This is a genomic window from Petropleomorpha daqingensis (assembly GCF_013408985.1).
Classification (GTDB): Bacteria; Actinomycetota; Actinomycetes; order Mycobacteriales; family Geodermatophilaceae; genus Petropleomorpha; species Petropleomorpha daqingensis.
The window spans coordinates 1-905,352 of the sequence record NZ_JACBZT010000001.1 but is presented as its reverse complement, the minus strand read 5'-3'; the positions used below and the strand labels follow the sequence as shown (position 1 = coordinate 905,352).

The window sequence follows — 905,352 nt, the reverse complement described above, 5'->3', positions numbered from 1 at the left end:
CGTCCCGGTGTTCGCCTGGAAGGGCGAGACGCTGGAGGACTACTGGTGGTGCACCCAGCGCCTGTTCGAGTTCCGCGACGAGTCCGGGACCGTCGTCGGCCCGAACATGCTCCTGGACGACGGCGGCGACGCCACGCTGCTGGTCCACCTCGGCACCCGGTTCGAGGCCGACGGCGTCGTCCCGGACACCACCGAGGCCGACTCCGAGGAGTACGGCGTGATCCTGGCCGCGCTGCGCGAGAGCCTGGCCGAGGACCCGCAGCGCTGGACCCGCATCGGGCAGGGCATCAAGGGCGTCACCGAGGAGACCACCACCGGCGTGCTGCGGCTCTACGAGCTCGCCCGCGACGGCCGGCTGCTGTTCCCGGCCATCAACGTCAACGACTCGGTGACCAAGAGCAAGTTCGACAACCTCTACGGCTGCCGGCACTCGCTCATCGACGGCATCAACCGGGCCACCGACGTGATGATCGGCGGCAAGGTCGCCGTCGTCTGCGGCTACGGCGACGTCGGCAAGGGCTGCGCCGAGTCGCTGCGCGGCCAGGGCGCCCGGGTGATCATCACCGAGATCGACCCGATCAACGCGCTGCAGGCCGCCATGCACGGCTTCGAGGTGACCACCCTCGACGAGGTGATCGGCAAGGCCGACATCATCATCACGGCCACCGGCAACAAGGACATCATCACCGCCGAGCAGCTGGCCCGGACCAAGCACCAGGCGATCGTGGGCAACATCGGCCACTTCGACAACGAGATCGACATGGCCGGCCTGGCCCGCACGCCCGGCATCGAGAAGACCAACATCAAGCCGCAGGTCGACGAGTGGCGCTTCGCCGACGGCCACACGATCATCGTGCTCTCCGAGGGCCGGCTGCTGAACCTCGGCAACGCCACCGGGCACCCCAGCTTCGTGATGAGCGCCTCGTTCTCCAACCAGACGCTGGCGCAGATCGAGCTGTGGACCAACCGCGCGCAGTACGAGGGCAGGACCCCCGGCGTGACCGTGCTGCCCAAGAAGCTCGACGAGCACGTCGCCCGGCTGCACCTGGACGCCCTCGGCGTGAAGCTCACCGAGCTGACCAAGGTGCAGGCCGACTACCTCGGTGTCCCGATCGAGGGCCCCTACAAGAGCGACCACTATCGATACTGATCAGCCCCTTCAGGGGTAGATGACGCCACCCGGCCGGGTGTCTCCGGCCGGGTGGCGTCGTCTTTCGCGCTCGACAGCGCAGAATGGGCGCCGTGCCCCCCACCGCTCCGCAGAACGGGCCGAGCCGAGGCCGTGTCCTGGTCGTCGACGACGACGCTGCCCTGGCCGAGATGCTCGGGATCGTCCTCCGTCGCGAGGGCTACGAACCGGCCTTCGTCTCCGACGGCAACCGGGCGGTCGGCGTCTTCCAGCAGACGCGCCCCGACATCGTCCTGCTGGACCTGATGCTGCCGGGCCGCAACGGCCTGCAGATCTGCCAGGACATCCGCCAGCAGTCGACCGTGCCGATCGTGATGCTGACCGCCAAGGGCGACACGATCGACGTCGTCCAGGGGCTGGAGGCCGGCGCCGACGACTACGTCACCAAGCCGTTCAAGCCGGTCGAGCTGGTCGCCCGCGTGCGGGCCCAGCTGCGCCGCGGCGAGACCGGCCAGGCCGAGAACCTCGCCATCGGCGACGTGCAGATCGACGTCCCCGCCCACCAGGTCACCCGCGACGGCGTGCCGATCCAGCTGACCCCCCTGGAGTTCGACCTGCTGGTCGCGCTGGCCCGCAAGCCGCGCCAGGTGTTCACCCGCGAGCTGCTCCTCGAGCAGGTGTGGGGCTACCGGCACGCAGCGGACACCCGGCTCGTTAACGTCCACGTGCAGCGGCTGCGAGCCAAGATCGAGCGCGACCCGGAGAAGCCGGAGGTCGTGCTGACCGTGCGTGGGGTGGGCTACAAGGCCGGCCCGCCGTGATCGAGTGAGTTCTGTGCACGACGGCCGGACGACGACGGCCGAGAGCTCCACCGGCACGCTGGACTCCGATCCGGAGGCGCCCGCGCGGCCACGCATCGCCCCGATCGCGCCGGCGGCCGACGAGCCCGAGGGTCCGCCCGAGCCGCTGCTGCCCCGGATCGGGCGGGAGGCCTCCCGCTCGGCCGCGGAGACCGGTCGGCGCGCGAGCGATCTGGTCCGGCGCCTGTCGGCGCGCGTGGTGCGGTCCTGGCGCTCCTCGCTGCAGGTGCGCATCGGCGCGATCACGATGGCCGTCGCCGGCACCGTCGTGATCATCGTCAGCATCGTGCTGTTCAGCCAGATCCGCGACCAGCTGCTGTCGGTGAAGCGGCAGGCCGCGATCGGCCAGGCGCAGGCCGGCGTCGACTACGCGCAGACGCAGGTCGCCGGCATCGCGGCCGGTGACGCGGCCAGCGTCCGCTCCACGCTCAACCGCACCGTGCAGCAGCTGAAGGCGCGCGCCGGTGCGGCCGGCGACTTCGACGTCGTCATGGTCTACGGGACCGGCGGCACCGAGCGCACCGGGACCAGCCGGGGCTCGGTCTGGCCGGCGGTGCCCGACGACCTGCGCGCGGAGGTCGAGTCCGGCGGCCAGTTCTACCGGTACGCGATGGTGCCCGACGAGACCGGCACGGAGCAGCCGACGCTGCTCATCGGCCTGGCCGTGCCCGGCGACGCCGGCAGCACCGAGCGGATCGCGCTCTACTACGCCTTCCCGCTGGACCAGGAAGCCGAGAGCCTCTCGCTGATCCGCAGCACGGTCATCTACAGCGGCACCGCCCTGACGCTCATCGTCGTCGGCATCGGCGTCCTGGTCACCCGGCTGGTCGTCGACCCGGTGCGGCGGGCCGCCGGCACCGCGCAGCGGCTGGCCGAGGGCCAGCTCGAGGAGCGCATGCTCGTCCGCGGCGAGGACGACCTCGCCCGGCTGGCGACCAGCTTCAACGCGATGGCCGACAGCCTGCAGCGGCAGATCACCCAGCTCGAGGGGCTCTCGCAGCTGCAGCAGCGGTTCACCTCCGACGTCTCCCACGAGCTGCGCACCCCGCTGACCACGGTGCAGATGGCCGCCGACGTCCTGTACGAGTCGCGCGGGGACTTCTCCGCCCAGGTGTCGCGGTCCGCCGAGCTGCTGCGCGCCGAGCTGGACCGGTTCGAGGGGCTGCTGACCGACCTGCTGGAGATCAGCCGGTACGACGCCGGCGCCGCCGTCCTGGAGGCCGAGGCCACCGACCTCGGCGCGCTGATCGGCCGGGTGGTCGACGGGATGACCCCGCTGGCCGAGATGCACGACACGCGGCTGGTGGTCCGCGCGCCGGCCGGCGAGATCATCGCCGACGTCGACGCCCGCCGGGTGGAGCGGATCCTGCGCAACCTCGTCGGCAACGCGATCGAGCACGGCGCCGGCCAGCCGGTGGAGATCACGCTCGCCTCCAACCCGACCGCGGCCGCCGTGACCGTGCGCGACTTCGGCGTCGGGCTCTCGCCGGCCGAGGCGCAGCACGTGTTCGACCGGTTCTGGCGGGCCGATCCGTCGCGGGTGCGCACCGTCGGCGGCAGCGGGCTGGGCCTGTCCATCAGCCTGGAAGACGCCCGGCTGCACGGCGGCTGGCTGCAGGTCTGGGGCCAGCAGGGCGCCGGGGCGCAGTTCCGGCTCACCCTGCCGCTGACCGCGGGCGGTGAGCTGACCAGCTCGCCGCTGCCGCTGCGGCCGACGATCGTGCGCCGGCCGGGGAGCCCGACGGCACCGGAGGCGCGGCCGTGAGGCGGCGGCTGGTCCCGGCGCTGGCGGTGCTGGCCACGCTGCTCGTCGGCTGCTCGACCGTGCCGACCAGCTCTCCGAACGTGGTGATCACGCAGGCCCCGAACCGCTCCGACGAGCCGGTCGGGATCGAGCCGGTGTCGCCGGAGAAGGGCGCCACGCCGGAGGAGGTCGTCCGCGGGTTCATCGACGCCGCGGCCAGCTCCACCCGTCAGCACCCCGTGGCCCGGGAGTACCTCACCCCGCAGGCGGCGAAGTCGTGGTCCGACGAGACCGGCATCACGATCATCAGCCCGAGCTACTCGGCGGTGACCACGGAGGCCGGCGCGGTCCGGGTCAGCGCCGACTGGGTGGGCAACGTGGACCCGCGCGGCATCTTCAGCCTCTCCGACCAGGAGAACTACAGCCGCGAGTACACCCTCGAGAAGGTCGGCAAGGAGTGGCGGATCGCCGATCCGCCCGACGGGCTGGTCATGCTGCTGCCCGACTTCTCCCGGCTCTACGACCAGCTGCCCGCCTACTTCCTCGACCCCACCGGCCAGCGGCTCGTGCCCGATCCCCGCTACCTGATCGCCGGCGACTCGCAGCCGACCGCCCTGATCAACCGCGAGCTGGACGGCGCCTCGGCCGCGCTCGCCGCCGGGGTGAAGAACCCGCTGGAGGGAGCGCAGCTGCGGCGGGCGATCACGGTGTCCTCCCAGATCGTCACCGTCGACCTGACCGGCCTGTCGCCGAACCCGTCCCCGGAGCTCAGCGAGCTGTGCGCGCAGGTCGTCTGGACGCTGCAGCCGTTCGGGGCGCGCAGCGTCCAGGTGCTCATCGACGGCGAACCGGTCTCGATCGACGGCATCCCGTCGGTGCAGACCGTCGACACCTGGGCGTCGTACTCGCCGGAGGGCGCGGCGGTCGACGCCGTCGGGCACTACGTGTTCAACGGCGCGGTCTACACCGTCGACGGCAAGCCGGTCCCCGGTCCGGCGGGCGCTGGCGCCTACGGCCTGACCAGCGCGGCGGTGTCGGCCAACGCCGACGGCCAGCTCACGACCATGGCCGGGACGACGGCCGCCGCGGGCGGCGCGACGCTGCTCATGGGCGCCTACGGCGGCGATCTCGCCCCTGTGCTCGCCGGGGACACGCTCAGCGTGCCCACGGTCGCGGCCACCCGGGACGAGACCTGGGTGGTGCGCGGCGGCGACGAGATCGTGCGCGTGCCCGCGGGCGGCCCGGCCCAGGCCGTGGCCACGCCCACGCTGGGCGGGCTCGGCCGGGCGACGGTGCTGCAGCTCTCGCCGGACGGCGTCCGCGCGGCCGTCGTCATCGACGGCCCGGAGGGCCCGCGGCTGTACGTCGGCACGGTGAACCGAAGTCCGGACGGCGGGGTCTCGCTGCCCGACCTGCGGCAGGTCGCGCCGTCGCTGTCGCAGGTCGTGGACGTCGCGTGGCGGACCAGCAGCAGCCTGCTGCTGCTCGCCCGCGATCCGGGGCAGGCGAGGACCGTGCCGTACACGGTCGGCGTCGACGGCTGGAACCCGCAGGACGTCGGGACGGCCGGTCTGCCCAACGAGCCGACCGCGGTGGCCGCGGCACCGGACAGGCAGCCGCTGGTCAGCGCCGCCGGCTCGATCTGGGAGTTCTCCGCCGGCACGTGGGTGACGCTGATCGCCGGCCAGGAGCCGCTGCCGGGCACCGAGCCGTTCTTCCCGATGTAGATCCACAGTTCGTCCCGCCGGGTGCCCGGAGTCCGGGCACCCGCGTCACCCTTCTCGCTGTGGACTCCGCCTGGGCCGCGCTGGCCGACCTCGTGCTGCCGCGCACGTGCGCCGGCTGCGGCGTGCCCGGCGCGGTCCTCTGCCGGCGCTGCGGCCGGCTGCTCACCCGGCCGCACCTGGCCGCGCCCCGGCGCTTCCCGATCGGCTTCCCGCCGACCGTGGCGGCCGGTGCCTACGAGGGGCCGGTGCGCGCCGCCGTCCTGGCCTTCAAGGAGCGCGGGCGGCCCGAGCTCGGCCGCACGCTGGGGACGGCGCTGGCTCTGGCCACGGCATCGGTGGTGGCAGGGGTGGCGCACACCGAGCCGGTGCTGCTGGTGCCGGTGCCGCCGTCGGCGGCCGGGCTGCGCAGCCGCGGCCGCGACCACGTGCGCGAGCTGACCCGGAGCGCCGTCGCCGAGCTGCGCGCCGCGGGAGTGGCGGCGGGGGAGGCGCGGCTGCTGCGCCGGCGTGGCCGGGTGCGCGATTCCGCCGGGCTGTCGGCGGCGCAGCGGCGGGCGAACCTGGCCGGCACGTTCGTCCTGGCCGGTGCGGCGCCGTCCCGCGGGCTGCTCGTGCTGGTCGACGACGTGGTGACCAGCGGCGCCACCCTGACCGAGGCCGCCGGCGTGCTCGCGCGGACACGAACGGTGAACGCCACACCGGTGCTGGGGGCCGTCGTCGCGGCGACGCCCCGGCGTGACCCCGCGTACCTCCGCGGAACCTGAGCGTTCGGTGAACGCCGGGTAGCCACTGATCGACTGTCGTGACCGTCGGTCAGGGACTAGCGTCAAACCGATCACAGCCCGCCCAACGGGAGGTCTCATGGAGATCGTGGTCCGTGGCCGCAATGTCGAAGTCCCCGAGCATTTCCGACAGCACGTCTGGGACAAGCTCACCCCGCTCGACCGCTTCGACGGCAAGCTCAAGATCTTGCGCATCGACGTGGAGCTCTTCCACGAGAAGAACCCCCGACAGTCCGACAACTGCCAGCGCGTGGAGATCACCCTCCGCGGCAAGGGCCCGGTGGTCCGCGCCGAGGCCTGCGCACCCGACTTCTACTCCGCACTCGACCTGGCCGCGGGCAAGCTCGACGCCCGGCTGCGCAAGGCGGCCGACCGCCGCCGCGTGCACCACGGTCGCCGCACCCCCGACAGCGTCCGGCTGGCCGGCAACACCGCCGCCGACCTCGGCGCCACCGAGTCGCTCGACCTCGACCGGCAGCTCGCCGAGGGTCCGCACGTGACCGACCTCGACGAGCACCTGCCCGGGCGCATCGTGCGGGAGAAGCAGCATCCCGCCACACCCATGACCGTCGACCAGGCGCTCCACGAGATGGAGCTCGTCGGTCACGACTTCTTCATGTTCCAGTGCGCCGACACCGGTCGGCCCACCGTCGTCTACCGCCGGCACGCCTACGACTACGGGCTCATCCGCCTGGTCGACGTGCCGCAGAACGGCGCAGCGCACCAGCACGCGCCCGAGGCCGCCCCGGCCACCGTCTGATCCGGCAACGGAGGCCCAGCGCGCAGAAAACCTGCGCGCTGGGCCTCCGCTTCGTTCACTGGTTGCCGAGGATCCGGTCGACCGAGATCTCCAGGACGACGCGCAGCGGGTTCTCCCGCGGCTGCCGGTACCGCCGCGCGTAGCGGTCCTCGGCGTCCCGGACGGCGGCGGCGTCGTCCCGCACGACCGCCGTCCCCTCGAGGGTGGTCCACCGCCGTCCGTCGACCTGGCAGACGGCGACCCGCGCCGAACCGCCGCGGACGTGCCGGGCCTTGACCGACGTGCCCGACGTGATCACCCGGGCCGTGCCGGTGTCCGGGTCGAAGGTGAAGCCGACCGGGACGACGTGCGGCGTGCCGTCGGGCCGCAGCGTGGTGAGGGTGGCCAGGTGGCGCTCGGTGAGGAAGGTGAGCAGGCCGGGGCTGAGGTGGTGCAGGTCGACGGGCACGGCGGGGAGCGTACGGAGGGGTTGCGCGTTGGGTGTGCCGACGACGGTGATGCGCCGCCTACCCTGGGGTCGTGGTGTTCTCAAAGCTGCTGCGTGCCGGTGAGGGCAAGATCCTCCGGCGACTGTCCAAGATCGCCGATGCGGTCGAGTCGCTGGCGGACGAGACGGCCGAGCTGACCGACGCGGAGCTGCGGGCCAAGACCGACGAGTTCAAGGAGCGCTACGCCGACGGCGAGTCCCTCGACTCGCTGCTGCCGGAGGCGTTCGCCGTCGTCCGGGAGGCCGCCACCCGCACGCTGGGTCAGCGGCACTACCGGGTGCAGATCATGGGCGGTGCCGCCCTGCACCTGGGCAACGTCGCCGAGATGAAGACCGGCGAGGGCAAGACGCTGACCGGCGTCCTGCCGGCCTACCTCAACGCGCTGGCCGGCGAGGGCGTGCACGTCGTCACCACCAACGACTACCTGGCCCAGCGCGACGCCGAGTGGATGGGCCGGGTGCACCACTTCCTGGGCCTCAAGGTCGGCACGATCCTGTCCGGCCAGACCCCCGCGGTGCGCCGCGAGATGTACGCCTGCGACATCACGCACGGCACGAACAACGAGTTCGGCTTCGACTACCTGCGCGACAACATGGCCTGGAGCAAGGCCGACCTGGTCCAGCGCGGGCACTTCTACGCGATCGTCGACGAGGTCGACTCCATCCTCATCGACGAGGCCCGCACCCCGCTGATCATCAGCGGGCCGGCCGAGCAGAGCGCCAAGTGGTACCAGGAGTTCGCGCGGATCGCGCCGCTGCTGAAGAAGGACACCCACTACGAGGTGGAGGAGTCCAAGCGCACGGTCGCGATCACCGAGGAGGGCGTCGAGTTCGTCGAGGACCAGCTCGGCATCGAGAACCTCTACGAGGCGGTCAACACCCCGCTGATCGGCTACCTGAACAACGCGCTCAAGGCCAAGGAGCTGTTCCACCGCGACCAGCAGTACATCGTCAGCAACGGCGAGGTGCTCATCGTCGACGAGTTCACCGGCCGCGTGCTGGCCGGCCGGCGCTACAACGAGGGCATGCACCAGGCCATCGAGGCCAAGGAGAAGGTGCCGATCAAGGACGAGAACCAGACGCTCGCCACGATCACCCTGCAGAACTACTTCCGGCTCTACGAGAAGCTGGCCGGGATGACCGGTACCGCCTCCACCGAGGCGGCCGAGCTGCACCAGACCTACAAGCTCGGCGTCGTCCCGATCCCGACGAACAAGCCGATGATCCGCGAGGACCGCTCCGACGTCATCTACAAGACGGAGAAGGCGAAGTTCGACTCCGTCGTCGAGGACATCCGTGAGCGCAGCGAGGCCGGCCAGCCCGTGCTCGTCGGGACGGCGAGCGTGGAGAAGTCCGAGGTGCTGTCCAAGGCGCTGGTGAAGGCGGGCATCCCGCACGAGGTGCTGAACGCGAAGAACCACGCCCGCGAGGCGCACATCGTCGCCCAGGCCGGGCGGCTGAGCGCGGTCACCGTGTCGACCAACATGGCCGGCCGCGGCACCGACATCCAGCTCGGCGGCAACCCGGAGTTCATCGCCGACGAGACGCTGCGCGCCCGCGGGCTGTCACCGGCGGAGACGCCGGAGGAGTACGAGGCCGCCTGGGACGAGGCGCTCGAGGAGGCCAAGGCGCAGGTCAAGGCCGAGCACGAGCAGGTCGTCGAGGCCGGTGGGCTCTACGTGCTGGGCACCGAGCGCCACGAGAGCCGCCGCATCGACAACCAGCTGCGCGGCCGCTCCGGCCGGCAGGGCGACCCGGGGGAGTCGCGGTTCTACCTCTCCCTCGGCGACGACCTCATGCGCCGGTTCAACGGCCCGATGCTCGAGTCGATGATGACGACGCTGCGGGTGCCCGACGACCAGCCGATCGAGTCGAAGATGGTCACCCGGGCGATCCGCTCGGCGCAGACCCAGGTCGAGCAGCAGAACTACGAGGTCCGCAAGGACGTCCTGAAGTACGACGAGGTGCTCAACCGCCAGCGCACCGTCATCTACGACGAGCGGCGCAAGATCCTCGAGGGCCTCGACCTCCAGGACCAGATCCAGTCGATGGTGGACGACGTCGTCATCGCCTACGTCAACGGCGCGACCGAGACCGGCTACTCCGAGGAGTGGGACCTCGAGCAGCTGTGGACCGGCCTCAAGTCGCTCTACCCGGTCGGGCTGGACCGGCACGACCTGCTCGAGCGGGTCGCCGACGGCGACCAGGCCGCTCTGACCGCCGAGGACCTGAAGAAGGAACTGCTGCGCGACGTGCACCGCGCCTACGGCGAGCGCGAGGCCAAGCTCGGCGACGAGGTCATGCGCGAGCTGGAGCGGCGGGTGCTGCTCTCGGTGCTCGACCGCAAGTGGCGCGAGCACCTCTACGAGATGGACTACCTGCGGGCCGGCATCCACCTGCGCGCGATGGCCAACCGCGACCCGGTCGTGGAGTACCAGCGCGAGGGCTTCGACATGTTCAACGCGATGCTCGACGGCATCAAGGAGGAGTCGGTCGGCTTCCTGTTCAACCTCGAGGTCAAGAGCGCCGAGGAGCAGGAGGCCGAGACCCGCGCCAAGCAGGCCGAGGCGGAGGCCCGCGCGCTGGCCGCCGCGCAGGAGGGGACGGCGAAGGTGCTGGCCCGCGCCCAGGCGGCGGAGGCCGCCGGAACCGCAGCGGCCCAGGCGGCCGGCGGGAACGGCGCGACCGGCACCGCCCGCCGGGCCCCGAAGCCCGCGTCCGCGGCGATGGAGGTGGCCTCGGCTCCCGCGTCGGGCACCGGTCCGCAGCTGGCGGTCAAGGGGCTGGACACGCCGCGGCCGCAGCAGAACCTGAGCTACTCCGCGCCCAGCCTGGACTCCTCGGCGAAGGAGAGCGGCCCGGCCAAGGCGGCCAAGACCGCAACGGTCAGCGGCGGCAAGGAGCCCTCGCGCAACGCGCCGTGCCCCTGCGGTTCGGGCAAGAAGTACAAGTTCTGCCACGGGGCGTCGCGGTAGGTCTCATTCGAGCAGGCGCGCCCGGTCGCGGACCGTGGCCAGGAACGCGCCGAGTGCCGGAGCCGTGGGGGAGTCGCGGGTGAGCACCATCAGCCGGCGGCTCACCACGGCCTCGGCGACGTCGCGGACGGCGAGCGCCGGATCGCCGGGCGGCAGGGTGAGGCCGGGCAGCAGACCGACGGCTCCGGCCGCACGGACCAGCTCGAGCTGGACGTCGGCGTCGTTCGAGCGGTGCCGGAGGTCCGGCTCGTAACCCCCGAGGGACCGGCACACCCCGAGGACCAGGGCGTGGTGGCCGGTGCCGGCGGCCGACGCGGTCCAGACGTCGTCCCGCAGCGCACCCACGGCGACCGGTCCGCCGCTCGCGGCGGCCGGGTGGGCGGCCGGCAGCACGACCTTCAGCCGCTCCTCGTGCAGGATCTCGAACCGCACCCCGGCCGGTCGCGGCCGCGGGTGGCCGTCGTACTCGTCGCTGATGACCAGGTCGAGGCTCCCCAGCCGCAGCTCCGGCAGCGCCTGTTCCAGCTCGAGCTCCGTGATCTCGACGCGGACCTGCGGGTGCTCGACCAGCGTGCGGGCGACCGCGGGGATGAGCAGCCGGCGCGTGGCCGACTGCAGGCCACCGGCCCGCACCGTGCCCCGGACCTCGCCGGTGAGCGAGGCGAGGTCGGCCCGTGCCGCCTCCGCGGCCGCCAGCAGGGTGCCGGCGTGCCCGGCGAGCAGGCGGCCGGCGTCGGTCAGCCGCACCCCTCGCCCGGCCTTCTCCAGCAGCCGTGTGCCGGCCTCCTTCTCCAGGACGGCGAGCTGCTGGGAGACCGCGGAGGGGGTGTAGCCCAGCGCGGCCGCCACCGCACCAAGGGTTCCCCGCTCGTCGAGCTCGCGGAGCATGCGCAGCCGTCGGAGGTCGAAGGCATCCATGTAGGAGAGCTAACCAGTCGACTCCACCAATCGTCACTGGACGTGACCGGATGGGTGGCCGAGGCTGGCCGGGTGGGTGCCGCGCTCTGCCTCCTCTCGGCGGCCTGCTTCGGGGCGATGGCCGTCTTCGGCAAGCTCGCCTACGCCGTCGGCGTCGAGCCGGGCGCGCTGCTGCTGCTCCGCTTCGCGTTGGCGGCGGCGCTGCTCGGGTTCGTCCTGCTGGTGCGACCGGACCTGCGCTCGGGTGGTGCCCGGCCGCCCCTCCGACTGGTGCTGACGGCGCTCGGGCTGGGCGCGGTCGGGTACGCGACCCAGGCGGCCCTGTACTTCTCGGCGCTGGAGCGGATCGACGCGTCGCTGGTGGCGCTGGTCCTCTACACCTACCCGGCGCTGGTCACCCTGGCCGCCGCCCTGCTCGGCCGCGAGCGCCTGACGCCGGCGCGGTCGGCCGCGGTGCTGGTTGCCTCCTGCGGCACGCTGCTGGTCCTGCTGGGCGCCGGTGGGGTGCGGTTCGACTCGATCGGCGTCGTGCTCGCGTTCGGTGCCGCGGTCACCTACACCGCCTACATCCTGGTCGCCGACACGGTGGTGCACCGCCTGCCGCCGGTGCTGCTGTCCGCCCTGGTGATGGCCGGGGCCGCGCTCACGCTGGCCGTCCGGGGGATCGCCGGCGGCGGGGTGGAGCTCGGCTTCGGGCCGGCCGGGTGGTTGTGGGTGGGGTGCATCGCCGTCGTCTCCACCGTGGTGGCGATGCTCGCGTTCTTCGCCGGCCTGCGGCGGACCGGCCCGTCGACCGCCGCGATCCTGTCGACGTTCGAGCCGGTCGTCACGACGGTGCTCGCCGCCGTCACGCTGGGGGAGTTCCTCGCCCCGGTGCAGGTCCTCGGTGGCGTGCTGGTGCTGGCCTCGGTCGCCGTCGTGCAGCTGCGGCCTCGGCGTCGAGCTCGCCGAGGGACCGGCCGCCGACCGGCGGACGGCATCCGACTGGCGTTCGACCGCTGAGGCGTCAGCCGATCTGCAGGGCGGTGCACCGCCAGCGGCCGTCGATGCCCTCGAGCCGGGCGGCCACGGCGTGCGCCCGTCCGCCACGGCGGGCGACCGCACTGACCTCGGCGACGCCGTCGACCGGCTCGCACACGCGCACCGGCCCGATCACCAGCGGCGCGGTCCCGTCGGCGCACCACGGGGGCCGGCTGCCGCGGGCGAGCGCGGTGTAGACGCCGGACGAGGTGAGCGGCTGGACCTGGATCAACGGCCGCCGGCCGGCGAACGCCTCCAGGACCGTCGTCACCAGCCGACGTCCCGCGGCGCGGACGTCGGGCAGGTCGGCCCGGGTGGACCAGGTCGGCCCGAAGTCGTCGGGCGGGTCCGCCTGCGCCGTGCGGGGCCGCGGACCGGGGCGGTGCGGCGGCCGCGGTGGCCGGACCCCTGGCAGCACCCAGCGCACCGGTTCGTCCACCAGGGGCGGCTGCGGGGTGGGCACGACCACCAGGCGCAGCGCCGGTCGTGCGGCGGCGGGCGGGGCGGCGGGTTCGGGTTGGGCGGGCGCGGACATGGCGAGCTCCCTGGTCGGTGTCGAGGAGGGGAAGGACGCCGGGGGAGCGGCGGGAGGTGGGCGTCAGTCGCGCCCTGGGGGATGCAGGACCTGCCCGGGGAGGAGCAGGTCGGGGTCGGGGCCGATGACCGATCGGTTCGCGGTCCACCACGCGCCGACGGCCTCGGCGATCCCGGCGGCGGTGGGTGGGGAGTCAGGGGCGGCGCCCAGGTGCGCGGCGGCGATGTCCCAGAGGCAGTCGCCCCGGACGACGACGTGGTCGCCGTCGGTGGGGGCGGGCCAGTCGGGGGCGGGTTCGGCGGGCTCTGCCCCCGGCCAGTCGGGCGCGCTGACCGGGACCGACTCCGCCGACGCGAAAGCCGGGGTGGTGAGGCCGAGACCGAGACCGAGACCGAGAGCGACGGCGGCGGCGCGCCGGGCACCGGCCGGAAGGAGGCCGCGGAGCAGCGTGCGGGCCACGCTCCCGAGCAGGCCGGGGATCGCGCTCGCCGCGGTGAGCCCGAGACCGAGCCCGCCCCAGGCCCAGACGACCCAGGCCAGCGCGGCCGCCCAGGCGAGGACGACGGTGTCGGGCCCGGCGGTGTCCGCGACGCGCTGCGGATGGGCGAGTGCTGCGCGCAGGGCGGTCTCGTCGGGGCCGAGGTGGGCGAGGACCACGCCGACGAGCGCCATCCCGAGCGTCGTGACGCCCAGTCGCCGTGTCGACATGTCCCCTCCTCTGCGTGTGACTGGTGCAGACTAAAGCAAGCAAACACAACCAAACGCAAGAGTTCACGTGCATCTAGGCTGTCGATGCGGAGGTGAGGGATGCGCTGGCAGCAGTTGTTCGCCGACCTGGGTGCTCAGTTCGCCGAGGCCGAGGCAGCCGCCGACCGGGCCGAGTCGGCGTCGCGGACGCGCGCGGAGACGGGTGCGGTTCGGCTGGCCGAGCGGCTCGAGGGCGCGATCGGCCACCCGGTGGTGCTGCGCTGCCGCGGTGCCGGCCCGGTGGCCGGGACCCTCACCGAGGTCGGGGCGGACTGGCTGCTCGTCGAGGAGGAGGCCGGCCGCGAGGCGCTGGTCGCCACGGCCGCAGTCCTGTCCGTGTCAGGGCTCGGGCGCCAGACGGCCGCGCCGGAGTCGCCGGGCGTCGTCCGGGGGCGGTTCGACCTGCGCCGGGCCGTGCGGGCGCTCGCCCGCGACCGCAGCCCCGTGCAGGTCGTGCTGGACGACGGCGCGGTGCTGACCGGGACGATCGACCGGGTGGGGGCGGACTTCCTCGAACTGGCGGCGCACGCACCGGACGAGCCGCGTCGGGCCGGGGCGGTGCGCGGCGTGCATGCGGCCGCGCTCGACGGCGTCGCCGTGATCCGGACGGCGCCGCCAGGACTGGGCTGACCTCGGCGGGTCTACTTCTCCGGTGCCGCGGGCTCCGGCGGGACGGCGCCGGCGCGAGCCTCGGCGTACTTCTGCTGGATGAAGCGCTCGAGCTCGTCGACCTCGACGCGCCACTGACCGCGGCCGCCGATCTGGATGGCGATCAGCTCCTTGCGCCGGACCAGCGCATACGCCTGCGACCACGACACGTTGAGGATCTCCGCGACGTCATCGAGGGTCAGGAAGCGAGGGGTGGGCATCGGTGCGTCTCCGTCCGTCGTCGTCAGTCTGTCAGCCGCACCGGTGGCATGTGACCACTGTCCACACCCGAACGTGTGGACGGCGAATGCACGCAACCCTCGTTCTGACGCATGATCTGCACCCGTTCACTCCCATCCGGGGGTGACGACAAGGATCTGCGGTCCCGAACCCGGGACGGAATCGGAGGACTCGCGCCGTGACCGCCGTCCGGACCGCACCGCCCCCGCTCACGCCTGCCGAGGCGCCGCCCGGGCCGACGCCGCGACGCGTGCGCCCGCCGCAGTGGCTCGATCTGCGGCTCGTGCTCGGGCTGCTCCTGGTGCTCGGCTCGGTGCTGCTCGGCGCGCGTGTGGTCTCCGCCGCGGACGCCACCGTGCCGGTCTGGGCGGCCGCGGGTGACCTCGCCGCCGGCACGGTGCTCACCGCCGACGACCTCGTGGCCGTCGACGTGCGGCTGGACGACGCCGCGCCCTCCTACCTCTCGACCAGGACCCAGCCGGAGGGGCGCACGCTGTCACGCGCGGTCTCGGCAGGCGAGCTGCTCCCGCGGTCGACCCTGGCCGAGGCGGGCGAGCTGGTGCAGCTGGCCCTTCCCGTTCAGGCGGGATACGTGCCGCCGAGCCTCGCGCGCGGGCAGCTGGTCGACGTCTACGCGGTCGCGGACCCGGCGGCGGGGGCGACCGCGGTGGCGGACGGCTCGGTGACCCCGGTCGTGACGTCGGCGCCGGTGCAGGCGATCTCCGGTCGCAGCGAGGGGGTGCTGTCCACGCCGACGACCACGGTGCAGGTCGTGGTGTCGGTGGCGGCGGACGAGGCCACTGACGTGCTCTCGGCGATCGGCGGGCGTCCTCTGGTCGTGGTGGTGCACGACTCCGTCGACGCGGGTTCGGGCGACTGATGCCGCTGCAGGTCTTCACCGCCGTCACGGGCGCCGCGTGGGAGTCCGCCCTCGTGGGTGCGCTCGACCGGGCCGACCACGGGGTGGCGGTCGTGCGCCGCTGCGTCGACGTCTCCGAGCTGCTGGCCGCCGCGGCGACCGGAACCGGCCAGGCTGCGCTGCTCTCGGCGGACCTGCGTCGGCTCGACGGGGACGCCGTCGCCCACCTCGAGGCCGCCGGCGTCGCTGTGGTCGGCCTGGTGGACCCGGGCGACGAGCGTGCGGTGGAGCGACTGCGCCGGCTCGGCGTGACCCACGTGCTGCCCGCCGACGCCGAGCCGGAGGCCATCGCCCAGGCGCTGCGCGAGGCGGTCGCCGGAGCACCCGCCGGCTCGCTGGGTGTCGCCGACCCTCGGACGGCGTTGCCGCTGCTCGGGGTGCCGGCGCAGCCCGAGGACCGGCCTGCCGGGCGCGGACGGATCGTGGCGGTCTGGGGTCCGCTCGGGGCGCCGGGGCGCACGACCGTCGCCGTCGGGGTGGCCGACGAGGCGTCCCGGCTCGGCGTCTCGACGCTGCTGGTGGACGCGGACGTGTACGGCGGCGTGGTCGCGCAGGTCCTGGGTCTGCTCGACGAGTCGCCGGGGCTCGCGGGCGCGGCGCGGCAGGCGTCGGTGGGCACCCTCGACGGCGCCGCCCTCGCGCGGCTCGCCTGGACCGTCCGCCCCCACCTGCGGGTGCTCACCGGTCTCGCCCGCGCCGATCGCTGGCCCGAGCTGCGGCCGCGGGCGGTGAGCGCGGTGCTCGACGAGGGCCGCCGACTGGCCGAGCTCACCGTCGTCGACTGCTCGTTCTGCCTGGAGGAGGACGAGGAGCTGTCCTTCGACACGGCCGCTCCGCGCCGCAACGGCGCCACCCTCGCCGTGCTGGAAGCAGCCGACACGGTGCTCTGCGTCAGCGGGGCGGATCCGGTCGCCCTGCAGCGGACGGTCCGGGCACTGGGGGAGCTGCGCGAGGTGCTGCCCGACGTCGAGCCGGTCGTGGTGATCAACCAGGTGCGCCGCGGACCGGTGCCGGGGGACGCGCGGGCCGAGATCGCGGAGGCGCTCGAGCGCTTCGCCGGGCGCGACGTGCGGTTCTTCCTCCCCGCGGACCGCCGGGCGACCGATGCCGCGCTCGCCTCCGGGCGGACCCTGGCGGAGGTGGCGGCCGGCTCCCCGCTGCGCACCGCCCTGCGCTCGCTCGCCTCGGTGGTCGCGGGGGTGCCCGAACCGGCCACGAAACGGCGACTCCGGACGGGGCGCCGGGCGGGCTGAGGAACGCATCACGGTCGGCCGCTCGGGGTGTCGGCCCACAGCGGGGGCCCGTAGCGTGGGCCCGCCGATCGTGAGGAGAGCGATGGTCGAGCGGCTGACCGCACTGGACGCCTCGTTCCTCTACCTGGAGGAGCGCGACACCCCGATGCACGTCGGGGGTGTCCTCCTGCTCGAGGCGCCGCGCGAGGGGGTCTCGGCGATCGAGTCGCTGGTGACGGCACGGCTGGCGCTCGTGCCGCGCTACCGCCAGCGCGTCCTGGAGGTGCCCGGTCACCTCGCCAACCCGGTGTGGGCCGACGACCCGGACTTCGACGTGGACTACCACGTGCGGCGCTCCGCCCTGCCGCGGCCGGGGACGGAGGCCCAGCTGCTCGAGCTGGTCTCGCGGCTGATGTCGCGCCCGCTGGACCGTGGGCGCCCGCTGTGGGAGCTCTACCTGGTCGAGGGGCTCAGCGGTGATCGCGTCGCGGTGATCACCAAGACCCATCCGGCGCTCGTCGACGGGCTCAGCGCGATCGACATCGGGCAGGTGCTGCTCGATGTCGCGCCGGACGCACCCCCGCCCGCCGCCGAGCCGTGGACTCCCCAGCGCCCGCCGGGCACGCCGGAGCTGGTGGCGCAGGCGCTGGAGGAGTACCTGCGCCGTCCGTCCGCGGTGATCGACACCGTGCGCAGCGCCGTCACCGACGTCCGGGCCAACGCCGCCCGGCTGGCCGGGGTGGGCCGGGAGCTGCTCCGATCGGCCGTCTTCCCGGCCCCGCACACCCCGCTGAACGCGACGACCGGCCGGCAGCGCCGGGTGGCCGTGGCGCGCGCCGACCTCGACGAGGTCAAGAAGATCCGCACGGTGCACGGCGGCACGGTCAACGACGTCCTGCTCACCGTCGTCACCGGCGCCCTGCGCGAGTGGCTGCTGTCCCGCGGCGAGCCAGTGGTCGGGTCCACCTCGGTCCGTGCGCTCGTGCCGGTGGCCCTGCAGGACGCCGACGCCTCGCCCGGCGGACGGGTCGCGTCGTTCCTCGTCGACCTGCCGGTCGGCGAGGCGAACCCGGGCGTCCGGCTGGCGCGGCTGGGCTACGCGATGCGCGGTGTGGCGCAGGAAGGGCGCTCGGTCGGGGCCGACCGGTTGATCGCGTTGACCGGCTTCGCCCCGTCGACCATGCACGCGCTCGGGGTCCGGGCGGCACGCGGTCTGTCCCGGCGGCTGTTCAACCTGGTCATCACCAACGTCCCCGGCCCGCAGGTGCCGCTCTACGCCGCCGGCGCCCGGATGCTGGAGGTGTTCCCGGTCGTGCCGCTGGCGCGCGGTCAGGGCCTGTCGATCGGGATCACCAGCTACGACGGCAGCGTGTTCGTGGGGCTCAACGCCGACCGGGACGGCGTCGGCGACGTCGACGTCCTCGCCGACCTCATCGAGCAGGAGGTCGCCGAGCTGGTGCGCACCTCCTGGTGAGCCAGCCGCGGCACCGGGAACGGCGCCGCGGATCCGGCGCGTTACCGTCGCCGACGACCGACGAAGGGAGCCTGCCGGGTGCGCGTGTACCTGCCCGCGACGACGACCGTGCTGCGGACCCTGGTGGACGAGGGACGGCTGCCCGGGCCGCGCACCGCCTTCGCGGTGACGCCGGCGCTGCGCGAGTTCTACGCCGTCAGCGACGCCGAGGCCGACACCGAGGAGCTCGAGTACGCGGCGCTCCTGACCGCGGCCCGCGCGAGCCTGCGGCTGCTGGACATCGACCCCCTGGCCGCCCGCCGCCGTGTCGTGCTCGCGGCGGACGTGGCCGATGACGCGGTCGAGATCAAGGACGACCCCGCCCAGGACCCCGACAACGACCGCGGCACGGTCCGGGTCACCACCGACATCGGGCTGCGGGAGATCGCCAGCGCGCACATCGACGGCTCCGACGCCGAGGACGACGTCAGCGCGGCCGTCAACGTCGTGCTGGAGGCCGATCTCGGCAGCGACGACGCCCAGTTCGTCGTCGACCAGGCCGAGGGGCACGAGCTGGCCTGGTACGCCACGCAGGAGATCGGTCCCGCGCTCGACCTGCTCTGACCCGTCCACGGCTACGCGGCCACCCGCCGTCGCGCCACCTGCACCCGGCGGACCTGCCCGCCGCTGACCAGCCAGCCCGAGCCGGGACGGATGGGCACCGGCGTGCGCGGCAGCCGGATGCCCAGCAGGTCGCCATCCCCCGGGGCGGGCGTGAGCAGCAGAACGGTCCGGTTGCGCCGCAGCGCCGCGACGGGGCCCTGGTAGAGGCGCGCGACGTCGGCTGCCGAGCCGGCGGCCAGGACGACCGGCGTCCCCGTCCCGGCGGCGGACGGCGCGGACAGGATCGGCGGATCGGCGAGCGCCCCCACGTCGTCCAGCAGCACCGCCCCGGGGCGGCCGCCGAGCTCGGTCTGCCACCGCGCCAGGTCCACCGCGGGGCCGTCCACGGGGAGCACGTCGACGCCCGCCGCCCGCAGGTGCTGGGCGAAGGCGTGGAGCGCGTCGCTGCGCCCGCTGCCGGGCGGGCCGACGACCAGGAGACCTCCGGTGCGCTGGAGGTCGACGGAGAGGGCGTGTCCGTCGTCGCCGCCGGGGCCGACGGGGAGCTCCGGGAGCCTGCCGCACGGCCGTGCGTCGGCGGCCGGCAACGGCAGCTCCGGGTCCGGCGCCAGTTCGACGATGCGCAGCGCGGTCGTCGCCGACCGTTCCGGCCAGGGCGGTAGCGGACGGGGGAGGGCGAGCTGGCACTCGACGGCGGCCTCGCCGAGCAGCGCGCGACCGGGTGGTCGGAACTCGGGAACGGCGCGGGCCGGGATGCCGGCCACCGCGTAGTCGGCGCGGTCGGGCAGCGGCAGCACGAGACGGTGGTCGGCGACGGCCGCCAGCCGGCCGCCCGGCACCGCTCGGTCGGCGGTGAGCACGCAGGTGAGCCCCACGGCCGCGCCGTCGCGGACCAGCCGCAGCAGGGTTGCCGACCCGCCGCCCGGGTCAGCCTCGTCGAGCTGGGTGCTGACCGATTCCACGCCGTCGACCAGGAGCAGCAGCTCGGGGCGAGGCTCGGGCCGGCCCCCACCGCGGCGCAGCGCGACCTCCTCCGCCAAGCGGGTCACCAGCCGGACGCTGCGCAGCGCGTCGCCCGCACCGACCGTCGTCCCGGTGTGCGGCAGCCCCGCCGCCTCGGCGGCGAGCGTTCCGCCTCCGTGGTCGAGCGCGTGCACGTGCAGCTCGTCGGGGCCCCGAGCGGAGACCGCCTCGGCCAGGACGGTTCGCAGCAGCGTCGTCCGGCCGCTGCGAGGACCGCCCACCGCGAGCCACCCGCCGCCCTCGGTGAGGTCGAGCTCGAGCGGCTCCTGCGCCTGCGCGTCGGGCCGGTCGACCAGCCCGATGCGCAGCCGGGGACCGGAGCCGGCGAGCTGGTCGGTGGTCAGGCGGGCGGGCAGCGGCAGCAGCCACGGGCGGTGCGGCGCGCCGATCCGGCTCGTCCCGGCGTGCCGACGCAGCGCCCGGGCCAGCCGGGCGAGGTCGCCGTCGCCGCCGGTCGGACGGTCCGCCGGCTGCGTCCGGGGCAGCGGCCACGCCCACCGCCGGACCTCCACGCCCGTCGCGCGGCCCGGGGCGGTGGACACCCGCGCCACCTGGATCTCCACCGGCGTCGTCGTGCCCGTCCGGACGAAGGCCCGGCCGGGGACGTCGACCGGCAGGAAGGCCGCCTGGCTCGTCCCGAGCACGTCGCGCGAGTCGGCCTCGTCGGTGGTGCGCAGGCAGATCCGCAGCGAGCAGTTCGCCCGGATCTCCGGCGAGACGACGCCGCCGGGCCGCTGCGTCGCGAGGACCAGGTGCACGCCGAGCGAGCGGCCCCGCTGCGCGATGCCCACCAGACCCGGCACGAACGTCGGGTGCTCCTCGGCCAACGTGGCGAACTCGTCCACGACGATGACCAGCCGGGCGAGCTCGATGTCGTCGGGCAGGGCGGTGAGGTCCGCGACGCCGTGCGCGGCCAGCAGTGCCTCGCGCCGGGTGAGCTCGGCCCCGAGCGCGCGCAACGCCCGCTGCGTCGAGGCACCGTCCAGATCGGTGAGCAGGCCGACGGTGTGCGGCAGGTGGACCGCGTCGGCGAAGGCGGCGCCGCCCTTGTAGTCGACGAGCAGGAACGAGCAGCGGTCCGGTGGGTGCGTCAGCGCGAGCGACGCGATCAGGGTCTGCAGCAGCTCGGACTTCCCCGAGCCGGTCGTGCCGGCCACGAGGGCGTGCGGCCCCTGCCGGCAGAGGTCGATGCGGGCCGGCCCGTCGGCCGTGCGGCCGACCGTGGCGACCAGCGAGTCGCGCGCCCGGCTCCAGCTGCCGGCGAGCCGCTCGTCGTCGTCCAGGGACAGTGCGACGGGCGGCAGCTCGAGCAGCCGGACGGTCCGGGGGAGCGTCGCCGCGGTCCCGGCCGGCTCGAGCAGGGCGAGATCGCGAGCCAGCGCCGCGGCCGTGGATCGTGGCAGCCGGTCGACGACCACCCCCGTCCGCTCGGGCGCTGACGTCCGCCGCAGGACCGCGAGGTCGCCGGTCTCGCCGCCGAGGTGCAGGGCGGCTTCGACCGGCACGGGCAGCTGGTCGGCCGTCTCCGCCGAGGTGAGGACGACGACCCCGGCCGACCGGCCGTCCCGCAGGAAGGCGGCCACCCGTGCGTCGACCGGGCGGTCGACGACGACGACCAGCCATGGCGGGGTCACCCGGTCGGCCGCACCGGCAGCTCGGCGCCCGGCGACCTGGGCGGAGATCCAGCGGAGGAGGTCCTCGTCGGCCGCGGCCCGGTCGGCGCCGATGTCGGTGTGCCGCACGTGGGGCAGCCAGCGGACCCAGTCCCAGTCGCGCAGGCGGTTGGCTCCCGCGACCAGTGCCAGCTGCACCTCGTCGGGGCCGTGCAGTGCCGCCACCTGCGCCACCGCCGCGGCGAGAACCCCGGTGGCCCGGGCGCGCGGGCCGACGACCGCCAGGCCGCCGTCGTTGCGCAGATCGACGACGACGGGCAGGTCTTCGACCGGTTCCGGGTGACGGGTGCCCTCGGCCGACACCCGGACCACTCGACCGAGCCCGTGACCGGTGCCGATCCGGATCTGCAGCGCGTCGACATCGGCGCGCCGGCGCTCCCAGATCCGGGACGTGCGGCGGCGGGTCGCGGTCGTCAGCGTCGCGAGATCCGGCCAGGCTGCCTGGGCGTTGCGCCGGTCCGCCGCCAGCGCGTCGGCGAGCCGGGCCTCCGCGTCGAGCACCGCCGCGGCGTGCGCGGCGGTGCTGACTCGGCCGTCGCGCCGTCCCCACCAGCGCTCGGACCCCCAGGTGCCCAGCGCGACCACGGGGCTGAGCAGCCCGAAGAACAGGAACTGCGGGGCGTGCATCAGCCAGGCCATGAGCACGCCGGCGATGGCGGGCAGCCCGATCGCGACCCAGGCCAACCGGCGCCGAGGCGGCGGCGCGGGCGGTCGGGGGAACTCGACGGCGACCTCCGGCCGTGGGGCGATGATCCGCGCCGGGGGTCGCAACCGCAGCCGACCGCCGGCCGCCGGCTCGAGCGACGCCGGGCCCCCCTCCGGGCCGCGGACGGTCAGCGCGGACGACCCGATGCGCAGCACGGCGCCGTTCGGCCACGCGCGGGGAGTGCTGCCGAGCGGCTCGTCGTCCAGCCGGCTGCCGTTGGTCGAGCCGAGGTCGTGCACCGCGATGTGCCCCGCACCGATGGTGACCTGCGCGTGCCGACGCGAGACGTCGGGATCGTCGAGCCGTACCGACGCCTCCGCACCCCGGCCCAGCACGTGCCGGCCCTGGTCCAGCGGCGCGGTGCGGCCGGCCTCCGGACCTCCCACCACGTGCAGTTCGAGGGCGCTGGTGCGTTCGGCCGGGTCGGCCCGCGGCCCCGGGCGGCCGAGACCGAGCACGCTCCCGTGGGCGAGCGCCGGGGCGCTCAGCGGCAGGTCATCGGGCAAGCGGGTCGATCCCGACCAGAGGCCCGGGACGGCGATCCCCAGCGCGTCGGAGAGCACGGCGAGTACGCGTCCCAACGGCTCGTCGTCGGCCGCGAGGACCTCCACGTCGACGGCGCCGTCGACCGAGACCACGGTCCAGCAGCGGGCGGGGCCGGGGGTCGCGGACGGCTGGATCACCCGGGCATGGTCACTCGCGCTGGGACCTCGGCGGGCCGCCGTCGGTGGTTCTGTGGAAAACCAGTGGGTCTGTGGACAACGCGGGGGACGAGCCCTCGCGGCGACCTAACGTCCGCACCGACCGGGACGGACCCGGATCGGAGGAGGACCCGTGAAGGTCGACATCGCGACCCTGCAGTCGATGGCCGGGCAGTGCCGGGCCGAGGCCGCCGACGCCACCGGCCGGCAGGCCAGCCTGTCCAGCAGCATCAACACCTCGGTGCTCGACGGCTGGACCGACAGCCAGGCGGCCGTGAAGTTCAGCGAGCTCTACGAGCAGTGGCGGCTGTCGGCGCAGGGTGTGGCCGACGCGCTCACCGGCATGGGCGGACTGCTGACCAACGTGGCCGCGTCCTACCAGCAGCACGAGGCGGACATGGCCGCGCGCATCGGCGCGATGCTGTGAGCGCCTCCGCCCGGCCGGGAGAACCCCGGTCGGGCGACGACGGCGGGGGCGCCCGACGGACCGGGCGCCCCCGCGAACGATGGGCCAGGGGGCAGTCGACCAGCCCCCTCGTTGTGCCTCCTAGTGGTGGATGAGCGCGATCAGGGAGTCGACAGGTCGTTGTCGATCGTCAGCGTCGTCGCCTCGTTGCAGGTGGCGGGGACGTTGTCCTGCGTCGGATCGGTGCTGGTGAAGCTCAGCCGCCACGAGACGTTCGCCGCCGTCGTGGAGACCGTGGTGTTCGTCGTCGACACGGTCTGCGGTGAGGTACCGCTGACCGGCACCGTCTGCGTGTAGATGGCGGTCCCGGTGCAGCCATTGTTCTCGAACACCGCGAACGTCACGCTGCCGGTCACGGTCGTGCTGCCCGCCGGCGCGGTCACGGTGGCACGGTCGTTCGGGATGAACGACTGCGCCGAGCTCAGCGTCGGGGGCCCCGTCACCGTGAAGCACTCGGTGGTGGACCCGTCGGAGCCGGCCCCGACCCCGGCCGCCAGCGACGCGGCGCTGGGCGTGAAGTCGGCCCGCCAGCAGTAGGTGCCCACGGCGGTCACCGTCGTCGCGGACGAGGAGATGGGTTGCGGGGTGGCGTTGCTGATGTTGAGAGCGGAGCCGACCGGCGTGCCGCCGGTGGCGCATCCGGCTGCCGAGGACAGCGGACCGCACAGCGAGAAGGCCAGGCTGCCGCTCCAGGTGCTGACGCCGCTGACCGTGACGGTGGCGCTGTCGGTGACCTGGGAGCCGACCGAGACGGTGGCCGCCGAAGGCGTGGTGGTCACGGTGGTCTGGCACTGGCCGAACCCGCCGAGGACGAAGTCCTTCAGCACCGCCGTGGTGGACGTGGACGACCGCGTCTCCGCGCTCACCGAGGCGAAGCACGTTCCGCCCAGGCCGAGGGCCGTCAGGTTGACCCCGCCCTCGTAGAACTCCCCGTTCAGAGCCTGGTTGTTCGCGGTTCCGCTCTTGTCCGTGAACGACCACGGCATCGTGATCGTCGTCGGGTTGACGATGCCGCAGAACTGGTCGTTGGCGCCCGCGCTCGCGCAGTTGGCCGAGGTCGACGTCCCCTTGATCCGGAGGTTCGCGTCACCGCAGGTGCCAACCGTGCTACCGGTCGTCTTCGTGCAGGACGGGTCCCACGAGTACACCGTGATCGTGGACGTCGTGCCGCCGTTGCTGAAGTCGCTGACCACCAGCACGTCACCGGTCTTGTGCACACCGTTGAAGCCGCCGCTCGTGCTCCCGGTCAGGGTGATCCGGTTCTGGAAGAACCAGAAGCCCTGCTGGGCGTCGCCGCTGTTGTCCCGACGGTCGGACCCGAAGAACAACACGTCCCCGGCGCTCGTGGTGTAGCGCGCCGCGAAGCTGTGCAGCAGGTTGTCCTTGTCCGGCAGGCCGCCTGCGCCGTCCTTCCAGTTCCAGCTGCTGACGTCCTGCGGGTCCTTCGACCCGCCGCCGGTGAAGATGGAGGCGTTCAGGTTCGATTCTGCGACCCAGTCGACCGCGGTCGCACCGGTCGTGTTGCTGGTCGTGGAGCAGTCGTTGCCCAGGACCTGGTGGCAGACGTTGTCCCAGTCGTCGCCGGGGGTGGCGCCGTTGGTCGCGTCGCCGTCCAGCTCGAACGCACCTGTGTCATGGACGGCGTGGGCTGCGGGGATGGCGACGACCATGGCGAGCACGGCGGCGAAGGCGGCCGCCAGCACCTCCCATGTGCGCCTCCCGCGAAGGAAGCGGTGGACTCGTCGACCGGCTGGGCGCCGACCGTTGCTCTTCACGGCTGATGCGCTCATCTTTCTCTCCCTTGGCGATGGCGCTCTACATGCCTGGACGGTGGCGGACGGGCGGGGCCGGCCGTGCGGGGTCGCATCCTGGACGTCGGCCTCGTACAGCCGGCCCCGTCGCGTTCGCTGTCAGGCCCTCCGAGGACAGGCCGGTGCGCGCAGCGCAGCCCTGGTCGTCCGATGGGCGAGGACCTACGATCCCGAAACGGGTTCCCAGGTCCTTCATGCGGGGCGATGGCGGATCCGATGACCACGTCCTGGTCGGGCAATGACCGGGACGTGGTTCCATGTCTGCCCGCAGTTGGGGCGGGCTGGTGGTCACCGGCGGTGCGCGGCTGGGTGGGCGCGCCAGGCGAGGGGACTCGGGCAACGTCGCCTCCCGGGGGTGTCGTGCGCGGCGCCTTTCGTACTCCCAGGCCGAGCACAGCAAGAACGGACCAAAGACCCTGCTGCTGTCAGGGGGGTCGAGTCGTCTCACCGGCTGTGATGGGGTGATCACCCGGGGCGCGGCCGGGCGGGGCGGGACCACCAGCCGCGACCTGCAGCACCACTGTGCGAGTGTGCTGCTGGCGGCCGATGAGTCGGTGGTGGCGGTCGCCGAGCGCCTCGGGCACCTCGTGTCGGACGTCGAGGACCGGACCAGTAGGCCGTGGACGAGGCGTGACGTGGTACCACCGTGGTATCAGGCAGGTCAGCAGCCCGTTGACCTGGGAACCAGGAGGAATCGTGCAGTTCGGTCGGTACTACGAGGAGTTCGAGGTCGGGGCCGTCTACAAGCACTGGCCCGGCAAGACCGTCACCGAGTACGACGACCACCTGTTCTGCCTCATCACGATGAACCACCACCCGCTGCACCTGGACGCGCACTACGCGGAGGAGACCACCGACTTCGGCAAGAACGTCGTCGTCGGCAACTACATCTACTCGCTGCTGCTCGGCATGAGCGTCCCGGACGTCTCGGGCAAGGCGATCGCCAACCTGGAGATCGAGTCGCTGCGGCACGTCGCCCCGACGTTCCACGGCGACACGATCTACGGCGAGACGACCGTCCTGGACAAGACCGAGTCCAAGTCCAAGGACGACCGCGGGGTCGTGCACGTCGAGACGATCGGCTACAAGCAGGACGGCACCGTCGTCTGCATCTTCCGGCGCAAGGTCATGGTCCCGAAGCGCTCGTACGGCGAGGCCCGCGGCGGCGAGCAGCCCGGTCGCCCCGAGCCGGTCCGCAAGCAGTAGGTCAGGGGAGGGGCAGCACGCCCCACTCGCGGAGGGTCTCCACGAGCCGGGGCGTGCAGGCCAACCCGTCGAGGGCGGTCGCGTCGACCCAGGCGACGTCGTCGGCGTCGTCCCCCGCGGTGGGCAGGGTGGCCGGGTCGAGCGGCGTGCAGGCGAAGTCGGTGACGTCGTAGTCGACCGCCCCGGCGGGGATGAGCACCGACCCGACCGGGGCGCCGACCCGCACGTCGAGCCCGGTCTCCTCACGCACCTCCCGGACGACGGCGGCCTCCAGCGTCTCGCCGGGCTCCACTCGCCCGCCGGGCAGCGACCACAGCCCCCGGCTCGGCTCGTGCCCGCGGCGGATCAGCAGCAGCCGGCCGGCGTCGTCCCGCACCACGGCGCCCACGCACGGCACCCGCGGGCTGGGGGCGACCCCGTGATCCGGCACGCTGGGCACGCTACGCAAAGGTCCTGCGCTTGACGGGAACGGCCGCTCCCAGGACCGTGATCCCCGATGAGCGTCGCCCCGGTGTGTCCGCGCTGCGGTGAGGAACTGGTCGTGCGCCCCGGTTCCACCGCGCAGGCCTGGTGCCACCTGCACGGCGCCGTGACGCCGCTGCACCACACGCTGGTCATCGCCCACGACGCGATCACCGCGGTGACCGCCGACGCACGCGTGCCGGCTTGGGTGCCCGACCCGATGCCCAACGGCTGGAGCCTCACCGGCCTGGCCTGGGGCGGCGAGCCGGGTGCGCGGGCGATCGTCGTCGACACCGCCGGGCCGGCGCCGCTGGGTGGATCCGCCGAGCTGGTGCTGGTCGCGGAGGAACCCGGCACCGGCGTCGGCTGCGGCTACGCCGGGCTGCCCGGCCTCGATCCCGGGGAGGTGATCAGCGGCCAGAACTCCGTCGACGTGAAGGCCGCCGGCCAGCGGGCGCCGCTGTGGGCCGTGCCCACCACCGACGACCGCGCCGCCTTCGTCGGTGAGGCCTACGGCGTGTGGCTGTGGCTGGTCATGTGGCCTATGAACGCCGCGTGGCTGCTCGCCGAGCAGCTCGAGCTGCTCGACCTGCGCGAGCGCGTCTACCCCGACCTGCCGCTCGGCCCACCGAGCGAACACCTGCTGCCGGGCAAGTAAGTCGGCGCGCCGCCCCGGCCCGGGGTGGGACCTGTGTTACCCATGGGACGAAGCGGTTCGCCACCCCGGTGAACCTCGCCGGGAACGCGGAGGTGGTGGTGAGCCTGAAGAAGATCATCATCTGGCTCGTCGTCGCCTTCGTCGTGTTCTACGTGATCAAGTTCCCGCAGAGCTCCGCGGACTTCGTCAAGAGCGCGGGCGAGGCCCTCGGCAACGCGGCGTCCTCGCTGGCGTCGTTCGTCGGGTCCCTCGTCTGACGTGACCCAGCCGCGGCGGTCCGCGGACGGCGAGCCGCGCACCCTCTACGAGGGCCGCCGGGCGCGCAAGGACGTCGCCAAGTACCTGCTGCCCGGCGAGGACGTCATCATCGCCACCCGCCGGCACTGGGCCTCGCTGGCCGAGCCGGTCGCCAAGTCGCTGCCCCTGCTGGTCGTCGGGTTCTGGCTGCTGCTGCTCGACCCGAGCAACCACCTCTCCAGCGCCGCCGGGTTGATCCTGCTGGTGATCGGCCTCGGCTACCTCGGGCTGCGCGTGGCCGAGTGGTACATGCGCCACTTCATCGTCAGCCCGCGCCGCATGCTGCTGACCTCCGGCGTGATCGTCCGCACCGTCACCCTGCTGCCGCGGCGGCGGATCACCGACCTCACCTGGCAGGAGACCGCGTTCGGCCAGCTGCTCGGCTACGGCACCTTCCGCATCGAGTCCGCCGGCCAGCACCAGGCGCTGTCGGAGGTGACCTTCCTGCCCCGCGCCGACGTCCTCTACCGCAAGATCAGCGAGCTGCTCTTCCCCGGCGACAACGGTGACGGCGGTGACGAGATGGGTGACGAGGAGCCACGCCCGCCGCGGCCGGTCGCCCGGCAGGACACCGAACCGATCCCGCGCCGCGAGCCCTGACAGCGGTACGGCAGGGTTACGAGCGATGCGGATCGACCTGCACACCCACTCCTCGGTCTCCGACGGCACCGAGACCCCGGCCGCGCTGCTCGCGACAGCGCACCAGGCCGGCCTCGACGTCGTGGCCCTCACCGACCACGACACCACCGACGGCTGGGCCGCGGCCGCCGCGGCGCGCCCCCCGGGAATGGTCGTCGTCCCCGGGATGGAGCTGTCCTGCCGCTGGTTCCCCGACAACGACCGGCCGATCAGCGTCCACCTGCTGGCCTACCTCTTCGACCCCGAGCACCCCGGGCTGATGAGCGAGCGCACCCGGCTGCGCGAGGAGCGGCTCGGCCGCGGGGAGAAGATCGCCGCCGCGCTCGCCGCCGCCGGCTACCCGGTCAGCTGGGAGCGCATCGTCGAGGCCAGCGAGGGCGGAGTCGTCGGACGCCCGCACATCGCCCGCGCGCTGGTGCAGGCCGGGGTGGTCGGCTCGGTCGACGAGGCCTTCGCCGACCTGCTGCACCCGCGCAGCCCGCACTACGTCGCCAAGCGGGACACCGAGGTCCGCGAGGGGATCGCGCTGGTCCGCGCCGCCGGGGGAGTGCCGGTGTTCGCCCACGGGCTGGCCACCAAGCGCGGCCGGGTGGTCGGGGACGACGCCATCCGCGCCATGGCCGACGCCGGGCTGCTCGGCCTGGAGGTCGACCACCCCGACCACACCGAGGAGGAGCGGGAGCACCTGCGCGCGCTGGCGACCGAGCTCGGCCTGCTCACGACCGGCTCCAGCGACTACCACGGCACCAACAAGACGACGCCGATCGGCGCGTGCACCACCGACCCCGAGCAGCTCGAGGCGCTTCTCGACGCCGGTACCGGCAGCGCGCCGTTCCGGGACTGACGCTCGGTTACCGTGGGCGCCGTGAGTGCCGCGCAGCTGGAGATGCCCGGCATGCCGAAGCGGCTGTTCCCGGCGACGCCGAGCAAGCTGGCCTGCTTCAGCGACTGCCCGCGGCGCTACCGTTTCAGCTACGTCGACCGGCCGACCCCGGCGAAGGGTCCGGCCTGGGCGCACAACAGCGTCGGCGCGGCCGTGCACGCCGCGCTGCGCTCCTGGTACGAGCTGCCGATCGACAAGCGCACCACCGCGGCCGCCCGGCAGCTGCTCTACGGCGTGTGGTCGCCGGTCGGCTTCCGGGACGACGAGCAGGCCGCCCGCTGGCGGGCCCGCGCCGCCGCCTGGCTGACCGACTACGTCACCGGCCTCGACCCGACCGACGAGCCGGTCGGCACCGAGCGCACCGTCGGCTGCACCACCGAGCGGCTGGCGCTGTCCGGCCGGGTCGACCGCATCGACCGGCGCGGCGACGAGCTGGTCGTCGTCGACTACAAGACCGGCCGGGTACCCAGCACCGACGACGACGCCCGCGGCTCACCCGCGCTCGCCGCCTACGTGCTCGGCGTCCGCCGCACGCTGCGCCGGCCCTGCTCCCGCGTCGAGCTGCACCACCTGCCCAGCGGCACGGTTGCGAGCTTCGAGCACACCGACCGGTCGCTGGCCAACCACGTGCGCCGGGCCGAGGACGTCGCCGCCGACATCGGCGTCGCGACCGCGGCCGTCGAGGCGGGCGAGGACCCCGACGTCGCGTTTCCCACCGCCCCGGGCCGGCAGTGCAGCTGGTGCGACTTCCGGCCCAGCTGCCCGACCGGTCAGGCCGCCGCCCCGGCCCGCGAGACGTGGAGCTTCCTCGCCGAGGACGACGCGGCAGACTGACCGCCGTGCCGACGCTCGCGGAGGGCTCCTGGGGCCGGTGGCGCTGGTCCGCGGTCCGCGAGCCGGAGCGCGGCGACGAGGAGTACTTCGGCGTCGAGCTCGAGCACCCGGACGGTCGGCGCGTCGGCTGCGGCTTCGGCGGCCCGGTGGTCCACCCCGACCGCCCGATCAACGACGCCGTCCACTGGGACGACGTCGGCCCGATCGTCCTGCTGGCCCGCACCCGGCGCCCCGAGGGCCTGCGGCTCGTCGTCCGCCACGCGCCCGCCGAACCCGTGTGGACCGGCCGGGCCGACGGGGTGAGCTACCTGCTGCACCTGCGCGAGCGGGACGACCCGGGGGACGCCGTCGTCGAGCTCAACCGGTGAATCCGCGCACCACCAGCGAGACGCCGAGCCCGAGCATCACGAGCGCGATCACCCCGTCGAGCACCCGCCACGCGGTGGGCCGGGCGAAGACCGGCCGCAGCAGGCGGGCGCCATAGCCCAGCCCGGCGAACCACAGCAGGCTGGCCACGCCCGCGCCGGCGGCAAACTCCCAGCGGCGCTCGCCGAAGGTCGCCGACGTCGAGCCGAGCAGGACGACGGTGTCGAGGTAGACGTGCGGGTTGAGCCAGGTCAGCGCCAGGCAGGTGGCCACGGTGACCGCCAGCCCGGTCCGCGCACCGGCGGCGTCGGGCACCAACGATCCGGGGCGCAGCGCCCTCCGCGCGGCCAGGAACCCGTAGCCGAGCAGGAACGCCGCGCCGCCGAAGCAGACGGCCGGGATCAGCCACGGCACCGCCGACAGCGCGGACCCCGCGCCGAGCACCCCGGCTGCGATGAGCGCCAGGTCCGAGACCGCGCACACCGCCACGACCACCGTCACGTGCTCCAGCCGCAGGCCCTGGCGCAGCACGAACGCGTTCTGCGCGCCGATGGCGACGATCAGACCGAGACCGAGGGCGAGTCCGGAGACGAGGGCGAGCAGGGCGGGGGTGTGAAGCACGTCCTCGACGGTAGGAAGCCCGGAATCACGAGTCCAGTTCAGGATTCGATGGGATCGTTAGAGTCGCTTCATGGAGCTGGCCCAGTTGCAGGCGCTCGACGCCACCGTCCGCGAGGGCACCCTCGAGGCGGCCGCCCGCGCTTTGCACCTGACCCCGTCGGCGGTCAGCCAGCGGCTCCGGGCGCTGGAGATCGCCACCGGGCGCGTGCTGCTGGTGCGCAGCAAGCCGGTGCAGGTCACCGAGTCCGGCGCGGCGGTGCTGCGGCTGGCCCGGCAGATCGACCTGCTCACCGCCGACACCGCCCGCGAGCTCGGCGGCGGCACCGCGGAACGTCCACCGGCCCTGCCGATCGCGGTCAACGCCGACTCGATGAACACCTGGGTGCTGCCCGCGCTCGCGCCGCTGGCCGCCGAGTACACCCTCGACCTGCACCGCGAGGACCAGGAGCACACCAGCGCCCTGCTGCGGGCCGGCGCGGTCATGGCCGCGATCACCACCGAGGCCGATCCGGTGCCCGGCTGCTCGGTCACCCGCCTCGGCAGCATGCGCTACCGCCCGATGGCCGCCCCGGACTTCGCCGCCCGCTGGTTCCCCGACGGCCCGACGCGCGAGGCGCTGCGCCGGGCGCCGATCGTCGTCTTCGACCGCAAGGACGACCTGCAGCACGTCTACCTGCGCCGCCGGCTCGGCCCGGACGCCGACCCGCCCGCGCACCACGTGCCGGCGTCGGCGGACTTCCTCGCCGCGATCGTCCTCGGCTTCGGCTGGGGCATGGTCCTCGACCTGCAGCGGCCGGGCGGTGCGCTGGTGGAACTGGACCCGGACGGCGCGGTCGACGTCGTCCTGCACTGGCAGCAGTGGAAGCTGCGCTCGGAGAGCCTCGACCGGGTCCGCGCCGCGATCGAGCAGGCCGCGCGGCAGCGCCTCGATCAGGCCGAGAGCGGCGCGGCCACCCGCTCGTAGCCGGCCCACACGATCGGCGATCGGCGCACCCGCTGCGGCAGCGGCAGCACCGCCTGGCGGAAGGCCCGCAGGCCGGCGGTCGCCGCCGCATCGGTGACCCCCAGCCCCGGCATCGAGTACATCCGCCGCGCCCACGGGGGCAGCGACGCGAAGGCGAGCGCGGCCAGGCCGCCCCAGGCCGGGCGCGCGGGCGTGAGGAAGCGGACCCAGGTCGGCATCGGGGGCCTGAGCACCAGCCGGGCGGCGTCCCGCGCGGCGGGGGTGGCCGCCAGGACCGGCCGCATCCGGGAGAAGTAGGCGCCCAGCGCGGCCACGGTGGCAGGGGCCTCCGCCGCGCCGATGAGCGACGCCGCCGTCCGCTGCTCGGCCACATAGCGATCGGCGTCGTCGTCGGTCAGCGGCACCCCGGCGCGGCGGGCGCACGACAGCAGCGAGTCGACCTCGCAGCAGTGCACCCACCGCAGCAGCTCCGGGTCGTCGACCCCGAGGCGGTGGTGGAGACCGCGCACCCGGCCCACCGCGCGCAGCGCGTCGGTCCGGGTGCCGAAGGTCAGCGTGTCGACGTAGGCGGCGGTGCGCACCAGCCGCGGCCACGGGTCCTCCCGGGCGGCGGAGTTGCGCGCCACGCCGTCCATCGCGACCGGGTGCAGCGCCTGCAGCAGCAGCGCCCGCAGTCCACCGACGGAGAACGACGGGTCGGTGTGCACCCGCCAGGTCACGCTCTCGGGCCCGAAGAACCCGAGGCGGTCCTCGTCGGCGGTGAACGTCATGACGCGACCGAGGAGCCCGCTGCCGAGACGCTGCCCCAGAAGTCCAGGAGCACCTCGAGGGTGCGCGCCGGGTTCTCGATCGCGGGGGAGTGGATCGACCCCGGGATCACCTCGTGCCGGGCGCCCAGCCGCTGCGCCATGTCGGCCTGCGCCTCCGGCGTCCACGCGTCGTCGGCCACGCCGTGCGCGACCAGCACCGGGAGGCCGGTCGCGGCCAGCTCGGCCACCCGGTCGGGCTCGGTGGTCATCGCGTCGGCCATGCCGAGCAGCCCGGCCGCGCTGTTGGCGAGGAACCGCTGGGTGAGGAACGCCCGCGTCGGCGCCGGCACGGCCTGGGCCTTGGGATCGGTCATCGCCAGCTGCTGCATCGCCTCGTGCACCGCGGGCACGCCGCCCTCGGCCAGCAGCGGGCGCATGTACTCCAGCAGCACCGCACGCGGGCCGACCAGCTTCGACGGCCCCGACCCCAGCAGGGTCAGCGAGGTGAACAGCGCCGGCTCGGCCAGGACGGCGGCGCGGCCGACCAGCCCGCCGAAGCTGTGCCCGAGCAGGTGCAGCGGCCCCGACGTCTCCGCGCGCAGCACCCGGCCCACGGCCATGAGGTCGGCGGCCAGCTCGGCGACGGTGTAGGCGGCCGGGTCGTCGGGACCCGGCGACTCGAACTGACCGCGCTGGTCCAGGGCGACCGCGCGGTAGCCGGCGCTGCAGAGCGGGCGCAGCAGCGGTGCGAAGTCCTCCTTGGTACCGGTGTAGCCGGCGACCAGCAGCACCGTCGCGCCGTCGGCGGGCCCGGTGTCCAGCGCGACCAGCGGCCCGGCACCGCCGTCGAACGTCCGGTGGCTCGCGTCGTGGTCGGCGAGCTGGCGCAGGTCGTTGGGTGCGATGGACAGCGGGACGGCGTCGGAGGTGCCACCGGGCAGGACCATGCCCCCATGTAACCGCGCCGGGCGCGCGAATGCCGCGAGGGGAGGCCCTACCTGTACGCGATCACCCGGTCGGGCAGCCGGTAGACGACGACGTCGCCGATCGGCGTGGCCACCCCGCCGGTCGGCGGCCCGTCGACCGACGACCGGCCGGTCTCCTGGCCGTTCGACGGGTTGAGCGCGACGAACGCGCCCTCCTCCGGGACCAGCAGGGGCGAGGACATCGCCAGGGCCTTCAGCGAGGTCTGCGGGGTGGGCAGGCCCAGCGCGGGCACCTGCCAGAGGACGGCGAGGTCGCTCGCGCGGGCGACCAGCGTGCCGCGGGCCCACGTCAGCACGAGCGGTCCGGCGACCGCGGACATCGGGCGCGCGTCGTCCTGCCCGGCGGCCGGCAGCGGGAGCACCGTCGTGACGGTCCCGTCGGCGGCGGAGAGGAACTGCAGCTCGTCCCCGACGACGACGGCGACCCCGCCGTCCGCCCCGGCGAGCTGGACCTGGCTGCCGTCGTTGGTCGACAGGTCCTGGGTCCAGGCGGCGTTGCCCTGGCCGCCGTCGAGCAACCGCACCCGCAGCGCCTGCGTTCCGGGGCAGCGGAGCAGGACCGCGATGCCCGACGAGCCGGGCACCGCGTCGAGGATGCTGCAGCCGTGCGGGGCGGAACGCCAGCGGATGTTGTCCCCGAGCGGGTCGATCACGACCACGCTGCCGCGGGAGACCGCGAGCACCGTGCTCCGGGTGCTGCGCAGGGTGACGTCGGAGTCGAGGTCGACGCTGCGGGTCCACGCGTAGCCGCCGGTGTCGGCGTGCAGCGCGACCGCCTGGTCGCAGCGGATCCGGGTGCGGAACACCGCCACGGCCACGCCCTCGGTGGCGGTCACCCCGCACAGCACGGCGTTGCTGCGGGTGTAGTGCCAGACGGGATCCCCGGTCGCCGGGTCGAGCGCGGTGATCCCGTGCCGGTCGCCCATGATCACCCGGTCGCCGGCGACCACCTGCTCGGGCAGCACGCCGGCCGTGCGCGTCCAGGCCTGCGACAGCGCACCGGCCGGCGACCCGGTGGGGTCGACGGCCGGTGCGGCGGTCGAGCGGGAGGTCGCCGCGGCGTCCGAACCGCGCCACAGCAGGGTGGCGACGACGACCAGCACGAGCGTGGCCGCCGTCCAGACCCACACCCGCAGGGGCGGGCAGCGCAGCGTGGCCACGGGAGAGAAATTACGCGGCGGACTCGGAGCCGCCGCCGCGGTTGGCACCGCCACGCCGACGCCGGCGGCGACGGGCCGGGGCACCGCCCTCACCGGCGGCGGCCACGGGCGCCTCGGCCGGGGCCGACTCGCCGGAGGCAGCGGCACCGCCGCCACCCCGGGTACGCCGGCGCGGGCGGCTCTTGCGCGGGCGCTCCGGCTCGTCGCCGTCGCGTGCCGGGCCTCGCTGGCCGGACTGACCGCCGCGGTTCTTCTTGCCCGTCTCGCCGAGGTCCTCGAGCACCTCGGCGTCGAGGCCCTCGCGGGTCCGCTGCGCGCGGGGCAGGCGACCGGTCGCCGTCTCGGGGACGTCGAGGTCGGTGTACACCCACGGCGAGGTGGAGTACGTCTCCGGCGGGTTCTCGAAGTCCAGCTCGAGCGCCTTGTTGATCAGCTGCCAGCGCGGGATGTCGTCCCAGTCGACCAGGGTCACCGCGACGCCGGTGTGCCCGGCGCGCCCGGTGCGGCCGATCCGGTGCACGTAGGTCTTCTCGTCCTCGGGGCACTGGTAGTTCACGACGTGGCTGACGCCGGTGACGTCGATGCCGCGGGCGGCGACGTCGGTGGCGACCAGGACGTCGACCTTGCCGCTGCGGAACGCGCGCAGCGCCTGCTCGCGGGCGCCCTGGCCGAGGTCGCCGTGCACGGCGGCCGCGGCGAAGCCGCGCTCGACGAGGTCGTCGGCGACCTTCTGCGCGGTGCGCTTGGTGCGGCAGAAGACCATGACCAGACCGCGGTCGCGGGACTGCAGGACACGGGCGAGCAGCTCGGGCTTGTCCAGGTTGTGCGCCCGGTAGATGAACTGCGTCGTCTGCGGCACGGTCGAGCCCTCGTCGTTGCCGTGGGCGCGGATGTGCGTCGGCTGGGTCATGAACGACCGGGACAGGGTCACGATCGGGCCGGGCATGGTGGCCGAGAAGAGCATGGTCTGGCGCTGCGTCGGGACCATGCCGAGGATCCGCTCGATGTCGGGCAGGAAGCCCAGGTCGAGCATCTCGTCGGCCTCGTCGAGGACCAGCGCGCGGACCTTGCCGAGGATCAGGTGGCCCTGCTCGGCCAGGTCGAGCAGCCGGCCCGGGGTGCCGACGACGACCTCGACGCCGCCCTTGAGCGCGGAGACCTGCGGCTCGTAGGCGCGGCCGCCGTAGATGGCCTGCACGCGGATGCCGCGCTTGCTGCCGGCGGTGGCCAGGTCGCGGGCGACCTGGACGCACAGCTCACGGGTGGGGACGACGACCAGCGCCTGCGGGACGCCGTCGCCGCCCTCGGCCGGCGGGACGATCCGCTGCAGCAGCGGGACGCCGAAGCCGAGGGTCTTGCCGGTGCCGGTGCGGGCCTGGCCGATCAGGTCGTGGCCGGCCAGCGCCAGCGGGAGCGTCAGCTCCTGGATCGCGAAGGTGCGGGTGATGCCCACCTCGGCCAGCGCCGCGACGACGTCGGGGTGCACGTCGAAGTCGCTGAACAGCGGTGCGGTCTCCTCGACCGGTGCGCCGCCGAGCTGCTCGACGTCCTGCTCGATCGCCTCGGGGGCGGGGGCGCCGGTCTCGGCGCGCTCCAGGTCGGGGGTGGCGGCGGTGTTCTCGGGTGCGGTCAGTTCTCTCGCCTCAGGTCGGCTGGGGGGCAGGCGGCTCGGCGGCGGATTCCGCCGGACCGGCGCTGTCCCGGATTCGGTGTCGCGGGATCAGTTCCAGCGCCGACACCGCCAGCGGACCGGGCGTCGGGAAGGGGCCCAGGTGGCTCGCCCCGGTGGGGCGTCGCTCAGCGTTAGTCAGCGCACAGATACATGCAGTAGCAAACCAGACGGCTCGCCGATTCCCATGGTAACCAGGGCACGGGCTAGCCTCGGCGCGCCGCGGCGGAACTGTGGCCCGTCCCACTCGAAAGGGGAGCGCGTGTCAGAGGTCGACACCCGTGCCGTCGTCGACCTGCTGGGGGCGCTGGCCTACGCCGAGCTGACCGCCTTCGACCGGCTCGCCGAGGACGCCCGCCTCGCGCCGTCGCTGGAGGGCCGGGCCGCGCTGGCCGGGATGGCGGTGGCCGAGATGGGCCACTTCGCGCGGCTGCGCGAGCGGCTGCTGGAGCTCGGCGCCGACCCGACCGAGGCGATGACACCGTTCGTCCGCGCGCTGGACGCCTTCCACGAGAGCACCCGACCCAGCACCTGGCTGGAGGGCCTGGTGAAGGCCTACGTCGGCGACGGGCTGGCGGCCGACTTCTACCGGGAGATCGCCTCCTTCCTGCCGTCTCCGGACCGCGAGCTGGTGCTCGACGTCCTCGCCGACACCGGGCACGCCGACTTCGCCGTCCGGGAGGTGCGCGCCGCGATCAAGGCCGACCGGACCGTCGCCGGGCGCCTGGCGCTGTGGGGACGCCGGTTGGTGGGGGAGGCGATCTCGCAGTCGCAGGCGGTCATCGGCGAGCACGACCAGCTCGCCGAGCTGATCATCCAGGGCACCGGCGACCTGGCCGGGATCGGCCGGCTGATCGAGCGGATCACCGCCGCGCACACCGACCGCATGAAGCGACTGGGCCTCAACCCCTGACGGAAGGCGACACCGTGCCGCACCTGATCGTGATCGGTGCCGGCCCCGGCATCGCCGGGGCGACCGCGCGCCGCTTCGGCCGCGACGGCTACGACGTCGCCCTGGTGGCCCGGGACGCCGACCGGCTCACCGAGCTGGGGGAGGGCCTGCAGGCCGACGGGATCACAGCGGGCTGGGCACCGGCCGACGCCGGCGACGCCGCCGCCCTGACGAGGGCGATCGGGCTCTTCACCGCCCACGCCGGCCCGGCCGACGTCCTGCTCTACAACGCCGTCGGCCGCCGGCAGACGACGGCTGCGGACCTGACGCCGGAGGAGCTGGCCGCCGACCTCGCCGCCGGTGTGATCGGTCTGCAGACGGCGGTGCAGGCCGTGCTGCCCGGCATGCGGGAGCGCGGCAGCGGCACGGTGCTGGTCACCGGGGGCGGGGCCGCCGACGACCCACGCCCGGCCGCGCCCAGCCTCGGCGTGCAGAAGGCCGCGCTGCGCGCCCTGGTGACGGTGCTCGCGGAGGCGTTGGCGCCCGAGGGCATCCACGTCGCGACGGCGACGGTGCGCGGGCTGGTCCGGGACGACGGCCCGATCCGGCCCGTCGAGATCGCCGAGCTGTACGCGGAACTGGTCGCCGAGACGGCGGGGCCGCGCGAGCAGTGGCGCACCGTCGTCGACGTGACATGACGAAGGGCGCCTCCGCGGGAGCGGAGACGCCCTTCGGCGCGGTGGTTCAGGCCCCGGCGATGAAGCCCACGCGACGCTGGTCGGGCTGGGCGATCTCGACGTAGGCGATGCGGTCGACCGGGACGACGACGCGGCGGCCCCGGTCGTCGACGAGGGTGAGCAGGCCGGTCTTCGACGACCCGGACATCGCGGCCGACACCTCGGCCTCGATCTCGTCTGGGGTCTTCGGGCTCTCGATGATCAGCTCACGAGGAGAGTGCTGAACACCGATCTTGACTTCCACGGGGCGGATGCCTCCTCCGGTTGGCGGCTGATCTCACGCTAGCCCAGCGACCCCGCCGGGGACCCGCCGCGGAGCTGCGCCGAAAGCGAACGTCAGTGATCTTCGAGGCGGGGGAAGCCGGAGATGCCGCGCCAGGCGAGCGAGGACATCAGCGTCACCGCCTCGTCGCGGGAGACGGTGCCCTTGCGCGGCAGCCACCACCGCGCGCTGGTCTCGGCCAGGCCGGTGAGCCCGGAGGCCAGCAGCAGCGCCCGCTCGGGATCGGAACCGGTGTCGCCGGCGATGACCTCGGCGATCGCCTCGACGCACGCGCGGGTCCCGCGGTCGACCACGGCGCGGACGTCGTCGTCGTTGCGCAGGTCGGACTCGAAGACGAGCCGGAAGGCCTCACCCTCGGCGTCGATGAAGTCGAAGTAGGCGCCGACGGCGCCGTCGACGCGGGCCCGGTTGTCCTCGGTGTCGGCCATCGCGGAAGCGACCCGCTCGGTCAGCTCGTCGACGTGCTGCTCGAGCAGCGCCAGGTACAGCTCCCGCTTGCCCGGGAAGTGCTGGTAGAGCACCGGCTTGCTGACGCCGGCGCGGTCGGCGATGTCGTCCATCGCCGCGGCGTGGAAGCCCTGGGCGACGAAGACGTCCTGCGCGGCCTGCAGCAGCTGCATCCGCCGCGCGCTACGGGGTAGGCGCGAGGTGCGGCGGACCGGGGCGGCGGCCTGGCGAGGGTTCTGCATGGCGGGGCAGATGTTACCGGCGGGTCACCCCGGCCGCGCGAGGCACGGAGTTACCGTCGAGTACGTGCCAGGCCCCGTCGTCCCCGCGTCGTCGTCCACGACGCCCCTGCCCGTGCTCGACACCCTGCCCGCGCCGTGGCCGGGTGAGATGGTCGCCGTCGGCGACGGCGAGGTGTTCGTCCGGCAGATCCCGTGGAGCGGTCCCGTGGACGGTGCGGACGACGGCGCACCCCGCGAGCGCGCGCTGTACGTGCACGGGCTCGGCGGCGCCTCCACCAACTGGACCGATCTCGCGGCCCTGCTGCGGGTGCGCTTCGACGGCTGGGCGGTCGACCTGCCCGGCTTCGGCCGCTCCGAGCCACCGGCGGGGCACCGCTACACGATCCGGGGGCACGCCCGCGCCGTCGTCGACCTGCTCGAGCACATCGCCGCGCAGCCGGGGGAGGCGCAGGGCAGGCCGGTCCACCTGCTCGGCAACTCCCTGGGCGGGCTGGTCAGCCTGCTGGTCGCCGCCCGCCGTCCCGACCGGGTCGCCTCGCTGACCCTGATCTCCCCGGCGATGCCGGTCTACCGCGTGCCCCCGTCGTTCAGCCGGATGCTGCTGCTCCTCCTGCTGCCCGGCGTCGCCGGTCTGGCCGAGAAGCGGATGGCCGGGATCGCCCCGGAGCAGCACGTCCGCGCCATGGTGGACATCTGCTTCGGCGACCCGGCGCGGGTGCCGAAGGAGCGCATCGACGAGGCGGTCGAGGAGATGCGCGACCGGGCCGCCCAGCCCTGGGCCGACCGCGCCCTGGTGCGCAGCATGCGCGGCCTGATCACCTCCTACCTCAAGGTCAACGGTGCCTGGCGGATGGCCGAGCGGCTCACGCCGCCGACGCTGGTGATCTGGGGCGACCGCGACCGGCTGGTCGACCCGCGCCTGGCGCCACGGCTGGCGGCCGCGGTGCCCGGCGCCCGCTTGCTGGTGCTCGAGGGCGTCGGTCACGTGGCGATGCTCGAGGCGCCGGAGCCGACGGCGCGGGCGGTGCTCGGGATGGTCGAGGAGCCGGACGCCGTCCCGGCCGGAGACACCCCGTCCGCCTGTCGCTGAACGACTGCGGAGCGTGAGATTCTGCCGGGGTGACCGCGGCGGACGCTTCCCCCCGCCGCCCGCCGCTGCCGCCGTCCCGGCGTGATCCCCGCCCCCCGGAACGACCGCCGGCCGGCCTGCGCGGATTCGTGCGCCGCTGGGGCTGGCGTGCCTACGCCGTCCCCCTGCTGACGATCGCCACGATCGCGACCCTCGTCGAGATCGTCGTCGGCGGTCCGTCGCCGGCGTCGACGGCCGCCACGCCCACCCCGCAGGCGAGCACTCCCACGCACGTCTCCGCGGCGCCGGCGGGTGACGCCGGCCCGACGGCGACCGCCGCCGTCCCGGCCGAGACCACCTACGTCGAGCAGGGTGCGGGGTCGGTCAGCGTCGTCGACGGCACCTCGCCGGTGTACGGCAGCGGCCCGCTGGAGCGGTTCGTGGTCGAGGTCGAGGACGGCATCGGGGTGGACGGCGCCGGGTTCGCCGAGGCCGTCGAGACGACGCTCGGCGACCCGCGCTCGTGGGGCCACGGCGGGCGGATGTCGTTCCAGCGGGTCGGCGTCGCCGAGGCCGCTGCCGACCGGTACGACTTCCGGGTCACGCTGGTCAGCCCCGGCAACATGGAGAAGTACTGCCCCGGCGTGGGCACCGGCGGGTACACGTCCTGCCGGTACGGCGAGCGCGCGGTCATCAACCTCGCCCGGTGGGAGACCGCCGTCCCCGACTACCAGGGGGACATCGCGACCTACCGGCTCTACGTGGTCAACCACGAGGTCGGGCACGCGCTCGGCCACGGCCACCAGCTGTGCCCGGGCGACGGCCAGGTGGCCCCCGTCATGCAGCAGCAGACCCTGGGTCTGGACGGCTGCGTGAAGAATGCCTGGCCGTACCCGTAGCGACCGACAGGAGACCGGGATGACCGCGGTGGCCGGGACGACGGTGGCCGAGCTCATGGCCGAGCTGGCCGCGCTCGAGGACCCCAGGATCCGCGAGGTCAACGCCCGGCACGGCGACGACCACGGCGTGAACCTGACCACGCTGCGCGCGATCGCGACCCGGCTGAAGACCCAGCAGGACCTCGCGCGCGAGCTGTGGGGGACCGGTGACACGGCAGCGCGACTGCTCGCGCTCCTCATCTGCCGGCCGAAGGCGTTCGGGCGAGACGAGCTGGACGCGATGCTGCGCGACGCGCGGACGCCGAAGGTGCACGACTGGCTCGTGAACTACGTGGTCAAGAAGAACCCGCACGCCGAGGAGCTCCGGCAGGCCTGGCTCGCCGACCCGGACCCGGTGGTCGCGAGCGCCGGCTGGGCGCTGACCACCGAACGCGTGGCGAAGAAGCCCGACGGCCTCGACCTGCCGGGGCTGCTGGACGTCGTCGAGGCGGAGATGAAGGACGCCCCGGACCGCCTGCAGTGGGCGATGAACCACTGCCTGGCCCAGATCGGGATCGAGCACGCCGAGCTCCGCGCCCGGGCGATCGACATCGGCGAGCGCCTGGAGGTGCTCAAGGACTACCCGACGCCGCCGAACTGCACGTCGCCCTTCGCGCCCGCCTGGATCACCGAGATGGTGAGCCGGCGAGGCTGAGCAACGGGCTGTCAGGCGCGGGTCTGCACGTGCCAGCGGACCGGACCCGTCATCAACGGCACCGCCTGGCCGAGGAAGGCCAGCGCCAGCACGACGGCGTGCGGATCGTCGAGTGAGGCGAGGCCGTAGACGACGGCGCCGACGAGCGCGGTCACGATGACCACCCCGCGCGCCGCACGACTGCGCCGGCGGAAGACGACCCACAGCAGGACGCAACCGACCGCGAACCAGAGGACCGCCGCCGCCGGGTTGCCGTCGCCGTAGTCGGTCAGCAGTGCCTGGACCGCCAGGAACGCGCCGGACAGGAGCAGGAGCGCACGAACGCCCGACGGGCGGTCTGCGGCGTCCGAGACGGTTCCGTCGTGGTTCGGGTTCTGAGCCGGGCTGCGCACGGGCGCATCATGCGCCAGACGGAGGTTTCCTGAGGCCTCCTACTCTCTGAGCCCGCCCGATCAGGTCACGCCGACGGGTGGCGAGACGGGAGAAGGGTCAGCCTTCTGACGTGCTGTTGGGAATCGACGTCCGCCGCCTCATCGCTGCACCTTCCCCGTCGTCCGGAGGTGGTTCGAGCCCCGTCGTGTGGATCGTCGTCGTGGTCGGCATAGTCACAGCGGGGACCACGTTGATCCCCCGGCGACGGCGGTAGGCGAGGCCAAGGCACAACGCGCACTGAGCGGTGAACACCTGAGGCCCAGAACTGGCCAGGAAACGGGCCTCTGGCGTTCAACGCTTCCAACGGGGACGCGTCGCGACGCATCGCGGCGAAGGCTCAGATCTGCGCGGTCAGCTCCACCGCGATGCCGTCGGGATCGAAGACGGCGAGGAAGGCCAGCCCCATCGCCGGCACCTCCCGGATCGGTCCGTGATCGATGCCCCGCTCGTCGAACACCCGCATCGCCGCGTCGAGGTCGTCCCGGCTCGCCACGCCGAAGCTCAGGTGGTCCAGTCCCACCCGGAACGGGTCGAAGCGGTCGTCGGCGTTCGTCGCGTCGACCGGGCGCAGGCCGATCATCACGCCCGCGTTCATCAGCACGACCCCGCCCTGCAGGGCGTCGGCGACCAGCCCGTCGGGGTCGTCGTCCGGAGGACCCGGCAGCGCCACCTGGAAGCCGAACACGTCCTCGTAGAACGCCCGCGACCGGACGACGTCGGTCACGGTGAGCCGGATGTGGTGCGGTGCCCCGACCTGCAGCGGGCTGCTCATGGCCGCACGCTAGGCCCGGTCCCCAGCGGCGGGAAGAAGCCCGCGTGTCAGGCTGTTGTGCGGACGAACGGGCGGCCACGGGCCGCTGACGTGAACCGCAGGAGGAGCCACCGTGTCCTTGCCACCCCTGGTGGAGCCCGCCGCCGATCTGTCGATCGACGAGGTCCGCCGGTACAGCCGCCACCTGATCATCCCGGACGTCGGGATGGACGGGCAGAAGCGGCTGAAGAACGCCAAGGTGCTCGCCGTCGGCGCGGGCGGCCTGGGCTCGCCGGTGCTGATGTACCTGGCCGCCGCGGGTGTCGGCACGCTCGGGATCGTCGAATTTGACGTCGTCGACGAGTCGAACCTGCAGCGCCAGATCATCCACGGCGTCTCCGACGTCGGCCGGTCCAAGGCCGAGAGCGCGCGCGACTCGATCCGGGAGATCAACCCGCTGATCGACGTCCGGCTGCACGAGACGCGGCTGGACAGCGACAACGTGCTCGAGATCTTCAGCCAGTACGACCTGATCGTCGACGGCACCGACAACTTCGCCACGCGCTACCTGGTCAACGACGCCTGCGTGCTGCTGGACAAGCCGTACGTGTGGGGCTCGATCTACCGCTTCGACGGCCAGGTCTCGGTCTTCTGGAACGAGCACGGCCCGAACTACCGCGACCTCTACCCGGTGCCGCCGCCGCCCGGCATGGTGCCCAGCTGCGCCGAGGGCGGCGTGCTCGGCGTCCTGTGCGCGACGATCGGCGCCATCCAGGCCACCGAGGCGGTCAAGCTCATCACCGGCATCGGCGAGACGCTGCTCGGCCGGCTGATGGTCTACGACGCCCTGGAGATGACCTTCCGCACGATCAAGGTGCGCAAGGACCCCGAGGCCGAGCCGATCACCGGGCTCATCGACTACGAGGCGTTCTGCGGCGTCGTGTCGGAGGAGGCCCAGCTGGCCGCGGCGGGCTCGACGATCACCGTCGACGAGCTCAAGGACATGATGGACGCCGGCAAGGACTTCGAGCTGATCGACGTCCGCGAGCCGAACGAGTACGAGATCGTGTCCATCCCCGGCGCGAAGCTCATCCCCAAGGACGAGATCCTCTCCGGCCGGGCGCTCGCGCAGCTGCCCAACGACAAGCCGATCGTGCTGCACTGCAAGACCGGTGTGCGCTCGGCCGAGGCGCTGGCCGCGGTGAAGAACGCCGGCTTCCGGGACGCCGTCCACGTCCAGGGCGGCGTGACCGCCTGGGCGACCCGCATCGACAAGACGCTGCCCACTTACTGAGCGTCATCGAAGGCCCGGCTCGACTCCCCCGGGGAGACGAGCCGGGCCTTCGCACGATCTACTGAGGCCCATGGCCGAGATCGCACCCACCGAGCTCCTCGAACTGTTCCAGCGCGCCCAGGCGTCCTTCACCGATCGCGTCGACGCGATCGAGCCCGGGCAGTGGGAGGACGAGGCGCTGCCCGAGTGGACGGTGGCCGACCTGGTGGCGCACCTGGTCACCGAGATGCTCTGGGTGCCGCCGCTGGTCGCCGGCGAGCCCTACGCCGAGGGCCGGTTCCCCGACGCCACCACCGACCTGCTGGGCGACGACCCGATGGTCGGCTGGGAGTCGGCCGCCGACGGTGCCCTTTCGTCCTTCGCCGAGGACGACGCCCTCGAGCGCACCGTGCACCTGGAGCGCGGCCCGACCCCGGCGACGCAGTACATCCTCGAGCTGATCTCCGACCTCACCGTGCACTCGTGGGACCTGGCCCGCGCGATCGACGCCGACACCGAGCTCGACGGCGAGCTGGTCACCGCCTCGCTCCTGATCGGCGAGGCGCTGCCGGACGACGGTGTCCCGGGGTACTACGAGCCGCCGCTGGACTCCTCGCCGTCGGCCTCGCCGCAGCAGCGGCTCCTCGCGCGCTTCGGCCGCCGGCCGCTGTAGGCGCGGTGGACCCGCTCGACGTCGACGAGGCGGTGTTCGACGTCGTCGAGCGGATCCCGCCCGGCCGGGTGAGCACCTACGGGGCCATCGGGCGGCTGGTCGGCGTGGGTCCGCGGCGGGTGGCGCGGGCGATGTCGACCGGCGGCGGCGCCGTCCCGTGGTGGCGGGTGCTGCGCGCGGACGGCACGCCGGCCGAGCCGGTCCGCGTCCGCCAGCTCGAGCTGCTCGCGGGGGAGGGCGTGCCGGTGCGCGACGGCCGGGTCGACCTGCGCCGGGTCGGCTGGCCCGACTGACCGATCAGCGGGCCGGGGTCAAGGGCCGGATCGGTCGGGCGCGGACCTTGCGCCGGATGCGGCGTGCGGTCACGGCGGCGGCCTCCTGGGCGAGCTGACGGGCGGCGACGACCGATGCCGGCTCGGTGATGTCCACTCGAACTCCGTTCGTCGGTGCGTGCAGCGACGACACGCACGTTCCTCGCTCGGTCTGGCGAAACCCTGATGACGTCCTGCAGAGGCGCTGAGGGCTACAGCAGATACCAACGGAGTGACATTTCCCGAGGTCACGCCGCCGTGCCACACGCGCCCCACCCGTCACAGGGGTGCGCAGAAGTGTCGGGACGCCGTGCTTCCATCGCAGGCGTGGCAGCCCGGGGGACCGCGACGGAGACCGCGGGACCGGTCTACCGCCTCGTCGCCGGCGAGCCGGTGCGCGCCGCTCGCCCGGTGCTGGACCCGACCCAGCAGGCGGTCGTCGACCACCCCGGCGGTCCGCTGCTCGTCCTCGCCGGACCGGGCACCGGCAAGACCACGACGATCGTCGAGGCGGTCGCCCGGCGGATCGACGACGGCGTCGACCCCGAGCAGATCCTCGTCCTGACCTTCAGCCGCAAGGCCGCCGCCGAGCTGCGCACCCGCGTCACCGCGCGGGTCGCCCGCACCATCCGCGAGCCACTGGCCCGCACGTTCCACTCCTACGCGTTCGGCGTCCTGCGCCGCGCCGCGATGCTGCGCGGCGAACCGCCGCCCCGGCTGCTGACCGCCGCCGAACAGGACGCCGTCGTCGCCGAGCTGCTCCGCGGTGACGTCGAGGAGGAGGGCGCCGTCCGCTGGCCGGCCGAGCTGGCCCCGGCCCTGGCCACCGCCGGGTTCCGCGCCGAGCTGCGCGACCTGCTGCTGCGGGCCACCGAGCGCGGCGTCGGGCCCGAGCAGCTGGTCGCCTGGGGTCGCGAGCTCGGTCACCCGGCCTGGGTGCACGCCGCGGCGTTCCAGGAGCAGTACGAGACCGTCACCGCCTTCGCCACCGCCGCGCGCGGTGACGCCTCCGGCTACGACCAGGCCGAGCTGGTGCGCGCCGCGATCGCCGAGCTCGAGGACGACGACGAGCTGCTGCGCCAGGAGCGCGACCGGGCCCGCTGGCTGTTCGTCGACGAGTACCAGGACACCGACCCGGCGCAGGTCGAGCTGCTGCAGCTGCTCTCCGGCGGGGGCGGCAACCTGGTCGTGGTCGGCGACCCCGACCAGGCCATCTACGCCTTCCGGGGGTCCGAGCCGCGGGGCATCGGCGAGTTCCCCGAGCGCTTCCGGCACCGCGACGGCCGCGTCGCCGACCGCGTCTCGCTCGGTGTCTGCCGGCGCTCCGGCGAGGAGCTGCTGCGGATCAGCCGGCGGATCGCCGAGGGGCTGCCCGGGCCGTGGGAGCACCGGCGGCTGGCGGCGGGGGAGCGCACCGAGCCAGGGGCCGCCGAGGTGCACGTGTTCGGGTCGGCCGCCGTCGAGGCCGCCTACCTCGCCGACCTGCTGCGCCGCGCGCACCTGCTCGAGGGCGTGCCGTGGTCGGAGATGGCGGTCGTGGTCCGCAGCGCGGTCGCGCTCGCGCCGCTGCGGCGGGCCCTGGCCCAGGCCGGGGTGCCGGTCGCCGTCTCCGCCGACGACCTGCCGCTGGCCGCGCAGCCGGCGGTGGCGCCGTTCCTGTCCGCGATCTCCTCGCTGCTGCCCGCCGGGCCCGGCCGCCCTGCGCCCGCCGGCCTCGACGAGCCCGCCGCCGAGGCGCTGCTCGCCTCGCCGCTGGGCAGCGCGACCGTCCTCGACCTGCGGCGGCTCCGCCGGGCGGTCCGCATCGTCCTCAACGGTCGCGGCGTCGACCCGGCCGAGAAGAACGCCCCGCTGGCCACCGCGCTGGCCGACGACACGCTGCTCGACGAGCTGCCCGAGCACGTCGCCCGGCCCGCGCTGCGGGTGGCCGGCGTCCTCGCCTCGGGCCGGGTCGCCCTCGCCGACGGCGGCACCGTCGAAGACGTGCTCTGGGCGATGTGGCAGCGCAGCGGCCTGGACCGCAAGTGGGCCCGGGCCAGCGCCGCGGGCGGCCCCACGGGCGCCGTCGCCGACCGCGACCTCGACGCCGTCGTCGCCCTCTTCGACGCCGCCGCCGGCTTCGTCGACCGGCTGCCCTCGGCCGACGCGCGCGCCTTCCTCGACCACATCTCGGCACAAGAGCTGCCCGGCGACACCGGCGCCGCCCGCTCCCTGCAGGCCGAGACGGTCCGGCTGCTCACCGCGCACGCGTCCAAGGGCCTGGAGTGGGACCTCGTCTGCGTCGCCGGGGTGCAGGAGGGGGTCTGGCCCGACCTCCGCGATCGGACGACGCTGCTGGCGTCCGAGGAGCTGATGGAGCGGGCCGCCGGCCTCGACGCCCCGACGGTCGACCGGCGCACGCTGGCGCTCGCCGAGGAGCGGCGGCTGTTCTACGTGGCGTGCACCCGCGCCCGGAAGCGGCTCGTGGTCAGCGCGGTCGAGGGGGCCGTCGACGGGCCGGACGCCGGCGCCGCGGCCTCCCGTTTCCTCGACCTCGTCGAGCCGCCGCCGGCCGACGGTCGCCCGCACACCGAGCTGCCCCGCTCGCTGACCCTGTCCGCGCTGGTCGCGGCGCTGCGGCGGACGGTCACCGACCAGCACGAGACGCCCGCGCGCCGGTCCTCTGCCGCCTCCGTGCTCAGCCGGCTCGCCGGCGAGGGGGTGTCCGGGGCCGACCCCTCGACCTGGTGGGGCCTCGCTCCGCTGTCGGACGACGCCCCGCTCGTCGACCCGGGAGAGGCGGTCCGGGTCCGCCCGTCGGCGATCGAGGGCTTCCGCACGTGCCCGTTGCGCTGGGTGCTCGGCGCGGTCGGCGCGGAGGCGGCGCCCGACACGAACCGCACCGTCGGCACCGCGGTGCACCAGGTCGCCCAGGCGGTCGCCGAGGGGCTGGCGCCCGAGCAGGCCGACGCCGTCCTCGACACCGAGCTGGACCGGCTCGACCTCGGCCCGGGTTGGGCCGACCAGCGGCAGCGCGACGCCGCCCACGAGATGCTCGACCGGTTCGTCGCCTGGCACACCCGCAACCCGCGGGAGCTCGTGGCCGCCGAGGCCGACTTCTCCGTGCAGGTCGGCCGGGCGCGGATCAGCGGCCAGGTCGACCGGCTGGAGCGGGACGACGACGGCCGGCTCTACGTCGTCGACCTCAAGACCGGCAAGTCGACGCCGTCGGCCGACGAGCTCGCCGAGCACGGGCAGCTCGCGGCCTACCAGGCAGCGATCGCCTCGGGTGCGTTCGGCGAGCACGGCAGCGAGGCCGGTGGGGCCGCGCTGCTGCACATCGGGTCGGGGAGCAAGGCCAAGGAGGCCGCCCAGGAGCCGCTGCCGGCCGACGTCCCGGTGACCGAGACGTGGGCCGGTGAGCTGCTCGCCACCGTCGGCGAGGGCATGGGCGCCGGCAGCTTCGAGGTGCGCACCGGCAGCTACTGCGACCGCTGCCCGTCGCGGCGCAGCTGCCCGCTGCACGAGCGGGGCCAGCAGGTGACGCAGCGGTGAGCCTCGACCAGCTGTCCTTCGACGACCTGTTCGAGGAGGAGCCGGACGAGGCCGCCGCACCCGAGCTGCTGAGCCCGGCCGAGGTCGCCCGGCGCTGCGGGCTGTCCTACGCGCCGTCGGACGAGCAGGCGCGGGTCGTCGCCGCCCCGGCCGACCGGCCGCTGGTCGTCGTCGCCGGCGCCGGCTCGGGCAAGACCGAGACGATGGCCGCCCGCGTGGCCTGGCTGGTGGCCAACCGGGTCGTCGAGCCCGAGGCGATCCTCGGGCTCACCTTCACCCGCAAGGCGGCCAGCGAGCTCAACGAGCGGGTGCGGTTGCGGCTGGGCGCGCTGGCCCGCCACCCCGACACCGACGCGGAGCTCCGCGAGCGGCTCGGGCTCGCGCTGCCCACCGTGTCGACCTACCACGGCTACGCCGCCTCGCTGGTCGCCGAGCACGGGCTGCGGATCGGCATCGAGCCCGGCGCCGGCGTCCTGGGCCCGGCCATGTGCTGGGGGCAGGCCGCGGCCGTCGTCGGCTCGTGGACCGGCGACATGACCGACGTCCCGCTGAGCCTGCTCACCACCGTCGAGGACGTGCTGGCGCTGTCGGCCGAGCTCGGCGAGCACGACGTCACGCCGGCCCAGCTCGCCGCCTGGACCGAGCGGTTCGAGCGGCGGGTGCGCGGCTACGCCGACGCCGGGCGCAAGCGCGGCGTCTACGCCGCGGTGCAGCAGGTGATCGACCGGCAGCGCGCGCGGGCCGCGCTGCTGCCGCTCGTCGAGGGGTTCCAGGCCCGCAAGCGGGCGGCCGGCGCCATCGACTACGCCGACCAGGTCGCCTACGCCGCGAAGGTCGCCGTCGCCGCCCCGGAGGTGAGCCGCCGCGAGCGGGCCCGCTGGAAGGTCGTGCTGCTCGACGAGTACCAGGACACCAGCGTCGGGCAGCTGCGGATGCTCGAGGCGCTCTTCGGCGGCGACACCGGGCACGCGGTGCTCGCCGTCGGCGACCCCCGCCAGTCGATCTACGGCTGGCGCGGCGCGTCGGCCGGCACGATCGAGCGCTTCCCGCGCACCTTCCCGGGGTTGCCCGGGCGGACCGCCGAGCGGTTGACCCTGGCCACCAGCTGGCGCAACGACCGCGCCGTCCTCGCCGTCGCGAACGCGGTCGCGGCGATGCTGCCCGAGCCCGAGGTGCCGCTGCCCGACCTCACCGCCGCGCCCACCGCCGGCGCCGGCGCGGTGGAGGTCGGCCTCTACGACACCATCGCCGAGGAGACGCAGGCGCTGGCCGACCGGCTGGCCGGCTGCTGGCACGCCGAGGACGGCGCGCGGCCGACGATCGCCGTCCTGGCCCGGGCGCGCAAGCAGTTCCACGGCATCGCGACCGCGCTGCGCGAGCGAGGGGTTCCGGTCGAGGTGGTCGGCCTGGGCGGGCTGCTCGCCGTCCCCGAGGTGTCCGACGTCGTCGCCACCCTCACCGTGCTGGTCGACCCCAGCGCCGGAGACGCGCTCGGCCGCCTGCTCACCGGCGCGCGGTGGCGGATCGGCCCGCGCGACCTGGCCGCGCTGAACAACCGTGCGCGGGCGCTGGTCCGTGCCCGGCACCCGCAGCCCGACGACGACGGCCCGCAGGAGCGCGGCAGCATCGTCGAGGCGCTCGACGACCTCGGCCCGGCCGACGCGTACTCGCTGCCCGGGTACCGCCGGATGCGCCGGCTCGCCGGTGAGCTGGCGCACCTGCGCGTGCGCATCGGGGAGTCGCTGCCCGACCTGGTGGACGAGGTGGCCCGCACGCTGGGGCTGGAGACCGAGCTGGCCAGCGCACCCGAGGTCAGCCCGGCCGGTGCCCGCGCGCACCTCGATGCGCTGCACGCCGTCGCCGCCGAGTTCGTGGAGCTGGCCGAGCTGCCGTCGCTGCCGGCGTTCCTGGCCTACCTCAAGGACGCCGAGGAGCGCGAGCGCGGTCTGGAGCCGGGCGAGGTCGCCGTCAACCCCGAGGCCGTCCAGCTCCTGACCGGCCATTCGGCGAAGGGCCTCGAGTGGGACGTCGTCGCCGTCCCCGGGATGACCGTCGACCAGTTCCCGGCGAAGACCGACACCAGCGACTCGTGGATCAAGGACCCCGGTGCGCTGCCGGCCGAGCTGCGGCTCACCGACCGCGAGGAGCTGCCGGCTCTGGTGCTGCCGCCGCCGGGCTCCGGCGACCAGGCCGACGTGAAGAACGCGGTCGAGGACTACGTCCAGTCGTGGAAGGACTTCGGCACCGGTGAGGAGATCCGGCTGGGCTACGTCGCGGTCACCCGCGCTCGGCACCTGCTGATCTGCTCGGGCAGCTGGTGGCGCGACGGCAAGAACGTGTGCGGGCCGTCGTCCCTGCTGCACACCGTGCACGAGGCCTGCGAGGGCGGTGCCGGCACGGTCATGCACTGGGCCCCGGCGCCGGACGACGACGCGACCAACCCCGCGCTGGAGGAGTGGCCGGTCGGCATCTGGCCGGCCGATCCGCTCTCCGCCGGCCGCCGGCGGGCGCTCACCGCCGCCGCCGAACTGGTGCGGTCGGCCGCGCCGCACCCGCTGGACACCGAGCGCCTCGGCGAGCAGGACGACGAGATCGAGCAGTGGATCCGCGACGCCGACCTGCTGCTGCGCGAGCGGGCGGCGCACGCCAGCCCGACCGTCGACGTCCCGCTGCCCTCTCACCTGTCGGTCTCGGCGCTGGTGACGCTGCGCCGAGACCCCGGTGAGCTGGCCCGCCGGCTGCGCCGCCCGATGCCGGCCGCACCGGCGCCACAGGCCCGCCGCGGCACGGCGTTCCACGCCTGGCTGGAGGAGCGGTTCGGCTCGGCGCGGCTGCTCGACCTCGACGAGCTGCCCGGCTCCGGCGACGAGCTCGCCGCCCCGGACGGCGCCCTGGCCGAGCTGCAGGACGCGTTCCTGGCCAGCGTCTGGGCCGACCGGCAGCCGGTCGAGGTCGAGGTGCCGTTCGAGACGCCGCTGGGGCCGTTGACCCTGCGCGGGCGGATCGACGCGGTCTTCGCGACCCCCGACGGCGGGTTCGAGGTCATCGACTGGAAGACCGGGCCGCCGCCGCGCGGGGCCGAGCTGGCCGCCGTCGGCGTGCAGCTGGCCGCCTACCGGCTGGGCTGGTCGCGGCTCACCGGCGTGCCGGTCGAGCGGGTCAGCGCCGGTTTCCACCACGTCGCGGCCGACGTGACGCTGCGGCCGGTCGACCTGCTCGACGAGGCCGGCCTGCTCGCGCTCGTCTCCGGCACCGCGCACGACGAGGAACCCCCGGCGCCGGACCCCGAGGACTACTGACCCTCGCGGTGTCGTCGGGACCCTCGCGTTGCACCGCGTGGTCCGGAGCCACATCGCGAGGGCGACGCTGGGGTCGCCGACGGGTCAGGTCGAGGCGATGCGGTCCAGGATCGCGGTCACCAGCTGCTCCGGCGCCTGCTCAGGGATCCAGTGCGTGATCCCGGCCAGCTCGACGAACCGGTAGTCGCCGCTCACGTGGTCGATGCAGGCCTCGGCGGCGGTGCGGCCGATCGCGACGTCGCCGTCGCTCCACACGTACGTCGTCGGCACCTCGACCGGGTCCACCCGGATCGCCGAGCTCATCGCCCGGTACCAGTTCAGCGCCGCGGTCAGCGCGCCCGGCGCGGAGAGGACGGCGACGTACTCCTCGACCGCCTCCGCGGGGACGCCGGTGGTCTCCTCGGGGCCGAGCATCCGGCGGATCCGTCGCAGGTCGTCCTCGAGCAGCACCTCCTCGGCCTTGCCGGCCTGCCAGAACAGCCGGATGTAGCCCGAGCGCTCCTTCTGCTCCGGATCGGCGCGGAAGGCGGCGGTGTAGGCCGCCGGGTGCGGCACCGACACCGCGGTCAGCGAGCGCACACGGTCGGAGTGCCACGCGGCCAGCCCCCACGCGACCTGCGCGCCCCAGTCGTGCCCGACGACGTCGGCGCGCGGGATCTCCAGCGCGGTCATCAGGTCGGCGGTGACCTGCGTCAGGTTGGTCAGCGCGTACGCGTCGACCTCCGCCGGCCGGGCACCGGGGGAGTAGCCGAGCTGGTCCGGTGCATAGGTGCGCAGGCCCGCCTCGGCCAGCAGCGGCGCCACCTTCGCCCAGGACGCCGACGTCTCCGGGAAGCCGTGCAGCAGCAGCACCGGCCGTCCGTCGTCCGGGCCGTCGACGCGGAGGTCGAAGGTCAGGTCACCGACATCGACCTTGAGGAGCTCAGCGGGCATGGCCCGGACGTTAGCTGCCGCCGCGAGCACGGCTACGGTCGGAGACCGTGACCAGCCCCGAGCGCGAGTACGTCCGGTCCCACCTCGACGACCTCCACGCCGACCTGGACGCCTGGCTGCGCATCCCGTCGATCTCGGCCGATCCCGCGCTGGCGCCCGAGGTGGCCCGCAGCGCCGAGTGGCTGGCCGAGGCGCTGCGCCGGATCGGCTTCCCGACTGTCGAGATCTGGCCGACCCCCGGTGCGCCCGCCGTCTACGCCGAGTGGCCCTCGGCCGACCCCGGCGCGCCGGTCGCGCTGGTCTACGGCCACCACGACGTGCAGCCGGTCGACCCCCTGGAGCTGTGGGTGCACCCGCCCTTCGAGCCGACGGTGGTCGAGGGCGCCGACGGCCCCGAGCTGCACGCCCGCGGCGCCATCGACGACAAGGGCAACGTCGCCATGCACCTGCTCGGCATGCGCGCCCACCTCGCCGCCACCGGCCGCGACACCCCCGCGGTCACGGTCAAGCTGCTCATCGAGGGCGAGGAGGAGTCCGGCTCACCGCACTTCGCCGACCTGCTGCGCGAGCGCCGCGACCGGCTCGACTGCGACGTCGTCGTCGTCAGCGACACCGGCATGGCCGCCCCGCACCTGCCCAGCGCGGTGACCTCGATGCGCGGCCTCGCCGACGCCGAGATCACGCTGCGCGGACCCGCCGTCGACCTGCACTCCGGGTCCTTCGGCGGCGCCGTCCCCAACCCGCTGCACGCCCTGGCCGAGCTGCTGGCGAGCCTGCACGACGACAAGGGCCGGGTCACCCTGCCCGGGTTCTACGACAAGGTCCGCCCGCTGTCCGACCGCGAGCGCGAGCTGATGAGCCGCGTGCCGTTCGACGAGGCCGAGTGGCTGGCCGGCCCGGCGGCGGGCTCGGTCGCGGCCGGGGAGGCCGGGTTCAGCACCCTCGAGCGGCTCGGCGCCCGGCCCACCGGCGAGGTCAACGGCATCTGGGGCGGCTACCAGGGGCCGGGCCACAAGACGATCATCCCGGCCGAGGCGCACGCCAAGCTCACCTTCCGGCTGGTCGCCGACCAGCGGCCGGAGGACGTCGCCGAGCAGGTCAAGGCATGGGTCGAGGCCAACCTGCCCGAGGGAGTCGAGGCCGAGGTGCACGCGCCGCCCGGCGGCGTCGCACCGTGCGCCAGCGACCTGGACTCGCCGTGGATGGCCGCGCTGCTCACCGCGATCGCCCAGGCCTGGGACGGCGCCCCGGACGACGTGCTGTTCCTGAAGGAGGGCGGCAGCGGGCCGGAGGCCGACCTGGTCGAGCAGCTCGGCGCGCCGCTGGTCTTCCTCGGCGCCGGCCTGCCCACCGACCGGATCCACTCGCCCAACGAGCGGGTGCTGCTGTCGATGCTGCACCGCGGCGCAGAAGCCGTCGCCCACCTGTGGCGCGAGCTGGCCGGTGTCCGCCGGGGCTGAACAGGGGTCGACCGGTCCGCGCTTCGGCGCGTACCGGTTGCTGCGGCTGCTCGGCCAGGGCGGCATGGGCCAGGTCTGGCAGGCCCACGACGACGAGCACGACCGGGAGGTCGCGCTCAAGGTGCTCGGCGAGCCGTGGGCGGCCGACGAGGTGTACCGGGAGCGGTTCCGCCGCGAGGCCCGGGTGGTCGCCCGGCTGCGGGAACCGCACGTCGTCCCGATCCACCGCTACGGCGAGATCGACGGGCGGCTGTTCCTCGACATGCGGCTGGTCGAGGGGGAGAGCCTGGCCGCCCGGCTGGCCCGCGAGGGCGCGCAGCCGCCCGCCTTCGCCGTCGAGGTGGTCACCCAGGTCGCCGCCGCGCTCGACGCCGCGCACGCCGACGGCCTGGTGCACCGCGACGTCAAGCCGTCCAACGTGCTGCTCGCCCGCGGCGGGACGTTCGTGTACCTCGTCGACTTCGGCATCGCCGCGACCGCCGAGGACCCGGCCACCCCGCTGACCGGCACCGGCCTGGCGATCGGCAGCGCCGGCTACATGGCGCCGGAGCGCTTCGACGGCCGGCTCTACGACCGGCGCAGCGACGTCTACTCGCTGGCCTGCGTGCTCACCGAGCTGCTCACCGGCCGCACCCCGTTCCTCGCCCCGGACGCCGCCGGGCTCATGTACGCGCACCTGCAGCAGCCACCGCCCCCACCCGGCGCGCTGCGCCCCGGGCTGCCGCCGGGCATGGACGACGTCGTGCTGCGGGGCCTGGCCAAGGACCCGGCGCAGCGCTGGGACAGCGCCGGCGAGCTGGCCGCGGCCGCGAGGGCCGCGCTGGAGACCGTGCCCACCCGTTCGGCGACCGCCGTGCAGCCCGCCCCGCCGGCGCAGCCGGTTCCGCCGCCACCCGGTCGTCGCCGCTGGTGGCTGCCCGTCGCCGCCGCGCTGCTGGCGGCGATCGCCGTCGCCGGCTGGCCGCTGTGGGCGCTGGAGGCCCGCGACGAGGGGAAGGCCGCCACCGACGCCCAGCAGCGGCTGCTGCGCGAGTACCTGCCGGACGACGTCGGCGACTGCACCCGCGCCGAGGGCACCGGCGCTGCGCTCACCGCGCTGGGCTGCGGACCGGCCACCTCCGACGACGGCCCGACCGAGGCGCGGTACGTGCTGTACTCCGGGGGCGCCGCCGCCGACTCCGCCTTCGACGCCGACATCGGGCACCGCGAGCTGCCGTCCATCGAGTCCTCCAGCGACTGCTCCGACGGGCCGGGCGCCTTCACCTGGCAGCGCGAGGACGCCGACGGCAACGACGTCCCCGCCGGGCGGTTCGCCTGCTACGTCGACGACCAGGGCGACACGGTGGTCACCTGGACCGTCAGCGACCAGGGCTTCCGCGCGGTGGTCCAGAAGCGCGGCGGCGGCGAGGACGGCCTCGGCGCCCTGGCCGGCTGGTGGGACTCCCACGCGACCTGATCGGCGGGGAAGGACTCCTGCCCGGCCCGCACCACGACCTACAGTTCAGGCGTGAGCGAGCCCGGTACACCGGCGCCCGGCTGGTACCCCGACCCGGACGGCGCGCCCGGCTACGTGCGCTGGTGGAACGGCGTGAGCTGGTCGGACGTGACCACGCCGGCGGGTCCCGGCGTCACCGTGCAGCGGTCACCGGTGCTCGCGCCGCCGGCGCCGAGGTCGACGGGGACGTCGTCCTCGGGCACGCTGGCCTCCCCGGAGCGGCCGCAGCGGCCGTTCCCGAAGGGCCTGGTCGTCGGGCTGTCGCTGGTCGCGCTCGTCGTCGTCCTCGTGGTCGCGCTGGTCAACGGCTCGAACGACGGCGCGACCCGGATCGCCGACCCGCCGGTGTCCTCGCCGGCGGTGCCGCCCGGCCCGACCTTCGCCCCGGGGACGACGCGGATCTTCGACAACACCTCCGGGCTGTCCTACCCGTGGCTGGGGGAGAACTGGCTGGAGTGGAATCTCTGGGGCGAGTACGAGACGACCGCCGTCGCCGGTCAGTACTTCGTCACCCAGGACCACCTGCCCGACTCCGGCGAGGTCTTCATCGCGCAGGTGACGTCCGGTCCGCTCGCCGACGGACTCGGCTGGGCCGGACCGTCGACGCTGCAGAGCACCACGGAGCAGGTGGGCGACAGCGTCCGCGGCAACTACTACCCGGCGCCGAACGAGCGCGAGGTACGCCGCGACGAGGCGCGCACTGTCGACGGGCACGCCGCCTGGCTCTACGAGTTCGACCTGACCTGGCACGTGGCCGGCTACGACTCCACCGGCGAGCGAGCCGCGCTGCTGCTGGTGGACGTCGGTCGCCACGCGCCGGCGCTGCTCTACATCTCGATCCCGAACACGCACGCCGAGCTCTACGGCGTCATCGACCAGGTCATCGAGAACGTCCAGGTGCTCTGAGCGTGGATCAGGTTCCCTGATCAAATGCTGTCCCCCCGCATCAACGCTGCTGCAGGAGGACAGCTTTCGATCAGGTGACCTGATCAAACGCTGTCCGCAGGAGACCGGGACGGCGGGGCACCGCACCGCGCGGTTAGTGTCGCTGCCGTGACAGCAGCTGGGGCCGAACTGACTCTGCGGCACCCGGTGGAGCGCTTCTCGCTCGACAACGGGTTGCGCGTCGTCCTCGCTCCCGACCGCAGTGTGCCGGTCGTGGCGGTCAGCGTCTTCTACGACGTCGGCATGCGCAACGAGCCCGAGGGCCGCACCGGTTTCGCCCACCTCTTCGAGCACATGATGTTCCAGGGCTCGGCGCACGTGCCGAAGATGGAGCACGCGCGGCTGGTCCAGGCGGCCGGGGGGACGTTCAACGGCTCGACCCACCAGGACTACACGAACTACTTCGAGGCGCTGCCCGCCGAGGCCCTCGAGCGCGCGCTGTTCCTCGAGGCCGACCGGATGGCCGCCCCGGCGATCACCGAGGAGAACCTCCGCAACCAGATCGACGTGGTCAAGGAGGAGATCCGGGTCAACGTGCTCAACCGGCCCTACGGCGCCTTCCCGTGGCTGCAGCTGCCGCAGATCGCGTTCGAGAGCTTCGCCAACACCCACGACGGCTACGGCTCGTTCGTCGACCTGGAGTCCTCGACGGTCGACGACGCCGCGGACTTCTTCTCCACGTACTACGCCCCGGGCAACGCCGTCCTGTGCATCGGCGGTGACCTCGACGTGGCCGAGACCGAGGAGCTGGTCCGCCGCTGGTTCGGCCCCGTGCCGGCCCGGCCGGTGCCGCCGCTGCCGCCGACCGGCGAGCCGTCGCCGACCGGCCCCCGTCGCGGCGAGGTCGAGGACCGGCTCGCCCCGGCGCCCGCGGTCGCGGTCGGCTGGCGGGTCCCGGACCCGGTCGGTGACCTCGACACCTACCTGGGCACCGTGCTGCTCTCCGAGCTGCTCAGCGAGGGCGACGCCTCGCGGTTGGAGCGCCGCCTGATCCACGACGACCGGATCGCGATCGCGCAGAGCAGCTACGTCGGGCTGTTCGGCGACCCGTTCGACGTCCGCGACGCCACGCTGCTCACCACCCAGGTGCACCACCCGGCCGCCGTCGGGGTGGACACGGTGCTGGCCGCCGTCCACGAGGAGATCGCCAAGGTGGCCCAGGACGGCGTCCCGGCCGACGAACTGGCCCGCGTGCAGGCCCGCACCGAGGCCCAGCTGCTGCGCCAGGCCGACTCGGTGCTCGGCCGCACCCTCGGCTTCGCCGCCGCCGAGCTGATCCACGGCCGCGCGGAACTGGCCGGCGAGCTCGCCGCCCGGCTGGCTGCCGTCACCCCCGAGCAGGTGCAGGCGGCGGCGCGGGGACTCGATCCGGACACCGCGGCGGTCCTCGAGCTGCGCGCGACCGGGGGTGCCAAGTGAGCACCGCCCTCGACCTGTCGCTGATCCCGCCGCTCGGCGAGCCCCGGCCGCAGCCGGTCCCGGAGGTCACCGAGACCGTGCTGCCCAGCGGCCTGCGGGTGGTCGTCGTCCCCCGGCCCGGGGTGCCGCTGGTCGAGCTGCGGCTGCGGGTGCCGTTCGCGGCGACCAGCGCCCGCAGCGCCGCCACGCACACGGCCCGCACCGCCGTCCTCTCCGGGGCCGTGCTGCTCGGCACGGCCGCGCACGACCAGACCGAGATCGCCCAGCTGCTGCAGGGGCACGGCGCCGAGCTGTCGGTGTCGGCCGACCCCGACCGCCTGCTGCTGTCCACGACGCTGCTGCCCGAAGGGCTGGCGCCGGTGCTCGGCGTGCTGGCCGAGCTGCTGACCAGCGCGGCGTACCCGAACGACCAGGTCGAGGGGGAGCGCGCCCGGGTGGCCGAGCGGATCTCCATCGCCCGCTCGCAGCCCGGCGTCATCGCCCGGACGGCGCTGGCCGCCCGCCGCTACGGCGCCCACCCCTACGCCCTGCAGCTGCCCTCGCCCGACCTGGTCCTGGCGGTCCGCAGCACCGCGCTGCGGACCCTGCACCGCGACCGGCTGGTGCCGGCCGGCAGCACGCTCGTGCTCGTGGGTGACCTCGATCCGCAGGCCGCGATCGACGCCGCCGGGTCGGCGCTGACCGAGTGGTCGCGCGAGGGGGAGGCGGTCACCGCCCCGGACGTGCCGGCGATCGCCCCCGGTGCCCTGGAGATCGTCGACCGCCGCGGCGCGGTGCAGTCGAACATCCGCCTCGGCGGCCCGGCGCCCGGGCGCACCGACCCGGACCTGCCGGCGGTGCGGCTGGCGAACATGGTCTTCGGCGGCTACTTCTCCTCGCGGCTGGTGGAGAACATCCGCGAGCGCCGCGGCTACACCTACAGCCCGCGCAGCTCGGTGGACCACCTCGTCGCGTCGTCGTCCTTCCTGGTGGAGGCCGACGTCGCCACCGAGGTGACCGCACCGGCCCTGCTCGAGACGCAGTACGAGCTGGGGCGGATCGCGCTCACCCCGGTCACGGAGGCCGAGCTGGACGCCGCCCGTCGCTACGTGCTCGGCAGCATGGCGCTGTCGACGGCCACGCACGCGGGGCTGGCCAGCACGCTGTCGGCGCTGCTCGGCGCCGGGCTGCCCAGCGACTGGCTGGCCGAGCACCAGCGCGCGCTGGCCGAGGTCACCGTCGAGCAGGTGCAGGACGTCGCCCGCCGCTACCTCGCGCCCTCGGGGCTGACCGCGGTGGTCGTCGGGGACGCCGACGTGATCACCGAGCCGCTGCGCGCGCTCGGGCCGGTCGAGGTCGCCGCCGGCGAGGTGGAGGAATGACGGTCCCGGGCAGCACACCGGCCGACAACCCGCCGCCGTCGGTCACCCCTGTCACCGAGTCGGCCTGGCCGGAGTCGAGCCGGGCCACCACCGGCGCGATCCCGATCCTGTCCCGCTCGGGGCACGACCGCGGGCACCGGTGGCGCGACCTCGACGACCCCGCCCGGGGCCGGTCGGTCCGCGTGCTCACCGTCGACGACAAGCGCGCCGTTCCCGTGCACGAGGGCCCGAACGGCCCGGAGCTGGTGTGGGACGAGCAGCCCGAGCTGCCCCTCGGCGCGGTCTACCTCGGCGAGTCCGACGGCGTCTCCTACGCCGCGCAGCGCGGCGAGCGGGCGCTGACCGTGAACGGCCGGCCCGTGGACACCTGGACCGGGCTGCGGGAGATCGGCGCCGACCTCGGCGACCTCGACGCCGGGCTGCTCGCGCAGGCCATCGGCATCCTCGAGTGGCACGAGCGCAACCGGTTCAGCCCGCTGTCCGGCGCCGCGACCACGATCGAGAAGGCCGGCTGGGTGCAGCGCGACCCGGAGACCGGCGCCGAGATCTTCCCGCGCACCGACCCGGCCGTGATCATGCTCGTCCACGACGGCGGCGACCGGTGCGTGCTCGGCCGGCAGGCGGTGTGGCCGCCGGGGCGGTTCTCCATCCTCGCCGGGTTCGTCGAGCCGGGGGAGTCGGCGGAGGGCGCGGTCGCCCGCGAGGTGGCCGAGGAGGTTGGGCTGCGGGTCACCGACGTCCGCTACGTCGCCAGCCAGCCGTGGCCGTTCCCGCAGTCGCTGATGCTCGGCTTCACCGCCCGGGTGGACGGCGACGCGACGCTGCACCTCGACGAGGACGAGATCGAGGAGGCCCGCTGGTTCACCCGCGACGAGCTCCGCTCCGGCGCGGGGCCGCGGGCGCTGCCGCCGCCGGTGTCGATCGCCCGGTACATCATCGACCGCTGGGTCGAGGGCGACCTCTAGGCCAGTCGGCCGGCGACGATCAGCGCAGGCTTCTCCGGGTGGTCGGCGAGCACCACGGCGTCGGCCAGCGCCGCCGGGTCGACCTCGGCGTCGTAGCGGTCGAACGCGGGCAGTTCCCACGCGTCGCCGTCCGGGGTGCGGCGGCGGCGCGCGGCCGGGCTCATCCGCAGGTGGACGACGACGTCGAAGGCGAGCCCCAGCCCCTGCAGCAGCGCCCCGGCGACGAGCAGCACGCCGTCCGGGGGCATCGGCTGCCGGTCGGCGCGGGCGGCGCGGTCGCGGTCGACGTCCCACAGGACCGGCAGGTACTCGCCGCTGCCGCCGGGGCCGAGCGGGTCGAGCACCTCGCGGGCCAGCGCCCCGGCGTCGAGCCAGTCGGTGTAGCGCGCGTCGGGGTCGGTGCGCCCGTGCTCCAGCCGCAGGGACGCCGGCCGGTAGAAGCCGGACGCGGGGACGACGACGGCGGCCCGGCCGCGCGCCGGCAGCAGCGCGGCGACGGCCTGCGCGAGCACCTCGGGAGCGGCCGCCGGCGGGCCGTCGACGGCGACGCGCAGCGCGGTGGCACCGGGCTCGGGCGCGAGGTCGGCCAGCGCGGCGGCGAGGCGATCGGCCAGGGCGGCCGGGCTGAGCGGCTGCGGAGCGCTCAGGAGAGAGCTTCCCCGGTGGCGCCGGGTGCGGCACCGAACCGGGTACGCGGGTGCTCCGCGCGGCGCGCGAGCGGTGCGCGCGGCCGCGGTGCCGGCGCGGGTCCGGCCGCGGCCGGCTCGGCGTCGGGCACCGGGGCGATCGCGACCGGGGCGTCGGGCAGCGAGTCGAGCACCTCGCGGGCGAGCTCGACCACCGGGCGGCCCGACGAGCGCGCCTGCTGGCGCAGCCCTTCGAACGCCTCCCGGGGGCTGCACCCCTCGCGCTCGGCGAGCACGCCGATGGCCCGCTCGGTGGAGACGCGGGCGGCGAGGGCGTGCTCCAGCTGGGCGACGGTGCGCTCGAGCGCGGCGATGCGCGCGTCGCGCGGGTCCTCCGCCTCGGTGGGCGCGGGACCGCGGGCGGAGCGCCGGGCGGTGCGGTCGGGCTCGAGCTGCTGCCCGAGCTCGTCGGCGATCACGTCGGCGAGGGTCAGCCCCTCGAGCAGCCCCTCGACCGGCTCACCGCCGGCCGGGCACACCACCGACCAGCCGCGCGCGGTGCGCACCAGCGCGACCGGCGGCGAGTCGGGGAGCAGCGGAAGGGTCACGGAGTCCGGGCAGCCGGCCACGCCGGTCCGCTCGCTCCGCGCGTTCACCCCGGGGCCCTCCACCGTGTGGCCCGGCCGCAACGGCCGGACATGGGCGTGGCCGCGGTCGCGGCCCGCTCCGGGGCGATCTTGCCCCTTCGGGGGCCGCGGTCCAGGGATCACGCGCCGTTCAACCTCGATGACTGTGAGAGAGCAGCCTTGACCTGGTCGATGCTCGGGTTGGTCAGGGCGGTGCCGTCGGCGAAGACAAGAGTAGGCACCGTCCGGTTGCCGCCGTTGGCCGCCATGACGACGTCCGCCGCCGACTCGTCGACCTCGATGTCGACCTCGGCGTAGTCGATGCCCTCGCGCTGCATGAGCTTCTTGAGGCGGACGCAGTAACCGCACCAGGTGGTGGTGTACATCGTCACGGCGGACACGGCGGCAGACATCGGTGGGGATCCTCCCTGATTGGTTCGTCACGGGTCTACCTCGGGTTGTGCACGAGGTACCCGAACGGGGAAGAACAACGGCTCCCTGGGGATGCTTCCCGGACATGTCCCCGGCGGCTGGGAGGATCGAGGGCAGCGTCAGCAGAGGGGAGCGGGGATGCCGCCGATCGGTCCGAGCACGGACACCGTCACCGGTGCCGAGGTGGTGCTCGCCGGGCTGGACGACGAGCAGCGCACCGCGGCGCAGGCGGTCAGCGGGCCGGTCTGCATCCTGGCCGGCGCGGGCACCGGCAAGACCCGGACCATCACCCACCGCATCGCCTACGGCGTGCACCTCGGCGCGTACGTGCCCGAGCAGGTGCTGGCCGTGACCTTCACCGCCCGGGCGGCGGGGGAGCTGCGCGGCCGGCTCGCCTCGCTCGGGGTCGGTGGCGTCCAGGCGCGCACCTTCCACGCCGCCGCGCTGCGCCAGCTGCGCTACTTCGCCCCGCGGGTGCTGGGCGGGCCGCTGCCCGGGCTGGTGGAGAACAAGCTGCGGCTGGTCGCCTCGGCCGCCTCGCGTGCGCGGCTGTCCACCGACCGCACCAGCCTGCGCGACCTCGCCAGCGAGATCGAGTGGGCCAAGACCACGCTGGCCACGCCGGAGGACTACCCGGCCCGCGCGCAGGCCGCCGGCCGCGAGCTGCCGTTCGAGGCCGCCGCCGTCGCCCGCGTCTACGAGAGCTACGAGTCGGCCAAGCAGCGCGAGGGCGTCCTCGACTTCGAGGACCTGCTGCTGGTCACCGCCTTCACGCTCGAGGAGCACCAGGACGTCGCCCGGCAGGTCCGCGCGCAGTACCGGCACTTCGTCGTCGACGAGTACCAGGACGTCAACCCGCTGCAGCAGCGGCTGCTCGACGCGTGGCTGGGCGGCCGGGCCGAGGTGTGCGTGGTCGGCGACCCGAACCAGACCATCTACTCGTTCACCGGCGCCGACCCCGACTACCTGCTCGGCTTCGCCGACCGCTATCCCGACGCCGAGGTGGTCAAGCTCGAGCGCGACTACCGGTCGACCCCGCAGGTGGTCGGCCTGGCCAACAAGCTCATCGGCCAGGCGCCGCGGCGCAAGGGGCTGCCGGGGCTGCGACTGCTCGGCCAGCGCGCCGAGGGACCCGAGCCGGTGTTCCGGGAGCACCCCGACGAGCCGGCGGAGGCGGCCGCGGTCGCGGCCCGGTGCCGGGAGCTGATCGACGCCGGCCTGCCCGCGGCCGAGATCGCCGTCCTGTTCCGGATCAACGCGCAGTCCGAGGTCTACGAGAACGCGCTGACCGACGTCGGCGTCCCGTACGTGCTCAAGGGCGGCGAGCGGTTCTTCGAGCGGCCGGAGGTCCGCGAGGCGGTCGTCCTGCTGCGCGGGGCCGCGGCGGGCGGCAACGAGCCCGGCATGCTCGTGCCCACGGTCCGCGACGTCCTGGCCTCGATGGGCTGGGTGGAGCACCGGCCGCCGCCCGGCGGCGCCGCGCGCGACCGCTGGCAGTCCCTCGCCGCCCTCGTCGACCTCGCCGTCGACCTGGTGTCCGAGAACCCGTCGCTCGACCTCGCCGGGTTCGTCGCCCACCTCGCCGAGCGGGCCGACGCCCAGCACGCCCCCACCGTCCAGGGCGTGACGCTCGCCTCGATGCACGCGGCCAAGGGCCTGGAGTGGGACGTCGTCTTCGTCGTCGGCCTGGTCGACGGCGTGCTGCCGATCGCCCAGTCGCTGTCCCGGCCGGAGGCGGTGGAAGAGGAGCGCCGGCTGCTCTACGTCGCGGTCACCCGCGCCCGCGAGCAGCTGACCCTGTCGTGGTCGCTGTCGCGCAACCCCGGCGGACGGCGCTCGCGGCCGCGCAGCCGGTTCCTCACCGGCCTGGCACCGGAGTCGGCGCCCACGGCACCGCCGGCCCGCCGCCGGGAGAAGAAGCAGAAGGTCGTCCTCGAGGGCGAGGCGGGGGAGCTGTTCGAGCGGCTGCGCGCGTGGCGCAGCCAGGCGGCCCAGTCGGCCTCGGTGCCGGCGTACGTCGTCTTCACCGACGCCACCCTGCAGGCGATCGCGGAGAGCCGGCCGTCGTCCCTGCGGGAGCTGTCCGGACTGCCCGGCATCGGTGCCCGCAAGCTCGAGCTCTACGGCGAGGACGTCCTCGCCACGGTGAGCGGCTGACCGCAGAGGGCGACGGCGAGACGGTGCGGAGCCGGTTCGTCGACCCCTTCGGGGAACACTTCGTTAATTGCGTTGACCGTCACAACCCGCCCCCTTACTGTCCTTTCTGCGCTCGCGAGCACGTAGCGAGCGTCCAGACATGAGGCGGCCGACCGGCTGCGCTCCGACCCCGGGAAGGAGGGGGCACTGATGATCACCAACACCATCTCGTTCGCTCCCGCCTGGGTTCCCGGCACGGGGAGCGTTGTCGCGCGTCCGTACGCCTGCGCCACCGCCCTGCCGTCCCTGATCGCGCCTCTCGCGACTGCCCAGGGGACCCGTGTGCCCGCTGCCGGCATGGCGCGGCTCCGCGCGGAGGTCGCGGGCTTCGGCTTCGTTTCCCCGCTGGCTTCGCAGCACGACCCGATCAGCACCCAGAACGACGGCACCACCCCCCTCGGGATCCAACCCCCGGGGAGACCGAAGAGCTAACCGCTCGCCGGTCCTCCTCCGAGGCCGCGGAACCCGAGATCCGGGATCCGCGGCCTTTTACATGTCCGCGACTCCCGGCCCCGACCAACGGTCGGCGGGCCCCCGCCGGCCGTCGCAGGACGAGAACGAGGAGGAGAGCGGCAGTGCAGCAGACGATGGCCCACCGCCGTACCGGGCTCCCCCGGTCAGGTGGCCCCACCCCGAGACGACCGAGGCTTCCGCTGGCCCCGGCCCCGACCCGCCGGCCGCTGCCGTGCCGGGTCGAGGACCCGGAGCTGTGGTTCGCCGAGAGCCCGGCCCAGCTGGAGCTCGCGAAGAGCTTCTGCACCGACTGCCCCGTGCAGGCGGCGTGCCTGGCCGGCGCGCTCGACCGCGGCGAGCCGTGGGGTGTCTGGGGTGGCGAGATCTTCGAACGAGGCGTCGTGATCGCGCGCAAGCGCCCGCGGGGCCGTCCGCGCAAGGAGGTGGCGGCGTGAGGCACCAGCGACCGACCGAACCGATCCGCAGAACTTTTCCCGTCCGCCGTCCGGCGCTGCGGGACTCGAGACAGAAGGAACGATCATGAGCTACATCGAGCAGAGCCTGGTCCGCAGTCATCTCAGTGACCTGCGGGCCGACGCCGACGCGCACGCCCGCGCGCGTCGGGCACGTGCCGCCCGTCGGTGGGCCCGCCGCGCGGAATCCGCGTCGCGGCGCGCCGCCCGGGCCAGCGCCGCCGTCCGCTGACGGCATCCGAACGGCAGAAGTCGCGACTTCTGCCATCCTCCGGGGCCGGGCCCTGGACGCTCCCGGTGCGTCCAGGACCCGGCCCCTTCGCCTGCTTCCCGCGGCGGCCCGCGCTTGGCAGGGTGGGGACGTGGTCCCCGAGGAGCTCAGCTGCGCCGGGTGCGGTCGCACCGGCGCCGCCGCCGACGTCGTCACCGGCTGGTCGGTGAGCCGGCTGCCGCGGCCGGTCGGCAGCGACGCCCCGCGCACCGCCGAGCAGGAGCAGCTGACGATGCACTGCCCCGACTGCGCCCGCCGCCACGTCCGCGACCTGGAGGCACGGCTCGATCCCTAGGGACGGCCCGCGCTACTTCTCCACGAAGCCGGGCAGCCACTCCGCCAGGACGCTGCGGAAGTCGCCCGCCGAGTCGAGCTGGCAGAGCACCCCGATCGACCCGATCGTCACGCGGTGGATGAGCAGGTACGCCGGCGGCAGGTTGAGCTGGCGGCCGAGCCGGCTGGCCTCGTTGCGCGGATCGGCGATCCGGGCCGCCTGCTCCTGCATCCACGCGCGGGTGAAGTGGAAGGAGTCGGTCTCGATCGGCTCCAGCAGCGGCCGCAGGTAGTTCAGCACCGCCTCGGCGTCGACCTCGACGCCGGTCCGCACGAAGCCCTCGACGCGCAGGTCGGCGAGCACCTCGTCGGCCCGGCCGGCCAGCGCCCAGCGCAGCAGCCGGCCGATCGGCTCGGGGTGCCCGTCGGGCAGCCGCGCGGTCGCGCCGAAGTCGATGACGCCGAGCCGGCCGTCGTCGAGGAGCCGGAAGTTGCCCGGGTGCGGGTCGGCGTGCAGCAGCCCCGCCCGCTCGGGACCGGAGAAGTGCAGGACGGCGAGCAGGTAGCCGGCCCGGTCGCGCTCCTCCCGGGAGCCGGAGGAGATGACCCGCGACAGCGGGGTGCCCTCCAGCCACTCCGAGACGATCACCTTCGGCGCGCTGGCCACCACCCGCGGGACGACGATCTGCTCGTCGCCGACGTAGGCCGCGGCGAACTGGCGCTGCGCGTCGGCCTCCAGCCCGTAGTCGAGCTCCTCCACGACGCGGGCCTTGAGCTCGGCGATGAGCGGCTTGACGTCCATGCCGGGGAACAGCGCGGCGAAGACCCGGGCGAACCGGGCGAGCTGGTTGAGGTCGGCCATCAGCGCGGTCGCGGCGCCCGGGTACTGGATCTTGACCGCGACGTCCCGCCCGTCGCGCCAGGTGGCGCGGTGCACCTGCCCGATGCTCGCGGCGGCCGCCGGTGCGTCGTCGAAGTCCTTGAACCGGTCCCGCCACCTGCCGCCGAGCTGCTGGGCGAGCACCGCGTGCACGGTGCGCACCGGCATCGGCGGTGCCTCTTCCTGCAGCTTGACCAGGGCCTCGCGGTAGGGCGCGGCGACCTCGTCGGGCACCGCCGCCTCGAAGACCGAGAGCGTCTGGCCCAGCTTCATCGCGCCGCCCTTGAGCTGCCCCAGGACGGCGAACAGCTGCTCGGCGGTGCGCTGCTGCAGCTCCGCGGTCACCGCGTCGGCCGGCCGGCCGGACAGGCGCTTGCCGATGCCGAGCGTGGCGCGACCCGCGGCGCCCAGCGGAAGGGACGCCAGGCGAGCGGTCCGCGAGACCGATCCCCTCGGGATCCCCCGTCCGTCGTCGCTCACACACACTCCTCGCCGGCGCTGGTCTGCCGCATTCTGCGGCGTCGCGGGGCCATGGGTGAGCCCGGCCCGCGCGCTCACTGTGTCATTGTCCCTGCCCGGCCGCGCGGGCGCCGACGGACTCCTCCGGTGCGTCATCCGAAAGAGCGCCGCAGCCGCAACCGGGGTGGACCGGCCACCGGCGCACGCGGGGCAGCAGCTGGGGCGGGGAGAACTCCAGCGTCGCCCCGACCGCCGCGGGCGCGCTCGCGCCGTCCAGGAACGCCAGCACCTGCACCGCCGCGGTCACCGCGGTGAGCAGGCAGGTCACCGTGGCGCCGCTCGGCGGCGCCTCGCCGGCCGTGAGCTGCGCGGCGAAGCCCGGCCACCGGGGATCGGCGTCGCGCCGGTGCAGGTCGGCGCAGCGCAGGCAGCTGGTCGACCCCGGGACGACGAACGGGCCCACGACGCCGGTCTGCCCGCGCACCGTCGCGACGAGGTGCGGGACGCCGGCCCGCTGCAGTCCGGCGACCAGCGGGTCGGAGGCCGCCCACGGCCGGGCCAGGACGACGACGTCGGCCCCGGCACCGTGCGGCAGCGGCCGCAGGTCGGTCAGCGGGCTTGCCCGGCGGACCGCGTCGGCGGCCGCGAGAGAGCGCGGGCGGCCCTCGTCGGCGGCGGTCAGCCCACCGACCACCGCGTCGGCCGCGGCGGTGAGGCCGGTGTCCCGGACCGACACCCGCCCGATCCCGCTGGCCGCCAGGACGGCCGCCAGCGGGGTCCCGACGCGGGTGGCCCCCTCCACGACGACCGCGGCCGAGCGCCGCCCCCGCCAGCCGGTCCCGGCGCCGGCCGCCGCGGCGGGCAGCTCGGCCGCGGTGCGCGCCTGGGCGGCCGGCCCGGCATCGGCGGCGAGCAGGTCGGCCGGCTCGACGTCGAGCAGCAGCCCGGCCGAGCGCAGCCCGTGCAGCAGCGAACGGACGGCGGCGGGCGGGAGCCCCTCGCGGGCGGCGTCGGCCACCACGGCGCGTTCGCTGCGCCGGCCGTCGAGCCCTCTCAGCAGGTTCCGGACCCCGTCGTCCCCGGGGAGCACGCGGACGCCGTCGGCGGTGTCGACGCCACCCACCTGCAGCGCGCCGGTGCCGTCGGCCAGCAGCGGGACGGATCGGGGGAGGAGGGGATGGGCCAGGTCGCTCACGACAGGCAGCGTCGCAGCGACGGGCCGGTGATCGTCGCCGTCGTCCACAGGGGCCGGAAACGACGACGGCGGCGCCCCGCGGATGCGGGCGCCGCCGTCGAGGCGATCGAGCGGATCAGGCCTTGCCGAGGATCCGGTTCATCTTGGTGCCGCAGACGGGGCAGGTGCCCTGCGCCATCCGGCGACCGGACTCGCTGACCTTGACCTCGCCATCGAAGTCGCGCTTCTCCTTGCACTTCACGCAGTAGCCGTTGTAGCTCTCCGCCACGGTCTCTCCTCGGTCTCGACAGCGACTCACTGGCGCGCCGGGGCGCCATTGCGGGCACGCTACTCGGGCGCACGGGGCCGCTCGTCGCGGCGGGGGCAGCGCGCGTCCGTGACCCGCCGTCCAGGGTTGTCCACGATCTGTGGACAAACCTGTGGACCGGGTGGGGACGGGTCGGCGTGTCCCTGTGTGGAACCTCGGGACGACGACCCGCCGAGAACGGAGCTGCCGGTCGACGAACGCCCCTCCCACCAGCGCGGACATCTGGCGCCGGGGTTGTGGAACGACGCCGGTTCCAGCCCATCGGGCGAGTCGGGGCGCCGCGATGTCCACCGGTCGGACGAACCGCACCCGACCGGGTGTCGTCGTGCGCGCGCAACCGGCCGTCGCTGGATACGGTGCCTTCGTGCCCGGCTCGACTCCCGACGTTCCCGACAGCTCCGTCCCGCCGGTCGTCCGACCGGGCGGCCGGGCGATCCCCGCTGCCCGCGGCCGGGGCGGCAAGGGCACGCCCGCGGAGCTGCCGGCCGACGTCGAGGTCCGGCGCAGTGCCCGCCGCCGGCGCACGGTGACCGCCTACCGCGAGCTGGGCCGCACCGTCGTCCTCATCCCGGCGGCGTTCAGCCCGGCGGAGGAGCGGCGGTGGGTGGCGCAGATGGTGGCCAAGCTGCAGACCCGTGAGGAGCGGCGCAAGCGGTCCCTCGGCGGCGACGGCGAGCTGATGGCCCGGGCCCGCGCGCTGTCGGCCGCCTACCTCGAAGGCGCCGCGGAGCCGGCCAGCGTCCGCTGGGTGGACAACCAGCACCGCCGCTGGGGCTCGTGCACGCCGGCCGACGGCAGCATCCGCCTGTCCAGCCGGCTGCAGACCATGCCGGAGTACGTCGTCGACTACGTCCTCGTGCACGAGCTGGTGCACCTGCTCGAGCCCGGCCACGACGAGCGCTTCTGGGCGACGGTTGCCCGCTACCCGAAGGCCGAGCGCGCCCGCGGGTTCCTGGAGGGCGTCGAGCTGGCCAACGCCGCCGGCCACATGGGCGACGGCGCCGACCTCATCGATTGAAGGACCCCCTGCCCCCCACCGCTCGCAAGCTCGCGGCGGGCCCCTGCAGGGGGCCGTTCCATCACGCTGGGGAGGGGCCGGCCTCGTCGTCCGGCTTGTCGTCCGGCTTGTCTTCGTCGTCCGGCTTCGCCGGCGGCTCCTCGGCGGTGAGCGCCGACAGCTCGTCGTCCATCCCCTGACGCGCGACGAAGTCCATCGGCTCGTCGAGGTCCTCGGAGGTGGGCAGCAGGTCGGGGTGCGACCAGAGCCGGTCGCGCTCCTCGGGCCCGCGCTGCTGGCCCATGGCGGCCCAGACGGTCGCCGCGTCGCGCAGCCGGCGCGGCCGCAGCTGCAGCCCGACGAGGGTGGCGAAGGTCTGCTCGGCCGGACCACCCGAGGCCCGGCGGCGGCGCATCGTCTCGGCGAGGGCGGCGTACCCGGGCAGTCGCTGCGAGGCGGCCGCCGCGACGACGGTGTCGACCCAGCCCTCGACCAGCGCCAGCAGGGTCTCCAGCCGGCGCAGCGCCATCTGCTGCTCGGGGGTCTCCTCCGGCTCGAGCGCGGGCAGCAGCCGCTGCAGCGTCTCCGGGTCGCTCGGGTCGATCCCGCCCTCCATGCCGCCCATCGCCTCGGCGATGCCGCGCTCGATCGCGTCGCGGTCGACGGTGATGCCGCGCGCGTAGGCGTGCACGGCGTCGGTGAGCTGCTGGCGCAGCCACGGCACGTGGGCGAACAGCCGCTGGGACGCCGCCTCGCGCAGCGCGAGGAACAGCCGGACCTCGTCGATCGGGCGGTCGAGACCGGCCGCGAACTCCTCGACGTTCTGCGGCACGAGGACGCCGGCGCCCGACGGCGCGAGCGGGAGGCCGACCTCGGTGCTGGTCAGCACCTCGTCGGCGAGCTTGCCGAGGGCCTGGCCGACCTGGGCGCCGAACATCATGCCGCCCATCCGGCCCATCATCCCGGCGATCGGGCCCATCATGCTGGCCGCTTCCTGCGGCAGCGCGCTGGTCATCGCAGCGACCACCCGCTCGGCCAGCGGGTCGATGAGCGCGCTCCAGGCGGGCAGCGTCTGCTCGACCCACTCCACCCGCGACCAGGCCAGCGCCCGGTCGACGCCGGAGGGCAGGTCGGTGGCCTGGTCCAGCCAGAGGTCGGCCAGCCGCAGCGCCTCGGCGACGGCGGCCCGCTCGGCCTCCGACGTCGGCTGGTGGCCGGCGGCGAGCTGGCTGATCGCGCCCTGCCGGGCGAGGTCCCAGTTCACCGGTCCGCCGGACCAGTTCATGAGCTTCTGGAGCTCGGCGAACAGCGGCATCTTGGCCAGCAGTTCCTCCGGGTTGCCGGCGCCGGCCCCGGCGCCGCCGAAGAGCGCGCCGAACCCGAAGGGGTCCGCGGGCTGGCCACGACGCGCGGGATCCTTGTCCTGGCCCTCGTCGTCGCGGTCGGGGAGCCCGAAGCCGAACGGCAGATCGCTCATACCCCCACGGTAGACGCGTGATCTTCCCCCGGCGGTCCTGCGCGTCCGCTCTCAGCGGACGCTCGTCGAAGGATCCCGCCGTATCCTCGCGCGACGTGACTCGTCGCAGCGCCGTGGTGGTCGTCGGTGCCGTCCTGCTGGTGCTCTTCGGCCTGCTCGGTGCGGCCGTGCCCGTGCCGTACGTGGCGGAGGTGCCCGGGCCCACGTACAACACGCTCGGCGACATCCACGGCACGCCGATCATCAGCGTCAAGGGCCGGGACCGGAACGAGGTCAAGGGCAACCTGAACCTGACCACCGTCGGGGTCAGCCGGGCCGGGCTCTCCCTGGTCGAGGCGGTCCGCGGCTGGTTCGACGACGAGGTCAGCGTCGTCCCAGAGGAGTCGGTGTACCCGCCGGACCAGACCGAGCAGGAGACCCAGCAGCAGAACCGCCAGGCGTTCCTCACCTCCGAGCAGGCGGCGCAGAGCGCCGCGCTCGGGCACCTCGGCTACCCGGACAAGGTCGTCGTCCAGGGCCTGTCCGACGACTCGCCGTCGAAGGGCCAGCTGCAGGAGGACGACGCGATCGAGGCGATCGACGGCCGGCCCACGCCCGACACCGACACCCTCGACTCGGTTCTGACGTCGATCCCCGGCGGGACGACGATCCAGGTCTCCTACACCCGCCTCGGCGAGCCGGGGACCGCGACGATCACCACCAAGCCGGCCACCGACCGCAAGGGCTCGCTGCTCGGCGTCCTGGTCCGCGAGACGCCGTCCGCGCCGTTCGACGTCGACATCGAGGTGCAGGACGTCGGCGGCCCCTCGGCCGGGCTGATGCTGACCCTCGGCATCCTCGACCTGGTCGGGGACCAGGACCTGACCGACGGCAAGGTGATCGCCGGCACCGGCACCATCGACCCCGACGGCACCGTCGGCCCGATCGGCGGCATCCAGCTGAAGATGGTCGCCGCGCACGACATCGGCGCCGAGGTGTTCCTCGTCCCGGCCGACAACTGCGCCGAGGCGCTGCAGGCCCCGCAGCCGAACCTGCCGCTGGCGAAGGTCTCCGACCTGGACGACGCCCTCACCGCGCTCGCCGACGTGCGGGCCGGCCGGACCCCGGCCACCTGCTGAGCCGACCGCTCCGGTATGCCGCCGCACCGCTTCGCGCCCGCGTGGGAGAAGCTGTGCGCGACCGCCGGACGGCGAGGGAACCCCGCGCGGTCCGGTGCGTTGTCCTGAGATGACTCAGAACTGAGACACAGGCCCCGTCCCGGATCGTGCGCCACGACCCGGGCCGCCCTGGAACCAGAAGGAGACCGCTCGTGGCCATGCGGCCCCCCGTGTCGGTGCCCACGCTCTCGCGTCGCGCGAAGCTGGTCATCGGGGCCATCGCCGTCCTGCTCGTGCTGTTCACGGCCATCGGGACGCTCACCAACATCTACGTCGACTACCTCTGGTTCGACGAGACGCACTACACCGAGGTCTTCTGGACCGAACTGCAGACCAGGGCTCTGCTGTTCGCCGTCGCCGGCGTCGCCACCGGTGGCCTGGTCGCGCTCTCGATCTACCTGGCCTACCGGTTCCGGCCCACGTTCCGGCCGATGTCGCTGGAGCAGCAGAACCTCGAGCGCTACCGGCAGTCGCTCGAGCCGCGGCGCACGCTGGTGCTCTCGATCGTCGGGATCATCCTCGGCCTGTTCGCCGGGTTCACCGCGCAGGGCAGCTGGGACACCTGGCTGACCTTCAAGAACTCCACGGACTTCGGCAAGAAGGACGCGCAGTTCGGTCTCGACGTGTCGTTCTTCGTGTTCGACTACCCGTTCTGGCGGCTGGTGCTGGGCTTCGCCTTCGCGATCGTGCTGCTCGCGCTGATCGGCTCGCTGCTCACCCACTACATCTTCGGGGGGCTGCGGCTGCAGACCCCGGGCCAGAAGCTGACCGGCGCGGCCCGCGTGCAGATCTCGGTGCTGCTCGGCCTGTTCGTCGCGCTCAAGGCGGTCGCCTACTGGCTGGACCGCTACGGCCTGGTCTACTCCGACCGCGGCGACGTCTTCACCGGCGCCAGCTACACCGACGTCAACGCGCTGCTCGTGCCCAAGGGGATCCTCACCGCCGTCGCGATCGTCTGCGCGATCGCGTTCTTCGCGAACATCTTCTTCCGCAACTTCCTGCTGCCGGCCGCGGCGCTGGTCCTGCTGCTCATCTCCAGCCTGGTCATCGGCGTGGCCTACCCGGCGATCGTGCAGCAGTTCGTCGTCAAGCCCAGCGCCAACCAGAAGGAGGCGCCCTACATCGAGCGGGCGATCGCGGCGACGCGCGAGGCCTATGGCCTGTCCAACATCGACTACGTGAAGTACGCGCAGGACGCGAACGGCGACACCGTCGACCCCAACGCGGCGCTCCAGGACCTGCGCAGCGACACCAACACGATCCCGAACGCCCGGCTGCTGGACCCCAACGTCCTCTCCGACACGTTCACCGCGCGCCAGCAGATCCGCAACATCTACGGCTTCCCGCAGAAGCTGGACATCGACCGGTACACGATCAACGGGGTGACCCGCGACTACGTCGTCGCCGTCCGGGAACTGGACAGCAACAACCTGTCGGAGAACCAGGACAACTGGATCAACCGGCACACCGTCTACACCCACGGCAACGGCTTCGTCGCCGCACCGGCCAACCAGGTCGTGGCCGCCCAGGAGGGCGGCGAGCCGAACTTCACCACGGGTGACCTGCCCACGACCGGCAACATCGACGTCAGCGAGAACGGCGCCCGGATCTACTACGGCGAGCTGATGGGCGACAACTACTCGGTCGTCGGCGCGCCCAAGAACGCCGCGCCGCGCGAGTTCGACCGCCCCGAGAGCGGGTCCGACAGCGGCGGCCAGGTGAACAACACCTACGACGGCAAGGGTGGCGTCGCGATCGGCAGCTTCTTCCGCCGGCTGACCTTCGCCATCTACTACCGGGAGCGCAACTTCCTGCTCTCCAGCGCGGTCAACGACGACTCGAAGGTGCTCTACGTCCGCGATCCCCGCGAGCGGGTCGAGAAGGCGGCGCCGTTCCTCAAGGTGGACGGCGACCCGTACCCCGCGGTGATCGACGGCCGGGTGACGTGGATCCTCGACGGCTACACGACGTCGGACTCCTACCCCTACGCCGAGCGCATGCAGCTCGGCCAGGCGGCGCAGGACTCGCTGACCGGGACGGGCACGAGCGCGCTGCCCGACGAGCAGTTCAACTACGTCCGCAACTCGGTCAAGGCCACCGTCGACGCCTACGACGGCACGGTGACCCTCTACGCGTGGGACGAGAAGGACCCGGTCCTCAAGACCTACGAGAAGGCCTTCCCGGGGATCGTCAAGCCCAAGAAGGACATGAGCGACGAGCTGGTCAGCCACGTGCGCTACCCGGAGGACCTGTTCAAGCTCCAGCGGGACATCCTCACCCGCTACCACGTCAGCGACCCGGGCGACTTCTACAGCCAGAACGACCGCTGGCAGGTGCCCGACGACCCGACGCAGGAGCCGACGCAGGACCCCCAGCCCCCGTACTACATCCTCGCCCAGCGGCCGGGTGACGAGACGGCGTCGTTCCAGCTGACCAGCGCGCTCAACGCCTTCCGCCGGTCGAACCTGTCGGCGTTCATCTCCGCGTCGAGCGATCCGCACAACTACGGCCAGATCGAGGTGCTGACCCTGCCGGGAAACACGCCGTTCCGCGGTCCGCAGCAGGTGCAGAACTCCTTCCGCACAGATCCGCGGGTCAGCGCCGACCTCAACCTGTTCGACGGCGCCGGGAGCAAACCGGTGTTCGGCAACCTGCTGACGTTGCCGATCGGCAACAACGGTCTGCTCTACGTCGAACCCCTCTACATCCGGGGCACCAGCACGAGCTCGTTCCCGCTCCTGCAGCGGGTGCTCGTCAACTACGGCGGGCAGGTCGGCTACGCCAGCACGCTCGCCGAGGCGCTCGACCAGGTCTTCGGAGCGGGGGCGGGGCAGTCGGCCAGCGACAGCGGCAGCAGCGGTTCGGACGGCGGGTCCACCCCGTCGCCGGAGACCACGTCGCCGTCGCCCACGACCAGCCCGCCGTCCGACAGCGGGGGGTCCAACCCCGCGCTGGACAAGGCGGTCAGCGATCTCAACGCGGCCTTGGACGCGCTCGCGGCCGCGCAGCGCAGCGGCGACTTCGCGGCCCAGGGGCAGGCGCTGTCGGATCTGCAGAAGGCGGTCGCGGAGTACCAGGCGGCCAAGTCGGCGGCGGCCTCGTCCTCGCCGGCCGGCGCGGCACCCACGTCGGCGTCGCCCACCGGCTGACGTCCCTCCGGATGGGGAGGGCCCGGCTCTCCCCATCCGGAACCGTGGTAACCTCGTGTTCACCGACGCGGGGTGGAGCAGCTCGGTAGCTCGCTGGGCTCATAACCCAGAGGTCGCAGGTTCGAATCCTGCCCCCGCTACGAACGAAGGACCCCGGCCCGATCGGCCGGGGTCCTTCTGCTTTCAGCAGCGGGGCGCTCGCCCCTGCCGTGCGGGGTCGCGTCGGGGGAAGCCTGGGCCCATGAGCGGCTCCCTGATCGCGACGGTGCCCCGGCCGCGCGAGGCCGGCCCGGAGATGGCCGAGCTCGCGCGCTTCTACGCCGACGTGACCTGGACCGGCACCATCGAGGCGGGCGGCATGGGGCCGGGCACTCCGGCCATGACCGCGCGCGGGCGCGGCACCCACACCCGCCTGCACGACGGGTTGTGGATCGTCGGGGACTACCGGCAGGACCAGTTCCTCGACGACGGGACCTACGTGCTCACCTGGCGGCTGCACTGGGTCACCGGCTGGGACGCCGACGCGCAGGAGTACCGGGCCGCCCTGGCGGACAACTACGGCCACGCCGACGTGCTGCGCGGCCGGATCGACGGCGACCGCCTCGTCTACGAGACCCTCGGCGACGGCCCCGTCCGGCTCCGCCTGGTCTGGGACCGCACCGATCCCGACGTGGCGATCTGGTCCAACCAGCGCTCGATCGACGGCGGCCCGTGGACGCTGGTCGAGACCTACCGGATGACCCGCACCTAGGAGCGGTGCGCCCGGTCGGGTGCGGTCTGCCGGGGGCGGACGGCGGGCCGGGGGACCGGCGGCCGGCGGGGCAGGTCGCGATCGAGCAGCAGCGCGTGCGGGCGGGTGTCGTCGTCCTCGAACGGCGGCTGGGGGAGGCGGTCGGGGGTCCAGGACGGCGCCGCGGCCTCGTGCCGCCCGATCGCCGCCCACTGCACGACCGGCGTGCCGACCGGCTGGGCGGGATGCCTCCTCGCCTGCGCCGGCACGCGCGCCGGATCGTTGATCACACCCGGCTCGGGCAGGCGGAGCTCGGCCAGCTCCTTCCACGTCGAGTGCCGCAGGCCGTCGACGACGCACCGGACGCGGGCCATGGCCCGGCCGTCGTCGTCGAACCGCCAACCCAGCAGCTCGCCGGAGTACCAGACGCCGCGGTGGTGGATGTCCACCGGTTGGGGTTCCCCGGCGAACGCGCTCGTCGCCTCGCCCCCAGTCACGGTCGCGACTGTAGGTCGCCGACCGGGCACGCCCGGGCAGGCGCGCGTCGCCCGAGACTGCTCCGTCACGCCAGCCCCCAGCCGTCACACGGTGCTCGTCCCCGGGGCGCCGGCGGCCCGTCCGCGGCGGCCGTGTACGGTGGAGGAACCGCCGCGGGGTGGAGCAGCTCGGTAGCTCGCTGGGCTCATAACCCAGAGGTCACAGGTTCGAATCCTGTCCCCGCTACTACGGACGAGGCCCGGTGCGACCACGCACCGGGCCTCGTTGTTTTCATAGGCGGGTCGGCATTGTGTCCTCCGTCACCGGGGCCCTAGCGTGGGAACGGTCACCGCTGACCGTTCTGCTGGAGGACCCCGTGAGCCTGGACGCCGCCGCGATCGACCTCGACGCCGTCGACCTCTCCGACCGCGACTTCTGGGGACGCCCGCCGGCCGAGCGGCACGCCGTGTTCGACGCGCTGCGCCGCGAGCGGCCGTTCGCCTTCTACGCCGAGCCGGAGGTGCCGCTCATCCCGGCCGGTCCCGGCTACTACGCGGTCACCCGGCACGCCGACGTCGAGACGATCAGCTCCCAGCCGGCGCTGTTCTGCTCGGGGCAGGGCGCCGTGTCGATCCCCGACATGCCGCCGGAGCTCAACGAGTTCTACGGCTCGATGATCAGCATGGACGACCCCCGGCACGCCAAGATCCGCCGGATCGTCGCCAAGACCTTCACGCCCCGCATGCTCGAGCGGCTGGTCGAGTCCGTGCAGCAGATCGCCGACGAGGTCGCGGCCGAGGCGCGCCGCAAGGCCGAGGCGGGCGACGGCACCATCGACGTCGTCGCCGACTTCGCCGCGCCGATCCCGCTGTGGGTCATCTGCGACATGATGGGCATCCCCGCCGAGGACCGGCAGATGGTCCTGGAGAAGTCGACGATCATCCTGTCCGGCGGCGACCCGGACCTGATCGCCGACGAGAACGAGATCCTCACGCAGTTCCTCGAGGCCGGCGGCATGCTCTCGGACCTGATGAACCGGCTGGCCGCCGAGCGCGCCGAGAACCCGCGCGACGATCTCACGACGGCGCTGGTCAACTCCGAGGTCGACGGCGAGAAGCTGACCCACCAGGAGATCGCGTCGTTCTTCATCCTGCTCTGCGTCGCCGGCAACGAGACGACCCGGACGGCGATCAGCCAGGGCATCCTCGCCCTGCACGAGCACCCCGAGCAGCGCGCCCGCTGGGCCGCCGACCCCTCGCTCACGCCGACCGCGGTCGAGGAGATCGTGCGCTGGGTCAGCCCGGTCACCTGGATGCGCCGCACCGCGACCCAGGACACCGACGTCAACGGCCGCCCGGTGCAGGCCGGCGACAAGCTGATCCTGTTCTACGGGGCGGCCAACCGCGATCCCGAGGTCTTCGCCGACCCGCACGTGTTCGACCTGGGCCGCGCCCCCAACCCGCACGTCGGCTTCGGCGCGCACGGGCCGCACTTCTGCCTGGGCGCCCACCTGGCCCGCCGCGAGCTCGGGGTGGCCTTCCGCACGCTGTTCGACAAGCTGCCCGACCTGGAGGTCTGCGGCGAGCCGGAGCGGCTGCGCAACTCCTTCGTCAACGGCCTCAAGCGGCTGCCTGCGCGGCTGACGGGGGTCCGGTGAGGGTCGAGGTCGACCGCGACCGCTGCGCGAGCACCGGCGGCTGCGAGGCGATGGCGCCCGACGTCTTCGAGGTGGGGGACGACGGCGAGCTCGTCGTCCTGACCGCGGAGCCGGACGACGCCCTCCTGCCCGACGTGCGCAACGCCGTCCAGGCCTGCCCGACCCGGGCCCTGCGGCTGGTGGACTGACCGGAATCGGTTCGACGGCGCTCGGGTTGGATGGGCGCATGGAGCCCACCGTGAGCGATGCCCCGGACGACGACCGGTACGAGATCCGCGACGGCGACCGCCTGCTCGGGATCGCGGCCTACCACCGGCGCGGCGACGTCCTGGTCTTCACCCACACCGAGGTGAACCCCGACGAGGGGCGCTCCGGGCTGGGCAGCACCCTCGTGCGGGCGGCGCTGGACGACGTCCGGGCCAAGGGCGGGAAGATCATCGCGCAGTGCCCGTTCGTCCGCGGCTGGATCGAGCGGCACCCGGACTACGCCGACCTCGTGCTGCACGGTGACGGCTGACCCGGGGGAGGGCGGCGAGCGGCGGCGGCTGTCCCCCCGCCGGCTGGAGGCGTTCAGCGACGGCGTGTTCGCCATCGCGATCACCCTGCTGGTCCTGGAGATCTCCGTGCCGGAGGACGCCGGCGACGACCTGCTGCACGCCTTCCTCGCCCAGTGGCCGTCGTACCTGGCCTACGTGGTCAGCTTCGCCACCATCGGCGCCACCTGGCTGTCGCACTCGACGATCACCGAGTACCTGGACGAGGTCGACGCGGTGTTCGTGCGGCTCAACCTGCTGCTGCTCCTGGTGGTGTCGTTCCTGCCGTTCCCCACGAAGCTGCTGGCGAGCTACATCGGCGAGTCCGGTCCCGAGCGGGTGGCCGCCACGATCTACGGTCTGACCCTGCTGGCCGTGGGGACGATGCTCGCCGTCGTCTGGATCTACGCGGTCAATCACAAGTTGGTGGCCGACGACATGTCCGAGTACGAGGCGCGCGTGCTCACCCGGCGGCTCACCCCTGGCGGCGGCGGGTACGTGGTCCTGGTGGTCGTCGGGCTGTTCGCGCCGATCGCGGCCGTGTTCGGCTACCTGGTGATCGCGTTCGGCCTGATGGTCCCGGTGCGCCGGCCGGACGGTGGACGTCGCCCCGCGCGGGGCCGCGGCCGGCGACGCGGCGATGCACCCGCCGGCGATGCCTAGCCGGTCCACCGTCTCCTTCGCCGCGCCACGACGCGGCGAAGGAGACGCTCACCCGGCTCAGGTTCCGCGGTACGCGCTTCAGAGGACCTTGGTGCCGTACATCTCGCCGAGCGGATCGGCGATGAGCTCGATGCGGGCGCCGTCGGGGTCGCGGAAGTAGACCGAGACGCCGCTGTGCACCTCGTGCGCGACGCCCGCCTCTTCCAGCCGCCCGACCAGCTCCTGCCAGCGGTCCGGATCGACGCTGATCGCCATGTGGTGCAGCCCGCCGAGCACCTCGGCGTACGGGCCGACGTCGAGGCCCGGGAAGTCGAAGAAGGCGAGCAGGTTGCCGTTGCCGATGTCGAAGAAGAAGTGCGACGACCCGGGGTAGTCGCGGTTCTCGATCAGCTCGGTCAGCGGGAAGCCGAGCACGTCCTGGTAGAAGCGCACGGTCCGCTCGACGTCGCTGCTGATCAGCGCCGTGTGGTGCAGGCCGCGTGCGGTCGACCCCGCCCGCTGGCCGGCCGGCTTGAGGTGGGCGTCGCGGATCCGGGCGCGTTCGGCCTCGAGAGCGGCGAGGTCGCGGCCGTCGGCGGTCGTCGTCATGCCCTGATCATCCTCGGTCGCGGCGGCTACGCCAGCGCCTGCTCGAGGTCGGCGAGCAGGTCGTCGGCGTCCTCGATGCCGACCGAGAGCCGCACCAGGTCGCCGGGCACCTCCAGTGGCGACCCGGCCGCCGACGCATGGGTCATCCGGCCCGGGTGCTCGATAAGCGACTCGACGCCGCCGAGGGACTCGGCCAGCGTGAACAGCTGCGCCCGCTCGCACACCTTCAGGGCGACCTCCTCACCGGCGGCGAGCCGGAAGGAGACCATGCCGCCGAAGCCGGACATCTGCTTGACCGCGAGGTCGTGCCCTGGGTGGTCGGGCAGCCCCGGGTAGAGGACGGCGGACACCGCGTCGTGCCGCTGCAGGAACTCGGCCACGGCCGCCGCGTTGGCACAGTGCCGGTCCATGCGCACGCCGAGGGTCTTGACGCCGCGCAGCGTCAGCCACGCGTCGAACGCCCCGTTGACCGCGCCCATCGCGTTCTGGTGGAACGCGAGCTCCTCGGCCAGCCCGGCGTCGGCCACCACCAGCGCGCCGCCGACCACGTCGGAGTGCCCGCCCAGGTACTTCGTCGTCGAGTGGACGACGACGTCGGCACCCAGCGTCAGCGGCTGCTGCAGGTACGGCGAGGCGAACGTGTTGTCGACGACCAGCAGCGCGCCGGCGTCGTGCGCGACCGACGCCAGCCCGGCGATGTCGGCGATGTTGAGCAGCGGGTTGGTCGGCGTCTCGCACCAGACCACCCGGGTCTCCGGGACGACGGCGGCGCGGACGGCGTCGAGGTCGCCGAGGTCCACCGGCGTGTGCGTGACGCCCCAGCGGGCGAACACCTTCGACAGCAGCCGGAACGTGCCGCCGTACGCGTCGCCGGCCAGGACGACGTGCGAGCCCGGCAGGCACACCGTGCGCAGCAGGGTGTCCTCGGCGGCCAGCCCCGACGCGAAGGTCAGCCCGACGGCGCCCTGCTCCAGCGCGGCCAGCGCCTCCTGGAGCGCCGTCCGGGTGGGGTTGCCGCTGCGGCTGTACTCGTAGCCGCCGCGCAGGCCGCCGACGCCGTCCTGCTTGAACGTCGTCGACAGGTGGACCGGCACGTTCACCGCACCGGTGGCCGGGTCGGGCTCCTGCCCGGCGTGGATGGCTCGGGTGTTGAAGCCGCTCATCAGCCCACCGTAGGCGCGAGGCCGGCGAGGTGGCCGAGCACGTCCTGGCGGGTGACCACGCCGGCCGGCTTGCCGTCGACGTGGACGACGAGGGCGTCGGCCTCGCCGAACTCGGCCACCGCGGCGCTGACCGGCTCGCCCGATCCGATGATCGGCAGGGGCGGGGACATGTGCCGCTCCACCCGGTCGGCCAGGCTGGCCCGGCCGGCGAACAGCGCGTCGAGCAGCACCTTCTCGTCGACCGAGCCGACCACCTCACCGGCGGTGACCGGCGGCTCGGCGCGGACCACCGGCATCTGGCTGACCCCGTACTCGCGCAGGATGTCGATCGCCTCGCGGACGGTCTCGTTCGGGTGCGTGTGCACCAGCGTCGGCGTCGCGCCGGACTTCGCCGACAGCACCTCGCCGACCGTCTCGCCGCCGGCGGCCTCGAGGAAGCCGTAGTCGGCCATCCACTGGTCGTTGAAGATCTTGCCGAGGTAGCCGCGGCCGCCGTCGGGCAGCAGCACGACCAGGACGTCGTCCTTGGTGAGCTTCTCGGCGACCCGCAGCGCGGCGACGACCGCCATCCCGCACGAGCCGCCGACCAGCAGCCCCTCCTCGCGGGCCAGCCGGCGGGTCATCGCGAAGGAGTCGCCGTCGGACACCGCGATGATCTCGTCGGCGACCGACTTGTCGTAGGTCGCCGGCCAGAAGTCCTCCCCGACGCCCTCGACCAGGTACGGCCGGCCGGTGCCGCCGGAGTAGACCGAGCCTTCCGGGTCGGCGCCGATCACCCGCACCCGGCCTTCGGACGCCTCCTTGAGGTAGCGGCCGACGCCGCTGATCGTGCCGCCGGTGCCCGCGCCGGTCACGAAGTGGGTGATCCGGCCGTCGGTCTGCGCCCAGATCTCCGGCCCGGTCGTCTCGTAGTGCGACTGGGGGTTGGCCGGGTTGGAGTACTGGTCGGGCTTCCAGCCGCCGGGCGTCTCCCGGGCCAGCCGGTCGGACACCGAGTAGTACGAGCGCGGGTCGGCCGGGTCGACGGCGGTCGGGCAGACGGCCACCTCGGCGCCGTAGGCCTTGAGCACGTTGATCTTGTCCTGGCCGACCTTGTCGGGGCAGACGAAGATGCAGCGGTACCCGCGCTGCTGGGCGACCAGGGCCAGCCCGATGCCGGTGTTGCCGCTGGTCGGCTCGACGATCGTGCCGCCCGGCTTCAGCAGGCCGGCCTGCTCGGCGGCGTCGACCATCCGGACGGCGATGCGGTCCTTGACCGAGCCGCCGGGGTTGGTGAACTCGACCTTGGCCAGCACCAGCGGGGCATCGGGTCCGAGCTCGCGGGTCACGCTGGTCAGCCGGACCAGCGGGGTGCCGCCGATCAGGTCCAGGACGGACTCGGCGTACTGCACGTCGACAGCCTCCTCGGGCGGCGCGATGGGGTCGGACACATCCCATCAGACGGGACTCACCGCCGGACCGATGAGTCCCCGGTGGCCGCGACGTTCTAGAGGTATGAGCGAATCGACGATCGTGACGACCACCGAGGGATACGCGCCGGTGAACGGCCTGCAGATGTACTGGCGCAGCTACGGCGAGGGCGGCACCCCGCTGGTCGTCGTCCACGGGGGATTCGGCCTGGTGGACACGTGGGGTGGGCTGCTCGAGGAGCTGGCCGAACGCCGTCAGGTGATCGCCGTCGAGCTGCAGGGGCACGGGCGCACCGCGGACATCGACCGGCCGTTCGCGCGGGAGAGCTTCGGTGACGACCTCGGGGCCCTGATCGAGCACCTCGGGCTGGAGCAGGTGGACCTGTTCGGCTACTCGCTGGGCGCCGTGGCGAGCCTGCGCGCGGCCATCCAGCACCCCGACCGCATCCGGAAGCTGGTGCTGGTCTCCACCGTGTACAAGAGCGACGGCTTCTTCCCCGAGGTGCGGGAGGCCATGGCGCAGGTCGGCAGCGGCGGCTTCGAGATGATGCGGCACTCGCCGGCGTACGCCGCCTACGCCGCCGTGGCGCCCGACGTCGACGCCTTCCCGGCCCTCATGGACCGCACCGGCGACCTGCTGCGGCAGCCCTACGACTGGACCGAGGAGGTCCGCGCCCTGCGGCCGCCGACGCTGCTGGTCTACGCCGACGCCGACAGCGTCCCACCCTCCCACATCGCGGAGTTCTTCGCGCTGATCGGCGGCGGCCTGCGCGACGCCAACTGGGACGGGTCGCTGCGCCCGGCGTCCCGGCTGGCGGTCCTGCCCGGCCGCACCCACTACGACATCACCGCCTCCCCGTTGCTGGTGCCGACCGTGGTCGACTTCCTCGACTCCTGACGGCGAAGATGCGCCCATGAGTTCGCCCGAGATCGACCCGACCTGCGGCGTCGCCCACGGCTCGCCCGCCGAGCAGGCGACCGACCGCGTGCTGGTGGCGGTGTTCGTCTCGCCGGTGTCGGCCCACCTGGTGCGCTACGGCGCCGACCTGGGGTTCCGCACGGTGCTGGTCGAGCCGGACGCCGCGCGCCGGTCGGAGACCACGGCCGACGTCGTCGTCGGCGGGTTCGACGAGCTGGACGACGGCGCCGCCGGCCCGGCCGCGGACGTCGTCGTCACCGACCACCACCGCGACGAGCTCGGCGTCCTGCTGCGGGACGCGCTGGCCCGGCCGGTCCGCTGGGTCGGGGTGATGGGCAACCCGCGGCACGAGGGGCCGCACGTGGCCGCGCTCGCGGCGCTCGGCGTGCCCCCGGAGGAGGTGGCGCGGGTGCACCGGCCGATCGGCCTGGACATCGGCTCGCGCACCCCGCCGGAGATCGCCGTCTCCACGCTGGCCGGGCTGCTCGCCGACCGCGCGGGTCGCAGCGGCGGCTTCGCCCATGCCCGCTGAGCCGGCCGGCTGACGTGCTGCTCGGCGCCGACGTCGGCACCAGCGGGCTGAAGCTGGTCGCCCTCGACGAGGACGGCGCGGTCGTCGCCGAGGCGGAGGAGGACTACGAGCCGGAGCGCCCGCAGCCCGGGTGGGCGCAGAACGACGTCGGCACCTGGCTCACCGCGCTGGAGCGGGCGGTGGACCGGCTGGCCGTGGGGCCGGTGCAGGCGCTCGGCCTGTCCGGGCAGATGCACGGCGCCGTCCTGGTCGACGAGCGGGGCGCGGCACTCGGGCCGGCGCTGCTGTGGCCGGACTGCCGGGCCGCCGACCTCGTGCAGCGCTGGCGCGACCTGCCTCGCGCCGACCGCGCGGCGCTCGCGAACCCGCTGGTCCCCGGGATGACCGGGCCGCTGCTGGCCTGGCTCGCCGCGCGCGAGCCGTCCGCCGTGGCGGCTGCCGCCGCGGTCGTGCTGCCCAAGGACGCGGTGCGCGGGGCGCTGGTCCCGGGGGAGCCGGTCACCGACCGCAGCGACGCCTCGGCCACGCTGCTGTGGGACGTGGTCGCCGACGACTGGTCGGAGGCCGCCCTCGGAGCCACCGGCGTCCCCCGCGGCCTGCTGCCCGCCGTCCGGCCGTCCGCCGAGGTGGTCGGCGCCTGGCGGGACGTGCCGGTCGCCGTCGGTGGTGCGGACACCCCGCTGGCGCTGCTGGCCTCCGGGGTGTCCGACGGGCTCCTGGTCAACCTCGGGACCGGCGCGCAGGTGCTGCGGCCCGGTGCCGCGCCGGTCGCCGATGCCGAGCCGGTCGTGCACCGGTACGCCGACGTCGAGGGCGGCTGGTACGCGATGGCCGCGCTGCAGAACGGCGGCTCGGCGTGGGCGTGGGTGCGCGGGGTGCTCGGCCTCTCGTGGGCGGAGTTCTTCGGTCTCGCGGAGTCGGGCGTGGCCGGCCGGGTGCGGTTCCGGCCGTTCCTCACCGGTGAGCGCGGCGGGGTCGCCGGCCCGGACGATCGGGGGGAGTGGTCCGGTCTCGGGGCGGGGACGACGCGGGCCGACCTGGCGCGTTCCGCGGTCGAGGGCGTGGTCGGCGCCGTGGGGGCGGCCGCCGCGCTGCTGGGGCCCGTCGAGGGGCCTGTCGTCCTCACCGGCGGGGGTGGGCGGGTGCCGCTGGTCCGGCGACTGCTCGCCGACGTCCTCGGCCGCCCGGTGACGTGGCTGCCGCTGCGCAGCGCGTCGGCGATCGGCGCGGCGGTGCTCGCCGGACGGGGGATCGGGGTGGACGTCGTCCCGCGCATGGAACCCCGCCCGCACGGGCAACCGTTGAGCTGACGAGGAGCCACCCCCGGCCCTTCCGGACCGAAGGAGACCACTCGATGAAGTCGTCGATGTTCGCCAAGATCAGCCAGTTCGCCTCGAGCCCCCAGGGCCAGCGGATGATCCGCGACGTGACCGGCAAGGCGCAGAAGTTCGCCAGCGACCCGAAGAACCGGGCGAAGATCGAGGACCTCCGCCGCCGGTTCAGCGGAGGCGGTTCGTCCCGTCCGCGCTAGGGCTGCAGCGTGGCCAGCGCGGCGGCGTGCAGCGCGCCGTTGCTGGCCAGCGCGCTGCCGCCGGCCGGGCCGGGCTTGCCGGTCAGGTCGGTGAACTGCCCGCCGGCCTCCCGCACGATGACGTCGAGCGCGGCGAGGTCCCAGATCGAGACCTCCGGCTCGCAGGCGAGGTCGACGGCACCCTCGGCGAGCAGCACGTAGCTCCAGAAGTCGCCGTAGGCGCGGGTGCGCCAGACCGAGCGGGTCAGGTCGAGGAAGCCGTCGAGCAGCCCCCGCTCCTCCCAGCCGGAGAGGCTGGAGTACGACAGGCTCGCGTCGGCCAGGTCGTTCACGCCGGACACGTGGCAGCGGGTGGCCGACTCCAGCCGGCGGCCGGTCCAGGCGCCGACGTCCTTGGCCGCCCACCAGCGCCGGTTCAGCGCGGGCGCGGAGACGCAGCCGACCACCGGCTCCTCGCCGTCGAACAGCGCGATGAGGGTGGCCCAGACCGGCACGCCGCGGACGAAGTTCTTGGTCCCGTCGATCGGGTCGAGCACCCAGCGGCGGGAGCCGTGACCCGTCGTCCCGAACTCCTCGCCCTCGACGGCGTCACGGGTGCGCGCGCGGCTGAGGGTGATCCGCAGCTGCTCCTCGACGGCCCGGTCGGCGTCGGTCACCGGGGTCAGGTCGGGCTTGGTGTCGACGACGAGGTCCTGCGCCTTGAAGCGCTCCATGCTGATCGAGTCGGCCTGATCGGCCAGCACGTGGGCCAGCCGCATGTCCTCGGTGAAGCCCCGTGCCGACGTCATGGATCCCGAACCTACTGGGACGGCCCGCGATTGCAGCGCATACGGTCGGGGAGTGGACCCCGCGACCGTCGTCGGGCTGCTCGCCGACCCCACCCGCCTCAAGGTCGTCGCCGCCCTCGCGCTCGGTGCGAGCACCATCAAGGACGTCGCGGAGATGGCCCACCTCCCGCCCAAGGACGTCGCTCTCGCCGCGCGCCGGCTGGCCCGCGGCGGCCTCGTGCACCGCGACGGCGCCGCGCTGGAGCTGCGCACGGAGCAGTTCGGGGCGATCGCCCGGGCGGCCGCCGAGGCGGCGCCACCGCCGGAGCGGCTCTCCGACGACGCGGCCGAGGACGCCGTCCTGCGAGCCTTCGTCCGCCGTGGGCGGCTGGTGTCGATCCCGGCGCAGCTGTCGAAGCGCCGCATCGTGCTCGAGCACATCGTGCGCGTCTTCGAGCCCGGCGTCCGCTACCCGGAGCGCGAGGTCAACGCCCTGCTGGCGGTGTGGCACGCCGACCACGCGGCGCTGCGGCGGTACCTGGTCGACGAGGGGCTGCTGTCCCGCGAGGCCGGCGAGTACTGGCGCACCGGCGGCTACGTCGACGTGTGAGGCATGGGAAGCGATACCTGCGTTCTGGGCCGGAAAACGCAGGTATCGCTTCCCATGCCTCAGTAGCCCGGGCCGAGCTGGCCGACGGCGTCGATGAGGCGGCGGAAGCTGGCCAGCCGCTCGGCGCGCGCGGGCGGACCGGCGGCGGCCCAGGCGTCCAGGGCGCAGTCGGGGTCGTCGGCGGTGTGCCCGCACCCCGGCGGGCAGTCGACCGAGGCCTCCTCGAGGTCGTCGAACGCGGCGAGCACGTCCTCGGCGGTGACGTGCGCCAGCCCGAACGAGCGGATGCCCGGGGTGTCGATCACCGTGCCGCCGTCGGGCAGGTCGAGCAGGACGGCCGAGGACGACGTGTGCCGGCCCTTGCCGACCTTCGTGACCTCGCCGGTCGCCCGGAACGCGTCCGGCACGAGCCGGTTGACCAGGGTCGACTTGCCGACACCGGACTGCCCGACCAGCACGCTCATCCGCAGGTGCAGCCGTTCCAGCAGCGGGTCCAGCGGCAGGTCACGGGAGAGCGCGACGGTGTCGAGGTCGAGCCCGGCGTACCGGTCGAGCAGCGCCTGCGGGCTGCCCAGGTCGGTCTTGGTGAAGCACAGCAGCGGCTCCAGCCCGCCGGCGTAGGCGGCGACCAGGCACCGGTCGAGGAAGCCGAGCGCGGGCTCCGGGTCGGTCACCGCGGTCACGATCACCAGCTGGTCGGCATTGGCGACGACGACCCGCTCGGTGGGGTCGGTGTCATCGGCGGTGCGCCGCAGCACCGTCGTCCGGTCCTCGATGACGACGATGCGGGCCAGCGTGTCCGGCCGGCCGGAGACGTCGCCGACCACGCGGACCCGGTCGCCGACGACCACGCCGTGCCGGCCCAGCTCGCGGGCCCGCATGGCGGTCACCTCGACGCCGGACTCGAGGCGCACCGTCATCCGGCCGCGGTCGACGGCGATCACCAGGCCGGGGGAGGCGTCCTCGTGCGCCGGGCGGGTGCGGGTGCGGGGGCGGGAGCCGCGGCGGTTGGGCCGGACCCGGACGTCGTCCTCGTCGGAACGGGCGTCCAGCCTGCGCGGGCTCAGCGGGCTACCCCGTGCTCGACTCCGACCAGCAACCCGTTCCACCGCTCGACGAAGTCGGGCAGCGTCTTGCTCACCGCGCCCGGATCGGACACCTCGACGCCCTCGATGGCCAGCCCCAGGACGGCGCCGGCGTGCACCATGCGGTGGTCGGCGTAGGAGTCCAGCCGCGCCGGGCGCCGCGGGCCCGGCTCGATCACCAGGCCGTCGGGCAGCTGCTCGACCCGGGCGCCGACGGCGCTGAGCACCTCGTCGAGCGCCTGCAGCCGGTCGGTCTCGTGCCCGCGCAGGTGCCCGATGCCGGTCAGCCGCGAGGTCCCGTCGGCCAGCGCGCAGACGGCGGCCAGCACGGGGGTCAGCTCGCCCACCTCGTGCAGGTCGGCCACGAGGGGGCGGACGACGGCGCCGCCGGTGACCCGCAGTCCGTCGTCCGTGCGCTCGACGGTGGCGCCCATCTCGGCGAGCAGCCGGTCGAGCTGTGCGCCCGGCTGGGTGGTGACCTCGGGCCAGTCGCGCACCGTCACCCGGCCACCGGTGACCAGCGCGGCGGCGAGGAACGGCGCGGCGTTGGACAGGTCGGGCTCGATCACCCGCTCCAGCGCCGCGATCGGCCCGGGGGAGACCCGCCAGCCCCGCGGCGTGGCGACGACGTCGACGCCGTGCTCGCGCAGCGTCGTCACCGTCATCTCGACGTGCGGCATCGACGGGAGGCCGCCGGCCAGCGCGAGGTCGACGCCCTGCTCGAACCTGGCCGCCGCCAGCAGCAGCCCGGACACGATCTGGGAGGTCTCGCTCGCGTCGACCGAGATGGCCCCACCGACGACCGCGCCGGTCCCGTGCACGGTGAACGGAGCCCGGCCGCGGCCGCCGTCCTCGATCTCGACGCCCAGAGCGCGCAGGGCGGCGAGCAGGCCCGCGTTGGGGCGCTCGCGCAGCCGCGGGTCGCCGTCCACGGTGACCGGGCCGTGGGCGAGCGCGGCGACCGGCGGCAGGAACCGCAGCACGGTCCCGGCCAGGCCGGCGTCCACCTGGGCGGGACCGCGCAACCGGCCGGGCGTGACCAGCCAGTCGGCGCCGTCGTCCTCGATGCCGACGCCGAGCGCCCGCAGCCCGGCCGCCATCAGGTCGGTGTCCCGGGCGCGCAGCGGCCGGACGATCCGGCTCGGGCCGTCGGCGAGCGCGGCCAGGACCAGCGCTCGGGCGGTGATCGACTTCGACCCGGGCAGGCGGACGACCGCGTCGACCGGCGTCGAGCGGTGCGGCGTCGTCCAGATCTCCGTCACGGGGCCATTCTGCCCGCCGGTGATCAGCCGGCCTGCGGCTTGGCCGCCTTCTTGGCCGGCAGCACCCGGGTGAGCTTGCGGTTGGCGAACTCGAACATGCCGAGCTCGGACAGCTCGCGGCCGTACCCGGAGCGCTTCACGCCGCCGAAGGGCAGTTCGGCGGAGGACCCGGTGGGGGAGTTGACCCAGACCATGCCGGCCTCGATCCGGTCGGCGACCGACCGTGCCCTGTCCAGGTCGCTGGAGAAGACGGCGGCGCCCAGCCCGAACTCGCTGTTGTTGGCCAGCTCGATGGCCTCGTCCTCGTCCGCCACCTTGTAGACGACCGCGGCCGGGCCGAACAGCTCCTCGGAGTACGCCCGCATCTCCGGGGTGACGTCGGTGAGGATCGTCGCCTCGACGAACGCGCCGGCGTGGTCGGGTCGGCCGCCGCCGGTGACCACGGTGGCGCCCTTGTCGACGGCGTCCTGGATCTGCGCGTGCAGGTCCTTGGCCGCCTGCTCGCTGGACAGCGGCGCGAGCGAGGTCGAGGGGTCGCTCGGGTCGCCGGGGGAGAAGGTGGAGAAGGCCTGCTTGAGGCCCTCGACGAACGGCTCGTAGATGTCCTCGGTGACGATCAGCCGCTTGGCGGCGATGCAGGCCTGACCGCTGTTCTGCATCCGGCCCATCGTGGCGGCCTTGACCGTGCGGCCGAGGTCCTCGGTGTCGAGCACGATGAACGGGTCGGAGCCGCCGAGCTCGAGCACCGACTTCTTCAGGTACCGGCCGGCCAGCGAGGCGACGCTGCTGCCGGCCCGCTCGCTGCCGGTCAGGGTCACGCCCTGCACCAGCCGGTGGGCGATGACCTGCTCGACGTCCGGGATGCGCAGGAAGACGTTGGTGTAGACGCCCTCGGGCACGCCGGCGTCTAGGAAGCACTTCTCGATCGCCAGCGCGGTCTGCGGGTTGAGCTCGGCGTGCTTGAGCAGGATCGCGTTGCCGAGGACCAGGTTCGGCCCGGCGACGCGGACGACCTGGTAGAGCGGGTAGTTCCACGGCTCGATGGCGAGGAGGACGCCGACCGGCTCGTTCTCGACGACCGCCTCGCCCTGCATCACCTCGATCCGGCGGGGCTCGAGGAAGCGCGGACCGTTCTTCGCGTAGTAGTCGAGGATGCTGGCGGCCAGCATCACCTCGCCGGCCGCTTCCTGGATCCGCTTGCCCATCTCGCGGGTGACCAGCGCGGCGAACTCGTCCTTGCGCTCCAGCATCAGCTCGCCGGCACGGCCGACGATCTGCGCGCGCTCCTCGACCGGGCGGCGGCGCCACTCCAGGAAGGCGGCGTGGGCCTTCTCGACCACGCCGTCGACGGCGTCGGTGGGCAGGAAGTCGAACTCCTTCTCGACCTCGCCGGTGTAGGGGTTGACCGTGCGGTACGGGCGCGCGCCGGCGTCGCTGGCGGTCTTCGGGTGGTCGGTCGGGGGGTTCTGCGTCGCGGTCACGTCGAAAGATCCTCGTCCTGTCGTCTCGTCTGTGCCGTCAGCGCCCTACCCGGTTGTCCCTCCCGTTCACGCGCCGCGGACTGTCGGTGCGCCGACCTAGAGTTTCGGTATGTGTGGTCGCTACGCCGCCAGTCGCAGTCCCGATGACCTGGTCGTCGAGTTCGAGGCGGTCAAGGCCGCGGGCCAGCAGCCGCTGCCGGCCGACTACAACGTCGCGCCGACCAAGGACGTGTACGTCGTCCGGCAGAAGAAGGAGCGCGACGCCGAGGGCGCCCCGACCGGCGGCACGCACCGCGAGCTGCGCGCCGTCCGCTGGGGGCTGGTGCCCGGGTGGGCCAAGGACCCGTCGGTGGGCAACCGGATGCTCAACGCCCGCGTCGAGTCCCTCGGTGACAAGCCGGCCTTCAAGAAGGCGGCCCGCTCCCGGCGCTGCCTGGTGCCGGCCGACGGCTGGTACGAGTGGGCCAAGCGGCTGGACTCACCGACCAAGCAGCCGTACTTCATCACCCCCGAGGACGGCTCGATCCTGGCCTTCGCCGGGTTGTGGGAGGTCTGGGGCAGCGGCGACGACCGCCTCTACACCTGCACCGTGGTGACCGCGCCCGCGGTGGGCGCGCTGCAGGAGATCCACGAGCGCATGCCGTTGGTGCTGCCGCGCGACCGGTGGGCGGCCTGGCTCGACCCGGCCCGCGAGGACGTCGACGCGCTGGTCGAGCCCACCCCGCCGGAGGTGGTCGAGGCCCTGGAGCTGCGCCCGGTCAGCACCGCGGTCAACAACGTGAAGAACAACGGCCCCGAGCTCGAGGCCCGCGACGACGGCGTGAGCCGCCCGGCCGACCAGCCCGCTCTCTTCTGAGGGCGGTCAGCCCTGCCGCTCGCGGCCCGTGTCGAAGAACCGCCTTACGTACCCTGACGAGCTGTAGCGGATCAGCGAGAAGACCTCCGAGCCGTTGCGGGGCGGAACATCGGCGAGCTGGTACGCCTGCCCGAGGTCGGCGAGGTACTCGGCACCGGTGAACGGCGAACCAGCGGTCTCCCTCCGGGGCGCTCATGGCGACGATCATGGAGTTCGGGGAGGGGCACACCGACATCCGACGGCGTGTTGCTCCCGGGACTTCATGATCGCGGAGAAGCGTCCTCAGCGGCCGATCGGCGCGGTCCTCGCGCGGGTGAGGCGGACGAGGTCGGCCGGTGCCAGCTCCACCTGCAGGCCGCGCTTGCCGGCGCTGACCATCACCGTGCCGAACTGCAGCGCCGAGTCGTCGACCACCGTCGGCAGGGCCTTGCGCTGGCCGAGCGGGCTGATCCCGCCGACGACGTAGCCGGTGGTCCGCTCGGCGTCGGCGGGCTCGGCCATGACCGCCTTGCGCCCCCCGACCGCGGCGGCCAGCGCCTTGAGGTCGAGCATCCCGGCGACCGGGACGACGGCCACCGTCAGCGCGCCGTCCACCCGGGCCAGCAACGTCTTGAACACCTGCCGCGGGTCGGCGCCGAGCGCCGCGACGGCGGCCTCTCCGTACCCGTGCGCGTCGGGGTGGTCGGGGTCGTAGCTGCGCACCGTGTGCGCCACCTTCGCCTTCTCCAGCACCGCCACCGCGGGGGTCCCTGCCACGGCGGGGAAGCGTAGCGATCACCCGGGAGCGGGAATCGGCTCCGCACCGGAGAGGTTGCACGACCCGTGAGCAGCGCCCTCTCCACCGCCCGCGCGCGGACCGTGCACGGTCGGCCCCCAGGCCGTCCCGATGCCCCGCGACTAGGATCGACCGATGTGGTCTCCCGCAAGCGGGGGTCGCAGAGAGGACGGTCGGTGCCCGAGGAGCCCACCAGCAACAGCCCTGCCGACGAGCAGGCCGGCGTTCCCGCTCCGGGCGCGCCGGTCGAGGTCCCCGAGGCGCGTGAGGGCGGCAGTCGCAGCCACGTCGGCGAGACCCGGGCGGAGCTCGACGCCCGCTTCGAACGCGACGCGCTGCCGTTCCTCGACCAGCTCTACCCGGCCGCGCTGCGGATGACCCGCAACCCGGCCGACGCCGAGGACCTGGTCCAGGAGACGTTCGTCAAGGCCTACTCGGCGTTCCACCAGTTCGCCGAGGGCACCAACCTCAAGGCCTGGCTCTACCGGATCCTGACCAACACCTACATCAACAGCTACCGCAAGCGGCAGCGGCAGCCGCAGCAGTACCCCACCGACCAGGTGCAGGACTGGCAGCTGTACGCCGCCGAGGAGCACAGCTCCAGCGGGCTGCGCTCGGCCGAGATCGAGGCGCTGGACCACCTGCCGGACTCCGACATCAAGGAGGCCCTGCAGCAGCTGCCCGAGGACTTCCGCCTGGCGGTGTACCTCGCCGACGTCGAGGGCTTCGCCTACAAGGAGATCGCGGAGATCATGGGCACGCCCATCGGCACGGTGATGTCCCGACTGCACCGCGGCCGGCGGGGGCTGCAGAAGCTGCTGGCCGACTACGCACGCGAGCGCGGCTTCGTCCGCGCCGGGGCCGGGGAGGAGACGGCGCGATGAGCGAGGACCGCCGTTCCGGCAGCGGGGAGCCGATCGAGATCACCTCGTGCGACGACGTCCTGTCGCACGTGTTCGAGTTCCTGGACCACGAGACCGACGACGAGCGCCGGGCCGTGATCGCCGAGCACCTCGAGGACTGCTCGGGGTGCCTGCGCGAGTTCGGGATCGAGCAGGAGTTCAAGGCGCTGGTCCGCCGCCGCTGCGGGGGTGACGCGCCGCCACCGGGCCTGCGGGACCGGATCAAGCTGCAGCTGACCACCGTCTCCTTCGAGGAGGACGGCACGCAGATCACCGTGGAGAAGGTGCGGACCGAGGTGGTCACCGAGACCACCGGGGAGCGCCCCACGCCCGCCTGAGGCGGGGCGCGGGGACGCTCCCGCGCCCGTTAGGCGTTGGGGCGCTTGCCGTGGTTGGCGTTGCTCTTCTTGCGCGAGCGACGCTTGCGTCCACGCTTGGACATCGATGCCTCCTTCTGCGGGTGAGCGGGTGTGCGCAGGACCGGCGGACCCGCCAAGCTGACCTACCTAGCCTCTCACGAGACGTCCGGCCGCCGTGCCGGACGGGGGAGTACCACGGGGAGCGGGACTGAGATGGACCTGGGGATCGAGAGCGTGCTGGTCGCCGGCCGCGGGCCGGCCGCCTGCCGGGTGATCGCGGCCTGTTCCGGGCTCGGGATCAAGGCGATCGCGGTGCACTCCGCCGCCGAGCGGCAGGCCCGCCACGTGCGGCTGGCCGACGACGCCGTCGAGCTCGGGCCCGCACCGGCGGCGGAGTCCTACCTGGCGGTGGACCGGATCGTCGAGGCCGCCCGGCGCAGCGGCGCCAGCGCCGTCCTGCCCGTGCCGCCGGCGCTGGCCGGCAACGCCCGGCTGGCTGCCGCCGTCACCACGGTGGGGCTCACCTGGGTGGGCCCGGACGCCGAGGTGCTCGAACGGCTCGGTGGGGACGGCGTCGAGCCGGCCAGCGAGCACGGCTTCCTGGCCTGGGTCACCGACGACGGCCTGCGCTTCCTGACGCCGGTCTCCCGCGACCGGGCCGCGGGCATCGCCCGGGTCTCCTGGACCCCGGAGCCCGAGGAGCTGCCGGCCGCCGTGCACCGGCTCAAGGACGTCGGGTGGCGGGGCCTGGTCACCGTGGGCATCTCCTCGGGCGGCGAGCTGGCCGAGGTCGCCGCCGGCTTCTCCCTGGACATGGCCGTGCTGGAGCGGGCCCACGGCGTGGACGCCGTCGAGCTGGCCCTGCGCAGCGGATCGCCCCGCGCCGCGCGCGCCGCCGAGCCCGAGCCCGCCGCTCAGAGCGCCGCGGTCGCCGTCCAGCTGCGTTCCACGCTCCCCCCGGGGACGGCGGGCCGGGTCAGCGGCCGGCTGCCGGACTCCCTCTCCGACGACCTCGTGGCGGTCAGCGGCTACGGCCCGGGCGACCGGCTCGACGGCTGGTACGACGCTCTGCTGTCCACGGTCAGCGCGCGCGCCGAGGACACCGCGACCGCGGCCCGGGCGATCGGGCGGGTGCTCGCCGACCTGCCCGACGTCGGCGTGCCCCACGACGGCGCGGAGATCTGCGCCGTCCTCGACCGGCTCGCCGACGGATCGCCCACCCCCGGAGGCTGAACCGCCTGCTCAGCCGGGCGTGCTTGGATGGCCTTCCCAGCGAGGACGAGGAGGCGCGGGGTGGCGGTCGAGGAGATCCACGCGGAGATGGTCTCCAGCGTGTGGAAGGTCCTCGTCGAGCCGGGCACCGAGGTCGCGGTCGGCGACACCCTGGTGATCCTCGAGTCGATGAAGATGGAGATCCCGGTGCTCACCGAGCGCGCGGGCACCGTCCGGGAGCTGCACGTCACCGAGGGCGAGGTGCTCCAGGAGGGCGACCTGATCGCGACGGTCGAGTGATCAGAGCTCCAGGGAGTAGGCCATCAGGTTCACGCCGGGCAGCGGTGACCAGTCGCGCTCCGGCAGCCGGGTGAAACCCAGCCGCTCGTAGAGCCGGTGCGCCGCGCGCATGCTCGGATCGGTCGACAGGACCATGCGCCGCTTGCCCGCCGCCCGCGCCCGGTCGAGGCAGTCCCGCACGAGCAGCTCGCCGACGCCGCGCCCGCGCACGCCGCGGTCGACGACGAGCATCCGGAAGGCCGCCTCGTCGTCGGAGTCCGAGATCTCCCGGAAGTCGCCGTCCAGCACCAGCGCGACGCTGCCGACGACCGCCTCGCCGTCGCGGGCGACCAGCAGCTCGGCCCGGGCGGCCCGGCCGGCGACGTCGCGCAGCTCCCGCTGGAACTCCTCGGGCGCCAGCCCCTCGTCGCGGTAGACGCCGGCGGTCAGCTCGGCGATGCGCCCGAAATCGGCCGGGGTGGCCGGCTCCACGCGCAGATGGGCGGGCGGGGACTGATACGGCGAGGCCTCGACCACGTCCCGCAGCCTAGGCACCTAGGCTCGACGGCAACCATGAGCAGCCTGTCCGAGCGCCTCAACCGCGGATCGGCCTCCAGCCCCTCGCAGGTCGACCACGCCCGCAGGCTGGTCGCCGACTGGCAGTTGCTGGCCGATCTCGCCTTCGCCGACCTGACCCTGTGGGTGCCCCTGCAGAACGGCCGGTGGTGGTGCGTCGCCCAGGTCCGTCCGCTGACCGCGCCCACCAGCCAGCCCGACGACCTGGTCGGCGCCGAGGCCTCCGGGACGGCCGCCGAGCCGTTCGTCGTGGCCTACCGCGAGGGCCGCCCGGTCACCGAGGGGGAGCCGGACTGGTCGGGCGCCAGCCCGCGCCGCCGGGAGGTCATCCCGGTCCGGCACGACGGCGTCGTCGTCGCCGTCCTGGCCAAGGACACCAACCTGGCCGTCACCCGCTCCCCGTCGACGCTGGAGCTGACCTACCTCGACATCGCCGCCGACCTCTGCCTCATGGTCTCGGCCGGCACGTTCCCGCCGCAGAAGCTGCAGGACGCCGAGATGAGCCCCCGCGTCGGCGACGGCCTGGTGCGCATCGACGCCGAGGGCCGGGCCACCTACGCCAGCCCCAACGCGCTGTCGGCCTACCGCCGGCTGGGGCTGACCGGCGACCTGGTCGGCGCGGACCTGGCCGAGATGACCCGGGCGGCCACCGCCGACCGGGTGGCGGGCGAGGCGGTGGCGGCGGGCATCGCCGCGGCGGTCGACGGCCGGTTCCCCGACCCCACGGACGTCGAGGGGCCGGCCGCGACGATGTTCCTGCGCGCGCTGCCGCTGCAGGCGCCCGGTGGGCCGGCCGGCGCGCTGGTGCTGGTCCGCGACGTCACCGACGTCCGCCGCCGGGACCGCGCCCTGATGACCAAGGACGCGACGATCCGCGAGATCCACCACCGCGTGAAGAACAACCTGCAGACCGTCGCCGCGCTGCTGCGGCTGCAGGCCCGGCGGATGACCGAGCCGGCCGCGCGGGCGGCGCTGGAGGAGTCGGTGCGGCGGGTCGCCTCGATCGCCGTCGTCCACGACACCCTGGCCGGCAGCCGGGAGGACGTCGTCGTGGTGGACGACGTCCTCGACCGGGTGCTGCCCATGCTCGGCGACCTGACCGTCGTCGGGCCGGCCGCCCGGGCCCGCCGCGTCGGCGAGTTCGGCGAGCTGCCCGCGGCCACGGCGACCCCGCTGGTCATGGCGATCACCGAGCTGCTGCAGAACGCCGCCGAGCACGCCTTCCCCGACGGCGAGCCGGGCGCGATCGAGCTGGTGGCCGAGCGGGACGGCGACGACCTCGTCGTCCGCGTCCGCGACGACGGGATGGGCCTGCCCGCGGACTTCGACCTCGCGGCCAGCGACGGCCTGGGCCTGCAGATCGTGCGCACCCTGATCTCCGGCGAGCTGGGCGGCGAGCTCGAGATGGGGCCGACCGCGGCCGGCTCCGGCACCGAGGTCGTGCTCACGCTGCCGGGAGCCGGACGTCCGCGCCGCTGAGACCGGACGAACGCCGCGAGGCCGGTCCGGAGCAGCTCCGGGACCGGCCTCGCGGCGTCAGGGTGCGCGGCGCGCCGCGCGGTGGTGCGTCGAGTGGATCAGGCGGTGAACGCCCGGGTGCGGGCCTGACGGCGCTTGAGCGCGCGGCGCTCGTCCTCCGACAGGCCGCCCCAGACGCCGGAGTCCTGACCGGACCGCAGTGCCCAGTCCAGGCACGACTGCACCACCGGGCAACGCTGGCACACCGACTTGGCCTGCTCGATCTGCGTGACGGCCGGACCGCTCGTCCCGATGGGGAAGAACAGCTCGGGGTCCTCGTCGCGACACAGGGCGCGGTGGCGCCAGTCCATGGTGGTGTACTCCTCGGTGTCAAGTCGTGCGTGTCGTCGCCGGCCTCGGTCCGCTCCGCGGGCCGACACCGGTTGCCCAGCGCCGTGGCTCGGCGACTTTCCTGCTTTGTTACCGGCAGGTTGCTTTCCTCCCGCGATGTTTTCACGAGCGGAACACCTGTCAAGCGAAACGGGGTCGTCATCGACCCCCTCGTGAGCAACCTCACCACGCGCGTGATAGGCGCGCCACTCGACCGGTCCACCACACCGGCGAAGTCCTTGACGGCAACCGGGCGTGCTGTGCTAAGGCCCAGTCCAGCGGCCTGTGAACGGGCTGGGAGCGGAGTGCGAGCGGGCCGTCAGAAGACGACGCGGAGGGCCGCCGGCACGCTGCGCACCCGGAGGCCGGTCGCGGTGCCGAGCGAGTCGCCGTCCAGCTGCCAGGTGAGGGGGCGCGTGGCCGTCACCGTGGCCTCCGGCAGGTCGTGCCAGCGGTGCACGCCGCGGCCACGGGTGTTCGGCCGGGGCGAGATGGTCTGCAGGAAGGTCCGCGTCATCCGCAGCGACCCGATCCGCCCCAGGGCGAAGACGTCGAGACCGGCGTCGAAGGAGGCGTCCGGGCTCGGGTTGATCGACCGTGCGCCCAGGTAGGTCCACGGGCTGACGTTGGAGACCAGGCAGAGGAAGAGCTCGTCGACGGCGGGCTCGCCGTCCGGGCACACCGTCATCGCGGGCCGGCGGCGCTCGCGGCCGAACAGGAACTCGCGGGTGGTCTCGCGGACGTAGAGCAGGCCGGTCGAGCGCCGTCCCCGCGCCCTCTTGGCCTCGACACGGGTGATGACGTCGGCGTCGAAGCCGAGCCCGGCGGAGAAGACGAACCAGCGGGGCTCGGTCCAGCCGTCCACGGCCTCGACGCTCGCGGTGCCCAGCGAGACCCGGCGGGTGCGACCGTCCCGCAGCGAGTCGAGGATCTCGGCGGTCGCCTCGATCGGGTCGCGCGAGCGCCCCAGCGCGCGCGAGAAGACGTTGGTCGAGCCGCCCGGGACGACGGCCAGCGTCGGCACGTGCGCCGAGGGCCCGTGCTCGAGCAGGCCGTTCACGACCTCGTTGACCGTGCCGTCGCCGCCGAGGGTGACGACGACGTCGACGCCGTCCTCGGCCGCCCGCCGGCCCAGCTCGCGCCCGTGGCCGCGGTGCTCGGTGTGGGCCACGTCGACCTTCAGCTCGCTCGCGAGCGCCCGGACCAGGACGTCGCGGACCTTGGGGGTCGTGGCGGTCGCCGCCGGGTTGACCACCACGAGAGCGCGCATACGGCCAGGCTAGCCACCGGAACGCTCGGCCACCGGGAGCGCGCCGGGTCCAGGGGGACGCGTGGGACGCGCGTAACCTCGCGACGTGAACGACGAGCACGCAGGGCCGCCGCCGCGGCGCAGTCGGCCGAGCCTGGCCGACCGGGTGCTCGGCGCCGCCGCCGAGCAGCCCCCCAGGCAGCCGAAGGAGCAGGCCGAGGCGACGCCCCGGACCGTCCGGTGGGCCGCGGTGGTGGTGGCGGTCGAGGCGGTGGCCCTCGTCCTGGCCGCCGGCTACGTGACGCTGCGCACCCTCACCGGCGACGCCCAGAGCGACAAGAGCGCGTGGGGGCTCGTCCTGTTCGCCCTGCTCGGGGCGGTGCTGCTCGCGGCGTGCGCGCGCGGCCTGTGGCGGCTGGCGTCGTGGTCCCGGGGCCCGGTGGTGGCCGTGCAGCTGATCCTCGGCGCGCTGGGGCTCACGGCGGCGTTCAGCTACCAGCACCCCGAGGTCGGCATCCCGATGCTGGTGCCTGTCGCCGTCTCGCTGTACCTGCTGGCCACCCCCGAGGCGCGGCTGGCGTTCTTCAGATCATCTCGATGACGTCGGCGATCGAGTCGCACACGCGGCTCGGCCGGAACGGGAACCGCTTGATGTCCCCGACCTGCGTCGAGCCGGTCAGGACCAGCACGGTCTCCAGGCCCGCCTCGATGCCGGCGACGACGTCGGTGTCCATGCGGTCGCCGACCATGACCGTCGTCTCGGAGTGCGCCTCGATCCGGTTCATGGCGCTGCGGAACATCATCGGGTTGGGCTTGCCGACGAAGTAGGGCTCGGCGCCGGTCGCCTTGGTGATCATGGCGGCGACCGAGCCGGTGGCCGGCAGCGGGCCCTCCGGCGAGGGCCCGGTGACGTCGGGGTTGGTGGCGATGAACCGGGCGCCGTCGCCGATCAGCCGGATCGCCCGCGTGATCGCCTCGAACGAGTAGGTGCGGGTCTCGCCCAGGACGACGTAGTCGGGCGCGGTGTCGGTGAGCGTGTAGCCCGCCTCGTAGAGCGCCGTGGTCAGACCGGCCTCGCCGATCACGTACGCCGAGCCGCCGGGCATCTGATGGGTCAGGAAGTCCGCCGTCGCCAGCGCCGAGGTCCAGATCGACTCCTCGGGCACCTGCAGCCCCGACCGGGCGAGCCGGGCGGACAGGTCGCGGGGCGTGAAGATCGAGTTGTTGGTCAGCACCAGGAAGCGGCGCTCGCTCGAGACGAGCCGCTCGAGGAAGTCCGCGGCGCCGGGCAGCGCGTTCCCCTCGTGCACCAGCACGCCGTCCATGTCGGTGAGCCAGCACTCGGCCCGCTTGCGCTCGGTGGTCACGACGGCCGACCCTATCCGGACGAGCCGCCGCCCTTGATCAGGCGCAGCTGCGGTGTGGTCTCGATGCTCTCCCGGGGATCGGGCACCTCGGGCAGGCCGGCCGCTCGCCGGACCCGGTTCTCCGGGACGCCGAGCGCGCGGGCGAGCGCGTCGGCGAGCCGGTCGCTGACCAGCCCGGACCGGCGTCCGGCGGCCAGGTGCTCGATCGTCTCCGGCGCCACGGCCCAGTGCGAGAGCCGGGAGGCCTGCTCTGCGGTGATGTTCAGCTCGAGCAGTCGCCGGCGCACCAGGGAGGGCAGGTCGGGATCGGCCACCTCCGCGACGCTAGGCGGGTCCGGCGGCCTCGGCATCCCGACGGCCGGCGAAGTCGCGCAGGGCGTCGTCCGTGAGCCGGAAGACGGTCCACTCGTCCAGCGGGACGGCCCCCTGCGCCTTGTAGAACTCGATGGAGGGCGTGTTCCAGTCGAGCACCGCCCACTCCAGCCGGTTGTAGCCGCGCTGCACGCAGGTCTCGGCGAGCGTGCGCAGCAGCTCCTTGCCCAGGCCGCCGCCGCGGAATGCGGTGCGCACGTAGAGGTCCTCGAGGTAGATGCCGTGGGTGCCGCGCCAGGTGGAGAAGTTGAGGAACCACAGTGCCGTGCCGACGACGGTGCCCTCGACCTCGGCCACGTGCCCGAACAGAGCGGGGTGCTCGCCGAACAGCGCCGCGTGCAGCTGCTCGTCGGTCAGGCGGGCCTCGTGCAGGGCCTTCTCGTACTCGGCCAGCTCGCGCACCAGCCCGACCACCGCCGGGACGTCGTCCGGACGGATAGGACGCACGCTCACGTGAGCACCTCCTTGACCCGGTCCGGGACGAGCCGGGCCAGCGGGGACAGGACCGGCAGGATCAGCGGCGCCAGCAGGTAGCCGTAGGCGAGCACGACGCCGGTGACCACCGGGATGAACACGAAGCCGATGATCAGCAGGATCGCGGCGGCGATCAGCCCGTACGGCCGGCCGCTCTTCGGGCTGACCAGCGACCGGAACGAGCGGAACCGGATCCGGCTGACCATGAGCAGCGCCGGGACGGCGACGATGAGCAGCACCCACAGCCGGTCCCGGCCCTGCATCTGGTCGCCGAAGGCGAACACCGAGGCCAGGACGACGCCCGCCGCGCCGGGGCTGGGCATGCCGATGAAGTACCGCTTGTCGGCGGTGGGGTCGATCGTGGTGTTGAACCGGGCCAGCCGGATCGCCGCGCAGGCCACCCACAGCGCGCAGGCCAACCACCCGAGCGGGTCGAAGGCGTCGTGACCTTGCGAGAACAGGGTGAAGGCCAGCAGCGCCGGCGCCATGCCGAACGAGACGAGGTCGGCGAGCGAGTCGAACTGCAGGCCGAACGGCGTCACCGCGCCGACCAGCCGGGCGACCGCGCCGTCGGTGATGTCGAAGACCACCGAGCAGCCGACCAGGATCGCGGCGAACGTGTACTCCCCGCGGATCGAGACCAGGATCGCGGTGAACCCGCACAGCATGTTGGCCAGCGTGAACAGGCTGGGCAGCGTGGCCAGCGCGCGGCGGCGGCTGCGCCGGGCCGAGTGGCGGACGAACTCGACCGTCGCGGTGCGTCGGGTGGGCGGCATGGCTCAGCCGCGCCCGGGCCAGCGGGCGATGACGGTCTCGCCGCCGCGCACGCGCTGGCCCTTCTGCACCGTCACAGTGCACTCCCGCGGGACGAAGACGTCCATCCGCGACCCGAACTTCATCAGGCCCATGCGCTCGCCGGTGGCCAGCTCGTGGCCGACGCCGGTGCGGGTCACGATCCGCCGGGCCAGCACCCCGACGATCTGCCGGAACACCACGGTGCGCTCGCCGTCGCGCAGCCACAGCTCGCTGCGCTCGTTCTTGTGCGCGGACTCCTTGCGGTAGGCGGCCAGGAAGCTGCCCGCGCGGTAGGAGCTCTCGACGACCTGACCGCGGTAGGGGGAGCGGTTGACGTGCACGTCGACGACGGACAGGAACACGCTGACCTGCTGCCAGTCGCCCTCGGGCGCCACGCCCTCCTGCGGCTCGCCGGCCACCATCACGACGCCGTCAGCGGGGGAGAGGACCTCGTCGGGGTCGGGCTTCTCGACGTCGCAGCGCCGGTCGGGGTCGCGGAAGAACAGCGCCATGTAGGCCGACAGCAGCACGAACGGCCACATCAGCAGGCGGATCCGGCGTCCGCCGGCGACCGCGAGGACCGCGGCGGGAGCCAGCGGTCCGGTGATGAAGGGCCACCCGGCCCGGTCGATGCGCATCGTGGGCAAACGGTACCGGGAGGGGCCTCGGGGCACGCGCGGGCGAGGCTCAGGCGCCGCCCGGCTCCCGCTCGGCGGAGGCGAGGCTGGGGTCGGAGCCGAACTCGCTGGACCGCAGGCGCGGCGGCCCGCCGTACCAGTCCAGGCAGACCATGGTCGCGTCGTCACGCAGGTTGCCGCCGGTCGCGTGCAGGACGGCGTCGCCCAGCGCGTGGACGACCTCGCGGGGATGCAGCTGCGCCGTGTCGACCAGCGCCTGAGCCACGTCGAGCGAGGCGGCATTGCGCTCCTGCATGCCGTCGGTGAGGAACACCAGCCGGTCGCCGGGCTCCAGCGGGAGCCGCTGCAGCAGGAACGTCTGACCGGGGACGACGCCGAACGGCGGCTGCACCGCCAGCTGGATCTCCTCCACGCGCCCGGCTCGCAGCCGGAGGGGGAGTGGATGACCGGCGTTCAGGATCACCGCCTCGCGGGTCTGCAGGTCGATGCGCGCCAGCTGGCCGGTGACGAACTGGCCGGGTGCGGCGTGCGCGGCCAGGGCGTCGTTGGCCGCCCGGGCCTGCTCGACGAGTTCGAGCCCCTTGCGGCGGCCGTTGCGCAGGGCGCCCACGAACAGCGTGGCGAGCAGCGAGGCGGCGACCTGGTGGCCGACGGCATCGGTGATCGAGATCTGCAGCGAGTGGCGGTCCAGCGTGTAGTCGAAGGTGTCCCCGCCGACGGAGGCCGCCGGCTCCAGCCAGCCGGCGAGCGTGAACTGCCCCGCCTCGCACGTGTAGGAGCTCGGCAGCAGGCGGCGCTGGATCTCCGCGGCGAGCGAGAACGTGGTCGTCCGCTGACCCCACTCGAAGACGTCGGTGTGCCGGCGGGCCGCGATCACGACGTAGGCCAGCGCGTGCGCGGCCGCGGCGACGTCGGCCACCACCTCGGGGTGCGCCGGGCCCGGGACGTCGAGCTCGATCACCCCGATCGCGTCGCCGCGATCGGTGACCGGGACGATCAGCCGGTCCCCGTCGGGCAGCGCCTGGACGTCGATCCGCTGCGTGCGCAGCACCGGTTCGTACCGGCTGCCCGCGAGCGGCACGGTCTCGGCGTGCTCCTCGGACCGGCTCCGCGCACCTTCGACGGCCGCGCCCTCGACGGCCGGGCCGGTGGACGTCAGCCGGACGAGGGCGCGGCCGCTGAAGTCGGCGATCAGGAAGGTCACCCGGCGCGCGCCGACCCACTCGGCGAGGGCATCGGCCACCTGCTCGACCGCCTCGATGGGCGCCGCCGCCTCGACCCGTTCGAGGAATGCGCCGACGTCGAACGAGGGGGCGCCGGAGGCGTGCATGCTCGGACCCTAGGTCGGCCGCGCCCGTTCCGGTGGCGGGGGCGTCCCGGGACGACGCTGCCGGGCGGCCCGTGCGGGCCACCCGGCAGCGATCGTTCGGAAGGTCAGGACGCGGCCTTGGTCTCCCAGAAGATCTTGTCGATCTCGGCGATGTAGTCCAGCAGCTTCTGGCCCTCGGCGGGGTCCATGCTGCCCTTGCCGCCGGCCGCACCGGCCTGCTTGGTGGCCTTGTTGAACAGCTCGTGCAGCTGCGGGTACTTCTCGAAGTGCGGGGGCTTGAAGTAGTCGGTCCACAGCACCCACAAGTGGTGCTTGACCAGCTCGGCCCGCTGCTCCTTGATCAGGATCGCGCGGGTGCGGAAGGCCGGGTCCTCGTTGCCCTGGTACTTCTCCTGGATGGCCTTGACCGACTCCGCCTCGATGCGGGCCTGGGCCGGGTCGTAGACGCCGCAGGGGAGGTCGCAGTGCGCGGTGGCCTCGACGGCGGAGAACATGCGGGTGAAACGCATGGATGTGCCTCCGGATGTCGGAATTTCGGGGTCGTCTGCGACCCTACTCGCGGTGATCGCGGACGACAGCGGGAGCGGGGTGGCCCCGCTGCCCTCCACCTGGGTGCTCGCCCACGTCACGGGCCCGTCGATGGCGCCGACCCTGCGGCACGGCGACCGGCTGCTGGTGCGCCGGCTGCGTCCGGGACGGCGGGTCCCGCCCGGCACCGTCGTCCTCGCCCGGTTCCCCTCCCGGCCGGAACTGCTGGTGGTCAAGCGGGCGGTGCGGGACGAGCCGGGCGGCAGCTGGGTGGTCGGCGACAACCCGCTGGTCACCGACGACAGCCGCTCGTTCGGGGTCGCCGTGCCGGTCGGCCGGGTGGTGGCCCGGCTGTGGCCCCGGCCGGGCCGGTTGCCCGGGCCGCCACCGAGCTGAGGACTACCGCGCCAGCACCGTCCGGACGACGCCGTCCAGCACCGCCGCCGGGTCGTCCGGGCACCGGCGCGCCCGCCAGGCCACGATCCCGTCGGGCCGCAGCACGACCGCGCCGTCGTCCTCGATGCCGAACGCCTCGCCGAACCTGCCGCCGGGGTCCACCACCGGACCCGCCGCGCTCACCGTGCTCGTGGCCAGCCCAATCGCGGCGGCGGCCTCGGTCCACCGGTCGCCCTTGCCGCCGGTCAGCAGGACGAGGTCGGGTCCGACCAGGTCCAGCACCGAGCCCGGAGCGCCGTCGACGGTGACCGGCACGTGCGGCGCGCGCGTGCCGGGCCGGCCCCCGGGCAGCCGAGGGTCCACCAGCCGGGCGCCGTCGTCCGGCTCGTCGGGGAGGACGGCGGCCGAGCGGTGGACGGGACCCAGCTCGATCGACGCGTCGTCCATGGGCGGGGCCATGCCCTCGCGGGACAGCGTCGGGTCCACCCGGAGCACATAGCGGGTGTAGGCCTGCTCGACGATCAGGTCGCACACCGGCCGGCGCTCGGCGTCGTAGGTGTCGAGCAGCCCGTCGCCGGCGAGTCCGCGGGTGACCAGCGCCAGCTTCCACGCCAGGTTGTGCGCGTCGGCCACGCCGGTGTTGCCGCCGAAGCCCCCGGTGGGCGGCATGACGTGCGCCGCGTCCCCGGCCAGGAAGATCCGGCGGTCGCGGAACCGGGCGGCGTGGGTCGCGCCGGCGGTCCAGCGCTGCACGTTGTCCACCTCGACGTCGATGTCCGGCCGGCCGAGGGCGGTGCGGACCAGGGCGGTGCAGCGGGCAGGGTCGAGGTCCTCGGCCACGTGCGTGTCCCGGCTGCCGTCGGCCTCCGTGGTGGAGAAGACGGCGAGGAAGCCGGAGTCGCCGGCCAAGGAGAAGCGGAAGAAGCCCAGCAGCTCGGGGGAGTTGACGTAGACGACGCTGAGGGCGCGGTCGCCGATCAGCTCCCGCAGGTCCGCGCGGAAGTAGATGGTCACGCACTCGGCGAAGGAGCCGCGGCCGGCCAGCTCGATGCCGGCCCGCTCCCGGACCTGGCTGTGCGCGCCGTCGGCGGCGACCAGGTGATCGGCGCGCACGGTCTGCTCGGCGCCGTCGTCCCGGTTCCGCAGGAGGGCGGTGACGCCGTCGTCGTCCTGCCGCACGTCCACCAGCTCGGTGCCGTAGCGGTGCTCGGCGCCCAGCTCCCGGGCCCGGTCGCGCAGCAGGGGCTCGAGGCCGATCTGCGTGATGAACAACCGCGAGGTCGGGCTGAGGTGCTCGACGCCCTCGTTGAAGTGGCGGAAGAAGTAGGTCACCTCGGGGCTGGCCAGGTTCGGCACGGAGACGATCGCGCCGTTCTGCACGAACTCCCGCGCGGCCGCCTCCTCGACGGCCTCCTGGAGCCCGAGGCCGCGGAAGATCTCCATCGTCCGCTGATGGAACGAGGCGGCGCGCGGGTGCACGGCCGTGCCGCGGTGGCGTTCCACCAGCAGGTGGGGCACCCCCTGGGCGGCCAGGAGGAGCGACGTCGTCAGCCCGACCAGGCTGCCGCCGACCACCAGGACGGGAACGCGCACGTCGTCCACGACACGCCTCCTCGAGGGCGCCGCCACACGCGGACGGGTGTCCGCATGGCGACCGCCGGCAGGACGACGCCACCTTTGCGTTCCGGCAACAGTGTGTCAAGGGTCACAACGAAGCCCCGGTGAGCTGCCCGGCGTCAGCGCTGCGCGGCCGCCCTGCGCAGCTCGGCGTAGCGCGCGGTGCACTGCTCCATGGTCGGCAGGATGCCCTGGGCCTGTGCCTCCTCCAGCGTCGGCGCGGCCTCGTCCTTGGCCGAGAGCTCCAGCTCCAGGTCGGCCGGCCAGGGCAGGTCGAGGGCGGGGTCCAGCGGCGAGATGCCGAACTCCCGGCCCGGCGCGTACGGGCTGGAGACCAGGTAGGTCACCGAGCTGCCGTCCTCGAGCGCGAGGAAGGCGTGCCCGATCCCCTCGGAGATGTAGACCGCGCGGGGCTGCTCGCTGTCGAGGACGACGGCGTCGTGCACGCCGAACGTGGACGAGCCGACCCGGACGTCGACGATCACGTCGAGCACGCGGCCCGTCGGGCAGTAGACGTACTTGGCCTGGCCGGGCGGCACCAGCGCGAAGTGCACGCCGCGCAGCACGCCGCGGCTGGAGATGCTGTGGTTGGCCTGGGCGAGGGACAGCGGGAACCCGAGCGCCTCGCCGAGCACATCGGCGCGGTACCACTCGGTGAACCGGCCTCGGGCGTCCCCGTGCGGGACGAGGTCCACGGAGTAGGCGTCGCGGACGGCGAGCTCGTGGATCTGCACGCGCCGAACCGTATGCGAACCGGCCGGGGGCGGGCGCGCGAAAGGCCGGTTCAGCGGCCGCTGATCACCCGAATTAGGCTTTCCGTTCCATGGGTGACCAGGACGGTGGCATGACCGCTCCCGAGCGCTTCGCCGACGACCCGGCGTTCGCCGTGCACGAGGGCGGCAAGCTGCAGGTACGCCCGACCCGTGGCATCGAGTCGATCGCCGATCTGGCGTTGACCTACACGCCCGGCGTGGCCCGGGTGTCCAGCGCGATCGCCGCCGAGCCTCCGCTGGCCCGCCGCTACACGTGGGCGCCGCGGGTGGTCGCGGTGGTCTCCGACGGCACCGCCGTCCTGGGCCTCGGCGACATCGGACCGGCGGCCGCGCTGCCGGTCATGGAGGGCAAGGCCTGCCTGTTCAGCGAGTTCGGCGGCCTGTCCGCCGTCCCGATCGTGCTGTCGACCACCGACACCGAGGAGATCGTCGCCGCCGTGGAGGCGATCGCGCCCTCCTTCGGAGGGATCAACCTCGAGGACATCAGCGCGCCGCGCTGCTTCGAGATCGAGGACCGGCTGCGCAAGAGCCTGTCGATCCCGGTCATGCACGACGACCAGCACGGGACGGCGATCGTCGTCCTGGCGGCGCTGCGCAACGCCGCGAGGGTGGTCGGGCGGGAGCTCGGCGACCTGCGGGTCGTCGTCGCCGGCGCCGGCGCCGCCGGTGTCGCGTGCACGAAGATCCTGCTCGAGGCGGGGATCGGCGACATCTCGGTGGCCGACTCGAAGGGCATCCTGCACCCCGGCCGCGAGGACCTCACGCCGATCAAGCAGTGGCTGGTCGACAACACGAACGAGGCGGGTTTCGCGGGCACGATGGTCGACGCGCTGGCCGGCGCCGACGTCTACCTCGGCCTGTCGGGCGGCTCGGTGCCGGAGTCGGCGATCGCGACCATGGCGGAGAACTGCATCGTGTTCTCGCTGGCCAACCCGATCCCCGAGGTCGACCCGGAGATGGCGGCGACGTACGCCGCCGTCGTCGCCACCGGGCGCAGCGACCTGCCGAACCAGATCAACAACGTGCTCGCGTTCCCGGGCGTCTTCCGCGGCGCGATCGACGCGGGCGCCACGAGCATCACCGAGGAGATGAAGCTCGCCGCGGCGACCGCGCTCGCCGACGTCGTGGGCGACGAGGTGCGGGCGGACTACATCGTGCCCAGCCCGCTGGACCGCCGGGTGGCCGCCGCCGTGGCCGAGGCGGTCGCCGCCTGCGCCCGGGAGTCGGGGGTCGCTACACCGGGGTGACCGGCGGACGCCCGGCGAGCACCTCGGCGACGTTGCGCACGGCCAGCCCGCACATCGCCTCGCGGGTCGCCGTCGCGGCGCTGCCCAGGTGCGGGGTCAGCACGACCTGCTCGAGTTCGAGCAGCCGCGGGTCGACGGCCGGCTCGTCCTCGAAGACGTCGAGGGCGGCGCCGCCGATCCGGCCCTCCTGCAGGGCGCGGACCAGCGCGTCGGTGTCGACCACCGGCCCGCGGGCGGTGTTCACCAGCAACGCGGTCGGCTTCATCCGGGCCAGCGCGGCGTCGCCGATCAGGTGCCGGGTGCCGTCGGTGAGCGGCACGTGCAGGGTGACGACGTCGGACTCGGCGAGCAGCTCGTCGAGCTCGACGAAGGTCACCCCGTCGGCGTCGGCGTCCCAGACCCGCGAGCGGCTCGGCGTGGCGAGCATGCGCATGCCGAAGGCACGGGCCCGCCGGGCCACCGCGCGGCCGATCCGCCCGTAGCCGACGATGCCGAGCGTCGCACCGGCCGAGACGTCGAGGCCGACGAGCATCCGCGGGCCCCAGATCCACGGCTGTGCCCGGCGCAGGAAGCGGTCGCCCTCGGGGATGCGCCGCGCCGCGGCGAGGACGAGCCCCATCGCCAGGTCGGCGGTGGCGTCGTCCAGGACGCCGGGGGTGTTGGTGACGACGACGCCCCGCTCGTGCACCGCCGGCACGTCGATGTTGTCGTAGCCGACGGCCACGTTGGCCACGATCCGCAGCTGCGGGCCGGCCGCGTCGAGGACGGCGGCGTCGATCCGGTCGGTGAGCGTGCAGACGACGGCGACCGCGCCGGCGACGTCGCGGAGCAGCTCCTCGCGGGTGGGCGGCCGCTCCTCGCCGACGACCAACGGGTGCTCGAGCTCCTCGAGCGCCGCCATGGCGCGGTCGGTCAGCAGCCGCGGGACGTAGACGTGGCCGGTCATGGCCGCGAGGGGCGGTAGACGAGGTCGAGCACGCCGGACAGCAGCCGCTCGACGACAGGGCGGGGCAGGGCGGCGACCAGCGCGTGCACCGGCGCCATGCGCTCGGGCAGCTTCCCGCCGCCGACACCGGCGATCTCCAGGAGGGCGTCGACCTCGGCGACGGTGAGCGCCGCCGGGTCGATGGTGGCGGCCGCGGCGACCAGGTCGGCATCGGCGACCGGCGCGGGCAGCGCGGCGGCGGCCCGAGCGGCGTCGGCCAGGTCGGCCAGCAGCGCCTCGACCCGTCCGGCGGTGGCCCCGGTGACGGTGAGGTGCAGGGTCGCCGGCAGGTCGTCGAACGGCGGCTGGGGCTGCAGCAGCCAGCCGCGGGCGGTCATCTCGTCGGCGAGGTTGAGCACGTCGACGCCGTCCGGGCCGTCCTGCGCGGCGGCGACCAGCGTGGCGACCGGCGCACCCACCACCCGCAGCCCCGGGAGAGCCGCGATGCCCTCGGCCAGCGCCGTCGTCGCCGCCCGGGTGTCCCGGGCCAGCCGGCGGTAGCCCTCGGTGCCGAGGAGCCGGTGGACCGCCCACGCCGCGGCCATCGGGCCGGCCGGGCGGGTGCCGGCCAGCGTCGGGTTGACCACCGGGTAGCCCGGCCAGCCGGCGGTGGCGAACCAGTGGTGCTGGCGCAGCTCGGGCTCGGCGGTGAGCAGCACCGACACCCCCTTGGGCGCGTAGCCGTACTTGTGCAGGTCGACCGACAGCGAGCTCACGCCGGGCACGGAGAGGTCGAACGGCTCGGGGACGTCGTCGAGGAAGGGCAGGATCCAGCCGCCGATGCAGGCGTCGACGTGGCAGGCCACGCCCGCCGCGGTCGCGAGCCCGGCGATCTCGCCGACCGGGTCGAGCACGCCGTGCGGGTAGGACGGCGCGCTGACCACGACCAGCGCCGTCCGGTCGTCGAGGGCCTCGCGCACCGCGTCCGGCACGGCCCGGCAGGTGACCGGGTCGACCGGGACGTCGACGACCTCGAGGCCGAACAGGTGCGCCGCCTTGCGGAAGGCGGCGTGCGCGGTGACCGGGAGCAGCAGCCGCGGGGTGCCGGTCCCGCCTCCTGCGCGCCACCGCTCGCGGGCGGCCAGCACCGCCAGCAGGCAGCTCTCGGTGCCGCCGGAGGTCAGCGTGCCGACCGCGCCCGGCGGGCCGTTCAGGAGCTCGAGCGCCGCGCCGACCAGGTCGTCCTCGATGCGGGCGACGCTGGGGAAGGCGGTGGGGTCGAGGGCGTTGGTCCACTGGAACGCCGCCTGTGCCTGCGCGGCGAGGTCGTCGAGCTCGGCCAGGCCGGAGTCGTAGACGTAGGCCATGGTCGCGCCGCCGTGCGTGGGCACGTCGCCGGCCTGCAGCGCGGTCAGCTCGGCGAGCACCTCGTGGGAATTCACGCGTCCTCCAGTCGGTAGCGGGCGAACACGGGCACGGCGGCCAGCACGATCACCGCCGGCAGCACGCTGAAGCCCAGCCGGACGGCGGTGACCGCGGTGGACGTCTGCCCGACCACCTCGTCGCCGGTGCTCGAGACGTAGCCGGCCGCGGCGAGCAGCAGGCCGAGCAGCCCCGGGCCGACGGCGAGGCCGAGGGTCTCCGCGGCGGTCCAGACGCCGGTGAAGACGCCCGCGCGGCGCTGCCCGGACGCGGCCTCGTCGGCGGCGATGACGTCGGGCAGCATCGACAGCGGGAACATCTGCATGCCGGCGTAGCCGATCCCGACGAGGACCACCAGCGGCAGCACCGCGCCCGTGCCGCCGTCCTTGCCGACTGCCAGCGCGGCCGCCCCCAGCCCGAACAGCACCGACGACATGAGCAGGCCGGCGCGCTTGCCGAGCTTCCGGCTGACCCGCAGCCACAGCGGCATGACCAGGATCGCGGGCGCGACCAGGGCGGCGAACAGCAGCGTGCCGGCGCTCTCGTCGCCGAGCACGTACGTCGAGTAGTACGGGACGCCGGCCAGCATCACGCCGATGCCCAGCGCCTGGACGACGAAGCCGATCAGCAGCACGCGGTACGGCCGGGACCGCCACGCCAGCCGCAGCGTCGTCCCGAGCCGGCCCTCGCTCCGCACCCGGGTGAGCGTGGGCGCCCTGCGCGTGCCGGCGACCGCGCCGAGCATGCCGACCGCCAGGAGGACGGCGACGAACGCCGCCATCGCCAGGTAGCCGACCCGCCCGCCGCCGGCCGCGTCGACGATCGCCGGGGCGCCGGCACCGGCGACGAGGATGCCGAGGGCCAGCGCGGCCACCCGCCAGGAGATCAGCGTGGAGCGCTCGCCGGGGTCGTCGGTGATCTCGGCCGGCTGGGCGACGTAGGGCACCTGGAAGCAGCCGTAGGCGGTGGCGGCGAGCAGGAACGCGACGGCGACCCAGATCGCCGCCGCCGAGCCTCCCGGCCCGGCGAAGACCAGCACGAACAGCGGCGGGAGGGCGATCCCGCCGGCCAGCATCCACGGCCGCCGAGGTCCCCAGCGGGTCTCGGTGCGGTCCGACCGGCTGCCGATCCACGGGTTGAGGACGACGTCCCACGCCTTGGGTGCGAACACCACGACCCCCGCCAGGCCGGCGGCGACCCCGAGGACGTCGGTCAGGTAGAAGAGCAGCAGCAGGCCGGGCACCGTGCCGAAGGCCGCCGTCGCGATGGAGCCCAGCGCGTAGCCCAGGTGCGTGCCCCGGCTCAGCCGGGCCGAGGTGGGGACGGCGGTCACCCGCCGAACCGTAGCCGCTGGTGGGCTCAGCGTTTGATCAGGTGACCTGATCGAAAGCTGTCCTCCCGCACCAACGCTGGTGCGGGAGGACAGCCGGTGATCAGGTCACCTGATCACTGCCTGGTCAGTCGCCCTTGACGTTCACCAGCTGGCGGAGGGTGTGCCGGATCTCCACCAGGTCCTTCGCGTCCTCCATGACCCGATCGATGGGCTTGTACGCCTGAGGGATCTCGTCGAGGAAGACGTCGCTGTGCCGCCACTCGATGCCGGCCATCGCCTCGTCGAGCTGCGCGCGGGTGAAGGTCTTGCGCGCCTTGGTCCGCGAGTACGCCCGGCCGGCGCCGTGCGGCGCGGACTCCAGCGAGAGCGGGTTGCCCAGGCCGCTGGTCACGTAGCTCGCCGTGCCCATCGACCCGGGGATCAGCCCGGCCTGCCCCTGCTTCGCCTGGATGGCGCCCTTGCGGGACACCCAGAGGTCGACGCCGTCGTGCGTCTCCCGCTGGGTGAAGTTGTGGTGGCAGTTGATCGTCTCGAGCGCCGGAGTGGCGTCGACGCCCATGTGCGCGGCCAGGCAGCCGGCGAGTCGATCCATCATCTCCTCGCGGTTGAGCAGTGCGAACCGCTGCGCCCAGCGCAGCTCGGCGATGTAGCGGTCGAACTCCGGCGTCTCCTCGTCCAGCCAGGCCAGGTCCCGGTCGGGCAGGTCGGGCAGACCCCGCTGCTGCGCGATCGCGATGTGCTTCGAGGCGATCTTGTTGCCGACACCGCGGCTGCCCGAGTGCAGGAACAGCCAGACCCGCTGCTGCTCGTCGGCGGTCAGCTCGAGGAAGTGATTCCCGGAGCCCAGGCTGCCCAACTGCATCGGCCAGTTCGGCGCGGTCGACGTCACCGACCCGAGGACGCCGAGCTCCTCGCCGTACTCCTCGAGCGCCGCGACCCGGTCTTTCGCCGTCCCGGTGAGGTGCTTGTTGTACTTGCCGGCCGACAGCGGCACCGCCCGCTCGATGTCCCCGCGCAGTGGCGCCAGCGGACCGCGGCCGCGCACCTCGTCCGCCGACCACGGCGTGCGCAGCGCGATCATGCCGCAGCCGATGTCGACGCCGACCGCGGCCGGGACGATCGCGCCCTCGGTCGGCAGCACCGAGCCGACCGTGGCGCCCTTGCCGAGGTGCGCGTCGGGCATGAGTGCGACGTGCGGGCGGACGAACGGCATCGACGCCGTGCGCTCGGCCTGCAGCCGGGCCTGCTCGTCGAGGATGCTCGCCCAGTTGAGGAGCTTGTCGGACAGTCGTTCCACGCCGTCGAGTCTGCGGGCGAACCGATCCGACGGCGACCGAATTGGCCGCTGCCGGCCCCACCCGAGACGATCATGAAGTTTGGGGAGGGACACACCGCGGTGAGGCGGCGTGTCCCTCCCCGAACTTCATGATCGCGGGGGAGAGGGGGAGAGAGGGGGAGAGAGGACGGCGGTTCAGCCGCTGCCGACGCCGCCGATGATCCGGGCGACGACCGGGTCGACCGCCGCGGAGACCCCCGTGTTCAGGTACAGGAACACCAGCGTGGCGACCAGGAACGCCGGCGCCAGCAGCACCCGCTCCACGGTCGCGCCGGTGCGCAGGTGGATGAGCGCGAACCGGCAGCGGTGCAGGATCCAGATCAGCGGCAGCGGGATGCCCTCGCGGGTCAGGAAGTCACCCACGATGTGCGCCAGCACGCCGACCGCGACCGCCCACGGCAGCCACATGGGCGGCGGGCTGTGGTCGAGGAACAGCCACGCGCCGCCCCACGAGATCACCAGGTTGCCGATGATCGTGTTCTCGACCCGGCCCGGGATGACGAAGTTCAGCGCCCGCAGCGCCAGGCCGATCGCGATCGCCAGCACCAGCAGGCTGGTCGGGAACGTCCTGGACGCGGCCATGGCCAGGAACCCGAAGACGACGGGCGCCAGGATCGCGTCGTGGGTGCCCCAGCGGTGGCCGCCGGAGATCTTGTTGATCAGCGCCGCGGGCAGGTCGGTGACCGGTCCCCACATGCGCGAGATCGTCGTCTTCTGCTGGTCGAGGTCGGGCAGCATCGCGAAGCCACCCGCCGCGGCGACCCAGGCGCCCTGCGCCACCGCGCCGTGCACGGGAGCCCAGGGCAGCGTCGCGGCTCCGGCGGCGAGCCCCGAGAGGGCATGGGAGTGACCGAGCACCTACCCAGAGTGCCGCTCACCTGGCCTTCCGCGGGGAAGGCGCACCGTTCAGTCGTCGGTGTCGTCGTCCGTGCCCCCGCGGGCCAGCCACGTGGCCAGCCGCTCGACGGGCACCTCGAAGTCGGGGTTCTGGTCGACGAAGGCCTGGAGCTGGTCGGCCAGCCAGGCGAGGGAGACCTGCTCCTCGCCCCGCCGGTCGGCCAGCTCCTCCAGCCCGCGATCGGTGAAGTACACGTCAGTCCCCAAAGGCCGACGCCACCAGCTCCCGCTGCTCGGCGTCGTGCACCTTGGCCGAGCCGACCGCCGGGCTGGCCGAGGCCTTGCGGCTGACCCGGCGCAGCGTCCGGCCACCGAGGTCTTCGGGCAGGTTGACGGCCATGAACTGCCAGGCACCCATGTTGGCCGGCTCCTCCTGCACCCAGACGAAGTCCTGGGCGTTCGGGTACCGGTCGAGCGCCTCGCGGATCTGCGCGCCGGGCAGCGGGTAGAGCTGCTCGACCCGGATGATCGCGGTGTCGGCGATGCCCTCGGCCTCGCGGTGCGCGCCGAGGTCGTAGGCCACCTTGCCGCTGCAGAGCAGCACCCGGCGCACGGCGCTCGGGTCGAGCGGCTCGCCACCGACACCGGGGTCGGCGAGCACCGGGGCGAAGTTCTCCTCGGTGAAGTCAGCGACCTGGCTGACGGCGACCTTGGCCCGCAGCAGCGACTTCGGCGTGAACACGACCAGCGGCCGGTGCACGTCGGACAGCGCCTGCCGGCGGAGCAGGTGGAAGTAGTTCGCGGGCGTCGTGCAGTTGGCGACGGTCATGTTGTTCTCCGCCGACAGCTGCAGGAATCGCTCGATCCGGCCGCTGGAGTGGTCGGGGCCCTGGCCCTCGAGGCCGTGCGGCAGCAGCAGGGCGACGCCGGAGCGCTGGCCCCACTTGGCCTCGCCGGAGCTGATGAACTCGTCGATGACCATCTGCGCGCCGTCGACGAAGTCGCCGAACTGCGCCTCCCACAGCACCAGGGCCTTCGGGTTGGCCACCGAGTAGCCGTACTCGAAGCCCAGGGCCGCGTACTCGGAGAGCAGCGAGTCGTAGACGAAGAACTTCGCCTGGTCCTCGGCCAGGTTCGCCAGCGGCGTGTACTCCCGGGCGTTCTCCCGGTCGATGAGCACCGAGTGGCGCTGCACGAACGTGCCACGGCGGGAGTCCTGGCCGGCCAGCCGCACCGGCACGCCCTGCATGAGCAGCGAGCCGAAGGCCAGCAGCTCGCCCATCGCCCAGTCGATGTTGCCCTCGCTGGCCATGGCCGCCCGGCGCTCCAGCAGCCGCTGCAGCTTCGGGTGGACGTGGAAGTCCTCGGGCAGCGAGACGTGCGCGTCACCGATGATCTTGAGGACTTCGGGCGTGATCGCCGTCCGGACCGTCGACTCCTGCGGCGTGCGCGGGTCCATGACCGGTTCCGGCTTGGCCGCGTCGCGCGCGTCGTGGGTCTCGGCGAAGGCGCGCTCCAGCTGCCCGCGGTAGTCCTTGAGCGCCTCCTCGGCCTCCTGCAGCGTGATGTCGCCGCGGCCGACCAGCGCCTCGGTGTACAGCTTCCGGACCGAGCGCTTGCGGTCGATGATGTCGTACATCAGCGGCTGGGTCATCGACGGGTCGTCGCCCTCGTTGTGCCCGCGGCGGCGGTAGCAGATCAGGTCGATGACGACGTCCTTCTTGAACGCCTGCCGGTAGTCGACCGCCAGCCGCGCCACCCGGACGCACGCCTCGGGGTCGTCGCCGTTCACGTGGAAGATCGGCGCGCCGATCATCCGCGCGACGTCGGTCGAGTAGAGGCTCGAGCGCGCCGCGGCCGGGCTGGTGGTGAAACCGACCTGGTTGTTGATGACGACGTGCACCGTGCCGCCGGTGCGGTAGCCGCGCAGCTGCGAGAGGTTCAGCGTCTCGGCGACGACGCCCTGGCCGGCGAAGGCCGAGTCGCCGTGCAGCAGCACCGGCAGGACGGTGAAGCCCTGCTCGCCCTTGTCGATGAGGTCCTGCTTGGCGCGGGCGATGCCCTCGAGCACCGGGTTGACCGTCTCGAGGTGGCTCGGGTTGCTGGCCAGCGAGACGTCGATCGAGGCGTCGCGGAACGGGTTCTTGAAGGTGCCCTCGGCGCCGAGGTGGTACTTCACGTCGCCGGACCCCTGGACCGTCGAGGGGTCGATGTTGCCCTCGAACTCGCCGAAGATCTTCTGGTAGCTCTTGCCGAGCACGTTGGCCAGCACGTTGAGCCGGCCGCGGTGCGCCATGCCGATCGCGACCTCGTCGAGGTCGTAGTCGGTGCCGGCGATGAGTACCTCGTCGAGGATCGGGATGACCGACTCGCCGCCCTCGAGGCTGAACCGCTTCTGCCCGACGTACTTGGTCTGCAGGAAGGTCTCGAAGGCCTCAGCGGCGTTGAGCCGGCCGAGGATGTGCTTCTGCTTGTCCCGGTCGGGCTGCTCGTGCTTGACCTCGATGCGCTTCTGCAGCCACTCGCGCTCCTCGGGGTCGGTGATGTGCATGTACTCCACGCCGACCGTGCGGCAGTAGGAGTTGCGCAGCACGCCGAGGATGTCGCGCAGCAGCATCGTGCGCTCGCCGGCGAAGCCGCCGACGGGGAAGTGCCGGTCGAGGTCCCACAGCGTCAGCCCGTGCTCGACGATGTCGAGGTCGGGGTGGGTGCGGACCTTGAACTCCAGCGGGTCGGTGTCGGCCATGAGGTGGCCGTTGCGCCGGTAGGCCTCGATGACCTCGATGACCCGGGCTTCCTTGTCGATCTGGCCCTCGTGGCTGACCAGCTTGTCGGGCACCCAGCGGACCGGCTCGTAGGGGATGCGCAGCGAGCGGAAGACCTCGTCGTAGAAGCCGTCCTCGCCGAGCAGCAGCCCGTGGATCCGGCGCAGGAAGTCACCGGACTCCGCGCCCTGGATGATCCGGTGGTCGTAGGTCGACGTCAGGGTGATGATCTTGGAGAGCGCCATCTCGGCCAGCGCCTCGGGGCTCATCCCCTGGAACTCGGCGGGGTACTCCATCGCGCCGACGCCGATGATCGCGCCCTGGCCGGCGGTCAGCCGCGGCACCGAGTGGTTGGTGCCGATCGTGCCCGGGTTGGTCAGGCTGATCGTGGTGCCGGAGAAGTCGTCCATCGTCAACTTGTTCGCCCGGGCGCGCCGGATGATGTCCTCGTAACCACCCCAGAACTGGGCGAAGTCCATCGTCTCGGCGCCCTTGATGTTGGCGACGACGAGCGAGCGGGTGCCGTCGGCCTTGGGCAGGTCGATCGCCAGGCCGAAGTTGACGTGCTCGGGCTGCACCAGGGTCGGCTTGCCGTCGACCTCGGCGAAGGCGTTGTTCATGTTCGGGAAGTCGTCCAGCGCCCGGACCAGCGCGTAGCCGATCAGGTGGGTGAACGAGACCTTCCCGCCGCGCGAGCGGGCGAGGTGGTTGTTGATCACGATGCGGTTGTCGACCAGCAGCTTGGCCGGCACCGCGCGCACGCTGGTCGCCGTCGGGACGGTCAGCGAGGCGTTCATGTTCTTGACGACGGCGGCCGCCGCGCCCCGCAGCGGCGAGCGGACGACGCCGTTGGCCTCGCTCTTCGACGGCTGGGGCTTCGCGGGCGCGGTCGGGGCCGCGGGGGCGGCCGGCTGCTGCAGGTCGCGGCGGTCGGCGGCCCGGTCGACCACGGTGGCCTCGGTGCGCTCGGGCACCGGCGTGGCCCGCGGCGGGGCGGCCGGGGTGGCCGGCTTCTGGGTGGCGTCGGACTGCGTGGCCGCACCCTGCGCGCCGGCGGAGTCGGCGGCGGGCGTCGCAGGCGCCGGCTGCGCGGCGGGGGCCCCGTTGGGCTGCGGCGCCGGCGCGGGCTGCTGGGTCGGCTTCTCCCGGTCCAGACCGGAGGAGACCGGGCTACCGGGCCGGTAGTCGGCGAAGAACTCGTGCCAGGCCTGGTCCACGCTGGACGGGTCGGCGAGGTACTGCTGGTACATCTCCTCGACCAGCCACTCGTTGGTGCCGAATCCCGCCACGGAGGAGGAGTTCGAGGAGGACGGCCTGGATGAGCTCACGCTTGACACGGGGTCGAGTGCCTTCTTCGTCTGTGGACGTTTTCGGACCGGGTGGCGAGTCTACGCCGGGGACTTCGCCGCTTTCCCGCTGAACAGGCCGGTACGACGTGGGTCACACCCGTCCTCGATCAGTCGGTTGCGCCGTTCGCCACGAGCAGTTCGGCGAGCGCGTCGTTGCCGGTCGCGCGGCCCGCGTCGGCGCTGCGGGACCGTGCCGCGGCCACCCGGCTGATGTCGAGCGCGCTGGCGCCGTCGTTGGTCGTGGCGTTGACGTCGGCACCGGCGGCGAGGAGCACCCGCACGATCTCCGCGGCGTCGCCGTCCCCGCCCGCTGTCACCGCCGCGTGCAGCGGCGTGCGGCCGGACTCGGGATCGCGCTTGTCGGCGTCGGCGCCGGCGTCGAGCAGGGTGCGCACCAGGGCGACGTGGGCGCCGGCCGCCGCGGCGTGCAGCGCCCCGCGATCGGGGTCCGCGCCGTGCTCGAGCAGCAGCCGCGCCGTGGTCACCGAACCCCCGAGCGCGGCGAAGGCCAGCAGGTCGACACCGGTCACGGGGTCGGAGAGGTGTGCACCGCGGGCCAGTTCCTCGCGGAGCCGGTCGAGGTCGCCGAGGAAGGCGGCGCTGGCCGCGTCCACCGGCGCGCCGAGCTCGCGGAGCACCCCGACCAGGTCGGGCGCCTGCTCGAGCGCGACGTGCAGCGGCGTGCGGCCCTGCTCGGTGGTCGCGGAGAGGTCGGCACCGGCCTCGACCAGCTGCCGGACGATCTTCTCCTGCCGTTCCGCCACGGCCACGTGCAGCGGCGTCCAGCCGCCCTCGCCCTCCCGCTCCACGGCGCGCGCGAGCAGCCGCGGGTTGTCCGCGACCGCGGTGCGGACCTCGTCGACGTCCCCGGCAGCGATCAGCCGGACCAGGCGCTGGACGGTCATGCGGGTGGTCATGAACAGGCAGCCCCCGTTCGAGGGTCGGTGGTGCAGCGGTGCCGTCAGACCACGTCTCGGCGGACGGCGAGGAACGTACCCAGGAGTGCGGCGACCAGACCGTAGCCGAGCAGGAGGAGGACGCCCTGCCAGGGCTCGAGCAGATCGGGTGCCTGGAAGTCCGACGTGATCGCCTGGACCGCGCCGCCGGGCAGCCACTTGTACGCAGGTTGGATCGCGCTGATCGAGGACACGATCGGTTCGACCACGTACAGGTAGACCAACGAGCCCACGATCGCGCCCACCTGGTTGCGCAGCAGCGCGCCGACGCCCACACCGATGACCGAGAAGACCACCAGCACCAGCCCGGCCGCGCCGAGGGTCTGCAGGTTGTCGGCGTTCAGCGCGGGTGCGTCTCCGCGGGCGCCGGCGTAGATCTCCACGACCAGGACGTTCACGGCCAGGATCAGCAGCGCGAACGGCACTGCCACCAGCGCGTACGCGAGCAGCTTGCCGATGACGACGTTGCCGCGGCGGGGCGTGGTGAGGAAGGTCGGCGTCGCCGTCCGGTGCCGGTACTCCTGGGTCATCCCGATGATGCCGAGGATCAGCAGCAGTACGCTGGCGTTCGCGCCGACGGAGAAGACCAGCTGCTCGTAGTCGGAGGTGCCGACGGCGGGCAGGCCCGGCTGGCCGTTCTGCGAGACCCCGGCCAGCCCGGTGAACAGGGCGGAGAAGCCGCCGGCGAGCACGCACGCGCCGAGCAGCAGGCCGATCCAGACGCGGGTGGTGAAGAGCTTGGTCCACTCGGCGCGGACGAGCCGGGTCATCGGGTCTCCTCCTGAGGCGTCGCGGCCGCGGGGGCGGTCGCGGCGTACTGCTCCTGGCCGGCGGTGAGCCGGAAGTAGATGTCCTCGAGGCCGTTGGAGACCGAGCGCAGCTCGTGCAGCTCGATGTTCGCGCCGAAGGCGTAGCGGCCGACGTCGGCGGTGGCGATCCCGGTGACGGTCAGCGAGTCGCCGTCCTCGCTCTGGACGGGGTGCCCGTCGGCCCGCAGGACCTCGGCCAGCCGGTGCGCCTCGGGGCTGCGGGCGAGCACGGTCCCGGCACCGTCGGCACCGGCGCGCAGCTCGGCGATCGACCCCTCCCGCACCAGCTTGCCCGCGCCGATGATGACCACCCGGTCGGTCGTCTGCTCCATCTCGGCCAGCAGGTGGCTGGAGACCAGGATCGTGCGGCCCTCGACGTGCGCCAGGTGCTGCAGGAAGCCGCGCAGCCACTGGATGCCCTCGGGGTCGAGGCCGTTGGCCGGCTCGTCGAGCACCAGGACCGACGGGTCGCCGAGCAGGGCGGTGGCCAGGGCCAGGCGCTGCCGCATGCCCAGCGAGTAGCCCCCGGCGCGGCGGTCGCCGGCGTCGGCGAGGCCCACCTGGCCGAGCACCTCGTCGGCGCGCGAGGTCGGCAGCCCGGCGGCGCGGCAGTACACCCGGAGGTGGTTGCGTCCGCTGCGCGCCGGGTGGAAGGCGGTCTCCAGGACGGCGCCGACGGTGCGCACCGGCTCGGCGAGCTGGGTGTAGGTCTTGCCGTCGAACGTGGCCCGCCCGGTGTCCGGGGTCTCCAGGCCGAGGAGCATCCGCAGGGTGGTCGTCTTGCCGGCGCCGTTGGGGCCGAGGAAGCCGGTGACCGAGCGCGGCTCGACGGTGAAGGACAGGTTGTCGACGGCGCGCACGGAACCGAAGGACTTGGACAGCCCGTTCACCTCGACCCGGATGGGGGCGAAGCGGGGCGCTGTGCCGCTGGAAATGGCGCACTCCTGGACGTCGGGACGGCGGATCGCCCCATCCAAGCGCACCCGGGCGGTATTCCGGCACAACCCGGGGCCGCAGGCGTCGCGCTCAGCCCGGGACGACGTCCGGCACGAAGTTCTGGCTGGACCGGGGCGGTCGGACGTAGTCGTCGCGGATCGGCGGGCGGGGCGGCAGCTTCGGCGGCTTGGGGGTGAGGTCCTCGTAGGGCACCTGGTCGAGCAGGTGGTGGATCACGTTCAGCCGCGCCCGCTTCTTCACCTCGGCCTCGACCACCCACCACGGCGCCTCGGGGATGTCGGTCGCGGCGAGCATCGCGTCCTTGGCCTTGGAGAAGTCGACCCACCGGTTGCGCGCCTCGAGGTCCATCGGGCTCAGCTTCCAGCGCTTGGTCGGGTCGTGCAGCCGCGCCTGGAACCGCCGCTCCTGCTCGGTGTCGCTGACCGAGAACCAGTACTTGATCAGCTGGATGCCGCTGCGCACCAGCATCCGCTCGAATTCCGGGCAGGAGCGCAGGAACTCCCAGTACTCCTCGTCGGAGCAGAAGCCCATGACCCGCTCGACGCCGGCGCGGTTGTACCAGGAGCGGTCGAACAGGACCATCTCGCCGCGGGCGGGCAGGTGGGCGACGTAGCGCTGGAAGTACCACTGGCCGCGCTCGCGCTCCGTCGGTGCGGCGAGCGCGACGATGCGCGCGAACCGGGGGTTGAGCTGCTCGGTGATCCGCTGGATGGCGCCGCCCTTGCCGGCGGCGTCCCGGCCCTCGAAGACCAGCACCACCCGCAGGCCCTTGGCGCGGATGTACTCCTGCTGCTTGACCAGCTCCACCTGCAGCCGGGTCAGCTCCTGCTCGTAGAACTTGTTGCTCACACGCGCGGCCGGATGCGGTGCCTCTTCGACCGACGCCTTGGCTCGGGCGGTCATGGCCGCAGCATCGTCCCGCCGGGTCGTCGCATCAACGGGTCCGTGCGCCCGACCGGGCGGAACGGGCCGGTTCGACAGGCAGGCGGTACCAGGAGTCACATACAGTGCGCGCTGTGAGTGACGCTTACCGCACGGTCGTCGTCGGCACCGACGGCTCCGAGTCCTCCCTGCGCGCGGTCGCCCGTGCCGGAGCGATCGCCGGTGCCGTCGGCGCGACCCTCGTCGTCGCCTGCGCCTACCTGCCGAGCGACACCGACGACCGCGAGCTCGCCCAGGCCCAGGACACCCTCGGCGACGAGGCCTACCAGGTCGTCGGCTCGCACCCCGCCGAGGACACCGTCCGCTCCGCCGGCGAGCGCGCGGCCAAGGCCGGCGCCAAGGACGTGAAGACGGTGGCCGTGATGGGCTCGCCGGTCGAGGCGCTGCTCGACGTCGTCAAGAAGGAGAACGCCGACCTGCTCGTCGTCGGCAACAAGGGCCTCAACGGCATCAAGGGACGGCTGCTCGGCTCGGTGCCGGCCGATGCCACCCGGCGCTCCGGCGTCGACGTGCTCGTCGTCCACACGACGTAGGGCGGCCGCGAGACGTAGGGCACCATCGGTCCATGGACGACGCGGGGCCACCGGCGGGCGCGGAGGCCCGCGACGCCCTGGAGCGGCTGCTGCTCGACGGGCCCCGCCGCTACACCCGCGTGCAGGTGGCCGAGCTCTCCGGGCTGCCCCTGGAGCGCACCCAGCGGCTGTGGCGGGCGCTGGGCTTCGCCGACTCGGCGGACGACGACCCCGCGTACAGCGACGCGGACGTCGCCGCGCTGGCGACCCTCCGGTCGCTGATCGACTCGGGGTTCGTCGGCCCGGAGACCGAGGCGACGATCGCGCGGGCGATGGGCCAGGCGCTGTCCAGGCTGGCCGACTGGCAGACCGACATGCTCGCCGACGTGCTGGCCGGCGCGGCGGCGCAGGAGGGTCGCGACCCGACGCCCGAGGAGGCCGTCGACGCCGCCCGGGCGCTGCTGCCGCTGCTCCAGGACATCCAGGACTACGTCTGGCGGCGGCACCTCGCCGCCAACGCCGACCGGCTGCTGGCCGCGACCGGCGGCGGTGACCGCCGGGAGCTGGCCGTGGGCTTCGCGGACCTGGTCGGCTACACCTCCCGCAGCCGCGGCATGGGCGGCCGCGAGCTCGGCGCGATGGTCGAGGACTTCGAGAGCACCGCCGCCTCGGTGATCGCGCTGCACTCCGGCCGGGTGGTGAAGACCGTCGGGGACGGCGTGCTCTTCACCGCGGCGTCGGCGGTCGACGCGGTCGAGATCGCCCTGGACCTGCCCGATCAGTGGAATGCCGAGGACCGCCCGCCGCTGCGGGTCGGCGCCGCGTACGGGCGGGTGCTCACCCGCCTCGGCGACGTCTACTCGCCGGTGGTGAACCTGGCCAGCCGGCTGACCTCGGTGGCCCGTCCCTCGACCGTGCTCGTCGACCGCGAGCTCGCCGACCGGCTGCGCGGCCTGGACGCCTACCGGGTCAAACCGCTGCGCCGGGTCTCGGTGCGCGGGTACGACCACCTGCAGCCCTGGCTGGTGCGCCGACGCCGGTCCGGGGAGGTCGACGAGCCCGAGGAGCACGACGAGGAGCTTGACCTCACGGAGACGGAGTGAGCCCGGCGCGCAGCCGGTACAGTGGCGGCGTGCTGTGACCCGGTGACCGACGTCCTCCGCCTCGATCACCCTGGGAGCACCCCTTCATGAGCGCCACCCTCGTCGCGCGCGGCCTGGCGGCCGGGCACGGCGCCCGCGTGCTGTTCTCCGACCTCGACCTCGTCGTCGCCCCCGGTGACGTCGTGGGCCTGGTCGGCGTGAACGGCGCCGGCAAGTCCACGCTGCTGCGCACCCTCGCCGGCGAGCTGCCCGCCGAGTCCGGCAGCGTGGTGCTCTCCCCGCCGACCGCGACCATCGGCCACCTGCCGCAGGAGGCCGAGCGGCGGTCGGCGGAGACGGTGTTCGGCGCGCTCGCCCGTCGCACCGGTGTCGCCGCCGCGCAGGCCGCGCTCGACCACGCCACCGAGGCGCTCACCGAGGGCCGGCCCGGTGCCGACGACGCCTATGGCGAGGCGCTCGAGCGGTGGCTGGCCCTCGGCGGGGCCGACCTGGAGGAGCGGGCGGCCGACGTCGTCGGCGAGCTGGCACCCGGCGTCGCGCTGGACGCGCCGACCACCGGCCTGTCCGGCGGTCAGGCGGCGCGGGTCGGGCTGGCCGCGCTGCTGCTCTCGCGCTACGACGTCCTGCTGCTCGACGAGCCGACCAACGACCTCGACCTGGACGGGCTGGCCCGCCTGGAGCGCTTCGTCGCCGAGGCGCGGTCGGGCATCGTCGTGGTCAGCCACGACCGGGAGTTCCTCGCCCGCACCGTGACCCGGGTGGTGGAGCTCGACCTCGCCCAGCAGCTGGTCCGGGTGCACGACGGCGGCTACGAGTCCTACCTGGTCGAGCGCGAGGTGGCCCGGCGGCACGCGCGCGAGCAGTACGAGGACTACGCGGAGACGAGGTCCGAGCTCGAGGCCCGGGCGCGCATGCAGCGCAACTGGATGGCCAAGGGCGTGCGCAACGCCGTCCGCAAGGCCGGCAGCGAACCGGACAAGAACATCCGCGCGCACATGCGGGCCACCTCGGAGAAGCAGGCGGCCAAGGCGCGGATCACCGAGAAGCGCATCGAGCGGCTCGAGGAGGTGGAGGAGCCGCGCAAGGAGTGGGAGCTGCGCATGACGATCGCCGCGGCACCCCGGGCCGGCGCCGTCGTCGCCACCCTGCGCGGGGCGGTCGTGCGCCGCGGCGGCTTCACCCTCGGGCCGGTCGACCTGCAGGTCGACTGGGGCGACCGGCTCGCGATCACCGGCGCCAACGGCGCCGGCAAGTCCACCCTGCTGGGCGCGCTGCTCGGCCGGGTCGCGCTCGACGAGGGGACGGCGACGCTCGGGCCCTCGGTGCGGATCGGCGAGATCGACCAGGCCCGCGGCCGCTTCCTCGGCGGTGAGCAGCTGCTCGACGCGTTCTCCGCCGAGGTGCCGGACTGGCCCAGCTCGGAGGTGCGCACCCTGCTGGCCAAGTTCGGCCTGACCGCCGAGCACGTGCTGCGGCCGGCCGCGACGCTGTCACCGGGGGAGCGGACCCGCGCCGCGCTGGCGCTGCTGCAGGCGCGCGGGATCAACGTGCTGGTGCTCGACGAGCCGACCAACCACCTGGACCTGCCGGCGATCGAGCAGCTGGAGCAGGCGCTGGCCGGCTACGAGGGCACGTTGCTGCTGGTCACCCACGACCGCCGGATGCTCGAGGCGGTGCACACCACCCGGCGGCTGGTCGTCGCCGACGGCCGGGTCGCCGAGGCCTGAGAGCTCAGCGAGCCCGCTCGGCGAGGCCGCGGACGCCGGCGACGTAGAGGTCGATGCCGAAGTCGAAGAAGGCCTCGACGTCCGAGCAGTGGGTCATCGCGTCGGCGTGCGCGACGACGGCGGGGTACTTCGCCGGGTCGAGCGAGGCCAGGGCGGCCTTCTTGGTGCGCAGGTGCGCGTCGCGCTCCTCGGCGGTCTGCCCGCTGTCGTCGACCTGGTCGCCGGTGACCATCGTGATCGCCGCCCGCAGGGCCTGCATCGCCAGGTAGCTCGCGTGCTCCTGGCTGAAGCCGGCGTCGCTGAGCGTGGCCAGCGCCGTCTCGGTCAGGTCGAGCCCCTTCGGGTTCGCCATGATCCGCTCCGGGACGAGGTAGGCGACCTGCGGGTGCGGGCGCATCGCCGCGACCAGCACGGTCAGCGCGGCGCGGATGTCGGCCGCCCAGTCCGACGTGCGCGCGGGCACCTCGATCGCGTCGAGGACCCGGTCGGCCAGGCCGGCCAGCAGGTCCTCCTTGGTGCGGAAGTGCCAGTACAGGGCCATCGGCGTCACGCCGAGCTCGGTGGCGAGGCGGCGGATGGTGACGGCCTCGATCCCCTCGGCATCGGCGATCTCGAGCGCCCGGTCGGCGACCAGGTCGCGAGAGAGCGACGGACGGGTTTCGGACTTCGTGGGCGGCACGGTTGACAACTATACGCCGTATGGTGTCCGCTGTACATCGTTCTTATACGGCGTACATGTACGGCGCAGAGGAGAGACCCGATGACCACCGACCGCCGCCGCCCGTGGGCACTGCTCGCCGTGGCCCTGGCGACCTTCATGACCTACCTCGACAACAACATCGTCAACGTGGCGATCCCCGCCATCCAGCGGGACCTGCAGCTCACGACCGCCAACCTCGAGTGGGTCGTGAGCGGCTACATCCTCGTGTTCGCAGGCTTCCTGCTCGCCGGTGGACGCCTCGCCGACGCCTTCGGACGGCGCCGGCTGTTCACGATCGGCCTCGTCGTCTTCACCGGGGCGTCGCTGGCCGCCGGGCTGGCCGACTCCTTCGGCGTGCTGGTCGCCGCCCGTGCCGTGCAGGGCCTCGGCGCCGCGCTGGTCACGCCGACCACCCTGGCGATCATCAGCGCCGCCTACCCGGAGCCGCGCGAGCGGGCCCGGGCGGTCGGGCTCTGGGCCGGGGTGGGCGCTCTGGCGCTGGCCGCCGGACCGCTGATCGGCGGTGTGCTGGCCCAGCACGCGTCGTGGGGCTGGATCTTCACCATCAACGTGCCGGTCGGGATCGCCACGCTGCTGCTGGGCCTCTGGGCGATCCGCGAGACCCGTGAGCCGGTCCGCCGTCCGCTCGACGTCCCGGGCCTGCTCCTGGCGACGACGGCGCTGACCGCGCTGACCTGGTCGCTCATCGAGGGCGCTCCGCGCGGCTGGACGTCGGCCTCTGTCCTCGGCGGCTTCGCGATCGCGGCGCTGGCCGGGTTGGCCTTCGTCCTCGTCGAGCAGCGCTCGACCCACCCGATGGTGAGCGTCTCGCTGTTCCGCGAGCGCGTGTTCAGCGGCGGCGTCGTGGCGATGATGCTCTGGGCGTTCGGCCTGTTCGGCATCTACTTCTTCACGTCGCTGTACCTGCAGGACGCGCTGGGCTTCTCGCCGACCGAGGCCGGCCTGGCGTTCCTGCCGATGGCGCTGTTCATGGTCGTCGGCGCCGTCGTGTCCCCGCGGGTGGCGCACGCCGTCGGCACCGGCCGGCTGGTCGGCCTGGCGATGTCGCTCATGGGGGTCGGCATCGCGTCGGTCAGCCTGCTGGGCGAGGGCGCGTCCTACTGGGCCCTCATGCCGAGCTTCGTGGTGATCGGCATCGGCGGCGGGCTGACCACGCCGCTCACCGACGCCGTCCTGGGCGCGATGCCCACCGAGCGGGCGGGCGTGGCCTCGGCGCTGTTCAACGCCAGCCGCGAGGTGGCCGGGCTGCTCGGGATCACGGTCATCGGCGCGGTGCTGTCCGCGCGGTCGTCGGCGGCGCTGCGCGGCGGGGCTGTCCCGCTGGACGCGTTCCTCTCCGGCTACCGGCTGGGGCTGCTGCTGGCCGGCGCGCTGGTCGCGATCGGCGGGCTGGCCGCGTGGCTGGCCCTGCGCGGCACGCGGTCCACGGAGCCGGAGCTCGAGCCGGTGGCAGTGGCCCCGCTGCCGGTCCCCGTCGCCGCCTGACGGTGTGAGGCATGGGAAGCCATACCTGCGGATCCGCCCTCGATCCGCAGGTATGGCTTCCCATGCCTGGGGCGGGTCAGCCGATGGTGACCGGGGAGGACGCGCCGACCTGCACGAGCCGGGTGACCGACGTCGTCGAGTCCACGATCGCCTCCTCCAGCCAGAAGACGTAGGTCTCGCCGCTGGTCAGGCCGGTCATCGTGGTCGTGACCTGCACGCACCCGCTCGGTTGTGCGACGGTCTGCTGCACCGGCGCCGGCTGCGCCCCGGTCACGAGCGTCTGCGCCACCGCCTGCACGCGGTAGCCGGTCACCTCGGCCCGGGCGTCGGCCATCCAGGTCAGGGTCGCCGAGCCGGTGCCCGGGACGGCGCCGGGGTTGTTCACCTTCGGCGTGCTGTAGCCGCCGCAGGCATCGGGTCGGGGCACCAGCACCGGGGGAGTGCCGTACGGGGCCGGGTGCGGCACCTCGAAGCTGCCGGGCCGGGGGATCGCCGGGGTGAAGCCCGCGATCGAGGTCGGTGCCGGCACGGTCGGGGGGACGACGCCGCCGGAGTCGAGGAACCAGGTCGTCGGGGCCGCGGTCCGGGTGGCGGCGGCCTCCTCGACGTCAGTGGCGGCGGCGCACCCGGTCACCGACAGCGCGACCGCGGCCAGCAGCAGGCCGAGCCGCCGCCGTCGTCCGCGTTCACTCACTCAGGCAACGTCGGCAGCCCGCGGCTCCGACTTGACCCGAGCCGGCCGGGCAGTCAGCCCGGCTCTCCGAGCTCGTCGGCCACGCCGACGGTGTCCATGCCCGACCAGGTCTCGCCGACGTGGTGGGCCAGCACCATCAGGTCGCGCAGCCGGCCCTCGCGGTCGCGGATGTGGTCGCGCAGCAGCGCCTCGCCGGAGAAGCCGATCGCGCTGAACAGGGCCAGCGCCGCGCCCTGCTCGGCGACGACCTCGACCACGAGCTTGGTCAGCCCCGCCTCGACGCCGGCCACGAGGGCGTGCCGGGCCAGCACGCGGCCCAGCCCGTTGCCGCGCGCGGCCGGCGCGACGACCAGCCGCACCTCGCCGACGTGGTCGGACCAGCCCGGCAACCGCAGCACGGCAACGTAGCCCTGCACGGTGTCCCCGTCCACGGCGACCCACCGGTTGCCGCCGGTGGTCCACGCCCGGACGGTCGCCGGGTCGGTGACCTCCTCCTTGATGAACGTCCGGTCGCCGTCGGGCAGGTCGCGGAAGAAGCGCAGCAGGGCGTCGCAGTGCTCCGGCCCGAGCGGGACGACGCTCATGCCACCTCCTCGCTGCGCCGCCGCAGGAAGTCGAGGATCGTCGGCACCGTCGTCCTCGCCGCCGTCCGTCCGACCACCAGGCCCATGTGGCCGGCGTCGAGCCGCAGCTCGTGCTTGTCCTCCGAGCCGACGAGGTCGATCAGCGGCGCGCTGGCGTCCGGCGGCACGATGTGGTCGCGGTTGGCCCGCACCGTCAGGAACGGCGCGGTGATGTCGCGCAGGTGCACCGGGTCGCCGCCGACCACCAGCTTGTCGGTGACCATCCCGTTGTCGCGGACCAGCATCCGGACGGTCTCGCGGGCCGCGGCGCCCGGGAACGGCACGTGGTCGTCCGACCAGCCGGTCATCGCCTGGTAGGCAGCCACGTACTCGTCGTTCCAGAGCCGTTCCCACAGCGTCACGTACCGGGTCACCTCCGCCGTGGGGGTCAGGGTCTTGAACCCCTGGACGACGACGGACGGCGGCACGTTGCCGTCCTCCCCGACCACCTCGTCGACCTCGAGCCCGCCGACGCGGAACAGGTCGGCCATCGGCCCCATCTGCGTGAAGTCGACCGGTGTGGCCAGCACGGTCAGGCTGCGCAGCGGCGCATCGGGGTGGTGCGCGGCGTAGAGCAGCGCGAGGTCGCCGCCGAAGCAGTAGCCGAACAGGTTGACCTCGTCGCAGCCCGACAGCTCGAGGACGCGGTCGACGGCGGCCGGGATGTAGTCGTCGACGTAGTCCTCGAGCCGGTTGTGCGCATCGCGCTCGTCGGGCTCACCCCAGTCGATCATGTAGACGTCGAACCCGGCGGCCAGCACCTGCTCGAGGAAGCTGTTGCCGGGCGTGAGGTCGAGGATGTAGCTGCGGCTGATCAGGCTGAAGACGACGAGCAGCGGCGGGGCGTACCGCACGTCGGCGTTGCGGTAGTGCCACAGCTGGCAGCGGCCGCGCTGCCAGACGACGTCCTTGGGGCTCTGCCCGACGCCGGGCCGGTCGATCCCGGCTGCCAGCTTGATGCCGTTACGGGCCCGCAGCGCGTTGCGCTCGACGTCGCGCCGGACGCGGTCGAGGATCGTCTGCGGGCTGGGCACCGTCGGCACGGGCGTCCTCCTCGGTGGTCCGGTCGTCGCGGCGGCGTTCGGCCTCGAGCTGCAGGGTCAGCCGCCGCACCTCGCGGTCGAGCGCGCCGATCTGCGCCCGCAACCGGCTGACATCGCTGCCGGCGGGCAGGTTGAGCAGGTGCCAGGCGCGGGCGGTCGCGCCGCGGGCGGTGTCGCGGAGCAGCTTCTGCGCCCGCTGCACCACCGCCGCGCCCTGGGCGAAGGTCTCCGTGCGCACGAACGCCTCGGCCCGCGGCGTGACCGCCTTGTCGACGGCGTCGTAGGCCTGCCGCCACCTCGGAGAGCTCACCCGCCCACCCCCTGCGGCACCTCGACGGCGCGACGCAGGATCTTGCCGGTCGGGCCCTTGGGCAGCGCCTCCACCAGCCACACGTGCCGCGGGTACTTGTAGGCCGCGACCCGGGCCTTGACCCACTCGCGCAGCTCGTCGGGCTCGGCGGACGCCCCCGGCTTCAGGGCCACCGCCGCGGCGACCTCCTCGCCGAGCTCGGGGTGCGGGATGCCGATGCAGGCCGCCTCGGCGACCGCGGCGTGCTCGTAGAGCGCCTCCTCGATCTCCCGCGGGTAGACGTTGTAGCCGCCGCGGATGATCATCTCCTTCTTGCGGTCGACGATGAAGAAGTAGCCGTCGTCGTCCTGCCGGGCCAGGTCGCCGGTGCGGAACCAGCCGTCCGGGATCGACCTGGCCGTCTCCTCGGGCTTGCCCCAGTAGCCCTTCATCACGTTTTCGCCCCGGATGGCGATCTCGCCGACCTCCCCGCGCGGGACGTCGACGCCGTCGTCGTTCACCACCCGCATCTCGACCCCGGGGATCGGGGTGCCGATCGAGCCGGGCTTGCGCTCGGCGTGCAGCTGGTTGAACGACGCCACCGGCGAGGTCTCCGACAGCCCGTAGCCCTCGAGGATCGTGCAGCCGAACGCCTCCTCGAACTCCCGCAGCACCTCGACCGGCATCGCCGAGCCGCCCGAGACGCACAGCCGCAGGCTGGACACGTCGAACGAGCCCGGGTCGGGGGCGTGCAGCATCGCCGAGAACATCGTCGGCACGCCCTCGAAGATCGTGACCCGGTCGCGCTGGATCACCGACAGCGCCTTGGTGCCGTCGAAGCGGGGGATCAGCGTCAGGCAGGCGCCGGCGAGCACCGAGGCGTTGAGGCCGCAGGTCAGGCCGAAGACGTGGAACAGCGGCAGGCAGCCCATGACCACGTCGTCCGGGGTCGACTCGACCAGCTGCTGGCCGCCGGTGCGGGCGTTGCTGCGCAGGTTGGCGTGGGTCAGCTCGGCGCCCTTGGGCTGGCCGGTGGTCCCCGAGGTGTAGAGGATCACCGACAGGTCGTCGTCGGCCCGCTCGACGGCGCCGTCGGCGGGCCGGTCGGCCATCGCCTCCGTGGGCAGCACCGCGCCGACCGGGATCGCCTCGATGCCCACGGTGGCGGCCGCCTCGGTCGCCGCCGCGGCGACCATGTCGGCGGCCAGCACGAGCCGGGCACCGGAGTCGCGCAGGTAGTACTCGACCTCCCGCGCCTTGAGCAGCGGGTTCATCGGGACGACGGCGGCCCCGGCGAGCTGCACGCCGTAGAAGAGCACCGGGAACGACGGGACGTTGGGCAGCACCATGCCGACCCGGTCACCGGGCGCGACGCCCAACTCCTGCAGGAACGCCGCGACCCGCAGGGCGGCGTCGCGGAGCTCGGCGTAGGTGAGCACGGCGTCGTCCATGCGGACGGCGGCGTGGTCGCCGTCGCGGGCGGCGGTGTCCAGCAGGTTCTGTGCCAGATTGCCCATCGATCTCTCCCCCTCGAGAGTCCCGATTCCCAATCTGACTACGGTGCCAGTCACGGCGCACCACGAGAGGGGAATCCGCGTGAGGGACCGAACGATCCTGGATCGTTTCCGACTCGACGGCCGGGTGGCGATCGTGACCGGGGCCTCCTCCGGGCTCGGCGTCGACTTCGCCCAGGCCCTGGCCGAGGCCGGTGCCGATCTCGTGCTCGCCGCGCGCCGCGAGGACCGGCTCGCCCACGCGAAGAGCCTGGTGGAGGACGCCGGCCGCCGGGCGATCACGGTGCGCACCGACGTGTCGGACCCCGACGACTGCACGGCGCTGGTCGAGGCGGCGATGGCCGAGTTCGGCAGGGTCGACATCCTGGTCAACAACGCCGGCCTGGGGACGGCGGTCCCGGCCACCCGCGAGACCCCGGAGCAGTTCCGCCAGGTCATCGACGTCAACCTGAACGGCTGCTACTGGATGGCGCAGGCCTGCGGCCGCGTGATGCAGCCGGGGAGCTCCATCGTCAACATCTCGAGCATCCTCGGGCTGACGACGGCGGGGCTGCCGCAGGCGGCCTACGCCGCGAGCAAGGCCGGGCTGATCGGGCTGACCCGCGACCTGGCCCAGCAGTGGACGGGCCGCAAGGGCATCCGGGTCAACGCCCTGGCCCCCGGCTTCTTCGCCTCCGAGATGACCGAGCAGTACCCCGAGGGCTACATCGAGGGCCAGCTGGCCCGGGTGCTGGTCGGCCGCGCCGGCGACCCCGACGAGCTCGCCGCGGCGCTGGTCTTCCTGGTCAGCGACGCGGGCGGGTACGTCACCGGGACGACGCTGCCGGTCGAGGGCGGCCTGCTCACCAGCTGACGGCGGCCTTCACCCGGCGTTTGCCCCTCCTTCACGGACTGTGATATCCCTCACGTCCAGGTTCCGATACATATCGGGATCGGAACAAAGGGGGATTCATGCGCAGGACTCTGCTCACCCGCCTCGCCGCGCCGGCCGGAGCGTTCGTGCTCGCCGCGGCGGCGGCGGTCGGGGCCGCGGCACCCGCGGCCGCGGCCGGCCCGGCGACCGACTACACGATCGCCTTCACCAGCACCGACGGTCTGCCCGCCGACGTCGACGCCCAGGTCAGCGCCGCCGGCGGGACGGTGACCCAGCGGCTGCCGGAGATCGGAGGGATCGGGGTCACCTCCACCAACCCCGACTTCGCCGCCGCCATGGGCCGCAACAACTCGGTGAAGGCGGTCGCGCAGTCGGCGCGGACCTCGCTCGTCGACCCGGTCGACGCCGCCGCGACCGGTGGCCCCTCGAACAACGGCGGCAACGCCTCGCCCGCGGGGCCCGATCCGCAGCCCATGCCCGACCCCCTGGGCAAGGAGCAGTGGGACAAGATGCGGATGAACGCCACCGCGAGCGGCTCCTACGCCGTCCAGCAGGGGCGCAAGGACGTGCGCGTCTTCGTCATCGACACCGGCGCCGACCAGACCCACCCGGACGTCGCGCCCAACCTCGACGTGGCCGCCAGCCGGTCGTTCGTTCCCTCCGAACCGACGATCCAGGACTTCAACGGCCACGGGACGTGGACGATCAGCGCGGTCGGCGCCCCCATCAACGGGATCGGGATCTCCGGGGTGGCCCCGGGCGTCACGCTGGTCTCCGGCAAGGTCCTCGACGGCACCGGCAGCGGGGAGTTCCTGTACACCGACCTGGCCCTGATCTACGCCGGCCAGCAGCACTTCGACATCGTCTCGGCGAGCCTGGGCGGCTACATCCCCAAGTGCGGCGCGGTGAACAACCCGAACAAGGAGTGCGACCACCCGGACTGGATCCTGCTCAACCGGGCCACGCAGTTCGCCCGGTCGAACGGCGTGCTCCCGGTCGGGGCGCTCGGCAACGAGGGCTACGACCTGGCCGACGGCACCTTCTTCCGCGACTTCGTGGAGGCCCCCGGCACGGTGCCGGGCTGGGTCGGGGTCTCGGCCACGAGCTACTACAACGAGAAGGCGTTCTACTCCAACTACGGCAGCGGGGCGGTCGACGTCTCGGCACCCGGCGGGTCGACGCGGGACTACAGCGGCGTCCCGGGCAGCGAGGTTCCTCCGGGCTACGGCGGCGAGGGGCGCCTGATCGGCGCCTGGTCCTCGACGGGGTCCGAGGCACCGGCGGATCCGTTCGAGGTCTGCACTGGCCCGGGTGGGACGCCGCCGTGCGCGGCGTACGGCTACGTGCAGGGCACCTCGATGGCCACACCGAACGCGGCCGGCGTCGCGGCGCTGATCATCAGCCAGTACGGCGACTTCGCCTCGGGCAACCCGAACAAGCCGCACCTGTCGCCGACCACGGTGGAGCAGTACCTGCAGCAGTCGGCGAACAACCAGCCGTGCCCGACCCCGAAGACGGTCACGCAGGGCCCGGGTCTGGACTTCGCCACGGCGACCTGCCAGGGCGGCACCGGGTTCAACAGCTTCTTCGGCAAGGGCATCGTCGACGCGCTCGAGGCGGTGACCCTCAGGTAGGCACGACCCGTCCCCGACCCCCGCACGGTTACCGTGCGGGGGTCGGCGGACGGCGAGAGGGCGGGATGAGCGGGCAGCAGGCGGCCGTCGAGCCGATCGGGACCGTCTCCCGGGGACTGGCCCTCCTTGTGGCCGGCGCCATGTTCATGGAGATCATGGACGGCACGGTGATCGCCCCGGCGGCCCCGCACATCGGCGAGAGCTTCGGCGTGCCCGCGGTGGCGGTGAACGTGGCGATCACCGCGTACGTGCTGTCGGTCGCCGTCCTCATCCCGATCAGCGGATGGCTGGCCGACCGGTACGGCGCCCGCCGGATCTTCACCACCGCCGTCGCCGTCTTCACCGTCGCCTCGATCGGCTGCGCCGCGGCGCCGAGCCTGGCGCTGCTCGTCGCCGCCCGGGTCCTCATGGGCGTCGGCGGCGCGATGATGGTGCCGGTGGGCCGGCTCGTCGTGCTGCGCACCACCGCCAAGACCGACCTGATCCGGGCCATCGCCTACCTGACCTGGCCGGCGCTCGTCGCGCCGGTCATCGCGCCGGCGCTGGGCGGGATCCTGTCCACCTACGCCTCGTGGCGGTGGATCTTCCTGATCAACGTGCCGCTGGGCATCGCCGGGTTCGCCCTCGCCCTGCGCCTGGTGCCCGACGTGCGGGCGCCGGAGGGCCGGCCGTTGGACTGGCGCGGGTTCGCCCTCGTCGCCGTCGGGACGGCGGCGCTGGTGGTGGGGCTGGAGAGCATCGGCTCGACCCACCCGCACTGGGCGCCGGCCGTGCTGGGCCTCGCGATCGCCGCTGTCGCCCTCGGCGCCGCCGTGCGCTACCTGCTGCGCACGGACCGGCCGCTGGTGGACCTGCGGGTGCTGCGGATCGCGACCTACCGGGTGACCGCGCTCGCCGGCTCCGGCTACCGGGCGGCGATCACCGCGATCCCGTTCCTGCTGCCGCTGTTCTTCCAGCTCGGCTTCGGCTGGACGGCGGCCCAGGCCGGCCTGGTGGTGATCGCGCTGTTCGTCGGCAACATCGCGATCAAGCCCGCGACCACGCCCTTGCTGCGCCGGTTCGGCATCCGGCCGGTGATGGTCGCCTCGATCCTCGCCGGGGCGGTGTTCCTGGTCGGGATGGCGTTCCTGCAGCCGACGACGTCGCTGCCGGTCGTGCTGGTCCTCCTGCTGGCCAGCGGCGTGGCCCGCTCGGTGGGGTTCACCGCGTACAACACCGTGGCCTTCGGCGACGTGCCGGCCGAGCGGATGACGCCGGCCAACACGCTGCTGTCCACGCTGCAGGAGCTCGGCGGCGGTCTCGGCGTCGCGGTGGGCGCGCTGCTGGTGCGGCTGGGCGAGCCGGTCGCCGCGGCCACCGGGCTCGGCGAGGGCACCGGCGTGGCCTTCCGGGTGGCGTTCGTGCTGCTCGCCGTCCTGCTGCTGGGGCCGCTGGTGGCGGCGCTGCGGCTGCCGCGGACGGCCGGCGCCGTCGTCACCGGGCGGGGCTAGCGCTCCTTCTCGGCGCGCTCGACCAGCGCGGCGAGCCGGTCGGTCACCTCGGGCCAGACCGCCCGGGGCAGGTCGTGCCCCATGCCGTCGATCAGCAGCAGCTCGGCGCCGGGGACGGCGGCCGCGGTGGCGCGACCGCCGCTGACGTCCACCAGGCTGTCCTGCTCGCCGTGGACCACCAGCGTCGGGACGTCGACCCCGCGCAGATCGGCGGTGCGGTCGGCCGTGGTGAGGATCGCGGCGAGCTGCCGGGCGACGCCGGCCGGGTTGTAGCGACGGTCGTAGGACAGCGCCGCCCGGTCGCGCAGCGCCTGCTCGTCGAACTCGAAGCCGGGGGAGCCGATGACCCGGTAGGTGTCGACGGCCCGCTGGATCGCCGACTCGCGGTCGGTGGCCGGCGGCGCGAGCAGCACGCCCATCGCGGCCTCGGCGGGCCTGCCGACCGCGGGGTCGCCGGTGGTCGACATGATCGAGGTCAGGCTGCGCACCCGCTCGGGGTGCCGGAGCGCGACGAGCTGGGCGATCATGCCGCCCATCGAGGCGCCGACCACGTGCGCGCTGTCGAGGTGCAGCGCGTCGAGCAGGCCGGCCGTGTCGTCGGCGAGGTCGGACAGCGGGTAGGCGACGTTCGACCGGTCGCCGCCGAGGATCGCCAGGATGTCCGGAGCCCCACGGTCGTCGAGGTGCGTGGACAGCCCGATGTCGCGGTTGTCGAAGCGGACGACGAACAGCCCGCGGTCGGCCAGGCCGGCGCAGAACTCGTCGGGCCACCCGATCATCTGCGTGGCCAGCCCCATGACCAGCAGCAGCGGCGGGTCACCGGGGTCGCCGAACGTCTCGTAGGCGAGCTCGACCTCGCCGATCCGGGCCTGCTGGATCCCCGACTCCGTCGTCATGACCGGACGCTAACCCAGCCGCGGCGATGGCCCTGCGCCGCCGACGGAGATCGACCGAGCCGCATCGACCGTCGACGCGCGGACCCGCCGGTCGGCGCGGCACGCCCGGATCGTCGCGCTGGACCGGGCGCAGGCGAACCGGGCCTGCTCCCGCAACCACCGGGACTGCTGGCACAGGTTCCGCGACCACGCCAGCAGGTCGAGGTGCTCGTCGGCGAACCTCTCGGGACCGGCGAGCAGGGGCGGGCACCCGCCCGGGCAGTCGTACTCGACCGGTTCGTCACCGACCCAGCCCAGGGCCGCCGGACCCCCGCACGACGGACATCGAGTCCAGGTGATCCGTTCGCTCATCCGCTGGGTCCTCGTCGTCGTCCGGCACGGGGTCCGCCGTTCCTACCCGTGCCCGTCGACCGGAACCGCGGCTCAGGCCTTGCTGGTCGCCTTCCGCCGGAGCCAGCGGCGCTGGACCGACCAGCCCAGCGCGCCGAGCGCGATCCACGCGGCGGCGTCGATCACCGCCTCGGCGGTCGTGTCGGGCGTGCGCAGGAACCCGAGGGTGCTGGGCCAGATCCGGGCCAGGCCGGACAGCGCCAGGCCGGCGCCGCCGAAGGCGCACACCCAGACGAGGGCGGTCTCGTGGAAGCGCTGCGTGGCCAGCCCGGTCAGGACGGCGACGGCCAGCACGAACACGATCGCGATCACGACGTTGCCGTCGCCGCCCTCGAGCAGTCCGTAGAACTTCGCCCCGATGACGCCTCCGGCGACCCCGCCCACGACCAGCAGTGCCGCCCGGAAGACCAGCGTGGACAGGATCCACGCCACCACCGCGGCGCAGGCCGCGACGATCGCGGTCACCGCGACCGAGCCGCCGAGCGACTCGGCGACCAGCCAGCCGAGCGCGAAGCCCGAGGCCAGCACGGCGAGGTGCAGGGACGCCACCCCGGCGAAGCAGAGGAGCAGCCCGACGACGAGGACCCCGACCCCGGTCACCGCACGCGGTCCGGAGGTCGCAGGGCACGCGTCATCACCGGAGGCAGCAGGCTCAGCACCGCCAGGCCGATGACGAGGTCGAGGGCGGCGGTGGCCACGCGGCCGGCCGTCGTCCCGTCGAGGGTGAAGGGCACGACGACGCCGACCGCGGTGGCCAGCCCGACGATCCAGGAGAAGAAGGACCGCGGGCGCGGCGTGGTCGTGACGAGCAGATGGGCCAGCGCGGTCGCCAGCAGCGCCAGCGCGGCCGCGGTGACCGCGTACCTCAGGGCGAAGGAGCCGGGGACCGGGAGCAACGGCGGCGCGACCATGGGGATGTCGAGGGCGCCCTGGACGAGCAGGACGCCGACGAGGGCGACGAGCGCCGCGACGACGGCCGTGGCGAGACCGCCGGCCCACAGCCGTCCCGCGTCGACCTGCGGGCGGGGCCTCCCGGTGCTCGCCACGCGCCACCTCCGATCCATCGAGGTCCCGCCCACCCTCCGGACGCGCGCGCGGCCTCGCCTCACCCCGGTCGGGTGAGGCTCGGGGTGGGTCGCGGCGAGAACGCTGGCCGGGCACGCCGGTCGCGGGAGGCAGCCATGGCGCAGGTCGACGAGCAGAGCACGGTTCCTCTGCTGGATGCCGACGAGAGGGCCGAACTCGAGCGCTTGCGGGCCGAGCTCGCAGCTCTCCGGGCCGGCGGGGGACCGCCCGCCGAGAAGCCGCCCACCCCGGGCCGGTGGCGGTCGGTGGTCGCCATCGTCCTGATCGTGCTGGGGTGCGTCCTGGCGCCGGTCGCGCTGGTCGCGGTCTGGACGAACCGGACGATCTCCGACACCGACCGGTTCGTCGAGACCGTGTCCCCGCTGGTCCGGGACCCGGACGTGCAGAACCGGATCGTCGACCGGGTCACGACGGCGGTCATGGACAACATCGACGTCAAGGCGATCGGCGACGACGCGGTCGACGCCCTCGCCACGGCGGGACTGCCCGCGATCGTGACCGACCGGCTCAAGCAGCTCACGCCGACCCTGCAGTCGGCGGTGGAGGGGTTCGTGCGCGACCGGGTGCACGACCTGGTCACCAGCTCGGCGTTCGCCTCGGCCTTCGACCAGACCGTGCGGACGACGCAGCGCATCGCGATCCGGGTGCTGGACGGGGACAGCACCGCCGTCCAGGTCCGGGGCGGCAAGGTCTACCTCGACCTCGCCCCGTTCATCGACCTGGCCAAGCAGCGGCTCGCCGACCGAGGGCTCACCCTGGTCGAGCGGATCCCCGAGCTGCACCCGACGATCGCGATCGCCGACGACACCCAGCTCGTCCGGGCGCAGGGGGCCTACAAGGTCCTCCACTCCGCGGCGGCGTGGCTGCCCTGGATCATGCTCCTGCTGCTGGCGACCGGGATCTTCCTGGCCCGGCGGAAGCTGCGGGCCCTCGTCGGTGCCGGGCTGGGGATCGCCCTCGCCATGCTCGTGCTCGCCGTCGGCCTGTTCGTGGCCCGCAGCATCCTGATCGGCGCCGTGCCGACGGGGGGCGCCAGCGCCGCAGGAGCGGCGTTCGACATCATCGTGCACTTCCTGCGGATCGGGCTGCGCACGGTGGCCGTCGTCGGGCTGGTCGTCGCACTCGGCGCGTTCCTGGCCGGCCCGTCGCCGACCGCGGTCGGGCTGCGGCGCTGGTGGACGCGCCAGATGGCGCGGATCCGGGTCGGGCCGTCGACCTCTGGGCCGGTGGCCACCTGGACCCGGCGCTACGTCCGGTTGCTGCGGTTCGGCGCGCTGGGGCTCGCCGTCCTGGTGTTCCTGTTCCTGGCGCACCCCACCGGGGTGGCGGTGCTGGTGATCGCGATCTGCCTGCTCGTGGTGCTCGCCGTCATCGAGTACCTCGCCCGCCCGGCCCAGCCGGTCGCCCCCGAGATCCCGACGCAGGCCCCACCGGCCGCCACGGGCTGACGGTCGGACGCGATCGGCGTGCTGTGGAGCGCGGTGGCGGCGGTCGGCTTCGTCGCGGAGTCGGCGCTGGTCATCGTCCTGGGCCGGTCCACCACCCGCCGCTGGGAGCGGTCGGTGCCGGTGCTCCCGCCTCCCGTCAGCGGGCCCTACCGGCGTTGAGGCGGGCGGCCTGCCGGGTCAGGTGGTCGCGCTCGGCGCGGTTGGGCGCCGTGGCCGCGGCCTCGGCGTACAGCCGCGCCGCCGTCGTCAGGTCGCCGTCGCGCTCGTGGAAGTACGCGGCCACCGCGGTGTGCCGGGGGAGCGTGTCGTCCAGCGCCGCGAGTGCGGCCAGCCCGGCGCGGGGCCCGTCGGCCTCGCCGACGGACACCGCCCGGTTGAGCCGGACGACGGGGCTGTCGGTCAGCCGCGCCAGCTCGTCGTACCACTCGACGATCTGCACCCAGTCGGTCTCCTCGGCCGAGGGCGCATCGGCGTGCAGCGCCGCGATCGCGGCCTGGGCCTGGAACTCGCCCAGCCGGTCGCGGGCGAGCGCCCGCTGGAGGATCTCGACGCCCTCGGCGATGGCACCCGTGTCCCAGAGGGCGCGGTCCTGCTCGGCGAGGGGCACCAGGCCGCCGTCGGGCGCGGTCCGGGCGGAGCGCCGCGCGTGGTGCAGCAGCATCAGCGCGAGCAGCCCGGCCACCTCGGGGTGGTCGATCGCCCCGGCGAGCTGCCGGGTCAGCCGGATCGCCTCGGCGGCCAGGTCGACGTCGCCGGAGTAGCCCTCGTTGAAGACCAGGTAGAGGACGCGCAGCACGGTGGCGACGTCGCCGGGGGAGTCGAACCGCACGCCGGAGACCGTGCGCTTGGCCCGGCTGATGCGCTGCGCCATCGTCGCCTCGGGCACCAGGTAGGCCCCGGCGATCTGGCGGGTGGTCAGCCCGCCGACCGCCCGCAGCGTGAGCGCCACCGCCGACGACGGGGTCAGCGACGGGTGGGCGCACAGGAAGTACAGCTGCAGGGTGTCGTCGGCCTGCGGTGCCGGGCCGGGCGCCGGCTCCTCGTCGATGCGCACCTCCCGCCGCCGGCGGGCGGCGTCGGAGCGCGTCGCGTCGAGGAACCGGCGCCAGGCCACGGTGACCAACCAGCCCTTCGGGTCGCGCGGCGGGTCGGCCGGCCAGACCCGGACCGCCTCGACCAGCGCGTCCTGCACGGCGTCCTCGGCCGTCGCGAAGTCGGCTCCGCGGCGGACGAGGACCGTGAGGACCTGCGGCGTCAGGCTGCGCAGCAGGACCTCGTTCAGCGGTCCGGGCATTCCGTGGTCAGGGGCGACTCGGGCAGGAACGGGCGCAGCTCGAGCCACTCGTGGATCGGCTGCCCGCCCGCGCCCGGGGCGGCCGACAGCTCCCCGGCCAGTTCGACGGCGCGCTCGTGCGTGTCGACGTCGATGATCATCCAGCCGGCGATGAGGTCCTTGGTCTCGGCGAACGGCCCGTCGGTCACCGGCGGGCGGCCCTCGCCGTCGTACCGGACCCACATGCCCTCGGGGGAGAGGGCCTGGCCGCCGACGTACTCGCCGGTCTCCTCGAGCTTGGCCGCGAAGTCGTCCATGTAGCGGAGGTGGGCGGTGATCTCCTCCGGTGCCCACTTCTCCATCGGCACGTCGTTCACCGCGGCCGGGGCGCCGCGGTAGTGCTTGAGCAGCAGGTACTTGGCCATCGATGTCTCCTCGGTGGTGGTTGCGGCCCATCGTGGCCGCTCGCACCCCGGGGACGGAGCCGGCCGCGCGTTCTCGACATCCTCCGGGAGATTTTTCCGGTCACAGGTCGAGGACGACGTCGCCCCGGGCCTGCGAGCAGCACAGGAGCACGCTGCCGTCGGGCGGCGGCTCGACCGGGTCGGGGCGGTAGCCGACGGCGCCGGCGATGAGCGTGGTCTCGCAGGTCTGGCAGACGCCGGTCCGGCACGACCAGCGGACCGGCACGTCGCACGCCTCGGCGAGCTCGAGCAGACTGCCGTAGTCGTCGCTCCACGGGACCTCGAGGTCGCTGCGGGCGAAGGCGACCGCCGGGCCGTCGCCCGGCCGGCCGGCCGGTGGGTGCGGCGGCCGTGCCGCCGCCGCCGCGATGCCCGGCGTGAGGCCCGCGGCGGGGCCGAACGGCTCGGTGTGCACGTGCGCCGCCTCGATCCCCAGGCTGGCCAGGCCGGCGCTGACGTCGTCCATGAACGGCGCCGGCCCGCACACGTACGCCTGGGCGTCGCGGGGCGGGTCGAGCTCGGCGAGCACCGACCCGGTGAGGCGGCCGGTCACGTCGAACCCCCGGCCCGGGACGTCGTCCGGACCCGGGCGGCTGTAGTACACCCGCGTGCGCGCGTTCGGCAGCGCGGCGAGCAGATCCCGGGCCTCGGCGGCGAACGGGTGCTCGCTGCCGTTGCGCGCGCCGTGCAGCCACCAGATCTCCCGCTCGGAACGCTCCTGCGCCAGCGCGTGCAGCATGGCGAGAACCGGGGTGACGCCGATGCCGGCGCTGACCAGCAGCACCGGTCCGGCCGTGTCCTCCAGGAGGAACGTGCCGCGGGGAGCCCCGACGTCGAGCCGGTCCCCGACGGCCAGCCGGGTGGACAGGTAGCCGCTCACGGCGCCGAGCGGCTCGCGCTTGACCCCGATCCGGTAGGCGCCCGCCCCCGACGGTCCGCACATCGAGTAGTTGCGCAGCAGCGGCCGCTGCGCCTGGTCCGGGCGGACCCGCACCGTGAGGTACTGGCCCGGGCGCGCGGCCGGCAGGGGAGCGCCGTCGGGGTCCTCGAGCCGGATCGAGCTCACGGTCCCGCTCTCGTGCGTGATCGCCGTGACCGTCAACGGGCGGAAGCCGGGCCAGGCGGGCGGCGGGCCGGCCACCGCGAGGCCGGCGTTCCCGGCTGCCGGCCCCTGGTCCAGCAGCGCCCGGAACGAGGCCTGCCACCCCGGGCTGAGGGCGGGGATCCGGAGCGCGCGGAGCAGGTCCAGGCGACCGTGCCCCGGGAGGTACAGCAGCCCGTCGACCTCGGCCACCGTCATCTGCTCGGGCCCCGAGGCCAGCTTGACGATCGGGTCCCCCGCCTGCACCTCGCCCTCCTCGAGCACGCGAAGGTAGAAGCCGGGACGGCGGTGCGAGACGAGGAGGGCCGGGATCCGCGGGTCGTCCATCCGGATCCCGACGCGGTAGCAGGTCACCCGCGGCTGGCTCACCTCGAACGTCGCCGTGCCGATCCGGTACCGGTCGCCGATGCAGACCTCGTCGTCGGCCAGCCCGTCGACGGTGAAGTTCTCGCCGAACTGGCCGTGCACGAAGTCGGCGCGCCCGAGCTCGCGCTCCCAGTACCGGTACGAGCCGAGCTGGTAGACGAAGACGGCGCGCTGCTCCCCGCCGTGACCGGCCAGATCGCCCTGGCCGTCGCCGACGATGTTGAGCCGGCCGACGCGGACCGGGCCGGGAAACGGGTCCTTGAACACGCCGGTGAAGACGGTCCGCCCGCGCCACGCCACGTCCCGCGGCTGCCCGACGTTGACCGACAGCAGCGTCCCGACCGGCGGCCCCGGGCTCAGGCTCACCGCGCCACCGTAGACGGCATCGCGGCTCCGGAACCGTCCGAGCGGGGTGATCGCACGAGGCCCTGTGGCGGACATGCTCGGAGACCGGCGACCGGCCCCGGGAGGTGCGCCGTGGAGTCGTTGCGGACTCGCCGCTGGTACGCCCGAGGCGCCCTGGCCCTCGTCGTCCTGGCGGTCGTCGTCCTGTTCGTGTTCGCCCCCCACCGCGGGGTGGGCTTCGTCCTGCTCACCGGGGCGGCCGTGGCCCTGACCGTCGCCGGCCTGTTCTGGTTCCTGCTGCTGCGGGGGCCCCTCCGGTGGATCGCGCTGTGCCTCGGCCTGGCCGCACCGGTCGCGGAGATCGTGCTGCTCGCCGCGAACCGCATGCTCTGGCTGGCGGTCCTGACCCTGGTGCTGCTGGCCGCCGGCGTCGCGACCGGCCGTGCGGCCCTGCGCCCCGAGCGGTCGGAATGGCAGTTGCCGGTCACCGACGCCGCCGCGCCGCGGCACCCGTTCCTCGTCATGAACCCGCGGTCGGGGGGCGGCAAGGTCGAGCGATTCCGGCTGCGGGAGCGCGCGGAACAGCTGGGCGCCGAGGTGGCACTGCTCGACGGCACGGGCAAAGACCCCCAGCAGCTCGCCCGGGACGCCCTCGCCCGCGGCGCGGACCTGCTGGGCGTCGCGGGCGGTGACGGCACCCAGGCACTGGTCGCGCAGGTGGCGGTCGAGCACGACGTCCCGTTCCTCGTGATCAGCGCGGGCACGCGCAACCACTTCGCGCTCGACCTGGGGCTGGACCGCGAGGAACCGGCGCGCTGCCTGGACGCGCTGCGCGACGGGGTGGAGGCCCGGATCGACCTCGGTGAGATCAACGGGCGCCCGTTCGTGAACAACGCCTCCTTCGGCGCCTACGCGGAGATCGTGCTCAACCCGGCCTACCGGGACGACAAGCGCCGCACGACGCTCGATGCCCTGCCCGACCTGCTCACGCGCCGGCGCGGTGCCCGGCTGACCGCCGACGTCGGCGGGATCCGCGTGGAGGACCCGCACGCCCTGCTCGTGAGCAACAACCCCTACGAGGCCTCCGATCTCGCCGGCATGGGGCGGCGCGCCCGCCTGGATCGCGGGCTGCTCGGCGTGATCGCCATCCGCGTGGACAGCGCGCGGCAGGCGGTGGGGCTGCTCAACACCGCCCACCGGCAGGGCCTGCGGCGCGCCGTGGCGGCGGAGGTCGTCGTGATGGCGGACGGCGCCGACATCCCGGTGGGCATCGACGGGGAGACGGTGCGGCTGGCCACCCCGGTCCGGTGCACCGTCCGTCCCGGCGCGCTGCGGGTCAGGCTGCCCCGCGAACGGCCGGGGATCCGGCCCCCGCGGGCCCGGCTGGACTGGGCAGCGCTGTGGGCGCTGGCGACCGGCCGGCCGGACGCGTACCACGGCCGTGGGGAGATCTCGGGTCCGGCGCCGGTGCCGGTCGACGACAGCGGCTGACCGGCCCTTCGTGTGATGGGGTGCTCACCGTTGCTCTGACCAGCAGTGCGGGCACCTTCACCATCGGCGTGAGGTAGAGCTCCCGGAGTCCCGACCTTCGATGGAGGTCGCCAGCTCGCGGTCGATCCAACGCCCGATCACCTCGACCACGTAGGCCCGCTCGCCGTGGTCGAGCGGTTGCCCCTTGGCGATGCCGTGCCACGTCTCCAGGCAGCTGCGGCAGCAGGTCGCGGTGGCGTGCTGGGCCACGAAGACCGCGTGGTTGCGGTAGGGGGTCTGCCGGCCGTCGTTGCGGGGCTCGGCCGGCGCCAGCCGCTCGGCGATGATCTCCGCGGCGTGAGCCCGCATCGTCTGCGGACCGCGCAGCTCAGCCGTGACCCGCTCGCGCCCGCGCAGGTGGAACCGCCGCCCGAAAGGTCGCGCGCTCGCGCGGTCGATCCGTTCATCGATCTCGGCGGGGTCGGGCACGCCCCCAGACTAGGCACGGCACGGTGGCCGACGACGAGGACGAGACCGGCGGGGTCTCGGCGCTGCCAGCGGCGCCGTGGCCGGCCGGGCCGGCGGGGCCGGTGCCCGCGCGCTCGGTGTCCAACGGTCAGCCCAACTGGGGGTCGACGATCAGCACCTGGTGGTGCCCCCGGCAGGATTCGAACCTGCGCACCCGCCTCCGGAGGGCGGTGCTCTATCCCCTGAGCTACGGGGGCTCGGGCACGGAAGAAGTTACCAGCCGTCCCGACCGGGGCGACCGGCGGCCGTCAGGACGGCGGCGGCAGCGGCGTGCCGCCCAGCGCGGTGAGCATCGCCGCCATCGTCGTCGTCTCGGCGGTCTGGGTGTCCACGATCGAGCGGGCCAGCGACCGCACCGGCTCGAGCTGGGCGTGCTGCGCCGCGTACTCGGCCATGGCCCGGCCGCCCTGGTGGTGGCGGATCATCAGCTGCAGGAAGCGGATGTCGAACGCCGTCCCCTGCAGCGACTGGAGCTCGGTGAGCTCCTGCTCGGTCGCCATGCCGGGCATGAGCCCGTTCGCGGTGTGCTGGTGGGCGTCGCCCATCCAGGCCATCTGCTCGCCGCCGGACAGGGGCAGCCCCCACAGGCTCAGCCAGCCCTGCATGCGCCCCACCTGGTTGGTCTGCGTGGCCGAGATGTCGAAGGCCAGCGACCTCACCTGCGGGTCGGTGGCCTGCGTCAGCGCCAGGTTGGCCATCTCCACGCCCTGCAGGTGGTGCACCGACATGTCGCGGGAGAACCCGGCGTCGACCGAGTCCGAGGTCGGCGTCTCGTCCTGCCCGATGCCCAGGACGACCGCCGATGCACCGCCGATGAGCAGCAGCCCGACGGCGATGACGGCCAGCAGCACCACGCGCAGCGGGCTGCGGCCCGGCGCCACCGCCGGTGCCTGCGTCTGCTCCTCCACGGCGGCGCTCACGGTCACGGCGCGCTGGTGGCCGTCGGCGTGGTCGCCATGTCGCTGGAGCCGACCGCGGTGCTGTCCTGCCCGGTCACCACGGGGTTGGCCTTGAACGCCGGGTTCTCGCAGCTGGCGCCGATCTCCGGGTAGTGGTTGTCCACCTCGGAGTTGAAGGTCATCAGGTCGGCGAACTGCTTGATCCGCTTGTCGTCGGCCGAGCCGACCTTGAGCTGGTGGTTCCAGGACTGGAGGCTGATCGCCGAGTCCTGACCCGCGTAGGGCGACAGCAGCCGGCCGGACACCCCGTCGACGAGGGCGGCCAGCTTGTCGATGTCGGACTGGCTGACCTTGTCGGGGTTGTAGGTGATCCAGACGGCGCCGTGCTCGAGGCTGTGGACGGCGTTCTCGTGCCGGATGTCGACGGTGTAGACGGTGCCGGTGCAGTCGGCCCAGTACGGGTCGTGCGGGCCGCCGACCGGCGGGGACTCGGCGTAGTCCTGGTTGGTCTGCACGTGCTGCTGGCCGGCGGCGTACTCGTAGGACTTGACGCCCTTGATCTGCGACAGCGACGTGACGTCGTTCTCGTGGGACTTGTTCACCTGGACGAGGGCGTAGGTGATCACGGCCGCCCCGAACACCACGACGGCGACGGCGGCGGCGATGAGGCCCCACGGCTTGCGCTGCTGGGTGACGACCTGCGTCGGCGGCCGGGTGCGCCCCTTGGCACCGGTGGGCCGGGCAGCGGGCCGGGAGGCGGTCTTCGTGCCCGAGCGGGCGTTGCCACCACCGCCGGAGGACTTGCCGCGGGACGTGCGGCTGTCGTCGGGCTTGCGGTCCTTGGCCAAGGCCACTCCTCGGTACGGGGCGCGCGGGCGGGCGCCGTGCAGGGCGAGCGCGCCCTCCTCCAGCCCGTGAGTCTAGGTCGGCAAGCTGTGAAGGCCGCGGAAGCGACCGGCCCGGGCGGGGGGGACGGCGCGACGGACGCCCCAGCCGCGCTCAGTACGCTCGACGGGTGACACCGGAGCAGCTGCGCGACGTCGTCCGGACCGCCGTGGCCGCGGCCGTCGACCGTGGCGAGCTCGCCGTCGACGTCCCGGACGACGTCCTCGTCGAACGACCCAAGAACCCCGAGCACGGCGACTACGCCACCAACGTGGCGCTGCGCCTGGCCAAGGCCGCCGGCCGCCCGCCGCGCGAGGTGGCGGAGGTGCTGGCCGGCGAGCTGCGCGGGCACGACGGGATCGAGCGGGTCGACATCGCCGGCCCCGGCTTCCTGAACCTCGTGCTCGCCAAGGACGCCCTCGGCCAGATCGCCGTGCGGGCGGTGACCGCGGGCGAGGGCTACGGCGCCACGCAGGAGCTGGCCGGGCAGCGGCTGAACCTGGAGTTCGTCTCGGCCAACCCGACCGGCCCCGTGCACATCGGCGGTACCCGGTGGGCGGCGGTGGGCGACGCCCTCGGCCGGCTGCTCACCGCGGCCGGTGCCGAGGTCACCCGCGAGTACTACTTCAACGACGCCGGGGCGCAGATCGACCGGTTCGCCCGCAGCCTGCAGGCCGCGGCGAAGCAGCAGCCGGTCCCCGAGGACGGGTACGCCGGCGCCTACATCGACGACATCGCGGCCCGGATCGTCGCCGAGGAACCGGACCTGCTCGACCGGGACGACGACGAGCAGGTGCGGGTCTTCCGCTCGCGCGGCGTCGACCTCATGTGGGACGAGATCAAGACCTCACTCGCCGAGTTCGGCGTCGTCTTCGACGTGTACTTCAGCGAGCGCACGCTGCACGAGACCGGCGCCCTGGAGAAGGCGGTCGCCCGGCTGCGCGAGAAGGGGCACGTCTACGAGAAGGACGGCGCCGTCTGGCTGCGGACGACGGACTTCGCCGACGACAAGGACCGGGTGCTGGTCAAGAGCGACGGCGAGCCGACCTACTTCGCCGCCGACTGCGCCTACTACCTGAACAAGCGGGAGCGCGGCTTCGACAAGGTCGTGATCATGCTCGGCGCCGACCACACCGGCTACGTCGGCCGGTACAAGGCGCTGGTGGCCGCGATGGGCGACGACCCCGAGGTCAACCTCGAGATCCTCATCGGCCAGCTGGTCAACCTGCTGCGCGACGGCGAGCCGGTGCGGATGAGCAAGCGCGCCGGCACGGTCGTCAACCTCGAGGACCTGGTCGAGGCGATCGGTGCCGACGCCGCCCGGTACGCGCTGGCGCGCACGTCGATCGACCAGACCATCGACCTCGACCTCGACCTGTGGAGCCGGCAGACCAACGACAACCCGGTCTTCTACGTCCAGTACGCCCACGCCCGGATCTCCTCGGTGCTGCGCAACGCCGCCGACCTCGGCCTGGCGCTGGGCGAGGCGGCCGACGTCGATCCCGCCCAGCTCGCGCACCCGCGCGAGGGCGACCTGCTGCGGGCGATCGGCGAGTTCCCGCGCGTGCTGTCGTCGGCGGCCGAGCTGCGGGCGCCGCACCGGGTGGCCCGCTACCTCGAGGAGCTGGCCGGCACCTACCACCGCTTCTACGACAACTGCCGGGTGCTGCCGCGCGGCGACGAGGAGACCACCCCGCTGAACACGGCGCGGCTGTGGCTGTGCGCGGCGACCGCGGGCGTGCTGCGCAACGGCCTGGGCGTGCTCGGCGTGTCCGCTCCGGAGCGGATGTGAGGGCCCACCCGGCCGGCCCGCTCCATGGCGGCTTGGCGCAGCCGACCCCGGCCGGCCCGCCGCCGAGCGACCTCGGCGTCGTCGACCCGCACGTCTGGCCGCGGTCGGCCGAGCGGGTCGACGGCGTGCTGCACCTCGGCGGCCGTCCGGTCACCCAGCTCGCCCGCGAGCACGGCACGCCGCTGTTCGTCCTCGACGAGGCCGACTTCCGCGGCCGCGCCGCCGACTTCGCCGACGCGTTCGCCGGCGCCGACGTCCACTACGCGTCCAAGGCCTTCCTCTGCGGGCAGGTCGCCCGGTGGATCGCCGAGGACGGGCTGCACCTCGACGCCTGCTCCGGCAACGAGCTGACCGCGGCGCTGGCCGCCGGCTTCCCGGCCGGGCGGATAGCGCTGCACGGCAACAACAAGTCGCTGGTCGAGCTGCGGCTGGCCGTCGACGCCGGCATCGGCCGGATCGTGCTGGACTCCTTCGACGAGATCGACCGGCTGGTGCCCCTGGCCGAGGCGCGGGTGGCCGCCGGCGGCTCGCCGGTCGCCGTCCTGATCCGGGCCACGGTCGGCATCGAGGCGCACACCCACGAGTTCATCGCCACCGCGCACGAGGACCAGAAGTTCGGCTTCTCGCTGGCCACCGGCGACGCGCTGGCCGCCGCGGTCCGGGTGATCCGGGAGCCGGCGCTGCACCTGGCCGGGCTGCACAGCCACATCGGCTCGCAGATCTTCGACACCGCCGGCTTCGAGGCGGCCGCGCACCGGGTGGTCGGCCTGCTCGCGCAGGTCCGCCAGGCGACGGGGGAGACCCTCGGAGAACTCAACCTGGGCGGCGGCTTCGGCATCGCCTACCTCTCCGACGACGACCCGGTCACCCCGCACGACGTGGCCGGCAAGCTGCGCGCCGTGGTCGCCGCCGAGTGCGGCGCGTTCGACCTGCCCGTGCCGCGGCTGGCCGTCGAGCCGGGCCGGGCCATCGCCGGGCCGGGCACCGTGACCCTCTACGAGATCGGCACGATCAAGCCGGTGCGCCTCGGCGCGAGCGGCACGCCGGGCGCCCCGCTGGTGCGCAACTACGTCTCGGTCGACGGCGGGATGAGCGACAACATCCGCACCGCGCTCTACGACGCCGCGTACACCTGCGTGCTGGCCAACCGGACGTCGGACGCCCCGCCGGCGCTGTGCCGGGTGGTCGGCAAGCACTGCGAGAGCGGTGACGTGCTGGTCCGCGACCTGTGGCTGCCGGCCGACGTGCAGCCCGGAGACCTGCTCGCGGTCGCCGCCACCGGCGCCTACTGCTGGTCGATGGCGAGCAACTACAACTACCTGCTCAAGCCGCCGGTGGTCGCGGTGCGGGACGGCGCCGCCACGGAGATCGTCCGGCGTCAGACACTGTCCGACGTGTTCGCCCTCGACCCGGTCCTCGCCGGCAGCGCCCCGGCCGTCCCGCCGTCCCAGCCGACCGTCGGAGCGCAGGCATGACCGGGCCGCTGCGCGTCGCGCTCCTCGGCTGCGGCACCGTGGGCAGCGCCGTCCTGCGCCTGATCAGCGAGCAGTCCGAGGACCTCGCCGCGCGCATCGGCCGCCGCGTCGAGGTGGTCGGTGTCGCCGTCCGCCGTCCCGACCACCACCCGGACGTGCCCGCCGACCTGCTCACCACCGACGCCGAGGCGCTGGTCACCCGGGACGACGTCGACCTCGTCGTCGAGGTGATCGGCGGCATCGAGCCGGCCCGCACGCTGCTGCTCGCCGCCTTCGAGGCGGGCAAGAGCGTGGTCAGCGCCAACAAGGCGCTGCTGGCCGAGGACGGCGTCGCGCTGCACGCCGCGGCGGCCAAGGCCGGCGTCGACCTCTACTACGAGGCCGCCGTCGCGGGCGCCATCCCGCTGCTGCGCCCGCTGCGCGAGTCGCTGGCCGGCGACCAGCTGCGCAAGGTGGTCGGCATCGTCAACGGGACGACGAACTACATCCTCTCCCGCATGGCCGAGACCGGCGCCGGGTTCACCGAGGCGCTGGCCGAGGCCACCGAACTGGGCTACGCCGAGGCCGACCCGACCGCGGACGTCGACGGCTTCGACGCCGCGTCCAAGGCCGCGATCCTCGCCTCGCTGGCCTTCCACACGCCGGTCTCGGCCTCCGACGTCTACCGCGAGGGCATCTCCGCGGTGACCGCCACCGACGTCTCCCGCGCCGCGGAGATCGGCTGCGTGGTCAAGCTGCTGGCCATCTGCGAGCGGGTGGCCGGTTCGCCCGACGGCGCGGACGGCGACTCGGTGGCCGTGCGCGTGCACCCGGCGATGATCCCCACGTCGCACCCGCTGGCCGGGGTCAACGGCGCGTTCAACGCCGTCTACGTCGAGGCCGAGGCCGCCGGGCAGCTGATGTTCTACGGCCAGGGCGCCGGCGGCGAGCCGACCGCCAGCGCCGTGCTCGGCGACCTGGTCGCGGTCGCCCGCAACCGGCTGGCCGGGGCCGCCGGGCCGGCGGTCACCTCCTACGCCGGGCTGCCCGCCCGGCCGATCGCCGAGACGCCCACCCGCTACCACGTCAGCCTCGACGTGGCCGACAAGCCGGGTGTGCTCGCCGCGGTCGCCCACGAGTTCGCCGAGCACGGCGTCAGCATCGCCACCGTCCGCCAGGACGGGCACGGCGACGCCGCCACCCTCGTGCTCGTCTCGCACAGCGCCCCCGACGCCGCCCTGTCGGCCACGGTCGAGGCGCTCCAGGAGATGCCCGCGGTGCGCGGGGTCACCAGCGTGCTGCGCGTGGAGGGGCTGACGTGACGATTCCCCGGACGGTCTCGCCGTTCTGGCCGGGCCTCATCGAGGCCTACCGGTCCCGGCTGCCGGTCAGCGACTCGACGCCCGTCGTGACGCTGCGGGAGGGCGCGACCCCGCTGGTGCCGGCGACGGAGCTCTCCCGCCGGACCGGCTGCGACGTCCACCTGAAGGTCGAGGGCGCGAACCCGACCGGGTCGTTCAAGGACCGCGGGATGACGATGGCCATCACCAAGGCCGTCGAGGAGGGCGCGCAGGCGGTCATCTGCGCCTCGACCGGCAACACCAGCGCCAGCGCCGCCGCCTACGCCGCCCGCGCCGGGCTGGTCTGCGCCGTCCTGGTCCCGCAGGGCAAGATCGCGACCGGCAAGCTGGCCCAGGCGCTGGTGCACGGCGCCAAGCTGCTGCAGGTCCAGGGCAACTTCGACGACTGCCTCGCGCTGGCCAGCAAGCTGGCGATCGACTACCCCGTGAGCCTGGTCAACAGCGTCAACCAGTACCGGATCGAGGGGCAGAAGACCGCCTCGTTCGAGATCGTCGACGTCCTGGGCGACGCCCCGGACATCCACTGCCTCCCGGTCGGCAACGCCGGCAACATCACCGCCTACTGGCAGGGCTACCGCGAGTACTGCCACAGCCACGACGGAGCCCCCGCCCCGGCGACGCGCACGCCGCGGATGTGGGGCTTCCAGGCCGCCGGCGCCGCGCCGATCGTCACCGGCGCCGTCGTCGAGCACCCGACGACGATCGCCACCGCCATCCGGATCGGGAACCCGGCCTCGTGGACCAAGGCGCTGGCCGCCCGCGACGACTCCGGCGGGCGGATCGACGCCGTCACCGACCGGGCGATCCTCGCCGCGTACCGGCTGCTGGCCCGCACCGAGGCCGTGTTCGTCGAGCCCGCCTCGGCGGCGTCGGTGGCCGGGCTGCTGCAGGTGGCCGAGGCCGGCGAGCTCGAGCCGGGGCAGCGCGTGGTCTGCACGGTGACCGGCAACGGGCTCAAGGACCCGGAGTGGGCGATCTCGGGAGCGCCGGCTCCGGTGACCATCCCGGTCGACGCCGCCGCGGCGGCCGCCGAGCTCGGCCTGTGACCGTCCGGATCCAGGTCCCCGCGACCAGCGCCAACCTCGGCCCGGCGTTCGACTGCGCCGGGCTGGCGCTCGGGCTCCACGACGTCGTCGAGTTCAGCACCCCGTCCGACGGGCTGGAGGTCGCCGTCACCGGCGAGGGCTCCGACTCGCTGCCGGGGGGCGAGGACCACCTCGTCGTCCGCGCGTTCCGGGCGGCGAGCAAGGAGCTCGGCTGGTCGCCGTCCGGGCTGCGGGTGGTCGCCACCAACGGGATCCCGCAGGGGCGGGGGATGGGCTCCTCCGCTGCAGCTGTCGTCGCCGGCGTCCTCGGCGCCTGGGCGCTCTGCCCCGACGTCGACGAGGTCGACCTCGTCGCCGTCCTGCGGCTGACCACCGACCTCGAGGGGCACCCCGACAACGTCGCCCCGTGCCTGCTCGGGGGCGCCACCCTGTCGTGGCTGACCGGCAGCGGTGCGCGTGCCGCGCGGCTCGACGTCGCCGAGCAGATCGCCCCGGTGGTGTTCGTCCCCGCGAGCACCCTCTCCACGCACGTGGCCCGCGGACTGCTGCCCGAGGCCGTGCCGCACGCCGACGCCGCCTTCAACGCCGGCCGGTCCGCGCTGCTCGTCCACGCGCTCACCCGGGAGCCCGCGCTGCTGCTGGAGGCGACCGAGGACCGCCTGCACCAGCGGCAGCGCGGTGCCGCGATGCCCGAGTCGCTGGCGCTGGTCGACCGCCTCCGGGCGGCCGGGCACGCCGCCGTCGTGTCCGGGGCCGGCCCGAGCGTGCTCGTGCTGACCAGCCGCGACGCCGTCGCGCAGGTGACCGAACTCACTCCCGAGGGGTGGCGGTCGCTGCCGCTGGACGTGGATCCCGCCGGAGCCCACGTACTCTCGGACCAGGGCGCTCCCGGAGCCTGAGGTATCGTCCTGGTAACGAGGAACACGCCGGGTAGAACCGGTGTTGTCGTGTCCGTGGGTCGCGTCTAGGCTCACGACGTAGCCGCCCTCCTCGGGCGTGCCTCGCGCGGGGCGTTGCAGACGATCTTCCGTCGCCGCTTTTCCGCCTCGCACCCATGAGATCCGTTCCCTTTGCCGTCCCGCCTCGGCCGGACCGACAGAGGGAGCGGGCACCTCCTGCGCTGGTTTGGCGCAGGCGTCACCGCAGGGAAGGACCTGTACGTGAGTGAAAGCACCGACCTCGTCGGGACCGGCGCGCAGGACGCTGCCGGCTCGAGCGAGGCGCCTGCCGCTTCTGGGACGGCGGGTCGTTCCCGTCGCCGCGGCAGCGGGCTGACCGGGATGCTGCTGCCCGAGCTGCAGCAACTGGCGGCCGAACTGGGCATCTCGGGCACCGCCCGGATGCGCAAGGGCGACCTCGTCGCCGCCATCTCCGCCCGCCAGGTGGGCGAGTCCGCGAACGGCTCCGTGCCGGCGCCGGCCGCCTCCACCGAGGGCAGCGCCAACGGGCACACCGGTGGCACGCCGGCCCAGGCGGAGCCGCTCGAGGCCCCGGTCACCGGGGGCGCCAACAGCGGTCCCGTCGCGACCGCCGAGCCCGAGAGCGCGCCCAGCACCCGTCGCCGCCGCGGCGCGAGCCGGCCCGCCGGCTCCCCGAGCGCCGGTGAGACCGCCGCGCCGGCCGAGACCGCGCCTGCGGCGACCGAGTCCTCCGCACCGGCCGAGAACTCCGCGCCCACCGAGGAGCGGACCGACGGCGACCGGCAGCGCACCCGCGACCGCCAGCGCGCTCCCCGGGACGGCGAGAGCCGCACCGACGGGGACGGCCGGCAGCGCACCCGCGACGGCAACGACCGCCCGGGCAACCGCAACGACAACCGGGCTGACAACCGCCCGGACAACCGCTCGGACAACCGGGACGGCGGTCGCGGCGACAACCGGGACGGCAACCGCGGTCCCGACCGCAACGAGCGCGGCGGCCGGCCGGACAACCGCGACGGCAACCGGGATGCCAACCGCGGGGACAACCGCGAGGGCGCCAACCGCACCGACCGCGACGAGGACGACGACGACTTCGAGGGCGGCCGCGGCCGCCGCGGGCGTCGCTACCGCGACCGCAACCGCCGCGGTGGCGGGCGCGACCGCTTCGAGCAGGGCGAGCCGACCATCACCGAGGACGACGTCCTCCTGCCGGTCGCCGGCATCCTCGACGTGCTGGACAACTACGCGTTCGTCCGCACCTCGGGCTACCTGACCGGGCCGAACGACGTCTACGTCTCGCTGTCCCAGGTGCGCCGCTACGGCCTGCGCCGCGGCGACGCGATCACCGGCGCCGTCCGGCAGCCGCGCGAGGGCGAGCGCAAGGACAAGTACAACGCGCTCGTCCGGCTCGACACGGTCAACGGCCTGGACCCGGAGCAGGCGCGCCAGCGCCCCGAGTTCCACAAGCTGACCCCGCTCTACCCGCAGGAGCGCCTGCGGCTGGAGACCGAGCCGCACCAGCTGACCACGCGGGTCATCGACCTGGTCATGCCGATCGGCAAGGGGCAGCGCGCGCTGATCGTCTCGCCGCCCAAGGCCGGCAAGACGATGGTGCTGCAGGCGATCGCCAACGCGATCACCACGAACAACCCCGAGTGCCACCTCATGGTCGTCCTCGTCGACGAGCGGCCCGAGGAGGTCACCGACATGCAGCGCTCGGTGAAGGGCGAGGTCATCGCCTCGACCTTCGACCGGCCGCCGTCGGACCACACGACGGTCGCGGAGCTGTCCATCGAGCGGGCCAAGCGCCTGGTCGAGATGGGCCACGACGTCGTCGTCCTGCTGGACTCGATCACCCGGCTGGGCCGTGCCTACAACCTGGCGGCCCCCGCCAGCGGGCGCATCCTGTCCGGTGGTGTCGACTCCACGGCGCTCTACCCGCCCAAGCGCTTCCTCGGCGCGGCCCGCAACATCGAGAACGGCGGCTCGCTGACGATCATCGCCTCGGCGCTGGTCGAGACCGGGTCGACGATGGACACGGTCATCTTCGAGGAGTTCAAGGGCACCGGGAACGCGGAGATCAAGCTGGACCGCCGGCTGGCGGACAAGCGGGTCTTCCCGGCCGTGGACGTCAACGCGTCGGGCACGCGCAAGGAGGAGATCCTCATGTCGCCCGACGAGCTGGCCATCCTCATCAAGCTGCGTCGGGTGCTCAGCGCGCTCGAGCCGCAGCAGGCGCTGGAACTGCTGCTCGGCCAGCTGCGGAAGACCCGCACGAACGTCGAGTTCCTCATGCAGGTCCAGAAGACCACCCTGGGGCCGACCGCAGACTGAGCTCGCGGTCAGGGATACTGGCTGACCGAGCTCCCGTCGAGGGGCGTGGAATCGTTGCGCGCCCCTCGACGTTCTCTCCACCCGCACGCGTTCGCATCGAAGAGGCAAAGAGGCACATGAAGCCCGACATCCACCCGGCCTACAACGTCACGACCGTGACCTGCGGCTGTGGCAACACGTTCACGACCCGCAGCACGTCCCCGACCGGTCAGCTGACGGCCGAGGTGTGCTCGGCGTGCCACCCCTTCTACACCGGCAAGCAGAAGATCCTGGACACCGGTGGCCGCGTCGCCCGCTTCGAGAAGCGGTTCGGCAAGCGGACCGCCGGCGCCGGCGCCGACAAGTAGCGACCCCGACGGCGCCCGTACCCACCCCGCGAGGGGAGGGGACGGGCGCCGTCGTCGTGTCCGCCCACGTCCACACCGAGGTTTCGCGCGCTTAACCGCGCGCGGTTAGGCGCGCGAAACCGCACTGAGAGGCACCTGGAATGAGCACCGAGGCCGGGACCGACCGGTTGGCCGGGCTGCTCGCGGAGCACGCCGCGCTGGAGACCGAGCTCGCCGACCCGGCCGTGCACGCCGACCAGTCGCGCGCCCGCCGGCTCGGCCGCCGCTACGCCCAGCTCGCGCCGATCGTGGAGACCGCGCGCGGCCTGGACGCCGCCCGCGACGACCTCACCGCGGCCCGCGAGCTCGCCGCCGAGGACGCGTCGTTCGCCGCCGAGGCCACGAGCCTCGAGCAGCGCATCGACGAGCTCACCGAGAAGCTCCGCGAGCAGCTGCTGCCCAAGGACCCCGACGACGACAAGGACGTCATCCTCGAGATCAAGGCGGGGGAGGGCGGCGCGGAGTCGGCGCTGTTCGCCGGTGACCTGCTGCGCATGTACCTGCGCTACGCCGAGCGCCGCGGCTGGTCGACCGAGATCCTCGATGCCGTCGACGCCGAGCTCGGCGGCTACAAGGACGTCGCGGTCGCCATCAAGTCGCGCACCGACGAGGGGATCTGGTCGCGGCTGAAGTTCGAGGGCGGCGTGCACCGGGTGCAGCGGGTGCCGGTCACCGAGTCGCAGGGGCGGATCCACACCTCCGCGGCCGGCGTGCTCGTGCTGCCCGAGGCGGAGGAGGTCGACGTCACCGTCGACCCCAACGACCTGCGCATCGACGTCTTCCGGTCCTCCGGCCCCGGCGGGCAGAGCGTGAACACGACCGACTCCGCCGTCCGGATCACCCACCTGCCCACCGGGATCGTGGTCAGCTCGCAGAACGAGAAGAGCCAGCTGCAGAACCGTGAGTCGGCGTTGCGCGTGCTGCGCTCCCGGCTCCTGGCCGCCGCCCGCGAGGAGGCCGCCGCGGCGGCCAGCGACCAGCGGCGCAGCCAGGTCCGCACGGTCGACCGCAGCGAGCGGGTGCGCACCTACAACTTCCCGGAGAACCGGATCTCCGACCACCGGGTCAACTACAAGGCCTACAACCTCGACCAGGTGCTCGACGGCGAGCTCGACGGGGTCATCGACGCGCTGGACCGCGCGCACACCGCCGAGCTCCTGGCGGCCGGCTCCTGAACCCCCGCACGCTGCTCGCCGACGCCGCCCGCCGGCTCGCCGAGGCAGGGGTCGAGTCATCGCGGGTGGACGCCGAGCTGCTGCTCGCGTTCGTCCTCAGCACGTCGCGCACCGGGCTGCTCACCGTCGACGACGTTCCGGACGACGCCGCGGCCCGGTTCGCCGCGCTGCTCGACCAGCGCGCCGACCGGGTGCCGCTGCAGCACCTCACCGGGCGCGCGCCGTTCCGCCACCTCGAGCTCGCCGTCGGCCCCGGCGTCTTCGTGCCTCGGCCGGAGACCGAGGCGCTGGTCGGCTGGGCGCTGGAGCGGCTCGACGGGCTCGACCGGCCCGTCGTCGTCGACCTCGGCAGCGGCTCCGGCGCCATCGCGCTGTCGATCGCCCACGAGCACCCGGGCGCCCGCGTCCGCGCCGTCGAGCGCGACCCGGTCGCGATCGAGTGGACCCGCACGAACGCCGCCGGCACCACCGTCGAGGTGCTCGCCGGCGACATGACCGACCCCGCGCTGCTGCGCGACCTCGACGGCACCGTCGACCTCGTCGTCTCCAACCCGCCCTACGTGCCCGACGGCGCGCGGGTGCCCCGCGAGGTCGCCGACCACGACCCGCCGCTGGCGCTGTGGGGCGGCCCCGACGGGCTCGACGTCGTCCGCGGGTTGCTCGGCACCGCAGAGCGCCTGCTGCATCCCGGCGGGTGGCTGGGCATCGAGCACGCCGACCAGCAGGGCACCGCGCTGCCGGCGCTCGTGCGCGGGCACGGTGGCTTCGCCGACGTCGAGGACCACCCCGACCTGGCCGGCCGGCCGCGGTTCACCACCGCCCGGCGGTGCTGACCGCTCACCCGGACGGGGTAGCCGACGGTTGCCACGGGCGGCCCCGTGGCACAGATCCACCTCAGGAGGTGGCATGGACACGCAGCAGCGACTGCTCGCCGGCCGCTACGAGCTGATCTCGCTCGTCGCCGGTGGCGGCATGGGCCGCGTCTGGCGCGGTCGCGACACGCTCCTCGACCGGCCGGTGGCCGTGAAGGTGCTGCGTGACGACGTCGCCGCGGACGCCACCTTCCTCGCGCGGTTCCGGGCGGAGGCCCAGCACGCGGCCCTGCTGACCCACCCGCACATCGCCGCCGTCTTCGACTACGGGGAGGTGCGCGCGGGCTCGCACGGTGTGCCGCTGGCCTACCTGGTCCTGGAGCTGGTGGAGGGGGAGTCCCTCGCCGCCGTCCTCGGGCGCACACCCGTCCTCGGGGTTCCCCGCACGCTCGAGGTCGTCCGGCAGACCGCCGACGGGCTCGCCGCCGCGCACGCCGCGGGTGTGGTGCACCGGGACGTGAAGCCGGCCAACCTGCTCGTCCGCACCGACGGCGTCGTCAAGATCACCGACTTCGGGATCGCGCGGTCGACCTCGAGCGCTCCGGTCACGGCGACCGGGCAGGTCCTGGGCACGGCGCACTACCTGTCCCCGGAGCAGGCGATGGGGCAGCCGTCGACTCCCGCCAGCGATGTCTACGCGCTCGGCGTGGTCGCCTACGAGTGCCTGACCGGCCGGCGGCCGTTCGACGGCGAGAACCCGGTGCAGATCGCGGTGATGCACACCCGCGACGAGCCGGCCCCGCTGCCCGCGCACGTGCCGGCCGAGGTCCGGGCGCTCGTCGAGCGTGCGATGGCCAAGGACCCGGCCGCCCGGTTCTCCGACGGCGCCGCGCTGCGGGACGCCGTCGACCGGGTGATCGCCGGCGCCCCCACCGAGCGCGTGGCCGGACCGATGCCGACGGCGGTCCTGCCCGCGGCCCCCGCCCCCACGGCGTCCCTTCCCGGCGAGCGCGCGCCGGCCGGCCGGCGACGGTGGCTGCTGCCGGCCCTCGCGGTGCTGGCCGTCGCCGTGATCGGGATCACCGTGCTGGTGGCCGCGCTGGCGGGCGGTTCGGCAGCTCCCGGCGGCCCGGGCAGCACGACCCCCGCGTCGAGCACCACCCCCGCCGGGATCGCGGTCGCGGCGGACCAGTACGTCGGCCGCCAGGTCGCCGACGTGCAGGCCGCGCTGGTCGGCACGGGACTGCAGGTCCAGCTGGTGCCCGTGGAGTCGGCCGATGTGCCGGCCGGTCAGGTCACCGCGGTCGACCCGACCGGCACGCTCGCGCCGGGCGCCACCGTCCGGGTGTCCTACGCCGTGCCGCCGGTCGTCGTCCCCACCCCGGCGCCCGCCGGGAACGGGAACGGCAACGGGAACGGCAACGGGAACGGCAACGGGAACGGCAAGGGGCACGGGCACGGGCACGGCGACGACTGACGCCGGTCTCACCCGGCGCACGCCTCGAAGGCGTGGCCGGGCGATCCAGGAGTCGTGAGCTCCAGGTCGCGGTGCACGGCGGTCACGTGGTCCGGCACCTCGGCGCACCCGCCGTACTCCACGTCCAGGACGACGTCGTAGGCCGCTGCGTACGTGTCGCACTCGGCGAACGCGGCGCAGTCCTCGGTCACCGCGAAGTCGAACCCGAGGTGGCGCCCGGCCAGCTCGACGGCGTTCTTCTGCGCGATCGCCAGCCCGTCGGCGTGCGCCCGCGCGATCAGCAGCCGGGCGGTGGCGGCGGCGTCGTCTTCGTCGAGGGCGCCGTCGGAGCGGGTCCAGCTGTCGAGGTTGTCGGGCTCGACGGCGTCGTACCCGTCGGCGGCGCAGGCGTCGATCCACCGGCCCACGACGCCGACGACCGCCGTCCGCTTCGCCGCCGTCGACACGTCGACGAGGAACTCGCCGGGCCAGTCGGGGTCCTCGACCCGGGCGCCTGTGGCGTCGTGCAGCAGCAGCTCCTCGGGGACGGCGTGCTCGCCCGGCTGGGTCTGGAAGGCGTTGACGTAGCAGACCGGGTACCGGTCCGGATCCGGCGCGGCGGAGCGGTCGCGGACGACGATGCCCACCTCGTCGGCAGGCCGGTACGCGCCGCCCAGCTGGTAGTCGAAGCCGGTCCCGGACGGCGGCGCGGCGACCCCGGGATGTCCGTCGCAGCCGGTCACCAGCAGCAGCGCCGTCCCCACGAGCGCCGCCCACCGCACGGGCTTGCAGCCTAGGTGCGGCAGGATCGGAGGACGTGGCCGACGTCTACGACTGCTCCGACCCCGATGCCCGCTCCGCCGGCCTGGACGCCGCGGCGGCCGCGATCGGCGAGGGCAAGCTGGTCCTGCTGCCCACCGACACCGTGTACGGGGTCGCCGCCGACGCGTTCACGCCCGCCGCCGTCACGGGACTGCTGGCCGCCAAGAACCGCGGCCGCGCCATGCCGGTGCCGGTGCTCATCGGCGAGGCCTCGACCCTCGCCGGGCTGGTGCTGAACCTGCCGCCGGTCGCCAACGACCTCGCCCAGGCGTTCTGGCCGGGCGGGCTCACCCTCGTGGTCGAGCACGCGCCGTCGCTGGCGTGGGACCTCGGCGACGCCGAGGGCACCGTCGCCGTCCGGCTCCCGGACGACGACCTGGCCCGCGACCTGCTGCGCCGGACCGGCCCGCTCGCCGTCTCCAGCGCCAACCGCTCGGGGCGGCCGGCGGCGACCACCGCGCAGGAGGCCGTCGAGCAGCTCGGCGACCGCGCGGCCGTCGTGCTGGACGGCGGACCGCGGGCCGGCTCCGCGGCGAGCACGATCGTCGACTGCACCGCGCCGACCCCGCGCGTGCTGCGCGTCGGCGCGATCCCGGTGGACCGCCTGCGCGAGGTCGTCCCCGATCTCCAGGACTGAGCGGAGTGCCACGGGCGCGCAAACCGCGCCGTGGCACTCCGTACCAGGGGCGGGCAGTACCGTTGGGCGACAGCCCAGCCCCGACGTTCCTGGAGCGCGCCTCGATGAGCACCCCCTACTGGGGCCCGGACTTCGACGCCCTGGCCTCCTTCGACCCCGACATCGCCGGCGTCGTGCTCGACGAGCTGGACCGCCTGCGCAGCGGGCTGCAGCTGATCGCCAGTGAGAACTTCACCAGCCCCGCGGTGCTCGCCGCCCTGGGCAGCACGCTGTCGAACAAGTACGCCGAGGGCTACCCCGGTGCCCGCTACTACGGCGGCTGCGAGGTCGTCGACCGCGCCGAGTCGATCGGCATCGAGCGGGCCAAGGAGCTCTTCGGCGCCGAGCACGCCAACCTGCAGCCGCACTCCGGCGCGAACGCCAACCTGGCCGCCTACGGCGCGTTCCTGCAGCCCGGCGACACGTTCCTCGCCATGGCGCTGCCGCACGGCGGGCACCTGACCCACGGCGCGAAGGTCTCCTTCTCCGGCAAGTGGTTCAACGCCGTCCAGTACGGCGTCAACCCGGAGACCGAGCACATCGACTACGACCAGGTGCGCGACCTGGCCCGCGAGCACCGGCCGAAGATGATCATCTGCGGCGGCTCGGCGATCCCGCGGCTGATCGACTTCGCGGTGTTCCGCGAGATCTGCGACGAGGTCGGCGCGATCATGATGGTCGACGCCGCGCACTTCATCGGCCTGGTCGCCGGCAAGGCGATCCCGAGCCCGGTGCCCTACGCCGACGTGGTCACCTTCACGACGCACAAGGTGCTGCGCGGCCCCCGCGGCGGCGCGTTCGTCTGCAAGGCCGAGCACGCCAAGGCCCTGGACAAGGCCGCGTTCCCGATGATGCAGGGCGGCCCGCTCATGCACGCGGTCGCGGCCAAGGCGGTCAACCTCAAGGAGTGCCTGCAGCCGGAGTACCAGGCCTACGCCCGGCAGGTCGTGGCCAATGCCCAGGCCCTCACCGACGGCCTCGCGTCCGAGGGGCTGCGGCCGGTCGCCGGCGGCACCGACACCCACCTGGCGCTGCTCGACCTGCGCGAGACCGGCGTGACCGGCGCCGACGCGGAGGCCCGCTGCGGCGCCGCCGGCATCGTGCTCAACAAGAACGCGATCCCGTTCGACCCGCAGCCGGCCTCGGTCGCCTCCGGCATCCGCGTCGGCAGCCCGGCGGTCACCACCCAGGGCATGACCGAGACCGACATGAAGGAGATCGCGAGCCTCATCGGGACGGCGATCCGCGACGCCGACGGCAGCCGCAGCGCCGAGGTGTCCGCGGCCGTGCGCGAGCTGGTCGGCGCGCACCCCGCCTACCCCGAGCCCGCCCGCGCCGTCTGAGGCGCACCATGCGCGAGTACGCCGTCGTCCTGCTCACCGCCGGTCTGGTCACCTTCCTGGCCACACCGGTGGTGCGGATGGTGGCGATCCGCTGGCGGATGATGGCCGCCCCGCGCGAGCGGGACGTGCACGTGATCCCCACGCCGCGCGGCGGCGGGGTGGCGATGTACCTCGGGGTCGCCGCGGCGATCCTGGTCGCCACCCGGCTGCCCGCGCTGCAGCGGACGTTCGACGACTCGCAGACGGTCGCCGTGCTCGCCGCCGGCGGGCTGATCTGCCTGCTCGGCGTCCTGGACGACAAGTTCGGCCTCGACGCCCTCACGAAGCTGACGGGCCAGATCGCCGCGGCCGGCGTCATGGTGCTGCTCGGCGTCCAGCTGGCGTTCGTGTTCCTGCCGGTCGCCGACATCGGCACGGTGTCGCTCGGTCCGGACGTCGGCGTCCCGCTCACGATCCTGCTGACCGTGCTGACGGTGAACGCGCTGAACTTCATCGACGGCCTCGACGGGCTGGCGGCCGGCGTCTCGGCGATCGCGGCGCTGGCCTTCTTCGCCTACAGCTACAACCTGGGCCTGGTCGGGTACGACGACGTGGCCAGCGCCCCGGCGCTGATCACCGCGGTGCTGGCCGGCGCCTGCCTGGGCTTCCTGCCGCACAACTTCAGCCCGGCGCGCATCTTCATGGGCGACTCCGGCTCGATGCTGGTCGGGCTGATGCTCTCCGCCGCGGCGGTGACCGCGACCGGGGGAGTGGACCCGCAGTCCTTCGACTCCGCGGCCAGCCTGCTGCCCCTGGCGCTGCCGCTCCTGGTGCCCATCGCGATCCTGTTCATCCCGTTCGTCGACCTGGTCATGGCCGTCGTCCGGCGCAGCCTGCGCGGCAAGTCGCCGTTCGCGCCGGACAAGATGCACCTGCACCACCGGCTGCTCTCGATCGGCCACTCGCACCGCCGCGCGGTGCTGGTCATGTACTTCTGGGCCGCGCTGCTCTCCTTCGGCGCCGTCGCGCTGTCCATCACCGGCGGCCGCGCGGAGCTGCTCGTGGCCATCGGCGTGCTGCTCGTCGTCGGCGTCGTCGTCGTCCTCAGCCCGCGTGCCCGGCGCGCCGCACGGGAGGCCCGTGCCGCCGAGCTTGTCGCGCAGAAGGAGCGCAGCCGGCTGGACCACCCGACCGCGCGGGCCCAGCGCGCCACCACGGTGCAGGCCGCGGCTCCCGAGCAGCCCACGCCCCGCCCGCCGACCGTGCGGCAGGTGGTCCCGTGACCGCGCCGACCCGCTCGCAGGCCCCCTGGGACCTCTCCTTCCTCAAGGTCGGCGGGCTCGTCACCGGAGCGGTCGCCGTCGTCGCGGCGCTCGTCGTCGGGCTGGTGCTCGGCTGGGCCGACGCCGTCGGGGTGCTGGTCGGCGCGGCGATCGTCACCGCGTTCTTCTGCGTCTCCGGCCTGGTGGTCGCCTGGGCCGGCCGGATCGCCGACTCCTACACGCTGCCGGCCGCGCTCGGCATGTTCTTCGTGAAGGCGCTCGTGCTGTTCGCGCTGCTCGGTGCCCTGCCGCGGGACGGCTGGCTCGACCGGCTCACGCTGGCCTGGGCCGTGGTGGTCGGCGCGCTGCTGTGGAGCGGGGTCCAGTTGCGGTGGGTCTGGACGCGCAAGATCTTCTACGTCCCGCCGCCTCCGCCGCCCTCGACGCTGGACTGAGCGGTCCTCCCCGGATGGCCGGGAAAACCCGCTCACAGGTGGCTTGATAGTGTCGGGCGCGATGGCCGAGGACCTTCCCCCTCGCGGGGGCCCCCGGCCTCGACCCGCGCAGCCGGCACGGGGCGGCAGTGGTGCCGACACGGGCTGGTCGATCATCGGGACGATGCTCTCGGGGATGGCCGTGTGGGGCGGGGCCGGATGGCTGCTCGACCGGTGGCTGGACACCAAGGTGTTCGTCCCGGTCGGGATCCTCCTCGGCATGGCGGTGGCCATCTACGTGGTCGTCGTCAGGTACGGATCCGTGGACCCGCCAGCGGGGAAGCGGCAGAACAGCACCACCCCGGGCGGACGACGGAGCCGGCCCAGGACGCAGAAGGGACAACGGTGACCTCCAGCGCCCTCGCGCTCGGCCACGTGCTCGCCGCCGGCCCGGGCTTCGAAGCGCCCGGTCTCGAGGCGTTCTACCCGGAGCCCCTGTGGCACTTCACGGTGCTGGGCGTGGACTTCGAGATCACCCGGATCACGCTGATCCTCTGGATCGCGACCCTGGCGATCTGCGCCTTCCTCGTCGCGACGGTCCGCAAGCCTCAGATCGTCCCCGGCAAGCTGCAGTTCCTCGGCGAGAGCGGCTACTCGCTGGTCCGCGACGGCATCGCCCGCGACGTGGTCGGCCCCAAGGGGTTGCCCTTCGCGCCGTTCCTGGCCTCGCTGTTCTTCTTCATCCTCGCGAACAACCTGATGTCGATCATCCCGTTCGCGCAGATCTCGCCGATGGCCAAGTTCGGGTTCCCGCTGGTCCTCGCCCTCATCTGCTACGTGATGTACATCTGGATCGGTATCCGCGAGCAGGGTGTGGGCCGCTACTTCAAGGACATCCTGTTCCTGCCCGGCGTGCCGCCGTTCATGTACATCCTGGTGACGCCGATCGAGCTGCTGCAGAACTTCATCGTGCGGCCGTTCACCCTCGCGGTCCGGCTCTTCGCGAACATGTTCGCCGGCCACATGCTGCTGCTGGTGTTCTCGCTCGGCGCCACCTACCTCTTCACCGTCGGCGGCCTGTCGTACGTCTGGGGCGGGATCTCGTTCCTGATGTCGATCGTGATGACCTTCTTCGAACTGCTGGTCATCTTCCTGCAGGCCTACGTCTTCACCGTGCTGATGGGCACCTACCTGAACGGGTCCATCGAAGCCGAGCACTGAGCCCGCACCACCCCCGCAATTTCCCGGAAAGACCCCCCAGCCGCCCGGCGACCACCGGGCGACGACACAGGAGGAACACCCCGCAATGGACGTTCTCGCAGCACTGACCGGCAGCATCGGCTCGGTCGGCTACGGTCTCGCCGCCATCGGCCCGGGCATCGGTGTGGGCATCGTCTGGGCGGCCTACATCCAGGCCACCGCCCGGCAGCCCGAGTCGGCCGGCCTGACCCGCACCTACGCCTTCCTCGGCTTCGCCCTCTCCGAGGCGCTGGCCCTGATCGGCTTCGTCGTCCCCTTCGTGTTCGGTCAGTGATCCGTACCCTCGGGTACCGGATCCACGGAACGAGACAGGGACTGTGAGTCGATGAGCATCCTGGCTGCCGACGAGAACCCCCTCCTGCCGCCGCTCGGCGAGATCATCATCGGGCTGATCGCCTTCGCGGTCGTCCTCGTGGTGCTGTTCAAGCTGGTCGCGCCGCGCTTCGAGGAGGTCTTCAAGGCCCGCCGCGAGGCGATCGAGGGCGGCATCGAGCGCGCCGAGGCGATGCAGGCCGAGGCGAAGGCCGCGCTGGAGCAGTACCGCGCCCAGCTCGCCGAGGCCCGCACCGAGGCCGCGCAGATCCGCGACGCCGCCCGGGCCGAGGGGCAGCAGATCCTCGAGGAGCTGCGCGCCCAGGCCCAGGAGGAGTCCAGCCGCATCCTCGCCCGCGGCGAGGAGCAGCTGGCCGCCAACCGGCAGGCCGTCGTCAACGAGCTGCGTGGTCAGCTCGGTGCGCTGGCCGTCGAGCTCGCCGGCAAGGTGGTCGGGGAGTCCCTCGCCGACGACGCGCGCCGGCGGGGCACCGTCGACCGGTTTCTGGACCAGCTCGAGGCGATGAGCGCCTCCGACGGCCGCGGCGGCAGCACCGTCGCCGCCCAGGACCGCTGATGCACGCCGCCAGCCGGGCCGCGCTCGCCGAGGTGCGCGAGCGCCTCGAGGCGCGGACCCGACCGGCGTCCGGGCTGCTCGAGCGCGCCAGGGAGAGGCTGTCCGGCGCGCCGCGCGCGGCTTCCGGTGACGACCTGACCGGCCTGGCCGACGAGCTGTTCGCCGTGGCGCGGCTGCTCGACGGGCAGCCGTCGCTGCGCCGGGCGCTCTCGGACCCCGCGGCCACGGCCGACGCCCGCGCGGGCCTGGCCCGCCGGCTGCTCTCGGGCAAGGTGTCCGACGCGACGCTCGACGTCGTCGAGACCATGGCCCGGCAGCGCTGGTCCCGGCCGCTCGACCTGGTCGAGGCCGCCGAGACGCTCGGTGTCGAGGCCGCGTTCGACGCGGCCGACGCCCAGGGCGAGCTCGACGGCGTCGAGGACGAGCTGTTCCGGTTCGGCCGGATCGTCGCGGCCGACCCCGAGCTGTCCCGGGTCCTCAGCGACCGCACGGGCCCCACGCAGGGCAAGGTCGAGCTGCTCGACCGGCTGCTCGCGGGCAAGGTGAGCCCGGTGTCCGCGCTGCTGCTGCGGAACGTGCTCACCGCCTCGCACGTGGGACACGCGGAGACCGCGATCGAGCGGCTCTCCGAGAGCGCGTCCGCGCGGCGCGGCCGGTCGGTCGCGTTCGTGACGACGGCGGTGGCCCTCACCGACGCCCAGGAGCAGCGGCTCACCGGGATCCTCGCCCGCCTCTACGGGCGGACGATCGGCCTGCAGGTGACCGTCGACCCCGACGTGCTGGGTGGCCTGATCATCCGCGTCGGCGACGAGGTCATCGACGGCAGCGTCGTCCACCGGCTCGAAGCCGCCGGCCGACGGCTGACCGGCTGACCGGCTGACCGCCCCCACACCACAGACTCCGAAACAGCAGGGAAGAGGACGCGAGCCATGGCCGAGCTGACCATCTCGGCGGACGAGATCCGCAGCGCTATCCAGAGTTACGTCACCGAGTACTCCCCGGACGTCTCCCGCGAAGAGGTCGGGACCGTCACCGAGGCCGGCGACGGCATCGCCCGGGTCGAGGGTCTGCCCTCGGTCATGACCAACGAGCTGCTCGAGTTCGAGAGCGGCGTCCGCGGTCTGGCGCTCAACCTCGACGTCCGCGAGGTCGGCGTCGTCGTCCTGGGTGACTTCTCCGGCATCGAGGAGGGCCAGCAGGTCCGCCGGACCGGCGAGGTCCTCTCGGTCCCGGTCGGCGACGGCTACCTCGGCCGCGTGGTCGACCCGCTGGGCAACCCGATCGACGGCGGCGGCCCGGTCGAGACCACGGGCCGGCGCGCCCTCGAGCTGCAGGCGCCCACCGTGGTGCAGCGGCAGTCGGTCAAGGAGCCGCTGCAGACCGGGATCAAGGCCATCGACGCCATGACCCCGATCGGCCGCGGCCAGCGGCAGCTGGTGATCGGTGACCGGCAGACCGGCAAGACCGCGATCGTCGTCGACACGATCATCAACCAGAAGGAGGCCTGGGCCACCGGCGACCCGGCGCAGCAGGTCCGCTGCATCTACGTCGCCGTCGGCCAGAAGGGCTCCACGATCGCCGGCATCCGCGCCGCCCTCGAGGAGGCCGGCGCGATGGAGTACACGACGATCGTCGCCGCCCCCGCCTCCGAGGCCGCGGGCTTCAAGTACATCGCCCCCTACACCGGCTCGGCCATCGGCCAGCACTGGATGTACGAGGGCAAGCACGTCCTGATCGTCTTCGACGACCTGACCAAGCAGGCCGAGGCCTACCGCGCCGTCTCGCTGCTGCTGCGCCGCCCGCCGGGCCGCGAGGCCTACCCGGGCGACGTCTTCTACTTGCACTCCCGGCTGCTGGAGCGCTGCGCGAAGCTCTCCGACGAGCTGGGCGCGGGCTCGATGACCGGCCTGCCGCTGATCGAGACCAAGGGCAACGACGTGTCGGCCTACATCCCGACCAACGTCATCTCGATCACCGACGGCCAGATCTTCCTCGAGACCGGTCTGTTCAACTCCGGTGTCCGCCCGGCCATCAACGTCGGCATCTCGGTGTCCCGCGTCGGTGGTTCCGCGCAGATCAAGGCCATGCGGTCGGTCGCCGGCCGCCTGCGCCTGGACCTGGCGCAGTACCGCGAGCTCGAGGCGTTCGCCTCGTTCTCCTCCGACCTGGACGCCGCCAGCCGCGCCACCCTGGACCGCGGCCAGCGCCTGGTCGAGCTGCTCAAGCAGGGTCAGTACTCGCCGTACCCGGTCGAGCGCGAGGTCGTCTCCATCTGGCTGGGCACCACCGGCAAGCTGGACAAGGTGCCGGTGCCCGACGTCCGCCGCTTCGAGAGCGAGTTCCTCGACTTCCTCGGCCGCACCCACGCGGGCGTGTACGACGAGATCCGCAACTCCAAGCAGCTCGGTGACGACGCCACGGCCGGCCTGGAGAAGGCGGTCGAGGAGTTCTACGGCCAGTTCACCACCGGCGAGGGCGGCAGCCTCAACGAGCCCGAGGCGGAGGCCATGGACGCCTCCGAGCGCGGCCAGGAGACCGTCCAGGTGAAGCGGGGCTGACGTGGCCGGTTCTCTCCGCGCGCTGCGCCGCCGCATCCGCTCCACGCAGTCGACGAAGAAGATCTTCTCGGCGCAGGAGCTGATCGCCGGTGCCCGCATCGTGCGCGCCCAGGCCCGGGTGGAGGCGTCCAAGCCCTACGCCCGGGAGATCACGCGGGTGCTGTCGGCGCTGGCGTCGTCGGCGTCGCTGGACCACCCGCTGCTGACCGAGCGGCAGAACCCGCGCCGGGCGGCGGTGCTCGTCATCACCTCCGACCGCGGGTTCGCCGGCTCGTACAACGTCAACGTCCTGCGCCGCACCGAGGAGCTGCTCTCGCTGCTGCGGCAGGAGGGCAAGGAGCCGGTGCTCTACGTCGTCGGCCGGAAGGGCGAGACGTACTACTCCTTCCGCGACCGGCCGTTCGAGGAGTCGTTCACCGGCTTCTCCGAGCAGCCCGCCTACGTCAACGCCCAGGAGGTCGGGCGCGTGCTCATCGACGCGTTCACCGCCGGTGAGGACGACGTCGACGGCGGCCCGGGGGCGGACGAGGTGCTCGGCGTGGACGAGCTGCACATCGTCTACACCGAGTTCCGCTCGCTGCTCTCGCAGGTCCCGGTCGCCAAGCGGATGGCCCCGCTGGAGGTCGAGGAGGTCGAGGAGTTCGACTACGAGCGGGAGGACCGGGAGGCCGGCCACACCGGCGACTCCGGCGTCCCGACGTCGTACGAGTTCGAGCCCTCGCCGGAGGCGCTGCTCGACGCGCTGCTGCCGAAGTACATCACCACCCGGATCTACGCGGCGATGCTCGAGGCGGCCGCCTCGGAGTCCGCGTCGCGGCGCCGGGCGATGAAGTCGGCCTCCGACAACGCCGAGGAGCTGGCCAAGAACCTCTCGCGGCAGGCCAACCAGGCCCGCCAGGCCGAGATCACCCAGGAGATCAGCGAGATCGTCGGCGGTGCCGACGCGCTCGTGTCGGCCGGCGCCGACGACTGACCGTCCCCTTACAGGAGAGCTGCACATGACCGTCACCGAGGACCGTCCGTCCGCCGCGCAGACCGGGGCCGCCACCGGCCGGGTCGTGCGGGTCACCGGCCCCGTCGTCGACGTCGAGTTCCCGCGCGACGCGATGCCCGACCTGTTCAACGCCCTGAAGGTGGAGGTCACCCTCGCCGACCTGGGCAAGACGCTCACCCTCGAGGTCGCCCAGCACCTGGGTGACAACGTGGTGCGCACCATCTCGATGCAGCCGACCGACGGCCTGGTCCGCGGCGCCGAGGTCAGCGATACCGGCGGCCCGATCTCGGTGCCCGTCGGTGACGTCACCAAGGGCCACGTGTTCAACGCCCTCGGCGAGTGCCTCGACGAGCCCGGCTACGGCGCGGACGCCCCGCACTGGGGCATCCACCGGCACGCCCCGCGGTTCGACCAGCTCGAGGGCCGCACCGAGATGCTGGAGACCGGCATCAAGGTCATCGACCTGCTGACCCCGTACGTGGCCGGCGGGAAGATCGGCCTGTTCGGCGGTGCCGGCGTGGGCAAGACCGTGCTGATCCAGGAGATGATTCGCCGCGTCGCCCAGGAGTTCGGCGGTGTGTCGGTGTTCGCCGGCGTCGGCGAGCGCACGCGTGAGGGCAACGACCTCATCACGGAGATGACCGAGTCCGGCGTCATCGAGTCCACCGCGCTGGTCTTCGGCCAGATGGACGAGCCGCCGGGCACCCGGCTGCGGGTGGCGCTGTCGGCGCTGACGATGGCGGAGTACTTCCGCGACGAGCAGAACCAGGACGTGCTGCTCTTCATCGACAACATCTTCCGGTTCACCCAGGCCGGCTCGGAGGTCTCCACGCTGCTCGGCCGCATGCCGTCGGCCGTGGGTTACCAGCCGACCCTGGCCGACGAGATGGGCGAGCTGCAGGAGCGGATCACCTCGACCCGCGGCCACTCGATCACCTCGATGCAGGCCATCTACGTGCCCGCCGACGACATCACCGACCCGGCGCCGCACACCACCTTCGCCCACCTCGACGCGACGACCGTGCTCTCGCGGCCGATCTCGGAGAAGGGCATCTACCCGGCCGTGGACCCGCTGGACTCCTCCAGCCGGATCCTCGACCCGCAGTACATCGGCCAGGAGCACTACGACATCGCCCGCGAGGTCCAGCGGATCCTCCAGCGCTACGTCGAGCTCCAGGACATCATCGCCATCCTCGGCATCGACGAGCTCGGCGAGGAGGACAAGGTCACCGTCCAGCGGGCGCGGCGCATCGAGCGCTTCCTCTCGCAGAACATGTTCGTGGCCGAGGCCTTCACCGGGCAGCCGGGTTCCTTCGTGCCGCTGTCGGAGACCCTCGAGGCCTTCAAGGCGCTCACCGAGGGCACCTACGACCACGTGCCGGAGCAGGCGTTCTTCATGTGCGGTGGCCTCGAGGACCTCGAGCGCAACGCGGAGAAGCTCAAGCGCGCATAAGTCGAAGGACCCCCTGCCCCCCGCCGCTCGCATGCTCGCGGCGGATCCCTGCAGGGGGCCGTTCCAGCACGTCACCTCGGCCGGGCCCCGTTGGGGGCCCGGCCGTCGTCGTCCGCAATGGGTGAGTGCACGTCCCTCGGGCGGGTGAATCCTGGCGCCAGCACTGCTTCCCACAGCAAGCGGTGCCGAGGATTCTTTCGGTAGCGCTGAGTCCTGCGGCGCGTAGGAGACGACGGTGGAACCCGACTACACGACGACCCGCGACGGAGGGAACGGCTGGAGCTGGCCGCCCTACGCGCCGTGGGAGTCGCTCGACGAGGCCCGCTACGCGGTCGAGGAGTGGGCACCGGCCTCCACCGTCCGCTACCCGTGGGTGCGCGTCGGCCGCTGGACCCTGCTCTACCGCCGCTCGGCCTGAGAAAGGACCACCCTGCCCCCCACCACTCGCAGGCTCGCCGCGGGACCCTGCAGGGCGGCCGCTAGAGTAGGCCAAAACCGTGGACCCCGAGGAGTGTCGTGGCGACCCTGCAGGTCGAGTTGGTGGCCGTCGAGCGCAGGCTCTGGTCGGGCGAGGCCCGCATGGTCATCGCCCGGACCACCGAGGGTGAGCTGGGCGTGCTGCCCGGCCACGCCCCGCTGCTCGGTCAGCTCGCCGAGGGCGGTGTGGTCACGATCCGCACCGAGTCCGGTGAGGACGTCGTCGTCGCCGCGCACGGCGGTTTCCTGTCCGTCACCGAGCGCGGGGTGTCGATCCTCGCCGAGACGGCCGAGTTCTCCGGCGACATCGACGTCGAGCGGGCCCGCGAGGCGCTGCGCCGGGCCGAGGGGGACGACGACCCCGAGGCGGTCGCCGCCGCCCGCCGCGCGATCGGGCGGCTGCGCGCCGCCGGGCAGGACGCCTGACCAGAGCCCGCACGCCCTCCGGATGAGCTCGGCCACGCCATGACCGTCGTCGTGATCGTGCTCTTCGGGATCCTGCTGGTCGCGGTCGTCGTCGCGTTCCTGCTGCGCCGGCGCTTCCTGCTCTCCGGCCTGGGCGCGGTCACCATGTGGCTGCGCCCGGCGCACTCGGCGCGCTGGTCGGTCGGCGTCGCCTGGTTCGGCGACGACAGCCTGCTCTGGTACCGCGCGCTCTCCCTCGCCGTCCGTCCGCAGCGCCGGCTGCCGCGCGCCGACCTGCTGGTCGAGGGGCGCCGCGAGGCCGGCCGGGACGACCTCGCGCTGCCCGCCGACGTCGTCGTCCTCACCTGCCAGACCGTCGACGGGCCGCAGGACCTGGCGATGGAACCCTCGACGCTGACCGGGTTCCTCTCCTGGGTGGAATCAGCTCCCGGCGTCCGCTGAGCCCTTGGCCTTGCGCTGGGCGTGGACGCCGCTGTGGGCGCCGGGCTCCCAGAGGATGTCTCCGTCGGGGTTGGCCACCCGGCCGAGGATGAACAGCAGGTCCGAGAGCCGGTTGAGGTAGCGCGCGGTCTCCGGGTTGGTGCGCTCGGCGTCGGCTGCCAGCAGCGCCCACACGCTGCGCTCGGCCCGCCGCACGACCACCCGGGCCTGGTGCAGCAGCGCCGCGGCCGGGGTGCCCCCCGGCAGGATGAAGCTCGCCAGCTTCGGCAGGTCGGCGTTCCAGGTGTCGCAGGCCGCCTCCAGCCGCTCGGTGTAGGCGGCGGTCACCCGCAGCGGCGCGAACTCCGGATCCGGCGTGATCGGCGTGGACAGGTCGGCGCCGACGTCGAACAGGTCGTTCTGGATGCTGCGCAGCAGCTCGGCGATCTCGTCCGGCGGGGAACCCAGCGCCAGCGCGACGCCGAGCACGCTGTTCGCCTCGTCGACGTCGGCGTAGGCGACCAGCCGCGGATCGGTCTTCGCCACCCGGCTCATGTCGCCCAGGTGCGTCTGACCTGCGTCGCCGGTCTTCGTGTAGATGCGCGTGAGCCGGACCGTCATGGGCCGACTCTAGGTCGGCCGTAGGGTGAGCGGGTGGAGTGCTTCCAGGTGACCGGGGGAACGCCCCTGCGTGGGCGGGTCCGTGTCACGGGTGCGAAGAACAGCGCCCTGAAGCTCATGGCCGCGGCGCTGCTCGCGCCGGGGCAGACCACCCTCGACGAGGTCCCCGACATCCTCGACGTGTCGATCATGAGCGAGGTGCTGCGCCGGCTCGGCTGCGGCGTCGCCTACGAGCGCACCCCGGGCAGCGGCGGGGGCGGCCGGGTCACCATCGACGTGCCCGAGGCGCCCTCGACCGAGACCGACTACGACCTGGTCCGGCGGATGCGCGCCTCGATCAGCGTGCTCGGCCCCCTGGTCGCCCGCTGCGGCAGCGCCCGGGTCGCGCTGCCGGGCGGTGACGCGATCGGCTCGCGCGGCCTGGACATGCACATCTCCGGGCTGGAGAAGCTCGGCGCGACGATCACCAGCGAGCACGGGTTCCTCGTCGCCAGCGCCCCCACGCTGACCGGGACGTCGATCTGGCTGGACTTCCCGTCGGTCGGCGCCACCGAGAACCTGGTCATGGCCGCCGTCCTCGCCGACGGGACGACGGTCATCGACAACGCCGCCCGCGAGCCGGAGATCGTCGACCTCTGCTCGATGCTCGCCCTGATGGGCGCCAAGGTCGACGGCGCCGGCACCTCGACGATCATCGTCGAGGGCGTCTCCGCCCTCGACCCGGTCGAGTACACGACCGTGCCCGACCGGATCGTCGCCGGCACCTGGGCGATCGGGGCCGTGATGACCCGCGGCGACGTCGTCATCGAGCGCGCCGTGGCCGAGCACATGACGGTGGCCCTGGAGAAGCTGCACACCGCCGGTGCCCGGGTCGAGGCCGTCCCCGGCGGCGTGCGGGTGGCCATGGACGAGCGACCGCGCGGGGTCGACGTCGTCACGCTGCCCTACCCGGGGTTCCCGACCGACCTGCAGCCGATGGCCGTCGCGCTGGCCGCGGTATCCACCGGTACCGCGCTCATCACCGAGAACGTGTTCGAGGGCCGGTTCATGTTCGTCAACGAGCTGGTGCGGCTCGGTGCCTCCGTGCGCATCGACGGGCACCACGCCGTCGTCCGCGGGCGGGAGCGGCTCTCCAGCGCTCCCGTGGTGGCCACCGACATCCGCGCCGGCGCGGGGCTGGTGCTGGCCGGGCTCGTCTCCGACGGTGTGACCGAGGTGCAGGAGATCCACCACGTGGACCGCGGCTACCCCGACTTCGTCGAGCAGCTGCGCGGTCTCGGCGCGCAGGTGGACCGGGTGCAGCGCGCCTGAGCTCCGACTACAGGACGTCGGCGCCGATGCAGTTCCTCATCGCTCTGAGGACGGCGGTCTGCTCGCGCGTCAGGGGCTCGGTGGCGGCCGCGGGACGGATCACGCCCTCGCCCTCCGTGGCCTCCAGCGGGATGTCGGCCTGACCGCTCGCCGAGACCTGCGCCATGGCCCACTGGGAGAAGACCCGTGCGTCCTGGCTGCCGGACTCGATCAACGTGACGTTCTCGTGGCGGGCGTCCTGACGGATGCGCTCGTACAGCGCCCGCACCGTGGACTCGTCGCCCTCCAACGCCTGCACGAACCAGTTGTCGGTGATCAGGAGGGCGCCGGTGATCCCGGCCCGGGCGTTGGCCGACCGCGCGCCCCGGAGGATCTCGGCCAGGGTGACCGGCCGGTCCTCACCCGGTATGCGGCTGTGGCTCCGGTAGACGAGCCGGAACACCGGATCCGAGAGCCCGCCCGTGGCCGCATACGTCATCGCCGACTCCTTCCGCCGTGGCGCGCACCCGTGCGGCCAGGGTCTCGGAGCCCGGCGGGTGGAGGAGGTCTCACTGTGCGACAGTCGCGCTGGGCGGCGCCTAGTTCTCCGGCGGGGTGAACGTCGCCGCCAGCTCCCGGGCGCGCGGGGCGTCCTCCGGGAAGACCAGGATCGTGGTCCGGTCCGGGCCCGGCGAGCGCAGCGTCGAGCGGATCCCGGCGTCCGAGAGCACCGCGCGCAGCGCCAGCGCCGACTCCCGCCGCGACAGCGTGGCGATCTTGGTGAGCAGCCCGTCGTCGGCCGGCTGGGCGGGCCGCCGCGGGCGGCGGCTGTCGCCGCCGAAGGCCCACCTCAGGAAGGCGCCGAGCAGGACGACGACGGCGACCGCGATGATCGGCCCGACGGCGTAGTGCAGGCTCCCCGACTCGATCGGCACCCGCCACCTCCTGCTCGGTCGGCGTCCTCCTGCTGAGTGTGCCACCGGCCACGTTCCCCCGTTCCGGGCTGCTACTGGCCGGTAACCGCCCCTAGACTCCCGTCATGCCGTTCCCTTCAACGCCGAAGGACCGCGACCGGCCCTGGGTGATGCGCACCTACGCCGGCCACTCCTCGCCCAAGGAGTCCAACGCGCTGTACCGGCGCAACCTGGAGAAGGGCCAGACCGGGCTGTCGGTCGCCTTCGACCTACCGACGCAGACCGGCTACGACCCCGACTCCGAGCTCGCCGCCGGTGAGGTCGGCAAGGTCGGCGTCCCGATCACCTCGCTCGCCGACATGCGCGGGCTCTTCGACGGCATCCCGCTCGACGAGATGAACACGTCGATGACGATCAACGCCACCGCCATGTGGCTGCTCGCGCTCTACCAGGTGGTCGCCGAGGAGCACGGGCACGACGTCGCCAAGCTCGCCGGGACGACGCAGAACGACATCATCAAGGAGTACCTGTCGCGCGGGACCTACGTCTTCCCGCCCGGGCCCTCGATGCGGCTGACCGCCGACACGATCGCCTACACGGTCACGGCGATGCCGAAGTGGAACCCGATCAACATCTGCAGCTACCACCTGCAGGAGGCCGGCGCGACGCCGGTGCAGGAGATCGCCTACGCCCTGTCGACGGCGATCGCCGTCCTCGACGCCGTCCGCGACACCGGTCAGGTGCCTCAGGAGCGCTTCGGCGAGGTCGTCGCCCGCATCTCCTTCTTCGTCAACGCCGGGGTGCGCTTCGTCGAGGAGATGTGCAAGATGCGCGCCTTCACCCAGCTCTGGGACGAGCTGACGCAGGAGCGCTACGGCGTCGAGGACCCCAAGCACCGCCGCTTCCGCTACGGCGTGCAGGTCAACTCGCTCGGGCTGACCGAGGCCCAGCCGGAGAACAACGTCCAGCGGATCGTGCTGGAGATGCTCGCGGTGACGCTGTCGCGCGACGCCCGCGCCCGCGCGGTGCAGCTGCCGGCCTGGAACGAGGCGCTCGGCCTGCCCCGGCCGTGGGACCAGCAGTGGTCGCTGCGGCTGCAGCAGGTGCTGGCGTACGAGACCGACCTGCTCGAGTACGAGGACCTGTTCACCGGGTCGGTGGTGGTCGAGCAGAAGGTCGCCGAGCTGGTCGAGGGCGCCCGCGAGGAGATGGGCCGGGTCGCCGAGATGGGCGGCGCGGTCGCCGCCGTCGAGTCCGGCTACATGAAGGGGCAGCTGGTCGCCTCCCTCGCCGAGCGGCGCCGGCGGATCGAGGGCGGCGAGGAGGTCGTCGTCGGGGTCAACAAGTTCGAGTCGACCGAGCCGAACCCGCTGCTGGCCGACCTCGACACCGCCATCCAGACCGTCGACCCGGCGGTCGAGGCCGCGGCCTGCGAATCGGTGAAGAAGTGGCGCGACGAGCGCGACCCGGAGCCGGCCGAGCGGGCGCTGGCGCGGCTGCGGGAGGTCGCCGGCACCTCCGAGAACCTCATGGAGGCGACCCTCGAGTGCGCCCGCGCCGGGGTGACGACGGGGGAGTGGGCCGGGGTCCTGCGCGAGGTGTTCGGTGAGTACCGCGCGCCGACCGGGGTGGCGGCCGCGTCCGGTGGCGGCGAGGCGGACGAGTCGCTGACGGCGGTGCGTTCCCGCGTGCAGCAGACGGGGGAGGAGCTCGGCGGCCGGCTGCGCTTCCTGGTCGGCAAGCCCGGCCTCGACGGGCACTCCAACGGCGCCGAGCAGATCGCCGTCCGGGCGCGGGACGCCGGCTTCGAGGTGGTCTACCAGGGCATCCGGCTCACGCCGTCGCAGATCGTCTCGGCGGCGGTCGAGGAGGACGTCGACGTCGTCGGGCTCTCCGTCCTCTCCGGCTCGCACCTGCAGGTCGTGCCGGCCGTGCTGCAGGGGCTGCGCGAGGCGGGGCTGGACGACGTCCCGGTCGTGGTCGGCGGGATCATCCCCGACAGCGACGCCCGGCGGCTGCGCGAGCAGGGCGTGGCCCGGGTGTTCACGCCCAAGGACTTCGGGCTGACCACGATCATGAGCGAGGTCGTCGAGGTCATCCGCGAGGCCCACGGCCTGGAGTCACCGGTCCCCGAGCCCGCCTGATGCGGAGGCTGAGAGCGCAGGAAAGCTGCGCTCTCAGCCTCCGAGGCGGACGACGGTGCCCTCCTTGGTGCTGCGGCGTGCGGCGTCGAGCACGGTCGCGGTGGCGATGGCGTCGCGCGCCGGCACCGGCATGGCACCGACTCCGCGGACCGCGGCGGCGAACGCCGGGTAGAAGGTGTCCCACCGACCGTTCACCGTGGGCACGACCTCGCTGCCCTCGCCGCGGGAGAACCGGCCCCACCGGGACTCCGGCTCGGCGCCCCAGTTCGCGCCCTCGGTGGCCGGCGTCCGGCCGTCCAGCAGCGCCCCCTCCTGCCCGTCCATGGGGCCGCCGACGACGTAGGCGCCCTCGGTGCCGGCGACCCGGAACCGGTCGCCCGGCGCGCCCTGGACCCAGCTGCCCCACAGGTGCGCGTGCGCGCCGCTCTCGTGGGTGAGCGCGACGAAGAAGTCGTCGTCCAGGCCCTGCGGGTTGACGTGCCACTCGGCGTACACGGCAGCGACCGGGCCGAGCAGCACCAGCGCCTGGTCGACCAGGTGGCTGCCGAAGTCGCGCAGCGTGCCCCCGCCGGCCCCGGGCGGCCCGGGCACGGGGGAGAACCGCTCGAACCGCGACTCGAAGCGGGTCACCGTCCCCAGGCGGCCGCTGTCGACCAGTGAGCGCAGGGTGAGGAAGTCGGAGTCCCAGCGCCGGTTCTGGTAGGGCGCCAGCGGCAGCCCGAGCCGCTCGGCGCGCTCCACCGAGGCACGGGCGGCGTCCGCGTCGAGCGCGAACGGCTTGTCGCAGACGACGGCCAGGCCCAGGTCGAGCGCGCGGTCGGTGAGCGCTCTGTGCGTGTCGGCCGGTGTGGAGATGGCGACCGCCTCGGCGCCGGCCTCGACGAGCGCCTCGAGCGAGTCGAACGTCGCCACCTGCGGGTGCTCGCGGGCCACGAGTTCGCGGCGCTCGGCGTTGGTGGTCACCACGCCCAGGAAGTCGACCTCGGGTGCGGCGGACAGCAGCGGAGCGTGGAAGTACCGGCCGCCGAAGCCGTACCCCACCAGGCCGAAGCGGACGGGATCCATGGGCCGATCTTGCCGGGTCGGCAGTCGCGGTGGTGGAGTCGGCTCATGACCGAGGACGGCGCCCCGCGGGTGGAGCGCGACGACGACACCATCTGGATCACCATGACGCGGGGCCCGCGGCGCAACGCGCTCTCCCGCGAGCACCTCCGGCAGCTGCTCGACGCGTTCACCGAGGCGGGCGGCTCGGACGCGACCGGGATCGTGCTGGCGGGCGAGGGGCCGGTCTTCAGCGCCGGGCACGACTTCCGCGACGTCGCGGGCAAGCCTGTGACGGAGGTGCGCAGCCTGCTCGCGCTGTGCACCGAGCTCATGCAGACCATCCAGGACGTCCCGCAGGTGGTGCTCGCCCGCGTGCACGCGCTCGCGACCGCGGCGGGCTGCCAGCTGGTCGCCTCCTGCGACCTGGCCGTCGCCGCGGCGTCGGCGGGGTTCGCCGCCCCCGGCGGCAAGGGCGGCTGGTTCTGCCACACGCCGATGGTGGCGATCGCCCGCAACGTCGGCCGCAAGCGCGCGATGGAGCTGGCGCTCACCGGCGACGTCATCGACGCCCGGACGGCGCTGGAGTGGGGGCTGGTCAACCGGGTCGTCCCGGACGACGAGCTGGACAAGGCGGTCCGCGAGCTGATGGACCGCGCCACCCGGGGCTCGCGGGCGAGCAAGGCGTGGGGCAAGCAGACGATGTACGCGCAGCTCGACCGGCCGGAGCGGGACGCATACGCGATCGCCGTCGAGGTCATGGCCTCGGCCAGCCAGCTGCCCGGCGCACGAGAGGGCATGGCGTCGTTCCTGGAGAAGCGCCCACCCGTTTGGGCGGACTGACGGGCCACGACGCCCCGCGTCCGCTAGACAGTCCCCATGACCGAGGTGACGCAGAGTGGCGCGGCGTGGCTGTCCCGGGAGGAGATGGACGCTGCCCGTGAGCGGCTGCCCATCCTCTACGTCGACGCGGTACCGGTCCGGGTGGACGAGCAGGGCGTCGTCACCGGGGTGGGCCTCCTGCTGAGGATCGGCGAGGACGGGCAGGTCAAGCGGGCGCTCGTGTCGGGGCGGGTGCTCTACCACGAGCGGGTCCGGTCGGCCCTGCTCCGGCACCTGGAGAAGGACCTGGGTCCGCTGGCCCTCCCGAGGATCCCGCCGGCCCCGCAGCCGTTCACGATCGCGGAGTACTTCCCGACACCGGGGGTGACGTCCTTCCACGACCCGCGGCAGCACGCGGTGTCACTGGCCTACGTCGTCCCGGTCGAGGGGGACTGCGCGCCCCAGCAGGACGCGCTGGAGTTCTCGTGGTTCTCGCCCGACGAGGTCCGGGAGGCCACCGTCCTGGCCGAGCTGGCCAACGGCCAGAGCGCGCTGCTCCTGCAGGCGCTGGCGCACCTGGCGGTGTGACCGTGGGGCCGGTCGCCGACCGCCCGGTCATGCCGGGCTACGGCATCCTGCCCGCTGGGGAGGGCACCGGCCTGCTGCCGTGGGCCGAGGCCGAGCGCCGGTTGACCGTGTCCCACGACTACTGGTGCGCGACGGTCAGCCCGGACGGGCGGCCGCACATCATGCCGGTCTGGGGCATCTGGGACCACGGCCGGCTCTGGTTCTCCAGCGGTCTGCGCTCGCGCAAGGCCCGCAACCTCGCGGCCGATCCCCGCTGCACGCTGACCACCGACAACGCCCGCGACCCCGTCGTCCTCGAGGGCCGGGCCGAGGTCGTGACCGAGGCGGACCGCATCGCCGCCTTCGTCGACGCGGTCAACGCCAAGTACGGCGCCGGGCTGACGCCGGACTTCCAGGACCCGGCGGTCAACGGCACGTTCGCGGTCACCCCGGGGCGGGTCTTCGCGCTGTCCGGCGCGGACTTCGCCGGCAGCCCGACCCGGTGGACCTTCGGCTGAGACGTCGCGCACACCCGGAAGAACCGGGCGGTGTCGTTCCTTTGACCCTGCCGTGTGCAACCTGTGGGGCCTGACGCGGCGCCGCGTCATCGACTTCGGGCGCGTGCACAGCGGCTGCTGTTGCCGCTGACGCCGCGCCCGCCGTCCGATCCACCCCTTCAGGAAGACCTCGTGCTCTCTCGACTCCGCAAGATCCCCTTCTCCGTCCAGATCCTCCTCGGTCTCGCGCTCGGCGTCGTCCTCGGGCTCGTCGCCCGGAGCATGGGCCCGGTCGCCGACGGCTCGCCCAACTGGCTGGCCAGCACCCTGACCGAGGTCGGCAGCATCTTCGTGACGCTGCTGCGGGTCATCGTGATCCCGCTGATCGTCACCGCGGTCATCGTCAGCATCGCCAACCTCAAGCAGGTCTCCAACGCGGCCCGGCTGGCCGGCCAGACCCTGCTGTGGTTCGCGATCACCGCGCTCATCGCCGTCTCGATCGGCATCGGCCTCGGCCTGCTGACCCGGCCGGGTGCGCACAGCACGGTCGACGCGTCGACGGCCCAGGCGGTCGACACCACCGGGTCGTGGTGGGACTTCCTCACCGGCCTCGTGCCCAGCAACATCTTCGGCCTGCAGGCCTCCGCGAACCCCGACGGGTCGATCGGCCTGTCGTTCAACGTCCTGCAGCTGCTCGTCCTCTCCGTGGCGATCGGCATCGCCGCGCTGAAGATCGGTGAGCCCGCCGAGCCGTTCCTCAAGCTCACCCGCTCGGCGCTGGCCATCGTGCAGAAGGTGCTGTGGTGGGTGATCCTGCTGGCCCCGATCGGCACCATGGGCCTGATCGGCAAGGCCGTCGCGACCTACGGCTGGGACTCCCTCGGCTCGCTGGGCGTCTTCGCCGGCTCGGTCTACATCGGCCTGGCCCTCGTGCTCTTCGTCGTCTACCCGATCCTGCTGCGCACCCACGGCCTGGGCGTCCGGAACTTCTTCGCCGGTGCGTGGCCGGCCATCCAGCTGGCCTTCGTCTCCCGCTCGTCGATCGGCACGTTGCCGGTGACCGAGCGCGTGACCGAGCAGAACCTCGGCGTCCCGCGGTCCTACGCCTCCTTCGCCGTGCCGCTGGGCGCGACGACCAAGATGGACGGCTGCGCCGCGATCTACCCGGCGCTGGCGGCGATCTTCGTGGCGCAGTTCTTCCACGTGCACCTGTCGATCACCGACTACCTGCTCATCGTGGTGGTGTCGGTCATCGGCTCCGCGGCCACCGCCGGTGTCACCGGCGCGATCGTGATGCTGACGCTCACGCTCTCCACGCTGGGCCTGCCGCTGGCCGGCGTCGGCCTGCTGCTCGCCATCGACCCGATCCTCGACATGGGGCGCACGGCGGTGAACGTCGCCGGGCAGGCGCTCGTCCCGACGATCGTGGCCAAGCGCGAGGGCCTGCTCGACCTCGAGCGCTACCGCGCCACCTCCACGGTGGACACGCTGGCGCCCGCCGAGGCCGAGGCCGAGGCGCGCGAGCCGGAGCCCGCCACCGTCTGAACCAAACGCACCGGCCCGGTCCTCCTGCGAAGGGGGCCGGGCCGGCGTCGTCCTCAGGCCAGGTCGGCGCAGCCCGACTCGTCCGGGAGCAGCGGCCGGAAGCTGACCGACCAGCGGGCGCCGTCCGAACCGACCCAGGGGGTCAGCGCGTTCGCGGTGCCGGCTGCGGCCAGCACAGCAGCGGCCTGGTCGCCGGAGGCGACGGCGCAGGAGAACCCGAAGGGGCCGGGCAGCGGCTCTCCCGGGAGCGCAGGTCCGGGCCAGGCCTGGTCGGGCTGGACGAGCTGCGGGTCGTCGGGCGGCGTGTAGGCCGCGGCCAGGGTCGCCACCGACGAGGGCGTGTACGACTCGCTCGCACCGGCGGAGAGGCCGGTGAGCCGGTCGACGAGGCCCGAGAGCTTCTCCCGGGCCGCGACCTGGTCGGCGGTGAGCCCAGTGCCCTCTGCCGGCGTCTCCTGCAGCGCGTAGACCTCCCGCTCGAGGCTCTCGAGTCCGGTGGAGACGGTGATCAGCGTGGACGGCGCGTCGGCGATCGGCGGGGTGCCCAGATCGTCGGTCTCGCCCACGCCGGCGTCGAGCGCGGCGTCGACGAGGTCCTGCACGTCGCTCTGCTCGATGTGGCCGACCTGCACGTTGGGTAGCGCGGGGCCGGGATAGATCGCCGGCGTCGGGCCCTCGGTGAGCACCCGGCCATCGCCGTAGACGCTGACCAGCGGCAGCCGGGAGATCAGCATCTGGGGTGTCACGAAGCCGCCGGTGTACGCCACGCGCAGCACGAGCTGGTCCGGCGCGTAGGCGGACGGGGTGTCGCCGCCGCCTCCGCCGCTCGCCTTCTGGGCACAGGCGCCCAGCAGGAGCAGGACGGCGAGCGCGGCCGCGGACCGGGTGATCACGGATCTACGACGAACCGGTCGCGGCCCGGGTTCCGACCGGGGGCGGTGGTCCTCCTGGTGTCGGCGACGAGGAAGAAAGTCGCCGTCACCAGGAGGATCACCGCGATCCGGCCCGGGCAGCCGCACGTCCGGACCTTGGCAGCCGCGCCGCGACCCGGCCGCGCGACACGCCGCAGGAGGTGCGCGAGACGGCGAGGTAGCGTCGGGACCCGTGCGTCTGGTCATCGCCCGCTGCTCGGTGGACTACATCGGGCGGCTGACCGCCCACCTCCCGATGGCCAACAGGTTGCTGCTGGTCAAGGCCGACGGGTCGGTGTCGATCCACGCCGACGACCGCGCCTACAAGCCGCTGAACTGGATGAGCCCGCCCTGCACGCTCAAGGACGAGCTGAGCGACGGATCCGGCACGTGGACGGTCACCAACAAGGCCGGTGAGCAGCTGATCATCACCATCGAGTCGGTCGCGCACGACTCCGCGCACGAGCTCGGCGTCGACCCCGGCCTGCAGAAGGACGGCGTCGAGGCGGAGCTGCAGCGGCTGCTGGCGCTGCACGTGGAGACCTTCGGGGCCGGCTGGTCGCTGGTGCGCCGCGAGTACCCGACCGCGATCGGGCCGGTCGACCTGCTCTGCCGCGACGCCGCCGGGACGACGGTCGCCGTCGAGATCAAGCGGCGCGGCGAGATCGACGGAGTAGAGCAGCTCACAAGATATTTGGAACTGTTGAATCGCGACCCGTTGCTGGCCCCGGTGAAGGGCGTCTTCGCGGCGCAGGAGATCAAGCCGCAGGCGCGGGTGCTGGCGGCCGACCGGGGCATCGACTGCGTCACCGTCGACTACGCCGTCCTCAAGGGGACGGACGACCCGACCCAGCGGCTGTTCTGACACGATCCTCGGGTCGATCGACTGGAGGTCCTGACGTGTTCGCGGTGGTCCGCTACTTCGAGTGGCCAGACTTGGAGCGCGGCTCGGATACCGACGACGACGGCTCGACTCTCCTAGTCTTCGCTGCCGGTCCTGCCGATGGGCCGGGCGAGGAAACGTTCCAGGCGACGGTGTGCACGCCTGACGCGCTGGCCGAACTGGTAGCCCGCGATGGCGTCGTCTCTGGCCGTCACTTCCTCTTCGTGGAGTCGATCAACCGCGACCGGGTGGAGGCTTTCATCCGCGATCGCCTCCGGCGCATCTCGGGTGACACGTGGTCCGACGTGGCCGAGAAGATCGGTCGGTTGGGCTCCTGGGAGTTCGAGGACTACAACGAGGCGCACGGGTGAAGCGGTGGGTAGGCGTCTCATGGGTGGCGTCGAGCAGCTGACGCGGTACCTGGAGCTGCTCAACCGGGACCCGCTGCTGGCCCCGGTCAAGGGCGTGTTCGCCGCTCAGGAGATCAAGCCGCAGGCGCGGGTCCTCGCGCAGGACCGGGGGATCGACTGCCTGGTCGTCGACTACGCCGTCCTCAAGGGCACCGACGACCCCACCCAGCGCTTGTTCTAGCGGAGTGCCACGGCGCGGAAAGTGCGCCCCTGGCACTCCGTGAACTTGGTTACTCGCCAGTAGCCCGGCGCGCGGAGGGGGCGCTGCTGGTGAGAGGATCTTCAGCGATCCGTACGGCAGAGGAGTTGGCAGCGTGGCCAGAGAACTGACCGAGGTCGGCGTCGTCGGGCTGGGCACCATGGGTGCCGGCATCGCCGAGGTGCTCGCGCGCGCGGGGCTGTCGGTGACCGCGGTCGAGGTGAACGAGGACGCGCTGGCGCGCGGTCGCGGCCACCTCGAGCACTCGACGGACCGAGCGGTCAGCCGCGGCAAGCTCGACCCGGCCGAGCGCGACGAGATCTTCGGGCGGATCCGGTTCTCCACGTCGCTGGAGGACCTCGCCCAGGCCGAGCTGGTCATCGAGGCCGTGCCCGAGCGCATGGAGCTGAAGACCGAGATCTTCGCCGCGCTGGACAAGATCTGCCCGTCGGACACGATCCTGGCGACCAACACCTCCAGCCTGTCGGTGACCGAGCTGTCGGTGGCCACCGGCCGGCCGAGCAAGGTCATCGGGATGCACTTCTTCAACCCCGCGCCGGTCATGAAGCTGGTCGAGGTGGTGCAGACCGTCGTCACCGAGCCCTCGGTCATCGAGGACGTCGAGGCCCTCGCCGAGCGGCTGGGCAAGGTCGACGTGACGATCGGCGACCGCGCCGGGTTCATCGCCAACGCGCTGCTGTTCGGCTACCTCAACCACGCGGTCTCGATGTACGAGAACCGCTACGCCAGCCGCGAGGACATCGACGCCGCCATGCGGCTGGGCTGCGGCCTGCCGATGGGCCCGCTGGCCCTGATGGACCTCATCGGCATCGACACCGCCTACGAGATCCTCGACACGATGTACAAGCAGTCGCGCAACCGGTTGCACGCCCCCAGCCCGATCATCAAGCAGATGATGACCGCGGGGCTGCTCGGCCGGAAGTCCGGCCGCGGCTTCTACACCTACGCCCAGCGGGACTCCGCCCAGGTCGTGGACGACGCCCTCACGCCCACCGCGGGCGGGGCCACCGAGGGCGCCCGGCCGGTGTCGAAGGTCGGCGTCGTCGGCTCCGGGACCATGGCCACCGGCATCATCGAGGTCGTCGCCAAGGGCGGCTACGAGGTCACGTTCGTCGCCCGGACCCTGGACAAGGTCGAGGCGGTGCAGACGGCGCTGGCCAAGTCGCTGGACAAGCAGGTCTCGCGCGGCCGGCTCGAGGAGTCCGCGCGCGACGAGATCCTCGGTCGCATCACCGGCACCGACACGCTCGACGACCTCGCCGACGTCGACCTGGTCATCGAGGCCATCGTCGAGCACCTCGGCACCAAGCAGGCGCTGTTCGCCAACCTCGGCGAGATCTGCAAGCCCGGCGCGGTCCTCGCGACGACGACGTCCAGCCTGCCGGTCATCGAGTGCGCCAAGGCCAGCGAGCGGCCGAACGACGTCATCGGCCTGCACTTCTTCAACCCGGCGCAGGTGATGAAGCTGGTCGAGGTGGTCTCCACGATCGCCACCGCGCCCGACGTCGCCGCCACCGCGCACGCGGTGTGCGAGCAGCTGGGCAAGCACGCGGTCTCGTGCACCGACCGGGCCGGGTTCATCGTCAACGCGCTGCTGTTCCCGTACCTGAACGACGCGGTGAAGATGCTCGAGGCCCACTACGCCACCGCCGACGACATCGACGCGGCGATGAAGGTCGGCTGCGGCTACCCGATGGGTCCCTTCGAGCTGCTCGACGTCGTCGGTCTCGACGTCTCGCTGGCCATCGAGCGGGAGCTCTACGTCGAGTTCCGCGAGCCCGGGTTCGCGCCCGCGCCGCTGCTCGAGCACCTGGTCACCGCCGGCTACCTCGGTCGCAAGACCGGCCGCGGCTTCCGGGACTACGCCAACCGCTGAGGTGCCTCCCCGATCGTCAAGGCGTAGGAAGGCAGGTCCGCCGGGACGTCGACCGCCGGCTCCCCGTGCCGAGACGGTCGAGGAGGCGGCGGACGGCGACTGGGTGGTCCGCCGGCTGACCGGCTCGGCGTCGACGAAGCCCTACCGCTGCCCCGGCTGCGACCAGGAGATCCGCCCGGCCACACCGCACGTGGTGTCGTGGCCGGCGTACGCCCGCGACTCGGACCTCGAGCCGTGGGACACCGACTCGGCCGCCGACCAGCGCCGGCACTGGCACACCGCCTGCTGGGGAGCCCGTGACCGCCGGCGCTAACCGGCGTCGGCGTAGACGACGACGTTGTCCGCGTAGCTGTGCGCCGCGGGGTCCAGGTCGCCCCCGCAGGTCACCAGCCGCAGCTGCGGGTCGGAGGTGGGGCCGTAGACGGTGGCCGTCGGGAACGCCGTCTTCGGGTAGCCGGCGACGGCGGTGACGACGAACGAAGCCGTCGTCCCGTCCGCCCGCACCACCTGCACCCGGTCACCGGGCGCCAGCTCGGCCAGCCGGGCGAACACCGCCGGGCCGCGGTAACTCACGTGGCCGGTGACCACGGCCGGGCCGACGTCCCCGGGTGCGGGTCCTGCGGCCAGCCAGCCGGCCTGCTCGGGGTCCGCCGGGGCGGCCAGCACGCCGCCGAGCTCCGGCAGCAGTCCCGCCAGCGGGGCATCGACCCCGATCGCCGGGATCCGGAGCCGGACCGGGGAGGCGGGGGTCCCCGGCACGGGACGGCCGGAGTACGCGGCCATCGCGCCGGCCAGCGCGGTCAGCGGCGAGGCGGGCGGGGACAGCCGTCCGGCCAGCTGCAGGCCCGCGGCCGCCGGGAGGCCGAGCGAGGGCAGCGCCGTCCCGCCGATCACGCCGGCCTCGACGCCCCCGACCGGAGGGGCCGCCGGCCCGGCCGCGTCGCGCACCGCGACCGCGGTCAGCCCGCCGCCGTCCTGGTCGAGGACCAGCAGGCTGTACACCGCGCCGGCCTCGAACGTGAGCGGGACGGTCGTGACGTCGCCCCCCGTGGGGGACAGCCGCACCGGGACGTCGCCGGGCGGGACGTCGACGTAGCCGCCGGCCGCGCCGAACGGCAGGCTGGACGCCAGCGGTGGGCTGCCGGGGACACCGACGTCCAGGGTCGGCGCGCCGGACGCCCCGGCCAGCACCCGGACGCGTGCCCTACCGGCCGTCGGGGCCGACAGGTCGTCGTGCAGCACGGAGAGGGACAGGTCGGCGAACGTCCCGACCCCTGCGATGGTCTGCGCGGTGCCCGGCTGCACGTCGACGGTCGTCGTCAGCACGGGCCGGCTCGCGGGATCGGCGCCGGCGCCGCGGACCTCCACGGTGTACGTGCCGGCCGGGAGGGGCTGGTAGCCGGTCACGTCGCCGTAGCCGACCCCGGCGAAGGAGACCGTCGAGCCGTCGACGGTCACGTCGACGGCGGGGGAGTCGGGGGAGAGGTGGGCCAGGCGCAGTACGCCGGTGTCGGCGGCCGCGGCAGGCGGCGCGAGCCAGCCGAGCGCAGCGCCCAGCCCCAGGGCGATCAGGAGCGTCAGGAGTCGCCGCATGCAGTCCCCCCGCAGGTTGCGTCGGCGTGTCGTCGGGTTCTGTCTTACCCGGCGTTGGCCGCGCATACGAGACCGGCCCCCGCGACGAGGTCGCGGGGGCCGGTCTCAGCGGGCTTCGTTCAGCGCCGGTTCTGACCCGTCGGCGTCTCGATGACCTGGGTGGACGGACCCTGCGCCGGGGTGGGCGAGGTGCTACCGGCCGGGGCGGGGGACGACGACGGCCGCGGGGGCGTCGGCATGCGGGCCCCACCGGTCGGGGCCTCGCTGCGCCGCTCGGTCGAGCCCGCCGCCTGGTCGGCGGTCACCGCGGGCTGCACGGTGGTGGCCGGGCCGGGGGTGGTCCGCGGAGCGGTGGACGGCGACTCGTGCCGGATGGGCTGGCGGGCCGCAGCGGACTCGCCCTCCGCCGTCCGGACGGTGAGCTGGTTGGTCTGCGGGCCGGTGGGCTCCGGACGCCGCTCCTCGGCCGGCCGCTCGTTCGGCGTCGCCGCGGGGCGCTCGGTGCTCGCCTGCGGGCGGTCGGAGAGGTCGGGCAGCGTGCTGAGCAGCTGGCGGGCCTGCAGCAGCCGCGAGGTGAGCTCGTCGCGGACGTCGCGGATCGCGGCGGCCTTGGCCTCGGCCTCGGCGACGATCTGCGCGGCGTGCTGCTGGGCCTCGGCGACCCGCTGGCGGGCGGCGGCGGTGGAGACGCGCTCGCGCTCCTCCTCCTGCCGCGCGGCCTCGGCGCGCTTGGCGCGCTGCGCGATCTCGAAGTCCTCCTCGGCCTTGGCGCGGCGGGCCTGCGACTCCGCGTCCAGCCGGGCCACCCGCTCCTGGGCCTTCTGCACCAGCTCGTCGGCGCGGATCTGGGCCTTGGTCGCGATCTGCTCGGCGTTCTGCCGGGCCTCGGCGAGCATCCGCTCCACCTCGGCCTGCCCGGCCGCGTGCCGCTCGTGCATCGCGCGCTCTTCGGCCGCGGTCTGCTCGCGCACGGCCTGGGCGTCCTGCTCGGCGATCCGCCGGATGTCGGCGGCCTCCTCCTCGGCCAGCCGGAGCATGTGCGAGATGCGCTCGCTCATGTTCTCGAAGGTCGGGGCGGCGGCGGTGGCCGCCTTGCGCCGCAGCGACTCGATCTCGCCGTGCATCGCCGACAGCTGGCTGGCCAGGTCGGAGGAGCGGGCCGTCGCGGCGTCGCGGTCGGCGATGGCGATGCGGAAGTCGGCCTCGAGGCGCTCGATCGTCTCCGCGACCTGGTTGCGGTCGTAGCCGCGCAGGACCACGTCGAACGAGTGCTGAGCCTCGTGCATCGGCATCATGTCGCGGTGCGGGTCGCTCATGCGCGCCATCCTCTCAGACCGCGCGCGCGTACCGCGCGTGTCGGGTCCAGTGGCGGCGCGGTTCCCAGCGGACTCGTAGGAACCGCGCCGTCACTGCAGGCTCAGATTCCCCGGAAGCGGTTGATCTGGGTCTCGAACCGTGCCCGCTTCTCGCGGTCGCGGATCCCGAGGCCCTCCTCGGGCGCGAGGGTGAGGACACCCACCTTGCCCTGGTGGGCGTTGTTCTTGACGTCGAGCGCGGCCTGGCCGACGTCCTCCATGGAGTAGACCTTCGACAGCGTCGGGTGGACCAGGCCGCGGTCGATGAGCCGGTTGGCCTCCCACGCCTCGCGGTAGTTGGCGAAGTGGGAGCCGATGATCCGCTTGAGGTTCATCCACAGGTAGCGGTTGTCGTACTGGTGCATGTAGCCGCTGGTCGAGGCGCAGGTGACGATGACCCCGCCCTTGCGGGCGACGTAGACCGAGGCGCCGAAGGTCTCCCGGCCGGGGTGCTCGAAGACGATGTCGATGTCGTCGCCGCCGGTCAGCTCGCGGATCCGCTTGCCGAAGCGGTTCCACTCCTTGGGGTCCTGGGTGTCCTCGTCCTTCCAGAACCGGTAGTCCTCCTCGTTCCGGTCGATGATGAGCTCGGCGCCCATCGACCGGCAGATGTCGGCCTTCTCCGGGCTGGAGACCACGCAGACCGGGATCGCGCCGCCGTTGAGGGCCATCTGGGTCGCGTACGAGCCGAGCCCGCCGGAGGCGCCCCAGATGAGCACCGTGTCGCCCTGCTTCATCTGCGCGCCGTTGTGGGAGACCAGCTGCCGGTAGGCGGTGGAGTTGACCAGTCCGGGCGCGGCCGCCTCCTCCCAGGACAGGTGGCCGGGCTTGGGCATGAGCTGGTTGCTCTTGACCAGGGCCAGCTCGGCCAGGCCGCCGAAGTTGGTCTCGAAGCCCCAGATCCGCTGCTGCGGGTCGAGCATCGTGTCGTCGTGGCCCATGGGGTCCTCGAGCTCGACCGACAGGCAGTGCGCGACCACCTCGTCGCCGGGCTTCCACTTCTGCACGCCCGGGCCGACCTTGAGCACCACGCCGGCCAGGTCGGAGCCGACCACGTGGTAGGGCAGGTCGTGCCGCTTGGTCAGGTCGGAGACCCGGCCGTAGCGCTCGAGGAACCCGAAGGTCGACACCGGCTCGAAGATCGACGTCCAGACGGTGTTGTAGTTCACCGAGGAGGCCATCACGGCGACGATCGCCTCACCCGGCCCCAGCTCGGGGGTCGGCACCTCCTCGATGTGCAGCGACTTGCGCGGGTCCTTCTCCTTGGTGGGCAGGCCCTCGAACATGTCCTGCTCGTCCTTGCGCACGAGCACCGCCCGGTAGGACTCCGGCACGGGCAGCCCCGCCACGTCGTCCAGCTGGTCGGCGAGGATCGCGTCCCTGATCTCTTTCACTGCGTCTCCCGGGTCTTCGTCGGCTCGGAGTCAGTGGGTTGCGGTGGATGTTACTCGTCGGTAACCGGTACCGCGAGTCCGCGGTTCAGTGGCCGGTGGCGGCCGGTTGGACGAGCTCGACGAGCACGCCGCCGGCGTCCTTCGGGTGCACGAAGTTGACGCGGCTGTCGGCCGTGCCGCGCTTCGGGGCGTCGTAGAGCAGGCGGACGCCGCGCTCGCGCAGCGTCGCGCTGACCGCCTCGACGTCGTCCACCCGGAAGGCCAGCTGCTGCAGGCCCGGGCCGCTGCGGCCGATGAACTTGGCGATCGTCGACTCCGGTGTCAGCGGGGCGAGCAGCTGGATGCGCGTCTCGCCGCCGCCGACGGCGAGCATCGCCTCGCGGACGCCCTGCTCCTCGTTGGTCTCCTCGTGCACCGAGTGCACGCCGAACGTGCTCGCGTAGAAGGCGATCGCCTCGTCCAGATCGGGGACGGCGATGCCCACGTGGTCGATCGTGGTGAACAGCTCCGAGGGGAGTCCGGTCTGCGCGTCGTCGGGCATGGCGGGATCATGCCGCCGAGTCGCGATCATGGCAGCTCGAGGTGGCGTGCATCACGCGGGCGCACTTTCCGTGGGTGGCGGGGAACCCGCCGTCCTATCCTCGATCGACACCGACACTCAGGCCGCCAACGGCGGCGGCCCCGCACTGGAGGCCCTCCCCATGGCTCGATCGGTCATCGTCAGCGGCGCCCGGACCCCGATGGGCCGGCTGCTCGGCTCGCTGAAGGACTTCTCCGCCGCCGACCTCGGCGGCGTCGCCATCAAGGCCGCCCTGGAGCGCGCCGGAATCTCCGGCGACCAGGTCGACTACGTGATCATGGGCCAGGTCATCCAGGCCGGCGCCGGCCAGAACCCCGCCCGCCCGGCCGCGGTCGCCGGCGGCATCCCCATGTCGGTGCCCTCGTTCACGCTGAACAAGGTGTGCCTGTCGGGCATCGACGCGATCGCCCTGGCCGACCAGCTCATCCGGGCCGGCGAGTTCGAGATCGTCGTGGCCGGCGGCATGGAGTCGATGACCCAGGCGCCGCACCTGCTGCCCAGCTCGCGCACCGGCACGAAGTACGGCGACGCCACCCTGGTCGACTCGATGGCGCACGACGGCCTGTCCGACACCTTCGACCAGATCGCCATGGGCGCGCTCACCGAGCGGGCCAACGCGAGCTACGACCTCACCCGCGAGGAGCAGGACGCCTTCGCCGCCGCCTCGCACCAGCGCGCCGCCGCCGCGCAGAAGAACGGCCTGTTCGACGACGAGATCACCCCGGTGCTCATCCCGCAGCGCAAGGGCGACCCGATCGAGTTCCGCGAGGACGAGGGCATCCGCGCCGACACGACCGTCGAGAGCCTCTCGAAGCTGAAGCCGGCCTTCGCCAAGGACGGCACGATCACCGCCGGTACCGCCTCGCAGATCTCCGACGGCGCGTGCGCGGTCGTGGTCATGAGCGCCGAGAAGGCCGCCGAGCTGGGCCTGACCCCGCTCGCCGAGATCGGCGCGCACGGCGTCGTCGCCGGCCCCGACGCGACCCTGCAGACCCAGCCGTCGCGCGCGATCGCGAAGGCCTGCGAACGCGAGGGCCTCGACCCGAAGGACCTCGACCTGGTCGAGATCAACGAGGCATTCGCCGCGGTCGGCATCGTCTCCACCAAGGAGCTCGGCCTCGACCCGGAGAAGGTCAACGTCAACGGCGGCGCGATCGCGCTGGGCCACCCGGTCGGCATGAGCGGCGCGCGGATCGCGCTGCACCTGGCGCTGGAGCTGCGCCGTCGCGGTGGCGGCGTCGGTGCCGCGGCGCTGTGCGGGGGCGGCGGTCAGGGTGACGCGCTGATCCTGCACGTGCCCGCCTCCGCGTGACGGAAGGGACCGCGGTCCAGACCCCGGCACCCGCCGCCCCCCGTGGGCGACGGGGCCGGCGGACGGTCGACGTCCCCGACCTGGTCGGCCGGGCCCGGGACGGCGACGCCCGCGCCGTCGCGCGGCTGATCTCGCTGGTCGAGGACGCCAGCCCCGCCCTGCGGGAGGTCGCGGCCGCGCTCGCCCCGCACACCGGGACGGCGCAGGTGCTCGGGCTGACCGGGTCGCCCGGTGTCGGCAAGTCGACGACGACGACGGCGCTGGTACGGGCGTTCCGGGCGCAGGGCAGGCGGGTCGGCGTGCTGGCGGTCGACCCGTCGTCCCCGTTCTCCGGCGGCGCGCTGCTCGGCGACCGGGTGCGGATGCAGGACCACGCCGGCGACAGCGGCGTCTACATCCGCTCGATGGCCTCCCGCGGGCACCTCGGCGGCCTGGCCTGGGCGACGCCGCAGGCGCTGCGCGTGCTCGACGCGGCCGGCTGCGACGTCGTCCTGGTGGAGACCGTGGGCGTGGGCCAGTCGGAGCTCGAGATCGCCTCGCTGGCCGACACCACGCTGGTCCTCATGGCGCCGGGCATGGGCGACGGGATCCAGGCGGCCAAGGCCGGGATCCTCGAGGTCGCCGATCTGTTCGTCGTCAACAAGGCCGACCGGGACGGCGCGCAGCAGACCGTGCGCGACCTGCGGTACATGCAGTCGCTCGGCGGCCGCTTCGACGAGCCGGGGCACTGGCGCCCGCCGATCGTGAAGACCGTCGCGGCGCGGGAGAAGGACAACGGCATCGACGAGGTGCTGGAGAAGATCGAGGCGCACCGCGAGTGGCTCGAGAGCTCCGGCGAGGGGCACCGGCGGCGCACCGAGCGGGCCGCGCGCGAGATCGAGGCGATCGCCGTCGCCACGCTGCGCGAGCGCCTGGGCGACGTGCACGGCTCCGCGGCGCTGAGCACGCTGGCCGAGAAGGTCGTGGCGGGGGAGACCGATCCGTTCTCCGCCGCGGACGAGCTGGTCGGCCAGCTGTAGAGGTTCGTCCGCGGCCTCGCTCGGGAAGGGAGCGCCCGTGAACGGTTCGCCGGACGCCGTCGTCGTGGGAGCCGGGCCGAACGGCCTGGCCGCGGCGCTGCGGCTCGCCGCCGCGGGGCTGCGGGTGCAGGTGGTCGACGCGGGGGAGCGCCCCGGCGGCGGCATGCGCACCGAGGAGCTCATCCGGCCCGGCTACCTGCACGACGTCTGCTCGACGGTGCAGCCGATGGCCGCGGCGGCCCCGTTCTTCCGGGAGTTCGACCTCGCGAGCCGTGGCGTGCGGCTGGTGTTCCCCGAGCTGAACTACGCCCACCCGCTCGACGGCGGCCGGGCCGCGGTGTCGCACCGCTCGCTGGAGGACACGGCTGCCGGGCTGGGGCGCGACGCCGACAGCTACCGGAAGCTGTTCGGCCCGCTCGTCGAGCACGGCACCGACGTCGTCGACTTCTTCCTGACCAGCGCGCTGCGGGGGCTGCCGCTGCGCAGCCCCGTCGAGATCACGAAGTTCGGGTTCAACGGGCTGCCGAACGTGCGCTGGCTGGCCCACCACCACTTCCAGACCGAGGAGGCGCGGGCGCTGCTCGCCGGGGCGGCGGCGCACGGGATGCTCGACCTGACCCAGCCGCTGACCGCGGCGCTCGGGATGCTGCTGACGATGCTGGCCCACCACGTCGGCTGGCCGCTGATCGAGGGCGGGTCGCAGCAGCTCGCCGATGCGATGGTGACCGCGCTGGAGGAGCAGGGCGGCGAGGTCGTGACCGGGCACCTGGTCACCGACCTGCGCGAGTTCGAGGGCGTGCCGGCGGTGCTGCTCGACACCACCCCCGAGGCCTTCCTCGACATGGCCGGCGACCGGGTGAACGAGGGTTACCGTCGCTGGATCTCCCGCTACCGCCACGGCGCCGGCGTCTTCAAGATCGACTGGATTCTGTCCGAGCCCGTCCCGTGGGCCAATCCCGACGTGTGCCGGGCCGGCACGATCCACGTCGCCGGGACGCTGGACGAGACGATCGCCGGGGAGGCGGCGCCGAACCAGGGCCGGCTCACCGACAAGCCGTACGTGCTGGCGGTGCAGCCCACGGTCGCCGACCCGTCCCGGGCGCCGGACGGCGGGCACGTCTTCTGGGCCTACGTGCACGTGCCGCACGGCTCGGACGCCGACATGACCGAGGCGATCGAGAACCAGGTGGAGCGCTTCGCGCCCGGCTTCCGCGACACCGTCGTCGAGCGGGCCACGAAGACCGCCGTCCAGATGGAGCAGTGGAACCCCAGCTACCTGGGCGGGGACATCTCCAACGGCCAGGCGACCCTCCGGCAGATGCTCGCCCGCCCCGTGCCGCGGTGGAACACCTACAAGACGCCGGTGCGCGGGGTCTACCTCGCCTCGGCCGCCACCCCGCCGGGGCCGGCGGTGCACGGCGCGTGCGGTGACAACGCCGCGCGGGTGGCCCTGCGGGAGGTCTTCGGCGTCCGCGAGGCGCCCCCGCTCAAGCCGCCCGTGCGCTGATTCCGCCGCCGAGTGAGCAGTTGTGGTCGCCCAGCAGGGCGTGTCGGTGCGTGTCGCCGACCACAACTGCTCACTCGGCCTAGGGGGGTGACCAGCAGGGCCCGGATCTCAGGCGGCGGCCTGGGCTGCCTGGTAGATCTCGGCGAGCGTCATCGACCTGCTGTACTGCAGCTGACCGTTCGACCGGGTCACGGTGAGGGTCATCGTCCGCGCCGGCGGGGTCGCGGTGAGCGTGCCGACGGAGAAGTCGAAGGTGCTCTGTCCGACGCCGCCCATCTTCACGTCGGCGGACAGCCACGCCCCGGTGGCGGAGTCGGTGGCGGTCATGGCCACCGCGAGCGGCGGCTGCGCCCCGCGGCCCTCGTCGAGGCAGCTGCTGAAGACGCCGACGTGCACGACGACGACGGGCTGACCGTTGACCGTCACGACGGCCGGGTCCCACGCGTTCACGGTCGCGCAGGGAGCAGCGACGACCGTGGTGCCGCCCCCGCCCCCGCCCCCGCCACCGCCACCGCCACCGCCCTTCGCCATGGCGGGCGAGGCGAACAGGACGGCGGTCGCCAGCGTGACGGCCAGCGTGCCGAGCGTGGATCGGATCCTCATGGGAGCCTCCTGGGCCGGGCCCCCGTCTCCGCGGGGGAACTGGTGCGACTCTCGGCGGACGGCGGTCGCGCGCACCATCGGACCTTGGTCGTACGACCCCTCTGTCCGGGTGAACCGCGCGGCCGTGGAAGTGACCGGCCGGTAGCGTTTCCGTCATGGTCCGTGCGCTGGGGCTGCCGTTCGACCCGATCGAACGGGCCGGGGAGACGTGGGAGAAGCGTTTCGGCCCGGCGGCGTCGATGCGGGCGGCGACGTCGGTGTTCCGCGTGCAGCAGATCCTGCTGGCCCGCTTCGACGAGGTGCTCAGGCCGCACGAGCTGACCTTCGCCCGGTACGAGGTCCTCGTGCTGCTCACCTTCAGCCGCACGGGGCAGCTGCCGCTCAAGGTGATCGGCAGCCGGCTGATGGTGCACCCGACGAGCGTCACGAACGCCATCGACCGGCTGGTCGCGGCCGGCTACGTCGAGCGCTCGCCCAACCCGGCCGACGGTCGCGGCGTGCTGGCCGGCATCACCGAGAGCGGGCGGGCCGTCGTCGATGTGGCGACCGCGGAGCTGACCAAGCTCGACTTCGGCCTCGGCGACCTGCCCGACGCCGAGATGGACAGCCTGTTCGACATCCTCCGCCGGGTCCGGCTGGGCGCCGGCGACGTCGCCGAGACGGAACCGGCAGATACTCGGACGTCCTAGCAGATTTTATTCGGACGTCCTACTATCTGGACATGACGGACGACGCCCGGCAGCGGTGGCAGCAGCGGTACGACGCGGCCCTGGAGGCGGGCAGGGTTCGCGACGCGGACTTCACCACGCTCTCCGGCGTGGAGGTCGACCCGGTGTACGGCCCGGCCGACGAGGCGTCCGTCCCCGGCTTCGAGCGCATCGGCTACCCCGGTGAGTTCCCCTTCACCCGGGGCCTGCACGCCACCGGCTACCGGGGCCGGGCGTGGACGATCCGGCAGTTCGCCGGCTTCGGCAACGCCCAGCAGACCAACGAGCGCTACAAGATGATCCTCAAGGAGGGCGGCGGCGGTCTGTCGGTCGCCTTCGACATGCCCACGCTCATGGGCCGCGACTCCGACGACCCGCGCAGCCTCGGCGAGGTCGGTCACTGCGGCGTCGCCATCGACTCGGCCGCCGACATGGACGTCCTCTTCGACGACATCGACCTCGCCGCCACGACCACCTCGATGACGATCAGCGGCCCCGCCGTCCCGGTGTTCTGCATGTACCTCGTCGCCGCCGAACGGCAGGGCGTCGATCTCGGGAAGCTCAACGGCACCCTGCAGACCGACATCTTCAAGGAGTACATCGCGCAGAAGGAGTGGCTGTTCGCCCCCGAGCCGCATCTGCGCCTCATCGGCGACCTCATGGAGTACTGCGCCGAGAAGATCCCGGCCTACAAGCCCATCTCGGTCTCGGGCTACCACATCCGCGAGGCCGGCTCGACCGCCGCGCAGGAGCTGGCCTACACGCTCGCCGACGGCTTCGCCTACGTGGAGCTGGGCCTGTCCCGCGGCCTGGACATCGAGCAGTTCGCACCCGGCCTGTCGTTCTTCTTCGACGCGCACGTCGACTTCTTCGAGGAGATCGCGAAGTTCCGCGCCGCCCGCCGGATCTGGGCCCGTTGGCTGCGCGACGTCTACGGCGCGAAGACGGACAAGGCGCAGCAGCTGCGGTTCCACACCCAGACCGCCGGGGTGAGCCTCACCGCCCAGCAACCGGACAACAACATCGTCCGGACGGCGCTCGAGGCCCTCTCCGCCGTCCTCGGTGGCACCCAGTCGCTGCACACCAACGCCCTCGACGAGGTGCTGGCCCTGCCCAGCGCCAAGGCCGCCCAGATCGCCCTGCGCACCCAGCAGGTGATCATGGAGGAGACCGGCGTCATGAACGTCGCCGACCCGCTCGGCGGCTCCTGGTACGTCGAGGCCCTCACCGACGACATCGAGCGGCAGGCCGAGGAGATCTTCGCCCGCATCAAGGACATGGGCTCCGACGGCACGATGACCTCGGGCATCCTGCGCGGCATCGAGGAGGGCTGGTTCACCGGCGAGATCGCCGAGGCGGCGTTCGTCTACCAGCGCGCCCTGGAGAAGGGCGACAAGAAGGTCGTCGGCGTCAACACCCTGGCCGGCTCGGTCGACGCGCACGACAAGCTGGACATCCTGCGGGTCAGCCACCAGGTCGAGAAGGACCAGAAGGCCGAGCTGGCGGCCCGCCGCCGGAACCGGGACGACGAGGCCGCCCGCCGGGCGGTCGCCCGCATGGTCGAGGTCGGCCGGACCGAGGAGAACATGGTCCCGGCCATGCTGGACGCGGTCCGTGCCGAGGCGACGCTCGGCGAGATCTGCGACGCGCTGCGCGCCGAGTGGGGCAGCTACACGGAGCCCGCGCGCTTCTGAGCGCTCTTGTTACTGGCGCGTAACCCGGGCGGGGGCCCGTCGTTGGTACGGCAAACTCCCCCAGCTCGGAGGTTCGCGTGCGCGTCGTCCCGGCCCTGGTCACCGGAGCACTCGTCGTCGCCGGGCTGATCGCCCCGGCCGTGCCCGCCGCGGCGGGCGATCCCGGGGACTTCCCCGGCGTCCGCAACATCCTGCCGCCGGGCCAGTCCGGCTCGATCGACGTCCTCGATGCCGTGGGCGCCGAGGTGGGCGGGACGACGCCGGAGAACTTCGCCGACCAGCTGGAGATGTACGACGCGCTCAACCACGCCGACCTCGGCAGCCTGACCGGCGCGGACCTCTCGGACTACTACAAGGACGCCCCGCTCACGATCACCGACGCCGAGGCGGTGCGGGTCGCGCACCCGCACGACGGCGTCACCGTGCGGTGGGACTCCTACGGCGTGCCGTACATCGAGGGCGCGACCCGCGAGGACGCCGCATGGGGCTCGGGCTGGTCCGGCACCCTCGACCGGATGTTCCTGATGGACGTGCTCCGGCACGCCGGCGCCGCGCGGGCGGCAGAGTTCCTCGGCCCCGACCCGGCGAACGTCGAGATGGACCAGGAGCAGCTGCGCTCGGCGTTCTACACCGACGAGGAGGCCGAGCAGCAGGTCGAGGAGACCGCCTCCCGCTACGGCGCCGAGGGGCAGCGGCTGCTCGACTCGCTGGACGCGTTCATCGCGGGCATCAACGCCGCGCAGCAGCAGCTCTGCCCGGCCGTCGTCGCCGGTCCGCACTGCCCGGCGGAGTACGCCGCGCTGCAGAAGGTGCCGCAGCCGTGGACCCGCGCGGACGTCGTCCGGGTCGCGTCGCTGGTCGGCGGCATCTTCGGCAAGGGCGGGGGAGCGGAGTTCGCGAACGCCCGCTGGCTGCAGCAGCTGCAGGCCCAGCTCGGGGACGACGAGGGCAGGAAGGTCTTCGACGACCTGCGCTTCGCCGACGACCCGGGCGCCCCGACGACGGCGAGCACCCCGGCGCCGTACGGGGGCGGTCCGGTCGACCCGACGCTGCCGGGCGTCGCGCTGCCCGACCTCGACGGGCCGACCGCCCCGGGCACCGGCTCCGACGCCGGCGGCGGCTCCGTGCCGCTGCCCACTGAAGGCTCGCTCGACGGCCGGATGGGCCCGGACGCCTCGCCGTTCACCCTCGCCGGGCCGAACGGGCCGATCGACCTCGGCGCGATGGCCGACGGCATGAGCAACGCCGCGCTCGTCTCCGCCGCGCACTCCGCCGACGGTCACCCGGTCGCCGTCTTCGGCCCGCAGACCGGCTACTACGCGCCGCAGCTGCTCACCGAGCAGGCCGTCGTCGCCCCGGGCATCCGGGCGCGCGGGGTCTCCTTCGCGGCGACCAACCTGGTCGTCGAGCTCGGCCGCGGCACGGACTACGCGTGGTCGGCCACGAGCGCCGGCAGCGACAACGTCGACACCGTCGTCGAGCGGCTGTGCGACCCGGACGGCGGGACGGCGACCGTCGACTCCGAGGGCTACCTCGCCGACGGCCGCTGCGTGTCCATGGACCGCGACGTGCACGAGGAGACGGCGCTGCCGAACGCGGCCGCGCCCGGCGCCCCGCAGACGTACCGGTTCCTGGTCCTGCGCACCGCCCACGGGATCGTCCAGCTGCGGACGACGGTGCACGGCGAGCCGGTGGCGATCGTGCTGCAGCGCAGCACCTACGGCCGGGAGCTGGACTCCGTCGTCGGCTTCGAGCGGCTGGGCAACCCCGACCACACCAAGGACGCCGCGAGCTTCGCCACCGCCGTCTCGGCGATCGACTACACGTTCAACTGGTTCTACGCCGACGACCGCGACATCGCGTACTTCTCCTCCGGCCTGCTGCCGCACCGCGCGGACGGCGTCGACCCGAGCCTGCCGCGCTGGGGCGACGCCGCCTACGACTGGCAGGGCTGGCTCTCCGCCGACGAGCACCCGCAGCAGGTGAACCCGCCGTCGGGCTACCTGGTGTCGTGGAACAACAAGCCCGCGCCGCAGTGGGCCGCGGCCGACGACCAGTGGGGGTACGGCCCGGTGCACCGCAGCCTGGCGATCTCCGACCGGGTCGCCGACGAGGTCGGCCAGGGCGGGGTGACGACGGCGAGCCTGGTGAGCGCCGTCCAGGGCGCGGCGACCGTCGACTCCCGGGCGTTCTACACGCTGCCCTACCTGCTCGACGTGATCGGCGACGACCCGGCGCTGGCCGACGCGACGGCGCTGCTGCGCGGCTGGCTCGACCGCGGCGCGCACCGCATCGACCAGGACCGGGACGGTTCCTACGAGGACCAGGCAGCGATCGCGCTGTTCGACGCCTGGTGGGAGTCGGGCGGCGACGGCGTGGCGAAGGACCTGCTGCGCGGCACCCTCGGCGACCTGGTCGACCAGCTGCCGCAGCGGCTGGACGACCACCCGCGCCAGGGCCTGGGCTCGTCGTGGAACGGCGTGGCCTGGTACGGCTACGTGGTCGAGGACCTCGCCGGGCTGACCGGCCAGGACGCCCCCGCGGGCTGGTCGCGGAACTACTGCGGCGGTGGCTCGCTCGACCGGTGCCGGAGCGACCTGCGGGCCTCCCTGGGTCGTGCCGTCGACGGCGTGCTCGCCGCGCAGGGCGTCTCCTCGGTGGACCGGCTCACCTACGACAAGCACACCGACGACATCCGGCACGTGGCCGCCGGGGTGGTCGGTGTCCGGCCGATCGACTGGCAGAACCGCCCGACCTTCCAGCAGGTGGTCGAGTTCAGCGGGCACCGGCCGAGGTGAGGCCCCGGTAGGGGCGGCCACGGAGTGGGATCATGGGAGCCATGCAGCCCACCCGTCCCGGCCGCCCCGACCCGCGGGCGCAGGCGCAGCAGGCCCAGATGGCGGCCTCGCTGGCCGGCGCCGTCGACCTCGCCGCCGTGAAGGCCCGCTCCGAGGCCGCCGCGCGCGCCCAGGCCGCCCCGCCGCCGAGCGCCTCGGCCCCGGCCGGCGCCCCCGGCAGCGCGGTCGTCGACGTCACCGAGGCGACCTTCCAGTCCGAGGTGCTCGACCGCTCCTTCCAGGTGCCGGTCGTGCTGGACCTCTGGGCCGAGTGGTGCGGACCGTGCAAGCAGCTCTCACCGGTGCTCGAGCGGCTGGCCACCGAGGGTGGCGGCTCGTGGGTGCTGGCCAAGATCGACGTCGACGCCAACCCGACGCTGGCGCAGGCGCTGCGGGTGCAGGGCATCCCGGCGGTCAAGGCCGTGTGGCAGGGCCAGCTGGTCGCCGAGTTCACCGGCGCGATCCCCGAGGAGCAGGCCCGCCAGTTCGTCACCGAGCTGGTCCGGGCCACGACCGGCGGCGGGGTGCCCGGCGGCGAGGACGAGCCGGCCCTGCAGGAGGACCCGCGCCTGGACGCCGCGGAGGCCGCGCTCGAGCGCGGTGACCTGGCCGCCGCCGAGGCGGCCTACCAGGCGATCCTCGCCGAGGAGCCCGACCACCCCGACGCCGCGCTCGCGCTGCGCCAGGTGCAGCTGTTCCGCCGGGCGGAGGAGGCGGGGCCGGACGCGCTGGCCGAGGCCGACGCCGCCCCGGACGACGTCGCCGCGCAGACCCGCGCCGCCGACTTCCTGCTCGGCACCGGTCAGATCGAGGAGGCCTTCGACCGGCTGCTCGACGTCGTCCGCCGGACCGCCGGTGAGGACCGCGACCAGGCCCGCCAGCACCTGGTCGGGCTGTTCGAGGTCGTCGGCGACCAGGACCCGCGGGTGATGGCCGCCCGCCGCCAGCTCTCCCTGGCCCTCTTTTAGCCGGGGATCCCCACGTCGCACTGGCTGCCGCCGGACAGGAAGCCGGCGCGGTAGGCCCGCAGCAGCTCGAAGCCGGACAGCGCGGTGTTGGGGAACACCTTGTCGTTGGTGCCGTAGGTGAGCAGGAACGACACCGCCTCGTCGATGTCGCCCGGCTGCAGGCGCACCTGCTCGTCGTTGCCGTTGAAGACGTACGCCTGCCACCAGCCGGTCAGGCAGACCGCCGAGCGGATCGCGTCGGAGTCGTCGGTGGACAGCCCCGCCTGGTCGCGCGCGGCCAGGGCGTACGGCAGCGAGATCGCGGTGGCCGTGGAGAAGTCGCCGAGGTCGTCGTGCGCCGGGCGGGTCAGCTCCTCCTCGTCGAAGTACACCGTGTTGTCGCCGGCGCAGTAGCCGAGGTCGCGGTTGCCGGCGACGCAGTCCGGCGCGGTGCCGTCGAAGCCCTGGAGCTCCGGGGCCTCGAAGTCCTTGCCGAACGCGGCGGGGAACACGTCCGACCAAAAGGTCGGCAGGCTGTTCTCGGTGAGCGTGATGGTCTCGTCGTACTCCGAGTTCCCCTGGTTGGCCTGGTCCTCCTGGGTGAACTCGGCGGCGGTGAACACCCGGTCGGAGCCGAAGTCGTCGCGGCACTTCTCGACGCCGTTGTCGTAGCCCTCGGCGATCGCCGACACCCGGTCGAAGTAGGAGCCGTGCGCCCCCTCCTCGTTCGGGTCGCTGCCGACGGCGTCGGCGGTGATCAGGTAGCCGCGGATGATCTTGTCCAGCTCCGGCACGCGGATCGCCACGTGCTCGGCGTTGCCGTCGACGACCCAGCGGGTCCACGCGCCGGCGAAGCAGTCGGCCTGGGTCTCCTGGTTGATCGACTCACCACGGAAGCCGAAGCGGTACTGGATCGCGTGACCGAACTCGTGCGCCATGACGAACGGCACCAGGGATCGGCCGTAGTCGCCGGACAGCTCGGTGAGGAAGTTCTTGTCGTAGGTCACCGAGTCGGAGTTGGGCAGCCCCCGCCCGGCGCAGAAGAAGGCTCCGCTGCCCTCGACCTCCCTGGGGTCCGAGCCGCAGCCGACGCCGTCGGGGAACTGCGACTCGTCGAGGTTGGCCAGGTCGACGCTGTAGATGCCGCCCTGCAGGGTCTGGAAGTCCTCGCCGAAGGCAGCGGGGTAGGCCTCGCCCCAGAAGGCGTAGAGGTCGGTCAGCGAGTTGCGTGCGGCCTGGTCGACCGGGTCGTCGTCGACCGCGGCGGTGATCGGGAAGTCCTGGGAGCTGACGTCGGTGACGACGTCACCCCCCGGGGACGCCGCGCCGGCGACGACGGTCGAGCAGCCGGTGAGCAGCAGACCGCCCACCGCGGCGGCGAGCAGGGGGCGGTGCAGGCCGTGCCTCATGTGATCTCTGCATCCCTCGTCGTCGGATCTGCCGGCGGTCCCGCAGGGGACTTGCCGGCACATTGTGCCGTGCGTGCGCGTCTGCGCCGATCGCCTCGCCGGGTGATCAGGCGCCGACGTCGCAGGGGCTGCCGCCCTGCTGGAAGCCGGCCCGGTAGTCCTGGAACAGCTCGAAGCCGGACTGGTCGGTGTTCGGGAAGACCGAGTCCTTGACCCCGTACTCGAGCAGGAAGTGGACGGCCTCGTCGATGTCCCCGGCGCTGATGCTGTAGCCGTTGTCGCCGTCGGCGAAGGCCCCGTTGAAGACCTGGGCCTCGTACCAGCCGGTCAGGCACACCGCCGACCTGGTCGCGGCGGAGTCGTCGGTCGACTTCCCCAGCTCGGAGCGGACGGCGAGCCCGTAGGGCAGCGAGATCGCCGTCGGCACCACGAAGTCGCCGAACTCCTTGTAGGCCGGCTGGACCAGGTCCTGCTCGTCGTAATAGACGGTCGAGTCGGACGCGCAGAAGCCGAGATCGCGCTCGGTGCCCGCCATGTCGCCGCAGTCCGGGGCCGTGCCGTCGAACGGCTTGATCGTCGGCTCCTGGAAGTCCTTGCCGAACGCGGCGGGGAACACCTGGTCCCAGAACGGCGGCAGCGTCGCCTCCGTGGCCTGCACGGCGGTGGGGTAGTCGACGTTGCCCTGTGTGCCCTGGTCCCGGTCGGTGAAGGCGATCTCGGTGTAGACGCGGTCGCTGCCGAACCTGTCGCGACAGGCGGTCACGCCGTCCTCGTAGCCCTCCGAGAAACCGGCGATCCGGTCGAAGAACGAGCCGTGGGCCTGCGAGTTGCCCGGGCTGTCACCGGGCGCGTCGGCGAGCAGGCCGTACCCCTGCAGGACCTGGTCGAGTTCCGGCACGCGGATCGACACGTGCTGGGCGTGGCCGTCGACCGCCCACCGGGTCCAGGCGCCGGCGAAGCAGTCGGCCTGGGTCTCCTGGTTGATCGAGGGGCCCTCGAAGCCGAACCGGTCCTGGATGGCGTGGCCGAACTCGTGGGCCATGACGACGGCCGGCAGCGAGCGGCCGTAGTCGTCGGAGAGCTTCTTCAGCAGCACGGTGTCGTAGGCGATGACGTCGCAGTTGGGGTCGAAGTGCGCGTTGAGCGCGACGTCGGACGGGTCGTCGGGGGAGCGCGCGCAGCCGATGCCGGTCGGCGGGTAGGCGCTGTCGTCGATGTTGTCCGAGTCGACCGAGAAGTAGCCGCCCTGCAGAGGCTGGAAGGGCTCCCCGAAGGCGTCCGGGTAGGCCTGGCTCCAGAACGTGTTGAGGTCGACCAGGGCGTTGCGGGCGCTGGTGTCCTCCTGGTCGTCGCCGGCCGCCGTGATCGGGAAGTCGTTCGCGCTGACGTCGGTCGGCTCGCCCGGGCCCGGGGACGCGCTGCCGACGACGGTGCTGGAGCAGCCGGTGAGCAGCACGCAGCCCACCGCGGCCGCGGTGAGCCCGCGGCGCAGGCCATGCCTCATGAGAGCGGTGTTCCTTCGTCGTCCGGGGCCGGTCCGCGCCGGCGGTGATCTCGCGGAGCGGCACATGATGCCTGCTCCCGGACGAATGCGGGGGAGTTGCGTGCGCGCCTGTGCCGGATCGTCCCGGCGGCGCGCCGCGACCGTCGCCGAAGCGGTCAGCCCTCGTGCAGGAACCAGACCGTCCCCAGCGGCGGCGCCTCCACGACGGCGGAGAACGGCTGGCCGTGCCACGGCTCCTCGACGGCCTCGACCCCGCCCCAGTTGCCGACGCCGGAGCCGCCGTAGCCCTCCGCGTCGGTGTTGAGGACCTCCCGCCAGCGGCCGCCGCGCGGCAGGCCGATCCGGTAGCCGGAGTGCGGTGCGCCGGCGAAGTTCGCGACGCACGCCAGCGCCTGGCCGCGCGCCTCGCCCTCGGCACCCGGTTCGAGGCCCTCGCCCGCGCGGCCGTACCGCAGGAACGACAGCACGTTGTTCGAGGAGTCGTTCGCGTCGATCCACTGGAAGCCGCTCGGCTCGACGTCGAGCGACCAGAGCGCCTCGAGCTCCCGGTAGCGGGTGTTCAGGTCGGTGACCAGCTGCAGGATGCCGCGGTGCGCCGGGTCGTCGAGGTGCCACCAGTCCAGCGAGCGGCTCTCGGCCCACTCGGCGTCCTGGCCGAACTCCGCGCCCATGAACAGCAGCTGCTTGCCGGGGTGGGCCCACATGTAGCCGAGGTAGGCGCGCAGGTTGGCCAGCTGCTGCCAGCGGTCGCCGGGCATCTTCCGCAGCAGCGAGCCCTTGCCGTAGACGACCTCGTCGTGGCTGATCGGCAGCACGTAGTTCTCGGAGTAGGCGTAGATCATCGAGAACGTCAGCTGGCCGTGGTGGTAGCTGCGGTGCACCGGCTGCTTCTCCATGTAGGCCAGCGAGTCGTGCATCCAGCCCATGTTCCACTTGAAGCCGAAGCCCAGGCCGCCGAGGTGGGTGGGGCGGGTGACGCCGGGCCACGCCGTCGACTCCTCGGCGATGGTGACCACGCCGGGGACCTCGCGGTAGACGGTCGCGTTCATCTCCTGCAGGAAGGCGACCGCTTCGAGGTTCTCCCGCCCGCCGTGGATGTTGGGCAGCCACTCGGAGCGTGAGTAGTCCAGGTAGAGCATCGAGGCGACCGCGTCGACCCGCAGCCCGTCGACGTGGAACTCCTTGCACCAGTACAGGGCGTTGGCGACCAGGAAGTTGCGCACCTCGGTGCGGCCGAAGTCGAAGACGAAGGTGCCCCAGTCCAGCTGTTCGCCGCGGCGCGGGTCGGCGTGCTCGTACAGCGCGGTGCCGTCGAAGCGGCCCAGTGCCCAGGCGTCCTTCGGGAAGTGCGCCGGCACCCAGTCGACGATCACGCCGATGCCGGCCTGGTGCGCCCGGTCGATGAGGTAGCGCAGGTCGTCGGGGCTGCCGTAGCGCGAGGTCGGCGCGTAGTACGAGGTGACCTGGTAGCCCCAGGACCCGCCGAAGGGGTGCTCGGCCAGCGGCATGAACTCGATGTGGGTGAACCCGGCCGAGACGACGTACTCGATCAGCTCGTCGGCCAGCTCCCGGTACCCCAGGCCCTGCCGCCACGAGCCGGCGTGCACCTCGTAGACGCTCATCGGCCGCTCGTGCCAGCCGCCGCGGGCGCGCTCGGCGAGCCACTCGTCGTCGGTCCACTCGTAGTGCGACTCGGTGACGACGGAGGCGTTGGCCGGCGGCACCTCGGTCTGGAAGGCGAGCGGGTCGGACTTCTCCCGCCAGCTCCCGTCCTTGCCGAGGATGTGGTACCGGTACCGGCTGCCGACCTGCACGCCGGGGATGAAGATCTCCCAGACGCCGGAGGACCCCAGCGAGCGCATCGGGTAGGCGCGGGCCTGCCAGTAGTCGAAGTCGCCGGTGACCTTCACGCCGCGCGCGTTGGGCGCCCAGACGGCGAACGAGACGCCCTCGACCGGGCCGCCGGGGGTGTCGTAGCGCCGGACGTGCGCGCCGAGCACCTCCCAGAGCCGCTCGTGCCGGCCCTCGCCGATGAGGTACTGGTCGAGCTCGCCGACCGTGGGCATCCAGCGGTACGGGTCGTCGACGGTGTAGGTGTTCGTGCCGCCCGAGCCGTCGCCGTAGGTCACCTGGATGCGGTAGTCGCCGGGCTGCTGCGGCAGCGTCGCCTCGTAGATGCCGCCGCCGTGCAGCTGGCTGGCCTCGTAGCGCGAGCCGTCCTGGTCGACCACCGCGACGCTCACCGCGTCGGGGCGCAGGGTGCGCACGACCCAGCTGCCGTCGCCCACCGGGTGGGTGCCGAGGACGGCGTACGGGTCGTGCGACCAGCCCTCGACGATCGCCTGCAGGTCGTCGCCGCTGACCTGCGCGCCGACACCGATGGCGGGCGAGGCGGGCGGGGTCGTCGCGGTGGGCTCGCCCGTCTTCTTCGCCGCGCGCTTGGCCGGCGCGGCCTTCGTGGCGGTGGCCTTCGCCGGTGCGGCCTTCTTCGCGGCCGTCGTCTTGGCTGCCGTGGTCTTCGCGGCGGTGGCCTTCTTCGCCGGGGCTGCCTTCTTGGCCGCGGTCTTCGCCGCCGCGGCCGCCTTCTTCGCGGCCGCCGTCGTCCGGCTCGTCGTCTTCTTGGCCGGCGTGGTCCCGGTCCGGTCGGGTGCGTCGTCGGTGCTCATGGTGCCCTCGCCGTCGTCGTCGCGTGCAGTGGTCTCTGGGTCCGCCGTGCGTCAGTCGCCGGACGAGATCCGGGACAACGAGTTCAGCGGGATCATCAGCCAGTGCGGCCGATTGCGCGCCTCGTAGACGCACTCGTAGACCGCCTTGTCGGCCTCGAACGCCCGCAGGAGAGGGGAGTCCCCGCACGGGTCCAGCCCGCTCGCGGCGGAGTAGCCGGAGCAGTAGGCGGTCCGGTTGCGCTCTGCCCACTCCTGCGCGCGGTATGCGCGCTGCGGGTCGTCGGGCTGCTCGACGAGCATGTGCCGGGCGGCGTAGTCGAAGCTGCGCAGCATGCCCGCGACGTCGCGCAGCGGGCTGTCCAGCTCGCGGCGTGACTCCAGCGACCGGGCCGGCTCGCCCTCGAAGTCCAGCAGGATCCAGCCGGTCGCCGTCCGCAGCACCTGGCCCAGGTGCAGGTCGCCGTGGACCCGCTGGCGGACCACGGGCTCCCGGATGCCGGCCACCGCGGCGTACACCGCGCGGATCCCGTCCGCGTGCTCGGTGAGCTGCGGGACCACCTGGATCGCCTCGTCGAGGCGGGCGTTCATCTGCTCGGCCAGCCGGCGGAACCAGCCCTCGTCGGCCGGCTCGGTCGGCAGCACCGCCGCCATGTCCTTGTGCACCGACGCCGTCGCCGCGCCCAACCGCTCGCTGTCGGCGGCGAAGTCGCCCCCGACCTCGTCGGCGTGCAGGTCGCCCTCGGCGTACAGGTCGCGCACGCTGGCCGTCGCGAGCCGCCAGCCGTCGCTCGCGTTGGCCACGAACCGCTGCAGCATCGCCGCCGTGGCCGGCGGCCGCTCGCCGTCGGGGTCGTCGATCTCGACGTACCCGAGCAGCGGGGCGATGTGCTCGTTCTCGGCGCGGCGCAGCGCGTCGTGCACCTCGACGTCCGGGTTGAGCCCGGGCTCGAGCCGCCGGAAGAGCTTGAGGATGGCCTGGTCCCCGTAGATCAGCGAGGTGTTGCTCTGCTCGCCGGAGACGATGTCGCCGGGCAGCCCCTCGGGGATGTAGGCCACCCCGGCCGGGTGGAAGTGCATCGGCCCGACCGTGGACGCCGCGACCAGGTGCTGCAGCCACGGCACGGTCGCGTCGCGGTCGCGCATGGCGTCGTAGCCGTAGAGCTCGCGACCCTCGAAGGTCACCGCGCCGATGAAGGCGTGCTGCAGCTCGTCGGTCGGGTGGTCGTGCCAGGACACCGGGATCAGGTAGGTCTCCTGGCCGCCGTCCACGTAGCCGACCTGCACCCGGTGCACCGACAGCACGGGGGACTCGCGCTCGAGGAAGAAGCCGCTCTCGGCGACGTCGGCCCACTCGCGGCCCTTGCCGCCGAACCAGCGCTGGTGCGGCATCCACTCGCGGAGCAGATCGCTGGCAACGGTCATCGGGCGCCTCCCGGGGTGTCGTCGGTGCCGACGACGCCGGCGGCCTCCAGCGAGTCGGCCAGCGACGCGTCGCCGTGCTCCTCGTGCTCCTCGGGCTCCGGCTCGACCGGACGGGACAGCTCGAACCAGTAGAAGCCGTGCCCGGCCAGGGTGAGCATGTACGGCAGGACGCCGATCTGCGGGAACTCCACCCGCCCGGTCAGCTCGACCGGCGTGTAGCCCTCGAAGCGGCGCAGGTCGAGCTCGACCGGCTGCGGGAAGCGCGACAGGTTGTTCACGCACAGGACGACGTCGTCGCCGAACTCGCGGACGAACGACAGCACCGTCGGGTTGCGCGAGCCGACCTCGGTGAAGCTGCCCAGACCGAACGTCGGGTGCTCCTTGCGGACCAGGATCATCCGCCGGATCCACTGCAGCATCGAGTTGGTGTTGCGCAGCTGCGACTCGACGTTGGTGACCTGGTAGCCGTACACCGGGTCCTGGTTGAGCGGCAGGTACATCCGCTGCGGGTCGGCCGTGGAGAACCCGCCGTTGCGGTCGGGCGTCCACTGCATCGGCGTCCGGACGCCGTCGCGGTCACCGAGCCAGATGTTGTCGCCCATGCCGATCTCGTCGCCGTAGTAGAGGACCGGCGAGCCGGGCAGGCTGAACAGCAGGGCGGTGAACAGCTCGAGGGTGTTGGTGTCGTTGTCCAGCAGCGGGGCCAGCCGCCGGCGGATGCCGATGTTGGCCTTCATGCGGGGGTCCTTGGCGTACTCCCCCCACATGTAGTCGCGCTCCTCGTCGGTGACCATCTCGAGGGTCAGCTCGTCGTGGTTGCGCAGGAAGACGCCCCACTGGCAGTTCTTCGGGATGTCCGGCGTCTGGGCCATGATCTCGGAGATCGGGAAGCGCTGCTCCCGGCGCACGGCCATGAACAGGCGCGGCATGACCGGGAAGTGGAAGGCCATCTGGCACTCGTCGCCGTTCTCGCCGAAGTACTCGACGACGTCGGCCGGCCACTGGTTGGCCTCGCAGAGCAGCACGCGGTCGGGATAGCCCGCGTCGACCACCTTGCGCACCTGCTTGAGCAGCTCGTGGGTCCGCGGCAGGTTCTCGCAGTTGGTGCCCTCCTCCTCGAACAGGTAGGGCACGGCGTCGAGCCGGAAGCCGTCGATCCCGAGGTCCAGCCAGAACCGCAGCGCGTCGAGGATCGCCTCGACCACCTTGGGGTTCTCGAAGTTGAGGTCGGGCTGGTGGGAGAAGAACCGGTGCCAGAAGTACTGCTTGCGCACCGGGTCGAACGTCCAGTTGGAGCTCTCGGTGTCGACGAAGATGATCCGCGCGTCGGGGTAGCCGGTGTCGTCGTCGGCCCACACGTAGAAGTCGCCGTAGGGGCCCTCCGGGTCGCTGCGGCTGGCCTGGAACCAGGGGTGCTGGTCCGAGGTGTGGTTCATGACGAAGTCGATGATCACGCGCATGCCGCGGGCGTGGGCGGCGGCCAGGAAGTCCTTGAAGTCCTGGATGTCGCCGAACTCGGGCAGCACCGCGGTGTAGTCGCTGACGTCGTACCCCCCGTCGCGCAGCGGGGAGGCGAAGAACGGCGGCAACCAGAGGCAGTCGACGCCGAGCCACTGGAGGTAGTCGAGCTTGTCGATCATGCCGCGCAGATCACCCACGCCGTCGGCGTTGCTGTCGGCGAAGCCGCGGACGAGCACCTCGTAGAAGACGGCGCGCTTGTACCACTCGGGGTCGCTGCCCGGGGTGGGGAGGATGGAGGGCCCGTAGCCGTTGTCGGCAGCGGTCGGGTCGGGGACGGGAACGGTCATCGCAGGAGGTCGTCCTCGATCAGGGTCGGGTAGGTCGGAAGCGGACGGCCGGGTTCAGCCGACGGCGGGCGGGAACTGCACCGGCCGCGGGAACGCGATCGAGAAGACGTGCGCCGGCTCGCGGTAGGGGTCGAGCTCCACGTAGTTGAACTGGCCCCAGTCGTAGTGCGCGCCGGTGAGCTCGTCGGTCACCGAGAAGCGCTCGTGCCAGTCCAGGCCCAGGGCCGGCAGGTCGAGCGCCGTCGTCCCGATCTGGGTGTGGCGGCTGGAGAGGTTGACCACCACGACGACGGCGTCGGAGGAACCCGGGTCGGTCTTGCTGAAGCACAGCAGGTTCGGGTTGTCGACCGGGTGGAAGTGCAGCGTGCGCAGCTGCTGCAGCGCCGGGTGCTGGCGGCGCACCTCGTTGAGCCGCCGCAGGTAGCCCGACAGGCTCCGCCCGGCCGCCTCGGCGCCGGCCCAGTCGCGCGGCCGGAGCTGGTACTTCTCGCTGTCCAGGTACTCCTCGCTGCCGGGCCGGACGGCGACGTGCTCGAACAGCTCGAACCCGGAGTAGACGCCCCACGTCGGGCTCATCATCGCGGCGAGCACGGCGCGGATCTTGAACATCGGCGGACCGCCGAACTGCAGCGACTCGTGGAGGATGTCCGGGGTGTTCACGAAGAAGTTCGGCCGCATGTAGTGGCTGTTGGCGGCCAGCTCGCGCCCGTACTCCTCGAGCTCCCAGCGCTCGGTGCGCCAGGTGAAGTACGTGTAGGACTGCGTGAACCCGATCCGGGCCAGCTGGTGCATCATCGCCGGCCGGGTGAACGCCTCGGCGAGGAAGAGCACGTCGGGATCGGTCTTCTTCACCTCCCAGATCAGCCAGTGCCAGAAGTTCAGCGGCTTGGTGTGCGGGTTGTCGACGCGGAAGATCCGCACCCCGCAGGAGATCCAGTGCCGGACGACGCGCAGCACCTCGGCGTAGATGCCGTCGGGGTCGTTGTCGAAGTTGATCGGGTAGATGTCCTGGTACTTCTTCGGCGGGTTCTCCGCGTAGGCGATCGACCCGTCGGCCTTGGTGGTGAACCACTCCGGGTGCTCCCTGACCCAGGGGTGGTCCGGCGCCGCCTGCAGGGCGAGGTCGAGCGCGACCTCCATGCCGAGCTCCCCGGCCCGCCAGACGAAGCCCTTGAAGTCGTCGAGGGTGCCCAGCTGCGGGTGGACGGCGTCGTGCCCGCCCTCCTCGGCGCCGATCGCCCACGGCGAGCCGACGTCGTCCGGCTCGGGGGTCAGGGTGTTGTTGCGGCCCTTGCGGTTGACCCGGCCGATCGGGTGGATCGGCGGCAGGTAGACGACGTCGAAGCCCATGTCGGCGATCGCGGGCAGCCGGTCGACCGCGGTGGCGAACGTGCCGTGCGTCGCCTGACCGCCCACGACCGACCCCTCGGACCGCGGGAAGAACTCGTACCAGGAGCCGTAGAGCGCCCGCGGCCGGTCGACCCACACCTCGTAGGTGGGCGAGGCGGTGACCAGCTCCCGGACGGGGTGGTCGTGGAGCACCTGCTGCAGGGCTGGGGCGAACGCCGGCGCCACCCGCGTGGTGAGCTCGAGGGACTCGTCGCGCAGCGCCGCGGCGGCGGCGGCGACCGCGTCCCGGTGCTCCTCGGGACCGTCGGCGGCCACCCGGTCGAGCAGCCGGGCGCCCTCCTCCAGGTCGTTGGCGAGCTCCCCGGCGCCCTGGCCGGCGGCGATCTTCACCTCGACGGCGTGGTGCCAGGTGGCCAGCGGGTCGCTCCACGCCTCGACGGTGAAGGTCCACAGGCCCTCGCGGTCGGGGACGACCGTGGTCAGCCAGCGGTCGGGTTCCTGGCCGTAGCGGGCCATGCGCCGTAGCTGCGGCGTCCCGTCTTGGCCAGGGGATCGCCAGACGACATCGGCCGCGACGGCGTCGTGGCCCTCGCGGAACACGGTGGCGGTGATCGGCAGGTGTTCACCGACCACGGCACGGGCCGAGAACGACCCGCACGACACGACGGGGGCGACATCGGAGATGCCGAGGCGGAGGTCAGGTCGGCCAGTCATCACGATCACGCTAGAAGGACCCCCTTGCCCACCGCCACTCGCAAGCTCGGGGCGGGCCCTTGCGGGAGGGCCGGTGTCCCCTGAACGGGGACGTCGGTCTGGTTAGGCTCTGGCGGGTGCGAGCTCTCCGACGCTTCACCGTCCGTGCCACCCTGCCGGCGCCGCTGCAGCCGCTGGCCCAGCTGGTGACGAACCTGCGGTGGTCCTGGCACCCCGAGACCCGGGACCTGTTCGAGGCGCTGGACCCCGAGCTGTGGCGCACGTGCGGCGGCGACCCGGTCAAGGTGCTCGGCGAGGTGTCGGCGGAGCGGCTGGCCACGCTGGCCAAGGACCGCCGGTTCCTCCGCCGGCTGCAGGACGTCGTCGACGACCTGCAGGAGTACATGACCGCCGACCTCTGGTACCAGTCGCTGGGCGCCGACGCCCCGCAGTCGATCGCGTACTTCTCGGCCGAATTCGGCATCACCGAGGTGCTGCCGCAGTACTCCGGCGGCCTGGGCATCCTCGCCGGCGACCACCTCAAGGCCGCCTCCGACCTCGGCGTCCCGTTGATCGGCGTCGGGCTGCTGTACCGGGCCGGCTACTTCGAGCAGGGGTTGTCGGCCGACGGCTGGCAGCTGGAGCACTACCCGTCGCTGGACCCGCACGGCCTGCCGGTGAAGCTGCTGCGCGACAAGGACGGCGCCGCGGTCGTCATCTCGGTGCCCCTGCCCGAGGCGCGCACCCTGCACGCGCACGTGTGGCGGGCGCAGGTGGGCCGGGTGTCCCTGCTGCTGCTCGACAGCGACATCGAGGAGAACGCCCCGGCCGAGCGGCTGGTCACCGACCGGCTCTACGGCGGTGACGAGGATCACCGGCTGCGCCAGGAGATGCTGCTCGGCATCGGCGGCGTGCGAGCGCTGCGCGCCTACTGCTCGCAGACCGGCCGGCCGCAGCCCGAGGTGTTCCACGCCAACGAGGGCCACGCCGGCTTCCAGGGCGTCGAGCGGATCCGCGAGCTGACCGTCTCGCACGGGCTGACGTTCCCCGAGGCGCTGCAGGCGGTCCGCGGCGGCACCGTGTTCACCACGCACACGCCCGTGCCGGCCGGGATCGACCGGTTCCCGAAGGCGCTGATCGAGCGCTACTTCGCGGGCTTCGGCGTCCCGCTGGACCAGCTGCTCGCGCTGGGCGCGGAAGAGGACCCGACGAAGTTCAACATGGCGCACATGGGGCTGCGCCTCGGCCAGCGGGCCAACGGCGTCAGCGAGCTGCACGGTCAGGTCAGCCGGCACATGTTCCGGGACCTGTGGCCCGGCTTCGACGAGGACGACGTCCCGATCACCTCGATCACCAACGGGGTGCACGCGGCCACCTGGACCGCCCGCGAGCTGGTGGAGCTGGGCACCCAGCGCTCCAGCCAGGGCGACCCGGCCGAGGTCGAGGGGCCGGTCCACTTCGACGGCGTCGACGCGATCGCCGCCGGTGAGCTGTGGAACACCCGCCGGCTGCTGCGCGGCCGCCTGGTCGACGAGGTGCGCCGGCGGCTGCGGGAGACCGCGCTGTCGCGGGGTGCCGTGGAGTCGGAGGTCGGCTGGACCGACAGCGCCTTCGACCCCGACGTCCTGACGATCGGCTTCGCCCGCCGGGTGCCGTCCTACAAGCGGCTGACGCTGATGTTGAAGGACCCCGAGCGGCTGAAGGCCCTGCTGCTGGACCCCGAGCGGCCGATCCAGCTGGTCATCGCAGGCAAGAGCCACCCGGCCGACGACGGCGGCAAGCAGCTCATCCAGCGGATGGTGCAGTTCGCCGACGACCCCGAGATCCGGCACCGGATCGCCTTCCTGCCCGGCTACGACATCGGCATGGCCCGCTACCTCTACTGGGGCTGCGACGTCTGGCTGAACAACCCGCTGCGGCCCCTGGAGGCGTGCGGCACCTCGGGGATGAAGGCCGCGCTCAACGGCGGGCTGAACCTCTCCATCCGCGACGGCTGGTGGGACGAGTGGTTCGACGGCCAGAACGGCTGGGCCATCCCCACCGCCGACGGGGTGGCCGACCCCGACCGACGCGACGAGGTCGAGGCGCGCGCCATCTACGACCTGATCAGCACCCAGGTGCAGCCGCGGTTCTACGAGCGCGACCGGGACGGCGTGCCCGCCCGGTGGGTGGAGATGGTCCGGCACACGCTGCGCGAGACCGGGCCGAAGGTGCTCGCCTCCCGGATGGTCCGCGACTACGTGCAGCAGCTCTACGTGCCGGCGTCCTACTCGGCGCGCGCGATGGCCGACGGCGGCGGTTACGCGCCCGCTCGCGAGGAGGCGGCCCGGCGGATGCACCTGCTGGCGAACTGGGGCACCGTCCGCGTGGCCCACGTCGAGGCGACCGGTGCCGGTGACACCCCCGAGATCGGCTCGACCCTGGCCCTGCGCGCGGAGGTGGAGCTGCCGGGGCTGTCGCCGTCCGACATCGAGGTGCAGGCCGCCTACGGGCGCGTCGACGACGCCGACGCCCTGCACGGGGTCACCACCATCCCGATGGACCACGAGCAGGCCGACGGTTCCCGGCACTGGTTCACCGCCACCGTCCCGCTCGAGCGCACGGGCGCGTTCGGCTACACGGTGCGCGTCCTGCCGCGGTCGGCCCACCTGGCCAACCCGGCGGAGCTGGGGGTCGTGACCTCGGCCTGAACCGCCCCGGCGAACGCTCGCTGAACCTTCGCTTGAGACTCTCAGGTCACGGGTACCCCACGCAGACGGCGTGGCGGTGCCGCACGACCGCCCACTTCTGTGGTGCATCACTAGGCTGGAGCCCATGCCCGACCGCTGTGAAGTCCTCCCCGGAGACTCGGTCGTCGCCCGACGCGGTGGCGGCCTCCTCTGGGTCGACGCTCCCGGCTCGCCCGCCCTGGTGGCGGCCCTGCACGCCTGCCTGGGGGTGGCCGGCCCCGGCGCGGACCGGGTCCTCGCCGCCGTCGCCTCTCAGGTGATGACCCTCGGCAACGGCGGAGCCTCCTTCGCCATCGTGCTGACCGACTCCGCCCAGGGCACCGGCACCGGTGTGGCGCTCTGGTCCGGCAAGGGTCAGCCCGCCGTCGACGGGGTGCCGGTCTCCGGCTCCTCCGTGGACGGGGGCTGCACGCTGGCCGCCGGGTTCTCGCTGGGCCAGACCCTCTACGTCGGCCCCGGCCAGGCCGCGCCGCAGATGCCCCCGGGCGTCGCGTTCGACCTGCAGGACGGCACGGTCCCCGGCTCCGGGGCCATGCTGCACCTGGCCGCGCCGGCTCCGGCGGCCGCGGCCCCGCAGCCCGCCGCCGCGCCGGCGCAGCAGTCCTTCGCCGCGTCCTCCGACGCCGGTTTCGGGGCCCCGGCGGCCGCGGCGCCGTCGTCGTCCCAGGCCCGGCCCGACTCGGGGGAGCAGACCGCCTTCTGGCGGCCCGACGCCCCCTCGGCGCCGCTGCTGCGGTTCGACGACGGGATGGTCGTCACCATCGACGAGGACCTCGTGCTCGGCCGTCGTCCGGACAACCACGAGCTGGTCGCCGCCGGCACGGCCCGGCCGGTGCCGATAGCGGACACCCAGAACGTGCTGTCCTCCGCGCACGCGGCGATCCAGCGGGCCGGCCGCGAGGTCTCGCTCGTCGACCTCGGCTCGCTCAACGGCACGCACGTCGCCGGTCCCGAGGCCACCGAGTGGACCCAGCTCGAGCCCGGCGTGGCGCACCCGCTGTCCGACGGCGACCGGCTGCTCCTCGGCTGGACCGTCATCACCTTCGAGCAGCCCCAGGACTAGCAACCGCGGAAAGGGCCCCTGCCGGATCTCCGGCAGGGGCCCTTTTGCGCGTGTCCGGGGGTCACCCTCGCGCTGTGGTCGCCGCCCTCGTGGTGGGACGCGCGGGTCGCGACGACGCGGCGAGGGTGACCGCTCGCCTCACGGGCGGCGGAGCACCCGCATGAGCCAGACGCTGCGGCCGGGCAGCTCGACCTTCCCGGGGGCGACGACGGCCGGCCGCGGCGGGACGCCGGTCGGGTACTCGGTGGACAGCGCCAGCTCGTAGCCGTCGCCCCAGGGCGGTCCGGGCAGCGTCACGGTCACCTTCTCGGCGCCGGCGTGCAGCCACGCGAGGTAGCTCTCGTCGACGATCCGCCGGCCGAACTCGTCGCGGTGCCGGATCGCCCGCCCGTCGAGGTACATCCCGATGGTCCGCAGGTTGGTGTCGAACCAGTCCGAGGTGGTCAGCTGCGCGCCGCCGGGGTTGAACCAGGCCAGGTCGCGGGTGCCGCCGGTCTGCCGCAGCTCGTGGCCCTCGAAGAAGGCCTCCTGGCGCAGCACGGGCGAGGACCGCCGCAGCGCGACCAGCCGCTGGACGAAGGCGAGCAGGTCCTCGTCGACGTCCTTCCAGTCGATCCAGGAGACCTCGTTGTCCTGGCAGTAGGCGTTGTTGTTGCCCAGCTGCGTGCGGCCGAGCTCGTCGCCCGCGGTGAGCATCGGCACGCCGGTGGACAGCAGCAGCGTGGCCAGGTGGTTGCGCACCTGCCGCGCGCGCAGGGCCAGGACGGCGGGGTCGTCGGTGGGCCCCTCGACGCCGGAGTTCCAGTTCCGGTTGTGGCTCTCCCCGTCCCGGTTGTCCTCGCCGTTGGCCTCGTTGCGCTTCTTCTGGTAGGTGACGAGGTCGGCGAGGGTGAAGCCGTCGTGCGCGGTGACGAAGTTGACGCTGGCGAAGGGCCGGCGGCCGTCGGAGCGGTACAGGTCCGAGGAGCCGGTGAGCCGGTAGGCGAGGTCGCGCACGCCCACCTGCGCGCCGGACCACACGTCGCGGACGGTGTCGCGGTACTTGCCGTTCCACTCGGTCCACGGCGGCGGGAAGTTGCCCACCTGGTAGCCGCCCTCGCCGACGTCCCACGGCTCGGCGATCAGCTTCACCTGGCTGACCACCGGGTCCTGGTGGACGACGTCGAAGAACGCCGACAGCCGGTCGACGTCGTGCATCGACCGGGCCAGCGCCGAGGCGAGGTCGAACCGGAAGCCGTCGACGTGCATCTCGGTGACCCAGTACCGCAGCGAGTCCATGAGCAGCGCCAGGACCGCGGGACGGCGGACGTCGAGGGTGTTCCCGCAGCCGGTGTAGTCGGTGTAGCGCGAGCCGTCGCCGCCGCGCAGCCGGTAGTAGGCGCGGTTGTCGATGCCCTTGAACGACAGGGTCGGCCCGCTGTGGTCGCCCTCGGCGGTGTGGTTGTAGACGACGTCGAGGATCACCTCGATGCCCGCGGCGTGCAGCGCCTTGACCATCGCCTTGAACTCGGTGACCTGCCCGCCCGCGCTGCCGGCGGAGCTGTAGGCGGCGTGCGGCGCGAAGTAGCCGAGGGTGTTGTAGCCCCAGTAGTTGGTCAGCCCGCGCTTGAGCAGGTGCGGCTCGCTGACGAAGTGGTGCACCGGCAGCAGCTCGACGGCGGAGACGCCGAGCGTGCTCAGGTGCTCGACGAACGCCGGGTGGGCCAGCCCCGCGTAGGTGCCGCGCAGCGCCGGGGGGACGTCGGGGTGGCGCATGGTCGCGCCCTTGACGTGCAGCTCGTAGATGACGGTGTCGGCCCAGGACGTCGCCGGCGGCCGGTCGCCGCCCCACGGGAAGTCGTCGTGGATGACCACGCCGCGGGGCACGTGCGGCGCCGAGTCGCGGTCGTCGGGGGTGCGCGCGTCGGGGCTGTCGCCGCGGTAGCCGAACAGCGACCCGTCGAGGGTCAGCTGCCCGTCGACCGCCCGCGCGTACGGGTCGAGCAGCAGCTTCGCCGGGTTGTAGCGCAGCCCCTGGCTCGGGTCGTAGGGGCCGTGCACGCGGTAGCCGTAGCGCTGCCCGGGGCCGACCCCCGGCAGCCGGGCGTGCCAGACCTGGTGGGTGCTCTCCCGCAGCCGGTGGCGGTGCTCGGTCCCGTCGGCGTCGAACAGGCACAGGTCCACGGCCTGGGCGCCGGCCGACCACAGCGCGAAGTTGGTCCCGGTCCCGTCCCAGTGCGCGCCGAGCGGGCTGGGGGACCCGGGCCAGGTGACCGGTCCGGTCGGCCCGTCCGCGGGGAGTGCGTCCACTCTGTGATCCTGCCCTCTCCCGAGCCGTGGCGCGTCGCAGGCAGCGCGACGCGGGTTGGTTGGATGGACACGTGTCGAGTTCTGGGTCGTACGAGTCGGTCGTCCGCATGAAGGGAGTCGACGTCGTACGGGGGGAGACCTTCCTGCTCCGCGGTGTCGACTGGACGGTGGAGGCCGACCACCGCTGGGTGGTGCTCGGCCCCAACGGCGCCGGGAAGACGACGCTGCTGCAGCTGGCCGCCGCGCAGATGCACCCCACCCGCGGGGTGGTGGAGCTGCTGGGGGAGACCCTCGGCGCGGTCGACGTCTTCGAGCTGCGCCCGCGGATCGGCCTCACCAGCGCGGCGCTCGCCCAGCGGATCGCGCCGGCCGAGAAGACCGGCGACGTCGTCGTCTCCGCCGGGTACGCCGTGGTCGGGCGCTGGCGCGAGCGCTACGACGTCCACGACCTGACCCGTGCCGGGATGCTCATGCAGCAGTGGGGCGTCGAGCAGTTCGCCCACCGGCCGTTCGGCACCCTCAGCGAGGGCGAGCGCAAGCGCGCCCAGATCGCCCGCGCGCTCATGCCCGACCCCGAGCTGCTGCTGCTCGACGAGCCCGGCGCCGGGCTCGACCTCGGCGGCCGTGAGGACCTCGTCTCGCGGCTCTCCGACCTCGCGCACTACCACTTCGCGCCGGCCCAGGTGCTGGTCACCCACCACGTCGAGGAGATCCCGCCCGGCTACTCGCACGCCCTTCTGCTGCGCGAGGGCGCGGTCGTGGCGCAGGGCGCGGCCGACGACGTCCTGACCGCGGCGAACCTGTCGGACACCTTCGGCGTGCCGCTGGCGCTGACCCGCACCGATGGCCGCTTCGCCGCCCGACGCGCGGCCTGACCCCGGCGATACGGTGCAGGGCATGACGGAGCCGGAGTTCGTGACCCTGCAGGTGGAGGACGGGGTGGGCACGATCCGCCTCGACCGGCCGAAGATGAACGCGATCGACGAGCAGCTGCACTGGGAGGTCCGGCGGGCCGCGCAGGAGGCCGGCAAGCGCGACGACGTCCGCGCCGTCGTCCTGTACGGAGGCGAGCGGGTCTTCGCCGCAGGCGCCGACATCAAGGCGATGAGCCAGCTCGACGGGGCCGGCATGGTGGCCTGGGGCCGCGAGCTGCAGTACTCCTTCATCGAGGTGGCGCGCTGCCCCAAGCCGGTCATCGCCGCGGTCACCGGCTACGCCCTCGGCGGCGGCTACGAGCTCGCCCTCTGCGCGGACTTCCGCGTGCTCGGCGCCGGGGCCAAGATCGGCCAGCCCGAGATCCTGCTCGGCGTCATCCCGGGCGCCGGCGGCACCCAGCGCCTCGCCCGGCTGGTCGGCCCGGCCCGCGCCAAGGACCTCGTCTTCACCGGCCGGCACGTCGGCGCCGAGGAGGCGCTCGAGATCGGGCTGGCCGACGCCGTCGTCCCGGACGACGAGGTCTACTCCACCGCCGTCGCCATGGCGAAGAAGTTCGCCGCCGGACCGCCGCTGGCCCTCGCCGCCGCCAAGCAGGCGATCGACGAGGGGCTGGACCTGCCGCTGGCCCAGGGGCTGGCGCTGGAGAGCCGGCTGTTCGCCGAGCTGTTCGACACCGAGGACCAGAAGATCGGGATGCGCTCGTTCCTCGAGAACGGGCCGGGCAAGGCCACGTTCACCGGTCGCTAGTCCGAGCTGGTCCGCAGGACCCGCACCGTGCCGCTGTCGAGGTCGGTCACGTAGGCCTTGGTCCCGTCGGGCAGCACCGCGACGCTGGTCGGGCTGGTGCCGGTCGGGATCGTCGCGGTGACGGAGTTGGTGGCGGTGTCGATCACCGACACCGTGCCGCCGTTGACGTTGGCCGTGTAGAAGTGCCGCCCGTCGGGCGCGTAGGTGAGGTCCTGCGGCTTCGCGCCGACCGGGATCGTGGCGACGACGGTGTTGGTGGCGGTGTCGATGACCGAGACGTTGTTGCTGTCGAAGTTGACCACCGACACCCGGCTGCCGTCGGGCGAGATCTGGATGCTGTGCGGCGAGGTGCCGACCGGGATCGTCGTGACCACCTTGCCGCCCTGGGTCAGGTCGAGCACCGTGACGACGCCGGACTCGTGGTTGGCGGTGTAGGCGGTGTGCCCGTCGGCGCTGATCGCGATCCAGTGCGGGTTCTTCGGCACCACGTAGGAGCCGACCTCCTTGGCCGTCGTGGTGTCGAGCACCTCGACCCGCCCCTCGTTGTGCAGGGGGACGAACAGCAGCTTCCCGTCGGGCGAGGTCGACGGCGCGAACGGCCGCAGGCCGACCGGGACGGTCGCGGTGACCGAGTTCGTCTTCGTGTCGACGAAGACGACGGCGTTGTACGTGTAGTCGGCGTTGGTCACCGTGATGTAGGCGACCGAGCCGTCCGGCGAGAACGTGACGAACTGCGGCGGCGCGGCCTGGATCGGGATCGTCGCGGTCGTGGTGTTCAGCGTGGTGTCGAAGACGGTGACGACGCCCGCGGTGCGGTTGGCGATGTAGGCGAACCGGCCGTTGGGTGCGACCGCCATGTACCCCGGCGAGGGGCCGACCGGGATCGGGTCGCCGTCCACGGTCGGGACGGCGATGCTCTGGGACGGCGCGGCGCTCGACGGCGTCGCCGGCTTCCCGCTGGCGCCGGCGCTCGCGCTGCCCCCGGTCTGCGCGCTGGTCGTCGCCGACCCGCCGGAGGCCGTGGACCCCTGGTCCCGGTTCCACAGCAGTGCCGTGAGCGCGCCGGCGACCGCGAGGATCACCAGGACCCCGGCGAGCACCAGCCAGCGCTGCCGGCGCCGCTCGGCGGCGCGGTCGGGCCCACCGAACGGCGGCGGCGGTGGCGGGGACCCCGGGGGCTGGCCGGGCGGGTACGCCCCCGGCGGGAAGGCCCCGGGCGGCTGCGCGGACCGGTACGCCTCCGGCTGCGGGCTCAGCGGCGCCGGGGGAGGCAGCGGGTCGACCGAGCTGTGCGAGCCGTCGGCCGAGAGCAACCCGACCGCGAGCGGCGGAGTCACCTCGCCGGGGTACGGAGCTGCGGGTGCCGGCTCGGCGGCCGGGCGGCTCGGCGCCGTCGGCGGGGCCGTGGGAACCGGTCCGGTCGGCGCCGCGGAGAGCGCCGCCTTCGCCGCGATCGCCAGCTCGCCCGGCGTGGCGAAGCGGTCCTCGCGCCGCTTCGCCATGCCCGCGGCGACGACCGCGTCCAGCTCGGGCGGCACGCCCTCGACGAGCTGGCTCGGCCGCGGCGGCTCCATGTACAGGTGGGCGTAGAGCAGCGAGGGCAGGTCGGTGCCGGGGAAGGGGCGCTGGCCGGTGAGGCACTCGCAGAGCAGGCAGGCCAGCGAGTAGACGTCGGTGCGGCCGTCGATCGGCTCGTGGGTGAACCGCTCGGGGGCCATGTAGTCCAACGTGCCGACCGTGGCGCCGGTGATCGTCAGCGCCGTCCGCGTGCTCCCGAGCGAGCGGGCGATGCCGAAGTCGACCACGTAGACGAAGTCGTTCGCTGTGACGATCACGTTCGACGGCTTGATGTCGCGGTGCACCAGGCCGTCAGCATGGGCGGAGTCGAGTGCGTCGGCGATCTGGGCGACGAACGCCACCGCCCGCGCCGGCGGCAACGGCCCCTCTTGAAGCAGCCCGGCGAGATCGCGCCCGTCGACCAGCCGCATCTCGATGAACAGCCGGCCGTCGATCTCGCCGTAGTCGTGGATCGGGATGACGTGCGGCTCGCGCAGCCGGGCGGCGACCTCCGACTCCCGTCGGAAGCGCTGGGTGAACTCGCGATCGTTCGCCAGCGACTCCGGCAGCAGCTTGATCGCCACCAGCCGGTCGCGGCGGGTGTCGCGCGCCCGCCAGACCTCGCCCATGCCCCCGACACCGATCAGGGATTGCAGCTCGTACGGGCCGAACAGTCGCGGCGTCATGCGCATGAGCTCCCTCGACGCGCCGCCCGCAGGCGGCTTCGCGGTGGGCCGGTCCGGCTCCCGGTGCGCCGCAGGCTACGTTCGCCTCGGGGACCGGTAAAGGCTCTCGCCCGCCACCCACGGATACGGCACAGTCACGTCCGTGTTCGACGGGCTCCACCACGCGCAGCCGGCCGTGCCGCCGGTTCTCGAAGCGCGTGGTTCCGGGGCGGCGGCCTGGAGCTGCACGCGGTGGCGGGTTCCGGACCCAGAACTCAGCCCGCGGTGAGGTCGAGGACGCTCACGGTGCCCGACTTCGAGTTCGTCACGTAGGCCCGCTCGCCGTCCGGGCGGACGGCGATGCTGGTGGGCGACGTCCCGACCGCCACGGTGTCGGTGACCGTGAAGCTGTCGGTGTCGATCACCGAGACGCTGTCGTCGGCGTTGTCGACCGCGTAGAGGTGCTTGCCGTCGGCGGCCCAGGCGACGTCCTGCGGGTTGCCGCCGACCGGGACGCTGGTCAGCACCTTCCGGCCGGCCGTGTCGACGACGGTGACCGTGCCGCCCTCGTAGTCGGCGACCGCGAGCTCGTCGCCGTCGGGGGAGACGGCCACCGCGTACGGGCCGTCGCCGGCGTCGACGGTGGTGATCGCGCTGCGCGTGCGCGTGTCCAGCACGGTCAGCAGGTCGGACTCGTGGTTGGCCACGTAGGCCCGCCGGCCGTCGGGGGAGAGCGCGACCGCGTGGGGATCGGACGCGACCGGGATCGTCGCGACGAGCGCGTCGCTGGCGGTGTCGACGACGTCGACCCGGCTGGCCGCGTGGCTGGCCACCCAGACGAACCGGCCGTCCGGGGTCACCGCCGCCGAGAAGGGCCGGGCGTCGATCTCGGTCTTGTCCACCTGCCGGCCGGTCTCGGTGTCGAGGGTGACCAGCCAGTTCGCGGTCTGGTCGGCGTTCTTCACGCTGACGTAGACCTGCTGCCCGTCGGGGGAGACCCGGACGTACCAGGCGGGGCCGTCGGCGATCGCGATCGTGTCGACGACCTGGTCGTTCGCGGTGTCGAGCACGGTCACCGTTCCGGCGTCGCGGTTGGCCACGTAGGCCCGCTTCCCGTCGGGGGTGACGTCGACGTAGCCGGGGGTCTCGCCCGCGGGCACGGTGCCGACCACGGTCGGGTGGTCGCCGCTCGCGGCGGCGGACGGGTCGGCCGCCCCGGCGCCGCTCCAGCGCACCGCCGCGAAGACCCCGACGCCCACGACGAGCAGGACGGCGGCGGCGAGCAGGACCGGAACCCGCCACCGATGGCGCGACGGGACGGCCTCGTCGACCGGGACGGGCGCAGGGGGAGGCCCGAGCGGCGTGGGGGTGCGGTCGAACGCGGGCTCGGGGGCAGGCCCGGTGCGGACCGTCTCCGGCGCCCGGATGACGGTCGGCGGGGCGAGGCTGCGCACCGGCGCGACGAGTGCGTGGTGGGCGGCGGCCGCGAGCTCAGGCGCCGTCGCGAACCGGTCCTGCGGCCGCTTGGCCATCCCGCGCCGGATCACCGCGTCCAGCGCCGGCGGGACGTCGGCGACCACGGAGCTGGCCTTCGGCGGGTCCAGGTGCAGGTGGGCGTACATCAGCGCGGGCAGGTCCCCGCCGCGGAACGGCCGCTCGGCGGTGAGGCACTCGTAGAGCACGCAGGCCAGCGAGTAGACGTCGGCCCGGCCGTCGATCGGCTGCTGGGTGAACCGCTCCGGGGCCATGTAGTCCAGCGTGCCGACGGTGGCGCCCGAGACGGTGAGGTTGGTGCGGTCGTTGCCGACCGACCGGGCCACCCCGAAGTCGACGACGTAGACGAAGTCGTTCTTCGTGACCAGCAGGTTCGACGGCTTCACGTCGCGGTGCACGAGCTGCTCGGCGTGCGCCGCGTCCAGCGCCTCGGCGATCTGCCCGAGCAGCCCCACCGCCCGCGCCGGGGCGAGCGGACCCTCCTCGGCCAGGATCGTGCCGATGTCCCGGCCGTCGACCAGCCGCATGTCGATGAACAGCTGCCCGTCGATCTCGCCGAAGTCGTGGATCGGGATGACGTGCGGGTCGCGCAGCCGCGCGGCGACGAACGACTCGCGGCGGAACCGGTTGATGTACTCGGGGTCCTGCGCGAACACCGGGGCGAGCAGCTTCACGGCGACCCACCGGTCCCGGCTGCGGTCGCGGGCCCGGTAGACCTCGCCCATGCCGCCGACGCCGAGCAGCGAGGTGAGCTCGTAGGGCCCGAAGGCGCGGGGCAGCATCCGACCGTCGACCCCCGTCCACCCGTGTCCGGCCCTCGCGGGCGTCCCGCCGTGGTGGGCAGGGAGGGTATGGGGGCGACGGCGCCACGTAAATGCGCTGGTGCGCGAGCCGAACACGGAGCGGATCAGCCGGTCGTCAGGTCCAGCACGCTCACCGTGCCGTCACCCACGTTGGTCACGTAGGCCCGCTCGCCGTCGGGGCGGACGGCGATGCTGCTCGGGGACGTGCCCACCGGCACCGCGGCCGTGCGCCGGTAGGTGCGCGCGTCGACCACGGACACGGTGCCGTCCTCGGCGTCGGCGGTGTAGAGGTGCCGGCCGTCGGGTGCCCAGGCGACGTCCTCAGGGTGGCCGCCGACCCGCGCGGTGGCGAGCACGCGGTTGCTGAGCGTGTCGACGACGGTGACCGTCCCCCCGGTGCGGTCGGCGACCGCCAGCCGGTCCCCGTCGGGGGAGACGGCGACCCCGTAGGGGGCGTCGCCGCCGGGGAGGGTGGCCACGACGCCGCGGGTCCGGGTGTTGAGCACGGTCAGCGTGTCGGTCTCGTGGCTGGCGACGTAGGCCCAGCGGCCGTCGGCGGAGAACGCCACGGCGTGGGGGCTCTCGGCGACGGGGATCGTCGCGGTCACCTCGCCGCGGGCGACGTCGATCACGTCGATCTCCGACTTCTCGTGGCCGGCCACCCAGACCTCGCGGCCGTCGGGGGTGACGGCGGAGGAGAACGGGCGGGGGCCCACCGGCACCGAGGCGACCTCGGTGCCGGCGGCGGGGTCGAGGACGACGACCCGGCTGACCGTCTGGGCGTCGTCCTTGACGCTGACGTAGGCCCGGCGGCCGTCCGGCGAGACCGACACGTACCAGGCCGGCCCGTCGGGGACGTCGACGGTGCCGGTGACCCGGCCGGCCGCGGTGTCCAGCACCCACAGGTCGCGGCCGCGGCCGGCGACGTACGCCGTCCGCCCGTCGGGGGACAGCGCGATGTCGGACGGCGAGACGCCGACGTCCATGGTGGCGACGACGGTCGGGTGCCCGCTGCTCGCGGCCGGTCCGTCGTCGGACCCGGCGCTCACCGCGACGGCGACGCCGGTGCCGGCCAGGACGACGACCGCCCCGACCGCGACGAGCCGGCCACGGGGGCGCCGCCGCGGGGCGACCGGCTCCTCCTGCGGCGGGGCGACCACCGACGTGGTCCGGTTGCCGGAGAACCGGTACGGGGGCGCCGGGGCGAGCAGCCGCGGCCGGTCGACCGGGACGACCTCCGGGCGCCCCCGCGGCGGGCGGGCGGGGCGATCGGTCAGGGGGCCGGGCCCCGCGGCGACCGGCAGCGGGACGCGCAGCGCGGCACGGGCGGCGCCGGCCAGCTCACCGGCCGTGGCGAAGCGGTCCTGCGGCCACCGGGCCATGCCGCGGGCGATGACGTCGTCGAGCGCCGGCGGGACGCCGTCGACGAGCACCGATGCCCGCGGCGGCCGGCGGTGCAGGTGAGCGTCCTGCTGCGCCCGCAGGTCGCCGCCGGGGAACGGCGGCCGGCCGGTCAGGGTCTCGTGCAGCAGGCAGGCGAGGGCGTGGACATCGGTGCGCGCGTCGAGGACGCCGTCGGTGAACTGCTCGGGGGCCAGGTGCTCCAGCGTCTGCACCGTCGCCCCGGTCGCCACCAGCGAGGCCCGGCCGCGGCCGACCGGACGGGCCACGCCGAAATCGGAGAGCAGGACGGCGTCGCCCGGAGCCAGCAGCACGTTCGACGGCTTGACGCCCAGGTGCAGCAGGCCCGCAGCGGCGGCCGTGTCCAGCGCCGCCGCGACCCGGCCGACGATCGCGACCGCGCGTTGCGGGGCCAGGGGGCCCGACCGCGCGAGGACAGCGCCCAGGTCGCGGCCCTCCAACAGGTGCATCGCCACGAAGAGCCGCCGGTGCAGCTCGCCGACCTCGCGCACGGGCAGCAGGAAGGGGGAGCGCAGCCGGGACACCGCGGTCGCGTCGCGCTGCACCCGGAGCACGTACTCGGCGTCGCGGCTCAGCGCGGGGAAGAACAGCTTGAGGGCCACGCGGCGACCCGACCGGGTGTCGCGGGCGCGGTAGACCTCGCCGGTGTCCCCGCTGCCGAGGAACGACAGCAGCTCGAACGGGCCGAACCGCCGGCGGAACATGACCGGATCCCCCTCTCGTGGCCGGCCCGTTCCGGCGCTGGCGCACGGTAGGCGGTGGAGATCGGCAGCGGAACACCGCGGGTCACGATGGGGCCGCAGAGCCCTCGTTCGGAGGAACGCCGTCCACCGGACGGGTGCGCAGGCGGCATCATCGGGCCGTGCAGCCCGATCTCGACCGCTCCGACCGGACCGGCCGCGCGTGGGTGGACCGGGCCGTGGCCGTGGTCGAGGCCGACGCGCTGCGCAGTGCCGACACGCACCTGCTGGTCTACCCGTTGCCCCCGGAGTGGGGTGTCGACCTCTACCTCAAGGACGAGTCGACGCACCCGACCGGCAGCCTGAAGCACCGGCTGGCCCGCTCGCTGTTCCTGTACGGCCTGTGCTCGGGCCAGATCACCGAGGGCGGGACCGTGGTCGAGGCCTCCAGCGGCTCCACCGCGGTCAGCGAGGCGTACTTCGCCCGGATGCTCGGTCTGCCGTTCGTCGCCGTCATGCCGGCGAGCACCAGCCCCGAGAAGATCGCCCTCATCGAGTTCCACGGCGGCCGGTGCCACCTGGTCGCCGATCCGCGGACGGTCTACGACGAGGCGCGGCGGATCGCCGCGGAGACCGGCGGGCACTACCTCGACCAGTTCACCAACGCCGAGCGGGCCACGGACTGGCGGGGCAACAACAACATCGCGGAGTCGGTGTTCTCCCAGCTCGCCCACGAACGCCACCCGCTGCCCGAGTGGGTCGTCGTCGGCGCGGGCACCGGTGGCACGAGCGCCACCATCGGCCGCTACCTGCGCTACCGGCGGCTGCCCACCCGGCTGGCCGTCGTCGATCCCGAGGGCTCGTCGTTCTTCCCCTCCTGGCGGGACGGCGACCCGTCGGTGGCGACCGGCCGCCCCTCGCGGATCGAGGGCATCGGGCGGCCGAGGGTCGAGCCGTCGTTCGTGCCGACGATCGTCGACCGGATGATCTGCGTCCCGGACGCCGCCTCGCTGGCCGCGATGCGCCACCTGGAGCGGGTCACCGGGCGGCGGGCCGGCGGGTCGACGGGCACCAACCTCTGGGGCGCCTTCCGGCTGGTCTCCGAGATGCTCGCGGCGGGGCGCACCGGCAGCGTCGTCACGCTGCTGTGCGACGGCGGCGAGCGGTACGCGCACACCTACTACTCCGACGAGTGGCTGGCCGCGGAGGGGCTCGACCTCGCTCCGCACGCCGCCGTCCTCGAGGACTTCGCCGCGACCGGCCGGTGGAGCGAGCCGGCGTGAGCCGCGTCACCCGGGTCCCCGAGCGCAGGTCCGTTACCGGCCAGTAACCTCCATGATCGGAGCTAGGCGGGCGGCAGGCCCGCATCCTGAGCCATCGCGGAGGTAGTCCTGGCGATGAACATCGTCGTTCTGGTCAAGCAGGTCCCCGATTCCGGCAGCGCCCGTGCGCTGGACCCGTCGGACAACACCGTGGCGCGGGCGACCGCGGACAACGTGATCAACGAGATGGACGAGTACGCCATCGAGGAGGCGCTGCAGGTCCGCGACCGGGAGGGCGGCGAGGTCACCGTCCTCACCGTCGGCCCGGACTCGGCGACCGACGCGATCCGCAAGGCGCTGTCCATGGGCGCGGACAAGGCCGTGCACGTCTCCGACGAGGCGATCCACGGGTCGGACGCGATCGCCACCTCGGCCGTCCTGGCCGCTGCCCTGGGGCAGCTGGAGTACGACCTGATCCTGTGCGGCGCCGAGGCGACCGACGCCCAGATGTCGGTGATGCCGGCGCTGCTGTCCGAGCGGCTGGGCATCCCGCAGCTGTCGGGCGCGCGCAAGCTGACGATCGAGGGCGGCACCGCCAAGGTCGAGCGGCAGACCGACGCCGGCTACTGGGCGCTGGAGGCGCCGCTGCCGGCGATCGTGTCCACCTGGGACTCGATCAACGAGCCGCGCTACCCCTCCTTCAAGGGGATCATGGCCGCCAAGAAGAAGCCGGTGGAGAGCAAGTCGCTGGCCGACCTCGGCGTCGACGCCGGCACCGTGGGCCTGGGCAACGCCACCACGCAGGTCGTGGACTTCGCGCCGCGGCCGCCGAAGGGCGCCGGCGTCAAGGTGACCGACGAGGGCGACGGCGCCGAGAAGCTGGTCGGCTTCCTCGCCGAGCAGAAGATCGTCTGACCCGGACCGATCCGAGACAAAGGAGATAGTCATGGCTGAGGTCCTGGTCCTCGTCGAGCTCAACCCCGACGGTCAGGGAGTCCGCAAGACGACGCTGGAGGCGCTGACCGCCGCCCGCGCGCTGGGTGAGCCGTCCGCCGTCGTCGCGGGTGCCCCCGGCGCCGCGGCCGGCGCCAAGGACGCGCTGGCCGAGTACGGCGCGGCCAAGGTCTACGTCGCCGAGTCGCCCGACATCGACGGCTACCTGGTCGCCCCCAAGGCCGAGGTGCTCGCCTCGCTGGTCGAGCGCGTCTCGCCCGCCGCGGTCGTCATCCCGTCCTCGCCGGAGGGCAAGGAGGTCGCCGCCCGCCTGGCGGTGAAGACGAACTCCGGCTTCCTGACCGACGTCACCGAGATCGCCGCCGACGGCACCGCGACCCAGGTGGCGTTCGCCGGGCAGGTCATCGTGCACTCGAAGGTCACCACCGGGACGCCGATCTACACCCTGCGCGGCAATTCGGTCACCCCCGAGCCGGCGTCGGGTGCGGCGGCCGAGGAGGCCGTCGACGTGGCGCTGTCCGACGCCGCCAAGGCGGTCACGGTCACCGACCGGGTCGTCGAGCAGAAGTCGTCCCGGCCGGAGCTGACCGAGGCCTCGATCGTCGTCTCCGGCGGTCGCGGTGTGGCCAGCGCCGAGAACTTCTCCCTGATCGAGGGGCTGGCCGACTCCCTCGGCGCCGCCGTGGGTGCCTCCCGGGCCGCGGTCGACTCCGGCTTCTACCCGCACACCTTCCAGGTGGGGCAGACCGGCAAGACCGTCTCGCCGAACCTCTACATCGCCGTCGGCATCTCCGGCGCCATCCAGCACCGCGCCGGCATGCAGACCAGCAAGACGATCGTCGCCGTCAACAAGGACCCCGAGGCGCCGATCTTCGAGCTGGCCGACTTCGGTGTCGTCGGCGACCTGTTCCAGGTCGTCCCCGCCGCCACCGAGCAGATCACCGCCCGCAGGGGCTGAGCACCACCAGCGCGTTCCGTCCGGGCGTCGATCCCCTCGGGGGTCGGCGCCCGGCGTCGTCTCGCGGAAAGCATTCGCGGGCCGGCGTGGTTGGGCGGAAGGTGGGTCAGGTGGACGGCGGAAGTGCGCGGCTGCTCGATCGCGCGCACCGGCTGACCACCTCCGGTCTGGTCCTGCTGGTCACGTTCGTCGCCTTCGAGGCCATGGCGGTCGGGACGGCGATGCCGACCGCGGTCGCCGAGCTGCACGGGCTGGCCTGGTACGCCTGGCCGTTCAGCGCCTTCCTCGTCGCGCAGGTGGTCGGCATGGTCGTCGGCGGCGACCTGGGCGACCGCCGCGGCGCCCGGGTGGCGCTGCCCTGGGGCGTGGCCGCGTTCGCCGCCGGCCTGCTCGTCGCGGGGCTGGCCGGGAACATGGCCGTCTTCGTCGCCGGCCGGGCGGTGCAGGGCTTCGGCGGCGGGGTGATCTCCGTCGTCCTCTACGTCGTCGCCGGGCAGGCCTACGCGCCCCGGCTGCGGCCGCGGCTGTTCGGTGCGATCAGCGCGGCCTGGGTGCTGCCGGCCCTGGTCGGGCCGGTGGTCGCCGGGCTGCTCACCACGCACGCGAGCTGGCGCTGGGTCTTCCTCGGGCTGCTGCCGCTGATCGCCCTCAGCCTCGGGCTGGTGCTGCCCGCGGTCCGCGCGCTCCCGGCCACCGGCAGCGGGCTGAAGTCGTCGGCGGCCCGCCGGTGGTGGGCGCTGCTCGCCGGGGTCGGCATCGCCGGGCTGCAGTACGCCGGCCAGCGCCGCGATCTGCTCGCGCTGGCGATCGCCGTCGCCGGCGTCGCCGCGCTCCTGGCCGGGCTGCGACCGCTGCTGCCGGCCGGCACCGGCCGGGCGGCCCGCGGGTTGCCCGCCGTGGTCGCCTGCCGCGGTCTGCTCGCCGGTGCCTTCTTCGGCATGGACGCCCTCCTGCCGCTCACGCTCACCGAGGTGCACGGCCTGAGCCCGACCGCGGTCGGCATCCCGCTCACCGCCGGTGCGGTCGGCTGGGCGGCGGCCTCGCACCTGCAGGGCCGCTTCCCCTCGGTGGCGCGCGAGCGCCTGCTGCGCGCCGGCTTCGCCCTGCTCGCCCTCGGCCTGGCCGGCACCGCGCTCGCCGCCGTCCCGGCGCTCGGGGGTTGGCCGGCCTACGGCACGTGGGCGATCGCCGGACTCGGCATGGGTCTCGGGATGCCGGCGCTCGGCGTGCTGCTGCTCGACCTCTCGCCGGAGCACCGCCGCGGAGCCGACTCCGCCGCGCTGCAGATCGCCGACGTCACGTCCTCGGCGCTGTGCATCGGACTGGCCGGCGTGCTGGTCGCGGCGGCCACCGCCGGCGCCCTGTCGCTGCCCGCCGCCGTCCTCGTCTCGATCGCGGTGTTCACGCTGCTCGCCCTGGTCGGGGTGCGGTTGTCCGGCCGAGCGGGTGCCCGGGTTCCGCAGCCGGGGGCCGCGGAGGGCGCGACTACATTGAGTGCGTCATGACCTATCTGGACCACGCGGCCACGACCCCGGTGCTGCCCGAGGTGCTGACCGCGATGACCGAGCAGCTCGGCCGCGTGGGCAACGCCTCGTCGCTGCACGCCAGCGGCCGGGCGGCCCGCCGCGAGGCCGAGCAGTCGCGCGAGCGGCTGGCCGAGGCGCTGGGCGCCCGGCCGTCGGAGGTGCTGTTCACCGGCGGCGGCACCGAGAGCGACAACCTCGCCGTCAAGGGGCTGTTCTGGGCGCGCCGCAGCGCCGACTCGCGGCGCCGGCGGGTCGTCGTCAGCCCGGCCGAGCACCACGCCGTCCTCGACAGCGTCGAGTGGCTGGCCAAGCACGACGGCGCCGACGTCACCTGGTTGTCGGTCGAGCCGACCGGCCGGGTGACCCCGGAGGCGCTGGCCGAGGCGCTGGGGGACGGCACCGACGTCGCCGTGGCCAGCGTCATGTGGGCCAACAACGAGATCGGCACGGTCAGCGACGTGGCCGCGCTCGCCGCCGTCGCGCACGCCGTCGGCGTCCCGCTGCACACCGACGCCGTCCAGGCCGTCGGTCAGGTGCCGGTGGACTTCGGCGCCAGCGGGGTCGACGCGCTCACGATGACCGGGCACAAGCTCGGCGGACCCATGGGCGCGGGCGCGCTGCTGCTGCGCCGCGACGCCGAGTGCACGCCGCTGCTGCACGGCGGCGGTCAGGAGCGCGACGTCCGGTCCGGCACCCTCGACGTCGCCGCCATCGTGGGCCTGCAGGTGGCGACGACGACCGCCGTCGCCTCGCGCGAGGAGCGGGCGGCCCGGCTGGCCCAGCTGCGCGACCGGCTGGTCGCCGGTGTCGTCGAGCGGGTGCCCGACGCGCAGCTCAACGGCGCGCCCCTGGACGACGTCCTGGCAGGCGGGCCCGGCCGGCTGCCCGGCAACGCCCACCTGTCCTTCCCGGGTGCCGAGGGCGACGCGCTGCTCATGCTGCTCGACGCCCGAGGCGTCGAGTGCTCGACCGGCTCGGCCTGCAGCGCCGGCGTCGCCCGCCCCAGCCACGTGCTGCTCGCCGTCGGCGCCGACCCCGACCGGGCCCGCAGCTCGCTGCGCTTCAGCCTGGGCCACACGTCGACCGACGCCGACGTCGACGCCCTGCTCGAGGTGATCGCGCCGGTGGTGGAGCGGGCCCGACGGGCGGGCATGGGGACCCGATGAGGATCCTCGCCGCGATGAGCGGGGGAGTGGACTCCGCCGTCGCCGCCGCGCTCGCCGTCGACGCCGGCCACGACGTCACCGGCGTCCACCTCGCGCTCTCCCCGGACCGGCAGACCCTGCGCAGCGGCGCCCGGGGGTGCTGCAGCGTCGAGGACGCGCACGACGCCCGGCGGGTCGCCGACGAGCTGGGCATCCCGTTCTACGTCTGGGACCTCGCCGAGCGCTTCCGCGAGGACGTCGTCGAGGACTTCGTGGCCGAGTACGCCGCGGGCCGGACGCCCAACCCGTGCCTGCGCTGCAACGAGAAGATCAAGTTCTCGGCGGTGCTGGACCGGGCGCGGGCGCTCGGCTTCGACGCCGTCGTCACCGGTCACCACGCCCGGCTCGCCGACGGCGAGCTGCGCCGGTCGGTCGACGCGGCCAAGGACCAGTCCTACGTCCTCGGCGTGCTCACCGCCGAGCAGCTGGCCGGGGCGGTGTTCCCGCTCGGCGGCATGACCAAGGACCGGGTGCGCGCGATCGCCGCCGAGCGCGGCTTCGGCGTCGCCGCGAAGCCCGACTCGCACGACATCTGCTTCATCCCGGACGGCGACACCCGCGGGTTCCTGGCCCGGCGGCTGGGCAGCCGGCCCGGGCCGCTGGTCGACGCGGCGACCGGGACGACGGTCGGTGAGCACGACGGCACCTACGGGTTCACCGTCGGCCAGCGCCGGGGGCTCGGCGTCGCCGTCGGCGACTCGCGCCCGCGCTACGTGCTCGGCATCGAGCCGGTCAGCCGGACGGTGACGATCGGGACGGCGGAGCTGGCCGGCGTCGGCGAGGTCCGCACCGGTCGGCCGACGTGGACCGGCGCGGTGCCCGTGCTGCCGATGCGCGCCGAGGTGCAGCTGCGCGCGCACGGGACCCCCGTGGCCTGCGAGGTCCGTCCGGACGACGACGGCGGGCTGGTGCTGGAGCTGGCCGAGCAGCAGCGCGGCGTGGCTCCCGGCCAGTCCGCGGTGCTCTACCAGCCGGATCGCGACCGGGGTGACCGGGTGCTCGGACAAGGGGCTGTCCTTACCGCGGCGTGAACTCGCCGCTACTTTTCGTCACCGACTCTTGGTTTCCGGAACCCGGCGGGATAGCGTCCTCCCGAGCCACTTCCTGAGCAAAGCTTGTGAGCTCGGCTCACCACATCGCCCTCGAGGCCGCCTGACCGGTGGTCTGTTCCCGCATGCCCTGTGGAGGACTCTCTTGCGCCGAAAGCGCCTCTCCCTCGCCGCCGCGCTCGCGGTGGCCACCTCTGCCGCCGTGGTGGCGACACCGCTCGCGGCCAACGCCGCGGACCCCGACATCCCGGTCCAGCTGATCGCGATGAACGACTTCCACGGCCGGATCTCCGAGACCACCCAGGGCGACGCCACCCTGATCGACGACAACGGCGTCACGCAGACCGTCGGCGGCTCGGCGCACGTCGCCGCGACCGTCGAGAACCTGCAGAGCGCCTTCGCGACCGCCAACAACGGCAGCGCGGACTCGTTCTTCGTCGGCGCCGGCGACCTGATCAGCGCCTCGCCGTTCGAGTCGAGCGTCTTCAAGGACGAGCCGACGATCGAGGTCCTCAACGCCATGGGCCTGGACGTCTCCTCGGTGGGCAACCACGAGTTCGACCGCGGGACCGACGGGCTGCGCCGGGTCTCGGCCGCGACCGACGGCTACGAGGCGACCCACGGCGGCACGGTCGGCGCCTGCGACGGCGTCACCCCCGGCGTCGACGGCTGCTGGGCCGACAGCACGGGCGCGACCTTCCACGGCGCGGACTTCCCGTACCTCGCGGCGAACGTCGTCGACAAGACGACCCGGCAGCCGATCCTCCCGCCGTACCAGGTGTTCGACGTGGCCGGTGGCAAGAAGGTCGCGCTGATCGGCGTCGTCACCAAGACCACCCCGACCCTGGTCTCGCCCGACGGCATCGCCGACGTCGACTTCCTCGACGAGGCGACCGCGGTGAACACCTACGTGCCCGAGCTCGAGGCCCAGGGCATCCGGGCCATCGGCGTGCTGATCCACGAGGGCGGCCAGCAGAACGGCGGCGCCGACGTGACGCAGCCCAACGACTGCACCGACCTGACCGGGCCGATCGTCGACATCAACAACCGGATCGACCCGGCGGTCGACCTCATCGTCAGCGCGCACTCGCACCAGCAGTACAACTGCACGCTGCCCGTGCCGGGCGGCCAGCCGCGGCTGGTCACGCAGGCCGGCTACTACGGCCGCCTGGTCACCGACATCCGCCTGTCGCTGAACCCGAGCACCGGCGACGTCGACCGCACGGCGACCTACTCGGCCCAGAACACGCCGGTGCTCCGCAATGTCACGGACACGCACGTCCAGGACATCGTGAACTACTGGCTGGCCCGCTCGGCCGAGTCGGGCAAGCAGGTCGTCGGCTCGACCACCGCCGCCATCAACCGGGCGAAGAACTCGGCCGGCGCGGCGGTGCGGGACCGGGAGTCGCCGCTCGGCGACCTGGTCGCGCAGATGCAGCTCTGGGCGCTGCAGCAGCAGGACCAGTTCGGCCACCCGGTGGTCGCGTTCATGAACCCGGGCGGTCTGCGCACCGACATCCCGGGACCGGGGGACACGACCTACAAGCAGCTGTTCGACGTCCAGCCGTTCGGCAACACGGTCAACGCGATCACGCTGACCGGCGCGGACATCAAGCAGGTGCTGGAGGAGCAGTTCGGCCTCGACCAGCCGCGCGGCACGCAGCTGTTCCTGGGCACGTCGGAGGGGCTGACCTACAACTTCGACCCGAGCCGGGCCTACGGCGACCGCGTCGACCCGCTGTCGATCACGCTCAACGGCACGCCGATCGACCCGGCCGCGCAGTACCGCGTGGTGGCGAACTCGTTCCTGGTCGCCGGTGGTGACGGCTTCAGCGGCTTCACCCACGGCGCGAACCCGGTGACGGGTCCGGTCGACGTCGACACGGCGGTGTCGTACTTCCAGACGCACTCGCCGGTCGCCCCGCCGGCGGCGAACCACGCCACCCAGACGTCGGACCGGATCGCCTCGGCGTCGATCAGCAACGCGACGCCGACCCGCGGCGACCAGGTCACCGTCACCGGCAAGGACTTCGCCCCCGGCGAGAAGGTCAAGGCCACGCTGGACGACGGCCGCACCGTCGGGACGACGAAGGCCGACTCCACCGGCGCGGTCACGGTGTCCTTCCGGGTGCCGACCAACCTGGCCCAGGGCTCGCACACGGTCACGCTGACCGCGGCCTCGGGGGAGAAGGCGAGCACCGGCTTCACGCTGGCGCCGGTGGCCACCGACGTCAAGACGGTGGTCACGCAGGTGATCAGCGCGATCCTGGCCTGGCTGTTCCACCACTGACCGGTCCGGGACCACGGCGGCGGCTGGACTACGGTCGCCGTCGTGGTCCCGTCGTCCGAACCAGCGCAGCCTGACCACAGCGACCAGCCGAGGCCGGTCCCCGCACCCTGGGGGCCGGCCTCGGGCGTCGGGTCCCTGCCCGGCACCGACCCGGCCGAGGCGGTCCGCCTCGTGCTGGGGGAGCTGCCGGGGTTCCCGCACCTCCCCGAGCTGCCTGCCCGCGGTCCCGGCGCCGACATGATCGGGCGCACCGCGGCCCTGCTCGTCGACGTCGCGGTCGACCTCACCCCGGCCGGCTGGCGGCTGGTGCCCCGCGGCGGGCTGGACCTGCGACGAGCCAAGGACCTGCTCGAGCGCGACCTCGACGCGCTGACCGAGCTCGCCGACGGTTACACCGGCCCGTTCAAGGTGCAGGCCGCCGGCCCGTTCACGCTGGCCGCCGGGCTCGAGCGCATGCGCGGTGACCGGGCGGTGGTCGATCCCGGTGCCCGCCGCGACCTCGCGCAGTCGCTGGCCGAGGGGTTGTCCGCGCACGCTGCTGGGGTCGCCGCGCGCGTGCCGGGCGCCCGCGTCGTCGTCCAGCTCGACGAGCCGTCGCTGCCGGCCGCCGTCCAGGGATCGCTGCCGACGGCGAGCGGCTACGGCAGGCTCCCGGCGATCGAGGCGAGCGTCGTCGAGCAGGAGCTGGGCGCGGCAGTGGCCGCGCTGCCCGACCCCGTCGTCGTCCACTGCTGCACCACCCGGGCGCCGCTCGACCTGTTCCGGGGAGCCGGTGCCGCCGCGGTCTCCTTCGACTCCGGCCTCGTCCAGGACCTCGACGCGATCGGCACCGCCGTCGAGGCCGGCACGCACCTGCTGGTCGGCGTCGTCCCGGGCACCGACAGTCCCCTCGGGACGCCGAAGGCCACTGCCTCCCGACTGCAGAGCCTGTGGCGCGAGCTCGGCTTCCCCGCCGAGAACCTGCACACCGCGGTCACGCTCACCCCCGTGTGCGGGCTGGCCGGCGCCACTCCTGCCTACGCGCGCGCCGCGATGGCGCACGTGCGCGAGGCGGCGAAGTACCTCCTGCCGGAGTAGCTCACCGCAGGGTGCCGACGACGGCCACCGCCGTCCCGTCCTTCGGGCAGCACCACCATGCCGCGTCGTCGCGTACCTCCGTTGTCAGCGGGTGGGTCGTGGGGTGGTGCGGGCACGGCGGCCAGTTGGTCGGGCGGCTGCCCCACAGCTCCTCGACCGCCCACTCCTGCACCTGGTCGGCGACGTGGGCCACCTGGAGAGCCCGAGAGTCACCGAGGTGCACCCAGATGCCCGTCCCGCCGTCGTCGGGACTCCACAACATCGCGCTTGCCACCTGGCCCTGAGCGGTCCAGTCCTCGTCGTCCACCCGGGGAACCGGTCCCCCGGTGGTCTCGAGGTCGTGGAGAACGGGCGCGAGGGCGCGAGCGAGCTCGACGTGCACGAGGCCCATCGTGACCTGTTCGCCCCGGTGGGTGGATGCCGGTTCGCCGTCGTACCCGGCGGATACGGTTCGGTCGTGACGAGCGAAGCCGAGATCGACGAGCCGCAGGTGGCGGCGGCAGCCGACCGCGAGGACCTCACCCAGGTGCCGGACGACGCCCGCACCCGGCACCGGGACCTCTCCGAGCTCCTCGACAGGTACGCCTTCGCCTACTACGTGCGCGACGAGCCGCTGGTCAGCGACGGCCAGTACGACGAGGTGATGGGCGAGCTCAAGGGCATCGAGGCCGCCCACCCGGCGCTGGTCACGCCGGACTCACCGAGCCAGAAGGTCAACGGCGGGTTCACCGCGACGTTCGCCCCGGTCCAGCACCTGGAGCGGATGCAGAGCCTGGACAACGTGTTCAGCCGCGAGGAGCTGGAGGCGTGGGCCGCCCGCGTCGAGCGGGACGCCGGCTCGGGCGTCAGCTGGTTGTGCGAGCTCAAGATCGACGGGCTGGCCGTCGCCTTGCTGTACGAGAACGGCCGGCTGGTCCGTGCGGCCACCCGCGGCGACGGCGTCACCGGCGAGGACGTCACCGCCAACGTCCGCACGATGCAGGACATCCCCCAGCAGCTGAGCGGCGAGAACCTGCCCGAGCGGCTCGAGGTGCGCGGGGAGATCTACTTCCCGGTCGCCGCGTTCGCCGACCTCAACGCCTCGATGGTCGAGCAGGGCAAGGCCCCGTTCGCCAACCCGCGCAACGCCGCCGCCGGCTCGCTGCGGCAGAAGGACCCGCGGATCACCGCGAGCCGTCCGCTGCGGCTGATCGTGCACGGCATCGGCGCGCACGACGGGTGGCAGCCCGAGCGGCAGTCGCAGGCCTACGACCGGCTGCGCGAGCTGGGCCTGCCCACCAGCGACCGCTACCAGGTGGTCGACGACCTCGAGGGCGTGTGGGCGTTCATCGAGAACTACCGCGAGAACCGGCACTCGGTCGCGCACGAGATCGACGGCGTCGTGGTCAAGGTCGACCAGATCGCGCTGCAGCGGCGGCTCGGTTCGACCTCGCGGGCGCCCCGCTGGGCGATCGCGTTCAAGTACCCGCCGGAGGAGGCCACGACCAAGCTCCTCGACATCCGGGTCAACGTCGGCCGCACCGGGCGGGTCACCCCGTTCGCGTTCATGGAGCCGGTGAAGGTGGCCGGCTCGACGGTGCAGCTGGCCACCCTCCACAACGCCAGCGAGGTCAAGCGCAAGGGCGTGCTCATCGGCGACACCGTCGTCATCCGCAAGGCCGGCGACGTCATCCCCGAGGTGCTGGGCCCGGTGGTCGCGGCGCGCACCGGCGACGAGCACGAGTTCGAGATGCCCACGCACTGCCCGGAGTGCGGCACCGAGCTGCGGCCGGAGAAGGAGGGCGACGCCGACATCCGCTGCCCGAACTCCCGCTCCTGCCCCGCCCAGCTGCGGGAGCGCGTCTTCCACGTCGCCGGGCGCGGCGCCTTCGACATCGAGAACCTCGGCTACGAGGCCGCCACCTCGCTGCTGGCGAGCGGTCTCCTGCAGGACGAGGGCGACCTGTTCTTCCTCGACGCCGAGAAGCTCGAGCGGTCGGACTTCTACACGAAGAAGGACGGCACGCTGTCGGCCAACGGCCAGAAGCTGCTGGCCAACCTGCAGACCCGCAAGGACGTCCCGCTGTGGCGGGTGCTGGTCGGGCTGTCGATCCGCCACGTCGGCCCGACCGCGGCGCAGGCGCTGGCGCGCGACTTCCGCTCGCTGGACCGGATCGCCGAGGCGAGCGAGGAGGAGCTCGCGGCGGCCGACGGCGTCGGTCCGACCATCGCCACGGCGATCCGCGACTGGTTCGCCGTCGACTGGCACCGCGAGCTCGTCGAGAAGTGGCGGTCCGCGGGGGTGCGGATGGCCGACGAGGGGGAGGACGCCGGACCGGGCCCGCTCACCGGCGTCACCGTCGTCGTCACCGGGTCGCTGCGCGACTACAGCCGCGACCAGGCCACCGCAGCGATCCAGGAGCGCGGCGGCAAGGTCACCGGCTCGGTCAGCAAGAAGACCGGGTTCGTCGTCGTCGGGGCCGACCCGGGCAGCAAGTACGACAAGGCCGTGCAGGTCAAGGTCCCGATCCTGGACGACGACGGCTTCCGGGTCCTGCTCGAGCAGGGCCCGGACGCCGCCCGCGAGGTCGCCACCATCGGGGACGGCTCCGAACCCGCGGAGTAGCCGATCAGCGGCCTTCGCTCAGCCGCAGCGTGATGTCGTCCGACGCCGCGACGTCGAGGGCGTCCTGGTCGGTGATCGAGGTGCCGAAGCCGGCCCGCCGGTCGTCGTCCTCCGACGTCGGTCGTGCCGTGACGTCGGTGTCGGGGTCGTCGCTGCGCCCCGTCGGAGTGCTCTCGCTCATGGCGTTCTCCCTCCGCGCGCGGGCGGCCGGATGCGCCCGGCGCTACGAACGATCGCGCGCCACGTGGCCGCCGCGCCAGGGTCCTTCAGGCGGCGATCGCGTCGAGCACGTCGGCGCGGGTCGGACCCGGGAACGGGTACCGCGGCGCGGGCCTCGACAGCAGCCGCCCGACGACGCTCTGGTCGGCGAACACCGACTGCGGCGGGTCGAGCAGCAGTGCCAGCCGGCCGTAGAGGCGCAGCCCGTCTGGGTCGGTCGCCGCGGCGGCCGCCACCGCCTTGGCCAGCGCCCAGGCCGGGTCGTCGCTCTCGTAGGGCCGGCCGGTGCGCTCGCCGGCCAGCTCGGCGATCCGGTGCCGGTCGAAGGCCAGCGTGGCCCGGAAGACGGGTTCCACCACCGCGGCGGTGGCGTCGTCGAACCGGCGCACGACCTTGTCGGCGTCGCCGAGGTCGACCTCCCGCAGCACCTGCTGCAGCAGCCGGGCGTGCATCGCGCCGATCGACGCGCCACGCCCCAGCGAGGGGTTGGTGCAGGCCCAGGAGTCGCCGACGGTGACCAGCCCGGTGACGACGGGCTCCCCGCCGATGACCAGCCGCCGGTGCCGGTCCTCGAGGCCGGCCATCACGTCGACGCCGGTGATCGGCTCGATCCCCGGGCCGACCGTCCAGTGCGCGATCAGCGGGCAGCGGGCGAGGGCGGCCTGCCAGACGGCGGGGTCGCGCAGCGCCCGCATCGGGTGGTCGGCCGAGCTGGTGATGATCCCGACCGACCAGGTCCCGTGATCGGCCGGCAGCGTGATGGTCGAGAACGGGGCGTAGTGCTGCAGCAACGGCCCCATCGCGGGCGGCATGCCGCCGTCGGCGGACCGGAAGTGCCGGGCGTAGTAGACGAAGCCGGCGTCCTCGCGCTCCTCGACGGGCGGCCGGGCGCCGATCGCGCAGAGCCAGTCCTGCATCCGTGCGCGGCGTCCCCGGCAGTCGACGACGAGGTCCGCCGCGATCCGTTCGCCGTCCGAGGTCCGGATGCCGGCGACGTGCGGCACTCCGGGGGACGTCGGCGTCCCGGCGAGGAAGCCGTCGGCCGCCACCCCGCGCCGGATCGACACCCCCGGGGTTCGCGCGGCCACCCCGGCCAGCACCGCCTCGAGCACGGGGCGGCGGGCGGTGACCGTCGTGAACCGCTCGTCGCCCGGCCGGGCCGGGCCGCGGCGCTCCTGCGGCGCGGCGAGGATCGGGTTCAGGCGCATGCCGCCGGCGGCGACCAGGTCGTCGAGCACCTCCGGCAGCGCGTCCTCGAGCTCCTCGCGCCAGCGCGGCAGCATGAAGTGGGGCTGGCGGAACTGGCCGACCCCGGACCGCTCCCAGTGGTCCCACGCCCGGCCGGCGGGCGGGGGCGTGGCCGGGTCGCGTTCGAGCACCGTCACGCGGTGCCCGTCGCGCGCGAGCAGCATCGCCGTCGTCAGGCCGTGCATGCCGGCGCCGAGGACCGTGATCGTGGACATCGTCGTCTCCCCTCCGGGGTCGTGGTGAGCCGGAGGGTGGAGCCCGGAGGTGACCGTTCTCCAGGTCAGTCGGTGCTCAGTTGCTGCTCATCGGTCGCCGGGAGCGCGATCTCGCCGATCTCCACGGCCCAGAGCAGCTCGACCAGCTCGTCGAGCGCCGTCGCCAGGTGCCGGCGGTAGGTGCTGAACGGCAGCCCGAGCACCTCCGCCGCGGCCTCCTGGGTGGGCGCCGCCCGGACGAAGGTCCGGTCGAGCACCCGCTGCAGTCCCGCCCCCCGCGGCCGGCGTCCCACCGCGGCCACGCCGCGCAGCAGGGTGCCGCGCAGCCCGGCGACGCCGCAGCCTTCCTGCCCGTCGGCCAGGCGGGAGCCCAGCAGCGGACTGGCGGCGAGCCGGTCGTCGCGGTGCAGATCGCGCAGCGCCGCCCGCACGGCCGCGGCGAAGGCCTCGCGGCCCAGCGGCGCCGGGCGGAGCAGGTGGGCCGGAGGCGGTCCGGTGACGCCGGTCCGCTCCCGGTCGTTCATCAGGTCCATCCACCGGTCGGGCGAGAGGCGCCGCCAGTCGATCGCGTGCAGCACGTGGCGCGCGCCGCCGACCGGCACCTCCATGAGCCGCTCGAGGGCGATGTAGTCGAAGAACGGCCCCCAGTACTCCTCGTCGGTGGTCGCGGTGAACGACCAGGCCAGGGGCTGGGTGAGCCACGTCGTCAGCGCCATGACCGACGAGACCAGCACCGCGTACGGGTCGCGCTCGGAGCCGTCCGCCCCGCCGATGGACCGCATCAGGTGGATCCGCTCACCGGGCCGGGCGGGGGCGGTCCGCTCGACGTGCGCCAATGCGGTCTGCACGACCGGGTCCTGCCGTTCCAGCGGGAAGCCGGTCGGCAGCAGCAGCCCGACGGCGAACGCGAGAACCCGGCCACCCTGGCGGACGACCTGGACGGCGTCGGGCTGCTCGACCAGCCAGCGGCGGGTGAGGTCGGCGTCGGCCGGGCCGCTGTTCAGCTCGGTGAGCGCGACGACCTGCGCGATGTCCTCCGGGGTCCCGGGGTGGACGGCGGCCGAGCCGCGGCTGCGGACGATCCAGATGGCGCTGGTCACGGGGCTGTGCCGGTGCAGGTAGAGCAGCTGCTGGGCGGCGTGCTCCCGATCGGGCCCCGTGCCGGTGCGGACCTCGCTCACCACGCGGTCGTGCACGAGGCGGTGCAGCCGCCGCATGCGGTCCGGCGAGCGCCGCTCCAGCTCGGCGGTGAGGACGTCGCGGGCCAGGTCGTGCAGCACCAGGCCGCGCGGCCCGCAGGTGACGTAGGGCTGCCGGACCAGCCAGTCCCACACCGCCGGCGCGGCCCGGCCGACCGCCTCGGCGAGCAGGTCCTCCGTCGTCGCCCATGCGACGGTGCAGGTGGCCAGGCCGGTCGCGTACGCCTCGCCCGGCACGGACGGGACGACGCCCTCCAGCAGGGCCGACACCAGGTCCGGGGCGTCGGCCAGCTCGTGCGGCAGATCGCCGCCGGCGGCCGCGTCGGCCAGCAGCGCGAGCGCCAGCGGGTGGCCGCGCGAGAGCGTGACCAGGCCCGGGCGGGCCTCCGGCGCCACCCCGGACCGGGAGAGGAACTCCGCGCTCTCGGCCTCGCTCCAGCAGTCCAGCCGCAGCACCGCGCCCAGCTCCCGCCAGCCGGGCAGCCGCCGCCAGCCGGGCGCCGGGGCGTCCCGGCCGGCGAGCACGGCGATCCCGTCGGCCGGCAGCTCCGGCAGCAGCTCGCCGCGGACCCACGGGTCGACCGGGGCGAGGTGCTCGTAGTGGTCCAGCAGCACGGTCAGGCCCGGCACCTCCGCGAGTCGCGGCTCCGGGACGGCGGCCGCGCGGGCCAGCGCCGCCCGCACCGCCTCCGGCGAGGGGTCCATCTCCCGTCCGTCGAGCAGCACGGCCGGCCGGCCCATCGCCAGCGCCCGCGCACGGAACTCACCGAGCAGGGTCGACTTGCCGATCCCGCCGACGCCGTGCACGAGGAAGACCCGCCTCGGCGAGGAGCCGCTGAGCGCCTCGCCGAACCGGGTGAGCTCGTGGTCCCGGCCGACGAAGGTCCGCCGTCGGGCCTCGTCGAGGACGTCTCCCAGTCGCATGCGCCGTCCCGATCGATACGGGTACAGGGCTAAGGACACCGCATCGGGCCGGTTCCTGGCTATGGGTCTTTACACGGGTGGCAGGTGGGTGACCGTCCCGGCGATCCCGGTGAGGTGCGCCAGCCGCAGCAGCTCCGAGCGGCGGAACGCCGGCCCGCCGGAGCGGCCGATGACGACCGCGTGCCCGCCGCCGAGCGGGGCGGCCATCATCTCGATCATCATCTCCCGCCACCGCTCGGGCAGCCACGGCTCCTCGCTGGGCAGCAGCCGCGGCGCGGTCAGCGGCATCCAGGGCAGCGCCAGGCCCTCGAAGGCGGGGGCGGCGTCCGAGGCGGAGAGCACGACACCCGGCGTCTGCCCGGCCAGCACCACCGCCCAGCCGCTGTGGAACACCCGGGGCAGCTCGCTGGCCAGCAGCTTCTCCGCGGTGCCGTCCGCCGCGCGGGCCAGCGCGTCGAGCAGTTCCAGCTCGCGGTGGGTGTCCAGGGGCCCGGCGAAGGGACGAAGCGACTCCACCTGCACGCCCTCGACGCTCTGCGCCGCGGTGATCAGGGTGTCGGGCAGCCGGCCCTCGGGCAGCTCGACGACGACGTCGTCCACGGCCACGCCGCCGCCGCGCTCGAGGACGTCGAGCGACACGATGTCGATCCCCGCGATGCCCAGCGCCGTGGCGACCGCGCCGAGGATGCCGGGGCGGTCGGGGACCACCAGCCGCAGGAGATAGGACACGGTTCCTCCGGGACGGACGACGCTGCCGGGTGCGGGGCCATCTACGTCGATCGCCGGTGCGCAGAGTTTCCCGCATCCCCGGCCCGGGGTCGAGCGCACCCCTCCCACGTAGAGTGGCCGGGTTGCATCCCTGGTCGTCTCGCGGTGCGTACGGCGCCGCTGAAGTGGAGTTCGCGCCACTGTGAACAAGCTCTCCCGGGACGAGGTCGCCCACCTGGCGCGCCTGGCCCGCCTCGCGGTGACCGACGAGGAGCTCGACGTCTTCGCCGGTCAGCTCGACGTGATCCTGGACGCCGTCGCCCGCGTCGGGGATGCCGCGGCGGAGGACGTCGCGCCGACCACGCACGCGGTGCCGATGACCAACGTCTTCCGCCCCGACGTCGTCACCCCGTGCCTGCCTCGCGACGTCGTCCTGTCGCAGGCCCCGGCCGCGGAGGACGACCGCTTCCGGGTACCGAGGATCTTGGGGGAGGAGGCGTGAAGACCGCGGTGAACGACCTGGTCCGCACCGACGTCGCCGAGCTGAGCCGCCGGCTGGCCTTCGGCGAGGTGAGCTCGGTCGAGGTGACCCAGGCCTACCTCGACCGGATCGCCGCCGAGGACCTCGAGGTCGCGGCCTACCTGCACGTCGACGCCGAGGCCGCGCTGAAGCAGGCCGCCGAGGTCGACGCCGCCCGCGCCGCCGGCACCGAGCTCGGCCCGCTGGCCGGCGTGCCGGTCGCGCTCAAGGACGTCGTCGTCACCGAGGGCGTGCCCACCACGAGCGGCTCGAAGATCCTCGAGGGCTGGCTACCGCCCTACGACGCCACCGTCGCCGCCCGGCTCAAGGCCGCCGGCACCGTGCTGCTCGGCAAGACCAACATGGACGAGTTCGCGATGGGTTCCTCCACCGAGAACTCCGCCTACGGCGCCACCAAGAACCCGTGGGACGCCGAGCGGGTCCCCGGCGGGTCCTCCGGTGGCTCCTCGGCGGCGGTCGCCGGATTCCTCGCCCCGTGGGCGATCGGTACCGACACCGGCGGCTCGATCCGCCAGCCGGCCGCCGTCACCGGCCTGGTCGGGCACAAGCCCACCTACGGCTCGGTCTCCCGCTACGGGCTGATCGCGTTCTCCTCCAGCCTCGACCAGGCGGGCCCGATGGCCCGCACGGTGCTCGACGCGGCCCTGCTGCACGAGGCGATTGGCGGGCACGACCCGCGCGACTCCACGAGCATCGACGCCCCGCTGCCGCCGCTGGCCGAGTGCGCCCGCCGCGGCGCCGAGGGCGACCTGGCCGGCCTCCGGGTCGGCGTCGTCCGCGAGCTGGGCGGCGAGGGCCACCGCGACGGCTACGAGCCGGGCGTGCTGGCCCGCTTCGCCGAGGGCGTCGAGCAGCTGCGCGCACTGGGCGCGGAGATCCGCGAGGTCTCCTGCCCCGCCTTCGACCTCGGGCTGGCCGCCTACTACCTCATCGCGCCGAGCGAGGCGTCGAGCAACCTGGCCCGGTTCGACGGAGTCCGGTACGGCCTGCGGGTCGGCGACGACGGCACCCGAGACCTCGACACGGTCATGGCGCTCACCCGCGAGGCCGGCTTCGGCGCCGAGGTGAAGCGCCGGATCATCCTCGGCACGTACGCGCTGTCCAGCGGCTACTACGAGGCCTACTACGGGCAGGCGCAGAAGGTCCGCACGCTCATCGGCCGCGACTTCAGCAACGCGTTCGAGGGCTGCGACGTCCTGGTCAGCCCGACCAGCCCCACCGTCGCCTGGCCGCTCGGCGCCCGCGTCGACGACCCGCTGGCCATGTACGCCGCCGACCTGTGCACCCTGCCGGCCAGCCTGGCCGGGCTGCCGGCGATCTCGGTGCCCTGCGGGCTGGTCGACGGGCTGCCGGTGGGCTTCCAGGTCATGGCCCCGGCGCTGGCCGACGACCGCTGCTACCGGGTGGCCGCCGCGCTGGAGGCGGCGCAGGACGCCGCCCGCGGGCACCGCCTGCTCGACGAGCTCGCGGATCGGAGGAACGTCTCGTGAACGGTCCGATGAAGGCCGCCTGGGTGCTGACCGCGTTCGTGATCGTGGCCGGGCTCGTGCTCTGGATCGTCACCGGCAAGGCGGTGTTCGCCGTCTTCCTCGTCCTGGGTCTGCTCACCGGCGTCGGCGCCTGGGTGACCGGCCGTTCCGTGAAGAAGGGAACCACCCCGTGACGACGACGACCGGCGAACGGCTCGTCGACTTCGACGACCTGCTGACCCGCTACGAGCCGGTCATCGGCCTCGAGACGCACGTCGAGCTCGGCACCGCCTCGAAGATGTTCTGCGGCTGCTCGACCACCTTCGGCGCCGAGCCCAACACCCAGACCTGCCCGGTCTGCCTGGGGCTGCCCGGTTCGCTGCCGGTGGCCAACGCGGCGGCGATCGAGGCGACGATCCGGATCGGCCTGGCGCTGGGCTGCCGGATCGCGACCTGGTGCCGGTTCGCGCGGAAGAACTACTTCTACCCGGACATCCCCAAGGGCTTCCAGACCAGCCAGTACGACGAGCCGCTGTGCACCGCCGGGCACCTGGACGTCGAGGTGGACGGCGAGACCTACCGGGTCGAGATCGAGCGGGTGCACCTCGAGGAGGACACCGGCAAGAACCTGCACGTCGGGGGCGCCACCGGGCGGATCCACGGCGCCGACCACTCGCTGATCGACTACAACCGGGCCGGGATCCCGCTGGTCGAGATCGTGACCCGGCCGATCCCGGGTACCGGCGCGAAGGCCCCCGAGGTCGCCCGCGCCTACGTCACCGAGCTGCGGGAGATCCTGCTCGCCCTCGGGGTCTCCGAGGTGCGCATGGAGCAGGGCAACCTGCGCTCGGACGTGAACACCTCGCTGGCGCCGATCGGCAGCCTCGAGTGGGGCATCCGGACCGAGACGAAGAACGTCAACTCGCTGCGCTCGGTGGAGCGCTCGGTCCGCTTCGAGATGCGCCGGCAGGCCGCCGTCCTCGACGACGGCGGGCGGGTGCTGCAGGAGACCCGGCACTTCCACGAGGACACCGGGACGACGTCGCCCGGCCGGAGCAAGGAGGAGGCGACCGACTACCGGTACTTCCCCGAGCCCGACCTCGTGCCGATCGCGCCGGACCCGGAGTGGGTGGAGAAGCTGACCGCCGAGCTGCCGGAGCTGCCGGCGGCCCGCCGCGCCCGGCTGCAGGAGGAGTGGGGCCTCTCGGCCACCGAGATGGCGTGGATCGCCAACGCCGGCGCGGTCGAGCTGGTCGCCGGGACCGTCGCCGCGGGTGCCTCGCCGGCCGACGCGCGCAAGTGGTGGCTGGGCGAGCTGGCCCGCCGCGCCAACGACGCCGGCGTCGAGCTGACCGAGCTGTCGATCACCCCCCGTCAGGTCGCCGAGCTGACCGGGTTGGTCGCCGCGGGCACCATCAACGACCAGCTGGCGCGGCAGGCGCTCGACGGCGTGCTGGCCGGCGAGGGCGACCCGGCCGCGGTGGTCGAGGCCCGCGGGCTGGCCGTGCTGGGCGAGTCCGACGAGCTGGTCGCCGCGGTCGAGGCGGCGATCGCCGGGGCGCCCGACGTCGTGGAGAAGGTCCGCGCCGGCAAGGTGCAGGCCCTCGGCGCCCTGGTCGGCCAGGTCATGAAGGCCACCAGGGGCAAGGCCGACGCGCCCACCGTCAAGCGCATGCTCGAGGAGCGCGTCCTCGGCTGAACAAGGTGGTTTCGCGCGCTTGACCGCGCGCGGTTGAGCGCGCGAAACCGCGGGTCACAGGGGCGAGTCGCCGCCGGAGGTGGGCGGGACGATCCGCAGGACCTTGTCGTCGTGGTCCTTGGGCGTGCCGAGGCCGTCGCGGTTGGACGTGGTGATCCAGAGGCCGCCCTGCTGGTCCAGCGCCACGCTGCGCAGCCGGCCGTAGGTGCCCGCGAGGAACTCCTCGGGCTGGTCGACGACGGCGCCGTGCGCGTCGAGGGTGACGATCGAGATCTTCTGCCCGTCGCGCATGCCGAGGAAGATCGTCGTCCCGGAGACGGTGCAGCCGCCCGGGCCGCCCACGGCGCTGGGGAACGTGACCACCGGGTCGACCGTGCCGGACGCGGCCGTGGGCCAGCCGTAGTCGCGGCCGAACGCGATCGCGTCCAGCTCGTCGTCCCCGGAGGCGGAGTCGTCGGTGGCGTACAGGGCCTGGTTGCCGCCCAGGCACAGCGAGGTCACGTCCGCCAGCCCCTGGGCGTGCACCAGCACGCCGTTCACCGGCTGGCCGAAGACGTCGACGTGCAGCACCTTGCCGGCCATGGACGACGGGTCCTGCGCCGAGGCGGGATTCCCGGCGTCGCCGGTGCCGATGAACAGCGTGCCGTCGTCGGCGAAGAGCAGGCCCCCGCCGTTGTGCGTCTCCCCGCGCGGGATGCCGGTGAGCACCGGGTTCGGCGTCCCGCCGATGGGGAAGCGGACGACGCGGTTGTCGGTGGCCGTCGAGACGTAGGCGTAGATCAGCCCGTCCTCGGCGTAGGTGGGGGAGAGGGCCAGGCCCAGCAGGCCGCCGTCGCCGGCGGTGTCGATGCCGGGGACGGTCATGAGCTCGCGGGCCGGCGAGCGGTCGGGGAAGACCTGCACGAGTCGGCCGGTCTCGCGCTCGCCGACGATCGCCGTCCCGTCGGGCAGCACGACCAGCCCGGTCGGCACGTTCAGGTCCGTGGCGACGACGTTCGGGTCGCTGGCCTGCTGCCCCGACCCGGGATCGGCCGGCTGTCCCGGCGCGGGGGCCGGCGCCGAGTCCGTGGGCGGGGAGACCTCCGGTGGCGCGCCCTCGGGGAGGGGTTTCCACGGGCCGCTCGGCGTGTAGCCGTCGTTCCCGCAGGCGGTCAGCACGCCGACGAGGGCGAGCGCGGCGAGCACCCGCGCCCCCCGGCTCGCCGTCGTGCGCCTCACGGGAATCACAGTACGTGCGCTGCGGGGGCCGTGGCGGGCGCCGGACCGGGCCCGGTCTAGCTTCGGAGACCGTGCGTGCCGCGATCTCCGGGACCGACGTCGTCGGCGCCGACGACGTCCTGACCGTCCTCGTCCCCTCCACCGCCCTCGCGCAGGCAGCCGAGGCGCTCTCGCCCCGCGTGCGCGCGTTCCGGTACGACCCCGCCGACGGCGTGCCCACCGGCGACGCGACCCAGGCGCAGGTGCTCGTCCCGCGCGGTGGCGGTCAGCTGTCCGACGAGGTCCTCGCCGCGCTGCCCCGGCTGAAGCTGGTCCAGCTGATGAGCGCCGGGGCGGAGCGCTTCGTCGGCCGCCTGCCCGAGGGCGTCGTGCTGTGCAACGCCCGCGGCGCGCACACGCCGTCGACCGCGGAATGGGCGGTGACCGCCACGCTCGCCGCGCAGCGCGGCATCCCCGACTTCGTGCGCGCCCAGGACGCCGGCCGCTGGTCGCCGAGCACGAAGCGGTCGCTGGTCGGCGCGAGCGTGCTGATCGTCGGCGCCGGGGACATCGGCCGCAGGATCGGCCGGATGATGGCCGGCTTCGACCCGGACATCACCTACGTCGCGCGCACCGCCCGGGACGGCGTCCGTTCCACCGAGGAGCTGCCGGACCTGCTGCCCGGCGCCGACGTCGTCGTCCTCATCGTCCCGGTGACGCCGGAGACGACGGGCATGGTCGACGCCGCGTTCCTCGCCGCCATGAAGGACGGCGCCCTGCTGGTCAACGCCGCGCGGGGGGTCGTCGTCGACACCGACGCGCTGCTGGCCGAGCTGCGCTCCGGGCGGCTGCGGGCGGCGCTCGACGTCACCGAGCCCGAGCCGCTGCCCGAGGGCCACCCGCTCTGGTCGGCGCCGGGTGCGCTGATCACGCCGCACGTCGCCGGCGCCGTGCCGGACACCAACGAGCGCGCCGCGGCCGCCGTCATCGACCAGCTGGGGAGGGTTCTCCAAGGGCAACCCTTGGAGAACGTCGTCGGCGACTACTGAGTCGCCGGTATCCGTCCGCCGGAGAGCTCGGCGAGCCGGGGGAGGTCGCCCACGCGCAGCACGGGCACCGCGATCTCGGTCCCGGCCGTCGTCACCAGCCAGAGCCGGCGCCGGTCGCCGATCCGGATGCCGGCCAGCTCGTCCCAGGGCACGGTCCGCGAGGCGAGGACCTGGCGCACGGTGATGCCCTCGTCGGTCACGTCGACGCCCGCCCGCAGCACGTAGGCGGCGGCGAGCAGCGGCAGCACCAGGATGACGAGCGTCCACGGGCTGGCAGCGGCGAACGGGATGACGCAGACGAGGAGCAGGACGACCGGCAGCAGCGCTGTCCGGCTCATCCGCAAGCGTGCAGGGACGGCCACAGGAAGCCATGGTCCCAGATGTGGCGACCGGCCCTCGCCGGCCCAGGAATAGCATCGCCGACCGTGACCAGCGTCGAGGACCGACCGACCAGCACCGAGACCGCCGATCTCAAGCCGCGCAGCCGCGAGGTGACCGACGGGATCACCAAGGCCCCGGCCCGCGCCATGCTGCGCGCCGTCGGCATGGGGGACGACGACTGGGAGAAGCCGCAGATCGGCGTCGCGTCGTCGTGGAACGAGATCACCCCCTGCAACCTCTCGCTGGACCGGCTGGCCAAGCGGGCCAAGGAGGGCGTGCACGCGGCCGGCGGCTACCCGCTGGAGTTCGGCACGATCTCGGTCTCCGACGGCATCTCGATGGGCCACGAGGGCATGCGCGCCTCGCTGGTGTCCCGCGAGGTCATCGCCGACTCGGTGGAGACGGTCATGTTCGCCGAGCGGCTCGACGGCTCGGTGCTGCTCGCCGGGTGCGACAAGTCGCTGCCGGGCATGCTCATGGCCGCCGCCCGCCTCGACCTGGCCAGCGTGTTCCTGTACTCGGGCTCGACGCTGCCCGGCCGGCTCGGCGACCGCGACCTGACGCTGATCGACGTCTTCGAGGGCGTCGGTGCCTGCGCGGCCGGCAAGATCACCCGCGACGAGCTCACCGAGATCGAGAAGAACGCCTGCCCGGGCATGGGCTCCTGCGGCGGCATGTACACCGCCAACACCATGGCCAGCGTCGCCGAGGCGCTCGGCATGAGCCTGCCCGGCAGCGCCGCGCCGCCGGCCCCCGACAGCCGGCGCGACGCGTTCGCCGTCGCCTCGGGCGAGGCCGTGGTCAACCTGCTGCGCAAGGGGATCACCGCGCGGCAGATCATGACCAAGCAGGCGTTCGAGAACGCGATCACCGTCGTCATGGCGCTCGGCGGCTCGACCAACGCCGTCCTGCACCTGATGGCCATGGCCCACGAGGCCGAGGTCGAGCTGACCCTCGACGACTTCAACCGGATCGGCGACCGCACGCCGCACCTGGCCGACGTCAAGCCGTTCGGCCGGTTCGTGATGACCGACGTCGACCGGGTCGGCGGCGTCCCGGTGGTGCTGCGGGCCCTCCTCGACGCCGGCCTGCTGCACGGCGACGCGCTCACCGTCACCGGCAAGACCATGGCCGAGAACCTCGCCGAGATCGCCCCGCCGGACCTCGACGGCACGATCATCCACGCGATGAACAACCCGATCCACAAGACCGGTGGCCTGACCATCCTGCGCGGCTCGCTGTCGCCGGACGGATCGGTGGTGAAGTCCGCGGGCTTCGACGAGGAGGTCTTCGAGGGCACCGCGCGGGTGTTCGACGGCGAGCAGGGTGCGATGGACGCCGTCACCGAGGGCACGCTGCAGCCCGGCGACGTCGTCGTCATCCGGTACGAGGGCCCCAAGGGCGGCCCGGGCATGCGCGAGATGCTCGCCGTCACCGGCGCGATCAAGGGCGCGGGTCTGGGCAAGGACGTCCTGCTGCTCACCGACGGCCGCTTCTCCGGGGGGACGACGGGGCTGTGCATCGGCCACGTCGCGCCCGAGGCCACCGACGGCGGCCCGATCGCGTTCGTCCGCGACGGCGACCGGATCCGGCTCGACCTCACCAGCCGCACGCTCGACCTGCTGGTGGACGACGACGAGCTGGCCCGCCGCCGCGAGGGCTGGGCCCCGCCGGCGCCGCGGTACACCACGGGCGTGCTGGCGAAGTACGCCAAGCTCGTCGGCTCGGCCGCCCAGGGTGCCATCTGCGGCTGACGCCCGTGCCGAGAAGGCACTCCGTGCACGCCCAGCCGGCGTGTCCGCGCGTGTCGCGGGCACGGAGTGCCTTCTCGGCCGCTCACCGCCGCCACCCCCGGCTGCGCAGCGCCCGTTCGGTGCGGTCGACGATCGTGGCCGGGCGGGCGAGGTGCCGTCCGGCGTAGCGGAGCAGCAGCCAGCCGTCCGCCCCCATGAGCGAGTAACGGTCGATGTCCCGACCGAACTGCTCCGGGTCGGCGTGCTGGCGGCCCTCGTACTCCAGCGCGACCTTCCACTCCTCGTAGCCGAGGTCGGCGTGGACGATCTCGCGACCCCACCGGTCGCGCACCGGTACCTGCGGCGTCGGCAGCGGCAGTCCGGCGATGTGGATCCAGTAGCGCACCAGGCTCTCGGGTCGTGACTGCGCCTCGGGCGTGAGCAGCGGTGCACAGGCTCGACCCCTCGTGACGCCCCGCACCCCGTCGGCCCGGGCCAGACGGGCGGAGAGCTCGTCGGCGGTGAGGTGACCGGCGCGCATCAGGGCGTCGCCCACGGCGACCAGTTCGGCAGGTGGCAGCCGGGCGGCCAGGTCGAGGAACGTCTGCGCGCCGCTGGTGATCCGCAGCCCGTCCTCGACGACGACGTCGTCCTCCCGGAGATCCCGGACGTGCACCTGCAGCCCGCCACGGCGGGGGAGCACCGGCCTCGGGCGCAGCACGATCTGCACAGCCGCCGGCGGGCGCAACTGAGCGCCGAGGAGCGCGGCCGCCGTCTCGAGCCCGAAGGTGGCATCGGGAGGGAGCAGCTTCGTCCACGCCCGGCACCTCACGGCGAGGGTCGGCGCGAACGCCCGGCTCACGTACAGGCCGCGCGCGATCGGCAGTCCGTCGAGGGCGATCTGCCCGCGCGTGACCCCGCGGGCGCGCGCCTCCTTCCAGGTGTACGAGGCGCCGAGGGGGATGCCGTCCATGCCGCAACCGTGCGGGCCGCCGCGTGCGGATCGGCTCCCCCAGCCGCATCTGTGGACGCTGCCGCCTCCTGTGGACGACCCGAGAAGGCACTCCGTGCACGCCCGCTCGGCGTGTCCGCGCGTGTCGCAGGCACGGAGTGCCTTGTCGGCGCACGGCACCCCCCGAACGGGTGACAGGGCATCCCCGGCGCCTCGATACGCAGCGTGAGGATGCCGACTGTCGCCGTGTGGAAAGGCTGAGGTCGGCGCTGCTCGCGACCGCCGCCGTCGCAGGTGCTGCCTGCGTCGGCGCCGTCGTCGACCCTGCGCTCGAGACGACCGCGTACGTCGCGGTCGTGCTCCTGGGCCTGGTCTGCAGCATCGTGCTGTGGCTGGGCGGCCGCTCCCGCTCGACCGGGTGGCGCGGCTGGCGGCTGCTGGCCGTCACCCCGCTGTTCCCCGTGCTCGGCGCGGGCGTCGCGCTGTTCGCGGAGCCGACCGACCCGCTGGGGGTCGCCGTCCTCCGCTGGGTGCCGACGGTGCCCGGCTACGCCCTGGCGGTCCTCGGCGTCCTGACCCTCGTCGACCGCTCGCGGCTGCGGACCGGCCGCCGCGCGGTGGTCGAGGTCGCGCTGTTCCTGCTGGCCTGCCTCGTGGTGGTCCAGCTGCTGCTCATCGGCCCGGAGACGCACTGGGCCGCGCTGCACGTCACCGAGCGGCTGATCCTCGGCGCCGCCGTCGTCGTCACCTCGCTGACGATGGCCGCCGCGCTGATCCTGCTCGGCGTCGTCGAGGCGCACCGCCAGCGGATGGCGCTGATCCTGCTCGTCGGCGCGGTGTCGCTCACCGCCGGCCGTGGCCTGTCCACCGCGGCGCTGCTGATGTCCGCGCCCGGCGCCGGCCAGGTCAGCCGATTCCTCGTCGTCGTCGGCCTGACCCTGTTCGGGCTCGCCGTCTTCGCCGACCCGGGTCCGCGGTCCACCGGACCGGCCCGGCCGCGCAGCGGCCGGTCCACCGAGCTGGGGCAGGTCCTCCCGCACGTCGCGATGGTCGTCGCCGTCGTCGCCGTGGGGACGGCGGCCGTGCTCGGCACCCCGCCCAGCCCGTTCAGCTACGCCGGCGGCACGGTGTGCATCGCGCTGACCGCCGTGCACCGGTGGATCACCGCCCGCGACGAGCAGCAGATGGGTGCCCGGCTGCGCCGCAACGAGGCCTACTTCCGCTCGCTCGTGGCCTCGGCCGCCGACGCCGTCCTGATCCTCGACACCGACCTGCGCGTCATGTGGGCCTCGCCCGCGCTGGACCGCATGCTCGGCGATGCCGCGCCGCGGCTGCCCGGCGAGGTCCTCCTCGACGCCGTGCACCCCGACGACGCCGAGGCGCTCGCGGCCGCGCTGCCGTCGGCCCCCGACGCCGCCACCGCTCCCACCCTGCTCGTGCTGCGGCTGGCCGACAGCGACGGCGCGTGGCGCTGGTTCGAGGCGAGCGTCTCCGACCTGCGCGACGTCCCGGATGTCGGCGCGGTCGTGCTGCACTGCCGCGACGTCACCGAGCGCCAGGCGCGCGAGGAGGCGCTGGCCGGCATCGCCTTCACCGACCCCTCGACCGGCCTGCCCAACAGCGCCGGCCTGATGCGGGCCGCCCGCCGCACGCTCGGCGAGCAGGAGTCGACCGACGAGCGCACCGGCACCAGCCTGCTGCTCGTCGAGCTCGAGGGTCTGGCCGACGTCCGCGAGCACTTCGGCCGCGAGGTCGTCACCGTCGTGGTGGCCGAGGTCGGCCGCCGGCTGCGGGCCACGGTCCGCGGGGACGACGTCGTCGCCCGCATGGGCGGTGGCGCCTTCGGCGTGCTCGCCAGCAGCACCGCCACCGAGGCCGACCAGCTGGCCGACCGCTGCCTCGCGGTGGTCGAGCAGCCGATCGCCACCTCGGCGGGCATCGTCGACCTGACCGCCAGCGTCGGGCTCGTCGTGGTGGAGCCCGGCCTGGACGAGGACGAGCTGTTCGGCCGCGCCGCGCTCGCCGTGCGCGCCGCGCGCGCCGCCGGGCCCGGCTCGTCCCGCCGCTACAGCGACGCCCTCGGCGAGACCGCGGCCCGCCGCGACAGGCTGCGCGCCGACCTGCACACCGCGGCGGCCGGCGGCCAGCTCACGCTGCTGTACACGCCGATCGTCTCCCTCGAGGAGCAGCGGGTCGTCGGCGTGGAGGCGCACCTGCGCTGGCGGCACCCCGAGTTCGGTGACGTGCCGCCGACCGAGTTCCTGCCCATCGCCGAGCGCTCCGGGCTGATCGGCGACCTGCAGCGCTGGGCGCTGGCGGAGGCCACGGTGGCCGTCCAGACGCTGCCGTCGGCCGGTGCGCCGCTCCGGCTCGGCGTCGACGTCTCGGCCGCCTACGTCGCCGACGGCACCCTGGCCGTCGACGTCGAGGCGGCGCTGCGGACCTCCGGCCTGGCGCCGGAGCGTCTCGTGATCGAGATCCCCGAGGCCAGCGTGCTCGCCGACGCCGAGCGGGTGCGCATGGACGTCAGCAGCGTCCGGCTCATGGGCGTGCACGTGGCCCTCGACCACTTCGGCGCGGGCGGTTCGTCGCTGGCCACCCTCACCCAGCTGCCCATCGACGTGCTCAAGCTCGACAGGTCCTTCCTCTCGCGGGTCGACCGCGACCCGCAGGACCGTGCGCTCTGCGAATCGGTCGTCGGCATCGGCCGCGCGCTGGGCGTCGACGTCGTCGCCGAGGGCGTGGAGACCCCCGGGCAGCTGGGCGCGCTCTGCGGCTTCGGCTGTGGCTTCGCGCAGGGCTTCCTCCTTTCGCGGCCGCTGCCGCTGGGTGAGCTGACCACCCTGCTGTCCGAGCGGGCCGGCGTGCTGTGGCCGGGGCTGGTCGGCCAGCGGTGAGCGGACCGACGACCTGGCCGCGCGCCGGCGTGGTCTCTGGCCTCGCGGCCGGCGCCGCCGTCCTGGCGGTCCTGGAGCTGGTGCGCCCGGAGTGGACGCCGCGGGTGGGCCCGGCCGTGCTGGCCGCGGCCACCCTCGCCGTCGGCGCGCTCGTGCGCCGGCACAGCCGCACTTTGGACGTGGACGCCGGCGCCACCTGGCGGGGGTTCGCCGGCATCGCCGGCCTGCTCGCGCTCGGGCAGTTCGTGCGCGCGGTCACCGAGGTCGGCGTGAACCCTCACACCACCGGGCCGTCGGACCTCGCCCTGGCCGCGACCGGCCCGGTCGCGGTCCTCCTGTGCGTGCGGCTGGTCCGCTCCACCCGTGGCCGGATCCGCGTCCAGGTCGTGCTCGACGCCGCCGTGGCGCTCACCGCGCTGTCGGTGCTGCTGCAGATGCTCGTCCCGGCGGTCGCCGGTGCGGGCGACGTCCTGCTCACCGTGGGCTACCCGACGGTGAGCGCCGTCCTCTGCGCGGTCGGGCTGGTCACCCTCGGCGGCGTCTCCGCGCCCCGCCGGGCCGCGGCCGGCTGGCTTCTCGTCACCTTCGCCGCGCTCGCGACGGCGATGGTGGCCGGTTCGGTCGCCGTGGCGCACCCCTCGCCGCTGCTCGACGTCGCCACGAGCACCGCCTACCTCGCCGTGCTGGCCACCGCCACGCTGGCGTTGGCCGCCGACCCCGGTCCGCAGGCCCGCTCCGAGGCGCCGGCGGCCACCGTGCCGCTGACCGGCGTCGTCGTCAGCTACTGCCTCAGCTTCGCCGTCCTGCTCCTGCTGCTCTTCGCGTGGGCGCTGGGGCGCCGGCCGTCCACCGCGGAGGTGCTCACGGTCGCGGTGCTCCTGTCGCTGACCTTCGCGCGCACCCTCGCCTGGGCCGCCGACGGGGCCCGGCTCACCCGCCGCGTGCTGCGCACCGAGGCGTTCTTCCGCACCCTCGTGCACCGCGCTGCCGACATCACGATCGTGCTCGACGCCCACGGCGCCATCACCTGGGTGTCCAGCGCCGGGCAGACGTCGTCGTCCTGGGCGGCGCGCGACCTGGAGGGCCGGCCGTTCGCGGAGTTCGTGCACGGAGAGGACCGCCACGAGCTGGCGCGCGCCCTCGGCCGCACCGCGGACCTCGACGACGGCCCTGCGGCGGTGTTCCGGCTGCGCACCAAGGACGGCGGCTGGCGGCGCCTCGAGACCGTCCGGACGACGGCCGCCACCGGGCTGCCCGGCAGGGACAGCGACCGCGACGGCTTCGTGCTGCACCTGCGCGACGTGGCCGACCGGCGCAGCACCGAGCTCGAGCTCGAGCGGATGGCCTACACCGACTACCTGACCGGCCTGCCCAACCGCGCCCGCCTCATGGCCGCGCTGGAGGCCGCCCGCGCGCGTGCCGCGCGCGAGGAGTTCTGCCTCCTCATGCTCGACCTCGACGGGTTCAAGCCGGTCAACGACATCGCCGGCCACGACGCCGGTGACGACCTGCTCGTGCAGGTGGCCGGCCGGCTGCGGGCCACCGTCCGCGACCGCGACCTGATCAGCCGGCTCGGTGGCGACGAGTTCGCCGTCCTGGTGCGCGCCGGGATCGAGGAGGCCGCCGCGCTCGGTGAGCGGATCGTCGCCGACCTGCGCGAGATGCGCCCGACCGCGGCCGCCGGTGGCCACGCCGACGAGCTGGTCTTCGACGTCTCGGCCAGCATCGGCGTCGCCCAGATCGACCCGGCCGACGAGGTGACGACGACGCTGCGGCAGGCCGACCTCGCGCTGCGGGCGGCCAAGGCGGCCGGCAAGAGCCGGGTCCGGCTGCACGCCGACACCCCGGACGAGGCGGCCGGCCGGCGCGCCCGGCTGGCCCGCGACCTGCCGACGGCGATCGAGGAGGGGCAGCTGCGGCTGCTCTTCCAGCCGGTGATCGGCGTCGCCGAGCGCACCGTGCTCGGGCTGGAGGCGCTGGTGCGCTGGCAGCACCCGCAGCTGGGCCTCGTGCCGCCGGACGAGTTCATCGCCCTCGCCGAGGCCGACGGGCTCATCGTGCCGCTGGAGCGCTGGGTGTTCGGCGAGGCGACCGCGACCGTGGCGCCCCTGCTGGCCGAGGGCTTCGACCTCAAGCTGGGCGTGAACGTGTCGGTGCGGCACCTGCAGGCCGGGTGCCTCGCGCCCGACATCGCCCGTGCGCTGGCCGCCTCCGGCGTCCCGCCGCAGCGGCTCATGCTGGAGATCACCGAGTCGGTGCTGATGGGCGCCGAGGACGGGTTCGAGGGCGACCTCTCGACGCTGCGCACGCTCGGCTGCGTCATCTCCCTCGACGACTTCGGCAAGGGCCACTCCTCGCTGGCGCGGCTGGCCCGGCTGCCGGTCGACGTCCTCAAGATGGACCGCGACTTCATCGGCCACATCGACGGCGACCCGCGCACCGAGGCGATCGTGCGCAGCGTCGTGGAGCTCGGCCGCACGCTCGGCATCGACGTCGTGGCCGAGGGCGTGGAGACGCCGGGGCAGCTCGCCCTCCTGCGCGACCTGGGCTGCCGGTTCCTGCAGGGTTACCTGCTCGGCCGGCCGGTGCCGCCGGAGCAGCTGCGGGCCGTCCTCGACGGCTTCGACACGGGCCTGCTCGACGCCTCCCCGGATCTCACGGAATCGCGCGTCGCTGTCCACTGAGTGAGACAGCACAGTTGACGGCAGCGCCCGGCGGAGCGCACAGTGTGCGGGTGCGTCCTGCCCGCAGCCTCCTCGTAGTCGCCTAGCGCGTCGGTTCCCTGACCGACGCGCTGACCCCTCCGTGCCTGCGGCACGAGGGGTTTTTTGTTGGCCGGGGACGCCGACCGGCCGCCACACACCAGCCCGCCCCCGCACGGCCCAGGAGAACGCCGCGATGAGCACCCCTAGCGAGTCCGCCACCCAGGAGGCAGCCGCCTCGCTGGCCGGCGTCGAGACGGCCACCCGGCCGGCCGCCCGCATCCCCGAGCCGGCCACCGGCATCACCGGCGCGCAGAGCCTCGTCCGCTCCCTCGAGGCCGTCGGCGTCGAGGTGATCTTCGGCATCCCCGGCGGGGCGATCCTGCCCGCCTACGACCCGCTCTTCGACTCCTCGGTGCGGCACGTCCTGGTGCGGCACGAGCAGGGAGCCGGCCACGCCGCCACCGGGTACGCGCAGGCCACCGGCAAGGTCGGCGTCTGCATGGCGACCTCCGGCCCGGGCGCGACCAACCTGGTCACCCCGCTGGCCGACGCGCACATGGACTCGGTGCCGATCGTGGCGATCACCGGCCAGGTGCCCAGCGGCGCCATCGGCACCGACGCCTTCCAGGAAGCCGACATCCGCGGCATCACGATGCCGGTCACGAAGCACAACTTCCTGATCACCGACCCCGACGAGATCCCGCAGGCGATCGCGGAGGCCTTCCACCTGGCGGCCACCGGGCGGCCCGGCCCGGTGCTGGTCGACATCTCCAAGGACGCCCTCCAGCGGACGACGAACTTCTCCTGGCCGCCGCGGCTGGACCTGCCCGGCTACAAGCCGACGACCCGCCCGCACGGCAAACAGGTCCGCGAGGCCGCGCAGCTGATCGCCGGCGCCCGCCGTCCGGTGCTCTACGTCGGCGGTGGCGTGCTCAAGGCCCAGGCCACCGAGGAGCTGGCCGCGCTCGCCGAGCTGACCGGCGCGCCCGTCGTCACCACCCTGATGGCCCGGGGCGCGTTCCCCGACAGCAACGCCCAGCACCTGGGCATGCCCGGCATGCACGGCACGGTCGCGGCGGTGACCGCGCTGCAGAAGGCCGACGTGATCGTCGCCCTCGGTGCCCGCTTCGACGACCGGGTCACCGGCCACCTGGGCTCCTTCGCCCCCGGTGCGCTGGTCGTGCACGCCGACATCGACCCCGCCGAGATCGGCAAGAACCGCAAGGCCGACGTCCCGATCGTCGGTGACGCCAAGGAGACCATCGCCCAGCTGGTCGACGCCCTGCGGCACGAGCGCGAGGCCGGGCGCACCGCCGACCTGGCGCCGTGGTGGGCGCAGCTGGACGACTGGCGGCAGAAGTACCCGCTCGGCTACGACTGGCCCGAGGACGGCTCGCTCTCGCCGCAGTACGTCATCGAGCGGCTGGGCGCGATCGCCGGACCGGACGCCATCTACGTCGCCGGCGTCGGGCAGCACCAGATGTGGGCCGCCCAGTTCATCTCCTACGAGAAGCCCGGCACGTGGCTCAACAGCGGCGGCCTCGGGACGATGGGCTACGCCGTCCCCGCCGCCATGGGCGCCAAGCAGGGCCGGCCGGAGACCACGGTCTGGGCCATCGACGGCGACGGCTGCTTCCAGATGACCAACCAGGAGCTGGCCACCTGCGCGATGGAGGGCATCCCGATCAAGGTCGCCATCATCAACAACGGCAACCTGGGCATGGTCCGGCAGTGGCAGACCCTGTTCTACGAGGGCCGTTACTCCAACACCCGGCTGCACGCCCGCAACGAGGACGGCACGCCCAAGCCGGTGCGCATCCCCGACTTCGCGCTGCTGGCCGAGGCGATGGGCTGCGTCGGCCTGCGCTGCGAGACCAAGGACGACGTCGACGCGGTGCTCGAGAAGGCGATGGCGATCGACGACGCCCCCGTGGTCATCGACTTCGTCGTCGGCCACGACGCCCAGGTCTGGCCGATGGTCGCGGCCGGGGCGAGCAACGACGACATCATGGCCGCGCGCGACGTGCGCCCGGTCTTCGGCGAAGACCAAGTCTGAAGGGGCCGCTCAGCATGACCCGCCACACGCTCTCGGTCCTGGTGGAGAACAAGGCCGGTGTCCTGGCCCGCGTCTCGGCGCTGTTCAGCCGCCGCGGGTTCAACATCGAGTCGCTCGCCGTCGGGCCCACGGAGAACCCCGACCTCTCCCGCATGACGATCGTCGCCGACGCGGAGTCCGCGCCGCTGGAGCAGATCACCAAGCAGCTGAACAAGCTGATCGAGGTGATCAAGATCGTGGAGCTGGAGGAGGGCGCCGCCGTCCAGCGCGAGCTGCTGCTCGTGAAGGTCCGCGCGCCGCTGGCCGATCGCACGCAGGTGCTGCAGACCGCCGAGCTGTTCCGCGCCCACGTCGTCGACGTCAACACCGACACGGTGACCCTCGAGGCCACCGGCACCCCGGACAAGCTCCAGGCGCTGCTCGCCGTCCTCGCCCCGCTGGGGATCAAGGAGATGGCGCAGTCCGGCACCGTCGCCCTGGGCCGGGGTCCCCGCTCCATGTCCGGCGCCGGTACCTTGCGCCCCGTCGACCGCACCGCATAACCCCGCGCTTCATCCGCGAACAACCGAAGGAGAGCACCACCGCATGGCCGCCGAGATCTTCTACGACGACGACGCCGACCTGTCGATCATCCAGGGGCGCACCGTCGCCGTCCTGGGCTACGGCAGCCAGGGTCACGCCCACGCGCTGTCGCTGCGCGACTCCGGGGTCGACGTCCGCGTCGGCCTGCCCGAGGGCAGCACGAGCCGCGCCAAGGCCGAGGCCGAGGGCCTGCGGGTCGTCACGCCGGCCGAGGCGGCCGCCGAGGCCGACCTGATCATGATCCTCGTCCCCGACCACGTGCAGCGGTCGCTGTACGCCGAGGCCGTCGAGCCCAACCTCCAGGACGGCGACGCGCTGTTCTTCGCGCACGGCTTCAACATCCGGTTCGGCTACATCAAGCCCCCGGCCGGCGTCGACGTCGCGATGGTCGCCCCCAAGGGCCCGGGCCACCTGGTCCGCCGCGAGTTCGAGAACGGCAAGGGCGTCCCGGCGTTGGTCGCCGTCGAGCAGGACGCGACCGGCCAGGCGCTGCAGCTCGCGCTGTCCTACGCCAAGGCCATCGGCGGCGCCCGCGCGGGCGTCATCAAGACCACCTTCGCCGAGGAGACCGAGACCGACCTGTTCGGCGAGCAGGCCGTGCTCTGCGGCGGCATGTCGGCGCTGGTCACGGCGGGCTTCGAGACCCTCACCGAGGCCGGCTACCAGCCGGAGATCGCCTACTTCGAGTGCCTGCACGAGCTGAAGCTGATCGTCGACCTCATGTACGAGGGCGGCATCGCCAAGCAGCGCTGGTCGGTGTCGGACACCGCCGAGTACGGCGACTACACCAGCGGCCCGAAGGTCATCGACGAGCGGGTCAAGGCGACGATGCAGGACGTGCTGGCCGCGATCAAGGACGGCTCGTGGGCCGCGGCCTTCATCGCCGACCAGGACGCCGGCGCGCCGGACTTCAAGGCCAAGCGGGCCGCCGCCGAGGCGCACCCGATCGAGGAGACCGGCCGCAAGCTGCGCGGCCTGATGAGCTGGGTGTCGACGTCCGACGACTACACGGGCACCGCCGCCCGCAACTGAAGAAGGACCACCCTTCCCGTTCCAGAACGTGACAGGGCCCCGCTGCCGACTCGGCAGCGGGGCCCTTCTCGTTCAGCCCGCGTCTACTTCTTGCCGCGGGAGGCGAAGAACTGCTGCGAGGCCGGCTGGTTGAGCAGGAAGAAGATCGCGACGCCGGCCGCGACCAGGAGCAGCGACAGGAACGAGAAGCTGCCCTGGGTCAGCGCGAGGATCAGACCGATGAGCGCGAGGACCGCGGTGGCGATCCCGGCTCCCTTCAGCACCGAGCTCCCGTTGCCCATGATCGCCACGACGCCGCCCCAGATGTTGACGGCGGCCAGCGCGAGGTACAGGACCCCGAACAGGGCCAGGATCCCGAGCAGCGTCGACAGGGCGAACAGGCCCAGCGCCGCCAGCAGGGCGAAGAGCGCGACGACGAAGCCCAGGATCGCGGCGACGAGCACCTGCGGGGGCCGGGCGGAGGCCGGCGCGCCGTAGCCGGCGGGGCCGCCGCTGTACGACGGCGCGGGCTGGTAGCCCTGCGGCTGCTGCGGAGCGCCCCAGCCGGGCTGACCCTGGGGAGCACCCCCCTGCGGGTAATTCGGGTCGGAGCCGGGGGTGGGGGTGGTCATGCGGTTCCTCCTGGTGCGGACGGCCGCCGACGTGGCGGTCGGCGGCGGAGTGTAGGGGTTCGGATACGCGCGTGGGGGATTCCTGCGCGCGCTCGTGACGGCGCTGTGACCTGTGGGGGTGACAGCCAGTAACTGCGACTCAGCGACCGCGGAGCGCACGGTTGGCGGCGAAGAACGCCGCGGCTGCCTTGTTGGAGAGCAGGACGACGATCAGGATCGAGATGATGAAGAACAGCAGGGACAGGACGACGCTGCCGGCGCCGTTCTGATCCGTGTTGCCCAGGCTGCCGAAGAAGCTGAAGCCCGTCGATGCGATGGCGATGGACCCACCCACGATGAGCAGCACCCGGCTGCGACCGGTGAGCGCCCAGACCGAGCCCCAGATCATGAGGACGGTCCAGACGAGCGCCAGGATCCCGATGACGATGGCGATCCCCGCGAAGGCACCGAAGACCGAGCCCAGGCCCGGGATCGAGTCCTCCGCGTTCCCGGCGGCGCCGCCCGCGACCGCGCCGGCGAAGATCAGCAGGATCGTCACCAGCGCGCCGAGGGCACCCCAGATGAAACCGAAGACGGCGGCGGTCACCACGCCACCGGGACGGGCCGGCCGGCTCCCGGGCATCGGCTGGCCGTAGCCGCCGGGCTGCTGGCCGTACTGCTGGGGCTGCTGGCCGTACGGGGCAGGCTGCTGGGAACCGTAGGGGGCGGGGGAGTACGACGGCTGCTGGCCGTACTGCTGGGGCTGGTCGTACGACGGCTGCTGGCCGTACGACGGGGGCTGTGCGTACGGCTGCTGGCCGTACGAGGGCTGCTGGCCGGAGGGCTGCGGCTGCCCGTAGGGGTTGTTCTGCTCGGTCATGGATCTCCTCCGTCAGCGCCGGCGGTGCCGACTCCCGTAGGCGGTCAGGATGTCCGCCGGGTCCGTCCAGGGCAAGGAGCCTTCGCCGGGAAGAGTGGTGACGTTCCAGGAACGGCAGTCCCCGCACGCCGCACGCGTCTCCTTAGGCTTCGGCCGTGACCACGAGCGCGCCCGTCGTCCTCATCGCGGAGGAACTCGCCCCGAGCGTTCTGGAGGTGCTCGGCGCCGACGTCGAGATCCGGCACGTCGACGGTGCCGACCGCGCCGCCCTGCTCCCGGCCCTGGCCGAGGCCGCGGCGGTGATGATCCGCAGCGAGACGCAGATCGACGCCGAGGCGCTCGCCGCCGCCCCGAACCTCAAGGTGGTCGCCCGTGCGGGGATCGGCCTGGACAACGTCGACGTGGCGACGGCGACCGAGCGCGGCGTCATGGTCGTCAACGCGCCGATCTCGAACATCGTCAGCGCCGCCGAGCACGCGGTCGCGCTGCTGCTGGCCGCCGCCCGGCGCATCCCCGCCGCGGACGCGTCGCTGCGCGAGGGGCAGTGGAAGCGGTCGCGGTTCACCGGCGTCGAGATCGCGGGCAAGACCGTCGGCGTGGTCGGTCTGGGCCGCATCGGCGTCCTGGTGGCGCAGCGGCTGGCCGCCTTCGACGTCGAGCTGATCGCCTTCGACCCCTACATCCAGCCCGGTCGCGCCGCGCAGTTCGGCGTCCGCCTCGTCTCGCTGGAGGAGCTGCTCCGCGAGTCCGACTTCATCACCATCCACCTGCCGAAGACGCCGGAGACGGCGGCCCTCATCGGGGCCGACGAGCTGGCGCTGACCAAGCGCGGCGTGATCCTGGTCAACGCCGCCCGGGGCGGGCTGGTCGAGGAGGCCGCCCTGGTCGACGCGCTCAAGACCGGTCAGGTCGGCGCGGCGGGGATCGACGTCTACGCCAGCGAGCCCTGCACCGACAGCCCGCTGTTCGAGCTGCCGAACACCGTCGTCACGCCGCACCTGGGCGCCTCGACGACCGAGGCCCAGGACAAGGCCGGTGCCGCGGTGGCCCGGTCGGTCCGGCTGGCGCTGCAGGGCGAGTTCGTGCCCGACGCGGTCAACGTGCAGGCCGGCGGCGTCGTCGCGGAGGACCTGCGGCCCGGGCTGCCGCTGGCCGAGAAGCTGGGCCGGCTGTTCACCGCGCTGGCCGGCGGTCTCGCCCAGTCGGTCAACGTCGAGGTGCGCGGCGAGGTGGCCGAGTTCGACGCGTCGGTGATGCAGCTCGCCGTCCTCAAGGGGATGTTCTCCGACGTCGTCGAGGAGCAGGTGACCTACGTCAACGCGCCGCTGCTGGCCGAGCAGCGCGGCCTGGAGGTGGCGCTGACCACCGACCTGGACAGCCCGACCTTCCGCAACCTGGTCACCGTCCGCGGGGCCATGACCGACGGCGCCCAGATGACGGTCTCGGGCACGCTCTACGGCAAGAGCCAGGTGCCGCGGCTGACCGAGGTGAACGGCTTCGAGCTCGACCTGCAGGCCGAGGGCCACCTCCTGTTCTTCACCTACATCGACCGGCCCGGCGTGGTCGGCACGGTGGGGGCGGCGTTGGGCGAGGCGGCGGTGAACATCGCCGGCGCGCAGGTCAGCCGGACGACACGCGGGGGAGAGGCGCTGATGGCGGTCACCGTCGACAGCCCGGTGAGCAGCGAGTTGCTCGAGGAGATCGCCGGGCGGATCGGTGCGCGGGAGGCCCGTGCCGCCGACCTCAACGGCGCCTGACCTAGGGTTCCCGACTATGCGCCTGGCAGTGATCCCCGGAGACGGCATCGGGCCCGAGGTGGTGGCCGAGGGGTTGAAGGTCCTCTCGGCGGTGGCACCGGACATCGAGCCGACGTCCTACGACCTCGGCGCCGCGCGGTGGCAGCGCACCGGCGAGCTGCTGCCCGACACCGTGCTCGACGAGCTGCGCCAGCACGACGCGATCCTGCTCGGCGCCGTCGGCGACCCGGGCGTGCCCAGCGGCATCCTCGAGCGCGGGCTGCTGCTGCGGCTGCGCTTCGAGCTCGACCACCACGTGAACCTGCGGCCGGCGAAGCTGTACGACGGCGTGACCAGCCCGCTGGCCGACCCCGGCGCGATCGACATGCTCTGCATCCGCGAGGGCACCGAGGGCCCCTACGTCGGCAACGGCGGCGTGCTGCGCAAGGACACGCCGCACGAGATCGCCACCGAGGTCAGCATCAACACCGCCTTCGGCGTGGAGCGCGTGGTCCGCTACGCGTTCGAGCGGGCCCTGCTCCGGCCGCGCCGGCACCTGACCCTGATCCACAAGACCAACGTGCTCGCCTACGCCGGCGGCCTGTGGTCGCGCACCGTCGAGGAGGTCGCCGCCGAGTTCCCGGACGTGACGGTGGCCTACCAGCACGTCGACGCGGCGTCGATGTTCTTCATCACCGACCCGGGCCGCTACGACGTCATCGTCACCGACAACCTGTTCGGCGACATCGTCACCGACGTCGCGGCCGCGGTGACCGGTGGCATCGGCCTGGCGGCGAGCGGCAACCTCGACGTCTCGGGCACCAACCCGAGCATGTTCGAGCCGGTGCACGGCTCGGCTCCGGACATCGCCGGGCAGGGGCTGGCCGACCCGACCGCGACCGTGCTCTCCGTCGGCCTGCTGCTCGACCACCTCGGTCGTGCCGACCAGGCGAAGAAGGTCAACGCGGCGGTCGCCTTCGACCTGTCCACCCGCGACCCGCAGGGCCCGGTGCGGACGGCGGAGGTCGGCGACCGGCTGGCCGCGCTCGCCGGCGGCTGATGTCCGGCTGGGACGACTCCCGGGCCGCCTTCGACGCGGCCGCGGGGTGGTTCGTGCGCACCGCGGCGCTCGTCGGTCCGCGGTGGGACGAGCCCGGGCTGGGCGAGTGGGACGTCCGCGCGCTGGTCGGCCACACCAGCCGCTCGTTCCTGACCGTCGAGGAGTACCTGACCCGCCCGGCCGCCACTGTCGAGGTCGCTTCCGCGGTGGACTACTACCGGGCGATCCACGGGAAGACCGACGGTCCGGCGGTCGCCCAGCGCGGGCGGGACGCCGGTGCGGCGCTGGGCGACGACCCGGCGGCCGCGGTGGCGTCGATCGCAGCTCGAGTCGTGCCGTTCGTCGCGGCGTGCACCGGGGAGGAGCTGCCCACGACCCTCGCGGGCAGCATGCGGCTGGCCGATTACCTGCCCACGCGCACGTTCGAGCTCGTCGTCCACACCTGCGACCTGGCGCGGGCGCTCGGTGAACCGACGGACGTGCCGCAGCGCGCCGCGGCTCAGGCGCTGGCGCTGGTGTCCGAGCTCGCGGTCACGAACGGTCTCGCCGGCCCGCTGCTGCTCGCAGCGACGGGCCGCCCCGGCCTCCCGCCGTCCTTCTCTGTCCTCTGACCCTCGGTCACCCTCGCGGTCCGGTCGCGACCCTCGCGGCACAGCGAGAGGGTCGCGACCACACCGCGAGGTCGGCGCTGATCATGGCGCGGCCGCGCGCAGCAGCTCGCCGACGGGGACGGGGAGCAAGGCCCGAGCCCTCAGCTGGGCAGGTTCGGCCATCTCCAGTCGCACGGTGCAGCCCTCCGGTGAGACCTCGACCAGGACGACGGGGTGCCACCCCCAGTCCGGCTCGGGCTCCGCGGCGGGCAGGACGTCGGCGGGCATCGGCGAGGGCAGCCGGCACCACCAGCGCCGGTCGAGGCTGCGCAGACCGTCGGCCACCAGCACCGCGGCGGCCTGCACCGACGGCTGCGCCGGACCCAGCGGCAGCCCGACCAGCGACGTCGGGACCACGAGCCCGGGAGCACCGTCGGGCGCGAGGTAGCCCACGTGCTCGGCGTCGGACGGGCGGTGCACCGGGGTCCAGGAGGTCGGGATCACCGCAGAGAGGTAGCAGGATCCGGGCCGCTCGATCACCCGGTTTCCGAGCCCGGGTGCAGCCACGGCGCACCGCAGCGTGCTTTACTCGTCGGCGATGACCGCCTTCCGCACGATCATTATCGCCTAGCGCGCAGTCCGTTCCCGACTGCGCGCAGACCTCCCGTTCCCGGGGGGTCTTTTTGTTTGCCGGGAACAATCCATCCCTCCAGGAGCACCCCGTGGCCACCGATCTCGACTTCCACGTCTTCGACACCACCCTGCGCGACGGCGCCCAGCGCGAGGGCGTCAGCTACTCCGTCGCGGACAAGCTCGCCGTCGCCCGGCTGCTCGACGAGATCGGGGTCGGCTTCATCGAGGGCGGGTGGCCCGGTGCGCTGCCGAAGGACACCGAGTTCTTCTCCCGCGCCCGCACCGAGCTCAAGCTGCGGCACGCGCTGCTGGTGGCGTTCGGTTCGACCCGCAAGGCCGGCGTCGCCGTCGAGGACGACCCGCAGGTCAAGGCGCTGCTCGACGCCGAGACCCCGGTCGTCTGCCTGGTCGCCAAGTCCGACGTCCGGCACGTGCGCGAGGCCCTGCGGACGACGCTCGAGGAGAACCTCGCGATGGTCGCCGACACCGTCGCCTTCTTCGTGCGCCACGGCCGGCGGGTGTTCCTCGACTGCGAGCACTTCTTCGACGGCTACAAGGCCGACCCCGACTACGGCGTCCGCGTGCTGGAGGCGGCGTTCGGCGCGGGTGCCGAGGTCGGGGTCATGTGCGACACCAACGGCGGGATGCTGCCGATGGAGCTCGGCCGGGTCGTGGCCGACGTCCGCTCGCGGGTCACCGGCAGGCTCGGCATCCACTGCCAGGACGACACCGGCTGCGCCGTCGCCAACTCGCTCGCCGCCGTCGAGAACGGCGTCACCCACGTCCAGGGGACGGCGAACGGCTACGGCGAGCGCGCCGGCAACGCCGACACGTTCGCCCTGATCGGCAACCTGGTGACGAAGATGGGCCTGCCCGTCGTCCCGGCCGAGTGCCTGGCCGAGCTGCAACGGGTCAGCCACGCGATCGCCGAACTGGCGAACATCGCGCCGAACGACCACCAGCCGTTCGTCGGCGCCTCGGCGTTCGCGCACAAGGCCGGCCTGCACGCCAGCGCCATCAAGGTCAGCCCCGAGCTCTACAACCACCTCGACCCGGCGGTGGTCGGCAACGACATGCGCATCCTCGTCACCGAGATGGCCGGCCGGGCCTCCGTCGAGCTCAAGGGCCGCGAGCTCGGCGTCGACCTCGACGGGCACGCCGACGTGATCGGCAAGGTCGTCGACCAGGTCAAGGTGCTCGAGGCCGACGGCTGGTCGTTCGAGGCCGCTGACGCATCCTTCGAGCTGCTGCTGCGCGCCGCCCTGCCCGACGCCCCCGAGCCGCTGTTCGAGCTGGAGAGCTACAAGACCTCCGTCGAGCACTGGGGCAACGGTGTCGTCGTCAGCGAGGCGACGGTCAAGGTGCACGTGGACGGCGAGCGGATCATCAGCACCGCCGAGGGCAACGGCCCGGTCAACGCCCTGGACAACGCGCTGCGCCAGGCGCTGGTCGGCCGCTACCCGCAGCTGGCCGCGGTGTCGCTGGCCGACTACAAGGTCCGCATCCTGGGCTGGAAGGGCGGCACCAGCGCCACCACCCGGGTGCTCGTCGACACCACGGACGGCGTGGGGGAGTGGACCACCGTCGGCGTCCACGCCAACATCGTCGAGGCGTCGTGGCACGCGCTCGTCGACGCGCTCACCTATGCCGTCCTGCACCGCGCCCCGGCTGTCGCCGAGGGCTGAGGGCGACCGGTGCAGCCCGAGCTGACCGGCGCGAGGGTGCGGCTGCGCCCCTGGACGCCGGCCGACGCCGACGCCGTCTTCGCCGCCTGCCAGGACCCCGGCATCCAGCAGTGGACGACGGTGCCCTCCCCGTACACGCGGGAGGACGCCGTCGCCTACGTCAGCACCGTCGCCCCGCAGGCCTGGGACGACGGCGGCGCGGTGTTCGCCGTCGAGGACCTCGCGACGGGGGAGATCGCGGGCAGCATCGGGGCGCACGGGATGGTCGACGGGGTCGCGCACATCGGCTACTGGACGGCCGCCGCCGCACGGGGACGCGGGCTGACCAGCGACGCGCTGCGCACGCTCACCCGCTGGCTCTTCGACGAGCGCGGCGCGGCGCGCGCCGAGCTCGTGGTGGAGCCGGCCAACACCGCCTCGATCCGGGTCGCGGAGGCCGCCGGTTTCACCGCCGAGGGCGTGCTGCGGCAGCGCCTGGTCCTCCGGGGACGCCGGGTCGACGTCGTCATGTACTCCCGGCTGCCCGGGGACTGATCAGACCCGGGTCCTCAGCAGGCAGAACTCGTTGCCCTCGGGGTCCTGCAGCACGTGCCAGGACTCCTCGCCGGTCTGGCCGACGTCGGCCGGCCGCGCGCCGAGGTCCAGCAGTCGCTGCAGCTCGTCGTCCTGGTCGCGGTCGGTGGGGGAGACGTCGATGTGCAGCCGCAGCTTGCCGGTCTTGGGCTCGCTCGCCCGGCCGAACACCAGCGTCGGCACCGGACCACCGAAACCGGCCTCCGGCCCGATCTCGACCTCGTCCTCCTCGCTGGAGAGCACCCGGTAGTCCAGCACCGCCGCCCAGAAGGCGGCCAGCGCCCGCGGGTCCCGGCAGTCGACGACGAGCTCGGTGAAGCGGCAGGCCATGCCGGAGACCGTACGGCCCGCGCAAGTAGCCTCGACCCGTGCGCATCGTCCGCTTCGCCAGCCCTCAGGGCATGTCCTTCGGCGTCCTCGACGGCGACGGCAACGTCGCCCAGATCGAGGGCCACCCCTTCGGCCAGATCTCGTTCACCGGCGCCCGCTTCGCGCAGGCCGACGTGCGGCTGGTCTCGCCGATCCTGCCGAGCAAGGTGGTCTGCGTCGGCAAGAACTACGCCGAGCACGTCAAGGAGATGAACACCGGCGATGCGCCCAAGGCGCCGCTGCTGTTCCTCAAGCCGTCGACCTCGGTGATCGGTCCCGGCGACGCCATCCGCATCCCGCCGGGCAGCACCAACGTGCACCACGAGGCCGAGCTCGCCGTCGTCATCGGCGCCCGGGGCGCCCGGCACGTGCGCCCCGACCAGGTCGCCGGGGCGATCTTCGGCTACACGATCGGCAACGACGTCACCGAGCGGGACATGCAGAAGAGCGACGGGCAGTGGACCCGCGCCAAGGGCTTCGACTCGTTCTGCCCGCTCGGCCCGTGGATCGAGACCGATCTCGCCGGCCTGGGCAAGGACCCGGCGGACCTCGAGGTCCTCTGCACCGTGGACGGCGCCCCGCGGCAGAAGGGCCGAACCAGCCAACTGCTGTTCGACGTCCCGACGCTGATCTCCTACATCTCCGACGTCATGACGCTGCTGCCCGGCGACGTCGTCCTCACCGGCACCCCCTCCGGCGTCGGGCCGATCTTCCCCGGCGAGCGGGTCGACGTCACGATCGAGGGCCTCGGCACGCTGTCCAACCCGGTGGCCGACGCCGACCGCGTCTCCACCGCCGGCGGCTCCCGATGAGCGTCACCCGGTTCTGCCCGTCGCCGACCGGGCTGGTGCACGTCGGCGCCATGCGGACGGCGCTGTTCAACTGGGCGCACGCGCGGCACACCGGCGGCACGTTCGTCTTCCGCATCGAGGACACCGACGCCGCGCGCGACACCGAGGAGTCCTACCGGCACCTGCTCGACTGCATGCGCTGGCTCGGCCTGGAGTGGGACGAGGGCCCCGAGGTCGGCGGCCCGCACGGGCCCTACCGGCAGTCGGAGCGCCACGAGATCTACCGCGAGGTCGCCGCCAAGCTGCTCGAGGCGGGGCACGCCTACGAGTCCTTCTCCACCAACGAGGAGGTCGACGCCCGCCGGCTGGCCGCCGGCCAGGACCCCAAGCTGGGCTACGACAACGCCGACCGCTTCCTCACCGACGCCCAGAAGCAGGCGTTCCGGGACGAGGGGCGGCTGCCGGTGCTGCGGCTGCGCATGCCCGACACCGACCTGGCCTGGGACGACCTGGTGCGCGGCGAGATCTCCTTCGCCGCCGGCTCGGTGCCCGACTTCGTGCTCATGCGGGGCAACGGGGTGCCGCTCTACCCCTTCACCAACCCGACCGACGACGCGCTCATGGGCGTCACCGACGTGCTGCGCGGCGAGGACCTGCTGCCCTCCACCCCGCGGCAGATCGCGCTCTACCAGGCGCTCACCGACGTCGGCGTCGCGAAGGGCACCCCGCGGTTCGGGCACCTGCCGCTGGTGTTCGGCGAGGGCAACAAGAAGCTGTCCAAGCGCGACCCGCAGTCCAACTTCGACGTGTACCGCGAGCGCGGCTTCCTGCCCGAGGGCCTGATCAACTACCTGGCGCTGCTGGGCTGGGCGATCGCCGACGACCGCGACGTCTTCAGCCCCCAGGAGATGGTCGAGGCCTTCGACATCACCCGGGTGAGCGCCAACCCGGCCCGCTTCGACCTGAAGAAGGCCGAGGCGATCAACGCCACCCACCTGCGGGCGCTGCCCGTCGGCGAGTTCGTCGAGCGGGTGATCCCGTTCCTGGCCGCCGCCGGGCTGGTGGCCGAGCCACCGACCGCCGAGCAGCGGCAGGTGCTCGAGGCGATCGCGCCGCTCGCGCAGGAGCGCATGGTGGTGCTGTCCGACGCGGTCGGGCTGCTGGGCTTCCTGTTCACCGAGGACGTCGAGATCGACCCGGCTGCCGCGGAGAAGCAGCTGGCCGGCGCCGACGCCGCCGAGGTGCTCGACGCCGCCGCGACCGCTCTCGAGGGGCTGGCCAGCTGGTCCACGGAGGCGATCGAGGAGGCCCTGAAGACGGCGCTGGTCGACGGACTGGGCCGCAAGCCCCGCCAGGCGTTCGGGCCGGTGCGGGTCGCCGTCAGCGGGCGCACGGTCAGCCCGCCGCTCTACGAGTCGATCGAGCTGCTCGGCCGCGACCGCACCCTGGCGCGGCTGCAGCGGGCCCGGGCCCTGGCCACCGACTGACCCCGTGACCGAGTACGAGCCGTACGCCGGCCCGCCGCCGATGCAGCCCTACGCTGCGCCGCCGGTCTACCCGCCGCCGGCGTACGGCCCGCCCGCCTACGGCCCGCCTCCTGTCTACGGGCCGCCCGTCTACGGCCCGCCGCCCTACGGGCCCTACTGGGCGGCGCCGGCTCCGTGGCCGCCACCGCCCCCGGCGGTGCGCTGGGCGCCGCCTCCGGGTACGCCGCCGCACGACGTCCCGCGCACGTTCCTGCAGGCCATGCTGTCGCGGGACTGGCGCTGGTGGCGGCCGCTGCTCGGGCTGCTGCTCTTCGGCGTCGTGTTCTCGGTGGCCGACGTCGTCGTCGTCCTGGTCGCCGTCCTCACCCGGGTCAGCCCCGACCTGGCGCTGGAGAACCTGATCGACCCGTTCACCCTGCTGGTCACCAACCTGACCCTGATCGTGGGGATCCCCACGGTCTGGCTGGCCTGGGCGGTCGCGCACGGGATGGGCACCGGCTGGTCCTCCTCGGTGCTGGCCCGGATGCGCTGGCGGCTGTTCGCGCCGCTGACCTGGCGCGCGCTGGCCACCCTGGGGGTCGGGGTCGCGCTCACCGTCGTCGTCGGGATCGCCGTCGAGCCGGACGGCGTCAGCGGCCCCGTGAGCGGCTACGGCTGGCTGATCCTGGTCGTGCTGTTCACCACACCGCTGCAGTCGGCCGCCGAGGAGTACGTGTTCCGCGGCTACCTCAGCCAGGCCATCGCCGGGTGGATCCGGGCTCCGCGCGCCGGTGCGGTCCTCGCCGCGGTGATCACCGCGACGCTGTTCTCCCTGGCGCACGTCCCGCCCGACTTCCTGACCTTCTTCGACCGGTTCGCGTTCGGGCTCGCGGCCTCGGCCGTCGTGTGGCTGACCGGCGGCCTCGAGGGCGCCATCGTGCTGCACGCGGTGAACAACGTGCTGATCTTCCTGCTGGCGGGAGGGCTGGGGGAGGCCGTGGCCACCGACGACGCCGGACCGGGCCTGCTCGTCGTGGGACTGGACGTCCTCGCGATGGCCGCCTACGTGGCGTTGGTCGCACGCAGCCGCGCCACGCTGCGGCCCGAAACGCTCACACCGGCCCTCGACCTGCGGTTTCCCGGACCGGCCGCCGTGCCGGCGCCCGCCACGCCCCGGGGGTGGTGAGACCCGTCCGTCCGACGTCGGGTATGGTCTCTTCCTGGCGCCGCGAGGTGCCGCGCCAGCATTGGGGTATGGGGTAATTGGCAGCCCGACGGATTCTGGCTCCGTTAGTCTAGGTTCGAGTCCTGGTACCCCAGCGAGGAAGAGCACCACCGCCTCACCTACTCTGTAGGACAGCACCACCGCACGGCCCCGTCGTCTAGCGGCCCAGGACGCCGCCCTCTCACGGCGGTAGCGAGGGTTCGAATCCCTTCGGGGCTACGCACCGAGAGCCCCCGGCCTTCCCAGGCCGGGGGCTCTCGCGGTCCCACCGGCCCTCGTCCGGGGGAACGGACCCCGACCCGGCTGGCCCAAGATCACGACGCGGGGATAGCGTCGTGGGGGCCGAATCCGGCCGCACGACGCTGCCGCGGGAGGTCGGTCCAGGGTGATCCGCACGAGTCGTCGACTGGCCGACGGCCGGGAGATCCTCTACTACGACGACGACCGGCACCCGGTGTCCCGCACCGCCGAGGACACGCGCGACCTGCCCCCGGTGAGCACGCACTCGCAGCTGCGCTACGACGCCCTGCTGGGGGAGTGGGTGGCGATCGCCTCGCACCGGCAGTCGCGGACCTTCCTGCCGCCGGCCGACGAGTGCCCGCTCGACCCGTCCCGCCCCGGGCGGCCCACGGAGATCCCCGAGAGCGCGTACCAGGTCGTCGTCTTCGAGAACCGGTTCCCCTCGCTGGCGACCGCCGTCGAGCGCGACGTCCCGCCGACCGCTCCCGGGGCGCCCCTGGCCGAGCTGCGGCCGGGGTTCGGGCGCTGCGAGGTCGTCTGCTTCACCGACGAGCACGACCGCGCCTTCGCCGAGCTCGGCCCCGACCGGGCGCGCCTGGTCGTCGACGTCTGGGCCGACCGCACCGCGGAGCTCGGCGCCATCGACGGGGTCGAGTACGTCTTCCCGTTCGAGAACCACGGCGAGGAGATCGGGGTGACCCTCTCCCACCCGCACGGGCAGATCTACGCCTACCCCTACATCCCGCCGCGGGCGGCCACGATCCTCGACACCGTCCGCCGGGCCGACGGCGACGTGTTCGCCGAGGTCGTGGAGAGCGAGCGCAAGGGCCCGCGCGTGGTGGCCGAGAACGACCACTGGACGGCGTTCGTCCCGGCGGCCGCGCGCTGGCCCTACGAGGTGCAGTTCTTCCCGACCGCCCGGGTGCCCGACCTGCCCGCCCTCGACGACGCCCAGCGCGACGCGTTCGTCGAGGTCTACCTCGACGTCCTCGGCCGGTTCCGGCACCGGTTCCACAGCCCGATGCCCTACATCGCGGCGTGGAACCAGGCCCCGGTCCGCGAGGGCCGCGACGAGTGGTGGTTGCACCTGCAGCTGTTCTCGATCCGGCGGGCCGAGTCCAAGCTGAAGTACCTCGCCGGCTCCGAGTCGGGCATGGGCGCGTTCATCACCGACACCAACCCCGAGGACGTCGCCGAGCAGCTGCGCGCCGTGGTGGTCCCGTGAACGACGAGCAGGCGCTCAAGGCGGCCCGCGAGGCGTTCACCGCCCGGTTCGGCACCGAGCCCGCCGGCGTCTGGGCGGCGCCGGGCCGGGTGAACGTGATCGGCGAGCACACCGACTACAACGGCGGCTTCGTGCTGCCGATGGCGCTGCCGCACACCACGCGGGCCGCCGTGGCGCCGCGCACCGACGGCGCCGTCGCGTTCAGCTCGGTGCAGCAGCCCGAGGACGACGTCGTCGTCCCCGTGGCCGAGCTGACCCCCGGGCACCCGAGCGGCTGGGCCGGCTACCCCGCGGGCGTGGTGCACGGGCTGCGCGACGCCGTCGCCGCGGTCGGCGGGCTGTCGGTGCTGGTCGACAGCGACGTCCCGGCCGGGGCGGGGTTGTCCTCCTCCGCCGCCCTCGAGTGCGCCGTCGCCCTCGCCGTGCGCGACCTCTGCGCGCCGGGGCTGTCCGCCGACGACCTGGTCGACGTGGCCCGCCGGGCGGAGAACGACTTCGTCGGCGCCCCCACCGGCATCCTCGACCAGTCCGCCTCGATGCTCTGCACCGAAGGGCACGCGCTGTTCCTCGACACCCGCGACCGCAGCCGCGAGCAGGTGCCCTTCGACCTGGCCGCCGCCGGGCTCGCGCTGCTCGTCGTCGACACCGGCCAGGCCCACGAGCACGCCGGCGGCGGGTACGGCGACCGCCGTCGCGAGTGCGAGGACGCAGCCGCCCGGCTGGGGGTGCAGCTGCTCCGCGAGGTCGACGACGTCGCCGCGCTCGCCGTCCTGGACGACGGCACCGCCGAGGGCGAGGTGCTGCTGCGCCGCGCCCGGCACATCGTGACCGAAGACGCCCGGGTGCTCGAGGTCGTCGCCACCCTGCGCGCGAAGGACGACGTCCGGGCGATCGGGCCGGTGCTCACCGCCGGCCACGAGTCGCTGCGCGACGACTTCCAGATCTCCACCGACCTGCTCGACCTGGTCGTCGAGGCGGCGGTCGGGGCCGGGGCGTACGGCGCGCGGATGGTCGGCGGTGGCTTCGGCGGCAGCGCCATCGCGCTGGTCGACGCCGACCGGCTCGACGAGGTCACCGCGGCGATCGTGCAGCGCTTCACGGCCGTGGCGCCGGCGCCGCCGCGGACGTTCGTCGCGGTCCCCTCGGCGGGAGCCCGGCGCCTCGGCTGACACGATCCGAGGAAGATCAAAAAACCGCGCATGAACCCCGCACTTGCGGGAAGCACCGGTTCTCGTGGACAACTTGAGACTCGACGCGTCCTTCGTCGACTACGCGCTCGTCGTCGTGTACTTCGCGGTCGTCCTGGGGATCGGGTTCGCCGCCCGCCGCCGGGTCTCCGACAGCCTGGACTTCTTCCTGTCCGGCCGCTCGCTGCCGGCGTGGATCACCGGGCTGGCCTTCATCTCGGCCAACCTCGGTGCTGTCGAGATCGTCGGCATGTCCGCCAACGGCGCCCAGTTCGGCATGGCGACCATGCACTACTTCTGGGTCGGCGCCGTCCCGGCGATGCTCTTCCTGGGCATCGTGATGATGCCCTTCTACTACGGGTCCAAGGTCCGCAGCGTCCCCGAGTTCATGCGCCGCCGGTTCGGGACGGGGGCGCACCTGGTCAACGCGATCAGCTTCGCGGTCGCCCAGGTGCTCATCGCGGGGATCAACCTGTACCTGCTGGCGCACATCGTCGAGCTGCTCCTCGGGTGGCCGCTGTGGATCTCGCTGCTCATCGCCGCGGCAGTGGTCCTCAGCTACATCACCCTCGGCGGGCTCTCGGCCGCGATCTACAACGAGGTGCTGCAGTTCTTCGTGATCGTCGCGGCGCTGCTGCCGCTCACCCTGATCGGGCTGCACCGCGTCGGCGGCATCGGTGGCCTGATCGACAAGGTCACGGCGGCCGGCGACTCCGAGCAGCTGCGGTCCTGGCCCGGCACCGAGCTCACCGGCTTCTCCAGCCCCGTCTGGTCGGTGATCGGCATCGTGTTCGGTCTGGGCTTCGTGCAGTCCTTCGGCTACTGGACGACGAACTTCGTCGAGGTGCAGCGCGCGTTTGCGACCAAGTCGATGTCCGCGGCACGGGCCACGCCGATCATCGGATCGTTCCCCAAGATGTTCGTGCCGTTCCTCGTGGTGGTCCCGGGGATCATCGCCGGCATCCTCGTGCCCACCCTGGCGAAGGCGAAGTCGGAGGGCAGCGAGAGCTTCGACTACAACAACTCGATCCTGCTGCTGATCCGCGACACGCTGCCGAACGGGCTGCTCGGTGTGGCGCTCGCCGGCCTCCTGGCGGCCTTCATGGCCGGCATGGCGGCCAACATCTCGGCCTTCAACACCGTCTTCAGCTACGACATCTGGCAGCAGTACGTGAAGAAGGACCGGCCGGACGGCTACTACCTGCGGATCGGCCGGCTGGCCACCGTCGCCGCCACGATCATCGCCATCGGGACGGCGCTGATCGCCTCCGGCTACAGCAACCTGATGGACTACCTGCAGACCCTGTTCGGCTTCTTCAACGCGCCGCTGTTCGCCACCTTCATCCTGGGCATGTTCTGGAAGCGGATGACGGCGACCGCCGGCTGGATGGGACTGGTCTCCGGCACGCTCGGCGCCGTGCTCGTCGCCGTGCTGAGCCAGGACGCGCTCGGCGGCCTCTCGGTGGGGGCGATCCCGCTCAGCGGTCAGGGTGCGAGCTTCGCGGCCGCCAGCGCCGCGTTCGTCGTCGACGTCGTCGTCAGCGTCTCCGTCACCCTCGTGACGCGACCCAAGCCCGCGTCGGAGCTCGTCGGCCTCGTCTACTCCGAGACGCCGAAGGAGCAGCGGACCGACCCCGACGAACACCGGCTGCCCTGGTACCAGTCACCGACCAAGCTCGCGGGCATCTCGCTCGTGATGGTCATCGCCCTGAACGCGATCTTCCGCTGAGGAGCCTGTCATGAGCACTCCCGCATCCCAGGACGGCGGCCGCAAGCACACCGCGGGCGCCTACGACGTCCGGGTCTTCATCGCCGGCCTGATCGGCCTCTACGGCGTCGTCCTCGTCGTGATGGGGATCTTCTTCGACTCCGCCGACGACAAGGAGAAGACCGGTGGCGTCAACGCCAACCTCTGGGCCGGTCTGGTGATGATCGTCGTGGCCATCGCCTTCGCGGTCTGGACGCGGTGGCGGCCGGTCATCGTGGACGAGAAGGCGGTCGCCGAGGCCCACGAGAACATGGACGAGGCCAACCACCCGGGCCATTAGAAGGACCCCGTCCTCCCCACCCTTCGCACGCTCAGGGCGGGACCCGGGACGGGGCCGCCCTGTCACGTCACCACGGTGACGGGCACGCGCTGGACGAGGTTGTTCGCCATGCCCTGGCGGTTCCACTCCTGCTCGACCGGCTGGGTGTCGCCGGACTCGTCGGCCGCCCGGACCAGCAGCTCGGCGCGGCCGGGGGTGGCCGTCCACTCGTAGCTCCACGCCCGCCAGGCGTAGGGGTGCTCGGGGTCCGCCGGGGCCAGGACGGCGTCGTCCCAGGTGGCGCCGCCGTCGGTGCTGACCTCGACCCGGTTCACCGGCGCCGCGCCCGACCACGCCCGGCCGGCGACGGTCACCGGGCCGGGCCGGACGAACCGCTCGCGGGTCATGAAGTCCGGCCAGCCGGGCGGGGCCAGCAGGGCGCGCGGGCGGATGCGGGTGACCGGCTCGCCGTCCTCGTGCGAGTCGACCTTGATCCGGTAGGCGGTGGCGTTCTGGAAGCCGTCGAACGGGCGGGTCAGGACCTCGATGCGCTGCAGCCACTTCACGTGGGCCATGCCGTACCAGCCGGGGATGATCAACCGCAGCGGCGCCCCGTGCTGCGGCGGCAGCGGCGCGCCGTTCATGCCCCACACCAGCAGCGCGTCCGCTCGCAGCGCCTCGGCCAGCGGCAGGCCGCGGGCGTAGTCCTGCTCGACGCCGCGTTCCACGCCGTGGTCGGCGCCGGTGAAGACGACGTCGACCGCATCGGCCGGCACGCCCGCCTCCTCCAGCAGCGGCGCCAGCGGCGTCCCGGTCCACTCCGCCGTGCCGACCGCCTCGAGCAGCCACGGCTGGCTCACCGGGCGCGGCTCGAAGCGGGCGCGGCCGTTTCCGGCGCACTCCAGGAGCACCCGCGCGCTGACCTCGGGACGGCGCTGCAGCTCCTCGAGGCCGAGCGACAGCGACCGCTCGACCGCGCCGCCGATCTCCAGCCGCCACGTGCCGGGATCGACCGCGGGGATGTCGTAGTGCGTGAGCACGTAGTGCAGCCCGGGCGGCGTGACGTCGTAGCGCAGCGCCTCCAGCGGCATGCCGTGGTTGCGGGTGGCCAGGGCGAGCTCGTCGAGCCCGATGCCCTCGCCCGGCTCGGCGATGCGGGCCCGGCCGGCGTTGGTCTCCGTGGCGGTCATGGGAGCAGTGTGCGCGAGACTGCGGGCGATGACAGCCCTCCCTCCCGAGACGCCTCGCGTGGCGGCGCTCGCCCGCTATCCGGTGAAGTCGATGCGTGGTGAGCCGTGCGAGGCGCTGGACCTCGAGCCCCGCGGCGTCGTCGGAGACCGGAGCTGGGCGGCGTACTGCCCCGACGGCGGGATCGGCAGCGGCAAGACCACCCGGCGGTTCCGGCGGGTGGACGGCCTGCTCGACCACCGCGCGGTCCTGCGCGGCGCCGTGCCCGAGATCGAGTTCGCCGACGGCCGGTGGCTGCGGGCGGACGACCCCGCCGCGGCCGCTCGTCTCAGCGACGCGCTGGGCAGGCCGTTGGCGCTGCGGCCCGAGAGCGACGTGCGGCACCACGACGAGTCGCCGGTGCACGTCGTCACGACCGCGGGGCTGCGCGCGCTGGCCGCCCTGCTGGGCGAGCCGCTCGACCCCGAGCGCTTCCGCGCGAACGTCGTCCTGGAGGTGCCCGGGACCGGCTTCGTGGAGGACGCCTGGATCGGCCGGGAGCTGCTCCTCGGCGGGGACGTCGTGCTGCGGGTCGACGGCGGCATGCCGCGCTGCCGCATGGTCGACCTGGCCCAGGCCGACCTGCCGCGCGACGGCCGCATCCTCAAGACCCTGGGGACGCGGCCCGGGGTGACCTTCGGGCTGACGGCGTCGGTGCTCCGCGGCGGCACCGTCCACCGCGGCGACCCGGCCCGCCTGCGCTGAGGGTCAGCGGGCGGCGCGGGAGATGGCGGCGGCGGCGTCCAGGACGGCGCCGATGACCTCGGGGGACGGGCGGCGGCCCAGCCGCTCGACCGGCCCGGAGATCGACACCGCCCCGAGCACGCCCCCGGCGCCGTCCCGCACCGGCGCGGACAGCGAGGCGACCCCGGCCTCGCGCTCGGCGACGCTGTGCGCCCAGCCGCGCCGGCGGACGTCGAGCAGCGTGCGGGCGGTGAAGCTGGCCGAGGGCAGCAGCGGGTTGACCTCGTCGGCCGGGGCGAAGGCGAGCAGCGCGTGGGCGGCCGAGCCCGCGGTCAGCGGCAGCCGGGCGCCGACCGGCACGGTGTCGCGCAGCCCGTGCGCCCGCTCGGCGGCGGCGACGCAGACCCGCGAGGCGCCGTCCCGGACGTAGAACTGCGCGCTCTCGCCGCTGACGTCGCGCAGGGTGACCAGGTGCCGCTCGGCGAGCTCGGCCAGGTCGGGACCGCTGCGCGCCAGCTCGCGCAGCCCGGCGCCGGTGGTCCAGACCCCGCTCTCGGTGCGCTCCACGAGGCGGTGTCCCTCGAGCGCCACGGCCAGCCGGTGCGCCGTCGCGCGGGGCAGGCCGGTGCGGGCGACCAGGTCCGCGAGCGTGGCCGGCTCCTCGGCGACGGCCCGGAGGATGGCCACTGCTTTGTCCAGAACCGCAACGGGGTTAGGCTGTCCCACACAGCAATACTCGCATCCCACATAGTGAGATCGCCAGTCCCAGGAGAGACCCGTGCCCAAGACCCTGGCCGAGAAGGTCTACGACGCCCACGTCGTGCGCAGCGCCGCCGGTGAGCCGGACCTGCTCTACATCGACCTGCACCTCGTCCACGAGGTCACCAGCCCGCAGGCCTTCGACGGGCTGCGCGCGGCCGGCCGCACGGTCCGCCGTCCCGACCTGACGATGGCCACCGAGGACCACAACGTCCCGACCCTGGACATCCTCAAGCCGATCGCCGACCCGGTCAGCCGCGCCCAGGTCGAGGCCCTGCGCGCGAACGCCGCCGAGTTCGGCATCCGCCTGGCGCCCATGGGCGACCGCGACCAGGGCATCGTGCACGTCATCGGCCCGCAGCTCGGGCTGACCCAGCCGGGCACAACGATCGTCTGCGGCGACAGCCACACCTCCACGCACGGCGCCTTCGGCGCCCTGGCCTTCGGCATCGGCACCAGCGAGGTCGAGCACGTGCTCGCCACGCAGACCCTGCCGCAGTACCGGCCCAAGCAGATGGCGGTCACCGTGGACGGCGACCTGCCGCCCGGCGTCTCGGCGAAGGACATCATCCTGGCCGTCATCGCCCAGATCGGCACCGGCGGCGGCCAGGGGCACGTCATCGAGTACCGCGGCAGCGCCATCGAGAAGCTGTCGATGGAGGCCCGCATGACGATCTGCAACATGTCGATCGAGGCCGGCGCCCGCGCCGGGCTGATCGCGCCCGACGAGACGACCTTCGAGTTCCTCGAGGGCCGCCCGCACGCGCCGTCCGGGGCCGACTGGGACGCCGCCGTCGAGTACTGGCAGACGCTGCGCACCGACGACGACGCCGTCTTCGACCGCGAGGTGCACATCGACGCCTCGTCCCTGACGCCCTACGTCACCTGGGGCACCAACCCGGGCCAGGGCCTCCCGATCTCCGAGCGGGTGCCCGACCCGGCCGACTTCGCCGACGAGAGCGACCGCCGCGCCGCCGAGTCGGCCCTGGAGTACATGGGCCTGACCGCCGGCACGCCGCTGCGCGAGATCAAGGTCGACACCGTGTTCCTCGGCTCCTGCACCAACGGCCGGATCGAGGACCTGCGGGTGGCCGCCGAGATGCTGCGCGGGAGGACGATCGACCCGGAGACCCGGATGCTCGTCGTCCCGGGCTCGGTGGGCGTGAAGAACCAGGCCGAGGCCGAGGGCCTGGACAAGGTGTTCCTCGACGCCGGTGCCGAGTGGCGCGGCGCCGGGTGCTCGATGTGCCTGGGCATGAACCCCGACCAGCTCAAGCCGGGGGAGCGCTCGGCGTCCACGAGCAACCGCAACTTCCAGGGCCGCCAGGGCAAGGGTGGCCGCACCCACCTCGTCTCGCCGGCCGTCGCCGCGGCGACCGCGCTGACCGGCCGCCTGACCGCCCCCGCAGACCTCGAGACGGCTGGAGTCTGACCACCATGGACGCCTTCACCACCCACACCGGCACGGCGGCCCCGCTGCGCCGCAGCAACGTCGACACCGACCAGATCATCCCGGCCGAGTACCTCAAGCGGATCACCCGCACCGGCTTCGAGGACGGCCTGTTCAGCGCCTGGCGGACCAACGAGCCGGAGTTCGTGCTCAACCTGCCGCAGTACGCCGACGCCTCGATCCTGGTCGCCGGGCCGGACTTCGGCACCGGCTCGTCCCGCGAGCACGCCGTCTGGGCGCTGCTGGACGGCGGCTTCCGGGTCGTCATCAGCTCGCGGTTCGGCGACATCTTCCGCAACAACTCGACCAAGGCCGGGCTGCTCACCGTCCTGCTGCCGCAGGAGGACGTCGAGGCGCTCTGGAAGGCCATCGAGGAGGACCCGTCGCTGCAGGTGACGGTCGACCTCGAGGCCAAGGAGATCCGCTACGGCGCGGTGACCCTGACCTTCGAGGTCGAGGACTACACCCGCTGGCGGCTGCTCGAGGGCCTGGACGACGTCGGCCTCACCGAGCGGCACCTCGAGGACATCGAGGCCTACGAGGCGCAGCGCCCCTCCTGGAAGCCCCAGGCCCAGCCCGCCCGCTGAGGACGGGCCGGCTCAGGACGGCGCGTTGAAGTCGCGGTAGTAGTCCGCGGACAGCGCGCCGGGCCGGCCGCCGAGCGCCCAGGTGCTGCCCTTGGCCGACGGCGGGTAGAGCCGCCCGGTCATGCCCTCCCAGCGCACCCCGAGGGCCATGAGCACCGACGGGATCGCGCCGCCCTGGCTGCACACGACGGTGACGCCCGGCCGGTCGCGCGGCTCCAGCAGCCGCTCCACCAGCGCCAGCCCGGCCTGGGGGTCCTCGTGGAACTCCTCCTCGCCGAGCTCCGGGCTGGGCAGCACCGGCAGGCCCAGGCGCTCGGCCAGCGGCTGCACCGTCTCCCGGCAGCGGGTCCGCTCGGCCGACAGCACCGTCGTCGGCGCGAACAGCGACAGCGCCTCGGCCAGCCGCGCGGCCTGCCGGTGACCCTTGGCGTCGAGGGGGCGCAGCTCGTCGGGACCGTCCCACTCCGACCGGACGCCGGCGCTGCCGTGCCGAACCAGCAGCAGGGTGGGGGCTCGCGGGACGTCGTCCCGGGCGAGGTCGGCCAGCACCGCGCGGTCGTGGTCGTGGGTGACCTGCGCGGTCGCCTCCGGCAGCGGCAGCCAGCGCAGCTCGTCGACCTCGGAGTTCGGCTCGAACTCGCCGCCGATCGCCTGCTGCAGCCAGTAGTCGACCTGCTTGTCGCCCTCCTCGACGGCGTACCGGGTGCGGAGGCTGCGCCGGCCCACGACCACGGTCAGGCCGGTCTCCTCGTCGACCTCGCGGACGGCCGCCTGCACCGCGTGCTCGCCCTGGTCGAGCTTGCCCTTGGGCAGCGACCAGTCGTCGTACTTCGGCCGGTGCACCACCACGGTCTCCAGCGACCCGTCGGCGGAGGTCCGCCAGACCGCACCGCCCGCGGCGAGCACCGGCTCAGCCGGCCTGCTCACCGGCCTGGTGGATCAGCTCGGCCTGGTAGTCGCACTCGCCGCTGCGGGTCCACTCGCCGTCCGGACCGAGGGTCCAGCAGCGCACCTCCGGGGCCATCGCGCGGTCGAGCGTCGCGCCCAGCTCCTCCCGGGCGCGCTCGTCGCAGACCTTGAGCAGCACCTCGACGCGCCGGTCGAGGTTGCGGTGCATCAGGTCGGAGCTGCCGATCCAGAACTCCGGGTCGCCGCCGTTGGTGAACGACATCACCCGCGAGTGCTCGAGGAACCGGCCGACGATCGACCGGACCTCGATGTTCTCCGACAGGCCCGCCACCCCCGGCCGCAGCGCGCAGATGCCGCGGATGAGCAGCTCGACCGGGACGCCGGCGATCGACGCCTCGTAGAGCGCGTCGATGATCTGCTCGTCGACCAGCGAGTTGACCTTGAACCGGATCCCGGCCGGCCGGCCCTCCGCCGCGTGCCGCATCTCCCGCCGGATCTTGTCCAGCAGCCCGTTGCGCACGCCGTGCGGCGCCACCATGAGCGTGCGGTAGGCCGTCTGCCGCGAGTAGCCGGTGAGGGTGTTGAACAGGTCGGTCAGGTCGGCGCCGACCCGCGGGTCGGCGGTCAGGATGCCGAGGTCCTCGTAGATCCGCGCCGTCTTCGGGTTGTAGTTGCCGGTGCCGATGTGGCAGTAGCGCCGGATCACGCCGCCCTCGCGGCGGACGACCAGCGCGGTCTTGCAGTGCGTCTTCAGCCCGACCAGGCCGTAGACGACGTGGCAGCCCGCCTTCTCCAGCTCACGGGCCCAGCTGATGTTGGCCTCCTCGTCGAAGCGCGCCTTGATCTCGACGAGGACGACGACCTGCTTGCCGGCCTCCGCGGCGTCGACCAGCGCGTTGACGATCGGGGAGTCACCGGACGTCCGGTACAGCGTCTGCTTGATCGCCAGCACGTTCGGGTCGGCGGCGGCCTGCTCGATGAACCGCTGCACGCTGGTCGCGAACGACTGGTACGGGTGGTGGACCAGGACGTCGCCCTCGCGCAGCATCGCGAACACGCTCTGCGGCGTCTCGCCCTCGCTCAGCCGCGGGTGGGTGGCCGGCACGAACGGCTCGTCCTTGAGCTCCGGCCGGTCGAGGTCGTACAGCTGCCACAGCGAGGCCAGGTCGAGCAGACCCGGGACGACGACGACGTCCTGGGTGCCGATCTCCAGCTCCGACAGCAGCAGCTCGAGGATCTGCGGGTCCATCGCGTCGGTGACCTCGAGCCGCACCGCCGGGCCGAAGCGCCGCCGGGCGAGCTCGCGCTCGAGGGCCTGCAGGAGGTCCTCGTCGCGGTCCTCCTCGACCTCCAGGTCGGCGTTGCGGGTGACCCGGAACAGGTGGTGGGCGACCACCTCCAGGCCCGGGAACAGCTGCGGGAGGTGCGCGGCGATGAGGTCCTCGAGCGGCAGGAACGTCGCGCTGGTGTCGGCCTGCCCCACGGGCACGAACCGCGGCACGTTGTTGGGCACCTTGACCCGCGCGAAGTGCGAGGTGCCGGTGTCGGTGTCGCGCACCGAGACGGCGAGGTTGAGCGAGAGCCCGCTGATGTAGGGAAACGGGTGCGCGGGGTCGACGGCCAGCGGGGTCAGCACGGGGAAGACCTGGTCGCGGAAGTACTCCCGCAGCCGCGTCGCGTCGGTGTCGCCGATCTCGGCCCAGTGGACGATCCGGATGCCGGACTCCTCCAGCAGCGGCGTGACGTCCTTGAGGAACACGTTCGCGTGCCGGTGCACGAGGTCCTGCGTGCGCTCGGTGACCCGGGTCAGCTGCTCGCGGATGGTCAGCCCGTCGGGGGAGCGCACGGTCAGGCCGGTGCTGTGCCGACGCTTGAGCCCTGCGATGCGGACCATGAAGAACTCGTCGAGGTTGCTGGCGAAGATCGCGAGGAACTTCACCCGTTCCAGCAGCGGCAGGGCGTCGTCCTCGGCCAGTTCGAGGACGCGCGCGTTGAAGTCCAGCCAGGAAAGCTCACGGTTGAGGAAGCGGTCGGCCGGCAGCGTCTGCTCCGCTGGTGCCGTCCTGGTCGATGCCGACTGAGGGGCCACGACGTCATCGTGCCGCACCGAGGTGAACGACGGGAGCGCCTCCTACCGGCAGCCGCTGGCGACGCCGAGACGGGCGGCGACCCCGGCGGTCGCCGGGCCGACCCCCAGGGCCAGCGCGGTGCGCATCGCGGCCTCCGTGTCGACGTCGGTGGCCAGCCCCGGCCAGGCGCCCTCGAGCAGGACGGCGCCGCTCGCCCGGTGCGCGGCCGCCGACCCCTGGCCGAACCGGGGGTCCAGCGGGACACCGACGGCGGTCAGCAGCGTGGTCCCGGTGCCCTCGGCGTCGGCGACGAAGCAGCGCGGCGCCGCCCCGGCCGCGTCCAGCGCCGCGGCGAGCTCCTCGGGGCGCAGCGAGGGGAGGTCGGAGGAGAGCGCTGCCACCGCCGTGGCGCCGGTGCTGAGCGCGCCGTGCACGAGCGCGGGGTTGAGCCCCTCGTCGGGCTCGTCGGCGACCGTGCCGGCGCCCAGCGCCCGGACCGTCTCGGCCGCGGCCGGGTCGTCCGTCACGACGAGCACCCGCTCCACCCGGGGGCAGTCCAGCGCCGCGGCCACCGTGTCGGCCAGCAGGGCCAGGACGACGTCGGCGTGCCCGACCCGGGCGCCGTCGGTGAGCGGGCGCAGCCGCGTCTTGGCCAGCGCGAGCCGCTTCGCCGGGACCACGACCGACCACCGTTGCACCCGCCCAGCCCACCACACCGGCGTCCGGGCGGGGTGTGGTGGTCTGGTGCCATGAGCCGCACCGTTGCCGAGACCGCCGACGTGGCGGCCGAGCTCGCGCCCTACCTCGAGTCCTGGCTGGACCTCCAGCGGCGCCGGGCCAGGGTCCCCGGCGTCCAGGCGGCGATCCGGGTGGGGGACCGGCTGGTGCTCGACACGGCGGTCGGCGTCGCCGACGAGAGCACCGGCGAGCCGCTCACCACGGGCCACCTGTTCCGGATCGCCTCGCACTCCAAGACGTTCACCGCCACGGCCGTGCTGCAGCTGGTCGAGGCGGGCCGGATGCGGCTGGACGACCCGATCGTGCGGTGGGTGCCGGCCCTGGCCGGCTCGGCGCTCGCGGAGGTGACCGTCCGCGAGCTGCTCGGTCACCAGGGCGGCGTCATCCGCGACGGCCGCGACTGCGACCACTGGCAGCTGCTGCACCCGTTCCCGGACGCCGACCGGCTGACCGAGATCGCCACCGCCGAGGGCGCGGTGCTCGGCCGCAACGAGCACTTCAAGTACTCCAACATCGGCTACTCGCTGCTCGGCCTGGCCATCGAGGCCGTCACCGGCACCGGCTACGCCGCCGCCGTGCAGGCGGCGGTGATCGACCGGCTCGGGCTGGCCGACACCTCGCCCGAGTGGGACCCGGCCCGCGCCGGCGACTACGCGGCCGGGCACAGCGCCCTGCTCGACGGCGAGGACGAGCGGCTGTCCATCCCGCACGTCGACACCCGGGCGATGGCGGCCGCGACCGGCTTCTCCTCGACGGCGCGGGATCTCACCACCTACGGCGCGGCGCACTTCACGGGCGACGAGACCCTGCTCACCGACGCGAGCAAGCGGCTGATGCGCCGCCGTGAGTCCGAGATCCGGGCGCACGGGGGCGAGCCGGAGTACTACGGCCTCGGCCTCGACCTGCGCACGGAGGGCGAGCGCGAGCTGATCGGGCACGGCGGCGGCTACCCGGGGCACATCACGCGCACCTGGATCGACCCGGCCGGCCAGGTCGTCGTCAGCGTGCTGACCAACGCCATCGACGGGCCGGCCGCGGGGCTGGCCCGCGGCCTGCTCCGGCTGCTGGACCTGGCGCTCGCCGCCCCGGAGGACGCCGACCGGCCGCCGGCCGAGCAGCTGCGGCGCTACACCGGCCGGTTCGCCGACCTGTGGAGCACGACCGACGTCGCGCTGCTCGGCGGGCGGCTGGTGCTGCTGCACCCCAACGCGCCGGACCCGGTGGAGCAGTACAGCGAGCTGACCGTGGTCGACCCCGACACCCTGCGGCTGGAGACGGTGCCCGGCTTCGGCAGTCCGGGGGAGACGGTGGGTTACGAGTGGGCCGACGACGGCGGGGTGCGCCGGATCCGGGTCGGCGGCGGGTCGGCCTGGCCGATCGCGGACTTCCGAGCCCGGCGCGCCGCGCAGGTGGCGGCGATGACCGCTCCCGGCGGCGTGTCGTAGGGACCCCACCTGCGGTGCCGGGCCCCGTCAGGGGCGATCATGGTCGCAGATCACACTCGAGGAGGGGAGCCGGTGGCGAAGACGACGCGACCGCCGAAGTGGCGCACCCGCAGACCCATCCCGATCGGGATGGCGATCTGCATCGCGACCATCTACCCGCTCGCCTCCCTGGTCTTCCGGCTGCGCTACCGGCACGGGGACCGCATCCCGCCGACCGGCCCGGTGCTCCTGGTGGCCAACCACGTGTCGGTGCTCGACCCGATCGCCTGCGCGCGGCTGGTGTTCGACAACGGCCGGATCCCGCACTTCCTGGCCAAGGAGTCGCTGTTCAAGGGCTTCGCCGGCTGGGTCCTGCGGCATGCCGGGCAGATCCCGGTCGCCCGGTTCACCGCCGAGGCCCGCGGTTCGGTCTCCGCCGCGCAGCAGGACCTCGCCGAGGGCAACGTCATCGTGATCTACCCCGAGGGGTCGGTGACCCGCGATCCGGACTGGTGGCCGATGGAGTCGCGCACCGGCGTCGCCCGGCTGGCGCTGACCACCGACGCCGTCGTCGTCCCGGTCGCCCAGTGGGGGCCGCAGCTCCTGCACGACTACCACACCAAGAAGTGGCACCTGCGCCTGCGCTCGCCGGCGGACTACCTGGTCGGCGACCCGGTGGACCTCTCGGCGCTGCGCGCCGAGGTCGCGGCGGGGCGGGCGCTCACCCCCGACCTGCTGCGCCGGACGACCGACCTGATCATGAGCCGGGTGCGCGAGCAGCTGGGCGAGCTGCGCGGCCAGACCCCGCCCGACAGCTTCTACTCCCGCCCCCGGCGCGAGCAGCCCGGGGACGTCTCGGGGAGCGCGGCGTGACGCGGGCGGCGGTGCTCAGCGCCGGGTCGTGGGGGACGACGTTCGCCAAGGTCCTGGCGGACGCCGGCTGCGACGTCGCGCTGTTCGCGCGCCGGCCCGAGCTGGCCAAGGCGATCACCGAGGACGGCGAGAACAAGGACTACCTGCCCGGCATCCGGCTGCCCGCCGCGATCCGGACGACCGCCGATCCGGCCGAGGCGCTGGTCGACGCCGACATCGTGGTGCTGTCGATCCCGTCCCAGTCGCTGCGGGACAACCTGGCCGAGTGGGCGCCGCTGCTGCCGCCGGAGGCCAGCCTGCTCTCGCTCATGAAGGGCATCGAGCTCGGCAGCACCAAGCGGATGAGCGAGGTGATCTGCGAGGTCACCGGCGCCGGGCCCGATCGTGTGGCCGCGCTGTCCGGCCCGAACCTCGCCCGGGAGATCGCCGAGGAGCAGCCGGCGGCCACGGTCATCGCCTGCCCCGACACCGACCGGGCCGAGGCGCTGCAGGCGGCCTGCCACACGGTCTACTTCCGGCCGTACACCAACCCCGACCTGGTCGGCTGCGAGCTCGGCGGCGCGGTGAAGAACGTCATCGCCCTGGCCGCGGGCGTCGCCGAGGGCCTGGGCTTCGGTGACAACACCCGGGCGTCGCTGATCACGCGCGGCCTCGCCGAGACCGCCCGGCTGGGGCTGGCGCTCGGCGCCGAGCTGACCACGTTCGCCGGGCTGGCCGGCCTGGGCGACCTGGTCGCCACGTGCAGCTCACCGCTGTCGCGCAACCGCACCTTCGGCGAGAAGCTGGGCCGGGGCATGACGGTCGAGCAGGTGCAGGAGAGCACCAAGCAGACCGCCGAGGGCGTCAAGAGCTGCCGCTCGGTGCTCGACCTGGCCCGCGCCCACGGCGTCGACGTCCCGATCACCGAGGCGGTGGTCCGGGTCTGCCACGAGGGCGAGTCACCGAAGAACCTGGTGCGGGAGATCATGAGCCGGGAGGCCAAGCCCGAGTGAGTCCGGAGTACGGGGACGGCACGCGGTCGGTCCGCGCGGGGGAGGACGCCGCCGTCCCGGGAGCTCCGCTGCGCCCGTCCCCGGTGTTCGCCGCGCCGTTCCACCTCGGCGACGTCCCTCCGGGAACCGGCGGTGCCGACGGCTACGCCCGCACCGGGCAGCCGACGCTGCGGGTGTTCGAGGCCGCCGTCGGCGAGCTGGACGGCGGCCGCTGCCTGTCGTTCGCCACCGGCATGGCGGCGGTCAGCGCCGCGCTGCTGGCCTGCGCCGGCGCCGGCGACCGGGTCGTGCTGCCGTCCGACGGCTACTACGCGACGCGGGCCCTGGCCGCCGACGAGCTCAGCCGCTTCGGCATGCGCGTCGACCTCGTCTCCACGCCCGAGATCGGCGAGGTGGCCGCCCGCGGCGACCTGGAGGGCGCGCGGTTCGTGCTGCTGGAGACGCCGAGCAACCCGCAGCTCGACGTCTGCGACATCGCCGCCGTCGCCGCGGCGACGAGGGCGGCCGGCGCGGTGCTCGCCGTCGACAACACCACCGCGACCCCGCTCGGCCAGAAGCCGCTGGCGCTCGGCGCCGACCTGACCATCGGCAGCGACACCAAGGCGCTGACCGGGCACAGCGACCTGCTGCTCGGCCACGTCAGCACCACCGACGACGAGCTGCACGCCCGGATGAAGAGCTGGCGCGACCACACCGGCGCCACGCCCGGGCCGTTCGAGGCGTGGCTGGGGCACCGGTCGATGAGCACGCTGGACCTGCGGCTGGCCCGGCAGGCGGCGACCGCCGCGGCCGTCGCCGAGCTGCTGGCCGGCGCGCCGGCGGTGAGCGAGGTCCGCTGGCCGTGGCTGCCCGGGGACCCGTCGGCGGCGCTGGCCGCCCGCCAGATGCTGCGCCCCAACGGCGTGGTGTCGGCGACCTTCGCGTCGGAGGAGGCGGTGGCCCGGCTGGCGGCCGCGAGCCGGCTCTGGACGGCGGCGACGTCCTTCGGCGGGGTGCACAGCACCCTGGACCGGCGCGCCCAGTGGGGCGGCGACGCCGTCCCTCCCGGCTTCGTGCGCTTCTCCTGCGGGATCGAGGACACCGCCGACCTGGTGGCCGATCTGTCCGCCGCGCTGGAGGGGCTGCAGCCGGCGCTCGGCTAGGGTCGGGCGCGATGAGCAGCAAGGCAGACAAGGTGCGCGTGGCGGTCGTCTTCGGCGGCCGCAGCGCGGAACACGCGATCTCGTGCGTCTCCGCGGGGAGCGTGATCGCGGCGCTGGACCCCGAGCGCTACGACGTCGTCCGCGTCGGGATCGCCACCGACGGTCGGTGGGTGCTCGCCGACCCCGACCAGCGCCTCGCGATCACCGAGGGCGAGCTGCCGGAGGTCAGCGGCGGGACGGCGGTGTCGCTCGTCGGCGACCCGGCCGGTCGCGGTCTCGCCGTCCTCGAGCCCGGGTCGGCGATCGGGCCGGCGCTGACCGAGGTCGACGTCGTCTTCCCGGTGCTGCACGGCGCCTACGGCGAGGACGGCACCATCCAGGGCCTGCTGGAGATGGCCGGCGTCCCGTACGTCGGCTCCGGGGTGTTCGCCAGCGCGGCGTCGATGGACAAGGAGTTCACCAAGAAGCTCCTCGAGGCCAACGGGCTGCCGCAGGGCGACCACGTCGTCCTGCGGGACGCCGACGGCGCGGTCTGCGCCGACCCGAAGCTGCTCGACGACGCCGCCCGCGAGCGGCTCGGGCTGCCGGTGTTCGTCAAGCCCTCCCGCGCGGGCTCCAGCATCGGCATCACCAAGGTGACCGACTGGGCCGACTTCCCCGAGGCCGTGGCGACGGCCGCCGCGGTCGACGAGAAGGTGATCGTCGAGGCCTCCGTGCCGGGCCGCGAGATCGAGTGCGGCGTGCTCGCCGGCCGGGACGGCGGCGCCCCCGAGGCCAGCGTGCCCGCCGAGATCAAGCTGCGGCCGGGCACCGACTGGTACGACTTCGCCGCCAAGTACCTCGACGACGCCGTCGACTTCGACGTGCCGGCCGACCTGACCCCCGAGCAGACCCGGGCCGTGCAGCAGCAGGCGCGCCGGGCGTTCCTCGCGCTGGACTGCCGCGGGCTGGCCCGGGTCGACTTCTTCCTCGGCACCGCCCCCGACGGTTCCGACCGGCTGGTGATCAACGAGGTGAACACCATGCCGGGCTTCACGCCGATCTCGATGTTCCCGCGCATGTGGGCGGCCACGGGCGTGACCTACCCCGAGCTGGTCGACCGGCTGGTCGCCACCGCTGTGCGCGAGGGCGCCCGGGCACCTCGGTGAACCGGGGCCGGCTGTCCCCGCGACCGGGTGCGGCCGGCCGCGTGGTGGCCGGCGCCCTGCTGTGCGCCGTCCCCCTGCTGACCGGGTGCACCGGCCGGACGGTCGCCGGGGTGGCGTCGGCCGCACCCGGCGGGGCGGTCCCGTCGAGCCCCGAGGAGCTGGAGCGGTTGATCATCCGCGCGGTGCCGTCGGGGCTGTCACGGGTGCCGGACGACGCCCTGTCGCCACCGGCGGGGGAGAAGTGGGTGGGCGACGTCGCCGCGTACGCCCCCGATCCCGACCACGAGCGCGGGGTGCTCGACGGCTACGGGTTCCGCTTCGGCTGGGAGCGGTTCTGGGGTGCCGGGGACGGCTCCGGCCCGGTGACCAGCGTGTTCGTCTACCAGTTCGCCGAGCGGGCAGGAGCGAGCGCCTACGCCGAGGACCTCGCCGGCAACGACGCGGAGTCCTACCGCGGGATGCTCAGCGAGGACCCCGACGAGCTGCCCGGGGGGTGTCAGCTGGTGACCGTCGACGAGCCCGAGGGGCTGCCGGGGCCGGCCGCCTCTGCCTGGTGCGGCCACGGCGTCTTCAGCGTGGCGGTCACGTCGGTCGCCGACTCGCCGTCGCACGCCCGGCGCGAGGTGGCCGAGGCGCTGCGGCAGCAGCTGGCGCTGCTGCCACCGGGGTGAGCCCGGTCAGCCGCCGGGCTGGGGCTGCTGGGCGGGCAGCACCTTCGCGATGACGTCGGACAGCTCGGTGGCCGACGCGCTGTCCAGCGAGCTCGGGATGGACAGCTGGACGTAGACCGGGCGGTCGACGGCGGTCCAGACGACGGTGTCCGGGTCGGAGTCGTCGACGTACCACTGGACGGCGTCGATCTGGATCAGCCCCGACGTGGCCACGAACCCGGCCGGGCGGTCGACGCCGCAGATCAGCACGACCGGCGGGTCCCCCCAGGCGTAGGCGAACGGCGAGGACGACTTCACCGCGCGGGACTTCTCGCCGGCCAGCTCCAGCGGCAGCGCGCTCATCAGCGCCGGGCAGGCGGCGTCGGCCTCGGCGGTCACCGGCGGGACGTCGACCGCCAGCGGGGGCAGGTCCTCCCGCTCCGGGCTGGGCGTGCCGCTGATGTCGGCGACGGTGCCCCTGCCGCCGTCGCTGCCGCCGCCGACCACGCGCACGAGCACCACGACGCCGGCGACGACGACCACCAGCGCGATCGTCAGGATCAGCGCGATCCGCCGGAACGGGTCGCGGTGGGGTGCCTGGGGCGGCGGCTGCTCGGTCAGGGCGCTCAGAGGTTGACGACGGGGCAGGTCAGCGTGCGGGTGATCCCGTCGACGGACTGCACGCGGGCGACCACGAGGCGGCCGAGCTCGTCGACGGTCTCGGCCTCGGCGCGGACGATGACGTCGTAGGGCCCGGTCACGTCCTCGGCCTTGGTCACGCCGTCGATCTCGCTGATCGTCGAGGCGACCTGCGCGGCCTTGCCGACTTCGGTCTGGATGAGGATGTAGGCGTGGACCACGGAAGACCCTTCCTGGGGCAGCGCTGCCATGGAGCGGTGCGAGCGAGCGTTCGTGCGGCACCGGCGACCTGCCGGCCGCTGCGCCACCTTACGGGAGCGACGGGGGTCACCTCGTGAGTCGACCCCGTCCGCTGGTCCCCCGGGGGAATTCGGCCGACAGCGTCCGGGTCGTCGGCGAGTTCGGCGTGATCTCCCGGGTGGTCGCCCGGGCGGGTACCGCGGCGGCCGCCGAGGTCGGGCCCGGTGACGACGCCGCCGTCCTGCGCACGCCCGACGGCCGGGTCGTGGCGACCACCGACGTGCTGGTCGAGGGGCGGCACTTCCGCCGTGACTGGTCCTCGGCCGAGGACATCGGGCACAAGGCGGCCGCGGCGAACCTGGCCGACGTCGCGGCGATGGGCGGGGTGGCGACGGCGCTGCTGGTCGGGCTGGCCTGCCCGGCGGACACCCCTACCAGCTGGCTGGAGGGCGTCGCGGCGGGGCTGGCCGCCGAGTGCGCGCCGCTGGGGGCGGCCGTGGTCGGCGGCGACACGGTGGCCGCGGCGCCGGACAGCGAGGCCGTCGTCCTGTCGGTGACCGCGCTGGGCGATCTGGCCGGCCGCGCCCCGGTGCTGCGCTCCGGCGCCCGGCCCGGCGACGTCGTGGCCCTCGCCGGCCGGCTGGGCTGGTCGGCGTGCGGGCTGGCCGCCCTGCGCCGCGGGTTCAAGAGCCCCGCGGCGGCGGTCGGCGCGCACCGCCGTCCGCACCCGCCGTACGCGGCCGGCCCGGCCGCCGCGGCCGCCGGCGCCACGGCGATGTGCGACGTCAGCGACGGGCTGCTGGCCGACGTCGGGCACCTGGCGCTGGCCAGCGGCGCCGTGTTCGACCTCGACCGGGCCGCGCTGGTGCGCGCCTGCCTGGAGCCGCCCGGCCCGCTGCAGCAGGTCGCGGCCGCGCTGGGCGCCGACCCGATGGCGTGGGTGCTCACCGGGGGCGAGGACCACGCGCTGGTCGCCGCCTTCCCGGCCGGGACGGCGCTGCCCGACGGGTGGGTCGAGGTCGGGGCCGTCCGGGACGCTGATGAGAATGGCGCCGTGCTGGTGAGCGGTGAGCCCGCGGCTGCGGCCGTGCGGGCGGTCGGAGCGGAGGCGCCGGGGCATGTCCACTTCGGCTGAGGCCGGGCTGCGCGACGGCCGCGTCGTGCGGCTGACCCCGGCTCCGTACGACGACCCGGTGGCGCGCGGGCTGGTCGCCCGCGTGCAGGCCGAGTACACCGAGCGCTACGGCGGCCCGGACGCGGCCGTCGTCGACCCGGCGGAGTTCCTGCCACCGGTCGGGCTCTTCCTGGTCGCCGAGGTGGACGGCGTCCCGGCCGGCTGCGGCGCGTGGCGGGTGCACGAGCCGGGGGTGGTGGAGATCAAGCGGATGTACGTGGAGCCCGCGCTCCGCCGACTGGGCCTGGCGCAGGTGCTGCTCGACGCGCTGGAGCTCACCGCGGCCCGGGCGGGGCACCGCGCCGTCGTCCTCAACTCCGGGTACCGCCAGCCGGAGGCGCTGGCCCTCTACGAGCGTGCGGGCTACGGGCCGGTTCCTGGGTATGGCGTCTACGCCGACGCGCCGGGCGCGGTCTTCCTCGGCAAGGAACTGCCGCTCGAGCTGCCCGAGGAGGTGCCGTCGTGGGCATCGTGACGATCTCCGCGTCGTACGGGGCCGGGGGTGCCGAGGTGGCGCCCGCCGTCGCCGAGCGGCTCGGCCTGACCTTCCACGACCGGGCGATCCCCGCGCGGGTCGCCGGCCGGCTCGGGGTGCCGGTCGCCGAGGCCGAGGCCAATGACGAGACGGTGGTGCGCGGGCTGTGGCGGCTGGTGGCCTCGCTGGGCACCATGCCGGACCCGGTCGGAGGGGTGATGCCCACCTCGGCGCTGCCCGACGAGCGGGCCTACCGGCAGCAGACGGAGCGGATCCTCGCCGAGGTGGCCGACACCGGCGGGGGAGTGGTGCTCGGCCGGGCGGCGGCGCTCGTGCTGCGCGAGCGGCCCGACGCGCTGCACGTGCGCCTCGACGGGCCGGCCGAGCGCCGGCTGGCCGCCGCGGTGGCCCGCTCCGGCCGGCCCGTGGAGGACGTCCGCGGCGACCTCGAGGCCAACGACCGCACGCGCGAGGCCTACGTGCGGCACTTCTACCGCTGCAACCCGGCCTCGGCGCGGCACTACCACCTCGTGATCGACAGCACGACCCTCGCGCTGGACACCGTGGTCGACCTCATCGTGCTCGCCGCCCGCGACCGCGGCATCGGCGCGCACTGACCCGGCAGAAGTCGCGACTTCTGCCCCGGAGCGAACGCGAAGAACCCCGGAGGTCGAGGACCTCCGGGGTTCAGACGGCGCGTGCCGCTCGGTGCTAGGCGCGGACGACCTTGCCCGCGCGGATGCACGAGGTGCAGGCGTTGATGCGCTTGCGGTTGCCGGGGGCGACGAGCGCCCGCACGGACTGGATGTTCGGGTTCCAACGGCGCGGCGTGCGGCGGTGCGAGTGCGACACCGACATACCGAAACCGGGCCCCTTGCCACAGACGTCGCACACGGCAGCCACGGTGGATCACTCCCAGAAAAGTCGTTTGCAGATCGGCGGTGCGACATCTCGCCCGCGCAGAAGTCCGTCGAGGAGTCTAACCGTTCTTCGCCGAGGACGTCGCCGCACCCCCAGAACCCGCGGGATCCTCGGCGATGTCGGCCCGCGTGGGTACCCTCCGGCCGTGCTGGAGGCGCTGGACGACGCCGCGGCCGGCCGGTGGTGCCGCGCCGCGTGCACCGCCCTGTCCGAGGCCAGGGCCCGGCTCGACGACCTCAACGTCTTCCCGGTGCCCGACGGCGACACCGGCACCAACCTGCTGCTCACCGCCCAGGCCGCGCTGGCCGCGCTCGACGAGGCCGCGGAGAGCCCGGAGTCCGCCTGGACCGTGCTCGCCCGGGGCGCGGTGCTCGGCGCCCGCGGCAATTCCGGCACCATCCTCGCCCAGCTGTTCCGCGGCCTGGCCGACCAGCTCGCCGGCCAGGAGCCGGCCGACGGCCCCACGTTCGCCCTGGCGATGCAGAAGGCGGCCGAGAGCGCCTACACGGCGGTGGCCGATCCCGAGGAGGGGACCTTCCTCACCGTCGCCCGCGGCGGAGCCCGCGCGGCGGGCGAGGCCGTCGACGAGGGCCGCACCGAGCTCGCCGCCGTCGTCCGGGCCGCCGCCGACGGCGCCCGCGCGGCGCTGGACACCACCACCGAGCAGCTCGCCGCGCTGCGCGACGCCGGGGTGGTCGACGCCGGCGGCGCCGGCTTCTGCCTGGTGCTCGACGCGCTCGTCACCACGGTCACCGGCGTCGAGCCGGCCCGCCCGCCGCTGGCCCGCCGCACCCGCCGTCCCGCGCACGACGACGCGCCGCACCAGCCGCCCGCCGGCCCCGGCAGCGAGGTGCAGTACCTGCTGGCCGACACCGACGAGGAGGCGGTCACCCGGCTGCACGAGCGGCTGGCCGCCCTCGGCGACAGCCTCGTCATCGTGGGCGTCGACACCGCCGAGGGCCGCGCCTGGAACGTGCACGTGCACGTCTCCGACATCGGTGCCGCGATCGAGGCGGGCATCGAGGCCGGCCGGCCGTACCGGATCTCGGTCACCCCGCTCGCGCCGATCCGCCCGCCGGCCCCGGTGCCCGGCACCCGCGCGGTGGTCGCCGTCGTCAACGGCGACGGGCTCGCCGAGCTGTTCACCGGGGAGGGGGTCCGGGTGGTCACCTGCGGCCCCGACGGGGTCAGGGAGGACGACGTCCTGGCCGAGATCCTCGCCTGCACCGCCGCGGACGTCGTCGTCCTGCCCAACGACGCCGACCTGACCGCGCTCGCCTCCCGCGCCGCCGCCCGCGCCCGCGAGGAGGGCCGCGACGTCTCCGTCGTCCCCACCCGCTCGCCGGTGCAGGGGCTGGCCGCGGTCGCCGTGGCCGACCCCGGACGCCGGTTCGGCGACGACGTCATCGCCATGGCCGAGGCCGCGGCGGCCACCCGCTGGGCCGAGGTGACCCTCGCCGACCAGGAGGCGCTCACCTCCGCCGGGCTCTGCCGGCCCGGCGACGCGCTGGGGTCGGCCGAGGGCGACGTCGTGGTCGTCGGCCCGAACCTGCCGGAGGTGGCCTGCGAGCTGCTCGACCGGCTGCTCGGCGCGGGTGGCGAGCTGGCCACGCTGGTCGTCGGTCCCGATCCGGTTCTCGGCGACGCGGTGTGCGCGCACCTCGCCGCCGTCCACCCGACGGTCGAGGTGGCCCGCTACGACGGCGGCCCGGCCGGTGTTCTCCTGCTGGTGGGAGTCGAGTGACGACCCGCATCACGATGGACACGCCGCTGGACCGCGTCCTCGGCGCGAAGACCGGCGCGGCCGTGGAGGAGTCGCTGGGGCTGCGCACGGTGCGCGACCTGCTGCGGCACTACCCGCGCCGCTATGCGCGGCGCGGCGAGATGGCGAAGCTGGGCGAGCTGCAGGTCGGCGACCGGGTCACCGTGCTGGCCAAGGTCAATACGGTGAACACCCGCAGGATGCGCAACCGCCCCGGCACGATGACCGAGGTGACCGTCACCGACGGCGCGAACTCGATGCAGCTCGTCTTCTTCAACCAGAGGCACAACAAGCTCAAGCCGGGCGACGAGGGCCTGTTCGCCGGCACGGTCGGCCAGTACAAGAACGCCAAGCAGTTCGCCCACCCCGACTTCCACCTGCTCACCGGGGACGACGACGAGGACTGGGCGCGGGCGCTCATCCCGATCTACCCGGCGACCAAGGACGTCTCCAGCTGGGTCCTGCAGCGCTCGATCAAGCTGCTGGTCCACGGGCCGGCCGCCCCGCAGGGCCTGATCGTCGACCCGATGCCGGCGGAGCTGCGCGCCCGGCACGGGCTGATGCCGCTCGACGAGGCGATCCGCACCATCCACCGGCCCGACTCCATGGACGACGTCGAGCGCGCCGCGCACCGGCTGAAGTGGGACGAGGCGCTGGTCCTGCAGCTCACCCTCGGGGCCCGACGGCGCGCCGCCGCCCTGGAACCGGGCGTCGCCCGCCCGCGCAAGACCGGCGGACTGCTCGACGCGGTCGACGCCGCGCTGCCGTTCACGCTCACCGAGGGCCAGCAGGCGGTGGGGGAGGAGCTGGCCGCCGAGCTGTCCGACCAGGAGCCGATGCACCGGCTGCTGCAGGGCGAGGTGGGTGCCGGCAAGACGGTCGTCGCGCTGCGGGCCATGGCCCAGGTCGTCGACGCCGGTGGGCAGGCCGCGCTGCTGGCGCCCACCGAGGTGCTCGCCGCCCAGCACTTCCGGGGCATCTCCGCCCTGCTCGGCCCGCTCGGCCGGGCCGGGGAGCTCGACGGCGACCCCGACGGCACCCGCGTCGTCCTGATGACCGGCTCGCAGAAGGCGGCCGCCCGCCGCGAGGCCCGGGCCGCGGCCGCCGACGGCAGCGCGGGCATCGTCATCGGCACGCACGCCCTGCTGCAGGAGGGCGTCGAGTTCGCCGACCTCGGGCTGGTCGTCGTCGACGAGCAGCACCGCTTCGGGGTCGAGCAGCGCGACGCCTTGCGAGCCAAGGGCAACCGGCCGCCGCACGTGCTGGTCATGACCGCCACGCCGATCCCGCGCACGGTCGCGATGACGGTCTACGGCGACCTGGAGACCTCGGTGCTGCGGCAGGTGCCCAGCGGCCGCGGCGGGGTGGCCTCCTCCGTCGTCCCGGCCGCGGAGAAGCCGAACTGGCTGGACCGGGCGTGGGTGCGGCTGCGCGAGGAGGTCGCCGCCGGCCGGCAGGCCTACGTCGTGTGCCCGCGGATCGGCGAGGACGGCGCCGATCCGGACGAGCCCGAGAGCGGGGACGGCGCGCCGAGCGGGGACGAGGGAGCGGGGGAGGACCGCCGTCCGCCGAAGGCCGTCCTCGAGGTCGCCGACGAGCTGGCGGGCGGACCGCTCGCCGGGCTGCGGCTCGACGTCCTGCACGGCCGGCTCGCCCCGGAGGAGAAGGACGCCCGCATGCGCGCGTTCGCCGCCGGTGAGATCGACGTGCTCGTCGCGACGACGGTGGTCGAGGTCGGCGTCGACGTGCCCAACGCCACGGTGATGGTGGTCATGGACGCCGACCGGTTCGGCGTCAGCCAGCTGCACCAGCTGCGCGGCCGGGTCGCCCGCGGCAAGCACCAGGGTCTCTGCCTGCTGGTCACCGAGGCGCCGACGGAGTCCTCGACCGGGTACCGGCTGGCCGCGGTCGCGGGCACCTCCGACGGCTTCGAGCTGGCCCGCCTCGACCTGGAGACCCGCCGCGAGGGCGACATCCTCGGCGCCGCGCAGTCCGGCAGCCGGTCGGGGGTCAAGCTGCTCTCGCTGCTCGAGGACGAGGAGCTCATCGCCGCCGCCCGGGCCGAGGCCCAGGTGCTGCTCGAGTCCGACCGCGGTCTCGCCGACCACCCCGGGCTCGCGGCCGAGGTCGCGGCGCTGGCCACCGACGAGCGCGCGGAGTGGCTGGAGAAGGCATGACGCGGCTGATCGCCGGGGCCGCGGGGGGCCGGCGGCTCAAGGTCCCGGCGTCGGGGGTGCGGCCCACCGGCGACCGCGCCCGCGAGGGGCTGTTCAACTCGCTCGGCTCGCTGCTCGACCTCGACGGCGCCCGGGTGCTCGACCTCTACGCGGGATCCGGTGCCCTCGGCCTCGAGGCGCTGTCGCGGGGCGCGGCCGAGGTGGTCTTCGTCGAGTCCGGGCAGCGGGTGCTGCCGGTGCTGCGGGCCAACCTGGCGGCGGTCGGGCTGCCCGGCGGGCGGGTGATCGCCGGCTCGGTGCCCGCGGTGGTGGCCGGCCCCGCACCGGCGCGCTTCGACCTCGTCCTCGCCGACCCGCCGTACGCCACCGGCGTCGAGGAGGTGCTCGGGGTGCTGCGGGCGCTGGTCGCGGGTAGGTGGCTGGCCGACGACGCCGTCGTCGTGGTCGAACGGTCGAGCCGCGAGGAGCCCTGGGAATGGCCGACACCCCTGGCCGGACTGCGCGACCGCCGCTATGGAGAGGCGTTGCTCCGGTACGGTCGCCTGTCGTGAGACGTGCCGTCTGCCCCGGTTCGTTCGACCCGGTCACCAACGGACACGTCGACGTCATCAACCGGGCTGCCGCCCTGTACGACGAACTCGTCGTCGCGGTCCTGGTCAACCCCGGCAAGGCCGGCCTGTTCACCGTGGACGAGCGCATGGAGCTGCTGCGCGAGGCGGTGGCCCACCTGCCCAACGTCACCGTCGACAGCTTCCAGGGCCTGCTCGTCGACTACTGCCGCAGCCACGACATCCCGGTGATCGTGAAGGGGCTGCGCGCGGTCAGCGACTTCGAGTACGAGCTGCAGATGGCGCAGATGAACCGCGAGCTGGCCGGCGTCGAGACGCTGTTCGTGCCGACCGCGCCGCAGGTCGGCCACCTCTCCTCGAGCCTGGTCAAGCAGATCGCCCAGTTCGGCGGCGACGTCTCGCACCTGGTGCCCAAGGCGGTGCACGAGCGGCTGCTCGCGCACCGGGAGCAGGCCGGGGGCGCGGGAGCATGACGCGGAGCCACTCCTCCGAGGTCGTCTACCGGCTCTACGAGACCGTCGACGAGCTCACGACGGTCATCGAGAACGCCCGCAGCGTGCCGATGTCCGGCTCCTGCATGGTGCCCCGCGACCACCTGCTCGACCTGCTCGACGACCTGCGCGAGTCGCTGCCGAACGAGGTGCAGCGGGCCGGGCGGATCGTCGAGCAGCGCACCGAGATCCTCGAGCAGGCGCAGGCCGAGGCCGAGCGGCTGACCGAGGAGACCCGGGCCGAGAGCGAGGAGCTCATGGCCTCGGCCCGCCGCACCCGCGACGAGGTGCTGGGCATGGCCCGCCGCTCGCGCGACGAGCTGGTCGCGCAGGCGCAGGGCGAGGCCGAGGAGCTGCTCGCGCAGGCCGACGCGGAGGCCGAGCAGATCGTCGCCCAGGCCCGGGCCGCCGCCGAGGCGCTGCTGGCCGAGGCCCGCGAGCAGCAGGCCGAGGCGCTGGCCGCCGCCCAGGCCGAGCACGAGCGGCTGGTCACCGAGACCGAGGTCTACCGGACCGCCGTCGCCCGCTCCGACGAGCTCGGCGCGCAGACCGTCGCCGACGTCACGCGCATGCGGGCGGAGGTCGACGAGTACGTCGACACGCGGCTGGCCGACTTCGGGACGACGCTGGAGCGGATGCTGCGGTCGGTGGAGGCAGCCCGCGGGAGCCTGCGCGGCTGACGGACCGTTCCCGGGATCGGGTAGTCTCGTTGACCGGTCCCGGAGCCGGCGCACGTGCGCCCGGCCGGCCGAGCCCCTGATCCCGACCCTTTCGTTCCCGAGCTGAGTACCGACATGCCTGCCCCAGTCCCGCACCGCACCAGCGCCCCGTCGTCCGACGCGCGGCGCTCGTCGGGCAACCCCTGGGTCGTCGAGCTGCGGGAACTGGGCCGCCGTGCCGGGTCCATGCAGCCGTTCGAGAAGACGCTGCCGGCCCCCGAGGGCTGGCGGGTCGAGCTCATCGGCGTCCCGGTCGGCGCGGAGGTCGAGCTGCGGCTGCGGCTGGAGTCGGTCATGGAGGGCGTGCTGGTCTCCGGCGAGGTCGACGTCCCGGTGGTCGGCTCGTGCGCCCGGTGCCTGGAGCCGGTCGAGGACACCCTCGAACTGGACGTGCAGGAGCTGTTCGCCTACGAGGGCAGCACCACCGAGGAGACCAGCGAGGAGGACGAGGTCCGCCTGGTCGAGCACGACCGCATCGACCTCGAGCCGATGATCCGCGACCTCGTCGTCCTGAGCCTGCCGCTCTCGCCGGTGTGCTCGGACGACTGCCAGGGCCTGTGCGTCGACTGCGGCCAGCGCCTCGACGACCTGCCGCCCGACCACTCCCACGAACTGCTCGACCCCCGCTGGGCCGGACTCGCCGGCCGATTCGCTTCGTCGCCCGACGGTGACGAGAACACAGAGGAGAACTGACGTGGCCGTTCCGAAGCGGAAGATGTCCCGCTCCAACACCCGCGCCCGCCGGTCGCAGTGGAAGGCGTCGGCGCCGTCGCTGACCCCGTGCCCGAACCGCGCCTGCGGTCAGCTCAAGCCGCCGCACCAGGCCTGCCCGAACTGCGGCCAGTACGCCGGCCGTCAGGTCCTGTCGGTCTGATCCGCTGACCGCGCCCGCCGTGGGAACCTTCGCCGCCCCGGGACCTCTCGAGGGTCCGGACGACGGCACGTCCCCGGCCGGGCCGGAGCACGCCTCCACCGCGGCCGCCTGGCTGCACGACGCCCTCGGTGTCGTGCTGCCCGGCGGCCTGCTGGCGTTGGCGCTGACCCACCGTTCCTACGCCTACGAGAACGGCGGGCTGCCCACCAACGAGCGCCTGGAGTTCCTCGGCGACTCGGTGCTCGGCCTCGTCGTCACCGACGAGCTCTACCGCAGCCAGCCCGACCTGCCCGAGGGGCAGCTGGCCAAGCTGCGCGCCTCGGTGGTCAACATGACCTCGCTGGCCCGCGTCGCCCGCGGGCTGGGGGACGGCGGCATCGGCCCGCACCTGCTGCTCGGCCGCGGTGAGGAGACCACCGGAGGCCGCGAGAAGGACTCGATCCTGGCCGACGCGCTCGAGGCGCTGCTGGGCGCCATCCACCTCGGCCGGGGGCTGGACACCGCCGCGGCGATCGTGCACCGATTGTTCGACCCGCTGCTGGTGCAGGCCTCGACGCGCGGCGCCGGCCTGGACTGGAAGACCAGCCTGCAGGAGCTCGCCGCCGGCCGTGGGCTCGGGCCGCCGAGCTACTCGGTGCAGGACGACGGCCCCGACCACGCCAAGACCTTCACCGCCGCCGTGCTGCTGGCCGGCACCGTGTACGGCAAGGGCACCGGCCGCACCAAGAAGGCCGCCGAGCAGGAGGCCGCCGAGGCCGCGTGGCGGGCCCTCTCCGCGGAGAGCTGACACCGTGCCCGAACTCCCCGAGGTCGAGGTCGTCCGGCGCGGGCTGGACCAGTGGGTCGCCGGCCGCACCGTCGCCGCCGTCGAGGTGCGCCACCCGCGCGCCGTGCGCCGGCACCTGGAGGGCACCGAGCACTTCGTGCAGGCGCTGACCGGACGCACGTTCACCGCGGCGCACCGCCGCGGCAAGTACCTGTGGCTGCCGATGGCCGAGGCCGACGGCACGCCCAGCGACCGCGCGCTGGTCGGGCACCTCGGGATGAGCGGCCAGCTGCTGGTGGAGAAGCCGTCGCAGCCCGACGAGACCCATCTGCGCGCCCGGTTCACCTTCACCGACGGGGGCCGCGAGCTGCGCTTCGTCGACCAGCGCACCTTCGGCGGCCTGGCGGTGGAGGAGTCGACCGGGGACGGCATCCCGCCGCGGCTGGCGCACATCGCGATCGACCCCCTCGACCCGTCGTTCGACGCCGACGCGTTCAGCGCGGCGCTGCGCCGCCGGCACACCGAGGTCAAGCGCGCGCTGCTGGACCAGACGCTGATCGGCGGCGTCGGCAACATCTACGCCGACGAGGCGCTGTGGCGCGCGCAGCTGCACGGCGCCCGGCCCACCGCGAAGCTGACCCGCGCGCAGGTGTCCGCGCTGCTCGAGGGGGTCCGCGACGTGCTCGGCGAGGCACTGGCGCAGGGCGGCACCTCGTTCGACTCGCTCTACGTCGACGTCAACGGGCAGAGCGGCTACTTCTCGCGGTTCCTCGCCGTCTACGGCCAGGCCGACCGCCCCTGCCCCCGCTGCGGGACGCCGATCCGCCGGGAGTCGTTCATGAACCGCTCCAGCTACAGCTGCCCGCGCTGCCAGCCGCGGCCGAGGACTCGGTGAACGAGCAGGTCAGGACGGTGGCCGTGGTGTCCGGGCACGTCCAGGGCGTGGGCTACCGCTACTTCGTCCGCGGCGTCGCCGGCGACGCCGGAGTGGCCGGCTCGGCCCGCAACCTGCCCGACGGCCGGGTCGAGGTGGTGCTCGAGGGCGGGGCCGACGCCGTGCGCTCGGTCGTCGCCGAGCTGGACGGATCGCGGGCTCCCGGGCGCGTGACGAGGGTCGACGTCCGTGCCGAGGCGGTGCAGGGGAGCCACGGGTTCACCGTGCTGTGACAAATGCGACACCACCCCGACACGGTGAGTAGGCATTCTGGGCGTTGACCTGCGTGTCTTGGCCTGTCACCCTTGATGGCACCATTCCCGCGCCGACCGCTTCCCCGGGGCGCCGGGTTTCCTCACTTTGTCGAAAGGCCGCCGAAGTCATGGCCAAGGCCCTGTTCGGTCACGTCGTCGCACCCGCGGAGCTCCGAGTAGCCGAGGAGAACGCCGCCCTCCGGGCGAAGGTGCGTCGGCTGGAGCAGGAAGTCGCTCAGCTGCGCGCCGAGCGCGACGCGCACATCGCCTCCGAGTTGATGAAGATGGCCGGCGAGACCGCCGAGCCCGTGCTGGCCTGAACTCCTCCGTCACAGCCGCACCACGCCGCCCTCGGGTCGCTCTGACCTGGGCCGGTTACAGCAACAGCGACTAGACTGCACTCTCTGTGCACCTGTCGAGCCTGACGCTCAAGGGCTTCAAGTCCTTCGCGTCCGCCACCACGCTGCGGCTCGAGCCGGGAATCACCGCCGTCGTCGGCCCCAACGGCTCGGGCAAGTCGAACGTCGTCGACGCGATCTCCTGGGTCCTCGGCGAGCAGGGCGCCAAGAGCCTGCGCGGCGGCAAGATGGAGGACGTCATCTTCGCCGGCACCGCCGGCCGCCCGCCGCTGGGCCGGGCCGAGGTGACGCTGACCATCGACAACGCCGACGGCGCCCTGCCGATCGAGTACACCGAGGTCTCGATCACCCGCCGCATGTACCGCTCCGGTGAGAGCGAGTACGAGATCAACGGCGACAAGGTGCGGCTGCTCGACGTCCAGGAGCTGCTCAGCGACTCCGGCATCGGCCGCGAGATGCACGTCATCGTCGGCCAGGGCCAGCTCGACGCCGTCCTCTCCGGCCGCCCGGAGGACCGCCGCGCCTTCATCGAGGAGGCCGCCGGCGTCCTCAAGCACCGCAAGCGCAAGGAGAAGGCGCTCCGCAAGCTCGACGGGATGCAGGCCAACCTCGACCGGCTCGGGGACCTCACCGCGGAGCTCCGCCGCCAGCTCAAGCCGCTGGGCAAGCAGGCCGAGGTGGCCCGCCGCGCCGCGGGCGTGCAGGCCGACCTCCGCGACGCCCGGCTGCGGCTGCTGGCCGACGACCTCGTGCAGCTGCGCGATGCCCTCGACAAGGACGTCGCCGACGAGACCGCCGCCCGCACCCGGCGTGCCGCCGTCGAGGCGCAGCTGGCCGAGGCGTCCCGCCGCGAGTCCGCGCTGGAATCGGCGCTGGCCGGCGACGCGCCCCGGCTGCAGACCGCCCAGGACACCTGGTATCGCCTCTCCTCCCTCGGCGAGCGCTTCCGCGGCATCGGCCAGCTGGCCGCCGAACGGCACCGCCACCTCTCCGCCGCCGCACCCGCCGGCACCGGCGGCCGCGACCCCGACCAGCTCGAGGCCGAGGCCGACCGCGTCGCGGCCACCGAGACCGAGCTCGCCGCCGGCCTCGAGGCCGAACGGGCCCGGCTGGCCGCGGGCGTGACGGAGCGCGCCGAGCTGGAGTCCGCGCTGACCGAGGCCGAGCGGGCGCTGGTCGCCGCCGCCCGCGCGCTGGCCGACCGGCGCGAGAAGCTCGCCCGCCTCTCCGGCGACGTCGCCGCCGCCCGCTCCCGCGTGACCGCCGGCGAGGCCGAGATCGAGCGGCTGGCGCTGGCCGCCGGCGAGGCCGCCGACCGCGCCGAGGTCGCCGCCGAACGGCTCGCCGAGCGGCGCGCGCAGCTCGCCGACGCCGAGGACGGCGACGTCGCCCTGGTCGGCGCCCACGAGGACGCCGTCGCCGCGCACACCGCCGCCGCCCGGGCCGTGGCCGAGCTGGCCGAGGCCGAGCGCGCCGCCGAGCGCGACCGGGCGTCCTGGCAGGCCCGTCGCGACGCCCTCGCGCTGGGGCTCAAGCCGGCCGACGGCGCCGCCGCGGTCCTCGACGCCGGGCTGGCCGGCGTGCTGGGGCCGGTGGCCGAGCAGCTGTCGGTCGCACCCGGCTGGGAGGTCGCGGTCGCCGCGGCGCTCGGCGGGATGGCCGACGCCGTCGTCGTCTCCGGCGTCGCCGAGGCGGCCGCGGCGCTGCGCCACCTGCAGGACACCGACGGCGGTCGCGCCGGTCTGCTCGTCACCGCCGGGCTGCCGCCCGTGCCGCGGGACGGCTGGCCCGAGCTGCCCGAGGGCGTGCGCTGGGCCCTCGACCTCCTCGACGCCCCCGACGACCTGCGGCCGGCGCTCACCCGGGCGCTGGAGCGGGTCGCCGTCGTCCCGACGCTGGACGCCGCGGTCGCGCTCGTGCGCACCCACCCGCGCGTGCGGGCCGTGACCGGCGGCGGCGACCTCGTCGGCGCCGACTGGGCGGTCGGCGGCCAGGCCGACGCGCCGTCCGGGCTCGAGGTCCGCGCCCGCGTCGACGAGGCGGCCACCGAACTCGCCCGCGCCGAGCAGCGCGCCGCCGAGCTGGCCGAGCAGCTGTCGGCCGCCCGCGAGGTGGCCGCTGCACGGTCCGCCGACGTCGACGCGGCGCTGGCCGCCCGCCAGGCGTCCGACAAGAGCCGCTCCGCCGAGGCCGCCGCGCTGGCCGAGCTGGGCGCCGCCGCCCGGTCGGCCGCCGCCGAGGCCGAGCGCTCCGCCGCCGCCCGGGTGCGGGCCGAGCAGGCGCTGGAGCAGGCGGTCACGAAGCTGTCCGAGCTGGAGGGCCGGCTGTCCGCCGCCGAGGCCGAGCCGGTGGAGGAGGAGCCCTCCACCGAGGAGCGCGACCGGCTGCGGCTGGAGGTCGCCGCCGCCCGGCAGGCCGAGACCGAGGCCCGGCTGGCCGTCCGCACCGCCGAGGAGCGCGCCCGCGCGCTGACCGGCCGCGCCGAGTCGCTGCGCCGCCAGGCCCGCCAGGAGCGCGCCGCCCGCGAGCGGGCCGCCGCCGCGCGGGCCGCCCGCGAGCGCGGAGCCCGGGTCGCGGCCGCCGTCCGGGCCGACGCCCAGGTGGCACTGGCCGCCCTGGAGACGTCGCTGGTGCGGGCCGCCACCGAGCGCGACGAGCTCGCCTCGGCGCGCACCGCTCGCGAGGCGGAGCTGCTCGAGGTCCGCACGCAGGTGCGCGGCGCCACCGCCGAGCTGGACCGGCTCACCGACGAGGTGCACCGCGACGAGGTCGCCCGCGCCGAGCAGCGCTACCGGATCGAGGCGCTGGAGACCCGCGCCGCTGAGGAGTACGGCGTCGACCTGCCCACCCTCATCGCCGAGTACGGCCCGGCCGCGCCGGTGCCGCCGACCCCGCCGGAGATCGCCGCGGCCGAAGCGGCGGGGGAGCCCGAGCCCGACCCGACGCCCTACGACCGCGCCGTCCAGGAGCGGCGGGCCGCCAAGGCCGAGCGCGACCTGGCCACCCTCGGCAAGGTCAACCCGCTCGCGCTGGAGGAGTTCGCGGCGCTGGAGGAGCGGCACGGCTTCCTCGCCACGCAGCTGGAGGACCTCAAGGTCACCCGCCGCGACCTGCTGACAGTCGTCCGCGAGGTCGACGAGCGCATCCACGACGTCTTCGCCAACGCCTTCGCCGACGTGGCGCGGGAGTTCGAGCAGGTCTTCGCCACGCTCTTCCCGGGCGGTTCGGGCAGGCTCGTGCTCACCGACCCGGAGGACATGCTGACCACCGGCGTCGAGGTCGAGGCGCGGCCGCCGGGCAAGAAGGTCAAGCGGCTGTCGCTGCTGTCCGGCGGCGAGCGGTCGCTGACCGCGGTGGCGCTGCTCGTGGCGATCTTCCGGGCGCGGCCCTCGCCGTTCTACGTGCTCGACGAGGTCGAGGCGGCCCTGGACGACGTCAACCTCGGCCGGCTGCTGACGCTCGTCGAGCAGCTGCGGTCGACCTCGCAGCTGATCATCATCACGCACCAGAAGCGGACGATGGAGATCGCCGACGCCCTCTACGGCGTGAGCATGCGCGGCGACGGCATCACCGGCGTCATCAGCCAGCGCCTCCGCGAACCCGAGGTCGCCTAGCCCTAGGCATGGGAAGCGATACGTGCGTTTTCTGCCTGGAAACGCATGTATCGCTTCCCATGCCTCAGACCCCCGAGGGGATCTCGAGGTCGACCACCAAGGGCAGGTGGTCGGAGGCGCCGCGCGCGTCGACCACCCGGGCCGAGGCGACGGCGACGCCGTGCGTCACCCAGCACTGGTCGATGCGCCGGTGCGGCGAGCCGGACGGGTGGGTGAAGCCGGCGTCGTGCTGCCACAGCTTCCACCGCGAGCGGTCCTGCTTGTCACGGGCGAGTTCCCAGGCGTCGGCGAACAGCCCCTGCAGCTCGGCCAGCTCCGGCGCGTCGGCGGGGGTGTTGAAGTCGCCGACGACGACGCCGGCCTCCATCGCCTCGGAGTGCAATCCGGCGATCAGGGCCAGCTGCTCGGCCCGCTCCGCGTCGCCGCTGCGGGTCAGGTGCGTGGTGGTGACCCAGAGCGTGCCGCCGTCGAGCTCGATCAGCGTCCGCAGCGCGCTGCGCGGCTCGCCGGTGCCCGGCAGCGGGTGCACGTCGCTGATCAGGATCGGCAGCCGGGACAGCAGCGCGTTGCCGTACTGCCGGTCCGGCGCGCCGGCGCCGCGGGGGTTCTCGATCGCCGGGCCCCAGGCCAGCTGCATGTCCAGCGCGCGCGAGAGCAGCAGCGGCTGGTCGACGTCCTCGCTGCGCGCCCCGTAGTGCCGGTCGACCTCCTGCAGGCAGATCACGTCGGCGTCCACGCTCTGCAGCACCTGCGCCAGCCGCGGCAGGTCCAGCCGGTCGTCGTCCCCGACCCCGTGGCGGATGTTGAAGGTGACCAGCCGCACCGGGATCGGCGGCTGATCGGGACCGGGAGCCGGCTTGGTCATGGCTCCAGGCTCTCAGGACGAGGTCAGCGGCAGGTCGAGCACCTGCCGCAGCTCCTCCTCGGTGCCGTCGGTGACCCACAGCCGGAACCGGGCGTCGCGCCCGTCGAGGACGAGCTCGCCGAGCTGGTTGCCGAAGAACGGCCCGGCCTGCTTCTGCCACGCCAGCTCGCTGCGCGGCGCCCGCGCCAGGCGGGCCAGGCCGCTGGTCAGCCGCCGCGCCCAGCCGCTCCAGCCCATCCGGAAGCCGACCTGGATGGGGTGCGGCGCCTGGTTGTGCAGCGGGGAGACGGTCAGCTGGTGCACCCGCGTGGTCAGCCCACCGGGGTGCACGAGCTCGGCGGCGTACGCGTGGTGGACGTCGCCGGAGAGCACCAGCGCGGTCGCGGGCGGCCGGCAGCCCTCGCCCCGGCCCAGTGACACCAGCGCCGCGCCGAGCCGCTCGAAGGACGCACCGAACGCCGCCCAGTGCTCGAGGTCGGCCGCCTGGCGCAGCCTCTCGGCCAGCCGGCCCAGCGGCCGGCCCTCGTGGCGGGTGTTGAGGGTCTCGTTCCACCGCTCGAGGTGGTGGATCGCCGGCGGCAGCAACCAGGGCAGCGACGTCCCGATCACGAGGTGCTCGACGTCCTCGTCGCACGCCCGGCGCATCGCCGCCTCGACCCAGGCGAACTCCTCGTCGTCGAGCATCTGCCGGTGCTGCTCGTCGAGGACGCGGCCCGCCCGGCTGTCGACCATGATCATCCGGGCCGACCCCCAGTGGCGCACGAAGCTCCACCGGATGCCCGCCGGCTCCGCATCTGCCCGCTCGGCCATCTCGCACAGGATCGGCTCGGCGTCGTCGTCCTCCTCGCCGAGGCCCTGCACCGCCTGCCAGGTCTTGTTCTCGGCCAGCTCCTGCGGGCTCAGGTTGCCCAGGTGCTGGTAGATCCAGTAGCTCACCAGCCCGCCGCTGATCCGCGGCGCCCACCAGTCCGACGCCGTCACCTCGCGCCGCCAGGCGGCCGAGGTGTTCCAGTCGTCGATCATCTCGTGGTCGTCGAAGATCATGGACGACGGGATCGTCGACAGCAGCCAGCGGACCTGCGGATCGGTCCACGACTCGGCGTAGAGCCGGGTGTACTCCTCGAAGTCCGACACTTGCGCGTCCTCGGGCACCGCATCCCCCCGGCGGTCACCCAGCCAGCGCCGGGTGTGCGGGGTCAGCTCGTCGGCGTAGACCTGGTCGCCCAGCAGCACCAGCGCGTCGGGCCACTCGTCCTCCGGGGTCGCGGCCACCTGCAGGGCGTAGGAGTCGAGGGCGTCCGGCGGGATGCCCTCGCGGACGTCGACGGTGGTCGGCGAGGCGTAGCGGCAGGAGCCGAACGCGACCCGGAACGGGCCGGGGCGCCCGGGCGTCCGGATCCGGCTCGCGGGGAACGACGAGGTCGAGGGCGGCCAGACCTGCGCGCCGTCGAGCCGGACGTCGTACGTCGTCGTGCTCCCCGGCTCGAGGTCCTCGACGACGACCAGGGCGTAGTGGTGCCCGCCGACCCGGAAGGTGCGGGCGCTGCGGCCGAGCACGCTGACCTCGCAGGCCCGGTCGGTCTCCACCCAGACGGTCGCCGAGACCGGGTCCACGTGCCGCAGCAGCGGTCCGATGAGCAAGGACGGGCCGTCGCCGGCGGCAGGTGCGGTCACGTCCACCAGCCAACCACCGTCGCACGGAGTTCCGCCCGGGCCCACCCGGGAGCGGGCTGCGAGGATCAGGGCATGGAGTACGTGGTCATCGCGATCGTGATCGTGGTCCTCGCCCTGATCGCCGGGATCAGCCTGCTGGTCAGCCGGGGACGGCGCACCACCCGTCTGGACGACGACGCCGCGAGCGGCACGACGCTGACCCGGCCGCGCCCGCCCCAGGCCCCGGAGCAGCCCTCCGGTGCGACCGCCTCCGGGGCGGCGACCGCCGACCAGGTGCAGCCGGACACCGTGCAGCCCGAGGCCGCCCCCGAGGTCGTGCTGCCGCCGGCCGAGCCCGAGCCCGGGCTGGTCTTCGAGACGCCGCTGCCGTCGGCCGGCCGGCTGGTGCGGCTGCGCTCGCGCCTGGCCCGCTCCCAGTCCTCGCTTGGTCGCGGCCTGCTCACCGTGCTCGGCCGCGAGAAGCTCACCGAGGACGACTGGGAGGAGGTCGAGGAGACCCTGCTGACCGCGGACGTCGGCGTCGCGGCCACCACGCAGATCGTCGAGCGGCTGCGGACCCAGTCGATGGTCCTGGCCACCGCCTCGCCCGCGCAGCTGCGCGAGCTGCTCGTCCGGGAGCTGACCGCCGTCCTCGGCCCCGACCTGGACCGCTCGCTCGCGGTGGACCGGCACGAGGGCAAGCCGGGCGTGCTGCTCGTCGTGGGCGTCAACGGCGCCGGGAAGACGACGACCGTCGGCAAGATCGCCCGCGTGCTCGTCGGCGACGGCAAGAGCGTCGTCCTCGGCGCGGCCGACACCTTCCGCGCGGCGGCCGCCGACCAGCTGGAGACCTGGGGCGAACGCGTCGGCGTGCTGACCGTCCGCGGCCGGGAGGGCGCCGACCCGGCCTCGGTCGCCTTCGAGGCGGTGCGCACCGGGGCGGAGGCCGAGGTCGACACCGTCGTCGTCGACACCGCCGGCCGGCTGCACACCAAGGCGGGCCTGATGGACGAGCTCGGCAAGATCAAGCGGGTCGTGGAGAAGCAGTGCCCGGTCACCGAGACGCTGCTGGTCCTCGACGCCACGACCGGTCAGAACGGCGTCGTCCAGGCCCGGGTGTTCACCGAGGCCGTCGAGGTCACCGGCATCGTCCTGACCAAACTCGACGGCACCGCGAAGGGCGGCATCGTCGTCTCGGTGCAGCGGGAGCTCGGCATCCCGGTGAAGCTGATCGGGCTGGGGGAGGGGCCGGACGACCTCGCCCCGTTCGAGCCGCAGGCGTTCGCCGAGGCCCTGGTCGGGGGAGCGGACGCCGACCGCGCCGCATAGTCAGTCCGCCGAGAAGGCACTCCGTGCAGGCGACACGGCGGGACACGCCGTCCGGTCGTGCACGGAGTGCCTTCTCGGGCCGGCGGCGCGATCCAGGGGTCAGCCGTCGGCGGGTTCGGGCGCCCAGCGCTGCTCGATGCGGCCGAACCGCCACACCACCAGGGCGACGGCCCAGGTGACGACGAACAGGCCGACGATCGCGAAGCCGACGTACTCGAGGTCGAGCGAGGCCGCCCAGCTCAGCGGGCCGGACCGCACGTCCAGCCGGTCGACGACCAGCCCGGCGAGCACGAGCACCCCGATGACGAGGGCCACGGCGACCGAGAGCAGCGTGACGGTCAGGTTGTAGAAGACCTTGCGCACCGGCTTGAGCAGGGCCCAGCCGTACGCCCGGGACATGAGGACGCCGTCGGCGGTGTCGAACAGGCTCATCCCGGCGGCGAACAGCACCGGCAGCACGAGGATCGCGTACCAGGGCAGCGTGAACGCGGCCGTGCCGGCGGCGAGCACGAGGAAGGCGACCTGGGTGGCGGTGTCGAAGCCCAGGCCCATGAGCAGGCCGACCGGGTAGAGGTGCCACGGCTTGCTCACCCGCCGGGTGACGCGGGCGAGCAGCCGGGCGAGGAAGCCGCGGTTGTGCAGGTGGTGCTCCAACTCGGCCTCGTCGAACCGGCCGGAGCGCATCTTCCGGAACACCTTGGCGATCCCGACGGCGGCCACCAGGTTCATCAGGCCGATCAGCAGCAGGAACACCCCGGCGACGATCGTCCCGACCAGGCCGAGGGTCTGCGCCACGCTGGAGTCGCCGTCCTGCACCACACCGGCCACGCCGCGGATGCCGAGGGCGAGCAGCAGGCTGGCGCCGAAGACGACGGAGGAGTGCCCGAGCGAGAACCAGAACCCCGTGCTGACCGACGGCTTGCTCTCGCCGACCAGTTTGCGCGTGGTGTTGTCGATCGAGGCGATGTGGTCGGCGTCGAAGGCGTGCCGGACACCGAGCATGTAGGCGGTCAGGCCGACCCCGACGCCGAGCACCCCCGCGCCGCCGAGGCTGTAGTGGTGCGGGGCGACGGCGAGCACCAGCACGCCCCACCCGACGACGTGCAGCAGGACGACGACGAGGCCCATCCCGAGGATGGAGCGGCGGTCGCGACGGGTGAATCCCCTGGACGGTGCGGCGTCGGGCGGGGCCATCTCGATCGCGGTCGGCACGTTCGCGACCTTACTGCGAACTGTTTGCAAGAACAGCCCGGGGAGCCGCCGCGGCCGTGACCCCGGCCACGGGACGAGGTCGCCGCAACACGACCGGAACACGACGGGCGGACACGCGGCGCGGAGTTCACCGCGCCGAAACAGCGTCGCGCCGTCAGCCGAAACAGGACGACGGCACCGTGAACGCGACGTCGCCCCCAGGGACGGGGGCCGGTGTCTCCCGTCCCTCGATCCCCTTCAGGAGGTTGCCGTGGTCAACACCGGCGACACCGCCTGGATCCTCACCAGCGCGGCGCTCGTGCTGCTGATGACTCCCGGCCTCGCGCTCTTCTACGGCGGCATGGTCCGCGCGAAGAGCGTCCTCAACATGATGATGATGAGCTTCGGGGCCCTGGCGCTGATCAGCGTCATCTGGGTGCTCTGGGGCTACTCGGAGTCCTTCGGCGACGACGTCGGCGCGGGCCTGGTCGGCAACCCGTTCCAGTACTTCGGGCTCTCCGGCCTGATGGCCGACACGACCAGCGAGTCCGGCGGCCTGCCGGCCATGGCGTTCGTGGCCTTCCAGGCCGTGTTCGCGATCATCACCGTCGCGCTGATCTCCGGCGCCATCGCCGACCGTGCCCGGTTCGGCCCGTGGATGCTCTTCAGCGGCATCTGGGCGACGATCGTCTACTTCCCGGTCGCCCACTGGGTCTTCGACTTCAGCACCGACACCCACACCGGTGGCTGGATCGCCAACAACCTCAAGGCCATCGACTTCGCCGGTGGCACCGCGGTGCACATCAACGCCGGTGTCGCGGGCCTCGCGCTGGCGATCGTGCTCGGCAAGCGGGTCGGCTTCGGCCGCGACCCGATGCGGCCGCACAACCTGACCCTGGTCATGACCGGCGCGGGCCTGCTGTGGTTCGGCTGGTTCGGCTTCAACGCCGGCTCCGCCCTGGCCGCCAACAACGCGGCGAGCGTGGTCTGGGTGAACACGATGGTCGCCACCGGCGCCGCCTCGCTGGGCTGGCTGATCACCGAGAAGATCCGCGACGGCCACGCCACCTCGCTGGGCGCGGCGTCCGGTGTGGTCGCCGGCCTGGTCGCGATCACGCCGTCCTGCTCGTCGGTCTCGCCGATCGGCGCGATCATCCTGGGTGCGGTCGCCGGCGTGCTCTGCGCCCTGGCGGTCAGCCTCAAGTACCGGTTCGGCTACGACGACTCGCTCGACGTCGTCGGCGTGCACCTCGTCGGCGGTCTCTGGGGCACCATCGCCGTCGGCTTCCTGGCCACGGCCGACGCCCCTGCCGGCGTCGACGGCCTGTTCTACGGCGGCGGGGTGGACCAGCTGTGGCGCCAGGTCGTCGGTGCGCTCGCGGTGCTGGCCTACTCCGGGATCATCACCTTCGTCATCGGTTTCGCCATCCAGAAGGTCTGGGGCTTCCGGATCTCCGAGGAGGACGAGGTCACCGGCATCGACAGCATCGTGCACGCTGAGACCGGCTACGACCTCGACTCGATCGGGAGCGGCGGCCGGGGTACGTCGATCATCGGCCAGGCGCACGCCGAGGCCCGGAGCACGGAAGGGGTCCGCGCATGAAGCTGGTCACCGCGATCGTCAAGCCGTTCAAGCTCGACGACGTCAAGAACGCCCTCGAGCTGATCGGGATCACCGGTCTGACCGTCAGCGAGGTCCAGGGCTTCGGCCGCCAGCGCGGCCACACCGAGGTCTACCGCGGTGCGGAGTACCAGGTCGACTTCGTGCCGAAGGTCCGGATCGAGGTCGTCGTCGGCGAGCACGACGCGGCCCGCGTCGTGGACGCGGTCGTGGAGTCCGCCTCCACCGGCCAGATCGGCGACGGCAAGGTGTGGGTGACGACGATTGACGAGATCGTCCGGGTCCGCACCGGGGAGCGCGGGGAGGACGCGCTCTGAGCGCCTGAACGCCCGTCGGCCGGGGCAGTGGGGGAGCCCCCGCGGCCCCGGCCGACGCATCTGGTGGGTGCGATCACAGAGGGGACGACGTGCTGGATCTCGAGGCGCTGGCGAAGGAGTCGCGGGCCGACCGGGTCGCGGTCCTGGACTCCTGGCTGGCCGACCTGCTCGCCGACGCGGTCGCGGGGACGCCGCCGCCCAAGCAGCGCCGCGGCGGCCCGCCGCCCCGCACCGGCACCGACGGCCTCGCGCTGGTCGCCGTCGGCAGCCTCGGCCGGCGCGAGCCCCCGCCGCACGGGGACGTCGACCTGGTGCTGGTGCACGACGGCCGCCCCGAGATCGCCGCCCTCGCCGACGCCCTCTGGTACCCCATCTGGGACGCCGGGCTGCGGCTGGACCACTCGGTGCGGTCGGTGGCCGAGGCGGTGTCGGTGGCGTCGGCCGACGTCAAGGCCGGCCTGGGCCTGCTCGACGCCCGCCTGGTCGCCGGGGACGCGGAGCTCGCCGCGAGCCTGCGGACGGCGACGCGGGCCAGCTGGCGGCAGTCCGCGGCCAAGCTGCTGCCCGAGCTCAAGGAGCTGCGCCGCGGCCGCGCCCGCCAGGTCGGCGAGCTCGCGTTCCTGCTCGAGCCCGACCTCAAGGAGGCCTACGGCGGGCTGCGGGAGGGTCAGGTGCTGCGCGCGATCGCCGCCGCGCAGCTGGCCGACGAGCCCTCCGTCGAGGCCGAGCAGTCCTACTCCTTCCTCCTCGACGTCCGCGACGAGCTGCGGCGGCGCAGCGACCGGCGCAGCGACGTGCTCGTGCGCCAGGAGCAGCGGCCGGTCGCCGACGCCCTGGGCCTCACCGACGAGGACACCCTGCTGCGCGAGGTCAGCCTGGCCGGGCGCCGGCTGGCCTTCGTCGCCGACGAGACGTGGCGGCGGGTCGACGCCGCGCTGGTCCGGCGGCCGCGCGGGCGCCACCGGCGGATCCGCCGCGAGCCGCTGGCCGAGGGGGTCGTCCGCCAGGACGACGAGGTCGTGCTCGCCCGCGACGCCCGGCCGGCCGCCGACCCCGGGCTGCTGCTGCGCGCGGCGGCCGCCGCGGCGCGGGTCGACGTCCCGCTGTCGCCGTACACGCTCAAGGTCCTCGCGGTGCACACCTCGCCGCTGCCCGAGCCGTGGCCGGCGGAGGTGCGCTGGTCGTTCCTCCGGCTGCTGGCCAGCGGGCGGCCCGCCGTCGCCGTGCTCGAGCAGCTCGACCAGGAGGGCCTGCTCGCCCGCCTGCTGCCGGAGTGGGACCGGGTGCGCTCGCTGCCGCAGCGCCACCCCTGGCACCGGTTCACCGTCGACCGCCACCTCGTGGAGACCGCCGCGGCCGCCGCGGAGCTGACCCACGACGTCGACCGGCCCGACCTGCTGCTGATCGGCGCGCTGCTGCACGACATCGGCAAGGGCTGGCCGGGCGACCACAGCGTGGTCGGCGAGCCGATCGCCCGGGAGATCGCCGTCCGCATGGGGTTCACCCCCGAGGACGTCGACGTGATCGCCGCCCTCGTGCGGCACCACCTGCTGCTGCCCGACACCGCCACCCGCCGCGACATCGACGACCCGGCGACCGTCGAGCGGGTCGCGGCCACGATCGGGCACGACGCGGCGGTCCTGCAGCTGCTGCACGCGATCGCCCAGGCCGACGGCGCGGCCACCAGCACGTCGGCCTGGTCGCCGTGGAAGGCGCACCTCGTCGCCGCGCTGGTCGCCCGGGTGCAGGCCCGGCTGGGTGCCGGGTCGGTGCCGGAGCCCGTGCTGCTCCCCACCGAGCCGCAGGTCAGCGCGCCGGCGGCCCACGCGGACGGGGCGGTCACCGTCGGCGTCGAGGACGTCGCCGACGGCCAGCAGGTGACCATCGGCGCCCCCGACCGGCCCGGCCTGTTCAGCCGCCTGGCCGGCGTGCTCGCCCTCAACCAGCTCGACGTGCGCGCGGCGAAGGTGTCGGCCGAGAAGGGCTACGCGACGGCGGTGTTCGCCGTCCGGCCGCGGTTCGGGCGCGCGCCGGTGCCGGAGATCCTCGCCGACGGCGTGCGGGCCGCGCTGGAGGGGACGCTCCTGCTCGCCGACCGGCTGCGCCAGCGGGAGGCCGACTACCGGCAGGACGGCGCCCGCGGGGGCGCGCCGCGGATCTCCTGGCACGACTCCGAGGTCAGCGGTGTGGCCACGGGCATCGTCGAGGTGCGCGCGGCCGACCGCGCCGGGCTGCTGTACCGGCTCACCGCAGCGATCGCCGACGAGGGTCTCGACGTGACCAGCGCCCGGATCGAGACCTTCGGCGCCGACGCCGCCGACAGCTTCTACGTGGTCAACCCGTCGGGCGTGCCGATCGACCCCGAGCAGCGGTCGCGGGTGGAGGCGGCGCTGGTCGAGGCGGCCCGCGGCGCCCCGGCCGACGTCCTCTAGCGCACCGCGGCCCGCCTGGGCGTGCGACACGCGGGACGACGTCCCGCGTCCTGACGGTGGCTCGTGGTTACGTCGCAGACGCGGGACGGAGCGATCCCGCGCGAGCGACGAGGGGGACGACGCGTGGACAGCCGGACCTGGCACTGCCCGACCTGCGGCGACGACCGCGACTTCGTGCAGCCGCCGTGCGTCGACGGCCACACCGCGGACGGCGGCGAGTGCCCCGAGTGGGCCTGCGCCGACTGCGGCACCGCGCTGGTCCTCGGCGACCTGGTGGTCGTGGCCGCGGTGCCTCTGCGCCACGCGGCCTAGCGCCGCCCGCAGCGCCGTTACCCTGGAGGGCAGGAGGCGCGGCTGCGCCGTGCCCTGACTTCTCCACCCGAGGACGTGCTGTGTTCGAGACGCTCTCCGACCGCCTGGACAAGGTCTTCACCGGCCTGCGAGGCAAGGGTCGGCTGACCGACGCCGACATCGACGCGACGGCGCGCGAGATCCGCATCGCGCTGCTCGAGGCCGACGTCGCGCTGCCCGTCGTCCGGACGTTCATCAACGCCATCAAGGAGCGGGCCCGCGGGTCCTCGGTCTCCCAGGCGCTGAACCCGGCGCAGCAGGTCATCAAGATCGTCAACGAGGAGCTCATCGAGATCCTCGGCGGCGAGACGCGCCGGATCCGGCTGGCGAAGACCTCGCCGACGGTGATCATGCTCGCCGGCCTGCAGGGCTCCGGCAAGACGACGCTCGCCGGCAAGCTCGGCCTCTGGCTGAAGTCGCAGGGCCACCAGCCCCTGCTGGTCGCCGCCGACCTGCAGCGGCCGAACGCGGTCAACCAGCTCTCGATCGTGGCCGGTCAGGCCGGCGTCGACGTCTACGCGCCCCAGCCGGGCAACGGCGTCGGCGACCCGGTGCAGGTGGCTCGGGACTCCATCGACCACGCCCGCCGGACCATGCACGACGTCGTCGTCGTCGACACCGCCGGCCGGCTGGGCATCGACGCCGAGCTGATGCAGCAGGCCGCCGACATCCGCGACGCCGTGCACCCCGACGAGACGCTGTTCGTCGTCGACGCGATGATCGGCCAGGACGCCGTCACCACCGCCGAGGCCTTCCGCGACGGTGTCGGCTTCTCCGGCGTCGTCCTCACCAAGCTCGACGGCGACGCGCGCGGTGGTGCCGCGCTCTCGGTGCGCTACGTGACCGGGCAGCCGATCATGTTCGCCTCCTCCGGCGAGAAGCTCGCCGACTTCGACGTCTTCCACCCCGAGCGGATGGCCTCGCGCATCCTCGGCATGGGCGACGTGCTGACCCTCATCGAGCAGGCCGAGCAGGCCTTCGACGCCGACCAGGCCGAGAAGATGGCCGGCAAGCTCATGAGCCGCGAGGGCTTCACCCTCGAGGACTTCCTCGAGCAGATGATGGCGATCCGCAAGATGGGCCCGATCGCCAACCTGCTCGGCATGCTGCCCGGGGCCGGGCAGATGAAGGAGCAGCTCAAGCAGATCGACGACCGCGACCTCGACCGGACCGCGGCGATCATCCGCTCGATGACGCCCGAGGAGCGGGTCAACTCCAAGATCATCAACGCGTCGCGGCGGGTCCGCATCGCCAACGGTTCGGGCGTGAGCGTCACCGACGTCAACCAGCTGCTGGAGCGCTTCGCGCAGGCCCAGAAGATGATGGGCCAGATGGCCGGCAGCATGGGCCTGCCCGGCATGGGACCCATGTCGAAGAAGGCCCGCGGCCGGCAGATGCAGGCGCAATCGCGCGGCAAGGGCAAGAAGGGCAAGGGCAAGGCCAAGGGCGGCCCCGCGCGGCGGCCGATCGGCCCGCCCGGCGGTCTGCCGGGTGGCCTGCCCGGGGGCTTCCCGGGCGGCATGCCGAGCCTGCCTCCGGGTCAGGGCCTGCCCGACCTCACCAAGCTCAACTTCGACCAGTTCAAGGACGACGGCGGCCGGTGAGCCCCGCCGTCCACCTCTCCGGCGTCGTCCTGCCCGACGGGGAGCACCGCGACCTGTGGGTGCGGGACGGGCGGATCACCTTCGAGCCGGTCCCCGGCGCCGAGACGGTGAGCCGCGGGGGGTGGATCCTGCCCGGGCTGGTCGACGCGCACTGCCACGTCGGCATCGGCCCCGGTGGGGCGCTGGTCGAGGATCCCGCGGAGCTGCGCGAGCAGGCGCTGACCGAGCGGGCCGCCGGCGTGCTGGCGCTGCGGGACTGCGGCTCGCCGGTCGACACCCGCTTCCTGGACGACGACCCCGAGCTGCCGCGGATCATCCGGGCCGGCCGGCACATCGCCGCCCCGCGCCGCTACATGCCGGGCATCGCCGTCGAGGTGGAGCCCGGCGACCTGGCCGCCGAGGTGGCCACCCAGGCCCGCCGCGGCGACGGCTGGGTCAAGCTGGTCGGCGACTGGATCGACCGGGGTGTGGGCGACCTGGCGCCCGAGTGGCCGGCCGACGCCGTCAAGGACGCCATCGAGGCGGCGCACGCCGAAGGGGCGCGGGTCACGGCGCACACCTTCGGCACCGACGCGCTGCCCGACCTGATCGACGCCGGCATCGACTGCATCGAGCACGGCACCGGCCTCACCGAGGAGCTCATCGGCCGGATGGCCGCGCGGGGCACGGCCGTCGTCCCGACGCTGGTCAACGTCGCCCACTTCCCGGGTTTCGCCGCCGCGGGGGAGGCCAAGTTCCCCTCGTACGCCTCCACCATGCGGCGGCTGCACGCCTCGGCCGGCGCGGTCGTCCGGGCCGCGTTCGACGCCGGAGTCCCGGTGTACGCGGGCACAGACGCGGGCGGCGGCATCGCGCACGGCGGGATCGCCGACGAGATCCGGGCCCTGGCCGACGCCGGGTTGCCCGCCGAGGCGGCCCTGGCGGCCGGGTCATGGGCCGCCAGGGACTGGCTCGGGTTGCCGTGCGTCGAGGAGGGCGCGGTCGCCGACCTCGTGGTCTACGACGCCGACCCGCGCGCCGATCTCGACGCGCTGGCCAGGCCGCAGCTCACCGTGCTCCGCGGCGCGTTGCTCAGATAGTCACGCCGGCGGCGGTGCAGGCGTTGGCGAAGTCGGTCACCGGCTGCTCGAGACCGCCGACCGCGGTGTAGAGGTCGGTGCCGGACTGCAGCTCGTCGATGACCTCGTCGCTGGCCGAGGAGACGGCCTCGGCCGAGTCGAGCAGGTCGGCGCTGGCGTCCTGGTGGCCCTGCGGCGCGTCGCGCAGCGCCTCGAGCAGCGGGACGACGTCGGCCGGGTCGACCTCGCCGTTGTCGTCGGCGGCCAGCAGCGACAGGCTCACGTAGCCGAACCACCCGACGACCGCCTGGCACAGGCCGTCGTCGCCGGGCACACCCGCGCCGGGCTCGGGGAGCTCCTCGTCGTCGGTGGAGCTGCCCGAAGGGACGGTCTGGGTGTCGCCGGCCTCCTCGGTCGCCGGGTCGGTGGACTCGCCGCCCGCCGACTCGGTGGTCGGGGCGGCGGATCCCGTCGCGTGCACCGTCGAGGAGCAGGCGGCGAGGGACAGGCCGGCGGTGGCGGCCAGGGTCAGGATGGCCAGCCGTCGGGGGGTGCGCATGGGGACTCCGTCCGGGTCGGGGCCGCAGGTCAGCGGCTCGTCGGGAGGAACCCTCGCCGTCCCCTCTTGGTCCTGACTTGGGTGCGACTAGGCAGGCGGCCCAAGCTCGAGGGTGATCGTGGCCCCGGAAGGCGAGGACGCCAGCCGGAGGCCGCCACCGGAGTTCTCCGCGGTGCGCCGGGCGATGTCGAGCCCGAGCCCGGTCGAGCCGCCGCCGCTGTGCCCGCGCTCGACCGCCGCCTCGGGCAGCCCGGGTCCGGAGTCGGCGACGTCCACCTCCGCACCGCCGCCGTCCCGGGGCCGGACGGCGACCCGCAGACCGGCGCCCTCGGGGGTGTGCGCGAAGACGTTGCCGAGCAGCGCGTCCAGCGCCGCCCCGAGGTCGGCCGCCGCGACCCGGACCGGGAGCGGACGCCCGGGCAGGGCCAGGTCGACGGGCCGGCCCTCCTCCTCGGCCAGCACCGACCAGAACGCGACCCGCTCGGCGACCACGGCGGAGGCGTCGCAGGCAGCCCCGAGCCCCTCGCGCACCGGCCGCCGGGCCTCGGCGATCACCTCGTCGACGGTGCGGCCGAGGGCGTCGACGTCGTCGAGCAGCCGCTCGCGGTCCGGGCCGGCCAGCGACTCGGCGTCCAGCCGCAGCGCGGTCAGCGGCGTGCGCAGCCGGTGCGCGAGGTCGGCGGCCGACTCGCGCTCGGCGGCCAGGAGCTCCCCGATCCGCCCGGCCAGCCGGTTGACCGCCGTCCCGACCTCGCGGACCTCGGGCGGACCCCCGGGTCGCACGCGGGCGGTGAGGTCGCCGCTGCCCAGCCGGTGCGCCGTCTCGGCGAGCTCGGTAACCGGGCGGGTGAGCGAGCGGGCCAGCCGGTCGGCGACGAGCAGGGCGAGCACGAAGAGCACGACGCCGAGGCCGGTCAGCACCAGCCAGGTGCGGGTCACCCCGGCGTGCAGGTCGGCGGCCGGCACGAACACCTCGACGACGGCGAGATCGCCATTGGAGCGCTGCACCGGCTGGACCAGCCGGGTGCCCTCGTCGCCGGTGAGCTCCTCCGCGGTCGTGGGGGGCGTGGTGGTGACGCCCGTCCGGCCGAGCCACTGCCCGTCGACCCAGAGCACGCCGACGTCGTCGTCGCCGAGGCCGGCCAGCGCGGTCTGCACGTTCTCCGGCGAGCCGAGGGCGACCGACGGGGTGAGGAACTGCAGCTCCTGGCGGGCCGCGTCCAGCGCCCGCGCCTCCGCCACGCGGGCGACCAGGGTCGCGGCCGGCAGCAGGAACGCCAGCAGCACGACCGAGGTGGTGGCCGCCACCAGCAGCGTGATGCGGCGCCTCACGGCTCGGGCTCGGCCAGCCGGACGCCGACGCCGCGCACGGTCTGGATCAGCCGCGGCTCGGCCGCCGACTCGCCGAGCTTGCGGCGCAGCCAGGACAGATGGACGTCGACGGTCTTGTCCGAGCCGCCGTAGGGCAGCTGCCAGACCTCCCGCAGCAGCTCGCGCTTGGCCACCACCGTGCCGACCCGGGCCGCGAGGTAGGCGAGCAGGTCGAACTCCTTGGGGGCCAGCTCGACCGGCGCGCCGGCCAGCGTCACCCGGCGCGTGCGCGGGTCGACGGTGAGGTCGCCGACGGTCACGGCCGCGGGTGCCTCGACGCCACCCGCCCGGCGCAGCACGGCCCGGATCCGGGCCTCCAGCTGGCCGGCCTGGAAGGGCTTGAGCACGTAGTCGTCGGCGCCGGCGTCCAGCGCCGAGACGATGCTGCCGTCGTCGTCCCGGGCGGTCGCGACGATGACCGGCACGGTGGAGACGGCGCGCAGCATGCGCAGCAGTTCGGCACCGTCGAGGTCGGGCAGGCCCAGGTCGAGGACGACGAGGTCCGGCCGGCCCTCGACCGCCTGCTGCAGCCCGCTCATGGCGGTGCCGGCGGAGTCGACGGCGTGCCCGCGCTCCCGCAGCGCCCGGATCAGGGCGGTGCGGATGCGTTCGTCGTCCTCCACGACCAGCAGCTGTGCCACGGCCGCACGCTAACCCCGGGAACGCCGCCGTCCGGGCATCGCGACCGGACCTTGACCCGTCCTTGGGACTCCCTTAACCCGACGGCGTGCACGCTGTGGGGCATGAAGCGCCGGTTCGCCCTCGTCGCGGCCTGGGTCGTGGCGGCCGCCGCGGCGGTCGGCGTCGGCTTCCTCGCCGTGTCCCTGATCGACGCCTCGGCGGCCACCCCGGCGCAGCGGGGGCTGCCCGCCGTGTCGAACGCGACGGAGGCCACGGACCCCTCGGTTACACCGGCCGCGGGCGAGCAGAGCACCCCGGGCGGCACGGTGTACGCCACCTGCCTCGACGGGACGGCGCAGCTGGCCGGCGCTCCCGCGGCGGGGTGGACGGTGGAGACGTCGCCGGACCAGGTCGAGTTCCGCAACGGCAGCGCGAAGATCGAGGTCGGCGCCGACTGCTCGACGGGTGCCCCGCAGTTCACCGTCGAGGACGGCGGCGCGGCCGCGACCAGCCCGTCGTCCACCCCGGGCGTCCCCGCGTCGAGCACGGGCGTCGACGACCACGGCGGCAACCGCCACGGCGGAGGCCACGGCTCCGACGACTGAGACATCGTCATCCTCCGGACGACACCGCGGCCAGGTGCCGTCCCCCAGCGCCGTGGAGCCCAGCCGTGGACCTCTCAGGGGCGCAGCCGGCCCCCGCTCCGGGTCCACCCCGACAATCCGCTTGAGGGCGGCTGGAACACTGATCCCGTGCTGTTGCGGATGTCCACCCTGTTCCTGCGCACGCTGCGCGACGACCCGGCCGACGCCGAGGTCCCGAGCCACCGGCTGCTCGTGCGCGCCGGCTACATCCGCCGCGCCGCTCCCGGTGGCTTCACCTGGCTGCCGCTGGGCTACCGGGTCTTCCGCAACGTCGAGCGGGTGGTCCGCGAGGAGATGGACGCCATGGGCGCCCAGGAGGTGCACTTCCCGGCGCTGCTGCCGCGCGAGCCCTACGAGGCGACCGGCCGCTGGACCGAGTACGGCGACAACCTCTTCCGGCTCAAGGACCGCCGCGGCGCCGACATGCTGCTCGGGCCGACGCACGAGGAGATGTTCACGCTCCTGGTGAAGGACCTGTACTCGTCGTACAAGGACCTCCCGCTGGCGCTGTACCAGATCCAGACCAAGTTCCGGGACGAGGCGCGGCCGAGGGCCGGCCTGCTGCGCGGCCGCGAGTTCACGATGAAGGACAGCTACTCCTTCGACTCCTCCGACGCCGGCCTCGACGCCTCCTACGCCCGCCACCGCGACGCCTACATCAAGATCTTCGACCGGCTGGGCCTGGAGTACGTGATCGTCTCGGCGATGTCCGGCGCCATGGGCGGCTCGAAGAGCGAGGAGTTCCTGCACCCGACGGAGATCGGCGAGGACACCTTCGTCCGCTCGCCCGGCGGGTACGCCGCCAACGTCGAGGCCGTGCGGACCGTCGTCCCCGACCCGATCCCGCTCGACGGGCTGCCGGCCGCGCACGTCGAGGACACCCCCGACACCCCGACCATCGAGACGCTGGTCGCCGTCGCGCAGCAGCTGTTCCCCGACGAGGGCCACACCGCCGCGTCGACGCTGAAGAACGTCGTCGTCACCCTCGTGCACCCCGACGGGACGCGCGAGCCGCTGGTCATCGGCATCCCGGGCGACCGCGAGGTCGACGCCAAGCGGCTGGAGGCGCAGGTCGCGCCGGCCGAGGTGGAGCCGTTCACCGACTTCGACAAGCACCCGGGCCTGGTCAAGGGCTACATCGGCCCCGAGGCGCTCGGCAAGGACAGCGAGACGGGCATCCGCTACCTGGTCGACCCGCGCGTCGTCCCGGGCACGCGGTGGATCACCGGCGCCAACGCCGTCGGCAAGCACGTCTTCGACCTCGTCGCCGGCCGGGACTTCACCTGGGACGGCGTCGTCGAGGCCGCCGAGGTGCTGCCCGGCGACCCGGCCCCGGACGGCTCCGGCCCGCTGGAGCTGGCCCGCGGCGTGGAGATCGGCCACATCTTCCAGCTCGGCCGCAAGTACGCCGACGCGCTCGACCTCCAGGTGCTCGACGAGAACGGCAAGCTGGTCACGGTCACCATGGGCTCCTACGGCATCGGCGTCTCGCGCGCGGTCGCCGCGATCGCCGAGTCGACGCTGGACGAGCTGGGCCTGTGCTGGCCGCGGGAGATCGCGCCGGCCGACGTGCACGTCGTGGCCACGGGCAAGGACGCCGCGGTGTTCGAGGCGGCCGAGTCGCTCGCCCAGGAGCTGGTCTCCGCCGGCCTGACCGTGCTCTACGACGACAGGCCGAAGGTCAGCCCCGGCGTGAAGTTCAAGGACGCCGAGCTGCTCGGGATGCCGACGATCGTGACCGTGGGCCGCGGCCTGGCCGACGGCGTGATCGAGGTGCGCGACCGGAGGACCGGGGAGCGCGAGGAGGTGCCGGTCGCCGAGGCCGCCGCCCGAGTGCTGGACGCGGCCCGGCGGTGACGCGCGCGGCCGGCGCACCTCCTCCTGCCCGAGGACGCCGGTCGCCGTGATCCTCGGGGCGGGGCTGGCGCTGCTGGCGGCGATGTGCAACGCGATCGCCGCCGGCCTGCAGCAGCGCGCCTCCTTGCTGATCGACGCCCGCCACCGGGTCGCCGAGGCGCCCGGTGGCGCGCTGACGACCCGCTACCTGCCGGTGCTGCGGCAGGTCCGCTGGCTGCTGCGGCACCCGGTGTGGTGGCTGGGCTGGGTGTTCAACACCCTGGGCACCCTCGTGCAGGCCGTCGCCCTGCGCTTCGGCTCCGTGGCGCAGGTGCAGCCGCTGCTCACCACCCAGCTGGTCTTCGACCTGCCGCTGTCGGCGCGGAACTCCCGGCGGCGGCCGCTGCCGCGCGACTGGCTGTCGGTGATCGCCATCTGCGCCGGGGTGATCGTGTTCCTCGCCGTGCCGGGTGCCGCCCCGACGCAGGGTGCGGCCGATCGGGAAGCCGTGCTCCTGGCCCTGGCCGTCTCGGCCGTGGTCGTCGTCCTGCTGGTCGCCCTGGCGGCGGGCCGCTCCGCGACCGCCCGCGCCGCCGTGATCGGCGTCGCCGCCGGCATCTGCAACGCCAACACCGCCGTGCTGCTCAAGCTGACCACCACCGACCTCGCCGACCGGGGTGTGGCCGCGACCGCGCGCGACTGGCCGGGCTACTCGGTGGCCGTCGGGACCGCCCTGGGCGTGCTGCTGGCCCAGCAGGCCTACGCCGCCGGCTCCCTGGCGGTGGCCGTGGCCGCCATGACGGTGACCAACCCGGTGGTCAGCACGCTGCTCGGGCGGCTCACGTTCGACGTGCCGACGCGGGGCGGGGCCGGCGCGCTCGCCGCCCTGGCGATCGCGCTGCTGCTGATGTCGCTGGGCGCCGTCGGGCTGGCGCACTCCCCGACCGTCCGGGGCAGCCCGCGGCCGGTCAGCGGCTGACCAGCTCCACCTCGAACCCGTCCTCGTCCTCGAGGTAGGCGGCGCGGTGCTCCGGGCCGCCGGCGAACGGGTGTCGATCCGGGAACAGCAGCCGCCACCCGTGCTCGGTCGCCTCACGCACGAGCGCCTCGAGGTCGTCGTCGGTGTGGAACGCCAGGTGGTTCAGCCCGGGGGAGCGGCGCTCGTGCCGGTCGCCGACCAGCGCCGGGGACTGCTCGACGACGACGTAGACGTCGCCGGACCGCCACGAGCGGCCGTGCTCCCACGACTGGAACGGTTCGGCGCCCAACCGGGTGAGCAGCCAGCCCCACGAGCGCTCGGCTCGTGTGAGATCGGGCACCCACAGCTCCACGTGGTGCAGCAGACCTGAGCTGGGCATGAGGTGCTCCTCGTGGATCTGGCATGATGGTCGGTCGAACACGGCGGTGGGCGGCCCTCTCACCGTTGCCGGCCGTGTCCCTCGCTCCGCCCCGGCGTACCCCACACGTCCGACCGGCGGGCAACCGACCGAAGTGTTCGAGGAGTACACCACCCACCGTGGCCACCAAGATCAAGCTCATGCGCCTGGGCAAGATGCGCGCCCCGTACTACCGCATCGTCGTCGCCGACGCCCGCACCAAGCGGGACGGTCGCTCGATCGAGACGATCGGCAAGTACCACCCGAAGGAGGAGCCCTCCTTCATCGAGGTCGACAGCGAGCGCGCCCAGTACTGGCTGGGTGTCGGCGCGCAGCCGACCGAGGCGGTCGCCGCGATCTTCCGCGTGACCGGTGACTGGCAGAAGTTCAAGGGCGAGCCGGCCCCGGCCCCGATGAAGGTCGCCGAGCCGAAGCCGGACAAGAAGGCCCTCTACGAGGCCGCCGTCCGCGCTGCCGGTGGCGAGGAGCCCGCCGAGGGCGCCACCACGCCGAAGAAGAAGGCCGCCCCGAAGAAGGCTGCGCCCGCCGCCGAGGCCGCTCCGGCTGCCGACGCCGCGCCCGCCGCCGAGGCCGCTCCGGCTGCCGACGCCGCGGAGTCCGTGGACGAGGCCGCCGGTGCCGCCGGCGAGGGCCCGGCCTCGGGCGCCCCGGCCGAGACGCCCGCCGAGTAAGACGTGCTCGAAGAAGCGCTCGAGCACCTGGTCAAGGGGATCGTCGACCACCCCGAGGACGTCACCGTCGACCTGCTCAACAGCCGGCGGGGCAAGACCCTCGAGGTGCGCGTGCACCCCGACGACCTGGGCAAGGTCATCGGCCGTGGCGGTCGCACCGCGAAGGCGCTGCGGCAGGTCATGACCGGCGTCGGCGGCCGCGGCCTGCGGGTCGACGTCGTCGACACCGACGGACGCTGAACTCCTGAGCACTCCCGACGTCACCCCTGACACCGTGGTGGTCGGCCGCATCGGCCGGCCCCACGGCGTCCGGGGCGAGGTCACCATCGAGGTCCGCACCGACGACCCGGAGCTGCGCTTCCCGCCCGGAGCGGTGCTGCTCACCGATCCCGCCGAGCGCGGCCCGCTGACCGTCGCGCGGAGTCGCTGGCACCGTGACGTGCTGCTGCTCGTCCTGGAGGGCGTCGAGAGCCGCGAGGCGGCCGAGCTCCTCCGCAACACCCTGCTGCTCGTCGAGACGTCGGCGCTGCCCGCGCTCGACGACCCCGACGACTACTACGACCACCAGCTGGTCGGCCTCACCGCCCGGCTGACCGACGGCACCGCGCTGGGCGAGGTCGTCGCGGTCTCCCACGAGGGCAGCGACCTGCTGGTCGTGCAGCGCCCCGACGACGCCGGCGAGCTGCTGATCCCCTTCGTGCGCGCGATCGTCCCCACCGTCGACCTCGCCGCCGGGTCGCTCGTGGTCGACCCGCCCGAGGGCCTGCTGGAGCTCTGAGCGCCGTGCGGAGCAGTTTCCTCATCCAGGTCGTCACCATCTTCCCGGAGTACCTCGCCCCGCTGCGCCAGTCGCTGCTGGGCAAGGCCGCCGAGCGCGGCCTGGTCGACATCGCCGTCCACGACCTGCGCGCCTGGACCGACGACGTGCACCGCACGGTCGACGACGCCCCCTACGGCGGCGGGCCCGGCATGGTCATGCGGCCCGAGCCCTGGGCGCGCGCGCTCGAGGAGGTCCGCCCGCCGGGCACCCGGCTGGTCGTGCCGACCCCTGCCGGGCGCCCGTTCACCCAGGCCATGGCCGCGGAGTGGGCCGCCGAGCCGGGGCTGGTCTTCGCCTGCGGCCGGTACGAGGGCATCGACCAGCGGGTCGCGGACTGGGCCGCGGAGGCGGGGCCGGTCTCCGAGGTGTCGATCGGCGACTACGTGCTGGCCGGCGGCGAGTCCGCGGTGCTGGTCATGGTCGAGGCGGTCACCCGGCTGCTGCCCGGGGTCGTCGGCAACCGCGAGTCGGTCGAGTTCGACTCGCACGCCGACGGCCTGCTGGAGGGGCCGTCCTACACGCGGCCGGCGTCCTGGCGCGGCCACGACGTCCCGCCGGTCCTGCTCTCCGGCGACCACGCGGCGATCGCCCGCTGGCGGCGGGAGCAGTCGCTGCGCCGCACCGCCGCCCGCCGTCCCGACCTGCTCCTGCGGCTGCCCGAGGGGGCGCTCACCGAGGCCGAGCGGCAGCTGCTCGACGGGGATGCCTGAGTCGTTGCGGCTGCGCTCCGCGGCCCGCGTCGTCGTCCTCGACCCCGGGTCGCGGGTGCTGCTGTTCGGGTCGCGGCTGGTCGACCTCGAGACCCCGCCGGGACCGGTCCTGTACTGGTACACGCCGGGCGGTCGCACCGAGCCGGGGGAGTCGGCCCGGGTGACCGCCGTCCGCGAGCTCGCGGAGGAGATCGGCCTCGACGTGGATCCCCGTGCCCTCGAGGGCCCGGTCTGGCTCCGCCGTGCCGTCGCCCCTCACCTCGGCGAGCTGTTCGACCACCGGGAGACCTACTTCGTGCTGCGCGACGTCGTGCACGAGGTGGACGTGCGCGGGCAGACCGAGCTGGAGGCCTACGAGGACCAGCCGTGGCGCTGGTGGAGCGTGGCCGAGATCGCCGCGAGCGAGGAGATCTTCGTCCCACGGGAGCTCGCGACGGCGCTCCCGGAGCTGCTCAGGGGGCCCTGGACGGGGCCGCCGCGCATCGTCGACTGAAGTTGTGGCACAGTAGAGAGCTGCTGCAGACGTCGGCGCCCGTCGACGCATGCTCGAAGAGCGAGCCGCGGCCCCCGGAAGTCCACAGCCCGGGACGGCCGCTGTCCGCACCGTGTACGTGCCACCGCTAGGACGACAGGACTGCTGAGATGAACACCCTGGACGCACTCGACGCCGACTCGCTGCGCGACGACATCCCCGAGTTCCGTCCCGGCGACACCGTCAAGGTGCACGTCCGCGTCGTCGAGGGCAACCGTTCGCGCATCCAGGTCTTCCAGGGCGTCGTGATCCGCCGTCAGGGCGGCGGCTCCCGCGAGACCTTCACCGTGCGCAAGGTGAGCTTCGGCGTCGGCGTCGAGCGGACCTTCCCCGTGCACACCCCGGTCGTCGAGAAGATCGAGGTCGTCACCCGCGGTGACGTCCGCCGGGCGAAGCTGTACTACCTCCGCGAGCTGCGCGGCAAGGCCGCCAAGATCAAGGAGAAGCGGGAGCCGGCCGCGCGCTGACGCGGTTCCCCCCAACACCTCCGGCCGGGCGAACCCCGGCTGCCTCCGGCGGGTCCCACCCGGCCGTACGCTGGTCCGCGATGAGCAGCGATCGGCCCGTGGGTCCCGCCGGTGTCGTTCCCGAGGGGGACGACGGCACGCCGGAGCCCGGCACGGGCGAGCAGGCCGAGACCACAGCCGAGGAGCGGCCCACCCGGCGCAGTCGCCGGCACCGGCGCGAGCAACCGAAGAAGAAGGGCTCGCTGCTGCGCGAGCTGCCGGTGCTCCTGCTGATCGCCTTCGTGCTCGCGCTGCTGGTGAAGACCTTCCTCGTGCAGGCCTTCTTCATCCCCTCGGGGTCGATGGAGCAGACGCTGCACGGCTGCCCGGGCTGCACCGGCGACCGCGTGCTGGTCAACAAGGTGCCGTATTGGTTCGGCAAGCCCGAACCCGGCGACATCGTCGTCTTCAAGGGGCCCTCGACCTGGACCCCGGAGGTCCAGGTCGACGAGCCGAGCAACTGGTTCTCCGGGGCGCTGCTGTGGCTGGGCCGCTCCATCGGCGTCGCCCCGCCCAGCGAGGACGACTACGTCAAGCGCGTGATCGCCACCGGCGGCCAGACGGTCCAGTGCTGCGACGACAAGGGCAACGTGACCGTCGACGGCAAGGCGCTGGTCGAGCCCTACATCTTCGAGAACAACCCGATCGACCAACGTGCCTTCGGCCCGGTGACCGTGCCCAAGGGGCGGCTGTGGGTGATGGGCGACCACCGTTCGGCGTCGGCCGATTCCCGCTCGCACGTGGGCGACAAATACGACGGCACGATCGCCGAGAGCGACGTCATCGGAAAGGCCTCGCTCATCGTCTGGCCGTTGAGCCGGTTCGGCGTGCTGCATTCGCCCGACATCCAGGGCACGGCCGCCGCCGCGCCGGGCGCGGTGGTGGCACCGGACGGGGTGGCGCTGGCCGCCGTGGTGCCGTTCGCGCTCTGGCGACGCCGGCGCCGGCGACGCTGAGCCATTCGGCATAGACCATTCACTGGAGTCTTTCCGGCGTTACGCGTGTGACCGGGCGCACTTCGGAAGTTTCGAAAAAAATTCTGGGAAAGCATTCAAGCATCCGTTTCACCCTTCCGATGGAGGTGTTGGAACTTCCCGGAGTTGAAACGGAGACGAAAGTGTCTGCACCCATGGCGAGCACCGCCCGCGGCGTGACCCGCGTGCTCCTCCTCGCCGACAGCCCTGTGCTGCGTCGCGGTCTGGTCAGCATGATCAACGAGACCGCCGGCATGCAGTCCGTGGGCACGCCGGGCGAGCTGCGCCGGGCCCTGACCCTGGTCGAGACCGCCCGCCCCGACGCCGTCGTCGTCGAGCTGGGCGCCGGCCGGGCCGCGACGCTCAACGCCTGCCGCGACCTGCGCAGCCGCTTCCCCCGCGTGACGATCGTCGCGCTGGCCACCTCCGAGGACCCCGCCGTCGTCAACGAGGCGCTGGCCGCCGGTATCCGCGGGTACCTGCTGCTCAACACCTCGCCGACCCTGCTGGGCTGGGCCATCCTGGCCGCCCGCGCCGGGCGGACCGTGGTCGACCCGCAGATCCGCCGGGTCGAGCCGTCGGCCGTGCCCGCCGGCAAGCCGTTCGTCCCCGAGGTGCCGCTGACCCGGCGCGAGCAGGACGTGCTCGACGAGCTCATCCAGGGCCAGTCGAACCGGCAGATCGGTCGCAACCTGTTCATCAGCGAGGACACCGTCAAGTCCCACGTCAAGGCCATCCTGCGCAAGCTGGGTGCCCGCGACCGGGCGCACGCTGTCTCGCTCGTGCTCTCCTCGCGCAACGGTGGCGGGGCGTGCACGTGCGGCGCGCACGGGCTGGCGCAGAGCGCCGTCCCGGCTGACGCCGACGCCTGACTCCCTCCTTGGGATCCGGACCGTCCGCCTCCTCGGCGGTCCGAGCACCACGGGCCGGTTCCCCTCGGGGGGAACCGGCCCGCCGTGCGTTCGCCTGTCCCGACGACGTTCTGTCGTAGGGGGTCGTAGGGTCGGACGGCGATGGCTCTCCGTTCCGCCCCTGCCCGCTCCGCTTCCCCCGAGCCGGTGTCCGACGCCGATTCGCTGTGGGAGATGGAACGCCGCCTGCGCCGCCGCGGCTTCTCCGCGATCGCCGGCGCCGACGAGGCCGGCCGCGGCGCCTGCGCCGGCCCGCTGGTCGCCGCCGCCTGCGTGCTGCCGCCCGGCCGCCGCGGGCGGGTGCCGGAGCTGGCCGACTCCAAGCTGCTCACCGCCGCGGCGCGGGAACGGGTCTACGCCCAGGTCGTCGACCGCGCCGTCTCCTGGTCGGTCGTCGTCATCCCGGTCGAGGATCTCGACGCCCGCGGGATGCACGTGACCAATCTGGAGGCCCTGCGCCGGGCGGTGTGCGCTCTCGACCCGGGCCCCGACTACGTGCTCACCGACGGCTTTCCGGTGCCCGGCCTGTCCCGGCCCAACCTCGCGGTGTGGAAGGGCGACCGGGTGGCCGCGTGCGTGGCCGCGGCGTCGGTGCTGGCCAAGGTCACTCGCGACCGGATCATGCTCGAGCTGCACGAGAAGTGGCCGGAGTACGACTTCGCCGGTCACAAGGGCTACATCACCGACGTCCACAGCGCCGCGCTGGACCGCCACGGGCCCTGTCCGGAGCACCGGATGCGGTTCGTCAACGTGGCCCGCGCACGGGACGCGCACGCCGGGCGGGCACTCCAGCTGACCGGGGCGGCCGGCATGGTCGATGATGAAGACATGAGTCCTCTGGCCGGAGACCTGCGATGAGCACCGAGGATCTCGAGAAGTACGAGACCGAGATGGAGCTGCAGCTCTATCGCGAGTACCGGGACATCGTCCGTCAGTTCACCTACGTCGTGGAGACCGAGCGCCGGTTCTACCTCGCCAACTCGGTCGACCTGCAGGTGCGCGAGGCCGGCGGCGAGGTCTTCTTCGAGCTCAAGCTGTCCGACGCCTGGGTCTGGGACATGTACCGGCCGGCGCGGTTCGTGCGCAACGTCCGGGTGCTGACCTTCAAGGACGTCAACGTCGAGGAGCTCGACAAGCCCGACCTGGAACTGCCCGCCACCTGACGCTTCGTTGCACGGCGGGAACAGACCCGTTCCCAAACGCTCTGCCCAGGTCCTAGCCTGCCGGCTGCGACGACGCCGGCGAGCGGTCCGGCCGCGATGCACGGGGAACGGCCATGGACGGTTGCCTCGAGAAGACGCGCGTGCTGCCGGAGCGGCGGCGGGTGCTCGCCGGGTTGGTCGCCGGCGCGGCTGCGGCGGCGTTCGTCGGGCTGGTCGCAGCCCCGGCGAGGGCGGCGTCCACGGGCAACTTCGGGTTCTACAGCCACACCACGCAGACGTGGACCGTGCCGCCCGGGGTGAACACGGCGATCTTCGACCTCTACGGCGCCGTCGGCGGCGGCAACGACACGCTCGGCCATGCCGCGGGGGGCCACGTTCACGCGGTGCTGCCTGTCGTCCCGGGTGACCAGTACGTCCTCGTCGTCGGGGGCACGGGTGGTGATCCGCACGGTCCCTCGGGCATCGACGGCGGGGCCGGGGGCTACAACGGCGGCGGCGCTGGCGGCGACGGTAACGGTCTCGGGTACGCCGGCTGGGGCGCGGGAGGCGGCAGCGATGTGCGCGCCAGCGGCTCGGGGCTGGCCAACCGGATCCTCGTCGCCGCCGGCGGCGGGGGTGCCGGCTTCAACAGTCCGGGCGGAGCCGGAGGGGCCGACGTCGGGGCGACCGCACCGCAAGACCCGACGTTCGCCAACCCAGCCACCGGGGGCACGCAGAGCGCGGGTGGCTCCGGTGCCTACTTCGACTTCGCCCCGTCGGTGCACGGCGGGAACGGAACCCTCGGTGCCGGCGGCGCCGGACTGCAGCAGCCGAACGGCGGCGGTGGTGGTGGTGGCGGCGGCTACTACGGGGGCGGCGGTGGTCTCGGCGCGAGTGGCGGTGCCGGCGGCTCGAACTACGTCACCCCCAACGCGCTGGACGCGGTCAGCGAGCGCGGGGTCGCCGCGCCCGTTCCGAACGGCGGGGAGGGCGCGGTCATCGTCCAGTACGGGGTGGCCGACACCCCGACGTTCACCGCGGACACCCCACCCACCGGCATGGTCGGCCTCGACTACAGCTACACGTTCGCCGCCTCCGGGTGGCCGCCGCCGGAGCTGCACCTGTCCGGCACGCTGCCCGGCGGGCTGAGCTTCGACAGCCGGAGCGGAACCCTCTCCGGCAACCCCACAGAGGCCGGCACGTTCCCTCTGACGTTGCAGGCGCTCACGCCGGTCGGCAGCTACGACGACCCGGTGACCCTGGTGATCCAGCCGGCGACGAGCGCACCCACGATCAGCGGTGATCCACCCGACGGCACCGTCGGATCGGCCTACGCCTTCGACTACGCGATGACGGGCGACCCGGCTCCGACGGCGTCGGTGACCTCCGGCGACCTGCCGCCGGGGCTCGGCCTGTCCGGCGACGGGCACCTCTCCGGCACCCCGACCGAGGCCGGCACGTGGTCGTTCACCGTCACGGCGACCAGCACCGAGGGCGCGGATTCCGTCGACTCCACGATCACCGTCGCCGCGACCGTGCCCGGTCCGCCGACGATCGGTACGGCCACGCCCGGGGACGGCTCGGCGACGGTCACCTTCACCCCGCCGTCCTCGAACGGCGGCTCCGACATCACCGGCTACACCGCCACCGCGACACCCGTCGTCGCCGGGCCGCCCACCGTCACGGGCACCGGCACGGGAAGCCCGCTCACGATCTCCGGGCTCACCAACGGGACGACCTACACGATCACGGTGGCCGCCACCAACGGCGCCGGGACCGGGCCGGACTCCGGGCCGTCGAACCCCGTGACCCCGGTCGCGGTCATCGCCCCGCTGCAGATCACGACCACGAGCCCGCTGCCGCCCGGCACCGTCGGGCAGCCCTACACGGCGACGCTCACGGCGACCGGCGGGGTGGCGCCCTACCGGTGGTCCCTCCCGTCCGGCAGCCACCTGCCCGCCGGGCTGACCCTGCAGCCGGACGGCACGATCGTGGGGGTGCCGAAGACGGCCTGCACGAGCACCTTCACGGTCCGCGTGACCGACGCCGAGGCCGTCCCGCAGACGGCTCAGAAGCAGTTCCGGCTGACGATCGGCCCTGCTCCTCACCCGGACCTGGCCGTCAGGACGGACCCGCTGTCGACGTTCAAGCACGGTGCGCCCGCGGGCTACCGGATCACGGTGACCAACACCGGCACGGCCGCCACGACCACGCCGGCGGTGGTGACCGTGACCCTCGGCCGCGGGCTCACCGCGACCACCTGGGCCGGTTCCGGCTGGAGCTGCAGCCAGAAGGGACTGCGCTGCAGCCACAGCGGCGTCCTCGCGCCGGGGGAGAGCGCGAGCTACCTGCTGGGGGTGCAGGTGACCGCGGCCGTGAACGCCAAGGTGAGTGCCACCTCCTGCGTGACGCCCACCGATCCGACACCCGGTGACAACAAGAACTCCTCGACCGTGACGGTCAGGAAGTAGGCGCCAGCGCTGCCTTCTCCTGAAGCACCTGCTCGACGGTGCGCAGGTCGTGCACGCCCAGCCGGTCGGTGACAGCGGTGGTGTTCCAGTCGCTCTGCGAGACCGCCATCAGCCGGTTGAGCGCCATGATGCCGGCCAAGGACGGCGCCACCGGGCCGAGCAGCTTCTGCAACCCGGTGAACAGGGCGGCCGGCTGGGCGACGACCCGCACCCGGCGATCGAGCAGGCGGCTGTAGATCTGCGCGACGTCGGCCCACGAGAGCGCCTCCGGGCCGCCGACCTCGACCTGCCCGGAGATCGAGTCGTCGAGCGCGCAGGCCGCCAGCACGCGGGCCGCGTCGTGCACGGAGAGGAACGCCTGCCGTCCTGCAGCCGGCCCGGGGACGAGCATCAGCCCGAGGTCCTCGATCGTGCCGCCGGCGATCCGGCGGAACGTCCGCAGCGTGGGGTACGCCCGCGTGAGCGTGGCGCGCTGCTCGCCGCGGAGCGGGATCCGGCTGCCGACCAGCGCCAGCCACACCTCGGTGAACGGCGGCATCTGGACCGACACCCACGAGAGTCCCGAGGCGGCCAGCAACCGCTCGGTCCGCCGCTTGGAGCGGGCGACGGGGACCTCGTCGTCGACCGGCGTCCCCGGGACGCTGGCGAGCACGAACCGCGAGACGCCGGACCGTTCGGCGCGCTCGACCAGCTGGGCATATCCGGCGTCCAGGGCGTCGCTGCGGTCGCCGGGGCGGGTGGGAGCTGCGACGTTGGCGGTCGCCACCACCGCCGTGACGCCCTCGAGGGCGGCGTCGAGGGTCTCCGGTTCGGTCAGGTCTGCGCGGACCAGCGTGGCCCCGGTCGCCGCGAGGTCGTCCGCGGTCGAGAGGTCCCGGACCATGGCACGCACCGGGTGCCCCTGTTCGCGCAGCGTGCGCACGACGAGGCTGCCGAGCTGACCGGTGGCTCCCACGACGAGGATCATGGCGACCTCCTCCGCGACGCACCGAGCCTTCTCCACAGCCGCCTCGCTCGTCCACAGATCGCGCCGGGCTCTGGTTCCCGGCCGCCCGCCGGTCGACCGTCGAGGGGTGCCCACGACCACTGATCTCGGCGTCCACGGCGAGCGGATCGCCGCCGCCTACCTGACCGACGCCGGCCTGCGCGTCCTCGACCGCAACTGGCGCTGCCGGGAGGGCGAGCTCGACATCGTGGCCCGCGAGGGCGACGCGCTCGTGTTCTGCGAGGTCAAGACCCGCCGCGGCACCGGCTTCGGCCATCCGGTCGAGGCGGTGACCGTTCCCAAGCAGCGGCGGCTGCGGGTGCTGGCGCAGCGGTGGCTGGCCGCGCACGACGAGCACGCGCCGGATCTGCGCTTCGACGTCGTCGGGGTGCTGGTCCGCCCGGAGCGTCCGGCGCTGGTCACCCACCTGCGCGGAGCGTTCTCGTGACCCTCGCGCGGACGTGGTCGGTGGGGCTGGTCGGTGTGCAGGGCGCGATGGTCGAGATCGAGGTCGACCTGTCCTCCGCCGTTCCGCAGGTGGTTCTGGTGGGGCTGCCGGACGCCGTCGTCCGGCAGTCCGTCGACAGGGTCCGTGCGGCGATCACCAACGCCGGGGCGAGCTGGCCCCAGCGCCGGATCACGATCGGGCTGTCCCCGGCCTCGATGCCCAAGCAGGGGAGCGGGTTCGACCTGGCGCTGGCCGTCGGCATCCTCGCCGCGGCGCGGACGGTGCCGGCCGCCGCGGTCGAGGATCTCGTCCTGCTCGGCGAACTGGGGCTCGACGGCTCGGTGCGCGGCATCCGCGGTGTCCTGCCGTCCGTCCTGGCAGCCGTCCGAGCCGGGCACGGCCAGGTCGTCGTCGCGCCGGCGAACGCCGACGAAGCCTCCCTGGTCACCGGGATCGAGGTGCTGGCCCCGCCGACGCTCACGGCCCTGGTGGACCACCTCACAGGGGGCGACCGCCTGCACCCGCACGCCCGCGGGCCGCTACCACCGCCGAAGCCCGGCCCCGACCTCGGCGACGTCGTCGGGCAGGCGTCCGGACGGCGGGCGGTGGAGGTCGCGGCGGCCGGCGGGCACCACCTGTTCCTGACCGGACCGCCGGGCGCCGGCAAGACGATGCTCGCCGAGCGGCTGCCCGGGCTGCTGCCCTCCCTGGACGACGAGGCCGCGCTCGAGGTCACCGCGATCCACTCGATCGCGGGCACGCTGCCGGTCGGGGCGCCGCTGATCACCCGTCCCACGTTCGAGTCGCCGCACCACTCGGCGAGCCTCGCGGCGCTGGTCGGTGGCGGCTCGGGGCAGATCCGTCCGGGGGCGGTGTGCCGCGCGCACCTGGGGGTGCTCTTCCTGGACGAGGCGCCGGAGTTCCCGCGCTCGGTGCTCGACACGCTGCGCCAGCCGCTGGAGAAGGGGCAGGTGACCATCCAGCGGGCGGCGGGCTCGGCGACCTTCCCGTGCCGGGCGCAACTGGTGCTGGCGGCCAACCCGTGCCCGTGCGCGAGCGCCGCCGGCGACACCGCGTGCACCTGCAGCGCCCTGGAACGGCGGCGCTACCAGTCGCGCCTGTCCGGACCGCTGCTGGACCGGATCGACCTGCGGGTCGACCTGCCACCGGTGACCCGCGCGACCTGGCTCGACGGTCTCGGCACGCCGGAGCCGACGGCGACGGTCGCCGGCCGGGTGGCGACGGCCCGGGCGGCGGCGGCCGAGCGGCTGCGGGGGAGCGAGCTGAGCCTCAACGCCCACGTGCCCGGTCGGCTGCTGCGCGACCGCTGGCCCATCCCTCGGACGGCGTTGACGCTGGTGGAGCGGGCGCTGGAACGCGGCGCGATCTCGGTCCGCGGCTTCGACCGCGTGCTCCGGGTCGCGTGGACGTTGAGCGACCTCGCCGGCCGGACCGTGCCCGGTGCCGACGAGGTCGCCGAGGCCCTCGGCATGCGCCTGCAGCGGGCGGCGGCGTGAGCGGCGACGACCTCGACGCGGATCTGGCCGACGCGGCGGCGGAGCTCGGTGAGCCGACTCCCGGGCTCCGCCGCGCCCGTGCCTGGCTGAGCCGGGCGGTCGAGCCCGGCACGGTCGACGCCTGGCGGTTCGTCGACCGGGTCGGCCCGGTGGAGGCGGTGCGGCTCATCCGGTCCGGCCGGGCGCCGGCGCGCATCCTGGGCCTGGTCGGCGCCCGCGCGCAGACGGACACGAGCCTCGCCGACCTCCGCCAGGCCGAGCGCTGCGGCGCGCGGCTGTTGATCCCCGAGGACGACGAGTGGCCGGCCTACCTGCTGCACGCGCTGACCCTGGCCACGGCCGAGGAGCCGGAGGAACCGAAGCACCAGGCGGACCGGACGAAGGCCCTCGTCCCGCCGCTGGCGCTGTGGGTGCGCGGGCCGGCCCGGGTCGACGAGCTGGCCGACCGCTCGGTGGCGATCGTCGGCTCGCGGGCGGCCACCGCGTACGGCGAGCACGTGGCCGGCGAGTTCGGCTACCAGCTCGCCGAGCGCGGGTGGACGGTCGTCTCCGGCGGCGCCTACGGCATCGACGCCGCCGCGCACCGTGGCGCGCTCGCCGCCGACGGCCCGACGATCGCCGTCCTGGCCTGCGGCGTCGACCGGCCCTACCCCGCCGGGAACGGGGCGCTGCTCCACCGGATCGCCGACAGCGGGCTGCTGGTCAGCGAGTGGCCGCCGGGTGCCGCACCGCACCAGCACCGCTTCCTGGTGCGCAACCGGCTGATCGCCGCCCTCACCCGCGGCACGGTGGTCGTCGAGGCCGCGGCGCGGTCCGGTGCGATGGCCACGGCCCACCGGGCGCGGCGCTTGGGCAAGCAGGTGATGGCGGTGCCCGGCCCCGTGACGTCCGCGATGAGCGTCGGCTGCCACGAGCTGTTGCGGGGCACGCAGGACGCCGAGGCGGCCACGCTGGTCGCCTCGGCGGCGCACGTCCTGGACGTGGTCGGCGGGATCGGGGTTGACCTCGCCGAGCCGGCCGAGCGGCGCAGCGACGTCCGTGACGGTCTCTCCGACCTGGCGCGGCGGGTGCTCGACGCCTGCCCGGTGCGCACCGGGGTGGCCCCGGAGCGGCTCGCCGCGATCGCCGGCTGCGAGGTCCTGGAGGTCCTGCGGGTCCTGCCGGCGCTGGAACTCGCCGAGCTCGTGCAGTGGACCGGTACCGGCTGGCGGCTCATGCCGGCGCCGAGGGCCCGGGCCGGCTGACCGGGGATCGATTGCGGACAACGGATCGGCGCGGCGCCTTGACGACGAGGGCCGCGACACGGACCGTGCCCCCGTGGCCGGGTCGACTGCGCAGACGCGGGCGCAGCTCCCGCTTGCGCTCGCCGAGGCCCTCGACGGGTTCGAGGAGCACCTGCGCTCCTCCCGCGACCTGTCCGAGAACACCATCCGCGGCTACGTCGGCGACGTCGTCCAGTTGCTCGACCACCTCGTCCGCCGGGGCGGCGCCACCGTCACCGACCTCGACCTGGCCACGCTGCGCAGCTGGCTGGCCAAGGGCCGGACCACCGGCCACAGCCGCGCCACCACGGCCCGCTCGGCCGCATCAGCCCGCTCGTTCACCGCCTGGTTGCGCCGCTCGGGCCGCGCCGGCGAGGACGTCGGCCTGCGCCTGGTCAGCCCCAAGGCGCACCGCACGCTGCCCGACGTCCTCGCTCCGGACCAGGCGCGCGCCGTCCTGGAGGCCACCTCCGGGGCCGAGGAGCCGGTCGGGCTGCGCGACGCCCTCGTCCTCGAGCTGCTCTACGCCAGCGGCGTCCGCGTGAGCGAGCTGATCGGCCTCGACGTCGACGACGTCGACCGCGGCCGCCGGCTGCTGCGCGTGCTCGGCAAGGGCCGCAAGGAGCGCAGCGTGCCCTACGGCGTCCCGGCCGAGGCCGCCCTCGACGCCTGGTTGACCCGCGGCCGCCCCGCGCTGGCCACCGAGCACTCCGGCCCCGCGCTGCTGCTGGGCGTCCGGGGACGCCGGCTCGACCCCCGCGAGGCGCGCCGGGTGGTGCACGCCGCCGTCCGCAAGGCGCCCGGCGCACCCGACATCGGACCCCACGGGTTGCGTCACTCGGCCGCGACGCATGTCCTCGAGGGCGGGGCCGACCTGCGGTCGGTCCAGGAGCTGCTGGGCCACGCTAGCCTCGCGACGACGCAGATCTACACCCACGTGACGGTCGAACGGCTCCGGGCAGTGCATGCACAGGCCCACCCGCGAGCATGAAGGGGACTGTCGAGTGGACACACACGCGGGAGCAGGGGAGCAGGACCGTGCCTGAGGCGACCATCGAGCTGGACGAGCACAGCGAGGACGCCGACGCCGCGCTGGCGGATCTGTGGGAGCGCTACGTCGCCGACCGGGCCCCGCAGCTGCGCGACCGGCTGATCCTGCACTACGCGCCGCTGGTCAAGTACGTCGCCGGCCGGGTCGGCAGCGGCCTGCCCGCGCACGTCGAGCAGGCCGACCTCGTCTCCTACGGCACCTTCGGGCTCATCGACGCGATCACCCGCTTCGAGCCGACCCGCGAGGTCAAGTTCGAGAGCTACGCGATGGCCCGCATCCGCGGCGCGATCATCGACGAGCTGCGCAGCACCGACTGGATCCCGCGCTCGGTGCGCATGAAGGCGCGCCAGTTCGAGCGCGCGGTCGCCGAGCTCGAGAGCCGGCTGCAGCGCACGCCGACCGACGAGGAGATCGCCGACGAGATGGACATGGAGGTCGAGGAGGTCCGCAAGTTCCTCGGCCAGCTGTCCCTCGTCAACGTGGTCGCCCTCGACGAGCTCCTCGTCGACGAGGACGGCGGCGGCTCGCCCCGGCTGGTCGACACCCTCCAGGACTCCACCGCGCCGGACCCGCAGGCCATGGCCGAGCACGGCGAGGCCCGCCAGCTCCTCGCCCGCGCCGTCGAGCAGCTGCCCGACCGGGAGAAGGTCGTGGTCAGCCTCTACTACTTCGAGGGCCTGACCCTGGCCGAGATCGGTCGGGTCCTGGGCGTGACCGAGAGCCGGATCTGCCAGATGCACACCAAGGCCGTGCTGCACCTGCGCACCAAGCTCGCCGACATCGCCTGACCATGGGGCTCTTCGGCGGCGGCACGCAGGTCGTGCCGATCCCCATGGACGACGACGAGACCGAGCTGCTCCGCGAGGTCGCGACCGTCCACCCCGGCACGCTGTCCTCGATCCCCGGGGACCTCGTGCTCACCAGCAGCCGGCTCGTCTTCGCGCCGGTGCAGGGCAAGAAGGCACCGCAGCTGATCACCTGGCGGTTCACCAAGGGCAAGAGCCGCACGAAGGCGCCCGACGCGCTCGCCGCCGCCCGTGCCAAGAGCGCTCCCGGCCTGATGCGGCCGCCGACGCTCGTGCTCACCACCGGCGACGGCACGACCTGGGAGATCGGCATCCTGGCCGGCCGCCGCAAGCCCAACCGCTCGCCCGACAACGCCCGGGCCCGCGACCGGCTCGTCGAGGCGATCCAGGGCCGCCTGGCCGACTGAGGCCGCTCATCCGGCCAGCACCTCGCGCAGCGTCCGCCACGACTGCGCCACCAGCGCCGGGTTGGTGTGGCGGTAGTACGGCAGCGCGATGAGCGCCACCGACACCGCCCAGCCGCGGCCGCGCGCCCACGTCGCGTCGTCCACACCGAGCACCGCCCGGTAGCGCTCGCGTGCCGCACCCGAGAACAGGTTCCACGCGACCAGCAGGTCGACCGCCGGATCGCCGACGGTGAGCGCCCCGAAGTCGAGGACGGCGACCACCCGGCCCTCGCGCAGCAGCAGGTTGCCCGGCGCCAGGTCCGCGTGGACCCACACCGGCGGGGCATCCCGGACCGGCGCCGCGAGCGCCTGCTCCCACACCGCCGTGACGGCGCGGGAGTCGAGCTCGCCGTCCAGTGCGGCGATCGCGGCCCGGGTCGCGGCGTCGCGGGCGGCCAGCGGGCCGCCGCGGCCACCGCCGGCGGGCGGGTCGGCCACCTCGATGCCGTGCAGCGTGCCGACGAACCCGGCGAGCGCCTCCGCCGTCCCTACGGGGTCCGGCAGCCGGTCGGCCCGGGCCTCCTCGCCGGCCAGCCACCGGTACACCGACCACGACCACGGGTAGCCGGCCCCGGGCGCCCCGGCGGCCAGCGGCTCGGGGATCGGCAGCGGGAGGTGCGGGGCCAGGGAGCGCAGCCGTCGCTGCTCGGCCTCGACGTCGGTCACCGCCCAGCCGATCCGCGGCAGCCGCACGACCATGTCCGCGCCGAGCCGGTAGAGCGCGTTGTCGGTGCCCGACGAGGGGACCGGGCGCAGCGGCAGCTCCGCCCACTGCGGGAACTGACCGGCGAGGAGCCGCCGCACCAGGTCCACGTCGGTTCCCACCTCGTCGGCGTGCATCCGCCCCGTGCTCACCGGGGGAGCAGATCCGGTGCGCCGGGGCGTTGTCCACCGGATTTCCGCGGCGGGAGAGTGGTCCATGGCCGAGATCGAGCCCTGTGACGTGCTGGTGGTCGGTGCCGGGCCGACCGGCCTGACCCTGGCCGCTCAGCTCTCCGCGTTCGGCGTCCCGCCGGTGCTGGTCGACGCGGCGACCGACCGGGTCCACGAGTCACGAGCGCTCGCCGTCCAGCCGCGCACTCTCGAGGTGCTGCGGCCCTTCGGCGTCAGCGACGAGCTCGTCGCCCGTGGCAGCCGTGGCGTCCGGCTGCGGATCACGGCCGGACGCCGGGTCGTGCACGCTCCGCTGTTCGACGTCGGTGCCGGGGACACCGCCTACCCCTTCCTGCTGTTCGTCTCCCAGGCCGAGACGGAGGCGGTGCTCGCCGAGCACCTCACCCACCGGGGCATCGCGATCCGCCGCGGCGTCCGCCTCGAGTCCTTCCACCAGGACGGCGACCGGCTGCTCTGCACCCTCCGCGACCCCGACGGCGCCGCCGGCACGGTTGCGGCCCGCTGGGTCGTGGGCTGCGACGGCGCGCGCAGCACCGTCCGGGAGCAGGCCGGTATCGCCTTCACCGGTGGGCGGTACCCGCAGACGTTCTGCCTCGCCGACCTCTCGGCCGACGGTCTCGAGGACGGCGCGGTCAACACCTACCTGAGCGCCGGCGGGCCGCTGTTCTTCTTCCCGCTCGGCTCCCCGGCCCCGTGGCGGCTCATCACGTTCGTGCCCGACGGCGGGCCTCGGGACGGGCCGATCCCGCTGGACCGGGTTCAGCAGCTCGTCGACGACGCGACGGCAGGCACGGTGCACGTCCACGATCCGGTCTGGACCAGCGCCTTCCGCGTCTCGCACCGCGGTGCGCGGCACTACCGCGCAGGCCGGGCGTTCCTCGCCGGCGACGCCGCGCACGTGCACAGCCCGGCCGGCGCGCAGGGGATGAACACCGGCATCCAGGACGCGGTCAACCTCGGGTGGAAGCTCGGGCTGGTCTGTCGCGGCGTCGCCCCGGAGGAGCTCCTCGACTCCTACGACGCCGAACGGCGGCCGGTGGGGGAGGAGGTCCTCCGGTTCACCGACCGCGCCTTCACCGCGGCGACGTCGAACGCGGGGCTCGTGCGCCTGGCCCGCACCCGGCTGGTGCCGTACGTGCTGCCGTCGGCGCTCCGGTTGCGGCCGGCCCGACGGCTGGCGTTCCGCACGGTCTCGCAGCTGGGCATCCGCTACCGCCGCAGCCCGGCGGTGCAGCCCGCCGCGGGTCCGAAGCCGCGCCCCGGAGACCGCCTGCCCGACGTCCGGATCGGGCAGCGGTGGTTGTCCGAGGAGCTGGACGGCCCGGCGTTCACGTTGCTGACGTGCGGCGTCGGTGCCGGGGATCTGCCGGACCGCTTCGCGCCCTGGCTCGCGGTCCGCACGCTCGAGGGTGCCGCCGCCCGCACGCTCGGGCTGCGCGGCAGCGGCTGGCTCCTGGTCCGCCCCGACGGGCACGTCGCCGCGCGGGGCACGGGGGTCGGCCTCGCCGGCGCCGAGGACTACCTCGCGCGCTCCCTGCGGCGCAGCCAGCCCTCCAGCGGGCCGGTGAGCAGCAGCAGGAGCATCGCCCCGTAGTTGACCTGGCGCACGAGCGTGCCGAGGAGCAGCGCGACGACGAGGATCCCGGTGGTCACCAGGCTCGGCCACGGGGTGGGCGCGGGCTCGTCGGCGTCCCGCCGCAACGCCGGGCGCCGCCAGACGAGGATCGTGACCGCGGCCAGGCTGGCCGAGCTCGCCGTGATGGTGCCGATGTAGATCCCCACGGCCAGCGGCTCGGGCGGGTAGCTGCCGACCACCTGGGTGGCGAACGGCAGCAGCACGATCGTCAGCATCCAGAGCAGGTTGAGCAGCAGGAAGGCCGAGTCGTAGGCGCCGACGCCCTCGACCACCCGGTGGTGGACCATCCAGAACCGCGCGATGACGGCGAAGCTCAGGAAGAAGGCGAAGAACTGGCCGCCCTCGTCGGACAGCACGCTGCCCAGCGACCGGCCCGGCTCCACGTCCTGCAGCACCTCGGCCAGCGGCAGCACGAGCAGGGTGATGGCGATGGCGACGACGGCGTCGAGGAAGGTGACGAACCGGTCGAGCCCACGTTCTGAGCGCACCCGCGCAGGCTAGAGATCGTCCCTGCGCGGACGGGGGATCAGTCCGCCGGACCGGTGGCCAGCGTGACCTGCGCGGTGTGCGAGGCGCCGGCGCCGTCGGTCCAGGTCACCGGCACGCTGTCGCCCGGGTCGTAGCCGGCCAGCAGGCCGGTCAGGTCGTCGGCCGAGGCGATCGCCGTCCGGCCGACGGCGGTGATGACGTCGCCCGCCAAAATGCCGGCCGACTCGGCGGGTCCACCGGACACGACCCCGGCGATCGCGGCGCCGTCCGTGCCGGCAGCAGAGGTCACCGAGACCCCGAGGAACCCGGGGTAGCCCTGGTGGATGGTGGAGTTGTCCACGCCGTCGACGATCTGCCCGGCGATCGACAGGGCCGAGGAGATCGGGATCGCGTACCCGTCGACCTGCCCGCCGGTGGACGCCGCGGTGTCCATGCCGATGATCTCGCCGGAGGCGGTGTCGTAGAGCGGGCCGCCGGAGTCGCCGGCCTGCACGTCGGCGTCGGTCTCGATCAGACCGGTCAGCTGCTCGGGGTTGCCGCCGGTCTCGTCGGTCGCGGTGATCGACTGGTCCAGCGCGGTGACCGTGCCGCTGACCGCGCTCGGCGTCCCGCCGGAGCCCCCGGCGTTGCCCACCGCGGTGACCGCCTCGCCGACGGCGGCGGTGGCGTCGCTGAAGTCGGCGACCTGCAGACCCGAGGCGTTGCTGAGCTGCAGGACCGCGACGTCGTCGCTGGGATCGGTGCCGACGACGGTCGCCGCGTAGGTGTTCCCGGTGCTGACCACCGTCACGCTGATCTTCGTCGCGCCCTGGACGACGTGGTTGTTGGTCAGGATCTCGCCGTCGGAGCTCAGCACCATGCCCGTGCCGGCGGCCTCGCCGTTCCGGAACCCGAGCACGGTGTCGATGTCGACGACGCCGATCTGCTGGTCCTCGGTGGCCAGGCCGGTCGTGCTCGACGTGTCGCTCCCGGTCGGGCCGCTGCCGAACGGGGACCCGCCGGACGAGGGCCCCTGGCTCCCCGACCCGAGGTCGGCGGGCGAGCCCACGCCCACCACGGTCGTCCCGCCGGCCGTGCTCACCCCGATGACCACGGCCGTGGCCACGCCGACCGCACCCAGCGCCCCGGCGACGGCCAGACCCGTGCGCCGGCGCGGCGGCGGCCCGAGCGGAGCCGGCGGCATCGGGGGCACGTAGTACGGGGCCAGGTTCTCGGTCACGACACCAGTGGACGCCCTCCGGTGATCAGGATGCTGTGAGACCCCGGCGAACTGTCTGGGAGCGCCGTTCAGCGCCAGGGCAGCAGCCGGACGCGGACGGCGCGCAGCAGCGCGAGCGGGTCCAGGTAGATCTGACCGCGGCGCACGCCCCAGTGCAAGCACGCGGCGGCGGGGCAGCCGGCGTGGCCGGCGAGCAGCGTGCCGATCGGCGACCCCCGGGCGACCGCCTGCCCGGCCGCCACCGCGGGCTCGACCGGCTCGTACGTCGTCCGCAGCCCGCCGGGGTGGTCGATGCTCACCACCGGCCGGCCGGCGACCCTCCCCGCGAAGGCGACCACGCCGTCCCCTGCCGCGAGCACGGTCGCCCCCGGCGCGGCGGCCAGGTCGACGCCGCGGTGCCCCGGACCGAACGGCCCGGCCGGCGCCTCGAACGCCCTGGTCACCGGCGGCGAGCCGGCCAGCGGCCACCCGAACCGGCCCACCGGCTCGACGGCCGACGGTTCGGCGAGGGCCGGAGCCGGCGCGAGCAGCGCGAGGCAGAGGACGGCGACGAGCAGCAGGCGGGCGCGCACGCGTCCACCGTGGTCGAGAGCCGCCCCGAGAAGGACTGCCGCGAGCGCTCTGTGGACGGTCGAAAGCCGCCTCGTCGCAGCAGGTATGCTCGTCGGTGCGATCCGTCTGCGATGGATCGACTTCGCGCGTTCTTCCTCCCGCCGCACGGGCGGGGCAGTCGCCACCTCGGTCCCAGCGAGGGTCCCTCACGGGCCACCGCCGGGGGAGTGGTGCTGCGGACGCCAGGGCGGTCCCCACCGGGGTCCGCGACAACCGAGAAGCGCGGTCTCCGGGCCGCGCGCAGAACAGAAGGGCTGAACGGCATGGCAGTCGTCAGCATGAAGCAGCTGCTCGACAGCGGCGTCCACTTCGGGCACCAGACCCGTCGCTGGAACCCGAAGATGAAGCGGTTCATCTTCACCGAGCGCAACGGCATCTACATCATCGACCTGCAGCAGACGCTCGGGTACATCGACAGCGCCTACGAGTTCGTCAAGCAGACGGTCGCGCACGGCGGCACGATCATGTTCGTCGGCACCAAGCGGCAGGCCCAGGAGGTCGTCGCCGAGCAGGCGCAGCGGGTCGGCATGCCCTACGTCAACCAGCGCTGGCTGGGCGGCATGCTCACCAACTTCCAGACCGTCCACAAGCGGCTGCAGCGCCTCAAGGAGCTTGAGGACATGGAGCAGACCGGCGTCATGGCCGGCCTGTCCAAGAAGGAGCAGCTCGGCCTGACCCGCGAGAAGGCCAAGCTGGAGCGCAGCCTCGGCGGTATCCGCGACATGCAGAAGGTGCCGAGCGCCGTCTGGGTCGTCGACACCAAGAAGGAGCACATCGCCGTCGGCGAGGCTCGCAAGCTGAACATCCCGGTCGTCGCGATCCTCGACACCAACTGCGACCCCGACGAGGTCGACTACAAGATCCCCGGCAACGACGACGCGATCCGCAGCATCACGGTGCTGACCCGCGTGATCGCCGACGCCGTCGCCGAGGGCCTCATGGCCCGCTCGGCCGCGCAGGCCAACGCCGGCCGCGAGGACAGCGGCGAGCAGGTCATCGGTGGCGACGAGCCGCTGCCGGACTGGGAGCGCGAGCTGCTGACCGGTCAGCAGGAGGGCGCCGCCGCGCTGCCCGAGACCCCGGCCGAGCCGGCTGCTGCCACCGCGACCGAGGTCGCGCCCGTCGAGGGCGTGCCGGCCACCGGCGACGCCTCGACCGGCACCCAGGGCGCCGAGAACGCCTGAACGCCGTCCCGTAACGAACACCAGAGGGAAGAGACATGCCTGCCTTCACCGCTGCCGACGTCAAGCGTCTGCGTGACGCCACCGGCGCCGGCATGATGGACGCCAAGAAGGCCCTCACCGAGGCCGATGGCGAGTACGACAAGGCGATCGAGCTCCTGCGCATCAAGGGCGCCAAGGACGTCGGCAAGCGCCTCGAGCGCTCGACGACCAACGGCGTCGTCGTGAGCAAGGGCGGCGCGCTGCTGGAGCTGGACTGCGAGACCGACTTCGTCGCGAAGAACGCCGAGTTCGTCGCCCTTGCCCAGCGGCTGCTCGAGATCGCGATCGAGCAGAACCCGTCCGACGTGGCGGCGCTGCTGGCCACCGAGGTCGACGGCCAGACCGTCGAGAAGCTGATCGAGGCCGAGTCGGCCCGCATCGGCGAGAAGCTGGTCCTCTCGCGGTTCGCCCTCTTCGAGGGCCCGACCGCGGTGTACCTGCACAAGCGGGCCACCGACCTGCCCCCGGCGATCGGTGTCGCGGTGCAGTACCACGGCGGCAGCGAGGACGCGGCGCGCAGCCTGGCGATGCACATCGCCGCCGCTCGCCCGCGCTACCTCACCCGCGAGGAGGTGCCGGCCGAGGCCGTCGAGACCGAGCGCCGCGTCGCCGAGCAGACCGCCAAGGAGGAGGGCAAGCCCGAGCAGGCGATCACCAAGATCGTCGAGGGTCGGGTCAACGCCTACTACAAGGACTTCGTCCTGCTCGAGCAGCCGTCGATCACCGAGCCCAAGCGCACGGTGAAGCAGATCCTCGACGAGGCCGGCCTGACGGTCGACCGCTTCGCCCGCTTCGAGGTCGGCCAGGCGTAGGCCCGGCGACACCGAGCACGTCCCGGCCCCGTTCCCGCTTCTGGGAACGGGGCCGGTCGCTTGTCAGGCGTCGGCGTACTGCTCGGCCCGCAGCTCCGTGAGCAGGGCGCGGAACCGCTCGGGTTCGTCGAGGTGCGGCGTGTGCGCCGAGTCCTCGAACCACACCAGCCGCTTCGAGGGCGCCCTCAGCGCGTCGTGGAACCGCCGGGTGGCGGTGCCCGGCGCGACCTGGTCGTGCCGGCCCTGGATCAGGACGACGGGCACGTCGAGGGCCGGCACGGTGCCGACCAGGTCGGTGTCGGCGAGATCCGGCAGCAGGGCGGTCTGCGAGGCGGCCATCCCGAGCAGCGTGCGCAGGCCGCCGGCCACCGAGTAGTCGGGCGAGCGGATCAGGCTGCGCAGCAGCGCGCCGAGGATCCCGCGGTAGCTCACGTGCACGCTGATGCCGCCGAAGTCGGCCGCCCACCGGGCGCGCGTCCGGAGCCGGTGCCCGGTCAGGTGCGGGGGCGGCCCGATGCGGCGCAGCTGCCGGACCGCACGCGAGTTGCCCCGGATGCGGGCGGTGCGCAGCGCGAACTCGTAGGTGTGGTGCTCCCCGGCCGGCATGTCGATGTCCATGCCGACCCCCACCAGGAGCGCGACGAGATCCGGGCGCCGCTGAGCGGCGTACGCGGCGTACGTCGCGCCGAAGGAGAAGCCGAGGACAGCGGCCGGTCGGCCGAACCGCTCGCGCAGCAGCTCCAGCAGCGCCACCGTGTCCTCGACCATCCGCGGCGCGCTGATCGGGAACGACCTCCCGAGCAGGGGGCGGGCAGACAGGCCGGTACCGCGCTGATCCCAGTAGACGACGGTCCAGTCGCGCTCCAGTCCCAGCAGCTCGTCCCAGCCGTGAGCCTCGTTGATCACGGGCAGGCCGGGACCCTGCTGCATGAGCAGCAGCGGCGGGTTCGAGGGGTCGGCCGCCCGGACCCGGATCCACTGGGTGATCCCACCGAGCTGCACGGACTCCAGCCGGTCGACCGCGAGATCGCTCATGCCGGTACGCCGTCGAGGGTGATCCGGGCCCCGGAGGCGTCGGGCACGAGGTCCGCGCCGAAGAGACGCCCGGGGGTCCACGCGCCGGGCATGGCTCCGGCCAGGACGCGTCGGGTCGTCTCCGCCGCGATGGCGGCCGTGGCCCGGACGCCCTCCCCGAGGTGCAGCTCGGCGGTGCGGATCCGCCCGTCGCGTCCGGTCACCTCTGCCCACGCGACGGAGTCGGTCCCGCTTCTGCGCGTCGACGGATCCGGCTGGTAGGCCACCACGTCGGCGGCGCCGCTGGCGCGTCGAGCCGCCTCGAGGTCGCCGACCGGTGCCGGGAACACCGGGCGCGCGGCGCCGCCGAAGGTCAGTTCCGTGGCGCCGCTGCCCAGCGGCTCGCGGACCAGTCGGCCGTCCCGGTATGTGAGCGCGCCCTGGCCGAGGGCCGCCACGATCGACTGGGTCACGCCCTCGGTCTGCCGGGTCACGCCTGCTGCGGACGCCACGCGCACCCCGCGGGGCGGGGACGCCATGACCTCGACCAGGCGCAGGACCAGGGTCTCGGTCGCGGCCGGCCCGAACCCGGCCCCGGTGACCAGGACGACGCCGCGCTCGCGGGCCTCCCCGTCGCGGTCGAGCAGGCCCCACACCGCGGGGAACTCGTTGGCGATGTCCACGTACGGGACGCCCGCGGCCAGGCAGGCCGCGATCACCGGACCGGCGCGCCGGGTGAACGGGCCGACGGTGTTGAGCACGACCCGGGCACCGGCCAGCGCGGCGGACAGCGAGTCCGGCTCGTCGACGTCCACGGCGCAGGCCTGCGCGCTCGCCCCTCGGGCGGTCAGCGCCCGGGCGAGGTCGTCGACCGGGGCGAGCCGGCGTCCGGCCAGGCGTACGGACAGGCCGCGGGCCGCGAGCTCGGCCCCGATGAGCGCCCCGCTGTTCCCGGCCGCCCCGAGCAGCAGCACGTCGCTCGTGCCGAGGCCGCCCCTGCGGGTGGGCATCGCCGATGTCGTCGTCACATCCGGTTCTCGCAGAAGGCCCCCGCGCGGGTTCAGCGGTGGTCGCGCGTCGCGCTCGGGTAGGCGTGCGGCAGGATCACGGGGAACCGATGTCGAGTGAGGGATTGAGCCGTTGACCGAGACCGCTCCGCTGTCCGCCCCCACCGCCTTCGCCCCTGCCGACGCCGGCGCGGGCTACAAGCGGGTGCTGCTCAAGCTCTCCGGTGAGGCGTTCGGCGGCGGCAAGGTCGGCGTGGACTCCGCGATCGTGCAGAACATCGCCCAGCAGCTCGCCGACGTCGTCCACGGCGGCACGCAGGTCGCCGTCGTCGTCGGTGGGGGCAACTTCTTCCGCGGCGCCGAGCTCGCCCAGGCCGGCATGGACCGCCGGCACGCCGACTACATGGGCATGCTGGGCACCGTCATGAACGCGCTGGCCCTGCAGGCCTTCTGCGAGCAGGTCGGCCTGGAGACCCGGGTGCAGACGGCGATCACCATGGGGCAGGTCGCCGAGCCCTACATCCCGCGCAAGGCGGTGCGGCACCTGGAGAAGGGCCGGCTGGTCATCTTCGGCGCGGGCGCCGGCATGCCGTACTTCTCCACCGACACCGTGGCCGCGCAGCGCGCCCTGGAGATCGGCTGCCAGGTGCTGCTCATGGCCAAGAACGGGGTGGACGGCGTCTATGACGACGACCCGCGCACCAACCCCGACGCCACGATGTACCACAACCTCGACTACGCGACCGTGCTCGCCGAGCAGCTGCGGGTGGCCGACGCGACCGCGATCAGCCTGTGCATGGACAACTCCATGCCGATCGTCGTGTTCAACCTGCTGCGCGACGGCAACATCGCCCGCGCGGTCGCAGGTGAGAAGATCGGAACGCTCATCAGCCAGCCGACCTGATCGGCCGGCTCCGGAGCACCCGCAGTCGAGACCCGGCGGAACGAGCCGCCGGCAGGAGGAGAGACCCGTGATCGACGACACCCTGCTCGACGCCGAGGAGCGGCTGGACAAGGCCTTGTCGGTCGCGCGCGAGGACCTCGGCTCGGTGCGCACCGGCCGGGCCGCCCCGGCGATGTTCAACAAGATCATGGTCGACTACTACGGCGCGATGACGCCGGTGCCGCAGATGTCCTCGATCACCGTGCCCGAGGCGCGCATGGCGGTCATCAAGCCCTACGACATGAGCCAGCTCGCGGCGATCGAGAAGGCCATCCGCGACAGCGACCTGGGCGTCAACCCGACCAACGACGGCCAGATCATCCGTGTCGTGTTCCCGCAGCTGACCGAGGAGCGCCGGCGCGACCTGGTCAAGATGGCCCGCTCGAAGGGTGAGGACGCCAAGGTGGCCATGCGCAACGTCCGCCGCCGGGCCAAGGAGGAGCTCGACCGGATCGCCAAGGACGGCGAGGCGGGTGAGGACGAGGTGCGCCGCGCGGAGAAGGAGCTCGACGACCTGACCGCCCAGCACGTCCACCAGATCGACGAGGCGGTCAAGCACAAGGAGAGCGAGCTGCTCGAGGTCTGAGCCGGCCGGTTCTCTTCCCATGACTTCTCCCGCCGCGCGCCGCCCCGAGCAGCCCGAGCCGGGGACGGTGCGGATGCCCTCGGTGCAGTCCGAGCACGCCCCCGACGACACCGGTCCCCTCCCGATCGTCGGCGCCCGCCCCGCGCCGCCGCCCCCGCCGGCGTCCGGCACGCCTCCGTTCGCCGCGCGCCCGTCGTCGCCGGAACCGTCAGCCCCGGAACTGTCAGCTCCGGAACCGTCGGCTCCGGTGCCGTCGTCGGACTTCACCGAGGAGCTACCGGTCACCGAGCAGCCGCCCGAGCCGCCGCCGTCGTCCGGGCGCGCCGGGCGCAACCTCGGCGCGGCGATCGGCGTCGGGCTCGGCCTGGGCGCGGTCATCCTGGCGTCGCTGCTGGTCTACCGGCCGGCGTTTCTCGTCGTCGTGCTCGCCGCCGTGATCATCGGCGTCCTGGAGCTGACCCGGGCGGTCCAGGCCGGCGACTTCCGGCCGCCGCTGGTCCCGGTCGTCGTCGGCGCGGTCGCGATGATCGCGCTGGCCTGGACGCGCGGGTCCACGGGTCTGGTGGTCGGCTTCCTGCTCACCGTGCTCGCGGTCGTCCTCTGGCGGCTGGCCGACGGCCCGGGCGACTACCTGCGCGACGCCTCCTCCGGCGTGCTCGTCGCGCTCTACGTCCCGTTCCTGGCCGGCTTCGCCATCCTGCTGCTGGTGCCCGACGACGGCGTCGCCCGCGTCCTGGTCTTCATCGCCACGGTGGTCTGCAACGACGTCGGCGGCTACGCGGCCGGGGTGCTGTTCGGCAAGCACGCGATGGCGCCGCACATCAGCCCGAAGAAGTCGTGGGAGGGCCTGGCCGGGTCCATCGTGGCCTGCGTCCTGTGCGCCTCGCTGATCCTCGTCCTCGCCTTCCACGCGGAGTGGTGGACCGGCCTCGTCTTCGGCACGGCGATCGCGGTGTCGGCGACGATCGGCGACCTGGGGGAGTCGCTGATCAAGCGTGACCTCGGGATCAAGGACATGGGCCACCTGCTGCCCGGCCACGGCGGGATCATGGACCGGCTCGATTCGCTGCTGCCGTCGGCCGCCGTCGCCTACCTGCTGCTGTCGGTGTTCGCCCCCGTCTGAGCTGGGGCGAACACGTCCCAGGTCGACCCCAACTCGGTGAAGCCGGCCCGTGCGTACCAGTGCCGCGGCCAGTCGTCCCCGGCCGCCTCGAGGACGACGAGGTCGCACCCGGCGTCCGCGGCGAGGGTGAGGATGCGGGCGAGGACGGCGCCGGCGTGCCCGTGGCCGCGGGCCGCCCCGTCGGTGAGCACCGAGTCGACCGCCGCGGTCCCGCCGTCCACCCGCAGCTGACCGGCCGCGACCACCAGGCCCTCCTCCCGGACGACGACGTCGGTGACGGCCACCACCGCGTCGTTGCGGAACTCGCGGTCCACCAGCTCGGCGACGACGTCGTCCCGACCGGAGCCGAGCAGCTCCCGCCACGAGCGCTCCCACAGCGGGTGCACCACCTCCTGCGGCACCACCTCGGCCCGCTCGCCCCCGGGCACCTGGGTCGCCGGACGACCCATGAGCACGATCTCCTCCACGCTCCAGCCCCGCTGGGCCAGCTCGTGTGCGACGTCGTCCGCACCCGGGAACCGCAGCGTGGCGGCCCGAGCGAACCACCCCATGCCGGCGGCGGTGTCCTCGACGGTGTCTGCGTCGACAGGGGAGGAGAGCAGCAGCCGGTTGTCGTCCCGTGAGCGCGGGAAGCGGGCGTCGCTCACGGCCACCCCACCGGGGACGTCGCGGACGTCGGCGGCGCGGCGGACCGCCACAGACAGCTGCAGCGCCAGCGCCCGGCCGAGGGGGTCGTCGGGTCCGGGCAGCACGGGCGGCGCCGGCGGCCGGTACGGCACCACGGCGGTCACGGCGGTCGTCGGCAGGGGTCCGTGGAGGTGCGGGAAGCGCATGGACGCCGGGTCCTCGGGGACGCCGGGTTCCCAGCGCACCGGGTCGCGCAGCCGCTGCGGGTCGACCACGAGCAGCGCGAGGTCGCGCCTGCCGGGGAAGAGCCGTTCCGCGGGCAGGTGCGCCTGCTCCGGCGTGGACAGGTGGATGAAGCCGACGTCGGCCAGCGACGGCGGCCGGAGGACGCCCTCGGACAGGGCCGCCCGCCACGACGCGGGCTCGATCAGGTGCAGCAGCGGACCGTCGGGCACGGCTTGAGATCCTGCCGGTATGGCTGCCGACGACCGGAACCGCATCGCGAACGGGTACCGCCGGTTCGCCGAGGTGGAGGCGGCGGAGACTTCCCCGCTCTACGCCCGGCTCGCGCTCGCCGTGGCGGACGACCCCGACGTCCTCGCCTTCCTCGGCGGGCTGCCCGCGGGCAAGCGCCAGCCGAACCTGCTGTTCGCCGCCGCGCGGTTCCTGCACGGCACGCCGGACGGGATCGACGACCTCCGACGGGCAGTGCTCGACGACGGCGACCGGCTGCGCTCCACGATGCAAGCCCGCGCGACCCAGACGAACGAGGCGGCCCGCTGCGCCGCGCTGCTCCCGCTGCTCGCCGCGATCGCCGGCCCGCTGGCGCTGATCGAGGTCGGCGCTTCCGCCGGCCTGTGCCTCTACCCCGATCGGTACTCCTACGACTACGACGGCGTCCGGGTGGGAGCCCAGAGCCCGGTCCACCTCCGCTGCACCACGACCGGCGGCCTCCCGGTTCCGTCCCGGCTGCCGGAGGTGGTGGCCCGCACCGGCATCGACCTCAACCCGCTCGACCCTGCGGACGAGGACACCCGCGACTGGCTGCGGGCCTTGATCTGGCCCGGGCCCGCGGCCGAGGACCGGCTCGCCCGCCTCGAGGCCGCGACCGCCATCGCCGCCCGCGAACCGGCCCGGATGCTCACCGGCCACCTCCTGGTCCGGCTGCCCGAGGCGGTGGCTTCGGCGCCGCCCGGTGCGACCGTGGTGGTCTTCCACACCGCGGTGCTGCCGTACGTGCCCGGTGCCGAGCGGGCGGCGTTCACCGAGATGGTGCGCGACCTGCCGGTCCGCTGGGTCGCCCAGGAGGGGACCGGCGCGCTGCCCGATGTCGAGGCACTGGCGCCGGGCGAGGCGCGCGGCCGCTTCTTGCTCTCCCTGGACGGCCGGCCGGTCGCGTGGACCGCGCCGCACGGCGGCCGGATCGACTGGTTCGCGGGGACGATGGCGTGATGAGCGGCGAACCCGGACCCACCGAGTGGGGGACGACGGTCGGCGTCGGCCCCTGGCCCGGGGACTGGCCGACCGATCCCCGCTACGACCCCGAGCTGCTCGCGCACGGTGACCGGCGCAACGTCGTGGACCGCTACCGCTACTGGACGGTCGAGGCGATCGTGGCCGACCTCGATGCCCGGCGGCACCCGTTCTCCGTCGCGATCGAGAACTTCGGCCACGACCTCAACATCGGGACCGTCGTCCGCACGGCGAACGCCTTCCTCGCCGCCGAGGTGCACATCGTCGGCCGTCGCCGCTGGAACCGCCGGGGAGCGATGGTGACCGACCGGTACCAGCACCTGCGGCACCACGCCGACGTCGCCGAGCTGGCGGCGTGGGCTGCGAACGAGGGTCTGGCGCTGGTCGCCGTCGACAACGGCCCCGGCGCGGTGCCGCTGGAGACCGTCGAGCTGCCCGAGCGCTGTGTGCTGCTGTTCGGGCAGGAGGGGCCGGGCCTGACCGCTGAGGCCCGCGCCGCCGCCGACCTCACCGTCGCGATCGCCCAGTTCGGCTCGACCCGGTCGATCAACGCCGGCGTCGCGGCCGGCATCGCCATGCACGCCTGGATCCGCCGGCACGCGGATCTGGACGCGGTGCCGGAAGGGCATCCGTAGCCCTCCGCGGAGCCGTCGACGGTGCGACGATGCCGCGGTGACCGGGTCGAGAGATCCTCGGGAACTGCTCGTGGTGGCGATCGACGGGTTCGCCCAGCGGCTGCGGCTCGTCGGGCCCGACGACTGGCGGCGTCCGACGCCGTGCGCCGAGTGGGACGTGTCCGCGCTGGTCAACCACGTCGTCGGAGCCGCTGTCCGCTACCAGCTGCTGCTGCACGGCGCGTCGACCGAGCAGGTCGAGGCGACGCGCACCGTCGATCACCTCGGCGACGACGCGATGGGGTCCTTCGGAACGACGGCGGACGGCATGCTCGCGTGCTTCGCCGAGGACGGCGCGCTCGAGCGCATCACGCACCACGTCACCGGCGACCGCACCGGGCGCGAGCTCCTCTCGATGCGGATCCTCGACCTCGGGGTCCACGCCTGGGACCTCGCCCGGGCCATCGGCGCCGACGAGACCCTCGACGCCGACGTCGTCGCCTTCCTCCTGGACTCCACCGCCGATCTCGACCTCGGTCCGCAGCAGCGTGCCTTCGCCCCGGCGGACGGCGACGTCCCGGCCGACGCCTCACCCAAGGACCGGCTGCTGCACCGGCTGGGCCGCCACCCCCACCTCCCGGAGGAGGTCCGTTGAACGACACCGAGACGTTCCTCGACGAGATGCTGCCGCGCATCCACGAGGCCGAGACGGCGCTGCACAACGGCGACGCCGGCCCCCGCTTCGCGATGTGGTCGCACACCGATCCGGTCACCGTCTTCGGTGCCGCGATGAACCGGACCGGGTGGGCCGAGGTCGGTCCGATGTTCGAGAAGCTCGCCTCGAACTTCGCGAACTGCAGTGCGTGCGAGTGGGAGGTGGTGGCCGCCGACGTGGGGGAGGATTTCGCCTACCTGCTGGCGATCGAGCGGACGACCGCGTCGGTGGCCGGCTCGGAGCCGACGTCGTACGTGCTCCGCAGCACGACGATCTTCCGGCGCGAGGACGGCGAGTGGAAGATCGTGCACCGGCACGCCGATCCGGTCGACGACTCCGCGGCGTTCCTGGCGGGCCTGCGCGGCGACTGACGGTGCCTGCCGTCAGTGCAGCGGCGGGTCGGGGTCGATGCCCCGTGCGTGCAGCGCCGCCTCGATCGCCTCGCAGACGGTGCGGACGACGGCGACGCGGGCCCAGCGCTTGTCCTCGGCAGCGATGACGTGCCACGGCGCGACGGTGGTGTCGGTGCGCTCGATCATCTCCTCGACCGCGGCTGCGTACTCCTCGTGCTTCCCGCGGTTGCGCCAGTCCTCGTCGGTGAGCTTCCACGCCCGGTAGGGGTCGTCGCGCCGTGACTCGAAGCGGCGCAGTTGCTCCTGCGGGGAGAGGTGCAGCCAGAACTTGACGATGATCATGCCCTCGGCGGCGAGGGTGTCCTCGAGGTCGACGATCTCCCCGTACGCGCGGCGCCACGCCTCCGCGGGCGCGTAGCCCTCCACCCGTTCCACCAGCACCCGGCCGTACCAGGTGCGGTCGAGCACGGCCATGCCGCCCCAGCCGGGCAGCACCGGCCAGAACCGCCACAGGAAGTGGTGCCGCTTCTCGTCGTACGTCGGCGCCGAGAACGAGCGGACGCGGACGTGCCGCGGGTCCAGCCGCTCGGTCAGCCGCTTGATCGCGCCGCCCTTGCCCGACGCGTCCCACCCCTCGAACAGCACGAGCAGCGGCGGACCGATCTCACCCGGCCCGATCAGCCCCCCGAGCAGCAGCCGCAGGTGCACGAGGCGCTTCTGCGCGGCCTTGAGCTGCTTCTTCTCCTCGGACTTGGAGAGCTTGTGCGACAGATCGACGTCCTCGAGCCGGCCCATGCGCCAGAGCCTGGCTGGTGTGGCTCCGTCGCGCCTCCGGGAACCGGCGGCCGTCCTCCGGCACCATGAATCGATTGCGCCGAGTGAGCATGCGGTGACGGGGGGTCGCTGAGAAGGAGGAGTCGCGCGGATGCCGGACGAGAAGACCGCGCCCGATCCGCCGCAGCCGGCCGCCACGCCGGCCGATGCGGAGGAGTGGGACGAGGCCTGGCTGCCCGAGTGGATCGGCGACCCGGACGACCCGACGGCCGAGGAGCCGACGGCCGAGGAGCCGACCCCGGAGCCCGAGGAACCGGCGGTCGAGGAGCCGGTGATCGAGGAGCCGGCCGAGCCCGAGGCGGTCGAGGCGGTCGTCGAGCCCGCCGAGGAGGACGTCGTCGAGCCGGACGACGTCGAACCGGAGCAGGACGCCGTCGACGAGCCCGACGTCGAGACGCCTCCCGTGTACGTGCCGCCGCGCGTCGTCGTCCGACCCCGGGTGCGACCCCACCGGAGGGCGCGCAACGCCGTGCTGGTCGGCCTGTTCGTCGCCGCGGCCCTCGTCGCCGCGGCCCTGATGGCCACCTCGTGGGGCGCCACCCCCGCCTCCGAGCAGCACGCTGCCGAGCCGACCGTCGGGACGACGACGGCGGCGCCGTCGCTGCCGACCCTCCGCCCGCGCTCGACCACGACGCCGCCCACGACCACGATCCCCACCGAGACGCCGTCGCCCACGACCCCGGTCGCGCCGGCGCCCTCCGCGCGCGCCGTGCAGGCCCAGCGGACCACGGCAGCCGCGCAGGTCGACACGACCCCGCCGCCACCGCCACCCGTCGTGACGCCGGATCTGCCCCCGACCGACGGCCCGCCCATGGACGACGACCCGGCGGACACCAGCACGCCGACCGAGTCGAGCACGGCCGCGCCCACGACGACGACCACGCCGACGACCACGTCGACCGATGCCTCACCCACCGACGCCTCACCGACCGACGCCTCGCCGACCGACACGGGCGGCCCGACGTCGACCTCGTCCGACCCGGGGCAGGTCACCGACGAGTCGACGCCGCCGCCGACGACCTCAGCCGCGGGCCGCGCCGCGCGGTAGCGCCTCGACCAGCCCGCACTCGTGCGCCAGCACGATCGCCTGCGCGCGGTCGCGCAGGTCGAGCTTGGCCAGGATGTGCCGGACGTGCGTCTTGACCGTGGCCAGCGAGATGAACAGGTCGTGGGCGATCTCCGGGTTGGACCGGCCCGCGCCGACCAGGCCCAGCACCTCGACCTCGCGCTCGCTGAGCGGCGTCAGCCGCGACCGGGTGTCGGCCGGGGGGCGCTGCACGTAGGAGGCGACCAGGCGCGCCACCACCGCGGGTGCGAGCGGCATCTCGCCGTGCGCCGCCGCCTCGACCGCGGCCACCAGCCGCTCGCCGCCGACGTCCTTGAGCAGGAAGCCGGCCGCGCCGGCCCGCAGCGCCGCGTAGGTGTGCTCCTCGCCGTCGAAGGTGGTCAGCACGAGGATCCGGCTCGGGCAGCCGGCCGCCACCAGCCGGCCGGTGGCCTCCACGCCGTCCATGCGGGGCATCCGCAGGTCCATCAGGACGACGTCCGGACGCGTCTGCTCGACCACCCGCACGCCCTCGGCGCCGTCGGCCGCCTCACCGAGCACGTCGATGCCGGCCAGCTCGAGGATCAGCCGCAGCCCGTCGCGGACCAGCGCCTGGTCGTCGACGAGCACCACCGAGGTCACGTCAGCGCCTCCACGGGCAGCGGCAGCCGGGCGCGGACCAGGAAGCCGTCGGGCACCGCGCCGGCCGAAAGCGAGCCGCCGTGCATGCGCACCCGCTCGCGCATCCCGACCAGCCCGTGGCCACCGTCCGCCCGCCGGTCGGGGACGGCCCCGCCGCTGTGCACCTCGACGATCAGCGCGGGCCCGTCGCCGTCCACCCGCACCCGCACCGGAGCGCCGGGCGCGTGCCGCCGGGCGTTGGTGAGCGCCTCCTGGACGACGCGGAACGCGGCCAGCTGGAGGCTCGGCGGCGGCAGCGGCTCCGGGAGGCGGAACCGGAGGTCGATCTGCGTCCCGCCGGTGCGCGCCGACTGCACCAGGTCGGGGATCTCCGCCAGCCCGGGCTGCGGGCGCAGCACGCCGTTCCCCTCGTCGGGGTCGCGCAGCAGGCCCACCACCCGGCGCATCTCGGTGAGCGTGCGGGCGGCAGCCTCCCGGATCCGGTCGACCGGGACGGCGGCCCGCTCCGGTGCGCGGGCGAGAGCCGCCGCCGCGGCGTCCGCCTGCAGCGCGATCACGGTGATCTCGTGCCCGATCACGTCGTGCAGCTCGCGGGCGATGCGGGTGCGCTCCTCGGCGGCGGCGGCGCGCTCGGCGGCCGCCCGCTCGTGCACGAGCTGCGCGGTGAGCTCCCGCAGCCGCGCGTTCTGGGCGCGGTGCTCGGCGACCAGCACGCCGGCCACCGCCGGCGCGGCCACCGCGAGCGCGGCGCCGATCGAGGCCTGCCAGACGTCCGGCCCGAGCAGGGTGCCGACGACGCTGATGAGCACGCCGACCGCGGTCACGGTGGCGACCCGCCAGCGCACCGGGTCGTGCGCACCGAGGGAGTAGAAGAGCAGGACGGCGACGACGTAGCCGAGCAGCAGGTAGCCCCCGGGCGTCGGGATCAGCCAGACGGCGGTGCCCACCAGCGCCGCGGCCGCCGGGAACACCCGCCGCCACGCAAGCGGGACGGTGGAGACGACGGCCACCAGCACGGAGAGGGCAGCCCCGGCGATCGGCGCGACCGCCACCTGCACGAGGGAGACGGCGAGGAAGCCCGCCGCCAGGAGCACGTCGGCCCGCGGCGGTCGGGCCCAGGAGCGCGCGGACCGGTCCACGAGCGGGAGCGTAGGGCGGCGGAGCCCCGCTGCCATCAGCCTCAGGGCTGAGCGGAGAAGCCGCCTTCGGGTCGATGGCGTCGGCGTCGCGGCTCCCTAGCGTTCCCGCCGCACTCGCCGATCCCCTCTCCAGGAGTTCCCGTGACCACCACCCTCGCCCGGCCGGCCACCGACCGCCCGGTCCTCGTCGCCGTCACCCGCGTCCTCGCCGGGCTCTTCGGCGTGCTCAAGCTGAGCTCGACCACCTACTTCTTGTTCTTCGCCACAGCCGCCCAGGGCGGTGACCCGCAGGGCATCGGCGACTGGTCGGTCGGCGTGTGGTCCTACGTGATCGCCGTCGGCTATCTGGTGATCGCCGCCCGCCTGGGTCGCGACGCCCGCGTCCTGCCGTTCACCGTCGGTCTCGCCGTCGCCGACGTGGCCTTCAGCGTGGTCAAGTTCTTCGTCTACGACGAGCCCGAGGCGATCGGTTTCACCGTGACGACGCTGGTCCTGCTGGCCCTCGTCGCGGCGGCGAGCCGCCCGCGCCGCACGGCCTGACCGCACCGGCAGCGGGCCCCGGGGAGTGAGCTTCCCCTCGGGGCCCGCCGTCGTGGGCGCCCGGATGGGACGATGGGGGGCGCCATGACTGCCCTGCCCCTCGTCTTCGACGCCCCCCGCCGCGGCAAGCCGCCGCGCCACCTCGCCGACCTCACCCGCGAGGAGGCCCGGGCCGCGGTGACCGAGCTCGGTCAGCCGGCCTTCCGCGCCGACCAGCTCGCCCGGCACTTCTACCGGGGCGTCAGCGACCCGGCGCAGATGACCGACCTGCCGGCCGCCGTCCGGGAGGACCTGACGGCGGCGCTGCTCCCGGGCCTGCTCACGCCCGTGCGGCACCTGTCGGCCGACGGCGGCCGCACCCGCAAGACGCTGTGGCGGCTGCACGACGGCGCGCTGGTCGAGAGCGTCCTCATGCGCTACCCGGACCGGGCCACGGTGTGCATCTCCAGCCAGGCCGGCTGCGGCATGGCCTGCCCGTTCTGCGCCACCGGCCAGCAGGGCCTGACCCGCAACCTGTCCGCCGCCGAGATCATCGGCCAGGCGGTCGCGGCCGCCGCCGCGATGGCGAACGGCGAGATCCCCGGCGGGCCGGGGCGGCTGTCCAACGTCGTCTTCATGGGCATGGGCGAGCCGCTGGCCAACTACCCGCGGGTGCGCAAGACGCTCGACGCGCTGCTCACCCCCGCCCCCCACGGGCTCGGGCTGTCGCAGCGGTCGGTCACCGTCTCCACCGTCGGGCTCGTGCCCGGCATCCGCCGGCTGACCGAGGAAGGGCTGCACGTCACCCTCGCGGTGAGCCTGCACGCGCCGGACGACGAGCTGCGCGACACCCTCGTGCCGATCAACACCCGCTACACGGTCACCGAGGTGATCGAGGCGGCCGACGCCTACGCCGCGCGCACCGGCCGCCGCTACTCGATCGAGTACGCGCTCATCCGCGACGTCAACGACCAGCCGGAGCGGGCCGACCTGCTCGGCCGGCTGCTGGCCGACCGGCTCGCGCACGTCAACCTCATCCCGCTCAACCCGACCCCGGGCAGCAAGTGGGACGCCAGCCCGCTGCCGGCGCAGCGCGAGTTCGTGGCGCGGCTGCGCGCCGCCGGGGTGGCGACGACGATCCGCGACACCCGGGGCCAGGAGATCGACGGCGCCTGCGGCCAGCTCGCCGCCGCCGATCGCGTCGAGGGCGTGCCGGCGGTCGCCGTCCCGACGCCGTCGGTGGAGCCCCCGGTGGAGCTCGGCGCGGAAGCCGACCAGTGACCGAGCAGGCGGCCACCACCGAGGCCCACGGCCACACCCACGCCGACGTCTCCGGCGGCTGGCTGCGCGCCGCAGTCTTCGGCGCGATGGACGGGCTGGTCAGCAACACCGCCCTGGTGGCCGGCGTCGGCGGGGGCGGGGTCTCCTCGCACGCCATCGTGCTCACCGGGTTCGCCGGGCTGATCTCGGGCGCCATCTCGATGGCGCTGGGCGAGTACACGTCGGTGAAGACGCAGAACGAGCAGCTCGACCTCGAGGTCGCCCGGGAGCGGGCCGAGATGGAGCGCAACCCGCGGGGCGAGGTCGAGGAGCTGGCGGAGATGATCCGCTCCCGCGGCGTCGACGCGGCCCTCGCCGACGAGGTCGCCGAGCAGCTGCACCGCGACCGCGAGGCGGCGCTGCAGCTGCACATCGTGGCCGAGATCGGGCTCAGCCCCGAGGACAAGCCTTCTCCGCGGACGGCGGCGGTCTCCTCGCTGCTGACCTTCTCGACCGGCGCGATCTTCCCGCTGCTGCCCTACCTGCTCGGGCTCTCGGTGCTGTGGCCGGCGCTGGTCTCCGGCGGCATCGGGCTGTTCGTCGCCGGCGCGCTGTCGTCGCGGTTCACGCCGCGCCCGTGGTGGTTCGCCGGGATGCGGCAGCTGCTGTTCGGCGCGATCGCGGCCGGTGCGACCTACCTGATCGGCCTGGCGATCGGCTCGGCACCCGGCTAGCGGCATCGCTCGACCGCGCACGGTCCTGCGGAGTTGTCGAGGCATGTGCGGTCGTGCAGGACCGCACGACCCTGCGGAACCCCGCACGAGCGGGGGTCGGCCGCCGAGGCCTGTTGGCGGCGTCTCCTACTTGGCGCGCCAGGCGTTCTTGCGGCGGACCCGGTCGTAGAGGAAGACGACGACCATCAGCGCGGCGATGACGACCAGCCAGATGTCCTCGACCTTGCCCTGGTGGTTGCCGAACAGGAACGCGAGGATCGCCAGCGGGCCCAGGAACCAGGTGCGGCGGCCCCACTTGCCCATCTCGCCGTGCCAGCCCCAGTCCTCGGGCCGCTCGTGCTCGACCGGGTGCTCCCCGGCGCGGACGACCGCTTCTTCGCGACCGGGCTGGTTGACCCGCTGGGTCGCGGGGCGCGTTTCCTGGACCACGGTGGTCATCTTGCCAGCACCGACCCCGCGGAAACCGTCGGGTACGGCGCGGCGTGCCGTCGGGGAGGATCGGGGGCGTGAGCGCTCCTCGAGAGGTGACCGTCCTCGGCTCGACCGGCTCGATCGGCACCCAGGCGATCCAAGTCGCACAGCAGAACCCCGACCGGCTGCGGATCACCGCGCTGGCGGCCGGTGGTGGGGACGTCGCCCGCCTCGCCGACCAGGCGCTGACGCTCGGCGTCCGCACGGTCGCCGTCGCCAAGGCCACCGCCGCGCAGGACCTGCAGCTGGCCTTCTACGCCGCCGCGCAGCAGCGCGGCTGGGCGAAGGGGGAGTACGCCCTGCCGGAGATCCTCGCCGGGCCGCGTGCGGCCGAGGAGCTCGCCTCCCGGCCGGCCGACGTCGTCCTCAACGGGATCACCGGGTCGATCGGCCTCGGCCCGACGCTGTCCGCCCTGCACGCGGGCAACACCGTCGCCCTGGCCAACAAGGAGTCGCTGGTCGCCGGTGGAGACCTCGTCACCGCCGCGGCGAAGCCGGGCCAGCTCGTGCCGGTCGACTCCGAGCACTCCGCCCTGGCCCAGTGCCTGCGCGGTGGCGCGCGCGGCGAGGTGGCCCGGCTCGTGCTCACCGCCAGCGGGGGGCCGTTCCGCGGGCGCAGCGCCGCCGAGCTGGAAGGGGTCACCGTCGAGGACGCCCTCGCCCACCCCACCTGGGCCATGGGTCCGGTCGTCACCGTCAACTCCGCGACCCTGGTCAACAAGGGCCTCGAGCTGATCGAGGCGCACCTGCTCTTCGGCGTCCCGTACTCCGACATCGACGTCGTCGTCCACCCGCAGTCGATCGTGCACTCGATGGTGACCTTCGCCGACGGCGCGACGATCGCCCAGGCCAGCCCGCCGGACATGCGGCTGCCGATCGCGCTGGCGCTCGCCTGGCCCGACCGGCTGCCGGTGGTCCAGCCGGCGCTGGACTGGACGCAGGCCGGCAGCTGGGAGTTCTTCCCGCTCGACACCGAGGCGTTCCCCGCCGTCGGGCTGGCCCGGCGGGCCGGCGAGGCGGGCGGCGTGGTGCCCGCGATGTTCAACGCGGCCAACGAGGAGGCGGTGGCCGCTTTCCTGGCAGGTCGGCTCGCGTTCTCAGCCATCGTGCAGGTCGTCGCGCGTACCCTCGACGCCGCGCCGGAGCTCGGCGCACCCACGTGCGTGGAGGACGTGCTGGCCGCGGAGAAGTGGGCCCGGGAGCACGCCCGCGCTGCCATCGCCGGAGGCTGACCTGTCCGCTCTGCTGACCGTCCTGGGGATCGTCGCCTTCGCGCTCGGCCTGCTCTTCTCCATCGGCTTCCACGAGTTCGGCCACTTCATGTGGGCCCGGAAGTTCGGCATGCGCGTGCCGCAGTTCATGGTCGGGTTCGGCCCGACCGTGTTCTCCCGCACCAAGGGCGAGACGGAGTACGGCGTCAAGGCCGTGCCGCTGGGCGGCTACATCCGCATCGTCGGCATGATCCCGCCGGCCGAGGAGGGGGAGAGCAAGCGCGCCACGCGGATGCGCAAGTTCATCGCCGAGGTCCGCGGGCAGGCGCTCAACGACATCCGCCCCGGCGACGAGAACCGCGTCTTCTACGGCAAGCCCTGGTGGCAGCGCGTCATCGTCATGTTCGCCGGGCCGTTCCACAACCTGGTGCTGGCCGTGGTGTTCTTCGCCGTCGTCCTCACCGCCGTGGGCACCAACGTCTACACGACCCGGCTGTCCAGCGTGCCGGCCTGCGTGCTGCCCGCCGGCGCCGCGACGGCCGCCGACCAGAACGCCTGCGACGAGCCGATCATCACGTCGGGCGCGCACCTGGGCGAGAAGTGCACCCTGGGCGAGGCGAACTGCGCGAAGCCCCAGGAGAGCCCCGCGGCCGCGGCCGGGCTGCGCCCCGGCGACACGATCGTCGCCATCGGCGGCACGCCGCTGGACAGGGACGCGTTCGACAGCTGGACGACGGTGCAGGAGGAGATCCGCAGCTCGCCGGGCAAGCCCGTCGTCCTGACCATCGAACGGGACGGCGAGCGCCGCGACGTGACCGTCACCCCGATCGAGAACACCGTCTACGTCGAGGCCGGCAGCAGCGACACCGAGACCGCCGGCTTCCTCGGGGTCAGCCCCACCGCCGGGTTCGCGCGGCAGTCCGTCGGCGACGTGCCCGGCTACTTCGGGATGATCATCTCCCAGTCGGTGCAGAAGCTGGTGCAGATCCCCGAGCGGATCCCGCAGGTGTTCCGGGCGGCGTTCCTCGGTGAGAAGCGCGACCCGAATGGCCCGGTCGGCGTCGTCGGTGTCGGGCGCATCTCCGGCGAGGTCTTCGCCGAGCAGGACTTCACCGGGACGCAGAAGCTCAGCCTGTTTCTGAGCCTGCTGGCCTCGATCAACCTGGTGCTCTTCCTGTTCAACCTGCTGCCGATCTACCCGCTCGACGGGGGGCACATCGCCGGCGCCTTGTACGAACGGGCGCGGGCGGGGATCGCGCGGATGCGCGGCCGGCCCGATCCCGGCCCGTTCGACATCGCGCGGCTGATGCCGGTCGCCTATGCCGTGGCCGGGGTGTTCCTCGTGCTCTCGGCGCTGCTGGTGATCGCCGACATCGTCAACCCGATCACCATCGGCTGACGACGGAGGCCCAGGACGCAGGATTCCTGCGTCCTGGGCCTCCGTCGGGTCGGCGTGGCGGCGGTCAGCCTGCGCTGAACGGCTCGACGTCGGCCGGCCGCGACCCGCTGATCGGCGCGACGACCGGGAGGCCGGCCCAGCGGCGGGCAACTCCCAGCACCTCGCCGGGCTCGCCGGTGTAGACCCACGGGAACTCGGTCACCGAGCGGCCGATCTCCTCCAGGTGCGGCCGGGCGTCGTCCGGGGAGTCGGCCAGCCAGAACGCGTACGCGGCGATGTTGTGCGCCATGAGCCGGCCACCCGGCTGCGGGCCCTCGTGGCCGCCCAGCCAGCGCCGCACGCACTCGCGCAGCTCGGTGCGGGTGGCCCCCGCCGTCATGTGCCGGGCGGCGCGCCCGGGCCCACCGGCGCCGGTCTCCAGCTCGAGGTGGTGCTCCACGTGGGCCAGGACCGGCAGCAGGCAGACGGCCGACCCCTCCGGGGCGTCCGCCGCCAGCCCGCGCGCGGCGTCGAACATCAGCTCGGTCGAGCCCAGCCACTTGGCGCAGAGGGTCTGCAGCACCGCGTGCGAGCCCCGCACGTGGTGCGGCGCCCGCTCGAACAGGCCGTCCATGCGCCGCTGGAACTCCTCTTGCGAGATCTGCTGCCCGCGGGCCATCTCCACCAGCGTCGCCCAGGGGCCGGGGTCGGCGGGCGCCAGCTCGACGGCCCGCTCGGCCAGCCGCTGCGCCTGGGTCAGGCCGGCCTCGAAGGCCCGGAACTGCTCGGCGGAGGTCTGCTCGGCGCCGGCCGCCCCGCGCGCGTGCCAGGCCCGGGTCAGCGCCAGCTCGGCGCGCGCCAGGGTCACCAGCGGGTCCTGCGGGGAGGCGGCCAGCCACTCCTCGACCCACTGGCCGTCCAGCACCGAGGCCCAGACGAGGGCCTGCAGCCGGTCGCTGCGCACGTCGTCGTCGCCGGTGGCCGACAGCAGGGCCGCGGCCGGGCGCCACTCTCCCCGGCGGCAGGCCGCCACGGCCGCGGCGAGGTCGACGTCGTCACCGATGTCGTCGACCGGGACGATCTCGTCGCGCCCGAGCGCCCCCTCGACGGCGGTGCGGCCGCCCAGCAGGAAGGTGATGAAGCGGGAGAAGCGGACCCCGGTCAGCGCGAGCACGCCGCCGGCGGCGGCGAACCCGGTCTGGACGGGCAGCGCGCTGGTCTCGGCGAGCGGCGCGACCACCGCGTAGGTCAGCCCCCAGACGGCGACGAGCAGGGCGCCGTAACCGCCGACCGCGCTGATCGAGCGGACGCCGGTCGGGTTGAACAGGAACGGGGCGTCCTTGCGCACCCCGACCAACCAGCCCAGCCGGCTGCCGCCGATGAGGAACATGACGGCGGCGAGGAGCACGACCACGCCGGCGGTGGAGGCGACGTTCGCGCCCGTGGGGTCCAGGGTCATGGGCGGGACGGTAAGCAGGCGCGCCGTGGGTCCGGCTGCGGAACGCGCCGGTCCCGGACCGTGCAGGTCACACCCGCTCCACCTGCACCAGGGGTCGTGCGAGGGATACTGGGACCCATGGCGATCCCCGTCGACCTCGGTATGCCCGCGGCGCCCCCACCCGTGCTGGCCCCGCGTCGCACGACCCGGCAGCTGGACGTCGGTGGCGTCGGCGTCGGCAGCGACTTCCCGGTCAGCGTGCAGTCGATGACGACGACGAAGACCGCCGACGTCAACGCCACGCTCCAGCAGATCGCCGAGCTGACCGCGGCCGGCTGCCAGATCGTGCGCGTCGCCGTCCCGGACACCGACGACGCCGAGGCGCTGCCCGAGATCGCCCGGCACTCGCAGATCCCGGTGATCGCCGACATCCACTTCCAGCCGCGGTACGTCTTCGCGGCCATCGACGCCGGCTGCGCCGCCGTCCGCGTCAACCCCGGCAACATCAAGAAGTTCGACGACAAGGTCGGCGAGATCGCCAAGGCGGCCAAGGACGCCGGCATCCCGATCCGGATCGGCGTCAACGCCGGCTCGCTGGACAAGCGGCTGCTCGCCAAGTACGGCAGGGCCACGCCGGAGGCGCTGGTCGAGTCGGCGCTGTGGGAGTGCTCGCTGTTCGAGGAGCACGACTTCCGCGACATCAAGATCTCGGTCAAGCACAACGACCCGGTCGTCATGGTGCGCGCCTACGAGCTGCTCGCCGCGCAGTGCGACTACCCGCTGCACCTGGGCGTCACCGAGGCCGGTCCCGCGTTCCAGGGCACGATCAAGTCCGCCGTGGCCTTCGGCGCGCTGCTCTCCCAGGGCATCGGCGACACGATCCGCGTCTCCCTGTCGGCGCCGCCGGTGGAGGAGGTCAAGGTCGGCACCCAGATCCTCGAGTCGCTGAACCTGCGCCAGCGCGGCCTGGAGATCGTCAGCTGCCCGTCCTGCGGCCGTGCCCAGGTCGACGTCTACACCCTCGCCAACGAGGTCACCGCCGGCCTGGAGGGCATGGAGGTCCCGCTGCGGGTGGCGGTGATGGGCTGCGTGGTCAACGGTCCCGGCGAGGCCCGCGAGGCCGACCTGGGGGTCGCCTCGGGCAACGGCAAGGGGCAGATCTTCGTCAAGGGCGAGGTGATCAAGACCGTGCCCGAGTCGCAGATCGTCGAGACGCTCATCGAGGAGGCGCTGCGGCTGGCCGGCGAGCAGGCGGGGGACGACGCCCCCGCGGGCGCGCCGATCGTCACCGTCTCCTGAGCGCCCCGACCCCGCTGTGCTCGGCACGCCGACCGCCCGCGTCCTGGACGAGGCCGACGAACCGGCCGTGAGCCGGCTGCTGGCCCTCGACCCGGTGGCGGCCTGCGTGATCGCCGGCCGGGTGGAGTCCGCGGGCACCGATCCAGCCGCGCTGGGCGCCCCGCTGTGGGGGATCGGCACGGGCGACGAGCTCGACGCCGTCTGCCTGGCCGGGGCCAACCTGATCCCGTTCGCCGCCCCGGGAGCGGAACGGGCCGCCGCGGTGGCCTTCGCCGACCGCGCGCGCCGGGGCGGACGGCGCTGCTCCACGATCGTCGGCCCGGCCGCAGCCGTCGACCCGCTCTGGGACCTCCTCAGCCCCTACTGGGGGCCGTGCCGCGACCACCGACCGCGCCAGCCGCTGCTGGCCATCGACGGGGTGCCGGCGATCGCTCCCGAGCCGCGCGTCCGGCCGGTCCGCCCGTCGGAGCTGGATCTGCTCATGCCGGCGGCGATCGCCATGTTCACCGAGGAGGTCGGGATCAGCCCGCTGCGGTCGGACGGCGGCGCCGGCTACCGTGCGCGCGTCGCCGAGCTGGTGCACGCCGGGCAGTCGCTGGCCTGGATCGAGGGCGGCGAGGTGCTGTTCAAGGCCGAGATCGGCGCGGTGTCCCGCGCCGCCTGCCAGATCCAGGGCGTGTGGGTGGCGCCCGCCTACCGCGGCCGCGGTGTCGGCACCATCGGGACGGCGGCCGTCGTCGAGTACGCCCGGAAGGCGATCGCGCCGGTCGTGAGCCTCTACGTCAACGACTTCAACGCCCCGGCCCGCGCGGCCTACCGCCGGGTCGGGTTCCGCGAGGTCGGGCGGTACGCCAGCGTCTTGTTCTGAGTCGCGCCGCAGGGCCACCATGGGCACCGCCTCGCAGGGGCGTTCCCGGGGAGCCGCGATGACCACAGGGCTGATCGAGCTGTTCGAGCGCGAACCGCAGCGGGTGGCGGTGGTGCACGGGCACGTGGAGAACTCCGAGTACGACGACTTCCTCGCCGCCGCGTTCGACGAGGTCCGCACGCTGCTCAGCGACCAGCACCTCTCGCCGTCCGGGCCGCCGTTCGCCCGCTACCGCCCCACGGGCGTCGGCCTGGAGATCGACGCGGGCTACCCGGTCGACGGCGACGTCCGGCCGGCCGGTCGGGTGACCAGCACGACGCTGCCCGGCGGATCGATGGTCGTCGCCCCGCACGTGGGTGACCACGACACCGTCGGCTTCACCTACGAGACGCTGCAGGAGTGGTTGGCCGGCAACGACTACATGCCGACCGACGACCCGTGGGAGAGCTATCCGGACGGCGGATCGCGGGCGACCGTGGTCACCGTGCCGTGCCAGCGGCGGCCGACCGTGCCGCCACCGCAGTACTTCCACGCCTGACGCCGACCGAGCGTCGCACCGGGACCCGTCGGTTCCATCTGACACAGTGGCTGCCGTGCTCAACCGGCGCCGACCTGCCCTGCTGCTCACCGCGGCTCTGCTCGCCGCACCGCTGCTGACCGCCTGCTCCGGGAGCGCGCAGGAGGACGTCACGGCCGCTGCGCAGGGCTTCTTCGACGACTGGACCGGCGGCCACCCCGAGGCCGCGGCGAAGCGGACCACCGACGCCGCCGCGACCACCGCGCTGCTCGAGCAGACCGCCGAGGACCTGCCCGACGCCACGCTGAAGGCGTCGGTCGGCAAGGTCAGCGTCAAGGACGACACCGCCACCGTGGCGTGGAAGGCCACCTGGGACCTCGCGGCCGCGCCGGACTGGAGCTACGCCGCGACGCTGGACCTGAAGAAGTCCGGGGACAGCTGGAAGGTGGTGAGCGAGCCGACGATCGTCAGCCCGGAGCTCGACAAGGGCCAGCACCTCGTGCTCACCCGCAGCCTGCCCGACCGCGCGGCGATCACCGACGCCACCGGGCAGCCGCTGTTCACGCCCACCGAGGTGGTCAACGTCGGCGTCGACCCCGCCCAGGTCACCGACCTGCCCGCGCTGGCCGCCGCGCTCGGCGCCGCCACCGGGATCGATCCGCAGCAGATCATCACCGACGTCCAGAAGGCCAAGCCCGGGCAGTTCGTCCCGGTCATCACGCTGCGCCGTCCCGACTTCGAGGCGATCCGCGCCCAGGTGTTCGACCTGCCCGGTGCGGTGTTCCCGACCGACACCCGGCTGCTGGCGCCGTCCTCCCGGTTCGCGCTGGCGCTGCTGGGCCGGGTCGGCGGGGCCACCGCCGAGGTGATCGACGACAGCAAGGGTTCCGACGGCAAGCCGCGCTACGCCGCCGGCGACCAGCTGGGGCTCTCCGGCCTGCAGAAGGCCTTCCAGGAGCAGCTGACCGGCACGCCCGGCTTCACCGTGGCGGTGGCCAGCACCGACGCGAGCACCGGCGACCAGGGACGGCAGATCGCCTCGGTCGCGCCGAAGCCGGGGACGCCGATCCAGACGCCGCTGGTCCCGGCGATCCAGAACGCCGCCGACGCCGCCGTCGCCGGCCAGCAGCTGCCCACGCACATCGTCGTCGTCCGGCCCGGCACCGGCGAGGTCCTCGCCGTCTCGTCCAACCCGGCTGCCGACCCGGGCAACGCGCTGCGCGGCCAGTTCCCGCCCGGCTCGAGCATGAAGACGATGACCGCGACGGCGCTGCTGTCGGCCGGGACGGTCACCCCCGACACGACGGTGCCCTGCCCCGGGACGACGACCGTCGACGGGCGCGAGTTCGAGAACGAGGACCAGTTCGACCTCGGCACCGTGTCGCTGACCGAGGCCTTCGCGCAGTCCTGCAACACCAGCTTCATCCAACTCGGCGTCCAGCTGCCCGACGACGCGCTGGCGAAGGCGGCCGCCTCGTACGGGGTGGGCAGCGACTGGCACCTGCCGATCGGCATCTTCAGCGGCACGGTGCCCGCCGACGCGACCGGGACGACGAAGGCCGCCGACCAGATCGGCCAGGGGCAGGTGCTGATGAGCCCGGCCCAGATGGCGCTGGTCGCTGCGGGCATCGCCAGCGGCAAGCCCGCCGCGCCGGTCGAGGTGGTCGGCGCCGACGCGGCCGGCCCGGCGCCGACCGGCCCGGCGCAGCAGGTGCTCGACGCGCTGCGGCCGATGATGCGCCAGGTCGTGCTCACCGGGACGGCCAAGGCCCTCGGCGACCGGGGCGAGGTCTACGGCAAGACCGGGACCGCGGAGTTCGGCGACAAGACGCCGCCGGACGCGCACGGCTGGTTCGTCGGCTACCAGCTCGGCGGGCCGCAGGGCGACATCGCCTTCGCCTGCCTGGTCGAGGGCGGCCAGTCCAGCAGCGCCGCCGTCGCCGTCATCGACGCGTTCCTCGGCAACCTGGGCTGAGCCCGGCCGCGACTGTGCGCCCAGTCGTCCTTCGCTCGCGTGCGAAGGGCGGCTGAGCGCACAACGGCCAGGATCAGGCGACCTGGGCAGACGGGATGTGCCGGAAGGCCATCCACTCGGCGCGCTCGTAGCGGGTCTTGGTCATCGACAGCACGACCTTGATCGCGGGGCCCATGGAGCCGAAGGCCTCGGCGAGCACCGGCTGCGGGAGGCCGTCGGCGAGCCACGGCACCAGGAAGGCGAGCTTGCGGGGGTCCTTCTCGGCCTTCGCCAGCCGCTCTGCCTTCTTCCAGCCCTTGCCGGACAGGTGCCGCTGCAGGATCGGCAGCGCCTCGGCCTCCTCGTGCGCGAGGTGCCCGTAGACGCTGGCATGCGTGGCGTGCACGACCTCGGCCAGGTGGTTGCGCGTCTGCGTGTCCGGCGCGCTCGCCATCGCGGCGAACCCGGCGGCGCAGGCGGCCAGCATCGGGTCGACCACGTCGTGCTCGGCCTCCATCTCGTCGAGGGTGCTGTGCGCGCCGCGGTCGCCCTGCTCGTCGACGGCCCCGAAGAGCTCGGGCCAGATCGCCGTGTCCTCGGTGACGTGGTGGTGGTGCAGGATCTCGCCGAACCGCTCCCAGCGGGTGGCCAGCGCCGACCACGTCTGCGCGTCGTCCACCGGGGTGTTCCGGGTCGCCATGGCGAACCGGTAGAGGTCGCGCCGGAAGCCGTGGTGGGCGACGAACATGCCGCCCAGGTCGTGCGGTCCGGCGGCGGCGTGCACCTGGCCGGGCAGCTCGAGCTGGGGACGGGCGGTGGCGGGGATGGTCGCGGTCATGGGGTCCTCCGTGAGGTCTGCGTCCGGAGCGGTTGCTCTCGGTCACGCAGGACGTTGGAGGCCGGCGCTGAAATACTGCTGAAATTGCGGCGGAGCGATCACCCGCACGAAAAATCCCGTGTCGACTCCGCCCGGTCACGATCCGGCGACGTTCCGCCGATTTCCAGGCGCTCCGAGCGATCCTGAGCCGCTCACCTTCGCGGCATCGTCGGGACCCTCGCGGCGTACGGCGAGGGTGGCGACCACACGGCGAGGGTCGCTGCGCCTACTTGTCGGGGAGGCCGGGGAAGGCGCTGGTCACCGGGGTCTTGCCGGCGGTGCTGCGCCACGCGACGGCCCGCACCTCGGTCGCGCTCAGCGTGTCGACGGCGAGCGAGCGGACGTCGTGGTCGGCGGCTCCGCCCAGCACGTGCACCCATGCCGACGCGACGCCGTCCTCCAGGACGACGGCGAGGTTCGCGGCGTCCACCGCGGACAGGACCGGGAACGGCAGCGTGTAGCCCGCCTTGGCCGGCACGGGATCGGTCTTGCGCTGCTCGAGCAGCGCGACGAGACGGTCGCGGACGTCGCGGTGCGCGGCCTGGGAGTCGACGGCCGGCTGCTGGGCGCTGAGCCCCAGGGCCGCCCCGACGACGCCGTAACCCCAGACCGCGGTGTGCTCGGCGGCCAGGGCGTCCTGCAGCGCCGTCGTCTCGGTGCGGGTGTTGACCTCCCTGCTGTCGTCAGCCATGCCGCCCCCTCACGCGAACGTCCCGTCCATGCCCCGCAGCCCTGCGGCGATCGACCCGAGCAGCGCGGCGCGGGCGCCGATCTGGTCGAGGCAGGCCTTCGCGTGCGAGTCCGCGGTCGCGGCGACCTGGGTGCGCAGCCACGCCCGGGGATCCTGACCGGCCGGGACCGCCGCCGCTGACGACGCCGCCGACGCGCTCGGCCCCGGCGCCGCGGCGCGCAGCCGGTCCAGCTGCTGCTGGACCTGGGTGGCCTGGTCGGCGACCGCCCCGCCCAGGGCGGAGTCCGCCGCCGCGGCCGCCGCGAAGGCGTCCACCAGCGCCTCCTGCGCGGCCACCTGACCGGCGAGCTGGTCGGCCTGCTGCGCGGTGACCGGCGCCTTGCCGTCGGACGTGCAGCCGACCAGGAGCACTCCCAACCCCGCCGCGGAAGCCGCGAGCAGGGTGCGCCGGGAGAAGGCGAGGGAGGAGAGAGGGGTGGAGGCGACCATCGCCGCTCATCTTCCCAGCCCGTGCGCCGCGGGGCCGGGATGGTGGGGAGAACCGCGCCGTGCCGCTTCCCCGGGCGTGTCCCAGCAGCCCCGTCCGCCGCGACCGGCACCGGGAGGGCCGTCCTACGGGCCGCACCGGCGGGTGCGTGCGGGCGGTAGCCTGACGACTTCCCGCCGTTCCCCGGCCCGACCTGCACCCGGACCGCCCGGGCCGGCGGGTCGTCGCGCGCCCTGCGCCGCTCGAGGGGGGCGGCGTCCGAGCCTGGAGGAGGAACCCGTGTCCGCGTTGCGCGGCAGCCGACGGCCCGATCCGGCGACCGCACGGCTGGCCGGCTGGATCGAGCCGGTCGTCGGCTCCGCCGGGTACGACCTGGAGGAGCTCGTGGTGACCCCCGCGGGCCGCCGCAGCGTCGTCCGGGTCGTGGTCGACCGCGACGAGGGCGTCACCCTCGACGACATCGCCGAGGTGAGCAAGGCGGTCTCCGCCGTCCTCGACCAGAACGACGGTGACCTCGGCCGGGCGCCCTACGTGCTCGAGGTGACCAGCCCGGGCGTCGACCGCCCGCTCACCGAGCCCCGGCACTGGCGGCGCAACACCGGTCGGCTGGTCACCGTCCCGATCGGCCCGGCCGGGCACGAGGAGTCGGTGACCGCCCGCATCACCGAGGTCGACGACGAGGGCGTCGCGCTGGCCGTCGAGGCGAAGGGCAAGCCGGGCGCCAAGAAGCGGGCGCCGGTGGCGCGGCACGTGCCGTGGGCCGCGCTCGGCACCGGGCGGGTGCAGGTCGAGTTCGGCCGGCCGGCGGCGGGTGAGGACGACGGTCCGGACGACGAGCCGGACGACGACGGAGGAGAGCAGTGAACATCGACGTGACCGCCCTCAAGGCGGTCGAGCGCGAGAAGGGCATCCCCGCCGACACGGTCATCGAGGCGATCGAGACGGCGCTGGTGACCGCCTACCGGCACGCCGACGGCGCGGCCAAGCACGTGCGCGTCCACGTCGACCGCAAGACCGGCGAGGTCGCCGTCCTGGCGCAGGAGCTCGGGCCGGACGGCGAGGTGGTCCGGGAGTGGGACGACACCCCGTCGGACTTCGGCCGGATCGCGGCCAGCACGGCCAAGCAGGTCATCGTGCAGCGGCTGCGCGACGCCGAGCACGAGCAGACCTTCGGCGAGTACGCCGGCAAGGAAGGCGACATCGTCAGCGGCATCGTCCAGGCCGACCAGCGGCGCAACGCCAGCGGCGTGGTGATGATCGACATCGGCAAGGTCGAGGCGGTGCTCCCGGCCGCCGAGCAGGTGCCCGGCGACACCTACGCGCACGGGACGCGGATCAAGGCCTACGTCGTCTCGGTCTCGCGGACCTTCCGCGGCCCGCAGGTGACCGTCTCCCGCACCCACCCGAACCTGGTCCGCAAGCTGTTCGCGCTCGAGGTCCCGGAGATCGCCGACGGCAGCGTCGAGATCGTCGCCGTGGCCCGCGAGGCCGGGCACCGCTCGAAGATCGCCGTCCGCACCAAGGTGCCCGGGCTCAACGCGAAGGGCGCCTGCATCGGGCCGATGGGCCAGCGGGTGCGCAACGTCATGAGCGAGCTGCACGGCGAGAAGATCGACATCGTCGACTGGTCCGACGACCCCGCGACCTTCGTCGCCTCCGCGCTCAGCCCGGCGAGGGTCAGCAGCGCCCGCGTGGTCGACCCCCAGGCCAAGGCCGTGCGGGTCGTCGTCCCCGACTACCAGCTGTCGCTGGCCATCGGCAAGGAGGGGCAGAACGCCCGCCTGGCCGCCCGCCTGACCGGCTGCCGGATCGACATCCGCAGCGACGCGCAGCCCGACGACCCGGCCGCCAGCCCCTCGCCGGGGATGGGCCGGCCGCCGCTGCGGTCGGGCGCGGGCAGCGAGGCCCAACCCCAACGAGGGACGGGTCACCGTCCGCCACCCCGACGCGCGGAACATCCGGGGCCGGCCGCGCGCTAGAGTTGGCAGTGGCCGAAACGTCGATCCCGGTGCGCACCTGTGTGGGCTGCCGGAAGCGCGCTCCGGTCACCGAGCTGCTGCGTGTCGTCGCCCGGAGCGGGACCCTGGTCCCCGATCCACGGCGCCGGCTGCCCGGCCGGGGCGCATCCCTGCACCCCACGCCGGACTGCCTGCACGCGGCAGAGCGACGCCGGGCCTTCGTCCGGGCACTGCGCTGCAGCACCCCGCTGGAGGCCGGTCCGCTCCGAGCCCACGTCCTCGGCGCCTCGAGTTGAGGCGCCCTGGAGCGCGGCCCGGGCGGGCGCACCACCGCAGGACAGCACCACCCCAGTCGGACCGGCACGAGGCCGGTCCGCACGTCGGAGTCAGGACGAGCGTCGGATGAGTCAGCCGTGAAGTCCCCACGATGACCATGCACCACTAACGACGAGGTCGAGCGGGCAAGCCGCCGGCCTCACCACTGAGGAGATCCGTGCCAGGCAAAGCCCGCGTACACGAACTCGCCAAGGAGTTCGGCGTCGACAGCAAGACCGTGCTCGCCAAGCTCAAGGAGCAGGGCGAGTTCGTGAAGTCCGCCTCGTCCACCGTCGAGGCCCCCGTGGCCCGACGGCTGCGCGAGTCCTTCACGACCAACGGCAACGGTGGCGCGGCTCCGGCCGCTCCCGCCGCCCGTCCCTCCGCTCCGGCTCCGGCCGCGCCCGCCGCACCTGCGGCTCCGGCCGCGCCGGCGGCCGCCGCGCCGTCCGCTCCGGTCCGTCCGGCCGCGCCGGCTCCCGGTCCGCGTCCGGCGGCCCGTCCCGCCGCGCCGGAGGCGCCGGCCGCCCCGGCCCAGCCGGCCGCCAGCGCTCCGGCTCCGGCCGCCCCGGCCCAGCCGGCCGCCCGTCCGGCGGCTCCTGGCCCGCGGCCGACCCCGGCCGGTGGCGCCGCTCCGGGCGCACCCCGTCCGGGTGCCGCCGGTCCGCGGCCCGGTCCCCGTCCGGCCCCGCGGCCGGGCAACAACCCCTTCAGCAGTGCGCCGCGTCCGGCGCCGTCGGCCGGTGCGCCGCGTCCGGGTGCTCCGGCTCCCGGTGCGCGTCCCGGTCCCGGTGGCCCGCGTCCGGGTCCTGGCGCCGGCGGTCCCCGTCCGGCGGCCGGTCCTGGTGGCCCGCGTCCGGCGGCCGGTCCTGGTGGCCCGCGTCCCGCGCCCGGCGCCGGTGGCCCGCGTCCCGGTGGCCCGCGCCCGAACCCGGGCATGATGCCGCAGCGTCCGAGCCCCGGCATGATGCCGCCGCGGCCGGCCGGTGCCGGTCGTCCCGGCCCCGGTGGTGCCGGTGGTCGTGGTCGCCCGGGCGGTGGCCCGGGCGGTGGCGGTGGCGGTGGCTACCGTCCCGGCGGCGGTGGCGGCGGTGGCGGTGGCGCCCCGGCCGGTGCCGGCGGTGGCTTCCGCGGTGGCGGCGGTGGCCGCGGCCGTGGCCGTGGCGGCTCCGGTGCGGGTACCGCGGGTGCCTTCGGGCGTCCCGGTGGCCGCGGTCCGGTCCGTGGCCGCAAGAGCAAGAAGCAGCGGCGTCAAGAGTTCGACCAGATGGCCGCGCCGAGCATGGGTGGCGTCAGCCTGCCCCGTGGCAACGGCCAGACGGTCCGGCTGCCGCGCGGTGCCTCGCTGACCGACCTCGCCGAGAAGATCGGCGCTCAGCCGGCCGCGCTGGTGACCGCCCTGTTCCACCTGGGCGAGATGGTCACCGCGACCCAGTCGGTGAACGAGGACACGCTGCAGCTGCTCGGTGCCGAGATCGGCTGGAACATCGAGGTCGTCTCGCCCGAGGACGAGGACCGCGAGCTGCTCGAGACCTTCGACCTCACCTTCGGTGACGAGGGCGACGAGGAGGACTGGGAGATCCGTCCGCCGGTCGTCACGGTCATGGGTCACGTCGACCACGGCAAGACGAAGCTGCTGGACGCCATCCGCAACACCAACGTGGTGGCGCGCGAGGCCGGCGGCATCACCCAGCACATCGGCGCCTACCAGATCGACACCGAGCTGGACGGCAACGACCGGGCGATCACCTTCATCGACACCCCGGGTCACGAGTCGTTCACCGCGATGCGTGCCCGAGGCGCCAAGGTGACCGACATCGTCGTCCTGGTGGTCGCGGCCGACGACGGCGTCATGCCGCAGACGATCGAGGCGCTCAACCACGCCCAGGCGGCCGAGGTGCCGATCGTGGTCGCGGTGAACAAGATCGACAAGGAGGGGGCCAACCCCGCCAAGATCCGCCAGCAGCTCACCGAGTACGGCCTGGTGGCCGAGGAGTACGGCGGCGACACGATGTTCGTCGACGTCTCCGCCGTCACCCGGCAGGGCCTCGACGACCTGCTCGCGGCGATCCTGCTCACCGCCGACGCCTCGCTCGACCTCCGGGCGAACACCGAGATGGACGCGCAGGGCGTGGTCATCGACGCCAAGCTCGACCGCGGTCGTGGCCCCGTGGCCACCGTCCTGGTCCAGCGCGGCACGCTGCGGGTCGGTGACTCGCTGGTGGCCGGTGACGCCTTCGGTCGCGTGCGGTCGCTGCTCGACGAGCACGGCAACCGGCTCAAGGAGGCCCTGCCGGCCCGTCCGGTGCAGGTCGTCGGTCTCACGTCCGTGCCGCGTGCCGGTGACACCTTCCTCGTCGTCGAGGAGGACCGCGTCGCCCGGCAGATCGCCGACCGGCGCCAGGCCCGCATCCGCAACGCGCAGAACGCGCAGATGCGCAAGCGGATCAGCCTGGAGGACCTCGACGCGGCGCTGAAGGAGAACCGTCAGCTCAACCTGATCATCAAGGGCGACAACTCGGGCACCGTCGAGGCGCTCGAGGACGCGCTCATGAAGATCGAGGTGAGCGACGACGTCTCGCTGCGGGTCATCCACCGCGGCGTCGGCGCGATCAGCAAGAGCGACATCGACCTGGCGCTGGCCGACGACGTCATCGTCATCGGCTTCAACGTCCGGGCCGAGGGGCAGGCCACCGAGCTGGCCAACCGCGAGGGTGTCGACGTCCGGTACTACTCGGTGCTCTACGCGGCGATCGAGGAGATCGAGTCGGCCCTCAAGGGCATGCTCAAGCCGGAGTACGAGGAGGTCGCGCTCGGCTCGGCGGAGGTCCGCGAGGTCTTCCGCGTGCCGCGCATCGGCAACGTCGCGGGCTCGATCGTCCGCAGTGGGACGATCAACCGGAACTCGAAGGCCCGGCTGCTCCGCGACGGGGTCGTCATCGCCGACAACCTCACCGTCGAGTCGCTGCGCCGCTTCAAGGACGACGTCACCGAGGTCCGCGAGGGCTACGAGTGCGGTATCGGCCTGGGGTCGTTCAACGACATCAAGGTCGAGGACGTCATCGAGACCTTCGAGATCCGCGAGAAGCCTCGCGCCTGATCGAGGGTTGAGGTCGCCCAGCGGCGGGGAAGCGGAGAGCAGATGTTCACCGGAACGCTCTCCGCGGACCTGCTGCTGGGCGACGTCCACTCCCTGAAGGGGAAGCGCGCCGTGGTCCGGCCCCTCGTGGCCGAGCTGCGCCGTCGCTTCTCCGTCGCTGCAGCCGAGGTCGGCGACCACGACCTGCACCGCCGTGCGCAGGTCGCGGTCGCCACCGTCGCCGGGGACTCCGGTCAGGTGGCCGACGTCCTCGACGCGTGCGAGCGGTTGCTGGCCGAGCGGCCGGAGGTGACGCTGCTGTCGACGCATAGACAGCTTTTCAGCGACTCAGACTAAGGACCCCTTCGCCCCCCACCGCTCGTAGAAGGACCTCGTCCTCCCCACCCCTCGCACGCTCGGGGCGGGACCCGGGACGAGGCCGTTCCAGACAGTTACTGGAGGTCCGTGATGGCCGATCCGGCCCGCGCCCGCAAGCTGGCCGTCCGCATCCGGCAGATCGTCTCCGCCGCGATCGAGTCCCAGATCAAGGACCCCCGACTGGGCATGGTCACCGTGACCGATGCCCGCGTCACCAACGACCTGCGCGAGGCGACGGTCTTCTACACCGTCTTCGGTGACGAGACGCAGGTCGCCGACTCCGCCAAGGCCCTGGCCAGCGCGACCGGCGTGCTGCGCTCCACCGTCGGCCGGCAGACCGGCGTCAAGTTCGTGCCCACGCTGACGTTCGTCGCCGACCACGTGCCCGACACCGCTCGGGAGCTCGACGAGGCGATCGAGCGCGTCCGGCACGCCGACGCCGAGCTGGCCCGCGTCCGGCAGGGCGCGGCCTACGCCGGCGAGGCAGACCCCTACCGCCGCCCCGCCGAGAGCGCGGACGACGACGAGACTGCCGATGAGAGTGCTGACGAGACAGCCGACTCCGGGAGCCGTTCATGAGCGAAGTGGATCCGGACCCGAACCTGCCCGACGAGGGCCGAGGAGTCGCGGAGCTGGGTGGCCGCGCCGAGCCGGCTGACGGTGACCCCACCGACGGCGGCAAGCGCGGTCAGATCGGCGAGGCCCCGAGCATCGCCGAGGACGAGCCCGATGACGGCACCCGCTTCCCGGTCGGTGGCGGGCGCGTGAGCGAGGAGCCCGACGCCGCCCCGGTCGCCGACCCCGGACGGAACGCCTGAGCATGGCCCTCCCTCTGCGCAGGCCGGCCCCGCGCAACGTCGTCTCGGTGCTCGCCGAGGCGGCCGACGCGCGCGCCACCGTCGTCCTCTCCGGGCACGTCCAGCCCGACGCCGACGCGATCGGCAGCACCCTCGCCCTCGCCGAGGGGCTGCGCCGCCGCGGGGCTCGTGTGCTGCCCACCTTCCCGGTCCCGTTCGTGCTGCCCGCCTCGCTCGGCTGGCTGCCCGGCGCCGAGGCGCTCGTGCCCTCCTCGGAGGTCCCGTCCTCGCCGGACGTGTTCGTCAGCCTCGACGCCGCGTCGGTCGGCCGGCTCGGCGAGCTGGCGGCGCTGCTCGACGATGCGGGCACCGCCGTCGTGATCGACCACCACGCGAGCAACCCGGGCTTCGGCGACGTCTCGCTCATCGACCCCGCCGCCCCGGCCACGGTCACGCTCGTCGCCGAGGTCCTCGACGGGCTCGGCGTCCTCGTCGACCAGCAGATCGCCACCTGCCTCTACGCCGGCCTGGCCGCCGACACCGGCTCCTTCCGGTTCGGCAGCACCCGCCCGGAGACCCACGAGCTGGCCGCGCGCCTGCTCTCCACCGGCATCGACCACGCCGAGATCAGCCGACGGCTGTTCGACACCGCGCCGTTCGGCTGGCTGGGCCTGCTCTCGGTCGTCACCGGCCGCGCCGCGCTCGAGCCCGGTGTGGGCAACGGCCTGGTCTGGACGTGGTCGAGCGTCGCCGAGGCGGCCGAGCACGGCCTGGCCGGCGAGCAGCTCGAGGCACTGGTCGACGTCGTCCGGGCCACCGAGGAGGCCGACGTCGCCTGCGTGCTCAAGGGCCAGGACGACGGCTCGTGGTCGGTGTCGCTGCGCTCCCGCGGCGCCACGGACGTCTCCCGGGTCGCGATGGCCCTGGGCGGCGGCGGTCACCGGGCCGCGGCCGGCTACACGAGCCGGCTGGACCGCGAGGGCACTATCGCGGCGCTGCGTGCGGAGCTGGCAGCTGGCTGAGCCCGCCTCCCGCTCCGTCCTCTCCCTGGCCGCGCCCGCCCTCGTCGTCCTCGCGGCCGAGCCGCTGTACCTGCTCGTCGACACCGCCGTCGTCGGGCACCTCGGCGCGGTCGCGCTGGCCGGTCTCGCCGTCGGTGGCGGGCTGCTGGCCTGGGCCGGCGCCCTCCTGAACTTCCTCGCCTACGGGACGACGGCCCGCGCCGCGCGCCTCGCCGGCGCCGGCAACCGCGCGGGGGCCGTCGCCGAGGGGGTGCAGGCCTCGTGGCTGGCGCTGGTCCTCGGCGTCGCCGTCCTGGTGCTCTTCCAGCTGCTCGCCGGGCCGCTGACCCGGTTGCTCGCCGGCAGCGCCGGCCCGGTCGCCGAGGCGGGGGAGACGTGGCTGCGGATCGCCTCGTTCGGCCTGCCGCTGCTGCTGCTCTCCCTCGCCGGCAACGGCTGGCTGCGCGGCGTGCAGGAGCTGCACAAGCCGGTGCGCTACGTGCTCGCCGGCAGCCTGGTCAGCCTGGTGCTCTGCCCGCTGCTGGTGTTCCCGGTCGGCCTCGGCCTGCCCGGCTCGGCGATCGCCAACGTGGCCGGCCAGGCGGTCGGCGCGGGGCTGTTCCTGCGGGCGCTGCACCGCGAGGGCGTCTCGCTGCGGCCACGGCCGGCGGCGATCCGCGCCCAGCTCGGCATCGGCCGCGACCTGCTGCTGCGCGCCGCGGTCCTCCAGGTGTCGTTCCTCGTCGCCGCGGGCGTCGTCGCGCGCGAGGGCACGGCGGCGCTCGGTGCGCACCAGATCGCGCTGCAGCTGTTCTTCCTCGCCCTCGTGCTCGATGCCTACGCCATCGCCGCGCAGACCCTCGTCGGCCACGCCCTCGGCGCCGAGCGGCCCGACGAGGCGCGCGCCACCGCCCGCCGGGTCACGCTCTGGGGGCTGGGCACCGGGGTCGTGATCGCCGTCCTCCTGGTGGCGCTGCGCGACGTCCTGCCGCCGCTGTTCTCCAGCGACCCCGCCGTCCTCGAGCAGGCCGCGGTGGTCTGGTGGTTCCTCGCGCTGATGCAGCCGCTGGCCGGCGTCGTCTTCGCGCTGGACGGCGTGCTCATGGGCGCCGGCGACGTCGGCTACCTGCGCACCGTGACGATCGGCTCGGCGCTGATCGGCTTCCTGCCGCTGTCGCTGCTGTCGCACCCCATGGGGTGGGGGCTGGCCGGCGTGTGGACCGGCCTCGACCTGTTCATCGCCCTGCGGCTGGTCGCCGTCCTGGCCCGGGTGGCGGGCCGGAAGTGGCTGTCTGCTGGGGTTGCGGCGTGAGTCCGAGAAGACCCGACGCCGACGTCCCGCCCGGCCTGCTGCTGGTCGACAAGCCCGGCGGGATGACCTCGCACGACGTCGTCGCGCGGGCCCGGCGGGCGCTGTCGGTCCGCAAGGTCGGCCACGCCGGCACCCTCGACCCGATGGCCACCGGCCTGCTGCTCCTCGGGGTCGGGGCCGCGACCCGGTTGCTCGGGTACGTCGGCGGCAGCGACAAGACCTACGAGGCGACGATCCGGCTCGGGCAGGCCACGGTCACCGACGACCGCGAGGGAGAGGTCCTGACGACGACGTCGGCCGCCGGTCTGACCGACGACGACGTCCGGACGGCGCTGGCCGCGCAGACCGGGCCGCTGCAGCAGGTGCCGTCGTCGGTGAGCGCGGTGAAGGTGGCCGGCCGGCGGTCCTACGACCGGGTGCGCGCCGGGGAGGCCGTGGAGCTCGCCCCGCGGTCGGTCACCGTGCACGAGCTCGCCGTCCACCGGATCACCCGCCCGACCGCCGACCTGGTCGACGTCGACGTCACGGTGACCAGCACGGCGGGTACCTACATCCGGGCCATCGCGCGCGACGCCGGCGCCGCGCTCGGCGTGGGCGGCCACCTCACCGCGCTGCGGCGCACGGCCTCCGGGACGTTCTCCGTGGCGCAGGCCGCCCCGGTCGAGGACGCCGCAGCTGCCCTGCTCGCCGGCGGGGGAGAGGGGTTCCTCGGGCTCTCCGAGGCCGCGACGACCGTCTTCCCGCCCCGGCCGGTGACCGCCGAGGAGGCGAAGGCGCTGATCTACGGGCAGCGCATCCCCGCCACCGGCTCCCCCGGACCGCACGCCGCCGTCGACCCCGACGGCCGGCTGGTCGCCCTGGTCGAGGACGCCGGCGAGACCGCGCGGGTGGCCGTCGGCTTCCCGCCGGGCTGAGCGGCTCAGCCGGCCGCCGGCCGGGCGGCGGAGGCGGCGAGCCGGTCCGCCAGCGCGGCGACGAGCTCCCGCAGCCGCGCCGGACGCTCGATCGAGAAGGGCCGGTCCAGCGCCGCGAGCACCCCGGGCAGCCAGCCGAGGTCCTCGACGCGCATCTCGACCCGCCACCACCGCTCCTGCGCCGCGGCGTCCGGCGCGGAGGTGCCCGAGTCGGTGACGACCGCCAGGGTGGCCGGCAGCCGGCTGCGGAGGTGCTCGAGCGTCGCGTCGACGTGCACGGTCACCTCGTGCCGGTAGCCGGCCGTCGCGAAGCGGCTCACGACGTCCTCGGCCGTGTCACGGGGCGTCGGCGGGTCGAAGGAGCCAGGCAGCGTCCGCGCGGAGGTGATCCGGTCCAGCCGGAGGGTCCGCGACTCCCCGGCGGCGGGGTCGGCCCCCGCGACGTACCAGCGGCCGGCGTGGACGACGATGCCGTGCGGGTGCAGGACGCGGTCGCTGCGCCGCCCGGCCCGGTCGGAGTAGCCGACCGCGACCGGCCGGCGGTGACGGACCGCGTCGGCCAGGGGCAGCAGCACGCCGCCGTCGGGCGGCGGATGGCTGTCGCCGGTCCCCGTGACGGCCACCGTGCCCAGCACGTCGTCCAGCCGGGCGGCCAAGGACCGCGGGAGAACCCGGCGGATCTTGGCCAGCGCGGTCTCGCCCGCCGTCCCCGCGGGTGCGAGCGAACCGCTGGCGCGGCCGCTGACCAGGCCGAGGACGACGGCCAGCGCCTCGTCCTCACCGAGCATCAGCGGCGGCAGGCGGTAGCCGCGCCCGAGCCGGTAGCCGCCGTAGCGGCCGCGCACCGACTCCACCGGGACGTCGAGGTCGACCAGGTGCCCGACGTAGCGGCGCACCGTCCGCTCGTCGACCTGCAGCCGGTCGGCCAGCTCGGCCACGGTGCGCGTGCCGCCCGACTGGAGGAGTTCGAGCAGGGCGAGCACCCGGGAGGTCGGCCTCGGCATGCAGCACAGGGTCTCAGACAAACCGGGCGGATCCTGTCCGGTATCGCTCCTAGCGTGCCCTCATGGACCTCGCCTCGATCCGCCTGATCACCGCCGACGTGCCGCGCCTCGTCGCCTTCTACGAGCGCGTCACCGGCGCCGCCGCGCGGTGGAGCACCGACTTCTTCGCCGAGCTGGTCGTGGGCTCCACCGCCCTGGCCGTCGCCGGTCCGCAGTCCGTCGGGCTGCTCGCCCCGGACGCGGTCGAACCGGCCGCCAACCGCAGCGTGCTCGTCGAGTTCCTCGTCGAGGACGTCGACCGCGTGCGTGCCGACCTCGGCGACGTCCTCGACGAGATCGTCGCCGAGCCGACCACCATGCCCTGGGGCAACCGATCGCTGCTGGTGCGCGACCCGGACGGCAACCTGGTGAACATCTTCACCCCTTCGACCGCCGCCGCCCGGGAGCGGTTCGGCCGCTGACGCGGTCGTGTGACACGGTGGGGGAGAGCCCGGACGGGGCTCCCGGACGAGCGGCGCCGTACCCGGTCAGCGACAAGACGGCGTTCTCCAGGGGTGTTGTCGTGTACTGGCTCGTCCTCGTCCTCTCCGGTGTCCTCGAGTCCGTCTGGGCGACCGCGCTCGGCCGGACGGAGGGCTTCAGCAGGCTGACGCCCACCGTCGTCTTCGTCGCCGCGCTCGCCGCCAGCATGGCCGGGCTGGCCGTCGCGATGCGCGGCCTGCCGATCGGCACCGCCTACGCCGTCTGGGTGGGCATCGGCGCCGCGCTGACCGCGGGCTTCGCCATGTGGTCGGGGCAGGAGCCCGTGTCCGCGCTCCGGGTGTTCCTGCTGCTGGGCATCGTCGGCTGCGTCGTCGGGCTCAAGCTGACGCACTGACGGCCGGGGCCCGCGCCAGCAGCGCCACCCCCGCGACGGTGAGCACCCAGCCCGCGGCGAGCACCACCGCCCAGCCGGGCCGTACGCGGTCGCCGAGCAGCGCGAGTCCGACGAGGCCGGGCACGATCACCTCGGTCACCGAGAGGACGGCGACCACCGTGCTCACCGCCCCGGCGCGGAGACCCGCGGCGAGCAGCACCGTGCCGGTGGCGCCGAAGACCAGCACCGCCCAGGCCAGCGGTTCGCCGAGCAGGTCGAGCAGCGACGTCCAGAGGGACGAGCGCACGTGGACGGCGCGCACCGCCAGGGACACCCCGCCGAAGGCCAGGCCTGCGGCGACGGTCATCAGCAGCGGACGGCCCGAGCGGCGGACCGGCACCAGCGCGGCCAGCAGCGCGGCCGCCGTGACCAGCAGGACCGGGGTCGCGGCGGCCGGCAGCCGCGGCGCCCGCCCGGGTTGCGCGCTCGCCGCGACCAGCGCCAGCCCGAGCACGACCCCGGCCACCGCGGTCCGCTGGCGGACCGACAGCCGCCGGGGGTCCCCGCCGGCGGCCGCGACCGGGGTCGCGGCCACGGTGCCGGCGAGCACCGACTGGACGGCGAAGACCGGGAGCACGCGCAGGGCGACGACCGACAGCAGCCAGCCGAGGCCGTCACAGGCCAGCCCGACGAGGTACCGGGGCTGGCGCCAGAGCGGGCGCTGCCGGGTCGCCCGGTGCGTCCCGGCGGACTCGAGCAACGAGGCCGCGGTGTTCGACAGCATGGCCGCGACCGCCGCGAGCAGGGCGAGGACGGTCATGGCCCTCCTCGCATGTGGCAGCCTCGGGCACGTGTCCGGCGTCATCTCACCCGATCCCGGCCTCGATGCGCGGCTCGCCGCCCTCGACGCCCTGCTGACCCCGCTGCCCGGGGTGCTGGTCGCCTTCTCCGGCGGGGTCGACTCCGGCCTGCTGCTCGCCGCCGCCGTGCGGGCCCTGGGTGCCGACCGGGTGGTCGCCGCCACCGCGGTGTCGCCGAGCCTGCCGGCAGCCGAGCGGGCCGGCGCCGTCGAGTTCGCCGCGGGTCTCGGCGTGCGACACGAGCTGCCGCGCACCGACGAGCTCTCCCGTGCCGGCTACGTCGCCAACGCCGGCGACCGCTGCGCGTTCTGCAAGACCGAACTGGTCGACGTCCTGATGCCGCTGGCGCGGGACCTGGGCATCGCCGACGTCGTCACGGGCACCAACGCCGACGACGTCGTGGCCGGCTTCCGGCCCGGCATCCGGGCCGCCGCCGCGGCCGGGGCGTGGACGCCGCTGGTCCGGGCCGGCCTCACCAAGGACGACGTCCGGGCCGCCGCCCGGCTCTGGGACCTGTCGCTGGCCGACAAGCCGGCCGCCGCCTGCCTGGCCAGCCGGATCGCCTACGGGGTGCCCGTCTCGGCGGAGGGGCTGGCGCGGGTGGAGGCCGCCGAGGCCGGGCTGCGGGCCGCGCTCGCCGAGGCGGGTCTCCCGGTGCGCAACCTGCGGGTCCGGGACATGGGGGACGACGTCGCCCGCGTCGAGGTGGACGCGGCGTTGCTGCCCGACGTCGGCCCGGAGCAGCTGGCCGCCGTCCGCGGGTTCGCCCGTGTCGAGCTGGACCCGCGCGGGTTCCGCTCCGGCTCGATGAACGAGCTGCTGCCCGACCCCGTCCGCTACCGCTAGGCGGGCCCGTTCTCCGTGATCATGAAGTTCGGGGAGCGCCACGCCGTCCTGCGGCGGCGTGGCGCTCCCCCAACTTCATGATCACGGGCGAGGGGTGTCCCGAGAGCGGGCGATCCGGGCGGCGGCCACGCCGGCGCCGAAGCCGTTGTCGATGTTGACCACCATCACCCCCGGCGCGCAGGCGGTCAGCATGGTGAGCAGCGCGGCCAGCCCCTCGAAGGCCGCCCCGTAGCCGACCGACGTCGGGACGGCGACCACCAGCCGGTCGGTCAGCCCGGCCACGACGCTGGGCAGCGCGCCGTCCATGCCGGCGACGACGACCACGACGTCGGCGGCGGCGATGTCGGGCGCGACCTCCAGCACCCGGTGCACGCCGGCGACGCCGACGTCGTCCACCCGTCGGGCGCGCACCCCGCACGCGGCCAGCGTCGCGGCGACCTCGGCCGCCACGGGCCCGTCGGAGGTGCCGGCGGTGAGCACCAGCACGTCGCCGACCGGCTCGGGCAGCTCGCCCACGAACACGCACCGGGCGTCGGCGTCCAGGACGGCGTCGGGCCACCGGGACGTGACCGCGGCGGCCGTGGCGTCGTCCACCCGCGTCGCCCACGCCAGCGGCGCGCCCGCGTCGAGCAGTCCGGCCAGGCACGCCACGGTCTGCTCCGGCGTCTTGCCGGCGGCGTAGACGACCTCCGGCGTCCCCGTGCGCTGGGCACGGTCGACGTCGAGCCGGGCGAATCCGAGGTGAGCGGTGCGCTGCGCTGTCACGTGTCCATCCTCGCTGGCGCTCGTCGGACACGTGACAGCAGCTGTGCTGTGTTCTTGGGTGAGCTCGCAAGCTCGCTCACCTCCGCAGCATGCGCGATTGACCGACGGCCGTGCCGGGAAGGGCAGCGGCCATGAGCATCGTCAAGATCAACGCGATCTCCGTGCCGAAGGACAAGCAGGAGCGCTTCGAGGAGCGGTTCCGCGGCCGGGCGGGCGCCGTCGAGGCGACCGAGGGCTTCGAGTGGTTCGAGCTGCTGCGGCCCCAGGAGGGGACCGACCAGTACCTGGTCTACACGCGGTGGAGCAGCGAGGAGGCCTACCGGGCCTGGGAGAGCGGGCAGGACTTCGCCCGTGCCCACGACGGCGGCGGCAGCGACCTGGCACCGGCGGCCAGCGACTCCCACCACCTCTGGAGCTACGAGGTCCTCGAGAGCACCGGTCCGAAGTCCGGCACGGTCTGATCGCCGAACGTTCGGGCTACTGTGACGAGGCGGGCCGGTGATCCGCCGGGCCCGCCTCATCCCCGCACGTGCAAGTAGGAGCCATGACCGACACGCTCGCCGACAGCCGCAGCACCTCCCGGATGTTCACCGAGGGTGTGCCGGTGGTCGTAGAGGACGTTCCGCGGCGGTCCGCCACCGACCGGGCCGAGCTGCTGGCCGACCCCGGCTTCGGTCGCTACTTCACCGACACGATGTTCATCGCCCGCTACCGCACCGGGCAGGGCTGGTACGACGCCCGCCTCACCGCGTACGCGCCGCTGCAGATGGACCCGAGCACCGCCGCGCTGCACTACGCGCAGTCGATCTTCGAGGGCCTCAAGGCCTACGCGCAGCCCGACGGCAGCGTCGCCACCTTCCGGCCGACCGCGAACGCCGCCCGGTTCGCCCGCGGCGCGAAGCGCCTGGCCATGCCGCCGGTCCCCGAGGACGGATTCCTCGCGGCGGTCGACGCCCTCGTCGACGCCGACCGCGACTGGGTGCCCACCGGCCCCGACCAGACGCTCTACATCCGCCCGTACCAGCTGGCCACCGAGCCGTTCCTCGGCGTGCGCCCGGCCAACGAGTACCTGTTCCTGGTCATCGCCAGCCCGGCCGGCGCTTACTTCTCCCGCGGCGTGCACCCGGTGTCCGTGTACCTCTCCGAGGACTACATCCGCGCGGCGCCGGGCGGCACCGGCGACGTGAAGTGCGCCGGCAACTACGCCGCCAGCCTGCTGGCGCAGGAGCAGGCGATCGCCGCCGGCTGCGACCAGGTGGTGTGGCTCGACGCGCTGGAGAAGCGCTACGTCGAGGAGATGGGCGGGATGAACCTGTTCTTCGTCCTCGGCTCCGGCGCCGACGCCGAGCTGGTCACCCCCGAGCTCACCGGCACGCTGCTGCCCGGCATCACCCGCGACTCGCTGATCACGCTGGCCCGCGAGAAGGGCCACACGGTCACCGAGCGGCGCTTCAGCGTGGAGGAGTGGCGCAAGGGCGTCGCCGACGGCACGGTCACCGAGACCTTCGCCTGCGGCACCGCCGCCGTCATCACGCCGGTCGGCGAGGTGCGGGCCCGCACCGGTGACTTCGTCATCGGCGACGGCACCCCGGGCCCGCTGTCGATGGAGCTGCGCTCCTCCCTGCTCGACATCCAGCACGGCCGGGTGCCCGACACCCACGGCTGGCTGCACCGGGTGGGCTAGGGGCGGGCTGGGACGGGGCTGAGATGAAACGCTGGCGGGGGCTGGAGGCCACCCCGGCCGACCTCGGCCGGACCGTGGTCACCATCGGGATGTACGACGGCGTCCACCGGGGGCACCAGGCCCTGATCGGTGCCGCGGTCGAGCGCGCCCGGGCGCTGCACCGGCCCTGCCTGCTGCTCACCTTCGACCCGCACCCGGCCGAGGTGATCCGCCCCGGCTCGCACCCGGCGATCCTCACCTCGCTCGACCGCAAGGCCGAGCTGGTCGCCGAGCTCGGCGTCGACGCGATGTGCGTGCTGCCGTTCACGCCGGAGTTCATGCGCCTGTCGCCGGAGTCGTTCACCCACACGGTGCTGGTCGAGCACCTGCACGCGGCGCAGGTCGTCGTCGGGCAGAACTTCACCTACGGGCACAAGGCGGCCGGCACCGTGCAGACCCTCGCCGCCGAAGGGCGCCGGTTCGGGTTCACCGTCGAGGGCGTGCCCCTGCGCAACATCGAGGAGGAGGGCGAGGAGGTCAGCATCTCCTCGACCTACATCCGCGCGTGCGTGGCGGCCGGTGACATGGAGCCGGCGACCCAGGCGCTGGGGCGCCCGCACCGGGTCGACGGTGTCGTCGTCGTGGGGGATCGGCGCGGCCGCGCGCTCGGCTACCCGACCGCCAACGTGGAGAGCCCGCAGTTCACCGCCATCCCGGCCGACGGCGTCTACGCCGGGTACCTGGTGCTCCGGGATCCGCGCAGCGGGGTGAGCAAGGAGCGCTATCCGTCGGCGATCTCGGTGGGCACCAACCCGACCTTCGAGGGCAGCCGGCGCACGGTGGAGGCGTTCGTCCTCGACTTCGACGGCGACCTCTACGGCGAGCACGTCGGCGTCGAGTTCGTCTCCCGGTTGCGCGCCATGGCCGCCTTCCCCGACGTGGAGTCGCTCGTCGCCGCTATGGACGACGACGTCGTCCGCACGCGGGCCCTGCTCGACGTCCCCCCGGCCGGGTGAGCGCCAGCGGGTGCTGATCCCCCCGCTGGTACCGTTGCACCCGGCGTCGGGCAACCGACGTGTGTGCAGCCTGCCCCCGTGACCCAGACCGGGGGCCACACGTGACCTGGCCAGGGAGGCCGTCCTATGGCGCTCGAGAGCGCTGTCAAGAAGCAGATCATGACCGACTACGCGACGGTCGAGAACGACACCGGCTCGCCGGAGGTCCAGGTCGCGATGCTGACCCGCCGGATCAGCGACCTCACCGAGCACCTCAAGCAGCACAAGCACGACCACCACAGCCGGCGGGGCCTGCTCCTGCTGGTCGGGCGGCGCCGCCGCCTGCTGAACTACCTGGCGAAGACCGACATCAACCGCTACCGCTCGCTCATCGAGCGGCTCGGTCTGCGCCGCTAGCACGACGAGGGGACCGTCCGCCGGACGGTCCCCTCTCTCGTGCGGCACCCGCCGCACGGGAGACCGGTGACCCCGCCGTCATCCGCAGACGCCTCCGGTCCTCGGTAGTGGCTCCCGGGCATCCCTTTCCCGAGAGCTTCGATCGAAGACCGGTCGCACCGGATCCGGCGGAGAACGCCGCAAAGAGGAGAGCGCACGGGTTGTCGGGGCAATGGGCCACGAGAGCCGCGTGCGACGACGAGAGAAGGACACGTGTCCGCACCCACCACCCAGAACAGCAGCACGGCTGCTGAGTTCGACCCCGAGGACGGCGTCACCACCGCCACCGCGGTCATCGACAACGGCAGCTTCGGCAGCCGCAGCATCACCTTCGAGACCGGCCGGCTCGCCCGTCAGGCCGCGGGCTCGGTCACGGTCACCATGGGCGACACCATGCTGCTGTCGGCCACCACGGCCGGCCGCCAGCCCAAGGACCAGTTCGACTTCTTCCCGCTGACGGTCGATGTCGAGGAGCGGATGTACGCCGCGGGGCGCATCCCCGGCTCGTTCTTCCGCCGCGAGGGCCGCCCGTCCGAGGACGCGATCCTCACCTGCCGGCTCATCGACCGCCCGCTGCGGCCGACCTTCGCCAAGGGCCTGCGCAACGAGGTCCAGGTCGTCATCACCGTCCTGGCGCTGGACCCCGACCACCTGTACGACGTCCTCGCCATCAACGGCGCGTCGGCGTCCACCCAGCTGTCCGGCCTGCCGTTCTCCGGCCCGGTCGGCGGCACCCGTGTCGCGCTGATCCGCGGCCAGTGGGTCGCCTTCCCGACGCACAAGGAGCTCGAGGAGGCCGTCTTCGACATGGTCGTGGCCGGCCGGGTGCTCCCGGACGGCGACGTCGCGATCATGATGGTCGAGGCCGAGGCCACCGAGAAGACGATCGAGCTGGTGCGCGGCGGCGCGACCGCCCCCACCGAGGAGGTCGTCGCCCAGGGCCTCGAGGCCGCCAAGCCGTTCATCAAGGTCCTGTGCGAGGCGCAGGCGGCCATGGCCGAGAAGGCCGCCAAGCCGGTCGCCGACTTCCCGCGCTTCCTGGACTACCAGGACGACGTCTACGCCGCCGTCGAGGCCGAGGCCGCCACCGAGCTGGCCACCGTCCAGGCGATCCCGGGCAAGCACGACCGGGAGGCCGCGACCGACGAGCTCAAGGAGGCCGTGAAGGCCAAGCTCGCCGGCCAGTTCGAGGGCCGCGAGAAGGAGATCTCCGCCGCCTTCCGCGCCGTCACCAAGAAGGTCGTCCGCCAGCGGATCCTGCGCGACAAGGTCCGCATCGACGGCCGCGGCGTCACCGACATCCGGCCGCTGTCGGCCGAGGTCGAGGTCGTCCCGCGGGTGCACGGCTCGGCGCTGTTCGAGCGCGGCGAGACCCAGATCCTGGGCATCACCACGCTGAACATGCTGCGCATGGAGCAGCAGCTCGACACGCTCTCGCCCGAGACGCGCAAGCGCTACATGCACAACTACAACTTCCCGCCGTACTCGACCGGTGAGACCGGCCGCGTCGGCTCGCCCAAGCGCCGCGAGATCGGCCACGGCGCGCTGGCCGAGCGGGCGCTGCTGCCGGTGCTGCCCGACCGCGAGGAGTTCCCCTACGCGATCCGGCAGGTCTCCGAGGCGCTGGGCTCCAACGGCTCGACGTCCATGGGCTCGGTCTGCGCCTCGACGCTGGCCCTGCTCAACGCCGGTGTGCCGCTGAAGGCCCCGGTCGCCGGCATCGCCATGGGCCTGGTCTCCGACCAGGTCGACGGCAAGACGGAGTACGTCGCGCTGACCGACATCCTCGGTGCCGAGGACGCCTTCGGTGACATGGACTTCAAGGTCGCCGGCACGCGGGAGTTCGTCACCGCGCTGCAGCTGGACACCAAGCTCGACGGCATCCCGTCCGAGGTGCTCGCCCAGGCGCTGACCCAGGCCCGCGCCGCCCGGCTGCACATCCTCGACGTGATGAACGAGGCCATCGACGGCCCCGACGAGATGAGCCCGTACGCGCCGCGGGTGACCACGGTGCGCATCCCGGTCGACAAGATCGGTGCGGTCATCGGCCCCAAGGGCCAGATGATCAACGCCATCCAGGACGAGACCGGCGCGGACATCACCATCGAGGACGACGGCACGATCTACGTCGGCGCCTCCGACGGCCCGTCGGCGCAGGCCGCCGTGGACCGGATCAACGCCATCGCCAACCCGCAGATGCCCAAGGTCGGCGAGCGGTTCCTCGGCACGGTCGTGAAGACCACGCCGTTCGGTGCCTTCGTCTCCCTGCTGCCGGGCAAGGACGGCCTGGTCCACATCAGCAAGCTCGGTGGCGGCAAGCGCATCGGCAAGGTCGAGGACGTCGTCAACGTCGGCGACAAGCTGCAGGTGGAGATCACCGACATCGACGCCCGCGGCAAGATCAGCCTCGTCCCGGTGCAGGCCGAGGGCGGCGACCCGGCCGCCACGACCGGCTCGACCGGTGAGGCGCCCGCCGAGGCGGCCGCCGCCCCTGCGGGTGAGTGACCACGGCTGACGCTCTGGGCAACGGGGTGGGTGCTTCGGCACCCGCCCCGTTCCCTGTCGGGAAGACCGTCGTGCTCGACCTCGACGAGGTCGGCGGGCGGGTGGAACGGACCGAACTGCCCGGCGGGCTGCGGGTCCTGACCGAGACCATGCCGGGGGTTCTGTCCGCGACGCTGGGCATCTGGGTCGGCGTCGGCTCCCGGGACGAGTCACCGGCGCTGGCCGGCTCGTCGCACTTCCTCGAGCACCTGCTGTTCAAGGGGACGACGAGCCGCAGCGCGCTGGAGATCGCGACGGCGATGGACGCCGTCGGCGGTGAGATGAACGCGTTCACCGCCAAGGAGCACACCTGCTACTACGCGAACGTGCTCGCCAGCGACCTGCCGCTGGCCGTCACCCTGCTGTCGGACCTGGTGACCGAGGCGTGCAACACCGCCGAGGACCTCGAGTCCGAGCGCACGGTGGTGCTCGAGGAGATCGCCATGCGCGACGACGAGCCCGCAGACAGCGTGCACGACCTGTTCGCCGAGACGTTGTTCGGGGACACACCCCTCGGTCGCTCGGTGCTCGGCTCGATCGAGTCGATCGAGGGCTTGAGTCGGGACGACGTCGACGGCTGGTACCGGCGGCGGTACACGATGCCGTCGATCGTGGTGACCGCGGCGGGCCGGGTGGACCACCAGCAGGTGCTCGACCTGGTCACGGCGGCGTTCGCCGACCGCCTGGGCGGTGAGACCGGTCCGGCGCCGCTGCGGCGAGGGGACGACGTCGTCCTCGCCCGGCCGGCGCGACCGACCGGGCTGATCACCCGGAAGACCGAGCAGACCCACCTGCTCTACGGCGGCCTCGGCCTCGGCCGGCTCGACGACCGGCGCTACGCCGCCTCGGTGCTGGAGGCCGCGGTCGGCGGCGGGATGAGCTCGCGGCTGTTCCAGGAGATCCGCGAGAAGCGGGGTTTGGTCTACAGCGTCGGCTCGGCGCTCACGCACTACGCGGGCACGGGGTCGTTCTCGGTGTACGCGGGCTGCTCGCCCAAGCGGGTGCCCGAGGTCCTGCGGCTGGTCCGCGAGGAGCTGGCGCGGGTCGCCGAGGAAGGGCTGACCGCCGAGGAGGTGGCCCGCGGTCGCGGCCAGCTCAAGGGCGGCCTGGTCCTCGGCCTGGAGGACACCGGCTCGCGGATGAGCCGGCTCGGCAAGAGCGAGCTGTCCTACGGGGAGTACCTCCCCGTCCGCGAGGTGCTCGCCCGTCTGGATGCCGTCGACGAGGAGCAGGTGCGAGCGGTCGGTGCAGACCTGCTCACCCGGGAGACGTGCCTGGCCGTGGTCGGCCCCTACCGCGAGTCCGACCTCGACCGCCTGTAGCCGATGACCGGTCCGCTCCAGGTCCACAGCGCTCTCTCGCGTGGCGTGTTCGCGGTGACGGTGCTCGTGTCGCTCGCCGTCTTGTTCGCCCCGGGAGCCGACGTGCCCTCGGCACCACCGGGCACGGACAAGCTGGTGCACGGTGCGGTGTTCGCCGCGCTCGCGCTGACCGGCCGGTGGGCCGGCATCCAGCGCGGCGTGCTCGCCGGGCTGCTGCCCCTGTACGCGGCGGTCAGCGAGCTGCTGCAGGGCATCCCGGCCCTGCAGCGCGACACGTCCGTGGGGGACTGGGTCGCCGACGTGGTCGGCATCCTCCTGGGACTCCTGCTGTGGGATCTCCTCGCCCGGCGCCGGGCCGCCCGCTGACCGCTGTGTTGCGGCCGATCGCGGGCTTGGGAAGCTTGACCGCGTGACGACCTCCGCCCCCGGCGAGCAGGACAGCCCCTCGACGACCGGGGAACCGCCCCGCATCAACGTCGGCGTGCTCGGTGCCCGCGGGCGGATGGGCACCGAGGTGGTCAAGGCGGTCAACGCCGCCGACGACCTCGAGCTCGTCGCGATGGTGGAGGCGGGCGACTGGCTGTTCAACGTCGCCGACGCCGGCGCCGAGGTGGTCGTCGACTTCACCCGCCCGGACGTCGTCATGGACAACATCCGGTTCTGCATCGACAACGACATCCACTGCGTGGTCGGGACGACGGGCTTCGACGAGGCGAAGCTCGCCACGGTCGCGGAGTGGTTGCAGCCCAAGCCCGACCTGGGCGTGATCATCGCGCCGAACTTCGGCATCGGCGCGGTGCTGCTCATGCGCTTCGCGCAGGAGGCGGCGCGGTTCTTCCCGTCGGTCGAGGTGGTCGAGCTCCACCACCCGAACAAGGTGGACGCCCCCTCCGGTACCGCCGTCCGCACCGCCCGCCTGGTCGCCGCCGCTCGTCGGGCGGCCGGGCTGCCGCCGGCCCCCGACGCGACGACCGACAGCCTGCCCGGCGCCAGGGGTGCCGACGTCGAGGGCGTCGCGGTGCACGCCGTCCGGCTGTCCGGGCTGGTCGCGCACCAGGAGGTGCTCATGGGTGCGCCGGGGGAGACCCTGACCCTCCGGCACGACTCGTACGACCGCGCCTCGTTCATGCCCGGGGTGCTGCTCGCGGTGCGGGAGATCCGCCGCCACCCCGGACTCACCGTGGGGATCGAGGGCCTGCTGGGCCTCTGACCTGGCCTCCGGCGCAGGCCTCGGGGACCCCCTGTGCACGGCCCTCCGGACTCGTGTATGGTTCTCGATGCGCCGCCGGGGCCGAGAGGCCAGCCGGAAGTCCTCCTACGGGGAACATCCGGTTGCGGCGCAGGGTTGGACAACAAGCCGCCATCGACGAAGCCCGTGAGGGTCGAGTTGGTGCGCGTCCGCTCCTTGAGAACTCAACAGCGTGCCGAAAGTCAGTGCCAAGTAACAAACCCCCGATGCCGGGTCGTCTTTTGGATGGCCTGGTGGGGATTCCTTTGGTTGATTGACATCAAGAGTGCTAGCTCTTGGTTCTCAGCCGCGATCAAATCATCTACGGAGAGTTTGATCCTGGCTCAGGACGAACGCTGGCGGCGTGCTTAACACATGCAAGTCGAACGAGGCCCTCCTTCGGGGGGTGTCCTAGTGGCGAACGGGTGAGTAACACGTGGGCAACCTGCCCCCGGCTCTGGGATAACTCCAAGAAATTGGGGCTAATACCGGATATGTCCGCTGACCGCATGGTCTGGTGGTGGAAAGGGTTTCCGGCTGGGGATGGGCCCGCGGCCTATCAGCTTGTTGGTGGGGTAGTGGCCTACCAAGGCGACGACGGGTAGCCGGCCTGAGAGGGTGACCGGCCACACTGGGACTGAGACACGGCCCAGACTCCTACGGGAGGCAGCAGTGGGGAATATTGCGCAATGGGCGAAAGCCTGACGCAGCGACGCCGCGTGGGGGATGACGGCCTTCGGGTTGTAAACCTCTTTCAGCAGGGACGAAGCGCAAGTGACGGTACCTGCAGAAGAAGCACCGGCCAACTACGTGCCAGCAGCCGCGGTAATACGTAGGGTGCAAGCGTTGTCCGGAATTATTGGGCGTAAAGAGCTCGTAGGCGGTTCGTCGCGTCGGCTGTGAAATCCCGAGGCTCAACCTCGGGTCTGCAGTCGATACGGGCGGACTGGAGTTCGGCAGGGGAGACTGGAATTCCTGGTGTAGCGGTGAAATGCGCAGATATCAGGAGGAACACCGGTGGCGAAGGCGGGTCTCTGGGCCGATACTGACGCTGAGGAGCGAAAGCGTGGGGAGCGAACAGGATTAGATACCCTGGTAGTCCACGCCGTAAACGTTGGGCGCTAGGTGTGGGGGCCATTCCACGGTCTCCGTGCCGCAGCTAACGCATTAAGCGCCCCGCCTGGGGAGTACGGCCGCAAGGCTAAAACTCAAAGGAATTGACGGGGGCCCGCACAAGCGGCGGAGCATGTTGCTTAATTCGATGCAACGCGAAGAACCTTACCTAGGCTTGACATGCACGGAAATCTCGCAGAGATGCGGGGTGCCTTTGGCGTCGTGCACAGGTGGTGCATGGTTGTCGTCAGCTCGTGTCGTGAGATGTTGGGTTAAGTCCCGCAACGAGCGCAACCCTCGTTCCATGTTGCCAGCACGTAATGGTGGGGACTCATGGGAGACTGCCGGGGTCAACTCGGAGGAAGGTGGGGATGACGTCAAATCATCATGCCCCTTATGTCTAGGGCTGCAAACATGCTACAATGGCCGGTACAAAGGGCTGCGATACCGTGAGGTGGAGCGAATCCCAAAAAGCCGGTCTCAGTTCGGATTGGGGTCTGCAACTCGACCCCATGAAGTTGGAGTCGCTAGTAATCGCAGATCAGCAACGCTGCGGTGAATACGTTCCCGGGCCTTGTACACACCGCCCGTCACGTCACGAAAGTCGGTAACGCCCGAAGCCGGTGGCCCAACCCCTTGTGGGAGGGAGCCGTCGAAGGCGGGATCGGCGATTGGGACGAAGTCGTAACAAGGTAGCCGTACCGGAAGGTGCGGCTGGATCACCTCCTTTCTAAGGAGCAGCTGGCCGGCCACCCGCACGGGTGCCGGTCCAGGGCCATGCCAGAACGAAGACGGTGGATCACTCCGATCCGCCGCGGGTTGTCTGGGTGGTGCTCGAGGGTGGAACGCTGACCAGTTCGGATGTCCGGCTGTGGCCGGCCCGCTAGTACTGCCGCGGTTCCTTCGGGGATCGGGCGTGGAGCGCGGGCGGGGTGCAGTCCGGGTCCGTAGGCACGCTGTTGGGTCCTGAGGGAGCGGACTGTTTCCCTTGACGCAGGACCATCCCTGGTCTCACAGCGCCGGCCCCTTGTGGGGGGTCCGGGTCTGGTGGGGCCGGTGGGGGGTGGTGGCTGTTTGTTGGTTGAGAACTGCACAGTGGACGCGAGCATCTTTGACCGGCCGCATCGTCTTTTTTTCGAAAGAGGGTGTCGGCTGGTTTTTGTCGAGTTGTTTGTTGTGTGTTGGTTAAGTTGTTAAGGGCACACGGTGGATGCCTGGGCATCAGGAGCCGATGAAGGACGTGGGAGGCTGCGATAAGCCTCGGGGAGCTGCCAACCGAGCGTTGATCCGAGGGTGTCCGAATGGGGGAACCCCGCACCAGTCATGTGGTGTGACCCGCGCCTGAACACATAGGGCGTGTGGAGGGAACGTGGGGAAGTGAAACATCTCAGTACCCACAGGAAGAGAAAACAACCGTGATTCCGTGAGTAGTGGCGAGCGAAAGCGGATCTTAGGCTAAACCGGTCGCATGTGATACCCGGCAGGGGTTGTGTGGTCGGGGTTGTGGGAGCATCCAGTTCGGTCTGCCGGCCGGGCGGGGAGTGAGAAAGACTCGTGGTTAGTGGAAGGCCTCTGGAAGGGGTCGCCGCAGAGGGTGAGAGCCCCGTACACGAAAACCCGAGTCCTCCCGGATGTTTTCCCGAGTAGCACCGAGCCCGTGAAATTCGGTGTGAATCTGGCGGGACCACCCGCTAAGCCTGAATACTCCCTGATGACCGATAGCGGACGAGTACCGTGAGGGAAAGGTGAAAAGTACCCCGGGAGGGGAGTGAAATAGTACCTGAAACCGTGTGCCTACAAGCCGTGAGAGCCTTAGCCGGGGTTACCTGGCGGGGTGATTGCGTGCCTTTTGAAGAATGAGCCTGCGAGTTAGCGGTACGTGGCGAGGTTAACCCGTGGGGGGTAGCCGTAGCGAAAGCGAGTCCGAACAGGGCGAGGATAGTCGCGTGCTCTAGACCCGAAGCCGAGTGATCTACCCATGGCCAGGTTGAAGCGCGGGTAAGACCGCGTGGAGGACCGAACCCACCAGGGTTGAAAACCTGGGGGATGAGCTGTGGGTAGGGGTGAAAGGCCAATCAAACTCGGTGATAGCTGGTTCTCCCCGAAATGCATTTAGGTGCAGCGTCGCGTGTTTCTTGCCGGAGGTAGAGCACTGGATGGCTGATGGGCCCTACCAGGTTACTGACGTCAACCAAACTCCGAATGCCGGTAAGTGAGAGCGCGGCAGTGAGACTGCGGGCGATAAGGTTCGTAGTCGAGAGGGAAACAGCCCAGATCATCGGCTAAGGCCCCTAAGCGTGTGCTAAGTGGAAAAGGATGTGGGATCGCAGAGACAACCAGGAGGTTGGCTTAGAAGCAGCCACCCTTGAAAGAGTGCGTAATAGCTCACTGGTCAAGTGGTTCCGCGCCGACAATGTAGCGGGGCTCAAGCACACCGCCGAAGCCGTGACACTCCAGCAGATACTCCGCCGGTCCTCGTATGGGCCGGCCAGGGGCTGGGGTGGGTAGGGGAGCGTCGTGTGGTGGGTGAAGCGGCGGAGGGATCCAGCCGTGGACGCCACGCGAGTGAGAATGCAGGCATGAGTAGCGAAAGGGGAGTGAGAAACTCCCCCGCCGGATGACCAAGGGTTCCTGGGCCAGGCTAATCCGCCCAGGGTGAGTCGGGACCTAAGGCGAGGCCGACAGGCGTAGTCGATGGACAACGGGTTGATATTCCCGTACCCGCGAAGGAGCGCCCATGCCGGACCCAGCGATGCTAACCGCCCGAACCGGTCGCGGCTTTCGAGCCAAGATCGGGGAGCGCGGGACCCGGACTGGTAGTAGGCAAGCGATGGGGTGACGCAGGAAGGTAGTCCTCCCGGTGAGTGGTAGTACCGGTGCAAGGGTGTGGCCCGTCCGATAGGCAAATCCGTCGGACATTGTGGGTGAGGCCTGACGCATAGCCGAATGAGGCGAATGGGATGATCCTATGCTGCCGAGAAAAGCCTCTAGCGAGTTCCGAGCGGCCCGTACCCCAAACCAACTCAGGTGGTCAGGTAGAGAATACCGAGGCGATCGAGCGAACTGTGGTTAAGGAACTCGGCAAAATGCCCCCGTAACTTCGGGAGAAGGGGGACCCTCTGCTGTGAACCGCCGCGCGCGGGGTAGCGGTGGGGGGTCGCAGAGACCAGTGAGAAGCGACTGTTTACTAAAAACACAGGTCCGTGCGAAGTCGTAAGACGATGTATACGGACTGACGCCTGCCCGGTGCTGGAACGTTAAGGGGACGGGTTAGTGCACCTCGTGTGTGCGAAGCTCAGAACTCAAGCGCCAGTAAACGGCGGTGGTAACTATAACCATCCTAAGGTAGCGAAATTCCTTGTCGGGTAAGTTCCGACCTGCACGAATGGCGTAACGACTTCTCAGCTGTCTCAACCACAGGCTCGGCGAAATTGCACTACGAGTAAAGATGCTCGTTACGCGCGGCAGGACGGAAAGACCCCGGGACCTTCACTACAGCTTGATATTGGTGTTCGGTTCGGCTTGTGTAGGATAGGTGGGAGACTGTGAAGCGGGCACGCCAGTGTCCGTGGAGTCGCCGTTGAAATACCACTCTGGTCGAATTGGATGTCTAACCTCGGTCCGTGATCCGGATCAGGGACAGTGTCAGGTGGGTAGTTTAACTGGGGCGGTTGCCTCCCAAAATGTAACGGAGGCGCCCAAAGGTTCCCTCAGCCTGGTTGGCAATCAGGTGTCGAGTGCAAGTGCACAAGGGAGCTTGACTGCGAGACCGACGGGTCGAGCAGGAGCGAAAGCTGGGACTAGTGACCCGGCACCGGCATGTGGAAGCGGTGTCGCTCAACGGATAAAAGGTACCCCGGGGATAACAGGCTGATCTTCCCCAAGAGTCCATATCGACGGGATGGTTTGGCACCTCGATGTCGGCTCGTCGCATCCTGGGGCTGGAGTAGGTCCCAAGGGTTGGGCTGTTCGCCCATTAAAGCGGTACGCGAGCTGGGTTTAGAACGTCGTGAGACAGTTCGGTCCCTATCCGCCGCGCGCGTAAGAGACTTGCGAAGAGCTGTCCCTAGTACGAGAGGACCGGGACGGACGAACCTCTGGTGTGCCAGTTGTACCGCCAGGTGCACTGCTGGTTGGCTACGTTCGGCAGGGATAACCGCTGAAAGCATCTAAGCGGGAAGCTCGCTTCAAGATGAGGTCTCTCACCCACTCGATGGGGTAAGGCCCCCGCCCAGACCAGCGGGTTGATAGGCCGGAGGTGGAAGCACCGCAAGGTGTGCAGCTGACCGGTACTAACAGGCCGAGGACTTACCACACACACATTCTTCTCGATCGTGTCTCGCGTCCACTGTGCGGTTCTGAACCCACAAACCCACACCCGGTAACGGGTCTGCGGTGTGTGACAGGTTCACAGCGTTACGGCGGCCATGGCGAGAGGGAAACGCCCGGTCACATTCCGAACCCGGAAGCTAAGCCTCTCAGCGCCGATGGTACTGCCCTGGAGACGGGGTGGGAGAGTAGGACGCCGCCGGACATACCTCACCGAAAGGGCCCCAGCCACCAGGCTGGGGCCCTTTCGCATACCCGGCCCGCGGTTGAGCGCGCGAAACCACCCGCGGTTAAGCGCGCGAAACCACCCGCGCTTTATCGCGATAAAGCACGCAGGGTCAGCGGCGGCGGGGTTCCTTGCTCGTGGCGCCCACGTTGTCGGCGAGCCAGGCGTTGAGCGTCTGCAGCTCCCGCCAGGCGGTGCGGACCTCGTCGAGGGCACGCCGCTCGTGCAGCCAGTCGGTCGGCTCCCAGGACCTCGAGGCGTGCAGCGCCTTGTGCTTCAGGAGCTCGACGCGCGGGGCATCGGCCGCGTAGCCCGACGGCACCCGGCTCAGGCGGTCGCCCCGGATCTCGAAGCCGGCCGAGGAGAGGCGTCCCACCTCTTGCTCCAGCCGCGACCCCTGGACGTCGTCCGCCACGGCCCGCCGGAACCGGTCCACCTGGTCGGACTCCAAGCGCCACGCCCCGCCGGCGACGTGCAGGCCCTCTGCGGAGATCTGCACGTACCAGGCCCCGGCTCCGCGCCCTTCCTGGACGACGACGGCGCCCTGGTGCGTCTTGTACGGCGTCTTGTCGTTGCTGAACCGGACGTCGCGGTACGGGCGGAACACCTTCGCCGACCCGAACTCCGCCTCCAGCTCCTCCAGCATCGCGAGCAGCGGCTTGCGCACGTACGCGTCGTAGTCGCCCTTGTGCCGGGTCCAGTAGGTCTTGCTGTTGTCGGCCTCCAGGCCCTCGTAGAAGACGAGCCCCTCGTCCGGGAACCCTTCGAAGGTCATCGGGCCTCCTCGGCCTCGTCGGAGCGGTGGTCGGTCAGCATCGTGTGCCAGCGGACCTCGCGCAGCGGCGCTCCGCCGGTCTCCAGCGTCCGGGCCCACCCCTGCGGTGCCCACCCGGCCGACTCGTAGAACCGGGCGGAGACGCCATCGGTCTCGGGCAACCACACCTGCAACCGCGCGGTCCCGGTGGCCATCGCCAGGTCGGCCACGGCGGCGAGCAGGCGGCTGCCGTGCCCGCGGCGTCCCCACCGGGGCTCCACCAGCAGGGTCGCGATCTCCGTCGTGGGGCCGGCCGGGTCGGGTACCTCGCCCGCGCCGAGCTCGGCAGGGCCGTAGGCGGCGAAGCCCACGATCTCGTCGCGCTCCACCGCGACCAGCACGCCGTGCCCCGGCGTCGGGGGCGCGGTCACCGCCGTCCGCCAGGCCTCGGTGGCGGCGTCCTCGTCCCACTCGTCGAGGACGGCGACCGGCAGCACGTCGCGGTACGCCGTCCGCCACGTGACCACCTGCACCCGGGCCACGGCCGGGGCGTCGTCCGGACGGGCGGGTCGCACGGAGACCTCCGCCGTCCCGGTGAACCGGGGAAAGGGGGTCGCGGCGTCCACCGGGGCAGCCTAGGACGGCACGCCGACACGGGTGGGCGCCGGTCGCGTTGCCGGGGGTGCTGGAATCGCGGGGTGACGACGACGCCCGACACCCGCCCGGCGACCGGATCCCGCGCGGTCAGCCCCGGCGTGGTGGGGGCGCTGCTGGTCGTCTACGTCGTCTGGGGTTCCACCTACCTGGCGATCAAGTACACCGTGGCCGACCTGCCGCCGCTGCTGGCGATGGGCTTCCGCTTCCTGCTCGCCGGGAGCCTGCTGCTGGCCATCGTCGTCGCCACCCGGGGCCGCCAGGCGCTGCGCATGACCCTTCGGCAGGCGGGCACCGCCGTCGCGTGCGGGTTGCTGCTGCTGGTCGGCGGCAACGGACTGGTCGCGGTGGCCGAGCAGTACGTCGACTCCGGCCTGGCGGCGCTGCTCATCGCGGCCACCCCGCTGTGGGTCGTGGTCCTCCGGGCGCTGCTCGGCGACCGGCCGGCCGCGAGCACCGTCGGCGGCCTGCTCGTGGGGATCGTCGGCGTCGCCGTGCTGCTGCGGCCGGGCTTCGGCGGAGCGCACGGGATCGGTCCGCTGCTGCTGGTCTGCCTGAGCTCGCTGCTCTGGTCCATCGGCACGGTGCTCGCCACCCGGCGACCGCTGCCCAAGGACCCGTTCGCCACGACGGTCGTCGAGATGGCCGCCGGCGGGCTGACGATGGTCGTGCTCGGCTCGATCGGCGGCGAGTGGGGGCGGGTCGACCTCGGCGCGGTCGACGCGTCGTCCTGGCTGGCGTTCGGCTACCTCGTGGTCGTCGGGAGCCTCGTCGCCTACAGCGCCTACGTGTGGCTGCTCGCGCACGCGCCGGTCTCCCTGGCGACCACCTACGCCTACGTCAACCCCGCCGTGGCGGTGGCGCTCGGCGCGCTGTTCCTCGGCGAGCCGCTGAGCACGCCGGTGCTCGTCGGCGGGGCGGTGATCATCGTCGCCGTCGCGGTGGTGATCAGCACCGAGGCGCGCAGCCTGCGCCGCCAGCAGCAGCTCCCGACCTGACGCTGTCGTACCCGGGAGGCAGGATCGCGCAGGTGAGCACCCGAGCCGAGCGACTACCGGCGCCCCTGGCCCGGCGCATCGCCCTCGCCGCGCAGGGCTTCGCCGATCCGCGGCCCGCCGGCGCCGTCGACACCCGGCAGCTGCGCCGGGTCACCTCCCGGCTGGCCGTCGTCCAGATCGACTCGGTGAACGTGCTCTCCCGCTCGCACTACCTGCCGGCGTTCAGCCGGCTCGGCGCCTACCCGCGCGCCGCGCTCGACGGCCTGGCCTACCGCCGCCGGGAGCTGTTCGAGTACTGGGCGCACGAGGCGTCGTTCCTGCCGGTCCGGCTGCAGCCCTTCCTGCGCTGGCGCATGGCCGCCGCCGAGCAGCACGCCTGGGGCTCCATGGTCCGCATCCAGCGCGAGCGGCCGGGCTACGTCGCCGAGATCGAGGCCCGGGTGCGCGAGGGCGGGCCGCTCAAGGCCAGCGATCTGCTCGAGCCCAAGCCCGACCGGCCCGGCACGATGTGGAACTGGCACGCCGGCAAGGTGGCGCTGGAGTGGCTCTTCTACACCGGCGTGCTCAGCGCCCGGTCCCGCACCGCGGGGTTCGAGCGCGTCTACGACCTCACCGAGCGGGTGATCCCGGCCGACGTCCTCGCCGTCCCCACCCCCGAGCCCGGCGTGGCCTTCCGCGAGCTGGTGCGGACGGCGGCGCGGGCGCTCGGCGTGGCCACCGAGCGCGACCTGCGCGACTACTTCCGGCTCAAGCCCGAGCCCGCGCGGCAGGCGATCGCCGAGCTGGCCGAGGCGGGGGAGCTGCAGCCGGTCGAGGTCGACGGCTGGGGCGCGCCCGCCTGGCTGGATCCGGAGGCGCGCCGGCCCCGCTGGATCCGCGCCCGTGCCCTGCTCAGCCCCTTCGACTCGTTGGTCTGGGAGCGACCGCGGGTCGAGCGCATCTGGGGCTTCCGGTACCGCATCGAGATCTACACGCCCGCGGACAAGCGGGTGCACGGCTACTACGTGCTGCCGTTCCTGCTCGGCGACGAGCTGGTCGGCCGCGTCGACATCAAGGCCGATCGCCAGGCCGGCGTGCTGCGGGTGCAGGCGGCCTACACCGAGGACGACGTCGACCGCGGGCTCGTGGCCACCGAGCTGGCCGGGGAGCTGGCCGCCATGGCCGACTGGATGGAGCTCGACGCGGTGTCGGTCACCGGCCGTGGAGACCTGGCCCGGGATCTGCAGACGGTGCTGGGACCGGCCGCCGAGGCGGGCTGACCCCGGCGGCGCGGGTGCTCAGCAGGCGGCGGAGCAGCAGCTGGCTCATACCGCGCTCGCCCGCCGCACCCGCTGGTCGCCCGAGACGGTGCGCAGCGACACGGTGACCTGCGCCGGGCCGTCGCCGGCGGTGGCCTCGTCGCCGTCGAGCTGCGACTCCATCCGCCCGGAGAGGCTGGACAGGTCCAACCACACCCGCAGGCCGGGGGCGATGCCGACCTCGATGTCGCCGGAGACCGTCTTGACGCCGACGGTGCCGCCGCTGACGTGGTCGATGCCGACGTCGCCGGACGCGGTGCTCACCGAGACGTCGCCGGTGACGGTGCCGACCTCGACGTCGCCGGAGGCGGTCTTGACCTCCAGCCCGGCGCCGACCGACTCCACCTGCACGTCGCCCGACGCCGAGCCCACGGTGGCGCGGCCGGTGACGGTGCCGAGCCGGGCGTCTCCGCTGGCCGTGCGCAGCTGCAGCTCGGTGCAGGACTCGACGTCGGCGTCGCCGCTGGCCCCGGTGAGCTCGGCGCGGCCGAGCTCACCGCGCAGCTCGGTGTCGGCGGAGGCGACCGCGATCCGGGTGGCGGTCCCGGTGGGGGCGGTCACCCGGATGGCGAAGGAGGGCGTGCGCAGCAGGCGCCGCTCGGGCACGTGCACGCGCAGCCGCGAGCCGACCAGGAACAGGTCGACGCGGTCGATCAGCTCCTCGGCGGTCGAGTCGAGCGCCTCGATCTCGACGACGTACTCGGGGGTGTCCTCGACCGCCTCGACGGTCACCGAGCCGGCGGGGTTGCGGACCTCGACGGCGTACGGGCCGGCGCCGACGGGAAAGCGGTGGACGCGGATCTCCACGGGTCCTCCAGGAAGTGGGTCGTTCGCGAGGGTCAGCTGCGCGCGAAGCCGGAGATGCGGCGCGGGCCGCGACCGGACGACGGCGGGGTGTTCGGGGCGCGCACGGCGGAGGAGACCGCCCGGACGAGCCACGCGTTGAGCGAGACGCCGGACGCGGCCGCGGCCGCCTCCGCCCGTGCCTTGAGCGGCTCGGGCAGCCGGAGGCTGATGCGGGCGACCGCGCCCTCCTCGTCGGCGTCGTCGTCCTCGAGATCGGGCTCCTCGACCGGTTCGTGCGGCACCGGCGGGACGACGACCACCTCCGGGTCGCGGCCGCGGAGCCGGATGTCGACCAGCCCGCCCTCCAGCGCCGCGGTCACCTCGGCCGCCATGTCGGACAGCGCGTTGGTGACGGTCAGCCGGACGGCCGGCTCCATCGTGTCGGCGAGCAGTCGGGCGGTCTCGCGGGCCTGCTCGCCCGCAGCGGCGGCCGCCGAGGTGAGCGAGTTGCGCAGGGCGTCGACGTAGTCGCTGAGATCCATGGACGCCATGGTGGCGTCAGTCCCCCCGCACGACGGCGTCGGGACCCCCGCTGTGGCGCCGCCAGGGCGCGAGCAGGCGGGCGACGTCGCGGTCGCGCGAGCGTCCGGCGTGCCGGGTGCGCGGGCGCGAGAGCTGCGCCCGGAGCTCTTCGGTGTAGGTCCAGTTATCCATGGCGTCAGCATGACACCATTCTGACGTCATCGCAAGCACCACAGTGAAGTCATGCTGATGTCGTCGGATCGCATGTCTAGGCTCGCCGCCGTGCCCCGGATCGCGCCGCTCCAGGTCCAGGTCATCGCCTGGACGTCGTTCGACCCGCCGGGCGACGTGCCGTGGGAGACCGATGCCGACGGTGGCCAGGCGCTGGCCGAGTTCGCCGGCCGCGCCTGCTACGAGTCCTGGGACAAGCCGAACCCGGCGACGGCGACCAACCAGGGGTTCCTGCGGCACATCCTCGAGGTGGGCCACGGCTCGGTGCTGGAGCACGCGAGCGTGACCATGTACCTCACCGGCGTCTCCCGCTCGCTCACCCACGAGCTGATCCGGCACCGCCACTTCTCCTTCAGCCAGCTCTCCCAGCGGCACGTGCCGGACGCCGTGGTCGAGCCGGCGGTGGTGGCGGCCGACCCCGAGCTGCACGAGAAGTTCCTGGCCGCGACCGACGCGGCCCTGGCCGCCTCCCGCGCGCTGCTGGACGCGCTCGAGAGCGGCATCGGCGACGCACCGAACGCGGCGCTGCGCCGTCGTCAGGCGCGGCAGGCCGCCCGCTCGCTGCTGCCGGCCTCCCTGGAGTCGCGCATCGTCGTCACCGGCAACTACCGGGCGTGGCGGCACTTCATCGCCATGCGGGCCAGCGAGCACGCCAACGTCGAGATGCGCGCCGTCGCGATCGCCTGCCTGCGCGAGCTGCAGCGGATCGCCGGCAACGCCTTCGACGACTTCCGGATCAGCCGCCTGGCCGACGGCACCGAGGTCGCCGCGAGCCCCTACGTCACCGAGGGCTGAACCCCACCTACAGTCGACGGGCACCGACGAGGGGGAGCGACGTGATCGACACCCAGTACGAGGACCTGCTCCGCCGGGTGCTGGACGGCGGCAGCGCGAAGTCCGACCGCACCGGCACCGGGACGACGAGCACCTTCGGCGAGCGGCTGCGCTACGACCTCTCCCAGGGCTTCCCGCTGGTCACCACGAAGAAGGTGCACTTCAAGTCGGTCGCCTACGAGCTGCTGTGGTTCCTGCGCGGCGAGGGCAACACGCGCTGGTTGCAGGAGCACGGCGTCACCATCTGGGACGAGTGGGCGGACGCCGACGGCGGCCTCGGCCCGGTCTACGGCGTGCAGTGGCGCTCCTGGCCGACCCCGGACGGCGGCACGATCGACCAGATCTCCCAGGTGCTGCAGACCCTCCGGTCCGACCCCGACTCCCGGCGGATGCTCGTCTCGGCCTGGAACGTCGGCGCGCTGCCGGAGATGGCGCTCGCGCCCTGCCACGCGATGTTCCAGTTCTACGTCGCCGACGGCCGGCTCTCCTGCCAGCTCTACCAGCGCAGCGCCGACCTGTTCCTCGGCGTCCCGTTCAACATCGCCAGCTACGCCCTGCTCACGCAGATGGTGGCCCAGCAGGTCGGGCTCGAGCCCGGCGACTTCATCTGGGTCGGCGGCGACTGCCACATCTACTCCAACCACGAGGCCCAGGTGCGCGAGCAGCTCACGCGGGAGGCCCGGCCGTTCCCGCGGCTGACCATCGACCCGGCGCCCTCGCTGTTCGAGTACGGGTACGAGAACTTCCACGTGCACGACTACGACCCGCACCCTGCCATCCGCGGCGCGGTGGCCGTGTGAGTCCGGTCCGCCTGATCTGGGCGCAGGGCCCGGACGGCGTCATCGGCGTCGACGGCGACCTGCCCTGGGACCTGCCGGAGGACCGCCGGCTGTTCAAGGCGCTGACCAGCGGCGGCACCGTCGTCATGGGCCGGCGCACCTGGGAGTCGCTGCCGCCGCGGTTCCGGCCGCTGCCCGGCCGCCGCAACGTCGTCCTCAGCACCACCCTCGACGCGGCCGACGGCGCCGAGATCGCCCGCTCGGTCGACGAGGTGCTCGCCGCCGGGCACGACCGGCTCTGGGTCATCGGCGGTGGCGGGGTCTACGAGGCGTTCCTGCCGCACGCCGACGAGGTCGTGATCACCGAGGTGGAGGGCTCGTTCCCCGGCGACACGTTCGCCCCACGCCTGGACGACGGCTGGACCAAGGGCCGGAGCCTCCCCGACGGCGGCCGCCTCGAGTCGTCCACCGGGCTGCGGTTCGGCGTGACGTGGTGGCACCGCGGGGACGGCGCAGCCACCAGCCCCGTCCCGGGCGTGCTCGCCGAGGTGCTCGGGGAGCTCCCGACGCGCTAGCGTGCCCGCCCGTGGCCAGGTCGTGGACGTCCCGGGTGGGCACCGTGCTGCTGTCGGCCGGTGCGATCGTCGGCCTGACGGCGGTGCCGTCGTCGGCGGGCGGGGGCGCCGGGTCGGCCGGTGCCGGTGACCCCTACTTCCCGCTGCAGGGCAACGGCGGCTACGACGTCGCCCACTACGACCTCACCCTCGCCACCACCCCGGCCACCGGGCGGCTCGACGCCGTCGCGGCGATCACCGCGACCGCGACGCAGCAGCTGAAGGCGTTCGACCTCGACCTGCGCCGCACGCTCACCGTCTCGGCGGTCACCGTCGACGGCCGGCCGGCGGCGTTCGCCCAGCCGGCCTCGCTCGGCCAGGAGCTCGTGGTCACCCCGGCCTCCCCGGTACGGGTCGGCGCGCAGTTCACCGTCGTCGTCCGCTACGGCGGCGTCCCGGTCGAGGTGACCGACCCCGACGGGTCCGTCGAGGGCTGGGTGCGCACGGCCGACGGCGCCTTCGTGGTGAACGAGCCGCAGGGCTCGCCCGGCTGGTACCCCTGCAACGACACCCCGACGGACAAGGCGACGTACGACTTCCACGTCACCGTCCCGACCGGTGTCACCGCCGTCGCCAACGGTGAGCTGGTCCGCGCACCGCGCACGAGTGGCGGGCGCACCACCTTCGACTGGCACCTGGGTCAGCCGATCTCGACCTACCTGTCCTTCGCCACCACCGGCCAGTTCCAGGTGACCACGGGCCGCACGCCCGGTGGCATCCCCTACTTCACCGCCGTGGACCCGGCGCAGCCGTCGGACCTCTCGCAGCTGCCGGCGATGGTCGACTTCTTCGGCACCGTCTTCGGCCGCTACCCGTTCTCCTCCACCGGTGCCCTGGTGGACGACGCGCCGGAGGTCGGCTACGCGCTCGAGACGGCGACGCGGCCGTCGTTCGACTCGGCGCCCGACGAGCTCACCCTCGCCCACGAGCTGGCGCACCAGTGGTTCGGCGACAGCGTGACCGTGGCCCGCTGGCGCGACATCTGGCTCAACGAGGGCTTCGCCGAGTGGTCGTCGTGGTTCTGGAGCGAGCACAGCGGTCAGACGAGCGCCCAGCAGTTCTTCAAGAAGTACTACGCGACCCCGGCCTCGAAGACCGACTTCTGGAACCCGCCGCCGGGCGACCCGGGTGACGCCGCCGATCTCTTCGACGACTCGATCTACGAGCGCGGGGCGATGACCCTGCAGGCCCTGCGGGTGAAGATCGGGGACGACGCCGCCTTCCTCGGCCTGCTGCACGACTGGCAGACGGCGCACCGGTTCGGCAACGCGCGCGTCGAGGACTTCGTCGCGTTCACCGTCGCGCGCTTCCCCCAGGTGCCCGGACTGCAGCACTTCTTCCAGGTCTGGCTGTACGACCCGGGCAAGCCGGCCAACTGGTGACCGCCGTCCGGGAGGCGGCTCGGTAGATTCGACGCATGAACCCGGACCCCGCCCGGCCCTTCGGCCGCGTGCTGACGGCGATGGTGACGCCCTTCGCCGACGACGGGACGATCGATCTCGCCGGCGCCCAGGAGCTCGCCGCCTCGCTGGTCGACCGCGGCGCCCACGACGGACTCGTCATCGCCGGGACGACGGGGGAGTCCCCGACGGTCACCGACGCCGAGCAGCGCGCCGTCCTGGAGGCGGTGATCGACGCCGTCGGCGACCGTGCTGCTGTCGTCGCCGGTGTCGGCACCAACGACACCGCGCACACCATCGAGAAGGCACGCGACGCCGAGCGGCTCGGCGCGGCCGGCCTGCTGGTGGTCACCCCGTACTACAACAAGCCGCCGCAGGCGGGCCTGCTCCGGCACTTCACCGCCGTCGCCGACGCGACCGACCTGCCGGTGATGCTCTACGACATCCCGCCGCGCTCCGTGGTGCCGATCGAGGTCGAGACCCTCGTCCGGCTCGCCGAGCACCCGCGGATCGTCGCGGTCAAGGACGCCAAGGGCGACCTCGGCGCGATGTCCTGGACGATGGCGCGCACCGACCTCGCCTACTACAGCGGCGAGGACATGCTGAACTTCCCGATCCTCGCGATCGGCGGGGTGGGCGTCGTGAGCGTGGTCGGCCACGTGGTCGGCCCGCGGCTGGCCGAACTGGTCGCCGCGGTCGAGTCCGGCGACCTGGTCAAGGCCCGCGCGGTGCACGAGAGCCTGCTGCCGGTCTACTCCGGCGTGATGGGCGGCGGGCAGGGCGTCATGATGATCAAGGCGGCGCTGCGCGAGCTCGGGCTGCCCGCCGGCCCGGTCCGCCCGCCGCTGGTCGACGCCACGCCCGAGCAGGTGGCGAAGCTGCGCACCGATCTGACCGCCGGAGGGGTGGCCCTGTGATGAATGGCGCTGCGAGAGCCGCGGGAACCCACCTGTCGTGACCATCGCCCAGCCCCACCTGGACCTGCAGGCACCCCCACGGCTGCCGGAGGGCGCGCTCCGGGTCATGGCCCTCGGTGGCCTCGGCGAGATCGGCCGCAACATGGCCGTGCTCGAGTTCGAGGGCAAGCTGCTGGTCATCGACTGCGGCGTGCTCTTCCCGGAGGCCGAGCAGCCCGGCGTCGACCTGATCCTGCCCGACTTCGGCGTCATCGAGCACCGGCTCGGCGACATTGCCGCCGTCGTCCTCTCCCACGGGCACGAGGACCACATCGGCGCCGTGCCGTACCTGCTCCGCCTGCGCGAGGACATCCCGCTGGTCGGCTCGCGGTTCACCCTCGCCCTGGTGGCCGCGAAACTGCGCGAGCACCGCCTCGACCCGCGGCTGGTCGAGGTCGCGGCCGGCGACGACCACGTGGCCGGGCCGTTCCACTGCGAGTTCCTCAGCGTCAACCACTCGATCCCCGACGCGCTGGCCGTCGCGGTGCACACCCCGGCGGGCACCCTGGTGCACACCGGCGACTTCAAGATGGACCAGCTGCCGCTCGACGGCGTCCTCACCGACCTCGGCGCGTTCGCCCGGCTCGGCCTGCAGGGCATCGACCTGCTGCTCGCCGACTCCACCAACGCCGAGGTACCCGGGTTCGTCACCTCCGAGCGGGCGATCGGCCCGGTGCTGGAAGACGTGTTCCGCCGGGCCACGCAGCGGCTGATCGTCTCCAGCTTCGCCAGCCACGTGCACCGCATCCAGCAGGTCCTCGACGCCGCCGAGATGCACGGCCGCAAGGTGGCCTTCGTCGGCCGCTCGATGGTGCGCAACATGGGCGTGGCCCGAGACCTCGGGCTGCTGCGCGTCGCGCCCGGGCTGATGGTGTCGCTGGACGAGGCGACGTCGATGCCGCCGGAGCAGGTCGTGCTGGTCAGCACCGGCTCGCAGGGCGAGCCGCTCTCGGCCCTCGGCCGGATGGCACGCGGCGAGCACCACCAGGTGACCATCGAGGCCGGCGACACCATCGTGCTGGCCTCCTCGCTCGTGCCCGGCAACGAGACCGCCGTCTACAAGGTGATCAACGGGCTGGCCCGGCTGGGCGCCACCGTGATCCACAAGGAGACGGCAATGGTGCACGTCTCCGGGCACGCCCCGGCCGGCGAGCTGCGCACGCTGCTCAACGTCTCCAAGCCCCGCTACCTCATGCCGGTGCACGGCGAGTGGCGGCACCTGCGCGCGCACGCCGCGCTGGCCGAGCAGACCGGGATGAGCGGAGACCGGGTCCTGCTGGCCGAGAACGGCGTCGTGATCGACCTGGTCGACGGCAAGGCGAGCATCACCGGGCACGTACCGGTCGGCGACGTCTACGTCGACGGGCTCAACGTCGGCGACGTGGGGGAGGAGTCGCTGCAGGCGCGGCGCATCCTCGGCGACGAGGGGTTCGTCGCGCTGACCGTCGTCGTCGAGCCGTCCACCCGCACGATCGTGCGACCGGTGCACCTGTCCACCCGCGGCTTCTCCGACGACCCGGCCGCGTTCGACGAGGTGCTCGCGCTGGTGGAGGGCAAGCTCAAGGAGGCGCTGGCGGACGGCGAGGTCGACGCCCACCGGCTCTCCCAGGTGATCCGGCGGACGGTCGGCAAGTGGGTGTCCGACACCTACCGCCGCCGGCCGATGATCATCCCGACGGTCCTCGAGGTCTAACGAGCGCGCACCACCTCGATGGGTGCGATGCCCTCGTCGGCGGGGAGCTCGAAGCCCCAGATCTGGGCGTAGAAGGAGAGCTCGCCGTCCAGGGCGGCCCGGATGTTCTCGGCCCGCCGGAAGCCGTGCTGCTCGCCGGGGAACAGCAGGTAGGTGTGCGGCACGCCGTTCTGCCGCAGCGCGGCGACGATCGCCTCCGCCTGCGCGGGCGGCACGATCCTGTCCTCCTCGCCCTGGAAGACGGCCAGGGGGGTGGACAGCGCGTCGACGTGGGAGAGCGGGGAGCGCTCGGCGTAGACGTCCGCGCCGGCCGGGTAGGGCGCGACCAGGCCGTCGAGGTAGCGGGACTCGAACTTGTGCGTGTCGGCGGCCAGCGCGGTCAGGTCGGCGACGCCGAAGTGGCTGGCGCCGGCGGTGAAGACGCCCGGGCGCATGGTGAGCGCGGCCAGGGTCGTGTACCCGCCGGCCGAGCCGCCGCGGATCGCGGCGCGCGCCGGGTCGATCCGGCCGGCGTCGACCAGGTGCCGTACCACGGCGACGACGTCGTCGAGGTCGACCACGCCCCAGCGGCCCTTGAGCGCCTCGCGGTAGCGGCGGCCGTAGCCGGTCGAGCCGCGGTAGTCGACGTCGGCCACGCAGAACCCGCGGGAGGTCCAGTACTGCACCGACAGGTCGAGCACCGACGACGCCGCCGCCGTCGGGCCGCCGTGCACCACGACCAGCAGCGGCGGCAGCTCGCCGGCCGGGGCGGTCACCTCGGGGTTCGTGGGCGGGTACACCAGCGCGTGCGCCTCGGCGATGCCGGTGCCGGCCTCGTCGGTCGGGAAGGTGACGTGCTCGGGCCGGGCGAACCAGGCCGGGTCGAGCCCGAGGTCGCGCGCCGGCCGCAGCACCTCCGCGGAGCCGTCGTCGACGCCGACCCGGAGCACGACCGGCTCGCTCGTCGGACCGCCGGCGATGCAGACCACGGCGTCGCCCTGCGCGGCGAGCGAGCCGAACGCGGCGTAGGGCAGGTCGAGCTCGCGCAGCCCGCCGTCGGGGGCGAGGACGGCGAGCCGGTCGGCACCGTTGCGGGCGAACGCCAGCGCGATCCGGCCGTCGGGGAGGAGGGCGAACCGGCGCTGCCCGAACACCCACTGCGGGCCCGCGATGTCGCTGCCGACGTCGAGCACCAGCTCGGCCTCGCCGCCCGGCCGCCAGCGGTGCAGCGACCAGACGTCCGTGGCGTCGGAGAGGAACCACAGCGTGCCGTCGGACCCCCAGGTGGGCTGGACGACCGACTCACCCGCGCCGCCGGCCACCACTGTCTCGGTGCCGTCGACGGCGCGGACCACCAGCTGCGCGGCGTCCCACGGCATGTCCGGGTGGTCCCACTGCAGCCACGACAGCGTCCCGCCGTCCGGGCCGAGGGCGGGGTCGGAGAAGAAGTCGTGCCCGCCGACCAGCACGGTCTGCCCGCCGTCGGGGGTGATCCGGACGACCTCGTTGACGACGTCGGCGGCGGCACCGCTGTCGGTGTGCGTCTCCCGGACGGCGAGCAGCGACCCGTCGCCGACGGCGCGCAGGTCGGCGTACCGGACGCCGGACGGCAGCACGGGCTCCGCGGTGACGGCGACCGGCTCGGCCGTGCCCGGGTCGAGCCGGTGCAGGCGCTGGTCGGCGAAGTGGGTGAACCACAGCGTGCCCGCGGCGACCGTCCACGACCCACCGCCGTACTCGTGCACGCGGGTGCGGGCGTTCCACGGGGGAGGCAGCACGTCGGCGCCGTCCCGGACGATCGCCGTCCGGCCGGCCTCGCCCGGGCGGGACTCGCCCCACCAGACGGAGTCGCCGTCGACCGCGACCCCCGCGGGGCGGGCGGCCTTGCGGACCACGAGCTCGGAGGTGACGGGGGTCGGCCAGCTGCCGTAGGGGAGCTCCACCCCTCAGACGGTAGGTGGCGGACACGACGCCTCGCCTGCCCGGTCAGCAGGCCCGACGGCATTACCGTCTGACGTATGCCTGCCCGCACCACGCCGAACCGTCGGCCGGCGTCGTCGTCCCGGAGCCGCTCCGGGTCGACCGCGTCGCGCAAGCGGGCGCCCGCCAAGCGGACGGCCGCGGGCAACCGCCGGCCCGCCGCCCGGAAGAAGCAGTCGAACGGCGGCCTGCTGCGCCTCGTCGGGGGCGGCTGGTCGTTGCTGGCCCGCGGCGTCGGCAGCGTCGCCCGCTCGGTCGCCCGACCGGACGAGGCCGAGCCGCTCGCCCCCGAACACCGCCGCGACGGCGTCGGCCTCGCCGTCCTGGGCCTGGCGGTCGTGCTCGGCGCGGCCGTGTGGACCAACGGCATCGGGCCGGTCGGCGAGGGGATCGCCACCGGCTCCCGCTGGATCGTCGGCTCGATCGTCGTCGTCCTGCCGGTGTTCTTCCTCTTCGTCTCGCTGCGGCTGCTGCGGCACCCCGCCGACCCCGAGGCCCGAGGGCGGCTGCTGATCGGCTGGATCTGCATGACCGCCGCCGTGCTCGGCGTCGCGTCGGTCGTCGGTGGCGGCGCCGAGCACGGGCCGAAGCAGGGCGAGCCCGGGTCCGGCGGTCTCGTCGGCTGGGCGGTCGGCACGCCGCTGACCGCCGGGGTCGGTGCGGTGGTCACCGTCGTCCTGCTGGTGCTGCTGGCCTTCTTCGGGCTGCTCGTGGTCACCGCGACGCCGGTGCACCAGATCCCCGAGCGGCTGCGCGAGCTCGGCGACCGGATGCTCGGCCGCGACTACGACGACGAGGACTACGACGAGGACGAGTACGACGAGGAGCCCGAGGAGGCGCCGCGCCGCGGTCGCCGCGCCAAGGCGCTCTCGGAGGACATGCTCGCCACCGGGCCGATCGACACCGGCGCGCTCGACGCGGCCGCCGAGGCGGTCGTGCACGAGCCGACGCTGCCGCCCGTGCCGGTCGCCCGTCCGATGCCGGTCGACCGCACCGCTCCGCCGGAGGAGCTCGAGCCGATCACCGAGCCCGAGCAGCTGCGCATCCAGCCGGTCGAGGGCGACTACGTCCTGCCGTCGGTCACCATGCTGCGTCCGGGCACCCCGCCGCGGGCACGGTCGAAGTCCAACGACGTCGCCATCGAGGCGATCACCGGCGTCCTCGAGCAGTTCAACATCGACGCCGCGGTCACCGGCTTCACCCGCGGCCCGACGGTCACCCGCTACGAGGTCGAGCTCGGCCCCGCGGTCAAGGTCGAGAAGATCACCCAGCTGACCAAGAACATCGCCTACGCGGTGGCCAACGACAACATCCGCATCCTGGCGCCGATCCCGGGCAAGTCCGCGGTCGGCATCGAGGTCCCGAACACCGACCGCGAGACCGTCAGCCTCGGCGACGTGCTGCGCTCCGGTGCGGCCAAGCAGGACCCGCACCCGATGCTGGTCGGCCTCGGCAAGGACATCGAAGGCGGCTTCGTCTGCGCCAACCTGGCGAAGATGCCGCACCTCCTGGTCGCCGGTGCCACCGGTGCCGGTAAGTCCAGCTGCATCAACTCGCTGCTGACCTCGCTGCTGCTGCGGGCCACGCCCGACCAGCTGCGGATGATCCTGGTCGACCCGAAGATGGTCGAGCTCACGCCGTACGACGGCATCCCGCACCTGATCACGCCGATCATCACCGACCCCAAGAAGGCGGCCACCGCGCTGGCCTGGCTGGTCGAGGAGATGGAGCAGCGCTACCAGGACATGCGGGCGACCGGCGTCCGGCACATCGACGACTTCAACCGCAAGGTGGAGAAGGGCGAGATCACCGCCCCGCCCGGCAGCGAGCGGGTCTACCGGCCCTACCCGTACATCCTCGCCGTCGTCGACGAGCTCGCCGACCTCATGATGGTCGCCCCCCGGGACGTCGAGGACTACATCGTCCGCATCACCCAGAAGGCCCGTGCCGCGGGCATCCACCTCGTGCTGGCCACGCAGCGGCCGTCGGTCGACGTCGTGACCGGCCTGATCAAGGCCAACGTGCCGTCGCGGCTGGCGTTCTCCACCTCCAGCCTCACCGACAGCCGGGTCATCCTCGACCAGCCGGGCGCGGAGAAGCTCATCGGCATGGGTGACGCGCTGTTCCTGCCCATCGGTGCGGGCAAGCCCATGCGCGTCCAGGGCGCCTACGTGTCCGACACCGAGATCGAGGCGGTCGTCGAGTTCACCAAGCGGCAGGCCGAGCCGGAGTACCGCGAGGAGGTCTTCTCCGCCGGCCAGGCCGAGAAGAAGGAGATCGACGAGGACATCGGCGGCGACCTGGACCTGCTGCTGCAGGCGGTCGAGCTCATCGTCACCAGCCAGTTCGGGTCGACGTCGATGCTGCAGCGCAAGCTGCGGGTGGGCTTCGCCAAGGCCGGCCGGCTCATGGACCTCATGGAGAGCCGCGGCATCGTCGGGCCGTCGGAGGGCTCGAAGGCCCGCGACGTCCTCGTCAAGCCCGACGAACTCGAGGCGACCTTGTTCACTCTCCGTGGCGGCAGCGACTGATCGGCTCGCGGCCACCTACGATGGGTGGGTGACAGCACTACCCCGCCATGCCCGCACCGTGGCGGTGGTGACCCTCGGGTGCGCCCGCAACGAGGTCGACTCCGAGGAGCTCGCCGGTCGGCTCGCCGCCGACGGCTACGAGCTCGTGGACGACGCCGACACCGCCGACGCCGTCCTGGTCAACACCTGCGGCTTCATCGAGAGCGCCAAGAAGGACTCCGTCGACGCGCTGCTGGCCGCCGCCGACTCCGGCGCGCCGGTGGTCGCGGTGGGCTGCATGGCCGAGCGCTACGGCAGCGAGCTCGCCGGCGCGCTGCCCGAGGCGACCGTGCTCGGCTTCGACGACTACGCGCAGATCGGCGACCGGCTCGACGACGTCCTGGCCGGGCGGCCGCTGGTCCCGCACACCCCGCGCGACCGGCGCACGCTGCTGCCGATCAGCCCGGTGGAGCGGACCCGGGCCGCGGCCGAGGCCGCCATCCCGGGCCACGACTGGCTGCGCCGCAAGCGGCTGGCCGGTGGCCCCTCCGCCGCGCTCAAGCTGGCGTCGGGCTGCGACCGGCGGTGCGCCTTCTGCGCCATCCCGACCTTCCGCGGCGCGTTCGTCTCCCGGACGCCGGCCGAGGTGCTCGGCGAGGCGCAGTGGCTGGCCTCCCAGGGCGTCACCGAGCTGGTGCTGGTCAGCGAGAACTCGACCTCCTACGGCAAGGACCTCGGCGACCTGCGCTCGCTGGAGAAGCTGCTCCCGCAGCTGGCCGCGGTCGAGGGCATCACGCGGGTCCGGGTCGCCTACCTGCAGCCGGCCGAGATCCGGCCCGGGCTGCTCGAGGTGATCGCGGGCACGGACGGCGTCGCGCCGTACTTCGACCTGTCCTTCCAGCACTCCTCGCCGACGCTGCTGCGCCGCATGCGGCGGTTCGGCGGCACCGATGATTTCCTCGCGCTGATCGAGCGCGCGCGCTCGCTCGCGCCGGCGGCCGGGTTCCGCACCAACGTCATCGTCGGCTTCCCCGGGGAGACCGAGGACGACGTCGCCGAGCTCGAGCGCTTCCTCACCGAGGGCCGGCTCGACGCGGTCGGCGTGTTCGGCTACTCCGACGAGGAGGGCACCGAGGCGATCAGGCTGCCCGGCAAGCTCGACCAGGCCGAGATCGACGCCCGCGTCCGGCGGATCAGCGACCTCGTCGAGGAGCTCACCGCCCAGCGCGCCGAGGACCGCGTGGGGGAGTTCGTCGACGTCCTGCTGCTCGAGGAGCTCGGCGACGGGGAGTGGACCGGTGCGGCTGCGCACCAAGACCCCGACAGCGACGGGACGACGACGGTGTCGGGCGTGCCGTCCGGGGCGCTGGCCGGTTCGATCGTGACCGCCGAGGTCGTCGGCACCGAGGGTGTCGACCTCGTGGCCGCTGCCGTCGTCCCCGCCCTCACCCCGGCCGGGCGGTGACCGCCGTGAGCGACGTGGCGCCGGACCCGGCCGCGACGCCGCCTCAGAGCGTGCGCGTGCTGAACCTGCCCAACGCGCTCACCATCCTGCGGCTGGCCGTCGTCCCGGTGTTCGCCGTCCTGCTGCTCTCCGACCACGGCCAGTCCACCGCCGGCCGCTATTGGGCCACCCTGTTCTTCGCCTTGGCGATCATCACCGACCGCTACGACGGGCTCATCGCCCGTCGCACCGGTCAGGTCACCGAGTTCGGCAAGCTGGCCGACCCGATCGCGGACAAGGCGCTGACCGGCACCGCGCTCATCGGGCTCTCGGTGCTGGAGCTGCTCCCGTGGTGGGTCACCCTGGTGATCCTGGTGCGCGAGGTCGGCGTGACCCTGCTGCGGTTCTGGGTGATCCGGCACGGCGTGATCGCGGCCAGCCGGGGCGGCAAGGCGAAGACCGTGCTGCAGGCCCTGGCGATCGGGCTGTACATCCTGCCGGTGACCGGGTTCCTGGCCAGCGCCCGCTGGTGGGTCATGGGCGCGGCCCTCGTGCTCACCGTCCTCACGGGCCTGGACTACGTGTACCGGGCGCTGACCCTGCGCCGGACGAGCGCGCGGGCGATGGCCGCGGCCGCCGCCCGCCGCGCCGCCCCGCCCGGGACACCGGAACCCCGCACCGACACCGCCGCGTGACCTCCCTGCAGGCCACCCGGGTGCACCGGGCGCTGCTGGAGCGGGGCGAGACGGTCGCCGCGGCGGAGTCGCTGACCGCCGGCCTGTTCTGCGCGACGCTGGCGACCGTGCCGGGTGCGAGCGCCACGCTGCGCGGCGGCGCCGTCGTCTACGCCACCGAGCTCAAGGCGGTCCTGGCCGGGGTGCCGGCCGATCTGCTCGCCGAGCACGGGCCGGTCAGCCCCGAGACGGCGGCCGCGCTGGCCGAGGGGATCCGGGCGCGCTGCGGCGCCACGTGGGGTGTCGGGCTCACCGGCGTGGCGGGTCCGGACCCGGCCGACGGGCACGCACCGGGCCGGGTCTACCTGGGGTTGTCCGACGGTCGGCGCACCGACGTCGTGCAGCTGGACCTGGCCGGGGACCGCCAGGCGGTGCGCGAGGGATCGGTCGCCGCGGCCTTCGACGGGCTGCTCACCAGGCTGGGCGAGGGGCGGGAACGCTCCTCCTGACCCTGGCGTTACGCCCAGAGCGGACGCGCGCCGGTCGGGTGGGAACCCGTCGTCGGCTCCGCGTACCGTGAGCGCACGGCGCCCCTCGGGGCGCCGCCGCTTCCCACTGCAGGACAGGAGACGGCCATGACGCTGCTGCGCACCCAGCTGGGGAACACGCTGCGCGGCCACCGACTGCGTCAGCGCCGCACCCTGCGCGACGTCTCGGGTCGGGCCCGCGTGAGCCTGGGGTACCTCTCCGAGGTCGAGCGCGGGCAGAAGGAGGCCTCCTCCGAGCTGCTCGCCTCCATCTGCGACGCCCTCGACCTCGAGCTCGCCGACCTGCTCGCCGAGGTCAGCGTCTCGCTGCGCGGCGGCGCGACGCCCGCCCCGGCCGCCGTCCGCCCGCTCGCGCAGTCCGACCGCGAGGAGCCGGCCGTCGCGGAGACGGTCCCGGCCGCCGAGCCGGCGCTGGCCCTGGTCGGTTCCGGCGCGCCCGCCCGCTCCGCCTCGCGGCGCGGTGAGGCGGTCTCGCTGGCCGCCTGACGCGGCCGTTGTCCTCCCTCCCGCCCGCTCCCGGCGCGCGGGTCGGCTTCGCCGTCAGCCGCACCCGCCGGGGGCTGCTCGACGGCGCGGCACGGGCGTTCGCGTCGACCGGGCTGCGGCGCACCACGATGCAGTCGATCGCCGCGGCCGCCGGCGTCGCCAAGGCCACGCTCTACAACCACTTCCGGACCAAGGACGAGGTGGCCCGGGAGCTGCTGGCCACCGAGCTCGACCGGCTGCTCGCCCTGGCCGCCGGGTTGCCGCTCGCCGATGCGCTGGCCGCGCTGTCCGACGAGTGCGCCGGGCACCCGGTGCTGCGCCGGCTGGCCGAGACCGAGCCGGAGCTGCTCGCCGTCCTGCTCACCACCGAGCGGTGGCCGGAGCTGACCGCCCGGCTGGCCGCGGCGCTGGGGGTCGACGACGAGGCCGCCGAGCTCGCCGCGCGGTGGCTGCTCGGCGTCGTCCTGCAACCGGGCCGCTCGGGACTGCGGCACCGCGCCGCCGCCCGCCTCGCCACCGTCCTGGGGAGCAGCGGTGATCAGGTCACCTGATCACCGGCTGGCCTACCGCACCAACGCTGCTGCAGGAGGACAGCCAGTGATCAGGTGACGCGGCTTCAAGGGGTCGTTGCAACACCCTGACTGATCCGGAGGTCGGGGATGACGGCGACGGTGGAGCTGCAGCATCTGCGGCGGGCGTTCTGGCGGGGTGTGCGCGATGGACTGCCGACGGTCGCCGCGGCAAGACTGGCGGGGGTGTCCGGCGGTCGCGGTTTCCGCTGGTTCCGCGAGGCTGGCGGGGTGGCGCCTGTAAGCCTGGCCGAGCCGGTCGGCCGCTATCTGTCGTTGCCCGAGCGCGAAGAGATCTCCCGCGGACTGGCCGGTGGCGACACCCAGGCGGTGATCGCCGCCCGGCTGGGCCGGGACAAGTCCGTGATCAGCCGCGAGATCGCCCGCAACAGCCGCCCGGATGGTGAGTATCGGGCGGTGGCCGCCCAGGTTCTGGCCGAGCAGCGAGCGCGCCGACCGAAGCCACGCAAGCTGGAGAACCCGCAGCTCGTCGCCCGAGTGCAACAAGACCTGACGGACAAGTGGTCACCGGAGCAGATCGCCGCCCGGCTGAAGGTCGACTTCCCCGACGATGAGTCGATGCGGGCCTCCCACGAAACGATCTACCGGGCGCTGTTCATCCAGGGCAAGGGCTCGCTGCGCAAGGAGCTCACCGCCTGCCTGCGCACCGGCCGGGCGCTTCGTCGGCCCCGCAAACGGGTCGACGGCCGCGCCGACCCCGACCGCCGCATCCCCGACAAGATCATGATCAGTGAGCGGCCGGCCGAGGCCGATGACCGGGCGGTGCCCGGGCACTGGGAGGGCGACCTCATCCTGGGCAAGCACAACCGCTCGGCGGTGGGCACCCTGGTCGAGCGCAGCACCCGCTTCGTCGTCCTGCTGCACCTGCCCGGCCCGCACGATCTGCTGGCCTTCCAGCACGCCGTGGTCGAGGCGATGACCGCGCTGCCGGCCCAGCTGCGTCGGTCGCTGGCCTGGGACCAGGGCCTGGAGATGCGCGACCACAAGCAGATCAGCATCGCCGCGGACCTGCCGATCTACTTCTGCGACCCGCACTCGCCCTGGCAGCGCGGCACCAACGAGAACACCAACGGCCTGCTGCGCCAGTACCTGCCCAAGGGCACCGACCTCTCGGTGCACACCCCCGCCGACCTGGCCGAGATCGCCCGCTCCCTCAACGGGCGCCCCCGCAAGACCCTCGACTGGCTCAAACCCATCGAGGTCATCGGCCCTCTACTGTCAGGCGATCAACCAGCGGGCGTTGCATCCGCTCCTTGAATCCACCTCACCTGATCAATGACTGCTCCGGGCGGCGGCGAGCTCGGCGCGGGTCGGCGGGTCGGCCCCGACGCGCGTGCAGTTCAGCGCGGCGACCAGCGCGGCGTCGTCCAGGATCGCGCCGAGCCGCTCGTCGTCCAGGGCCTCCAGCGCCGCACGGGTGGTCACGCCGGCCTCGAGCAGCCCGCTGAGCAGGGCGGCGGCCAGCGAGTCACCCGCCCCGACGGTGTCGGCCACCGTCACCCGCGGGATCGGCACGTGCCGCACCGGGCGGCCGGGGCGGGCCACGCGCAGGGGCGAGCCGCCGTCGGTGAGCAGGACGAGCTCCGGCCCGCGCCGGGCCCAGGCCGCCGCCGCCTCGTCGAGGTCGGTGGTGGCCGGCTCCAGCCACTCGAGGTCCTCGGCGCTGACCTTGACGACGTCGGCGCGCGCGACCAGCCGGTCCAGCCGCTCCCGGACGGCGGCCGCGGAGTTGCCGAGGCTCGCGCCGACCGGCCCGTCGGCCAGCATCGGCCGGAGATTGGGGTCGACGCTGATCAGCGTGCCGCCGTCCTCGTCCAGCCGGGCCACCAGGCGGGCGATCGCATCGGTCCCCGGCGGGGTCCAGCTCGAGATCGACCCGACGTGCAGGATGCCGTGCGCGTCGCCGTAGACGGCGGCCAGCTCGTCGTCGGTCCACTGCCAGTCGGCGGCCCCCAGCACGTGGAAGCCGTAGTCGGCCGAACCGTCCGGGCTCAGCCCCACCACGGCGAGGCTCACGGGCTCGGTGGCCGCGATGAGCCCGTCGAGGGCGACGCCGGACAGCTCCGCGTGCCGGCGCAGGGACGCCGCCAGCGGCCCGCTGCCCAGCCGGGCGAGCAGCCGCACCGGCGCGCCCAGCCGGCCGGCGGCCACCGCGACGTTGAGCGCGTTGCCGCCCGGCCGGGCGATGTAGTGGGGCGCCGTCCCCTCCGGCCCGGCGTCCCCGGCCAGGTCAGGGATCAGGTCGACGACGAACTCACCGAGCACGCTGAGCACCGCGGACCCCTGGGACATGGCCGCACCGTAGCGGTGGGAACCCTCTGAGGCAGCGGACAGTTGCCCGCGGTAGCAGTTGACCTGGGAGCATGGGAAGACGACGACGAGCTGTGGTCCGGCCGGACCCCGCGCCGGACAGGAGGAACGATGCCCAACCCGTTCGTGAAGCTGTGGAAGTACCTCACGGCCTCGGCCAACGCCAAGATCGACGAGAAGGCGGATCCGAAGATCCAGATCGCGCAGGCGATCGAGGCCGAGCAGCAGCGGCACCAGGCCTTGGCCAACCAGGCCGCCGCGGTGCTGGGCAACCAGCGCCAGCTGGAGATGCGCCTGAACCGCCAGCTCGGTGAGGTGGAGAAGCTGCAGGCCTCCGCCCGCCAGGCGCTGGTGCTCTCCGACCAGACGCGTGCCAAGGGCGACGCGGCCAAGGCCGGCGAGTACGAGCAGGCCGCGCAGGCGTTCGCGACCCAGCTGGTCGCCGCCGAGCAGGCCATGGAGGACCTCAAGCGCAGCCATGACGAGGCGCTGCAGGCCGCCGAGCAGGCGCGCGGCGCGGTCGAGCAGAGCCGGATGCGTCTGCAGACGACGCTGGCCGAGCGCACGAAGCTGATGAGCCAGCTCGAGCAGGCCAAGATGCAGGAGCACGTGGCCGCTTCGCTCAAGCAGGTCAACGAGCTCTCCGCGCCGGGCAACACGCCGAGCCTGCAGGAGGTCCGCGACAAGATCGAGGCCCGCTACGCCAACGCGCTCGGCCAGGCCGAGCTGGCGCAGACCTCGGTCGAGGGCCGGATGCTCGAGATCCAGAAGTCCACGCTGGACGTGGCGGGTGCCTCGCGGCTGGAGCAGATCCGCGCCTCGATCTCCGGCGGTCCGGCCGCGGTCGAGGGCAGCTCGCCGGCCGCGGCGATCGAGCAGGGCGCCCCGGCGGTGGACCCGACGGTCGCCGAGACGCCGGTGGCCCAGCCGGTGGAGCGCCAGGAACCGACGGCGTAGCGCGGGCCGGCCGGGGCGGGGGTCCTAGGGGTCCTAGTACCAAGGTCCGATGGAGACCCGCCCCGCCGGTGCCTGAGGCTCGGTGCAGGCCGCGAGGGACGCGGCACCAGCCGTGATCTCAGGAGCTCCCATGCCGGTCCGCCCCGCCGTCTGCACCCGCCGCATCCTCGCCGTCGCCGCGGGCGTCGCGGCCGCCGTCTCCCTCGCCGGCCCGGCGTCGGCGAAGGAGGCCGCTGCCGGGACCGTCAGCTTCTCCACGTTGCCGCCGGCGCCGACCAGCGGCTGCGCGGTGAAGAGCTTCAAGCACTCCAGCACGACCGGGGTGGGCGACACGGGGCTGTCGAGCGTCTCCGCGGACTGGTCGATGCGGGCCTGCGACAGCAAGTCGTCCATCACCGTCGAGGTGACGGTCGCCGAGGAGTTCGACCCGGCTGACGTCCTGTACGACGACCCGGCCGCCCCGGAGAGCGGCAAGGTCACCGTCCTCGGCGTGCAGCTCGAGACGTGGTACCGGATCACGGTCACGGCGCGGGACGCTCGCACCGGCGCGACGGTCGGGACGGCGACCGCGCTGGAGATCGCGCACCGACCGACCGGCGCCTGATGCTCAGCGGAGGGTGATCGGCCGCGGGTGGTCGGGCTCCCCGGTGCGCGCCGCCGGGTCGATCGGGGAGCTCGCCGCCTGGCAGCGGGGGCACCACCAGGTGACCCGTTCCTGGGTGTCCGGGCCCTGCTCGCCGAGCAGGATCGTCGTCCCGCAGCGGCGGCACGGCTTGCCCCGCCGTCCCGCGACCCAGTGGTCCTGACCGCGCCCCGGCAACCCGGTGGTGTTCTGCTCGGGGTGGTGCAGGTTGGCGCGCATGAGCGTCCGGGCCTTCTCCACCAGGCCGGCGAGGTCGGCCACGTCGGCGACCCGCGCCCACGGGTGGACGCCGCGGAGGAACAGCGACTCGACCTTGTAGAGGTTGCCGATGCCGGCCAGGTTGCGCTGGTCGAGCACGGCGACGCCGATCTGCTCGTCGGGGTGCGCACGCAGCCGGCGCAGCGCCTCGTCGAGGTCCCAGTCCGGGCCGAGGACGTCGGGGCCGAGGTGCCCGACCAGCGAGCCCTCATCGGCGGTGGGCACCAGCGCCAGGTCGTGCAGCCGGTAGCCGACGCACTCCCACGCGTCCGTGGCCAGCACCGCCCGGATGTCGTAGGCCGGGCCGCCGCGCCACTTGGCCCCCGGCCGGTAGAGGTGCCAGCTGCCGTCCATCCGGAAGTGCGTGCGCAGGGTCCGCTCGTCGGAGAGCCGCACGAGCAAGTGCTTGCCGCGCGGCACGACCTCGCGCACGCCCAGGCCGGCGAGGTCGACCGTGGCCAGCTGCGGCACGCGCAGCTCGCCACGGCGCAGCGTCGAGCCGGCCAGGGCCTCCTGCATGCGCTTGGCCGCCAGCCAGACGGTGTCTCCTTCGGGCACGGGCCCAGTCTCCCTGGCGCGGTGTGAGTCCGCCGACACCCGGGATGAGGACGGCGCTCGGCGGCGCTTACGCACGGCATGGAGGGACTGCGCAGCCTGCTGCCCGGGGCGACGGCGTCACCGGCCCCGGAGCCGGTGACGGTGACGGTCGCCCGCGTCGTGCGGCCCGAGCACCGCGAGGCCTTCGAGCGCTGGGCGGAGGACACCCTCGCCCTGGCCACGACCTTCCCCGGCAACCTCGGCGTCTCGCTGCTGCACCCCGGCGAGGGCAGCTCCGAGTACCACCTGGTCTACCGATTCGCCGACGGCGAGTCCCTGGCTGGCTGGGAGCGTTCGCCCCAGCGCCGAGCAGCGCTCGTGCACCTGGACGAGATGGTCGACGAGGTGCGCTACACGCGCGTCGCTGGCCTGGAGAGCTTCTTCACCCGGCCGGCCGCGCCCGGACCGCGGTGGCGTTCCACGCTGCTGACCGTCGTCGCGGTCTTCGCGATCACCTCGCTGTTCCAGCTGCTGGTCACCCCGCACCTCGGCAGCTGGCCGCTGGAGGCCAGGCTGCTGCTGTCGGCGGTCGTCGTCGTCCTGCTGCTCGGCTACGTCGTCATGCCGGCGCTCACGCGGGTGTTCCGCCGCTGGCTGCAGCCCCGAAGGGACTGACGGAACGGGCACTCGCCGCCCTACGGTGAGGCATGGACGACGTCGCCGGCTGCCTGCCGTGCGGGCGCGGGCGTCCGTGGCAGGTGGCGCTGTGCGGCACGCGCAAGCGGCTGCACGGGGACGACGCGGTCGCCGAGTTCGTCCGGTTCGTGACCGTCGGGGTGTCGAGCACCCTCGTCTACTTCGGCCTGTTCCTCGTCCTGCGGGGGCTGGGCGCCGTCCCGGCCAACGTGGTCGCGTTCGTGCTGTCCTCGGTCCTGGCCAACGAGCTGCACCGGCGGGTCACCTTCCACGCCGGCGGCCGGGTCGGCTGGTTCACCGCCCAGTGCGAGGCCGGCGGACTGGCGGTCGCCGGCCTGCTGGCCACCAGCGCCGTCCTCGCCGCCCTCGACGGGGTGGTCGGCAGCGCCTGGTGGGCCCAGCTGCTGCTGATCGCCGCGGTCACCGGGGTGATCGGCCTGATCCGGTTCGCCGCGCTGCGGCTGTGGGTCTTCTCCGGCCACGCGCACCGGCCGGCGGCCGTCCCCTCCTGACGGCGTCGGTGGCGCTGGCTACGGTCGCGCCGTGCTGCAGACGATCGCGGTGGCGGGGTACCGCTCGCTGCGCAGCCTCGTCGTCCCGCTCGGCCGGCTGACCGTGGTCACCGGCGCGAACGGCGCCGGCAAGTCCAGCCTGTACCGGGTGCTGCGGCTGCTGTCGGCGACGGCTCACGGCGACGCGGTGCGCGCGCTGGCCGCCGAGGGCGGTCTGGAGTCCGCGCTGTGGGCCGGACCGGAGGTGTTCGGAGAAGGCGTGCGCAGCGGCCGGCACCCGGTCACCGGGACGGTGCGCACCCACCCGGTGTCCCTGCGGATCGGGCTCGGCAGCGACGACCTCGGCTACGCCATCGACTTCGGCCTCCCGCGCCCGGACGGCACGACGATGTTCGACCGCGACCCCGAGATCAAGCACGAGGCGGTGTGGGCGGGGCCGGTGCTGCGCCCGTCGGCGCTGCTGAGCCGGCGCGCCGGGCCGGCGGTGATGGTCCGCGAGGGACGCACGTGGGCGGACACCGGCCGACGGCTGGAGCGGCAGGACAGCCTGCTCGCCGAGGTGTCCGATGCGGTGACCGCGCCGGAGGTGCTCGCCGTCCGCAACCGGGTGCGCAGCTGGCGCTTCTACGACTCGTTCCGGACCGATCCGCAGGCCCCCGCGCGGGGCGCCCGGATGGGCACGTTCACCCCGGTGCTGGCCGACGACGGCGGTGACCTTGCCGCGGCGCTGCAGACGGTCCGCGAGCTCGGCCACGGCGACGAGCTGGACGCCGCGATCGCTCAGGCGTTCCCCGGCAGCCGGCTGGAGATCGTCGACTCCGCCGGCCTGTTCGGGCTGCAGCTGCGGCAGACCGGGCTGCTGCGGTCGCTGGGCGCCGCCGAGCTGTCCGACGGCACGCTGCGCTTCCTGCTGTGGGCGGCGGCCCTGCTCACCCCGCGCCCGCCGGAGCTGTTCGTCCTCAACGAGCCGGAGACCAGCCTGCACCCGGACCTGCTCGCGCCGCTGGCCGGCATGGTCGCGCGGGCGGCGGCCCGGACGCAGGTCGTCGTCGTCACCCACTCGGCGCCGCTGCGCGAGCTGCTGGCCGACGCCGTCGACTCCGACGACCGCCGCGACGTCCCCCTGGTCAAGGAGAACGGCGAGACCCTCATCGACGGCCTCGGTCCGCTCGACCGCCCGGCCTGGCACTGGCCCGACCGCTAGTCGAGCGGGCGCACCCCGGTGGCGTTGATGCCGCGGTCGCCCCGAGCGCGGGAGAACTCCACCCGCTGCCCCTCGACCAGCTCGCGGTAGCCGCCGTCGTCCTGGATCTCGGAGAAGTGGACGAACACGTCCTCGCCGCCGTCGTCGGGGGAGATGAAGCCGAACCCCTTGTCCGGGTTGAACCACTGCACCGTGCCCTGCGTCGCGCCCGAGGAGCCGCCGCGCGCCGGGCGGCTGCCGCGGTCCCGGTCGGCCGGCCGGCTGTCGCGGCTGTCGCGGCGGCCCGTGTCGCGCCGGGCGGGGCCGCGGCCGGCGGACAGCAGCCGGACGCCGTCGGCCTGCAGCCCGCGCGGGCCCTCGACCAGCTCGAACTCGACGCGGTCGCCCTCCTCCGGCTCGTCCCGGCCGCCGCGGACGGCGGAGATGTGCACGAACACGTCGTCGGGGACGATGAATCCGAAGCCCTTGTCGCCGTCGAAGCGGGCGATGGTGCCGGTCAGCACCATGCCGCGGTGGCCGCCGCCGCGCCCGCTGTCGCGCCCGCTGTCGCGCCCCTGGCGGCGGTCGTCGCGCCGGTCGTCGCGGCCGCGCGGGGCCGAGCCGCCGCCCGTCGCGCGGACCGTCTCGGCCTGCGGACCGCGGGGCCCGGGCGCCGCGGTGTACTCGACCGACTGACCCTCCTCGAGGGTCCGGAAGCCCCCGGTGTCCTCGATGGCGGAGAAGTGGACGAACACGTCGTCCCCGCCGTCCTGGGGCTCGATGAACCCGAAGCCCTTCTCCGGGTTGAACCACCGCACCGTGCCGACTGCCATCTGCTGCTCAATTCCGCGCGGGTGTGTGCCCGCGTCGTTCGACGATCTTCCGTGTCCAGCGTCCCAGCGTCGGGGCGCTCGTGCTCGCGCGGGGTCATCCGCGCAGGCGCAGCCCCCGTGGCGTGGCCGCGAACCCGGCCGCCTGCAGGGCGGCCGACAGCGGTGTCGACTCGTGCACCGAGGCGCCGTCGGCCTTCTGCACGACCATCCGGCCCAGCGCCCCCGCCGCGACCGCGCCGGACAGCGCCGTCGCCGCCTCCTTGAGCACGTGCTCGTCCTCGGTCCACGACAGCAGGGTCTTGCCGCCCCGCTCGACGTACAGCACGAGCTCGCCGTCGACGAGGACGACGAGCGCCCCCGCCTTGCGCCCGGCCCGGTGCCCGCTGCCGCGCCGGCCGGTTCCCTCGCCGATGTCGACGGCCTCGTCGCCGTCGGGACCGCCGCGCTCCGGCCAGGGCAGCGCCGCGCCGTAGACGTTGGCCGGATCGGTGGCGGCGAGCACCACCGCACCGGAGGGCTGCCGGTCGGGCGCGGCGAAGGTGCGCAGCCGGTCGACCGCGCCGGCGGTGCCGAACTGGGCCGCGCCGAGCGTCTCGACGAAGTAGCCGCGGCGGGCCCGACCGTTCTCCTCGAACGCGCGCAGCACGGGGTAGACCGCCGAGAACCCGCCGGTCACCTGCTCGGCCTGCACGGCGCCGCGGGTGAGCACGCCGTGCCGCTCCAGCAGCGCCTCGGCGCGGGCGGTGGTGCGCTTCGTCGCGTTGGTCTCGCGGTCGGGCAGCCGGGACCAGCGGCCGGCCACCGTCGGCGGGCCGGTGCGCGAGGGCATCGCCGGGCGGCCCAGCCGCGGCCGTCCGTAGCGCGACCGGGTCACCCGCGGCGCCGCCGGCCGCTTGTGCGTGCCGCCGCCGGCCAGCCGGGTCCGCAGCGGGGCGAGCGTGTCGTTGGTCAGGTGCCCGGACCAGACGAGGTCCCAGACGACGTCGGCGAACGCGGTGTCGTCGGTGGCGCCCACGAGGTCGGACAGGCCGCGGAAGAACAGCGCCTGGCCGCCGGCCAGCGTGTCGAGGACCGCCGTCCCGACCGAGTCCGGCTCGGGACCGTCCAGCGGCTCGGGCAGCAGGACGTCGGCGAGGTCGGCCGGCACCAGGGTGAGCCAGCCGTCGCCGCCGGGCAGGCCACCGGCACCCGCCCACAGCACCTCGCCGGCGCTGGTCAGCTCGTCGAGCATCGCGGGGGAGTAGTCGCGCACCCGGGCCGGCAGCACGAGCGACTCCAGCGCCGAGGCCGGCACCAGGGCCCCGGCCAGTTGCTCGACCACCGCGAGCACGCCGTCGGCACCGCGCTGACGGCTGCCCACCGACTGCCAGGACGGGGTGAACCGGGCCAGCGTGCCGATCGGCACCGGCTCGACCTCCTGGCGCAGCTTGGCCAGGCTGCGGCGACGGATCGCGCGCAGCACCTCGGCGTCGCACCACTCGTGACCGCTGCCGCCGGGCCGGAACTCGCCGGCGACCAGCCGCCCCGTGCCGACCGGCCGCTGCAGGGTCGCGGTCACCACGGCCACGCCGAGGCCCAGCCGGGCGGCGACCTCCTGCGGCTGGAACGGGCCGTGCGTGCGGGCGTAGCGGCCGATGAGATCGCCCAGCGGATCGGCGACCGGCTCGGTGAACACCTCCGGGACGCCGACCGGCAGCGCCGTGCCGAGGGCGTCGCGCAGCCGGCCGGCGTCCTCGATCGCGACGTAGCGCTCGTGCCCGGCGATGCGCACCTCCAGCGCGCGCCGGGAGGCGACCAGCTCCTCGAGCCAGGCCGGGGTCACGCCGCGCGCCATCGCCTCGGCGGCGGTCAGGTCACCGACGTAGCGGAGCAGGTCGGCGGCGCCGTCGAGGTCGCGGGGGTGCCGCTCGGTCGGCAGGCGCTGCAGCTCCCGCTCGAGCTCGGTGATGGCGTCGGCGTCGAGCAGCTCGCGCAGCTCGGAGCGCCCGAGCAGCTCGGCCAGCAGCCCGGTGTCCAGCGCCAGCGCCTGGGCCCGCTGCTCGGCCAGCGGCGCGTCGCCGTCGTAGAGGAACTGGCCGACGTAGCCGAACAGCAGCGACTGGGCGAACGGCGAGGCCGTCTGCGTCTGGACGTCCACCACCCGCACCCGCCGGGCGCGCACGTCGCGCATCAGCTCGACCAGGCCGGGCACGTCGTAGACGTCCTGCAGCACCTCGCGGGCCGCCTCGAGCGTCATCGGGAACGACGGGAACTCGCTGGCGACGGCGAGCAGCTGGGCGGCGCGCTGGCGCTGCTGCCACAGCGGGGTCCGCCTGCGCGGGTCGCGGCGGGGGAGCAGCAGGGCGCGGGCGGCGCACTCGCGGAACCGGCTGGCGAACAGCGCCGACCCGCCGACCTCGGCGGTCACCTCGCGCTCGACGTCGTCCGGGTCGAGGACGGCGAGGTCGCCCTCCGGCGGCTCGCCGGTGGTGTCCGGCAGCCGCAGCACGATGCCGTCGTCGGAGTGCATGGAGGCGACGTCCATGCCGTAGCGCTCGCGCAGCCGGGCGGCCAGCACCAGCGCCCACGGGGCGTTGACCTGCGCGCCGAACGGGGAGTGCACGACCAGCCGCCAGTCGCCGAGCTCGTCGCGGAACCGCTCGATGAGCAGCGTCCGGTCGTCGGGCAGGTGCCCGGTCGCCGCCTTCTGCTCGGCGAGGTAGGCGAGCAGGTTCGCCGCGCCCCACTCGTCGAGACCCGCGGCCCGGGCCCGTTCCAGCCCGCCCTCGGGCGTCGCCGACCCGACCTCGCGCAGGAAGGCGCCCAGCGCGCGGCCCAGCTCCAGCGGCCGGCCGGGGGCGTCGCCCTTCCAGAAGGGCATCTTCCCGGGCTGGCCCGGCGCCGGGCTGACCAGCACCCGGTCGTGGGTGATGTCCTCGATCCGCCAGGACGACGACCCCAGCAGGAACACGTCGCCGACCCGCGACTCGTAGACCATCTCCTCGTCGAGCTCGCCGACCCGGCGTCCGCCGGACCCCTCCGAGCCGACCAGGAAGACGCCGAACAGGCCGCGGTCGGGGATCGTGCCGCCGCTGGTGACGGCCAGCCGCTGCGCGCCGGCGCGAGCGGTCAGCGTGTCGGTGACGCGGTCCCAGGTCAGCCGCGGCCGCAGCTCGGCGAACGCGTCGGACGGATAGCGCCCGGCCAGCATGTCGAGGACGGCGTGCAGCGCCGACTCCGGCAGCGAGGCGAACGGCGCCGACCGGCGGACCAGCGCGCCGACCTCGTCGACCGTGCGCGGGCGCTCGGACACGATGGCCACGATCTGCTGGGCGAGCACGTCCAGCGGGTTGCGCAGGTAGCGGATCGACTCGATCGCGCCGGCCTTCATCCGCTCGGCGACCAGCGCGCACTGCACCAGGTCGCCGCGGTACTTCGGGAACAGCACGCCGCGGCTGACCGCGCCGACCTGGTGGCCGGCGCGGCCGACGCGCTGCAAGCCGGAGGCGACGGTCGGCGGCGCCTCGACCTGCACGACGAGGTCGACCGCACCCATGTCGATGCCGAGCTCGAGGCTGGAGGTGGCGACGACGGCCGGCAGCCGGCCGGTCTTCAGCGCCTCCTCGACGATCGCCCGCTGCTCGCGGGACACCGACCCGTGGTGGGCGGCGGCGACCGGCTGGAACGCCTCGGGCAGGCCGCCGCCGGACCCGGCCTGCGCCATGAGCGCGGCCGCGTTGGTGCCCGGCGGCACCGGCTCGCCGGTGGCCCGCTCGTACGAGAGCTCGTTGAGCCGGCTGGTCAGCCGCTCGGCCAGCCGCCGGGAATTGGCGAACACGATCGTGCTGCGGTGCGCCTCGACCAGGTCGAGCACCCGCTCCTCGACCGCCGGCCAGATCGAGCTGCGCGGCTCGGCGCCGGCCGCGGAGCCGGAGAACTCGCCGGTCGGCTGGCCGAGCTCGCTCATGTCCTCGACCGGGACGACGACCGACAGGTCCCACTGCTTGCGGGCCTCGGGCGCGACGATCCGCACCGGCCGCCCGCCGGCGAGGAAGGTGCCCACCTCCTCGATCGGCCGCACCGTGGCCGAGAGCCCGATGCGCTGCGCCGGCCGCTCGAGCAGCTCGTCGAGCCGGTCGAGGGTGACCGCGAGGTGGGCACCGCGCTTGGTGTCGGTGACCGCGTGCACCTCGTCGACGATCACCGTCTCCACCCCGCGCAGCGCCTCCCGCGCGGAGCTGGTGAGCAGCAGGAACAGCGACTCGGGAGTCGTGATGAGGATGTCGGAGGGCCGGCGGACGAACGCGCGCCGCTCGTCGGCCGGGGTGTCGCCGGAGCGGATCGCCACGGTGATCTCCGGGCGCGGCAGCCCGAGCCGCAGCGCCGCCTGGCCGATGCCGGTCAGCGGTGCGCGCAGGTTGCGCTCGACGTCGACGGCCAGCGCCTTGAGCGGCGAGACGTAGAGCACCCGGCAGCGCGCCTGCGGATCGGCCGGGACGGGGGAGCCGGCCAGCCGGTCCAGCGACCACAGGAACGCGGCGAGGGTCTTGCCCGACCCGGTCGGCGCGACGACGAGCGCGTGCTCGCCGCTGCTGATCGCCGACCAGGCGCCCTCCTGGGCCGGCGTCGGCGCCTCGAACGCACCGGTGAACCACGCACGCGTGGCCTCCGAGAACCGGTCGAGAGTCGACATGTCGGCAAGTGTCCCTGCTCGGTACGACACTTCGCCGAGGAAGCCCGCCAGGGAGGTGCGCAGGGATGATCGACGTGCGCGCGGCGACCGCGGCCGACGAGGCCGCGGTGGCGCGGATCTTCCGGAGCGCCTCGCTGTCCAACGAGGGGGACCGCGACGTCCTCCTGGCGCACCCCGAGGCCCTGGTCCTGGCCGACGGCCTGCTCGCCCGCGGTCGGACCCGGGTGGCGACGTCGGGCGACGGCACCGTCGTCGGCTTCGCCGGCACCCGGCCCACCGGGCCCGGCGTGCTCGAGCTCGACGACCTCTTCGTCGACCCCGGCGCGCGGCGCCTCGGCGCTGCCCGGCGGCTGATCCAGCGGATCGTGGCCGAGGCCGCCGAGGAGGGCATCGACCGGATCGAGGTCACCGCCAACCCGCACGCGCTCGGCTTCTACGAGGCGGTCGGGTTCGTCGCGGACGGTCGGGCGGGCACCGAGTTCGGCTCGGGACTGCGCATGCACCTGCCGGTCGCGCTCCGCCGCGAGGGCTACGTGCTCGAGGTCGAGGACCTGTTCGACGGCGACGAGCTGGACCGCGACCTGTGGCTGCCGTACTACCTGCCGCACTGGAGCTCCCGGGCGGCGTCGGCGGCGCGGTACCGGCTGGGTGACGGCGTCCTGCGGTTGCTCGTCGAGGAGGACCAGCCGCCGTGGTGCCCCGAGTTCGACGGCGGGGTGCGCGTCTCGTCGCTGCAGACCGGCGAGTTCTGCGGGCCGCTGGGCAGCCCGGTCGGCCAGCTGAGGTTCAACCCGGCGGCCGTCGTCCGCGAGGAGCAGGAGCCGGAGAGGCTTTACACCCCGCAGTACGGCTTCGTCGAGGTGCGGGCCCGCATGGACCTCGACCCGAGCGCGATGGCCGCGTTCTGGATGATCGGCGTCGAGGACGCCCCCGAGCGCTCCGGCGAGATCTGCGTGTTCGAGATCTTCGGCCGCGACGTCGCCGACGGCACCGCCCGCGTCGGGATGGGCGTGCACCCGTGGGCCGATCCCGCGCTCACCGACGACTTCGCGCAGGTCCCGCTCCCGATCGACGTCCGGGAGTTCCACACCTACGCGGCGGAGTGGACCCCGGATCGGGTGACGTTCCTCGTCGACGACGAGGTCGTGCGGGTCGTCGAGCAGTCCCCGGCCTACCCGATGCAGTTCCTGCTCGACGTCTACGCCTTTCCCGGGGACGACGGTGCACCCCCGCCGGGCCCGTGGCCCAAGGAGCTCGTCGTCGACTCCTTCCGCGGCTGGCGACCCGCGGCCGGATAGCGGGTGGCGTGCGGCACACTCCGGTGCATGCGCCACTCGCTCTACGAGCCCGAGCACGACGAGTTCCGCGAGATGGTCCGCGGCTGGGCGGAGAAGAACGTCGCGCCGTTCCACGCGGACTGGGAGAAGGCCGGCATCGTCCCGCGGGAGCTGTGGCTCGCCGGCGGCGCGCAGGGCCTGCTCGGCTTCGACATCGACGAGCAGTACGGCGGCGGGGGCGTGCGCGACTTCCGCTACAACGCCGTCCTCGACGAGGAGATGACCCGCATCGGCGCCAGCGGCGTCGGGTTCGGCCTGCACAACGACGTCGTCGCCCCGTACCTGCGCGACCTGGCCACCGACGAGCAGAAGGCGCGCTGGCTGCCGAAGTTCTGCAGCGGCGAGCTGATCACCGCCATCGCGATGACCGAGCCCGGCGCCGGCAGCGACCTGCAGGGCATCACCACCACCGCCCGCAAGGACGGCGACGGGTGGGTGCTGGGCGGTGCGAAGACGTTCATCACCAACGGCATCAACGCCGACCTGGTCATCGTGGTGGCCCGCACCGATCCCGACGCCCCGGCGTCGAAGGGCATCAGCCTGCTGGTCGTCGAGCGGGACATGCCCGGCTTCAGCCGCGGCCGCAACCTCGAGAAGGTGGGCCTGAAGGCCCAGGACACCGCCGAGCTGTTCTTCGACGACGTGCGGATCCCGGCGGAGAACCTGCTCGGCACGGAGAACCGCGGCTTCTACCACCTGATGGAGAACCTGCCGCAGGAGCGGCTGTCGATCGCCGTCGGCGCGGTCGCCTCCGCCGAGCGGGTGCTGGAGCTGACCCGCGAGTACGTCACCGGCCGGACGGCGTTCGGCAAGCCGGTGGGTTCCTTCCAGAACACCCGGTTCGTGCTCGCCGAGCTGCACACCGAGACGGTCATCGCCCGCACGTTCGTCGACGAGTGCGTGCGCCAGCTGGCCACGGGAGAGCTCACCGCCGTCGACGCGGCCATGGCCAAGTGGTGGACGACGGAGCTGCAGAACAAGGTGGCCGACCGCTGCCTGCAGCTGCACGGCGGCTACGGCTACATGGACGAGTACCCGGTGTCCAAGGCCTGGCGCGACTCGCGGGTGCAGTCGATCTACGGCGGCACCAACGAGATCATGAAGGAGATCGTCGGCCGCTCGCTCGGCCTGTAGAAGGACCACCGTGGCCGTTCCAGCGACTCACCAGGCGGTCCAGCGCCGCACCGTCGGGGTCCTGTCCGGCGCGGTCGCCCTCGCCGGGCTCGGCGTGACCGTCGGCATCACGGTCGGCGGCCTGCTCGCCCGGGACGTCGCCGGCACCGACAGCGCCGCCGGGCTGGGGCAGACCGCCGGCGTGCTCGGGGCCGCCGTCATCGCCGTGCCGCTGGCCCGGATCAGCGACCGCTTCGGCCGTCGGTCGGGGCTGGCCACCGGCTACGGCGTCGCCGTCGTCGGTGCCGTGCTGACCGTGCTCGCCGCGGCGCTGTCCTCGCTTCCGCTGCTGCTGGTCGGGCTGTTCGGGTTCGGCTCGGCGACCGCCTGCGGTCTCCAGGCGCGCTACGCAGCGGCCGACCTGGCCGCGCCCGAGCACCGCGGCCGGGCGCTGTCCCTGGTCGTCTGGGCCACCACCGTCGGCTCGGTCCTCGGCCCCAACCTGGCCGGTCCCGGCGACGCCCTCGCCCAGCACCTCGGGCTGCCGCCGCTCGGTGGCGCCTTCGTCGTCTCCATCGCGGTCTTCGCCCTCGTGGTCGCCGGGCTGCTGGCGCTCCTGCGGCCGGACCCCCTGCTGCTCGCCCGCCGGCTAGGCGGCACCGGGGCGCCGGTCGGCCGCCCGCGCGGCGCGACCGCCGCGGCGCTGCGCCAGGTGTGGGCCAGCCCCGGCGGTCGGCTCGGGCTCACCGCCGTCGTGGTCGCCCACTCGGTGATGGTCGGCGTCATGGTGATGACGCCGGTGCACATGGGCCACGCCGGCGGCCCCGAGGGGACGACGCTGCGGATCATCGGCCTGGTCATCAGCGTGCACGTGGCCGGCATGTACCTGTTCTCGCCGCTGGTCGGGATCCTCGCCGACCGCGCGGGGCGCAAGGCAACCGTCGCGATCGGCGCGGTCCTGCTGCTGGCCGCCGTCGCGATCGCGGGCACCTCCGCACCCGGCGCCGCGGTCCAGCTCGGCATCGGCCTGTTCCTGCTCGGGCTCGGCTGGTCGTGCGGGCTGATCGCGGGTTCGACACTGGTGACCGAGTCGGTACCGGTCCTCGTGCGCCCCACCGCGCAGGGCGGCAGCGACCTGCTCATGGGGCTCGGTGCGGCGCTGGCGGGGGCGATCGGCGGCCCGTTGCTGACCCTCGGCGGCTTCGGGCTGGTGGCCGTGGTGAGCGCCGTGCTCGTGCTGCCGCTGGCCGTGGTGTGGACCGCGGCGCTGCGGACCGAGGCTCAGCGCCGGCCGCGGTAGTTGCGGATCAGCAGCACGATCGTCAGGACGAGGGCGACGGCGATCCCCACCTGGAGGATCACGTCCCACGTCGAGGAGCCGGTGCTCAGCGGGCCCATGGCGCGAGGGTAGGCCGGTCCCGGCCGCGCCGGGACGCGAGCCCGGTCGCGCGCTAGCGTCGAGGACGTGCGCCTGCAGGAGTTCTGGTCCCGTCTCGCCGACCACTTCGGCTCGATGCGCGCCGAGACCGTCGCCCGTGACCACCTGTTCTCCTCGCTCGGCGGGCGCAGCGCGGTCGACGCGATCGACGCCGGGGTGCCGGTGCGGCGCGTCTGGCTGGCCATCTGCGAGGAGTTCGAGGTGCCGCCGAAGCTGCGGTGAGCGGGGTGCGCGTGACGCCTGGGACCGATGGCGTGTCGGCCTAGCAGTCGAACGCTTGTTCGGTCTACAGTCGTCCACAGCCCGGGCCGTCCTCCACAGGTTCGCCCGGTCCGTCGAAACTGTCGGACCCCCGCCCTAGCGTCGATCCCGACCCGCTCCACGCGACTTCCCCGAAGGTGAACTCCATGGCAACGCTCGACCGCGACAAGGCCCTCGACATGGCCCTCGCCCAGATCGACAAGCAGTTCGGCAAGGGCTCCGTCATGCGCCTGGGCGACAGCCCCGAGGTGGCCATGAAGGTCATCCCGACCGGCTCCATCGCCCTCGACATCGCCCTGGGCATCGGGGGCCTGCCGCGCGGCCGCGTCGTCGAGGTGTACGGCCCCGAGGCCTCCGGCAAGACGACGGTCGCCCTGCACGCGGTGGCCAACGCCCAGGCGGCCGGCGGCATCGCGGCCTTCATCGACGCCGAGCACGCGCTCGACCCCGAGTACGCCCGGGCGATCGGCGTCGACACCGACGCCCTGCTGGTCAGCCAGCCCGACACCGGTGAGCAGGCGCTCGAGATCGCCGACATGCTCATCCGCTCCGGCGCGCTCGACATCATCGTCATCGACTCGGTGGCCGCCCTGGTGCCCCGCGCCGAGATCGAGGGCGAGATGGGCGACAGCCACGTCGGTCTGCAGGCCCGGCTGATGAGCCAGGCGCTGCGCAAGATCACCGGTGCGCTGAACAACTCCGGCACCACCGCGATCTTCATCAACCAGCTGCGCGAGAAGGTCGGCGTCGTCTACGGCTCGCCCGAGGTCACCACCGGTGGTCGCGCGCTGAAGTTCTACGCCTCGGTCCGCCTCGACGTCCGCCGCATCGAGACCCTCAAGCAGGGCACCGACGCGGTCGGCAGCCGGGTGCGCGTCAAGGTCGTCAAGAACAAGGTGGCCGCGCCGTTCAAGCAGGCCGAGCTCGACCTGCTCTGGGGCACCGGCTTCAGCCGCGAGGGTGGCCTCATCGACGCCGGCGTCGAGCAGGGCTTCATCCGCAAGTCCGGCGCCTGGTACACGTACGAGGGCGACCAGCTCGGTCAGGGCAAGGAGAACGTCCGCACCTTCCTGCGTGACAACCCCGACCTCGCCGACGAGATCGAGAAGAAGGTCAAGGAGAAGCTCGGCATCGGCGCCCGCCTCGACGCCCCGGTCGAGGCTGCTGTGCCCCCGGCCGACTTCTGAGGTCCTCCGTGACCGATCGGGTGACTGATCGCGCGACCCGCCGGCCCCGTGCCGGCGGGTCGCGCCGTTCCCGGGACCACGAGGACGGCGCGCTGCCCGGCGCCGACGAGACCGAGGACGCTCCCGGCGACCCCGTGGCCGTCGCCCGGGCCATCTGCCTGCGCGCCCTGACCGGCGCGGCCAAGACCCGCAAGCAGCTGGCCGAGCTGCTGGCCAAGCGCGGGATCCCGGACGACGCCGCGGCCACCGTGCTCGACCGGTTCACCGAGGTCGGCCTGATCGACGACGCCGCGTTCGCCCGCGCCTGGGTCAACTCGCGGCAGGCCGGCCGCGGCCTCGCCCGTCGTGCGCTGGGTGCGGAGCTGCGCGCCAAGGGGGTCGATCCCGAGGTCGCCGCCGAGGCGCTGGAGGAGGTCGACCCGCAGGACGAGTGGGACGCCGCCCGGCGCCTGGTGGCCCGCCGGCTGCCGTCCATGCAGCGGCTGGACCGGCAGACCGCGGAGCGACGCCTCGTCGGCATGCTCGCCCGCAAGGGCTACGGCGGCGGCTTGGCCGGCTACGTCGTCCGGGAGGCGCTCGACGCGCGCGGCGACGAGGACGACACCGACCAGGCCCACCCCGACCTCGGCCTGGACGCCTTGCTGCCCTGAGCGGGCGTCGCCCGCGGCGCCGAGCCCACGCTCACCCTTTCCGTGTGGTGGTGACCCTCGCGTTCTGCTGCGACGGTCACCACCACACGGCGAGGTTCAGGTCGGGTCGGGGTCGTTCGGGCCCTGCCGCCGACCGCTGGTCGCGCCGATCTCACTGACCCCGGCGTAGGGCTCGTGCCGCTTGCCCAGGTGCGCCTCGGCGTGCAGCCGTTCGACGAGGTGCGGGTAGTGCATCTCGAAGGCCGGCCGCTCGGAGCGGATCCGCGGGATCTCCAGGAAGTTGTGCCGCGGCGGCGGGGACGACGTCGCCCACTCCAGCGAGTTGCCGTGGCCCCAGGGGTCGTCGCGCAGCGCCAGCCGCCCGTACCGCCACGAGTGGAAGACGTTGTAGAGGAACGGCAGGATCGACGCCCCCAGCACGAAGCTGAAGATCGTCGAGATCGTGTTCAGCGTGGTGAACCCGTCGCTGGGCAGGTAGTCCACGTACCGGCGCGGCATGCCCTCGTTGCCCAGCCAGTGCTGCACGAGGAACGTGCCGTGGAAGCCGATGAACGTCATCCAGAACTGCAGCTTGGCCAGCCGCTCGTCCATCATCCGGCCGCAGAGTTTCGGGAACCAGAAGATCAGGCCGGCGTTGGCGGCGAACACGACCGTGCCGAACACGACGTAGTGGAAGTGCGCCACCACGAAGTAGCTGTCGGAGATGTGCCAGTCCAGCGGCGGGCTGGCCAGCAGCACACCGGTGAGACCGCCGAAGAGGAAGGTCACCAGGAAGCCCAGGGACCACAGCATCGGCGACTCGAAGCTGATCTGGCCCTTCCACATGGTGCCGATCCAGTTGACGAACTTGATCCCCGTCGGCACGGCGATCAGGTAGGTCAGGAAGCTGAAGAACGGCAGCAGCACCGCGCCGGTGGCGAACATGTGGTGCGCCCAGACGGCCAGGGACAGGAAGCCGATCGTCAAGGTCGCGAAGACCATGCCCTTGTAGCCGAACAGCGGCTTGCGGCTGAACACCGGGATGACCTCGGTGATGATGCCGAAGAAGGGCAACGCGATGATGTAGACCTCGGGGTGGCCGAAGTACCAGAACAGGTGCTGCCACAGCATCGGCCCGCCGTTGGCCCGCGTGTAGACCAGGGCCCCCACGTTGCGGTCGGCCAGCAGCGCCATCAGCGCGGCGGTCAGGATCGGGAAGGCCAGCAGCACCAGCAGGCTCGTGACCAGGGTGTTCCAGGTGAAGATCGGCATCCGGAACATCGTCATGCCCGGCGCGCGCAGGCAGACGATCGTCGTGACGAAGTTGACGCCGCCGAGGATCGTGCCCAGGCCGCTGACCGCGAGGCCGGCGATCCAGAGGTTCGGTCCGGCGCCGGGGGTGTTGGTCACGTCGGACAGCGGGGTGTAGGCGGTCCAGCCGAAGTCGGCCGCGCCGCCCGGGGTCAGGAAGCCGGCGACGGCGAGGGTGCTGCCGAACAGGAACAGCCAGTACGAGAACGCGTTCAGCCGCGGGAAGGCGACGTCGGGCGAGCCGATCTGCAGCGGCATGATCAGGTTGCCGAAGGCGAAGAACAGCGGCGTCGCGAAGAACAGCAGCATGATCGTGCCGTGCATCGTGAACAGCTGGTTGTACTGCTCCTGGGAGAGGAACTGCAGCCCGGGGCGAGCCAGCTCGCCGCGCATCAGCATGGCCATGAGACCGCCGGCGATGAACCACGCGAACGCCGTCGCCAGGTACATCAGGCCGATGACCTTGTGGTCCGTCGTCCGCAACAGCGACCCGAACCGTGAGCCCTTCTCCGGATAGGAGACCGGACTCGGCCGGCTGACGATCGGCCTCGGCGCGATCGCGGTCATGCCGCCCCCTCCACGCCCGCTCGCGGCCGGAGGCCACGGTGGAAGCACACCGCACGTCCGCATCGCGCGGCAGGGTCCATCGTGGCCCATTCCGGACGATGGCGAAACTCGTCCGCCCCCGCCGAGGTTCAGCCGGTGACCACCCGAGCGGCCGACCACGCGGCGATGTCGACCGCGGACCCGTCCGCGGCGTCGGCATCGGGCACCAGCCACGCCGGGTCGCGCGGCGCTCCGACCGCCAGCCAGCGCTGCACAGCGGCGCCGAAACCGGCCGCGCGGCGGGCCGACCCGGCCGGGCCCAGGAAGGACAGATCCATCTCGCCGCCGTCGGCGAAGCGCAGGACGACGCGGCAGCGGCTGCGCCGGTGCCGGGCCGGGGGCACCGCCTCGCGGACCACCGCGGTCTGCGCCCCGGCCGCCGCGGCGAACAACGGGGCGGCGCGGCGCAGCCGGGCGACGAAGGCCTGCGCGCCGTGCTCGTCGTCCCCGCTGCGCGGCACCGGAGGCAGGCTGCCGGGCTCGACGGCGACGATCGTGTCCATGGTGGCGGTCAGTGTCGCTGGAGCGACACTCCGTCGCCGGAACGGCGCGCCGTACCCTCGCTCCTGAGATGGAGACCGCGACCCAGCAGTCCGCCGCGCGCACCTACCGCGTGCGCACGTACGGCTGCCAGATGAACGTGCACGACTCCGAGCGCCTCGCCGGGCTGCTCGAGGCCGCCGGCTACCGCGCCGCCGCGGAGGGGGACGACGCCGATGTCGTCGTCCTCAACACCTGCGCGGTCCGCGAGAACGCCGACAACCGGCTGTACGGCAACCTCGGGCACCTGCGCCCGGTCAAGGACGCCCGCCCCGGCATGCAGATCGCCGTCGGCGGCTGCCTGGCCCAGAAGGACCGCGGCGAGATCGTCCGGCGGGCGCCCTGGGTCGACGTCGTCTTCGGCACCCACAACGTCGGGTCGCTGCCGGCGCTGCTGGAGCGGGCCCGGCACAACGCCGAGGCGCAGGTGGAGATCGCCGAGGCGCTCGAGGTCTTCCCGTCGACGCTGCCGGCCAAGCGGGACTCCGCCTACTCCGGCTGGGTGTCCATCAGCGTCGGCTGCAACAACACCTGCACGTTCTGCATCGTCCCCGCGCTGCGCGGCAAGGAGAAGGACCGCCGGCCCGGCGAGATCCTCGCCGAGGTGCAGGCCCTGGTCGACCAGGGCGTCCTCGAGGTCACGCTGCTCGGCCAGAATGTGAACGCCTACGGCGTCGAGTTCCGCGACCGGGGCGCCTTCGCCGATCTGCTGCGCGCCGCCGGTCGGATCGAGGGCCTGGAGCGGATCCGGTTCACCAGCCCGCACCCGCGGGAGTTCACCGACGACGTCGTCGACGCCATGGCCGAGACGCCGGCCGTCTGCCACCAGCTGCACATGCCGCTGCAGAGCGGTTCGGACGACGTCCTGCGCGCCATGCGCCGCGGCTACCGGCAGGAGCGCTACCTCGGCATCCTCGACCGGGTGCGGGCCGCGATGCCCGACGCGGCGATCACCACCGACATCATCGTGGGCTTCCCCGGCGAGACCGAGGACGACTTCGAGCAGACCCTCCACGTCGTCCGGCAGGCCCGCTTCGCCAGCGCCTTCACCTTCCAGTACTCCAAGCGCCCGGGCACGTCTGCCGCGGAGATGGACGGCCAGGTGCCCAAGCAGGTCGTCCAGGAGCGCTACCTGAGGCTGACCGCGTTGCAGGACGAGATCAGCTGGGCCGAGAACCGCGCGCTGATCGGGACGCCGGTCGAGCTCCTTGTCGCGGCGGGGGAGGGCAGCAAGGACGCCGCCCGGGGCCGCATGACCGGCCGGGCGCGCGACGGCCGGCTCGTCCACTTCACCGCGACCGACCGAGTCCGCCCCGGCGACGTGGTCGAGACGGTGCTCACCCAGGCCGCGCCGCACCACCTCGTCGCCGACGGGCCGCTGCACGCGCACCGGCGCACCCGCGCCGGCGACGCCTTCGAGGCGGGCACCCGCCCGACCACGCCCGGGGTCCTGCTCGGCATGCCGAGGGTCGGCGCGCCCGTCTAGAGCGAGGCCAGGAGCAGCTCGACCAGCTCGCCCGGGCGGTTGTGGGCGACCATGTGCGTGGTCGCGAGCTCGGTGTACCGCCAGGCCGGGGACGAACGAGCCCGCTGCGCCGCTGCCTCGAACGCCGGGTTCGTCGGCACCCCTGGCTCGGGCGCCGTGAGGCGGACGTAGGTGCGGGAGAACGGCCAGTCCTCGAGCGGCCGGCTCAGCCGCACCGGCTCGGTGAAGCAGGCGATCGGCTGCGGCGTGCGCCTCGGGACGGCGAACGCCTCCTCCGCCGGGTCGTCGTAGACCCGGGCGGGGCCGTCGACCAGCCAGGCGTCCCCCGGCCGCGGCGGACCGGGCGGCGGCGCGCCGAGCAGGCCGTAGACGCTGTCGCCGTCCCCGGGGACGAACGCGTCGACGTACACCAGGGACCGCACGCGCTCGCCGATCGCGTCGAGAGCCCCGGTCACCACCATGCCCCCGTAGGAGAACCCGACCAGGACGACGTCGGTCAGGTCCTCGTAGAGCACGTGGTTGACGACGTCGGTGACGTGCGTGGCCAGGCCGACCTGCGGGCTCACCAGGTGGACCCGCTCGCCGATCCCGGTCAGGCTCGGCGCGGTCGCGTCGTGCCCGGCCGCCGTCAGCAGACGCCGGACGTGACGCCACCCGTGGGCGCCGCCCCACGCCCCGTGGACGAGGACGAAGGCGGCCACGGTCGGGTCAGCGCCGGCCGGCGGACTTCTCGGCCTCCGCCAGCCACTCCCGGCGGGTGCTCAGGTTGGCCCGCGCCTCCTCGATGCGGCGCGCGTCGCCGGCGGCCTCGGCCTTGGCCAGCTGCTCCTCGGCCTTGCCGACCGCCGCGCGCATCGAGGTGATCATCGGGTTCTCCGGCGCGGTGCGCGGCCGGGAGGCGTCCGCGGCGCCGCGGATCCGCTGCTCGATGGCCTGCATGCGGTCCTCGAGCGAGCGCATCGCGCCGCGGGGCACGTGGCCGATCGCGTCGTAGCGCTCCTGGATCTTGCGCAGCGCGTTCTGGGCGTTGCCCGACGACGGGTCGATCTTCTCCGCCTCGGCCAGCAGCTCCTCCTTCTGCTGCTGGTTGGCCGACTGCTCGGCGTTGCGCGCCTTGTCCTGCTCGCCGCGGGCGGTGAAGAACACGTCCTGGGCCGCGCGGAACTGCTTCCACAGGTCGTCGTCGCCGTCCCGGCCGGTGCGCGGCACCGCCTTCCAGCGGTCCATCAGGCTGCGCATCGCCGCCGACGTCGCGCCCCAGTCGGTGGACGTCGACAGCCGCTGCGCCTCGGCGATGAGCTCCTGCTTGGCGGCCCGGGACTCGTTGCGCTGCGCGTCGAGAGCGGCGAAGTGCGCGCCGCGGCGGCGGCCGAACGCGTCACGGGCGGCGGCGAAGCGCGACCACAGCGCCTCGTCGGTCTTGCGGTCGATGCCGCGGATCGTCTTCCACTCCTCGACGATCGCCTTGAGCCGGTCGCCGGCCGCCTTCCAGGACGTCGACTCCGCGGCGATCTGCTCCGCCTCGGCGGCCAGCGCCTCCTTCCGGGCGACCTGCGCGGCGCGGGCCGCGGCCTTCTCGGCGCGCGACTCCGCCGCGGCCTCGTCGGCGGTCTCCACCATCGCGCGGGCCCGGGCGGCGAGACCGTCCAGGTCACCGACCGCGGTGGCCGTGGGGATCGAGTCGGCCAGCCCCTGCGCCTTGGCCTTGAGCTCGCTCGGGTTGCCGGTGTGCGCCTTGAGCCGCGCCTCCAGCAGCGCCACCTCGGTGGCCAGGTCGTCGTAGCGGCGGGCGTAGTGCGCCAGGCCCGCGGCCGGGTCGCCGGCCTGCCACGACCCGACGGCGCGCTCGCCGTCGGCGGTGCGCACGTAGACCGTGCCGTCGTCGTCGACCCGGCCCCACTCGGCGGGGTCGCTCGGGGCGACCGGCTCGGGGGCGGGGGTCTCCGCGACGGGGGCGTGCGCATGGGTGGGCACGGCGGCCGGCGTCGGGACGGCGGGCGCGGCCTCGGGGGTCACCGCGTCCGGGGCGACCTGCTCGGCCACCTCGGCGACCGCTGCGGGCTCGGGAGAGGGCTGCTCGGTGGCGGGCGGCTCGACCGCGGGCTGCTCGACTTCCGGCTGCTCGACTGCCGGCACGGCGTCCGTCGTCGGGTCGGCCAGCGCCGCGTCGCCGGGCTCCGGCGCAGCGGGCGTCCCGGCCTCGGGCGTCACCGCGTCCGAGGTCGTCTCCTCGGCGACGATCGCTCCGGGAACGGTCTCCTCGGGGGCAGCTGCTGCGGGCGGAAGGACCTGCTGCGTCCGGTCTCCCGGGTTCTCCGTGCTCGACACGGTCCGCAGTGTCCCACGTCCCATCGGCGAGACTGCTCGCGTGACTGCCGTTCCCCCCGCGCCGCGCGCCGCCGTGGCCTTCTGCCCGTCGCCGCCGGTGCTCGTGCCTGCGGTGGCCGGGACCGCCGACGGCGGACTGCCGGACCTGCGGGGGGCCTGCGCCGCGGCGGTGGACGCCCTGCTGACCGGCGCGCCCGAGGTGGTGGTCGTCGTCGGCCCGGGTGTCGAGGACGGCGTGCGGTTCGGACCCGGCGACGCCGGGGACCTGCGCAGCTTCGGGGTCGACCTGGAGGTGCCGTTCTCGGCGGGGATCCGGCCGGGCGGCCGGCGCCTGCCGTGGGCGCACACGCTCGGCGCCTGGCTGCTCGACGAGGCCGGCCACGCCGGCGCCCGGCTCGGTGTGGGCCCGGCCGACCTCGCCGCCGCGCTGTCCGACCTGCCCGGGACGGTCGGCGTCCTGGCTCTCGGCGACGGCTCCGCCCGGCGCACCGAGCGGGCGCCGGCCGCGTTCGACGAGGCGGCCGGTCCGTTCGACACCGCGGTCGCCGCTGCCCTGGCCGCCGGCGACGCCGCGGCCCTGGCCGGCCTCGACCCCGCGGAGGGGGAGCGGCTGCTGGCCACCGGCGCGCCGGTGTGGCAGGCGGTCGGCGCGGCGCTGGCCGGGCGGGCGGCCCGGGCGACGCTGCACTACGACGCCGCGCCGTTCGGCGTGGGCTACCTGGTCGCCGACTGGCAGGTCCAGTGAGCGGTCCGCCGGTGGTCGCCGTCGTCGGGCCGACCGCCACGGGCAAGACGGCGCTGGCCGTCGAGCTGGCACGGCGGCTGGGCGGGGAGGTGGTCAACGCCGACTCCATGCAGCTCTACCGGGGCATGGACATCGGCACCGCCAAGCCCACCGAAGCCGAGCGGGCGGGCGTGCCGCACCACGTCTACGACCTGTGGTCGGTCCGCGAGCCCGCCTCGGTGGCGGAGTACCGGCAGCACGCGCGCACGGAGATCGACCGGCTGCGCGCCGCCGGCGTCGTCCCGCTGCTGGTGGGCGGCTCGGGACTGTACGTGCGCGCCGTCCTCGACGAGCTGGACATCCCCACGACCGACCCGGCGGTGCGGGCCCGGCTGGAGGCCGAGCTCGCGGCCACCGGCGCTGCAGAGCTGCACGCCCGCCTGGCGGGCCTCGACCCCGAGGCGGCGGAGGCGATCCTGCCCAGCAACGGGCGGCGGATCGTCCGCGCCCTCGAGGTGATCGAGCTGACCGGGGAGCCGTTCCGCGCCCGCCTGCCCGACCCGACTCCGCACTACCCGGTCATCGGCGTCGGGCTCGACCGCGACCCGGCCGGGCTCGACGAGCGGATCGCCGTCCGGGTGGACCGGATGTGGGCCGCCGGGTTCGTCGCCGAGGTCGAGGCGCTCGTGGCCGAGGGGCTGCGCGAGGGGCCGACGGCGTCCCGGGCGCTGGGGTACGCGCAGGTGCTCGCCCAGTTCGACGGCACGCTGACGCCGGAGGAGGCGCGCCAGCGGACGGTCGCCACCACGCGGAGGTTCGTCCGCCGCCAGCGGTCCTGGTTCCGCCGTGACGCGACCCTCGGGTGGTTCGACGCCGCGCGGCCGGATCTGCTCGACGCGGTCACCGCGCACATCGGCGCACGTACGATCGACGCGTGACGGACCGGGTGCTCAAGGGGCACGGCACGGAGAACGACTTCGTCGTCCTCCCCGACCCCGACGGCGCCGTCTGGCCGGAGGACCGGCTCAGCCCGGAGCAGGTCCGGACGCTCTGCGAGCGCCGCGCCGGCCTGGGTGGCGACGGCGTCCTGCGGCTGGTCCGCAGCCGGCACGTGCCCGATGCGCCGGACGTGCTCGGCGACGACCTCGCTGCCTGCGAGTGGTTCATGGACCACCGCAACGCCGACGGCTCGCACGCCGAGATGTGCGGCAACGGCATCCGGCTGTTCCTCCACGCGCTGGTCCACGAGGGTCTGCTCGACCGCGCCGCCTGCACCGACGGCGTGCTCGTGGGCACCCGTGGCGGCCCGCGCCGGGTCGGCGCGACCGACGACGGGCGCTACTGGGTGGACATGGGCCCGGCCCGGCCGTTCGGCCACGGCGAGGCGAAGCTCCCCGGTGGCGCGCTGGCCGGCCTGGCGGTGTCGATGGGCAACCCCCACCTGGCCTGCCTCACCGACGTCCCGGTCGAGTCGCTGGACCTCTCCGCGCAGCCGGTGGTCGAGCCGGCGCTGTTCCCCGAGGGTGTCAACGTCGAGGTCGTCAACGTCCTGGAGCCCGGTGCCCACATCCGCATGCGCGTGCACGAGCGCGGGGTGGGCGAGACCCGCTCCTGCGGCACCGGCGCGGTGGCCGCCGCCTACGCCGCGCTGACGGCGAGCGGTGCCGACACCGGCACGGTGACCGTCGACGTCCCCGGCGGCCGGCTGTCGGTGCGGATCGCCGACGGGACGACGGTGCTCACCGGCCCCGCCGTCCTCGTCGCCGAGGGCGTCCTGCTCTAGGAACGGTCCTCGGACGTCTCCTCGTCGTCGGACTCCACGAGCGGGTCGAGGTGGCCGCCGGGCGGGTTGAAGCTGCCGCCCTTGTCGGGATCGACGCCGCTGACCGCGTCGAGGATGTCGCGCGGCGGGTTCAGGCCCTCCGGGTCGCGGCCGGGGTCGTCGATCTCGTCGCTCGTGCTCATGCGCGGGCTCTACCCGGCGATCGGCTCGGCATGCGACGAGGTCGCGTCCAGGCTGCGGGGCAGCTCGCGCATGCGCATGAGCGGGCTGGTCACCACCCACAGCGCGGAGAGGGCCTGACCGGCAGCGGCGATCCAGAGCGTGGGCAGCACGCCCAGCCAGCTGCCCAGGACGCCGCCGAGCAGGGCGCCCAGCGGCTGGGTGCCGTAGACGATGAACCGCACCGAGGCGTTCATCCGGCCGAGCAGGTTCGGCGGGCAGAGCCGCTGCCGGAAGCTGACCTGCGTGATGTTGTAGGCCACGACCGCCCAGCCGTAGCCGAGCATGCCGACCACCAGCAGCAGCGCCGGGGCCGCGTACGCCGCCAGCGGGGTCAGCGCTGCGAACGGGAGCAGGAGCAGCGCGGACAGCGGGATGGCGCGGCCCTCACCCACCCGGCGGGCGAACCGGGCCCCGGTGACCGCGCCGAGGATCCCGCCCACGGCGCCGGCCGACAGGACGAACCCGAGCTCGCTCTCCGACAGTCCGAGCGTGCGCAGCGCGAAGAGCACCAGCAGGGTGCCGCTCATCGTGTTGAACAGGTTGGCGGTCCCGGTGCAGGCGACGATGCGACGCAGCAGCGGGTGCCGGACGACGAAGCCCAGGCCCTCCGCGATCTCGACCCGCAGCGGCCGGCGGGCGGCCCGGTCGGGGACCGTGTCGGTGTGCCTGATCCGGCCGATGAACAGCGCCGAGAGCAGGAACGACAGCGCGTCGAAGGCGATCAGCAGCGGCGCCCCCAGGAAGCGCAGCAGCACACCGGTGATCCCCGGGCCGGCGACGCGGGCGACCTCCTGGCTCGCCATGAGCTTGCCGTTGCCGTCCACGACCTGCTCGGGGTCGACCAGCGTGGGCAGGTAGCTCTGCCAGGCGACGTCGAAGAACACGGTGGCCGCGCCGGTGATCGTGGCGACGACGAACAGCTGCGGGAGCGTGAGCAGGTCCAGGTACCAGGCGACGGGCAGCGAGGCCAGCGCCACCGCCCGGATCAGATCGTTCACGACCAGGACGCGCTTGCGCCGCCAGCGGTCCACCCAGGCGCCGGCCGGCAGACCGATCACGAGGAAGGCGATCGTCTCCAGGGCGGTCAGCACGCCCATCTCGAACGCCGTCGCGTGCAGCACGGTCACCGCCAGGACCGGCATGGCCAGGTAGGTGATCTGCGTGCCGACCTGGCTGATGCTCTCCGCCGTCCAGAGCTGCCGGAAGTCGCGGTGCCGCCAGAGGCTGGCCGGGGTGGTCACGGCAGGCAGGGTGCGCCGACTGATTGGGAAAAGTCAATCAGTCGGCGGCGTGTCGCCTAGGCTGCCCGACGTGAGCGAGGACGAGGTCCCGTGGATCCGCGGGCCGAAGCGCAAGGCGACCGACGCCGAATACCGGGCGATCGCCTCCGCGCTGCGCCTGCGCATCCTCCGCCTGTGCGCGTCGGAGTCGCTCACGAACAAGGAGATCGCCGAGCGCCTGGGCCGCAACCCCGCCACGGTGCTGCACCACGTGCGCACGCTGGTCGACACCGGCTTCCTGGTCGCGCAGCCGGTGCGGCGCGGCACACGGGGCGCCCGGGAGGTGCCCTACCGCGCCACCGGCAAGAGCTGGCTGATGGACGTCGACGACCGGCCGCCGCCCGAGCGCGACCCGATGCTCGCCGCCTTCCTCGAGGAGGTCGCCGAGGTGGGCGAGCGGCACCTGCTGAGCAGCCGGCTGGGTCTGCAGCTGCCCGCCGAGGAGTTCGAGGACTTCCACGAGCGGCTGCACGCGCTGCTCGACGAGTTCGCCCGTCGCCCGCGCGATCCGCAGGCGAAGCGGTGGTCGCTGTACCTCGGGATGCATCCCGAGGCCTGAGGCGTTGCACCCGGTGATGACATCCAGTGCACAAACCCAGGTGACCTCGTCGGACCCCCGTGTCACGCTGGACCCGATGGCCACCCCCTTGGAAGACCCCCGCTTCGACACCGGCAGGCTCGACGAGCCGGACGACACCACCGGCTCGTACGCACTCGAGGAGCGCACCGCGCTCCGGCGCGTCGCCGGGCTCTCGACCGAGCTCGCCGACATCACCGAGGTCGAGTACCGCCGGCTGCGCCTGGAGCGCGTCGTGCTCGTCGGCGTCTGGACGGAGGGGACGGCGGCCGACGCGGACCGCTCCCTCGCCGAGCTCGCCGCCCTCGCCGAGACGGCCGGCTCCGTCGTCCTCGAGGCGGTCAGCCAGCGCCGCTCCACGCCCGATGCCGGCACCTACGTCGGCTCCGGCAAGGCGGCGGAGATCCGCGACATCGTCGCGGCCACCGGCGCCGACACCGTGATCTGCGACGGCGAGCTCACCCCGGGTCAGCTCAACGCGCTCGAGAAGATCCTCAAGGTCAAGGTCGTCGACCGGACGGCGCTGATCCTCGACATCTTCGCCCAGCACGCCAGCAGCCGGGAGGGCAAGGCCCAGGTCGAGCTGGCCCAGATGCAGTACATGCTGCCGCGGCTGCGCGGCTGGGGTGAGTCTCTGTCCCGGCAGGCAGGCGGCCGGGTCGCCGGCGGTGGCGGCATCGGTACCCGCGGTCCGGGTGAGACGAAGATCGAGACCGACCGGCGGCGGATCCGCGCCCGCATGAGCAAGCTGCGCCGCGAGATCGCCGGCATGGCCACCGCCCGGGCGACCCAGCGGGCCGGCCGCGGCCGCAACGCCGTCCCGAGCGTGGCGATCGCCGGGTACACCAACGCCGGGAAGTCCAGCCTGCTCAACCGGCTGACCGGCGCGGGCGTGCTGGTCGAGAACGCGCTGTTCGCCACCCTCGACCCGACCGTGCGCCGGGCCGAGTCGCCGGACGGCCGCGAGTACACGCTCACCGACACCGTCGGCTTCGTCCGGCACCTGCCGCACCAGCTGGTCGACGCGTTCCGCTCGACGCTGGAGGAGGTCGCCGCCGCCGACCTGCTGCTGCACGTGGTCGACGGCTCCGACCCCGACCCGCTCGGCCAGATCCAGGCCGTGCGCACGGTGCTGGCCGACATCGACGCCCGGTCGGTGCCCGAGCTGATCGTCGTCAACAAGGTCGACGCGATGACCGAGGACGATGTGCTGGCCCTGCGGCAGGCGCTGCCGGGCGCGATCTGGGTCTCGGCGCGGACCGGGCACGGCATCGACCAGCTGCGCGAGGCGGTCGGCGCCCGGCTGCCGCATCCGGCGATCGACGTCGAGGTGCTCGTGCCCTACGGGCGGGGCGATCTGGTCGCGCGCATGCACCGGGACGGCGAGGTGCTCTCCGAACGGCACGAGGAGGGCGGCACGCGGCTGACCGCCCGCGTCGACGGGGCGCTGGCGGCGGCCCTCGAGGAGTTCGCCGCGCCGGTCGGCTGACCTGGCGGTTTGCCCCCGATCGGGTCGGTCCAGATCACGGCCGGGTCACGGACCGGTACCGTGACGCCGTGACGAGCGGCGCGGTGCGGAAGCCCGAGGACGCGGCCGTCGCCGTCTCCTCGGGCCGGCCGGACGCCGGGTCCCCGGTCTCCGTGGGGCGCCCGCCCTGGTGGTTGCTGGGCGTGGCGGCGGTGGTCGCCGCCGTCGTCACCGTCGACCTGCTCAGCCGGGGCTGGCTGGAGTGGATGGACCTGCGGGTCTCCGAGGTGGTCAGCGCCTGGGACCTCCAGGACTCGGGCTGGTACTGGCCGGTCTGGGGGGTCACCCAGCTCGGCGGCCGAGGATTCATCCTCATCGTGCTGGCCGGCCTGGTCGGCTACGTCTGCTGGACCCGGCGCACGCTGCTCCCGCTGCTGCGCGTGCTGCTCGCATTGGCGCTGCTGACCGCGGTCATCTACGGCTTCAAGTACGGCACGGGGCGCACCGCGCCGGGGTATCCGGGCTCGTTCTTCCACCGGGACGGCGAGTCGTTCCCGTCGGGGCACGTGGCCAACGCGGTCCTGATGTGGGGTGTCGCGCGCTGGCAGGCCGTGGAGTTCGGGCTACCCCTGCCGGTCCAGCGGACGCTGAAGTGGCTGTCGGTGCTGGGGCCGGTCGCGACCGCGCTGGCCATGGTGTCCCTGGATTTCCACTGGGTCACCGACGCGGTCGTGGGCGGGGCGGTGGGGATCCTGCTGTTGGGCGTGGTGCATGCACTCGACGCGCTCGTTCTGTCACGCTGGGTACGTGCCCGAGCAGGCCGGCGGTCGCCCTAGTCGCGTGTGGCCGCGTCTGCTCTGCGCCGGCGCGGTCGGCGCCCTCGTGTTCGCCGCCGCCTCGCCCGCTGCGGCGGCGCCCGCGCAGGCCGCGGCCGAGACCGGCCAGCCCTCGACGATCTGCCAGGTCACCGACACCCGGCTGCCGGAGCTGTCCGGCCTGGTCGTCACCGGCGACACGATGCTGGCGATGAACGACGGCGGGGACGAGCTCACCGTCTACGTGCTCGACATGAGCTGCGCCGTGGTCGACGTGCGCACCGCGCCGGTCGACCCGTACGACCCGGAGGACCTGGCGCTCGGCCCCGACGGCACGGTCTACCTCGCCGACATCGGGGACAACCGGGTCGACCGCTCGACCGTGGCCCTGCTGGCACTGCACCCCGACGGGTCCACCGCCATCTACCGGATGAGCTACCCCGACGGGCCGCACGACGCGGAGTCCCTGCTGCTGGCGCCCGACGGCACCGCGTACATCGTGACCAAGGAGATCCTCGGCGCGAGCGGCGTCTACAAACCGTCGGCACCGCTGGCCGAGGGGGTTGTCACGCCGCTGCAGCGGGTGGCCCAGGTGAACTTCACGCTCACCGGCACCGAGGGCGGCCCGGTCGGCCGGGCCGGTCAGCTCATGGCGACCGGGGGAGCGGTGTCCCGCGACGGCACGATGATCGCCCTGCGCACCTACACCGACGCCTACGTCTGGCCGCTGTCGAACGCCGACGTGCCGACCGCGCTGGCCGGCACCCCGGTGCGGATCGCGCTCCCGCCGGCGCCGCAGGGGGAGGCCATCAGCTTCAGCGCCGACGACCGCCAGCTGGTCGTCGCGGGGGAGGGGGTGCCCGGCGACGTCACGCTGGTCCCGGCGACCGCTGCCCTGGAACCGGTTGCCGCGGCCGCGTCCGCCGCGACGGCGGCGACCGCGCCGGACTCGGGGCCGCCTGCCTTCACCGCCGGGCTGATCGCGGCCGCCGTCGCGACCGTCGTCGTGTGGATCGGCGGTCTGCTGATCCGCCGCCGCGGCGGCACCTGATCCGCCGCCGCGGCGGCACGTGATCCGGCGCCGCCGCGGGCGGACCGCCGGGCTCAGACCCGGCGCAGGACGCTGACGACCCGGCCCAGGATGGTCGCGTCGTCGCCCGGGATGGGCTCGTACGCCGGGTTGTGCGGCAGCAGCCACACGTGCCCGTCGCGGCGCTTGTAGGTCTTGACCGTCGCCTCGCCGTCGATCATGGCCGCGACGATCTCGCCCTGCTCGGCGTGCTGCTGCTGCCGGATCACGACCCAGTCGCCGTCGCAGATGGCCGCCTCGACCATCGAGTCGCCGACCACCTTGAGCATGAACAGCGTCCCCTCGCCGACCAGTTCGCGCGGGAGCGGGAAGACGTCCTCCACCGCCTGCTCGGCGAGCACCGGCCCACCGGCGGCGATCCGGCCGACGAGCGGCACGTAGGTGGGGGCGGGCACGGCGTCGTCGCCGGCCGGCACCGCGGTCGTGGCGGCGGCGACGGACTGCTCACCGGGCAGGCGGACGTCGAGGGCGCGCGGCCGGTTGGGGTCGCGGCGTAGCCAGCCCTTCTTCTGCAGCACCGAGAGCTGGTGGGCGACCGAGGAGGCCGAGGACAGCCCGACCGCCTCGCCGATCTCGCGCACCGAGGGCGGGTAACCGCGGCGCTCGATGGAGTCGCGGATGACCTCGAGCACGCGGCGCTGCCGCTGGGTGAGGCCGTCGCCGGCGTCGGTGCGGTCGGGGAGGGCCCGGACCGCGGCCGTGGTCTCGCTCGTCGTCGTCTCGCCGGAGCTCCGGCGTCCGCCCGACGTCCCCCTGCTGGTCGCCACGTCTCCTCCTCGCCGCCGGCTCCGGCTCTCCGGTGCCCGCGCAGTCCGTTCGTCCTCGGTGGCTCACCGTAGCGCCACCGACCGGATTCTTCAAACACACGTTCGAAGTCGTGACGTGTCGGGTCGCTTCTGTCGGCGTCATCCGGTAGACATCGGACACACGTTCGAATCGAACAGACGTTCGAGTGTTCGAACCGGTCGGGAGGAGACGTCGTGGGAAGCGTGCAGCAGGCGGTCCTGGAGTTCGACGAGTCGGTGCAGGCGCCGTGGCGGCCCGCGCTGCGGCTCGTCCCGACCGACGGTCCCGCGGAGCGGCGCCCGCCCACCCGGCCGGGGGCCTACCGCGACCGCGTCGCCCGCTCGGGTCCGGCGCGGGCGGCCGACACGGCACCCCGCCCGGCCCGTGCGGCGGCGCCCCGTGTCCCCGCGCGCCCGGCGCCGCGACCCCCGGTCCGGGGTGGCTGCGCCCCGATGCGGCGGCCGGTCACCGGCCGGCTCCGGCCGACCCGCCGGGCCCGCAGGCTGGCGGTGGTCCTCGCGCTGGCGCTGGGTGTGGCGCTCGGCTCCTGGGTCGGCCCGCTCCTGGCCGGCGGCGACGGCGGCGATCTGCGGCTGACGGGGGTGAGCACCGTGACCGTCGAGCCGGGTGACACGCTGTGGTCGGTCGCCTCGTCGGTCGCGGGTGACCGCGACGTGCGCGAGGTCGTCGACGAGATCCAGCGGCTCAACCACCTCGCCGGTGCCGACCTGCAGGTCGGCCAGACCCTGCAGCTGCCGTGACGCCACGGCGGCCCGACGGTCGCCGGCCCGCGGCCGTCCCGTTTCGGCAAGACACCCACAATGTCGAGGGGCCGACTTCGTCAACCCTCAGTGCTCGCGTCTTGACGCTGTGTACTCACTCCACCGCTTACGGTCGTCGGGTGTCAGGCGCCATGGAAAGTCGTGCAGCGGTGTTCACCAGCTCCCCGCAGGACGTCGAGATCTACTCGGCGGGGGAGTGGCTCCCCGGCTCGATGCTCGGCTGGCGGCACGACGACACCGGCGGTTGCCAGGTGTGGGTCCGGCTGGCCGTCGGCGGCGCGGAGGAGTCGGTGTGGACCGACCTCGAGTGCGTCCGGCTGCCGGAGCGCCACCTGACGCTGGCCGCTCCTGCTCCCGTCGCCCCGGTCGACGACGCCGCGGCGACCCGGAGCCTGCGCCTGGCCGATGTCTCCGGGAGCGGCTCGCCGCGTCGCGGACGTCCCGCCGTCGCGCCGGTGCCCCGGTCGGACCTCGAGTTGACCGCCACCCGCGGCTTCCCGGCGATCCGGGACGAGAGCGCCAGCCGCGCGAGCCACCCCGCGGGCCGTCGTCGGGCGGAGTCCCGGGTCGTCGGTGAGACGGCGGAGTTCTCCGTGATCGGCGCCGGCCGGCACCGCGCGCCCGCGTCGCCGTCCGGGTCCGGGCGGCACCGGGCCGCCGACACGGGCACGTGGCCCACCCTGGTCGAGTCCTCCGCCGCGCAGGCCCGCACCCCCGAGGGTCGAGCGGCCGAGTCCTGGGGCGCCCGCTCCGACGACACGTGGCCCGGTCTCGGTGAGCCCGATCTGCTCACCCGCCCGATGCGGCTCGACGCTGCAGGGCTGTCCGGCTCGGCCCGGGCCGCTGCGGTGCCGACGCCGCGCGCCGCGCGCTGGGACGACACGCTCACCGGCGTCTGAGCCACCCGTCCGGCCGTCGCCGGCCGCGCCGTGGGTCGCCCACGGCGGGCCGCGCAGCATGCCCCTCTACCGCACGTCCGGCCACTCGGTCCGGCGCGTCCGCGGCGTGTCGTGTGACTCCTGCGGCAGGTTGTTGCGGCTGGTCACGAGCGGGTCTCGACGGAACAGGACACGCGGGTTTGCTCTTGCACATGTAGTGGAGCCCGACCTAGGGTTCCCCTACATCTAGTAGTTACAGGGTTGTAAGCGTGTCCACAGCCGATCCCCACGTTCTCCCCCGGACATCCACGAGATGTCCCCAGCGGAGTCCACAGGGCGGCGGTGGGCAGCAGCCCTGAGGGACAGCCCGAGAGGGGGGTGATCGCCGTGCGGTGCCCGTTCTGCCACAACCCCGACAGCCGGGTCATCGACTCGCGGGAGGCCGACGAGGGAGCGACCACCCGGCGGCGTCGTTCCTGCCCCGGCTGCGGGCGGCGGTTCACCACCGTCGAGGAGGCGGTGCTCGCCGTCGTCAAGCGCAGCGGGGTCAGCGAGCCGTTCAACCGGTCCAAGGTCGTCGCCGGCGTGCGGCGTGCCTGCCAGGGACGGCCCGTGGACGAGGACCAGCTGCAGAAGCTCGCCCAGCAGGTGGAGGACGCGATCCGCGCCACCGGCGTGGCCGAGGTCCCCAGCCACGAGGTGGGGCTGTCCATCCTGCGGCCGCTGCGCGAGCTCGACGAGGTGGCCTACCTCCGCTTCGCCAGCGTCTACCGCGCCTTCGACTCGCTCGAGGACTTCGAGAAGGAGATCGACGAGCTCCGGAGCCGGCACCTGCCGGGCGGCACGCCGCCGCTGCCGGGCATGCAGCCCGACCTCCCGCCGTCCCGCCGCCGCGGCGGGCGGAGCTCGGCCGGCACCGCCGCCGGCACCTGAGAACTGTCAGTACCAACCGATACACCAGTCCGAGCAGCACACATCTGCGGTTCTTCCCCAGCCGCTGCCGCACCTAGGGAGAGCTCCATCTCATGACCGAGACCGATGACCGCCTGTCCTCCGGCCGCGCCCGCCGCGGGGGCAAGGCGCCAGCCCGGGGGAAGGGCCTGAAGGTCAAGCGCGTCTTCACCACGCCTGGTGTGCACCCGTACGACGAGGTGACCTGGGAGCGCCGCGACGTCGTCATGACCAACTGGCGTGACGGCTCGATCAACTTCGAGCAGCGCGGCGTGGAGTTCCCCTCCGAGTGGAGCATCAACGCGACCAACATCGTCACCACGAAGTACTTCCGTGGTGCCGTCGGCAGCCCGCAGCGCGAGAACAGCCTGCGCCAGCTCATCGACCGGGTGGTGCTCACCTACGGTGCGGCCGGCCGCGAGCACGGCTACTTCGCCACCGAGGGCGACGCCGAGATCTTCGAGCACGAGCTGACGTGGATGCTGCTGCACCAGTACTTCAGCTTCAACTCGCCGGTCTGGTTCAACGTCGGCACGAGCGCGCCGCAGCAGGTCAGCGCCTGCTTCATCCTCGCCGTCGACGACACGATGGACTCGATCCTGAACTGGTACCGGGAAGAGGGCCTGATCTTCAAGGGCGGCTCGGGCGCCGGCCTCAACCTCTCCCGCATCCGCTCCTCGAAGGAGCTGCTCTCCTCCGGTGGCACCGCCTCGGGCCCGGTCAGCTTCATGCGCGGGGCCGACGCCTCCGCCGGGACCATCAAGTCCGGTGGCGCCACCCGCCGTGCGGCCAAGATGGTCGTCCTCGACATCGACCACCCCGACATCGAGGAGTTCATCGAGACCAAGGCGCGCGAGGAGGACAAGATCCGCGCGCTGCGCGACGCCGGGTACGACATGGACCTCGGCGGCAAGGACATCACCAGCGTCCAGTACCAGAACGCCAACAACTCGGTCCGGGTCTCCGACGAGTTCATGCGTGCGGTCGAGGACGGCACCGAGTTCGGGCTGCGCGCCCGGCAGGACGGCGCGGTCATCGAGACCGTCGACGCCAAGGACCTCTTCCGCAAGGTCACCCAGGCCGCGTGGGAGTGCGCCGACCCCGGTATCCAGTACGACGACACGATCAACGACTGGCACACCAACCCCGAGACCGGGCGGATCAACGCGTCCAACCCGTGCTCGGAGTACATGAGCCTGGACAACAGCTCGTGCAACCTGGCGTCGTTGAACCTGATGAAGTTCCTCAAGGCCGACGGCACGTTCGACTCGAAGAACTTCGTCAAGGCCGTCGAGCTGGTCATCACCGCGATGGACATCTCGATCTGCTTCGCCGACTTCCCGACCGAGCCGATCGGCGAGACCACACGGGCCTACCGCCAGCTGGGCATCGGCTACGCCAACCTCGGCGCGCTGCTCATGGCGACCGGCCACGCGTACGACTCGCGCGGCGGCCAGACCCTCGCCGCGGCGATCACCTCGCTGATGACCGGCACGGCCTACCGCCGCTCGGCCGAGCTGGCCGGCATCGTGGGTGCCTACGACGGCTACGCCCGCAACGCCGACGCGCACGCCCGGGTCATGCGCAAGCACGCCGCGGCCAACGACGCGATCCGCCCGGTCGGTGCCGACGACGCCGACGTGCTCAAGGCGGCCACCGCCGAGTGGCAGGAGTGCCTGGCGATCGGTGCCGACAACGGCTGGCGCAACGCCCAGGCCTCGGTCCTCGCCCCCACCGGGACCATCGGCTTCATGATGGACTGCGACACGACCGGCATCGAGCCGGACTTCTCGCTGGTCAAGTTCAAGAAGCTGGTCGGCGGCGGCTCCATGCAGATCGTCAACCAGACGGTGCCGCGGGCGCTGAAGAGCCTCGGCTACCAGGGCGAGCAGATCGAGGCGATCGTCGAGTTCATCGCCGAGCACGGCCACGTCGTCAACGCCCCGAGCCTGCGCCCGGAGCACTACGAGGTGTTCGACTGCGCGATGGGTGAGCGGGCCATCTCGCCGATGGGCCACGTGCGGATGATGGCGGCCGTCCAGCCGTTCATCTCCGGCGCCATCAGCAAGACGGTCAACATGCCGGAGTCGGCCACCGTCGAGGACGTCGAGAACATCTACTTCCAGGGCTGGAAGCTCGGCCTCAAGGCGCTGGCGATCTACCGCGACAACTGCAAGGTCGGCCAGCCGCTGTCCGACGCGAAGGCCAAGAAGGCCAGCTCTGAGGGTGGAGCCGAGGTCAAGGCGGAGGCTCCGGCCGCGCTGTCGCACCCGGTGCGCAAGCGGCTGCCGAAGAAGCGGACGAGCGTCACGACGTCGTTCAGCGTCGCCGGCGCCGAGGGCTACATGACCGCCGGCATGTACGAGGACGGCAGCCTCGGCGAGGTGTTCCTGAAGCTCGGCAAGCAGGGCTCGACCCTGGCCGGTGTCATGGACGCCTTCTCGATCGCGCTGTCCATCGCGCTGCAGCACGGTGTGCCGCTGGAGACCTACATCCAGAAGTTCACCAACATGCGGTTCGAGCCGGCCGGCATGACCGACGACCCGGACATCCGGATCGCCCAGTCGGTGATGGACTACATCTTCCGGCGCCTGGCGCTCGACCACCTGCCGGTGGACACCCGCGCGACCCTCGGCATCTTCAGCGCCGAGGAGCGGGCCGCCCAGGTGGCGGGCACCTACGGCGGCTCCGCGTCGACCGCCGACGTGGTCGAGGAGGAGGTCGACCTCGAGGCGCTGCGCGGCTCGGCGCCGACCGACGAGCGCAAGCCCGAGGCCGGGTCGTCGAAGGCGGCCGAGAAGCCGATCAAGGAGGCCCACTCCTCGGCCGAGCTGCTCGAGCTGGTCACCGGCACCGCCACCGACGCGCCGCTGTGCATGACCTGCGGCACGAAGATGCGCCCCGCCGGCAGCTGCTACGTCTGCGAGGGCTGCGGCTCGACCAGCGGTTGCAGCTGATCGCGCAGTAGCACCACGACCGGCGCCCCCGTCCCGCCACGCGCGGGGCCGGGGCGCCGGTCGTTCAGCAGTCCGGGCGGGTCACTGGCTCGGCTGCGGCACCGACGGACAGCCGACCTTCGGGTTGACCCCGACGTAGTTCAGCGGCCCCGCCACGATCGTCACCAGGGTCGTGGTGACCCCGGCGCAGTTGGTGTCCGCGCTGCTGAAGTAGCCGCGCTGGAATGCTGCGATCACACCGATGATCAGCCAGATCACCAGGACGGTGGCCACGATGCTGCCGCCTCTGCTCCGCGTTCCGCTCCGCATGAGGCGCTCGATACCCCCGGCGGAATCGATCACGCCAGGACGAGGCGGTCCTTCATCCGATCGTGTCCCGCGCGGACTCAGGAGCTCGGACGACGACGACCGGGCACGCGGCCCGGGCGATGACGTGCTGGCTGGTCGAGCCGAGCAGCATGCCCGTGAACCCGCCGCGGCCACGGCTGCCGACCACGAGCAGGTCGGCGTGCGCGGACGCGTCGAGCAGGACGGTCGCCGGGTGGCCCATCACCACGTGCTGCGACACCTGGTCCGAGTCTGCCGGGCCGAGTGCGTGCGCGACCGCGTCGCGCAGCGTGCTCGTGGCCACGCCGGCCCAGTCGTAGTCCACGAGCACCCCGCTCCCGCCGAGGCCGAAGTCGACCGGGATGCTCCAGGAGATCACCGCTTCGACGGAGCCGCCGCTGAGCCGCGCCTGGCCGACCGCCCACCGCAGCGCCTGCTCCGAGTGCGCGGAGCCGTCCACGCCGACGACGATGCGGCCGGACCCGCCGGCTGGAGCGCTCATGACCCCACGCCACCACGGCGACGCCCGGCTCGCCTCATCCGGCGCTGACGAGGCCGGTCAGCGTGCCCTCCGCGGTGGCGGCGTCCCGGACGGCGCGGATCGCGGTGTCCGGGTCGGCGCCGTCCGCCAGGTCCACGGAGCCGTCCAGCGCGTAGACCGTGAAGCGGTAGTGGTGCGTGCCGCTCGGTGGGCAGGGCGGGGTCCAGCCCACGTCGCCGGCGCTGTTGCGGGCCTGGGTGGCGTCCGGCGGCACCGCCCCGGCCATCAGGTCAGGAGGAGTCGGCGGCACCCCGACCAGCACCCAGTGCACGAACGTGCCGTTCGGGGCGTCGGGGTCCAGGACCACCACCGCGACCGATGCGGTCCCCGACGGCAGGCCGGTCCACGCCAGCGGGGGAGAGGCGCCGTCCCCGTGGCAGGTGAACTCTTCGGGGATCCGGTCGCCGTCGGCGAACGCCGAACTGGTCACCGTGATCGTCCCGGACGGCGGCGCGTCCTTCCGGTCGGCGGCACCGCCGCATCCCGCGAGCACGACCACCGCGAGGAGCGGCAGGGCGCGCGGGAGAGCCGGCGGCATGCTGCACGGTAGGCCCGACACGAGCAGAAGGGGCGGGTGACCGGTGGTCACCCGCCCCTCTACCGCGGTAGTTCGTTACTGAACGGGCTGCGCCTCCCGGCGGGGCAGCACCCAGCCGGGCCGCACGAAGTGGCAGGTGTACCCGTAGGGGTACTTCTGCAGGTAGTCCTGGTGCTCCTCCTCGGCCTCCCAGAACTCACCCGCGGGCTCCACCTCGGTGACGACCTTGCCGGGCCAGATGCCCGACGCGTCGACGTCGGCGATGGTGTCCTCGGCGACACGCTTCTGCTCGTCGCTCGTGTAGAAGATCGCCGAGCGGTAGCTGCGGCCCACGTCGTTGCCCTGCCGGTCACGGGTCGACGGGTCGTGGATCTGGAAGAAGAACTCCAGCAGCTCGCGGAACGAGATCACGTCCGGGTCGAAGAGGATCTCGACCGCCTCTGCGTGATCGCCGTGGTTGCGGTACGTGGCATTCGGGGTGTCCCCGCCCGAGTATCCGACGCGGGTGGAGAGCACCCCCGGACGCTTCCGGAGCAGCTCCTGGGCTCCCCAGAAGCAGCCGCCGGCGAGGATCGCCTTCTCAGTGGTCACTGTGTGCCCCTTCCTGTCTCGAGCACTGTCTCCTCAACACGCGGAGGGCCACCAGTGTTTCCGTCCCCCGGACCCACCGGGGACCGGTCTCACTCAGCTCGAGCGGCGCGGACGCCGACCCAGAACAGCGCCGCGAACAGCACGTAGTCGCTGACGAACACGATCGCCCCACCGTGCAGGAAGAAGGCGCAGACGACCGACAGCAGCACCGCGACGCCGACCCAGATCGGCAGGATCCGGGCCCGGAACACCGCGATCGCGAAGCAGACCGCCCCGATGATCAGCAGCACCAGCGCCACGGCCTCGAACGCGTTCAGCCCGGCCGGCGTCTCCTCGGGAAAGCCGCCGTGGGTGGCGAGGTACGGCTTCACGAACGCCTCGACGGTCGTCTCGGCCACGTTGAGCATCGCCAGCGGCGCGAAGATCCCGACGTAGCCCACCAGGGTCAGCCGGCGCGCCGCGCTGCCGTGCACGGCGAGGATCGCCGGCAGGCCGAGGACGACGAGCAGGTTGCCGGCCAGCGCCACGCCGTACATCGGCTGCCACAGCGGATCGGTGGGCCAGGCGGCCTCGGGCCCGTGCATCGTCAGGCTCACGCCGAGGAAGCCGAGGGTGGCGAGCACGCAGCCGGCCATCAGGGCGAGGCCGGCCAGCCGGCCGTTGCCGGCCGCGCGGGCACGGTCGTCGAGGCCGGTGGGCAGGGGGTCGGTGAGGGGTCGAGTCATGGCGGAGACGATGCGGCCGGGCACGGCCCCGGGTCGTCGGACCGCCGTCGCGACCTGCGTCGTCCCGGCGGCTGCCGCGCCGTCCGCGACATGCGACGGCGGTCGCGCCCGCGTGGTACCGCGGGATGACGCCCATCCCGCCGCCCCCGTATTACCGTCCGCGCATGGCGGTGGGCACCCAGGAGCAGGCACCCCTGCCCACCGGGGACGGCGAACCGCGGCGTCCCGACCTGCTGTGGGACGTCGCCCTCGCGGTGGCGCTGACCGTCTTCGCCCAGCTCGACCTGCGACTGGACCTCGACAACTCGACGCCGTTCGGGCCCTCCTGGGCGGTCGCGGTCTGCACGCTGGTCGCGACCGGCGCCCTCGCCTTCCGCCGGCGGGCACCCCTGGCGACCGCGCTCACCGTGGCCGCCGCCGTCGCCGGTCCCGAGCTGTTCACCGTCCTGACGATCACGCTCTGGGGCGACTTCGTGCCGATGCTCGTCGCCGCCTACTCCGTCGCCCGCCACGCCGACCGGCAACGCGCCGCGGCGGGGGTCCTCGCCATCGCGACCGCGGTCGTCGTCCTGCTGCTGCGGGTGCCGAGCATCGGGGCCAAGCAGAACATCCCCTTCGCGTTCGTGCCGCTGGTCCTCGTGACCCTGGCCGGCCGGGTCCTGCGGCGCCGGCAGCTCAGCCACGCCGCCCTCTCCCTGCAGGCCACGCGGCTGGCCGAGGACCAGGAGGCGTGGGTCCGCGACGCGGTCGCCGCCGAGCGTGCGCGGATCGCCCGCGAGCTGCACGACGTCGTCGCGCACTGCGTCAGCGTCATGGTGATCCAGGCCGGTGCCGCCGAGGACCTGCTCGACCGCGACCCGGGCGCCGCCCGCCAGCCGCTGCGCGCGGTCCAGGACACCGGCCAGGAGGCGGTCGCCGAGCTCGGGCGCATGCTCGGCCTGCTGCGGGCCGAGGCGGCGCCCGACACGCTGCTGCCCCAGCCCGGCGTCGCCCAGCTGCCCGAGCTCGTCGCCCAGGTCCGCGCCGCCGGGCTCCCGGTCGACCTCGACGTCCAGGGCGAGCCCCACGACCTGCCGCCCGGCGTCGATGTCGCGCTCTACCGGCTCACCCAGGAGGCGCTGACCAACGCCCTCAAGCACGCCCGCGGAGCGCGCGCGACCGTCGTCCTGCGCTGCACCGACACAGCGGTCGAGCTGCGCGTCCACGACGACGGGCGTGGTACCCCGGCCGGGACCGGCCTCGGTCACGGGCTGATCGGCATGCGCGAGCGGGTCGCCCTCTACGGCGGCACCCTGTCCGCCGGCCCGCGCGACCACGGTGGCTTCGCCGTCGACGCCGTGATCCCGCTCGGGGCACACGCGTGATCCGGGTGCTCCTGGCCGACGACCAGGCGCTGGTCCGCGGCGGGTTCCGGTCCATCCTCGAGGGCCAGCCGGACATGGAGGTCGTCGGCGAGGCGGCGGACGGCGCCGAGGCGGTGGAGCTCGCGCTGACCACCCGCCCGGACGTCGTCGTCATGGACATCCGGATGCCGCGGCTGGACGGCATCGCCGCCACCCGCGCGCTGCTCGAACGGCACTCCTCACCCGCGCGTGTGCTCGTGCTGACCACGTTCAACCAGGAGGCCTACGTCTACGACGCGCTGCGCGCCGGCGCCAGCGGCTTCCTGCTCAAGAGCGCGCCGCCGCGCGAGCTGGCCGGGGCGATCCGCACCGTCGCCGTCGGCGATGCGCTCCTCGCTCCGGAGATCACCCGCGCGATGATCCAGGACTATGTGTCCCGTCCGCGTCCCGGCGCCGCGACGCCCGAGCTGCTCGCCGTCCTCACCCCGCGGGAGCTCGAGGTGCTGACCCTGGTCGCGCGCGGGCGCTCGAACGGCGAGATCGCCGGCGACCTGTTCCTCAGCGAACCCACGGTGAAGACCCACGTCAGCCGCGTCCTCACCAAGCTGCAGCTGCGCGACCGGGTGCACGCGGTGGTGCTCGCCTACGAGTGCGGTCTGGTCCGCCCCGGGACCGGCGCGTGAAGCAGCTGCTGCGGTTCGCCTGGCTCGAGGCGCAGTGCTGCCTGTTCGCCGCGCTGTTCTTCCTCGGCCTCGCTCTGGTGCGGGTGCTGCCGCTGCCGATCGACCCGGCCGACGCGCTGCTGGTCTGGAGCCTGGCGGTCACCCTGCTGCTCTGGCTCGTCCACTGGGAGACCGGCCGCGAGGTGGCGGTGATCGTCGGCTTCCACCTGGTCGGCCTGGCGCTCGAGCTGTTCAAGGTCCGGCAGGGCTCGTGGTCCTACCCCGACCTCGGTGTCGCCTCGATCGGCGGCGTGCCCCTCTACAGCGGCTTCATGTACGCGGCCGTCGGCAGCTACGTCTGCCAGGCCTGGCGCCGCTTCGACCTGCGGATCACCGGCTACCGGGCCCGGACGACGGCAGCCGTCGCCGTCCTGGTCTACCTGAACTTCTTCACCTCGCACCTGATCGGGGACCTGCGGCTGCTCCTGGCGGCGGCGCTGCTGGCCGCGACCTGGCGCACGTGGGTGCACTTCACCGTCGGTCGGCACCGGTACGCGATGCCGCTGGCGCTGTCCTTCGTGCTCATCGGGTTCTTCCTCTGGGCCGCCGAGAACGCCGCCACGTTCCTGCGCGCCTGGCAGTACCCGTCGCAGGAGTCGGTGTGGACGATGGTGCACGCGGCCAAGCTCGGTTCGTGGTCGCTGCTCGTCGTGGTCAGCATCGTGCTGGTCGCCGCGGTCAAGGCCTACGAGGGGCGGCTCTACGGCGACCCGCGCAACCTGTCGGTCCTCCGGGCCGGTCCGACGCCACCCCGGGTGTGGGTGCTGTTCCCCGTCCGGCGTGTCGCACCGGCGACCGACTGATCCCGGAGCGGCCTCGGTCACAGTGCGGTCACGTGGCGCCCCACTGACCACGCCACTTGCGCGTCGCCTGCCAAATGTGACCGGCGTCACGACGACAGTCGCCATAACGCCCAGTAGCGTTTTGTGTGCGCTCAGCAAACGAGAGCGCGGCGCCGGTCCGCCCAACCCTGCCCACCGGTCGTCCACCAGAGCACTTCAGGGCAGGGGTTGGGGGACCCACTCACGGCGCGCGCGGGGGCGCGTCTCGGGGTGAAGCCGCGTTGCGCGGCCGGGCACCGATCGCCCGAACCCGACAGCTCACCTCGCCGGCGGTGATCGGAGAAACCATTCCATGGCAAAGCACGCTGCGCCCCGCTATGTCCGCACCAAGAAGGTCATCGCGCGCGCTCCCGTCGCCGCCGGCGCCACCGTCGTCGGTCTCGGCTTCCTCACCGTCCCGGCCCAGGCCGCCACCGGCTCGGCCCCGGCCGCCGCTCCGCAGCTCGCCCCAACCGCTCACGTCGGCACGGCTCCGGCGATCACCTCGGCCGCCGACCTCGACAACTACGGCAGGCACGCCGCCGTGGCCGGCGACTACACCGTCGTCCGCGGTGACACCGTCGCCAAGATCGCCGCGGCCCACGGGCAGCGCTGGCGCGACCTGTACCAGCGCAACATCGGCGTCATCGGCAGCAACCCGAACCGGATCTACCCCGGTGAGGTGCTCCAGACCGCCGCGACCGGCACGGTCGCCACCCAGGGCAACTCCGCGCCGGTGCCCGCTCCGGCCCCGGCTCCCGCTCCGGCGCCGGCCCCCGCGGCCGCCCCGGCCGGCACCGTCGCGACGATCACCAACAGCGCCGGCCCGGTGAAGCCGCAGACCCAGGCCGCCGCGAACGCCGTCGTCAGCAACGTGCCGGGCGCCGCGAACATCACCATCGGCGGCACCCGCGCCAGCGCCGTCGACCCGCACGGCCACCCGTCCGGCCTGGCGCTGGACTACATGGTCGAGTCCGACACCGCGCTCGGTCACGCGATCGTCCAGTACACGATCGACCACTGGAGCGAGCTGGGCGTCGAGTACGTCATCTACCAGCAGAAGATCCTGACCTCGCCGACCGGGGCGTGGAAGCAGATGGAGGACCGGGGCAGCCCCACGGCCAACCACATGGACCACGTCCACGTGAACTACCTGGGCTGAGCCCGCACGCACCGGCGCCCCGGTCCCGCTCTCGCGGGGCCGGGGCGTCGTCGTCAGCGGCGGACGGACCCGACGAAGCCGAGCACCTTCTGCCGCAGCTCGGCCGACCGCTCGGCGACCACCTCGTCCGGGTCGCGCTCGCGCAGCCACGGCGGGATGTCGGTGCGCACCCGCTGCGCGCAGCCCAGGTCGGCGCAGATGTAGGTGCCGACCGTGTTGCCGTTGCGCCCTGCTTCGCCCGCGCGCTTCGCGGTGAACAGCGAGACGCCGTCCCCGGTCCGCGGGGTCTGGCAGAGCAGGCACATGGCCGCCGTCCGGCTCGACATCCGGCTCTCGGCGGCGCGCAGCGCGATCCCCACCGGTTCGTCGTCCACCTCGACCACCAGGTAGCCGCGCAGCGGCGCCTTCGGGTCGCGCCAGCCGAGCAGCTCCAGGTCCGGCCAGTCGAGGACGGCGAAGTCCCGGGGCAGGACGGCGGCGTTCGCCTCCCCGCGGGAGCAGTTGAGGAAGGACCGCCGGATCTGCTGTTCGGTGAGCGCACGCACGAGGAGCCATTCTGCGTGGCGGTCGCCCTTCGGAGCACCCGAGTTTCCAGCCGATCCACATCTGCGGCACAGTCGGTGGCTGCGCGGCCCCGCCACCGTGGGAGCCATGCCGCACCCCGACGACCGACCCACCTACCAGGGCCGACCGCTGCCCCGCCCCGACGAGGAGCTCGTCGACCAGGGCCTGGCCTTCGACATCGGCACGCTGATGAGCCGTCGCCGGTTGCTCGGCGTCCTCGGCCTCGGCGCCGCAGGGCTGGGCCTCGCCGCGTGCGGAGCGAGCGCCTCGACGTCGACGGCCGCGCGCTCGAGCTCGTCCGGGACGACGACCGCCGCGACCACCGAGATCCCCGACGAGACCGCCGGCCCCTACCCGGGCGACGGCTCCAACGGCCCCGACGTCCTGTCGCAGAGCGGCGTCGTCCGCAGCGACATCCGCTCCGGCTTCGGCACCGGCAGCGCCACCGCCGAGGGCGTGCCGATGACGCTGGAGCTGACCGTCACCGACCTGGCCGACGGCGGCGTCCCGTTCGAGGGCGTCGCGGTCTACGTCTGGCACTGCGACCGCGACGGCCGGTACTCGATGTACGCCTCGGGGCTGGAGGACGAGAACTACCTGCGCGGCGTCCAGATCGCCGACGCGAACGGCAGGGTGACCTTCACCAGCATCTACCCGGCCTGCTACGACGGCCGCTGGCCGCACATCCACTTCGAGGTCTACCCCGACCAGGCCGGCATCACCGACTCGACCAAGGCGATCGCCACCTCGCAGGTCGCGCTGCCGCAGGACGTCTGCTCGACCGTCTACGCCACCAGCGGCTACGAGCAGTCGAAGACCAACCTCGCCAAGGTCAGCCTGACCACCGACAACGTCTTCGGCGACGACGGCGGCGTCACCCAGATCCCGACCGTCACCGGCGACACGAGCAGCGGCTACACCGTCGCGCTCACCGCGGCCGTGGACACCAGGACCACGCCGACCGGCGGCTCGATGGGCGGCGGGCCGGGCGGGGGAGCCCCGCCCAGCCGCTGACGGGTCACGGCAGGATCGCGTCCACGTACCCGCCGTCGACGCGCAGGGCGCCGCCGGTGGTCGCCGAGGCCAGCGGGGAGGCGAGGTAGACGCACAGGTGGGCGATCTCCTCGGGCTCGATGAGCCGCTGCAGCAGCGACTGCGGGCGGTGCCGGCGCATGAACTCGCGCTGGGCGTCGTCCCAGGGCAGGTCGTCCCCGACGAGCGAGCGGACGAACTCCTCGACCCCACCGGTGTGCGTCGGCCCGGCGATCACGGAGTTGACGGTGACGCCGGAGCCCGCTGCCTCCTTGGCGAAGCCGCGGGAGACGGCGAGCAGCGCCGTCTTCGTCATGCCGTAGTGGATCATCTCGGCCGGGATGGCCACGGCCGAGTCACTGGCGAGGTACTGCACGCGGCCCCAGCCGCGCTCCCGCATGCCGGGCAGGTAGGAGCGGGTCAGCCGCACGGCGGTCAGCACGTTGACCTCGAAGTACCGCCGCCACTCGTCGTCGGAGATCTCCAGCGCGGGGCGGGCGCCGAAGATGCCGAGGTTGTTGACCAGGACGTCGACCTGCGGGACGGCGTCCAGCAGGGCCGCCGTCCCCTCGTCGGTGGCCAGGTCGCCGGCCACGGTGGTCACGTCACCGTCGACGCCGCCCGCGGCCGCGTCCAGCGCCGCCGCGTCCCGACCGGTCAGGACGACGGCGGCGCCGGCGCGGGCCAGGCCGGTCGCGATGGCCAGGCCGATGCCCTGCGAGGAACCCGTGACGACGGCGCGACGGCCGCTGAGGTCGATCTGCATGCCGGGGGCAAGGCGCCCGGCGGGGCGGCTGTTCCTACTCGGTGGCCGGTCCCGCCGGCAGGCTCCCGCTCCCGACGACGTAGGTGCGCGCGTTGGTGAACTCCAGCGCGCCGGCCTCGCCGAGCTCGCGGCCGTAGCCGCTGCGCTTCGTGCCGCCGAAGGGCAGCCGCGGGTCGGAGGCGACGACGGCGTTGACGAACAGCGCGCCCGACGTGATCCGCCGGCCCACCGCCAGCGCGTGCTCCGGGTCGGTGCTCCAGACGCTGGCGCCCAGGCCGTACCGGGTGGCGTTGGCGACCCGCACCGCCTCGTCGTCGTCGGCCACCTCGACCACCGCGGCGACCGGGCCGAAGGTCTCCTCGGCCATCACCGGCATGTCGAGGGTGACCCCGGCGAGCACCGTCGGCGCGAAGAAGGCACCCGGGCCCTCCAGGGCAGCCCCGCCGGTGAGCACGGTGGCGCCCGCGGCGACCGAGCCGGCCACCTGCCGGGTCAGCCCCTCGCGCAGGTCGGCGCGGGCCAGCGGTCCGATCACCGTCGCCTCGTCGCGCGGGTCGCCGACCCGCAGGCCGGCCACGGTCTCGGCGAAGCGCCGGCCGAACTCGGCGGCCACCGACGTGTGCACGACGAACCGCTTGGCGGCCAGGCAGCTCTGCCCGGAGTTGATGAACCGGCTCTTCACCGCGCCGGCCACGGCCAGGTCGAGGTCGGCGTCGGCCAGGACGACGAACGGGTCGGAGCCGCCGAGCTCGAGCAGGCTCTTCTTGATCACCCGCCCGGCGGCCTCGGCGACCGATGCGCCGGCCCGCTCGCTGCCGGTGAGGCTGACCGCGGCGACCCGGTCGTCCTCGATGAGCGCGCGGCTGACCTCGGGCACGTCGGCCTCGGCGACGACGACGCTGCGGAAGACGTCGTCGGGCAGGCCGGCGTCCCGGAACACCTGCTCGATCGCCAGCGCGCAGCCGGTGACGTTGGGGGAGTGCTTGAGGATCGCGGTGTTGCCGGCCAGCAGGGTCGGCGCGGCGAAGCGCAGCACCTGCCAGTACGGGAAGTTCCACGGCATGACGGCCAGCACGACGCCGATCGGCTCGTGCGCCACCCAGCTGCGCTGGTTCGGGCCGGTGTCCACCGACCGCGGCGCGAGGAACGCCGTGCCGTGCTCGGCGTAGTAGTCGCACGCGGTCGCCGACTTCTCGACCTCGGCCCGCGCCTCGCCGATCGGCTTGCCCATCTCCGCCGTCATCAGGGCGGCGAGGTCGGCGGCCTGCGTGCGCAGCTGCGCGCCGATCGCGCGGACCAGCTCGGCCCGCTCCTCGACCGGCCGGGCCGCCCACGCGGGCTGCGCGTCGGACACCGCGGTGAGCACCGACAGGACGCCGTCGACGTCCGACCCCGGGTAGGTGGCCAGCACCTCACCCGTGGCCGGGTCGACGGTGGTGACCTCAGGCATCGATCGTTTCGTAGGTCTTCACGCTGCGCTCGGCCAGGTACTCGAGGATGTAGCCGAACACGTTCTCCTGGAAGTGCGGCGTGTTCTTGTGGTCCTCGTAGGCCTGCGCGTCGGTGTACTGCTCATAGAGGAAGAAGGTCTCCGGGTCCTCCGGGTTGACCTGGGCCTGGTAGAAGACGTTGCCCTCCTCGGCGCGGGACAGCGGCGTCATCTTCCTGATCACCTCGGTGACCCGCTCGGCCTCCCCGGGCTTGGCCTTCCAGGTGGCAGCGACGACGAACGCCATGTCAGTTCTCCTTGCGGTTGGGTTGTCCGACGGTGTTGCGGAGGACGCCGATCGGGCCGGCCTCCATCTCGATGAGGTCCCCGGGCCGGAGCCAGCGGTCCAGCTCGAGCCCGGAGCCGCCGGTCGCGGTGCCCGAGCCGAGCACCTCACCGGGCAGCAGGGTCTGGTCCTGGGACGCGTAGGCGATGAGGTCGCCGAAGGTGTGGTGCATGGCCGAGACGCGGTCGCCGCCCCAGCGCTCGCCGTTGACCCGCACCTCGAGCTCCAGGGTCTCGAGGTCGATCTCGTCGGGGGTGACCAGGCACGGGCCGAGCACGTTGGAGCCGTCCCACTCCTTGGCCTTGGCCGGTCCCATGCCCACCGGGAGCTCGCGGCGCTGCACGTCACGGGCGGACATGTCGTTCCAGATCGTGAAGCCGAAGACGACGTCGAGCCAGTCCTCGGCGCGCACGTCCCGGGCGGCCCGGCCGATGACGACGGCCAGCTCCAGCTCGTGGTCGAGCTGGCGGGTGTAGGACGGCCAGGGCAGCACGGTGTCGGGCCCGGTGACCGTCGTCCCCATGCTGCGGTAGTAGACGGGCACCTCGTACCACTCCGCCGGGACGTCGCGGCCGAGGTTCTTGTAGGCGTTCGTCAGGTGCCCCTCGAAGGCGAGGAAGTCGCGGAACGAGCGGGGCACCAGCGGCGCGAGCAGCCGGGCGTCCGGCACGGCCCGCTCGGCGCCGATCGGCGCGCCGGCCTCGATGAAGGCGATCATGTCGCCGTCGAAGCCGACGTCCAGGACGGTCTCGCCGTCCAGCCGGCCCACGCGGGGTGGGCCGGCCGGCGAGGCGTAGGTGACGAACTTCAACGGGTCAGATGGTGGTGATCGGCCGCGACTGCAGCAGGTACAGGTCACCGGCGGCGTCGAACGCCCACTCGATGTCCTGCGGGATGCCGTGCAGGCCGGCCAGCTTCTGGCCCATCTGCGCCAGCGCGACGCACTCGTCGTCGGTGAGCACGCGCTCGGCGTCGACCACCTTCGACTTCTTCACCACGCCGTCGCGCGACAGCGTGTAGTTGTCCGGGGTGGTCTCGCCGGAGACGACGGCCTCGCCCAGACCGCGGGCGGCCTCGACGACCATGCGGTCCTTGCGGCCGTGCACCGGGTCGACGGTGAACATCACGCCGGACTTCTGGCTGTCGATCATCTGCTGGACGACGACGGCCATCGCGACGTCCTCCAGCGAGCCCTTCTCCTGCCGGTAGAACACGGCCCGGTCGGTGAAGAAGGACAGCCAGCACTCCACGACGTTGTGCAGCACGGCCTCGAGGCCCTCGGTGTTGAGGAAGGTCTCCTGCTGACCGGCGTAGCTGGCGCCCTCCGAGTCCTCCGCGCAGGCCGACGAGCGGACGGCGACGAGGCCGGTGAGCTCCGCGAAGGCCTGCTCGATGAGCTCGGTCGGCGGCTGCGCGGCGGCGACGAGCGCGCGGGCGGCCTCGACGTCCTTGCGGCGCATCGCCTCCCGCAGCGCCTCCTCGTCGACCGCCGCGGCGAACGCGGCGGAGGTGATGACGAAGCCGGGCGGGACCGGCAGGCCCTCGGCGGTCATGGTGGCCAGGCTGGCCCCCTTGCCGCCGGTCAGCTCGACCTGCTGGCAGCGGGGGTCGGTGAACGGCAGCACCAGCGGAGCGTCCGTCGGCACAGGGGTCTCCTCGATCGGGGCAGGCAGGGTGGTGGTCACAGGGAGCTCGCGGCGGGCGTCGTCCGGACGTCGCCGACGAGCTCGACGCGGCCGGTGGAGCCGTTGACCCGGACCCGGTCCCCGGTCTTGATCTTGCGGGTCGCGTCGGAGGTGCCGACGACGGCCGGGATGCCGAACTCGCGGGAGACGACGGCCGGGTGCGAGGCCATGCCACCGGCGTCGGTGACCAGGCCGGAGATCTTGGTGAACAGCACGACCCAGGAGGGGCTGGTCATCCGGCAGACGACGATCTCGCCCTCCTGGACCTCGCCGAACTGCTCCTGGGAGAGGACGACGCGGGCGGTGCCCTCGACCACGCCGGCCGAGGCGGGCAGGCCCGGGATCTCGCCCTCGTGGCTCGGCGCCGGCCGGTTGAGCTTCTCCGGGAAGGCCCACAGCGACCAGTAGGGGAAGCCGACCGAGGCCTCGGTGGCGGTGCCGATCCAGTCGCGGGGGCGCACCTCGTAGGCGTCCTCGCGGGCGTCGCGGCGGTCGCCGACGAGCTCCTTGGCGTCGAACGAGTTGCTGCCGGCCATGAGGCGGCGCAGCTCGTTGTACTTGAGGTACATGACGTCCTCGGCGTCGTCGAGCCGGTCCTCCTCGACGAGCGTGCGGCCGATCGCGACGAGCACCAGCCGCACGCGGGCGTTGGTGCCCTGGTCGATGTAGAAGTGGTGGTCCGGCGTCAGCGGGTTCATCCGCAGCGACAGCTCGAGCGCCCGCTCCAGCTCGTCGCGGGCGGGGCCCGCCTCGACGCCCTCGAACGCCTCGGCCTTGGCCTTCTCCAGGTCGTCGGCGACGGCCTGCAGCTCGGCGGGGTAGTCGTAGTCGGTCTCGAGGTAGCCGCGGACGGCCTCGACGATCGGGGTCGGGTCCTCGCGCCAGGTGCGGAACGAGAACTCGTGGGCGTACATCGACTTGAAGCCGAAGGTCTTCTGGTACGGCTCGATGTGCTCGGCGACGAACGCGCGGCCGGCGTCGGTGCCCGACAGGGCGCGCAGCACGTCGCCGGCGGTGGCCTTCTCGAAGGCGCGGGCGACCTCGCCCTGCTCCTTCTTCACCCACTCCTTGATCTTCCAGAGCTCCTCGATGGAGTCCCAGTTGCGGTTGACCGTCGAGCTCTGCAGCCGGCCCATGAGCGCGGAGTGGTCGCCCTCGCCCTTAGCCGCGGCGACGGCTGCGTTGAGCGCCAGGGTCGAGGAGAACTGGGCGAAGTTGAGCACCCAATGGATCTGCCAGTGCCGGTCGTGCATGTCGATCGCGTCCTCGAGCAGGATCGCGAGCTCCACCAGGCTGGCGCCGTCGTAGTCGTACTCGTCGAAGCGGACGAAGTTGTGCTCCATCTCGGGGCGCAGCCGGTCGCGCCACCAGACGAGGAAGTTCTCCGCGTAGTAGGGGAGCGTCCAGCCCATGTAGGCGCCGAGCTCACCCGGGTCCTGCGGGTCCAGCGGCACGCGCGGGGTGTACCGGCTGCCGTACTCGGAGGCCTCGGCGGACAGGCCCGGGGTCGCCGGGATGGCCGCGGTGTAGACGTAGCCGTTGACGATCTTGGAGATCCAGTCGGCGGCGAACGGCGTCCCGAACCGGCGGAACATGTAGTCGCACTTCAGCCACCAGCCGCCGATGTCGGCGTACATGGGGGAGACGGGGTTGGGGATGTGCAGGTCGTCGTGGACCCAGAAGAGCTCCTTCTGGCCCTCATCCCACTGCACCGGGAACTCGTCGTCCCCGTGGAAGGTCGCGAGGACCTTGCTCTCGTCGCTCATGCCCACTCCGTCGTGAGTCGTGGTGTGCCGTACCGGCGGAAGGCGTCCGCCGCGGGCGCACGGAGCGGCTCGGCGGCGAACAATCGATAATCAAGCATGTGGTGTGACGCGCGTCAACCCTTTGCCGTGACCCGCGTCGCAGCCTGGCGTTCGGCGATCGCTTCTTGACACGACGGCGCCTCGGACCGCTAACTATCGATAACCGGCCTGTCTCGGATGGGTCTATCGATGAGAGGGGGGCGCATGGCGAAGCTGCCACAGCGCACCGGTCTCCTGCGTGACGCCATCAAGGAGCGCATCGTCGAGCGGATCCTCGACGGAACCTACGGGCCGGGGGAGCGCATCGTCGAGAGCGCCGTCGCCGCCGAGTTCGGGGTCAGCCAGGCCCCGGTGCGCGAGGCGCTGCGCGACCTCGAGGCGATGCGCTTCGTCGAGTCGCAGCCGCACCGCGGTGCCCGGGTGCGCGAGGTGACCACCGACGAGCTGATCCAGATCTACCCCGTGCGTGCCGCGCTCGAGGAGGTCGCCGGCCGGGAGGCGGCCGCCCGCATCAGCGAGGAGCAGCTCGCCGCGCTCGGTGAGGAGCTCGCCGCGATGCGCCGGGCGGCCGACGACGGCGACCTGCACGCGCTGATGGTCTCCGACACCCGCTTCCACGAGATCATCGTCGAGGCCTCGGGCAACGACGTGCTGCTCGACGTCTGGCGGTCGCTCCGGGTCGAGGCGCGCAGCCTGGTCAGCGCCCTGAAGAGCCACTCCGACCTGCACGCCATCGCCGAGCTGCACCGCCCGGTGCTGCAGGCGGTGCAGTACCGCGACCCCGAGCTGGCCGGCAAGGAGATGCGCGCGCACATCGAGTTCTTCGGCGCCTCGGTGATCAGTCACCTGTCGCGTCCCTGACGTCACACGTCCGGGTAGGGGTTGCGGCGCGGAACCGTTCCGGAGTGGCATTCTCCGCCCCGTGATCCGCGGGGTTCGTGCTGTCGTCGCGCTGCTGGCCGTCGTCCTCACCGCCGCGGGCTGCGGGTTCGTCGACGCGATGGCCCACCCGGAGGAGCAGACGACGCAGCCGTCGAGCGCCGCGCCCGTCACTGCCGCCCCGACGACCGCTCCTCCCGGGCCGGTGACGATCGTCTCGACCGACCTCACCGGCGGTGGCCCCGGTGGCCTGCACCTGGACGTCACCGTCGACCCGGTGCGGACCGGCCTGGTCCCGCCGTTCCCCGAGTTCAGCGACGGCTGCCCGGTCAGCGGGCCGTCGCTGCAGTACGTGGCGGTGAACTTCTCGCTCAGCGGGAACCCCGGGGACTACTGGGGGCTGGCCGCGCACCTCACTGTGACGCCGGGCGCGGCCACGCCGGGCGACATCGGCGACGTCGGCGTCTTCTTCGGGCCCAGCCCCGGGCACGACGTCTACTGCACCGACTACCCGCCGCTGCCGACCTCGGACAGGTTCTGGGAGCAGGGCATGCAGCACGTGGTCACCGGCTACGTCGTCCTCGACCAGGCCGTCACCGCGGCCACGCCGCAGGGCCGGGCCGAGGTGTTCCCGACCCTGCAGGCGCGCATCGACCACCTGCGGGTCAAGGACGGTCAGACCCTCGTCGAGCGGGAGCTGCACGTGACCGCCGTCCGGACCGGCACGCAGTGCCCGGACGACCCCGACGCCTTCTGCCTCCCCCTCTAGGTGGTTTCGCGCGCCTAACCACGTGCTTTATCGCGATAAAGCACGCGCGCTTTATCGCGATAAAGCGCGGATGGGGCGGCCGGGGAGCGCCCCGGGCACGATCTCGCCGTCGCGCACGACCGGGGTGCCGCCGACGAGCACGTGCCGGAAGCCGCTGGACGGCGCGACCGCGGTGTAGGTGGCCCGGTCGGTGACCGTCGCGGGATCGAAGACGACGAGGTCGGCGTCGGCGCCCACCTGCACCCTGCCCTTGCGCCGCATCGCCGGGACGGCGCCCTCCAGGATCTGCGCCGGCAGCAGCGACGAGCGGCGCAGCGCCTCGGTCAGCGTCAGCACCCCGCGCTCGCGGACCAGCCAGCGCAGCGTGCGCGCGTACGAGCCGGCCGAGCGGGGATGGGTGAACAGGTCCGGCGGGATCGGCCAGACGTCGCCCGCCGGCGCGCCGCCCGGACCGACCAGCGGCATCGCGTCGGTCGCGATCGCGGTGTCGGGCAGCAGGAACGAGCGCTCCAGGACGGCGAGGTCGGCGTCGTCGTCCTCGTCGAAGAAGTGCACGACCGCCAGGCCGCCGGGGTCGGTGGCCCGCAGCTCGGCGAGCCGGTCGGCGTCGGCCACCCGCTCACCGGTGCCCAGGTAGGTCAGCGACGACGGCGTGAGCCCCATGCGGTACAGCACCTCGGGGGCGAGGAACGACGCCCCGATCACCGTGGACCCCGCGCCGTAGGGGTACGCCTCGGTCGACACCGTCACCCCGGTGCGCCGGGCCCGCTCGATCGCCGCGGCGACCTCGTCGATCATCCGGGACGACGTGCTGTTCACGTGGCACATGTGCATGTGCGCGCCGGTGCCGGCCGCCGCCGCGATGACCTCCAGCGCGCCCTCCAGCGAGGTGCCCGGCTCCTCGGTGGAGATGAAGCGGGTGTGCGTGAACGTGGGCACCCCGAGCCGGGCAGCCAGCGCGGCCAGCCGGAAGTACTCGGCCCGGCCGCTGTCCGGCGCGTAGCCGACCAGCACGCCGATGCCCAGCGCGCCGTCGCCGACCGCCTCCTCCAGCAGGCCGAGGATCCGCGACACGTCGCCCGACGACGCCGGTCCGCGCCAGTTCGGCAGGTGCTGGTTCGCGCTGAACATGTCCAGCCCGCCGCCGGTCTCCAGGGGGACGCCGTCGAGCACGTGCATGCGCGCGTCGGTCCACGACGCCGAGTAGCCGAAGTTGACCGGCCGCCCCTCGGCCTCGGCCCGCGCGTAGGCGACGGCCACGGGCAGCGCGCCGCCCTCGAGCTCCAGGGCGGTGGTGACGCCGTCGAGCGCCTGCAGCCGCAGACCGGGGATCGACTGCGCGTGGCTGTGCAGGTCGACGAAGCCCGGGGCGAGCACCTGGCCCGAGACGTCCCAGGTCTCCCGCGCGGGCGGCGCGGCCGGCGCGACCGCGGTGATCGTGCCGCCGGTGATGCCGACCGCGCGGACCTCGTCCAGACCGGTCTCCGGGTCGATCACCCGGGCGCCGGTCAGGACGAGGTCGCAGACGTCCGCCGAGGGCATCAGGCCTTCCGCGGGTTGGCGCGGGCGCCGTAGTGCAGGTACTCGCTGCCGTCGGGCAGCGTGTAGAACACCGCGGCCATCCAGGTCTCGATGCCCTCGGGCCGGGTGGCGAACAGGCCCTGCTCCACCGGGTGCAGCTCCATCTCCTCCACCGTCGCGCCGGTCGACTCGGCGATCGGGCCGGTCGGGATGACCCGCATGACCAGGCCGCCGTCGCGCTCGAACACCTCGGTGGTGATCGAGCTGCGCTCGTAGGTGCCCACGTAGCGGGAGATGTCCACCTCCGGCGCCTGCGCCGGCGGCTCGAGCTGCTCGGAGATCTGCACCCCGGCGAGCTCGGCGAAGATCTCGCCGTACAGCTCGCCGTACAGGTCGCGCGGGTGCCCGCCGTTGGTCAGCAGCGCCACCGCCAGGTTCTCCGCGGGCAGCACGCGCAGGAAGGCGTTCTGCCCGATCGTCGTCCCGTCGTGGCCGTAGAGCCGGGCGCCGTGCCAGTCGAACCGGATCCAGCCCAGCCCCCACGAGTCGCCGAGGGAGTACTTGTCCGGCAGGTCGGTCTGCAGCGACTGCATGTCGGCGACGGCCGACTCCGACAACAGGGCCGTGCCGTCCGGGCCGCGGCCGTCGCGCAGGTGCAGCGTCGCGAAGGCGGTGACGTCGCGGGCGGTCGCGTTGATCAGACCGGCGGGGCCGAGCGAGCGGGGGAGCAGGAAGGTGGTCGTCGGCGTCGGGTCGTCCTCCGGGTGCGGCGCGATGTGCCCGATGGCGACGCGGTGCAGGATCGCCTCCTCCGGCAGCGTCGAGGTGTGCGTCAGGCCCAGCGGCTCGATGATCCGCTCGCGCAGGACGGCGTCCCAGGTCTGGCCGGTGACCACCTCGATCACCCGGCCGGCCAGCGAGAAGCCGGAGTTGCAGTAGGAGAAGGTGGCACCCAGCGGGTGGTTCTGCGGGGCGTCGACCAGCGCGGCGACGTACTTCTCGAGGACGTCGTCCCCCCGGCCGGTGTCGGTGAAGACGTCGCCGTCGATGCCGCTGGTGTGGGTCAGCAGGTGCCGCATCGTCACCTGCTTGGCGACGTCGGCGTCGACGAGCTGCAGGTCCGGCAGCACCTCGGCGATCGGCGCGTCCAGGGACAGCTTCCCCTCGTCGACGAGCTGCATCACCAGCGTCGCCGTCCAGACCTTGGTGATCGACCCGATCTGGAAGACGGAGTCGGTCGTGACCTCGACGCCGGTGTTCTTGCTGAGCACGCCGGTGGCCGCCTCGACCAGCTCGTCGTCCCCGCCTGGACCCGAGCCCAGCCGCAGGATCGCCAGCGTCGCGCCGGGCACGCCGTGCTTGGCGGCCAGCTCGTCCAGGCGCTGCTGCCAGTGGGCCCGGTCGAGCTGAGGGCGTGCGGATGTCTGGGTCACGTGCTGCTCCGTCCAGTCGAGGATGCGCCGGCTGTAGTCCGCCCGGTGGGAGGGGCGGCCGTCGAGGATGAACAGGTGCGAGCCGCCCGGGTAGAGCACGAGCTCGGTCGGCACGCCGCGGGAGCGCAGCGCGGCGAACCACATCTCCGCCTGGCCGGCCGGGCAGCGCTCGTCGGCGCCGCCGTGCAGCACCAGGGTGGGCGTGCGGACCTCGGTCACGCGGGTCCACGGGTTGATCGCGGCGAGCGCCTCGCGCTCGGTGAACGGGTCGGGCCACTCCAGGCCGCCGAGCAGGCCGCCGAGGTCGGAGGTGCCCCACATGCTGGTCAGGTCGGCGACGACGCCGCCGGCGATGGCCGCGGCGAACCGGTCGGTGCGGCCGGTCAGCCAGCAGGTCGTGTAGCCGCCGTACGAGTAGCCGGTCAGCGCCAGCCGGTCGGGGTCGGCGATGCCCTCGGCGACGAGCTCGTCGACCGGGTCGAGGAAGTCGCGCTCGTCGGCGACGCCCCAGTTGCCGACCGCGGCGGTGAAGAAGTCACGGCCGTAGCCGTCGCTGCCGCGCACGTTGAGCACCAGCACCGACCAGCCGCGGGCGGCCAGCGCCTGGTGGTAGGGGTGCGCGGCGTCGGCCGCCGGCGACCACGCGTTGTGCGGCCCGCCGTGCACGTCGAGCAGCAGCGGGCCGGGGGTCGGCGCGGCCGGGTCGCGCAGCAGCCAGCCGTGCACCTCGGTCCCGTCGGCGATCCGGAAGGTGCGTGGTTCGGGCCGGGCGAGGTCGACGTCGGGCAGGCTCGTCGCGGTGTGCCGGGTCAGCCGGGTGGGCTCCCCGCCGGAGAGCGGGACGACGGCGACCTCGCCGTAGGTCCCACGATCGGCGAGCACCACCGCCGCGAGACCGGCAGCCACCGACAGGCCCGAGACGACGACGTCGTCGCCGGCGACCAGCGGCCGGGGCGGCTGCGAGCCGTCGACCGGGCCGAGGACGACGTGCGAGCAGCCGCGGTCGCGGACGCAGAACACGACCGAGCCGCCGTCCGGGGTCAGCTGCGGCAGCCCGCCGGGGTAGCCGGGCCCGCCGGGCATGACGTTGCGGTCGAGGGGCGCGGCGAGGTCGTGCACCGCCGACCCGTCGAGCGGGACCCGCAGCAGCTCGGTGTGGCCGACCTCGACGGCGCGCTGACCGGCGACCAGGAGCGCGGTGCCGTCGGCGGTCCAGAGCAGCGGCCCGGCGACGCCGTCGGCCGGCCCGACCCGGTCGGGCTGTCCGCCAGCGGCGTCGACCACGTGCACCGCCGAGCGCCCGGTGAGGTCGGCGTCGGCGTCGAGGCCCGCGGCGAAGGCCAGCCGGGCGCCGTCGGGGGACCAGGCGGGCGGACCGGCGTGCCAGTCGCCGTCGGTCAGCTGCCGCACCTCGCCACTGGCGAGGTCGAGCACGTGGACGTGCGAGCGGACGGTGCCCAGCAGGCCCGCGCCGTCGGCCTTGTACCCGAGCCGGCTGGTGACCACGGGCGCGTGCTCGGCCGGCGCCCCCAGGTGGACCGGTGAGGTGAAGGCGATCCGGTCGCCGGCGGGGCTCCACACCGGGGCGCCGGCGCCCAGCGGCAGCTCGGTCACCCGCTCCGCTTCACCCCCACCGAGCGGCAGCAGGTGCAGCTGCGCCGGGCCGTCGCCGCCGCGCAGGAAGGCGATCCGGTCGCCGCGCGGTGAGAAGGCGGGGGAGCTGTCGGCCCTGCCGCGGGTCAGGCGGAACGGCTCGCCCCAGCCCTCCCCGTCGGCGCGCACCGACCAGAGGGAGCGGAGGTCGGCGTCGGCCGCGGTGTCGGTGGTGCGCAGCACGTAGACGACCTGGCGGCCGTCGGGGGACAGTGCCGGCTCCCCGGGCAGCTGCAGGTCGGCGAGGTCGTCGATCGCCAGAGGGCGGCCCATGACCGGAGCCTGCCCCCCGCCCGGCGCGGGTGGTTCGTCCGGCCGGACGAACGGTGCGCCCCCGCCCTGGTCGCTCCCACCAACACCGACGGTCGCGCCGCCCCTAGCGTCGCTGCGCATGACGAAGCTGGACGAGGTCGGCAGCTGGCTCACCGAGCGGCTGCCCGGGCTGATCGCCGAGCACGACGTGCCCGCCGCCGCGGTGGCCGTGTGCGCGGGTGGGGACGTCGTCGAGGCCGCCGCCGGCGTGCTGAGCAGGGCGACCGGCGTCGAGGCGACGACCGACTCGGTCTTCCAGATCGGGTCGATCACCAAGGTCTGGACCGCCACGCTGGTGCTGCAGCTGGCCGACGAGGGGCTCGTGGACCTCGACGCCCCCGTGCGCAAGTACCTGCCTGACCTGCGGCTGGCCGACGAGGACGCCGCTGCCGCCCTCACCGTCCGGCAGCTGCTCAGCCACACGGCCGGCTTCGAGGGCGACATCTTCACCGACACCGGGCGCGGCGACGACGCGCTCGAGAAGTACGTCGCGACCCTCGGCGACGTGCAGCAGCTGTTCCCCCCTGGCGAGCTGTTCTCCTACAACAACGCCGGCTACTGCGTGCTCGGCCGGCTGGTCGAGGTGCTGCGCGAGCGGCCCTACGACGACTGCCTCCGGGAGCACCTGTTCGGCCCGCTCGGCCTGGCGACCGCCTCGCCGAGCCCGTACGAGGCGATCCTGCACCGGGTCGCCGTCGGGCACCTGCAGCCCGACCCCGACGCCGGCCAGGTGCCGGCGCCGGTCTGGGCGATGGCCCGTTCGAACGCGCCGGCCGGCTCGATGCTGGCCATGTCCGCCCACGACCTGCTCGCCTTCGCGCGGCTGCACCTCGACGGCGGCCGAGCCCCCGACGGCACGCAGGTCCTCGCCTCCGGCAGCGTCGCGGCGATGCAGCAGCGGCAGGTCCGGCTCCCCGACCTGCGCATCCTCGGCGACGCCTGGGGCCTGGGCTGGGAGCTGTACGAGGGACTGGGGACCGCCGTCGTCGGGCACGGCGGCAACACCATCGGCCAGGCCTCCTTCCTGTACGTGCTGCCCGAGAAGGGCGTGGCCGTCGTCCTGCTGACCAACGGCGGCAACCCGTACGGGCTCTCGGACGCGGTGATCGGCCACGCCCTGCGCGAGCTGGCCGGCGTCGAGCTGCGGCCGATGCCGGCTCCCCCCGCCGACCCGGTGCCGGTGGACGCGACCCCGTTCGAGGGCACCTACACCAGCCGGGTCGCCGAGGTGACGATCAGCAGGGACGACGACGGCCGCGTCTTCGCCGAGCTGCGCCCCAAGGACCTCGCCGCCGAGCTCGGCGAGACGGCGCAGCGCACCGAGCTCGTGGGCCTGAGCGAGACCACGCTCATCGCCGTCGAGGGGCAGCAGGGCCTGCACATCCCGTACGCCTTCGTCGGCGACGACGGCGCGGGGCACGCGCGGTACCTCCACATCGGCCGCGCCATGCCGCGGAGCTCCGACTGACCGGTCCGCTCGTCCGCACGGACGAGAAGCACACTCCCGGCTCGTCCGGCCGGACGAACACCCCCGCTACCGGAGCAGGCAGCCTTCTGCCCATCCGCCGCTCTCCAGGAGAGGACACACCATGAGGCTCGTCCGGACCGTCGCCGGCGCCTGCGTCGTCGGGACCGTGCTCACCGCGTGCGGCGGAGGGGGAGGCAACAGCGGAGGGAGCAGCGGTGAGGTCGTCGACGGCGGCGACTTCTCGATGGCGCTGAGCTCCGACCCCGGCAGCCTCGACCCGCAGCTGTCGGCCGCCAGCAACCTGTTCCAGCTCAGCCACTTCGCCTACGACTCGCTGGTCTCCCTGAACGGCAAGGGCGAGGTCGTGTCGGAGCTGGCCGAGGACTGGAAGGTCGACGGCACCACCGTCACGCTGACGATCAACGACGGCGTCACCTGCGCCGACGGCTCCCCGTTCACCGCGAAGGACGCCGCGGCCAACCTCACCTGGATCGCCGACCCGAACAACCAGAGCCCGTTCCTGGGTGTGTTCGTCCCGGCCGGCGTGCAGGCCACCGCGACCGACGACACGACGCTGACGCTGACCCTCGCCGGACCGGCGCCGTTCGTGCTCAACGGCCTGGCCGGCGTGCCGATGGTGTGCGCGTCGGGCCTGGCCGACCGATCGACCCTGGCGAAGGAGACGGCCGGCACCGGCCCCTACGAGCTCACCGAGGCCGTCCCCAGCGACCACTACACGTACACCAAGCGGGACGGCTACACCTGGGGACCGGACGGCGCGAGCACCAGCACGAAGGGCCTGCCGGACACGATCACGGTCAAGATCATCCAGAACGAGACGACGGCGGCGAACCTGCTGCTGTCCGGTGAGCTCAACTACTCCTCCATCGTCGGCCCGGACGCCGAGCGCCTGGACAAGGCGGGGCTGTTCAAGGCGACCCAGACCGCGGTGCTCGGCGAGCAGTGGTTCAACCAGGCCGACGGCCGGCCCACCGCGGACCCGGCGGTGCGCACGGCGCTCGTCCAGGCGGTCGACCTCGACCAGCTGGCCAAGGTGATCACGTCGAACCGCGGCGGTCCGGGCACCCAGTTCGCCGCCACGTCGCCCTCGGCCTGCCAGGGCAACTCGGTCAAGGACGCCCTGCCGGGCCACGACCTCGACGCCGCCAAGAAGGCGCTCGACGACGCCGGCTGGAAGGCCGGCTCCGACGGGATCCGGGCCAAGGACGGCACGCCCCTGGCGCTGACCTTCGTCTACGACACGGGCCTCGGCACCGGCGGCTCGGCCGCCGCCGAGCTGGTCAACAAGGCCTGGAAGGACCTGGGCGTCGACGTCACCACCAAGCCGCAGGACGAGACGGCCGTGGTCCAGACGGTGTTCAGCACCGGCGACTGGGACATCAGCTGGGTGCCGGTCAACATCTCCAGCCCCGACCAGATCGTGCCGTTCCTCTCCGGGCCGGCCGTGCCCGACGGCAACAACTTCGCGCACATCTCCAACGCCGACTACGACGCCGGGATCGCGCAGGCGATGACCAAGAACGGCGCCGAGGGCTGCGACGACTGGCTGAAGGCCGAGTCGGCCATCGTCCGGGACGCCGACGCGTTCCCGTTCGCCAACCAGGAGGCCACGTTCTTCGGCAAGAACGCCACCTTCGAGGTCAACGACGTCCTGCAGCCGACGAGCATCCGGATGACGGCGGGCTGACCATCGGCCTGAGCATCGAACGGACGACGACGGCGGAGGGGGACGCGTGACGACGGCGACCGCGACGCGCGCGGCGTGGCTGGACGACCCGTGGGTGCGCTTCGGGCTGCGCCGCGGCGGGCGGCTGCTGGTCTCGCTGTGGGTGCTCATCACCGCGGCGTTCCTGATGATCCACCTCATCCCGGGGGACCCCGTCCGGGCGGCGCTGGGGCCCACCGCCCCGGCAGCGCTGGTCGCTGCCCGGCGGGAGTCCCTCGGCCTGAACGACCCGCTGCTGGTCCAGTACCTGCACTACCTGCGCGGGGTGTTCACCGGGGACCTCGGGACGTCGATGAAGTCGCAGCTCCCGGTGTCGGAGGTGATCGGCCAGCGGCTCCCGGCCACCCTGGAGCTCGCCGTCCTGTCCTTCGCGGTGGCGCTGCTGCTGGCGATCCCGATCGGCGCGGCCATGGGCGTGCTCACCCGGGGCGGCCGGCGGCGCGGTGCCGAGCTGACGTTCTCCTCGACCAGCGTCGTCCTCGGCGCGATCCCGGAGTTCCTGCTCGGCGTCGCGTTCGTGTGGCTGTTCGCCGTCCAGCTCGGCTGGTTCCCGGTGGCCGGGCGCAGCGGGCCGTCGTCCTACGTGCTGCCGGTGCTCGCCCTGGCGATCGGGCCGGCGGCGGCGCTGGCCCGCATCATGCGGGTGGAGATGCTGACGGTGCTGCAGGCCGACCACGTGCGGACCGCGCGCGCCAAGCGGCTGCCGGCCGCGCGGGTCTACCTGCGCCACGCCCTGCCCGGCGCGCTGACCGCGGCGATCACCCTCGGCGGGCTGCTGCTGTCCGCGCTGGTGGCCGGCACGGTCCTGGTCGAGAACGTGTTCGCCTGGCCCGGGCTCGGCGGCACGATCGTCTCGTCGATCCTCGACAAGGACTACCCGGTGGTGCAGGGCATCGTGCTGGTCTACGGCGCCGGCGTGCTCGTCGTGAACCTGCTGGTCGACGTGACCCTCGCGCTGCTCGACCCCCGATCCGTCATCAGGGAGAGCTGATGAGCGCCTCGACAGTCGGGGACCCGCTCGTCCAGGTCGCCGCTCCGCCCCGCCGGTCCGGGGCCCGGGCCCGCTGGGGCGCGGTGCTGCGCACCCCGGTCGGCGCCGGTGCCGGGCTGCTGCTCGCCGCGGTGCTGCTGCTCGCCGTCCTCGCGCCGATCCTGTGGTCGGACGAGGCGAACGCGATCGACACCGACAACGCCCTCCAGGGCGCCTCGGCCGAGCACTGGGTGGGCACCGACAGCCTGGGCCGGGACATCTTCTACCGGGTGCTCGTGGCCACCCGCCTGTCGGTGGAGCTCGCCCTGGCGGCCACGGCGATCACCGTGGTGATCGGCCTGGTCCTCGGGACTGCGCCGCTGCTGATGGGCCGCCGCGGGGGCCGGCTGGTGACCGCCGGGGTGAACATCGCCGTCGCGTTCCCGGGGCTGCTGCTGGCCCTGTTCTTCGCGGTCATCTTCGGCGTCGGCATGACCGGCGCGATGCTGGCCATCGGCTTCGCCGGCGCACCGGCGTTCGGGCGGCTCACCCAGACGCTCACCGCCGGTGTCGCCCAGCGCGACTACGTCGCCGCCGCCCGCATCGCGGGGCTGGGCCGGTTCCGGATCCTGCTGCGGCACGTGCTGCCCAACGTCGCCGAACCGCTCGTGGTCAACGCGACGATCGGCGCCGGCGGCGCCCTGCTCGCCTTCGCCGGGCTGTCGTTCCTCGGCCTGGGCGTGCAGTCGCCGGACTACGACTGGGGCCGGCTGCTCATGGAGGGGCTGTCGGGCATCTACATCCACCCCGAGGCGGCGCTGGCGCCCGGGGTCGCGATCGTGATCGCCGGCCTGGCGTTCAACCTCTTCGGCGAGGCCGTGGCCAAGGGCATCGGCCTGACCGCGAGCCTGGGCCGGGTGCCGCTCGGCCGGCGGGGCCGGATCGCCGACCAGGCGCCTGCAACCGACCTCTCGCCCGAGGCCGGGAGCGACGACGCCGTCCTCGACGTGCAGGACCTCACGGTCACCTTCCCGGGCCCGGACGGGCCGGTGCGGCCGGTGCGCGGCGTGACGTTCACGATCCGCCGGGGCGAGGCCGTGGGCGTCGTCGGCGAGTCCGGGTCGGGCAAGTCGCTGACCGCGCTGGCGGTCGGGCGGCTGATCGAGGAGCCGGGCCGGGTGAGCGCCGGCCGGCTGGAGTTCCTCGGCACCGACCTGCTCACCGGGTCCGAGCGGGCGCACCGGCAGCTGCTCGGCACGTCGTTCGCCATGGTGTTCCAGGACCCGATGACCTCGTTCAACCCGACCCGCCGGATCGGCCGGCAGCTGGCCGAGGTCGCCCAGGAGCACCAGGGGATGACCCGGTCGGAGGCGCTGGCCCGCGCGGTCGACCGGCTGCGCGCCGTCCGGGTCCCGGCGGCCGACCGGCGGGCGCGGCAGTACCCGCACGAGTTCTCCGGCGGCATGCGGCAGCGCGCGATGATCGGCATGGGCCTCATGGGCTCACCCGCCCTGATCGTGGCCGACGAGCCGACGACCGCCCTGGACGTCACGGTGCAGCGCCAGGTGCTCGACCTGCTCGAGGCGATCCGCCGCGAGGACGACGTCGCGCTGCTGCTCATCAGCCACGACGTCGCCGTCGTCCGCGAGGTCTGCGACCGGGTGCTGGTCATGTACGCGGGGCGGATCGTCGAGGACCTGCCGACCGGCGAGCTCGCCCGCGCCCGGCACCCCTACACCCGGGCGCTGCTGGCCACCGTGCCGGACATGTCGGTCGACCTGTCCCGCCCGCTGCCGGTCATCCCCGGCCGGCCGGTCGACCCCGCCGCGCAGCCGGTCGGCTGCGCCTACGCACCGCGCTGCCCGCTCGCCTCGGCCCGCTGCCTGGAGGAGGACCCCGACCTGGCCGTCGACGCCACCGGCCGGCGGGTCGCCTGCTGGCACGCCGGGGAGATCGCGGCCGACGAACCAGGCCGGGTCGCGCTGGGGACGCCGGCATGAGCGAGCTGCGCTTCGAGGGCGTGAGCGTCCGCTACGGCACCGCCCGCACCGGCCTGACCGCGGTCGAGGGCGTGGACCTGACCGTCCCCGACGGCGCCGTCGTCGGGCTGGTGGGGGAGTCCGGGTCGGGCAAGTCGACCCTGGCGAAGGCGGCCGTCGGGCTCGCGCCGGTCAGCGGCGGCCGGATCCTGCTGGACGGCCGGCCGCTGCCGGCATCGGGACCGCGGCCGGTGCAGATGGTCTTCCAGGACCCGTACTCCTCGCTGGACCCGCGGATGACGATCGGCGACAGCATCGCCGAGGCCGTGCCCCGCGGGACCCGGCGGGCACAGCGGCGGGCGGAGGTCGCCCGCCTGCTGGAGCTGGTCGAGCTCGACCCGGCGCGGGCGGACTCCTACCCGTCGCAGCTGTCCGGCGGGCAGCGGCAGCGGGTCGCCGTGGCCCGGGCGCTGGCCGCGCGCCCCGAGGTGGTCATCGCCGACGAGATCACCTCCGCCCTCGACGTCTCCATCCAGGGCACCGTGCTCAACCTGGTCCGGCGGCTGCAGCGCGAGCTCGGCACCTCGATGCTGTTCATCTCGCACAACCTGGCCGTCGTCCGGTACGTCGCCAGCGAGATCGCCGTCATGTACCTCGGCCGGATCGTCGAGCACGGCCCGGCCGACCAGGTGCTCGGGGACCCGCAGCACCCCTACACACGAGACCTGCTCGCGGCGCTGCCGGACACCCCCCGCCCGACCGTCACCGACCCGGCCCTGGCCGTCGTCGCCGCCGCCGAGCCCGCCGACCCGCACGCGCCACCACCGGGCTGCCGGTACCACCCGCGCTGCCCGATCGGTCCGCTCGTGAACCCCGACCGCGGGATCTGCCTGACCGCCGAGCCCACCACCGACCACCGGCACGCGGCCGCCTGCCACTTCGCGCCGCCGGCCGCGCCGCCGCTGCCCGACCCGGTCCGGTCCACGCAGGAGGTGAGCTGACGTGCTCGAGCGCATGACCGCTGCCCTGCCGCAGATGCTCGCCGACCTCGAGGAGCTGGTCCGCTGCGAGTCGCCGTCCCGCGACCTCGCGGCGGTCGCGGGCAGCGCCGACGTCGTCGCCCGGATCGGCACCGTCTCCCTCGGCGCCGAACCCGAGCGGATCGTCCTGGACGGGCGCACCCACCTGCGCTGGCGGCTCGGCACCGGACCGGCCCGGGTGCTCGTCCTCGGCCACCACGACACCGTCTGGCCGCTGGGCTCGTTCGAGCCGGTCTGGTCGCTGGCCGACGGCGTGGTCCGCGGCCCCGGCTGCTTCGACATGAAGGCCGGCCTGGTGCTCGCCTTCACCGCCCTCGCCGCGCTGCCCGACCGCGAGGGCGTCACGGTGCTGGTCACCGGGGACGAGGAGCTCGGCTCGCCCAGCTCCCGGGAGCTCATCGAGAAGGAGGCGCTCGGCTGCGCCGCCGCGCTCGTGCTCGAGGCCTCCGCCGCCGGCGGGGCGCTGAAGACCGCCCGCAAGGGGGTCTCGCTGTACGAGGTGGCGGTCACCGGGCGGGCGGCGCACGCCGGTCTCGAGCCCGAGCGCGGCGTCAACGCCGGCGTCGAGCTGGCCCACCAGGTGCTCGCGATCGCCCAGCTCGGGGACCCCGCCCGCGGGACGACGGTGACGCCGACGCTGTCCGCGGCGGGGACGGCGAGCAACACCGTGCCGGCCCGCGCGACCGTGGCCGTCGACGTCCGCGTGCCCGACGAGGCCGAGCAGGACCGGGTGGACGCCGCGATGCGGGCACTGCGCCCGGTGCTGCCCGGCGCGCAGGTGACGGTGACCGGTGGGCCGAACCGCCCGCCCCTGGCACCCGACGCCTCCGCCGCGCTCTTCGACCGCGCCGCCGCCCTCGCCCGGGACCTAGGGCTGCCCCCGCTGGAGGGCACCGCGGTCGGCGGGGGGTCCGACGGCAACCTCACCGCGGGCGTCGGCGTCCCGACCCTCGACGGCCTCGGCGCGGTCGGCGGTGGCGCGCACGCCGACGACGAGCACGTGCTGGTCGACAGGCTCCCCGGCCGGGCGGCGCTGGTGGCCGCGCTCGTCGCCGACCTCCTCGCCGAGGCGGGTCCGTCCGCGGGTACGAACTGCGCCCCCGACTTCGGGAGGGGACGACCATGACCTCCGACGACGCGCTGCCGACGATGGGATCCGTGACCGACCGGAACCCGACCCGGCTCCGGGACGACGTCGACGCGGCGGAGGCCGCGGCCCGGGCGGCCGCTCTCGCTGCGGGTGTGACGATCCGCGAGCTGACCGAGCTGCCCGACCTCGAGGCGGTGTCCCGCCTGTTCGAGGGCATCTGGGGCCGCGACGCGCACCCGCCCATGACCACCGAGCTGCTGCGCGCGCTGGCCAAGGCCGGCAACTACGTCGTCGGCGCGTTCGACGGCGGCACCCTGGTCGGCGCGTGCGCCGGCTTCTTCTCCGCCCCGGCCCAGGGGACTCTGCACAGCCACATCGCCGGCGTCTCCTCGCAGGTGCGCGGCCGTTCGGTCGGCTTCGCCGTCAAGGTCCACCAGCGGGCCTGGGCGCTGCACCGCGACGTGCCGCTCATCGGCTGGACCTTCGACCCGCTGGTCCGCCGCAACGCCTGGTTCAACCTCGGCAAGCTGGCCGCCGCGCCGGTGGAGTACCTGCCGAACTTCTACGGCGGGATGCACGACGGCATCAACGGCGACGACGACAGCGACCGCCTGCTCGTGCACTGGGATCTCCGGAGCGCGTCGGTCGCCGAGGCCTGCCGGGGTCGCGTGCCCCGGGTGGACGCCGCGGCCGAGCTGGCCGCCGGCGCGGTGGTCGCGCTCGGTGCCACCCCGCTGGGGACGCCGCAGCCCGGCTCGCTCGACGGCGCGGTGTCGCTGGTCGCCGTCCCCCCGGACATCGAGGGGCTGCGGACGGCCGACCCGGGCCTGGCCAAGGAGTGGCGGGTCGCGGTGCGCGAGGCGCTGGTCCCGCTGCTCGCGAGCGGGGCGTCGATCACCGGGTTCGATCGATCGGGCTGGTTCGTGGTGCAGCGTCAGGAGGGGATCGCGTGAACCTGACCGGGGTCGAGCTGCGGCGGGTCGCGCTGCCGCTGGTGGCGCCGTTCCGGACGTCGTTCGGCACGCAGACGCGCCGCGACGTGCTGCTGCTGCGGGTGGTCACCGACGGTGCCGAGGGCTGGGGGGAGTGCGTCGCCATGGCCGACCCCCTGTACTCCGAGGAGTACGTGGACGGCGCGGTCGACGTCCTGCGGCGGTTCCTCGTCCCGCGGCTGGCCGCGGCCGGGTCGTTCGCCGCGACCGACGTCGCGCCTCTGCTCTCGGGCTTCCACGGGCACCGCATGGCCAAGGCGGCCCTGGAGCTGGCCGTGCTCGACGCCGAGCTGCGCGCGGAGGGCCGGCCGCTGGCCCGCGAGCTGGGCGCCGTCCGCGACCGGGTGCCCTGCGGCGTCTCGGTCGGGATCATGGCGTCGGTCCCCGAGCTGCTCGACGCGGTCGGCGGCTACCTCGACGCGGGCTACGTCCGGATCAAGCTGAAGATCGAGCCCGGGTGGGACGTCGAGCCGGTGCGCGCCGTGCGCGAGCGGTTCGGCGACGACGTGCTGCTGCAGGTCGACGCGAACACCGCCTACACGCTCGCCGACGCCCGCCACCTGGCCCGGCTCGACCCCTTCGACCTGCTGCTGATCGAGCAGCCGCTGCCCGAGGACGACGTCCTGGGGCACGCCGCGCTCGCGAAGCAGATCCGCACGCCGGTGTGCCTGGACGAGTCGATCACCTCGGCCCGCGGCGCGGCGGCGGCGATCACCCTCGGCGCGTGCAGCGTGGTCAACATCAAGCCCGGGCGGGTCGGCGGCTACCTGGAGGCCCGGCGCATCCACGACCTCTGCGTCGCCCACGGGGTGCCGGTGTGGTGCGGGGGCATGCTCGAGACCGGGATCGGCCGGGCGGCCAACGTCGCCCTCGCCGCGCTGCCCGGCTTCGTGCTGCCCGGCGACACCTCGGCGTCGGACCGCTACTACCGCACGGACGTCACCGAGCCGTTCGTCCTCGACGAGGGGCACCTGGCGGTGCCGACCGGGCCCGGGATCGGCGTCACGCCCCGGGACGACGAGCTGGCCGCGGTGACGACGTGGAGCGAGTGGCTGCCGCTGTGACCCTGTCGGGCGACTGTCCGCGCGGCGGGAGCGAACTACGCTGACGCTCCTGGTCGGTCGGACGGAGGGCGCGGTGAGCGGGCCACGGCACACCGGCCTCCGGCGCGTGCTCGACGACCTGGGGGCCACGCTCCTGGAGCTGCTGCACGGCGATCCCGACGCGGCGCCCGAGATCGGCGGCATCGCGATCCACGACCCGCTCGACGAGCCCGCGCTCCCGCCGCACGCGCTGGTGCTGGGCGTGGGGATCGGCGAACCGGCGCAGACGGTGGCGCTGCTGGGGCAGCTCGGCCGGCGCGGGGCCGTCGGGCTGGTGGTGCGCGCGCCGGTCGTCGCGACGACCGAGGTGCTCGCCGCCGCGGACGACGCCGGGGTGGCGCTGCTCGGCCTGACCCGCGGCGCGACCTGGTCGCAGCTGGCCGCGATGCTGCGCGCCGTGCTCGCCGAGGGCGACGTCGTCGCCGGGGAGAGCGAGTCGCTGGGCGGGCTGCCGTCCGGCGACCTGTTCGCGCTGGCCAACGCCGTCGCGGCGCTGCTGGACGCGCCGATCACCATCGAGGACCGCAGCAACCGCGTGCTCGCCTTCTCCGGCCGCCAGGACGAGACCGACCGGGGGCGGGAGGAGACCGTGCTCGGGCTGCAGGTGCCCGAGCGGTACTCGCGGATCCTCACCGAGCGCGGGGTCTTCCGGGAGCTCTACCGCAGCGACCGGCCGGTGATCGTCGACCCGGTGCCGGCGGCCGACGGGTCCGGGAGGACGCTGCCGCGCGCGGCCATCGCCGTCCGGGCCGGCGACGAGGTGCTGGGCAGCATCTGGGCGGTGCTGCACGAACCGCTGTCGGCCGAGCGGGCCGACGCCCTGTGCGAGAGCGCCAAGCTCGTCGCGCTGCACCTCATGCGCGTGCGGGCCGGCTCCGACGTGCAGCGCCGGGTGCGCGCGGACCTGGTGAGCACGGCGCTCGAAGGAGGAGCCGGCGCGCGCGAGGCGCTCACCCGGCTGGCGCTGGCCGACCAGCCGGTCGTGGTGCTCGCGCTCGCCGTCGCCGACGCCCCGGCGGGGGAGGAGGCGACCGACGCCGCGGCGGTCAGCGTCCGGCAGCGGCTCGCCGACGCGTTCGCGCTGCACCTGTCCGCCGTCCACCCGCGCTCGGCGGCGGCGCTGGTCGGGCACGCCGCCTACGGACTGGTGCCGGTGTCGGGGGACGACGGCGAGGACCGGGCGGCCCGGATCGCGGCGGACTTCCTCGACCGGGTGGGCGACCGGGTGCCGGCCTCCATCGGCATCGGCCCGGTCAGCCGGGACGTCGGCGGGGTGGCCGCGGCCCGGCTCGCGGCCGACCGGGCGCTGCGCGTGCTGCGCGAGCGGCGGTCGGCGGCGCGGGTGGCGCGGCTGCCGGAGGTCTACGTCGAGGCGCTGATGCTGGAGCTGCGGGACCTGGTCGCCGTCCGCGGGGACACCCCGGCCGGGCCGGTCGCGCGGCTGCTGGAGTACGACGCGGCGCACGGCAGCCGGCTGGTGGAGACCCTGCGCGCCTGGCTCGACGCCTTCGGCGACGTGAACGCCGCCGCGGCGGGGCTGTTCGTGCACCCCAACACGTTCCGCTACCGGCTGCGGCGGCTGGCCGAGGTCGGCGGCCTGGACCTCGACGACCCGGAGGCCCGCTTCGCCGCCCAGGTCCAGCTCCGCCTGCTCTAGCTGTGGTTTCGCGTGCTTGACCGCGCGCGGTTAAGCACGCGAAACCGGGTCAGGCGGCGGTGGGTTCGACGCCGAGGTAGCGGCGCTGGGCGTCCTCGTCGGCGAGCAGCGCGGACGAGGACGTCTCCAGGGCGACCTCGCCGTGCACCATGACCAGCAGCCGGTCGGCGACCGCGGTGGCCATGCCGAGGTTCTGCTCGACGATCAGCAGCGTCAGCCCCTCGGCGACCAGCGTCCGGCAGGTCTCGGTGAGCTGTTCGACGATCGCCGGGGCGAGGCCCTCCGACGGCTCGTCCATGACCAGCAGCTTCGGGTTGGTCAGCAGCGCCCGGCCGATCGCCAGCATCTGCTGCTCGCCGCCGGAGAGCGCCGCCGCCCCGACCTTGCGCCGCTCGGCCAGCCGGGGGTAGAGGTCGTAGACGGCGTCGATCGTCCACTGCCCGCGGGTGGCGAGCTTGCGGCTGAGCATGCGCAGGTGCTCGTCGGTGCTCAGCGAGGAGAAGATCCGCCGGCCCTGCGGCACGTAGGCGATGCCGCGGCGGCAGATGTCGTACGACGGCTTGCCGAGGATCTCCTCGCCGTCCAGCCGGATCGAGCCGCGGGCTCGGGGCGGGGTGATGCCCATGATCGCCTTGCACAGCGTCGACTTGCCCATGCCGTTGCGGCCGACGATCCCGGTCGTGCGCTGCCCGATCGAGGCGGAGAGGCCGTGCAGCACGTGCGCGCTGCCGTAGTAGGCGTCCAGGCCGGAGATCTCCAGCACCTGCTCAGACATGTGCCCGTCCCAGGTAGAGGTCGTGGACGCGCTGGTCGGCCCGGATCTCGGCCGGCGTGCCGTCGACGATCACGACGCCGTCGTGCATCATCGTCACCCGCTCGGCCACGGTCAGGGCCACGTCCATGTCGTGTTCGATCAGCAGCAGCGTCACGTCGCGGTCGAGCGAGAGCAGCAGCTGGGTGAGCAGCTGCCGCTCCGCGCGGGACAAGCCCGCCGCCGGCTCGTCGAGCAGCAGCAGCCGCGGCTCGGCGATCAGCGCGAGGCCGATCTCCAGCTGCCGCTGCTCGCCGTGCGAGAGGTCGCCGGCCAGGGTGTCCAGCCGGTCGGTCATCCCGACGCTGGCCGCCGTCGTCCGGGCGCGCTCCCGGGCCGCGGCGTCGCGGCCGGTGCGCACCAGCCGGAACCGGCCGCCGTCCACCCCGATCGCGGCGAGGTAGAGGTTGTCGGCCACGGTCAGCCCGGTGAGCAGCCGCGAGGTCTGGAACGTCCGCGACAGCCCCATCCGGGTGCGCCGGCGCGCGCCGAGGTGGGTGACGTCGCGGCCGAAGACCTCGATGCTGCCCGAGGTCGGGTGGTCGGCCCCGGCGATGAGGTTGAACAGCGTGGACTTGCCGGCCCCGTTGGGGCCGAGCACCGCGCGCCGCTCGCCGGGCGCGATGTCGAGGTCCACGTCGCTCACCGCGACCACGCCGCCGAAGCGCCGGGTCAGGCCGCGGACGGTCAGGACGGGGTCCATCTAGATCGCTCCGTTCGACGAGACGGGCACCGGGGGAGCGGGGGCGGCAGCCGGGATCGCGGGCGCCGGCGAGCCGGGCAGGTGCCGGCGCACCCACCCGCCGACCCAGCTCAGGACGCCGACGACGCCGCCGGGGGAGACCAGCACGATGACGAGGAAGACGACGCCGAGCCACGTGGTGAACCGGTCGGTGAAGCCGCGCAGGTAGGTGTCGCACAGCGTGTAGAGCAGCGCGCCGACCCAGGCGCCCTCGAGCCGGTTGAGCCCGCCGATGACCGCGGCGGTGAGCACGAGGATCGCGATCGCCAGCGAGATCGAGCCCGCGGAGATGCGCGTGTTGGACCACGCCGAGAGCACACCCGCGGCCCCGGCGACCGGTGCGGCCAGCGTGAACCCGAGGGTGCGGTGCAGCCGGACGTTGTAGCCGAGCGCGGCCATCCGCACCGGGTCGTCGCGCACGCCGGCCAGGGCCAGCCCGAACGCCGTCCGCGAGACGTACCGCAGCCCGGCGTACACCAGCACCGACACGGCGAGCAGGAAGTAGTACATCCGCGTGGGGTCGGACACCGGGTCGCCGAGGATCTCCGGCGGGCGGACCCCGTTGATGCCCTCGTGCGCGCCGAACGTCGGCACCGCGGCGAAGTAGAAGTAGGTCACCTGGGCGAACGCCAGCGTGATGATCAGGAAGTAGATGCCCTGGCTGCCGCTGGCCAGCGCGCCGAAGACCAGGCCGACGACGGTGGCGGTGAGGATGCCGACCAGCGCCGCGGCCCACGGGTTCCAGCCGGCGTCGACCGACAGCTTCGCGGCGATCATCCCGGCGACGCCGAACAGCGCCGTCTGGGCCAGCGAGACCATGCCGCCCTGCCCGGACAGGAAGGTGAGGCTGACCGCCACGATGCCCAGCCACAGCGAGGTCAGCCCGACCTGGCTGGTGAAGAACGTGGTGAACAGGAGGGGGACCAGGGCGACGACGAGCAGCACGACCGCGAGCGCGCCGCGGGTGCCGTAGGTCCAGGCGCGGGTCATCGGATCTTCCCGAACAGGCCGGTCGGCCGCACCGCGAGGATCACGGCGAGCAGCACGAAGGTGAGCAGGGCGGAGAGGTTGGAGTACTCGGGCGGCAGGTAGGCGCTGGAGTACTGGTCGACCAGGCCGAGCAGCAGGGCGCCCAGCGCGGCGCCGCCCAGGCTGCCCATGCCGCCGACGATGACGACGACGAGCGCGCTGACCAGGAACGACTGGTCCTGCCCGGGCGCCAGCGACAGCGAGGTCCCGGCGAAGACGCCGCCGAGGCCGGCCAGCGCCGAGCCGACGAAGAACGCGATCGCGAACACCTTCTGCACGTTCACGCCGAGCGCCGAGGTCATCTGGGTGTCGTCGACCCCGGCGCGGACCACCATGCCGACCCGCGTGCGCTTGTAGACCAGCCAGAACACCAGCCCGACGACCAGCGCCGCGGCCAGCATCGTGAGCCGGAACGTCGGGTAGGCGAGGTCGTAGACGCCGAGCGGCAGCGGCTGGGCGAGGAACTCCGGCGGCGCGATCGCGGTCGGGGTCGCGCCGAACCACGCCTGCATCTGGTCGGCCAGGATCAGCGAGACCGCGATGGTGATCAGCGCCTGGCGCAGGTCCTGGCCCTGGTTCCAGCGCAGGAACAGCTGGTGCATGACCAGCCCGACGACGCCGGCGCCCACCATCGCGACGAGGGCGGCGAGCCACCAGTTGACCCCGGCGTCCTGCACCAGGGTCAGCGCGAGGTAGCCGCCGAGCAGGAACAGCGCGCCGTGGGCGAGGTTGGTCACCCGCAGCAGGCCGAAGATGAGGGTCAGCCCGCTCGCGCTGATGAAGTACAGCCCGGCGAGGGTCAGCCCGTTGAGCGTGATGAGGATGAACGTCGGGACGTTGCCCTCACTGCCGAAGCCCTTCTCGAAGGCCTGCCACAGCACGCCGAGCAGGCCCGCCGCCCCGATGAGGACGGCGACCGCCGGCGCCACCGGCACCCGGAGACGGGGGACGGAGCGGCGGGCCGCTGCAGTCTGTGAAGCCATCCAACGCACCCGAGCCCTTCGCGCCCTTGCGGGGGAACCGATAATCGATTAGGGATACGACCATATGACCCAGGACACGTCAAGGAGCGCCATGGGTACCCGGACCGTCGTCCTGGTCGGCACGCTCGACACCAAGGGCGAGGAGTACGCGTTCCTGCGGGACCGCCTGGCCGCATCGGGCGTCGAGACCCTGCTCGTCGACGTCGGCACGCAGGGTCCGCCCCGCACCGAGCCGGACGTGTCGCGCGAGGAGGTGGCCGCGGCCGGCGGGGTCGACCTGGCCGCGCTGACCGACCGCGGCGCCGCCGTCGCGGCGATGTGCCAGGCCGCGCCCGTCGTCGTCCGGCGGCTGTTCGACGAGGGCCGCTGCCAGGGCGTGCTGGCCGCGGGTGGCTCGGGCGGCACCGCGATCGCCACCGCGGCGATGCGCGTGCTGCCCATCGGCGTCCCCAAGCTCGTGGTCTCGACCATGGCGGCGGGCGACACCAGCGGGTACGTCGACGTCAGCGACGTCGCGCTCATGCCCGCCGTCACCGACGTCTCCGGGCTCAACTCGATCTCGGCCGGCGTGCTGGCCCGGGCCGCGGCCGCGATGGCGGGCATGGTCACCATGACGCCGGTCGACCTGGGGGAGGCCCGGCCGGTGGTCGCGGCGACGATGTTCGGCGTCACCACCCCGGCGGTCACCGCGGCGCGGGCCGAGCTGGAGCGGCGCGGCTACGAGGTGCTCGTCTTCCACGCCACCGGCACCGGTGGCCGGACCATGGAGAGCCTGGTCGAGGCCGGGCTGGTCGACGGCGTCCTCGACCTGACGACGACGGAGCTCGCCGACGACCTGGTCGGCGGCGTGCTGTCGGCCGGACCGCACCGGCTGGAGGCCGCCGGCCGGCGCGGCGTGCCGCAGGTCGTCTCGCTCGGCGCGCTGGACATGGTCAACTTCGGCCCCCGGGACTCCGTGCCGCCGGAGTTCGCCGGCCGGAACCTCTACGTGCACAACCCGAGCGTCACGCTCATGCGGACCACTCCCGACGAGTGCGTGGAACTGGGCCGCCGCCTGGGTGCGAAGCTGTCGGCGGCCACCGGGCCGGTCGCGCTGTTCGTGCCGCTGCGCGGCATCTCGGCGATCGCCGGCGACGGTGGCCCGTTCTCCGACCCCGAGGCCGACGCCGCCCTCCTGGCCGGGCTGCGCGCGACGCTCGCGCCGTCGGTCGAGGTGCACGAGGTCGACGCGCACATCAACGACGAGGCCTTCGCCGTCGCGACGGCGGCACGGCTGGACGAATTCCTCAGCGGAAAGGACCACCAGTGAACGGCGACGAGGCGCGGCAGCGGTTGCGGAAGACGCTGGCGGACGGCGGCGCGATCGTCGGCGCCGGGGCGGGCACGGGCCTGTCGGCCAAGTGCGCGGAGGCCGGCGGCGCGGACCTGATCATCATCTACAACTCCGGCCGCTACCGGATGGCCGGCCGCGGCTCGCTCGCCGGGCTCATGCCCTACGGCGACGCCAACGCGATCGTGCTGGAGATGGCCGCCGAGGTGCTGCCCGTCGTCCGCGAGACGCCGGTGCTGGCCGGGGTCTGCGGCACCGACCCCTTCCGGCTGATGGACCGCTTCCTGCGCCAGATCGAGGACGCCGGGTTCGCCGGCGTGCAGAACTTCCCGACCGTCGGGCTCATCGACGGCGTCTTCCGGGCCAACCTCGAGGAGACCGGGATGAGCTACGCGCAGGAGGTGGAGATGATCGGCCTGGCGCACGAGCGCGGGCTGCTCACCACCCCCTACGTGTTCGACGGCGAGTCGGCCGAGGCGATGACCCGGGCGGGCGCCGACGTCCTGGTCCCGCACATGGGGCTGACCACCAAGGGCAGCATCGGCGCGCAGACGTCGAAGACCCTCGACGACTGCGTGACGCTGATCCAGGAGATGCGCGACGCGGCGGTCGCGATCAACCCCGACGTGATCGTGCTCTGCCACGGCGGGCCGATCGCCGAACCCGACGACGCCCAGTACGTGCTCTCGCGCACCACGGGCGTGAACGGCTTCTTCGGCGCCTCGAGCATGGAGCGGCTGCCGACGGAGATCGCGCTGACCGAGAACATGCGCCGGTTCAAGGCCGTCCGGGCGGGTTCTTGACGACTCCGTCGTCCCGGTCGTAGCTTTCTCATCGATTATCGAAGAAGTGCTCGGTCGGGTGGTGTCGCACTCCGGTGCCGTTCCATCCCCGGGGCGAGCCGGGATCATGACCCCGGCGCGAAACCGCCCGCGCCTTCCTCGATCAGCCCGACGTAGGAGGTGGCCATGTCCGGCCCCGACGCCCTCACCCGCAGCGTGCTCGCCGACCAGGTCAAGGAGCGGCTGCTCGAGTCGATCCTCGACGGCTCCTACCCGCCCGACTCCCGCATCGTCGAGACGGCGGTCGCCAAGGAGCTCGGCACCAGCCAGGCGCCGGTGCGCGAGGCCCTGCGCGGCCTCGAGGCCCTGGGCATCGTCGAGATCACCCCGTTCCGCGGCGCTCGGGTGCGCCGGCTGGACAGCGCCGAGTTGCTCGAGGCCTACGTCGTCCGCTCGGCGATCGAGGTGCTCGGCGCCCGCCTGGCCATGGCCCGCCTCACCGACGACGACGTCGCGGCGCTCCTCGCGATCGGCGAGGACATGCGCCGGGCCGCGGACGCCGGCGACGGCCGGGCGCTGGCGATCGTCGACGCGAGCCTGCACGAGAAGCTGATCCAGCTCTCCGGCAACAGCACCCTGCTGCGGGTGTGGCGGTCGCTGGAGCCGATGTCGCGCACCTACATCACGCTGGTCGGCCCCGGCTCCGACCCGCAGTGGACCGCCGCGCTGCACGACCCGATGCTCGACGCGATCCGCGCCCGGGACACCGAGGCCGTCGTCGCCGCCATCGAGAGCCACTTCGACGAGGTGCGGGAGCGGCTGGCCGGCTCCCTTCCCGACGTCGCCGAGCAGCAGGACCAGGCCGGCGCACCCAGAGCCCGCGCGACGTCCTAGCCGACGTCCGCACCACCCCCGACGACGATTCCGCCGACGACCAGGAGAACCACAGCGTGAGGACCATCCAGCACTGGATCGACGGTGCCGAGACCAGGGGCTCCTCGTCCCGCACGAGCCCGGTGTTCAACCCGGCCACGGGCGAGCAGCAGGCCGAGCTCCTGCTGGCCGAGCAGGGCGACGTCGACCGTGCCGTGGCCGCCGCCAAGGCCGCGTTCGAGGAGTGGTCGGAGTCGTCGCTGTCCAGGCGGACCCGGATCCTCTTCGCGTTCCGCGAGATCGTGAACCGCCGGCAGGCCGAGATCGCCGCCGTCATCACCGACGAGCACGGCAAGGTGCTCTCCGACGCCGCCGGCGAGGTGCAGCGCGGGCTCGAGGTCGTCGAGTTCGCCTGCGGGATCCCGCAGCTGCTCAAGGGTGAGTTCTCCGACCAGGTCTCCACCGGCGTCGACAGCTACAGCTTCCGCCAGCCGCTCGGCGTCGTCGCCGGCATCACGCCGTTCAACTTCCCGGCGATGGTCCCGATGTGGATGTTCCCGGTGGCCATCGCCTGCGGGAACACCTTCGTGCTCAAGCCGAGCGAGCGCGACCCCTCCGCCTCGCTGCTGCTCGCCGAGATGTGGGCCGAGGCCGGGCTGCCGGCCGGCGTCTTCAACGTGGTGCACGGCGACAAGGTCGCCGTCGACGCCCTGCTCGACCACCCGGACGTCGCCGCGGTGTCCTTCGTCGGCTCCACCCCGATCGCGCAGTACGTGCACGAGCGCGGCACCCGCGCCGGCAAGCGGGTGCAGGCCCTCGGCGGCGCGAAGAACCACGCGATCGTGCTGCCCGACGCCGACCTCGACTTCGCCTCGGACCACCTCGCCGCCGCGGCCTACGGCTCGGCGGGGGAGCGGTGCATGGCCATCTCGGCGACCATCGCCGTCGGCTCGGCCGGTGACGAGCTCATCGACGTCCTCGACCGGAAGAGCCGCGCCGTGCGGGTCGGCCCCGGCCGGGACCCCGGCAGCGACATGGGCCCGATCGTCACCGCGGCCTCGCGCGACCGGATCGTCTCGCTGATCACCTCGGGGGAGGAGAGCGGCGCCAAGGTCGTCGTCGACGGCCGCGACCTGGTCGTCCCCGGCCACGAGAACGGCTTCTTCGTCGGCCCGACCCTGGTCGACCAGGTCTCCCCGGACATGGAGGTCTACACGGAGGAGATCTTCGGCCCGGTGCTCTCGGTGCTGCGCGCCGACTCCGTGGATGACGCCATCGACCTCATCAACGCCAACCCCTACGGCAACGGCACCGCGGTGTTCACCTCGCACGGTGGCGCGGCCCGGAAGTTCGTCCGCGGCGTCACGGTCGGGATGATCGGCGTCAACGTGCCGGTGCCGGTGCCGATGGCCTACCACTCCTTCGGCGGCTGGAAGAACTCACTGTTCGGCGAGCACCACGTGCACGGCCCCGACGGCGTGCGGTTCTACACGCGGGCGAAGGTGGTCACCCAGCGCTGGCCCGAGCTGGAGCGGGACGCGTCCTTCGACATGCCGACCGCGCGCTAGGCCGCGCGACCCGCCGGTGGCGCCCCGCTCGGGGCGTCGCCGGCTTCGGCCTGCGCGCAAAACCCCAGGTCAGGCGCCGGTTTGTCGCGGTTCGGCGACGATCCGGCAACGGCCCCTCGCGCGCCCTTGACGTCTCGAAAATGTGATCCCTATCATCCGCGTTGATCGTCAATCGATTATCGGTTGAGCGGAACGGGAGCGGCTCAGGTCGCCCCTCAGCCAGGAGCAGGAGAGTCAATGAGGAACTCCAGGAACCGGCTGGCCGGGTCGGGCAAGGTCGTCGCCGTCGTCGGCGCCGCCGTGCTCGCGCTCACGGCCTGCGGTGGTGGTGGCGGTTCGTCGTCCTCGTCGTCGGAGACCGCGGCCGCGCCGGCGGACGCTCCCGAGGGAGCGATCAAGATCGGTGTGCTGACCACCTGCGGTGGTCCGTTCGCCACGTTCGAGGCCGAGTCGCTGTCCGGCGCGAAGTACGCGCTGATCAAGGACGCCGGTGGCAAGGCCGACGGCCAGAAGCCGCAGGACCAGGTGACCGGCGCGACGATCGCCGGCAAGCCGATCGCGGTCAGCTACGGCTGCTCCGACGCCACCCCCGACAAGGCCGTCGCCGAGGCCCGCCGCCTGGTGGAGAACGTCGGCGTGCAGATCCTGCTCGGCCCGCTGTCCGGCGACGAGGGCGTCGCGGTGGCCAACTACGCCAAGAGCCACCCCGACGTCACCTTCGTCAACGGCACCTCGGGCGCGCAGTCGACGACCCTGTCGGTGCAGGCGCCGAACTTCTTCCGCTTCGGCGGCGACGGTGCGCAGTGGATGGCCGGCCTCGGCACCTACGCGTACAAGACGCTGGGCTGGAAGAAGGTCGCCATCCTCGGCGAGGACTACTCCTACCCGTACACCCAGGCCGCCGGCTTCGTCAGCGAGTTCACCTCGCTGGGCGGCGAGGTGACCGCGCGCAGCTGGGTCCCGCTGACCCAGACCGACTGGTCCTCGCCGGTGGCGCAGCTGCCGCGCGACGTCGACGGCGTCCTGCTGCTCACCGGTGGCACCAACACCGTGGCGGCGGAGAAGGCGTTCATCCAGATCGGCAAGGACCCGGGCAAGTTCCTGCTCGGCGGCTCGTCCGTCATGGACCCGACGTCCTTCACCGTGGGCGACCAGCTCGAGGGCCTGGTCGGCGGCTCCCCGGTGCCGCTGGGCGGCACCGACGCCGAGTGGAAGGGCTACGTCGACGGGTTCACCAAGGAGTTCCCCGACGTCCCCGGTGACAGCCTCTTCACCGTCCTGTACTACGACGGCATGGAGGCCATCCTGCAGGGCCTCGACCAGGTCAAGGGCGACCTGTCGGACAAGTCGGCGGCCTTCCAGCAGGCGCTGACCGGGCTGAAGCCGACCTTCCCGAACGGGCAGGTCAGCCTCGACGCGAACCGCAACTCGGTGCAGCCGGCCTACGTCGTGCAGATCGTCAAGGACGGCGGCCAGCTCGGCTTCAAGGTCGTGGAGACCATCGACCAGGTCGACCAGACCTTCGGCGGCCTCTTCAGCGCCGACTCGCCGGACCCGAGCCGTGACGAGCCGGCCAAGGCGACGGGCAACCCGCCGCCGTGGTCCAACGGCTGACCTTCTGAACACCGGAGCTGTCGGCGCGGTGCGCACCCGCGCACCGCGCCGACAGTTCGTTTCCCGAGGAGTGACATGACCGACCTGGCGACGACCGCCGCCTCACCCCTCCTGCGCATGGCGCAGGAGACCCCCACCGTGCTGTGGAACGACTCGGCCACCCTGAGCGAGCTGTCCGCGGCGATCGGCTGGGGCGCGGTCGGGGCGACCTGCAACCCGGTCATCGCGCTGGCCGCGCTGCGCAGCGACCTGCCGCGCTGGCGGCAGCGCATCGGCGAGTACGCGGCCGAGCACCCCACCGCGTCGGAGTCCGACATCGGCTGGGCGATGGTGCGCGAGCTCTCGGTCGAGGCCGCGGCGCTGCTCAGCGACGCCTTCGCCGAGCACCGCGGCCGCAACGGCCGGCTCTCGGTGCAGACCGATCCGCGGCTCTACCGCGACGCCGACGCGCTGGCCGCCCAGGCGGTCGAGTTCGACGCCCTGGCGCCCAACATCATCGTGAAGATCCCGGCCACCGAGAACGGCATCCGTGCCATGGAGGAGGCCACCTACCGCGGGGTCAGCATCAACGCCACCGTGTCGTTCACCGTGCCGCAGGCGGTCGCGGTGGCCGAGGCGATCGAGCGGGGGCTGCAGCGGCGCGAGGCCGAGGGGCTCGACGTCGCGGCGATGGGCCCGGTCTGCACGATCATGGTCGGCCGCCTCGACGACCACCTCAAGGCGGTGGCCAAGCGCGAGGTGATCACCGTCGACCCCGGCGTGCTCGAGTGGGCCGGCGTCGCGGTGTTCAAGAGGGCGTACGAGATCTTCGGCGAGCGCGGGTTCCGCACCCGGCTGCTCTCGGCGGCGTTCCGCAACCACATGCACTGGAGCCAGTTCATCGGTGGGGACGTCGTCATCTCCCCGCCGTTCGACTGGCAGGTGCGGCTGAACGCGTCGGGCATCGAGCCGGTGGCGCGCATCGACGAGCCGGTCGACCTGGTCGTGCTCGACACGCTCTACGAGAAGTTCCCCGAGTTCCGCCGGGCCTACGACGCCGACGGCATGGCGGTCGGCGAGTTCGAGCAGTACGGCGCCACCCGCCGCACCTTGCGGCAGTTCCTCGCCGCGACCGCGGAGCTGGAGTCCGTCGTCCGCGACGTCCTGCTGCCCACCCCCGACTGAGGCGCGTGATCACCTCGGGTCCGGCGCTGCCTCCGGGAGACTGAGGCACCGCTGCACCCGAGGTGATCACGGCGGTGGGCACGCTGGCGGGGTACGAGAACGAGCTCGCGGAGTGGTTCGCCGGGCACGCGGGCACCAGCGCGTTCAACGCCGCCTACGACCGGCCCGCGGTGCTCGAGCTGGCCGGCGGTGTGCGCGGGCCGCGGGTGCTCGACCTGGGGTGCGGCGCCGGCCACCTGGCCGCCGAGCTGGTCGGCAGGGGGGCGCGGGTCGTCGGGGTCGACGGCTCCGAGCGGCTGCTCCGGCACGCCGGTGGGCGCCTGGGGCGGACGCCGAGCTGCTGCCCCACGACCTCGAGCAGCCGCTGGACTTCGCCGCCGATGCCTCGTTCGACGGCGTCGTCGCGGCACTGGTGCTGCACCACGTGGACGCGCGGGCCCAGCTGCTCGCCGAGGTGGTGCGGGTGCTGCGCCCCGGCGGCTGGTTCGTCGTGTCCACGCACCACCCCACGGCGGACTGGCGCCGGCTCGGTGGCTCCTACTTCACTCGCGAGCGCGTCGACCTGCCCCTGGCGAGCGGCCGCTTCGCCGTGCCGGCCTGGCGGATGCCGCTGCAGGACCTGCTCGAGGAGCTGACCGCCCCCGGCTTCGTGCTCGAGCGACTCGTCGAACCGCGTCCGCTCCCCGCGCTGGCCGCCGTGGACGCGGAGACCTACGAGCGGCTGTGCACCGAGCCCGCGTTCATAGCGCTGCGGCTGCGCCGTCCATAGGCGGCTCGGGCCTCGGGTGATCATGAAGTTCGGGGAGGAACACGCCGATCTGAAACGGCGTGTTCCTCCCCGAACTTCATGATCGCGGGGGAGATGCCCCCGCGCTCAGGACATCAGGAGGACGGGCTTGACGACGTCGCCGGTCTCGGTGTCGGCGGCCGCCTGGTTGATCTCGTCCAGGCGGTAGTGGGTGATCAGCCGGTCGAACGGCAGCAGGCCGCGGCGGTGCAGGTCCCACAGCCGCGGGATGGTGACCGCCGGCGTGCTGTCGCCCTGCAGGACGCCGCGCACGGTCAGCCCCTTGGTCATCGCCTCGAGCATCGGGATGCCGCCCAGCTCGCCCGGCGCCGCCGTCCCGACGTAGGCGCAGGTGCCCAGCGAGTCCAGCGAGCGCACCGCCTGGGTGAGCACCTCCGGCTTGCCCGTCGTCTCGAAGGCGTATGCCACGCCGCGACCGCCGGTGGCCTCCCGGATCGCCTCCACCGGGTCGACGTCACCGGGGGAGACCAGGTGCGTGGCGCCGAACTCCGCGGCCAGCTGCAGCCGTGAGGCGCGGCGGTTGACCGCGACGATCGTCGTCGCCCCGGCCAGCCTCGCCGCCATGATCGCGCACAGGCCGACCGAGCCCGCGCCGAAGACGGCGATCGACGAGCCCGGCCCGACGCGCAGGACGTCGAGCACGGTCCCCGCGCCGGTCTGCACGCCGCAGGCCAGCGGCGCGGCGATGCGCAGGTCGACGTCGTCCGGCATCGGCACGACGCTGCGGCCGTTGACGACCGCCAGCGTGCTGAACGACGACTGCCCGAAGAAGTGGTCGCCCACCGGGCGGCCGTCGGCGTCGGTGGTGGCCGTCGTGCCGTCCGGCCGGCGGCAGGCGAACTTCAGCGTCGCGATCGTGTCGCAGTACGACGTCCGCCCGGTGCGGCAGCGCGGGCACCGGCCGCAGGAGGGGAACGACAGGACAACGGAGTCCCCGGGGGCGACCCCGCGGACCTCGCTGCCGACCTCCCGGACGACGCCGGCACCCTCGTGCCCGACGACCGCGGGCAGCACGGCCGGCCGCGAGTCGCGGACGAGCAGGTCGGTGTGGCACATGCCGGAGGCCACGACCTCGACGAGGACCTCGTCGGGCCGTGGCCCCGACAGCGACACCTGCTCCAGCAGGAACGGCCCGCCCGGTGACCGGACGACCGCGCTGGTCGCCGGGTGGCTCACTGCGTGGCCGTCAGGCCGCCGTCCAGCGTCAGGATCTGCCCGGTGACGAACGACGAGGCGTCGGAGCAGAAGAACAGCAGCGCGCCGACCAGGTCGTCGGGGTCGGCGATCCGGCGCAGCGGGATGCGGGCCACCAGGTTGTCGTAGAAGCCGGGCTGGGCGAGCAGCGTCGCCGCCTGCTCGGTGCGCACGAACGTCGGCGAGATCGCGTTGACGCGGATGCCGTGCTTGGCCCACTCGGTGGCGTGCTGGCGGGTGAGGGCGTCCATCGCGCCCTTGGCGGCGACGTAGGCGGCGTAGCCGGCGTCGATGCCGAGCTGGCCGCGCACCGAGCTGATGTTGAGCACCGAGCCGCCGCGGCCGCCGGCGATCATCGCCCGGGCGGCGGCCTGGGAGACCAGCAGCGCCGTCGTCAGGTTGAGGTCGAGGATGCGGTCCCACTCCGGCTTCGGGTACTCCTCGGCCGGGTAGAGCGCCGTGCCGGCGCCGCCGCCGATGCCGTTGACCAGGATGTCGACCCGGCCCCAGGCGTCGAGGGTCTGCTGGACGGCGCCGTCCGCGGCCGCCTTGTCGGCCATGTCGCCGGCGATCACGAGGGCCTCGCCGCCGGCCTTCTCGACCGCCAGCCGGGCCTCCTCGAGCCGCTCCGGGGAACGGCCGATGATGGCGACCTTGGCGCCGACGCCCGCGAGGGCGCCGCAGGTGCGGACGCCGACGCCCCCGGAGCCGCCCGCCACGACGGCGACGCGGTCGGCGAGGGTGAAGCGCTGCAGTTCATCCATGGTGCGTATGTCTCCAGAGGTCAGCGGACGGGGGCGCGCTTGGCGGTGAACTTGTCCCACAGCGAGGCCGCGTTGAGCGTCTGGATGTGGTCCATCATGTAGCCCTGACCGACGTCGACCGGGCCGAACTTGTCGCGGAAGTGGACCCGCTCGATCGTCTCCTCGCGCGACCAGCCCTTGGCCACGGCCTCGGCGACCGCGCTGGTCCACTCGAGCAGCACCGACCGCTGGGTGGCGAGGTACGCCGGGGTGGTCACCGGCCCGTGGCCGGGGACGACGGTGTCGACGTCGAGGCTGTTGATGACATCCAGCGCGCCGACCCACTGGTCGATGTCCGACGTCATGAGCCAGGTCTGGCACTCGGAGAACACGGTGTCGCCGGTGAACACGACCCGCTCGTCGGGCACGTAGACGGCGACCTGGCCGGGGGTGTGCCCGGGCGTGTGGATCAGGTGGAAGGTCTTCTCGCCGACCTTCATCTCCAGGTCGCCGGTGAACACGAGGTCGCCGCGGTTGGGGTCCTCGTAGTAGGTGTCCCGGTCGGGGACGATGCCGGCCGCGTCGGGGTCGTCGGTGGGGATCGCCTCGAGCGCGTAGGCGAACGGGTCGAGGTCCGGCGTCGGCACCATGAAGTTGTCCGCGACACCCTGGTGGTGCACGACCTCGCCGGCGCCCTTGAACCAGTAGTTGCCGAAGATGTGGTCGACGTGGTGCTCGGTGTTGATCACGAACCGGATCGGACCCTGCTGCTCGGCCTCCTCGCGCATCGCGACGGCCTTGGTCGGCAGCTGCGGGGTGTCGATGACGACCACGCCGGCCGAGGTCACGACGTAGCTCGGGTTGCAGCCACGGATCTCGGTGGACGTGAAGACATGGGGCGTCACGCGCTGCACGGGGGGTCCTCCCTGAACGGTTCCGGGCGGGCCCCGGACAATTGCTCTGACACATAATCGATTCTCGATGTGTGGCTGTCAACACACCGCGCGGCCGCTCCGGTGGGCCCGGCAGGATGGGCGCATGGCCTACTCCGCTGCCGACGACCGCTACGACTCGATGACCTACCGGCGCTGCGGGAACAGCGGCCTCGACCTGCCCGCGATCAGCCTCGGGCTCTGGCACAACTTCGGGGACGACGTCCCGTTCGAGCGGCAGCGGGCGATCCTCCGGCGGGCCTTCGACCTGGGCGTCACGCACTTCGACCTGGCCAACAACTACGGACCGCCCTACGGCTCCGCCGAGCTCAACTTCGGCCGGCACCTGCGGGAGGACTTCGCCGCCTACCGCGACGAGCTGATCATCTCGACCAAGGCCGGCTGGGACATGTGGCCCGGTCCGTATGGGCAGGGCGGCGGCTCGCGCAAGTACGTGCTGGCCTCGCTGGACCAGTCCTTGAAGCGGCTGGGCCTGGACTACGTCGACATCTTCTACTCGCACCGGCCGGACCCGACGACGCCGCTCGAGGAGACGATGGGCGCGCTGGACACCGCCGTCCGGTCGGGCAAGGCGCTCTACGCCGGCATCTCGTCGTACTCGCCGGAGGACACCGGCCGGGCGGTGGACATCCTGGCCGACCTCGGGACGCCGCTGCTGATCCACCAGCCGTCCTACTCGATGCTCAACCGCTGGATCGAGACCGAGGGGCTGCTCGACGTCCTGGCCGACAAGGGCGTCGGCTGCATCGCCTTCTCGCCGCTGGCGCAGGGCATGCTCACCGACCGCTACCTGAACGGCATCCCTGCGGGCTCGCGGGCCAGCCAGGACAAGTCGCTGTCGACCGACCTGCTCAGCGAGGAGGCCCTCGGGCGGGTGCGGTCGCTGAACGAGGTGGCGCAGCGGCGCGGGCAGTCGCTGGCGCAGATGGCGCTGGCCTGGGCGCTGCGCGACCGGCGGGTGACGACGGTGCTCATCGGCGCGAGCAGCGTCCAGCAGCTGGAGAACAACGTCGGGGCGCTGCAGCGGCAGGACTTCTCGGACGACGAGCTGGCCGAGATCGACCGGCACGCCGTCGACGCCACCGGGGTCGACCTGTGGCAGGGCGCCCGCACCGGCTCCCTCTGAGCGCGTCCTGGCTCACCGCAGCGGTTCCTGGCTCACGCCGCGACGTGAGCCAGGAACCCTGCAGCGGGGTCCTTCTCCAGGTCAGCAGATCATGGCGCGGCGGGCAGCAGCGTCAGGCGGACCGAGCGGTCGGCGTCGATCTCGGCCTCCAGGCCGGCGAGCCACGCCGGCTCGCCGGGATCGCTGCCCGTGGCGTCGACGGCGACCGCGCGCAGCACGGGGGAGTGCGTGATCGCCACGGTGAACTCCGCCGCGTCCTCCCGGTCGGCGAAACTGGCCGCCCAGGCGCGGATCCGGGTCGCCACCGCGGCGGCGTCGTCCCCCGGCGGGTCGGGGTGGCGGACCCACCAGCCGACCCGGTCGGGCACCGTCAGCCACTCGTTGAAGAACGTCACCTTGGCGACGTCGGCCTCGGTGAGGCCGGGGATCTGCTCGGCGAACGCGGCCTCGCTGCTGACCATGTTCACCCGGACGCCGGCCAGGTAGAGGTCGGGGTTGCGCAGCGCGAACGCGACGCCGTCCTCGATCACCTCGGCACCGGCCTCCCGGGCGCCCCGGGCCACCGCGGCGGCGGTCTCGAGGGTCCGCCGCGTCTCCCCGCTGATCACCCGGATCGCGCCGGTCGCCCGTTCGCCGAGCCGCCGGCCGACGTCGGTGGCCAGCTGCAGCCCGGCCTCGGTGACGGCGACGTCGCCGCGGTGGCCGGGCACCTCGCTGTGCCGGAGGAGGAACAGTCGCTGGGTCACGACGCGCTTCCCGCCTCCGCGAGCTCGTCCTTCTTCGCCCACTGCTGCTGGAACAGCTCGAAGACGGCGTCGGCGAACTCGCGGTCGTTGATGTTGTTGTCCATCTCGACCACCTCGATCCCCGCGTCGAGGGTCGACCGGATGGCGTCCAGGAGCGGCGTGACGTCCACGCCGTGCCACTGGCTGCCCTCCTTGAAGTAGTTGTCCAGCCCGTCGAGCGGCAGCGCCACGGCCTTGGGCCCGGTCGCCCGGTTGACGTGGTCGGCGATGTACTCGCCGAGCCGCCGCAGCTCGTCCGGGGTGGCCAGCAGCGAGGTGATGTTCGGGTTGTGGATGATGATGTTGCGCTCGTCGGTGTCGAACTCCGCGGGCACGGTGTCGCGGGCGCCGAAGTTGAAGCACTCGGCCGCGCCCGGGACGACGACCTGCGGGATGCCGGTGCGGATCGCGGCCTCCATGCGCTCCACGCCCGGGTCGAAGATGCCCTTGTTCCAGTGGTTGATGATCTCCGGCAGCGTGTAGTCGATGAGGCCGTCGATGGCGCCGGCGTCGATCAGCGCCTCCATGCCCGCGCCCTCGCCGACGGCGTGGAAGGTCACCACCTCGAAGCCGTTGCTCTCCAGCTGCTCGCGGATGCGCATGACGCCGGGGGTGGTGACGCCGAACATCGAGATCGCGATGAGCGGCTTGCTCGCCTCGGCCTGCGACTTGGTCTGCTCGTAGCTGCGGGCCATGCCGGCCGCGGCGTGCGCGGCGTTCGAGAGCACCTGCTTGGAGATGCGGTTCAGCCCGGCGATGTCGGTGACCGCGTTCATCATGATCATGTCCGAGTGCCCGACGTAGGGCCGGGTGTTGTTCGACGCCATCGTGCTGACGATCATCTTCGGCACGCCGATCGGCAGGTTCTTCAGCGCGCCGCTGAGCAGGTCGGTGCCGCCGGTGCCGCCGAGGCCCAGGATCGCGTCGACCTTGCCGGCCTCGCACAGCTCGGCGAGCAGCAGGCGCAGGCCGTCGCTCATCTTCAGGATGGCCGTGTTCCGGCCCCCGGCGCCGCCCTCGACCCCGGCCGAGAAGTCGGACAGCGAGATCCCGGCCCGGGCGGCGACCTCGGAGGAGGGGATGTCCGGGGTGAAGTACGGCTCGCCGAGGACGCCGCAGTCGACCATCAGGACGTCGACGCCGGCGGCGATCAGGGCGTCCTTGACGTAGGCGTACTCGGTCCCCTTGGTGTCCAGGGTGCCGGCGAGGCAGACGACGGGGTTGCGCGACATGGTTCCTCCTCGTTGAGGCGGGCAGGGGGAGAGGACCTCACCGGGTCGGTGAGGGCGGTGCGGTGCGGGGTCAGTGCTGGTGCTGCAGCGCCGTCCACACCCGTTCGGGCGTGAGCGGCAGGTCCCTGATGACGACGCCGGTGGCATCGGTGACGGCGGCGCCGAGAGCACCGGCGGTGCACAGCAGCGCGCCCTCGCTGATCCCCTTCGAGCCGTAGGGGCCCGGGCCGTCGTGGTTCTCGACGGCGGCGGAGACCAGCTCGACCGGGACGTCCTTGAACGTCGGGATCCGGTAGTCCAGCGCCCCGAGGTTGCGGATGCGGCCGTGCTCGTCGAGCAGCAGCTGCTCCATCTGGCTGTGCCCGAGGCCCATGATCGCGGCGCCCTCGTCCTGCGAGACCACCTGCAGGGGGTTGAGCTCGGTGCCGACGTCGCTGACGGTCACGTGCCGGGTGAGCAGCAGCTCGCCGGTCTCGCGGTCGACCTCGACCTCGATGGCGGTGGCGTTGAACTCGTAGAACGCCGCGTCGCCGCCGAGCGGGTGCTTGCTCTTGCCGCGCAGCCGCCGCGTGCCCTGGCCGATGAACTCGCCGCGCAGCGACCCGAGCGCCGTCCGCGCCGCTTCGGGCAGCGAGATCTCGCCGTCGGGCGTGACGAGGACACCGGGGCGCTCGTCCAGCTCCGACGGGTCCATGCCGGTCGACTCGGCGTACAGCTCGAGCACGCGGCGCCGGACGTCCTGGCACGCCTCCAGCACCGCCGAGCCCATGAACACCGTCGAGCGGCTGGCCGAGGTCTGCAGGTCGAAGGGCACGGTGCCGGTGTCGCCGCTGACCACGCTGACGTGGTCGAGCTCGGCGCCCAGCTCGTCGGCGACGATCTGCTGCCACAGCGTGCGGGCGCCCTGACCCATGTCCGAGGTGCCGGCGTAGACGATCGCGCTGCCGTCGCAGAGCAGCCGCACGAGGCTCTGCGAGAGCCCCGAGGTCGCGCCGGGCTTGATGCCCACCGCGATGCCCCGGCCGCGGCCCGGGGGCAGCGGGGTGTCCCAGCCGATCAGCTCGGCGGCCTTCTCCAGGCTCTGGATCCACTCGCCGTCGGCGGCCGCCGCGGACTCGCCGCGCACGAACGGCTCGCCCTTCGCGACCAGGTTGCGCCGCCGGATCTCGAGGCCGTCCAGCCCCAGCTCGCGGGCGCCGGCGTCCAGCTGCGACTCGGTCGCCCAGGCGACCTGCGGGCTGCCGAAGCCGCGGAACGCGGTGCTCGGGGTCGTGTTGGTGACCACCGCCCGGGCGTCGATGCGCACCCCGGGGATGCGGTACGGCCCGGCCGCCACGTAGCTGCCCTTGCCCATGACCCGCGGCGCGACATCGGCGTAGGCGCCGATCTGGAAGTCGGCCTGCACCAGGTGGAAGGTCAGCTCGCCGTCCTTGGTGAACCCGGTGCGGGCCGAGATGCGGCAGCCGGCCCGCCGCATGCTCTGGAAGGTCTCCTCCAGCGACAGCACGATCCGGCAGGTCCGCCGGGTGCGCAGCGCCAGGAAGGCCAGCAGCGGCTCGAGCTTCGGGTTCTGCTTGCCGCCGAAGCCGCCGCCGGGGTCGGGCGCGAAGACGCGCACCTGGTTGAGCGGCAGCCCGATGACCGAGGCGATCGTGCGCTGGAGCAGGTAGGGGTGCTGGACGGGGGAGTAGATGTCCAGCCCGCCCTGGTCGGTCGGGACGGCGACGGTGCCGCCCGGCTCGATCGGGAAGTGCGTGACCATCGGGAACGTGTAGGTGTTCTCGACGACCACGTCGGCCCGCTGCTGCTCGGCCTCGACGTCGCCCCAGGTGTAGTGCGCCTCCTCGAGGACGTTGGTCTCCGCCAGCGCGTGGCCGGGGCGGATCGACGGGTCCTGCACCAGGTGCGCGCCGTCGGCGAGCGCGGCGTCGAGCGAGTAGACGCCGGGCAGCTCCCGGTAGTCGACGACGACGGCGCGGGCGCCGGCCTGCGCGGCGTCGGCCGTCTCGGCGAGGACGGCGGCGACCGGCTCGCCGTGGTAGTTGACCCGGCCGTCGGCCAGCACCGGGCGGTCGACGTGCGAGACGCCGAAGCGCGGCATCGGCGAGGGCAGGTCGGCCGGGGTGACGACGTCGACCACGCCGGGGATCGCGCGGGCGGCGGTCGTGTCGATGCCGAGGAGGTCCGCGCAGCCGACCGGCACCGTCACCAGCGCGACCTGCAGCGCGCCGGGGAACACCAGGTCGGCGACGAAGCGCTGCGCCCCCGAGGCGCGGTCGCCGCCGCCGTAGCGCAGCACCGGCTTGCCGACCTGGCCGCTGCCGAAGGGGTCCGCGGGCAGCCCGAGCTCGTCGCGCTGCTCGATGGCGCGCTCCGGGGCGGTCGTCACTGGCCGTTCCTCCTCGCCGCGGTCGCCTGCACCGCGCGGACGATGCGCTGGTAGCCGGCGCAGCGGCACAGGTTGCCCGACAGCGCCTCGCGGATCTCCGGCTCGCTGGGCGAGGGGTTGGTCCGCAGCAGGTACTCCGCGGAGACCACCTGGCCGGGGATGCAGAAGCCGCACTGGACGGCGCCGGCGTTGAGGAACTCCTCCTGCAGGTCGGTCAGGCCGCCGTCCGAGAGACCCTCGACGGTGGTGACCTCGTGGCCCTCGGCCTCCACGCAGAGGACCAGGCAGGAGTTCACCGCCTTGCCGTCGAGCAGCACGGTGCACGCGCCGCACTCGCCCTCGGCGCAGCAGCTCTTGGTGCCCGGCAGGCCGACCTCGTCGCGCAGGCCGTCGAGCAGCGTGCGGTGGGGTGGGACGGCGACGGTGCGCTCGGAGCCGTTGACGGTCAGCGTGACCGTCTGCAGGTCCTCGGTGGGGACGGTGGTCATGAGGCCATCTCCTCGGGGGTCCGGCGGTCCGCCGCAGCGAGGACCGCACGCTTGGCGAGGACGCGGAGCATCGCGAGCCGGTACTCGCGGCTGCCCCGGACGTCGGAGATCGGGGTGGCGGGGGCCAGCAGCTCGTCGAGCGCGGCGTCGAGCGCGGCGTCGTCGGCGAGGTCGACCGGGCCGGTCCGCGTGAGCAGCGGCCGGGGGCCGACCGCGCCCATGCCGAGCACGATCGCGCCGTCGGCGTCGACGAGGGCCGCGACGCTCACCGTGGCGAGGTCGACCCCGCGGCGGCGGGTGAGCCGGCGGAACGCCGAGCCGGACCCGGCCGCGGGGCGGGGCAGGTCCAGCCGGACGACGAGCTCGCCGGGGCCGCACAGGGTCCGGCGCGGGCCGAGGAAGAACTCGTCCAGCGTCGCGGTCCGGTCGCCGTCGGCCGACGCGATCGTCACGCTCGCGCCGTGCACCAGCAGCGGGGGCGCGGTGTCGGCGGCGGGCGAGGCGTTGCACGAGTTCGCGATCAGGCTGGCCCGGTTGCGGATGGCCACCGACCCGACGGTCAGCGCGGCCTCGACCAGCGCCGGGTACGACTCCTGCACGACCGGGTGCGCGACCAGCTCGCCGAGCGTGTACGTCGCGCCGATCCGCACGGCGTCGTCGGTGACCACGATCGGTTCGGGCAGGTCCGTGACGCCCTTGAGGTCGACGAGGACGTCCGGCTCCACGGTGTGGTGGCGCAGCCCGACCAGCAGGTCGGTGCCGCCGACCAGCGGCCGCGCCGCGGCGCCGCCCTCGGCCAGCGCCGCCAGGGCCTCGGCCCGGGTGGCGGGCCGCACGTACTTCGGCATCGGTGCCGTCCCTCTCTCAGGGGTTGACGATGATCTTCATCGCGCCGCTGTCGCGGTCGTTGAAGGTCGCGAGTGCCTTCTCGAACTCGACGAGCGGGAAGCGGTGGGTGATCAGCTCGGAGACCCGGACCCGCCCGTCGGCGACGAACGGGAGAACCCGGCGCATCTCCCCGGCCGAGGCGCGGGAGCCGACCAGCTCGAGCTCGTCGAGCACGAGCGGCTGGATGCGCAGCGCGACGTCCTCTGTGGGGATGCCCACCATGGCGCAGCGCCCACCGCGCCGGAGCATGGCCATGCCCCAGGTCAGGGTCTCGGGCACCCCGGCGCACTCCAGGACGACGTCGGCGCCGAGCCCGCCGGTGAGCGCGCGGACGGCGGCGACCGGGTCGCCGGCGGTGGTGTCGACGGTCTCGAAGCCGAGCTCGGCGGCCTTCGCCAGCCGGTAGCCGCGGCCGACGACGACGACCCGCGCCGCCCCGCAGATCCGCGCGCTGTCGCCGGCCAGCAGGCCGATGGCGCCCGCCCCGGTGACGACGACGGTGTCACCGGCCTGGATGTTGCCGCGGCGGGCGACGTGCAGCGCGATGCTCGCCGGGTCGATGACCGCGCCCTCGTCGTAGGAGATCGAGTCGGGCAGCCGGAAGACGGACTTCACGCCGTGGACGACGTAGGTGGCGTCGCAGCCCTGCACGTTGTGCCCGTACTGGGCGTGCAGGCCGGGCTTGCCGTAGTTCTCGCAGAGGTTGTAGCGACCCTCGACGCACTTCTGGCAGACGCCGCAGGCGTTGTGGCTGGTGCCGGCGACGCGGTCGCCGACCTTCCAGCCGAGGGCCTCGGTGCCGGGGCCGAGGGCGACGAGGTCGCCGGCCCACTCGTGGCCCGGGGTGAAGGGGAAGGCCGGCGGCCAGAAGCCGGGGTAGTCGCCGCGGATCAGGTGGGCGTCGGTGCCGCAGATCGCGACCGAGCGGACGCGCGCCAGCACCTCTCCGGGGCCGGGCTCCGGAACGGGCTTCTCCTGGATCTCGAGGACGTTCGGCTCGAGGACCACGAGCGCCTGCATGGTGTCGGTCATCGGTGCGGGATCTCCAGGTGGTTCGCGGGTGGGTCCGGGTGTGAGCCGCTTCACCGATTATCGAAACTAGGTTCCGGCGGCTCGGCTCGTCAAGAGTTATCGATAATCGACGAGGAGATGTCGCTCAGGGTGCGGCGTCGTCCTCGGGGGCGGCCGGGAGGTGCGTGCTCAGCAGCTCGGCGACGGCCAGCTGGTGGGCCCGGGCGGCGGCCGCGGCGCGGTCGGCGTCGTGCGCCCGCAGGGCCGCCAGGATCGGCCGGTGCTGCAGCACGATGTCGTGCACGTCGACGCCGGGCAGCGTGAGCGTGATGAACGTGCGGGCGAACGGCGCGAGCTGGTCGAAGGCCCGTTCCAGGGCGTGGTTCTCCGACGTGTCGGCGATCAGTTCGTGGAAGCGGACGTCGGCGTCGGTGACGCCGGAGAAGTCGCCCCGCGCCAGCGCCGCGAGCATCTCCTCGACCAGCGCCTCGAGCTCGTCGAGGGCGGCGTCCCCCATGCGGCCGGCCGCCAGGCGGGCGGCGAGCCCGTCCACCTCGGCGCGGACCACGCTGACGTCGGCGAGCTCCTTGGCGCTGGGCAGCCGCACCCGCGCGCCGCGCCGCGGCAGGATCGTCACGATCCCGACGGCGGCGAGCTCGCGCAGCGCCTCGCGCACCGGGGACTGGCTCACCCCCAGCTCCTTGGCGAGCTGGAACTCCACGATCCGCGCGCCCGGCGGGTAGTGGCCGCTGACGATCCGGTCGAGCACCAGCCGCTTGACCGTCGCGGAGAGCAGCTCGCCGCCGAAGTCCGCCCTGGCCTCGGTCACTGCGCGCCCCGCAGGTCGAGCCGGCGACGCGCCTCCTCGGGGGAGGCGACCTCGCGGTGCAGCAGCCGGGCGATGCCGGTGATCCGCTCCACCTGGGCGGCGTTGGACTCGGCCAGCTTCCCCGGCCCGTCCCAGAGCGAGTCCTCGAGACCGACGCGGGCGTTGCCGCCGAGGGACAGCGCGATCGTGCCCAGCCGCATCTGCGCGGAGCCGGCGCCGAGCACCGACCACTCGAACTGGTCGCCGAACAGCCGCTCGGCGGTCCGGCGCATGTGGGCGAGGTCTTCGAGGTCGTTGCCGGTGCCGCCGAGCAGGCCGAAGACGGTCTGCACGAACAGCGGCGCGCGGACCAGGCCGCGGTCGAGCATGTTGGCCAGGTTGTACAGGTGCGCGGTGTCGTAGCACTCGAACTCGAAGCGGGTGCCCTGGTCGCCGCAGAGCTGCAGGATGCGCTCGATGTCGGCGTAGGTGTTCTTGAAGACGACGTCCTTGTCGGCCAGGCGCTCCCGCTCCCAGTCGTATCGGAAGCTCGGGTAGCGGTCGAGCATCGGGAACAGGCCGAAGTTCATCGAGCCCATGTTCAGCGAGGCGAGCTCGGGGGCCAGCTGCACGGCCGGGGCGATCCGCTCGTCGACGGTCATGTGCGGGCTGCCGCCGGTGGTCAGGTTGATGACCACGTCGGAGGAGTCCTTGACGATCGCCAGGACCTCCTTGAACAGGCCGGGGTCCTGGACCGGGTGGCCGTCCTGGGGGTCGCGCACGTGGAGGTGGACGATCGCCGCACCGGCGGCCGCGGCACCGAGCGCCGCCTGGGCGATCTGCTCAGGCGTGATCGGCAGCGCCGGGGACATGGTCGGCGTGTGGATCGCGCCCGTCGGGGCGCAGGTGATGATCGCCGCCTTGGCTTGCTGAGCCATGTGTGCCTCCCCCTACGATGATTCTCTCGATAATCGACAGTAGCGTCGCACGCCGGGAACGCAACCAGGAGGGGGCAGCGTGGGATCCGAGCCGCTCGTCGTCCTGGCCCCGGACAAGTTCAAGGGCTCGCTGTCGGCCCCGGAGGCGGTCGCCGCCCTCGGCCGTGGCCTGCGGCGCGCCGTGCCGGGCGTGCGGCTGGTCGAGCACCCGATCGCCGACGGCGGCGAGGGCACCGTCGACATGGTCCTGGCGCACGGCTTCGAAGCGGTCACCCGCGAGGTGCGCGGCCCGCTCGGCGGCCGGGTGATCGCCCGCTACGCGCTGCGGGGCGACACCGCCGTTCTCGAGATGGCGGCCGCCGCCGGTCTGGGGCTGCTCCCGCACGGTCCGGACGACGACACCGCCCGCGAGGCGACGACGCTGGGCGTCGGCCAGCTGATCGGCGACGCGCTCGACCGCGGTGCCCGCCGGATCGTGCTCGGCATCGGCGGCAGCGCGACCACCGACGGCGGCCGCTGGATGGCCATGGCGCTCGGTGCGCGCCTCGTCGAGGGGCAGCGGCTCGACCTGTCCGGCCTGGACCCTCGGATCGCCGAGGCGGAGGTCGTCGTCGCCTGCGACGTGGACAACCCGCTGACCGGCCCGTCGGGTGCGGCGGCGGTCTACGGGCCGCAGAAGGGCGCCGGGCCGGAGACGGTCGCGCTGCTCGACCGTGCGCTCGGGCACTGGGCCGACCTGGTCGCGGCCGCCACCGGCCGCGACCTGCGCGACCTGCCGGGCGCGGGCGCCGCCGGCGGGCTCGGCTTCGGCGCGGCGGCGCTGCTGGGCGCGGAGTTGCGCTCGGGCGTCGAGCTGCTGCTGGAGCTCAGCGGCTTCGCCGGCGAGGTCGCCGGCGCCGACCTGGTCGTCGTCGGCGAGGGCTCGCTGGACGAGCAGAGCCTGCACGGCAAGGGACCGCTCGGCGCCGCCGCCCTCGCCGCCCGCGCCGGCACCCGCGTCGTCGCCGTCGCCGGGCGCTGCACCGTCGACCCCGAGCGGCTGCGCGCGCACGGGGTCGAGGCCGTCTACCCGCTCACCGACCTGGAGCCCGACCCGGCGCGCAGCATGGCGCGCGCCGGCGGGCTCCTCGAGACCACCGCAGAACGCATCGCGGCCGACTGGCTGCGCGCACCAGAGAGGACCCCATGACCGACGTGACCCCCGTCGACCCGATGTCCGTCGACCCCGAGCGCGGCCCGGCCGCCCGGCAGCGGCCGGAGGACCTGCTCGCGGCGCTCGCGCTGCCCACGCAGGGCCGCACCTTCTCCCTCGCGCTGCCCCGGTTCACCGGCATGCCGCTGTTCGGCGCGCACCCGCCGTTCGACGTGACGATGTACCGCACGCCGGCCGGGCTGCGGGGCGACGGCATCGAGCCGTGGGGCCCGCGCAACGAGGTGAACCTCGGCTACATGGCCGAGACGGTCAGCGGCACCGCGCACAGCGGCGCGCACGTCGACGCGCTGGCGCACATGACCATCGGCGAGGACGACCACTGGTACGGCGGCGGCAACACCCGCGAGCACCTCGGCGACCGCGGGCCGAGGTTCGGCGACGGCGCCAAGCTCCCGCACTTCGTCACCCGCGGCGTGCTGCTCGACGTCCCCGGTTACCGCGGGATCGAGGCGCTGCCGGCGCACGAGCCGGTGACCGCCGACGAGCTGCAGGCGGTCGCCGCGCACCAGGGCGTGGAGATCCGCGCGGGCGACGTCGTCCTGATCCGGTCGGGCTACCTCAGCCAGTGGCCGGACCCGGAGGGGCTGGCCCGGCACGTGACGGCCGGTCCGGACATCTCCGCCGCGCGCTGGCTGCTGGAACAGGGCGTGGTGGCGACCGGCAGCGACACCGAGACCTACGAGGTGCAGCCCGCGCCCGACCCCGGCAGCCCGGCCAACCCGCAGCCGGTGCACACCCTCTTGCTCATCGAGAACGGCATCTACCTGTTCGAGTCGGTCTACCTCGAGGAGATCGCGCGGGAGAAGGTCTACGAGTTCCTCTTCGTCGCGCTGCCGCTGAAGATCCAGGGCACGACCGGCTCGATGCTCGACCCCCTCGCCATCGTCTGACTCACCCAGGCATGGGAAGCGATACGTGCGTTTCCGCCCCGCGAACGCATGTATCGCTTCCCATGCCTGAGGGGATCTAGCCGCAGCCGACGCCGGTCAGGTCGTCGTCGGTCGAACGCCCGGACGCGGTGGCGATGTCGTAGCCGGAGCAGAAGTAGAACGACAGCCGCTGGTCGCGGTCGAGGGTCACGCCGTGCCACCCGGTCGGGGTCGGCTCCAGGTAGTCGAAGCTCGTCGCGAGCAGGGCGTCGTCGGCGGCCGGGTCGTGCTTGACGTACTTGTCGATCCACGCCTGGGCGTAGTGGCCGGCGACGTCCTGGCCGTAGCGCGAGGCCGGCAGCACGTAGCTGATGTCGGTGTACTCGAGGTGCGTCGAGGCCCGCGGCACGACCACCATCGAGTCGACGCCGGCCGCCGTCCACCCGTCGTAGCCGGTCTTCTCCTCGCGGGCGGGGTCGGGCGCCTGGGTGGGTGAGGTCGGCGCCGCGGTCGGGTCGAACAGGCCGGAGTTGGCGTAGTAGGGCGCGACGGTGAACCCGTACTCGGACTGCACGCCGAGCCCAGGGACGACCGGCCGCAGCGGGCCCTGGGCGTCGAACGGCTGCGAACCGCCGATCGCCGCGGTCGTCGACAGCTTGTCCAGCGCGACGACCGCCTCGACCCGGTCGTCCACGCCCTGCACGTAGGAGACGGCGAGCGCGCCGAGGGAGTGGCCGACCAGCGCCAGCCGGGTGGTGCGGCCGGGCGTCACGGTGTCCGGGTCCGGGGAGCGGTCGAACAGCTGCCACTGCGGGTTGTACGCGTCGACCGCGGCGCTGCCGGCCGACGGGTCGGCGTAGGGCGCGTCGGGCGTGGAGAGGAAGAAGTCGATCGCGTCCTCGGTGCCGTAGACGAAGTTCGACGTCTGCTGGAACGGCACGCCCGGGCACGAGGTCTGCTCGCCGGCCAGGGGAGCGGCCGCGAGGTCGCAGTAGGGCAGGTCCTCGACCGATCCCTGGTGGGGGAGCGTCTCGCTGGTCCCCTGGCCCTGCACGTCGTAGGTGAGGACGACGTAGCCCCGCTCGGCGAGGTCCTCGGCCAGCCACCAGTACATCCGCTCGCTGCCCTGCACCGACCCGGTGGTGATGACGACGCCGGGGAAGGGGCCGGTGAGCCGCTCGCCGGTGTACGGGTCGGACGCGCCCGGCAGCGGGGTGAAGACGTCGCCCCGGATCAGGGCGCCGTACCTGTTGGGAAACGTGACCGGGGTGATCTCCCCGCGGGTGCCGTCCCAGCCGGCGCGGTACGGGTTGCCGCTGTTCCAGCCCGGCACGGCCGTGCCCGGGCTCAGCGCCGGGCGGGTCGGCGTCGCCGCCTGGGCGAGCAGCTGCGAGGCGTAGACCGGCCCGATCACCTGCGCGTTCGCCAGCCCGTAGGCCGGGTTCAGCTGCCCGTCCGGAGCGGTCTGCCGCCCGTAGGCGTCGGCGATGTTCTGCGCGTCGCGCGCCAGGTACTCCGGCGAGCCGGGCGCGGGGTCGCCGGGCGCGGCCTGCGCGGTCCCGGTCGGCACGACGACGAGGGCGGCGCCGACGGCGACGGCGGCGCACAGCAGGCGAGGACGGCGCATGTCGTGCCCAACGAGTCGACGAGCCTCTGGTTACCGGCCGGTAGCGGCTGTCCCCGACCGCGTTCTCTGACTACGGTCAGGGAATGGACGCGACCGCGGTCGCCCACGTGCGCCGGTTCAACCGCACCGTCACCCAGCGCCTCGGCGTGCTGGAGGAGACCTACCTGTCCCGCGCGCGGCCGATCGGCCAGGCACGGGTGCTGTGGGAGATCGGCCCGGACGGCGCGGACGTGCGGACCCTGCGCGCCCGCCTCGACCTCGACTCCGGCTACCTGAGCCGGCTGCTGCGGGCGCTGGAGGCCGACGGGCTCGTCGTCGTCGAGCCGGGGGTGCCCGACCGCCGGGTGCGCACCGCCCGGCTGACCGCCCGCGGGCTGGCCGAGCGCAGCGAGCTCGACCGGCGCTCCGACGAGCTGGCCGCCGGGCTGCTCGCGCCGCTCGACGCCGGGCAGTGGGAGCGGCTGGCCGCGGCGATGGCCGAGGTCGAGCGGCTGCTCACCGCCTCGACCGTGACGGTGGCCGAGACCGATCCGCGCCGGCCGGAGGCCCGGGCCGCGCTGGCCGCCTACGCCGCCGAGCTCGACGAGCGGTTCGACGCCGGCTTCGACCCGGCCCGCAGCATCCCGGCCGGGGCCGCCGACCTCACCCCGCCCGCCGGGCTGCTCGTGGTCGCCACGCTGCACGGCGAGCCGGTCGGCTGCGGCGCGCTGAGGTTCCACGGCGGCGCCCCGGCGGAGATCAAGCGGATGTGGGTGGCCCGGTCGGCGCGCGGGCTGGGGCTCGGCCGGCGGCTGCTCACCGAGCTGGAGGCCCGTGCCCGCGAGCACGGGGTGCGGGTGCTGCACCTGGAGACCAACCGCACGCTGACCGAGGCGATCGGGCTCTACCGGTCGGCCGGCTACCGCGAGGTGCCCGCCTTCAACGACGAGGCCTACGCGCACCACTGGTTCGAGAAGCTGTTGTGATGGACGCATGCGGGGCGACGAGGTGCGGGGGATCGGCGAGCTGGGCCGGATCACCCTGCGGGGGAGCACGAACCGGGTCGCCGAGCTGCACCGCGGCATCGCCGACCGGGCGTTCGACGCGATCGGCCCGAAGGCCGCGCCGGTCAAGCTCGTGCACGACGCGATCGCCGGCCTGAGCTACGGCGGCGTGCGCCTGGCCCTGGGTGCCGGGGCGCGGGTGGCCGGGATCCTCGCGGCGCTCGGTGCCGACGGCCGTGACCTGGACGCCGACCGCTCCGGCCGCGTGGCGCTCGCCGTCCTCAACGGCGCGCACGGCGACGTCGTCGAGCGCGACGCGCCCGCCCTCGCCACGGTTCTGGGCATCCGGGTCGAGGGCACCGCGGTGCCGCCGGAGCCCGAGGCGCTGCGGGCCGCGTTCCCCGGCGCGACCGGCCGGCTCGCCGTCTTCGTGCACGGGCTCACCGAGACCGAGGCGACGTGGTGCTACCGCGCCGAGCGGTCCGCCGACTACGGCACCCGGCTGCGGCAGGACCTCGGCCTCACCCCGGTGCACCTGCGCTACAACACCGGCCTGCACGTCTCGGACAACGGGCGGCTGCTCGACGACCTGCTCGGGCGGCTGGTCGCCGCCTGGCCGCAGGAGGTGCAGGACGTCGTCCTGATCGGGCACTCGATGGGCGGGCTCGTCGCGCGCAGCGCGCTGCACCAGGCCGGCGGCGGAACGGCGGACGCCCACCCGTGGACCGCGCTGGTGCGCGACACGATCACCCTCGGGACGCCGCACCTCGGCGCCCCGCTCGAGCGCGGCGTGCACCGGCTGGCCGGCGTCCTGGCCCGCGTGCCGGAGACCCGGCCGCTGGCCGCGCTGCTCGCGCTGCGCAGCGTCGGGATCAAGGACCTCCGCCGCGGCACGCTGGTCGAGGCCGACTGGAGCGGCCGCGACCTCGACGCGCCCGGCGTCGCCGCGCACACGCACGTCCCGCTCTCGGACGGCGCCCGGCACTTCGTCGTCCTGGCGACCCTGACCCGCGACCCGGCGGCGCCGGTCGCCGATCTGCTGGGGGACCTGCTGGTGCCGCCGCGCAGCGCCCTCGGCGACACCGGGGACGACGACCGGCTGGCCTTCCCGCCCGACCACGTGCACCGCATCGGCGGGCTCACCCACTTCGACCTGCTCAACCACCCGCTGGTCTACGAGCAGATCCACTGCTGGCTGGTCGAGCGACCGGAGGGGCCGCGGCCCGCCGCTCCCTGAGCACACCGAAGCGGAGGCGCCTACGGTTGTGGTCATGCGGAGTGTTTCCCTCGGTTCTCTCGACGTCTCCCGGCTCGGCCTCGGCTGCATGGGGATGTCGGCCTTCTACAGCGGCGCGGGCGCGGACGACGCCGAGTCGATCCGCACCATCCACCGCGCACTCGACCTCGGCCTGACCTTCCTCGACACCGCCGAGATCTACGGCCCGTACACCAACGAGGAGCTGGTCGGCCGGGCGATCGCCGGCCGCCGCGACGAGGTCGTGCTGGCCACCAAGTTCGGCAACATCTCGCACCCCAACGGGGGCGTGCGGCAGTACGACAGCACCCCGGCCAACATCCGGACGGCGCTGGAGGGCTCGCTGCGGCGGCTCGGCACCGACGTGATCGACCTCTACTACCAGCACCGGGTCGACCCCGGCACCCCGATCGAGGACACCGTCGGCGCGCTGGCGCAGCTCGTCGAGGAGGGCAAGATCCGGCACATCGGGCTGTCCGAGGCGGGCGCCGAGACGATCCGCCGGGCGCAGGCCGTCCACCCGATCACCGCGCTGCAGAGCGAGTACTCGCTGTGGACGCGTGACCCCGAGGCGGAGATCCTGCCGCTGGTGCGCGAGCTGGGCATCGGCTTCGTCGCGTACTCGCCGCTGGGCCGCGGGTTCCTGACCGGCGGCATCCGCTCGCTGTCCGACCTGGACGACTCCGACTTCCGCCGGCAGAACCCGCGCTTCGCCGGCGACGCGCTGCAGCAGAACCTGCGCATCGTCGAGGAGGTCGAGACGGTCGCGCGCGAGGCGGGGGCGACCCCGGGCCAGGTCGCGCTCGCCTGGCTGCTCGCCCAGGGCGACGACATCGTCCCCATCCCCGGCACCAAGCGGGTCGCCCGGCTGGAGGAGAACGCCGCCGCGGCCGACCTGCAGCTCACCGACGACCAGCTGTCCCGGCTGGGCGCCATCGCGCCGCCGGTGGGCGACCGCTACCCGGACATGACGCCGATCGGGCGGTGATCGTCGTTACTCTCCCGTGACCTTTCGGCCCGCGCGCCGTTGATCACCGCGTGGGAGAGACGAACCCCCTGAAGCGGTTGATCGAGTGGCGGGTGTCGGCCGCGCTGGAGCCGACCCCGCCCAACCGGACCCTGCTCGGGCTCCAGCAGCCGGTCTACGACCTGCTCAACAAGTACTGGTTCCGGCTCGAGGTCACCGGCTGGGAGCGGGTGCCCGACCGGCCGTGCCTGGTGGTCGGGGTGCACTCCGGCGGCGCGCTCACCATGGACGCCTGGACGCTGGTCAACGCCTGGTGGACGCACTTCGAGGGCCGCCGGCTGCTGCACGGCACCGCGCACGACGTGCTCATGGCCGCGCCGGGGCTGGGTGACTACTTCCGCGCCGTCGGCGTCATCGCGGCCAACCGGAAGAGCGTCGGGGCGGCGCTGGCGCAGGGGGACGACGTCGTCGTCTGGCCCGGCGGCGAGGTCGACGCGATGCGCTCGTGGCGCAAGCGCGACGTGGCCACCCTGGCCGGGCGCACCGGGTTCGTGAAGCAGGCGATCCGCTCCGGGGTGCCGATCGTCCCGGTGGCCACCGTCGGCGGCCACGACACGGTCTTCGTGGTCTCCGAGGGGAAGTGGCTGGCGAACGCGCTGGACAAGGTGACAGGTCTGAAGAAGACGCTGCGCGGGGCCAACCTGCCGATCGTCGCCGGCCTCCCGTTCCCGCTGGCCATCGAGGTCCTGCCGGCGCACCTGCCGCTCCCGGCCAAGATCCGCACCGAGCTGCTCGACCCGATCGAGGTCGACGACGACCCCGCCCGGGCCGGCGACGAGGCCTACGTGCGGTCGGTCTACGAGCAGGTGGAGTCGGCCATCCAGGCGGGTATGGACGCCCTCGCCGCGAAGCGGACCCTGCCCGTCTTCGGCTGAGGCGAGGAGTCGCCGTGAATCCGTTCGAGCCGGTCCACGCGATGCCGGTGCGCTGCGCGCAGCCCGGCTGCGGGCACAGCTTCGTGGAGCACCGGACGGGCGGTGGCTCGTGCGCCGATCCCTGCCCGTGCCCGGGGTTCCGGTGGGTGCCGGCGCAGGGTCCCCCGCACGGGTACTCCAGCCCGCCGCGCTGGTCCTGACCGTCCTCCGCCGTTTCGTCGGACGTCGCTGATGAGGTAGACAGCGAACCCGCCAGACCGTCCGACAGATGGGGATCCGATGAGCACGGCCGTGTCGAAGGGGAGGACGACGGAGACGACGTCGTCCCCCCTCGCCGACAGCCACGACCTGATCCGCGTGCTCGGCGCGCGGGTGAACAACCTCAAGGACGTCAGCGTCGAGATCCCGAAGCGGCGGCTGACGGTGTTCACCGGCGTCTCGGGCTCCGGCAAGAGCTCGCTGGTGTTCGACACCATCGCCGCCGAGTCGCAGCGGCTGATCAACGAGACCTACAGCGCCTTCGTGCAGGGCTTCATGCCGTCGCTGGCCCGCCCGGAGGTCGACGTCCTCGAGGGCCTGACGACGGCGATCATCGTCGACCAGGAGCGGATGGGCGCCAACCCGCGCTCCACCGTCGGCACCGCCACCGACGCCAACGCGATGCTGCGCATCCTGTTCAGCCGCGTCGGCAAGCCCTACATCGGCCCGCCGACCGCCTTCGCGTTCAACGTGCCGACGCGCAGGGCCAGCGGTGTCATGACCACCGAGAAGGGCGGCCGGGTCGAGAAGAACGTCGTGCGCCAGGCCGTCTACCAGGGCGGCATGTGCCCGCGCTGCGAGGGCATGGGCTCGGTCAGCGACTTCGACCTCGCCGCGCTGTACGACGAGTCGAAGTCCCTGCGCGAGGGCGGGCTCACCGTGCCCGGCTACAGCATGGACGGGTGGTACGGGCGGCTGTTCGTCGGCATCGGCCTCGACCTGGACAAGCCGATCGGCCGGTACACGAAGAAGGAGATGGCCGACCTCCTCTACAAGGAGCCCACCAAGATCAAGGTGGAGGGCGTCAACCTCACGTACGAGGGGGTGATCCCGCGGATCCAGAAGTCGATGCTGTCCAAGGACGTCGAGGCGATGCAGCCGCACATCCGCGCCTTCGTCGAGCGGGCCATCACCTTCCAGACCTGCCCCGACTGCGACGGCACCCGCCTGTCCGCGGAGGCGCGCTCGGCGAAGATCGAGGGCAAGAGCATCGCCGACCTCTGCGCGATGCAGATCAGCGACCTCGCCGACTGGGTGCGCGACCTCGAGGAGCCGTCGGTGGCCCCGCTGCTCACCGGGCTGCAGCACCTGCTCGACTCGTTCTCCGACATCGGGCTCGGCTACCTCTCGCTCGACCGGCCGGCGGGCACGCTGTCCGGCGGTGAGGCACAGCGGACCAAGATGATCCGCCACCTCGGCTCGTCGCTCACCGATGTCACCTACGTCTTCGACGAGCCCTCGATCGGCCTGCACCCGCACGACATCGAGCGGATGAACGACCTGCTGCGCCAGCTGCGGGACAAGGGCAACACCGTGCTCGTCGTCGAGCACAAGCCGGAGATGATCGGCCTCGCCGACCACGTCGTCGACCTCGGCCCGCTCGCCGGCTCCGGCGGCGGCGAGGTGGTGTTCGAGGGCAGCGTCGACGGGCTGCGCGCGAGCGGCACCATCACCGGCCGGCACCTGGACGACCGGGCGCAGCTGAAGCCCGCGGTGCGCACGCCGAACGGGACGCTCGAGATCCGCGGGGCGAGCACGCACAACCTGCAGGACGTCGACGTCGACATCCCGCTCGGCGTGCTCGTCGTCGTCACCGGCGTGGCCGGCTCGGGCAAGAGTTCGCTGATCAACGGCTCGGTCTCCCCGCGGGACGGCGTCGTCACCATCGACCAGGGGGCGATCAAGGGGTCGCGGCGCAGCAACCCGGCGACCTACACCGGCCTGCTGGAGCCGATCCGCAAGGCCTTCGCGAAGGCTAACGGCGTCAAGCCCGCGCTGTTCAGCTCGAACTCCGAGGGCGCCTGCCCGGCCTGCAACGGCGCCGGCGTGATCTACACCGAGCTCGGGGTCATGGCCACCGTCGAGTCCACCTGCGAGGAGTGCGAGGGCCGGCGGTTCCAGGCGGCGGTGCTGGAGTACACGCTCGGCGGCCGGAACATCGCCGAGGTGCTGGCCATGCCGGTCGCCGAGGCGCAGGAGTTCTTCGCGTCGGGGGACGCGGCGACCCCGGCGGCCACCAAGGTGCTCGACCGGCTCGTCGACGTCGGGCTCGGCTACCTCTCCCTCGGCCAGCCGCTGACCACGCTGTCCGGTGGCGAGCGGCAGCGGCTCAAGCTCGCCGCGCAGATGGGGGAGAAGGGCGACGTCTACGTGCTCGACGAGCCGACGACCGGGCTGCACCTGGCCGACGTCGAGCAGCTGCTGGGCCTGCTGGACCGGCTGGTCGACTCCGGCAAGTCGGTGCTGGTGATCGAGCACCACCAGGCGGTCATGGCGCACGCCGACTGGATCCTCGACCTGGGTCCGGGTGCCGGCCACGACGGCGGCCGGGTCGTCTTCGAGGGCACCCCGGCCGACCTGGTCGCGAGCCGGTCGACGCTCACCGGGCAGCACCTCGCCGGCTATGTCGGCGCCTGACGGCGGGCGGCCGGTCGCCCTGGTGACCGGCGCCAGCCGCACGGCGGGGATCGGCGGCGCGATCGCCACGGCGCTCGCCGCGGACGGCTGGGACGTCGCCCTCACCTACTGGCAGCCCTACGACGAGCGGATGCCCTGGGGCGGCGAGCCGGAGGGCGTCGGGCAGCTCACCGCCGCCGTGCAGGCGGTCGGCGGGCGGGCGGCGGCGATCGCCGCCGACCTCGGCGACGTCACGGCCCCGGCCGCCGTCTTCGCGATGGTGAACGCGACTCTGGGACCGGTGACCGCGCTGGTGCTCTCGCACTGCGAGTCGGTCGACTCCGATCTCCGCTCGACGACCGTCGAGAGCTTCGACCTGCACATGGCGGTCAACGCGCGGGCCTCGTGGCTGCTGATCCGCGAGTTCGCCGGCCAGTACTCCGGCCCGTTCGGCCGCGGCCGGATCGTGGCGCTGACCAGCGACCACACCGCCGGCAACCTGCCCTACGGGGCGAGCAAGGGCGCGCTGGACCGGATCGTCCTCGCCTCGGCCCGCGAGCTCGAGGACCTCGGCGTCACCGCCAACGTGGTGAACCCGGGTGCGACCGACACCGGCTGGATGACCGACGAGCTGCGGACGGTGGCCGCCGAGCGGAGCCCGCTGGCCCGGCTCGGCACGCCGGCCGACGCGGCGGCACTGGTGACGTTCCTGTGCTCCGAGCGCGGCGGCTGGGTCAACGGCCAGCTGATCTACAGCGACGGCGGCATCCACACCTAGGGCGTCGCGCGGGCCCTACCCTCGTCCGCCATGGTGGCGCCCGCCTCCACGCCACGCGACAGCGTCCGGCTGTCCGAGCTCTTCGCCGCCTGGTCGGTCGCCATCGACGTCGGGATGGTCGTGCCGATGGAGACCGGGCTGCGGGTCTGCGCCCGCGCGGTCCGGCTGGCCGAGCGGATGGGACTCGACCTGCCGACGCGGCGGCGGGTCTACTACCTGGCCCTGCTGCGGCACATCGGCTGCACGGCGGAGAACCGCGCCCTCGCCGACTTCCTCGGCGACGAGCTGGCGTTCCGCGCCGACGTCGGCACCCGCGACGTGTCGAACAGCCGCGAGCTCCTGCCCTACGTCCTGCAGATGACGGTCGGCTCCCGTCCCCTCCTCGAGCGGCCGGCCGCGCTGCTGCACCTCCTGACGCACGGCAGCGCCATGAAGGACGCCGGCCGGGCGGTGTGCGAGGTCGCGCAGCTGCTGATCGACCGGCTCGGCCTCGACGACGAGCTCCGGAGCCGGTTGCGGGAGGACGTGACGATGGTCTTCGAGCGGCCGGACGGGAAGGGGTTCCCCGCGGGACGCCGGGACGTCGCGCTGCCGCCGCAGCTCGTCCAGCTCGCCGAGGCGGTCACCACGCACCTGCGGTTCACCGACGCCGACGCGACCGTCGCCATGCTGCGCGAGCGACGCGGCCGGGCCTATCTGCCGGAGGTCGTCGACGCCTTCCTGACCGGCGACGACGACCTGCTCACCGACCCGGACGACGCCTGGGCCGACGTGCTCGCGAGAGAACCCGGCGGCGGTCCCGTGCTGCGGTCCGAGGGCATCGACGGCGTCCTGCGCGCGCTCGCCGACTTCACCGACCTGAAGTCGCCGTACACCGCCGGTCATTCGCGGACGGTCGCCGAGCTGGGCGAGGCAGCCGCGCGCCGGTGCGGGCTGCCGGCCGCCGACGCGACCGCGCTGCGGTGGGCCGGCTGGATCCACGACGTCGGGCGGCTCACGGTGTCGCTGCCGGTCTGGGACAAGCCCGGGCCGCTGGACCGCGACCAGCGGGAGCAGGTGCGGCTGCACCCGTACGTCACCGAGCGGGTCTTCGCCCGCTCGGCGTTCCTGCAACCGCTGGCCGCGCTGGCCGGTCAGCACCACGAGCGGGTCGACGGCAGCGGGTACCACCGGGCGCAGCACGGGGCCGACCTCAGCGTGCCGGCCCGCATCCTCGCGGCGGCCGACGTCTACGCCGCCGTCGTCGCCGACCGCGCCTACCGCCCGGCGATGAACGCCAAGGAGGCCGCGGCCGCGATGCGGGCGGCGGCGACCGCGGGGCACCTGGACGCCGACGCCGTCGACGCCGTCCTGGCCGCCGCCGGGCACCCGGAACGGCGCCGGGCCACCGCGATCGCCGGCCTCACCGCCCGCGAGCTGGAGGTGCTCCGCCTGCTCGCCCGCGGGCTGACCAACCCGGCGATCGCCGAGCGGCTCGTCGTCTCCCGCAAGACCGTCGAGCACCACCTCGAGGCGGTCTACGCCAAGCTCGGCGTCCACTCCCGGTCGGCCGCGACCCTCGCCGCCGTCCAGCACGGCCTGGTGCCGGACACCTCCTGAACATGGGGGAACCACCCCATGTGCTCCGGTCCCGTCCGGCCCGAGGCTCCTCCGCGTCGCACCCCCGACCCGAGGAGCACACCATGACCGACACCGCCACCCTCGCCGAGCGGCTCTTCGCCGCGATCGACGACCACCGCTACGACGACGCCCTCGCGGTCCTGCAGCCCGATGCCGTTCTGGACACCCCGCTCGGCGCGGGGCTGTCCACGGAGGCCTGGCTCGGGATCAACCGCTCGTTCGCGGGCTCCATGCCCGACGGGCGGCACACCCTGCGCGAGGTGACCCCGGACGGCGACCGCTGCGCCGTCGAGGGCACCTGGTCGGGCACGCACACCGGACCGCTCGCCACGCCCGGCGGCGAGGTGCCGCCCACCGGCCGTTCCGTGGTCCTGCCGTTCTGCGCGGTCATCACCCGGCGCGGCGAGCGCATCGGCCGGCTGACCGTCTACTTCGACTCGCTGTCCATGTTCGTCCAGCTCGGCCTGGCTCCCGAGCCGGCCGCCGCCTGAGACGGAGAGGACACGACCATGACCCTCGAGCAGCTCGTCGACCGGCACTACGCCGAGATCAACTCCGGGGACTTCTCCGACGTCGCCGAGATCTTCGGCGCCGACGTCGTCACCCAGGTGCCCGGCAGCGCACCGATGTCCGGCATCGACCCCTTCGTGGCCTACGGGCAGGGCTTCCTCCGTGCCTTCCCGGACGGCCGGATCCACCGCGACCGGTACGTCGAGGCCGGCGACCGCATCATCGTCGAGGGGCGCTTCACCGGGACCAACACCGGCCCGCTGGAGACCCCGGCCGGCGACCTGCCGCCGACCGGCCGGTCCCTGGAACTGCCGTTCGCCGACGCCTTCCGGGTCGTCGACGGCAGGATCACCGAGCACCGCATCTACTACGACCTGGGCGGGATGCTGGCCCAGCTCGGCCTGGCGCCCGAGCCGGCCTCCGCGTGACGGACCGAGGGCGCCGGCCGACGACCGGCGCCCTCCACACGCAGAGACCGGGCCCCGACGACGCAGGGGAGTCGGCGCGCCGATCGAGCTCGGGGACTCTGGGCGATCGAGAGCCGTATTGCTAGCGTCGCCCGGTCCGAGACGTCGTGGTTCCACTCCGGTTCCCGAGAGCGGCAGAGACGCACAAGCCCATCCCGTGCGACGTCCGAGGAGCCGGTCGATGCTCGACGACCAGTGGCAGCGCGACGCTGCCTGCCAGGGCAGCAGTCCGGAATTGTTCTTCCCCGTCGGCCACTCCTCGCTGGGGCGGGCGGAGGCCTGGGCGGCCAAGCGGATCTGCAGCCGCTGCCCCGTGCGCACCCAGTGCCTGGAGTGGGCCATCCGGACCGGGGAGAACTCGGGGGTGTGGGGCGGGATGACGGAGGAGGAGCGGCGCGAGGAGGTCAAGCGCCGCCGGCGCGCCGACGTGCCCGCCTGATCAGCGGCGCTGCGCGACCAGCCCGCCGACGAGGACGACGGCGCCCAGCGCCCCCAGCTGCAGCACCGGAGCGACCAGCGGCAGGTGCAGCACGAGCAGCGCGCCGGCGGCCGCACCGGCGATGAGGCCCAGCAGGATCTCGATGCTGTGCCAGACCTCGCGCACCCCGCGGCCGGTGGCCAACCGGATGACGACGGTGGTCAGCGTCCCGGTGAGGTAGGTCGTCGACATCCCGCTGACGCCGAAGCGCTGCACGGTGCTGCTCTGGATGCCCAGCCCGATGGCCGTGCACAGCAGGAGCACCAGAGCGAGGCCCCGCCCGGGGTCGCCGCCGGTGATCCACCAGCCCGCCGCGTACGCGGCGAAGAGCGCGAACTCCACGCCGAGGGCGACGGTGACCGACCGCGGCCACACCGGGTCGCCGCCCACCGGGACACCGGCCAGCCGGGCGCCCAGGGCGGCGCCCGCGCAGAAGGCCAGGATCGCCAGTCCGGACGACGCGGCCAGCGCCCCGTCGGCCGAGCTTGCCGCGACGCCGAGCAGCACCATGTTGCCGGTCATGACGCTGGTGAACGCACCCCCGAGGGCCAGCAGGCCGATGGCGTCGGTCGCGCCGCTGACCACGGCGAGGGTCACGACGAGGGTCTGCCGCAACCGGGCGGAGGCGGCGGACGACGCGGTCGCCGGGGCGGTGGTCGACGCGGCGGTCGAAGGTGCGGGCACCGTTGCAGGATCCGGATCCACGGTCCCTCCAGCGCTGGTCCTTGTGCACATCGATTCAGCGCAGACGTGTGCAGCATGACCCTCTAGGAGAAGGCGTCGTCCGCCCTAGCTTCGGAGCACACCGACATCGCACACCGAACCGCTCTCGGAAGGCGACTTTCCCATGACCCAGATGCTCGACCGGACCGAGCTGCTCAGCCCCGACGACTTCCGCGTCGCCCTGCAGGACGCGATCAAGGGCCGCGAGGCCAAGAACGCCTCTTTCAGCAAGGCGTGGGCCGACGGCGAGCTGGAGCGGCACCACTTCGCCCGCTGGGCCGAGAACCACTACCACTACGTCGGCCCGTTCGCCGACTACCTCGGCTACATCTACGGCAACACCCCGGACACCCTGACCGACGCCAAGGACTTCCTGCTCCAGAACATGTACGAGGAGGAGCTGGCCGACATCCGCCACACCGACCTGCTCATCCGCTTCGGCGAGGCGTGCGGCACCACCCGCGAGCGCATCGAGGACCCGAACAACGCCAACGCGGTCACCCGCGGGCTGCAGGCCTGGTGCTACGCGACGGCGATGCGCGAGCACTTCGTCGTCGCCACCGCGGCGCTGATCGTGGGCCTGGAGTCACAGGTGCCGAGCATCTACAAGAAGCAGATCGTCCCGCTGCGCGAGGTCTACAAGTTCACCGAGGACGAGATCGAGTTCTTCGACCTGCACATCACCTCCGACGAGGTGCACGGCGAGCGCGGCTACCAGATCGTGCTGGAGAACGCGAACACCGTGGAGCTGCAGCAGCGCTGCCTGCAGTTCGTCCGCTGGGGCGCCGAGATGCGCTACGCGTACACCCGCTCGCTCTACGACACCTACGTCGCTCCCGACAAGACGGTCAGCGACGCCGAGTCGCTGGCCTGACGCGAGCCCGTTTCGCAGCGGAGTGCCAGGGCGCGGGATCCGCGTCCCTGGCACTCCGCTCGTCCTCCCGCGAGCACAACCCCCGGAGCCGACCGTGACCCAGCCCGCCCTCCCCACCACCCCGGCCGACGGCGGCTCCTGGGTGCACGTGGCCGATCTCAAGGACGTCGGCCGCCGCAAGCGCAAGCAGGTCGAGGTGGGCGGCTGCCCGATCGCGCTGTTCCTCGTCGACGACGAGGTCTTCGCCGTCGACGACACGTGCATCCACCAGGAGAAGTCCCTCGCCAAGGGCACCCTTCTCAACGGTCAGGTGATCTGCCCCGGGCACCAGTGGCGGTTCGACCCGCGCACCGGCGAGCCCCAGGACCAGGACGGCAGGCTCGCCACCTACGCCGTGCAGGTCACCGAGGAGGGCGCGGTCCTCGTCGACCCGAACCCGGCCACCCCGCGCGTGCCCACCACGGCGGAATCCGCGATCACCAGCGGAGGCGCGTCGTGAGCGAGCCGACCCTGGTCGTCGTCGGCGCCGGCCACGTCGCCGCCTCCGCCGCCCGCGCGCTGCGCCGCCGCGGCTTCGCCGGCCCCGTCGTCCTGCTCGGCGACGAGCCGGTCGCCCCGTACGACCGCCCGCACCTGTCCAAGGAGCGGCTCGCCTCCGGTTCCGAGGCCGGGCTGTGGCTGCTCGACCCCGACTGGTGCGCGGCCAACGACGTCACCCTCCGCACCGGCACCCGGGTCGACCGCATCGACGCCGGCAGCGGCGCGGTCGTGCTCACCGACGGCGGGACCGTCCCGGCCGACCTCGTCGTCCTGGCCACCGGCGGCCGGCCGCGGACGCTGCCCGGCCTGGACGGCGACCGCGTGCACACCGTGCGCACCCTCGCCGACAGCGACCGGCTGCGCGAGCGGCTCACCCCCGGCCGGCGGATCGGCGTCCTCGGCGGCGGCTTCCTCGGCACCGAGATCGCCGCCGCGGCGGTCACCCGCGGCGCCGAGGCCGTCGTCTTCGACCTCGACCCGGTGCTCCTCGCCCGGGCGCTCGGCCCGGGCATCGGCGCCGCGATCACCGGGCTGCACCGCCGGCGCGGCGTCGACCTGCGGCTCGGCTCGCCGGTCACGTCGGTGCGACCCGGCCCGGAGGGCGTCGAGGTCGACACCGACGCGGGCACCGAGACCGTCGACGACCTCGTCGTCTGCATCGGGATCGTCCCGGACACCGACGTCGCGGTCCGCTCCGGGCTGGCCGTCGGCAACGGCGTCGACGTCGACGCGCACGGCCGGACCTCGATCCCCACCGTCTTCGCCGCCGGCGACGTCGCCGCGCACGACCACCCGCGCTACGGTCGGATCCGGGTCGAGCACGTCGACGTCGCCCAGCAGCAGGCGCAGGCCATCGCCTCGACCGTCGCCGGCCGGGCCAAGAGCTTCGCCGATCCGCACTGGTTCTGGACCGACCAGTACGACGTCAACGTCCAGGGCCTGGGCCTCGGCGGGATCCGCCCGGACGACGTCGCCATCACGCGCGGCGACCTCGACGAGCTCGACGGCACCGTGTTCTGGCTGCGGGACGGCGTGGTCGTCGGCGCGGCCTCGATCGAGCGCGGCGAGGACATCTCCGTCGCCCGCGAGCTGCTCGACCTGGAGATCCCCGTCCGCCCCGAGCAGCTGGCCGACGAGTCGGTCGAGCTCGAGGACCTGCTCGAAGAAGAAGAGGTGGGCGTCTGATGGCCGCCACGGTGCGCAACCTGGTCGACGGGACGTGGGTCGAGTCCGTCTCCGGCCGCAGCCGCGAGCGGCGCAACCCCGCCGACACCCGCGACGTCGTCTCGTGCTTCCCCGAGTCCGACGCCAAGGACGCCGACGCAGCGGTCTCCGCCGTCGCCGCCGGCTGGCAGGAGTGGGCCGACACCGCGCCCGAGAAGCGGGCGCAGGTGCTGCAGGACGCCGCCGACGTGCTCGAGCGCGAGCGGGCCGGACTGATTCCCCAGCTGGTCCGCGAGGAGGGCAAGACCCTCGCCGAGGCCACGATGGAGGTCTCCCGGACCCCGGCGAACCTGCGCTTCTACGCCGGTGAGGCGCTGCGCACGGCCGGGGTCACGCTGCCCACCGGCGACGGCAGCCTCGTGTTCACGCTGCGCGCGCCGGTCGGCGTGGTCGCGGCGATCACGCCCTGGAACTTCCCGCTGAACATCCCGTCCCGGAAGCTCGGGCCGGCGCTGGCCGCGGGCAACGGCGTCGTCTTCAAGCCCAGCGAGGTGACCCCGCTGCTCGGCCAGCGGCTGGTCGACGCCCTGCTCGAGGCCGGGCTGCCGGCCGGCGCCATCGCGGTGCTGCACGGTGGTGCCGAGGTCGCGCAGGCGCTGGTCGCCGACGAGCGGGTCGACGCGGTGACGTTCACCGGTTCGACGGCGGTGGGGGAGGCGATCCACCGCGCGGTGCCCGCCAGCCGGCGCACCCAGCTGGAGATGGGCGGCAAGAACCCGGTCGTCGTCCTGGAGGACGCCGACCTGGACCGGGCCGCGGCGCTGATCACGAAGGGCGCGTTCGGCCTGTCCGGCCAGGCGTGCACCGGTACCAGCCGGGTGATCGTGCACGCCGACGTCCACGACGCGCTGGTCGAGCGGATCGCCGCGAAGGCAGCGGCGCTGCGCCTCGGCCCCGGGCTCGAGCCCGGCGTCGACATGGGTCCGCAGGCCACCGAGCGGCAGAAGGACACGGTCCTCGGCTTCGTCCGCCGGGCCCTGGACGCCGGCGCTCAGCTCGTGACCGGTGGACCGGAGGAGCCGGAGGGCGACCACCTCGCGCACGGGCACTTCGTGCGGCCGACCGTCTTCACCGGCGTCGACCCCGCCTCGGAGCTGGCCACCGAGGAGGTCTTCGGGCCGGTGCTCGCGGTGCTGCTCGCCGGCGACCTCGACGAGGCGCTGGCCCTGGCCGACGCCACCCGCTTCGGGCTGTCGGCCGGGATCGTCACCGCCGACGTGGGTCGCGCCCTCACCTTCGCCCGCCGGGTCACCGCCGGCCTGGTCAAGGTCAACCAGCCGACGACCGGCCAGGCGATGAACGCCCCGTTCGGCGGACTCAAGAACAGCAGCACCCAGACGTCCAAGGAGCAGGCAGGGGAATCGATGATGGCCTTCTACACGGTCGACAAGACCGTCTACCTGAGCGCATGACCGAGGCCCGACAGGTGAGCGACGCCGAACTGGCGGCCGCGAAGACCGAGTGCGAGTTCGTGCGGATCTGCCGCAAGGGCCAGGTGCCCGAGGGCTACGTGCGGCGGTTCTACGCCGACACCGACCACGGGCAGGTGGAGATCGCGGTGGCCCGGCTCGACGGCCGCGCCTACGCCACCTCCAACTACTGCACCCACCTGGACTGCCTGCTCTCCTCGGGCAAGCTGCAGGACGACGGCATCCGCTGCTCGTGCCACAACAGCGTGTTCGACCTCGAGACCGGCGAGCCGATCCAGCCGCCGGCCACCGAGCCGATCCGCACCTACCCGGTGCGCGAGGAGGACGGCCAGGTGCTGGTCGGGCTCTCGGAGCGTGACGTGCTCGAGGGCGGTCCGCGCCGCCGCCGGCCACCGTCGGCATGAGCTGGCCGGCGGCCTGGGGTCCGGTCCGCACGCCCACCCTGGCCACCGGCGGCATCGTGGTCAGCAGCTCCCCCGCGGTGAGCGGAGCCGGCGCGCGCGTGCTGGCCGACGGCGGGACGGCGGTCGACGCCGTCCTGGCGATGACGGCGATGTCGTGGCTGGCGCTGCCCGGGCAGTGCGGGATCGGCGGCGACTTCTTCGCCGTCGTCCGCGAGCCCGACGGCCGCGTCTGGACGGTCACCGGCAGCGGCTACGGGCCCGACGGCGCCTCCGCCGAGGGGTACCTCGACCGGGGCATGACGGCGCTGCCGCTGACCGGGCCGCTGGCGGTGGCCACGCCCGGGGCGATCGGCGCGCTCGCGACCCTGCACGCGGTCGCCGGGACGCGGTCGCTGCCCGAGCTGTGGGCGCCGGCCGCCGCCGCGGCGCGCGGCGGCCTGCCGTGCACCGACAAGAACCGGCGCGACATCGCCGAGCACGCGGCCGCGCTGGCCGCGGACGACGACCTGGCCCGCTGGCTGCTCCCGGGCGGGCGGGTGCCGTCGGTCGGCGACCGGCTGCCCGCGCCGGAGCTCGCCGCGAGCATCGAGGCGCTGGCCCGCCGGCCGCGGTCGTTGTACCGGGGGCGCATCGCCGAGCGGGCCATCGGGCTGCTGCGCTCCGGCGGCGCCGAGTTCAGCGGCGACGAGTGGTCCGCGGGTGCCGACGTCCCGGTGGAGGGGTCGGTCAGCGCGCCGTACGGCGACGTCGTCGTCCACACCACGCCCCCGCCCACCCCGGGCTGGATGGTGCTCCAGCAGGCCGGGCTGCTCGACGGCCGGCTGGCCGGGCTGCCGGACGCCGACGCGGTGCACCTGCTCGCGCTCGCCGCGCGCCGCGCCTTCCGCGACCGCTACGAGCGCTGCGCCGCCGACGGCGACGCGTGGCGCTCGTTGCTCACCGTCGACGCGCTGCGAGCGGCCCGCGCCGAGCTGCAGGACGAGGACGCCGTGGTCGGCGGTCTCGGGGTGCACGGCGACACCACCAGCTGCGTGGCCGTCGACGGCGACGGGCGCGCGGTCAGCGCGATCTCGTCGCTGGCGTTCACCTTCGGCGCGCGGATCTCGATCCCGGGCACGGGCATCGCCCTGAACAACCGGCTGGGCCGCGGGGCGTACCTCCTGCCCGGGCACCCCAACGCGCTGGCCCCGCGCCGCAAGCCGCTGCACACCCTCAACGCGTGGCTGGCCACCGACCGCGCCGGGCGGCTGCGGCACGTGGGCAACACCCCGGGCGGCGACGGGCAGGTGCAGTGGAACGTGCAGCTGCTCACCGCCCTCGTCGACCGCGGGCTCGACCCGGCCGAGGCGGTCGCCGCGCCGCGCACGACCGTGCACCCCGGCAGCGACGCCGACGCGATCGGCAGCCCCGAGACCCTGCAGTGCGAGAGCCGGCTGGGCGCCGAGGTGCTCGCCGGCCTGGCCGAGCGGGGGCACGACGTGCGCGACGTGGGGGAGTGGGGTGCCGGCGGCAGCGCGCTGGTCGTCTCGGTGGACGCCGAGCGCGGCGTGCTCGCCGGGGCGGCCGACCCGCGGCAGGACGGGGTGGCGCTCGGTGTCTGACACCGCGGTCCCGCCGCAGGGCGCCTACGTCCCGGCCGTCGTGCACGGCGGGTTCGCCTGGACGGCGGGCATGACCCCGCGCCGGCACGGCGAGCTGGTGATCAGCGGCGTGGTGGGGCGCAACCTCGACGTGGCCGCGGCCAAGGAGGCGGCCGGGCTGGCCGCGGGCAACGCGGTGACCGCGCTGGTGGAGGCGGTCGGGCTGGCCGGCATCGTGCGCGCCCTCACGATGACCGTCTACGTGGTCGCGGTCGACGGCTTCACCGCGCACTCGGCGGTGGCCGACGGCGCCTCGGCGGTGCTGCGCGAGCGGCTCGGCGAGCGCGGGACGGTGGCCCGCACCGCGGTCGGCGTGAAGAGCCTGCCCTCCGGCGCGCCGGTCGAGGTTGCCCTGGTCGCCGCCGTCGTCACGAACTGAGCGCGGTAGGGGCTCGATCCTTCAGTCCACGTGATCGACCCGCGCAGCTCTGCACACTGAGCTCGAAAGCTAGGGGCCGGCTTCTGCACCCGGTCGACACCGCAGGCTCAGCACGCACCTCTAGCCGGTCATCTCCAGCCCTTGCGCACCTGCGGGAAGCTGGCGCGGATGTGCAGGCTGGTCGTTCCAGCTCGCTCGGTGCCCCCGCCAAGATCAAGGTCCAACTTCTTCAACTTGAGTCCAAGAGCGCCGTCGATCGCGTATGTGCGATTGCTCCTGATGTTGATCACCACCTCTGTGGCCCCGTTTTCGAGGACGCTGCTCACCGCCGCGGCGAAGCCCGGTTCGTCCGGCCAACGCAGCGGTCTAGGGTCGCGTGGTGCACTACCGGCGCCGTCGTGTCGGAAGTCGAATCCGCTGTTCTCGATGCGCTGTTGAGTCAACTCGCCACCCCGCCTGAGCACCTTGGCGCGAATTCCGCGGCGAACGGTCGCCTCGCCAAATGTCTCGCAGGTGATCGCGGAGGCCCCGAGAGTGTTCATGATCCGGATGGCCTCGTTGTACCGGTCACGGAGCGACCACTCGTCGTACTCCCCGAACGGGACCAAGAACGGTCCGGCCTCGCTGCTTACCTGGACATAGACGAGCGATGTCCGGATCGCACCCTCGACCGAACGCGCCCGTACCGCTGACGAGATCGGGCGCTGGTGAATCTCTACCTGGCCTTTGAGTTCGACCGGATTCTCGTCGTAGAACGCGACAAGCTGACTCAACTTCACACTCCCCTGGTGTGCGAACGCCTTGTTTCGCCATGGATTCGGAGCCAACTGCCGCACGCTGCACTACTTGTCGTCGTGATCGCGCCAGGGCCTGCGGCTGAGCCGAACGATGCAAGTGCCGAGGCTAGCGCCGTGCTCGCGAGGCGTCGCATCGGTCGCTGTTGGCTGGCCGAGCGGCGGCCGCTACTCGGCGACGGCGAGGAAGCAGTACCGGTTCAGGCTGAACAAGTAGGCGTCCTCCGCGCCGCGCTCCCGCAGGTCGGCCGTCCAGGCCTCGACGTCCTCGTCGGTCAGTCCCTGCCGGCCGCGGACGAACCGCGCGATCATCTCGATGTTCAGCGCGCTGAAGGTGTTCTCCTCGAGTCGGGGGTTGAACAGCGGGATCAGGTGCCGCCCGGTCACCCGGAAGCCGGCGCGCAGCAGCTGCCCCGGCAGCATGGCGGGCAGGTGGGGATGCACGAGGTGCTCCTCCCAGGCGGTCATGACGCGGCGGTGCAGCGCGCGATCGACGACGTGCCACACCACCGAGTCCCAGTCGGTGTCGAGGACGAGAGCTCGGCCACCAGGTCGCAGCACGCGACGCAGCTCCGACAGCGCCCGCGGGACATCGGCGACGTACTCGTAGACCTGGGTCGACACCGCGGCGTCGAAGTCACCGTCCGGGTACGGCAGCTCCACGGCGTCGCCGTCGTCGATCCTGACCCACGGCCGGTCCGCGACCAGGTCGCGGGCGACGGCGTTCATGGGCGCGCTCCGGTCGAGCCCGTGGACGGCGCCCTCGGCTCCGACGGCGTCGGCCAAGGACGCCACGAGGAAGCCGGGTCCCGAACCGATGTCGAGGACCCGCTCTCCGGGCCGGGCGGCGAGCAGGGCGAGGACCTCGGCGCGCTGCCGCACCACGTCCGGTGTGGAGTACAGCCGCACGATGTGGCGGGTGCCGCGCTCGTCGAACTGGAGCACCGACATGTCCGACCTCCTGCCGGGAGTGCAGCGTCTGTGCCGATAGAGGCAGCATGCGTCGTGCCCTGGCCGCCGTCGCCGTCCGGATCGCGACCCTGGTCGGCTCGCTCGCGCTGCTCTGCTTCGTCCTGCTGCACACGGTGGCAGACCCCACCCGGCCGGCCCGCATCGCCGACGCGGTGCTCAGCAGCACCGTGGGGAAGTCGGCGCTGACCTCAGCGCTCGCCGACGCCGTCCACACCGCGGCGCCCGCGGTGCCCGAGGAGACCGCGGAGCAGATCGCGGCCGCGGCGATCGGCGACCCCCGCCTCGGCGCCGCCGTCCGCGCCGCCGCGTCCGGGGCCGACGAGCTCGAGCTCGGGCCCGTGCTGCACGACGCGGCCGCCGGGATCGATCCGCAGCTCGCCGCCGCCGTCCCGACCGAGGGGCTCGCCGTGCCGGTGCCCGGCCGCGCGGCGATCACGTTCCTCGCGCCGATCCGCGAGCCCCTCACCACCGGCTGGCAGTGGGGGCTGGGCATCGCGCTCACCGCCGTCGCCGTCGCCCTGGTGGTCGCGCCGCGCCGGTCGCCGGTCCTGCGGCGCGTCGGGACCTGGTGCGTGGTGTCGGCGGCGGTCGGCGTCGTCGTCTTCGTCCTGCTGCCCTACGGGCTGACCGCCGCGCACCTCGGCGACTGGGGCGGCACCGCGGCGGTCGTGCTGACCGCTGCCGGTGACGGGGTCGCCGGCCCGCTGACCGTGCTGCTGGTCGGCGGGATCGTGCTGCTCGTAGCCAGCGTCGGCCTGCGCACCGTCGAGAGCTCGGCGGCGCGCGAGCCGCGGCGGGACGACCGGGTTCAGCCGGCCGCGGCAGCCCGGCGGATCGACACCTTCGGCTGACGCGCGCTCAGACGCCGGCGCCCAGGGTGGCCACGTGCTCGGCGAAGGCCTGCAGGGCCGCGGCGCCGACGGCCTTGTCCTGCTCGCCGTTGCCGCCGCTCACGCCGACGGCCCCGACGATCTGCCCCTCGTGCACGATCGGGAAGCCGCCGACGAAGATGGCGAACTTGCCGGGCAGCATGTGCGAGATGCCGAAGGCCTCGTTGCCGGGCAGCGCCGGGCCGTTCGGCGGCTCGTTGAACAGGTGCGTGGCCCGCTCGTGGCCGGCCGCGGTGAACGCCTTGGCCATCGCGATCTCCACGCCGGTCAGCCGGGCGCCGGGGAGCCGGTGCAGGGCGAGGACGTGCCCCCCGTCGTCGCAGATGCAGATCGTCTGCTTGACCCCGATCTCCTCCGCCTTCGCGCGGGCCGCCTTCAGCATGGGCAGCGCGTCGTCGAGGTCGATGCGGTAGATCTGGCGCACGAAGTCCTCCTCCTCCGGCGCGGGGCCTCCGCGCAGCGGTACGACACCCACCTTGGGGGCTGGACGATCCGCTCGGCAATGGTGAGACTGCCGTGCTACAGGCGCACAGCGTTGTGCACCTTGACCCATCGGAGGGCCCCATGCCCCACAGCTATTCGGACGATGCGCTCACCCTCGCGCGGCTCCTCCAGGAGCCGGTGCTGCGGCGGGCGCGCATCCACGCCGGCCGGGCCGGCGCGGTGACGCGGCTGGAGTGGGTCGCCCCCTGGTCGGTGGCCGTCCACCAGGACGACCCGCTGACCGGCGTGCTGGTGCACGCGCACACCGACGAGCTCACCGAGGCCGGGACGAGCGTGGTGACGGCGGCCAGGGACCTGGCCGACCGCGGTGCCGCTGCCCTGCTGCTGGACGGGCACACCCCGGCGCCCGAGGACGCCGAGGCCGCGTGCGCCCTGACGCTGGTGACGATGGCCGACCGGGTGCCGTTCGCCGTGGTCAACCGGCTGGTCGCCGACCTCACCCTGGCCCGCGAGACGCACGTGCTGCGCTACGGGCTGACCGTGCACCGCGCGCTCGCCGAGCTGCTCTACCGGGGCGCCGAGCTCTCCGCGCTGTGCAGCCAGATGTCCCGGATGAGCGGGCGCCCGGTGGCCGTGTTCGACAGCCAGGGCACCCTGGCCGCCCTCGAGCAGCGGCTGCCGCGCACGGTGGAGCCGGCCGAGCTGGGCCGGGCGTTCGCCGAGCAGGCCGAGGCGCTGGGCACGCACCAGCCGCCCGAGGAGCTGCACCCGCGGGTCGCCGAGTTCGTGCTGGCCGGACGCGAGGTGGCCTGCGTGCTCACCCCGATCGTGCTCGGTGGACGGCACGACGGCTGGATCCTGCTCATCGAGGACGGCGACGACCCGCACCCGCACGACCTGGCCGAGCACCGGGTGCTGGTCGAGCAGGCCGCCCCGATCGTCGGCACCGAGATGCTGCGGCTGCGCAGCGTGCAGCGGGCCAAGGAGCAGGCGCGCGGCGACTTCGTGCACGGCCTGCTGCACGGGCGCTTCGCCACCCTCGAGGACATCAGCGCCCGGGCGGCGCACTACGAGTTCCCGGTGCGGTCGTGGTTCGGGGTGCTCGTGGCCTCCGGGATCACGCAGCCCGGGGACGCCGACTCGCCGGCCCGGCTGCAGACCCTGGCGCTGCAGGCGGCCCGGCTGCTGCCGGAGCAGGAGCGGCACACCCAGGCGGCGATGGTCGGCGACGTCCTCGTCGTGGTCCGCGAGGTGGCCCGCCGCGGCACGATGGGCACCCCCGACGCGGCGATGACCGGCGTCGCCGAGTACGCCGCCGCGCTGCACAAGTACCTGTCCCGGCGCAAGGACCAGGCCGGCCGCCCGGTGCGGGTCACCTACGGCCGGCCGGTGGTCGGCGCGCTGGCGATCCCCGACGGCTACCGCGAGGCCCGCATGGCGCACGGCCTGCAGCAGCGCCTGGGGCTGCCGCCGGTGTGCGGCTACCAGGACCTGCGGGTGCACGCCGTCCTGGAGGACGTCGCCGAGAGCCGCACCGGCCGCTCGTTCGCCGCGGACATCCTCGCCCCGCTGCGCGACCCGGCCGCCGGCGACCTCGAGACGGCGGTGCTGGCCTACGTCGCGAGCGGCGGCAACGTGAACGCCTCCGCCCGGGACCTGCACATCCACCGCAACACGATGCTCTACAAGCTCGACCGGGCCTCGCGGCTGCTCGGGATGGACCTGCGGCAGGCGGACAACCAGTTCGCGGTGTGGCTGGCGCACACCCTCGACCTGCTGGCCAGCACGACCGCCGAGGTCGACCGGGTCGTCAAGCCCGCGTGACTACGCGGCCGGCATCTCGCGGCCCACGAAGCTGATCCCCAGGCCGAGCGCGGCGACCGCGGCGGTGCCGCCGAACAGCCAGGCGAGCCCGTCGGGCCAGGCCGCGGCCACCGCCGCGGTGCCGACCGCGGCGCCGACGAACCGCATCATGTTGAACAACCCCAGCCCGGCGCCGCGCTGCCCGGCCGGCGACCGGGTGGCGCCGGTCAGCGCCGGTGTCTGCACCAGTGCGATCCCGACGCCGGCGGCCACGAGCAGCGCGGCCAGCGGCAGCAGGTGCCGCACGCCGGCGCCCAGCGCCACGGCGAGCCCCGCGTCGACGGCGACCAGCAGGCCCAGCCCGGTCCGCAGCACCGGCCGCGGGCCGACCCGGTCGGCCAGCAGCCCGACCAGCGGGGCGAGCACCGCCCACACCAGCGGCAGCGCGAACACCAGCAGCCCGGTGACCGAGGCCGACACCCCGATCACGCCGGTCAGGTACAGCGGCACCGCGACCAGGACGGCGGCCAGGCTGCTCTGCTGCACGAACACCCCGGTGGCGCTGCGCAGCCAGCGCACCTCCACGAGCAGCCTCGGGTCGATGAACGGGTCGCTGCGGCGCAGACTGGTCAGGACGAAGACCGCCAGCGAGCCCAGCCCGAGGACGACGCCGGCGGCCGCGAGCCACCCGGGGACACCGGGTTGCGGAGCGGCGGTGATCGCGGACATCAGCAGGGCGACCCCGACCGTCAGCGACCCTGAGCCCAGGCCGTCGATCCGGGCGCGCACCGCCGGGTCCCGCGGCATCGCGCGCCAGGTCACCACCAGCACGGCGACGGTCAGGGGGGCGAGGCCGACGAAGATCGCCCGCCACCCGAACGCGTCGGCCACCAGGCCACCGATCGGCGGTCCGATCGCCTGCCCGACCCCGTTCGCCGCGCCCCAGGTCCCCATGACCCGGCTGCGCTGCGCGGCCGGCCAGGTGCGCGCCAGCGTGCCCATCACCGCGACCGGGACCGCCGCGCAGCCCAGGCCCTGCAGCGCGCGGGCGACCACCAGCAGGCCCAGCGTCGGGGCGACGGCGGCGCCGACCGTGCCCACCAGGAGCACGCTGAGCGCGAGCAGCAGGGTTCGCCGGCGGCCGAGCCGGTCGCTGATCCAGCCGGTCAGCGGCATGGCGACGGCGAGCACGAGCACCGACGCCGAGGCGACCAGCACGCCCTGGGTGACCGGCGCGGCGAAGTCCTCCGTGATCTGCCGCAGCGGCACGTTCACGATGTTGTTGCTGATGGTGCCCAGCACCGTCGCGCCCAGCAGCGCCACGAGCAGCGGCCCCCGGCGCACGGCCTGCGGTACCGGGAGGGTCGCCGCGACCGGCTCCGTCGTCGTGTCCGACACCGCCGTCCTCCCGTTACCCCGATCGACTGACAGCGTCACAGCCTGTTCATGCTGCGACTACGGCAGGCTGCACATTCGGGACCCCCGCCTCTGTGCACTTCGCTCATGGACGCGTCCACCTGCATCGAGGACCTTTTTGCTCCATCACATCGGCTCTCCCGACAGGGGAAACCATGCATCTGACGGCAGCGCACTGGGTCTTCCTGGCGGGGGTCATCGTCATCCTCGCCACGATGATCATGCGCAAGAACATCGTGGTGCCGGCGGTGGTCGCCACCTTCCTCACCGCGCTCGTGTACACCGGCTCGCTCGCGACCGGCCTCTCGTCGGTGTTCAACGCCAGCCTCGTCGCGGCCACGAGCCTGTTCAGCATCTTCCTGATCATCGCGATGGTCACCGCGATGCTCAGGTCGCTGGAAGGTCTCGGTGCCGACCGCCGCATGGTCGCGCCGTTCCGCAAGGTGATGCGCAACGGTCACCTCGCCTTCTGGACGCTGGTGATCGTCACCTACTTCATCTCGCTGTTCTTCTGGCCGACGCCCGCGGTCCCGCTGATCGGCGCCGTGCTGGTGCCGGTCGCGATCCGCGCCGGGCTGCGTCCGCTGGCCGTCGGCTTCACCGTCGCGATCGCCGGCCAGGGCATGGCGCTGTCGTCGGACTACGTCATCCGCGTGGCTCCCGGCCTGTCGGCGACCGCGGCGAGCACCGACCCGAACGTCGTCGCCGACCGGGCGTTCGTCCTCTCGCTGATCGTCGGCGGCATCGCGCTGGCCATCGGCTACGCGATGGAGCTGCGCAAGATGCGCCGGCCCTCCGACGAGTGGCTGGAGGACTGGGAGACCGCGGCCGACCGCGGGACCGCCGTGGCCGACGCCGAGGAGATCATCGACGAGGACCCGCTGGCCGGTGGCAGCGGCGTCGCGGCGAGCTCCGGCGGCGGGGGCGGCTCCGGTCGCGTGACGGTGCCCGTCGGTCCCGGCGGCGGTGGCGGCAGCCCGGTTGCGACCGAGGAGCGGCAGCTGGTCACCACGGGCGGGCGGCTCCTGCCGCCCGACGAGGAGGTCGAGCGGGCCGAGCACATCGTCGGTCACGGCGTGGCGCTCCGGGGCACCCCCGCCGGTTCGCCGGTGGCGGCCGAGGAGCACACGATCACCGTCGCCGACAAGCCCGGCGCGTCGAAGTTCTTCGCCGTCTTCGTGCCGCTGGCCTACCTGGCCCTGATCGTCTACCTGATCGTCGCCAGCGTCTCCGACTCGGTGCCCGACCTGCAGGGCGGCGACGCCGCGGCCCTGGTCGGCGGGATCGCGCTGCTCACCATGTTCGGTGCCTCGTTCGCCCGGGACCGCTCGTCGTTCCTGGAGACCTCGGCGGAGCACATCGTCGACGGCCTCGTGTTCGCCTTCAAGGCGATGGGCGTGGTCCTCCCGATCGCCGGGTTCTTCTTCCTCGGCAACGGCGACTTCTCCGCCCAGATCATGAGCCTGGGCGAGGGCGCGAAGGGCCCGGCGTTCCTCTACGACCTCGTCGTCGCCGGGCAGAACCAGCTGCCGGCCAACGGGCTGATCACGGCCTTCGGCATCCTGATCGTCGGCATGGTGGCCGGCCTCGAGGGCTCCGGCTTCTCCGGTCTGCCGCTGACCGGCTCGCTCGCCGGCTCGCTGTCCCACGGCGCCGGCGTCAGCAGCCCGACGCTGGCCGCGATCGGCCAGATGGGCAACATCTGGTCCGGCGGCGGCACGCTGGTCGCCTGGTCCTCGCTGCTCGCGGTCGCCGGCTTCGTCCGGGTGCCCGCGGTGGAACTGGCGAGGAAGTGCTTCCTGCCCGTGGTCGCCGGGTTGGTGATCTGCACCGTCTTCGCGGTGGTGGTCTTCGGTTAGCGACCCGATCGGACCCAGCAGCCCCGGACCGTTCGGCGGTCCGGGGCTGCTGTGCGTCCGCCCGACCGGGGGATGTCGCGCGGGCCAGGCTCTGACAAGGTCGAAGGCGTGGACTTCGACGAGGTGGCCGACGAGCTCTACGCCGTCGCGCCCGAGGAGTTCATCGCCGCGCGCCGCACCCGCGAGGAGGAGGCGCGCGCCGAGGGCGACCGGGTGCTCGCCAAATCGATCTCCCAGCTGCCCAAGCCGTCGCTCGCCGCGTGGGCGACCAACCTGCTGGTGCGCGAGCACCGCGAGGAGATCGAGTCGCTCGTCGAGCTCGGCGGGCTGCTGCGCGAGGCGCAGGAGAGCCTGGCCGGCGCGGAGCTCAAGGCCCTGTCGGTGCAGCGCAACCAGCTGCTCGCCGCGCTCAGCCGGCAGGTGGTCGGGCTGGCCCGCCGGCACGGGCACCCGGTGAGCAGCGGCATCGCCGGGCAGGTGGAGGAGACGCTGCGCGCAGCGATGGCCGACCCCGACGCGGGCGAGGCGGTGCTGTCGGCCCGGCTCACCTCGTCGCTGTCCTACAACGGGCTCGGCACCGGGCAGCGGCCGGAGCTGCGCGTCGTCCGGACGCCGCCGGAACGCCCGGCACCGGCGAAGCCGGCCCCGAAGCAGAGGACGACGGCCGAGGACCGCAAGCGCACCGCCGAGGAGCGCCGCCGCCAGGCCGAGGAGGCCGCCCGGCGCGAGGCCGAGGAACGCCGTCGCCGGGAGATCGCCGAGGCGCGGGAGGCGGTCGAGGACGCCGTCCGGACGGCGGAGGAGGCCGCCGAGGCCGCCGAGCGCGAGCAGGAACGCGCCGACGAGCTGGAGGGCCGGCACAAGGAGCTGGAGGGGCGCGTCCAGCAGCTCACCGACGAGCTCGCCCGCACCCGCGAGGAGTGCCACGCGGTCGGCGCGCAGCTGCCCCGGGCGCAGCGACGCCGGCAGGCGGCGGCCCGGCGCGCGGCCGACGCGGTCGGCGAGCGGGACAAGGCGCAGGCGCGGCTGGCGGAGCTGGAGGGGGCCTGACCCGCTCGCCTTGCCGCGCACCGGGGGCGGGGCCAGACTCGCCCGCACCTGCCCGACCACGCGCGGAGGTCCGCATGAGCGCACCCATCGACGACGGCGCCCCCGACGACGCGCGCAGCGGCGCGGACGTCGCCGAGGCGATCGACGTGGCCGAGGCGGGCAGCCAGGTGCAGGCGCCGCACGACCGCGGGCAGTTCGACACGTCCGGCGAGGCGCCGGTCGAGCAGGTCCGCGACGACCCGGAGATGACCGAGGGGCAGGTCGTCCACGGCTCGGGCGGCGAAGGCGGGACGACGTCCGGCGGGACCGAGGGCGTCAGCTCCGGCGCCGCCCAGTCGGTGCGCGGCGCCCGCCCCGTCGACGAGGCTTAGCCGGTCCACCGTCTCTGTCGCCGCGTCGTGGCGCGGCTCTCCAACCGGTCACGCGGCTGTGCCCACGGGAGCCGGCGACGAGCAACTGGTTGCGGAGTGGCAGGGGCGCGGAATCCGCGCCGTGCCACTCCGACTAGCTCCAGAGCTCGACGCGGACCGTCGGGCGGGGACGGCCGGACCGGCGGGACCGGGCGAGCAGCGCGGTCGTCGCGTCCGGCGTGGTGAGGAACCGCTGCAGCGCCCGCGCCGGACCGGTCGCCCGGCCCTGCCCGGGCACCGTCGCCCACCACATCCCCTCCACCGGCGTGCCCTCGACCGGCAGCCGCACCAGGGTGCCCCGCCGCAGGTCGCCGGTGACGAGGTGCGCCAGCGCCAGGACGACGCCCCGTCCGGCCCGCGCCGCATCCAGAGCCGCGGCCTCGCAGTCGACCGCCTCGGGCACCGGCGGCTCGGGCAGCCCCGACGCCCAGCGCGCCTCCGCGCTGCCCGGGTCGAAGCCGCCCGGGCCGGCCAGCCAGCGGGCTGAGCCGAACCGGACGCCGGGCGCCGCGACGACCACCCGCCGGTAGCGCAGGAACGGGACCGACTCCAGCTGCTGGCCCGGCAGCGGCAGCGGCCACGGGCCCAGCGCGATGTCGTACAGGTCGTCGGCCAGGCCGGCCGCGACGTCGCTGCCGCCGACCCGGACCTCGACCGCGCAGCCCGGCGTCCGCTCCTCGAACGCCGCCAGCAGCCGGCGGAGGTGCTCGGCGCACGCGCCGGCCGCCAGGATCCGCAGGGCCCCGGACGACGACGCCGCCCGGACGACGTCGCGGCGGGTGCGGTCGGCCAGCCGGACCAGCTCGCGTGCCCGGCCGGCCAGCGCCCGCCCGCCGGGGGTGAGCGAGATGCCGCTGCCGGCGCGGACGAACAGCGCGTCGCCGAGGTCCGCGCGCAGCGCCGCGATCGCGGCTGAGACCGCCGGTTCGCTGACGCCGAGGGCCGCCGCCGCGGCGCGCAGCGACCCGAGCTCGGCCACGAGCGCGAAGGTCCGGAGTTGGGTGAACGTCACTGGCGCGCCCCTCATAACCGGTCGGTTATCGGGAGACTGCCGCGCCGAGGTTCTTCGGACAAGCCCTCCGTTCTCCAGTTGACGCTTGATCAAGCATCTACTTGAATACCCGCGTGGGCGCCACACTCGACGACGAGCGGCTCGACGCGATGTTCGCGGCTCTGGCCGACCGCACCCGGCGCGACATCGTGACCCGGCTCAGCCGCGGCGAGGCGACCGTGAAGGAGCTGGCGGCGCCCCACTCGATGAGCCTGCAGGCCGTGTCGCAGCACATCGGGGTGCTCGAACGGAGCGGCCTGGTCAGCCGCGGCCGGTACCGGCAGACCCGCCCGTGCCGACTCGAACCGGAGGCGCTGGAGGCCGCGGTCTCGTGGATCGAGGAGAGCCGGCGGGCGTGGGCAGAGCGGATGGACCGGCTCGACGCGCACCTGGCGCACCTGCAGGGCGGCCAGGCGCGGTGAGCGAGGACGAACTCACCTACCGCCGGATCTTCCGCGCGCCGCGCGACCTGGTGTGGCGGTGCCTCACCGAACCCGCTGAGCTGGCGCAGTTCTGGGGTCCCCGCGGCATGACCACCCCGCTGGACGGCATCGTCCTCGAGCTCCACCCCGGGGGCCGGTTCGAGACCCTGATGGTCGGCGAGCACGGCAGCTACCGGATGGTCGCGACGTTCACCGAGGTCGTCCCACCCGAGCGGCTCGCCTGGATCGAGCCGGCGAGCGGTGTGCACACGACCGGCACGCTCACCGACCTCGGCGACGGCGGCACCGAGATCGTCATCCACCAGCGGCACGTGCCCGAGCCGATGCGCTCACCGGAAGCCCGGGCGGGCTTCCTCACCTCCCTCGACAAGCTCGAGGAGCACCTCGCCCGCTCGACCGAGTCCACCTGATCCGAGAGGACCGACCATGACCGACCTCCAGCGCTGGGTGTCCCCGACCTACGAGGGCCTGGCCGATCTGCTCGCCGCCGCGGGCGACGACACCTGGGACGCCCCCTCGCTGTGCGAGAAGTGGCAGGTCCGCCACGTGGTGGCGCACGTGACGATGCCGGCGCGGCTGACGCCCGAGCAGTTCGGCGCGGAGATGGCGGCCGCCGGCGGGGACTTCGGCGTGCTCTCCGACACCGTGGCGGCCCGTGACGGCGCCCTGCCCCCTGCCGAGCTGCTGGCGGCGCTGCGGTCGCCGCTGCTGCACGCGTGGCAGCCACCCGGCGGCGGCGCGGCCGGTGCGCTGAGCCACGCCGTCATCCACTCCCTCGACGCCACCGTCGCGCTCGGGCAGCCGGCCGTGGCGCCGGCGGCGGCCGTGGTCGCCGTCCTCGAGCAGATCACCGCCGCCCACGGCGCGTGGTTCGGCGTCGACCTGACCGGCGTCCGGCTCGAGGCCACCGACATCGACTGGAGCTGGGGCGACGGGAACGTCGTCCGTGCCGACGGCGGTGCACTCGTGGCACTCGTGAGCGGCCGTGCCCTGCTCGACGGCCGAGCGCTGCCTCGCGGCTGAGGCGCTCAGCCGCTGGACAGGCTCGCGACCAAGTTGATCGTCGTGGCGAGGATGCCGGTGCCGAACAGGTAGGACAGCAATGCGTGGCGCAGCACCGCCCCCCGGATCTTCGAGGAGCCGACGTTGGTGTCCGAGACCGCGTACGACATCCCGATCGTGAACGCGAAGTAGGCGAAGTCGCGGTACGCCGGTCGCGTGTGCTCGTTGAAGTCGATGCCCCCCTCGGGGTGGCCGTAGTAGAGCGCCGCGTACCGCTGCGCGAACAGGGTGTGCACCATCGCCCAGGACGCCGCGACCGACACCAGCGACAGCCCGATGCGCAGCGTGTCCGCGGCCGTCCCCGGCTCCCCGCGGGTGAGCAGCACGCCGACGGCGACCAGGCTGGCGATCGCGGATCCCAGCAACGCGAGGTCGGCGCCCAGCCGGTCGAGGTCGGTCGACATCGCACGGCTCTTCGTCCGCGTGTGGTCCCAGCGCCGCAGGACGAGCGCGAGCCGCCCGGTGTAGGTCACCGCCACGACGTCCCAGCCCACGAGCACCGCCGCCACCCAGGACAAGGGCGTGAGGGTGCCCACCAGGACGACGACGACGGCCCCCAGACCGAGAGCGACCATCGCCTCCTTCTCCGCAGCGCCCCAGCGCAGTCGCCGCTTGGGTGCGGGTTGCTCGTCCATCGCCGTCCTCCTGTCCGCGGTCGATAAGCGGTTCCTTATCACGCCGTTGACACCGTTCCGGGCGCCGACGAGCCTGCCGCTCACCAGGGCTCCAGCGTCGGAGCCCCAGGTCATGGGGGTGCGCCCGTGCAGACTCCGGCTCCGTTCGACTACGTCCGAGCCAGCAGCGTCGCCGAGACGCTCGAGCTGCTCGCCCGGCACGGGCCCGAGGCCCGCGTCATCGCGGGCGGGCACAGCCTGCTCCCGATGATGAAGCTGCGGCTGGCGCGGCCCGATTGGCTCATCGACATCAACGATGTCGCCGAGCTCGACCACATCACCGAGGAGCCCGACCGGCTGCGGATCGGCGCGCTCACCCGGCACGCCACACTGCTCGCCTCCGACCTGGTCGGCCGCCTGTTCCCGATCGTGCACGACGCCGAACGGGTCATCGCCGACCCCGTCGTCCGCAACCGCGGCTCGATCGGCGGCTCGCTCGGCCAGGCGGACCCGGCCGAGGACCTCACCACCGTCTGCGACGTGCTCGACGCCGAGATCGTCATCGCCTCACCCGGCGGGGAGCGGGTGCTCGGCATCGCCGACCTGCACCGCGGCCCGTACGAGACCGCCTGCGAGCAGAACGAGCTGATCACCGAGATCCGGCTGCCGATCCGCAGCCGGCACGGCAGCGCCTACGAGAAGGTCGAGCGCCGCGTCGGTGACTGGGCGGTCGCGGCCGCGGGTGCCTCCGTCGTCCTCGCCGACGACGGCACGATCGAGGACGTCACCGTCGGGCTCACCGCGCTCGGCGTGGAGGGCTGCGTGCCCGGGATGCTCGAGGCGATCTGCCAGCAGCGCCCGTCGGAGGAGCTGTACGCCGAGGCCGGCCGGATCGCCGCCGCGGCCAGCGCGCCGGTCGAGGACCAGCGCGGACCCGTCGACTACAAGCGGCACCTCGCCGACGAGCTCACCCGCCGCGTCCTGCGCCGCTCCGTCGAGCGCGCCGGCGCGATGGTCCCGGCCTGAGAAGGGAACGACATGCAGATCACGACGACGGTGAACGGCACCGAGGTCACCAGGGACGTCGAGCCGCGGCTGCTGCTCGTGCACTTCCTGCGCGACACCCTCGGGCTCACCGGCACCCACTGGGGCTGCGACACCAGCAACTGCGGCACCTGCGTCGTCCTCATGGACGGCGAGCCGGTGAAGTCCTGCACCGTGCTGGCCGCGATGACCGAGGGGCACGAGGTCCGCACCGTCGAGGGGCTGGCGACGGGCGGCACCCTCGACCCGGTCCAGCAGGGCTTCATGGAGGAGCACGGCCTGCAGTGCGGGTTCTGCACCCCCGGGATGATGCTCACCGCCCGCGCGCTGCTCGACCGCTCGCCCGATCCCGACGAGACCGAGATCCGCGAGGCCATCTCCGGGCAGATCTGCCGCTGCACCGGCTACGCCACGATCGTCCGCTCGGTGCGCTGGGCCGCCGAGCACCCGGCAGAGGCCGCTGCCTCTGACATCAAGGCCGCCGAGGAGGTCCCGGCATGACCACCACCGAGGAACGGCCGGTGCAGGCCCGCGAGGCCAACCCCGCGATGACCTCGGCCGACCGGCCGATCGGCTTCGGGCGGGTGCAGCGCAAGGAGGACCCGCGGTTCATCCGCGGCAAGGGCCGCTACCTCGACGACATCGTGCTGCCCGGGATGCTCTACGGCGCCGTCCTGCGCTCGCCCCTGGCCCACGCGCGGATCGTCTCGATCGACACCACCGAGGCGCTGGCCCACCCCAAGGTGCACGCCGTTATCACCGGCAAGGACCTCGAGGGGCTCAACCTCGCGTGGGCGCCGACCCTGTCGGCCGACGTCATGGCGATCCTGGCCACCGACAAGGTGCGCTTCCAGGGGCAGGAGGTCGCGTTCGTCGTCGCCGACGACCGCTACTCCGCCCGCGACGCCCTGGAGCTCATCGACGTCGAGTACGAGGAGCTGCCGCCGGTCATCGACGCCCGCCGGGCGATGGACCCCGGCGCCGCGGTGATCCGCGACGACCTCGAGGGCCGCACCGACAACCACATCTTCGACTGGGAGGCCGGCGACGCCGCGGCCACCGCCGCCGTCTTCGCCCGCGCCGACGTCGTCGTCAGCGAGGAGGTCGTCTACCCGCGGGTGCACCCGGCCCCGATGGAGACCTGCGGCGCGGTCGCCGACTACGACCCGATCGACGGCAAGCTCACGCTCTACGAGACCACCCAGGCCCCGCACGCCCACCGCACGCTCTACGCGATGGTGGCCGGCATCCCCGAGCACAAGATCCGGATCATCGCCGGGGACATCGGCGGCGGCTTCGGCAACAAGGTCGGCATCTACCCGGGCTACGTCTGCGCCGTCGTCGGCTCGATCGTGACGGGCAAGCCGGTGAAGTGGGTCGAGGACCGCTCGGAGAACCTGATGAGCACCTCGTTCGCGCGCGACTACATCATGCAGGGCGAGGTCGCGGCGACCCGCGAGGGCAAGATCCTCGCCGTCCGGACCAAGGTGCTCGCCGACCACGGCGCGTTCAACGCGACCGCCCAGCCGACCAAGTACCCGGCCGGCTTCTTCTCGATCTTCACCGGCAGCTACGACCTCGAGGCCGCGCACTGCTCGGTCACCGGCGTCTACACCAACAAGGCGCCCGGCGGCGTGGCCTACGCCTGCTCGTTCCGGGTCACCGAGGCCGTGTACCTCGTCGAGCGGATGGTCGACGTCCTCGCCGCCGAGCTGAACATGGACCCGGCCGAGCTGCGGCTGAAGAACTTCATCCGCCCCGAGCAGTTCCCCTACCCGAACAAGACCGGCTGGGAGTACGACTCCGGCGACTACGAGCCCACGATGCGGATGGCCATGGACATCGCCGGCTATCCCGAGCTGCGGCGGGAGCAGGCGGAGAAGCGGGCGCGCGGCGAGCTCATGGGCATCGGCGTCTCGTTCTTCACCGAGACCGTCGGCGCCGGCCCGCGCAAGCACATGGACATCGTCGGGCTGGGCATGAACGACGGCGCCGAGGTGCGGGTGCACCCCACCGGCAAGGCGGTCGTCCGGCTGTCGGTGCAGACCCAGGGCCAGGGCCACGAGACGACGTTCGCGCAGATCGTCGCCGAGGAGCTGGGCATCCCGCCCGAGGACATCGAGGTCGTGCACGGCGACACCGACCAGACGCCGTTCGGGCTCGGCACCTACGGCAGCCGGTCGACACCGGTCAGCGGGGGAGCGGTCGCGCTGGCCGCGCGCAAGGTCCGCGACAAGGCCCGGGCGGTCGCCGCGGCGATGCTCGAGACCCGGCCCGAGGACCTCGAGTGGGAGAAGGGCCGCTTCTACGTCAAGGGCGACCCGTCGGTGGGCAAGACGATCCAGGAGATCGCGCTCGGCACGCACGGCACGGTCGCGCTCCCGGACGGCGTCGACGGCAACCTCGACGCCGAGGTCACCTACGACCCGCCGAACCTGACCTTCCCGTTCGGTGCCTACATCTGCGTGGTCGACGTCGACCCCGGCACCGGCAAGGTGAAGGTGCGCCGGTTCGTCGCGGTCGACGACTGCGGCACGCGGATCAACCCGATGATCGTCGAAGGCCAGATCCACGGCGGGCTCGCGGACGGCGTCGGGATGGCGCTCATGGAGTTCATCGGCTTCGACGAGCAGGGCAACTGCCTCGGCGGGTCGTTCATGGACTACCTGATCCCGACCTCGATGGAGGTGCCGGACTGGGAGACCGGCTACACGGTCACCCCGTCGCCGCACCACCCGATCGGCGCCAAGGGCATCGGGGAGTCGGCGACGGTCGGCTCGCCGCCGGCGGTGGTCAACGCCGTCGTCGACGCCCTCGCCCCGTTCGGCGTCACGCACATGGACATGCCGTGCACCCCGGCCCGCGTGTGGGAGGCGATGCAGGGCCGGCCGACCCCGCCGGTGTGATGTCCGTGCTGGAGACGGCGGACGCGCTGGCCCGGGCGCGGGTCCCGTTCGTGCAGGCGACGGTGGTCCGCGCCCAGCGGCCGACCAGCGCGCACGCCGGCGACACCGCGCTGGTCCGGGCCGACGGCGTGATCGACGGGTTCGTCGGCGGGCAGTGCGCCGAGGCGTCGGTGCGCGAGTACGGGCTCAAGGTGCTCTCGGCCGGCGAGCCGCTGCTGCTGCGGATCGTGCCGGAGGGCGTCGGCGTGACCGCGGACGAGGAGGGCGCGGTCACCGTCGCCAACCCGTGCCTGTCGGGCGGCTCGGTGGAGATCTTCCTCGAGCCGCGGGTGCCGCCGCCGCTGGTCGTGGTGGTGGGGGAGTCGCCGATCGCCGAGGCGCTGGCCGAGCTGGGGCGCCCGCTCGGCTTCGCGGTCGAGCGCGGGTCCGGGGACGTCGCGCTGGACGGCGCCGAGGCGTTGGTGGTCGCCTCGCACGGGCGGGGCGAGGAGTCGGCGCTGGCCACCGCGCTGCAGTCCGGCGTCCCGTACGTCGGGCTGATCGCCAGCCGGCGCCGCGGCGCGGCCGTGCTCGCCTCGCTGGACCTGCCCGACGACGTGCTCGCCCGGGTGCACACCCCGGCCGGACTCGACATCGGCGCCCGGACGGCGGCGGAGATCGCGCTGTCGGTGCTGGCGCAGATCGTGGCCGAGCGGCGATCGCAGCCCGTGGTCGAGCCGGTGGCGGCGGCACCGGTGACCGCGGTCGACCCGGTCTGCGGCATGACCGTGGCCGCGGTCGACGCGACCCTGCACGCCGACGTCGACGGCGTCCGCACCTGGTTCTGCGGCGAGGGCTGCCGCCGGGCCTTCCTCGCCGACCCGGCCGCCTATGCCTGAGTCCGCGGCTCGTCAGGGGGCCGAGGCCGCGGTCGTCGACCGGGTGCCGGACGTCGCCGCGCTGGCCGACGCCCTCGACGCGGTCGACTACCTCGCCGCCCCCGGCCTGGCGACGGCGCTGTTCCTGGCGGTCCGGCTGCCGCAGCCGCTGCTGCTGGAGGGCGAACCGGGCGTCGGCAAGACCGAGGCGGCCAAGGCGCTGGCAAGGGTGCTCGACACGCCGCTGTTCCGGCTGCAGTGCTACGAGGGGATCGACTCCGCCGAGGCGCTGTACGAGTGGAACCACCCGCGGCAGCTGCTCGGCATCCGGCTGGCCGAGGCGCAGGGCTCGCCGCTGGTCGAGGAGGACCTGTTCGGCGCGGACTACCTGCTGCGCCGGCCGCTGCTGCGGGCGATCGAGCACGCCGGCCCGCGCCCGGCCGTGCTGCTGCTCGACGAGATCGACCGGGCCGACGCGGAGTTCGAGGCGTTCACCTTCGAGGTGCTGGCCGAGGCGGCGGTCACCGTCCCGGAGCTGGGCACCGTGCGGGCCACGCACCCGCCGGTCGTCGTCCTGACCTCGAACCGGACGCGCGACCTGCACGACGCGCTGACCCGGCGCTGCCTGTACCACTGGATCGACTACCCGCAGCCCGAGCGGGTCGCCGAGATCGTGCGGCGGCGGGTGCCCGGCAGCGCCGAGCCGCTCGCCCTCGACGCGGCCGGGGCGGTGACCCGGCTGCGCGGGCTGGACATGGTCAAGCCGCCGGGCATCGCCGAGGCGATCGACTGGGTGGCGGCGCTCCGCCTGCTCGGCGTGGACCGGCTCGACCCCGCGTCGGTCGCCGCGACCTGGGGGGCGGTGCTGAAGAACCGGGACGACCTGGAGCTCGCCCAGACGCGGGGCCCGGAGTGGCTGATCGGTGCCTGACGTCGCGCCCGGCCCGCTCGCCGTCGGCCTGACGACGGCGCTGCACCGGGCGGGTCTGCCGGCAACGCCGGACCGCTCGGTCGGGCTGGCGCGGGCGCTGCAGCTGGTGCCACCCACCGACCGCGCCGCCCTCTACTGGGCCTGCCGGATCGCCCTGGTGACCGACCGGGCGCAGCTGCCGGTGTTCGACGCGGTGTTCTCGGCGGTGTTCGACGGGCTGCTCGACCCGGCCGACTCCCGGGGGGACCCCACCGCACCACCGGCGATCGGGTCGGAGCCGCGGATCCGGCCGGTGCCGCACGAGCCGACGCTCGAGCGGCCGCCGGGCACCGGCTCGGGCGAGGCCGACGTGTCGCTGCCGGGCAGCGAGGGCGAGGGCGAGGAGTCCGCCCGCGAGGTGCTGCTCGCCGCCGCCTCCACCGAGGAGCGGCTGCGGCACACCTCGTTCGCCGAGCTGACCCCCGATGAGCTGCTCGGCGTCCGCCGGGTGGTGCGCACTCTCGTGCTGGCCACGCCGCACCGGCGCAGCCGCCGCGTGCGGCCGACCCGGCACGGCGGCGAGCGGCTGGACCTGCGGCGGACCGTTCGGTCGGCGCAGCGCACCGGCGGCGATCCGGCGCGGCTGATCGCCGCCCGCCGGCGGACGGCGCCCCGGCGGCTGGTGCTGCTGTGCGACGTCTCCGGTTCGATGGAGGCCTACACGCGCGTCTACCTGTCGCTGCTGCAGGGCGCGGTCGCGGGCGCGCGGGCCGAGGCGTTCGTGTTCTCCACCGGGCTGACCCGGCTGACCCGGCAGCTGTCGGTGCGCAACCCGGACGACGCGCTGGCCCGTGCCGGGGCGGCGTCGTCCGAGTGGGCCGGCGGCACCCGGCTGGCCGCGGCGGTCGGCCGGTTCGTCGCCGACCACGGCCGGCGGGGGCTGGCCCGTGGCGCGGTGGTCGTCGTCCTGTCCGACGGGTGGGCGCTGGACGACCCGGACGACGTCGCCGCGGCCATGGCGCGGCTGCGGCGGCTGGCGCACCGCATCGTCTGGGTGAACCCGCGCAAGGCCGCTCCCGGCTACGCGCCGCTGGTGGGCGGCATGGCCGCGGCGCTGCCCTACGTCGACACCTTCGTCAGCGGGCACAGCCTGGCCGCGCTGGAGGAGGTGGTGGCCGCGGTGGCCGAAGAGGGTCGGTAGGGCGTGGCAGCATCGCGCAGGTGACCGACCTGCGCGACCTTGCCCGGCTGCGCCGCGTGCGCGACCGGATCGACCGCGAGTACGCACAGCCGCTCGACGTCGAAGCCCTCGCCCGCGGCGCGCACATGTCGGCCGGGCACCTGTCCCGCGAGTTCAAGGCGGCCTACGGGGAGTCGCCGTACTCGTACCTGATGACCCGCCGGATCGAGCGGGCGATGGCGCTGCTGCGCCGCGGCGACCTGTCGGTCACCGAGGTCTGCTTCGCCGTCGGCTGCCAGTCGCTGGGCACCTTCAGCACCCGGTTCACCGAGCTGGTCGGCATGCCGCCGAGCACCTACCGGACGCTCGCGGCAGAGGGGTCGGCCGGGCTGCCGGCGTGCGTGTCGAAGCAGGTCACCAGACCGGTCAGGAATCGAGAAGCACAGGGCGTCGGGCCGCACCTAGCGTGACCGGCATGGACCTCACCATCCACACCACCGTGCTCCCGCACACCGATCCGGAGGCCTCGCTGGCGTTCTACCGCGACATCCTCGGTTTCGAGGTGCGCAGCGACGTCGGCCAGGGCGCGATGCGCTGGATCGCGGTCGCCCCGCCGGGGGTGTCCGGCACGTCCCTGCTGCTGGCGCCGCCGGCGGTCGACCCCGGCATCACCGACGACGAGCGCCGCACGATCGCCGAGATGATGGCCAAGGGCACCTACGGCTGGATCCTCCTGGCGACCAAGGACCTCGACGGCACCTTCGAGCGCGTGCAGGCCGCCGACGCCGAGGTCGTCCAGGAGCCGACCGAGCAGCCCTACGGCGTCCGCGACTGCGCCTTCCGCGACCCCGCCGGCAACCTGGTCCGCATCCAGCAGCTGGCGTAGCCCTCCGCGCCGGGTCGGCCGCCTACGCTGCGCGGCGTGTCCTCGCGCGGCGGGCCACAGGGGGAGGCGCCGCTGCGCGTCCGGGTGCTGGGCGGCCTCGAGATCGAGGGCCACGACCTGCGGGCACTCGGCTCCCGCAAGGCCCGGGCCCTGCTGCGGCGGCTCGCCGTGGCGCAGGGTCGTCCCGTCGAGGTCGACGAGCTCGCCACCGCGGTCTGGGGGGACGCGCTGCCGGCCGCTCCGCACGACCAGCTCAGCGTCCTGGTCAGCCGGCTGCGCGGCGTCCTGGGGGCCGACCGGCTGCACCGGGACGACGCGGGCTACGCGCTCGCCGCCGACTGGTTCGACCTCGCCGACCTGGAGTCCCGCGCGGACGCGATCGCGGAGCGGCTGCGGATGGGGCACGGCGCGGGCGCCTTCGCCGCGGCGAGCGCCGCCCTGGCGCTCGTCCGCGGGCCGCTGCTGCCGGAGGAGGACCGACCGTGGGCCGTCGGTCCGCGGTCCGGGGCGGCGACGACCGTCGCCCGGGTCCGGCGGCTGGCCGCCGAGTCCGCCCTCCTGGTCGGGGAGGCCGAGCCGGCCCGGGAGCTGGCCGCGGCCCTGCTGGACGACGACCCCTACGACGAGGCGGCCGTCCGGCTGGCCATGCGCGCCGAGGTCGCCGCCGGCCGGCCCGCCGCGGCGCTGACCGCCTTCGAGCAGCTGCGCAGCCGGCTGGCCGACGACCTGGGCACCGATCCGGCCGCGTCGACGCGCGACCTGCACCTGGCCGTGCTCCGCGGCGAGGTGGGCCCACCGGTCGCCGGCCCGCCGCTGGTGGGCCGGGCCGAGCAGCTGCGGCGGCTGGACGCCGCGCTGGCCACGGCCGAGCGCGGGAGTGCCACCGCGCTGGTGGTCGAGGCAGCGGCCGGCATGGGCAAGAGCGCGCTGTTGCGGGCGTGGACGGCCCGGGCCGCCGAGCGGGCGCTGGTGGTGCAGGGCCGCGCCGATCCGCTGGGCCGGGCGCTGCCGCTGCAACCGGTCGCCGACGCGCTCGCGGGGCTGGTGCGGGCCCGCGGCACCGCCGTCCTGGGCCCTCAGGCGTCCCTGCTCGGGCCGTTGCTCAGCGCGGAGCCCCCGCCCGCGGTCAGCACCGTGTCCGATGCCGACGCGGGGTGGCGCTCCCTCATGGCCGGCCTGGTCGCCGTCCTCGACCGCGCCCGCGAGGGGCGGCCGCTGGTCGTCGTCGTGGACGACCTGCACCTGACCGCGGCGGGAACCGGCGAGTTCCTCGCGTTCCTGCTCCGCCGGTCGGAGCGGGTCGCGGTGGTCGCCGCGCGGCGGCCGGGTCCGGGCCTGGACCTGCCCGGTGCGGCGCACGTTCCCTTACCGCCGCTGTCCCTCGCCGAGGCGACCGCCCTCGTCGGCGCCGCGCGGGGGGAGGACCTGCACGCACGCAGCGGCGGGCACCCGCTGTTCCTCGTCGAGCTCGCCCGCGCGCAGGACACCGAGCTGCCGGGGTCGGTGGTCGCCGCCGTCACGACCGACGTCGACCGGCTCGGGACCGCGGCCGACGTGCTCCGGCTGGCCGCCGTCCTGGGGCCCGCGGTGGACGTCGACCTGCTCGCGGCGGTCTCCGGTGCGCCGCCGGAGGAGGTGCTCGACGCGGTCGAGCGGGCGGCGCGCGGTGGCCTGCTCGCGGCGGCCGGGGCACGGCTCGTCTTCGCGCACGAGGTCGTCCGCGAGGCGGTCGCCGACGGGGTCTCGCCGCCTCGTCGAGTGGCGGCGCAGGCCCGCGCGGCCCGGCTGCTCGCCGCGCGAGGCGACGCCGATCCCCTCGCGGTCGCCCACCACGCCCGCCTCGGCGGCGAGCCGGAGCTGGGCGCCGCTGCCCTGACCGACGCGGCCGAGCGGGCGGCCGCGCGGTGGCAGCGCGGCGAGGCCGAGCGCCTGCTCGACGACGCGCTGCTGCTGCACGCCACCCCGGCGGCGCACCTCGCCCGTGGCCGGCTGCGGCTGGCCCGCCTGGACCTCGACGGGGCTCGGGCGGACGCCGAGCGGGCGATCGCGGACGGCGCCGGCGCGGCCGCCTTCGAGCTGGCCGGCTGGGTGGCCTACTACGGGCGCGACTACGACGCCGCGCGGCGGTACGCCGACGAGGGTGCGACCCGGACGACGGACCCCGCCGTCCGCTCCAGCTGCCTGGCCCTGGGTGGCCGGCTCCGGCACAACCGCGGGGACCTCGCCGCCGCGGGCACCCTGCTCACCGAGGCGGTGGAGGTCGCACCCGCCGCCGTCCGGGGCGTCGCCCAGGTCTGGCACGCCCAGCTGCTCGTGCACACGGGCTCTCCCGCGCGGGCCCTGGACGTGGCCCGCCGGGGCCTGCTCGACCCCCACCTGGGGCATCCCTTCGCCGGCCTGTACGCCCGCTTCACGGTGGCCTTCTCGCTGGCGCTGACCGGGTCGTGGGCGGCCGCGTACGACGCGGTCGACGACCTCGACCGCGAGGCCGACCGGGTGGGCGACCTCCGCTTCCCACCTGTCACCGCGAACCTCCGGGGCTGGCTGCTCCGCGCCGCGGGTCGGCTCGACGACGCCGCCGAGCTGCACGCCCGGTCGGCCGGGTGGTCGCAGGTGGAGACCTTCCGCGAACCGGTCTACGCCGGGCTGCTCGATCTCACCGAGGACCGGTTCGCGGCGGGGGATCCGGTGGCGGCCGCGGCCGCGCTGGACCGGTGCGCCGATCTCCCGGACTGGACCGGGAGCATGGGCTGGCGGCACCGCCATCGGCACCGGCTGCTGCTGGCCCGGCTGGCGCTGCGGGACGGCCGGCCCGCGGAGGCCGAGGAGCGGGCGCGCGCCCTGGCCGTCGACGCCGCCGCCCGGGGCGACCCCCGCTACGCCGGCCGCGCCGCGGTGCTCGCCGCCACCGCCGCCGGACGGCCGCACGACGGCCTGCCCGCGCTCGTCGACGGTTTCCTCCCGCTGGCCGGCCCGGACGGCTGGCGCGATCTCGGCGAGCTGGCCGCCGCGACCGGCAGCGACGCGGTCTGGCGGCTCGCCGAGCAGCGCGCGCAGCAGGTCGTGACGGCTGCCCGGCCGCGGCCCGACGGCGACGCCATCGCCCGCTCGGTCCGCGAGCAGCTCGACCGGTGGCGGCCGTGACTGCAAACCGGCTGCAAACTCCGGCGCCCACGGTGGACGGCATCCACCCGCACCCCTCGGAGGACACCATGACCACCACCACACCCGCCCCCACCGCCGACCCGGCCGCCGTCGAGTCGTTCGTCGGCCGGGCGCTCGGCGATCTCGCCGGCACCATGACCGTGCTGCTCGCGACCCTCGGCGACCGGCTCGGGCTCTTCCGCGCCCTCGCCGACGCCGGCCCGCTGACCGACGCGGAGCTGGCCGAGCGGACCGGCATCGACGTCCGCTACGCACGCGAGTGGCTGGCCGGCATGACGGCCGCCGGCTACCTGCGGATCGACGGGACCGGCGGCTACGAGCTGCCCGCCGAGCACGTCCCGGTCGTCGCCCAGGAGGACGGCCCGGTCTTCTTCGCCGGCGTCTGGCAGGAGATCGCGGGCACGCTGCCGCACCTCGACGCGATCGCGACGGCCTTCCGCTCGGGCGGTGGCGTGCCGCCCGAGGAGTACGGCACCGGCTTCTGGCAGGGGATCGAGCGGTTCAGCGGCACCTGGTTCGCCAACCAGCTGCTGCCGGTCTGGATCCCGGCGATGCCCGCCGTCGCCGCGCTGCTGGAGCGCGGCGCCGACGTGGCCGACGTCGGCTGCGGGGCCGGCCGCGCGCTGGTCACCCTCGCGCAGGCCTATCCGAACGGCCGCTACGTCGGCTTCGACGCGGTGCCCGCGAACGTCGAGCGGGCCCGCCGCAGCGCGGCCGAGGCAGGCGTGGCCGACCGGGTCCGGTTCGAGGTGCGCGACGCGGCGGCCGGGCTGCCGGACCGCTACGACGTCGTCGTCACCTTCGACGTGGTGCACGACGCCGCCGATCCGCTGGCCCTGCTGCGCAGCATCCGGACGGCGCTGCGGCCCGGCGGGCGCTACGTGTGCCTCGACATCAACGCCTCCGAGAGCGTGGCGGAGAACGTCGGGCCGCTGGGCACGGTGTTCTACGGGTTCAGCATCCTGTACTGCATGACCTCGTCGCTCGCCGTCGGCGGCGCGGGGCTCGGGACGTGCGGCCTGCCCGAGCCGGTCGCCGTCGAGCTCGGGCGGCAGGCGGGCTTCGCGAGCTTCCGCCGGGTGCCGCTCGACAACCCGTTCAACATCCTCTACGAGGCCACCCCGTGACCGACGTCCACGGGCTGCTCGCCCGGGCCACCTCGCGGGTCGAGGTGCGCCCGGGCGACGCCCGCACCGGCTCCACCTTCGAGCGGATCGAGGCCGACGGCGCGCGCTGGTTCGTCAAGCGGCTGTCCCCGCGCAGCGACTGGGTGATGCGGGTGACCGGCGACCACGTGCACCGGCCGTACCTCGTCTGGCGCGCGGGGATCATGGCCGCGGCACCGGCCTGCATCGACCCCGCCGTGGTCGGCATGGCCGTCGAGGGCGAGGGGGACGACGCCGTCCTCACCGTCGTGATGCGCGACGTCGGCGAGCACCTGGTGCCCGAGGGCGATGCGCCGGTGCCCCTGGAGCAGCACGCGCGGTTCCTCGCCCACCTGGCCGCCCTCTCCGCGGCCTTCTGGGGCTGGACGGACGGCATCGGTGGTCTGACCTCGATGGCCGAGCGGATCCGGTTCTTCGCCCCCGCCACCATCGCCCCGGAGCTGCTGGTCGACGACGTCCCGGGGCCGATCGCCGCGGCGGACGTCGGCTGGCGGGCGCTGCCCGACCGGGCGCCCGAGCTGGCGCGGATCGCCGCGGAGGTCTGGGCGCGACCCGAGCTCGTGACCGGACCGCTGGGGACGACCCCGAGCACCTTCCTGCACGGCGACTGGAAGATGGGCAACCTCGGCAGCCACCCCGACGGCCGGACGATCCTGCTCGACTGGGCCTATCCCGGCGCCGGCCCGGTGTGCTGGGACCTCTGCTGGTACCTGGCGCTGAACCGGCAGCGGCTGCCGGAGTCCAAGGAGGCGGCGATCGAGCGCTGCCGGTCGGAGCTGGAGGCGGCGGGCATCCCGACCGGGAACTGGTGGGACCGGCAGCTGGATCTGTGCGTCGTCGCGATCATGGCGGCGTTCGGCTGGGAGAAGGCTCTCGGGGACGACGCCGAGCTCGGCTGGTGGGCCGACCGAGTCGCCGCCGCCGTCCACCGCCAGGGCCTGGCGTGAGCGGCGACCCGTACTCCGGCGCGGCCTCCCGCTGGGCGAGCGGAGCCAGCCTGGTGTACGGCCCGGCGGCCGAGGCGCTGGTCCGGCGGTGCCCGCACCCGCTCGAGGGCCGCCTGGTCCTCGACGCCGGCGCCGGGACCGGCGCCGCCACCGCGCCGCTGGTCGCGGCCGGGGCGCGCGTGGTCGCGGTGGACCGGTCGGCCGGCATGCTCGGCTGGCGGGCCGCCGACCGTCCGCCGTCCGTGGTCGCCGACGTCCGGGCGCTCCCGCTGGGGGACGACGCGGTGGCCGCGGCCGTCGCCGCGTTCGTGCTCAACCACCTGCCCGACCCCGTCCGCGGCCTGGCCGAGCTCGGCCGGGTGACCCGGCGCGGGGGCGCGGTGCTGGCGAGCGTCTTCGCCACCGACTTCCGCAGCGCGCTGCGGGACCGGGTCGACGCGGCCGCGGCCGATGCCGGCTGGCAGGTCCCCGACTGGTACCTGGCCATGAAGGCGGACACCGTGCCGCTGGTGGGCGATGCCCCCGCCATGGCGAGGGCCGCCCGCGAGGCCGGGCTGGACGACGTGGCGGCCGAGCAGTGCACGGTCGACGTCGGCATCGAGCGGGCCGAGCAGCTCGTGGACTACCGGTTCGGCCAGGCGCCGTTCGCGGCCTGGCTGGACGCGCTGGGAGTGCGGCGGGCGGGGGACGTGCGGTCCGCGGCGGTGGCCGCACTGCCCGCGCGGGTGGCCTACCGACCCCGTGTCGTCGTCCTCGTCGCGCGTGCCCGGTAGGCGCCAGCGGCGGGCGAGCCGGATGTGACGCAGGTTACGAACACGGTGCGTGGCGGTGACTTCGGTGACCCAGAACCGTCATACCTGACACCTACCGTTTGCCTCAACGACAGCGCGTCGAGGAGGTCGCCATGAACCCCATCGTCACGAGCGTCGACGAGATCGACCTTGAGATCTCGGTCGCCTACATCGCACTCGGCAGCGCCCGCGGGCGCTTCGACCGGTGCCCGAGCGGCGAGAACCAGCGGCGGATCGACGACGCCGCTGCCGAGATGGACCGCCTGCTCGACCAGCGCCTGGTCCTCCAGCAGCTCGCCGAGGCCGCCTGAGCCGTCGGGGTCCTCACCCCATGGTCTTCTGGCCGTCCAGGGACTCCCGCAGGATGTCGGCGTGCCCGGCGTGCTGGGCCGTCTCGGCGATGATGTGCAGGACGGTCCGGCGCACCGACCACACCGCGCCCGGCTCGAACCACGGGGCCTGGGGCAGCGCGTAGCCGGCGTCGAGGTCGAGGGTCGCGACCAGCTCGTCGGTCCGGGCGGCGATCTCCTCGTACTCCGCCAGCACGCTCGCCAGGGTCTCGCCCGGCTGCAGGCTCCACTCCGCCTGCCACGCCTCGACGCCCCAGTTGCTCGTGTCGAACGCCTGGGCGCCGCGCTGGGCGAAGTCGGCCCACTTCTGCTCGGTGTGCGCGACGTGCTTGATCAGCCCGGCGAGGGTCAGCGCGCTCGCGGTGGTGCGCGTCGTCGCCTGCTCGTCGGTCAGGTCGCGGACGGTGTACCGGAAGAAGCCGCGGTGCTTGTCGAGGGTCTGCACCAGGTCGGCCCGCTCGCCGGTCAGGGTGGTCTGGGTGCTGGTCATGGCTGCCGCCTCTCGTCGTCCTTGCTGCTGAGGACCACACTAGAGACCTCAACGGCCACTTTCTGTCCTCAATCCGGACATACTTCGACCATGGCCGCCACGAGCTCCCGGATGCTGCGTCTGCTGTCGCTGCTGCAGTCCCGGCGGCACTGGTCCGGCGACGAGCTCGCCCGGCGGCTGGCGGTGTCGGTGCGGACGCTGCGCCGCGACGTCGACCGGCTGCGCGAGCTCGGCTACCCGGTCGAGGCGCAACGGGGGGTGGACGGCGGCTACGCGCTCGCGCCCGGCGCCGCGCTGCCGCCGCTGGTGCTCGACGACGACGAGGCGGTCGCGCTCGCGGTCGGGCTGCAGGCAGCGGCGGCGGTCGAGGTGGCCGGCATGGCCGAGACGTCGGTGCGCGCGCTGGCCAAGGTCGTGCAGGTGATGCCCGCCCGGCTGCGGCGCCGGGTGGACGCGCTGCGGGCGATGACCGTCCCGGGCGAGTGGGGTGCGCAGGCCACGGGAGGTGGGGTCGACCCCGCCGTCCTGACCACCGTCGCCCTGGCCTGCCGTGACGGCGAGCGGATCACCTTCGCCTACACCGCTGCGGACGGCGCCCGCACCGACCGCTCGGTGGAGCCGTTCCGGTTGGTCTCGCTCGGCCGCCGCTGGTATCTGGTCGGCTACGACCTGGACCGCGGCGACTGGCGCAGCTTCCGGCTCGACCGCCTCGTCGGCCCGCAGGGCACCGGGGCCCGGTTCGCGCCGCGGCGGCTGCCGGCGCCCGATGCCGCCACGTTCGTGCGCGACCGGATCGTCGACCTGCCCAAGGGCATCGCGGTGGAGGCGGTCGTGCAGGCGCCCGCCGACGTCGTCCGCAACCGGATCGGGCGGTGGGCGACGGTCGAGGACGACGGACCGCGGCGCTGCCGGGTCCTCGTGGACGCCGACAACCTCGACTGGCCGGCGACCGCGCTGGCCATGACCGGCGCGGAGTTCACCGTGCTGTCACCGCCGGAGCTGCGCGACCACCTGCGCGAGATGGGCCGGCGCTGCACCGCGGCGGCCGGTCCCGCGAACTAGCCGACCAGGGGCCGGCAGAGGTCGGTCATGTCGACGATGCCGACCAGCCGCTCGCCGTCGACGACCGGCAGGTGGTGGATGCCGTGCAGCAGCATCGTCCGGGTGGCGGTGAGGACGTCGGTGCCCGGCGCGACGACGATCGGCTCCCGGGATGGGAGGTCGCTGATCCGCACCTCCTCGAGGTTGCGCCCGTCGGCCACCGCCTGGGTGATGTCGGTGTCGGTCACCATCGCCACGGGCCGCTCGTTCGCCGTGACCACCAGCGCGTTGTCGCCGGAGTGCTTCATCAGGTAGGCCGCACCGGCCAGGTGCGCGCCGGGCTCCACGGTGGTGACCGCCGGACGCATGACGTCGGCGACGGTCGGAGCCAGCGCGGGGGAGGGGAGTGCGGTGTCGACGTCCGAGGTCATGTCGGAGTCCTTCCTGCCGGGAGCCCCGAGTCTGGTCGTGTCGGGGACAAGTCGGAAGCGCCGGCCGCGCATTCCCGTCGCCACGTCGTCCCGGCTCCGCTGTTGCGGTGTTTCGCGTGCTCTTGCGGTCCTGCACGACCGCAAGAGCCTCCACAACACCGCAAGGCCGCAGTCGACCACCTGTTGGCGCGCCCTCTGAGGGCTTGCGGCTCAGGCCCGGCCGGTGCGCTTCTGGCGGTAGAGGTCGGCGTCGGCGCGGGCGAGCACCGAGCTGAGCGTGTCGCCGTCCTCGGCCGTGGCGACGCCGCCGGACCACGCGAACTCGTGCGAGGCGGCCAGCTGCTGCAGGATCTCCTCGGCGCCGGACCGGTCGGTCGCGGGCAGGCACAGTACGAACTCGTCGCCGCCGTAGCGGCCGAGCAGGTCGGCCTGGCGCAGCCGGAGGGTCCAGCCGCTGGTCAGGTCGCGCAGCAGGTCGTCGCCGGCGCCGTGCCCGTGCCGGTCGTTGACCTCCTTGAAGTGGTCGAGGTCGAGGATCGCGACCGACAGCGGCTCGCCGGTCCGGACGGCGTGCGCGAGGCTGCGCGTGGCCTCGGCCTCCCAGGCGCGGCGGTTGGCCACGCCGGTGAGCGGGTCGGTGGCCGCGGCGGTGCGCAGCTGCAGCGCGAGGCGGGCCTGCACCTCGGTGAGCGCGAGCGTGGCGACCACCAGCACGACCCACTGGACGACGAACCCCGAGGGTCGGGCCGCCCAGGCGCCGGCACTGGCGACGACGACCAGCAGCAGGACGTGCGCCCGCGCCGCGCGCACCGAGAAGAAGTGCGCCGCGTAGAGCCCCACGGCGATCAGCACCGGCCCGAGGCCGACGATGCCGACCGGGGTCGCCGATCGCCAGGCGAGCACCCCGATGAGCAGGCTGATCCCGGCGACGGCGGCGTGCAGCACCTCGGCCCGGAGCCGGGCGCCGAGCACCCAGATCCCGGCCCCGCCGAGCAGTCCGATGGCCGCCAGCACCCAGAGCAGGGTCACCGGCGTCCGGACGGCGGTCGGCCGGACGGCGGCGAACAAGCACAGCGCGCCGCTGATGACGTAGAGCGCCGAGAGCAGCGCCACCGGCGCCGGTCGTCTCGCCTGCACGGTCGCCTCCCCCCTCGCGCCTCCAGGATCGACGCAGGTACCGACGGTCCGGCACCTCCGCCGCGGGTGAGTCATCCGGCGGGGTGACTCACCGGCGTCCTGTCCCTGGTGGCTGCCATCCTCATCGGCATGAACCTCCAGTTCAGGGGTGAGCTCTGGTACTGGCGCGGGCCCGCGCCGTTCCACTTCGTCACCGTCCCGGACGAGGAGTGCGGTGCGCTGGAGGCGGCGTCGTCGTTGGTCAGCTACGGCTGGGGGATGATCCCGGCCGGCGTCCGCATCGGGGCGACGTCGTTCAGGACGGCGCTGTTCCCCAAGGACGGCGGCTACGTCGTCCCGGTGAAGACCGACGTGCGCCGGCGCGAGAAGCTCGAGCTCGGCGACACCGTGCAGGTCGAGCTCTCGATCGACGTATAGCGGGCGATGAGTTCTGGTGAGGCCGCCGGTCGATGCAGGTGACCGTCGCGACACCCTCCGGAGGAACTCGATGACGACCGCGCTGCCCGGCCGCCCGCCCATCGTGGACCTGACCACCTGGCAGGCGGCTCGCGACGAGTTGCTGGTCCGCGAGAAGGCCCACACTCGCGCGGGCGACGCGATCGCGGCGGCCCGGCGCCGGCTCCCGATGGTGGAGTTCGACGCCACGGTCGAGGTCGTCGGCCCGGACGGCCCGGTTCCCTTCCTCGACCTGTTCCAGGGCCGCGACGAGCTGATCGTCTACAAGCACATGTGGTACGACGGCGCGCCGTCCCAGGGGCAGTGCGAGGGCTGCACGATCTCGGCCTGGCACGTGAAGGACGCGGTCTACCTCAACGCCCGCGGCGTCTCGTTCGCGATCGTGACGACGGGCAGCTGGGACGAGGTGGCCGACTTCGTCGAGTTCATGGGCTACACCCAGCCCTGGTACTCGGTCCGGGGCATCGACGAGCCGATCGGTGGCGAGATGGGGCTGTTCGCCGTCTACCTGCGCGACGGCGACCGAGCCTTCCTCACCTACTCGGTGACGGACCGCGGCACCGAGCCGATGGACGGGATCTTCGCCCTGCTCGACATGACCCCGTACGGGCGCGGCGAGGCGTGGGAGGACAACCCCGAGAGCTGGCCCGAGGGCCGCGGCGCGGGTTCGTTCTGGCGCACGGACGTCGAGGGGCAGCGCACCGGGGGCCCGACCAGCCGCCCCGCGCCGCAGTGGACCCGGCCCGGCGCGACGTCCGAGGAGACTCTCGGCCGATCCGGTTCCCACCACTGATCAGAGGAGGAGCCGTGGCCGACCTCGAGCCCGAGGTGCTCAGCGCCGAGCCCGTGACCACAGCCGTGGTGCGCGCCGTGGTCCCGGTGTCCGGCCTCACCGGGTTCTTCGACGCCTCGTTCCGAGAACTCGTGACGACGACGACCGACCAGGGCGTGGCGCTGCTCGGCCCCGCGTTCGCGCTGTACCGCGGGCCGTTCGCGGAGACCGTCGACCTGGAGGTCGGATTCCCGGTCGACCGGCAGGTCCGGGCCACCGGGAACGTGGTCGCCGGCGGGCTTCCCGGTGGCCGGCTCGCGCGGGTGACGCACAGCGGGTCCTTCGACGGTCTCGGGGACGCGTGGGCGCGGCTCGCGGCCTGGCTCGATGAGCAGGGGCTCTCGCCGTCCTCGGAGCGGTGGGAGGTCTACGTCACCCAGCCCTCGCCGGACATGGACCCCCGCGACCTGCGCACGGACCTCTTCTGGCCGGTCGACAGCTGAAGGGCGACGCGGTCGCGACTCGCCCTCAGGGCGGCCTGAGGGACATGAGACCAAGTCGCCGAGTGCCCCTTGCTGGGGTCGTCTACGAGTTCTCCTCGTCCGTGTCCTCACCAAAGATCCATGGGGCGCCGGGCGTGTGCCTGACGGCCCACGTTCCCATCGGCATCGAAGCGAGTTCCCGCAACGAGGAGTCGACCTCGTAGACGTGACTCTGGTGCACGATCTGGCAGTTCTCTTGCGTGGCCTGGCCCTCGGTCAGGTACTGCCAGTCCCCGTCCGACTCGTGATAAACGGTGAGGACGGGCTTCCCGTCGAAGACTTCGCGCATCACGAAGACCATGGGGTCGGAGCCGGCCATTCCTTGTCGCCGGCCGCGTCGGAGGCGGCGGAGGAGGCTGCTTCGGGGCACGCCGGGGAGTATGTCCGCACGGGGGAGGTCTGCGTGGGAGGTTGTCCGGGAGTGGGCTGCTCAAGGACCTCAGCTTCTGGGCCGAGGCGCGTTCCCGCGGGAACGTCTTGAGCAAGAGACCCACGTGCGGACGACGCCGGCCGGCTCTCGGCCGAGGCGCTCAGCCGCCTGTCAGCTCGGTCGGCACGGTGATCACGTCGACCATCGCGCCGCGCCGGTAGACCGTCACCGGCAACTCCCGGCCGATCGCGTCGGCGAACAGCAGCCGCTGCAGGCTCTGCGCCTCGGCCACCGGTCGCCGTCCCGCCTCGAGCACCAGATCGCCCGACTTGAGCCCGGCACGATCGGCGGGTGAACCGGCGACGACGTCGATGATCCGCAGGCCCAGCTTCCGCCCGGTGCGCTCGGCCAGCGGTGCCGGCAGCGGTGCCGGCGTGCTGACCACGCCGAGGTAGGCCCGTCGGACGCGTCCGTCGCGGATCAGCGAGCTGATGATCCGGCGGGTGGTGTCGTTGATCGGCACCGCCAGCCCCAGACCCCACCCCGCGACGGCGGTGTTGATCCCCACCACCCGGCTGGTGGAGTCGGCCAGCGCCCCGCCGGAGTTGCCGGGGTTGAGCGCGGCGTCGGTCTGGATGACGTCCTCCACCACGCGGGCCGTCCGCCCGTCGCGGGTGGGCAGCGACCGGCCGAGGCCGCTCACCACGCCGGCGGTCACCGACCCGGCCAGACCCAGCGGGTTGCCGACCGCGACGACGAGCTGGCCGACGCGCAGCGAGCCCGCGTCCCCGAGCTCGGCCGGCGGCGGCGTCGTCGTCCGGGCGCGGACGACGGCGAGGTCGGACAGCGGGTCGGCGCCGACGACGTCGACGTCGGTCTCGCTGCCGTCGCTGAACACCGCCCGCCCGCGCTGCGCGCGCGAGACCACGTGCGCGTTGGTGAGCAGCAGGCCGTCCGGGGTGAAGACGACGGCCGAGCCCGCACCCCCGCGACCGTAGGAGTCGGTCACCTGCAGCGCGGCGACGTGCGGGGTCAGGTCCGCGGCGACCGCGGTGACGATCTGGGAGTAGGCGTCCAGGGCCTCGTCGGTGTGCGTTCCGGGTTCCGGCAGCACGCTCATGGCCGCCCCTCCCTTGATTACGGAATTACACGACCAGTGAACGCCGTCCGGCCGCCGCTCGGCACCCGTCCCGTTGCGCCGACGGTGAACACCTCAGCCGAGGGCCGAGCGCAGGAAGCGCTCGATCGCCTCCAGCGTCGGCCGCGTCTCACGTTCGGTGCCCCGGGACGACGTCGAGCGGACCGCCGCCTCGGGCAGGGCGGGGGAGACGATGCCCTTGTCGTGCCCGATCTGCGGGACCGAGAAGAACGTCGCCTCGGCGCCGACCGCGGCCAGGGCCCCGAACAGCTGCTCGCTCTGCCCGTGCGGGACCAGCGCGTCGAGCTGCCCGTGGGCGATGAGGAACGGCGGGGCGTCGGCGGAGACGTGGGTGCACGGGTTCGCCGCCCCGACCTCGTGCGGACGGCTCTGGATCGGGAAGCCCATGAGCCGGGACTCCGGGGAACCGGGATCGTCGTGGCAGTCGGTGAGGCCCATCAGCTCGTTGAACGACGCGCACGCGCCGGGCAGCATCTGCGCGTCCATCAGCAGGAAGTCGGTCGGGCCGTAGAGGTCGACGACGGCCTGCACGCGGCTGGAGCCGCGCGTCTCGCCGACCGAACCCTCCAGCTCGTCCCCGGCGAGCCCGGCCATGGCCGCCGTCCACCCGCCGGACGAGTCGCCCATGATCGCGAACCGCGCGGGGTCCAGGCCGTGGTCGCCGGCGTGGGCCCGGAGCCAGCGGATCGCGGCCTTCACGTCGTGCACCTGGGCCGGGAACCGCGCCTGCCCGCTGGAGCGGGTGCACACCCCGGCGACGGCGAAGCCCGCCCCGGTGAACCAGGGGGCGAGCTCGGCGGCGTAGTAGGAGCCGCCGTCGTCGAGGAAGGCGCTGCCACCGCACGCGATCAACACCGGCCACGGACCGTCGCCGCCCGGCAGGTACAGGTCGAGCGTGTGGCCGCGGCTGCCCGGCGGGTCGGCCGGGGCGTAGTCGAGGCCGGTCAGCATCCGGGGCGACATGCCTGCACTATCTCAGCCATGACGGCATCGGACGCCGCCCGCCGAGCAGCGGCGGATCGCGCCTGGGCGGAGCTCCGGCCGCAGCTGGCGGCCGAGGCGCAGGCAGCGCTGGGGGAGGAGGTCGACGCCTTCCTCGCCCGCGCGGAACTGGCGCTGTTCGACGTCCACGAGCCGCTCGCCGTCCTGTACGACGAGCCCGACGCCCTCATGGCGACGGCGTTCCGGATCGTCCTGGCCGCGGCCGCCGACCGGCCGGCCGCGCTGCGACGGCTGGACCGTCGCCGCGAGATCGATCCCGGCTGGTTCCAGCGCAGCCGCATGCAGGGCTACGTCTGCTACGTCGACCACTTCTGCGGAACCCTGGACCGGCTGCCCGAGCACCTCGACTACCTCGCCGAGCTGGGCACCACGTACCTGCACCTGATGCCGCTGCTGCGGCCGCGCGAGGGCGAGAACGACGGCGGCTACGCGGTCGCCGACTACCGCGCCGTCGACCCCCGGCTGGGCACGATGGCCGACCTCGAGCGGGTCGCCGGGGCGCTGCACGAGCGGGACATGAGCCTGTGCATCGACCTCGTGCTCAACCACACCGCCCGCGAGCACCCGTGGGCGCAGGCCTGGCTGGCCGGCGACCCCGCGTACGCGGGGTTCTACAGCGCCTTCCCCGACCGGCAGGTGCCCGACGCGTACGACGCGACGATCCCCGAGGTGTTCCCCGACCGGGCGCCCGGCTCGTTCAGCTGGGTGCCGGAGGCGTGCGGCGGCGCGGGCGGGTGGGTCTGGACGACGTTCTGGCCCTACCAGTGGGACCTCGACTACACGAACCCCGCGGTGACCCTGGCGATGCTCGGCGAGATCGTCTGGCTGGCCAACCGCGGCGTCGACGTGTTCCGGATGGACGCCGTCCCGTTCATGGGGAAGCGCCTGGGCACCACCTGCCAGAACCAGCCCGAGGTGCACACGCTGCTGCAGCTGCTGCACGCGCTCACCCGGGTGGCCGCGCCGGGCGTGGTCTTCAAGGCCGAGGCGATCGTGGCGCCCGACGACCTGGTGCCCTACCTCGGCGGCCACGAGCGCTACCGCCCCGAGTGCGAGCTGGCCTACCACAACTCGCTCATGGTGCTGCTCTGGAGCAGCCTGGCCACCCAGGACGCCCGGCTGGCCCGGCACGCGCTGGGCCGGATGCGGCCGATCCCCCCGACGACCACCTGGGTCACCTACGTCCGCGGGCACGACGACATCGGCTGGGCGGTCACCGACGAGGACGCCGCGGCGATCGGGGTCGGCGGCCATTCGCACCGCCGCTTCCTCAACGACTTCTTCGCCGGCCACTACCCGGCCTCGTCGGCCCGCGGCGCGCTGTTCCAGGAGAACGCGCTGACCGGCGACGCGCGGATCTCCGGCTCCGCGGCCTCGCTGTGCGGCATCGAGGACGCCCTCGAACGCGGGGACGACGCCGCCCTGGAGGCCGGGATCCGCCGGCTCGTGCTGCTGTACTCGGTCGCCTTCGCGTGGGGCGGCATCCCGCTGCTGTACATGGGCGACGAGATCGCGCTGCTCAACGACGACCGCTACCTGGCGGACCCGTCGCGCGCGCCGGACAACAGGTGGATGCACCGCCCGGTCATGGACTGGGCCGCGGCGCAGCGGCGGACCGACCCGACCACGCTGGAGGGTCGGGTCTTCGGCCGGATCCGGCAGCTCGGCGAGGTCCGGCGGTCGCAGCTGGCGCTGCACGGCGGCGCCGAGTCCACGGTGTTCGACGCCGGCAGCGACGCCGTCCTGGCCTGGCGACGGCGGTCGGCCCGCAGCGGCACCTTCGTCGGTCTGGCGAACTTCTCCGCGACCCCGCAGGTGGTGGACGCCGACACCGTGACCGGCTTCGGTGCGTTCGCACCGGTGCTGACCAGCGACGGGCCGCCCGAGGTCGCCGGCGGCCGGCTCGTGGTCCCCGGTCTCGGCTTCGCCTGGCTCGCCGAACCCTGACTGGGAACGGAATTCCGGCCCGGATCGTCTTCGGGATAGGGGGTGCGCCGGGGCCACCGGACGCCGTACCGTTCCGGCACGGCCGAGGACCGGCCGACGACGCACCCCTGCTCGGCCGGCTCCGCTCGCGGCGCCACGCAACGTCCCCCACAGGCCCCTCAGTGCAGAGGAGCGCGCGCGTGGAACGTCCTTCCGTCGTCCCTTGCCCCGAGTCCCCGGCCTCCGGCGCCGCGACGCTCGCGCCCGTCGGCGTGGCCGCGACGCTCGAACGCCCGTCCCCGCCCGCCGTGCCGGGGGCGACCTTCGGCATCGAGGAGGAGTTCCACCTCGTCGATCCCGAGACCTTCGACCTGCTGCCCAGTGCGGAGCTCTCGGCCTCCGCCATGCTCGGCGAGGCGGGTCCGCATCTGCACGCCGAGATCACCACCACCCAGCTGGAGACGGCGAGCGGGATCTGCAGCACGCTCGACGACCTGCGCGCCGAGCTGGTGGTGACCCGCGCCGAGGCTTCGGCGGCCGCCGCCGCGGCGGGCCGCGCGCTGCTGCCGGCCTCGACCCACCCCTTCGCGTCGTGGCGCGACCAGGAGGTCACCGCCGCCCCGCGCTACGAGGCGATGGTCGTCCGGTGGGCGGTGCTGGCCCAGCAGCAGGACATCGCCGGCTGCCACGTGCACGTCGGCGTCCCCGACCTGGAGACGGCGGTGGCGGTGATGGACCGCGCCCGCCCGTACCTGCCGCTGCTGCTGGCCATGACCGGCAGCTCGCCGTTCCACGACGGCCTCGACACCGGCTACGACAGCTACCGCACCCAGTGGTGGTCGCGCTGGCCGATCTCCGGCCCGCCGGAGCTGTTCGGCAGCGCGCAGCGGTTCACCGAGGTGGTCGACGGGCTGGTCGCCACCGGCGTGATCGCCGACAGCTCCCACCTCTACTGGGACGTGCGGCCCTCGTACCACCTGCCCACGCTCGAGTTCCGCATCGGCGACGTCTGCACGTCGGTGGACGACGCCGTCCTGCACGCCGCGCTGATCCGCTCGCTGGTGCGGGTGCTCGCGGCGCGGGCGGTCCGCGAGGAGCCGTTCCCCGACCCGCGGCCGGAGCTGCTGCGCGCGGCCCGCTGGCGCGCCGCCCGGCACGGGATCGGCGGCGAGCTGTTCGACCCCCAGCTCGGCCGGCTCGTCGACGCCCGCGTCGCGCTGCGCCGGCTGCTCGCCGAGCTCGAGGACGACCTCCGCGCCGCCGGTGAGTGGGAGGAGGTCGTCGTCCTGGCGCAGGAGCTGCTGTTCCGGGGGACGTCGGCCACGCGGCAGCGCCGGACCTGGCTGCGGACCGGTGATCCCCGGGCGGTCGCCGCGGCCGTCGTCCGCGAGGGCGCCGGGCGCTAGGTGTACCCAGCCACGACGTTGGTGACAGCGTTGAGGGTTGAACGCAGGAGAACCTCCGAGTGGGGTGTGGCTTGTCTAAGGCCCACATCCGCCCGGAGGTTCTCGTGTCCCACGGTAATGCTCGCCTGACTGTTCACGGCCGGAAGTTGATCGTCGAGCGGCATGCCTCCGGCTGGCGCCAGGCGCACATCGCTGCGGCAATGGGGGTCTCCCGCAAGTGCGTTCGGACCTGGATCAACCGCTTCAAGGACGAGGGCGAGGCCGGGTTGGTCGACCGGTCCAGCCGCCCGCACACCAGCCCTCGGCGCATCCCGGCCGAGACCGAGGACCGCATCGTCGAGCTACGCCGCCAGCAGCGCCGAGGGCCCGCGTGGATCGGCGCCGAGCTGGGCGTGCCGGCCCGCACGGTGTCCCGCGTGCTGGTCCGCCGTGGGCAGCCCCGGCTGGCTGTCCTGGACCCGATGACCGGCGAGATGATCCGGGCCTCGAAGGTGACCGCGGTCAGATACGAGCGGTCGGCCCCCGGCGAGCTGGTGCACATGGACGTCAAGAAGCTTGCCCGCATCCCCGACGGCGGGGGCTGGCGTGCGCACGGCCGCGCTGCGGGCAGCACCAGCCGCCGCCGCTCGGCCGTCGTCGGCTTCGACTACGTGCACTCCCTGGTCGATGACTACTCGCGGCTGGCCTACTCCGAGATCCAAGCCGACGAGAAGGGCACCACCTGCGCGGCGTTCCTCGCCCGAGCCGCGACCTACTTCGCCGATCACGGCATCGGCCGCATCGAGCGGGTGATGACCGACAACGCCTGGGCCTACCGGTACTCCCTCCGCGACGTCATCACCGACCTGGGCGCTCGACAGGTGTTCATCAAGCCGCACTGCCCGTGGCAGAACGGCAAAGTCGAACGGCTCAACCGCACCCTGGCCACCGAGTGGGCCTACCGGCAGGCATTTACCAGCAACGGTGAACGCTCAGCCGCCCTTGCTCCCTGGCTCCAGCACTACAACACTCGGCGCCGCCACAGTGCACTCGGCGGACTGCCGCCGGTCAGCCGGCTGGCACCAACCTGATGGCTGGGTACAGCTGATAGCCGTTGACCCCGTTCCTGCGGAAGCGTCCTGACGACGTTTCCGCGGTGGACGGGAGGTTGTCGTGGGCTTGCTGCACGAGGCGCTGCCGGCGTCGACGCTGGTGGTGGCCATCGATCCGGGGAAGGTCAGCAATCGGGTCTGGTTGAGCACCGGTGAAGTCGGCCAGGTGGTGCCGCCGCTGTCGCTGCCGGTGTTGCGTCCGGGGCTGGAGCAGCTGCACCGACTGGTCGTGGACCACGTCGGCCCCTCGGGTCCGGTGTTCGCCATCGAGGCCTCCGGCGGGCTGCATCAGGCCTGGCTGCGCGAGCTCAACCAGCGGTTTCCCGGATCGGTCCGGCTCTTCGCGCCCTCGGAGACCACCGCCGCCCGAGCACAACTGGGATCGCGGCGATTCAAGACCGATGACCGGGACTGCGCGGCGCTGACCTACCTGGCCCGCCAAGGACAGGGCCGGCCGGTGCCCGACCAGGAACAGGACGCGCTCACCGCGGCTGTTCGCCACCGCCGCGGCCTGATCGGCGAGCACAAGGTGGCCCAGCAGCGGCTGCACGATCAACTGCATGCCCTCTGCCCCGGACTGGCCGCACCCGACGGGCATGGCCGGGCGCTGCCGGCCGACAGCGTGATCGGGCAGGCGGTGCTGGACTGCGCCGCGGCCTTCGCCGGCCGACCGCCCTCGATCCGTTCGCTGCGCGCTCGAGCCCGGGGGCGCGTGCTCACCAGCGAAGCGGAGTTCTGGGTCGGGCGGTGGCGGGCCTGCCTGCCACCGCCGCCCGACGCCTCGGCACGAGCAGCGCGGTTGAGCCGGAGCGTGGCCCGCTGGCGGGCGATCGCTGCCGACATCGCCGCGGTCGACGCGGAGATCACCGCTCTGCTGGCCGAAAGCGCCGGGCAGATCCTCACCACGCTGCCCGGTGTGGCCACCAGTCGTGCAGCAGCCTTCGCCGCGTTCAGCCTGCCGATTGCCCGGTTCCCCACCGCGGAGCATCTCTACTCGGCCACCGGCCTGGCCCCGGGCAGCTACCGGTCGGCGACGATCAACCGGCGCACCCCGATCTCCCGTCAGGGGCTGCCCGAACACCGCGATGCGCTGATGAACCTCGCCTGGGGCCTGTCCCAGCACTGCGGGCCGTTCATCGACCGCGCCCACGAGCTGCGCGCCCGCGGCCTGCGCCCGATCCCGGTCCGCATCGCCCTGGCCCGCCACGCCTGCCGACTGGCCTACACCCTGCTCCAGACCCAACAACCCTTCGACGAACAGCGCTACCGTCGAGCCCGGCACCAGAGCGAGCGGTGACGGCTGTGACAGCTATGCCGCACGACGGCGCAACCTAGCTTGCCGCCCGCTCGCCCTGGGGCCGCCCACGGCGCACAAGAAAGCCTGCCGCTCGACGGCGTCTGATCAGCCTGCCGACCAGGCCCCACCGCCGGACCGATCACCGCGCTGCGCTCCCAGGCCGGACGCCCCCCGCACCCGGCCGGATGACACCTGCCCGCCCGACGGTCTTGACCTCAAGGGCGAAAGCTAGGCGGAGCGGCGCCCGGTGAGGTCCTCGGCGGGCGCGTCGTCGGCCAGCCCGCCGGTCTTCGACTGCTCGAACTCGGGCCCGAGGTGCTCCAGGGCGAGCCGGCCGTAGACCTGCTGCTGGGTGGCGACGCGCTGCGAGCGGCCGCGGCCCAGGAAGCTGATCGCCCAGTGGAACACCGTCGTCACCCGGCTCTTGAAGCCCACGATGTACATCAGGTGGACGACCAGCCAGAGCACCCAGGCGATGAAGCCGCCGAACCGGAACTTGCCGATGTCGGCGACCGCGGAGAACCGCGAGATCGTCGCCATCGAGCCCTTGTCGAAGTACTTGAACGGCGCGGCCGCCGGCTTGCCGGCGATCCGGCGCTTGATCGCGTCGGCGGAGTACCGGCCGCCCTGGATCGCCACCTGCGCGACGCCGGGCAGCTTGTCCAGGTTGATCATGTCGCCGACGACGTGCACCTCCGGGTGGCCCGGGAGGGTCAGGTCGGGCAGCACCGACACGCGGCCGGCGCGGTCGACGGCCGCACCGGACTGCTCGGCGAGCTGCTTGCCCAGCGGGGAGGCCTGCACGCCGGCGGCCCAGATCTTGGTGGCCGCGTTGATCCGCCGCGAGGTGCCGTCGGAGTCCTTGACCTCGATGCCGTTCTCGTCGAGGTTGGTGACCATCGCGCCGAGCTGGACCTCGACGCCCATCTCGTTGAGCTGGCGGCGGGCCTTGCCGCCGAGCCGCTCGCCGAACGACGGCAGCACCAAGGGCGCCGCGTCGAGCAGGATGATCCGCGCGGTGGTCGGGTCGATGTTGCGGAAGTCGTGCTTGAGCGTGCGGTGCGCGAGCTCGGCGATCTGCCCGGCCATCTCCACACCCGTCGGGCCGGCGCCGACGACGACGAAGGTCATCAGCCGGTCGATCTCGGACTGGTCGGTGGCCAGCTCCGCCAGCTCGAAGGCGCCGAAGATCCGGCCGCGCAGCTCGAGGGCGTCGTCGATGCTCTTCATCCCCGGGGCGAACTCGGCGAACTGGTCGTTGCCGAAGTAGGACTGCCCGGCCCCGGCGGCGACGATCAGCTCGTCGTACGGGTGCACGCTGGTGCGGCCCAGGACGGTCGAGGTGACCGTGCGGTTCGTCAGGTCGATGTCGGTGACCTCGCCCAGCACGACGCGGGTGTTCTCGTGCCGCTTGAGGATCTCCCGGGTGGCCGGGGCGATCTCGCCCTCGGAGAGGATCCCGGTAGCCACCTGGTACAGCAGCGGCTGGAAGAGGTGGTGGCTGGTCTTGCCGATGACCGTGACGTCCACCGGCGCCTTCTTGAGCGCCTGAGCCGCGAAGAGACCGCCGAAGCCGGTGCCGACGATCACCACCCGCGGGCGACCGGTCGGGGACGCGCTGCCTGCCTGCACTGGTGATGTCGTCATGATGAATCCAGTCTCCCACTCCGGGGGTTCCCAGCCGCGACGGGCCGGGAGCGATCCGGGACACATCCTCCCTGCCCATCGGGTCCGGGAGCCAATCCTGACCCGCATCCAGGAGAACCACAGGTGGCGGGCCGCTATGCCCCGCCGCCCCGCGGTCGGCGCACGCCGCGCTGACCAGGCCACCCGCACGGGGCTGCCGACGATCGCGACCGGCGGGGATCCGCCCGGGGGCGTGTCACTATGACGCCGTGGCGCACACCTCTGCCTCGCCCGGCGCGCTGCTGCGCCACGTGCGGAAGGGGCGTGCCCGCAGCCGGGCCGAGCTCGTCGCGCTCACCGGCGCCTCCCGGAACACGATCAGCGCGCGCGTCGACCAGCTGATCGGCGCCAACCTGCTCGAGGAGGGCGGCCGGGGCTGGAGCACCGGCGGGCGCCCGCCGACGATCCTGCGCTTCAACAGCCGCGCGGGCTGCGTCCTGGCCGTCGACCTCGGGGTCACCAGCGTCGACGTCGCCGTCACCGACCTCTCCGCCCAGGTGCTCGCCACGGTCGGTCACCCGATCGACATCGCCGACGGCCCGGGGCCGGTGCTGGCGGAGGTCGACCGGCTCGCCCAGAAGGTGCTGGCCGACGCCGGTCTGACGCCGGCCGACGTCCGCGCCGTCGGGGTCGGGGTGCCCGGGCCGGTGGAGTTCTCGACCGGCCGGCCGTCCCACCCGCCGATCATGCCGGGCTGGCACGACCACCCGATCCCCGGCGCGTTCGGCCGGTACGACTGCCCGGTCTACGTCGACAACGACGTGAACGTCATGGCCCTCGGCGAGATGGGCGTCACCGACTCGACCGACGACGTGCTCGTGGTCAAGGTCGGCACCGGCATCGGCTGCGGCGTCATCGTCGAGGGGCGCGTCTACCGCGGCGCGCAGGGCAGCGCCGGCGACATCGGGCACATCTACGTCGCCCAGCCCGACGACCGGACCGTGCTCTGCCGGTGCGGCAACGAGAACTGCCTCGAGGCGATCGCCGGCGGCGGCGCGCTGCTCCGGGACGCGCTCGCGGCCGGCCTGCCGGTCACCTCGACCCGGCAGGTGATCGAGCTCGCCAACCACGGGGACGGCCCCGCGGTCGAGCTGGTCCGCAACTCCGGGCGCACCATCGGCACGGTCCTCGCCGCGCTGGTGAACTTCTTCAACCCACACCGCATCGTGATGACCGGCGGCGTCGCGCAGGCCGGCCTGCCGCTGCTCGCCGGCATCCGCGAGACGGTCTACCGCAGGTCGATGCCGCTGGCCGCGCGCTCGCTGGAGATCAGCGTGAGCGATGCACCGGAGATGTCCGGGCGGGTCGGTGCGGCCCTCATGGCGATCGAGGGCTACCTCGACGAGGACGCGATCCACCAGGCGCTGGCGCGCTGACGCGGGTCCGCCGACGACGGCGGGACCGGCCCGTTGCAGTTCGGTAACTCCTGTGTGTGGCCTTGACCACTCCTGTGCGCCCCCTTAGGTTGCGCTGTGAACCGACTAATGATCAACGGTGAGCAAAAGTCCGGGGGTGCAGGTGACCGCTCCGCTGCTGCAGATGCGCGGGATCGTCAAGGCGTTCCCCGGCGTGCGCGCGCTCGACGGTGTCGACCTCGACGTGCAGCCCGGTGAGGTCCACTGCCTGCTCGGCCAGAACGGTGCCGGGAAGTCGACCCTGATCAAGGTGCTCGCCGGGGCGCACCAGCCGGACGACGGCGAGATCACCTGGCGCGGCGAGCCGGTCCGCCTCGGCAACCCCCAGGCCGCGATGAGCCTGGGCATCGCGACGATCTACCAGGAGCTCGACCTGGTCGACGGCCTGACCGTCGCGGACAACATCTTCCTCGGCCGCGAGGTCGCCCGCTTCGGCCTGTCCCACCTGTCGCGGGCGAACCGGCTGGCCGGCGCGCTGCTCGCGCGGCTGGGGCACCCCGAGATCCGCCCGACCGCCGAGGTGGGCTCGCTGCCCGCCGCCGCCCAGCAGATGGTCAGCATCGCCCGCGCCCTCTCGCAGGACGCCCGGCTGATCATCATGGACGAGCCGTCCGCCGTCCTGGACAACGAAGAGGTCGAGCGGCTGTTCGGGGTCATCCGCGACCTCACGGCCGACGACGTCGCCGTCGTCTACATCTCGCACCGGCTCGAGGAGATCCGCGAGATCGGCGACCGGATCACGGTCCTCAAGGACGGCCGCACGGTGGCCACCGGGCTGCCGGCGCGCGAGACGCCCACCCGCGAGGTCATCACCCTGATGACCGGCCGCGACATCGAGTACGTGTTCCCGCCGCGGCGCACGGCGCTCGCCGGCGACGCGGACCCGCTGCTGGAGGTCGACGGCCTGGCGCTGGACGGGCACTTCGCCGACGTCTCCTTCACCGTGCGCCCCGGCGAGATCGTCGGCCTGGCCGGGCTGGTCGGGTCGGGTCGCTCGGAGATCCTCGAGACCGTCTACGGCGCCCGGCGTCCCTCCGCCGGCAGCGTCCGCGTCGCCGGCCGCCGCTTGCGGCCCGGCGACACCGGCGCCGCGGTGGCCGCGGGGATCGGGCTGGCGCCGGAGGAGCGCAAGAGCCAGGCGCTGCTGCTCGGCGAGGCGGTCTACCGCAACATCAGCATCTCCAGCCTGGGCCGCTTCGCCTCCGTCGGCTTCCTGTCCCGGCGGGCCGAGAAGGCGGCGGCGCGCAAGCAGGTCACCGCGCTGGAGGTCCGCCCCGCCGACGTGGAGCGCGAGGCGCGGACCCTGTCCGGCGGCAACCAGCAGAAGGTCGTGCTGGCCCGCTGGCTGCTCCGCGACTGCCGGGTGCTGCTGCTCGACGAGCCCACCCGAGGCGTCGACGTCGGGGCGCGGTCGGAGATCTACGCGCTGATCCGGGAGCTGGCCGACCGCGGCGTCGCGGTCGTCGTCGTCTCCAGCGAGATCCCGGAGGTCCTCGGCCTGGCCGACCGGGTCCTGGTGATCTCCGACGGCGCGGTCGTCGCGGAGCGAACGGCCGACGCCCTCGACGAGCACGCGGTGCTCGACATGGTCATGGAGGGGACGGTCGGCGCGGTCGCCGCCGCCTCCGGCACGCAGCACGGAGGGGACGGAGCATGAGCACGACCACCAGCGCCACGACCGACGGCACGATCTCGGCCTCGGAGCAGAACGGGAACCGGCGGCCCGGGCTGACGTCCGGTCCGTTCGTCCGGCTGCTCGGGCTGATCCTCGCCCTGGTCATCCTCTGCGTGGTCGGCGTGATCACCGCGGGCGACCGCTTCGCCGACATCGACAACGTGCTGACGATCCTGCGGCTGGCCTCCGTCATCGGTGTGGTCAGCGTCGGGATGACCTTCGTGATCATCGGCGGCGGCATCGACCTGTCGGTCGGGGCGATCGTCGCGCTGTCCTCGGTGTGGGCCACCACGCTGGCGACCCAGCAGCTCGCCGACGACTACCACTGGATCGTCATGGTCGTCACCGCGATCCTGGTCGGCGCCGGCTGCGGGCTGGTCAACGGCGTCGTGATCGCCTACGGCAAGCTCGTCGCCTTCATCGCGACGCTGGCCATGCTGGCCGCGGCCCGGGGCCTGGCCGAGATCATCTCCAACCGGCGCACGCAGATCATCCGCAACCAGGACTTCCTGCACTTCTTCTCCGGGACCGTGCTCGGCATCCCGACGTTGGTGATCATCTTCGCGCTCGTGGCCGTCGTGGGCTGGATCCTGCTCAACCGGACGACGTTCGGCCGGCGCACCTTCGCCGTGGGCGGCAACGCCGAGGCGGCCCGGCTCGCCGGCATCCGGGTCAAGCGGCACACGGTGCTGCTCTACGTCCTGTCCGGCGTCACCTGCGGGATCGCCGCGGTCATGCTCATGGCCAGGACGACGACCGGCAGCTCGACGCACGGCACGCTCTACGAGCTCGACGCCATCGCGGCGGTCGTCATCGGCGGCACCCTGCTGATCGGCGGCCGCGGCACGATCGTCGGCACCGTCCTCGGCGTGCTGATCTTCACCACGCTCGGCAACGTCTTCACGCTCAACAACCTGTCCAGCTCGGCCCAGGCGATCGCCCGCGGCGTGATCATCGTCCTCGCCGTGCTCCTGCAGCAGCAGCTGGCCGGACGGGAAGGCCGGGTCCGCCGGGCCCGCGCTCCCGGTGGACCGGGCGGCCTCGCCTCCGGCGGCACCGCCACGGCGGCCTCGGCGCCCACCCCCTGATCGGCACCACCCCGGCGGGCCGTCCGGCCCACCGGTGCACACCGGCCTCCCTCGAGGAGGAGGGCCGCCATCCATTCGAGGAGAAGGCATGTCTGCAGCGCGGCAGCGCCGCTTCCGGCGTCTGATGCCCACCGCCGTGGGTCTGATCGCCGCTGGTGCCCTGATCACGGGCTGCACCAGCAACACCCCGGAGAGCAACAGCTCGGGCGGCGGCAACAACGCCGCCAGCGACAACGACGAGTCCGGCGACACCGTCACCATCGGCTTCTCGGCCCCGGCCGCGGACCACGGCTGGATCGCCGGTATCACCCAGGCCGCCCGTGACGAGGCCGACAAGTACGACGACATCGACCTGCAGGTGGCCGAGGGCACCAACGACGTCAGCACCCAGATCAGCCAGGTCGAGACCTTCATCAACCAGAAGGTGGACGCGATCGTGCTGCTGCCCTTCGACGGCGCCGCCCTGACGCCCGTCGCGCAGCAGGCGATGGACGCCGGCATCCCGGTGATCAACGTCGACCGCGAGTTCGACAGCCCGTTCGCCGCCCGCACCACGATCCTGGGCGACAACTACGGCATGGGCGTCTCGGCCGGCACGTACATCTGCTCGCGGCTGGGCGACAAGCCCGACGCGATCATCGGCGAGGTCGCCGGCATCGACTCGCTGCCGCTGACCCAGGACCGGAGCAAGGGCTTCGCCGACGCCCTCAAGGGGTGCGGGCTCAAGGTCAGCCACCGGGTCGCGGCGGAGTTCACCGTGGAGTCCGGTGAGGAGCAGATGTCGAACCTGCTGCAGGCCGCGCCGCACCTCGACGCCGTCTGGAACCACGACGACGACCAGGGCGTCGGTGTCCTGGCCGCCATCGAGAACGCCGGCCGCGACGAGTTCTTCATGGTCGGCGGCGCCGGTTCGGCCAACGCCATGCGGCACATCCAGGACGGCGACTCGGTGCTCGAGGCGACCGTCATCTACCCGCACACGCAGGCCGCCGACGGCATCAAGCTCGCCCGGCTGATCGCCCAGGGCAAGAGCATGTCGGACCTGACCTCGCAGGGGGTCCCGCGCCGGATCATGCTCAACGCCCCCGTGGTGACCAAGGACAACGTGGACGAGTTCATCAAGAACGCGTTCGAGTCCTGACCGTTCGGGTGGGGCCGCCGGACCGTCGTCCGGCGGCCCCACCGCGTCTTTTTCCGGAGATCCGATGACCACGGGCAAGCCCTCTCTCCGCGTCGGCCTGATCGGCTACGCGTTCATGGGCGCCGCGCACTCGCAGGCGTGGCGCACCGCTCCGCACTTCTTCGACCTGCCGCTGCACCCGGAGCTGGCCGTGCTGGTCGGCCGGACCCCCGACCGCGTCGCCGAGGCGGCCGGACGGCTGGGCTGGGCGCAGACCGAGACCGACTGGCACCGCCTCCTCGAGCGCGACGACGTCGACCTGGTCGACGTCTGCACGCCGGGGGACACGCACGCCGAGATCGCCATCGCCGCCCTCGAGGCCGGCAAGCACGTGCTCTGCGAGAAGCCGCTGGCCAACACCGTCGCGCAAGCCCAGGCGATGACCGAGGCCGCCACCCGGGCCGCGGCGAACGGCGTGCGGTCGATGGTCGGCTTCACCTACCGCCGGGTGCCGGCGATCGGCCTGGCCCGCCGGCTCGTGGCCGAGGGCCGGCTCGGCGACATCCGCCACGTGCGGGCGCAGTACCTGCAGGACTGGATCACCGATCCGCAGGCGCCGATGTCCTGGCGGCTGGAGAAGGACAAGGCCGGCTCCGGTGCGCTCGGCGACATCGGCGCGCACATCGTCGACCTGACCCAGTACATCACCGGCCAGCGGATCACCGGCGTCAGCGGGCTGCTCGAGACCTTCGTCGAGCAGCGGCCGCTCGCGGCCAGCACGGGGTCGCTGTCCGGCGCGGCGGGGGAGGGCGTCGGCCAGGTGACCGTGGACGACGCCGCCGTCTTCCTGGGCCGGTTCACCGGCGGGGCGCTGGCCGTCTTCGAGGCGACCCGCTTCGCGCTCGGCCGCAAGAACGCCATCCGGATCGAGATCAACGGCTCGGCCGGCAGCGTGGCGTTCGACTTCGAGGACATGAACGTCCTGCACTTCTTCGACGGCACCGAGCCCGCCGAGACCGCCGGCTTCCGGCGGATCGTCGTCACCGAGCCCGAGCACCCGTACGTGGCGGCCTGGTGGCCGGCCGGGCACGGGCTCGGCTACGAGCACGGGTTCACCCACCAGGTCGTCGACCTGGTCACCGCGATCGCGAAGGGCGACGACCCGTCGCCGTCCTTCGCCGACGGCCTGCAGGTGCAGCGCGTGCTCGACGCCGTCGAGCGCAGCGCCGCCGATCACTCGACCTGGACCGAGATCTAGAGGAGAGCACGCGATGCCCCGCCCGATCACCCTGTTCACCGGCCAGTGGGCCGACCTGCCCTTCACGGAGATGTGCCGGCTGGCCTCCGACTGGGGCTACGACGGCCTGGAGGTCGCCTGCTGGGGCGACCACCTCGACGTCGAGCGCGCCGCCAACGACGACTCCTACGTCGAGGAGCGCCTGGGCCTGCTCGACAAGCACGGCCTGCAGCTGTTCGCCATCTCCAACCACCTCAACGGCCAGGCCGTCTGCGACGACCCGATCGACGAGCGGCACCGCGGCATGGTCAACCCGCGGGTGTGGGGCGACGGCGATCCCGAGGGCGTCCGGCAGCGGGCGGCCGAGGAGATGAAGCTGACCGCCCGTGCCGCGGCCCGGCTCGGTGTGAAGACCGTCGTCGGGTTCACCGGGTCGAAGATCTGGAAGACCGTGGCGATGTTCCCACCGGTCCCCGAGTCGATGATCGAGGACGGCTACGCGGACTTCGCGGCCCGCTGGAACCCGATCCTCGACGTGTTCGACGAGGTCGGCGTCCGGTTCGCCCACGAGGTGCACCCGAGCGAGATCGCCTACGACTACTGGACGACGGTCCGCACGCTGGAGGCGATCGGCCACCGCGAGGCGTTCGGGCTGAACTGGGACCCGTCGCACTTCGTGTGGCAGGACCTCGACCCGGTCTCGTTCCTGTGGGACTTCAAGGACCGGATCTACCACGTCGACTGCAAGGACGCGAAGAAGCAGGTCGGCAACGGCCGCAACGGCCGGCTGAGCTCGCACCTGCCCTGGGCCGACCCGCGGCGCGGGTGGGACTTCGTCTCCACCGGGCACGGCGACGTCCCGTGGGAGGCCTGCTTCCGGATGCTCAACACGATCGGCTACGACGGCCCGATCTCGGTCGAGTGGGAGGACGCCGGCATGGACCGGCTCGTCGGCGCCCCCGAGGCGCTGGAGTTCGTCCGCCGGCTGGCCTTCGACCCGCCCGCGGCCGCCTTCGACGCCGCCTTCTCCAGCGGCAACTGAGGTTGAACGGAGGCTGACGAGCGAGGTTTCCTCGCTCGTCAGCCTCCGACGACCCGGGTGCGGCGGCGGGCGACCACGGCCAGGGTGACCAGGACGACGAAGCCCGCCGCCTCGACCGCGAACGACTCCCACCACAGCTGCGCCTGCGTGGACTCGACGAAGCCGAACAGGCCGACGGTCGTCGAGACGATCAGCGCCGCGAGCGTGCCCAGGCAGAGCAGCGCTCCGAGCACCGCCGCGACTGGCAGCCAGCGCTGCGGCGTGATGAGCACCAGCAGCGCACCACCGAAGCCCAGCACGGTGTCGAGCAGGAACGCCGGACCGATCACGTCGATCGAGTCGTAGCCCTGCTGCCACAGGTAGAGGTGGATCACGGCCACGCCGACCAGCAGCGCGGCGCCGACGATGCGCAGGACGAGGGTCATCAGCTGACCGTCACGTCCGTCTCCATGCCCATCGCCCGGTGGTTGCCGACGGAGCAGTAGAAGACGTACTTCCCGGGCTCGAGCGTGACGGTGAACGTCCCCGAGTCACCGGGGCCGAGCGTGTCGCTCCGGGCGATGTCCTCACCGTTCTGCTCGACCACCAGGTCGTGCGTCGCGTCGCCCTCGTTCTTCACGGTGATCGTGTACTCCCCGGCGGGCAGGTTGCTGCTCTCCAGCCGGATGTCGAAGCCGACCTCGGTGACCGTGAGGGTCTGCGCCTGCCCGGCCGAGGAGTCCCCCGCGGCGCTGCTCGAGGACGACGACGAGGACGAGGACGACGACGACGCGGCGTCGCTGCTGCCGCCGCAGGCGGTCAGCAGCCCGAGGGCCAGGGCGAGACCGCCCGCCGCGGCGACGTGGCGGACCTGGGACACGGACACGGGACCTCCCGGTGGCGGCGGCCGGCGCCCCCGACGGCAGCGGCCCGCTACCGGAGATCCTGCAATGTTGTAGGACTTCCGGGAAGTCCGGGTTCCTGTGAGGACCGTGTGAAGCGGGTGTCAGTCCTTCGCGGCGTTGCGGGCGGCCCTGCGACCGGCCTTCTCCGCCTTCTTCGCCTGCTTCTCGGCCTTCTTCACCGACACGGTCTGCCGGCGCGCGGTGAACCCGCGCAGCATGATCGACAGGCCGATGCCGGCCAGCCAGGCGTCCTTGGCCAGCGCCAGCCCGTCCTGCGTCGGGGCCAGGCTGCCGGGCTTGCGCATGCCCGGCGTCTGCAGGTAGAGACCGAGCAGGCCCCCGGAGAACGCGGTGAGCGCCGCCCCGGCGACGATCGTCGGCACGAACGGCGTCAGCAGCGCCGCACCCAGCACGATCTCGCTGGTCGACAGCACCTTGAGGAACTGCTGCGGCGGCACCGACTTGAGGAACGGGTAGGTCCCCGACGCGAAACCGTGCATCCCGGTGGCGGTCGCCTCGTCGGCCCCGCGCTTGCCGAGGCCGCTGTTGAGGATGAACGCGCCGGCCGAGACGCGGGCGGGGATCTCCGACAGGGTGATGGGCAGTGCCATGAGCGCCCAGTGCCCGCCGCGACGGTCCATCAACCGTCGCGGCGGGCGGGGGAGATCAGCGGCCGCGGCGGGAGCGGGCGCTGAAGGACGCGGCGGACGTCGTCCCGGCGCGGGCGGCGAGCTCGGCGCGGGTGCGGGCCGGTCCGGTGGGGCGGGCCTTGGGCGTGGCGGCCTTGGTGGTCGTCGACGAGCCGGAGCCGCCGCGGCGGCGACGGCCGCCGCCCTGGCCCTGCGGCTGCGGGGCCGGCTCGGGCGCCGGCTCGACGAAGGGGGCGGCCGGCCCGGTGAGCGCGGCGATCTCGGCCGCGCCGGGGCGCACCGCCGTCACGGTCGGGCTGATCCCGGCCTGTCGGGCCAGGGTCCGCACCTCGCCGGCCTGGTCCGGCGTGCTGACGGTGACCACCGTGCCGCCGGCGCCGGCCCGCGCGGTGCGGCCGGACCGGTGCAGGTACGCCTTGTGCTCGGCCGGCGGGTCGACGTGCACGACCAGTGCCACGTCGTCGACGTGGATGCCGCGGGCGGCGATGTCGGTCGCGCACAGCACCCGGGTGCTGCCGTCGCTGAACGCGGCGAGGTTGCGCTCGCGGGCGTTCTGGCTGAGGTTGCCGTGCAGGTCGACGGCGGGGATCCCGGCCGCGGTCAGCTGCTTGGCCAGCTTCTTGGCCTGGTGCTTGGTGCGGGTGAACAGCACGCTGCGTCCCAGGCCCGAGGCGAGCTGGCGGACCACCTCGGCCTTGTCGGCGCTCTGCACCTGGAACACGTGGTGGGTCATCGTCGCCACCGGCGCGACGGCCGGGTCGACCGAGTGGGTGGTCGGGGTGCTCAGGTAGCGCTTGACCAGGACGTCGACGCCGTTGTCCAGCGTCGCGGAGAACAGCAGCCGCTGGCCGATCTTCGGCGTCTTGTCCAGCAGCCGCTTCACGCCGGGCAGGAAGCCGAGGTCGGCCATGTGGTCGGCCTCGTCGAGCACGGTGATCTCGACGGCGGAGAGGTCGGCGTGGCCCTGGTTGATCAGGTCCTCCAGCCGGCCGGGGCAGGCGATGACCACGTCGACGCCGGCGGCCAGCGCCTGCACCTGCGGGTTCTGGCCGACGCCGCCGAAGATCGTGGTCGCGCGCATGCCCAGCGCGCGGGCCAGCGGGTCGACGACGGCGAGCACCTGGTTGGCCAGCTCGCGGGTCGGCACGAGGACGAGCGCGCGCGGCCGCTTCGGGCTGCGGCGGCTGTCGGAGGCGGCCAGGCGGGCGACCAGCGGGAGGCTGAAGGCCAGCGTCTTGCCCGAGCCGGTGCGCCCGCGGCCGAGCACGTCGCGACCGGCGAGCGTGTCGGGCAGCGTGGCGACCTGGATCGGGAACGGCGCGGTGATGCCGCTGGCGGCGAGCACCTCGACCAGCGGCGCGGGGACGCCGAGGGCCTCGAAGGTGGTGTCGGTGGGCAGCACCGTGGGGGCATCCCCCGCGGGGATCGCGGGGGCCGCGACGGGCGCCTCCGGCGCGGCGGGCTGCGGGGTCGCGGCTGCCGTGGGGCGGGAACCGCGGCCGCGGCCTCCCCGGCGGCGGCGCGGGCGGTCGGACTGCGGAGCAGGGTGGGTCAACGAACTTCCTCGACGTCTCAGGTGGCCCTCGACGCGCGCACGGGCGCAGCGGCGCTCAGCAGCGCGCGTGCTCGTGGACGTCGACACGGCCTGGCGCGCCTCGGTGGCGCAGCCTGGGCCCGACGTCGAGTCCTGCTCCGGATGAGCGAGGGCGGCGCCGGTACCTCCACTCAACCAGATGCGGCACTCATGCGGGTCGTTCGAGGGGGGAGTGTCCCGTCACATCTGCACCGCGGAAGGTCCGGCGGTAGGCCAGGGGAGAGACGCCGATCGCGGCGCGCAGCTGCTGGCGGAGGGAGGCCGCCGTGCCGAAACCGGCGTCGGCGGCGATCCGGTCGACCGGAGCGTCGGTGGACTCCAGCAGCTCGCGGGCCAGCGCGATCCGCTGCCCGGCCAGCCAGCGCTGCGGGGAGAGGCCGGTCTCCTCCCGGAAGCGCCGGGTGAAGGTGCGCACGCTCATCCGCGCGTGCGCGGCGAGGTCGGCCAGCGTCAGCGGCTCACCGAGACGGGTGCTCGCCCAGGCCCGGGTCGCGGCCGTCCCGGCGCCGTCGTCGTCCGGCACCGGGCGCTCGACGAACTGCGACTGGCCACCCTCCCGCCAGGGTGCGACGACGCTGCGCCGGGCGACCCGGTTGGCCACCTCGCTGCCGTGGTCCCGCCGGACGACGTGCAGCAGCAGGTCGATCCCGGCCGCGTTGCCGGCGGAGGTGAGCACGTCGCCGTCGTCGACGAACAGCACGTCGGGGTCGAGCCGCACCTGGGGGTACCGCGCCGCGAACTCGCCGGCGTGCAGCCAGTGCGTGGTGGCCGGCCGGCCGTCGAGCAGGCCGGCGGCGGCCAGCGCGAACGATCCCGTGCAGATGGCGACCAGCCGTGCGTGGGTCGCCGCCCGCCGCAGGACCTCGGCCGCCCCGTCGGGCAGCCGGCCGCCCGGCATCGACGTCGGCAGGTGCAGGCCGGGGACGACGACGGTGTCGGCCTCGTCGAGGATCGCGGCGTCGTGCTCGGGCAGCACCGAGAAGCCGCCGGAGGTGCGCACCGCGCGGCCGTCCAGGGTGGCCGTCCGCACCCGGTAGAGCGGGTGCTCGTCGGCGTCGACCGCGCCGCCCAGGAACTTCGGGGCCAGGCCCAGCTCGAACGCGGTCGGGTTCGGCAGGGCGAGGACGACGACCTCGTGGATCTTCGACGCCATGGCCGGATCCTTGCACATGTTGGCCGTCAGGCCACTGGTTCGCGATGAGAACCGTCCGGCATGCTGGTCCGCCGTGAGCAGCATGGCGCCGTCCCGCACCCGCCGGATCCACCCCGCCTGGTGGGTGGCCGGCGTGACCTTCCTGGCGCTGGTCGGCGCGGCGGCGTTCCGCGCCGTGCCGGGCGTGCTCATCGACCCGCTGCACGCCGAGTTCGGCTGGTCGGTGTCGACCATCTCCGCCGCGGTCGCGCTCAACATGGCCCTCTACGGGCTGACCGCGCCGTTCGCGGCGGCGCTGATGGAGCGCTTCGGCATCCGCCGGGTGGTCGTGGTCGCGCTGCTCATCACCGCGATCGGCAGCGGGCTGACCGTGTTCATGACGGCGAGCTGGCAGCTGATCCTGCTCTGGGGTCTGCTCGTCGGCCTGGGCACCGGCTCGATGGCGCTGTCGCTGGTCGCCACGGTGACCGGCCGCTGGTTCGTCGCCCGCCGCGGGCTGGTGTCGGGCATCCTCACCGCCGGCGGCGCCACGGGGCAGCTGGTGTTCCTCCCGCTGGTCGCGTGGGCGGACGGTCGCTGGGGCTGGCGGACGGCGGCGCTCGCGACCACCGCCGCCGCGCTCGCCGTCGTCCCCCTGGTGGCGTGGCTGCTGCGCGACCGGCCGCGCGACGTGGGCGCCGTCCCGTACGGCGGCACGGCCGCCGACGACGTGGACCCGGTGCGCTCCGGCGCGGCCCGGACGGCGCTGCGCGGGCTGGCCGACGCCGCCCGCACGCGGGTGTTCTGGGTGCTCGCGGTGAGCTTCATGATCTGCGGCGCCTCGACCAACGGGCTGGTGCAGCCGCACTTCATCCCGTCGGCGCACGACCACGGGATGCCGGTGACCACCGCGGCCGGGCTGCTCGCCGTCGTCGGCATCTTCGACATCGCCGGGACGATCTTCTCCGGCTGGCTCACCGACCGGTTCGACCCGCGGCTGCTGCTCCTGACCTACTACCTGTTCCGCGGGCTGTCGCTGTTCCTGCTGCCGTCGCTGTTCGCGCCGGGCGTGCACCTGTCGATGGTGGCGTTCATCGTCTTCTACGGCCTGGACTGGGTGGCCACCGTGCCGCCGACCCTGGCGCTGTGCCGGGAGTTCTTCGGTGCGCGTGCCCCGGTGGTCTTCGGCTGGGTGTTCGCCTCGCACCAGGTGGGCTCGGCGATCGCGGCGTTCGGCGGCGGCGTCGTCCGCGACCTGACCGGCTCGTACAACCCGGCCTGGTACGGCGCGGGCCTGCTGTGCCTGCTCGCCTCGGCGCTGTCGATCTCGCTGCGCCGGCCGGGCACGCCGACCGGCTTCCCGCAGCCGCCGCTCCAGGCGGCCGCGGCGCAGGCGCACGGCTGATCGCTCAGCCCTGCGCCCGGGGGATCGGGCGGGTGCGCACCCGGATCCAGGCGAACGCCTCGCGCCGGCGGGCGGCGATCCGGCGGCGCTCGTCGGCGAGGCCGACGGTGAAGCCGGCCGCGTACCAGAGGGGAGCGTTGACCGTGAGCCCGCTCGGCGGCGGCCCGGGCTGGTCGCCCCAGAGCTCGGCGGCGAACTCGTCGGGGTGGCGGCCCTGGCACACGTCGGTGGCCGGCAGCGGTGCGACGTCCGGCTCGAACGCGGCGGCGAACAGGCCGTCGGCGCGGCCGAGCGACCAGGCGGCCTGGAGCAGGTCGCCGTAGCCGGGGATCGGTGTGGCGTTGTCCATGCCCGTCAGAGCGGGCGCGGGTGGGGGAGATACCGGGCCGAACGTCCTCAGCGGGACCGGACTGCGGGCGCGTGCGGCATGGCGATCGCCGCGGCCGCGGCGACGCTGTGCACGCCGAGCCGTTCCCGGACGTGCTCCATGTGCTTGCGGACCGTGCCCGTGGAGACGTACAGCTGCCCGGCGATCTCGCCGTACGAGCGGCCCGCCGCGGCCAGCGACAGGACCTCCCACTCCCGGGGCGACAACGTCGGCACGCCGGCCCGCCGCCGCTCGGCGTCGAGCCAGATCTCCTGCACGTGGGGACGGATCAGCTCGGCGAGCTGCCGCTCCCGTTCGGTGAACGACGGGTCCTCGGCGCGGAAGAACAGGATCCTCCGTGCTTCCCCCGGTGGAGCCGGCAGCGACAGCATCATGTCGTAGCGCATCTCCGGCAGGACCTCGCTCATCGGGTCCGCGCGCCGTGCGCGCTCCGTCGGGAAGAAGTCGCCGGTGTGGACGACGCGGTGCAGGTTCCCGGTCCGTTGCGGCCACGAGCACGTCGCCTGCCACCACAGCTGCCAGAACGGGTCGTCCGGGGCCGGCTCCTCGGGCCCGCAGACCGGCTCGCGCCCGCCGCCCGGCTCCACTCCCTGCATCAGCAGCGTCCGGCACGCGCGGTGGTCGTGGTGCTGGTAGCAGACGCCGAGGTCGCACGGGATCAGCTCGGCCAGGCCGAGCAGGAGCGCCCAGGGCATCCCCTCGCCGGGGTCGTCCCGGTACGCCTCCGCCACGGTGCTCATGAGGAGATCGAGGTCGCTCGCGCGCAGGTCCGACGTGCTCATGGCTGCTCCGGCAGGTGACGTGCGCCCTGAACGCTAGGGCCCCGGCGACGCCCGCGGAATACGCCCGAAGGCGAATACCGCGCGCGGATCCGGCGGTCGACGCTCGGGCGCACTGGGGGAGGGACCGCCTCCCGCGCACCCCGGAAGGAACCGCCATGACCACGCTCACCCACGGGGCCGCCTACGTCTGGGCCGCCGGGCACCGCATCCTGCTCGCCGCCGTCGTGGTCGTCGTCGCGGCCGCCGTGACGCTGACCGTCGTCCTGACCGGCACGGGCCGCCCTGCGCCGGACGTCGCCACGACGCCGAGCGGCCCCCTGCCCGTCGTCGACGACGGCTGCGCCGCGGCCGGTCCCGCCACGCCCTGCTGACCCACCGCGGTCGGGCGGTCGCCGCGACCGCCCGACCGCGAGCACACTGTCCCGACACCGCCGAACCAAGAGGCGCAGCATGTCCGGCCGGAACCACAGCTCCGCGCGCCGCTGCCGGACGGCGCTGGTGCTGACCGCGGCAGCCGTCCTGTCGGCCGCCGCGACGTGCGGGAAGCCGATCTGCCAGGTGGCCCATCCCGCGAAGGTCTTCGTCCACCTGGCCGACGGGTGGCCCGGGGCGGAGCACCTCGTCCTCGCCGTGCACTGCCTGCCAGGCGCCGAGTGCGGCTTCGCGCACGCGACGGAGACCGGTTATCCCGGCGCCCGGTTGATCGCGACGACCGTCCTGCGGCCCCGGTCGGTCGTCGTCACGGTGACCGACGCGACGACCGGCACGCAACTGCTCGAACGGACCTACCGGCTCGACTACACGCCGATCGGCAGGCAGGACGAGTGCGGCGGCTCGGCGCACGTCCTGCTGTCGGTGGAACAACCGACTCCGGACGACGCCCCGTAGCGCGGATGCACGGGGACCGGGTGGTTGAACGGTCAGTTGCCTCACGTGCCGTACCGGATCGAGAACGGCTCGCCACGGCCACCACCGAGGCGTGTTCCTGCGGTTGGGTCCGCTCTTGACTCCCCAGCGTGACCCTCGCACCCTCCCGGAAGGGTTCCGGACGGAACCCCGTGGAAGGCCCCGCAGCGAGGGGTTCTCGCCGTACCGACGACGTGGCGAGGCCGGAGCCGACCCTCCGCCAGGGGAGCCGCCGCGATGCCCACGAGCTCGAGCCGGACTGCTGCTCCGGGGCCGCGGTCGCGGGGGCCCCCGAACCGATCCCGCTCCACCGCCACCACAGGGCTCACCACTCTGTCGTCACGCCGTGCGTGACCGGCCCGGGGGTGCGCGCAGCGTATCGCCGGACTTCCCGTTCTGAGTGCCGGCGATGCGTCGCGCCCACGCACGTACGCGGGCTCCCGCATCGCGCGGCACACCCCTCCTTCCTGAGGAGACAGCGATGCACAAGGCATCCTCGGTGCGCGTCGCGCTGGCCGTTCTGACGGCGTGCGCCTTCGTCCTGCTGTTCGCCGCGTCCGCGTCGGCCGACACGGGGAAGTTCCACTCGGCCGATTCCAGCGTCAACAGTTCAGGCGCGCTGGTCGTCAGCTTCGACGAGCGCGGCCTCGGCAACGGCAACATCGACTACACGCTCACCGCCGACGCCACCGCCGTGTACGCCTGCATCAACGGCGGCGGCAACCACCCGCAGGCCGCGAACAAGGAGGCCGTCGAAGGTCAGGTGTCGACCGGAGGCAGCTTCGCGTCGAAGAACGGCCGGGTCGTGGCCAGCCTGACCACGGGGCCGCTGCAGGACCCGAGCTTCACCTGCCCCAGCGGTCAGCGACGGGTCCTGGCCAGCGTGTCCTACACGAACATCGTGCTGACCGACACGACGAACAACGTCAGCACCACGGTGGCTGACGCGTCCCGCACCTTCTTCCAGGTCTGATCCGCGTTCCCGGCGGCGGGGTCCCTGCCTGCGCGGGGACCCCGCTCGTCCGGGGCGTCAGCGGTGCGCCGTCAGAGCGGGGTCGACGGTGCGTCCGGTGATCAGGTCGGCGGCCCGCTCGGCGATGAGGATCGTCGGCGCGTTGGTGTTGCCGCGCACCAGCGTCGGCATGACCGAGGCGTCGGCGATCCGCAGCCCCTCCAGCCCGTGCACGGTCAGGGTCGGGTCGACGACGGCGAGGTCATCGGTGCCCATCCGGCAGGAGCTGACCGGGTGGTACAGCGACTCGAGGGTCTCCCGGACCTTGGTCCGCAGCGGCTCGCGGCCCTGCACCGTCCCGCCCGGCGACCACTCGTCGGCCAGCACCGACGCCAGGGGGGCGGCCTGCGCGATCTCGCGGGCCTTCTCGATGCCGCACACCAGCGCGTCCAGGTCGCGCTCGTCGGTCAGGTAGCCCGCGTCGATCGCCGGCGCCCACGTCGGGTCGGCCGAGCGCAGCCGCACCGAGCCGCGGGAGTGCACGTCGACGAGCACGGCGGCGGCGGTGAACGCGTCGACGTCCGGGTCCACCTCGGCCTGCCGCCAGAACTTCACCGGCAGGAAGTGGAACTGCAGATCGGGCTCGGCGAGGTCCTCGCGCGACCTCGTGAACAGGCCGCTCTCGGCGAGGTTGGAGGTCAGCGGGCCGCGCCGGGCGCCGAACCACTGCGCGTACCCCGACGGCGACTCGGCGCGGAACAGCGACTTGCCGCCGCGCACGTGCCAGATGACCGGCACCAGCGGGTGGTCCTGCAGCCCGAGCCCGACGCCGGGCAGGTCGTGGACGACGTCGACGCCGACCTCGCGCAGGTGCGCGGCCGGGCCGATGCCCGAGAGCAGCAGCAGCTGCGGGGAGTTGATCGCACCGCCGGAGAGCACGACCTCCGAGGCCGCCCGGGCGACGTGCAGCGTGCCGCCGCGGCGGTACTCGACACCGGTCGCCCGGCCACCCTCGACGAGCACGCGGGTCACCTGCGCGCCCGTGAGCACGGTCAGGTTGGGCCGGTCGATCGCGGGCTTGAGGTAGGCGTCGGCGGCCGACCAGCGCCGTCCCCGCTTCTGGGTGACCTGGTAGAAGCCGACGCCCTCCTGCCGGGCACCGTTGAAGTCGTCGTTGCGCGGGTAGCCGGCGGCCACCGCGGCCTGGACGACGGCGCGGCTCCACCGGTGCGGCGAGCGGAGGTCCTCGACCCGCAGCGGGCCGCCCACCCCGTGGAACTCGTCGGCGCCGCGGGCGTTGTCCTCCATCCGCTTGAACAGGGGGAGGACGTGCTCGTAGGACCACGACGGGTCGCCGGTGAGCTTCGCCCACTCGTCGTAGTCGGCTGCCGCGCCGCGGATGTAGATCATCGCGTTGAACGACGACGAGCCGCCGAGCATCTTGCCGCGGGGCCAGAACAGCCGTCGTCCGCCCAGGCCCGGCTGCGGCTCGGTCGTGTAGTTCCAGTCGCGGCGGGTGCGCCAGAGCTTGTAGAGCGCCGCCGGGATCTGCACCTCGAGGACGTCGTCCGAGCCGCCGGCCTCCAGGATGAGCACCTTCAGCGACGGGTCCTCGGACAGCCGCCCCGCGAGTGCCGACCCCGCCGAGCCGGCCCCGACGACGACGACGTCGAACTCGGCAGAAGTCGCGACTTCTGCCATCAGCGGTGCCGGCCGTGGACGAGGCCCATCACCCGGGCGAGCGCGTCGGCGGCCTGCGCCGGCCGGCCGAAGCTCATCAGGTTCACCGGCAGCGGTACCCGCTGGCGGGTGATCGCCTTGGCGCGGGTGAACTCCTTGAGCCCGTCCTCACCGTGGATCCGGCCGAAGCCGCTGTTGCCCACGCCGCCGAAGGGCAGCGACGGCACCGAGGCGAAGGTGAGCACGGAGTTGATCGAGGTCATGCCGCTGCGCATCCGCCGGGCGAGGTCCATGGCGCGGTCCTTGGACTTCGAGTAGACCGAGCCGCCGAGGCCGTGGGCGGAGTCGTTGGTCAGCTCGAGTGCCTGCTCGGCGTCGCGCACCTTGGCGATGGTGAGCGTCGGGCCGAAGGTCTCCTCGCGCACCGCGTCGGAGGTCTCCGGGACGTCGACCAGCACGGTCGGGGCGATGAAGCCGTTCTCGATCGTGCCGCCGGCGAGCGTGCGGCCGCCCTTCGCCGCGGCGTCGTCGAGGTGCCGCTGCACGACGTCGGCCTGCGAGGCCATGGTCATCGGCCCGTAGGCGGCCTCGTCGTCCGAACCGGGCCGCAGGCCCTCGACCTTCTTCTGCACCTCGGCGACGAAGGCGTCGTAGACCTTCTCGGTGGCGTAGACGCGCTCGATGCCGATGCAGGTCTGGCCGGCGTTGCTCATCGCGCCCCAGACGGCGGCGTCGGCGGCGGCCGCCACGTCGGCGTCGTCGTCGACGATCATCGCGTCCTTGCCGCCGAGCTCCATGAGCACCGGGACGAGGTTCTCCGCGCACGCGGCCATGACCTTGCGGCCGGTCGGGGCCGAGCCGGTGAAGGCCAGCTTGTCGACGCCGGCGCGGCACAGCGCCGAGCCGGTGTCGCCGAAGCCGGTCACCACCTGGAAGGCGTCGGCGGCGTCGGGGACGGCGGCCCGCCACGCGGCGGCCAGCCAGGCGCCGATCGCGGGGGTGTGTTCGGACGGCTTGAAGACGACGGCGTTGCCGGCCGACAGCGCGTAGGCGATCGAGCCCATCGGCGTGAACACCGGGTAGTTCCACGGGCCGATCACGCCGACGACGCCCATCGGCTGGTACTCGAGGTAGGCGGCGTGGTTGGCCGCGAGCATCCCGGCGTGCACCTTGCGCGGGCCGAGGACCTTGCGGGCGTGGTTGGCGGCCCAGGCGAGGTGGTCGATCGCGAGGGTGATCTCGAGGATCGCGTCGGCGTGCGGCTTGCCGTTCTCGCGGTGCACCAGGTCGGCGAGCTCGTGCATGCGCCGGGCCAGGTAGCCGCGGTAGGCGGCGAGGCGCTGCTTGCGGCCGTCGTAGCCGAGCAGGCCCCAGCGCGAGGCCGCGGGGCGGGCCCGCTCGACGGTCTCGCGGACGGCGGCGGCGTCGTGGACGGGGAAGACGCCGACGACCGCGCCGCTGGCCGGATCGGTCGACTCGAAGGTCTCCGTCGTGGCGTGCCGGTCGACCGTGCCGGCCGAGGCGGCGGTGACCGTGTCCATCTCTTCGGCGAGCGACATGGCCGGAGATTACCCGCGAAGTTACCGACGCGTAGGTGAGGGCGGGCGACGTCCTCCCGCGCCAACGGCTGTCCTCCCGTATCAACGCTGGTGCGGGAGGACAGCCTTCGATCAGGTCACCTGATCACCGCTGGCCCCCTGCGATGCTGTCGCGCGTGGCCGATCCCTTCGACACCGCGGCGATCCGGCGGCGGGTGCTGGCGGCCTGGGCGGACTCCCCGGCCCGCTTCCGCGAGGACGCCAACGCCGAGGAGGACCTGGTCCGCGGCGGCTACCGCGACCGGCTGCTGGTCGAGCTGGCGCAGAACGCCGCCGACGCGGCGGTCCGCGCCGGCGTGCCCGGCCGGCTGCGGCTGGAGCTGACCGGCGACGAGCTGCGCGCGGCCAACACCGGCGCGCCGCTGGACGCCGCCGGCGTGCAGGCGCTGGCCACGCTGCGGGCGTCGGCCAAGCGCGACGGACCGGCGACCGTCGGCCGGTTCGGCGTCGGCTTCGCAGCGGTGCTCGCGGTCAGCGACGAGCCCGTGGTGCTGTCGACCGGCGGCGGGGTGGCGTTCAGCGCGGCCCGCACGCGGGCGGAGGTGGCCGCGCTGCCGTCGCTCACCGAGGAGCTGGCCCGCCGGGACGGCGCCGTCCCGGCGCTGCGGCTGCCCTGGCCCGCGGAGGGATCGCCGCCGGACGGGTTCGCCACCGAGGTCGTGCTGCCGCTGCGGCCCGGAGCGCACGCCGCGGTGGCGGCCGCGCTGGAGGCCCTCGACGCCGAGCTGCTGCTGGCCCTGCCCGGGCTCGAGCGCATCGAGATCGACACCCAGGGCGCGATCCGCAACCTCGCCATCGAGGACGGCGAGTGGCACGTGGCGCAGCGGTCGGGGGAGGTGCCGGCCGAGCTGCTCGCCGACCGGCCGGTCGAGGAGCGCGAGCGGCGGGGCTACACCGTCACCTGGGCGGTCCCGGTGGCCGGTCCGCTGACCGGGCGGCAGGTGGTGCACGCGCCGACGCCGAGCGACGAGCCGCTGTCGCTGCCCGCGCGGCTGATCGCGCCGTTCCCGCTCGGTCCTGATCGGCGGCACGTGCTGCCCGGCCCGGTCACCGACCACCTCGTCGGGGTCGCCGCGGACACCTACGCCGACCTGCTCTCCGGCCTGCCGCGGGAGGCCGGCGTCCTCGCACTCGTGCCGCGGGTCGGGCTGGCCGCCGCCGAGCTGGACGCCGCTCTGGCCCGGGCGGTGCTCGACCGGCTGCGCGGGCTCGCCTGGCTCCCGGTCGCCGGCGAGGACGACGAACTGCAGCGACCCGACCGGGCGGTCGCGCTCGACGACCCCACCGAGGAACGCGTCGCCGCGCTGGCCGGCGTCGTCCCGGGCCTGCTGCCGGCGAACTGGTCGCGACGCACCGACGCACCCGTGCTGGCCGCGCTCGGCGTGCGGCGGATCGGCCTGGCCGAGGTCGTGGAGGCGGTGCGCGGGATCGACCGGCCGCCGGGCTGGTGGGCGCGGTTCTACGCGGCGTTCGCCGACGCCGACCGCGAGGAGCTCGGTGCGCTGCCCGTGCCGCTCGCCGACGGCCGCACCGCGCACGGCCCCGCCGGCGTGCTGCTGCCCGAGCCCGGCCTGCCGGCCGACCGGCTCGCCCCGCTGGGGCTGCGGATCGCCGTGCCCGAGGCGGCGGCCGGACCGGGCCGCCGCCTGCTCGAGCGGCTCGGCGCACGGCCCGCCACCGCCGCCGCGGTGCTCGCCGATCCGCTCGTGCGCGACGTCGTCGAGCGGTCGGTCGACGCCGTGGAGGACGGCGAGGTCGACGACCCCGCCGCGCTGGCCGAGGCCGTGCTGGCGCTGGTCGCCGCCGCGGACGTGCGGCCGGGGGAGCTGCCGTGGCTGGCCGAGCTCGCGCTGCCCGACGCCGACGGGGGCTGGGCGCCGGCCGGCGAGCTCGTGCTGCCCGGCTCCCCGCTCGCCGAGGTCCTCGAGCCGGGCGCTCTGGGGGTGCTCGGCGAGCCGGCGGCCGACCGCGACGCGCTCCGGGCGGTCGGCGTCCTCGACACCTTCGCCCTGACCACCGCCGACGAGCCCGACGACCTCGACGTCGACGGCGCCGGCGAGTGGGTGGACGCCGTCCTCGACCGGCTGCCGCGCGATGCCCCGCCGCCGCAGTGGCCGCCGCTGACCGCCGTCCGCGACCTGGAGCTGGTCACCGACTGGTCCCACGCACTCGCCCTGCTCGCCGCACTGCCGGCGCAGGCCTGGGTCGACGTCCGGCTGGGGGACACCGACGTCCCGAGCTACCTGCGGTGGTGGCTGTCGACCCACCCCGTGCTGGACGGACGCCGACCGGACCGGCTGCGCGACCCGCGGAGCACCTCGCTACAGGGACTGTACGAACCGGTCGACGTCGAGCCCGCCCTGCTCGACCTGCTGCGCCCGCCGGCCACCCTCGACGAGGTCCTCGACGACGTCGACGCCTCGACCGACCTGCTCCAGCGGCTCGGTGACCCGGCGCGCACGGTCCGGCCGGAGCTGCTGCGCACGGTGTACGGCCGGCTCGCCGAGGCGCTGGACGGCGTGGACGTCGACCCCCCGCCCCGGGTCCGCGTCGCACCGGACCGGGTGGTCGAGGAGGCCGTCGTCCTCGATGCACCGTGGTTGCAGCCACTGGTCGATGCGCCGCTGGTACCGGCCGGCGGGCAGCCGGACGCCGTCGCCGACCTGCTCGATCTGCCGCTGGCGAGCGAACTGGTGTCCGGCGCCCCCGAGGGCACGCCGGACCGGCGGCTGGCGTGGCGGGAGCTGCCCGGCGCCGCGCTCGCCGCCGCCCGGCTCGGCGTCGACGTCCTGGACGGCGAGGTCGCCGTCCACGACCGGCTCACCATCGGCGGACGCCGGGTCGCCTGGTGGCCGGGCGCGGAGTTCGACTCCGTGGACGGGACGCCGGACGCCCTCGGCCGCGCGCTGGCCTGGCGGGCCGGCGCGTGGCCGCTGCGGCAGGCGCTCGCCGAGGCGTTCGCCCACCCCGACCGCGCCGCGGCGCTCGCCGCCGAGGACGGGCTCGGCTAGAACCAGCGGGGTGCGGCCTGGGCGCCGGGCGCGTGGCCGTGGCCCTTCGTGGGGCGTCCGGCCGGACCGCGTCCGCCGGGAGCGCCCGACGGCGTCCGGCCCGACGTCGTCCAGACCCGGAACAGCGACAGCCACTGGTCGGCGGTCAGCGCGGCCGGCCGGGCGGTCGGCGCGAGCCCCTCGGTGTGCAGCCAGCGGAAGCCGGCCGGGCCGGGGAGCACCGCGCGCAGCGCGGGGCCGAGCGCGGACGAGGCGAGGACCGCCGAGGTGAGCCGGTCGAAGCGGACCGCGTCGTCGTCGGGCAGGGCGGCGCGGGCGGTGGCGGACGCGTCGTCGGCGGGGGAGTGCGCAGGGCGGGACAAGGGGGACCTCCAGGGAGCGGGCGAGGGGCGCACCGCGGGAACAGCGGTGACCGGGGGACGTCGCAGCTCTCAGGAGTTCCGCATGCCGGGCACGCTAGGGGCGTGCCCTGCGGGCTGTCGAGGGGATTACTGCTCGGCCTTGCGCGCCTGCTGCGCCTGGTGGGCCTCCCAGCGGGCCCGGTCGCGTTCGCGGACGTCCTTGTTGCGGTCCCACTTCTCCTTGCGCTTCACCGCGCGGGCCGCTTCCCGCTGCTCGAACGTCGAGTGGTCCTCCCAGTTGGCCGCCAGGGCGAGGACCACGACGGCGGTCGCGGTGACGATCGCGATGAACGCGGCGAGGATCGGGTTGAGCAGGAGGAAGACCAGCGCCGTCAGGACCACCCAGATGCCGCCGCCGATCAACCACCGTTTCGCCACGGATCCAGTATCCGCGCGGATGGCCACGACGGTTTCCATGGGTCTGACCAGGCAGAACGGCGGGCCCTTGCGCTGCACGAGCATGATCCGTACCGTCGATCTCGCGGTTCAACCAGCAAGCCGTGAACTGCCAGTGCCGGGCGGACTGGCGTCGAACGGACGCCTCTTTTCCTTTCATTGGTCCGGAGCAAGCCCTGAGAGGCCACCCGTGACCGCCACGCTCGATCCCCCCAGCGACGACCTCATCACCCTGTCCGTCGTCTCCACCGATTCCTCCGCCCGCGTCTCCACGACCGGCGAGGTCGACTCGACCTCCGCGCCGCAGCTGCACGCTGCACTCGAAGCCCAGCTCGACGCCGGTGTGCGCGAGCTGATCGTCGACCTCGACGGGGTGACGTTCCTCGACTCCGCCGGGCTCTGCACGCTCGCCGCGATCCACCGCCGCGCCGTCACCGAAGGTGTGGGCCTCCGCGTGCTCGCCTCGCACCGCGCCGTCATCCGCCCGCTGCAGATCACCGGGCTGTGGGACCTGTTCCACGCCGAGCAGGTCGCGCCCAGCATCTAGGCCGGCTGGCCCGCGTACCGCCGCCGGAGCACGTGCTTGAGCAGCTTGCCCGTAGGGGTCCGTGGCAGCTGGTCGACGACGTCGATGCCGCGCGGGCACTTGAAACGGGCCAGCCGTGACCGGCACAGCTCCAGCAGTTCCTGCTCGAGCTGCGGCGTCCACGCGACGCCGTCCGCGAGCTGGACCACGGCCTGGACCCGCTCGCCCATCTCCTCGTCCGGCACGCCGATCACCGCGACGTCGTAGACCGCGGGGTGCAGCGTGAGCACGTCCTCGATCTCCCGCGGGTAGATGTTCACGCCGCCGGAGATGATCATGTGCGACTGGCGGTCGGTCAGGTACAGGAAGTGGTCCTCGTCGAGGTAGCCCATGTCGCCGACCGTCGCCCAGTTCGGGTGGTCGGGGTGCTGGGCGGCCGCCGTCTTGCCGGGGTCGTTGAGGTAGGAGAAGGACATCTCCTCGCGCTCGAAGTAGATGACGCCGGTCTCGCCGGGTGGCAGGTCGCGGCCGTCGTCGCCGACCACGTGCGCGATGCCCAGGACGCCGTCCTTGCCGACCGATCCGGGCTTGGCCAGCCACTGGCGGCTGTCGATGAAGGTGATCCCGATGCCCTCGGTGGCGCTGTAGTACTCGTAGAGCACCGGGCCCCACCAGTCGATCATCGCCTGCTTGACCTCGACCGGGCACGGCGCCGCGGCGTGGATCGCCACCCGCAGGCTGGAGACGTCGTAGCGGCCGCGGACGTCGGCGGGCAGCTTGAGCATCCGCACGAACATGGTCGGCACCCACTGGCTGTGCGTGACGCGGAACCTCTCGATCGCGGCCAGCGCGCCCTCGGCGTCGAAGGACTCCATCATCACGACGGTGCCGCCGACCGAGTGGATGACGCCGACGAACCGCAGCGGCGCCGCGTGGTAGATCGGCGCGGGGGAGAGGTAGACGGTGTCGGCGCCGAACCCGTACATCGGCTGGAAGACGGCGACGTAGGTGTCACCGGGCTCGCTGACGTCGCGGCCGGGCAGCTGGGGTTTGATGCCCTTCGGCCTCCCGGTGGTGCCGGAGCTGTAGAGCATGTCGGCACCGCGCGGCTGCTCGGCCGGCGGCGTCGGGTCCGCCGCGGCCAGCGCTGCCTCGTAGTCGCCGAAGCCCTCGATCGCGCCGGCGAAGGCGAGGGTGTCGGTGAGCGACGGCGTCGCGGCGCGGACCTGCTCGGCCAGGTCCGACAGCGCGGCCGAGGCGATGAGCACCCGCGCGCCGCAGTCGCCGACGATGTAGGCCGCCTCGCCGGCCGTGAGGTGCCAGTTGACCGCGGTGACGTAGAGGCCCGCGCGCTGGCAGGCCCAGTAGACCTCGCAGGCCTGCGGCCGGTTGTCGGTGAGCAGCGCGACGACGTCACCGGTGCGCAGCCCGAGCGTCCGGAGGTGATCGGCCAGCCGGGCCGAGCGCTCCTCGAGCTGCGCGTAGGTGAGCGTCTCGCCGGAACCGGCCATGATCACGGCGGGCTTGTCGGGCGTGGTCGCGGCGATCGCACCGGGGTAGGGCACGCAGCCACCCTCGCAGACCCGGGCCGGGTCGGTCCATGGGTGGGTGGGGCGGGTGCGAGAAGAAGAGTGCAGACTCGACCTGCTGGTCGGAGGACGGAACGAAGGAGGCGCGTCGTGCGCGATGCGGTCATCTGCGAGCCCCTGCGCACCCCGGTCGGGGGCTTCGGGGGAACGCTCAAGGACGTGCCCGTGCAGGACCTCGCGTCCACGGTCATCAGGGCGCTCATGGAGCGCACCGGGCTGCCGCCGGAGTCGGTCGACGACGTCGTCCTCGGGCACTGCTACCCGACCATGGAGGCGCCGGCGCTGGGCCGGGTCGCCGCGCTGGACGCCGGGCTGCCGGTGACCGCGACCGGGCTGCAGATCGACCGCCGCTGCGGCTCGGGCCTGCAGGCGGTGCTGTACGCCGCGATGCAGGTGCAGAACGGCGTCTCCGACGTCGTCCTGGCCGGTGGCGCCGAGTCGATGAGCAACGCGCCGTTCTACTCCGTGGCGATGCGCTGGGGCGTCAAGGCCGGCCCGGGCGTGCTGCTCAACGACGGCCTGGCCCGCGGCCGGGTGACCGCGGGTGGGGTGAACCACCCGGTGCCCGGCGGCATGATCGAGACCGCCGAGAACCTCCGGCGGGACTACAAGATCTCCCGCGAGGAGCAGGACGAGTACGCCGTGCGCTCCCACCAGCGGGCGGCCGCGGCCACCGAGGAGGGCCGGTTCGCCGACGAGCTGGTGCCGGTGACGATCAGCGGCCGCAAGGGCGACACCGTGGTCGACCGCGACGAGCACATCCGCCCCGACTCGAGCGTCGAGACGCTGGCCAAGCTGCGCCCGATCATGGGCAAGCAGGACCCCGACGCGACGGTGACCGCCGGCAACGCCAGCGGGCAGAACGACGGCGCGGCCATCTGCGTGGTCACCTCGCCGGAGAAGGCCGCCGAGCTGGGCCTGCGCCCGCTGGCCCGGCTGGTCTCCTGGGGCGTGGGCGGCGTACCGCCCAAGACGATGGGCATCGGCCCGGTGCCGGCGACCGCCAAGGCGCTGGAGCTGGCCGGCCTGAAGCTGTCGGACATGGACCTCATCGAGCTCAACGAGGCCTTCGCCTCGCAGGTGCTCGCGGTGACGCGGGAGTGGGGCTTCACCGAGGCCGACTTCGAGCGCACCAACGTCAACGGCTCGGGCATCTCGCTCGGCCACCCGGTCGGCGCGACCGGCGGGCGGATCCTGGCCACGCTGACCCGCGAGATGGACCGGCGGCAGGCCCGCTACGGCCTGGAGACGATGTGCATCGGGGGCGGGCAGGGCCTGGCCGCGATCTTCGAGCGGGTCTCGGCATGAGCCGCGTCGCGATCGTCACGGGGGCGGCTAGGGGGATCGGGGCGGCGACGGCGCTGCGGCTCGCGGCCGACGGGTTCGCCGTCGCCGTCGTCGACCTCAAGGAGGACGACGCCCGCGACACCGTGTCGGCGATCGAGGCCGCCGGCGGGCGGGCGCTCGCCGTCGGCGCCGACGTCGGCGACTCCGAGCAGGTGCAGGTGGCCGTCGAGCGGATCGCCGCGGAGCTCGGGCCGCCGGTGGTGCTGGTCAACAACGCCGGCGTCACCAAGGACAACCTGCTGTTCAAGATGAGCGACGACGACTGGGACGTCGTCATGCACGTGCACCTGCGCGGGTCGTTCCTCATGGCGCGGGCGACGCAGAAGTACATGACCGAGGCACAGTGGGGCCGGATCGTCAACCTGTCGTCGACCTCGGCGCTGGGCAACCGCGGGCAGGCCAACTACTCCACCGCGAAGGCCGGGCTGCAGGGCTTCACCAAGACCCTGGCCATCGAGCTGGGGAAGTTCGGCGTCACCGCCAACGCGATCGCGCCCGGGTTCATCGTCAGCGACATGACCAAGGCGACCGCCGCCCGGATCGGTCGTGACTGGGAGGAGTACGTCGCCGAGCGCGCGGCCGGCATCCCGGTCAACCGCGCCGGTTACCCGGAGGACATCGCGCACACGGTGTCGTTCCTGGTCAGCGAGGGCGCCGGGTTCGTCTCGGGACAGGTCATCTACGTCGCCGGTGGGCCCCGGGCCTAGGAGGCGCCCCTTGCGCCCGTCCGTCATGATCACGACGGGCGGACGCGAGGGGAGGGCGCGATGAATCTCGAGAAGGTCGTCTTCGGGTTCTTCGTCGTCCTCGCGGCGACGCTGAACTTCGGGTTCTTCATCGGGGACATCGACAACCCCGACCTGCACAACCCGTACGAGCTGTTCGCCGCCGTCGTGGTCAACCTGATCGCGACGGTGCTGAAGTTCGGCGACCGCACGCAGATCGGCGCGGTGCACCTGGCCACCAGCCTGGTCGCCGACCTGCAGCTGATCGCCGCGTCCCTGTTCTACGGCTACGCGATCTACGTCTCCTCCGCCGGGCTCACCGCCTCCTGGACGGCGAGCGTCGTGTCGCTGTCCGCCGGGGCGCTGCTGGCCAACGTCGTCTCCGTCGTGCTGCTCGTGGTGGAGACCGTCTCCTTCCACCGCGGCTGACGCCGTGACTCGGCAGCAGCGCCGCGCGCGCCGGGAGTCGGTGAACGCGGCCGCCGCCTCGGAGGCGCAGGCGTCCGAGACCGTCTTCCTGGTCCTGCGGCGGATGCGTGCGCCGCTGATCGTGCTCATCACCATCTTCGCGGTGAGCGTGCTCGGGCTGACGCTCATCCCGGGCGTGGACGGCCAGGGGCGGCCGTTCCGCATGGGGTTCTTCGACGCGTTCTACGTCATGAGCTACACGGCGACGACGATCGGCTTCGGCGAGATCCCGTACCCGTTCACCTACAACCAGCGGATGTGGGTGACCATCTCGATCTACCTCACGGTGATCGGGTGGGCCTACGCCATCGGCTCGCTGCTGGCGCTGCTGCAGGACCGCTCGTTCCGCTCGGCGCGGGCCTTGCAGCGTTTCCGCCGCACGGTGGACCGGCTGGCGGAGCCGTTCGTGCTGATCGCCGGGTACGGCCGTGCGGGGGAGGTGCTCGGGCACGCGCTGGACGCGCTGGGCCGGCGCTTCGTCGTCCTGGACGTGGACCCGGATCGGGTCGACGCCGTCGACCTCGACGCCTTCCACGCCGACGTCCCGGGGCTGGCGGCCGACGCCCGCGAACCCGGTCGGCTGGCCATCGCGGGCCTGGGGCACCCGCGCTGCGAAGCGGTGGTGGCGCTCACCGACGACGAAGAGGTCAACCTCTCCGTCGTCATGACGGCGAACCTGCTGCAGCCGGACGTGCAGGTGATCGCCCGCGCCACCTCGCGGGCGATGGCCGAACGGATGGCGGCGTTCGGGTCGCCCGGGGTCATCAACCCCTTCGACCGGTTCGGCGACCACCTGCGGCTGGCGTTGCGCTCGCCGGCCGCCTACCAGCTGATGAGCTGGCTGGAGAGCGGGCCGGGCGCGGCACTTCCCGAGCGCACACGGCCTCCGCGGCAGGGCCGTTGGGTGGTCTGCGGGTACGGCCGGCTGGGCCGGGAGATCACCGCCGACCTGCGCGCGGAGGGCCTCGAGGTCACCGTCGTCGAACCGCACCCTGGTGCGTCGGAGGAACCGGACCTGGTCGTCGGGGACGGCGTCGAGCCGGAGGTGCTGGCGCGGACCCGGCTGGCCGACGCGGTCGGGTTCGTCGCGGGCACCGACAACGACACGACGAACCTGTCGCTGGTCGCCGCCGCCCGACGGGTCAACGGCTCGCTGTTCGTGGCCGCGCGGCAGAACCGGCCGGCCAGCGCGCCGCTGTTCGCGGCCATGGACATCGACGCGCTCCTGGTGCCCACCGAGGTCATCGCGCACGAGGTCTACGCGCAGGTCGCCACCCCGTTGCTGTGGCGCTTCCTGCGCGAGTTGCAGGGCCAGGACGACGACTGGGCGGCCGGCATCGTGGACCGCCTCCTCGACCTGTGCGGCCACCGGTTGCAGGCGCTGTGGAAGGTGCGGCTCACCCCGGAGGAGGCGCCGGCGCTGAGCCGCTGGCTGGGGTCGGGGGAGGCGCGTCTGGGCGATCTCCTGCGGGATCCGGAGACCCGCGAGGACCCGCTGCACGCGGTGGCGCTGCTGGTGCTCCGGAACGGCGAGGCCTTCCTCGCTCCGGACGACGACTTCGTCCTCTCCGCCGGTGACGAGGTCCTGCTGGCCGGCCGGCCGAGCGCCCGCCGGGCGCTGTCGACGGTGCTGTTCGTCGACTCGGCACTGGAGTACGTCGTGTCGGGACGACGGGTGCCGGAGAGCTGGATCTGGCGCAAGCTGAGCCGGACACCTGCCGAGGAACCGGTTTCCACAACCCGGTCCTGAGCTGGTCTTTTCGTCGGCCGCTCGACTACAATCGAACACATGATCGAACCGGAGCCGGCGGTGATGGGCCTCGCCTTCGCGGTGCAGTTGCGCGCCGCCTCCGAGCCCGCGTTCGACCCGGCTGACCTGGGCCGGCGGATCAGCGACTACCTGCCGGTGGCCGGCAAGACGGACGTGGAGCTCTGCGACGAGCTGCGGCTGGTGCAGGCGTTCGAGTCGATGCTGGCGGGCTACAAGACCGAGCTGGTCGTAGCGCTGGCCGGGCACCGGCCGCCGGAGCCCGGGTCGCCGCTGGGGCAGCGGTGGGGGCCGGGGGAGGTGCAGCTGCCGGAGACCTCGGAGTTCTTCCCCGACGAGCTGGGCCACGTGCTGCGCTGCTCGCGGACGGCGGCGACCGATCTGGCCGAGACGTCGAACGTGCTGCTCACCCGGCTGCCGGCGACCCGAGGGCGGCTGGCCGACGGGCTGCTGGACTGGCCGCGGGCCCGGGCGATCGCCGCGGAGCTGGGCTGGCCCGCGAGGGACGTGCCGGACGCGGTCGTGCACCTGGTGGAGGCTGAGGTGCTACCCCGGGCGATGGAGGTGAAGGTCCGCACGCTGCGCGAGCTCATCCGCGCCCGCCTGCTCGCCCACGGCGTCGACCTGTCCGAGGAACGCCGCACGAAGGCCGAGAGCACCGCGAACGTGACCGTCGAGGCGGGTCGGGACGGCATGGCGGAGCTGAAGGCGGTGCTGCCGATCGCCTCGGCGACCGCCTGCCGGGACGCGGTGGACCGCTACGCCCGGATGCTGAAGGCCGACGGGGACCCCCGGCCGATCGGCGTGCTGAGGGCGGAGGTGCTGGCGGACCTGATCCTGCGGCCGTGGGATGCCTCCCGACGGCCGGTGACCGCGCAGCTGACCATCACCGCGCCGATCCACGCGCTGCGCCCGGACGCCAAGGCCGTGGCCGAGGTGGACGGGCGGCCGATCACCGCCGGACTGCTGGCCGAGATCCTCGAGCAGCTCGACGCGGTGTGCCCCGGCGGGCTGCGGGCCCCGGCCGGCGGCTCCCTGGACGTCAGCCTGGTCGACCCGGTCTCGGGGAGGCTGCGGGCCGTGGTGACTCGCGGGGAGCTCGAGGCGCTGGTCCGGCGGGGCTGCCCCGAGCACCCCGGCGCGCCGTGCGAGTGCCCGGTGCTCGACCGGCCGGACCCGGTGGACCGCTACCGGCCCTCGGCGGCGCAGTACCGGTTCGTGCGCACCCGGGACCGGACCTGCCGGTGGCCCGGCTGCACCAACCAGGTGGTGTGGGCCGATCTGGATCACGTCATCGCGCACGCCTGCGGTGGGCAGACCGCCTGCGAGAACTTGTGCTGCCTGTGCCGCCGGCATCACCGCCTCAAGACCCACGCACGGGGCTGGGTGTTCGTGATGACCGACGACGGGGTGTTCACCGTGACCTCACCGGCCGGCGTATCGCGCACCACCTGGCCACCGGGCACGCGACCAGCCGCCGACGACCCGCCGCCGTTCTAGCCCGGATGGCACCGATGAGTCAGAGCGGCTCGCGCCGTCTACGCATGGGCGTGACGTGGGTCGCGCGCCGAGCAGCATCCGTCGAAGGAGTTCGTCCGTGAGCGCCCCCGCTTCCCTTGCCATCACGCCGGTGCACGTCGCCGACCTGCTCGCCGAGGGCGAGCTGATGCCGGTCTACGTGCACGTCATCGAGCACCCCGATGCGCGCGTGCTGGTCGACACCGGCCTGACGGAGCTGCACCCGCTGGTGGCTGACATGGATCCCCGCCTCCGGCCGCTCAGCGAGCAGGACTTCGACCTGGCGAGCATCGACATCGTCGTCAACACCCACCTGCACTTCGACCACTGCGGCGGCAACCACCTCTTCGCCGGCAGGCCGACCTACGTCCAGCGCCGGGAGCTCGACGACGCGCGCAGCCTGGACGACTACACCATCCGCGAGTGGGTCGACGCGCCCGGCGTGCGGTACGTCCCCGTCGATGGCGAGCTCGAGCTGCTCCCCGGCGTGCGGCTCGTCCCGGCGCCGGGGCACACGGCCGGCACGCAGGTGGTCGTCGTGCAGACAGGAGAGCGTCCGGCCGTCATCGCCGGCGACGTGGCGGTCTGGTTCGGCGAGCTCGACGAGCCGGACACGGAGGGCCAGCGCCTGGTGCGGGCCCTCGACCCCGAGCTGGTCTGGCTCGCGCACACGCACGAGCCGTGGCGACCCCGGACCGCCTGACCGATGAGTTCGGCGGGCCGGGCCCGTCTCCCTGGACGTACGCCATCGAGCCAACGAGTGGAGCCCGGCATGACCAGTCCCGCACACCCCGGCCGCATGCTGTTCGTGAACATGCCCGTGGCAGATGTCGAGCGCAGCAAGGCGTTCTTCGCGAAGCTCGGCTTCAGCTACAACCCGAACTTCACCGACGAGACCTCCGCGTGCATGCTCGTCGGCGAGCAGGCCTTCGTCATGCTGCTCAGCCGGGAGAAGTTCGCCGAGTTCTCCAAGCTGCCGGTCGGCGATCCGACCACGCACGCCCTGGCGCTGTTCTGCTTCAGCGTGGGCTCCCGCGACGAGGTCGATGCGGTCACCGCCGCCGCGCTCGCGGCAGGTGGCTCCGAAGCGGACGACGCCGAGGACTTCGGCTTCATGTACTCACGCAGCTTCTTCGACCTCGACGGCCACGGCTGGCAGGCCATGTGGATGGACCCGGCGGCGGCGCAACAAGGCCCCGAGGCGTTCGCCGACGCCCAGGCCTGACTCTCAAGCCGGCTCGACCCACTCGGTGATCATGTGGTCGTGCAGGTGCAGGCACGTCATCCGCAGTGGACCGCCGGGCGAGGCGGTGAAGCCGTGGACCTCGCCCGGCGGGACGACGACCACCGAACCGCCGGAGGCCTCGATCGTCTCGTCGCCGGCCAGGAACCAGCCCGACCCCTCGTGGAGCACGAAGACCTCCGCGTAGGGGTGGGTGTGCGGCCCCGGACCATGACCCGGCGGGCTCGCCTGGATGAAGAACGAGACCGGGACCTCGCCGTGGTCGCGGCCCAGGAACGTCCGGGACTCTCTGGTGCCGGGGAGCTCGTCGTCCCGGATGTGCAGGGCCACGGCCCCGGACGCTAGCCGGACTAGGTGCGCTCGGGGTAGCGGGCGCGGGCGAAGAGGAACACGCCGAACGCGACGATGCCCACCGCGACCAGCGTGAGCAGCCATTCGCCGAAGGGTGCGTCGAGGATGGTCCGCATGGCGCCGTCCAGACCCCGGGCCTTCGACGGGTCGAAGGTGATCGCCGCGTAGCCGAACAACCCGCCGACCGCGGCCAGCGCGATGCCCTTGGCCGGGAAGCCGACCTGGCCGACGCGGGTGATGAACCGGGTCGCCGACGGCGGTGCGTCGGCGAGGTCGATCTGCTTGAGGAAGGTCTTCTTCACGCCCTTGTAGACGTGCACCCCGCCGACGCAGAGCAGGACCACCGCCGCGATCCCGACCAGGAACCGGCCGCCGGGCCAGCTGAGCACACCCGCCGTCCCCTGCTGCTGTTGCTGCGAACTCGAGTTGCCGCTGCCCACCGCGAACCTGATCGCGCTGATCGCGAGCGCCGCGTAGACGACGGCCTTGGCGACCGACTTCCCGATCTTCTGCAGCGCCTTCTTCTTCTGGCGGCCGCCGGCCCGCAGCGATCCGCGCCACTGCAGCGCCTCCGCCGCCTGCCAGACGGCCAGCGCGATCAGCCCGACGGCGACCACCCACAGCAGCGGCTTGCCGACCGGCGTCTGCGCCAGCGTCGCCATGGCGCCGGACTGGTCGGCCTCGCGGCCGCCGCCCCCGCCCCATGCCAGCTGCAGAGCCAGCCAGGCCACCAGCAGGTGCACCAGGCCGTAGGCCAGCAACCCGATTCGGGCGAGGTTCTCCAGGCTCTCGCTGTCGCCTGCGCGATCGGCGGTGTAGGCCGCCTCGCTCGTCGTTCCCTGTGCGCTCATCTCGCGCTCCTTCGCCCGTGGTCGGCTCGGCAGATACCCCGTTGCGGCCGGTCTATCCCACGGGATGACGCGCCCGGGCGAGGCAGTACACGCAGAAGGAGGCGAGCCCGGCGGCGATCGCGGTGAGCATCCACTGCCCGTAGGGCTCGGCGGCCAGGGTCTGCATCGCGCCGTCCAGCCCCGTGGCCCGCGCCGGGTCGAAGGTGGCCGCCGCCCAGGCGACCACCCCGCCCACGAGCACCAGCGCGACGCCCTTCAACACGAAGCCGACCTGGCTGCACCGGCGGGTGAGCGCCCGCAGCGGTGACGAGACCGACTCGAGGTCGATCTCGTCGACGAAGTCCGAGCGCAGCCCCTTGCGCACGAGGTAGATCCCGATGCCGACGACGACCACGCCGACGGCGACGACGAGCTCCTGCCCACCCGGCCAGCCGAGGACGCCGCGCACCGTCGCCCGCTCGGTGGCCCGACCCCGGCCGCCGCTCACCGCAGCCCGCGCGGCCGAGACGGCGAGAAAGCCGTAGAGCAGCGCGGTGCCCACCGTCTTGACCACCTGCAGCAGTGCCTTCCGCCGCTCCGGCCCGGGCTCGGGCAGCCGGCGGTGGTGGCGGACCACCTCGACCGCCTGCCACAGCGCCAGGCCCCCGAGGCCGACGGCGAGCACCCACAGCAGGACCGGTCCGGCGGGGGAGCGGCGCAGCACGGCGAGGGCACCGGCGGAGTCCGTGGTCGCGCCGCCGTCCGGTCGCGGTCCCCACGCCAGTTCGACGGCGAGCCAGGCGACGAGCAGGTGCAGCAGCCCGTAGCCGGTGAAGCCGAGGGAGGCGAGGTGCCGCAGCGTGCGGCTGTGCGCCGTCCGCCGCGCGAGGGACGCCACGTCCTCCGTCGCCACGCCGCTCCTCTCCTCCGCCCCGCCGTGAGGGACACTTGCCCCGTGGCGAGCACGACCGAACCCGGCATCCTCACCGCCTCGGCGGACCCCGACGTCGCACGGCGGGCGTGGCCCCGCTGGCTGCTGCTGGGCCTGGGCATGCTCGCCGTCGCCGCGGTCGGGATCTTCTGGACGGCGGAGGGCGCCCGCGTCCTGCTCGGCGCGACCGGTCTGTTCCTGCTCGGCCGGGGCGTCGTCGTCCTGCGCGAGGGCGTCACCGGCCTCGGCGTCGGGGCGCTCGTCGCCGGGCTCGCCGCGGCCGTCGTCGCGGCGGTGTCGGCGACGGCGAGCGGCGTCGTGCTGCTGGTCGCCGTCCCGGTCCTGCTGCTCGGCGCGGCCGGCGCGGTGCTGGCCCGCGGGGGCGCACCCCGCCGCGGCCTCGCCCTGCTGGTCTGGGCAATCCTGCTCACCGCGCTGCTCGTCGGCACCGGTCTCGCCCGCGACTGGGACCGCGCCGCCGGTGTGGCCACCGTGATCGCCGGCCTCGTCGTGGCCGGCCTCGCCGTCCCGGTGCTCATCGGCGCGGCCAACCTGCGGGCCGCCGCCCACCGGCCCGCCCCGCCCGTCCCGGCCGCCTGCGCCGGGTGCGCCTGCGGTGCCGGCGGAGGGTGCGGCGCGCTCGGCTGACGATCATGGTTGCGCCGCGGTGTCGTTGGGCACCGCAGCGCCCATGCCGCTCGACGACAGCCTGAGCCTGCTGACCAAGGGGTACGGCTGGCTCCCCGACCGGCGCCGCGCCCTCGGCGGACGCACCGTGCGCGCCCGGCTCGCCGGGATGCGCGCGGTCGCGCTCGAGGGCCCGGACGCCGTCCGGTTCTTCTACGACGAGGACCACGTGCGCCGCTCGGGCGCGCTGCCCGAGCCGGTCGTCGGCACGCTGTTCGGCAAGGGGGCGGTGCACACCCTCGACGGCCACCCGCACCGGGTGCGCAAGTCGATGTTCGTCGCGCTGCTCATGGGCGACGGCATCGGTCCGCTGGTCGAGCGGACGACGGCTGCCTGGGACGACGCGGTGACGGCCTGGTCGCAGCGGCGCTCGATCGTGCTGTTCGAGGAGGCCGCGGAGGTGCTGGCCGGCTCGGTCACCCGCTGGGCCGGCATCCCCGTGACGGACGACGAGGTCCCCGGGCTCGCCCGCGACCTGCTCGCCATGGTCGACGGCTTCGCCACCGGCGGCCCCCGGCACTTCCGCGCCCGCCGCGCCCGCGGCCGTCGCGAGGCCTGGCTGGCCGACCTCGTGAGCGCCGTCCGCGAGGGGCGGACGACGGTGCCCGAGGGCTCGGCGGTCAACGTCGTCGCCCGGCACCGCGACTCCGACGGCGAACTGCTCGACCCGCGGGTCGCGGCGGTCGAGCTGATCAACATCATCCGGCCGACGGTCGCGATCTCCTGGTTCCTCGCGTTCTCCGGGCACGCGCTGATCCGCTGGCCGGAGCACCGCGAGCGGCTGGCCTCCGGTGACCCCGCGTTCGCCCTGGCGTTCGCCCACGAGGTCCGGCGGTTCTACCCGTTCGCCCCGTTCCTCGGCGGCAAGGCGCCGCGCGAGATCGAGTGGGACGGCCAGCGCATCCCGCAGGGCGCGATGGTGCTCATCGACCTCTACGGGCAGAACCACGACCCGGACCTCTGGGACGACCCCTACGTCTTCCGCCCCGAACGATTCCTCGGCACGGACATCGGCGCGTTCGAGCTCATCCCCCAGGGCGGCGGCGATCCGCGCGCCGGCCACCGCTGCCCCGGCGAGGACGTCACCGTGACGGTGCTGTCGGCGCTGGCCGTCCGCCTCGCCCGGCTGCGGTTCGACGTGCCGGAGCAGGACCTGTCGATCTCGCTGCGGCGGATCCCGGCGAAGCCCGCGAGCGGCGTCGTCCTCGCCGTCCACGGCAGCGACTAGGCGACGAGCAACCGCCGCACCACGAGGGCCAGCTGGAGCCGGAGCCGGCCCTGCGGCTCGCGGACGTCCCAGCCCAGCGCCCGCTCGGCCGCGGCCACCCGCTCCTGCAGCGTCGAGTGGTGCACGTGCAGCGCCGCCGCGGCAGTGCGCAGGCTCGCCGTCGTCGCGACGGCGTCGAGGGTGGCGAGCAGTCCGGGAGAGCCGGCCGCGGCGGCCGACAAGGCACGGACGTCGGGCGGGACGTCGCCACCCGGCCGGACGGCGTCGGCCAGCAGCAGCAGGCCGCCCAGCTCCTCGGCCCGCACCACCCGCGGACCTGGATCGGCCTCGGTCCCCTCGGCGGTGAACCGCAGCGCCGTCCGCGCCGCGGCCCACGACGCCGGCAGCTCGCCCACCGGCACCGCCGGACCGATCCCCGCGCGGACGCCACCGACCTCACCCCCCACCGGCGCGACCCGCGCTCCGCCACCGTGGACGGCCACCGCCGAGACCTCGCCGGTCAGCCCGAGCCGGCGCGCGGTGGCCAGCCGGTCGGAGAGGGGGACAGCGGTTTCGAGCAACACCTCGACCGCCGCAGGGTCGTCGGCCACGGCAGCCCGGCGACGGGTGCGGTCGAGCGCCGTGGCCACGGCGGCGGCCGCGCGCTCCAGCACCATCGCGTCCACCGGGGACGCCGCGTCGTCGCGTTCCAGCCACAGCACGGCGCTCCCCGCCGGCGCGGAAGGCCACCGTGGGTCGAGCGGACCGGTCGCGCCCGGCGTGCCGTCCGGCTCGGCCCGCACCGACAGGTGCCGCTCCTCGTCGAGGAGGCGGGCCGGGCAGTGGGCCAGGGCGGCGGCGCCCCGGACGACCGCCGACACCCCGGCACGTCCCTCGACGAGCTTGTCGAAGTAGGCGATGACCTGCAGGGCCGCGCTCGCGTCGGGATCGAGCGCGGCCAGCCGGACGGCGAGGTCCTTCACGCCGTCATCCTGCCCCGGATCAGTCGCCGAGCAGCCGCCGCAGCCACCGGCGACGCGCGGCGCGGGCCTCCTGCGAGACGGCGGCCTGCGGCGCCAGCCCGTCGAAGCCGTGGAAGCAGCCGTGCCAGACGTGCAGCTCGGCGATCCCGCCCGCCTGCCAGATCCGGCTCGCGTAGGCCACGTCCTCGTCGCGGAAGGTCTCCGCCGAGCCGACGTCGATGAACGCCGGCGGGAGACCGGACAGGTCCGTGGCACGGGCCGGTGCGGCGTAGGGCGACACGTCGGGACCGCCGCGGTCGTCGCCGAGCAGCGCCGACCAGCCGGTGTCGTTGGCCGTGCGGTCCCAGACGCCGACCCCGGCCATCTGGATCGCCGACGGGGTGTCGTTGCGGTCGTCGAGCATGGGGTAGATCAGCAGCTGGCCGAGCAGGGCCGGGCCACCACGGTCACGGGCCATGAGCGCCACCGCGGCCGACAGCCCGCCCCCGGCGCTGGCGCCGCCCACCACGATGCGGTCGGGGTCGATGCCCAGCTCGGCGGCGTGCTCGGCGGTCCAGACCAGCCCGGCGTAGCAGTCCTCGACCGGTCCCGGGTGCGGCGTCTCGGGGGCGAGCCGGTACTCGACGGAGACCACCGCGAGGCCGAACTCCTCGGCGAGGTCGAGCATCTCCAGGACGCCGGAGCGGTTGTCGCCGAGGATCATTCCGCCGCCGTGGACGTGGTAGATCGCGGCGGTCGGCGCCGTCGCCGCCGTGGGCTGGCAGATCAGCAGGGAGATGTCGGGGGCGCCGTCGGGACCCGGCACCGCGCGCTCCTCGACGCCGAACCGGCCACCGCGGGCGAGGTCCTCGTCCGTCGGCGTCGGCATGGCCGGGTTCGGTTGCCGCAGCAGCGGGATCATCTCCGGCGTGAACGCCGGCGGCAGGAACTCGGCGAACACCGACAGCGCGGCGGCGAGCTCGGGGTCGAAGGGGACCGGCGGAGCGGTGGGGGACGTCGTCACGGGTTCCTCCTGTGATCGGGGTCACCGACATCCTGCGCACGCGCGGCCGGGCCCGGGAGACGCCAGGTGGCGGGTTCGCCCCGCCAACTGGCGGGCCAAGTCGCTCCCCAGTGCGCCGCAAGCGCCGCCCGGCACGGTCGTCGCATGACGATCCCCTCCGCCCGTGCCCGCCTCGCGATCAGCGCCGCGCTCGGCCTCGTCGTCGGCGTCGTGACCGGCCTGCTCTGGTCGTGGGACGCCGACTCCACCGTGCTGCTCGCCCTGCTCACCGCGGGTGTCGGCTACTACCTCGCGCTGTGGACGGTGATCGTCCGGACCGCCCGCGTGCTCGAGGACGAGCGGCTGCGCAACGTCCCGGTCGGCCTGTAGCCACCGGCCGTCACCGCAGCTTCGCCAGCTCCGGGGGCAGGTCGCCCGGGTGGACGACGGCGAGGCTGCGGGTCGCGCGGGTCAGCGCGACGTACAGGTCGCTCCAGCCGCGGACCCCCTCGGCGACGATCCGCACCGGGTCGACGACCAGCACCGCGTCGAACTCCAGCCCCTTGGCGTGCTCCGGGGGCAGGACGACGGGCCCTCCGGTCAGGTCGGCCGCGGCGTCCACCGACGTCCCCGGCAACCGCGCCGTGACGGCCGCCGAGATCTCCGCGAGCCGGCTCGGCGGCACGAGGACGGCGAGCGTCCCCTCCTGCTCGGACAGCCGGGCCGCGGTCGCGGCCACCGCGGCCGGCAGCTCGGCCTCCGACACCGGCTCGGCGGTGGGCTGCTCGCCGGTGGAGCGCACCGAGCGGGGCGCGGTCAACCCGCTGCCGGTCGCGGCCAGCACGTCGGCCGCGACCGCCATGATCTCCGCCGGCGTCCGGTAGTTGATGGTCAGCTCCTCGAGGCGCCAGCCGTCGGCCAGCTGCGGGCGCAGCGCCTCCTCCCACGACGTCGCCCCGGCCGCCGAGCCGGTCTGCGCGACGTCGCCGACCACGGTCATCGACCGCGTCGGCACCCGGCGCAGCACGGTCCGCCACGCCATGGCCGAGAGCTCCTGCGCCTCGTCGACCACGACGTGCCCGAAGGTCCACGTCCGGTCGGCCGCCGCCCGTTCTGCCGCGGTGCGGGTGTCGACCTCCACCTGCCGCTCGGCGAGCAGCTCGGCGTCGAGCACGTCGCCGGCGGACAGTGCCGCCTCGGCGTCGTCCTCGATGTCGGTCGACTGCGAGCCGGCGAGGATGTCGAGGGTCTCCTGCGCCTGCCGGACCAGCACCGAGCGCTGCCGGTCGGCGGCCGCGGCCCGCGCGGGATCGGTGCCGAGCAGCTCGTCGGCCTCCTCGAGCAGCGGGACGTCGGCCGGCGTCCACGGCGCGCCCGCCGGCCGGTGCAGCACCGCCCGCTCGGCGTCGGACCAGCCGCGGGTGGCCGCCCGGATCCGCGCGGGGGAGTCGTACAGGTCGGTGAGCAGCCGCTCGGGGGTCAGCCGCGGCCACAGCCGGTTGACCAGCTCGTTGACCGACGGCTCGGTCGCCACCTCCTCGGCGATCTCCTCGAGGTCGCGGCGGCTGAACAGGTTGGAACCGCCGAGCGGGTCGGCGCCGAGCTGCTGCGCGTAGCGCCGGGCGATGATCTCGACGACGGCCCGCCGGAAGTGGACCCGGCCCTCGTTGTGCAGCCGCCGGCCGGCGCGGCCGCGGGCCCGTGCCTGCTTGGCGTCCTCGACGGTGAACTCGACCTTGGTGCGGTCGACGACGACGGTCTCCACGCCGTCGGGCAGCTCCTCCCGGTCCCGGACGGCGGCCTGCAGCACCTTGACCATCGACAGCCGGCCCTTGACCTCGGCCGACGCGGAGCTCTCGACGCCCGTGGCGGTGAGCCCGGGGCGCAGCGAGGCGACGTCGGCGAGCAGCACGCCGGTCTCGCCGAGGGAGGGCAGCACGTCGGCGATGTAGCGCAGGAACGTCGGCGACGGGCCGACGACGAGCAGCCCGCTGCGGGCCAGCCGCTCGCGGTGCGTGTAGAGGAGGTACGCCGCGCGGTGCAGGGCCACCGCGGTCTTGCCGGTGCCCGGGCCGCCCTGCACGACCAGGACCCCCCGGGCGTCGGCGCGGATGATCCGGTCCTGCTCGGCCTGGATGGTGCGGACGATGTCGGTCATCCGGCCGGTGCGGGTGGCGCTGAGCGCGGCGAGCAGCGCCGACTCGCCGGTCAGGCCGGTCGAGTTCGCCGCGGCCGGGTCGTCCGGGTCGAGCACCTCGTCGCTGACGCCGACGACCCTGCGCAGCCTCGTGCGGATGTGCCGGCGGCGGGCGACGCCGAGGTCGTTGAGCGCGGTGGCGGTGTAGAACGGCTGCGCCGCGGGGGCGCGCCAGTCGACCAGCATCGGCTCCTCGTCGCCGTCGTCGGCGGACAGCCCGATCCGCCCGACGTAGCGCGGGGCCTCGACGTCGTGCAGGTCGAGCCGGCCGAACACCAGGCCGCTCTCGGCGGCGTCGAGCGCGGCCAGCCGCGCCGTCTGGAAGTTGGCCGCCGCCTCGCGCTCGCCGACCGACTGGGGGGTGGTGGGGCGGGTGGCCAGCGCCTCGCGCAGCCGGCGCACCGCGCGCTCGCGCATCTCGTCGAGCCGGACGTAGCGGACGCCGACCGCCTCCTGCTCGGCGGCGATGGCGGTTTCGGCCGTGTCGGGAACGACATCCTGCCGAGAATTCGACAATGCGCTGCTCTTTCTGCTAGGATCTCTGCAATTCTTCAGAATGGTCTATTCGCCCGTGGCGGCAATTGACCATTGTGCGCAGATCTCCTGCTCGTTGTCATCCCTCGCCGCGGCATGTCGCGCTACCGTCGCGCCATGGGTCCCGGGCTGCTCGTCGCTCTGACGCTACCCGGCATCGTGCTGCTGCTGGTGCTCCTCGCCGTGGTCGAGCACCTCGCCGCCCGGCTGGGCCGGCTCAGCCCGCTCGCCCGCACGAAGCGGCACGCGCTGTCGGCCGGCGGTCTCGACGTGTTCTCGGTCGCGCTGGCACCCGGCCGCGCCGTCGACCTGGAGGAGCAGCGCTCGCGCGAGCTGCACCGCGACGACCTCGGCGACGGCGCCCCGCCCCGCGAGCGGATCGACCTGGACGGCGGCGTCGCCCACCTCTGATGTGAGCGATCACAGCGAATCAACCTCGGGGACACCGGCGCGACACATCCGCTGCCTAGCGTCCTCGCCATGAGCACGAGCACGATCGAACGGCAGACCACAGAGCGCCCCACCAGCACGTGGACCTGCCCGAACTGCCGCACCGAGACCGACACCGCGCGCAAGCGCTGCACGGACTGCAAGACCTCCCGCTACTGACGACGAACGGCCGGCCGCGTCCGCGGCCGACCGTCGTCCCTGAACGTCGTCTACAGCGCGGGGGGAGCGCCCCGCAGCCGGACGACGGCGGCGCGGAAGCGGCCGGCGCCGACGGTCCGCCAGGCCAGCCGGCGGGCGAACGGCAGCCCGGAGAGCAGGCGGGCCCGATCGCCGGCGCAGGCGTCCTCGAGCGCCAGCCCCAGCACGAGGGTCTGCTCGGTGGGGGAGAGGTCCGAGCGCACCGAACCGACGATCGCCGACCACGCGGCGGCGTCGAGGTGCTCGGCCAGCAGCGGGTGCAGCGTCCGCTCCTCCTCGGCGGTCTGCGCGTCGACGACGTCGGCCAGGTCGAGGCAGGCCATGGCGAAGCTGTCGCGCGCCGCGCAGCTGCCGACGACGCCCCACTGCCGGGCGGCGGTCGCCAGGTCGCGGAGCATGTGGTCGATCCGGGCGCAGCGCGCCGTCCAGTCGGCGACCCGGTCGCGCAGCGCGTCGTCCCCGGGCAGCGCACGGTGCAGCGCCGGCCACAGCAGGTCCCGCTCGGCCTTGTGGTGGTGCAGCAGCACGCGGCCGATCAGCTCGGCGTGCCGGGTCAGCGCCTGCGTGCGGGCCGGCTCGGCGGCCGGCGCCCAGGTGGACAGCTCGGCGAGCAGCCGCAGCTCCCGCCGCACCAGCTGGTGCACCACGCGCTGGTAGGCGACGGCGCGGCAGATCGGGGCGGGGGACCGGTCGTCGACCTGCTGGCCGGCGGGGCGGGGAAGGACCGCGGTGGCGGTCATGGGTGCACCTCGGTTCATGTGTCGAAAGAGGTCTGCGGTGTCTGCGCTGATACGAGTGCGACGCAGATTAGGGAGCCGGATGTCCCGAGGGACAGGGATTTGTGCCTGGTTCCGTCCGGGAATCGAGAAAATCATCCGGGCGACGCACGCCGTGGCGCCCCGTCTCCATCCCAGGGCTGATGCGGCGTCGGTCGGGAGGTGGAACGGCGCCCTCCGGGCTGTGGCCGCCCTCGCCCGATCGTCTTGACCGCGGCCCGGCCCCTGGGGACGCTGGACGTGCACGGGGCTCCGGGGGAGGCGCGCCATGGACAGGGGCGAGGACACGGTCGCTCAGGCGCTCGACGGCGCCACCGGTGACTACGCGGTCTCCGGCGATGCGATGCGCTGGTCACCCGAGCTGGCAGAGCAGCCGGGCCGCTCGACCGCGGTACCGGGGCTGGACGTCGCCGTCGGGCTGGGCTCCGTGCTCGGCCTGGACGCCGCCGGGGTGCGCCGGCTCGTCTCCGGGGCGCTGTTCTCGCTGACCTCGGCCGCCAGCGACGTGGTGAGCGAGCTGCGCTCGCTGACCCGCGGGCCGTCGTCCGAGGACGAGGAGAGCTCCTGACCTGAGCGGGCCGCGCCCTGCCGCCTCTGGCAGGGTGCGGGACATGAGCACCCCGTCGTTGACGCTGGCGCCCGCGCCGCCCTCGGAGGCGGCCGAGCAGGTGCGCGCCGAGGTCCGCCGGTTCCTGGCCGAGGAGCTGGCAGCCGGCTCGTTCACCACGCACGTCGACACCTGGCTGTCCGGCGTCGACCCCGCCTTCTCCCGGAAGCTGGGGGAGCGCGGCTGGCTCGGGATGACCTGGCCGTCCCGCTACGGCGGGCACGAGCGGACGGCGATGGAGCGCTACGCGGTCACCGAGGAGCTGCTCGCGGCCGGTGCGCCGGTGGCCGCGCACTGGATCGCCGACCGGCAGTCCGGGCCGAACCTGCTGCGCTACGGCACCGAGGCGCAGAAGGCGACGATCCTGCCGCGCATCGCGGCAGGGGAGTGCTACATCGTGATCGGCATGTCCGAGCCCGACTCGGGTTCCGACCTCGCCTCGATCAGGACGCGCGCCGCGCGCAACGGCGACGGCGACTGGGTGGTCAACGGCGCCAAGATCTGGACGTCGAACGCGCACGCCTCGCACTACGCGATCACCCTGGTGCGCACCTCACCGGCCGATCCCTCGAACCGGCACGCGGGGTTGTCGCAGCTGCTGATCGACCTGTCGACACCGGGCATCACGGTCAACCCGATCCGGATCCTCGACGGCGGCCACCACTTCAACGAGGTGGTGTTCACCGACGTCGTCGTCCCGGCCGACATGCTGCTGGGCACCGAGGGCGACGGCTGGCACCAGGTGACCGCGGAGCTGGCCTTCGAGCGGTCGGGGCCGGAGCGCTTCCTGTCGACTTATCCCCTTCTCGCCGAGTTCGCTCGTCGAGTTGCCGACTCGGGCGACCCCGCCGGCGTCGCCGTGCTGGGCCGGTTGTCGGCGCGGCTGCTCGCGCTGCGGCAGCTGTCGCTGCGGATCGCCGCCGCGCTGGACCGCGGGGAGCTGCCGAACCTCGCCGCCGCGCTGGTCAAGGACGTCGGGACGACGTTCGAGGCCGATGTCATCGACGAGATCCGGCGCGTGGTGGAGGTGCCGGCGTCCCTGGACTCGCCGGACCCGCTGGGCCGGGCGCTGGCCGAGGCCCAGCTGCACGCGCCGGGCTACACGCTGCGCGGCGGGACCAACGAGATCCTGCGGGGGATCGTGGCGCGGGGGTTGGGGCTGCGATGAGCGATCAGGACCTGGTGGTCGAGACCGTCCGGGACATCCTCGCGGCGCACGAGCCGTTCGTGCTGACGCCGTCCCGGCCGTGGGACGGGGCGTTGTGGACCGCGCTCGCCGAGGCCGGGCTGACCGGCGTCGGCCTGCCGGAGGAGGCCGGTGGCTCCGGGGGTGAGCTGGCCGACGCGGTCGCGGTGGTGGCCACGTTGGCTGCCGGGGCGGCGGCGGTCCCGGTGGCCGAGCAGCTGCTGGTGGCCGGGCCCGCACTGGTGACGGCAGGCCTCGACCTGCCCGACCCGGCCGAGCCGCTGTCGTTCGCCATCGCCGACGGCGTCACCGCGGAACCGTCCGACGACGGCGACGGTCCCGGCGCGTTCGTGCTGCAGGGCGTCTCGGCCGACGTCGCGTGGTCCGGCGTCGCCCGCCGCGTGGCGGTCCTGGTGCAGGGGCCGCCGCGGATCGGCGGCTCGGTGCTGGTGCTCGTGGACGCCGCCCGCGTGGCGGCCGCCCCGGGGACCAACCTGGCCGGTGAGCCGACCGGGTCGCTGGACCTCGACGGCGTCTCCGCGCCCGGCGCGCTGCTGACCGAGGCGCAGGCCGCCGTGCTGCGGGCGCGCTTCGCCCTCGCCCGCGCGGTGCAGATCTCGGCAGCGCTGCAGCAGGTGCTCGCGTGGACGGTGCAGTACGCCGGCGAGCGGGAGCAGTTCGGCCGGCCGCTGGGGCGGTTCCAGGCGATCCAGATGGAGCTCGCCGAGATGGCCGGCGAGGTCACCGCGGTCGCGGCGATCGTCGACGCCGCCGTCCAGGCGCTCGGTCGTGGGGACGACGTCGTCCTGGCCGCGGCCGCGGCGAAGGTGCGCGCGGGCGCGGCGGTCGAGGTGGTCGCGCGGCTGGCGCACCAGGTGCACGGCGCGATCGGCTTCACGCAGGAGCACAAGCTGCACCACCTGACGCGGCGGCTGTGGTCCTGGCGCGACGAGGCCGGCAGCGAGCTGCACTGGTCCCGCGTTCTCGGCGCCGGCCTGCTCGCCGCGGGCCCCGACGCCCTCTGGCCCACCCTCACCCGCGTCGTCTGACGCCCTGCGGCAGAAGTCGCGACTTCTGCCGCAGGGGCGCGCCGCTCAGACAGTTTCCGGTACCCGCAGGTGGTGGAGGACGACGTCGAACTCGGCCATGTCGGTGAGCGTGATGCCCATGGCCTGGCTGAACTCCTCGCGCATCGACGTCGCGATCCCGGCGGCGCGGGCCATGTCCTCGCGGCTGTCGTAGCAGGCGGTCATCGCGCTGCGGCCGGTGGCGCGGTCGACCAGCAGGCTGACGCTGCAGAAACCGGGCAGGTCCGCCATGCGCGGCATCATCGTCATCCGGAACGTGGACAGCGTGTCGTCGGCCTTGGCCGGGTCGATCTCGCCCCAGAGCACCCGGGCGCAGGCGCCGTCGTGGCTCTCGTGCATGCGGTGCATGACGGCGATCTCCCACTCGCGCACCTCCGGGGTGCTGCTCCCGAAGACGTGCGTCGCCCTCTCGCGGCTGTCGGCGACGCCCGCCTCGCTGGCGCGCATCGCCTCCTCGTTGGCCCAGGCCGTCGTGACGATGCACCGGCCGGAGGCGCGGTCGCACAGCATCGACAGGCCGATGCAGCCGTCCATCCCCTGCACCAGCGGCATCACCTCGTCGTGGATGTAGGCGATGGCCTCGTTCATCGCCTGCGGGTTCCCCATCAGGGCGTTGGAACGGGCGTACATGCCGGCTCTCCTCTCTGGATCGGTTGTGCTCAGACGAGTTCGGGCAGTCGCAGGTGGGCCAGCACGAGGTCGAACTCGGCGACGTCGGTGATGTCGAAGCCGTGGCTCGCGGCGAACCGGTCGCGCAGGGCCAGGCCGGCCTCCGCGGAGCGGTCCATCGCGTCCCGGTTCGCGTAGCTCACCGCGGCGACCGCCCGCCCCGACGCGCGGTCGACGAAGGCGCTGACGCCGCAGAAGCCCTCCATCTGCTCGAGCTGCGCCGGGATCGTCGTCCGGAAGGCGTCGATGACCCGGTCCATCTGGCCGGCCTGACCCTGCGACCAGATCACCCGCGCGCAGGCGCCGTCCCCGGTGTCGCGCACCCGGTGCATGGTCGCGATCTCCCACACCTGCGTCTCGTACTCGCCGTCCATCAGGTCGGCGGCCCGGCGCCGCAGCTCGACGACGGCCTGCTCGGTCGCGTGCATCGCCGTCTCGTCGCCCCAGGCGGAGGTGATGATGCAGCGGCCGTCCGCGCGGTCGCAGAGCATCGAGACACCGACGCAGCCGCTCATCCCTAGCAGGGCGGGCATCGCCTCGTCGCGCACGAACGCGATCGCGTCGTCCATCGCCTCCGGGTTGCCTCGCACGGTGGTGGATCGGGCGTACATGCGCACAGCTCCTCTCCGGGATCGGCGAGGCCTCCGCGGCACCGCCGCGAGGATCACGATCCTCGGCTGCGCCCGCCCAGGGCAAGGTCAGCCGCCCGGCCGCACGAATCCCGACTCGTAGGCGTAGACGACCGCCTGCGCCCGGTCGCGCAGCCCCAGCTTGGTGAGCAGCCGGTTGACGTGCGTCTTCACGGTGGAGTGACCGATCACCAGCGACCGGGCGATCTCGGCGTTCGACAGCCCGCCGGCGAGCAGCCGCAGGACGTCGCGTTCCCGCTCCGTGAGCTCGGGCAGGGCGGCCGGCGGGCGCTGCGGGGCGCGGGACACGAACTGCTCGATCAGCCGCCGGGTCACCGACGGCGCGAGCAGCGCCTCCCCGGCCGCGACGGTGCGGATGGCATCGGTGAGCTGGTGCCCGCGGACGTCCTTGAGCAGGAAGCCGCTCGCCCCGGCGCGCAGCGCCTCGTAGACCCAGTCGTCGCGGTCGAAGGTGGTCAGCACGAGCACCCGGGGCGGGTCGGGCAGGGCGAGCACCCGCGCGGTGGCGGTGAGGCCGTCGATGTTCGGCATGCGGATGTCCATGAGGACGACGGCCGGCCGGTGCCGGCGCGCCTGGGCGATCGCCTCGACCCCGTCGACCGCCTCGGCGACCACCCGCAGATCGGGCTCGCGGTCGATGAGCGCGCGGAAGCCGTCGCGGACCAGCGCCTGGTCGTCGGCGAGGAGGACGTCGATCACGGCGCGGCCACGACGTCGGCGTCGAGGGGCAGCGAGGCGGTCAGCGCGTAGCCGTCGGCGGTCGGGCCGGCGGCGAGCGTCCCGCCGTAGAGCGCGACGCGCTCCCGCATGCCCACCAGGCCGCGCCCCGAGCCGGGGACGGTCGGTCCCGGCCCGCCGGCGGTGTTGACCACCGATGCGGTCACCCGGCCGTCGGCGACCTGCACGCGCACCGCGACCGAGGAGCCCGGCGCGTGCTTGGCGGCGTTGGTCAGCGCTTCCTGGACGATCCGGTAGACGGCGAGCTCGATCCCGCCCGGCAGCTCCGCGCCGGTGTCCACGTCCACGGCGCCGATCCGCAGCCCGGCCGAGGCGCGGTCGACGAGCGCGGGGAGCGAGCTCAGCCCGGGCGCCGGGGCCGAGGGGCCGTCGGCGTCGTCGGCCTGCAGCAGCCCGAGCATGCGGCGCATGTCGCCGAGCGAATCCCGGGCGGTCTCCTCGACGGCGTCGAGGTGCCGGTCGACCGCGGCGGCCGGCTCGCCGTCGTGCAGCGCGGCGCGCGCGGCGACGGTCTGCAGGACGACGACGGACAAGCCGTGGCTGACGACGTCGTGCAGCTCCCGGGCGATCCGCGCCCGCTCCTCCTCCACCGCCCGGCGGCCCTGCTCGAGCCGGTCGCGCTCGGCGTCCTCGGCCCGGCGCACGGCCGCCGCGGTGGAGCGGGCGCGGCGGGCGACCAGCAGGCCGGCGCCCCACATCGTCGTCCCGAACGCGAGGGAGAGCGCGAAGTCACCGAGGCCTCCGCCCACCGGATCGACCCACGCGGCGTACGCCAGCATCCCGGCGCCGGCCAGCCAGGCCACCACCGCCTCGCGCTCGCGGTTGACGGCGCCGGCGATCGCGAAGGTCGCCAGCGTGCCGAAGAACTGGGGCAGCGTCGAGCGAGGGGTGAGCGCGACGGAGAGGGTGAGCGCGGCGAAGGCAGCGACGCACGCGGCCAGGGGCTGCCAGCGGTGCGCGAGCAGGACGAGCGCCGACACCGCCGAGACCACGGCCGCCGCGGCGGCGCGCGGCGGATCGGCGGCCAGCACGGACGCGACCTCCACGGCCGCCAGCAGGACGACGAAGGCGTCCAGGGCGCGGTCCCGGAGCAGTTGCACGGGCCAGAACCCTAGGTCGCGCGGCGGGGCCCGCGCGTCCATCGCGCGATGGACACCGCGCCGGTCTTCCCATCGCACGGTGGACGATCCGCGGCCCCGCGGTTCCTAGCGTTCTCGGCGCGTCGAGGCCCGTCACGGGTCTCCCCACCACGGAGGAGCGCCATGTCACGCCTGTCCGCCCTGTCCGGCCTCGCCGGCATCGTCCTGCTCGACGTCGGCTGGTTCTGGGACCCGGCCGCGCCGTTCGGCTCCGACGCGCACATCGCCGCCTGGTACGCCGCCCACGGCGACGGGCAGTGGCTCGCCGCCGCGGCCGTCACCCTGCTCGCCGTCCCCTTCCTGTGGGTCTTCGCGACGGTGGTGGGCCGGCGGCTCGACGCGGGTGGGGCGTCGCGCACGCTTCGGCTGCTCGCCGTCGGGGCAGGGCGGGCCTTCGCGCTCACCGTGCTCGTGTTCGGCCTGCTCTACGCCGCGATCCCGCTGTCCCGGACCCTCACGGTGGTGGGCGCCCCGAGCGGCGCGGTCAGCCGGTTCTGGGACGGCGCCGTCTTCGGCGAGTTCATCGTGGCCGCCACGCTCTCGGTGGTGGTGCTCGTCGCGGCGGTGAGCGTCGCCGGCTTCCGGCGGGAGGGGATCCCGCTCGGTCTCGGCATCGCCGGGATCCCGCTGGCGGTGCTCGTGCTCGGCACCTTCTTCCTCCCGATGGCCGGCATCACGCTGTGGTTCGTCGCGGCGTCGGTCACCCTCGCCGTCGTCCGTCCACGGTCGCTCGAGCCGGCCGTCCCCGCACCCGTGCCCGCCACCGTCTGACCCGCCACGACAGGATGGGCCCATGGCGACCGAGACCCACGGGCACACCCACCGGCTCGACCTGGACGACAGCACGGTCCGCGAGTGGGACGCGACCGTGCTGTCCTCCGATGCCGAGCAGGGGATCGTGCTGGACCGGTCGGCCTTCTACCCGGGCGGCGGCGGGCAGCCGCCGGACGAGGGCGTGCTGCTGTGGGGCGGGGTCCGCACCCGGATCGCGGGTACGCGCAAGGGCGACGAGCTCTACCTGATCCCGGTCGAGGGGGACCCCGTGCCGCCGCCGGGCACCGCGGTGCGTGGCGCGCTGGACGACGAGCGGCGGACGGCGCTGATGCGCACCCACAGCGGGCTGCACGTGCTGACCGGCGTGGTGTTCCGGGACTTCGGCGCGCTGGTGACCGGCGGCAACATGGAGCCGCTCACCGCGCGGATGGACTTCGACCTGGCCGAGGTACCGCCGGACTTCAAGGAGCGGGTCGCCGAGTCGGTCAACGCCGAGATCGCCGCCAACCGGCCGATCGAGGTCACGACGCTGCCGCGGGAGGAGGCGTTCGCGATCCCCGACATCATCCGGACGGCGACGAACCTGCTGCCCCCGGACATCGCGGTCGTGCGGATCGTGGACATCGTCGGCCTGGACACGCAGGCCGACGGCGGCACCCACGTCGCCTCGACGTCGATGGTGGGGCGGGTCGAGGTCACGAAGATGGAGAACAAGGGCCGCGGCTTCCGCCGCCTGCGCATCCGGATCGTCTGAGAAGCGTCACCCGAGACCGCGGTGCGCGGTCCACAGCTCGCCGGCCCGCTCGGCGGCCTCGGACACGAGCGCCGCCAGCTCCGGCCGGTCGGGCACCCGGAACGAGACGTACGCGCCGCGGCCACCCGCTGTCGGCCGGCCGTAGGCCTTCGCGGCCAGGTGCCCGTCCCGCAGCAGCCGGACGTTGAGCGTGGTCAGCTCGAACTCCTCACCGCGGCGGGTGTCGGTCCAGCGCAGCGCTTCGGGGATCGTGACGTTGATCGCCAGGGCACTCACGTCGACGGCGACGTCGCTGCTCATCCCCGCATCGTGGCACGCCGAGCACGCCCGGCCGCCGCGGTTTCGCGCGCCTAACCGCGGGGGCGGATGCCGTCGAGGGCGACGGTGAGCAGCCGCTCGCGCTGGGCGTCGTCGGTCGAGCCCGAGGACGTGACGCCGGCGATCAGCTTGATCAGGTCGTCGAAGGTCAGGTCGGTGCGCACCTCGCCGGCGGCCTGGGCCCGCTCGAGCAGCGGCACCCCGGCGGCGAACATCGCCTCGCGGCAGGCGCGCATGACCTCGGACTGGCGGTCCAGCTCGACGGCGATCGCCCGCTTGGTGACCAGGTAGTCGGCGAACTGCCGCAACCAGGCGAGCAGCGCCTCCCAGGCCGGCCGGTCGGCGACGTCGTCGGCGACCCGGACGAGCTCCTCGATCTCGCCGACGTAGACGGCCTCGAACAGCGCCTGGCGGGTGGGGAAGTGGCGGTACAGCGTGCCGATCCCGACGCCGGCCCGGCGGGCGACGTCCTCGAGCGAGGCGGCGGCGCCTTCCTCGCCGAAGGCGTCGCGGGCGGCGGTCAGCAGCGCGTCGAAGTTCCGACGGGCGTCGGCCCGCGTGGGGCGGCGCACCGTCACCGGCTCGGCCATGTCGTTCCCTCCCGGACTTGAAAGCGGAGGCGAGCCTCCGCTAAAGTGGAGGAGCGTCTTCCACTTTACCTCTCCGGCCGCCCGACGTCGCGCCCCCGGAGCGCTGCGGCGCACCTTCTCCCTCCTTTCGAAGGACGGCTCATGCCTGCTCGTCGTTCCTCCCCGCGGCTGGTCCTGCTCGTGCTGTCGGCCGCCGTGGCCGCCTTCGCGGTGCTCCAGTCGCTGGTCACCCCCGTCCTGCCGACCCTCCGCGCGGCGCTGCACACCGATCCCTCCACCGTCACGTGGGTGCTCACCGCGTGGCTGCTCGCGGCCGCCGTCGCCACCCCCGTGCTCGGGCGGGTCGGCGACATGGTCGGCAAGCACCGCATGCTCGTCTGGGCCCTGGCCGTGATCGCGGTCGGCCTGCTGGTCTCCGCGCTCGCGCCGACCGTCGGCGTGCTCATCGCCGGCCGCGTGCTGCAGGGCGCCGGCGGCGCAGTCTTCGCGGTCTCCTTCGGCATCCTGCGCGACGAGTTCCCGCGCGAGCGGCTGGCGACCGCCGTCGGCGCGCTGTCCTCGGTCATCGCCGTCGGCAGCGGGCTGGGCACCGTGCTCGCCGGACCGGTCGTCGACGCGTTCGGCTGGCGCTGGCTGTTCGGCATCCCGTTCGTGCTCGTCGTCGTCATCGCCGTCCTGGCCGCCCGGTTCGTGCCGGCGTCGCCGGTCCGGACGCCGGGCCGGGTCAACCTCGCCGCCGCCGCGCTGCTCACCGGCTGGCTGCTCGCCCTGCTGCTCCCGTTGAGCCTCGGGCACACGTGGGGCTGGGCGTCGCCGCGCACGATCGGCCTGCTCGTCCTGGCCGTCGTCCTGTTCGCCGGGTGGGTCGGGCTCGAGCTGCGCTCGCGGACCCCGCTCATCGACGTGCGGATGCTGCAGCTCCCCGCCGTCCGGACGACGAACGCCGTCGCCCTCCTGTTCGGCGCGGCGATGTTCGGTGTCTTCGCCTTCCTCCCGCAGTTCGTCCAGGTGCCCGCGGCGAGCGGCTACGGCTTCGGCGACAGCGTGACCGTCGCCGGCCTGGTGCTGCTGCCGATGCTCGTGACGATGGCCGTCGGCGGGGCGCTCTCCGGCCGCCTGACCGCGGTCCTCGGCCCGAAGCCCCAGCTGGTCGCCAGCTCGCTGCTCGGCCTGGTGGCCTGCCTCGGCCTGGCGTTCCTGCACGGCGCGCAGTGGCAGCTGGCCGTGGCCGGCGGCGTGTTCGGGATCGGGGCCGGCGTGGGCTACGCCGCGATCACCATGCTGATCGTCGCCAACGTGCCGAGCGCGCAGACCGGCGCGGCCAACGGGATGAGCGCCAACGTCCGCACGATCGGCGGCGCGCTGGGCACCGCCGTCCTGAGCAGCCTGCTGGCCGGCGGGGTGGACGCGACCGGGCTCCCGGTCGAGTCGGCCTTCACGGCGGCGTTCCTCGTCCTGGCCGGGGCGTCCCTGGTGGCGGCCCTGCTGGCGCTGCGCGTGCCGAGCCCGGCGCGGGTGGCCGCGCCCGTGGTGCCGCTCGTCGACCCCGCTCCGGAGGCGGCTGCCGCGTGAGTTCCTAGCGGTGGCCGATGCCGCCGGGGCCGTGGTCGGCGGGGACCTCCTCGCCCTCGACGACCGGCCCCGGCGGCGTCCCGTCGCCGAACGGGCGGCCGCCCAGCGACTCGCGCCCGTGCGGGGTCAGCCAGACCGACGTGTCCGGACCCATCGGGATGATCTGGGTCGGGTTGATGTCGGCGTGGACGACGTAGTAGTGCTCCTTGATCTGCGGGAAGTCGATCGTGTCGCCGAATCCCGGGGTCTGGAACAGGTCGCGCGCGTAGGCCCACAGCGCGGGGAACTCGGTCAGCTTCTGCCGGTTGCACTTGAAGTGGCCGTGGTAGACGGCGTCGAAGCGGGCCAGCGTGGTGAACAGCCGGACGTCGGCCTCGGTGATCGAGCCGCCCATCAGGTAGCGCTGCGCGGTCAGCCGCTCCTCGAGCCGGTCCAGCGCGGTGAACAGCCGCTCGTAGGCCGCGTCGTAGGCCTCCTGCGAGCCGGCGAACCCGCAGCGGTACACCCCGTTGTTGACCTCGGTGTAGATCCGCTGCATGACCTCGTCCATCTCGGCGCGCAGCCGCTCGGGGTAGAGGTCGGGGGCGCCGTCGCGGTGGAACGCCGTCCACTCGGTGGAGAAGTCCAGCGTGATCTGCGCGAAGTCGTTGGTGACGACGGCCTTCGTCGGGACGTCGACGATCGCCGGCACCGTGATGCCCCGGTCGTAGTCCGGGAAGCGGGCGAGGAACGCCTCCTGCAGCCGCTCGTAGCCGAGCACCGGGTCGCGACCGCCCGGGTCGAGGTCGAAGGTCCAGCTGCGCTCGTCGTGCGTCGGCCCGGTCAGCCCCATCGAGAGCACCTTCTCCAGGCCGAGCAGCCGGCGGACGATGATCGACCGGTTCGCCCACGGGCACGCCCGCGCGGCGACCAGCCGGTACCGCCCGGCCTCCACCGGCCAGCCGCTCGAGCCGTCGGCGGTGATCCGGTCGGTGATGTAGTTCGAGTCGCGGTTGTACTCGCCACCGGTCACGTAGCCCGAGCCGCTGTTGTCCTCACTCACCGGTCCAGCCTGACTCAGGCAGGGACGTCGCGCCGCCGGAAGCCGACCAGACCGACCGTGATCAGCGCCACGGCCGCGACCACCAGCCCGACCAGCGGGACGACGTCGAGGTCCTCGGCCGGCACCTGCGGGACCCAGCCGAACGGCGAGAGCTTCGCCGCCCAGTCCGGCAGGTCCAGCAGCGGCCCGAAGATGCCGGCGAGCAGGGCCCAGACCACGACCAGCCAGGCGAACGGCGCGAACCGCGGCGCGGCGCCGACCAGCGCCGCCGCCAGGCCGATGACCACGAGCACCGCCGGCAGCTGCACCAGCGCCGCGCCCAGCTGCGGGCCGATCCGGCCCGCGTCGCCGAGCACCCCCGCGGCGGCGAGCCCGTCGGCCAGCCCGCCGACGACGAGCAGCCCGGTCGCCACGACGGCGGTCACCCCTAGCGTCGCCCCGAGCAGCCGGCGCCGGTCCAGCGCGGTCGCCAGCAGCAGCTCGGCCCGGCCGGCGCCCTCCTCGCCGCGCAGCCGCAGCACCGAGGCGACGGCGTAGGAGGCGGCGAGCAGCCCGAAGTACATCGCCGCCGCGGCCGCGAACGAGTCGATCGGGTCGGCGCCCACGTCCAGCGCCTTCTGCAGCTGCGGGATGTCGCCGACCATGCTGGTCACCGACTCCGACAGCGAGCCGAACGTCAGCCCGAGCAGCAGGAGGGTCGCCGTCCAGCCGAGGACCGTGCCGCGCTGCAGGCGGGCGACCAGAGCCGCCGGGCCACCCAGGGACGGCGCCGCCGCGGCCGGGCCGCGGCGCGGGGCGACCAGGCCGGCGCCGACGTCGCGCCGGTCGTCGAGAGCGAACGCGACCGCGGTCAGCGCACCGATGAGGGCCACCGACAGGAGCAGCGGCCACCAGCGCAGGTCGACGAAGGCGCGCGTCTGCTGCGCCCACGCGATGGGGGACAGCCAGGACAGCGCGCTGCCGTGCTCGGTCAGGATGTCGCCGACGCCGCGCACGACCGCGGCCGCACCGAGCAGGGCGAGCGCCGTCCCCGACGCCGCCCGCGCCTGCGCCATCACCTGCGCGGTCGCCGCGGCGACGCAGCCGAACACCGCCCCGGTGAGCGCCCAGCCGACGGCCAGCGCGAGCGAGTCGACGGCCGCCAGCCCGGAGCCGGCCAGCCCGGCGAAGACGACGACGCCGACCGCGAGGTTCGCCGCGCCCATGAGCAGCAGGGCGGCCAGCAGCGGCGCACGCCGGCCGACCGAGCCGGACAGCAGCAGCTCGGCCCGGCCGTCGTCCTCCTCGGCCCGGGTGTGCCGGACGACGAGCAGCAGCGACAGGATCGCCATCGCGACCATGACCGAGAGCCCCAGCTCGTTGGCGATCATCGCGCCGATCGTGTAGTTCTCGGTGCCGTAGCCGGGGCCGCCGAGCATGATCCCGGCCGGCGTCTGGATGACCGCAGCGCGGCTCTGCCGCGAGGCCGGGGTGTCGTAGATCGTGCGGAGCCCGATCGTCGCGTAGACGGTGAGCAGCCCGAGCGAGAGCACCCAGATCAGCAGCCGGCGGCGGTCGCGCCGGAGCCCCGCACGCAGGAGCGTCGTCGTCCCGACGTAGGCGGTGGACCGAGGGACGACGGCGACGGCGGTCGCCGCGCTCACCGGACCGCCTCGAGCGCTGCGAGCTCGTCGCCGTAGTGCTGCAGGAACAGCTGCTCCAGCGACGGCGGCGCGCAGACCAGGCTCTCCAGGCCGAGCGCGGCCAGCTCGCGGGTGACCGCGTCGAGGTGCTCGTTGTCGACCAGGAACGTCGTGCGGTGCCCGTCGGCGGTGAAGTCGTGCACGCCGGTCAGCGCGGCCAGCGGCGCGGGGTCGGCCCGCGTGACCGCGGTGACCGTGTTGCGGGTCAGGTGCCGCAGGTCGGCCAGCGTGCCGCTCTCGACCGTGCGCCCGTTGCGGATGATCGTCACGGTGTCGCAGAGCTTCTCGACCTCGGCGAGGATGTGGCTGGACAGCAGCACCGAGCGACCGGCCGCCTTGGCCTCCCCGATGCACTCGGTGAACACCGCCTCCATGAGCGGGTCCAGCCCGGAGGTCGGCTCGTCGAGCAGCAGCAGCTCGACGTCCGCGGCCAGCGCGGCGACCAGGGCGACCTTCTGCCGGTTGCCCTTGGAGTAGGTGCGGGCCTTCTTGGTCGGGTCGAGCTCGAACCGCTCGAGCAGCTCGGTCTTGCGCCTGCCGTCGGGACGGCCGCGCAGGCGCAGCAGCAGGTCGATGACCTCGCCGCCGGTGAGGTTCGGCCACAGGGTCACGTCGCCGGGGACGTAGGCCAGCCGGCGGTGCAGCGCGACCGCGTCGGTCCACGGGTCGCCGCCGAGCAGCGACGCGCTGCCGCCGTCGGCCCGGAGCAGGCCGAGCAGGATCCGCAGCGTGGTCGACTTCCCGGCCCCGTTGGGGCCGAGGAACCCGGCGACCTGGCCGTGCTCGACGGTCAGGTCGAGGCCGTCGAGGGCCTGGACATCGCCGAAGCGCTTGGTCAGGCCCCTGATCTCGACGGCTGGGCTCTGGGCCGCGTTCATGAGTTCTCCCGGTACTGCAGGTAGGCGTCGAGCAGGGAGGGATCGGTGAGCAGGCCCTGCGTGTAGAGCTCGAGGGCGGGCAGCGCGTTGGCCTCGGCGTAGCGGCGCAGGGTGGCGCGGTAGTCGCCGTCGACCGGCGGGTGCCGCCGGACGAAGGCCAGGACGGCGCCGATGCCGACGTCGACGAGGAACGAGGCGCGGGCGGCCGGGTCGCGGCTGGGCTTCATCGTGCCGGCGGCGACGGCGTCGGCCATGTACACCTCGGCGTCCTTGGTCATGCGCTCGAGCAGGGTGGCGGCCAGGTCGCCGCCGGCCAGCAGCGTCTGGACGAGGTAGCCGACCATCGGGGCGAACTCGTCGAGCACCGCGAGCTGCGCGAGCCACTCGCCCGGCGAGCTCTGGGTGAACGCCTCGGTCTCGGCCTCGCGGATCATCCGCAGCACGTGCTCGTCGCAGGCGGCGCGCAGCCCGTCCTTGGAGCCGAAGTGGTGGATGACCAGGCCCGCGCTCACGCCGGCGTCGGCCGCGACCGTGCGCACCGAGGCACCGAACCCGTCGGCGCCGAACCGGCGGATCGCGGCGTCCCGGATGCGGGCCCGGCCGGTGAGGTCCTCCTCGGCTGAACGCACGTTCAGGACGCTAGACGTGCGTTCAGTCGAGTGTCAACGAGGCACGGCCCCGCTCCCCGGCAGTCGGCAGCAGTCTTGCGGTGCTCTGAAGGCTTTAGCGGTCGTGCAGGACCGCTAGAGCTTGCAGAACACCGCAAGAGCGTTGCGCGCGATCGTCCCTCAGCGGTGGGTCAGCACGCCGGCCAGCGGCTCGGTGACCCACAGGGCCAGGAGCGCCCCGGCCACCATGAACGGCCCGAAGGGCACCTCCGCCTTGCGGCCGAGCGGGCTGACCGCCATCACGACCAGCCCGACCAGCGCGCCGAGGATGAAGGCGGCGAAGGCACCGACGACCAGCGTGCTCCAGGAGAACCAGCCGAGCACCAGGCCGATCAGGCCGGAGAACTTCACGTCGCCGAAGCCCATGCCGGCGGGGTGGATGAGGGCCAGGGCGAGGTAGCAGCCGAACAGCACCGCCGCGCCGAGGACGGCCCGGCCGAGCGAGGCCCAGTCGCCGCTCACGCCGGCCGCCGCCGCGAACAGCGCCAGCAGCAGCGGGTAGGCCGGCAGGACCAGGACGTCGGGCAGCCGGCGCACGTCGAGGTCGATGCCGGACAGCGCCACGCCGAGCGCGGTGAAGGTCAGGAGCGCCGGCACCGCGGCGGCCTGGTCGAGCTGGAGCGCGCGCCACGTCACGAGCACGAACAGCGCGCCGGTCAGCGCCTCGACCAGGTGGTACCGGGCCGCGATGGAGCGGTCGCAGCAGGCGGACCGGCCACGCAGCAGCAGCCAGCCCGCGACCGGGACGTCGTGCCGGGCGAGGATCGGCGTGCCGCAGTCGGGGCAGTGCGAGGCGGGCGAGACCACGGACAGACCGGCCGGGACCCGGTGGATCACCACGTCGAGGAACGAGCCGATCGCCAGGCCCAGCGCACCGACGAGCACCAGCAGCAGGACCACGGGAACCCCTAGGACGGAGGGATCCGCAGTCTAGGGATCCGTTACGCCCCGGACGGGGACGTCGGTGGATTACTCCCCCCTTTGGAGCAGGTCGAGGGTGGCCTCGTCCGGGCGGCCGCCGAAGTACCTGTCCAGGACGGCGGCGAACACCGGGTCGCCGCCGGCGCGGGAGAACAGCGTCATCGACGAGCGCAGCTTCACCGCGTCGATCGGCCCCAGGACGGCGACGGCGTCGTCCCCGGGCAGGTCGAGCAGGGCCTGCGCGCACTCGACCAGCCGCGGGCCGAGCACCGGGTGGGCGAGGTAGTCGCGGGCCTCGTCCAGCCCCGCCAGCGCGTAGTACTGCGAGGTCGGGCTGCGGCCCAGCCCGGCGATCTGGGGCAGCACGAACCAGATCCAGTGCCCCTGCTTGCGCCCCGCCCGCAGCTCGCGCAGCGCCTGCTCGTAGACACCGGAGGCCTGCGCGTCGAGGAATCTCGAGAGATCTGCGCTCATCTGTCGATCCGGCCGCCGTCCGTTCGTGTAGGAGGTGAGCCGGCAGGGAGCCGGCGTCCGAGGAGGAGAGCAGAGATGGCCCAGTACCTGATCGGCATGTACCAGCCCGACGGCATCGTCCCGCCGCCGGAGTTCCTCGCCCCGATCATGGCCCGGCTCGGCGAGCTGACGGAGGAGATGCAGAAGGAGGACGTCTGGGTGTTCGCCGGCGGGCTGCACGACCCGTCCACCGCGACCGTCCTGCGGACCAAGGACGACGGCGACGTGCTCGTCACCGACGGCCCGTACACCGAGGGCAAGGAGCACCTCGGCGGGTTCGTCGTCGTCGACGTGCCGGACCTCGACGCCGCGCTGCACTGGGCGCGCAAGCAGGCCGAGATCACCGGGCTGCCGACCGAGGTGCGGCCCTTCCGGTGACCGACGTCGCGCGGGTCTTCCGCGAGGAGCACGGCCGCGCCGTCGCCGTCCTGACCCGCGTCCTCGGCGACCTCGACCTCGCCGAGGACGCGGTGCAGGACGCCTTCCTCACCGCGCTGACGCACTGGCCGGAGCACGGCGTCCCGCCCAGCCCGGCCGGCTGGATCCTCACCACCGCCCGCAACCGGGCGATCGACCGGCTGCGCCGGGAGGCGAGCCGGGACGACCGGCACGCCCAGGCCGCGCTGCTGCACGCCCAGGAAGAACGCGAGGAGGACGCCGTGCAGGACGACCGGCTCCGCCTGATCTTCACCTGCTGCCACCCCGCGCTCGCGCCGAACGCCCAGGTCGCGCTGACCCTGCGGCTGCTCGGCGGGCTGACCACCGCCGAGATCGCCCGCGCGTTCCTCGTGCCCGAGACGACGATGGCGCAGCGGCTGGTGCGGGCGAAGGGCAAGATCCGCGACGCCCGCATCCCGTACCGGGTGCCGGAGGAGGCGGAGCTGCCCGACCGGCTGCGACCCGTCCTCGCCGTCGTCTACCTGGTCTTCACCGAGGGCCACACGGCGACGTCGGGGGACGCCCTGAGCCGCGACGACCTGCGCGCCGAGGCGATCCGGCTCGGCCGGCTGCTGGCCGCGCTCATGCCCGACGAGCCGGAGGTGCTCGGGCTGCTCGGGCTGATGCTGCTGGTCGAGTCGAGGCAGCGGGCGCGCATCGGCGAGGACGGCGCGCAGGTGCTGCTCGCCGACCAGGACCGCGACCGCTGGGACCCCGCGCTCATCGCCGAGGGCCAGGAGCTGGTCCGCCGCTGCCTGCGCCGCAACCGGCCCGGCCCGTACCAGGTGCAGGCGGCGATCCAGGCCGTCCACTCCGAGGGGAGGACGGACTGGCGGCAGGTCGTGCGGCTCTACGACCAGCTGCTCGTCCTCACCCCGACGCCGGTGGTGGCGCTCAACCGCGCGGTCGCGGTGGCGGAGGTCGACGGCCCGGCCGCCGGGCTGGCGATCGTCGACCGGCTCGCGCTGCCCGGCTACGCGCTGTTCCACGGCATCCGTGCCGACCTGCTCCGCCGGCTGGGTCGGCCGGAAGCGGAAGACGAGTACGCCCGCGCCGAGCAGCTCGCCGCCAACGAGGCCGAGCGGGCGTTCTACCGCGCGCGGCTCAGCGCACCAGGTGGGGCAGCACCTCGGTGACCGCGGCCCGCAGGTCCGCGGCGGCGCCCGGCTCGCCGGCCAGCTCGCGGATCAGGGCCTGCTGGAACAGCCCGTCGAACACGGCGTACATCGACGGCGAGGAGATCTGCGGCTGCCGCCCGGACAGCTGCGCGTAGCGGGTGACGATCCGCCAGATCATCTGCTCCAGCGACAGGTCGATCGCGGCGACGTCGGCGCGGAAGGCCGGCTCGAACATCGACTGGTTGCGCAGGTCGTACCAGAGGCGGTGCATCGGCGCCTCGTCGGTCAGCGTCTCGGCCAGCTTGTCGAGGAAGCCCGCGGCCAGCTCCTGCGCCGTCGTCGCGGTCGCGACGACCTCGTCGTAGCGGGTGACGCAGACCGCCTTGTACTCGCGCACGCAGTGGGTGATCAGGTCGGTCTTGTCGGCGAAGTAGTAGTGCAGGACCCCGTGCGAGTACTCCGAGTTCTGCGCGATGTCGCGCAGGCCGGTCTGGGCGTAGCCACGCTCGGCGAGGGTCTTCAGGGCGGCTTCGGCCAGCTCGTTGCGCCGGGCCGTGAACTTGTCCACCGGCCGGCGCGCCACCCGCTCCGCTGCTGTGGTCACGCGCGGATCGTACGGTCTTGACGACTGTCAAAGAAAGTCTTGACACCCGTCAAGGCGACCTACGAGCATGACCGCCGTCACACGGGGGACGGGCCAGCGCAAGGGAGCGCGGAATGTCGGTGTGGGACCTGAACGGACGCAAGGCACTGGTCACCGGAGGAGCGCGCGGGCTCGGTCAGGCCATGGCCGAGGCGCTCACCAGGGCCGGTGCGGCGGTGATGATCGGCGACGTCCTCGACGAGCTCGGCGCCGAGACCGCGCAGCTGCTGGCCAAGGACGGCGCGACGGCCGGCTTCACCCACCTCGACGTCACCGACGAGGCCAGCTGGGAGGCCGCGGTCGCGGCGACCGTGGCCGAGCTCGGCGGGTTCGACGTCCTGGTCAACAACGCCGGCATCGAGATCACCGAGCTGGTGGTCGACCTCGACCCGGCCAACCTGCGCCGGATGCTCGACATCAACGTCGTCGGCACCGCGCTCGGCATGAAGCACGCCTTCCGCGCGATGCGCCCCGGCGGCGCGGCCGGCGACGGCGGCTCGGTGGTCAACATCGCCAGCGTCGCGGCGACCATCGCCTTCCCGGGCATCGCCGGCTACTCCGGCACCAAGTCCGCGATCGACCGGATGACCCGGATCGCCGCCACCGAGGCCGGCAAGCTCGGCTACGGCGTCCGCGTCAACTGCATCTACCCGGGCCTGGTGCCGACCGCGATGGGCATGCAGCTCGCCGTCGACTGCGCGGAGCTGGGCCTGTTCCCCAGCGTCGAGGAGGCGGTGGGCGCGGTCGTCGCGCTGACGCCGTCCGGACGCCTCGGTGAGCCGAGCGACATGGCCGACGCCGTCGTCTTCCTCGCCTCCGACGCCAGCCGCTTCGTCAACGGCACCGGCCTCGCGGTGGACGGGGGCATGGGCTCATGAGCACGAAGCCCGTCGTCGTCTACGGCGCCTCCGGCTACACCGGCCGGCTGATCTGCGAGTACCTGCGCGAGCTCAACGTCCCGTTCGTCGCGGCCGGGCGGAACAAGGACCTGCTGCAGGAGGTGGTCGGCCGGATCCCGGGCATCGAGACCGCCGACCACGACATCGTCGAGGTGGAGAACACCGTCGAGGCGCTCACCGACCTGTTCACCGGCGCCAAGGTCGTCTGCAACACCGTCGGCCCGTTCATCAAGTACGGCTTCGAGGTGGCCGAGGCGTGCCTGGCCACCGGCGCGCACTACCTGGACACCACCGGTGAGCAGGACTGGGTGATGGCCGCCCAGGAACGGTTCGGGACGGCGTTCGCCGACAAGGGCCTGCTGCTCGCCCCGGGGATCGCGCAGATGTACACGACCGGCGAGATCGCGGCCAACATCGCACTCGAGACGGCCGGTCTGGACACCCTCGACATCCTCGTGCTCTGGAAGGGGTTCCCGACCTACGCCTCGACCCAGACGATCTTCACCATCCTCAAGGCCGACTGGTTCCACCTCCAGGAGAACCAGTACGTGAAGGTCGACCCGCTGTCGAAGTGGGACGTCGTCGTCCCCGGCCAGCACGAGCTCGGCCTGACCGTGCCGTGGGGCGGCACCAGCCACCCGGTCTGGTTCAAGGACGACCCTCGGGTGGCCAACGTGAAGGTGCAGGGCGGGGTGATGAACCGGCCGGTCATGGAGGCCGTCGTCGCCACCACCGCGGCGGTGGAGAAGGACATCAAGACGCTGCCCCGCGAGCAGTGGGACGAGGCCCTGGGCGCGATCGCCGACCAGTGGGCGAGCGGCATGCCGCCGCGGGAGAACCCGCGGATCAACATCTCGGTCGACTCGGTGCACGCGTCGGGGCCGCTGGGCCGCAAGCACGTGGTCATCCACGGCAACAGCAACTACAAGCAGACCGGGCTGATGCAGGCCTGGGCGGCGATGTCGCTGCTGCAGCAGCCGCCGCGGCGGGCCGGCTTCGCCAGCGGCTGCCAGGCGTTCGGGCACCGCGAGCTCTTCGGGGTGCTGCGCCAGTTCGGGCTGGTGCTCGACCCGGTGGTGACCGAGCACCGATGAGTCTCGCGGCCTACCTCGACAAGGGGGCGTCGCTCGGACCGGACGCGCCCTGCCTGACGATGGGGGAGCGCACCCTGTCGTACGCCGAGGTGCAGGCGTTCACCCGGCGGGTCGCCCGGGCGCTGGTGCGCTCGGGCGTCCGCCCGGGGGACTCGGTCGCCGTGCTCTCGGGCAACGACCCGACCGCGTTCGCCTGCGTCCTCGGCATCGCCCGCGCCGGGGCGGTGTGGTGCCCGGTCAACCCGCGCAACGAGGCGGAGGAGAACCGGGAGCTGCTCGCGCTGTTCGACTGCACGACGCTGCTCTACGCCGCGGCGTTCGCGCCGCTGGTGGCGAAGATCCGCGACCGGCTGCCGGTGCTCACCACGCTGGTCTGCCTCGACTCGCTCACCGCCGACGACCCGTCGCTGGCCGAGTGGCTGGACGCCGAGCCGGCGTCGTTCGACGACGTCGAGCCGCCGGACGACGTCGTCATGCTGGTCGGCACCGGCGGGACGACGGGCCGGCCGAAGGGGGTGCGGCTGACCGGCCGCAACCTCGAGACGATGACGGCGCTGACGCTGATGAGCTACCCGTTCGACGGGCGGCCGGTGTACCTGGCGCTGGCGCCGCTGACGCACGCCGCCGGGGTGCTGTGCTTCCCGGTGCTGGCGCTCGGCGGATCCGTGGTCGTCATGCCGGCGCCGGACCTCGGCGAGTTCCTCCGGCTGATCCCGTACCACCGGGTCACCCACGCGTTCCTGCCGCCGACGCTGATCTACCTGCTGCTCGCCCAGCCGGGGCTGGACGACACGGACCTGGCCTCGCTGCAGTGCCTCTGGTACGGCGCCGCGCCCATGGCGCCGGACCGGCTGGAGGAGGCGATCGTCCGGATCGGCCCGGTGCTCGGGCAGCTGTTCGGGCAGTCCGAGGCGCCGATGATGATCTCGACCCTGGCGCCGGCCGAGCACGTGCACCCCGACGGCTCTCTCGCGCGGGAGCGGTTCGGCTCGGCCGGCCGCCCGACGCCGCTGGTGACGGTGGCGATCATGGGGGACGACGGTTCGCTGCTGCCGCGCGGCGAGCGGGGCGAGGTCGTCGTCCGCGGCTCGCTGGTGATGGCCGGTTACCACAAGGACCCGGAGGCCACCGCCGAGGCATCGCGGTTCGGCTGGCACCACACCGGCGACATCGGCTACCTCGACGACGACGGCTACCTGTACCTGGTCGACCGCGCCAAGGACATTATCATCAGCGGCGGGTTCAACGTGTACTCGGCCGAGGTCGAGCGGGCCCTGATGGCCCACGACGGGGTGCTGGACTGCGCCGTCATCGGCCTGCCGGACCCGAAGTGGGGCGAGCGGGTGGTCGCCGTCGTCCAGCTGCGGGAGGGCGCCGAGGTGACCGGACCGGAGCTGCAGGCCTTCGCCAAGGAGCGGATCGGCAGCGTCAAGGCGCCCAAGCAGGTCGAGATCTGGGCCGATCTGCCGCGGTCGAAGATCGGCAAGGTGGTGAAACCGGAGATCAAGGCCCGCATGCGGGAGGGGTTGGTGGAACCGGACCGCTCGGTCTAGCGTGCCGGGGTCACATGTGCGCAGGGTCACAATGCGGTGACCCTGCCGGCCCTCGGAGGAACCCGCATGCGCAGACTCGGTCTGGTCCTGTTCGCCGCCCTGCTCGCCGCCTTCTGGACCACCGGTCCCGCGTCGGCGATCACCTACGGGGAGCCGGACGCCGGCGAGCACCCCTACGTCGGGTTCATGATCTTCTTCGACCCGTCCGAGCCCGGCTGGTTCAGCTGCTCGGGCACGCTGCTGGACAAGAACACCTTCCTCACGGCCGGGCACTGCACCTACCCCGTCGGCACCAAGGGCGCGGCGACGCCGGGGCACACCGGCGGCACCGACGTGTGGGTGACCTTCGACGACACCGACGTGCTCGCCGGCTGGCCGGCGCGCGCCGACTACCCGGACGAGCAGTCCCTGTACCGGGCCCGCGTCGCGTGGCTGAACACGCACGGCTTCGTGCAGGGCAAGGCGATCCCGAACCCGTCCTACGACGACTTCGCGTCGTTCCCGGCGAACTACGACGTCGGCGTCGTCGAGCTGAGCAAGGCCGTGCGGATGAGCACCTACGGGGCGCTCGCCCCCCTCGGCACCGCCGAGCGGCTCTACTCCAGTGGCAACCCGAACGACGCCCTGGTGGAGAACGTGGGCTACGGCATCCAGTCCGTGGAGCCCAAGCCGATGGAGGTCGACAGCCGGTACAAGTCCACCTCGCGGATCGTCGAGGTCAACGGCAACTCCTCCAAGGCCGGCAACCTGCACACGCTGAACAACCCCAGCGCGACCGGCGGCACCGGGGGCACCTGCTTCGGCGACTCCGGCGGCCCGGTCTTCGTGAACAACACGAACCAGATCGTGTCCGTGGTCTCGTACGGCAACAGCGGCACCTGCCACGGCGCGGACTACTCGTGGCGGGTCGACACGCAGGACAGCTACGCGTTCCTGCGCCCGTACCTGGCGCGCTGACGGTCGGTCCTCGTGCTCTGCCCACCCGCCGGTGGGCAGAGCACGAGGACGCTCAGCAGGCCGCCACGGAGGCCCCCGAGGGAGCAGGATCGGCAGACCGGACGAGGGGTGAACGCCCGTGAGCACCGACCAGTCGACCCTGCTGACCCCTGACCAGCTGCTCGACGAGCTCGAGGTCCTGGCGGCCGTGGAGCACGCGATGGTCGTCGAGTGGCTCACCGTGGGCTGCGCCCTCGGCATGGACCTGCCGCCGGAGGACGGCGGGCCGCTCACCGACGCGGCCCGCGACGCGGCGGGAGCGGCGGCCTCGATCGCGCAGGACGAGATGCGCCACCTGTCCCGCGTGTGCCGGGTGCTGGCGGACGCCGGTCGCAGCCCCTCGCTCGACCGGGCGGCCGCGGTCACCGGACCGGCCGGCGTCCTCGACCTGACCCCGCCGACCGTGGCCGACGCGCCGGCGCTGATCGCCCGCGAGGAGGCGCTGGCCGCCGCGGTCGACTGGAACTACGCGCGGCTGCTGCCGTCGGCGGCGGTCGTGGACGGCGCGCAGGACGTGCTCCAGGACGGCGGCACGCACGCGGCCGGCGCCGCCGCGCTGCGCCGCGCACTCGGCGACCCACCGCCGGCCGACGCCGTCCGGGTGCGGCGGCGCACCGCGGCCGACGCCTCCGAGCAGCGGTTGCTCGACGCCGGCGACAGCGGCTACGCGGTGGTCGCCGACGCGCTGCGCCAGTGGCTCGGGGCGGCGGACCCGTTCGCCGGCGGCGGCTTCCGGCAGCTCGCCGTCCGGGCGATGGGGCACCTCGACGAGCTGGACCGGCTGCAGGCGCAGCGCGGCCTGCTGCCGGCGTTCACCGTCCCCTGATCACAGGTACTTGCGGAACCACGCGAGCTGCCGCGGCGCCGACTCGGCGAACGCCTCGCCGACGTAGGCCTCGAAGTGCCCGCACGGCAGCGCGACCAGCTCCTTGGGCTGGCGGGCCTTCTCGAAGTACTCCAACGACAGGTCGGCGACGGTCAGGTGGTCCTGGCAGGCGACGACCATCAGCAGCGGCGTCGGGGCGATGTCGGCGATGTAGGCGCCGGGCTCGTACTCGACGAACATCTCCACCGAGCGCAGCGTGACCTCGTTGCGCCAGTTGGGGGCGCGGTCCTGGATGGGCCCGAAGAAGAAGTCGTGCGTGTCCTGGGTTGGCAGCGCCGCGGGCTCGGCCGGGTCCTTCTCCCACGCGACCTGCATCATCTGCGGCGCCGCACCGGCGTAGCGGGCCGCGCGGTCGGCGTCGAACAACTGCCGGGTCGCGGCGAACAGGTCGGAGCGGATCAGCCGCCGCGCGTTGGCCAGCCCGCTGACCAGCGGCACCTGCGACACCACGGCCTTGACCCGCCGGTCGAGCGCGGCGACGACCAGCACGTGCGCGCCGCTGTAGCTGGAGCCCCAGATGCCGATCCGCTCGGGGTCGGCCCACGGCTGGGTCTGCGCCCAGGTGATCGCCGTCCGGTAGTCGCGGACCTGCTGCCAGGGGTCGATCTCGCCGCGCGGGGTGCCGTCGGAGGCACCCAGGTTGCGGTTGTCGTAGACCAGCACGCCGAGGCCGCCGTCGCAGAAGAAGCCGGCGAAGTCGTCGAGCAGGTGCTCCTTCACGGCGGAGAAGCCGTGGGCCATGACGACGAGCGGCGTGGGGCCGGTCGCGCCGTCCGGCGCGTAGTGCCAGCCGCGCAGCGTGACGCCGTCCTCGGTGCGGAACTCGATGTCCTCTCGCATGCCGGCGACCCTGCCCGGGTGCGCGGGCCGCCGTCGCGACGATCCCCGCAGTGCGGACGGCGTTGCCCGCAGACCTTGCGCTGGAGGAGGGCGGGGCGCTTCCATGCCCGCCATGGCCCTCGCGACGCAGCGGTGGCGTCCGGCGCGGCTGCCACCGGACGAGCGCGTCGACGCCTTCCGCGAGGCGGTGAGCGCCACCCACCTGCCGTGGTCGGTCACCCCGGACGGGGAGGGTGCGGACGACGACGGGCTGACCCGCTACCGCCTGGGCGACCTGGCGCTGGTCGACTGCCGGTGCGGCCCGTGCTCGGGGTTCCGGGGGCGGAGCCAGTTCGCCGCGACCGCCGAGGACGCCGTCGGCGTGCTGTTCGTGCGCGGCGGCGCCGAGCAGGTGGAGGTGGCGGGGGAGCGGTACGTCGTCCGGCCGGGCTCGGCGCTGGTGTGGCGGGGCGACGAGGCCGTGCGCTTCCGGGTGCCCGGCCGGCTGCACAAGTGGACGCTGCTGGTGCCGCGGACCCGGATGCCGGCCGTGGGCACCCGGCTGCTGGACGGCGAGGCGGTCGGCCTGCTCACCGCCCTCCTGGGGACGGCGATGCGCTCGGCGGAGGCCCTCGACGCGCGGCTGGCGCTGCCGGTGGCCGACGCCGCGGTCGACCTGCTCGCCGGGGCGCTGCGGCCGGCGTCGCCGTCCTCGTCGGAGGCCGCCTGGGTGCGGGTGTCGTCCTACGTGCACCGGCACCTGCGCGACCCGCTGCTCGACCCCGCGCGGATCGCGGCCGCCGCCTACCTCTCGCCGCGGTCGCTCTACGCGCTGTTCGCCGCCCGCGGCGACACCCCGGCGCGGTACGTCCGCCGGCTGCGGCTGCAGGCTGCGCACCGGGACCTGCAGCGCGGCGGGGCGGGCGTGACCGTCGCCGGGGTGGCGTCGTCCTGGGGGTTCACCGACCAGGCGACCTTCGGCCGGAACTTCCGCGCCGCGTACGGGCGGACGCCGGACGAGGTGCGCCGGGGCGGCTGAGGGTCAGCGCATCGGCGGGTTCGGCAGCATGGACCTCCCGAACGTCGAGGACAGCACACCGGCCGCCGCGCAGTACCAGGCGACGACGGCGGTGATGATCCCGAGGTAGCCGCCGACGACGGTGACGCCGGACGACCCGGCCAGTGCCCCGGCGCCGAGCACGTAGAACGTCGCGGCCAGCAGGGCGAACAGGGCGACCAGGCCCATCGTGGTGCGCAGCGAACCCAGGAGCATCAGCGTCGTGAAGATGCCCCAGGCGATCAGGAACCAGCCCGACGCCTTGCCGGCGTCGGCGGCGGGGACCTTGTCGGCGTAGAAGGTCACGAACGCCCAGTAGGAGATCCAGAAGGCGCCGAACGAGCCGAACGCCGTCGCGCCGAACGTGTTGCCGCGGCGGAACTCCCACATGCCGGCGAGCAGCTGGGCCAGACCGCCGTAGGCCAGTGCCAACCCCAGGACGATCGGCGCCGTCGCTTCCGGCATCCACTTCGCGTTGACCAGGCTGAGCACGAAGGTGGTGAGGGCGAACGCGGCGAGGCCGAGCGGAGCGGGATCGGCGATCGAGCCGGCTCCCTCCACGGTCCGCGCGGTCTCCGCGCCCTTCCGGCCGGCGGTGGCGTCTTCCTCGGCGCTGATGCGGGCGCCGAGTTCGGCGAGGTCGGGGTGATCGTGCATGGTCGTCCTCCTCAGGACTGCGAATTCCGCACCACGACGACCTGATGTTGCGCTCAGCAACCGGGGTCGCACCCGCCTGCCAGGAAGTTGACAGGTAACCGGCAGCGGGCTCTCAACCCCGCCGGTCAGCCCGTGATGCGCATGCTCCGCACCCGGTCGCCGGCGACCTCGAAGGTGAAGGTGGACGGGCCGTTGAAGCCGCCGCCGCTGACCGCGAGGCGCGCGGTGGTGGTGTCGCCGTCCACGGTGATCTCCTGGACGCGGAACCGGGCGTGCACGCCGATGTTCTCGGCGTCGTCCCAGCGCCTGATCTCGGCGTGGCCGCGGAATACCCGGCCCCCAGTCGTCGACGAACCCGTCCTCGGTGAACGCGTCGACGAAGGCGGCGCTGTCGCCGGCGTTGGTCGCCTCGATCACGCGGCTGACCGCCGCGGGCAGTTCCTCGGCCATGCCCGCAAGCCTGGCCCAAGCCCTGGGCAAGCGGCGAGCCGCAGGCTCCTCCCGTGTCGATGACGAAGCTCTTCGGGATCGTCGTCCTGATCTGCGGCGGGTGCGCCGTGGCCCTGGGCGTCGTCTTCTGGATCGCCGCGCCCTCGGCGGCCGCCGAGTACGGCCTCGGGATGGCGGCCGTCGGGGTGGGGATCTCGTTCGGCGGCGGCCTGCTGACCTGGCTCGGCAAGGACGCGTCGCCGTCCACCGGCCCGGCCCGACCGGCCACGGGGACGACCGACTACAGCGCCGCCTCGACGGTCGTCGACGGCGTCCTCGACCTGCTCAGCTGACCTTCTTCGAGAGGAACTCCATGTCCAAGTACGCGGTCATCGGTCTGCTCGTGATGCTGGCGGGCGCAGCCGCGATCGTCGCCGGCGCCCTGCTCGTGGGCACCCGGGAAGGGGTCGGCCTCGGGCTGATCTTCGGCGGCGTCGTCGTCGACTTCATCGGGCTGTTCGTCGCGACGACGCAGGCCCGGCGCAACGGCGCTCAGGGCAACGGCGGCAACGTGCCGAGCGGACTGTCGAACTTCCTCAGCTGACGGCGGGGGCGAGCGCGCGGCCGAGCGCGGTGGCGTGGGTCAGGCGCAGCCCGGCCGACAGCCACAGCAGGACGTCGTGCAGGCGCAGCCGGGTCAGTGCGAGCCCGTGCTCGGCGACGGCGGCCTCGAGCCGGTGGAACCCGCCGGCCTGCGCCTGGAGCTCGCGGTGGATCACCGCCTCGATGCCGCTGTCGCCCTCCTTGAGGTGCGGCCACAGCTGGCGGCGGGTGGACGGCGCCACGAGCGGGAAGAGCGCCGGCCAGCGGTGGTGCAGCGCGGCGGGGACGTAGCCGGGGGGCACGCCGGGCAGGGTGCCGAGGTCGCGCAGCGCGGCGCCGACGGTGCCGGGCTCGGCGAGCACGGAGAACTCCTCGGCGGGCAGCTCCCAGAACGCCCGGCCGTCCGCGCGGTCGACCGCGGCCTGGGCGAGCGGTGCGGCGTCGTCGAGGGCCCTGCGGACCGTCGTCCAGTCCTCGCGGTTCAGCCGCCCGTGCAGGCCTTCGGCGGTGAGGACGTCGGGGTCGCCGAGCGGGCCCTCGGTGCGCGGCCGGGCGTCGAAGCGCTCGTAGCCGAACGCGAGCACCTGCACCCAACGGCCCTCGGCAGACACCGGCGAGCGGAACCAGAGAGGTCGCCGTCCGCGGGCGTAGCCGAGGACCGCGGCCAGCGCCGTGTCGATCGCGAGTGGTTCCGGGCCGGCGCTGGGCAGGTCGAGTACGACGCCGCCGTCCACGGATCCGAGGCTAGTCCCGCCCAAGGAGCCGCCAAGCACCGCACCGCAGGCTGCTGCCGACTCGAGATGGAGGAGGAGAACGGGCGTGAAGCGACTTGCCGGACTGACGGTGATGGCAGGCGGGGCCGTGGCCGGCCTCGGGTGGTACCTGCTGGACGACGGCACCCCGCTCGGCCCCCCGCTGGCCTTCCTGGGCGCCGGTCTGCTGCTCGCCGCGCTGGGCGCGGTGGGCATGACGCGCGACGGCCGCCGTCCCCGCTGACGAGGGGACGACGGCCGCCGCGGGACGTCAGTGCCCGGCCATGGGCAGCCCGCGGTCGGTGGCGGAGTGCCCGCAGGTGCAGGCGCCGTGCCCGCAGTGCGAGCAGGAGGCCGACGGCGGGAGGTCCAGCGCGGGGTTGCCGTCGAAGAAGCCGACCGGCTTGAGCATGAACCCGACGTAGGCGCAGGGCATGACCGGCCAGTCCTCGGGACGCACGATGTGGTGCGCGCCGACGGTGTACCAGAGGACGACGTCGGTGTTCTCCAGCGGCGCGTCGTCCGCCTGGTAGACCGGCAGGCCCTGCACGTCCGGTGACTGGTACGGGTAGTCGCCGGAGGCGTACAGCTCGCGGGGGTCGTACCTGGTGACCCAGAGGTTGTGCTGCACGAACCGCGCGCGGTCGTAGATCGCCGAGCCCTCCTGCACCATCGTCGGGACGACGTCGCGCGGCATGAGCTTGTAGCCGACCGGGCTGCCCAGCTCGTTGACCTTCGAGGGGTTGACCACCTTCCAGTAGCGCGCGGTCTCGTACTTCCAGTCGCGGGCGCCGGCGGCCTCCGAGGCGACCAGGGTGTCCCGCGTGATCCAGGCGTTGGAGTGCGGGTTGAGCCCGGGATCGGGCTCGGGGACCGAGTCCACCTCGTACACCGAGTTGTCCGGCCCGTCGACGGTCATGTCCATGCGGACGTTGAAGAAGTGCTGGTGGTGCGGGCCGTAGATGCCCGGGGCGACCAGGTTGCCCCACCGCGGCTTCTGGCCGACCGGGATCGCGCCGGTGGTGAGCACCCCGGTCAGCTTGATCTCGTACTCGATGTTGCCGTCGGTGTAGAGGTACCAGAAGAAGCCGTACTCGTAGTTGCCGACGGTGGCGATGAAGCTGATCACCAGCCGGCGGGAGCGGCGGACCTCGACCTCGCCGGTGCGGAAGTCGGTGTGCTTCCAGGCGATGCCGTAGTCCTCCTCGTGCATGCAGACCGCGTTCGGGATCGTCACCGCGTTGCCGAGCGAGTCGTTGACGACGCCGTCGAAGTAGAAGATCTCGCCGAGGCAGTCGCAGCCGAGGGTCAGCGGGTTGGCCATCAGGCCCATCCCGACCTCGCCCATGTCGAACACGTTCTTGTTCCAGTGCGTCGGCGAGGTGTCCCCGTAGGGCACCACCATCTCCGAGAGCGCCGCGCGGTACATGATCGGCCGCTCGACGCCGCGGTCGGTGTAGGCGAGCTGGTGCAGCACCAGGCCCTCGCGCGGGTTGAAGCCGACCCGCAGCGACCACTTCTGCCAGGTCACGTTCCAGCCGTCGACGGTGAAGCTCGGCCCCTCCGGCTGGGTGATCTCGATGGGCTTGAGGTCGTCGCGGAACTGCGTGAACGCGGGGCGGTTGTCCGGGGTGAACATGAACCGCTCGGAGTAGTTGCCGGCGGTCGGTGGCAGCGGGACGACGCCGTGGTCCTCGATGTGCAGCACGGTCATGGCGTCGAGGTCGAAGTGCACGATCAGCCCCTCGACCGGACGGGCGTAACCGTGCTCGCCCGGCGCCGAGCGCAGAAACGTCAGCGGGCGGCAGATCAGCGGCGAGTTGTCGTAGTGGTCCTGGGCGCCGTAGTAGCCGGCCGGCCAGGGGTCGATCATCGCCAGGTCGAAGTCGGTGACGCCGCGCTTGCGCATCGCCTCCTGCCAGCCCGGGTCCTCGCGGACGACCTTCTCCACGCCGTCCATGTGCTCGGCCAGGTAGGAGGGGAAGCGGCCGGGGACCGGCGTCCACGACTCGACCATGCCGAGGTCGAGGTCGACGATCCCCTCGAAGATCATCTTCTGCGCGTTGTCGTAGCTGACGACGAAGGCCTTGCGGGCCGGGATCGAGTCGAAGACCAGGTCCGCCGGCTTGGGCGGCTCCGCCAGCGAGATCATCACGAACCGCAGGGTGGTGGAGGTGTGGTCGCTGCCCTGGACGATCGCGGCGGCGCGCTCGATCTCGGGGCCGGTCAGCGGGTCGAGCGGATGGATGGCCGGACCCGAGCCGTCGGTGAGGTCGGCGAGGGCGGTGTCGACTGCCATGGGGAACGTGCTCCTGTCTCTGCGGGAGGGTCAGACGGTTTCGGTGGGCTTGCGCTCGAGCACCGCGAGGTGGGCCAGGGCGTCGGGGGCGGAGAGCTTCTGGGCCGACCGTCGTCCGAACACGTAGACCAGGAGGCCGACCAGCAGGCAGCCGGCGCTGATCGAGCCCAGCCAGGTCATCCAGGTGCCGGTGGGGACGTCGATCCACGGGGTGGCGAAGGAGTAGTAGACGCCGCCGAGGGTGGCCAGGCAGCCGACGACGGTGACCAGCCAGACGACCGGCATGCCACCGGGGATCCGCCAGAACTGCTCGGTGGCGTAGCGGTCGGCGTACTGCCGGCGCGCCAGCGGGAGCGGGAGGAAGAAGAAGAAGCCGGAGATCAGCCAGACCACCGACAGCGCGCCGGTCAGGTAGACGGTGACGTTGGCCAGGCTGGACTGGCTGAACAGCGCCACCATGATCGTCGAGGAGATCGCGCCCTGGACGAGGACGGCGGTCACCGGGTTGCGGGTGCGCGGGTTGAGGTGGGTGAAGATCCGCGGCAGGTGCCGTTCCAGGCCCGAGACGAAGATCAGCCGGGAGTAGGCGACCTGGTAGGTCACCAGCGCGACGAACACGATGACCGCCAGCACGATCGCGGCGATCTCCATCAGGCCGCTGAAGCCGGCCACGCCCAGCATGCCGACGACGCCGGTCACCGGGTCGATCTCGGCGGTGGGCAGCGCCATCATCGTGCCCAGCGTGGTGAGCAGGTAGATCGCGATCAGCGCCAGCGAGCCCCACAGGATCATCCGGGTGGCGCTGCGCTTCACCGACAGGAACTCCGCGCCCATGTTGAACGGCGTCTCGACGCCGACCAGGTAGAGCAGCACGGTGCCGAAGAGGAACCCGCCGACGGCGAAGTTGGGCACGAGGGTGTCGTGCAGGCTGAACTCGGTGGCCGGGCCGCCGTGGTTGGCCGCGTAGAGGGCGCCGGCCACGAAGATCACCGCCGTCAGCACGCCGTACACGACGAACGTGACGTTCATGATCTTCTGGTTCGCGGCGAGCTTGGCCAGCGCCAGCCCGATGACGACCCAGAGGATCACCAGCTGCAGGATGATCGACAGCGTCAGCCCGATCTCCGCGTGGAAGGCGAGCAGCAGCAGCTGCAGCACGATCGCCGGCGAGCTGGCCCCGTTGAGGATGACCGGGATCCAGGACAGGAAACCGCCGAAGAAGGCCAGCGGCTCGTTCATGGTCCGGTAGGCCCAGATGTAGACCCCGCCCTGGCCGGGCCAGAGGTTGCCGAGCTCGGCGACGGCCAGGCCGGCCGGCAGCAGGAACAGCAGGATGCCGAGGATCCACATGGGGATCGCCGTCCACCCGCCGGTCGCCATGACCGACGACCCGGTCAGCCAGCAGATGATGAAGACGTAGGTGGCGGTGAGCCCGAAGGTGCCGAGGACCTTGGGCAGCACCTGTTCGGGGACCAGCTCGGTGGTCATGAGCTTGTCGCGAGCGGTGGTGGGTGACTCCGGCGGTGCGGCGTCGATGGCCATGCTGCTGTCTCCTGTCTGAGCGGGGGGCTAGGCGGCTTGGATCTCGCCGTCCTTCATGCGGACGACGCGGCTGGCCTCCTCGGCGACCGTCGGGTCGTGGGTGCTCGCGACGACGGTCACGCCGAGGTCGGCGCAGAGGTCCCGCAGCAGGCGGACGACGGTGGCGCCGGTCCGGTGGTCGAGGTTGGCCGTCGGCTCGTCGGCGAGGATCAGCCGCGGGTCGCTGATCAGCGAGCGCGCGATCGCGGTGCGCTGCTGCTCGCCGCCGGACATCTTGGGCGGGGCGTGGTCGACCCGGTGCCCGAGCCCGACCAGCTCGAGCAGTTCGAGCGCGCGCGTGCGGAGAGCCTTGCGGTCGTAGGGCTCGAACATGAGCGGGAGCTCGACGTTCTCGACCGCGGACAGGAACGGGATCAGGTTGTAGCTCTGGAAGATGTAGCCGATCGTGTCGTGGCGCAGGGCGGCGAACTGGCTCTCGGTGAGCGTCGCGGTGTCCTGGCCGTTGATGACGACGCTGCCCTTCGTCGGCCGGTCCAGGCCCCCGATGAGGTTGAGCAGGGTGGACTTGCCGCTGCCCGACGGGCCCATCAGGCAGACGAACTCGCCCGGCATCACGGTCAGGTCGGCATCGACGAGCGCGCGGACCACCTCGTCGCCCAGCTTGTGCAGCTTCCAGGCGCCGGTCACCTGGACGACGGCGGTCTTGGTGCGGTCTTCGATGAGCGTCATCGTCAGGCTCCTGCGGTGAGGGATCGGATGGGCGGACGGGAGGCGGCGCGCCAGGTGGGCACGAGGCTGGTGGCGACGGCGGCGACGAGGCTGACCACGACGGCGAGGACGACGCCGAGGGCCGTCCCGCCGACGGAGATGCCGGACTCGGCCATGCCGGTGACCGCCATGACCGCGGCCGCGGCGACGGCGAGGACGGCGCCGGCGACGGCGCCGATCGCCGCCGCGACCACCGGCTCGACGAGCAGTGCAGCGACCACCGGCGGGCGCCGCACCCCGGTCGCGCCCAGGACCCCGAGCTCCCGGGTGCGGTGGGCGACGGTGCGGGTGGTGCTGACCGCGACCTCGACGACGCCGACCAGCAGCACGGTCACCGCGATGAGGACGACGGCGCGGCGGATCTCGTCGGTGTGGCCGAGGGTGGCGGCCTGCTCGCTGATGCCCGAGGCCATGCCGAGCACCAGCACCAGCAGGAACGCGCCGGTGGCGGTGGTGACGATCGGCAGGACCATCGACCGGACGCGGCGGCGGGTGGACAGCCAGCCGTAGGCCAGCCCGTGCGTGATCACGCGGTGTCTCCCAGGAGCTGGACCGGCCGCTGCTGCAGCAGCCGGTGGACGGGCACGAGGGCGCCGACGATCGCCATCGCCGGCAGGTAGGCGGCGACGGTCCCGGCGGCCTGCAGCCAGGCGACGGGCGTGGCGATCTGCGGGATCACCAGCCAGACCGCGGCCGCGGCGAGGCTGATGCCGATGACGTAGGCGGCGACGAAGACGAGCGCGGACTCGACGAGGAAGAAGTAGAGGACCTCGTCGGCCAGGCCGATGCTCGACATGATCCCGAACTCGCGGCGGCGCTCCTGGACCGCGGCCAGGAAGCTCGACACCGCGATGACGAACCCGAGGACCAGACCGATCGTGCTGATCAGGCCGAGCGTCGAGCTGGTGACCTGGCCGGAGAACAGGGCGGAGAACTTCTGCTCGAAGGTGACCGCGCCGCTGCCGCCGACGGCGTCGTAGATCAGCGGCCGGCCGTCGGGCTGGATGGCGGGGTTCGTGGTGGTCGGCAGTCCGGTGGCCGCACCGAGGAGCCGGCCGAGGTCGTGGCGGTCGGCGTCCGCGGCGGGCGGGGTGACCGTCCACCAGCCGTCGCCGGAGGCGTCGGTGAGCGTGCGCTTCGCCGTCCACCCCTCGGGCACGGCCAGGTCGGGTGGGGGTCCGTCGGCGACGATCGCCCCGACGTCGCTGTCGTAGTGCACCCCCTCGGCCGGGACCACCCACAGCGGGGCGCCGTCCAGGACCTGGGTGACCGTCTCGTCGCCGGTGATCGCGAAGCTCGCGGAGATGGTGCGGACGACGGTCACCGAGAGGATCGCCAGGGCGATCCCGAAGGTGGCGAGGACGAACCGCTCCGGGCGGCGGCGCACGTTGGCGAGCGCGAAGCGCAGCAGCCGGACGAACGTGCTGTTCCTCAACGGGGAGGAGCCGACGGCGATGCGTGGAGCGGCGACGGAGGGGGAGGACTCGAGAGCCGTGGTCGCCATGACGGGGACCTTGGGCCTCGATTGTTGCCGCCGTTCTGCTCGTTTTCTTCCGTCTGTGTGAACGGATGCTCACGCGGTGAACGGGTGGTTTCCGAGTTCTCTCAGCGGCGCAGCGCGGCGGCGCCGGCGAGGACGAGTTGGCTGGTCACGAGGGCGAGACCGGTCCACATGAGTCCGTGCGGGTGGGCCGCTGAGTGATGCGTCATAGCGGCCAGCATCTGCGCGTGCAGCAGCAGCATCGCCGCGTCGAGGGTGGCGGTCGTCGCCCAGACCGCGGGCGTCGGGTGCCGCCAGAGGTGCCAGGCGCAGGGCAGGCAGACGGCAGCCATGCCGACCATGACCAGGCTGCCGAGCTCGGCGGTGTCGAGCACCAGGATATGGACGGCGGCCGACGCCAAACCGAGCACCGCAGTCAGCCTGCCGAGAACCGCCGCGCGCGACAGCGCGACGAGGGGTGCGTCGTCCAGAGCCGTCATGGACGCGACCTTCCTGCGGGGGCGTTACCCCTGCGTCTCGGGCGGGGGACGATCCTGGTGCGCGTCGAGTCGGGCGCCGCGTTCCGGGCGTCATGGGACCGTCTCGACGAGTCGACATGTCGGCAACATCGACCTGCTGTCATGTCGACATGACGGCTTCCCCGGTGCGACGTCGGCTCCCCGAGAACGCGACGGTGGTCGACGTGGACGGCTCGCGGTTCCTGCTGGAGTGGCTGGACCTGAATGCGCTGGCCGCGATGATTTCGGCCCGGCCCACCGGTCTTCTCTCTCATGCAGCTAGATCTCGGTCCGCAGACCGATGAGGTGATCAGGATCGTCACGGGGGTGCGGGACGGCCAGCTCGACGATCCGACCCCGTGCGAGGGGACGCCGGTGGCCGGGATGCTCGACCACCTGATGGGGCTGTCGCTGGCGTTCCGGATGGGCGCGGAGAAGACGCCGCTGGACGGCGGTGCGTCGGCCTCGGCGTCGGCGCTCGACCCGTCGTGGCGGTCGGAGCTGCCGGCGCGGCTCGATGCGCTGGCCGCGGCGTGGCGGGACCCGATCGCGTGGGAGGGCTTCGCGACGGTCGGTGGGGCGTCGCTGCCGGCACCGGCGATGGGCGGCGTCGCGCTCAACGAGGTGCTGCTCCACGGCTGGGACCTCGCGGTGGCGACCGGGCAGGAGTACCGGCCCGACCCCGCGTCGGTGGAGGCGTGCCTGGCCCTGGTCACCGAGATGAACGAGCCGGGCAACGAGGAGCTCCGCAACGGCCAGTTCGGCCCGGTCGTGCCGGTGCCTCCGTCGGCGCCCTCGCTGGACCGCCTGCTGGGCCTGGCCGGCCGCTCGCCTTCCTGGCCTTCTCGCTGAGCCGCGCGACTCTTGCGGTTTTCCTCCCGCTTTCGCGGTCCTGCACGACCGCAAGAGCGGCAGGAAGACCGTAAGAGTTGGGGTTTTGGCGGCCCTTCTAGTGCTCTGCCCACATGGATGGGCAGAGCACTAGCGTCAGTCGTAGGGGTTGGTGAGCACCGTCCGGGCTTGGAGGACGGTGAAGGTGACGGGTGGTCCGTCGGTGGTCGTGGTGCCCGGGACGTCGGCGCTCGCGCCACCGTCGACGGTGAAGGTCCCGCTCCAGGTGGTCGTGAGGGACGCGGTGTAGGTGCCGGCGCGGTAGTCGTGGGTGATCGTCTGGTTCGGATACGGCTGACCGGGGTTGTCGGTGGTGAGGTCGGCGCCGTCGCCGGTGTGCCAGGTGTAGCCGCTCGCGGTGGCGGTGATGACTACCTGGAAGCCGCGGATGTCGACCGTGAAGGTCTGGGTCGTGGGGGAGTCGGTCCAGAAGATGACCGGCAGCCCGACGAGGGCGTTGCCCGGCGGCTGCTGGCGCGTGGTCAGCTGCGGCAGCGGAAGGGTCTGGAAGTAGCGGAACACCTCATCCGGCGACGGCGGCGGATTCAGTGCTGTTACATCGACGCAAGATGGGCCTTCATTAACTGGGGGCCCATATGGTGTGCCCACTTCGGCGGTCGGTGCTGGTGGTAGCCCATCAATTGGTTGTCGATCGGGTTGAACTAGTCTCTGCCTCAGCACGTAGTAGTAGACAACTATCTGACCGGGCGCCTCGGGACAGGTGAAATTGCCCGGCAGGCATCCGCCGTTCCGCGGGTCAGTGAATTGGCACGGAGTGAGCAGGTGGTACATATATGGACTAGCGCCTGCACTCGCTACGCGGAAATCTTCACCTGGTGAGCCGCCTACGCTGCTGGCATTGATGCTGCCAGGGCCAAAGTCGACCTGAGGCTGCTCGGGTGGACAGTCAAACACCTCGCAAGCAGATGCGCTTGCGACGGCCACGCCGCACGAGGCCATGACCGTGACCAAGACGGCACAGATTCGACGGATCATGAACGCTCAAACGACAGAAAGCTGACTATCCACGCCTGTTTGGTCTCGTTCCAATCCATTGCCGCCGCGCCGGTAAGGGCGGGAATCTCGGCGGAACCCCGATCGGGGACGGGGACGCCCTGACGGTCACGGACCTCTACTGCGGATTGACTGATCGAGAAGCTGAACTCTGCATGAGGCCCCGAGATGGCCGGCTCGCTCAGGCTGGTGATCGTGGCCTTGCCGCCTTCGACCTCGTACCCACTCGCAGCGTCTTTGTCGGCGCGATCAGCTAGAGAAAGACAAAGGTTGCAATTGCGGCTCAGGGCTCTGAGAGGTTCCCCATCCTTGGCCTGTTGATGAGTGACGAGGTCCAGGTAGTACCGCAGGGCTGCTTTCGCGCCGGCGGCGTCCTGGGTGCGGGCCTCGTCGGGGACCGGGAAGTCGGCGGGGCCGAGTGGCTCGAGGGTGGGCGAGGCTGCAGTCGACGACGCGCTAGGCAGGGTGTCGTTGGCCTCGTGCTTGCTCGAGCAGCCGCCGACGAGCGCGGCCGCCACCGCGAGTCCGGCCACCAACCGCAGGCTCCGCCGCCGCACCGTCGTCCTCCTGTGTCCGATCACCGGTCCCGGGGAGACTACGCAGGTCCGGAACCTGCCCGCTGCCGACCTGTGGACAGTTCACCCGAAGACGCGGTGTCGCTGCGTATATCAATCGTGACGCGCGGCAGCTACGGTGCCGCGGTGCTGAGTCCGCGCGCCGCCGTCGCCGACCCCGCCCGCCTCGCCGCCATCGAGAGCTACCGCCTCCACGGACACGCCGGTGACGCCGACCTCGACGCCGTCGTCGGCTACATGGCCCGCGCGCTCGACGCCCCGATCGCGATCATCAACCTGGTCGGCCCCGACCTGCAGTGCTTCCCGGCCGAGATCGGCGTCGGCGCGGCCTACTCCCACGTCCCCGACGAGCTCTCCTTCTGCGCCTACGTCGTCGCCATGGGCGCCACCCTCGAGGTCCCCGACGCCGCCGAGCACCCGGTCTTCCGCGACAACCCCGCCGTGCAGGCCGGCGCCATCCGCTCCTACCTCGGCGTCCCGCTCGTCGACGAGGACGGCTTCGTCCTCGGCTCGCTCGGCGTCTTCGACGACGAGGCGCGCACCTTCACGAGCGAGGAGCTCGACGTCCTGCTCGTCCAGGTCCGCCTGGTGCGCACCGTCCTCTCGCTGCGCCGCCAGGTCGCCGCGCACGAGTGGGACGCCCGACTGCTCGCCCTGCAGGGCCGCGCCCTCGAGGCGGTCGCCACCGGCAGCCGGCTCGAGGACATCCTCGACCTGCTCTCCGCCGCCGTCCGCCGGCTCACCCCGGACGCCGACCCCGACCAGCTGCTCGCCCTCCACGACACCGTCGACCGGCTGACCACCATCGCCACCGACGCCGACGGCTGGCGGCGCGCCATGACCCGCATCGCCCGCCAGGACCCGCTCACCGGGCTGGCCAACCGCGGGCACCTCCTCGACGCCGGCCGCGCCGCCCTCGTCGACGGCGGCGCCGTCCTCTTCATCGACGTCGACCGGTTCAAGGAGGTCAACGACCGCGGCGGCCACGCGGTCGGCGACCAGCTGCTCGTCCGGCTCGCCGAGCGGCTGCGCGACCACCTGGACGACGTCCCGGACGCCGTCGTCGGCCGGCTCGGCGGCGACGAGTTCGCCGCCGTCCTCCCCGGACTGGACCGGGACACCGCGGCGACGATCGGGCACCGCCTCGCCGCCGCACTGGTCGACGAGGTGGACGTCGGACGGCGGACCGTCCGCGTCTCGGCCAGCATCGGCCTGGCCATGGCCGCCCCCGGGACGACGTTCGAGCAGGCCCTGCACGACGCCGACGCCGCCATGTACGCCGCCAAGGAGCGCGGCCGCGGGGTGCTGCACGTCGGCGTCTGAGAGTGGCCCGGGTCTCGGGCGCACAATGGCCGGACGTGACACCGAGCCCCTTCGACACCAGCGGGATCGAGGTGGGCGCCGACGGCATCCGCCGCTACACGGGCCTGCACCGCAACCTCGTCGCGATGCTCCACGACACCGTCCAGCGGCATCCGGACCGCACCGCCGTCGTCGAGCTGGGCGGCCCACGAGCCACCTACGCCCAGCTGTGGGACCGGGCTCGGCGGGTCGCCGGTGGGCTGCGAGCACGCGGGGTGCGGCCCGGTGACCGGGTCGCCGTCCGGCTGCCCAACGGGCTCGACTGGGTGCTCGCGTTCTGGGGCTCGCACCTCGCCGGCGCCGTCGTCGTCCCCCTGAACACCCGGCTGGCCGAGGCCGAGGTCGAGTTCGTCCTCGCCGACTCGGGTGCCGCGCTGGTCATCGGCGGCGAACTCCCGGACGGCGACCCCGTCGACCTGCCTGACGCAGCACACAGCGACCTGGCCGCGCTCTTCTACACGAGCGGCACGACCGGCCGGCCCAAGGGCGCGATGACGACGCACGAGAACTTCCTGACGACGGCGGAGAGCGTGATCCGCTGCCGCGAGCTGCCCCGCGACGCCGCCGAGCCGCTGGCGACGCTGATCTCGGTGCCGCTGTTCCACGTCACCGGCTGCAACTCGCAGATGGTGACCCAGGCGCGCATCGGCGGGACGTCGGTGATCATGCCCCGCTTCGAGCCGGCCGCCTTCCTGCGCGCGATCGCCGAGCACCGCATCGACCTGGTCACCAGCGTGCCGACCATCTACGAGCTCGTCCTGCGGCACCCGGACTTCGCGCAGACCGACGTCGAAAGCGTGCGCACCCTCAGCTACGGCGGCGCCCCGATGGCACCCGAGCTGGTGCACCGGCTGCTCGCCGCCTTCCCGAACGCGCGGCTGGGCAACGGGTTCGGGCTCTCCGAGACGTCGGCGCTGGCGACCTTCCTGCCGCACGAGTACGCCGAAGCGCACGCCGACTCGGTGGGCTTCGCGGCGCCGGTGAACGACCTGCGGATCGACCGGCCGTCGGAGCGTGGTGTCGGCGAGCTGCTGATCCGCGGGCCGAACGTGGTCGCCGGCTACTGGGGCGATCCCGCGCGCACCGCCGAGACCTTCGTCGACGGCTGGCTGCACACCGGCGACATGGCCACCCTCACCGACGGCATGGTGCGGATCGTCGACCGGGCCAAGGACATGATCAACCGCGGCGGCGAGAACGTGTACAGCGTCGAGGTGGAGAACGCGCTGTGCGCCCACCCGGACGTCGTCGAGGTCGCGGTGGTCGGCGTCCCGGACCCCGTGATGGGGGAGAAGGTGGGCGCCGTCGTCCTGCCGCGCACCGGGGTGTCGAAGGCCGATCTGATCCCCGACCTCATCGCCTACGCCCGCACGCAGCTCGCCGACTTCAAGGTGCCGCAGTTCATCCGGGTGCTGGACGACCCGCTGCCGCGCAACGCCGGCGGCAAGGTGCTCAAGGCGCCGCTGCGGCAGAGCGAGGAGTGGACGCCGGTCCCGCGCTAGGGTGACCTGACGCCCACGTCAACTTGGAGGATCTGTGCCTCGCTTCGTCGTTCCGGTGCAGCAGCGACCCGGCCGGGACGGGACGACGCCGACCAGCCGGCACGTGCCGTTCTACCTGGCGATCGAGGCGGCGTCGGACGTCTGGCAGCTGGCCCTGCAGCAGTACTGCGTCCCCGAGATCGTGCCGATGGATCTTGCGATGGTGCACGTGTCCTCCGATTTCCGGCGGGAGCTGTTCACCGGAGAGCTGACCGTCGACGTCGAGGTCCGGCGGATTGGGACGACCTCCTTCACCGTCGGCCTGGCGCTCGAGCAGGACGACGACGACGCGGGGGAGTGCGAGTTCGTCTTCGCGCTGGTGGACGCGAGTCGGACCGCCGCGATCGCGATCAGCCCCGCCCAGCGCGCCGTCTTGGAGAAGATGACGCGGTGACGTTCGACGTGATCGTGGTCGGGCTGGGCGGGATGGGCAGCGCCGCGGCCGCCCACCTGGCCGGCCGCGGGCAGCGGGTGCTGGGGTTCGAGCGGTTCGGGCCGGCGCACGCGCTGGGCTCCAGCCACGGCGGCTCGCGGATCATCCGCCAGGCCTACTTCGAGGACCCCGACTACGTGCCGCTGCTCCAGCGCGCCTACGAGCTGTGGGAGCGGGCCGAGCGCGACAGAGGTGCCGACCTGCTCACCGTCACCGGCGGCCTGTACATCGGGCAGCCGCACCACCGCACCGTCGGCGGGTCGCTGGCCACGGCTCAGGAGCACGACCTGCCGCACGAGCTGCTCGACGCCGCCGAGGTCCGCCGCCGGTTCCCGACGCTGCAGCCCGAGGACGGCGAGGTCGCGCTCTTCGAGGCGGTCGCCGGCTACGTCCGCCCCGAAGCGAGCGTGTCCGCGCACCTCGAGCTCGCCGCCCGCGCGGGCGCCGAGCTGCACTTCGAGGAGGCGGTCACCGCGTGGGAGGCGGACGGCGACGGCGTCCGGGTGACGACGGCGACCGGCACGTTCCGGGCCGAGCGGCTGGTGATCTGCCCCGGCGCGTGGGCTCCGCAGCTGCTCGAGGACCTCGGCGTCCCGTTCACCGTCGAGCGCCAGGTCATGTACTGGTTCCAGCCGGAGGGCGGCGCCGAGCGCTACGAGCGGCACCCGATCTGGATCCACCAGGCGGACGACGGTCTGCAGCTCTACGGCTTCCCGGCCATCGACGGTCCGGACGGCGGGGTGAAGACGGCGTTCTTCCGGCACGGCTCGGTGACCACGCCGGAGACGATCGACCGCGTCGTCCACCCGGATGAGGTCGAGTTCATGGCGAAGCGCCTGGGCGCCTTCGCCCCCGGGATGCCCGGCCGGTTCCTGCGCGGCGCTGCGTGCATGTACACGACCACGCCGGACGAGCACTTCGTCGTCGCCGTCCACCCGGAGCACCCGAACGTGACCGTGGCCTGCGGGTTCTCCGGGCACGGGTTCAAGTTCGTGCCGGTGATCGGCGAGATCCTCGCCGACCTGTCGACCACCGGGACGACGGCGCACCCGATCGACCTGTTCGACCCGCGCCGCGGTGCCTTATCGCGATAAAGCGCGCAGGGCGTCGGCGGCCGCGGCGCGGGCGTCCTCGTGGAGCTGCCGGACCAGGTCGGCGGCCGGCACCGGACGTGCCAATGAATAGGCCTGGCCGGCCCAGAGGTTGACCAGCTCCGGATCGCCCGCAGATCGCGCCGCCGCCCGCAGCGGCGCGGTCACGTAGTGGATCTCGGGGTAGGCGCTCGGGGCGTCGGCGTGCTCGGTCAGGAACCGGTTGCGGATGCCCCGGGCCAGCCGGCCGGTGAAGGCGCGGGTCAGCGCGGTGGGTTCGGTGGAGCGCAGGGACTCGCGCTGCACGGCCGACGTCCCGGCCTCGGGTGAGTCGAGGAAGACCGTCCCGAGCGCGGCGGCGCTCGCCCCGCAGGCCAGGACGGCGGCGACCGCGGCGCCGGTCATCAGCCCGCCGGCGGCGATCATCGGCAGGTCGGTGGCTGCGCGGACCAGCTGGAGCAGGGCGATCAGGCCGACGACCTCGTCGGTGTCGGTGAACGAGCCGCGGTGGCCGCCGGCCTCGGCGCCCTGGACGACGACCGCGTCGGCGCCTGAGTCGGCGGCCTGGCGCGCCTCGGCCGGCGAGGTCACGGTCACCCAGCACTCGCTGCCGGCGTCCTGCAACCGGCGGACGACGTCCGGCGTCGGGCAGCCGAAGGTGAAGGAGACGACGGCGACCGGGTCGGCGGCGAGCAGGTCGAGCTTGGCCGGCCACTCGTCGTCCGAGTAGCGGGGTTCGCCGGGCTGGAGACCGGCCTGTCGGAGGTCGTCGGCGTAGGTGGCGGCGACGTCCGGCGGCGACGGCTGGCCCGGCACGAAGAGGTTGACGCCGAAGGGCTGGTCGGTGAGGCGGCGCGTCTCCGCGATGGCGTCGGCCAGCTTCTCGGCGGTCAGGTAGCCGGCGCCGAGGAAGCCGAATCCTCCGGCGCCGCTGACCGCGGCGGCCAGCGCCGGCGTGGACGGTCCACCGGCCAGCGGCGCCAGGACGATGGGCACGGGGCGGTCGATCACGGCTTCCTCCAACGCGCGGAAGGGACCACTGATGTCGCCAGTGAAGACTTGGGGCGACTCCACTTCACTTCCAGGCGATCATGCCGACCCCATCGGCATGATCATCGAGCCGGTGGGCAGCGCGGGCCTGGGCACCGCGCTGCCGTCGCGAACCGCCCAGCTCGTCGAGGCGCGCGCGCAGCTGCGCGACGCCGCCCCGGCCGGATCGTGGGACGCCGTCCTGGACGAGGTCAAGCGGCTGCAGGTGCAGCAGTCGATGACTCCGCTGACGGCGATGCAGACCGTCTACGCGAAGCTCGCCGCGGGCTGGCAGCCGCGCACGTAGGAGATGACCGCGCCCGGCCGCGCTTCCGCCCCACGGGGGAAAGGCAGAGCACGCGGACCGGAGCGCGGCCATCTCGTCCCTGTCATCGCCGGGGACGGCGATAGGGGTGCGCGGTCGTGCGGATTTCTTGCGGTGGGCTTGCGGGGGACGCGCGGAACGCCCGGCAACCTGGTGTCTGCGAGAGGGGGAACTCGCAGCTCAGGGGGAAGTCGCCGGGCCCTGCGCGTCCTACCACGGGGAGGACGTGCGGGGCCCGAGGCGTTCCCCGGGCAGAGGGAAAGCAGCGCCCGGACGGGCTACTGCGACGCCGTTGAGCTACGCGATCCGATCGCCGGACGGCACGCTCCTCCGGTGCGACGACTGCTCCGGAAGCTGGCCGCGTCCGCGGGCATCGCCGCGGCGGCCGCAGGTCTGATGGTCTTCGCCACCGCCGGGTCGTTCGACGGCACCGATCCGTTCCCGCACTCCGTGCCGGCGGCTATCAGCCGGTGACCTCCTGCAGCGCCTGCGGCAGGGGCAGGCCGAGCAGCTGGATCAGGTGGGCGGCGGTGTCCTCGACGAAGTCGTCGTCCGGCACGGTGCTGCCGGTCTCGGCGACCAGGTCGCGGACGTCCTCGGGCAGCGGCGCGCGGCCGAAGGTCTGCAGCGCCCAGCTCACGAAGCCGTCGACCTCGGCCGGGACGTCGACCGGCCGGCTGGCGTCGGGGTCGGCGAAGTAGTCGCGCGGCTGGATGCCCAGGTAGAAGCGGCCCAGCCCGGGCGGCGCCGGGCGGTAGTCCACCGTCGCGATGTCGCTGTCGTGGATGTCGACCACGAGCTCGGAGGTGCCGTCGGAGCGGTCGCGCCACTCGCCGTCGCGGTAGATGAACGTGCCGAAGTAACCCACGGCGGAATGGTGCGGGAGGCCTCCGACAGATCCGGGCCAACGCGCCGGTGTGGGACGACTGTGGGGGCTGCTGTGGGTGGGGTGTTCCGCGCCGCGTCGACAGGCTCGCAGCCATGACAACGACCTCGAACACCCAGCTCACCGACGTCTCCGACATGTACACCGTGCACCGCGCGTTCCGCCGCGAGTTCGGCCTGATGCCGCAGCTCGTGCGCGGGGTCGCCGCGGGTGACACCGGCCGCGCCGCCGTCCTGGCCGACCACGGCCGGCGGATCCTGACCGGCCTGCACTACCACCACTCCGGCGAGGACGAGCTGCTCTGGCCGAAGCTGCTCGAGCGCTGCCCGCCCGACGAGGAGCTCATCCACCGCATGGAGGGCCAGCACCACCGGGTCGAGGACTGCACCGAGCGGCTGACCGCCGCGCTCGACCGCTGGGAGGCCGAGGCCCGCCCAGCGGTCACCACCGAGGTCGCCGACACCTTCGCCGAGCTCGCCGACGTCCTCTTCCTGCACCTGGGCGAGGAGGAGCAGAACATCCTGCCGCTGGCCGCCCGGCACGTCAGCCAGGAGGAGTGGCGCCAGCTCGGCGAGCACGGCTTCGGTCAGATGGCGAAGTCCGAGCTGCCGTTGATGTTCTGGATGGTCGTCGAGGACGCGACGCCTGCGGAGGCGACGGAGATGTACGCCAACGTCCCGCTGCCGGTGCGGATCCTGCTCAAGACCGTGTTCGCCCGGAAGTACCGGAAGTACGTCGCGAGGGTCCGCGGCTGATCCGCGCGGCCAGCGCGGGGACGTCGGCCGGCAGCACGTGCCGGCCGCGTTCCCACGCCCGCCCGAACGCCTCTTCGCCGACCTCGTCGCGGGCGGTGTTGAGCCACCGGCCGGCCAGCTCGGGATCGGGCGGGACGGCGACCGTCACCGCCGCCGCGGCGGCGCCGGCCCCGAACAGCTCCGCGGCCAGCTCGGCCTGGCCCCGTTCGGCGGCGAGGGCGCCCAGGTCCGGCAGCGCGTAGGCCAGGTTCCACGTCGTCCGGACGGCGGCCGCCAGGTCGACGACCTCCAGCAGCAGCTCCAGCGCGACGTCGTCCTCGCCCCTGGCCCTGGCGAGGGTGGCCCGCGCGTTGAGCGCCGTCGCGATCGTGAAGGGCGCGCCGGCCTTGCGGGCCAGCCGCTCGGCGTCGGCGAGAGCGGCCGCCGCGCCGTCGAGGTCGCCGAGGCGGAGCAGCCGCCGGCCCTCGACCTGCGCGGTGTGGGCCTCGATCCAGGGGTTGCCGGTCTCGCGCGCGACCTGGCGGGCCTCCTCGGCCAGCGCCGCGGCCTGCGGATCGCCGAGGAAGAGGGCCGCCGACGCGCGCAGCTCCAGCGCCTCCGCCAGCCGGGCGTCGTCACCGGCGGCGCGGGCCGCCTCGGCCGCGGTCGCGGCGGGGGCGACGATGCCGGGGATGTCGCCTGTCGCGTAGCGCAGCACGGCGAGCGCGACGGCCCGGGCGGCGCACTCCTCGTCGTCCAGCCCGTCCTCCGGGATCCGGGTGACCCAGCCCAGTCCCTCGAGGCCGTTGCCCCGGAGCGCCCAGTACATCCAGGTGTCGGCGGCGAGCAGTGCGGCGTCGCCGTGCCGGCGGGCCGCGATCAGGTGGGCGAAGGTCGCCGCGAGGTTGCCGTGCTCGGCGGCGAGCCGGTCGAGCGACGCGCGCTGCTCGGCGGTCTCCAGGCCGGGCCGGACGTCGGCGGCGAGGTCGACGAAGAAGTCGGCCGCCCGGTCGGCGACGACGGCGGTCTCGCCGGCCTCGGCGAGCCGGGCCGCGGCGTACTGCCGGACCGGCTCGAGCATCCGGTAGCGGCCGTCCTCGGCGACGACGAGTGACTGCTCGACCAGCCCGCCGAGGGCGGCGAACGCGCCGGGCTGCAGGTGCTCGGCGGCGTCGAGGGGAAAGCCGCCGGCGAAGACCGACAGCCGCCGGAGCAGCAGCTGCTCGGCCGAGGTGAGCAAGTCGTGGCTCCAGTCGAGGGTCGCCCGCATGGTGCGCTGCCGTTCGGGCAGGTCGCGGGAGCGCGGGGACTGCACCGCCTGGTCGAGCCGCTGCAGCAGCGCGGCGGGATCGAGGAAGCGGGCGTGCGCGGCGGCCAGCTCGAGGGCGAGCGGGAGGCCGTCGAGGCGGCGGCAGATCTGCGCGAGCTCGGCGGCGTTTCCGTGGAGCGCGACCTCGCGGCCCGCGGCGCGGGCACGGTCTAGGAAGACCTGGACGGCGGGGGAGCGGGCGACGTCGTCGGGATGGCTGCTGCCGGGCACCGGCAGGGGTGCGAGCGGGTACTCGCGCTCGGCGCGGATCCGCAGCGGCGCCCGGCTGGTGGCCAGCACGGTCAACCGGGGCGCCTTGGTCAGCAGCTCGGCGACGTCGCCGGCGGCGTCGAGCACGTGCTCCAGGTTGTCGAGGACGACGAGGTGCTCGCGGCTGCCGAGCTGCGCGACGACGGCGTCGAGCAGTGCGGCGCCGGACTGCCGGACGCCCAGTGCCCGGGCGAGAGTGGGGACGACGAGCCGCGCCTCGGCGACCGGCGCGAGCTCCACGACCGTGGCGCCTGCTCCGGCGACCGCGACGGCCAGGGTCGTCTTGCCGACCCCGCCGGGCCCGGTGAGCGTGACCAGCCGGTGCTCGCCCAGCAGGCGGACGAGCTCCTCCCGGTCGCGCTCCCGGCCGATCAGCGGGACGGCCGGGCCCTCGGCTGCAACCGCGGCGGACGGCCTCGCCGCGGCGGAGAGGGCGTCGCGGTCGGCGTCGTCCAGCTTCAGCGCGTCGGCGAGCGCGCGGACGGTGTGCGGATACGGACGACGCCGCTCGCCGCGCTCCAGGGCGCTGATCGCCTTGGCGGTGACGCCGGCGCGCTCGGCGAGCTCCTCCTGCGTGAGCGCGGCCCGCTCGCGGAAGCGCCGCAGCCGCTCCGCGAACTCGCCCGGTCCCTCGCTCACCGGCGGCAAGGTAGCAGCGGCCGGTGCCCTGGTGGGGTCAGCCGGCGTGCGCGGGCGGACGGTCGGCAGCGGCCATCAGCTCGGCGATCACCTCGGCCGCGGGCCGCACCGCGTCGACAGAGCCCACGCCGGCGCCCGCGTAGAGCGCCATCGCGTCGACGTGCCCGTCGACCCCGGCGAACGGCGGCATCCCGGAGTGGCGGGGGATCGGCATGCTCCGGTCGCCCATGGCCGCGGTCCCGACGACGTCGTCCTCAATTGCATTGACCCGATCGACGGCCGCGCGCAGCACCCTGGCTCGAGGGCTGGTGGCGCACAGCGGGCAGTCGGCGAACGCGTCGGTGATCACGGTGGCGTCGTCGCCGGCGTCCACGATCGCCTGCTTGTAGGCGGGGTGCGCGCCGGACTCGGTGGTCGCGATGAACCGCGTGCCGATCCGGGCGCCGTCCGCACCTGCGCGCATCACCTCGGCGAACGTCCCGGGGTCGGAGATCCCGCCGGCGGCGAGAACCGGCACGGCCACGGCGTCGAGGACCTCCTGCAGCAGGGGGAACAGCGGTTCGTGTCCACGCACGTGGCCGCCCGCCTCGAGGCCCTGCACGGTCACCACGTCGCAGCCGGCGTCGGCGGCGGCGCGCGCCTCCTCGACCGAGCCGACCTGCCAGGCGACGAGCGCGCCGGCCCGGTGGGCGATCTCCACCAGCTGCGGCTGCGGGTCGAACCAGAAGAAGTCGACGAGGCGCACGTGCTCGGCGACCGCCGCGAGGAACTCCTCGTCGACGTCCGGGAGGAGGACGTTGGCCGACAGGGCGCCGTCCGTGCGCTCGCACAGGTCGTCGAGGCGGGCGAGGAAGACCTCGGGTGGCGACCCCAGGGAGGTGACCGTGCCGACGCCGCCGGCGTCGGCGACCGCCGCCGCGAGGTCGGGGGACGAGACCGCGCCCATGGGGGCCAGCTGGATCGGGACGGAGCAGCCGACCAACCGGGTGAACCGAGTCTGCATGGCTCGCCTCCTCGCAGAGGAGCCGACGGTCCCGCTGGACGGAATCGGCGTCAAGGTCCGTCCGACCTCGCCCGTGGACTGCCGATGAGTACCTGAGGACGACGGACGAGCACCCGACCCGTCGTCCGGGGGAGGTCACGAAGGATGGCACGTCGACGAGGGCGGATCGGCAACGCGCTGGCGGTGCTGGCGGGTGCCCGGGCGGACATCCTCCAGGTGGCGCCGGGCTCGCGCGCGAAGTTCGTCGCGCTCGGTGGCGTGCTGCTGTCGACCGGCGGCCTCGCCGTCCTCTCCGCGGCTTTCGCCGTCCACATGGCCGTCGGTGCCGTCTGGCCGGTGGCGATCCTGATCGGCCTGTTCTGGGGCCTGGTGATCGTCAACCTCGACCGGATGCTGCTGGTCGGGATGGCGCACGACTCGTCGACCAAGCGCAACCTGCTGATGGCCGTGCCGCGGGTGGGGCTCGCGCTCGTGCTCGGCATCGTGATCTCGACCCCGCTGACGCTGCAGATCTTCCACAAGGAGATCGACACCGAGATCGTCGCGCTGCAGGCCGAGCAGTCCGACGCGTACAAGAAGTCGCTGGACAGCGACGCGCGCTTCGCCGGCCTCCCGGACCTGCGGGATCGCGTGGCCGCCGAGCAAGCGATCGTCGCGTCCGGTGGGGACGGCGACACGACCCTTCTTCCGTTGACCGGCGCGATGACCGCCGCGCAGACGGCGTACGACCAGGCGCTGGCGACCCAGCAGGACCTGCAGAACAAGGCGCAGTGCGAGCTGAACGGCACGTGCGGCACCGGCGAGCCCGGCACCGGCGAGGCGTACGTGCAGGCGCGGGCGGCCGCCGACGCTCAGGCCGCGGTCGTCGCCTCGGCGAAGTCGGACCTGGACGCGGCCACTGCCGCGCTGTCGTCGGGGCAGGCGCGCTCGGCGTCGCAGGCGGCGTCTTCGCTGGAGACGGACCAGGCCGAGCTGGCCCGGCTGACCGCCGACCAGACGCGGCTGCAGCAGGCGTTCGACGCGACCAACGCCGACAACACCGGCATCCTCATCCGCCTGCAGGCCCTGGGCCGGCTGTCGGACACGAACTCGACGCTCGGGTTCGCGCACTTCATGCTCTCGCTGCTGTTCATCTGCATCGAGCTGCTGCCGGTGTTCATGAAGACGCTGCTCAACTTCAGCCCGGCGACGGCGTACGACAAGCTCGCCGAGATCCGTGACGACGGCGACATCAGCGTCGAGACGATGCAGCAGCAGACCCGCCGCGAGGTCGAGCGGGCGCAGCAGGAGCTGCTGATCCTGGCCGAGAAGGAGCGGGTCGACCGGCAGAAGGAAGCGGTGCTCGCCAGGCGTCGGGCGCGGCTGCAGCTGGCGGCCGAGCGGCAGGTCGTGCCGGCCGACCTCCAGGCCGAGGACGACGAGCCGATCCGCAAGCCGTGGGACACCGGGCCGATCTTCGAGGTGGCGAAGAACGTCGTCCGTTCGCTGCGGCCTCGGGCCGGCGACCGCGTCGACGCCGCCAGCTGAGCACCGTCGGTAGCAGCCCCTCGCTCTGGGGAGGGGATCGCCAGGCACCGTGTCGGGGGAGGGCGCACATCGCTTGAGGCCGCCGCCCGCCGGTAGGACTCTGGCGCGGCTCGGCCACGGTTGCAGCGGCCGCGCCGGTCACGCGGGACTGTGGTCAGGGCACCCACCCAGACGAGGGGAGGTCCCGATGAAGTACGTGCTGCAGTGGACGAACCGCTCGGGCGGATCGTCGGAGGAGAACCTGGCGTCGCTCCAGCGGTCGCTGGAGGTGCTGAGCAAGTGGACCCCCAGCACGACCATCCACCAGTTCGTGGCGCGGGTGGACGGCGGTGGGGGGTTCGCCGTCGGGGAGACCGATGACATGGCGGTCCTGGCGCGAGACTGCGCCATCTTCACCCCGTACGTGGACATCGCCGTGCACCCGGTTCTCGATGTGGCGCAGGGCGCCGAGGCGCTGGGCGCCGGCGTGGAGTTCAACCGGACGAACTGATGCGCAACGCGGGCCGGGCGGCGCGTCGCCGCCCGGCTACCCGGCGAGCGCGCGGGTGGGCATTGCCAGCGGCGTGAGGGTGTCCACCAGGCCGCGGTACTCGTAGCAGATCTCGCCCTTCTGGCCGAAGACCTCGAACGGGCCCCAGATCCGCAGGGTCGACCAGTCCGGCAGCTCGTCGGCGCCGTCCTGGCGGATCTTCTGGCGCAGCTCGGAACGCAGCGCGGACGTCGCCAGGTCGAGGTGCACCCTCGGCTGGGCGGTGCTCGCCTTGTACCTGTGCATGCTGGAGGAATCGGATATCCGCGCTGCTCAGTGGATCGACTACAGCGGGCGCTTCACCCGTCCGGGTGAACAGCGCCGCCGGCGGAGTTTGGCGCGACGTCGAGGGCGAGGTCGGTCAGCGCCAGCTCGCCGTAGCGGAACTCGCAGTCCGGCAGGTGCCAGACCGCGGCGCCGCCGGTGATCCGCGGCCGGCCGTCGACGACGGTCCAACCCGTCACCGGCGTGCTCCAGAGCGCGCGGACGAGGCCGCCGGGCAGGTCGGCGTAGCGGTCCTCGCTGCGGAAGTCCCGCGGGCGGTCGTCGTCGTCCAGGAACACCTCGGCACTGACCGTGCGGCCGGCGTCGGTGACCGAGACCCGGAAGCTGTCCTCGCCCGTGGCCTCCCAGGTCGCCTTGATCGACAGCAGCATGCCGGGGGCGAGCAGAACGGCGTCGTTGAGCCACGTCGTCAGCTCGCCGGTGTCGAACTCGGGACCCGAGCCGTCGGCTACGGTCACCAGCCCGAGCGCCTTGCCGAGCATCCGGCCGGTGCCGTTGCGGTAGGTGTCCCAACCCCACATGGGCACCACCCGGCCGACGAGCAGCCGCATGCGGAACAGCCGGGCGATCTCGAGCGCGGAGTTGTACTGCCAGGCGTCGCACGGCATCCAGGGCTTGTCCGGGCCGAGGCGGAACCGGCCGCTCCAGTGGGCCTGAAAGGACCAGGCGCGCCCGACCACGCCCATGGCCCGCAGGTAGCGGACGACGACCGGGGGCAGGACAGCGAGGTCGTCGTCCGTCACCGGGGCGGTCGTCGTCCCCACGGGCAACCCGGCGGACGCGACCCGCGTGCGGAAGGCGCGCGGCGGCTGCACGCCGTCCGACGCTAGGCAGCCCGTCGGACGGCGACCACCGACGAACGGCGCGGGCGAGCGGGGAGATGGTCCCGGCACCACCGCTCGCAGTCGGCGAGGAGGTTGCCGGTCGAGAGCGGCTGCGCGCTGAGAACGGTCGCCTGGACAACGGCGGGTAGTGCGCGCGGGATCATGCCGTCCTCTCGGGAGTCTCGGGCGCCTCCGTGGGTGCCCGAGAAATCATCGGCAGACCTAGACGGTTTCGGGGACTCCCAGGTGGGCGAGCGCGAGCTCCATCTCGGCGACGTCGACGATCTGCGCGCCCATCGCCTGGGCGAACTGCTGGCGCATCGAGCGGGCCTCCTTGCGGACCCGGCTCAGCGCCTCGGCGGTCTCGAAGCAGGTGACGCTGACGGTCTTCCCGTTGCGGCGGTCGACCATGAAGCTGAGGCTGCAGAACCCGGGCAGGCCGGAAAGCTTCGGCATGAGGTTCTCGCGGTAGGCGGCGACCAGGTCGTCGATGTGGTTGGGCTGGATGCGGGCCCAGGCGACCTGCGCGCCGGCGCCGTCCCCGGCCGGGTGCTCGCGGTGCACGAGCGCGATCTCCCACGCCTGCACCTCGGGGTGGTCGCCGCCGACGGCGAGGGCGAACGAGCTGCGGCTGGCCTGCAGCTGGTGCTCGGTGGCCTTCATGGCCTCCGCGGACTCCCAGGCGGTCGAGGCGATGCACCGGCCGGTCTCCCGATCGGCGAGCATGGACAGGCCTAGACAGCCTTCCGTCGTCTGCAGCGTCTGCATGACCTTGTTGCGCAGGAACTCGACGCCGTCCTCGATGGACGCCGGATCCCCCATGACGGTGGTCGAGCGGACGTGCATGCGCCTTCTCCTTCATGCCGACGGTGGCGCACACGCTCTCGCGCCACCGTCCGTGTGTCCAGTCGGACTTTCGGCTACCAGCGCTCCCAGTGCACGACCTCGTCGAAGGGACGACGGTCGGGCTTGACCAGCGGCCGCAGCGGACGGTCGGCGGGGTAGCCGAAGCCGATCATGTAGGCGGCGAAGTAGCCGTCGGGGAACCCGAGCACCTTCTGGGCCTGCTCCTGGTCGCGGACGGCGGAGTGGCCGGAGCCGATGCCGAGGTCGGTGGCGGTGATCATCATGAACGCGGTCGCCTGGCCGAAGTCGTAGGCGATCCGCTGGCGGATCTGCTCGTCGTCCGGCTGCTCGGCGACCAGGGCGATCGTCGCAGCCGAACGGGCGATGTGCGTGCCGCCCTGGGGCCACGCCTTGGCGAGCTCTGTCAGCTGGTCGCGATCGGTGACGACGACGAAGTGCCAGGGCTGCCAGTTGCTCGAGGACGGCGAGCGGCGGCCGGCCTCGAGGATCTGCTCGAGCTGCTCGCGGGGGATGGGCTGGTCGGTGTACTGGCGCACGTTGCGTCGTGCGCGGACGGCGTCCCACGTCTCCATGGCGCCGTCCTACACCTTCTGCCTAGTACCAGCCGGTCTTCTGCGAGTGGGCCCAGGCGTTGCAGGGGCTGCCGTAGACCTTGTCGATGTAGACGAGGCCGGCGTCGACCTGGCGGTAGCCGTCGGAGGTCTTCTTGATGCCGGTGTGCGACCAGGTCGAGTCGAGCAGCTGGGCGATGCCGTAGGCGGTGCTGGACGGGTTGTCGGCCTTGTTGTTCCAGTGGCTCTCGCGGGTCCAGAGCTTGTCCAGGCAGCTGAACTGGGAGTCGCCGACCTTCTGCTTGGCGTAGGCGCGGAAGTCGTCGGGGCCTGCGTTGGCGTGCTCGGCCGCGGCGGCAGCGGCCGCCTGGGCGGCCTGTGCGGCGGCGGTCCGCTGGGCGGTGACCGCGGCGATGGTGTGCGCGCGGGCCTGGGCCTGGGGGATGGCGGCCGCGGCCTGGGCGGAGATCTCGCCGCTGTCGTCGACGGTGCTGGCCATGGCGGCCGTCGTGGTCTCTGCCTGTCCGGGAGTCGGAGGGAAGATCAGCCCGACGCCGACCGCGCCGAGGGCCGCTGTGACGGTGAGGAAGGCGAAGCGATGGCCCGGTCGCCCGTGCCGCAGCCCCCGTCGCGCCATCCTTGGCCCACCCGCTCTGTCACTCACCGTGTCCAGGTACTCACCTAGGGTCTGGCAGGACGGCGAACCGTGTCAATGAGCCGGCGGCGCGTCGAAAGTCGTGTGACTGGTGAGGTTCGTCTCGGGCCGAGTGGCTCATTTCGAGAACCGCCTGGTGTCGTCGCCGACGGGCGCGTAGACCAGCGGCAGACGTGGTCACACCCTGGAGGCGTCGTGTCCGGTCTCGTGGAGCAGGCGACGGAAGAGTGGTGTCCCAAGTGCGAGGAAGCCGCTCCGGCGGACGGGCCGCTGCAGGTGCTCGGCACCGCACACTGGCGGGTCATCTACGGCTGGGGCCGGCGGACCGCCTACCCCGTCGCCTTTGACTGCCCGAACGGGCACTCGAGCACCAGGATCGGGCAGCTCCAACGCTGGTTCCGCGTGCGGGAGCTCTGACCGGGCGCTTTGTCGGGGCGTGCTTCGGACGCGGGCGGGTGCCGATACGGAACTCGTGCATCCGAATCCGCCCGACACCTACTGGCAGCAGGCGCCGTCTCGTCCTCCGCGACGGCGGCCCGAGGTACCGACCGCCGTCTACGTGCTGCTGACGCTGGTCCTGATCCTCGTTCTCGCGAACACCGCGCTGCTGCTCTACATCTTCGGCGTCGTGCACTCGGTGGTGAGCTCGTTCGAGGACCTGCGGAACGCCTTCGCCGGCTTCAACTGAGCCGTCGTCAGGACTGCTTGTCGGACGCGACCTCCTGCTGGTAGCGCTCCGTCATCGTGGCGACGGCCTGCAGCTGCGCGGCCGCGTAGTCGTCGCGCTTGGACGTGGCGTATCCCGCGCGGTCGAGCGTCTGCTGGGCATGGCTGATCTCGCCGCCCTGGAAGTGCGGGATGACGCGCTGGGCGATCAGCTCCCAGGAGCGCTTGGTCGCCTCCGGGTTGGCCCACTCGTGGCCGAGCAGCAGCATGCAGCCGAAACCGCCGGACTGGTCCCACAGCCGCTGGACCTGGGCGCGGGCGTCCTCGACGGTGCCGATCGCGCCGATCCCGGCCTCGTTGATGAAGTCGATCATCTCCTTGACGTCGCCGCCCTCGACGGCCATCTGGGGGAACGCGGCGACCTTCTGGAAGTACCGGAACCACGTCTCGATGCCGTACTCGACCTCGCGGTAGGCCTGCTCGCGTGTCTCGGCGATGTGCATGAGCCCGACCAGGCGCCAGTCGCGGCGGTTGGCCGTCTGGCCGTAGTGCGCGGCGCGTTCCTCGACGACGTTCCAGTGGTGGGCCAGCGCGTCGAAGCCCTCCTTGGTCAGCGTGGCGCCGATGGAGAGCAGCCCGATGCCGTGCTGGCCGGCCATGCGCGGTCCGGTGGGGGAGGCGACGGCGGCGACGGCGATCTCGAAGCAGGGCTCGGTGTACGGCCGCAGGTGCGTGCGGGCGTCGACGAGCTTGTGCGTCTTGGTCTCGGCGGTGACCGTCTCGCCGCGGAGCAGCCGCATGATGATGTCGAGGTCGACCTCGAGCAGCTCGCGGGTGTCGGTGGGGGTGAGGCCGAGCATCATCGAGTCGGTGGGCAGCGAGCCCGGGCCGCAGCCGAGCATGGCGCGTCCCCGGGTGAGGTGGTCGAGAAGGAGCATGCGCTCGGCCACCCAGAGCGGGTTGTGGTACGCGATCGAGGTGACGCCGGTACCGAGCTTGATGCGCTTGGTCCGCTCCGCCGCGGCGGCGATGAAGATCTCGGGCGACGCGATCAGCTCGGTGCCGGCCGAGTGGTGCTCGCCGATCCAGGCCTCGTCGTAGCCGAGGCGGTCGAGGTGCTCGACCAGCTCGAGGTCGCGCTGGAGTGCCAGCGTCGGGTTCTCTCCGGCGGGGTGGAACGGGGCCAGGAACGTGCCGAACCGCAGTCGATCCATGGAGGGCTCCCTCATCTCGGGCGTGCAGGCGCACTGTGACGCCGATCTCACCCGTCGTGTGGTCGAACGGGCCAGGGGGCGGCTGCCCGATCGGCCGGTCCCTGACCGAGCGTGCTGGGACCGTTGCTCAGTGGACCGCCCGCTCCTGGTTCTCCCAATAGGGCCTGCCCAGCTCGCGCTTGAGCACTGTGCCGGCGGACGGGGCAGCGCCTCCACGAGCTCCATGGACCGCGGCGTCTTGTAGCCCGCGATCCGCTCAGCTCTTCCCAATAGCAGAAGGAGGGGCGACGCGCCCGGGTTGGCGGGTGAGATGTGGGAGAGCACCAAGAGGCGGCCGCCAGAGTGGCGCTTCACCTGCGGATCTGGCCTCGAGAGTCGGGAGCGGCCGGAGCTGTGAGTCTCGTCATAGGCACCGGTTGCTTGCTGCGGTTAGCGGCGGGCATGCGGGGGTCGGCCTTCGGAACGGATCCGTCTGATGTCGGCTGCGCCGGCGTCGGACGGGTTCCTCTGCGAGGGACGGGGGTCCCGATACGAGCGCGGGTGGCTCTCTCAGCACCGCCCGCCACTGATGGAAGGCAGTCCCCATTCATGACCGAATCGACGACCGATTCGCGCGTTACGACCCGCCACGAGACCGTCGAGGTTCCCGTCGACGTCACCGTCGAGGAGGGCGACCGCGGTCTGAAGGGTCCGACCGGCCCGGTCGGCCGCCCCGGCGAGCCTGGTGACAAGGGCCCCAAGGGTCCGGTCGGCCCTCCCGGGGAGCGAGGCGAGAAGGGCGACAAGGGCCCGGCCGGCCCGGTCGGCCCCGCCGGTGAGCGAGGCGAGAAGGGGCCGATCGGCCCGCGGGGTCAGCAAGGGCCCGAGGGTGCGACCGGCCCGCAGGGCGAGCGGGGCCTGCCCGGCTCCACCGGCCGGCCCGGCGAGCAGGGTGAGCAGGGTGCGCAGGGTCCGGTCGGGCCGCGCGGCGAGGTCGGCCCGCAGGGTCTGGCCGGCGAGCAGGGGCCGCCCGGGGCCCAGGGTGAGCACGGTCCCCGTGGACCGGTGGGACCCGTTGGGGAGCGGGGTCCGGCCGGTGAGCAGGGGCTGCAGGGCGAGCAGGGTCTGCCCGGTGCCCCAGGACAGCGCGGTGTGATCGGCGAGACCGGGGAGAAGGGTCCGCGCGGCCTGCAGGGTGAGCAGGGCGAGCAGGGGGAACAGGGTGCGCCCGGCGTTCCCGGCCCGCAGGGTCGGCAGGGTGTGCAGGGCCCGGCCGGTCCGGCCGGCCCAGCCGGCCTGCCCGGCGTGCAGGGTCCGCAGGGCCCGTCCGGCCCGGCGTGGCTCTACCAGCCCAGCCCCGCTGAGCTCGCCGCCAAGGTCAAGCGGGCGGCGCTGAACGTGACCCCGCGCACCGTGGTCGACCTTCGGGTCGGCGTCCGTTACTTGGCGACGCTCACCTCGCGGCTGGTGAAGCTGCAGGGTGGGCTGCTCCTGCGGGCCATCGTCGACACCGACGCCGCGGCGAACAGCCAGCCGCCGGCCGACCTGTCCAACGTGCGCTCGATCGCCTGACGCGGCGCAGCACGACCGAGGGCGCCTCATGTCGCAAAGGCGACGCGAGGCGCCCTCGGACGCTCGGTGCCAGTGGCTGGTCCGAGCCCGCCGTCAGTGGACGGCGCGCTCCTGGTCTTCCCAGTACGGCTTGCGCAGCTCGCGCTTGAGCACCTTGCCGGCGGCGCTCAGCGGTAGCCCCTCGACGAGCTCCATCGACCGCGGCGTCTTGTAGCCGGCGATCCGCTCGGCGCAGAACTCGCGCAGCTCCTCGATGGTGAGGGAGGCGCCGCCGACCGGGACGACGACGGCGTGAACCCGCTCGCCCCACTTCTCGTCCGGGACGCCGATCACCGCGCACGTGGCGATCGACGGGTGCTGGGTGAGGACGCTCTCCACCTCGACCGAGTACACGTTCTCCCCGCCGGAGATGATCATGTCCTTGATCCGGTCGGAGATGTAGACGTAGCCGTCGTCGTCCATGTAGCCGCCGTCGCCGGTGTGCATCCAGCCGCCGCGCAGCGCCTCGGCGGTCTCCTCGGGTCGGTTCCAGTAGCCGAGCATCACGTTCCCGCCGCGGACGACGATCTCGCCGACCTCGCCACGCGGCAGCTCGACGTCGTCCGGACCGACGATGCGCACCTCGTTGTGCGGCAGCGCCCGGCCGGCGGCACGGCGGCGCTTCGGGTGCTCGTGGTCGATGGGCAGGTTGCCGGTGGCGGCGGGGGAGAGCTCGGTCATCCCGTACAGCTGGGTGAACTGCGCGTTGGGCAGCGCCTTGAGCGCGCGGCCGAGCACGCCTTCGGACATCGGTGAGGCGCCGTAGGAGATCCGCCGGATGCTGGTCAGGTCGAACTCGTCGATCCGCGGGTGGTCAACGAGCAGCTGGATCATCGTCGGCACCAGCAGGACGTCGGTGACCTGGTGCTCGGCGACGGCGGTCATGAGCGCGACCGGCTCGAACATCGGGATCATCACGTGCGTGCCGCCGCGGATCAGCTGACCGGTCCAGGCGGCAAGGTCGGCGAGGTGGAACATCGGCGCGGCGTGCAGGAAGACGCCGTCCGGACTGATGAAGTGCTCGGTGGCCAGGGTGCCGATGCTGGACGTCAGCAGGTTCGCGTGGCTGAGCATGACGCCCTTGGACCGGCCGGTGGTGCCGCCGGTGTAGAAGACGGCGGCCAGGTCGTCGCCGCGGCGGCCGGTGTCCTCGATCGGCTCGTGGCTGCCGATGAGCTCCTCGAACGGCTGCATGCCGTCGGGCGTGGCGCCGTCGCCGGCGTGGACGACGTGCTCGAGCCGTGGGTGGGCGGCGCGGATGCCGTCGACGTGACCGGCGAACGCGTCGTCGACGACGAGCACGCGGGCGTCGACCTCGGTGAGGGACTCGGCGATCTCCGGGATGCTCCAGCGCAGGTTGACCGGGACGACGACGCCGCCGGCCCACAGCGTGGCGCCGAGGAACTCGTGGTAGCGGTCGGAGTTGAGGGAGAGGATCGCGGCGCGCTCGCCGTCCTCGATGCCCAGGTCCTGCAGGGCGCCGGCCAGCCGGGCGATGCGGTCGACGGATTCGCGGTGCGTCCGCGTGCGGCCGGCGCAGACTGTGGCGACGGCGTTCGGCTTCTGCTGGACGGCGCGGTGGAGTCCCTGGGTGAGGTTCACGACGACCCCCGTGAAGTGGGATATGACGCCGGTCACCTGACCAGTCGGGGGCGGCCGGCACAAGGGGATCCGGCGCGTGGTCTGATGCCGGGAGGGCGCCGGTCGACAGGGGAGTCGGCCGACTGGTCGAAGGGTGGGCTCGTGGCTGCTGGCTCGGGTGAGGTGCTGCTCGACTACGACGGCGCTGTGGCCGTCGTGACGCTCAACGCGCCGGACCGGCGCAACGCGCTGACGTCGGGCATGGCTGGTGAGCTCATGGCCGCCTTCGACGAGGTGGATGGGCGTTCGGACGTCGGCGCGCTGGTCGTGCGGGCGGTGGGGAAGTCGTTCTGCGCCGGCGGAGACATCAAGACGCTGACCGACGCCGGCCGCGACCCGGCCGAGTCCTCGAACTACGAGGGCATGTCGGCGATCTACGACTCCTTCTACCGGCTTGGGCAAGTTCGCGTGCCAACTGTCGCCGCGGTGCGTGGGTCGGCGGTGGGCGCCGGGATGAACATGTTGCTGGCGACCGATCTGCGGATCGTGGCGCGGGATGCGCGCCTGCTGTGCGGCTTTCTGAAGCGCGGGATGCATCCGGGCGGCGGGCACTTCGTCATCCTGTCGCGGCTGATCGGCCGCGAGGCTGCCGCGGCGATGGCGCTGTTCGGCGAGGAGATAAACGGCGACCGAGCCCGCGAGCTCGGGCTGGCGTGGGAGTCCGTGGACGACGCCGAGGTGGAGAAGCGTTCCTTGGAGCTCGCCGCACGTGTGGCTGCGGATCCGGAGCTTGCGCGGATGGCCGCGGGCAACTTCCGCAGGGAGGTCGTCAACGGCGCCGTCCCGTGGGATGTCGCGATGCAGTTCGAGCGCCCCGCTCAGATGTGGTCCATGCGTCGGTCAGCCGCCGGTGCGAACGACTGAGCCGTGACGTGGTCGCAGATCCTGGCCCTGGGGTTGGGGTCGGGGGTCATCGCGGGGGTCGTGAACAATCTGGCTGGAGGATTGCGCGATCGCCTAGAGCGACGGGGCAAAACGGCGGCGCAGACGACAGACCTCGCCTATCAACGAGAGCGCCATTCTGCGGATCTGGCCCAAGCGCGGAGGGTTCGTCGAGAAGATGATATCGCTGGAGCGCGAGAGTGGTCGCTAAGGAGTTTGCACGCGGCCCTGGGCTGGCTCGAGGCGGAGTTCATCGACCAGCACGCGCGTGACAACGACTACGTGGCCGCCAACAAGAATCGCCCATCGATCTCCACGGCCGCGGACGTGCTCACCGAGCTAGAGAACGTAGCAGTTCGACATCCTGTAGCCCTCGTGAGAGAGCGCGCTTGGCGGATCTACGACCAGCTCGACGATCGCTACAACGTCGTTGACGGAGAAACAGTTGGCGAGATGTCGCGACAAGAGGGACTCGCGTGGATGGATGAACTCAAACAGCTCATCGAGCTGGTCCATGTGCCGGAGCATGAAGACTGACCAGGCGAAGCAAGACCCAACCGGGATGGTCGGGCGTGCTTTAGTTTGATGGACTCGTCGCCGAAGCTGCAGACTGGCACGGGCTCATGTTGGGGATCCCAAGGACGGCGGTCCAAGCCATACTTGGCAGAGTCCGCGCGCCAGCGCCTCGGAGCGAGACTCGATATCGCTCTCGCTCCACCTCTCGGTGTGGTTCTCCACGATGTCCTTGCTCAGCGCTAGCAAGCTAAACTTGCTGATGAGCGAGCGTTTGCCTATACCTTTTAGGTCGCCGGTAGCTTTTACGACGGCTGCCGTCTCGGAGTCGGTCCACGGTCGGTTGGACAGGGTGCCGTTGAGCCCAGACGTGACGAGTGTCAGATTGCCGATCGTGTTGACCAGCCGGTCGCGCTCAGCCGCCGCCTCTGGTGAGAGCTTCAGGGTGGTGTCCCAGTAGGTCCGCCATGCCTGGGGCATCACATGCTCGACCTGGAGTCCTGATGGGAGCGGAACGTCCTCGTGCAGACCGCTGCGCAATTGCATCTCCAGGGCCTCGAGCACGACGCGAAGCCGAGACTGGCGCACGTTCCCGTAGAGCTTCACCTGCGGGAGTCCGGTGATGACCTCCGCGTCAGTGGGCCAGGTCCGTGCGTCCGAACTCTGGATCGCCAGATACCCGTGGACGACGTCCCCGACCTTGGATTCGTCGACTCCGTCGAGCGTGCCGAGGATGGCCACCATGAAGCGGTTGACGTCCTTCATGGTGCGGCGCAGCAGCGTCCGTCGGACCACCCAGCTCTCCAGCGCATCCAGAGCCTTGGAGACCTGGTCCGAGGGAATGGCGTGGTTCTCCGATAGCATCCACAACAGCACCGGCGTGGTGGAAGCCAGCTCTAGCGCTTCGACCACGCGCCTGTAGAAGCGGCCTCCGGCCGAGTCGGTCGCTTGCTGTCCGAAGTTGCGAAAGGTATCCGCATCCCGCCGGAGTTCGCTCAGAAGCTTCTCCGCGGACGCGGCATCGGTCATGCGCGGTCGCGCGTATCTCGTGAACTCGCGGAATACCTGCTCGGTGACGACCTCGTCGCGGGTTCGCATGGTCAGCCAGTACTGCAGGAAGATGTCGATCCGCGATCGGTTGTGCCGGCCCTGCGAGATCTCCTCGCGCCACCACGAATCGTCGAAATCTGTCCAGAAGCGCTCAGGCCAGATCTCAACGTCGGCGAGGACCCGCTCTCCGACCTGGAACACCCAGTTCTTGATCAGGTCGGCCTTGAGAAGGGGTGTCCCTCTGTCGTTCAACGTCTCGAAGATGACCTGGTCGTCGTCCTGAGCTGTCAGGTTGATAGCAACCAAATACAAACGCGTCTGCATGACGTCCGCGAGGGCGCGGACTCGCGCCTTCTCGTCGCCGACTTCCTCGTCGCCCTCGGGTACGACGCCGAGCAGCCAGTCATGGACCTCGCTTCGAAAGAACTGGTGCGCCTCGACAATGAGGTGGTCGTCACCAGCCCAGTCGCCGTGGTCGTCAGTCATTGCATGTTCGAAGGCAACGCGATCCGAACGGGCCGGCCAGAGCTTGAAGCGCTCCGGCTTTCCGGCGAACCGCTTCGCCTTGTTGAGAATCAACTCCTCGAGTGCCTCGGCCTCATCCTCATGGCCTCGGTCAAGGACTGCCGCGTGCACCGCATCGAGCAGGATCTGGAGCGTCGTCGTGCGCTGCTGACCGTCGATGACCAAGTGGCGGGTTACGTCGCCGGCGATGGGTGGCTTGGCCTTGAAGACCACGGCCCCGAGGAAGTGCCCGCCCGCTCCTTCGGCTGCTTCGTCGTCTGACGCAAGGACCACCTTCTCCGCAACTCGCCGCACGTCGGCCCAGAGTGGCGCCCACTGGTCTTCCTCGGTCCAGACGTACGGCCGTTGGAAGGCGGGGATTTCGTAGTGGACGGTCGCCCCGAACAGTTCGCGGGGATTCAGGGCGTCAGCTTTCACGATGTCTGGGCTCCAAGGGAAATCATCTGCGCTGGCGTGATCAGGCTGCGAGGAAGGCTTCGTAGCGTTCCATCAAGCGGTCGGCGTCCGGGCGGTCCACCCTGCGAGCGGGTACCTGCATGAGCGGCCGGCCGTGGTGCTCCTGCAAACCGTGACGGAGCATCGGCCCGTCCACTTCGTGGAGCAGCCTGTGATGGATCTCGACGGTGTAGTCCGGTCGGATCCCGAGGATGTTCTTGTCGTAGGCCGCGTGATGCAACTTGCACAGGGCAAGTCCATTCGCGACCACCGGTGCGCCCCGCGGATCGTTGTCGGGAATGATGTGGGCAGCGTCGAGGAGCTCCCTGTGGTTGAGCGAGCAGACGGCACACCTCGTCTCGTAGGCCAACATGACCTGCCCCGCGAACACCGGCTGGTGCAGACGTCGTCGCGTCATCGTCAGCAGGTACTTTCGCAGCGTCTCCTCGACGCGGCTGCCCGGGCGGATCTGCCGCTGTTCCTCGGTCAACGCCATGACGAACTGCGAGTGCTCCGGCTCCTCGCCGATCAGGTACACAGGGAAGATCGCCTGGAAGATCCCGGGCCGGATGCCGTAGAACCACATCAGCGGCACCTGTTCGAGCATCGCGTGACGAAGCCCCTCGTTCTCGGCAGCGCCGCGGTGGTCTCGACGGAGCTTGTACCTGTGGAGACCGTCGGCACCCTCCGAGTCGTCGTACGGCCGCGAGGGTGCACCTTCGGGCGCCGCTGTGAGAATGCTCAACGCCGCCGACCAACCCTTCGGGCGTCGGATGCCACGTCCAGCGTCGACGAGCGGGAATCGGTCGCCACTGACGCGGAAGTCGTCCCGCAGCTGGGCGCGGCTGACCGGGATGGTTCCGTCGAGTGTCACGCTGCTCAGCCACTCGAGTGCGGCTGCTCTGACGTAGTGCTCCGAGACGGCTCCGCTCACGGTCGGAGCCTGTACCGAATGCGCTCGTCGAGCAACGAGGAGCGCCGAGGCGAAACGCCTGAGACGGTGTCGCAGCACGCTGCCTGGCCGGTGTGCCGGACCTGTGCGCGTCGCGGAGTCTGTGGGAGTGTTCTCCCGTGTCCCACTCGATCGTCGGTCTCTTCGCAGGGATCGGTGGCATGGAGCTGGGACTCCAGCAGGCGGGTGTCGACGAGCCGTCGGAGCTGTATGAGTGGTGGCAGCCTGCGAGGTCCGTGCTTGCGAAGCGGTTCCAGGACGCCGACCTAAACGGGGACGTAATCGGGCTGCGCGATCTGCGTGACGCCACGATCGTGACCGCTGGATTTCCCTGCACCGACCTCTCTCAGGCGGGGCGCACCTCAGGTCTAGAGGGCCTCGCGTCGGGCCTCATCCGGCACGTGCTCCAGCTCCTCCGGACGTCGCAGCCGGAGTGGGTGCTCATCGAGAACGTGCCCAACATGCTCAGATTGAGGCGAGGCGCGGCTGTTCAGGAGATCACCGCTTCCCTGGAGTCTGCTGGCTACGACTGGGCGTACCGCACCGTCGACTCGCGCTCTTTCGGCCTTCCCCAGCGACGCAAGCGTGTCTACCTGCTCGCGTCAGCGGTGCATGATCCGGCAGCCGTCTTGTTTCGCGAGGACGCGCCATCCGAAGACCCGGACGGCGCCGCGCTGGGTGCTGAGAGGGGAAGCTCCTACGGCTTCTACTGGACCGAAGGCAATCGAGGGACTGGCTGGGCGATCGACGCCGTTCCAACGCTGAAGGGCTCGACCACCGTGAGCATCCCGAGCCCGCCCGCAGTGTGGATGTGCGGAGGCGACCCGGGGAGGCGAATCGTTCGTCCCTCGATCGAAGCGGCCGAAGTACTGCAAGGCTTCCCCGCAGGTTGGACCTCGAGTGCTCCCGTGCGCGATCGCTGGAAGCTCGTAGGCAATGCGGTGAGCGTGCCAGTGGCCCGCTGGATCGGTGAGGGACTGCTAGCGCGTGAGGCTCCGTGCCCGGACGACATCGCTCGAACCCTTCGAGTCGACGGTCGACCGTGGCCGTCTGCAGCGTGTCATGCCGGAGGCAAGACATGGGATGTCTCGGTGTCCGCATGGCCACGATCGCCGGCAACTGACTACGTGCACCTCGCCGACGTCCTGGAGCAATTTGGTGACGAGCCGCTGTCGCACAGGGCGACGAAAGGCTTCCGCGACCGGTTGCGCCGCAGCAGTCTGCGCTACTCGGCCGACTTCATGGCCGCTTTGGATGAGCACGTGGAGGTCACGGCACCCTGAGTTGCCGCATGGCCTTCGAGAAAGGCGACGATGCAGGCAACGACGTCGTAGGGCGGCTCGTGCTCCCAGAATCTCATCACGGTCCATCGCATCTGCTCCAACTCAGCGGTCACGTCAACGTCCCGTGCCTGGTTCGTGGAGATCTTCTCCGCCCACCATGCTGCGTTGGCTTTGGGAGACGTCGCGTGCAGCGGGCACCCGTGCCAGAAACACCCGTCGATGAAGACCGCCAGCCGCGCTTTGGTGAAGGCGATGTCGATGGTCCGCCGTCGCTGCCCCGGCACTGGCCAGGCCACTCGGTAGCGGAGCCCGGCGGCGTGCAGCAGCCGGCGCACGGCCATCTCAGGTCCGTTGTCCCGCTTTCTCACGTTGCTCATACGGCGGGACATCTCGGCGCTCGTTGATCCGGGATGCGGTCCAGGCTGGGGAGTCCTCGCTGCCACGTGCCCAGGCTGCCACGCCGAGGGGAACCTCTCGTGCGTCGTTCACAACTTCGGGCAACGTGAAGTTAGTGTTCGGACACGATCCGTAAGGAGTGCGATTGATCATGCCTGCGGCACCCTTGCCCGAGGTGGGCCAGCTTGTAGACGTGCGGGGAGCCCGCTGGGTAGTCACAGACGTAACTCCCCAGGGCCTTCCGCGCTCGTCCGCGGACGACGGCGCGGCAGGGCTCCAGCACGCGGTCGCACTGCAGGCAATGGGTGATGACCGATTCGGCGACGAGCTGCGCGTGGTCTGGGAGATCGAGAGCGGAACCAATCTCGTCCCCGAACAGGGTCTGCCGCACACCCTCGACGACGCCGAGATCGACGATCCTGCGACCCTCGCGGCCTTCGTCGACGCCCTGCGCTGGGGAGCGGTCACTTCAGCGGACCCGGCGGCCTATCAGGCGCCGTTCCGCAGCGGTGCGACGGTGGAGCCCTATCAGCTGGAGCCCTTGCGACGTGCTCTGGCAGCGCCCCGGACGAACCTGCTGCTCGCAGACGATGTCGGTCTCGGGAAGACGATCGAGGCAGGTCTCGTCGTCCAAGAGCTGTTGCTCCGGCACCGTGCACGCTCGGTGATCGTCGTCTGCCCAGCCGGCCTCGTGCTCAAGTGGCGCGATGAGATGGCGGAGAAGTTCGGTCTCTCGTTCGAGGTGATCAGCTCGGAGAGCATGCGGGATGTCCGCCGGCGGTACGGCGTCCACGCGAACCCGTTCGTCCTGTTCCCACGGGTCATCGTCTCGATGTCCTGGTTGCCTACTGCTCGCGCCCAACGGCTCCTCCAAGCAGCATTCGACGTCGCTCGTCAGCGGAGGGCGACGGACGGGTTCGCGTTCGACGTCCTCGTCGTCGACGAAGCGCACCACGTCGCGCCGTCGGCGCCGCAGAGGACTTCCGAGAAGCGCGTCTACGCCGTGGACTCCCAACGGACCGTGGCTGTGCGGGAGCTCGCTCGCATGTCCGAACACCGCCTCTTCTTGAGCGCTACCCCGCACAACGGATACCACGAATCGTTCACCGCACTGCTGGAGATGGTGGACGATCACCGGTTCGCTCGCGGCGCAGAAATCGACCATGTCGCCCTCGGCGAGGTGGCGGTTCGCCGGCTCAAGACGGATTTGCACGACGAGCGCTTTCATCAGCGCGAGGTGAGGGCCCTGCCCTTCTCCCCGAACGAGGACGAGGCTGAGGCCTACCAACGACTCGTCCAGCTCATCGAACGGCGAGAGCGGGCCGCCCGGGCGGGGCAGTCGAATGCATCCGACATCGCGGCGCTCCTGCTCAAGAAGCGTTTCCTGTCCTCGCCCTGGGCGTTCGCCAAGACCGCCAGCGCGTACCTGGAGGCGCGGCGAGACGGCCGCGAGCCAGAGCTTCCGGACTACGACGACGTCATGGGGGAGAACTCCTCCGACGACGAGGAGGGCCGCTCGTCTCAACTCGAGCTCGACACACTGCTCGACACGCGACGAGCGCTGCCGGATCTGGCGCAGCGAGACGCGGATGACCTCGAAGCCCTGATCTCGTGGGGGGAGGGTTACGAGGCGTCCCCGGACTCACGTCTCCGAACGTTGATGACGTTCCTGGACGCTGTCACCAGACCCGATGGGACGTGGTCCAACGAGCGCGTCGTCGTGTTTACCGAGTACGTGGACACGCTCGAGTGGATCCAGGCGGTGCTCGAGGGCGTCGGCTACGACTCCAGCCGGCTCGCGGTGATCCATGGGCAGACGCCTCAAGAGGACCGTGAAGACATTCGCCGCCGGTTCAACGCCGACCCGTCGGAACATCCGGTCCGCCTTCTGCTAGCCACGGATGCGGCTGGCGAAGGAATCGATCTGCAGCACTATTGCCATCGCATGGTCAACTTCGACGTCCCGTTCAACCCCAACCGCTTGGAGCAGCGCATCGGCCGGATCGATCGCTACGGGCAGACCGACATTCCCATCGCATGGCACTTCGTCCCCGCGGGGAGTGGAGCCTCCGCCCTTGCCCGGGATATGGACCTCCTGAAGCGCCTCACAGACAAGATGCAGAACGTCCGGGCAGACCTCGGATCTGCCAATCCGGTGCTCGCGCCGGACGTCGAACGTCAGCTTCTCGGCCGGGTGGCGGCTCGCCCCGCCCGCGCGGCCGCGAACGCTTCGCAGAAGGCCGTCAACGACATGCTCAAGGGCGAACGACGGCTCTCCGGTGAGCTGACGCGGATCGCCGGTGAACTGAGTGTCGTCCGCGATCGACTCCATCTCCACCCCGCCAACGTCCGCCGGGTAGTTGACACCGCGCTGGTCCTGCAGCACCAGCCGCAGTTGGTTGAGGTCGGTGACGACCGCAGCGATGCTGCGGTTTTAGAGGTGCCCCGGAGCATCGGACCGACGTGGCAGCTCGCGACGGCGGATCTGGACGATCCTCTGACCGGGAAGCGTCGCCCTATCACTTTCGACGGCGACGTCGTCCTGGCGGGCCGGACGGACATCGTGCACGCCCACCTCGGCCATCCGCTGGTCCAGCTCGCCACCCGCACGCTGCGTCAGGAGCTCTGGCAGCCGGTGCCATCGATCCACCGGGTCACTGCGGTTGTTGTCCCGGGGCTGCAGGACTCGTTCGCCGCCGCGGTCGCGCGGCTGGTTCTGGTGGGCGCCAGTGGTGTTCGACTGCACGAGGAGGTCTTCCTAGCAGGAACCCGGTTGCGTCGACGGCAGGAGCTCGGCGGGGAGTTGTCCGAGGAACTCCTGGCCGCCACCTTGGACGGTGACCATCTCATGCCGGTGCCGACGCCAGTTCTGCGGGCGATCGTCCAGCGTTGGAATGCGGAGGCGGACGAGCCCGAGGGCCTGCGAGGCCGCGTCGAGCGCTCGGTAGGCGTGCGTACTGAACGCCGTGTGCGCGAGCTGGTGACGGATCTCGATGCCCGTCTGGAGTCTGACCTGTCACGGGTGGATGGGATCTTCCAGCGTTTCGAGCAGACCCTCACGCGCTCCCTGGCCCGTATGGAACGAGAGGCTCGTGAGGCCGAGGAAACTCTCTTCGAGCCGGATGGGAGCGCTGCGCAGCGGCGTCGCGACATCCGTGAGGTGCAGCGCCGCCTCGGCGTCCTGTCCGAGGAGCGAGCGCGCGAGCAGATAGCCGTGCGAGCCCGCTATGCGCGTCCTGTGCCGCACGTCTTCATCGGTGCACTCGTCCTCGCCCTCACCCCTGATGATGCGGAGGTGGCAGCGTGAGACCGCGTCGGCCTCGTCGTCGTACGGAAGACCTGTTCGCATGGCTGGAACTTGTGCTGACGGACGGCCCGTTCCTGTCCCGGCCCGCGCTGAAGGCTCAGTTCGCGGCTGGACTGCCACGGCCCGACGACGCCGTCGACAACGTCCGCGAGGCGTTCCGGTCCGGCTTCGGCGACTGGGAGCGAGCGTGGACGCAGTCGATGCGCGCCGAGGGCCGCGCGGACGTCACGACCTCGGTCGAGTACCTCAGCCAGCGCGACGTATGGGTCCGCACATTCCTGACCGAGGTGCTGGAGTGGGGGGAGTACTACCGGACGGATCCGGGCGCCGCCGTCACCGCGACGAACCTGGATGGCTCGGTGACGGTCCAGAGTTCGGGCGCACTCGACGCGGGAGGTGTCCGGGCGGCTGTCGTTCTGGTGGTAGACCCGACGGAGGATCTCGCCGCACCAGGAGCCGATGGATGGACGGCGAGCGCCATCGACCGTGCTGCAGCGCTGCTCCGTGCATCCGGCCAGAATGGCGGCACCCGAGCGCCCGTGGCCATCGTGACCGACGGACGTTGGTGGTCGCTCGTCTGGCAGAACGCCCAAGGTGGCACGGGATCAGGAACTTTCGACGGGGCACTCTTCCGTGAAGAACCCGATCTGCGTGACGCCTTCTGGGCGCTGGCCCGGCTGACGTCCCTCGCCGGTGGAGCCCCGGAGCGCCGACTCGACGCACTGCTCGACGCCAGCATGGCGAGCGCGGAAGAGATCACCGACGCGCTGGGCAACCAGGTCCGCGCGTCCGTGGAACTGCTCGTCCAGTCCTTCTCCGCGTCCCACCTGCGCGCCCTTGCGGATGGCTCGGCCTCGCCTCTGCCGGCCAACGCGCATGAGGTCTACGACGCCGCCGTCACCTCCATGATGCGGACCGTCTTCCTCCTCTTCGCCGAGGCGAACGAGCTGCTCCCGACCCAACAGCTCTATCGCGAGGCATACGGGATCTCCGACGTCCTCGACCGCCTCGACGAGCGCCGCCGTCACGCGGTTGGTGTGGAGGGGGACGAGGCGCTCGGGGCGACCTTCGACACGTGGCACCGTCTGCTCGCAACGACCCGTGCGCTGTATGAAGGGGCGACGTTCGAGGACCTCCGCATGCCGGCCTACGGTGGGTCCCTCTTCGACCCGGACCGGTTCCCGTGGCTCACATCGGTGAACGAAGTCAGCGGCGGGCTGCAGGTGCTCGTCGACGACCGGGCGATGTACCACGTCCTCCGATCCGTCCAGCACGTCGACGTCAACGGAGAGGACCGGCAGGTCTCCTTTCGCGACCTCGACGTCGAGCAGATTGGCTACGTCTACGAGGGTCTGCTCGGGTATTCCGCTCGGTATACCGACGAGCTCGTCGTTGGCCTCCAAGGTCCGGAGAACGGGTCCGAGCCCGAGGTGGCACTAGAGACGCTTCACGAGCTCAATGACCTAGCGGAGGAGGACCCCGACGATTTCGCCGAGCGTCTAGTTGCCTGGGTGAAGGAGCATCAGCCGGCAGCGAAGAGTCGCACAGTGCGCCAGCTCGCCAAGGCCTACGCCGAGAGCGGCGACATCGCGGTCCAGGACGAGGCTCGACGCCGGCTCCGACCGGTCGTTGGTGACGGTGCCCTGGTGGACGAGCTGATCGGCTACTACAAGCTGATGCGACTCGACCCTCGCGGTCTGCCATACGTGGTCCCAGCCGGTGGACTCGTGGTGGTGGAGACACGGTCGAGGGCTACGTCGGGCACGCATTACACACCTCGGTCGCTGGCGGAGGAGGTCGTCCACCACGCCCTTGAACCCCTCGTCTACTCGCCAGGGCCGCTGCTGACGGCGAACACAACCGAATGGGTGCCGATCTCCGCCTCCGAACTGCTCGACCTCAAGGTCGTGGACATCGCAGTCGGCTCTGGAGCATTCCTGGTTGCAGCAGCGCGATACCTCGCTGATCGCTTGCTCGAGGCATGGGACAGGGAGGGAATCGGCCAAGAGGACTCCACCGCCGAGGAGAGGCGTCACCACCGAGTCGAGGCCATCCGTGAAGTGATCGCGCACTGCCTCTATGGGGCGGACATCAACCCGATGGCCGTCGAGATGTGCAAGTTGTCGCTCTGGCTCGTGTCCCTCGATCCCGATCGCCCGTTCTCCTTCGTCGACGACAAGATCCTTTGCGGCAATTCGCTGCTCGGTCTCACCGAGCTGCGCCAGCTCCGCGGCCTGCACATCGCCCCCAGCGCAACTCGCCTCCGGAATCCCGGATTCACCGTTGACGTCGACTCCGCGATCCGTAGAGCGACGGAGGTGCGCCATCAGCTCTCCACAACCGTCTCCGAGGCGGACAGCATGCGGTCCACCAGAGCCAAGCGCGCACTGCTCGCGCAGTTGGAGGAGAACAACCAGGTCTTGCGGTCCGTCGGCGACGGAATCATCGCCGCGGGGTTGATCATGGGCGGCAAGGGTGGAAGGCAGCTTGACGCCAAGTATGAGGCGCTCTCCCTGGCGCTCATGAATGCTTTCCCGGCCGGGGAGGGGGGTGATCGCCGCGCTCTCGACCGAATCCTCGAGCAAGGGCTGACTCCCAGTGTGCAAACCGACTATGAACGATGGGAACCACTGCACTGGATTATCGAATTCCCGGACGTCATGATCGAGCACGGCGGCTTCGACGCTGTGATCGGCAACCCACCGTTTCTCGGCGGCAAGAAGATCAGCCCAGCGATGGGTCAAAACTTGCGCCTCTGGTTGGTCAATCAACTCGCCGGCGGTACGTCGGGAAATGCCGATCTCGTTGCGTACTTCTTTCTCCGCGCCGCCTCCCTGCTGGCCGATAAGCGTGGCCAGCTCGGGCTCATCGCCACGAACACGATCGCTCAAGGTGACACTCGGGAAGTCGGCCTCGACCGGCTTGTCGTCCATGGATTCACTCTGCGACGGACGATCCGGAGCGCGACTTGGCCGGCTCGTGGTGCAAATCTCGAATACGCGGCCATTTGGGCAACGCAAGGCGAGCTTGCGGCTGGAACTCAGCGAGTTGCTGACGGAGTGATCGTGCCGGCAATTTCTACCCTCCTGGAGGCGGAGGGGAGAGTTAAGGGGCAACCCTCGCGGTTGGCCGAGAATGTCCGTGTCGCATTTCAGGGCTCGATCATTCTCGGTCGCGGGTTCGTGCTCACGCCAATGCGAGCAAAGGAACTTATTGCGAGAGATGAGCGGAATTCCGAGGTCGTGCTCCCATATCTCAATGGCGAGGATCTCAATGGACGACCGGACTCCTCGGCGAGCAGGTGGGTGATCGACTTCAAAGAGCGGACCGAAGAGGAGGCGCGCAGTTACCGCGAGCCCTGGGAAATAGTTGAGGGTTCGGTAAGGGGGCAGCGGATCACGAAGGACGCCACGCGATACCCTCGGATGGTCAACGAGTGGTGGAAGTACTGGAATGCAAGGCCAGGTCTCTACGGTGCCATTCGCGAGTTCGATCGAGTGCTCGCCATTGCGCAGGTAAGCCGGACGCTGATGCCCGTCGCTGTTCCGACCGGACAGGTCCTCGACGCCAAGCTTATTGTGTTCGCTTTGACCCCTGGATCGGGCGCCGTGTTGTTCTCTAGCTTGCATCAAGCTTGGGCCATCAAGTATGGCACGACAATGCGCACGGATGCCACCTATACGCCGAGCTCCATCTTTGAGACCTTCGCAAGGCCTGCCAGTGGGCCGACTCTTGAGGCAGCCGGCGAAACTCTTGAGGCGAGGCGTCGCGCCGTGATGCTTCGACGTAGTGTCGGACTTACAAAGCTGTACAACCTCATCAATGACCGTGATTGTCTTAGTGAGCCCGATATAAATTCTCTGCGCGACATCCATGTGGCATTGGACCATGCCGTTCTCGACGCCTATGGATGGTCGGATGTTCCGCTGAACCACGGATTCCACGCGTACCGAGGGGTGGAGCGTTTCACCATCGACCCTGCAGCGCGCGTCGAGCTGCTCGACCGCCTTCTTGAGGAGAATCACCGGCGCGCCGTGTCGCAAAGCGGTGACGCTGAAATGGATATCGAGGACTCCGATGAGCTTGACCTCGAAGGGATGGGCGAATGAGCAGTACGATGGCGACATCGGTGGATGTCCGTAACGAGCTGCATCGCCTACTTGTCAACGATCTGGTCGGACCGTGGGGTGGTCCGGCGGAAACGGTTGTCGGAAATCCGCGCGGGCGCTACCTCGCGGGTGCCCTAGCCCCGGTCAAGGTCGACAGCACAGCGCCTGTCGAGAGTCCGGACTTCTCAGCTACTGCCAATTTGTCGGACCTGCGAGCCGTGGAGGCACCACTGCTCACCGTCGTCGACGAGGACACGCCAGGAGTCCCGGAGGCTCCCGACCTCGACGTGACGGAGTCGGACGATCCGGAGGAGGCGGACGACAAGGGGCCGGCGTCGAAGCTGATCGCTCCCTCGTCGATGGGACTGCGATTCCGAATCGCCCCAGGCGGCTCGGGACTGACGCTCATCGCACGGTGGGGGGCTTACGCCGCGCGCCGGGAGATGGACGAGGACGGTTACACGCGCACCTACTACGACCGCACCCCTCATGAGTACGCGGTCTCTGTCGCCACGGGTCAGTTGGTTCCCGGGGCTAACCTCGACTTACCTGTCTTGGAGTACGCCGGTTCCGTCGAGGTGTCCCTGAGCGTCGAGGTCTTGGCAGATGGTGATGGCACCCTCATCGTCGAGGTTGCCCTGCAGAACCGGCGCGTGACGGATGGGAATCTGCCGCCACGCCAGTGGCTCTTTCAGGCGGAGCTCGAGGTCGCAGCCTCGGACAGCAGCGATGCGTTCCTTGCGATCCACGACCCTCTCAAGTCATTGACTGTCGGATTGGATGAGGAAGAGCAGCGACTGGAGCTGCTCTACCGCGACCGGCTTGAGTTCGCGATCGGCAGGACTTGTTCCGCGACGTGGAGCACGGTCCCTCCTTCGCCTGACGGTGTTTGGCAGCGTGATCTCGCCGAGGGCTCCCGGTCAGCCAACCGCGTCAAGACGACCTGGGTCCCCGAGGCGGAGATTCCGCAGACGATCCCCTCAGGAGTTGAGGGGACCGAGCTTTCCATGAAGAACTTGGCATCGGCGTCGCAGCCCGAGGTGATCGAAGGGCTTGCGCCTCTGCTTGCGGGTTACCGAGACTGGCTTATCAAGCGGAAGGCAGACGTCAGGGGGCTTCCGGAGCACCTCCGTGCCGTCGGCGAGATCGCCATCGAAGACGCCACCGCCGCCGCCGATCGCCTGGAGGAAGGTCTCGCGCTGCTCGGCTCGGATGTGGACGCCTTCCGCGCCTTCCAGTTCATGAACCGCGTCATGGCCGACCAGCGCGTGCACAGTCAGGTCGCCCAGGCGAGATCTGAGGATGCAGCGCTGAGCATCGCCGCTGCGACCAAGAAGGTCTCCGACAAAGGAGAGGCTGCTGCGTCGTGGCGGCACTTCCAGATCGGCTTCATCCTCATGCAGCTTCCCGCGCTGACGGATCCGACGTCCCCTCGGCGCAGCAGCGAGGCTGCGCGTGCGGAGCTGCTCTTCTTCCCGACCGGGGGCGGTAAGACGGAGGCTTACCTCGGGCTAGCGGCGTACACCTTCGCGATCCGACGGCGTCAGGGCGTGGTCCAGTCCCCGGACGGGCCGCTCGACGGTGGCGATGGCGTCGCGGTCCTCATGCGGTACACCCTGCGTCTGCTCACCACTCAGCAGTTCCAGCGCGCCACTGCGCTCGTCTGCGCGGCCGAGCTGATCCGACGCGAAGACCCCGAGGCGTGGGGCACGGAGCCGTTCAGGATTGGACTTTGGGTAGGCAGCAATGTCAGTCCCAAGTCATTCACCGAGGCAGAGGAGCAGATCAGCGCCGCGGTAGCCAGTGAGGGTCGCCCGTACGGAGTCACCGTTCTCCAGCTGCAGCGCTGTCCCTGGTGCGGGTCGCCCATCTCGCCCAAACAGCACATCCGTCTCGACAAGGCCAGGCGCCGCGTGCTCGTTCACTGCGGCGCCAGGCTCGGCACGGAATGCCCCTTCGCCGAAGGTGGCACGGTCGAAGACGGTCTGCCGGTCCTCACAGTTGACGAGGAGATCTACCGGTATCCGCCCAGCTTTTTACTGGCGACGGTCGACAAGTTCGCCCGCATCGCTCGTGAGGGCCAGGCAGCCAGCCTCTTCGGGCATGTCGCGCAGCGCTGTCCGCGTCACGGGTACCGCCACCCGGACACACCTGTTGCCGTATGTACGGGCACCAGCCACAACGCAAGCGGCGCCCTGCCCAAGGTGACGGTCCAAGCCGCCCCTCGTCTCCGACCTCCGGACCTGGTGATCCAGGACGAGCTGCACCTCATCACGGGCGCCCTCGGCACCGCAGTGGGTCTTTTCGAGGTGGCCGTCGACACCCTGTGCAGTTGGCAAAGGGGCGCCGACGTCGCAACTGCCGATCCAGTTCGCCCCATGGTCGTGGCATCAACGGCGACCAGCCGGAACGCCGAGAATCAGGTGCTGCGTCTGTACGGACGAGGCGTCGAGATCTTTCCTCCTCAGGTCGTCGACATCTCAGACACGTACTTCTCGAAGGAAGTTCCCGTCTCGGCCGAGCATCCAGGCCGTCGATATCTGGGTGTCTGCGCGCACGGAGCCAAGCTGACCCTGGCCGAAATCCGTGTCAGCGAGATCCTGCTACTGGCGGGACAGAAGTTGTTCGACCAGCATCACGACGTTGCCGACCCGTACATGACGCTCGTCGGCTACTTCAGTGCCACTCGCGAACTGGCTGGTATGCGGCGCTACCTGGACGACGACGTCACGACGCGGATCACCAACCCGGACAAGGGCAGTGGATACCCGCGTCGCGGTACCTGGGGTCTGGAGATCGGCGAGCTGACCTCGCGAGTCTCTTCCACGGACATCACCAAGACGCTCGACCGGCTGTCAGCGCCGTTCGACGAGGACTGGGACACGACGCAGGCGCACAACAACCACGCCGCTCTCCGGAAGGCAGACAAGGCTGTTCCGAAGCGAGCCGGAGAACGGCCCTACGACGTCGTCCTCGCGACGTCGATGCTCCAGGTCGGGGTAGACGTCGGGCGTCTCGGCCTCATGCTCGTCGTGGGGCAGCCCAAGAACACGGCGGAGTACATCCAGGCTTCCTCCCGCGTCGGACGCGTCGCGGACAAGCCTGGGCTCGTGGTCACGCTTGCCAACCGCTCTCGGCCGCGCGACATGGCGCACTACGAGCAGTTCGAGCACGACCACCGAACGTTCTACGCCCACGTAGAGGCTCTGTCCGTCACTCCCTACTCGGACAGCTCCCTGGAGCGCGGCCTGACCGGCGTGCTCGTGTCCATCGCTCGGGTCTTGGATGTTGGCCGGACGGCTTCGTTCTCCCCGCAAGCCGGGGCCTGGAGCATCACCTCTCGATTCAGCACCCTCCAGAACCTGGTCGAGGTCATCGCCCGCCGGGCAGCTGGCTCGGACGCGGACGACCGCGTCCAAGAGATCAAGAACAAGCTCACTCGTCGACTCGACGCTTGGTACAAGAAGGCGAAGGCTGTGCCGGACATCGACTACACGGGGCCGGGAGGCCTCCTCGTGAGCCCCGAGGACGGCCCTGCATTCGGCGACGACATGTACCTGCGCGTTGCCAACTCGATGCGCGAGGTCCAGCCGGAAATCAGCCTTATCGTCCGTTCGTACGGTGACCGCGTCGCGGAGCCGGACCCGCCGGGTGCGCCAGCGTGGGTCTTCCCGTCGGAGGTAGACGCGTGACCGAGGCAGCCCCCACGAACCCCGGCACTGAGAAGGCAAATCAGCCCGACAGCTCGGTGACCTACGTGGCCACGGCGGAGATCGTTGATCCGTTCGAGCACCAGGACCAAGTGAAGCCGAAGAACTTTGGCCGCGTCGGTTCGGTGCGACCGACCGCCCTGCTCTACACCGCCGGAATCGGCGCGTCTGTGGACTTGCCGCACATCGCGGTCATGCCGCAGGGCCTTGACGCCTGGGAGCGGGCGTACGCGCAGATGGGTGGAGCCCTCCAGATCTTCGAGCCACGGCTCATCGAAGCCGTCAAAGCACAGTTGGGCCGTCAGATTCGAGAACTGCGTCGCCCCCCGCGGCAGGAAGTGGGGCCCCGCGAGGTACCGAGGCTGGGAGTCCCCGCTGTTGCTTTTCCTCGATGGCTGCGCTGCACGGGGTGCGATCGCCTCGCACCGTACGAGGGCGATGGCGGCGTCTTCACATTCCTTAACACGATCGGCATGCGTCCTGACCAAGCCCGTTTCGTCCACAGGCAGTGCAGAGGCCGCAACGGCAAGGGCAAGCCGCGCGAGAGCGTGGCCGTGCCCGCGAGGTATCTCGTTGCGTGCATCAATGGTCATCTGGATGAGTTCCCGTACACCGCCTTCGTCCACGGCTCGCAGGGCGGAACTTGGACCTGCAACAAGACACAGGGCGTCAATCCCGCCACGAGGCTGCGGATGCTCGAGTGGCGCAGCAACATCGGTCCCGAGGTGCGTGTCACTTGTGTCGCGTGCGGGTCGACGCGAAGCATGCGGGAACTAACCGGAAAGGCAGGGGCCGAACGGATGCCCCACTGCCGCGGCCGTCATCCCCACCTCGGGACGTTCGAGAAGTGCACGGCCGAGACGAAGCTCATGCTCCTTGGCGCGGCGAACCAGTGGTTCCCGGCCACGATCAGCCTCCTCGTCGTCCCGGAGAGCAAGGAGCTCAAGCCAGCCGACGTCGCTGCGCGGCTGCAAGGTGTCTCGGCCGAACTGCGGACGATGGTCACCACGGAGGCCGTGGTGCCGATGTTCAAGATGTTCGTCCTCAAGAACGGCCTCGACCTGTCGGACGTCTCTGATGCGGTCGTCTGGGAGGCCCTCCAACTCGCCGCTGAGGGAATCGAGGACAACGGTCGCACGACGCCGTATAGCCCGATCGAACTGCGGGCGCCAGAGTGGCGAACACTCATTCGCCCAGCGGACTTCGCCAAGCACGCCCGTGAGAGCGACTTCCGGATTCGGGATGTAGACGTCGCTACGAACCTGACTCCGGCCATCGAGACGGTGGCGGCTGTCGATCGGTTGAAGAAGGTGAACGCGTTCGTCGGCTTCACGCGAATCGATGCCTTCGACCGCATCGGGGACGCGCCAGAGCGTCTTGCTCCGTTGGCGCGCAAGGAGCCGCGCTGGGTTCCCGCGACAGAAGACCACGGAGAAGGAGTGTTCATCCGCCTCCGCGAGGACGTCGTCGGCCCCTGGGAGAAGATGATCCTCGACTCCGCGCTCTGGGATGCCCATCGGCAGGCGCACTGGCGTAACGTCAGGCGGCGCACGAGCAGCTCTGCTGCGGTCGCCGATCCGGATAGCCGCCTTGAGCCGCCCCGCTACTGGGCCACCCACACCCTGGCTCATCTGGTCATTCGGCAGATGGCCCTCGACGCCGGCTACGGTTCCGCTTCGCTCAGCGAGCGTATCTACGCTTGGCGTAGGACTGACGATCACGAGCCGGCAGCCGGATTCCTCATCTCCACGACGTCTCCGGACAGTGACGGGACCCTCGGTGGCCTCGTGGAACAGTCCGCCCGAAAGGCCATGGAGCGACTCGTCACTCGCTCCCTGACGCGGGCGTCACGCTGTTCCTCCGATCCTGTGTGCTCCCACAGAGTTCCGCGGGGGCAGGAGGACTTCCTCCACGGTGCGGCGTGCCATTTCTGCACGTTCCTCTCGGAGACCTCCTGCGACAACGCCAACAGGTTTCTCGACCGCCGGTTCGTGTTGACGCTCTTCGGAGACCAGGCGACCGCGTTGGGGGTTAGTGGGCTGCTGGACGGTCTGACGACGTGAGTGCAGCGGGCCTGGCAAAGCTGGAGCCCCTTGGCGAGCTCCTTGCTCCTACTGAGCTCCGGAGGGTGGCAGACAGCCTGGCGATCGACGGCGTCGCCCGGCGCGCGGTGCGGACCCTCGCCCCGGAGAAGCGCGTGGCAGCGGAGGAGCACGTGGCCGCGGTGTTGAGCGCGTTCGGCAGTCGGGAGGCTGTGGCAGCAACCCTGAGAGTCATCGCTTCGACTGCCGACAAGGCGCCGTCGCCACCGACGCTCGTGTGGAGCGGACCTCAGCTGCCTGGCGACTCAGTGAGGACGACGGCCGCCGTGGTCCGTCTGATCGACGATGCCGAGGTTTCTGTGCTGGCATCCACGTACTCCGGTTCGGCGAGTGCGCCGTTCGTGCAGGCGCTTAAGCGAGCGGCGCAGAGACGTCTAGAGATCACCGTCGTCTGTGATGTCAGCCAACGAGTCGACTGCGCCGAAGCGATCCGTGATGCAGTTCCGCGTGCCCGCGTTCTGGGTCTTCACGATACTGACACTGGACAGCCTCGGATGCAGCACTCGAAGGTCCTAGTCATCGACGACCGCGCAGCGCTCGTCACGAGCGCGAACCTCTCGTACGCAGCGGTGGAGAAGAACCTCGAAGCCGGGGTACTAGTCGACGACTCGGCATTCGCCAGTCAGATCACCCGCCGGTTCGCAGACCTGCTGGCGGCCGGAAACCTTCGAGACTTGGTGAGAGAGCCCGCGCGGTGACAGCTTGTCGACAGGTCGACGGGGAGCCCCCTCGTTGACTTCCGACTCAGCCGAAGGCGAGAGCTTTCGCCGGCAAGCCTCACTGGGGAGCTGGTGACCGCGCAGTGAGCGGACGGTGTGCTATCGCAGGTAGCCGCCAGCGGCGAATAGTCCTCGACGGTCCAGGAAGGTGTTATAGGCGCGGCAGGAGGTCTCGCCTAGGTGCAGGCACGCGCTGCAGGCGCCCGCGCCGCGAGCGCAGCCCGGATCAAGCGGGCAGCGGGATTCGGCCGTGGTGACCGTGTCCAGCAGCTGGTCGAGGTTGGTCTCAAAAACCGATTGCAAGCCTCCGAGCACAAAGTCGCCCCGCGGCGAGGCGTATAGGAAGAAGCCCAGGTGGCTGGGCACCAGGTACTCGTTGAGTGCGTCGCGGTCGATGCCGGCGAAGACGGCGGTCTGACGGATCATGCGGTGGGCGTAGCTGTGCACCAAGGTGAGAATGTCGGCTCCGACGGTGGGGGTGGCGGGCATGTCGCCGGGGCCAGGGATGTCGCTGGCAGCCGCGATCACGGCGCGTACCTGCCGTGCGTCCTCGTCTCCAGGTGACCAGCCCGGCAGCCCGTGCCCTCGAGCGGTGAGCCAGCGGGCGACGCGGAGCGGGTCGAGTCGGACCAGGAGGGCCTCAGTTTCGGCGAGGTCACCTAGGAGCCGGTAGCCCTCGCGTTTCGGGTGCCGGAAGGGCACCAGGCGGCAGCTGGCTGGATCGCTGTCCCCACGTGTGTAGCCATACATGACGTTCAACACGGGAAAGCTCTCGACAAGGTCGACCCCTGCGAGCCCGGCCCTCTGAATGGCAGCTGGGTAGTCGTTCGCGTACCGGTTTGCCAGCATGCTGCCGGGACTGGCGGTGAGGTGGGAGATAGTCATGCGGGCCTCGCCTAGTGCGAGAGCGATGTCGACGGCCTCCTGCTCGACCGCCTCCCTTCGGTTGGTGGGCGCGGTGTCCAGCGGAGTGGAAGCGTTAGCTTGCGCCAGCTGGCCCATCTGTGCGGCCTGCTGGACGAGGACGTCGACCATTGCTGGGGCCATGTTGTTGGCCAGCAACTGAGCGCGAAGTTCGGAGGCGGAAGGCAGCCCGGTGACGGTGGTCGGACTGTGTGCTTGCATGCCATCCAGAACCCAATCCAGGGCCTTCGCTGGTCCGCCGGCTGCTCCAAGGGCCTGCATCCGCTCAGGTCGAGCGGGGTTGACCATCACCATGCCGCGTGGCGTGTAAGCGGTGCGGGCCTTGTGGACATTCCAGTGCAGGCCGCCTTGCCGACAGCCCTGACACTGCTGGAAACCTAGCCCCTTCTGAAGTTGAAGATGACATCGCGGGCAAACGAAGCGCAGGTCCGAGGTCCGGGTGCTGGTCGTACCCACGAGCTCGACTTCGTCGTGGGTGGGGCAGCGGGGAATACGCGGCTCGCCTACCGCCCCGCACTCATGAAAGCCGAGGAAGTGCAGCTGACCCCATCGGGAGTTGCCGCACACACAGGGACGGTTGTGGTCCCGCCCCACTCGCTTGCATCGGGGACACAGCCAGACGCGCGGGTATCGCTCGACCGCCACCCCTCGGCCTGTGTCGAGTTCGACCACCTCCAGGCGCTGCTGACGACGGAGGTCGGCGGCGAACCCGCTGTCGTTGGCATTTTGCTCCCACAAGTGGATCTCGCGTAGCAGACGCCGACGCACGCTGGCATCGTCGATGCTCAGCGGGGCTGCTCCCGGCCAGTCGGTCACGCGGTAGATGCCGCCCCGCAGATCGGCAGTCTGCTGGGGCAGGAATGTGCGCAGAACCTGGCTGGCACTGCGGGTTCCGAGGTCGCTCACGCTTCTGTCCTTCGTTTGCGCGCGTCACCGTGGACCGGTGGTGCGGCGAGGTGTCCGGCGAAGTCGTCTCGCCGGTCTGACTCGTGGTTTGCGAGGGCGGGGATCAGTCGTGGATGGGCACGCTGACCTCGACGTCACGCAGGCTCGTCATGGGGGCAGAGGCGCCCAGTTCGTTGGGCCAGGTCCGGGTGCCGGCGGGATCGTTGAGGTTGGCGAACCAGTTGTCCAGCCATCGGCTGATCTCCTCCCTCAGCGTCTCGTCTATCGGACCGTCGAAACCGAGGAGCGAGGCGATCGCCGTTGTCTGGTCGGCCGCACCGATGCCGGCGTCGTCGAAGTACCGGCGCAGAGCCGTGATCGTGGTGAGACGTCCGCGTGAGGCCGGTTCCATGACGGCCAGTCGACGGGCCTCCACAATGCCAGGCATCGTCAGGCGCAGCACTCGTCGGCTCCGACGGGTGACCGGTACGGCTTCCACGAACCGGTCTCCATGGGTCACGTACTGGTTGAACTGGCGGAAGATTGCAGCGTCCCGTTCTCGACCGATCTTGTGCAGGACGTAGACCAAACCCGGAAAGGTGCGTCCCACCCGCGCTGTGGTCTGGATGAACTCCGCCGTCGAGAGCGGCAGCCCGAGCATGACCATCACGTTGAGGCGGGCGACATCGACGCCGTGGCTGAGCATGCTGCTGGCCGCGACAATGTGAATACGTTCGTAGAAATCGCCTTCGGGGTGCTCGAGGCGCTCCAGGATGGCGCGAACTTCGTCGAAGTCCGTACCTCCGGTGAGCTGCACCGCCTGAAGTCCCTGACTGCTGGTGTTGCTGGTCAGGCTCCGGGTGGCGGCCTCGACGTCGTAGAGCGTGCTGCCATACACGACGTCAGTCCCGTAGTAGGACAGCAGTTGTTCGGCGTGCACCGGGTCCACGCCGGCCTCGGCGCAGATCGCACCAGGGTCTCGGGCGAGTCGTCGGACGGCGATCTGCAGGACGTCCAGCGTCCGGTCGCTGACATGATCGAGCGTGACACCCCGCGGTGCGACCGCGACAAAGCGACGCAGTGGCATCTCACCGGCTCGGGTCCAGAAGGAGCCTCCGGCCTCAGGGCCCTGGGTCGGGAAGACCCGCCCGCTCCGCCGGTATAGGACTTCGACCTGGTGGTCGTGCCCTGTCAGCGTGGCGCTGCTGGCGACGATCTTGGCTGGACGGTTGCCTAGTTCGTGTTGAAGGTGGTCCAGCAAGCTCTCGTAGTGGCTGTCGACGGCCCCGAGGCTGTCACGGAGTAGGTGGAGCTCGTCCTGCAGCCTCAGAGTTGGTGCGTATCGGTTGGCCGGCATTGGGAGTGGGCGCACGCCGGCGTTGCAGTCGGGGACCAGGCAGCCGGTGGGCGTGGCCGAGCGGGGCGTGTAGGTGTAGCCATGCTGGGCCTCGTTGCACAGGGCTATGGGGGGTCCGACGAGCCCGCGCATAGCGGCCTGCATCCCGACGCTGGCTGCCTTGTCTAGGGTTCCGAGCACGACAGTCGGCAGGTACCGGTACAGCTCGCTGTCCACGACGTAGACAGGAAGAGCCGGTTCTGGCAAGGGGCAGTCGGGATTGCTGCATCGGTGGGTGAGGCGCCACAGGAGTCGGTCGAAGTGCATCTCGACCTTGCTGCTCCGGCAGAAGGGGCAGTGCATGAGAATCTGGAAGCGGTCGGGCATCCCAGGGCTGTCGGGATCGAGGTCAGCCGTCTCAGGTCTCGCCATCTTGACGATCCTGTTAGGTGTGCTGCTGGACCCGACCAGGAATCCCAAGCTGATGGGTGCGCCCTTGATGCGCTCGCGGCGCCGCACCAGTTCAGCGCCGGCCAGCGCGTCCGCGAAGCGCTGTGTCTGCTGTAGCGAGAGCAGACGGAGCGGGAAGCGTGACCACGCAGTCACGCCGCTGGTCTTGCCGGTCATTCGGTCGTGAAGAGCTGCGGTGACGAGGAGCCCGAGATAGGTCTCGGTCTTGCCACCGCCGGTGGCGAACCAGACCGTGTCGACGACGGCAGCCTCGCCGTCGTCTACGAGAAAGGTGATCGCGCCGAGCAGGAACCCGACCTGGAAGGGGCGCCAGCTGTCGTACTTACCCGCCGCGCTGTGAGCTATGGCGTCGTTCATCAACTGGAAGGCCCGCCGGACCGTCTCATCGGTACTCAGCAGCTCCAGGCCTCGCTGCAGACGCTCAAGTTCCAGAGCCGCGGTGCGACGCGCGTCGTCCGCCTCGGCGCGCATTGGCTGGTCCCACTCAGGGTGGTCGTCGAGCAGAGACCCCCAACGGTCCGAGTAGTAGTTGCTTAGGGCCTGGACGAGGGCTTCCAGCGACGGCAGCGGGTCTCGGGACAGCGTCGCGAAGGTGAGGTCCGGTGCCGGTTCGTCGCTCGTCCAGTACTCCGGTCGGCGGGTGGTGACCTCGACCGTGTCGGTGGTACCGAAACCTCCGTCGCCTAGCAGTGCCACACCTACGTTGATCCCATAGGCGGGTACCTCCCGGTCGTACCTGAAACTGTCTGGCAGGGCCTCGAGCTCGAACGGGACGGTTGCCAGGCCGGTGACTTGCAGGGCCGTCTCGTAGAGGTGGGTGTCCTCCAGCTGTGCGTGCTGAGCCGGACTGTTGTTGACCAATTGCACCACCAGCTCGGGTGCCCCGTTCCAAGTCTCGACATCTACCCGAATCTCGGCGGCTAGGCCTGTCGCTCCTACGCGTGCAAAAGCATTGCGTAGCGCTTCGGCGCCGAAGGGGAGCGGTGTGAGTGCTGGGTTGATATCGACAGTGACCGGTACGTCGATGCCTGCGGACCGTACCCAGGGGCGGTTCGGGTCCGGCGACGTCTTGGGGTCTTCGTAGGTCCATGCGCGGGCCTGGACCCTCACGTTGAAGTGCCATGGTCCCGCAGCCGCGGGGCGTAGCCGGAGGCCGATGGCGCACGGTTCGAGACGTTCGGCTCGCTGTCCCAGAGCGCTGTTCATCACCTCCTCTTCCGTGGCGAGTCGTCCCATCCAGAAGGTCGAAGCCGGTGCAACCGCGAGGCGGTCCGTGTCATCTCCGCGGCCGGCGACGGTGACTTGCCGGTCGAGCCAGGCGGTGAAACGCGTGGCCGCGTCGGTGAACGTCTGCGAATCAGACATGGAGACCTTCAGCTGCCTTCCTGCGGTGGTCTGGCGTTGAACGACGCTTGGGCGGAGGTGTCTCGCGCGGTTCTAGAGGGGATGCCACGGCGTCTCTGAGCGTGTGATCTACGAGGTACTCGTACAGGCTGTCGACGCGGGGATCGGCCTGTAGCACCTCCATGGCCTTGACCTGGATCTGGCGGATGCGTTCGCGAGTGATACCGAAGTCGTCGCCTATGTCGTCAAGGGTCGAGACGTCTCGCCCGTCGAGCCCGTACCGCCGCTTGAGCACCTCGACCTCACGGGGGGTGAGTACGGCGGCGAGCACGCGCGCTACGTCGCTCTCGAGCTGACGGCTCAGGATGACGGTGGCGGGGTCGACGCACGAGACGTCCGCGGTGTCGCCACTGATGAGGTCCAGTAGCGAGGTGGTCTCTTTGTCGCCGATCAGGGTGTCGTAGCTGAGTACGGGCTCGGACCAAGTCAGGACAGCGGCGACCCGTCCTGCCTCCATTCCGAGGTCGGAGGACAGTTCGCCGAGAGTCACGGGACGTTCCAACTGCCCCTCGAGGCGCGCCTTCGCCGCCCGGACCTTCTTCACCTGCTCGTGAACATGGATCGGCAGGCGAATGGCCCGACCGCGATCCCCGACCCCTCGATCGATGTGCTGCCGGATCCACCATGTCGCATAGGTCGAGAACTTGTATCCCAGCTCGGCGTCATACTTGTCTGCCGCCCGCATCAAACCTGCGTTGCCATCTTGGATCCGGTCAGGCAGCTCGACTCCGCAGTGTGCGTAGCGAGGCAGTTTCGCGATGCTGACGACGAGCCTGAGATTGGCGCTCACCAGATCTCTGTGAGCCTGGCGCCCGGCTTCGATGATCGCCGCGCGCCGGGATCGTGACCTAGGCAGGGTCGAGGCGGCGACGTCGGCGTCCAGTGCTTGGAGTGCCTCTTGCCCCGCACGGATCGCCCGTCCCAGGCGCACTTCCTGCTCTGCAGTAAGCAGAGGAATGCGCGACGCCGCGGCCAAGTAGGCGCCCAACTGGTCGCGCTCGATCGAAGCGATCTGGCGGCGGACGCGGCCCCCGTCGAGGTCGCCGGATCCGTCGTAGCCGGCTTCAATCCTCTCCTCGCTCAGCTCAACATCGGCTTCGGCCAGTGATAGCAGTACGTCTTCGATGTCGTCGCTCGACAAGCCCCGCCGCTGGGCTAGCGTTGTCACATCGACCATGGTCAGCGCGCCGGACCGTTTGTAGTCGTCCTGGAGATCGGCCGCGACGCGGGCCACCGCAGAATCACGAATCAGGCGTGGCGGAGAAGGCGCCAAAGATCCCGATGAGAAAGGATCTTCGTCGTTCCAGTTCTCATCATCAGCCGTGATCTCGGCCGACGTGGACGCATCGACGTTGATCACCTCCGAGACCACTGAGTGGTCCGTGCCGTTCCCCGGCGGTCCCTCGTCGGAGTTTCTGGGCAACGCATTGGTCGACCATGCGTTGATGGGCTGGCTTGCGAGTCCTCGGGCTGGCTTGGGCTCGGGCCCATTGCGCTCCGGACGCGGTCCGTCCGCTCGCGGCACCGCTGCCCCCGTGCCCATGCCGGAGGCTCCCAGCAGATCGCTCAGCACTGCGCTGCCCAACCCGTGACGTCGCAGCAACGCCTGCACCTCGCCAGCAGTCGGGATACGCCCCGTCCTCTCAGCCAAGTCCTGAAGTTCAAGCTTCAGAGCCGTCAGGGTGGTCATCCCGCGCGCGTCTCTGCCGACAGTCATGTGCGGGCCCGACCCGCTGGACTGTTGACTCGATCGAGTTCGCGATCATGGCTGGTCCGGCTCGGCTGACGGAACATGCGCAGAGACCTTTCAGCGGTTGGATCCGTTAGGCCAGCAAGGCAGCCAACTCCAAGGCACGTATCCACGCGGCCCCCCGACCCGATAGTTCTGGAACAGCTCCATCACCGAAAGCGAGCACATGGTTGCATGGCGTTGGGGCAGGACGAAGCATTTAGGCCCCGCGGGCGCACGGCCAGGGCCGCCTAAGCCCGGCGGCCGCAGAAGCGGGTCCTCCGAGTGGCCCACGCGTGCCATCACGGACCGCTTTCGATCATGTCCAACTGCCTGTGGGTGAGGCCGTCGAGAAGGTCTGGCGGATCAACCGTCACATGTGGGTGGGCGGCGAGCCACTCTCCGGCGTCCTCGACCTGCGCGGTCGCGCTGATCCGCCGGCTGCTCCCGGACCGCGCCCGGGTGTGGACCGTGGACAAGTTCCAGGGCCAGGAGGCACCCGTCGTCCTCTACTCGATGACTCGACCAGCGCGGAGGACGCACCGCGCGGCGTCTCCTTCCTCTATGACCTGAACCGGCTCAACGTCGCCGTCTCCCGGGCGAAGGCGCTCGCGGTCGTGGTGATGAGCGAGGAACTGCTCGATGCCCGGGGGCGGACACCGGAGCAGCTGCGCCAGGTCAACGCGCTGTGCCGGCTCGTCGAGATCGCCACCGTCCTGGCTGAGCGGCCCGGCGGGCGCCTAGCCGATTCGTTCCTCTCGCTGATGGCGCGGCGCAAGCAAACCGTCGCAACCCTTTGACAGCCTCAGCCGACCCACTTCAGTGGGCGTAGGCGAGCGGCTCGAACGAGGGGCATGAGTGACAGGCATGACGCTGGCGATGGCTCACGGGGAGCCGAACGGACCCACGCCTCGCCAAGTGGCGCTCGCTACGCCGCTGCGGGTTATGCGGTGGACCAGCCTGTCGGCGTGCCTCCTCGACGCGCTGTGGAGCGTCGGCGCGGACCACGGCGGCGTTGTCGTGCCGCTGGTGCGTCGTGTTCTCGAACCGGCCGCGAGCGCACCACTAACCGCTGCTGCTAGGGCGAACGGTGACGGCCACCCGTTGCCCCGCCTGCTCTCTCGGTTCCCGGACGAGACCGCGCTCATGGCGGCGGCGAACCGACAGCGCACCTCGACCCGCAATGGTGTGAGCAAGGCAGAGGCTGCCCTCCGATATGCCCGCATCCTCGTCGACCATGGCGTCCACGAGCTCGACGATGCACGGCGCATGCTGGACACCCCTGAACTGCTGTCGCCGATCGACCGCGCCCTGAGCCGGGTACCGGGGGAGGGCCAGCACGGGATTCGCCGGGGCTACTTCTGGTTGCTGTGTGGCGACGAGGATCGTGTGAAGCTCAGCCGGAGGCTCGTGCAGTGGCTCGCAGACCGTGGCGCCCACGACCCGGTCCTACCTCAGCCAGCAGTGATCGATGTCGCCACGCCGCGTCTTATGGACTGATTAGCGCTGGGTCGCGCGAAGGCGGGTTAGGCGGGAACTTCGTAAAGTAGGAGGTCATGTACCGCGACTCCTCGGGGAAGACTCCCGAGGACTATCCCCGTCCGTCGGTTGCGGTTGACACCGCCGTCCTCACCGTCGGGCCGACCGGCACGCTCGATGTCCTGCTGGTCCAGCGCGACGACCCGGGCAGTGGTCCGGCCTGGGGGCTGCCCGGCACGTTCCTGCACCCGGGGGAGCGGTTGAGGGACGCCGTGCTCCGGTCGCTCGACGAGAAGGCCGGCCTGCGCGGCACCCGGCCTCGGCAACTGCACGTCTTCGACGACCCGAAGCGCGACGAGCGCGGCTGGGTCCTCTCCGTCGCCCACGTCGTCGTGCTTCCGTGGACGACGATCGAGCCGGTCCTCGCCGATCTTCAGGATGACGTGCTGCGGCCGGTCGCCGAGGCCACCGGCCTGCCCTTCGACCACGACAGCATCGTGCGGCGGGCGGTGGGTAGGATCCGGGCGCGGTACCGCCGGCGGCCGGATCCCGAGGGTCTGCTTGCCGACCCGTTCACGATGCGGGAGCTCCGGCTGCTTCATTCCGCGGTGGCGGGCGAAGAGCTCAAGCCCGATGCCTTCCGCCGGCTCATGGAGCCGCAGCTGCGCGACACCGGCAGGATGCAGCGCGCCGTCGGACGCCCAGCGATGCTGTACGAGCGGACGTCTTCGCGCTCAGGCGTCTGACCCCGTGCCTCGCGCAGCCGCCCTGGGACGGCTCGTCCACGATCGACGCCCGATCCGTCCCGCTGGCGGCGATGAGCTCGTCCACCGCTCGGTGCGGCGCGTCGACGATCTCGTGGGCGCCAAGTCGCTCGGCGATCGCCGCCTCGACCGCCGTGTAGTACCAGAGCAGGTCGTGCTCGCAGGCGCTGAAGGTGCCCCAGAACGCCGACCCGTACGTGCGCAGGTCCCTGGCGATCGACCGTGCGTTGTGGACCTTGTCGGCCGCAGTCACCAGTAGTGCGTCGTCCGACTTCTTCGCCGGATCCCGCAGCCCGACGACGTACTCCAGCTTGCGCTCCCGCCACGGCCGCTTGCCGCCCTCGCCGTTCAGCGAGTCGCTGCACGCCTCGACCATCGCGCGGACGTCGCCGCCGAACACGTCGCCGATCGCGCGCAGAACGTCCGGCCCTGGCCCGTGGCGGCGTCCTCCACCGCATCGTGCAGCAGGGCGGCGATCGCCTGGTTCTCGCGGCCACCGTTTTCGATCGCGAGCGCGCAAACGCTCATCAGGCGCGAGAGGTACGGCACCCGCGATCCCTTGCGGACCTGTAAGCGGTGGCGCTCGAAGGCGAAGTCCAGTGCATCGGCGAAGCGCTTGCCGAGCGCTCCGGCGCCAAGAGCGGTGCGAGCTTCGAGGGTGGGTGCAGTCGTGGCCATCGGGCTCCTTCGCTCGGCGTCGTCACTCTCTTTCTACCGAGTGGTGGCGACAGTTTCAGCGGACGCGCCCTAACCCGATCAGGCGATCCGCGAGACCTAAAGCCACGCCTCGATCGAATCGAGTTGCTCGTGGGTGAGGCCCTCGAGCAGGTCGGGCGCGATCACCAGGACGTGCGGATTGGCGGCGAGCCACTCGTCGGTGTCCTCGCCTTGCTCCGCGAGGTCGTCGTCGATCCAGATGATGCGGCGGTCCGGGTCCGCCTCGACCACCGCAATGGCCGCGGCGAGCTTCCACCAGCCCGACAAGCCGCCGGCCGTCCAGGAGTAGCCGGTCGGCGCTACCTCCTCGCGATCGTGCACCTTCAGCCCGCGTGGCAGGCCCATCGGCTCGGCGAGCAGCTGGTCGGCGTCCGTCGTCCAGGTGGTGAGCCACTGGATCTCCACTCGACCCGACTCGTGCAGCCGGCGCAGCCGTGCGGTGATCGTGGGGTCCCACGACAGCACGAAGCCGTGGAACGTGCCCTGCTTCCAGCCCTCCGGCAGCGTGCGCTTCAACGCGTTCAGCACGCCGTCCACGTCGAGCAGCAGGATGGGCCTGTCCCCGGACGGCATGACAGAACAGTGCCCGGAGGTGCTTCATGGACAACGTCGCGGTGCTCGGCCCGGGAGGCGTCGGCGGGTTGCTGGGCGCACTGCTCGCCCGGTCAGGCGCGATGGTCACCTGCGTGGCCGGTCCGTCGACCGTCGCGGTGCTGGATGAGCAGGGCATCCGCGTCGAGAGTGGCGAGTTCGGCGACTTCACCGTGCCGGTCCGTGCCGTCGAGCGGCTCGCCGACCCGGTCGACGTCGTCCTGGTGGCGGTCAAGGCCACCCAGCTGGACGAGGCCCTCGACCGGCTGCCGGCCGACGTCGTCGGGAGTGCGCTGGTTGTGCCGCTGCTGAACGGCGTCGAGCACGTCGACCTCCTGCGCCCGCGCTACCCCGACGCCACCGTCGTGCCCGCCACCGTGCGCGTCGAGTCGACGCGCATCGCGCCGGGCGTCGTCCACCACGGCAGCCCGTTTCTCGCCGTCGAACTGGCCGAGGACGGCGGCACGTCCGCTGCGGTCCGCCGGTTCGGCGCCGACCTCGAAAAGGCCGGTGTGGCGGTCAAGGTCAGCGACGACGCGGCCACGGTCATGTGGAGCAAGCTGACCTTCCTGACCGCGCTGGCTCTGCTCACAACCTCAGCGCAGCAGACGGCCGGCGAGGTCCGCGAGCACCGGCGGGACGACCTCGTCGCCATGGTCGGCGAGATCGCCGCAGTCGCCCAGGCCCAAGGCGCCACGGTCGAGGCGGACGACGTCGTCGCCTTCTTCGACGGCATCCCGGCCGGCATGCGCTCCTCGATGCAGCGTGACGCCGAGGCCGACAACCGATTGGAGCTCGACGCCATCGGGGGAGCGGTCGTGCGCGCGGCCGGGCGGCACGGCATCCCGGTGCCGGTCACCGACCACTACGTCGACGAGCTGCGCAACCGTTATCGGTCCTGATCAGCGCATCGTGAGCTCAGCCGCCCGGCCGGGGGACTGACCTGGCACCTCGTCACTGCCATCTGCGATCGTCATCGCGCGGCGGCGGAGCAACGAGGCCCATCGCTGTGCTGGAGGACGGGGAGAACGTGACCGCGCGGCTGTACCCGGAAGAGCCGGAGTTCGAGGCTGCCGCTGAGCGCGCCGTCGTCGAGGCGCTGCGCCACCAGCTGCCCGACGACGCCGTCCTCTTCGTGAACCAGCGGTTCACCGACTGGAGGGGCGACCGGGAGGCCGACGTCATCCTGGCTTGGCCCGGTGTCGGCGTCGCCGTCGTCGAGGTCAAGGGCGGCAGCGTCTCGCTGCGCGACGGACGGTGGTGGCAGACCGGCGCCAAGAGCAAGTCGATCGACCCGGTGAAGCAGGCGCGGCTCTGCAAGTACATGCTGCGCAACTACCTGGCTCAGCACCCGCGCTGGTCGCGCGGCCCCCTCCGGTCCGAGCACTTCGTCGCGCTGCCCACCACCGTCCTGCCCGAGGGCTTCACCGCCCCCGACGCGCCGCGCTGGCTGGTCCTCGACAAGACCGACATGCACGAGTCCGCCGGGCGCATCGCCGCCGTGCTGCGCGCGGTCGACGACCAGCCGGATCCGCCGACGCAGGAGGACGTCGACCTGCTCGTCGACTGCCTCGCCGGGCAGCTCATCCCGCAGCGGGACCTGGTGTCCGGGCTGGCCGAGCGTGAGCTCACGTGCGAGGCGCTCACCAAGGACCAGGCCAAGGTGCTGGACCTGCTGCGCAACCAGCACCGAGTGGAGATCCGCGGCGGCGCCGGCTCCGGCAAGACCTGGTTGGCGATCGAGAAGGCCCGACGCCTCGCCGCCGAAGGCAAGCGGGTCGCCCTCATGTGCTACTCCCGCGGCCTCGCCGAGTTCCTCTCCCGGCGGGTGCAGCAGCTTCCACCGGCGCAGCGACCGGCGTACGTCGGCACGTTCCACAACCTGGGCATCGGCTGGGGTGTGCTGCCCGGAAGCGACGACGACAGCGACTACTGGGAGAACTTCCTCCCGACCGAGATGGTCTCGCTGGCGGCTGCTCTTCCTCTGTCCGAGCGGTTCGACGCCGTCGTCATCGACGAGGCGCAGGACTTCGCCGAGAGCTGGTGGCCCGCCGTCCTGGCCGCGCTCCGGAACCCTGACGAGGACTCTCTGTACGTCTTCGCCGACGAGGGGCAGCGCGTGTTCGCCCGGCAGGGGCGTCCCACCGTGGACCTCGTGGCCATCGACCTCGACGAGAACCTGCGGAACACCAAGCAGATCGCCGGCACCTTCAGCAGCCTCGCGCCGTCGCAGATGAGGATGCGCGGCGGCAACGGGGTTCCCGTGCGGTTCGTCCAGTGCTCGACGCAGGACGCGGTGGGTGTCGCCGACGACGAGGCCGTTGCGCTGCTCGACGAGGGATGGCCGCCCGACGCCGTCGCCCTTCTCACCACGGGCAGCCGCCACCCCGAGCAGTCGTCTCGGCAGCAGGCCGGCCAAGAGGCGTACTGGGCCTCGTTCTGGGACGACGACGACCTCTTCTACGGCCACGTGCTGGGGTTCAAGGGCCTCGAGCGGCCGGCCGTCGTCCTGGCCGTCAACGGCTTCCGTGACGAGGAACGGGCGAAGGAGATGCTCTACGTCGGCCTGTCCCGTGCCCGCGACCTGCTCGTCGTTTGCGGCGATCTCGAGGTGATCCGCCGCGTCGGTGGTGAGGCCGTCGTGCGACGTCTGGTCGGATCGGCAGCAGCGTGACGGGCGCCCTCGCAGCGACTCGCGCGTGAGCGATCGGGTCACACTCGTCCCACCGGTTACCGGTCACCTGGGCTTTCCTATTCGGGTCCGGCGGCAGCCGGATCTCTGTCCGTACGCTGGCCGAAACCGACCAGGGAGGGACGGCACGCGTGGGCAAGCACCTGCTGGATGAGACGGCCGAATTCCGGATGCCGCGGATCGCGCGGCACGCGGCTGAGGACGACGCCGAGCTGGACTCGACCCAGCGCTTCGACCCCGGCTTCCGGTCGGAGCGGCCGGCGCCCCCGGCTCCCTGGGACACCGAGGCCCGCTGACCTCTCGCGGTAGCAACCGCCGGCGACAGGGTCTGTGGACAACGGCAGGGGCCGCGGTCGGTAGGTGACAGCCTGCGTCGGTGAGCGTTCGCTGGTTCTCTCCGCCGTCGGGCTCCTGGAGCGATTGGCCGGCCCGCAACGAGATCGCCCTACCCACCGAGCCGCCACGGGCCGAGCACGCCGGACGTGTGCCTCCCGCCGGCGCGGTCCAGCTCGGATTGGTGGCGCTCGCTGCCGGGCGGCCGGTCGTCGCCCGCGGGCACGACGGCGAGCGGTCTCCCGCCGTCCTGTGGGTGACCGATGCAGCGATGCCCGACGCGACCTCGGTCTGGTCGGTGCTGGCGGATCAATTTCCGCGGACCGGCCTGTGGCCGCTCCTGGTGCAGGGCTTGTACGACGGTTCCGGCCGGCCATGGGACAACGGCGAATTCCAGCCCGCGTCCGAGGAGGAGATCGCGGCGGTCGACGTCCGCCAGGTGCTCGAGGAGAGCTGGCACGACAGTCTGGTGCCGATCAACGACCCGTGGGCACCCGGCACCGGACCGCTCGCGCCTTTTCACCCCACGTTCCCCGGTCTCGCGCCGATGCAGCAGGGACCACCGGTGGAGACCTTCGCGCCGGCGACGGGCAGCTCGCGGATCGGGCTCGTGAGCTGCCGACGCCCGGCCGATGCCATCGGCGTCGTGGGCTGGGAGGGCGCGATCAACAAGTGGCAACGGGCGGCGGAGGTCTCCGCGGTGCTCCGGTCCTGGGAGGACCGATTCGGCGCGATCGTGGTCGGCCTCGGGTTCGCCACCATCACGCTGCTGGTGACCCGGCCGCCGGAGACGGACGACGACGCGCTGCGGGTCGCCGCCGAGGTCGCCGCGCTGTGCCCGGATGCGCTCTGGCAGCCAGAGGCGCTCATGCCGGATCCACCGCGGGACGCGACCCTGGAGTCGATGAGCCGGCTCCTCGTGCGGGATACGCTCTGGCGTCTCTGGTTCGACTGACCCGGTGCTGTGTCAATGCCTCCCGCAGATCTGTGGACAGGGCTCTGACCTGGGGATTCAGGTGTTGCTGAAGTCTCGGACGCGGTAGCATTCGAACACCTGTACGGGTCGATGGGATCGGAGGTGGGTCGTGGGAGAGCTGGCCTCGACCCTCGATGCCCTCGCCGTCGACGACCTGCCCGCGATGTTCGGCCCGCAGCTGCTGGAGCGGCTGGGTGAACTGCTGAAGGCTGAGAACCGGCTCGCCGCCGAGGTGGCCCGCACGGTGCGGCAGTGCGAGGTCGCCGGTGCGCCCGAGTTCGACGGCAAGAAGACCATGGCCTCGTGGCTGCGCGGGCACGCGCGGTTCTCAGCGCACGCCGCGGCGGAGCTGGTGGCCACCGGGCGGGCGATGGAGCAGCTGCCCGCGGTGGCAGCAGCGTTCGCCGACGGTGCCGTGACCGCGGCGCAGGCAGGGGTGATCGCCTGGATCGCCCGACCCGAGGAGCTGGCCAGAGCCGACGCCCAGGACGTCGACCTGGCCGCGGTCGACCAGGCGATGGCCACCGTCGCCACCACCCAGTCGCACGAGCAGCTCGTGGCCGTGGTGCGGCACTACCGGCAGGCGCTAGACCCCGACGGAGCCGAACCCGACCCCACCGAGGGCCGCCGGCTATCGCTGATCAAGCACGCCGACGGGGCACTAGGCATCCGCGGCGAGCTCGACGCGGTCGGCGGCGAGAAGCTGCAAGCCGCACTCGAAGCGATCCTGCAGGCCGGCCGCGGCAAGGGCGACACGCGCACGCGCGCCCAGCAGTTGGCCGACTCGCTCGTGCAGCTGACCGACAACGCCCTGGCCTCGGGTGTGCTGCCGATCAACCGCACGGTCAGGCCGCATGTGGTCATCACCGTCGACGGCGACGACCTGGCCGACCCGGACCACCACATGGGCGCGGCGGCCACCGGATTCGGTGACCTGCTGTCGGCCGCGACGGCCCGCGGGTTGGCCTGCGACGCGCAGATCACCCGACTCGTGATCGATCCCGACGGCCTCCCGCTGGACGTCGGGCGCACCCAACGCGTCGTGCCCCCGCACCTGCGCCGGGCAGTGGAGCACCGGGACAAGAACTGCGTGTTCGCCGGCTGTGTGGCCCCGCACTACTGGTGCGACGTTCATCATCTGCTCGAATGGATCTTGGGCGGCGCAACCTCCCTGGAGAACTCCGCGCTGCTGTGTGAACGGCACCACACGAAGGTCCACCATGGGTTCCGGGTCGAACGAGATCCGGGCGGGCGCTGGCGAACGTGGCGACCAGACGGAACCGAGATCGTTCTCAACTGACAACGCCGCCTATCGCTCGATGGCGCCAAAAGGGTGCGGGCAGGACGCAACAACATCCGACCGGGTGCATCTCGCTTCCAGGACTCCAGACGAGTCCCGGCCGGGCCGATGTTCTCGGTGCACACAGTTCGTTGCGTCCAAGGAGTCATCGTGAGCCCGTTCCTGTCCGCCTTCCTCGCGAAGCTGGTCCCCGCCTCCGTCGTCGGCAAGATCGGGGCCGCCGCGGTCGCGGTGGCCGTCGTCGGTGGCGGTGGCACGGCAGCACTCGCAGTCACGTCGTCCCCGGACACCGCGACCGTCAGCAGCGACATCGAGGTGACCTCTCCGGCGCCCTCCGAGGTTCCTGAGGAGTCCACGGACCCCGCCGAGACCGAGGTCACCACGGACCCCTCGGACACCGACGCGACCCAGACCGAGTCCGACGACGCCGAGCAGAGCCCGGTCGTGGCCGACCCGACCACCGCCGAGGCGACCCACCCGGACAACCACGGCGGCGACGTCTCCGAGGTCGCCCACCAGAGCTTCGACTCCGGTCGCGAGCACGGCCGGGCCGTCTCCGACGCCGCGCACCACCACGGCGACGACTCGGACGCCACCGAGTCGGAGGACGAGAGCGGCTCCGACGACGCCACCGCCGAGCAGTCCGATGACGGCGAGACCGGCGGCCACGGGCACCACTGAGAACTGTCGGACCCTCCTGGCAGTCTCCCCGCCGCTCGTCACCGGGACGGGCGGATCACGGGGGTGGCATGAGCGGAAGGCTCGGCGTCCAGCTCGGACGCATCTGTCCTGAGTGCGGGCGGGAGGACTCCGTCCCGCTGATCTGGGGGCTGCCCGGCTTCGAGACGATGCAGCTCGCCGAGCGCGGCCTGGTCGCGCTCGGCGGCTGCATGGTCCCGGGGGAGAGCCCCGTGCTCTCCTGCCGGGGCTGCGGTCTCGAATGGGGTCGCGACGGCGATCCGACCGCTGACGAGCAGGCGCTGTCCGACCTGCTCGGTGTCCGGTTCGCCGACGTCGTCCGCGCGCTGGGCAGCGGCTGGCGGCGCGAGGGTTCGCCGGCCGAGGACGGCGTCGAGTGGTTCGTCAGCGGCGAGCCGGCCCAGGTGGCGATCGGCGTCACCGGCCCGTGGTTCGTGCTCGCCCGCCCGTTGACCCGGTGGTACGAGGACCGGCTCGACCTGCACATCGCCGACCGTCAGCAGTTCGGTCGCGAGGACCTGCTGCACTGCCCCGAGATGGTGGCCATGGCCGCCGACGAGATCGCCTCGCGCCGGCGACGGTCGTTCCGCTGGTGCCGCAGCTGCCGCCGCGTGCATCCGCCGGAGTGGTTCGTCGGGACCGAGCGCGTGTGCCAGGACTGCGAGGCGCAGTTCGAGCACTTCGACGCGTGACGACGAGCCCGGACGGCACGACATGCGCCGTCGTTCGATCGCCAAGGGGCAGGCATCTCGGGGCAGAGCGGGACGATCAGCCGATGCCGTACGAGATGCGCGACAACAGCGTGCAGGAGCCGGAACAGGCGATCTCGGACAACGAGGTGCCGGAGGTCGAGCCCGCGAAGCTCTACGACGACGCGATGAGCCGGCTCGAGTCGATCACCAAGGAGTGGACCGAGGTGGTCCAGAGCGTCAGGCGGTAGCTCGGTCCTGAGCGGCCCGGCCGGCGATCAGCGCGATCAACCGGTCGGCGTCCTCCGGTGTCTCGTCGCCCGCCCAGGCGACGTGCTGGTCGGGTCGCACCAGCACGAGCCGCGCGCCGTACTCCTCGCGTCCCTCGGCCAGGGTGTCGGCGACGACGGTGAGCGGCATGCCGATGCCGGCGGCCGCCTCTTCCAGCAGAGCGACGTCGGACTCGGCGGCGTCGAAGGCCAGCAGGGTGTACCCGAGACCCAGCGCGTCGAGGACGTTCTGCCCAGACGACAGCGGCTGGGGCGACAGGTGGTGGCCGGCCCGCGCCCGGAACGAGTGCGACCCGTGCGCGCTGATGACGGCGCCGGGCGGCCCGGCCACGACGGCGGAGCCCTCGTAGTGCGGCTCGTAGTCCTTCACCGCGATCTCGCCGCCGACGCTGGCGATCTCGCTGAACGCCGCCTCGAACGCCTCCCGGTCCGGCTCCGGGCTCCACCGCTCGACGAAGTCCCGCTCGCGCTCGATCGTCGCTGCGATGATGTCCTGCCCGATGTCGCGGAAGACGCCCTGGCGCTCGGGGCTGTAGGACGCGAGCAGGCCCTCGCCGCCCCAGCCCTGCAGCACCGCCGCCAGCTTCCAGCTGAGGTTCACCGCGTCCTCGAGCCCGTTGTTGAGGCCGAACCCGCCGTAGGGCGGGTGCGTGTGCGCGGCGTCGCCGGCGATGAACGCCCGTCCGGCGCGGTACTCGCGGGCCACCTGCACGCGGAGGTCCCAGAACCCGAGGTGGTCCAGGTCGTAGGGGAACTCGGTGCCGACCGCCCGGTGCAGCATCTGCTTGACGTCGACGTCGGCCGGCGTGCTGCCCTCGGGCAGCGGCGCGTGGAAGAAGAAGGTGCCCTCGGAGTCGACCTTGCCGAGGAAGGCCCAGTACCCCTTGAGGTACGGCGCCATCACGCGGTAGGTCGACCGCGGCGGGAACCGGTCGAGGATCCGGTGCAGCTCGGGGGAGCGGAACACCGCTAGCGCGACGACCTGGTCGAAGTCGGTGCCGGAGCGCTCCATGCCGCGGGCGACGATTGACCGGCCGCCGTCGCAGCCCACGACGTAGTCGGCCTCCAGCGTCTGCTGCTCGCCGTCCTTCTCGACGGTCACCCGGACCTGACGGTCGTCCTGCTCGACCGCGGTGGCCGTCCAGCCGAACCAGGTGTCCACCTCGTCGAGCTCGGCCATGCGCCCGCGGAGGACCTGCTCCGTGCGGTACTGGGGGAGCCGCTCGTTGCGCTCCAGGAAGTAGTCGGCCACCTGCTCGCGGCCCGCGGGCGCGCGCCAGAAGTCGCTCATGAGGTCGCCGTAGGCCACGACGGTGCCGATCGGATGGCCCGTCGGCATCGTGCGGGCGGCCCGCAGCTGCTCGGCCAGGCCCCAGAAGCGGAAGTGCTCCATGGTCCGCTGGGTCAGGTTCTGGCCCTTCGGGATGCCGGACAGCTCGGTCCGCCGCTCGATGAGGGCCGAGGAGATGCCTCGCTGCGCCAGGTCGATCGCCAGCGCGACGCCGACCGGCCCTCCTCCGACGATGATGACCTGACGACGGCCGTTCATGGTCTGCTTCGCCCTCCCCTGTTGGAACCGCCGGCCTGCCCCATGCTCCGGGTGTCCGGGTGTGCGCACGGCCCTCGTTCACCCAGAACACTAGGGATTCGCTCGCTCTGCGGAAACCCTTGTGGCGAAGTTCCGCGATAGGGAATCACGACGCGCCCGGAGACGCCAGCGAGCCCCGCGACGGTTCCTCCGTCACGGGGCTCGCCTCGCCGTCGTCAGGACTGGTGGATGGCCTTGGTGACCAGGCAGGCCTCGACGCCCTCGGGACCGTCCTCGGCGCCGTGCCCGCTCTCCTTCACCCCGCCGAACGGTGCGTCGGCCGCACCCAGCCGCTCGGTGTTGATGCCGACCATGCCCGCCTCGAGGGCGTCGCCGATCAGCATCGCGCGCTTGGCCGAGTCGGTGTAGGCGTACGCGGCCAGGGCGTAGGGGAGCCGGTTGGCGTTCTGGACGGCGTCGTCGAAGGTGTCGAACGGCGCCATGAGGGCCAGCGGGCCGAACGGCTCCTCGTTCATCACCCGCGCACTCAGCGGCACGTCGGCCAGCACCGTCGGCTCCCAGAAGAACCCGTCGGCCGCCAGGCGATCGCCGCCGGTGGTCCGCTTGGCGCCGTGCGACTCCGCGTCCTCGATGAACCGGCCCATCGCCTCGACCCGGCGCGGATTGGCCATCGGGCCCATCCGGTTGGCCTCGTCCAGGCCGTTGCCGACCGGCAGCTGCGCCGCGCGCCGGGTGAAGCCCTCGACGAACTCGTCGTAGATGCCCCGCTGGACGTAGAAGCGGGTCGGCGAGACGCACACCTGCCCGGCGTTGCGGAACTTCGCGGGGACGACGGCGTCCAGGACCTTGTCCACGTCGACGTCGTCGAACACGACGACCGGCGCGTGCCCGCCCAGCTCCAGGGTGGTCCGCTTCATCCCGTCAGCGCACAGCTTCATCAGGTGCTTGCCGACGGCGGTGGACCCGGTGAACGACATCTTCCGGATCACCGGGGACGCGAGCAGGTGCCGGCTGACCTCGTCCGGGACGCCGAAGACGACCTGCGCGACGCCCGGCGGCAGCCCGGCGTCCAGCAGCGCCCGGAGCACCTCCAGGGCGGACGCGGGCGCCTCCTCCGGCGGCTTGAGCACCACCGAGCAGCCGGCGCCGAGCGCGGCGGACAGCTTGCGGCCCGGGTTGCCGATCGGGAAGTTCCACGGCGCGAACGCCGCCACCGGCCCCACCGGCTCCTTGACCACGATGCTGCGCATGCCGGTCGGGCGCACCAGCACCCGCCCGTAGAGCCGGCGGGCCTCCTCGCCGGCCCACTCCAGGGCGCCGGCGGCCATGTGCACCTCGATCCGCGTCTCGTGGATCGTCTTGCCCTGCTCGGTGGTCGCCACGGTGGCCACGTGCTCGGCCCGCTCGCGCAGCAGCGCCGCCGCCGTCTTCAGGACCCGCGCCCGGTCCTCGGCGGGGGTGTGCCGCCAGGTCGTGAACCCGCGCGCGGCGGCGTCCAGGGCGCGGTCCAGGTCGGCGGCGTCGGCGAGCGGCAGCTCCGCGAGCACCTGGCCGGTGGCCGGGTTGACCACGGAGTGCGTGCGGCGGCCCTCGGTGCCGAGCCACTCGCCGTCCACGTGCATGGCCAGTGCGGGGTAGTCGTCCATCGGTCCCTTCCGGGTCGTGCCGCCCGGCACGCGCCGAGCGGGGTGTTCGCTCAGCGCATGCCGATGCGCTGGGCCGTGTCGTGCGCGGCGCGAGCCCACTGCTCGACGCGCTCGGGGGTCAGGCGGCTGGCGGGAGCGGCGATCGCGAGCGCCGCGCGCACGTGGTCGGGGCCGACGGGGATGGACACCCCCACCGCGCCGATCTCCACGTCGCTCTCGTTGTAGGCGACCGCGTAGCCGGACTCCCGGACCTCGGCCAGCGCCATCTCGAGCTCGGTGCGGGTCATCTGCGAGCCGTCCGGTGAGGCCGGGAGGAGCTCGTCCGGGTAGAGGGCCGCCAGCTGCTCGGCCGGCAGGTCGGCCAGGAGGGCCTTGCCCGCCGAGGTGGCGTGCGCCGGCAGCCGCAGCCCGACCAGGCCGCCCACGCGCAGCGCCCGCGTCGCCTCCGCCGCGTCGACGAACCGCGCGTCGCTGCCCTCGAGCAGCACCAGGCTGACCGTCTCGCCGAGCTGGTCGCGCAGGGTGTGCAGGAACGGGCGGGCCCGGTCGCGGATGTCCAGCGTGCTGATGGCGGCCAGGCCGATCGACAGCAGCGCGTCACCGGCGCGGTAGGAGCGGCTGGCCGGGTCGCGGCGGACGAAGCCGTAGTGCTCGAGCATCGTGAGCAGCCGGTGCGCGGTCGACCGGGCGACGCCGAGCTCCGCGGCGCACTCCGAGACCCGCAGCACCGGCCGGTCGCGCAGCTGCAGCAGGAGCAGCAGCGCGTTGCGCACCGACTCGATCGGATACGCCGGACCGGCCTCCACCGATGTCATGCGACTGCTCCTCGATCTCCGGCGGTTGCTCTTGACGGCTCCCGCGCTGACCGTGCATGTTGTGTCTATCGGGACAGTGTTCTGCTGTCAAGAACAATACGAGGGAGCGCGCATGAGTGGGCCGGCCCCAGAGGCGACCGCGGCGCTCGTCGCCCGCCGGGCGATCGACGTGCACGTGCACATCACCGAGGGCGGTGGCGGCGCCGGCACGGACGACACCAGCCGCGAGTTCCAGGCCGCCACGTCGAAGCTGTTCGGCAGCGGAGCGCAGACCACGGTCGACTCGGTGGCGGCCTACTACCGCGAGCAGGACATCGCCTGCGTCGTCTTCGCGGTGGACACCGAGAGCGCCACGGGCCGGACGCCGGTGTCCAGCGAGGAGGTCGCCGACCTCGCGGCACGGCACGCCGACGTGCTCATCCCGTTCGGCAGCGTCGACCCCTGGCGGGACAAGGTCGCGTTGCGGTCGATCCGCCGCCTGGTGGGGGAGTACGGCGTCCGGGGCTTCAAGTTCCACCCGTCGACGCAGGCGTTCTACCCGAACGACATGCGCTTCTACCCGCTGTACGCGGCGATCGAGGAGGCCGGCGTCCCGGCGGTCTTCCACACCGGGCAGACCGGGATCGGCACCGGGATGCGTGGCGGTGGCGGCGTCCGGCTGAAGTACTCGAACCCGATGTTCCTCGACGACGTCGCGGCCGACTTCCCCGACCTGACGATCATCATGGCCCACCCGTCGGTGCCGTGGCAGGACGAGGGGCTGGCCGTCGCCCTCCACAAGCCCAACGTCTACATCGACCTGTCCGGCTGGTCGCCGAAGTACTTCGAACCCAAGCTGCTGCAGTACGTCAACCGCATGCTCTCGGACAAGGTCCTCTTCGGCAGCGACTTCCCGCTGCTGACCCCGGAGCGCTGGATGCGCGACTTCGCCGGCCTCGACATCGACGACGCCGTGCGCCCCAAGGTCCTCAAGACCAACGCCCTGACCGCCCTCAAGCTCGCCACCCCCGGAGGAACCGACTCATGAACCGCCTGGAGAACAAGACCGTCGTCGTGACCGGCGGCGGCCGGGGCATCGGCCGCGCCGGCGCCGTCGCCATGGCGGCCGAGGGCGCCACCGTCGCCGTCCTGGACCTCGACGTGGCGGCGGCCGAGTCGGTCGTCGCCGAGATCGAGGACGCCGGCGGCAAGGCCCGCGCCTGGGGCACCGACATCACCTCGCCCGAGCAGGTGGAGTCCACCGTCGGCGAGGTGATCGCCTGGGGCGGCCAGGTCGACGTGCTGGTGCACTCGGCCGGGATCGTCGGTCCGGCGATGCTCAAGGACATGACCCTGGAGTCCTTCGAGCGCGTGGTGAAGGTGAACCTGACCGGCACCTTCGTCTGCCTCAAGGCGCTCATCCCGCACTGGATCGAGCTGGGCCACGGCAAGTTCGTGGCGCTCACCTCTCCGGCGGCCAAGCGCGGGCAGGTCGGCGGGGGCAACTACGCCGCCGCGAAGGCCGGCGTCGTCGCGCTGGTCAAGACCGCCGCCGTCGAGCTGGCCCGGCACAACGTCACCGCCAACGCGCTGCTGCCGATCGCGGCCACCGAGATGTCGGCCAACGTGCGGGAGAACCCGAAGCTGGAGGAGAAGTTCCTCGGCATGATCCCGCTGCGCCGCTGGGCCGGCCCGGAGGAGATCGCGCCGAGCCTCGTGTTCCTCGCCTCGTCCGACTCCGACTACATGACGGGCAGCGTGCTGTCCGTCGACGGCGGCCGCACGATCTGACGGGAGCCGGCGCGATGACACATTCCTGGACGGTCGCCGAGCAGCTGCGCTGGGTCGCCGCGCGGCGGCCCGGTGCGACCGCGATCGTCGACGCCGACGGCGAGCTGACCTTCGCGCAGTTCGCCCAGCGGGTGCAGGCCCTGGCCGGGTTCCTCGCGCCCCACGCCGGCAGCCGGGTCGGCCTGTACCTGGCCAACCGGCGCGAGTGGGCCGAGGCCTTCTTCGCCTGCCAGCTCGCCGGGATCGGCGTGGTGCCGGTCAACGACCGCTACCAGGACCGGGAGGTCCGGCACCTGGTCGAGGACGCCGGGATCACGCTGCTGGTCTCCGACGCGGCCGGGCACCGCGGGGACGTGCTGGCCGGCCTCGGCGGGGACGTCGACGTCCTGCTGGTCGGCGACCGGTACGAGGCGGCGCTGGCCGACGCCGGCCCGGTCCGCCCGTACCGCAACGAGGAGTCCGCCGTCCTCTACACCTCCGGCACGACGGCCCTGCCCAAGGGCGTGCGGCTGACCCAGGCCAACCAGGCGCTGGGTACCTTCCTCGGTCCCGCTGTGCTGCTCGGCCTGACGCCGGCCGACACGGTGCTGATCTCCACACCGCTGGGACACCGGGTGGGCCAGGTGCGGTTGCTGGGCGGGCTGCTCACCGGTGGCCGCACGGTGCTGTCCGCCGACGCCCGCCCGGCCACCCTGGTCGAGGCGGTCGAGCGCCACGCGGTGACCGTCACCGGGATGGTGCCCACCATCGCCAGGGACCTGGCGTTCTCCGGCATGCCGGTGGGCGAGCGGTTGGCCAGCCTGCGGGTGCTCAGCGTCACGGGGGAGCCGATGACGGGGGAGCTGCGGGAGACCGTGGCCCGCATGCTGCCGGGCACGGAGCTGTGGACGTTCTTCGCCTCCACCGAGACCGGCATGGCCACCGCGCTGCCGCCGGAGGAGTTCACCTCCCGGCCGGGGTCCTCGGGCCGTGCGCTCCCCGGCGTCGAGCTGGCGGTGGCCGACCTGGAGACCGGCGCCCGCTCGTCCACCGGCTCCGGCGAGGTGCTGGTGCGGTCGGGTCCGCCCGGGTCGTACGCGGTGGGGGCCGGGTACGTCGGCGCCGCCGCGGCGTCCCCGTTCACCGACGCCGACGGCTGGTTCGCCACCGGCGACATCGGCACCCTCGACGAGGACGGCTGGCTGGCGATCACCGGCCGCAGCAAGGACATGATCCTGTCCGGCGGGTTCAACATCGCCGCCCAGGAGGTCGAGGAGGTCCTCCGCCAGCACCCGGGCGTCCGCGACGTCGCGGTCACCGGGGAACCCGACGAGCGCTTCGGCGAGCGGGTGGTCGCCTGGGTGGTCCGGACGCCGGGGGACGGCGACCGGCTCGAGGGCGAGGAGCTGCGGACGTTCACCGGGACGCAGATGGCCGCGTTCAAGCGCCCGCGCGTGGTGCGGTTCGTCGACGAGCTGCCCCGCACGGCGACGGGCAAGATCGCCAAGTGGCGGCTCAGCGCGGCCGAACCCGGCAGCGGCCGATGACCGCAGCGGGCATGGCGGTGCCGATCCCGCCCGCCCACGAGGCCTTCCGCGCCCAGGTGCGGGAGTGGCTGGCCGCGCACCTGCCCCCCGGCGGCCTGCCGGACCCCGACACCGAGGAGGGCTTCCGGGCGCACCAGGCCTGGGAGCGCACCCTGCACGACGCGGGCTACGCCGGCATCTCCTGGCCCCGCGAGCACGGCGGTGCCGGCGGCGACCTGCTGCACGAGGCGATCTTCACCGAGGAGTACGAACGGGCCCGCGGACCGGTGCGGATCACCCGGCCGTCGCTGCGGTTCCTCGGCCCCACCCTCATGCGGTTCGGCACGCCCGATCAGCAGCGGCGCTGGCTGCCGCGGATGCTGCGGGCCGAGGACGTGTGGTCGCAGGGCTTCTCCGAGCCCGAGGCCGGCAGCGACCTGGCCGGTGTGCGCACCCGCGCGACGCGGTCGGGCGACGAGTACGTGGTCGAGGGGCAGAAGACCTGGACGACGTACGGCCGGTTCGCCGACTGGATCTTCGGGCTGGTGCGCACCGGGTCGGCCGGCGACCGGCACCGAGGACTGACCTGCCTGGCGATCGACCTGCGCAGCCCCGGCGTCGAGGTGCGCCCGGTGCGCCAGGTGCACGGGCGGACCGGGTTCGCGGAGGTGTTCTTCTCCGGGGTCCGGGTGCCCGCCGACCAGCGCATCGGGGGAGAGGGCGAGGGCTGGACGGTCGCCATGACCCTGCTCTCGTTCGAGCGCGGCCCGGACACCGGCGGCCCGGTCCGCAGCGAGCAGCGGCTGGCCGCGCTCGCCTCGGACGTGCTCGCGGATCTACCGCCGGACGCCGTCCCCGGTGTGCGGCGCGAGCTGGGTGAGGCGGCGGCCCGGCTGTACGCCTACCGGGCGCACACCTACCGCCGGCTGACCGCCCAGTGGGGCGGGGAGCCGGCCGGGGCGGACTCGAGCCTGGTCAAGCTCTTCTCCAGCCAGCTCGACGTCGACCTGGTCACCCTCGGCGCCGACCTGTTCGGCGACGCGCGCCTGGGCGGCGGCACCCCCGAGCACCTGGACTACTGGCACAGCCGCGCCGGCCGCATCTACGGCGGCACGGCCGAGGTGCAGCACAACGTGGTGGCCGACCGCATCCTCGGGCTGCCGCGGTGACACCGACGATGCGGCTGTTCCGCCCGACCGCGGCGCAGCGCGAGCTGGTCGCCGGCGCGCAGGCGGTCTTCGCGGCCGCAGGGTCCCGCTGGCAGGCGATCGCCGAATCCGGCCTGCTCGGCGCGCTCCTGCCCGAGGACGACGGCGGGCTCGGCCTGCTGCCCTCCGACCTGGCCCTGCTGACCGAGGAGGCCGGCTACCTGCTGGTGCGCGGCCCCCTGGTCGAGACGGCGTGGATGGCGGTCCCCGCGCTGGCCGCGGCCGGCGCCCCCTCGACCGGCACGCTGGCAAAGGTGCTCGCGGGCGAGGGGCTGGCCTCGGCGGTGGACGACACCCTGCGCGGGCCGGACCTGGACTCAGCGGCCGTGGTCGTCGTGGCGGGGGAGACCGGCGACCGGCTGGTGGACGCCGCGGCGCTGGGGCCGCTGGAACCGGCCGCCACGGCCGACCCGGACGAGCGCTACTGGCGGGCGCCGCAGCTCGACCGGGGCGCCGGCATCCCGGTGCCGCCGCACGGCGTCGGCGCGCTCGCGCTCGGCCGGCTCGGCGGCGCCGCCTACCTGCTGGGCGTGACCCGGTGGCTGCTCGGGACGAGCGTCGCCCACGCGAGCGCGCGCCGGCAGTTCGGCGTGCCGATCGGCAGCTTCCAGGCGGTGCGGCACGCGCTGGTCGACGTCCACGTCGAGCTCGAGTTCGCGCGCAGCGCGGTCTGGGCAGCCGCCGGCGAGGTCGAGGCGCAGGCCGCCTCGGCGCGCGCGGCGGTGCTGGCGGCCGCCGTCCAGAGCCGGCGCGCGTTCGCGCTGGCCGACCGGCAGTGCCTGCAGGTGCACGGCGGCCTCGGGTTCACCTGGGAGCACCCGCTGCACCTGCACCTCAAGCGCGGCCAGACCGTCGCGGCCCGGTTCGGCCGCACCCGCGACCTGGCGGCCGCACTGGGCGACCAGGTGCTGGCCGCTGCCCGCTCGGCGGGGCCGTCCGTGCCGCCCCGTCCGTCCATCTGACAACCGACCCCCGAGGAGGAACCGCGTGGTCGACAAGACCAGAACCGGTCACCGCTATCCCAGCTACCGCTACGAGGTCAGCCGGGCCAAGATCGAGGAGTACGCCGCCGCGACCGGCTTTCCCCTGCCCGAGCCCGGCGCAACCCCGGCGGTCGCCCCGCACATCTTCGCCGCCTGCTTCACCGTGATGCGCGGCGCCGCCCTGCTGCGCGAGGACGACCAGCTCGGTGGCTCCGGCCCGATCGTGCACGCCGGCCAGGAGTACGACTTCCACCGCCGGGTGGCCAGCGGCGACGTCCTGACCTGCACGCCGCAGATCACCGACATCACCGACCGGGGGGCGCACACCTACCTCACCCTGCAGATCAGCTGCGTCGACGAGCAGGACGAGCCGGTCGTCACCAGCCGGCAGACCATCGCCTACCTGGGGGCTGCGGCGTGACCGCGCTGACGGTGGGGGACACCATGCCGCCGCGGGAGCACACCGTCGGGCAGCTCGACCTGATCCGCTACGCGGGCGCGTCGGGTGACTTCAACCGGCTGCACTGGGACGCCGAGTACGCCGCGACCGCCAGCCCGACGCACGGGGTGATCGTGCACGGCATGCTGAACCTGGCGCTGCTGCTCCAGGCGGTGGGTGACTGGGTCGGCGGCGACGACCGGCTCGTGTCGACCGCGGTGAGCCTGCGGGCCCCCTGCCCGGTCGGCTCGACCGTCACGCTCACCGCGGAGGTCACCGCCGTCGACGAGCAGGCCGGCACCGCCGAGCTGGCGGTCGGGGTGGCGCTCCCCGACGGTGCCCCGGTGCTGGACCCCAAGCGGTCCCGGGTCACCGTCCGGCGCTGACCAGGAACCGCTGAACGGCCGAGGTCCTCACCGGACCTCGGCCGTTCGTGCGCCTGGGCCGCCTCAGGGGCCGAAGTGCGTCGGGTCGGTCATCACCTCGATGAGCGTCGGGTGGTCGACCGTGCGGGCGGCCTCGAGGCTCTCGCGGAGGTCGGCGAGGGTGTCCACGCGCTGGCCGGGCACCCCGAAGCCGGTGCTGATGTCGGCGATGTTGGGTCCGGCGATGTCGATCCCCGGGAAGTCGCCGCGCTCCACGGCCTGCCCGTCGAACCGGCGCAGCGCCGCACCCACGGCCGCGTAGCGCTCGTTGTTGATCACCACGTAGGTGACCGGCAGGCCGCTGCGCGCCGCGGACCACAGCGCCGGGGCGCCGAACTGGAACACCCCGTCGCCGAGCACGGCCGCGACCCGGCGGTCGGGCATGCCCATCTGGATGCCGAGCGCGGCGCCCATGCCCCAGCCCAGCGAGCCCGAGGTGGAGACGAAGTAGTCGTCCCCGCCGTGCTGGTGGGCGCGCTGCTGCAGGATGCCGCCGGCGGTGGTGGCGTCACCGACCAGCGCGACCCCGCGCAGCGACTCGGTGATCACGTCGACGACGTCCGAGGCGGTCAGCGCGCCACCCGTCGAGGGCGTGCGGTGCGGCCGCGGCAGGGCCGCCGGCACCACGCGGTCGGCGGCCGCCGGGAGCGCGGCCGAGAGGGCCTGGAGCACCAGCTGCTGGTCGCCGACGAGGCCGACGTCGACCCCGTAGATCATCGCCACGTGCCGGGGGTCGGTGTGGCTGTGCACGATCGGCACGCCGGCCGGCAGCGGCGCGACCTTGGCCGGCTCGAACTCGTTGAACACCCGGGCGCCGAGGAAGACCAGCAGGTCCGCCTCCTGCACCAGCGGGTGGCCGATCTCGTACTGCCCGCGGAAGTTCGGGTGGTCGGTGGGGAAGCCGGGACGCTCGAACCCGCGCCGGTCCTCGTGCACGACCGGGGCGGCCAGCTGCTCGCTGAGGGCGACGAGGTCGGCCACCGCACCGACCCGGGCGAGCTCGCTCCCGGCGACCAGCAACGGCCGCTCGGCGGAGCGCAGCAGGTCGGCGGCCGCACGCACGGCGCCCGGCGAGGGCGCGGTGCGGGAGTCGAAGGAGAACCCGTGCACCTCCGGCACGGGAACCGGGGCGGGGCTCTCCAGCAGGTCCTGGCTCAGTGCCACCCACACCGGTCCGGCCGGCTCGGTCACCGCCGTCCGGAAGGCCCGGTTGACGTCCTCGGGGATCGCCTCGGTGGTGAGCGACTGCCAGTCCGACTTCACGTACTGGTGCACCAGGTCGCGCATCCGCCGGCCGGTGGTGAAGCCCTCGCGGGCCTGGATCGAGGAGGCCTTGATGCCGTTGAGCACCACCACGGGGGAGTAGGCCAGCTGCGCGGCGTAGAGGTGGCTCAGCCCGTTGGTCAGCCCCACGTTGGCGTGCAGGTAGGCCACGGTGGGCTTGCGGGTGACCCGGGCCAGCCCGTCGGCCATCGACACGGCGACGGCCTCGTGCGTGGTCAGCACGAGTTCGACGTCCTTGCGCGTGACGAGCGCGTCCAGGACGGCGGCCTCGGTGCTGCCGGGGCAGGTGAACAGCCGGTCGGCGCCCCAGTCCCGGATGACATCGAGGAGGGCTTCGGCTGCGGGTGTGGACATGAAGGAGTGCTCCTCGGCGCAGGGGTGGGGGTGAGCCGGAGGGCTCAGTGCGAGGTGACCAGCCGCATCAGGTGGCTGCGCAGCTGGCCGAAGGTCTGGCTGGACCGGGTGCTCAGCTGGTTGCGCGGACGGCCGAGGGGGATGTCGACGATCTCGGCCACGGTGCTCGGTGCCCCGCTGAGCACCACGACGCGGTCGGCCAGGTACACGGCCTCGTCGATGTCGTGGGTGACCAGCACCACGGTGATGTCCAGCTCCCGGCGCACCCGGAGGATGAGGTCCTCAAGGTCGAAGCGGGTCTGCGCGTCCACCGAGGCGAACGGCTCGTCCATCAGCAGCATGTCCGGCTGGTGGGCCAGTGCCCGGGCGATGGCCACCCGCTGCTGCATGCCGCCCGACAGCTGCCACGGGTAGCTCTTGCCGACGTCGCCGAGGCCGACGGCGTGCAGCACCTCCTGGATGCGGGCCTCGCGCTCCTTCTTCGGCACGCCGGCGACCTTCAGCGGGACGGCGACGTTGCGGTTGACGGTCAGCCACGGGAACAGCGAGCGGCTGTAGTCCTGGAAGACGACGCTGAGCCGGTCCGGCACCGCCTGCAGCTTCTTGCCCTCGAACCGGACCTCACCGGTGGTGGGGGACAGCAGGCCGCTCAGGCAGCGGAGCATCGTCGTCTTCCCGGCGCCGCTGGGGCCGACGACGCAGACGAACTCACCCTTCGCCACGTCGAAGGAGACGTCGGCGATCGCCAGCTTCTCGTTCGGTCGCCCGACGTTGTAGGCCTTGCGCAGCGACCGGACCGAGAGCACCGGCTCGATGCCGCCCTCCGTCGTCTCGCCGGTGGCCACCTGGGAGCGGGTCACGGGATCAGCCCTTCTGTTCGACGGCGCGGGCGCCGAGGTACCACGCCAGGACGACGCGCTCGACGAGGATGAAGAGGAAGGTCAGCACGCTGCCGATGAGGGCCAGGACGATGATCCCGGTCCACATGTCGGTGATCGCGAAGCGCTGCTGGGCCTCGAGGATGAAGAAGCCGATCCCCGAGTTCGAGGCGACCAGTTCGCTGACCACCATCATGATCACGGCGATCTGGAGGCTGTGGCGCAGCCCCGCCATGATCTGCGGCATCGCACCGGGCAGGACCACGGTCCACACCGTGCGGGTCGCCGAGAGGTGCATCGCCCGGGCGGTGTCGATCTTGACCGGGTCGGTGCCGCGCATCCCGTCCAGCGTGTTGAGCAGGGTCGGCCAGATCGCGGCGAGCACGATGATGGTGATCTGCATCGACGCGCCGATGCCCATGATCGCCATGATCGCGGGGAGCAGGGCGGCGGTCGGGATGACGTAGACGAAGTAGAGGACCGGGGAGACGGCCTCGCCCACCCGGTGGAACTTCCACAGCAGCGCGCCGATCAGCACTCCGGCGATGCCGGCGATGGCGTAACCCACGGCGAAGTGCTCGAGGCTGGACCACAGCTCGGAGCGGGCGTCGCCGATCACCCACAGGTCCCACAGCTGGGTCAGGATGTTCTTCAGCGGCGGGAAGAACGTGTTCGTGCTGTCGGCCGACAGGAACCACCAGAGGACGAGGACGACGGCGAAGAACCAGAGCCGCCAGATGCTGAGCACGGTCTTGCGCAGCGAGGTCAGGCCCCGCCTGCGCGACCGGGCGGAGAACTGCTGGGACGGCGTGGTCGCCGCGGCCACCAGCGGGTCGGCGACCGACGGGACGTCCGGGGACGCCGTCCGGCTGTCGACGGCGGGCTCGGTGGTGGTGCCGCTGGGGGTCTCGGCCATGGTCATGCTGCCCTCGATGCGTTGTTGCGCTGGGTCTCGTGCCAGTGCAGGAGGCGTCGTTCGGCGTAGGCGAACAGGCTGGTGACGACGACCCCGGCGATCCCGGTGACGAGGATGAAGGCGTAGGTCGCCGGGAGGCGGCTCGGGCCGGCGTTGACCGAGGTCAGGATGCTGAGCCCGAGTCCCGGTGCGCCGCCGATGAGCTCGGCGATCACCGCGAGGATCAGACCGACGGCCGCCGCGATCCGCAGGCCGGTCGCGATGAACGGGGCTGCGCTGGGAAGGGTCACGCCGGCGAACTTGCGCAGACCGCGCAGCCGCAGGGTGATCGCCGTGTCCCGCACCACCGGGTCCACGGCGCGAACGCCGTAGATCACCTGGATGGTCAGCGGCCAGAAGACGCCGAAGGCGACGATGAACACCTTCATCTCCAGGCTCGCGCCCCACACGACGATGGCCAGCGGGAGGATCGCGATCACCGGGACGGTCTTGAGGAACTCGATCACCGGGATGACGCTGAGGTAGGCGAAGCGGTTCAACCCCAGGAGGGTGCCGACGACGATCGCGAGCGAGCCGCCGATCAGCAGCCCCAGGCCCCAGCCGCGGACGGTGTCCCACACCGCCTGCCAGAGATCGCTCGTCTGCAGTTCGCGGCCGAGTTCGGCCATGGTGCCGGTCATGGTCGGGAAGGCGTCCCTGCCCAGCACCCCGCTGACCGCGACGTACTGCCACAGGCCCAGGACGGCGGCGACGACCAGCACGCGCGTGGTCAGCTTGAACCAGCGACTGTCGAGGATCCTCACCGCCGGCCACCCCCTCGGCCGCTGCGCCGACCGGTCTGCTCGTGCATGACGGATCCGTCCTTTCTGCGGGTCACAGCGCCGAGCCGGCGCCGCAGACGGAAGGCAGGACGGTCCGGGCGGGCGGGGCCGGAGCCGGCCCGCCCGGACCGTTCGTGCGCAGGGGTCAGCCCTGCGGGTTCCACACCAGGTCGGCGGGGTCGACTTCCTTCTTGATCGCGCCCTGCTCGACCATCACCTTCTCGATGCTGGCGATGGAGTCGGTGTTGATCTCGGGCACGAAGTTGCTGGGGATGACCTGCGCCTGGGCCTGCTCGGCCGACAGACCCAGGCCGTCGACCAGGGTGGCCTTCGCCTCGTCCTCGTGGTCCTTCGTGTACGTGATCGCCTCGACCATGGCGTCGTGGAACTCCTGCGCCACCTTCGGGTTCTCCTTCAGGTAGTTCGCGGTGGCGGCGTAGCAGTAGATGGTGCCGTTCGGCCACAGGTCCGAGCTCGGGTGCGCCAGCGGGACGGCGCCGGCCTCGAGGGCGGACTCCACGTACGGCGAGGTGATCACCGCGGCGTCCACGCGGCCGTCGGCGAGCGCCTGGGGCATCTGCGGGAACGGCATGGCGACGTACTCGGTGCCCTTCGCGCCGGCGTCGGTGATCAGCTTCTGCGCGCCGATGAGGTTGATGCTGGAGAGCTGGACGACGGCGACCTTCTTGCCACCCAGGTCCTTCAGGTCGGTGATCCCGCTGTCCTTCGAGGCCACCAGCGCGCTGGCATCGCGGTCGGGGGAGATCTGGCCGTCGATGGGGGAGACGCACTTGACGTCGGTGCCCTGGGAGCTCGCGTTCACCAGCACCGGCGTGGTCAGGAAGCCGAACTGCTGCTTGCCCGCGACCATCGAGGCGACGATCGGCGTCGGCGCCGCAGCCTTCTCGGTCGTCACGTTCAGGCCGTGCTTCTTGAAGATGCCGTTCTTCTGCGCCAGGAAGAGCACAGCGTTCGGCGTGAACGGGACGATCCCGACGGTGACGTCGGTCAGGCCCCCGCTACCGCTCGACCCCCCGGCGTCGTTGCTGCTGCCACTGCCGCAGGCGGCCGTGATGCTCAGCAAGGCGGCCATCGCCATGACCTTGACACCTCTACGCACGTGCGCCTCCAGAACTTCGTTGTCATCGGGCTGGGTCTTCGGGTGTCGCGCGCCTTCTCGAAGCCGGCTCGGGCTCGGCCGTGTCGCGACGCCGGGGCGAGACGCAGCCCACATTAGGGAGCTGGATCACAAGGTGTCCACGCCTGCGGAAGAAAGTCGGCACGAGTTCCGCAGGGCCGAATGCTGAGTCGATCGGGCCGGGTCGACCTCAGTCCCGTGACGGGGTGCGGAGGCGCACCAGCACGGCCTCGGCCCCCTCCTGCAGCGCCGGCACGAAGGCGCGCAGCGCATCCGGGCTGCCGATCCGGCTGCTCGGGGCGGCGATGCCGAGCCCGGCCAACGGCTGGCCCACGGTGTCGCGCAGCGCCACCGAGACGGCGCACACCCCGTCGGCGCTCTCTTCCCAGTTGAAGGCGTAGCCCTGCGCGCGGATCGTCTCCAGCTCGGCACGCAGCTCGCTGGTCAGGGTCAACGCTGCCGAGGTGGTCGCCGGTGGCAGCAACTCCTCCGGGTAGCGGCGGTCGAGCTCGGCGTCGGAGAGGCTGGCGAGGATGGCCTTCCCCACGGCCGATGCGTGGGCCGGGCGGACGATGCCGGTCCGGTTGCCCACCCGGACCGACCGGAGACTCTCCGCGCAGTCGACGAACCGCACGGTCGTGCCCTCGAGCACCGCCAGGCTGGCCGTTTCCTCGGTGATCTCGCGGAGCCGGTCCAGCACGGGGCGGGCCACGCGGCGGATGTCGATCCGGCTGACGGCGGCCAGTCCGATCTCGTACAGCGCCGGGCCGGGACGGTAGGCGCCGTTGGGCCGGTCCTGGGCGACGAACCCGCGGCGTCGCAGCGCGGCGAGCAGCCGATGAGCGGTGGATCGGGCCACTCCGAGCAGGTCTGCCGCCTCCGCCACGCGCAGGGCCTGGCGCTCGCCGACCAGCTGCAGGAGCTGCAGTGCGTTGTCCACGGACGTGGTCACCGGGGCGTCGGGAACGGGCGACGGGTCACTCGGGGCGGCGGTGTTCGACATACCGGAACGTTAGGACACCCGTCTGCCGAAATACAGAATCAGTCTTCGTCGGGCGGGGCGCAGGCGGTCACTTCCAGTCCGAGGGCAGCGCCTCCCAGGCGATCGCCGCCTCCTTGGCCAGCCCGCTCGCCGCGAGGTGGTCGAAGTCCGGCGCGAGATCGGCCGCCTCGAGGGGCATCCCCTGCATCGCCTTCTGGTCGGTGGCGCAGTCGTCGTGCCGGCCGCAGACGGCGATGATCCGGTCCATGTAGGCGTCCACCTGCTGCTGCAGGTAGGTCTCGCCCTCGAGGTCGCGCGAGCCATCGGCGTTGAACACGCCGCACGGCCCGCTGTCGGTGCCGTGCGCGAGACCACCGGGCAGGGGCGCGACGACATCGTCGTACTTCGCGACCGTCGTCCACTGGTCGACGAAGAAGACCCGGATGCCGGGCGCGTTCTTCTCCAGGTGGGTGAGGACGTCGTCGATCTGGGTCTCGAAGCCGTCGTAGTTGGCCTCGTCGGAGCCGTCGCACCGGATGTCGTTGTCGATGCTGTTGACCAGGACCAGGTCGGGCACTGGATCCATCGCCAGCAGCGCCTCGGCCTGGCCCATCAGCGCTGAGGCGTCGCTGCCGTCCTTGGCGGTGTTGTAGTTGTGGCCCTTCAGTGCCGGGTGATCGGCCAGGAGGCGCAGGTAGACGCTGTTGACGACCGGGTTGTCCCCGGTGGCCCAGCTGTTCCCTGGAACGTCCGGGCCCTCGCCCGTGGAGTTGGCGCCGGTCGCGCCCGAGTGGCCGATCACGCCGATCGCGTCGAACTCGGCCGTGCGGTGGATGGCAGGTCCGGACGACGTCGTGCCGCTCGACGCGGCCGTCTCGGTGCCGGAGCCGCAGCCCGCCACCGCCAGGCACAGCGCGAGTGCGATCGTGGAGCCGCGGAACAGGTGCATGGCTTGCACCCCTTCGATCGGGCTGTCCCCCAGGAGGCTGGCGCGCACCCTACGGCGGCTGGGGGCCGACCACACCGGCCACGACCGCGGCCGCGGCATGTCCCTCACGGACGGCGTCGAGCACTGACGAGCCCGCGCGCCAGCCGGCCAGCACGCCGGCGGCGAAGGCGTCGCCGCAGCCGGTGGTGTCCCGCGGCCGGATCGGCTCGACCGGCACCTCCCAGGTCCCCTCGCGCATCCGGACCCGGGTCGGTCGCGGGCCGTCGTGCACCAGGACCAACTCCGGCGCCCAGTCGGGCAGTTCGGCCGCCATCCCCAACACGTCGGCCTCGGCCGCGTTGCAGAACAGGACGTCAGCCTGCAGCGAGGCCAGCAGCCCGGCGTAGTCACCCCGGATCCGGGTCGCCGCGGCCACGTCCGCGCTGACCGGCACCCCGGCCGCCCGCGCCAGCTCGGCCGCCGCCTGCAGCGCCGAGGGGTAGCGCAGCAGGTCGTAGCCGTCGAGGTGGAGGACGGCGGCATCGGCCACCCACTCCGAGCGGACGTCGGCGACCTCGAGCCCACCCGAACCGCCGTCGCTGAGCAGCGTCCGCTCGCCGTCCGGATGCACCAGCACCGTCGACACCGGCGTCCGCCCGCGCCGCACCACCGCGATCTCGATGCCGCGGGCACTCAGGTCGTCGAGCACACCGTCGACGCCGGCCCAGCCCACGAACCGCGTCGGCACGCCCAGCCGCGCCAGGTTCGCCGTCACGTTGGCCGGCGCACCACCGGCGGTCGTCGTCCGCACCACCCGCTGCTGACCGCCCACGACCAACGGCTCGGACAACGAGAGCACCTGATCGGCCACCAGCTTGCCCAGCGCCACCACCGGTCCTGGCCCGGCGGCGCGGGGCCACGCGGGACCGGTCACGCGCTCACCGTAGGGGCCGCTGAGAACGGTGGGACGGGTGCGCCCAAGATCAACGCGAAAAGCAAGGTTGAGGGTGTCAAGCGTGCGATGGTCCGCCGCGACGTCGCGCGGCGCTCGAACAAAGGGTGGCTGCGCACTGCACGCGCAGAGGAGCGGTCGTGACCGTTGCCGTCATCGACGTGGAGACCACCGGGCTGTCGCCGACGACGGACCGCATCGTGGAGCTGGGCGTCGTCCTGCTCGACGACCGCGGTGAGGTCGAGGACGAGTTCGAGACGCTGCTCAACCCGGGCCGGGACGTCGGACCGACTCACCTGCACGGCATCAGTGCCGCCGACGTCGTCGAGGCGCCGACGTTCGCCGACGTCGCGCCGTACCTGGCGTCTCTGCTCGCCGGTCGCGTCGTCGTCTCTCACAACGCGCTGTTCGACCTGCGCTTCCTCGCCCGCGAGTTCTCCCGCGCCGGCGTGCCGGTCGACCTCTCGCCGACGCTGTGCACCATGCGGCTGGCGCCGCTGTTCTTCGGCCCGGGCACGCGCTCGCTGCAGGCGCTCTGTGGCTTTGTCGACATCCCGCTCGACCACGGGCACGCGGCGCTGCACGACGCCCGCGCCACGGCCGAGCTGATGCTGCACATGCTGTCCTCGCCGCTCGGCGACGGTTCGCTGGCCGGCGCCGGCGTGCACGTGCAGTTCGCGGACGACGGCAGCTACCAGGGCTTCGAGGCGCTCGAGGACTCCTGGGACGAGCTGGTCGACACCGCTCTCGACGCCCCCGTCGTCGACTGCGAGCCGTGCCGCACGCTGCCGCGCGACGCCGCCACCGCGGTCGTCCGCGAGCGGGACGGCTACCTCGGCGGCCTGGTCGCCGCCCTGCCGTCGCTGGACGACGCGCCGCCCAGCATGGCCCCGTACCTGACCGTGCTCGACCAGGTGCTCGAGGACCGGCTGGTCAGCGTCCCCGAGGCCGAGCAGCTGATGGCGCTCGCAGCCGAGCTCGGCTGCGGCCGCGACCACGTGCTCACCGCGCACCGGCTCTACCTCGAGGCGCTGGCCACCGCCGCCTACGCCGACGGCGTGGTCACCGACGACGAGCGCGCCGACCTCGACAAGGTCGCCGTCCTGCTCGGCATGACCGCGAAGGACGTCGACCTGGCGCTCACCGCCGTCCGCAGCGGGGCTCAGGTCTCGGTGCCGCGGAAGCCGGACACCTTCCTCCCGCCCGGCACGAAGATCGTGTTCACCGGAGCGATGCGCCGACCGCGGGCGGTGCTGGAGCAGGCGGCGCGAGACGCCGGCCTGGAGCCGATGTCGTCGGTGTCGAAGCAGACCGGCGCCCTCATCTGCGCGGATCCGCACTCGCAGTCGGGCAAGGCGACCAAGGCCCGCGCGCTCGGCGTCCGGGTGATCAGCGAGGCGGTGTTCTGGGAGTCGCTCTCGAGCGCAAGCATCGATGCATGACTGTGCGCTGAGTCTTGAACCCGCCCATGTGCTGACGACGCCGACCCGCACGCTGCTGCGCATTCAGGCCGCGCCTCTGTCGGAACTCATCAGCCGAGGCCGTCCTACAGACTCGTATCACACCTGCTGGCGACCTGGTCGATTCCCTCGTCGGGGGGGCTTGCGAGGAGAAGGCGGCTCCCCCCTCAGAAATCAGCAGCACACCGCGGTAGTGCCATGAGCCAGCTGGCACAGGAACTGCTGCTGACTGAGTTGATTCGCCGCCGACATCGCGCCCTGTCGCATCGCTTCTGCATAGCCGGCGGAGTAACCCGACGACTGCCCGGCCGAGTAACCGGACGACTGGCCGGCTGAGAATCCAGTCTGGTAGCCCTGGCTCTGGCCGGCCGTGACACCATCGCTGTAAGCGCTGGCGGTGGCGCTGGACAATGTTTCCTGGAATCGAATTTGCATCGTTGCCTGAGCGGCGCTCGCCGAAGCGCTCGCTGCCCGCTGTGCCTCCCGCATCAAAGCTGCCGCCGAATTGCTCGCCGCCTGACGAGCTGCAGAAATATCGGCCTTGGTTTCGCCCCGGGTGAGTAGGACGAAGCCGGCCAGTGCAAGGGCCAACAGCGCCACAAGGGACGGGATGACAACCAGTGGTCGGAGTCCTCTGGTCGGCGTCGGCCGCCTTACCTCGACGGGGTGCTCGTAAGGGCTGGGGGCCTCTGCGATCCGGTCGACTGCATCTTCGGATGCGCTCACGAGGGGGCACTTTCTCACCGAACTGCGCCTCGCACTGTCGACGCGCCGCGACGCCACCCACATGGGATGAGGTGTCGGTGAGGGGTAGGCGACGACCAGGTCCGCAGGTGGAGCGGGTGGTACCTCTGTGTCTTCCCTTGGCACCGCGCACCGCAATAGATCCTGAGGCGCTCGCCTGGCGCCGCCGCTGGCGCCCATAGCGCGAGCCTCTGCAGGGAGTCTTGCTCTGGCCGCACGGGCGATTCATCGGTTACGGTCTGCGGTCAGCTCCTCTGTTCAGTGCGTGGGGGTGGTCAGAGATATGGGCAAGCAGAGGGTCGTGTCGGCCTGCAGGGACTGCCGAAAGTGCACCAACTCGGGAATCGCCAACCTCGGCCGCAACTCAGGCCGGGCCGGCGCCTTTCTCGCGACCGCTGGCTTCTCCGAGCTAGGCATGATGACCACCAAGAAGTGTCGCGTGTGCGATCATCAACTCAGCCTTCACCAGGGCGAGAATGTGACCCCACGCGTGTCATTCACTGAACGACTGGCCCAGGCGGCCGCTGCGGAACAGTCGCAGTCATCTTTCCCGGTATACCCTGCCGCTCCACGACCCGTATACGTGCCGCCGCCGGTTCCCCAGCCAAGCGGGCCACCCCCGGGTTGGTACGTCGACCCTCAAGGCGTAGCGCCATTGCGCTGGTGGGATGGCTTCACGTGGACCCAGTACACCTCTGCATAGGACCACTCTCCGGTGCCCGCGGACGCATGCCCTTTCGGCAGTCATGCTGTCTATCACGCGGGTTGGCAATTGCTTCGTCGCTCGGGTCCCGGCAGATACGAGCTGCAGGACCCGTCATGATGACTTCCCCAGGGAAGCACCTGGCGACATCTGTTGGTCGAGACGACGGGCAGAGGTATGCGGAAGCGAGGAGTTCCTCCTGACCGCCGCGCGACGCGCAGTGCTTGGACCGCACGTAGCTCCGGTTGAAGCCGACCGCACGTGACGGGGCATGATCTGCCTGGCCGGCATCTCGTCACCCTGGAGGTCCAGGGCCGCCCGGCGTCCTACTCGTCGGCGGCCGAGACGCCATGGAAAGAGGCAGTTCGGTTCGCGGTCGCGGCCAGCGGTGTACTGGTGGTCCCAAGATCGCCGCGCTTCGCGGTGGGCATCGATTTCCGCACACCTGCTGCGCGGAACGCCAACGAGATCTGGGACCTAGACAACCTGGTCAAGCCCACGCTCGATGCGCTCGAGGGTGTTTTCGGGTTTCGACAGTGGAAGGGGTCGGCTCAGGCGGCTGACGACCGCGTGGACCACTTGAGTGCGAGTAAACGCACGGTCGCGGATGGTGAACCGCCCGGTGCAATCATCACGATCCACGTACTAGGGGTCTGAGTCACTGGCATTGGTGATAGTCGTGGTGGTCTGCTGCCTGCTGTTAGCGCGACGGGGGAAGACGGACTTCCCCGGCGAGCCAGCGGACAAAGCGGTCGGCGTGCTGCAGGTAGGTCGATTTCGTGCTCGGTCGCAGATCGGCCGCGTTGACCTCTCGCGCGTACCGTTCGTACTCAGCGCGTAACTCGGCGAGAGTCCAGGAAGTCGCCACCTCGTGACCGTCCCACAGTCTTCCGCCGTCCGCTCCAAGGCTGCTCGTCTTCCCGTGATCTCGACGGTTCAGTCTTCGCAGCGCGTCGTTGGTTCTGTGCGCGCCGCGGACACTTGATGTTCCCCATGCCATGTCGTTAGCACATGGATCGCCTTCGGCGGCACTAGGTTCCGGCCTCCGGTTCAATCGCACTGCGTGTGTTGCCACTCAGTCAGCCCAGCCGCCCCGAGCACGCGCGAGTGGGGCTTCGCGGGCCGTTGTCCGGCAAAGGACTTCGGTATGACGGGCACGGCCTGAGCCGCCGTTCGTGGGCCGGTGACTCGCTGATGAGGACGGCAAAACTGCAGCGCCACCATGGTCAGCCGGTGCCACGTCGTCACTATGCGGTGACCCCCTGATCGCGACAGGGAGCGACTCGACCGACGAGCCGATCGGGCTCGCTCATGCGGGGGACCTCGACTCCCGAACCGTCACCACGTCGCCCGTGGAAGAGGACGATCGGTTCCGGAAGGGACTCGAACGATGCGGCGCACCCTCGGCCTACTCGCAGCCTGCGTGCTGCTTGCCGGCTGCGCCGACAAGACCGTGCCGACCGACCACGACTGGCCCGAGGCCACCTACATCGTGACCTGCGACGGCGTCGTCCCCACCGGCTTCCAGGTGAGCCTGCACAAGGGCGCCGGCACCGAGAAGAGCAAGACGCCCGACTACGCCTCCTTCGACGTGAAGCTCGAGGCGACCGCCACCGGTGACCTGGACGGCGACGGGAAGCCGGACACCGTCGTCCTGCTGCAGTGCCACCCGCAGCCCTCCAACGGGCTGGTCGAGGAGGTCCAGGTCTTCAACGCCCACGACCAGCTGATCGCCGGGCTGCCCAGCCCGCGCACGCTGCGCGAGCAGACGATCCTGCCGCCGGTCTACGACCCGGCCGGGCTGCGCGTGGAGAACGGCGACATCGTGGCCGGGATGAAGGCGTACGGGCCGGACGACTCGCACGCCAGCGGGCCCTCGATACCCATTACCGTGCGCTGGCACTGGAACGGCCATAGCTTCGTCCGCGTCGATTGAAACCAGGCCCCACCCCTCGGGGTGAGACGGTCTGCACGGCTTCAGAAGCGGGGTCGGCACGTCGATCACTGCGGAGATTGCCCGACCCGAGGAGCCCGATGAGCAGCACCGCCGCACGTGTGCGACGGCGCCTGGCGCGACCCACCCAGCCGGTGGAGCGCACCCGGTGGCTGTTCTTCGTCATCGCGCTCGTCTCGCTGCTGCTCACCGTCCCCGCGGCACTGGTCGGTGCGCATCACGTCCAGCCGGTCCTGCTCGCCTTCTCGAGCCTGGCCCTGGCCGTCTCCTGGACCTACCGCTACCTGACCCGCAGGGTGGTCGTCGGCTTCGATCTCCTGGACATCGTGGCGGTGACCGCGTTCGCGCTGGGCTGCGCCATGCCGGCGGTCGCCTTCGGGATCGTCTTCCCCGCCATGTGGTTCCGCGTCATGTACGGCCGCACCTGGCGGGTCGGCCTCTACGCCGTCGCGCTCGGCGCGGCGCTGGTCGGAGCGACGCTGGGCTGGCCGCTCGTCCCCGGCAACGGCGGGGGCACCGACCTCAGTCCCGTGCTGAGCTCGATCCCGGTGCTCGGCCTGACCTTCATCGGCGCGCGCCACCTCGCCCTGGGCATGCTCCAGCGCGAGCAGACCCGCGGCCGAGACTGGGCGCTGCGCCAGCTCGGCACCAACCTGCTCGGCCTCACCGACCCGCGGGCCATCCGCACCCAGGGCTGGCGCGCGGTCGAGGAGGTCGCCCGCATGACGCCCGACCTGAAGGTGATCGTGGTCGCCGTCGACGAGGAGAACCTCCGCGTCGTCGAGCAGACCGGCGACCTCGGCCTCACCACTCTGCCGCGTGACCTCGTCGCGGGCGCCACCGGCGAGGTCGAGGAGACCCCGAAGCCGTTCGACGGGGGCGACACCTGGTTGCGCATCCCGCTGCCGCGGTTCCCCAACCACACCGGGCTGTTCCCCGGCGCGTTCATGCTGGTCGGCGCCCCGGACGTCGTCCCCACCGAGGCCGTCACCGCGCTGCAGTCGCTGAACAACCAGGTGGCGCTGGCCATGCGCAGCAGCCAGGCGCACCGCGACCTCGCCGAGCAGGCGCTCACCGACACCCTCACCGGGCTGGCCAACCGTGCCGCGTTCACCGCCGCGCTGGACGAGGCCACCGTCGAGGCGGAGGACCGCACCTGGGTGCTCTTCCTCGACCTCGACGACTTCAAGGTCGTCAACGACGACTTCGGGCACGCCGCCGGCGACCAGCTGCTGCGGCACATCGGCGCCCGCATGCTCGGCGCCCTCCGCGACCAGGACCTCTGCGCCCGCCTCGGTGGCGACGAGTTCGGCGTGCTGCTGCGGGAGGCCGAGCCGGACGTCGCCCGGCGGATCAGCCAGCGGCTGGTCGAGCTGCTCTCGGCCCCGGTCACCCTCGAGGGCCGCCGGGTCCAGCTCGGCGCCAGCCTCGGCCTGGCCTGCCTGCAGCCCGGGTCGACCGCCAGCGACGTGGTGCAGCAGGCCGACCTCGCGATGTACGCCGCCAAGGCCGCCGGCAAGAACCGCGTGCAGGTGTTCTCACCCGCGCTGGTCGAGGTCTCCGGCGCCACGCTGCTCGAGGCCGAGCTGCGCGAGGCGGTAGACCGCGGCCAGTTCGTCGTCCACTACCAGCCGATCGTCGACGCCACCGACGGCCGCTGCCTCGCCGTCGAGGCGCTCGTGCGCTGGGCCCACCCGGTGCGCGGGCTGCTCGCGCCGGCGGAGTTCCTCGACGTCGCCGAGCACACCGGCATCGGCAACGCGATCGGCGAGCAGGTGCTCCGCGCCGCGTGCGCCGAGGCGGCCGGCTGGCCGGGCATCGCGCTGCACGTCAACGTCTCGCCGCTGCAGCTCGCGCACCCGCACTTCGTGACGGTGGTCCGCGAGGTGCTCGAGGAGCACCAGCTCGGGCCCAAGCAGCTCATCATCGAGATCACCGAGTCGACCGTGCTCGACGCCCCGGCGGTGCAGGGGACCCTCGACGTCCTGGCCGAGATCGGTGTCGGCATCGCCGTCGACGACTTCGGCACCGGCTACTCCGCGCTCACCACGCTGCGCACGCTGCCGGTCGACGTCGTGAAGATCGACAAGTCGTTCGTCGCCGGCGCGGCCACCGAGGACGCCGACCAGGCGGTCATCGAGGCCATCGCGCAGATGGCCGACCGGCTCGGCCTGCAGACGGTCGCCGAGGGCGTCGAGGACGTCGACCAGCAGGACTTCGTGCGGCGCGCGGGCATCACCGCCGTCCAGGGCCGGCTGCACTTCCCGCCGGTGCCGGCCGACGAGTTCACGGCCTGGCTCACCCGCGAGTCGCTGGTCGCCTAACCCTCGCTCTGGGTCTGCGCGATAGGCGGGACGAGCGCGTCGAGGTCGTCGAACGGGAGACCGAGGCTGTCCCGCACCCGTCGCCGGGCGCGCAGCAGGTGGAAGACGCCGATGCCGTTGATCGGCCGGTCCGTGCGCTCCAGGCGTTCGGCGCCCATCGTCAGCCAGCGGTGCGCCTGCGTCAGATCACCGGCCAGCGCGTAGTTCTCGCCCAGGACCAGGTACACGTCGGTGTCGGCCGGGGCCTCCCGGCGGATCTCGTTCGCCAGCTCCCGGGCCTCGTCGACGCGACCGCTCTCGAGCAGGGCGCCGTGCAGGTAGCAGCGCGCATCGGGGACCACCTCGCCCGGCGCCTCGACCGCCCGGCGGTGCAGGTCCAGCGCGTCTTCGGCATCGCCGGCCGTCTCCAGGTGCCAGGCGGCAGAGCTCAGGAGCCGGGCGGGCGGGACGTCGTCCTCCGGGTGCGGCTCGTCGGCCCACGCGAGGAGCGTGGCGGCGGCGGTGCGGTGGTCCTCCGGCGTCTGCGCGGACGACTCCCACTTCTCGAGGTCGTCGTCGCCGACGGGTCCGCGCACGTCGGCCACCGTAGGGCGTCGACCCCGGTCGGTGTCCAGGTGTAGACCGTCGGCGTGCACCGCATCGCCGTCCTCGACGACTACCAGTACGTGGCCGCGACCTACGCCGACTGGTCGCTGCTGCCCGAGGCGGTCGAGGTGGTGGAGTTCGCCGACCACGTCGACGACCGCGAGACGCTCGTGCGCCGGCTGCAGCCGTTCGACGTCGTCGTCGCCATGCGCGAGCGGACGCCGTTCCCGCGCGGCCTGCTCGAGCGGCTGCCGAACCTGAAGCTGCTGATCACCACCGGCGCCGCCAACAAGTCGATCGACGTCGCCGCGGCGAACGAGCACGGCGTCACGGTGTGCGGCACCGGGGCGCACCCGCCGGGGGCCGCCGAGCTGACCTGGGCGCTGATCCTCGCCGTCGCCCGGCACATCCCGCAGGAGGACGCCTCGGTCCGCGCCGGCGGCTGGCAGCAGACGGTCGGCCTCGACCTCGCCGGATCGACCCTGGGCGTGATCGGGCTGGGCCGACTCGGCTCACGGGTCGCCCGGATCGGGCAGGCGTTCGAGATGGACGTCGTCGCGTGGAGCGAGAACCTCACCGACGAGCGCGCGTCCGAGATCGGCGTCCGGCGGGCGTCGAAGGAGGAGCTGGTGTCGACCTCGGACGTCGTCACCATCCACCTGCAGCTGTCCGACCGGACCACCGGGCTGATCGGCCGCGAGGAGCTGTCGCTGATGAAGCCGACCGCGATCCTGGTCAACACCTCGCGCGGGCCGATCGTCGACGAGCACGCGCTGGTCGAGGCGCTGCGCGGCGGGGCGATCCACGGCGCCGGGCTCGACGTCTTCGACCAGGAGCCGCTGCCCAAGCACCACCCGCTGCGCGAGATGCGCCGCGCCGTCCTCACGCCGCACCTGGGCTACGTCACCGAGAAGACCTACGAGGTCTTCTACCGCGACGCCGTCGACGACGTCGCCGCCTGGCTGGCCGGCGAGCCGATCCGCGTCGTCGCGGGGTAGGAGTCGCGTAGCCGGATCGGCTGTGCGTTGGCTGGGAGGTTGCTGGGACTGCAGGTGCTGATGCGGACGACTTCGTCCGGAAATGGCGAGAAAGCGTCTCGGCGCGTGTGAGGGTGCCCAGGTCTCGCCGGCGACTGGTGAGCCGGCGCACTTCGCGCCTGTCGGGTCGCCGCATCACCACCTGGAACGGAAGAGCAATGACCCAGCTGATCGACGCGCCCCAGCCGCCGGCTCCGACGAAGAAGCCCTTCTTCAAGAAGACGTGGTTCCTCGTGCTCGCGGGCCTCACCGTCATCGCCATCATCGGTAGCGCCATCAGCGGCGGCAAGGGCAGCGGATCGACATCCGGCACCGCTGCCGACGCCGGCGAAGCCACGGCCGATGGTGCCGCCTCGGGTGACACTGCCGCTGCTGCTCCGGACAACAGCGACGCGGACGCCGGCATCGGTCAGCCCGCTGCCGACGGCAAGTTCAGCTTCGTCGTCAACGGCGTCGACTGCAGCCAGACCGAGATCGGCAACCAGTACTTCAACACCACGGCCCAGGGGCAGTTCTGCGTCGTCGACCTGACCGTCTCCAACGTCGGCGACAAGCCCCAGAGCTTCTTCGGGGACAACGCGAGCCTGTTCAACGCTCAGGGGCAGGAGTTCTCGGCCGACAGCGAGGCCGCCGTCTACATGGAGAACGCGGACTCGCTGTACGAGGAGATCAACCCGGGCAACACGCTGAGCAGCAAGGTCGTCTTCGACGTCCCCGCCGGCATGGTCCCGACCTCCATCGAGCTGCACGACTCGATGTTCTCCGGTGGCGTGACCGTCGCCCTCCAGTGACGACGCCGCGGACGGGATGATCTCTTCCCGGCCGCTGACTGCGCAGGTAACGGTGCCCCGGTCGCTCGAGCGACCGGGGCACCGGCGTCTCAGCCGCAGGTCAGGCCGGGGAAGGCGTGCAGTGCGGCCAGCAGGTCGGCGTTGTCCGGGCCGAGGACGACGGTCACGTCCGGCACGTCCGCGGCCACCAGCAGTCCTGGGACGCCGACCGCCTGCGCGAACTGCGTCGCCTGATCCTGCTGCGCGGCCGGGTACTCGATCGCGTTGCTCGCCGCGGCGCTGTTCGTCGTCACCGTGCCGACCACGACGCCCGGCGCCTGCAGGTAGCTGGTCGCCTGGTCGGCCACCGCGGGATCGCCGCTGGTGTTGAGGACGTCGACCGTCAGCGTCGGGCACGACGGGGTCGTCGACGGCGGGGTGGTCGTCGACGGCGGGGTGGTCGTGGGCGGCGGTGTCGTGGTCGTCGGGGGTGTCGTCGTGTCGGACGGCGGCGTGGTGGTCGGGGGAGTCGTCGTCGTTGGCGGTGTCGTGGTCGGCGGTGTCGTGGTCGGGGGAGTCGTCGTGGTCGGCGGCGTGGTCGTGGTGGGCGGCGTCGTCGTCCCGGCCGGTGGGGTCGTGGTCTCCGCCGGTGGTGTGGTGGTCCCGGCAGGCGTCGTGGTCTCCGCCGGCGTCACCGGGGTCTGCGGCGCGGCCAGGACCGGCGGCGGTGAAGTCTCGCTCGGTGTCGCGGCCGGGGCGGCCGGCGCCTCCGTGATGACTGCGGGCGGCGGAGCCGGGTTGACCGGCGGCGTCGGCGCCTGCTCGATGGGCGTCGGCGGGATCACCGGCGGCACGGTGCCGGCGTACGCGGCGGCGAGGTTGAGCACCGTCGCCACGTAGGTGTCGGAATGGTTGTAGGCGAACACCGCCCGGGCCTGGCCGGCCACCGTGGACAGGTCGCCGCCCGCCGTGCACAAGTAGTCCGCGGCCGCCGCGGTCGCGTCGTAGATGTTGAACGGGTCCTTGCGGCCGTCGCCGTTGCCGTCGCGTCCGTACAGCGCCCAGGTCGACGGGATGAACTGCATCGGCCCGACGGCGCGGTCGAGCGTGGCGTCGCCGTCCAGGACGCCGCCGTCGGTATCGGTGATCAGCGCGAACCCGACGCCGTTCAGCGCCGGGCCGAGGATCGGCGGCGCGGACAGGCCGTCGGTGTGCAGCGACGCCCCGCCGAACCGGCCGTGGTTGGACTCCACCCGCCCGATCGCGGCCAGCAGCGACCAGTCGATCGAGCACGGTGCGCCCGCGGCCGCCTGCCGGTACGCGTCGAGGGCGGTCTCCGGGATGCCGCTCGCGGTCAGCGCCGAGACGTCGCCGACGGGCTGCAACGCGGCCGGGGGAACGTCGCCGGGTACCGGTTCGGCCGTCGACGTCGCTGTCGGTGTCGTCGTCGAGGCCGCGGCGGCGGTAGAGGGGACGCCGTGCCTCGTCGGCGCGGCGGCGGTCGGGACCTGCAGGGACGCCTCGCTGGTGACCACCTGAGCCGCCCCGTCGGCCGCACGCCCCGGCATGTCCGGCATCGCGAGCAGCGCGCCCACGGTGAGGCCCGCCGCTACCGCGGCGGTCGTCACATGTCGCAGGGCCATGCTGTCGTCCCCCATGCCGCGCTTCTCGGGCGACCAACGGAACCGCGGAACCTCCGCAGTTCGGAACCGGTCCGCTCCTGAGAACTTTCACAGGTTCCCGCAACGCCGCGCACCCGATGCGGCACGGCCCGCTTCGCTCGCTCTGAGTAATCAGCTTCCAGGTCGTGCTGCCTCGGTCAACGACTCATCGCGCCGATGGATTCGGGCAGCAGTTGGGCCCAGTCGTCAGCGAGGGTCGTGCCGTAGCGGTGGCCGTGGCCGAGGGGCTGGTCGAGCGAGGTGACCATGCCGCCGGTCAGCTGCCAGAACGTCACCCCGGGTAGCCACGGCAGCCCAGCCCGCGGGCTCACCAGCGCGCCGGGCCGCCACCACGGGATCGGGTCGTCGTCGTTGCGGACGTCGGTGCAGCCCGGCACCGGATCGCCCCCCGCCGACCCCGGCCGGCCGACCAGCAGGCACCCGTCGACCCCGCCGACCTCCTGCACCGCCGCAGCCGCCGCCGTCGCGCCCAGGCTCTCCCCGAAGATCAGCACCCGTGGCCGCCGGGCGACGGGCAGCGCGGACACCTCGTCCCGCACCGCCCGCAGCACCGCCGTCGCCGACCGCGTCGCCCGGCCGGTGCCGAGCAGGAACTCGACCCAGCTCGGGTGGTGCGCGTACGGCACCGAGACCACCGCGAGATCGCCACCGGTCAGCCGCGACAGGGACGACACCGCCCCCTCGTCCACCCAGCCCGACCCGGTGGGGATCGCGACCAGGATCGTCGAGCGCGCCAGCCCGTTCGATTCCGCCAACTGCGCCCTTGTGGCTTCCGCCGCGACCTCGTCCGGGGCACGCGACGAGGGCGCCGCGCAGCCGGCCAGCACCAGCGCGGCCGCCAGCCCGACCGCCAGCCGCGGCGAATGCGCCCGCCCGCGCAGCACGTTGCGCACGCCGGCCACCAGCCCGCCGACGGCCCGCGCGGCACCCCAGGCAGTCAGCCCGGCCAGCACGGCGGCCACCAGCCGCACCCACAGCGGCGGCTCCAGCAGCCACGGCGTCGTCGCCGTCGCGATCGTCGTCGTCCACCCGACGACCGCCGCCCACGGGTGCCTCACGACCGGACCCCGCTCGACACCACGGCCGCCATCGCGGCCAGCGACGCCGTCCCGGCCCGGAAGTAGCCGTCGTGCCCGACCACGTCACCGGCCGGCAGCCGCACCGCGCCGAACCACGGATCGACCGGGTCCGCGCCGTGCCCCAGGTCGCCCAGCTCGATGTGCGGCACGAACCTGATCCAGTCGTCCGGCCCGCGGGCCGCGAACACCCGCGCGGTCGTGTGCAAGCCGGCCACGTCGTCCACCCGCGCACCCGGGCTGGCCAGCAGCACCAGGTCGTCGGCCGCGAGCTCGTGCGCGGCCAGGGTGACGACGACGGCGCCGTAGCTGTGCCCGATCACCGTCAGGTGCGGAGGCCCGACCGGCCGGTCGTGCAGCGCGGCAACCTCCTCGGCCAGCGCCGGGACGGCGGCCCGCGCCAGCCGGCCGGTGGCCGCATCGCGCCCGAGCCCCTGCGGCGTCGGGTAGCCGACCCACAGGACGACGGCGGTGTCGGGGGCATCGGAGTAGAGGGACCGCGCCCAGCCGAACGGGCGCTTGTCCGGATGCGCTGGATCGTCGAGCGTGGCCAGGTCGATGTCGGCGCCCGGCACGAGCACCACTACGTTCGGCGCGGTCGCCGGATCGCCGAGCGCGACCACCGCGCGGCCGCGGCCGGCGGGATCACAGCCGAGCACTCGGACGTCGTCACCGTCGGTGAGCCGCGCGGCCAGGGCGGCAGCGCACGGAGCGTCGAGTCCAACCGGCCCGACAGACTGAGCGGCGGCCGGCTGGACGAGCACGGCCAGGGCCTCGACCAGCGAGAACAGGGCGACGAGGGAAGCGATCAGCGGGAAGCGCACGCTGCCCGAAGGTAGGCAGACCGGCACCGCGGATCGTCACGCTGCGGAGCAGTCTTCGGCCGCTACGCCGGGCTCCCACCACCGTGCGCGTGCTACCGCGGTAGGGGGTCGAGATGCCCTTCCGGAGGGACGCCCGCACCAACCTCCCGCGGCTACTGTCGGCGCACGATGAGCCAGCAGACCCAGCTCCTGCGCAGCGCCGCGACCCGGACCGCGTCCGGTGCGTGGGAGTCGGTGCTGGCCGCCGTCCGCCCGCAGCCGCACACCTGGGTCGCCCCGTGGGCCCGCATCCGCCGCGGCGACGTCCTGGCCACCGTCGTCTTCGGGCTGTACGGGCTGATCGTCTGCATCGCGACCGCGGGCGCCGTCCTCGACGGGCGGGACATCGTCGGCGGGCTGGCCTTCCTCTACCTCCTGCCCGCCGCGGCCGGGCTGGCCATCGCCCCGCGCCGGCCGCTGGACGGCTGGCTGATCGTGACCGGCTGGATGGTCGTGCTGCGGATCCTGCTGATCCCGGCGCCGCCGTACCCGGTGGCCGTGCTCGAGCCGTGGAACTGGCTGCTGTGGGGGCCGGTGCTGCTGCTGGCCGCGTGGGCGGCGCGGGGCCGCGCGCTGGTCGGCGTCGTCCTCGTGTCGTGGCTCGCCTGGTTCCTGTGCGGCGCGTGGCAGCCGTACGACGTGGCGCCCGGGTCGCGGCTGCCCTCGTTCATCGGGCTGACCGCGCCGCTGGTCCTCGGCGCCGCGCTCGGCGCGCGGCAACGAGCGCGCGCCGCGCTGCACGACGAGCAGGCGCGCACCAACGAGGCACTGGCACGGCAGGGCGCCCTGGCGGAGAGGGCGCGGATCGCGCGGGAGATGCACGACGTCGTCGCGCACTCCATGTCGATGATCGCGGTGCGCGCGGAGACCGCGCCCTACCGGCTCGGCGACGTCCCCCCGCCGGTGCGGCTGGAGTTCGCCGAGGTCGCCAACGAGGCCCGGCAGTCGCTGGCCGAGATGCAGAACCTGCTCGGCGTGCTGCGCTCCGACGACGGCGCCGAGCGCGCGCCGCAGCCCGGGCTGCCCGACCTCGAGCAGCTGCTCCGCTCCGCGCGGGCCGCCGGCGCCGAGCTGCAGTGGGAGCTGCACCTGCCCGAGGTGTTCCCGGCGCTGGGGCTGTCGGCCTACCGGATCGTCCAGCAGGGCATCGCCAACGCCGCCCAGCACGCGCCCGGCGCGCCGGTCCGGGTGCGGATCGCGCCCGAGGACGGCGTCCTGCGGATCGAGATCGTCAACGGCCGCGGGACGACGGCCCCCGCCGCACCCGGCGGCGGCAACGGGCTGCCCGGCATGGTCGAGCGGGCCGCGCTGCACGGCGGGACGGTCCAGGCCGCGCCGACCCTCGACGGCGGCTTCGAGCTGCTCGCGGAGCTGCCGCTCGGGGCGCCCGCGTGATCGGAGTGCTCGTCGTCGACGACCAGTCGATGGTCCGCGAGGGGTTCGCCGCGCTGCTGGCCGCTCAGGAGGACATCGCGGTGCTCGGCACCGCCGGCGACGGCCAGGAGGCGGTCGAGGTCGCGCGCAAGGTCACGCCGGACGTCGTCCTCATGGACGTCCGCATGCCACGCCTGGACGGCATCGAGGCGACGAAGATCCTGCTCGCCGAGGAGCCGGCGCCGAAGGTGCTGGTGCTGACCACGTTCGACCTCGACGACCACATCTACGCCGCGCTGCGCGCCGGTGCGAGCGGCTTCCTGCTCAAGCACGCGCCGGCCGCCGAGCTGCTGCACGCCATCCGGGTCGTCGCGGCGGGGGAGGCGCTGCTCGCCCCCGAGGTGACGCAGCGGCTCATCGCGCACTACCTGGCCACCGGTCCGGCCACGACCGTCGTCCCGCCGACGCTGGCCGCGCTCACCCCGCGGGAGACCGAGGTGCTGCGGCTGGTCGGCCGCGGGCTGTCCAACCGGGAGATCGCCGAGGAGCTCGTGGTCGTCGAGCAGACCGCGAAGACGCACGTCAGCCGCGTGTTCGCCAAGCTCGGCCTGCGCGACCGCGCGCAGGCCGTCGTCCTCGCCTACGAGACCGGGCTGGTCCGGCCCGGTCGGTAGATCAGGGGACGACGACGGCGCGGCCGCGCACCGCCCCGTCGTGCAGCCGCTGGTAGGCCTCCGGCGCCTGCTCGATGCCGTACCGCTCGACCTCGACGTGGATCGCGCCGGCCCGCGCCAGGTCGAGCACCTCCATCAGCTCGCTGCGCATTCCCCAGTACGGCGCGCGCACCGAGGCCCCGAACGGCGTGGCGAAGAAGCCGGTCGTCATCACGCCGCCACCGATGCCGACGATCTGGACGACGCCGTCCAGCGCTACCGACTGCCGGGCGATCTCCAGCGTCGGGGTCGCCCCGACGAAGTCGAACACCGCCTGCGCGCCGACCCCGCCCGTCATCTCCCGGATCGCGTCGACCGCCTCGGCGTTCGACGGCAGCGCGTGGTGCGCGCCGACGTCCTTGGCCAGCGCGAGCTTCTCCTCGCTGATGTCCAGCGCGATCACGGTGGCGCCGGTGATCGCCCGCAGGATCTGGATGCCGACGTGCCCGAGACCGCCGGCGCCGATGACGACGGCGGTGCTGCCCGCCGGCAGCGCGGACAGGCTGGAGACGATCGCGTGGTACGGCGTGAGCCCGGCGTCGGTGAGCGACACGGTCGCCACTGGGTCGAGGTCGCCGAGCGGCACGAGGTGCCGGACGTCGTCGACGATCAGGTGCTCGGCGAGCGCCCCGGGCGCGCCCAGCCCGGGCGGCGCGATGCCGAGCGAGCCCGCACGCGGGCAGTAGTTCTCCGCCCCGCGGGCGCAGGCGTGGCACAGCCCGCACCCCCACGGCCCGTAGACGGCGACCGGATCGCCCTCGGCCACCCCGGTCACGCCGGCGCCGAGCGCGTCGACGACGCCGACCCCCTCGTGGCCGAGCGTCAGCGGCAGCCCGTACGCGTACTGCTCGGCGGGCAGCCCCATGACGAACCAGTCCGAGTGGCACAGCCCCGCCGCGGTGACCTCCAGCCGGATCTGCCCGGGGCCGGGATCGGGTGTCGGGATCTCGACGACCTCGGGTCCGCCGCCCACCGACAGGTACTGCACTGCGCGCATCGCGATCGCCCCCTGCGTCCGACCGTAGCCGGATGACAGGCTCGGCAGGGTGGAGACGATCAGCGGGACGACGCTCGCCGTCCGCCGCACCGGCACCGGCTCGCCGGTCGTCCTGGTGCACGGCTCGGCCGGCGGGCTCGAGTCGTGGGACCCGGTGCTCCCGTTCCTCGACGGGTTCGAGGTCTGGACCTACACCCGCCGCGGCTATCCGCCGAGCGGGCCGGCCATTGACAAGACGTTCGCCGACGACGTCGCCGACCTGTCGGCGGTGCTGGCCGAGGTCGGCCGTCCCGCGCACCTGGTCGGCGGGTCGTACGGCGGCACGGTGGTGCTGCACGCGGCTCGAGAGGGCGCGCAGGTCCGCTCGCTGACCGTCTGGGAGGCGCCGCTGTACTCCGCCGGCCCGCCGCTGCGACCGGTGCTCGACCGGTATCGCCGGCTCCTGGACGACGGCGACCTCGCCACCGCCAGCCGGCTGTTCGCCGAGCGGGTCGCCCGCGTGCCGGTGGCGATGCTGGACGCCCTCGGCGACGGCGTCGCGATGGAGCGCGCCGAGGCGGTCGGCTGCCTGTCCGACCTCGAGGCGATGGCCGCCGATGACCCGGACCTCGGCCGGTTCGCCGGCATCGCCGTCCCGACCCTGCTGGTGCAGGGCTCGGACACCTGGAGCCCGATGCCCGAGACGATGGACGCCCTGGCCGCCGTCCTGCCCCACGCGAGCCGGGCGACGCTGGCCGGGCTGGACCACTTCGCTACCCACACCGCACCCGAGCTGTGGGCGGCGACCCTGCGAGAGTTCCTGCCCTAGTTCCTCGAGAGCTGGTGCACGACCTCCTCGATCTCCGCGCTGTCCTGCTCCACGGTCTCCAGGTAGAGCCGCTGCCAGGCGATGAGCCCGTCCTCGATCCCGGCCACGATGACCCCGCGGAACTCGAACTCCGCTCCGTCGGGGTAGTGGCCGCGCATCGCCCACTCGGAGAACGACGTCGTCCCCTCCGTGGCCTCGGCGACCACCTCGGCCACCAGGTCGGGGAGGCCCTTGAACATCTCGGTCCAGTTGGCGATGACCTGCTGGTTGCCGACGAAGTGCCGGTTCGGGTGCACCGGCTGGTCGCTGCGGTAGTCGGTCCGCATGCACGCGGCCATGCCCTCGGGGTCGTGCCGGTTGACGGCGTCCCGCATCCGCTCGACGATCGGGTTCACGGCTCAGCCCAGCTGGAACGGGTCGCGGGTGCCGCCGGTCAGCTCCACCCAGACCGCCTTGGTCTCGGTGTACTCGTTGAGCACGTCCATGCCGTTCTCCCGGCCGAGGCCGCTGCGCCCGAACCCGCCGAAGGGCATGTTGGGCGCGACCACCCGGTAGGCGTTGATCCACACGGTGCCGGCCCGGAGCTTCGCGGCGACCCGGTGCGCGCGGTGCACGTCCTTGGTCCAGACCGCGCCGGCCAGCCCGTAGGGGGTGTCGTTGGCCAGCTTCAGCGCCTCGTCCTCGTCGGTGAAGGTCAGCGCGGCCAGCACCGGCCCGAACACCTCCTCCCGCACGATCGTCGAGGACGGCGTCACCCCCGTGACCACGGTCGGCTGCACGAACAGCCCGCCCAGCTCGGACGGCGCCCCGCCGACGGCGAACGTCGCGCCTTCGTCGGTCGCGCCGCGCAGGTAGCCGAGCACCTTCTCGTACTGCGGCTGGTTGGCCACCGGTCCCATCTCGGTGGCGGGATCGATCGGGTCGCCGAGTCTGATGGACCGGGCGCGCTCGGCGATCCGCTCGATCAGCGCCTCGGCGACGTCGGCGTGCACGATCAGCCGCGACCCGGCCATGCAGGTCTGCCCGGTCGCGGCGAACACGCCCGCGACCAGCCCGTTCGCCGCGGCGTCGAGGTCGGCGTCCGGGAAGACGATCTGCGGGCTCTTGCCGCCCAGCTCCAGCGTCACCCGGTTGACGTTGGCGGCCGCGGCCTGCGCCACCTTGATGCCGGTCGCGGTCGACCCGGTGAACGCCACCTTGTCCACCCCGGGGTGCCCGGCCAGCCGCTCGCCGGCCGCGCGGTCCCAGGCGGTGACGACGTTGAAGACGCCGGCCGGCAGCCCCGCCTCGAACAGCACCTCGGCGAAGGCGACGGTGGAGGCGGGGGAGTGCTCCGAGGGCTTGGCGACGACGGTGTTGCCGGCCGCCAGCGCCGGGGCGAGCTTCCACGTCAGCAGCAGGAGCGGGGAGTTCCACGGCGTGATCGCGCCGACCACGCCGACGGGCTCGCGGCGGGTGTAGCCGAAGTAGTTGGCGTTGGCCGGCGGGATGGTCCGGCCCTCGAGCTTGTCGGCCAGCCCGGCGAAGTAGAAGAACCACTGGGGCAGGGCGAGCATCTGCCCGCGCATCTCGCGCAACAGCTTCCCGGAGTCGTTGACCTCGAGCAGCGCCAGCCGCTCGGCCGCGCCCTCCAGCGCCGTGCCGCAGGCGCGCAGCACCGCGGCCCGCTGGAAGCCGGTCATGGCGCCCCACTCGCCGTCGAACGCCGCCCGCGCCGAGGCGACCGCGGCGTCGACGTCCTCCGGGGCGCCGTCGGCCAGCCGCGCCCACGGCCTGCCGGTGTAGGGGTTCATCGACTCGAACGTGCGGCCGGACAGTGCGTCGACGCCCTTGCCGTCGAGGAAGAGCTGGAAGGTCTCGAGGTCGTCCATGACCGTCCCCAGGTCGTCGTCCCCGCGGGTGGTTTCGCGTGCTTAACCACCCGCGGCTAAGCACGCACAACCACCTACGGGTGGGTGTGGGTGTGGCCCCCGTGGGTGTGGGTGCCGTGACCGTGACCCGGCACCGGGTCGCCGGCGCGCAGCGGTGCGCCGTGGAAGCGGCCCTCGTGGGCGAGGATCGGCCGCTGGTCGCCGGCCAGCTCGGGGTGCTTCTCCTCGAGCCTCTGCCGGGCGCCCCACTCCCGGCGCAGCTCGCCGAGGTACTCGCGGTTGCCCTCGTAGGTGCCGCGCCAGGTCTGCGGCATCAGCTCCATCGGCCGGCCGGCGTCGGCGACCCCGCCGAGCGCGACCCGCGACGGCACCTTGACGGCAGCACCCCCGCACGGGCACACCGCGGAATCCGACGCGGCCAGCGGCGCCATCGCCTCGAAGCGGTGACCGGCGCAGCAGCGGTAGTCGTAGAGCGGCACCGCCGTCACCAGTTCTCGATGGACTTGCCGAAGATGTCGGCGATGTCGTCCTCGCTGACCGGTCGCGGGCAGGTGGCCAGGAGCCGCTGCTGCTTCATCGTGCCGGGCACCAGGTCGGGGATGTCGCTCTCGGTGTAGCCGACCGCGCCGATCCCGTTCGGGATGCCGATGTCGCGCATCAGCTCGGTCAGCACGGTGGGCAGCTGCTCCTTCGGGTCGTTGAGCTTGTCCCGGTCCGGCGCCATCAGCGACGCCGCCGTCAGGTGCCGCTCGGGGGCGGACTCGAAGCTGAACCGGAAGGCCTCCGGCGCGGTCAGCGACACCGACATGCCGTGCGGCACCATCGGCTCGTCCTGCGGGTAGCCCGACGGACGGAAGTCCTTGACCATGCCGGCGATCGGGTAGGCGTTGGCGTGCGGGATGTGCACTCCCGAGTTGCCGAAGCCCATCCCGGCGAACGTCGCCGCCGCCATCATGTCGGAGCGCGCCTGCAGGTCGTCGCCCTCGTGCACGGCCGTGCGGAACGAGCGCGCGAGCAGCGACATCGCCTTCTCGCACCACAGGTCCGAGACCGGGTTCGACCCGCAGTAGGTGACCCGCTCCTCGGCCTTCTTCTTGTCGAAGGTCGTGTACCAGCGCGCGGTGTAGGACTCCAGCGCGTGGCAGACGATGTCCATGCCCGCCGAGGCGGTCACCTCCGGCGGCAGGGACAGCGACAGCAGCGGGTCGATGACGGCGAGGGTGGGCCGCAGCCGCCAGTGGCTGATCCCGGTCTTCACCTTCATCGAGAGCACGTCGAGCACGCACATGGCGGTGCTCTCCGAGCCGGTGCCCGCCGTCGTCGGGACGGCGATCAGCGGCTTGAGCTGCCCCTTCGGCGCCCGGGCCTGCCCGATCGGCTTGTTGATGTAGTCCATGAGCTCACCGCCGTCGGTGGTGAGCAGGTTGACCGCCTTCGCGGTGTCGATCGCCGAGCCGCCGCCGACGGCGACGAAGCCGTCCCACGGCCCCTGCGCCTTGGCGTAGCCCGCCGCCTTGTCCATGCTCTCGTCGGTCGGCTCGACGTGGACGCCGTCGAAGATCTCCGACCGGATGCCGTACTTGGTCAGCGAGTCGGCGATCCGCTGCGGCAGCCCGGCGCCGTGCACGTTGGCGTCGGTGATGATCAGCACCCGCTCGACGCCGTACTGGGAGATGTCGAAGCCGATCTCGTCGACCGATCCCGGTCCGAACTTCAGCGGGGTGGCCCCCCAGGTGAAGATCGTCTCCTCGGTGCGCCCGTCGCTGTCGCTCATCGGTAGTTGCCCTCCGGGGCCGTCCGCAGTTCGTGGATCTGGTTGGCGTCGTGCCCGAAGACGACCGTCGCATTCGTCTCCTCGGCCAGCCCGCGGATCTTCTCCACCGAGCTGTAGAACTGCTCGAGGTTGTTCACGATCGCCGCGGGCACGGTCGGCGGCCCGTAGCTGGCGCCCATGTAGACGGCGTCGGCGGTGAAGATCATCGTGCCGGTCTCGGGCAGGTCGACCCGCATCGACATCGAGCCCGGGGTGTGCCCGGGGGTCTGGATGAAGCTCACTCCCGGCAGGAAGTCGGTCGTGTCACCGGAGACGGTCTCGAAGGTCAGCCCGGCGAAGTCGGCCTTGAGGTGCGCGCCGTTGAACGGCCCGTCGAAGGTGTTGCACCACTCGTGCTCCTTCTCGCTGCAGACCAGCTTCGCGTTCGTGTCCTTGAACAGCTGCGCGTTGCCGGCGTGGTCGAAGTGCAGGTGCGAGAAGACGACGTAGTCGAGGTCGCCGGGAGACAGGCCCATCTGCTTCAACCGGGAGTCGAGGTACTCCTCCTCGGAGACCTTGTCGTAGGGGAAGAAGTCCTGCAGGCCGGTCGGCGCCCAGCGCTCCTCCCAGTCCCGCGGGCAGCTGGTGTCCCACAGCAGCCGGCCGTCGGGGGTGTCGACGAGGACGCAGTGCGTGGGGCAGTCGACCCACTCGGCGGGCTGGTCCTTGGTCTGCCTGGTTCTCATCGCCCGACCCGGAGCCAGCAGCAGCCACGTGATGTCGGTGCTCATCGCGCCGCACGGCAGGATGCTGACGGTCGTTCCCGTGGCCATGGCTTCTCCTCGGCTGGAGAGGGGTGGGGGACGCGCTACGGGCGACCGGGCCGCACACCTCCCCGTCCACGGCGGCGGACCCGGGGGCGGAGCACGTCTCGCACCTTTCGCCTGGGGATTGGCATGTGTCAAGGGTCACAGCGGCCCTGCTCAGGACCCCGTTCTTCCGGTGCCCGTCGTCGGGGCCGAGACTGAGCGGCATGAGCCTGACGTCCGCCGAGAGCACCACCGACCGCGCCCTCCGCCAGATCGAGGAGCGCGTGCTGTGGCTCGCCACGGCGATCGTCGACCACGCCAACCGGGTCCGGCCCAACCCGTCCGGGCTCAAGGTCGGCGGCCACCAGGCGTCGAGCGCGTCGATGGTCACCCTGATGACGTCGCTGTGGGTCGAGCAGCTGCGCGCCGACGACCGGGTGAGCGTGAAGCCGCACGCCTCGCCGGTGCTCCACGCGCTGGAGTACCTGCTCGGCTCGCTCGACCGGAAGTACCTGACCACCCTGCGCGAGTACGGCGGCCTGCAGTCCTACCCGTCGCGGCTCAAGGACCCGGTGCCGGCCGACTACTCGACCGGCTCGGTCGGCATCGGCGCGACCGCGCCGATCTGGGGTGCGATCGCCCGCCGGTACGTCAACACGCAGCTCGGCGCGGGCGGCACCGGCCGGCAGTGGTCGCTGGTCGGGGACGCCGAGCTCGACGAGGGCGCGGTCTGGGAGACGGTGCTCGACCCGATGGTGGCCGAGCTCGGGGAGATCGTCTGGATCGTCGACTTCAACCGGCAGTCGCTGGACCGCGTCGTCCCGACGATGGGCAGCACCCGGCTGCAGGGCATGTTCACCGCCGCCGGCTGGCAGGTGCTCACGGTCAAGTACGGCCGGCTGCTGGAGGAGCTCTTCGCCCGGCCCGGCGGCGGTGCCCTGCGCGACCGGATCGACGCGATGAGCAATCCCGAGTACCAGCGGATGCTGCGGCGCACCGCCGAGGAGGTCCGGCAGCACCTGCCGGGCGGCTCCGCCGAGATCGCCGCGCTGATCGCCGACGTCCCGGACGACGACCTGGTCGCCGCCGTCCGCAACCTCGGCGGCCACGACCTGGACGCGCTGCGCGAGGCGTACGCGCAGATCGACGACACCCGCCCGACGGTGATCATCGCCTACACGCTCAAGGGCTACGGGCTGGCGATAGAGGGGCATCCGCAGAACCACTCCGCGCTGCTGACCGAGGATCAGCTCAAGGCGCTCGCGCTGCACCTCGGCATCGACCCGGCCGACCCGTGGGCCACCTTCCCGCCGGACAGCGAGGCCGCCTCCCTGCTCGCCGAGGCCGCGGCCCGGCTCTCCCGGGTGCCTGTACCGGTGGTCGGGGCACCCGAGGTGCCGGGCGATCTGGGGCGCACGCCGCACGGGGTGGGGACGACGCAGGCCGCGCTCGGCCGCACGCTGCTCGACCTCAACCGCGCCGCGCCGGACGTCGGGCACCGGATCGTGACGGCCGCCCCCGATGTGTCCTCGTCGACCAACCTCGGCGGCTGGGTGAACAAGGTCGGCGTCTGGTCGCACGAGGCGCGGCAGGACTGGTTCGCCGACGACGCCGAGACGATCCTGCACTGGCGGGAGAAGCCGTCGGGCCAGCACATCGAGCTGGGCATCGCCGAGACCAACCTGGTCGGTGCGATCGGCGAGCTCGGCGCCACGTGGTCCCGGTGGGGGCAGCCGCTGCTGCCGATCGGCGTCCTCTACGACCCGTTCGTCGAGCGCGCGTTGGAGCCGTGGAGCTTCGGCATCTACGCCGGCGGTCAGTCGATCCTGGTCGGGACGCCGTCCGGGGTGACGCTGGCGCCCGAGGGCGGGGCGCACCAGTCGATCACCACGCCCTCGATCGGCCTGGAGCAGCCAGGCTGTGTCACCTACGAGCCGGCGTTCGCGCTGGACACCGAGTGGTGCCTGCTCGCCGCGCTGTCCCGGCTCGGCAAGCCGGGCGGCTCCTCGGCGTACCTGCGGCTGTCGACCCGGCCGCTGGACCAGTCCCTGGCGGCGATCCCCGAGGACCCGGCCGCCCGCGAGCGGCGCCGCCGGCAGGTCGTGGCCGGGGGCTACCTGCTCCGGCACGACGTCTCGGATCCCGGGATCACGCTGGTCGCGATGGGCGCCGTCGTCCCGGAGGTGCTGGCGGCCGCGGAGCGCCTGGGTGGGCTCGGCATCCCGGCCGACGTCGTGGTGGTGACGAGCCCCGGGCTGCTGTTCCGGGCGCTGCGGGCCCGCCGCGGTCTGGACGACGCGCCGACCTGGATCCTCGACGCCGTCTTCCCGGACGAGCGGGCGCGGCCGATGGTGACCGTGCTCGACGGGCATCCGCACACGCTGGCGTTCCTGGCCGGGGTGCGCAGCGTGCCGGCGACCCACCTCGGCGTCACGCAGTTCGGGCAGAGCGGCGACCTGGAGTCGGTGTACCGCCTGCACGGCCTGGACACCGAGACCGTCGTCGGCGCCGCCCTCGACCTCGTGGACTGACCGGCGCGGTTAGTGTCCGCAGACGTGTCCGAGCTCGACCGCGTCGTCCCCGTCTCCGGGCAGCCGCTCTCCCGCACCGCCCGCGTCGCCGCCCGCGCCCTCGAGCGCCGGTGGAAGCTGCCGCCGGCGACCGGGGCGACGCGGGTGCTGCGCGACCGCGACGTCCCGATGCGCGACGGCGCCGTCCTGCGCGCCGACGTCTACCTGCCGGCAGCCGACGGGCCGCACCCGACGATCCTGCTGCGCTCGCCCTACGGCCGCGGCGGGCAGTTCGCCGGTCTGCTCGCGCTGCCCTACGCCGCCCGCGGCTACGCCGTGGTCATGCAGAGCGTGCGCGGCACGTTCGGCTCGGGCGGCGAGTTCGAGCCGGTGGTCAACGAGGCGCAGGACGGGCAGGACACCGTCGTCTGGCTGCGCGAGCAGGACTGGTTCGACGGCCGGCTGGCCACCCTCGGCCCGAGCTACCTCGCCTACACGCAGTGGGCCCTGGCGCTGGACCCGCCGCCCGAGCTCAAGGCGATGGTGCTGCACATCGGCCCGCACGACCTCGCGCAGGCCGGGTTGCTCGACGGCGTCCCGCAGCTGCTCAACCTCTCGATCTGGACCGACCTGATTGCCCACCAGGAGCTGGTCGGCTCGGTGCGGGGGATGGTCCGGCTGATGACGGCGGAGCGGCGGCTCGCCCCGCACCTGCGCACCCTGCCCCTGGAGGGCCTGGCCGAGCGGTTCGGCGGCGACCCGGCGCCGTGGTTCGACGAGTGGATCGAGCACTTCCACCCGTCGGACCCGTACTGGGACCGCTACCGGGCGACCCCGGCCGTGCAGTCCTCCACCGTGCCGGCGCTGCTGATCGGCGGCTGGCAGGACTGGTTCCTCGAGCAGACGCTCTACCAGTACGCCGTCCTGCGCGACCACGGCGTCGACGTCGCGATGACCGTCGGGCCGTGGGCGCACCTCACCCTCGACGCCGCCGTCACCACCCGCGAGGGGCTGGCCTTCCTGGCCCACCACCTGCCGGTCGAGGACGCCGGTCCGGCCCGCACCAGCCGCGTGCACGTCTACGTCACCGGCGCGCAGACGTGGCGCGACCTGCCCGACTGGCCGCCGGCGACCACCGACCGCACCTGGTACCTGGCACCTGCCGGCGGGCTCACCGACGAGGCGCCCACCTCGCCCGGTGCCGGCACGTTCTTCACCTACGACCCGATGGACCCGACGCCGTCGGTGGGTGGCCGGGTGCTCGCCCGTGGGGCCGGACGGCGGGACAACGGCAAGCTCGAGGCGCGACCGGACGTCCGCACGTTCACCACCGCGCCGCTGGACGAGCCGGTCGAGCTGCTCGGCGGCGCGCAGGTCCGGCTGTTCCTCGGCTCGGACAACCCGTACGCCGACGTGTTCGTGCGGCTGTGCGACGTCGACGCGAAGGGCCGGTCGGTCAACGTCACCGACCGCCTGGTGCGGCTGGACCCGTCGGACGGCGAGTCCCCGGCAGCGGGGGAGCGGACCGTCGACCTCACGCTGCCCGACACCGCGCACCGGTTCCTCGCCGGGCACCGCGTCCGGCTGCAGATCTCCGGCGGCGCGCACCCGCGCTACGCCCGCAACCTCGGCACCGGCGAGCCGGTCGGCGCGGCCACCCGCGGCGTCCCGGTCACCCACCGGATCGGCCACGACGTCACCGCGCCGTCCTCGCTCACCCTGCCGGTGGCGCCGCTCGGGAGTTGATCATCGGCGGGTGGCTGCGCGACACGCCAACGGGCCCAGCCATCCGCCGATGATCAACAGCGTCCACCGGCTGAGACGAGGACAATGGATCGGTGACCGAGCCAGGAGCCACCGAGGAGGAGCAGCGTCCTCGTCGGGAGCTCCGCGCCACGGCACTGCGCGCACTCCGGGCGACCCCGGGCTTCCTCGGCCGGTGGCTGCTGCGGATCGTCCTCCCGCTGGCCGGCGCCGCCGCCGTTCTGCACGCGTTCCCGTACCACGCCACCGTGCAGGACGTGCCCTTCGAGGTCGAGGGCAGCCTGTTCAGCCGGCCCGGTCTGAACGCCGACACCACGCTGGGCAGCTGGGAGTTCCCGCACCTCACCGGGCTGCCGGTCGGGGTCACGATCACCCCGCAGGACGTCGACCTGCTGAAGCTCACCAAGGCCGCCGGCAGTGACCGCGCCGCGTTCGTGCAGGCGCTGCAGGCCGACTTCACCGACCTCGTCCCGAAGATCGCCCTCTGGCTGGCCGCCGAGGTGCTGATCGGCGTCCTGCTCGGCCTGGCCGTGGCGGCCGCGGTCAACATGTCGATCCGGTACCTGCGCGGCGCGCCGAAGCGGGCGCACGAGCTGCGGATCCGGGTGATCCAGCTGGGCAGCGCGCTCGGCGTCGTCGTCCTCGTCGGGGTGTTCGGCTGGGCGACGTACAACCCGAACTGGGTCCAGCAGTCGCGGCTGACCGGCACGCTCGCCGCGGCGCAGCTGTTCCCCGGCCAGCTCTCGCAGTACTACGAGCAGAACAACAAGGCCTTCGACGTGCTCGGCTCGGTGCTGGGCATCCAGGCCGCGCTGCAGCAGCAGATCGACGCCGAGGCCCCGTCGACGGCGCTGCGGATCATGTTCATCTCCGACATGCACCTGGCCGCCAACTACCCGCTGGTGCAGGTCTACGCCCGCAGCTACGACGTCGACCTGATCGTGAACACCGGCGACGAGTCGCTGTTCGGCACCGGCATCGAGCTCACCCCCGGCTACCTCGACGCGATGCGCGCGGTCGCCGCCGAGACGCCGATGCTCTGGCTGGCCGGCAACCACGACTCACCCGCGGTCGAGCAGACGATGCGCACCATCCCCGGCGTCACCGTGCTCGGCAGCAAGACGCAGAACGCCGACGGCTACGACGTCCGCGCCGGCTACGTCGACGCCTTCGGGCTGACCATCGCCGGGCTGCCCGATCCGCGCGTGTACGGCGGTCCCGGTGCGTACGGCGCCGACGACTCGAAGGTCACCGATCCGCTCGAGCGCGACGCGGTGGACGCCGCGCTCGCCGACGTGGTCGGCGACCCGGAGGCGAGTGCGTCCAGCAGCAGCTCGTCGGCCCCACCCGACGGGACCGCGGACAGCCCGAGCGACCTGTTCTTCGACATCTTCGCCGCGCACGAGCCGGTGCAGGCCGACGAGCTGCGCGACCAGCTGCCCGACCGGATCCGGCAGACGAACGTCGGCCACGTGCACAAGCAGAACGACCCCGGCGACCTGCAGTCCGACGGCCGGATCGACCTGGTCGAAGGCTCGACCGGCGCGGGCGGGCTCAACGACATCGTGCGCGGCGACACCCGGCCGCCGATCGCGTTCAGCATCGAGTCGGTCGCCCCCGACTGCCAGTTCACCCGCGTCGTCCGCTTCGCGATCGCGTCCTCGACGCCGACCTCGGCCAGCGCCGCCGAGGCCACCACGCCGCAGGCGTTCGGCGACGACGTCACCGCCTCGACGATCTACTTCACCCCGCAGGACATCGACGACAACCGCACCTGCAGCGCCGACCTCGGGATCAGCGCCGAGCACCCGTTGTAGTCGGGGGCCGCCGCGAGGAGGCTTCGCCGTATGAGCGCCCCTCCGAGCGACATGGGTGAACGGCTGGCCGCTCTGGTCGGCAACCGCCCCTGGTGGCCCCTGGTCGAACCGTCGCCGCGCTGGATCCGGGTCCGGCTCGGCGACGAGCTGGTCGCCGACACCCGCTCCGCCCTGCTGTACGTGCAATACGGGCCGGCGGATCTGCCGCCCACCTTCCTGCCCACGTACTTCGTGCCCCCGGACGACATCGTCCCGGGCACGCTCGTCGACTTCCACGCCCAGGCAGGGCGGACGAGCTGGACGGTGCAGGCCGGCGGCCGGCGGGCCGAGGGCGCGGCGTGGGCGTTCGCCGAACCGCCGGCGCCGCTCGAGGCGCTCGCCGGGATGATCACCTTCTCCTGGGGCGACGGGCTGACCTGGTTCGAGGAGGACGAGCAGCTGTTCGCCCACGCCCGCGACCCGCACAAGCGGGTGGACGTCGTCCCCAGCTCACGGCACGTCCGCGTCGAGCTGGACGGCGAGCTGCTCGCCGAGAGCCGCCGTCCGCTGCTGCTGTTCGAGACGACGCTCCCCACCCGCTTCTACCTGCCGCCCGACGACGTCCGGGTCGAGCTGCTGCCCAGCGAGCGGCGGTCCAGCTGCCCGTACAAGGGGCACGCGAGCTGGTGGTCGGCGCGGGTCGGGGACGGCGTGGTCGAGGACATCGCGTGGAGCTATCCCTCGCCCGTGCCGGAGAACCCGCGCATCGCCGGGCTGATCTGCTTCCGCAACGAGCGGGTCGACCTGGTCGTCGACGGCGAGCGCCTCGGCCGCCCGCTCACGCCCTGGTCGTGACGCTCACCGGCCGCGCTCGTGCCACGGGGCCGGCCGGCGGCTGACCAGCCACGCGGCCAGGCTGACGGCGGCCACCAGGACGACGGCCGGGGCCAGGGCCGCGGCGGCGCTCAGGTTCAGCACGAGCAGCGCTCCGACCAACCCTCCGAGCAGCATCGCGGCCACCGCGAACACGCGGCGCAGGAGCACCGGCACATTGCGCTCGCGGAGATCGGCGGCGACCCCGGTCAGCGTCATCGTCAGGACCGTCGTCGTCGCGTCGGGGACGGCGAGCTCCCGGGCGGCGGTGTTCTGCATCCCGAGCGCGACCGCGGCCAGCCCGGCGATCAGGTTCCGCGGGGCGGCGCCGAACGGCTCGGCGGTGAGCGCCGCGACGATCAAGGCCGCCCCCAGCAGGGCCGTCTCCGCCGTCGTCACGACCGCCAGGACCCGGCCCCGGTGATGGTGCAGAAGCCCGATCAGCGGCCCGGCCACCCCGGCCCCGACCAGGAAGCCGGCCAGCGCGACCAGCGCGGCGGCGAGGGAGAACCCCGGCGCTCCGGCCAGCGCGAACCCGATGAACACGATGTTGCCGGTCATGTTGGCCACGAACACCCGGCCCAGCGCCAGGATGCTCACCGCGTCGACGAGCCCCGTGCCCAGAGTGAGCAGGAGCAGCAACGCCGGCAACGGCCCGTGCCGCGGCGAGGCGAACCAGGACGAGGCGCTCACGACGTCACGCGCCGAACCAGTCGACGCCCTCCAGCCGGGCCAGGGCGGCGTCCATGCGCGAGAACAGACCGTCCAGGTTCCCGGCCTCGGCCACGCTGACCGCGACCGAGAGCAGGACGCCGACGAAGGCGCCGACCAGCGCTGTGACGCCCGGGTCGTCGTCGGCGCGGCCGGTGCTCTCGGCCAGCGCGGTCCGGCACCGCCCGGCGACGGCGACGAGGTTGTCCACCGACCGCGACCGCAGCGCCGGCTCGGCGAGCACCAGCGCGGACCGCTGCCCGCTTCGGGCCAGCTCGTCGGCGGGCATCTCCCGAAAGGCCCCGGCGACGGCCTGGCGCAGCGTGGCGATCGGGTCCGGCGTCGCCCCGGCGGCACGGAAGGCCTCGACGAAGAGGTCGTCGTACACGTCCTGGACGACGACGTCCTCCTTGGTGGCGAAGTAGCGGAAGAAGGTGGACGGCGAGATCTCCGCGGCGGCGGCGATCTGGTCGACCGTCGTCGCCGCGTAGCCCTGCTCGCCGAACAGCCGCAGGGCCTGCTCCTGGATCGCCCAGCGGGTCTTCGCCTTCTTCCGCTCGCGCAGCCCCTCGCTCATGCGGCGATTGTGACCGGTTCCCGCTCGGGAACCGGAGCAGCGCCCCGGGCGGGCAGCCGCAGCGCGGCGAGCACCGCGCCGGCCAAGGCCAGCCCCGCCGTCGTCAGCAGGACGACGGTCATCGCGTGCACGTACGCGCCGCCCACCTCGGCCGCCAGCGCCGGGCTGCCGAGTGCGCGGGCCACGGCCATGCCGCCGGCCACGGAGTCCTGCGCCGCCCCGGCCGCCTCCGCCGGGAGCCCGCTCACGTCGAGCCGGCCGGTGTAGGCGGCGCTCGCCAGGCTGCCGAGGACGGCGACGCCGAGCGCGCCACCGACCTGCCGCAGTGCCATGGTCAGCGCGGTGCCCGAGCCGCGGTGCTCCTCCGGGATCTCGCCGAGGACGGCGTCCATGGCCGGGGTGATGGTCAGCCCGAGGCCGGCCCCGGTGAGCGCCAGCCAGCCGGCGAGCACGCCGTACGCCGTCCCGACCTCGAGGGTGGCACCCCAGCCGAGCCCTGCGGCAATGACGAGCAGACCGGTGACCACCGGGATGCGCGCGCCGAGCCGGACGGTCAGCCGCTCGGCGACCTTGGCGCCGACGACGAGGCCGAGGATCACCGGCAGCAGGCGCAGCCCGGTGCCGAGCGGGTCGAAGCCGCGCACCGACTGCAGGTAGAGCGGGACGACGAACAGCAGGCCGAGCATCGCGAACATGGCGGTGGTCGCGGCGACCGTGCCCCAGGTGAACCGCGGGCGGCGCAGCAGGGCGAGGTCGACCATGGGCGCGGCCGTCCGCCGCTCCCAGGCGACGAACCCGGCCAGCAGCGCGAGCCCGACAGTTCCGCTGACCAGCACCGGCGCGCTGGTCCAGCCTCGACTCGGCGCCTCGACCACGGCGTAGACGACGCCCACGAGCCCGAGCGTCGAGAGGACCGCGCCCGGCACGTCGACCGGAGCGGGGGAGGACTCCCGCGACGGCGGGAGCAGGACGGTGACGCCGATCGCGGCGAGCACGCCGAGCGGCACGTTGATCAGGAAGACCGCGCCCCACCACACGTGCGCGAGCAGCCAGCCGCCGACGATCGGGCCGAGCGGCAGGCCGAGCCCGAGCGCGACGGTGACACCCGCGATCGCCTTGGGCCGCTCGTCGGCGTCGAAGATCGAGGGCAGCACGGCCAGCGGCACGGTCAGGATCACCGCGGCGCCGGCGCCCATGACCGCGCGGGCGACGATCAGCCAGGTCGCCGTCCCGGAGTAGGCCGCGGCCAGCGAGCCCAGCGTGAAGACGACGATGCCGCCGACCAGCACCGGCCGGCGGCCGACCCGGTCGGCGAGCGCGCCGGCCGGCAGCAGCAGCCCGGCGAGCACGAGGACGAACGCGTCGACGATCCACTGCAGCTGCGCGGTGCTCGCGCCGAGGTCGGCGGCGAGCGTGGGCAGCGCGACGTTGAGGATCGTCGAGTCCAGCCCGACCAGGATCACGGAGAGGATCAGGGCCCCGAGGACCCACCAGCGACGCGCCATGGCGACGCTCCTGACAGTCGGTGTCGAGTGAGAGCGACTAGATATTGACTCCGACTGTCAGAAACGTCCAGGGCCTTCAGCCCACCCGGCGCGCGGAGTTGTAGTTGCCGATCGCGTCGATGTCGCTGACCTTGACGACGTCGCCCTCGGTAGGCGCGTGCACCACCTGGTTGTTGCCGATGTAGATCCCGACGTGGCTCACCGGGGAGTAGAAGAACACCAGGTCACCGGGCTGCAGACTCGCGCGGTCGACCGGCGTCCCGAGCTGCGACTGCTGGCTGGACGAGTGCGGCAGCGAGACCCCCGCCGAGCCCCACGCGTACTGGGTCAGCCCGGAGCAGTCGAACGAGTCGGGGCCGGCGGCGCCGTAGGAGTACGGCTTGCCCTGCTGGGCCATCGCGGTGTCGACGGCCTGCTGCGCGGCGGCCGTGGGGGCCGGCGCGGCGGTCGCCGTCGCGGCCGTGGGTGCGGCAGCCGACGCCTGCGCGACCGCCGGGGTGAGCAGGATCCCGGTGCCGGCGAAGAGTGCCAGAGCCGAACCGGTGAGACGACGGGACAGGGTGGTGCGGGCAGTCGTCATGGACGACGGGTTCTCCTGTTCTGTGCGCGCGGCCGCCGACCGGGCGCGCGGTGCGCGCCCTCGCAATCGGTGCGGCGGCGTCCGGCGGGTGTCGCCAGGTGCGGCGACGTCTGCGGCCTCGTCCGGACCGGGCCGACGTTAGGAAGATCGCGACGACCGGCGCAAAACCGGCGCAGCTGGTGTGGCGGGCCGCTGACCTGCGCGTTCGCCGCAGGCTGTGCTGGGCCCGTGAACCGGGACGGACGCGGCGCGGCACCACGTGCTGTGCACGAGCCGTGCCGCAGCGCCAGCGTGGCCGCCCTCATTGACCTCCCGGTGCGACCCGAGGAGCCTCCGCGGCAGCGACCCGCTGGGAGAGCGATGGACGAGACCGAGCTGCGCCTCCAGGAGCTGCTCGATCTGTACTCGCGCGGCGCCCTCAGCGAGCAGGACTACGTGCAGGCCCGGGCGCAGGTACTCGCCGGCGCCCGCACGGACGTACACCCGGTCGACCCGCGGCCGCCGACGCAGCCGGTGGGCTACGGACCGCCGCCGGCTCCGCGACCGGGGCCGGGTCACCGCACGCGGTCGGTGGTGATCGTGGCGTCGGCGGCGGTGCTGCTCGTCGCCCTCGTCGCCGGTGGTCTCCTCTGGCTGCGCTCGCAGGGCACGTCCGGAAGCCCCCAGGAGGCCGCGCGGACCGCGGCGGCGGGCAAGAAGCTGGAGGAGGGCACCCCGACCAGCGCGCGGGGTCCCGAGACGGCGCTGCACCCCGACACCGCGCTGGCCCAGTGCGTGTCCCAGCCCAGCCAGGACGCCGCCGGCCATCCGACCAGCTACGAGCCCGCCCTGGTCCTGGACGGCCGACCCGACACCGCCTGGCGCTGCGACGGCGACGGCGTCGGGCAGACCCTGGAGATCCGGTTCGGCCAGGCGCACGACGTCGACCGGGTCGGTCTGATCCCCGGGTTCGCGAAGACCGACCCCGCCGACGCCACCGACCGCTACGCGCAGGACCGCCGGATCGCCGCCGTCCAGTACACGTTCGACGACGGCAGCACCGCGGTCCAGCGGTTCGACACCGATCCGGCCGACCGGTCGCTGCAGTCGATGCAGGTGCCCCGTGTGCACACCGCGCGGATCGACATCACGATCCTGCAGAGCGTGCCCGGGGCCACGGTCAACGGTCAGCCCGCCGTGGACAAGGTCGCCGTCTCGGAGGTCGCCTTCTCCGGCCCGGCCGGTTAGGCCAGCCGCTCCAGCGCGGCGGTGAAGCTGGCGTTCCAGAGACCGAGATAGGGCCACCGCCCGGCCACGACCTCCGTCGCCTCGTCGGTGGACAGGCCCTCGGTGCGGCGCAGCCACGCGCGCAGGACCAGCCCGGTCCGGGACGCGCCGCCGTGGCAGTGCACGAGGATCCGCCGTCCCTCCGCGCGCAGCGCCGCCATGTCGGCGAGCACGTCCTCGAGGACGACGTCGAGCTCGGTGTTGTGGTCGTTGTCGGCGAGATACGCCATGCGCTGCACCTGGTGGCCGAACGGTTCGCCCAGGCGGCACAGCGAGATGACCGCGAAGCTGCTGTCGCTGTACCGAGCGCCGTCGAGGTTGCCGGCCCAGATGCCGGGCAGCACCTCGGTCGGCCCGAGCCGCGGGATGTGCCCGGGGTCGTACGGCGGCGTCGGGTGCCCGTCGAGGGTCGCGGCCAGCTCCTGCAGGTCGTCCAGCCGCCAGCTACGGCCGGCCGCCTCCCCGTGGACGACGGACGACCAGCGCATCGGGATGCCGGCCATGCCGAACACGGCCCCGGCCAGCGCGCCGGCGGTCATCGCGTCCCGCTGCCCGTCGATCGCCCGCCGCAGCACGTCGGCGAAGTCGCTGCCGACCGGTTCGACCGGTTCGCCGGCGAGGGCCCCGCAGAGCTGGTCGGGGAAGGTGAACTCCTCGTCGATCAGCGCTTCGAGGGTGCGGGTGAAGGCCGACGTGAACCGGCCGGGGTCGGCGCCGCACATCTCGGTGCGCGATCCACGGGCCGGTACCGGGAACCGGCGGGAGAACTCACCCGGCGGCGCCCCGGCGAACGGCGCCGCCAGCGCGTCCCCGACCGCCGCGCCCACGAGCGCACCGGCCACACGATGCGACCGGTGCATCCGCAGGCTCACGTCCGACAAGTACCACGCCTGCGGTTCCCAGCACGACGGGCGATCCGTGTCAGGCTGGAGGTCGTGTCTGTCGCACCACCCGGTCCCCAGGACGCCGTCGCGCCGCGCACGGCTGAGCACGCCCGCCTCGTCGAGTCCTCCGACATGGCCGCGCCGTGGCGGTCGTGGGGCCCCTACCTGGCCGGCCGCCAGTGGGGCACGGTCCGCGAGGACTACTCCGAGGACGGCGACGTCTGGGGCTCCTTCCCGTTCGACCACGCGCACGCCCGCGCCTACCGGTGGGGCGAGGACGGCCTCGGCGGGATCTGCGACCGCTGGGGCTTCCTCAACTTCTCCGTGGCGCTCTGGAACGGCAAGGACCCGATCCTCAAGGAGCGGCTGTTCGGGCTGACCAACGACGAGGGCAACCACGGCGAGGACGCCAAGGAGTACTGGTGGGCCGTCGACGGCACACCGACGCACTCCTGGATGCAGTGGCTGTACCGGTATCCGCACGCGGAGTTCCCCTACCAGCAGCTGCGGGAGGAGAACGCCAAGCGCTCGCGCGACGAGCGCGAGTACGAGCTGGCCGACACCGGCGTCCTCGACGAGGACCGGTTCTTCGACGTCCAGGTCACCTACGCCAAGGCCGGCCCCGAAGACGTCTGCATCGTCGTCAGCGCGACCAACCACGGGCCCGAGGCCGCGCCGCTGCACCTGCTGCCGCAGGTGTGGTTCCGCAACACGTGGTCGTGGGGTCGGGAGCACCGGCAGGGCATGATCACCCAGCTCCTCGCGCCGATGCTCACCGTGAGCGGGCTCGAGGCGGTGGAGGCCGAGCACGGGTTCCTCGGCCGGTACGTCCTGGCCGCGGAGGGCTCACCGCGCGTGCTGAGCTGCGACAACGAGACCAACGCCGTGGCGCTGTTCGGGGCCGACCGCAACGCCAGCCCGTACCCGAAGGACGCCATCAACCGCTGCGTCGTCCACGACGACCGGACGGCGGTCAACCCGGCGGACTCCGGCACCAAGGCCGCGTTCTGGTACCGCTGGGACGCCGTGCAGCCGGGGGAGACCGTCGAGGTGCGGCTGCGGCTGCACCGCGAGGACCCGGACGACGAGACCTTCGGCGACGGCTTCGACGACGTGCTCGCCGTCCGCAAGGCCGAGGCCGACGAGTTCTACGGGACCGTCATCCACCCCGGGCTGTCCGAGGAGGACCGGCACGTCGCCCGCCGCGCCTACGCCGGCCTGCTGTGGACCAAGCAGCTCTACCGGCTCGACGTCTCCCAGTGGCTCGACGGCGACCCCGGCTCGCCCGCCCCGGAGTCCCGCCGGCAGCGGGGACGGCGCAACAGCGGCTGGCGGCACCTCGCGCTGGCCGACGTCATCTCCATGCCGGACGAGTGGGAGTACCCCTGGTTCGCCGCGTGGGACACCGCGTTCCACTGCATCCCGCTGGCGCACGTCGACCCGGACTTCGCCAAGGAGCAGCTGGTCCTCATGTGCCGCGAGTGGGCGATGCACCCCAACGGCCAGCTGCCCGCGTACGAGTGGGCGTTCGGCGACGTCAACCCGCCGGTGCACGCCTGGGCGGCCTGGCACGTCTACCGGATCGACGGCTATCGCGACCAGGCGTTCCTGGTCCGGGTGTTCACCAAGCTGCTCATGAACTTCTCGTGGTGGGTCAACCGCAAGGACGCCGCCGGGTCGAACCTGTTCGAGGGCGGCTTCCTCGGCATGGACAACATCGCGCTGTTCGACCGCTCGGCCCCGCTGCCGCCCGGCTACCGGCTGGAGCAGTCGGACGCGACCAGCTGGATGGCCTTCTACTGCCAGCAGATGTTCAAGATCGCGCTCGAGCTGTCCCGGTTCGACCAGGCCTGGGACGGCACGGCGACCAAGTTCTTCGAGCACTTCCTGTCCATCGCCCAGGCGATGAACACCTTCGGCTCGCACGAGGTGTCGCTCTGGCACGAGGAGGACGGCTTCTTCTACGACAGCCTGGTCGCCCCCGACGGGACGGCGCGGCCGCTGCGCGTGCGGTCGATGGTCGGGCTGCTGCCGATCCTCGGCGCCACCGAGGTGCCCACCTGGATCGGCCGCGACCTGCCCGACCTGGCCAACCAGCTGCGCTGGCTGCAGCGCCGCCGTCCGCAGCTGCTGGGCCCGCTGCGCAGCCGGTCGACACCGGACGGGCGCAAGATGCTGCTCTCCCTGGTGTCCAAGGAACGGCTGGCGCGCCTCCTGCAGCGGATGTTCGACGAGGGCGAGTTCCTCTCGCCGTACGGGATCCGGTCGCTGTCGAAGGCCACCGGCCAGGTGGTTGCCCGGTTGGGCGACCGCGAGTTCGGCATCGAGTACGAGCCGGGGGAGTCGCGCACAGGCCTGTTCGGCGGCAACTCCAACTGGCGCGGGCCGGTCTGGTTCCCGGTGAACGTGCTGCTCGCCGACAAGCTGCGCACGCTGGGCCGGTTCTACGACGACGACTTCACCATCGAGATCCCGACCGGGTCGGGCAACCGCTGCACGCTGGTCGAGGCCGCGGACCTGATCGACAACTCGCTGACCGCGCTTTTCCGTCCGGTGGACGGCAAGCGTCCGGCCGACGGCAAGCGCATCGAGTCCAGCGACTCGCCGCTGTGGCGCTCGCACCCCACGTTCAGCGAGTACTTCGACGGCGACACCGGCGAGGGTCTGGGTGCCGCGCACCAGACCGGCTGGACGGCGCTGGTCGCGCACCTCCTCAACCCGCGGCTGCCTCCCGACCCCCGCTTCACCTGAGGTTTCGCGCGCTTAACCGCGGACGGTAAAGCGTGCGAAACCCCGTCAGCGGCGGCGGCGCTTGGGCGGGTCGTCGGGCGGGTGGGCCAGCTGGGCGCCGGTCTCGCGGGCGAGCGGTCGCGGCCAGCCGTCGTCCCGCGCGAAGACCTCGAAGTGCCGGGCGGCGATCCCCGCGACCTCCTCGGCCGGGAGCCCGCACGGGAACAGCACGCAGCGCAGCGCCCAGCCGTGCCCGGACATCTCGGACGACGCCACGGTCACCGCCAGCCGCTCGACCTGCCGCGCGCTCATCTGCCGGGCCGCCCAGGCCAGCGCGGTCTGCAGGGACGACGGCGGGGACAGCGGCGCGAGCGTGGAGAACCACTCGGCGTCGTAGAGCACCAGCTGGGCCAGCAGCTGGTCGTGCGCCGGCGACCACGTGGCGGTCTTCCACTCCCGCAGCAGCGCCTCGCGGACCACCGGCCGGCGGGCGACCAGGCCGGCCAGCCCCTCGACGTCGTCGGTCAGCCCGACCAGCGGGATCGGGTGGCCCAGCCCCAGCGACTGCTCGATCAGCAGCCCGGCCTCGGGGCTGACCCGCGGCAGCCGCCGTCCCCGGCCCAGCTCCTTGAGGAACGCGGTGGCCAGGTCGCCCTGGGTCAGCCCGGAGAAGTCCGCCGTCCGGGCGGGGATGCCGTCGAAGACGGCCTTGAGCACCGAGCCCAGCTCGACCGACCGCACCCCTGCCCGGGCGGCCGCGTCGCGGGTGATCGCCGAGCGCAGCGCCGCCTCCACCTCGCGGTCCTCGGCGGCGATGGCCGTGGCCACCGACGCCGCGCGGGCCGAGGCCAGCCACCGCCCGGCGCCGGGCGAGGCCAGCACCGCGACCAGCTGCGAGTCGGTGAGCGCGGCCGGCTCCAGGTCCATCCACGCGTCGGCGAACAGCCACGCGTCGAGCTCGTCGAACCGGGTGACGTCGTCCGGGCACAGCTCGCCCTTCGCCGCGGTCTCCAGCAGCGCCCGGGCCCGCCCGCAGTTGGTCGTGTCCGCCGCCGGCTCGGCGTAGGCCCCCACGAGCAGCGCCACCGTCGCGGTGTCGCCCATCGGGTCCGCCGTCCCGACGTGCAGCGAGACGGCGCCGCCCAACCCGCGCGGGAGCACGTCGAGCAGCACCGACACCGCGGGCACCCGCACCGCGCCGCCGCCGGACTCCACGGCCGCGAGCAGCGCGGCCAGCGACGGCACCAGGGGATCGATCTCGTCGAGCGCCAGCGACGGCGTCGTCCGCCGGGCCCGCGGCACCCGCACCGGCGGCGCCTCCCGCGACGGGTCCCCGCGCACCGCGGAGACGAACCCGCCGGACCGGTGCAGCGCCAGCACGTCGCGGGCGGTCAGCAACCCGGCGGCGTCCCACAGCAGGTGGACGACGTAGTTGCCGCGGCGGCCGAAGTCGTCGGACTCCACCGGCGTCTTGGCGTAGGCCAGCCGGCCACCGTGGGTCGCCAGCACCCCGTAGGCCGCGCCGTCCGAAGGCTGCCCGATGAAGGGCCCGAGCGTGGACCGCGAGGTGCCCAGCGCCGACGGCCAGTCGCGGGACATCGCGAAGACGCCGAAGCCCGGCCCCTCCAGCGTCCGGCTGGCGGAGGTGTAGACCAGCTGCGGGCAGTCGGTCATCCCCGCGGCCATTCGGCGAGCGCCTGCTCCAGCTCCAGCCCCTCGCGCGGGATGAACCGGTGCCGGGCCAGCAGCACCAGCAGCGGCTCGAGCACGCCGCGCGGCGCGATCGACGGGTACCGCCCGCCGGTCGGCTCCGACCCGGTCGCCGACACCGCGTGCACCGTCGGGTCGGGCAGCCGGCCGAGCAGCGCGGTGAGCAGGTTGGACCCGCCGTTGGCCTCGAGGAAGTCGACCAGCCGGCCCGAGTTGGCGCGCACCTCCTCGAACAACCGGGGCAGCGCGGCGGGGGAGAGGTCGGGGTCGCGCAGGGCGTCGGCCGGGAAGTCGGGGTGCGAGAGCAGCTTGTCGGCCTTGGACAGGATCACCGAGGCGGACACGTCGGCCAGGTAGGCGTCCTTCTTCAGCCCGCGCGCCGAGCGCAGCAGGTCGGCCAGGTTGACCAGCATCTGCGTCGGGCGGGCCAGCCCGATCGAGGACTCGCCGGGGTCGGCGGCCGAGGCCAGCCCGGGAAAGATGCCGGGCGGCAGCACGACGATGATCCCGCTCGCCACGTAGAGGAACTTCCCGAACCGGCCGAGGTCCTCCTTGCGGTAGAGCTGCTCGCCCGAGGCGTCGAAGAAGACGACGTTGATCGACCGCTCCGGCGCGCCCCGGCTGGACCGGCGGAACACCACGGTCAGCGGCTCCGGCGACTGGCCCTCCTCCAGCAGCAGCGGGGTGAGCGGCAGCTGCCGCTTGTCGACCATCAGCGGCTGCCGGTAGTTGACCTCGAACCGGTCGGCGCTCTCCTCGTCCATCTCCACCGAGATGTCCAGCGGCGCGAGCGCGCCGGCGTAGAGGAGATCGAGCAGCACGGTCAGGTAGGTGCTCTTCGACGCGCCGGTCAACCCCACCAGCCCGACGACGACGGTCGGCCGTTCCAGGTAGTCCGGCGGCAGCCGGTGCCCGTTGGGGCAGACCGCGGTCAGCCGGCGCGCGTCACCGAGCGCCGCCCGCTGCTCCATCGAGCCGCCGTCGGCCGGGGACTCGGGCACCCGGAACGGGTCGGTGAACCGCCGCCACGCGGTCGGCCGCGGCGGCGGGGCGACCCGCTGGCCGGCGGAGTTCTGCCAGGCCGACAGCGCGAACCGCTCCAGGCAGCGGGGGCAGACGAAGTCCCGGCTCATCGGACCAGCAGCACGAAGAAGACGACGGTGGTCGCCGCGAACACCAGCAGCAGCACCCGCTGGCGCTGGAGGTAGCGGTGGCGCCGCGCCTCCAGCGCCTGCTGGGCCAGCGCCCGCTGGTACATCCCGGTCATCCGAGGGCCCCCTATCCGAAGATGACGTGGAACAGGACGGCGAGCACCAGGCCGGTGATCACGCCGAGGACGACGGCGACGCCGATCGCGGCCGCGTAGCCGGTCTGGGTGTCCGCGACCGCTCGCTCCACCCGGGCCAGCTGGTAGCGGACGACATCGAGCACCGCGTCGAGGGAGCGGAAGTCGCCCAGCGCCGTCCGTGGGGACGGGATCTCCGAGGTCTGGCCGAGCCACCGGGTGCTCTGCTCGACGTCGCGGGCCAGCTCCGACAGCGACGGCCGGCGCTCGGGGTTGAACCGCAGCGCGCGGGTGACGCTGTCGAGCAGGTTGTGCGGCACCGGTGCGAGGTCGATCCGCCCGGCCTTGAGCTCGATCCAGTAGTCGGCGGGGGAGAGCTCGTCGTCCGGGTCGACCGGGTGCTTGGCGCCCGCCGCGTAGGCGATCACCATGCCCCAGCTGTAGACGTCGCTGGCCTCGGTGAGCGGCAGGCCCTGCAGCTGCTCGGGGCTGGCGAACAGCTTCGAGCCGAAGCCGTTGATCGCCGAGGTCACCGTGCCGTCGGGGTGCTCGGTGCCGAGGTAGCGGCTGATCCCGAAGTCGACCAGCCACAGGCCCTTGTCGTTGATGATGATGTTGCTCGGCTTCACGTCGCGGTGGACGACCTTGGCCGCGTGCACGTCGCGCAGCGCGCGGAGCAGCCCGATCGCGATCCGGCGCAGCTCCTCGGCGTTGAGCCCGACCCGCTCGCGCTGGGCCAGCCACTCGTCGAGCGGCAGACCCTGCACGTACTCCTGCACGTAGTAGGGGCTCTTCGCCTCGAGGTCCTGGCCGACGATCCGCGCCACCCGCGGGCTGACGATCCGTGCCGCGTTCTCCACCTCGCGGGCGAACCGCCGGCGGGTCAGCTCCCCGGCGTCGGCCGGCAGGCACTTGATGACGACGAGCTGCGCGGACTCGTCGTCGGACTTCGCGACGAAGACGTCGGCCCCCTGCCCGCCGCGCGGCAGCCGGCACAGCACCGTGTACGGGCCGATCGCCACCGGGTCGCCGGGCTCCATCGGGTGCACACGGCGGGTGCCGACGACGGTGGTCAGCCCCTCGGCGGAGGGGGTCTCCTCGTCCACCACGCGCGCCTCCCGTTCGCCACCGGGAGGCCGACGGTAGGGCGTCGCGGTCGCGACCACCATGCCTCCTCGGCCCCGATCACGCGCAGCGCGGTCCGCGGGTTCCCGGTGCGGACGGCACCGGCTGTTACGTTCCCCGCGTGCCGCGACGACCCGATCGAGGCCGGTCCCGCGGTCGGGTGGCCGCGCAGATCGGCGTCCTCGTCGTCCTGCTGGCGGGCGTCTTCGGCCTGCTGCAGCTGAACAACCAGCCGGGGATCGGCATCTCGATCTACGGGCTGCTACCGATCGTGCTGGCCGTGTTCTGGTTCGGCCTGCCCGGCGGCCTGCTGACGGCCGCGGTCGCCCTCGGGAACTTCGTGCTCGACCAGGCCATGTCGCCGGCGCCGGACTTCAACGGGACGAGCATGGGCTGGGCGATCGTCAACCGCGGGCTGCTGTTCTTCGGCGTCCCGGTCCTGGTGACCGTGCTGCTCAACCGGGAGCGCCGGATGGCCCGGCAGATCGAGGAGCAGCGGGCGGAGCTGGCCGAGCTCGAGGCGCTGCGGGCCGCGCTCACCCCGGCCGTCGTCCCGACCACGCCCGGGCTGGACGTGGCGACCGCGTTCGTGCCCGCCGAGGGCGAGGTCGCCGGCGACTTCTTCCTCGTCGTGGGGGGACCGTCCGGCGCGACCACGATCGTCGTGGGGGACGTCGTCGGGCACGGGCTCGCGGCCGCCCGGGGCGCCGCCTTCCTCCGCGCGACCATGGCGACGTTCGCCCACTTCACCGGCGATCCCGGGGAGCTGCTGCGGCTGGCCGACACCGCGCTCCGGGAGAGCACCGGCGACGGGGCGTCGTTCGTCACCGCGGTGTGCCTGACCATCGGCGGGACGCCGGAGCCCGAGGTCCGCTGGGCCACCGCCGGCCACCCCGCGCCCTGGGTGCTCGACACCGGGGAGTCGCTCGCCACGGGGGCGGCGACGACGCCGCTGGGCGTGGGGCCCGTCGAGCCGGCCGCGCCCGTCAGCCGGGCACCGCTGGGCAGCGGCGTCCTCGTGTTCACCGACGGCCTGACCGAGGGGCGTCCGGTCCGGCGCCCGCCGGGGACCCCGGTCGCGCTGTTCGGCGAGGCGCGGGCCAAGCAGATCGTCCGGGACCTCGCCGGCGCGCCGGCCAAGGACGTCGTCGCCGGGCTGGTCTCCGCCGTCACCGGCTTCGCCCGCGGGCCGCTCGCCGACGACCTCTGCCTGGTCGCCGTCCGCCCCGACTGAGCACTCGACACTGATCGTGCCCCGACGAGGGTGCTAGCGGCTCAGGCCTTGCGCCAGCGCGGTGCGCCGTTGCCGTTGCCCTTGCCGCTCTGGCAGACCAGCGCGGTGCCGTCCGCGTCGACCGCGGTCGCGCCCGCGGCGGAGCACGCCTGCCCGATCCGCGCGACCAGCGGGGCGGCCGCCGGCGCGGAGGTCGTCGCCCGCGAGGTCGCCGCCACCTCGGCCACCGGCGCGGCGGGGACCGGGGCGGGCGCAGGGGCCGTCGTCGGCGCGGCCGGCACGCGGTGCGGCAATCCGCCGCGGCCCGTCGGCTCGTCGACCGCAGCGACGGCGAGGGTTCCGCGGTGCGCGGGCGGTGGCGGACTGCCGGGGAGGAGGGTGGCGCCGACGACGAGGGCGAGGCCCAGCCCGGCGACGGCGGCGCCGACACCCCAACGGCGCGGCGGCGGCGCCTGCTCCGGGTCTCGCGGTTCTTCCCAACGCACGGTGGTGCTCGCCTCCAGGGGTGCCCAGCTGGCGCCGACGCTAGATCCGGTACAGGGAGGCACCGGCCTGCCGCGCCGTCCTGGGACGAGTGGGGCGGGTGTGCAGACTGCTGTCCATGACCGATGCCGCGAAGGCCGATCTCGCCGCCTACCTCCAGCGCGGGAGGGAGGACCTGCTCTGGAAGCTCTCCGGCGCCTCGGAGTTCGACGTCCGCCGCCCGCTCACGCCGACCGGCACCAACCTGCTCGGCCTGGTCAAGCACGTCGCGAGCGTCGAATCGGGCTACCTGGGCGAGGTCTTCGGCCGGCCCTTCGCCGAGCCGCTGCCGTGGCTGGACGACGACGCCGAGCCGAACGCCGACATGTGGGCGACCGCCGAGGAGAGCCGCGAGCAGCTCGTGGCGCTCTACCACCGCGTGTGGGCGCACTCCGACGCGACGATCGAGGCGCTCGACCTGGCCGCGACCGGCACGGTGCCGTGGTGGCCCGAGGAGCGCCGGCACCCGACCCTGCACCGGGTGCTGGTGCACGTGATCGCCGAGACGCACCGCCACGCCGGGCACGCCGACGTCGTCCGCGAGCTCGCCGACGGCGCGGTCGGGCTGCGGCAGACCAACGACAACCTGGCGCGGATCGACTGGCCGGAGCACGTGCAGCGCCTGCAGGAGACGGCCGACCGCTTCCGCGGACAGGCGGGCGAAACCACCTGAGGTTGCCCACGCGTTGGACCGGGCAGCACAGGACGAACCGACGAAGGGAAGCCCGTGAAGCTGATCCGGACCGCGATCATGGCCGCCGTGGCCAAGAAGGTCTACGACGAGGCCCGCAAGCCCGAGAACCAGGCGAAGATCAAGCAGGCCATCGCCTCGTACCAGAACCGGGCGAAGAGCCGCCCGGCCCGCTGATCAGACGGCGACGAGCAGGCCCGACTCGGACGTCGTGAGCTTGCCTGCGGCCAGCGCGGCGTCGACCGCGGCCTCGAGCACCGGGGTCACGGTCGGCGTCCGCCGCTTGTAGCCGAACACCGCCGCCACCTGGGTGAGCAGCTCCTCGCGCTCCATGCCGGCGGCCGCGCGGCACAGCGCGGTCATCGCGTTGCCGATCTCCTCCGGCGGCACGTGCTCCAGCGGCCGCTCGGTGCTCGCGGCCTGCCGGCGGAAGACGTCGTAGGCGGCGCGGTCGCCGCCCTCGGGCCACAGCCACTCGTCGGTCAGGACCGACGGCGGCAGCACCGAGAGGATCGCGGTCTTGCGGGCCTCGGTGACCCGGGTCAGCCCGAACGCCGCCGCGGTCAGCCGCACCAGCCGGTCGACGTGGATCGGGCCCTCGGCCTTGATGCCGCTGGTCAGCACCCGCCGCACCACCCGCGCCGACTTCGCGGCCGGCAGCTCGTCGAGCACCGTCTTCTCGCCGGCGGTCCTCGGCGTCCACGCGGAGAAGGTCGTCTCGCCGTCCAGGACCGCGGGGCCGGCGGGCTTCGCAGCCGGCGCCGGCTTGGGTGCGACCGCAGCCGGGGGCGGCACCGGCAGCGACGCGGTGACCGACGCGCGCAGCGCCGCGACGCCCTTGAACGACTCGATCGCCGCGGTCGGCAGCTGGAGCGGGACGACCGGCGCCGGCTCCAGCCGGGCCGCGTCGACCGCCTCGACCAGCTTCTCGACCACGGACGACGGGTCGGCCAGCCACGCCGGCAGCCAGACCCGCTCGACCGCCGGCCAGCGCTGCATCCCGGCGAGCACCTCGACCGGCAGCCCGTCCCGGTCGCCGACGGTCCGCCGCCGCGCCCACGCGGGGCCGTCGAGCAGCACCGCCATCACCGGGGTGTCGGGGTCCGACGCGCGCGCCACCGACAGGTCGATCCGGAACTCCGACAGGCCGACGTCGGTGCGCACCACGAGCCCGCGCGAGCGCAGCGCCGCGGCGATCTGCTCGCGGTGCCGGTCGACCACCGAGGTCGACCGGGCTCCGAGACCAGCACTGCGGGGCAGCACGTCGGTGCCCATCGCGGCGAGGTCGAGGTAGGCGCGCAGGTGCTTGATGCCGACCGACGAGGTCTCCTCGGCCCGCAGCTGCCCGGGCTCGAAGGAGGAGAACACCACGACCTGCCGCCGGGCGCGGGTGACCGCCACGTTGAGCCGGCGCTCGCCGCCGACCCGGTTCAGCGGGCCGAAGTTCAGCGGCAGCTGGCCCTTCTCGTTCACCGAGAACGCGGTGGAGAAGAAGACGACGTCGCGCTCGTCGCCCTGCACGTTCTCCAGGTTCTTCACGAACAGGCCCTCGCCGTCGGCGCGGTCCAGCGCCTCGGTGAGCCGGTCGTCGTCGGCAGTGTTGTTGCCATCGCGCAGCAGCGTCTCGATGAGCGCCCGCTGCTGGGCGTTGAACGTGACCACGCCGATGGACGGCGCCACATCGCGCGAGAGCGCGAACCGGCGGCGGATCTCGGCGACGATCGCCTCCGCCTCGACCGGGTTGGTGCGCAGCAGCCGCCCGCCGCCCGAGCGGTGGAAGGTGCCGCCGACCCGGACCAGCGAGACCCCGCGGCCGTCGGGGTCGGCGGAGGGCCGGCCGTGCGTCGGGGCGGGGAAGGAGGCCAGCCGGTTCTCGTAGTACTGCGCGTTGGAGAACGCGATCAGCGACTCGTCCTGGCTGCGGTAGTGCCACGACAGCCACTGCCGCGGCACGCGCGCCTGCACGCACTCGGAGAGGATCGACTCCTCGTCCTCGACGGCGGCGGCGCCGAAGTCGGAGGTCTCGTCCTCGGCGCCGGGGGTCGGCTCGGCGAAGGACGTCGGCGGCATCTGCTTGGAGTCGCCGACCACGACCGCCGTCCGTGCCCGCCCGAGCGCGCCGATGGCGTCGGCGACCCGGATCTGCGAGGCCTCGTCGAAGACGACGAGGTCGAACAGCCGCGCCTGCGCCGGGAAGAACCGCGCCACCGAGTCGGGGCTGACCAGCACGATCGGCATGACCGTGGTGATCAGCTCGCCGTACTGGGCCAGCAGCTGCCGCACGCCCAGGCCTCGCCGCTGCCGGGCGAGCTCCCGCTGCAGCGCGCCGACCTGCCCGGCGCCCAGCGCCGCGTCGAAGGGCCGCGCGTCGATCACCGCGGCGGGCAGCGCCGAGGTCAGGTGCCTGCGGACCGCCTGCGAGGCGACCGTGAACCGGCGGATCGCCTTCTCGTGGAACTCGGGGTCGAAGGTGTCCAGGCCGGTGGCGTCGCGGCGCTCCTCGACCGAGGCGGTGGCCACTCCGCGGTCGAAGGCCCGGACGGCGTCGTCGGCGAGCACCGCGCCGGTGACCAGCAGGTGCCGGGCCTCGATCAGGCCGGCCGTGCGCAGCGGCTCGAGCGTGTCGAGGAAGGACACCCAGCGGCGCAGCGACATCAGACCGGGGTGCTCGACGCCCCGCTCGGGGCGGGTCATCGTCCAGCGCAGCACGAACCCGTCGTCGCCGGCCCACTGCGCGAGCGCGGGGGAGGTGCTGCGGCACACCTCGAGCAGCCGCAGCAGGGCATCGCGCAGCCGGGTCACCTTCGCGGTGCCGACCGGGTCGGCCGTCTCGCCGGCGACGATCAGCTTGCGCAGCGCGACGTGGAACGGCGCCGAGCCGTCGACCGCGACCGCGGCCCGCCGCAGCCAGGCGACCTGCCGCTCGACCAGGCCCGGGTCGGCGAACGGGTTCCAGCCCTCCGGCACGGTGATGCCGGGGATGGACGCGGCCCGCTGGGCGATCGCGTGCACGCCGTTCTGCACCCGCCACAGGCCCTCGACCAGGGTGGGCACGTCTTTCGGCTTCACCTGCGCACCGGGCTTGAGGTACGGCGCCAAGCGGTCGCGGACGGCGATCAGCTTGCGCCGGCGGCTGAAGAAGCCGGCCGCCGCGGCGGTCTGCGCGGCCACGTAGATCTCGGCCAGCGGCAGGTCGAGGGCAGCCGGCGTCGCGACGTCCATGCCGGGGTGGCGGAACGCGAGATACGCCGCGACCTCGCCCTGGATCGCCGAGGTCGCCGCCGTCCAGTACTCGGTGAAGGTCTCGTCCAGGACGTCGAGGCCGACCGGCGGGCCGGTGAGCAGGGCGGCGACCGAATCGAGGTCCTCCGGGGTGCGGGCGTGCCGCAGCACGTTGGCCAGCCCTGACCCGACCGGAAGGTCGCGCACCGCCTGGTCGACCTCGACCGCAGCGGCCTGCGCCGCCGGCAGCTCGATCGCCGGGGAGTCGACGAACGCCCACGGGTGCCGGGTCGAGGGGCGGGTCAGGTCGGCGATGTCGGGCAGCAGCACCAGCGCCCGGCGGACGGCGGTGAACGTCTCCTCCGACGCCCCGGCCACGAACGGCAGCGGCACCGGCAGCGGCGCGAGCTCGCCCGCGGCCGACAGCTCCGCCGTCCGGGCGGTGTAGAGCGACAGGCCCGCGGCGTTGGGCGCGTGCAGCCGGTCGGCGTAGCGGGCCAGCAGCCGGCGGGCGCTGCGCAGGTCCTCGCCGTCGGCGGCCAGGCCCTGGGCGTCGACGGCGACCGCGTGCTCGATCGCCTCGCGGATCTGCGCGCGCACCACCGAGGCGCGGCTGCCCTTGTCGTGCAGATCGAGCGCGAACGGGCCCATGCCGACCGAGTCCAGCCGGCGGGCGACGACGTCGAGGGCCGCGCGCTTCTCGGCGACGAACAGCACCCGCTTGCCGTCGGCGACCGCGCGGGTGAGCAGGTTGGTGATCGTCTGCGACTTGCCGGTGCCGGGCGGGCCCTCCAGGACGAAGGTGCGCCCGGCGGTCGCCTCGGCGATGGCGCGCAGCTGGCTGGCGTCGGCCGGCGCGGGCAGCGCCGCGGCCAGCTCGTCGAGGTCGGTGTGCTCGGCGGTGTCGTAGATCGGGTCCTGGAACGGCTCGTTCGGCTCGTAGACCAGGTGCTGGACGAGCGCGTTGCCGGCGAAGTCCGACCAGTGCTCGTCGAGATCCTTCCACAGCCGGTACTTCGCGAACTGCAGGATCGCGAGGTCGGCGGTCGGCTCCACGCGGTAGGGCAGCCGGTAGCCGACCAGCGCCGAACGCATCGCCTCCAGCGCCGCGTCCAGGTCGATGCCCGAGGCATCGGTGGCCGGCTCGGCGAGCTGCGGGACCGACACCCCGTGCAGCTGGCGCAGCTTCTCCAGCAGGCAGTAGTTCGGGGTGCTCGAGCCCGCCTCGTCGAGCGTGATCCGGTAGGCGCCGGTGCGCGAGGTGGGGGTGAGGACGACGGGCACCAGCACCAGCGGCGAGCGCAGCGGGCGGCCGTCGAGCTCCCAGACCAGGCTGCCCAGCGCCAGGTAGAGGTTGTTCGCCCCGGTCTCCTCGACCACCGTCTTCGCCTTGTAGGCGAGGTTGCGCAGCCGGTTGAGGTAGCCGGCGTCAGGGACGTCGGCGTGCACCGACCGCCGCTCGACCAGCGTCTCGGCGAGCTGCTCTCCGGGCAGGTCGCGGGCGGTGGCCGCCCCGCGCTCCTTCGCGACCGCGGCGAGCTGGTCGGACGGCAGCAGGGTGATCGGCGTCCCGTCGTGGACGAAGTTCTCGAGGATGCCCAGCGACTCCGCCGGCACGACCAGCGGCAGCCCGGAGCGCGGCGTGTAGTTGATCAGCCGGTTGCGCAGCGACAGGTCCAGCAGCGCGTTCTTCCACTGCAGCACCCGCGGCGGGGCGTCGGGGCGCGCGCTGCCCGGGTGCGGCTCGGCGTGCGGGGCGGCGTGCCGGTGCTCGGCCGGCCGGTACTCGACGATCTGCAGGACGCCGTCGGCGTCGCGGGCGCGGGCGGGCAGCGGCAGGATCCCGTCGCGGCGCGCGCGGTCGACGTCGGTGACGCCGAGGACCCGGTCGAGGTCGCCGGTCAGCCAGCCGGTGTAGGCGGGGCGGTGCAGGTCGGCGCCGGGCTCACCGAGGCTGGTGAGCAGCTTCGGCTCGACCAGCCCGATCAGCCCGAGGTCGACCAGGTTGACCAGCGGGGCGACGTCGGTGGTGGCGGCGCTCTCGGCGCTGCGTTCTTCCTTCCAGTAACCGAGGAACGCGTGGCCTTCCGCGAGCCACAGCAGCGGCCGGATGCCGGCCTGCTCCAGCGCGGCGGCCATGAGGACGACGACGTCCAGGGGCGTGCCGACCTGCCAGGTGAGGACGTCGCCGGGCGTGCGCACCTGCTGGCCGATCTCCACCCAGCTGGCCGGCGGCTCGCTGTGCCGGATGCCGTGGTTGCGGATCGCCTCGGCGAGGGCGGCGACGATCGCGTCGACGCGCTCGGGGCCGCCGTCGTAGCCGTCGACCAGGTCGCTGCCGGTGTCCCGGTCGAGGATCGCCGCGGCTTCCTCGATCAGCCCGGACACCGCCGGGTGGTTGGGCTGCACGTGGGCGGCGAGCATCTCCAGCGCCAGCGGCAGGGGAGTGGCCAGCCACTGGTGGGCGGCGAGCACCCGCACCGGCGTGCTCGCGTGGCCGATCACCCGCTCGCCGTCGACCACCTCGACGTCGATCACGCCCGGGCGCTGGCTGTCGACCTGCAGCATCGCCGCGGGGTCGAGGGTGAGCGCGACGTCCTGGAGGACCGTCGTCCGGCCCTCGTCGAGGTCCGCGGTGAGCTCGACGGCGCTGCCGATCGGGCCTTCCGGGTCGCGGACCGACAGCCGCACCGTCGCGCCGCCGACCGTGGCGGTCGAGGTGAGCGCGAGCCGGTTGACCACCGGGATCCGGTTGTGCGCCAGCGCGTAGCTGAGCACCGGGGTGGTGGTGAGGTCGATCGAGACCGCCGCCACCGGGGCGACCACGTCGCCCGTCCGGAGGTCAGCGGTGTCCATGCGATCTGTCTACCGGGTCAGGACGGACCAGTCCGCCCAGGGGTCGGGTGTCTGTTGCCTGTGTGACTGCTGCGGCGATCTTCCGCGGATCACACCCGGGAAGTACGCGGGTACCACCTTCCGGAGGGTCGCGACCGGCGATGTGTACGCCGATGGGGTTCTTTCGGGTCTCGGACCGGTCGTACCCAGTGTCCCCCGGGTTAGCGTGCGCCGGATGAGCACCGGGGGTCTGCCCACGATCTGGGAGCTGCTGGCGGAGGCGGCCGAGACGCTGCCCGAGCCGTTCAGCCGCGCGGCCCTGATCAACTGGGTGAGCGCGCGCCGTCCCGACGTCGGGGTCTCCTCGATCGCCGCCCACATCCAGTTCGCCACCGACAACGCCAGCCACCCCGACGGCGCGCCGTTCGCCGGGCGCACGCCGCTGCTGCACCGGGTCGACCGCGGCAGGTACCGCCGCTACCAGTCGCCGCTGCCGCAGCGGTGGGAGCCGGCCGAGCTGCCCGACGGCGGATCCGGCGGCCGCGTCGTCCTCGTCGGGTCCTCCGGGGCGGTCGCCGACGGGGTGCAGCCGGCGTCCCGGCTGTTCCGCAGCAGCGGGTTCGCCCGCGCCCGGGAGCACGCGCAGTCCTCGGGGCACCCGTGGTTCGTGCTGTCGGCCAAGCACGGCCTGCTCGACCCCGACGACGTCGTCGGGCCGTTCGACGTGCTCTTCGGCGACCAGTCGCTGGGCTACCGGACGGCGTGGGGTGAGTGGGTGGTCGCCCAGCTGGCCGACCGGGTGCGGCTGACCGGTACCACCGTCGAGGTGCACGGCGGGGTCGACTTCGCCCAGCCGCTGCGCACCCCCCTGGCCCGCCGGGGTGCCGGGCTGGAGATCCCGCTGCCGGGGATGTGGAGCGACGCCGACGCGCCCCCGAGCCCGCCGGGCGAGGAGCACGAGGACCAGGGCGAGCACGAGAACGCGGCCCGCACCGCGCTGCACCGGCTGCGCGGGCTGGTCGCCCGGCACGGCGCCGACGAGCAGGACCGCCGCCGCGCCTGACCCGGCAGAAGTCGCGACTTCTGCCGTGACGGGGGCGCTTCCGCGCGGCTCGGCGCGGCGCTACCTTGGCGCGGCTCTCGGAAACACTCCCGTCTCGCATGTCGACGGAGGTCGAGCCATGGCCGAAGACCCCCACCGTCCGCCCCTGTCCGACGAGCCCGACCGCGAGGAGCCCCCGGGCGTCGTGCCGGGCGGTGCCCGCCAGCGGCCGTCCGGCGACCGGCCCGAGGAGGGGTTCGTCCCCGTCTCCGAGATCATCGTGGAGGTCGCGCCGACCAGCCCGCTGTTCGGGGAGCAGGAGCCGCGCACCGAGCAGATCGTCGAGGTCGCCCCGGACGGCCCGGCCGAGCGGCGTCCCGGCCCGTCGCCGTACGAGCCCGGCCCGATCGAGGGGGTCGCGCCGGAGGTGCAGCCGTCGGAGACCGAGCCCCCGCGGCCGGCGGAACCCTCCGAGGTGGTCACCGAGGTCGCACCGGAGCGGATCGTCGAGGTCGCGCCCGGGCGGCCGTCGCCGTACGAGCCCGGCCCCGGCCCGATCGAAGAGGTGGCGCCCGAGGTCCAGCCGGAGGTCGCGCCCGAGGTGCAGCCGTCGGAGACCGAGCCCTCGCGGCCGACGGACCCCTCCGAGGTGATCCCCGAGGTCGCCCCCGAGGTGGCCCCGGAGCGCTGAGGTGGCTGTCCTCCCGTTCCCGACCCCGGTGCGGGAGCCCGCGCCGGACGACGACCGCGCGGAGCTGCTCGCGTTGCTGCGCCGCGACGGCATCCTCCACCGCTCCGACGAGCAGCCCGTGCTGTCGCGGGACGGCTCCTCGGCGCGGTGGATGCTCGACTCGCTGCCGGTCACGCTGACCCCGCGGGGCGCCACCCTGGCCGCGCGCGAGCTGCTGCGGCTGCTGGAGCGGTTCGAGGGCCGGCAGCTCGCGACCCTCGGCCTGACCGGCGTCCCGCTGGTGCAGGGCTGCGTGCTGCTGGGCGGCGGCAGGTATTCGGGCCTGCTGGTCCGCAAGGAGCGCAAGGCGCACGGCTCGCTCAAGCTGATCGAGGGCCGGCTTGATCCGGGCGAACCGGTGGTGCTGGTCGATGACTCGATCAGCTCCGGGCACTCGATGCTCACCTGCACCCGGGTGCTCCGCGAGGCCGGGTTCGAGGTGGAGGGCGCGGTCGCGCTCGTGGGGTTCGGCTACGACCGCGGGCCTGCCCGGCTGGTGGAGGCGGGACTCCGGGTGGCGACCGTCTTCGACATCTACGCCGACTTCATGCGGGCCATGGACGACGAGTCCGACCACCCGGCCAACCCGACGAAGCGGCCGCTGCCGGCGGCGACCGGCGCGTGGCTGGCGGACGGCCTGCACCCGGCTGCGCTCGCCCGCGAGGTGATCGCCGAGCACCTGCGCACCGGCGAGGTGCCGCGCGCACCGCGCCGGCTCGACCGCGCGTACGACGGCGCCGGCGGCTGCTGGGTGAGCCTTCGGCGGCGCTCCCGGATCCACGACCGGCCGGCGCGCAGCGGGTTCTGGCACTTCCCGGGCGAGCCCTCCGGCCCGGTGGCGGCCGACGTCGTCCGGGCCGCGGTCCAGACGGCGCAGCAGCTGCGCGGCGCCGACGACCCGCTCGCCGTGCTCGACCAGTGCGCGGTCGCGGTCACGTTCTTCGGCGCCCTGGAGGAGTGCACCGTCGCCGACCTCGACGACGACCGGTACGGCATCGTCGTCCGCAGCCGGGAGCGGGACTCGCGGATGGGCGGGGCCCTGCCCCGCATGCCCGGCATCGCGACCGAGTGGGAGCAGTACGTGCACGCCGCCCGGCGCAACGCCGGGCTGCTGCCGCTCGAGCCGCACGTCGTGTACCGGCACACGGTCGAGAAGCTGGTCGAGCCGGGGGAGTCCTGGCAGCCCACCGGTGTCCCGGTGGCCGGCCCGGTCTGGTCCGACGACCCGGCGCTCGCCCGGCCGGTGGCCGAGGCGGCCCGGGCGGCGGTGCTCCGCGCCCTGGACCGGCCGGGGCCGGAGCCGTTCGTGCCTGGTGTCGCGGACGGCGTCCAGGGGCTGTTCGTCACCGTCTACGCCGGCGGCCGGCTGATCGGCTGCGCCGGGGCGTTCGCCGCCGACTGCGCGACCCGGCTGGGGGAGTTCGCCGCGGCCGCCGTCTCCGACCGGCGGTTCCGCGGCGCAGGGACGGACGACCCGATCGCGGTCAGCGTCTCGCTGCTGTTCGCCCGGCACGAGATCGGCACCGCCACGCCGGAGTGGGTCGAGGGCCCGACCCGCTTCGCCGACCAGGCGCTCGCCGTCCGCCAGGGCGACCGCGCGGGGTTCGTGCTGCCGTTCGTCGCCGTCACCCACGACCTGTCCCCGCGCGGCTACGTGCTCGAGGTGATCGACAAGGCCGGCATCACCCGGCCGCCGTACTCCTGGACGCGCTACGACTGCGCCACCTGGCTCGCCGACGGCGACGGTGTCCGGCGGCTGCGCGGCGCCCTCCCCGAGGGTGCCCCGGCGGCCACGCCGGCCGAGCAGCGCGCCCGGCTGGAGCCGCTGCTGCGGCGCTACACACTGCGGCACTCCGTCCCGGCCGACGAGCCCTACCTCGTCCGGTACGAGGTGTTCGGCAACCGGCTGCACGCCGGCGCGCACCCGGCGCGGATCGCCTACGGCGCCTGGGTCAAGGCCCGCGCCGGGCTGGTCGCCGAGGCGCACGCCGACCTGGCCCGGCTGGGCGAGCCCGACTCGATCGCCGAGCCGGCGTTCGTCGCGCTGGCCGACCTGGCGCTGGGCCGCACGCCGGACGTCGGCCGGTTGGTCGACGCGATCGACCGGCACGGGCGCTTCGACACCGAGCACCAGGACTACGCGCCCGGCCAGGCGCTGCTCGCCCTCGCTCGCGCTGCGGCCGCCGGTGTCGACGTCCCCACCGGGCCGGTCGAGCGGGCGCTCGCGCACTACCGGCGGCGGTTCCGGCAGAACACCGCCTGGGGCGCGGTCTCCTGGCTGGCCCAGGCGTACGCCGCGTGGGGCGGCCTGCTCGGCGCCGAGCACACCCGGTTCGCCCACGAGGTCGCCGACGTCGCCCTGCGGTTCCAGTCGCGGAAGTCCGGCGGCTTCCTCAACGACCACGCACCGCAGGCGCCCGGCGCGACCACGGCCCTCTACCTGGAGGGCCTCGCCGCGGTCCTCGCCGCCGGGGGCGATGTGGAGCGCTACCGCGACGCCTGCGCGCGCGGCCTGGCGTTCCTCGACCGGCTGGTCTACCAGCCGCGGGACGTCGCCGTCCTGCCCGACCCCGACTGGGCGCTGGGCGGCGTGCGGACGACGGCCACCCGGAGCGACGTGCGGATCGACTACGTGCACCACGCCCTGTCGGCGGTGCTCGCGCTGGGGGAGCTGCCGTGAAGCCGGTCGCGCTGGTGAGCATGCCGACGATGAGCACCCGCTTCCCGTCCTTCCAGCTGGCGCTGCTGACGCCGGTGCTGGAGCGGGCCGGGTACGAGGTGCGGCCGATGTCGCTGTTCCTGCGGTTCGCGCAGCGGCTCGGGCCGGCGCTCAACGAGGCGCTGGCCGACGTCTACCCGTGCATGGTCGGCGAGTGGATCTGGACGACCGCCGCGTTCGGCCCGCGCAACGACGGCGACGAGTACCTCGCGCACTACGAGAGCAACCTCGCCGCGATCTGCGGCCGCGCCGGGTGCACGGTCGAGGACCTGCGGCACGTGCGCGACGTCGTCGCCCCCGCGTGGCTCGCCGAGGTGGTCGAGGGCACCGACTGGTCGCAGTTCGGCGTCGTCGGCCTGTCCATCACCTTCCAGCAGATGGTCGCCTCGCTGGCGTTCGCGCGGGCGCTGAAGCGACGGCACCCCGAGGTGCCGGTCGTGCTGGGCGGCGCGACGTTCGAGGACGACATCGCGCTGGAGGTGATGCTCCGCAACCCGGCGGTCGACGTCGTCCACTGCGGCGACGCCGACGTCACCGCACCCGAGCTGGTCCGCCGGCTGCAGACCGGCGAGTCGCTCGCCGGCCTGGCCGGGGTGCTGTGGCGGGACGACGACGGCGCCGTCCGCTCCGAGGGCCGCGCACCCAACTTCGCCGACCTCGACAGCTCACCGGTCCCCGACTTCGACGAGTACTACGCCAGCCGCGGACCCGGTGACCGGCGCGAGGTGATGCTGCCGATCGAGACCGCCCGCGGCTGCTGGTACGGCATGAAGCACCACTGCGTCTTCTGCGGGCTCAACCGGGCGGGCATGGAGTTCCGGCGCAGGAGCCCCGAGCAGGTGCTGGACATGCTCCAGCAGCTGTCCAGCCGGTACGGCACGCGGTGGTTCAACGCGATCGACAACATCCTGGCGCCGGCCTACACGGCGCGGCTGTTCGGCCGGCTGGCCGAGGAGCACACCGACCTGCGGCTGCACTACGAGATCCGGCCGAAGATCTCGCGCGCGCAGCTGCGCGACCTGCGCCGTGGCGGGCTGGTGTCGGTGCAGCCGGGCATCGAGAGCTTCTCGACCCACGTGCTCGAGCTCATGCGCAAGAACGTCACCGGGATCGGCAACCTCGAGCTGCTCAAGTGGACGACGTACTACGGGATCAACAACTCCTACAACATCCTCTACGGCTTCCCGGGCGAGACCGAGGCCGACTACCGGGCGCAGGCGGAGGTCCTGCGCCGGATCCCGCACCTGCAGCCGCCGTACGCGATGGCGCAGGCCCGACCGGACCGCGGCTCGCCGATGCACGAGGAGCCCGGCGAGCACGCGATCTCGTTCCTGCGGCCGTCGGCCTGCTACCGGTACATCTACCCGCCCGAGTACGACCTGCGCCGCATCGCGTACTTCTTCGAGCACGGCTTCGACGTCGACCTGCCGGTCGACGGGCCGCGGGAGTGCCGGTCGCTGGTGGCGAACTGGAAGTCGCGGTGGAACGCGGAGCAACGGCCGTACCTGCGGTACGTGAAGACCTGGCAGTCGGTGAGCATCCACGACGGGCGCGGGGAGAGCCGTCGCGCGTACCGCTACGACGGGCGGGACGCCGCGCTGTACGAGTTCTGCGCCGATGCCCGCACGCGCGAAGAGCTGGCCGCCGTCGAGGGCTTCACACCCGAGGAGCTCGACCGGGCGCTGGCCGGGTTCGTCGAGCGCGACCTGGTGCTCTGCCTCGACGGGAAGTACCTGGCCCTGGCGCTGCCGGACAACCCGTACCACTGAGCGGCTACGGCCGGCCGGCGTGCGGGACCTCGACCTGCGTCGTCACGAGGACCGCCTCGCGGACCGGTGCGCGGGTGTGCTCGAAGAAGTCCGGGGCGGCCGCGATGAGCAGCGTGCGGCCGTCGTCCCCGCCGAGCATGCAGGCGAACACGCCCATGCCGTCGGGCCCGGCGACCTCGTCGACGATCGCCCCGCCCGGGGCGACCCGGACGACGCGGCCGTGGAAACCGTCGGCGACCCACACGTGGCCCTCGGCGTCGGAGGTGCAGCCGTCGGGGCCGACGACGATCTGCGGCGCCAGCTCCTCGACGGTGCTGCCGGTGGGCAGCGGGCCGAACTCGGCCCAGACGCGGCGGTCGGTCAGGCTGCCGTCCTCACCGATGGTGAACGCGGTGAACCGGTTGCCCCAGGTCTCCCCGACGACCAGCGTGCCGTCCGCGAGGATCACCGAGCCGTTGGGGAAGTGCAGGTCCTCGGCGACGACGGTGACGCTGCCGTCGGGGTCGACCCGCTTGAGCGTGGTCGGGCGGATGTCCGCGCCGCCCATGAGGTCGAAGCCGAAGTCGCCGACGAACACGCGACCCACGTCGTCGACGACGCAGTCGTTGAGGGGGCCGCCGCAGTAGGGGGCGAGGTCGGCGTAGGTGGACAGCTCGCCGCCGGCGAGGCGGAGCAGCCGCTGGTCCTTCATCGAGACGATGACCATCGACCCGTCGGGCAGCCAGCCGAGGCCCGAGGGCTGCTGCTCGACCTCGGCGACGACGGTGCCCTGACCGTCCGGGGTGATCCGGGTGACCTGGTGGGTGTAGAAGTCCGAGACCCACCACGCACCGTCGTGCCAGCGCGGGCCCTCGAAGTAGGAGCCGCCGGGGAACAGGGTGGTCAGCGACCTCGTCGTCATGCTGCGGACGCTAGTGCTCTGCCCAGCGTGCTGGGCAGAGCACCAGCTCCCGCGGATCCGTCGTGCTCACTCCCGCGGCGGGGCAGAGCAAGAGAGCCCGCGCCATGTCCCGCTATGGCCAGCCATGCGAATCGATCCGCACCTTCGATTAGCCGTAAGTGTCAGGAAGCCAGTCCCGCGCTTGGCTCAAGAAGAGTTGATATGGCCCGTAGGTCCTGAAGCGCTGCCTCAAGTGTTCGTGTGACAAGCCGGCTTGGTCGAGCAGGACGGCTCGAAGGAGCCATCTAAGCGAAACTGCGACGGCGAGATATCTGTCGATTTCCGCCTCGTCGAGCCAGCCTTGACGGGATCGATGGGCGAAGTCGTTTCGAGCCTCATATACGTGCACCCTCCATTTGGAGGTCTTACCCGTGATGCCGGGAGCGACGAGCTCCGCCATCTCGGCAAGTTCTTTCAGCCTTTGAGCGTAGCCCGGTTCGTGCACGAAAGTCAGAAACCCTTTGACCGCATCTCTCGCAGCGGGTTCGATTGAGGCAGCGGCGTCGACCGCTGCTGCCCGAACGGCAGCGCCAACCTCCACTGGAAATCGCAAAGTGTCGGGCCGTAGGCGTCGATGCAATCCCTCCGCAACGGTCGCTAGCTCGAGCACCTGCGCCTCGAGTGTGTTGTCGCCATCGAGCATCCTGACAACGACCGGCGGAAGCGGCCCGAGAAGCTCGACGCGGTCTAGCCAATGGGCAAGAGTCTGCAAGTGTAGATCGCCGGGATGGAGTAGCGACTGGGCCGGCCAGGGGATATTCTGGGTTCGATGGGAGGGGCTGTGGACCTTCAGCCATTGCTTACCTGAAGCCACCTCGACGCCGAGCAGGCCGGCGTCCTGACCACAGGCGAGGCTGACCAGACTTGCAAGCGGTCGCATATACCGCCGGTCGAGTTCGCGGATGCTTGCCTCAGGTAGATCCTCCATCGTCAGCCAGGTGGCGGAGTCACGCAGCTCGATGTTGATCGATCCGCCACCTGTAACCGGGACGGATTCGTCGGGAATGATGGTCGGAGCATTTAGCCCCTGAATGCAGAAACGTGTCCTCGTGAATCTATGGTCGCGACCGGATAGATGAGCCCCTAGGATCACCTGAAGAGAGATTCGCTGTTCGTCCTGCTCGTTAGGTAGCAAACCGCCGATGTATCCGGTATTCAATGAGTCTAACAAGGTTACGGGCGTGCCATTGTGGAGCACGCCGTGAACAGTCCTCGCGAGCGTGTCAGGCTCAAGGTGGTAGACACCCGGAGAATCCGTCACGGCTGTTGTAGTTAGCGCGCCCTTGGTTGTGAGTCTGCCTACTTCGCCAGGTTCTAGCGTTAGAGTGCCTGCGCGCCGGTCAGTAGGTTTGCCGGCCAGCCAAAACTCCCCGGCCCGGTCGCTGGAGGAGTTCATCGCTCCCTCAATAGCATGCGATACCCAGAGCCTCAAGCTCCACGGTCAGCCGCCGGCGAAGCGCTGCTCCAGCTCCTGGATCTCGGGCAGGCCGATGAGGTCGGTGAACTCGCCGAACGCCGGCAAGCCGTCCAGCGACGGGATGCCGTCGCGCTTCAGCGTCGCGAGCAGCGCACGGATGCCCGCGGTCGCCGCCAGGAGCGTGCCGATCGGGTAGATGACCAGCGAGAAGCCCAGCTCGGTCATCCGTGCGAGCGACAGCGGCGGCGTCTTGCCGCCCTCGGCCCAGTTGAACACCAGCGGCGCGACGTCGCGCAGCTCGGTGGCGACCCGCGCGATGTCGTCCTCGGCGGTCGGCGCCTCGACGAACAGCAGGTCGGCCCCGGCGTCGGCGAACGCCTTCGCCCGGCCGATCGCCTCGTCCAGCCCGAGGACGGCGACCGCGTCGGTGCGGGCGATGACCACCAGGTCGGGATCGCGGCGGGCCTCGACGGCGGCGCGGATCTTCCCGACCATCTCCTCGGCGCCGATCAGCGCCTTGCCGCTCATGTGCCCGCACTTCTTCGGCAGCACCTGGTCCTCGAGCTGGATGCCGGCCACGCCGGCCTGCTCGTAGAGCTGCACGGTGCGCACCACGTTGATCGCGTTGCCGTAGCCGGTGTCGGCGTCGGCGATCACGGGGACGTCGACGGCGGCGACGATCCGCCGGGCGTTGTCGACCATCTCCGACCCGGTCAGCAGCCCGACGTCGGGGCGGCCGATCAGCGAGGCCGTCGTCCCGAAGCCGGTCATGTAGACCGCGTCGAAGCCGGCCTGCTCGATCAGCCGGGCCGACAGCGCGTCGTACGCGCCCGGGGCGACCAGCGGCTCCGGGCGGCCGAGCAGCTCGCGCAGCCGGCGCCGGGGAGTGCGGTCCGTGCTCAGCAGGTTCGCCACGGCTGGCCCCCTCGTTGTATGCAGACATCCAGAATTTACCGGCAGCCATTGCCTCCTGGAACCCGATCGCCCTACGTTTGCACACAATCTGCCGAGGAGTGTGACGGGTGACACGTGCGGTGACGTCGGCCGAGCGGACGCTCGCGGCGCTCCGGGAGCTGATCCTGGACGGCGATCTGCGCCCCGGCACCCGGCTCGGCGAGGTCGAGCTCGCCGAGCGGCTCGGCGTCAGCCGCACCCCCGTCCGCGAGGCGCTCACCCGGCTGGCCGCCGAGGGCCTGGTCGACCTCGCCCCCAACCGGGGCGCCCGGGTGGCCACGTGGACCGTCGCCGAGCTCGAGGGCGTGTTCGACCTGCGCGCCTCCCTCGAGCCGCAGCTGACCGGCTTCGCCGTCGGCCGGGCCACCGCCGACGACGTCGCGGCCCTCGAGGAGCTCGCGCAGCGGATGCTCGCCGTCGGCACGCCGGGCCCGGACCAGGACCTCGACGCGCTGGTCCCGCTCAACCGTGCCTTCCACGACCGGCTGGTCGGGCTCGCCGACCACCCGGCGCTGGCCACCGCGCTGGCCGCGGCGATCCACCCGCCGATCGTGCTGCGCAACTTCCACACGTACGACGAGGCGTCGCTGCGCCGCAGCCTCGCCCACCACGCAGAGATCGTCGCCGCCGTCCGCGCCGGTGACCCGGCGTGGGCGCAGGCGGTGATGACCGCGCACATCAGCAACGCCCGGGCCGTGATGGTCCGCGCGGCCCGTGAGAACGCAGTCCGACAAGAGGAGGCCTCATGAGCTACCGGCTCGGTGTCGACGTCGGCGGCACCTTCACCGACGTGCTGCTCGTCGAGGAGGGCAGCGGTGCGACCTGGCGGGCCAAGACCGCCTCCACCCCGGCCGACCAGGCGGTCGGCGTCCTGCACGGCATCGAGAAGGTCTGCGCGGACGCCGGCATCGAGCTGGCCGAGGTCGCGCAGGTGCTGCACGGCACGACGGTGGCGACCAACGCGATCCTCGAGGGCAAGGGCGCGACCGTCGGGCTGGTCACCACCAAGGGCTTCCGGCAGGTGCTGCAGATTGCCCGGTCCTTCGTGCCCGGCGGGCTGGCCGGCTGGATCATCTGGCCCAAGCCCGAACCGCTGGCCGACCTGCGCAACACCGTCGAGGTCGACGAGCGGATCGCCAGCGACGGCACCGTGATCCGCAAACTCGACGAGGACGACGTCCGCCGGCAGCTCACCAGGTTGCAGGGCCGCGGCGTCCAGGCGCTGGCCGTCTCGCTGATCAACGCCTTCGCCGACCCGGCGCACGAGCGGCGCATCGCCGAGCTCGCCGCCGAGCTGCTGCCCGGCGTCCCGGTGTCGCTGTCCTCCGACGTGCTGCCCGAGCTGCGCGAGTACGAGCGCACGCTGACCACCGTCGCCAACGGCTACGTGCAGCCGCAGGTCAAGAAGTACGTGCAGAACCTCTCCGACCGGCTGGCGCAGGGCGGGGTGGCCGGGGAGCTGGCGATCCTGCGCAGCGACGGCGGGCTGCAGTCGGCGACCGCCGCGCTCGCCGCGCCGGTGACGATGCTGCTCTCCGGCCCCGCCGGCGGGGTGACCGGCGCGGTGTGGGTGGCCGAGCAGTGCGGCTACTCCGACCTGATCACCTTCGACATGGGCGGCACCTCCACCGATGTCGCGCTGGTGCAGGGGCTGACCCCGCGCATCGGCCGGGAGACCAAGGTCGGCGACCTCACCGTGCGCGCCTCCAGCGTCGACGTGCGCACGGTCGGCGCGGGCGGCGGGTCGATCGCCCACGTGCCCGAGCTCACCAAGGCGCTGCGGGTCGGCCCGCAGTCCGCCGGCGCCGACCCCGGCCCGGCCGCCTACGGCAAGGGCGGCACCGAGCCGACGGTCACCGACGCCAACGTCGTCCTCGGCTACCTGCCCTCGTCGCTGGCCGGCGGCGAGATCACCCTGGACGTCGACGCCGCGCGCACCGCGGTCGGCACGGTCGCCGAGGCGATGGGGCTGGAGTCCCCGGAGGCCGCGGCCGCCGGCATCGTCGACATCGTCAACGAGAACATGCTCGGCGGGCTGCGGCTGGTCTCGGTGCAGCAGGGCTTCGACCCGCGCGACTTCGCGCTGGTCGCCTTCGGCGGCGCCGGGCCGCTGCACGCCAACGCGCTCGGGAAGCTCACCGGCGCGTGGCCGGTCATCGTGCCGCCGTCCCCCGGGGTGCTCTGCGCGCTCGGCGACGCCACCACCAGCCTGCGCGACGAGTCGGCACGCACCGTACTGCGCCGCTTCGCCGACCTCTCCGGCAGCGAGCTGGCGCTGATCCTCCGCGAGCTGGCGGCCGACGCCGGCGAGCGGCTCACCGGGCAGGGCCTGCCGGCCGACCAGCAGTCGGTGCGCTTCCAGGTCGACGTCCGCTACCACGGGCAGGGCTTCGAGATCCCGGTGGACGTCGAGCCGGCGTGGCTGGACGACGTGGACGGCGCTCTGGGGAAGCTGAGCGGCGCGTTCGACGCCGAGCACGACCGGCTGTTCGGCTTCCTCCTGCAGGTCGACCACGAGCTGGTCAACGCCCGCGCGACGGTCACCGGGCCGCGGCCGGACGTCGCCCCGGTCCGGCTCGAGGACGGCGACGGCGACCCGGCCGGCGCGCTGGTGGACACCCACCCGATCCACGTCGGCGGTGAGCAGGTGACCGCGTCGGTCTACGACCGGGCGAGACTGCGCGCCGGCGACGTCATCCGGGGTCCGGCGATCGTGACCGAGATGGACTCGACCACCCTCGTCCTGCCCGAGCACTCCGCCGTGGTGCACGCGTCGGGCTCGCTCCTCATCAACCCGGTGGAGGGCTGATCCGTGGCACGCATCATCGAGACCGCGACCGGCGCGATCGACGAGGTCGACGTCGACCCGGTGACCCTCGACCTCATCGAGAACGGGCTGCGCAACGCCCGCTACGAGATGGACGAGGTGCTGTTCCGGACGGCGCTGTCGCCCGGGATCCGCGAGCAGCACGACGAGTTCCCGCTGATCGGCGACCCCAGCGGGAAGATGGTCGTCGGCCAGTTCGGGCTGTCCATCCCCGACTTCCTCGACGGGTTCGACGACACCATCGAGGAGGGCGACGTCCTGCTGACGTCGGACCCGTACTCCTGCGGCGCCGCGATCAGCCACGCCAACGACTGGCTGCTGGTCCTGCCGGTCTTCCACGAGGGCCGGCTGGTCGGCTGGGCGTCGATGTTCGGGCACATGTCCGACGTGGGCGGCAAGACGCCGTCGTCGATGCCGACCGACGCCCGGACGATCTACGAGGAGGGCGTGGTCATCCCGCCGTTCAAGCTCTACCGCAAGGGCGAGCTGAACGACGACGCGCTGCGGATCATCCTCAACCAGGTCCGCATGCCCGACTGGAACCGCGCCGACCTCAACGGCCTGGTCGCCGCGTGCCGCACGGCCTCCCGGCGGGTGGTCGAGATGTGCCAGCGGTTCGGGACGGCGACCTACCTCTCCGCCCTCGACGCCCTGCTGCAGCGCAACTACGACGCCATGAAGGTGCTGCTGCAGGTGGTGTTCGAGGAGGGGCGCACCCTGTCGTTCACCGACTACATCGACGACGACGGGGTCGGCAACGGCCCCTACGAGCTGAAGCTGTCGCTGACCCGCACCGGCGACAAGGTGCACCTGGACTTCACCGGCTCGTCGCCGCAGGCGCTCGGGCCGGTGAACTACTACATCAACGACAACCTGACCCGGATGTTCTTCGGGATCTACATGATCACCGTCGCCGATCCGCAGATCCTCTGGAACGACGGCTTCTACCCGCTGGTCGACGTCACGATCCCGGACGGCTCGTACTGGAAGCCGAAGTTCCCGGCCGCGCTCAACGGCCGCAACCACGGCATCGGGCGGGTGTTCGACCTGTTCGGCGGGCTGCTCGGGCAGACCAACCCGGCGCTGCTCAACGCCGCCGGGTTCTCCTCCTCGCCGCACTTCATGTACTCCGGCTTCTACTCCTCCGGCGAGCGCAAGGGAGAGTGGTTCCAGCTCTACTCGATCGGCTTCGGCGGCATCCCCGGCCGGCCGCTCGGCGACGGCCCGGACGGCCACTCGCTGTGGCCGAGCTTCGTGAACATCCCGTGCGAGTACCTCGAGTCGTACTACCCGCTGCGCATCGAGCGGTGGGAGACGATCGCCGACACCGGCGGTGCCGGCCTGCACCGCGGCGGCAACGGCGTCGACGTCGCCTACGTCTTCGAGGAGCCGGGCGAGATCGCCATCCACGACGACCGCTGGCTGACCTACCCGTGGGGCGTCAACGGCGGCCGGCCCGGCGCCCGGGGCACCAAGTGGGTCGACCGCGCCGACGGCACCCGCGAGGTGCTGCCCTCCAAGTGCCACGGGGTCCGGGTGGAGCCCGGCGACGTCCTGCACTTCGTCACCTGGGGCGGCGGCGGGTGGGGCGACCCGCTCGAGCGGGACGCGGAGCTCGTGGCCACGGAGGTCGCCCGCGGGCTCGTGTCGGCGGACGGCGCCCGGCGCTACGGCGTCGTGGTGGGTGGCGACGGCGGAGTGGACGAGGAGGCCACGCGGGCGCTGCGGGACCGGATGCGCGCCGACCGGCCGGCCGAGCTTCCGGTGTTCGACTCCGGCCCGCCGATCGAGGAGCTGCTGGCCCGCTGCGAGGAGGAGACCGGGCTGCCGGCGCCGAAGCGGCCCGTGTGGACGTGACATCCGGCCCGCACGGCTCCGGGTTCAGCGGCCGGGTCGGGTGGGGGACGACGCCGGCGCTCGTCGTCGTCGACCTGGTGCGTGCCTACACCGAGCCGGACGGGCCGTTCGGGCTGCCGGACACGGGCCCTGCGGTGGCGGCGACGCAGCGCCTGGTCGACGCCGCCCGCGCGCACGGGCGCCTCGTCGTCTGGACCACCGTCCGGTTCACCGCCGGGCTGGGCGACGCCGGTCTGTTCGTGCACAAGGTGCCGGCGCTGGCCTGCTTCGCCGAGGACGCGCCCGGCGGCTGGGGCGAGCTGACCCTGAAGCCCGGGGCGGGCGAGCCGGTGGTGGTCAAGCAGTACGCCTCGGCGTTCTCCGGCACCTCGCTGGCCGCGACGCTGCGGGTCGCCGGCGTGGACACCGTCGTCGTCACGGGGGTGTCGACGTCCGGCTGCGTGCGGGCGACGGCGATGGACGCGCTGAACTCCGGCTTCCGCCCGCAGGTCGTGCGCGAGGCCTGCGCCGACCGGACGCCGGCCGTGCACGAGAACAACCTCACCGACCTCGACGCCAAGTACGCCGACGTCACGGACCTGGCGGAGGCGCTCGCGCACCTCTGAACCGTCGTACCAGTACATGACGGTTCCTTTGCGGGTCGCACCACGGCGCGCGATCCGGGTCTGGAACGCGCCCGCACCTGGCACGGTCGGCGTGGACCCGGCAGCGGTGGCCGGGGCGCGAGCACCCAGGAGGCGCCATGACCTGCACGCACTGCGACGCCGAGACCCAGCGGGGCCGGTTCTGCGTCGGCTGCGGCCGGCGGCTGCTCCCGCCGCTGCAGCCGATGCGGCCGGTCCCGCGGCGTCTCCAGGCCGATCTCGACCTCACCCAGCCGGTGCTCCGCCTCGACCGCGTGCCGCAGCCGCGGGTCCCGCACGTCAGCGAGGTGGCCGCCGGGGGACGATGACGGCGATGGCCAGGACCAGTGCGGGTGTGCTGCTCTACCGGCGGGCCGGGACCGGCGTGGAGGTGCTGATCGGGCACATGGGCGGCCCGTTCTGGGCCAAGAAGGACGCCCACGGCTGGTCGATCCCCAAGGGCGAGGTCGAGGACGGCGAGGAGGCGTTCGCCGTCGCGCTGCGCGAGTTCGAGGAGGAGCTCGGCTCGCCCTGCCCGGCGTCGGACTTCACGCCGCTCGGCGAGGTGAAGGCGAGCGGCAAGTCGATCACCGTCTGGGCGGCAGAGGGCGACCTGGACGCGACCGCCTGCGTCAGCAACACCTTCGAGCTGGAGTGGCCGCCGCGCTCGGGGCGGATGCAGGAGTTCCCGGAGATCGACCGCGCGGAGTGGGTCGACCTGGGCACCGCGCGGGAGAAGCTGGTGAAGGGCCAGCTGCCCTTCCTCGACCGTTTGGCCGGCGCGCTCTAGGGGCCGGCGATCCAGAGCATCTCCACCCACCGGCTGCCGACGTCGCACTGGCCGACCACGAGCGCTCCGGCGTCCTGCCACGCCGGCGCGATCGCCCGGACGTCCGGCCCCAGCGAGCAGCCGACGTCGAGCGGCCCCCGGATCTCGCCGGTGCGCAGGTCGACCGCCCGCGCCCCCTCGATCGCCGGCAGCAGCGCCCACTGCTGCGCGGGCTCCACCGTGAGCGCGTAGTCGAAGATCCGATCGGTCAGCTGCACGAGCACCGGGCCCGCTCCGCCGCCGTCCGGCACCGCGAGGATCCAGGCGCCGTCCGGGACGTCGACCACGAGGAACACGGTGCCGTCGATGCCGACCGCCACCGACTGCGTCTCGGCCCGCTCGGCCAGGCTGGTCACCCGCACCGGCTCCTCGAGGGTGGTGAGCGAGGCGTCGTAGCGCAGCAGCGTGGGGATGCGCAGCTGCGCCACCTCGGTCGGCGAGGCGTCGAAGACGACGGTCGCGCCGCCGCCGGGCCGGGCGACCAGGCCGGCCAGCTGCCGACCCATCGGGTAGACGGAGACGAGCGAGACGTCGTCGATCAGGCCGCGCTGGGCGAGCACCGTGCCGGCGAGCGGATCGACCGCGGACAGCGTCTCGCTGACCCGCCGGCCGATGGTCACCGTGGCGACCAGGTACAGCGTGCGCCCGTCGGGGGAGAGGGCGGTGCGCAGGTCGGCCGACGTCGTCCCCCGCTCGTACGGCACGAGCGGGACGGCGCGGGTGGCGCCGGTGCGCGGGTCCACCACCTCCAGACCGAGGTCGGACGAGGACAGCCGGCCGGCGACCGCCACCGTCCCGTCGGGCAGCAGGTGCGCGCCCACCACGTGGTCGACCCGCGGCACGGCGACCGACCCGGTCACCGCGAAGCCGTCCCCGGTCCGCGCCACGGTGGCCAGCCGCTGCGGCCGCCCCGGTCCCTCCGAGCTGAGGACGACGTACGCGCCGCCGTCCGGGGCCGCGACCGCCTCGTCGGCCCGCCAGAACGCACCCTGGGTCGCCGGCGTCAGGTCGACCGCGGCCCGCAGCGTGGTCAGCGGGCCGGTGCTCGGCGGGGCGTTCGCCGGCGGGCCGGTGTAGGCCGGCAGGCCGGTGGAGGCGGTGGTCGGGCGGCCGGGCAGCGCCGTGTGCGACGGCTGCGGGGAGGACGTCGGCTCCGGCACCGGGTGCGGCTCCGCCGGACAACCGGACGCGATGGCGAGCAGCGCGCCCACCACCAGCAGCCCGGCCCGTGTCACGGACCGACCAGCCAGAGCAGCGCCGTGCGCTGGGCGACCGCCCCGCACTCGCCGAAGACCGCGGCCCCGGCCGCCGTCGGGACGATCCCGCGCACGTGCAGCCCGCCGGCGCAGCCGAGGTCCAGCGGCGGCGGCTGCTCCCCGGTGCGCAGGTCGATCGCCCGGACGCCGCCGAGCGAGGGCAGCAGTGCCCACTCCTGCGCCGGCTCGACCTCCAGCGCGTAGTCGTGCGCGGGATCCGGGAACTGGGCGAGCACCGGGCCCGCGCCACCGCCGTCGGGGACGGCGAGCACCCAGTCGCCGTCCCGGACCTCGACGACGACGAAGACGGTGCCGTCGGCACTCGTGGTGACCGCCTGCGTCTCGGCGCCCTCGGCCAGGTCGGTGAGCCGCACCGGGTCGCCGGCGGGGTTCAGGTCGGCGTCGAACGGCAGCAGCGTCGGGAGCCGCTCGAGCCGGGCGGCGACCGGTGAGGCGTCCAGCAGCAGGCTCGCCCCGCCGCCCGGGCGCGACTCCAGCCCGGCCGCCTCGAACTTCGCCGGGAACACCGAGACCCGGGCGATGTCGTCGGTGACCGCGCGGCGGCCGACGACCTGCCCGGTGTCCAGGTCGATCGCGACCAGCTGCTCGGGGAACTCCTGGCGCCGGCCGATCGAGGTGACGAACAGGTAGGCGCGGGAGCCGTCGGCCGACACCGCGGAGCGGCCGTAGGGGATGACCACGGTCCGGTCGAAGCGGACGGCGACGGTCGTCCGCGCCTGGCCCGTCGCCGGGTCGACGACCGCGAGGCCGTAGCCGCCGGCGGCGTCGTCCACCGGGCCGAGCGCGCCGACGACGACCGCTCGCCCGTCCGGCAGCACGTGCAGGTCGGCGAGATCGGTGAACGGCGGCAGGTCGACCGCGCCGGTGACCGCGCCGTCGGGGGAGACGGTCGCCAGCCGCGGCGGGGAGCTGTCGACCGGCCGCAGCGCGACCAGCACCCGCCCGTCGGGCGTGGCGGCGGCCGCGGCCGGCACGGAGAAGACGGTCGGCGTGGCCGGTGTGAGGTCGACCGTGGCGTGCAGGAGGGTGAGCGGTCCGAGGCTGGGGGGCGCCCCGGCCGGCGGCCCGCCGTAGGCCGGCCGGTCGGTGCTCGCGCGGGTGGCCAGCGCCGGGCGGGGTTCCTCCCCGGAGGCGCTGGCCGACGCGCGCGACGGCGTGGGGGTCGGCTCGGCGCGGTGCTCGGTCGCGGGGCAGCCGGTCAGCGTCGCCAGGACCAGCACGGCGATCGCGACCCCGGCCAGCCGGCGCCCGGTCATGCCGACGAGCCTGGCACCGCGCGGCCCTCCGCGACAGCCGCGACGTCTCGCTCCGGTAACGCCCCGGCGTCGTTGCGAGTTTTCGGGCTGCCGGTCTGCCACGGTCCCCGCACCCCGTTCCGGGGTATCGGACCTGAGGAGGCCCGGGATGTCGTGCTCGCACTGCCATGCTTCGGAACAACCCGCCGGCCGCTCCCGCAGCCGCTTCTGCGTGAGCTGCGGTCGCCGCCTGCCGCCGTCCGCACTGCCCTCCCGCCGGGTGCTGCAGCGGATCGCCCCCGAGGCGGCTCCCACCCCCGCCTGACGCGCTTTATCGCGATAAAGCACGCGTGCTTTATCGCGATAAAGCGCAAGGGGTTACACGAGGGCGGGGTGTTCCGCGGGGGTGGCGGGGGCGTCGCTCTCGCGGATGCCGTAGCGGGCGTAGAACCGGCGCAGCGGACCGGGGGCGTACCAGTTGGCCCGGCCGAGCAGCCGCATCGTGGCCGGCACCAGCAGGCTCCGGACGACGGTGGCGTCGATCAGCACCGCGATCAGCATCGCGACGCCGATCATCTTGATGAACGTGATCCCCGACAGGGAGAACGCCGCGATCACGATCATCAGCAGCAGCGCGGCGCTGGTGATGATGCCGCCGGTGCGCTGCAGCCCCGTGGCCACCGCCTGGGTGTTGTCGCCGGTCAGGTCGTACTGCTCCCGGATCCGCGACATGAGGAACACCTCGTAGTCCATCGAGAGCCCGAAGACGATCGCCAGCACGAGGATCGGCTGCGTCGCCTCGATGAACCCGGTGGGCTCGAAGTCGAGGAACCCCGACAGGTGACCCTCCTGGAAGATCCAGACCAGCGCGCCGAACGAGGCGCCGATCGACAGCACGTTCATGACCAGCGCCTTGATCGGCAGCACGATCGAGCCGAAGGCCAGGAACAGCAGCACGAACGTGGTGAGGACGACCATCAGCGCCATCCACGGCAGCAGCGAGCCGAGGCTGGCCAGCAGGTCGGTGATCTCCGCGCTCCGGCCGCCGATCAGCGCCTGCCCGCCGTCCGGCGCGGGGACCTCGCGGACCGCGCCGACCAGGTCGCGGGCGGCCTGGTCCACCGGGTCGCCGGCGTAGGCGATCGAGACGCGGGCGGTGTCGCCTGCCGCGGCCGTGACCTGTGCACCGTCCACGCCCGGGACGGCGGCGACCGCGCTCGTGTAGGACTGCAGCGCCGCCTGGCCCTCCGGTGAGGCGACCGCCTCGGGCAGGGTGACGATCGCGGTGATCGGCCCGTTCGGCGACTCCGGGAAGTCCTGCTCGATGGTCTCGGCGACCACCCGGCTCTCCGTGCCGGCCGGCAGCACGCGGACGTCGATCCCGCCGAACTGCACCCGCAGGAACGGCAGCGCCAGCGCGACCAGCACCCCGGTGACGACGACGGTGTAGAGCACCGGGCGGCGCATCACGCTGTGCGCCAGGCGGTACCAGAAGCCCTGCGACTCGCTCGTGACGTCGCGCGGGGGCAGGCGGAACAGCCGCCGGAACAGCGGGCGCACCGACAGCGCGTCCACCCGCGGGCCGAGCATCCCGAGCAGCGCCGGCAGCAGGGTCAGGGCCGCCAGCATCGCGATGAGGACGGCGCTCATGCCGCCGAAGCCCATCGAGCGCAGGAACACCTGCGGGAAGATCAGCAGCCCGGCCAGCGAGATCGCGACGGTGAGCGCCGAGACGCTGACCGTGCGCCCGGCCGTGGCCATGGTGCGGGCCACCGCGTCCTCGACCGTGGCCTGGCGGCGGATCTCCTCGCGGAACCGGCTGACCATGAACAGCCCGTAGTCGATCGCGAGACCCAGGCCCATGATCGTGACGACGTTGACCGCGAACACCGACACGTCGGTGAAGCTGGTGAAGGCGCGCAGCGCGGCGAACGAGCCGAGGATCGCCGTCCCGCCGATCGCCAGCGGCAGGCTGGCCGCGGCGAGGCTGCCGAAGATGACGACGAGCAGCAGGAGCAGGACCGGCATCGAGATCGACTCGGCGCGGCCGATGTCGGCGCTCACGCGGCTGTTGATGTCCTCGTTGATCACCGCGTTGCCGCCGACCCGCGTGGTCAGACCGGGCGCGTCCACGTGGTCGCGGATCTCGGCGGCGTCGCCGTCAGGCCCCAGGCTCAGGACGGCGTAGGTCGCGTGCCGGTCGTCGCTGACCAGCGGCGCGGCACCGGTGCTCCAGAAGGTGACCGTCTTCGCGACCTCGCTCGCCGGCAGCGCGCCGAGGGTCTGCGTGACCGCGTCGCGGAAGGCCGGGTCGTCGACGGTCCGGTCCCGGCTGGAGTACAGGACGACGACGTCGGCGCTGTCGCGCCCGAGGTGCGCGGCGGCGACCTCCGCCGCGTGCGCGCTCTCGCTGCCGGGGTCGTCGAAGCCGGCGCCGGTGAGCTTGCCGAAGACGCCGGTGCCCCACACGGCAGCGCCCGCGACCAGCAGCAGCGCGAGCGCCACCACCCACCGCCGGCGCCGGTAGATCACTCGCCCGAGTGCCTCGAACATGACGTCTCCCGTGTTACCGTCGATCACCGAAGTGAACAGCGTTAGCGAACGGCGCTCACTCTGCATACACTGTTCACGGAAGTCAAGCGGGAAGGCGCGAGTCATGACAGATGCCATGTCGGCCGGGGTGTCGGTGGAGCCCCTCAGCCGGCGCGACCGCGTGCGCGCCGACACGGTCCGCGAGATCAAGGACACCGCCCGCCGCGTGCTGGTCGAGCAGGGTGGCGAGGGCTTCGCGCTGCGTGCGATCGCGCGGGAGATGGGCATGAGCGCGCCGGCCCTGTACCGCTACTTCGACAGCCGGGAGAACCTGGTCGAGCACGTCGTCGCCGACCTCTACGACGAGCTGGTGGCGCACCTGGTGGCCGCGCGGGACGAGGCCGACCCCGCGGTCCCCGCCGTCCAGCTGCTCGCGTGCAGCCGCGCGTTCCGGCGCTGGGCGATCGGCCACCGGCAGGAGTTCGGCCTGCTGTTCGGCGGCGCAGGGGACGGCGTCGTCCCGTCGACCGACCGGTTGCACAACGACCCGGACAGCCCCGCGCACGCCGCCGCGCACCGCTTCGGCGAGGTGTTCGCCGCGCTGATCGCGCAGGTCTTCCTCGAGCGGCCGTTCCCCGTACCGGCGGAGGAGGACATCGACCCGGCGCTGGCCGAGCAGCTGCGCGGGTGGATGGCGGAGTTCCCGGCCGAGCTGCCGCTGGGCGTCGTCCGCGTGTTCCTCAGCTGCTGGGTGCGGCTCTACGGACTGGTGGCCATGGAGATCTTCGGGCACCTCAAGTTCGCCCTGGACGACGCCGGCTCGTTCTTCGAGGCCGAGCTGCACAGCGTCGCCGACCTCCTGGGCATCGCCGACGCCTACGCGCTGGTCCGGAGGGCGTGAGCTAGCTCACGCAAGCATTCCGCTTGCTGGAGTTAGCACTGCAGGTCAACGGGGCATGGCTGAAGAGGTCAGGACGTTTCCGATGTCTGGAGTTCTCCCAGTGACCGCCAACGCCAAGATCCTCAACCAGCTCCGTGCGCTCGTGCTGCTCACGCAGACCGAGGAGCAGATCGCGCGGACGCGGATCTCGCAGGCCCGCACCGACGCCGTCCGACGTGAGCTGAACCAGAACGCCGACCACGCGGCGGAGCGGACGCAGGCCATCACCGACCAGCTGCGCGCCCTCGGCGGCGTGCCGGACGTGGTGACCCCCGCGATCGGCCGGCTCTCCGCCGTCCTCAAGGCCACCTTCGAGCAGGCCGAGCCGCTGGAGGAGGCGCTGCTGCAGGACCTGCAGCTCGAGCACCAGCTGCTCGACCGCGCCACCTACCTGAAGGTGCTCGCCGAGAAGGCCGAGCTGCCCAAGGTGCGCCAGCTCGCCGAGCGGCTGATCACCGCGCACGAGGCCACCGTCGAGTGGCTGACCGTCGTCCTCGCCGAGGAGGCCATCGGTGGGCCGGCCGCGCTGCAGCCGACGCCGCTGCAGCGGGTCGCCGGTGGTGCCGCGAACGTGGCGATCGCCCCGTACCGCTTCGTCACCAACCGGGTGAACGAGACCCTCGACAGCGTCGCGCAGCGGCGCGAGCAGGCCGAGGAGCGCCTCGGTGAGGTGGCCGGCAAGGCCGGTCAGCTGACCGGCGCGGTCCGCGAGACCCTGGCCGCCGGCCGGAGCGCCTCGCTGCGCCGCGCCGAGCGGATCGCCCGCCGCGAGGGCCGCAAGGACGAGGCGAACCTGGTCAAGGCCGCCCGCGAGGAGCTCGGCGACGTCTCCGCCGACGAGCTGCCGATCAAGAACTACGACTCGCTCGCGCAGCCGGACGCCATCAAGGCGGTCAAGCAGCTGAAGACCGCGCACGACATCAACGTCGTCATCCGCTACGAGGAGACGCACAAGAACCGGTCGAGCGTGGCCAGCGCCGCGCAGACGCAGCTGGCCGCCCTGGCCAAGGAGGCCGTCGGCGTCTCCAGCTGACGCACCTAGCACGCGGACGAGGCCCGCATCCCCGACGCCGGGGGTGCGGGCCTCGCGCGTGCTGCGGGAGGGTGGGGGCATGGACATCACGCCCGAGGCGCTCGCGGGGGAGTTCTCCCTCACCACCGCGGCCACCCGTCTGGACTTCCTCAGCCGCCGCGACGACGGCGGCTCCGCCCTCAACACGGTGACGGAGGTCGACGAGGACGACTGGCGGGCGATCGCCACCGGCGGGACGTCGCTGGACGTCCACGAGTCGCTGGAGCTGCTGGCCCTCGGCGAGGTGGTCAGCCGCAAGGCGCACGACAGCCGGCTGACCGGGATGCGGGCGGCGCTGCGCGGCGGCGCCGACTGGGAGGAGATCGGCGCGGCCCTCGGGATCGCGCCCGCGCAGGCGTGGGACACCTTCCAGGACCTGCTCGCCGGCGAGGACGCCGACGACGCGGCGTCCGCGCAGGCCCTCGCCGGCACCCGCCCGGCCTGAGGCCCCCTCGCAGGGGCCCGCCGCGAGCGTGCGAGTGGCGGGGGGCGAGGGGGTCCTTTTTCAACTGACGGTGACGCCGTGCCAGAAGGCGACGCGGTCGGTGATCTCCTTGGCGGCGTCCTTGGGCTCCGGGTAGTACCAGACGGCGTCGGCGTTGACCTGGCCGTCGACCTCGAGGCTGTAGTACGAGGCGGTGCCCTTCCACGGGCAGATCGTGTGGGTGTCCGACGGGCGCAGGACGTCCTCGCGCAGGGACGCGCGCGGGAAGTACGCGTTGCCCTCCACGGTGACGATGTCGTCGGACTCGGCGAGAACGGTGCCGTTCCAGGTCGCGGTAGCCATACGCGCGACAACTACAAGACTCAACCGTCTGTTCCGCTACTCGAAGTACCGCCGCGGGGTGTCGACGAGCATCTGCCGCAGCTGCTCCTCGGTGAGCCCGCGCTCCCGCAGCAGAGGCAGCACGTCCTGGCTGAGGTGCCGGAAGTTCCAGTTCGGCTGGACCTGCTGGAAGGCCGCCCGGGCCGCGGGGTCGGGGAAGTAGTCGATGAAGCAGCTCGCGTCGTGGGCGAGCACCATCCGGTCGGTGTAGCCCCGCTCGGCCATGGCGACGATCGTGTCGACCCGGTTCGCCGTCGGGTTGAAGATGTCGAGCCCGAACCGGTCCATGCCCAGCAGGCAGCCGGCCTCGGCCAGCTCGCTGAGGTAGTCGAGGTCGTTGCTGTCGCCGGCATGCCCGATCACGACCTTGGTCAGGTCGACGCCCTCGTCGCGGAACACCTGCAGCACCAGCCGGCCGGCCTGGGTGGGGGACGACGTGTGCACGGTGATCGGCGCGCCCGTGGCCCGGTGCGTCGCGGCGCAGGCGCGCACGGTGCGCTCGACCCCGGGCGTGAGGCCCTTGGCCTCGACCACGCACTTGAGGAACGCCGCCTTCACGCCGGTGTCGGCGATGCCGTCGCGGATGTCGCGGGTGAAGTCGTCGACCATCGGGTCGGTGGGCAGGTCCAGCGGCAGCCCCGGCCCGCGGTTCTCGTACTGGTGCGGGATCTCGTCGTAGGTGTAGAGCCCGGTCGCCACGATGATGTTGAGGTCGGTCTGCTCGGCCACCCGCTGCACCCGGGGGATGTAGCGGCCCAGCCCCCACACCGTCGGGTCGACGATCGTGTCGATGCCGAGCGACTTGAGCTCGTTCAGCTTCTCGACCGCGTCGGCGACACGCTCGTCCTCGTCCCACCACGAGCCGATCCCGTAGTTCTGGACATGCTCGGTGGACACGACGAACACGTGCTCGTGCATGAGCGTGGCACCCATGTCGGCGGTGTCGATGGGGCCACGGACGGTCTCGACGGTGGGCACAGTTCTCCTTCGGTCGCGGGGGGAGGATCGGGTCAGCGGACGGGTTGCCAGTCGGTCTGCTCGCGCAGCGGCGGCTTGAGCACCTTGCCGCCGGGGTTGCGGGGCAGCGGTTCGGCGCGCACCGCGACGTACTGCGGCACCTTGAAGTCGGCGAGCCGCTCCTTGGCGAACACCACCAGCTCCTGCGGGTCCAGCTCGTGCCCGGGCAGGGGGACGACGACGGCGCCGACCTTCTCGCCCATCATCGAGTCCGGGACGCCGACCACCGCGACCTCGCCGACGGCCGGGTGCGCGGCCAGCGCGTTCTCCACCTCGACGCTGTACACGTTCTCGCCGCCGCGGTTGATCATGTCCTTCTTGCGGTCGACGACGTAGACGAGCCCCTCGTCGTCGATGCGCGCCAGGTCGCCGCTGTGCAGCCAGCCGTCGACGAAGGTCTCCGCGGTCTGCTGCTCCTTCTGCCAGTACCCGCGCACGATGTTCGGCCCGCGGATCAGCAGCTCACCGACCCGGCTCTCCGGGTCGGGCTCGTCCAGTTGCAGGTCGACCACCGGCGCCGGGAACCCGACGGAGTCGGCGTGCGCGGCGGCGTACTCGTCGGGCAGGTAGGTCGACACCGACGAGGTCTCGGTCAGCCCGAACCCGTTGCCGACGCGCGCGGTCGGGAACGCCTGCTGGATGCGGTGCACCAGGTCGGGCGCGATCGGCGCGCCGCCGTAGCTCAGCGAGATCACCGACGAGGTGTCGATCTCGGCGAAGTTCGGCTGCTGCAGCGCCAGCCAGTAGATCGCCGGCACGGTGGTGAGGACGTCGACCCGTTCCTCCTCGATCGCCCGCAGGAAGGCCTGCACCTCGAACGCCGGCATGATCACCGACTTCCCGGCCACCGCCGTGACCACCAGCAGCTGCGAGTTGCAGCCGGTGACGTGGAACAGCGGGACGGAGATCAGGGTGGTGCGGGGCTCGCGCGGCAGGCCGAGGCAGCGCAGGCAGGTCTCGATGTTGGACAGGAAGTTCTCGTGGGTGGTCATCGCACCCTTGGGGAAGCCGGTCGTGCCGCTGGTGTAGAAGATGCCGGCCAGGTCGGTGTGCGCCTGGTCGGTCGTCTCCACGGGGTCGCCGTCCGGCAGCGGGCTCCCCGGCTCGAACACGTACGCGGCACCGGAGTCCTCGACGACGTAGCGCACCTCGGGCTCGGCGAAGCGGGTGTTCACCGGGACGACGACCGCGCCGGCCAGCAGCGTTCCCCAGAACGCGTAGACCCAGTCGTTGCCGTTGGGCAGCCGGTTGGCCACGCGGTCGCCCGGCCCGACGCCGGCCGCCCGCAGTCCACCGGCGACCCGTACCGCGCGGTCCCACAGCTGCCGGTAGGTGGCCCGGTCGCCGCCGAGCTCGACCAGCGCCTCGGCGGCGGGGGAGCCGTCGACGGCGGTCCGCAGCATCTGCACCAGGTTCTGCGGCAGCCCGGTGTAGCGCCGGACGCCGTCCGGCCCGGTCTGGGTTCCACTGCGGTCGAAGGGGTAGGGCATACCGGCCTCCCGAGACGTCGTCGTCCGAAGCAGCCCGAGTCTGTCGTGACGACCCTGCATCCGGAAAGCCCAGCCCGGGCGAAGCATCCCGGTACCGCCGGGAAGGCGATCCAGGAGGAACCTCGATGAGCAGCTCGGAGCAAGGGCCCCCGGACGCGCAGCGGCGCCGCGCGCGCCTGATCGTGATCGGCGGGCTCGTGCTCGTCGTCGTGATCGTGGCGGTCGTCTGGGTGGTGATCTACACGGTCGCATCCTGAGCCGTTAGCGTCCGCGTCGTGATCCCCGAGACCTTGCCCTGGTGGGAGGACGGCGAGAAGCACCTCGCCACCGCGGTCGGCCGGCTGGTCGACGAGGACTTCGACCGGCCGTCGCTGCTGCCCGGGTGGACGCGGGCGCACGTCCTGGCCCACGTCGCCAACAACGCCGACGCGCTGATCAACCTGCTCACCTGGGCGCGGACGGGCGTCGAGACGCCGATGTACGCCTCCCAGGAGGCGCGCGACGCCGGCATCGAGGAGAAGTCGGCGCTCCCACCCGACCAGCTGCGGGCGCAGGTGCTCGCCGCCACGCAGCGGCTGGTCGCCGCCGTCCGCGAGATGCGCGAGCCGGACTGGGCGGCGCACGTCCGCACCAACCGCGGCCGGGAGGTGACCGGCGCCGACATCCCGTGGATGCGCTGCTGCGAGGTGTGGGTGCACGCGGTGGACCTCGACGCCGGCGTCACCTTCGCCGACGTCCCGGAGGACGTGCAGGCGGCGCTGGTCGACGAGGTGTTCCGGGTGTGGGACCGCCGCGAGGAGGCGCCCGACGTCGTCCTGTTCGCCGGCGACCGGGAGTGGGGGACCGGCTCGCTCGCCGTCGCGGGCCCGCTGCCGGCCGTCACCGCCTGGGTGACCGGCCGCGGTGCGGGCGAGGGGCTCGAGGCGGACGGTCCGCTGCCGACCCTGCCGGCCTGGCTCTAGAAACTTCCGGCAACAACGAGTCTCACTGCGGCGTGTCACCGCTTACGTACGGAACGTCGTCGGGGAAGGTGTGCCGACCTCGCACAGCCACCTCCCAGGAGATCCACATGACCACGACCGGACCGGACGTCCAGCCGCCTGCGCAGCCCGGGCAGCCCTACCAGCAGTGGGGCCCGGACCAGCAGCAGCAGCTCGCCACGCCCCCCGCTCCGGCCCCGGCCAAGAGCAACGTCAAGAAGTGGGGCTCCATCGCGGGCGCCGTCGTCGTCGCCGGTGGGCTCGCCGCGTTCCGCCTGACCGGTGGCTTCGGCGCCGGCGACCCGAGCGTCGGTGACTGCATCGAGCCCGACGGCAGCTCCTTCGACATGGTCGCCTGCGACGACGAGGCGGCCGCCTACAAGATCGTCGGCGTCGAGGAGAAGAAGCAGAACTACGGCGACTTCCAGAACGACCCGGACGTCTGCGCCTCCTTCCCGACCGCGGTCTACGCGGCCTGGTACGGCGACCAGCTGACCGAGGACGGCACCGTCTACTGCGCCGAGGAGATCTGACCTCTCCGCTCGTCCCGACGCCTCTCCGGCCACCCGGCCGGAGGGGCGTCGGCGTCTTGTCCACAGGCCGGATCGGCGCGTCCGGAGGCCTGATGCGCGGCCGCCGGCGCCACTACCCTCCGCCGCCATGGCTCTCCGGCGCAGGACATGGATCTGGCTCGGCGCGGCGGTGCTGGTGGTGCTGGCCGCGGTCACCCTGATCTGGTTCCAGCCGCAGAAGCTCTTCTACGACGACCGCGTGAACGAGGCGCTGCCCAGCGTGGCCGCCGAGGAGTCCGCGATGCCGTCGGGGACCGCGTCGCCGTCCGCACCCGCCGGCCCGGTGGAACTGGCCACCGGCACCTTCATCTCGCGCGAGCACGACACGGTGGGGACGGCGAAGGTCCTGCAGCTGCCGGACGGGAGGGTGATCGTCCGGTTCGAGGGCTTCGAGACCTCGAACGGGCCGGTGCTCGTCGTCTGGCTGTCGAAGAACCAGGCCAACGGGGACGACGACGCCTTCGACGACGACTACGTCGACCTCGGCCCGCTCAAGGGCAACATCGGCGACCAGAACTACGAGGTGCCCGACGGCGTCGATGCGACCTCGTACACGAGCGTCGTGGTCTGGTGCGACCGGTTCAACGTCTCCTTCGGTGCCGCCGACCTGCAGCCGGTGTCCTGATCCCCCGGTAGAAAAAAGTTCGCGGCCGGTTGTCGATCCGCCGGCTCGCCGTTCGACGTGCGTGCAGTGCGGGGATCACGCCTCGCCACCGACGGAGGAGCAGACCGATGCGCTACATGGTGATCGTCAAGGCGACCGAGGACACCGAGAACGGCGTCCTGCCGACCCAGGAGGAGTTCGCCGAGATGGGCGCCTACAACGAGGAGCTCGTCAAGGCCGGCGTGCTGCTGGCCGGCGAGGGCCTGACGCCGAGCTCGAAGGGCGCCCGGGTGCGGTTCGGCAACGACGGGCGGACCACGGTGCTCGACGGCCCGTTCGCCGAGACCAAGGAGCTGGTCGCCGGCTTCTGGATCCTGCAGGTCTCCTCGCGCGAGGAGGTCCTGGAGTGGGTGAAGAAGGCGCCGTTCCGCGACGCCGAGGTCGAGGTCCGCAAGGTCGCCGAGGCCGAGGACCTCGGCGAGGCCTACACCGCCGAGCTGCAGGAGAAGGAAGCGCAGCTGCGGGCGCAGTCCGCGGCGCAGCACGCCTGATGAGCGACCCGGCGTCGACGGCGACGGTGGACGTCCACCGCGTCGTCGACGCCGTCTGGCGCATGGAGTCGGCCAAGCTGCTCGGTGCGCTGACCCGCGTCACCGGGAACGTCGGGCTCGCCGAGGAACTGGCGCAGGACGCGCTGGTCGCCGCGCTCGAGCAGTGGCCGGCCGACGGCGTCCCGGACAGGCCCGGTGCCTGGCTCATGTCCACCGCCAAGCACCGCGCCATCGACGCGTTCCGCCGCGGCGCCACGCTGCAGCGCAAGACCGCCGAGCTCGGCCGGGAGCTCACCCAGGCCGACGAGCCCGACTGGGCGGCGCAGCTCGACGAGGTCGTCGAGGACGACGTCCTGCGGCTGGTGTTCATCTCCTGCCACCCGGTGCTCGGCCGCGAGGCGCGGGTCGCGCTCACCCTCCGGCTGGTCGGCGGCCTGACCACCGACGAGATCGCCCGGGCCTTCCTCGTGCCCGAGGCGACGCTGGCGCAGCGGATCGTCCGCGCCAAGCGCACGCTCACCGCGGCCCGGGTGCCGTTCGAGGTGCCGGCCGGCACGGAGTTCACCGCCCGGCTCTCCTCGGTGCTCGAGGTGGTCTACCTGGTCTTCAACGAGGGCTACGCGGCCACCGCCGGCGAGGACTGGATCCGCCCGACGCTGTGCCAGGAGGCGCTGCGGCTGGGCCGCATCCTGGCCGAGCTGACGCCGGGGGAGTCCGAGGTGCACGGCCTCGTCGCGCTCATGGAGATCCAGGCCTCCCGGCTGCGGGCGCGGGTCGGCCCGGACGGCGCACCCGTGCTGCTCGGCGACCAGGACCGCAGCCGCTGGGACCGCGTGCTCATCGGCCGCGGCCTGACCGCGCTGGACCGGGCGCAGGCGGTCGGCGGCAGCCTCGGCCCGTACGCGCTGCAGGCGGCGATCGCGGCCTGCCACACCCGCGCCCGCTCGGTCGAGGAGACCGACTGGGTGCGGATCGCCGCGCTGTACGAGGCGCTCGCCGAGCTGACGCCCTCGCCGGTGGTCGAGCTCAACCGTGCGGTCGCCGTCTCGCGCGCCTACGGGCCGGCAGCCGGCCTGGAGCTGGTCGACGCCCTGCGCGAGGACGACGTGCTGCGCGGCTACCACCTGCTGCCCAGCGTCCGCGGCGACCTGCTCGAGCAGCTCGGCCGGCTCGCCGAGGCGCGCGCGGAGTTCGAGGAGGCGGCCGCGCTCACCCGCAACGAGCGGGAGCGCGCCCTGCTGCTCGACCGCGCCGCGGCCTGCGCCGGTTCGCCCGGCGAGCTCGCGTAGGCGTCGTCAGCCGGCGTCGAGGACCTCGTAGAAGCCGAGCTGGTTCCCCCACGGGTCGGTGAAGTCGGCCCACCGCGCGAGGCCGGGCAGCGATGTCGCCGCCGAGACCGGCGTCCCGGCGGCCTCCACCGTGGCGCGGGCGGCGTTGAGGTCGTCGATGCCGAAGCGCACCCGGGTGACCAGGGGACGCACCGGCCCGGTCACCCCGACCACCTCGAGCCACGTCTCGCCGTCGCCGACCCGCCACGCGAGGACATCGCCGCCCTGCGGGTCGAACTCCGGCGCCCTGCCGAGGACCAGGCAGAAGAAGCGGCGAGCCCGCTCGAGATCGTCGACCTGCACCTGCAGCGTCATCCCGAACGGCTTCGGCACGTCGGTCACCGGGGCATCCTCGCGCACGCGGTCAGCCCGCGCGGCGGCAGAGGACGACGAACTCGCGGCCCGGCCGGTCGGGCGCGTCGCGGACGTCGTCGACCACGAATCCCGCCTCGGCCAGCGACCCGTCCAGCTCCGCGCGGGTGCGGAACCGCAGCGTGGAGTCGGAGGTGAGGACGCCGTCCTCGAACACGAACGTGGTCCGGAAGGAGACCCGGCCGTCGCGGACGTCGGTGACGTCTTGCCACGTCTCGACGTCGCCGATCCGCGTCGTCGTCCGCTCCGGCGTCCATTCCCGCCAGGCCTCCCGCTCGGGCCGCCGGGTCTCGAACACGAACCGGCCACCCGGGCGCAGCGCCGCGTGCACCGCCCGCAGTGCCGCGGCCCAGTCGTCGTCCTCGAGGAACACCTGGGCGACGTTGCCGGTCATCGTGACCAGGTCGGCCTGCAGCGGCGGGAGAGCCGTCGCGTCCCCGAGCACCCAGCGCACCCGGTCGGCGTGCGGTTTGCGGCGGGCCACCTCCAGGGACGCGGCGGCCGGGTCGACCCCGACCACGTCCAGTCCCCGTTCGGCCAGCAGGCAGGCGAGAGTCCCGGTGCCGCAGCCGACGTCCACGACGCTGCGCGCGCCGACCTCCTCGGCGAGCGCCAGGTAGGGGGCGAGGTCCTCGCGGCCGCCTTCCAGGACGTCGTAGAGCGCGACGAGCCGTGGCTCGGTGAAGTGCGCGTCGGCCATCGGTCAGCTGCGCGTGAGCCGGGCGGCGTGGTCCTGTTCGGCCGGCCGCACGGGTGAGGGCGCGGAGCTCACCAGCCGCCAGGTGCCGTTCGCGAGCGCGCCGTCGATCAGCTCGCGCACCCGCCGCTCGTCGCCCGGCTCGGCGGCGAACAGGATCCGCAGCCGCACCTCCTCGCCGGCCCGCTCGGCACCGGTGAAGTGCGGCGCCAGCGGGCACGGTGGGTCGTGGTCCCAGCTGCCGCAGAGGGCGACGGTGATCGCCGCGCCCGGCGCGCGCTCGTCGTCGGTCGGGTCCATCGCCACGACGGCGTCGTGGGCGAACGGCGTGCGGGTCATGCACTCATCCTCAGTCCGGCTGCGAGTTCTCCACCAGGTGCGCGAGCAGCCGGCGCAGCAGGGCGACCTCGTCGTCGTCCAGACCCGCCCTGAGCCGGCCGTCGAACGCGGCGGCCGACCGCCGCAGCCGGACGAACAGCGCCTCCCCGGCCTCGGTGAGCGCGACCTGCTGCACGCGGCGGTTTGCCGGGTCGCGCTCGCGGGTCACCAGCCCGGCGCGCTCCAGCCCGTCGAGGTGGTGGGTCAGCGTGGGGGAGCGGACGCCGACCGCCGCGGCGAGCTCGCCCTGCGTCCGGTGCCCGCCGTCCTTCAGTGACGAAAGGACCAGCCAGGTGGCACCGGAGCCGCCGACTGCCGAGAGGTGATCGTCGAAGGCCCGGTCGAGCGCCTTGGCCGTGCGCGCCACGAGCAGACCGAGGGGGAGCTCGCCGGGCGCCATGACGGCAACCGTAGACGTCTAACCGTTAGCTCCCTAAACGCCGCGCTGAACTGCATCACGTGAGACCGTCACCTCTGACCGGCGCCCTCGTTGGATCGGCATGCGACTCGGTCGGGGATCAGCGAGGACTCGGATCACGGTGGCTGCCGCAGGTGCGGCCGCCCTGGCGGCGGCCGTCGTGCTGCCTGCCGACGCGGCGGCACCGACCGAGGGGTCGGTGAGCGACACGGCGACGTCGACCACCTGGACGGCCGGCCCGTTCGTCGCCCCGAACGCCAGCGCGCAGGCCGGCGACCCGGTGTGCGGCTCGGAGCAGCTGTGCGACGACTACACGCTGCACGTCAGCACCCCGCCCGGCTACGGCGACGGCCACCAGCTGGCCATCTCGGTCTCCTGGGCGAACACCGCGGCCGACTTCGACCTGTACGTGCTCGACGCCGCGGGCGACGTCGTCGGCACCTCGGCGTCCAGCGCCGACCCCGAGCAGGTGCTGCTCCCGCCGGACACCGGTGACTACACCGTCCGCGTCGTCCCGTTCGCGCCCCTCGGCGAGTCCTTCACCGGGACGGCGCAGCTGACCACGACCCCGGCCAACCCCGCTCCGGCCACCTTCCCCGCACCGGCCTACGGCACCTACGCCGCACCCGAGAGCCTGGGCGACGCGCACAACGCCGGCGAGCCCTCGATCGGCGTCAACCCGACGACCGGCGCCGTGATGTACCAGTCGTACCTGTCGACCTACCGCGTCGGCTTCTCGGGCACGTCCGCCACCTGGCAGGACAAGAGCGCCAACGCCGGCAACGGCTGCCCGCTGGGCAGCACCGAGAGCCTCGACCCGATCCTCTACACCGACCGGACCACCGGGCGCACGTTCGAGTCGCAGCTGGCCGGCAAGACCGCGCTCACCTGCTACACCGACGACGACGGCGACACCTGGACGACGACGACCGGCTCGGGAATCAACTCCGGCGTCGACCACCAGACGATCGGCGGTGGCCCCTTCGCCGACAACGGCCTGGGCGCGCTGACCGGCTACCCGGACGCCGTCTACTACTGCTCGCAGGACATCGCCGATGCGCTGTGCGCCAGCAGCCACGACGGCGGCCTGACCTACGGCCCGGCCGTCCCGATCTACGACCTCACCCAGTGCGGCGGCCTGCACGGCCACGTCAAGGTCGACCCGGTGACCGGCACCGTCTACGTGCCGAACAAGGGCTGCGGCTCCGGCCAGGCGCTCGCGGTCTCCGAGGACAACGGCCTGCACTGGAGCGTCCGGCCGGTGCCCGGCTCCACCCCCGGCGACTCCGACCCGTCGGTCGGCATCGGCAGCAACGGCACCGTCTACTTCGGCTACCAGGCCGCCGACGGGCACGCCCGGATCGCGGTCAGCCACGACCACGGCGAGACGTGGGTCGACGGTCAGGACGTGGGCGCCCAGCTCGGCGTCCAGAACGTCGTCTTCCCGGCGATGGTGGCCGGCGACGACAACCGGGCCGCGTTCGCCTTCCTCGGGACGATGACCGGCGGCAACTACCAGGACACCGCGAACTTCACCGGTGTCTGGCACCTCTACGTCGCCACGACCATCGACGGCGGGCAGTCGTGGAAGACCGTCGACGCCACGCCGAACGACCCGGTCCAGCGCGGCTCGATCTGCACCGGCGGGACGACGTGCGGGGACGACCGCAACCTGCTGGACTTCATCGACGTGACGGTCGACGGGCAGGGGCGGGTGCTGGTGGCGTTCGCGGACGGGTGCACCGGCACGTGCGCGGCGTCCGGCGGGGCGCAGAACTACGACGCCCTGGCCACGATCGCCCGGCAGACCGACGGGCCGCGGCTGTTCAGCGCCTACGACCCGGCGACGACGACCACGAAGACGAAGAAGGGTCACAAGTGAGCCGTCGACCGCTGCTCGCCCTGCTGCTGCTGGCGGGTCTGCTCGCGGGCTGCGGCGACCAGGGTGCCGAGGCCGCGTCGTCCTCCTCGTCGACGAAGCACGAGGAGGACGAGGGGGAGGAGGTCGGCGCCGAGCGATCGGGTACGCCGGCGACGGTCGACTGCCCCGCCGACGCCACCCCCGTCGACGTCCCCGGCGACCTGTCGGCCCCGCTGCCCCAGGGCACGGTCGTGGTCGCCGTCGACCAGCGCGACGACGGGCGGACGGTGCTCACCGGCGTGGTGCCCGCGGCCGAACCCGACGTCCTGGCCGACCTCCAGCAGGCCTACGCCGCCGCCGGGATCACCCTCACCGAGGGCGAGACCGAGGAGCGCGACGCCGAGTCCAACTTCACCGGCAACGGGCTGACCGGCCGCTGGGGGATCCGGGCGCTGGAGGACTGCACGCCCGCCGCGACCCGGATCGACCTCGTCGTCCGCAGCTCCTGAAATCGGCACGACCCGAGCCGCGTGCCCGGTTAGGTTCGGGCCGTGGACGACGACGATCCGGTCATCCGGGTGCGCGAGCTGCGCAAGACGTTCCGGGTGCCCGAGCGCGAGGCCGGCCTCAAGGCCTCGCTGAAGAGCCTGGTCCGCCGCACGCACCGCGACGTGCACGCCGTCGCGGGGGTGTCCTTCGACATCGCGCCGGGTGAGGTGGTCGGCTTCCTCGGGCCCAACGGCGCGGGCAAGACGACCACGCTGAAGATGCTCTCGGGGCTGCTCTACCCGACCTCCGGTGAGGCCGTCGTCCTCGGCCACACGCCGCAGCGGCGGGAGAAGGACTACCTGCGGCAGATCACCCTGGTCATGGGCAACCGCAACCAGCTGCAGTGGGACATCCCGGCCGGGGACTCCTTCGAGATGAACCGGGCGATCTACCGGATCCCGGACGCGGAGTTCCGGCGCACCCGCGACGAGCTGGTCGAGCTGCTCGAGCTCGGTGACCTGGTCAAGAAGCCGGTGCGCAACCTCTCGCTCGGCGAGCGGATGAAGGCCGAGATCTGCGGGGCGCTGCTGCACCGCCCGCGCGTGCTGTTCCTCGACGAGCCCACGATCGGCCTCGACGTCACCGCGCAGAAGCGCATCCGCGCGTTCCTCGCCGAGTACAACCGCCGGCACGGCGCCTCGGTGCTGCTCACCAGCCACTACATGGCCGACGTCCAGGCGCTGTGCCGCCGGGTGATCGTCATCGACGGCGGCGTCGTCCTGTACGACGGCGGCCTGCGCGAGCTGACCACGCGGTTCTCGCCGCACCGGACGCTCACCGTCACCCTGCCCGACCCGACCCTCGACCTGTCCGGCTACGGCGAGATCGTGCAGCCGCCGGACGACGAGGGGCGGGTCGTGCTGCGGGTGCCCACCGAGCGCAGCTCCGAGGTGGCCGCGGCGCTGCTCACCGGCACCGGCGTGAGCGGGCTGACCATCGAGGACCCGCCCGTCGAGGACGTCATCGAGCAGGTCTTCGCCGGTTCCCGGGAGCCGGCGTGACGGGCCTGCTCGGCTTCTACCGGGTCGTGGCCGCGACCGCGGTGCAGGCCCAGTTCCAGTACCGCACGGCCAACTACCTCTACATGGTCGGCATGGTGGCCGAGCCGATCGTCTACCTCGTCGTCTGGCAGACCGTCGCCCGGGCGCAGGGTGGCGCGGTCGAGGGCATCACCACGGGGCAGTTCGCCGCGTACTACATCGTCTGGACGCTGGTCCGGAACATGAACATCGTCTTCACGCCCTACGGGTGGGAGGAGCGCATCCAGCAGGGGGAGCTGTCCGGGCAGCTGGTCCGGCCGGTGCACCCCATCCACTACGACCTCGCCTACTTCGCCGGGTGGAAGGTCGTCGTCATCGTGCTGTGGCTGCCGATCGCGGTGGTGCTCTCGCTGCTGTTCCGGCCCACCTTCGACGTCAGCTGGCTGGAGGGCGTCGTCTTCTTCCTCGCGATCTGGGGCGCCTATCTGATCCGGTCGCTGCTGCTGTGGGTGCTCGGCATGGTCACCTTCTGGACGACGCGGGTCGGCGCGCTCTACCAGCTCTACTTCACCGCCGAGCTGCTGCTCTCCGGCCGGCTCCTGCCCCTGGCCCTGCTGCCGGCGTGGGCCGCGACGGTCGCGAACTTCTCGCCGTTCCCCTCGACGTTCGGCTACCCGATCGACGTGCTGGCCGGGGACCTCTCCACGTCCGAGCTGTTCACCGGGCTGCTGCAGCAGGCGGTCTGGATCGCCGTCGGCGCGGTGCTGGTCGCGGTGGTCTGGCGGGCGGGGATCAAGCGCTTCTCGTCGGTGGGTGGCTGATGGCGCGCTCGGTGGTCGGCACCTTCGTCCGGGTCGGGGTGCAGAACGAGCTGCAGTACCGGGTCAACTTCGTGCTGAGCCTCGTCCAGTCGCTGGTGTCGGTCGGCACGTCGCTGGCCGTGCTCGCGCTGGTGTTCCTGCACACCGACTCGCTGCGCGGCTGGAGCAGCGACCAGCTCGTCGTGGTCATGGGCGTGTTCGTGCTCATGGGTGGGGTGGTCCGGTCGGTCATCCAGCCGAACATGCAGCAGCTCATGGTGGACGTCGAACGCGGCACCCTCGACGGGCTGCTCACCAAGCCCGCCGACAGCCAGCTGCTGGTCAGCGCCCGGAAGTTCGACCTCTGGCAGGGCGTCGACGTGCTCGTCGGCGCGGCCCTGGTGGTGGTCGGCCTGGTCCGGATCGGCCGGCCGGTGAGCGTGCCCGACGTGCTGGCGTTCGCGCTGACCCTGCTGCTCGGGATGGTCGCGTTCTACTGCGTCTGGCTGCTGCTGTCGGTGAGCGCGTTCTGGATCGTGCGGGTCGACTTCCTGGTGGAGCTGTTCGACGGGCTGTACCAGGCCGGGCGGTGGCCGGTCGGCATCTACCCGGGCTGGCTGCGGATCGCCTTCACCTTCCTGCTGCCGCTGGCGTTCGCGATCACGGTGCCGGCCTCGACGCTGACGCGCGAGGTCTCGGGGTGGGTGCTGCTCGGCGCGGTCGCCTTCACCGCCGTGCTGTTCACCGTCACGCGGCTGGTGTGGCGGTACGCGCTGCGGCACTACACCGGCGCCTCGGCTTGACGCCATCCGGTTGTGCGCCACTATCCTGCGGCGCATGGCGCGGCTCTTCGCCTACCGCAGTTACCGCGACGCCCCGGCCGTCCTCGACTGGCTGACCGCTCTCGGGTTCGACGTGGTCCGGCGCCAGGACGACGAGGGCGGCCGGGTGCTCCACAGCGAGGTCCGGCTCGGGGACGTCGTCCTGATGATCGCCTCCGCCGACGCGGAGTACGTGCGCGCGCCGCTGGTCGGCAGCTCGACGGGCGACGGTCTCTACCTGCTGGTGGACGACGTCGACCGCTGCCACGACCGCGCGGTGGCGGCCGGCGGCCGCTCGGTGTTCGGCCCGGAGCACACCGAGTGGGGGACCCGGCGGGCCCGGGTGCTCGACCCCGAGGGCGGGGAGTGGAGCTTCGGCAGCTACGAGCCGGGCGTCGCCTGGTGATCCCCGCCGAGCCGCTCGAGGAGCAGCCGCGCGAGGCGGAGCGCCGGCTCCCCTGGTTCCGGGCGATCGGCGGCGGCGCGCAGCAGGTCGGCCAGCGGGACGGCGACGGCGGGGGAGAGGCCGGCGATCCACCCGGCGCTGGCCGCCCGCGCCTCGGCGACGTGCTCGGAGCCGCCGTCCGGGCGGTGCGCGACGACCTCGGGGCGGCTGGCGAGCAGGCCGCCGACACGCCAGTCGCCGGCGGTGCTGCGCGCGGCGAGGGCGGTGAGCCGCTCGGCCGCGGTGCGCAGTAGCGCGGCGTCGTCCATCGGTGTCACCCCTTGACGGTACAAATCGCCGCCGCTTCGGCGCTTTCTGTGCTCAGCTGACCGATCCGGCGGTGCGGTTCGTCGGAAGCAGACGAAGCGGAACAGCATCGTCTTCGATAGTCTCGCCATGGCCACGGGCGTCCTCCCGGCGTCACGGGGGCGCCGGGAGGACGGGGGGACCCGTCGGCCGGCATCAGCCTCGCCGCATCGGCAGGTGCGGGATGCCGTCCTCGACGTAGTCCGGCCCGCTGCGCCGGAATCCGAAGCGCTCGTACCAGCCCTCCAGGTAGGCCTGGGCACCGAGCACGATCGGCTCGTCGCCGCACAGCGCCATACCGGCGGTCATCAGCTGCGCGGCCAGGCCCCGGCCGCGCCAGGCCGCCGCGGTGGCCACCCGGCCGATCGCCCAGCCGGTCTCCTCGCGCAGCACGCGGATCGTGGCGACCGGCACCCCGTCGGCCTCGAACCACAGGTGCACCGTCGTCGGCTCCACGTCGCGGCCGTCGAGCTCGGGGTAGGGGCACTGCTGCTCCACGACGAAGACGTCGACCCGCAGCCGGCACAGGCCGTACACCTCCAGCCCGGTCAGCTCGGCGAAGGGGGCCTGGCGGAGAACTGGTTCGGTCACCGCCTAATCGTCGGGGTTGTCGTCGAGCGACTCGATCTCGCCCCGCGATCGCTGTACGAACGGCACGACGACCCAGAGGTAGACGAGCAGCACCTCGATCAGGCCGGCGGTCCACCAGGCGCGGGCCCGGCCGAACAGGACGTCGACGACGAGCAGCACCGCGGACGCGATCGCGACCGCGAGCACGAGCAACCCCGCGTAGGCCATGAGGCTGCTGCGCCTGAGCAGCCGCTCCTTGTCGTGCTGGCGGAACAGCACGCGGTGCTGCGCCGCCGGCGCGATGAGCAGCGCGGTGGCCACGGCCGCGGCCACCAGGGTCACGAAGTAGACGTCGCGCTGGAAGTCGGTGGTCTGGCCGCCGCGCTGCTGGAAGGGGACGACGAGGAGGAACGCGAAGAGGAACTGGACACCCGGCAGCGCGACCCGCAGCTCGTTGAGCAGCTCGATCAGCTCGCGGTTGATCCGCTGCGAGCGGGTCTCGCGCTCCCGTCCCTCGTGCTCGGTGCCGGCGGCCATGCGGTTCTAAGCGGTGCCGTAGCGGACGGCGGCCCGCTGCCGCGCCTTGGCCGCCTCGACCTCGCGGTCCTTGGGCGGCGCCGTCGTCACCAGCGCGTCGAGCAGCCGCGCCGAGGCAGCGGCGACCTCGGCGACGGCGTGCTCGAACGCGGCGGTGTTGACCTGCGACGGCCGCGTCGTCCCGCTGATCTTGCGGACGTACTGCAACGCGGCCGCCTGGATCTCGTCGGTCGTCACCGGCGGCTCGAAGTTGGCCAGCGGTCGGATGTTCCGGCACATGGCCGGCAGCCTACGGACCTCAGACGACGAAACCGGCCCGGTCGATCCGCCGGTGGTAGCGGTCGCCGAGCTTGCCGCCGAGCACCGCGCCCACGAGCGTGACCACGAGGATCGCCACGAGCGTGATGATCGCGGCGGTGGTCGCGGCACCCTCGTCGACCGGGATGCGCGGCAGGTTCAGCTGCTCGAGCACGTTGTACTGCGCGCCCAGGACGGCGCCGGCCAGCGCCAGCAGCAGGACGACGACCAGCCCGATCACCCAGACGGCCAGCCCCTGCCGGACGCCGTCGAAGCGGGCCATCCGCCCGGCCACGTAGCCGCCGGCCAGGTAGGCCAGGAACAGGACGACCAGGACGGCGATCCCGCCGGCGATGCCGAGGGTGTCGGCCTGCGCGGCCGCCTCGTCGGCGGTGTCGACGCCGTTGGTCAGGCCGATCGCCACACCGGCCGCGGACAGCAGCGCGATGAGCACGACGGCCAGGCCGTTGGCCGACAGCCAGCCGAAGAACGCCGCTCCCCACTTGATGCCGCCGAAGCGGGCGCGTTGCGCGGCGACCGCGTCGCGGGCAGCACCGCGGGTGGCGTGCGCTCCCTCGGTCGTCGTGGTGGACGCCGTGGGGTCCGTGCCTGCGGGTTCCTGCGTCGTTGCCATGCGAGCCTCCTCGGTCGCGGGGGGTCGGTCGTGGGTTCCCCGTGCGCGACCTGCGAAAACGGCCTCCGTGTCGCCTGATCGGGGGATGCGGGGTAGGGCCGTCGCCATGACCGTGCTGCTGGTGGACGCCGCGAACGTCGTCGGCGCGCGGCCGGACGGCTGGTGGCGCGACCGCGCCGGTGCCACCGAGCGCCTGCTGACCCGCCTCGCCGTCCTGCCCGGGCGCACCGCGCCCGCGCCGGGCGGCGGGGAGCTGACGGTGCGCGAGGTGGTCGCCGTCGTCGAGGGGCAGGCGCGGGCCGCCGCGGCGCCCGACGGCGTGCGGGTGGTGCGCGCACCCGGCAGCGGGGACGACGCCCTGGCCGCGACAGCCGCGGAGCTCGCCGCCGGCGGGGAGGCCCTGCTGGTGGTCACCGCCGACCGCGGGCTGCGGGCGCGGCTCCCGGACGGCGTGCCCGTCGTGGGACCGGGCTGGCTGCTGGACCTGCTGGGCTGATGCCGGTGGCTGCTGCCAGCCTGTCGCCATGGGCATCGAGCTGACGGGTGTGCCGAGGTTCTACGTCCTGACGATGACGACGCGGTACCGGTCGTTCGCCGAGGTGCAGGCGTCGGCGCCGCAGGACCTCGCGGCGCACGTCGCGCGGTCCCGGGAGCTGCACGCGCAGGGCGTCCTGCTCATGGCCGGCGCCTTCCTGGGCGACGAGCCGCTGCGCACGATGGGCATCCTGGGCAGCGAGGAGGACGCGCGGGCGTTCGCCGAGGGCGACCCGTTCGTCCGCGCCGGGATGGTGGAGGAGTGGCGCGTCCGGCCGTGGGCGAATCTGTTCGCCTGACCGGGGCGTGAACCTGCGGGCGTCGGGTAGGTCGTGCACAACCCACCCGAGACCGAGGGAGTGCCCGCATGCCGCAGACCGTGCTCGTCACCGGCGCCTCGTCCGGCATCGGCCGTGCGACCGCCCGGCAGTTCGGCGAGCGCGGGGCGGTCGTCGTCCTGGTGGCCCGCGGACGCCCGGCGCTCGAGGAGGCCGCCGCGGAGGTGCGTGCCGCGGGCGCCGCCGAGGCCGTCGTCTGCCCGGCCGACGTCACCGACGAGGACGCGGTCCGGGCGGTGGTCCAGTCGACCGTCGCCCGATCCGGGCGGCTGGACGCCGTCGTGCACGCCGCGCAGGTGATGGCGTACGGCCGGATCGAGGAGGTGCCGGCGAAGGTCTACGAGGCGGTCGTCGACACCGCGATGCACGGGACGGCGAACGTGGCGCGGGCCGTGCTGCCGGTGTTCCGCCGCCAGGAGTCCGGCTCGCTGGTGGTGGTCAGCTCGCTGCTCGCGTCGGTCGCAGCCCCGCAGATGGGCAGCTACATCGCCGCCAAGTGGGGGCAGCTCGGCCTGGTCCGGGTGCTCCAGCAGGAGGTGCGCGACGCACCGGGCGTCTCGGTCACCGCCGTCGCACCCGGCGGGGTGAACACGCCGATCTACGTGCAGGGCGCCTCCTACATGGGCAGCACCGGCCGTCCGCCGCCGCCGGTGTACTCGCCGGAGCGGGTCGCGCGGAAGGTGATCGGCGCGGTGGACCGACCGCGGCGGCTCGTGCAGGCCGGCGTCCTCAACCCGCTGATCACCGCCGGGTTCCGGTTCCTGCCCGGGCTCTACGACCTGCTGGTGACGCCGCTGATGGACCTGGCCGCGACCGCCCGCGACTCGATCGGGCCGAAGGTCGGCAACGTCTTCGAGTCGCAGCCGGAGGGCAACGCCACCCACGGCCGCTGGCGCAGCATCTGAGTCGTGGCCGACCTGGCCGAGAAGGCACTCCGTGCCCGCGACACGGCGGGACACGCCGTCCCAGCGTGCACGGATCGCCTTCTCGGCAGCCTCAGCCGGTCTCTGTTCGGGCGTAGCGGGCGGGCGGTTCGCCGACCACGCGGGTGAAGTCGCGGACCAGGTGCGCCTGGTCGGCGTAGCCGAGCTCGGCGGCGAGCGCGGCCCAGTCGACCGGGCCCGCGGCGGCGCGGCCGGCCGCCTCGTGCAGCCGCGCCCACCGCACCAGCTCCTTCGGGCCGACGCCGATCCACTCGGCGCAGAAGCGCTGGAGGCTGCGCGGCGTCGTGGCCAGCCGGGCGGCGAGGTCCTCCACGCGGCGGATCCCCGGCTCGGCGTCCACCAGCCGCACCAGCTCGTCGGCCCGGTCGACCGCGGGATCCGGCGGCGGGCACAGCGGCGCGAGGACGTCGTCCACCAGTGCTGCCGCCGTCGCCGCGTCGGGCGCCTCCTGCGCCCGGGCCCGGACTTCTCCTGCGTCCAGCGCGACCAGCTCCGTCACCGGCACCTCCGTGTCGGCCAGCGCCGAGACCGGCCCGGACAGCCACGGCCGCGCGCCACCCGGCCGGAAGCGCACCCCCACGACCCGGCCGCGACCGGTCAGCTCGTAGCCGTTGGTCGAGCGGCGCAGCGGACCGGTGACCCGGGAGCGGTCCGGCTCGAACGACAGGTGCACCGAGGGGTTGGGCAGGATCCGCTGCACGTGCCGGCGGCCCTCGGGCAGATCCCACTCGACGGTCCAGAGGTAGGTGACGAACGGCGCCAGGGCTGGCGAGCACGGGTGCTGGGCGACGTCGAAGACCGCCTCGGTGGCGCGGGGGTGCACGATCCCGCGCCAGTTCCCGGTCGGCGGCAGGCGGCTCACCACGGCATTCTGTCGCGAATCTTCAAGACCGGCGCTCGCCCGCCCGGGTGGGCTGGGGGCATGACGAACACGACTGCGCACCGCGACGCCCCGTTGGTGCGGACCGCGGCGGAGCTGGCCGCGTCCGCCGTCGCCGCCATCGGCCCGGACCGCTGGTCGGCGCCCACCCCCTGCGCGGACTACGACCTGAAGACCCTCGTCGACCACCTCGCGTGGGGCGCCGCTCTCTCGCGGAGCGCCGCCGAGCGGACGCCGCTGGACCGCGACTGGAGCAAGCCCGAGCCCCCGCCCTACCTGGCCGGCCTCGAGCCCGCGCAGTGGGCGCCGGCGATCGAGAAGGAGCTGCTGGCGGCCGCCGACGCGTGGGCCGCACCCGGCGCCTGGGACGGCGACACGGTCATGGGCACCACGTCCATGCCGGCGTCGGTGGTCGGGCCGATGATGCTCGCGGAGTTCGCCGTCCACGGGTGGGACGTCGCCCGGTCCGTGGGCGCGCGCTACGAGGTGCCCGACGACGTCGGCTCCGTCGTCCTCGCCGCGGTCGAGGGCATGGCCCAGATGGGCCGCGACGGCGGCTGGTACGGCCCCGAGGTCCCGGTGCCGGCCGACGCCCCGGCCTTCGACCGCGCCCTCGGGCTCGCGGGACGCGATCCCGCGCGGACGTCGTAGACGACTCGAGACCGCCCGCACAGGAGCCGTTCCCCGTGAGCAGGGGAGCGGCTCCTGTGACGCGACCGTGGTTCGAGTCACGGGAAGTTCACCGGTCGGGGACGTGAAGCGACACAGGACCTGGGGCACCGTGGAGACAACGGGTGCCCGAGGTCGTGTGCTCTGCCCTTTGCCCCCTCGCCCTCCCCGAGAGAACTCCCATGACGACTCCTTCCTTGCTGACACGCGCCCGCGAACCGGTCGCCGGGCTGGTCCGCGCGACCGCGCAGAAGGCGCCGCAGCCCTCCGTGCAGCGGCTGCGGGCCGCGGTGACCGTGCTGTTCGTGCTGGACGGCGCGGTGTTCGGCAGCTGGGCCTCCCGCGTGCCCGACGTGGCCGCCCAGGTCGGCGCCTCGCACAGCACGCTCGGCGTCGCCCTGCTGTGCCTGTCGTCGGGCGCGCTGGTCTCCATGCGCGTCACCGGCGCCTGGTGCGCCCGGTTCGGTGCCGGTCGGGTGGCCGCCGTCGCCGCGGTCGCCGTCTCCGCCGGAGCGATCCTGCCCGGCCTGGTGTCGAGCCTCCCCGCTCTCTGCTTCTCGCTGTTCCTGTTCGGCGCGGCCACCGGCATGGTCAACGTCGCCGCGAACTCGGTCGGCGTCGAGGTCGAGGACCAGGTGGGCCGGCCGATTCTGTCCGGGCTGCACGCCGGCTTCAGCCTCGGCGGGCTCGGCGGCGCGCTGCTGGGCGGCGCCGTGTCCGCGGTCCTCGGGGTGAGCGCGCACCTCGCGCTGGTCGCCGCCGCGGGTCTGTTCGTCAGCGCCTGGGCCCTGCCGACCCTGGTGGGTGCCCGGCGGCACGTGCCCCGGCCGCGGACCGGCGACCGCACCGACGGACCGACCCGGCGGTCCACCGCGGTTCTCGTCGTCCTCGGTGCGATCGCCGGCTGCACCGCATTCGGGGAGGGCGCGCTCACCGACTGGGGCGCCCTGCTGCTGCGCGAGCAGCTCGCCGCGCCGGCCACCGTCGCGGCGGCGGGTTACGCCGGGTTCTCCCTCGCCATGGCGGTCGGGCGGCTGGTCGGCGGCCGGCTGCTGCAGGCGATGGGGGAGCGGCGGCTGCTGGTCGGCGGCACGGTGCTGGCCGCCGTCGGCGCGCTCGCGGCGGTGACGACGTCGTCCCTCGGCGTCGCCCTGGGTGGGTTCGTGCTCGTCGGGCTGGGCCTGGCCAACGTCTTCCCGCTGGCGATCGGCCGCGCGGGCCTGCTCGGCGGCGCGAAGGGCATCGCCCTGGCCACCACGGTGGGCTACACGGGCCTGCTCGGCGGTCCGCCGGCGATCGGGCTGCTCGCGCAGACCGCGGGCCTGCCGGTCGCGGTCGGTTCCGTGGCGCTGATGGCGCTGGTCGCCGGTTTCCTCGTGCTCACCATCTCCGGCCGGCGGGTGCGGGTCCCGCGGCTGCGGACCCTGCTCGACCGCGCCGTGGCCGGTGTCGGCCGCCTGCAGCCGATGGTGTCCGGCTTCGGGCACGGCACCGGCGTCTACGTGCGCGAGCTGACCGCGCTCGTCCCCGACAGCGACTAGGTGGAGTGCCACGGGCGCGGGATCCGCGCCGTGGCACTCCGCTCAGGGACGGCGGAGGACCCGCGCGAGGCGGTGGGTGCGCCCGGCGGTGAGCTCCGCGGCGGTCGGCGCCGCGGGTTCCGGAGCCGGGTCGGGCACGGCCTCGAGCGCCTCGTGGCGTTCGTGCAACCGGGCCCGGACGTCGTCGGGCGTGTAGGCGCGCCGCTGCCGCTCGTTGCGGGCCAGGACGGCGCCGGTGGCCGCCACCCCGGCGAGCCCGGCCAGTCCCAGCACCTTCCAGACGCGCATGATCACTAACCTAGCGCCGTGTCCCGTTCCCGTGCGCTGCCGCTGGACGAGGCGGTCGAGCTGACCCGCACCGGTGACGTCTGGGTCTTCCGCGGCGGCTCGGCGGCCGACCGGGTCATCCAGACGGTCACCAACGCGCCGGTCAACCACGTCGGCATGGCCGTCGTCCTGGAGGACCTGCCGCCGCTGCTCTGGCACGCCGAGCTCGGCAAGTCGCTGCCCGACGCGTGGACCGGCGACCACCACCGCGGCGTGCAGCTGCACGACCTGCGCGACGCCGTCCTCACCTGGCGCCGGCGCTACGGCCAGCGCGCCTGGCTGCGCCAGCTGGTCGGCCCGGCCGACGACGGCGGGGTTCCCCCAGAGATGGAGGACGCCGTCCTGCGGACCATCGCCCGGCTCGACGGCAAGCCGTTCCCGACCACCCGCGGCCTGGCCACCGGCTGGGTGAACGGGCGGCTGCGGCGCGGCACGGCGAGCGAGACCGTCTACTGCGCCGAGCTGGTCGCCGCCACGTACACCGCGATGGGCCTGCTGCCGGCCGAGCGGCCGCGCAACTGGTACGACCCGGGCAGCTTCTGGTCCGGCGACGACCTCGAGCTGCTGCAGGACGCGACGCTCGGCACCGAGATCCCGGTCGACGTCCCCGCGGAGTAACCCCTTTCGGGGGAAACCGTCCGGTTCCGCTGAAAGCCACCCGTGCGGGACCGAGAACGTCCTCATGTCTTTCCCACTCGTGCCCGAGGTCGCGTCGTCGGTCGACGCCGTCCTCTCCGGCGAGCCGTTCGCCGAGGACAGCCTGCTGCCGGGGCCGGCGGCGCTGCTGGACCGGCTCGACGGTGCGCTGGCCGTCGTCGACGAACAGCCGGTGACGCTCGCCGTGATCGGCCTGCTGCGCCGCGACGACGGCTGGCCGACCTCGCCCGCCGTGCTCGCGACCGTGACCGCGCTGCTGGCCGGTGGCCTGCGCGCCGACGACTGGCTGGCCCGTGAGGGCGCCGCGGAGTTCGCGGTGCTCGTCGACGGCGACGTGGATGCCGCCGAGGTCGCCGTCCGCCGCCTGGTCGGCGCGGTCGGAGGCGTCATCACGGGCATCGCCGCGGCCGCCGGGGTCGTCGCTCTGGAGCGGGGGCTGGACGCGGCGGAGGTCCGCCGGCGGGCGCTGCTGTGCCTGGCCGCGGCGCGCACCCAGGGCAGCGGGGTGCTCGTCCGCTACCGCGGCACCCGCTGACCCGCTTCCCGGCGCCACTCCCGCGGAGTCATCCCGTACGCCTCACGGAATCGACGGCTGAAGTGTGACGGGTCGGCGAACCCCCAGCGGCGGGCCACGAGGGCGATCGACCGGTGCCGGCCGGCCGGGTCGGCCAGGTCGGCGGAGGCGCCGGCCAGCCGCTGCTCGATGATCGACTGCTCCAGGCTCAGGCCGGCGTCCCGGCAGAGCCGGTAGAGGGAGCGCACGGAGACGGCATGCGCGCGGGCGATCCGTTCGGGCGAGAGGTCCGGATCGTCGAGATGTGCGCGGACGTAAGCGCGCACCCGCACCAGCAGGGTGTCGGCCGCCGCAGCCCGGTCCTCGACCGTGGAGGCCAGCAGCGCCCGGACCAGAGCGATCGTCGCGTCGGCGAGCGCCGCCGCTCCCGGGTCGGTCTCCCACCGTTCGGCGTTGCGCGTCACGGCGTCCACGTGCGCCCCGACCAGCGCGTACAGGGGGCTGCGCCAGATCAGCGGTGCAGCCGCACGGATGGTGTCGACGGACATGCCCAGACGGCGGATCGGGACGTGCACCGCACGGCCGGCACCGGCGCCGTGCCATCGGTACTCGTAGGGCGCGGTGAGCTCGGTGATCGCCAGCGCGCCGGCCGGAACGGCGCGCTGGCCTCCGAACTGCGCATGCAGGCCGGTGCCGCGCTCCTGCACCGAGACGGACAGGATCTCGTCCTCCCCCGACCGCAGCAGCCGCTGCGGGCGCACCAGCGACAGGCCGCCGGACACCTCGGAACGCAGCACCGGCAGCCCACCGAGGTCCCAGGCGTCCAGCCGGGCGGTCCACGGCCGGTCGATCTCGTGGACCCGCACGGTGGAGGGCATCGTCGCCTCGGCCATCGCCGCGGTGAACGCCGGGCGGCGGTCGAGGGCCGGGAGGGCGGCGGTGTCGAGCAGCGTGACCACGGGGCCTCCTCGGAGGACGGAGGGCGACGCTGCCTTCGGTAGCGACGATCGTGGTGGGACCGCTCCTGCGCTGTAAAGAGGCAGCCACGAGCAGGCACCTGGCAGGCAGGGACCAGAACATCCGCCGGGCCGCCCCTAGCGTCGGCGTCCGGAACCGGTAGCGGCCGCAACTGCCAGAGGAGCCAGCCATGCCCTTCGTTCCCGCACGGGACGGCGTCGAGATCTTCTACAAGGACTGGGGGAGCGGACGCCCGGTCGTCTTCAGCCACGGCTGGCCGCTGAACGCCGATGCGTGGGACACGCAGCTGCAGGCGGTCGCCGCCGCCGGCTACCGAGGGGTCGCGCACGACCGGCGGGGCCACGGCCGGTCGACGCAGACGTCCACCGGCAACGACATGGACACCTACGCCGACGACCTCGCCGCGGTCATCGAGGCCCTCGACCTGCACGACGCGACCCTGGTCGGGCACTCCACCGGCGGGGGCGAGGTGGTCCGGTACCTCAGCCGGCACGGGGCAGACCGGGTCCGGTCCGCCGTCCTGCTGAGCGCCGTCCCGCCCCTGAGGCTGCGGACCGAGGACAACCCGGAGGCGCTCCCGATCGAGGTGTTCGACGAGCTCCGGGCCGGCGTGGCGGGTGACCGCTCCCAGTTCTACAAGGACCTCGCCGTGCCGTTCTACGGCGCCAACCGGGACGGCGCCACCGTCTCCCAAGGGGCGAAGGACGCGTTCTGGCTGTGGTCCATGCAGGCCGGTGTCGTCCCCTCGTACGACTGCATCAAGGCGTTCTCGGAGACCGACTTCACCGACGACCTCGCCAAGATCGACATCCCGGTCCTCGTGGCGCACGGGAACGACGACCAGATCGTGCCGTTCGCCTCAGCGGCCCCGAGGACGGCCGAGCAGCTGTCGCAGGGCCGGCTCAAGGTCTACCCGGGCGCTCCGCACGGCCTGACCGGCGCCCACGACAAGGAGTTCACCCAGGACCTGCTGGCCTTCCTGGGCGAGTGACTCACCGCGCCGGCGCCGCCACGGTGGCGCCGGCGTGGACGTAGGACACCGGTGCGTCGCTGTGGACGACCTGCTTGCCGAGCGGGAACAGCCCGACGAGGGCGAGCTTGAACAGCGCGAGGCCGAACGGGATGCCGATGATCGTCACGCAGTAGGCGATGCCGGCCACGATGTGCAGCAGCGACAGCCACCAGCCGATCAGCAGGAACCACAGCACGTTGCCCAGCGCCGACCCGACCCCGGCGCCGGGGGTCGACACCGTCGTCCGCCCGAACGGCAGCGCGGCGAAGCCGGCCAGCCGGAAGCAGGCGATGCCGAACGGGATCGTGACGATCAGCAGGCAGGCGAGCAGCCCGGCCAGCAGATAGGCCAGGGCCAGCAGCCAGCCGTGCAGCACGAACCAGATCGCATTCAGGATCAGCCGGACTCCGTCCACGCCTGATCTCACGCGCCGGGGCGTCGTCCCGTTCCCGCCAGGCCGGCGTGCGCGCCGAGCCGGATCTCGGCGTCGCCCGGACCAGCCACGTCGTCGTCGTGCGTGACGCAGACCACCACGCGGCCGGCGAGCGCGCGGCGCAGATCGCGCACCAGCGCGGCCGCCGTCGGCGGGTCCAGGTGCGCGGTCGGCTCGTCGAGGAGGACGACGTCGCGGTCGGCCAGCAGCGCGCGGGCCGCGGCCAGCCGCCGCCGCTCGCCGCCCGACAGCGCGGTGCCGCCCGCGCCGACCTGGGTGTCGAGGCCGTCGGGAAGGCCGACGAGCAGGTCGCCGAGGCCGCTCGCGGTCAGCGCGGCCCGCATCCGCGCCTCGCCGTCCGGCCCGGCCAGCCCGCCGCGCGGGGCGGCCACGGCCAGGTTGGCCCGGATGCTCGAGGCGAACACGTGCGACTCCTGCGGCAGCCACGCCATGCGGGCCCGCAGGTCGTCGCCGGCGATCCGCGCCGTGTCGACGTCCCCAAGCGCGTAGTCCCCGGCCCGCGGCCGCAGCGCCGCCATGAGGACGGCCAGGAACGTCGACTTGCCCGCGCCGGACGGGCCGCGCACGACCAGCCAGCCGTCGGTCCCGGCGTCGGCGTCGAGGTGGGCCAGGACGTCGGGGCCGCCGGGCCACCCGGCCGCGAGGTCGCGCACGGCCAGCTCGGTGACGGTGCGCGGCGCCGGCACCGGGTCGGCCGGGTCGGCCGGCACCGGGGCGGTGAGGACGGCGTCGAGCCGGGTGCGCGCGTCGGCCAGGGCGCCGCGCCGCTGCAGGGCCGAGACGACCCCCGCCAGCGGCTCGGTGAGCGCGAGCGGCGCGAGGGCCAGGACGGCGACCCCAGGCCCGTCCAGCGTGCCCGCGGCACCGATCGCGGCGGCGACCACCGCGGCCAGTCCGGTGCCGAGCACGACGAGGCCGTTGCCGACCGCGGCGGCCCGGGCACCGACCCGCTGCGCGGACCCCTGCCGGTCGGCGAGCGCGGCGAGGTCCTCCGCTGTCCGGGCGGCCAGGCCGTGCGCCCGCAGGTCGCCGGCGCCCTCGAGCACGGTGGCGGTCTCCTGCAGCGCGGCCACCCGAAGGGCGCCGTCCCGGCGTGCGGCGCCGGCGTCCACCCGCCGGTGGGCGAGCACGACGAGCCCGACGGTCGACGCCAGGACGACGGCGATCCCCGCCGCGGCCCACGGGTCGAGCAGCGCCAGGGCGGCGACGGTGCCGGTGAGCACGCTGGCCGCGACGAGCAGCGGCGGCCGGACCCGCACCGAGAGGTCCTGCACCAGGCCGACGTCCCCGACCACCCGCGCCAGAGCGGCGCCCGGCGTGCGGTCGGCGGCGAGCCCCTGCGCGGCCAGCGCCCGCCAGACCCGGACCCGGGTGTCCGCGGCCTCCCGCAGGGCGGCGTCGTGCGCGGTCATCCGCTCCACCCAGCGCAGACCGGCCCGGCCGACGCTGAACGCGCGGACGCCGACGATGGCCACCAGCAGCGTGAGGATCGGCGGCATCTGCGCGGCCCGCACGATCAGCCACCCGGACAGCGCGGTCAGCGCGACGCCGGCGCCCGAGGACAGCGCCCCGGCCACGACCGCCCGCGCCATCGCCCGCCGCTTCGGAGGCTCAGCGCGCAGGTTTTCTGCGCTCTGAGCCTCCGCAACGGTGCCGCGGACGGCAGGAGTCGCGACTTCTGCCGGCATGGTCGGCAGCGTCACGGTGCGGTCGGCGAGCGCGGCGAGCGCCGGGTCGTGGGTGACCAGCACCGTCGTCACCGTGCCGCGCAGGTCGGCGAGCACCCGGGCCACGGTCGCCGCGGCGGCGTCGTCCAGGTGCGCGGTCGGCTCGTCGAGCAGCAGCAGCCGCGCGCCGCGGCGGATCCGCACCAGCGCGCGGGCCAGCGCGATCCGCTGCAGCTCACCGGGGGAGAGGCTCGTGCACGCCCGATCGGCCAGCGCCGACGCGCCCACCCGCGCCAGGACCACAGCGAGGTCGTCGGGGTCGGCGCCGTGCCGCCGCAGCTCGTCGGCCACGGTCGCCCCGGTGGTCCGCGGGTGCTGCGGCACGGAGGCCACGGCGCCGAGCCCGCTGACCTCCCCGGAGACGAGCGCAGAGGGCGGCAGCAGCCCGGCCAGGACGGCGAGCAGCGTCGACTTGCCCGATCCGCTGGCGCCGCGCAGGGCGACCAGCTCCCCGGGCCGGACGGCGAGGTCGACCGGCGGCAGCGCGGCCCGCGACCGTCCCGGGTAGCGCACCGAGAGGCCGGAGACGGCCACGTCGGCCCCGCGCGGGTCGTCGTCCGGACCGCCGCGCACCACCGACGGCACCGCCGGCGCGGCCAGCACCGCGCGCGCCTCGGCGGCCGCGAGCGACGCCGCCTCGTTCGCGTGGTGCGCCGCACCCACCGCGCGCAGCGGGGCGAACGCCTCCGGCGCGAGCAGCAGCGCGGTCAGCCCGACGGCCAGCGTCATCTCACCGTGCACCAGCCGCAGGCCGACGGTGACCGCGACCAGCGCGACCGACAGCGTGGCGATCAGCTCGAGCACCAGCGCCGAGAGGAACGCGATCCGCAGCGTGGCCAGCGTCTTCCGCCGCGAGGCCTCGCCCAGCGAGGCGAGCGCGGCGGCCTGGTCGGCGGCACGGCCGAGGCCGACCAGCACCGGCAGGCCGCGGACCAGCTCGGCGACGTGCCCGGCGATCCGGTCCAGCGCGCGGGCGGCGGACGTCGTCCCGTCCCGGGTGTGCTTGCCGACCAGCACCATGAACAGCGGCACCAGCGGCAGGGTCGCGGCGACCAGCACCGCCGAGAGCAGGTCGAGCCGGGCCAGCACCAGCAGCAGCACCGGCGGGACGACGACGGTCTGCGCGAACGCCGGCAGGAACGTGGCCAGCCCCGGGCCGAGGTCGGCCAGCCGGGTGGTGGCCAGGACGGCGGCCGGACCGGGACCGCCCGCCGCCTCGACCGCGGCCGGCGAGCCGGCCAGCCGGGCGACCAGCGACCGGCGCAGCGCGTCCTCGGCCCGGCGGGCGTCGCGGGCGGCCAGCGCCTCGCCGACGGTTCCCGCGATCGACCGCAGCGCGACCCCGGCCACGGCGACCGCCAGAGGGACCGAGGCGGGGCCAGGAGCAAGATCCGCGATCCGGGCGAGCGCCGTCGCCAGCCCGCCGGCCAGCAGCACGAGCCCCACCGTCGAGGCCAGGGCGGCGAACGCGGACCGCACCAGGGCGCCGCGCAGTCCCGGGACGCCGGTCAGCGCCCCGAGCGGTCCCCGCGAGCTCATGCGTGCACCGGCTCGGCGGACAGCCGCTTGCGGAACACCCAGTACGTCCAGGCCTGGTAGGCGAGCACGACCGGCAGCCCGACGCCGGCGACCCAGGTCATCACGGTGAGCGTGTAGTCGCTGACCGAGGCCTGGCCGACGGTGAGGTCGAACGCCGGGTCGACCGTCGAGGGGATGACCACCGGGTACGCCGCGCCGAAGAGCGTCGCGGCCGAGGCGACCAGCACGAGCGCCCAGCCGGCGAAGGCCTGCCCCTCGCGGTCGACCCTGATCCGCGTCCACGTGAGGAGCACGGCCAGCGCGGCCACGACCCACAGCACCGCGGTGACCGCCGTCCCCTCGCGCAGCTGCACCAGACCCGCCCATGCGAGCAGCGGCAGCGCCGCGACCGGCGACCAGCGCAGCGCGAACGCCCGCGCCCGCAGCCGCACCGGCCCGTCGGACTTCAGCGCGAGGAACAGCGCGCCGTGCACGAGGGCGAACCCGGCGACCGCGACCGCGCCGAGCAGCGCCGGCCAGCCGAGGCCCGAGAACGCGCCGCCGACCCGCTCGCCGTCCGCGCCGATGGGCAGTCCCAGGGTCGTCGCCCCCAGCGCCGCGCCGACCCCGAGCCCCGCGACCAGCGAGCCGCCGGTGATGACGTTCGTCCAGGCCGTGTCCCAGCGCTCCTCCGAGCGGGAGTGCCGCCACTCGAACGCCACCGCCCGCACGATCAGCCCGAGCAGCACCAGCACGAACGGCAGGTACAGCGCCGGCAGCCAGGTGGCGTACCAGCCGGGGAAGGCCGCGAAGATCGCGCCGGCCGCGGTGATCAGCCACACCTCGTTGCCGTCCCAGAGCGGGCCGATGGTGCGCAGCATCAGGTGCTTCTCGGAGCGGGTGCGCCCGAGCACCGGCAGCAGCGCGGCCACGCCGAGATCGAAGCCCTCGAGGAGGAGGAAGCCGGTCCACAGCACGGCGACGGCGGCGAACCAGATCGTCTGGAGATCCACGGTCGGCTCCTAGTAGGCGAACGAGAGGACGTCGTCGGACTCGGGTGCGCCCTCGGGCGGCGTCCCCGGGGTGGGGGAGGGCTGCTGGGCGACGCCCTTGCGGACGAAGCGGGTGATCAGGCCGAGCTCGATGACCGCGAGCACGCCGTAGACGACGCCGAGCGTGATCAGCGAGGTCAGCACCTCGGCGGCGGAGATGCCCGGGGAGACGGCCTGGGCGGTGAAGAAGTAGACCTGCTCGCCGACCGGCACGTCCGGGTTGGGGACGACGACGAACGGCTGGCGACCCATCTCGGTGAAGATCCAGCCGGCCGCGTTGGCGACGAACGGTGCGCCCACGGCGAGCAGCGACCCGTACACGCCGATCCGCCAGGTCGGCACCCGGCCGCCGCGGGTCGACCACAGCGCGTAGGCCGCGACCGCTGCCGACACCGCGCCCATCCCGACCATCAGCCGGAAGCCCCAGTAGGTCACCGCGAGCACCGGCGTGTAGTCGATCGGCTGCCCGGCCTTGTCGCCGAACGACGGGTCGTCGGGGTAGGTCGCGCCGTAGACCGCGGCGTACTTCTCCTGCAGCTCGTTGACGCCGGGCACGGCGGTGGAGAAGTCGTTGTGCGCGAGGAAGGACAGCAGCCCCGGGACGGTGAACGAGTGGACGTCGTCGCACTCGTTGGACCCGAGCTTGCCGAACGCGAAGATCGAGAACGGCGCCGGAGCCTCGGTCTCGCACAGCGCCTCGGCCGAGCTCATCTTCAGCGGCTGCTGCTCGTACATGAGCTTGCCCTGGAAGTCCCCGGTGAGCGCGACCAGCAGGAACGCAGCGAGCGTGACCCAGCCGCCGAGCCGGACCGAACGGCGCCACACGACGTGGTCGACGTCGGTGGTCGGCTGCCCGGCGAGCTTCCGCTTGCGCAGGTGCCACAGGCCGATGCCGACCAGCAGGGAGCCGGCGACCATCAGCGCGGCGACGATCGTGTGGCTGTAGGCGGCCAGCGCAGTGTTGTTGGTCAGGACGGCGAGGAAGTCGACCTGGCGCGGCCGGCCGTCCTCGGTGAGCACGACGCCGACCGGGTGCTGCATCCACGAGTTGGCCGCGATGATGAAGTACGCGCTGATCCACGAGCCGACCACCGCCGCCCACAGGGAGGCGAGGTGCAGTTTCTTCGGCAGGCGGTTCCAGCCGAAGATCCACAAGCCGAGGAACGTCGACTCGAGGAAGAACGCGAGCAGCGCCTCCATGGCCAGCAGCGAGCCGAAGACGTCGCCGACGAACTTCGAGTACTCGCTCCAGGCGAGACCGAACTGGAACTCCTGGACCAGTCCGGTGGCCACGCCGAGGGCGAAGTTGATCAGGTAGATCCGGCCCCAGAAGCGGGTCATCCGCAGCCACTCGGGCTTGCCGGTCCGCACCCAGAGGGTGTGCATCACCGCGACCAGGACTCCCAGGCCGAGGGTCAGCGGGACCATCAGGAAGTGGTAGACGGTCGTGATTCCGAACTGCCACCGGGCGATCTCGAGCACGTCCACCGCGGGGTTCTCCCTCTGTCGTACGATCGACACGTTCTTTCTACGCCGCGTAGAAGACACTTTTCTACAGAACGTAGAAGACACGCTGTGTGACGTGTCGGACAGGAGGGCTCGTGGCCTCGCTCGGTGACCTGGAGCGCGCCGTGATGGAGCGGCTGTGGGCGGCCGGCGAGCCGCTCGCGGCGACGACGCTGCGCGACCAGTTGGCCGACCGCGGCGTCGCGCTCACCACCGTGCACACGGTGCTGACCCGCCTGGAGCAGAAGGGCTTCGTCGCGCACGACGACGCCCGGCCACGGCGCTTCGCCGCACGCGCGAGCCGCGAGGAGCACGCCGCCGAGCTCATGCACGAGGTGCTCGGGCAGGCCGCCGACCGGCAGGCCGTGCTGGCCCGGTTCGTCGGCAGCGTCAGCGAGGACGAGGCCCGCCTGCTGCGCGACCTGCTCGCCGGGGCCTGATGCTGCCCGCCACGGCGGCGGCCCTCGCGTGCCTCGCCGCGCTGCTGGCGTGGCCGGTGCCCGCCGCCCTGGCCCGGGCCGGCTGGGCGCGGCGCGACCCGCTGGTGGCGCTGGTCTGCTGGCAAGCGATCGGCCTGGCCGGTGGCCTGTCGATCATCGGCGCGCTGCTGGTGCACGGGCTCGCGCCGTGGGGGCACTCGCTGCCCGAGGCCGGCTGGGCGGTGCTGCGCGGGCACGCCGCGCTCGACCCGGTCCGCGGCGACCACTGGGTCGCGCTCACGCTGGCCGGGGTGCTCGCCGTCGAGCTGGTCGGCGTCCTGCTGCTGTCGTGGGTGCGCACCGCCCGCACCCGGCGACGGCACCGGGCGCTGCTCGAGCTGATCGTGCAGCCGGCCGCGGTGCCCGACGCGCGCCTGCTGGAGCACCCGGCGCCGGTCGCGTTCTGCATCCCCGGCGCGCGGCCGCTGCTGGTGCTGTCCTCCGGGATGGTCGAGGAGCTCGACGACGCCCAGCTCGACGCGGTCGTCGCGCACGAGCGGGCGCACCTGCGCGAGCGGCACCACCTGCTGCTGCTGCCGTTCGTCGCCTGGGAGGCGGCGCTGCCGGTGCTCCCCGCGGCGGCGCGGGCGCACGCGTCGGTGCGGCAGCTGGTCGAGATGCGGGCGGACGACGTCGCGCTGCGGCTGCTGCCCGCCGGCTCCCGCCGGACCCTGGCGCAGGCGATCGTGGCCGTGGCCGGCGGCGCCGGGGGAGGTGTGCCGGCCGGGGCGCTGTCGGTGGCCGGGAGCGCGGTCGGCGCCCGCGTCGTCCGGCTGCTCGAGCCGCCGTCCCCGCTGCCGGCCGCCGCGCGCTGGACCGCTCTCGCCTCGGCCGCGCTCCTGCTGCTGGTCCCGACGCTGCTGCTCGTCCTCCCCGCCGTCCTCTGACGGGGTTTCGCGCGCTTAACCTCGCGGCATGACGGTGCGCCCCTTCCGGATCGAGGTCCCGCAGGCCGACGTCGACGACCTGCGCGAACGACTCGCGCGCACCCGCTGGCCGGTGCAGCAGGAGCTGCCCGGGGAGCGCGGCATCCCGGTGGGGCGGGTGCGCGAGCTGACCGAGCGCTGGGCGACGTCGTGGGACTGGCGCACGTGGGAGGCGCGGCTCGACGCGTTCCCGCAGGTGGTCGCCGACATCGACGGCACGCGGGTGCACGCGCTGCACGTGCGCTCGGCCGACCCGGACGCCGTCCCGCTGGTGCTGCTGCACGGCTGGCCCGGCTCGGTCGTGGAGTTCCTGCAGGTGCTCGGGCCGCTCGCGGAGGACTTCCACCTCGTCGTCCCGTCGCTGCCCGGGTTCGGCTTCTCCGGGCCCACTCCGGACGGCGGCTGGACGCCGGAGCGCATGGCCCGGGCGGTCGCCGAGCTGGTGCACCGGCTGGGCTACGAGCGATACGTCGTCCACGGCGGCGACTGGGGCTCCCACGTCGGGCGGGACGTCGCCCGGGTGGACGGCGGCTCGGTGCTCGGCCTGCACGTGACGATGACGCCGGGCGTGGACGTCTCCGAAGACCCCGCCGCGGCGGAGGCGTGGGAGCGCTACGGCCGCGACCTCGCCGGCTACAACAAGCTGCAGTCGACCCGGCCGCTGTCGCTCGCCCCGGCGCTCACCGACTCACCGGCCGGGCTGCTCGCGTGGATCGCCGAGCGCTTCGCCGAGTGGACCGACCCGGCGAGCGACATCGACGAGGACCAGCTGCTGGCGAACGCGGCCGTGTACTGGTTCACCCGCACCGGCCCGTCGTCGGCGCAGATCTACTGGGAGCGCCAGCACGCCCCGACGCCGGAGTGGGCGCGGGGCGTGCCCACCGGCGTCGCCGTGCTGCCCCACGACCTGGCCCGGCCGCCGCGCACGGCCATGGAGGCCGCGGTCGACCTCGTCTCGTGGACCGAGTTCGAGCGCGGCGGGCACTTCCCGGCGATGGAGATCCCGGACCTGCTGGTCGGCGAGCTCCGCCGGTTCGTGCGGCTGGTCACGCCCTGAGCGACGCCGGGAAGTCGATGCCGGTCAGCTCGGCCGACGCCTCCCACAGCCGGCGCGCCAGGTCGAGGTCCTTGGCGCCCTTGCTGCGGCTGACCCGGGCCGGCGGGCCGACCAGGCCGTAGCGCGGGCCGACGTAGCTGCCGCCGGGGAGGTCCGCGGTCGCGGCGTAGAGGGTCGGGACGGCGCCGCGATCGGCGCTGCCGCCCAGCACCGCGTTGCCCAGCGCCATGGCGCCGTCCTTGACCCGGCTGCCTGAGTGGCTCTGCAGATTGGTCGCCGCCCACCCCGGGTGCGCCGCCAGCGCGCGCACCGGGGAGCCGGCCGCGGTCAGCCGGCGCTGCAGCTCGAGGGTGAACAGCAGGTTGGACAGCTTCGACTGCCCGTACGCGCGCTCGGCGTTGTAGGGGCGCTGCTGCCAGTTGAGGTCCTGCATCGCGATGCTGCCGAACCGGTGCATCAGCGAGGAGAGCGTGACCACGCGGTCGGTGATCGACGGCAGCAGCAGGTTGGTCAGCGCGAAGTGCCCGAGGTGGTTGGTCCCGAACTGCAGCTCGAAGCCGTCGACGGTGACACCGGCGGGCACCGCCATGATCCCGGCGTTGTTGATCAGCAGGTCGAGCTCGCCGGTCCACGCCTCGGCGAAGCCACGGACGGACTCGAGGTCGGCGAGGTCGAGCCGGCGCACCTCGACGTCGCCCGGGACGTCGGCCGCCTCACCCTTGGCGACGTCCCGGACGGCGAGGACGACGTGCGCGCCCGCCGCCGCCAGGGCGCGGGCGCTGGCGAGGCCGAGACCGCTGTTCGCGCCGGTGACGACCGCGGTGCGACCGGTCTGGTCGGGGATGATCACCCCTCGACGGTAGGCGCCCGGTCCTCGGCCCGGTTCTCGGCCAGGGGGGCGAACCGGCGCAGCCGCAGGCTGTTGGTGACCACGAAGACCGAGCTGAACGCCATCGCCGCGCCGGCGATCATCGGGTCGAGCAGCCCGGCGGCGGCCAGCGGGATCGCGGCCACGTTGTAGGCGAACGCCCAGAACAGGTTGCCCTTGATCGTGGCCAGCGTCCGGCGGGAGAGCCGGATCGCGTCGGCCGCGGCCCGCAGGTCGCCGCGCACCAGGGTCAGGTCGCTGGCCTCGATGGCGACGTCGGTGCCGGTGCCCATCGCCAGCCCCAGGTCGGCCTGGGCGAGCGCGGCGGCGTCGTTCACCCCGTCGCCGACCATGGCCACCGTGGCGCCGTCGGCCTGCAGCCGCTTGACCACGTCGACCTTGTCGGCCGGCAGCACCTCGGCGATCACCTCGTCGATGCCGACGCCCGCCGCGACCGACCGCGCGGCGGCCGCGTTGTCGCCGGTGAGCAGCACGGGGCGCAGTCCCAGGTCCTTCAGCTGCCGGACCGCCGCGGCGGACGTCGGCTTGACCGCGTCGGCGACGACCAGCACGCCGCGGGCGACGCCGTCCCAGGCCACCGCGATGGCGGTGCGCCCCTCGTCCTCGGCCTGCTGCCGGGCGTCGTCCAGGTCCGGCGGCAGGACGGCGTCGACCAGCCGCGGGCGGCCGACGACGACGGCCCGGCCCTCGATCGTGCCCCGCACGCCGAGGCCCTCGACGTTGGCGAAGCCGTCCACCGCCGGCAGCGGGCCGCGGTCGGCCGCCGCCCGGGCGACGGCCTGCGCGATCGGGTGCTCCGATGCGGCCTCCAGGGCGCCGGCCACGCGGAGCAGCTCGTCGCCGTCCTCGCCCGGGGCGGGCACGACGTCGAGCAGGGTCATCCGGCCGCTGGTGACGGTGCCGGTCTTGTCCAGGACGACGGTGTCGACCCGGCGCGTGGACTCCAGCACCTCCGGGCCCTTGATCAGGATGCCCAGCTGCGCGCCGCGGCCGGTGCCGACCATGAGCGCGGTCGGCGTGGCCAGCCCCAGCGCGCAGGGGCAGGCGATGATCAGGACGGCGACCGCGGCGGTGAACGCGGCCGACGCGCCGCCGCCGGCGAGCAGCCAGCCGGCGAGCGTGCCCAGGGCGACGACCAGCACGATCGGCACGAAGACGCCGGAGATCCGGTCGGCCAGGCGCTGCACCTCGGCCTTGCCGTTCTGCGCCTCCTCGACCAGCTGCGCCATCTGCGCGAGCTGGGTCTCCGACCCGATCCGCGTCGCCCGGACGACGAGCCGCCCACCCGCGTTCACGGTCGCGCCGACGACGGCGTCACCGGGGCCGACCTCCACCGGCACCGACTCGCCGGTGAGCATCGAGGCGTCGACGGCGGACGAGCCCTCGGTCACCTCGCCGTCGGCGGCGATCTTCTCGCCCGGCCGGACGACGAACAGGTCCCCGACCGCCAGTTGGCCGACGGGGACGCGGACCTCGGCGCCGTCGCGGAGGACGGAGACCTCCTTGGCCCCCAGTTCCAGCAGCGCGCGGAGGGCTGCGCCGGCCCGCCGCTTGGCGCGGGCCTCCAGCCAGCGCCCGGCGAGCAGGAACGTGGTGACGACCGCGGCCGCCTCGAAGTACAGCTCGGCGTCGGTGCCGGCGACCAGCACGACCAGCGACCAGAAATAGGCGGCCAGGGTGCCGAGGGACACCAGCGTGTCCATGGTCGCGGCTCCGTGGCGGAGGTTGGTCCAGGTCGCGCGGTGGAACGGCAGGCCGCCCCAGAAGACGACCGGAGTCGCGAGCGCGAGGGAGAGCCACTGCCAGCCGGCGACGTGCAGCGCCGGGATCATCCCGACGAGGACGACCGGCAGGCTGAGCACCGCCGAGACGACGAGCCGCCGGGCCCCGCTGTCGTGCTGCTCCTCGGGCTCGGGCCGGGGGAGCGCCGCGGTGTAGCCGGTCTTCTCGACGGTGGCGATCAGGTCGTCGGGCGTGACGCCGCCCCCGTAGCTGACCTGCGCCTTCTCGGTGGCGTAGTTGACCGTGGCGGTGACTCCGTCGAGCCGGTTGAGCTTCTTCTCGATCCGGGCGGCGCAGGACGCGCAGGTCATGCCACCGATCAGCAGTTCGGTGGTCTGCGCGTCCTCGCCCGTGGTCCGCATCGGTCGTTCAGCGCCCGGCGAGCGCGTAGCCGGCCTCGTCGACCGCGGCGGCGACCGCGTCGTCGTCCACGGGGCTCTCGCTGCTGACCGTCAGGCTGCCCGACTCGAGGTCGACCACGACCTCGGTGACACCGGGGACGGCGCCGACCTCCTCGGTGACCGCGCTGACGCAGTGGGCGCAGGTCATGCCGGTGACGGTGTACGTGGCGGTGCTCATGGGTTCCTCTCGGATCGGGGTCAGGACCGGACGAGGCGCGCGATGGCGTCGGCGGCCTCGCGGACCTTCTCGTCGGCCTCGGGTCCGCCGGTCTGGGCGGCGGAGACGACGCAGTGGCTCAGGTGCTCCTCGAGCAGGCCGAGCGCGACCGACTGCAGCGCCTTCGTCATCGCGGAGACCTGCGTCAGGATGTCGATGCAGTATTTCTCGTCCTCGACCATGCGCTGCAGGCCGCGGGCCTGGCCCTCGATGCGCCGCAGCCGCGTCAGGTAGTCGGACTTCTTGGAGATGTACCCGTAGTGGGCGCTGGTCTCGTCGGTCGTCACGCCTCGGTACTATACCCCCCTAGGGTTCCTGACGCTGCTGGTCCTCCAGACGGGCGAGGTCGGCGCGGGCTTCGGCGAGCTCGTCCTGCAGGTTGATGATCGTCTCGGCGGAGGCGACGGAGTGGCCGTCGTCCACGAGGCCGCGCATGCGGGCGGCGACGGCGAGCTGCGCGCGGGAGTAGCGGCGGTGACCGCCGGGGGAGCGGTGCGGCTCGAGGACCCCCGAGCTGTCCAGCGAGCGCAGGAAGGCCTGCTGCACGCCGAGGAGCTCGGCGGCCTGGCTCATCGTGAGGGCCGGGTAGTCGGGGTCGTCCAGCCGGCTCAGCGCGTCCGGTTCCTCCGCCACGACGGGCTCCTCTCGATGCGGAAAAGGCCAGGGGCCGGACCCGACGGGTCGGGTCCGGCCCCTGGGACAGGCCGTCAGGCCTCGACGGCCGGGTTCTCGTGCTCGATGGTCCTGCCCTCGACCGGGGTCGGCGCGTCGGCGCGGGTGACCTGGATCTTGCGGGAGCGCGCCTTCTCGGCGACCGGGATGCTCACGGTGAGCACGCCGTCGTGGTAGCTGGCCTCCAGCCGGTCGGTGTCCAGGCTCCGGCCGAGCACGAGCTGCCGCGTGTAGCTGCCGTAGGGCCGCTCGGCGACGGTCCACTCGGCGTTCTCGAGCTGCGGCACCGAGCGCTCCGCGGTGACGGTGAGGGTCTGCCCCTCGATCGACAGGTCGATCGAGCCGGGGTCGACGCCGGGCAGGTCGAAGTGGGCGACGAAGTTGTCGCCGACCTTGTAGGCGTCCATCGGCATCCCGGAGAGCGGGCGTGCCGTGCCCATCCGCCCGGAGAGCTGGTCCAGCAGCCGGAAGGCGCTGGTGGTGGCGGCGAACGGGTCGTAGGCGGTCAGCATGGCCATGGCTGGTGTCAACCTCCTGGGGTCGTTCTGTTCAGTTCGCTGCCCGAGGTCCTGACCTCTAGTGGCAACTGGAGATTACCTCCAGCGTGCGCGGGTGTAAACACCGGCGTACGGCCGGAAGTCGGCCGGCACGGGAACGCGGCTGCGCGGGTAGGGCGTTGTCGACTCCGAGGGTCACCTTCAGCAGCGCTGCCTCGTTGCCGATATCGACGGTGGCCCACGACCGAGGAGAGACAGATGAACTACCTGCGCCGCCTGCAGTACGAGCGGCCCCTGCTCTTCATGGTCGTGCTGTTCGTAGGCCTCTGGGTCGGCTTCCAGGTCGTCCTGTACGTCGCTCAGCTCATCCTGGGTCCGTTCGGCCTCCCGGCGTGGGCGCCCCTGGTGCTCGTCCTCGTCATCCTGGTCGTGATCGCCCGCCGACAGCAGCGATCGCGCTAGCACGGGCCGCGACCGACGAACTGCTTGTCCCGTCGCTCGCGGGAGCACGACACTGCCGGGCATGGGCGACAACGAGGACTTCGAACGCGACTTCCTCCCGCGCTTCATCGATTCGCTGCGCGCCTTCCACGACGGCGACCCCGAGCCGCACATCGCGCTCTGGTCGTCGCATGACCCGGTGACGCTGTTCGCCATCCGCGGGATGCGCAGCACCGGTGCGGAGGCGCTGACTGAGACGTTCCGGCGCGTCGCACGGTGGTTCTCCGACGTCGCCGACTACCGGTGGGAGCTCATCGCGTCGAACGTTGCCGGGGATTCGGCGTACACGGTGTGCATCGAGCGCTACGCCGTAGCCGTCGAGGGACGACCCCCGGAGCAGTTCGAGGTGCGCAGCACGCACCTCTTCCGCCGCGAGGACGGACGCTGGCGGGCCGTGCACCGGCATGCCGATCGGCAGCCGCTCGAACCGACGGGAGGCGCCGCGGTCAGCGGGCGGTGAGGACGGCGAGGTCGCGCTCGGCGAAGCGGCGGTGGTCGCACACCTCCTGCAGCACCGTCCTGAGGCAGGCGCGCACGGTGTGCGTCTCCTCGCCCCACAGCGCGACCGGCGCGGCGGTCCGCGGTTCCTCCAGCTCGGCCTCGGTCACCTCGGCGAGCGCCTTGTCCACCCGCGCTCGCCGGTCGGTGAACAGCTCTGCGGCCTCGGCGAACGTGGGCCGGGCGGCGGAGTCGAGCCCGATTGAGGGCCACTCGGTCAGCGGCAGGTCGGTCGGCGGCAGGCCCAGCGGGGAGAACGGCGCCGACTCGCCGTGCAGCCAGCCGCCCACCCACGTCTCGACGGCGAACGCCAGGTGGCGCAGCGTCTCGACGAACGACCACTCGCCGTCCACCCGCTCCTGCAGCAGCGCCTCGTCCAGCGCGCCGGCCCGGGTGAGCGTCCCGTCCCACAGGCCGGACAGCTCGGCCCACGCCGCGCGCAGCTCCGGGAGCGAACGCGCCTCCCGCACGCGCACCCGTTCCGGATGGCGGCGGTCCAGCTCCGCGGCCACGTACTCGCTCACGTCGACGTCGTCCACGAGCACCGGGCCGGCCTGCCCGCTGAAGCCTCGGATGACCAGGCCGTCGACGAACGAGCTGACGATCTTCACGTCCCGCAGGTCGCAGTCGCGGAACGTCGCCCCGTGGAAGGCGTCGGTGTAGTGGTAGTCGGGCATCAGTGCACCCACCGCAGGGCCGCCGCGACGTCCTCGGCCGACTTGCCCTCCAGCGCCGCGATCTCGCCGCGCCGGACGTCGACCACGGTCGCGGCCAGCTCCTCGCCGTAGACCCGGGCCAGGACGTCGTCCCGCTCGAAGGCCCGCACCGCTTCGTCCAGCGACGTCGGCAGCTCCCGGACCCCGGCTTCGCGCCGGCCCTCATCGGACAGCGTCGCGGGATCCACCCCGACCGGATCCGGCAGCGTCGCGAGGGAAGCCAGCCCGGCTCGCCCGGTCGCGAGCAGCCCGGCCATCAGCAGGTACGGGTTGGCCGCCTGGTCCACGCTCTTGACCTCGACGTTCGCCGCGGCCTGCCGGCGCCCGGACGGCCCGGTCACGAAGCGGATCGCCGCCTCCCGGTTCTCCAGCCCCCAGCAGGCGAACGCGCCGGCCCAGTGCGACGGGATCAGCCGCAGGTACGAGGCGACCGTCGGCGCACCGACCGCGAGCAGCCCCGGCAGGTGGGTGAGCAGGCCGGCGATGAACGCCTCGCCGTCCGGGGTCAGGCCGAAGGTGCCCTTCCCGCCGCTCATCAGGTTCTCGCCGTCCCGCCACAGCGACAGGTGCACGTGCCCGCCGTTGCCGACCCCGTCGGCCAGCACCTTCGGCGAGAACGACGCCCGCAGCCCGTGCCGGGCGCTGACGGCCTTGATCGTGTGCCGGACCAGCACGGTCGTGTCGGCGGCGGCCACCGGGTCCTCCGCCGCGACCGACAGCTCCAGCTGCCCGGCGGCGTACTCGGGGTGGAACTGGTCGACGGCGACCCCCTGGGCGGCCAGCGCGGTGAGCAGGTCGCGCGCGTAGTCCGACACCGCGACGTGCCGCGCCATCCCGTACGCGGGGCCGGTCAGCCCCGGCACGAAGTCGTCGGAGCCGGCCACCCCGACCGCCCACTCGATCTCGAACGCGGCCTGCACCGACAGGCCGTCGGCGGCCAGCTCGTCGACCACCCGGCGCAGCAGCAGCCGGGAGTCCTGGACGTGCGGCTGGCCGTCCTGGTCGTAGCGGTCGACCGGCGCCCACGCCCAGCCGGGCTGCCCGGCCAGCACGGTCAGCCGGTCGAGGTCGGGGTGCAGCCGCAGGTCGCCAACGGCGCTGCCGGCGAAGCGTCCGGCGACGATCGAGTCGTCGAAGAGGAACGCGTCGAACACCGGGCTCATCCCGACGCCCCAGGCCGCCGCCGAGGGCAGTTTCGCCAGCGGCACCGACTTCACCCGGGTCACCCCGCTGGTGTCCACCCAGGGCAGGACGACGCCGACGACGCCGGCCTCTCGCAGCCCGTCGAGCATCTCCTCGGCGCGCGCAGCACGCCGCTCCCGTTCCTCGTGCGCCAGCACCCTGGCCTCCCGCGTGTGAAGAGGTCGTAACGGATCTTCCGATCGCGCTCCCTGCGGGAGCACACTCCACGCGCTTGACCTGCGCAACCGTCCGTGTCCCCCGCGATGCGATCAGGAGTTCCGCATGGCCGTCTCGCCGTCCCGCCCCGACGCCCCGGTCGAGCCCTCCGGCCCGGGCCTGCGCCGGACCCTGTCGGTCTGGCAGGCCGTCGGTCTCTCGGTCGCCCTCATGGCGCCGAGCATGGCCGCGAACATCAACCCGCAGGGCACCGCGACCACCGTCGGCCGCGCCGTGCCGCTGGCGTTCCTGCTCGCTGCCGTCGGCGTGCTCCTGGTGGCCTACGGCTTCGTGCGGCTCACCCAGCACTTCCACCACGCCGGCTCGGTGTACGCCTTCGTCGGCGCCACCCTGGGCGCGCGCACCGGCCTGGTCAGCGGCTTCGCGCTGTTCGGCACGTACTGCTTCTACGGCGTGGTCACCTCGACCGCGGCCGGCATCTTCGGCACCGACTTCCTCGCCGCGATCGGCGTCTGGCCGAACCCGCCGTCCTGGGCGCCGTTCGTGCTCGCCGTCATCGCGCTGCTCGGCTCGCTGGCGCTCACCGTCGCCCCGGCCCGCCGGGGCACCAGCGTGCTGCTCTCGGTGGAGGGCGCCACCGTCGCGCTCATCCTCGTGATCAGCGCGATCGTGCTGGTCCGCCTGCTGTCCGGCAGCGCGCCCGGCGGGCAGACCTTCACCTGGTCGGTGTTCTCGGTGCCGCCGGGCACCGACACCTCGGCGCTGTTCCTCGGCATCGTGTTCGGCTTCCTCTCCTTCGCCGGGTTCGAGGCCGCGGCCACCCTCGGCGAGGAGGCGCGGCACCCGCGCAAGGACATCCCGCGCGCCATCCTCGGGACGGCGATCTTCGGCGGCATCTACTTCACGATCGTCACCGCCATCGAGGTCATGGGCTTCGGGGCGGACGACGCCGGCGTGCAGAAGTTCATCGCCTCCGGCTCGCTGCTCGGTGACCTCGGCCGCGAGTACATCGCCGGCTGGGTCGGCGACCTGATCACCATCGGCGCCGCGATCAGCGCCTTCGGGTGCTGCCTGGCGTGCATGGTCGGTGCCTCGCGGCTGGCCTTCGCCTTCGCCCGCGACCTGCGCCGCGAGGGCACGCCGCAGACCGGGCTGGCCGGCACGACGCGGGCGGGGACGCCGGGCGCAGCGGCCGTCCTCGTGGTCGTGGTGATGGCCGTGATCATGCTCATCGAGGCGATCGCCGGCGGCGGCGTGCCGTTCAGCGTCTTCCTGTGGTCGGGCACCATCGGCACGCTGATCCTGCTGGTCGCCTACGTGCTGACGACGATCGGCGCGATCAAGCTGGTGTTCGTCGAGCGCGCGATGCCCGGCGTCCCGATGTGGCAGGTCGTGATCCCGATCCTGGCGCTGGTCGTGCTCGGCTACACGCTGTGGCGCAACGTCTACCCGTTCCCGTCGCCGTCCGACGGCGCGCTGTTCTGGAACCCGATCATCGCCGCGGCGTGGGTCCTCGCCTGCATCGTCGTCGTGGCCGCCATCGGCCCGGCCGCCCGCAGGGCCGGCGCGGCGCTGACCGCGGCCGAGCTGGGCTCGCGCCAGGAGGAGGTCGGCACCCGGTGAGCCGCCCGGACGAGTCGCGGGCGTTCACCCCGCGCACCCGGCCGGTCGTGCCGCCGATCCACCACTCCGTCACCTACTACCTCGACGACAAGGCCTACGCCGACGTCCAGGCCGGGGGTCTGGACGAGCACTGGTACTCCCGCTTCCGCAACCCGACGGCCGACGTCACCGCCTCGGCGGTGGCCCGGCTGGAGGGCGGCGCGGCGGCGCTGATGACCTCGTCGGGCATGGGTGCGATCGCGACGACGCTGCTCACGTTGGTCCGAGCGGGGGACCGGCTGGTCGCGGCCCGGCAGGTCTACGGGGACACCCGCGACCTGCTCGTGCGCGACCTGCCGGGCTGGGGGGTCGACGTGGTGCAGGTCGACGCGGCCGACCTCGACGCCTGGCGGGAGGCGGTCGCCGGCGGGCCGACCACGGTCGTCTACGCGGAGACCCTCGCCAACCCGCAGCTCGAGCTCACCGACGTCGCGGGCGTGGCGGCGATCGCCCACGAGGCCGGGGCGCGGTTCGTCGTCGACAACACCTTCGCCACGCCGTGGCTGGTCAGGCCGCTGTCGCTGGGTGCCGACGTCGTCGTCCACTCGGCGACGAAGTTCCTCAACGGGCACTCCGACGTCATCGCCGGGGCGGTGGTGGGGGACGTCGACGTCGTCCGGGAGGTGCAGCGCCGGGTGGTCACGCTCGGCACGTGCCTCGACGCGCACGCCGCCTACCAGGTGTGGCGCGGCCTGCAGACCTTCGAGGTGCGCATGGCGCGGCAGTGCGCCACCGCCGCGCGGATCGCCGAGGAGCTCAGCGGCCACCCCGACGTCGTGTCGGTGCGCTACCCGGCGATCGGCGGCGCGATGGTCGCGTTCACCGTGGCCGGTGGCGACGCGCGGGCCGGTGCGGTGATCCGCCGGTTGCAGGTCGCCAGCGAGGCGACCAGCCTCGGCGGGGTGGAGACGCTGGTCAGCACGCCGTTCAACTCCTCGCACTTCTCGCTGACGCCGGAGGAGCGGCGGGCCGCCCGGATCGACGACGGGATGGTCCGGCTGTCGGTCGGGCTCGAGGACCCCGACGAGCTGATCGCCGACCTGACCGGCGCCCTGGAGGCCACTCGGTGAGCGAGCTTGCGAGCTCACCCATGAGCACAGCATCGCCGAGCACGAACCCGACGAGCGCCAGCGAGGAGGGTTCGTGATCGAGGTCCCGCTCGTCGACCACCACTGCCACGGGGTGGTGACCCGCGACCTCGAGCGCCCCGAGGTCGAGGCGATGCTCACCGAAGCGGACGCGCCCGGCCTGGCCGGGACGCTGTTCGACTCGCAGATCGGCTTCGCGCTGCGCCGCTGGTGCGCGCCGGTGCTCGACCTCGAGCCGCACGCCGCGCCGGACACCTACCTGGCCCGCCGCGCGGAGCTCGGCGCCGCCGAGGTGAACCGCCGCCTGCTGGCCGCCACCGGGATCGGCAGCTTCCTCGTCGACACCGGCTACGTCCCCGAGCCGATCACCTCGCCCGGCGAGCTGGCCGCGCTCGCCGGCGGCACCGGGCGCGAGGTGGTCCGGCTGGAGGCGGTGGCCGAGGAGGTGCTCGCCGGTGGCTGCACGGCGTCCGGTTTCGCCGACGCCTTCCGCGACCGGCTGGGCGAGCGCTGCGCCGACGCCGTCGGGGTCAAGTCGATCGCCGCCTACCGGGTGGGGCTGGCGCTCGAGGGCGCGCGGCCCACGGACGCCGAGGTGACCCGCGCCGCCGGGGCGCTGCTGGCGGCCGGTGGTCGGGCGCGGGTGGCCGACCCCGTGCTGCACCGCTTCCTCGTCTGGTGCGGCATCGACTTCCGGCTGCCGGTGCAGTTCCACGTCGGCTACGGCGACGCCGACACCGACCTGCACCGCGGCGACCCGCTGCTGCTCACCGACCTGCTGAGGGCCACCGAGCCGGCCGGCGTGCCGGTCATGCTGCTGCACAACTACCCCTTCCACCGCAACGCCGGCTACCTGGCGCAGGTGTTCGGGCACGTGTTCGTCGACGTCGGGCTGGCCGTGCACAACGTCGGGCGGCGGGCCGACGCGGTGGTGGCCGAGCTGCTGGAGCTGGCGCCGTTCGGCAAGGTGCTGTTCTCCACGGACGCCTTCGGCCTGGCCGAGCTGTACCTGATCTCGACCGCGCTGTTCCGGCGGGCGCTGGGGCGCTTCCTCGACGCCGGCATCGCCGACGACGACTGGACGGCGGCCGACGCCGAGCGCGTCGCCGCGGCGATCGGCGCGTGGAACGCGATCCGGGCGTACCGGCTCGGATGACCGCCGCACTGGAGGCCTGGTACGAGCGGCTGTCGGCCGCCGTGCTGGAGGAGGTGCCCGAGGCGGTCGAGCTGCGCCGGCGGCTGCACGCCGATCCGCGCCTGTCCGGCGAGGAGGAGGACACCGCGGCGGCCGTCGTCGCCGCGCTGGGCGTCGGGCCGGGGCACGAGACGGCGATCACCGGGCGGGTGGTCCGCGTGCTCAAGGGGACGACACCGACCGTCGCGCTGCGCGCCGAGCTCGACGGGCTGGAGGTCCGCGAGGCCACCGGCGTGCCCTGGGCGGCCTCCGGCGGGGTGATGCACGCCTGCGGGCACGACGTCCACCTGGCCGCGCTGGTCGCCGTCTGCCGCGCGGTGCGGCAGGTCGGCGGGCCCGCGCCGGTGCTCGCCGTGCTGCAGCCGCGGGAGGAGGGCGAGCCGTCGGGCGGCCGGGACGTCGCCGAGTCCGGCGTCCTGGACGACGAGGACGTCGGCGCCGCGGTCGCCGTGCACGTGCAGCCGCAGCTGCCGGCCGGCGTCGTCGCGGCCACCCACGGGCCGGTCAACGCCGCGGTCGACGAGGTGCTGATCACGGTGCGCGGCCGCGGCGGGCACGCCGCCTACCCGCACACCACGCACGACCCGGTGCAGGCGCTGGCCGCGGTGATCACCGCCCTGCACACCCAGGTGGTCGCGCGGGTCGACCCGGTGGTCGGCGCGGTGCTGGCGCTGACCGTGCTCGAGGGCGGCGCGGTGTTCAACGTCGTCCCCGACACGGCCCGGGTGCGCGGCGGCCTGCGCACCATGCGCGCGGAGGACCGGGAACTGCTGCACGCGGCGATCGAGGAGGTCGCCCGGCACACCGCCGCGGCGCACGGCTGCACCGCCGTCGTCGACATCAAGGTGTCCGACCCCGTGCTGAACAACGACCCGGCCCTGGCCCGGGCGGCGACCCCGTGGCTGGAGCGGGCGGGGCTCGAGGCCGACGACACGTTCCGCTCGTTCGGCAGCGACGACTTCGCGCACTTCTGCGCCGCCCGCCCCGGACTGATGCTGTTCCTCGGTGTCGAGGGCGGCGCGGTCGACGCCGCCGGCAAGCGGCCCGGCCTGCACTCCCCGCGGTTCCTGCCCGGCGACGACACGGTGCGGCAGGCCGCCCTGGCGCTGCTCGGCGGCTACCTCGGCGCGGCCGGGACGCTGGGGGAGGTCGCGCCGCCGCGGGTGTGAAACGGCGCCGTCCCGGCTACCCCGGAGAGGTGGACGAGCAGACGACCGCACCCACCTCCGACCAGGACCGGCCCGCCCCCGGCGAGCCGCAGGTGACCTCGGAGCTGCACAAGGACACCGCCCTCGTCACCGTGGTCGGCGAGCTCACCGAGGCGGCCCGCAGACCGCTGGTGCGCACGCTCACCGACCTGCTGCTCAGCGTCCCCAACCTGCACCGCGTGGAGCTGCGCCTGTCCGAGGTGACCTTCATGAACTCCGCCGGCATGGCGGTGCTCGTGCAGCTGCAGAAGCTGGGCCAGCCGCGGGCGGTGGACATCGTGCTGGTCGAGCCGCCCGAGCCGGTGAGCCGGCCGCTGCAGCTCGCCGGACTCTGGCACCGCTTCCCGGTCGTGGAGGTGGGCAGCTCTTAGCCTGACCGGGTGCCGCCTTCCCACCCGCACAGCCACGGACCCGACCCCGACGCGGCGCCGCCCGAACCGGGGGTGCTCGCCGGCCGACGGCGCGCCGTCCCGCTGATGCTCGTCGTCCTGGTCCCGATCGCGCTGGCGACCGTCCTCGGCCTGCTGCTGCTCTGGCCGTCCGGGACGCCGGGCCGGGCCGAGCGGGCCGCCTTGCAGGCCGTCCCGGCGGGGACGACGTTCCCGCACGCCACGGTCTCCAAGATCACCCCGTACGACTGCTCGGTCGCCGACCAGACCGGCGCGCCCCAGCAGCTGACCTGCGCGACCCTCGTCGTGAAGATCACCGACGGGGCCGCGGCCGGCCAGTTCCAGCAGGTCGACGTCCCCGCCGAGGTCGTCGCCTACGGGCTGCACGAGGGCGACGAGATCGTGCTGCAGGCCGACCAGGGCGCCGAGGGCGGGCCGACGTACCTGTTCGCGGACTACGCCCGGACCACGCCGATGATCGTGCTGGCCATCGCGTTCGTGCTGGTCGTGGGCGCGGTCGCGCGGCTGCGCGGGCTGCGGGCGCTGCTCGGGCTCGCCGTCGCCTTCGTCGTCCTGCTGAAGTTCGTCCTGCCGGCGCTGCTCGAGGGCTCGTCGCCGACGTGGGTCACGCTGACCGGGGCGTCGGCGATCATGTTCGTCGTCCTGTACCTCGCCCACGGGTTCTCCGCCCGGACGACGACGGCGCTGCTCGGCACGCTGTTCGGGCTGGCGCTGACGGCGGTGCTGGGCGAGGTCGCCGTCGGCGTCTCGCGGCTGACCGGGTTCTCCAGCGAGGCCACCCTCCAGCTGCAGCAGTTCGACCCGACGCTGGACTTCTCCGGCCTGGTCATCGCCGGGGTCGTGGTCGCGGGGCTGGGCATCCTCAACGACGTCACGATCACGCAGGCCTCGTCGATCTGGCAGCTGCACGAGGTCGACCCCGCGCTGTCCGGGCGGGAGCTCTACCGGCGGGGGATGGCCATCGGGCGCGACCACATCGCCTCGACGGTCTACACGCTGGTTTTCGCCTATGCCGGAGTCGCGCTGCCGCTTCTCCTGCTGTTCGAGATCAGCCGGCGCCCCGCGGGCGCGGTGCTCACCGGCTCGCTGGTGGCCGAGGAGGTCATCCGCGCGCTCGTCGGCGGCATCGCCCTGGTGCTGGCGGTGCCGGTGACGACGGCGATCGGCGCGGCCGTGGCCAAGGTGTCGGCCACCGATCGGGTGGGCGGCCTGGCCGGGCTGCGTGCGAAGGTTTCCCGGTGAGCGATCTGCTGGCCGCCGCGGAGGCCGCGCCTGGGTTCATGCCGGACGACGAGGGGCGGGCGCTGTACGAGGCCGCCCTCGCGGTGGCCGTGCCCGGGCCGCTGCTGGAGATCGGCAGCTGGATGGGCAAGTCGGCGCTCTACCTCGCCGCGGCCGCCCGGGAGACCGGCCGCCAGGTGGTCACCGTCGACCACCACCGGGGGTCCGAGGAGCACCAGCCCGGCTGGGACTTCCACGACCCGTCGCTGGTCGACCCCGCTGTCGGGCTCGTCGACACGCTGCCGCGGTTCCGGCGCACGATCGCCGATGCGCGGGCCGAGGACGTGGTGATCGCCGTCGTGGCCCGCTCCGAGGTGCTCGCGCCGCTGTGGTCGACGCCGCCGGCGCTGCTGTTCCTCGACGGCAGCCACACCGAGGAGTCCGCGCGCCGCGACCAGGACGCCTGGGTGGCCAAGCTCGCGGTCGGCGGCACGCTCGCCATCCACGACGTCTTCCCGGATCCGGCCGACGGCGGTCAGGCACCCTTCGGCGTCTACACGCGGGTGCTCGCCTCCGGGGACTTCGAGGAGCTGCCGGGCACCGGGTCGCTGCGGTTGCTGCGCCGTGTCCGCTGACCCGCTGCTCGACGAGCGGGGCGTCGTCCTGCGCGACATCGAATCGCTCACCCGCGAGTTCGACCAGGTAGTGGCGGCCTCGCAGTCCTCGAACGCCGACGACGAGCACGACCCCGAGGGCGCGACCATCGCGTTCGAGCGGCAGCAGACCGCCGCCCTGCTGGAGCAGGCCCGACGGCGGCTGGCCGAGATCGACGCGGCGCTGGCCCGCCGCGAGGCCGGCGACTACGGCGTCTGCGAGACCTGCGGGCGTCCCATCGGCGCCGAGCGCCTCGCGGCCCGGCCGGCGGCGCGCACCTGCATCGACTGCGCCCGCTGACCGCCCGGCACGGTGAGCAGCGGCAGCAGCAGGTGCACCAGCGGCCCGACGGCGAGGGCGTAGACGACGGTCGCGACGCCGAGCGTGCCGCCCAGCGCCCAGCCGGTGAGGACGACGGCGACCTCGATCCCGGTGCGCACCAGCCGCAGCGACCAGCCGGTGCGGGCCACCAGCCCGGTCATCAGCCCGTCGCGCGGGCCGGGACCGAACCGCGCGCCGATGTACAGCGCGGTCGCGACCGCGTTGAGCAGGATGCCGCCCGCCGCCAGCGCGATCCGCCCGGCCATCGCGTCGACGTGCGGCACCACCCGGAGCGCGGCGTCGACCGCGATCCCGATGACGACGACGTTGCTGACCGTGCCCAGCCCCGGCTTCTGGCGCAGGGGGATCCAGCAGAGCAGCACGAGCGCGCCGACGACCACCGTGACCGTGCCCAGCGACCAGCCGAGCCGCGCGGACAGGCCCTGGTGGAGTACGTCCCACGGCATGTTGCCCAGCGCTGACCGGATCAGCAGCGCCATGGAGACGCCGTAGAGGGCCAGGCCCAGGTAGAGCTGGACCAGGCGGCGGGGGAGGGCTCGCGTCACCGGACCATCGTGCGCCAGGATTGGCCCGTTCCCCACAGGCCAATCGGGAGGAAGTGGCGTGGTCGCCGTCTCCGCCGGCCGTCTGTCGCAGCTGCTCGGCGACCTGACCGCCGTCCGCCCGCCGCGCTACGCGGCGCTGGCCGACCGGATCCGCCTGCTCATCGGCGACGGGCGGGTGCCGCTGGGCGCCCGGCTCCCGGCCGAGCGGGAGCTCGCCGGGGCGCTCGGGCTCAGCCGCGCGACGGTCACCGCCGCCTACGCGCGGCTGCGCGAGGACGGCTGGGCCGACGCGCGGCAGGGCGCCGGCACGTTCGCGGTGCTGCCGGCCGGCCCGGCGCGCGGGGCCTGGCTGCCGGCGCCTCCCGAGGACGGCGCGATCGACCTCGCCCACGCGGCGCCGGCCGCCCCGCCGGAGGTGCCCGCCGCCTTCGCCGCCGCCCTGGCCGAGCTGCCGCGGCACCTGCCGGGACACGGGTACCACCCGGCCGGCCTGCCGGAGCTGCGGGCGCGCATCGCCGAGCGGTACGGCGCCCGCGGGCTGCCGACCGAGCCGGAGCAGGTCGTGGTCACCACCGGCGCGCTCGCCGGTGTCTCGCTGGCCCTGTCGCTGCTGCTGGCGCCGGGCCGGCCGCTGCTGGTCGAGCAGCCGACCTACCCGAACGCCCTCGACGCGGCGCGCGGCCTCGGGGCGCAGCTGCTGCCCACCGCGCTGGACCCCGAGGCGCCGGAGGAGTGGCCGGGGACCGCCGCGCGGGCGCTGCGCGCGGTGCGGCCGCCGGCGGCCTACCTCGTCCCGGACTTCGCCAACCCGACCGGCCGGCTGCTCGGCGCGACCGACCGCGAGCGGCTGGCCGCCGACCTCCGCCGTGCGCGGACCGTCGCGGTGGTCGACGAGGCCTTCGTCGAGCTCGGGCTGGACGCGTCGCCGCCGGCGCCGTTCGCGGCGTTCGCGCCGGGGACGATCTCCGTGGGGTCGCTGTCGAAGCTGTTCTGGGGCGGCCTGCGGATCGGCTGGATCCGGGCGGACGCCGACGTCGTCCGCCGGCTGACCGTGGCCCTCGCCCGGTCGACGATGGCCGTCGCGGTCGTCGAGCAGCTCGCGGCGTGCGTGCTGCTCGACGGCATCGAGGCCTCCCGCGCCGCCGTGCACGCCCGGTTGCAGGAGCGGCGCGCCGCGCTGCTGGGGGCGCTGGCGGAGCGGCTGCCCGACTGGCGGGTGCCGGTTCCGGCGGGCGGCCTGTTCGTCTGGTGCGCGCTGCCCGAGCCGCGGTCGAGCGCCCTGGTGCTCGAGGCGGAGCGGGTCGGTGTGCGGCTGGCCCCCGGATCGCTCTTCGGCACCGGGCACGCCCTGGAGGACCGGCTCCGCCTGCCCTTCGCCCAGCCGCCGGAGGTGCTGCGGCGGGCGGTCGACCTCCTGGCCCTCGCCGACGCCCGGGCCAGCGGGAGCCGGGAGGTCGCGCCGGTCGAGGCGGACGTGCTGGCCGTCAGCTGACCAGCCGCTGCACGTCCGCCCACACCCGCGTCGGCACCGGACGGCGGCGGCGCAGCGCACCCGGGACGTCGCGGGCGGCCCGCGCGAGACCACGGCGACCCGGCTTCCCGGCCGTGGCGGCGTCCCGGACGAGCCCGGCCAGCTCAGCCGCCGGGTAGCGCATCAGCGCTGTCAGCAGGCGGGCCCGCCAGACCGCCGCCTGCCGCCGGGCCGGTGCGTCGCGGCGGGGCGAGGGGTGGTGGTGGACGGTCACGCCGTCGACGTAGGCCAGTCCCCACCCGGCCGCGGCGAGGTCGAGGGCGACCCGCTCCTCCTCGCCGGGGAAGCGCACCACCGGGTCGAACCCGCCGACGGCGAGGAAGGCGCCGGTGCGCACCATCGCCGCGCACGCGACGAACCCGAGCAGCGACGGGCCGGGGAGGTCGTCGGCGGTGCCCAGAGGGCTGGCGGCCATCTCGGCGCAGACGGGGTCGAGCCGCTGCTCCGGGCCGACCAGGATGCGGGCGTTGAGGACGGCCAGCCGCGGGTGCGCCCGCAGAACCGCCACCGCGCGGTCGAGGTCGCCCGGTGCCCACCACGAGTCGTCGTCGGCGAACGCGACGAACTCGGTGCCGGCCGCGACGACGCCCTTCGTGCGCCCGCGCGCCCCCTCGTTGCGGGCCAGCGGCAGGACCGTGACGCCGGGGTGCGCAGCGCGGACGGCGTCGACGGTGCCGTCGGTCGAGGCGTTGTCGACCAGGATCACCGGGGCCTCGTGCCGGGGCAGGGTCACCAGGAGGTCCTCGCGGCGGTTGCGGCTCGCGACGACGACGGTGAGGCTCACGGTCGGACGGTGCCCGCGCTCCCCGGCAGCCAATCGGGTGTCCCGGTCCCGGGCGCCGGCAGCGCGGCCGGATCGGTGAACAGCCGGGCGGCGCCGGTCGCGCCGGCGAGGGCGTCCGCGGCGAGGACGACGGCCGCGGCGGTCCACGTCGTCCGCTCCACCGGCCACCGGGCGTCGTCGGCGTAGACGTAGCCGGTCCAGTAGGAGCCGTCGTCCTCGCGCAGGTGCTGCATGGCCGCGAGCTGCTCGAGCGCGGCGTCGGGCTGGCCGGCCGCGGCGAGGGCGAGCGCCAGCTCGCAGGTCTCGGCGCCGGTCACCCACGGCCGGTCGGCGACGCAGCGCGCCCCGAGGCCGGGGACGACGAACCGGTCCCAGTCCGCGGCCAGCCGGTCGCGGGCGGCCGGGCCGGTGACCGCGCCGCCGAGCACCGGGTAGTACCAGTCCATCGAGAATCTCGACCGGTCGGCGAACGCCTCGGGGGACTCGCGCAGCGCCGTCCCGAGTTCGGTGACGGCCAGCTCCCAGTCCGGCTGAGGGTCGTCCTGCAGCTCGGCGAGCGCGACGCCGCAGCGCAGCGCCTGGAAGAGGCTGGCGCACCCGGTGAGCAGGGCGGTGTCGTCCGGCGTCCCGTCCGGGCGCAGCGCCCACCCGATCGCCCCGCCGGGCAGCTGCATGCGGGTGACCTGGTCGAGGCCGCGCCGGACGGCCGGCCACAGCTCGCCGACCAGCAGCTCGTCGCCGGTCACCAGCCAGCTGTGCCAGGCGCCGACGGCGAGGTAGCCGGCGTGGTTGCTCTCGGCGGCCGGCGCGGTCTCGACGCCGCCGCGGTACTCCGACGCCCACGAGCCGTCCGGCCGCTGCCGATCGGCGAGCCAGCGGTAGGCCGCGCGGGCGCGGGCGTGCTCGCCGCCGACGTCGAGGGCCATCGCCGCCTCGACGGAGTCCCACGGGTCGAGCTGGCCGCCCCGGAACCAGGGCAGCGCGCCGTCGGCGTCCTGCTGGTCGGCGATCCACGCGACGGTCCGCTGCAGCTGCCCGCAGGCGAGCACACCCGGCAGGTCCGGCAGCGCGCCGGCCGCCGGGTCAGCGGGCGGCAGCGGTCCGCTCCGCGTCCGTCGTGCCGGCCGCGGCGAGCGGCCGCTCCCGGGCGGGCTTGTCGGCGTAGACGACGAGGCTCTTGCCGATCAGCGGGTCGAGCACCCTCTCGGCGGTGCGCGTCAGCCAGGGGCGCTTCGTCAGGTCCCAGACCAGCAGCCGGTGGTAGGCGCGGACGGCGGCGTTGTCCGTGTCGACGCCGACCGCGCACTTCAGCCACCAGAAGGGGGCGTGCAGTGCATGCGCGTGGTGGCTCGCGCCGGGCGTGAGGCCCGCCGCGGTCAGCCGGGTGCGCAGCACGTCGGACCGGTAGATGCGGATGTGGCCGCCCTCGTTGGCGTGGTAGGCGTCCGAGAGCGCCCAGCAGATCCGCTCCGGGCCGTACCGGGGCACCGTGACCGCCATGCGGCCGCCCGGCTTGAGCACGCGGGCGATCTCGGCGAAGGCGGTCGCGTCGTCGGGGATGTGCTCGAGCACCTCGGAGGCGATCACCCGGTCGACGCTGGCGTCGGGGAAGGGCAGCGCGGTCAGGTCGCCGCGGACCACCTCGTAGCGGGCGCCGTCCGGGGCCTCGCCGGCCTTCTCGATGGCCCCCAGCCAGTGCTTCGTCGTCTCGACCTCGTGCCGGCCCCAGTCGACGGCGACCACGTCGCCGCCGCGGCGGTAGGCCTCGAAGGCGTGCCGGCCCTCGCCGCAGCCGAGGTCGAGCACCCGCATCCCCGGCCGCAGGTCGAGCCGGTCGTAGTCGATCGTCAGCACCCAGCAGCCCTTCGCTCCAGTACGTCGGCGTACCAGTCTGCGGTGCGCTGCGCGGTCGCGCGCCAGGTGTAGGACTCCAGCACCCTCCGACGGCCGGCCCGGCCCAGCTGCTCGCCGAGCCCGGGGGAGTCGAGGACCAGCGCGAGCGCCGCGGTGAGCTCGCCGACGTCGCCGGCCTTGACCCGCAGCCCGGCCCTGGTGCCGACCACCTCCGGCAGCGCGCCGGCGTCGGTGGTGACCAGCGGGGTTGCGCAGGCCATCGCCTCGACGGCGGGCAGCGAGAAGCCCTCGTAGAGCGACGGGATCGCCACGACGGCGGCCGACTGCAGCAGCGCCACCAGCTCCGGCTCGGGGAGGAACCCGGTGAACCGGACGGCGTCGCGCAGGGCCAGCCGGTCGAGGGCGAGCTCGGCCGGTCCGCCCGGGCGGGCGGTGCCCACGACGGTCAGCCGCACGTCGCGCTCGGTGCGCAGCTTCGCGACGGCCTCGAGCAGGTGGACCAGCCCCTTGAGCGGCACGTCGGCGCTGGTGACGACGACGATGCTCGCGGCGTCGCGCGGCCGGCCGTCCGGGGGCGGGGTGAAGACGTCGGGGTCGATGCCCACCGGGATCACCCGGATGCCTGCGCCGGGCACGCCCATGTGCGTCTCGATGTCGCGGCGGGAGTTCTCCGAGACGGTGGTCAGGCCGTCGAGCCGCGGCGCCACGCGGGCCTGCATGCGGGTGAAGGCGTACCAGCGGTGCAGGGTCAGCCGCTTGCGCAGCGTCGGCGCCGCGGCGAGCTCCAGCCCGCGGTCGATCGCGATCGGGTGGTGCACGGTGGCGACGGTGGGCAGCCCGGCGCGGGGGAGCCGCAGCAGGCCGTAGCCCAGGCACTGGTTGTCGTGGACGACGTCGAACTCGCTGCGGCGCCGCAGCAGCAGCCGGGCCGCGCGCAGGCTGAAGGTCAGCGGTTCGGGGAAGCCGGCGGTGCACATCGTCGCCCACTCGGCCACGTCGACCCAGTCGCGGAACTCCCGCGGGTGCGGCGTCCGGAACGGGTCGGGCTCGCGGTAGAGGTCGAGGCTCGGGACCTCGGTGAGCGCGATCGCGTCGTCCAGCTCCGGGTAGGGCTGGCCGCTGAGCACCTCGACCCGGTGCCCCAGCTCGGCCAGCTCGCGCGACAGCGCGCGGACGTAGACGCCCTGTCCGCCGCTGTGCGGCTTGCTCCGGTAGGACAGCAGTGCGATGCGCAGCGACCGTCCCATGCAGCGGACTCTAACGAGCCGTTGTTACCGGCCGGTCGCTAGTGCCTGCACCGGGTCGTCCACCACGTGCACGCAGTGGTGCGGCTCGCCGGGTGGCGGGCGCGCCGGCTGGGATCTTCCTGTGAATCCGGGGTCGGGGGTCCTCATGCGCAGCCGGTCGTAATACGGTCGTCTTATGTCGACGCAGGTGCTGCGCTCACGCCGCAACGTCGTCCTCGGTGCCGGGCTCCTGGCCGGCGCCGTGCTCACCGGTTGCGCCGCGACCGCCGGGACGCGGACGACGCCGGCGGCGGCCACCGAGCCGCTCGCCGCGCCCGCGGCGGCGACCTCCACGGAGTCGTCCGCGCCCTCGTCGAGCAGCTCGGACCTGACCAAGGGCCTGCTGCCGGCCGACGCCTTCGGCGCGGGCGCGAGCGTGCGCACCTTCACCCTCGCCGACCTGGGCTCGTGGGACGACGGCGACCACTCCATGGCCGACGTCGTGCCACCGGAGTGCAAGGCGGCGGTGGACCAGGTCATGACCCAGTTCGACCAGCCGCAGGACGCCGCCGCCGAGTGGGCTCGCGCCGACGGCGTGCAGAGCCTCGAGGTCCTGGCCGTGCCCGCCGCGCCGGTGGACGCGGTCGCGCAGGTGAGGTCCGTGGCCGAGGCGTGCGGTTCGGCGACGTTCACCCACGACGACGGCGATGGCGACCACCACGGCAGCGCCGCGGTGACGGTGGCGCCGCTGAGCGGTGTCCCGGACGGCATGGCCGCGTTCAGCCTGACCTTCTCGGGTGACTGGTCGGGCGGCACCTGGACGACGACGTCCTACCTGGGGGTCGCCCAGGACGGGGACCGCGTGGTGGGCCTGGCCCAGATGTCGTGGCACGACTCGGACACCGCCGTGGACCCCGCATCGTTCACCGCCCTCCTCGACAAGGCCTACCAGGTCCAGCACGACGCGCTGGGCTGACCGAGGACGCTAGGCCGCCGCGCCGGATCGGCTCCGGCCGTCGTCCACAGGCGACCGCGCTGTCCACAGATCCGCGACGAGCGGCCCGTTCTCGTGCTGGGCGGGCGAGTGTTCCTCGGCATGAGCGAGCACGAGTACGAGGTCCGCATCTCCGACCCGGGAGAGGTGGCGGCGGCCCTGCCGCACCTCCTCGGCTTCCGGCCGGAGGAGTCGGTGGTGGTCGTCGGCCTGGGCGGGCCCTCGGGCGGACGCGTGGGGCTGACCGTCCGCGCCGATCTCCCGCCCCCGCCGCACGCGGTGCCGCTGGCGGCGGCTCTGGCCCGCGGGATCGCCACCGACGACCCGGCCGCCGTGGTGATCGCGGTGGTCTCCGAGCACGACGACGAGCTCGACCTGGACGGCGGTGTCGACCTGCCGCACCGCGACGTCGTCCACGCGTTGGTGGTCACCCTCGCCGAGGCGGGGATCCCGGTGCGCGACGCCCTGCTGGTCCGCGACCGGCGCTGGTGGTCCTACGACTGCCCCCACGAGTGCTGCGCCCCGGGAGCGGGCACTCCGCTGCCCGGCGGGGTGTCGGCGTTGGAGGCGGCCTCCGTCGCGACCGGTCAGGTGCTGGCGCAGAGCCGGGAGGAGCTCGACGCCCGGATCACCCACCTGGACCGCGCCGATCGCGAGGAGGTGCGGGAGGCCTGCTTCGCGATGGTGAACACCCGCACCGCCCGTGCGGCGGAGGCCGGCTGGGGCGCGGTCGAGAAGGACGCCTGGGCGGTGGTGGAGTCCGCCGTCCGGGAGCGCCGGGTCGAGGGCGCCGTGCCGCCGCTGCCGCCGCCGTCGCTGGCCGAGATCGTCTGGGGGCTGCAGCACACGGGTGTCCGCGACCGCGCGCTCGGGCTCGCGCTCGGCGACGACGCGGCCGCGGCCGAGGCGCTCTGGACCGAGTGCACCCGACGCGCGCCCTGGATGCTCGCCGCCGCGCCGGCGACCCTGCTCGCCGTCAGCGCGTGGCTGCGCGGCGACGGCGCGATGGCGTCGGTCGCCCTCGAGCGCGCGCTCGGCAGCGACGAGGACTACCAGCTCGCGCAGCTGCTGCGCTCCGCCCTCGCGGCATGCATGCGGCCCGACGAGCTGCGGGCCATGGTGATCGCCACCCTCGACCGGCTCGATGCGGTCCGGCCCGCCGGCTGAGCGACGGGCCGGACCGGGCTCACACCAGCTCGGGCCGCTGCCACTCCTCGCCCAGCACGTGCTCGGCCAGGAACGCGATCACCGTCTCGTACCAGACACCTGTGTTCCCCGGGGTGAGCACCCAGTGGTTCTCGTCGGGGAAGTACAGGAACTTCGACGGGACGCCGCGCTTCTGCAGGTCGTACCAGAGCCGCAGGCCCTCGCCGATCGGCACCCGGTAGTCCTTGTCGCCGTGGATGACCAGCATCGGCGTGCGGATCGCGTCGGCGAAGCGGTGCGGCGAGTTCTGCTCGTACCGCTTCGGCTCGCGCAGCGGGTCGCCCCACTCCTTCTCCCAGTAGTACGCCGCGTCGGTGGTGCCGGTGAACGCGTCGAGGTCCCACAGGCTGGCGTGCGTGACGATCGCCCGGAACCGATCGGTCTGGGTGGCCACCCAGTTGGCCATGTACCCGCCGAACGAGCCGCCCATCGCGGCGGTGCGGTCGGCGTCGATGTCCGGGCGTTCGACGACGGCGTCGACGGCGGTCATCAGGTCGGTGTAGGGCGCGCCGCCCCACTCGCCCCAACCGCGGCGGACGAAGTCCTGGCCGAAGCCCTGCGACAGCGCGGGGTTCGGCATCAGGACGGCGTAGCCGCGCGCGGCCAGCACCCACGGGCACCAACGCCACGACCAGGAGTTCCAGCTCATGAGCGGGCCGCCGTGGATCCACAGCAGAAGCGGCGCCGGGTTGTCCGCGGACGCGCCTTCGGGCAGCACCAGCCACGACTGCACCCGGGCGCCGTCGGCCGCGACGGCCTCGACCTCCTCCAGCCGGCCGGGCAGCCGCTCGATCGTGCCGGGGTTGGGCAGGACGACGGGCTGCTGCCGTTCGGCGGTGGGGTCCACACGCACCGGCACGGCGGGGGAGTCGTAGCCCGATCGCAGCGCGAACAGCGCCGATCCGTCCCGGGCCACCTGCAGGTCGCTGTACGCGCCGTCCTCGGTCAGCCGCACCGGCTGCCCGCCGTCGAGGTCGACGCGGAAGATCGCGTGCCGGCCGTCGTCGTCGGCGAGGAAGTAGACCGTCGAGCCGTCGGCGCTGAACTGCGGCGCGCTCGGCCAGCGGTCGAAGCCCGCGGTGAGGTCCGATGCCCGCCCGCTCTCGACGTCGACCAGCAGGAGCGTGTAGTCCGGCGGCTCGGCGTAGGTCGACATCGCCTCTCGCACGCAGACCAGGCTGCGACCGTCGGGCGAGAAGGCCCCGCCGTGGATGTCGGCCAACGGGTCGTCGACGAGCACCCGGGTCTCGCCGGTGGCCGTGTCCTGCAGCACCAGCCGGCTGCGCCGGCCGGCCGGGCCGTCCGGGACGTCCTCGCTGCGCGCCAGCAGCCGGCCGTCGGGCGAGAGGGAGATCTCGTCGCCGGCCCCGTGTGGCGGCCCCGCCTCGGGGGTGAGGTCGCGCAGCTCCGGGGGCTCGCCCGCGGTGCCCGCCGGCACCTCCGGCGGCACCTGGCCGAGCCAGTACACGTGGGACACCGCGGGCCCGAGGTCGTGGTCCCAGAACCGCACGGGGTAGCTCTCGTGGAGCACGGCGGAGACACCGGCGTCCTTGCGCTCCTTGCGGCGTGCCTCGTCGGCCTCGGCGTCGGCCGCTCCCGGCATCGTGGAGGCCAGCACCGCGACGTGCCCGCTGTCGGCGGCGACCGCGAAGCCGGCCACGCCGCCGGTGCGCGCGAGCACCAGTCGGGCCTCGCCGCCCCCCGGGGGCAGCGCCCACAGCGCCGGCTTCGGCTCACCGTTCTTGTCAGCGGTCGCCTCGGGGTCGGGGCGGGCCGAGGTGAACAGCAGCGAGCCGTCCGGCGCCCACGCCGGCGACGACTCGCCGGGGGCGCTCCGGGTGAGCCGGTGCGCCGGCCGCCGTCCCTCGGGATCGACCTCCCACAGGGCCGAGACCCACTTCTTCTTCTCCGGGTCCAGCGTCTGCACCGCGATCACAAGGCGTCCGTCCCGCGAGAGCGCCAGGCCCCCGACGCGGGGGATCGCGGCGTAGTCGGCGAGCCGGTGGAACGGGGTGGGTGCGGGGGCGTCCGCCGGCTCGGTGGCGGCGTCGGGCTGACTCACAAGGGCCTTCTCTCGCGGGCGGGGGTGTTCACCTCCACCGTAGTGAGCCCTCGGTCACAGCCCGGCCAGCGGCTGCCGGGCGCCCGCTGCGCCCATCGGCACGAAGCGGCGCAGCTTGCCGGTGCGCGCGTCCCGCGGCAGGTCGGGAACGGCGGACACGGTCACCTCGGCGCCGCGGAGCCCGGCCTCCGCCAGCGCGCGGGTCAGGTCGGTGCGCAGGGCGTCCGCGTCCACTCCTCGCGGGGCCAGGACGTCGACCGCGATCCCGCGGGGCGTCTGGCGGACCTGGTAGTCGACGACGTCGGACGCGTGCACCAGCACCGAGCGCATGACGAGCGGGTGCAGGACCACGCCGCCGAACCGCAGCACGTCGTCGGACCGTCCCTCGACCCGGGCGCGCAGGTAGCCGTGACCGGCCACCGGCGGCAGCTCCACGAAGCTGTCGGTGATCCGGTACCGGATCAGCGGCTGCAACCGGTTCTCGAGCACGGTGACGAGCACCGAGGCGGACGGCGTGCCCAGCGGGACGGGACGGTCGTGCTCGTCGACCAGCTCCACGATGCAGCCGTCCTCGGCGAACACCAGGCCCGGGTCATCCGGCAGCGTGCCGCCCACGAGGCCTTCCGTGGAGCCGAAGCTGTCGATCACCGGTGCGCCGAATCCCTCCCGGATGCGGCTGCGGAGATCGGGCGTGAGCGTCTCGCTCGTGCACGTCACCGTCACCGGCGCGATGTGCAGGCGCCCGGCGACCTGCTCCTCGGCCAGCAGGGCGAGCATCGACGGGTAGCCGTACAGCGCCTGCGGCCGGAGGTGGTCGAGCTGTCGGACGATCTCGGCGACGGGCAGGGTCACCGGCACCGCCGAGAAGTGGAAGGGCAGCGCGCCGCCCTCCGTGAGCGCGACCGCGGCGCGGGTGGCGTGCACCGGCGAGGCCGCCGCGACGAACGCGATGTGCAGGCCGCCGGGCGGCGCACCGGTCACCCGGAGCCGCGCCACGAGCGCGCGCGACAGCGAGCCCAGGAACTGGCGCTGCGCCGGGGCGTCGAGCACGAAGACGCCGCGCGGGCCCGAGCTCCCGCCCGATGTCAGCACCAGCGCGCCGTCCCCGACGACCGCCGGCTGGTCGTCCACCGCCGCCAGCGCGGCTTCCGCCGCGGCGCGGGTGACCCGGCGGTCGGTCACGACGTCGTCGAACTCGGCCATCAGGTCGGCCTTGGTCATGACCGGCAGCGCGCTGAGGTCCTCCGGCCCGAGGTCGGCCGGGTCGAGGCCGGCCAGCCGGTGGGCGTGGAACGGCGAGTGCGCCGCGGCGTGCCGCAGCAGGTCGTGCAGCCGCTCCCGCTGGTGCCGGCGGATCCGGGCCCGGTCCCAGGTGGTCCGGGGGATGAGCTCGTCGTAGTCGGCCAGGAGCCCCTGCTGGAGTCCCGACCGCAGCCGGGCGAACGGCGAGACGACGGTCGCGTGCATGGCGTTCCCTCTCTCTGGCGCGTCGTAGCGGCGCGTGCGGGCGGCGCACCGTCAGGCAGGTCCGACCAGTCGGGTGACGAGGTCCTCGAGGAGTTCCGTCGGCAGTGCGTCGGGGTCGGCGGCGTGCTCGAGCGTGGAGCCGGTGTCGATGGCGAAGATCAGCTGGGCGAACGTCTCGGGGGGATACGCCGGGACCAGCCCGTCCTTGGCGAGCGCATCGGTGATGGCCCGCGCGAAGGCGTCGCGCGTGCGGGTGTGCAGCTGCGCGTAGCGGGCGTTCAGCGCCGGATCGCGAGCGGCGACCACGCGGAACTCGATGAGCAGCCGGCCCCAGTCCGCCGCCTCGGCGGCGCGTCGGGCGTTGACGCGCAGCAGCGCACGGAGCGCGTCCACGCCGGCGTGCTCGGCCACCAGCCGGGCGTTCTCCTCGGCCCGATCGGCGATCCGGCGTTCGAGCAGGGCGAGGAACAGGTCGGCCTTGCCCGCGAACTGGGAGTAGACGACCCCCTTCGAGAAACCGGCCTCGTCGGCGATCGCCTCCAGCGTCGCCCCGGCGTAGCCGCGCTCCAGGAACACCGAGCGCGCCGCGTCCAGCAGCAGGCCGCGGTTGCGTTCGACCTGCTGAGGCCGGGTCAGCCGGATGGTCACGAAGTCATGAAATACCGATGGTATCCGGATGACCAGGGTACTTGGACCCGGCGCGGAAACCGCGCGAGCCGCCGTCCCGGACGGGACGGCGGCTCGCGGCAGACGGGGGCGGGATCAGAGCGCCGCCGCGGCCTCCATCGGGCTGCGGTCCTCGCCGAGGAGGCGCACGAACAGGTGCTGGGCGGAGCCGGCCGGCAGCGCGTTCCCGTCGAGGGTGACCTCGCCGTCGTCGAGGCGGGCGGTCATCTCCGCGCCCGGGCGCACGCCGAGGTCGTGCAGCGCGCGGAGCCGCTCGCCGTCCTCCTGCAGCTGCTCGCTGATCCGGTCGATCACCACCGGCCGGCCCTCGGGCGTCGCGATGGACGCCAGCAGGGTCAGCGAGGCGAGCACCGCGGAGGTCTCACCGCCCAGCGACTCGCCGCCGGCCAGCGCGTCCAGCCCCGGGATGGGGTTGCCGAAGGGGGAGACCGTCGGGTTGTTCAGCAGCTGCAGCAGCTTGCGCTCGACGTTCTCGCTCATGACGTGCTCCCAGCGGCAGGCCTCCTCGTGCACGTCGGCGTAGTCGAGGCCGATCACGTCGACGAGCAGGCACTCGGCCAGCCGGTGCTTGCGCATGACGGCCGTCGCCAGCGTGCGGCCCTCGTCGGACAGCTGCAGGTGCCGGTCGCCCTCCACGCGCAGCAGGCCGTCGCGCTCCATGCGGGCGACGGTCTGGCTGACCGTGGGCCCGCTCTGGTGCAGACGCTCGGCGATGCGGGCGCGCAGAGGGACGATGCCCTCTTCCTCCAGCTCGAAGATCGTGCGGAGGTACATCTCCGTGGTGTCGATGAGGTCGTTCACAGGTACTCCTCCGTGTCGAACACGCATTCTACGGATCGCCACCGGCAAAACCCCTGCCACGACCGGGTGGTCTGCGCGGCGTGCGCCACACCGCGGGTAGCGTCGCCGGAGCCGGGCAGAACCCCCTGCGAGGAGGGCTCATGAGCGACGCGGTGACGGTGGTGTGGGACGAGTCCCTGCTCGGCTACACGATGGGTGGCGAGCACCCGTTGCACCCGGTCCGCCTCGACCTCACGATGCGCCTGGCCGAGACCCTCGGTGTCCTCGACAGCGACCGGATCGAGATCGTGAAGCCCAGCCCGGCCGGCGTCGAGCTGCTCACCCTGGTGCACGACCCGGCGTACCTGGAGGCGGTCAAGCGGGCCCCGGCGGACCCCTCCGTGGGCCACGGGCTCGGCACGGCGGACAACCCGATCTTCGAGGGCATGTACGACTCCGCGGCGCTGATCGCCGGCGGCAGCGTGCTCGCCGCCCAGGTGGTGCACGAGGGGCGCGCCCAGCACGCCGTCAACATCGCCGGTGGCCTCCACCACGCCATGCGCGACGCCGCGTCCGGGTTCTGCATCTTCAACGACGCCGCCATCGCGATCCGCTGGCTGCTCGGGCAGGGCTACGAGCGGATCGCCTACGTCGACGTCGACGTCCACCACGGCGACGGCGTGCAGGCCGCCTTCTACGACGACCCCCGGGTGCTCACCGTCAGCGTCCACCAGACCCCGTTGACGCTGTTCCCCGGCACCGGCTTCCCCGAGGAGACCGGCGACCCCGACAAGGCCCTCGGCAGCGCGGTCAACCTCGCCCTGCCCAACGGCACCGACGACTCCGGCTGGCTGCGGGCGTTCACCGCCGTCGTCCCCAGCGTGCTCAAGGCGTTCCAGCCGCAGATCCTGGTCAGCCAGTGCGGCTGCGACGCCCACCACGAGGACCCGCTCGCCGACCTGGCGCTCACCGTCGACGGGCAGCGCGCCAGCTACCGGCTCATGCACGACCTCGCGCACGAGATCTGCGACGGCCGCTGGATCGCCCTCGGCGGCGGCGGGTACGGGCTGGTCCGCTGCGTGCCGCGCGCCTGGACGCACCTGCTGGCCACGGCCGGCGGGGTGGCGCTCGACCCGGCCACCGAGATCCCCGAGTCCTGGCGGCAGGACGTCACCGCGCGCGGGCTGCGCGCCCGGCCGCCGACGCACATGACCGAGGGCGGCTGGACCGGCTTCTCGCAGTGGGACGTCTTCACCGAGACCCGCGTGGACCGTGCGATCCTGCGCACGCGCCGCGCCTCCTTCCCCTACTTCGGCCTGGACCCGGACGACCCCCGTGACTGAGCAGACCACCACCGCCCGACCGTCCGCCGACCCGCCTCCGCCGCCGCCCGCGCACTGGGAGGCCGACGTCATCGCCGCCGACGGCGGCACCGTCCACCTGCGGCCGATCTCCCCGGAGGACGCCGACGGCCTGGTCGGGCTCATGGAGCGCAGCTCCGACCAGACCCGTTACTACCGCTTCTTCGGACCCATGAAGAAGCTCTCCGACCGCGACCTGTTCCGGTTCACCCACGTCGACCACGTCGACCGGGTCGCCTTCGTACTCCTGCTCGGCGGCGAGCTGATCGGCGTCGGCCGCTACGACCGCCTGCCGCACACCGACGAGGCCGAGGTCGCCTTCCTCATCGAGGACGCCCACCAGGGCCGCGGCCTCGGCTCGGTGCTGCTCGAGCACCTCGCCGCGGCGGGCCGCGAGCGTGGCATCGCCCGGTTCGTCGCCGAGGTGCTGGCGCAGAACGCGCGCATGGTGCGGGTCTTCCTCGACGCCGGCTACGAGCCGCGGCGGGAGTACGAGGACGGCGTCATCCACCTCACCTTCCCGATCGCGCAGACCGAGACCGCCCTCGCCGTGGCCTACGAGCGCGAGCAGCGCAGCGAGTCCCGCTCGATCGCCCGGCTGCTCACCCCGTCCTCGGTCGCCGTGGTGGGCGCCAGCAACGACGAGGGCAAGCTCGGCAACGTCCTGCTGCGCAACCTGCTCGAGTATGGCTTCGACGGCCCGCTGTACCCGGTCAACCCCGGCGCCCGGCACGTGCGCGGGGTCCCCGCCTACGCCGACGTCGAGGCGATCCCCGACGACGTCGACCTCGCCGTCGTCGCCGTCCCGGCCGACCAGGTCGCCGCGGTGGTGGAGTCCTGCCGCCGCAAGCGGGTGCGCGGGCTGGTCGTGGTGTCCGGCGGCTTCGGAGAGGCCGGTGACCAGGGCCGGGCCGCCCAGCGCGACCTGGTCCGCGCGGCCCGGGCGTCGGGCATGCGGGTGGTCGGCCCCAACTGCCTCGGCATCGTCAACACCGACTCCGCGGTCCGGCTCAACGCCAGCCTCGCGCCGGCGGTCCCGGGCCGCGGCCGGGTGGGCTTCTTCGCGCAGTCCGGCGCGCTCGGCGTCGCCCTGCTCGAACGGGCGCGCGCCCGCGGGATCGGGCTGTCCACGTTCGTCTCCGCCGGCAATCGCGCCGACGTCAGCGGCAACGACCTGCTGCAGTTCTGGGCCACCGACCCGGCCACCGAGGTCGTGCTGCTGCACCTGGAGAGCTTCGGCAACCCGCGCAAGTTCGCCCGGCTGGCCCGCCGGGTCGGCCGGAACAAGCCGGTGGTGGCGGTCAAGAGCGGCCGGCACGTCGGCATGGCGCCGGGCCTGGCCGGGACGTCGGTGCAGGTGCCCGAGCAGTCGGTCGCCGCGCTGTTCGCCTCCGCGGGCGTGATCCGGGTCGAGACCGTCGCCCAGCTCTTCGACGTCGGCACCCTGCTGGCGCACCAGCCGCTGCCCGAGGGCAACCGGGTCGCCGTCGTCGGCAACTCCACCGCCCTCGGCGTGCTGGTCGCCGACTCGGTCCTCGAGCAGGGACTCGAGCTGGCCGCGGACGCGCCGGTCGACATCGGCATCGCCGGTGGCCCCGACGCCTTCCGGGCGGCGCTGCAGGCGGCTGTGGACGACGACGGCGTCGACTCCGTGGTCGCCGTCTACCTGCCGCCGCAGATCAAGGGCGCCGAGGCGATGGGCCGGGCGCTCCGTGAGGTGTCGAAGGGATCCGCGAAGCCGATCGTGGCCACCTTCCTCTCCAGCGAGGGCATCCCGTCGGAGCTCGCCGTCCTCGACGAGGCCGGCATGCCCGCCCGCGGGTCGGTGCCGAGCTTCTCCACTCCCGAGCGGGCCGTGATCGCGCTGGCCAAGGTCAGCGAGTACGCCCGGTGGCGGCGCCGCCCGATCGGCCGGGTGCCCGAACTGGCCGACGTCGACGAGGCCGCCGGCCGGGCGATCGTGCAGAAGGTGCTCGCCGAGAACCCGGCCGGACGCGACCTCACCGACGACGAGGCGCTGGCCGTGCTCGGCGCCTACGGCGTCCCGGTCCTGCGCAGCAAGCGGGCCGCCACCGCGGAGGAGGCGGTCGCCGCGGCGGAGGAGATCGGCTACCCCGTCGTCCTCAAGTCGACCGCACCGTGGCTGCGCGACCGCACCGACCTCGGCGGCATCCGGCTCGACCTCAAGGACGCCGACGCCGTCCGCGCCGCGCACGCCGCCATCCCGGCCGGCGACCCGGTGATCGTGCAGGAGCTGGCCGCGCCCGGCGTGGCCACGGTGGTCGGGGTCGTCGACGACCCGTCGTTCGGCGCGCTGGTCAGCTTCGGGCTCGGGGGAGTGGCCACCGACCTGCTCGGCGACCGCGCCTACCGCGCGCTGCCGCTGACCGACCTCGACGCCGCCGAGCTGGTCCGGTCCCCGCGCGCGTTCCCGCTGCTCGACGGCTACCGCGGCACCGAGCCGGTCGACCTCGCCGCGCTCGAGGACCTGCTGCTGCGCGTCGCCCGCCTCGCCGACGACCTGCCCGAGGTGCTCGCCCTGGGGCTGGAACCGGTCATCGTCGGGCCGCCCAAGCCCTGGCACGGCGGCCGGTCGCTGGTCGTCGCCGGCGGCGGTCTGACCGTCGGCCCGCCGACCGGACGCGTCGAGCCCGGTCCGCGGCGGATGCGCAACCCCGTCTGATCACTCCGCCAGGAAGGTCTCGACCTCCCGCAGGAAGACCGGCCAGGCCGGCTCGTCGGCCAGCAGGATGTGGTTGGGGCTGTCGAGCGCCAGGAAGCGGCTGTTCGGCAGCTGCGACGCCGTCCACCGACCCTGAGCGAACGGCACCGCGCTGTCCTCCCGCGCGTGCAGCACCAGCGCCGGCGCCCGCACCAGGGCGGTCGTCGCGACGACGTCGATCGACCCGGCCAGCTCCAGCACCCGCGCGGCGTTCTCGGATGACGTGGTGGTCCGCTGCAGCTCGTTGAAGGCGTCCCACAGCTCGCGCGAGCCCTGCGGCATGAACTGGGAGGTGAACACCTGCCGGAAACCGGGGTGATCGCGTCCCCAGCCCAGGCGGACCATCTCGATCTCGAGGCCCTGTTCGCGCCGCTGCTCCTCGGTCACGGCCCGCGCCAGCTGCCCCTGCAGGTAGCCGCCGCAGAGCACCAGCTTGCTGACCCGCTCGGGGTGCCGCGCCGCGTAGGTGATCGCCACCGCGACGCCCTGCGACATGCCGAACAGCGGGAAGCGCTCCAGTCCCGCGGCGTCGACGACCGCCTCCAGGTCTCGGATCCAGTCCTCGAAGCCGGGCCGGGGGATGTCCCGGTCCGACAGACCGCAGCCGCGCTCGTCGTAGCGGATCAGCCGGAAGCGTCGCGAGAGCTCCACCAGCCAGTGGTGCCACACCGGGCTGTTCCAGTCGTGGTCCAGGTGGGTCATCCAGTGCGCCGCCTTGACCAGCGGGGGGCCGTTCCCGGACGAGGCGTACGCAAGGGTCACGCCGTCAGCGCTGCGGCAGAACCGGATCTCCTGCCGCAGCCGCCCCTCGTCGGCCGGCGAGAGCCGTCCGCGCTCGCGCAGCGCCCCGGCCAGCTCGTCCCTCAGCCGGGTCGCGGCCGGTCCCGGCCCCGTGCCGAGCAGGCGCCGCAGGGCGCGGTCGAGCCGGGCGAAGGTCTCCAGTGCCCCCGCCCGGTCGCCGGCACGGACCAGCCGGCGCATCTGCCGGACGGCCGCCTCCTCGTCGAGCGGGTCCAGCTCGAGCAGCTGCTCCCACCGCCCGGCCTGCCGCAGCAGCCGCCGGCGCAGCACGGTGAGCCGGTCCCGGGCCTCGTCGGCCCACTCGGCGTAGGCGTCGTCCGGGAGCGGCTCGCCGGGGAACCGGTCGAGCACGGCGGCGGCCGTCCCGGGCATGCCGTTCGCCAGGGCCTCGGCCGCGGCGCGCTCGAAGTCGTCGGCGTCCACGGTCACCGGGCCGCCGGGGAGCAGGGCGACGACGTCGTCGCGGAGCACGAGCGCGTCGGCGCACCCCAGCGCGCGCCGGGCGTAGTGCGCCGCCTTGTGCAGCCGCGGCGCCGCCTCGCTCACGCCGAGCTCGGGCCACATCAGGTCCATGACCTGCTCGCGGTGCAGCCGCCGCTCGGGTCGCAGGGCCAGCAGCTTCACCAGCCCGGAGGCGTCCCGCCGTTCCCAGGCCCCGGCGGGCACCGGCCGGCCGTCCACCTCGACGGCGAAGGATCCCAGCAGCCGCACGCTGAGCACGGGGCACATGGTCGCCGCCGGACCCGGAAACGGGAAGAGCCGGGCCCCCGACGGGGACCCGGCTCTTCCGGTGCGCCTGGGATCAGGCGAGGTAGTCGCGCAGGGCGTCCGCGCGCTGCGGGTCGCGCAGCTTCGCCATCGTCTCGCGCTCGATCTGCCGCACCCGCTCGCGGGAGAGGCCGAACTGCTTGCCGATCTGCTCGAGCGTCCGCGGCTGGTTGCCCTCGAGGCCGAACCGCAGGATGACGACGTCGCGCTCCCGGTCGTCGAGCGTGGCCAGCACCTTGCGGACGTCGCCCTTCATCATCTGGAAGGCGACGGCGTCCTCGGCGACAGCGGCGTCGGCGTCCTCGATGAAGTCACCGAGGCGGGACTCCTCGTCGGCGCCGACCGTCTGGTCGAGGCTGACCAGGTCGCGGCTGTACTCCAGCAGCTCGGTGATCCGCTCCGGGGTCATGTCCAGCTCGAGCCCGAGCTCCTCGGGGGTGGGCTCCCGCTCCAGCTCCTGGTGGATCCGACGGCGGGTGCGCACCACCTTGTTGACCTGCTCGGCCAGGTGGACGGGCAGCCGGATGGTGCGCCCGGAGTCGGCCATGGCGCGGGTGATGGCCTGACGGATCCACCACGTCGCGTAGGTCGAGAACTTGAAGCCCTTGGTGTAGTCGAACTTCTCCACCGCGCGGATCAGGCCGACGTTGCCCTCCTGGATCAGGTCCAGGAACGTCATGCCGTGGCCGGTGTAGCGCTTGGCCACCGAGACGACCAGGCGGAGGTTGGCCTCCAGCAGGTGCCGCTTGGCGGCCTTGCCGTCGATGGCGAGGGCCTTGTAGTCCCGCTGCAGCGCAGGGGTCAGCTTCTTCTCGTTGAGCAGCCGCTCGGCGTAGAGCCCGGCCTCGATGCGCTTGGCCAGCTCCACCTCCTGCTCGGCGGTGAGCAGCGCGGTCTTGCCGATGGTGTTGAGGTACACGCGCACCAGGTCGGTCGACACCAGTCCAGTGGTGTCGGACTCCCGGCGCGGCGAGCGCACCTCGAGGGTGTCGTTGGGGGAAGACTGCAACAGCGTCACGGTGTGTCTTCGTCCTTGCCTTCAGATCGGATGCGTCTGTCATCGGGCGCGACGCATCCACGCGTCGCGGTGCCGGACCCGGGATCGCCGGGCCGGTACCTGGCTCCTCGTTCCGGTGTGGTACGCCCAGTCCAACGGCGCGTACCGCCCTCTGTGTTCCGCCGGGACGCGAATCACAGCAAAACCACAGAAGGTTCCGTCACGGGCGTGATACCCGTGTAATTCGGCGGTCAACGTCGCGACGGCCGGGTTTCTTCCTCAGGTCTCCAGCAGCAGCGTCATCGGGCCCAGGTTCACCGAGCTGACCTGCATGGACGCCCGGAACACGCCCGTGGCGACCGTCGCCCCGCGCCGGCGCAGCTCGGCCACGACCTCGTCGATCAGGGGCTCGGCCTCCTCGGCCGGGGCCGCGCCGTCCCAGGACGGACGGCGTCCCTTCCGGGTGTCGGCGTAGAGCGTGAACTGGCTCACCACGAGCACCGGCAGCCCGAGATCGGCCGCCGAGCGCGCGCCGTCGTCGGTGGGGAAGATGCGCAGCTCGTGGATCTTGCGGGCGATCGCCCGCGCGCGGTCGGCGTCGTCGTCCCGACCTGCGCCGACCAGTGACAGCAGCCCGTGGCCGATCTCGCCCACCACCGCCCCGTCGACCGTTACAGCGGCTGTACCGACCCTGCTCACCACCGCGCGCACCAGCGCATTCTCCCCGGATCAGCCGGCGGGGAGCTCCTCGACGTACGCGACGACGTTGCGGGGGACGCCGAGCACCAGCGTGTGCGTGTGGTGCGCGAGCCGGATGCCCCGGTCGTCCCACCCGGCGGTCCAGCCGTGCAGGTCGAGCACGTGCGTCAGGCTCCCGACGACGTCGTGGGCTCGGCCGGCGCGGTCGCGGGCCTCGCTGTTGGTCGCCAGCACCACCCTCTGGTGCAGCGCGTCCCGGTCGAGGCCGGCGAGGTCCTCGAGCCGCTGGTCGATCTCCAGCGCCACGGGGGCGAGGAACAGGTCGGCGTAGTCACGCGGCGGGTTCGGCACGGGCCCGACGCTAGGGCGGCGGACAGCGCGCCGACCAGGGGAGAAGGACGGGAGCGGCCGGGGCGGACGTCCACGGGCCGAGCTACCGGAAGTAGGCGAAGGTCCGGAACTCGATGCTGTAACGCGGCACGGCGCCGTGCACGGTCGGGTCCGGGAACGCGGCGTGCGGCGCGGCCCACGCCACGCTGCGGTCGGTGTCACCGAGCTTGATCAGCAGCACCTCGTCCCGGGTCATCTCCGGGAAGTACCACCACTGGTGCGCGGGGTTGTGGCGGATCTTCCAGCTGCTGCCGACCGGCCTGAGGTGCTCGACCGGCCCGAACGGGTCGTCCGGCACCGCGTCGACGAAGTAGGCGGTGGTCGGGGCGCCGTCGTCGTCGGCGAGGGTGCGGAAGTCGCACAACGCCAGGGGCCAGTCCTGGGGCGGCGGGCTGAAGACCCGCCACGTGCTCGTGACGACGGCACGCCGGAAGCCGGGGTCGTCCGGGAACGCCCGCGCGTGGGCGCGCGCCACCATGCCCGGGACGTGCTCCGGGGCGTAGTCGACGTGCACCCCGGCGGCCGGCGGCTGCGCGCCGTGCTCACCCGGGGCGGTCGAGCGGCGCAGCTCCCACCCGCGGGACAGGACGAGATCGGCGCCCAGCCGCTCCTGCACGAATCGGCAGACCTCGGGGACGTAGCGGGTCTCCAGCTCGACCTGATCGGTGAAGTCGGCGACGGCGCTGCGGTGCTGGGCGATCTCGAAACCCTGGACGTCGAGCCGGAAGGAGTCCTGGACGCCACGGCCGTCCCGGACGGCGACGACGTGCTGCTCGGTGCCCTCGGTCGCGACGGACGCTCCGCGCGCGATGAACAGCCGCCGGACGGCGGAGCGCGGGTCCAGGTAGCTCAGCTCGGCCCGGACGCTCGGCGGCATGCAGGGACCGTATCCAGGTCGAACCCCGTCATCCGCCAGGGGGGATGACCCGGGGGAGCGGAACGGGCGACCGTGCCGCCATGCCTGACCAGAGAGCTCGGCGGATCGCGGACGCCATCACGCCGCTGCGTGTCGAGCCCGGGCGCACGGTGCGTCTCGGCAAGGACTTCGACCCCCGGTACAAGGCCGACTTCGTGCACAAGAAGGACGGCAAGGAGCTGCTGCAGACCGGCGTCGCCCTCCTCGCGGACTACCAGGCCCGGCTGGCCGCGCAGGACGTGCACGGCGTGCTGGTCTGCCTGCAGTCCCTGGACGCCGGGGGCAAGGACGGCACGATCCGCCACGTGATGAGCGGGGTCAACCCGCAGGGCGTGCACGTGCACGGCTTCAAGGTGCCCTCGGCCGAGGAACTCGACCACGACTTCCTGTGGCGGTACGCCCAGCGGCTGCCCGCCCGCGGGGAGATCGTGATCTTCAACCGCTCCCACTACGAAGAAGTGCTGGTGGTCCGGGTCCACCCCGAGCTGCTGGACCGGCAGAAGCTGCCCGCGAAGGCCAAGGGGCACGGCGTCTGGGGCCACCGCTACCGGGCGATCAACGACTGGGAGCGCTATCTCACCGACAACGGGATCGCCGTCGTCAAGCTGTTCCTGAACCTGTCCAAGGAGGAGCAGCTCGAGCGCTTCCTCGCCCGCATCGACGTCCCCGAGAAGAACTGGAAGTTCTCGGCGAACGACGTGAAGGAGCGCCGCTTCTGGGACGACTACCAGGACGCGTTCTCCGAGATGCTCTCGGCGACCAGCACGCCGTGGGCGCCCTGGTACGTGATCCCCGCGGACCGCAAGTGGTTCGCCCGCATCTGCGTGTCCGCGGTGCTCGCCCACACCCTCATCGAGCTCGACCCCCGCTACCCGGTGGTCAGCGACGAGGACCGGCGGCAGCTGCTCACGGTCAAGGCGGCGCTCGAGCTGGAGGCGCCCCAGAAGGACCGTCACCGTCGCGAGGCCGTCCCCGGTTAGGCGGTTGACGCTGCGTTGATGGTGGCCGGACGACGTCCCCGCGACGCTGCCCTCCTCGACAGGGAGGGCTCTCATGAGCGGCTACGACGTGATCATCGTGGGCGGCGGATCGGCCGGGTGCGTGCTGGCCGCGCGGCTGAGCGAGGCGGGGGACCGCACGGTCCTGCTGCTGGAGGCGGGCCCGGACTACCGGGCCGCTGACCTGCCGGCCCACCTGGCGGACGGCACGCGCGGCGCCGACGCCTCCGGTCACGACTGGGCGGTGCCGGGGCGCACCGGAGGGCGGGCGCTGCGGCTGCCGCGGGGCAAGGTGATCGGCGGATCGGGCGCGGTCAACGCCGCGTTCGCGCTGCGCGGTTCACCGCACGACTACGACGGCTGGGGCATCCCCGGCTGGTCGTTCGCCGACGTGCTGCCGGACTTCGTGGCGGTGGAGACCGACCTGGACTTCGGCGACCGGGCGTGGCACGGCGACGGCGGGCCGGTGCCGATCCGCCGGTACGCGGGGCCGGAGCTGTCGCCGGTCGCGGAGGCGCTGCTGGGCGGCCTGCAGCGGGCCGGCCTGCGAGCGGTGCCCGACCACAACGCGCCGTACGCCTGCGGCGCGGGGCCGACACCGGTCAACTGCGTCGGCGGGCGCCGGATGAGCACCGCGCTCACCCATCTCGAGCCGGCCCGCGACCGGCGCGGCCTCACGGTCCGCGGCAACTGCGCGGTGGACGAGGTCGTCGTCCGGAACGGCCGCGCGGTCGGGGTGCGGATCGGTGCCGACGTCGTCGGAGCCGGTGAGGTGGTCGTCAGCGCGGGCGCGTACCACTCACCGGCGCTGCTGCGCCGGTCCGGGCTGCGCCACCCCGGGATCGGGGCCGGCCTGGTCGACCACCCGGCGATCGCCGTCGACCTGCCGTACGCCGGGCCGCCCTGCGACCAGCCGGTGTTCCAGGTGGCGGCCACCCTGCACAGCTCCCTGTCCGATCCGGCCACGGAGGCTCCGGACCTGCAGCTGTTCGGCGGCGGCCCGCTGCCGACGGGACCGGGGACGGCCGTCTTCTTCCTCGCCGCGGCGCTGCTGCGCCCGCGGTCGCGGGGGCGGGTCGCCGACGAGGTCGACCTCGGCTACTTCACCCACCCGGACGACCTGCCCCGACTGGTCGAGGGCTTCCGGCTGGCCGAGCGGGTGGCCGCCGACCCGGCGGTCCGCGAGCTCAGCGGTGGGCAGGTGCTCACGCCGCGGCTGGACGACGCCGACGTCGGCGCCTGGATCGAGGCCGGGGCCTGGACCTACCACCACCCGGTCGGCACGTGCGCGATGGGCGTCGTCGTCGATCCGGAGTGCCGGGTGCCCGACGTCGCGGGGCTCTCCGTCGTGGACGCGTCCGTGCTGCCCGACATCCCGTCGGCCAACACCAACCTGCCCACGATCATGGCCGCCGAGCACGCGCTCCGGCTGCGCGGGGACGTGGCGCCCGCTCAGGCCCGGGTGACCACGCCGGCGTCCCGGCCGAACGCGGCGAGCAACCGGGTCTGAGGACCGGCTCCCTCCGCGGTGGGGATCCGCGGCCCGACGAGCCCGGCGGAGCGGTAGGCCGGTTCGCGCTCGGCGAACCACGCGGCGGCCGCGTCGACGAGGTCGGCGGGCAGGCGGTCGTCGTCCTCCAGAGCCCGGGCGAGATCCCAGGTGTGCACGAGGTGGTCGACGAAGAGCTGCCAGGCGTACTCCTCCCCGGGGACGTCGCCGAAGGAGAGGTGCACCGTCCGGGTCAGCGCCCCGGGTGCGCCGACCGCGGCCACCGCCTCGCCCGCTGCCCGCTCGAAGGCGGCGACCGGGTCCGGGCCGCAGACGTCGCCGTCGAACCGGTCGCCGATCTCGGCGATGGTCCGCCCGGCGAGCAGCGGCGGGGTCCACAGGTCCTCGGCGACGACGTGGCCCACCAGCGCGCGCACGTCCCACTCGGCGCACGGGGTCGGGCGGTCCCAGTCGTGCGTGCCGACGAGCTGCAGACGGCCGCCGAACAGCGCGCAGGCCCGGGCGTGCAAGGAGCTGACAGTCATGGGATTGCCTCCTGGGGGAGTGCGAACGGGACCCGGCCAGGCTGGCCGGGTCCCGTCGGTGCACCGTCAACTCCACGTCAGCAGCCACGCGCCTCGGCGATGAGGCACGATTCCCGTCGTGCCGACCCTGACCCTCACCCAGGACGCCGCCGCCGACGAGCTGCTCGGCCGCGACCCGCTCGCGCTGCTGCTCGGCATGCTGTTCGACCAGCAGTTCCCGATGGAGCGGGCGTTCGCCGGCCCGCGGCTGCTCGCTGACCGGCTCGGCGTGGACACCCTCGATGCCGCCGCGCTCGCCGCCGAGGACCCCGAGAAGCTCGCGAAGGTCTTCCAGGGACCGCCCGCGGTGCACCGCTACCCCGGCTCGATGGCCGCCCGCACCCAGGAGGTGTGCCGGCTGCTGGTCGAGCGCTACGACGGCCGCGCGGACACCCTCTGGGCCGACGTCCCGGACGGCGCGACGCTCGTGAAGCGGGTCGGCGAGCTGCCCGGCTTCGGCGCGCAGAAGTCGAAGATCTTCGTCGCGCTGCTCGGCAAGCAGTACGGCGTCACCCCGCCCGGCTGGCGGGAGGCCGCAGGTGCCTACGGCGAGGACGGGTCGCGGCGGTCGGTCGCCGACATCACCGGGCCCGAGTCGCTGGCCGAGGTCCGCCGCTTCAAGCAGGAGCAGAAGCAGGCCGCGAAGACGGCGCGCGCCGGCGCCTGAGCGGGTCGCAAGAACGTGCTGTCAGGCTCCTGCATGCGCCCGGATCCGGTGGCACGATGGGCCGCAGAGCCGGTCCGTCCGCGGCGACCTGCATCCGTGACCGGTCCGGCGGAGGGAAGGGTGACGTGACCTCGAACTCTGAGCCCGCACGTTCCCGCAGGACCGAGCCGATCCTGATCACCGATGCCCAGCCGAGCCTGCTCGAGGAGCACGCGGCGCGGAAGCGGCGCTACGTCATCACGATGGGCATCCGCGCGCTGGCGATCGTGACGGCGGCGATCGTCTACAGCACGACGCACATCGTCTGGCTGGTGCTGGCACTCGCCGTCCTGGGCACGTTCCTGCCCTGGATCGCGGTCGTGATGGCCAACGACGGGCCGCCGAAGAGCAGGCAGCACGTGAACCGCTACCAGTCCCGGCCCGACCGCACGCTGGAGAACCCGCAGGCCAAGGTCATCGACGGCTAACGGGCCCCGGGCCGCCGCACGACCTGTGCGGCCAGCCCCAGGCCGGCGTCCAGCGCCGCGGCCGGGTCGCCGCCGGCCAGCCAGACCGACAGCAGCCCGGCGGCGAACGCGTCGCCGGCGCCGGTGGTGTCCAGCACCGTCGCCCCGTGCGCGGGGCGGTGCACCACCGCCGTCCCGGCCGCCCACAGCGCCCCGTCGGGGCCGAGGCTGACCGCCACCGCGGGGTGCCGGGTGGCCAGCGCCCGCGCGGCGTCGGCGGCGTCGGCGCAGCCGGTCAGCAAGCGCGCCTCGTCGGCGTTGGGCAGCACGAGGGTTGCCGGCGCGGTGTCGGCCAGCCAGCGCTCGGGCCCGTAGGCGGTCAGCGGCCCGGTGGACGCCGGGTCGACCGAGATCGTGGCGCCGGCCGCCGCGGCGGCGGCGAGCGCGGCCAGGCCCGCCGCGCGGGGACGCTCGTCGAGCAGCGTGTAGCCCGACAGGTGCAGGTGAGCGCCAGGCGCGAGCGGCGGCACGTCGTCCGGACGCAGGAACAGGTTGGCGCCCCGGTCGGCGAGCATGCTGCGCTGCCCCCCGGGCTCGACCAGGCTCACGATCGTGCCGCTGGCGGCGCCGGGCACCGTCCGGACGACGGGCTCCACGCCCGCGGCGGCCAGTTCCGCGACGAGCGCGGCACCGGCCGGGTCGTCGCCGACGCAGCCGGCGAACCGCACCGGCACCCCCAGCCGCGCCAGGTGGACCGCGACGTTCGCCCCGGCGCCGCCGCCTCGGGTGCGGATCGCCGCGGGCCGGTCCGAGCCCGGGGCCGGGTCGCCCTCCAGCACCGCGACGACGTCGGTGGCGAGGTCGCCGACGACGAGCACCGGCCGCATGCTCAGCCTCTCAGGGCGGCGGCGATCCGGCCGGCCAGCTCGGCGTTGCGCAGCACCAACCTCACGTTGACCTCGAGGGTCGCGCCTCCGCTGGCCCGGTGCAGGTGGTCGAGCACGAACGGCGTCACGGCCTTGCCGCGCACCCCGGCGGCCTCGGCGGCGGCCAGCGCGTCGGCGAGCACGCGGTCGTGCAGCTCCGGGTCGAGCTGCTGGTCGGTGGGCAGCGGGTTGGCGACGACGACCGCGCCGGGCGTGAGCGCGCGCCGGGCGGCGAAGACGGCGGCCGCCTGCTCGGGGTCGGCCACCGACCAGTCCAGCGACGAGCCGGAGTCGGTGACGTAGAAGCCGGGGAAGGTCGTCGTCCCGTAGCCGACGACGGTCACCGACAGCGACTCCAGCCGCTCCAGGGTCGCCGGGACGTCGAGGATCGACTTGACCCCGGCGCAGACGACGACGATCGGCGTGCGGGCCAGCGCGCCGAGGTCGGCGGACTCGTCGAAGGTCTCCGAGGCGTGCCGGTGCACCCCGCCCAGGCCGCCGGTGGCGAACACCTCGATCCCCGCGCGCGCGGCCAGCAGCGAGGTGCTCGACACCGTCGTGGCGCCGGACAGGCCGAGGGCGGCGGCGACGGGCAGGTCGCGCACGCTGAGCTTGGCGAGGTCCGGGTCGCCGCAGACGCGGTCCACCTCGTCGGCGGTCAGCCCGACGTGCGGCACGCCGTCCAGGACGGCGATCGTCGCGGGCACCGCGCCGCCGCGGCGGACCGCGCCCTCGACGTCGTCGGCGGCCTTGCGGTTGTCCGGGCGGGGCAGGCCGTGGGCGAGCAGGGTGCTCTCGAGGGCGACCACAGGCCGGCCGGTGGTCAGCGCGTCGGCGACCTCGGGGGAGAGCACCACCTCGGGCGAGACGTCGGAGGCGGGAACAGGGGGAGAGGGTTGCACGCTGCCATCATGGAGGTCGACGACAGACGCGCCCGCAGGGAGGCACCGTGACGAGCACCGACATCCTCGAGAAGCCGGACGTCCGCGACCAGGACACCGACCAGCCGCCCGAGATGTTCCACTACGTGAAGAAGAACAAGATCGCCGAGAGCGCGGTCATGGGCACGCTGGTGCAGGCGCTGTGCGGCGAGGTCTTCCCGGTCACCAAGTCACCGAAGCCCGGCAGCCCGGTCTGCCCGGCGTGCAAGGAGATCTACGAGTCGCTGCGGAAGTAGCGCTCAGCCCTCGGGGTCGAGGCCCAGCTTGCGGGCCTCGGACTCCAGCTTGGCCGCCCGGCGACGCCGCCGGCGCCCTGCGTGGCGGCGCAGCGGCGCCGGCCACCGGGCCTGGATGGTCGCGTTGAGCTCGGCGCCGAGCAGCACCGCCATCGCGAAGAAGAACGAGAAGAGCAGGGCCGCGATCGGGGTGGCCAGCGCCCCGTAGGGCAGCGCGGTGGTGAGGATGTCGGCCACGTAGGCGCGCAGGATGGTCGCCGCGACGAGGAAGAACACGATCGCCAGCACGGCCCCGGGCAGGTGCCGCCGCCACGGCAGCCGGCGGGGCAGCATCACGTGGTAGAAGCTGGTCAGCGCCAGGAGCAGCCCGATCACCACCATCGGCCAGTAGACCGCGTTGATCAGCAGCGTGGCCACCGCCCGCCAGCTCTGCGGCAGCAGGTCGACCAGCACCTCGCGGCCGAGCACCAGCAGCGGCAGGGTCAGCACGGCGATGACCAGCCCGACGACGAACAGCCACAGGGCCAGCAGGCGGGTGGCGATGGGCCCGCGCACGTCGCGCTGGTCGTAGGCGATCACCGCGGTGTTGATGAAGGTGGCGGTGGCCGACGAGCCCGCCCACAGCGAGAGCACGAAGCCGACGCTGACGATGTCCAGCCGCCCCGAGCCGAGGATGTCGGTCAGCGTGGGCTTCACCAGCGAGTCGACGACGTCGGGCGTGAGCACCTCCGCGGAGGCGGACAGCAGCTTGTCCTCGATCTCCGACACCGACGCCGCGCCGATCACCTGGCCGACGTAGCCGAGCGAGCCGAGCAGCCCGATGAGCAGCGGCGGCACCGACAGGATCACCCAGAACGACGCCTCGGCCGAGAGCCCGAGGATCCGGTCGGACCAGGCCTTGGCCACCGTCCGCCCGGCGACCTGCAGCGGCACGCGCACCCACGCGGGCTTCCCGGCCAGGCGTCCGGTGTCGGCGGTGTCGGAGCGGGTGGAGCCGGTGGCCCCGGTGGACTCGGCCGGCGCGGGCTCGGCCGCTTCGGTGGCGACGGGCTCGACCGCCTGCTCGGGGACCGGTCGGCCCGTGTCGTCGTCGTCCGGCCCGGGCTCGTCGCCGGCGCGCGCCGGGGAGCCGCTGGGCAGGACCGCACTCATGAGCCCAGTGTGCACGCGGCCCTCCGCCGCAGAGCCGGTGCGGCCGTCCTCCGGCGGGTCGCTTCCCCCGCCGGAGGGACGCCTCAGGTCGTGCGCCGGCCGCCGGGCCGCCGTCCGCCGGGGGTGGTGCCGGGCGGGGGCGTCGTCCCGGCCGGAGCCGCCGGGTCGGCCGGTGCCGGGATGCAGTGGATGATCGCCTCGGGGATGTAGTGCGTGTTCTTGCTCTCGCGGCGGATCTCCGCGCCGGTGTCGAGGTCCTTCCAGATGCGGGTCACGGTGATGTCGAAGCCCTGCGCGCCCGACTGCGGGATGCAGGTGCCGTCGTCCACCTTGTCCTGCACCGACGGGTCGGTGACGTTGCGCCGGTCGCTGCTGACCGACTCGATGTCGTAGTGCCGGGTGCCCCAGAAGGTGACCGTGATGGAGCCGCCGGAGGCCCAGCGGGTCTGCACGTAGATCCCGGTGTCGGAGTCGTTCTTCCACACCAGGTCGATGACCCCGTCGAAGACGGTGGCCTCGCGACCGGCCGGGTAGCGGCTGATGTAGAAGCTGTGCGTCTTGTGGTGGATGTCCTCGAGGCCGGCGAAGAACACGGCGTTGTACATCGTGGTGGCGAACTGGCTGATGCCACCGCCGACCGCCTTGGTCAGCTGGCCGCCCTCGATCACGTTGGCCGGGACGTAACCCTGTGCGGTGCCGCGCGGTCCGGTGAAGTCGTTGAGGCTGAACGTCTCGCCCGGCTTGACCAGCGCGCCGTCGACCTTCTCGGCGATGACGCGGATGTTGGTCGCGCTGGGCGTCATCTGGAAGTTCGTGGTGAAGCTGCTGACCTTCTCGACGATGCCGAGCGACTGCGCCTGCTCGGTGGTGAAGGCGGCCGGCACGGGACCGAGCTGCGCGGTGACCGTGCGCGGCGCCGGGGTCGTCAGGACGCCCATCATCTGCTCGGCCAGCGCAGCCGGGTCGACGCCGGTGCCGTCGACCGAGGGGACGACCGCGACGGAGTCGCCGTGCACCTCGAAGGTGGCGTCCTTCGCCGGGGCGCCGAACTCACCGAGCTGCTCGCCGAGCGCGGCCTGCAGCTTGGCCGGGTCGAGGGCGACCGCGAGCTCGCCGTCGTCCTGCGGCGTGAACGTCAGGGACGCGGCGATCGCGTCGGCGGGGATCTCGACCGAGGTCGCGCCGTCGTCGCTGACCAGGGTCACCGGAGCGGCCAGCGCGGGGGTGACGGTCTCGTCGAGGACCCGCTGCGCCTCGTCGGCGGCCACGTGCGGGTGGGCCACCTCGATCGGCAGCCGGATCGGGTCGGCCGGGTCGGCGCCGGAGGCCAGCGCGCCCGTGATCGCCTCGGTCGCGGCCTTGCGGTCCAGGGTCGCGCCGTCGGCGGGCGCGACCAGCGAGGGAGTGGTGCCGTCGAGGGCGATGGAGGCCTCGACCGGCGCGACGTCGACCTGGGCCGCGATCGCGTCGAGCTGCGCGTCGAGCGCGGTCTCGTCGGTCCTCAGCACCGGCTCGACCGTGCGGTCGCCGAAGAACGAGGTCAGCCGGGTCCAGGGGTTGAGCGGCTGGTCGTCGCTGGCGTCGACGGTGGCGTCGACGTCCAGCGTGATCCCCGCGGTGGCGGGGGTGAGCGTCGTGGAGAACTCGCCGGCGACCACGGTGTGGTCGGCGCTCACCTGAGGGCCGAGCTCCTTCTCGAGGGTGCGCGCGGCGTCGGCGGGGGAGAGGCCACCGATCTCGACACCGGCCACGACCGTGTGCCGCGGGATGTCGCCGGAGGACAGCAGCAGGTCGACCCCGTAGGCACCGCCCAGCACGACCACCGCGGCGGCGGGGGCCAGGACGGCGGGACGGCGCCACCACGGGCGCCGGGGACCGCCGTCGTCGCCGCCGGTGACGTCGTCGTCCTCGCCCGTGGGCGGCTCGGGGGTGTCGTCGTCGTCGGAGCCGACGGCCGCCGGCAGGACGGTCGTCTCGTCGGCGGTGGGGTGCTCGGGCGCTGCGGGTGCCGCGTCGGAGCCCGGCAGCTCCTGGGTGGTCCACTCCTCGGCGGCCGGCTGCTCCGGCGCGGTCCGGGGCGCGTTCTCCGGCGCGGTCTCGGGCGTGGTCTTCAGCCACTCCCGGGAGACCGGCCGCGTGTCGTCGAACTCGGTGTCGTCGACCTCACCGGCCGGGGCGGCCGCGGCGGGTGCCGGCGGCTGGCCGTGCCGGGCGGACTGCCCGTGGGTGCCGGTCGCCGGTGGCGGAGCGGCGGACGGACCACCCGCCAGGCGGGTGGTCTCGTCGGGTGCGGCCTGGACGGAGTCCTGTCCGTCGCGGGTCTGCTGGGGCATCGGGGAGTCCTCGGGTCGCCGTCGACCGGGCGTCCCCGGAAACGACGGAGCCGCCGGCCCCTCGGGATGAGGGAACGCGGCGGCATCGTCGGGAGAGAGCTTCATTGCGGCGCCAAGATAGCGCCTCTCTCACGTTGTGATGCGCTGCTCACCGTCAGTGTCGATGATGTCGACGGCGATGTCACGCAACTTGTCCTCGTACTCACGGGCGTGGTGACCGCAGAAGACCAGGTCACTCCCGTTGGCGAGCACGACACGCACCTTGGCCAACGCGCCACAGCGGTCACAGTGGAACGGCACGACCAGGTCGTCAGTGGTCGGGGTCGTCATCAGCGTCTCGGTCATCGGGTCATCACTCGCTCTCTACCGCACGGACCCGCGAACGCGGATCGGCCTCCTGCACAGCGCCAGGATGGACCCCGCGATTCCCGTTCCCTCCCATTTGCTCTCCGGACTCGCCGTGGTCGGGAAGACCGGGAGAACTGGGACGGGAGGTGGGACGAGGAGCAGGGGACATCACTGGTGTCGTGCTGTTACACGGTGGTGCTGTTGTGCTGGTCCGGCCTCCGGCCGGTGTGGGTCCGCTGCTTGCTTTGCCTCTCCCACGGTACGCGGCTTACCCGGGTCTTCGACGCGTACACGACCGGCATAGCGCGGACGGGTGAGATCGTGACCAACCCGCAATCCAACGACTTCCCAGGTGGCGACAGCGGCGCCCCCGAGGCCCGCCTCGAAGGAGTGAAGGTGGTCACACGACGAGGGCCCGGCCGCCGCAGCGGTCCGGGCCCTCGTCGCGTGCTGTGGTGGCTCAGTCCAGGTAGTCGCGCAGCACCTGGGAGCGGCTCGGGTGGCGCAGCTTGGACATCGTCTTCGACTCGATCTGCCGGATCCGCTCACGCGTGACGCCGTAGACCTGGCCGATCTCGTCGAGGGTGCGCGGCTGGCCGTCGGTGAGGCCGAAGCGCAGCCGGACGACGCCGGCCTCCCGCTCGGAGAGGGTCTGCAGCACGCTGGTCAGCTGGTCCTGCATGAGGGTGAAGCTGACCGCGTCGACCGCGACGACTGCCTCGGAGTCCTCGATGAAGTCGCCGAGCTGGCTGTCGCCCTCGTCGCCGATGGTCTGGTCGAGGCTGATCGGCTCCCGGGCGTACTGCTGGATCTCCAGCACCTTGTCCGGGGTGATGTCCATCTCCTTGGCCAGCTCCTCCGGGGTGGGCTCGCGGCCCAGGTCCTGGAGCAGCTCGCGCTGGATGCGGCCGAGCTTGTTGATGACCTCGACCATGTGCACCGGGATGCGGATGGTGCGGGCCTGGTCGGCCATGGCGCGGGTGATCGCCTGCCGGATCCACCACGTGGCGTAGGTGGAGAACTTGTAGCCCTTGGTGTAGTCGAACTTCTCGACCGCGCGGATCAGACCGAGGTTGCCCTCCTGGATCAGGTCCAGGAAGGCCATGCCGCGGCCGGTGTAGCGCTTGGCGAGGGAGACCACGAGCCGCAGGTTGGCCTCGAGCAGGTGGTTCTTGGCCCGCTCGCCGTCGCGGACGATCCAGTTGAGGTCGCGGCGCATCTGCGGGGAGAGCTTCTGGCCCTCCTCCTCGACCTGGCGCAGCCGCTCGGCGGCGTAGAGCCCGGCCTCGATCCGCTTGGCGAGGTCGACCTCCTCCTCCGCGTTGAGCAGCGCGACCTTGCCGATCTGCTTGAGGTAGGCGCGGACCGAGTCGGCCGAGGCGGTGAGCTCGGCGTCCTTGCGGGCCTGCCGCAGCGCCTCGGACTCCTCCTCGTCGTCCCACTCGAAGTCGGCGGAGGCTTCCTCCTCCTCCCCGGCGGCCGCGGCGACCTCGCCGTCGGCGGGACCGTCGACGACGCCGTCGGTACCGGCGACGACCGCCTCGTCGAGGGCCAGGCCCTCGGGGGCCTCACCGGTGGCCGGGTCGGCGACAGCGGTGAGGACGGCGCCGCCCTCGGTGCCGGGGGAGGGGGCGATGCTGGGCTTGCTGCGTGCGCCCGCCTTGGCGGGTGCCTTCTTCTTCGACGCCGCTGCAGTGGCCTTCGGAGCTGCCTCCTGGGGAACCGCTGCGGTGGCCCGAGGGGCCCGGGTACCGGCGGCAACCGTCCTGGTGCGAGCCCTGGTGCTCGCGGAGGCTGCTTCCGGTGCTGGCTTGTCGGCGGGCACTCAGGTTCCTTCCCGTGCTGGGTCGTTCCCCGGAGGTCCGTCTGGGCCCCGGGCAGCGGCCCCCACCGACGTGCGCGCGGCGGGAGAACCCCAGGCAGGCGACCGCGGCGTTTGACCGACGGACGAGCGGGGGATCCCTCCCGGCTGGCGGACGACGGGGTGGGGCTCTCCCATTGTAACGACCGACAACGGCGTTTCCACCGTTCCCGACGGACTCCCTCGCCAGGAGGGGGCGTTATTGGCCGATGTGCTCGTGCGCGGCCAGCGCCGCGCCGACGATCCCGGCGTCGTTGAGCAGCTGCGCCGGCACCACCTCGGTGCGGGTGGTCAGCAGCGGCACCCACTTCTCCGACTTCTTGCTCACCCCGCCGCCGACGATGATCAGATCGGGCCAGAGGCTGGTCTCGAGGACGTCGAGGTAGCGGTCGACGCGCTTGGCCCACTCGGGGTAGCTGAGCTCCTCGCGGTCCTTCACCGCGGCCGAGGCGCGCCGCTCGCCGTCCTCACCGTCGACCTGGATGTGACCGAACTCGGTGTTGGGCACGAGGTTGCCGTCGACGAACAGCGCGCTGCCGATGCCGGTGCCGAACGTGAGCATGAGGACGACGCCGTCGCGGTCGCGGCCCGCGCCGTAGCGCACCTCGGCGATGCCGGCCGCGTCGGCGTCGTTGAGCGTCTGCACGTGCTTGCCGGGGATGCGCGAGGCGACCCCCTCGGCGAGGTTCGTGCCGATCCAGCTCTTGTCGACGTTGGCCGCGGTGTAGGCCGCCCCGTGCTTCATCACGCCGGGGAAGGTCACGCCGATCCGGTGTTGCCAGTCGAAGGCGGCCACCACCTGGGCGACGACGTCGCAGACCGCGTCGGGCATCGACGGTTGCGGCGTCTCGATCCGCACGCGGTCGCCGATCAGCTCGCCCTTGTCCAGATCGACCGGGCAGCCCTTGATCCCGCTGCCGCCGATGTCCACTCCGAAGCCGTGCGCCACGGCGTCAGCGTAGTGATCGGGGCGACAGCCGGAACGGCGACGGCCGCCGCTCGGGCAGGATCGCACCTGTGACCTCCTCGCCCGACGCCCGCCCGACCGCCTCCGAGCTGCTTGACCTGGCGGTGGCCACGGCCCGCGAGGCGGCCGACCTGGTGGCGCGCGGCCGGGCGACGGCGGGCGACGACGTCGACGTGAAGTCCAGCGCGGTGGACCTGGTGACCGCCGTCGACCGGGCCAGCGAGGACCTCGTCATCGGCCGGCTCCTCGGCGCCCGCCCGGACGACGGTCTGCTGGGGGAGGAGGGCGGCGAGCGACCCGGCACGACCGGGGTCCGCTGGGTCGTCGACCCGATCGACGGCACGACCAACTTCGTCTACGGCGTGCCCGCCTACGCGGTGTCGATCGCCGCGGAGGTCGACGGCCGCGTGGTGGCCGGCGCCGTGCTGAACGTCGCGACGGGGGAGCTGTTCACGGCGACGCTGGGCGGTGGCGCGCACGTCTCGTCGCCCGGGCGGGAACCGGCACCCCTGCGGTGCTCGGCGCCGGCGTCGCTGGAGCAGACGCTGGTCGCCACCGGCTTCGGCTACCGCGCCGAGCAGCGGCAGGCCCAGGGCGCGATCGTGGCGCGGCTGCTGCCGGAGGTCCGTGACATCCGCCGCATCGGCTCGGCGGCGCTGGACCTGTGCAACGTGGCGGCCGGTCGGGTGGACGCCTACTACGAGGCGCACCTCAACCCGTGGGACTGGTCGGCCGGCTCCCTGGTGGCCGCCGAGGCCGGTGCCGTCGTCACCGGGCTACCCGGCCACCCCTTCGGCCGGCCGCTGGGCATCGCCGCCGCGCCGTCCGTGGCCGAGCCGTTCGTAGCCCTACTGCAACGTCTGCACGCCAGCTGACACACCTGGCCGCCCTTCAGGGACCCGCGCCGAGCGTGCGAGGCGTGGGGGAAGGGTGGTCCTTCAACAGGCGGCGGCGGCGCTCGCTCCCGCGGCCAGCGCCCCTGCGGCGTCCTCGGCGGTGGCCACGCTGTTCGTCGGGTCGAAGTCCGGCCCGATGACGACGTCGACGACCGCGGTCGCCCGGGTGTCCTGGTACAGCGTCGCCTTGGGGATGTAGAGCCCGACGAACCGGGCGGTGTCGGCGCCGCGCGGGCCGAAGCGGATCTCGCCGACGCCCTTCACCTCGCGGCCGCTGTCGTCGTTGTCGGTCTGGTCGACCACGAACCCGAGCGCCTGCAGGGCCTGCGCGGCCTGGCTGGCCAGGCCCTGGGTGTCGGTGGCGTTGCGCACCCGCAGGTGCACCGTGGTCGGGTCCAGCGACGGCGCCGCGGCCGAGGCGGTGCTGCACGCGGCCTTCACGTCGGCCTGGTGCTCGGAGTCGGCACGGAAGACGTTCCACCACACGCCGAGAGCGGCGATGGCCAGGACGAGCAGGAAGATGATCGGCGGCAGCGGACGCCGTCCACTGCGCGCCCGGACCGGTGGCCGGTCCGTTCGTTCACCCACACCGCTCGTCAACGCCTGCCTCCTCGCTGATGGTCGGCGGGAGTCTAGGGCCGCGGAAGCGGGCTAGATCGCACCGTGGTCCAGAGCGGCGCGTCCCAACTCCACGCACGGGTCGATGCGGTCTGCGTAGCCGGACGTGTCCTTGCCCGCCATCGCCCCGGCCGCCGAGCGCGCGACGATGCCGGCCACGATCGCGGCGAACTTGAAGTAGGCGAACCCCACGTACCAGCTGATGCCGGACAGGTCGAGCCCGGTGCGCACGGCGTACCGCTCGGCGACCTGCTCGCGGCTCGGGAAGCCGGGCAGCGCGGTCACCGTGCTCTGGGTCGCCGGGAGGTCCTCACCGGGCTGCGGCCAGTAGACGAGCAGCAGCGCGAGGTCGGCGAGCGGGTCGCCGAGGGTGGACATCTCCCAGTCGAGGACGGCGCGGATCCGCCCGGGGACGCCCGGGTCGAGCAGGCAGTTGTCGAGCCGGTAGTCCCCGTGGACGACGGCGTCGCGCTGCGTCGTCGGCACGGTCTCGGCCAGCCGGGCCCCGAGCGCGTCCATGCCCGGCCGGTCGCGGTCGCGGGTGGCGTCCCACTGCTTGGCCCACCGGCGCACCTGGCGGGCCAGGAACCCCTCGGGCCGGCCGAACTCGCCCAGCCCGACCGTCGCGTAGTCGACGCCGTGCAGGTCGGCCAGGACGTCGACCAGCCCCTCGCCGATCGCCCGGCGCTGCTCGGGGGCGTCGGCGTACCCGGCGGGGATGTCCTTGACGATGTGCACCCCCTCGACCCGCTCCATCACGTAGAACGGCGCACCGAGCACGGCCGGGTCGTCGCAGAGGTGCAGGGTGCGCGGCACCGGGACGTCGGTCGGGCCGAGCGCGGTGATCACCGTGTACTCGCGCGCCATGTCGTGCGCGGTGGCGAGGACGGCGCCGGTCGGGGGCCGGCGGAGGATCACCGCCTCGTCGGGTGAACCCCCTGCCGGGGTGACCGTGTAGGTGAGATTCGACATGCCCGCAGCGATGAGCGCGACGGAGACCTGGCGCCACTTCTCGTCCCCGAGCACGGTGGCGAGATAGGGCCCGACGACGGCTGGATCAGCACCCACAGGAGTCGACACGGCGGCAGGGTAACCTCTGGCGCTCCCCACCCCTCCGACCCGTCCCGGGCCCCGAGGTGTGGGCGATCCAGCGCCGGGCACAAACGGGGGCCTCGCGGCGTTGGGGGGCTGCCGGTCTCGCAACCGAACGCCCCTCGACCGCCGAAGGGCACGGTGCGAGACCGGAGAGCAGGACCCGCCGGGGACCCAGCGATGGGGATCCGGCACCAGACCTCCGGCCGCTCTCGGGCGGCCGGCCAGGACGGCGGGCACCCCCGCCGCCGTCAGACGAACGCGGGCAGGACGCCCGCGAGCAACCCCGGAGGAGGGGCACACCCCATGGCCACCGACTACGACGCCCCACGGCGGAGCGAGGCCGACGAGCTGGGCGAGGACTCGCTCGAGGAGCTCAAGGCCCGTCGCGCCGAGGCGCAGTCCGCATCGGTCGACGTCGACGAGACCGACTTCAACGAGAACCTCGAGCTCCCCGGCGCCGACCTGTCGAACGAGGAGCTCACCGTCCGCGTGCTGCCCAAGCAGGAGGACGAGTTCACCTGCTCGCGCTGCTTCCTGGTGCAGCACCGCAGCCGTCTGGCCGCCACCCGCGGCGACCAGATGTACTGCCGGGACTGCGCTGCCTGATCCCGTCGTGACCGACGGGAACCCGCGCACGGGCGCGGCGAGGGACGTCCCCCCGCCGCGCCCCGTGCGCGCGCCCGCGACCGAACCCGAGGAGACGACCCCGCTCTCGCGCGCCGCGAGGGCGGTGGCCGACGCCGTCGGGGGGCTGCTCGGCACCTCGCCGGGCACCGACGACGCCCCGTCCGCCGCCAGCGGGCTCAAGGACGTCCTGGGCGCCGTGGCCGGCGCCGCGACCGCCTGGCGGGAGCGGCGCGAGGCCGACCCGACGCCCGGTGCCGACACGGGTGGTCGCACGCCCGGGGCCTTCTTGGGCGACCTGCTCTCCGCCGCCGCGCCGCGGCTGCCGATCCGCGACCGGGACCGGCTGCGCGCCGCCTACCCCGGACTGGACGATGCCGAGATCGCAGAGGCGCTGATCGCCCGCAGCGCCCGGCTGACCGCCGCCGTCGGCGCGGCCACGGGCGGCATGGCGGCCGTCCAGTGGTTCGCGGCGCCGTCCCTGCTCGCCCTGCCGCTCGAGCTCGGCGCGGAGACGGTGCTCGTCGCCGCGGTCGAGGTCGCGCTGCTCGGCGAGCTGCACGAGCTCGAGGGCCGGCCGGCGCCCGCCTCCGCCTACCTGGCCAGCTGGTCGGAGCAGCGCGCGGTGGACGGCTCGGGCCGGCCCGCGATGATCACCGCCCTGACGGCGGCCGGACTGCGCTCCCTGAGCCGGCGGATGGGCCGCCGGCTGGCCCGCGGCCTCCCGGTCGCCGCACCGTTCCTGCTGGGCGCCGCCGTGGCCGGGCGGGGCAACCGCAGGGCCACCGAGAACCTGGCCCGCCGGGTGCTGACCGACCTCCGCACCGGCCGGGAGGGGCGCGGCTAGGGTCGGCGGCGTGCCCGAGCCCTCTCTCCCCGAGGTCGACGTCCCCGTCCTCCTCAGCTCGCCGGACGCGACCGCGCCCCGGTACGCCCTGCCCGGCGACGCCGGCGCCGATCTCGCCGTCGCCGAGGACGTCGAGCTGGCCCCGCTGCAGCGCGCCCTGGTCGGGACCGGCGTGGCCGTCGCGATCCCCGAGGGCTACGCCGGGTTCGTGCACCCGCGCTCAGGGCTGGCCCACCGGCTCGGCCTGAGCCTGGTCAACGCGCCGGGCACGATCGACGCGGGCTACCGCGGCGAGATCAAGGTCAACCTGATCAACCTCGACCCCACGACGCCGCTCACGCTGCGCCGCGGTGACCGGGTCGCCCAGCTGGTGGTGCAGCCGGTGGTGCGCGCCCGGTTCGTCCCCGTCGACGAGCTGCCCGGCAGCGACCGCGGCGAGGGCGGCCACGGCTCCACCGGCGGCCACGGCGAGCTGGCCGGGGCATCGACCGAGGGGCGGAACTGACATGCCTTTGGGACGGCGGCGCAACCGGATCGACCGCAGCCTGCGCGAGCGCGGGGTCCCGCCCGAGCCGCAGCACCGCGAGCGCGAGCGGCTGGAGACCAGCGGGCCCTATGACGAGGCCGACGCCCCCGACGACGGCGTTCAGCGCATCGACCTCGGCTCGATGCGGCTGCCGGTGATCGCCGGCATGGAGCTGCGGGTCGACGTCAACCAGCAGCAGAAGGTGATCGGCGCGACCCTGCGTGCCGGGGAGTCGACCCTGTCGGTGTCGGCGTTCGCCGCCCCCCGGGCCGGTGGCATCTGGGACGACGTCCGCAACGACCTGGCCACCAGCGCGTCCGGCCAGGGAGCCTCGCTCAAGGAGACCGAGGGCCCCTTCGGGACCGAGCTGGCCGGCACCGTGACCGTGCAGCAGCCGGCGCAGCCGGGGCAGCAGCCGAAGCCGGTGCGCCGCCCGGCGCGCTTCCTCGGCGTCGACGGCCCGCGGTGGTTCCTGCGCGGCATGCTCAGCGGCCCGGCCGGCGAGGGCGGCGCGGGCGCCGAGGACCTGGAGGAGGCGTTCCGCGAGATCGTCGTCGTCCGCGGCAACGAGCCCATGCCGGTGCGCGAGCAGCTGCCGATGACCCTGCCCGCCGACCTGGCGGCGCAGATCGCCGCGCAGCAGGAGGCGGCCGGCCAGCAGCCGCGCGATGCCTGAGGTCGTCGCCTACGGTCCCGACCCCGCCCAGTTCCTCGAGCTGACCCTGCCGGAGGGGGAGGGGCCGGCGCCGGTGGCCGTCGTCCTGCACGGCGGGTTCTGGCGAGCGGCGTACGGGGTGGAGCTGGCCCGGCCGCTCGCCGCCGAGCTGGCCGCCGCGGGCTGGGCCGCGGTCGCCGTGGAGTACCGGCGGGTCGGGAACGGCGGCGGCTGGCCGCAGACCTGCGCCGACGTCGCGGCCGCGCTCGACACCCTGCCCGAGCTGGCGCCCGGTCGGCTCGACCTGGCCGAGGTGGTGGTGATCGGCCACTCCGCCGGCGGTCACCTCGCCGCGTGGGCGGCCGGGCGGAGCCGGCTGCCGGCGGGCGCGCCGGGCGCCGGCCCGCGGGTCCGGGTGACCGCCGCGGTGCTGCAGGCCGGCGTCCTCGACCTGGGCCTGGCCGACGAGCAGGGGCTCGGGAACGGCGCGGTGCGGGGCTTCCTCGGCACCGACCCGGCCGACGTGCCCTCGGCCGACCCGGTCCGGCTGCTGCCGACCGGCGCCGCGGTGCTGTGCGTGCACGGCGCCGCCGACGACACGGTCCCGGTGAGCCAGAGCGAGCGCTACGCGCAGGTCGCCGCGGCCGCAGGGGACGCCGTCGAGGTGCGGGTCGTCCCGGGCGACCACATGAGCGTGATCGACCCCACAGGCGCGGCATGGCGGATCGCCCTCGATTGGGTGGGCGAACGGCGTACCGAGGGTGTCAAGCGGATTACCCTCGAACCGTGACCGAAGCCAAGTCGCGTGGATGGTTCTCCCGCACGCTGGAGCGCCTGACCGCCGACGACCACCAGATCGACGCGGAGGAGCTCCGCGCCGAGGCGGCCAGCGCCGGCTGCGAGCCGGTGAGCATGTGCCGCAAGGGCAAGGTCGTCACCGTGACCGGCCGGCTGAAGTCCGTCGTCTACACGCCGCGCGAGACCGTGCCCACGCTCGAGGCCGAGCTGTTCGACGGGTCGGGCTCGGTGACGCTCGTCTGGCTGGGTCGCCGCCGCATCCCCGGCATCGAGCCGGGCCGCACGCTCACCGCCCGGGGGCGCTTCGCCGCGTTCGACGGCAAGCAGGTCATGTACAACCCCTGGTACGAGCTGGGCGCCGGGTGACGGCCGACAGGCGGTGACCGGGGTGGGGGGAACGCCGGTGGACGAGCCCGAGGACCGCGAGCCGGGCGGCTCGATGCTGACCTTCGACCGGCACCTCGTGCTCGACCAGCTCGGCGGCTGGCGGGGCATGCTCGACGCGACGCTGCCCACGGTCGCGTTCATCGTCGCCAACGCCGTCGGCGGGCTGAAGGTCGGCATCTGGACCGCCCTGGGCGTGGCCGTCCTGGTCTTCCTGCTGCGGATCGTCCGCCGGGAGAGCGTCCAGCAGGGCATCAGCGGCCTGATCGGCGTCGGGATCGCGGTCGCCATCGCCGCGGCCTCCGGGCAGGCCCGCGACTTCTTCGTGGTCGGCATCCTGCGCAACGCCGCGATCGGCGTCGTCCTGCTGGGGTCGATCGCCTTCCGCTGGCCGCTGGTCGGCGTCATCGCGGAGTTCCTGGCGCCCAGCCACCTCGGCGCGATGGCCTCGCACCGGCTGCCCGGGCTGCGCCGGCGCATCGACCAGGTCAGCGCGACCCTGCACCACCGGGCGGAGCCCGACGAGGCGACGGACGGCCGTTCCGAGGACCCGGCGCCCGAGCAGCACTGGCGGGCCGACCGGCGCATGCTGCGCGCTTACAGCTGGCTGACCGCGCTCTGGGGGCTGACGTTCCTGCTGCGGGTCGCCGTCCAAGGGCTGCTGTACCAGCGCAACGACGTCGAGCTGCTCGGCACCGCCTCGCTCGTGCTCGGCCTGCCGATCACCGCCGTCGAACTGCTGGTCACCCTGTGGGTGGTGGCCCGGCTGCACCGGCACCGCTGCCCCGAGCCGGCGCAGGCCGAGGCCGCCGAGGAACCCCCCGGCGAGGCACCCGCCGCCTGACCTCGCGAGGTCGAGCACGCGGCCCGACGCCGGTGGAGCCGCGCCGCCGTCTCTGGAGCCGGGCCACGGCGCGGCTCAGGAGACGCTCGACCGGCTCAGGTCCGCGAGAACGCGCTTTGTCGGGCTCAGAGGGCGCCGGCGGTCCCGGGGGCGAGCACGGCCTGCAGCTGCTCCTCGACCTCGGCGTGCGCCACGAACAGCAGCTCGTCGCCGGACTCCAGGGGCTCGTCGGGGGAGGGCGTGATCACCCGCTCGCCGCGCAGGATCGCGGTGAGCACCGTCTCCCGCGGCAGCGGCACCTCGCGCAGCGGCTTGCCGACCCACGGGGTGTCCTCGGCGAGGGTGATCTCCACCAGGTTCGCCGCACCCTTGCGGAAGCTCATCAGCCGGACGACGTCGCCGACGGTGACCGCCTCCTCGACCAGGGCCGCGATCACCCGCGGCGTCGAGACGGCGACGTCGACCCCCCACGCCTCGGTGTAGAGCCACTCGTTGCGCGGCTCCTTGACCCGGGCCACCACGCGGTTGACCGCGAACTCCGTCTTGGCCAGCAGGGCGAAGACCAGGTTGGCCTTGTCGTCACCGGTGGCGGCGATCGCGACGTCGGAGGTGGCGAGCTGCGCCTCCTCCAGCGAGGTCACCTCGCAGGCGTCGGCCTGCACCCACTCCGCGCCCGGCACCGCGCGGGTGCGGACCTTGCGGCCGTCCTTCTCGATGAGCATGACGCTGTGCCCGTTGGCCAGCAGCTCCCCGGCGATCGACCGGCCCACGGCGCCGGCGCCGGCAATGGTGACGCGCATCAGGCGTGCCCTCCCTCGGCGCCCCGCTCGACGATGTCGTGCACGCGGGAGGCGATCGCGTCGGTCACGGCCACGACCAGGTGGTCGCCGTCCTGCAGCACCGTGCTCGGCGAGGGCAGCTGGGCCTCGCCGAAGCGGACCAGCCACGCGGCGCGGGCGCCGGAGGCCGACTCCAGCTCGGCGAGCTTGCGCCCGACCCACACCTCGGTGACGG

General features: G+C 73.4%; 879 protein-coding genes, 5 tRNA genes, 3 rRNA genes, 2 pseudogenes and 2 riboswitches (1 of these 891 only partly in view). Of the genes and pseudogenes, 529 read left to right on the top strand and 360 right to left on the bottom strand.

Annotated features, from left to right (window positions below; genetic code table 11):
- The 6 genes from ahcY to hpf all read left to right on the top strand — a co-directional run.
- Window positions 1-1,150, top strand: partial view of an adenosylhomocysteinase gene (ahcY, locus tag GGQ55_RS04430; protein ID WP_179715300.1) — the 3' portion only. It extends 335 nt beyond the left edge of the window; 1,150 of the gene's 1,485 nt are visible here — the last part of the coding sequence; its start codon lies beyond the left edge, outside the window; it ends in the stop codon at window positions 1,148-1,150.
- 83 nt (window positions 1,151-1,233) lie between these two features.
- Window positions 1,234-1,950, top strand: coding sequence for an MtrAB system response regulator MtrA (gene mtrA, locus GGQ55_RS04425; RefSeq protein ID WP_179715299.1), 717 nt, complete (start codon window positions 1,234-1,236; stop codon window positions 1,948-1,950).
- A 4-nt stretch (window positions 1,951-1,954) separates the two neighbouring features.
- On the top strand, window positions 1,955-3,754 hold the full coding sequence (gene mtrB, locus GGQ55_RS04420; RefSeq protein WP_366488729.1) for an MtrAB system histidine kinase MtrB: 1,800 nt from the start codon (window positions 1,955-1,957) through the stop codon (window positions 3,752-3,754).
- On the top strand, window positions 3,751-5,460 hold the full coding sequence (locus tag GGQ55_RS04415) for an LpqB family beta-propeller domain-containing protein (protein WP_179715298.1): 1,710 nt from the start codon (window positions 3,751-3,753) through the stop codon (window positions 5,458-5,460). The genes mtrB and GGQ55_RS04415 overlap by 4 nt, the downstream gene beginning before the upstream one ends.
- Window positions 5,461-5,519: 59 nt before the next feature.
- Entirely contained in the window at window positions 5,520-6,224 is a 705-nt protein-coding gene (locus tag GGQ55_RS04410) for a ComF family protein (RefSeq protein WP_179715297.1), read from the top strand.
- Window positions 6,225-6,321: 97 nt separating this feature from the next.
- The gene (gene hpf / locus GGQ55_RS04405; protein WP_179715296.1) at window positions 6,322-7,002 is read left to right on the top strand and encodes a ribosome hibernation-promoting factor, HPF/YfiA family; all 681 of its coding nucleotides are present in this window, start codon (window positions 6,322-6,324) and stop codon (window positions 7,000-7,002) included.
- Window positions 7,003-7,057: 55 nt separating this feature from the next.
- Here hpf and GGQ55_RS04400 read toward each other — a convergent pair whose 3' ends face one another.
- Window positions 7,058-7,450, bottom strand: coding sequence for a pyridoxamine 5'-phosphate oxidase family protein (locus GGQ55_RS04400; protein ID WP_179715295.1), 393 nt, complete (start codon window positions 7,448-7,450; stop codon window positions 7,058-7,060).
- Window positions 7,451-7,521: 71 nt separating this feature from the next.
- Here GGQ55_RS04400 and secA point away from each other — a divergent pair, with 71 nt between their 5' ends.
- Window positions 7,522-10,464, top strand: coding sequence for a preprotein translocase subunit SecA (secA, locus tag GGQ55_RS04395; protein WP_179715294.1), 2,943 nt, complete (start codon window positions 7,522-7,524; stop codon window positions 10,462-10,464).
- 3 nt (window positions 10,465-10,467) lie between these two features.
- Here secA and GGQ55_RS04390 read toward each other — a convergent pair whose 3' ends face one another.
- Entirely contained in the window at window positions 10,468-11,382 is a 915-nt protein-coding gene (locus GGQ55_RS04390; RefSeq protein WP_179715293.1) for a LysR family transcriptional regulator, read from the bottom strand.
- 72 nt (window positions 11,383-11,454) lie between these two features.
- Here GGQ55_RS04390 and GGQ55_RS04385 point away from each other — a divergent pair, with 72 nt between their 5' ends.
- Window positions 11,455-12,384: a DMT family transporter gene (locus GGQ55_RS04385; protein WP_179715292.1), complete on the top strand. Its 930-nt coding sequence runs from the start codon at window positions 11,455-11,457 to the stop codon at window positions 12,382-12,384.
- A 4-nt stretch (window positions 12,385-12,388) separates the two neighbouring features.
- Here GGQ55_RS04385 and GGQ55_RS04380 read toward each other — a convergent pair whose 3' ends face one another.
- Both GGQ55_RS04380 and GGQ55_RS04375 read right to left on the bottom strand, forming a co-directional pair.
- On the bottom strand, window positions 12,389-12,937 hold the full coding sequence (locus GGQ55_RS04380) for an Rv3235 family protein (protein ID WP_179715291.1): 549 nt from the start codon (window positions 12,935-12,937) through the stop codon (window positions 12,389-12,391).
- 63 nt (window positions 12,938-13,000) lie between these two features.
- The gene (locus GGQ55_RS04375; RefSeq protein WP_179715290.1) at window positions 13,001-13,645 is read right to left on the bottom strand and encodes a LysM peptidoglycan-binding domain-containing protein; all 645 of its coding nucleotides are present in this window, start codon (window positions 13,643-13,645) and stop codon (window positions 13,001-13,003) included.
- A gap of 99 nt (window positions 13,646-13,744) precedes the next feature.
- On the opposite strand from GGQ55_RS04375, the gene GGQ55_RS04370 reads away from it, so the two are divergent.
- Complete coding sequence (locus GGQ55_RS04370; RefSeq protein WP_179715289.1) at window positions 13,745-14,314, top strand: hypothetical protein; 570 nt, start codon at window positions 13,745-13,747, stop codon at window positions 14,312-14,314.
- 11 nt (window positions 14,315-14,325) lie between these two features.
- Here GGQ55_RS04370 and GGQ55_RS04365 read toward each other — a convergent pair whose 3' ends face one another.
- Window positions 14,326-14,553 carry a helix-turn-helix domain-containing protein gene (locus tag GGQ55_RS04365; protein WP_179715288.1) on the bottom strand — a complete coding sequence of 76 codons (228 nt, stop codon included), beginning with the start codon at window positions 14,551-14,553 and terminating at the stop codon, window positions 14,326-14,328.
- A gap of 197 nt (window positions 14,554-14,750) precedes the next feature.
- On the opposite strand from GGQ55_RS04365, the gene GGQ55_RS04360 reads away from it, so the two are divergent.
- From GGQ55_RS04360 to GGQ55_RS04345, 4 genes are all read left to right on the top strand, one after another.
- Window positions 14,751-15,452: an SAF domain-containing protein gene (locus tag GGQ55_RS04360; protein WP_179715287.1), complete on the top strand. Its 702-nt coding sequence runs from the start codon at window positions 14,751-14,753 to the stop codon at window positions 15,450-15,452.
- The gene (locus GGQ55_RS04355; protein WP_179715286.1) at window positions 15,452-16,744 is read left to right on the top strand and encodes a CpaE/TadZ family protein; all 1,293 of its coding nucleotides are present in this window, start codon (window positions 15,452-15,454) and stop codon (window positions 16,742-16,744) included. The genes GGQ55_RS04360 and GGQ55_RS04355 overlap by 1 nt, the downstream gene beginning before the upstream one ends.
- Window positions 16,745-16,826: 82 nt before the next feature.
- Complete coding sequence (locus GGQ55_RS04350) at window positions 16,827-18,197, top strand: WS/DGAT/MGAT family O-acyltransferase (protein WP_179715285.1); 1,371 nt, start codon at window positions 16,827-16,829, stop codon at window positions 18,195-18,197.
- A 78-nt stretch (window positions 18,198-18,275) separates the two neighbouring features.
- Window positions 18,276-18,800, top strand: coding sequence for a DUF6912 family protein (locus tag GGQ55_RS04345; protein WP_179715284.1), 525 nt, complete (start codon window positions 18,276-18,278; stop codon window positions 18,798-18,800).
- Window positions 18,801-18,811: 11 nt separating this feature from the next.
- On the opposite strand, the gene GGQ55_RS04340 is transcribed toward GGQ55_RS04345, so the two are convergent.
- Window positions 18,812-22,885 carry an FtsK/SpoIIIE domain-containing protein gene (locus GGQ55_RS04340; RefSeq protein ID WP_179715283.1) on the bottom strand — a complete coding sequence of 1,358 codons (4,074 nt, stop codon included), beginning with the start codon at window positions 22,883-22,885 and terminating at the stop codon, window positions 18,812-18,814.
- A gap of 151 nt (window positions 22,886-23,036) precedes the next feature.
- On the opposite strand from GGQ55_RS04340, the gene GGQ55_RS04335 reads away from it, so the two are divergent.
- Window positions 23,037-23,330 carry a WXG100 family type VII secretion target gene (locus tag GGQ55_RS04335; RefSeq protein WP_179715282.1) on the top strand — a complete coding sequence of 98 codons (294 nt, stop codon included), beginning with the start codon at window positions 23,037-23,039 and terminating at the stop codon, window positions 23,328-23,330.
- Between the two features lie 140 nt (window positions 23,331-23,470).
- On the opposite strand, the gene GGQ55_RS04330 is transcribed toward GGQ55_RS04335, so the two are convergent.
- Window positions 23,471-25,072, bottom strand: a complete 1,602-nt coding sequence (locus tag GGQ55_RS04330; protein WP_179715281.1) for a hypothetical protein — start codon at window positions 25,070-25,072, stop codon at window positions 23,471-23,473.
- Between the two features lie 804 nt (window positions 25,073-25,876).
- Here GGQ55_RS04330 and GGQ55_RS04325 point away from each other — a divergent pair.
- Window positions 25,877-26,386, top strand: a complete 510-nt coding sequence (locus GGQ55_RS04325; RefSeq protein ID WP_179715280.1) for a MaoC family dehydratase — start codon at window positions 25,877-25,879, stop codon at window positions 26,384-26,386.
- Window position 26,387: 1 nt separating this feature from the next.
- Here the strand turns inward: GGQ55_RS04325 and GGQ55_RS04320 are convergent, their stop codons facing one another.
- Entirely contained in the window at window positions 26,388-26,816 is a 429-nt protein-coding gene (locus GGQ55_RS04320) for an NUDIX domain-containing protein (RefSeq protein ID WP_366488722.1), read from the bottom strand.
- Between the two features lie 66 nt (window positions 26,817-26,882).
- Between GGQ55_RS04320 and GGQ55_RS04315 the strand changes: the two genes are divergently transcribed.
- From GGQ55_RS04315 to GGQ55_RS04290, 6 genes are all read left to right on the top strand, one after another.
- A complete protein-coding gene (locus GGQ55_RS04315; RefSeq protein ID WP_179715278.1) occupies window positions 26,883-27,506 on the top strand; it encodes a DUF6758 family protein in 624 nt (207 codons plus the stop codon).
- Between the two features lie 98 nt (window positions 27,507-27,604).
- Complete coding sequence (locus GGQ55_RS04310; protein ID WP_179714518.1) at window positions 27,605-27,763, top strand: hypothetical protein; 159 nt, start codon at window positions 27,605-27,607, stop codon at window positions 27,761-27,763.
- 1 nt (window position 27,764) lies between these two features.
- A complete protein-coding gene (locus GGQ55_RS04305) occupies window positions 27,765-28,403 on the top strand; it encodes a PH domain-containing protein (RefSeq protein ID WP_179715277.1) in 639 nt (212 codons plus the stop codon).
- A gap of 25 nt (window positions 28,404-28,428) precedes the next feature.
- Window positions 28,429-29,286 (top strand): PHP domain-containing protein, encoded by an 858-nt coding sequence (locus GGQ55_RS04300; protein WP_179715276.1) that lies wholly within the window; start codon window positions 28,429-28,431, stop codon window positions 29,284-29,286.
- Window positions 29,287-29,307: 21 nt separating this feature from the next.
- Entirely contained in the window at window positions 29,308-30,159 is an 852-nt protein-coding gene (locus GGQ55_RS04295; protein WP_366488721.1) for a RecB family exonuclease, read from the top strand.
- A 5-nt stretch (window positions 30,160-30,164) separates the two neighbouring features.
- Window positions 30,165-30,527, top strand: a complete 363-nt coding sequence (locus GGQ55_RS04290; protein ID WP_179715275.1) for a hypothetical protein — start codon at window positions 30,165-30,167, stop codon at window positions 30,525-30,527.
- On the opposite strand, the gene GGQ55_RS04285 is transcribed toward GGQ55_RS04290, so the two are convergent.
- Window positions 30,517-31,146, bottom strand: coding sequence for a LysE/ArgO family amino acid transporter (locus GGQ55_RS04285; RefSeq protein WP_179715274.1), 630 nt, complete (start codon window positions 31,144-31,146; stop codon window positions 30,517-30,519). The two genes, GGQ55_RS04290 and GGQ55_RS04285, sit on opposite strands and share 11 nt — an antisense overlap.
- A 70-nt stretch (window positions 31,147-31,216) precedes the next feature.
- On the opposite strand from GGQ55_RS04285, the gene GGQ55_RS04280 reads away from it, so the two are divergent.
- Window positions 31,217-32,110 carry a LysR family transcriptional regulator ArgP gene (locus tag GGQ55_RS04280; RefSeq protein ID WP_179715273.1) on the top strand — a complete coding sequence of 298 codons (894 nt, stop codon included), beginning with the start codon at window positions 31,217-31,219 and terminating at the stop codon, window positions 32,108-32,110.
- Here GGQ55_RS04280 and GGQ55_RS04275 read toward each other — a convergent pair.
- Genes GGQ55_RS04275 through GGQ55_RS04260 form a run of 4 tightly spaced genes read right to left on the bottom strand, consistent with a single transcriptional unit; the run spans window position 32,077 to window position 36,491 of the window.
- Window positions 32,077-32,880, bottom strand: coding sequence for an oxygenase MpaB family protein (locus tag GGQ55_RS04275; RefSeq protein ID WP_179715272.1), 804 nt, complete (start codon window positions 32,878-32,880; stop codon window positions 32,077-32,079). The genes GGQ55_RS04280 and GGQ55_RS04275 overlap by 34 nt on opposite strands.
- The gene (locus GGQ55_RS04270; protein ID WP_179715271.1) at window positions 32,877-33,806 is read right to left on the bottom strand and encodes an alpha/beta fold hydrolase; all 930 of its coding nucleotides are present in this window, start codon (window positions 33,804-33,806) and stop codon (window positions 32,877-32,879) included. Before GGQ55_RS04270 ends, GGQ55_RS04275 begins: the two co-directional genes overlap by 4 nt.
- A gap of 47 nt (window positions 33,807-33,853) precedes the next feature.
- Window positions 33,854-35,005 carry an outer membrane protein assembly factor BamB family protein gene (locus GGQ55_RS04265; protein WP_366488720.1) on the bottom strand — a complete coding sequence of 384 codons (1,152 nt, stop codon included), beginning with the start codon at window positions 35,003-35,005 and terminating at the stop codon, window positions 33,854-33,856.
- Window positions 35,006-35,015: 10 nt separating this feature from the next.
- A complete protein-coding gene (locus GGQ55_RS04260) occupies window positions 35,016-36,491 on the bottom strand; it encodes a DEAD/DEAH box helicase (RefSeq protein ID WP_366488718.1) in 1,476 nt (491 codons plus the stop codon).
- 445 nt (window positions 36,492-36,936) lie between these two features.
- Between GGQ55_RS04260 and GGQ55_RS04255 the strand changes: the two genes are divergently transcribed.
- Both GGQ55_RS04255 and GGQ55_RS04250 read left to right on the top strand, forming a co-directional pair.
- Window positions 36,937-37,587 (top strand): ferritin-like fold-containing protein, encoded by a 651-nt coding sequence (locus GGQ55_RS04255; protein ID WP_366488716.1) that lies wholly within the window; start codon window positions 36,937-36,939, stop codon window positions 37,585-37,587.
- Window positions 37,588-37,601: 14 nt separating this feature from the next.
- Complete coding sequence (locus tag GGQ55_RS04250) at window positions 37,602-38,264, top strand: SDR family oxidoreductase (RefSeq protein ID WP_179715269.1); 663 nt, start codon at window positions 37,602-37,604, stop codon at window positions 38,262-38,264.
- 46 nt (window positions 38,265-38,310) lie between these two features.
- On the opposite strand, the gene GGQ55_RS04245 is transcribed toward GGQ55_RS04250, so the two are convergent.
- On the bottom strand, window positions 38,311-38,547 hold the full coding sequence (locus tag GGQ55_RS04245; protein WP_179715268.1) for a DUF3107 domain-containing protein: 237 nt from the start codon (window positions 38,545-38,547) through the stop codon (window positions 38,311-38,313).
- 92 nt (window positions 38,548-38,639) lie between these two features.
- Entirely contained in the window at window positions 38,640-39,206 is a 567-nt protein-coding gene (locus GGQ55_RS04240) for a TetR/AcrR family transcriptional regulator (RefSeq protein WP_179715267.1), read from the bottom strand.
- Between the two features lie 133 nt (window positions 39,207-39,339).
- Here GGQ55_RS04240 and GGQ55_RS04235 point away from each other — a divergent pair, with 133 nt between their 5' ends.
- The 3 genes from GGQ55_RS04235 to GGQ55_RS04225 are packed head-to-tail and all read left to right on the top strand — an operon-like array spanning window position 39,340 to window position 41,937.
- Window positions 39,340-40,365: an alpha/beta fold hydrolase gene (locus tag GGQ55_RS04235; RefSeq protein WP_366488713.1), complete on the top strand. Its 1,026-nt coding sequence runs from the start codon at window positions 39,340-39,342 to the stop codon at window positions 40,363-40,365.
- A 29-nt stretch (window positions 40,366-40,394) separates the two neighbouring features.
- On the top strand, window positions 40,395-41,243 hold the full coding sequence (locus GGQ55_RS04230) for a DUF3152 domain-containing protein (protein WP_179715266.1): 849 nt from the start codon (window positions 40,395-40,397) through the stop codon (window positions 41,241-41,243).
- Window positions 41,244-41,262: 19 nt separating this feature from the next.
- Window positions 41,263-41,937: a DNA alkylation repair protein gene (locus tag GGQ55_RS04225; RefSeq protein ID WP_179715265.1), complete on the top strand. Its 675-nt coding sequence runs from the start codon at window positions 41,263-41,265 to the stop codon at window positions 41,935-41,937.
- 11 nt (window positions 41,938-41,948) lie between these two features.
- On the opposite strand, the gene GGQ55_RS04220 is transcribed toward GGQ55_RS04225, so the two are convergent.
- Window positions 41,949-42,329 carry a hypothetical protein gene (locus tag GGQ55_RS04220; RefSeq protein WP_179715264.1) on the bottom strand — a complete coding sequence of 127 codons (381 nt, stop codon included), beginning with the start codon at window positions 42,327-42,329 and terminating at the stop codon, window positions 41,949-41,951.
- A 377-nt stretch (window positions 42,330-42,706) separates the two neighbouring features.
- Window positions 42,707-43,141, bottom strand: coding sequence for a VOC family protein (locus GGQ55_RS04215; RefSeq protein WP_179715263.1), 435 nt, complete (start codon window positions 43,139-43,141; stop codon window positions 42,707-42,709).
- Between the two features lie 112 nt (window positions 43,142-43,253).
- Here GGQ55_RS04215 and moeZ point away from each other — a divergent pair, with 112 nt between their 5' ends.
- The 3 genes from moeZ to GGQ55_RS04200 all read left to right on the top strand — a co-directional run bounded on the left by moeZ (window position 43,254) and on the right by GGQ55_RS04200 (window position 45,359).
- Window positions 43,254-44,414: an adenylyltransferase/sulfurtransferase MoeZ gene (gene moeZ / locus GGQ55_RS04210; RefSeq protein ID WP_179715262.1), complete on the top strand. Its 1,161-nt coding sequence runs from the start codon at window positions 43,254-43,256 to the stop codon at window positions 44,412-44,414.
- A gap of 70 nt (window positions 44,415-44,484) precedes the next feature.
- Window positions 44,485-45,066: a TIGR03086 family metal-binding protein gene (locus tag GGQ55_RS04205; protein WP_179715261.1), complete on the top strand. Its 582-nt coding sequence runs from the start codon at window positions 44,485-44,487 to the stop codon at window positions 45,064-45,066.
- Window positions 45,067-45,071: 5 nt separating this feature from the next.
- Complete coding sequence (locus GGQ55_RS04200) at window positions 45,072-45,359, top strand: MGMT family protein (protein ID WP_179715260.1); 288 nt, start codon at window positions 45,072-45,074, stop codon at window positions 45,357-45,359.
- Window positions 45,360-45,363: 4 nt separating this feature from the next.
- Here the strand turns inward: GGQ55_RS04200 and GGQ55_RS27555 are convergent, their stop codons facing one another.
- A complete protein-coding gene (locus GGQ55_RS27555; RefSeq protein WP_281371286.1) occupies window positions 45,364-45,495 on the bottom strand; it encodes a hypothetical protein in 132 nt (43 codons plus the stop codon).
- A 209-nt stretch (window positions 45,496-45,704) separates the two neighbouring features.
- Between GGQ55_RS27555 and GGQ55_RS04195 the strand changes: the two genes are divergently transcribed.
- A complete protein-coding gene (locus GGQ55_RS04195) occupies window positions 45,705-48,911 on the top strand; it encodes an ATP-dependent helicase (protein WP_366488709.1) in 3,207 nt (1,068 codons plus the stop codon).
- A complete protein-coding gene (locus tag GGQ55_RS04190; RefSeq protein ID WP_179715258.1) occupies window positions 48,908-52,210 on the top strand; it encodes an ATP-dependent helicase in 3,303 nt (1,100 codons plus the stop codon). Before GGQ55_RS04195 ends, GGQ55_RS04190 begins: the two co-directional genes overlap by 4 nt.
- 84 nt (window positions 52,211-52,294) lie before the next feature.
- Here the strand turns inward: GGQ55_RS04190 and GGQ55_RS04185 are convergent, their stop codons facing one another.
- Window positions 52,295-53,143, bottom strand: a complete 849-nt coding sequence (locus GGQ55_RS04185; RefSeq protein WP_179715257.1) for an alpha/beta fold hydrolase — start codon at window positions 53,141-53,143, stop codon at window positions 52,295-52,297.
- A 47-nt stretch (window positions 53,144-53,190) separates the two neighbouring features.
- On the opposite strand from GGQ55_RS04185, the gene GGQ55_RS04180 reads away from it, so the two are divergent.
- From GGQ55_RS04180 to nudC, 6 genes are all read left to right on the top strand, one after another.
- Window positions 53,191-54,603: a dipeptidase gene (locus GGQ55_RS04180; RefSeq protein ID WP_179715256.1), complete on the top strand. Its 1,413-nt coding sequence runs from the start codon at window positions 53,191-53,193 to the stop codon at window positions 54,601-54,603.
- Complete coding sequence (locus GGQ55_RS04175) at window positions 54,587-56,059, top strand: serine/threonine-protein kinase (protein ID WP_179715255.1); 1,473 nt, start codon at window positions 54,587-54,589, stop codon at window positions 56,057-56,059. Before GGQ55_RS04180 ends, GGQ55_RS04175 begins: the two co-directional genes overlap by 17 nt.
- Window positions 56,060-56,110: 51 nt before the next feature.
- Window positions 56,111-57,004: a DUF2510 domain-containing protein gene (locus GGQ55_RS04170; RefSeq protein WP_179715254.1), complete on the top strand. Its 894-nt coding sequence runs from the start codon at window positions 56,111-56,113 to the stop codon at window positions 57,002-57,004.
- A gap of 147 nt (window positions 57,005-57,151) precedes the next feature.
- Complete coding sequence (locus GGQ55_RS04165; RefSeq protein WP_179715253.1) at window positions 57,152-58,462, top strand: M16 family metallopeptidase; 1,311 nt, start codon at window positions 57,152-57,154, stop codon at window positions 58,460-58,462.
- Window positions 58,459-59,823: a M16 family metallopeptidase gene (locus tag GGQ55_RS04160; protein WP_179715252.1), complete on the top strand. Its 1,365-nt coding sequence runs from the start codon at window positions 58,459-58,461 to the stop codon at window positions 59,821-59,823. The genes GGQ55_RS04165 and GGQ55_RS04160 overlap by 4 nt, the downstream gene beginning before the upstream one ends.
- Complete coding sequence (nudC, locus tag GGQ55_RS04155; RefSeq protein WP_179715251.1) at window positions 59,820-60,788, top strand: NAD(+) diphosphatase; 969 nt, start codon at window positions 59,820-59,822, stop codon at window positions 60,786-60,788. The genes GGQ55_RS04160 and nudC overlap by 4 nt, the downstream gene beginning before the upstream one ends.
- Here nudC and GGQ55_RS04150 read toward each other — a convergent pair.
- From GGQ55_RS04150 to GGQ55_RS04140, 3 genes are all read right to left on the bottom strand, one after another.
- Window positions 60,785-61,300 carry a nucleoside/nucleotide kinase family protein gene (locus GGQ55_RS04150; RefSeq protein ID WP_366488706.1) on the bottom strand — a complete coding sequence of 172 codons (516 nt, stop codon included), beginning with the start codon at window positions 61,298-61,300 and terminating at the stop codon, window positions 60,785-60,787. The genes nudC and GGQ55_RS04150 overlap by 4 nt on opposite strands.
- Before the next feature lie 131 nt (window positions 61,301-61,431).
- Window positions 61,432-62,070: an ANTAR domain-containing protein gene (locus GGQ55_RS04145; RefSeq protein WP_366488705.1), complete on the bottom strand. Its 639-nt coding sequence runs from the start codon at window positions 62,068-62,070 to the stop codon at window positions 61,432-61,434.
- A 110-nt stretch (window positions 62,071-62,180) separates the two neighbouring features.
- The gene (locus tag GGQ55_RS04140) at window positions 62,181-62,453 is read right to left on the bottom strand and encodes a mycoredoxin (RefSeq protein WP_179715250.1); all 273 of its coding nucleotides are present in this window, start codon (window positions 62,451-62,453) and stop codon (window positions 62,181-62,183) included.
- Window positions 62,454-62,610: 157 nt separating this feature from the next.
- Between GGQ55_RS04140 and GGQ55_RS04135 the strand changes: the two genes are divergently transcribed.
- The 5 genes from GGQ55_RS04135 to GGQ55_RS04115 all read left to right on the top strand — a co-directional run bounded on the left by GGQ55_RS04135 (window position 62,611) and on the right by GGQ55_RS04115 (window position 66,160).
- On the top strand, window positions 62,611-64,629 hold the full coding sequence (locus GGQ55_RS04135; protein ID WP_179715249.1) for an ATP-dependent helicase: 2,019 nt from the start codon (window positions 62,611-62,613) through the stop codon (window positions 64,627-64,629).
- A 189-nt stretch (window positions 64,630-64,818) separates the two neighbouring features.
- Window positions 64,819-65,100, top strand: a complete 282-nt coding sequence (locus GGQ55_RS04130) for a hypothetical protein (protein WP_179715248.1) — start codon at window positions 64,819-64,821, stop codon at window positions 65,098-65,100.
- A 143-nt stretch (window positions 65,101-65,243) separates the two neighbouring features.
- Window positions 65,244-65,576 (top strand): WhiB family transcriptional regulator, encoded by a 333-nt coding sequence (locus GGQ55_RS04125; protein ID WP_366488703.1) that lies wholly within the window; start codon window positions 65,244-65,246, stop codon window positions 65,574-65,576.
- Window positions 65,577-65,661: 85 nt separating this feature from the next.
- Window positions 65,662-65,826, top strand: coding sequence for a hypothetical protein (locus GGQ55_RS04120; protein WP_179715247.1), 165 nt, complete (start codon window positions 65,662-65,664; stop codon window positions 65,824-65,826).
- 130 nt (window positions 65,827-65,956) lie between these two features.
- The gene (locus tag GGQ55_RS04115) at window positions 65,957-66,160 is read left to right on the top strand and encodes a hypothetical protein (protein WP_179715246.1); all 204 of its coding nucleotides are present in this window, start codon (window positions 65,957-65,959) and stop codon (window positions 66,158-66,160) included.
- 12 nt (window positions 66,161-66,172) lie between these two features.
- Here GGQ55_RS04115 and GGQ55_RS04110 read toward each other — a convergent pair whose 3' ends face one another.
- From GGQ55_RS04110 to GGQ55_RS28210, 3 genes are all read right to left on the bottom strand, one after another.
- The gene (locus GGQ55_RS04110) at window positions 66,173-67,498 is read right to left on the bottom strand and encodes an ABC1 kinase family protein (protein ID WP_366488700.1); all 1,326 of its coding nucleotides are present in this window, start codon (window positions 67,496-67,498) and stop codon (window positions 66,173-66,175) included.
- 82 nt (window positions 67,499-67,580) lie between these two features.
- Window positions 67,581-68,672: a ThiF family adenylyltransferase gene (locus tag GGQ55_RS04105; protein WP_179715244.1), complete on the bottom strand. Its 1,092-nt coding sequence runs from the start codon at window positions 68,670-68,672 to the stop codon at window positions 67,581-67,583.
- A 115-nt stretch (window positions 68,673-68,787) separates the two neighbouring features.
- The gene (locus tag GGQ55_RS28210) at window positions 68,788-68,940 is read right to left on the bottom strand and encodes a DUF5679 domain-containing protein (RefSeq protein WP_012950213.1); all 153 of its coding nucleotides are present in this window, start codon (window positions 68,938-68,940) and stop codon (window positions 68,788-68,790) included.
- Window positions 68,941-69,343: 403 nt separating this feature from the next.
- On the opposite strand from GGQ55_RS28210, the gene GGQ55_RS04095 reads away from it, so the two are divergent.
- Complete coding sequence (locus GGQ55_RS04095) at window positions 69,344-69,997, top strand: M48 metallopeptidase family protein (RefSeq protein WP_366488698.1); 654 nt, start codon at window positions 69,344-69,346, stop codon at window positions 69,995-69,997.
- Window positions 69,998-70,058: 61 nt separating this feature from the next.
- Here the strand turns inward: GGQ55_RS04095 and GGQ55_RS04090 are convergent, their stop codons facing one another.
- Complete coding sequence (locus GGQ55_RS04090) at window positions 70,059-71,453, bottom strand: zinc-dependent metalloprotease (RefSeq protein ID WP_179715243.1); 1,395 nt, start codon at window positions 71,451-71,453, stop codon at window positions 70,059-70,061.
- Between the two features lie 95 nt (window positions 71,454-71,548).
- Between GGQ55_RS04090 and GGQ55_RS04085 the strand changes: the two genes are divergently transcribed.
- The 4 genes from GGQ55_RS04085 to GGQ55_RS04070 all read left to right on the top strand — a co-directional run bounded on the left by GGQ55_RS04085 (window position 71,549) and on the right by GGQ55_RS04070 (window position 76,510).
- Window positions 71,549-72,571, top strand: a complete 1,023-nt coding sequence (locus GGQ55_RS04085; protein WP_179715242.1) for a YlbL family protein — start codon at window positions 71,549-71,551, stop codon at window positions 72,569-72,571.
- A gap of 197 nt (window positions 72,572-72,768) precedes the next feature.
- Entirely contained in the window at window positions 72,769-75,759 is a 2,991-nt protein-coding gene (locus tag GGQ55_RS04080) for a UPF0182 family membrane protein (protein WP_218859746.1), read from the top strand.
- 66 nt (window positions 75,760-75,825) lie between these two features.
- A tRNA-Met gene (locus GGQ55_RS04075) sits at window positions 75,826-75,899 on the top strand.
- A 101-nt stretch (window positions 75,900-76,000) separates the two neighbouring features.
- Complete coding sequence (locus GGQ55_RS04070) at window positions 76,001-76,510, top strand: DUF1579 family protein (RefSeq protein ID WP_179715240.1); 510 nt, start codon at window positions 76,001-76,003, stop codon at window positions 76,508-76,510.
- Here the strand turns inward: GGQ55_RS04070 and GGQ55_RS04065 are convergent.
- Window positions 76,507-76,986: a hypothetical protein gene (locus tag GGQ55_RS04065; RefSeq protein ID WP_179715239.1), complete on the bottom strand. Its 480-nt coding sequence runs from the start codon at window positions 76,984-76,986 to the stop codon at window positions 76,507-76,509. The two genes, GGQ55_RS04070 and GGQ55_RS04065, sit on opposite strands and share 4 nt — an antisense overlap.
- Before the next feature lie 152 nt (window positions 76,987-77,138).
- On the opposite strand from GGQ55_RS04065, the gene GGQ55_RS04060 reads away from it, so the two are divergent.
- From GGQ55_RS04060 to GGQ55_RS04040, 5 genes are all read left to right on the top strand, one after another.
- Window positions 77,139-77,212: transfer RNA gene (locus tag GGQ55_RS04060), tRNA-Met, on the top strand.
- Between the two features lie 130 nt (window positions 77,213-77,342).
- Window positions 77,343-78,623 carry a cytochrome P450 gene (locus tag GGQ55_RS04055; RefSeq protein WP_179715238.1) on the top strand — a complete coding sequence of 427 codons (1,281 nt, stop codon included), beginning with the start codon at window positions 77,343-77,345 and terminating at the stop codon, window positions 78,621-78,623.
- A complete protein-coding gene (locus GGQ55_RS04050; protein ID WP_179715237.1) occupies window positions 78,620-78,811 on the top strand; it encodes a ferredoxin in 192 nt (63 codons plus the stop codon). The genes GGQ55_RS04055 and GGQ55_RS04050 overlap by 4 nt, the downstream gene beginning before the upstream one ends.
- Before the next feature lie 50 nt (window positions 78,812-78,861).
- A complete protein-coding gene (locus tag GGQ55_RS04045) occupies window positions 78,862-79,140 on the top strand; it encodes a GNAT family N-acetyltransferase (protein ID WP_366488695.1) in 279 nt (92 codons plus the stop codon).
- Window positions 79,130-79,819: a TMEM175 family protein gene (locus GGQ55_RS04040; protein WP_179715235.1), complete on the top strand. Its 690-nt coding sequence runs from the start codon at window positions 79,130-79,132 to the stop codon at window positions 79,817-79,819. Before GGQ55_RS04045 ends, GGQ55_RS04040 begins: the two co-directional genes overlap by 11 nt.
- 78 nt (window positions 79,820-79,897) lie before the next feature.
- Here GGQ55_RS04040 and GGQ55_RS04035 read toward each other — a convergent pair whose 3' ends face one another.
- The 3 genes from GGQ55_RS04035 to GGQ55_RS04025 are packed head-to-tail and all read right to left on the bottom strand — an operon-like array spanning window position 79,898 to window position 82,961.
- Window positions 79,898-80,407, bottom strand: a complete 510-nt coding sequence (locus tag GGQ55_RS04035; protein WP_179715234.1) for a VOC family protein — start codon at window positions 80,405-80,407, stop codon at window positions 79,898-79,900.
- Window positions 80,408-80,433: 26 nt separating this feature from the next.
- Entirely contained in the window at window positions 80,434-81,570 is a 1,137-nt protein-coding gene (locus tag GGQ55_RS04030; RefSeq protein ID WP_179715233.1) for a cystathionine gamma-synthase, read from the bottom strand.
- Window positions 81,570-82,961: a cystathionine beta-synthase gene (locus GGQ55_RS04025; RefSeq protein ID WP_179715232.1), complete on the bottom strand. Its 1,392-nt coding sequence runs from the start codon at window positions 82,959-82,961 to the stop codon at window positions 81,570-81,572. Before GGQ55_RS04025 ends, GGQ55_RS04030 begins: the two co-directional genes overlap by 1 nt.
- Window positions 82,962-83,064: 103 nt before the next feature.
- Here GGQ55_RS04025 and GGQ55_RS04020 point away from each other — a divergent pair, with 103 nt between their 5' ends.
- The 4 genes from GGQ55_RS04020 to GGQ55_RS04005 are packed head-to-tail and all read left to right on the top strand — an operon-like array spanning window position 83,065 to window position 85,961.
- The gene (locus GGQ55_RS04020) at window positions 83,065-83,877 is read left to right on the top strand and encodes an alpha/beta fold hydrolase (RefSeq protein ID WP_179715231.1); all 813 of its coding nucleotides are present in this window, start codon (window positions 83,065-83,067) and stop codon (window positions 83,875-83,877) included.
- A gap of 16 nt (window positions 83,878-83,893) precedes the next feature.
- The gene (locus GGQ55_RS04015) at window positions 83,894-84,430 is read left to right on the top strand and encodes an XdhC family protein (protein ID WP_179715230.1); all 537 of its coding nucleotides are present in this window, start codon (window positions 83,894-83,896) and stop codon (window positions 84,428-84,430) included.
- Window positions 84,431-84,444: 14 nt separating this feature from the next.
- Window positions 84,445-85,740, top strand: a complete 1,296-nt coding sequence (locus tag GGQ55_RS04010) for an FGGY family carbohydrate kinase (protein ID WP_179715229.1) — start codon at window positions 84,445-84,447, stop codon at window positions 85,738-85,740.
- Between the two features lie 44 nt (window positions 85,741-85,784).
- Entirely contained in the window at window positions 85,785-85,961 is a 177-nt protein-coding gene (locus GGQ55_RS04005) for a hypothetical protein (RefSeq protein WP_179715228.1), read from the top strand.
- On the opposite strand, the gene hisN is transcribed toward GGQ55_RS04005, so the two are convergent.
- Entirely contained in the window at window positions 85,958-86,749 is a 792-nt protein-coding gene (hisN, locus tag GGQ55_RS04000; protein ID WP_179715227.1) for a histidinol-phosphatase, read from the bottom strand. The genes GGQ55_RS04005 and hisN overlap by 4 nt on opposite strands.
- Window positions 86,750-86,801: 52 nt before the next feature.
- Here hisN and GGQ55_RS03995 point away from each other — a divergent pair, with 52 nt between their 5' ends.
- Window positions 86,802-87,338, top strand: coding sequence for a DUF2087 domain-containing protein (locus tag GGQ55_RS03995; RefSeq protein ID WP_179715226.1), 537 nt, complete (start codon window positions 86,802-86,804; stop codon window positions 87,336-87,338).
- A gap of 59 nt (window positions 87,339-87,397) precedes the next feature.
- Here GGQ55_RS03995 and rsgA read toward each other — a convergent pair whose 3' ends face one another.
- The 3 genes from rsgA to GGQ55_RS03980 all read right to left on the bottom strand — a co-directional run bounded on the left by rsgA (window position 87,398) and on the right by GGQ55_RS03980 (window position 91,166).
- Window positions 87,398-88,282 (bottom strand): ribosome small subunit-dependent GTPase A, encoded by an 885-nt coding sequence (gene rsgA, locus GGQ55_RS03990; RefSeq protein ID WP_366488693.1) that lies wholly within the window; start codon window positions 88,280-88,282, stop codon window positions 87,398-87,400.
- Window positions 88,283-88,401: 119 nt separating this feature from the next.
- Window positions 88,402-89,685, bottom strand: coding sequence for a 3-phosphoshikimate 1-carboxyvinyltransferase (gene aroA / locus GGQ55_RS03985; RefSeq protein ID WP_179715225.1), 1,284 nt, complete (start codon window positions 89,683-89,685; stop codon window positions 88,402-88,404).
- Between the two features lie 23 nt (window positions 89,686-89,708).
- The gene (locus tag GGQ55_RS03980) at window positions 89,709-91,166 is read right to left on the bottom strand and encodes an NAD-dependent succinate-semialdehyde dehydrogenase (RefSeq protein WP_179715224.1); all 1,458 of its coding nucleotides are present in this window, start codon (window positions 91,164-91,166) and stop codon (window positions 89,709-89,711) included.
- 109 nt (window positions 91,167-91,275) lie between these two features.
- Here GGQ55_RS03980 and GGQ55_RS03975 point away from each other — a divergent pair, with 109 nt between their 5' ends.
- Entirely contained in the window at window positions 91,276-92,022 is a 747-nt protein-coding gene (locus GGQ55_RS03975) for an SOS response-associated peptidase (protein ID WP_179715223.1), read from the top strand.
- A 282-nt stretch (window positions 92,023-92,304) separates the two neighbouring features.
- On the opposite strand, the gene ybaK is transcribed toward GGQ55_RS03975, so the two are convergent.
- Window positions 92,305-92,778: a Cys-tRNA(Pro) deacylase gene (ybaK, locus tag GGQ55_RS03970; protein WP_179715222.1), complete on the bottom strand. Its 474-nt coding sequence runs from the start codon at window positions 92,776-92,778 to the stop codon at window positions 92,305-92,307.
- 195 nt (window positions 92,779-92,973) lie between these two features.
- Here ybaK and GGQ55_RS03965 point away from each other — a divergent pair, with 195 nt between their 5' ends.
- Entirely contained in the window at window positions 92,974-93,681 is a 708-nt protein-coding gene (locus GGQ55_RS03965; RefSeq protein ID WP_366488691.1) for a sigma-70 family RNA polymerase sigma factor, read from the top strand.
- On the top strand, window positions 93,678-94,037 hold the full coding sequence (gene rsrA / locus GGQ55_RS03960; protein ID WP_179715220.1) for a mycothiol system anti-sigma-R factor: 360 nt from the start codon (window positions 93,678-93,680) through the stop codon (window positions 94,035-94,037). Before GGQ55_RS03965 ends, rsrA begins: the two co-directional genes overlap by 4 nt.
- A 29-nt stretch (window positions 94,038-94,066) precedes the next feature.
- Here the strand turns inward: rsrA and GGQ55_RS28700 are convergent, their stop codons facing one another.
- A complete protein-coding gene (locus tag GGQ55_RS28700; protein WP_436277841.1) occupies window positions 94,067-94,141 on the bottom strand; it encodes a 50S ribosomal protein bL37 in 75 nt (24 codons plus the stop codon).
- A 130-nt stretch (window positions 94,142-94,271) separates the two neighbouring features.
- Between GGQ55_RS28700 and GGQ55_RS03955 the strand changes: the two genes are divergently transcribed.
- Entirely contained in the window at window positions 94,272-95,291 is a 1,020-nt protein-coding gene (locus GGQ55_RS03955) for a biotin carboxylase N-terminal domain-containing protein (RefSeq protein ID WP_179715219.1), read from the top strand.
- 60 nt (window positions 95,292-95,351) lie between these two features.
- Window positions 95,352-95,570: a biotin/lipoyl-binding carrier protein gene (locus GGQ55_RS03950; RefSeq protein ID WP_366488688.1), complete on the top strand. Its 219-nt coding sequence runs from the start codon at window positions 95,352-95,354 to the stop codon at window positions 95,568-95,570.
- Here GGQ55_RS03950 and GGQ55_RS03945 read toward each other — a convergent pair whose 3' ends face one another.
- A complete protein-coding gene (locus tag GGQ55_RS03945; protein WP_179715217.1) occupies window positions 95,571-96,086 on the bottom strand; it encodes a GNAT family N-acetyltransferase in 516 nt (171 codons plus the stop codon).
- Window positions 96,087-96,122: 36 nt separating this feature from the next.
- Between GGQ55_RS03945 and GGQ55_RS03940 the strand changes: the two genes are divergently transcribed.
- Window positions 96,123-97,604, top strand: a complete 1,482-nt coding sequence (locus tag GGQ55_RS03940; protein WP_179715216.1) for a sensor histidine kinase — start codon at window positions 96,123-96,125, stop codon at window positions 97,602-97,604.
- 98 nt (window positions 97,605-97,702) lie between these two features.
- On the opposite strand, the gene GGQ55_RS03935 is transcribed toward GGQ55_RS03940, so the two are convergent.
- Window positions 97,703-97,954, bottom strand: coding sequence for a WhiB family transcriptional regulator (locus GGQ55_RS03935; RefSeq protein WP_179715215.1), 252 nt, complete (start codon window positions 97,952-97,954; stop codon window positions 97,703-97,705).
- 338 nt (window positions 97,955-98,292) lie between these two features.
- Window positions 98,293-99,243, bottom strand: coding sequence for a diacylglycerol/lipid kinase family protein (locus tag GGQ55_RS03930; RefSeq protein WP_179715214.1), 951 nt, complete (start codon window positions 99,241-99,243; stop codon window positions 98,293-98,295).
- A gap of 85 nt (window positions 99,244-99,328) precedes the next feature.
- Here GGQ55_RS03930 and GGQ55_RS03925 point away from each other — a divergent pair, with 85 nt between their 5' ends.
- Window positions 99,329-99,823: a hypothetical protein gene (locus GGQ55_RS03925; protein ID WP_179715213.1), complete on the top strand. Its 495-nt coding sequence runs from the start codon at window positions 99,329-99,331 to the stop codon at window positions 99,821-99,823.
- On the opposite strand, the gene GGQ55_RS03920 is transcribed toward GGQ55_RS03925, so the two are convergent.
- The 7 genes from GGQ55_RS03920 to sodN all read right to left on the bottom strand — a co-directional run bounded on the left by GGQ55_RS03920 (window position 99,807) and on the right by sodN (window position 104,707).
- Window positions 99,807-100,589 (bottom strand): HAD-IIA family hydrolase, encoded by a 783-nt coding sequence (locus GGQ55_RS03920; RefSeq protein ID WP_366488686.1) that lies wholly within the window; start codon window positions 100,587-100,589, stop codon window positions 99,807-99,809. The two genes, GGQ55_RS03925 and GGQ55_RS03920, sit on opposite strands and share 17 nt — an antisense overlap.
- A gap of 11 nt (window positions 100,590-100,600) precedes the next feature.
- Complete coding sequence (locus GGQ55_RS03915; RefSeq protein WP_179715212.1) at window positions 100,601-100,903, bottom strand: helix-turn-helix domain-containing protein; 303 nt, start codon at window positions 100,901-100,903, stop codon at window positions 100,601-100,603.
- A gap of 10 nt (window positions 100,904-100,913) precedes the next feature.
- Window positions 100,914-101,414: a GNAT family N-acetyltransferase gene (locus GGQ55_RS03910; RefSeq protein ID WP_179715211.1), complete on the bottom strand. Its 501-nt coding sequence runs from the start codon at window positions 101,412-101,414 to the stop codon at window positions 100,914-100,916.
- Window positions 101,411-102,211, bottom strand: coding sequence for a CDP-diacylglycerol--serine O-phosphatidyltransferase (gene pssA, locus GGQ55_RS03905; RefSeq protein ID WP_179715210.1), 801 nt, complete (start codon window positions 102,209-102,211; stop codon window positions 101,411-101,413). Before pssA ends, GGQ55_RS03910 begins: the two co-directional genes overlap by 4 nt.
- A gap of 3 nt (window positions 102,212-102,214) precedes the next feature.
- Complete coding sequence (locus GGQ55_RS03900) at window positions 102,215-102,868, bottom strand: phosphatidylserine decarboxylase (protein WP_179715209.1); 654 nt, start codon at window positions 102,866-102,868, stop codon at window positions 102,215-102,217.
- Window positions 102,869-102,917: 49 nt separating this feature from the next.
- Window positions 102,918-104,198, bottom strand: coding sequence for a PP2C family protein-serine/threonine phosphatase (locus GGQ55_RS03895; protein WP_179715208.1), 1,281 nt, complete (start codon window positions 104,196-104,198; stop codon window positions 102,918-102,920).
- A gap of 104 nt (window positions 104,199-104,302) precedes the next feature.
- A complete protein-coding gene (sodN, locus tag GGQ55_RS03890) occupies window positions 104,303-104,707 on the bottom strand; it encodes a superoxide dismutase, Ni (RefSeq protein ID WP_179715207.1) in 405 nt (134 codons plus the stop codon).
- Window positions 104,708-104,759: 52 nt separating this feature from the next.
- On the opposite strand from sodN, the gene GGQ55_RS03885 reads away from it, so the two are divergent.
- Entirely contained in the window at window positions 104,760-105,122 is a 363-nt protein-coding gene (locus GGQ55_RS03885) for a S24 family peptidase (protein WP_366488684.1), read from the top strand.
- A gap of 3 nt (window positions 105,123-105,125) precedes the next feature.
- Here GGQ55_RS03885 and GGQ55_RS03880 read toward each other — a convergent pair whose 3' ends face one another.
- Together GGQ55_RS03880 and GGQ55_RS03875 are read right to left on the bottom strand one after the other, a co-directional pair.
- Window positions 105,126-106,724, bottom strand: coding sequence for an FAD-dependent monooxygenase (locus GGQ55_RS03880; RefSeq protein ID WP_179715205.1), 1,599 nt, complete (start codon window positions 106,722-106,724; stop codon window positions 105,126-105,128).
- Window positions 106,725-106,858: 134 nt separating this feature from the next.
- Window positions 106,859-107,473: a dTDP-4-dehydrorhamnose 3,5-epimerase family protein gene (locus GGQ55_RS03875; protein WP_179715204.1), complete on the bottom strand. Its 615-nt coding sequence runs from the start codon at window positions 107,471-107,473 to the stop codon at window positions 106,859-106,861.
- 110 nt (window positions 107,474-107,583) lie between these two features.
- Between GGQ55_RS03875 and GGQ55_RS03870 the strand changes: the two genes are divergently transcribed.
- Window positions 107,584-108,759: an NAD(P)-dependent malic enzyme gene (locus tag GGQ55_RS03870; RefSeq protein WP_179715203.1), complete on the top strand. Its 1,176-nt coding sequence runs from the start codon at window positions 107,584-107,586 to the stop codon at window positions 108,757-108,759.
- Here GGQ55_RS03870 and GGQ55_RS03865 read toward each other — a convergent pair.
- The 11 genes from GGQ55_RS03865 to ppk2 all read right to left on the bottom strand — a co-directional run bounded on the left by GGQ55_RS03865 (window position 108,746) and on the right by ppk2 (window position 122,351).
- Entirely contained in the window at window positions 108,746-109,705 is a 960-nt protein-coding gene (locus GGQ55_RS03865) for a 2-hydroxyacid dehydrogenase (RefSeq protein WP_179715202.1), read from the bottom strand. The two genes, GGQ55_RS03870 and GGQ55_RS03865, sit on opposite strands and share 14 nt — an antisense overlap.
- Entirely contained in the window at window positions 109,702-111,126 is a 1,425-nt protein-coding gene (locus GGQ55_RS03860; protein WP_179715201.1) for a pyridoxal phosphate-dependent decarboxylase family protein, read from the bottom strand. The genes GGQ55_RS03865 and GGQ55_RS03860 overlap by 4 nt, the downstream gene beginning before the upstream one ends.
- Window positions 111,123-112,439 (bottom strand): MFS transporter, encoded by a 1,317-nt coding sequence (locus GGQ55_RS03855; RefSeq protein WP_179715200.1) that lies wholly within the window; start codon window positions 112,437-112,439, stop codon window positions 111,123-111,125. The genes GGQ55_RS03860 and GGQ55_RS03855 overlap by 4 nt, the downstream gene beginning before the upstream one ends.
- A gap of 124 nt (window positions 112,440-112,563) precedes the next feature.
- Window positions 112,564-113,736, bottom strand: coding sequence for an RtcB family protein (locus GGQ55_RS03850; RefSeq protein ID WP_179715199.1), 1,173 nt, complete (start codon window positions 113,734-113,736; stop codon window positions 112,564-112,566).
- Between the two features lie 174 nt (window positions 113,737-113,910).
- A complete protein-coding gene (locus tag GGQ55_RS03845) occupies window positions 113,911-114,633 on the bottom strand; it encodes a metal-dependent hydrolase (RefSeq protein WP_179715198.1) in 723 nt (240 codons plus the stop codon).
- Between the two features lie 48 nt (window positions 114,634-114,681).
- On the bottom strand, window positions 114,682-114,867 hold the full coding sequence (locus GGQ55_RS03840) for a DUF6104 family protein (RefSeq protein WP_179715197.1): 186 nt from the start codon (window positions 114,865-114,867) through the stop codon (window positions 114,682-114,684).
- Window position 114,868: 1 nt separating this feature from the next.
- On the bottom strand, window positions 114,869-118,705 hold the full coding sequence (locus GGQ55_RS03835; protein WP_366488681.1) for a multifunctional oxoglutarate decarboxylase/oxoglutarate dehydrogenase thiamine pyrophosphate-binding subunit/dihydrolipoyllysine-residue succinyltransferase subunit: 3,837 nt from the start codon (window positions 118,703-118,705) through the stop codon (window positions 114,869-114,871).
- A 128-nt stretch (window positions 118,706-118,833) separates the two neighbouring features.
- Window positions 118,834-119,643: an ankyrin repeat domain-containing protein gene (locus GGQ55_RS03830; RefSeq protein WP_179715195.1), complete on the bottom strand. Its 810-nt coding sequence runs from the start codon at window positions 119,641-119,643 to the stop codon at window positions 118,834-118,836.
- A gap of 44 nt (window positions 119,644-119,687) precedes the next feature.
- Window positions 119,688-120,452, bottom strand: a complete 765-nt coding sequence (locus GGQ55_RS03825; RefSeq protein ID WP_179715194.1) for an ABC transporter permease — start codon at window positions 120,450-120,452, stop codon at window positions 119,688-119,690.
- Window positions 120,449-121,381, bottom strand: a complete 933-nt coding sequence (locus tag GGQ55_RS03820; protein WP_366488679.1) for an ABC transporter ATP-binding protein — start codon at window positions 121,379-121,381, stop codon at window positions 120,449-120,451. Before GGQ55_RS03820 ends, GGQ55_RS03825 begins: the two co-directional genes overlap by 4 nt.
- A 136-nt stretch (window positions 121,382-121,517) precedes the next feature.
- Window positions 121,518-122,351, bottom strand: a complete 834-nt coding sequence (gene ppk2 / locus GGQ55_RS03815) for a polyphosphate kinase 2 (protein ID WP_179715193.1) — start codon at window positions 122,349-122,351, stop codon at window positions 121,518-121,520.
- 113 nt (window positions 122,352-122,464) lie between these two features.
- On the opposite strand from ppk2, the gene GGQ55_RS03810 reads away from it, so the two are divergent.
- The 3 genes from GGQ55_RS03810 (at window position 122,465) to GGQ55_RS03800 (ending at window position 125,732) form a co-directional block, all read left to right on the top strand.
- Complete coding sequence (locus GGQ55_RS03810; protein ID WP_179715192.1) at window positions 122,465-122,923, top strand: universal stress protein; 459 nt, start codon at window positions 122,465-122,467, stop codon at window positions 122,921-122,923.
- A 32-nt stretch (window positions 122,924-122,955) separates the two neighbouring features.
- On the top strand, window positions 122,956-124,005 hold the full coding sequence (locus GGQ55_RS03805; RefSeq protein ID WP_179715191.1) for an adenylate/guanylate cyclase domain-containing protein: 1,050 nt from the start codon (window positions 122,956-122,958) through the stop codon (window positions 124,003-124,005).
- Window positions 124,006-124,091: 86 nt separating this feature from the next.
- On the top strand, window positions 124,092-125,732 hold the full coding sequence (locus tag GGQ55_RS03800; protein ID WP_179715190.1) for an ABC-F family ATP-binding cassette domain-containing protein: 1,641 nt from the start codon (window positions 124,092-124,094) through the stop codon (window positions 125,730-125,732).
- A gap of 4 nt (window positions 125,733-125,736) precedes the next feature.
- Here GGQ55_RS03800 and GGQ55_RS03795 read toward each other — a convergent pair whose 3' ends face one another.
- Entirely contained in the window at window positions 125,737-126,411 is a 675-nt protein-coding gene (locus GGQ55_RS03795; RefSeq protein ID WP_179715189.1) for a TetR family transcriptional regulator, read from the bottom strand.
- An 81-nt stretch (window positions 126,412-126,492) separates the two neighbouring features.
- Here GGQ55_RS03795 and GGQ55_RS03790 point away from each other — a divergent pair, with 81 nt between their 5' ends.
- Window positions 126,493-127,938 carry an MFS transporter gene (locus GGQ55_RS03790; protein WP_179715188.1) on the top strand — a complete coding sequence of 482 codons (1,446 nt, stop codon included), beginning with the start codon at window positions 126,493-126,495 and terminating at the stop codon, window positions 127,936-127,938.
- 76 nt (window positions 127,939-128,014) lie between these two features.
- Here the strand turns inward: GGQ55_RS03790 and GGQ55_RS03785 are convergent, their stop codons facing one another.
- Genes GGQ55_RS03785 through GGQ55_RS03765 form a run of 5 tightly spaced genes read right to left on the bottom strand, consistent with a single transcriptional unit; the run spans window position 128,015 to window position 132,104 of the window.
- Window positions 128,015-128,632 carry a hypothetical protein gene (locus GGQ55_RS03785; RefSeq protein WP_179715187.1) on the bottom strand — a complete coding sequence of 206 codons (618 nt, stop codon included), beginning with the start codon at window positions 128,630-128,632 and terminating at the stop codon, window positions 128,015-128,017.
- A gap of 53 nt (window positions 128,633-128,685) precedes the next feature.
- Entirely contained in the window at window positions 128,686-129,216 is a 531-nt protein-coding gene (locus tag GGQ55_RS03780; protein WP_179715186.1) for a GNAT family N-acetyltransferase, read from the bottom strand.
- The gene (locus GGQ55_RS03775) at window positions 129,213-130,298 is read right to left on the bottom strand and encodes an alpha/beta fold hydrolase (RefSeq protein WP_366488675.1); all 1,086 of its coding nucleotides are present in this window, start codon (window positions 130,296-130,298) and stop codon (window positions 129,213-129,215) included. Before GGQ55_RS03775 ends, GGQ55_RS03780 begins: the two co-directional genes overlap by 4 nt.
- Window positions 130,219-130,608, bottom strand: a complete 390-nt coding sequence (locus tag GGQ55_RS03770) for a hypothetical protein (protein WP_179715185.1) — start codon at window positions 130,606-130,608, stop codon at window positions 130,219-130,221. The genes GGQ55_RS03775 and GGQ55_RS03770 overlap by 80 nt, the downstream gene beginning before the upstream one ends.
- Window positions 130,605-132,104, bottom strand: a complete 1,500-nt coding sequence (locus tag GGQ55_RS03765; RefSeq protein WP_179715184.1) for a long-chain-fatty-acid--CoA ligase — start codon at window positions 132,102-132,104, stop codon at window positions 130,605-130,607. The genes GGQ55_RS03770 and GGQ55_RS03765 overlap by 4 nt, the downstream gene beginning before the upstream one ends.
- A gap of 133 nt (window positions 132,105-132,237) precedes the next feature.
- Here GGQ55_RS03765 and GGQ55_RS03760 point away from each other — a divergent pair, with 133 nt between their 5' ends.
- The 3 genes from GGQ55_RS03760 (at window position 132,238) to GGQ55_RS03750 (ending at window position 136,099) form a co-directional block, all read left to right on the top strand.
- Window positions 132,238-132,954 (top strand): SDR family NAD(P)-dependent oxidoreductase, encoded by a 717-nt coding sequence (locus GGQ55_RS03760; protein WP_366488673.1) that lies wholly within the window; start codon window positions 132,238-132,240, stop codon window positions 132,952-132,954.
- A gap of 98 nt (window positions 132,955-133,052) precedes the next feature.
- Window positions 133,053-134,609, top strand: a complete 1,557-nt coding sequence (locus tag GGQ55_RS03755) for a S8 family peptidase (protein ID WP_179715182.1) — start codon at window positions 133,053-133,055, stop codon at window positions 134,607-134,609.
- Between the two features lie 65 nt (window positions 134,610-134,674).
- The gene (locus tag GGQ55_RS03750) at window positions 134,675-136,099 is read left to right on the top strand and encodes an MFS transporter (RefSeq protein WP_179715181.1); all 1,425 of its coding nucleotides are present in this window, start codon (window positions 134,675-134,677) and stop codon (window positions 136,097-136,099) included.
- Here GGQ55_RS03750 and GGQ55_RS03745 read toward each other — a convergent pair.
- From GGQ55_RS03745 to GGQ55_RS03730, 4 genes are all read right to left on the bottom strand, one after another.
- Window positions 136,096-136,995, bottom strand: coding sequence for an alpha/beta hydrolase (locus GGQ55_RS03745; RefSeq protein ID WP_218859156.1), 900 nt, complete (start codon window positions 136,993-136,995; stop codon window positions 136,096-136,098). The genes GGQ55_RS03750 and GGQ55_RS03745 overlap by 4 nt on opposite strands.
- A gap of 9 nt (window positions 136,996-137,004) precedes the next feature.
- Window positions 137,005-137,346, bottom strand: coding sequence for a hypothetical protein (locus tag GGQ55_RS03740; RefSeq protein ID WP_179715180.1), 342 nt, complete (start codon window positions 137,344-137,346; stop codon window positions 137,005-137,007).
- A 72-nt stretch (window positions 137,347-137,418) separates the two neighbouring features.
- Window positions 137,419-137,985 carry a DUF4203 domain-containing protein gene (locus GGQ55_RS03735; RefSeq protein ID WP_179715179.1) on the bottom strand — a complete coding sequence of 189 codons (567 nt, stop codon included), beginning with the start codon at window positions 137,983-137,985 and terminating at the stop codon, window positions 137,419-137,421.
- Window positions 137,982-138,431, bottom strand: a complete 450-nt coding sequence (locus GGQ55_RS03730) for a DUF6069 family protein (protein ID WP_218859155.1) — start codon at window positions 138,429-138,431, stop codon at window positions 137,982-137,984. Before GGQ55_RS03730 ends, GGQ55_RS03735 begins: the two co-directional genes overlap by 4 nt.
- Window positions 138,432-138,566: 135 nt before the next feature.
- Between GGQ55_RS03730 and GGQ55_RS03725 the strand changes: the two genes are divergently transcribed.
- Together GGQ55_RS03725 and GGQ55_RS03720 are read left to right on the top strand one after the other, a co-directional pair.
- A complete protein-coding gene (locus tag GGQ55_RS03725; protein WP_179715177.1) occupies window positions 138,567-139,919 on the top strand; it encodes a hypothetical protein in 1,353 nt (450 codons plus the stop codon).
- 18 nt (window positions 139,920-139,937) lie between these two features.
- A complete protein-coding gene (locus GGQ55_RS03720; protein ID WP_179715176.1) occupies window positions 139,938-140,078 on the top strand; it encodes a hypothetical protein in 141 nt (46 codons plus the stop codon).
- On the opposite strand, the gene GGQ55_RS03715 is transcribed toward GGQ55_RS03720, so the two are convergent.
- The 3 genes from GGQ55_RS03715 to GGQ55_RS03705 all read right to left on the bottom strand — a co-directional run bounded on the left by GGQ55_RS03715 (window position 140,056) and on the right by GGQ55_RS03705 (window position 143,490).
- The gene (locus GGQ55_RS03715) at window positions 140,056-141,213 is read right to left on the bottom strand and encodes an RNA polymerase sigma factor (RefSeq protein ID WP_179715175.1); all 1,158 of its coding nucleotides are present in this window, start codon (window positions 141,211-141,213) and stop codon (window positions 140,056-140,058) included. The genes GGQ55_RS03720 and GGQ55_RS03715 overlap by 23 nt on opposite strands.
- Window positions 141,198-141,617: a YciI family protein gene (locus GGQ55_RS03710; RefSeq protein ID WP_179715174.1), complete on the bottom strand. Its 420-nt coding sequence runs from the start codon at window positions 141,615-141,617 to the stop codon at window positions 141,198-141,200. Before GGQ55_RS03710 ends, GGQ55_RS03715 begins: the two co-directional genes overlap by 16 nt.
- A 100-nt stretch (window positions 141,618-141,717) precedes the next feature.
- Window positions 141,718-143,490 (bottom strand): MOSC domain-containing protein, encoded by a 1,773-nt coding sequence (locus tag GGQ55_RS03705; RefSeq protein WP_218859154.1) that lies wholly within the window; start codon window positions 143,488-143,490, stop codon window positions 141,718-141,720.
- A gap of 111 nt (window positions 143,491-143,601) precedes the next feature.
- Between GGQ55_RS03705 and GGQ55_RS03700 the strand changes: the two genes are divergently transcribed.
- Complete coding sequence (locus GGQ55_RS03700) at window positions 143,602-144,960, top strand: diacylglycerol/lipid kinase family protein (RefSeq protein ID WP_179715172.1); 1,359 nt, start codon at window positions 143,602-143,604, stop codon at window positions 144,958-144,960.
- Window positions 144,961-145,017: 57 nt separating this feature from the next.
- On the opposite strand, the gene GGQ55_RS03695 is transcribed toward GGQ55_RS03700, so the two are convergent.
- The 4 genes from GGQ55_RS03695 to GGQ55_RS03680 all read right to left on the bottom strand — a co-directional run bounded on the left by GGQ55_RS03695 (window position 145,018) and on the right by GGQ55_RS03680 (window position 147,220).
- The gene (locus tag GGQ55_RS03695) at window positions 145,018-145,428 is read right to left on the bottom strand and encodes a DUF4186 domain-containing protein (RefSeq protein WP_179715171.1); all 411 of its coding nucleotides are present in this window, start codon (window positions 145,426-145,428) and stop codon (window positions 145,018-145,020) included.
- A 161-nt stretch (window positions 145,429-145,589) separates the two neighbouring features.
- Window positions 145,590-145,664: transfer RNA gene (locus GGQ55_RS03690), tRNA-Arg, on the bottom strand.
- 51 nt (window positions 145,665-145,715) lie between these two features.
- Complete coding sequence (locus GGQ55_RS03685) at window positions 145,716-146,393, bottom strand: DUF305 domain-containing protein (protein ID WP_366488668.1); 678 nt, start codon at window positions 146,391-146,393, stop codon at window positions 145,716-145,718.
- A complete protein-coding gene (locus GGQ55_RS03680) occupies window positions 146,390-147,220 on the bottom strand; it encodes a thioredoxin-like domain-containing protein (RefSeq protein ID WP_436277820.1) in 831 nt (276 codons plus the stop codon). The genes GGQ55_RS03685 and GGQ55_RS03680 overlap by 4 nt, the downstream gene beginning before the upstream one ends.
- A gap of 161 nt (window positions 147,221-147,381) precedes the next feature.
- On the opposite strand from GGQ55_RS03680, the gene argS reads away from it, so the two are divergent.
- The 10 genes from argS to GGQ55_RS03630 all read left to right on the top strand — a co-directional run bounded on the left by argS (window position 147,382) and on the right by GGQ55_RS03630 (window position 160,008).
- The gene (gene argS / locus GGQ55_RS03675) at window positions 147,382-149,043 is read left to right on the top strand and encodes an arginine--tRNA ligase (RefSeq protein WP_179715169.1); all 1,662 of its coding nucleotides are present in this window, start codon (window positions 147,382-147,384) and stop codon (window positions 149,041-149,043) included.
- Between the two features lie 32 nt (window positions 149,044-149,075).
- Window positions 149,076-150,518, top strand: coding sequence for a diaminopimelate decarboxylase (gene lysA, locus GGQ55_RS03670; RefSeq protein WP_218859153.1), 1,443 nt, complete (start codon window positions 149,076-149,078; stop codon window positions 150,516-150,518).
- Window positions 150,515-151,819, top strand: a complete 1,305-nt coding sequence (locus tag GGQ55_RS03665; RefSeq protein ID WP_179715167.1) for a homoserine dehydrogenase — start codon at window positions 150,515-150,517, stop codon at window positions 151,817-151,819. The genes lysA and GGQ55_RS03665 overlap by 4 nt, the downstream gene beginning before the upstream one ends.
- On the top strand, window positions 151,816-152,904 hold the full coding sequence (gene thrC / locus GGQ55_RS03660; protein ID WP_366488665.1) for a threonine synthase: 1,089 nt from the start codon (window positions 151,816-151,818) through the stop codon (window positions 152,902-152,904). The genes GGQ55_RS03665 and thrC overlap by 4 nt, the downstream gene beginning before the upstream one ends.
- Entirely contained in the window at window positions 152,901-153,803 is a 903-nt protein-coding gene (gene thrB / locus GGQ55_RS03655) for a homoserine kinase (protein WP_179715166.1), read from the top strand. Before thrC ends, thrB begins: the two co-directional genes overlap by 4 nt.
- A gap of 261 nt (window positions 153,804-154,064) precedes the next feature.
- Complete coding sequence (rho, locus tag GGQ55_RS03650) at window positions 154,065-156,158, top strand: transcription termination factor Rho (RefSeq protein ID WP_179715165.1); 2,094 nt, start codon at window positions 154,065-154,067, stop codon at window positions 156,156-156,158.
- A 116-nt stretch (window positions 156,159-156,274) separates the two neighbouring features.
- Window positions 156,275-156,505, top strand: coding sequence for a 50S ribosomal protein L31 (rpmE, locus tag GGQ55_RS03645; protein WP_179715164.1), 231 nt, complete (start codon window positions 156,275-156,277; stop codon window positions 156,503-156,505).
- A 140-nt stretch (window positions 156,506-156,645) separates the two neighbouring features.
- A complete protein-coding gene (gene prfA / locus GGQ55_RS03640; protein ID WP_179715163.1) occupies window positions 156,646-157,719 on the top strand; it encodes a peptide chain release factor 1 in 1,074 nt (357 codons plus the stop codon).
- Window positions 157,716-158,552: a peptide chain release factor N(5)-glutamine methyltransferase gene (prmC, locus tag GGQ55_RS03635; protein WP_179722245.1), complete on the top strand. Its 837-nt coding sequence runs from the start codon at window positions 157,716-157,718 to the stop codon at window positions 158,550-158,552. Before prfA ends, prmC begins: the two co-directional genes overlap by 4 nt.
- A 73-nt stretch (window positions 158,553-158,625) precedes the next feature.
- The gene (locus GGQ55_RS03630) at window positions 158,626-160,008 is read left to right on the top strand and encodes a protein kinase domain-containing protein (protein ID WP_179715162.1); all 1,383 of its coding nucleotides are present in this window, start codon (window positions 158,626-158,628) and stop codon (window positions 160,006-160,008) included.
- A gap of 8 nt (window positions 160,009-160,016) precedes the next feature.
- Here the strand turns inward: GGQ55_RS03630 and GGQ55_RS03625 are convergent, their stop codons facing one another.
- Window positions 160,017-160,769 (bottom strand): endo alpha-1,4 polygalactosaminidase, encoded by a 753-nt coding sequence (locus GGQ55_RS03625; RefSeq protein WP_218859152.1) that lies wholly within the window; start codon window positions 160,767-160,769, stop codon window positions 160,017-160,019.
- Between the two features lie 35 nt (window positions 160,770-160,804).
- Here GGQ55_RS03625 and GGQ55_RS03620 point away from each other — a divergent pair, with 35 nt between their 5' ends.
- From GGQ55_RS03620 to GGQ55_RS03550, 15 genes are all read left to right on the top strand, one after another.
- Window positions 160,805-161,446, top strand: coding sequence for an L-threonylcarbamoyladenylate synthase (locus GGQ55_RS03620; protein WP_179715161.1), 642 nt, complete (start codon window positions 160,805-160,807; stop codon window positions 161,444-161,446).
- A gap of 104 nt (window positions 161,447-161,550) precedes the next feature.
- Window positions 161,551-162,828: a serine hydroxymethyltransferase gene (glyA, locus tag GGQ55_RS03615; RefSeq protein ID WP_179715160.1), complete on the top strand. Its 1,278-nt coding sequence runs from the start codon at window positions 161,551-161,553 to the stop codon at window positions 162,826-162,828.
- 8 nt (window positions 162,829-162,836) lie between these two features.
- Window positions 162,837-164,090 carry a glycosyltransferase family 4 protein gene (locus tag GGQ55_RS03610; protein WP_246323758.1) on the top strand — a complete coding sequence of 418 codons (1,254 nt, stop codon included), beginning with the start codon at window positions 162,837-162,839 and terminating at the stop codon, window positions 164,088-164,090.
- Entirely contained in the window at window positions 164,087-164,524 is a 438-nt protein-coding gene (locus tag GGQ55_RS03605) for a Cg1360 family ATP-synthase-associated protein (RefSeq protein ID WP_179715159.1), read from the top strand. Before GGQ55_RS03610 ends, GGQ55_RS03605 begins: the two co-directional genes overlap by 4 nt.
- A gap of 163 nt (window positions 164,525-164,687) precedes the next feature.
- On the top strand, window positions 164,688-164,912 hold the full coding sequence (locus tag GGQ55_RS03600) for an AtpZ/AtpI family protein (protein WP_246323757.1): 225 nt from the start codon (window positions 164,688-164,690) through the stop codon (window positions 164,910-164,912).
- Window positions 164,909-165,724 (top strand): F0F1 ATP synthase subunit A, encoded by an 816-nt coding sequence (atpB, locus tag GGQ55_RS03595; RefSeq protein WP_179715157.1) that lies wholly within the window; start codon window positions 164,909-164,911, stop codon window positions 165,722-165,724. The genes GGQ55_RS03600 and atpB overlap by 4 nt, the downstream gene beginning before the upstream one ends.
- Before the next feature lie 85 nt (window positions 165,725-165,809).
- Window positions 165,810-166,037 carry an ATP synthase F0 subunit C gene (gene atpE, locus GGQ55_RS03590; protein ID WP_179715156.1) on the top strand — a complete coding sequence of 76 codons (228 nt, stop codon included), beginning with the start codon at window positions 165,810-165,812 and terminating at the stop codon, window positions 166,035-166,037.
- 51 nt (window positions 166,038-166,088) lie between these two features.
- Entirely contained in the window at window positions 166,089-166,652 is a 564-nt protein-coding gene (locus GGQ55_RS03585; RefSeq protein WP_179715155.1) for a F0F1 ATP synthase subunit B, read from the top strand.
- Window positions 166,652-167,524: a F0F1 ATP synthase subunit delta gene (locus GGQ55_RS03580; protein WP_179715154.1), complete on the top strand. Its 873-nt coding sequence runs from the start codon at window positions 166,652-166,654 to the stop codon at window positions 167,522-167,524. Before GGQ55_RS03585 ends, GGQ55_RS03580 begins: the two co-directional genes overlap by 1 nt.
- Before the next feature lie 57 nt (window positions 167,525-167,581).
- On the top strand, window positions 167,582-169,210 hold the full coding sequence (atpA, locus tag GGQ55_RS03575; RefSeq protein ID WP_179715153.1) for a F0F1 ATP synthase subunit alpha: 1,629 nt from the start codon (window positions 167,582-167,584) through the stop codon (window positions 169,208-169,210).
- A 1-nt stretch (window position 169,211) separates the two neighbouring features.
- Window positions 169,212-170,183, top strand: coding sequence for a F0F1 ATP synthase subunit gamma (locus GGQ55_RS03570; RefSeq protein ID WP_179715152.1), 972 nt, complete (start codon window positions 169,212-169,214; stop codon window positions 170,181-170,183).
- 25 nt (window positions 170,184-170,208) lie between these two features.
- Window positions 170,209-171,657, top strand: coding sequence for a F0F1 ATP synthase subunit beta (gene atpD / locus GGQ55_RS03565; protein WP_179715151.1), 1,449 nt, complete (start codon window positions 170,209-170,211; stop codon window positions 171,655-171,657).
- 235 nt (window positions 171,658-171,892) lie between these two features.
- On the top strand, window positions 171,893-172,075 hold the full coding sequence (locus tag GGQ55_RS03560) for a hypothetical protein (protein ID WP_179715150.1): 183 nt from the start codon (window positions 171,893-171,895) through the stop codon (window positions 172,073-172,075).
- 98 nt (window positions 172,076-172,173) lie between these two features.
- Window positions 172,174-172,560, top strand: a complete 387-nt coding sequence (locus GGQ55_RS03555; RefSeq protein ID WP_179715149.1) for a F0F1 ATP synthase subunit epsilon — start codon at window positions 172,174-172,176, stop codon at window positions 172,558-172,560.
- 39 nt (window positions 172,561-172,599) lie between these two features.
- Window positions 172,600-173,001: a DUF2550 domain-containing protein gene (locus tag GGQ55_RS03550; RefSeq protein ID WP_179715148.1), complete on the top strand. Its 402-nt coding sequence runs from the start codon at window positions 172,600-172,602 to the stop codon at window positions 172,999-173,001.
- Here the strand turns inward: GGQ55_RS03550 and GGQ55_RS03545 are convergent.
- Window positions 172,981-173,601, bottom strand: a complete 621-nt coding sequence (locus GGQ55_RS03545) for a cob(I)yrinic acid a,c-diamide adenosyltransferase (protein WP_179715147.1) — start codon at window positions 173,599-173,601, stop codon at window positions 172,981-172,983. The two genes, GGQ55_RS03550 and GGQ55_RS03545, sit on opposite strands and share 21 nt — an antisense overlap.
- A 33-nt stretch (window positions 173,602-173,634) precedes the next feature.
- Between GGQ55_RS03545 and murA the strand changes: the two genes are divergently transcribed.
- On the top strand, window positions 173,635-174,912 hold the full coding sequence (gene murA, locus GGQ55_RS03540) for a UDP-N-acetylglucosamine 1-carboxyvinyltransferase (protein ID WP_179715146.1): 1,278 nt from the start codon (window positions 173,635-173,637) through the stop codon (window positions 174,910-174,912).
- A gap of 7 nt (window positions 174,913-174,919) precedes the next feature.
- Here murA and GGQ55_RS03535 read toward each other — a convergent pair whose 3' ends face one another.
- Window positions 174,920-175,390: a BLUF domain-containing protein gene (locus GGQ55_RS03535; protein WP_179715145.1), complete on the bottom strand. Its 471-nt coding sequence runs from the start codon at window positions 175,388-175,390 to the stop codon at window positions 174,920-174,922.
- Window positions 175,391-175,490: 100 nt separating this feature from the next.
- Entirely contained in the window at window positions 175,491-175,826 is a 336-nt protein-coding gene (locus tag GGQ55_RS03530) for a hypothetical protein (RefSeq protein ID WP_179715144.1), read from the bottom strand.
- A 104-nt stretch (window positions 175,827-175,930) separates the two neighbouring features.
- On the opposite strand from GGQ55_RS03530, the gene GGQ55_RS03525 reads away from it, so the two are divergent.
- Window positions 175,931-177,949 carry a protein meaA gene (locus GGQ55_RS03525; RefSeq protein WP_179715143.1) on the top strand — a complete coding sequence of 673 codons (2,019 nt, stop codon included), beginning with the start codon at window positions 175,931-175,933 and terminating at the stop codon, window positions 177,947-177,949.
- A 33-nt stretch (window positions 177,950-177,982) separates the two neighbouring features.
- Here the strand turns inward: GGQ55_RS03525 and GGQ55_RS03520 are convergent, their stop codons facing one another.
- Window positions 177,983-179,014: a Gfo/Idh/MocA family protein gene (locus GGQ55_RS03520; RefSeq protein WP_179715142.1), complete on the bottom strand. Its 1,032-nt coding sequence runs from the start codon at window positions 179,012-179,014 to the stop codon at window positions 177,983-177,985.
- Between the two features lie 45 nt (window positions 179,015-179,059).
- On the opposite strand from GGQ55_RS03520, the gene GGQ55_RS03515 reads away from it, so the two are divergent.
- The 4 genes from GGQ55_RS03515 (at window position 179,060) to GGQ55_RS03500 (ending at window position 182,421) form a co-directional block, all read left to right on the top strand.
- A complete protein-coding gene (locus GGQ55_RS03515) occupies window positions 179,060-179,833 on the top strand; it encodes an enoyl-CoA hydratase-related protein (RefSeq protein ID WP_179715141.1) in 774 nt (257 codons plus the stop codon).
- 36 nt (window positions 179,834-179,869) lie between these two features.
- Window positions 179,870-180,400: an NUDIX hydrolase family protein gene (locus tag GGQ55_RS03510; RefSeq protein WP_179715140.1), complete on the top strand. Its 531-nt coding sequence runs from the start codon at window positions 179,870-179,872 to the stop codon at window positions 180,398-180,400.
- 2 nt (window positions 180,401-180,402) lie between these two features.
- The gene (locus GGQ55_RS03505) at window positions 180,403-180,897 is read left to right on the top strand and encodes a pyridoxamine 5'-phosphate oxidase family protein (RefSeq protein ID WP_218859151.1); all 495 of its coding nucleotides are present in this window, start codon (window positions 180,403-180,405) and stop codon (window positions 180,895-180,897) included.
- A gap of 171 nt (window positions 180,898-181,068) precedes the next feature.
- Entirely contained in the window at window positions 181,069-182,421 is a 1,353-nt protein-coding gene (locus GGQ55_RS03500; protein WP_179715139.1) for a dicarboxylate/amino acid:cation symporter, read from the top strand.
- A 53-nt stretch (window positions 182,422-182,474) separates the two neighbouring features.
- Here the strand turns inward: GGQ55_RS03500 and GGQ55_RS03495 are convergent, their stop codons facing one another.
- Window positions 182,475-183,314: a hypothetical protein gene (locus GGQ55_RS03495; RefSeq protein ID WP_179715138.1), complete on the bottom strand. Its 840-nt coding sequence runs from the start codon at window positions 183,312-183,314 to the stop codon at window positions 182,475-182,477.
- 211 nt (window positions 183,315-183,525) lie between these two features.
- Between GGQ55_RS03495 and nucS the strand changes: the two genes are divergently transcribed.
- The 5 genes from nucS to GGQ55_RS03470 all read left to right on the top strand — a co-directional run bounded on the left by nucS (window position 183,526) and on the right by GGQ55_RS03470 (window position 187,034).
- The gene (gene nucS, locus GGQ55_RS03490) at window positions 183,526-184,197 is read left to right on the top strand and encodes an endonuclease NucS (RefSeq protein WP_179715137.1); all 672 of its coding nucleotides are present in this window, start codon (window positions 183,526-183,528) and stop codon (window positions 184,195-184,197) included.
- 35 nt (window positions 184,198-184,232) lie between these two features.
- A complete protein-coding gene (locus GGQ55_RS03485; RefSeq protein ID WP_179715136.1) occupies window positions 184,233-184,586 on the top strand; it encodes an Imm8 family immunity protein in 354 nt (117 codons plus the stop codon).
- 4 nt (window positions 184,587-184,590) lie between these two features.
- Complete coding sequence (locus GGQ55_RS03480) at window positions 184,591-184,806, top strand: endonuclease NucS domain-containing protein (RefSeq protein WP_436277819.1); 216 nt, start codon at window positions 184,591-184,593, stop codon at window positions 184,804-184,806.
- A 133-nt stretch (window positions 184,807-184,939) separates the two neighbouring features.
- Entirely contained in the window at window positions 184,940-186,721 is a 1,782-nt protein-coding gene (locus GGQ55_RS03475; protein ID WP_179715135.1) for a 3-hydroxyacyl-CoA dehydrogenase family protein, read from the top strand.
- A 1-nt stretch (window position 186,722) separates the two neighbouring features.
- A complete protein-coding gene (locus GGQ55_RS03470; protein ID WP_494546177.1) occupies window positions 186,723-187,034 on the top strand; it encodes an Rv1322 family protein in 312 nt (103 codons plus the stop codon).
- On the opposite strand, the gene GGQ55_RS03465 is transcribed toward GGQ55_RS03470, so the two are convergent.
- The 4 genes from GGQ55_RS03465 to mce form a co-directional block, all read right to left on the bottom strand.
- On the bottom strand, window positions 187,031-188,314 hold the full coding sequence (locus tag GGQ55_RS03465; RefSeq protein ID WP_179715133.1) for a class F sortase: 1,284 nt from the start codon (window positions 188,312-188,314) through the stop codon (window positions 187,031-187,033). The two genes, GGQ55_RS03470 and GGQ55_RS03465, sit on opposite strands and share 4 nt — an antisense overlap.
- Before the next feature lie 119 nt (window positions 188,315-188,433).
- Window positions 188,434-189,630 (bottom strand): coiled-coil domain-containing protein, encoded by a 1,197-nt coding sequence (locus GGQ55_RS03460; RefSeq protein ID WP_179715132.1) that lies wholly within the window; start codon window positions 189,628-189,630, stop codon window positions 188,434-188,436.
- Between the two features lie 101 nt (window positions 189,631-189,731).
- The gene (gene ccrA, locus GGQ55_RS03455) at window positions 189,732-191,063 is read right to left on the bottom strand and encodes a crotonyl-CoA carboxylase/reductase (RefSeq protein ID WP_179715131.1); all 1,332 of its coding nucleotides are present in this window, start codon (window positions 191,061-191,063) and stop codon (window positions 189,732-189,734) included.
- A gap of 85 nt (window positions 191,064-191,148) precedes the next feature.
- Window positions 191,149-191,604, bottom strand: coding sequence for a methylmalonyl-CoA epimerase (gene mce, locus GGQ55_RS03450; protein ID WP_179715130.1), 456 nt, complete (start codon window positions 191,602-191,604; stop codon window positions 191,149-191,151).
- Window positions 191,605-191,764: 160 nt separating this feature from the next.
- Here mce and GGQ55_RS03445 point away from each other — a divergent pair, with 160 nt between their 5' ends.
- The 3 genes from GGQ55_RS03445 to GGQ55_RS03435 are packed head-to-tail and all read left to right on the top strand — an operon-like array spanning window position 191,765 to window position 195,481.
- The gene (locus GGQ55_RS03445; protein ID WP_179715129.1) at window positions 191,765-192,955 is read left to right on the top strand and encodes an acetyl-CoA C-acetyltransferase; all 1,191 of its coding nucleotides are present in this window, start codon (window positions 191,765-191,767) and stop codon (window positions 192,953-192,955) included.
- A complete protein-coding gene (gene meaB, locus GGQ55_RS03440; protein WP_179715128.1) occupies window positions 192,952-193,974 on the top strand; it encodes a methylmalonyl Co-A mutase-associated GTPase MeaB in 1,023 nt (340 codons plus the stop codon). The genes GGQ55_RS03445 and meaB overlap by 4 nt, the downstream gene beginning before the upstream one ends.
- Window positions 193,975-194,011: 37 nt before the next feature.
- Window positions 194,012-195,481, top strand: coding sequence for a phytoene desaturase family protein (locus GGQ55_RS03435; protein WP_179715127.1), 1,470 nt, complete (start codon window positions 194,012-194,014; stop codon window positions 195,479-195,481).
- Between the two features lie 108 nt (window positions 195,482-195,589).
- On the opposite strand, the gene GGQ55_RS03430 is transcribed toward GGQ55_RS03435, so the two are convergent.
- Window positions 195,590-196,084: a hypothetical protein gene (locus GGQ55_RS03430; protein ID WP_179715126.1), complete on the bottom strand. Its 495-nt coding sequence runs from the start codon at window positions 196,082-196,084 to the stop codon at window positions 195,590-195,592.
- A gap of 155 nt (window positions 196,085-196,239) precedes the next feature.
- Between GGQ55_RS03430 and GGQ55_RS03425 the strand changes: the two genes are divergently transcribed.
- The 4 genes from GGQ55_RS03425 to GGQ55_RS03410 all read left to right on the top strand — a co-directional run bounded on the left by GGQ55_RS03425 (window position 196,240) and on the right by GGQ55_RS03410 (window position 202,290).
- Window positions 196,240-196,773, top strand: a complete 534-nt coding sequence (locus GGQ55_RS03425) for a MarR family winged helix-turn-helix transcriptional regulator (protein ID WP_179715125.1) — start codon at window positions 196,240-196,242, stop codon at window positions 196,771-196,773.
- A gap of 32 nt (window positions 196,774-196,805) precedes the next feature.
- Window positions 196,806-198,485: a coenzyme B12-dependent isobutyryl-CoA mutase large subunit gene (icmA, locus tag GGQ55_RS03420; protein WP_179715124.1), complete on the top strand. Its 1,680-nt coding sequence runs from the start codon at window positions 196,806-196,808 to the stop codon at window positions 198,483-198,485.
- A gap of 77 nt (window positions 198,486-198,562) precedes the next feature.
- Window positions 198,563-201,283, top strand: coding sequence for a penicillin acylase family protein (locus tag GGQ55_RS03415; protein ID WP_179715123.1), 2,721 nt, complete (start codon window positions 198,563-198,565; stop codon window positions 201,281-201,283).
- Window positions 201,284-201,315: 32 nt separating this feature from the next.
- On the top strand, window positions 201,316-202,290 hold the full coding sequence (locus tag GGQ55_RS03410; protein ID WP_246323756.1) for a tetratricopeptide repeat protein: 975 nt from the start codon (window positions 201,316-201,318) through the stop codon (window positions 202,288-202,290).
- Here GGQ55_RS03410 and GGQ55_RS03405 read toward each other — a convergent pair.
- From GGQ55_RS03405 to GGQ55_RS03380, 6 genes are all read right to left on the bottom strand, one after another.
- A complete protein-coding gene (locus GGQ55_RS03405) occupies window positions 202,287-203,678 on the bottom strand; it encodes a neutral zinc metallopeptidase (RefSeq protein WP_179715122.1) in 1,392 nt (463 codons plus the stop codon). The genes GGQ55_RS03410 and GGQ55_RS03405 overlap by 4 nt on opposite strands.
- Before the next feature lie 106 nt (window positions 203,679-203,784).
- Window positions 203,785-205,182, bottom strand: coding sequence for a neutral zinc metallopeptidase (locus tag GGQ55_RS03400; protein WP_179715121.1), 1,398 nt, complete (start codon window positions 205,180-205,182; stop codon window positions 203,785-203,787).
- Between the two features lie 155 nt (window positions 205,183-205,337).
- The gene (glgB, locus tag GGQ55_RS03395; protein ID WP_218859150.1) at window positions 205,338-207,848 is read right to left on the bottom strand and encodes a 1,4-alpha-glucan branching protein GlgB; all 2,511 of its coding nucleotides are present in this window, start codon (window positions 207,846-207,848) and stop codon (window positions 205,338-205,340) included.
- 51 nt (window positions 207,849-207,899) lie between these two features.
- Window positions 207,900-209,270 (bottom strand): maltokinase N-terminal cap-like domain-containing protein, encoded by a 1,371-nt coding sequence (locus GGQ55_RS03390; protein WP_179715120.1) that lies wholly within the window; start codon window positions 209,268-209,270, stop codon window positions 207,900-207,902.
- Complete coding sequence (gene treS, locus GGQ55_RS03385) at window positions 209,267-211,078, bottom strand: maltose alpha-D-glucosyltransferase (RefSeq protein WP_179715119.1); 1,812 nt, start codon at window positions 211,076-211,078, stop codon at window positions 209,267-209,269. The genes GGQ55_RS03390 and treS overlap by 4 nt, the downstream gene beginning before the upstream one ends.
- 54 nt (window positions 211,079-211,132) lie before the next feature.
- Window positions 211,133-213,142, bottom strand: a complete 2,010-nt coding sequence (locus GGQ55_RS03380) for an alpha-1,4-glucan--maltose-1-phosphate maltosyltransferase (protein WP_179715118.1) — start codon at window positions 213,140-213,142, stop codon at window positions 211,133-211,135.
- Between the two features lie 116 nt (window positions 213,143-213,258).
- On the opposite strand from GGQ55_RS03380, the gene glgP reads away from it, so the two are divergent.
- Window positions 213,259-215,811 (top strand): alpha-glucan family phosphorylase, encoded by a 2,553-nt coding sequence (gene glgP, locus GGQ55_RS03375; RefSeq protein ID WP_179715117.1) that lies wholly within the window; start codon window positions 213,259-213,261, stop codon window positions 215,809-215,811.
- 124 nt (window positions 215,812-215,935) lie between these two features.
- Window positions 215,936-216,913: an FHA domain-containing protein gene (locus GGQ55_RS03370; protein ID WP_179715116.1), complete on the top strand. Its 978-nt coding sequence runs from the start codon at window positions 215,936-215,938 to the stop codon at window positions 216,911-216,913.
- 138 nt (window positions 216,914-217,051) lie between these two features.
- Here the strand turns inward: GGQ55_RS03370 and glgX are convergent, their stop codons facing one another.
- Window positions 217,052-219,202 carry a glycogen debranching protein GlgX gene (gene glgX, locus GGQ55_RS03365; RefSeq protein ID WP_179715115.1) on the bottom strand — a complete coding sequence of 717 codons (2,151 nt, stop codon included), beginning with the start codon at window positions 219,200-219,202 and terminating at the stop codon, window positions 217,052-217,054.
- A gap of 107 nt (window positions 219,203-219,309) precedes the next feature.
- Between glgX and GGQ55_RS03360 the strand changes: the two genes are divergently transcribed.
- Window positions 219,310-220,077: an ABC transporter ATP-binding protein gene (locus tag GGQ55_RS03360; RefSeq protein ID WP_179715114.1), complete on the top strand. Its 768-nt coding sequence runs from the start codon at window positions 219,310-219,312 to the stop codon at window positions 220,075-220,077.
- 22 nt (window positions 220,078-220,099) lie between these two features.
- On the top strand, window positions 220,100-220,885 hold the full coding sequence (locus GGQ55_RS03355) for an enoyl-CoA hydratase/isomerase family protein (RefSeq protein ID WP_179715113.1): 786 nt from the start codon (window positions 220,100-220,102) through the stop codon (window positions 220,883-220,885).
- Here the strand turns inward: GGQ55_RS03355 and GGQ55_RS03350 are convergent.
- The 3 genes from GGQ55_RS03350 to GGQ55_RS03340 all read right to left on the bottom strand — a co-directional run bounded on the left by GGQ55_RS03350 (window position 220,882) and on the right by GGQ55_RS03340 (window position 227,530).
- Window positions 220,882-223,128: a serine/threonine-protein kinase gene (locus GGQ55_RS03350; RefSeq protein WP_218859149.1), complete on the bottom strand. Its 2,247-nt coding sequence runs from the start codon at window positions 223,126-223,128 to the stop codon at window positions 220,882-220,884. The two genes, GGQ55_RS03355 and GGQ55_RS03350, sit on opposite strands and share 4 nt — an antisense overlap.
- A gap of 254 nt (window positions 223,129-223,382) precedes the next feature.
- Window positions 223,383-225,383: a serine/threonine-protein kinase gene (locus GGQ55_RS03345; protein WP_179715111.1), complete on the bottom strand. Its 2,001-nt coding sequence runs from the start codon at window positions 225,381-225,383 to the stop codon at window positions 223,383-223,385.
- 125 nt (window positions 225,384-225,508) lie between these two features.
- On the bottom strand, window positions 225,509-227,530 hold the full coding sequence (locus tag GGQ55_RS03340) for a serine/threonine-protein kinase (protein ID WP_179715110.1): 2,022 nt from the start codon (window positions 227,528-227,530) through the stop codon (window positions 225,509-225,511).
- 158 nt (window positions 227,531-227,688) lie between these two features.
- On the opposite strand from GGQ55_RS03340, the gene cds1 reads away from it, so the two are divergent.
- From cds1 to GGQ55_RS03300, 8 genes are all read left to right on the top strand, one after another.
- Window positions 227,689-228,789, top strand: coding sequence for an L-cysteine desulfhydrase Cds1 (cds1, locus tag GGQ55_RS03335; protein ID WP_179715109.1), 1,101 nt, complete (start codon window positions 227,689-227,691; stop codon window positions 228,787-228,789).
- A gap of 114 nt (window positions 228,790-228,903) precedes the next feature.
- Window positions 228,904-229,683 (top strand): electron transfer flavoprotein subunit beta/FixA family protein, encoded by a 780-nt coding sequence (locus tag GGQ55_RS03330; RefSeq protein ID WP_179715108.1) that lies wholly within the window; start codon window positions 228,904-228,906, stop codon window positions 229,681-229,683.
- Window positions 229,684-229,714: 31 nt separating this feature from the next.
- Window positions 229,715-230,680 (top strand): electron transfer flavoprotein subunit alpha/FixB family protein, encoded by a 966-nt coding sequence (locus GGQ55_RS03325; RefSeq protein ID WP_179715107.1) that lies wholly within the window; start codon window positions 229,715-229,717, stop codon window positions 230,678-230,680.
- Window positions 230,681-230,790: 110 nt separating this feature from the next.
- The gene (locus GGQ55_RS03320) at window positions 230,791-232,185 is read left to right on the top strand and encodes an MFS transporter (RefSeq protein WP_366488648.1); all 1,395 of its coding nucleotides are present in this window, start codon (window positions 230,791-230,793) and stop codon (window positions 232,183-232,185) included.
- A complete protein-coding gene (locus tag GGQ55_RS03315) occupies window positions 232,182-233,372 on the top strand; it encodes a cysteine desulfurase family protein (RefSeq protein WP_179715106.1) in 1,191 nt (396 codons plus the stop codon). The genes GGQ55_RS03320 and GGQ55_RS03315 overlap by 4 nt, the downstream gene beginning before the upstream one ends.
- Window positions 233,369-234,442: a tRNA 2-thiouridine(34) synthase MnmA gene (mnmA, locus tag GGQ55_RS03310; RefSeq protein ID WP_179715105.1), complete on the top strand. Its 1,074-nt coding sequence runs from the start codon at window positions 233,369-233,371 to the stop codon at window positions 234,440-234,442. The genes GGQ55_RS03315 and mnmA overlap by 4 nt, the downstream gene beginning before the upstream one ends.
- A gap of 163 nt (window positions 234,443-234,605) precedes the next feature.
- Window positions 234,606-236,750: a bifunctional metallophosphatase/5'-nucleotidase gene (locus tag GGQ55_RS03305; protein ID WP_179715104.1), complete on the top strand. Its 2,145-nt coding sequence runs from the start codon at window positions 234,606-234,608 to the stop codon at window positions 236,748-236,750.
- Between the two features lie 42 nt (window positions 236,751-236,792).
- Window positions 236,793-237,827, top strand: a complete 1,035-nt coding sequence (locus GGQ55_RS03300) for a methionine synthase (RefSeq protein ID WP_179715103.1) — start codon at window positions 236,793-236,795, stop codon at window positions 237,825-237,827.
- 1 nt (window position 237,828) lies between these two features.
- Here the strand turns inward: GGQ55_RS03300 and GGQ55_RS03295 are convergent, their stop codons facing one another.
- Window positions 237,829-238,209 carry a hypothetical protein gene (locus GGQ55_RS03295; protein WP_179715102.1) on the bottom strand — a complete coding sequence of 127 codons (381 nt, stop codon included), beginning with the start codon at window positions 238,207-238,209 and terminating at the stop codon, window positions 237,829-237,831.
- Between the two features lie 75 nt (window positions 238,210-238,284).
- On the opposite strand from GGQ55_RS03295, the gene ligA reads away from it, so the two are divergent.
- Complete coding sequence (gene ligA, locus GGQ55_RS03290; RefSeq protein ID WP_179715101.1) at window positions 238,285-240,432, top strand: NAD-dependent DNA ligase LigA; 2,148 nt, start codon at window positions 238,285-238,287, stop codon at window positions 240,430-240,432.
- Between the two features lie 4 nt (window positions 240,433-240,436).
- Here the strand turns inward: ligA and GGQ55_RS03285 are convergent, their stop codons facing one another.
- The 4 genes from GGQ55_RS03285 to GGQ55_RS03270 all read right to left on the bottom strand — a co-directional run bounded on the left by GGQ55_RS03285 (window position 240,437) and on the right by GGQ55_RS03270 (window position 244,966).
- On the bottom strand, window positions 240,437-240,613 hold the full coding sequence (locus GGQ55_RS03285; RefSeq protein WP_179715100.1) for a hypothetical protein: 177 nt from the start codon (window positions 240,611-240,613) through the stop codon (window positions 240,437-240,439).
- Window positions 240,614-240,698: 85 nt separating this feature from the next.
- Entirely contained in the window at window positions 240,699-242,114 is a 1,416-nt protein-coding gene (locus GGQ55_RS03280) for an FAD-dependent oxidoreductase (protein WP_179715099.1), read from the bottom strand.
- A 65-nt stretch (window positions 242,115-242,179) separates the two neighbouring features.
- Entirely contained in the window at window positions 242,180-244,237 is a 2,058-nt protein-coding gene (locus GGQ55_RS03275) for an ATP-binding protein (protein ID WP_179715098.1), read from the bottom strand.
- 69 nt (window positions 244,238-244,306) lie between these two features.
- Complete coding sequence (locus GGQ55_RS03270; RefSeq protein WP_179715097.1) at window positions 244,307-244,966, bottom strand: ACT domain-containing protein; 660 nt, start codon at window positions 244,964-244,966, stop codon at window positions 244,307-244,309.
- Window positions 244,967-245,147: 181 nt separating this feature from the next.
- Between GGQ55_RS03270 and gatC the strand changes: the two genes are divergently transcribed.
- The 4 genes from gatC to gatB are packed head-to-tail and all read left to right on the top strand — an operon-like array spanning window position 245,148 to window position 248,654.
- On the top strand, window positions 245,148-245,447 hold the full coding sequence (gene gatC / locus GGQ55_RS03265) for an Asp-tRNA(Asn)/Glu-tRNA(Gln) amidotransferase subunit GatC (protein ID WP_179715096.1): 300 nt from the start codon (window positions 245,148-245,150) through the stop codon (window positions 245,445-245,447).
- On the top strand, window positions 245,444-246,976 hold the full coding sequence (gatA, locus tag GGQ55_RS03260) for an Asp-tRNA(Asn)/Glu-tRNA(Gln) amidotransferase subunit GatA (protein ID WP_179715095.1): 1,533 nt from the start codon (window positions 245,444-245,446) through the stop codon (window positions 246,974-246,976). The genes gatC and gatA overlap by 4 nt, the downstream gene beginning before the upstream one ends.
- On the top strand, window positions 246,973-247,149 hold the full coding sequence (locus tag GGQ55_RS03255; RefSeq protein ID WP_179715094.1) for a hypothetical protein: 177 nt from the start codon (window positions 246,973-246,975) through the stop codon (window positions 247,147-247,149). The genes gatA and GGQ55_RS03255 overlap by 4 nt, the downstream gene beginning before the upstream one ends.
- On the top strand, window positions 247,146-248,654 hold the full coding sequence (gene gatB, locus GGQ55_RS03250; RefSeq protein WP_179715093.1) for an Asp-tRNA(Asn)/Glu-tRNA(Gln) amidotransferase subunit GatB: 1,509 nt from the start codon (window positions 247,146-247,148) through the stop codon (window positions 248,652-248,654). The genes GGQ55_RS03255 and gatB overlap by 4 nt, the downstream gene beginning before the upstream one ends.
- Window positions 248,655-248,708: 54 nt before the next feature.
- Here gatB and GGQ55_RS03245 read toward each other — a convergent pair whose 3' ends face one another.
- Window positions 248,709-249,872 carry a PQQ-dependent sugar dehydrogenase gene (locus tag GGQ55_RS03245; protein WP_179715092.1) on the bottom strand — a complete coding sequence of 388 codons (1,164 nt, stop codon included), beginning with the start codon at window positions 249,870-249,872 and terminating at the stop codon, window positions 248,709-248,711.
- 71 nt (window positions 249,873-249,943) lie between these two features.
- Between GGQ55_RS03245 and GGQ55_RS03240 the strand changes: the two genes are divergently transcribed.
- Entirely contained in the window at window positions 249,944-250,900 is a 957-nt protein-coding gene (locus GGQ55_RS03240; protein WP_179715091.1) for a 2-hydroxyacid dehydrogenase, read from the top strand.
- On the opposite strand, the gene GGQ55_RS03235 is transcribed toward GGQ55_RS03240, so the two are convergent.
- On the bottom strand, window positions 250,894-251,238 hold the full coding sequence (locus tag GGQ55_RS03235; RefSeq protein ID WP_218859148.1) for a PH domain-containing protein: 345 nt from the start codon (window positions 251,236-251,238) through the stop codon (window positions 250,894-250,896). The genes GGQ55_RS03240 and GGQ55_RS03235 overlap by 7 nt on opposite strands.
- Before the next feature lie 87 nt (window positions 251,239-251,325).
- Between GGQ55_RS03235 and ilvD the strand changes: the two genes are divergently transcribed.
- Window positions 251,326-253,035, top strand: coding sequence for a dihydroxy-acid dehydratase (ilvD, locus tag GGQ55_RS03230; RefSeq protein ID WP_179715089.1), 1,710 nt, complete (start codon window positions 251,326-251,328; stop codon window positions 253,033-253,035).
- 82 nt (window positions 253,036-253,117) lie between these two features.
- On the opposite strand, the gene GGQ55_RS03225 is transcribed toward ilvD, so the two are convergent.
- A complete protein-coding gene (locus GGQ55_RS03225; protein ID WP_179715088.1) occupies window positions 253,118-253,987 on the bottom strand; it encodes a type IV toxin-antitoxin system AbiEi family antitoxin in 870 nt (289 codons plus the stop codon).
- Between the two features lie 227 nt (window positions 253,988-254,214).
- On the opposite strand from GGQ55_RS03225, the gene GGQ55_RS03220 reads away from it, so the two are divergent.
- The 5 genes from GGQ55_RS03220 to ilvC all read left to right on the top strand — a co-directional run bounded on the left by GGQ55_RS03220 (window position 254,215) and on the right by ilvC (window position 263,238).
- Window positions 254,215-256,863, top strand: coding sequence for a putative bifunctional diguanylate cyclase/phosphodiesterase (locus GGQ55_RS03220; RefSeq protein ID WP_179715087.1), 2,649 nt, complete (start codon window positions 254,215-254,217; stop codon window positions 256,861-256,863).
- On the top strand, window positions 256,860-259,547 hold the full coding sequence (locus tag GGQ55_RS03215; RefSeq protein WP_179715086.1) for a putative bifunctional diguanylate cyclase/phosphodiesterase: 2,688 nt from the start codon (window positions 256,860-256,862) through the stop codon (window positions 259,545-259,547). The genes GGQ55_RS03220 and GGQ55_RS03215 overlap by 4 nt, the downstream gene beginning before the upstream one ends.
- A 214-nt stretch (window positions 259,548-259,761) precedes the next feature.
- Window positions 259,762-261,624: an acetolactate synthase large subunit gene (locus GGQ55_RS03210; RefSeq protein ID WP_179715085.1), complete on the top strand. Its 1,863-nt coding sequence runs from the start codon at window positions 259,762-259,764 to the stop codon at window positions 261,622-261,624.
- Between the two features lie 14 nt (window positions 261,625-261,638).
- Window positions 261,639-262,166, top strand: coding sequence for an acetolactate synthase small subunit (gene ilvN, locus GGQ55_RS03205; protein ID WP_179715084.1), 528 nt, complete (start codon window positions 261,639-261,641; stop codon window positions 262,164-262,166).
- 43 nt (window positions 262,167-262,209) lie between these two features.
- Window positions 262,210-263,238: a ketol-acid reductoisomerase gene (gene ilvC, locus GGQ55_RS03200; RefSeq protein ID WP_179715083.1), complete on the top strand. Its 1,029-nt coding sequence runs from the start codon at window positions 262,210-262,212 to the stop codon at window positions 263,236-263,238.
- Window positions 263,239-263,321: 83 nt separating this feature from the next.
- On the opposite strand, the gene GGQ55_RS03195 is transcribed toward ilvC, so the two are convergent.
- Together GGQ55_RS03195 and GGQ55_RS03190 are read right to left on the bottom strand one after the other, a co-directional pair.
- Complete coding sequence (locus tag GGQ55_RS03195) at window positions 263,322-263,849, bottom strand: single stranded DNA-binding domain-containing protein (RefSeq protein ID WP_179715082.1); 528 nt, start codon at window positions 263,847-263,849, stop codon at window positions 263,322-263,324.
- Between the two features lie 139 nt (window positions 263,850-263,988).
- Window positions 263,989-264,708 (bottom strand): DUF4106 domain-containing protein, encoded by a 720-nt coding sequence (locus tag GGQ55_RS03190; protein ID WP_179715081.1) that lies wholly within the window; start codon window positions 264,706-264,708, stop codon window positions 263,989-263,991.
- Window positions 264,709-264,863: 155 nt separating this feature from the next.
- On the opposite strand from GGQ55_RS03190, the gene serA reads away from it, so the two are divergent.
- Genes serA through GGQ55_RS03175 form a run of 3 tightly spaced genes read left to right on the top strand, consistent with a single transcriptional unit; the run spans window position 264,864 to window position 268,115 of the window.
- Window positions 264,864-266,465, top strand: coding sequence for a phosphoglycerate dehydrogenase (gene serA, locus GGQ55_RS03185; protein WP_179715080.1), 1,602 nt, complete (start codon window positions 264,864-264,866; stop codon window positions 266,463-266,465).
- Between the two features lie 16 nt (window positions 266,466-266,481).
- On the top strand, window positions 266,482-267,504 hold the full coding sequence (locus GGQ55_RS03180) for a 3-isopropylmalate dehydrogenase (protein ID WP_179715079.1): 1,023 nt from the start codon (window positions 266,482-266,484) through the stop codon (window positions 267,502-267,504).
- Window positions 267,504-268,115 carry a maleylpyruvate isomerase N-terminal domain-containing protein gene (locus GGQ55_RS03175; RefSeq protein WP_179715078.1) on the top strand — a complete coding sequence of 204 codons (612 nt, stop codon included), beginning with the start codon at window positions 267,504-267,506 and terminating at the stop codon, window positions 268,113-268,115. The genes GGQ55_RS03180 and GGQ55_RS03175 overlap by 1 nt, the downstream gene beginning before the upstream one ends.
- 81 nt (window positions 268,116-268,196) lie before the next feature.
- Here the strand turns inward: GGQ55_RS03175 and GGQ55_RS03170 are convergent, their stop codons facing one another.
- Window positions 268,197-268,598, bottom strand: coding sequence for a hypothetical protein (locus tag GGQ55_RS03170; RefSeq protein ID WP_179715077.1), 402 nt, complete (start codon window positions 268,596-268,598; stop codon window positions 268,197-268,199).
- A gap of 218 nt (window positions 268,599-268,816) precedes the next feature.
- Here GGQ55_RS03170 and cimA point away from each other — a divergent pair, with 218 nt between their 5' ends.
- The gene (gene cimA, locus GGQ55_RS03165) at window positions 268,817-270,412 is read left to right on the top strand and encodes a citramalate synthase (RefSeq protein ID WP_179715076.1); all 1,596 of its coding nucleotides are present in this window, start codon (window positions 268,817-268,819) and stop codon (window positions 270,410-270,412) included.
- Between the two features lie 9 nt (window positions 270,413-270,421).
- Window positions 270,422-270,946, top strand: a complete 525-nt coding sequence (locus GGQ55_RS03160; RefSeq protein WP_179715075.1) for a GNAT family N-acetyltransferase — start codon at window positions 270,422-270,424, stop codon at window positions 270,944-270,946.
- Here GGQ55_RS03160 and GGQ55_RS03155 read toward each other — a convergent pair whose 3' ends face one another.
- Complete coding sequence (locus GGQ55_RS03155) at window positions 270,947-271,315, bottom strand: VOC family protein (protein ID WP_179715074.1); 369 nt, start codon at window positions 271,313-271,315, stop codon at window positions 270,947-270,949.
- Between the two features lie 38 nt (window positions 271,316-271,353).
- Here GGQ55_RS03155 and GGQ55_RS03150 point away from each other — a divergent pair, with 38 nt between their 5' ends.
- The 9 genes from GGQ55_RS03150 to GGQ55_RS03110 all read left to right on the top strand — a co-directional run bounded on the left by GGQ55_RS03150 (window position 271,354) and on the right by GGQ55_RS03110 (window position 279,536).
- Entirely contained in the window at window positions 271,354-272,166 is an 813-nt protein-coding gene (locus GGQ55_RS03150) for a fumarylacetoacetate hydrolase family protein (RefSeq protein ID WP_179715073.1), read from the top strand.
- Complete coding sequence (gene gltX, locus GGQ55_RS03145; protein WP_179715072.1) at window positions 272,163-273,632, top strand: glutamate--tRNA ligase; 1,470 nt, start codon at window positions 272,163-272,165, stop codon at window positions 273,630-273,632. The genes GGQ55_RS03150 and gltX overlap by 4 nt, the downstream gene beginning before the upstream one ends.
- Before the next feature lie 4 nt (window positions 273,633-273,636).
- Window positions 273,637-274,797, top strand: coding sequence for a CPBP family intramembrane glutamic endopeptidase (locus GGQ55_RS28205; RefSeq protein ID WP_179715071.1), 1,161 nt, complete (start codon window positions 273,637-273,639; stop codon window positions 274,795-274,797).
- Between the two features lie 62 nt (window positions 274,798-274,859).
- A tRNA-Gln gene (locus GGQ55_RS03135) sits at window positions 274,860-274,931 on the top strand.
- 51 nt (window positions 274,932-274,982) lie between these two features.
- Window positions 274,983-275,055: transfer RNA gene (locus tag GGQ55_RS03130), tRNA-Glu, on the top strand.
- A gap of 166 nt (window positions 275,056-275,221) precedes the next feature.
- Window positions 275,222-276,301, top strand: coding sequence for a galactose-1-phosphate uridylyltransferase (gene galT / locus GGQ55_RS03125; protein WP_366488638.1), 1,080 nt, complete (start codon window positions 275,222-275,224; stop codon window positions 276,299-276,301).
- Entirely contained in the window at window positions 276,298-277,470 is a 1,173-nt protein-coding gene (galK, locus tag GGQ55_RS03120; RefSeq protein WP_179715070.1) for a galactokinase, read from the top strand. The genes galT and galK overlap by 4 nt, the downstream gene beginning before the upstream one ends.
- A gap of 64 nt (window positions 277,471-277,534) precedes the next feature.
- Window positions 277,535-279,217 carry a sodium:solute symporter family protein gene (locus GGQ55_RS03115; protein ID WP_179715069.1) on the top strand — a complete coding sequence of 561 codons (1,683 nt, stop codon included), beginning with the start codon at window positions 277,535-277,537 and terminating at the stop codon, window positions 279,215-279,217.
- Window positions 279,218-279,227: 10 nt separating this feature from the next.
- Window positions 279,228-279,536, top strand: a complete 309-nt coding sequence (locus GGQ55_RS03110) for a hypothetical protein (protein ID WP_179715068.1) — start codon at window positions 279,228-279,230, stop codon at window positions 279,534-279,536.
- Between the two features lie 62 nt (window positions 279,537-279,598).
- Here the strand turns inward: GGQ55_RS03110 and GGQ55_RS03105 are convergent, their stop codons facing one another.
- Entirely contained in the window at window positions 279,599-280,705 is a 1,107-nt protein-coding gene (locus tag GGQ55_RS03105) for a sulfite oxidase (protein WP_179715067.1), read from the bottom strand.
- Between the two features lie 28 nt (window positions 280,706-280,733).
- On the opposite strand from GGQ55_RS03105, the gene GGQ55_RS03100 reads away from it, so the two are divergent.
- A complete protein-coding gene (locus GGQ55_RS03100; protein WP_179715066.1) occupies window positions 280,734-281,447 on the top strand; it encodes an MOSC domain-containing protein in 714 nt (237 codons plus the stop codon).
- A 3-nt stretch (window positions 281,448-281,450) separates the two neighbouring features.
- Here the strand turns inward: GGQ55_RS03100 and GGQ55_RS03095 are convergent, their stop codons facing one another.
- Window positions 281,451-282,152: an IclR family transcriptional regulator gene (locus GGQ55_RS03095; RefSeq protein ID WP_179715065.1), complete on the bottom strand. Its 702-nt coding sequence runs from the start codon at window positions 282,150-282,152 to the stop codon at window positions 281,451-281,453.
- Between the two features lie 52 nt (window positions 282,153-282,204).
- On the opposite strand from GGQ55_RS03095, the gene leuC reads away from it, so the two are divergent.
- Together leuC and leuD are read left to right on the top strand one after the other, a co-directional pair.
- Complete coding sequence (leuC, locus tag GGQ55_RS03090) at window positions 282,205-283,617, top strand: 3-isopropylmalate dehydratase large subunit (RefSeq protein ID WP_179715064.1); 1,413 nt, start codon at window positions 282,205-282,207, stop codon at window positions 283,615-283,617.
- 5 nt (window positions 283,618-283,622) lie between these two features.
- Window positions 283,623-284,222 carry a 3-isopropylmalate dehydratase small subunit gene (leuD, locus tag GGQ55_RS03085; RefSeq protein ID WP_179715063.1) on the top strand — a complete coding sequence of 200 codons (600 nt, stop codon included), beginning with the start codon at window positions 283,623-283,625 and terminating at the stop codon, window positions 284,220-284,222.
- A 12-nt stretch (window positions 284,223-284,234) separates the two neighbouring features.
- Here leuD and GGQ55_RS03080 read toward each other — a convergent pair whose 3' ends face one another.
- Genes GGQ55_RS03080 through cofC form a run of 3 tightly spaced genes read right to left on the bottom strand, consistent with a single transcriptional unit; the run spans window position 284,235 to window position 287,880 of the window.
- Complete coding sequence (locus GGQ55_RS03080; protein ID WP_179715062.1) at window positions 284,235-285,149, bottom strand: NUDIX hydrolase; 915 nt, start codon at window positions 285,147-285,149, stop codon at window positions 284,235-284,237.
- Window positions 285,133-287,220, bottom strand: a complete 2,088-nt coding sequence (locus GGQ55_RS03075; RefSeq protein WP_366488634.1) for an RNA degradosome polyphosphate kinase — start codon at window positions 287,218-287,220, stop codon at window positions 285,133-285,135. Before GGQ55_RS03075 ends, GGQ55_RS03080 begins: the two co-directional genes overlap by 17 nt.
- Window positions 287,221-287,262: 42 nt before the next feature.
- On the bottom strand, window positions 287,263-287,880 hold the full coding sequence (cofC, locus tag GGQ55_RS03070) for a 2-phospho-L-lactate guanylyltransferase (protein ID WP_366488632.1): 618 nt from the start codon (window positions 287,878-287,880) through the stop codon (window positions 287,263-287,265).
- A 69-nt stretch (window positions 287,881-287,949) separates the two neighbouring features.
- Between cofC and GGQ55_RS03065 the strand changes: the two genes are divergently transcribed.
- From GGQ55_RS03065 to GGQ55_RS03040, 6 genes are all read left to right on the top strand, one after another.
- Window positions 287,950-289,383 (top strand): serine hydrolase domain-containing protein, encoded by a 1,434-nt coding sequence (locus tag GGQ55_RS03065; RefSeq protein ID WP_179715059.1) that lies wholly within the window; start codon window positions 287,950-287,952, stop codon window positions 289,381-289,383.
- A 72-nt stretch (window positions 289,384-289,455) separates the two neighbouring features.
- Window positions 289,456-290,235, top strand: coding sequence for a lysophospholipid acyltransferase family protein (locus GGQ55_RS03060; protein WP_366488630.1), 780 nt, complete (start codon window positions 289,456-289,458; stop codon window positions 290,233-290,235).
- Window positions 290,232-291,227, top strand: a complete 996-nt coding sequence (locus tag GGQ55_RS03055; RefSeq protein ID WP_179715057.1) for an NAD(P)H-dependent glycerol-3-phosphate dehydrogenase — start codon at window positions 290,232-290,234, stop codon at window positions 291,225-291,227. Before GGQ55_RS03060 ends, GGQ55_RS03055 begins: the two co-directional genes overlap by 4 nt.
- Complete coding sequence (locus tag GGQ55_RS03050; RefSeq protein ID WP_179715056.1) at window positions 291,224-292,369, top strand: cystathionine gamma-lyase; 1,146 nt, start codon at window positions 291,224-291,226, stop codon at window positions 292,367-292,369. Before GGQ55_RS03055 ends, GGQ55_RS03050 begins: the two co-directional genes overlap by 4 nt.
- Before the next feature lie 11 nt (window positions 292,370-292,380).
- Window positions 292,381-293,517, top strand: a complete 1,137-nt coding sequence (locus tag GGQ55_RS03045; RefSeq protein ID WP_179715055.1) for a D-alanine--D-alanine ligase family protein — start codon at window positions 292,381-292,383, stop codon at window positions 293,515-293,517.
- Window positions 293,514-294,188, top strand: coding sequence for a hypothetical protein (locus GGQ55_RS03040; protein WP_179715054.1), 675 nt, complete (start codon window positions 293,514-293,516; stop codon window positions 294,186-294,188). The genes GGQ55_RS03045 and GGQ55_RS03040 overlap by 4 nt, the downstream gene beginning before the upstream one ends.
- Window positions 294,189-294,194: 6 nt before the next feature.
- On the opposite strand, the gene GGQ55_RS03035 is transcribed toward GGQ55_RS03040, so the two are convergent.
- A complete protein-coding gene (locus GGQ55_RS03035) occupies window positions 294,195-294,710 on the bottom strand; it encodes a DUF3515 domain-containing protein (protein ID WP_366488627.1) in 516 nt (171 codons plus the stop codon).
- A gap of 83 nt (window positions 294,711-294,793) precedes the next feature.
- Window positions 294,794-295,027 carry an Lrp/AsnC ligand binding domain-containing protein gene (locus tag GGQ55_RS03030; protein ID WP_179715053.1) on the bottom strand — a complete coding sequence of 78 codons (234 nt, stop codon included), beginning with the start codon at window positions 295,025-295,027 and terminating at the stop codon, window positions 294,794-294,796.
- A 113-nt stretch (window positions 295,028-295,140) separates the two neighbouring features.
- On the opposite strand from GGQ55_RS03030, the gene GGQ55_RS03025 reads away from it, so the two are divergent.
- From GGQ55_RS03025 to GGQ55_RS03015, 3 genes are read left to right on the top strand one after another with little or no spacing between them, the layout of a single operon-like run.
- A complete protein-coding gene (locus GGQ55_RS03025; RefSeq protein WP_179715052.1) occupies window positions 295,141-296,181 on the top strand; it encodes a thiamine-phosphate kinase in 1,041 nt (346 codons plus the stop codon).
- Window positions 296,165-296,695, top strand: coding sequence for a GNAT family N-acetyltransferase (locus tag GGQ55_RS03020; protein ID WP_179715051.1), 531 nt, complete (start codon window positions 296,165-296,167; stop codon window positions 296,693-296,695). The genes GGQ55_RS03025 and GGQ55_RS03020 overlap by 17 nt, the downstream gene beginning before the upstream one ends.
- The gene (locus tag GGQ55_RS03015; RefSeq protein ID WP_179715050.1) at window positions 296,683-297,312 is read left to right on the top strand and encodes a cytidylate kinase-like family protein; all 630 of its coding nucleotides are present in this window, start codon (window positions 296,683-296,685) and stop codon (window positions 297,310-297,312) included. Before GGQ55_RS03020 ends, GGQ55_RS03015 begins: the two co-directional genes overlap by 13 nt.
- Before the next feature lie 94 nt (window positions 297,313-297,406).
- On the opposite strand, the gene rpmB is transcribed toward GGQ55_RS03015, so the two are convergent.
- Window positions 297,407-297,589, bottom strand: a complete 183-nt coding sequence (gene rpmB, locus GGQ55_RS03010; protein WP_436277817.1) for a 50S ribosomal protein L28 — start codon at window positions 297,587-297,589, stop codon at window positions 297,407-297,409.
- 172 nt (window positions 297,590-297,761) lie between these two features.
- On the opposite strand from rpmB, the gene GGQ55_RS03005 reads away from it, so the two are divergent.
- The 12 genes from GGQ55_RS03005 (at window position 297,762) to smc (ending at window position 310,135) form a co-directional block, all read left to right on the top strand.
- Window positions 297,762-299,360: a DAK2 domain-containing protein gene (locus GGQ55_RS03005; RefSeq protein ID WP_179715049.1), complete on the top strand. Its 1,599-nt coding sequence runs from the start codon at window positions 297,762-297,764 to the stop codon at window positions 299,358-299,360.
- Window positions 299,357-301,555, top strand: coding sequence for an ATP-dependent DNA helicase RecG (recG, locus tag GGQ55_RS03000; RefSeq protein WP_366488625.1), 2,199 nt, complete (start codon window positions 299,357-299,359; stop codon window positions 301,553-301,555). The genes GGQ55_RS03005 and recG overlap by 4 nt, the downstream gene beginning before the upstream one ends.
- On the top strand, window positions 301,552-302,106 hold the full coding sequence (rsmD, locus tag GGQ55_RS02995; RefSeq protein ID WP_179715048.1) for a 16S rRNA (guanine(966)-N(2))-methyltransferase RsmD: 555 nt from the start codon (window positions 301,552-301,554) through the stop codon (window positions 302,104-302,106). The genes recG and rsmD overlap by 4 nt, the downstream gene beginning before the upstream one ends.
- The gene (gene coaD, locus GGQ55_RS02990) at window positions 302,103-302,597 is read left to right on the top strand and encodes a pantetheine-phosphate adenylyltransferase (protein ID WP_179715047.1); all 495 of its coding nucleotides are present in this window, start codon (window positions 302,103-302,105) and stop codon (window positions 302,595-302,597) included. The genes rsmD and coaD overlap by 4 nt, the downstream gene beginning before the upstream one ends.
- Window positions 302,594-303,295: an ATP synthase subunit B family protein gene (locus GGQ55_RS02985; protein ID WP_179715046.1), complete on the top strand. Its 702-nt coding sequence runs from the start codon at window positions 302,594-302,596 to the stop codon at window positions 303,293-303,295. The genes coaD and GGQ55_RS02985 overlap by 4 nt, the downstream gene beginning before the upstream one ends.
- Window positions 303,296-303,409: 114 nt before the next feature.
- Entirely contained in the window at window positions 303,410-304,027 is a 618-nt protein-coding gene (locus GGQ55_RS02980; RefSeq protein ID WP_179715045.1) for a YceD family protein, read from the top strand.
- 1 nt (window position 304,028) lies between these two features.
- Window positions 304,029-304,208: a 50S ribosomal protein L32 gene (gene rpmF, locus GGQ55_RS02975; RefSeq protein ID WP_179715044.1), complete on the top strand. Its 180-nt coding sequence runs from the start codon at window positions 304,029-304,031 to the stop codon at window positions 304,206-304,208.
- Window positions 304,209-304,227: 19 nt separating this feature from the next.
- Window positions 304,228-304,995, top strand: coding sequence for a ribonuclease III (gene rnc, locus GGQ55_RS02970; RefSeq protein WP_179715043.1), 768 nt, complete (start codon window positions 304,228-304,230; stop codon window positions 304,993-304,995).
- 4 nt (window positions 304,996-304,999) lie between these two features.
- Entirely contained in the window at window positions 305,000-305,869 is an 870-nt protein-coding gene (mutM, locus tag GGQ55_RS02965; RefSeq protein ID WP_179715042.1) for a bifunctional DNA-formamidopyrimidine glycosylase/DNA-(apurinic or apyrimidinic site) lyase, read from the top strand.
- Window positions 305,866-306,141 carry an acylphosphatase gene (locus GGQ55_RS02960; RefSeq protein WP_366488622.1) on the top strand — a complete coding sequence of 92 codons (276 nt, stop codon included), beginning with the start codon at window positions 305,866-305,868 and terminating at the stop codon, window positions 306,139-306,141. Before mutM ends, GGQ55_RS02960 begins: the two co-directional genes overlap by 4 nt.
- 149 nt (window positions 306,142-306,290) lie before the next feature.
- Entirely contained in the window at window positions 306,291-306,482 is a 192-nt protein-coding gene (locus tag GGQ55_RS02955) for a hypothetical protein (RefSeq protein WP_179715041.1), read from the top strand.
- Window positions 306,483-306,568: 86 nt separating this feature from the next.
- Entirely contained in the window at window positions 306,569-310,135 is a 3,567-nt protein-coding gene (gene smc / locus GGQ55_RS02950; RefSeq protein WP_179715040.1) for a chromosome segregation protein SMC, read from the top strand.
- Window positions 310,136-310,199: 64 nt separating this feature from the next.
- On the opposite strand, the gene GGQ55_RS02945 is transcribed toward smc, so the two are convergent.
- Together GGQ55_RS02945 and GGQ55_RS02940 are read right to left on the bottom strand one after the other, a co-directional pair.
- Window positions 310,200-311,000, bottom strand: coding sequence for an endonuclease/exonuclease/phosphatase family protein (locus tag GGQ55_RS02945; RefSeq protein ID WP_179715039.1), 801 nt, complete (start codon window positions 310,998-311,000; stop codon window positions 310,200-310,202).
- A gap of 12 nt (window positions 311,001-311,012) precedes the next feature.
- Window positions 311,013-312,674 (bottom strand): alkaline phosphatase D family protein, encoded by a 1,662-nt coding sequence (locus GGQ55_RS02940; protein ID WP_366488619.1) that lies wholly within the window; start codon window positions 312,672-312,674, stop codon window positions 311,013-311,015.
- Between the two features lie 72 nt (window positions 312,675-312,746).
- Between GGQ55_RS02940 and ftsY the strand changes: the two genes are divergently transcribed.
- Entirely contained in the window at window positions 312,747-313,982 is a 1,236-nt protein-coding gene (gene ftsY, locus GGQ55_RS02935) for a signal recognition particle-docking protein FtsY (protein WP_179715038.1), read from the top strand.
- A 99-nt stretch (window positions 313,983-314,081) separates the two neighbouring features.
- Here ftsY and nicT read toward each other — a convergent pair whose 3' ends face one another.
- Window positions 314,082-315,194, bottom strand: coding sequence for a Nickel transporter NicT (gene nicT / locus GGQ55_RS02930; protein ID WP_366488616.1), 1,113 nt, complete (start codon window positions 315,192-315,194; stop codon window positions 314,082-314,084).
- A gap of 250 nt (window positions 315,195-315,444) precedes the next feature.
- On the opposite strand from nicT, the gene GGQ55_RS02925 reads away from it, so the two are divergent.
- From GGQ55_RS02925 to GGQ55_RS02900, 6 genes are all read left to right on the top strand, one after another.
- A complete protein-coding gene (locus GGQ55_RS02925; protein WP_179715037.1) occupies window positions 315,445-316,776 on the top strand; it encodes an ammonium transporter in 1,332 nt (443 codons plus the stop codon).
- Entirely contained in the window at window positions 316,773-317,111 is a 339-nt protein-coding gene (locus tag GGQ55_RS02920) for a P-II family nitrogen regulator (protein WP_179715036.1), read from the top strand. The genes GGQ55_RS02925 and GGQ55_RS02920 overlap by 4 nt, the downstream gene beginning before the upstream one ends.
- Window positions 317,112-317,200: 89 nt before the next feature.
- The gene (locus tag GGQ55_RS02915) at window positions 317,201-319,543 is read left to right on the top strand and encodes a [protein-PII] uridylyltransferase (RefSeq protein ID WP_179715035.1); all 2,343 of its coding nucleotides are present in this window, start codon (window positions 317,201-317,203) and stop codon (window positions 319,541-319,543) included.
- 123 nt (window positions 319,544-319,666) lie between these two features.
- Window positions 319,667-319,855: a hypothetical protein gene (locus GGQ55_RS28200; RefSeq protein ID WP_179715034.1), complete on the top strand. Its 189-nt coding sequence runs from the start codon at window positions 319,667-319,669 to the stop codon at window positions 319,853-319,855.
- 80 nt (window positions 319,856-319,935) lie between these two features.
- Complete coding sequence (gene ffh, locus GGQ55_RS02905) at window positions 319,936-321,498, top strand: signal recognition particle protein (protein WP_179715033.1); 1,563 nt, start codon at window positions 319,936-319,938, stop codon at window positions 321,496-321,498.
- Window positions 321,495-322,577: an amidohydrolase family protein gene (locus tag GGQ55_RS02900; protein ID WP_179715032.1), complete on the top strand. Its 1,083-nt coding sequence runs from the start codon at window positions 321,495-321,497 to the stop codon at window positions 322,575-322,577. The genes ffh and GGQ55_RS02900 overlap by 4 nt, the downstream gene beginning before the upstream one ends.
- Here GGQ55_RS02900 and GGQ55_RS02895 read toward each other — a convergent pair.
- The 3 genes from GGQ55_RS02895 to GGQ55_RS02885 all read right to left on the bottom strand — a co-directional run bounded on the left by GGQ55_RS02895 (window position 322,570) and on the right by GGQ55_RS02885 (window position 325,127).
- Window positions 322,570-323,115: a hypothetical protein gene (locus GGQ55_RS02895; RefSeq protein WP_179715031.1), complete on the bottom strand. Its 546-nt coding sequence runs from the start codon at window positions 323,113-323,115 to the stop codon at window positions 322,570-322,572. The two genes, GGQ55_RS02900 and GGQ55_RS02895, sit on opposite strands and share 8 nt — an antisense overlap.
- Before the next feature lie 87 nt (window positions 323,116-323,202).
- Window positions 323,203-324,447, bottom strand: a complete 1,245-nt coding sequence (locus GGQ55_RS28195) for a sensor histidine kinase (RefSeq protein ID WP_179715030.1) — start codon at window positions 324,445-324,447, stop codon at window positions 323,203-323,205.
- Window positions 324,444-325,127 (bottom strand): response regulator transcription factor, encoded by a 684-nt coding sequence (locus GGQ55_RS02885; RefSeq protein ID WP_179715029.1) that lies wholly within the window; start codon window positions 325,125-325,127, stop codon window positions 324,444-324,446. Before GGQ55_RS02885 ends, GGQ55_RS28195 begins: the two co-directional genes overlap by 4 nt.
- Window positions 325,128-325,229: 102 nt before the next feature.
- On the opposite strand from GGQ55_RS02885, the gene GGQ55_RS02880 reads away from it, so the two are divergent.
- The 3 genes from GGQ55_RS02880 (at window position 325,230) to GGQ55_RS02870 (ending at window position 328,566) form a co-directional block, all read left to right on the top strand.
- Window positions 325,230-325,712 carry a hypothetical protein gene (locus GGQ55_RS02880; protein WP_179715028.1) on the top strand — a complete coding sequence of 161 codons (483 nt, stop codon included), beginning with the start codon at window positions 325,230-325,232 and terminating at the stop codon, window positions 325,710-325,712.
- Window positions 325,713-325,871: 159 nt separating this feature from the next.
- Entirely contained in the window at window positions 325,872-327,608 is a 1,737-nt protein-coding gene (locus GGQ55_RS02875) for a proline--tRNA ligase (protein WP_218859141.1), read from the top strand.
- A 46-nt stretch (window positions 327,609-327,654) separates the two neighbouring features.
- Entirely contained in the window at window positions 327,655-328,566 is a 912-nt protein-coding gene (locus tag GGQ55_RS02870) for a DMT family transporter (protein WP_179715026.1), read from the top strand.
- On the opposite strand, the gene GGQ55_RS02865 is transcribed toward GGQ55_RS02870, so the two are convergent.
- Window positions 328,556-328,945 carry a VOC family protein gene (locus GGQ55_RS02865; protein WP_179715025.1) on the bottom strand — a complete coding sequence of 130 codons (390 nt, stop codon included), beginning with the start codon at window positions 328,943-328,945 and terminating at the stop codon, window positions 328,556-328,558. The genes GGQ55_RS02870 and GGQ55_RS02865 overlap by 11 nt on opposite strands.
- A 158-nt stretch (window positions 328,946-329,103) precedes the next feature.
- On the opposite strand from GGQ55_RS02865, the gene rpsP reads away from it, so the two are divergent.
- The 11 genes from rpsP (at window position 329,104) to GGQ55_RS02810 (ending at window position 337,721) form a co-directional block, all read left to right on the top strand.
- Window positions 329,104-329,655 (top strand): 30S ribosomal protein S16, encoded by a 552-nt coding sequence (gene rpsP / locus GGQ55_RS02860; RefSeq protein WP_179715024.1) that lies wholly within the window; start codon window positions 329,104-329,106, stop codon window positions 329,653-329,655.
- 3 nt (window positions 329,656-329,658) lie between these two features.
- Window positions 329,659-329,895: an RNA-binding protein gene (locus GGQ55_RS02855; RefSeq protein WP_179715023.1), complete on the top strand. Its 237-nt coding sequence runs from the start codon at window positions 329,659-329,661 to the stop codon at window positions 329,893-329,895.
- Window positions 329,896-329,929: 34 nt separating this feature from the next.
- Window positions 329,930-330,433, top strand: a complete 504-nt coding sequence (gene rimM / locus GGQ55_RS02850; protein ID WP_366488610.1) for a ribosome maturation factor RimM — start codon at window positions 329,930-329,932, stop codon at window positions 330,431-330,433.
- Window positions 330,434-330,438: 5 nt separating this feature from the next.
- Window positions 330,439-331,185, top strand: a complete 747-nt coding sequence (gene trmD, locus GGQ55_RS02845; protein ID WP_179715022.1) for a tRNA (guanosine(37)-N1)-methyltransferase TrmD — start codon at window positions 330,439-330,441, stop codon at window positions 331,183-331,185.
- Window positions 331,178-331,678 (top strand): NUDIX hydrolase, encoded by a 501-nt coding sequence (locus GGQ55_RS02840; RefSeq protein WP_179715021.1) that lies wholly within the window; start codon window positions 331,178-331,180, stop codon window positions 331,676-331,678. The genes trmD and GGQ55_RS02840 overlap by 8 nt, the downstream gene beginning before the upstream one ends.
- 149 nt (window positions 331,679-331,827) lie before the next feature.
- Window positions 331,828-332,184 (top strand): 50S ribosomal protein L19, encoded by a 357-nt coding sequence (gene rplS / locus GGQ55_RS02835; RefSeq protein WP_179715020.1) that lies wholly within the window; start codon window positions 331,828-331,830, stop codon window positions 332,182-332,184.
- An 80-nt stretch (window positions 332,185-332,264) separates the two neighbouring features.
- Window positions 332,265-333,179, top strand: a complete 915-nt coding sequence (gene lepB, locus GGQ55_RS02830) for a signal peptidase I (protein ID WP_179715019.1) — start codon at window positions 332,265-332,267, stop codon at window positions 333,177-333,179.
- A gap of 173 nt (window positions 333,180-333,352) precedes the next feature.
- Complete coding sequence (locus GGQ55_RS02825) at window positions 333,353-334,069, top strand: LuxR C-terminal-related transcriptional regulator (RefSeq protein ID WP_218859140.1); 717 nt, start codon at window positions 333,353-333,355, stop codon at window positions 334,067-334,069.
- Between the two features lie 141 nt (window positions 334,070-334,210).
- On the top strand, window positions 334,211-334,966 hold the full coding sequence (locus tag GGQ55_RS02820; RefSeq protein WP_179715017.1) for a ribonuclease HII: 756 nt from the start codon (window positions 334,211-334,213) through the stop codon (window positions 334,964-334,966).
- On the top strand, window positions 334,963-335,271 hold the full coding sequence (locus GGQ55_RS02815; RefSeq protein WP_179715016.1) for a DUF2469 domain-containing protein: 309 nt from the start codon (window positions 334,963-334,965) through the stop codon (window positions 335,269-335,271). The genes GGQ55_RS02820 and GGQ55_RS02815 overlap by 4 nt, the downstream gene beginning before the upstream one ends.
- A 113-nt stretch (window positions 335,272-335,384) precedes the next feature.
- Complete coding sequence (locus tag GGQ55_RS02810; protein WP_179715015.1) at window positions 335,385-337,721, top strand: fibronectin type III domain-containing protein; 2,337 nt, start codon at window positions 335,385-335,387, stop codon at window positions 337,719-337,721.
- Here GGQ55_RS02810 and GGQ55_RS02805 read toward each other — a convergent pair.
- Complete coding sequence (locus GGQ55_RS02805; protein ID WP_179715014.1) at window positions 337,711-338,688, bottom strand: SDR family oxidoreductase; 978 nt, start codon at window positions 338,686-338,688, stop codon at window positions 337,711-337,713. The genes GGQ55_RS02810 and GGQ55_RS02805 overlap by 11 nt on opposite strands.
- A 106-nt stretch (window positions 338,689-338,794) precedes the next feature.
- Here GGQ55_RS02805 and GGQ55_RS02800 point away from each other — a divergent pair, with 106 nt between their 5' ends.
- The 6 genes from GGQ55_RS02800 to GGQ55_RS02775 all read left to right on the top strand — a co-directional run bounded on the left by GGQ55_RS02800 (window position 338,795) and on the right by GGQ55_RS02775 (window position 344,197).
- Window positions 338,795-339,154 carry a YraN family protein gene (locus GGQ55_RS02800; protein ID WP_366488606.1) on the top strand — a complete coding sequence of 120 codons (360 nt, stop codon included), beginning with the start codon at window positions 338,795-338,797 and terminating at the stop codon, window positions 339,152-339,154.
- Window positions 339,151-340,671, top strand: a complete 1,521-nt coding sequence (locus tag GGQ55_RS02795; RefSeq protein ID WP_179715012.1) for a YifB family Mg chelatase-like AAA ATPase — start codon at window positions 339,151-339,153, stop codon at window positions 340,669-340,671. Before GGQ55_RS02800 ends, GGQ55_RS02795 begins: the two co-directional genes overlap by 4 nt.
- A complete protein-coding gene (gene dprA / locus GGQ55_RS02790) occupies window positions 340,668-341,915 on the top strand; it encodes a DNA-processing protein DprA (protein ID WP_179715011.1) in 1,248 nt (415 codons plus the stop codon). The genes GGQ55_RS02795 and dprA overlap by 4 nt, the downstream gene beginning before the upstream one ends.
- Before the next feature lie 73 nt (window positions 341,916-341,988).
- On the top strand, window positions 341,989-342,924 hold the full coding sequence (locus tag GGQ55_RS02785; protein ID WP_179715010.1) for a tyrosine recombinase XerC: 936 nt from the start codon (window positions 341,989-341,991) through the stop codon (window positions 342,922-342,924).
- A gap of 47 nt (window positions 342,925-342,971) precedes the next feature.
- On the top strand, window positions 342,972-343,772 hold the full coding sequence (gene whiG, locus GGQ55_RS02780; protein ID WP_366488603.1) for an RNA polymerase sigma factor WhiG: 801 nt from the start codon (window positions 342,972-342,974) through the stop codon (window positions 343,770-343,772).
- 2 nt (window positions 343,773-343,774) lie between these two features.
- Window positions 343,775-344,197, top strand: coding sequence for a hypothetical protein (locus GGQ55_RS02775; protein ID WP_179715008.1), 423 nt, complete (start codon window positions 343,775-343,777; stop codon window positions 344,195-344,197).
- Window positions 344,198-344,203: 6 nt separating this feature from the next.
- Here GGQ55_RS02775 and GGQ55_RS02770 read toward each other — a convergent pair whose 3' ends face one another.
- The gene (locus tag GGQ55_RS02770) at window positions 344,204-345,091 is read right to left on the bottom strand and encodes an aminoglycoside phosphotransferase family protein (protein WP_218859139.1); all 888 of its coding nucleotides are present in this window, start codon (window positions 345,089-345,091) and stop codon (window positions 344,204-344,206) included.
- Window positions 345,092-345,155: 64 nt separating this feature from the next.
- Between GGQ55_RS02770 and GGQ55_RS02765 the strand changes: the two genes are divergently transcribed.
- The gene (locus GGQ55_RS02765) at window positions 345,156-346,724 is read left to right on the top strand and encodes an FAD-dependent monooxygenase (protein WP_179715007.1); all 1,569 of its coding nucleotides are present in this window, start codon (window positions 345,156-345,158) and stop codon (window positions 346,722-346,724) included.
- Here GGQ55_RS02765 and GGQ55_RS02760 read toward each other — a convergent pair.
- The 3 genes from GGQ55_RS02760 to GGQ55_RS02750 all read right to left on the bottom strand — a co-directional run bounded on the left by GGQ55_RS02760 (window position 346,649) and on the right by GGQ55_RS02750 (window position 349,046).
- A complete protein-coding gene (locus GGQ55_RS02760; RefSeq protein WP_179715006.1) occupies window positions 346,649-347,254 on the bottom strand; it encodes a TMEM175 family protein in 606 nt (201 codons plus the stop codon). The genes GGQ55_RS02765 and GGQ55_RS02760 overlap by 76 nt on opposite strands.
- A gap of 38 nt (window positions 347,255-347,292) precedes the next feature.
- Window positions 347,293-348,474, bottom strand: a complete 1,182-nt coding sequence (locus GGQ55_RS02755) for a S1C family serine protease (RefSeq protein WP_179715005.1) — start codon at window positions 348,472-348,474, stop codon at window positions 347,293-347,295.
- Between the two features lie 68 nt (window positions 348,475-348,542).
- A complete protein-coding gene (locus GGQ55_RS02750) occupies window positions 348,543-349,046 on the bottom strand; it encodes a murein hydrolase activator EnvC family protein (RefSeq protein WP_179715004.1) in 504 nt (167 codons plus the stop codon).
- 303 nt (window positions 349,047-349,349) lie between these two features.
- On the opposite strand from GGQ55_RS02750, the gene rpsB reads away from it, so the two are divergent.
- Both rpsB and tsf read left to right on the top strand, forming a co-directional pair.
- Window positions 349,350-350,270 (top strand): 30S ribosomal protein S2, encoded by a 921-nt coding sequence (gene rpsB, locus GGQ55_RS02745; RefSeq protein WP_179715003.1) that lies wholly within the window; start codon window positions 349,350-349,352, stop codon window positions 350,268-350,270.
- A 35-nt stretch (window positions 350,271-350,305) separates the two neighbouring features.
- Window positions 350,306-351,121, top strand: a complete 816-nt coding sequence (gene tsf / locus GGQ55_RS02740) for a translation elongation factor Ts (RefSeq protein WP_179715002.1) — start codon at window positions 350,306-350,308, stop codon at window positions 351,119-351,121.
- A gap of 63 nt (window positions 351,122-351,184) precedes the next feature.
- Here the strand turns inward: tsf and GGQ55_RS02735 are convergent, their stop codons facing one another.
- Together GGQ55_RS02735 and GGQ55_RS02730 are read right to left on the bottom strand one after the other, a co-directional pair.
- Window positions 351,185-352,156: an alpha/beta fold hydrolase gene (locus GGQ55_RS02735; RefSeq protein WP_179715001.1), complete on the bottom strand. Its 972-nt coding sequence runs from the start codon at window positions 352,154-352,156 to the stop codon at window positions 351,185-351,187.
- Entirely contained in the window at window positions 352,153-353,145 is a 993-nt protein-coding gene (locus GGQ55_RS02730; protein WP_179715000.1) for a saccharopine dehydrogenase NADP-binding domain-containing protein, read from the bottom strand. Before GGQ55_RS02730 ends, GGQ55_RS02735 begins: the two co-directional genes overlap by 4 nt.
- Before the next feature lie 130 nt (window positions 353,146-353,275).
- Between GGQ55_RS02730 and pyrH the strand changes: the two genes are divergently transcribed.
- The 3 genes from pyrH (at window position 353,276) to GGQ55_RS02715 (ending at window position 355,794) form a co-directional block, all read left to right on the top strand.
- Complete coding sequence (gene pyrH, locus GGQ55_RS02725; protein ID WP_436277816.1) at window positions 353,276-354,046, top strand: UMP kinase; 771 nt, start codon at window positions 353,276-353,278, stop codon at window positions 354,044-354,046.
- A gap of 67 nt (window positions 354,047-354,113) precedes the next feature.
- Window positions 354,114-354,671: a ribosome recycling factor gene (frr, locus tag GGQ55_RS02720; protein ID WP_179714999.1), complete on the top strand. Its 558-nt coding sequence runs from the start codon at window positions 354,114-354,116 to the stop codon at window positions 354,669-354,671.
- Between the two features lie 19 nt (window positions 354,672-354,690).
- Window positions 354,691-355,794, top strand: a complete 1,104-nt coding sequence (locus GGQ55_RS02715) for a phosphatidate cytidylyltransferase (protein ID WP_179714998.1) — start codon at window positions 354,691-354,693, stop codon at window positions 355,792-355,794.
- On the opposite strand, the gene GGQ55_RS02710 is transcribed toward GGQ55_RS02715, so the two are convergent.
- Window positions 355,761-356,876 (bottom strand): GNAT family N-acetyltransferase, encoded by a 1,116-nt coding sequence (locus GGQ55_RS02710; RefSeq protein ID WP_366488598.1) that lies wholly within the window; start codon window positions 356,874-356,876, stop codon window positions 355,761-355,763. The genes GGQ55_RS02715 and GGQ55_RS02710 overlap by 34 nt on opposite strands.
- A 19-nt stretch (window positions 356,877-356,895) precedes the next feature.
- Between GGQ55_RS02710 and GGQ55_RS02705 the strand changes: the two genes are divergently transcribed.
- From GGQ55_RS02705 to GGQ55_RS02690, 4 genes are read left to right on the top strand one after another with little or no spacing between them, the layout of a single operon-like run.
- Window positions 356,896-357,873 (top strand): DUF2332 domain-containing protein, encoded by a 978-nt coding sequence (locus GGQ55_RS02705; RefSeq protein WP_179714996.1) that lies wholly within the window; start codon window positions 356,896-356,898, stop codon window positions 357,871-357,873.
- A complete protein-coding gene (locus GGQ55_RS02700; protein ID WP_179714995.1) occupies window positions 357,873-358,529 on the top strand; it encodes a TrmH family RNA methyltransferase in 657 nt (218 codons plus the stop codon). Before GGQ55_RS02705 ends, GGQ55_RS02700 begins: the two co-directional genes overlap by 1 nt.
- 37 nt (window positions 358,530-358,566) lie before the next feature.
- Complete coding sequence (locus GGQ55_RS02695; protein ID WP_179714994.1) at window positions 358,567-359,163, top strand: TIGR03086 family metal-binding protein; 597 nt, start codon at window positions 358,567-358,569, stop codon at window positions 359,161-359,163.
- Window positions 359,160-359,594, top strand: a complete 435-nt coding sequence (locus tag GGQ55_RS02690) for a YybH family protein (RefSeq protein WP_218859138.1) — start codon at window positions 359,160-359,162, stop codon at window positions 359,592-359,594. The genes GGQ55_RS02695 and GGQ55_RS02690 overlap by 4 nt, the downstream gene beginning before the upstream one ends.
- A gap of 12 nt (window positions 359,595-359,606) precedes the next feature.
- Here GGQ55_RS02690 and GGQ55_RS02685 read toward each other — a convergent pair whose 3' ends face one another.
- Window positions 359,607-360,371 carry a polyphosphate kinase 2 family protein gene (locus tag GGQ55_RS02685; RefSeq protein ID WP_179714993.1) on the bottom strand — a complete coding sequence of 255 codons (765 nt, stop codon included), beginning with the start codon at window positions 360,369-360,371 and terminating at the stop codon, window positions 359,607-359,609.
- Between the two features lie 130 nt (window positions 360,372-360,501).
- On the opposite strand from GGQ55_RS02685, the gene GGQ55_RS02680 reads away from it, so the two are divergent.
- Window positions 360,502-361,458: a hypothetical protein gene (locus GGQ55_RS02680; protein WP_179714992.1), complete on the top strand. Its 957-nt coding sequence runs from the start codon at window positions 360,502-360,504 to the stop codon at window positions 361,456-361,458.
- Here the strand turns inward: GGQ55_RS02680 and GGQ55_RS02675 are convergent.
- Window positions 361,432-362,097, bottom strand: a complete 666-nt coding sequence (locus GGQ55_RS02675) for a response regulator (protein ID WP_179714991.1) — start codon at window positions 362,095-362,097, stop codon at window positions 361,432-361,434. The two genes, GGQ55_RS02680 and GGQ55_RS02675, sit on opposite strands and share 27 nt — an antisense overlap.
- Window positions 362,094-363,236: a sensor histidine kinase gene (locus tag GGQ55_RS02670; RefSeq protein WP_179714990.1), complete on the bottom strand. Its 1,143-nt coding sequence runs from the start codon at window positions 363,234-363,236 to the stop codon at window positions 362,094-362,096. Before GGQ55_RS02670 ends, GGQ55_RS02675 begins: the two co-directional genes overlap by 4 nt.
- Before the next feature lie 141 nt (window positions 363,237-363,377).
- On the opposite strand from GGQ55_RS02670, the gene GGQ55_RS02665 reads away from it, so the two are divergent.
- The 3 genes from GGQ55_RS02665 to GGQ55_RS02655 all read left to right on the top strand — a co-directional run bounded on the left by GGQ55_RS02665 (window position 363,378) and on the right by GGQ55_RS02655 (window position 365,749).
- Window positions 363,378-363,776 (top strand): hypothetical protein, encoded by a 399-nt coding sequence (locus GGQ55_RS02665; protein WP_179714989.1) that lies wholly within the window; start codon window positions 363,378-363,380, stop codon window positions 363,774-363,776.
- An 84-nt stretch (window positions 363,777-363,860) separates the two neighbouring features.
- Window positions 363,861-365,036 (top strand): dual-specificity RNA methyltransferase RlmN, encoded by a 1,176-nt coding sequence (gene rlmN / locus GGQ55_RS02660; RefSeq protein WP_179714988.1) that lies wholly within the window; start codon window positions 363,861-363,863, stop codon window positions 365,034-365,036.
- Window positions 365,033-365,749: a VIT1/CCC1 transporter family protein gene (locus tag GGQ55_RS02655; protein WP_179714987.1), complete on the top strand. Its 717-nt coding sequence runs from the start codon at window positions 365,033-365,035 to the stop codon at window positions 365,747-365,749. The genes rlmN and GGQ55_RS02655 overlap by 4 nt, the downstream gene beginning before the upstream one ends.
- A gap of 126 nt (window positions 365,750-365,875) precedes the next feature.
- Here the strand turns inward: GGQ55_RS02655 and GGQ55_RS02650 are convergent, their stop codons facing one another.
- Window positions 365,876-366,187 carry a DUF2631 domain-containing protein gene (locus tag GGQ55_RS02650; RefSeq protein WP_179714986.1) on the bottom strand — a complete coding sequence of 104 codons (312 nt, stop codon included), beginning with the start codon at window positions 366,185-366,187 and terminating at the stop codon, window positions 365,876-365,878.
- A 68-nt stretch (window positions 366,188-366,255) separates the two neighbouring features.
- Here GGQ55_RS02650 and dxr point away from each other — a divergent pair, with 68 nt between their 5' ends.
- Both dxr and GGQ55_RS02640 read left to right on the top strand, forming a co-directional pair.
- Window positions 366,256-367,452 carry a 1-deoxy-D-xylulose-5-phosphate reductoisomerase gene (gene dxr / locus GGQ55_RS02645; RefSeq protein WP_179714985.1) on the top strand — a complete coding sequence of 399 codons (1,197 nt, stop codon included), beginning with the start codon at window positions 366,256-366,258 and terminating at the stop codon, window positions 367,450-367,452.
- Between the two features lie 88 nt (window positions 367,453-367,540).
- Window positions 367,541-368,830, top strand: coding sequence for a M50 family metallopeptidase (locus GGQ55_RS02640; RefSeq protein ID WP_246323753.1), 1,290 nt, complete (start codon window positions 367,541-367,543; stop codon window positions 368,828-368,830).
- Between the two features lie 64 nt (window positions 368,831-368,894).
- On the opposite strand, the gene GGQ55_RS02635 is transcribed toward GGQ55_RS02640, so the two are convergent.
- Window positions 368,895-370,268 (bottom strand): hypothetical protein, encoded by a 1,374-nt coding sequence (locus tag GGQ55_RS02635; RefSeq protein ID WP_179714984.1) that lies wholly within the window; start codon window positions 370,266-370,268, stop codon window positions 368,895-368,897.
- A 117-nt stretch (window positions 370,269-370,385) separates the two neighbouring features.
- On the opposite strand from GGQ55_RS02635, the gene ispG reads away from it, so the two are divergent.
- Genes ispG through GGQ55_RS02615 form a run of 4 tightly spaced genes read left to right on the top strand, consistent with a single transcriptional unit; the run spans window position 370,386 to window position 374,906 of the window.
- Window positions 370,386-371,546 (top strand): flavodoxin-dependent (E)-4-hydroxy-3-methylbut-2-enyl-diphosphate synthase, encoded by a 1,161-nt coding sequence (ispG, locus tag GGQ55_RS02630; RefSeq protein WP_218859136.1) that lies wholly within the window; start codon window positions 370,386-370,388, stop codon window positions 371,544-371,546.
- A 16-nt stretch (window positions 371,547-371,562) separates the two neighbouring features.
- Window positions 371,563-372,414, top strand: coding sequence for a GNAT family N-acetyltransferase (locus tag GGQ55_RS02625; RefSeq protein WP_179714983.1), 852 nt, complete (start codon window positions 371,563-371,565; stop codon window positions 372,412-372,414).
- A gap of 58 nt (window positions 372,415-372,472) precedes the next feature.
- Window positions 372,473-372,952: a GyrI-like domain-containing protein gene (locus GGQ55_RS02620; protein ID WP_179714982.1), complete on the top strand. Its 480-nt coding sequence runs from the start codon at window positions 372,473-372,475 to the stop codon at window positions 372,950-372,952.
- Window positions 372,953-373,007: 55 nt separating this feature from the next.
- Window positions 373,008-374,906: a penicillin-binding transpeptidase domain-containing protein gene (locus GGQ55_RS02615; RefSeq protein ID WP_366488593.1), complete on the top strand. Its 1,899-nt coding sequence runs from the start codon at window positions 373,008-373,010 to the stop codon at window positions 374,904-374,906.
- Between the two features lie 73 nt (window positions 374,907-374,979).
- Here the strand turns inward: GGQ55_RS02615 and GGQ55_RS02610 are convergent, their stop codons facing one another.
- From GGQ55_RS02610 to GGQ55_RS02600, 3 genes are all read right to left on the bottom strand, one after another.
- The gene (locus GGQ55_RS02610; RefSeq protein WP_179714981.1) at window positions 374,980-375,723 is read right to left on the bottom strand and encodes a hemerythrin domain-containing protein; all 744 of its coding nucleotides are present in this window, start codon (window positions 375,721-375,723) and stop codon (window positions 374,980-374,982) included.
- A 265-nt stretch (window positions 375,724-375,988) separates the two neighbouring features.
- Window positions 375,989-376,453, bottom strand: coding sequence for a ferritin-like domain-containing protein (locus GGQ55_RS02605; RefSeq protein ID WP_179714980.1), 465 nt, complete (start codon window positions 376,451-376,453; stop codon window positions 375,989-375,991).
- A gap of 9 nt (window positions 376,454-376,462) precedes the next feature.
- Complete coding sequence (locus GGQ55_RS02600) at window positions 376,463-376,942, bottom strand: hypothetical protein (protein WP_179714979.1); 480 nt, start codon at window positions 376,940-376,942, stop codon at window positions 376,463-376,465.
- A 277-nt stretch (window positions 376,943-377,219) separates the two neighbouring features.
- Here GGQ55_RS02600 and rimP point away from each other — a divergent pair, with 277 nt between their 5' ends.
- The 12 genes and pseudogenes from rimP to truB all read left to right on the top strand — a co-directional run bounded on the left by rimP (window position 377,220) and on the right by truB (window position 386,694).
- Entirely contained in the window at window positions 377,220-377,804 is a 585-nt protein-coding gene (rimP, locus tag GGQ55_RS02595; protein ID WP_179714978.1) for a ribosome maturation factor RimP, read from the top strand.
- A complete protein-coding gene (gene nusA, locus GGQ55_RS02590; RefSeq protein WP_179714977.1) occupies window positions 377,801-378,919 on the top strand; it encodes a transcription termination factor NusA in 1,119 nt (372 codons plus the stop codon). The genes rimP and nusA overlap by 4 nt, the downstream gene beginning before the upstream one ends.
- Window positions 378,920-378,927: 8 nt before the next feature.
- Window positions 378,928-379,194: a YlxR family protein gene (locus GGQ55_RS02585; RefSeq protein ID WP_179714976.1), complete on the top strand. Its 267-nt coding sequence runs from the start codon at window positions 378,928-378,930 to the stop codon at window positions 379,192-379,194.
- Between the two features lie 197 nt (window positions 379,195-379,391).
- A pseudogene (locus GGQ55_RS26690) lies at window positions 379,392-379,535 on the top strand (translation initiation factor IF-2 N-terminal domain-containing protein); the annotation flags it as partial.
- Window positions 379,536-379,956: 421 nt separating this feature from the next.
- Window positions 379,957-380,154, top strand: coding sequence for a hypothetical protein (locus tag GGQ55_RS26685; protein ID WP_246323752.1), 198 nt, complete (start codon window positions 379,957-379,959; stop codon window positions 380,152-380,154).
- A 326-nt stretch (window positions 380,155-380,480) separates the two neighbouring features.
- Window positions 380,481-382,313, top strand: a complete 1,833-nt coding sequence (gene infB / locus GGQ55_RS26680; RefSeq protein ID WP_246323751.1) for a translation initiation factor IF-2 — start codon at window positions 380,481-380,483, stop codon at window positions 382,311-382,313.
- Window positions 382,314-382,355: 42 nt separating this feature from the next.
- The gene (locus GGQ55_RS02575) at window positions 382,356-382,649 is read left to right on the top strand and encodes a DUF503 domain-containing protein (RefSeq protein WP_179714974.1); all 294 of its coding nucleotides are present in this window, start codon (window positions 382,356-382,358) and stop codon (window positions 382,647-382,649) included.
- A gap of 111 nt (window positions 382,650-382,760) precedes the next feature.
- Window positions 382,761-383,249 (top strand): 30S ribosome-binding factor RbfA, encoded by a 489-nt coding sequence (rbfA, locus tag GGQ55_RS02570; RefSeq protein WP_179714973.1) that lies wholly within the window; start codon window positions 382,761-382,763, stop codon window positions 383,247-383,249.
- On the top strand, window positions 383,246-383,488 hold the full coding sequence (locus GGQ55_RS02565) for a hypothetical protein (protein ID WP_179714972.1): 243 nt from the start codon (window positions 383,246-383,248) through the stop codon (window positions 383,486-383,488). The genes rbfA and GGQ55_RS02565 overlap by 4 nt, the downstream gene beginning before the upstream one ends.
- Before the next feature lie 2 nt (window positions 383,489-383,490).
- Window positions 383,491-384,489 carry a DHH family phosphoesterase gene (locus GGQ55_RS02560; RefSeq protein WP_179714971.1) on the top strand — a complete coding sequence of 333 codons (999 nt, stop codon included), beginning with the start codon at window positions 383,491-383,493 and terminating at the stop codon, window positions 384,487-384,489.
- Window positions 384,467-385,780, top strand: coding sequence for an MATE family efflux transporter (locus GGQ55_RS02555; RefSeq protein WP_179714970.1), 1,314 nt, complete (start codon window positions 384,467-384,469; stop codon window positions 385,778-385,780). The genes GGQ55_RS02560 and GGQ55_RS02555 overlap by 23 nt, the downstream gene beginning before the upstream one ends.
- Window positions 385,777-386,694 carry a tRNA pseudouridine(55) synthase TruB gene (gene truB / locus GGQ55_RS02550; protein ID WP_179714969.1) on the top strand — a complete coding sequence of 306 codons (918 nt, stop codon included), beginning with the start codon at window positions 385,777-385,779 and terminating at the stop codon, window positions 386,692-386,694. The genes GGQ55_RS02555 and truB overlap by 4 nt, the downstream gene beginning before the upstream one ends.
- A gap of 5 nt (window positions 386,695-386,699) precedes the next feature.
- On the opposite strand, the gene GGQ55_RS02545 is transcribed toward truB, so the two are convergent.
- A complete protein-coding gene (locus GGQ55_RS02545) occupies window positions 386,700-387,698 on the bottom strand; it encodes a helix-turn-helix transcriptional regulator (protein WP_179714968.1) in 999 nt (332 codons plus the stop codon).
- Window positions 387,699-387,760: 62 nt separating this feature from the next.
- Between GGQ55_RS02545 and GGQ55_RS02540 the strand changes: the two genes are divergently transcribed.
- A complete protein-coding gene (locus GGQ55_RS02540) occupies window positions 387,761-388,159 on the top strand; it encodes a VOC family protein (protein ID WP_179714967.1) in 399 nt (132 codons plus the stop codon).
- A gap of 22 nt (window positions 388,160-388,181) precedes the next feature.
- Window positions 388,182-388,246, top strand: a riboswitch (guanidine-III (ykkC-III) riboswitch).
- A gap of 14 nt (window positions 388,247-388,260) precedes the next feature.
- The gene (locus tag GGQ55_RS26675; RefSeq protein ID WP_179714966.1) at window positions 388,261-388,575 is read left to right on the top strand and encodes a DMT family transporter; all 315 of its coding nucleotides are present in this window, start codon (window positions 388,261-388,263) and stop codon (window positions 388,573-388,575) included.
- On the opposite strand, the gene GGQ55_RS02530 is transcribed toward GGQ55_RS26675, so the two are convergent.
- A complete protein-coding gene (locus GGQ55_RS02530) occupies window positions 388,559-389,374 on the bottom strand; it encodes a hypothetical protein (RefSeq protein ID WP_179714965.1) in 816 nt (271 codons plus the stop codon). The two genes, GGQ55_RS26675 and GGQ55_RS02530, sit on opposite strands and share 17 nt — an antisense overlap.
- 31 nt (window positions 389,375-389,405) lie before the next feature.
- Between GGQ55_RS02530 and larE the strand changes: the two genes are divergently transcribed.
- Window positions 389,406-390,260 carry an ATP-dependent sacrificial sulfur transferase LarE gene (gene larE / locus GGQ55_RS02525; RefSeq protein ID WP_366488589.1) on the top strand — a complete coding sequence of 285 codons (855 nt, stop codon included), beginning with the start codon at window positions 389,406-389,408 and terminating at the stop codon, window positions 390,258-390,260.
- A gap of 81 nt (window positions 390,261-390,341) precedes the next feature.
- Here the strand turns inward: larE and larB are convergent, their stop codons facing one another.
- Window positions 390,342-391,025 (bottom strand): nickel pincer cofactor biosynthesis protein LarB, encoded by a 684-nt coding sequence (gene larB / locus GGQ55_RS02520; RefSeq protein WP_179714964.1) that lies wholly within the window; start codon window positions 391,023-391,025, stop codon window positions 390,342-390,344.
- Between the two features lie 131 nt (window positions 391,026-391,156).
- On the opposite strand from larB, the gene GGQ55_RS02515 reads away from it, so the two are divergent.
- From GGQ55_RS02515 to rrf, 11 genes are all read left to right on the top strand, one after another.
- Window positions 391,157-391,486: an antibiotic biosynthesis monooxygenase family protein gene (locus GGQ55_RS02515; RefSeq protein WP_179714963.1), complete on the top strand. Its 330-nt coding sequence runs from the start codon at window positions 391,157-391,159 to the stop codon at window positions 391,484-391,486.
- An 83-nt stretch (window positions 391,487-391,569) separates the two neighbouring features.
- Entirely contained in the window at window positions 391,570-392,709 is a 1,140-nt protein-coding gene (locus GGQ55_RS02510) for a branched-chain amino acid aminotransferase (RefSeq protein ID WP_179714962.1), read from the top strand.
- A gap of 23 nt (window positions 392,710-392,732) precedes the next feature.
- Window positions 392,733-393,704, top strand: coding sequence for a bifunctional riboflavin kinase/FAD synthetase (locus tag GGQ55_RS02505; protein WP_179714961.1), 972 nt, complete (start codon window positions 392,733-392,735; stop codon window positions 393,702-393,704).
- Window positions 393,705-393,830: 126 nt separating this feature from the next.
- Complete coding sequence (gene rpsO / locus GGQ55_RS02500; protein WP_179714960.1) at window positions 393,831-394,100, top strand: 30S ribosomal protein S15; 270 nt, start codon at window positions 393,831-393,833, stop codon at window positions 394,098-394,100.
- A gap of 252 nt (window positions 394,101-394,352) precedes the next feature.
- The gene (locus tag GGQ55_RS02495) at window positions 394,353-396,644 is read left to right on the top strand and encodes a polyribonucleotide nucleotidyltransferase (protein WP_179714959.1); all 2,292 of its coding nucleotides are present in this window, start codon (window positions 394,353-394,355) and stop codon (window positions 396,642-396,644) included.
- Window positions 396,645-396,715: 71 nt separating this feature from the next.
- Entirely contained in the window at window positions 396,716-398,005 is a 1,290-nt protein-coding gene (locus GGQ55_RS02490; RefSeq protein ID WP_179714958.1) for a M16 family metallopeptidase, read from the top strand.
- 3 nt (window positions 398,006-398,008) lie between these two features.
- On the top strand, window positions 398,009-398,371 hold the full coding sequence (locus GGQ55_RS02485) for a VanZ family protein (RefSeq protein ID WP_179714957.1): 363 nt from the start codon (window positions 398,009-398,011) through the stop codon (window positions 398,369-398,371).
- A gap of 43 nt (window positions 398,372-398,414) precedes the next feature.
- Window positions 398,415-399,215 (top strand): 4-hydroxy-tetrahydrodipicolinate reductase, encoded by an 801-nt coding sequence (dapB, locus tag GGQ55_RS02480; protein WP_179714956.1) that lies wholly within the window; start codon window positions 398,415-398,417, stop codon window positions 399,213-399,215.
- A 339-nt stretch (window positions 399,216-399,554) separates the two neighbouring features.
- Window positions 399,555-401,076 (top strand): 16S ribosomal RNA (locus GGQ55_RS02475).
- A 453-nt stretch (window positions 401,077-401,529) separates the two neighbouring features.
- Window positions 401,530-404,661 (top strand): 23S ribosomal RNA (locus tag GGQ55_RS02470).
- Between the two features lie 102 nt (window positions 404,662-404,763).
- A 5S ribosomal RNA gene (rrf, locus tag GGQ55_RS02465) occupies window positions 404,764-404,880 on the top strand.
- Together the 16S, 23S and 5S rRNA genes form the textbook arrangement of a ribosomal RNA operon.
- A 133-nt stretch (window positions 404,881-405,013) precedes the next feature.
- Here rrf and GGQ55_RS02460 read toward each other — a convergent pair.
- Window positions 405,014-405,676, bottom strand: coding sequence for a DUF2461 domain-containing protein (locus tag GGQ55_RS02460; RefSeq protein WP_179714955.1), 663 nt, complete (start codon window positions 405,674-405,676; stop codon window positions 405,014-405,016).
- Window positions 405,673-406,281: a GNAT family N-acetyltransferase gene (locus tag GGQ55_RS02455; protein WP_179714954.1), complete on the bottom strand. Its 609-nt coding sequence runs from the start codon at window positions 406,279-406,281 to the stop codon at window positions 405,673-405,675. Before GGQ55_RS02455 ends, GGQ55_RS02460 begins: the two co-directional genes overlap by 4 nt.
- 72 nt (window positions 406,282-406,353) lie before the next feature.
- On the opposite strand from GGQ55_RS02455, the gene GGQ55_RS02450 reads away from it, so the two are divergent.
- Together GGQ55_RS02450 and GGQ55_RS02445 are read left to right on the top strand one after the other, a co-directional pair.
- Entirely contained in the window at window positions 406,354-407,307 is a 954-nt protein-coding gene (locus GGQ55_RS02450; protein ID WP_218859134.1) for an EamA family transporter, read from the top strand.
- Between the two features lie 32 nt (window positions 407,308-407,339).
- Window positions 407,340-408,566, top strand: coding sequence for a winged helix-turn-helix domain-containing protein (locus GGQ55_RS02445; protein WP_179714953.1), 1,227 nt, complete (start codon window positions 407,340-407,342; stop codon window positions 408,564-408,566).
- A 45-nt stretch (window positions 408,567-408,611) separates the two neighbouring features.
- Here GGQ55_RS02445 and GGQ55_RS28190 read toward each other — a convergent pair whose 3' ends face one another.
- From GGQ55_RS28190 to GGQ55_RS02430, 3 genes are read right to left on the bottom strand one after another with little or no spacing between them, the layout of a single operon-like run.
- A complete protein-coding gene (locus GGQ55_RS28190; protein ID WP_179714952.1) occupies window positions 408,612-409,412 on the bottom strand; it encodes a DUF4097 family beta strand repeat-containing protein in 801 nt (266 codons plus the stop codon).
- 32 nt (window positions 409,413-409,444) lie between these two features.
- Window positions 409,445-409,933, bottom strand: a complete 489-nt coding sequence (locus GGQ55_RS02435; protein WP_179714951.1) for a toxin-antitoxin system HicB family antitoxin — start codon at window positions 409,931-409,933, stop codon at window positions 409,445-409,447.
- Window positions 409,934-409,949: 16 nt separating this feature from the next.
- Window positions 409,950-410,105: a hypothetical protein gene (locus GGQ55_RS02430; RefSeq protein ID WP_179714950.1), complete on the bottom strand. Its 156-nt coding sequence runs from the start codon at window positions 410,103-410,105 to the stop codon at window positions 409,950-409,952.
- Window positions 410,106-410,195: 90 nt separating this feature from the next.
- Between GGQ55_RS02430 and thyX the strand changes: the two genes are divergently transcribed.
- From thyX to GGQ55_RS02400, 6 genes are read left to right on the top strand one after another with little or no spacing between them, the layout of a single operon-like run.
- Entirely contained in the window at window positions 410,196-410,939 is a 744-nt protein-coding gene (thyX, locus tag GGQ55_RS02425) for an FAD-dependent thymidylate synthase (protein WP_366488584.1), read from the top strand.
- Window positions 410,940-410,980: 41 nt separating this feature from the next.
- Window positions 410,981-411,778 carry a thymidylate synthase gene (locus tag GGQ55_RS02420; RefSeq protein ID WP_366488583.1) on the top strand — a complete coding sequence of 266 codons (798 nt, stop codon included), beginning with the start codon at window positions 410,981-410,983 and terminating at the stop codon, window positions 411,776-411,778.
- A complete protein-coding gene (locus GGQ55_RS02415; protein ID WP_179714948.1) occupies window positions 411,775-412,332 on the top strand; it encodes a dihydrofolate reductase in 558 nt (185 codons plus the stop codon). Before GGQ55_RS02420 ends, GGQ55_RS02415 begins: the two co-directional genes overlap by 4 nt.
- Before the next feature lie 11 nt (window positions 412,333-412,343).
- The gene (locus GGQ55_RS02410) at window positions 412,344-413,753 is read left to right on the top strand and encodes a M1 family metallopeptidase (protein WP_179714947.1); all 1,410 of its coding nucleotides are present in this window, start codon (window positions 412,344-412,346) and stop codon (window positions 413,751-413,753) included.
- A gap of 35 nt (window positions 413,754-413,788) precedes the next feature.
- On the top strand, window positions 413,789-414,688 hold the full coding sequence (gene dapA, locus GGQ55_RS02405) for a 4-hydroxy-tetrahydrodipicolinate synthase (RefSeq protein ID WP_179714946.1): 900 nt from the start codon (window positions 413,789-413,791) through the stop codon (window positions 414,686-414,688).
- A gap of 37 nt (window positions 414,689-414,725) precedes the next feature.
- Window positions 414,726-416,420, top strand: coding sequence for a ribonuclease J (locus GGQ55_RS02400; protein ID WP_366488581.1), 1,695 nt, complete (start codon window positions 414,726-414,728; stop codon window positions 416,418-416,420).
- Here the strand turns inward: GGQ55_RS02400 and GGQ55_RS02395 are convergent.
- Entirely contained in the window at window positions 416,417-418,342 is a 1,926-nt protein-coding gene (locus GGQ55_RS02395; protein ID WP_179714945.1) for a prolyl oligopeptidase family serine peptidase, read from the bottom strand. The genes GGQ55_RS02400 and GGQ55_RS02395 overlap by 4 nt on opposite strands.
- Before the next feature lie 75 nt (window positions 418,343-418,417).
- Here GGQ55_RS02395 and GGQ55_RS02390 point away from each other — a divergent pair, with 75 nt between their 5' ends.
- The 7 genes from GGQ55_RS02390 (at window position 418,418) to GGQ55_RS02360 (ending at window position 425,888) form a co-directional block, all read left to right on the top strand.
- The gene (locus GGQ55_RS02390) at window positions 418,418-420,910 is read left to right on the top strand and encodes an FtsK/SpoIIIE family DNA translocase (protein ID WP_179714944.1); all 2,493 of its coding nucleotides are present in this window, start codon (window positions 418,418-418,420) and stop codon (window positions 420,908-420,910) included.
- Between the two features lie 28 nt (window positions 420,911-420,938).
- Window positions 420,939-422,354, top strand: coding sequence for a 30S ribosomal protein S12 methylthiotransferase RimO (gene rimO / locus GGQ55_RS02385; protein ID WP_179714943.1), 1,416 nt, complete (start codon window positions 420,939-420,941; stop codon window positions 422,352-422,354).
- Window positions 422,355-422,359: 5 nt separating this feature from the next.
- Window positions 422,360-423,028, top strand: coding sequence for a CDP-diacylglycerol--glycerol-3-phosphate 3-phosphatidyltransferase (gene pgsA, locus GGQ55_RS02380; RefSeq protein ID WP_366488578.1), 669 nt, complete (start codon window positions 422,360-422,362; stop codon window positions 423,026-423,028).
- Window positions 423,025-423,516, top strand: coding sequence for a CinA family protein (locus GGQ55_RS02375; protein ID WP_366488576.1), 492 nt, complete (start codon window positions 423,025-423,027; stop codon window positions 423,514-423,516). Before pgsA ends, GGQ55_RS02375 begins: the two co-directional genes overlap by 4 nt.
- A gap of 126 nt (window positions 423,517-423,642) precedes the next feature.
- Window positions 423,643-424,041, top strand: coding sequence for a helix-turn-helix domain-containing protein (locus GGQ55_RS02370; RefSeq protein ID WP_179714941.1), 399 nt, complete (start codon window positions 423,643-423,645; stop codon window positions 424,039-424,041).
- A gap of 8 nt (window positions 424,042-424,049) precedes the next feature.
- Window positions 424,050-424,592, top strand: coding sequence for a TetR/AcrR family transcriptional regulator (locus GGQ55_RS02365; protein WP_246323750.1), 543 nt, complete (start codon window positions 424,050-424,052; stop codon window positions 424,590-424,592).
- Between the two features lie 108 nt (window positions 424,593-424,700).
- The gene (locus tag GGQ55_RS02360) at window positions 424,701-425,888 is read left to right on the top strand and encodes an IS30 family transposase (RefSeq protein ID WP_246323749.1); all 1,188 of its coding nucleotides are present in this window, start codon (window positions 424,701-424,703) and stop codon (window positions 425,886-425,888) included.
- A gap of 15 nt (window positions 425,889-425,903) precedes the next feature.
- Here GGQ55_RS02360 and GGQ55_RS02355 read toward each other — a convergent pair whose 3' ends face one another.
- Window positions 425,904-426,923: a PfkB family carbohydrate kinase gene (locus GGQ55_RS02355; RefSeq protein ID WP_179714940.1), complete on the bottom strand. Its 1,020-nt coding sequence runs from the start codon at window positions 426,921-426,923 to the stop codon at window positions 425,904-425,906.
- Window positions 426,924-427,052: 129 nt separating this feature from the next.
- Here GGQ55_RS02355 and GGQ55_RS02350 point away from each other — a divergent pair, with 129 nt between their 5' ends.
- Both GGQ55_RS02350 and GGQ55_RS02345 read left to right on the top strand, forming a co-directional pair.
- Window positions 427,053-427,898 carry a PspA/IM30 family protein gene (locus tag GGQ55_RS02350; RefSeq protein WP_179714939.1) on the top strand — a complete coding sequence of 282 codons (846 nt, stop codon included), beginning with the start codon at window positions 427,053-427,055 and terminating at the stop codon, window positions 427,896-427,898.
- Between the two features lie 130 nt (window positions 427,899-428,028).
- On the top strand, window positions 428,029-428,502 hold the full coding sequence (locus GGQ55_RS02345; protein WP_179714938.1) for a hypothetical protein: 474 nt from the start codon (window positions 428,029-428,031) through the stop codon (window positions 428,500-428,502).
- A 3-nt stretch (window positions 428,503-428,505) separates the two neighbouring features.
- On the opposite strand, the gene GGQ55_RS02340 is transcribed toward GGQ55_RS02345, so the two are convergent.
- Entirely contained in the window at window positions 428,506-429,357 is an 852-nt protein-coding gene (locus GGQ55_RS02340) for a DNA-formamidopyrimidine glycosylase family protein (RefSeq protein WP_179714937.1), read from the bottom strand.
- Window positions 429,358-429,435: 78 nt separating this feature from the next.
- Between GGQ55_RS02340 and GGQ55_RS02335 the strand changes: the two genes are divergently transcribed.
- The 3 genes from GGQ55_RS02335 to GGQ55_RS02325 are packed head-to-tail and all read left to right on the top strand — an operon-like array spanning window position 429,436 to window position 431,748.
- Complete coding sequence (locus GGQ55_RS02335; RefSeq protein ID WP_179714936.1) at window positions 429,436-430,011, top strand: antibiotic biosynthesis monooxygenase; 576 nt, start codon at window positions 429,436-429,438, stop codon at window positions 430,009-430,011.
- A gap of 32 nt (window positions 430,012-430,043) precedes the next feature.
- On the top strand, window positions 430,044-430,544 hold the full coding sequence (locus GGQ55_RS02330; protein ID WP_179714935.1) for a GtrA family protein: 501 nt from the start codon (window positions 430,044-430,046) through the stop codon (window positions 430,542-430,544).
- A 31-nt stretch (window positions 430,545-430,575) separates the two neighbouring features.
- A complete protein-coding gene (locus GGQ55_RS02325; RefSeq protein ID WP_179714934.1) occupies window positions 430,576-431,748 on the top strand; it encodes an AAA family ATPase in 1,173 nt (390 codons plus the stop codon).
- On the opposite strand, the gene GGQ55_RS28695 is transcribed toward GGQ55_RS02325, so the two are convergent.
- Together GGQ55_RS28695 and GGQ55_RS02305 are read right to left on the bottom strand one after the other, a co-directional pair.
- Window positions 431,745-432,560 carry a cold-shock protein gene (locus GGQ55_RS28695; protein WP_436277815.1) on the bottom strand — a complete coding sequence of 272 codons (816 nt, stop codon included), beginning with the start codon at window positions 432,558-432,560 and terminating at the stop codon, window positions 431,745-431,747. The two genes, GGQ55_RS02325 and GGQ55_RS28695, sit on opposite strands and share 4 nt — an antisense overlap.
- A gap of 94 nt (window positions 432,561-432,654) precedes the next feature.
- Window positions 432,655-437,232 carry an ATP-dependent helicase gene (locus GGQ55_RS02305; RefSeq protein ID WP_179714933.1) on the bottom strand — a complete coding sequence of 1,526 codons (4,578 nt, stop codon included), beginning with the start codon at window positions 437,230-437,232 and terminating at the stop codon, window positions 432,655-432,657.
- Window positions 437,233-437,297: 65 nt separating this feature from the next.
- Here GGQ55_RS02305 and GGQ55_RS02300 point away from each other — a divergent pair, with 65 nt between their 5' ends.
- The 6 genes from GGQ55_RS02300 to GGQ55_RS02275 all read left to right on the top strand — a co-directional run bounded on the left by GGQ55_RS02300 (window position 437,298) and on the right by GGQ55_RS02275 (window position 443,218).
- Window positions 437,298-438,530, top strand: a complete 1,233-nt coding sequence (locus GGQ55_RS02300) for a GNAT family N-acetyltransferase (protein WP_179714932.1) — start codon at window positions 437,298-437,300, stop codon at window positions 438,528-438,530.
- 27 nt (window positions 438,531-438,557) lie between these two features.
- Window positions 438,558-439,703 carry an acyl-CoA dehydrogenase family protein gene (locus GGQ55_RS02295; RefSeq protein ID WP_179714931.1) on the top strand — a complete coding sequence of 382 codons (1,146 nt, stop codon included), beginning with the start codon at window positions 438,558-438,560 and terminating at the stop codon, window positions 439,701-439,703.
- A gap of 10 nt (window positions 439,704-439,713) precedes the next feature.
- The gene (locus tag GGQ55_RS02290) at window positions 439,714-440,982 is read left to right on the top strand and encodes an MFS transporter (RefSeq protein WP_179714930.1); all 1,269 of its coding nucleotides are present in this window, start codon (window positions 439,714-439,716) and stop codon (window positions 440,980-440,982) included.
- Window positions 440,983-441,147: 165 nt separating this feature from the next.
- Window positions 441,148-441,342: a DUF3046 domain-containing protein gene (locus tag GGQ55_RS02285; protein WP_179714929.1), complete on the top strand. Its 195-nt coding sequence runs from the start codon at window positions 441,148-441,150 to the stop codon at window positions 441,340-441,342.
- 185 nt (window positions 441,343-441,527) lie between these two features.
- The gene (gene recA, locus GGQ55_RS02280) at window positions 441,528-442,568 is read left to right on the top strand and encodes a recombinase RecA (RefSeq protein WP_179714928.1); all 1,041 of its coding nucleotides are present in this window, start codon (window positions 441,528-441,530) and stop codon (window positions 442,566-442,568) included.
- A gap of 8 nt (window positions 442,569-442,576) precedes the next feature.
- Window positions 442,577-443,218 carry a regulatory protein RecX gene (locus GGQ55_RS02275; RefSeq protein ID WP_366488571.1) on the top strand — a complete coding sequence of 214 codons (642 nt, stop codon included), beginning with the start codon at window positions 442,577-442,579 and terminating at the stop codon, window positions 443,216-443,218.
- 96 nt (window positions 443,219-443,314) lie between these two features.
- Here the strand turns inward: GGQ55_RS02275 and ctaD are convergent, their stop codons facing one another.
- Both ctaD and GGQ55_RS02265 read right to left on the bottom strand, forming a co-directional pair.
- The gene (gene ctaD, locus GGQ55_RS02270) at window positions 443,315-445,075 is read right to left on the bottom strand and encodes an aa3-type cytochrome oxidase subunit I (RefSeq protein ID WP_179714927.1); all 1,761 of its coding nucleotides are present in this window, start codon (window positions 445,073-445,075) and stop codon (window positions 443,315-443,317) included.
- A 128-nt stretch (window positions 445,076-445,203) separates the two neighbouring features.
- Window positions 445,204-445,617 (bottom strand): hypothetical protein, encoded by a 414-nt coding sequence (locus GGQ55_RS02265; protein WP_179714926.1) that lies wholly within the window; start codon window positions 445,615-445,617, stop codon window positions 445,204-445,206.
- A gap of 68 nt (window positions 445,618-445,685) precedes the next feature.
- Between GGQ55_RS02265 and miaB the strand changes: the two genes are divergently transcribed.
- Window positions 445,686-447,140 (top strand): tRNA (N6-isopentenyl adenosine(37)-C2)-methylthiotransferase MiaB, encoded by a 1,455-nt coding sequence (gene miaB, locus GGQ55_RS02260; RefSeq protein WP_179714925.1) that lies wholly within the window; start codon window positions 445,686-445,688, stop codon window positions 447,138-447,140.
- Here miaB and GGQ55_RS02255 read toward each other — a convergent pair.
- Both GGQ55_RS02255 and GGQ55_RS28185 read right to left on the bottom strand, forming a co-directional pair.
- Window positions 447,137-447,841, bottom strand: coding sequence for an alpha/beta fold hydrolase (locus tag GGQ55_RS02255; RefSeq protein WP_179714924.1), 705 nt, complete (start codon window positions 447,839-447,841; stop codon window positions 447,137-447,139). The two genes, miaB and GGQ55_RS02255, sit on opposite strands and share 4 nt — an antisense overlap.
- A 7-nt stretch (window positions 447,842-447,848) precedes the next feature.
- Window positions 447,849-449,468 (bottom strand): DUF349 domain-containing protein, encoded by a 1,620-nt coding sequence (locus GGQ55_RS28185; protein WP_366488568.1) that lies wholly within the window; start codon window positions 449,466-449,468, stop codon window positions 447,849-447,851.
- Between the two features lie 40 nt (window positions 449,469-449,508).
- Between GGQ55_RS28185 and GGQ55_RS28180 the strand changes: the two genes are divergently transcribed.
- The 3 genes from GGQ55_RS28180 to dapF are packed head-to-tail and all read left to right on the top strand — an operon-like array spanning window position 449,509 to window position 451,975.
- The gene (locus GGQ55_RS28180) at window positions 449,509-450,213 is read left to right on the top strand and encodes a class III extradiol ring-cleavage dioxygenase family protein (RefSeq protein ID WP_179714922.1); all 705 of its coding nucleotides are present in this window, start codon (window positions 449,509-449,511) and stop codon (window positions 450,211-450,213) included.
- Window positions 450,210-451,130 (top strand): tRNA (adenosine(37)-N6)-dimethylallyltransferase MiaA, encoded by a 921-nt coding sequence (gene miaA / locus GGQ55_RS28175; protein WP_179714921.1) that lies wholly within the window; start codon window positions 450,210-450,212, stop codon window positions 451,128-451,130. The genes GGQ55_RS28180 and miaA overlap by 4 nt, the downstream gene beginning before the upstream one ends.
- The gene (gene dapF, locus GGQ55_RS02235; RefSeq protein ID WP_366488566.1) at window positions 451,127-451,975 is read left to right on the top strand and encodes a diaminopimelate epimerase; all 849 of its coding nucleotides are present in this window, start codon (window positions 451,127-451,129) and stop codon (window positions 451,973-451,975) included. Before miaA ends, dapF begins: the two co-directional genes overlap by 4 nt.
- Here the strand turns inward: dapF and GGQ55_RS02230 are convergent.
- Entirely contained in the window at window positions 451,972-452,157 is a 186-nt protein-coding gene (locus GGQ55_RS02230; RefSeq protein ID WP_179714920.1) for a hypothetical protein, read from the bottom strand. The two genes, dapF and GGQ55_RS02230, sit on opposite strands and share 4 nt — an antisense overlap.
- Before the next feature lie 9 nt (window positions 452,158-452,166).
- A complete protein-coding gene (locus tag GGQ55_RS02225; RefSeq protein ID WP_179714919.1) occupies window positions 452,167-453,438 on the bottom strand; it encodes an MFS transporter in 1,272 nt (423 codons plus the stop codon).
- Between the two features lie 70 nt (window positions 453,439-453,508).
- On the opposite strand from GGQ55_RS02225, the gene GGQ55_RS02220 reads away from it, so the two are divergent.
- The 4 genes from GGQ55_RS02220 (at window position 453,509) to GGQ55_RS02205 (ending at window position 457,388) form a co-directional block, all read left to right on the top strand.
- Window positions 453,509-454,036 (top strand): helix-turn-helix domain-containing protein, encoded by a 528-nt coding sequence (locus GGQ55_RS02220; RefSeq protein ID WP_366488564.1) that lies wholly within the window; start codon window positions 453,509-453,511, stop codon window positions 454,034-454,036.
- Between the two features lie 76 nt (window positions 454,037-454,112).
- The gene (hflX, locus tag GGQ55_RS02215; RefSeq protein ID WP_179714918.1) at window positions 454,113-455,543 is read left to right on the top strand and encodes a GTPase HflX; all 1,431 of its coding nucleotides are present in this window, start codon (window positions 454,113-454,115) and stop codon (window positions 455,541-455,543) included.
- Window positions 455,544-455,611: 68 nt separating this feature from the next.
- The gene (locus tag GGQ55_RS02210) at window positions 455,612-456,358 is read left to right on the top strand and encodes a phosphatase PAP2 family protein (protein WP_366488562.1); all 747 of its coding nucleotides are present in this window, start codon (window positions 455,612-455,614) and stop codon (window positions 456,356-456,358) included.
- The gene (locus GGQ55_RS02205) at window positions 456,330-457,388 is read left to right on the top strand and encodes an NHL repeat-containing protein (RefSeq protein ID WP_366488560.1); all 1,059 of its coding nucleotides are present in this window, start codon (window positions 456,330-456,332) and stop codon (window positions 457,386-457,388) included. Before GGQ55_RS02210 ends, GGQ55_RS02205 begins: the two co-directional genes overlap by 29 nt.
- Window positions 457,389-457,441: 53 nt before the next feature.
- Here the strand turns inward: GGQ55_RS02205 and lexA are convergent, their stop codons facing one another.
- Window positions 457,442-458,194 carry a transcriptional repressor LexA gene (gene lexA / locus GGQ55_RS02200; protein WP_179714917.1) on the bottom strand — a complete coding sequence of 251 codons (753 nt, stop codon included), beginning with the start codon at window positions 458,192-458,194 and terminating at the stop codon, window positions 457,442-457,444.
- A 213-nt stretch (window positions 458,195-458,407) separates the two neighbouring features.
- Between lexA and GGQ55_RS28170 the strand changes: the two genes are divergently transcribed.
- The 4 genes from GGQ55_RS28170 to GGQ55_RS02180 all read left to right on the top strand — a co-directional run bounded on the left by GGQ55_RS28170 (window position 458,408) and on the right by GGQ55_RS02180 (window position 463,781).
- Window positions 458,408-458,974: a LysM peptidoglycan-binding domain-containing protein gene (locus GGQ55_RS28170; RefSeq protein ID WP_218859133.1), complete on the top strand. Its 567-nt coding sequence runs from the start codon at window positions 458,408-458,410 to the stop codon at window positions 458,972-458,974.
- 152 nt (window positions 458,975-459,126) lie between these two features.
- The gene (locus GGQ55_RS02190; protein ID WP_179714916.1) at window positions 459,127-459,894 is read left to right on the top strand and encodes a hypothetical protein; all 768 of its coding nucleotides are present in this window, start codon (window positions 459,127-459,129) and stop codon (window positions 459,892-459,894) included.
- A 357-nt stretch (window positions 459,895-460,251) separates the two neighbouring features.
- Window positions 460,252-460,806, top strand: coding sequence for a transcriptional regulator NrdR (gene nrdR / locus GGQ55_RS02185; RefSeq protein ID WP_366488558.1), 555 nt, complete (start codon window positions 460,252-460,254; stop codon window positions 460,804-460,806).
- A 92-nt stretch (window positions 460,807-460,898) separates the two neighbouring features.
- Window positions 460,899-463,781: a vitamin B12-dependent ribonucleotide reductase gene (locus GGQ55_RS02180; RefSeq protein WP_179714915.1), complete on the top strand. Its 2,883-nt coding sequence runs from the start codon at window positions 460,899-460,901 to the stop codon at window positions 463,779-463,781.
- Window positions 463,782-463,862: 81 nt separating this feature from the next.
- On the opposite strand, the gene GGQ55_RS02175 is transcribed toward GGQ55_RS02180, so the two are convergent.
- The 5 genes from GGQ55_RS02175 to GGQ55_RS02155 all read right to left on the bottom strand — a co-directional run bounded on the left by GGQ55_RS02175 (window position 463,863) and on the right by GGQ55_RS02155 (window position 466,503).
- Window positions 463,863-464,054, bottom strand: a complete 192-nt coding sequence (locus GGQ55_RS02175; RefSeq protein ID WP_246323748.1) for a hypothetical protein — start codon at window positions 464,052-464,054, stop codon at window positions 463,863-463,865.
- Window positions 464,055-464,142: 88 nt separating this feature from the next.
- A complete protein-coding gene (locus tag GGQ55_RS02170; RefSeq protein ID WP_179714914.1) occupies window positions 464,143-464,610 on the bottom strand; it encodes a universal stress protein in 468 nt (155 codons plus the stop codon).
- Between the two features lie 34 nt (window positions 464,611-464,644).
- Window positions 464,645-465,187 (bottom strand): YbhB/YbcL family Raf kinase inhibitor-like protein, encoded by a 543-nt coding sequence (locus GGQ55_RS02165; RefSeq protein ID WP_179714913.1) that lies wholly within the window; start codon window positions 465,185-465,187, stop codon window positions 464,645-464,647.
- Window positions 465,188-465,262: 75 nt separating this feature from the next.
- Complete coding sequence (msrA, locus tag GGQ55_RS02160) at window positions 465,263-465,778, bottom strand: peptide-methionine (S)-S-oxide reductase MsrA (protein ID WP_179714912.1); 516 nt, start codon at window positions 465,776-465,778, stop codon at window positions 465,263-465,265.
- A gap of 89 nt (window positions 465,779-465,867) precedes the next feature.
- Window positions 465,868-466,503, bottom strand: a complete 636-nt coding sequence (locus tag GGQ55_RS02155) for a hypothetical protein (protein WP_179714911.1) — start codon at window positions 466,501-466,503, stop codon at window positions 465,868-465,870.
- A 164-nt stretch (window positions 466,504-466,667) separates the two neighbouring features.
- Here GGQ55_RS02155 and GGQ55_RS02150 point away from each other — a divergent pair, with 164 nt between their 5' ends.
- The 4 genes from GGQ55_RS02150 (at window position 466,668) to GGQ55_RS02135 (ending at window position 470,551) form a co-directional block, all read left to right on the top strand.
- Window positions 466,668-467,867: a sensor histidine kinase gene (locus GGQ55_RS02150; protein ID WP_179714910.1), complete on the top strand. Its 1,200-nt coding sequence runs from the start codon at window positions 466,668-466,670 to the stop codon at window positions 467,865-467,867.
- Window positions 467,864-468,529, top strand: coding sequence for a response regulator (locus tag GGQ55_RS02145; RefSeq protein ID WP_179714909.1), 666 nt, complete (start codon window positions 467,864-467,866; stop codon window positions 468,527-468,529). The genes GGQ55_RS02150 and GGQ55_RS02145 overlap by 4 nt, the downstream gene beginning before the upstream one ends.
- On the top strand, window positions 468,526-469,371 hold the full coding sequence (locus GGQ55_RS02140) for a DUF817 domain-containing protein (protein WP_179714908.1): 846 nt from the start codon (window positions 468,526-468,528) through the stop codon (window positions 469,369-469,371). The genes GGQ55_RS02145 and GGQ55_RS02140 overlap by 4 nt, the downstream gene beginning before the upstream one ends.
- Window positions 469,372-469,578: 207 nt before the next feature.
- Window positions 469,579-469,697: riboswitch (cyclic di-AMP (ydaO/yuaA leader) on the top strand.
- Window positions 469,698-469,702: 5 nt separating this feature from the next.
- Window positions 469,703-470,551: a LysM peptidoglycan-binding domain-containing protein gene (locus GGQ55_RS02135; protein ID WP_179714907.1), complete on the top strand. Its 849-nt coding sequence runs from the start codon at window positions 469,703-469,705 to the stop codon at window positions 470,549-470,551.
- Window positions 470,552-470,604: 53 nt separating this feature from the next.
- Here GGQ55_RS02135 and GGQ55_RS02130 read toward each other — a convergent pair whose 3' ends face one another.
- The gene (locus tag GGQ55_RS02130; protein WP_179714906.1) at window positions 470,605-471,096 is read right to left on the bottom strand and encodes an FBP domain-containing protein; all 492 of its coding nucleotides are present in this window, start codon (window positions 471,094-471,096) and stop codon (window positions 470,605-470,607) included.
- Window positions 471,097-471,202: 106 nt separating this feature from the next.
- On the opposite strand from GGQ55_RS02130, the gene GGQ55_RS02125 reads away from it, so the two are divergent.
- Window positions 471,203-472,129 carry an intradiol ring-cleavage dioxygenase gene (locus GGQ55_RS02125; protein WP_179714905.1) on the top strand — a complete coding sequence of 309 codons (927 nt, stop codon included), beginning with the start codon at window positions 471,203-471,205 and terminating at the stop codon, window positions 472,127-472,129.
- Between the two features lie 4 nt (window positions 472,130-472,133).
- Here GGQ55_RS02125 and GGQ55_RS02120 read toward each other — a convergent pair whose 3' ends face one another.
- The 6 genes from GGQ55_RS02120 to GGQ55_RS02095 are packed head-to-tail and all read right to left on the bottom strand — an operon-like array spanning window position 472,134 to window position 478,139.
- Entirely contained in the window at window positions 472,134-472,913 is a 780-nt protein-coding gene (locus GGQ55_RS02120) for an SDR family NAD(P)-dependent oxidoreductase (protein ID WP_179714904.1), read from the bottom strand.
- Between the two features lie 34 nt (window positions 472,914-472,947).
- Entirely contained in the window at window positions 472,948-474,363 is a 1,416-nt protein-coding gene (locus GGQ55_RS02115) for an NAD-dependent succinate-semialdehyde dehydrogenase (RefSeq protein WP_179714903.1), read from the bottom strand.
- The gene (locus GGQ55_RS02110; RefSeq protein ID WP_179714902.1) at window positions 474,356-474,649 is read right to left on the bottom strand and encodes a putative quinol monooxygenase; all 294 of its coding nucleotides are present in this window, start codon (window positions 474,647-474,649) and stop codon (window positions 474,356-474,358) included. The genes GGQ55_RS02115 and GGQ55_RS02110 overlap by 8 nt, the downstream gene beginning before the upstream one ends.
- 1 nt (window position 474,650) lies before the next feature.
- Window positions 474,651-475,499 carry a fumarylacetoacetate hydrolase family protein gene (locus GGQ55_RS02105; RefSeq protein ID WP_179714901.1) on the bottom strand — a complete coding sequence of 283 codons (849 nt, stop codon included), beginning with the start codon at window positions 475,497-475,499 and terminating at the stop codon, window positions 474,651-474,653.
- A 4-nt stretch (window positions 475,500-475,503) separates the two neighbouring features.
- Window positions 475,504-476,334 (bottom strand): PEP/pyruvate-binding domain-containing protein, encoded by an 831-nt coding sequence (locus tag GGQ55_RS02100; protein WP_366488555.1) that lies wholly within the window; start codon window positions 476,332-476,334, stop codon window positions 475,504-475,506.
- Between the two features lie 35 nt (window positions 476,335-476,369).
- Window positions 476,370-478,139 carry a PEP-utilizing enzyme gene (locus GGQ55_RS02095; protein WP_179714899.1) on the bottom strand — a complete coding sequence of 590 codons (1,770 nt, stop codon included), beginning with the start codon at window positions 478,137-478,139 and terminating at the stop codon, window positions 476,370-476,372.
- Window positions 478,140-478,382: 243 nt separating this feature from the next.
- Between GGQ55_RS02095 and GGQ55_RS02090 the strand changes: the two genes are divergently transcribed.
- The gene (locus GGQ55_RS02090) at window positions 478,383-479,039 is read left to right on the top strand and encodes a GntR family transcriptional regulator (protein WP_179714898.1); all 657 of its coding nucleotides are present in this window, start codon (window positions 478,383-478,385) and stop codon (window positions 479,037-479,039) included.
- Window positions 479,040-479,100: 61 nt separating this feature from the next.
- On the top strand, window positions 479,101-479,826 hold the full coding sequence (locus GGQ55_RS02085; RefSeq protein WP_179714897.1) for a hypothetical protein: 726 nt from the start codon (window positions 479,101-479,103) through the stop codon (window positions 479,824-479,826).
- A gap of 51 nt (window positions 479,827-479,877) precedes the next feature.
- On the opposite strand, the gene GGQ55_RS02080 is transcribed toward GGQ55_RS02085, so the two are convergent.
- Together GGQ55_RS02080 and GGQ55_RS02075 are read right to left on the bottom strand one after the other, a co-directional pair.
- The gene (locus GGQ55_RS02080; RefSeq protein WP_179714896.1) at window positions 479,878-481,368 is read right to left on the bottom strand and encodes an amidohydrolase family protein; all 1,491 of its coding nucleotides are present in this window, start codon (window positions 481,366-481,368) and stop codon (window positions 479,878-479,880) included.
- Window positions 481,368-484,706, bottom strand: coding sequence for a serine hydrolase (locus tag GGQ55_RS02075; RefSeq protein ID WP_179714895.1), 3,339 nt, complete (start codon window positions 484,704-484,706; stop codon window positions 481,368-481,370). Before GGQ55_RS02075 ends, GGQ55_RS02080 begins: the two co-directional genes overlap by 1 nt.
- A gap of 118 nt (window positions 484,707-484,824) precedes the next feature.
- On the opposite strand from GGQ55_RS02075, the gene GGQ55_RS02070 reads away from it, so the two are divergent.
- From GGQ55_RS02070 to GGQ55_RS28165, 9 genes are all read left to right on the top strand, one after another.
- Entirely contained in the window at window positions 484,825-486,213 is a 1,389-nt protein-coding gene (locus tag GGQ55_RS02070) for a serine hydrolase domain-containing protein (protein ID WP_179714894.1), read from the top strand.
- A 121-nt stretch (window positions 486,214-486,334) separates the two neighbouring features.
- The gene (locus GGQ55_RS02065; protein WP_179714893.1) at window positions 486,335-487,921 is read left to right on the top strand and encodes an ABC transporter substrate-binding protein; all 1,587 of its coding nucleotides are present in this window, start codon (window positions 486,335-486,337) and stop codon (window positions 487,919-487,921) included.
- 46 nt (window positions 487,922-487,967) lie between these two features.
- Window positions 487,968-488,951: an ABC transporter permease gene (locus GGQ55_RS02060; RefSeq protein WP_218859131.1), complete on the top strand. Its 984-nt coding sequence runs from the start codon at window positions 487,968-487,970 to the stop codon at window positions 488,949-488,951.
- Window positions 488,951-490,930 (top strand): dipeptide/oligopeptide/nickel ABC transporter permease/ATP-binding protein, encoded by a 1,980-nt coding sequence (locus GGQ55_RS02055; RefSeq protein WP_179714892.1) that lies wholly within the window; start codon window positions 488,951-488,953, stop codon window positions 490,928-490,930. The genes GGQ55_RS02060 and GGQ55_RS02055 overlap by 1 nt, the downstream gene beginning before the upstream one ends.
- Window positions 490,927-491,910: an ABC transporter ATP-binding protein gene (locus GGQ55_RS02050; RefSeq protein WP_179714891.1), complete on the top strand. Its 984-nt coding sequence runs from the start codon at window positions 490,927-490,929 to the stop codon at window positions 491,908-491,910. The genes GGQ55_RS02055 and GGQ55_RS02050 overlap by 4 nt, the downstream gene beginning before the upstream one ends.
- A 1-nt stretch (window position 491,911) precedes the next feature.
- On the top strand, window positions 491,912-493,075 hold the full coding sequence (locus GGQ55_RS02045) for a M20 family metallopeptidase (RefSeq protein ID WP_366488550.1): 1,164 nt from the start codon (window positions 491,912-491,914) through the stop codon (window positions 493,073-493,075).
- Complete coding sequence (locus GGQ55_RS02040) at window positions 493,072-493,992, top strand: GNAT family N-acetyltransferase (protein WP_218859130.1); 921 nt, start codon at window positions 493,072-493,074, stop codon at window positions 493,990-493,992. Before GGQ55_RS02045 ends, GGQ55_RS02040 begins: the two co-directional genes overlap by 4 nt.
- Window positions 493,989-495,095 carry an o-succinylbenzoate synthase gene (gene menC, locus GGQ55_RS02035; RefSeq protein WP_179714890.1) on the top strand — a complete coding sequence of 369 codons (1,107 nt, stop codon included), beginning with the start codon at window positions 493,989-493,991 and terminating at the stop codon, window positions 495,093-495,095. The genes GGQ55_RS02040 and menC overlap by 4 nt, the downstream gene beginning before the upstream one ends.
- Window positions 495,096-495,168: 73 nt before the next feature.
- Window positions 495,169-496,791: a PucR family transcriptional regulator gene (locus GGQ55_RS28165; protein ID WP_179714889.1), complete on the top strand. Its 1,623-nt coding sequence runs from the start codon at window positions 495,169-495,171 to the stop codon at window positions 496,789-496,791.
- Between the two features lie 49 nt (window positions 496,792-496,840).
- On the opposite strand, the gene GGQ55_RS02025 is transcribed toward GGQ55_RS28165, so the two are convergent.
- From GGQ55_RS02025 to GGQ55_RS02010, 4 genes are read right to left on the bottom strand one after another with little or no spacing between them, the layout of a single operon-like run.
- On the bottom strand, window positions 496,841-497,566 hold the full coding sequence (locus GGQ55_RS02025; RefSeq protein ID WP_179714888.1) for an ABC transporter ATP-binding protein: 726 nt from the start codon (window positions 497,564-497,566) through the stop codon (window positions 496,841-496,843).
- Window positions 497,559-498,305, bottom strand: coding sequence for an ABC transporter ATP-binding protein (locus GGQ55_RS02020; RefSeq protein WP_179714887.1), 747 nt, complete (start codon window positions 498,303-498,305; stop codon window positions 497,559-497,561). Before GGQ55_RS02020 ends, GGQ55_RS02025 begins: the two co-directional genes overlap by 8 nt.
- Entirely contained in the window at window positions 498,306-499,334 is a 1,029-nt protein-coding gene (locus tag GGQ55_RS02015) for a branched-chain amino acid ABC transporter permease (protein WP_179714886.1), read from the bottom strand.
- A complete protein-coding gene (locus GGQ55_RS02010; RefSeq protein ID WP_218859129.1) occupies window positions 499,331-500,356 on the bottom strand; it encodes a branched-chain amino acid ABC transporter permease in 1,026 nt (341 codons plus the stop codon). Before GGQ55_RS02010 ends, GGQ55_RS02015 begins: the two co-directional genes overlap by 4 nt.
- 91 nt (window positions 500,357-500,447) lie before the next feature.
- Here GGQ55_RS02010 and GGQ55_RS02005 point away from each other — a divergent pair, with 91 nt between their 5' ends.
- The 7 genes and pseudogenes from GGQ55_RS02005 to GGQ55_RS26645 all read left to right on the top strand — a co-directional run.
- Window positions 500,448-501,665: a Tm-1-like ATP-binding domain-containing protein gene (locus GGQ55_RS02005; protein ID WP_179714885.1), complete on the top strand. Its 1,218-nt coding sequence runs from the start codon at window positions 500,448-500,450 to the stop codon at window positions 501,663-501,665.
- Complete coding sequence (locus tag GGQ55_RS02000; RefSeq protein WP_179714884.1) at window positions 501,662-502,489, top strand: phosphoenolpyruvate hydrolase family protein; 828 nt, start codon at window positions 501,662-501,664, stop codon at window positions 502,487-502,489. The genes GGQ55_RS02005 and GGQ55_RS02000 overlap by 4 nt, the downstream gene beginning before the upstream one ends.
- A gap of 165 nt (window positions 502,490-502,654) precedes the next feature.
- On the top strand, window positions 502,655-503,362 hold the full coding sequence (locus GGQ55_RS01995) for a GntR family transcriptional regulator (protein WP_179714883.1): 708 nt from the start codon (window positions 502,655-502,657) through the stop codon (window positions 503,360-503,362).
- Window positions 503,363-503,418: 56 nt separating this feature from the next.
- Complete coding sequence (locus tag GGQ55_RS01990; RefSeq protein WP_179714882.1) at window positions 503,419-504,909, top strand: CoA-acylating methylmalonate-semialdehyde dehydrogenase; 1,491 nt, start codon at window positions 503,419-503,421, stop codon at window positions 504,907-504,909.
- Between the two features lie 237 nt (window positions 504,910-505,146).
- Window positions 505,147-506,523 (top strand): ABC transporter substrate-binding protein, encoded by a 1,377-nt coding sequence (locus GGQ55_RS01985; RefSeq protein WP_179714881.1) that lies wholly within the window; start codon window positions 505,147-505,149, stop codon window positions 506,521-506,523.
- A 75-nt stretch (window positions 506,524-506,598) separates the two neighbouring features.
- Window positions 506,599-507,687, top strand: coding sequence for a transaldolase family protein (locus tag GGQ55_RS01980; protein WP_179714880.1), 1,089 nt, complete (start codon window positions 506,599-506,601; stop codon window positions 507,685-507,687).
- A 112-nt stretch (window positions 507,688-507,799) separates the two neighbouring features.
- A pseudogene (locus GGQ55_RS26645) lies at window positions 507,800-508,456 on the top strand (class I SAM-dependent methyltransferase); the annotation flags it as partial.
- Between the two features lie 105 nt (window positions 508,457-508,561).
- On the opposite strand, the gene GGQ55_RS01965 reads toward GGQ55_RS26645, so the two are convergent.
- From GGQ55_RS01965 to GGQ55_RS01955, 3 genes are read right to left on the bottom strand one after another with little or no spacing between them, the layout of a single operon-like run.
- Complete coding sequence (locus tag GGQ55_RS01965; protein WP_179714877.1) at window positions 508,562-509,671, bottom strand: NAD(P)-dependent alcohol dehydrogenase; 1,110 nt, start codon at window positions 509,669-509,671, stop codon at window positions 508,562-508,564.
- A complete protein-coding gene (locus GGQ55_RS01960) occupies window positions 509,668-510,453 on the bottom strand; it encodes an SDR family NAD(P)-dependent oxidoreductase (protein WP_179714876.1) in 786 nt (261 codons plus the stop codon). The genes GGQ55_RS01965 and GGQ55_RS01960 overlap by 4 nt, the downstream gene beginning before the upstream one ends.
- A 20-nt stretch (window positions 510,454-510,473) precedes the next feature.
- Window positions 510,474-511,337, bottom strand: coding sequence for an MBL fold metallo-hydrolase (locus GGQ55_RS01955; protein WP_366488546.1), 864 nt, complete (start codon window positions 511,335-511,337; stop codon window positions 510,474-510,476).
- 133 nt (window positions 511,338-511,470) lie between these two features.
- Here GGQ55_RS01955 and mgrA point away from each other — a divergent pair, with 133 nt between their 5' ends.
- Complete coding sequence (gene mgrA, locus GGQ55_RS01950) at window positions 511,471-512,511, top strand: L-glyceraldehyde 3-phosphate reductase (RefSeq protein WP_179714874.1); 1,041 nt, start codon at window positions 511,471-511,473, stop codon at window positions 512,509-512,511.
- An 89-nt stretch (window positions 512,512-512,600) separates the two neighbouring features.
- On the opposite strand, the gene GGQ55_RS01945 is transcribed toward mgrA, so the two are convergent.
- The 8 genes from GGQ55_RS01945 to kce form a co-directional block, all read right to left on the bottom strand.
- The gene (locus GGQ55_RS01945) at window positions 512,601-513,257 is read right to left on the bottom strand and encodes a histidine phosphatase family protein (RefSeq protein ID WP_179714873.1); all 657 of its coding nucleotides are present in this window, start codon (window positions 513,255-513,257) and stop codon (window positions 512,601-512,603) included.
- Complete coding sequence (locus tag GGQ55_RS01940) at window positions 513,254-514,528, bottom strand: Tm-1-like ATP-binding domain-containing protein (protein WP_179714872.1); 1,275 nt, start codon at window positions 514,526-514,528, stop codon at window positions 513,254-513,256. The genes GGQ55_RS01945 and GGQ55_RS01940 overlap by 4 nt, the downstream gene beginning before the upstream one ends.
- Window positions 514,529-514,598: 70 nt before the next feature.
- Entirely contained in the window at window positions 514,599-516,917 is a 2,319-nt protein-coding gene (locus GGQ55_RS01935; RefSeq protein ID WP_179714871.1) for a xanthine dehydrogenase family protein molybdopterin-binding subunit, read from the bottom strand.
- Window positions 516,914-517,405, bottom strand: coding sequence for a (2Fe-2S)-binding protein (locus GGQ55_RS01930; RefSeq protein WP_179714870.1), 492 nt, complete (start codon window positions 517,403-517,405; stop codon window positions 516,914-516,916). Before GGQ55_RS01930 ends, GGQ55_RS01935 begins: the two co-directional genes overlap by 4 nt.
- The gene (locus tag GGQ55_RS01925; protein WP_179714869.1) at window positions 517,402-518,253 is read right to left on the bottom strand and encodes an FAD binding domain-containing protein; all 852 of its coding nucleotides are present in this window, start codon (window positions 518,251-518,253) and stop codon (window positions 517,402-517,404) included. The genes GGQ55_RS01930 and GGQ55_RS01925 overlap by 4 nt, the downstream gene beginning before the upstream one ends.
- A gap of 16 nt (window positions 518,254-518,269) precedes the next feature.
- The gene (locus GGQ55_RS01920) at window positions 518,270-519,325 is read right to left on the bottom strand and encodes a zinc-dependent alcohol dehydrogenase (protein WP_179714868.1); all 1,056 of its coding nucleotides are present in this window, start codon (window positions 519,323-519,325) and stop codon (window positions 518,270-518,272) included.
- A gap of 124 nt (window positions 519,326-519,449) precedes the next feature.
- Window positions 519,450-520,133, bottom strand: a complete 684-nt coding sequence (locus GGQ55_RS01915; RefSeq protein WP_179714867.1) for a GntR family transcriptional regulator — start codon at window positions 520,131-520,133, stop codon at window positions 519,450-519,452.
- Complete coding sequence (kce, locus tag GGQ55_RS01910; protein ID WP_179714866.1) at window positions 520,130-521,050, bottom strand: 3,5-dioxohexanoate:acetyl-CoA acetone transferase; 921 nt, start codon at window positions 521,048-521,050, stop codon at window positions 520,130-520,132. Before kce ends, GGQ55_RS01915 begins: the two co-directional genes overlap by 4 nt.
- Window positions 521,051-521,129: 79 nt before the next feature.
- Between kce and GGQ55_RS01905 the strand changes: the two genes are divergently transcribed.
- On the top strand, window positions 521,130-522,239 hold the full coding sequence (locus tag GGQ55_RS01905; protein WP_366488543.1) for a glycerate kinase: 1,110 nt from the start codon (window positions 521,130-521,132) through the stop codon (window positions 522,237-522,239).
- A complete protein-coding gene (locus GGQ55_RS01900) occupies window positions 522,236-523,153 on the top strand; it encodes a cyclase family protein (RefSeq protein WP_179714865.1) in 918 nt (305 codons plus the stop codon). The genes GGQ55_RS01905 and GGQ55_RS01900 overlap by 4 nt, the downstream gene beginning before the upstream one ends.
- A 76-nt stretch (window positions 523,154-523,229) precedes the next feature.
- Here the strand turns inward: GGQ55_RS01900 and GGQ55_RS01895 are convergent, their stop codons facing one another.
- The gene (locus GGQ55_RS01895; protein WP_179714864.1) at window positions 523,230-524,759 is read right to left on the bottom strand and encodes an alpha/beta hydrolase; all 1,530 of its coding nucleotides are present in this window, start codon (window positions 524,757-524,759) and stop codon (window positions 523,230-523,232) included.
- Between the two features lie 83 nt (window positions 524,760-524,842).
- Here GGQ55_RS01895 and GGQ55_RS01890 point away from each other — a divergent pair, with 83 nt between their 5' ends.
- The 11 genes from GGQ55_RS01890 to GGQ55_RS01840 all read left to right on the top strand — a co-directional run bounded on the left by GGQ55_RS01890 (window position 524,843) and on the right by GGQ55_RS01840 (window position 535,368).
- On the top strand, window positions 524,843-525,724 hold the full coding sequence (locus tag GGQ55_RS01890; protein ID WP_179714863.1) for a bifunctional helix-turn-helix transcriptional regulator/GNAT family N-acetyltransferase: 882 nt from the start codon (window positions 524,843-524,845) through the stop codon (window positions 525,722-525,724).
- Between the two features lie 7 nt (window positions 525,725-525,731).
- Entirely contained in the window at window positions 525,732-526,979 is a 1,248-nt protein-coding gene (locus tag GGQ55_RS01885; RefSeq protein WP_179714862.1) for a lipase family alpha/beta hydrolase, read from the top strand.
- 34 nt (window positions 526,980-527,013) lie between these two features.
- Window positions 527,014-527,985: an aldo/keto reductase gene (locus GGQ55_RS01880; RefSeq protein ID WP_179714861.1), complete on the top strand. Its 972-nt coding sequence runs from the start codon at window positions 527,014-527,016 to the stop codon at window positions 527,983-527,985.
- 50 nt (window positions 527,986-528,035) lie between these two features.
- Complete coding sequence (locus GGQ55_RS01875; protein ID WP_218859128.1) at window positions 528,036-528,899, top strand: lysophospholipid acyltransferase family protein; 864 nt, start codon at window positions 528,036-528,038, stop codon at window positions 528,897-528,899.
- Between the two features lie 14 nt (window positions 528,900-528,913).
- On the top strand, window positions 528,914-529,099 hold the full coding sequence (locus GGQ55_RS01870) for a hypothetical protein (protein WP_179714860.1): 186 nt from the start codon (window positions 528,914-528,916) through the stop codon (window positions 529,097-529,099).
- Between the two features lie 79 nt (window positions 529,100-529,178).
- A complete protein-coding gene (locus GGQ55_RS01865; RefSeq protein WP_179714859.1) occupies window positions 529,179-531,575 on the top strand; it encodes an ATP-binding cassette domain-containing protein in 2,397 nt (798 codons plus the stop codon).
- Entirely contained in the window at window positions 531,562-532,332 is a 771-nt protein-coding gene (locus tag GGQ55_RS01860; protein ID WP_179714858.1) for an SDR family oxidoreductase, read from the top strand. Before GGQ55_RS01865 ends, GGQ55_RS01860 begins: the two co-directional genes overlap by 14 nt.
- A 30-nt stretch (window positions 532,333-532,362) precedes the next feature.
- Window positions 532,363-533,931 carry an HD domain-containing phosphohydrolase gene (locus tag GGQ55_RS27525; protein WP_179714857.1) on the top strand — a complete coding sequence of 523 codons (1,569 nt, stop codon included), beginning with the start codon at window positions 532,363-532,365 and terminating at the stop codon, window positions 533,929-533,931.
- A gap of 83 nt (window positions 533,932-534,014) precedes the next feature.
- Window positions 534,015-534,443, top strand: coding sequence for an ester cyclase (locus GGQ55_RS01850; RefSeq protein WP_179714856.1), 429 nt, complete (start codon window positions 534,015-534,017; stop codon window positions 534,441-534,443).
- 18 nt (window positions 534,444-534,461) lie between these two features.
- On the top strand, window positions 534,462-534,890 hold the full coding sequence (locus GGQ55_RS01845) for an ester cyclase (protein WP_179714855.1): 429 nt from the start codon (window positions 534,462-534,464) through the stop codon (window positions 534,888-534,890).
- Between the two features lie 220 nt (window positions 534,891-535,110).
- Window positions 535,111-535,368, top strand: a complete 258-nt coding sequence (locus GGQ55_RS01840) for a WhiB family transcriptional regulator (RefSeq protein WP_179714854.1) — start codon at window positions 535,111-535,113, stop codon at window positions 535,366-535,368.
- On the opposite strand, the gene GGQ55_RS01835 is transcribed toward GGQ55_RS01840, so the two are convergent.
- Window positions 535,369-536,091: a YoaK family protein gene (locus tag GGQ55_RS01835; RefSeq protein WP_179714853.1), complete on the bottom strand. Its 723-nt coding sequence runs from the start codon at window positions 536,089-536,091 to the stop codon at window positions 535,369-535,371. It lies immediately after the preceding gene.
- A gap of 163 nt (window positions 536,092-536,254) precedes the next feature.
- Here GGQ55_RS01835 and GGQ55_RS01830 point away from each other — a divergent pair, with 163 nt between their 5' ends.
- The 7 genes from GGQ55_RS01830 (at window position 536,255) to GGQ55_RS01800 (ending at window position 542,621) form a co-directional block, all read left to right on the top strand.
- Window positions 536,255-537,004 (top strand): iron-containing redox enzyme family protein, encoded by a 750-nt coding sequence (locus GGQ55_RS01830; RefSeq protein ID WP_218859127.1) that lies wholly within the window; start codon window positions 536,255-536,257, stop codon window positions 537,002-537,004.
- Between the two features lie 94 nt (window positions 537,005-537,098).
- Window positions 537,099-537,503 carry a Rieske (2Fe-2S) protein gene (locus GGQ55_RS01825; protein ID WP_218859126.1) on the top strand — a complete coding sequence of 135 codons (405 nt, stop codon included), beginning with the start codon at window positions 537,099-537,101 and terminating at the stop codon, window positions 537,501-537,503.
- Entirely contained in the window at window positions 537,500-538,729 is a 1,230-nt protein-coding gene (locus GGQ55_RS01820) for an NAD(P)/FAD-dependent oxidoreductase (RefSeq protein WP_179714852.1), read from the top strand. The genes GGQ55_RS01825 and GGQ55_RS01820 overlap by 4 nt, the downstream gene beginning before the upstream one ends.
- Window positions 538,729-540,180 carry an aldehyde dehydrogenase family protein gene (locus tag GGQ55_RS01815; protein WP_179714851.1) on the top strand — a complete coding sequence of 484 codons (1,452 nt, stop codon included), beginning with the start codon at window positions 538,729-538,731 and terminating at the stop codon, window positions 540,178-540,180. Before GGQ55_RS01820 ends, GGQ55_RS01815 begins: the two co-directional genes overlap by 1 nt.
- Window positions 540,177-540,602, top strand: coding sequence for a Rieske (2Fe-2S) protein (locus GGQ55_RS01810; protein WP_179714850.1), 426 nt, complete (start codon window positions 540,177-540,179; stop codon window positions 540,600-540,602). Before GGQ55_RS01815 ends, GGQ55_RS01810 begins: the two co-directional genes overlap by 4 nt.
- Window positions 540,599-542,203 (top strand): gamma-glutamyltransferase family protein, encoded by a 1,605-nt coding sequence (locus GGQ55_RS01805; RefSeq protein WP_179714849.1) that lies wholly within the window; start codon window positions 540,599-540,601, stop codon window positions 542,201-542,203. Before GGQ55_RS01810 ends, GGQ55_RS01805 begins: the two co-directional genes overlap by 4 nt.
- Complete coding sequence (locus GGQ55_RS01800) at window positions 542,196-542,621, top strand: RidA family protein (RefSeq protein WP_179714848.1); 426 nt, start codon at window positions 542,196-542,198, stop codon at window positions 542,619-542,621. Before GGQ55_RS01805 ends, GGQ55_RS01800 begins: the two co-directional genes overlap by 8 nt.
- A gap of 128 nt (window positions 542,622-542,749) precedes the next feature.
- Here the strand turns inward: GGQ55_RS01800 and GGQ55_RS01795 are convergent, their stop codons facing one another.
- Entirely contained in the window at window positions 542,750-543,457 is a 708-nt protein-coding gene (locus GGQ55_RS01795; protein WP_179714847.1) for a hypothetical protein, read from the bottom strand.
- 126 nt (window positions 543,458-543,583) lie between these two features.
- Window positions 543,584-544,366: a methyltransferase domain-containing protein gene (locus GGQ55_RS01790; RefSeq protein ID WP_179714846.1), complete on the bottom strand. Its 783-nt coding sequence runs from the start codon at window positions 544,364-544,366 to the stop codon at window positions 543,584-543,586.
- Between the two features lie 47 nt (window positions 544,367-544,413).
- On the opposite strand from GGQ55_RS01790, the gene GGQ55_RS01785 reads away from it, so the two are divergent.
- Window positions 544,414-545,238: a hypothetical protein gene (locus tag GGQ55_RS01785; RefSeq protein WP_179714845.1), complete on the top strand. Its 825-nt coding sequence runs from the start codon at window positions 544,414-544,416 to the stop codon at window positions 545,236-545,238.
- A gap of 7 nt (window positions 545,239-545,245) precedes the next feature.
- Here the strand turns inward: GGQ55_RS01785 and GGQ55_RS01780 are convergent, their stop codons facing one another.
- A complete protein-coding gene (locus GGQ55_RS01780; protein ID WP_179714844.1) occupies window positions 545,246-545,701 on the bottom strand; it encodes a GlcG/HbpS family heme-binding protein in 456 nt (151 codons plus the stop codon).
- A 140-nt stretch (window positions 545,702-545,841) separates the two neighbouring features.
- Between GGQ55_RS01780 and GGQ55_RS01775 the strand changes: the two genes are divergently transcribed.
- Window positions 545,842-547,545 carry a helix-turn-helix domain-containing protein gene (locus tag GGQ55_RS01775; protein WP_179714843.1) on the top strand — a complete coding sequence of 568 codons (1,704 nt, stop codon included), beginning with the start codon at window positions 545,842-545,844 and terminating at the stop codon, window positions 547,543-547,545.
- On the opposite strand, the gene GGQ55_RS01770 is transcribed toward GGQ55_RS01775, so the two are convergent.
- The gene (locus GGQ55_RS01770) at window positions 547,546-548,922 is read right to left on the bottom strand and encodes an MFS transporter (RefSeq protein ID WP_179714842.1); all 1,377 of its coding nucleotides are present in this window, start codon (window positions 548,920-548,922) and stop codon (window positions 547,546-547,548) included. It lies immediately after the preceding gene.
- Between the two features lie 173 nt (window positions 548,923-549,095).
- Here GGQ55_RS01770 and GGQ55_RS01765 point away from each other — a divergent pair, with 173 nt between their 5' ends.
- The 3 genes from GGQ55_RS01765 to GGQ55_RS01755 all read left to right on the top strand — a co-directional run bounded on the left by GGQ55_RS01765 (window position 549,096) and on the right by GGQ55_RS01755 (window position 552,220).
- Window positions 549,096-550,799: a hypothetical protein gene (locus tag GGQ55_RS01765; RefSeq protein WP_179714841.1), complete on the top strand. Its 1,704-nt coding sequence runs from the start codon at window positions 549,096-549,098 to the stop codon at window positions 550,797-550,799.
- A gap of 108 nt (window positions 550,800-550,907) precedes the next feature.
- A complete protein-coding gene (locus tag GGQ55_RS01760; protein WP_179714840.1) occupies window positions 550,908-551,849 on the top strand; it encodes a hypothetical protein in 942 nt (313 codons plus the stop codon).
- 74 nt (window positions 551,850-551,923) lie between these two features.
- On the top strand, window positions 551,924-552,220 hold the full coding sequence (locus GGQ55_RS01755; protein ID WP_179714839.1) for a hypothetical protein: 297 nt from the start codon (window positions 551,924-551,926) through the stop codon (window positions 552,218-552,220).
- A gap of 133 nt (window positions 552,221-552,353) precedes the next feature.
- On the opposite strand, the gene GGQ55_RS01750 is transcribed toward GGQ55_RS01755, so the two are convergent.
- On the bottom strand, window positions 552,354-553,271 hold the full coding sequence (locus tag GGQ55_RS01750; RefSeq protein ID WP_179714838.1) for a LysR family transcriptional regulator: 918 nt from the start codon (window positions 553,269-553,271) through the stop codon (window positions 552,354-552,356).
- Between the two features lie 113 nt (window positions 553,272-553,384).
- On the opposite strand from GGQ55_RS01750, the gene GGQ55_RS01745 reads away from it, so the two are divergent.
- From GGQ55_RS01745 to GGQ55_RS01735, 3 genes are read left to right on the top strand one after another with little or no spacing between them, the layout of a single operon-like run.
- Entirely contained in the window at window positions 553,385-553,732 is a 348-nt protein-coding gene (locus tag GGQ55_RS01745) for an ArsR/SmtB family transcription factor (protein ID WP_366488538.1), read from the top strand.
- Window positions 553,729-554,163, top strand: a complete 435-nt coding sequence (locus tag GGQ55_RS01740; RefSeq protein ID WP_179714837.1) for an SRPBCC family protein — start codon at window positions 553,729-553,731, stop codon at window positions 554,161-554,163. The genes GGQ55_RS01745 and GGQ55_RS01740 overlap by 4 nt, the downstream gene beginning before the upstream one ends.
- A 16-nt stretch (window positions 554,164-554,179) precedes the next feature.
- Window positions 554,180-554,776 carry a maleylpyruvate isomerase family mycothiol-dependent enzyme gene (locus GGQ55_RS01735; RefSeq protein WP_179714836.1) on the top strand — a complete coding sequence of 199 codons (597 nt, stop codon included), beginning with the start codon at window positions 554,180-554,182 and terminating at the stop codon, window positions 554,774-554,776.
- A gap of 5 nt (window positions 554,777-554,781) precedes the next feature.
- Here the strand turns inward: GGQ55_RS01735 and GGQ55_RS01730 are convergent, their stop codons facing one another.
- Window positions 554,782-555,450 (bottom strand): DUF1345 domain-containing protein, encoded by a 669-nt coding sequence (locus GGQ55_RS01730; RefSeq protein ID WP_218859123.1) that lies wholly within the window; start codon window positions 555,448-555,450, stop codon window positions 554,782-554,784.
- Window positions 555,451-555,576: 126 nt separating this feature from the next.
- Between GGQ55_RS01730 and GGQ55_RS28160 the strand changes: the two genes are divergently transcribed.
- The 13 genes from GGQ55_RS28160 (at window position 555,577) to GGQ55_RS01665 (ending at window position 569,592) form a co-directional block, all read left to right on the top strand.
- Window positions 555,577-556,455 (top strand): FAD binding domain-containing protein, encoded by an 879-nt coding sequence (locus tag GGQ55_RS28160; protein WP_179714835.1) that lies wholly within the window; start codon window positions 555,577-555,579, stop codon window positions 556,453-556,455.
- Between the two features lie 12 nt (window positions 556,456-556,467).
- Complete coding sequence (locus tag GGQ55_RS01720; protein WP_179714834.1) at window positions 556,468-556,974, top strand: (2Fe-2S)-binding protein; 507 nt, start codon at window positions 556,468-556,470, stop codon at window positions 556,972-556,974.
- On the top strand, window positions 556,971-559,379 hold the full coding sequence (locus GGQ55_RS01715) for an aerobic carbon-monoxide dehydrogenase large subunit (protein WP_179714833.1): 2,409 nt from the start codon (window positions 556,971-556,973) through the stop codon (window positions 559,377-559,379). The genes GGQ55_RS01720 and GGQ55_RS01715 overlap by 4 nt, the downstream gene beginning before the upstream one ends.
- 5 nt (window positions 559,380-559,384) lie before the next feature.
- Complete coding sequence (locus GGQ55_RS01710; RefSeq protein ID WP_218859122.1) at window positions 559,385-560,257, top strand: XdhC family protein; 873 nt, start codon at window positions 559,385-559,387, stop codon at window positions 560,255-560,257.
- Window positions 560,250-561,167, top strand: coding sequence for an AAA family ATPase (locus GGQ55_RS01705; protein ID WP_179714831.1), 918 nt, complete (start codon window positions 560,250-560,252; stop codon window positions 561,165-561,167). Before GGQ55_RS01710 ends, GGQ55_RS01705 begins: the two co-directional genes overlap by 8 nt.
- A complete protein-coding gene (locus tag GGQ55_RS28155) occupies window positions 561,160-562,347 on the top strand; it encodes a vWA domain-containing protein (protein WP_179714830.1) in 1,188 nt (395 codons plus the stop codon). The genes GGQ55_RS01705 and GGQ55_RS28155 overlap by 8 nt, the downstream gene beginning before the upstream one ends.
- 20 nt (window positions 562,348-562,367) lie before the next feature.
- Window positions 562,368-562,796, top strand: coding sequence for a helix-turn-helix transcriptional regulator (locus tag GGQ55_RS01695; RefSeq protein ID WP_366488537.1), 429 nt, complete (start codon window positions 562,368-562,370; stop codon window positions 562,794-562,796).
- A 5-nt stretch (window positions 562,797-562,801) separates the two neighbouring features.
- Window positions 562,802-563,212, top strand: coding sequence for a VOC family protein (locus tag GGQ55_RS01690; protein WP_179714829.1), 411 nt, complete (start codon window positions 562,802-562,804; stop codon window positions 563,210-563,212).
- A gap of 36 nt (window positions 563,213-563,248) precedes the next feature.
- The gene (locus GGQ55_RS01685) at window positions 563,249-566,356 is read left to right on the top strand and encodes an ATP-binding protein (RefSeq protein WP_179714828.1); all 3,108 of its coding nucleotides are present in this window, start codon (window positions 563,249-563,251) and stop codon (window positions 566,354-566,356) included.
- 68 nt (window positions 566,357-566,424) lie between these two features.
- On the top strand, window positions 566,425-567,504 hold the full coding sequence (locus tag GGQ55_RS01680) for a class I SAM-dependent methyltransferase (RefSeq protein WP_179714827.1): 1,080 nt from the start codon (window positions 566,425-566,427) through the stop codon (window positions 567,502-567,504).
- Entirely contained in the window at window positions 567,501-568,490 is a 990-nt protein-coding gene (locus tag GGQ55_RS01675; RefSeq protein ID WP_179714826.1) for a phosphotransferase family protein, read from the top strand. Before GGQ55_RS01680 ends, GGQ55_RS01675 begins: the two co-directional genes overlap by 4 nt.
- Window positions 568,487-569,263 carry a class I SAM-dependent methyltransferase gene (locus GGQ55_RS01670; RefSeq protein ID WP_179714825.1) on the top strand — a complete coding sequence of 259 codons (777 nt, stop codon included), beginning with the start codon at window positions 568,487-568,489 and terminating at the stop codon, window positions 569,261-569,263. Before GGQ55_RS01675 ends, GGQ55_RS01670 begins: the two co-directional genes overlap by 4 nt.
- A 131-nt stretch (window positions 569,264-569,394) precedes the next feature.
- Window positions 569,395-569,592 carry a hypothetical protein gene (locus tag GGQ55_RS01665; protein WP_179714824.1) on the top strand — a complete coding sequence of 66 codons (198 nt, stop codon included), beginning with the start codon at window positions 569,395-569,397 and terminating at the stop codon, window positions 569,590-569,592.
- 13 nt (window positions 569,593-569,605) lie between these two features.
- On the opposite strand, the gene GGQ55_RS01660 is transcribed toward GGQ55_RS01665, so the two are convergent.
- Window positions 569,606-570,121 carry a DinB family protein gene (locus GGQ55_RS01660; RefSeq protein WP_179714823.1) on the bottom strand — a complete coding sequence of 172 codons (516 nt, stop codon included), beginning with the start codon at window positions 570,119-570,121 and terminating at the stop codon, window positions 569,606-569,608.
- 90 nt (window positions 570,122-570,211) lie between these two features.
- On the opposite strand from GGQ55_RS01660, the gene GGQ55_RS01655 reads away from it, so the two are divergent.
- The gene (locus GGQ55_RS01655; RefSeq protein ID WP_179714822.1) at window positions 570,212-571,183 is read left to right on the top strand and encodes a helix-turn-helix transcriptional regulator; all 972 of its coding nucleotides are present in this window, start codon (window positions 570,212-570,214) and stop codon (window positions 571,181-571,183) included.
- On the opposite strand, the gene GGQ55_RS01650 is transcribed toward GGQ55_RS01655, so the two are convergent.
- Window positions 571,180-571,593, bottom strand: a complete 414-nt coding sequence (locus tag GGQ55_RS01650) for a CBS domain-containing protein (RefSeq protein ID WP_179714821.1) — start codon at window positions 571,591-571,593, stop codon at window positions 571,180-571,182. The genes GGQ55_RS01655 and GGQ55_RS01650 overlap by 4 nt on opposite strands.
- Window positions 571,594-571,803: 210 nt before the next feature.
- Window positions 571,804-572,730 carry a GGDEF domain-containing protein gene (locus GGQ55_RS01645; RefSeq protein ID WP_179714820.1) on the bottom strand — a complete coding sequence of 309 codons (927 nt, stop codon included), beginning with the start codon at window positions 572,728-572,730 and terminating at the stop codon, window positions 571,804-571,806.
- A gap of 129 nt (window positions 572,731-572,859) precedes the next feature.
- Here GGQ55_RS01645 and GGQ55_RS01640 point away from each other — a divergent pair, with 129 nt between their 5' ends.
- The 3 genes from GGQ55_RS01640 (at window position 572,860) to GGQ55_RS28150 (ending at window position 574,461) form a co-directional block, all read left to right on the top strand.
- Window positions 572,860-573,147: a DUF1905 domain-containing protein gene (locus tag GGQ55_RS01640; RefSeq protein WP_179714819.1), complete on the top strand. Its 288-nt coding sequence runs from the start codon at window positions 572,860-572,862 to the stop codon at window positions 573,145-573,147.
- 70 nt (window positions 573,148-573,217) lie between these two features.
- On the top strand, window positions 573,218-573,979 hold the full coding sequence (locus tag GGQ55_RS01635) for a DUF899 domain-containing protein (protein WP_179714818.1): 762 nt from the start codon (window positions 573,218-573,220) through the stop codon (window positions 573,977-573,979).
- A gap of 14 nt (window positions 573,980-573,993) precedes the next feature.
- Window positions 573,994-574,461, top strand: a complete 468-nt coding sequence (locus GGQ55_RS28150; RefSeq protein WP_179714817.1) for a GyrI-like domain-containing protein — start codon at window positions 573,994-573,996, stop codon at window positions 574,459-574,461.
- 82 nt (window positions 574,462-574,543) lie between these two features.
- Here GGQ55_RS28150 and GGQ55_RS01625 read toward each other — a convergent pair whose 3' ends face one another.
- The 3 genes from GGQ55_RS01625 to GGQ55_RS01615 all read right to left on the bottom strand — a co-directional run bounded on the left by GGQ55_RS01625 (window position 574,544) and on the right by GGQ55_RS01615 (window position 576,992).
- Complete coding sequence (locus GGQ55_RS01625; RefSeq protein ID WP_179714816.1) at window positions 574,544-574,819, bottom strand: hypothetical protein; 276 nt, start codon at window positions 574,817-574,819, stop codon at window positions 574,544-574,546.
- 211 nt (window positions 574,820-575,030) lie between these two features.
- Complete coding sequence (locus GGQ55_RS01620) at window positions 575,031-575,990, bottom strand: S1C family serine protease (protein WP_179714815.1); 960 nt, start codon at window positions 575,988-575,990, stop codon at window positions 575,031-575,033.
- A 93-nt stretch (window positions 575,991-576,083) separates the two neighbouring features.
- Window positions 576,084-576,992, bottom strand: coding sequence for an alpha/beta hydrolase (locus GGQ55_RS01615; RefSeq protein WP_179714814.1), 909 nt, complete (start codon window positions 576,990-576,992; stop codon window positions 576,084-576,086).
- Between the two features lie 18 nt (window positions 576,993-577,010).
- Between GGQ55_RS01615 and GGQ55_RS01610 the strand changes: the two genes are divergently transcribed.
- From GGQ55_RS01610 to GGQ55_RS01595, 4 genes are all read left to right on the top strand, one after another.
- The gene (locus tag GGQ55_RS01610) at window positions 577,011-578,978 is read left to right on the top strand and encodes an alpha-amylase family protein (RefSeq protein WP_179714813.1); all 1,968 of its coding nucleotides are present in this window, start codon (window positions 577,011-577,013) and stop codon (window positions 578,976-578,978) included.
- 179 nt (window positions 578,979-579,157) lie between these two features.
- The gene (locus GGQ55_RS01605; protein WP_179714812.1) at window positions 579,158-580,363 is read left to right on the top strand and encodes a carboxylate-amine ligase; all 1,206 of its coding nucleotides are present in this window, start codon (window positions 579,158-579,160) and stop codon (window positions 580,361-580,363) included.
- Between the two features lie 104 nt (window positions 580,364-580,467).
- The gene (locus tag GGQ55_RS01600; RefSeq protein ID WP_179714811.1) at window positions 580,468-581,433 is read left to right on the top strand and encodes an IS481 family transposase; all 966 of its coding nucleotides are present in this window, start codon (window positions 580,468-580,470) and stop codon (window positions 581,431-581,433) included.
- Window positions 581,434-581,515: 82 nt separating this feature from the next.
- The gene (locus GGQ55_RS01595) at window positions 581,516-582,751 is read left to right on the top strand and encodes an IS110 family RNA-guided transposase (RefSeq protein ID WP_179714810.1); all 1,236 of its coding nucleotides are present in this window, start codon (window positions 581,516-581,518) and stop codon (window positions 582,749-582,751) included.
- 228 nt (window positions 582,752-582,979) lie between these two features.
- Here GGQ55_RS01595 and GGQ55_RS01590 read toward each other — a convergent pair whose 3' ends face one another.
- Window positions 582,980-584,398, bottom strand: a complete 1,419-nt coding sequence (locus GGQ55_RS01590; protein ID WP_179714809.1) for an NAD(P)/FAD-dependent oxidoreductase — start codon at window positions 584,396-584,398, stop codon at window positions 582,980-582,982.
- Between the two features lie 248 nt (window positions 584,399-584,646).
- Between GGQ55_RS01590 and GGQ55_RS01585 the strand changes: the two genes are divergently transcribed.
- From GGQ55_RS01585 to GGQ55_RS01560, 6 genes are all read left to right on the top strand, one after another.
- The gene (locus tag GGQ55_RS01585; RefSeq protein WP_179714808.1) at window positions 584,647-585,813 is read left to right on the top strand and encodes an ROK family protein; all 1,167 of its coding nucleotides are present in this window, start codon (window positions 584,647-584,649) and stop codon (window positions 585,811-585,813) included.
- Window positions 585,814-585,931: 118 nt separating this feature from the next.
- Window positions 585,932-587,509, top strand: a complete 1,578-nt coding sequence (locus tag GGQ55_RS01580; RefSeq protein ID WP_366488531.1) for a sugar ABC transporter ATP-binding protein — start codon at window positions 585,932-585,934, stop codon at window positions 587,507-587,509.
- Window positions 587,506-588,615, top strand: coding sequence for an ABC transporter permease (locus GGQ55_RS01575; protein WP_179714807.1), 1,110 nt, complete (start codon window positions 587,506-587,508; stop codon window positions 588,613-588,615). The genes GGQ55_RS01580 and GGQ55_RS01575 overlap by 4 nt, the downstream gene beginning before the upstream one ends.
- A gap of 88 nt (window positions 588,616-588,703) precedes the next feature.
- A complete protein-coding gene (locus GGQ55_RS01570; protein ID WP_179714806.1) occupies window positions 588,704-589,756 on the top strand; it encodes a substrate-binding domain-containing protein in 1,053 nt (350 codons plus the stop codon).
- Between the two features lie 64 nt (window positions 589,757-589,820).
- Window positions 589,821-590,993 (top strand): Gfo/Idh/MocA family protein, encoded by a 1,173-nt coding sequence (locus GGQ55_RS01565; protein ID WP_179714805.1) that lies wholly within the window; start codon window positions 589,821-589,823, stop codon window positions 590,991-590,993.
- A gap of 13 nt (window positions 590,994-591,006) precedes the next feature.
- Window positions 591,007-592,014 (top strand): sugar phosphate isomerase/epimerase family protein, encoded by a 1,008-nt coding sequence (locus tag GGQ55_RS01560; protein WP_179714804.1) that lies wholly within the window; start codon window positions 591,007-591,009, stop codon window positions 592,012-592,014.
- A gap of 38 nt (window positions 592,015-592,052) precedes the next feature.
- Here GGQ55_RS01560 and GGQ55_RS01555 read toward each other — a convergent pair whose 3' ends face one another.
- From GGQ55_RS01555 to GGQ55_RS01535, 5 genes are all read right to left on the bottom strand, one after another.
- A complete protein-coding gene (locus tag GGQ55_RS01555; RefSeq protein WP_179714803.1) occupies window positions 592,053-592,439 on the bottom strand; it encodes a hypothetical protein in 387 nt (128 codons plus the stop codon).
- Complete coding sequence (locus GGQ55_RS01550; protein ID WP_179714802.1) at window positions 592,439-592,879, bottom strand: cupredoxin domain-containing protein; 441 nt, start codon at window positions 592,877-592,879, stop codon at window positions 592,439-592,441. Before GGQ55_RS01550 ends, GGQ55_RS01555 begins: the two co-directional genes overlap by 1 nt.
- 120 nt (window positions 592,880-592,999) lie before the next feature.
- Window positions 593,000-593,509, bottom strand: a complete 510-nt coding sequence (locus GGQ55_RS01545; protein WP_179714801.1) for a hypothetical protein — start codon at window positions 593,507-593,509, stop codon at window positions 593,000-593,002.
- 55 nt (window positions 593,510-593,564) lie between these two features.
- Window positions 593,565-594,950 carry a DEAD/DEAH box helicase gene (locus GGQ55_RS01540; RefSeq protein ID WP_366488529.1) on the bottom strand — a complete coding sequence of 462 codons (1,386 nt, stop codon included), beginning with the start codon at window positions 594,948-594,950 and terminating at the stop codon, window positions 593,565-593,567.
- Between the two features lie 340 nt (window positions 594,951-595,290).
- Complete coding sequence (locus tag GGQ55_RS01535) at window positions 595,291-596,295, bottom strand: GlxA family transcriptional regulator (RefSeq protein ID WP_246323744.1); 1,005 nt, start codon at window positions 596,293-596,295, stop codon at window positions 595,291-595,293.
- A gap of 82 nt (window positions 596,296-596,377) precedes the next feature.
- Here GGQ55_RS01535 and GGQ55_RS01530 point away from each other — a divergent pair, with 82 nt between their 5' ends.
- Window positions 596,378-597,679, top strand: a complete 1,302-nt coding sequence (locus GGQ55_RS01530; protein WP_218859512.1) for an MFS transporter — start codon at window positions 596,378-596,380, stop codon at window positions 597,677-597,679.
- A 4-nt stretch (window positions 597,680-597,683) separates the two neighbouring features.
- On the opposite strand, the gene GGQ55_RS01525 is transcribed toward GGQ55_RS01530, so the two are convergent.
- Both GGQ55_RS01525 and GGQ55_RS01520 read right to left on the bottom strand, forming a co-directional pair.
- Window positions 597,684-598,028 (bottom strand): hypothetical protein, encoded by a 345-nt coding sequence (locus GGQ55_RS01525; protein WP_179714797.1) that lies wholly within the window; start codon window positions 598,026-598,028, stop codon window positions 597,684-597,686.
- 47 nt (window positions 598,029-598,075) lie between these two features.
- Window positions 598,076-598,849, bottom strand: a complete 774-nt coding sequence (locus GGQ55_RS01520; RefSeq protein WP_179714796.1) for a helix-turn-helix transcriptional regulator — start codon at window positions 598,847-598,849, stop codon at window positions 598,076-598,078.
- Between the two features lie 155 nt (window positions 598,850-599,004).
- On the opposite strand from GGQ55_RS01520, the gene GGQ55_RS01515 reads away from it, so the two are divergent.
- The 3 genes from GGQ55_RS01515 (at window position 599,005) to GGQ55_RS01505 (ending at window position 600,728) form a co-directional block, all read left to right on the top strand.
- A complete protein-coding gene (locus tag GGQ55_RS01515) occupies window positions 599,005-599,220 on the top strand; it encodes a hypothetical protein (RefSeq protein WP_179714795.1) in 216 nt (71 codons plus the stop codon).
- A 79-nt stretch (window positions 599,221-599,299) separates the two neighbouring features.
- Complete coding sequence (locus GGQ55_RS01510; protein ID WP_179714794.1) at window positions 599,300-599,737, top strand: hypothetical protein; 438 nt, start codon at window positions 599,300-599,302, stop codon at window positions 599,735-599,737.
- Window positions 599,738-600,236: 499 nt separating this feature from the next.
- Window positions 600,237-600,728 carry a hypothetical protein gene (locus GGQ55_RS01505; RefSeq protein WP_218859120.1) on the top strand — a complete coding sequence of 164 codons (492 nt, stop codon included), beginning with the start codon at window positions 600,237-600,239 and terminating at the stop codon, window positions 600,726-600,728.
- Window positions 600,729-600,785: 57 nt separating this feature from the next.
- Here the strand turns inward: GGQ55_RS01505 and GGQ55_RS01500 are convergent, their stop codons facing one another.
- Together GGQ55_RS01500 and GGQ55_RS01495 are read right to left on the bottom strand one after the other, a co-directional pair.
- Complete coding sequence (locus tag GGQ55_RS01500) at window positions 600,786-602,408, bottom strand: GMC family oxidoreductase (RefSeq protein ID WP_179714793.1); 1,623 nt, start codon at window positions 602,406-602,408, stop codon at window positions 600,786-600,788.
- The gene (locus GGQ55_RS01495; RefSeq protein WP_179714792.1) at window positions 602,408-603,946 is read right to left on the bottom strand and encodes an aldehyde dehydrogenase family protein; all 1,539 of its coding nucleotides are present in this window, start codon (window positions 603,944-603,946) and stop codon (window positions 602,408-602,410) included. The genes GGQ55_RS01500 and GGQ55_RS01495 overlap by 1 nt, the downstream gene beginning before the upstream one ends.
- A 155-nt stretch (window positions 603,947-604,101) precedes the next feature.
- Between GGQ55_RS01495 and GGQ55_RS01490 the strand changes: the two genes are divergently transcribed.
- Complete coding sequence (locus tag GGQ55_RS01490; RefSeq protein ID WP_366488526.1) at window positions 604,102-606,996, top strand: sacsin N-terminal ATP-binding-like domain-containing protein; 2,895 nt, start codon at window positions 604,102-604,104, stop codon at window positions 606,994-606,996.
- Here GGQ55_RS01490 and GGQ55_RS01485 read toward each other — a convergent pair.
- A complete protein-coding gene (locus GGQ55_RS01485) occupies window positions 606,993-607,358 on the bottom strand; it encodes a hypothetical protein (RefSeq protein ID WP_179714790.1) in 366 nt (121 codons plus the stop codon). The genes GGQ55_RS01490 and GGQ55_RS01485 overlap by 4 nt on opposite strands.
- A gap of 126 nt (window positions 607,359-607,484) precedes the next feature.
- Window positions 607,485-607,859, bottom strand: a complete 375-nt coding sequence (locus GGQ55_RS01480; protein ID WP_179714517.1) for a hypothetical protein — start codon at window positions 607,857-607,859, stop codon at window positions 607,485-607,487.
- A 124-nt stretch (window positions 607,860-607,983) separates the two neighbouring features.
- On the opposite strand from GGQ55_RS01480, the gene GGQ55_RS01475 reads away from it, so the two are divergent.
- The gene (locus GGQ55_RS01475) at window positions 607,984-608,340 is read left to right on the top strand and encodes an STAS domain-containing protein (RefSeq protein ID WP_366488524.1); all 357 of its coding nucleotides are present in this window, start codon (window positions 607,984-607,986) and stop codon (window positions 608,338-608,340) included.
- Here GGQ55_RS01475 and GGQ55_RS01470 read toward each other — a convergent pair.
- Window positions 608,337-609,884, bottom strand: coding sequence for an acyl-CoA synthetase (locus GGQ55_RS01470; RefSeq protein ID WP_218859119.1), 1,548 nt, complete (start codon window positions 609,882-609,884; stop codon window positions 608,337-608,339). The genes GGQ55_RS01475 and GGQ55_RS01470 overlap by 4 nt on opposite strands.
- A gap of 114 nt (window positions 609,885-609,998) precedes the next feature.
- Between GGQ55_RS01470 and GGQ55_RS01465 the strand changes: the two genes are divergently transcribed.
- The 7 genes from GGQ55_RS01465 to GGQ55_RS01435 all read left to right on the top strand — a co-directional run bounded on the left by GGQ55_RS01465 (window position 609,999) and on the right by GGQ55_RS01435 (window position 616,959).
- On the top strand, window positions 609,999-611,216 hold the full coding sequence (locus GGQ55_RS01465) for an acetyl-CoA C-acetyltransferase (protein WP_179714789.1): 1,218 nt from the start codon (window positions 609,999-610,001) through the stop codon (window positions 611,214-611,216).
- Entirely contained in the window at window positions 611,213-611,962 is a 750-nt protein-coding gene (gene fabG, locus GGQ55_RS01460) for a 3-oxoacyl-ACP reductase FabG (protein WP_179714788.1), read from the top strand. Before GGQ55_RS01465 ends, fabG begins: the two co-directional genes overlap by 4 nt.
- 60 nt (window positions 611,963-612,022) lie before the next feature.
- Window positions 612,023-612,409: a DUF6394 family protein gene (locus GGQ55_RS01455; protein WP_179714787.1), complete on the top strand. Its 387-nt coding sequence runs from the start codon at window positions 612,023-612,025 to the stop codon at window positions 612,407-612,409.
- 4 nt (window positions 612,410-612,413) lie between these two features.
- Window positions 612,414-614,198: a potassium channel family protein gene (locus GGQ55_RS01450; protein ID WP_366488522.1), complete on the top strand. Its 1,785-nt coding sequence runs from the start codon at window positions 612,414-612,416 to the stop codon at window positions 614,196-614,198.
- A 39-nt stretch (window positions 614,199-614,237) separates the two neighbouring features.
- A complete protein-coding gene (locus GGQ55_RS01445) occupies window positions 614,238-615,716 on the top strand; it encodes an HNH endonuclease signature motif containing protein (protein ID WP_179714786.1) in 1,479 nt (492 codons plus the stop codon).
- A gap of 97 nt (window positions 615,717-615,813) precedes the next feature.
- Entirely contained in the window at window positions 615,814-616,437 is a 624-nt protein-coding gene (locus GGQ55_RS01440; protein WP_179714785.1) for an MBL fold metallo-hydrolase, read from the top strand.
- A 69-nt stretch (window positions 616,438-616,506) separates the two neighbouring features.
- Window positions 616,507-616,959, top strand: coding sequence for a VOC family protein (locus GGQ55_RS01435; RefSeq protein WP_179714784.1), 453 nt, complete (start codon window positions 616,507-616,509; stop codon window positions 616,957-616,959).
- Between the two features lie 3 nt (window positions 616,960-616,962).
- Here GGQ55_RS01435 and GGQ55_RS01430 read toward each other — a convergent pair whose 3' ends face one another.
- From GGQ55_RS01430 to GGQ55_RS01420, 3 genes are read right to left on the bottom strand one after another with little or no spacing between them, the layout of a single operon-like run.
- Window positions 616,963-617,307: a cupin domain-containing protein gene (locus tag GGQ55_RS01430; protein WP_179714783.1), complete on the bottom strand. Its 345-nt coding sequence runs from the start codon at window positions 617,305-617,307 to the stop codon at window positions 616,963-616,965.
- Between the two features lie 20 nt (window positions 617,308-617,327).
- Entirely contained in the window at window positions 617,328-618,179 is an 852-nt protein-coding gene (locus tag GGQ55_RS01425) for a DUF1206 domain-containing protein (RefSeq protein ID WP_179714782.1), read from the bottom strand.
- A gap of 52 nt (window positions 618,180-618,231) precedes the next feature.
- Window positions 618,232-619,071 carry a DUF1206 domain-containing protein gene (locus tag GGQ55_RS01420; protein ID WP_179714781.1) on the bottom strand — a complete coding sequence of 280 codons (840 nt, stop codon included), beginning with the start codon at window positions 619,069-619,071 and terminating at the stop codon, window positions 618,232-618,234.
- A 42-nt stretch (window positions 619,072-619,113) separates the two neighbouring features.
- Here GGQ55_RS01420 and GGQ55_RS01415 point away from each other — a divergent pair, with 42 nt between their 5' ends.
- Together GGQ55_RS01415 and GGQ55_RS01410 are read left to right on the top strand one after the other, a co-directional pair.
- Window positions 619,114-619,737 (top strand): hypothetical protein, encoded by a 624-nt coding sequence (locus GGQ55_RS01415; protein WP_179714780.1) that lies wholly within the window; start codon window positions 619,114-619,116, stop codon window positions 619,735-619,737.
- Window positions 619,738-619,780: 43 nt separating this feature from the next.
- Window positions 619,781-621,004, top strand: coding sequence for a cytochrome P450 (locus GGQ55_RS01410; RefSeq protein ID WP_179714779.1), 1,224 nt, complete (start codon window positions 619,781-619,783; stop codon window positions 621,002-621,004).
- Here the strand turns inward: GGQ55_RS01410 and GGQ55_RS27505 are convergent.
- Window positions 621,001-621,966, bottom strand: a complete 966-nt coding sequence (locus GGQ55_RS27505; RefSeq protein WP_179714778.1) for a helix-turn-helix domain-containing protein — start codon at window positions 621,964-621,966, stop codon at window positions 621,001-621,003. The two genes, GGQ55_RS01410 and GGQ55_RS27505, sit on opposite strands and share 4 nt — an antisense overlap.
- A gap of 19 nt (window positions 621,967-621,985) precedes the next feature.
- A complete protein-coding gene (locus GGQ55_RS01400; protein ID WP_366488519.1) occupies window positions 621,986-622,969 on the bottom strand; it encodes an alpha/beta hydrolase in 984 nt (327 codons plus the stop codon).
- A 144-nt stretch (window positions 622,970-623,113) separates the two neighbouring features.
- Between GGQ55_RS01400 and GGQ55_RS01395 the strand changes: the two genes are divergently transcribed.
- Window positions 623,114-623,338, top strand: a complete 225-nt coding sequence (locus GGQ55_RS01395) for a hypothetical protein (protein ID WP_179714777.1) — start codon at window positions 623,114-623,116, stop codon at window positions 623,336-623,338.
- A 10-nt stretch (window positions 623,339-623,348) separates the two neighbouring features.
- Here GGQ55_RS01395 and GGQ55_RS01390 read toward each other — a convergent pair whose 3' ends face one another.
- Window positions 623,349-625,661 carry a HelD family protein gene (locus GGQ55_RS01390; protein ID WP_246323743.1) on the bottom strand — a complete coding sequence of 771 codons (2,313 nt, stop codon included), beginning with the start codon at window positions 625,659-625,661 and terminating at the stop codon, window positions 623,349-623,351.
- 135 nt (window positions 625,662-625,796) lie between these two features.
- On the opposite strand from GGQ55_RS01390, the gene GGQ55_RS01385 reads away from it, so the two are divergent.
- Complete coding sequence (locus GGQ55_RS01385) at window positions 625,797-626,090, top strand: DUF6191 domain-containing protein (protein ID WP_179714776.1); 294 nt, start codon at window positions 625,797-625,799, stop codon at window positions 626,088-626,090.
- Between the two features lie 69 nt (window positions 626,091-626,159).
- Window positions 626,160-626,288, top strand: a complete 129-nt coding sequence (locus GGQ55_RS27500) for a hypothetical protein (protein WP_281371283.1) — start codon at window positions 626,160-626,162, stop codon at window positions 626,286-626,288.
- A gap of 50 nt (window positions 626,289-626,338) precedes the next feature.
- Here the strand turns inward: GGQ55_RS27500 and GGQ55_RS01380 are convergent, their stop codons facing one another.
- The gene (locus GGQ55_RS01380; protein ID WP_179714775.1) at window positions 626,339-627,067 is read right to left on the bottom strand and encodes a hemerythrin domain-containing protein; all 729 of its coding nucleotides are present in this window, start codon (window positions 627,065-627,067) and stop codon (window positions 626,339-626,341) included.
- A gap of 304 nt (window positions 627,068-627,371) precedes the next feature.
- Here GGQ55_RS01380 and GGQ55_RS01375 point away from each other — a divergent pair, with 304 nt between their 5' ends.
- From GGQ55_RS01375 to GGQ55_RS01365, 3 genes are read left to right on the top strand one after another with little or no spacing between them, the layout of a single operon-like run.
- Window positions 627,372-627,671: a hypothetical protein gene (locus GGQ55_RS01375; RefSeq protein WP_179714774.1), complete on the top strand. Its 300-nt coding sequence runs from the start codon at window positions 627,372-627,374 to the stop codon at window positions 627,669-627,671.
- Between the two features lie 43 nt (window positions 627,672-627,714).
- On the top strand, window positions 627,715-628,878 hold the full coding sequence (locus GGQ55_RS01370) for an acyl-CoA dehydrogenase family protein (protein WP_179714773.1): 1,164 nt from the start codon (window positions 627,715-627,717) through the stop codon (window positions 628,876-628,878).
- A complete protein-coding gene (locus GGQ55_RS01365) occupies window positions 628,875-629,945 on the top strand; it encodes an acyl-CoA dehydrogenase family protein (protein ID WP_179714772.1) in 1,071 nt (356 codons plus the stop codon). Before GGQ55_RS01370 ends, GGQ55_RS01365 begins: the two co-directional genes overlap by 4 nt.
- A 45-nt stretch (window positions 629,946-629,990) precedes the next feature.
- Here the strand turns inward: GGQ55_RS01365 and GGQ55_RS01360 are convergent, their stop codons facing one another.
- The 4 genes from GGQ55_RS01360 to GGQ55_RS01345 all read right to left on the bottom strand — a co-directional run bounded on the left by GGQ55_RS01360 (window position 629,991) and on the right by GGQ55_RS01345 (window position 633,141).
- Window positions 629,991-630,614: an antibiotic biosynthesis monooxygenase gene (locus tag GGQ55_RS01360; RefSeq protein ID WP_179714771.1), complete on the bottom strand. Its 624-nt coding sequence runs from the start codon at window positions 630,612-630,614 to the stop codon at window positions 629,991-629,993.
- Between the two features lie 29 nt (window positions 630,615-630,643).
- Window positions 630,644-631,264: a hypothetical protein gene (locus GGQ55_RS01355; RefSeq protein WP_179714770.1), complete on the bottom strand. Its 621-nt coding sequence runs from the start codon at window positions 631,262-631,264 to the stop codon at window positions 630,644-630,646.
- 87 nt (window positions 631,265-631,351) lie between these two features.
- A complete protein-coding gene (locus GGQ55_RS01350) occupies window positions 631,352-632,002 on the bottom strand; it encodes a response regulator (RefSeq protein ID WP_179714769.1) in 651 nt (216 codons plus the stop codon).
- Window positions 631,999-633,141: a sensor histidine kinase gene (locus tag GGQ55_RS01345; RefSeq protein WP_179714768.1), complete on the bottom strand. Its 1,143-nt coding sequence runs from the start codon at window positions 633,139-633,141 to the stop codon at window positions 631,999-632,001. The genes GGQ55_RS01350 and GGQ55_RS01345 overlap by 4 nt, the downstream gene beginning before the upstream one ends.
- 162 nt (window positions 633,142-633,303) lie before the next feature.
- Here GGQ55_RS01345 and GGQ55_RS01340 point away from each other — a divergent pair, with 162 nt between their 5' ends.
- Both GGQ55_RS01340 and GGQ55_RS01335 read left to right on the top strand, forming a co-directional pair.
- Window positions 633,304-633,951 carry a hypothetical protein gene (locus tag GGQ55_RS01340; protein WP_179714767.1) on the top strand — a complete coding sequence of 216 codons (648 nt, stop codon included), beginning with the start codon at window positions 633,304-633,306 and terminating at the stop codon, window positions 633,949-633,951.
- Between the two features lie 22 nt (window positions 633,952-633,973).
- The gene (locus GGQ55_RS01335; RefSeq protein WP_179714766.1) at window positions 633,974-634,708 is read left to right on the top strand and encodes an alanyl-tRNA editing protein; all 735 of its coding nucleotides are present in this window, start codon (window positions 633,974-633,976) and stop codon (window positions 634,706-634,708) included.
- A 6-nt stretch (window positions 634,709-634,714) separates the two neighbouring features.
- Here the strand turns inward: GGQ55_RS01335 and GGQ55_RS01330 are convergent, their stop codons facing one another.
- On the bottom strand, window positions 634,715-635,008 hold the full coding sequence (locus GGQ55_RS01330) for a hypothetical protein (RefSeq protein ID WP_179714765.1): 294 nt from the start codon (window positions 635,006-635,008) through the stop codon (window positions 634,715-634,717).
- A gap of 50 nt (window positions 635,009-635,058) precedes the next feature.
- Window positions 635,059-635,616 (bottom strand): TetR/AcrR family transcriptional regulator, encoded by a 558-nt coding sequence (locus tag GGQ55_RS01325; protein ID WP_179714764.1) that lies wholly within the window; start codon window positions 635,614-635,616, stop codon window positions 635,059-635,061.
- A gap of 141 nt (window positions 635,617-635,757) precedes the next feature.
- Here GGQ55_RS01325 and GGQ55_RS01320 point away from each other — a divergent pair, with 141 nt between their 5' ends.
- Window positions 635,758-637,188, top strand: a complete 1,431-nt coding sequence (locus tag GGQ55_RS01320) for an MFS transporter (protein WP_179714763.1) — start codon at window positions 635,758-635,760, stop codon at window positions 637,186-637,188.
- 4 nt (window positions 637,189-637,192) lie between these two features.
- Here the strand turns inward: GGQ55_RS01320 and GGQ55_RS01315 are convergent, their stop codons facing one another.
- The 6 genes from GGQ55_RS01315 to GGQ55_RS01290 form a co-directional block, all read right to left on the bottom strand.
- Window positions 637,193-638,230, bottom strand: coding sequence for a glutathione S-transferase family protein (locus GGQ55_RS01315; RefSeq protein WP_179714762.1), 1,038 nt, complete (start codon window positions 638,228-638,230; stop codon window positions 637,193-637,195).
- 14 nt (window positions 638,231-638,244) lie between these two features.
- Window positions 638,245-639,873, bottom strand: coding sequence for an ABC transporter permease (locus GGQ55_RS01310; RefSeq protein ID WP_218859118.1), 1,629 nt, complete (start codon window positions 639,871-639,873; stop codon window positions 638,245-638,247).
- Complete coding sequence (locus GGQ55_RS01305; RefSeq protein ID WP_179714761.1) at window positions 639,870-640,790, bottom strand: ABC transporter ATP-binding protein; 921 nt, start codon at window positions 640,788-640,790, stop codon at window positions 639,870-639,872. Before GGQ55_RS01305 ends, GGQ55_RS01310 begins: the two co-directional genes overlap by 4 nt.
- On the bottom strand, window positions 640,787-641,419 hold the full coding sequence (locus tag GGQ55_RS01300; protein ID WP_179714760.1) for a TetR/AcrR family transcriptional regulator: 633 nt from the start codon (window positions 641,417-641,419) through the stop codon (window positions 640,787-640,789). The genes GGQ55_RS01305 and GGQ55_RS01300 overlap by 4 nt, the downstream gene beginning before the upstream one ends.
- A 159-nt stretch (window positions 641,420-641,578) precedes the next feature.
- The gene (locus tag GGQ55_RS01295; RefSeq protein ID WP_179714759.1) at window positions 641,579-642,358 is read right to left on the bottom strand and encodes a prepilin peptidase; all 780 of its coding nucleotides are present in this window, start codon (window positions 642,356-642,358) and stop codon (window positions 641,579-641,581) included.
- 69 nt (window positions 642,359-642,427) lie between these two features.
- Window positions 642,428-642,853: a DUF1810 domain-containing protein gene (locus tag GGQ55_RS01290; protein WP_179714758.1), complete on the bottom strand. Its 426-nt coding sequence runs from the start codon at window positions 642,851-642,853 to the stop codon at window positions 642,428-642,430.
- Between the two features lie 75 nt (window positions 642,854-642,928).
- Between GGQ55_RS01290 and GGQ55_RS01285 the strand changes: the two genes are divergently transcribed.
- Together GGQ55_RS01285 and GGQ55_RS01280 are read left to right on the top strand one after the other, a co-directional pair.
- Complete coding sequence (locus GGQ55_RS01285; RefSeq protein ID WP_179714757.1) at window positions 642,929-643,270, top strand: YciI family protein; 342 nt, start codon at window positions 642,929-642,931, stop codon at window positions 643,268-643,270.
- The gene (locus GGQ55_RS01280; RefSeq protein WP_179714756.1) at window positions 643,267-644,466 is read left to right on the top strand and encodes an RNA polymerase sigma factor; all 1,200 of its coding nucleotides are present in this window, start codon (window positions 643,267-643,269) and stop codon (window positions 644,464-644,466) included. The genes GGQ55_RS01285 and GGQ55_RS01280 overlap by 4 nt, the downstream gene beginning before the upstream one ends.
- On the opposite strand, the gene GGQ55_RS01275 is transcribed toward GGQ55_RS01280, so the two are convergent.
- Window positions 644,435-645,052 carry a TetR/AcrR family transcriptional regulator gene (locus GGQ55_RS01275; RefSeq protein WP_179714755.1) on the bottom strand — a complete coding sequence of 206 codons (618 nt, stop codon included), beginning with the start codon at window positions 645,050-645,052 and terminating at the stop codon, window positions 644,435-644,437. The two genes, GGQ55_RS01280 and GGQ55_RS01275, sit on opposite strands and share 32 nt — an antisense overlap.
- 113 nt (window positions 645,053-645,165) lie before the next feature.
- Between GGQ55_RS01275 and GGQ55_RS01270 the strand changes: the two genes are divergently transcribed.
- The 5 genes from GGQ55_RS01270 to GGQ55_RS01250 all read left to right on the top strand — a co-directional run bounded on the left by GGQ55_RS01270 (window position 645,166) and on the right by GGQ55_RS01250 (window position 650,459).
- The gene (locus GGQ55_RS01270) at window positions 645,166-645,969 is read left to right on the top strand and encodes an SDR family NAD(P)-dependent oxidoreductase (RefSeq protein WP_179714754.1); all 804 of its coding nucleotides are present in this window, start codon (window positions 645,166-645,168) and stop codon (window positions 645,967-645,969) included.
- The gene (locus tag GGQ55_RS01265; RefSeq protein ID WP_179714753.1) at window positions 645,966-647,084 is read left to right on the top strand and encodes a DUF5938 domain-containing protein; all 1,119 of its coding nucleotides are present in this window, start codon (window positions 645,966-645,968) and stop codon (window positions 647,082-647,084) included. The genes GGQ55_RS01270 and GGQ55_RS01265 overlap by 4 nt, the downstream gene beginning before the upstream one ends.
- Window positions 647,081-648,637, top strand: a complete 1,557-nt coding sequence (locus GGQ55_RS01260; RefSeq protein WP_179714752.1) for an acyl-CoA synthetase — start codon at window positions 647,081-647,083, stop codon at window positions 648,635-648,637. The genes GGQ55_RS01265 and GGQ55_RS01260 overlap by 4 nt, the downstream gene beginning before the upstream one ends.
- A 66-nt stretch (window positions 648,638-648,703) precedes the next feature.
- The gene (locus GGQ55_RS01255; protein WP_179714751.1) at window positions 648,704-649,594 is read left to right on the top strand and encodes a trypsin-like serine protease; all 891 of its coding nucleotides are present in this window, start codon (window positions 648,704-648,706) and stop codon (window positions 649,592-649,594) included.
- Window positions 649,595-649,712: 118 nt separating this feature from the next.
- Window positions 649,713-650,459, top strand: a complete 747-nt coding sequence (locus GGQ55_RS01250) for a hypothetical protein (protein WP_179714750.1) — start codon at window positions 649,713-649,715, stop codon at window positions 650,457-650,459.
- Here GGQ55_RS01250 and GGQ55_RS01245 read toward each other — a convergent pair whose 3' ends face one another.
- Window positions 650,460-651,359 carry an alpha/beta hydrolase gene (locus GGQ55_RS01245; protein ID WP_179714749.1) on the bottom strand — a complete coding sequence of 300 codons (900 nt, stop codon included), beginning with the start codon at window positions 651,357-651,359 and terminating at the stop codon, window positions 650,460-650,462.
- 112 nt (window positions 651,360-651,471) lie between these two features.
- Here GGQ55_RS01245 and GGQ55_RS01240 point away from each other — a divergent pair, with 112 nt between their 5' ends.
- Window positions 651,472-652,377 (top strand): helix-turn-helix domain-containing protein, encoded by a 906-nt coding sequence (locus GGQ55_RS01240; protein ID WP_179714748.1) that lies wholly within the window; start codon window positions 651,472-651,474, stop codon window positions 652,375-652,377.
- Between the two features lie 3 nt (window positions 652,378-652,380).
- Here the strand turns inward: GGQ55_RS01240 and GGQ55_RS01235 are convergent, their stop codons facing one another.
- Window positions 652,381-653,052: an acetate uptake transporter gene (locus GGQ55_RS01235; protein ID WP_179714747.1), complete on the bottom strand. Its 672-nt coding sequence runs from the start codon at window positions 653,050-653,052 to the stop codon at window positions 652,381-652,383.
- A 125-nt stretch (window positions 653,053-653,177) separates the two neighbouring features.
- Window positions 653,178-653,330, bottom strand: coding sequence for a hypothetical protein (locus tag GGQ55_RS26420; protein WP_218859117.1), 153 nt, complete (start codon window positions 653,328-653,330; stop codon window positions 653,178-653,180).
- Between the two features lie 225 nt (window positions 653,331-653,555).
- On the opposite strand from GGQ55_RS26420, the gene GGQ55_RS01225 reads away from it, so the two are divergent.
- Together GGQ55_RS01225 and GGQ55_RS01220 are read left to right on the top strand one after the other, a co-directional pair.
- Window positions 653,556-653,834, top strand: a complete 279-nt coding sequence (locus GGQ55_RS01225; RefSeq protein WP_179714746.1) for a hypothetical protein — start codon at window positions 653,556-653,558, stop codon at window positions 653,832-653,834.
- 20 nt (window positions 653,835-653,854) lie between these two features.
- A complete protein-coding gene (locus tag GGQ55_RS01220; RefSeq protein ID WP_179714745.1) occupies window positions 653,855-654,085 on the top strand; it encodes a hypothetical protein in 231 nt (76 codons plus the stop codon).
- Here GGQ55_RS01220 and GGQ55_RS01215 read toward each other — a convergent pair.
- Window positions 654,078-654,818 (bottom strand): hypothetical protein, encoded by a 741-nt coding sequence (locus tag GGQ55_RS01215; protein ID WP_179714744.1) that lies wholly within the window; start codon window positions 654,816-654,818, stop codon window positions 654,078-654,080. The genes GGQ55_RS01220 and GGQ55_RS01215 overlap by 8 nt on opposite strands.
- Window positions 654,819-654,903: 85 nt before the next feature.
- Here GGQ55_RS01215 and GGQ55_RS01210 point away from each other — a divergent pair, with 85 nt between their 5' ends.
- The gene (locus GGQ55_RS01210; RefSeq protein WP_179714743.1) at window positions 654,904-655,080 is read left to right on the top strand and encodes a hypothetical protein; all 177 of its coding nucleotides are present in this window, start codon (window positions 654,904-654,906) and stop codon (window positions 655,078-655,080) included.
- Window positions 655,081-655,107: 27 nt separating this feature from the next.
- Here the strand turns inward: GGQ55_RS01210 and GGQ55_RS01205 are convergent, their stop codons facing one another.
- The 6 genes from GGQ55_RS01205 to GGQ55_RS01180 all read right to left on the bottom strand — a co-directional run bounded on the left by GGQ55_RS01205 (window position 655,108) and on the right by GGQ55_RS01180 (window position 661,425).
- Window positions 655,108-657,135, bottom strand: coding sequence for a primary-amine oxidase (locus tag GGQ55_RS01205; RefSeq protein ID WP_179714742.1), 2,028 nt, complete (start codon window positions 657,133-657,135; stop codon window positions 655,108-655,110).
- 30 nt (window positions 657,136-657,165) lie between these two features.
- The gene (locus GGQ55_RS01200) at window positions 657,166-658,677 is read right to left on the bottom strand and encodes an APC family permease (RefSeq protein WP_218859115.1); all 1,512 of its coding nucleotides are present in this window, start codon (window positions 658,675-658,677) and stop codon (window positions 657,166-657,168) included.
- A gap of 27 nt (window positions 658,678-658,704) precedes the next feature.
- Complete coding sequence (locus tag GGQ55_RS01195; protein ID WP_179714741.1) at window positions 658,705-659,406, bottom strand: ABC transporter ATP-binding protein; 702 nt, start codon at window positions 659,404-659,406, stop codon at window positions 658,705-658,707.
- Between the two features lie 2 nt (window positions 659,407-659,408).
- On the bottom strand, window positions 659,409-659,975 hold the full coding sequence (locus tag GGQ55_RS01190) for an FtsX-like permease family protein (RefSeq protein ID WP_179714740.1): 567 nt from the start codon (window positions 659,973-659,975) through the stop codon (window positions 659,409-659,411).
- A complete protein-coding gene (locus GGQ55_RS01185; protein ID WP_179714739.1) occupies window positions 659,972-660,949 on the bottom strand; it encodes an ABC transporter permease in 978 nt (325 codons plus the stop codon). The genes GGQ55_RS01190 and GGQ55_RS01185 overlap by 4 nt, the downstream gene beginning before the upstream one ends.
- 101 nt (window positions 660,950-661,050) lie before the next feature.
- Complete coding sequence (locus GGQ55_RS01180) at window positions 661,051-661,425, bottom strand: hypothetical protein (RefSeq protein ID WP_179714738.1); 375 nt, start codon at window positions 661,423-661,425, stop codon at window positions 661,051-661,053.
- A gap of 291 nt (window positions 661,426-661,716) precedes the next feature.
- Here GGQ55_RS01180 and GGQ55_RS01175 point away from each other — a divergent pair, with 291 nt between their 5' ends.
- Complete coding sequence (locus GGQ55_RS01175; RefSeq protein ID WP_179714737.1) at window positions 661,717-662,295, top strand: TIGR03086 family metal-binding protein; 579 nt, start codon at window positions 661,717-661,719, stop codon at window positions 662,293-662,295.
- Window positions 662,296-662,430: 135 nt separating this feature from the next.
- On the opposite strand, the gene GGQ55_RS01170 is transcribed toward GGQ55_RS01175, so the two are convergent.
- Both GGQ55_RS01170 and GGQ55_RS01165 read right to left on the bottom strand, forming a co-directional pair.
- Entirely contained in the window at window positions 662,431-662,856 is a 426-nt protein-coding gene (locus GGQ55_RS01170; protein WP_179714736.1) for a hypothetical protein, read from the bottom strand.
- A gap of 470 nt (window positions 662,857-663,326) precedes the next feature.
- Window positions 663,327-663,881 (bottom strand): DUF6318 family protein, encoded by a 555-nt coding sequence (locus GGQ55_RS01165; RefSeq protein WP_179714735.1) that lies wholly within the window; start codon window positions 663,879-663,881, stop codon window positions 663,327-663,329.
- A 168-nt stretch (window positions 663,882-664,049) separates the two neighbouring features.
- On the opposite strand from GGQ55_RS01165, the gene GGQ55_RS01160 reads away from it, so the two are divergent.
- From GGQ55_RS01160 to solA, 4 genes are read left to right on the top strand one after another with little or no spacing between them, the layout of a single operon-like run.
- A complete protein-coding gene (locus GGQ55_RS01160; protein WP_179714734.1) occupies window positions 664,050-665,246 on the top strand; it encodes a diguanylate cyclase domain-containing protein in 1,197 nt (398 codons plus the stop codon).
- Window positions 665,247-665,281: 35 nt separating this feature from the next.
- Window positions 665,282-666,787 carry a class I adenylate-forming enzyme family protein gene (locus GGQ55_RS01155; protein ID WP_366488513.1) on the top strand — a complete coding sequence of 502 codons (1,506 nt, stop codon included), beginning with the start codon at window positions 665,282-665,284 and terminating at the stop codon, window positions 666,785-666,787.
- 34 nt (window positions 666,788-666,821) lie between these two features.
- Window positions 666,822-667,220, top strand: a complete 399-nt coding sequence (locus GGQ55_RS26610) for an acyl-CoA thioesterase (RefSeq protein WP_179714733.1) — start codon at window positions 666,822-666,824, stop codon at window positions 667,218-667,220.
- Window positions 667,217-668,353, top strand: a complete 1,137-nt coding sequence (gene solA / locus GGQ55_RS01145) for an N-methyl-L-tryptophan oxidase (protein WP_179714732.1) — start codon at window positions 667,217-667,219, stop codon at window positions 668,351-668,353. The genes GGQ55_RS26610 and solA overlap by 4 nt, the downstream gene beginning before the upstream one ends.
- Here the strand turns inward: solA and GGQ55_RS01140 are convergent.
- Window positions 668,342-669,361, bottom strand: coding sequence for an NAD(P)H-dependent flavin oxidoreductase (locus GGQ55_RS01140; protein WP_179714731.1), 1,020 nt, complete (start codon window positions 669,359-669,361; stop codon window positions 668,342-668,344). The genes solA and GGQ55_RS01140 overlap by 12 nt on opposite strands.
- A 97-nt stretch (window positions 669,362-669,458) precedes the next feature.
- On the opposite strand from GGQ55_RS01140, the gene GGQ55_RS01135 reads away from it, so the two are divergent.
- Window positions 669,459-669,686 (top strand): hypothetical protein, encoded by a 228-nt coding sequence (locus GGQ55_RS01135; protein ID WP_179714730.1) that lies wholly within the window; start codon window positions 669,459-669,461, stop codon window positions 669,684-669,686.
- 351 nt (window positions 669,687-670,037) lie between these two features.
- Window positions 670,038-670,178, top strand: coding sequence for a hypothetical protein (locus tag GGQ55_RS01130; protein ID WP_179714729.1), 141 nt, complete (start codon window positions 670,038-670,040; stop codon window positions 670,176-670,178).
- Here the strand turns inward: GGQ55_RS01130 and GGQ55_RS01125 are convergent.
- Window positions 670,168-670,572 (bottom strand): hypothetical protein, encoded by a 405-nt coding sequence (locus tag GGQ55_RS01125; protein WP_179714728.1) that lies wholly within the window; start codon window positions 670,570-670,572, stop codon window positions 670,168-670,170. The two genes, GGQ55_RS01130 and GGQ55_RS01125, sit on opposite strands and share 11 nt — an antisense overlap.
- Window positions 670,573-670,685: 113 nt before the next feature.
- Here GGQ55_RS01125 and GGQ55_RS01120 point away from each other — a divergent pair, with 113 nt between their 5' ends.
- Complete coding sequence (locus GGQ55_RS01120) at window positions 670,686-671,345, top strand: hemerythrin domain-containing protein (protein WP_179714727.1); 660 nt, start codon at window positions 670,686-670,688, stop codon at window positions 671,343-671,345.
- On the opposite strand, the gene GGQ55_RS01115 is transcribed toward GGQ55_RS01120, so the two are convergent.
- Both GGQ55_RS01115 and GGQ55_RS01110 read right to left on the bottom strand, forming a co-directional pair.
- Complete coding sequence (locus GGQ55_RS01115; RefSeq protein WP_179714726.1) at window positions 671,290-673,542, bottom strand: ATP-binding protein; 2,253 nt, start codon at window positions 673,540-673,542, stop codon at window positions 671,290-671,292. The two genes, GGQ55_RS01120 and GGQ55_RS01115, sit on opposite strands and share 56 nt — an antisense overlap.
- 37 nt (window positions 673,543-673,579) lie before the next feature.
- Window positions 673,580-674,545: an NAD(P)H-dependent flavin oxidoreductase gene (locus GGQ55_RS01110; RefSeq protein ID WP_179714725.1), complete on the bottom strand. Its 966-nt coding sequence runs from the start codon at window positions 674,543-674,545 to the stop codon at window positions 673,580-673,582.
- A gap of 144 nt (window positions 674,546-674,689) precedes the next feature.
- On the opposite strand from GGQ55_RS01110, the gene GGQ55_RS01105 reads away from it, so the two are divergent.
- Together GGQ55_RS01105 and GGQ55_RS01100 are read left to right on the top strand one after the other, a co-directional pair.
- Window positions 674,690-676,072: a DUF4407 domain-containing protein gene (locus GGQ55_RS01105; protein ID WP_179714724.1), complete on the top strand. Its 1,383-nt coding sequence runs from the start codon at window positions 674,690-674,692 to the stop codon at window positions 676,070-676,072.
- 187 nt (window positions 676,073-676,259) lie between these two features.
- Window positions 676,260-676,562 carry a DUF3303 domain-containing protein gene (locus GGQ55_RS01100; protein ID WP_179714723.1) on the top strand — a complete coding sequence of 101 codons (303 nt, stop codon included), beginning with the start codon at window positions 676,260-676,262 and terminating at the stop codon, window positions 676,560-676,562.
- Between the two features lie 36 nt (window positions 676,563-676,598).
- Here GGQ55_RS01100 and GGQ55_RS01095 read toward each other — a convergent pair whose 3' ends face one another.
- From GGQ55_RS01095 to GGQ55_RS01075, 5 genes are all read right to left on the bottom strand, one after another.
- Window positions 676,599-676,847 (bottom strand): hypothetical protein, encoded by a 249-nt coding sequence (locus tag GGQ55_RS01095; protein WP_179714722.1) that lies wholly within the window; start codon window positions 676,845-676,847, stop codon window positions 676,599-676,601.
- A 53-nt stretch (window positions 676,848-676,900) separates the two neighbouring features.
- Window positions 676,901-677,701, bottom strand: coding sequence for a DUF6544 family protein (locus GGQ55_RS01090; protein WP_179714721.1), 801 nt, complete (start codon window positions 677,699-677,701; stop codon window positions 676,901-676,903).
- Between the two features lie 231 nt (window positions 677,702-677,932).
- A complete protein-coding gene (locus tag GGQ55_RS01085) occupies window positions 677,933-678,556 on the bottom strand; it encodes a hypothetical protein (protein WP_179714720.1) in 624 nt (207 codons plus the stop codon).
- Between the two features lie 74 nt (window positions 678,557-678,630).
- Window positions 678,631-679,149 carry a nitroreductase family protein gene (locus tag GGQ55_RS01080; protein ID WP_179714719.1) on the bottom strand — a complete coding sequence of 173 codons (519 nt, stop codon included), beginning with the start codon at window positions 679,147-679,149 and terminating at the stop codon, window positions 678,631-678,633.
- Between the two features lie 22 nt (window positions 679,150-679,171).
- Window positions 679,172-679,627 carry a lytic transglycosylase domain-containing protein gene (locus GGQ55_RS01075; protein ID WP_246323740.1) on the bottom strand — a complete coding sequence of 152 codons (456 nt, stop codon included), beginning with the start codon at window positions 679,625-679,627 and terminating at the stop codon, window positions 679,172-679,174.
- 351 nt (window positions 679,628-679,978) lie between these two features.
- On the opposite strand from GGQ55_RS01075, the gene GGQ55_RS01070 reads away from it, so the two are divergent.
- Entirely contained in the window at window positions 679,979-680,200 is a 222-nt protein-coding gene (locus GGQ55_RS01070) for a hypothetical protein (protein WP_179714717.1), read from the top strand.
- 55 nt (window positions 680,201-680,255) lie between these two features.
- Window positions 680,256-680,471 carry a hypothetical protein gene (locus GGQ55_RS01065; RefSeq protein ID WP_179714716.1) on the top strand — a complete coding sequence of 72 codons (216 nt, stop codon included), beginning with the start codon at window positions 680,256-680,258 and terminating at the stop codon, window positions 680,469-680,471.
- 7 nt (window positions 680,472-680,478) lie between these two features.
- Here the strand turns inward: GGQ55_RS01065 and GGQ55_RS01060 are convergent, their stop codons facing one another.
- Entirely contained in the window at window positions 680,479-681,663 is a 1,185-nt protein-coding gene (locus GGQ55_RS01060) for an LLM class flavin-dependent oxidoreductase (protein ID WP_179714715.1), read from the bottom strand.
- 588 nt (window positions 681,664-682,251) lie between these two features.
- Between GGQ55_RS01060 and GGQ55_RS01055 the strand changes: the two genes are divergently transcribed.
- The gene (locus GGQ55_RS01055; RefSeq protein ID WP_179714714.1) at window positions 682,252-683,214 is read left to right on the top strand and encodes a collagen-like domain-containing protein; all 963 of its coding nucleotides are present in this window, start codon (window positions 682,252-682,254) and stop codon (window positions 683,212-683,214) included.
- A 93-nt stretch (window positions 683,215-683,307) separates the two neighbouring features.
- Here GGQ55_RS01055 and GGQ55_RS01050 read toward each other — a convergent pair whose 3' ends face one another.
- Window positions 683,308-684,891 (bottom strand): acyl-CoA synthetase, encoded by a 1,584-nt coding sequence (locus GGQ55_RS01050; protein ID WP_366488509.1) that lies wholly within the window; start codon window positions 684,889-684,891, stop codon window positions 683,308-683,310.
- Between the two features lie 105 nt (window positions 684,892-684,996).
- Between GGQ55_RS01050 and GGQ55_RS01045 the strand changes: the two genes are divergently transcribed.
- Window positions 684,997-685,758, top strand: coding sequence for an enoyl-CoA hydratase/isomerase family protein (locus tag GGQ55_RS01045; RefSeq protein WP_366488508.1), 762 nt, complete (start codon window positions 684,997-684,999; stop codon window positions 685,756-685,758).
- A 3-nt stretch (window positions 685,759-685,761) separates the two neighbouring features.
- The gene (locus GGQ55_RS01040) at window positions 685,762-686,313 is read left to right on the top strand and encodes a hypothetical protein (protein ID WP_179714712.1); all 552 of its coding nucleotides are present in this window, start codon (window positions 685,762-685,764) and stop codon (window positions 686,311-686,313) included.
- Window positions 686,314-686,397: 84 nt separating this feature from the next.
- Here the strand turns inward: GGQ55_RS01040 and GGQ55_RS01035 are convergent, their stop codons facing one another.
- Both GGQ55_RS01035 and GGQ55_RS28145 read right to left on the bottom strand, forming a co-directional pair.
- Window positions 686,398-688,281, bottom strand: a complete 1,884-nt coding sequence (locus GGQ55_RS01035) for a DUF262 domain-containing protein (protein WP_179714711.1) — start codon at window positions 688,279-688,281, stop codon at window positions 686,398-686,400.
- A 40-nt stretch (window positions 688,282-688,321) separates the two neighbouring features.
- Window positions 688,322-689,233, bottom strand: coding sequence for an HNH endonuclease (locus GGQ55_RS28145; RefSeq protein ID WP_218859113.1), 912 nt, complete (start codon window positions 689,231-689,233; stop codon window positions 688,322-688,324).
- Between the two features lie 137 nt (window positions 689,234-689,370).
- Here GGQ55_RS28145 and GGQ55_RS01025 point away from each other — a divergent pair, with 137 nt between their 5' ends.
- Complete coding sequence (locus tag GGQ55_RS01025; RefSeq protein ID WP_218859112.1) at window positions 689,371-690,534, top strand: DNA cytosine methyltransferase; 1,164 nt, start codon at window positions 689,371-689,373, stop codon at window positions 690,532-690,534.
- On the opposite strand, the gene GGQ55_RS01020 is transcribed toward GGQ55_RS01025, so the two are convergent.
- Window positions 690,477-690,923: a very short patch repair endonuclease gene (locus tag GGQ55_RS01020; protein WP_179714710.1), complete on the bottom strand. Its 447-nt coding sequence runs from the start codon at window positions 690,921-690,923 to the stop codon at window positions 690,477-690,479. The genes GGQ55_RS01025 and GGQ55_RS01020 overlap by 58 nt on opposite strands.
- Window positions 690,924-691,081: 158 nt before the next feature.
- Between GGQ55_RS01020 and drmD the strand changes: the two genes are divergently transcribed.
- From drmD to drmC, 5 genes are read left to right on the top strand one after another with little or no spacing between them, the layout of a single operon-like run.
- A complete protein-coding gene (drmD, locus tag GGQ55_RS01015) occupies window positions 691,082-694,237 on the top strand; it encodes a DISARM system SNF2-like helicase DrmD (RefSeq protein ID WP_179714709.1) in 3,156 nt (1,051 codons plus the stop codon).
- On the top strand, window positions 694,234-698,346 hold the full coding sequence (locus tag GGQ55_RS01010; RefSeq protein ID WP_218859111.1) for an Eco57I restriction-modification methylase domain-containing protein: 4,113 nt from the start codon (window positions 694,234-694,236) through the stop codon (window positions 698,344-698,346). The genes drmD and GGQ55_RS01010 overlap by 4 nt, the downstream gene beginning before the upstream one ends.
- Window positions 698,347-698,354: 8 nt before the next feature.
- Complete coding sequence (gene drmA, locus GGQ55_RS01005; RefSeq protein WP_218859110.1) at window positions 698,355-702,038, top strand: DISARM system helicase DrmA; 3,684 nt, start codon at window positions 698,355-698,357, stop codon at window positions 702,036-702,038.
- Window positions 702,035-704,119, top strand: a complete 2,085-nt coding sequence (drmB, locus tag GGQ55_RS01000; RefSeq protein ID WP_179714707.1) for a DrmB family protein — start codon at window positions 702,035-702,037, stop codon at window positions 704,117-704,119. The genes drmA and drmB overlap by 4 nt, the downstream gene beginning before the upstream one ends.
- Entirely contained in the window at window positions 704,116-704,856 is a 741-nt protein-coding gene (drmC, locus tag GGQ55_RS00995) for a DISARM system phospholipase D-like protein DrmC (protein WP_179714706.1), read from the top strand. Before drmB ends, drmC begins: the two co-directional genes overlap by 4 nt.
- 120 nt (window positions 704,857-704,976) lie before the next feature.
- Here drmC and GGQ55_RS00990 read toward each other — a convergent pair whose 3' ends face one another.
- From GGQ55_RS00990 to GGQ55_RS00980, 3 genes are all read right to left on the bottom strand, one after another.
- Entirely contained in the window at window positions 704,977-706,707 is a 1,731-nt protein-coding gene (locus GGQ55_RS00990) for a DUF8724 domain-containing protein (RefSeq protein WP_179714705.1), read from the bottom strand.
- A 103-nt stretch (window positions 706,708-706,810) separates the two neighbouring features.
- Window positions 706,811-709,858 (bottom strand): helicase-related protein, encoded by a 3,048-nt coding sequence (locus tag GGQ55_RS00985; protein ID WP_179714704.1) that lies wholly within the window; start codon window positions 709,856-709,858, stop codon window positions 706,811-706,813.
- On the bottom strand, window positions 709,851-711,587 hold the full coding sequence (locus GGQ55_RS00980; protein WP_179714703.1) for a sigma-70 family RNA polymerase sigma factor: 1,737 nt from the start codon (window positions 711,585-711,587) through the stop codon (window positions 709,851-709,853). Before GGQ55_RS00980 ends, GGQ55_RS00985 begins: the two co-directional genes overlap by 8 nt.
- Window positions 711,588-711,961: 374 nt before the next feature.
- On the opposite strand from GGQ55_RS00980, the gene GGQ55_RS26600 reads away from it, so the two are divergent.
- The 3 genes from GGQ55_RS26600 to GGQ55_RS00965 all read left to right on the top strand — a co-directional run bounded on the left by GGQ55_RS26600 (window position 711,962) and on the right by GGQ55_RS00965 (window position 713,851).
- Window positions 711,962-712,426: a hypothetical protein gene (locus GGQ55_RS26600; RefSeq protein WP_246323738.1), complete on the top strand. Its 465-nt coding sequence runs from the start codon at window positions 711,962-711,964 to the stop codon at window positions 712,424-712,426.
- Window positions 712,427-712,493: 67 nt separating this feature from the next.
- Window positions 712,494-713,126 (top strand): DUF8548 family protein, encoded by a 633-nt coding sequence (locus tag GGQ55_RS00970; RefSeq protein ID WP_179714702.1) that lies wholly within the window; start codon window positions 712,494-712,496, stop codon window positions 713,124-713,126.
- Between the two features lie 56 nt (window positions 713,127-713,182).
- On the top strand, window positions 713,183-713,851 hold the full coding sequence (locus GGQ55_RS00965; RefSeq protein ID WP_179714701.1) for an NrtR DNA-binding winged helix domain-containing protein: 669 nt from the start codon (window positions 713,183-713,185) through the stop codon (window positions 713,849-713,851).
- Here GGQ55_RS00965 and GGQ55_RS00960 read toward each other — a convergent pair.
- The 3 genes from GGQ55_RS00960 to GGQ55_RS00950 all read right to left on the bottom strand — a co-directional run bounded on the left by GGQ55_RS00960 (window position 713,754) and on the right by GGQ55_RS00950 (window position 715,159).
- Window positions 713,754-714,269 (bottom strand): HD domain-containing protein, encoded by a 516-nt coding sequence (locus GGQ55_RS00960; RefSeq protein WP_179714700.1) that lies wholly within the window; start codon window positions 714,267-714,269, stop codon window positions 713,754-713,756. The genes GGQ55_RS00965 and GGQ55_RS00960 overlap by 98 nt on opposite strands.
- Window positions 714,218-714,547 carry an HD domain-containing protein gene (locus GGQ55_RS00955; protein WP_179714699.1) on the bottom strand — a complete coding sequence of 110 codons (330 nt, stop codon included), beginning with the start codon at window positions 714,545-714,547 and terminating at the stop codon, window positions 714,218-714,220. The genes GGQ55_RS00960 and GGQ55_RS00955 overlap by 52 nt, the downstream gene beginning before the upstream one ends.
- Before the next feature lie 96 nt (window positions 714,548-714,643).
- Window positions 714,644-715,159 carry an HAD domain-containing protein gene (locus tag GGQ55_RS00950; protein ID WP_179714698.1) on the bottom strand — a complete coding sequence of 172 codons (516 nt, stop codon included), beginning with the start codon at window positions 715,157-715,159 and terminating at the stop codon, window positions 714,644-714,646.
- 26 nt (window positions 715,160-715,185) lie between these two features.
- Between GGQ55_RS00950 and GGQ55_RS00945 the strand changes: the two genes are divergently transcribed.
- From GGQ55_RS00945 to GGQ55_RS00910, 8 genes are all read left to right on the top strand, one after another.
- Entirely contained in the window at window positions 715,186-716,079 is an 894-nt protein-coding gene (locus GGQ55_RS00945) for a ketopantoate reductase family protein (RefSeq protein WP_179714697.1), read from the top strand.
- Between the two features lie 128 nt (window positions 716,080-716,207).
- A complete protein-coding gene (locus GGQ55_RS00940; RefSeq protein WP_179714696.1) occupies window positions 716,208-717,851 on the top strand; it encodes a nuclease-related domain-containing DEAD/DEAH box helicase in 1,644 nt (547 codons plus the stop codon).
- Window positions 717,852-718,000: 149 nt separating this feature from the next.
- Entirely contained in the window at window positions 718,001-718,165 is a 165-nt protein-coding gene (locus GGQ55_RS00935; protein WP_179714695.1) for a hypothetical protein, read from the top strand.
- A gap of 221 nt (window positions 718,166-718,386) precedes the next feature.
- The gene (locus tag GGQ55_RS28140) at window positions 718,387-719,157 is read left to right on the top strand and encodes a DUF4253 domain-containing protein (RefSeq protein WP_179714694.1); all 771 of its coding nucleotides are present in this window, start codon (window positions 718,387-718,389) and stop codon (window positions 719,155-719,157) included.
- 130 nt (window positions 719,158-719,287) lie between these two features.
- Window positions 719,288-720,478: an HNH endonuclease signature motif containing protein gene (locus GGQ55_RS00925; RefSeq protein ID WP_179714693.1), complete on the top strand. Its 1,191-nt coding sequence runs from the start codon at window positions 719,288-719,290 to the stop codon at window positions 720,476-720,478.
- Between the two features lie 150 nt (window positions 720,479-720,628).
- Entirely contained in the window at window positions 720,629-721,159 is a 531-nt protein-coding gene (locus tag GGQ55_RS00920; protein ID WP_179714692.1) for a hypothetical protein, read from the top strand.
- Between the two features lie 68 nt (window positions 721,160-721,227).
- On the top strand, window positions 721,228-721,869 hold the full coding sequence (locus GGQ55_RS00915; protein ID WP_179714691.1) for a hypothetical protein: 642 nt from the start codon (window positions 721,228-721,230) through the stop codon (window positions 721,867-721,869).
- An 83-nt stretch (window positions 721,870-721,952) separates the two neighbouring features.
- The gene (locus GGQ55_RS00910; RefSeq protein WP_179714690.1) at window positions 721,953-722,117 is read left to right on the top strand and encodes a hypothetical protein; all 165 of its coding nucleotides are present in this window, start codon (window positions 721,953-721,955) and stop codon (window positions 722,115-722,117) included.
- Here GGQ55_RS00910 and GGQ55_RS00905 read toward each other — a convergent pair.
- The 3 genes from GGQ55_RS00905 to GGQ55_RS00895 form a co-directional block, all read right to left on the bottom strand.
- Complete coding sequence (locus GGQ55_RS00905; RefSeq protein WP_179714689.1) at window positions 722,107-723,705, bottom strand: FAD-dependent monooxygenase; 1,599 nt, start codon at window positions 723,703-723,705, stop codon at window positions 722,107-722,109. The genes GGQ55_RS00910 and GGQ55_RS00905 overlap by 11 nt on opposite strands.
- 215 nt (window positions 723,706-723,920) lie before the next feature.
- Window positions 723,921-725,351, bottom strand: coding sequence for an NAD-dependent succinate-semialdehyde dehydrogenase (locus tag GGQ55_RS00900; RefSeq protein WP_179714688.1), 1,431 nt, complete (start codon window positions 725,349-725,351; stop codon window positions 723,921-723,923).
- 50 nt (window positions 725,352-725,401) lie between these two features.
- Window positions 725,402-726,166 carry an IclR family transcriptional regulator gene (locus GGQ55_RS00895; RefSeq protein ID WP_179714687.1) on the bottom strand — a complete coding sequence of 255 codons (765 nt, stop codon included), beginning with the start codon at window positions 726,164-726,166 and terminating at the stop codon, window positions 725,402-725,404.
- 112 nt (window positions 726,167-726,278) lie between these two features.
- Between GGQ55_RS00895 and GGQ55_RS00890 the strand changes: the two genes are divergently transcribed.
- Genes GGQ55_RS00890 through GGQ55_RS00860 form a run of 7 tightly spaced genes read left to right on the top strand, consistent with a single transcriptional unit; the run spans window position 726,279 to window position 732,457 of the window.
- Window positions 726,279-727,193, top strand: a complete 915-nt coding sequence (locus GGQ55_RS00890) for an amidohydrolase family protein (protein ID WP_179714686.1) — start codon at window positions 726,279-726,281, stop codon at window positions 727,191-727,193.
- On the top strand, window positions 727,190-727,936 hold the full coding sequence (locus GGQ55_RS00885) for an SDR family NAD(P)-dependent oxidoreductase (protein WP_179714685.1): 747 nt from the start codon (window positions 727,190-727,192) through the stop codon (window positions 727,934-727,936). The genes GGQ55_RS00890 and GGQ55_RS00885 overlap by 4 nt, the downstream gene beginning before the upstream one ends.
- A gap of 14 nt (window positions 727,937-727,950) precedes the next feature.
- Window positions 727,951-729,462 (top strand): class I adenylate-forming enzyme family protein, encoded by a 1,512-nt coding sequence (locus GGQ55_RS00880; protein WP_179714684.1) that lies wholly within the window; start codon window positions 727,951-727,953, stop codon window positions 729,460-729,462.
- Window positions 729,459-730,610 carry an acyl-CoA dehydrogenase family protein gene (locus tag GGQ55_RS00875; protein ID WP_179714683.1) on the top strand — a complete coding sequence of 384 codons (1,152 nt, stop codon included), beginning with the start codon at window positions 729,459-729,461 and terminating at the stop codon, window positions 730,608-730,610. The genes GGQ55_RS00880 and GGQ55_RS00875 overlap by 4 nt, the downstream gene beginning before the upstream one ends.
- Window positions 730,607-731,611: an acyl-CoA dehydrogenase family protein gene (locus tag GGQ55_RS00870; protein ID WP_179714682.1), complete on the top strand. Its 1,005-nt coding sequence runs from the start codon at window positions 730,607-730,609 to the stop codon at window positions 731,609-731,611. The genes GGQ55_RS00875 and GGQ55_RS00870 overlap by 4 nt, the downstream gene beginning before the upstream one ends.
- A 25-nt stretch (window positions 731,612-731,636) precedes the next feature.
- The gene (locus GGQ55_RS00865) at window positions 731,637-732,053 is read left to right on the top strand and encodes an FAS1-like dehydratase domain-containing protein (RefSeq protein ID WP_179714681.1); all 417 of its coding nucleotides are present in this window, start codon (window positions 731,637-731,639) and stop codon (window positions 732,051-732,053) included.
- Window positions 732,050-732,457: a MaoC family dehydratase gene (locus GGQ55_RS00860; protein WP_179714680.1), complete on the top strand. Its 408-nt coding sequence runs from the start codon at window positions 732,050-732,052 to the stop codon at window positions 732,455-732,457. Before GGQ55_RS00865 ends, GGQ55_RS00860 begins: the two co-directional genes overlap by 4 nt.
- A gap of 63 nt (window positions 732,458-732,520) precedes the next feature.
- Here the strand turns inward: GGQ55_RS00860 and GGQ55_RS00855 are convergent, their stop codons facing one another.
- The 8 genes from GGQ55_RS00855 to GGQ55_RS00820 form a co-directional block, all read right to left on the bottom strand.
- The gene (locus tag GGQ55_RS00855) at window positions 732,521-734,134 is read right to left on the bottom strand and encodes a thiamine pyrophosphate-binding protein (protein WP_179714679.1); all 1,614 of its coding nucleotides are present in this window, start codon (window positions 734,132-734,134) and stop codon (window positions 732,521-732,523) included.
- A 44-nt stretch (window positions 734,135-734,178) separates the two neighbouring features.
- Window positions 734,179-734,994 (bottom strand): ABC transporter ATP-binding protein, encoded by an 816-nt coding sequence (locus GGQ55_RS00850; protein ID WP_218859109.1) that lies wholly within the window; start codon window positions 734,992-734,994, stop codon window positions 734,179-734,181.
- Between the two features lie 4 nt (window positions 734,995-734,998).
- Window positions 734,999-735,934: an ABC transporter permease gene (locus GGQ55_RS00845; RefSeq protein WP_179714678.1), complete on the bottom strand. Its 936-nt coding sequence runs from the start codon at window positions 735,932-735,934 to the stop codon at window positions 734,999-735,001.
- Window positions 735,931-736,731 carry an ABC transporter permease gene (locus tag GGQ55_RS00840; protein WP_179714677.1) on the bottom strand — a complete coding sequence of 267 codons (801 nt, stop codon included), beginning with the start codon at window positions 736,729-736,731 and terminating at the stop codon, window positions 735,931-735,933. Before GGQ55_RS00840 ends, GGQ55_RS00845 begins: the two co-directional genes overlap by 4 nt.
- Before the next feature lie 163 nt (window positions 736,732-736,894).
- On the bottom strand, window positions 736,895-737,842 hold the full coding sequence (locus GGQ55_RS00835) for an ABC transporter substrate-binding protein (RefSeq protein WP_179714676.1): 948 nt from the start codon (window positions 737,840-737,842) through the stop codon (window positions 736,895-736,897).
- A gap of 235 nt (window positions 737,843-738,077) precedes the next feature.
- The gene (locus tag GGQ55_RS00830) at window positions 738,078-738,890 is read right to left on the bottom strand and encodes an IclR family transcriptional regulator (protein WP_179714675.1); all 813 of its coding nucleotides are present in this window, start codon (window positions 738,888-738,890) and stop codon (window positions 738,078-738,080) included.
- A 67-nt stretch (window positions 738,891-738,957) separates the two neighbouring features.
- The gene (locus GGQ55_RS00825; RefSeq protein ID WP_179714674.1) at window positions 738,958-739,818 is read right to left on the bottom strand and encodes a hypothetical protein; all 861 of its coding nucleotides are present in this window, start codon (window positions 739,816-739,818) and stop codon (window positions 738,958-738,960) included.
- 49 nt (window positions 739,819-739,867) lie between these two features.
- Window positions 739,868-740,731 (bottom strand): carbohydrate kinase family protein, encoded by an 864-nt coding sequence (locus tag GGQ55_RS00820; protein ID WP_179714673.1) that lies wholly within the window; start codon window positions 740,729-740,731, stop codon window positions 739,868-739,870.
- 158 nt (window positions 740,732-740,889) lie between these two features.
- Between GGQ55_RS00820 and GGQ55_RS28135 the strand changes: the two genes are divergently transcribed.
- Complete coding sequence (locus GGQ55_RS28135; protein ID WP_179714672.1) at window positions 740,890-742,191, top strand: exonuclease domain-containing protein; 1,302 nt, start codon at window positions 740,890-740,892, stop codon at window positions 742,189-742,191.
- Window positions 742,192-742,383: 192 nt separating this feature from the next.
- On the opposite strand, the gene GGQ55_RS00810 is transcribed toward GGQ55_RS28135, so the two are convergent.
- The gene (locus GGQ55_RS00810) at window positions 742,384-742,809 is read right to left on the bottom strand and encodes a FliH/SctL family protein (protein ID WP_179714671.1); all 426 of its coding nucleotides are present in this window, start codon (window positions 742,807-742,809) and stop codon (window positions 742,384-742,386) included.
- A gap of 427 nt (window positions 742,810-743,236) precedes the next feature.
- Between GGQ55_RS00810 and GGQ55_RS28130 the strand changes: the two genes are divergently transcribed.
- From GGQ55_RS28130 to GGQ55_RS00790, 4 genes are all read left to right on the top strand, one after another.
- Window positions 743,237-743,656: a DUF2510 domain-containing protein gene (locus GGQ55_RS28130; protein ID WP_179714670.1), complete on the top strand. Its 420-nt coding sequence runs from the start codon at window positions 743,237-743,239 to the stop codon at window positions 743,654-743,656.
- A gap of 261 nt (window positions 743,657-743,917) precedes the next feature.
- Complete coding sequence (locus GGQ55_RS00800) at window positions 743,918-744,313, top strand: RusA family crossover junction endodeoxyribonuclease (protein WP_179714669.1); 396 nt, start codon at window positions 743,918-743,920, stop codon at window positions 744,311-744,313.
- Window positions 744,314-745,079: 766 nt separating this feature from the next.
- Window positions 745,080-745,592 carry a hypothetical protein gene (locus GGQ55_RS00795; protein ID WP_179714668.1) on the top strand — a complete coding sequence of 171 codons (513 nt, stop codon included), beginning with the start codon at window positions 745,080-745,082 and terminating at the stop codon, window positions 745,590-745,592.
- 98 nt (window positions 745,593-745,690) lie between these two features.
- Window positions 745,691-747,934 carry a putative bifunctional diguanylate cyclase/phosphodiesterase gene (locus GGQ55_RS00790; RefSeq protein WP_179714667.1) on the top strand — a complete coding sequence of 748 codons (2,244 nt, stop codon included), beginning with the start codon at window positions 745,691-745,693 and terminating at the stop codon, window positions 747,932-747,934.
- On the opposite strand, the gene GGQ55_RS00785 is transcribed toward GGQ55_RS00790, so the two are convergent.
- Window positions 747,931-748,509, bottom strand: a complete 579-nt coding sequence (locus GGQ55_RS00785) for a tetratricopeptide repeat protein (protein ID WP_366488497.1) — start codon at window positions 748,507-748,509, stop codon at window positions 747,931-747,933. The genes GGQ55_RS00790 and GGQ55_RS00785 overlap by 4 nt on opposite strands.
- A gap of 54 nt (window positions 748,510-748,563) precedes the next feature.
- Here GGQ55_RS00785 and GGQ55_RS00780 point away from each other — a divergent pair, with 54 nt between their 5' ends.
- Together GGQ55_RS00780 and GGQ55_RS00775 are read left to right on the top strand one after the other, a co-directional pair.
- Window positions 748,564-749,517 (top strand): D-2-hydroxyacid dehydrogenase family protein, encoded by a 954-nt coding sequence (locus GGQ55_RS00780; protein WP_179714665.1) that lies wholly within the window; start codon window positions 748,564-748,566, stop codon window positions 749,515-749,517.
- Window positions 749,518-749,714: 197 nt separating this feature from the next.
- A complete protein-coding gene (locus GGQ55_RS00775; RefSeq protein ID WP_179714664.1) occupies window positions 749,715-750,347 on the top strand; it encodes a DUF4352 domain-containing protein in 633 nt (210 codons plus the stop codon).
- A gap of 89 nt (window positions 750,348-750,436) precedes the next feature.
- On the opposite strand, the gene GGQ55_RS27485 is transcribed toward GGQ55_RS00775, so the two are convergent.
- The 3 genes from GGQ55_RS27485 to GGQ55_RS00760 all read right to left on the bottom strand — a co-directional run bounded on the left by GGQ55_RS27485 (window position 750,437) and on the right by GGQ55_RS00760 (window position 753,908).
- A complete protein-coding gene (locus GGQ55_RS27485) occupies window positions 750,437-751,969 on the bottom strand; it encodes a lytic murein transglycosylase (RefSeq protein ID WP_179714663.1) in 1,533 nt (510 codons plus the stop codon).
- Window positions 751,970-752,145: 176 nt separating this feature from the next.
- Window positions 752,146-753,066, bottom strand: a complete 921-nt coding sequence (locus GGQ55_RS00765; RefSeq protein WP_179714662.1) for an alpha/beta-hydrolase family protein — start codon at window positions 753,064-753,066, stop codon at window positions 752,146-752,148.
- Window positions 753,063-753,908, bottom strand: coding sequence for an alpha/beta hydrolase (locus tag GGQ55_RS00760; protein ID WP_179714661.1), 846 nt, complete (start codon window positions 753,906-753,908; stop codon window positions 753,063-753,065). The genes GGQ55_RS00765 and GGQ55_RS00760 overlap by 4 nt, the downstream gene beginning before the upstream one ends.
- Before the next feature lie 168 nt (window positions 753,909-754,076).
- Here GGQ55_RS00760 and GGQ55_RS00755 point away from each other — a divergent pair, with 168 nt between their 5' ends.
- Both GGQ55_RS00755 and GGQ55_RS00750 read left to right on the top strand, forming a co-directional pair.
- Entirely contained in the window at window positions 754,077-755,342 is a 1,266-nt protein-coding gene (locus GGQ55_RS00755) for a sensor histidine kinase (protein ID WP_179714660.1), read from the top strand.
- Window positions 755,339-755,995, top strand: coding sequence for a response regulator transcription factor (locus GGQ55_RS00750; RefSeq protein ID WP_179714659.1), 657 nt, complete (start codon window positions 755,339-755,341; stop codon window positions 755,993-755,995). The genes GGQ55_RS00755 and GGQ55_RS00750 overlap by 4 nt, the downstream gene beginning before the upstream one ends.
- A gap of 1 nt (window position 755,996) precedes the next feature.
- On the opposite strand, the gene GGQ55_RS00745 is transcribed toward GGQ55_RS00750, so the two are convergent.
- On the bottom strand, window positions 755,997-757,031 hold the full coding sequence (locus GGQ55_RS00745) for an NAD(P)-dependent alcohol dehydrogenase (RefSeq protein ID WP_179714658.1): 1,035 nt from the start codon (window positions 757,029-757,031) through the stop codon (window positions 755,997-755,999).
- A 49-nt stretch (window positions 757,032-757,080) separates the two neighbouring features.
- Here GGQ55_RS00745 and GGQ55_RS00740 point away from each other — a divergent pair, with 49 nt between their 5' ends.
- Window positions 757,081-757,839: an alpha/beta fold hydrolase gene (locus GGQ55_RS00740; protein ID WP_179714657.1), complete on the top strand. Its 759-nt coding sequence runs from the start codon at window positions 757,081-757,083 to the stop codon at window positions 757,837-757,839.
- Here the strand turns inward: GGQ55_RS00740 and GGQ55_RS00735 are convergent.
- The 5 genes from GGQ55_RS00735 to GGQ55_RS00715 all read right to left on the bottom strand — a co-directional run bounded on the left by GGQ55_RS00735 (window position 757,836) and on the right by GGQ55_RS00715 (window position 762,296).
- Window positions 757,836-758,234 (bottom strand): nuclear transport factor 2 family protein, encoded by a 399-nt coding sequence (locus GGQ55_RS00735; RefSeq protein ID WP_179714656.1) that lies wholly within the window; start codon window positions 758,232-758,234, stop codon window positions 757,836-757,838. The two genes, GGQ55_RS00740 and GGQ55_RS00735, sit on opposite strands and share 4 nt — an antisense overlap.
- Before the next feature lie 3 nt (window positions 758,235-758,237).
- Window positions 758,238-759,710 (bottom strand): aldehyde dehydrogenase, encoded by a 1,473-nt coding sequence (locus GGQ55_RS00730; protein ID WP_179714655.1) that lies wholly within the window; start codon window positions 759,708-759,710, stop codon window positions 758,238-758,240.
- A 74-nt stretch (window positions 759,711-759,784) separates the two neighbouring features.
- Complete coding sequence (locus GGQ55_RS00725) at window positions 759,785-760,198, bottom strand: FmdB family zinc ribbon protein (RefSeq protein ID WP_218859108.1); 414 nt, start codon at window positions 760,196-760,198, stop codon at window positions 759,785-759,787.
- Entirely contained in the window at window positions 760,195-761,484 is a 1,290-nt protein-coding gene (locus GGQ55_RS00720; protein WP_179714654.1) for a hydroxyacid-oxoacid transhydrogenase, read from the bottom strand. The genes GGQ55_RS00725 and GGQ55_RS00720 overlap by 4 nt, the downstream gene beginning before the upstream one ends.
- Window positions 761,481-762,296 carry an N-acyl homoserine lactonase family protein gene (locus GGQ55_RS00715; protein WP_179714653.1) on the bottom strand — a complete coding sequence of 272 codons (816 nt, stop codon included), beginning with the start codon at window positions 762,294-762,296 and terminating at the stop codon, window positions 761,481-761,483. Before GGQ55_RS00715 ends, GGQ55_RS00720 begins: the two co-directional genes overlap by 4 nt.
- 200 nt (window positions 762,297-762,496) lie before the next feature.
- Between GGQ55_RS00715 and GGQ55_RS00710 the strand changes: the two genes are divergently transcribed.
- From GGQ55_RS00710 to GGQ55_RS00695, 4 genes are all read left to right on the top strand, one after another.
- Entirely contained in the window at window positions 762,497-764,803 is a 2,307-nt protein-coding gene (locus GGQ55_RS00710) for a thiamine pyrophosphate-binding protein (protein ID WP_179714652.1), read from the top strand.
- A 24-nt stretch (window positions 764,804-764,827) separates the two neighbouring features.
- Window positions 764,828-766,528, top strand: coding sequence for a CocE/NonD family hydrolase (locus GGQ55_RS00705; protein ID WP_179714651.1), 1,701 nt, complete (start codon window positions 764,828-764,830; stop codon window positions 766,526-766,528).
- A gap of 92 nt (window positions 766,529-766,620) precedes the next feature.
- Window positions 766,621-768,363 (top strand): metallophosphoesterase, encoded by a 1,743-nt coding sequence (locus GGQ55_RS00700; protein WP_179714650.1) that lies wholly within the window; start codon window positions 766,621-766,623, stop codon window positions 768,361-768,363.
- A 30-nt stretch (window positions 768,364-768,393) separates the two neighbouring features.
- Window positions 768,394-769,197: a DUF427 domain-containing protein gene (locus tag GGQ55_RS00695; RefSeq protein WP_218859107.1), complete on the top strand. Its 804-nt coding sequence runs from the start codon at window positions 768,394-768,396 to the stop codon at window positions 769,195-769,197.
- A 3-nt stretch (window positions 769,198-769,200) separates the two neighbouring features.
- Here GGQ55_RS00695 and GGQ55_RS00690 read toward each other — a convergent pair whose 3' ends face one another.
- The 4 genes from GGQ55_RS00690 to GGQ55_RS00675 all read right to left on the bottom strand — a co-directional run bounded on the left by GGQ55_RS00690 (window position 769,201) and on the right by GGQ55_RS00675 (window position 772,588).
- Window positions 769,201-769,908 (bottom strand): DUF1275 family protein, encoded by a 708-nt coding sequence (locus GGQ55_RS00690; protein ID WP_179714649.1) that lies wholly within the window; start codon window positions 769,906-769,908, stop codon window positions 769,201-769,203.
- A gap of 4 nt (window positions 769,909-769,912) precedes the next feature.
- Entirely contained in the window at window positions 769,913-770,503 is a 591-nt protein-coding gene (locus tag GGQ55_RS00685; protein ID WP_179714648.1) for a TetR family transcriptional regulator, read from the bottom strand.
- On the bottom strand, window positions 770,500-772,008 hold the full coding sequence (locus tag GGQ55_RS00680; RefSeq protein WP_179714647.1) for a DHA2 family efflux MFS transporter permease subunit: 1,509 nt from the start codon (window positions 772,006-772,008) through the stop codon (window positions 770,500-770,502). Before GGQ55_RS00680 ends, GGQ55_RS00685 begins: the two co-directional genes overlap by 4 nt.
- A gap of 76 nt (window positions 772,009-772,084) precedes the next feature.
- Window positions 772,085-772,588 (bottom strand): C40 family peptidase, encoded by a 504-nt coding sequence (locus GGQ55_RS00675; RefSeq protein WP_179714646.1) that lies wholly within the window; start codon window positions 772,586-772,588, stop codon window positions 772,085-772,087.
- A gap of 360 nt (window positions 772,589-772,948) precedes the next feature.
- On the opposite strand from GGQ55_RS00675, the gene GGQ55_RS00670 reads away from it, so the two are divergent.
- Window positions 772,949-773,815, top strand: a complete 867-nt coding sequence (locus GGQ55_RS00670) for a discoidin domain-containing protein (protein ID WP_179714645.1) — start codon at window positions 772,949-772,951, stop codon at window positions 773,813-773,815.
- Here the strand turns inward: GGQ55_RS00670 and GGQ55_RS00665 are convergent.
- The gene (locus GGQ55_RS00665; RefSeq protein WP_366488488.1) at window positions 773,812-774,696 is read right to left on the bottom strand and encodes a dual specificity protein phosphatase family protein; all 885 of its coding nucleotides are present in this window, start codon (window positions 774,694-774,696) and stop codon (window positions 773,812-773,814) included. The genes GGQ55_RS00670 and GGQ55_RS00665 overlap by 4 nt on opposite strands.
- A 93-nt stretch (window positions 774,697-774,789) precedes the next feature.
- On the opposite strand from GGQ55_RS00665, the gene GGQ55_RS00660 reads away from it, so the two are divergent.
- On the top strand, window positions 774,790-777,489 hold the full coding sequence (locus GGQ55_RS00660) for an MGH1-like glycoside hydrolase domain-containing protein (RefSeq protein ID WP_179714644.1): 2,700 nt from the start codon (window positions 774,790-774,792) through the stop codon (window positions 777,487-777,489).
- Window positions 777,490-777,534: 45 nt separating this feature from the next.
- Here the strand turns inward: GGQ55_RS00660 and GGQ55_RS00655 are convergent, their stop codons facing one another.
- Genes GGQ55_RS00655 through GGQ55_RS00640 form a run of 4 tightly spaced genes read right to left on the bottom strand, consistent with a single transcriptional unit; the run spans window position 777,535 to window position 781,632 of the window.
- A complete protein-coding gene (locus tag GGQ55_RS00655) occupies window positions 777,535-779,154 on the bottom strand; it encodes a hypothetical protein (RefSeq protein ID WP_179714643.1) in 1,620 nt (539 codons plus the stop codon).
- Window positions 779,139-780,311 (bottom strand): hypothetical protein, encoded by a 1,173-nt coding sequence (locus GGQ55_RS00650; RefSeq protein ID WP_179714642.1) that lies wholly within the window; start codon window positions 780,309-780,311, stop codon window positions 779,139-779,141. Before GGQ55_RS00650 ends, GGQ55_RS00655 begins: the two co-directional genes overlap by 16 nt.
- Window positions 780,308-780,445, bottom strand: a complete 138-nt coding sequence (locus GGQ55_RS00645) for a hypothetical protein (RefSeq protein ID WP_179714641.1) — start codon at window positions 780,443-780,445, stop codon at window positions 780,308-780,310. Before GGQ55_RS00645 ends, GGQ55_RS00650 begins: the two co-directional genes overlap by 4 nt.
- Before the next feature lie 11 nt (window positions 780,446-780,456).
- On the bottom strand, window positions 780,457-781,632 hold the full coding sequence (locus GGQ55_RS00640; RefSeq protein WP_179714640.1) for a serine/threonine-protein kinase: 1,176 nt from the start codon (window positions 781,630-781,632) through the stop codon (window positions 780,457-780,459).
- Window positions 781,633-781,748: 116 nt separating this feature from the next.
- Between GGQ55_RS00640 and GGQ55_RS00635 the strand changes: the two genes are divergently transcribed.
- Window positions 781,749-782,822, top strand: coding sequence for a PP2C family protein-serine/threonine phosphatase (locus GGQ55_RS00635; RefSeq protein ID WP_179714639.1), 1,074 nt, complete (start codon window positions 781,749-781,751; stop codon window positions 782,820-782,822).
- Between the two features lie 41 nt (window positions 782,823-782,863).
- Here the strand turns inward: GGQ55_RS00635 and GGQ55_RS00630 are convergent, their stop codons facing one another.
- On the bottom strand, window positions 782,864-783,307 hold the full coding sequence (locus tag GGQ55_RS00630; RefSeq protein ID WP_179714638.1) for a hypothetical protein: 444 nt from the start codon (window positions 783,305-783,307) through the stop codon (window positions 782,864-782,866).
- A 116-nt stretch (window positions 783,308-783,423) separates the two neighbouring features.
- Here GGQ55_RS00630 and GGQ55_RS00625 point away from each other — a divergent pair, with 116 nt between their 5' ends.
- Both GGQ55_RS00625 and GGQ55_RS00620 read left to right on the top strand, forming a co-directional pair.
- Window positions 783,424-784,017: a DinB family protein gene (locus tag GGQ55_RS00625; RefSeq protein WP_179714637.1), complete on the top strand. Its 594-nt coding sequence runs from the start codon at window positions 783,424-783,426 to the stop codon at window positions 784,015-784,017.
- Window positions 784,018-784,071: 54 nt separating this feature from the next.
- The gene (locus GGQ55_RS00620; protein ID WP_179714636.1) at window positions 784,072-784,212 is read left to right on the top strand and encodes a hypothetical protein; all 141 of its coding nucleotides are present in this window, start codon (window positions 784,072-784,074) and stop codon (window positions 784,210-784,212) included.
- Here the strand turns inward: GGQ55_RS00620 and proA are convergent, their stop codons facing one another.
- Window positions 784,213-790,113: an anti-phage protein ProA gene (gene proA / locus GGQ55_RS00615; protein WP_179714635.1), complete on the bottom strand. Its 5,901-nt coding sequence runs from the start codon at window positions 790,111-790,113 to the stop codon at window positions 784,213-784,215.
- Window positions 790,114-790,327: 214 nt separating this feature from the next.
- On the opposite strand from proA, the gene GGQ55_RS00610 reads away from it, so the two are divergent.
- The 4 genes from GGQ55_RS00610 (at window position 790,328) to GGQ55_RS00595 (ending at window position 796,352) form a co-directional block, all read left to right on the top strand.
- A complete protein-coding gene (locus GGQ55_RS00610) occupies window positions 790,328-791,155 on the top strand; it encodes a DUF6884 domain-containing protein (protein ID WP_179714634.1) in 828 nt (275 codons plus the stop codon).
- Between the two features lie 118 nt (window positions 791,156-791,273).
- Complete coding sequence (locus GGQ55_RS00605; RefSeq protein WP_179714633.1) at window positions 791,274-791,825, top strand: hypothetical protein; 552 nt, start codon at window positions 791,274-791,276, stop codon at window positions 791,823-791,825.
- A 1-nt stretch (window position 791,826) separates the two neighbouring features.
- Complete coding sequence (locus GGQ55_RS28125; protein WP_179714632.1) at window positions 791,827-794,544, top strand: AMMECR1 domain-containing protein; 2,718 nt, start codon at window positions 791,827-791,829, stop codon at window positions 794,542-794,544.
- Entirely contained in the window at window positions 794,541-796,352 is a 1,812-nt protein-coding gene (locus tag GGQ55_RS00595; protein WP_179714631.1) for a RiPP maturation radical SAM C-methyltransferase, read from the top strand. The genes GGQ55_RS28125 and GGQ55_RS00595 overlap by 4 nt, the downstream gene beginning before the upstream one ends.
- 4 nt (window positions 796,353-796,356) lie before the next feature.
- On the opposite strand, the gene GGQ55_RS00590 is transcribed toward GGQ55_RS00595, so the two are convergent.
- The 3 genes from GGQ55_RS00590 to GGQ55_RS00580 all read right to left on the bottom strand — a co-directional run bounded on the left by GGQ55_RS00590 (window position 796,357) and on the right by GGQ55_RS00580 (window position 799,624).
- Window positions 796,357-797,253 carry an SMP-30/gluconolactonase/LRE family protein gene (locus tag GGQ55_RS00590; protein ID WP_179714630.1) on the bottom strand — a complete coding sequence of 299 codons (897 nt, stop codon included), beginning with the start codon at window positions 797,251-797,253 and terminating at the stop codon, window positions 796,357-796,359.
- 148 nt (window positions 797,254-797,401) lie between these two features.
- Window positions 797,402-798,688, bottom strand: a complete 1,287-nt coding sequence (locus tag GGQ55_RS00585; RefSeq protein ID WP_179714629.1) for an ApeA N-terminal domain 1-containing protein — start codon at window positions 798,686-798,688, stop codon at window positions 797,402-797,404.
- Window positions 798,689-798,733: 45 nt separating this feature from the next.
- On the bottom strand, window positions 798,734-799,624 hold the full coding sequence (locus tag GGQ55_RS00580; protein ID WP_179714628.1) for an isocitrate lyase/PEP mutase family protein: 891 nt from the start codon (window positions 799,622-799,624) through the stop codon (window positions 798,734-798,736).
- A 107-nt stretch (window positions 799,625-799,731) separates the two neighbouring features.
- Here GGQ55_RS00580 and GGQ55_RS28120 point away from each other — a divergent pair, with 107 nt between their 5' ends.
- From GGQ55_RS28120 to GGQ55_RS00550, 6 genes are all read left to right on the top strand, one after another.
- On the top strand, window positions 799,732-800,412 hold the full coding sequence (locus tag GGQ55_RS28120) for a GntR family transcriptional regulator (RefSeq protein ID WP_179714627.1): 681 nt from the start codon (window positions 799,732-799,734) through the stop codon (window positions 800,410-800,412).
- Window positions 800,409-802,472: a hydantoinase/oxoprolinase family protein gene (locus tag GGQ55_RS00570; protein ID WP_179714626.1), complete on the top strand. Its 2,064-nt coding sequence runs from the start codon at window positions 800,409-800,411 to the stop codon at window positions 802,470-802,472. Before GGQ55_RS28120 ends, GGQ55_RS00570 begins: the two co-directional genes overlap by 4 nt.
- A gap of 3 nt (window positions 802,473-802,475) precedes the next feature.
- Window positions 802,476-804,347: a hydantoinase B/oxoprolinase family protein gene (locus tag GGQ55_RS00565; RefSeq protein ID WP_179714625.1), complete on the top strand. Its 1,872-nt coding sequence runs from the start codon at window positions 802,476-802,478 to the stop codon at window positions 804,345-804,347.
- Window positions 804,344-804,952, top strand: a complete 609-nt coding sequence (locus GGQ55_RS00560) for an isochorismatase family protein (RefSeq protein WP_179714624.1) — start codon at window positions 804,344-804,346, stop codon at window positions 804,950-804,952. The genes GGQ55_RS00565 and GGQ55_RS00560 overlap by 4 nt, the downstream gene beginning before the upstream one ends.
- Before the next feature lie 137 nt (window positions 804,953-805,089).
- Window positions 805,090-805,299, top strand: a complete 210-nt coding sequence (locus GGQ55_RS00555) for a hypothetical protein (RefSeq protein WP_179714623.1) — start codon at window positions 805,090-805,092, stop codon at window positions 805,297-805,299.
- Window positions 805,300-805,304: 5 nt separating this feature from the next.
- A complete protein-coding gene (locus GGQ55_RS00550) occupies window positions 805,305-805,760 on the top strand; it encodes an NUDIX hydrolase (RefSeq protein WP_179714622.1) in 456 nt (151 codons plus the stop codon).
- Here the strand turns inward: GGQ55_RS00550 and GGQ55_RS00545 are convergent.
- From GGQ55_RS00545 to GGQ55_RS00535, 3 genes are all read right to left on the bottom strand, one after another.
- Window positions 805,757-807,034, bottom strand: coding sequence for a hypothetical protein (locus GGQ55_RS00545; RefSeq protein ID WP_179714621.1), 1,278 nt, complete (start codon window positions 807,032-807,034; stop codon window positions 805,757-805,759). The genes GGQ55_RS00550 and GGQ55_RS00545 overlap by 4 nt on opposite strands.
- Window positions 807,031-808,332: an SMP-30/gluconolactonase/LRE family protein gene (locus GGQ55_RS00540; RefSeq protein ID WP_179714620.1), complete on the bottom strand. Its 1,302-nt coding sequence runs from the start codon at window positions 808,330-808,332 to the stop codon at window positions 807,031-807,033. Before GGQ55_RS00540 ends, GGQ55_RS00545 begins: the two co-directional genes overlap by 4 nt.
- 357 nt (window positions 808,333-808,689) lie before the next feature.
- Window positions 808,690-810,864, bottom strand: coding sequence for an MMPL family transporter (locus GGQ55_RS00535; RefSeq protein WP_179714619.1), 2,175 nt, complete (start codon window positions 810,862-810,864; stop codon window positions 808,690-808,692).
- A 103-nt stretch (window positions 810,865-810,967) separates the two neighbouring features.
- Between GGQ55_RS00535 and GGQ55_RS00530 the strand changes: the two genes are divergently transcribed.
- From GGQ55_RS00530 to GGQ55_RS00520, 3 genes are all read left to right on the top strand, one after another.
- Window positions 810,968-811,744 (top strand): TetR/AcrR family transcriptional regulator, encoded by a 777-nt coding sequence (locus GGQ55_RS00530; protein WP_218859106.1) that lies wholly within the window; start codon window positions 810,968-810,970, stop codon window positions 811,742-811,744.
- 100 nt (window positions 811,745-811,844) lie between these two features.
- Window positions 811,845-812,816, top strand: coding sequence for a ferritin-like domain-containing protein (locus GGQ55_RS00525; protein ID WP_366488481.1), 972 nt, complete (start codon window positions 811,845-811,847; stop codon window positions 812,814-812,816).
- Window positions 812,817-812,895: 79 nt separating this feature from the next.
- Window positions 812,896-813,300, top strand: coding sequence for a hypothetical protein (locus GGQ55_RS00520; protein WP_179714617.1), 405 nt, complete (start codon window positions 812,896-812,898; stop codon window positions 813,298-813,300).
- A 60-nt stretch (window positions 813,301-813,360) separates the two neighbouring features.
- On the opposite strand, the gene GGQ55_RS00515 is transcribed toward GGQ55_RS00520, so the two are convergent.
- Genes GGQ55_RS00515 through GGQ55_RS00505 form a run of 3 tightly spaced genes read right to left on the bottom strand, consistent with a single transcriptional unit; the run spans window position 813,361 to window position 816,188 of the window.
- Window positions 813,361-813,642 (bottom strand): DUF427 domain-containing protein, encoded by a 282-nt coding sequence (locus tag GGQ55_RS00515; protein WP_179714616.1) that lies wholly within the window; start codon window positions 813,640-813,642, stop codon window positions 813,361-813,363.
- Window positions 813,643-813,678: 36 nt separating this feature from the next.
- Window positions 813,679-814,659: a phosphotriesterase family protein gene (locus GGQ55_RS00510; RefSeq protein WP_179714615.1), complete on the bottom strand. Its 981-nt coding sequence runs from the start codon at window positions 814,657-814,659 to the stop codon at window positions 813,679-813,681.
- Window positions 814,660-814,691: 32 nt separating this feature from the next.
- Complete coding sequence (locus GGQ55_RS00505) at window positions 814,692-816,188, bottom strand: class I adenylate-forming enzyme family protein (protein WP_179714614.1); 1,497 nt, start codon at window positions 816,186-816,188, stop codon at window positions 814,692-814,694.
- A gap of 125 nt (window positions 816,189-816,313) precedes the next feature.
- Here GGQ55_RS00505 and GGQ55_RS27475 point away from each other — a divergent pair, with 125 nt between their 5' ends.
- From GGQ55_RS27475 to GGQ55_RS00480, 6 genes are all read left to right on the top strand, one after another.
- On the top strand, window positions 816,314-816,445 hold the full coding sequence (locus GGQ55_RS27475) for a hypothetical protein (RefSeq protein ID WP_281371281.1): 132 nt from the start codon (window positions 816,314-816,316) through the stop codon (window positions 816,443-816,445).
- An 18-nt stretch (window positions 816,446-816,463) separates the two neighbouring features.
- Window positions 816,464-817,150 carry a maleylpyruvate isomerase family mycothiol-dependent enzyme gene (locus GGQ55_RS00500; protein ID WP_179714613.1) on the top strand — a complete coding sequence of 229 codons (687 nt, stop codon included), beginning with the start codon at window positions 816,464-816,466 and terminating at the stop codon, window positions 817,148-817,150.
- Between the two features lie 107 nt (window positions 817,151-817,257).
- Window positions 817,258-817,701, top strand: a complete 444-nt coding sequence (locus tag GGQ55_RS00495) for an LppU/SCO3897 family protein (protein WP_179714612.1) — start codon at window positions 817,258-817,260, stop codon at window positions 817,699-817,701.
- A gap of 127 nt (window positions 817,702-817,828) precedes the next feature.
- Entirely contained in the window at window positions 817,829-818,365 is a 537-nt protein-coding gene (locus GGQ55_RS00490) for a DM13 domain-containing protein (RefSeq protein WP_179714611.1), read from the top strand.
- A gap of 107 nt (window positions 818,366-818,472) precedes the next feature.
- A complete protein-coding gene (locus GGQ55_RS00485; RefSeq protein ID WP_179714610.1) occupies window positions 818,473-818,895 on the top strand; it encodes a YciI family protein in 423 nt (140 codons plus the stop codon).
- A complete protein-coding gene (locus GGQ55_RS00480) occupies window positions 818,895-820,184 on the top strand; it encodes an RNA polymerase sigma factor (protein WP_179714609.1) in 1,290 nt (429 codons plus the stop codon). Before GGQ55_RS00485 ends, GGQ55_RS00480 begins: the two co-directional genes overlap by 1 nt.
- 6 nt (window positions 820,185-820,190) lie before the next feature.
- On the opposite strand, the gene GGQ55_RS00475 is transcribed toward GGQ55_RS00480, so the two are convergent.
- The 4 genes from GGQ55_RS00475 to GGQ55_RS00460 are packed head-to-tail and all read right to left on the bottom strand — an operon-like array spanning window position 820,191 to window position 822,070.
- Window positions 820,191-820,565: a VOC family protein gene (locus GGQ55_RS00475; protein WP_179714608.1), complete on the bottom strand. Its 375-nt coding sequence runs from the start codon at window positions 820,563-820,565 to the stop codon at window positions 820,191-820,193.
- A 22-nt stretch (window positions 820,566-820,587) separates the two neighbouring features.
- Complete coding sequence (locus tag GGQ55_RS00470) at window positions 820,588-821,295, bottom strand: class I SAM-dependent methyltransferase (RefSeq protein ID WP_179714607.1); 708 nt, start codon at window positions 821,293-821,295, stop codon at window positions 820,588-820,590.
- Between the two features lie 3 nt (window positions 821,296-821,298).
- Window positions 821,299-821,631 carry a hypothetical protein gene (locus GGQ55_RS00465; protein WP_179714606.1) on the bottom strand — a complete coding sequence of 111 codons (333 nt, stop codon included), beginning with the start codon at window positions 821,629-821,631 and terminating at the stop codon, window positions 821,299-821,301.
- A gap of 10 nt (window positions 821,632-821,641) precedes the next feature.
- A complete protein-coding gene (locus GGQ55_RS00460) occupies window positions 821,642-822,070 on the bottom strand; it encodes a MarR family winged helix-turn-helix transcriptional regulator (protein ID WP_179714605.1) in 429 nt (142 codons plus the stop codon).
- Between the two features lie 139 nt (window positions 822,071-822,209).
- On the opposite strand from GGQ55_RS00460, the gene GGQ55_RS00455 reads away from it, so the two are divergent.
- The 6 genes from GGQ55_RS00455 to GGQ55_RS00430 are packed head-to-tail and all read left to right on the top strand — an operon-like array spanning window position 822,210 to window position 827,505.
- Window positions 822,210-823,970 carry a sialidase family protein gene (locus GGQ55_RS00455; RefSeq protein WP_179714604.1) on the top strand — a complete coding sequence of 587 codons (1,761 nt, stop codon included), beginning with the start codon at window positions 822,210-822,212 and terminating at the stop codon, window positions 823,968-823,970.
- A complete protein-coding gene (locus GGQ55_RS00450) occupies window positions 823,967-824,458 on the top strand; it encodes a hypothetical protein (protein WP_179714603.1) in 492 nt (163 codons plus the stop codon). The genes GGQ55_RS00455 and GGQ55_RS00450 overlap by 4 nt, the downstream gene beginning before the upstream one ends.
- A 42-nt stretch (window positions 824,459-824,500) precedes the next feature.
- Complete coding sequence (locus tag GGQ55_RS00445; protein ID WP_179714602.1) at window positions 824,501-825,499, top strand: ABC transporter ATP-binding protein; 999 nt, start codon at window positions 824,501-824,503, stop codon at window positions 825,497-825,499.
- Window positions 825,496-826,299 (top strand): ABC transporter permease, encoded by an 804-nt coding sequence (locus GGQ55_RS00440; RefSeq protein ID WP_179714601.1) that lies wholly within the window; start codon window positions 825,496-825,498, stop codon window positions 826,297-826,299. Before GGQ55_RS00445 ends, GGQ55_RS00440 begins: the two co-directional genes overlap by 4 nt.
- Window positions 826,299-827,081, top strand: coding sequence for an ABC transporter permease (locus GGQ55_RS00435; RefSeq protein WP_179714600.1), 783 nt, complete (start codon window positions 826,299-826,301; stop codon window positions 827,079-827,081). Before GGQ55_RS00440 ends, GGQ55_RS00435 begins: the two co-directional genes overlap by 1 nt.
- A 34-nt stretch (window positions 827,082-827,115) precedes the next feature.
- The gene (locus tag GGQ55_RS00430) at window positions 827,116-827,505 is read left to right on the top strand and encodes a VOC family protein (RefSeq protein WP_179714599.1); all 390 of its coding nucleotides are present in this window, start codon (window positions 827,116-827,118) and stop codon (window positions 827,503-827,505) included.
- Here GGQ55_RS00430 and GGQ55_RS00425 read toward each other — a convergent pair.
- The 5 genes from GGQ55_RS00425 to GGQ55_RS00405 all read right to left on the bottom strand — a co-directional run bounded on the left by GGQ55_RS00425 (window position 827,481) and on the right by GGQ55_RS00405 (window position 829,888).
- The gene (locus GGQ55_RS00425) at window positions 827,481-827,813 is read right to left on the bottom strand and encodes a hypothetical protein (RefSeq protein WP_179722067.1); all 333 of its coding nucleotides are present in this window, start codon (window positions 827,811-827,813) and stop codon (window positions 827,481-827,483) included. The two genes, GGQ55_RS00430 and GGQ55_RS00425, sit on opposite strands and share 25 nt — an antisense overlap.
- 193 nt (window positions 827,814-828,006) lie before the next feature.
- Entirely contained in the window at window positions 828,007-828,441 is a 435-nt protein-coding gene (locus GGQ55_RS00420; RefSeq protein ID WP_179714598.1) for a GNAT family N-acetyltransferase, read from the bottom strand.
- Window positions 828,442-828,444: 3 nt separating this feature from the next.
- The gene (locus tag GGQ55_RS00415; protein ID WP_179714597.1) at window positions 828,445-828,957 is read right to left on the bottom strand and encodes a DUF6328 family protein; all 513 of its coding nucleotides are present in this window, start codon (window positions 828,955-828,957) and stop codon (window positions 828,445-828,447) included.
- Between the two features lie 6 nt (window positions 828,958-828,963).
- Complete coding sequence (locus tag GGQ55_RS00410; RefSeq protein WP_179714596.1) at window positions 828,964-829,236, bottom strand: DUF2277 domain-containing protein; 273 nt, start codon at window positions 829,234-829,236, stop codon at window positions 828,964-828,966.
- A 19-nt stretch (window positions 829,237-829,255) separates the two neighbouring features.
- The gene (locus GGQ55_RS00405) at window positions 829,256-829,888 is read right to left on the bottom strand and encodes a hypothetical protein (protein ID WP_179714595.1); all 633 of its coding nucleotides are present in this window, start codon (window positions 829,886-829,888) and stop codon (window positions 829,256-829,258) included.
- A 106-nt stretch (window positions 829,889-829,994) separates the two neighbouring features.
- Here GGQ55_RS00405 and GGQ55_RS00400 point away from each other — a divergent pair, with 106 nt between their 5' ends.
- From GGQ55_RS00400 to GGQ55_RS00390, 3 genes are all read left to right on the top strand, one after another.
- The gene (locus GGQ55_RS00400) at window positions 829,995-830,384 is read left to right on the top strand and encodes a hypothetical protein (protein WP_179714594.1); all 390 of its coding nucleotides are present in this window, start codon (window positions 829,995-829,997) and stop codon (window positions 830,382-830,384) included.
- A 28-nt stretch (window positions 830,385-830,412) separates the two neighbouring features.
- Entirely contained in the window at window positions 830,413-830,721 is a 309-nt protein-coding gene (locus GGQ55_RS00395; protein ID WP_246323737.1) for a YciI family protein, read from the top strand.
- 68 nt (window positions 830,722-830,789) lie between these two features.
- Window positions 830,790-831,665, top strand: coding sequence for an SDR family NAD(P)-dependent oxidoreductase (locus GGQ55_RS00390; protein WP_179714593.1), 876 nt, complete (start codon window positions 830,790-830,792; stop codon window positions 831,663-831,665).
- Window positions 831,666-831,756: 91 nt separating this feature from the next.
- Here the strand turns inward: GGQ55_RS00390 and GGQ55_RS00385 are convergent, their stop codons facing one another.
- Window positions 831,757-832,566, bottom strand: coding sequence for a DUF6597 domain-containing transcriptional factor (locus tag GGQ55_RS00385; RefSeq protein WP_179714592.1), 810 nt, complete (start codon window positions 832,564-832,566; stop codon window positions 831,757-831,759).
- 60 nt (window positions 832,567-832,626) lie between these two features.
- Between GGQ55_RS00385 and GGQ55_RS00380 the strand changes: the two genes are divergently transcribed.
- Both GGQ55_RS00380 and GGQ55_RS00375 read left to right on the top strand, forming a co-directional pair.
- On the top strand, window positions 832,627-833,235 hold the full coding sequence (locus GGQ55_RS00380) for a TIGR03086 family metal-binding protein (protein ID WP_179714591.1): 609 nt from the start codon (window positions 832,627-832,629) through the stop codon (window positions 833,233-833,235).
- Window positions 833,236-833,435: 200 nt separating this feature from the next.
- Entirely contained in the window at window positions 833,436-834,794 is a 1,359-nt protein-coding gene (locus GGQ55_RS00375) for an MFS transporter (RefSeq protein ID WP_179714590.1), read from the top strand.
- Window positions 834,795-834,836: 42 nt separating this feature from the next.
- On the opposite strand, the gene GGQ55_RS00370 is transcribed toward GGQ55_RS00375, so the two are convergent.
- Window positions 834,837-835,082 carry a hypothetical protein gene (locus GGQ55_RS00370; protein ID WP_179714589.1) on the bottom strand — a complete coding sequence of 82 codons (246 nt, stop codon included), beginning with the start codon at window positions 835,080-835,082 and terminating at the stop codon, window positions 834,837-834,839.
- Between the two features lie 18 nt (window positions 835,083-835,100).
- Between GGQ55_RS00370 and GGQ55_RS00365 the strand changes: the two genes are divergently transcribed.
- Window positions 835,101-835,739, top strand: coding sequence for a hypothetical protein (locus GGQ55_RS00365; RefSeq protein WP_366488476.1), 639 nt, complete (start codon window positions 835,101-835,103; stop codon window positions 835,737-835,739).
- 64 nt (window positions 835,740-835,803) lie between these two features.
- Window positions 835,804-836,313 (top strand): hypothetical protein, encoded by a 510-nt coding sequence (locus GGQ55_RS00360; RefSeq protein WP_179714588.1) that lies wholly within the window; start codon window positions 835,804-835,806, stop codon window positions 836,311-836,313.
- On the opposite strand, the gene GGQ55_RS00355 is transcribed toward GGQ55_RS00360, so the two are convergent.
- Window positions 836,295-837,251, bottom strand: coding sequence for a helix-turn-helix domain-containing protein (locus tag GGQ55_RS00355; RefSeq protein ID WP_179714587.1), 957 nt, complete (start codon window positions 837,249-837,251; stop codon window positions 836,295-836,297). The two genes, GGQ55_RS00360 and GGQ55_RS00355, sit on opposite strands and share 19 nt — an antisense overlap.
- A gap of 188 nt (window positions 837,252-837,439) precedes the next feature.
- On the opposite strand from GGQ55_RS00355, the gene GGQ55_RS00350 reads away from it, so the two are divergent.
- Window positions 837,440-838,261, top strand: coding sequence for an alpha/beta fold hydrolase (locus GGQ55_RS00350; protein ID WP_179714586.1), 822 nt, complete (start codon window positions 837,440-837,442; stop codon window positions 838,259-838,261).
- Between the two features lies 1 nt (window position 838,262).
- Here GGQ55_RS00350 and GGQ55_RS00345 read toward each other — a convergent pair whose 3' ends face one another.
- The 4 genes from GGQ55_RS00345 to GGQ55_RS00330 are packed head-to-tail and all read right to left on the bottom strand — an operon-like array spanning window position 838,263 to window position 844,521.
- Window positions 838,263-838,697 (bottom strand): YccF domain-containing protein, encoded by a 435-nt coding sequence (locus GGQ55_RS00345; protein WP_366488473.1) that lies wholly within the window; start codon window positions 838,695-838,697, stop codon window positions 838,263-838,265.
- 8 nt (window positions 838,698-838,705) lie between these two features.
- Entirely contained in the window at window positions 838,706-842,002 is a 3,297-nt protein-coding gene (gene cydC, locus GGQ55_RS00340; RefSeq protein ID WP_179714585.1) for a thiol reductant ABC exporter subunit CydC, read from the bottom strand.
- Window positions 841,999-842,994 carry a cytochrome d ubiquinol oxidase subunit II gene (gene cydB / locus GGQ55_RS00335; RefSeq protein WP_179714584.1) on the bottom strand — a complete coding sequence of 332 codons (996 nt, stop codon included), beginning with the start codon at window positions 842,992-842,994 and terminating at the stop codon, window positions 841,999-842,001. The genes cydC and cydB overlap by 4 nt, the downstream gene beginning before the upstream one ends.
- A gap of 9 nt (window positions 842,995-843,003) precedes the next feature.
- The gene (locus GGQ55_RS00330) at window positions 843,004-844,521 is read right to left on the bottom strand and encodes a cytochrome ubiquinol oxidase subunit I (protein ID WP_179714583.1); all 1,518 of its coding nucleotides are present in this window, start codon (window positions 844,519-844,521) and stop codon (window positions 843,004-843,006) included.
- Between the two features lie 113 nt (window positions 844,522-844,634).
- Between GGQ55_RS00330 and GGQ55_RS00325 the strand changes: the two genes are divergently transcribed.
- Genes GGQ55_RS00325 through GGQ55_RS00315 form a run of 3 tightly spaced genes read left to right on the top strand, consistent with a single transcriptional unit; the run spans window position 844,635 to window position 847,001 of the window.
- Window positions 844,635-844,979, top strand: a complete 345-nt coding sequence (locus tag GGQ55_RS00325; protein WP_179714582.1) for a BlaI/MecI/CopY family transcriptional regulator — start codon at window positions 844,635-844,637, stop codon at window positions 844,977-844,979.
- Window positions 844,979-845,905, top strand: coding sequence for a M48 family metalloprotease (locus tag GGQ55_RS00320; protein ID WP_179714581.1), 927 nt, complete (start codon window positions 844,979-844,981; stop codon window positions 845,903-845,905). The genes GGQ55_RS00325 and GGQ55_RS00320 overlap by 1 nt, the downstream gene beginning before the upstream one ends.
- A gap of 28 nt (window positions 845,906-845,933) precedes the next feature.
- Window positions 845,934-847,001, top strand: a complete 1,068-nt coding sequence (locus tag GGQ55_RS00315; RefSeq protein WP_179714580.1) for an epoxide hydrolase family protein — start codon at window positions 845,934-845,936, stop codon at window positions 846,999-847,001.
- On the opposite strand, the gene GGQ55_RS00310 is transcribed toward GGQ55_RS00315, so the two are convergent.
- The 6 genes from GGQ55_RS00310 to GGQ55_RS00285 form a co-directional block, all read right to left on the bottom strand.
- On the bottom strand, window positions 846,991-847,851 hold the full coding sequence (locus GGQ55_RS00310; RefSeq protein ID WP_179714579.1) for an oxidoreductase: 861 nt from the start codon (window positions 847,849-847,851) through the stop codon (window positions 846,991-846,993). The two genes, GGQ55_RS00315 and GGQ55_RS00310, sit on opposite strands and share 11 nt — an antisense overlap.
- Window positions 847,848-850,034: a heavy metal translocating P-type ATPase gene (locus GGQ55_RS00305; RefSeq protein ID WP_179714578.1), complete on the bottom strand. Its 2,187-nt coding sequence runs from the start codon at window positions 850,032-850,034 to the stop codon at window positions 847,848-847,850. The genes GGQ55_RS00310 and GGQ55_RS00305 overlap by 4 nt, the downstream gene beginning before the upstream one ends.
- 7 nt (window positions 850,035-850,041) lie before the next feature.
- A complete protein-coding gene (locus tag GGQ55_RS00300) occupies window positions 850,042-850,251 on the bottom strand; it encodes a heavy-metal-associated domain-containing protein (protein WP_179714577.1) in 210 nt (69 codons plus the stop codon).
- Between the two features lie 20 nt (window positions 850,252-850,271).
- A complete protein-coding gene (locus GGQ55_RS00295; protein ID WP_179714576.1) occupies window positions 850,272-850,577 on the bottom strand; it encodes a metal-sensitive transcriptional regulator in 306 nt (101 codons plus the stop codon).
- A 19-nt stretch (window positions 850,578-850,596) separates the two neighbouring features.
- Window positions 850,597-850,923, bottom strand: a complete 327-nt coding sequence (locus GGQ55_RS00290) for a MerR family transcriptional regulator (RefSeq protein ID WP_366488470.1) — start codon at window positions 850,921-850,923, stop codon at window positions 850,597-850,599.
- 74 nt (window positions 850,924-850,997) lie between these two features.
- Window positions 850,998-851,480, bottom strand: coding sequence for an Hsp20/alpha crystallin family protein (locus GGQ55_RS00285; RefSeq protein WP_179714575.1), 483 nt, complete (start codon window positions 851,478-851,480; stop codon window positions 850,998-851,000).
- Between the two features lie 237 nt (window positions 851,481-851,717).
- Between GGQ55_RS00285 and GGQ55_RS00280 the strand changes: the two genes are divergently transcribed.
- On the top strand, window positions 851,718-851,921 hold the full coding sequence (locus GGQ55_RS00280; RefSeq protein ID WP_179714574.1) for a hypothetical protein: 204 nt from the start codon (window positions 851,718-851,720) through the stop codon (window positions 851,919-851,921).
- 61 nt (window positions 851,922-851,982) lie between these two features.
- Entirely contained in the window at window positions 851,983-852,420 is a 438-nt protein-coding gene (locus GGQ55_RS00275; RefSeq protein ID WP_179714573.1) for a YybH family protein, read from the top strand.
- Here the strand turns inward: GGQ55_RS00275 and GGQ55_RS00270 are convergent.
- Together GGQ55_RS00270 and GGQ55_RS00265 are read right to left on the bottom strand one after the other, a co-directional pair.
- Complete coding sequence (locus GGQ55_RS00270) at window positions 852,407-853,135, bottom strand: DinB family protein (protein WP_179714572.1); 729 nt, start codon at window positions 853,133-853,135, stop codon at window positions 852,407-852,409. The genes GGQ55_RS00275 and GGQ55_RS00270 overlap by 14 nt on opposite strands.
- Window positions 853,135-854,514, bottom strand: a complete 1,380-nt coding sequence (locus GGQ55_RS00265; protein ID WP_366488469.1) for a glutamine synthetase family protein — start codon at window positions 854,512-854,514, stop codon at window positions 853,135-853,137. The genes GGQ55_RS00270 and GGQ55_RS00265 overlap by 1 nt, the downstream gene beginning before the upstream one ends.
- 124 nt (window positions 854,515-854,638) lie before the next feature.
- Here GGQ55_RS00265 and GGQ55_RS00260 point away from each other — a divergent pair, with 124 nt between their 5' ends.
- From GGQ55_RS00260 to GGQ55_RS00225, 8 genes are all read left to right on the top strand, one after another.
- Window positions 854,639-856,156: an APC family permease gene (locus tag GGQ55_RS00260; protein ID WP_179714571.1), complete on the top strand. Its 1,518-nt coding sequence runs from the start codon at window positions 854,639-854,641 to the stop codon at window positions 856,154-856,156.
- Entirely contained in the window at window positions 856,153-857,265 is a 1,113-nt protein-coding gene (locus GGQ55_RS00255; RefSeq protein ID WP_179714570.1) for a trans-sulfuration enzyme family protein, read from the top strand. The genes GGQ55_RS00260 and GGQ55_RS00255 overlap by 4 nt, the downstream gene beginning before the upstream one ends.
- A gap of 73 nt (window positions 857,266-857,338) precedes the next feature.
- Complete coding sequence (locus tag GGQ55_RS00250; protein ID WP_218859105.1) at window positions 857,339-858,439, top strand: amidohydrolase family protein; 1,101 nt, start codon at window positions 857,339-857,341, stop codon at window positions 858,437-858,439.
- A complete protein-coding gene (locus GGQ55_RS00245) occupies window positions 858,436-859,647 on the top strand; it encodes a M20 metallopeptidase family protein (protein ID WP_179714569.1) in 1,212 nt (403 codons plus the stop codon). The genes GGQ55_RS00250 and GGQ55_RS00245 overlap by 4 nt, the downstream gene beginning before the upstream one ends.
- 29 nt (window positions 859,648-859,676) lie before the next feature.
- Window positions 859,677-860,057 carry an STAS domain-containing protein gene (locus GGQ55_RS00240; protein ID WP_179714568.1) on the top strand — a complete coding sequence of 127 codons (381 nt, stop codon included), beginning with the start codon at window positions 859,677-859,679 and terminating at the stop codon, window positions 860,055-860,057.
- Between the two features lie 9 nt (window positions 860,058-860,066).
- Window positions 860,067-861,338 carry a YibE/F family protein gene (locus GGQ55_RS28115; RefSeq protein ID WP_179714567.1) on the top strand — a complete coding sequence of 424 codons (1,272 nt, stop codon included), beginning with the start codon at window positions 860,067-860,069 and terminating at the stop codon, window positions 861,336-861,338.
- Entirely contained in the window at window positions 861,335-861,952 is a 618-nt protein-coding gene (locus tag GGQ55_RS00230; protein ID WP_179714566.1) for a class I SAM-dependent methyltransferase, read from the top strand. The genes GGQ55_RS28115 and GGQ55_RS00230 overlap by 4 nt, the downstream gene beginning before the upstream one ends.
- Window positions 861,942-862,271 carry a TraR/DksA family transcriptional regulator gene (locus GGQ55_RS00225; protein WP_179714565.1) on the top strand — a complete coding sequence of 110 codons (330 nt, stop codon included), beginning with the start codon at window positions 861,942-861,944 and terminating at the stop codon, window positions 862,269-862,271. The genes GGQ55_RS00230 and GGQ55_RS00225 overlap by 11 nt, the downstream gene beginning before the upstream one ends.
- Here GGQ55_RS00225 and yczE read toward each other — a convergent pair.
- Window positions 862,178-862,858, bottom strand: a complete 681-nt coding sequence (gene yczE, locus GGQ55_RS00220; protein WP_179714564.1) for a membrane protein YczE — start codon at window positions 862,856-862,858, stop codon at window positions 862,178-862,180. The two genes, GGQ55_RS00225 and yczE, sit on opposite strands and share 94 nt — an antisense overlap.
- Window positions 862,859-862,916: 58 nt before the next feature.
- Here yczE and yczR point away from each other — a divergent pair, with 58 nt between their 5' ends.
- Window positions 862,917-864,350 carry a MocR-like transcription factor YczR gene (gene yczR / locus GGQ55_RS00215; RefSeq protein ID WP_179714563.1) on the top strand — a complete coding sequence of 478 codons (1,434 nt, stop codon included), beginning with the start codon at window positions 862,917-862,919 and terminating at the stop codon, window positions 864,348-864,350.
- On the opposite strand, the gene GGQ55_RS00210 is transcribed toward yczR, so the two are convergent.
- Genes GGQ55_RS00210 through GGQ55_RS00195 form a run of 4 tightly spaced genes read right to left on the bottom strand, consistent with a single transcriptional unit; the run spans window position 864,343 to window position 868,274 of the window.
- The gene (locus GGQ55_RS00210) at window positions 864,343-865,173 is read right to left on the bottom strand and encodes a glycosyltransferase family 2 protein (RefSeq protein WP_366488465.1); all 831 of its coding nucleotides are present in this window, start codon (window positions 865,171-865,173) and stop codon (window positions 864,343-864,345) included. The two genes, yczR and GGQ55_RS00210, sit on opposite strands and share 8 nt — an antisense overlap.
- A complete protein-coding gene (locus GGQ55_RS00205) occupies window positions 865,170-866,222 on the bottom strand; it encodes a prenyltransferase/squalene oxidase repeat-containing protein (protein WP_366488463.1) in 1,053 nt (350 codons plus the stop codon). Before GGQ55_RS00205 ends, GGQ55_RS00210 begins: the two co-directional genes overlap by 4 nt.
- A gap of 34 nt (window positions 866,223-866,256) precedes the next feature.
- Window positions 866,257-867,027 carry a class I SAM-dependent methyltransferase gene (locus tag GGQ55_RS00200; RefSeq protein ID WP_179714561.1) on the bottom strand — a complete coding sequence of 257 codons (771 nt, stop codon included), beginning with the start codon at window positions 867,025-867,027 and terminating at the stop codon, window positions 866,257-866,259.
- Window positions 867,021-868,274, bottom strand: coding sequence for a glycosyltransferase family 4 protein (locus tag GGQ55_RS00195; protein WP_179714560.1), 1,254 nt, complete (start codon window positions 868,272-868,274; stop codon window positions 867,021-867,023). Before GGQ55_RS00195 ends, GGQ55_RS00200 begins: the two co-directional genes overlap by 7 nt.
- Before the next feature lie 175 nt (window positions 868,275-868,449).
- Here GGQ55_RS00195 and GGQ55_RS00190 point away from each other — a divergent pair, with 175 nt between their 5' ends.
- Window positions 868,450-869,229: a hypothetical protein gene (locus tag GGQ55_RS00190; protein ID WP_179714559.1), complete on the top strand. Its 780-nt coding sequence runs from the start codon at window positions 868,450-868,452 to the stop codon at window positions 869,227-869,229.
- Window positions 869,230-869,349: 120 nt separating this feature from the next.
- Window positions 869,350-870,414 (top strand): DUF4192 domain-containing protein, encoded by a 1,065-nt coding sequence (locus GGQ55_RS00185; RefSeq protein WP_179714558.1) that lies wholly within the window; start codon window positions 869,350-869,352, stop codon window positions 870,412-870,414.
- 19 nt (window positions 870,415-870,433) lie between these two features.
- On the opposite strand, the gene GGQ55_RS28110 is transcribed toward GGQ55_RS00185, so the two are convergent.
- The 4 genes from GGQ55_RS28110 to GGQ55_RS00165 form a co-directional block, all read right to left on the bottom strand.
- A complete protein-coding gene (locus tag GGQ55_RS28110; RefSeq protein WP_179714557.1) occupies window positions 870,434-872,515 on the bottom strand; it encodes a S9 family peptidase in 2,082 nt (693 codons plus the stop codon).
- 54 nt (window positions 872,516-872,569) lie between these two features.
- Window positions 872,570-873,982, bottom strand: a complete 1,413-nt coding sequence (locus tag GGQ55_RS00175) for a phenylacetate--CoA ligase family protein (protein ID WP_179714556.1) — start codon at window positions 873,980-873,982, stop codon at window positions 872,570-872,572.
- Window positions 873,983-874,033: 51 nt separating this feature from the next.
- Complete coding sequence (locus GGQ55_RS00170; RefSeq protein WP_179714555.1) at window positions 874,034-874,630, bottom strand: TetR/AcrR family transcriptional regulator; 597 nt, start codon at window positions 874,628-874,630, stop codon at window positions 874,034-874,036.
- Window positions 874,631-874,744: 114 nt separating this feature from the next.
- The gene (locus GGQ55_RS00165) at window positions 874,745-875,470 is read right to left on the bottom strand and encodes an iron-dependent transcriptional repressor DtxR (RefSeq protein WP_179714554.1); all 726 of its coding nucleotides are present in this window, start codon (window positions 875,468-875,470) and stop codon (window positions 874,745-874,747) included.
- A 140-nt stretch (window positions 875,471-875,610) separates the two neighbouring features.
- On the opposite strand from GGQ55_RS00165, the gene GGQ55_RS00160 reads away from it, so the two are divergent.
- Together GGQ55_RS00160 and GGQ55_RS00155 are read left to right on the top strand one after the other, a co-directional pair.
- Entirely contained in the window at window positions 875,611-876,792 is a 1,182-nt protein-coding gene (locus GGQ55_RS00160) for an acetoin utilization protein AcuC (RefSeq protein WP_179714553.1), read from the top strand.
- On the top strand, window positions 876,785-879,493 hold the full coding sequence (locus GGQ55_RS00155) for a bifunctional acetate--CoA ligase family protein/GNAT family N-acetyltransferase (protein WP_179714552.1): 2,709 nt from the start codon (window positions 876,785-876,787) through the stop codon (window positions 879,491-879,493). Before GGQ55_RS00160 ends, GGQ55_RS00155 begins: the two co-directional genes overlap by 8 nt.
- On the opposite strand, the gene GGQ55_RS26410 is transcribed toward GGQ55_RS00155, so the two are convergent.
- The 5 genes from GGQ55_RS26410 to GGQ55_RS00130 all read right to left on the bottom strand — a co-directional run bounded on the left by GGQ55_RS26410 (window position 879,494) and on the right by GGQ55_RS00130 (window position 884,064).
- Window positions 879,494-881,053, bottom strand: a complete 1,560-nt coding sequence (locus GGQ55_RS26410; protein WP_218859104.1) for a bifunctional AfsR/SARP family transcriptional regulator/alpha/beta hydrolase — start codon at window positions 881,051-881,053, stop codon at window positions 879,494-879,496.
- 82 nt (window positions 881,054-881,135) lie between these two features.
- Window positions 881,136-882,119, bottom strand: coding sequence for an RNA polymerase sigma factor SigB (sigB, locus tag GGQ55_RS00145; protein WP_179714551.1), 984 nt, complete (start codon window positions 882,117-882,119; stop codon window positions 881,136-881,138).
- Window positions 882,120-882,377: 258 nt separating this feature from the next.
- The gene (dtd, locus tag GGQ55_RS00140) at window positions 882,378-882,809 is read right to left on the bottom strand and encodes a D-aminoacyl-tRNA deacylase (protein WP_179714550.1); all 432 of its coding nucleotides are present in this window, start codon (window positions 882,807-882,809) and stop codon (window positions 882,378-882,380) included.
- A gap of 18 nt (window positions 882,810-882,827) precedes the next feature.
- The gene (locus GGQ55_RS00135) at window positions 882,828-883,148 is read right to left on the bottom strand and encodes a hypothetical protein (RefSeq protein ID WP_179714549.1); all 321 of its coding nucleotides are present in this window, start codon (window positions 883,146-883,148) and stop codon (window positions 882,828-882,830) included.
- 82 nt (window positions 883,149-883,230) lie between these two features.
- Window positions 883,231-884,064 carry a CmcJ/NvfI family oxidoreductase gene (locus GGQ55_RS00130; RefSeq protein WP_179714548.1) on the bottom strand — a complete coding sequence of 278 codons (834 nt, stop codon included), beginning with the start codon at window positions 884,062-884,064 and terminating at the stop codon, window positions 883,231-883,233.
- Between the two features lie 80 nt (window positions 884,065-884,144).
- Between GGQ55_RS00130 and GGQ55_RS00125 the strand changes: the two genes are divergently transcribed.
- Together GGQ55_RS00125 and GGQ55_RS00120 are read left to right on the top strand one after the other, a co-directional pair.
- A complete protein-coding gene (locus GGQ55_RS00125; protein WP_179714547.1) occupies window positions 884,145-885,083 on the top strand; it encodes a polyphosphate kinase 2 family protein in 939 nt (312 codons plus the stop codon).
- Between the two features lie 73 nt (window positions 885,084-885,156).
- Window positions 885,157-886,611 (top strand): GMC family oxidoreductase, encoded by a 1,455-nt coding sequence (locus GGQ55_RS00120; RefSeq protein WP_179714546.1) that lies wholly within the window; start codon window positions 885,157-885,159, stop codon window positions 886,609-886,611.
- Here the strand turns inward: GGQ55_RS00120 and GGQ55_RS00115 are convergent.
- Window positions 886,554-887,135, bottom strand: coding sequence for a TIGR03086 family metal-binding protein (locus tag GGQ55_RS00115; protein ID WP_179714545.1), 582 nt, complete (start codon window positions 887,133-887,135; stop codon window positions 886,554-886,556). The genes GGQ55_RS00120 and GGQ55_RS00115 overlap by 58 nt on opposite strands.
- A 118-nt stretch (window positions 887,136-887,253) precedes the next feature.
- On the opposite strand from GGQ55_RS00115, the gene GGQ55_RS00110 reads away from it, so the two are divergent.
- A complete protein-coding gene (locus GGQ55_RS00110) occupies window positions 887,254-887,841 on the top strand; it encodes an HhH-GPD-type base excision DNA repair protein (RefSeq protein ID WP_179714544.1) in 588 nt (195 codons plus the stop codon).
- Window positions 887,842-887,966: 125 nt separating this feature from the next.
- Window positions 887,967-888,308 carry a DUF3099 domain-containing protein gene (locus GGQ55_RS00105; RefSeq protein ID WP_179714543.1) on the top strand — a complete coding sequence of 114 codons (342 nt, stop codon included), beginning with the start codon at window positions 887,967-887,969 and terminating at the stop codon, window positions 888,306-888,308.
- Here GGQ55_RS00105 and GGQ55_RS00100 read toward each other — a convergent pair.
- Window positions 888,305-889,174: a carbohydrate kinase family protein gene (locus GGQ55_RS00100; protein ID WP_179714542.1), complete on the bottom strand. Its 870-nt coding sequence runs from the start codon at window positions 889,172-889,174 to the stop codon at window positions 888,305-888,307. The two genes, GGQ55_RS00105 and GGQ55_RS00100, sit on opposite strands and share 4 nt — an antisense overlap.
- Before the next feature lie 2 nt (window positions 889,175-889,176).
- Window positions 889,177-890,115, bottom strand: a complete 939-nt coding sequence (locus tag GGQ55_RS00095; protein WP_179714541.1) for a pseudouridine-5'-phosphate glycosidase — start codon at window positions 890,113-890,115, stop codon at window positions 889,177-889,179.
- Window positions 890,116-890,162: 47 nt separating this feature from the next.
- Between GGQ55_RS00095 and GGQ55_RS00090 the strand changes: the two genes are divergently transcribed.
- Entirely contained in the window at window positions 890,163-890,390 is a 228-nt protein-coding gene (locus GGQ55_RS00090; RefSeq protein WP_179714540.1) for a DUF3039 domain-containing protein, read from the top strand.
- 3 nt (window positions 890,391-890,393) lie between these two features.
- Here GGQ55_RS00090 and GGQ55_RS00085 read toward each other — a convergent pair whose 3' ends face one another.
- From GGQ55_RS00085 to ppgK, 5 genes are all read right to left on the bottom strand, one after another.
- A complete protein-coding gene (locus tag GGQ55_RS00085; protein WP_179714539.1) occupies window positions 890,394-891,542 on the bottom strand; it encodes a YihY/virulence factor BrkB family protein in 1,149 nt (382 codons plus the stop codon).
- Window positions 891,543-891,625: 83 nt separating this feature from the next.
- Complete coding sequence (locus tag GGQ55_RS00080; protein WP_179714538.1) at window positions 891,626-893,875, bottom strand: VanW family protein; 2,250 nt, start codon at window positions 893,873-893,875, stop codon at window positions 891,626-891,628.
- A 129-nt stretch (window positions 893,876-894,004) separates the two neighbouring features.
- Window positions 894,005-894,220: a DUF7455 domain-containing protein gene (locus GGQ55_RS00075; protein WP_179714537.1), complete on the bottom strand. Its 216-nt coding sequence runs from the start codon at window positions 894,218-894,220 to the stop codon at window positions 894,005-894,007.
- 463 nt (window positions 894,221-894,683) lie between these two features.
- Window positions 894,684-896,048 (bottom strand): RNA polymerase sigma factor, encoded by a 1,365-nt coding sequence (locus tag GGQ55_RS00070; RefSeq protein ID WP_179714536.1) that lies wholly within the window; start codon window positions 896,046-896,048, stop codon window positions 894,684-894,686.
- A gap of 235 nt (window positions 896,049-896,283) precedes the next feature.
- On the bottom strand, window positions 896,284-897,033 hold the full coding sequence (ppgK, locus tag GGQ55_RS00065) for a polyphosphate--glucose phosphotransferase (protein WP_179714535.1): 750 nt from the start codon (window positions 897,031-897,033) through the stop codon (window positions 896,284-896,286).
- A 68-nt stretch (window positions 897,034-897,101) separates the two neighbouring features.
- On the opposite strand from ppgK, the gene GGQ55_RS00060 reads away from it, so the two are divergent.
- Window positions 897,102-897,926 (top strand): inositol monophosphatase family protein, encoded by an 825-nt coding sequence (locus tag GGQ55_RS00060; protein WP_179714534.1) that lies wholly within the window; start codon window positions 897,102-897,104, stop codon window positions 897,924-897,926.
- 63 nt (window positions 897,927-897,989) lie between these two features.
- Here GGQ55_RS00060 and GGQ55_RS00055 read toward each other — a convergent pair whose 3' ends face one another.
- Together GGQ55_RS00055 and GGQ55_RS00050 are read right to left on the bottom strand one after the other, a co-directional pair.
- A complete protein-coding gene (locus GGQ55_RS00055) occupies window positions 897,990-898,535 on the bottom strand; it encodes a LytR C-terminal domain-containing protein (RefSeq protein WP_179714533.1) in 546 nt (181 codons plus the stop codon).
- Window positions 898,536-898,598: 63 nt separating this feature from the next.
- The gene (locus GGQ55_RS00050) at window positions 898,599-899,645 is read right to left on the bottom strand and encodes a phosphotransferase family protein (RefSeq protein WP_179714532.1); all 1,047 of its coding nucleotides are present in this window, start codon (window positions 899,643-899,645) and stop codon (window positions 898,599-898,601) included.
- Window positions 899,646-899,963: 318 nt separating this feature from the next.
- Here GGQ55_RS00050 and GGQ55_RS00045 point away from each other — a divergent pair, with 318 nt between their 5' ends.
- From GGQ55_RS00045 to GGQ55_RS00015, 7 genes are read left to right on the top strand one after another with little or no spacing between them, the layout of a single operon-like run.
- Entirely contained in the window at window positions 899,964-900,266 is a 303-nt protein-coding gene (locus tag GGQ55_RS00045; protein WP_179714531.1) for a DUF4193 domain-containing protein, read from the top strand.
- Between the two features lie 7 nt (window positions 900,267-900,273).
- On the top strand, window positions 900,274-901,131 hold the full coding sequence (locus tag GGQ55_RS00040) for a hypothetical protein (RefSeq protein WP_179714530.1): 858 nt from the start codon (window positions 900,274-900,276) through the stop codon (window positions 901,129-901,131).
- A 10-nt stretch (window positions 901,132-901,141) separates the two neighbouring features.
- A complete protein-coding gene (gene dut / locus GGQ55_RS00035) occupies window positions 901,142-901,636 on the top strand; it encodes a dUTP diphosphatase (RefSeq protein WP_179714529.1) in 495 nt (164 codons plus the stop codon).
- Window position 901,637: 1 nt separating this feature from the next.
- Entirely contained in the window at window positions 901,638-902,333 is a 696-nt protein-coding gene (locus GGQ55_RS00030) for a DUF3710 domain-containing protein (RefSeq protein WP_179714528.1), read from the top strand.
- On the top strand, window positions 902,326-903,102 hold the full coding sequence (locus GGQ55_RS00025; protein WP_179714527.1) for an alpha/beta hydrolase family protein: 777 nt from the start codon (window positions 902,326-902,328) through the stop codon (window positions 903,100-903,102). The genes GGQ55_RS00030 and GGQ55_RS00025 overlap by 8 nt, the downstream gene beginning before the upstream one ends.
- Window positions 903,099-903,476 carry an OB-fold nucleic acid binding domain-containing protein gene (locus GGQ55_RS00020; RefSeq protein ID WP_179714526.1) on the top strand — a complete coding sequence of 126 codons (378 nt, stop codon included), beginning with the start codon at window positions 903,099-903,101 and terminating at the stop codon, window positions 903,474-903,476. The genes GGQ55_RS00025 and GGQ55_RS00020 overlap by 4 nt, the downstream gene beginning before the upstream one ends.
- A 37-nt stretch (window positions 903,477-903,513) precedes the next feature.
- Window positions 903,514-904,338 (top strand): DUF3159 domain-containing protein, encoded by an 825-nt coding sequence (locus GGQ55_RS00015; RefSeq protein WP_366488453.1) that lies wholly within the window; start codon window positions 903,514-903,516, stop codon window positions 904,336-904,338.
- Between the two features lie 125 nt (window positions 904,339-904,463).
- Here the strand turns inward: GGQ55_RS00015 and GGQ55_RS00010 are convergent, their stop codons facing one another.
- Together GGQ55_RS00010 and GGQ55_RS00005 are read right to left on the bottom strand one after the other, a co-directional pair.
- Window positions 904,464-905,138, bottom strand: a complete 675-nt coding sequence (locus tag GGQ55_RS00010) for a potassium channel family protein (protein WP_179714525.1) — start codon at window positions 905,136-905,138, stop codon at window positions 904,464-904,466.
- Window positions 905,138-905,352 (bottom strand): TrkA C-terminal domain-containing protein (locus tag GGQ55_RS00005; protein WP_179714524.1); only part of this gene is annotated, 215 nt, incomplete at its 5' end. The genes GGQ55_RS00010 and GGQ55_RS00005, both read right to left, overlap by 1 nt.

Bases quoted from the DNA above. Each gene is read 5' to 3' on its own strand.
- GGQ55_RS01555 (WP_179714803.1), bottom strand. From the start codon at position 592,439: ATGACCCTCGTCCTGCGCATCGTCGGCGCCGCGCTGCTGGTCGGCGTG.
- GGQ55_RS04280 (WP_179715273.1), top strand. From the start codon at position 31,217: ATGGAGCTGGCCCAGTTGCAGGCGCTCGACGCCACCGTCCGCGAGGGC.
- GGQ55_RS02025 (WP_179714888.1), bottom strand. From the start codon at position 497,566: ATGTCTGAGCAGGTGCTGGAGATCTCCGGCCTGGACGCCTACTACGGC.
- GGQ55_RS01340 (WP_179714767.1), top strand. From the start codon at position 633,304: ATGTCACGCCTGTCCGCCCTGTCCGGCCTCGCCGGCATCGTCCTGCTC.
- miaB (WP_179714925.1), top strand. From the start codon at position 445,686: ATGGAGACCGCGACCCAGCAGTCCGCCGCGCGCACCTACCGCGTGCGC.
- GGQ55_RS00315 (WP_179714580.1), top strand. From the start codon at position 845,934: ATGACGGTGCGCCCCTTCCGGATCGAGGTCCCGCAGGCCGACGTCGAC.
- GGQ55_RS03100 (WP_179715066.1), top strand. From the start codon at position 280,734: ATGACAGCCCTCCCTCCCGAGACGCCTCGCGTGGCGGCGCTCGCCCGC.
- GGQ55_RS00755 (WP_179714660.1), top strand. From the start codon at position 754,077: ATGAGCCAGCAGACCCAGCTCCTGCGCAGCGCCGCGACCCGGACCGCG.
- GGQ55_RS02020 (WP_179714887.1), bottom strand. From the start codon at position 498,305: ATGGACCCCGTCCTGACCGTCCGCGGCCTGACCCGGCGCTTCGGCGGC.
- GGQ55_RS03460 (WP_179715132.1), bottom strand. From the start codon at position 189,630: ATGAGCGACCCGCACCGCGACATGATGCCGATGCACGAGGCTCAGCAC.
- GGQ55_RS27485 (WP_179714663.1), bottom strand. From the start codon at position 751,969: ATGGCCCTGCGACATGTGACGACCGCCGCGGTAGCGGCGGGCCTCACC.
- ilvN (WP_179715084.1), top strand. From the start codon at position 261,639: ATGACCCGCCACACGCTCTCGGTCCTGGTGGAGAACAAGGCCGGTGTC.
- GGQ55_RS01615 (WP_179714814.1), bottom strand. From the start codon at position 576,992: ATGTCGCCCCGGATGCTGACCGGCCTCGACTACGCCCCGGCCGACCCG.
- GGQ55_RS03325 (WP_179715107.1), top strand. From the start codon at position 229,715: ATGGCTGAGGTCCTGGTCCTCGTCGAGCTCAACCCCGACGGTCAGGGA.
- GGQ55_RS04130 (WP_179715248.1), top strand. From the start codon at position 64,819: ATGATCACCAACACCATCTCGTTCGCTCCCGCCTGGGTTCCCGGCACG.
- GGQ55_RS01530 (WP_218859512.1), top strand. From the start codon at position 596,378: ATGGCGCCGTCCCGCACCCGCCGGATCCACCCCGCCTGGTGGGTGGCC.
- GGQ55_RS01020 (WP_179714710.1), bottom strand. From the start codon at position 690,923: ATGTCCCGCCGTATGAGCAACGTGAGAAAGCGGGACAACGGACCTGAG.
- GGQ55_RS00030 (WP_179714528.1), top strand. From the start codon at position 901,638: ATGCCTTTGGGACGGCGGCGCAACCGGATCGACCGCAGCCTGCGCGAG.
- GGQ55_RS04225 (WP_179715265.1), top strand. From the start codon at position 41,263: ATGACCGCGGTGGCCGGGACGACGGTGGCCGAGCTCATGGCCGAGCTG.
- GGQ55_RS00465 (WP_179714606.1), bottom strand. From the start codon at position 821,631: ATGACCCGCACGCCGTTCGCCCACGACGCCGTCGTGGCGATGGACCCG.
- ctaD (WP_179714927.1), bottom strand. From the start codon at position 445,075: ATGACCGCGATCGCGCCGAGGCCGATCGTCAGCCGGCCGAGTCCGGTC.
- GGQ55_RS02565 (WP_179714972.1), top strand. From the start codon at position 383,246: ATGAGCGAAGTGGATCCGGACCCGAACCTGCCCGACGAGGGCCGAGGA.
- GGQ55_RS03520 (WP_179715142.1), bottom strand. From the start codon at position 179,014: ATGGATCCCGTCCGCTTCGGCCTGGTGGGGTACGGCTTCGGCGGCCGG.
- GGQ55_RS00395 (WP_246323737.1), top strand. From the start codon at position 830,413: ATGGGCATCGAGCTGACGGGTGTGCCGAGGTTCTACGTCCTGACGATG.
- GGQ55_RS02075 (WP_179714895.1), bottom strand. From the start codon at position 484,706: ATGGGCCGCCCTCTGGCGATCGACGACCTCGCCGACCTGCAGCTGCCC.
- GGQ55_RS02610 (WP_179714981.1), bottom strand. From the start codon at position 375,723: ATGACCGCGACCATCCCCGCCACCGCCCGTCCCCAGCTCGAGCTGCCC.
- GGQ55_RS02875 (WP_218859141.1), top strand. From the start codon at position 325,872: ATGTCCACCCTGTTCCTGCGCACGCTGCGCGACGACCCGGCCGACGCC.
- GGQ55_RS00185 (WP_179714558.1), top strand. From the start codon at position 869,350: ATGAGCGAGCACGAGTACGAGGTCCGCATCTCCGACCCGGGAGAGGTG.
- GGQ55_RS03330 (WP_179715108.1), top strand. From the start codon at position 228,904: ATGAACATCGTCGTTCTGGTCAAGCAGGTCCCCGATTCCGGCAGCGCC.
- GGQ55_RS00905 (WP_179714689.1), bottom strand. From the start codon at position 723,705: ATGAACGGCCGTCGTCAGGTCATCATCGTCGGAGGAGGGCCGGTCGGC.
- GGQ55_RS00100 (WP_179714542.1), bottom strand. From the start codon at position 889,174: ATGCGGCCGGTGCTCGTCGTCGGCGACCTCGCCACCGACGTCGTCGCG.
- GGQ55_RS03065 (WP_179715059.1), top strand. From the start codon at position 287,950: ATGAGCCGCACCGTTGCCGAGACCGCCGACGTGGCGGCCGAGCTCGCG.
- GGQ55_RS04275 (WP_179715272.1), bottom strand. From the start codon at position 32,880: ATGACGTTCACCGCCGACGAGGACCGCCTCGGGTTCTTCGGGCCCGAG.
- GGQ55_RS04185 (WP_179715257.1), bottom strand. From the start codon at position 53,143: ATGCCCGCTGAGCTCCTCAAGGTCGATGTCGGTGACCTGACCTTCGAC.
- GGQ55_RS00320 (WP_179714581.1), top strand. From the start codon at position 844,979: ATGCTGCCCGCCACGGCGGCGGCCCTCGCGTGCCTCGCCGCGCTGCTG.
- GGQ55_RS00115 (WP_179714545.1), bottom strand. From the start codon at position 887,135: ATGACTGTCAGCTCCTTGCACGCCCGGGCCTGCGCGCTGTTCGGCGGC.
- GGQ55_RS03865 (WP_179715202.1), bottom strand. From the start codon at position 109,705: ATGACCGGCCACGTCTACGTCCCGCGGCTGCTGACCGACCGCGCCATG.
- GGQ55_RS01840 (WP_179714854.1), top strand. From the start codon at position 535,111: ATGCTCGACGACCAGTGGCAGCGCGACGCTGCCTGCCAGGGCAGCAGT.
- GGQ55_RS00655 (WP_179714643.1), bottom strand. From the start codon at position 779,154: ATGGCCGCGGGGATGACCGACTGCCCGCAGCTGGTCTACACCTCCGCC.
- GGQ55_RS00390 (WP_179714593.1), top strand. From the start codon at position 830,790: ATGCCGCAGACCGTGCTCGTCACCGGCGCCTCGTCCGGCATCGGCCGT.
- GGQ55_RS03550 (WP_179715148.1), top strand. From the start codon at position 172,600: ATGACCGTCGTCGTGATCGTGCTCTTCGGGATCCTGCTGGTCGCGGTC.
- GGQ55_RS00300 (WP_179714577.1), bottom strand. From the start codon at position 850,251: ATGAGCACCGCCACGTACACCGTCACCGGCATGACCTGCGCCCACTGC.
- GGQ55_RS27525 (WP_179714857.1), top strand. From the start codon at position 532,363: ATGGTGGCGCCCGCCTCCACGCCACGCGACAGCGTCCGGCTGTCCGAG.
- GGQ55_RS00775 (WP_179714664.1), top strand. From the start codon at position 749,715: ATGACCCAGCTGATCGACGCGCCCCAGCCGCCGGCTCCGACGAAGAAG.
- ispG (WP_218859136.1), top strand. From the start codon at position 370,386: ATGGCGATCCCCGTCGACCTCGGTATGCCCGCGGCGCCCCCACCCGTG.
- GGQ55_RS28130 (WP_179714670.1), top strand. From the start codon at position 743,237: ATGGGCAAGCAGAGGGTCGTGTCGGCCTGCAGGGACTGCCGAAAGTGC.
- infB (WP_246323751.1), top strand. From the start codon at position 380,481: ATGGCCGCGCCGAGCATGGGTGGCGTCAGCCTGCCCCGTGGCAACGGC.
- GGQ55_RS00270 (WP_179714572.1), bottom strand. From the start codon at position 853,135: ATGCCCGACTACCACTACACCGACGCCTTCCACGGGGCGACGTTCCGC.
- GGQ55_RS00130 (WP_179714548.1), bottom strand. From the start codon at position 884,064: ATGCCGCCGAGCGTCCGGGCCGAGCTGAGCTACCTGGACCCGCGCTCC.
- GGQ55_RS03430 (WP_179715126.1), bottom strand. From the start codon at position 196,084: ATGAGGATCCGATCCACGCTCGGCACGCTGGCCGTCACGCTGGCGACC.
- GGQ55_RS03755 (WP_179715182.1), top strand. From the start codon at position 133,053: ATGCGCAGGACTCTGCTCACCCGCCTCGCCGCGCCGGCCGGAGCGTTC.
- GGQ55_RS00085 (WP_179714539.1), bottom strand. From the start codon at position 891,542: ATGAGTGCGGTCCTGCCCAGCGGCTCCCCGGCGCGCGCCGGCGACGAG.
- GGQ55_RS03940 (WP_179715216.1), top strand. From the start codon at position 96,123: ATGAGCAGCCTGTCCGAGCGCCTCAACCGCGGATCGGCCTCCAGCCCC.
- cydC (WP_179714585.1), bottom strand. From the start codon at position 842,002: ATGAGCTCGCGGGGACCGCTCGGGGCGCTGACCGGCGTCCCGGGACTG.
- GGQ55_RS01200 (WP_218859115.1), bottom strand. From the start codon at position 658,677: ATGGCCATCGACGCCGCACCGCCGGAGTCACCCACCACCGCTCGCGAC.
- GGQ55_RS03445 (WP_179715129.1), top strand. From the start codon at position 191,765: ATGGCTCGATCGGTCATCGTCAGCGGCGCCCGGACCCCGATGGGCCGG.
- GGQ55_RS00405 (WP_179714595.1), bottom strand. From the start codon at position 829,888: ATGGCAACGACGCAGGAACCCGCAGGCACGGACCCCACGGCGTCCACC.
- GGQ55_RS00980 (WP_179714703.1), bottom strand. From the start codon at position 711,587: ATGACCACCCTGACGGCTCTGAAGCTTGAACTTCAGGACTTGGCTGAG.
- GGQ55_RS03870 (WP_179715203.1), top strand. From the start codon at position 107,584: ATGACCGCTCCCGAGCGCTTCGCCGACGACCCGGCGTTCGCCGTGCAC.
- GGQ55_RS00885 (WP_179714685.1), top strand. From the start codon at position 727,190: ATGAACCGCCTGGAGAACAAGACCGTCGTCGTGACCGGCGGCGGCCGG.
- GGQ55_RS03935 (WP_179715215.1), bottom strand. From the start codon at position 97,954: ATGGACTGGCGCCACCGCGCCCTGTGTCGCGACGAGGACCCCGAGCTG.
- GGQ55_RS01610 (WP_179714813.1), top strand. From the start codon at position 577,011: ATGACGGCATCGGACGCCGCCCGCCGAGCAGCGGCGGATCGCGCCTGG.
- GGQ55_RS00430 (WP_179714599.1), top strand. From the start codon at position 827,116: ATGGCGCGGCTCTTCGCCTACCGCAGTTACCGCGACGCCCCGGCCGTC.
- GGQ55_RS00410 (WP_179714596.1), bottom strand. From the start codon at position 829,236: ATGTGCCGGAACATCCGACCGCTGGCCAACTTCGAGCCGCCGGTGACG.
- GGQ55_RS01120 (WP_179714727.1), top strand. From the start codon at position 670,686: ATGACAACGACCTCGAACACCCAGCTCACCGACGTCTCCGACATGTAC.
- GGQ55_RS04315 (WP_179715278.1), top strand. From the start codon at position 26,883: ATGAGCGTCGCCCCGGTGTGTCCGCGCTGCGGTGAGGAACTGGTCGTG.
- GGQ55_RS01075 (WP_246323740.1), bottom strand. From the start codon at position 679,627: ATGGCCAGCACCGTCGACGACAGCGGCGAGATCTCCGCCCAGGCCGCG.
- pssA (WP_179715210.1), bottom strand. From the start codon at position 102,211: ATGCCGCCCACCCGACGCACCGCGACGGTCGAGTTCGTCCGCCACTCG.
- rbfA (WP_179714973.1), top strand. From the start codon at position 382,761: ATGGCCGATCCGGCCCGCGCCCGCAAGCTGGCCGTCCGCATCCGGCAG.
- GGQ55_RS02095 (WP_179714899.1), bottom strand. From the start codon at position 478,139: ATGAGCGACGAGAGCAAGGTCCTCGCGACCTTCCACGGGGACGACGAG.
- GGQ55_RS03535 (WP_179715145.1), bottom strand. From the start codon at position 175,390: ATGACGTATGCGGCCACGGGCGGGCTCTCGGATCCGGTGTTCCGGCTC.
- GGQ55_RS01205 (WP_179714742.1), bottom strand. From the start codon at position 657,135: ATGGCAGTCGACACCGCCCTCGCCGACCTCACCGACGGCTCGGGTCCG.
- GGQ55_RS00520 (WP_179714617.1), top strand. From the start codon at position 812,896: ATGGACATCACGCCCGAGGCGCTCGCGGGGGAGTTCTCCCTCACCACC.
- GGQ55_RS01235 (WP_179714747.1), bottom strand. From the start codon at position 653,052: ATGCACGATCACCCCGACCTCGCCGAACTCGGCGCCCGCATCAGCGCC.
- GGQ55_RS02600 (WP_179714979.1), bottom strand. From the start codon at position 376,942: ATGGTCGCCTCCACCCCTCTCTCCTCCCTCGCCTTCTCCCGGCGCACC.
- GGQ55_RS02370 (WP_179714941.1), top strand. From the start codon at position 423,643: ATGACGCTGCTGCGCACCCAGCTGGGGAACACGCTGCGCGGCCACCGA.
- GGQ55_RS02640 (WP_246323753.1), top strand. From the start codon at position 367,541: ATGTGGGCCCGGAAGTTCGGCATGCGCGTGCCGCAGTTCATGGTCGGG.
- GGQ55_RS28695 (WP_436277815.1), bottom strand. From the start codon at position 432,560: ATGGCAGTCGGCACGGTGCGGTGGTTCAACCCGGAGAAGGGCTTCGGG.
- GGQ55_RS02515 (WP_179714963.1), top strand. From the start codon at position 391,157: ATGAGCATCGTCAAGATCAACGCGATCTCCGTGCCGAAGGACAAGCAG.
- lepB (WP_179715019.1), top strand. From the start codon at position 332,265: ATGAGCAGCGATCGGCCCGTGGGTCCCGCCGGTGTCGTTCCCGAGGGG.
- GGQ55_RS01665 (WP_179714824.1), top strand. From the start codon at position 569,395: ATGAACCCCATCGTCACGAGCGTCGACGAGATCGACCTTGAGATCTCG.
- GGQ55_RS00075 (WP_179714537.1), bottom strand. From the start codon at position 894,220: ATGACCGAGACGCTGATGACGACCCCGACCACTGACGACCTGGTCGTG.
- GGQ55_RS00275 (WP_179714573.1), top strand. From the start codon at position 851,983: ATGGGCGACAACGAGGACTTCGAACGCGACTTCCTCCCGCGCTTCATC.
- GGQ55_RS02650 (WP_179714986.1), bottom strand. From the start codon at position 366,187: ATGACCACCGTGGTCCAGGAAACGCGCCCCGCGACCCAGCGGGTCAAC.
- GGQ55_RS00025 (WP_179714527.1), top strand. From the start codon at position 902,326: ATGCCTGAGGTCGTCGCCTACGGTCCCGACCCCGCCCAGTTCCTCGAG.
- GGQ55_RS04035 (WP_179715234.1), bottom strand. From the start codon at position 80,407: ATGACGACGACCGCCGACGGCCGCGACCTCGCCGCTCTCGAGGCCGAA.
- GGQ55_RS01680 (WP_179714827.1), top strand. From the start codon at position 566,425: ATGACCACCACCACACCCGCCCCCACCGCCGACCCGGCCGCCGTCGAG.
- GGQ55_RS00695 (WP_218859107.1), top strand. From the start codon at position 768,394: ATGAGCGCCCCTCCGAGCGACATGGGTGAACGGCTGGCCGCTCTGGTC.
- GGQ55_RS01495 (WP_179714792.1), bottom strand. From the start codon at position 603,946: ATGTCGCTCGCCGAAGAGATGGACACGGTCACCGCCGCCTCGGCCGGC.
- GGQ55_RS03745 (WP_218859156.1), bottom strand. From the start codon at position 136,995: ATGACGACGGAGTCGGGGATCCAGCAGGCCCGGATCGGCGAGGTCGAG.
- GGQ55_RS00670 (WP_179714645.1), top strand. From the start codon at position 772,949: ATGGACGAGACCGAGCTGCGCCTCCAGGAGCTGCTCGATCTGTACTCG.
- GGQ55_RS02335 (WP_179714936.1), top strand. From the start codon at position 429,436: ATGGAGGGACTGCGCAGCCTGCTGCCCGGGGCGACGGCGTCACCGGCC.
- proA (WP_179714635.1), bottom strand. From the start codon at position 790,113: ATGGACACCGCTGACCTCCGGACGGGCGACGTGGTCGCCCCGGTGGCG.
- GGQ55_RS02460 (WP_179714955.1), bottom strand. From the start codon at position 405,676: ATGACCTTCGAAGGGTTCCCGGACGAGGGGCTCGTCTTCTACGAGGGC.
- GGQ55_RS00370 (WP_179714589.1), bottom strand. From the start codon at position 835,082: ATGCGCGTCTGGAAGGTGCTGGGACTGGCCGGGCTCGCCGGGGTGGCG.
- GGQ55_RS00645 (WP_179714641.1), bottom strand. From the start codon at position 780,445: ATGACCGGGATGTACCAGCGGGCGCTGGCCCAGCAGGCGCTGGAGGCG.
- GGQ55_RS00915 (WP_179714691.1), top strand. From the start codon at position 721,228: ATGAGCGGAAGGCTCGGCGTCCAGCTCGGACGCATCTGTCCTGAGTGC.
- GGQ55_RS02180 (WP_179714915.1), top strand. From the start codon at position 460,899: ATGACCGAGACCGATGACCGCCTGTCCTCCGGCCGCGCCCGCCGCGGG.
- GGQ55_RS03110 (WP_179715068.1), top strand. From the start codon at position 279,228: ATGAGCACTCCCGCATCCCAGGACGGCGGCCGCAAGCACACCGCGGGC.
- GGQ55_RS02050 (WP_179714891.1), top strand. From the start codon at position 490,927: ATGAGCGAGCTGCGCTTCGAGGGCGTGAGCGTCCGCTACGGCACCGCC.
- GGQ55_RS03825 (WP_179715194.1), bottom strand. From the start codon at position 120,452: ATGACCCGGCTCGTCCGCGCCGAGTGGACCAAGCTCTTCACCACCCGC.
- GGQ55_RS04350 (WP_179715285.1), top strand. From the start codon at position 16,827: ATGGTCGAGCGGCTGACCGCACTGGACGCCTCGTTCCTCTACCTGGAG.
- GGQ55_RS03340 (WP_179715110.1), bottom strand. From the start codon at position 227,530: ATGTTCCGCCGGCGGTTCGGCCCGTTCGAGCTGCTGTCGTTCCTCGGC.
- GGQ55_RS03280 (WP_179715099.1), bottom strand. From the start codon at position 242,114: ATGTCCACGATCACGGTCCTCGGCGCCGGCATGCACGGCCTGACGACG.
- GGQ55_RS02345 (WP_179714938.1), top strand. From the start codon at position 428,029: ATGCCGGTCCGCCCCGCCGTCTGCACCCGCCGCATCCTCGCCGTCGCC.
- GGQ55_RS00550 (WP_179714622.1), top strand. From the start codon at position 805,305: ATGGCCAGGACCAGTGCGGGTGTGCTGCTCTACCGGCGGGCCGGGACC.
- GGQ55_RS03610 (WP_246323758.1), top strand. From the start codon at position 162,837: ATGCGCGAGTACGCCGTCGTCCTGCTCACCGCCGGTCTGGTCACCTTC.
- GGQ55_RS04005 (WP_179715228.1), top strand. From the start codon at position 85,785: ATGAAGTCGTCGATGTTCGCCAAGATCAGCCAGTTCGCCTCGAGCCCC.
- GGQ55_RS02190 (WP_179714916.1), top strand. From the start codon at position 459,127: ATGGAAAGTCGTGCAGCGGTGTTCACCAGCTCCCCGCAGGACGTCGAG.
- GGQ55_RS03975 (WP_179715223.1), top strand. From the start codon at position 91,276: ATGTGTGGTCGCTACGCCGCCAGTCGCAGTCCCGATGACCTGGTCGTC.
- GGQ55_RS02430 (WP_179714950.1), bottom strand. From the start codon at position 410,105: ATGGATAACTGGACCTACACCGAAGAGCTCCGGGCGCAGCTCTCGCGC.
- GGQ55_RS03315 (WP_179715106.1), top strand. From the start codon at position 232,182: ATGACCTATCTGGACCACGCGGCCACGACCCCGGTGCTGCCCGAGGTG.
- recA (WP_179714928.1), top strand. From the start codon at position 441,528: ATGGCAACGCTCGACCGCGACAAGGCCCTCGACATGGCCCTCGCCCAG.
- GGQ55_RS00730 (WP_179714655.1), bottom strand. From the start codon at position 759,710: ATGGACGACCTCGAGACCTTCCAGCTCTTCCTCGACGGCAAGGGCGTC.
- GGQ55_RS03525 (WP_179715143.1), top strand. From the start codon at position 175,931: ATGCCGTTCCCTTCAACGCCGAAGGACCGCGACCGGCCCTGGGTGATG.
- GGQ55_RS03360 (WP_179715114.1), top strand. From the start codon at position 219,310: ATGAAGGGAGTCGACGTCGTACGGGGGGAGACCTTCCTGCTCCGCGGT.
- treS (WP_179715119.1), bottom strand. From the start codon at position 211,078: ATGACCGTTCCCGTCCCCGACCCGACCGCTGCCGACAACGGCTACGGG.
- GGQ55_RS02765 (WP_179715007.1), top strand. From the start codon at position 345,156: ATGGCCGAGATCGAGCCCTGTGACGTGCTGGTGGTCGGTGCCGGGCCG.
- mgrA (WP_179714874.1), top strand. From the start codon at position 511,471: ATGGCCTACTCCGCTGCCGACGACCGCTACGACTCGATGACCTACCGG.
- GGQ55_RS02135 (WP_179714907.1), top strand. From the start codon at position 469,703: ATGGCAAAGCACGCTGCGCCCCGCTATGTCCGCACCAAGAAGGTCATC.
- GGQ55_RS01590 (WP_179714809.1), bottom strand. From the start codon at position 584,398: ATGACGACATCACCAGTGCAGGCAGGCAGCGCGTCCCCGACCGGTCGC.
- GGQ55_RS01175 (WP_179714737.1), top strand. From the start codon at position 661,717: ATGCAGCTAGATCTCGGTCCGCAGACCGATGAGGTGATCAGGATCGTC.
- GGQ55_RS00195 (WP_179714560.1), bottom strand. From the start codon at position 868,274: ATGGGACGGTCGCTGCGCATCGCACTGCTGTCCTACCGGAGCAAGCCG.
- GGQ55_RS01960 (WP_179714876.1), bottom strand. From the start codon at position 510,453: ATGGATGAACTGCAGCGCTTCACCCTCGCCGACCGCGTCGCCGTCGTG.
- GGQ55_RS03930 (WP_179715214.1), bottom strand. From the start codon at position 99,243: ATGCGCGCTCTCGTGGTGGTCAACCCGGCGGCGACCGCCACGACCCCC.
- GGQ55_RS00530 (WP_218859106.1), top strand. From the start codon at position 810,968: ATGACAGATGCCATGTCGGCCGGGGTGTCGGTGGAGCCCCTCAGCCGG.
- GGQ55_RS00585 (WP_179714629.1), bottom strand. From the start codon at position 798,688: ATGAACTCCTCCAGCGACCGGGCCGGGGAGTTTTGGCTGGCCGGCAAA.
- GGQ55_RS04135 (WP_179715249.1), top strand. From the start codon at position 62,611: ATGCCGCCGATCGGTCCGAGCACGGACACCGTCACCGGTGCCGAGGTG.
- GGQ55_RS01255 (WP_179714751.1), top strand. From the start codon at position 648,704: ATGCGCAGACTCGGTCTGGTCCTGTTCGCCGCCCTGCTCGCCGCCTTC.
- GGQ55_RS01080 (WP_179714719.1), bottom strand. From the start codon at position 679,149: ATGGAGACGTGGGACGCCGTCCGCGCACGACGCAACGTGCGCCAGTAC.
- prfA (WP_179715163.1), top strand. From the start codon at position 156,646: ATGAGCACCGAGGCCGGGACCGACCGGTTGGCCGGGCTGCTCGCGGAG.
- nudC (WP_179715251.1), top strand. From the start codon at position 59,820: ATGACGGTCCCGGGCAGCACACCGGCCGACAACCCGCCGCCGTCGGTC.
- GGQ55_RS01095 (WP_179714722.1), bottom strand. From the start codon at position 676,847: ATGCACAGGTACAAGGCGAGCACCGCCCAGCCGAGGGTGCACCTCGAC.
- GGQ55_RS00485 (WP_179714610.1), top strand. From the start codon at position 818,473: ATGCGCTACATGGTGATCGTCAAGGCGACCGAGGACACCGAGAACGGC.
- rplS (WP_179715020.1), top strand. From the start codon at position 331,828: ATGAACACCCTGGACGCACTCGACGCCGACTCGCTGCGCGACGACATC.
- GGQ55_RS03390 (WP_179715120.1), bottom strand. From the start codon at position 209,270: ATGACCGTTGCCAGCGATCTGCTCCGCGAGTGGATGCCGCACCAGCGC.
- GGQ55_RS01625 (WP_179714816.1), bottom strand. From the start codon at position 574,819: ATGGCCGGCTCCGACCCCATGGTCTTCGTGATGCGCGAAGTCTTCGAC.
- GGQ55_RS01245 (WP_179714749.1), bottom strand. From the start codon at position 651,359: ATGCGAGAGGACATCGAGTTCCGCACCGAGGACGGCGTCACGCTGCGC.
- hflX (WP_179714918.1), top strand. From the start codon at position 454,113: ATGGCCACCCCCTTGGAAGACCCCCGCTTCGACACCGGCAGGCTCGAC.
- GGQ55_RS01135 (WP_179714730.1), top strand. From the start codon at position 669,459: ATGATCATCGAGCCGGTGGGCAGCGCGGGCCTGGGCACCGCGCTGCCG.
- GGQ55_RS00360 (WP_179714588.1), top strand. From the start codon at position 835,804: ATGTCTTTCCCACTCGTGCCCGAGGTCGCGTCGTCGGTCGACGCCGTC.
- GGQ55_RS01435 (WP_179714784.1), top strand. From the start codon at position 616,507: ATGACCAGTCCCGCACACCCCGGCCGCATGCTGTTCGTGAACATGCCC.
- GGQ55_RS02015 (WP_179714886.1), bottom strand. From the start codon at position 499,334: ATGACCCGCGCCTGGACCTACGGCACCCGCGGCGCGCTCGCGGTCGTG.
- GGQ55_RS03105 (WP_179715067.1), bottom strand. From the start codon at position 280,705: ATGACCGCCACGGAGACCAACGCCGGCCGGGCCCGCATCGCCGAGCCG.
- GGQ55_RS01650 (WP_179714821.1), bottom strand. From the start codon at position 571,593: ATGACCTCGGACGTCGACACCGCACTCCCCTCCCCCGCGCTGGCTCCG.
- GGQ55_RS00535 (WP_179714619.1), bottom strand. From the start codon at position 810,864: ATGTTCGAGGCACTCGGGCGAGTGATCTACCGGCGCCGGCGGTGGGTG.
- GGQ55_RS00590 (WP_179714630.1), bottom strand. From the start codon at position 797,253: ATGACGACGAGGTCGCTGACCACCCTGTTCCCCGGCGGCTCCTACTTC.
- GGQ55_RS00415 (WP_179714597.1), bottom strand. From the start codon at position 828,957: ATGGCCGCCGGCACCGAGCACGAGGGACGGGAGCGCGAGACCCGCTCG.
- GGQ55_RS03380 (WP_179715118.1), bottom strand. From the start codon at position 213,142: ATGACTGGCCGACCTGACCTCCGCCTCGGCATCTCCGATGTCGCCCCC.
- ilvC (WP_179715083.1), top strand. From the start codon at position 262,210: ATGGCCGCCGAGATCTTCTACGACGACGACGCCGACCTGTCGATCATC.
- GGQ55_RS02360 (WP_246323749.1), top strand. From the start codon at position 424,701: ATGACGGCGACGGTGGAGCTGCAGCATCTGCGGCGGGCGTTCTGGCGG.
- GGQ55_RS00825 (WP_179714674.1), bottom strand. From the start codon at position 739,818: ATGCACCTGTTCCGCGGCTCCACGATCGCACTCGCGCTGTGCCTGGCG.
- GGQ55_RS01620 (WP_179714815.1), bottom strand. From the start codon at position 575,990: ATGAGCGTGCTGCCGGAACCCGGAACGCACACCGACGAGGCCCTGGAC.
- GGQ55_RS02005 (WP_179714885.1), top strand. From the start codon at position 500,448: ATGGGTACCCGGACCGTCGTCCTGGTCGGCACGCTCGACACCAAGGGC.
- GGQ55_RS00845 (WP_179714678.1), bottom strand. From the start codon at position 735,934: ATGACCATGGCCGAGACCCCCAGCGGCACCACCACCGAGCCCGCCGTC.
- GGQ55_RS04080 (WP_218859746.1), top strand. From the start codon at position 72,769: ATGCGGCCCCCCGTGTCGGTGCCCACGCTCTCGCGTCGCGCGAAGCTG.
- GGQ55_RS03285 (WP_179715100.1), bottom strand. From the start codon at position 240,613: ATGAGCGAGAGCACTCCGACGGGGCGCAGCGACGACCCCGACACCGAC.
- GGQ55_RS01385 (WP_179714776.1), top strand. From the start codon at position 625,797: ATGGGTCCCGGGCTGCTCGTCGCTCTGACGCTACCCGGCATCGTGCTG.
- GGQ55_RS03900 (WP_179715209.1), bottom strand. From the start codon at position 102,868: ATGCGCATCGACCGGGCCGGGTGGCCCTTCATCACCGGACCGCTGGCT.
- GGQ55_RS03045 (WP_179715055.1), top strand. From the start codon at position 292,381: ATGAGCAGCAAGGCAGACAAGGTGCGCGTGGCGGTCGTCTTCGGCGGC.
- mce (WP_179715130.1), bottom strand. From the start codon at position 191,604: ATGCCCGACGACGCGCAGACCGGACTCCCCTCGGAGCTGTTCACCACG.
- GGQ55_RS01715 (WP_179714833.1), top strand. From the start codon at position 556,971: ATGACCACCACCGAGGAACGGCCGGTGCAGGCCCGCGAGGCCAACCCC.
- GGQ55_RS01560 (WP_179714804.1), top strand. From the start codon at position 591,007: ATGCCCCGCCCGATCACCCTGTTCACCGGCCAGTGGGCCGACCTGCCC.
- GGQ55_RS00280 (WP_179714574.1), top strand. From the start codon at position 851,718: ATGAACTACCTGCGCCGCCTGCAGTACGAGCGGCCCCTGCTCTTCATG.
- GGQ55_RS01660 (WP_179714823.1), bottom strand. From the start codon at position 570,121: ATGACCAGCACCCAGACCACCCTGACCGGCGAGCGGGCCGACCTGGTG.
- GGQ55_RS01305 (WP_179714761.1), bottom strand. From the start codon at position 640,790: ATGAACGCGGCCCAGAGCCCAGCCGTCGAGATCAGGGGCCTGACCAAG.
- GGQ55_RS02985 (WP_179715046.1), top strand. From the start codon at position 302,594: ATGACGCGGAGCCACTCCTCCGAGGTCGTCTACCGGCTCTACGAGACC.
- GGQ55_RS02010 (WP_218859129.1), bottom strand. From the start codon at position 500,356: ATGGCTTCACAGACTGCAGCGGCCCGCCGCTCCGTCCCCCGTCTCCGG.
- GGQ55_RS02230 (WP_179714920.1), bottom strand. From the start codon at position 452,157: ATGAGCACGAGCGACGAGATCGACGACCCCGGCCGCGACCCGGAGGGC.
- GGQ55_RS03800 (WP_179715190.1), top strand. From the start codon at position 124,092: ATGAGCGCCACCCTCGTCGCGCGCGGCCTGGCGGCCGGGCACGGCGCC.
- GGQ55_RS02705 (WP_179714996.1), top strand. From the start codon at position 356,896: ATGGCTGCCGACGACCGGAACCGCATCGCGAACGGGTACCGCCGGTTC.
- GGQ55_RS03830 (WP_179715195.1), bottom strand. From the start codon at position 119,643: ATGACCACCCGCATGACCGTCCAGCGCCTGGTCCGGCTGATCGCTGCC.
- GGQ55_RS01055 (WP_179714714.1), top strand. From the start codon at position 682,252: ATGACCGAATCGACGACCGATTCGCGCGTTACGACCCGCCACGAGACC.
- GGQ55_RS02980 (WP_179715045.1), top strand. From the start codon at position 303,410: ATGCCTGCCCCAGTCCCGCACCGCACCAGCGCCCCGTCGTCCGACGCG.
- GGQ55_RS02920 (WP_179715036.1), top strand. From the start codon at position 316,773: ATGAAGCTGGTCACCGCGATCGTCAAGCCGTTCAAGCTCGACGACGTC.
- GGQ55_RS03225 (WP_179715088.1), bottom strand. From the start codon at position 253,987: ATGGACGGCATCCCCCTCGGCGCCTCGTACACCTGGAAGGAGGCGCGC.
- GGQ55_RS01775 (WP_179714843.1), top strand. From the start codon at position 545,842: ATGCCCCACAGCTATTCGGACGATGCGCTCACCCTCGCGCGGCTCCTC.
- GGQ55_RS04240 (WP_179715267.1), bottom strand. From the start codon at position 39,206: ATGCAGCTGCTGCAGGCCGCGCAGGACGTCTTCGTCGCCCAGGGCTTC.
- glgB (WP_218859150.1), bottom strand. From the start codon at position 207,848: ATGAGCACCGACGACGCACCCGACCGGACCGGGACCACGCCGGCCAAG.
- GGQ55_RS04030 (WP_179715233.1), bottom strand. From the start codon at position 81,570: ATGAGCGGCTTCAACACCCGAGCCATCCACGCCGGGCAGGAGCCCGAC.
- GGQ55_RS02300 (WP_179714932.1), top strand. From the start codon at position 437,298: ATGATCGACGTGCGCGCGGCGACCGCGGCCGACGAGGCCGCGGTGGCG.
- GGQ55_RS01765 (WP_179714841.1), top strand. From the start codon at position 549,096: ATGCATCTGACGGCAGCGCACTGGGTCTTCCTGGCGGGGGTCATCGTC.
- GGQ55_RS03405 (WP_179715122.1), bottom strand. From the start codon at position 203,678: ATGAGGCACGGCCTGCACCGCCCCCTGCTCGCCGCCGCGGTGGGCGGT.
- GGQ55_RS01985 (WP_179714881.1), top strand. From the start codon at position 505,147: ATGAGGAACTCCAGGAACCGGCTGGCCGGGTCGGGCAAGGTCGTCGCC.
- GGQ55_RS01240 (WP_179714748.1), top strand. From the start codon at position 651,472: ATGGCCCTCGCGACGCAGCGGTGGCGTCCGGCGCGGCTGCCACCGGAC.
- GGQ55_RS00610 (WP_179714634.1), top strand. From the start codon at position 790,328: ATGAGCACCGGGGGTCTGCCCACGATCTGGGAGCTGCTGGCGGAGGCG.
- GGQ55_RS01510 (WP_179714794.1), top strand. From the start codon at position 599,300: ATGTCCGGCCGGAACCACAGCTCCGCGCGCCGCTGCCGGACGGCGCTG.
- GGQ55_RS00835 (WP_179714676.1), bottom strand. From the start codon at position 737,842: ATGGCCGCCTTGCTGAGCATCACGGCCGCCTGCGGCAGTGGCAGCAGC.
- GGQ55_RS01085 (WP_179714720.1), bottom strand. From the start codon at position 678,556: ATGCACGTCCGCTCGACCACCGTCATGGGGGATCCGGCGTCCATCGAG.
- GGQ55_RS02840 (WP_179715021.1), top strand. From the start codon at position 331,178: ATGCCTGAGTCGTTGCGGCTGCGCTCCGCGGCCCGCGTCGTCGTCCTC.
- GGQ55_RS00350 (WP_179714586.1), top strand. From the start codon at position 837,440: ATGCCCTTCGTTCCCGCACGGGACGGCGTCGAGATCTTCTACAAGGAC.
- sodN (WP_179715207.1), bottom strand. From the start codon at position 104,707: ATGCGTTTCACCCGCATGTTCTCCGCCGTCGAGGCCACCGCGCACTGC.
- GGQ55_RS02390 (WP_179714944.1), top strand. From the start codon at position 418,418: ATGCCTGCCCGCACCACGCCGAACCGTCGGCCGGCGTCGTCGTCCCGG.
- GGQ55_RS00120 (WP_179714546.1), top strand. From the start codon at position 885,157: ATGAGCGGCTACGACGTGATCATCGTGGGCGGCGGATCGGCCGGGTGC.
- GGQ55_RS00160 (WP_179714553.1), top strand. From the start codon at position 875,611: ATGAGCGACGCGGTGACGGTGGTGTGGGACGAGTCCCTGCTCGGCTAC.
- GGQ55_RS04090 (WP_179715243.1), bottom strand. From the start codon at position 71,453: ATGAGCGATCTGCCGTTCGGCTTCGGGCTCCCCGACCGCGACGACGAG.
- GGQ55_RS01565 (WP_179714805.1), top strand. From the start codon at position 589,821: ATGACCACGGGCAAGCCCTCTCTCCGCGTCGGCCTGATCGGCTACGCG.
- GGQ55_RS00955 (WP_179714699.1), bottom strand. From the start codon at position 714,547: ATGGCCACGACTGCACCCACCCTCGAAGCTCGCACCGCTCTTGGCGCC.
- GGQ55_RS02685 (WP_179714993.1), bottom strand. From the start codon at position 360,371: ATGGGCCGGCTCGAGGACGTCGATCTGTCGCACAAGCTCTCCAAGTCC.
- GGQ55_RS02350 (WP_179714939.1), top strand. From the start codon at position 427,053: ATGCCCAACCCGTTCGTGAAGCTGTGGAAGTACCTCACGGCCTCGGCC.
- GGQ55_RS03345 (WP_179715111.1), bottom strand. From the start codon at position 225,383: ATGCTGCCCCGCGCCTTCGGGCCCTACGAGCTCACCTCGCTGCTCGGC.
- GGQ55_RS01260 (WP_179714752.1), top strand. From the start codon at position 647,081: ATGAGTCTCGCGGCCTACCTCGACAAGGGGGCGTCGCTCGGACCGGAC.
- GGQ55_RS03180 (WP_179715079.1), top strand. From the start codon at position 266,482: ATGCGCCTGGCAGTGATCCCCGGAGACGGCATCGGGCCCGAGGTGGTG.
- GGQ55_RS01480 (WP_179714517.1), bottom strand. From the start codon at position 607,859: ATGCTCGTGCAGCGCAAGGGCCCGCCGTTCTGCCTGGTCAGACCCATG.
- GGQ55_RS00045 (WP_179714531.1), top strand. From the start codon at position 899,964: ATGGCCACCGACTACGACGCCCCACGGCGGAGCGAGGCCGACGAGCTG.
- GGQ55_RS01850 (WP_179714856.1), top strand. From the start codon at position 534,015: ATGACCGACACCGCCACCCTCGCCGAGCGGCTCTTCGCCGCGATCGAC.
- GGQ55_RS01735 (WP_179714836.1), top strand. From the start codon at position 554,180: ATGACCGACCTCCAGCGCTGGGTGTCCCCGACCTACGAGGGCCTGGCC.
- GGQ55_RS01195 (WP_179714741.1), bottom strand. From the start codon at position 659,406: ATGACGCTCATCGAAGACCGCACCAAGACCGCCGTCGTCCAGGTGACC.
- rpsB (WP_179715003.1), top strand. From the start codon at position 349,350: ATGGCAGTCGTCAGCATGAAGCAGCTGCTCGACAGCGGCGTCCACTTC.
- rpmE (WP_179715164.1), top strand. From the start codon at position 156,275: ATGAAGCCCGACATCCACCCGGCCTACAACGTCACGACCGTGACCTGC.
- GGQ55_RS03665 (WP_179715167.1), top strand. From the start codon at position 150,515: ATGACCGGGCCGCTGCGCGTCGCGCTCCTCGGCTGCGGCACCGTGGGC.
- GGQ55_RS04270 (WP_179715271.1), bottom strand. From the start codon at position 33,806: ATGGTCCTGCCCGGTGGCACCTCCGACGCCGTCCCGCTGTCCATCGCA.
- GGQ55_RS01930 (WP_179714870.1), bottom strand. From the start codon at position 517,405: ATGACCACCGTCCCCACCGAGGACCTGCAGACGGTCACGCTGACCGTC.
- GGQ55_RS01830 (WP_218859127.1), top strand. From the start codon at position 536,255: ATGACCCAGATGCTCGACCGGACCGAGCTGCTCAGCCCCGACGACTTC.
- GGQ55_RS04020 (WP_179715231.1), top strand. From the start codon at position 83,065: ATGAGCGAATCGACGATCGTGACGACCACCGAGGGATACGCGCCGGTG.
- GGQ55_RS00985 (WP_179714704.1), bottom strand. From the start codon at position 709,858: ATGTCTGATTCGCAGACGTTCACCGACGCGGCCACGCGTTTCACCGCC.
- GGQ55_RS01265 (WP_179714753.1), top strand. From the start codon at position 645,966: ATGAGCACGAAGCCCGTCGTCGTCTACGGCGCCTCCGGCTACACCGGC.
- GGQ55_RS00675 (WP_179714646.1), bottom strand. From the start codon at position 772,588: ATGACGACTGCCCGCACCACCCTGTCCCGTCGTCTCACCGGTTCGGCT.
- kce (WP_179714866.1), bottom strand. From the start codon at position 521,050: ATGGCTCAGCAAGCCAAGGCGGCGATCATCACCTGCGCCCCGACGGGC.
- GGQ55_RS00425 (WP_179722067.1), bottom strand. From the start codon at position 827,813: ATGGACGACGCCGCGCTACTGCGCACCGCGGCCGAGCGGCTCACCGCC.
- GGQ55_RS04390 (WP_179715293.1), bottom strand. From the start codon at position 11,382: ATGGATGCCTTCGACCTCCGACGGCTGCGCATGCTCCGCGAGCTCGAC.
- GGQ55_RS00490 (WP_179714611.1), top strand. From the start codon at position 817,829: ATGGCTCTCCGGCGCAGGACATGGATCTGGCTCGGCGCGGCGGTGCTG.
- GGQ55_RS00910 (WP_179714690.1), top strand. From the start codon at position 721,953: ATGCCGTACGAGATGCGCGACAACAGCGTGCAGGAGCCGGAACAGGCG.
- GGQ55_RS00570 (WP_179714626.1), top strand. From the start codon at position 800,409: ATGAGCTACCGGCTCGGTGTCGACGTCGGCGGCACCTTCACCGACGTG.
- GGQ55_RS02560 (WP_179714971.1), top strand. From the start codon at position 383,491: ATGGCCCTCCCTCTGCGCAGGCCGGCCCCGCGCAACGTCGTCTCGGTG.
- GGQ55_RS00435 (WP_179714600.1), top strand. From the start codon at position 826,299: ATGGCGCGCTCGGTGGTCGGCACCTTCGTCCGGGTCGGGGTGCAGAAC.
- GGQ55_RS02330 (WP_179714935.1), top strand. From the start codon at position 430,044: ATGGACGACGTCGCCGGCTGCCTGCCGTGCGGGCGCGGGCGTCCGTGG.
- GGQ55_RS00260 (WP_179714571.1), top strand. From the start codon at position 854,639: ATGGCCGTCTCGCCGTCCCGCCCCGACGCCCCGGTCGAGCCCTCCGGC.
- rpsO (WP_179714960.1), top strand. From the start codon at position 393,831: ATGGCGCTCGAGAGCGCTGTCAAGAAGCAGATCATGACCGACTACGCG.
- GGQ55_RS03630 (WP_179715162.1), top strand. From the start codon at position 158,626: ATGGACACGCAGCAGCGACTGCTCGCCGGCCGCTACGAGCTGATCTCG.
- GGQ55_RS02530 (WP_179714965.1), bottom strand. From the start codon at position 389,374: ATGACCGTCCTCGCCCTGCTCGCGGCGGTCGCGGCCATGCTGTCGAAC.
- GGQ55_RS01885 (WP_179714862.1), top strand. From the start codon at position 525,732: ATGCGGGGCGACGAGGTGCGGGGGATCGGCGAGCTGGGCCGGATCACC.
- GGQ55_RS02730 (WP_179715000.1), bottom strand. From the start codon at position 353,145: ATGCCCACCCGCAGGGGCGGCCTCGGCACGAGCGACGTGCTGCTGCTC.
- GGQ55_RS00605 (WP_179714633.1), top strand. From the start codon at position 791,274: ATGGCCGAAGACCCCCACCGTCCGCCCCTGTCCGACGAGCCCGACCGC.
- GGQ55_RS03715 (WP_179715175.1), bottom strand. From the start codon at position 141,213: ATGCCCGGACCGCTGAACGAGGTCCTGCTGCGCAGCCTGACGCCGCAG.
- GGQ55_RS03895 (WP_179715208.1), bottom strand. From the start codon at position 104,198: ATGCACGCCTCCGGCGCCCCCTCGTTCGACGTCGGCGCATTCCTCGAA.
- GGQ55_RS04140 (WP_179715250.1), bottom strand. From the start codon at position 62,453: ATGTCTGCCGCCGTGTCCGCCGTGACGATGTACACCACCACCTGGTGC.
- GGQ55_RS00245 (WP_179714569.1), top strand. From the start codon at position 858,436: ATGACCGCCGCACTGGAGGCCTGGTACGAGCGGCTGTCGGCCGCCGTG.
- GGQ55_RS01455 (WP_179714787.1), top strand. From the start codon at position 612,023: ATGAATCTCGAGAAGGTCGTCTTCGGGTTCTTCGTCGTCCTCGCGGCG.
- GGQ55_RS01545 (WP_179714801.1), bottom strand. From the start codon at position 593,509: ATGGCACTGCCCATCACCCTGTCGGAGATCCCCGCCCGCGTCTCGGCC.
- GGQ55_RS00380 (WP_179714591.1), top strand. From the start codon at position 832,627: ATGACGAACACGACTGCGCACCGCGACGCCCCGTTGGTGCGGACCGCG.
- GGQ55_RS00830 (WP_179714675.1), bottom strand. From the start codon at position 738,890: ATGTCGAACACCGCCGCCCCGAGTGACCCGTCGCCCGTTCCCGACGCC.
- GGQ55_RS03195 (WP_179715082.1), bottom strand. From the start codon at position 263,849: ATGACCACCCCCACCCCCGGCTCCGACCCGAATTACCCGCAGGGGGGT.
- GGQ55_RS03425 (WP_179715125.1), top strand. From the start codon at position 196,240: ATGGTCCGTGCGCTGGGGCTGCCGTTCGACCCGATCGAACGGGCCGGG.
- GGQ55_RS00720 (WP_179714654.1), bottom strand. From the start codon at position 761,484: ATGAGCGACAGCGACGGGCGCACCGAGGAGACGATCTTCACCTGGGGG.
- GGQ55_RS00650 (WP_179714642.1), bottom strand. From the start codon at position 780,311: ATGAGCCGGGACTTCGTCTGCCCCCGCTGCCTGGAGCGGTTCGCGCTG.
- GGQ55_RS01520 (WP_179714796.1), bottom strand. From the start codon at position 598,849: ATGAGCACGTCGGACCTGCGCGCGAGCGACCTCGATCTCCTCATGAGC.
- GGQ55_RS01285 (WP_179714757.1), top strand. From the start codon at position 642,929: ATGGCCCAGTACCTGATCGGCATGTACCAGCCCGACGGCATCGTCCCG.
- GGQ55_RS01790 (WP_179714846.1), bottom strand. From the start codon at position 544,366: ATGTCGGTGCTCCAGTTCGACGAGCGCGGCACCCGCCACATCGTGCGG.
- GGQ55_RS03175 (WP_179715078.1), top strand. From the start codon at position 267,504: ATGTCCGGCTGGGACGACTCCCGGGCCGCCTTCGACGCGGCCGCGGGG.
- GGQ55_RS03765 (WP_179715184.1), bottom strand. From the start codon at position 132,104: ATGGGCAATCTGGCACAGAACCTGCTGGACACCGCCGCCCGCGACGGC.
- GGQ55_RS03370 (WP_179715116.1), top strand. From the start codon at position 215,936: ATGCCCGACCGCTGTGAAGTCCTCCCCGGAGACTCGGTCGTCGCCCGA.
- GGQ55_RS01180 (WP_179714738.1), bottom strand. From the start codon at position 661,425: ATGACGGCTCTGGACGACGCACCCCTCGTCGCGCTGTCGCGCGCGGCG.
- GGQ55_RS04365 (WP_179715288.1), bottom strand. From the start codon at position 14,553: ATGCCCACCCCTCGCTTCCTGACCCTCGATGACGTCGCGGAGATCCTC.
- GGQ55_RS03155 (WP_179715074.1), bottom strand. From the start codon at position 271,315: ATGGCCTGCCGCTTCACCGAGCTCGTCGTCGACTGCCGGGACCCGCGG.
- glyA (WP_179715160.1), top strand. From the start codon at position 161,551: ATGAGCACCCCCTACTGGGGCCCGGACTTCGACGCCCTGGCCTCCTTC.
- GGQ55_RS01655 (WP_179714822.1), top strand. From the start codon at position 570,212: ATGGCCGCCACGAGCTCCCGGATGCTGCGTCTGCTGTCGCTGCTGCAG.
- GGQ55_RS02090 (WP_179714898.1), top strand. From the start codon at position 478,383: ATGGCGAAGCTGCCACAGCGCACCGGTCTCCTGCGTGACGCCATCAAG.
- GGQ55_RS01355 (WP_179714770.1), bottom strand. From the start codon at position 631,264: ATGTACGCCCGATCCACCACCGTGCGAGGCAACCCGGAGGCGATGGAC.
- GGQ55_RS03725 (WP_179715177.1), top strand. From the start codon at position 138,567: ATGGCGCAGGTCGACGAGCAGAGCACGGTTCCTCTGCTGGATGCCGAC.
- GGQ55_RS00745 (WP_179714658.1), bottom strand. From the start codon at position 757,031: ATGCGCGCAGTGCAGTACCTGTCGGTGGGCGGCGGACCCGAGGTCGTC.
- GGQ55_RS03515 (WP_179715141.1), top strand. From the start codon at position 179,060: ATGACCGAGGACGGCGCCCCGCGGGTGGAGCGCGACGACGACACCATC.
- GGQ55_RS03780 (WP_179715186.1), bottom strand. From the start codon at position 129,216: ATGAGCGTCGTCCCGCTCGGGCCGGAGCACTGCGACGCCCTGCTGCGC.
- GGQ55_RS03580 (WP_179715154.1), top strand. From the start codon at position 166,652: ATGCACGCCGCCAGCCGGGCCGCGCTCGCCGAGGTGCGCGAGCGCCTC.
- GGQ55_RS01395 (WP_179714777.1), top strand. From the start codon at position 623,114: ATGACGATCCCCTCCGCCCGTGCCCGCCTCGCGATCAGCGCCGCGCTC.
- GGQ55_RS04070 (WP_179715240.1), top strand. From the start codon at position 76,001: ATGAGCGGCTCCCTGATCGCGACGGTGCCCCGGCCGCGCGAGGCCGGC.
- GGQ55_RS02125 (WP_179714905.1), top strand. From the start codon at position 471,203: ATGCCGCACCCCGACGACCGACCCACCTACCAGGGCCGACCGCTGCCC.
- GGQ55_RS01900 (WP_179714865.1), top strand. From the start codon at position 522,236: ATGACCGACGTGACCCCCGTCGACCCGATGTCCGTCGACCCCGAGCGC.
- GGQ55_RS01505 (WP_218859120.1), top strand. From the start codon at position 600,237: ATGCACAAGGCATCCTCGGTGCGCGTCGCGCTGGCCGTTCTGACGGCG.
- GGQ55_RS03790 (WP_179715188.1), top strand. From the start codon at position 126,493: ATGACCACCGACCGCCGCCGCCCGTGGGCACTGCTCGCCGTGGCCCTG.
- GGQ55_RS01690 (WP_179714829.1), top strand. From the start codon at position 562,802: ATGGACCTCACCATCCACACCACCGTGCTCCCGCACACCGATCCGGAG.
- GGQ55_RS02575 (WP_179714974.1), top strand. From the start codon at position 382,356: ATGTTCACCGGAACGCTCTCCGCGGACCTGCTGCTGGGCGACGTCCAC.
- rsmD (WP_179715048.1), top strand. From the start codon at position 301,552: ATGACGCGGCTGATCGCCGGGGCCGCGGGGGGCCGGCGGCTCAAGGTC.
- dapA (WP_179714946.1), top strand. From the start codon at position 413,789: ATGAACCCGGACCCCGCCCGGCCCTTCGGCCGCGTGCTGACGGCGATG.
- GGQ55_RS02040 (WP_218859130.1), top strand. From the start codon at position 493,072: ATGACCTCCGACGACGCGCTGCCGACGATGGGATCCGTGACCGACCGG.
- GGQ55_RS02955 (WP_179715041.1), top strand. From the start codon at position 306,291: ATGGCCAAGGCCCTGTTCGGTCACGTCGTCGCACCCGCGGAGCTCCGA.
- GGQ55_RS01925 (WP_179714869.1), bottom strand. From the start codon at position 518,253: ATGCCGAAGTACGTGCGGCCCGCCACCCGGGCCGAGGCCCTGGCGGCG.
- GGQ55_RS02150 (WP_179714910.1), top strand. From the start codon at position 466,668: ATGGCGGTGGGCACCCAGGAGCAGGCACCCCTGCCCACCGGGGACGGC.
- GGQ55_RS02810 (WP_179715015.1), top strand. From the start codon at position 335,385: ATGGACGGTTGCCTCGAGAAGACGCGCGTGCTGCCGGAGCGGCGGCGG.
- GGQ55_RS00540 (WP_179714620.1), bottom strand. From the start codon at position 808,332: ATGACCGGGCGCCGGCTGGCCGGGGTCGCGATCGCCGTGCTGGTCCTG.
- mnmA (WP_179715105.1), top strand. From the start codon at position 233,369: ATGAGGATCCTCGCCGCGATGAGCGGGGGAGTGGACTCCGCCGTCGCC.
- GGQ55_RS02505 (WP_179714961.1), top strand. From the start codon at position 392,733: ATGAAACGCTGGCGGGGGCTGGAGGCCACCCCGGCCGACCTCGGCCGG.
- GGQ55_RS04380 (WP_179715291.1), bottom strand. From the start codon at position 12,937: ATGTCCGCGCCCGCCCAACCCGAACCCGCCGCCCCGCCCGCCGCCGCA.
- GGQ55_RS02170 (WP_179714914.1), bottom strand. From the start codon at position 464,610: ATGAGCGCTCCAGCCGGCGGGTCCGGCCGCATCGTCGTCGGCGTGGAC.
- fabG (WP_179714788.1), top strand. From the start codon at position 611,213: ATGAGCCGCGTCGCGATCGTCACGGGGGCGGCTAGGGGGATCGGGGCG.
- GGQ55_RS02055 (WP_179714892.1), top strand. From the start codon at position 488,951: ATGAGCGCCTCGACAGTCGGGGACCCGCTCGTCCAGGTCGCCGCTCCG.
- GGQ55_RS04205 (WP_179715261.1), top strand. From the start codon at position 44,485: ATGGCCGAGATCGCACCCACCGAGCTCCTCGAACTGTTCCAGCGCGCC.
- GGQ55_RS00680 (WP_179714647.1), bottom strand. From the start codon at position 772,008: ATGGCGCGTCGCTGGTGGGTCCTCGGGGCCCTGATCCTCTCCGTGATC.
- GGQ55_RS03190 (WP_179715081.1), bottom strand. From the start codon at position 264,708: ATGACCGAGCAGAACAACCCCTACGGGCAGCCGCAGCCCTCCGGCCAG.
- GGQ55_RS01320 (WP_179714763.1), top strand. From the start codon at position 635,758: ATGCCTGCTCGTCGTTCCTCCCCGCGGCTGGTCCTGCTCGTGCTGTCG.
- GGQ55_RS02945 (WP_179715039.1), bottom strand. From the start codon at position 311,000: ATGACCAAGCCGGCTCCCGGTCCCGATCAGCCGCCGATCCCGGTGCGG.
- GGQ55_RS01515 (WP_179714795.1), top strand. From the start codon at position 599,005: ATGACCACGCTCACCCACGGGGCCGCCTACGTCTGGGCCGCCGGGCAC.
- GGQ55_RS27500 (WP_281371283.1), top strand. From the start codon at position 626,160: ATGAGCACGAGCACGATCGAACGGCAGACCACAGAGCGCCCCACCAGC.
- GGQ55_RS02110 (WP_179714902.1), bottom strand. From the start codon at position 474,649: ATGGCGTTCGTCGTCGCTGCCACCTGGAAGGCCAAGCCCGGGGAGGCC.
- GGQ55_RS02865 (WP_179715025.1), bottom strand. From the start codon at position 328,945: ATGCCCAGCTCAGGTCTGCTGCACCACGTGGAGCTGTGGGTGCCCGAT.
- GGQ55_RS01865 (WP_179714859.1), top strand. From the start codon at position 529,179: ATGAGCACGGCCGTGTCGAAGGGGAGGACGACGGAGACGACGTCGTCC.
- GGQ55_RS01525 (WP_179714797.1), bottom strand. From the start codon at position 598,028: ATGGACAACGCCACACCGATCCCCGGCTACGGCGACCTGCTCCAGGCC.
- GGQ55_RS03750 (WP_179715181.1), top strand. From the start codon at position 134,675: ATGAGCGGGCAGCAGGCGGCCGTCGAGCCGATCGGGACCGTCTCCCGG.
- GGQ55_RS02435 (WP_179714951.1), bottom strand. From the start codon at position 409,933: ATGGATCTCAGCGACTACGTCGACGCCCTGCGCAACTCGCTCACCTCG.
- GGQ55_RS03350 (WP_218859149.1), bottom strand. From the start codon at position 223,128: ATGACGCCGCGACTGTTCGGCCCGTACGAGCTGCAATCCCTGATCGGT.
- GGQ55_RS04015 (WP_179715230.1), top strand. From the start codon at position 83,894: ATGAGTTCGCCCGAGATCGACCCGACCTGCGGCGTCGCCCACGGCTCG.
- GGQ55_RS01705 (WP_179714831.1), top strand. From the start codon at position 560,250: ATGCCTGAGTCCGCGGCTCGTCAGGGGGCCGAGGCCGCGGTCGTCGAC.
- icmA (WP_179715124.1), top strand. From the start codon at position 196,806: ATGACGGACGACGCCCGGCAGCGGTGGCAGCAGCGGTACGACGCGGCC.
- GGQ55_RS02605 (WP_179714980.1), bottom strand. From the start codon at position 376,453: ATGGCTGACGACAGCAGGGAGGTCAACACCCGCACCGAGACGACGGCG.
- GGQ55_RS00080 (WP_179714538.1), bottom strand. From the start codon at position 893,875: ATGCCCCAGCAGACCCGCGACGGACAGGACTCCGTCCAGGCCGCACCC.
- GGQ55_RS01980 (WP_179714880.1), top strand. From the start codon at position 506,599: ATGACCGACCTGGCGACGACCGCCGCCTCACCCCTCCTGCGCATGGCG.
- drmA (WP_218859110.1), top strand. From the start codon at position 698,355: ATGGCGACATCGGTGGATGTCCGTAACGAGCTGCATCGCCTACTTGTC.
- GGQ55_RS02825 (WP_218859140.1), top strand. From the start codon at position 333,353: ATGGCGAGCACCGCCCGCGGCGTGACCCGCGTGCTCCTCCTCGCCGAC.
- GGQ55_RS02265 (WP_179714926.1), bottom strand. From the start codon at position 445,617: ATGGACACGATCGTCGCCGTCGAGCCCGGCAGCCTGCCTCCGGTGCCG.
- GGQ55_RS00900 (WP_179714688.1), bottom strand. From the start codon at position 725,351: ATGGACGACTACCCCGCACTGGCCATGCACGTGGACGGCGAGTGGCTC.
- GGQ55_RS01720 (WP_179714834.1), top strand. From the start codon at position 556,468: ATGCAGATCACGACGACGGTGAACGGCACCGAGGTCACCAGGGACGTC.
- GGQ55_RS00855 (WP_179714679.1), bottom strand. From the start codon at position 734,134: ATGTCCACACCCGCAGCCGAAGCCCTCCTCGATGTCATCCGGGACTGG.
- GGQ55_RS04300 (WP_179715276.1), top strand. From the start codon at position 28,429: ATGCGGATCGACCTGCACACCCACTCCTCGGTCTCCGACGGCACCGAG.
- GGQ55_RS03465 (WP_179715133.1), bottom strand. From the start codon at position 188,314: ATGCGGCGACTCCTGACGCTCCTGATCGCCCTGGGGCTGGGCGCTGCG.
- GGQ55_RS02070 (WP_179714894.1), top strand. From the start codon at position 484,825: ATGACGAAGCTGGACGAGGTCGGCAGCTGGCTCACCGAGCGGCTGCCC.
- GGQ55_RS01640 (WP_179714819.1), top strand. From the start codon at position 572,860: ATGAACCTCCAGTTCAGGGGTGAGCTCTGGTACTGGCGCGGGCCCGCG.
- GGQ55_RS01335 (WP_179714766.1), top strand. From the start codon at position 633,974: ATGGCGACCGAGACCCACGGGCACACCCACCGGCTCGACCTGGACGAC.
- GGQ55_RS01360 (WP_179714771.1), bottom strand. From the start codon at position 630,614: ATGTACGCCCGTTCCAACGCCCTGATGGGGAACCCGCAGGCGATGAAC.
- GGQ55_RS00880 (WP_179714684.1), top strand. From the start codon at position 727,951: ATGACACATTCCTGGACGGTCGCCGAGCAGCTGCGCTGGGTCGCCGCG.
- GGQ55_RS03740 (WP_179715180.1), bottom strand. From the start codon at position 137,346: ATGAGCGAACGGATCACCTGGACTCGATGTCCGTCGTGCGGGGGTCCG.
- GGQ55_RS01880 (WP_179714861.1), top strand. From the start codon at position 527,014: ATGCGGAGTGTTTCCCTCGGTTCTCTCGACGTCTCCCGGCTCGGCCTC.
- GGQ55_RS01325 (WP_179714764.1), bottom strand. From the start codon at position 635,616: ATGGCCGAGCCGGTGACGGTGCGCCGCCCCACGCGGGCCGACGCCCGT.
- GGQ55_RS00375 (WP_179714590.1), top strand. From the start codon at position 833,436: ATGACGACTCCTTCCTTGCTGACACGCGCCCGCGAACCGGTCGCCGGG.
- GGQ55_RS01380 (WP_179714775.1), bottom strand. From the start codon at position 627,067: ATGACCGCCACCGCGGTCCTTCCCCGCCCCGCCGGCCAGCAGGTCGAC.
- GGQ55_RS02120 (WP_179714904.1), bottom strand. From the start codon at position 472,913: ATGCAGATCGACCTCAGCGGCCGTCGCGCCGTCGTCACGGGTTCCTCG.
- GGQ55_RS04215 (WP_179715263.1), bottom strand. From the start codon at position 43,141: ATGAGCAGCCCGCTGCAGGTCGGGGCACCGCACCACATCCGGCTCACC.
- GGQ55_RS00890 (WP_179714686.1), top strand. From the start codon at position 726,279: ATGAGTGGGCCGGCCCCAGAGGCGACCGCGGCGCTCGTCGCCCGCCGG.
- GGQ55_RS01445 (WP_179714786.1), top strand. From the start codon at position 614,238: ATGATCGAACCGGAGCCGGCGGTGATGGGCCTCGCCTTCGCGGTGCAG.
- GGQ55_RS01105 (WP_179714724.1), top strand. From the start codon at position 674,690: ATGGCACGTCGACGAGGGCGGATCGGCAACGCGCTGGCGGTGCTGGCG.
- GGQ55_RS01365 (WP_179714772.1), top strand. From the start codon at position 628,875: ATGAGCGATCAGGACCTGGTGGTCGAGACCGTCCGGGACATCCTCGCG.
- tsf (WP_179715002.1), top strand. From the start codon at position 350,306: ATGCCTGCCTTCACCGCTGCCGACGTCAAGCGTCTGCGTGACGCCACC.
- GGQ55_RS03585 (WP_179715155.1), top strand. From the start codon at position 166,089: ATGAGCATCCTGGCTGCCGACGAGAACCCCCTCCTGCCGCCGCTCGGC.
- GGQ55_RS02065 (WP_179714893.1), top strand. From the start codon at position 486,335: ATGAGGCTCGTCCGGACCGTCGCCGGCGCCTGCGTCGTCGGGACCGTG.
- gltX (WP_179715072.1), top strand. From the start codon at position 272,163: ATGAGCGTCACCCGGTTCTGCCCGTCGCCGACCGGGCTGGTGCACGTC.
- GGQ55_RS00480 (WP_179714609.1), top strand. From the start codon at position 818,895: ATGAGCGACCCGGCGTCGACGGCGACGGTGGACGTCCACCGCGTCGTC.
- GGQ55_RS01805 (WP_179714849.1), top strand. From the start codon at position 540,599: ATGAGCTGGCCGGCGGCCTGGGGTCCGGTCCGCACGCCCACCCTGGCC.
- GGQ55_RS00790 (WP_179714667.1), top strand. From the start codon at position 745,691: ATGAGCAGCACCGCCGCACGTGTGCGACGGCGCCTGGCGCGACCCACC.
- GGQ55_RS02815 (WP_179715016.1), top strand. From the start codon at position 334,963: ATGAGCACCGAGGATCTCGAGAAGTACGAGACCGAGATGGAGCTGCAG.
- GGQ55_RS01290 (WP_179714758.1), bottom strand. From the start codon at position 642,853: ATGAGCGCAGATCTCTCGAGATTCCTCGACGCGCAGGCCTCCGGTGTC.
- GGQ55_RS03020 (WP_179715051.1), top strand. From the start codon at position 296,165: ATGTCCACTTCGGCTGAGGCCGGGCTGCGCGACGGCCGCGTCGTGCGG.
- GGQ55_RS03545 (WP_179715147.1), bottom strand. From the start codon at position 173,601: ATGACGGTCCGGCTCACGCGCATCTACACGAAGACCGGCGACGCAGGT.
- GGQ55_RS02115 (WP_179714903.1), bottom strand. From the start codon at position 474,363: ATGCCTGAGGTCACCACCGTCGACCCGGCCACGGGTGAGGTGCTGGCC.
- GGQ55_RS01755 (WP_179714839.1), top strand. From the start codon at position 551,924: ATGAGCGCACCCATCGACGACGGCGCCCCCGACGACGCGCGCAGCGGC.
- GGQ55_RS01895 (WP_179714864.1), bottom strand. From the start codon at position 524,759: ATGCGCCGTCCTCGCCTGCTGTGCGCCGCCGTCGCCGTCGGCGCCGCC.
- GGQ55_RS01185 (WP_179714739.1), bottom strand. From the start codon at position 660,949: ATGGCGACCACGGCTCTCGAGTCCTCCCCCTCCGTCGCCGCTCCACGC.
- GGQ55_RS01570 (WP_179714806.1), top strand. From the start codon at position 588,704: ATGTCTGCAGCGCGGCAGCGCCGCTTCCGGCGTCTGATGCCCACCGCC.
- GGQ55_RS02355 (WP_179714940.1), bottom strand. From the start codon at position 426,923: ATGTCCCAGGGGTCCGCGGTGCTCAGCGTGCTCGGTGAGTTCGTCGTC.
- GGQ55_RS04375 (WP_179715290.1), bottom strand. From the start codon at position 13,645: ATGTCGACACGGCGACTGGGCGTCACGACGCTCGGGATGGCGCTCGTC.
- GGQ55_RS00495 (WP_179714612.1), top strand. From the start codon at position 817,258: ATGACCACGACCGGACCGGACGTCCAGCCGCCTGCGCAGCCCGGGCAG.
- GGQ55_RS01270 (WP_179714754.1), top strand. From the start codon at position 645,166: ATGTCGGTGTGGGACCTGAACGGACGCAAGGCACTGGTCACCGGAGGA.
- GGQ55_RS00285 (WP_179714575.1), bottom strand. From the start codon at position 851,480: ATGGCCATGCTGACCGCCTACGACCCGTTCGCCGCCACCACCAGCGCC.
- GGQ55_RS00470 (WP_179714607.1), bottom strand. From the start codon at position 821,295: ATGGCCGACGCGCACTTCACCGAGCCACGGCTCGTCGCGCTCTACGAC.
- rlmN (WP_179714988.1), top strand. From the start codon at position 363,861: ATGACTGCCCTGCCCCTCGTCTTCGACGCCCCCCGCCGCGGCAAGCCG.
- GGQ55_RS02680 (WP_179714992.1), top strand. From the start codon at position 360,502: ATGCCGGACGAGAAGACCGCGCCCGATCCGCCGCAGCCGGCCGCCACG.
- GGQ55_RS00715 (WP_179714653.1), bottom strand. From the start codon at position 762,296: ATGGCCACGGGAACGACCGTCAGCATCCTGCCGTGCGGCGCGATGAGC.
- GGQ55_RS02155 (WP_179714911.1), bottom strand. From the start codon at position 466,503: ATGACTCGACCCCTCACCGACCCCCTGCCCACCGGCCTCGACGACCGT.
- GGQ55_RS01100 (WP_179714723.1), top strand. From the start codon at position 676,260: ATGAAGTACGTGCTGCAGTGGACGAACCGCTCGGGCGGATCGTCGGAG.
- GGQ55_RS03510 (WP_179715140.1), top strand. From the start codon at position 179,870: ATGACCGAGGTGACGCAGAGTGGCGCGGCGTGGCTGTCCCGGGAGGAG.
- GGQ55_RS01730 (WP_218859123.1), bottom strand. From the start codon at position 555,450: ATGGACGAGCAACCCGCACCCAAGCGGCGACTGCGCTGGGGCGCTGCG.
- GGQ55_RS00400 (WP_179714594.1), top strand. From the start codon at position 829,995: ATGACCGTGCTGCTGGTGGACGCCGCGAACGTCGTCGGCGCGCGGCCG.
- GGQ55_RS01370 (WP_179714773.1), top strand. From the start codon at position 627,715: ATGAGCACCCCGTCGTTGACGCTGGCGCCCGCGCCGCCCTCGGAGGCG.
- GGQ55_RS03600 (WP_246323757.1), top strand. From the start codon at position 164,688: ATGCTCTCGGGGATGGCCGTGTGGGGCGGGGCCGGATGGCTGCTCGAC.
- GGQ55_RS01785 (WP_179714845.1), top strand. From the start codon at position 544,414: ATGCGTCGTGCCCTGGCCGCCGTCGCCGTCCGGATCGCGACCCTGGTC.
- GGQ55_RS02165 (WP_179714913.1), bottom strand. From the start codon at position 465,187: ATGCCGCCGGCTCTCCCGCGCGCCCTGCCGCTCCTCGCGGTGGTCGTG.
- GGQ55_RS02510 (WP_179714962.1), top strand. From the start codon at position 391,570: ATGACCGACACGCTCGCCGACAGCCGCAGCACCTCCCGGATGTTCACC.
- GGQ55_RS00640 (WP_179714640.1), bottom strand. From the start codon at position 781,632: ATGGTGGTCGCGACCGCGACGCCCTACCGTCGGCCTCCCGGTGGCGAA.
- GGQ55_RS01920 (WP_179714868.1), bottom strand. From the start codon at position 519,325: ATGACCGACACCATGCAGGCGCTCGTGGTCCTCGAGCCGAACGTCCTC.
- drmD (WP_179714709.1), top strand. From the start codon at position 691,082: ATGCCTGCGGCACCCTTGCCCGAGGTGGGCCAGCTTGTAGACGTGCGG.
- GGQ55_RS00970 (WP_179714702.1), top strand. From the start codon at position 712,494: ATGACGCTGGCGATGGCTCACGGGGAGCCGAACGGACCCACGCCTCGC.
- GGQ55_RS02080 (WP_179714896.1), bottom strand. From the start codon at position 481,368: ATGCCCTCGGCGGACGTCTGCGACCTCGTCCTGACCGGCGCCCGGGTG.
- GGQ55_RS01815 (WP_179714851.1), top strand. From the start codon at position 538,729: ATGGCCGCCACGGTGCGCAACCTGGTCGACGGGACGTGGGTCGAGTCC.
- GGQ55_RS02635 (WP_179714984.1), bottom strand. From the start codon at position 370,268: ATGACCCTGGACCCCACGGGCGCGAACGTCGCCTCCACCGCCGGCGTG.
- GGQ55_RS00950 (WP_179714698.1), bottom strand. From the start codon at position 715,159: ATGCCGTCCGGGGACAGGCCCATCCTGCTGCTCGACGTGGACGGCGTG.
- GGQ55_RS01110 (WP_179714725.1), bottom strand. From the start codon at position 674,545: ATGCAGACTCGGTTCACCCGGTTGGTCGGCTGCTCCGTCCCGATCCAG.
- GGQ55_RS00895 (WP_179714687.1), bottom strand. From the start codon at position 726,166: ATGACATCGGTGGAGGCCGGTCCGGCGTATCCGATCGAGTCGGTGCGC.
- GGQ55_RS01635 (WP_179714818.1), top strand. From the start codon at position 573,218: ATGACGACCGCGCTGCCCGGCCGCCCGCCCATCGTGGACCTGACCACC.
- GGQ55_RS00505 (WP_179714614.1), bottom strand. From the start codon at position 816,188: ATGCCCTACCCCTTCGACCGCAGTGGAACCCAGACCGGGCCGGACGGC.
- ppk2 (WP_179715193.1), bottom strand. From the start codon at position 122,351: ATGACCGCCCGAGCCAAGGCGTCGGTCGAAGAGGCACCGCATCCGGCC.
- leuD (WP_179715063.1), top strand. From the start codon at position 283,623: ATGGACGCCTTCACCACCCACACCGGCACGGCGGCCCCGCTGCGCCGC.
- GGQ55_RS02700 (WP_179714995.1), top strand. From the start codon at position 357,873: ATGAGCGGCGAACCCGGACCCACCGAGTGGGGGACGACGGTCGGCGTC.
- GGQ55_RS03210 (WP_179715085.1), top strand. From the start codon at position 259,762: ATGAGCACCCCTAGCGAGTCCGCCACCCAGGAGGCAGCCGCCTCGCTG.
- GGQ55_RS01375 (WP_179714774.1), top strand. From the start codon at position 627,372: ATGGACAGGGGCGAGGACACGGTCGCTCAGGCGCTCGACGGCGCCACC.
- GGQ55_RS03410 (WP_246323756.1), top strand. From the start codon at position 201,316: ATGGGAGCCATGCAGCCCACCCGTCCCGGCCGCCCCGACCCGCGGGCG.
- GGQ55_RS04355 (WP_179715286.1), top strand. From the start codon at position 15,452: ATGCCGCTGCAGGTCTTCACCGCCGTCACGGGCGCCGCGTGGGAGTCC.
- GGQ55_RS00555 (WP_179714623.1), top strand. From the start codon at position 805,090: ATGACCTGCACGCACTGCGACGCCGAGACCCAGCGGGGCCGGTTCTGC.
- GGQ55_RS01575 (WP_179714807.1), top strand. From the start codon at position 587,506: ATGAGCACGACCACCAGCGCCACGACCGACGGCACGATCTCGGCCTCG.
- GGQ55_RS02545 (WP_179714968.1), bottom strand. From the start codon at position 387,698: ATGCCGAGGCCGACCTCCCGGGTGCTCGCCCTGCTCGAACTCCTCCAG.
- GGQ55_RS01410 (WP_179714779.1), top strand. From the start codon at position 619,781: ATGCCGCTCGACGACAGCCTGAGCCTGCTGACCAAGGGGTACGGCTGG.
- GGQ55_RS00125 (WP_179714547.1), top strand. From the start codon at position 884,145: ATGCCTGACCAGAGAGCTCGGCGGATCGCGGACGCCATCACGCCGCTG.
- GGQ55_RS00515 (WP_179714616.1), bottom strand. From the start codon at position 813,642: ATGGCTACCGCGACCTGGAACGGCACCGTTCTCGCCGAGTCCGACGAC.
- GGQ55_RS01995 (WP_179714883.1), top strand. From the start codon at position 502,655: ATGTCCGGCCCCGACGCCCTCACCCGCAGCGTGCTCGCCGACCAGGTC.
- GGQ55_RS01890 (WP_179714863.1), top strand. From the start codon at position 524,843: ATGGACGCGACCGCGGTCGCCCACGTGCGCCGGTTCAACCGCACCGTC.
- GGQ55_RS02805 (WP_179715014.1), bottom strand. From the start codon at position 338,688: ATGATCCTCGTCGTGGGAGCCACCGGTCAGCTCGGCAGCCTCGTCGTG.
- GGQ55_RS00190 (WP_179714559.1), top strand. From the start codon at position 868,450: ATGTCGACGCAGGTGCTGCGCTCACGCCGCAACGTCGTCCTCGGTGCC.
- GGQ55_RS02735 (WP_179715001.1), bottom strand. From the start codon at position 352,156: ATGAGCGATCTCGCGGTCGACCGGCTGGAGTCCGTGCAGCTCGGTGGG.
- GGQ55_RS00460 (WP_179714605.1), bottom strand. From the start codon at position 822,070: ATGGCGCCCGGCGAGCTCCCCCTCGGTCTGCTCGTGGCGCGCACGGCC.
- rsrA (WP_179715220.1), top strand. From the start codon at position 93,678: ATGAGCGAGGACCGCCGTTCCGGCAGCGGGGAGCCGATCGAGATCACC.
- GGQ55_RS02485 (WP_179714957.1), top strand. From the start codon at position 398,009: ATGACCGGTCCGCTCCAGGTCCACAGCGCTCTCTCGCGTGGCGTGTTC.
- GGQ55_RS02295 (WP_179714931.1), top strand. From the start codon at position 438,558: ATGCGCCACTCGCTCTACGAGCCCGAGCACGACGAGTTCCGCGAGATG.
- atpD (WP_179715151.1), top strand. From the start codon at position 170,209: ATGACCGTCACCGAGGACCGTCCGTCCGCCGCGCAGACCGGGGCCGCC.
- GGQ55_RS00945 (WP_179714697.1), top strand. From the start codon at position 715,186: ATGGACAACGTCGCGGTGCTCGGCCCGGGAGGCGTCGGCGGGTTGCTG.
- GGQ55_RS03355 (WP_179715113.1), top strand. From the start codon at position 220,100: ATGACGGAGCCGGAGTTCGTGACCCTGCAGGTGGAGGACGGGGTGGGC.
- atpE (WP_179715156.1), top strand. From the start codon at position 165,810: ATGGACGTTCTCGCAGCACTGACCGGCAGCATCGGCTCGGTCGGCTAC.
- GGQ55_RS02540 (WP_179714967.1), top strand. From the start codon at position 387,761: ATGGACCTCGCCTCGATCCGCCTGATCACCGCCGACGTGCCGCGCCTC.
- GGQ55_RS02620 (WP_179714982.1), top strand. From the start codon at position 372,473: ATGACCACAGGGCTGATCGAGCTGTTCGAGCGCGAACCGCAGCGGGTG.
- GGQ55_RS01425 (WP_179714782.1), bottom strand. From the start codon at position 618,179: ATGAGCGCACAGGGAACGACGAGCGAGGCGGCCTACACCGCCGATCGC.
- GGQ55_RS00175 (WP_179714556.1), bottom strand. From the start codon at position 873,982: ATGCACGCGACCGTCGTCTCGCCGTTCGCCCGGCTGCGGTCGGGACTC.
- GGQ55_RS01845 (WP_179714855.1), top strand. From the start codon at position 534,462: ATGACCCTCGAGCAGCTCGTCGACCGGCACTACGCCGAGATCAACTCC.
- GGQ55_RS03275 (WP_179715098.1), bottom strand. From the start codon at position 244,237: ATGCGACTGGGAGACGTCCTCGACGAGGCCCGACGGCGGACCTTCGTC.
- GGQ55_RS01330 (WP_179714765.1), bottom strand. From the start codon at position 635,008: ATGAGCAGCGACGTCGCCGTCGACGTGAGTGCCCTGGCGATCAACGTC.
- GGQ55_RS01940 (WP_179714872.1), bottom strand. From the start codon at position 514,528: ATGTCGCGCAACCCCGTCGTCTGCCTCGCCGGCACCCTGGACACCAAG.
- GGQ55_RS00965 (WP_179714701.1), top strand. From the start codon at position 713,183: ATGTACCGCGACTCCTCGGGGAAGACTCCCGAGGACTATCCCCGTCCG.
- GGQ55_RS03805 (WP_179715191.1), top strand. From the start codon at position 122,956: ATGGACGACGCGGGGCCACCGGCGGGCGCGGAGGCCCGCGACGCCCTG.
- GGQ55_RS00685 (WP_179714648.1), bottom strand. From the start codon at position 770,503: ATGAGCGAGGGGCTGCGCGAGCGGAAGAAGGCGAAGACCCGCTGGGCG.
- hisN (WP_179715227.1), bottom strand. From the start codon at position 86,749: ATGACGTCGGCACGGGGCTTCACCGAGGACATGCGGCTGGCCCACGTG.
- GGQ55_RS02820 (WP_179715017.1), top strand. From the start codon at position 334,211: ATGGCTCTCCGTTCCGCCCCTGCCCGCTCCGCTTCCCCCGAGCCGGTG.
- GGQ55_RS27475 (WP_281371281.1), top strand. From the start codon at position 816,314: ATGAGCAGCTCGGAGCAAGGGCCCCCGGACGCGCAGCGGCGCCGCGCG.
- GGQ55_RS01500 (WP_179714793.1), bottom strand. From the start codon at position 602,408: ATGGCAGAAGTCGCGACTTCTGCCGAGTTCGACGTCGTCGTCGTCGGG.
- GGQ55_RS03710 (WP_179715174.1), bottom strand. From the start codon at position 141,617: ATGGCCAAGTACCTGCTGCTCAAGCACTACCGCGGCGCCCCGGCCGCG.
- GGQ55_RS02895 (WP_179715031.1), bottom strand. From the start codon at position 323,115: ATGCGCACCCCCCGACGGCTGGCCATCCTGACCCTGGCCGCCACCGCC.
- GGQ55_RS01535 (WP_246323744.1), bottom strand. From the start codon at position 596,295: ATGGCGTCGAAGATCCACGAGGTCGTCGTCCTCGCCCTGCCGAACCCG.
- ftsY (WP_179715038.1), top strand. From the start codon at position 312,747: ATGGAGTACGTGGTCATCGCGATCGTGATCGTGGTCCTCGCCCTGATC.
- GGQ55_RS00010 (WP_179714525.1), bottom strand. From the start codon at position 905,138: ATGCGCGTCACCATTGCCGGCGCCGGCGCCGTGGGCCGGTCGATCGCC.
- GGQ55_RS02880 (WP_179715028.1), top strand. From the start codon at position 325,230: ATGAAGCGCCGGTTCGCCCTCGTCGCGGCCTGGGTCGTGGCGGCCGCC.
- GGQ55_RS00875 (WP_179714683.1), top strand. From the start codon at position 729,459: ATGACCGCAGCGGGCATGGCGGTGCCGATCCCGCCCGCCCACGAGGCC.
- GGQ55_RS03400 (WP_179715121.1), bottom strand. From the start codon at position 205,182: ATGAGGCATGGCCTGCGCCGCGGGCTCACCGCGGCCGCGGTGGGCTGC.
- GGQ55_RS02715 (WP_179714998.1), top strand. From the start codon at position 354,691: ATGACTTCTCCCGCCGCGCGCCGCCCCGAGCAGCCCGAGCCGGGGACG.
- GGQ55_RS01220 (WP_179714745.1), top strand. From the start codon at position 653,855: ATGTCCAAGTACGCGGTCATCGGTCTGCTCGTGATGCTGGCGGGCGCA.
- GGQ55_RS00710 (WP_179714652.1), top strand. From the start codon at position 762,497: ATGAGCCTGACGTCCGCCGAGAGCACCACCGACCGCGCCCTCCGCCAG.
- GGQ55_RS02775 (WP_179715008.1), top strand. From the start codon at position 343,775: ATGGGGCTCTTCGGCGGCGGCACGCAGGTCGTGCCGATCCCCATGGAC.
- GGQ55_RS04370 (WP_179715289.1), top strand. From the start codon at position 13,745: ATGCGCTGGCAGCAGTTGTTCGCCGACCTGGGTGCTCAGTTCGCCGAG.
- GGQ55_RS02305 (WP_179714933.1), bottom strand. From the start codon at position 437,232: ATGTCGACTCTCGACCGGTTCTCGGAGGCCACGCGTGCGTGGTTCACC.
- GGQ55_RS03955 (WP_179715219.1), top strand. From the start codon at position 94,272: ATGGACCTGGGGATCGAGAGCGTGCTGGTCGCCGGCCGCGGGCCGGCC.
- GGQ55_RS01860 (WP_179714858.1), top strand. From the start codon at position 531,562: ATGTCGGCGCCTGACGGCGGGCGGCCGGTCGCCCTGGTGACCGGCGCC.
- GGQ55_RS01060 (WP_179714715.1), bottom strand. From the start codon at position 681,663: ATGGATCGACTGCGGTTCGGCACGTTCCTGGCCCCGTTCCACCCCGCC.
- GGQ55_RS01810 (WP_179714850.1), top strand. From the start codon at position 540,177: ATGACCGAGGCCCGACAGGTGAGCGACGCCGAACTGGCGGCCGCGAAG.
- GGQ55_RS04120 (WP_179715247.1), top strand. From the start codon at position 65,662: ATGAGCTACATCGAGCAGAGCCTGGTCCGCAGTCATCTCAGTGACCTG.
- GGQ55_RS00305 (WP_179714578.1), bottom strand. From the start codon at position 850,034: ATGCGGACCACGGGCGAGGACGCGCAGACCACCGAACTGCTGATCGGT.
- mtrA (WP_179715299.1), top strand. From the start codon at position 1,234: ATGGGCGCCGTGCCCCCCACCGCTCCGCAGAACGGGCCGAGCCGAGGC.
- GGQ55_RS00625 (WP_179714637.1), top strand. From the start codon at position 783,424: ATGACCGATGCCGCGAAGGCCGATCTCGCCGCCTACCTCCAGCGCGGG.
- hpf (WP_179715296.1), top strand. From the start codon at position 6,322: ATGGAGATCGTGGTCCGTGGCCGCAATGTCGAAGTCCCCGAGCATTTC.
- GGQ55_RS03235 (WP_218859148.1), bottom strand. From the start codon at position 251,238: ATGAGCCGGACAGCGCTGCTGCCGGTCGTCCTGCTCCTCGTCTGCGTC.
- atpA (WP_179715153.1), top strand. From the start codon at position 167,582: ATGGCCGAGCTGACCATCTCGGCGGACGAGATCCGCAGCGCTATCCAG.